Source organism: Natronorubrum halobium (genome assembly GCF_051351675.1).
In the GTDB taxonomy this organism is placed as follows: domain Archaea; phylum Halobacteriota; class Halobacteria; order Halobacteriales; family Natrialbaceae; genus Natronorubrum.
The window spans coordinates 1,184,069-2,088,760 of record NZ_CP195595.1; the positions used below are offsets into that span (position 1 = coordinate 1,184,069).

The 904,692-nt window shown below is 62.2% G+C and carries 873 protein-coding genes, 13 tRNA genes, 4 rRNA genes and 30 pseudogenes (2 of these 920 only partly in view); 464 read left to right on the forward strand and 456 right to left on the reverse strand.

Annotated features, from left to right (window positions below):
* On the reverse strand, positions 1-200 hold the 5' portion of the coding sequence (locus tag ACSFC7_RS05740) for a DUF7508 domain-containing protein (protein ID WP_436346787.1). The gene continues 46 nt to the left of window position 1, outside the view; 200 of the gene's 246 nt are visible here — the first part of the coding sequence; it begins with the start codon at positions 198-200; the stop codon falls past the left edge of the window.
* 4 nt (positions 201-204) lie between these two features.
* Positions 205-729, reverse strand: coding sequence for a DUF5796 family protein (locus ACSFC7_RS05745; RefSeq protein ID WP_436346788.1), 525 nt, complete (start codon positions 727-729; stop codon positions 205-207).
* Between the two features lie 302 nt (positions 730-1,031).
* On the opposite strand from ACSFC7_RS05745, the gene ACSFC7_RS05750 reads away from it, so the two are divergent.
* The 3 genes from ACSFC7_RS05750 to ACSFC7_RS05760 all read left to right on the forward strand — a co-directional run bounded on the left by ACSFC7_RS05750 (position 1,032) and on the right by ACSFC7_RS05760 (position 3,763).
* Positions 1,032-2,312, forward strand: a complete 1,281-nt coding sequence (locus ACSFC7_RS05750; protein ID WP_436346789.1) for a hypothetical protein — start codon at positions 1,032-1,034, stop codon at positions 2,310-2,312.
* A 255-nt stretch (positions 2,313-2,567) separates the two neighbouring features.
* Complete coding sequence (locus tag ACSFC7_RS05755) at positions 2,568-3,440, forward strand: shikimate kinase (protein ID WP_436346790.1); 873 nt, start codon at positions 2,568-2,570, stop codon at positions 3,438-3,440.
* Entirely contained in the window at positions 3,437-3,763 is a 327-nt protein-coding gene (locus ACSFC7_RS05760; RefSeq protein WP_436346791.1) for a chorismate mutase, read from the forward strand. Before ACSFC7_RS05755 ends, ACSFC7_RS05760 begins: the two co-directional genes overlap by 4 nt.
* Positions 3,764-3,855: 92 nt before the next feature.
* Here ACSFC7_RS05760 and ACSFC7_RS05765 read toward each other — a convergent pair whose 3' ends face one another.
* The 6 genes and pseudogenes from ACSFC7_RS05765 to ACSFC7_RS05790 form a co-directional block, all read right to left on the reverse strand.
* On the reverse strand, positions 3,856-4,545 hold the full coding sequence (locus ACSFC7_RS05765) for a tyrosine-type recombinase/integrase (protein WP_436347910.1): 690 nt from the start codon (positions 4,543-4,545) through the stop codon (positions 3,856-3,858).
* A gap of 51 nt (positions 4,546-4,596) precedes the next feature.
* Positions 4,597-5,664: pseudogene (locus ACSFC7_RS05770) on the reverse strand (IS630 family transposase).
* Positions 5,665-5,777: 113 nt separating this feature from the next.
* Positions 5,778-6,095, reverse strand: coding sequence for a hypothetical protein (locus tag ACSFC7_RS05775; protein ID WP_436346792.1), 318 nt, complete (start codon positions 6,093-6,095; stop codon positions 5,778-5,780).
* Complete coding sequence (locus ACSFC7_RS05780) at positions 6,095-7,171, reverse strand: M20 family metallopeptidase (protein ID WP_436346793.1); 1,077 nt, start codon at positions 7,169-7,171, stop codon at positions 6,095-6,097. Before ACSFC7_RS05780 ends, ACSFC7_RS05775 begins: the two co-directional genes overlap by 1 nt.
* A 98-nt stretch (positions 7,172-7,269) precedes the next feature.
* A complete protein-coding gene (locus ACSFC7_RS05785; protein WP_436346794.1) occupies positions 7,270-7,644 on the reverse strand; it encodes a Rieske (2Fe-2S) protein in 375 nt (124 codons plus the stop codon).
* A 2-nt stretch (positions 7,645-7,646) separates the two neighbouring features.
* Positions 7,647-8,753, reverse strand: coding sequence for an amidohydrolase family protein (locus tag ACSFC7_RS05790; RefSeq protein WP_436346795.1), 1,107 nt, complete (start codon positions 8,751-8,753; stop codon positions 7,647-7,649).
* 254 nt (positions 8,754-9,007) lie between these two features.
* On the opposite strand from ACSFC7_RS05790, the gene ACSFC7_RS05795 reads away from it, so the two are divergent.
* A complete protein-coding gene (locus tag ACSFC7_RS05795; protein WP_436346796.1) occupies positions 9,008-9,775 on the forward strand; it encodes an IclR family transcriptional regulator in 768 nt (255 codons plus the stop codon).
* Between the two features lie 505 nt (positions 9,776-10,280).
* Here ACSFC7_RS05795 and ACSFC7_RS05800 read toward each other — a convergent pair.
* Both ACSFC7_RS05800 and ACSFC7_RS05805 read right to left on the reverse strand, forming a co-directional pair.
* Positions 10,281-11,069 (reverse strand): HpcH/HpaI aldolase family protein, encoded by a 789-nt coding sequence (locus ACSFC7_RS05800; RefSeq protein ID WP_436346797.1) that lies wholly within the window; start codon positions 11,067-11,069, stop codon positions 10,281-10,283.
* Between the two features lie 271 nt (positions 11,070-11,340).
* Positions 11,341-12,201 (reverse strand): annotated as a pseudogene (locus tag ACSFC7_RS05805) (IS1595 family transposase).
* A 215-nt stretch (positions 12,202-12,416) separates the two neighbouring features.
* Between ACSFC7_RS05805 and ACSFC7_RS05810 the strand changes: the two are divergent.
* From ACSFC7_RS05810 to ACSFC7_RS05820, 3 genes and pseudogenes are all read left to right on the forward strand, one after another.
* Positions 12,417-13,427, forward strand: coding sequence for a TAXI family TRAP transporter solute-binding subunit (locus tag ACSFC7_RS05810; RefSeq protein WP_436346798.1), 1,011 nt, complete (start codon positions 12,417-12,419; stop codon positions 13,425-13,427).
* A 52-nt stretch (positions 13,428-13,479) separates the two neighbouring features.
* Positions 13,480-15,456, forward strand: a complete 1,977-nt coding sequence (locus ACSFC7_RS05815; RefSeq protein WP_436346799.1) for a TRAP transporter permease — start codon at positions 13,480-13,482, stop codon at positions 15,454-15,456.
* A 326-nt stretch (positions 15,457-15,782) separates the two neighbouring features.
* Positions 15,783-16,088 (forward strand): annotated as a pseudogene (locus ACSFC7_RS05820) (ISH3 family transposase); the annotation flags it as partial.
* Here ACSFC7_RS05820 and ACSFC7_RS05825 read toward each other — a convergent pair.
* From ACSFC7_RS05825 to glyA, 3 genes and pseudogenes are all read right to left on the reverse strand, one after another.
* Positions 16,080-16,214: pseudogene (locus tag ACSFC7_RS05825) on the reverse strand (pyridoxal 5'-phosphate synthase lyase subunit PdxS); the annotation flags it as partial. The pseudogenes ACSFC7_RS05820 and ACSFC7_RS05825 sit on opposite strands and share 9 nt — an antisense overlap.
* 38 nt (positions 16,215-16,252) lie before the next feature.
* Positions 16,253-17,179 carry a lipoyl synthase gene (gene lipA, locus ACSFC7_RS05830; RefSeq protein ID WP_436346800.1) on the reverse strand — a complete coding sequence of 309 codons (927 nt, stop codon included), beginning with the start codon at positions 17,177-17,179 and terminating at the stop codon, positions 16,253-16,255.
* A gap of 23 nt (positions 17,180-17,202) precedes the next feature.
* Positions 17,203-18,453: a serine hydroxymethyltransferase gene (gene glyA, locus ACSFC7_RS05835; protein WP_436346801.1), complete on the reverse strand. Its 1,251-nt coding sequence runs from the start codon at positions 18,451-18,453 to the stop codon at positions 17,203-17,205.
* Between the two features lie 210 nt (positions 18,454-18,663).
* On the opposite strand from glyA, the gene ACSFC7_RS05840 reads away from it, so the two are divergent.
* Positions 18,664-19,041, forward strand: coding sequence for a Rid family detoxifying hydrolase (locus ACSFC7_RS05840; RefSeq protein ID WP_436346802.1), 378 nt, complete (start codon positions 18,664-18,666; stop codon positions 19,039-19,041).
* A gap of 168 nt (positions 19,042-19,209) precedes the next feature.
* On the opposite strand, the gene lpdA (ACSFC7_RS05845) is transcribed toward ACSFC7_RS05840, so the two are convergent.
* The 6 genes from lpdA (ACSFC7_RS05845) to ilvA all read right to left on the reverse strand — a co-directional run bounded on the left by lpdA (ACSFC7_RS05845) (position 19,210) and on the right by ilvA (position 26,453).
* Positions 19,210-20,622: a dihydrolipoyl dehydrogenase gene (gene lpdA / locus ACSFC7_RS05845; RefSeq protein ID WP_436346803.1), complete on the reverse strand. Its 1,413-nt coding sequence runs from the start codon at positions 20,620-20,622 to the stop codon at positions 19,210-19,212.
* 150 nt (positions 20,623-20,772) lie between these two features.
* Entirely contained in the window at positions 20,773-22,197 is a 1,425-nt protein-coding gene (gene gcvPB, locus ACSFC7_RS05850) for an aminomethyl-transferring glycine dehydrogenase subunit GcvPB (protein ID WP_436346804.1), read from the reverse strand.
* Positions 22,197-23,579, reverse strand: a complete 1,383-nt coding sequence (gcvPA, locus tag ACSFC7_RS05855; protein ID WP_436346805.1) for an aminomethyl-transferring glycine dehydrogenase subunit GcvPA — start codon at positions 23,577-23,579, stop codon at positions 22,197-22,199. Before gcvPA ends, gcvPB begins: the two co-directional genes overlap by 1 nt.
* A gap of 19 nt (positions 23,580-23,598) precedes the next feature.
* Positions 23,599-23,982 carry a glycine cleavage system protein GcvH gene (gene gcvH, locus ACSFC7_RS05860; RefSeq protein ID WP_436346806.1) on the reverse strand — a complete coding sequence of 128 codons (384 nt, stop codon included), beginning with the start codon at positions 23,980-23,982 and terminating at the stop codon, positions 23,599-23,601.
* A 27-nt stretch (positions 23,983-24,009) separates the two neighbouring features.
* On the reverse strand, positions 24,010-25,101 hold the full coding sequence (gene gcvT, locus ACSFC7_RS05865; RefSeq protein ID WP_436346807.1) for a glycine cleavage system aminomethyltransferase GcvT: 1,092 nt from the start codon (positions 25,099-25,101) through the stop codon (positions 24,010-24,012).
* A gap of 128 nt (positions 25,102-25,229) precedes the next feature.
* Entirely contained in the window at positions 25,230-26,453 is a 1,224-nt protein-coding gene (gene ilvA, locus ACSFC7_RS05870; RefSeq protein WP_436346808.1) for a threonine ammonia-lyase, read from the reverse strand.
* Positions 26,454-26,838: 385 nt separating this feature from the next.
* Here ilvA and ACSFC7_RS05875 point away from each other — a divergent pair, with 385 nt between their 5' ends.
* Positions 26,839-27,594 (forward strand): IclR family transcriptional regulator, encoded by a 756-nt coding sequence (locus ACSFC7_RS05875; protein ID WP_436346809.1) that lies wholly within the window; start codon positions 26,839-26,841, stop codon positions 27,592-27,594.
* A 213-nt stretch (positions 27,595-27,807) separates the two neighbouring features.
* Here ACSFC7_RS05875 and ACSFC7_RS05880 read toward each other — a convergent pair whose 3' ends face one another.
* Positions 27,808-28,011 (reverse strand): hypothetical protein, encoded by a 204-nt coding sequence (locus tag ACSFC7_RS05880; RefSeq protein ID WP_436346810.1) that lies wholly within the window; start codon positions 28,009-28,011, stop codon positions 27,808-27,810.
* A 609-nt stretch (positions 28,012-28,620) separates the two neighbouring features.
* Here ACSFC7_RS05880 and ACSFC7_RS05885 point away from each other — a divergent pair.
* Positions 28,621-28,896 (forward strand): annotated as a pseudogene (locus tag ACSFC7_RS05885) (transposase); the annotation flags it as partial.
* A 9-nt stretch (positions 28,897-28,905) separates the two neighbouring features.
* On the opposite strand, the pseudogene ACSFC7_RS05890 reads toward ACSFC7_RS05885, so the two are convergent.
* A pseudogene (locus ACSFC7_RS05890) lies at positions 28,906-29,748 on the reverse strand (IS630 family transposase).
* Positions 29,749-29,912: 164 nt separating this feature from the next.
* Here ACSFC7_RS05890 and ACSFC7_RS05895 point away from each other — a divergent pair.
* Entirely contained in the window at positions 29,913-30,548 is a 636-nt protein-coding gene (locus ACSFC7_RS05895; RefSeq protein ID WP_436346811.1) for an IS6 family transposase, read from the forward strand.
* Positions 30,549-30,910: 362 nt separating this feature from the next.
* Here the strand turns inward: ACSFC7_RS05895 and ACSFC7_RS05900 are convergent, their stop codons facing one another.
* Complete coding sequence (locus tag ACSFC7_RS05900) at positions 30,911-31,543, reverse strand: hypothetical protein (protein ID WP_436346812.1); 633 nt, start codon at positions 31,541-31,543, stop codon at positions 30,911-30,913.
* Positions 31,544-32,687: 1,144 nt separating this feature from the next.
* Here ACSFC7_RS05900 and ACSFC7_RS05905 point away from each other — a divergent pair.
* The 3 genes from ACSFC7_RS05905 to ACSFC7_RS05915 all read left to right on the forward strand — a co-directional run bounded on the left by ACSFC7_RS05905 (position 32,688) and on the right by ACSFC7_RS05915 (position 34,123).
* Entirely contained in the window at positions 32,688-32,918 is a 231-nt protein-coding gene (locus tag ACSFC7_RS05905; RefSeq protein ID WP_436346813.1) for a hypothetical protein, read from the forward strand.
* A gap of 9 nt (positions 32,919-32,927) precedes the next feature.
* Complete coding sequence (locus ACSFC7_RS05910) at positions 32,928-33,344, forward strand: PIN domain-containing protein (RefSeq protein WP_436346814.1); 417 nt, start codon at positions 32,928-32,930, stop codon at positions 33,342-33,344.
* Positions 33,345-33,700: 356 nt separating this feature from the next.
* Positions 33,701-34,123 carry a VOC family protein gene (locus ACSFC7_RS05915; protein ID WP_436346815.1) on the forward strand — a complete coding sequence of 141 codons (423 nt, stop codon included), beginning with the start codon at positions 33,701-33,703 and terminating at the stop codon, positions 34,121-34,123.
* A gap of 252 nt (positions 34,124-34,375) precedes the next feature.
* On the opposite strand, the gene ACSFC7_RS05920 is transcribed toward ACSFC7_RS05915, so the two are convergent.
* Both ACSFC7_RS05920 and ACSFC7_RS05925 read right to left on the reverse strand, forming a co-directional pair.
* Positions 34,376-34,729: a type II toxin-antitoxin system PemK/MazF family toxin gene (locus tag ACSFC7_RS05920; protein WP_436346816.1), complete on the reverse strand. Its 354-nt coding sequence runs from the start codon at positions 34,727-34,729 to the stop codon at positions 34,376-34,378.
* On the reverse strand, positions 34,726-34,965 hold the full coding sequence (locus ACSFC7_RS05925) for a hypothetical protein (RefSeq protein WP_436346817.1): 240 nt from the start codon (positions 34,963-34,965) through the stop codon (positions 34,726-34,728). The genes ACSFC7_RS05920 and ACSFC7_RS05925 overlap by 4 nt, the downstream gene beginning before the upstream one ends.
* 337 nt (positions 34,966-35,302) lie before the next feature.
* Here ACSFC7_RS05925 and ACSFC7_RS05930 point away from each other — a divergent pair.
* Positions 35,303-35,533: pseudogene (locus ACSFC7_RS05930) on the forward strand (hypothetical protein).
* 7 nt (positions 35,534-35,540) lie between these two features.
* Positions 35,541-35,717: pseudogene (locus ACSFC7_RS05935) on the forward strand (PIN domain-containing protein); the annotation flags it as partial.
* 231 nt (positions 35,718-35,948) lie between these two features.
* Here ACSFC7_RS05935 and ACSFC7_RS05940 read toward each other — a convergent pair.
* The 3 genes from ACSFC7_RS05940 to ACSFC7_RS05950 all read right to left on the reverse strand — a co-directional run bounded on the left by ACSFC7_RS05940 (position 35,949) and on the right by ACSFC7_RS05950 (position 38,957).
* Positions 35,949-37,145 (reverse strand): NAD(P)/FAD-dependent oxidoreductase, encoded by a 1,197-nt coding sequence (locus ACSFC7_RS05940; RefSeq protein WP_436346818.1) that lies wholly within the window; start codon positions 37,143-37,145, stop codon positions 35,949-35,951.
* A 245-nt stretch (positions 37,146-37,390) separates the two neighbouring features.
* Complete coding sequence (locus tag ACSFC7_RS05945; protein WP_436346819.1) at positions 37,391-37,987, reverse strand: GNAT family N-acetyltransferase; 597 nt, start codon at positions 37,985-37,987, stop codon at positions 37,391-37,393.
* A 154-nt stretch (positions 37,988-38,141) separates the two neighbouring features.
* Positions 38,142-38,957, reverse strand: coding sequence for a hypothetical protein (locus ACSFC7_RS05950; RefSeq protein ID WP_436346820.1), 816 nt, complete (start codon positions 38,955-38,957; stop codon positions 38,142-38,144).
* A 385-nt stretch (positions 38,958-39,342) separates the two neighbouring features.
* Here ACSFC7_RS05950 and ACSFC7_RS05955 point away from each other — a divergent pair, with 385 nt between their 5' ends.
* Positions 39,343-40,053 carry a hypothetical protein gene (locus tag ACSFC7_RS05955; protein ID WP_436346821.1) on the forward strand — a complete coding sequence of 237 codons (711 nt, stop codon included), beginning with the start codon at positions 39,343-39,345 and terminating at the stop codon, positions 40,051-40,053.
* Positions 40,054-40,131: 78 nt separating this feature from the next.
* Here ACSFC7_RS05955 and ACSFC7_RS05960 read toward each other — a convergent pair whose 3' ends face one another.
* Together ACSFC7_RS05960 and ACSFC7_RS05965 are read right to left on the reverse strand one after the other, a co-directional pair.
* On the reverse strand, positions 40,132-41,571 hold the full coding sequence (locus ACSFC7_RS05960; protein ID WP_436346822.1) for an NAD-dependent epimerase/dehydratase family protein: 1,440 nt from the start codon (positions 41,569-41,571) through the stop codon (positions 40,132-40,134).
* A 216-nt stretch (positions 41,572-41,787) separates the two neighbouring features.
* Positions 41,788-42,963 (reverse strand): DegT/DnrJ/EryC1/StrS family aminotransferase, encoded by a 1,176-nt coding sequence (locus ACSFC7_RS05965; protein WP_436346823.1) that lies wholly within the window; start codon positions 42,961-42,963, stop codon positions 41,788-41,790.
* A 376-nt stretch (positions 42,964-43,339) separates the two neighbouring features.
* Here ACSFC7_RS05965 and ACSFC7_RS05970 point away from each other — a divergent pair, with 376 nt between their 5' ends.
* Positions 43,340-45,364 carry a hypothetical protein gene (locus ACSFC7_RS05970; RefSeq protein WP_436346824.1) on the forward strand — a complete coding sequence of 675 codons (2,025 nt, stop codon included), beginning with the start codon at positions 43,340-43,342 and terminating at the stop codon, positions 45,362-45,364.
* 99 nt (positions 45,365-45,463) lie between these two features.
* Here the strand turns inward: ACSFC7_RS05970 and ACSFC7_RS05975 are convergent, their stop codons facing one another.
* The 4 genes from ACSFC7_RS05975 to ACSFC7_RS05990 all read right to left on the reverse strand — a co-directional run bounded on the left by ACSFC7_RS05975 (position 45,464) and on the right by ACSFC7_RS05990 (position 47,780).
* Positions 45,464-45,859, reverse strand: a complete 396-nt coding sequence (locus tag ACSFC7_RS05975; protein ID WP_436346825.1) for a universal stress protein — start codon at positions 45,857-45,859, stop codon at positions 45,464-45,466.
* 381 nt (positions 45,860-46,240) lie between these two features.
* Entirely contained in the window at positions 46,241-46,552 is a 312-nt protein-coding gene (locus tag ACSFC7_RS05980) for a DUF7521 family protein (RefSeq protein WP_436346826.1), read from the reverse strand.
* Positions 46,549-46,896, reverse strand: coding sequence for an ArsR/SmtB family transcription factor (locus ACSFC7_RS05985; protein ID WP_436346827.1), 348 nt, complete (start codon positions 46,894-46,896; stop codon positions 46,549-46,551). The genes ACSFC7_RS05980 and ACSFC7_RS05985 overlap by 4 nt, the downstream gene beginning before the upstream one ends.
* Before the next feature lie 167 nt (positions 46,897-47,063).
* Positions 47,064-47,780 carry an alpha/beta hydrolase family protein gene (locus tag ACSFC7_RS05990; protein ID WP_436346828.1) on the reverse strand — a complete coding sequence of 239 codons (717 nt, stop codon included), beginning with the start codon at positions 47,778-47,780 and terminating at the stop codon, positions 47,064-47,066.
* 120 nt (positions 47,781-47,900) lie between these two features.
* Here ACSFC7_RS05990 and ACSFC7_RS05995 point away from each other — a divergent pair, with 120 nt between their 5' ends.
* Positions 47,901-48,065: a hypothetical protein gene (locus ACSFC7_RS05995; RefSeq protein WP_436346829.1), complete on the forward strand. Its 165-nt coding sequence runs from the start codon at positions 47,901-47,903 to the stop codon at positions 48,063-48,065.
* Between the two features lie 107 nt (positions 48,066-48,172).
* Positions 48,173-48,466 (forward strand): hypothetical protein, encoded by a 294-nt coding sequence (locus ACSFC7_RS06000; protein ID WP_436346830.1) that lies wholly within the window; start codon positions 48,173-48,175, stop codon positions 48,464-48,466.
* 15 nt (positions 48,467-48,481) lie between these two features.
* On the opposite strand, the gene ACSFC7_RS06005 is transcribed toward ACSFC7_RS06000, so the two are convergent.
* Positions 48,482-48,799: a hypothetical protein gene (locus tag ACSFC7_RS06005; protein ID WP_436346831.1), complete on the reverse strand. Its 318-nt coding sequence runs from the start codon at positions 48,797-48,799 to the stop codon at positions 48,482-48,484.
* 309 nt (positions 48,800-49,108) lie between these two features.
* Here ACSFC7_RS06005 and ACSFC7_RS06010 point away from each other — a divergent pair, with 309 nt between their 5' ends.
* The 8 genes from ACSFC7_RS06010 (at position 49,109) to ACSFC7_RS06045 (ending at position 53,238) form a co-directional block, all read left to right on the forward strand.
* Positions 49,109-49,342, forward strand: a complete 234-nt coding sequence (locus tag ACSFC7_RS06010; RefSeq protein ID WP_436346832.1) for a hypothetical protein — start codon at positions 49,109-49,111, stop codon at positions 49,340-49,342.
* A 113-nt stretch (positions 49,343-49,455) separates the two neighbouring features.
* Positions 49,456-50,217, forward strand: a complete 762-nt coding sequence (locus tag ACSFC7_RS06015) for a hypothetical protein (protein WP_436346833.1) — start codon at positions 49,456-49,458, stop codon at positions 50,215-50,217.
* 40 nt (positions 50,218-50,257) lie between these two features.
* The gene (locus tag ACSFC7_RS06020; protein ID WP_436346834.1) at positions 50,258-51,064 is read left to right on the forward strand and encodes a hypothetical protein; all 807 of its coding nucleotides are present in this window, start codon (positions 50,258-50,260) and stop codon (positions 51,062-51,064) included.
* On the forward strand, positions 51,061-51,306 hold the full coding sequence (locus ACSFC7_RS06025) for a hypothetical protein (protein WP_436346835.1): 246 nt from the start codon (positions 51,061-51,063) through the stop codon (positions 51,304-51,306). The genes ACSFC7_RS06020 and ACSFC7_RS06025 overlap by 4 nt, the downstream gene beginning before the upstream one ends.
* Before the next feature lie 4 nt (positions 51,307-51,310).
* Entirely contained in the window at positions 51,311-51,805 is a 495-nt protein-coding gene (locus ACSFC7_RS06030; RefSeq protein ID WP_436346836.1) for a hypothetical protein, read from the forward strand.
* Between the two features lie 21 nt (positions 51,806-51,826).
* Complete coding sequence (locus tag ACSFC7_RS06035) at positions 51,827-52,402, forward strand: hypothetical protein (protein WP_436346837.1); 576 nt, start codon at positions 51,827-51,829, stop codon at positions 52,400-52,402.
* Between the two features lie 42 nt (positions 52,403-52,444).
* A complete protein-coding gene (locus ACSFC7_RS06040; protein ID WP_436346838.1) occupies positions 52,445-52,864 on the forward strand; it encodes a hypothetical protein in 420 nt (139 codons plus the stop codon).
* A 2-nt stretch (positions 52,865-52,866) separates the two neighbouring features.
* Complete coding sequence (locus ACSFC7_RS06045) at positions 52,867-53,238, forward strand: helix-hairpin-helix domain-containing protein (RefSeq protein ID WP_436346839.1); 372 nt, start codon at positions 52,867-52,869, stop codon at positions 53,236-53,238.
* A 359-nt stretch (positions 53,239-53,597) separates the two neighbouring features.
* Here the strand turns inward: ACSFC7_RS06045 and ACSFC7_RS06050 are convergent, their stop codons facing one another.
* Together ACSFC7_RS06050 and ACSFC7_RS06055 are read right to left on the reverse strand one after the other, a co-directional pair.
* A complete protein-coding gene (locus ACSFC7_RS06050) occupies positions 53,598-53,990 on the reverse strand; it encodes a MarR family transcriptional regulator (protein WP_436347911.1) in 393 nt (130 codons plus the stop codon).
* A gap of 716 nt (positions 53,991-54,706) precedes the next feature.
* Entirely contained in the window at positions 54,707-55,876 is a 1,170-nt protein-coding gene (locus tag ACSFC7_RS06055; protein WP_436346840.1) for an ISH3 family transposase, read from the reverse strand.
* Between the two features lie 223 nt (positions 55,877-56,099).
* Between ACSFC7_RS06055 and ACSFC7_RS06060 the strand changes: the two genes are divergently transcribed.
* From ACSFC7_RS06060 to ACSFC7_RS06070, 3 genes are all read left to right on the forward strand, one after another.
* A complete protein-coding gene (locus ACSFC7_RS06060) occupies positions 56,100-57,554 on the forward strand; it encodes an acetyl-CoA hydrolase/transferase C-terminal domain-containing protein (protein ID WP_436346841.1) in 1,455 nt (484 codons plus the stop codon).
* A gap of 182 nt (positions 57,555-57,736) precedes the next feature.
* Positions 57,737-58,324, forward strand: coding sequence for a UGSC family (seleno)protein (locus ACSFC7_RS06065; RefSeq protein WP_436346842.1), 588 nt, complete (start codon positions 57,737-57,739; stop codon positions 58,322-58,324).
* A gap of 14 nt (positions 58,325-58,338) precedes the next feature.
* Positions 58,339-59,304 carry a hypothetical protein gene (locus ACSFC7_RS06070; RefSeq protein WP_436346843.1) on the forward strand — a complete coding sequence of 322 codons (966 nt, stop codon included), beginning with the start codon at positions 58,339-58,341 and terminating at the stop codon, positions 59,302-59,304.
* A gap of 192 nt (positions 59,305-59,496) precedes the next feature.
* Here ACSFC7_RS06070 and ACSFC7_RS06075 read toward each other — a convergent pair whose 3' ends face one another.
* The 4 genes and pseudogenes from ACSFC7_RS06075 to ACSFC7_RS06090 form a co-directional block, all read right to left on the reverse strand.
* Positions 59,497-59,646: a hypothetical protein gene (locus tag ACSFC7_RS06075; RefSeq protein WP_436346844.1), complete on the reverse strand. Its 150-nt coding sequence runs from the start codon at positions 59,644-59,646 to the stop codon at positions 59,497-59,499.
* A gap of 80 nt (positions 59,647-59,726) precedes the next feature.
* Positions 59,727-60,776, reverse strand: a complete 1,050-nt coding sequence (locus ACSFC7_RS06080) for a tyrosine-type recombinase/integrase (protein WP_436347912.1) — start codon at positions 60,774-60,776, stop codon at positions 59,727-59,729.
* A gap of 49 nt (positions 60,777-60,825) precedes the next feature.
* Entirely contained in the window at positions 60,826-60,996 is a 171-nt protein-coding gene (locus tag ACSFC7_RS06085; RefSeq protein WP_436346845.1) for a hypothetical protein, read from the reverse strand.
* A gap of 369 nt (positions 60,997-61,365) precedes the next feature.
* Positions 61,366-62,972 (reverse strand): annotated as a pseudogene (locus ACSFC7_RS06090) (transposase).
* Positions 62,973-63,048: 76 nt separating this feature from the next.
* Here ACSFC7_RS06090 and ACSFC7_RS06095 point away from each other — a divergent pair.
* The 6 genes from ACSFC7_RS06095 (at position 63,049) to ACSFC7_RS06120 (ending at position 71,069) form a co-directional block, all read left to right on the forward strand.
* Positions 63,049-64,329 (forward strand): CobW family GTP-binding protein, encoded by a 1,281-nt coding sequence (locus tag ACSFC7_RS06095; RefSeq protein ID WP_436346846.1) that lies wholly within the window; start codon positions 63,049-63,051, stop codon positions 64,327-64,329.
* Positions 64,330-64,686: 357 nt separating this feature from the next.
* Complete coding sequence (gene nikB / locus ACSFC7_RS06100) at positions 64,687-65,628, forward strand: nickel ABC transporter permease (RefSeq protein ID WP_436346847.1); 942 nt, start codon at positions 64,687-64,689, stop codon at positions 65,626-65,628.
* Between the two features lie 53 nt (positions 65,629-65,681).
* Positions 65,682-66,512: a nickel transporter permease gene (gene nikC / locus ACSFC7_RS06105; protein WP_436347913.1), complete on the forward strand. Its 831-nt coding sequence runs from the start codon at positions 65,682-65,684 to the stop codon at positions 66,510-66,512.
* 26 nt (positions 66,513-66,538) lie between these two features.
* On the forward strand, positions 66,539-68,848 hold the full coding sequence (locus ACSFC7_RS06110) for a dipeptide ABC transporter ATP-binding protein (RefSeq protein WP_436346848.1): 2,310 nt from the start codon (positions 66,539-66,541) through the stop codon (positions 68,846-68,848).
* Positions 68,848-70,392 (forward strand): ABC transporter substrate-binding protein, encoded by a 1,545-nt coding sequence (locus tag ACSFC7_RS06115; protein WP_436346849.1) that lies wholly within the window; start codon positions 68,848-68,850, stop codon positions 70,390-70,392. The genes ACSFC7_RS06110 and ACSFC7_RS06115 overlap by 1 nt, the downstream gene beginning before the upstream one ends.
* Complete coding sequence (locus ACSFC7_RS06120) at positions 70,389-71,069, forward strand: class I SAM-dependent methyltransferase (RefSeq protein ID WP_436346850.1); 681 nt, start codon at positions 70,389-70,391, stop codon at positions 71,067-71,069. The genes ACSFC7_RS06115 and ACSFC7_RS06120 overlap by 4 nt, the downstream gene beginning before the upstream one ends.
* Positions 71,070-71,132: 63 nt before the next feature.
* Here the strand turns inward: ACSFC7_RS06120 and ACSFC7_RS06125 are convergent, their stop codons facing one another.
* The 6 genes and pseudogenes from ACSFC7_RS06125 to ACSFC7_RS06150 form a co-directional block, all read right to left on the reverse strand.
* A complete protein-coding gene (locus ACSFC7_RS06125) occupies positions 71,133-71,696 on the reverse strand; it encodes a creatininase family protein (protein ID WP_436346851.1) in 564 nt (187 codons plus the stop codon).
* Positions 71,614-71,841: a creatininase family protein gene (locus ACSFC7_RS06130; RefSeq protein WP_436346852.1), complete on the reverse strand. Its 228-nt coding sequence runs from the start codon at positions 71,839-71,841 to the stop codon at positions 71,614-71,616. Before ACSFC7_RS06130 ends, ACSFC7_RS06125 begins: the two co-directional genes overlap by 83 nt.
* Positions 71,842-71,867: 26 nt before the next feature.
* Complete coding sequence (locus ACSFC7_RS06135; protein ID WP_436346853.1) at positions 71,868-71,990, reverse strand: hypothetical protein; 123 nt, start codon at positions 71,988-71,990, stop codon at positions 71,868-71,870.
* Entirely contained in the window at positions 71,987-72,208 is a 222-nt protein-coding gene (locus ACSFC7_RS06140) for a DUF7511 domain-containing protein (RefSeq protein WP_436346854.1), read from the reverse strand. The genes ACSFC7_RS06135 and ACSFC7_RS06140 overlap by 4 nt, the downstream gene beginning before the upstream one ends.
* On the reverse strand, positions 72,205-72,522 hold the full coding sequence (locus tag ACSFC7_RS06145; RefSeq protein WP_436346855.1) for a metal ABC transporter solute-binding protein, Zn/Mn family: 318 nt from the start codon (positions 72,520-72,522) through the stop codon (positions 72,205-72,207). Before ACSFC7_RS06145 ends, ACSFC7_RS06140 begins: the two co-directional genes overlap by 4 nt.
* Positions 72,519-72,839: pseudogene (locus ACSFC7_RS06150) on the reverse strand (GTP-binding protein); the annotation flags it as partial. The gene ACSFC7_RS06145 and the pseudogene ACSFC7_RS06150, both read right to left, overlap by 4 nt.
* A gap of 560 nt (positions 72,840-73,399) precedes the next feature.
* Here ACSFC7_RS06150 and ACSFC7_RS06155 point away from each other — a divergent pair.
* Positions 73,400-74,049: pseudogene (locus ACSFC7_RS06155) on the forward strand (nucleotide sugar dehydrogenase); the annotation flags it as partial.
* Positions 74,050-74,364: 315 nt separating this feature from the next.
* Here ACSFC7_RS06155 and ACSFC7_RS06160 read toward each other — a convergent pair.
* Together ACSFC7_RS06160 and ACSFC7_RS06165 are read right to left on the reverse strand one after the other, a co-directional pair.
* A complete protein-coding gene (locus tag ACSFC7_RS06160) occupies positions 74,365-74,565 on the reverse strand; it encodes a hypothetical protein (RefSeq protein WP_436346856.1) in 201 nt (66 codons plus the stop codon).
* 526 nt (positions 74,566-75,091) lie between these two features.
* Positions 75,092-76,204 (reverse strand): MFS transporter, encoded by a 1,113-nt coding sequence (locus tag ACSFC7_RS06165; protein ID WP_436347914.1) that lies wholly within the window; start codon positions 76,202-76,204, stop codon positions 75,092-75,094.
* A 226-nt stretch (positions 76,205-76,430) separates the two neighbouring features.
* Between ACSFC7_RS06165 and ACSFC7_RS06170 the strand changes: the two genes are divergently transcribed.
* On the forward strand, positions 76,431-77,450 hold the full coding sequence (locus ACSFC7_RS06170) for an NADP-dependent oxidoreductase (RefSeq protein WP_436346857.1): 1,020 nt from the start codon (positions 76,431-76,433) through the stop codon (positions 77,448-77,450).
* Positions 77,451-77,610: 160 nt separating this feature from the next.
* On the opposite strand, the gene ACSFC7_RS06175 is transcribed toward ACSFC7_RS06170, so the two are convergent.
* From ACSFC7_RS06175 to thsA (ACSFC7_RS06185), 3 genes and pseudogenes are all read right to left on the reverse strand, one after another.
* Positions 77,611-77,745, reverse strand: a complete 135-nt coding sequence (locus ACSFC7_RS06175; protein ID WP_436346858.1) for a hypothetical protein — start codon at positions 77,743-77,745, stop codon at positions 77,611-77,613.
* A gap of 394 nt (positions 77,746-78,139) precedes the next feature.
* Positions 78,140-78,220, reverse strand: a pseudogene (locus tag ACSFC7_RS06180) (UTP--glucose-1-phosphate uridylyltransferase); the annotation flags it as partial.
* Positions 78,221-78,738: 518 nt separating this feature from the next.
* Entirely contained in the window at positions 78,739-80,418 is a 1,680-nt protein-coding gene (gene thsA / locus ACSFC7_RS06185) for a thermosome subunit alpha (protein ID WP_436347916.1), read from the reverse strand.
* 265 nt (positions 80,419-80,683) lie between these two features.
* Between thsA (ACSFC7_RS06185) and ACSFC7_RS06190 the strand changes: the two genes are divergently transcribed.
* The 3 genes from ACSFC7_RS06190 (at position 80,684) to ACSFC7_RS06200 (ending at position 84,120) form a co-directional block, all read left to right on the forward strand.
* Positions 80,684-80,757: transfer RNA gene (locus ACSFC7_RS06190), tRNA-Ile, on the forward strand.
* 703 nt (positions 80,758-81,460) lie between these two features.
* Entirely contained in the window at positions 81,461-83,029 is a 1,569-nt protein-coding gene (locus tag ACSFC7_RS06195; RefSeq protein WP_436346859.1) for a hypothetical protein, read from the forward strand.
* Between the two features lie 90 nt (positions 83,030-83,119).
* A protein-coding gene (locus ACSFC7_RS06200) for an IS630 family transposase (RefSeq protein WP_436346860.1) occupies positions 83,120-84,120 on the forward strand; the annotation gives its coding sequence in 2 pieces (ribosomal slippage) (positions 83,120-83,612 and positions 83,612-84,120; 1,002 coding nt in all).
* A 6-nt stretch (positions 84,121-84,126) separates the two neighbouring features.
* On the opposite strand, the pseudogene ACSFC7_RS06205 reads toward ACSFC7_RS06200, so the two are convergent.
* Positions 84,127-85,328: pseudogene (locus ACSFC7_RS06205) on the reverse strand (GTP-binding protein).
* Positions 85,329-85,425: 97 nt separating this feature from the next.
* Here ACSFC7_RS06205 and ACSFC7_RS06210 point away from each other — a divergent pair.
* On the forward strand, positions 85,426-85,737 hold the full coding sequence (locus ACSFC7_RS06210) for a CopG family ribbon-helix-helix protein (RefSeq protein ID WP_436346861.1): 312 nt from the start codon (positions 85,426-85,428) through the stop codon (positions 85,735-85,737).
* 209 nt (positions 85,738-85,946) lie between these two features.
* Here ACSFC7_RS06210 and ACSFC7_RS06215 read toward each other — a convergent pair whose 3' ends face one another.
* Positions 85,947-86,783, reverse strand: coding sequence for a DUF4097 family beta strand repeat-containing protein (locus tag ACSFC7_RS06215; protein WP_436346862.1), 837 nt, complete (start codon positions 86,781-86,783; stop codon positions 85,947-85,949).
* Positions 86,784-87,071: 288 nt separating this feature from the next.
* On the opposite strand from ACSFC7_RS06215, the gene ACSFC7_RS06220 reads away from it, so the two are divergent.
* Positions 87,072-88,217, forward strand: coding sequence for a tyrosine-type recombinase/integrase (locus ACSFC7_RS06220; protein WP_436346863.1), 1,146 nt, complete (start codon positions 87,072-87,074; stop codon positions 88,215-88,217).
* A gap of 120 nt (positions 88,218-88,337) precedes the next feature.
* Here ACSFC7_RS06220 and ACSFC7_RS06225 read toward each other — a convergent pair whose 3' ends face one another.
* From ACSFC7_RS06225 to ACSFC7_RS06270, 10 genes are all read right to left on the reverse strand, one after another.
* The gene (locus ACSFC7_RS06225) at positions 88,338-90,164 is read right to left on the reverse strand and encodes a Na(+)/H(+) antiporter subunit D (protein ID WP_436346864.1); all 1,827 of its coding nucleotides are present in this window, start codon (positions 90,162-90,164) and stop codon (positions 88,338-88,340) included.
* A complete protein-coding gene (locus tag ACSFC7_RS06230) occupies positions 90,161-92,314 on the reverse strand; it encodes a proton-conducting transporter transmembrane domain-containing protein (RefSeq protein ID WP_436346865.1) in 2,154 nt (717 codons plus the stop codon). The genes ACSFC7_RS06225 and ACSFC7_RS06230 overlap by 4 nt, the downstream gene beginning before the upstream one ends.
* The gene (locus tag ACSFC7_RS06235) at positions 92,314-93,927 is read right to left on the reverse strand and encodes a monovalent cation/H+ antiporter subunit D family protein (RefSeq protein WP_436346866.1); all 1,614 of its coding nucleotides are present in this window, start codon (positions 93,925-93,927) and stop codon (positions 92,314-92,316) included. Before ACSFC7_RS06235 ends, ACSFC7_RS06230 begins: the two co-directional genes overlap by 1 nt.
* Positions 93,920-94,279 (reverse strand): cation:proton antiporter subunit C, encoded by a 360-nt coding sequence (locus ACSFC7_RS06240; protein ID WP_436346867.1) that lies wholly within the window; start codon positions 94,277-94,279, stop codon positions 93,920-93,922. The genes ACSFC7_RS06235 and ACSFC7_RS06240 overlap by 8 nt, the downstream gene beginning before the upstream one ends.
* Positions 94,272-94,799 (reverse strand): MnhB domain-containing protein, encoded by a 528-nt coding sequence (locus tag ACSFC7_RS06245; RefSeq protein ID WP_436346868.1) that lies wholly within the window; start codon positions 94,797-94,799, stop codon positions 94,272-94,274. The genes ACSFC7_RS06240 and ACSFC7_RS06245 overlap by 8 nt, the downstream gene beginning before the upstream one ends.
* Positions 94,799-95,338, reverse strand: a complete 540-nt coding sequence (locus tag ACSFC7_RS06250) for a DUF4040 domain-containing protein (RefSeq protein ID WP_436346869.1) — start codon at positions 95,336-95,338, stop codon at positions 94,799-94,801. Before ACSFC7_RS06250 ends, ACSFC7_RS06245 begins: the two co-directional genes overlap by 1 nt.
* Positions 95,335-95,721, reverse strand: coding sequence for a monovalent cation/H(+) antiporter subunit G (gene mnhG / locus ACSFC7_RS06255; RefSeq protein WP_436346870.1), 387 nt, complete (start codon positions 95,719-95,721; stop codon positions 95,335-95,337). Before mnhG ends, ACSFC7_RS06250 begins: the two co-directional genes overlap by 4 nt.
* A complete protein-coding gene (locus ACSFC7_RS06260; protein WP_436346871.1) occupies positions 95,718-95,999 on the reverse strand; it encodes a cation:proton antiporter in 282 nt (93 codons plus the stop codon). Before ACSFC7_RS06260 ends, mnhG begins: the two co-directional genes overlap by 4 nt.
* Complete coding sequence (locus tag ACSFC7_RS06265) at positions 95,996-97,030, reverse strand: monovalent cation/H+ antiporter subunit E (protein ID WP_436346872.1); 1,035 nt, start codon at positions 97,028-97,030, stop codon at positions 95,996-95,998. Before ACSFC7_RS06265 ends, ACSFC7_RS06260 begins: the two co-directional genes overlap by 4 nt.
* Positions 97,031-97,428: 398 nt before the next feature.
* A complete protein-coding gene (locus ACSFC7_RS06270; RefSeq protein WP_436346873.1) occupies positions 97,429-97,794 on the reverse strand; it encodes a hypothetical protein in 366 nt (121 codons plus the stop codon).
* Positions 97,795-98,891: 1,097 nt separating this feature from the next.
* Between ACSFC7_RS06270 and ACSFC7_RS06275 the strand changes: the two genes are divergently transcribed.
* From ACSFC7_RS06275 to ACSFC7_RS06310, 8 genes and pseudogenes are all read left to right on the forward strand, one after another.
* Positions 98,892-99,080, forward strand: coding sequence for a CbtB domain-containing protein (locus ACSFC7_RS06275; protein WP_436346874.1), 189 nt, complete (start codon positions 98,892-98,894; stop codon positions 99,078-99,080).
* Positions 99,080-99,832, forward strand: coding sequence for a CbtA family protein (locus tag ACSFC7_RS06280; RefSeq protein WP_436346875.1), 753 nt, complete (start codon positions 99,080-99,082; stop codon positions 99,830-99,832). Before ACSFC7_RS06275 ends, ACSFC7_RS06280 begins: the two co-directional genes overlap by 1 nt.
* Positions 99,829-100,200: a (2Fe-2S) ferredoxin domain-containing protein gene (locus ACSFC7_RS06285; protein ID WP_436346876.1), complete on the forward strand. Its 372-nt coding sequence runs from the start codon at positions 99,829-99,831 to the stop codon at positions 100,198-100,200. Before ACSFC7_RS06280 ends, ACSFC7_RS06285 begins: the two co-directional genes overlap by 4 nt.
* A 125-nt stretch (positions 100,201-100,325) precedes the next feature.
* Positions 100,326-102,008, forward strand: coding sequence for a class I adenylate-forming enzyme family protein (locus ACSFC7_RS06290; RefSeq protein WP_436346877.1), 1,683 nt, complete (start codon positions 100,326-100,328; stop codon positions 102,006-102,008).
* A gap of 5 nt (positions 102,009-102,013) precedes the next feature.
* Positions 102,014-102,612 (forward strand): annotated as a pseudogene (locus tag ACSFC7_RS06295) (MaoC family dehydratase).
* A 624-nt stretch (positions 102,613-103,236) separates the two neighbouring features.
* The gene (locus ACSFC7_RS06300) at positions 103,237-104,427 is read left to right on the forward strand and encodes a thiolase family protein (RefSeq protein ID WP_436346878.1); all 1,191 of its coding nucleotides are present in this window, start codon (positions 103,237-103,239) and stop codon (positions 104,425-104,427) included.
* Positions 104,428-104,562: 135 nt separating this feature from the next.
* Positions 104,563-105,099 (forward strand): hypothetical protein, encoded by a 537-nt coding sequence (locus tag ACSFC7_RS06305; RefSeq protein WP_436346879.1) that lies wholly within the window; start codon positions 104,563-104,565, stop codon positions 105,097-105,099.
* A gap of 83 nt (positions 105,100-105,182) precedes the next feature.
* The gene (locus tag ACSFC7_RS06310; RefSeq protein ID WP_436346880.1) at positions 105,183-106,253 is read left to right on the forward strand and encodes a quinone-dependent dihydroorotate dehydrogenase; all 1,071 of its coding nucleotides are present in this window, start codon (positions 105,183-105,185) and stop codon (positions 106,251-106,253) included.
* A gap of 26 nt (positions 106,254-106,279) precedes the next feature.
* Here the strand turns inward: ACSFC7_RS06310 and ACSFC7_RS06315 are convergent, their stop codons facing one another.
* Together ACSFC7_RS06315 and allB are read right to left on the reverse strand one after the other, a co-directional pair.
* On the reverse strand, positions 106,280-106,510 hold the full coding sequence (locus tag ACSFC7_RS06315; protein WP_436346881.1) for a hypothetical protein: 231 nt from the start codon (positions 106,508-106,510) through the stop codon (positions 106,280-106,282).
* A gap of 146 nt (positions 106,511-106,656) precedes the next feature.
* A complete protein-coding gene (gene allB / locus ACSFC7_RS06320; RefSeq protein WP_436346882.1) occupies positions 106,657-108,024 on the reverse strand; it encodes an allantoinase AllB in 1,368 nt (455 codons plus the stop codon).
* A 244-nt stretch (positions 108,025-108,268) separates the two neighbouring features.
* Here allB and ACSFC7_RS06325 point away from each other — a divergent pair, with 244 nt between their 5' ends.
* From ACSFC7_RS06325 to ACSFC7_RS06340, 4 genes are all read left to right on the forward strand, one after another.
* Positions 108,269-109,258 carry an NAD-dependent epimerase/dehydratase family protein gene (locus tag ACSFC7_RS06325; protein ID WP_436346883.1) on the forward strand — a complete coding sequence of 330 codons (990 nt, stop codon included), beginning with the start codon at positions 108,269-108,271 and terminating at the stop codon, positions 109,256-109,258.
* 205 nt (positions 109,259-109,463) lie between these two features.
* Positions 109,464-109,850 (forward strand): hypothetical protein, encoded by a 387-nt coding sequence (locus tag ACSFC7_RS06330; RefSeq protein WP_436346884.1) that lies wholly within the window; start codon positions 109,464-109,466, stop codon positions 109,848-109,850.
* Positions 109,851-111,142: 1,292 nt separating this feature from the next.
* Positions 111,143-111,649 carry a helix-turn-helix transcriptional regulator gene (locus ACSFC7_RS06335; protein ID WP_436346885.1) on the forward strand — a complete coding sequence of 169 codons (507 nt, stop codon included), beginning with the start codon at positions 111,143-111,145 and terminating at the stop codon, positions 111,647-111,649.
* Between the two features lie 165 nt (positions 111,650-111,814).
* Positions 111,815-113,926, forward strand: coding sequence for a DUF7282 domain-containing protein (locus ACSFC7_RS06340; protein ID WP_436346886.1), 2,112 nt, complete (start codon positions 111,815-111,817; stop codon positions 113,924-113,926).
* 104 nt (positions 113,927-114,030) lie between these two features.
* On the opposite strand, the gene ACSFC7_RS06345 is transcribed toward ACSFC7_RS06340, so the two are convergent.
* Complete coding sequence (locus ACSFC7_RS06345; protein ID WP_436346887.1) at positions 114,031-114,534, reverse strand: DUF7344 domain-containing protein; 504 nt, start codon at positions 114,532-114,534, stop codon at positions 114,031-114,033.
* Positions 114,535-114,964: 430 nt separating this feature from the next.
* Complete coding sequence (locus ACSFC7_RS06350) at positions 114,965-115,126, reverse strand: DUF7563 family protein (RefSeq protein WP_436346888.1); 162 nt, start codon at positions 115,124-115,126, stop codon at positions 114,965-114,967.
* A gap of 594 nt (positions 115,127-115,720) precedes the next feature.
* Between ACSFC7_RS06350 and ACSFC7_RS06355 the strand changes: the two genes are divergently transcribed.
* The 3 genes from ACSFC7_RS06355 (at position 115,721) to ACSFC7_RS06365 (ending at position 117,763) form a co-directional block, all read left to right on the forward strand.
* Positions 115,721-116,053, forward strand: coding sequence for a helix-turn-helix domain-containing protein (locus ACSFC7_RS06355; protein ID WP_436346889.1), 333 nt, complete (start codon positions 115,721-115,723; stop codon positions 116,051-116,053).
* 231 nt (positions 116,054-116,284) lie between these two features.
* Positions 116,285-116,560 carry a PadR family transcriptional regulator gene (locus tag ACSFC7_RS06360; protein WP_436346890.1) on the forward strand — a complete coding sequence of 92 codons (276 nt, stop codon included), beginning with the start codon at positions 116,285-116,287 and terminating at the stop codon, positions 116,558-116,560.
* 219 nt (positions 116,561-116,779) lie between these two features.
* A complete protein-coding gene (locus ACSFC7_RS06365; protein ID WP_436346891.1) occupies positions 116,780-117,763 on the forward strand; it encodes a DUF1616 domain-containing protein in 984 nt (327 codons plus the stop codon).
* A gap of 463 nt (positions 117,764-118,226) precedes the next feature.
* Here the strand turns inward: ACSFC7_RS06365 and ACSFC7_RS06370 are convergent, their stop codons facing one another.
* Positions 118,227-118,754, reverse strand: coding sequence for a DUF7344 domain-containing protein (locus ACSFC7_RS06370; RefSeq protein ID WP_436346892.1), 528 nt, complete (start codon positions 118,752-118,754; stop codon positions 118,227-118,229).
* 418 nt (positions 118,755-119,172) lie between these two features.
* Here ACSFC7_RS06370 and ACSFC7_RS06375 point away from each other — a divergent pair, with 418 nt between their 5' ends.
* From ACSFC7_RS06375 to ACSFC7_RS06395, 5 genes are read left to right on the forward strand one after another with little or no spacing between them, the layout of a single operon-like run.
* Positions 119,173-119,751 carry a DapH/DapD/GlmU-related protein gene (locus ACSFC7_RS06375; RefSeq protein WP_436346893.1) on the forward strand — a complete coding sequence of 193 codons (579 nt, stop codon included), beginning with the start codon at positions 119,173-119,175 and terminating at the stop codon, positions 119,749-119,751.
* A complete protein-coding gene (locus ACSFC7_RS06380) occupies positions 119,748-120,974 on the forward strand; it encodes a DegT/DnrJ/EryC1/StrS family aminotransferase (RefSeq protein WP_436346894.1) in 1,227 nt (408 codons plus the stop codon). The genes ACSFC7_RS06375 and ACSFC7_RS06380 overlap by 4 nt, the downstream gene beginning before the upstream one ends.
* Positions 120,971-121,960, forward strand: coding sequence for a Gfo/Idh/MocA family oxidoreductase (locus tag ACSFC7_RS06385; RefSeq protein WP_436346895.1), 990 nt, complete (start codon positions 120,971-120,973; stop codon positions 121,958-121,960). The genes ACSFC7_RS06380 and ACSFC7_RS06385 overlap by 4 nt, the downstream gene beginning before the upstream one ends.
* A complete protein-coding gene (locus ACSFC7_RS06390; RefSeq protein WP_436346896.1) occupies positions 121,957-123,483 on the forward strand; it encodes a nucleotide sugar dehydrogenase in 1,527 nt (508 codons plus the stop codon). Before ACSFC7_RS06385 ends, ACSFC7_RS06390 begins: the two co-directional genes overlap by 4 nt.
* On the forward strand, positions 123,476-124,531 hold the full coding sequence (locus ACSFC7_RS06395; RefSeq protein ID WP_436346897.1) for a glycosyltransferase family 2 protein: 1,056 nt from the start codon (positions 123,476-123,478) through the stop codon (positions 124,529-124,531). Before ACSFC7_RS06390 ends, ACSFC7_RS06395 begins: the two co-directional genes overlap by 8 nt.
* Positions 124,532-124,583: 52 nt before the next feature.
* Here the strand turns inward: ACSFC7_RS06395 and ACSFC7_RS06400 are convergent, their stop codons facing one another.
* Positions 124,584-124,787 carry a hypothetical protein gene (locus ACSFC7_RS06400; RefSeq protein WP_436346898.1) on the reverse strand — a complete coding sequence of 68 codons (204 nt, stop codon included), beginning with the start codon at positions 124,785-124,787 and terminating at the stop codon, positions 124,584-124,586.
* 316 nt (positions 124,788-125,103) lie between these two features.
* Between ACSFC7_RS06400 and ACSFC7_RS06405 the strand changes: the two genes are divergently transcribed.
* Positions 125,104-125,538 carry a hypothetical protein gene (locus ACSFC7_RS06405; protein WP_436346899.1) on the forward strand — a complete coding sequence of 145 codons (435 nt, stop codon included), beginning with the start codon at positions 125,104-125,106 and terminating at the stop codon, positions 125,536-125,538.
* 132 nt (positions 125,539-125,670) lie between these two features.
* The gene (locus ACSFC7_RS06410) at positions 125,671-125,964 is read left to right on the forward strand and encodes a hypothetical protein (protein WP_436346900.1); all 294 of its coding nucleotides are present in this window, start codon (positions 125,671-125,673) and stop codon (positions 125,962-125,964) included.
* 98 nt (positions 125,965-126,062) lie between these two features.
* Here ACSFC7_RS06410 and ACSFC7_RS06415 read toward each other — a convergent pair whose 3' ends face one another.
* Complete coding sequence (locus tag ACSFC7_RS06415; RefSeq protein ID WP_436346901.1) at positions 126,063-126,425, reverse strand: thioredoxin family protein; 363 nt, start codon at positions 126,423-126,425, stop codon at positions 126,063-126,065.
* Positions 126,426-126,719: 294 nt separating this feature from the next.
* On the opposite strand from ACSFC7_RS06415, the gene ACSFC7_RS06420 reads away from it, so the two are divergent.
* Positions 126,720-127,055 (forward strand): hypothetical protein, encoded by a 336-nt coding sequence (locus ACSFC7_RS06420; protein ID WP_436346902.1) that lies wholly within the window; start codon positions 126,720-126,722, stop codon positions 127,053-127,055.
* 261 nt (positions 127,056-127,316) lie between these two features.
* Positions 127,317-128,672, forward strand: coding sequence for a type I glutamate--ammonia ligase (gene glnA, locus ACSFC7_RS06425; RefSeq protein ID WP_436346903.1), 1,356 nt, complete (start codon positions 127,317-127,319; stop codon positions 128,670-128,672).
* Positions 128,673-128,775: 103 nt separating this feature from the next.
* Here glnA and ACSFC7_RS06430 read toward each other — a convergent pair whose 3' ends face one another.
* Positions 128,776-128,976, reverse strand: a complete 201-nt coding sequence (locus tag ACSFC7_RS06430; RefSeq protein WP_436347918.1) for a MarR family transcriptional regulator — start codon at positions 128,974-128,976, stop codon at positions 128,776-128,778.
* Positions 128,977-129,206: 230 nt separating this feature from the next.
* Here ACSFC7_RS06430 and ACSFC7_RS06435 point away from each other — a divergent pair, with 230 nt between their 5' ends.
* Complete coding sequence (locus ACSFC7_RS06435) at positions 129,207-129,569, forward strand: hypothetical protein (RefSeq protein ID WP_436346904.1); 363 nt, start codon at positions 129,207-129,209, stop codon at positions 129,567-129,569.
* 99 nt (positions 129,570-129,668) lie between these two features.
* Positions 129,669-130,016 (forward strand): hypothetical protein, encoded by a 348-nt coding sequence (locus tag ACSFC7_RS06440; protein ID WP_436346905.1) that lies wholly within the window; start codon positions 129,669-129,671, stop codon positions 130,014-130,016.
* Between the two features lie 60 nt (positions 130,017-130,076).
* Here ACSFC7_RS06440 and ACSFC7_RS06445 read toward each other — a convergent pair whose 3' ends face one another.
* The 4 genes from ACSFC7_RS06445 to ACSFC7_RS06460 form a co-directional block, all read right to left on the reverse strand.
* Positions 130,077-130,379: a hypothetical protein gene (locus ACSFC7_RS06445; protein WP_436346906.1), complete on the reverse strand. Its 303-nt coding sequence runs from the start codon at positions 130,377-130,379 to the stop codon at positions 130,077-130,079.
* A 66-nt stretch (positions 130,380-130,445) separates the two neighbouring features.
* A complete protein-coding gene (locus ACSFC7_RS06450) occupies positions 130,446-131,294 on the reverse strand; it encodes a metallophosphoesterase (protein WP_436346907.1) in 849 nt (282 codons plus the stop codon).
* Between the two features lie 16 nt (positions 131,295-131,310).
* Positions 131,311-133,167 (reverse strand): hypothetical protein, encoded by a 1,857-nt coding sequence (locus ACSFC7_RS06455; RefSeq protein ID WP_436346908.1) that lies wholly within the window; start codon positions 133,165-133,167, stop codon positions 131,311-131,313.
* Positions 133,164-134,438 (reverse strand): Single-stranded DNA binding protein, encoded by a 1,275-nt coding sequence (locus ACSFC7_RS06460; RefSeq protein WP_436346909.1) that lies wholly within the window; start codon positions 134,436-134,438, stop codon positions 133,164-133,166. The genes ACSFC7_RS06455 and ACSFC7_RS06460 overlap by 4 nt, the downstream gene beginning before the upstream one ends.
* Positions 134,439-134,568: 130 nt before the next feature.
* Here ACSFC7_RS06460 and ACSFC7_RS06465 point away from each other — a divergent pair, with 130 nt between their 5' ends.
* The 7 genes from ACSFC7_RS06465 (at position 134,569) to ggt (ending at position 140,630) form a co-directional block, all read left to right on the forward strand.
* Positions 134,569-134,778 (forward strand): hypothetical protein, encoded by a 210-nt coding sequence (locus ACSFC7_RS06465; protein ID WP_436346910.1) that lies wholly within the window; start codon positions 134,569-134,571, stop codon positions 134,776-134,778.
* A 57-nt stretch (positions 134,779-134,835) separates the two neighbouring features.
* Entirely contained in the window at positions 134,836-135,696 is an 861-nt protein-coding gene (locus ACSFC7_RS06470; RefSeq protein ID WP_436346911.1) for a ZIP family metal transporter, read from the forward strand.
* 38 nt (positions 135,697-135,734) lie between these two features.
* Entirely contained in the window at positions 135,735-136,289 is a 555-nt protein-coding gene (locus ACSFC7_RS06475; RefSeq protein ID WP_436346912.1) for a class I SAM-dependent methyltransferase, read from the forward strand.
* A 71-nt stretch (positions 136,290-136,360) separates the two neighbouring features.
* Complete coding sequence (locus tag ACSFC7_RS06480) at positions 136,361-137,140, forward strand: proteasome assembly chaperone family protein (RefSeq protein WP_436346913.1); 780 nt, start codon at positions 136,361-136,363, stop codon at positions 137,138-137,140.
* A gap of 124 nt (positions 137,141-137,264) precedes the next feature.
* Complete coding sequence (locus ACSFC7_RS06485; protein ID WP_436346914.1) at positions 137,265-137,753, forward strand: plastocyanin/azurin family copper-binding protein; 489 nt, start codon at positions 137,265-137,267, stop codon at positions 137,751-137,753.
* A 112-nt stretch (positions 137,754-137,865) separates the two neighbouring features.
* Complete coding sequence (locus ACSFC7_RS06490; RefSeq protein WP_436346915.1) at positions 137,866-138,540, forward strand: 2,5-diamino-6-(ribosylamino)-4(3H)-pyrimidinone 5'-phosphate reductase; 675 nt, start codon at positions 137,866-137,868, stop codon at positions 138,538-138,540.
* A gap of 143 nt (positions 138,541-138,683) precedes the next feature.
* Entirely contained in the window at positions 138,684-140,630 is a 1,947-nt protein-coding gene (ggt, locus tag ACSFC7_RS06495) for a gamma-glutamyltransferase (protein ID WP_436346916.1), read from the forward strand.
* 76 nt (positions 140,631-140,706) lie between these two features.
* On the opposite strand, the gene ACSFC7_RS06500 is transcribed toward ggt, so the two are convergent.
* Complete coding sequence (locus ACSFC7_RS06500; RefSeq protein ID WP_436346917.1) at positions 140,707-141,480, reverse strand: enoyl-CoA hydratase/isomerase family protein; 774 nt, start codon at positions 141,478-141,480, stop codon at positions 140,707-140,709.
* Positions 141,481-141,609: 129 nt separating this feature from the next.
* On the opposite strand from ACSFC7_RS06500, the gene msrA reads away from it, so the two are divergent.
* The 4 genes from msrA to ACSFC7_RS06520 all read left to right on the forward strand — a co-directional run bounded on the left by msrA (position 141,610) and on the right by ACSFC7_RS06520 (position 144,876).
* Complete coding sequence (gene msrA, locus ACSFC7_RS06505; protein ID WP_436346918.1) at positions 141,610-142,152, forward strand: peptide-methionine (S)-S-oxide reductase MsrA; 543 nt, start codon at positions 141,610-141,612, stop codon at positions 142,150-142,152.
* 137 nt (positions 142,153-142,289) lie between these two features.
* Positions 142,290-142,475, forward strand: coding sequence for a hypothetical protein (locus ACSFC7_RS06510; protein ID WP_436346919.1), 186 nt, complete (start codon positions 142,290-142,292; stop codon positions 142,473-142,475).
* Positions 142,476-143,019: 544 nt separating this feature from the next.
* The gene (locus ACSFC7_RS06515) at positions 143,020-143,445 is read left to right on the forward strand and encodes a CBS domain-containing protein (protein WP_436346920.1); all 426 of its coding nucleotides are present in this window, start codon (positions 143,020-143,022) and stop codon (positions 143,443-143,445) included.
* Between the two features lie 147 nt (positions 143,446-143,592).
* Entirely contained in the window at positions 143,593-144,876 is a 1,284-nt protein-coding gene (locus tag ACSFC7_RS06520; RefSeq protein WP_436346921.1) for an FAD-dependent oxidoreductase, read from the forward strand.
* 42 nt (positions 144,877-144,918) lie between these two features.
* Here ACSFC7_RS06520 and ACSFC7_RS06525 read toward each other — a convergent pair whose 3' ends face one another.
* Positions 144,919-146,547 carry a hydroxysqualene dehydroxylase gene (locus tag ACSFC7_RS06525; protein WP_436346922.1) on the reverse strand — a complete coding sequence of 543 codons (1,629 nt, stop codon included), beginning with the start codon at positions 146,545-146,547 and terminating at the stop codon, positions 144,919-144,921.
* A gap of 123 nt (positions 146,548-146,670) precedes the next feature.
* Between ACSFC7_RS06525 and ACSFC7_RS06530 the strand changes: the two genes are divergently transcribed.
* Positions 146,671-147,813 carry an SPFH domain-containing protein gene (locus ACSFC7_RS06530; RefSeq protein WP_436346923.1) on the forward strand — a complete coding sequence of 381 codons (1,143 nt, stop codon included), beginning with the start codon at positions 146,671-146,673 and terminating at the stop codon, positions 147,811-147,813.
* A gap of 85 nt (positions 147,814-147,898) precedes the next feature.
* On the opposite strand, the gene ACSFC7_RS06535 is transcribed toward ACSFC7_RS06530, so the two are convergent.
* Entirely contained in the window at positions 147,899-148,264 is a 366-nt protein-coding gene (locus ACSFC7_RS06535; RefSeq protein ID WP_436346924.1) for a helix-turn-helix domain-containing protein, read from the reverse strand.
* A 125-nt stretch (positions 148,265-148,389) separates the two neighbouring features.
* On the opposite strand from ACSFC7_RS06535, the gene ACSFC7_RS06540 reads away from it, so the two are divergent.
* The 7 genes and pseudogenes from ACSFC7_RS06540 to ACSFC7_RS06570 all read left to right on the forward strand — a co-directional run bounded on the left by ACSFC7_RS06540 (position 148,390) and on the right by ACSFC7_RS06570 (position 156,483).
* Positions 148,390-149,079 (forward strand): cob(I)yrinic acid a,c-diamide adenosyltransferase, encoded by a 690-nt coding sequence (locus ACSFC7_RS06540; protein WP_436346925.1) that lies wholly within the window; start codon positions 148,390-148,392, stop codon positions 149,077-149,079.
* A 123-nt stretch (positions 149,080-149,202) separates the two neighbouring features.
* A pseudogene (locus tag ACSFC7_RS06545) lies at positions 149,203-149,618 on the forward strand (universal stress protein).
* 296 nt (positions 149,619-149,914) lie between these two features.
* Positions 149,915-150,703: an ABC transporter ATP-binding protein gene (locus ACSFC7_RS06550; protein ID WP_436346926.1), complete on the forward strand. Its 789-nt coding sequence runs from the start codon at positions 149,915-149,917 to the stop codon at positions 150,701-150,703.
* Positions 150,700-152,178, forward strand: a complete 1,479-nt coding sequence (locus ACSFC7_RS06555; RefSeq protein ID WP_436346927.1) for a hypothetical protein — start codon at positions 150,700-150,702, stop codon at positions 152,176-152,178. The genes ACSFC7_RS06550 and ACSFC7_RS06555 overlap by 4 nt, the downstream gene beginning before the upstream one ends.
* A gap of 882 nt (positions 152,179-153,060) precedes the next feature.
* Complete coding sequence (locus ACSFC7_RS06560) at positions 153,061-154,305, forward strand: orc1/cdc6 family replication initiation protein (protein WP_436346928.1); 1,245 nt, start codon at positions 153,061-153,063, stop codon at positions 154,303-154,305.
* A 159-nt stretch (positions 154,306-154,464) separates the two neighbouring features.
* Positions 154,465-154,677, forward strand: coding sequence for a hypothetical protein (locus ACSFC7_RS06565; protein ID WP_436346929.1), 213 nt, complete (start codon positions 154,465-154,467; stop codon positions 154,675-154,677).
* 108 nt (positions 154,678-154,785) lie between these two features.
* Complete coding sequence (locus tag ACSFC7_RS06570) at positions 154,786-156,483, forward strand: cobyric acid synthase (RefSeq protein ID WP_436346930.1); 1,698 nt, start codon at positions 154,786-154,788, stop codon at positions 156,481-156,483.
* On the opposite strand, the gene ACSFC7_RS06575 is transcribed toward ACSFC7_RS06570, so the two are convergent.
* On the reverse strand, positions 156,480-156,869 hold the full coding sequence (locus tag ACSFC7_RS06575; protein ID WP_436346931.1) for a CopG family transcriptional regulator: 390 nt from the start codon (positions 156,867-156,869) through the stop codon (positions 156,480-156,482). The two genes, ACSFC7_RS06570 and ACSFC7_RS06575, sit on opposite strands and share 4 nt — an antisense overlap.
* A 175-nt stretch (positions 156,870-157,044) precedes the next feature.
* Between ACSFC7_RS06575 and ACSFC7_RS06580 the strand changes: the two genes are divergently transcribed.
* From ACSFC7_RS06580 to ACSFC7_RS06600, 5 genes are all read left to right on the forward strand, one after another.
* Entirely contained in the window at positions 157,045-157,830 is a 786-nt protein-coding gene (locus ACSFC7_RS06580; RefSeq protein WP_436346932.1) for a hypothetical protein, read from the forward strand.
* A 209-nt stretch (positions 157,831-158,039) separates the two neighbouring features.
* Positions 158,040-158,291, forward strand: coding sequence for an MTH865 family protein (locus ACSFC7_RS06585; RefSeq protein ID WP_090311698.1), 252 nt, complete (start codon positions 158,040-158,042; stop codon positions 158,289-158,291).
* Positions 158,292-158,778: 487 nt separating this feature from the next.
* Positions 158,779-160,821: a bacterio-opsin activator domain-containing protein gene (locus tag ACSFC7_RS06590; protein WP_436346933.1), complete on the forward strand. Its 2,043-nt coding sequence runs from the start codon at positions 158,779-158,781 to the stop codon at positions 160,819-160,821.
* A gap of 348 nt (positions 160,822-161,169) precedes the next feature.
* Positions 161,170-161,577, forward strand: coding sequence for a hypothetical protein (locus ACSFC7_RS06595; protein WP_436346934.1), 408 nt, complete (start codon positions 161,170-161,172; stop codon positions 161,575-161,577).
* A 201-nt stretch (positions 161,578-161,778) separates the two neighbouring features.
* Positions 161,779-162,543 carry a peptidase M10A and M12B matrixin and adamalysin gene (locus ACSFC7_RS06600; RefSeq protein WP_436347920.1) on the forward strand — a complete coding sequence of 255 codons (765 nt, stop codon included), beginning with the start codon at positions 161,779-161,781 and terminating at the stop codon, positions 162,541-162,543.
* 57 nt (positions 162,544-162,600) lie between these two features.
* Here the strand turns inward: ACSFC7_RS06600 and ACSFC7_RS06605 are convergent, their stop codons facing one another.
* The 3 genes from ACSFC7_RS06605 to ACSFC7_RS06615 all read right to left on the reverse strand — a co-directional run bounded on the left by ACSFC7_RS06605 (position 162,601) and on the right by ACSFC7_RS06615 (position 165,845).
* Positions 162,601-162,957, reverse strand: a complete 357-nt coding sequence (locus ACSFC7_RS06605) for a winged helix-turn-helix transcriptional regulator (RefSeq protein WP_436346935.1) — start codon at positions 162,955-162,957, stop codon at positions 162,601-162,603.
* A gap of 191 nt (positions 162,958-163,148) precedes the next feature.
* A complete protein-coding gene (gene otsB / locus ACSFC7_RS06610; RefSeq protein ID WP_436346936.1) occupies positions 163,149-164,033 on the reverse strand; it encodes a trehalose-phosphatase in 885 nt (294 codons plus the stop codon).
* Between the two features lie 3 nt (positions 164,034-164,036).
* Entirely contained in the window at positions 164,037-165,845 is a 1,809-nt protein-coding gene (locus ACSFC7_RS06615; protein ID WP_436346937.1) for a trehalose-6-phosphate synthase, read from the reverse strand.
* A 355-nt stretch (positions 165,846-166,200) separates the two neighbouring features.
* On the opposite strand from ACSFC7_RS06615, the gene ACSFC7_RS06620 reads away from it, so the two are divergent.
* Positions 166,201-167,397 carry a M24 family metallopeptidase gene (locus ACSFC7_RS06620; protein ID WP_436346938.1) on the forward strand — a complete coding sequence of 399 codons (1,197 nt, stop codon included), beginning with the start codon at positions 166,201-166,203 and terminating at the stop codon, positions 167,395-167,397.
* A gap of 265 nt (positions 167,398-167,662) precedes the next feature.
* On the opposite strand, the gene ACSFC7_RS06625 is transcribed toward ACSFC7_RS06620, so the two are convergent.
* The 3 genes from ACSFC7_RS06625 to ACSFC7_RS06635 form a co-directional block, all read right to left on the reverse strand.
* A complete protein-coding gene (locus ACSFC7_RS06625; RefSeq protein WP_436346939.1) occupies positions 167,663-168,868 on the reverse strand; it encodes a Cdc6/Cdc18 family protein in 1,206 nt (401 codons plus the stop codon).
* A gap of 1,923 nt (positions 168,869-170,791) precedes the next feature.
* Positions 170,792-171,955, reverse strand: coding sequence for an iron transporter (locus ACSFC7_RS06630; RefSeq protein WP_436346940.1), 1,164 nt, complete (start codon positions 171,953-171,955; stop codon positions 170,792-170,794).
* 231 nt (positions 171,956-172,186) lie between these two features.
* Positions 172,187-173,740: a hypothetical protein gene (locus tag ACSFC7_RS06635; protein ID WP_436346941.1), complete on the reverse strand. Its 1,554-nt coding sequence runs from the start codon at positions 173,738-173,740 to the stop codon at positions 172,187-172,189.
* Positions 173,741-173,901: 161 nt separating this feature from the next.
* Between ACSFC7_RS06635 and ACSFC7_RS06640 the strand changes: the two genes are divergently transcribed.
* The 4 genes from ACSFC7_RS06640 to ACSFC7_RS06655 all read left to right on the forward strand — a co-directional run bounded on the left by ACSFC7_RS06640 (position 173,902) and on the right by ACSFC7_RS06655 (position 176,213).
* Positions 173,902-174,693 carry an SCO family protein gene (locus ACSFC7_RS06640; protein WP_436346942.1) on the forward strand — a complete coding sequence of 264 codons (792 nt, stop codon included), beginning with the start codon at positions 173,902-173,904 and terminating at the stop codon, positions 174,691-174,693.
* A 2-nt stretch (positions 174,694-174,695) separates the two neighbouring features.
* Entirely contained in the window at positions 174,696-175,271 is a 576-nt protein-coding gene (locus ACSFC7_RS06645; RefSeq protein ID WP_436346943.1) for a TlpA family protein disulfide reductase, read from the forward strand.
* 74 nt (positions 175,272-175,345) lie between these two features.
* On the forward strand, positions 175,346-176,014 hold the full coding sequence (locus ACSFC7_RS06650) for a cytochrome c biogenesis CcdA family protein (RefSeq protein ID WP_436346944.1): 669 nt from the start codon (positions 175,346-175,348) through the stop codon (positions 176,012-176,014).
* 61 nt (positions 176,015-176,075) lie between these two features.
* The gene (locus tag ACSFC7_RS06655) at positions 176,076-176,213 is read left to right on the forward strand and encodes a hypothetical protein (protein ID WP_436346945.1); all 138 of its coding nucleotides are present in this window, start codon (positions 176,076-176,078) and stop codon (positions 176,211-176,213) included.
* A 4-nt stretch (positions 176,214-176,217) separates the two neighbouring features.
* Here the strand turns inward: ACSFC7_RS06655 and ACSFC7_RS06660 are convergent, their stop codons facing one another.
* Both ACSFC7_RS06660 and ACSFC7_RS06665 read right to left on the reverse strand, forming a co-directional pair.
* Positions 176,218-176,439 (reverse strand): hypothetical protein, encoded by a 222-nt coding sequence (locus tag ACSFC7_RS06660; RefSeq protein WP_436346946.1) that lies wholly within the window; start codon positions 176,437-176,439, stop codon positions 176,218-176,220.
* Positions 176,440-176,712: 273 nt separating this feature from the next.
* Positions 176,713-177,681: a PGF-CTERM sorting domain-containing protein gene (locus ACSFC7_RS06665; RefSeq protein WP_436346947.1), complete on the reverse strand. Its 969-nt coding sequence runs from the start codon at positions 177,679-177,681 to the stop codon at positions 176,713-176,715.
* A gap of 461 nt (positions 177,682-178,142) precedes the next feature.
* Here ACSFC7_RS06665 and ACSFC7_RS06670 point away from each other — a divergent pair, with 461 nt between their 5' ends.
* The 5 genes from ACSFC7_RS06670 to ACSFC7_RS06690 all read left to right on the forward strand — a co-directional run bounded on the left by ACSFC7_RS06670 (position 178,143) and on the right by ACSFC7_RS06690 (position 185,535).
* Complete coding sequence (locus ACSFC7_RS06670; RefSeq protein ID WP_436346948.1) at positions 178,143-178,787, forward strand: hypothetical protein; 645 nt, start codon at positions 178,143-178,145, stop codon at positions 178,785-178,787.
* 95 nt (positions 178,788-178,882) lie between these two features.
* A complete protein-coding gene (locus tag ACSFC7_RS06675; protein ID WP_436346949.1) occupies positions 178,883-181,723 on the forward strand; it encodes a DEAD/DEAH box helicase in 2,841 nt (946 codons plus the stop codon).
* 143 nt (positions 181,724-181,866) lie between these two features.
* Entirely contained in the window at positions 181,867-183,912 is a 2,046-nt protein-coding gene (locus ACSFC7_RS06680; protein ID WP_436346950.1) for a PAS domain-containing sensor histidine kinase, read from the forward strand.
* A 167-nt stretch (positions 183,913-184,079) separates the two neighbouring features.
* Positions 184,080-184,853, forward strand: coding sequence for a protein sorting system archaetidylserine decarboxylase (locus ACSFC7_RS06685; protein ID WP_436346951.1), 774 nt, complete (start codon positions 184,080-184,082; stop codon positions 184,851-184,853).
* A 136-nt stretch (positions 184,854-184,989) separates the two neighbouring features.
* Positions 184,990-185,535 (forward strand): hypothetical protein, encoded by a 546-nt coding sequence (locus tag ACSFC7_RS06690; protein WP_436346952.1) that lies wholly within the window; start codon positions 184,990-184,992, stop codon positions 185,533-185,535.
* 513 nt (positions 185,536-186,048) lie between these two features.
* Here ACSFC7_RS06690 and ACSFC7_RS06695 read toward each other — a convergent pair.
* Positions 186,049-186,942 (reverse strand): hypothetical protein, encoded by an 894-nt coding sequence (locus ACSFC7_RS06695; protein WP_436346953.1) that lies wholly within the window; start codon positions 186,940-186,942, stop codon positions 186,049-186,051.
* A 436-nt stretch (positions 186,943-187,378) separates the two neighbouring features.
* Between ACSFC7_RS06695 and ACSFC7_RS06700 the strand changes: the two genes are divergently transcribed.
* Positions 187,379-187,633: a hypothetical protein gene (locus ACSFC7_RS06700; protein ID WP_436346954.1), complete on the forward strand. Its 255-nt coding sequence runs from the start codon at positions 187,379-187,381 to the stop codon at positions 187,631-187,633.
* Positions 187,634-187,995: 362 nt separating this feature from the next.
* On the opposite strand, the gene ACSFC7_RS06705 is transcribed toward ACSFC7_RS06700, so the two are convergent.
* Positions 187,996-188,256, reverse strand: coding sequence for a hypothetical protein (locus tag ACSFC7_RS06705; RefSeq protein WP_436346955.1), 261 nt, complete (start codon positions 188,254-188,256; stop codon positions 187,996-187,998).
* Between the two features lie 442 nt (positions 188,257-188,698).
* Here ACSFC7_RS06705 and ACSFC7_RS06710 point away from each other — a divergent pair, with 442 nt between their 5' ends.
* The 3 genes from ACSFC7_RS06710 (at position 188,699) to ACSFC7_RS06720 (ending at position 190,292) form a co-directional block, all read left to right on the forward strand.
* Positions 188,699-189,079, forward strand: a complete 381-nt coding sequence (locus ACSFC7_RS06710) for a DUF7522 family protein (protein WP_436346956.1) — start codon at positions 188,699-188,701, stop codon at positions 189,077-189,079.
* A 255-nt stretch (positions 189,080-189,334) separates the two neighbouring features.
* The gene (locus tag ACSFC7_RS06715; RefSeq protein WP_436346957.1) at positions 189,335-189,667 is read left to right on the forward strand and encodes a HalOD1 output domain-containing protein; all 333 of its coding nucleotides are present in this window, start codon (positions 189,335-189,337) and stop codon (positions 189,665-189,667) included.
* Between the two features lie 334 nt (positions 189,668-190,001).
* Positions 190,002-190,292 (forward strand): DUF7692 domain-containing protein, encoded by a 291-nt coding sequence (locus ACSFC7_RS06720; RefSeq protein ID WP_436346958.1) that lies wholly within the window; start codon positions 190,002-190,004, stop codon positions 190,290-190,292.
* Between the two features lie 464 nt (positions 190,293-190,756).
* Here ACSFC7_RS06720 and ACSFC7_RS06725 read toward each other — a convergent pair whose 3' ends face one another.
* From ACSFC7_RS06725 to ACSFC7_RS06765, 9 genes are all read right to left on the reverse strand, one after another.
* Positions 190,757-191,284 carry a cupredoxin domain-containing protein gene (locus tag ACSFC7_RS06725; RefSeq protein WP_436347922.1) on the reverse strand — a complete coding sequence of 176 codons (528 nt, stop codon included), beginning with the start codon at positions 191,282-191,284 and terminating at the stop codon, positions 190,757-190,759.
* Positions 191,285-191,514: 230 nt separating this feature from the next.
* On the reverse strand, positions 191,515-191,898 hold the full coding sequence (locus ACSFC7_RS06730) for a hypothetical protein (RefSeq protein ID WP_436346959.1): 384 nt from the start codon (positions 191,896-191,898) through the stop codon (positions 191,515-191,517).
* On the reverse strand, positions 191,895-192,161 hold the full coding sequence (locus ACSFC7_RS06735; RefSeq protein ID WP_436346960.1) for a hypothetical protein: 267 nt from the start codon (positions 192,159-192,161) through the stop codon (positions 191,895-191,897). The genes ACSFC7_RS06730 and ACSFC7_RS06735 overlap by 4 nt, the downstream gene beginning before the upstream one ends.
* A 235-nt stretch (positions 192,162-192,396) precedes the next feature.
* The gene (locus ACSFC7_RS06740) at positions 192,397-193,572 is read right to left on the reverse strand and encodes a hypothetical protein (RefSeq protein ID WP_436346961.1); all 1,176 of its coding nucleotides are present in this window, start codon (positions 193,570-193,572) and stop codon (positions 192,397-192,399) included.
* Entirely contained in the window at positions 193,569-193,775 is a 207-nt protein-coding gene (locus ACSFC7_RS06745; RefSeq protein ID WP_436346962.1) for a hypothetical protein, read from the reverse strand. The genes ACSFC7_RS06740 and ACSFC7_RS06745 overlap by 4 nt, the downstream gene beginning before the upstream one ends.
* Positions 193,772-194,584, reverse strand: a complete 813-nt coding sequence (locus ACSFC7_RS06750) for a hypothetical protein (protein WP_436346963.1) — start codon at positions 194,582-194,584, stop codon at positions 193,772-193,774. Before ACSFC7_RS06750 ends, ACSFC7_RS06745 begins: the two co-directional genes overlap by 4 nt.
* Complete coding sequence (locus tag ACSFC7_RS06755; RefSeq protein ID WP_436346964.1) at positions 194,581-195,150, reverse strand: hypothetical protein; 570 nt, start codon at positions 195,148-195,150, stop codon at positions 194,581-194,583. The genes ACSFC7_RS06750 and ACSFC7_RS06755 overlap by 4 nt, the downstream gene beginning before the upstream one ends.
* Before the next feature lie 2 nt (positions 195,151-195,152).
* Positions 195,153-198,050, reverse strand: coding sequence for a PQQ-binding-like beta-propeller repeat protein (locus tag ACSFC7_RS06760; RefSeq protein WP_436346965.1), 2,898 nt, complete (start codon positions 198,048-198,050; stop codon positions 195,153-195,155).
* On the reverse strand, positions 198,050-198,160 hold the full coding sequence (locus ACSFC7_RS06765; protein WP_436346966.1) for a PGF-CTERM sorting domain-containing protein: 111 nt from the start codon (positions 198,158-198,160) through the stop codon (positions 198,050-198,052). The genes ACSFC7_RS06760 and ACSFC7_RS06765 overlap by 1 nt, the downstream gene beginning before the upstream one ends.
* Before the next feature lie 377 nt (positions 198,161-198,537).
* On the opposite strand from ACSFC7_RS06765, the gene ACSFC7_RS06770 reads away from it, so the two are divergent.
* Together ACSFC7_RS06770 and ACSFC7_RS06775 are read left to right on the forward strand one after the other, a co-directional pair.
* Entirely contained in the window at positions 198,538-198,789 is a 252-nt protein-coding gene (locus ACSFC7_RS06770) for a multicopper oxidase domain-containing protein (RefSeq protein WP_436347923.1), read from the forward strand.
* A 1-nt stretch (position 198,790) separates the two neighbouring features.
* Entirely contained in the window at positions 198,791-199,225 is a 435-nt protein-coding gene (locus tag ACSFC7_RS06775; RefSeq protein WP_436346967.1) for a hypothetical protein, read from the forward strand.
* Positions 199,226-199,426: 201 nt separating this feature from the next.
* Here the strand turns inward: ACSFC7_RS06775 and ACSFC7_RS06780 are convergent, their stop codons facing one another.
* On the reverse strand, positions 199,427-199,699 hold the full coding sequence (locus tag ACSFC7_RS06780; RefSeq protein ID WP_436346968.1) for a PadR family transcriptional regulator: 273 nt from the start codon (positions 199,697-199,699) through the stop codon (positions 199,427-199,429).
* 516 nt (positions 199,700-200,215) lie between these two features.
* Complete coding sequence (locus ACSFC7_RS06785; protein ID WP_006187181.1) at positions 200,216-200,410, reverse strand: cold-shock protein; 195 nt, start codon at positions 200,408-200,410, stop codon at positions 200,216-200,218.
* A gap of 343 nt (positions 200,411-200,753) precedes the next feature.
* Here ACSFC7_RS06785 and ACSFC7_RS06790 point away from each other — a divergent pair, with 343 nt between their 5' ends.
* The 4 genes from ACSFC7_RS06790 to ACSFC7_RS06805 all read left to right on the forward strand — a co-directional run bounded on the left by ACSFC7_RS06790 (position 200,754) and on the right by ACSFC7_RS06805 (position 204,284).
* Positions 200,754-201,491 carry a queuosine precursor transporter gene (locus ACSFC7_RS06790; protein WP_436346969.1) on the forward strand — a complete coding sequence of 246 codons (738 nt, stop codon included), beginning with the start codon at positions 200,754-200,756 and terminating at the stop codon, positions 201,489-201,491.
* Between the two features lie 79 nt (positions 201,492-201,570).
* Positions 201,571-202,665: an aminopeptidase gene (locus ACSFC7_RS06795; protein ID WP_436346970.1), complete on the forward strand. Its 1,095-nt coding sequence runs from the start codon at positions 201,571-201,573 to the stop codon at positions 202,663-202,665.
* Positions 202,666-203,036: 371 nt separating this feature from the next.
* Positions 203,037-203,651, forward strand: a complete 615-nt coding sequence (locus tag ACSFC7_RS06800; protein WP_436346971.1) for a DUF309 domain-containing protein — start codon at positions 203,037-203,039, stop codon at positions 203,649-203,651.
* 177 nt (positions 203,652-203,828) lie between these two features.
* The gene (locus ACSFC7_RS06805; protein ID WP_436346972.1) at positions 203,829-204,284 is read left to right on the forward strand and encodes a response regulator; all 456 of its coding nucleotides are present in this window, start codon (positions 203,829-203,831) and stop codon (positions 204,282-204,284) included.
* A 143-nt stretch (positions 204,285-204,427) separates the two neighbouring features.
* On the opposite strand, the gene ACSFC7_RS06810 is transcribed toward ACSFC7_RS06805, so the two are convergent.
* Together ACSFC7_RS06810 and azf are read right to left on the reverse strand one after the other, a co-directional pair.
* A complete protein-coding gene (locus ACSFC7_RS06810; protein WP_436346973.1) occupies positions 204,428-205,399 on the reverse strand; it encodes an aldo/keto reductase in 972 nt (323 codons plus the stop codon).
* A gap of 95 nt (positions 205,400-205,494) precedes the next feature.
* Positions 205,495-206,238, reverse strand: a complete 744-nt coding sequence (gene azf / locus ACSFC7_RS06815; protein WP_436346974.1) for an NAD-dependent glucose-6-phosphate dehydrogenase Azf — start codon at positions 206,236-206,238, stop codon at positions 205,495-205,497.
* Positions 206,239-206,593: 355 nt separating this feature from the next.
* Between azf and ACSFC7_RS06820 the strand changes: the two genes are divergently transcribed.
* Both ACSFC7_RS06820 and ACSFC7_RS06825 read left to right on the forward strand, forming a co-directional pair.
* Positions 206,594-206,956, forward strand: coding sequence for a dihydroneopterin aldolase family protein (locus ACSFC7_RS06820; RefSeq protein WP_436346975.1), 363 nt, complete (start codon positions 206,594-206,596; stop codon positions 206,954-206,956).
* 459 nt (positions 206,957-207,415) lie between these two features.
* On the forward strand, positions 207,416-207,901 hold the full coding sequence (locus ACSFC7_RS06825; protein ID WP_436346976.1) for a DUF5790 family protein: 486 nt from the start codon (positions 207,416-207,418) through the stop codon (positions 207,899-207,901).
* Between the two features lie 66 nt (positions 207,902-207,967).
* Here ACSFC7_RS06825 and ACSFC7_RS06830 read toward each other — a convergent pair whose 3' ends face one another.
* On the reverse strand, positions 207,968-208,705 hold the full coding sequence (locus tag ACSFC7_RS06830; protein ID WP_436346977.1) for a creatininase family protein: 738 nt from the start codon (positions 208,703-208,705) through the stop codon (positions 207,968-207,970).
* Positions 208,706-208,828: 123 nt separating this feature from the next.
* On the opposite strand from ACSFC7_RS06830, the pseudogene ACSFC7_RS06835 reads away from it, so the two are divergent.
* The 4 genes and pseudogenes from ACSFC7_RS06835 to ACSFC7_RS06850 form a co-directional block, all read left to right on the forward strand.
* A pseudogene (locus ACSFC7_RS06835) lies at positions 208,829-209,761 on the forward strand (phosphatase PAP2 family protein); the annotation flags it as partial.
* 75 nt (positions 209,762-209,836) lie between these two features.
* On the forward strand, positions 209,837-210,181 hold the full coding sequence (locus tag ACSFC7_RS06840) for a DUF5789 family protein (protein ID WP_436347924.1): 345 nt from the start codon (positions 209,837-209,839) through the stop codon (positions 210,179-210,181).
* A 317-nt stretch (positions 210,182-210,498) separates the two neighbouring features.
* Entirely contained in the window at positions 210,499-211,461 is a 963-nt protein-coding gene (locus ACSFC7_RS06845; protein WP_436346978.1) for an ABC transporter ATP-binding protein, read from the forward strand.
* Positions 211,458-212,309: an ABC transporter permease gene (locus ACSFC7_RS06850; protein WP_436346979.1), complete on the forward strand. Its 852-nt coding sequence runs from the start codon at positions 211,458-211,460 to the stop codon at positions 212,307-212,309. Before ACSFC7_RS06845 ends, ACSFC7_RS06850 begins: the two co-directional genes overlap by 4 nt.
* A gap of 68 nt (positions 212,310-212,377) precedes the next feature.
* On the opposite strand, the gene ACSFC7_RS06855 is transcribed toward ACSFC7_RS06850, so the two are convergent.
* Together ACSFC7_RS06855 and ACSFC7_RS06860 are read right to left on the reverse strand one after the other, a co-directional pair.
* On the reverse strand, positions 212,378-214,321 hold the full coding sequence (locus tag ACSFC7_RS06855) for an ABC transporter ATP-binding protein (RefSeq protein ID WP_436346980.1): 1,944 nt from the start codon (positions 214,319-214,321) through the stop codon (positions 212,378-212,380).
* Between the two features lie 94 nt (positions 214,322-214,415).
* The gene (locus ACSFC7_RS06860; RefSeq protein WP_436346981.1) at positions 214,416-214,910 is read right to left on the reverse strand and encodes a DUF192 domain-containing protein; all 495 of its coding nucleotides are present in this window, start codon (positions 214,908-214,910) and stop codon (positions 214,416-214,418) included.
* 60 nt (positions 214,911-214,970) lie between these two features.
* Between ACSFC7_RS06860 and ACSFC7_RS06865 the strand changes: the two genes are divergently transcribed.
* A tRNA-Val gene (locus ACSFC7_RS06865) sits at positions 214,971-215,044 on the forward strand.
* 209 nt (positions 215,045-215,253) lie between these two features.
* On the opposite strand, the gene ACSFC7_RS06870 is transcribed toward ACSFC7_RS06865, so the two are convergent.
* Positions 215,254-215,382, reverse strand: a complete 129-nt coding sequence (locus ACSFC7_RS06870; protein WP_436346982.1) for a hypothetical protein — start codon at positions 215,380-215,382, stop codon at positions 215,254-215,256.
* Positions 215,383-215,676: 294 nt separating this feature from the next.
* On the opposite strand from ACSFC7_RS06870, the gene ACSFC7_RS06875 reads away from it, so the two are divergent.
* Positions 215,677-215,913, forward strand: coding sequence for a hypothetical protein (locus ACSFC7_RS06875; RefSeq protein ID WP_436346983.1), 237 nt, complete (start codon positions 215,677-215,679; stop codon positions 215,911-215,913).
* 371 nt (positions 215,914-216,284) lie between these two features.
* On the opposite strand, the gene ACSFC7_RS06880 is transcribed toward ACSFC7_RS06875, so the two are convergent.
* On the reverse strand, positions 216,285-216,659 hold the full coding sequence (locus ACSFC7_RS06880) for a hypothetical protein (protein ID WP_436346984.1): 375 nt from the start codon (positions 216,657-216,659) through the stop codon (positions 216,285-216,287).
* Between the two features lie 697 nt (positions 216,660-217,356).
* Between ACSFC7_RS06880 and ACSFC7_RS06885 the strand changes: the two genes are divergently transcribed.
* Complete coding sequence (locus tag ACSFC7_RS06885) at positions 217,357-217,596, forward strand: hypothetical protein (protein WP_436346985.1); 240 nt, start codon at positions 217,357-217,359, stop codon at positions 217,594-217,596.
* Positions 217,597-217,624: 28 nt separating this feature from the next.
* Here ACSFC7_RS06885 and ACSFC7_RS06890 read toward each other — a convergent pair whose 3' ends face one another.
* Both ACSFC7_RS06890 and ACSFC7_RS06895 read right to left on the reverse strand, forming a co-directional pair.
* Positions 217,625-217,939 (reverse strand): tyrosine-type recombinase/integrase, encoded by a 315-nt coding sequence (locus ACSFC7_RS06890; protein WP_436346986.1) that lies wholly within the window; start codon positions 217,937-217,939, stop codon positions 217,625-217,627.
* Positions 217,940-217,999: 60 nt separating this feature from the next.
* Positions 218,000-218,695, reverse strand: a complete 696-nt coding sequence (locus ACSFC7_RS06895; protein WP_436346987.1) for a hypothetical protein — start codon at positions 218,693-218,695, stop codon at positions 218,000-218,002.
* Between the two features lie 548 nt (positions 218,696-219,243).
* On the opposite strand from ACSFC7_RS06895, the gene ACSFC7_RS06900 reads away from it, so the two are divergent.
* From ACSFC7_RS06900 to ACSFC7_RS06910, 3 genes are all read left to right on the forward strand, one after another.
* Positions 219,244-219,684: a winged helix-turn-helix transcriptional regulator gene (locus tag ACSFC7_RS06900; protein ID WP_436346988.1), complete on the forward strand. Its 441-nt coding sequence runs from the start codon at positions 219,244-219,246 to the stop codon at positions 219,682-219,684.
* A gap of 306 nt (positions 219,685-219,990) precedes the next feature.
* The gene (locus ACSFC7_RS06905) at positions 219,991-220,251 is read left to right on the forward strand and encodes a hypothetical protein (protein ID WP_436346989.1); all 261 of its coding nucleotides are present in this window, start codon (positions 219,991-219,993) and stop codon (positions 220,249-220,251) included.
* A 336-nt stretch (positions 220,252-220,587) separates the two neighbouring features.
* Positions 220,588-221,079 (forward strand): hypothetical protein, encoded by a 492-nt coding sequence (locus ACSFC7_RS06910; RefSeq protein ID WP_436346990.1) that lies wholly within the window; start codon positions 220,588-220,590, stop codon positions 221,077-221,079.
* Between the two features lie 261 nt (positions 221,080-221,340).
* Here the strand turns inward: ACSFC7_RS06910 and ACSFC7_RS06915 are convergent, their stop codons facing one another.
* Entirely contained in the window at positions 221,341-221,829 is a 489-nt protein-coding gene (locus ACSFC7_RS06915) for a DUF4352 domain-containing protein (protein ID WP_436346991.1), read from the reverse strand.
* Positions 221,830-222,016: 187 nt separating this feature from the next.
* Positions 222,017-222,388, reverse strand: a complete 372-nt coding sequence (locus tag ACSFC7_RS06920) for a hypothetical protein (protein WP_436346992.1) — start codon at positions 222,386-222,388, stop codon at positions 222,017-222,019.
* 1,343 nt (positions 222,389-223,731) lie between these two features.
* On the opposite strand from ACSFC7_RS06920, the gene ACSFC7_RS06925 reads away from it, so the two are divergent.
* On the forward strand, positions 223,732-225,042 hold the full coding sequence (locus tag ACSFC7_RS06925) for a PD-(D/E)XK nuclease family protein (protein ID WP_436346993.1): 1,311 nt from the start codon (positions 223,732-223,734) through the stop codon (positions 225,040-225,042).
* A 24-nt stretch (positions 225,043-225,066) separates the two neighbouring features.
* Here ACSFC7_RS06925 and ACSFC7_RS06930 read toward each other — a convergent pair.
* Positions 225,067-225,288 (reverse strand): annotated as a pseudogene (locus ACSFC7_RS06930) (hypothetical protein); the annotation flags it as partial.
* Positions 225,289-225,638: 350 nt separating this feature from the next.
* On the opposite strand from ACSFC7_RS06930, the gene ACSFC7_RS06935 reads away from it, so the two are divergent.
* Complete coding sequence (locus tag ACSFC7_RS06935) at positions 225,639-226,346, forward strand: hypothetical protein (protein WP_436346994.1); 708 nt, start codon at positions 225,639-225,641, stop codon at positions 226,344-226,346.
* A 7-nt stretch (positions 226,347-226,353) separates the two neighbouring features.
* On the opposite strand, the gene ACSFC7_RS06940 is transcribed toward ACSFC7_RS06935, so the two are convergent.
* Positions 226,354-227,517: a hypothetical protein gene (locus ACSFC7_RS06940; protein WP_436346995.1), complete on the reverse strand. Its 1,164-nt coding sequence runs from the start codon at positions 227,515-227,517 to the stop codon at positions 226,354-226,356.
* The gene (locus tag ACSFC7_RS06945) at positions 227,510-229,264 is read right to left on the reverse strand and encodes a DEAD/DEAH box helicase (protein ID WP_436346996.1); all 1,755 of its coding nucleotides are present in this window, start codon (positions 229,262-229,264) and stop codon (positions 227,510-227,512) included. Before ACSFC7_RS06945 ends, ACSFC7_RS06940 begins: the two co-directional genes overlap by 8 nt.
* Positions 229,265-229,503: 239 nt before the next feature.
* On the opposite strand from ACSFC7_RS06945, the gene ACSFC7_RS06950 reads away from it, so the two are divergent.
* The 4 genes from ACSFC7_RS06950 (at position 229,504) to ACSFC7_RS06965 (ending at position 234,339) form a co-directional block, all read left to right on the forward strand.
* Positions 229,504-230,535, forward strand: a complete 1,032-nt coding sequence (locus tag ACSFC7_RS06950) for a nucleoid-associated protein (protein ID WP_436346997.1) — start codon at positions 229,504-229,506, stop codon at positions 230,533-230,535.
* Entirely contained in the window at positions 230,535-232,235 is a 1,701-nt protein-coding gene (locus tag ACSFC7_RS06955) for a hypothetical protein (protein WP_436346998.1), read from the forward strand. The genes ACSFC7_RS06950 and ACSFC7_RS06955 overlap by 1 nt, the downstream gene beginning before the upstream one ends.
* 300 nt (positions 232,236-232,535) lie before the next feature.
* A complete protein-coding gene (locus ACSFC7_RS06960) occupies positions 232,536-233,204 on the forward strand; it encodes a hypothetical protein (RefSeq protein ID WP_436346999.1) in 669 nt (222 codons plus the stop codon).
* A gap of 148 nt (positions 233,205-233,352) precedes the next feature.
* The gene (locus ACSFC7_RS06965) at positions 233,353-234,339 is read left to right on the forward strand and encodes an endonuclease NucS domain-containing protein (RefSeq protein ID WP_436347000.1); all 987 of its coding nucleotides are present in this window, start codon (positions 233,353-233,355) and stop codon (positions 234,337-234,339) included.
* Between the two features lie 37 nt (positions 234,340-234,376).
* Here ACSFC7_RS06965 and ACSFC7_RS06970 read toward each other — a convergent pair whose 3' ends face one another.
* The 3 genes from ACSFC7_RS06970 to ACSFC7_RS06980 all read right to left on the reverse strand — a co-directional run bounded on the left by ACSFC7_RS06970 (position 234,377) and on the right by ACSFC7_RS06980 (position 240,631).
* Positions 234,377-235,462 (reverse strand): hypothetical protein, encoded by a 1,086-nt coding sequence (locus ACSFC7_RS06970; RefSeq protein ID WP_436347001.1) that lies wholly within the window; start codon positions 235,460-235,462, stop codon positions 234,377-234,379.
* A gap of 214 nt (positions 235,463-235,676) precedes the next feature.
* Complete coding sequence (locus ACSFC7_RS06975; protein WP_436347002.1) at positions 235,677-238,349, reverse strand: DUF1156 domain-containing protein; 2,673 nt, start codon at positions 238,347-238,349, stop codon at positions 235,677-235,679.
* 350 nt (positions 238,350-238,699) lie between these two features.
* Complete coding sequence (locus tag ACSFC7_RS06980) at positions 238,700-240,631, reverse strand: hypothetical protein (RefSeq protein WP_436347003.1); 1,932 nt, start codon at positions 240,629-240,631, stop codon at positions 238,700-238,702.
* 135 nt (positions 240,632-240,766) lie between these two features.
* Between ACSFC7_RS06980 and ACSFC7_RS06985 the strand changes: the two genes are divergently transcribed.
* The 3 genes from ACSFC7_RS06985 to ACSFC7_RS06995 all read left to right on the forward strand — a co-directional run bounded on the left by ACSFC7_RS06985 (position 240,767) and on the right by ACSFC7_RS06995 (position 246,451).
* The gene (locus ACSFC7_RS06985) at positions 240,767-244,030 is read left to right on the forward strand and encodes a DUF499 domain-containing protein (protein WP_436347004.1); all 3,264 of its coding nucleotides are present in this window, start codon (positions 240,767-240,769) and stop codon (positions 244,028-244,030) included.
* Between the two features lie 2 nt (positions 244,031-244,032).
* The gene (locus tag ACSFC7_RS06990; RefSeq protein ID WP_436347005.1) at positions 244,033-244,419 is read left to right on the forward strand and encodes a hypothetical protein; all 387 of its coding nucleotides are present in this window, start codon (positions 244,033-244,035) and stop codon (positions 244,417-244,419) included.
* Between the two features lie 112 nt (positions 244,420-244,531).
* A complete protein-coding gene (locus ACSFC7_RS06995; protein WP_436347006.1) occupies positions 244,532-246,451 on the forward strand; it encodes a DUF262 domain-containing protein in 1,920 nt (639 codons plus the stop codon).
* A gap of 10 nt (positions 246,452-246,461) precedes the next feature.
* Here the strand turns inward: ACSFC7_RS06995 and ACSFC7_RS07000 are convergent, their stop codons facing one another.
* Together ACSFC7_RS07000 and ACSFC7_RS07005 are read right to left on the reverse strand one after the other, a co-directional pair.
* Positions 246,462-248,237: an McrC family protein gene (locus tag ACSFC7_RS07000; RefSeq protein WP_436347007.1), complete on the reverse strand. Its 1,776-nt coding sequence runs from the start codon at positions 248,235-248,237 to the stop codon at positions 246,462-246,464.
* Entirely contained in the window at positions 248,234-249,481 is a 1,248-nt protein-coding gene (locus tag ACSFC7_RS07005) for an AAA family ATPase (protein ID WP_436347008.1), read from the reverse strand. The genes ACSFC7_RS07000 and ACSFC7_RS07005 overlap by 4 nt, the downstream gene beginning before the upstream one ends.
* 235 nt (positions 249,482-249,716) lie before the next feature.
* Between ACSFC7_RS07005 and ACSFC7_RS07010 the strand changes: the two genes are divergently transcribed.
* Positions 249,717-249,887 carry a hypothetical protein gene (locus ACSFC7_RS07010; RefSeq protein ID WP_436348048.1) on the forward strand — a complete coding sequence of 57 codons (171 nt, stop codon included), beginning with the start codon at positions 249,717-249,719 and terminating at the stop codon, positions 249,885-249,887.
* 553 nt (positions 249,888-250,440) lie between these two features.
* Here the strand turns inward: ACSFC7_RS07010 and ACSFC7_RS07015 are convergent.
* Positions 250,441-250,938: a hypothetical protein gene (locus ACSFC7_RS07015; RefSeq protein WP_436347009.1), complete on the reverse strand. Its 498-nt coding sequence runs from the start codon at positions 250,936-250,938 to the stop codon at positions 250,441-250,443.
* Between the two features lie 867 nt (positions 250,939-251,805).
* The gene (locus ACSFC7_RS07020) at positions 251,806-252,882 is read right to left on the reverse strand and encodes a tyrosine-type recombinase/integrase (RefSeq protein WP_436347010.1); all 1,077 of its coding nucleotides are present in this window, start codon (positions 252,880-252,882) and stop codon (positions 251,806-251,808) included.
* Between the two features lie 263 nt (positions 252,883-253,145).
* Between ACSFC7_RS07020 and ACSFC7_RS07025 the strand changes: the two genes are divergently transcribed.
* The gene (locus tag ACSFC7_RS07025) at positions 253,146-253,637 is read left to right on the forward strand and encodes an MOSC domain-containing protein (protein ID WP_436347011.1); all 492 of its coding nucleotides are present in this window, start codon (positions 253,146-253,148) and stop codon (positions 253,635-253,637) included.
* Positions 253,638-253,671: 34 nt separating this feature from the next.
* On the opposite strand, the gene ACSFC7_RS07030 is transcribed toward ACSFC7_RS07025, so the two are convergent.
* Both ACSFC7_RS07030 and ACSFC7_RS07035 read right to left on the reverse strand, forming a co-directional pair.
* Entirely contained in the window at positions 253,672-254,856 is a 1,185-nt protein-coding gene (locus tag ACSFC7_RS07030; RefSeq protein ID WP_436347012.1) for a trans-sulfuration enzyme family protein, read from the reverse strand.
* A gap of 257 nt (positions 254,857-255,113) precedes the next feature.
* The gene (locus tag ACSFC7_RS07035) at positions 255,114-256,901 is read right to left on the reverse strand and encodes an ABC transporter ATP-binding protein (protein ID WP_436347013.1); all 1,788 of its coding nucleotides are present in this window, start codon (positions 256,899-256,901) and stop codon (positions 255,114-255,116) included.
* A gap of 144 nt (positions 256,902-257,045) precedes the next feature.
* On the opposite strand from ACSFC7_RS07035, the gene ACSFC7_RS07040 reads away from it, so the two are divergent.
* Positions 257,046-257,846, forward strand: a complete 801-nt coding sequence (locus tag ACSFC7_RS07040; RefSeq protein WP_436347014.1) for a hypothetical protein — start codon at positions 257,046-257,048, stop codon at positions 257,844-257,846.
* Between the two features lie 144 nt (positions 257,847-257,990).
* On the opposite strand, the gene ACSFC7_RS07045 is transcribed toward ACSFC7_RS07040, so the two are convergent.
* The 3 genes from ACSFC7_RS07045 to ACSFC7_RS07055 all read right to left on the reverse strand — a co-directional run bounded on the left by ACSFC7_RS07045 (position 257,991) and on the right by ACSFC7_RS07055 (position 260,095).
* Positions 257,991-258,167: a hypothetical protein gene (locus ACSFC7_RS07045; protein WP_436347015.1), complete on the reverse strand. Its 177-nt coding sequence runs from the start codon at positions 258,165-258,167 to the stop codon at positions 257,991-257,993.
* Positions 258,168-258,313: 146 nt separating this feature from the next.
* Complete coding sequence (locus ACSFC7_RS07050) at positions 258,314-259,123, reverse strand: hypothetical protein (protein WP_436347016.1); 810 nt, start codon at positions 259,121-259,123, stop codon at positions 258,314-258,316.
* Positions 259,124-259,648: 525 nt separating this feature from the next.
* Positions 259,649-260,095 carry a DUF7344 domain-containing protein gene (locus tag ACSFC7_RS07055; protein ID WP_436347017.1) on the reverse strand — a complete coding sequence of 149 codons (447 nt, stop codon included), beginning with the start codon at positions 260,093-260,095 and terminating at the stop codon, positions 259,649-259,651.
* Between the two features lie 224 nt (positions 260,096-260,319).
* Here ACSFC7_RS07055 and ACSFC7_RS07060 point away from each other — a divergent pair.
* Positions 260,320-260,393 (forward strand) — tRNA-Phe (locus ACSFC7_RS07060).
* A gap of 424 nt (positions 260,394-260,817) precedes the next feature.
* On the opposite strand, the gene ACSFC7_RS07065 is transcribed toward ACSFC7_RS07060, so the two are convergent.
* Positions 260,818-261,399: a carboxymuconolactone decarboxylase family protein gene (locus ACSFC7_RS07065; protein ID WP_436347018.1), complete on the reverse strand. Its 582-nt coding sequence runs from the start codon at positions 261,397-261,399 to the stop codon at positions 260,818-260,820.
* Positions 261,400-261,716: 317 nt separating this feature from the next.
* On the opposite strand from ACSFC7_RS07065, the gene ACSFC7_RS07070 reads away from it, so the two are divergent.
* Positions 261,717-262,526: a hypothetical protein gene (locus ACSFC7_RS07070; protein WP_436347019.1), complete on the forward strand. Its 810-nt coding sequence runs from the start codon at positions 261,717-261,719 to the stop codon at positions 262,524-262,526.
* Positions 262,527-262,611: 85 nt separating this feature from the next.
* On the forward strand, positions 262,612-263,472 hold the full coding sequence (locus ACSFC7_RS07075) for an aldo/keto reductase (RefSeq protein ID WP_436347020.1): 861 nt from the start codon (positions 262,612-262,614) through the stop codon (positions 263,470-263,472).
* 17 nt (positions 263,473-263,489) lie between these two features.
* On the opposite strand, the gene ACSFC7_RS07080 is transcribed toward ACSFC7_RS07075, so the two are convergent.
* The gene (locus tag ACSFC7_RS07080; protein WP_436347021.1) at positions 263,490-264,767 is read right to left on the reverse strand and encodes a hypothetical protein; all 1,278 of its coding nucleotides are present in this window, start codon (positions 264,765-264,767) and stop codon (positions 263,490-263,492) included.
* Positions 264,768-264,859: 92 nt separating this feature from the next.
* On the reverse strand, positions 264,860-265,027 hold the full coding sequence (locus ACSFC7_RS07085; protein WP_436347022.1) for a hypothetical protein: 168 nt from the start codon (positions 265,025-265,027) through the stop codon (positions 264,860-264,862).
* 128 nt (positions 265,028-265,155) lie between these two features.
* Between ACSFC7_RS07085 and ACSFC7_RS07090 the strand changes: the two are divergent.
* Positions 265,156-265,448 (forward strand): annotated as a pseudogene (locus ACSFC7_RS07090) (alpha/beta fold hydrolase); the annotation flags it as partial.
* Positions 265,449-265,664: 216 nt separating this feature from the next.
* Here the strand turns inward: ACSFC7_RS07090 and ACSFC7_RS07095 are convergent.
* Positions 265,665-265,736 (reverse strand) — tRNA-His (locus ACSFC7_RS07095).
* 179 nt (positions 265,737-265,915) lie between these two features.
* Between ACSFC7_RS07095 and ACSFC7_RS07100 the strand changes: the two genes are divergently transcribed.
* Positions 265,916-266,371: a DUF5814 domain-containing protein gene (locus ACSFC7_RS07100; RefSeq protein ID WP_436347023.1), complete on the forward strand. Its 456-nt coding sequence runs from the start codon at positions 265,916-265,918 to the stop codon at positions 266,369-266,371.
* 303 nt (positions 266,372-266,674) lie between these two features.
* Here the strand turns inward: ACSFC7_RS07100 and ACSFC7_RS07105 are convergent, their stop codons facing one another.
* The gene (locus ACSFC7_RS07105) at positions 266,675-267,094 is read right to left on the reverse strand and encodes a CopG family transcriptional regulator (protein ID WP_436347024.1); all 420 of its coding nucleotides are present in this window, start codon (positions 267,092-267,094) and stop codon (positions 266,675-266,677) included.
* A gap of 118 nt (positions 267,095-267,212) precedes the next feature.
* Between ACSFC7_RS07105 and ACSFC7_RS07110 the strand changes: the two genes are divergently transcribed.
* Positions 267,213-268,175 carry a VOC family protein gene (locus tag ACSFC7_RS07110; protein WP_436347025.1) on the forward strand — a complete coding sequence of 321 codons (963 nt, stop codon included), beginning with the start codon at positions 267,213-267,215 and terminating at the stop codon, positions 268,173-268,175.
* A complete protein-coding gene (locus ACSFC7_RS07115) occupies positions 268,172-268,849 on the forward strand; it encodes an alpha/beta hydrolase (protein ID WP_436347026.1) in 678 nt (225 codons plus the stop codon). The genes ACSFC7_RS07110 and ACSFC7_RS07115 overlap by 4 nt, the downstream gene beginning before the upstream one ends.
* 4 nt (positions 268,850-268,853) lie before the next feature.
* On the opposite strand, the gene ACSFC7_RS07120 is transcribed toward ACSFC7_RS07115, so the two are convergent.
* From ACSFC7_RS07120 to ACSFC7_RS07130, 3 genes are all read right to left on the reverse strand, one after another.
* Entirely contained in the window at positions 268,854-269,333 is a 480-nt protein-coding gene (locus ACSFC7_RS07120; RefSeq protein ID WP_436347027.1) for a VOC family protein, read from the reverse strand.
* Positions 269,334-269,441: 108 nt separating this feature from the next.
* A complete protein-coding gene (locus tag ACSFC7_RS07125) occupies positions 269,442-270,086 on the reverse strand; it encodes an RPA family protein (RefSeq protein ID WP_436347028.1) in 645 nt (214 codons plus the stop codon).
* A gap of 1 nt (position 270,087) precedes the next feature.
* Positions 270,088-271,017 (reverse strand): replication factor A, encoded by a 930-nt coding sequence (locus tag ACSFC7_RS07130; RefSeq protein WP_436347029.1) that lies wholly within the window; start codon positions 271,015-271,017, stop codon positions 270,088-270,090.
* A 325-nt stretch (positions 271,018-271,342) separates the two neighbouring features.
* On the opposite strand from ACSFC7_RS07130, the gene ACSFC7_RS07135 reads away from it, so the two are divergent.
* Positions 271,343-271,654, forward strand: a complete 312-nt coding sequence (locus ACSFC7_RS07135; RefSeq protein ID WP_436347030.1) for a DUF7091 family protein — start codon at positions 271,343-271,345, stop codon at positions 271,652-271,654.
* A 48-nt stretch (positions 271,655-271,702) separates the two neighbouring features.
* Here ACSFC7_RS07135 and ACSFC7_RS07140 read toward each other — a convergent pair whose 3' ends face one another.
* Complete coding sequence (locus ACSFC7_RS07140) at positions 271,703-271,933, reverse strand: CDGSH iron-sulfur domain-containing protein (protein ID WP_436347031.1); 231 nt, start codon at positions 271,931-271,933, stop codon at positions 271,703-271,705.
* A 60-nt stretch (positions 271,934-271,993) separates the two neighbouring features.
* Positions 271,994-272,557 (reverse strand): hypothetical protein, encoded by a 564-nt coding sequence (locus ACSFC7_RS07145; RefSeq protein WP_436347032.1) that lies wholly within the window; start codon positions 272,555-272,557, stop codon positions 271,994-271,996.
* 151 nt (positions 272,558-272,708) lie between these two features.
* Here ACSFC7_RS07145 and ACSFC7_RS07150 point away from each other — a divergent pair, with 151 nt between their 5' ends.
* Both ACSFC7_RS07150 and ACSFC7_RS07155 read left to right on the forward strand, forming a co-directional pair.
* The gene (locus ACSFC7_RS07150) at positions 272,709-273,002 is read left to right on the forward strand and encodes a DUF7521 family protein (RefSeq protein WP_436347033.1); all 294 of its coding nucleotides are present in this window, start codon (positions 272,709-272,711) and stop codon (positions 273,000-273,002) included.
* Positions 273,003-273,102: 100 nt separating this feature from the next.
* Complete coding sequence (locus tag ACSFC7_RS07155; RefSeq protein ID WP_436347034.1) at positions 273,103-273,744, forward strand: class I SAM-dependent methyltransferase; 642 nt, start codon at positions 273,103-273,105, stop codon at positions 273,742-273,744.
* Positions 273,745-273,756: 12 nt separating this feature from the next.
* Here the strand turns inward: ACSFC7_RS07155 and ACSFC7_RS07160 are convergent, their stop codons facing one another.
* Positions 273,757-274,680, reverse strand: coding sequence for an NAD-dependent epimerase/dehydratase family protein (locus tag ACSFC7_RS07160; protein WP_436347035.1), 924 nt, complete (start codon positions 274,678-274,680; stop codon positions 273,757-273,759).
* A 124-nt stretch (positions 274,681-274,804) separates the two neighbouring features.
* Here ACSFC7_RS07160 and ACSFC7_RS07165 point away from each other — a divergent pair.
* The 5 genes and pseudogenes from ACSFC7_RS07165 to ACSFC7_RS07185 form a co-directional block, all read left to right on the forward strand.
* A pseudogene (locus ACSFC7_RS07165) lies at positions 274,805-275,254 on the forward strand (lysylphosphatidylglycerol synthase domain-containing protein); the annotation flags it as partial.
* A 91-nt stretch (positions 275,255-275,345) separates the two neighbouring features.
* Positions 275,346-275,873, forward strand: a complete 528-nt coding sequence (locus ACSFC7_RS07170; RefSeq protein WP_436347036.1) for a lysylphosphatidylglycerol synthase transmembrane domain-containing protein — start codon at positions 275,346-275,348, stop codon at positions 275,871-275,873.
* A gap of 245 nt (positions 275,874-276,118) precedes the next feature.
* Positions 276,119-276,955 carry a hypothetical protein gene (locus ACSFC7_RS07175; RefSeq protein WP_436347037.1) on the forward strand — a complete coding sequence of 279 codons (837 nt, stop codon included), beginning with the start codon at positions 276,119-276,121 and terminating at the stop codon, positions 276,953-276,955.
* On the forward strand, positions 276,942-277,703 hold the full coding sequence (locus ACSFC7_RS07180; protein ID WP_436347038.1) for a hypothetical protein: 762 nt from the start codon (positions 276,942-276,944) through the stop codon (positions 277,701-277,703). The genes ACSFC7_RS07175 and ACSFC7_RS07180 overlap by 14 nt, the downstream gene beginning before the upstream one ends.
* Before the next feature lie 187 nt (positions 277,704-277,890).
* Positions 277,891-279,132 carry a tyrosine-type recombinase/integrase gene (locus ACSFC7_RS07185; protein WP_436347039.1) on the forward strand — a complete coding sequence of 414 codons (1,242 nt, stop codon included), beginning with the start codon at positions 277,891-277,893 and terminating at the stop codon, positions 279,130-279,132.
* A gap of 35 nt (positions 279,133-279,167) precedes the next feature.
* Here the strand turns inward: ACSFC7_RS07185 and ACSFC7_RS07190 are convergent, their stop codons facing one another.
* The 8 genes from ACSFC7_RS07190 to ACSFC7_RS07225 all read right to left on the reverse strand — a co-directional run bounded on the left by ACSFC7_RS07190 (position 279,168) and on the right by ACSFC7_RS07225 (position 285,733).
* Positions 279,168-279,374: a hypothetical protein gene (locus ACSFC7_RS07190; RefSeq protein WP_436347040.1), complete on the reverse strand. Its 207-nt coding sequence runs from the start codon at positions 279,372-279,374 to the stop codon at positions 279,168-279,170.
* 622 nt (positions 279,375-279,996) lie between these two features.
* Positions 279,997-281,586: a glycosyl hydrolase family 28-related protein gene (locus ACSFC7_RS07195; RefSeq protein WP_436347041.1), complete on the reverse strand. Its 1,590-nt coding sequence runs from the start codon at positions 281,584-281,586 to the stop codon at positions 279,997-279,999.
* On the reverse strand, positions 281,576-281,824 hold the full coding sequence (locus tag ACSFC7_RS07200) for a HalOD1 output domain-containing protein (RefSeq protein WP_436347042.1): 249 nt from the start codon (positions 281,822-281,824) through the stop codon (positions 281,576-281,578). Before ACSFC7_RS07200 ends, ACSFC7_RS07195 begins: the two co-directional genes overlap by 11 nt.
* A 512-nt stretch (positions 281,825-282,336) precedes the next feature.
* Complete coding sequence (locus ACSFC7_RS07205) at positions 282,337-283,362, reverse strand: hypothetical protein (protein WP_436347043.1); 1,026 nt, start codon at positions 283,360-283,362, stop codon at positions 282,337-282,339.
* Between the two features lie 377 nt (positions 283,363-283,739).
* Positions 283,740-283,946 (reverse strand): hypothetical protein, encoded by a 207-nt coding sequence (locus tag ACSFC7_RS07210; protein WP_436347044.1) that lies wholly within the window; start codon positions 283,944-283,946, stop codon positions 283,740-283,742.
* Positions 283,943-284,323: a PIN domain-containing protein gene (locus ACSFC7_RS07215; RefSeq protein WP_436347045.1), complete on the reverse strand. Its 381-nt coding sequence runs from the start codon at positions 284,321-284,323 to the stop codon at positions 283,943-283,945. Before ACSFC7_RS07215 ends, ACSFC7_RS07210 begins: the two co-directional genes overlap by 4 nt.
* A 477-nt stretch (positions 284,324-284,800) precedes the next feature.
* Positions 284,801-285,358, reverse strand: a complete 558-nt coding sequence (locus ACSFC7_RS07220) for a site-specific integrase (RefSeq protein WP_436347046.1) — start codon at positions 285,356-285,358, stop codon at positions 284,801-284,803.
* A gap of 105 nt (positions 285,359-285,463) precedes the next feature.
* Positions 285,464-285,733 carry a hypothetical protein gene (locus ACSFC7_RS07225; RefSeq protein ID WP_436347047.1) on the reverse strand — a complete coding sequence of 90 codons (270 nt, stop codon included), beginning with the start codon at positions 285,731-285,733 and terminating at the stop codon, positions 285,464-285,466.
* Between the two features lie 216 nt (positions 285,734-285,949).
* Between ACSFC7_RS07225 and ACSFC7_RS07230 the strand changes: the two genes are divergently transcribed.
* Entirely contained in the window at positions 285,950-286,324 is a 375-nt protein-coding gene (locus tag ACSFC7_RS07230) for a helix-turn-helix domain-containing protein (RefSeq protein ID WP_436347048.1), read from the forward strand.
* Positions 286,325-286,596: 272 nt separating this feature from the next.
* On the opposite strand, the gene ACSFC7_RS07235 is transcribed toward ACSFC7_RS07230, so the two are convergent.
* The 10 genes and pseudogenes from ACSFC7_RS07235 to ACSFC7_RS07280 all read right to left on the reverse strand — a co-directional run bounded on the left by ACSFC7_RS07235 (position 286,597) and on the right by ACSFC7_RS07280 (position 291,464).
* Complete coding sequence (locus tag ACSFC7_RS07235) at positions 286,597-286,953, reverse strand: hypothetical protein (protein WP_436347049.1); 357 nt, start codon at positions 286,951-286,953, stop codon at positions 286,597-286,599.
* A gap of 56 nt (positions 286,954-287,009) precedes the next feature.
* A pseudogene (locus ACSFC7_RS07240) lies at positions 287,010-287,400 on the reverse strand (PIN domain-containing protein).
* 420 nt (positions 287,401-287,820) lie between these two features.
* The gene (locus ACSFC7_RS07245) at positions 287,821-288,303 is read right to left on the reverse strand and encodes a hypothetical protein (protein ID WP_436347050.1); all 483 of its coding nucleotides are present in this window, start codon (positions 288,301-288,303) and stop codon (positions 287,821-287,823) included.
* Entirely contained in the window at positions 288,300-288,497 is a 198-nt protein-coding gene (locus ACSFC7_RS07250; protein WP_436347051.1) for a hypothetical protein, read from the reverse strand. The genes ACSFC7_RS07245 and ACSFC7_RS07250 overlap by 4 nt, the downstream gene beginning before the upstream one ends.
* Before the next feature lie 5 nt (positions 288,498-288,502).
* Positions 288,503-288,943, reverse strand: coding sequence for a hypothetical protein (locus ACSFC7_RS07255; protein WP_436347052.1), 441 nt, complete (start codon positions 288,941-288,943; stop codon positions 288,503-288,505).
* Positions 288,944-289,220: 277 nt separating this feature from the next.
* Positions 289,221-289,841 (reverse strand): hypothetical protein, encoded by a 621-nt coding sequence (locus tag ACSFC7_RS07260; protein ID WP_436347053.1) that lies wholly within the window; start codon positions 289,839-289,841, stop codon positions 289,221-289,223.
* A 285-nt stretch (positions 289,842-290,126) separates the two neighbouring features.
* Positions 290,127-290,471 (reverse strand): hypothetical protein, encoded by a 345-nt coding sequence (locus ACSFC7_RS07265; RefSeq protein WP_436347054.1) that lies wholly within the window; start codon positions 290,469-290,471, stop codon positions 290,127-290,129.
* A gap of 283 nt (positions 290,472-290,754) precedes the next feature.
* Complete coding sequence (locus ACSFC7_RS07270; RefSeq protein ID WP_436347055.1) at positions 290,755-290,997, reverse strand: hypothetical protein; 243 nt, start codon at positions 290,995-290,997, stop codon at positions 290,755-290,757.
* Complete coding sequence (locus ACSFC7_RS07275; protein WP_436347056.1) at positions 290,994-291,173, reverse strand: hypothetical protein; 180 nt, start codon at positions 291,171-291,173, stop codon at positions 290,994-290,996. The genes ACSFC7_RS07270 and ACSFC7_RS07275 overlap by 4 nt, the downstream gene beginning before the upstream one ends.
* The gene (locus ACSFC7_RS07280; RefSeq protein ID WP_436347057.1) at positions 291,174-291,464 is read right to left on the reverse strand and encodes a hypothetical protein; all 291 of its coding nucleotides are present in this window, start codon (positions 291,462-291,464) and stop codon (positions 291,174-291,176) included.
* 246 nt (positions 291,465-291,710) lie between these two features.
* Between ACSFC7_RS07280 and ACSFC7_RS07285 the strand changes: the two genes are divergently transcribed.
* Together ACSFC7_RS07285 and ACSFC7_RS07290 are read left to right on the forward strand one after the other, a co-directional pair.
* Positions 291,711-291,971 (forward strand): hypothetical protein, encoded by a 261-nt coding sequence (locus ACSFC7_RS07285; protein WP_436347058.1) that lies wholly within the window; start codon positions 291,711-291,713, stop codon positions 291,969-291,971.
* Positions 291,972-292,261: 290 nt separating this feature from the next.
* Positions 292,262-292,456 (forward strand): hypothetical protein, encoded by a 195-nt coding sequence (locus tag ACSFC7_RS07290; protein WP_436347059.1) that lies wholly within the window; start codon positions 292,262-292,264, stop codon positions 292,454-292,456.
* A 194-nt stretch (positions 292,457-292,650) separates the two neighbouring features.
* On the opposite strand, the pseudogene ACSFC7_RS07295 reads toward ACSFC7_RS07290, so the two are convergent.
* Positions 292,651-293,087, reverse strand: a pseudogene (locus ACSFC7_RS07295) (transcriptional regulator); the annotation flags it as partial.
* Positions 293,088-293,091: 4 nt separating this feature from the next.
* Between ACSFC7_RS07295 and ACSFC7_RS07300 the strand changes: the two are divergent.
* Positions 293,092-293,223: a hypothetical protein gene (locus ACSFC7_RS07300; protein WP_436347060.1), complete on the forward strand. Its 132-nt coding sequence runs from the start codon at positions 293,092-293,094 to the stop codon at positions 293,221-293,223.
* Positions 293,224-293,313: 90 nt separating this feature from the next.
* Here ACSFC7_RS07300 and ACSFC7_RS07305 read toward each other — a convergent pair whose 3' ends face one another.
* Both ACSFC7_RS07305 and ACSFC7_RS07310 read right to left on the reverse strand, forming a co-directional pair.
* Positions 293,314-296,478, reverse strand: a complete 3,165-nt coding sequence (locus ACSFC7_RS07305) for a UvrD-helicase domain-containing protein (protein WP_436347061.1) — start codon at positions 296,476-296,478, stop codon at positions 293,314-293,316.
* Between the two features lie 89 nt (positions 296,479-296,567).
* Entirely contained in the window at positions 296,568-297,602 is a 1,035-nt protein-coding gene (locus ACSFC7_RS07310) for a transcription initiation factor IIB (protein ID WP_436347062.1), read from the reverse strand.
* Positions 297,603-298,144: 542 nt separating this feature from the next.
* Here ACSFC7_RS07310 and ACSFC7_RS07315 point away from each other — a divergent pair.
* The 3 genes from ACSFC7_RS07315 (at position 298,145) to ACSFC7_RS07325 (ending at position 303,511) form a co-directional block, all read left to right on the forward strand.
* Positions 298,145-300,568: an ATP-binding protein gene (locus ACSFC7_RS07315; protein WP_436347063.1), complete on the forward strand. Its 2,424-nt coding sequence runs from the start codon at positions 298,145-298,147 to the stop codon at positions 300,566-300,568.
* An 82-nt stretch (positions 300,569-300,650) separates the two neighbouring features.
* Positions 300,651-302,801, forward strand: coding sequence for a queuine tRNA-ribosyltransferase tRNA-guanine transglycosylase (locus ACSFC7_RS07320; RefSeq protein ID WP_436347064.1), 2,151 nt, complete (start codon positions 300,651-300,653; stop codon positions 302,799-302,801).
* A complete protein-coding gene (locus ACSFC7_RS07325; protein WP_436347065.1) occupies positions 302,801-303,511 on the forward strand; it encodes a hypothetical protein in 711 nt (236 codons plus the stop codon). The genes ACSFC7_RS07320 and ACSFC7_RS07325 overlap by 1 nt, the downstream gene beginning before the upstream one ends.
* A 243-nt stretch (positions 303,512-303,754) precedes the next feature.
* On the opposite strand, the gene ACSFC7_RS07330 is transcribed toward ACSFC7_RS07325, so the two are convergent.
* From ACSFC7_RS07330 to ACSFC7_RS07340, 3 genes are all read right to left on the reverse strand, one after another.
* The gene (locus ACSFC7_RS07330; protein ID WP_436347066.1) at positions 303,755-305,119 is read right to left on the reverse strand and encodes a hypothetical protein; all 1,365 of its coding nucleotides are present in this window, start codon (positions 305,117-305,119) and stop codon (positions 303,755-303,757) included.
* A 5-nt stretch (positions 305,120-305,124) separates the two neighbouring features.
* Entirely contained in the window at positions 305,125-307,095 is a 1,971-nt protein-coding gene (locus ACSFC7_RS07335; RefSeq protein ID WP_436347067.1) for an AAA family ATPase, read from the reverse strand.
* Positions 307,096-307,229: 134 nt separating this feature from the next.
* Entirely contained in the window at positions 307,230-308,036 is an 807-nt protein-coding gene (locus tag ACSFC7_RS07340) for a hypothetical protein (RefSeq protein ID WP_436347925.1), read from the reverse strand.
* Positions 308,037-308,135: 99 nt separating this feature from the next.
* Between ACSFC7_RS07340 and ACSFC7_RS07345 the strand changes: the two genes are divergently transcribed.
* Positions 308,136-308,831, forward strand: coding sequence for a hypothetical protein (locus tag ACSFC7_RS07345; protein WP_436347068.1), 696 nt, complete (start codon positions 308,136-308,138; stop codon positions 308,829-308,831).
* A gap of 186 nt (positions 308,832-309,017) precedes the next feature.
* Here ACSFC7_RS07345 and ACSFC7_RS07350 read toward each other — a convergent pair whose 3' ends face one another.
* Both ACSFC7_RS07350 and ACSFC7_RS07355 read right to left on the reverse strand, forming a co-directional pair.
* Positions 309,018-309,701 (reverse strand): ribonuclease H-like domain-containing protein, encoded by a 684-nt coding sequence (locus tag ACSFC7_RS07350; protein ID WP_436347069.1) that lies wholly within the window; start codon positions 309,699-309,701, stop codon positions 309,018-309,020.
* Positions 309,702-309,824: 123 nt separating this feature from the next.
* Positions 309,825-310,043 (reverse strand): hypothetical protein, encoded by a 219-nt coding sequence (locus ACSFC7_RS07355; RefSeq protein WP_436347070.1) that lies wholly within the window; start codon positions 310,041-310,043, stop codon positions 309,825-309,827.
* A 483-nt stretch (positions 310,044-310,526) separates the two neighbouring features.
* Here ACSFC7_RS07355 and ACSFC7_RS07360 point away from each other — a divergent pair, with 483 nt between their 5' ends.
* Positions 310,527-310,856: a helix-turn-helix transcriptional regulator gene (locus ACSFC7_RS07360; protein ID WP_436347071.1), complete on the forward strand. Its 330-nt coding sequence runs from the start codon at positions 310,527-310,529 to the stop codon at positions 310,854-310,856.
* Positions 310,857-311,100: 244 nt separating this feature from the next.
* Here ACSFC7_RS07360 and ACSFC7_RS07365 read toward each other — a convergent pair whose 3' ends face one another.
* Complete coding sequence (locus ACSFC7_RS07365) at positions 311,101-311,376, reverse strand: winged helix-turn-helix domain-containing protein (protein ID WP_436347072.1); 276 nt, start codon at positions 311,374-311,376, stop codon at positions 311,101-311,103.
* A gap of 99 nt (positions 311,377-311,475) precedes the next feature.
* Here ACSFC7_RS07365 and ACSFC7_RS07370 point away from each other — a divergent pair, with 99 nt between their 5' ends.
* From ACSFC7_RS07370 to ACSFC7_RS07385, 4 genes are all read left to right on the forward strand, one after another.
* Positions 311,476-312,510, forward strand: coding sequence for a tRNA-guanine transglycosylase (locus ACSFC7_RS07370; RefSeq protein ID WP_436347073.1), 1,035 nt, complete (start codon positions 311,476-311,478; stop codon positions 312,508-312,510).
* A complete protein-coding gene (locus ACSFC7_RS07375) occupies positions 312,507-313,406 on the forward strand; it encodes a hypothetical protein (protein ID WP_436347074.1) in 900 nt (299 codons plus the stop codon). The genes ACSFC7_RS07370 and ACSFC7_RS07375 overlap by 4 nt, the downstream gene beginning before the upstream one ends.
* Positions 313,407-313,408: 2 nt before the next feature.
* Positions 313,409-314,560, forward strand: coding sequence for a BREX system ATP-binding domain-containing protein (locus ACSFC7_RS07380; RefSeq protein ID WP_436347075.1), 1,152 nt, complete (start codon positions 313,409-313,411; stop codon positions 314,558-314,560).
* A 93-nt stretch (positions 314,561-314,653) separates the two neighbouring features.
* Positions 314,654-314,878: a hypothetical protein gene (locus ACSFC7_RS07385; RefSeq protein ID WP_436347076.1), complete on the forward strand. Its 225-nt coding sequence runs from the start codon at positions 314,654-314,656 to the stop codon at positions 314,876-314,878.
* A gap of 58 nt (positions 314,879-314,936) precedes the next feature.
* On the opposite strand, the gene ACSFC7_RS07390 is transcribed toward ACSFC7_RS07385, so the two are convergent.
* Complete coding sequence (locus ACSFC7_RS07390) at positions 314,937-315,257, reverse strand: hypothetical protein (RefSeq protein WP_436347077.1); 321 nt, start codon at positions 315,255-315,257, stop codon at positions 314,937-314,939.
* On the reverse strand, positions 315,250-317,919 hold the full coding sequence (locus ACSFC7_RS07395; protein WP_436347078.1) for a hypothetical protein: 2,670 nt from the start codon (positions 317,917-317,919) through the stop codon (positions 315,250-315,252). Before ACSFC7_RS07395 ends, ACSFC7_RS07390 begins: the two co-directional genes overlap by 8 nt.
* Positions 317,920-318,141: 222 nt before the next feature.
* Between ACSFC7_RS07395 and ACSFC7_RS07400 the strand changes: the two genes are divergently transcribed.
* The 3 genes from ACSFC7_RS07400 to ACSFC7_RS07410 all read left to right on the forward strand — a co-directional run bounded on the left by ACSFC7_RS07400 (position 318,142) and on the right by ACSFC7_RS07410 (position 321,012).
* Entirely contained in the window at positions 318,142-319,149 is a 1,008-nt protein-coding gene (locus ACSFC7_RS07400) for a tyrosine-type recombinase/integrase (protein ID WP_436347079.1), read from the forward strand.
* Positions 319,150-319,285: 136 nt separating this feature from the next.
* Positions 319,286-319,498, forward strand: a complete 213-nt coding sequence (locus ACSFC7_RS07405; RefSeq protein WP_436347080.1) for a hypothetical protein — start codon at positions 319,286-319,288, stop codon at positions 319,496-319,498.
* Positions 319,499-319,701: 203 nt separating this feature from the next.
* Positions 319,702-321,012 (forward strand): hypothetical protein, encoded by a 1,311-nt coding sequence (locus tag ACSFC7_RS07410; RefSeq protein ID WP_436347081.1) that lies wholly within the window; start codon positions 319,702-319,704, stop codon positions 321,010-321,012.
* A gap of 1,111 nt (positions 321,013-322,123) precedes the next feature.
* On the opposite strand, the gene ACSFC7_RS07415 is transcribed toward ACSFC7_RS07410, so the two are convergent.
* Together ACSFC7_RS07415 and ACSFC7_RS07420 are read right to left on the reverse strand one after the other, a co-directional pair.
* Positions 322,124-322,195: transfer RNA gene (locus ACSFC7_RS07415), tRNA-Thr, on the reverse strand.
* A gap of 89 nt (positions 322,196-322,284) precedes the next feature.
* A complete protein-coding gene (locus ACSFC7_RS07420; protein WP_436347082.1) occupies positions 322,285-323,055 on the reverse strand; it encodes a DUF7114 family protein in 771 nt (256 codons plus the stop codon).
* A 61-nt stretch (positions 323,056-323,116) separates the two neighbouring features.
* Between ACSFC7_RS07420 and ACSFC7_RS07425 the strand changes: the two genes are divergently transcribed.
* Together ACSFC7_RS07425 and ACSFC7_RS07430 are read left to right on the forward strand one after the other, a co-directional pair.
* Complete coding sequence (locus ACSFC7_RS07425; RefSeq protein ID WP_436347083.1) at positions 323,117-323,827, forward strand: enoyl-CoA hydratase/isomerase family protein; 711 nt, start codon at positions 323,117-323,119, stop codon at positions 323,825-323,827.
* Between the two features lie 131 nt (positions 323,828-323,958).
* Complete coding sequence (locus tag ACSFC7_RS07430; protein WP_436347084.1) at positions 323,959-324,504, forward strand: GNAT family N-acetyltransferase; 546 nt, start codon at positions 323,959-323,961, stop codon at positions 324,502-324,504.
* Between the two features lie 25 nt (positions 324,505-324,529).
* On the opposite strand, the gene ACSFC7_RS07435 is transcribed toward ACSFC7_RS07430, so the two are convergent.
* On the reverse strand, positions 324,530-325,324 hold the full coding sequence (locus ACSFC7_RS07435; protein ID WP_436347085.1) for an NAD+ synthase: 795 nt from the start codon (positions 325,322-325,324) through the stop codon (positions 324,530-324,532).
* 257 nt (positions 325,325-325,581) lie between these two features.
* On the opposite strand from ACSFC7_RS07435, the gene ACSFC7_RS07440 reads away from it, so the two are divergent.
* A tRNA-Gly gene (locus ACSFC7_RS07440) sits at positions 325,582-325,652 on the forward strand.
* A 166-nt stretch (positions 325,653-325,818) separates the two neighbouring features.
* A tRNA-Gly gene (locus tag ACSFC7_RS07445) sits at positions 325,819-325,884 on the forward strand.
* Between the two features lie 125 nt (positions 325,885-326,009).
* Here ACSFC7_RS07445 and ACSFC7_RS07450 read toward each other — a convergent pair.
* From ACSFC7_RS07450 to ACSFC7_RS07475, 6 genes and pseudogenes are all read right to left on the reverse strand, one after another.
* Positions 326,010-326,975 (reverse strand): transcription initiation factor IIB, encoded by a 966-nt coding sequence (locus tag ACSFC7_RS07450; RefSeq protein ID WP_436347086.1) that lies wholly within the window; start codon positions 326,973-326,975, stop codon positions 326,010-326,012.
* A 330-nt stretch (positions 326,976-327,305) separates the two neighbouring features.
* Positions 327,306-328,796, reverse strand: coding sequence for a hypothetical protein (locus tag ACSFC7_RS07455; protein WP_436347087.1), 1,491 nt, complete (start codon positions 328,794-328,796; stop codon positions 327,306-327,308).
* 147 nt (positions 328,797-328,943) lie between these two features.
* Positions 328,944-329,378, reverse strand: coding sequence for a universal stress protein (locus tag ACSFC7_RS07460; RefSeq protein ID WP_436347088.1), 435 nt, complete (start codon positions 329,376-329,378; stop codon positions 328,944-328,946).
* A gap of 123 nt (positions 329,379-329,501) precedes the next feature.
* On the reverse strand, positions 329,502-329,864 hold the full coding sequence (locus ACSFC7_RS07465) for a hypothetical protein (RefSeq protein WP_436347089.1): 363 nt from the start codon (positions 329,862-329,864) through the stop codon (positions 329,502-329,504).
* Between the two features lie 15 nt (positions 329,865-329,879).
* On the reverse strand, positions 329,880-330,119 hold the full coding sequence (locus ACSFC7_RS07470) for an amphi-Trp domain-containing protein (RefSeq protein WP_436347090.1): 240 nt from the start codon (positions 330,117-330,119) through the stop codon (positions 329,880-329,882).
* 110 nt (positions 330,120-330,229) lie between these two features.
* Positions 330,230-330,799, reverse strand: a pseudogene (locus tag ACSFC7_RS07475) (ATPase domain-containing protein); the annotation flags it as partial.
* A 55-nt stretch (positions 330,800-330,854) separates the two neighbouring features.
* Here ACSFC7_RS07475 and ACSFC7_RS07480 point away from each other — a divergent pair.
* A complete protein-coding gene (locus ACSFC7_RS07480; RefSeq protein ID WP_436347091.1) occupies positions 330,855-331,709 on the forward strand; it encodes an NAD(+)/NADH kinase in 855 nt (284 codons plus the stop codon).
* A gap of 167 nt (positions 331,710-331,876) precedes the next feature.
* Here the strand turns inward: ACSFC7_RS07480 and ACSFC7_RS07485 are convergent, their stop codons facing one another.
* Positions 331,877-332,497 carry a DsbA family oxidoreductase gene (locus ACSFC7_RS07485; protein ID WP_436347092.1) on the reverse strand — a complete coding sequence of 207 codons (621 nt, stop codon included), beginning with the start codon at positions 332,495-332,497 and terminating at the stop codon, positions 331,877-331,879.
* A gap of 101 nt (positions 332,498-332,598) precedes the next feature.
* On the opposite strand from ACSFC7_RS07485, the gene ACSFC7_RS07490 reads away from it, so the two are divergent.
* Positions 332,599-333,663: a pyridoxal-phosphate-dependent aminotransferase family protein gene (locus ACSFC7_RS07490; protein ID WP_436347093.1), complete on the forward strand. Its 1,065-nt coding sequence runs from the start codon at positions 332,599-332,601 to the stop codon at positions 333,661-333,663.
* Positions 333,664-333,693: 30 nt separating this feature from the next.
* Here the strand turns inward: ACSFC7_RS07490 and ACSFC7_RS07495 are convergent, their stop codons facing one another.
* The 4 genes from ACSFC7_RS07495 to ACSFC7_RS07510 all read right to left on the reverse strand — a co-directional run bounded on the left by ACSFC7_RS07495 (position 333,694) and on the right by ACSFC7_RS07510 (position 338,337).
* Positions 333,694-334,482 carry a DNA-directed RNA polymerase subunit epsilon gene (locus tag ACSFC7_RS07495; protein ID WP_436347094.1) on the reverse strand — a complete coding sequence of 263 codons (789 nt, stop codon included), beginning with the start codon at positions 334,480-334,482 and terminating at the stop codon, positions 333,694-333,696.
* A 567-nt stretch (positions 334,483-335,049) separates the two neighbouring features.
* Entirely contained in the window at positions 335,050-335,982 is a 933-nt protein-coding gene (locus ACSFC7_RS07500; RefSeq protein WP_436347095.1) for a nucleotidyltransferase domain-containing protein, read from the reverse strand.
* A gap of 307 nt (positions 335,983-336,289) precedes the next feature.
* Complete coding sequence (locus tag ACSFC7_RS07505) at positions 336,290-336,748, reverse strand: hypothetical protein (RefSeq protein WP_436347096.1); 459 nt, start codon at positions 336,746-336,748, stop codon at positions 336,290-336,292.
* A 461-nt stretch (positions 336,749-337,209) separates the two neighbouring features.
* Entirely contained in the window at positions 337,210-338,337 is a 1,128-nt protein-coding gene (locus ACSFC7_RS07510) for a M48 family metalloprotease (protein ID WP_436347097.1), read from the reverse strand.
* Between the two features lie 410 nt (positions 338,338-338,747).
* Here ACSFC7_RS07510 and mptA point away from each other — a divergent pair, with 410 nt between their 5' ends.
* A complete protein-coding gene (mptA, locus tag ACSFC7_RS07515) occupies positions 338,748-339,686 on the forward strand; it encodes a GTP cyclohydrolase MptA (protein ID WP_436347098.1) in 939 nt (312 codons plus the stop codon).
* Positions 339,687-339,896: 210 nt separating this feature from the next.
* Here mptA and ACSFC7_RS07520 read toward each other — a convergent pair whose 3' ends face one another.
* The 3 genes from ACSFC7_RS07520 to ACSFC7_RS07530 form a co-directional block, all read right to left on the reverse strand.
* Positions 339,897-340,688, reverse strand: a complete 792-nt coding sequence (locus ACSFC7_RS07520) for a PGF-CTERM sorting domain-containing protein (protein WP_436347099.1) — start codon at positions 340,686-340,688, stop codon at positions 339,897-339,899.
* 160 nt (positions 340,689-340,848) lie between these two features.
* The gene (locus ACSFC7_RS07525; protein WP_436347100.1) at positions 340,849-341,652 is read right to left on the reverse strand and encodes a TrmB family transcriptional regulator; all 804 of its coding nucleotides are present in this window, start codon (positions 341,650-341,652) and stop codon (positions 340,849-340,851) included.
* Between the two features lie 86 nt (positions 341,653-341,738).
* Positions 341,739-343,388 carry a DUF255 domain-containing protein gene (locus tag ACSFC7_RS07530; RefSeq protein WP_436347101.1) on the reverse strand — a complete coding sequence of 550 codons (1,650 nt, stop codon included), beginning with the start codon at positions 343,386-343,388 and terminating at the stop codon, positions 341,739-341,741.
* Positions 343,389-343,548: 160 nt separating this feature from the next.
* On the opposite strand from ACSFC7_RS07530, the gene ACSFC7_RS07535 reads away from it, so the two are divergent.
* Positions 343,549-344,160: an FxsA family protein gene (locus ACSFC7_RS07535; RefSeq protein ID WP_436347102.1), complete on the forward strand. Its 612-nt coding sequence runs from the start codon at positions 343,549-343,551 to the stop codon at positions 344,158-344,160.
* A gap of 67 nt (positions 344,161-344,227) precedes the next feature.
* Positions 344,228-344,301 (forward strand) — tRNA-Ile (locus ACSFC7_RS07540).
* A gap of 330 nt (positions 344,302-344,631) precedes the next feature.
* On the opposite strand, the gene ACSFC7_RS07545 is transcribed toward ACSFC7_RS07540, so the two are convergent.
* The gene (locus tag ACSFC7_RS07545) at positions 344,632-345,066 is read right to left on the reverse strand and encodes an LEA type 2 family protein (RefSeq protein WP_436347103.1); all 435 of its coding nucleotides are present in this window, start codon (positions 345,064-345,066) and stop codon (positions 344,632-344,634) included.
* A 906-nt stretch (positions 345,067-345,972) separates the two neighbouring features.
* Here ACSFC7_RS07545 and ACSFC7_RS07550 point away from each other — a divergent pair.
* The 8 genes from ACSFC7_RS07550 to rrf (ACSFC7_RS07585) all read left to right on the forward strand — a co-directional run bounded on the left by ACSFC7_RS07550 (position 345,973) and on the right by rrf (ACSFC7_RS07585) (position 356,620).
* Positions 345,973-348,108 carry a pentapeptide repeat-containing protein gene (locus tag ACSFC7_RS07550; RefSeq protein ID WP_436347104.1) on the forward strand — a complete coding sequence of 712 codons (2,136 nt, stop codon included), beginning with the start codon at positions 345,973-345,975 and terminating at the stop codon, positions 348,106-348,108.
* Between the two features lie 350 nt (positions 348,109-348,458).
* Positions 348,459-349,097, forward strand: coding sequence for a hemerythrin domain-containing protein (locus tag ACSFC7_RS07555; protein ID WP_436347105.1), 639 nt, complete (start codon positions 348,459-348,461; stop codon positions 349,095-349,097).
* Between the two features lie 325 nt (positions 349,098-349,422).
* A complete protein-coding gene (locus ACSFC7_RS07560; RefSeq protein ID WP_436347106.1) occupies positions 349,423-350,769 on the forward strand; it encodes an RNase J family beta-CASP ribonuclease in 1,347 nt (448 codons plus the stop codon).
* Positions 350,770-351,322: 553 nt separating this feature from the next.
* Positions 351,323-352,796, forward strand: a 16S ribosomal RNA gene (locus ACSFC7_RS07565).
* 150 nt (positions 352,797-352,946) lie between these two features.
* Positions 352,947-353,018: transfer RNA gene (locus tag ACSFC7_RS07570), tRNA-Ala, on the forward strand.
* 247 nt (positions 353,019-353,265) lie between these two features.
* A 23S ribosomal RNA gene (locus ACSFC7_RS07575) occupies positions 353,266-356,185 on the forward strand.
* Positions 356,186-356,309: 124 nt separating this feature from the next.
* Positions 356,310-356,431 (forward strand): 5S ribosomal RNA (gene rrf / locus ACSFC7_RS07580).
* Between the two features lie 67 nt (positions 356,432-356,498).
* Positions 356,499-356,620 (forward strand): 5S ribosomal RNA (gene rrf, locus ACSFC7_RS07585).
* The 16S, 23S and 5S rRNA genes sit together here with 1 tRNA gene alongside, the layout of an rRNA operon.
* Before the next feature lie 140 nt (positions 356,621-356,760).
* Here the strand turns inward: rrf (ACSFC7_RS07585) and ACSFC7_RS07590 are convergent.
* The 4 genes and pseudogenes from ACSFC7_RS07590 to ACSFC7_RS07605 all read right to left on the reverse strand — a co-directional run bounded on the left by ACSFC7_RS07590 (position 356,761) and on the right by ACSFC7_RS07605 (position 360,608).
* The gene (locus tag ACSFC7_RS07590) at positions 356,761-357,195 is read right to left on the reverse strand and encodes a hypothetical protein (protein ID WP_436347107.1); all 435 of its coding nucleotides are present in this window, start codon (positions 357,193-357,195) and stop codon (positions 356,761-356,763) included.
* Between the two features lie 199 nt (positions 357,196-357,394).
* A pseudogene (locus tag ACSFC7_RS07595) lies at positions 357,395-358,394 on the reverse strand (IS630 family transposase).
* 735 nt (positions 358,395-359,129) lie between these two features.
* Positions 359,130-360,083 carry a hydroxyacid dehydrogenase gene (locus ACSFC7_RS07600; protein ID WP_436347108.1) on the reverse strand — a complete coding sequence of 318 codons (954 nt, stop codon included), beginning with the start codon at positions 360,081-360,083 and terminating at the stop codon, positions 359,130-359,132.
* A gap of 309 nt (positions 360,084-360,392) precedes the next feature.
* Positions 360,393-360,608 carry a hypothetical protein gene (locus ACSFC7_RS07605; RefSeq protein ID WP_436347109.1) on the reverse strand — a complete coding sequence of 72 codons (216 nt, stop codon included), beginning with the start codon at positions 360,606-360,608 and terminating at the stop codon, positions 360,393-360,395.
* Positions 360,609-361,158: 550 nt separating this feature from the next.
* Between ACSFC7_RS07605 and ACSFC7_RS07610 the strand changes: the two genes are divergently transcribed.
* Both ACSFC7_RS07610 and ACSFC7_RS07615 read left to right on the forward strand, forming a co-directional pair.
* A complete protein-coding gene (locus tag ACSFC7_RS07610; protein WP_436347110.1) occupies positions 361,159-362,220 on the forward strand; it encodes a TAXI family TRAP transporter solute-binding subunit in 1,062 nt (353 codons plus the stop codon).
* Between the two features lie 73 nt (positions 362,221-362,293).
* Positions 362,294-364,285, forward strand: a complete 1,992-nt coding sequence (locus ACSFC7_RS07615; protein WP_436347111.1) for a TRAP transporter permease — start codon at positions 362,294-362,296, stop codon at positions 364,283-364,285.
* A gap of 111 nt (positions 364,286-364,396) precedes the next feature.
* On the opposite strand, the gene ACSFC7_RS07620 is transcribed toward ACSFC7_RS07615, so the two are convergent.
* The 3 genes from ACSFC7_RS07620 to ACSFC7_RS07630 form a co-directional block, all read right to left on the reverse strand.
* The gene (locus ACSFC7_RS07620; protein WP_436347112.1) at positions 364,397-365,575 is read right to left on the reverse strand and encodes a CaiB/BaiF CoA transferase family protein; all 1,179 of its coding nucleotides are present in this window, start codon (positions 365,573-365,575) and stop codon (positions 364,397-364,399) included.
* Between the two features lie 64 nt (positions 365,576-365,639).
* Entirely contained in the window at positions 365,640-366,857 is a 1,218-nt protein-coding gene (locus tag ACSFC7_RS07625; protein WP_436347113.1) for a mandelate racemase/muconate lactonizing enzyme family protein, read from the reverse strand.
* 31 nt (positions 366,858-366,888) lie between these two features.
* Complete coding sequence (locus ACSFC7_RS07630) at positions 366,889-368,001, reverse strand: mandelate racemase/muconate lactonizing enzyme family protein (protein ID WP_436347114.1); 1,113 nt, start codon at positions 367,999-368,001, stop codon at positions 366,889-366,891.
* Positions 368,002-368,091: 90 nt separating this feature from the next.
* On the opposite strand from ACSFC7_RS07630, the gene ACSFC7_RS07635 reads away from it, so the two are divergent.
* Entirely contained in the window at positions 368,092-369,384 is a 1,293-nt protein-coding gene (locus tag ACSFC7_RS07635) for a DUF362 domain-containing protein (RefSeq protein WP_436347115.1), read from the forward strand.
* A gap of 3 nt (positions 369,385-369,387) precedes the next feature.
* Here ACSFC7_RS07635 and ACSFC7_RS07640 read toward each other — a convergent pair whose 3' ends face one another.
* Positions 369,388-370,182 carry an IclR family transcriptional regulator gene (locus ACSFC7_RS07640; protein ID WP_436347116.1) on the reverse strand — a complete coding sequence of 265 codons (795 nt, stop codon included), beginning with the start codon at positions 370,180-370,182 and terminating at the stop codon, positions 369,388-369,390.
* 509 nt (positions 370,183-370,691) lie between these two features.
* Here ACSFC7_RS07640 and ACSFC7_RS07645 point away from each other — a divergent pair.
* From ACSFC7_RS07645 to ACSFC7_RS07660, 4 genes are all read left to right on the forward strand, one after another.
* Complete coding sequence (locus tag ACSFC7_RS07645) at positions 370,692-371,477, forward strand: SDR family oxidoreductase (protein ID WP_436347117.1); 786 nt, start codon at positions 370,692-370,694, stop codon at positions 371,475-371,477.
* Complete coding sequence (locus tag ACSFC7_RS07650) at positions 371,474-371,824, forward strand: cupin domain-containing protein (protein ID WP_436347118.1); 351 nt, start codon at positions 371,474-371,476, stop codon at positions 371,822-371,824. The genes ACSFC7_RS07645 and ACSFC7_RS07650 overlap by 4 nt, the downstream gene beginning before the upstream one ends.
* 2 nt (positions 371,825-371,826) lie before the next feature.
* Entirely contained in the window at positions 371,827-372,648 is an 822-nt protein-coding gene (locus ACSFC7_RS07655) for a fumarylacetoacetate hydrolase family protein (RefSeq protein WP_436347119.1), read from the forward strand.
* A 250-nt stretch (positions 372,649-372,898) separates the two neighbouring features.
* The gene (locus tag ACSFC7_RS07660) at positions 372,899-373,108 is read left to right on the forward strand and encodes a hypothetical protein (RefSeq protein ID WP_436347120.1); all 210 of its coding nucleotides are present in this window, start codon (positions 372,899-372,901) and stop codon (positions 373,106-373,108) included.
* 42 nt (positions 373,109-373,150) lie between these two features.
* Here ACSFC7_RS07660 and ACSFC7_RS07665 read toward each other — a convergent pair whose 3' ends face one another.
* Positions 373,151-373,576, reverse strand: a complete 426-nt coding sequence (locus ACSFC7_RS07665; protein WP_436347121.1) for a universal stress protein — start codon at positions 373,574-373,576, stop codon at positions 373,151-373,153.
* 106 nt (positions 373,577-373,682) lie between these two features.
* On the opposite strand from ACSFC7_RS07665, the gene ACSFC7_RS07670 reads away from it, so the two are divergent.
* Positions 373,683-374,858 carry a threonine synthase gene (locus tag ACSFC7_RS07670; RefSeq protein ID WP_436347122.1) on the forward strand — a complete coding sequence of 392 codons (1,176 nt, stop codon included), beginning with the start codon at positions 373,683-373,685 and terminating at the stop codon, positions 374,856-374,858.
* Positions 374,859-375,370: 512 nt separating this feature from the next.
* Here the strand turns inward: ACSFC7_RS07670 and rdfA are convergent.
* The 3 genes from rdfA to ACSFC7_RS07685 form a co-directional block, all read right to left on the reverse strand.
* Entirely contained in the window at positions 375,371-375,988 is a 618-nt protein-coding gene (gene rdfA / locus ACSFC7_RS07675) for a rod-determining factor RdfA (RefSeq protein WP_436347123.1), read from the reverse strand.
* A gap of 250 nt (positions 375,989-376,238) precedes the next feature.
* A complete protein-coding gene (locus ACSFC7_RS07680; RefSeq protein ID WP_436347124.1) occupies positions 376,239-377,003 on the reverse strand; it encodes an IclR family transcriptional regulator in 765 nt (254 codons plus the stop codon).
* Positions 377,004-377,222: 219 nt separating this feature from the next.
* A complete protein-coding gene (locus ACSFC7_RS07685; protein WP_436347125.1) occupies positions 377,223-378,440 on the reverse strand; it encodes an acyl-CoA dehydrogenase family protein in 1,218 nt (405 codons plus the stop codon).
* 214 nt (positions 378,441-378,654) lie between these two features.
* Between ACSFC7_RS07685 and ACSFC7_RS07690 the strand changes: the two genes are divergently transcribed.
* From ACSFC7_RS07690 to ACSFC7_RS07705, 4 genes are all read left to right on the forward strand, one after another.
* A complete protein-coding gene (locus tag ACSFC7_RS07690; protein ID WP_436347126.1) occupies positions 378,655-379,728 on the forward strand; it encodes a TAXI family TRAP transporter solute-binding subunit in 1,074 nt (357 codons plus the stop codon).
* Between the two features lie 80 nt (positions 379,729-379,808).
* Complete coding sequence (locus ACSFC7_RS07695) at positions 379,809-382,052, forward strand: TRAP transporter permease (RefSeq protein WP_436347127.1); 2,244 nt, start codon at positions 379,809-379,811, stop codon at positions 382,050-382,052.
* Positions 382,053-382,114: 62 nt separating this feature from the next.
* Entirely contained in the window at positions 382,115-383,671 is a 1,557-nt protein-coding gene (locus ACSFC7_RS07700; protein WP_436347128.1) for a long-chain-fatty-acid--CoA ligase, read from the forward strand.
* Positions 383,672-383,894: 223 nt separating this feature from the next.
* Complete coding sequence (locus tag ACSFC7_RS07705) at positions 383,895-385,085, forward strand: acyl-CoA dehydrogenase family protein (protein WP_436347129.1); 1,191 nt, start codon at positions 383,895-383,897, stop codon at positions 385,083-385,085.
* A 220-nt stretch (positions 385,086-385,305) separates the two neighbouring features.
* Here ACSFC7_RS07705 and ACSFC7_RS07710 read toward each other — a convergent pair whose 3' ends face one another.
* On the reverse strand, positions 385,306-386,490 hold the full coding sequence (locus ACSFC7_RS07710) for a thiolase family protein (protein WP_436347130.1): 1,185 nt from the start codon (positions 386,488-386,490) through the stop codon (positions 385,306-385,308).
* Between the two features lie 688 nt (positions 386,491-387,178).
* Here ACSFC7_RS07710 and ACSFC7_RS07715 point away from each other — a divergent pair.
* The gene (locus ACSFC7_RS07715) at positions 387,179-388,063 is read left to right on the forward strand and encodes a 3-hydroxyacyl-CoA dehydrogenase family protein (protein ID WP_436347131.1); all 885 of its coding nucleotides are present in this window, start codon (positions 387,179-387,181) and stop codon (positions 388,061-388,063) included.
* 965 nt (positions 388,064-389,028) lie between these two features.
* The gene (locus tag ACSFC7_RS07720; RefSeq protein ID WP_436347926.1) at positions 389,029-389,754 is read left to right on the forward strand and encodes an IclR family transcriptional regulator; all 726 of its coding nucleotides are present in this window, start codon (positions 389,029-389,031) and stop codon (positions 389,752-389,754) included.
* A 116-nt stretch (positions 389,755-389,870) separates the two neighbouring features.
* Here ACSFC7_RS07720 and ACSFC7_RS07725 read toward each other — a convergent pair whose 3' ends face one another.
* From ACSFC7_RS07725 to ACSFC7_RS07755, 7 genes are all read right to left on the reverse strand, one after another.
* Positions 389,871-390,326: a nuclear transport factor 2 family protein gene (locus tag ACSFC7_RS07725; protein WP_436347132.1), complete on the reverse strand. Its 456-nt coding sequence runs from the start codon at positions 390,324-390,326 to the stop codon at positions 389,871-389,873.
* The gene (locus tag ACSFC7_RS07730) at positions 390,323-391,300 is read right to left on the reverse strand and encodes an alpha-ketoacid dehydrogenase subunit beta (protein ID WP_436347133.1); all 978 of its coding nucleotides are present in this window, start codon (positions 391,298-391,300) and stop codon (positions 390,323-390,325) included. The genes ACSFC7_RS07725 and ACSFC7_RS07730 overlap by 4 nt, the downstream gene beginning before the upstream one ends.
* A 2-nt stretch (positions 391,301-391,302) precedes the next feature.
* Positions 391,303-392,283, reverse strand: a complete 981-nt coding sequence (locus ACSFC7_RS07735) for a thiamine pyrophosphate-dependent dehydrogenase E1 component subunit alpha (protein ID WP_436347134.1) — start codon at positions 392,281-392,283, stop codon at positions 391,303-391,305.
* A gap of 53 nt (positions 392,284-392,336) precedes the next feature.
* Positions 392,337-393,122, reverse strand: coding sequence for an enoyl-CoA hydratase/isomerase family protein (locus ACSFC7_RS07740; RefSeq protein ID WP_436347135.1), 786 nt, complete (start codon positions 393,120-393,122; stop codon positions 392,337-392,339).
* Between the two features lie 129 nt (positions 393,123-393,251).
* The gene (locus ACSFC7_RS07745; protein ID WP_436347136.1) at positions 393,252-394,262 is read right to left on the reverse strand and encodes a quinone oxidoreductase family protein; all 1,011 of its coding nucleotides are present in this window, start codon (positions 394,260-394,262) and stop codon (positions 393,252-393,254) included.
* Positions 394,263-394,446: 184 nt separating this feature from the next.
* Entirely contained in the window at positions 394,447-395,610 is a 1,164-nt protein-coding gene (locus ACSFC7_RS07750; RefSeq protein ID WP_436347137.1) for an acyl-CoA dehydrogenase family protein, read from the reverse strand.
* Between the two features lie 87 nt (positions 395,611-395,697).
* Positions 395,698-397,422, reverse strand: coding sequence for a 2-oxo acid dehydrogenase subunit E2 (locus ACSFC7_RS07755; protein ID WP_436347138.1), 1,725 nt, complete (start codon positions 397,420-397,422; stop codon positions 395,698-395,700).
* 169 nt (positions 397,423-397,591) lie between these two features.
* On the opposite strand from ACSFC7_RS07755, the gene ACSFC7_RS07760 reads away from it, so the two are divergent.
* From ACSFC7_RS07760 to ACSFC7_RS07810, 11 genes are all read left to right on the forward strand, one after another.
* Positions 397,592-397,990, forward strand: coding sequence for a hypothetical protein (locus ACSFC7_RS07760; RefSeq protein WP_436347139.1), 399 nt, complete (start codon positions 397,592-397,594; stop codon positions 397,988-397,990).
* Entirely contained in the window at positions 397,987-398,796 is an 810-nt protein-coding gene (locus ACSFC7_RS07765) for an alpha/beta fold hydrolase (protein ID WP_436347140.1), read from the forward strand. The genes ACSFC7_RS07760 and ACSFC7_RS07765 overlap by 4 nt, the downstream gene beginning before the upstream one ends.
* 105 nt (positions 398,797-398,901) lie before the next feature.
* Positions 398,902-399,339 (forward strand): VOC family protein, encoded by a 438-nt coding sequence (locus tag ACSFC7_RS07770; protein ID WP_436347141.1) that lies wholly within the window; start codon positions 398,902-398,904, stop codon positions 399,337-399,339.
* Positions 399,340-399,387: 48 nt separating this feature from the next.
* Entirely contained in the window at positions 399,388-400,923 is a 1,536-nt protein-coding gene (locus ACSFC7_RS07775; protein ID WP_436347142.1) for an AMP-binding protein, read from the forward strand.
* A gap of 259 nt (positions 400,924-401,182) precedes the next feature.
* On the forward strand, positions 401,183-402,349 hold the full coding sequence (locus tag ACSFC7_RS07780; RefSeq protein ID WP_436347143.1) for an ABC transporter substrate-binding protein: 1,167 nt from the start codon (positions 401,183-401,185) through the stop codon (positions 402,347-402,349).
* 55 nt (positions 402,350-402,404) lie between these two features.
* On the forward strand, positions 402,405-403,313 hold the full coding sequence (locus tag ACSFC7_RS07785) for a branched-chain amino acid ABC transporter permease (protein WP_436347144.1): 909 nt from the start codon (positions 402,405-402,407) through the stop codon (positions 403,311-403,313).
* A complete protein-coding gene (locus ACSFC7_RS07790; protein WP_436347145.1) occupies positions 403,310-404,344 on the forward strand; it encodes a branched-chain amino acid ABC transporter permease in 1,035 nt (344 codons plus the stop codon). Before ACSFC7_RS07785 ends, ACSFC7_RS07790 begins: the two co-directional genes overlap by 4 nt.
* Before the next feature lie 67 nt (positions 404,345-404,411).
* Positions 404,412-405,164, forward strand: coding sequence for an ABC transporter ATP-binding protein (locus tag ACSFC7_RS07795; protein WP_436347146.1), 753 nt, complete (start codon positions 404,412-404,414; stop codon positions 405,162-405,164).
* Positions 405,161-405,871: an ABC transporter ATP-binding protein gene (locus tag ACSFC7_RS07800; RefSeq protein WP_436347147.1), complete on the forward strand. Its 711-nt coding sequence runs from the start codon at positions 405,161-405,163 to the stop codon at positions 405,869-405,871. Before ACSFC7_RS07795 ends, ACSFC7_RS07800 begins: the two co-directional genes overlap by 4 nt.
* A 163-nt stretch (positions 405,872-406,034) precedes the next feature.
* Positions 406,035-406,790, forward strand: a complete 756-nt coding sequence (locus ACSFC7_RS07805; RefSeq protein ID WP_436347148.1) for an SDR family NAD(P)-dependent oxidoreductase — start codon at positions 406,035-406,037, stop codon at positions 406,788-406,790.
* Positions 406,791-406,848: 58 nt separating this feature from the next.
* Positions 406,849-408,468, forward strand: a complete 1,620-nt coding sequence (locus ACSFC7_RS07810; RefSeq protein WP_436347149.1) for an acyl-CoA synthetase — start codon at positions 406,849-406,851, stop codon at positions 408,466-408,468.
* A 511-nt stretch (positions 408,469-408,979) separates the two neighbouring features.
* Here ACSFC7_RS07810 and lpdA (ACSFC7_RS07815) read toward each other — a convergent pair.
* Positions 408,980-410,395, reverse strand: a complete 1,416-nt coding sequence (lpdA, locus tag ACSFC7_RS07815) for a dihydrolipoyl dehydrogenase (RefSeq protein ID WP_436347150.1) — start codon at positions 410,393-410,395, stop codon at positions 408,980-408,982.
* Between the two features lie 208 nt (positions 410,396-410,603).
* Between lpdA (ACSFC7_RS07815) and ACSFC7_RS07820 the strand changes: the two genes are divergently transcribed.
* Positions 410,604-411,362, forward strand: a complete 759-nt coding sequence (locus tag ACSFC7_RS07820; protein ID WP_436347151.1) for an SDR family NAD(P)-dependent oxidoreductase — start codon at positions 410,604-410,606, stop codon at positions 411,360-411,362.
* A gap of 70 nt (positions 411,363-411,432) precedes the next feature.
* On the opposite strand, the gene ACSFC7_RS07825 is transcribed toward ACSFC7_RS07820, so the two are convergent.
* From ACSFC7_RS07825 to ACSFC7_RS07835, 3 genes and pseudogenes are all read right to left on the reverse strand, one after another.
* Complete coding sequence (locus tag ACSFC7_RS07825; protein WP_436347152.1) at positions 411,433-411,894, reverse strand: MaoC family dehydratase; 462 nt, start codon at positions 411,892-411,894, stop codon at positions 411,433-411,435.
* Positions 411,895-411,939: 45 nt separating this feature from the next.
* Complete coding sequence (locus tag ACSFC7_RS07830; protein WP_436347153.1) at positions 411,940-413,136, reverse strand: iron-containing alcohol dehydrogenase family protein; 1,197 nt, start codon at positions 413,134-413,136, stop codon at positions 411,940-411,942.
* 51 nt (positions 413,137-413,187) lie between these two features.
* A pseudogene (locus ACSFC7_RS07835) lies at positions 413,188-413,825 on the reverse strand (IS6 family transposase).
* Between the two features lie 499 nt (positions 413,826-414,324).
* On the opposite strand from ACSFC7_RS07835, the gene ACSFC7_RS07840 reads away from it, so the two are divergent.
* Both ACSFC7_RS07840 and ACSFC7_RS07845 read left to right on the forward strand, forming a co-directional pair.
* Positions 414,325-414,618, forward strand: a complete 294-nt coding sequence (locus ACSFC7_RS07840; protein WP_436347154.1) for a hypothetical protein — start codon at positions 414,325-414,327, stop codon at positions 414,616-414,618.
* Between the two features lie 1,391 nt (positions 414,619-416,009).
* Entirely contained in the window at positions 416,010-419,084 is a 3,075-nt protein-coding gene (locus tag ACSFC7_RS07845; protein ID WP_436347155.1) for an FAD-binding and (Fe-S)-binding domain-containing protein, read from the forward strand.
* A gap of 43 nt (positions 419,085-419,127) precedes the next feature.
* Here the strand turns inward: ACSFC7_RS07845 and ACSFC7_RS07850 are convergent, their stop codons facing one another.
* The gene (locus ACSFC7_RS07850; protein WP_436347156.1) at positions 419,128-419,448 is read right to left on the reverse strand and encodes a hypothetical protein; all 321 of its coding nucleotides are present in this window, start codon (positions 419,446-419,448) and stop codon (positions 419,128-419,130) included.
* Positions 419,449-419,626: 178 nt separating this feature from the next.
* Here ACSFC7_RS07850 and ACSFC7_RS07855 point away from each other — a divergent pair, with 178 nt between their 5' ends.
* Genes ACSFC7_RS07855 through ACSFC7_RS07880 form a run of 6 tightly spaced genes read left to right on the forward strand, consistent with a single transcriptional unit; the run spans position 419,627 to position 425,770 of the window.
* A complete protein-coding gene (locus tag ACSFC7_RS07855) occupies positions 419,627-420,715 on the forward strand; it encodes a M48 family metallopeptidase (protein WP_436347157.1) in 1,089 nt (362 codons plus the stop codon).
* Positions 420,712-422,373, forward strand: a complete 1,662-nt coding sequence (locus ACSFC7_RS07860; RefSeq protein WP_436347158.1) for a DUF4129 domain-containing protein — start codon at positions 420,712-420,714, stop codon at positions 422,371-422,373. Before ACSFC7_RS07855 ends, ACSFC7_RS07860 begins: the two co-directional genes overlap by 4 nt.
* Positions 422,370-423,056 (forward strand): DUF7269 family protein, encoded by a 687-nt coding sequence (locus ACSFC7_RS07865; protein ID WP_436347159.1) that lies wholly within the window; start codon positions 422,370-422,372, stop codon positions 423,054-423,056. Before ACSFC7_RS07860 ends, ACSFC7_RS07865 begins: the two co-directional genes overlap by 4 nt.
* The gene (locus ACSFC7_RS07870; RefSeq protein WP_436347160.1) at positions 423,053-423,235 is read left to right on the forward strand and encodes a hypothetical protein; all 183 of its coding nucleotides are present in this window, start codon (positions 423,053-423,055) and stop codon (positions 423,233-423,235) included. Before ACSFC7_RS07865 ends, ACSFC7_RS07870 begins: the two co-directional genes overlap by 4 nt.
* A complete protein-coding gene (locus ACSFC7_RS07875; protein ID WP_436347161.1) occupies positions 423,219-424,382 on the forward strand; it encodes a DUF58 domain-containing protein in 1,164 nt (387 codons plus the stop codon). Before ACSFC7_RS07870 ends, ACSFC7_RS07875 begins: the two co-directional genes overlap by 17 nt.
* A complete protein-coding gene (locus ACSFC7_RS07880) occupies positions 424,379-425,770 on the forward strand; it encodes a hypothetical protein (protein WP_436347162.1) in 1,392 nt (463 codons plus the stop codon). The genes ACSFC7_RS07875 and ACSFC7_RS07880 overlap by 4 nt, the downstream gene beginning before the upstream one ends.
* Here ACSFC7_RS07880 and ACSFC7_RS07885 read toward each other — a convergent pair.
* Complete coding sequence (locus ACSFC7_RS07885) at positions 425,756-426,724, reverse strand: AAA family ATPase (RefSeq protein WP_436347163.1); 969 nt, start codon at positions 426,722-426,724, stop codon at positions 425,756-425,758. The genes ACSFC7_RS07880 and ACSFC7_RS07885 overlap by 15 nt on opposite strands.
* Before the next feature lie 49 nt (positions 426,725-426,773).
* Between ACSFC7_RS07885 and ACSFC7_RS07890 the strand changes: the two genes are divergently transcribed.
* Positions 426,774-427,070 (forward strand): hypothetical protein, encoded by a 297-nt coding sequence (locus ACSFC7_RS07890; RefSeq protein ID WP_436347164.1) that lies wholly within the window; start codon positions 426,774-426,776, stop codon positions 427,068-427,070.
* Between the two features lie 52 nt (positions 427,071-427,122).
* On the opposite strand, the gene ACSFC7_RS07895 is transcribed toward ACSFC7_RS07890, so the two are convergent.
* Positions 427,123-428,148: an AI-2E family transporter gene (locus ACSFC7_RS07895; RefSeq protein WP_436347165.1), complete on the reverse strand. Its 1,026-nt coding sequence runs from the start codon at positions 428,146-428,148 to the stop codon at positions 427,123-427,125.
* A 115-nt stretch (positions 428,149-428,263) separates the two neighbouring features.
* Between ACSFC7_RS07895 and ACSFC7_RS07900 the strand changes: the two genes are divergently transcribed.
* Positions 428,264-428,998 carry a DUF547 domain-containing protein gene (locus ACSFC7_RS07900; protein ID WP_436347166.1) on the forward strand — a complete coding sequence of 245 codons (735 nt, stop codon included), beginning with the start codon at positions 428,264-428,266 and terminating at the stop codon, positions 428,996-428,998.
* Positions 428,999-429,003: 5 nt separating this feature from the next.
* On the opposite strand, the gene ACSFC7_RS07905 is transcribed toward ACSFC7_RS07900, so the two are convergent.
* Complete coding sequence (locus ACSFC7_RS07905) at positions 429,004-429,660, reverse strand: amphi-Trp domain-containing protein (protein WP_436347167.1); 657 nt, start codon at positions 429,658-429,660, stop codon at positions 429,004-429,006.
* 105 nt (positions 429,661-429,765) lie between these two features.
* Here ACSFC7_RS07905 and ACSFC7_RS07910 point away from each other — a divergent pair, with 105 nt between their 5' ends.
* Positions 429,766-430,641 (forward strand): HNH endonuclease, encoded by an 876-nt coding sequence (locus ACSFC7_RS07910; RefSeq protein WP_436347168.1) that lies wholly within the window; start codon positions 429,766-429,768, stop codon positions 430,639-430,641.
* Positions 430,642-430,785: 144 nt separating this feature from the next.
* Here the strand turns inward: ACSFC7_RS07910 and ACSFC7_RS07915 are convergent, their stop codons facing one another.
* The 5 genes from ACSFC7_RS07915 to ACSFC7_RS07935 form a co-directional block, all read right to left on the reverse strand.
* Positions 430,786-431,514 (reverse strand): nucleoside phosphorylase, encoded by a 729-nt coding sequence (locus ACSFC7_RS07915; RefSeq protein ID WP_436347169.1) that lies wholly within the window; start codon positions 431,512-431,514, stop codon positions 430,786-430,788.
* A gap of 138 nt (positions 431,515-431,652) precedes the next feature.
* Complete coding sequence (locus ACSFC7_RS07920) at positions 431,653-431,955, reverse strand: HalOD1 output domain-containing protein (protein WP_436347170.1); 303 nt, start codon at positions 431,953-431,955, stop codon at positions 431,653-431,655.
* 140 nt (positions 431,956-432,095) lie between these two features.
* Positions 432,096-432,974 carry a carbohydrate kinase family protein gene (locus tag ACSFC7_RS07925; protein WP_436347171.1) on the reverse strand — a complete coding sequence of 293 codons (879 nt, stop codon included), beginning with the start codon at positions 432,972-432,974 and terminating at the stop codon, positions 432,096-432,098.
* Between the two features lie 38 nt (positions 432,975-433,012).
* A complete protein-coding gene (locus tag ACSFC7_RS07930; RefSeq protein WP_436347172.1) occupies positions 433,013-433,834 on the reverse strand; it encodes a DUF63 family protein in 822 nt (273 codons plus the stop codon).
* Positions 433,835-434,058: 224 nt separating this feature from the next.
* Entirely contained in the window at positions 434,059-435,036 is a 978-nt protein-coding gene (locus ACSFC7_RS07935; protein WP_436347173.1) for a ribose 1,5-bisphosphate isomerase, read from the reverse strand.
* A gap of 72 nt (positions 435,037-435,108) precedes the next feature.
* Between ACSFC7_RS07935 and deoC the strand changes: the two genes are divergently transcribed.
* Positions 435,109-435,744 carry a deoxyribose-phosphate aldolase gene (gene deoC, locus ACSFC7_RS07940; protein ID WP_436347174.1) on the forward strand — a complete coding sequence of 212 codons (636 nt, stop codon included), beginning with the start codon at positions 435,109-435,111 and terminating at the stop codon, positions 435,742-435,744.
* A 40-nt stretch (positions 435,745-435,784) separates the two neighbouring features.
* On the opposite strand, the gene ACSFC7_RS07945 is transcribed toward deoC, so the two are convergent.
* The gene (locus ACSFC7_RS07945; protein ID WP_436347175.1) at positions 435,785-436,972 is read right to left on the reverse strand and encodes an NAD-binding protein; all 1,188 of its coding nucleotides are present in this window, start codon (positions 436,970-436,972) and stop codon (positions 435,785-435,787) included.
* Between the two features lie 189 nt (positions 436,973-437,161).
* On the opposite strand from ACSFC7_RS07945, the gene ACSFC7_RS07950 reads away from it, so the two are divergent.
* Genes ACSFC7_RS07950 through ACSFC7_RS07960 form a run of 3 tightly spaced genes read left to right on the forward strand, consistent with a single transcriptional unit; the run spans position 437,162 to position 440,029 of the window.
* Positions 437,162-438,412 carry a potassium transporter TrkA gene (locus tag ACSFC7_RS07950; RefSeq protein WP_436347176.1) on the forward strand — a complete coding sequence of 417 codons (1,251 nt, stop codon included), beginning with the start codon at positions 437,162-437,164 and terminating at the stop codon, positions 438,410-438,412.
* A complete protein-coding gene (locus ACSFC7_RS07955) occupies positions 438,409-439,713 on the forward strand; it encodes a TrkA C-terminal domain-containing protein (RefSeq protein ID WP_436347177.1) in 1,305 nt (434 codons plus the stop codon). The genes ACSFC7_RS07950 and ACSFC7_RS07955 overlap by 4 nt, the downstream gene beginning before the upstream one ends.
* Positions 439,714-439,744: 31 nt before the next feature.
* Entirely contained in the window at positions 439,745-440,029 is a 285-nt protein-coding gene (locus tag ACSFC7_RS07960; protein ID WP_436347178.1) for a ubiquitin-like small modifier protein 1, read from the forward strand.
* A gap of 23 nt (positions 440,030-440,052) precedes the next feature.
* On the opposite strand, the gene ACSFC7_RS07965 is transcribed toward ACSFC7_RS07960, so the two are convergent.
* The 3 genes from ACSFC7_RS07965 to gatD form a co-directional block, all read right to left on the reverse strand.
* Complete coding sequence (locus ACSFC7_RS07965; protein ID WP_436347179.1) at positions 440,053-441,318, reverse strand: sulfite oxidase; 1,266 nt, start codon at positions 441,316-441,318, stop codon at positions 440,053-440,055.
* A gap of 156 nt (positions 441,319-441,474) precedes the next feature.
* Positions 441,475-442,443, reverse strand: a complete 969-nt coding sequence (locus ACSFC7_RS07970) for an N-acetyltransferase family protein (protein ID WP_436347180.1) — start codon at positions 442,441-442,443, stop codon at positions 441,475-441,477.
* A 392-nt stretch (positions 442,444-442,835) separates the two neighbouring features.
* On the reverse strand, positions 442,836-444,086 hold the full coding sequence (gene gatD, locus ACSFC7_RS07975; RefSeq protein ID WP_436347181.1) for a Glu-tRNA(Gln) amidotransferase subunit GatD: 1,251 nt from the start codon (positions 444,084-444,086) through the stop codon (positions 442,836-442,838).
* A gap of 461 nt (positions 444,087-444,547) precedes the next feature.
* Here gatD and ACSFC7_RS07980 point away from each other — a divergent pair, with 461 nt between their 5' ends.
* Entirely contained in the window at positions 444,548-445,801 is a 1,254-nt protein-coding gene (locus ACSFC7_RS07980; protein WP_436347182.1) for a tRNA (N(6)-L-threonylcarbamoyladenosine(37)-C(2))-methylthiotransferase, read from the forward strand.
* A 23-nt stretch (positions 445,802-445,824) separates the two neighbouring features.
* On the opposite strand, the gene ACSFC7_RS07985 is transcribed toward ACSFC7_RS07980, so the two are convergent.
* Positions 445,825-446,304, reverse strand: a complete 480-nt coding sequence (locus tag ACSFC7_RS07985) for a redoxin domain-containing protein (RefSeq protein WP_436347183.1) — start codon at positions 446,302-446,304, stop codon at positions 445,825-445,827.
* A 107-nt stretch (positions 446,305-446,411) separates the two neighbouring features.
* Between ACSFC7_RS07985 and ACSFC7_RS07990 the strand changes: the two genes are divergently transcribed.
* On the forward strand, positions 446,412-446,648 hold the full coding sequence (locus ACSFC7_RS07990; RefSeq protein ID WP_436347184.1) for a glutathione S-transferase N-terminal domain-containing protein: 237 nt from the start codon (positions 446,412-446,414) through the stop codon (positions 446,646-446,648).
* Positions 446,649-446,687: 39 nt separating this feature from the next.
* On the opposite strand, the gene ACSFC7_RS07995 is transcribed toward ACSFC7_RS07990, so the two are convergent.
* The 3 genes from ACSFC7_RS07995 to ACSFC7_RS08005 all read right to left on the reverse strand — a co-directional run bounded on the left by ACSFC7_RS07995 (position 446,688) and on the right by ACSFC7_RS08005 (position 448,741).
* Positions 446,688-447,092, reverse strand: coding sequence for a cupin domain-containing protein (locus ACSFC7_RS07995; protein ID WP_436347185.1), 405 nt, complete (start codon positions 447,090-447,092; stop codon positions 446,688-446,690).
* Between the two features lie 138 nt (positions 447,093-447,230).
* Entirely contained in the window at positions 447,231-448,118 is an 888-nt protein-coding gene (locus ACSFC7_RS08000) for a mechanosensitive ion channel family protein (protein ID WP_436347186.1), read from the reverse strand.
* An 83-nt stretch (positions 448,119-448,201) separates the two neighbouring features.
* Positions 448,202-448,741, reverse strand: a complete 540-nt coding sequence (locus tag ACSFC7_RS08005) for an HIT family protein (protein WP_436347187.1) — start codon at positions 448,739-448,741, stop codon at positions 448,202-448,204.
* Between the two features lie 250 nt (positions 448,742-448,991).
* Between ACSFC7_RS08005 and ACSFC7_RS08010 the strand changes: the two genes are divergently transcribed.
* Positions 448,992-449,192 (forward strand): DUF7835 family putative zinc beta-ribbon protein, encoded by a 201-nt coding sequence (locus tag ACSFC7_RS08010; protein WP_436347188.1) that lies wholly within the window; start codon positions 448,992-448,994, stop codon positions 449,190-449,192.
* 162 nt (positions 449,193-449,354) lie between these two features.
* Here the strand turns inward: ACSFC7_RS08010 and map are convergent, their stop codons facing one another.
* The 3 genes from map to ACSFC7_RS08025 form a co-directional block, all read right to left on the reverse strand.
* Positions 449,355-450,251 carry a type II methionyl aminopeptidase gene (map, locus tag ACSFC7_RS08015; RefSeq protein WP_436347189.1) on the reverse strand — a complete coding sequence of 299 codons (897 nt, stop codon included), beginning with the start codon at positions 450,249-450,251 and terminating at the stop codon, positions 449,355-449,357.
* Positions 450,252-450,319: 68 nt separating this feature from the next.
* Positions 450,320-450,454, reverse strand: a complete 135-nt coding sequence (locus ACSFC7_RS08020; RefSeq protein ID WP_436347190.1) for a hypothetical protein — start codon at positions 450,452-450,454, stop codon at positions 450,320-450,322.
* A gap of 154 nt (positions 450,455-450,608) precedes the next feature.
* On the reverse strand, positions 450,609-451,580 hold the full coding sequence (locus tag ACSFC7_RS08025) for an isoaspartyl peptidase/L-asparaginase (protein ID WP_436347191.1): 972 nt from the start codon (positions 451,578-451,580) through the stop codon (positions 450,609-450,611).
* Between the two features lie 101 nt (positions 451,581-451,681).
* Between ACSFC7_RS08025 and ACSFC7_RS08030 the strand changes: the two genes are divergently transcribed.
* Together ACSFC7_RS08030 and icd are read left to right on the forward strand one after the other, a co-directional pair.
* Positions 451,682-451,963, forward strand: a complete 282-nt coding sequence (locus ACSFC7_RS08030; protein WP_436347192.1) for a hypothetical protein — start codon at positions 451,682-451,684, stop codon at positions 451,961-451,963.
* Between the two features lie 248 nt (positions 451,964-452,211).
* Positions 452,212-453,474 carry an isocitrate dehydrogenase (NADP(+)) gene (gene icd, locus ACSFC7_RS08035; RefSeq protein WP_436347193.1) on the forward strand — a complete coding sequence of 421 codons (1,263 nt, stop codon included), beginning with the start codon at positions 452,212-452,214 and terminating at the stop codon, positions 453,472-453,474.
* A 196-nt stretch (positions 453,475-453,670) separates the two neighbouring features.
* Here the strand turns inward: icd and ACSFC7_RS08040 are convergent, their stop codons facing one another.
* Positions 453,671-455,395, reverse strand: coding sequence for a sensor histidine kinase (locus ACSFC7_RS08040; RefSeq protein ID WP_436347194.1), 1,725 nt, complete (start codon positions 455,393-455,395; stop codon positions 453,671-453,673).
* A 264-nt stretch (positions 455,396-455,659) separates the two neighbouring features.
* On the opposite strand from ACSFC7_RS08040, the gene ACSFC7_RS08045 reads away from it, so the two are divergent.
* From ACSFC7_RS08045 to ACSFC7_RS08055, 3 genes are all read left to right on the forward strand, one after another.
* On the forward strand, positions 455,660-456,778 hold the full coding sequence (locus ACSFC7_RS08045) for an alpha/beta hydrolase (RefSeq protein ID WP_436347195.1): 1,119 nt from the start codon (positions 455,660-455,662) through the stop codon (positions 456,776-456,778).
* 33 nt (positions 456,779-456,811) lie between these two features.
* Positions 456,812-457,243 (forward strand): GNAT family N-acetyltransferase, encoded by a 432-nt coding sequence (locus ACSFC7_RS08050; protein WP_436347196.1) that lies wholly within the window; start codon positions 456,812-456,814, stop codon positions 457,241-457,243.
* 115 nt (positions 457,244-457,358) lie between these two features.
* Positions 457,359-457,715, forward strand: a complete 357-nt coding sequence (locus ACSFC7_RS08055; RefSeq protein ID WP_436347197.1) for a helix-turn-helix domain-containing protein — start codon at positions 457,359-457,361, stop codon at positions 457,713-457,715.
* A gap of 522 nt (positions 457,716-458,237) precedes the next feature.
* Here ACSFC7_RS08055 and ACSFC7_RS08060 read toward each other — a convergent pair.
* Together ACSFC7_RS08060 and ACSFC7_RS08065 are read right to left on the reverse strand one after the other, a co-directional pair.
* Entirely contained in the window at positions 458,238-458,972 is a 735-nt protein-coding gene (locus ACSFC7_RS08060) for an SDR family NAD(P)-dependent oxidoreductase (RefSeq protein WP_436347198.1), read from the reverse strand.
* A gap of 72 nt (positions 458,973-459,044) precedes the next feature.
* The gene (locus ACSFC7_RS08065) at positions 459,045-460,421 is read right to left on the reverse strand and encodes an NRAMP family divalent metal transporter (RefSeq protein WP_436347199.1); all 1,377 of its coding nucleotides are present in this window, start codon (positions 460,419-460,421) and stop codon (positions 459,045-459,047) included.
* Positions 460,422-460,796: 375 nt separating this feature from the next.
* Here ACSFC7_RS08065 and ACSFC7_RS08070 point away from each other — a divergent pair, with 375 nt between their 5' ends.
* The 3 genes and pseudogenes from ACSFC7_RS08070 (at position 460,797) to ACSFC7_RS08080 (ending at position 463,787) form a co-directional block, all read left to right on the forward strand.
* A complete protein-coding gene (locus tag ACSFC7_RS08070) occupies positions 460,797-461,927 on the forward strand; it encodes an ABC transporter substrate-binding protein (protein ID WP_436347200.1) in 1,131 nt (376 codons plus the stop codon).
* Positions 461,928-462,288: 361 nt separating this feature from the next.
* The gene (locus tag ACSFC7_RS08075) at positions 462,289-462,441 is read left to right on the forward strand and encodes a DUF2080 family transposase-associated protein (RefSeq protein ID WP_014052852.1); all 153 of its coding nucleotides are present in this window, start codon (positions 462,289-462,291) and stop codon (positions 462,439-462,441) included.
* Between the two features lie 3 nt (positions 462,442-462,444).
* Positions 462,445-463,787, forward strand: a pseudogene (locus tag ACSFC7_RS08080) (RNA-guided endonuclease InsQ/TnpB family protein).
* 70 nt (positions 463,788-463,857) lie between these two features.
* Here the strand turns inward: ACSFC7_RS08080 and ACSFC7_RS08085 are convergent.
* Positions 463,858-464,196, reverse strand: coding sequence for a cupin domain-containing protein (locus tag ACSFC7_RS08085; protein ID WP_436347201.1), 339 nt, complete (start codon positions 464,194-464,196; stop codon positions 463,858-463,860).
* Between the two features lie 180 nt (positions 464,197-464,376).
* Here ACSFC7_RS08085 and ACSFC7_RS08090 point away from each other — a divergent pair, with 180 nt between their 5' ends.
* From ACSFC7_RS08090 to ACSFC7_RS08105, 4 genes are all read left to right on the forward strand, one after another.
* Positions 464,377-464,901 carry a DUF5817 domain-containing protein gene (locus tag ACSFC7_RS08090; RefSeq protein ID WP_436347202.1) on the forward strand — a complete coding sequence of 175 codons (525 nt, stop codon included), beginning with the start codon at positions 464,377-464,379 and terminating at the stop codon, positions 464,899-464,901.
* A gap of 88 nt (positions 464,902-464,989) precedes the next feature.
* A complete protein-coding gene (locus ACSFC7_RS08095) occupies positions 464,990-465,898 on the forward strand; it encodes a DUF7551 domain-containing protein (protein WP_436347203.1) in 909 nt (302 codons plus the stop codon).
* Positions 465,895-466,707, forward strand: coding sequence for a DUF7260 family protein (locus tag ACSFC7_RS08100; RefSeq protein WP_436347204.1), 813 nt, complete (start codon positions 465,895-465,897; stop codon positions 466,705-466,707). The genes ACSFC7_RS08095 and ACSFC7_RS08100 overlap by 4 nt, the downstream gene beginning before the upstream one ends.
* A gap of 171 nt (positions 466,708-466,878) precedes the next feature.
* Positions 466,879-467,235: a hypothetical protein gene (locus ACSFC7_RS08105; protein ID WP_436347205.1), complete on the forward strand. Its 357-nt coding sequence runs from the start codon at positions 466,879-466,881 to the stop codon at positions 467,233-467,235.
* A 68-nt stretch (positions 467,236-467,303) separates the two neighbouring features.
* On the opposite strand, the gene hmgA is transcribed toward ACSFC7_RS08105, so the two are convergent.
* The 3 genes from hmgA to ACSFC7_RS08120 form a co-directional block, all read right to left on the reverse strand.
* Positions 467,304-468,554, reverse strand: coding sequence for a hydroxymethylglutaryl-CoA reductase (NADPH) (gene hmgA, locus ACSFC7_RS08110; RefSeq protein ID WP_436347206.1), 1,251 nt, complete (start codon positions 468,552-468,554; stop codon positions 467,304-467,306).
* A 131-nt stretch (positions 468,555-468,685) separates the two neighbouring features.
* A complete protein-coding gene (locus ACSFC7_RS08115; RefSeq protein WP_436347207.1) occupies positions 468,686-469,078 on the reverse strand; it encodes a hypothetical protein in 393 nt (130 codons plus the stop codon).
* Positions 469,079-469,147: 69 nt separating this feature from the next.
* The gene (locus ACSFC7_RS08120) at positions 469,148-469,534 is read right to left on the reverse strand and encodes a hypothetical protein (protein ID WP_436347208.1); all 387 of its coding nucleotides are present in this window, start codon (positions 469,532-469,534) and stop codon (positions 469,148-469,150) included.
* A gap of 171 nt (positions 469,535-469,705) precedes the next feature.
* Here ACSFC7_RS08120 and ACSFC7_RS08125 point away from each other — a divergent pair, with 171 nt between their 5' ends.
* From ACSFC7_RS08125 to ACSFC7_RS08150, 6 genes are all read left to right on the forward strand, one after another.
* The gene (locus ACSFC7_RS08125) at positions 469,706-471,274 is read left to right on the forward strand and encodes an amidohydrolase (protein ID WP_436347209.1); all 1,569 of its coding nucleotides are present in this window, start codon (positions 469,706-469,708) and stop codon (positions 471,272-471,274) included.
* A gap of 221 nt (positions 471,275-471,495) precedes the next feature.
* Positions 471,496-472,275 carry an ABC transporter ATP-binding protein gene (locus ACSFC7_RS08130; RefSeq protein ID WP_436347210.1) on the forward strand — a complete coding sequence of 260 codons (780 nt, stop codon included), beginning with the start codon at positions 471,496-471,498 and terminating at the stop codon, positions 472,273-472,275.
* Complete coding sequence (locus ACSFC7_RS08135; protein WP_436347211.1) at positions 472,272-473,495, forward strand: ABC transporter permease; 1,224 nt, start codon at positions 472,272-472,274, stop codon at positions 473,493-473,495. The genes ACSFC7_RS08130 and ACSFC7_RS08135 overlap by 4 nt, the downstream gene beginning before the upstream one ends.
* An 80-nt stretch (positions 473,496-473,575) precedes the next feature.
* Positions 473,576-474,556, forward strand: coding sequence for an LLM class flavin-dependent oxidoreductase (locus ACSFC7_RS08140; RefSeq protein WP_436347212.1), 981 nt, complete (start codon positions 473,576-473,578; stop codon positions 474,554-474,556).
* Between the two features lie 103 nt (positions 474,557-474,659).
* On the forward strand, positions 474,660-475,133 hold the full coding sequence (locus ACSFC7_RS08145) for a DUF2267 domain-containing protein (protein ID WP_436347213.1): 474 nt from the start codon (positions 474,660-474,662) through the stop codon (positions 475,131-475,133).
* Positions 475,134-475,386: 253 nt separating this feature from the next.
* On the forward strand, positions 475,387-475,812 hold the full coding sequence (locus ACSFC7_RS08150) for a hypothetical protein (protein WP_436347214.1): 426 nt from the start codon (positions 475,387-475,389) through the stop codon (positions 475,810-475,812).
* Positions 475,813-475,839: 27 nt separating this feature from the next.
* Here the strand turns inward: ACSFC7_RS08150 and gfo6 are convergent, their stop codons facing one another.
* Positions 475,840-476,910, reverse strand: a complete 1,071-nt coding sequence (gene gfo6, locus ACSFC7_RS08155; protein ID WP_436347215.1) for a D-xylose 1-dehydrogenase Gfo6 — start codon at positions 476,908-476,910, stop codon at positions 475,840-475,842.
* A gap of 204 nt (positions 476,911-477,114) precedes the next feature.
* Between gfo6 and nadA the strand changes: the two genes are divergently transcribed.
* From nadA to ACSFC7_RS08180, 5 genes are all read left to right on the forward strand, one after another.
* Positions 477,115-478,248 carry a quinolinate synthase NadA gene (nadA, locus tag ACSFC7_RS08160; RefSeq protein ID WP_436347216.1) on the forward strand — a complete coding sequence of 378 codons (1,134 nt, stop codon included), beginning with the start codon at positions 477,115-477,117 and terminating at the stop codon, positions 478,246-478,248.
* A 9-nt stretch (positions 478,249-478,257) separates the two neighbouring features.
* On the forward strand, positions 478,258-479,790 hold the full coding sequence (locus tag ACSFC7_RS08165) for an L-aspartate oxidase (RefSeq protein ID WP_436347217.1): 1,533 nt from the start codon (positions 478,258-478,260) through the stop codon (positions 479,788-479,790).
* A gap of 6 nt (positions 479,791-479,796) precedes the next feature.
* Positions 479,797-480,612, forward strand: a complete 816-nt coding sequence (gene nadC, locus ACSFC7_RS08170) for a carboxylating nicotinate-nucleotide diphosphorylase (protein WP_436347218.1) — start codon at positions 479,797-479,799, stop codon at positions 480,610-480,612.
* Between the two features lie 54 nt (positions 480,613-480,666).
* Positions 480,667-481,326: an RNA 2'-phosphotransferase gene (locus ACSFC7_RS08175; protein WP_436347219.1), complete on the forward strand. Its 660-nt coding sequence runs from the start codon at positions 480,667-480,669 to the stop codon at positions 481,324-481,326.
* 89 nt (positions 481,327-481,415) lie between these two features.
* On the forward strand, positions 481,416-482,888 hold the full coding sequence (locus ACSFC7_RS08180; protein ID WP_436347220.1) for an aldehyde dehydrogenase family protein: 1,473 nt from the start codon (positions 481,416-481,418) through the stop codon (positions 482,886-482,888).
* Between the two features lie 25 nt (positions 482,889-482,913).
* Here the strand turns inward: ACSFC7_RS08180 and ACSFC7_RS08185 are convergent, their stop codons facing one another.
* A complete protein-coding gene (locus ACSFC7_RS08185) occupies positions 482,914-483,156 on the reverse strand; it encodes a hypothetical protein (protein WP_436347221.1) in 243 nt (80 codons plus the stop codon).
* A 158-nt stretch (positions 483,157-483,314) separates the two neighbouring features.
* On the opposite strand from ACSFC7_RS08185, the gene ACSFC7_RS08190 reads away from it, so the two are divergent.
* Entirely contained in the window at positions 483,315-484,115 is an 801-nt protein-coding gene (locus ACSFC7_RS08190) for a DUF7344 domain-containing protein (protein WP_436347222.1), read from the forward strand.
* Between the two features lie 87 nt (positions 484,116-484,202).
* Here ACSFC7_RS08190 and ACSFC7_RS08195 read toward each other — a convergent pair whose 3' ends face one another.
* Complete coding sequence (locus tag ACSFC7_RS08195) at positions 484,203-485,651, reverse strand: aldehyde dehydrogenase family protein (RefSeq protein WP_436347223.1); 1,449 nt, start codon at positions 485,649-485,651, stop codon at positions 484,203-484,205.
* A 407-nt stretch (positions 485,652-486,058) separates the two neighbouring features.
* Between ACSFC7_RS08195 and ACSFC7_RS08200 the strand changes: the two genes are divergently transcribed.
* From ACSFC7_RS08200 to ACSFC7_RS08215, 4 genes are read left to right on the forward strand one after another with little or no spacing between them, the layout of a single operon-like run.
* Positions 486,059-486,994 carry a substrate-binding domain-containing protein gene (locus ACSFC7_RS08200; RefSeq protein WP_436347224.1) on the forward strand — a complete coding sequence of 312 codons (936 nt, stop codon included), beginning with the start codon at positions 486,059-486,061 and terminating at the stop codon, positions 486,992-486,994.
* A gap of 11 nt (positions 486,995-487,005) precedes the next feature.
* Positions 487,006-487,722: an ABC transporter permease gene (locus tag ACSFC7_RS08205; RefSeq protein WP_436347225.1), complete on the forward strand. Its 717-nt coding sequence runs from the start codon at positions 487,006-487,008 to the stop codon at positions 487,720-487,722.
* Positions 487,719-488,486, forward strand: coding sequence for an amino acid ABC transporter ATP-binding protein (locus ACSFC7_RS08210; RefSeq protein WP_436347226.1), 768 nt, complete (start codon positions 487,719-487,721; stop codon positions 488,484-488,486). Before ACSFC7_RS08205 ends, ACSFC7_RS08210 begins: the two co-directional genes overlap by 4 nt.
* A complete protein-coding gene (locus tag ACSFC7_RS08215) occupies positions 488,486-489,190 on the forward strand; it encodes a TOBE domain-containing protein (protein WP_436347227.1) in 705 nt (234 codons plus the stop codon). Before ACSFC7_RS08210 ends, ACSFC7_RS08215 begins: the two co-directional genes overlap by 1 nt.
* Positions 489,191-489,492: 302 nt before the next feature.
* Here the strand turns inward: ACSFC7_RS08215 and ACSFC7_RS08220 are convergent, their stop codons facing one another.
* Together ACSFC7_RS08220 and ACSFC7_RS08225 are read right to left on the reverse strand one after the other, a co-directional pair.
* Positions 489,493-489,984, reverse strand: coding sequence for a DUF7344 domain-containing protein (locus ACSFC7_RS08220; protein WP_436347228.1), 492 nt, complete (start codon positions 489,982-489,984; stop codon positions 489,493-489,495).
* 331 nt (positions 489,985-490,315) lie between these two features.
* Positions 490,316-490,399, reverse strand: a tRNA-Leu gene (locus ACSFC7_RS08225).
* 121 nt (positions 490,400-490,520) lie between these two features.
* Here ACSFC7_RS08225 and ACSFC7_RS08230 point away from each other — a divergent pair.
* Entirely contained in the window at positions 490,521-490,796 is a 276-nt protein-coding gene (locus ACSFC7_RS08230) for a TRAP transporter large permease subunit (protein WP_436347229.1), read from the forward strand.
* A 14-nt stretch (positions 490,797-490,810) separates the two neighbouring features.
* On the opposite strand, the gene ACSFC7_RS08235 is transcribed toward ACSFC7_RS08230, so the two are convergent.
* Together ACSFC7_RS08235 and ACSFC7_RS08240 are read right to left on the reverse strand one after the other, a co-directional pair.
* A complete protein-coding gene (locus ACSFC7_RS08235) occupies positions 490,811-491,152 on the reverse strand; it encodes a ferredoxin (RefSeq protein WP_436347230.1) in 342 nt (113 codons plus the stop codon).
* A 78-nt stretch (positions 491,153-491,230) separates the two neighbouring features.
* A complete protein-coding gene (locus tag ACSFC7_RS08240; protein ID WP_436347231.1) occupies positions 491,231-492,181 on the reverse strand; it encodes an oxidoreductase in 951 nt (316 codons plus the stop codon).
* Between the two features lie 252 nt (positions 492,182-492,433).
* On the opposite strand from ACSFC7_RS08240, the gene ACSFC7_RS08245 reads away from it, so the two are divergent.
* Positions 492,434-493,015, forward strand: a complete 582-nt coding sequence (locus tag ACSFC7_RS08245) for a DUF192 domain-containing protein (protein ID WP_436347232.1) — start codon at positions 492,434-492,436, stop codon at positions 493,013-493,015.
* A gap of 383 nt (positions 493,016-493,398) precedes the next feature.
* Here the strand turns inward: ACSFC7_RS08245 and ACSFC7_RS08250 are convergent, their stop codons facing one another.
* Positions 493,399-493,911, reverse strand: coding sequence for a peptidylprolyl isomerase (locus ACSFC7_RS08250; protein WP_436347927.1), 513 nt, complete (start codon positions 493,909-493,911; stop codon positions 493,399-493,401).
* A gap of 223 nt (positions 493,912-494,134) precedes the next feature.
* The gene (locus ACSFC7_RS08255) at positions 494,135-494,653 is read right to left on the reverse strand and encodes a peptidylprolyl isomerase (protein WP_436347233.1); all 519 of its coding nucleotides are present in this window, start codon (positions 494,651-494,653) and stop codon (positions 494,135-494,137) included.
* A 237-nt stretch (positions 494,654-494,890) separates the two neighbouring features.
* Between ACSFC7_RS08255 and ACSFC7_RS08260 the strand changes: the two genes are divergently transcribed.
* Entirely contained in the window at positions 494,891-495,862 is a 972-nt protein-coding gene (locus tag ACSFC7_RS08260) for a succinylglutamate desuccinylase/aspartoacylase family protein (RefSeq protein WP_436347234.1), read from the forward strand.
* Positions 495,863-495,866: 4 nt separating this feature from the next.
* Here ACSFC7_RS08260 and ACSFC7_RS08265 read toward each other — a convergent pair whose 3' ends face one another.
* Positions 495,867-496,367, reverse strand: coding sequence for a small multi-drug export protein (locus ACSFC7_RS08265; protein WP_436347235.1), 501 nt, complete (start codon positions 496,365-496,367; stop codon positions 495,867-495,869).
* 102 nt (positions 496,368-496,469) lie between these two features.
* Positions 496,470-497,228 (reverse strand): SDR family NAD(P)-dependent oxidoreductase, encoded by a 759-nt coding sequence (locus ACSFC7_RS08270; RefSeq protein WP_436347236.1) that lies wholly within the window; start codon positions 497,226-497,228, stop codon positions 496,470-496,472.
* A 220-nt stretch (positions 497,229-497,448) separates the two neighbouring features.
* On the opposite strand from ACSFC7_RS08270, the gene ACSFC7_RS08275 reads away from it, so the two are divergent.
* Together ACSFC7_RS08275 and ACSFC7_RS08280 are read left to right on the forward strand one after the other, a co-directional pair.
* On the forward strand, positions 497,449-497,697 hold the full coding sequence (locus ACSFC7_RS08275) for a UPF0175 family protein (protein ID WP_436347237.1): 249 nt from the start codon (positions 497,449-497,451) through the stop codon (positions 497,695-497,697).
* Entirely contained in the window at positions 497,684-498,184 is a 501-nt protein-coding gene (locus tag ACSFC7_RS08280; protein WP_436347238.1) for a DUF3368 domain-containing protein, read from the forward strand. The genes ACSFC7_RS08275 and ACSFC7_RS08280 overlap by 14 nt, the downstream gene beginning before the upstream one ends.
* A gap of 13 nt (positions 498,185-498,197) precedes the next feature.
* On the opposite strand, the gene ACSFC7_RS08285 is transcribed toward ACSFC7_RS08280, so the two are convergent.
* Positions 498,198-499,268, reverse strand: a complete 1,071-nt coding sequence (locus ACSFC7_RS08285) for an anthranilate phosphoribosyltransferase (RefSeq protein ID WP_436347239.1) — start codon at positions 499,266-499,268, stop codon at positions 498,198-498,200.
* 249 nt (positions 499,269-499,517) lie between these two features.
* Here ACSFC7_RS08285 and ahbB point away from each other — a divergent pair, with 249 nt between their 5' ends.
* Positions 499,518-500,558, forward strand: coding sequence for a siroheme decarboxylase subunit beta (gene ahbB / locus ACSFC7_RS08290; protein ID WP_436347240.1), 1,041 nt, complete (start codon positions 499,518-499,520; stop codon positions 500,556-500,558).
* Between the two features lie 485 nt (positions 500,559-501,043).
* Complete coding sequence (locus tag ACSFC7_RS08295; protein ID WP_436347241.1) at positions 501,044-501,247, forward strand: Mn2+/Fe2+ transporter; 204 nt, start codon at positions 501,044-501,046, stop codon at positions 501,245-501,247.
* Between the two features lie 145 nt (positions 501,248-501,392).
* Here the strand turns inward: ACSFC7_RS08295 and ACSFC7_RS08300 are convergent, their stop codons facing one another.
* From ACSFC7_RS08300 to ACSFC7_RS08315, 4 genes are all read right to left on the reverse strand, one after another.
* A complete protein-coding gene (locus ACSFC7_RS08300) occupies positions 501,393-501,656 on the reverse strand; it encodes a ubiquitin-like small modifier protein 1 (protein ID WP_436347242.1) in 264 nt (87 codons plus the stop codon).
* Between the two features lie 131 nt (positions 501,657-501,787).
* The gene (locus ACSFC7_RS08305) at positions 501,788-502,000 is read right to left on the reverse strand and encodes a hypothetical protein (RefSeq protein ID WP_436347243.1); all 213 of its coding nucleotides are present in this window, start codon (positions 501,998-502,000) and stop codon (positions 501,788-501,790) included.
* A gap of 239 nt (positions 502,001-502,239) precedes the next feature.
* Positions 502,240-503,259, reverse strand: a complete 1,020-nt coding sequence (locus ACSFC7_RS08310; protein ID WP_436347244.1) for a phosphoribosylaminoimidazolesuccinocarboxamide synthase — start codon at positions 503,257-503,259, stop codon at positions 502,240-502,242.
* A gap of 110 nt (positions 503,260-503,369) precedes the next feature.
* Positions 503,370-504,734 (reverse strand): MFS transporter, encoded by a 1,365-nt coding sequence (locus ACSFC7_RS08315; protein ID WP_436347245.1) that lies wholly within the window; start codon positions 504,732-504,734, stop codon positions 503,370-503,372.
* 163 nt (positions 504,735-504,897) lie between these two features.
* Here ACSFC7_RS08315 and cofH point away from each other — a divergent pair, with 163 nt between their 5' ends.
* From cofH to ACSFC7_RS08335, 4 genes and pseudogenes are all read left to right on the forward strand, one after another.
* Positions 504,898-506,280: a 7,8-didemethyl-8-hydroxy-5-deazariboflavin synthase subunit CofH gene (gene cofH / locus ACSFC7_RS08320; RefSeq protein ID WP_436347246.1), complete on the forward strand. Its 1,383-nt coding sequence runs from the start codon at positions 504,898-504,900 to the stop codon at positions 506,278-506,280.
* Between the two features lie 36 nt (positions 506,281-506,316).
* Entirely contained in the window at positions 506,317-506,589 is a 273-nt protein-coding gene (locus tag ACSFC7_RS08325; protein WP_436347247.1) for a hypothetical protein, read from the forward strand.
* A gap of 112 nt (positions 506,590-506,701) precedes the next feature.
* Positions 506,702-507,460, forward strand: coding sequence for an SDR family NAD(P)-dependent oxidoreductase (locus ACSFC7_RS08330; protein ID WP_436347248.1), 759 nt, complete (start codon positions 506,702-506,704; stop codon positions 507,458-507,460).
* A gap of 48 nt (positions 507,461-507,508) precedes the next feature.
* Positions 507,509-507,961: pseudogene (locus ACSFC7_RS08335) on the forward strand (nucleoside deaminase).
* Between the two features lie 80 nt (positions 507,962-508,041).
* Here ACSFC7_RS08335 and ACSFC7_RS08340 read toward each other — a convergent pair.
* The 5 genes from ACSFC7_RS08340 to ACSFC7_RS08360 all read right to left on the reverse strand — a co-directional run bounded on the left by ACSFC7_RS08340 (position 508,042) and on the right by ACSFC7_RS08360 (position 513,204).
* Complete coding sequence (locus ACSFC7_RS08340) at positions 508,042-508,584, reverse strand: Hsp20/alpha crystallin family protein (protein ID WP_436347249.1); 543 nt, start codon at positions 508,582-508,584, stop codon at positions 508,042-508,044.
* Between the two features lie 131 nt (positions 508,585-508,715).
* On the reverse strand, positions 508,716-509,897 hold the full coding sequence (gene cofG, locus ACSFC7_RS08345; RefSeq protein WP_436347250.1) for a 7,8-didemethyl-8-hydroxy-5-deazariboflavin synthase subunit CofG: 1,182 nt from the start codon (positions 509,895-509,897) through the stop codon (positions 508,716-508,718).
* Positions 509,898-509,962: 65 nt separating this feature from the next.
* The gene (gene cofC / locus ACSFC7_RS08350) at positions 509,963-510,661 is read right to left on the reverse strand and encodes a 2-phospho-L-lactate guanylyltransferase (RefSeq protein ID WP_436347251.1); all 699 of its coding nucleotides are present in this window, start codon (positions 510,659-510,661) and stop codon (positions 509,963-509,965) included.
* 167 nt (positions 510,662-510,828) lie between these two features.
* Positions 510,829-512,007: a tubulin/FtsZ family protein gene (locus tag ACSFC7_RS08355; protein ID WP_436347252.1), complete on the reverse strand. Its 1,179-nt coding sequence runs from the start codon at positions 512,005-512,007 to the stop codon at positions 510,829-510,831.
* A 276-nt stretch (positions 512,008-512,283) separates the two neighbouring features.
* Positions 512,284-513,204 carry a complex I NDUFA9 subunit family protein gene (locus ACSFC7_RS08360; protein ID WP_436347253.1) on the reverse strand — a complete coding sequence of 307 codons (921 nt, stop codon included), beginning with the start codon at positions 513,202-513,204 and terminating at the stop codon, positions 512,284-512,286.
* Between the two features lie 106 nt (positions 513,205-513,310).
* On the opposite strand from ACSFC7_RS08360, the gene tmk reads away from it, so the two are divergent.
* On the forward strand, positions 513,311-513,913 hold the full coding sequence (tmk, locus tag ACSFC7_RS08365) for a dTMP kinase (protein WP_436347254.1): 603 nt from the start codon (positions 513,311-513,313) through the stop codon (positions 513,911-513,913).
* A 280-nt stretch (positions 513,914-514,193) separates the two neighbouring features.
* Here tmk and ACSFC7_RS08370 read toward each other — a convergent pair whose 3' ends face one another.
* Positions 514,194-514,424 (reverse strand): Lrp/AsnC family transcriptional regulator, encoded by a 231-nt coding sequence (locus ACSFC7_RS08370; RefSeq protein ID WP_436347255.1) that lies wholly within the window; start codon positions 514,422-514,424, stop codon positions 514,194-514,196.
* The gene (locus ACSFC7_RS08375) at positions 514,424-515,143 is read right to left on the reverse strand and encodes a potassium channel family protein (RefSeq protein WP_436347256.1); all 720 of its coding nucleotides are present in this window, start codon (positions 515,141-515,143) and stop codon (positions 514,424-514,426) included. The genes ACSFC7_RS08370 and ACSFC7_RS08375 overlap by 1 nt, the downstream gene beginning before the upstream one ends.
* Before the next feature lie 121 nt (positions 515,144-515,264).
* On the opposite strand from ACSFC7_RS08375, the gene ACSFC7_RS08380 reads away from it, so the two are divergent.
* A complete protein-coding gene (locus ACSFC7_RS08380; protein WP_436347257.1) occupies positions 515,265-515,495 on the forward strand; it encodes an Lrp/AsnC ligand binding domain-containing protein in 231 nt (76 codons plus the stop codon).
* Between the two features lie 798 nt (positions 515,496-516,293).
* Here ACSFC7_RS08380 and ACSFC7_RS08385 read toward each other — a convergent pair.
* Complete coding sequence (locus tag ACSFC7_RS08385) at positions 516,294-516,818, reverse strand: DUF5813 family protein (protein ID WP_436347258.1); 525 nt, start codon at positions 516,816-516,818, stop codon at positions 516,294-516,296.
* A 191-nt stretch (positions 516,819-517,009) separates the two neighbouring features.
* Here ACSFC7_RS08385 and ACSFC7_RS08390 point away from each other — a divergent pair, with 191 nt between their 5' ends.
* Positions 517,010-517,192 (forward strand): hypothetical protein, encoded by a 183-nt coding sequence (locus ACSFC7_RS08390; protein WP_436347259.1) that lies wholly within the window; start codon positions 517,010-517,012, stop codon positions 517,190-517,192.
* On the opposite strand, the gene ACSFC7_RS08395 is transcribed toward ACSFC7_RS08390, so the two are convergent.
* The 4 genes from ACSFC7_RS08395 to gpmI all read right to left on the reverse strand — a co-directional run bounded on the left by ACSFC7_RS08395 (position 517,189) and on the right by gpmI (position 522,789).
* Positions 517,189-517,578, reverse strand: a complete 390-nt coding sequence (locus tag ACSFC7_RS08395) for a DUF7522 family protein (RefSeq protein ID WP_436347260.1) — start codon at positions 517,576-517,578, stop codon at positions 517,189-517,191. The two genes, ACSFC7_RS08390 and ACSFC7_RS08395, sit on opposite strands and share 4 nt — an antisense overlap.
* Positions 517,579-517,663: 85 nt before the next feature.
* Entirely contained in the window at positions 517,664-518,950 is a 1,287-nt protein-coding gene (locus ACSFC7_RS08400; RefSeq protein ID WP_436347261.1) for an O-acetylhomoserine aminocarboxypropyltransferase/cysteine synthase family protein, read from the reverse strand.
* Between the two features lie 124 nt (positions 518,951-519,074).
* Positions 519,075-520,706 carry a fibronectin type III domain-containing protein gene (locus ACSFC7_RS08405; RefSeq protein WP_436347262.1) on the reverse strand — a complete coding sequence of 544 codons (1,632 nt, stop codon included), beginning with the start codon at positions 520,704-520,706 and terminating at the stop codon, positions 519,075-519,077.
* A 454-nt stretch (positions 520,707-521,160) separates the two neighbouring features.
* Positions 521,161-522,789 (reverse strand): 2,3-bisphosphoglycerate-independent phosphoglycerate mutase, encoded by a 1,629-nt coding sequence (gene gpmI, locus ACSFC7_RS08410; protein WP_436347263.1) that lies wholly within the window; start codon positions 522,787-522,789, stop codon positions 521,161-521,163.
* Positions 522,790-522,934: 145 nt separating this feature from the next.
* On the opposite strand from gpmI, the gene ACSFC7_RS08415 reads away from it, so the two are divergent.
* From ACSFC7_RS08415 to ribB, 3 genes are all read left to right on the forward strand, one after another.
* Complete coding sequence (locus tag ACSFC7_RS08415) at positions 522,935-523,351, forward strand: thiol-disulfide oxidoreductase DCC family protein (protein WP_436347264.1); 417 nt, start codon at positions 522,935-522,937, stop codon at positions 523,349-523,351.
* A gap of 312 nt (positions 523,352-523,663) precedes the next feature.
* Positions 523,664-525,052 carry an FAD-binding oxidoreductase gene (locus tag ACSFC7_RS08420; protein WP_436347265.1) on the forward strand — a complete coding sequence of 463 codons (1,389 nt, stop codon included), beginning with the start codon at positions 523,664-523,666 and terminating at the stop codon, positions 525,050-525,052.
* A 57-nt stretch (positions 525,053-525,109) separates the two neighbouring features.
* On the forward strand, positions 525,110-525,769 hold the full coding sequence (gene ribB / locus ACSFC7_RS08425; RefSeq protein ID WP_436347266.1) for a 3,4-dihydroxy-2-butanone-4-phosphate synthase: 660 nt from the start codon (positions 525,110-525,112) through the stop codon (positions 525,767-525,769).
* A gap of 155 nt (positions 525,770-525,924) precedes the next feature.
* Here the strand turns inward: ribB and ACSFC7_RS08430 are convergent, their stop codons facing one another.
* Entirely contained in the window at positions 525,925-526,185 is a 261-nt protein-coding gene (locus ACSFC7_RS08430; RefSeq protein WP_436347928.1) for a hypothetical protein, read from the reverse strand.
* Between the two features lie 135 nt (positions 526,186-526,320).
* Between ACSFC7_RS08430 and ACSFC7_RS08435 the strand changes: the two genes are divergently transcribed.
* Both ACSFC7_RS08435 and ACSFC7_RS08440 read left to right on the forward strand, forming a co-directional pair.
* Positions 526,321-527,595, forward strand: coding sequence for a DNA double-strand break repair nuclease NurA (locus ACSFC7_RS08435; protein ID WP_436347267.1), 1,275 nt, complete (start codon positions 526,321-526,323; stop codon positions 527,593-527,595).
* 81 nt (positions 527,596-527,676) lie between these two features.
* A complete protein-coding gene (locus tag ACSFC7_RS08440; RefSeq protein ID WP_436347268.1) occupies positions 527,677-527,808 on the forward strand; it encodes a hypothetical protein in 132 nt (43 codons plus the stop codon).
* A gap of 127 nt (positions 527,809-527,935) precedes the next feature.
* On the opposite strand, the gene ACSFC7_RS08445 is transcribed toward ACSFC7_RS08440, so the two are convergent.
* The gene (locus ACSFC7_RS08445) at positions 527,936-528,283 is read right to left on the reverse strand and encodes a DUF7113 family protein (RefSeq protein WP_436347269.1); all 348 of its coding nucleotides are present in this window, start codon (positions 528,281-528,283) and stop codon (positions 527,936-527,938) included.
* Between the two features lie 318 nt (positions 528,284-528,601).
* On the opposite strand from ACSFC7_RS08445, the gene ACSFC7_RS08450 reads away from it, so the two are divergent.
* Positions 528,602-529,231 carry a DUF7344 domain-containing protein gene (locus ACSFC7_RS08450; protein WP_436347270.1) on the forward strand — a complete coding sequence of 210 codons (630 nt, stop codon included), beginning with the start codon at positions 528,602-528,604 and terminating at the stop codon, positions 529,229-529,231.
* A 278-nt stretch (positions 529,232-529,509) separates the two neighbouring features.
* Positions 529,510-531,363, forward strand: coding sequence for an ATP-binding protein (locus tag ACSFC7_RS08455; RefSeq protein WP_436347271.1), 1,854 nt, complete (start codon positions 529,510-529,512; stop codon positions 531,361-531,363).
* Here the strand turns inward: ACSFC7_RS08455 and ACSFC7_RS08460 are convergent.
* From ACSFC7_RS08460 to ACSFC7_RS08475, 4 genes and pseudogenes are all read right to left on the reverse strand, one after another.
* Positions 531,362-531,634, reverse strand: a pseudogene (locus tag ACSFC7_RS08460) (transposase); the annotation flags it as partial. The gene ACSFC7_RS08455 and the pseudogene ACSFC7_RS08460 overlap by 2 nt on opposite strands.
* Positions 531,635-531,772: 138 nt before the next feature.
* Entirely contained in the window at positions 531,773-533,743 is a 1,971-nt protein-coding gene (locus ACSFC7_RS08465) for a hydantoinase B/oxoprolinase family protein (protein ID WP_436347272.1), read from the reverse strand.
* A 3-nt stretch (positions 533,744-533,746) separates the two neighbouring features.
* Positions 533,747-535,771 (reverse strand): hydantoinase/oxoprolinase family protein, encoded by a 2,025-nt coding sequence (locus ACSFC7_RS08470; RefSeq protein WP_436347273.1) that lies wholly within the window; start codon positions 535,769-535,771, stop codon positions 533,747-533,749.
* Positions 535,772-535,954: 183 nt separating this feature from the next.
* Entirely contained in the window at positions 535,955-537,310 is a 1,356-nt protein-coding gene (locus ACSFC7_RS08475) for an aspartate aminotransferase family protein (protein ID WP_436347274.1), read from the reverse strand.
* 340 nt (positions 537,311-537,650) lie between these two features.
* Between ACSFC7_RS08475 and ACSFC7_RS08480 the strand changes: the two genes are divergently transcribed.
* On the forward strand, positions 537,651-539,060 hold the full coding sequence (locus ACSFC7_RS08480; protein ID WP_436347275.1) for an APC family permease: 1,410 nt from the start codon (positions 537,651-537,653) through the stop codon (positions 539,058-539,060).
* A gap of 444 nt (positions 539,061-539,504) precedes the next feature.
* Here ACSFC7_RS08480 and ACSFC7_RS08485 read toward each other — a convergent pair whose 3' ends face one another.
* The 3 genes from ACSFC7_RS08485 to ACSFC7_RS08495 all read right to left on the reverse strand — a co-directional run bounded on the left by ACSFC7_RS08485 (position 539,505) and on the right by ACSFC7_RS08495 (position 542,534).
* A complete protein-coding gene (locus tag ACSFC7_RS08485) occupies positions 539,505-540,497 on the reverse strand; it encodes a CAP domain-containing protein (RefSeq protein WP_436347276.1) in 993 nt (330 codons plus the stop codon).
* 366 nt (positions 540,498-540,863) lie between these two features.
* Positions 540,864-541,766: an FRG domain-containing protein gene (locus tag ACSFC7_RS08490; protein ID WP_436347277.1), complete on the reverse strand. Its 903-nt coding sequence runs from the start codon at positions 541,764-541,766 to the stop codon at positions 540,864-540,866.
* Positions 541,767-541,910: 144 nt separating this feature from the next.
* The gene (locus tag ACSFC7_RS08495) at positions 541,911-542,534 is read right to left on the reverse strand and encodes an alpha/beta hydrolase (protein WP_436347278.1); all 624 of its coding nucleotides are present in this window, start codon (positions 542,532-542,534) and stop codon (positions 541,911-541,913) included.
* Positions 542,535-542,722: 188 nt separating this feature from the next.
* On the opposite strand from ACSFC7_RS08495, the gene ACSFC7_RS08500 reads away from it, so the two are divergent.
* The 3 genes from ACSFC7_RS08500 to ACSFC7_RS08510 all read left to right on the forward strand — a co-directional run bounded on the left by ACSFC7_RS08500 (position 542,723) and on the right by ACSFC7_RS08510 (position 544,642).
* Entirely contained in the window at positions 542,723-543,160 is a 438-nt protein-coding gene (locus tag ACSFC7_RS08500; RefSeq protein ID WP_436347279.1) for an SPW repeat domain-containing protein, read from the forward strand.
* A gap of 191 nt (positions 543,161-543,351) precedes the next feature.
* The gene (locus tag ACSFC7_RS08505) at positions 543,352-544,179 is read left to right on the forward strand and encodes a PspA/IM30 family protein (RefSeq protein WP_436347280.1); all 828 of its coding nucleotides are present in this window, start codon (positions 543,352-543,354) and stop codon (positions 544,177-544,179) included.
* 118 nt (positions 544,180-544,297) lie between these two features.
* Complete coding sequence (locus ACSFC7_RS08510) at positions 544,298-544,642, forward strand: hypothetical protein (protein WP_436347281.1); 345 nt, start codon at positions 544,298-544,300, stop codon at positions 544,640-544,642.
* A gap of 36 nt (positions 544,643-544,678) precedes the next feature.
* Here ACSFC7_RS08510 and ACSFC7_RS08515 read toward each other — a convergent pair whose 3' ends face one another.
* A complete protein-coding gene (locus tag ACSFC7_RS08515) occupies positions 544,679-545,188 on the reverse strand; it encodes an FxLYD domain-containing protein (RefSeq protein ID WP_436347282.1) in 510 nt (169 codons plus the stop codon).
* Positions 545,189-545,431: 243 nt separating this feature from the next.
* Here ACSFC7_RS08515 and ACSFC7_RS08520 point away from each other — a divergent pair, with 243 nt between their 5' ends.
* On the forward strand, positions 545,432-546,481 hold the full coding sequence (locus ACSFC7_RS08520; RefSeq protein WP_436347283.1) for a hypothetical protein: 1,050 nt from the start codon (positions 545,432-545,434) through the stop codon (positions 546,479-546,481).
* A 33-nt stretch (positions 546,482-546,514) separates the two neighbouring features.
* Here the strand turns inward: ACSFC7_RS08520 and ACSFC7_RS08525 are convergent, their stop codons facing one another.
* Positions 546,515-547,567, reverse strand: coding sequence for a hypothetical protein (locus tag ACSFC7_RS08525; protein WP_436347284.1), 1,053 nt, complete (start codon positions 547,565-547,567; stop codon positions 546,515-546,517).
* A gap of 159 nt (positions 547,568-547,726) precedes the next feature.
* Here ACSFC7_RS08525 and ACSFC7_RS08530 point away from each other — a divergent pair, with 159 nt between their 5' ends.
* The 3 genes from ACSFC7_RS08530 (at position 547,727) to ACSFC7_RS08540 (ending at position 550,271) form a co-directional block, all read left to right on the forward strand.
* Positions 547,727-548,749: a hypothetical protein gene (locus ACSFC7_RS08530; protein WP_436347285.1), complete on the forward strand. Its 1,023-nt coding sequence runs from the start codon at positions 547,727-547,729 to the stop codon at positions 548,747-548,749.
* Positions 548,750-548,816: 67 nt separating this feature from the next.
* Entirely contained in the window at positions 548,817-549,860 is a 1,044-nt protein-coding gene (locus ACSFC7_RS08535) for a hypothetical protein (RefSeq protein WP_436347286.1), read from the forward strand.
* Between the two features lie 126 nt (positions 549,861-549,986).
* Positions 549,987-550,271: a hypothetical protein gene (locus ACSFC7_RS08540; RefSeq protein ID WP_436347287.1), complete on the forward strand. Its 285-nt coding sequence runs from the start codon at positions 549,987-549,989 to the stop codon at positions 550,269-550,271.
* A gap of 4 nt (positions 550,272-550,275) precedes the next feature.
* On the opposite strand, the gene ACSFC7_RS08545 is transcribed toward ACSFC7_RS08540, so the two are convergent.
* A complete protein-coding gene (locus ACSFC7_RS08545; RefSeq protein ID WP_436347288.1) occupies positions 550,276-550,620 on the reverse strand; it encodes a cupin domain-containing protein in 345 nt (114 codons plus the stop codon).
* 223 nt (positions 550,621-550,843) lie between these two features.
* Between ACSFC7_RS08545 and ACSFC7_RS08550 the strand changes: the two genes are divergently transcribed.
* Positions 550,844-551,377 carry an ATP-binding protein gene (locus ACSFC7_RS08550; RefSeq protein ID WP_436347929.1) on the forward strand — a complete coding sequence of 178 codons (534 nt, stop codon included), beginning with the start codon at positions 550,844-550,846 and terminating at the stop codon, positions 551,375-551,377.
* A 128-nt stretch (positions 551,378-551,505) separates the two neighbouring features.
* Here ACSFC7_RS08550 and ACSFC7_RS08555 read toward each other — a convergent pair whose 3' ends face one another.
* From ACSFC7_RS08555 to ACSFC7_RS08575, 5 genes are all read right to left on the reverse strand, one after another.
* Positions 551,506-552,498: a twin-arginine translocation signal domain-containing protein gene (locus ACSFC7_RS08555; RefSeq protein ID WP_436347289.1), complete on the reverse strand. Its 993-nt coding sequence runs from the start codon at positions 552,496-552,498 to the stop codon at positions 551,506-551,508.
* A 140-nt stretch (positions 552,499-552,638) separates the two neighbouring features.
* Positions 552,639-553,679, reverse strand: coding sequence for a dipeptide epimerase (locus ACSFC7_RS08560; RefSeq protein WP_436347290.1), 1,041 nt, complete (start codon positions 553,677-553,679; stop codon positions 552,639-552,641).
* Between the two features lie 4 nt (positions 553,680-553,683).
* Complete coding sequence (locus tag ACSFC7_RS08565; protein ID WP_436347291.1) at positions 553,684-554,703, reverse strand: DUF1611 domain-containing protein; 1,020 nt, start codon at positions 554,701-554,703, stop codon at positions 553,684-553,686.
* Between the two features lie 362 nt (positions 554,704-555,065).
* The gene (locus tag ACSFC7_RS08570) at positions 555,066-556,019 is read right to left on the reverse strand and encodes a Vms1/Ankzf1 family peptidyl-tRNA hydrolase (RefSeq protein WP_436347292.1); all 954 of its coding nucleotides are present in this window, start codon (positions 556,017-556,019) and stop codon (positions 555,066-555,068) included.
* A 29-nt stretch (positions 556,020-556,048) separates the two neighbouring features.
* Positions 556,049-556,426, reverse strand: coding sequence for a DUF5802 family protein (locus ACSFC7_RS08575; RefSeq protein WP_436347293.1), 378 nt, complete (start codon positions 556,424-556,426; stop codon positions 556,049-556,051).
* A gap of 434 nt (positions 556,427-556,860) precedes the next feature.
* On the opposite strand from ACSFC7_RS08575, the gene ACSFC7_RS08580 reads away from it, so the two are divergent.
* Positions 556,861-557,760: a hypothetical protein gene (locus ACSFC7_RS08580; RefSeq protein ID WP_436347294.1), complete on the forward strand. Its 900-nt coding sequence runs from the start codon at positions 556,861-556,863 to the stop codon at positions 557,758-557,760.
* 242 nt (positions 557,761-558,002) lie between these two features.
* Positions 558,003-558,659, forward strand: a complete 657-nt coding sequence (locus tag ACSFC7_RS08585) for a metalloregulator ArsR/SmtB family transcription factor (protein ID WP_436347295.1) — start codon at positions 558,003-558,005, stop codon at positions 558,657-558,659.
* Positions 558,660-558,707: 48 nt separating this feature from the next.
* Here ACSFC7_RS08585 and ACSFC7_RS08590 read toward each other — a convergent pair whose 3' ends face one another.
* Positions 558,708-559,328 carry a DUF456 domain-containing protein gene (locus ACSFC7_RS08590; protein WP_436347296.1) on the reverse strand — a complete coding sequence of 207 codons (621 nt, stop codon included), beginning with the start codon at positions 559,326-559,328 and terminating at the stop codon, positions 558,708-558,710.
* 82 nt (positions 559,329-559,410) lie between these two features.
* Between ACSFC7_RS08590 and ACSFC7_RS08595 the strand changes: the two genes are divergently transcribed.
* Positions 559,411-559,620 (forward strand): hypothetical protein, encoded by a 210-nt coding sequence (locus tag ACSFC7_RS08595; RefSeq protein WP_436347297.1) that lies wholly within the window; start codon positions 559,411-559,413, stop codon positions 559,618-559,620.
* Positions 559,621-559,827: 207 nt separating this feature from the next.
* Positions 559,828-560,025 carry a hypothetical protein gene (locus tag ACSFC7_RS08600; protein WP_436347298.1) on the forward strand — a complete coding sequence of 66 codons (198 nt, stop codon included), beginning with the start codon at positions 559,828-559,830 and terminating at the stop codon, positions 560,023-560,025.
* 440 nt (positions 560,026-560,465) lie between these two features.
* On the opposite strand, the gene ACSFC7_RS08605 is transcribed toward ACSFC7_RS08600, so the two are convergent.
* A complete protein-coding gene (locus ACSFC7_RS08605) occupies positions 560,466-561,773 on the reverse strand; it encodes an acetamidase/formamidase family protein (protein ID WP_436347299.1) in 1,308 nt (435 codons plus the stop codon).
* A gap of 288 nt (positions 561,774-562,061) precedes the next feature.
* Here ACSFC7_RS08605 and ACSFC7_RS08610 point away from each other — a divergent pair, with 288 nt between their 5' ends.
* Complete coding sequence (locus tag ACSFC7_RS08610; RefSeq protein WP_436347300.1) at positions 562,062-562,220, forward strand: DUF7576 family protein; 159 nt, start codon at positions 562,062-562,064, stop codon at positions 562,218-562,220.
* 76 nt (positions 562,221-562,296) lie between these two features.
* On the opposite strand, the gene ACSFC7_RS08615 is transcribed toward ACSFC7_RS08610, so the two are convergent.
* Positions 562,297-563,247: a formyltetrahydrofolate deformylase gene (locus tag ACSFC7_RS08615; protein ID WP_436347301.1), complete on the reverse strand. Its 951-nt coding sequence runs from the start codon at positions 563,245-563,247 to the stop codon at positions 562,297-562,299.
* A 223-nt stretch (positions 563,248-563,470) separates the two neighbouring features.
* On the opposite strand from ACSFC7_RS08615, the gene ACSFC7_RS08620 reads away from it, so the two are divergent.
* Positions 563,471-563,602, forward strand: coding sequence for a hypothetical protein (locus ACSFC7_RS08620; RefSeq protein ID WP_436348049.1), 132 nt, complete (start codon positions 563,471-563,473; stop codon positions 563,600-563,602).
* Between the two features lie 8 nt (positions 563,603-563,610).
* On the opposite strand, the gene ACSFC7_RS08625 is transcribed toward ACSFC7_RS08620, so the two are convergent.
* The gene (locus ACSFC7_RS08625) at positions 563,611-564,045 is read right to left on the reverse strand and encodes an SHOCT domain-containing protein (protein ID WP_436347302.1); all 435 of its coding nucleotides are present in this window, start codon (positions 564,043-564,045) and stop codon (positions 563,611-563,613) included.
* Positions 564,046-564,313: 268 nt separating this feature from the next.
* On the opposite strand from ACSFC7_RS08625, the gene purS reads away from it, so the two are divergent.
* The 3 genes from purS (at position 564,314) to ACSFC7_RS08640 (ending at position 568,668) form a co-directional block, all read left to right on the forward strand.
* Positions 564,314-564,565 carry a phosphoribosylformylglycinamidine synthase subunit PurS gene (gene purS / locus ACSFC7_RS08630; RefSeq protein ID WP_436347303.1) on the forward strand — a complete coding sequence of 84 codons (252 nt, stop codon included), beginning with the start codon at positions 564,314-564,316 and terminating at the stop codon, positions 564,563-564,565.
* On the forward strand, positions 564,566-565,261 hold the full coding sequence (purQ, locus tag ACSFC7_RS08635) for a phosphoribosylformylglycinamidine synthase I (protein ID WP_436347304.1): 696 nt from the start codon (positions 564,566-564,568) through the stop codon (positions 565,259-565,261).
* 140 nt (positions 565,262-565,401) lie between these two features.
* Positions 565,402-568,668, forward strand: a complete 3,267-nt coding sequence (locus ACSFC7_RS08640) for a PAS domain S-box protein (protein WP_436347305.1) — start codon at positions 565,402-565,404, stop codon at positions 568,666-568,668.
* An 86-nt stretch (positions 568,669-568,754) separates the two neighbouring features.
* Here the strand turns inward: ACSFC7_RS08640 and ACSFC7_RS08645 are convergent, their stop codons facing one another.
* The 4 genes from ACSFC7_RS08645 to ACSFC7_RS08660 form a co-directional block, all read right to left on the reverse strand.
* On the reverse strand, positions 568,755-569,954 hold the full coding sequence (locus ACSFC7_RS08645; protein WP_436347306.1) for an archaeosine biosynthesis radical SAM protein RaSEA: 1,200 nt from the start codon (positions 569,952-569,954) through the stop codon (positions 568,755-568,757).
* Between the two features lie 201 nt (positions 569,955-570,155).
* Positions 570,156-570,422, reverse strand: a complete 267-nt coding sequence (locus tag ACSFC7_RS08650) for a HalOD1 output domain-containing protein (RefSeq protein ID WP_436347307.1) — start codon at positions 570,420-570,422, stop codon at positions 570,156-570,158.
* Positions 570,423-570,524: 102 nt separating this feature from the next.
* A complete protein-coding gene (locus tag ACSFC7_RS08655) occupies positions 570,525-571,193 on the reverse strand; it encodes a helix-turn-helix domain-containing protein (protein ID WP_436347308.1) in 669 nt (222 codons plus the stop codon).
* A 104-nt stretch (positions 571,194-571,297) separates the two neighbouring features.
* Entirely contained in the window at positions 571,298-571,486 is a 189-nt protein-coding gene (locus tag ACSFC7_RS08660; protein WP_436347309.1) for an HVO_0649 family zinc finger protein, read from the reverse strand.
* A gap of 110 nt (positions 571,487-571,596) precedes the next feature.
* Here ACSFC7_RS08660 and ACSFC7_RS08665 point away from each other — a divergent pair, with 110 nt between their 5' ends.
* From ACSFC7_RS08665 to ACSFC7_RS08690, 6 genes are all read left to right on the forward strand, one after another.
* Positions 571,597-573,543: a bacterio-opsin activator domain-containing protein gene (locus ACSFC7_RS08665; protein ID WP_436347310.1), complete on the forward strand. Its 1,947-nt coding sequence runs from the start codon at positions 571,597-571,599 to the stop codon at positions 573,541-573,543.
* Between the two features lie 98 nt (positions 573,544-573,641).
* Positions 573,642-573,836, forward strand: coding sequence for a DUF1328 family protein (locus tag ACSFC7_RS08670; protein ID WP_436347311.1), 195 nt, complete (start codon positions 573,642-573,644; stop codon positions 573,834-573,836).
* Positions 573,837-574,196: 360 nt separating this feature from the next.
* Entirely contained in the window at positions 574,197-576,119 is a 1,923-nt protein-coding gene (locus tag ACSFC7_RS08675; protein WP_436347312.1) for an aldehyde ferredoxin oxidoreductase family protein, read from the forward strand.
* Positions 576,120-576,246: 127 nt separating this feature from the next.
* Positions 576,247-577,026, forward strand: a complete 780-nt coding sequence (locus ACSFC7_RS08680; protein ID WP_436347313.1) for a class I SAM-dependent methyltransferase — start codon at positions 576,247-576,249, stop codon at positions 577,024-577,026.
* 128 nt (positions 577,027-577,154) lie between these two features.
* The gene (locus ACSFC7_RS08685; RefSeq protein ID WP_436347314.1) at positions 577,155-578,231 is read left to right on the forward strand and encodes an ABC transporter substrate-binding protein; all 1,077 of its coding nucleotides are present in this window, start codon (positions 577,155-577,157) and stop codon (positions 578,229-578,231) included.
* Between the two features lie 75 nt (positions 578,232-578,306).
* Complete coding sequence (locus ACSFC7_RS08690; RefSeq protein ID WP_436347315.1) at positions 578,307-579,140, forward strand: ABC transporter permease; 834 nt, start codon at positions 578,307-578,309, stop codon at positions 579,138-579,140.
* A 28-nt stretch (positions 579,141-579,168) separates the two neighbouring features.
* Here the strand turns inward: ACSFC7_RS08690 and ACSFC7_RS08695 are convergent, their stop codons facing one another.
* From ACSFC7_RS08695 to ACSFC7_RS08705, 3 genes are read right to left on the reverse strand one after another with little or no spacing between them, the layout of a single operon-like run.
* Positions 579,169-579,948 carry an ABC transporter permease gene (locus tag ACSFC7_RS08695; RefSeq protein WP_436347316.1) on the reverse strand — a complete coding sequence of 260 codons (780 nt, stop codon included), beginning with the start codon at positions 579,946-579,948 and terminating at the stop codon, positions 579,169-579,171.
* A complete protein-coding gene (locus ACSFC7_RS08700) occupies positions 579,945-580,691 on the reverse strand; it encodes an ABC transporter ATP-binding protein (RefSeq protein ID WP_436347317.1) in 747 nt (248 codons plus the stop codon). The genes ACSFC7_RS08695 and ACSFC7_RS08700 overlap by 4 nt, the downstream gene beginning before the upstream one ends.
* On the reverse strand, positions 580,688-581,974 hold the full coding sequence (locus ACSFC7_RS08705) for an ABC transporter substrate-binding protein (protein ID WP_436347318.1): 1,287 nt from the start codon (positions 581,972-581,974) through the stop codon (positions 580,688-580,690). Before ACSFC7_RS08705 ends, ACSFC7_RS08700 begins: the two co-directional genes overlap by 4 nt.
* A 296-nt stretch (positions 581,975-582,270) precedes the next feature.
* On the opposite strand from ACSFC7_RS08705, the gene ACSFC7_RS08710 reads away from it, so the two are divergent.
* From ACSFC7_RS08710 to ACSFC7_RS08720, 3 genes are read left to right on the forward strand one after another with little or no spacing between them, the layout of a single operon-like run.
* A complete protein-coding gene (locus ACSFC7_RS08710; protein WP_436347319.1) occupies positions 582,271-583,146 on the forward strand; it encodes a hypothetical protein in 876 nt (291 codons plus the stop codon).
* Between the two features lie 6 nt (positions 583,147-583,152).
* Positions 583,153-584,862 carry a pyrroloquinoline quinone-dependent dehydrogenase gene (locus tag ACSFC7_RS08715; RefSeq protein WP_436347320.1) on the forward strand — a complete coding sequence of 570 codons (1,710 nt, stop codon included), beginning with the start codon at positions 583,153-583,155 and terminating at the stop codon, positions 584,860-584,862.
* A gap of 27 nt (positions 584,863-584,889) precedes the next feature.
* Positions 584,890-586,419 carry a plastocyanin/azurin family copper-binding protein gene (locus tag ACSFC7_RS08720; protein WP_436347321.1) on the forward strand — a complete coding sequence of 510 codons (1,530 nt, stop codon included), beginning with the start codon at positions 584,890-584,892 and terminating at the stop codon, positions 586,417-586,419.
* 148 nt (positions 586,420-586,567) lie between these two features.
* Here the strand turns inward: ACSFC7_RS08720 and ACSFC7_RS08725 are convergent, their stop codons facing one another.
* From ACSFC7_RS08725 to ACSFC7_RS08735, 3 genes are all read right to left on the reverse strand, one after another.
* Entirely contained in the window at positions 586,568-587,710 is a 1,143-nt protein-coding gene (locus ACSFC7_RS08725) for a sodium:calcium antiporter (RefSeq protein WP_436347322.1), read from the reverse strand.
* Between the two features lie 40 nt (positions 587,711-587,750).
* Positions 587,751-588,848: a sodium:calcium antiporter gene (locus tag ACSFC7_RS08730; protein ID WP_436347323.1), complete on the reverse strand. Its 1,098-nt coding sequence runs from the start codon at positions 588,846-588,848 to the stop codon at positions 587,751-587,753.
* Positions 588,849-589,345: 497 nt separating this feature from the next.
* Entirely contained in the window at positions 589,346-589,639 is a 294-nt protein-coding gene (locus ACSFC7_RS08735; protein WP_436347324.1) for an ArsR/SmtB family transcription factor, read from the reverse strand.
* Between the two features lie 114 nt (positions 589,640-589,753).
* Between ACSFC7_RS08735 and ACSFC7_RS08740 the strand changes: the two genes are divergently transcribed.
* Together ACSFC7_RS08740 and yqeC are read left to right on the forward strand one after the other, a co-directional pair.
* Positions 589,754-590,056 carry an amphi-Trp domain-containing protein gene (locus ACSFC7_RS08740; RefSeq protein WP_436347325.1) on the forward strand — a complete coding sequence of 101 codons (303 nt, stop codon included), beginning with the start codon at positions 589,754-589,756 and terminating at the stop codon, positions 590,054-590,056.
* A 145-nt stretch (positions 590,057-590,201) separates the two neighbouring features.
* Positions 590,202-590,948 (forward strand): selenium cofactor biosynthesis protein YqeC, encoded by a 747-nt coding sequence (yqeC, locus tag ACSFC7_RS08745; protein ID WP_436347326.1) that lies wholly within the window; start codon positions 590,202-590,204, stop codon positions 590,946-590,948.
* Positions 590,949-590,987: 39 nt separating this feature from the next.
* Here yqeC and ACSFC7_RS08750 read toward each other — a convergent pair whose 3' ends face one another.
* Entirely contained in the window at positions 590,988-591,632 is a 645-nt protein-coding gene (locus tag ACSFC7_RS08750) for a molybdenum cofactor guanylyltransferase (protein WP_436347327.1), read from the reverse strand.
* A 58-nt stretch (positions 591,633-591,690) separates the two neighbouring features.
* On the reverse strand, positions 591,691-592,245 hold the full coding sequence (locus ACSFC7_RS08755) for a hypothetical protein (protein ID WP_436347328.1): 555 nt from the start codon (positions 592,243-592,245) through the stop codon (positions 591,691-591,693).
* A 499-nt stretch (positions 592,246-592,744) separates the two neighbouring features.
* Between ACSFC7_RS08755 and fdhF the strand changes: the two genes are divergently transcribed.
* Positions 592,745-594,895, forward strand: coding sequence for a formate dehydrogenase subunit alpha (fdhF, locus tag ACSFC7_RS08760; RefSeq protein ID WP_436347329.1), 2,151 nt, complete (start codon positions 592,745-592,747; stop codon positions 594,893-594,895).
* A 14-nt stretch (positions 594,896-594,909) separates the two neighbouring features.
* Here fdhF and ACSFC7_RS08765 read toward each other — a convergent pair whose 3' ends face one another.
* Entirely contained in the window at positions 594,910-595,764 is an 855-nt protein-coding gene (locus ACSFC7_RS08765; protein ID WP_436347330.1) for a hypothetical protein, read from the reverse strand.
* 215 nt (positions 595,765-595,979) lie between these two features.
* Here ACSFC7_RS08765 and ACSFC7_RS08770 point away from each other — a divergent pair, with 215 nt between their 5' ends.
* Together ACSFC7_RS08770 and ACSFC7_RS08775 are read left to right on the forward strand one after the other, a co-directional pair.
* Complete coding sequence (locus ACSFC7_RS08770; protein WP_436347331.1) at positions 595,980-597,905, forward strand: aldehyde ferredoxin oxidoreductase family protein; 1,926 nt, start codon at positions 595,980-595,982, stop codon at positions 597,903-597,905.
* A gap of 247 nt (positions 597,906-598,152) precedes the next feature.
* Positions 598,153-598,722 (forward strand): YIP1 family protein, encoded by a 570-nt coding sequence (locus ACSFC7_RS08775; RefSeq protein ID WP_436347332.1) that lies wholly within the window; start codon positions 598,153-598,155, stop codon positions 598,720-598,722.
* 106 nt (positions 598,723-598,828) lie between these two features.
* Here ACSFC7_RS08775 and ACSFC7_RS08780 read toward each other — a convergent pair whose 3' ends face one another.
* Both ACSFC7_RS08780 and ACSFC7_RS08785 read right to left on the reverse strand, forming a co-directional pair.
* Positions 598,829-599,113 (reverse strand): hypothetical protein, encoded by a 285-nt coding sequence (locus ACSFC7_RS08780; protein ID WP_436347333.1) that lies wholly within the window; start codon positions 599,111-599,113, stop codon positions 598,829-598,831.
* Positions 599,114-599,391: 278 nt separating this feature from the next.
* Positions 599,392-599,778 carry a helix-turn-helix domain-containing protein gene (locus ACSFC7_RS08785; protein WP_436347334.1) on the reverse strand — a complete coding sequence of 129 codons (387 nt, stop codon included), beginning with the start codon at positions 599,776-599,778 and terminating at the stop codon, positions 599,392-599,394.
* Between the two features lie 193 nt (positions 599,779-599,971).
* Between ACSFC7_RS08785 and ACSFC7_RS08790 the strand changes: the two genes are divergently transcribed.
* A complete protein-coding gene (locus ACSFC7_RS08790; RefSeq protein ID WP_436347335.1) occupies positions 599,972-600,631 on the forward strand; it encodes a helix-turn-helix domain-containing protein in 660 nt (219 codons plus the stop codon).
* Between the two features lie 145 nt (positions 600,632-600,776).
* The gene (locus tag ACSFC7_RS08795; protein ID WP_436347336.1) at positions 600,777-600,926 is read left to right on the forward strand and encodes a DUF7560 family zinc ribbon protein; all 150 of its coding nucleotides are present in this window, start codon (positions 600,777-600,779) and stop codon (positions 600,924-600,926) included.
* Between the two features lie 32 nt (positions 600,927-600,958).
* On the opposite strand, the gene ACSFC7_RS08800 is transcribed toward ACSFC7_RS08795, so the two are convergent.
* The 12 genes from ACSFC7_RS08800 to ACSFC7_RS08855 all read right to left on the reverse strand — a co-directional run bounded on the left by ACSFC7_RS08800 (position 600,959) and on the right by ACSFC7_RS08855 (position 608,884).
* Entirely contained in the window at positions 600,959-601,411 is a 453-nt protein-coding gene (locus tag ACSFC7_RS08800; RefSeq protein ID WP_436347337.1) for a pyridoxamine 5'-phosphate oxidase family protein, read from the reverse strand.
* 84 nt (positions 601,412-601,495) lie between these two features.
* Positions 601,496-601,882, reverse strand: a complete 387-nt coding sequence (locus ACSFC7_RS08805; RefSeq protein ID WP_436347338.1) for a hypothetical protein — start codon at positions 601,880-601,882, stop codon at positions 601,496-601,498.
* Positions 601,882-602,181 carry a hypothetical protein gene (locus tag ACSFC7_RS08810; RefSeq protein ID WP_436347339.1) on the reverse strand — a complete coding sequence of 100 codons (300 nt, stop codon included), beginning with the start codon at positions 602,179-602,181 and terminating at the stop codon, positions 601,882-601,884. The genes ACSFC7_RS08805 and ACSFC7_RS08810 overlap by 1 nt, the downstream gene beginning before the upstream one ends.
* Before the next feature lie 77 nt (positions 602,182-602,258).
* Entirely contained in the window at positions 602,259-602,573 is a 315-nt protein-coding gene (locus ACSFC7_RS08815) for an AzlD family protein (RefSeq protein WP_436347340.1), read from the reverse strand.
* Positions 602,566-603,342, reverse strand: coding sequence for an AzlC family ABC transporter permease (locus tag ACSFC7_RS08820; RefSeq protein WP_436347341.1), 777 nt, complete (start codon positions 603,340-603,342; stop codon positions 602,566-602,568). The genes ACSFC7_RS08815 and ACSFC7_RS08820 overlap by 8 nt, the downstream gene beginning before the upstream one ends.
* An 83-nt stretch (positions 603,343-603,425) precedes the next feature.
* Complete coding sequence (locus ACSFC7_RS08825; RefSeq protein WP_436347342.1) at positions 603,426-604,802, reverse strand: ATP-grasp domain-containing protein; 1,377 nt, start codon at positions 604,800-604,802, stop codon at positions 603,426-603,428.
* Between the two features lie 212 nt (positions 604,803-605,014).
* Positions 605,015-605,305 carry a ubiquitin-like small modifier protein 1 gene (locus ACSFC7_RS08830; RefSeq protein WP_436347343.1) on the reverse strand — a complete coding sequence of 97 codons (291 nt, stop codon included), beginning with the start codon at positions 605,303-605,305 and terminating at the stop codon, positions 605,015-605,017.
* A gap of 50 nt (positions 605,306-605,355) precedes the next feature.
* Entirely contained in the window at positions 605,356-605,706 is a 351-nt protein-coding gene (locus tag ACSFC7_RS08835) for a hypothetical protein (protein WP_436347344.1), read from the reverse strand.
* Between the two features lie 94 nt (positions 605,707-605,800).
* On the reverse strand, positions 605,801-606,913 hold the full coding sequence (locus ACSFC7_RS08840) for a glycosyltransferase (RefSeq protein WP_436347345.1): 1,113 nt from the start codon (positions 606,911-606,913) through the stop codon (positions 605,801-605,803).
* 98 nt (positions 606,914-607,011) lie between these two features.
* Positions 607,012-607,500, reverse strand: coding sequence for a hypothetical protein (locus ACSFC7_RS08845; protein ID WP_436347346.1), 489 nt, complete (start codon positions 607,498-607,500; stop codon positions 607,012-607,014).
* A gap of 87 nt (positions 607,501-607,587) precedes the next feature.
* On the reverse strand, positions 607,588-607,974 hold the full coding sequence (locus tag ACSFC7_RS08850) for a hypothetical protein (RefSeq protein ID WP_436347347.1): 387 nt from the start codon (positions 607,972-607,974) through the stop codon (positions 607,588-607,590).
* Positions 607,975-608,032: 58 nt separating this feature from the next.
* Positions 608,033-608,884 (reverse strand): N-acetyltransferase family protein, encoded by an 852-nt coding sequence (locus ACSFC7_RS08855; protein WP_436347348.1) that lies wholly within the window; start codon positions 608,882-608,884, stop codon positions 608,033-608,035.
* Positions 608,885-609,491: 607 nt separating this feature from the next.
* Between ACSFC7_RS08855 and ACSFC7_RS08860 the strand changes: the two genes are divergently transcribed.
* From ACSFC7_RS08860 to ACSFC7_RS08935, 16 genes are all read left to right on the forward strand, one after another.
* The gene (locus ACSFC7_RS08860) at positions 609,492-609,869 is read left to right on the forward strand and encodes a hypothetical protein (protein ID WP_436347349.1); all 378 of its coding nucleotides are present in this window, start codon (positions 609,492-609,494) and stop codon (positions 609,867-609,869) included.
* Positions 609,856-611,550, forward strand: coding sequence for a hypothetical protein (locus tag ACSFC7_RS08865; RefSeq protein ID WP_436347350.1), 1,695 nt, complete (start codon positions 609,856-609,858; stop codon positions 611,548-611,550). The genes ACSFC7_RS08860 and ACSFC7_RS08865 overlap by 14 nt, the downstream gene beginning before the upstream one ends.
* A gap of 1,605 nt (positions 611,551-613,155) precedes the next feature.
* Complete coding sequence (locus ACSFC7_RS08870) at positions 613,156-614,178, forward strand: Cdc6/Cdc18 family protein (RefSeq protein WP_436347351.1); 1,023 nt, start codon at positions 613,156-613,158, stop codon at positions 614,176-614,178.
* Between the two features lie 509 nt (positions 614,179-614,687).
* Positions 614,688-615,410 carry a hypothetical protein gene (locus ACSFC7_RS08875; protein WP_436347352.1) on the forward strand — a complete coding sequence of 241 codons (723 nt, stop codon included), beginning with the start codon at positions 614,688-614,690 and terminating at the stop codon, positions 615,408-615,410.
* Positions 615,410-615,730: a hypothetical protein gene (locus ACSFC7_RS08880; RefSeq protein ID WP_436347353.1), complete on the forward strand. Its 321-nt coding sequence runs from the start codon at positions 615,410-615,412 to the stop codon at positions 615,728-615,730. The genes ACSFC7_RS08875 and ACSFC7_RS08880 overlap by 1 nt, the downstream gene beginning before the upstream one ends.
* Positions 615,727-618,018, forward strand: a complete 2,292-nt coding sequence (locus tag ACSFC7_RS08885; protein ID WP_436347354.1) for a DNA polymerase domain-containing protein — start codon at positions 615,727-615,729, stop codon at positions 618,016-618,018. Before ACSFC7_RS08880 ends, ACSFC7_RS08885 begins: the two co-directional genes overlap by 4 nt.
* Positions 618,019-618,137: 119 nt before the next feature.
* Positions 618,138-621,023 (forward strand): PAS domain-containing protein, encoded by a 2,886-nt coding sequence (locus ACSFC7_RS08890; protein ID WP_436347355.1) that lies wholly within the window; start codon positions 618,138-618,140, stop codon positions 621,021-621,023.
* Positions 621,016-621,480, forward strand: coding sequence for a response regulator (locus tag ACSFC7_RS08895; RefSeq protein WP_436347356.1), 465 nt, complete (start codon positions 621,016-621,018; stop codon positions 621,478-621,480). Before ACSFC7_RS08890 ends, ACSFC7_RS08895 begins: the two co-directional genes overlap by 8 nt.
* On the forward strand, positions 621,477-623,159 hold the full coding sequence (locus tag ACSFC7_RS08900; protein WP_436347357.1) for a bacterio-opsin activator domain-containing protein: 1,683 nt from the start codon (positions 621,477-621,479) through the stop codon (positions 623,157-623,159). The genes ACSFC7_RS08895 and ACSFC7_RS08900 overlap by 4 nt, the downstream gene beginning before the upstream one ends.
* A 434-nt stretch (positions 623,160-623,593) precedes the next feature.
* A complete protein-coding gene (locus ACSFC7_RS08905; RefSeq protein WP_436347358.1) occupies positions 623,594-624,802 on the forward strand; it encodes a hypothetical protein in 1,209 nt (402 codons plus the stop codon).
* Positions 624,803-625,011: 209 nt separating this feature from the next.
* Positions 625,012-625,509 (forward strand): Lrp/AsnC family transcriptional regulator, encoded by a 498-nt coding sequence (locus tag ACSFC7_RS08910; RefSeq protein WP_436347359.1) that lies wholly within the window; start codon positions 625,012-625,014, stop codon positions 625,507-625,509.
* 293 nt (positions 625,510-625,802) lie between these two features.
* The gene (locus ACSFC7_RS08915) at positions 625,803-626,114 is read left to right on the forward strand and encodes a DUF7344 domain-containing protein (RefSeq protein ID WP_436347360.1); all 312 of its coding nucleotides are present in this window, start codon (positions 625,803-625,805) and stop codon (positions 626,112-626,114) included.
* A 326-nt stretch (positions 626,115-626,440) separates the two neighbouring features.
* Complete coding sequence (locus ACSFC7_RS08920) at positions 626,441-628,099, forward strand: potassium channel family protein (RefSeq protein ID WP_436347361.1); 1,659 nt, start codon at positions 626,441-626,443, stop codon at positions 628,097-628,099.
* 536 nt (positions 628,100-628,635) lie between these two features.
* Entirely contained in the window at positions 628,636-629,115 is a 480-nt protein-coding gene (locus tag ACSFC7_RS08925; RefSeq protein WP_436347362.1) for a universal stress protein, read from the forward strand.
* Positions 629,116-629,398: 283 nt separating this feature from the next.
* A complete protein-coding gene (locus tag ACSFC7_RS08930) occupies positions 629,399-629,527 on the forward strand; it encodes a hypothetical protein (RefSeq protein WP_436347363.1) in 129 nt (42 codons plus the stop codon).
* A 77-nt stretch (positions 629,528-629,604) separates the two neighbouring features.
* Positions 629,605-630,543, forward strand: a complete 939-nt coding sequence (locus ACSFC7_RS08935) for a 2-dehydropantoate 2-reductase (protein WP_436347364.1) — start codon at positions 629,605-629,607, stop codon at positions 630,541-630,543.
* Between the two features lie 14 nt (positions 630,544-630,557).
* Here the strand turns inward: ACSFC7_RS08935 and arcS are convergent, their stop codons facing one another.
* A complete protein-coding gene (gene arcS, locus ACSFC7_RS08940) occupies positions 630,558-632,315 on the reverse strand; it encodes an archaeosine synthase subunit alpha (protein WP_436347365.1) in 1,758 nt (585 codons plus the stop codon).
* Positions 632,316-632,534: 219 nt separating this feature from the next.
* Here arcS and ACSFC7_RS08945 point away from each other — a divergent pair, with 219 nt between their 5' ends.
* On the forward strand, positions 632,535-633,452 hold the full coding sequence (locus tag ACSFC7_RS08945; RefSeq protein ID WP_436347366.1) for an EamA family transporter: 918 nt from the start codon (positions 632,535-632,537) through the stop codon (positions 633,450-633,452).
* A gap of 43 nt (positions 633,453-633,495) precedes the next feature.
* Here ACSFC7_RS08945 and ACSFC7_RS08950 read toward each other — a convergent pair whose 3' ends face one another.
* On the reverse strand, positions 633,496-633,858 hold the full coding sequence (locus tag ACSFC7_RS08950) for a TRAM domain-containing protein (RefSeq protein WP_436347367.1): 363 nt from the start codon (positions 633,856-633,858) through the stop codon (positions 633,496-633,498).
* Between the two features lie 350 nt (positions 633,859-634,208).
* Between ACSFC7_RS08950 and ACSFC7_RS08955 the strand changes: the two genes are divergently transcribed.
* Complete coding sequence (locus ACSFC7_RS08955; RefSeq protein WP_436347368.1) at positions 634,209-634,529, forward strand: HalOD1 output domain-containing protein; 321 nt, start codon at positions 634,209-634,211, stop codon at positions 634,527-634,529.
* A gap of 93 nt (positions 634,530-634,622) precedes the next feature.
* Here ACSFC7_RS08955 and tgtA read toward each other — a convergent pair whose 3' ends face one another.
* Positions 634,623-636,098, reverse strand: a complete 1,476-nt coding sequence (tgtA, locus tag ACSFC7_RS08960; protein ID WP_436347369.1) for a tRNA guanosine(15) transglycosylase TgtA — start codon at positions 636,096-636,098, stop codon at positions 634,623-634,625.
* Positions 636,099-636,423: 325 nt separating this feature from the next.
* Here tgtA and ACSFC7_RS08965 point away from each other — a divergent pair, with 325 nt between their 5' ends.
* Both ACSFC7_RS08965 and ACSFC7_RS08970 read left to right on the forward strand, forming a co-directional pair.
* Positions 636,424-637,797, forward strand: a complete 1,374-nt coding sequence (locus ACSFC7_RS08965) for a hypothetical protein (RefSeq protein ID WP_436347370.1) — start codon at positions 636,424-636,426, stop codon at positions 637,795-637,797.
* Between the two features lie 361 nt (positions 637,798-638,158).
* Positions 638,159-639,253, forward strand: a complete 1,095-nt coding sequence (locus ACSFC7_RS08970; protein WP_436347371.1) for a hypothetical protein — start codon at positions 638,159-638,161, stop codon at positions 639,251-639,253.
* 123 nt (positions 639,254-639,376) lie between these two features.
* Here the strand turns inward: ACSFC7_RS08970 and ACSFC7_RS08975 are convergent, their stop codons facing one another.
* On the reverse strand, positions 639,377-639,931 hold the full coding sequence (locus ACSFC7_RS08975) for an NUDIX hydrolase (protein ID WP_436347372.1): 555 nt from the start codon (positions 639,929-639,931) through the stop codon (positions 639,377-639,379).
* A 177-nt stretch (positions 639,932-640,108) separates the two neighbouring features.
* Between ACSFC7_RS08975 and ACSFC7_RS08980 the strand changes: the two genes are divergently transcribed.
* On the forward strand, positions 640,109-640,384 hold the full coding sequence (locus ACSFC7_RS08980) for a PadR family transcriptional regulator (protein WP_006089028.1): 276 nt from the start codon (positions 640,109-640,111) through the stop codon (positions 640,382-640,384).
* 482 nt (positions 640,385-640,866) lie between these two features.
* Here ACSFC7_RS08980 and ACSFC7_RS08985 read toward each other — a convergent pair whose 3' ends face one another.
* From ACSFC7_RS08985 to ACSFC7_RS09000, 4 genes are all read right to left on the reverse strand, one after another.
* On the reverse strand, positions 640,867-642,225 hold the full coding sequence (locus tag ACSFC7_RS08985; RefSeq protein WP_436347373.1) for a DUF4397 domain-containing protein: 1,359 nt from the start codon (positions 642,223-642,225) through the stop codon (positions 640,867-640,869).
* Between the two features lie 157 nt (positions 642,226-642,382).
* Positions 642,383-643,111 carry a hypothetical protein gene (locus tag ACSFC7_RS08990; protein WP_436347374.1) on the reverse strand — a complete coding sequence of 243 codons (729 nt, stop codon included), beginning with the start codon at positions 643,109-643,111 and terminating at the stop codon, positions 642,383-642,385.
* Between the two features lie 142 nt (positions 643,112-643,253).
* Entirely contained in the window at positions 643,254-644,498 is a 1,245-nt protein-coding gene (locus tag ACSFC7_RS08995) for a polysaccharide deacetylase family protein (RefSeq protein WP_436347375.1), read from the reverse strand.
* Positions 644,499-644,999: 501 nt separating this feature from the next.
* Positions 645,000-645,272, reverse strand: coding sequence for a hypothetical protein (locus tag ACSFC7_RS09000; RefSeq protein WP_436347376.1), 273 nt, complete (start codon positions 645,270-645,272; stop codon positions 645,000-645,002).
* A gap of 243 nt (positions 645,273-645,515) precedes the next feature.
* Here ACSFC7_RS09000 and ACSFC7_RS09005 point away from each other — a divergent pair, with 243 nt between their 5' ends.
* Positions 645,516-645,920, forward strand: a complete 405-nt coding sequence (locus tag ACSFC7_RS09005) for a pyridoxamine 5'-phosphate oxidase family protein (RefSeq protein ID WP_436347377.1) — start codon at positions 645,516-645,518, stop codon at positions 645,918-645,920.
* A 63-nt stretch (positions 645,921-645,983) separates the two neighbouring features.
* Here the strand turns inward: ACSFC7_RS09005 and ACSFC7_RS09010 are convergent, their stop codons facing one another.
* From ACSFC7_RS09010 to ACSFC7_RS09040, 7 genes and pseudogenes are all read right to left on the reverse strand, one after another.
* Positions 645,984-646,184: a hypothetical protein gene (locus ACSFC7_RS09010; protein WP_436347378.1), complete on the reverse strand. Its 201-nt coding sequence runs from the start codon at positions 646,182-646,184 to the stop codon at positions 645,984-645,986.
* The gene (locus tag ACSFC7_RS09015) at positions 646,177-646,380 is read right to left on the reverse strand and encodes a hypothetical protein (RefSeq protein ID WP_436347379.1); all 204 of its coding nucleotides are present in this window, start codon (positions 646,378-646,380) and stop codon (positions 646,177-646,179) included. Before ACSFC7_RS09015 ends, ACSFC7_RS09010 begins: the two co-directional genes overlap by 8 nt.
* A 125-nt stretch (positions 646,381-646,505) precedes the next feature.
* On the reverse strand, positions 646,506-646,985 hold the full coding sequence (locus ACSFC7_RS09020; protein ID WP_436347380.1) for an Lrp/AsnC family transcriptional regulator: 480 nt from the start codon (positions 646,983-646,985) through the stop codon (positions 646,506-646,508).
* A 480-nt stretch (positions 646,986-647,465) separates the two neighbouring features.
* Positions 647,466-647,645: pseudogene (locus ACSFC7_RS09025) on the reverse strand (DUF7563 family protein); the annotation flags it as partial.
* A 411-nt stretch (positions 647,646-648,056) separates the two neighbouring features.
* The gene (locus ACSFC7_RS09030) at positions 648,057-649,124 is read right to left on the reverse strand and encodes a tyrosine-type recombinase/integrase (protein WP_436347930.1); all 1,068 of its coding nucleotides are present in this window, start codon (positions 649,122-649,124) and stop codon (positions 648,057-648,059) included.
* The gene (locus ACSFC7_RS09035) at positions 649,117-649,314 is read right to left on the reverse strand and encodes a hypothetical protein (RefSeq protein ID WP_436347381.1); all 198 of its coding nucleotides are present in this window, start codon (positions 649,312-649,314) and stop codon (positions 649,117-649,119) included. Before ACSFC7_RS09035 ends, ACSFC7_RS09030 begins: the two co-directional genes overlap by 8 nt.
* A complete protein-coding gene (locus ACSFC7_RS09040; protein WP_436347382.1) occupies positions 649,311-649,616 on the reverse strand; it encodes a hypothetical protein in 306 nt (101 codons plus the stop codon). Before ACSFC7_RS09040 ends, ACSFC7_RS09035 begins: the two co-directional genes overlap by 4 nt.
* Before the next feature lie 627 nt (positions 649,617-650,243).
* Here ACSFC7_RS09040 and ACSFC7_RS09045 point away from each other — a divergent pair.
* Positions 650,244-650,483, forward strand: coding sequence for a MarR family transcriptional regulator (locus tag ACSFC7_RS09045; protein WP_436347383.1), 240 nt, complete (start codon positions 650,244-650,246; stop codon positions 650,481-650,483).
* A gap of 15 nt (positions 650,484-650,498) precedes the next feature.
* On the opposite strand, the gene ACSFC7_RS09050 is transcribed toward ACSFC7_RS09045, so the two are convergent.
* Positions 650,499-651,329, reverse strand: a complete 831-nt coding sequence (locus tag ACSFC7_RS09050; protein ID WP_436347384.1) for a hypothetical protein — start codon at positions 651,327-651,329, stop codon at positions 650,499-650,501.
* 341 nt (positions 651,330-651,670) lie between these two features.
* On the opposite strand from ACSFC7_RS09050, the gene ACSFC7_RS09055 reads away from it, so the two are divergent.
* Both ACSFC7_RS09055 and ACSFC7_RS09060 read left to right on the forward strand, forming a co-directional pair.
* A complete protein-coding gene (locus tag ACSFC7_RS09055; RefSeq protein WP_436347385.1) occupies positions 651,671-652,162 on the forward strand; it encodes a type IV pilin in 492 nt (163 codons plus the stop codon).
* Positions 652,163-652,167: 5 nt separating this feature from the next.
* Positions 652,168-652,348: pseudogene (locus tag ACSFC7_RS09060) on the forward strand (type IV pilin); the annotation flags it as partial.
* A gap of 576 nt (positions 652,349-652,924) precedes the next feature.
* Here ACSFC7_RS09060 and ACSFC7_RS09065 read toward each other — a convergent pair.
* Entirely contained in the window at positions 652,925-653,110 is a 186-nt protein-coding gene (locus ACSFC7_RS09065; protein ID WP_436347386.1) for a hypothetical protein, read from the reverse strand.
* Between the two features lie 110 nt (positions 653,111-653,220).
* Between ACSFC7_RS09065 and ACSFC7_RS09070 the strand changes: the two genes are divergently transcribed.
* From ACSFC7_RS09070 to ACSFC7_RS09110, 9 genes are all read left to right on the forward strand, one after another.
* Positions 653,221-653,652, forward strand: coding sequence for a hypothetical protein (locus ACSFC7_RS09070; protein ID WP_436347387.1), 432 nt, complete (start codon positions 653,221-653,223; stop codon positions 653,650-653,652).
* A gap of 18 nt (positions 653,653-653,670) precedes the next feature.
* A complete protein-coding gene (locus tag ACSFC7_RS09075) occupies positions 653,671-654,228 on the forward strand; it encodes a hypothetical protein (RefSeq protein WP_436347388.1) in 558 nt (185 codons plus the stop codon).
* Positions 654,228-657,149, forward strand: a complete 2,922-nt coding sequence (locus ACSFC7_RS09080) for a PQQ-binding-like beta-propeller repeat protein (protein WP_436347389.1) — start codon at positions 654,228-654,230, stop codon at positions 657,147-657,149. Before ACSFC7_RS09075 ends, ACSFC7_RS09080 begins: the two co-directional genes overlap by 1 nt.
* Positions 657,150-657,151: 2 nt before the next feature.
* Positions 657,152-657,724 (forward strand): hypothetical protein, encoded by a 573-nt coding sequence (locus ACSFC7_RS09085; protein WP_436347390.1) that lies wholly within the window; start codon positions 657,152-657,154, stop codon positions 657,722-657,724.
* Positions 657,721-658,545, forward strand: a complete 825-nt coding sequence (locus ACSFC7_RS09090; protein ID WP_436347391.1) for a hypothetical protein — start codon at positions 657,721-657,723, stop codon at positions 658,543-658,545. Before ACSFC7_RS09085 ends, ACSFC7_RS09090 begins: the two co-directional genes overlap by 4 nt.
* The gene (locus ACSFC7_RS09095) at positions 658,542-659,717 is read left to right on the forward strand and encodes a hypothetical protein (RefSeq protein ID WP_436347392.1); all 1,176 of its coding nucleotides are present in this window, start codon (positions 658,542-658,544) and stop codon (positions 659,715-659,717) included. Before ACSFC7_RS09090 ends, ACSFC7_RS09095 begins: the two co-directional genes overlap by 4 nt.
* 235 nt (positions 659,718-659,952) lie before the next feature.
* Positions 659,953-660,219, forward strand: a complete 267-nt coding sequence (locus ACSFC7_RS09100; RefSeq protein ID WP_436347393.1) for a hypothetical protein — start codon at positions 659,953-659,955, stop codon at positions 660,217-660,219.
* Positions 660,216-660,599 (forward strand): hypothetical protein, encoded by a 384-nt coding sequence (locus ACSFC7_RS09105; protein WP_436347394.1) that lies wholly within the window; start codon positions 660,216-660,218, stop codon positions 660,597-660,599. The genes ACSFC7_RS09100 and ACSFC7_RS09105 overlap by 4 nt, the downstream gene beginning before the upstream one ends.
* 230 nt (positions 660,600-660,829) lie before the next feature.
* A complete protein-coding gene (locus ACSFC7_RS09110) occupies positions 660,830-661,357 on the forward strand; it encodes a cupredoxin domain-containing protein (protein WP_436347931.1) in 528 nt (175 codons plus the stop codon).
* Between the two features lie 464 nt (positions 661,358-661,821).
* Here the strand turns inward: ACSFC7_RS09110 and ACSFC7_RS09115 are convergent, their stop codons facing one another.
* From ACSFC7_RS09115 to ACSFC7_RS09125, 3 genes are all read right to left on the reverse strand, one after another.
* On the reverse strand, positions 661,822-662,112 hold the full coding sequence (locus tag ACSFC7_RS09115; protein ID WP_436347395.1) for a DUF7692 domain-containing protein: 291 nt from the start codon (positions 662,110-662,112) through the stop codon (positions 661,822-661,824).
* A gap of 914 nt (positions 662,113-663,026) precedes the next feature.
* Entirely contained in the window at positions 663,027-663,908 is an 882-nt protein-coding gene (locus tag ACSFC7_RS09120) for a hypothetical protein (RefSeq protein WP_436347396.1), read from the reverse strand.
* Between the two features lie 231 nt (positions 663,909-664,139).
* Positions 664,140-664,394, reverse strand: coding sequence for a hypothetical protein (locus ACSFC7_RS09125; protein WP_436347397.1), 255 nt, complete (start codon positions 664,392-664,394; stop codon positions 664,140-664,142).
* Positions 664,395-664,795: 401 nt separating this feature from the next.
* Between ACSFC7_RS09125 and ACSFC7_RS09130 the strand changes: the two genes are divergently transcribed.
* Together ACSFC7_RS09130 and ACSFC7_RS09135 are read left to right on the forward strand one after the other, a co-directional pair.
* Positions 664,796-665,620, forward strand: coding sequence for a hypothetical protein (locus tag ACSFC7_RS09130; RefSeq protein WP_436347398.1), 825 nt, complete (start codon positions 664,796-664,798; stop codon positions 665,618-665,620).
* A 555-nt stretch (positions 665,621-666,175) separates the two neighbouring features.
* Entirely contained in the window at positions 666,176-666,712 is a 537-nt protein-coding gene (locus ACSFC7_RS09135; protein WP_436347399.1) for a hypothetical protein, read from the forward strand.
* A 380-nt stretch (positions 666,713-667,092) separates the two neighbouring features.
* Here ACSFC7_RS09135 and ACSFC7_RS09140 read toward each other — a convergent pair whose 3' ends face one another.
* From ACSFC7_RS09140 to trmY, 9 genes are all read right to left on the reverse strand, one after another.
* A complete protein-coding gene (locus ACSFC7_RS09140; protein WP_436347400.1) occupies positions 667,093-668,712 on the reverse strand; it encodes a DUF7845 domain-containing protein in 1,620 nt (539 codons plus the stop codon).
* A gap of 1 nt (position 668,713) precedes the next feature.
* Positions 668,714-669,004: a hypothetical protein gene (locus tag ACSFC7_RS09145; RefSeq protein ID WP_436347401.1), complete on the reverse strand. Its 291-nt coding sequence runs from the start codon at positions 669,002-669,004 to the stop codon at positions 668,714-668,716.
* Positions 669,001-669,522 (reverse strand): hypothetical protein, encoded by a 522-nt coding sequence (locus tag ACSFC7_RS09150; protein ID WP_436347402.1) that lies wholly within the window; start codon positions 669,520-669,522, stop codon positions 669,001-669,003. The genes ACSFC7_RS09145 and ACSFC7_RS09150 overlap by 4 nt, the downstream gene beginning before the upstream one ends.
* Entirely contained in the window at positions 669,519-670,292 is a 774-nt protein-coding gene (locus tag ACSFC7_RS09155; RefSeq protein ID WP_436347403.1) for a hypothetical protein, read from the reverse strand. Before ACSFC7_RS09155 ends, ACSFC7_RS09150 begins: the two co-directional genes overlap by 4 nt.
* Complete coding sequence (locus ACSFC7_RS09160; protein WP_436347404.1) at positions 670,289-670,627, reverse strand: hypothetical protein; 339 nt, start codon at positions 670,625-670,627, stop codon at positions 670,289-670,291. The genes ACSFC7_RS09155 and ACSFC7_RS09160 overlap by 4 nt, the downstream gene beginning before the upstream one ends.
* Complete coding sequence (locus tag ACSFC7_RS09165; RefSeq protein ID WP_436347405.1) at positions 670,620-671,207, reverse strand: DnaJ domain-containing protein; 588 nt, start codon at positions 671,205-671,207, stop codon at positions 670,620-670,622. Before ACSFC7_RS09165 ends, ACSFC7_RS09160 begins: the two co-directional genes overlap by 8 nt.
* Entirely contained in the window at positions 671,200-671,442 is a 243-nt protein-coding gene (locus ACSFC7_RS09170; RefSeq protein ID WP_436347406.1) for a DUF7563 family protein, read from the reverse strand. The genes ACSFC7_RS09165 and ACSFC7_RS09170 overlap by 8 nt, the downstream gene beginning before the upstream one ends.
* A gap of 55 nt (positions 671,443-671,497) precedes the next feature.
* Positions 671,498-671,570 (reverse strand) — tRNA-Pro (locus ACSFC7_RS09175).
* Between the two features lie 82 nt (positions 671,571-671,652).
* A complete protein-coding gene (gene trmY, locus ACSFC7_RS09180) occupies positions 671,653-672,249 on the reverse strand; it encodes a tRNA (pseudouridine(54)-N(1))-methyltransferase TrmY (RefSeq protein WP_436347407.1) in 597 nt (198 codons plus the stop codon).
* 209 nt (positions 672,250-672,458) lie between these two features.
* On the opposite strand from trmY, the gene ACSFC7_RS09185 reads away from it, so the two are divergent.
* On the forward strand, positions 672,459-672,644 hold the full coding sequence (locus ACSFC7_RS09185) for an HVO_A0556 family zinc finger protein (RefSeq protein WP_436347408.1): 186 nt from the start codon (positions 672,459-672,461) through the stop codon (positions 672,642-672,644).
* Here ACSFC7_RS09185 and ACSFC7_RS09190 read toward each other — a convergent pair.
* The 4 genes from ACSFC7_RS09190 to ACSFC7_RS09205 form a co-directional block, all read right to left on the reverse strand.
* Positions 672,641-672,799 carry a hypothetical protein gene (locus tag ACSFC7_RS09190; protein ID WP_436347409.1) on the reverse strand — a complete coding sequence of 53 codons (159 nt, stop codon included), beginning with the start codon at positions 672,797-672,799 and terminating at the stop codon, positions 672,641-672,643. The genes ACSFC7_RS09185 and ACSFC7_RS09190 overlap by 4 nt on opposite strands.
* A 154-nt stretch (positions 672,800-672,953) precedes the next feature.
* Positions 672,954-673,142: a hypothetical protein gene (locus ACSFC7_RS09195; RefSeq protein WP_436347932.1), complete on the reverse strand. Its 189-nt coding sequence runs from the start codon at positions 673,140-673,142 to the stop codon at positions 672,954-672,956.
* 10 nt (positions 673,143-673,152) lie between these two features.
* Positions 673,153-673,356, reverse strand: a complete 204-nt coding sequence (locus ACSFC7_RS09200) for a DUF7511 domain-containing protein (protein WP_436347933.1) — start codon at positions 673,354-673,356, stop codon at positions 673,153-673,155.
* 287 nt (positions 673,357-673,643) lie between these two features.
* The gene (locus ACSFC7_RS09205) at positions 673,644-674,750 is read right to left on the reverse strand and encodes a S1C family serine protease (protein WP_436347410.1); all 1,107 of its coding nucleotides are present in this window, start codon (positions 674,748-674,750) and stop codon (positions 673,644-673,646) included.
* Between the two features lie 157 nt (positions 674,751-674,907).
* On the opposite strand from ACSFC7_RS09205, the gene ACSFC7_RS09210 reads away from it, so the two are divergent.
* Positions 674,908-676,281, forward strand: a complete 1,374-nt coding sequence (locus tag ACSFC7_RS09210) for a tRNA pseudouridine(54/55) synthase Pus10 (protein ID WP_436347411.1) — start codon at positions 674,908-674,910, stop codon at positions 676,279-676,281.
* Positions 676,282-676,370: 89 nt separating this feature from the next.
* Here ACSFC7_RS09210 and ACSFC7_RS09215 read toward each other — a convergent pair whose 3' ends face one another.
* Positions 676,371-676,637: a hypothetical protein gene (locus ACSFC7_RS09215; protein WP_436347412.1), complete on the reverse strand. Its 267-nt coding sequence runs from the start codon at positions 676,635-676,637 to the stop codon at positions 676,371-676,373.
* A 105-nt stretch (positions 676,638-676,742) separates the two neighbouring features.
* Between ACSFC7_RS09215 and rnhB the strand changes: the two genes are divergently transcribed.
* The 3 genes from rnhB to ACSFC7_RS09230 all read left to right on the forward strand — a co-directional run bounded on the left by rnhB (position 676,743) and on the right by ACSFC7_RS09230 (position 678,707).
* Positions 676,743-677,438, forward strand: a complete 696-nt coding sequence (gene rnhB, locus ACSFC7_RS09220) for a ribonuclease HII (protein ID WP_436347413.1) — start codon at positions 676,743-676,745, stop codon at positions 677,436-677,438.
* A 56-nt stretch (positions 677,439-677,494) separates the two neighbouring features.
* Entirely contained in the window at positions 677,495-678,508 is a 1,014-nt protein-coding gene (locus tag ACSFC7_RS09225) for a sodium:calcium antiporter (protein ID WP_436347414.1), read from the forward strand.
* A gap of 94 nt (positions 678,509-678,602) precedes the next feature.
* Positions 678,603-678,707, forward strand: coding sequence for a DUF7563 family protein (locus tag ACSFC7_RS09230; protein ID WP_436347415.1), 105 nt, complete (start codon positions 678,603-678,605; stop codon positions 678,705-678,707).
* 34 nt (positions 678,708-678,741) lie between these two features.
* Here the strand turns inward: ACSFC7_RS09230 and ACSFC7_RS09235 are convergent, their stop codons facing one another.
* Entirely contained in the window at positions 678,742-680,373 is a 1,632-nt protein-coding gene (locus ACSFC7_RS09235) for a preprotein translocase subunit SecD (RefSeq protein WP_436347416.1), read from the reverse strand.
* Positions 680,373-681,257 carry a protein translocase subunit SecF gene (gene secF / locus ACSFC7_RS09240; RefSeq protein ID WP_436347417.1) on the reverse strand — a complete coding sequence of 295 codons (885 nt, stop codon included), beginning with the start codon at positions 681,255-681,257 and terminating at the stop codon, positions 680,373-680,375. Before secF ends, ACSFC7_RS09235 begins: the two co-directional genes overlap by 1 nt.
* A gap of 51 nt (positions 681,258-681,308) precedes the next feature.
* Here secF and ACSFC7_RS09245 point away from each other — a divergent pair, with 51 nt between their 5' ends.
* Positions 681,309-681,749, forward strand: coding sequence for a hypothetical protein (locus ACSFC7_RS09245; RefSeq protein ID WP_436347418.1), 441 nt, complete (start codon positions 681,309-681,311; stop codon positions 681,747-681,749).
* Positions 681,750-681,777: 28 nt separating this feature from the next.
* Here the strand turns inward: ACSFC7_RS09245 and ACSFC7_RS09250 are convergent, their stop codons facing one another.
* Positions 681,778-682,251: a DUF5812 family protein gene (locus ACSFC7_RS09250; RefSeq protein ID WP_436347419.1), complete on the reverse strand. Its 474-nt coding sequence runs from the start codon at positions 682,249-682,251 to the stop codon at positions 681,778-681,780.
* Positions 682,252-682,424: 173 nt separating this feature from the next.
* On the opposite strand from ACSFC7_RS09250, the gene ACSFC7_RS09255 reads away from it, so the two are divergent.
* The 3 genes from ACSFC7_RS09255 to ACSFC7_RS09265 all read left to right on the forward strand — a co-directional run bounded on the left by ACSFC7_RS09255 (position 682,425) and on the right by ACSFC7_RS09265 (position 684,409).
* Positions 682,425-682,730: a hypothetical protein gene (locus ACSFC7_RS09255; RefSeq protein WP_436347420.1), complete on the forward strand. Its 306-nt coding sequence runs from the start codon at positions 682,425-682,427 to the stop codon at positions 682,728-682,730.
* A gap of 30 nt (positions 682,731-682,760) precedes the next feature.
* On the forward strand, positions 682,761-683,231 hold the full coding sequence (locus ACSFC7_RS09260) for a response regulator (protein ID WP_436347421.1): 471 nt from the start codon (positions 682,761-682,763) through the stop codon (positions 683,229-683,231).
* A gap of 368 nt (positions 683,232-683,599) precedes the next feature.
* The gene (locus ACSFC7_RS09265) at positions 683,600-684,409 is read left to right on the forward strand and encodes a TrmB family transcriptional regulator (protein WP_436347422.1); all 810 of its coding nucleotides are present in this window, start codon (positions 683,600-683,602) and stop codon (positions 684,407-684,409) included.
* 91 nt (positions 684,410-684,500) lie between these two features.
* On the opposite strand, the gene ACSFC7_RS09270 is transcribed toward ACSFC7_RS09265, so the two are convergent.
* Positions 684,501-684,953: a response regulator gene (locus ACSFC7_RS09270; RefSeq protein ID WP_436347423.1), complete on the reverse strand. Its 453-nt coding sequence runs from the start codon at positions 684,951-684,953 to the stop codon at positions 684,501-684,503.
* Positions 684,954-685,057: 104 nt separating this feature from the next.
* On the opposite strand from ACSFC7_RS09270, the gene ACSFC7_RS09275 reads away from it, so the two are divergent.
* Complete coding sequence (locus ACSFC7_RS09275; protein ID WP_436347424.1) at positions 685,058-686,359, forward strand: glucose-6-phosphate isomerase; 1,302 nt, start codon at positions 685,058-685,060, stop codon at positions 686,357-686,359.
* 127 nt (positions 686,360-686,486) lie between these two features.
* Positions 686,487-687,605 (forward strand): CPBP family intramembrane glutamic endopeptidase, encoded by a 1,119-nt coding sequence (locus ACSFC7_RS09280; protein ID WP_436347425.1) that lies wholly within the window; start codon positions 686,487-686,489, stop codon positions 687,603-687,605.
* A gap of 18 nt (positions 687,606-687,623) precedes the next feature.
* On the opposite strand, the gene ACSFC7_RS09285 is transcribed toward ACSFC7_RS09280, so the two are convergent.
* Complete coding sequence (locus tag ACSFC7_RS09285) at positions 687,624-688,082, reverse strand: NOB1 family endonuclease (RefSeq protein ID WP_436347426.1); 459 nt, start codon at positions 688,080-688,082, stop codon at positions 687,624-687,626.
* A gap of 4 nt (positions 688,083-688,086) precedes the next feature.
* Positions 688,087-688,332: a PRC-barrel domain-containing protein gene (locus ACSFC7_RS09290; RefSeq protein WP_436347427.1), complete on the reverse strand. Its 246-nt coding sequence runs from the start codon at positions 688,330-688,332 to the stop codon at positions 688,087-688,089.
* 377 nt (positions 688,333-688,709) lie between these two features.
* Here ACSFC7_RS09290 and infB point away from each other — a divergent pair, with 377 nt between their 5' ends.
* On the forward strand, positions 688,710-690,509 hold the full coding sequence (gene infB / locus ACSFC7_RS09295; protein ID WP_436347428.1) for a translation initiation factor IF-2: 1,800 nt from the start codon (positions 688,710-688,712) through the stop codon (positions 690,507-690,509).
* 69 nt (positions 690,510-690,578) lie between these two features.
* Complete coding sequence (locus ACSFC7_RS09300) at positions 690,579-690,782, forward strand: hypothetical protein (RefSeq protein ID WP_436347429.1); 204 nt, start codon at positions 690,579-690,581, stop codon at positions 690,780-690,782.
* Positions 690,783-690,790: 8 nt separating this feature from the next.
* On the opposite strand, the pseudogene ACSFC7_RS09305 reads toward ACSFC7_RS09300, so the two are convergent.
* Both ACSFC7_RS09305 and ACSFC7_RS09310 read right to left on the reverse strand, forming a co-directional pair.
* Positions 690,791-691,162: pseudogene (locus ACSFC7_RS09305) on the reverse strand (cyclophilin-like family protein).
* A 26-nt stretch (positions 691,163-691,188) separates the two neighbouring features.
* A complete protein-coding gene (locus ACSFC7_RS09310; protein ID WP_436347430.1) occupies positions 691,189-692,061 on the reverse strand; it encodes a PH domain-containing protein in 873 nt (290 codons plus the stop codon).
* A 218-nt stretch (positions 692,062-692,279) separates the two neighbouring features.
* Between ACSFC7_RS09310 and tnpA the strand changes: the two genes are divergently transcribed.
* The 6 genes from tnpA (at position 692,280) to ACSFC7_RS09340 (ending at position 697,457) form a co-directional block, all read left to right on the forward strand.
* Complete coding sequence (tnpA, locus tag ACSFC7_RS09315) at positions 692,280-692,669, forward strand: IS200/IS605 family transposase (RefSeq protein WP_436347431.1); 390 nt, start codon at positions 692,280-692,282, stop codon at positions 692,667-692,669.
* A 1-nt stretch (position 692,670) separates the two neighbouring features.
* Entirely contained in the window at positions 692,671-693,843 is a 1,173-nt protein-coding gene (locus tag ACSFC7_RS09320) for an RNA-guided endonuclease InsQ/TnpB family protein (RefSeq protein ID WP_436347432.1), read from the forward strand.
* A gap of 103 nt (positions 693,844-693,946) precedes the next feature.
* Entirely contained in the window at positions 693,947-694,372 is a 426-nt protein-coding gene (locus ACSFC7_RS09325; protein ID WP_436347433.1) for a hypothetical protein, read from the forward strand.
* 156 nt (positions 694,373-694,528) lie between these two features.
* A complete protein-coding gene (gene pyrG, locus ACSFC7_RS09330; protein WP_436347434.1) occupies positions 694,529-696,214 on the forward strand; it encodes a glutamine hydrolyzing CTP synthase in 1,686 nt (561 codons plus the stop codon).
* Positions 696,214-697,131 (forward strand): glutamine-hydrolyzing GMP synthase, encoded by a 918-nt coding sequence (gene guaA, locus ACSFC7_RS09335; RefSeq protein WP_436347435.1) that lies wholly within the window; start codon positions 696,214-696,216, stop codon positions 697,129-697,131. Before pyrG ends, guaA begins: the two co-directional genes overlap by 1 nt.
* Positions 697,128-697,457, forward strand: a complete 330-nt coding sequence (locus ACSFC7_RS09340; RefSeq protein WP_436347436.1) for a DUF7126 family protein — start codon at positions 697,128-697,130, stop codon at positions 697,455-697,457. The genes guaA and ACSFC7_RS09340 overlap by 4 nt, the downstream gene beginning before the upstream one ends.
* Positions 697,458-697,916: 459 nt before the next feature.
* Here ACSFC7_RS09340 and ACSFC7_RS09345 read toward each other — a convergent pair whose 3' ends face one another.
* Positions 697,917-698,726 carry a 5-formyltetrahydrofolate cyclo-ligase gene (locus tag ACSFC7_RS09345; RefSeq protein WP_436347934.1) on the reverse strand — a complete coding sequence of 270 codons (810 nt, stop codon included), beginning with the start codon at positions 698,724-698,726 and terminating at the stop codon, positions 697,917-697,919.
* A gap of 2 nt (positions 698,727-698,728) precedes the next feature.
* Positions 698,729-699,421 carry a MogA/MoaB family molybdenum cofactor biosynthesis protein gene (locus tag ACSFC7_RS09350; RefSeq protein ID WP_436347437.1) on the reverse strand — a complete coding sequence of 231 codons (693 nt, stop codon included), beginning with the start codon at positions 699,419-699,421 and terminating at the stop codon, positions 698,729-698,731.
* A 107-nt stretch (positions 699,422-699,528) separates the two neighbouring features.
* On the opposite strand from ACSFC7_RS09350, the gene ACSFC7_RS09355 reads away from it, so the two are divergent.
* The 3 genes from ACSFC7_RS09355 (at position 699,529) to ACSFC7_RS09365 (ending at position 701,975) form a co-directional block, all read left to right on the forward strand.
* Positions 699,529-700,554: a zinc-binding dehydrogenase gene (locus tag ACSFC7_RS09355; protein WP_436347438.1), complete on the forward strand. Its 1,026-nt coding sequence runs from the start codon at positions 699,529-699,531 to the stop codon at positions 700,552-700,554.
* A gap of 124 nt (positions 700,555-700,678) precedes the next feature.
* On the forward strand, positions 700,679-701,377 hold the full coding sequence (locus tag ACSFC7_RS09360) for a class I SAM-dependent methyltransferase (protein WP_436347439.1): 699 nt from the start codon (positions 700,679-700,681) through the stop codon (positions 701,375-701,377).
* A 298-nt stretch (positions 701,378-701,675) separates the two neighbouring features.
* Entirely contained in the window at positions 701,676-701,975 is a 300-nt protein-coding gene (locus tag ACSFC7_RS09365) for a hypothetical protein (RefSeq protein ID WP_436347440.1), read from the forward strand.
* Between the two features lie 111 nt (positions 701,976-702,086).
* Here ACSFC7_RS09365 and ACSFC7_RS09370 read toward each other — a convergent pair whose 3' ends face one another.
* The 3 genes from ACSFC7_RS09370 to ACSFC7_RS09380 all read right to left on the reverse strand — a co-directional run bounded on the left by ACSFC7_RS09370 (position 702,087) and on the right by ACSFC7_RS09380 (position 704,150).
* Positions 702,087-702,413 carry a DUF7853 family protein gene (locus tag ACSFC7_RS09370; protein WP_436347441.1) on the reverse strand — a complete coding sequence of 109 codons (327 nt, stop codon included), beginning with the start codon at positions 702,411-702,413 and terminating at the stop codon, positions 702,087-702,089.
* Positions 702,414-702,536: 123 nt separating this feature from the next.
* The gene (locus tag ACSFC7_RS09375; protein ID WP_436347442.1) at positions 702,537-703,103 is read right to left on the reverse strand and encodes an NUDIX hydrolase; all 567 of its coding nucleotides are present in this window, start codon (positions 703,101-703,103) and stop codon (positions 702,537-702,539) included.
* Positions 703,104-703,199: 96 nt separating this feature from the next.
* On the reverse strand, positions 703,200-704,150 hold the full coding sequence (locus ACSFC7_RS09380; RefSeq protein ID WP_436347443.1) for a diacylglycerol/lipid kinase family protein: 951 nt from the start codon (positions 704,148-704,150) through the stop codon (positions 703,200-703,202).
* 54 nt (positions 704,151-704,204) lie between these two features.
* Between ACSFC7_RS09380 and ACSFC7_RS09385 the strand changes: the two genes are divergently transcribed.
* The 4 genes from ACSFC7_RS09385 to ACSFC7_RS09400 all read left to right on the forward strand — a co-directional run bounded on the left by ACSFC7_RS09385 (position 704,205) and on the right by ACSFC7_RS09400 (position 707,953).
* On the forward strand, positions 704,205-704,924 hold the full coding sequence (locus tag ACSFC7_RS09385) for a PHP domain-containing protein (RefSeq protein WP_436347444.1): 720 nt from the start codon (positions 704,205-704,207) through the stop codon (positions 704,922-704,924).
* Positions 704,925-704,985: 61 nt separating this feature from the next.
* Positions 704,986-705,177 carry a PHP-associated domain-containing protein gene (locus tag ACSFC7_RS09390; RefSeq protein WP_436347445.1) on the forward strand — a complete coding sequence of 64 codons (192 nt, stop codon included), beginning with the start codon at positions 704,986-704,988 and terminating at the stop codon, positions 705,175-705,177.
* Positions 705,178-705,436: 259 nt separating this feature from the next.
* The gene (locus ACSFC7_RS09395) at positions 705,437-706,555 is read left to right on the forward strand and encodes a GNAT family N-acetyltransferase (RefSeq protein WP_436347446.1); all 1,119 of its coding nucleotides are present in this window, start codon (positions 705,437-705,439) and stop codon (positions 706,553-706,555) included.
* Between the two features lie 303 nt (positions 706,556-706,858).
* A complete protein-coding gene (locus ACSFC7_RS09400) occupies positions 706,859-707,953 on the forward strand; it encodes a GNAT family N-acetyltransferase (RefSeq protein ID WP_436347447.1) in 1,095 nt (364 codons plus the stop codon).
* Positions 707,954-708,052: 99 nt separating this feature from the next.
* On the opposite strand, the gene ACSFC7_RS09405 is transcribed toward ACSFC7_RS09400, so the two are convergent.
* Positions 708,053-708,466: an Lrp/AsnC family transcriptional regulator gene (locus ACSFC7_RS09405; RefSeq protein WP_436347448.1), complete on the reverse strand. Its 414-nt coding sequence runs from the start codon at positions 708,464-708,466 to the stop codon at positions 708,053-708,055.
* Between the two features lie 102 nt (positions 708,467-708,568).
* Between ACSFC7_RS09405 and carA the strand changes: the two genes are divergently transcribed.
* A complete protein-coding gene (gene carA / locus ACSFC7_RS09410; protein ID WP_436347449.1) occupies positions 708,569-709,645 on the forward strand; it encodes a glutamine-hydrolyzing carbamoyl-phosphate synthase small subunit in 1,077 nt (358 codons plus the stop codon).
* Between the two features lie 214 nt (positions 709,646-709,859).
* Here the strand turns inward: carA and ACSFC7_RS09415 are convergent, their stop codons facing one another.
* The 3 genes from ACSFC7_RS09415 to ACSFC7_RS09425 form a co-directional block, all read right to left on the reverse strand.
* Positions 709,860-710,978 (reverse strand): ABC transporter substrate-binding protein, encoded by a 1,119-nt coding sequence (locus tag ACSFC7_RS09415; protein WP_436347450.1) that lies wholly within the window; start codon positions 710,976-710,978, stop codon positions 709,860-709,862.
* A gap of 89 nt (positions 710,979-711,067) precedes the next feature.
* Entirely contained in the window at positions 711,068-712,255 is a 1,188-nt protein-coding gene (locus tag ACSFC7_RS09420) for an ABC transporter substrate-binding protein (protein ID WP_436347451.1), read from the reverse strand.
* 175 nt (positions 712,256-712,430) lie between these two features.
* Positions 712,431-713,255: a glycerophosphodiester phosphodiesterase gene (locus ACSFC7_RS09425; protein ID WP_436347452.1), complete on the reverse strand. Its 825-nt coding sequence runs from the start codon at positions 713,253-713,255 to the stop codon at positions 712,431-712,433.
* Between the two features lie 175 nt (positions 713,256-713,430).
* On the opposite strand from ACSFC7_RS09425, the gene ACSFC7_RS09430 reads away from it, so the two are divergent.
* Positions 713,431-713,787, forward strand: a complete 357-nt coding sequence (locus ACSFC7_RS09430) for a hypothetical protein (RefSeq protein ID WP_436347453.1) — start codon at positions 713,431-713,433, stop codon at positions 713,785-713,787.
* 27 nt (positions 713,788-713,814) lie between these two features.
* On the opposite strand, the gene ACSFC7_RS09435 is transcribed toward ACSFC7_RS09430, so the two are convergent.
* Positions 713,815-714,564, reverse strand: a complete 750-nt coding sequence (locus tag ACSFC7_RS09435) for an SIMPL domain-containing protein (RefSeq protein ID WP_436347454.1) — start codon at positions 714,562-714,564, stop codon at positions 713,815-713,817.
* Positions 714,565-714,693: 129 nt separating this feature from the next.
* On the opposite strand from ACSFC7_RS09435, the gene ACSFC7_RS09440 reads away from it, so the two are divergent.
* Complete coding sequence (locus ACSFC7_RS09440) at positions 714,694-715,563, forward strand: universal stress protein (RefSeq protein WP_436347455.1); 870 nt, start codon at positions 714,694-714,696, stop codon at positions 715,561-715,563.
* On the opposite strand, the gene ACSFC7_RS09445 is transcribed toward ACSFC7_RS09440, so the two are convergent.
* The gene (locus ACSFC7_RS09445) at positions 715,560-717,323 is read right to left on the reverse strand and encodes an extracellular solute-binding protein (RefSeq protein ID WP_436347456.1); all 1,764 of its coding nucleotides are present in this window, start codon (positions 717,321-717,323) and stop codon (positions 715,560-715,562) included. The two genes, ACSFC7_RS09440 and ACSFC7_RS09445, sit on opposite strands and share 4 nt — an antisense overlap.
* A 470-nt stretch (positions 717,324-717,793) precedes the next feature.
* The gene (gene purH, locus ACSFC7_RS09450; RefSeq protein WP_436347457.1) at positions 717,794-719,431 is read right to left on the reverse strand and encodes a bifunctional phosphoribosylaminoimidazolecarboxamide formyltransferase/IMP cyclohydrolase; all 1,638 of its coding nucleotides are present in this window, start codon (positions 719,429-719,431) and stop codon (positions 717,794-717,796) included.
* A 177-nt stretch (positions 719,432-719,608) separates the two neighbouring features.
* Between purH and purB the strand changes: the two genes are divergently transcribed.
* Complete coding sequence (gene purB, locus ACSFC7_RS09455) at positions 719,609-720,994, forward strand: adenylosuccinate lyase (protein WP_436347458.1); 1,386 nt, start codon at positions 719,609-719,611, stop codon at positions 720,992-720,994.
* 140 nt (positions 720,995-721,134) lie between these two features.
* On the forward strand, positions 721,135-722,022 hold the full coding sequence (locus tag ACSFC7_RS09460; RefSeq protein WP_436347459.1) for a DMT family transporter: 888 nt from the start codon (positions 721,135-721,137) through the stop codon (positions 722,020-722,022).
* A gap of 79 nt (positions 722,023-722,101) precedes the next feature.
* Here ACSFC7_RS09460 and ACSFC7_RS09465 read toward each other — a convergent pair whose 3' ends face one another.
* Positions 722,102-723,808, reverse strand: a complete 1,707-nt coding sequence (locus tag ACSFC7_RS09465) for a long-chain fatty acid--CoA ligase (protein WP_436347460.1) — start codon at positions 723,806-723,808, stop codon at positions 722,102-722,104.
* Positions 723,809-724,011: 203 nt separating this feature from the next.
* On the opposite strand from ACSFC7_RS09465, the gene ACSFC7_RS09470 reads away from it, so the two are divergent.
* Positions 724,012-724,785 carry a CPBP family intramembrane glutamic endopeptidase gene (locus ACSFC7_RS09470; protein ID WP_436347461.1) on the forward strand — a complete coding sequence of 258 codons (774 nt, stop codon included), beginning with the start codon at positions 724,012-724,014 and terminating at the stop codon, positions 724,783-724,785.
* 31 nt (positions 724,786-724,816) lie between these two features.
* Here the strand turns inward: ACSFC7_RS09470 and ACSFC7_RS09475 are convergent, their stop codons facing one another.
* The 7 genes from ACSFC7_RS09475 to dapA all read right to left on the reverse strand — a co-directional run bounded on the left by ACSFC7_RS09475 (position 724,817) and on the right by dapA (position 732,163).
* Positions 724,817-725,782 carry an ABC transporter permease gene (locus tag ACSFC7_RS09475; protein ID WP_436347462.1) on the reverse strand — a complete coding sequence of 322 codons (966 nt, stop codon included), beginning with the start codon at positions 725,780-725,782 and terminating at the stop codon, positions 724,817-724,819.
* A gap of 375 nt (positions 725,783-726,157) precedes the next feature.
* Positions 726,158-727,369, reverse strand: a complete 1,212-nt coding sequence (locus ACSFC7_RS09480; protein WP_436347463.1) for a M20 family metallopeptidase — start codon at positions 727,367-727,369, stop codon at positions 726,158-726,160.
* A gap of 13 nt (positions 727,370-727,382) precedes the next feature.
* Entirely contained in the window at positions 727,383-728,213 is an 831-nt protein-coding gene (dapF, locus tag ACSFC7_RS09485; RefSeq protein ID WP_436347464.1) for a diaminopimelate epimerase, read from the reverse strand.
* A gap of 4 nt (positions 728,214-728,217) precedes the next feature.
* The gene (gene lysA, locus ACSFC7_RS09490) at positions 728,218-729,585 is read right to left on the reverse strand and encodes a diaminopimelate decarboxylase (RefSeq protein WP_436347465.1); all 1,368 of its coding nucleotides are present in this window, start codon (positions 729,583-729,585) and stop codon (positions 728,218-728,220) included.
* A gap of 51 nt (positions 729,586-729,636) precedes the next feature.
* Entirely contained in the window at positions 729,637-730,473 is an 837-nt protein-coding gene (locus tag ACSFC7_RS09495; protein ID WP_436347466.1) for a 2,3,4,5-tetrahydropyridine-2,6-dicarboxylate N-succinyltransferase, read from the reverse strand.
* Positions 730,470-731,237: a 4-hydroxy-tetrahydrodipicolinate reductase gene (gene dapB, locus ACSFC7_RS09500; RefSeq protein ID WP_436347467.1), complete on the reverse strand. Its 768-nt coding sequence runs from the start codon at positions 731,235-731,237 to the stop codon at positions 730,470-730,472. Before dapB ends, ACSFC7_RS09495 begins: the two co-directional genes overlap by 4 nt.
* On the reverse strand, positions 731,234-732,163 hold the full coding sequence (dapA, locus tag ACSFC7_RS09505; RefSeq protein ID WP_436347468.1) for a 4-hydroxy-tetrahydrodipicolinate synthase: 930 nt from the start codon (positions 732,161-732,163) through the stop codon (positions 731,234-731,236). Before dapA ends, dapB begins: the two co-directional genes overlap by 4 nt.
* Before the next feature lie 352 nt (positions 732,164-732,515).
* Between dapA and ACSFC7_RS09510 the strand changes: the two genes are divergently transcribed.
* Together ACSFC7_RS09510 and ACSFC7_RS09515 are read left to right on the forward strand one after the other, a co-directional pair.
* Positions 732,516-733,340: a M48 family metallopeptidase gene (locus tag ACSFC7_RS09510; RefSeq protein WP_436347469.1), complete on the forward strand. Its 825-nt coding sequence runs from the start codon at positions 732,516-732,518 to the stop codon at positions 733,338-733,340.
* A 71-nt stretch (positions 733,341-733,411) separates the two neighbouring features.
* Positions 733,412-733,909 (forward strand): NYN domain-containing protein, encoded by a 498-nt coding sequence (locus tag ACSFC7_RS09515; protein WP_436347470.1) that lies wholly within the window; start codon positions 733,412-733,414, stop codon positions 733,907-733,909.
* 34 nt (positions 733,910-733,943) lie between these two features.
* Here the strand turns inward: ACSFC7_RS09515 and ACSFC7_RS09520 are convergent, their stop codons facing one another.
* On the reverse strand, positions 733,944-734,126 hold the full coding sequence (locus tag ACSFC7_RS09520) for a hypothetical protein (RefSeq protein ID WP_436347471.1): 183 nt from the start codon (positions 734,124-734,126) through the stop codon (positions 733,944-733,946).
* A 178-nt stretch (positions 734,127-734,304) separates the two neighbouring features.
* On the opposite strand from ACSFC7_RS09520, the gene ACSFC7_RS09525 reads away from it, so the two are divergent.
* The 4 genes from ACSFC7_RS09525 (at position 734,305) to ppsA (ending at position 738,984) form a co-directional block, all read left to right on the forward strand.
* Positions 734,305-734,808, forward strand: a complete 504-nt coding sequence (locus ACSFC7_RS09525) for a PUA domain-containing protein (RefSeq protein ID WP_436347472.1) — start codon at positions 734,305-734,307, stop codon at positions 734,806-734,808.
* A 464-nt stretch (positions 734,809-735,272) separates the two neighbouring features.
* Positions 735,273-735,656, forward strand: a complete 384-nt coding sequence (locus tag ACSFC7_RS09530; protein ID WP_436347473.1) for a nascent polypeptide-associated complex protein — start codon at positions 735,273-735,275, stop codon at positions 735,654-735,656.
* On the forward strand, positions 735,653-736,483 hold the full coding sequence (locus tag ACSFC7_RS09535; protein WP_436347474.1) for a methyltransferase domain-containing protein: 831 nt from the start codon (positions 735,653-735,655) through the stop codon (positions 736,481-736,483). The genes ACSFC7_RS09530 and ACSFC7_RS09535 overlap by 4 nt, the downstream gene beginning before the upstream one ends.
* A 158-nt stretch (positions 736,484-736,641) precedes the next feature.
* Positions 736,642-738,984 carry a phosphoenolpyruvate synthase gene (ppsA, locus tag ACSFC7_RS09540; protein WP_436347475.1) on the forward strand — a complete coding sequence of 781 codons (2,343 nt, stop codon included), beginning with the start codon at positions 736,642-736,644 and terminating at the stop codon, positions 738,982-738,984.
* A 27-nt stretch (positions 738,985-739,011) separates the two neighbouring features.
* On the opposite strand, the gene ACSFC7_RS09545 is transcribed toward ppsA, so the two are convergent.
* Positions 739,012-740,304: a glycosyltransferase gene (locus ACSFC7_RS09545; protein WP_436347476.1), complete on the reverse strand. Its 1,293-nt coding sequence runs from the start codon at positions 740,302-740,304 to the stop codon at positions 739,012-739,014.
* A gap of 360 nt (positions 740,305-740,664) precedes the next feature.
* On the opposite strand from ACSFC7_RS09545, the gene mfnA reads away from it, so the two are divergent.
* Positions 740,665-741,750 carry a tyrosine decarboxylase MfnA gene (mfnA, locus tag ACSFC7_RS09550; RefSeq protein WP_436347477.1) on the forward strand — a complete coding sequence of 362 codons (1,086 nt, stop codon included), beginning with the start codon at positions 740,665-740,667 and terminating at the stop codon, positions 741,748-741,750.
* A gap of 69 nt (positions 741,751-741,819) precedes the next feature.
* The gene (locus ACSFC7_RS09555) at positions 741,820-742,158 is read left to right on the forward strand and encodes a hypothetical protein (RefSeq protein ID WP_436347478.1); all 339 of its coding nucleotides are present in this window, start codon (positions 741,820-741,822) and stop codon (positions 742,156-742,158) included.
* A gap of 110 nt (positions 742,159-742,268) precedes the next feature.
* Here ACSFC7_RS09555 and ACSFC7_RS09560 read toward each other — a convergent pair whose 3' ends face one another.
* Positions 742,269-743,615, reverse strand: coding sequence for a sodium-dependent transporter (locus tag ACSFC7_RS09560; protein ID WP_436347479.1), 1,347 nt, complete (start codon positions 743,613-743,615; stop codon positions 742,269-742,271).
* 398 nt (positions 743,616-744,013) lie between these two features.
* On the opposite strand from ACSFC7_RS09560, the gene metG reads away from it, so the two are divergent.
* Complete coding sequence (metG, locus tag ACSFC7_RS09565) at positions 744,014-746,173, forward strand: methionine--tRNA ligase (protein WP_436347480.1); 2,160 nt, start codon at positions 744,014-744,016, stop codon at positions 746,171-746,173.
* Positions 746,174-746,344: 171 nt separating this feature from the next.
* The gene (locus ACSFC7_RS09570) at positions 746,345-747,109 is read left to right on the forward strand and encodes a potassium channel family protein (protein ID WP_436347481.1); all 765 of its coding nucleotides are present in this window, start codon (positions 746,345-746,347) and stop codon (positions 747,107-747,109) included.
* Between the two features lie 43 nt (positions 747,110-747,152).
* Here ACSFC7_RS09570 and ACSFC7_RS09575 read toward each other — a convergent pair whose 3' ends face one another.
* A complete protein-coding gene (locus tag ACSFC7_RS09575) occupies positions 747,153-747,440 on the reverse strand; it encodes a GYD domain-containing protein (RefSeq protein ID WP_436347482.1) in 288 nt (95 codons plus the stop codon).
* Between the two features lie 118 nt (positions 747,441-747,558).
* Between ACSFC7_RS09575 and pyk the strand changes: the two genes are divergently transcribed.
* From pyk to ACSFC7_RS09600, 5 genes are all read left to right on the forward strand, one after another.
* Positions 747,559-749,358, forward strand: coding sequence for a pyruvate kinase (gene pyk / locus ACSFC7_RS09580; RefSeq protein ID WP_436347483.1), 1,800 nt, complete (start codon positions 747,559-747,561; stop codon positions 749,356-749,358).
* A 135-nt stretch (positions 749,359-749,493) separates the two neighbouring features.
* The gene (locus ACSFC7_RS09585; RefSeq protein ID WP_436347484.1) at positions 749,494-749,925 is read left to right on the forward strand and encodes a DUF7312 domain-containing protein; all 432 of its coding nucleotides are present in this window, start codon (positions 749,494-749,496) and stop codon (positions 749,923-749,925) included.
* Between the two features lie 105 nt (positions 749,926-750,030).
* Positions 750,031-750,657, forward strand: a complete 627-nt coding sequence (locus tag ACSFC7_RS09590; protein WP_436347485.1) for an NfeD family protein — start codon at positions 750,031-750,033, stop codon at positions 750,655-750,657.
* A 135-nt stretch (positions 750,658-750,792) separates the two neighbouring features.
* Positions 750,793-751,929 carry an SPFH domain-containing protein gene (locus ACSFC7_RS09595; protein WP_436347486.1) on the forward strand — a complete coding sequence of 379 codons (1,137 nt, stop codon included), beginning with the start codon at positions 750,793-750,795 and terminating at the stop codon, positions 751,927-751,929.
* An 83-nt stretch (positions 751,930-752,012) separates the two neighbouring features.
* Positions 752,013-752,630, forward strand: coding sequence for a winged helix-turn-helix transcriptional regulator (locus ACSFC7_RS09600; RefSeq protein ID WP_436347487.1), 618 nt, complete (start codon positions 752,013-752,015; stop codon positions 752,628-752,630).
* A gap of 51 nt (positions 752,631-752,681) precedes the next feature.
* Here ACSFC7_RS09600 and ACSFC7_RS09605 read toward each other — a convergent pair whose 3' ends face one another.
* The 3 genes from ACSFC7_RS09605 to yjjX all read right to left on the reverse strand — a co-directional run bounded on the left by ACSFC7_RS09605 (position 752,682) and on the right by yjjX (position 754,487).
* Positions 752,682-753,341 carry an HAD family hydrolase gene (locus ACSFC7_RS09605; RefSeq protein ID WP_436347488.1) on the reverse strand — a complete coding sequence of 220 codons (660 nt, stop codon included), beginning with the start codon at positions 753,339-753,341 and terminating at the stop codon, positions 752,682-752,684.
* 129 nt (positions 753,342-753,470) lie between these two features.
* On the reverse strand, positions 753,471-753,704 hold the full coding sequence (locus ACSFC7_RS09610) for a DUF7123 family protein (RefSeq protein ID WP_436347489.1): 234 nt from the start codon (positions 753,702-753,704) through the stop codon (positions 753,471-753,473).
* A gap of 258 nt (positions 753,705-753,962) precedes the next feature.
* Positions 753,963-754,487, reverse strand: a complete 525-nt coding sequence (gene yjjX, locus ACSFC7_RS09615) for an inosine/xanthosine triphosphatase (RefSeq protein ID WP_436347490.1) — start codon at positions 754,485-754,487, stop codon at positions 753,963-753,965.
* A gap of 219 nt (positions 754,488-754,706) precedes the next feature.
* On the opposite strand from yjjX, the gene ACSFC7_RS09620 reads away from it, so the two are divergent.
* The 5 genes from ACSFC7_RS09620 to ACSFC7_RS09640 all read left to right on the forward strand — a co-directional run bounded on the left by ACSFC7_RS09620 (position 754,707) and on the right by ACSFC7_RS09640 (position 759,146).
* A complete protein-coding gene (locus ACSFC7_RS09620) occupies positions 754,707-755,687 on the forward strand; it encodes a transcription initiation factor IIB (protein WP_436347491.1) in 981 nt (326 codons plus the stop codon).
* Between the two features lie 296 nt (positions 755,688-755,983).
* Complete coding sequence (locus ACSFC7_RS09625) at positions 755,984-756,550, forward strand: amino acid-binding protein (protein ID WP_436347492.1); 567 nt, start codon at positions 755,984-755,986, stop codon at positions 756,548-756,550.
* Positions 756,547-757,494, forward strand: coding sequence for a homoserine dehydrogenase (locus ACSFC7_RS09630; RefSeq protein ID WP_436347493.1), 948 nt, complete (start codon positions 756,547-756,549; stop codon positions 757,492-757,494). Before ACSFC7_RS09625 ends, ACSFC7_RS09630 begins: the two co-directional genes overlap by 4 nt.
* A gap of 123 nt (positions 757,495-757,617) precedes the next feature.
* Entirely contained in the window at positions 757,618-758,361 is a 744-nt protein-coding gene (locus ACSFC7_RS09635) for a type I 3-dehydroquinate dehydratase (RefSeq protein ID WP_436347494.1), read from the forward strand.
* 326 nt (positions 758,362-758,687) lie between these two features.
* On the forward strand, positions 758,688-759,146 hold the full coding sequence (locus ACSFC7_RS09640; RefSeq protein WP_436347495.1) for a DUF7575 domain-containing protein: 459 nt from the start codon (positions 758,688-758,690) through the stop codon (positions 759,144-759,146).
* Positions 759,147-759,228: 82 nt separating this feature from the next.
* On the opposite strand, the gene ACSFC7_RS09645 is transcribed toward ACSFC7_RS09640, so the two are convergent.
* Positions 759,229-760,431, reverse strand: coding sequence for a 3-dehydroquinate synthase II (locus tag ACSFC7_RS09645; RefSeq protein WP_436347496.1), 1,203 nt, complete (start codon positions 760,429-760,431; stop codon positions 759,229-759,231).
* Between the two features lie 336 nt (positions 760,432-760,767).
* Here ACSFC7_RS09645 and ACSFC7_RS09650 point away from each other — a divergent pair, with 336 nt between their 5' ends.
* Positions 760,768-761,346 (forward strand): hypothetical protein, encoded by a 579-nt coding sequence (locus ACSFC7_RS09650; protein ID WP_436347497.1) that lies wholly within the window; start codon positions 760,768-760,770, stop codon positions 761,344-761,346.
* Positions 761,347-761,499: 153 nt separating this feature from the next.
* Here ACSFC7_RS09650 and ACSFC7_RS09655 read toward each other — a convergent pair whose 3' ends face one another.
* Positions 761,500-762,309, reverse strand: coding sequence for an HFX_2341 family transcriptional regulator domain-containing protein (locus ACSFC7_RS09655; RefSeq protein ID WP_436347498.1), 810 nt, complete (start codon positions 762,307-762,309; stop codon positions 761,500-761,502).
* A 178-nt stretch (positions 762,310-762,487) separates the two neighbouring features.
* Here ACSFC7_RS09655 and ACSFC7_RS09660 point away from each other — a divergent pair, with 178 nt between their 5' ends.
* Positions 762,488-763,174 (forward strand): HAD family hydrolase, encoded by a 687-nt coding sequence (locus ACSFC7_RS09660; protein ID WP_436347499.1) that lies wholly within the window; start codon positions 762,488-762,490, stop codon positions 763,172-763,174.
* Positions 763,175-763,276: 102 nt separating this feature from the next.
* Here the strand turns inward: ACSFC7_RS09660 and ACSFC7_RS09665 are convergent, their stop codons facing one another.
* Complete coding sequence (locus tag ACSFC7_RS09665; protein WP_436347500.1) at positions 763,277-763,828, reverse strand: DUF4188 domain-containing protein; 552 nt, start codon at positions 763,826-763,828, stop codon at positions 763,277-763,279.
* 138 nt (positions 763,829-763,966) lie between these two features.
* On the opposite strand from ACSFC7_RS09665, the gene ACSFC7_RS09670 reads away from it, so the two are divergent.
* Positions 763,967-764,617, forward strand: coding sequence for a helix-turn-helix domain-containing protein (locus ACSFC7_RS09670; protein WP_436347501.1), 651 nt, complete (start codon positions 763,967-763,969; stop codon positions 764,615-764,617).
* Positions 764,618-764,720: 103 nt separating this feature from the next.
* Positions 764,721-765,200 (forward strand): hypothetical protein, encoded by a 480-nt coding sequence (locus ACSFC7_RS09675; protein WP_436347502.1) that lies wholly within the window; start codon positions 764,721-764,723, stop codon positions 765,198-765,200.
* Between the two features lie 45 nt (positions 765,201-765,245).
* Here ACSFC7_RS09675 and ACSFC7_RS09680 read toward each other — a convergent pair whose 3' ends face one another.
* On the reverse strand, positions 765,246-765,782 hold the full coding sequence (locus tag ACSFC7_RS09680; protein WP_436347503.1) for a hypothetical protein: 537 nt from the start codon (positions 765,780-765,782) through the stop codon (positions 765,246-765,248).
* 224 nt (positions 765,783-766,006) lie between these two features.
* On the reverse strand, positions 766,007-766,576 hold the full coding sequence (locus ACSFC7_RS09685) for a SprT family zinc-dependent metalloprotease (RefSeq protein WP_436347504.1): 570 nt from the start codon (positions 766,574-766,576) through the stop codon (positions 766,007-766,009).
* A 160-nt stretch (positions 766,577-766,736) separates the two neighbouring features.
* Between ACSFC7_RS09685 and ACSFC7_RS09690 the strand changes: the two genes are divergently transcribed.
* Positions 766,737-767,714 carry a phosphorylase family protein gene (locus ACSFC7_RS09690; protein WP_436347505.1) on the forward strand — a complete coding sequence of 326 codons (978 nt, stop codon included), beginning with the start codon at positions 766,737-766,739 and terminating at the stop codon, positions 767,712-767,714.
* An 11-nt stretch (positions 767,715-767,725) separates the two neighbouring features.
* Here ACSFC7_RS09690 and ACSFC7_RS09695 read toward each other — a convergent pair whose 3' ends face one another.
* The 6 genes from ACSFC7_RS09695 to trpC form a co-directional block, all read right to left on the reverse strand.
* The gene (locus ACSFC7_RS09695; protein ID WP_436347506.1) at positions 767,726-768,319 is read right to left on the reverse strand and encodes a poly-gamma-glutamate hydrolase family protein; all 594 of its coding nucleotides are present in this window, start codon (positions 768,317-768,319) and stop codon (positions 767,726-767,728) included.
* Positions 768,320-768,391: 72 nt separating this feature from the next.
* Complete coding sequence (locus tag ACSFC7_RS09700) at positions 768,392-769,633, reverse strand: NRAMP family divalent metal transporter (protein ID WP_436347507.1); 1,242 nt, start codon at positions 769,631-769,633, stop codon at positions 768,392-768,394.
* Between the two features lie 304 nt (positions 769,634-769,937).
* Entirely contained in the window at positions 769,938-770,735 is a 798-nt protein-coding gene (locus ACSFC7_RS09705; RefSeq protein ID WP_436347508.1) for a 2-amino-3,7-dideoxy-D-threo-hept-6-ulosonate synthase, read from the reverse strand.
* Between the two features lie 24 nt (positions 770,736-770,759).
* The gene (gene trpA, locus ACSFC7_RS09710; RefSeq protein ID WP_436347509.1) at positions 770,760-771,848 is read right to left on the reverse strand and encodes a tryptophan synthase subunit alpha; all 1,089 of its coding nucleotides are present in this window, start codon (positions 771,846-771,848) and stop codon (positions 770,760-770,762) included.
* Complete coding sequence (gene trpB, locus ACSFC7_RS09715) at positions 771,845-773,167, reverse strand: tryptophan synthase subunit beta (RefSeq protein WP_436347510.1); 1,323 nt, start codon at positions 773,165-773,167, stop codon at positions 771,845-771,847. The genes trpA and trpB overlap by 4 nt, the downstream gene beginning before the upstream one ends.
* 51 nt (positions 773,168-773,218) lie before the next feature.
* Positions 773,219-774,001 carry an indole-3-glycerol phosphate synthase gene (gene trpC / locus ACSFC7_RS09720; RefSeq protein WP_436347511.1) on the reverse strand — a complete coding sequence of 261 codons (783 nt, stop codon included), beginning with the start codon at positions 773,999-774,001 and terminating at the stop codon, positions 773,219-773,221.
* A 408-nt stretch (positions 774,002-774,409) separates the two neighbouring features.
* Between trpC and ACSFC7_RS09725 the strand changes: the two genes are divergently transcribed.
* On the forward strand, positions 774,410-774,880 hold the full coding sequence (locus tag ACSFC7_RS09725; RefSeq protein ID WP_436347512.1) for an MGMT family protein: 471 nt from the start codon (positions 774,410-774,412) through the stop codon (positions 774,878-774,880).
* An 83-nt stretch (positions 774,881-774,963) separates the two neighbouring features.
* Here the strand turns inward: ACSFC7_RS09725 and ACSFC7_RS09730 are convergent, their stop codons facing one another.
* The 3 genes from ACSFC7_RS09730 to lonB are packed head-to-tail and all read right to left on the reverse strand — an operon-like array spanning position 774,964 to position 778,609.
* On the reverse strand, positions 774,964-775,317 hold the full coding sequence (locus tag ACSFC7_RS09730; protein ID WP_436347513.1) for a hypothetical protein: 354 nt from the start codon (positions 775,315-775,317) through the stop codon (positions 774,964-774,966).
* A 25-nt stretch (positions 775,318-775,342) separates the two neighbouring features.
* Entirely contained in the window at positions 775,343-776,362 is a 1,020-nt protein-coding gene (locus tag ACSFC7_RS09735; protein ID WP_436347514.1) for a CPBP family glutamic-type intramembrane protease, read from the reverse strand.
* A complete protein-coding gene (lonB, locus tag ACSFC7_RS09740) occupies positions 776,363-778,609 on the reverse strand; it encodes an ATP-dependent protease LonB (RefSeq protein WP_436347515.1) in 2,247 nt (748 codons plus the stop codon). It abuts the gene before it with no gap.
* A 272-nt stretch (positions 778,610-778,881) separates the two neighbouring features.
* On the opposite strand from lonB, the gene ACSFC7_RS09745 reads away from it, so the two are divergent.
* Entirely contained in the window at positions 778,882-779,400 is a 519-nt protein-coding gene (locus tag ACSFC7_RS09745; protein ID WP_436347516.1) for a nicotinamide-nucleotide adenylyltransferase, read from the forward strand.
* A 75-nt stretch (positions 779,401-779,475) separates the two neighbouring features.
* On the forward strand, positions 779,476-780,393 hold the full coding sequence (locus tag ACSFC7_RS09750; RefSeq protein ID WP_436347517.1) for an SAM hydrolase/SAM-dependent halogenase family protein: 918 nt from the start codon (positions 779,476-779,478) through the stop codon (positions 780,391-780,393).
* Between the two features lie 51 nt (positions 780,394-780,444).
* Here ACSFC7_RS09750 and ACSFC7_RS09755 read toward each other — a convergent pair whose 3' ends face one another.
* Together ACSFC7_RS09755 and thsA (ACSFC7_RS09760) are read right to left on the reverse strand one after the other, a co-directional pair.
* Positions 780,445-780,801: a HalOD1 output domain-containing protein gene (locus ACSFC7_RS09755; RefSeq protein ID WP_436347518.1), complete on the reverse strand. Its 357-nt coding sequence runs from the start codon at positions 780,799-780,801 to the stop codon at positions 780,445-780,447.
* Between the two features lie 118 nt (positions 780,802-780,919).
* Positions 780,920-782,464 (reverse strand): thermosome subunit alpha, encoded by a 1,545-nt coding sequence (gene thsA, locus ACSFC7_RS09760; protein WP_436347936.1) that lies wholly within the window; start codon positions 782,462-782,464, stop codon positions 780,920-780,922.
* A gap of 199 nt (positions 782,465-782,663) precedes the next feature.
* On the opposite strand from thsA (ACSFC7_RS09760), the gene ACSFC7_RS09765 reads away from it, so the two are divergent.
* On the forward strand, positions 782,664-783,491 hold the full coding sequence (locus ACSFC7_RS09765) for an amidohydrolase family protein (protein ID WP_436347519.1): 828 nt from the start codon (positions 782,664-782,666) through the stop codon (positions 783,489-783,491).
* A gap of 303 nt (positions 783,492-783,794) precedes the next feature.
* On the opposite strand, the gene ACSFC7_RS09770 is transcribed toward ACSFC7_RS09765, so the two are convergent.
* From ACSFC7_RS09770 to ACSFC7_RS09790, 5 genes are read right to left on the reverse strand one after another with little or no spacing between them, the layout of a single operon-like run.
* Positions 783,795-784,562: a proteasome assembly chaperone family protein gene (locus ACSFC7_RS09770; RefSeq protein ID WP_436347520.1), complete on the reverse strand. Its 768-nt coding sequence runs from the start codon at positions 784,560-784,562 to the stop codon at positions 783,795-783,797.
* A 6-nt stretch (positions 784,563-784,568) separates the two neighbouring features.
* A complete protein-coding gene (locus ACSFC7_RS09775) occupies positions 784,569-784,748 on the reverse strand; it encodes an RNA-protein complex protein Nop10 (protein WP_436347521.1) in 180 nt (59 codons plus the stop codon).
* Positions 784,749-784,751: 3 nt separating this feature from the next.
* Positions 784,752-785,552: a translation initiation factor IF-2 subunit alpha gene (locus tag ACSFC7_RS09780; protein ID WP_436347522.1), complete on the reverse strand. Its 801-nt coding sequence runs from the start codon at positions 785,550-785,552 to the stop codon at positions 784,752-784,754.
* Entirely contained in the window at positions 785,549-785,722 is a 174-nt protein-coding gene (locus ACSFC7_RS09785; RefSeq protein WP_006089161.1) for a 30S ribosomal protein S27e, read from the reverse strand. The genes ACSFC7_RS09780 and ACSFC7_RS09785 overlap by 4 nt, the downstream gene beginning before the upstream one ends.
* Before the next feature lie 5 nt (positions 785,723-785,727).
* A complete protein-coding gene (locus ACSFC7_RS09790; protein WP_436347523.1) occupies positions 785,728-786,009 on the reverse strand; it encodes a 50S ribosomal protein L44e in 282 nt (93 codons plus the stop codon).
* Positions 786,010-786,188: 179 nt separating this feature from the next.
* Here ACSFC7_RS09790 and ACSFC7_RS09795 point away from each other — a divergent pair, with 179 nt between their 5' ends.
* The 5 genes from ACSFC7_RS09795 to ACSFC7_RS09815 all read left to right on the forward strand — a co-directional run bounded on the left by ACSFC7_RS09795 (position 786,189) and on the right by ACSFC7_RS09815 (position 792,035).
* A complete protein-coding gene (locus tag ACSFC7_RS09795) occupies positions 786,189-789,509 on the forward strand; it encodes a cbb3-type cytochrome c oxidase subunit I (RefSeq protein WP_436347524.1) in 3,321 nt (1,106 codons plus the stop codon).
* 74 nt (positions 789,510-789,583) lie between these two features.
* A complete protein-coding gene (locus ACSFC7_RS09800) occupies positions 789,584-789,850 on the forward strand; it encodes an HAH_0734 family protein (RefSeq protein WP_436347525.1) in 267 nt (88 codons plus the stop codon).
* Between the two features lie 220 nt (positions 789,851-790,070).
* Positions 790,071-790,517 (forward strand): GtrA family protein, encoded by a 447-nt coding sequence (locus ACSFC7_RS09805; RefSeq protein WP_436347526.1) that lies wholly within the window; start codon positions 790,071-790,073, stop codon positions 790,515-790,517.
* A 66-nt stretch (positions 790,518-790,583) separates the two neighbouring features.
* Positions 790,584-790,658, forward strand: a tRNA-Met gene (locus ACSFC7_RS09810).
* A 435-nt stretch (positions 790,659-791,093) separates the two neighbouring features.
* Complete coding sequence (locus tag ACSFC7_RS09815; protein WP_436347527.1) at positions 791,094-792,035, forward strand: hypothetical protein; 942 nt, start codon at positions 791,094-791,096, stop codon at positions 792,033-792,035.
* A 21-nt stretch (positions 792,036-792,056) separates the two neighbouring features.
* Here ACSFC7_RS09815 and ACSFC7_RS09820 read toward each other — a convergent pair whose 3' ends face one another.
* The gene (locus ACSFC7_RS09820) at positions 792,057-793,049 is read right to left on the reverse strand and encodes an ABC transporter permease (RefSeq protein ID WP_436347937.1); all 993 of its coding nucleotides are present in this window, start codon (positions 793,047-793,049) and stop codon (positions 792,057-792,059) included.
* Positions 793,050-793,324: 275 nt separating this feature from the next.
* Here ACSFC7_RS09820 and ACSFC7_RS09825 point away from each other — a divergent pair, with 275 nt between their 5' ends.
* Genes ACSFC7_RS09825 through ACSFC7_RS09835 form a run of 3 tightly spaced genes read left to right on the forward strand, consistent with a single transcriptional unit; the run spans position 793,325 to position 796,925 of the window.
* The gene (locus ACSFC7_RS09825) at positions 793,325-794,518 is read left to right on the forward strand and encodes an ABC transporter permease (protein WP_436347528.1); all 1,194 of its coding nucleotides are present in this window, start codon (positions 793,325-793,327) and stop codon (positions 794,516-794,518) included.
* A gap of 8 nt (positions 794,519-794,526) precedes the next feature.
* The gene (locus ACSFC7_RS09830; RefSeq protein WP_436347529.1) at positions 794,527-795,594 is read left to right on the forward strand and encodes an ABC transporter ATP-binding protein; all 1,068 of its coding nucleotides are present in this window, start codon (positions 794,527-794,529) and stop codon (positions 795,592-795,594) included.
* Positions 795,591-796,925: an ABC transporter ATP-binding protein gene (locus ACSFC7_RS09835; RefSeq protein WP_436347530.1), complete on the forward strand. Its 1,335-nt coding sequence runs from the start codon at positions 795,591-795,593 to the stop codon at positions 796,923-796,925. The genes ACSFC7_RS09830 and ACSFC7_RS09835 overlap by 4 nt, the downstream gene beginning before the upstream one ends.
* 25 nt (positions 796,926-796,950) lie before the next feature.
* Here ACSFC7_RS09835 and ACSFC7_RS09840 read toward each other — a convergent pair whose 3' ends face one another.
* From ACSFC7_RS09840 to ACSFC7_RS09895, 12 genes are all read right to left on the reverse strand, one after another.
* Positions 796,951-797,499: a hypothetical protein gene (locus tag ACSFC7_RS09840; RefSeq protein ID WP_436347531.1), complete on the reverse strand. Its 549-nt coding sequence runs from the start codon at positions 797,497-797,499 to the stop codon at positions 796,951-796,953.
* Positions 797,500-797,563: 64 nt separating this feature from the next.
* On the reverse strand, positions 797,564-798,961 hold the full coding sequence (locus ACSFC7_RS09845) for an ABC transporter ATP-binding protein (RefSeq protein ID WP_436347532.1): 1,398 nt from the start codon (positions 798,959-798,961) through the stop codon (positions 797,564-797,566).
* Entirely contained in the window at positions 798,954-800,030 is a 1,077-nt protein-coding gene (locus ACSFC7_RS09850; RefSeq protein WP_436347533.1) for an ABC transporter ATP-binding protein, read from the reverse strand. Before ACSFC7_RS09850 ends, ACSFC7_RS09845 begins: the two co-directional genes overlap by 8 nt.
* Positions 800,030-801,085 (reverse strand): ABC transporter permease, encoded by a 1,056-nt coding sequence (locus ACSFC7_RS09855; protein ID WP_436347534.1) that lies wholly within the window; start codon positions 801,083-801,085, stop codon positions 800,030-800,032. Before ACSFC7_RS09855 ends, ACSFC7_RS09850 begins: the two co-directional genes overlap by 1 nt.
* Complete coding sequence (locus tag ACSFC7_RS09860) at positions 801,078-802,034, reverse strand: ABC transporter permease (protein WP_436347535.1); 957 nt, start codon at positions 802,032-802,034, stop codon at positions 801,078-801,080. The genes ACSFC7_RS09855 and ACSFC7_RS09860 overlap by 8 nt, the downstream gene beginning before the upstream one ends.
* Before the next feature lie 47 nt (positions 802,035-802,081).
* Complete coding sequence (locus ACSFC7_RS09865; RefSeq protein WP_436347536.1) at positions 802,082-804,013, reverse strand: ABC transporter substrate-binding protein; 1,932 nt, start codon at positions 804,011-804,013, stop codon at positions 802,082-802,084.
* Positions 804,014-804,522: 509 nt separating this feature from the next.
* Positions 804,523-805,089, reverse strand: coding sequence for a hypoxanthine/guanine phosphoribosyltransferase (gene hpt, locus ACSFC7_RS09870; protein WP_436347537.1), 567 nt, complete (start codon positions 805,087-805,089; stop codon positions 804,523-804,525).
* A gap of 176 nt (positions 805,090-805,265) precedes the next feature.
* Positions 805,266-805,853 carry a DUF7344 domain-containing protein gene (locus ACSFC7_RS09875; protein WP_436347538.1) on the reverse strand — a complete coding sequence of 196 codons (588 nt, stop codon included), beginning with the start codon at positions 805,851-805,853 and terminating at the stop codon, positions 805,266-805,268.
* Between the two features lie 187 nt (positions 805,854-806,040).
* A complete protein-coding gene (gene coaBC, locus ACSFC7_RS09880; protein ID WP_436347539.1) occupies positions 806,041-807,264 on the reverse strand; it encodes a bifunctional phosphopantothenoylcysteine decarboxylase/phosphopantothenate--cysteine ligase CoaBC in 1,224 nt (407 codons plus the stop codon).
* A 115-nt stretch (positions 807,265-807,379) separates the two neighbouring features.
* Positions 807,380-808,114 carry a competence/damage-inducible protein A gene (locus ACSFC7_RS09885; RefSeq protein WP_436347540.1) on the reverse strand — a complete coding sequence of 245 codons (735 nt, stop codon included), beginning with the start codon at positions 808,112-808,114 and terminating at the stop codon, positions 807,380-807,382.
* Between the two features lie 42 nt (positions 808,115-808,156).
* The gene (locus tag ACSFC7_RS09890; protein WP_436347541.1) at positions 808,157-810,346 is read right to left on the reverse strand and encodes an IucA/IucC family protein; all 2,190 of its coding nucleotides are present in this window, start codon (positions 810,344-810,346) and stop codon (positions 808,157-808,159) included.
* Between the two features lie 147 nt (positions 810,347-810,493).
* Positions 810,494-811,282, reverse strand: coding sequence for an FAD-binding protein (locus ACSFC7_RS09895; protein ID WP_436347542.1), 789 nt, complete (start codon positions 811,280-811,282; stop codon positions 810,494-810,496).
* 168 nt (positions 811,283-811,450) lie between these two features.
* On the opposite strand from ACSFC7_RS09895, the gene ACSFC7_RS09900 reads away from it, so the two are divergent.
* The gene (locus tag ACSFC7_RS09900) at positions 811,451-811,972 is read left to right on the forward strand and encodes an SRPBCC family protein (protein ID WP_436347543.1); all 522 of its coding nucleotides are present in this window, start codon (positions 811,451-811,453) and stop codon (positions 811,970-811,972) included.
* Complete coding sequence (locus ACSFC7_RS09905; protein ID WP_436347544.1) at positions 811,969-812,418, forward strand: hypothetical protein; 450 nt, start codon at positions 811,969-811,971, stop codon at positions 812,416-812,418. The genes ACSFC7_RS09900 and ACSFC7_RS09905 overlap by 4 nt, the downstream gene beginning before the upstream one ends.
* A 189-nt stretch (positions 812,419-812,607) precedes the next feature.
* Here the strand turns inward: ACSFC7_RS09905 and ACSFC7_RS09910 are convergent, their stop codons facing one another.
* From ACSFC7_RS09910 to ACSFC7_RS09920, 3 genes are all read right to left on the reverse strand, one after another.
* Positions 812,608-814,233, reverse strand: a complete 1,626-nt coding sequence (locus ACSFC7_RS09910; RefSeq protein ID WP_436347545.1) for an SLC13 family permease — start codon at positions 814,231-814,233, stop codon at positions 812,608-812,610.
* A 79-nt stretch (positions 814,234-814,312) separates the two neighbouring features.
* Positions 814,313-814,558, reverse strand: a complete 246-nt coding sequence (locus ACSFC7_RS09915; RefSeq protein WP_436347546.1) for a hypothetical protein — start codon at positions 814,556-814,558, stop codon at positions 814,313-814,315.
* Between the two features lie 151 nt (positions 814,559-814,709).
* A complete protein-coding gene (locus ACSFC7_RS09920) occupies positions 814,710-815,777 on the reverse strand; it encodes a M42 family metallopeptidase (RefSeq protein ID WP_436347547.1) in 1,068 nt (355 codons plus the stop codon).
* A 153-nt stretch (positions 815,778-815,930) separates the two neighbouring features.
* On the opposite strand from ACSFC7_RS09920, the gene ACSFC7_RS09925 reads away from it, so the two are divergent.
* The 7 genes from ACSFC7_RS09925 to ACSFC7_RS09955 all read left to right on the forward strand — a co-directional run bounded on the left by ACSFC7_RS09925 (position 815,931) and on the right by ACSFC7_RS09955 (position 821,025).
* Positions 815,931-817,097: a thiolase domain-containing protein gene (locus tag ACSFC7_RS09925; protein ID WP_436347548.1), complete on the forward strand. Its 1,167-nt coding sequence runs from the start codon at positions 815,931-815,933 to the stop codon at positions 817,095-817,097.
* On the forward strand, positions 817,097-817,492 hold the full coding sequence (locus ACSFC7_RS09930) for a Zn-ribbon domain-containing OB-fold protein (RefSeq protein ID WP_436347549.1): 396 nt from the start codon (positions 817,097-817,099) through the stop codon (positions 817,490-817,492). The genes ACSFC7_RS09925 and ACSFC7_RS09930 overlap by 1 nt, the downstream gene beginning before the upstream one ends.
* 537 nt (positions 817,493-818,029) lie before the next feature.
* Complete coding sequence (locus tag ACSFC7_RS09935) at positions 818,030-818,248, forward strand: helix-turn-helix domain-containing protein (protein ID WP_436347550.1); 219 nt, start codon at positions 818,030-818,032, stop codon at positions 818,246-818,248.
* Entirely contained in the window at positions 818,235-818,831 is a 597-nt protein-coding gene (locus tag ACSFC7_RS09940) for an HTH domain-containing protein (protein WP_436347551.1), read from the forward strand. The genes ACSFC7_RS09935 and ACSFC7_RS09940 overlap by 14 nt, the downstream gene beginning before the upstream one ends.
* The gene (fabG, locus tag ACSFC7_RS09945) at positions 818,828-819,628 is read left to right on the forward strand and encodes a 3-oxoacyl-ACP reductase FabG (RefSeq protein WP_436347552.1); all 801 of its coding nucleotides are present in this window, start codon (positions 818,828-818,830) and stop codon (positions 819,626-819,628) included. The genes ACSFC7_RS09940 and fabG overlap by 4 nt, the downstream gene beginning before the upstream one ends.
* Before the next feature lie 269 nt (positions 819,629-819,897).
* Positions 819,898-820,410 carry a quercetin 2,3-dioxygenase gene (locus tag ACSFC7_RS09950; protein WP_436347553.1) on the forward strand — a complete coding sequence of 171 codons (513 nt, stop codon included), beginning with the start codon at positions 819,898-819,900 and terminating at the stop codon, positions 820,408-820,410.
* 162 nt (positions 820,411-820,572) lie between these two features.
* Complete coding sequence (locus tag ACSFC7_RS09955; protein ID WP_436347938.1) at positions 820,573-821,025, forward strand: SRPBCC family protein; 453 nt, start codon at positions 820,573-820,575, stop codon at positions 821,023-821,025.
* Positions 821,026-821,213: 188 nt separating this feature from the next.
* On the opposite strand, the gene ACSFC7_RS09960 is transcribed toward ACSFC7_RS09955, so the two are convergent.
* The 3 genes from ACSFC7_RS09960 to ACSFC7_RS09970 form a co-directional block, all read right to left on the reverse strand.
* A complete protein-coding gene (locus ACSFC7_RS09960; protein WP_436347554.1) occupies positions 821,214-822,158 on the reverse strand; it encodes an alpha/beta fold hydrolase in 945 nt (314 codons plus the stop codon).
* A gap of 106 nt (positions 822,159-822,264) precedes the next feature.
* Positions 822,265-823,344, reverse strand: a complete 1,080-nt coding sequence (gene meaB / locus ACSFC7_RS09965) for a methylmalonyl Co-A mutase-associated GTPase MeaB (RefSeq protein ID WP_436347555.1) — start codon at positions 823,342-823,344, stop codon at positions 822,265-822,267.
* A complete protein-coding gene (locus tag ACSFC7_RS09970) occupies positions 823,341-823,757 on the reverse strand; it encodes a cobalamin B12-binding domain-containing protein (RefSeq protein WP_436347556.1) in 417 nt (138 codons plus the stop codon). The genes meaB and ACSFC7_RS09970 overlap by 4 nt, the downstream gene beginning before the upstream one ends.
* A gap of 327 nt (positions 823,758-824,084) precedes the next feature.
* Between ACSFC7_RS09970 and ACSFC7_RS09975 the strand changes: the two genes are divergently transcribed.
* Together ACSFC7_RS09975 and ACSFC7_RS09980 are read left to right on the forward strand one after the other, a co-directional pair.
* The gene (locus tag ACSFC7_RS09975; protein ID WP_436347557.1) at positions 824,085-824,756 is read left to right on the forward strand and encodes an HD domain-containing protein; all 672 of its coding nucleotides are present in this window, start codon (positions 824,085-824,087) and stop codon (positions 824,754-824,756) included.
* Between the two features lie 242 nt (positions 824,757-824,998).
* Entirely contained in the window at positions 824,999-826,390 is a 1,392-nt protein-coding gene (locus ACSFC7_RS09980) for a DUF7544 domain-containing protein (RefSeq protein ID WP_436347558.1), read from the forward strand.
* Positions 826,391-826,443: 53 nt separating this feature from the next.
* On the opposite strand, the gene ACSFC7_RS09985 is transcribed toward ACSFC7_RS09980, so the two are convergent.
* Positions 826,444-827,121, reverse strand: a complete 678-nt coding sequence (locus ACSFC7_RS09985; RefSeq protein ID WP_436347559.1) for a LysE family translocator — start codon at positions 827,119-827,121, stop codon at positions 826,444-826,446.
* Positions 827,122-827,250: 129 nt separating this feature from the next.
* Between ACSFC7_RS09985 and ACSFC7_RS09990 the strand changes: the two genes are divergently transcribed.
* Positions 827,251-827,982: an O-methyltransferase gene (locus ACSFC7_RS09990; RefSeq protein ID WP_436347560.1), complete on the forward strand. Its 732-nt coding sequence runs from the start codon at positions 827,251-827,253 to the stop codon at positions 827,980-827,982.
* A gap of 346 nt (positions 827,983-828,328) precedes the next feature.
* Here the strand turns inward: ACSFC7_RS09990 and ACSFC7_RS09995 are convergent, their stop codons facing one another.
* Positions 828,329-828,784: a hypothetical protein gene (locus tag ACSFC7_RS09995; RefSeq protein WP_436347561.1), complete on the reverse strand. Its 456-nt coding sequence runs from the start codon at positions 828,782-828,784 to the stop codon at positions 828,329-828,331.
* A gap of 460 nt (positions 828,785-829,244) precedes the next feature.
* Between ACSFC7_RS09995 and ACSFC7_RS10000 the strand changes: the two genes are divergently transcribed.
* Positions 829,245-830,861 carry an outer membrane protein assembly factor BamB family protein gene (locus tag ACSFC7_RS10000; protein WP_436347562.1) on the forward strand — a complete coding sequence of 539 codons (1,617 nt, stop codon included), beginning with the start codon at positions 829,245-829,247 and terminating at the stop codon, positions 830,859-830,861.
* A gap of 483 nt (positions 830,862-831,344) precedes the next feature.
* Positions 831,345-831,515: a hypothetical protein gene (locus tag ACSFC7_RS10005; protein ID WP_436347563.1), complete on the forward strand. Its 171-nt coding sequence runs from the start codon at positions 831,345-831,347 to the stop codon at positions 831,513-831,515.
* A 144-nt stretch (positions 831,516-831,659) separates the two neighbouring features.
* Here ACSFC7_RS10005 and ACSFC7_RS10010 read toward each other — a convergent pair whose 3' ends face one another.
* The 3 genes from ACSFC7_RS10010 to ACSFC7_RS10020 all read right to left on the reverse strand — a co-directional run bounded on the left by ACSFC7_RS10010 (position 831,660) and on the right by ACSFC7_RS10020 (position 836,621).
* Positions 831,660-831,911, reverse strand: a complete 252-nt coding sequence (locus tag ACSFC7_RS10010) for a hypothetical protein (RefSeq protein ID WP_436347564.1) — start codon at positions 831,909-831,911, stop codon at positions 831,660-831,662.
* Between the two features lie 284 nt (positions 831,912-832,195).
* Positions 832,196-835,660: a PAS domain S-box protein gene (locus ACSFC7_RS10015; protein WP_436347565.1), complete on the reverse strand. Its 3,465-nt coding sequence runs from the start codon at positions 835,658-835,660 to the stop codon at positions 832,196-832,198.
* A gap of 157 nt (positions 835,661-835,817) precedes the next feature.
* Entirely contained in the window at positions 835,818-836,621 is an 804-nt protein-coding gene (locus ACSFC7_RS10020; protein WP_436347566.1) for a creatininase family protein, read from the reverse strand.
* A gap of 176 nt (positions 836,622-836,797) precedes the next feature.
* Here ACSFC7_RS10020 and nikR point away from each other — a divergent pair, with 176 nt between their 5' ends.
* From nikR to ACSFC7_RS10040, 4 genes are all read left to right on the forward strand, one after another.
* The gene (gene nikR, locus ACSFC7_RS10025) at positions 836,798-837,226 is read left to right on the forward strand and encodes a nickel-responsive transcriptional regulator NikR (RefSeq protein ID WP_436347567.1); all 429 of its coding nucleotides are present in this window, start codon (positions 836,798-836,800) and stop codon (positions 837,224-837,226) included.
* Between the two features lie 239 nt (positions 837,227-837,465).
* A complete protein-coding gene (locus tag ACSFC7_RS10030; protein ID WP_436347568.1) occupies positions 837,466-837,897 on the forward strand; it encodes a hypothetical protein in 432 nt (143 codons plus the stop codon).
* 262 nt (positions 837,898-838,159) lie between these two features.
* Complete coding sequence (locus tag ACSFC7_RS10035) at positions 838,160-838,531, forward strand: cupin domain-containing protein (RefSeq protein WP_436347569.1); 372 nt, start codon at positions 838,160-838,162, stop codon at positions 838,529-838,531.
* A gap of 139 nt (positions 838,532-838,670) precedes the next feature.
* The gene (locus ACSFC7_RS10040) at positions 838,671-839,081 is read left to right on the forward strand and encodes a hypothetical protein (protein ID WP_436347940.1); all 411 of its coding nucleotides are present in this window, start codon (positions 838,671-838,673) and stop codon (positions 839,079-839,081) included.
* A gap of 52 nt (positions 839,082-839,133) precedes the next feature.
* Here ACSFC7_RS10040 and ACSFC7_RS10045 read toward each other — a convergent pair whose 3' ends face one another.
* Positions 839,134-840,177, reverse strand: a complete 1,044-nt coding sequence (locus ACSFC7_RS10045; protein ID WP_436347570.1) for a DUF4382 domain-containing protein — start codon at positions 840,175-840,177, stop codon at positions 839,134-839,136.
* A 263-nt stretch (positions 840,178-840,440) separates the two neighbouring features.
* Between ACSFC7_RS10045 and ACSFC7_RS10050 the strand changes: the two genes are divergently transcribed.
* Together ACSFC7_RS10050 and ACSFC7_RS10055 are read left to right on the forward strand one after the other, a co-directional pair.
* Positions 840,441-841,595, forward strand: coding sequence for an acyl-CoA dehydrogenase family protein (locus tag ACSFC7_RS10050; RefSeq protein ID WP_436347571.1), 1,155 nt, complete (start codon positions 840,441-840,443; stop codon positions 841,593-841,595).
* Positions 841,596-841,840: 245 nt separating this feature from the next.
* Positions 841,841-843,775, forward strand: coding sequence for a PAS domain S-box protein (locus ACSFC7_RS10055; protein WP_436347572.1), 1,935 nt, complete (start codon positions 841,841-841,843; stop codon positions 843,773-843,775).
* On the opposite strand, the gene ACSFC7_RS10060 is transcribed toward ACSFC7_RS10055, so the two are convergent.
* Entirely contained in the window at positions 843,772-844,344 is a 573-nt protein-coding gene (locus ACSFC7_RS10060; RefSeq protein WP_436347573.1) for a HalX domain-containing protein, read from the reverse strand. The two genes, ACSFC7_RS10055 and ACSFC7_RS10060, sit on opposite strands and share 4 nt — an antisense overlap.
* Before the next feature lie 342 nt (positions 844,345-844,686).
* Positions 844,687-846,663 carry a 3-hydroxyacyl-CoA dehydrogenase NAD-binding domain-containing protein gene (locus tag ACSFC7_RS10065; RefSeq protein ID WP_436347574.1) on the reverse strand — a complete coding sequence of 659 codons (1,977 nt, stop codon included), beginning with the start codon at positions 846,661-846,663 and terminating at the stop codon, positions 844,687-844,689.
* A gap of 114 nt (positions 846,664-846,777) precedes the next feature.
* Between ACSFC7_RS10065 and ACSFC7_RS10070 the strand changes: the two genes are divergently transcribed.
* The gene (locus ACSFC7_RS10070) at positions 846,778-847,929 is read left to right on the forward strand and encodes an acyl-CoA dehydrogenase family protein (RefSeq protein ID WP_436347575.1); all 1,152 of its coding nucleotides are present in this window, start codon (positions 846,778-846,780) and stop codon (positions 847,927-847,929) included.
* 517 nt (positions 847,930-848,446) lie between these two features.
* Entirely contained in the window at positions 848,447-849,739 is a 1,293-nt protein-coding gene (locus ACSFC7_RS10075) for an amidohydrolase (RefSeq protein WP_436347576.1), read from the forward strand.
* A gap of 22 nt (positions 849,740-849,761) precedes the next feature.
* On the opposite strand, the gene ACSFC7_RS10080 is transcribed toward ACSFC7_RS10075, so the two are convergent.
* Positions 849,762-850,418 (reverse strand): CPBP family glutamic-type intramembrane protease, encoded by a 657-nt coding sequence (locus tag ACSFC7_RS10080; protein WP_436347577.1) that lies wholly within the window; start codon positions 850,416-850,418, stop codon positions 849,762-849,764.
* Between the two features lie 266 nt (positions 850,419-850,684).
* Positions 850,685-851,305, reverse strand: coding sequence for a hypothetical protein (locus ACSFC7_RS10085; protein WP_436347578.1), 621 nt, complete (start codon positions 851,303-851,305; stop codon positions 850,685-850,687).
* A gap of 62 nt (positions 851,306-851,367) precedes the next feature.
* Here ACSFC7_RS10085 and ACSFC7_RS10090 point away from each other — a divergent pair, with 62 nt between their 5' ends.
* Together ACSFC7_RS10090 and ACSFC7_RS10095 are read left to right on the forward strand one after the other, a co-directional pair.
* On the forward strand, positions 851,368-852,114 hold the full coding sequence (locus tag ACSFC7_RS10090) for a helix-turn-helix domain-containing protein (protein ID WP_436347579.1): 747 nt from the start codon (positions 851,368-851,370) through the stop codon (positions 852,112-852,114).
* Positions 852,115-852,206: 92 nt separating this feature from the next.
* Positions 852,207-854,774, forward strand: a complete 2,568-nt coding sequence (locus ACSFC7_RS10095) for a heavy metal translocating P-type ATPase (protein WP_436347580.1) — start codon at positions 852,207-852,209, stop codon at positions 854,772-854,774.
* Between the two features lie 57 nt (positions 854,775-854,831).
* Here ACSFC7_RS10095 and ACSFC7_RS10100 read toward each other — a convergent pair whose 3' ends face one another.
* Positions 854,832-855,206, reverse strand: a complete 375-nt coding sequence (locus ACSFC7_RS10100) for a CBS domain-containing protein (protein WP_436347581.1) — start codon at positions 855,204-855,206, stop codon at positions 854,832-854,834.
* 64 nt (positions 855,207-855,270) lie between these two features.
* Positions 855,271-855,798, reverse strand: a complete 528-nt coding sequence (locus ACSFC7_RS10105) for a metal-dependent hydrolase (protein ID WP_436347582.1) — start codon at positions 855,796-855,798, stop codon at positions 855,271-855,273.
* 122 nt (positions 855,799-855,920) lie between these two features.
* On the opposite strand from ACSFC7_RS10105, the gene ACSFC7_RS10110 reads away from it, so the two are divergent.
* From ACSFC7_RS10110 to ACSFC7_RS10120, 3 genes are all read left to right on the forward strand, one after another.
* Entirely contained in the window at positions 855,921-857,768 is a 1,848-nt protein-coding gene (locus ACSFC7_RS10110; protein ID WP_436347583.1) for an L-aspartate oxidase, read from the forward strand.
* Positions 857,769-857,933: 165 nt separating this feature from the next.
* Complete coding sequence (locus tag ACSFC7_RS10115; protein WP_436347584.1) at positions 857,934-858,527, forward strand: DNA-3-methyladenine glycosylase family protein; 594 nt, start codon at positions 857,934-857,936, stop codon at positions 858,525-858,527.
* 294 nt (positions 858,528-858,821) lie between these two features.
* Entirely contained in the window at positions 858,822-860,150 is a 1,329-nt protein-coding gene (locus ACSFC7_RS10120; RefSeq protein WP_436347585.1) for a hypothetical protein, read from the forward strand.
* An 80-nt stretch (positions 860,151-860,230) separates the two neighbouring features.
* Here the strand turns inward: ACSFC7_RS10120 and katG are convergent, their stop codons facing one another.
* The 5 genes from katG to ACSFC7_RS10145 all read right to left on the reverse strand — a co-directional run bounded on the left by katG (position 860,231) and on the right by ACSFC7_RS10145 (position 866,932).
* Positions 860,231-862,414, reverse strand: a complete 2,184-nt coding sequence (katG, locus tag ACSFC7_RS10125; RefSeq protein ID WP_436347586.1) for a catalase/peroxidase HPI — start codon at positions 862,412-862,414, stop codon at positions 860,231-860,233.
* A 120-nt stretch (positions 862,415-862,534) separates the two neighbouring features.
* On the reverse strand, positions 862,535-862,732 hold the full coding sequence (locus ACSFC7_RS10130; RefSeq protein ID WP_436347587.1) for a catalase: 198 nt from the start codon (positions 862,730-862,732) through the stop codon (positions 862,535-862,537).
* Between the two features lie 168 nt (positions 862,733-862,900).
* Complete coding sequence (locus ACSFC7_RS10135) at positions 862,901-864,244, reverse strand: RimK family alpha-L-glutamate ligase (protein ID WP_436347588.1); 1,344 nt, start codon at positions 864,242-864,244, stop codon at positions 862,901-862,903.
* A gap of 97 nt (positions 864,245-864,341) precedes the next feature.
* Positions 864,342-865,811: an oligosaccharide flippase family protein gene (locus tag ACSFC7_RS10140; protein WP_436347589.1), complete on the reverse strand. Its 1,470-nt coding sequence runs from the start codon at positions 865,809-865,811 to the stop codon at positions 864,342-864,344.
* A 371-nt stretch (positions 865,812-866,182) separates the two neighbouring features.
* Positions 866,183-866,932, reverse strand: coding sequence for a GNAT family N-acetyltransferase (locus ACSFC7_RS10145; RefSeq protein ID WP_436347590.1), 750 nt, complete (start codon positions 866,930-866,932; stop codon positions 866,183-866,185).
* Positions 866,933-867,137: 205 nt separating this feature from the next.
* Here ACSFC7_RS10145 and ACSFC7_RS10150 point away from each other — a divergent pair, with 205 nt between their 5' ends.
* From ACSFC7_RS10150 to ACSFC7_RS10180, 7 genes are all read left to right on the forward strand, one after another.
* On the forward strand, positions 867,138-868,238 hold the full coding sequence (locus tag ACSFC7_RS10150; protein WP_436347591.1) for a succinylglutamate desuccinylase/aspartoacylase family protein: 1,101 nt from the start codon (positions 867,138-867,140) through the stop codon (positions 868,236-868,238).
* Between the two features lie 192 nt (positions 868,239-868,430).
* Positions 868,431-868,859: a succinate dehydrogenase, cytochrome b556 subunit gene (gene sdhC, locus ACSFC7_RS10155; RefSeq protein ID WP_436347592.1), complete on the forward strand. Its 429-nt coding sequence runs from the start codon at positions 868,431-868,433 to the stop codon at positions 868,857-868,859.
* Positions 868,859-869,230 carry a succinate dehydrogenase hydrophobic membrane anchor subunit gene (locus ACSFC7_RS10160; protein ID WP_090304888.1) on the forward strand — a complete coding sequence of 124 codons (372 nt, stop codon included), beginning with the start codon at positions 868,859-868,861 and terminating at the stop codon, positions 869,228-869,230. The genes sdhC and ACSFC7_RS10160 overlap by 1 nt, the downstream gene beginning before the upstream one ends.
* Complete coding sequence (locus ACSFC7_RS10165) at positions 869,227-870,105, forward strand: succinate dehydrogenase/fumarate reductase iron-sulfur subunit (RefSeq protein WP_436347593.1); 879 nt, start codon at positions 869,227-869,229, stop codon at positions 870,103-870,105. Before ACSFC7_RS10160 ends, ACSFC7_RS10165 begins: the two co-directional genes overlap by 4 nt.
* A gap of 1 nt (position 870,106) precedes the next feature.
* Positions 870,107-871,945: an FAD-binding protein gene (locus tag ACSFC7_RS10170; protein WP_436347594.1), complete on the forward strand. Its 1,839-nt coding sequence runs from the start codon at positions 870,107-870,109 to the stop codon at positions 871,943-871,945.
* 216 nt (positions 871,946-872,161) lie between these two features.
* The gene (locus tag ACSFC7_RS10175) at positions 872,162-872,350 is read left to right on the forward strand and encodes a hypothetical protein (RefSeq protein WP_436347595.1); all 189 of its coding nucleotides are present in this window, start codon (positions 872,162-872,164) and stop codon (positions 872,348-872,350) included.
* A 43-nt stretch (positions 872,351-872,393) separates the two neighbouring features.
* Entirely contained in the window at positions 872,394-873,698 is a 1,305-nt protein-coding gene (locus ACSFC7_RS10180) for a 5'-deoxyadenosine deaminase (protein WP_436347596.1), read from the forward strand.
* Positions 873,699-873,743: 45 nt separating this feature from the next.
* Here the strand turns inward: ACSFC7_RS10180 and ACSFC7_RS10185 are convergent, their stop codons facing one another.
* Positions 873,744-873,938 carry a XapX domain-containing protein gene (locus ACSFC7_RS10185; RefSeq protein WP_436347597.1) on the reverse strand — a complete coding sequence of 65 codons (195 nt, stop codon included), beginning with the start codon at positions 873,936-873,938 and terminating at the stop codon, positions 873,744-873,746.
* A gap of 142 nt (positions 873,939-874,080) precedes the next feature.
* Here ACSFC7_RS10185 and ACSFC7_RS10190 point away from each other — a divergent pair, with 142 nt between their 5' ends.
* Positions 874,081-874,305, forward strand: coding sequence for a MarR family transcriptional regulator (locus tag ACSFC7_RS10190; RefSeq protein WP_436347598.1), 225 nt, complete (start codon positions 874,081-874,083; stop codon positions 874,303-874,305).
* Positions 874,306-874,681: 376 nt separating this feature from the next.
* Here ACSFC7_RS10190 and ACSFC7_RS10195 read toward each other — a convergent pair whose 3' ends face one another.
* Together ACSFC7_RS10195 and ACSFC7_RS10200 are read right to left on the reverse strand one after the other, a co-directional pair.
* Complete coding sequence (locus tag ACSFC7_RS10195) at positions 874,682-875,497, reverse strand: HD domain-containing protein (protein ID WP_436347599.1); 816 nt, start codon at positions 875,495-875,497, stop codon at positions 874,682-874,684.
* 90 nt (positions 875,498-875,587) lie between these two features.
* Positions 875,588-876,067 (reverse strand): redoxin domain-containing protein, encoded by a 480-nt coding sequence (locus tag ACSFC7_RS10200; RefSeq protein ID WP_436347600.1) that lies wholly within the window; start codon positions 876,065-876,067, stop codon positions 875,588-875,590.
* 344 nt (positions 876,068-876,411) lie between these two features.
* Between ACSFC7_RS10200 and tatA the strand changes: the two genes are divergently transcribed.
* Both tatA and ACSFC7_RS10210 read left to right on the forward strand, forming a co-directional pair.
* Positions 876,412-876,735, forward strand: coding sequence for a twin-arginine translocase TatA/TatE family subunit (gene tatA, locus ACSFC7_RS10205; protein ID WP_436347601.1), 324 nt, complete (start codon positions 876,412-876,414; stop codon positions 876,733-876,735).
* A 14-nt stretch (positions 876,736-876,749) separates the two neighbouring features.
* Positions 876,750-876,822, forward strand: a tRNA-Arg gene (locus tag ACSFC7_RS10210).
* Between the two features lie 256 nt (positions 876,823-877,078).
* On the opposite strand, the gene ACSFC7_RS10215 is transcribed toward ACSFC7_RS10210, so the two are convergent.
* Positions 877,079-878,371, reverse strand: coding sequence for an acyl-CoA dehydrogenase family protein (locus ACSFC7_RS10215; protein WP_436347602.1), 1,293 nt, complete (start codon positions 878,369-878,371; stop codon positions 877,079-877,081).
* A gap of 182 nt (positions 878,372-878,553) precedes the next feature.
* Positions 878,554-879,321 (reverse strand): SDR family NAD(P)-dependent oxidoreductase, encoded by a 768-nt coding sequence (locus tag ACSFC7_RS10220; protein ID WP_436347603.1) that lies wholly within the window; start codon positions 879,319-879,321, stop codon positions 878,554-878,556.
* 395 nt (positions 879,322-879,716) lie between these two features.
* Here ACSFC7_RS10220 and ACSFC7_RS10225 point away from each other — a divergent pair, with 395 nt between their 5' ends.
* The 7 genes from ACSFC7_RS10225 to ACSFC7_RS10255 are packed head-to-tail and all read left to right on the forward strand — an operon-like array spanning position 879,717 to position 888,675.
* Complete coding sequence (locus tag ACSFC7_RS10225) at positions 879,717-883,598, forward strand: ATPase, T2SS/T4P/T4SS family (RefSeq protein WP_436347604.1); 3,882 nt, start codon at positions 879,717-879,719, stop codon at positions 883,596-883,598.
* Positions 883,595-885,658, forward strand: a complete 2,064-nt coding sequence (locus tag ACSFC7_RS10230; RefSeq protein ID WP_436347605.1) for a type II secretion system F family protein — start codon at positions 883,595-883,597, stop codon at positions 885,656-885,658. Before ACSFC7_RS10225 ends, ACSFC7_RS10230 begins: the two co-directional genes overlap by 4 nt.
* Before the next feature lie 55 nt (positions 885,659-885,713).
* Positions 885,714-886,193, forward strand: coding sequence for a DUF7287 family protein (locus ACSFC7_RS10235; RefSeq protein WP_436347606.1), 480 nt, complete (start codon positions 885,714-885,716; stop codon positions 886,191-886,193).
* Positions 886,194-886,197: 4 nt separating this feature from the next.
* Positions 886,198-886,854 carry a DUF7288 family protein gene (locus ACSFC7_RS10240; RefSeq protein ID WP_436347607.1) on the forward strand — a complete coding sequence of 219 codons (657 nt, stop codon included), beginning with the start codon at positions 886,198-886,200 and terminating at the stop codon, positions 886,852-886,854.
* The gene (locus ACSFC7_RS10245; protein ID WP_436347608.1) at positions 886,848-887,378 is read left to right on the forward strand and encodes a hypothetical protein; all 531 of its coding nucleotides are present in this window, start codon (positions 886,848-886,850) and stop codon (positions 887,376-887,378) included. The genes ACSFC7_RS10240 and ACSFC7_RS10245 overlap by 7 nt, the downstream gene beginning before the upstream one ends.
* Positions 887,375-887,866, forward strand: coding sequence for a DUF7266 family protein (locus ACSFC7_RS10250; protein WP_436347609.1), 492 nt, complete (start codon positions 887,375-887,377; stop codon positions 887,864-887,866). The genes ACSFC7_RS10245 and ACSFC7_RS10250 overlap by 4 nt, the downstream gene beginning before the upstream one ends.
* Positions 887,863-888,675 carry a DUF7289 family protein gene (locus ACSFC7_RS10255; RefSeq protein WP_436347610.1) on the forward strand — a complete coding sequence of 271 codons (813 nt, stop codon included), beginning with the start codon at positions 887,863-887,865 and terminating at the stop codon, positions 888,673-888,675. The genes ACSFC7_RS10250 and ACSFC7_RS10255 overlap by 4 nt, the downstream gene beginning before the upstream one ends.
* Before the next feature lie 33 nt (positions 888,676-888,708).
* Here the strand turns inward: ACSFC7_RS10255 and ACSFC7_RS10260 are convergent, their stop codons facing one another.
* The 9 genes from ACSFC7_RS10260 to ACSFC7_RS10300 all read right to left on the reverse strand — a co-directional run bounded on the left by ACSFC7_RS10260 (position 888,709) and on the right by ACSFC7_RS10300 (position 899,647).
* Positions 888,709-890,004 (reverse strand): hypothetical protein, encoded by a 1,296-nt coding sequence (locus ACSFC7_RS10260; RefSeq protein ID WP_436347611.1) that lies wholly within the window; start codon positions 890,002-890,004, stop codon positions 888,709-888,711.
* 111 nt (positions 890,005-890,115) lie between these two features.
* Entirely contained in the window at positions 890,116-890,970 is an 855-nt protein-coding gene (locus ACSFC7_RS10265; RefSeq protein WP_436347612.1) for a CheR family methyltransferase, read from the reverse strand.
* Positions 890,967-891,488, reverse strand: a complete 522-nt coding sequence (locus ACSFC7_RS10270; protein ID WP_436347613.1) for a chemotaxis protein CheD — start codon at positions 891,486-891,488, stop codon at positions 890,967-890,969. The genes ACSFC7_RS10265 and ACSFC7_RS10270 overlap by 4 nt, the downstream gene beginning before the upstream one ends.
* Positions 891,485-892,744 carry a chemotaxis protein CheC gene (locus tag ACSFC7_RS10275; protein WP_436347614.1) on the reverse strand — a complete coding sequence of 420 codons (1,260 nt, stop codon included), beginning with the start codon at positions 892,742-892,744 and terminating at the stop codon, positions 891,485-891,487. Before ACSFC7_RS10275 ends, ACSFC7_RS10270 begins: the two co-directional genes overlap by 4 nt.
* Positions 892,741-893,346: a chemotaxis protein CheC gene (locus ACSFC7_RS10280; protein WP_090304844.1), complete on the reverse strand. Its 606-nt coding sequence runs from the start codon at positions 893,344-893,346 to the stop codon at positions 892,741-892,743. Before ACSFC7_RS10280 ends, ACSFC7_RS10275 begins: the two co-directional genes overlap by 4 nt.
* Positions 893,347-893,380: 34 nt before the next feature.
* Positions 893,381-897,115, reverse strand: coding sequence for an Hpt domain-containing protein (locus ACSFC7_RS10285; RefSeq protein WP_436347615.1), 3,735 nt, complete (start codon positions 897,113-897,115; stop codon positions 893,381-893,383).
* Positions 897,108-898,349, reverse strand: a complete 1,242-nt coding sequence (cheB, locus tag ACSFC7_RS10290; RefSeq protein ID WP_436347616.1) for a chemotaxis-specific protein-glutamate methyltransferase CheB — start codon at positions 898,347-898,349, stop codon at positions 897,108-897,110. Before cheB ends, ACSFC7_RS10285 begins: the two co-directional genes overlap by 8 nt.
* Positions 898,346-898,708 carry a chemotaxis protein CheY gene (cheY, locus tag ACSFC7_RS10295; protein WP_090304838.1) on the reverse strand — a complete coding sequence of 121 codons (363 nt, stop codon included), beginning with the start codon at positions 898,706-898,708 and terminating at the stop codon, positions 898,346-898,348. The genes cheB and cheY overlap by 4 nt, the downstream gene beginning before the upstream one ends.
* Positions 898,709-898,849: 141 nt before the next feature.
* Positions 898,850-899,647 (reverse strand): chemotaxis protein CheW, encoded by a 798-nt coding sequence (locus ACSFC7_RS10300; RefSeq protein ID WP_436347617.1) that lies wholly within the window; start codon positions 899,645-899,647, stop codon positions 898,850-898,852.
* 147 nt (positions 899,648-899,794) lie between these two features.
* Here ACSFC7_RS10300 and ACSFC7_RS10305 point away from each other — a divergent pair, with 147 nt between their 5' ends.
* Entirely contained in the window at positions 899,795-900,253 is a 459-nt protein-coding gene (locus tag ACSFC7_RS10305; protein ID WP_436347618.1) for a chemotaxis protein CheW, read from the forward strand.
* 65 nt (positions 900,254-900,318) lie between these two features.
* On the opposite strand, the gene ACSFC7_RS10310 is transcribed toward ACSFC7_RS10305, so the two are convergent.
* Genes ACSFC7_RS10310 through ACSFC7_RS10320 form a run of 3 tightly spaced genes read right to left on the reverse strand, consistent with a single transcriptional unit; the run spans position 900,319 to position 902,313 of the window.
* On the reverse strand, positions 900,319-901,092 hold the full coding sequence (locus ACSFC7_RS10310; protein WP_436347619.1) for a DUF5803 family protein: 774 nt from the start codon (positions 901,090-901,092) through the stop codon (positions 900,319-900,321).
* Position 901,093: 1 nt separating this feature from the next.
* Positions 901,094-901,789 (reverse strand): DUF2110 family protein, encoded by a 696-nt coding sequence (locus ACSFC7_RS10315; RefSeq protein ID WP_436347620.1) that lies wholly within the window; start codon positions 901,787-901,789, stop codon positions 901,094-901,096.
* Positions 901,789-902,313 carry a transcription factor gene (locus ACSFC7_RS10320; RefSeq protein WP_436347621.1) on the reverse strand — a complete coding sequence of 175 codons (525 nt, stop codon included), beginning with the start codon at positions 902,311-902,313 and terminating at the stop codon, positions 901,789-901,791. Before ACSFC7_RS10320 ends, ACSFC7_RS10315 begins: the two co-directional genes overlap by 1 nt.
* Before the next feature lie 136 nt (positions 902,314-902,449).
* On the opposite strand from ACSFC7_RS10320, the gene ACSFC7_RS10325 reads away from it, so the two are divergent.
* Positions 902,450-903,442 carry an MBL fold metallo-hydrolase gene (locus ACSFC7_RS10325; RefSeq protein WP_436347622.1) on the forward strand — a complete coding sequence of 331 codons (993 nt, stop codon included), beginning with the start codon at positions 902,450-902,452 and terminating at the stop codon, positions 903,440-903,442.
* A gap of 39 nt (positions 903,443-903,481) precedes the next feature.
* On the opposite strand, the gene ACSFC7_RS10330 is transcribed toward ACSFC7_RS10325, so the two are convergent.
* On the reverse strand, positions 903,482-903,715 hold the full coding sequence (locus ACSFC7_RS10330) for a hypothetical protein (RefSeq protein ID WP_436347623.1): 234 nt from the start codon (positions 903,713-903,715) through the stop codon (positions 903,482-903,484).
* A 102-nt stretch (positions 903,716-903,817) separates the two neighbouring features.
* Positions 903,818-904,692 carry the 3' portion of a class I adenylate-forming enzyme family protein gene (locus ACSFC7_RS10335; protein ID WP_436347624.1) on the reverse strand. It continues 712 nt past the right edge of the window, so 875 of the gene's 1,587 nt are visible here — the last part of the coding sequence; the start codon falls outside the window, past its right edge; its stop codon occupies positions 903,818-903,820.

Here is a 904,692-nt window from a genome sequence, read left to right on the forward strand (position 1 = left end):
TCGAGCGTATGCGCCTCCGTCCAGCGGACGCGATCACCGTCGCTGTAGGCGAGTGCCGTCTTGAGTTCGTCCCGGAGGACGCCGTGGCCGATCGACTGGACCGTTCCCGACGCGTCGGCGAGTTCGTAGACGCCCGGTCGGTCGGGTGCGCTGGCGACCGCATCCCGGTCGAGGTCGCGCCAGGGTTTCTGTAGCGGCATCGATCTATCCCCAGTCGGTGCCGGCGGTTTCGTCGGTTTCGCTGCGATCGCCGTCTCCGTCCGTCGTATCGCTCTCGTCTTCGGCGGCGTCGCCGTCGCTGTCGACGTGCTCGACGAGTTCGTAGGCGTGTTCGCTCAACTCGTCTTCGGCGAAGACGAACACCCGGCCGTCCACCATCGAGAGGTCGGCCTCGACGCGGATCGAGTACGCATCCGTCGCGACGGTCACGCCCGGGAACAGTTCCTCCTCGTCGTCACCCTCGAGCATCACGCGGCCGACGCCGGTCGACTCGAGGATGTCGTCGTGGGTGTTGTGGTCGTTGACGTAGGTCATGACGCCCTCGATCCCGTCGGGATCGGTGACGAGGACATGGACCTCCTTGCCCGGCGGGGTCTTGATCGATCCCTCGACGGGTTTCGGCGGGCCGTGGTAGAAGACGTCACGGCCGTCGAGATACTCGACGACGACGCCACCCTCGACGAAGTCGACGCCGATCGTGCTGGGTGCGACGTTGTTACGCGCGCTCATTAGTCGACTCATTCGGCCGGATCCGGGAAAAGCGGTCGGTTCCGTTCCGATCACGTCTCCCGTACCGTCCACGACGGTCTCAGTATAGCGGTGCTTGCCGGCCACTGCAAGCACGTACTTAACTATCCGAGGCTGAGTTACAGGGTAACTGTTACGACGAATGACACGGCGGTGTTCGACATCGATCGACTCGACTGCCAACTTCTCGTTCGTCCCGGGGGGACACGATCGAGAGCGCGTCCCGAGAGCGGCATCGTCCGCGACGCCGGGGACGGAGAGTCGCGGGTGAGTCGGAACCGTCGATGAATCGCCGCCATCTCTTGCTTTTCGGGCTGTTCGTCCTCGCCGCCAGCTATCTGGTAGCCGGCGGAATAATCGATCCGACGACCGAGCCGACCGAGCCCGAGACGCTCGATCGCGACCAGCTAGTCCAACCCGAGGAAAACGGGAGCTACATCTGGCCGTACACCAGCCGCGATCGATCGGCCGGCGAACGGGCGCTCGCGATCAACCTCCTCGTCCACGGCTCCGACGAGCGCGTCCATCGGACGCTCGTCGCCCAGGAGGAACTCGAGTGGGAGGAGCTGGGTTCCGAAGCGGAGGACGAACCGGAAACCTACGAGGACGAGGATTCGATCCAGTGGGACGACGCCCACGGCTCGACGCGATACACCTACGCCGACACCGGGCCACACGGCGGCGAGGGCGTCTGGATCGAGGAGAGCTACCAACTCCATACGGGCACGTACCTCGGGAGCCGGCAGCACATCCGCGCGTACACGACGGAGCACGACGACTGGACGGCGATTCAGGTACACCAGGAGTACTTCGACTGGTTCCGGCTTCGACATTCGGTAACTGACATTCAGGAGTCGCAGAACGACCTCGAAGCGGAGTTTCTCGACGAGCCGTACGTCGAGGAAGTGCGACGCGAGTACCACGGCACGCACGAGGGCTGGAACGACGGCTGGCTCTCGGTCATCGAGTTGGCGATCATCGCTCCTTCGGTCGGAATCGGGCTGCTCGGATTGCTCGGCGGCGAAACCACGCGGGGGATCGTGCGCGGGACCCGACACCTGCTCGGGTGGGCGTATCTGAACATCCGTGGCTTCATCCTCGTCGGAGCGCTCGCCGGACTGGTCGTCGGCGTTCGGATTGCCGGCCTCGCCGTGGAGGCAGCGGTGCCGTGGATCACGCCACAGGCGTTCGTTACCGTACTGTACCCGATACTGGTGGTCGGCTTGCCGGTGACGGCGATCGTCCTCACTCAGCCGCTCGAACGGGCGACCCGGTTTCTACGGTTGCAACGCGTTGCGAGCTGGTTGGGGCGCCCGTTGAAGCCCCAGTCGGCGTTCGCGTTCACTGCCGTCGGGCTCGGTGTGGGTTTCATCCTGGATTTCGTCGGGATCGGGATTACGACGCTCCCGCTCCAGTTGCTGCTCCACCGACTCGGGCTGATGATCGCGCTCGGATTGCTCGCAGCGGGATCCGCCCGCAGCGACAGTGAAGGCGCCGTACTCTTCGGCATCGGCCTTCTGGGATGGATCGTCGGCCTCGCGATGCCGCTGTTCGGCTATCTGTAACGTCGGGACGCGTCCCGTAACTCACCGCTGGTGGTCATTTCCACGTCGATCGTTTCCTCGAGGACGGCCCTCGACCGGTCGTTTTCAGGAGGACGGGTGGCGCCAAGAACATTACTCCGCCGATGGACAGTCCGTCGGCCGTACGGACTACTCGTCACCGAGTACGACGACTGGATTCTGGCGCCGCTACTGCCGTAGACGGACAGTTTCGTCGAGACCGTCAGCCGTAAATACGCAGTCTGAGACAGTACGCGTATGGACGGCCGCGCCGTCGCCCCAGCAGCCGGGACGGTTCTCAACGCACTCGCAACCGGGACTGGCTCTGCGTTCGCGATCGACCTCGAGACGACAGCCACCGTCGAACTCACGAACGACGGGAGTATCGACGCCGAAATCGCCGACCAGCCCGACGCCGATACGGTGCTCGTCGAACGCTGTGCCGAGCTGACGATCGACGATTACGCCGAGACCGCCGGTCTTGACCCGTCGACCGTCGGTGCTCGAGTCCGAACGGAGAGTGACGTTCCGATGGCCTCCGGTCTCAAGAGTTCGAGTGCCGCGGCGAACGCGTCCGTGCTCGCGACGCTCGACGCCCTCGATATCGCCGGCACAGTCGACCGACTCGAGGCCTGCCGACTGGGTGTGCGCGCAGCGCGTGACGCCGGTGTGACGGTTACGGGCGCGTTCGACGACGCCAGCGCGAGTATGCTCGGTGGCGTGACGGTTACCGACAACCTGGGCGACGAGTTGCTCGCCCGCGAAGAGATCGACTGGCACGCGCTCGTGTACACCCCGCCCGAACAGTCCTTCAGCGCCGACGCCGACGCGTCCGCCTGCGAGCGGATCGCCCCGATGGCGGACCTCGTCGCGGAACTCGCCCTCGACGGTCGCTACGGTGAGGCCATGACCGTCAACGGCTTCGCGTTCTGTGGCGCTCTCGAGTTCCCGACCGGCCCGATGATCGACGTCCTCCCCGACGTCACCGGCGTCTCGCTGTCGGGTACGGGCCCGAGTTACGTCGCTGTCGGCGACCAGGCGACGCTCGAGTCGGTCCAGCAACGGTGGCACGAACGCGACGGAACGACACGACTACTGGAGACGCGAACCGACGGGACACAACTGATATGACTCGCAAATCCGAGACGGCCACGGACGGCAGTGGAGAGAATCGAACACCGGACGAAATGAGCCTCGACGAACTGCGCGAGGAGATCCAGACGATCGATCGCGAGATCGTCGAACTGATCGCGCAGCGAACCTACGTCGCCGATACGATCGCGCAGGTCAAAGACGAGCAGGGCCTGCCGACGACCGACGAGAAGCAAGAACAACAGGTGATGGATCGGGCGGGGACGAACGCAGAGCAGTTCGACGTCGATGCAAATCTCGTGAAAGCGATTTTTCGGCTGTTAATCGAACTGAACAAGGTCGAACAAAGACAAAACCGGTAAATCGCAAGACGGCGCGGTGATGGTGGTTCTTGCAGAAAGTCATTTAAATAGGGTATAAGTCAACGAAGCAGAACCCCAACAGAACCGCGCGTTCAAATACCGAGCTTGAACACGCCATCTCGATACTCCGACTCGACGTCATCATAGTACATGTGCACATACCGATGGAACGCCGACCGACTCTCCTCAAGTTCTCCGCCCATGGTGTCACCACGAAGATACTGATCCTTCGGTTCCTCCATCTCAGCCTTTGTCCGAAACCAGGTCGACATCCAGTGACGTGACCAGTGCGGTGTAATTGACCGGAACTCCTCTTCTGCATCGAACTCGTACTCAGGCCACCAGTGCTTCCGCCACACGTGACCCAAACTCGATTTCTTCATTTGCTTCCCCTTCTGCGTCAAAAACAGCCACGGCGCATCGTTGTCTGGCCGAATCAATAACCAGTCAATAAGCACACGACGCGTCTCGTCATCCAACGGAATGACTGTAGGACGCTCACGCTTGTTACCATCCCGAGCATCTTCTGGAGGGATGTACACCGCGTTCGCCGTGTCGTCCAACTGGTCGTGCGTTCCCATCGACTCGTAGTGACTCAACACGTCAGGATTCGTAATATGAATATCCTCCAGGCGAATGTTAGCCAGCTCCGAGGAACGAACCCCCGTTTTGAGTTGGAAGACTGTAACCGCGCGCTCCCCAACGTGCTTGATGCTCTTCACCAATTCACTCAGCTCTTCAAGTTCAACCTTCGGATGATCGTTCGGGCTTTCGTTTTCCAGATCCGCTTCACGCTTCTCTTTGACGCGGAGGAACGGATTGTATAGTAGACATTAGAAATAATTACTCATCTCAGGAACCATAAGTTGGTCGAGGGCGGTGTCGATCGCTGCTGTGAGTTCAGTAAGCGAATCAAAGAATCGGTTGCTGAGAGCAGCTTGGCGTTGTCTCCAGCACTCCTCTACGGGATTTAGCTCTGGCGAATACGCTGGTAAAGTCATGAAGACGAGGTCGTTACAGGCCGCTAGATCCGTGACGGTCAACGCCTGAAAGTACGGCGCTCCATCCAGTACAATGATCAATTCATCTTCGAACTCTTGGTATAATGTGAGAATGAAATGTTTTGCTTCTTGATAGTAACCTACTCTTCGAATCGAGAAAAAAGCGATCACCGTTTTCGGTGATCGCACCTATAGTAGCCACTGAAAGTCAATACACATCTGATCGCACGACGGCTGTGCGATCAGTATGTAAATCATTTCAGTTGTTACTATAACAGACACGTCCAGTCGCGTTTCCCAGATAATTTGACAGATGGCCGCGTGCCGCGGGGAAACCACGCGGCACGTGGGTCAACTTGCATGGATTTCTTGGTTTGATCGGTACAGACTACTGTGGCGTCCATCTCCCGCTGCTTTTTTTGAGTTCCTCGCGGAACGTTTCTTGCTCCTCAGCTTCAGATTCGGCGGCTGTGCGGCGTGGTTTTTGGAAGCTCAATCCCGCTTTTGTGAGCAACCGCCGGCAACTTGGGATTGAGTACTCAACTTCGTAGGTATCGTCAAGATACTGCTGGACGAGCGCTGGCGCGTCAAATCCAACTTTCTCTGGTGGTTCGTGGACAGTTTCTTCGAATTCTTCTTACTCTTTTTCTGAGATCTTTCGCTTTCTCTCAGATCGATGAGTATCAGTAACGGCTTGCTCAAGCGACACGTCCGTGTCGAGTCGCTTGAGCCAGCTATAGATTGTCCGTTGCTGAACGTCGTACCACTCGGCTAGTTCTATCTGCGTGACGCCGTTTTTATACGCAATTGCCGCTAAAAGCCGCTGTATCGGCTTCTTTCCTCCACATTGTCGAGAGCATTTTGCAACTCTTCGACAGTGATCTTGTCGAGATGATCCACTACGCTTAGTAACGATCTACGAGTAGAAAGTTCTAACGGTTACTATATCGGTACGGAACAAGCTATCCGCTCGGTTACTATTCTCACCAGCAGCGCAAGTTACGACACCCGTATTACTCCACGGTAATTTCTGATTTGACTATAGTTTCGAACGCAGAGCTTGAGATGAGGTATTCGTTCTGGCCGTCCATGTGTCGCTGTCGGACGATCCGTGCGGCGTGCGCTCCGTCGACGATGATCTGCCAATAGTCGCTTTGTGGGTTTACATTGCAAATTGTTACGTTGATCCCATACTTCTCCTTGAGCGTGTGGACGACTGGTGGAACGACGACACCGTCGCTGAACACCGGTGGTTTGTACGGCAGTAAACCGTGTTCCTCATGCTCCTCGATTCCATCGATCCACCATCGAGGGAGATCGTTCTTGGGCATTACAGTTGTTCGACAGACTCTTGGTAGATACGCTTGCAGCGTTCAAGTACATGTTTGCGGACACTCTCGGAGTTCGTGTGCGCTTCACCAGGTTCTGCCGCCCCACACACGACACAGGTCGTACCGTTCTTCGCTAGCCAGCCGGCATCTGTCGCGTGAGGCTTCGAAACTAACGACGACTGCTCTTCCTGAACGGTTGTCGCTGCTTTACGAACGAGTTCACCAAAATACTCTTCATCACACACCATGGGTGGGAATTCCACAGAATACTCCCACTCATCGTATGGAACGTCTGTTAGATCCGCTTCAGTAATCGCCCCGTCCGGGATCGTTCGTTCATCGGCCGTAATCGTGCACGTATGGGGTAGCGTGTTCGATGGGTTATCCGCATCGGAGATCTTTGTCGCGACGATACTCCCCTTGATGGGTTGGCCGTAGAAGGAATCGCTGTATGATGGCGCCTCCTTCAATCCGTTGAGGACAGGGAGCGCGTTGTAGATGGCGTTTTCGTCATCCTGTGACTCGCTGGCGTGCATTGCAGTGCCAGCTATCGTAAATGCGTGCTCGCGTCGACCGCGGTGAGCGATCACAACATCGGTTATTCCAGGCGTTGAATAACAGGTCGAGCCCTCGCCAATAATCGCGTAATCCGGTTCGAATCCGTTTTCTATAGCGTATTGGGCGCCCACACCGCCGACCTCTTCGCCGACAAAACTGGCAAAAATAACGGTTGCGTCGGGATCACAATCTTTGAACGCACACATCGCTGCAGCGAGCGACCCTTTCATGTCTGCAGACCCACGGCAATGTATTCGTTCAGTATCTTCTTCCAGCACGTACTCGTTATCAGTAGTTATCTGATCCGGGCCAGGAGGGACGACGTCGTGATGTCCAACCAGTGCGATCGTCGTTTCTCCGCTCCCTTTCTTCGCGATGATATTTCCGACGTCGTCCTGCCGAACTTCAGCATCGGGTACGTTACTACACCAATCGAAGATGAATTCGCCAGCCTCGGTCTCGTCGTCGTGGCTCGGAATCCGAAGTAGTTGCTTCGCCAACTCGATGGTTTCACACATGCTAACGCGGTTTGTATTGGAATGCATTAAATGTGCCGGCAGTTAGACCAATCACGATAATATATGATGAAAGATGAGTTATAAATGTAGAATTGGTCCTAGAGGGAGACGTACACTTCGTCGTCGACGACCTCTACATCGTAGGTTGGAAGACGGTAATCATCCGGGCGAGCGTCTAAACGGCCGGTTTTGATGTCGAATGTCCAGCCGTGCCACGGACAGCTGACTAGCTCTCCATCCTTCTCGTACGTTAACTCGCCGTCTTCGGTCTCGGTCACCGTTCCGGAAATTTGACCCTCACAACCTGGCCCTCCCTGATGAACGCAAAAATTGGAGAGTCCGTAGAACTCCCCATCGATCTCGAAGATGCCGATCTCACGCCCGTTCACACTCGCAATCACCCTGTTGGTGTCGTCAAAGGCATCCACCGGGGCGACATAGTGCAACCGGTCGTCTATGGAATCACCAGTCATGGTTAGTTAGGGATATCGAACAGGTCAGCCGCCGTGTTACCGTACACGCCTTCCATCTCGCTTTCGGAGAGCTGGGATCGAAGCGAGTTCAATAAGGTGTCCGTGTAGTCGAAGTCGAAGTGAGGGTAGTCGGAGGAGAACAGGAGGTTTTCAGGCCCAATTTGTTCTGCCACGAACTTGATGTACTGGGGATTGTCTGCCCCTTCTACGGGCTGGCTCGTAAAGTAGAATTGATCTCGAATATACTCGCTGGGGGTCTGTTCTAACAGCGGGGCATCGTATTGCTTGTCCGCATATTCGTTATCGTACCGTTCAAGGAAGTACGGGACCCAACCTAGTCCCGCCTCCTGTAGTACGAAGTTTAGATCGGGGAACCGCTCCGGTATTCCGTTGGTAAGCATCGTCGAAAGATGGAACATGTGGTCAACTGGGTGCGCCAGAAGGTGGGCGTCCAGATATCGCTTTGTACCTCGCCACTGGTGCGGAAAGTTGGCCATCAGTCCGGTCGTCCCGCAGTGAATGAGAATCGGTAGCCCGTGTCGTTGCGCTGCTTCGTAGATCGGGAAGTATCGCTCGTCCCCGAGCGGGGGATTAGCGCCTGCGCCGGGTAGCGAGACCGCAACCATACTTGACTCAGACGCTCGATCGGCAATCTCCGCCGCCGCGAGGTCTGGCTTCTGGGGCGCCACCAAGATCGCTCCATAGACTGCGTCGTCTTCGGGAAGGATTGTGTCTAAAATCCATTCGTTGTACGCAGTAGCGAGTGAGGCAGCTAATTCGTCGTGGTGAACGTACGGAAGCCGAAGGTTGGTACCCGGAGTGACCAGCGTCGTATCAGTATGCAACAACTCCATCGCTTCTCTAACGTCTTCGATCGTTCGTACCGGTCGCGAAGACGTTTTCCCCGTCTTTGGGGGGGTGAGATAGCCTGCATTCGGATACAGGCCCTTGCTCACCCCTGCGTGATCATCGTTGCGCTGCAACAGTTTATCGAAGGGGTCGTCCAAATACGGGAGGAAATCCTCCTCTTCCTCGGTTAAGTGAAAATCGCAGTCAACTACCCTGTCGACAGCTTTTAATCTCTCTGCTGCATGGCTCATGTCGCCCATACCCGTACTTGGTAAGGGGAAGGCAATAAACCTATCGACAGACCTCCGGTGTGGCTCTGATGGCAGCTGTGTGTGTTCAGTGAAACAACAAGTTATCTCAGCGGTTGTTCCGATCCCGGACGTACGAGCGATGGTACACGCCGCGTCGAGCGGTTCATAGAGGACCGTAAACAGACAGGTAGCAGAGTCGGTACTACGCGTCGAACCGCAGACCGGAACTATAAGTAGTAGCGCGTAAAATCGTGTTTTCAAGGATGGATGACAACGATTCCGGAACGAATTTGCTCGAGACTGTCCAGATGAGCGTTTCGATAACTGAGACGCTTGCCGAAATGGAGGGGGGTCGGGTAACGGAGGTCGCGGATACCATTGACGTCCCGAAGAGTACGATCCACAGGCACCTGAAGACGCTTGAGAAACTGGAGTATCTGTCGAAGGAGGGCGACGAGTACAAACTGGGAATGAAATATCTCCGATTTGGGGAACACGTGAAGTACCGCAAGAAGGCCTACGAATTAGCGGAGGAGAAAGTGAATTATCTGGCTACGAAGACCGGTGAACGGGCATTATTCATCGTCGAAGAACACGGCAATAGCGTGTTTGTCCACCGTGCAATCGGTGATCAAGCGGTAGAGGTTGGACCCGATGTCGGGGAACGAACGCCGATTCATGCGAGCGCTGCTGGAAAAACGATCCTCGCATTTACGCCGGATATCAGGCGACGGGAGATTTTGGATAATACGGATATCACCCGGATCACGTCCCATACTATCGAAGATCCGGACGAGTTAGTTGCCGAGCTCGAGCGTATACGTGAACAGGGATATAGCACCAGTAACGAAGAGTATATGGAGGGGCTCAACGCCGTCAGTGTTCCGATTCGGGCACCGACCAATCAGGTCGTCGGCGCACTCAGTATCGGCGGGCCGGCGCATCGCCTCACGCAGGAGCGCCTCGAGGGAGATCTCGCTACCCTTCTGTTGGGAACGGCAAACGAAATTGAACTGAATATCAGTGACTAGCGTTCGTGTTGTAATCACTCGGTACATCTTGCGGTTCGGCTGTAAATTTTGTATCCCCGATTCTAGGTGTATTACAAGCGTACGACTGTATAAATTTCTCCAAGGAGAAATTCTTGCCCATTCCACTAATAAAATCTCATTCTGCGGGATAAAGAGAATGCGTGGCGCCGAACTTCGGTGCCCGGGCTGGATTCGAGCAGTCGTCAACCAGGACCACGAACTGGATAGCGATTGTAGAAGGGAGAACGCTCAGACGCCAGCAAACGAAACGAGAACGGCCGTTTCGATAAGTGAGATACTAACTTAGACAGCGAACGGGGAGAGACACTGCGTAAAGAGGACGTGGAGCTTGACGCGTGACGTGAAGCACCCAGTCAGAGGTTGTCGCGGCGGTGGATTCGGCCGGCCGGATACGCTGTGAAAATCATCCGTGGGATGAGTCCCCGCCGCAATCGTCTTGTAGCTGCATAAACAGTGGATCCCACTCACCGATACCGTGACGTCGCTACTCGATTTCCGACTGAATCGTTTGGAGTCTCGTATCGATCGACATCCGAAGATCGGGGATATCATCGCCGATACGAACGATCTGAGCACCGTCCTCGATTGCAGATACGGCTGTAGATGCATCGCTTGCCATGGTTCCATACGGAACGTTATACTCCTCACATTTTTCGTACACCGTTTTGACGGCATTACTGACGTCTGGATGATCGGTTTCCATCGGGTGCCCCATCGAGATCGACAGGTCGATCGGACCGAGGAACACGAATCCAAGCTCTGGGATAGAGAGGATTTCGTCGATGTTCGCGATCGCTTCGGCGGTTTCGATCAGGATGCCGATGAGAACAGATTGATCTGATTCATCCGGGTATTGATTCATGTTTCGACCCCAATCGTTTGCCTGCGACCGTCCGATTCCACGCTCACCGGGTCCGTCATTGTACGTGTAGTATCCCGCCCGCACGGCTGCCTTAGCCTCTTGAGGGGTCTGTATCCGAGGAATAAGTATCGTTCCGACGCCAGCGTCCAGAACGTTACGGACAGCCGCAGGATCGCTGGTAGCGAGTCGAACGAACGGTTCAATATCTGCAGCGTCAGCGACTTTCACATATTGCTTGAGCGCCCGACTATCGTACGGCGAGCGCCCCGAGTGTTCCGTATCCACCCAGGCAAAATCTAGACCAAGGTCGCCGTAGAGTTCGATTATCGTTGGCGATCCCAACAACGTTCGAGCACCTAGGCAATACGATCCATGTTCGAGTGAGTCACGGAGGCTATTCTCGCGAACCATGATTCGAGAAAGCAACTCGTTCACTATAGCTTTTGGCATTTTTGTAGCAACGCTATCCAGACTCAGATGACGTGAAGGCCGCGCTGTTTCGAGTTGAATCGTGGGGAATCGATCGTGAGCCACTCGGAGTACGAATCCATAATAAGTGGACCCTGGTTCGGGACGCGTGAACGTGCCTAGCTGAGAAAAGGGGCCTGCCTGTTTCAGTCTCCGGCTGCAGACGTTGGCGACACTATCATCCATAGCTCTTGTGAAGGACATTGTTGGTGAGTCAGAGAGCAGTTCGAACGATTTCTTTCAAGGCTTCTCGTCCGGTTTGCGTAGGATTCTCCGGCGAAGTTGGAAAAGTCTGAGATACGCGGTGAGTTTGTCCTTTGAGATGCCTCGATGCAGTGAGAGCCACCGTCGCGCCAGCGACGCGTGGCTCTCGCACATATTCACGTGTGCGTCTCCATCAACGTACTCGCCTTCGCCGTGAATAACCGCTTCTCGCTGGTACGTTTCGTCCTTCTCCAGTGGGTCGTACGCACGAAATCCGTCGGTATAGACTGTCAGCGACTCCTCCTCGTGGTTATCGAGGAGGAGTCGCACGGTTGATTCGTCGGCGGATTTCGACGGGATAACATATCGCTGATCGCTGCCGCGATTAACGAGGACAAACACCGGTGGCTTGTCTTCGTCGTAGCTTCCTCGTCCACGTTTCGACAGGCCACGCGAGCGCGACTTTTGGTCGCGCTCGCGGCCTTTCTTCCCGGCAGAAACGTAGAACTCATCGATCTCGACTGGGCCAACGAGCTCGATGCGAGGCGCGTCGAGCGTTCTGGCGAAGCGCTCGACGCGCCGGTGAAGCGACCGATACGAAACATCAAGTTCAGCGTCTAACTGGCGGATACTCGTGTTGAACCGGAGCAACGAGTAGAACGCGAACAACAGCTTATCGAGGCCGATCTTCGCGTGCGCGAAGATCGTGCCGGTCTTTGTGCACGTTGAACGTGCGTCCACAATTTTTACAGCGATACCGCTGGTACTTTCTATAGCTGCCGTACTTGATCACCGATTCAGACTGGCAGCGCGGGCACTGGAGGCTCTCGCGCCAGCGAACCTCCGATCGAAACACTTCAATTGGGAACATAGTTGGGTGATGCTGACGCATCACCCTTGCCCGCTACGCTTTCACAGCGCCAGCTCTCTCCGACCAACAATCTGCTTCCGAAGAGCGATCATCCATTGTACGCGTAGGCGGATTCTCACCCAACGTGCGCCAACGTACGTATTTGATTGATGTTTTTCTGGGCATAATTTTCATGGAGGCGAACCTATATATGGTTCAGGTTCGCATGTGTGGCTATGCCAAATCGACGAGCAGTTCTGGCAGCATCGGCATCGACCGGACTCGGACTGGCCGCTGGTTGCCTCGGTGGCGACAGTAACTTAACTGACGTAACAGTTGGGACGGGCTCCTCGGGGAGCGTCGTGTTTGCAGCGAGTCAGGCGCTACAGCGCGCAGTGAGGGAGCATTCCGACGAAGTGGCCCTCACAACGCAAGAAACGGACGGGAACGTTGCGAACCTCAACCTGTACGATGATACCCAGGAAATCGTAATGCATTCGTGTGACAATGCGACGTACAACGATGTCCGGGAAAATCGGGGCGAGTTCAGTGATGGCTCGGTAGACAACATCGCACAGCAGGGCTTCGTCTGTGCAATCGTCCACATTTACTTTTTGGCGAGGGAAGATACGGATATCGAAACGACGGACGACCTTCGGGGGGCCGACGTCTGGCCGATCCAGCCAGGGTTCGGCACTCGATTGCTGACCGAAGAGGTACTTGCGAATGCCGGTCTCTGGGACGACATCAACGTAATGAATATGTCCAACGATGATATCGCTGGCGCCCTCGAGGAAGGAAACGTGGACGCTATCGCTGCATACGGGACTAATTATGAGTCTCTCGCTGGGTGGGTGACCCAAGTCGATGCGCAAGCAGACATGAAAGCCGTCGAAATGACGGATGAATTCGAGCAGGCAGTTCGCGATACGCCCGGTGCTGATTACGAAGAGATCAGCATGTATGGATGGGATCAGGATGTCGGTGTCGAAAAGGGAGGAAGCTATGCATCACTGACGCAGTTCCTCTTTAGTTCGTCGCTCGATGACGAAACGGTATACGAAATCGCTCGAATCTCGCACGAGCATATCGATACAGTTCACGACGCAGAACCCGCGTACCCGGACCACAGTGATCTGGACGTAATGACCAGATCGATCATACCGGACTACCCGGTGGCGCCTGGCGTAGCCGAATTCCTCCAAGATAATGACGCCTGGGATGATGCTTGGACCGTTGGGGAGTAACCGCACGGAGTAATCGACAGAACAAAGTAAATACTGTCCTACACCCACTACTATGGAAAACTCTGCACGATCATCCAACATAGAATCGAAGCTAAACTCGATATTTACAATTTTATCCGTCTTATTCTGGGGCCTTTGTATCTACTACGCCTGGACGCAGGTAATACCGAGGGAATTGTACGGTATTCTCTTTCTCGGCGGTATTATTGTTAACTATTGCCTGTATTCGATCGTAGAATTCATCTCTGAGGGTGATACGCTACGCATTGGGACGTATAGTCTCGCTGCGGGCGGGACCATTATAATTACGGCGTACATGGCTAGCAATTACTGGGTCCTCGCCACGGAGCGAGTAGGCTACGCCCATTCTCACGAGTACGTCTTGGCGGCCGTTCTGTTAGCTATAATTTTGTACTTGTCCTACGAAGAGTTCGGGATCACATTTCCTGCACTCCTTCTCCTCACTATCTTCTACGCCTATCAGGGGAATTACTTCCCGGGTATATTCCGACACGCAGGGACAAACCCCGAGCGACTGCTGCAGGTGCTCGTTCTCGAGATCGACGGAATATACGGAAGTTTGACTCGGCTGGTTGCAGCCTGGATTGCGCTATTCATGTTATTTGCGGGGCTACTGCAAGCATATGGCGCGTTCGATGTGATCAAGGACAGTGCGAGCCGACTCTCGAACTACATCGCATCGGGGACCGCACAGTCAGCGGTGGTCGCGAGTATGATAATCGGTTCGATCAACGGCAGCCAGACAGCTAACACCGGAATTACTGGTTCGTTTACAATCCCAATGATGAAAGAGGATGGGTTGAAACCATCTACGTCCGGTGCAATCGAATCTGTTGCATCAACAGGTGGACAAATCCTCCCTCCTGTGATGGGTGCCGCTGCGTTTATGATGGCATCCCTGCTCGGGTTGCCCTACATCGAAATTGTTCTTGTGGGGCTCTTTCCTGCGTTGATTTTCTACCTCTCAGTCGTTCTGGGAGTGCATTACACGGCCCTCCGTGAACGCGAACGCGATCCGGTAGATCCTGGAGCAGTCGACGTGAAGCTGACCACTCGAGAACTGGGGATCCAGTTGCTTCGCTTTTCACTCCCAATTGTTCTCCTGATTTACCTGCTCGGTATCGTCGGGTATACCGTGATGTACTCCGCGCTCTTGACTACCATCGGGACGATAGTAGTCGGGTTCGGGTTTCCACTCGGCAGACAGATCAGTTCAGATCCGGCAGAAGCCGCTTCGGTACTCCGCGATCTATGTTTCCAGACGATTGAAGGCGCACAAATCGGGGTCAAAATACTGGCTCCGATCGCAATCGTCGTTGCCGCGATCAACGGAATCGTCGATCTGTTGATGATGACGGGTGTGCCATCGAAGCTGTCTCTCGCGCTGATGGAGTTGTCTGGCGGGTCGCTGATCCTCGCCAGTATCATGGCGATGATCATCTGCATCTTGCTTGGGCTAGGTATGCCGACGGTTGCATCGTATCTCATCGTTGCGTTGCTCATCACGCCAGCGCTGATAAACAACTTCCTCGTCCCGGAGCTTGCTGCACACTACTTCGTGTTTTATTCCGCTATCCTTGCGGGTATTACGCCACCAATTGCAACGTCGATCGCCGTTGCGTGTGGGATTTCCGGTGGCAACTTCTGGAGAACGTGTCTTCAGGCGATTAAGCTGTCACTCCCCTTCTTCATCCTCCCCTTCGTCTTTATCTTCCGGCCAGAAATACTAGAACCGGGGCTTTCAATCGCCTTCGTGGCTACCCTCGCGACGACGGCCATCGGTGCCCTGAGTCTGATCCACGGACTTAACTACTATGGGAATTTGACTTCGTTCGATAGCAGTCGAAACCACTTGTTCAGAGCAGCGTTCTGTCTGTTGGGATTGGTAGTGATGCTCTCGAGCAACGTCGTCATGTTTGGGTTTTCGACGGTCGGTATTTTACTCCTCTACGTAGTTCACACCCGAAAATTTGTGTTCAGTTCGGATCCGACTGATAAAGCGGTCTGATCGGCGCTCGCCTTTGCAAACCGCTCGAGCGGCGTATCCGATCTCGGTTTGCAACGTGACAACTGCGTCTCCAATCCGAATCAGACACGATACCCCAGAGATGGATAACGATAACAGTTATAACGGTCGCCTAGTATGTGTTTGTCATGCAGAGCAGCAGAAGCGTTGCCGAAACCGATCCGGACATCGCGGAATCGATCGCTGCCGAGCGCTCCCGTCAGGAATCGAATCACAGTACTTCACAAAGCAACTTGACGACGCCGGCTGTTCGTGATAGCTTTCGCTAAATAGTAAGTAACTAGGAAGGGTGTCTGCTTGCTGAAGGTGTGTCTAATACCCTGCAAGCAGACGGTTCAATCCACGAAGACCAGGTTCTTAACTTCCTCGTCAATACGATTGACGAGGAAGCTGAACTTGACTTCGCTCCGAATGCCGAAACGATGTCTGAGGACATTCACGAGGTCCTCGTCGGCGCAAGCGCCGACGAGACCTCGGTCTCGACACTCTGCGAGAAGAGTCAAGACTCACCACATGCCAACACGGTTCTCTACCACCTCCGAGAGAAGTTTGCCCTTGATTTGGTTGAACGAATTGGCAATACGCTGCTTCAGAAAGACGTTCTCGACGTCCTCCGCGATGCGGGCCTGCTCGCGGTTCACGACGTCCATGATCACCTCGCCCTTCTGCATCCGGGCAAAGCCGCGCTTGATTAGTTCGGTTCCGTGCTCGAGGTCCTCGAGTTCAGTGTCTTCTGTCATTTTTGTTATTTGTTTCCACGTTCGGTTTCTAGGTCTGTTTACGATTGGGTTCGTACTCGCTCGCGCGCTCGTTCGATATCCTCGCCGTCGAGTATCGCCTCGACGAACAGTTCGCCGGCGCGGTACGAGGAGCGGACCATCGGGCCAGAGGCGCAGTAGAGGAAGTCCAGTTCCTCTTCAGCGACGCGCTGCCAAGTGTCGAAGACGTCTGGGTGGACGTACTCACTGACTTCGAGGTGCGAGCGGGAGGGCTGGAGATACTGGCCCAGCGTCACGATGTCGACGCCGCTCTCCCGGAGGTCCGACAGCGTCTGGTAAACCTCGTGGACATACTCGCCGACCCCCAGCATCAGGCTCGTCTTCGTGTAGATGTCGCTCTCGCGCTCGACCTGCTCGAGGACTGAGAGCGACTGCTCGTATCCGGCGCGGCGGTCCCGGACCGGCCACTGGCGGCGCTCGACCGTCTCGATGTTATGGGCGATCACGTCCGGGTCAGCGTCGACAATCTTTCCGACCAGGTCGGAGTCGCCCTGGAAGTCAGGGATCAAGCACTCCACGAGGATCGAGGGTTCCCGTTCCTTGATTGCACGGATGGTCCGGGCGAAGTGGCCAGCACCCTGATCGGGCAGATCGTCGCGGTCGACCGACGTGAGGACGACGTAATCGAGGCCGATGTCGGTGACGGCCTCTGCAACGTTCGCGGGTTCGTCAGGATCAAGCGGCTCCATCCCGCCGGTCTTTACGTCACAAAAGTTACAGCCCCGCGAGCAGCGATCTCCCATCAGCATGAACGTCGCCGTCCCGGGGCCGTCCCGTCCGCTCCAGCACTCGCCCATGTTCGGACAGTTCGCCTCCTCGCAGACAGTGTGGAGGTCCCGCTCGCGGAGCGACTGCTTAATCTCTGTGAAGCGCTCGCCCGACGGTGGCCGGATCTTCAGCCAATCTGGTTTACGTGCCTTGCTCATAGCGTTCGATGATTGGCCGACGATCAGTCATAGATGGGATACTCGGAACAGAGCCGATCCACTTCTGTCAAGACCTCCTCGGCTAGGTCGTCGTCGTCCGGGTCGTCGAGGAGGTCAACGATGTAATGACCAATCATCTCCATCTCCGACTCGGTGAACCCGCGCGTCGTCAACGCCGGCGTCCCGACGCGGATGCCGCTGGTAACGAACGGCGACCGCGACTCGCCCGGGACCGTATTCTTGTTGACCGTGATTCCGACGCCCTCCAGTCGCTCCTCGGCGTCTTTTCCGGTAATGGACGGATGCGATTCACGCAGGTCGACGAGGAGGAGGTGCTTGTCGGTGCCACCGCTGACGAGAGATATTCCGCGATCGGTGAACACGTCTGCGAGCGTCTTCGCATTCGCAACGACCTGTTCTACATAATCTTTGAACTCGTCGGTGAGCGCTTCCCCGAAGCCGACGGCCTTGCCGGCGATGTTGTGCATCAACGGGCCGCCCTGCGCCCCGGGGAAGATCGCTTTGTCGATCGCCTCGGCGTGTTCCTCCGTCGTGAGAATCATCCCGCCGCGGCCGGCACGAATCGTCTTGTGCGTGCTCGCTGTCACGAAGTCTGCGTCCCCGATCGGGTTCACGTGGACGCCGCCGGCGATAAGCCCCGTGACGTGGGCGATGTCCGCCAGGTGGTATGCATCGACGGCGTCAGCAATCTCACCGATACGCTCGTAATCGAACTCCCGCGGGTACGCCGACGACCCGCTGACGACGAGGTCCGGATCGAATCGTTCGGCGTGGTCAGCAAGTTCGTCGTAGTCGATGTACCCTGTCTCCGTATCGACGCCGTACTGCTCGACCTCATAGTACTGGCCGGAGAAGTTGACGTGGTGACCGTGCGAGAGATGACCACCGTGAGTGAGGTCCAACGAGAGGATCCGATCGCCGGGATCCAGCATCGCGAAGTAGACGCCCATGTTGGCCTGCGTACCGCTGTGAGGCTGGACGTTCGCGTGTTCGGCGCCAAAGAGCTCTTTCGCACGATCAATGGCCAGCTGTTCCACGGTATCGACGTGCTCGCAGCCGCCATAGTACCGCGATCCGGGGTACCCCTCAGCGTACTTGTTGGTCAGCACCGATCCCTGCGCCTCTAGGACGGCCTCAGAGACGTGGTTCTCCGATGCGATCATCTCTAGGTTCGATTCCTGTCGGTGTTTCTCTCCGCTGATGGCAGCCTGAACGTCAGGATCCGTCGCTGCCAGACCGCTGTCTGGTAACATACAGGTTCACATCCTCCTAATAGCATAAAAATCCTTGGACGAAAGCGGCGAGCGGGAACGGCCATGTGGTGTCATGGTCCCCTAGTGAACTCGAACACTTCTGACTCAAAGGAGCAGTCGGCTCCCGCACTCCCGCTTCGGTACTGAGAACGACCACCCGACCACGAGTCCGCACCATGTTTTAAGTCAATGTGGCGAAGTGAATGGTATATGGCACAAACCATAGAGACAACCGAAGCACCGGCAGCAGTCGGTGCGTATAGCCAGGCGACCGAGACTGGCGACCTCGTATTTACCGCCGGACAGATCCCTGCGACACCCGATGGTGAACTACTAGATGATGCGCCAGTCGCTGAGCAGACGGAACAGGCGCTCGATAACGTTGAGGCGGTGCTGGGCAAGGCAGGCCTCGCCATGAGCGACGTCCTCAAAGTAACCGTCTTCCTCGACGACATCGATGACTTCGAGGAGATGAACGAGGTGTACAGCGGTTACTTCGACGACGAACCGCCTGCCCGTAGCGCCGTCAGTGTCAACGAACTCCCGAAAGGCATCGGTGTCGAGATCGAAGCCATCGCCAGCCGGTAACGTAATTGCCTCTGGCGAACCCCGAACAGCATTTTTTGACCCAGCGGGACCCGACCGCGACGCTACAGTAGACGGCGGTACCGTGTCCCCAATCGACAGTGATCGACTGCGTCGAACTGCTCGCGGCTGGACCTCCCGGTCGCGACTTGAGGAGTCAGACGGAGCCAGCTACCGGTCGAAGGTGTGGATCGGCTGGCCGAGCGCGCAATCGGCCGCTTCCATAATCGCTTCGGAGAGCGTGGGGTGCGCGTGGACGGTCGACGCGACGTCCGAGAGCGTCAGTTCCTGCTCGACTGCGAGCCCGATCTCAGCGGTCAGCTCGGACGCCTCGGGGCCGACGATCTGTCCGCCGAGGATCCTCCCGGATTCGGCGTCGGCGACGAGTTTCACGAACCCCGTCCGCTCTCCGGCTGTCAGCGCTCGTCCGCTCGCGCGGAACGGGAACTCGCCCGTGGTAGGTTCGTAGCCCCGTTCGCGCGCCTGAGTTTCGGTCAGCCCGACGGTTCCGATCTCGGGATCGGTGAACACGACGCTCGGGACGGTGCGGACCGGATCAGGCGCCGCGCCCGTGATTGCCTCGGCCGCAACGATGCCCGCGGCGCTCCCTTCGTGGGCAAGCATTGGTTCGCCCGCGACGTCGCCTACGGCGAAGACGTGATCGACGTTCGTCCGTCCGAGTGCGTCCGTTTCGACGAACCCGTTCTCGTCGCGCTCGATGCCGAGCGCATCGAGGCCCGCCGTGTCAGAGACCGGAGCACGGCCGATCGCGATCAGCGCCTTGTCGGCCGGGTGCCATTCGATAGCATCCTCGCTCGTTTCGTCTCCGGCGGGTTCGGTCGCGATCCGTATCCGGCCGTCGCTGGTACGCTCCCAATCCGCCGCGACGCGACCGAATCGGAAGGACAGGCCGAGCTTCTCGACCCGCTTTCGCACTGGCCGGGTTAGGTCATCCGAGTACCGCGGCAGCGGCGCGTCCAGTATCTCGACGACGGTCACGTCCGTCCCAAGTTTGGCGAACATCGTCGATAGCTCCATTCCGATATAGCCCGCACCGACGACCACGAGTTCGTCAGGGATCCCGTCAAGATCGAACGCCGCCTTCGCGTTCAGGATCGGATCGGCGTCGAACGAGAACCCCGGGAGCTCGATCGGTCGGCTCCCGGTGGCGACGATCGCGTGGTCGAACACGACCGTCTCGATGTCGTCGTCACTGCGGATCTCCGCACGGTGATCGCCGAACAATTGGGCCGTTCCCTTTCGAAGCGTAACGCCGTTGGCCTCGCAGAGCTTCTCGACGCCCTTCGTGAGCTTCCGGACCACGCGGTCCTTCCATCGGACGAGACTCTCGAAGTCGACTGCGACGTCCGCCTCGATACCCCGTTCCTCCGCGTTCTGGATCGAGTGGACATCATTAGCTGCGTCGATCAACGCCTTCGAGGGGATGCAGCCGTGGTTCAAACACGTTCCGCCGATGTCGACTCGATCGACGAGGGTAACGGTTCGGCCGAGCTGTCCCGCGCGGATGGCCGCGACGTAGCCCGCGGGGCCACCACCGATGACAAGTACGTCTGTATCTTGCATAGATATACTATCCTCGTAAGACACTCTATGCCACCTCCTGTTAATAGTTCGCAGTCGCGCCGCGGTCAACCGGGACAGCCCCAACACTGTCGAAGGGAATGAGCCGGACTACCGGAACGGTTCCGGCGGGACAGCGCGAGCGCCGCGCTATCACTCGAGCGCATGCCAGGAGAGGCGCGGGCTCCGGGCAGCGCTCGTCTGGTCGATGCGACGGGCCGCCGTCGATGACGGCGCCGTTGACAGCGTCGTCTCGTCCTCTCCAGCTACCGTGTTCAACGCCTCGGCGAGCTGGTTGAGGGTCTCCCGGCTCTCCGTCTCCGTCGGTTCGGTCATGAGAGCTTCGGGGACGATATCGGGCCACTTGGTCGTCGGCGGGTGGACCCCGTAGTCGAGCATGCGCTTCGCGAAGTCGGCGGCATCGCGGTCGCCAGCGCTGGCGACGAACTCGTGGTGGAACGGCCCGAAGGGGATGTCAAGGTCGATTTGCGATCCAAGATAGTTCGCGTTTAGCACTGCCTTCACGCTCGTGTCCGCCAGTCCTTCGTCGCCGAGCCGTTCGATGTAGGCGTAGGCTTTCAGTAGGACGAGCCAGTTCCCCATTGCACCGTGGACCTTGCCGATCGAGTGCTCCGGCTCGTATAGCTCGTACTCGTCGCCGTCGGCCCGCACCTGCGGTGAGGGGAGGAACTCGGCCAGATTCTCCGTGACGCCGATCGGGCCGGCACCCGGCCCGCCACCACCATGGGGCGTGGCGAAGGTCTTGTGGAGGTTGAAGTGCATGATGTCGAACCCCATGTCGCCCGGCCGGGCCTGTCCCAGCAGCGCGTTCAGGTTCGCCCCGTCGTAGTACAGTAACCCGCCTGCGTCGTGGACGGTTTCGGCGATCTCCTCGATCTCGCGTTCGAACAGCCCCAGCGTGTTCGGGTTCGTCAGCATCAGTGCTGCCGTCTCGTCGCCGACTGCTGCTTCCAGTGCGTCGAGGTCGACCCGGCCGTCATCGCTCGGCGAGAGTTCGACCACCTCGTAGCCGGCCATCACTGCGCTCGCGAAGTTCGTCCCATGGGCGCTCGCAGGGACGATTACCTCATTGCGGTCTCCCTCGCTGTTGTGCTCGTGGTAGGCCTTGGCAACGAGGATGCCGGTGAACTCACCGGCCGCCCCGGCGGGCGGCTGGAGCGTCACCGCATCCATCCCGCCGATCCGCCCCAGATAGTCTTGCAGGCGGGAGTAGATCGCGAGCGTCCCCTGCGTGGACTCGGCCGACCGGTCCGGGTGAGCGGCCGCGTCGGCGAGCGCACCAACATCCTCGGTGAACTTGGGGTTGTACTTCATCGTACAGGACCCCAACGGGAATGGCCCGCTTTCGATGCCGTAGTTCATCTGGGAGAGGCGCGTGTAGTGGCGAGCAATCTCGGGTTCCGAGAGTTCTGGGAGGGTCACCGATTCCCGAGTCAGATCGTCGGGGAGTGAGGTCCGCTCCGCGACGTCGACCGTCTGCTCGTTCTTCTCCGCGAGTAGGGGTTCGTACCGGTGACCGTCCGTCTCGCTCCAGGCGGCTTGGTCGTAGCGCTGCATCAGGCGACCACCTCCCTGACGGCCCGTACAAACTCGTCCCGCTCGGAGCGGTTCGCATCGGTAATACAGACCTGAATCCGATGATCGTCGACAGCATGGACTGCGAATCCGGTGCCCTCGAGATCAGCGGCGACCTGCTCGGCGTCCTGGCGCGTCTCCGCGAGGAACTCGCGGAAGTGGTGCCGGTCGTGGACGGGTGCGGTGACGCCCTCGATATCGTCGAGGTCGGCCGCCAGTTCCCGGGGGAGTTCGACGCACTCCTCTCCCAGATCGACCAGCCCGGTCGCGCCGAGCCAGGCGATGTGAATCGCTGTCCGTAGCGCGATCCACGCCTGGTTGGTGCAGATATTGGAGGTGGCCCGCTCTCGTCGGATGTGCTGTTCCCGGGTCTGCAGGGTTAGCGTGTACGCGCGGTTGTCGCTCGCGTCTTCGCTCACGCCGACGAGCCGTCCTGGCACTTGCCGGAGGTAGTCCTCGCGGCAGGCGAAGAGACCGAGCCCCATTCCGTAGGCCGGCGACAGTCCGAGGACGCTTGCGTCGCCGATGACGATGTCTGCGCCGACGGACGCCGGTTCCTCGAGCAGCGCCAGCGCGACGGGGTCTGTCCCCAGACAGAAGGCGGCGTTATGCTCGTCGGAGACGTCGCCCACCGCCGAGAGGTCTTCCTCGACGGTGCCGACTGCCGTCGGGTTCTCAACGTACACCATCACCGTCTCGTCGGTGACGTGGTCAGCGAGCGTCGCTGGGTCAGTCGCCCCGTTTGCGGTGGGATACGTCTCGACCGTCATGTCAGCACCGGCGAGGTAGTTCTCGAGGGCAGACAGGCGCTCATCGCGGACGAGGTCCGAGACGAGCACCTGAGATCCGCTCGTTCCGCGGACCCGGTCAGCCAGCAGCGCTGCCTCGCCCAACGCCGTCGCTGCGTCGTACATCGAGCAGTTCGCGACCTCGAGTCCGGTAAGTTCGACCAGCATCGACTGGTACTCGAACAGTGCCTGCAGGAATCCCTGGGCAATCTCAGGCTGGTACTGTGTGTAACTCGTCAGGAACTCCGAGCGCAACGAAAGGTTGTCGATGAGCGAGGGGACGTAATGATCGTACTGGCCACGTCCGAGGAACTCCGTAAGCTGTTCGTTCCTCGCGAGCGTGTCAGATACGTTCTGGACGACTGCCTGCTCCGACGCCGACTCGATCCCGAACGACCCCTCGAACTGGACCGATGGAGGGATGTCGAACAACTCCTCGACGGACTCGGCGCCGATGGCGTCGAGCATCGCCTCAACGTCCTCTCCCGTGTGCGGCGCGAAGGGGTTGCCTTCGGACCGGCGCTTGCTGCTTGCATTCTGGATTTTCTGTGTCATCGATTGGGTTTTCTGTGTCATCGTTGGCTCTCTCGCGTGATCACTCGATCTGCTCTCGGTACTCGTCGGCCGACAGGAACGATTCCGTATCAAGGTCCCCGTCAAACTCCAGTTCGATCAGCCAACCGTCGCCGTAGGGGTCATCGTTGACGAGTTCCGGTTCGGACTCCGCCGCCTCGTTGACGTCGACGACGACGCCAGCGACCGGGACGTAGACGTCGGAGACGGCCTTGATACTCTCGATGACGCCGAATTCGTCGCCGTCATCGAGTTCGGTGCCGGCCGCCGGTAGTTCCACGAACACGATATCACCGAGTTCATCCTGTGCAAAGTCGGTGATCCCGATCCTCGCGGTGTCGTTGATCAGTTCGATCCACTCGTGCGATTCAGTGTAGTACAGTTCGTCGGGTGCGTCAAATTCCATTAGTGTTGTTCATAGTTCGCTTGTGGTTCAATCGCGATGCTCCTGAAGGAACCGGTGGCTCACGATCGTCGCCGCTGCCGTCCGATCGCGTATTTCGACGCCTAGTGAAGTGCCCTCATCGGCGCACTCGGCGTCGACGTAGCCGAGCGCAATCGGTACCTCGAGCGTCGAGCTCATCGTCCCGCTGGTCACGTGGCCGACCCGCTCGCCGTCGTGCAGGATCGGATACCCGTGGCGTGGGATGCCCCGCTCCTGCAACTCTAGACCGACGAGGATCTCGTCCGGATCGTCCGCGTCGCGAAGCGCCTCTTGGCCGGCGAAGAAGGGCTTCGAGCTATCAACGACGAAGCTCAGGCGGGCCTCGTAGGGCGTGCGTGGTTCCTCCTCGGGGTGGAAGTCCTGGCCGGAGAGTAGTAGTCCTGCCTCGATCCTGAGCGTGTCTCGCGCACCGAGCCCGCAGGGCTGCACGTCGTCGAACGCATCCCAGATGGTCTCGGAGTCGTCGGCGTCGAAAATCAGTTCAAAGCCGTCTTCGCCGGTGTAGCCGGTCCGGGCAGCGAGACAGTCGGCGCCGTCGATCGTCGTCTCACGGGCACTGAACTGGGACACGTCCTCGAGGGGATCGGCCGCGGCCGCCTGGACGCGCTCGACTGCATCCGGGCCCTGCACGGCGAACATCCCGAGATCTTCGGTCTGGTTCACAACAGTCGCGTCGAGGTCATGCGTTGCCGCGTGGTCGGTCCAGCGGTCGACCATCATCTCGTCATTCCCGGCGTTGGGGACGAAAAGGTATTCCTCGCCATCGGGGCGCAGGTAGACCACGGTGTCGTCGATGATTATCCCATCCTCTGTCAAGATGCAGGCGTACTGAGCGTCCCCTGGATCGAGCGCAGTTACGTCGTTGGTCGTGAGCCGGTTCATCAGTTCAGCCGCGTCCGGACCGCCGACCGCGACTTCGCCCATGTGACTAACGTCAAAGATACCGACTGAGTCGCGGACCGCCGCGTGCTCGGTCGTGATGGAGTCGAAAGAGACCGGCATGTCCCAACCGCCGAAGTCGGTGAAGTCGGCTCCGGACTGCGAGTGCTTCTCGTGGAGTAGTGGCTTTCGTATCGACACGCTTTGGACAATTTCCTGCAATGGTATATAACTTACCGTGAGCGACGTCTCGGCCGTGTCATGACCGAGCCAGGGATCGGGACGAGCGGCGCATGGCAGCGTTGTCCAATCACGAGACTGAGCGCGCATCAGTTGAGACGGGTGACCTCGTAGCCCGCGTCTTCGATCGCTTGGATGATGTGCTGGGTATGCTGTCCGCCGCTCGTCTCGATCCGGAAGTCGAGGTATGCCTCGCCAACTTTCAGCTCGTCGATGGCCCGCTCGTGACTGACGTTCCGGATATTGGCGTTCTCGTCGGCGATGATGCTCGAGATGGAACTCATCTTCCCCGGTTCGTCGACGATGCGAACCCGGAGCTGGACAAGTTGCTGGCGGTAGGTGAGTTCGTGCGTGAGAGTCCGCTGGAGCATCGTCGCGCTGAGGTTCCCGCCGCTGAGGACCGGGACAACCGTCTCGCCAGCAACGTCAAACCGGTCACTCAGGAGCGCTGCTACGGTTGCCGCCCCAGCGCCCTCAACCATCTGCTTGGTCCGCTCGAGGAGATAGCGGATGCTGTGTGCGATCTCCGTGTCCGAGACCGTCATTACCTCGTCGACGTGCCGGTCGATGAGTTGGTACGTGAGCTCCGAGATGCCGCCCGTCGCGATCCCATCCGCGATCGTCTGGACCGAATCGATCGTCTGGGGTGCACCCTTCTGGAGGCTCTGTGGAACGGTCGCCGCATCTTCGGCCTGGACGCCAATGACGCAGACGGACGGATCCAGTTTCGCGACGGCCGCCGAGATACCACCGATGAGCCCGCCCCCGCCGATCGGCACAATGATCGTATCGACGTCCGGGACCTGATCGAGGATTTCGAGACCGAGCGTCCCTTGACCGGCGACGATGTCGGGGTCGTCGTACGCGTGCACGAAGACGGCGCTATCATCGACTAGCGACTGCGCATAGTTCATTGCCGCCTGGAAGTTCTGGCCGCGGAGTTCGACATCGGCGCCGTAGTCCCGCGTCGCGTCCACTTTTGACTGCGGCGCGTTTGTTGGCATGACAATAGTCGCCTCGCGGCCAGTCTCCGCTGCAGCGAGCGCGACACCCTGTGCGTGGTTACCGGCGCTAGCGGCGATCGCCCTGTCGACGGTCGATCTATCGTCGCCATCTTCGAGCTGGGCAAGTTTGTTATACGCCCCTCGCGTCTTGAACGAGCCCGTTCGCTGGAGGTGCTCCATCTTGAGCAAGACCCGAGCGTCGGTATCGCGATCTAATGTTCGGCTCGTCTCGACCGGCGTCTCTCTGGCGACCGATTCGCCGGCAAGGCGGTCCTGTGCTCGCTGAATGTCGTCGAGTTGTACGGACATAGTCCTCCTGGACCGGTGGCTGGCTTCCGAGTGGTTCTTATCGGTGAGCCGTTTGGTAGTGTACCGGTCGTGCGTAACGATTACACGGAGCGATTTATAGGTACTGGTAGCCGAGACGCGGTATCCGTTATCTCCAGCTGTTCATAACAGTTCGGAATATGGGGAACGGAGCGCGTGATCACAGTGGTAGATGATCATATCGCCACGCTTGACCGGCAAACATACGTCTCGGTAATTGGAAATTATGTTATTGTAGGTTTCTGAGGAAGACAGATCATAATGAAACGAGATCTAGCTAGAAATTCTATCATATGTATTCCCCATATTGGGGAAAGATATGCCGTCTGACCCGAGATTTAAGCCCCCATCCTGATAGTGCTAAATCATGGCGCGTCCAAACGACGGCGAACGACGGAAGACCACGGCAATATCGTTGCGCATAGTCGATACCATCGAGGAACTCGACGGTGCAACACTTTCGGAAATCGCCGAACACATGGAGTTCTCCACGAGTACCCTATACACGCACCTCAATACCCTGGAGGAGTGCGGATACGTCACGAAGATCGGCGACAGATACCATCTCGGACTGAAGCTTTTCCGTCTTGGGGAAGCAGCTCGCTACCGGGACGACCGGTACCAGTTAGCGAAGAAGAAAGCTTTCGAGCTCGCGAATACGACGAACGAGGAGGTCAGCTTCGCCGTCGAGGAGAACGGTCGCAGCATCATTCTCTTCGACGAAACCAACAACCCCTCAATGGAAGGTTTCCAGGTAGGTCACTACTTTTATATGCACAACTCCGCCAGTGGCAAGGCCATGTTAGCCAAATTCGACGAGGAGCGCCGCAACGGTATCCTAGACCGGTGGGGGTTGCCACGGGAGACGGAGAAAACCATCGTCAACCAGGACGAGCTCCACAATGAACTCGAACTTGTTCGAGAGCAAGGCTATGCTGTCAATGATCAGGAGTCACTGGAAGGGCTTCGGTCGGTGGCCGTTGCCATCGAGGCCTCGGACGGCGACGTGTTTGGGTCGCTGGACGTCTCTGGGCCACCGTATCGGCTTCCACCGGACGAGGAACTGGCCGAACTACTCCAAGACGCGGTCGATGAACTTGAAGCCGAGCTTGCATTGAAGTAGAAATCTATACTGGAATCGCATATTGCGACCAAACGGGACCTTCATCGCCATACGAGTCTCCATGATCGATTTACATTAGTGCTGCTGTAATAAGACTTTCGTTGTGTCAGTACTGGAGTTCGATTACGTAGGCTGTGCTATCAACTCCAGTCGTTTGCACTCGAATTAACCGTCGAATGCCCTACAACCCTAAGATTGAGAGTGGCTCGTCCCCTACCCGCCGAACGTGAAGTATGGGAACTCGATACCAGGTTCAATCTCCCCGATGACTTCCTTGCATTGGTGGGTCACGTCTTGGCGGATCAGTTCGTTGCGATCAATGGTGTCAAGGATGTCGGACGAGTCTGCCGCGACGCGGTCAACCTTCGGCAGCGAACAGGTAGGACCTCCACCGTTCTGTTGGGCGGCCGCAGTCATGGAGTCGGTCGTTCCAACAATCGTCTAAATTCCGTTCGCATCGTTCATTTTGTAGACTCGACGGCGGGACTCTCAAAGCGGGCCGGTTCGTCCGCGACGCGGTCCACTACCCCGTCAAGCTCGATCCACTGACGGCGGCGACGCTCTCCCTCAACGATATTCACGAGATGACCGAGAACCTGATAGAAGCCAACAAGGAGTACCTCCCAGCGCCCTACTGAGCACGGACTTGTTTCATGGGTACGCCTCGTACCCTGCTGGGACCGAGGGCGAGTCCACGAACGAACCAGTAGAGGGTTTGTAAGTAAGCCTCGTACCGAGCTTGTTAACCGATATTCGCTACTTGCGAATTATTGGACAGGATAACCAGACTTCCGTGGATTACGACCATACTGTTGTAATCTAATACCCCAACTCCACCGTGGTTATGCGCCGCCGAGATTGGTACCAGAGAACACAACTACCGTTACGGCTTTTCGCCAGCAGCAGCGGAAAATTCACCGAAGGGCTTTAGAACTCGCTCTTGGGTAGAGGATTGTTGGTCAGCTTGCTGCAGTAGCTAGAAGTCGGAGCGGGCAAAAGTGGCGCGGTCGCGCCACCCGACAAACGATGATTCCATTCAAGACGTTCGTCTCGGAGCATCGTGCCGCGAACCTGCTGGCACAGGTTCGCTGGCGTGACGGTGCTTATTGCCCGCGCTGCCGTGCCAAATCTGTGATTCGGTACGGCAGCTATCGAGTGTTCCAGCGGTATCTCTGTAAGAATTGTGACCGCACGTTCAACGATCAGACTGGTACCGTCTTCGAACACTTGGAGGTAGCACTCAGAAAGTGGTTCTTCGCCGTCTATGCCTACATCCGCTTTAATGCGAGTTTCAGACAGCTATAGTAGATGTTAGAAGTGATTACTCACTCTCGGAATCGAAAATTGGTCGAGGGCGGTGTCGATCGCTGCTGTGAGTTCAGTAAGTGAATCGAAGAACCGATTGCTCAGAGCGGCTTGGAGTTGTCTCCATCACTCCTCAACCGGATTGAGTTCCGGAGAGTACGCCGGTGACGTGACGAAGGTGACGATCACCGTCCTCGGTGATCGCGCCCAAGAGAGACGTCCAGTCGCGTTGTCCAGAGAGTTCGACGGCCGGCCGCGTTCCGCGGGGAAACCACGCGGCACGCGGCTCAACTTGCACGGATTTCTTGGTTTGATCGATACAGACTACTGTGGCGTCCATCTCCCGCCGTTTTTTTTGAACTCCTCGCGGAACGTTTCTTGCTCGTCAGCATCGGATTCGACGGCTGTACGGCGTGGTTTTTGATAGCTCAATCCCGCTTCTTTGAGCAGCCGCCGGCAACTCGGGATCGAGTATTCGACATCGTAGGTTTCGTCAAGATACTGTTGGACGAGCACCGGCGTCCACGCCGGTGCGTTGAACCCAACTTCCTCAGGAGATTCGTGCACAGTTGCTTCAAACTGTTCTTGCTCGTTTTCCGAGAGCTTTCGTTTTCTCCCAGATCGATGAGCATCAGAAACAGCCTGCTCAAGCGACTCATCAGTATCGAGTCGCTTGAGCCAACTATAGATCGTCCGTCGCTCCACGCCGTACCACTCGGATAGTTCAGTCTGCGTGACGCCGTTTTTGTACGCAACTGCGGCTAAGAGCCGTTGTGTGGGCTTCTTTCCGTCCACGTTGTCGAGAGCATATTGCAACTCTTCGACTGAGAGCTCGTCGAGGTGATCCACTGTCTGTTGTAAGACTTTACGAGCAAATAATTCTAACGGTTACTATAGCTCAGGCCAATCCATAAGGAGTTCCTCAACAATCTCACACAAAGTAGTTCGGTCTGTTCCCAGGGTGCTGTTTCGTTAAGCGTGAAAAGTGAGGCAGTGCGATTTAGTGGTGCTCTATGCCAAAAATCCACCGCCTCAGTGGGTGTAGCGACTGGATCGATTTGAGTTTTGTGGAGCGAGAACGGACACCGCGTCAGCTGATGGAGCTCGGTATTCGACTCCATCTTGCTGGCTTCTCGCTTTCGAATACCGTTCGAGAATTAGAGAAGTTCGATGTCGAACGGAGCCGCAAGGCAGTCCACGATTGGGTTCACAAGTGCGATCTACAGCCGGCGGATGACGAGAAGCCGAATCACGTCGCGCTCGACGAGACAGTGATTCAACTCGATGAACATCGGTATTGGCTGTACACTGCTGTCGATCCGGAAACGAACAACATCCTCCATATACGGCTGTATTCGACGACTACAACCGCGTTGACAGAACGCTTCTTGCAGGAACTCACTGAGAAACATGACCTCGACGATACCGTGTTTCTCGTTGATGGAGCAAAACATCTCCAGACTGCACTCCGTCGATCTGGGCTCCGATTTCGATACGAAAAACATGGAAATCGGAACGCTGCGGAACGTGTCTTTCGTGAGATAAAACGACGCACCTCTTCGTTCTCAAACTGTTTCAGCCATGCAAAACCGTCGACAGCCGAATCGTGGCTCCAAGCCTTCGCCGTCTGGCACAATGCGACAAACTAAACACGACCGTTCCCAGGATGGTTGAGATGAGGTTGAAGGAATGTGGTGAGACGTCTTCAAAGTAACCCAGTAAACACACGCTTCAGATCCAATATCGGAAAAAGTGTACGGGGTCAAGGCAGACTACTGCCGTTCATCGATTACGCGGTATCCAAGGTACGCTGGTGTATACTCTTCCCCACTCGGTGAGAGCCGATATTCTGCCTCACCACTCTCTGAATTCCAAGAGTTTGTCTGCCTTACAAGGGTTGTGCTAGCTAACGCCTGGAAGATGGGTTTTGCCTCGTGCCTTTCGGCACCCACATTATTGGCCAGTTCAGACTCTGGGAGGCCATTTGGATATTGATCTAATACATCCAGAATCAGTAATTGGAACGCAACATCTTGTTCGTAGGTAGTACGTCCACCGCATACTGGAGGACATCTCCCTCAACACGTAATTCGGGCGTTTCGAACCACCCCGTCGGTTCTACACCGCTAGTTCCGCGGGACCATACAACCCCAATGTCACCCATTCCAGGGATTTTCCACCATGAATGAGACCTCTCCTCTGTATAGTTCCAGTATCGGATGCCAGCAAAGAGAAACACAGCTAAAGAAGCAATCGTAACTTGCCACTGTGCATCAACTGCAAAGAGCGGGAATAAACTTGCACCCCATACATGCACCGCAGGTAGCTTCAGGAAATTTTTAAACACCTCTGCAAATTTCTTTATAACGTACCCTCTCACAACCAGCAATGCCAGTATCACAAACACAGCATCCTGAGTTGCGGTTGGATCACTAAACGTGCCGAGCTCATACGCAGCAAGAAGAACCCCTACAAACGCAACAGGTAGTGCAACAATATACACCAAGGCCGCGATCAAGTGCAATACACCCCAGACAACACGTTCACTCTTTTCTGTGAACTGTGTAAAAGAAATCAATGGGGAACTTCCTCGAATCTCTGCTATCCATTGTTGCAAACGCTCTCGAGGACCAATCCCCTCCACAGTCGAAGACACTCGTTCTAAAACACTCTCTCGACGAGTCTTTTCTGTAGCCCCCGTTTCATCCGCACTTGATGAACGAAAATCAACATGGGGTGCCGACGAACCTGCGGTTGAAGAAGTACCACCGTTTGTCCTCTCTGGGCCCTGCTGTGATTGTGGAGTCGCTCGAGTCTTCGTTTTAGTTTCCCGATTCTCGTTGACGGCTGGTTTACCCCGATGATCGTCTCGCGTATTCGATCTTGCGCGAAGTTTTCGAGTGATTCTGGCGGATTCGGGACCGGACGACCGAAGTAGGCCCAAACGAAAGTAGCAGCGCTCACGAGGGCCTATTGAAGGGAGTCCTGTGCGATGTCCGTCGCGATCTCTCCTAAAGAGATCATGTCATAGTGTTCGTAGAGAGTCCTTATTTATCATTGGACGAAAGACGTTATTTCCAGGCCGCCGACCATGACATTCTGCCCTTCTCATCGAGGAACGTCTGGATCACCTAACCGTCTGCGCCAACACTCGACACTTACCACCACATCCGACAATACACGAGGAATCTCGCTCGATAGACGTGTCGGGATTGCCTCAGCTCATACAACACCGTTTCGACTCTAGAATCGAGTCAGGACGACTCCTGAAACCTATCACCGTTTCTGGGTCTCAACAGAGCCACGGTACATTATCATCGTAGACACAATTGCCGGTCGATTGGCGGGTGTTCCTAAGGGCAGTTCGCGGCGGACCGCTAATCGCTGCACTCTATTGTTTATATGCAGTGTCGAGTAGTCGATTCTACCAGTCGTATTCAAAAGTTTCACATTCGAAATGTCTCTTTCTTTCGCTCGAATGTATTATGGATTTTATCTACCTGAACAAAGTTGAGCAACGTGAGAACAGGTAAGGCTTAAAACACACGCCTTAGGCGTTCTATATCCCAATTAGGGGTTTAAGAATCATTTCTGAGGGATTCTCCTCGTTCAGTCAGAATCGGTGAGCAGCCGGAAGACCGGATTCTCGTCCGCATTGAATGCGTTCCGACAACTCCGCTCAAGTACCCCGCCCAGTCTTGATGAGAAACCCCGCGAAGCTATCGGTCAGTTCTGCTGCTGTGTTCCAACCCAAAGGCACAATATTCTGTGTACACATAGTTTTCTGTATGCCCAGTATCACCGTTAATGTCGACGACGACCTCAAAGACCGGATGGAGAGACACCCGGAAATCAACTGGAGTGAGGTTACCCGACAGGCCATCCAGGAAAAACTCGAGACACTTGACGTAATGGACGAACTCACGTCCGGGAGTGAACTCACCGAGAGCGACGTCGCCGATATCGCCGACAAAATCAACGAGAGCGCACGCGAGCGTGTCGAAGAGGAGTCGGAGTAGCCTCGACGAATGAAGCTGGTCGTCGATGCCAACGTCGTCATCTCTGCGCTCATCGCTGACTCGAAAACCCGTGAACTCATCGTCACGCTCGAACCCGACCTCCTGACACCCAAATTCGTCTACGACGAGATCGAGAATCACACGGAGTTGATTGTCGAGAAGTCCGGTATGAGTCCAGGGCGAGTCGCTCAGTTCGTCGACCTCCTGTTTCAGTACATCGAGGTCGTCCCCGCCGACGAGTTCTATCCGCACATCGAAGAGGCCGAAGCAGCGATCGGCGGAACCGATCCCGACGACGTGCTATATGTCGCGTGCGCCTTCGCCAGGGACGCAGACGTTTGGAGCGATGATACCGACTTCGACGAACAAAATCTCGTCGAGACACATTCGACGAGCGACGTGATCGATTCATTCGACACGCTCTAACCGATCGGAACAACCGCCAGTAGAGCAAGGCGCCCCTATTTATATGTTCCATCTACAGACGTCCGCTATATTTCGAATTCAGGGGAACGGGTCTGTGACACGACGCTATTTTCACGAGATTCCAATATGGGCTTCATCGAACTGAACAAAGTTGAGAAACGTGATAAACGGTAACACACATTACTGTCCGGTTTAATCCCCCCGGAAAACGGCGAACAGACGGAAATGGTGCCTATCGGGTAGAGAAGTTCAGTTGATAAGGACTATAATCCTCTTGATGCGAGAGGCTTTCTCGTCACCCCCTTTCTATACGGTGGTCACAGGGCAAGTGTCAAGCCCAAATGACTGCTCATATCATGGAACCACAAATTACAGTCATCACGTTGGGAGTCAACGATTTGGAGGAATCACTCGGTTTTTATCGTGATGGCTTGGGTTGGCGAACGGAGGGTATCGTCGGAACAGAGTTCGAAGGCGGAGCCGTTGCCTTCTTCCCGCTGAACAACGGTTTGCAGCTTGCACTCTACCCTAAACATCAAATCGCGGAAGATGCGAACGTTGACGATACTGCGTCAAGTCCTGCGGAATTCACTATCGGCCACAACGTCGCGTCGAAAGAAGAAGTTGATGACGTGATGGAGACGGCGGAAGAAGCAGGGGCAGAAGTTACCGACCCGCCACGTGACCGTGTATGGGGCGGATATTCGGGCCACATCCAAGACCCGGACGACCACCTATGGGAAGTTGTTTGGAACCCGCAGTTCGAAATCGAAGAGTGAACACTCGCTCCACCGACTTTTCCATCAAAGTCCTCGTCACAGAGTCCGAAAGCGGCAACGTAGACGAAATCTGTAACGTCAGTTTGAGACCTGAACAAGGTCGAGCAGCGCGAGAATCGGTAGCTAATATCACCGTTTTTAGACCTCGTCGAGTAATTGGTTACTGAGAATCTTCCGGTTGCTGTTCAGTTGCTTCCTCACTGGGACGGCCGTTCTATGTGGAGACATCCCGTCGGGTAACACCATGTACGCTCAGTCGAGTCCAAGACTCAGTTTCAATGCTTCGTCCACCGCTTCCATCGTTTCTGCGCCAAGACTTCCGATCACTGAGTGAATCCGCTTTTCGATGGACACAACACGAATCTGGTCGAGACGAACGGACGAATCCTTCTCGAGGGGCGACTCCGCCGCTTCAACGAGTACCTCGAACGGATAGCCTCGATACGTTCCTGTTGCAGGTGCGACGATGGTCGTACTAGAATTCTCGTTTCCGATGTCGTTCTGTACGACCACCGCAGGTCGAGTCTTCTTCATTTCGTGACCCTCGGCAGGGTCTAGTCGGACGATAACGACATCACCCCGTCGAACCTCTGCGTCTTCACTCATTCGTCCAGTCCGCTCCACGCCTCGTCCGATGCTTCGGCCCACTCTCCCGCCAACAATTCCGAACTCTCTGACGCCTCGCGGTACGCGGCGGCCAGTTCGTCCTCGTCGGGACGGTCAGACTCTACCTCGACGACGGCGACGGTTACGCGCTTGTTCGCGTACTCCGTCCCGAGATAGATTCGACCTCGGTCGTCGGTTTCGTTGGTTTGTAAGTCCTGCGCATCCACTTTCGTCATGTTACCGACTAACACCTACTGTCGAATAAATGTTGCCCACTATTACCCACAAAGAACAGTTCCACGAACCGTATCGTTGATTTCATCCAGTTGAACACGGTCGAACAGCGCGAGAATCGGTAGTCGAAGAGGACGTTCTCAGGACGTATTGTGTGGGTTGGGAGCTCCATCCCTCCCGATAGTTGCGTTATCTTTCTCCGGTGGGTCGACGGGAACCCGACGAACGGAGGGACTCGTTGATCGACTCCCACAGATCTTCCCGACATCCGGTCAGTGTACGTCTCCTCGGAGAAATCCGCCGAAACACACAGTATCCGGTGTACACAGAGGATTCTGTATACCCTCGATCACCGTCAACGTCGACGACGAACTCAAAGACCGGATGGAGAGACATCCGGAGATCAACTGAAGCGAGGTCACACGACAGGCCATTCAGGAGAAGATCGAGACGCTGGAAGTGATGGGGAAACTCACGTGCGGAAGCGAACTAACCGGGAACGACGTCGCCGACATCGCCGACAGGATCAACGAGCGTGGACGCGAGCGAGTCGAAGAACAGTCGGACTGATCCCCGAATGAAGCTGGTTATCGATGCCAACGTCGTCATCTCCGCGCTCATCGCCGACTCGAAAACGCGGGAACTTGTCGTTACGCTCGAACCCGACCTGTCGACGTTCTCGTTCGTCCACAACGAAATCGGGGACTACGAAGACCTGATCGTCGAGAAGTCCGGAATGACTCCGGGACGAGTTATATCCCCACATCGAGGAAGCCGACGCGGCAATCGGTGAACGATAACACAGTTCCAGAGCCGTCTCGGGCACTGAATCGAAGAGTAACCGTGCGGCGACTGACGACGTATTCGAGGGGATCCGCTCACGAGTCCGTCTATTGGCGGGAATCGCTACCCGGTCGCTGCGGTACGAGAATCAGCGTCCTTGAATTCTTCAGCTGACAGGAGTCGCGTGCTGCATACAGCGGTTCTATACAGCACTGGCCATTGAATCCTTGACGAACGGCGACGAATAGAATTCGTCGTAATCCACGGAGAATGCAATCGTGCCAGCCCAACGGTCTGCTTCGCCGGGGTTGTCTCGTAGCGCAGCGCGGAGCCGGAGTATTGCTGGATCGTCCCACCCTTCCATAAGCGATGCCTTCCAATTTCGGTCGTAATACCCTTCTTTCCGTGCGTTCCGGTCCCGTTCGTACTCGGCGAGGGCAACCTCCAGCGGTTGGCGGCCCGCGAAGCCAGCATCGATAGCAGCTGCCAGAAGTTCCGCATCACAGAACGCATCCGAGATCCCGTGTCCCTGCAACGGGTCCATACACAACCCGGAATCACCGACGAGTGCCCACCCCGAGCCGTAGGGTCGGCGGAAATAGTGAGGGACAGCCATCCCCACATAGGGTTCGACGGGGTGAAGCTTCCCGATGGCATCCGCCAGCACAGGGACGATTGCTATCGTTTCGTGATAGTTCCTCTCGACGTCGGCGCTGAACTCCCGGTAGTACTCCATCGGGCGTCCTGCAACCAGACAAGTCAACCCATCGTTCGTCGGAATCGAGAGGACGAACTGGTGGTGCCGCCAGTGGAACTCGAGTCCCCTGTCGGGCAGATCCGGCCAGTACGAATAGTAGTAGAAGGCTGTCGGGGTGTGTTCCTCGTACGTCGGCGGATCGATCGTCCGGGCCACCAGCGGATTCTTCCCGTCAGCACCAATCACGATACGGGCTCGTTCAGTCACCGATTCGCCACCCTTCGGCTGGCCCTCGATTCCGACGACCCGCTCGCCCTCGGTGAGGAGTTTCCACACGACGAACTCTTCGCGAACTTCTGCTCCCGCTTCGACGGCGGCCTCGACGAGAATCCCGTCCAGTTCCGTGCGCCGTGGCGCGATCATCGAGATGCCGTCCTTCGGAGGGGCAGTTCCCGAGAGGAGGAAGTCACCGTTGTGGGATCGGACCTGGCGGAGGGGTGGACAGCCGGTCGCGACGACGTCGTCTAACAACCCCCACTTCTCGAGTTGGTTGACGCCTGGATATTTGATAATGTGCGTGGACACGGTATCGCTCGGAAACGAATCTCTGTCGAGCACCAACACGGAGTACCCCTTCTGGGCCAGAAGCATTGCTGTCGGCGAACCAGCACACCGGGCCCCGATTATGATCGTATCGTACATAGGTTCTCGTGGGTAGTTCCCCCTCGTTCCCCTATGAGAAGCAATCACATAGAGTCATCCTGTGAAAAATCTCCACGGCCTGAACAGGAAGCACGATCCGCCTCGAGTCGAGCAGTCGGTGTACGATATGCGCCGTGCATTCAGCACTACTGCCGCAATATCTCACCGACTGAGGGTTTCGACAAATGGAGCAACAGGAGAATCGATAATAATTGGTAGTCGAATGCAGAAGCGGAGACTGCCGCTCAGTCGATAGTTGATTTAGAATACTCTTCCTGTGAAATCGTGTATCGATGAACGTCAGCGACGGTATCGTCCAGCGGAAGCCAATTACGGAGAAGTCCGTCGTATTGCCCTCCGTACCGTTCGACGTACTTTTCGATCGCCTGTTTCGATTTTTCATTTCCGTCGATGTGAGAGGCAGCAACGAGTTCGAGGTCAAGCCGTTCAAACGCGACACGGAGGAGGGCGTCAGCGCGCTCACCGGCATATCCTCGTCCCCAGAACCGTTTATCAAGGAGGATACCGAAGTTCGCAGATCGTTTGTTCCAGTCTGGGTACAGACCCGTCGTACCGATGATAGCGTGTTCTTCGTCGTCTTCTCCGTCTCTTCGCCGAATCACGTATTTCGCACCTTCAGCCGCTTCCCACAGCCGCTCAGCCTCGTCCAGATAGTCGTTCGTATCCTTTATCGTCTGATGGGGATCAGAGTCCCAGTACTCGAACATCTCCTCGGTATCTCTTCCGTCGGTATAGAACTCGTGGAGTGCAAACACATCGACGGACTCGTGTGATATTCGTTCGAGAATGAGCCGTTCCGTTTCGATACGTTCTGGAAACATGCGACCACGTTCTCGTTCGAGGAACACACATATATTAACTCTGATAAGAAAGCAGAAAATACGCAGAATCTGTACCATCAGCTTGAAACCTGAACACGGTACTTCTACTCGAATGAACAGTGTTCGATGAGCGAGAACGCGGACGGTTCAGCCCTTAGACGACGATATCGTCCTCGAGAAGTAACTCTCGTTCCGTCCGTCGCGCTTCGCTGCCCGCTTCGACGAGCGTCGGGTCGTTGATCGGGTTCGAGAACCGGTCGCGATCCGGTTCGACGCGCTCGAGCATCGTCGAAAACGTCGTTCCTCGGCGCCCACCGGCGGAGACGATACCGCCGTACTTTCGCTCGTCGAACGGGGTTTCGTCGGGGTCGGGAAACGCCTCGCGAATGAGCTGTGCCGTCTCCCTGATGTATTCTGCCGCCTGCTGCTGCGAGTAGACGCAGTCGTCGTAATAGGTCTCGACGTGTTCGTCACGGAGTTCTTCCGACAGATGTTTTGGGGATTCGTAGTGAATCGAGTTCGTCGTGGTGTAGCCGCTGGTGAATCGGATGTTCACCGTGAAGCTGTCGGGATACCGCAGAATGAGTGGAAAGAACAACATCTCCGTGACGGTGTTCCGCTGTTGAATCCGCCACAGCCCTTCGACGTAGTACGACGTGAGTTTTCCGAGCCGATCGTCGCGCTCACCGCGGTGATACGCCGCCGCCACGTCCGCGTACTCGTCACCGGCGATACGCCGGAGTCGCCGCTCGAAGCTCGTGGCTATGCGCTCGAGTTCCGTCTCGTAGGCGTCCGGTAACGGAACGTCGGGGTCTTCGAGTAACGCTGCCTTCCGTTCTCGAGCGTCCGCCACGGTCATCATATTCTCGTGGAACGTCCGCTCGGCGGCTGCGTCGAGAAGCGGCGTTCTGACCGCTCGCTGGTGGAGAACCTTCGTGTCGCCGTTGAAACGACGCTGCTCCCCGTCCATGTATCGTTTCCCTTGAGGCTGTACCGATATGAATTAGCTGGTCCGCGAGCTGATACGACATGGTCGTTTACGTAGACGATCGACGACGTCGTTCACCGGTGCTCGTTCGTATCGAGTTTACTGACACTCAGCGGCCCATGGCAAATACTTGAGGGATCGGCTCGAGAATGCGAAGCTATGTTCGATTTCGACCGACGGCGACCGCGGCTGTCGACAGGTACGGTGGTACACACCGGACCGACTCCGTCGACAGCGACTCGTCCGTCCGACGAGAACGACGACGCCACCGACGACAGCACGGATACACTATCGGACGACGTACCGACACGCCAGGACGCCGACGGTCGACAGCTGACGTCTCCCGCGTTCGAAGAGGTGTTCCGGTATGGGAACTAACCCCGGTTCTGAAGACGAGGGGACGGTAGAGACAGCGGTCGAGTTTCAGGACTGCACACGGGTCAGAATCACCGACACGTACGAAGACGTCCTCCTCGGTGTGACCTTCGTCACCGACGATGGGCGGACGGGAACGATCGTCGATTCGGTCGGCGGCGTCGACGGTGCGCGAACGATCGACGCGGCCGCCGAATTCGACCTTTCGCCGGAGACGACCGTCCTCGAGTACGTCGAACTGTCCGAGACCGACGTCGTAATACCGGGCCTCGGGGACGAGCGGGTCGAGAACCCCCGATTCGAGGACTGTTACGTGGACCGAATAGACGCTCCAGGGGACGATTCAGCATCGGCGGAGTACGCCGAGTTCCTCGATTGCGAAACGGTTCGGGTCACCGAATCCGCGGCCGAAGTACTCCTATCGCTGTTCTGGTGGGACGAACGGGGGCAACTCGGAACGATCACTGAACGGGTCGGCAGCGTCGACGGCGAGCGGACGATTTCGGCGACGGCGGAGTTCGGGTCGTTCGCGTACGGTCCGATCGTCTCGGGGATCGAACTCTTCGATGCCGAAATACCGGTCGTCCCCGGTGGCGGGGCAGTTTCGGTACAGAACCCGGACGCCGAGTCGTGTGCGAGTTCGATTCGCGAGAGAGACGATGTACCCGACGAACTCGACGTCAGTCAGTTCGAACGCTCGTAATCGGCCCGGGACGTTCGGAATCGATCACGCTGGCTGTCGATGCGGTCGGACAGTGATCGATCACGTGGCGGTACCGAGTTACACTTCCTTCGAGGAGAGTTTCTCACGCGGCCGCTCGCGTGCGACCGGATCGTGAGAGTCGATGACTGCGGCCGTGTTCTCGTAGCTCGGTGCCTGCTCGAGCGTCTCGTAATTGTTGTATCTGGTCGCTGTATAGTCGTCGTACGTCCCGGATTCGAAGTGGTACCGCAACTCGAGGCAGTGGTCGCGAACGGTCCGCTCGGGTTCGAATCCCAGTTCCGCTCTGATCTTCCCGAACTCGACGCGATAGCTCCGCTCGTCGGTTAGTTCGTCGTGGTACTCGATCGACGCGTCGGGGAAGCAGTCGGCGACGATGGTCGCGAGTTCGTCGATTCGGTAGTTCTGCTGGTTCGATCCCACGTTAAACACGGTGTCGGCGACGTCGTCGATCGGCGCGGTCAGACACTCGACGTACGCTCGAGCGGCGTCGGCGACGTGGACGTTCGGTCGGTACTGATCGCCACCGAACACCGGGATCGTCCCCTCGGTGTGAGCCTTGGTCGGCAGAATATTGCCGACGAGATCGAACCGCATCCGCGGCGATCGCCCGTAGATCGTCGCCATCCGGAGGATGGTCGGGGAGAAGTGGTCGTCGGCGAGGTCGTGGAGGACGCGTTCGGATTGTATCTTCAGTCGCGCGTACAGTGAAACCGGGTTTCGTGGTGACTCTTCGGAAAGCCGCTCGTTTTGGGTCTCGGAGCGGCCGTAGACGCTACAGGTCGAGGCGAAAACGAAGCGGTTGATGCCGTGGTACTTGCAGATCGACGCCAGCAGTTGCGTCGAGTGGAGGTTGTATTCGAGCGTCTTCTCCGGGTCGATCTCGGAGGCGGGATCGCCGACGATACCGCCGAGATGAACCACGGCGTCGACACCGGCGATCGCCTCGAGAACCGTCTCGATCGACCGCGCGTCGCCCTGGTACAGCGTGAACCGGTCGTCGTCGCGTAGGTCCCTGATACCGGCATCGCCGTACATCAGCGGATCGAGAACGTGAACGTCGAACCCGTCCTCGAGAAGCTGACGGGAGAGCACCGAGCCGAGATATCCCGCCCCTCCGACGACGAGCACCGTGTCGACGGCGTTCGCGTCCGGTTCGATCTCGCGGGTCGCACCGTCGGTTACTTCGACCGTCGTGACGTCGATGACGTGCTCGTCGTCGTCGATCACGGGCGCGATGGTCGTCCGTTGCGGTTGACCGTTGCTCTCGAGGGTGTTCGACGCCCCCGCTCCCGTTCGGATGCTCCCGCTCGTATCGACGACGACGGGATCCTCGTTTATCACGGCCGACACCGGCGTATCCGGTGTGATACCGTCGAATAGTTTCCGTCTGAGTCGCTCGTCAGTTGCGGTCCCAACGAGCTGGTTCTCGTCGTCGACGACAACGATGCCTCCTGATTCGGATCGATCGATCCGCGTGAGTGCGGTACGAATCGACATCCGCGAATCGGCTGTGACTGGCCATCTCATGATTACGTATCGACTCCAACTGCCGCTGATTGTCGGTCGGGTACCGACGCCGACGCGGCCTATTCACTCAATCCGGACGGTGGCCCCTTTGTTATGGATCGGTTGGACTGATAGTCCGCTAACACTTGATGCAAAGCTGTCAAAAAGTCGCGTCGATTACGTCAACGACGGTGGGACTGTAAGTAGTCAATTCGATATCGTGTTCGAGCGGGCTCTGGCGGTGGATCGTCCACGTTCGACGCCCGCTTCGACACCGGCCGTGATCCGGTCGATTTCGTCCTCCTGAAGGCCCGGATGGATCGGCAGCGAGAGCACGCGGCCCGAGACCGCCTCGGTGACGGGGAGGGTACCCGGCTCGTACCCGTACTCGTCGCGGTACGCCTGGGTGAGATGAACGCTCGGCTCCCAGTACACCTTCGATGCGATCCCTCGCCGGGTTAGGGTCTCGATAACGGCATCTCGGTCGACGTCCTCGTGGAGGGTGACCGTATACAGCTGGTAGACGTGGCGCCCGCGACCGGCGGCGGTATGGGGATCGACGCCGTCCACAGCAGCGAGCCCGTCGGACAGTCGTGACGCCACGCGTCGGCGGTTCGAGATATGATCTTCGACCTTCTCGAGTTGCGAACAGCCGATGCTCGCGACGAGATCGGCCATCCGAACGTTCGTCCCGACGCTCTCGTACTCGCCGCTGTCGGCCGAGTCGAAGTACTCCGACGACGCGCGACCGTGTGAGCGGTACCGCTCGAGGCGGCCTGCGAGATCGTCGTCGTCGGTGACGACCGCACCGCCTTCGCCGGTCGGCAGGACCTTGTTCTGACAGAAACTGAGTACCGCCGCGTCACCGATCGTCCCCAGCATCCGCCCGTGATAATCGGCGCCGAACGATTCGGCGACGTCCTCGATCAACGGGACGCCCGCGTCGGCGGCGATCTCCTCGAGCGCACCGATATCGCAGGCGGCCCCGTAGGGGTGAATCGGCAGGATCGCCGCCGTGTCGTCGGTCACTTGCGTCGCAACGTGGTCGGGATCGATCCCGTACGTCTCCCGCTCGATGTCGGCGAACACCGGGGTGGCGCCGACGAGACGAACGGCGTTCGCGGTGGCGATAAACGTAAACGAGGGCACGACCACTTCGTCCCCTTCCCCGATCCCGTGTGCCGTCAACGCGGCAACCAGCGCGGTCGTCCCCGAGTTGACCGCCACTGCGTGTTCGACCCCGAGATACTCCTCGAGTCCGTTCTCGAATTCGTCGATGTACGGTCCGTTTGCCCAGTACGACCCCCGTGTGATCGAATCGATGGCGTTCGAAACATCGTTTTCGTCCCACGGGATTTCGAACAACGGAATTTCGTCACTCATCGAGAGACAATTCGCGAGACTGTTGATTAAGTAGCCGTCTGCTACCGCTCGGGAATGCGGCGGTTTCGGCGCTTGCAGTTACCTGCACAGCGTTTATCCCCGCGTTCGCCTCGAAAATTCTCTGATCGTCCGCGAGACCACTGTTAGATCGTGATTTGAGGGAATAACGGGTTTCGAGGGCCAGGGCTGAATCGTTGTGCGACGTCGAATCGACGGACAGTGTGAGTCGATACCCGATCTCGACCAACGGGCGACAGGTTCCACGGTATCGAACTGCGTCGGTCCGTCGCTGTCACCGACCCGCCGAGAGACGATACGTTACTAGTAAAGAATTTCTTCATAACATACTTATATTCACTCAATTAATATCGTGTCAATGCAGGACCATCCCCGCAGAACCCTCCTCGGTGGCATCGGTTCGACAGTCGCTCTCGCGGCCGCAGGCTGTCTGTCGCTCACCGACGACGGCTCGCCCCCCGACGAGTCGGATGACTCGGACGAGACCGACGACGACAGTGCAATCGACGCAGACACGCTGTTCGAGTACGTACCGGACGCGTTCGACACTGCCGTGAACGTAACGTCGGCGGATCTCGATCGCCTCGAGACTGCCGAGACGGGGAATCGGTACGGCCTCTCGTACGGAATCGGTGTCGCAGCCCTGCACGAATGGGGTGGCGACGTTTCCGCCGTCTCCAGAGGCGTCGTCGTCGAACAGTTCGACGACTTCTCGATTCCGCTCTCGGTGCTCGAACTCGAGGACGGCGATCTCGATGCCCTCGACCTCGACGCCGAACTGACGCTGGAATCGACCGAACACGACAGCGGCACGTCGTACGAACGCGGCAGTCCCGACGACGAGGACGACGTTGTCGCGCTCGTCGACGACGTCGCGATCCTCGCTGAATCGGACGAACTCGTCGATGCGGCACTCGATGCGGCGGCCGGTGACGCCACGACGTTGCTCGAGGGACAGTCGGCACTCGATGCGGGGGTCGACTACTTCGCGGACGCCGGCACCAAGATCGTCGGGGCCCACGACGATATCGAACCCGAGTTCGATCTCGACGCCGACGACGTCCAGTTCGCCGCGTACGCGACGACGGTGATCGACGCCAACACGCTCGAGCACACGCAGGCGCTTGCACTCGAATCCGAATCGGCGATCACTGACGAACTACTCGAGCGGTTCGAGGAGACCGTCACCGCGTACCCACCTCAACACGGCTCGGCCGTGACGACCGATACCGACGGCGAGGTCGTGACTGCGACCTGGACCGTCGACCTCGAAGCCCGACGGCGTGCCGCAGAACACAACAGTCCAAGCGGTCTCCGGGTCGAATCCGTCGATCCGGACAACGAGTACGTCGACGTCCGCGTCACGCACGCCGATCCGACGCCGGTCGACGAACTGACCATCGAAATCGAGGACGAACCGTACGACGAAGCGATCTGGGCCGACGGGCAGGACGTAATCGACGAGGGCGATACGATTCGCTTCGAATCTGACCGCCTCGAGCCGAACCTCTCCGTGACAGTCACCCACGAGGGTGACGGCTTTACGTCCTCGGTCACCACGGCGATTCTCAATCACTTCCACTTCGCCTTCGAGCACGAGCCGGACGCCGAGACGGTGACGGTCCGGTACGAGGATGAGTACCCGCTCGAGGGGGACGACGTGACCGTCGGCGTCCACGACGCGGAGTATCAGTACGGCTCGTCGGCCGACCCGCTACAAACTGTGACGCCGTGGGACGGGACGCTCTCGACCGGCGACGAGGTGACGCTCGAGGATGTCGAACCCGGAATGACCGTCGTCGTCGGCTGGGAAGAGCCGACGTTCGAGAACGCCCTCTCGAACACCACGGTTCGACCGCCAGGACGGCCCCACATCGACTACGACTACGAGACGAACACGCTGACGGTCGAACTCGTCTTCGAGGGCGACGAGAGCGAACCGGCCGACGCCTACGAACTGCAGATCGACAACGAACCGGCGGAGACACAGTGGAGCGACGAGTCACGGACGGTTTCGGACGGATCGACGGTCGTCCTCGACGACGTCGACATCGGCTCGAACGTGACCGTCGTCTGGGGAGACGACCTCTACCTCGGCGGTGGCTCCGCAACCCCGTCGATCAGGCTCTCTGCGTCCATCGACGACGGCGCGCTCGCTATCGGTCACGAAGACGGCCCATCACTCTCCGTCTCGAGGCTCGAGGCGCAGATCTATACGGCTGATGGCACCACCGAGGTCCCGCTCGAAGACGCTGCCGACGGGACGTTCTCGGAGGGTGATAGCATTACTGTGCTGGAAGACGCCGACGTGGACGACACGCGGCCCTCCGTCTCACTCATGTACGACGGCCACTTCATCGCGTCGGCGTTCCCGGAGCGGTAGTCCACACTCGGTGAGAGCGACTGCCGCGGATACGTTCGACGTCGATCCGGTCCGTCGTTTCCATCTCGTTTCAATCCCGCTTTGCCCGTGGCGTCGCCGTTAGACGTCCGGAACCGGCACCACGACGACCGGGAGCGACGCCGCCGCGAGCAGCCGTCGTGCGGTCGATCCCACGGATCCCACGGGAGTCGACTCGTCCGGGAGCCCGCTGTGAGGAGTGATCAGTAGCTCGTCCGCGTCGACCGCTGTGGCCGTCTCGAGGAGTGTCTGTACGGGGTCGTCACCATCCCGGAGTTCCGTCCGAACCTCGCCGAGTCGAGCCAGTCTGACGGGAGCGACGTTCAGCGCCTCCTGTGCGTCTCTCCGTGCCGTCGCGTCGTCCGCCGGCGCGACGGCGACGACGGTGACGCTGTCGTCGCTCGTCGCACGGTCGTCGAGATAATCACAGACCGCGGCCGTCGTGTGTACGGACGTCGTACCGACGAGGTAGTGCATACCGAAAACAGGGCCAGCGCCGCAAAGAAGGTGTGGAAACGGTCACTCGACCGATGCCAGTTCGACCGCGATGCGATCGGGACGGGCCGCGGCGAGGATTTTCCGACCCAGAAAATACGCTCGTATCACTATTAGGTGACGGCCGAAAGGAAGGAGTGGGAGGATACCTCCCTTCGAACGGCGTATGCCGTCGAAACCGATCATCCCAACAGTGCCACTCCGCTGACGAAGCCGTTGATCCGATGGACGGCCGCTTCCCCGACCCACGGTCGTTCCGTGCGGTATCGTCGACAAAGAGGTCCCCCACCTCCGCTTCGGCCCGACGAACACGATGCCCGTCTCAGTTTTGCAGCCAGTAGCCCCAGCGTGTCCGCCTCCGACTCAATGGTGACCGTACAGCGAGTACATAATCGCAACCAGCCCGAGTAGTCGACTCACGTTCTCGAGAAACACCGTCACGACCTGCCCCGGACTGGCGAACGTCGTGACCGTCACGTTGATCAGGAACGGACAGAGCGTCAGCAGGAGCAATCCAGCAGCGAGATAGAGCATCGATCCCGCGTCGTTGCGACGATAGCCCCGGTAAGCCTGATAGGCGATGACCGTGCCGAACAGCGCGACGAGAAAGAGACTCGCCACGGTCAGGAGTTCGAACAGGGGAGCCTCGTCGATTCGGACGACGTTCTGGCTCATCGCATCCCCTCCCACATGCGGGTGAACTTGTCGGCGACGTCTTCCTCACGGTACGTTATCTCGAGTTCGAAGGAGCCGTCCTCGAGGGAGAGTTCGAGGTGCTCGAGGTTCGCGCTGTAGACGCTGTAGTGGTTACCGTCGGGTGCGAGCTCCGTTTCTTCGGTCACGAGCTGGCACTCCTCGAGGCGGTCGAGTCGACGATAGATCGTCGGTAGGGACGCATCACACCGTTCACTCAGGGTACTGGCAGACATGGATTCGATGCTCGTATGGGTGAGGATCTTGCGTGCGTACTCGTCGTCGAGCACCGCGAGCACTGTCGACAGATCGGTATCCTCACTCACTGGTAGCTGTTCGTTCTGGCAACGCTATGAAAAACGGTCCGGTTTTTCTGACCGAGAAAATCCGGTTTCGCAACCGATCGATGCTGGTTCCAGAACGTGACGTCGAGGGGGACAGCGGGCTCGCGAAGCAGACAGAATGATATATCGATATGCGGTTCATCGATGAGCTACTGTGACTGCGTCTCGAGCCAGTGGAACGTCCGTTCGAGAACCCGTTCCTCGGCCGCAGACGAGAACAGGTGGCCCTCCGAGGCGAACGTCTCGAGGAGGACGTCAGTCTCGAACTGCGACGCCGCTTCGAAGCTGTGGGCCACGTCGACGGAGTCGTCCGCTGTGCCGTGGAAGATCGCAACCGGGACGTCGAGCGATCGTTCGACGGATTCGAAGCCGTACTGCGCGAAATCGTCGAAGAATCGGCGATCGATCCGATCGCCGGTCTCGAACCGACACTCGCCATCGCGTTCGACGGTCATCCGGTACTCGTCGAAGGCTCGATTGTACGTCACGGGTGCTCGCGTGACGACCGCCTCGACTCGGTCGTCTCGCACGGCGGTGTGGAACGCGACCTTCCCGCCGAAACTCGAGCCGAAGAGTGCGTACGACGGCGGATCGAAGTGCTCGACGACGACACGGAGGTCCTCGAGTTTCGAACTGAGCGTCTGATCGACGAACGCCCCGTCGGACTCGCCACAGCCGCGGAAGTCGAACCGGACGGCGTTGTATCCCCGCTCGACCGCTCGCCGACAGCGACGCTCGTAGCTCCCCGTTTTGTCGCTCAGAAACCCGTGACAGAAGACGAGCCAGTCGTCTCCGGGCGCCTCGTGGTGGACGGCAGCGACGGACTCCCCGTCGGCGACCGGAATTCTGCGGTCCGTTTCGGCCATTACGTGTCCGCTCGAGCGTCGCGACCGTAGGCGTTGCTGTTCAGTCCTCCGACGCTCCCCCGAAGCCGCGGTGCCGTCGCTGGCACACCGTTTACCCGCTTTCGCCGAGACCGCCCCAATATGACCCGTACGACCTACCGGTGTACCTGTGGTGCACTACTGCAGTTCGAGCAGGACCTCGAGAAGGAGTCGGGCATCGCGACACCGAGTTGGAAGTGTACGGACTGTGGAACGCCCGTACCGGGGCAGATCGCCGAGAAGGTCCGCCACCAGCACCCGTCCTGACCTGCGCCGACGCCCAGATTGGATGTAACTCGCGGACCGACACGATGCCCGCACGGTATCGCAAGCACGGCTGATATGTCCCGGACGGTATACTACCAGTGTACACGATGGATCGCAATCGCAGGCGTCTGCTCAAACTGTCGGGTCTCACCGCGGTCGGCTCGATCACCCTGCTCGCCGGCTGTGGTGACGATGGCCCCGGTGACGAAGAACCGGACGATGGGATGGAGGACGAGAACGCCGACGACGCGAGCGATGAGAATGACGACGACGAGCAAGCCGAGCATCCGGACGAAGTCGGTGACGAGGGTGATGCAGATGCCGACGAGGCGGAAGAACCGACGGGCGGGGCTCCGGACGAAGACAACGAGACGGACGAGGAGAACGGCGAAGACGAGTGAGTACGCCGAACTCCCTTACTGACGCTCTGCCTCGGGTTCGCACTCGAGTGCGAGCCGGCGGTGTCGTGCGTGTCGCCACTGTGCGTATCCGTAGTACACCAACGAGAGACCGGTGAGTACGCCGAGCGCGATGGTCGAGACCAGTAACACGACCAGCGGTTCGATCGTCGTCTCGAGGGGCCGGTGAGCGAACTGCTCGAGCAGCCGCCGTTGCTCCGCCGAGAGGCCCGCAACGAAGACGTACCACGCGAACGAGAGCGTACTCGCGGCCCAGAGCGCGAGACAGGTCGCGGAGACGAGCCACCCTCGTCGCCGGAGCGTCGCGTCAACCACCCGTATACCACCTCGATCGAATGGCGAGATTCGGCTTCTGAATGTTCATCAACGACGGTACTGACGACCGTCTTTGTGTGACACGTACGACTGAGTCGGTATCCCTTTCAGCCTGTATTTGATCGTGAGTTATACCGATGGCCGACCGGTTCACGGGAGTGGCTACCGCATCGAAGCTCCGAACTGGACTCCGATCGAAACGTGCTCATTCGAGCGTGTCGGTGCCGATTCAGCCGGGAACGAGGGGAGATAGATCCGTAATCAGGTACGTGAACAGCTAGTTGTATCGTGCGGTCGTATCACGCGAGTATGAGCGACGAGCAGCGCGAGGGTGTCGAGAATCCGGATCGGCCGGCAACTGGGGAACGAGAGAGGCTGGCACCACCCGGATCGCCGGGCGGTGCTGCGGCCGTTTCCTCCGTGCTGTGGGGTGTCGTCGCGTTCCTCTATCTGGACTCGATCGTACTCGGGTTCTTCGTGTTCCTGGCAGTCCTCACCGCACTCGAAGCGATAGCCGGGTTTGCGACTGACCGTGCTGACTGAGACCGAACTAGCTCTGGAGCGAGAAGACGCTCCCCGATTACATCCGCGGCCGGGGCGGGCTGGCCGCCGAGTATGGCTGCAACGTCGTCGTCGAGGGTGAGGGCGACCTCTCGTTGACCGTCGCTCATGAGCTCGCCCAACGAATCGAACAGGCCGGGAAACCTGCCGTCATCCTCTATCTGGCTGATTTCGACGTCAAGGGCTACGATATGCCGGCGAACATGGCGGGCAAACTCGCGTGGCTCCACCAACGCGGCGACCTCGAGGAGTGGGTCGTCATCGAACGGCTGGCCGTGACGAAATCCCAGATCGACGATCTCGAGCTCCCGCGAAAGCCAATCGAGGAGAGTTCGGCGACAGGGACCGGTGGCGTCGCGTACAACCGTCGTATCACCGAGTGGGAACAGGAACACGGGGCTGGAGCGACCGAGTTGAACGCCCTCGAGCAACATCCCGACGAGTTCCGACGGATCATCCGTGACGCCCTGGAGCGATACACCGACCCCGACCTGCCGCACAAGAACGACCGGCGCGGCGACGAGTGGGAACGCGACGTCGAGACGATCGTCGACGAGCGGCTTCGCGACGCCGGCGTGAACGACGACCTCGACGACCTCGAGGCGTGGGTCGAGGACTTCAACGAAGCGTACGCCGACGTCGCGGATGTCTTCGAGCGCCTGCGCGGCATGATGGACGAAGATTCGCCGATCGGCGAGTGGGAATCGATGGTCCAAGAGGTGCTCGCCGAAACCGAGTATCCCGTCGCGACCGTGCCAGAGGGAGACGCCGCGTTGCCGACGGATCCGATCTACGACTCAGGGCGGTCGTACGCTGAGAACAAAGCCCGGATCGATCGGTATCGAGCATCGGAGTAGTCGGGGAAACGTACTAGACAGACGACACCAAGATCCAATCATGGAAACGTACACGTGCAACGGCTGTGGCGACGAGTTCGAAACGAAGCCGAACTACCTCGCTCGAAACACGGTCTGTCCAGACTGTTTCGAGTTTCCGGACGTCCACTACGACGAGACACCAGATCCAGACTACTCGATCTATCTGGTGTCGTCGACGTCGGCGGGGATGCACGGGGCGTTTCACGGTGCGTACTACCGTGTAGCCGCGAAAAGCGAGCGAGACGCCCGGTTTTTCGCGCGTGCGTACGCTATTCTCGAGGATACTGTCAACCACAACTCGCTCGCTGATATCGAATTCGACGGCGAGCAGGTCGTCCCAGATCACAGCGGCGGCGCGACAGAGATTCGAGCGATGGAACTCCCGATCGCCGAACGGCACGACGGCTACGCCGTGACGAAACTCGAGACACGCAACGGCGACGACTACGAGGATCAGCTCGACTACGGCCCGACGACGATGGACAAACTCCCAGATCCAGACATGACCTACCAGGACGTCCTCATTCACACGACAGAGGAACAGATCGATCACAAACGCGAAGGGAACGTCCCCGACAACCACGAGTGTTACTGGACCGTCAACGGGACACCACAGCAGACACGTGTACTCCAGCGGATCTGGTTCGAAGTTGACGGCCGGATCGTCGCCGCCGGAGAGATTCGGGGCGTCGAAACAGGTCGGATCTGGTTCAGCCCGCTGTGGGACGTCGACCTCAAGCCTCCTGAAGAGCCACCGAATCAGGGCTTCATGTACGTCGAACCGATCGACACCGACCAGCGGACGCCGAATCGAGGGCGCGCATGAACGACTTTCTCGAGACTTTCGCGGGGACGGTCCGGCACTTGAACTGCAACACTTCAGGGTGTCCCGGAAAGCCACTCGGAACACTCGAGGATCGGTATCTCTGTACCCGCTGTTTCAAACGCCGGGCACGACTCATGAATCCGCTGCAACTCGAGACCGCGATCGCCGCCGAATCGAACCCGTTCAACCAGCAGAAACTCGAGGACGCACTTGTGGAGGTCCGCGAGTGGAACGAGGCCTAACACCATGACGAAGCCAGACTTTGCTTTCCGAGTCGACGAAGACGCCCGCTCGTGGGCGCTGTACCGCCAGACAGAAACACAGGAACGTCCCGTGGCCGCCAACACCCGCGAAGAGACGTTCTGGTTCGCGCTCGACCGGGAGGGTGGCAACGGCGGCCGTGACCCCGTCCGTGCGGACTTTCTCGACGCCGTCGGCGCGCTGTTCCTCCGAGCGCCGGCCGGTAGTGACTGGACGCTCGAGCCGATCTTCGAGGCGCTGACCTGGTACGAATCCGAGTGTATCGAGGAACTGCGCGAGCTGCGCAACGAAGCGATGATGAGTCGCGCCCCCGACGAAGACGGTCGCTCGATGCCGAGTGAAGCGTGGGATCTGGTCTCCGCGGGCCGGTCGGCGTTTACGCTGACCGACTCGCGGGCGTTCAAGGCCTGTGATCCGGCTACTCGAGACCACGACCGCGGTGAGCATCCCGACGAGACGGCACTGGCGGACTTCGAATAACCGAGCTACTAATCCGAACCAATGAGACAGATCAATCCAACACAAATAGCGAATCGTATCGGAAGAATCGTCTTTGCAACCATCGTCGCAAGCGTATTCGTCGGCATTCTCTCACAGATTGGCGGATTTACCTGGGGTGAGAGTGCCACAAGTCCGTGGCTCCCGCTCGAGTGGTACATCGACGCGGCATTCGAGATCGCCGTCGGCGTCGTGTTGCTCGCGTTCGTCGTCCCGATCGTGATGGTCGTCTACTGGGGACTCTCGAGTCGGGTTCAGTGGGTGCGAAAATGGCAGGTGATGGGTACCGGAACCGTGTTGGTCGCCCTCGCACTGGCCGGCGTTACGGACGGGCTCACGCTCGAGGTCGTCACCGACACCGTTGCATTCACCGCCTACGGACTGTCGATACTCGCGGCGGTCGCACTCGTTGAAACGCTGTTCGCCGGTCGGCCGTCCAAAGATATCACCTCTAAGCACGTCGCAACCGGGACTGGCGTGCTCGTCGTGGCGTTTCTCGTCCTCGTACCGGTAGTCGCCGTCGGCAGCGCGGCAGCAGGTGTCGTTCTTCCCACCGATGACCCCAGTCCCGTTGACTAGGCATTCGAAGCCGACGGCGAGCCGTACCCTGATTATACCGCAGTGGGATACGAGTACACCGACCTCGATGACCTGGGCGTAACAGACGTCGAGGCAACGGCGGGTGATGAACCGCCAGAGCAGAGCTATTCGTACAACATCTCTGAGACGTACGTCGGCCCCGAGTACGTGGACGTCCAAGCCCACGTCGTCGACGCCGACGAACGCACGGCGGTCGAAGGCCACTACTATTACGAACTCCGCGACGCCGACGGCGAGGCCGTCCACTACGACGGGATCGTGAACAGCGGGGTGGATCACGCAGTTGATGCCGACGACTACGACCATATCCCATCGGCAAGCGTGCCAGAGTCCCGGGAGGGGACAATCGAAATGGAGGGCGTCGAATCGATGTGGGTCTATTTCGACGCCGTGAACGAAGACGGCGAAGTCGAACGGTACATGGTCTATCTCGAGCGGTAGCCATGTACCGCGACCCCAGTATCTTCGACTTCGTACTGTTCGTCGTCGCCGTCGGGCTCTGTCTGTTCTCAGTGCTGTACGACCGCCTCGAGTCCGACCCGGATCCACTCGAGGAACTGCGCGATCGGTACGAAGCCGGCGATATCGATCACGCCGAGTACGAACGCCAACTCGAGTTCCTACTCGACGACCGGAACGACCGGATTCGACACGTCGTCGAGGACGTCAACGGCGTCGGCGAGGAGACCTCGAAGGCGATCGCCCGCGAGTTCGATTCGCTGGACGAGCTTCGGGCCGCCGATCGGGAGCGATTGGTGGGCGTGCCGGGCGTTGGGGAGCAGACGGCCGAGACTGTACTCAAGCGGGTGCAGTGAGACGACCCTAGGTAGGTGAGGCGCGCGAGTTATTCACAGATCCGGCCGATACCCATCCACTGGGAATGTGAGTGGCCCTCATACCGAAGGGGAAAGAAGGGGAGACTATGGCAACAGATTACCGTGCCCGAACAAAAACAGCCGCAATCTGTACCGACTGTGGAACAGCAGTTGCTGCCTGGCTGTTGGAGACCGGTGAAATACAGCGAATGGGGACACGACAATGTTCGTGTGGGAGTTCGTCATTCCGGCCGTTAAAAGTTAGTTCTCCGTAGATCGGCCGTTCCCTGATTTCTGCGAGCGCGTCGACGAGGATTGCCAGCTGAACCCGTGGCGTGCGGGTTCACATACGTATGAAGTTACAGAACCAAGATCATTGCAGCTTGGTAGACAATGAATAGAATGAAGAGGACTATAATAGCACGCATGAGGTAACCAATCAGATTATCCGGTTGTTCGGTGTACATATCGACCAGACTCGGGCCATCCGGTATCGCTGGTCCAGGCTGTTCGGCACCCGATATGCCCTGGAAAATGTCGTCGCCGAACATTCGTTCCATTTCCTTATCTTGGCGATCCATCATGGCCTCCATTTGGTTGTAATCGTCGAAGCGATTCGTGATCTGGCTTACGTACGATGACGAGCAATCGCACGCGTCTGCAATCTCTTTATTCGTCGCTTGAGGATTCTCATACCACGTCAGAAGGATATCCCGTTGCAATTCCGTTTTCCCCGTCCCCGTCTTCACCATAGGCATATCCGTTCACTTTCGATTCAATCAGCAAGAATATTGCGGCAGAATGATAGTCGATGGATCGGTCGCGATCTTCTTTGCAGGCGTCGCGTACGAACGCTATCGGTGACGGACTCTCGAGTCCGTGGCGAATTTTAGTCCGTCAGTTAGGGTTCACTGACGAACGGCTCTATTTTCCATAGTGCGCGGTGATGGCAAGTAGAACGAGAAACATCAAACACAAAGCGAGATATGGAGAAGACGACACAAGGGTGAAAACCTGATCGACTGCAGAGGGATCAGTAGCAGCCTCTGTTCCTGATGATACTGCTGGAGAACTCGCTGACCCCTCGCCCTTGGTGACTGCTGCCGCTCCTGATGCCGTTCTCCAGTCGCAGCGGTTGCCTGTCCCGGATTCTCTGACACCTGTTTAGGTAATGATCCGCCTGCACCCTTCGATTTCGAAGACATGCCTAAGTCATCGAAGGGATACAGTATAAACTCCCTGAATGTACTAACACGGTACTGATTTCGTAAGTACACCAGACTCAGTACCTCACAAAGTATCCTCAGCTAACTACCGCTGAAGCGTGAGTTACCGACGAACCAGGGCTGGACGTGTGCTCCAAAGATCCATCCCGGCGCCAAGAGACGGGAAGGCGTCGCAGTCGGCGGCTAATCGCCGCCGACGCGACGGTGTTGTCACTGGTCGATGAGGCGTACGCAGTCACCAGTTACCGGTGGAACCGGTCATCCGGTGGTCGGTTTGCGGGGACGGCCCGACGCGTTGCGAGGGCCGTCCACGCTGCCCTGGTTACCATGTCGACGAACTCCTCGAAGGGCCACCACCAGAGGCGACGCCCGCCTCGACGGGGCGTCGCCACATATTCCCAGTGCAGGTACCGCCAGACGTTCTGGATCAGCAGGCTGAGGACGATGAACAAGAGCCGTCTCGTTGGATCTTTCGTCGTCGTCGAGATCAGCGTTGACTCGGAAAGCCGGTAGCTTGCTTCGATCCCGAACCGTTTGCTGTAGTGGGATCGGACCTGTCGTGGCTCGTCGACGAACGGCGCGTCGACGGCGTAGCCGTGACGCGCCACCCCGTTCTCACCGTATCGGCCGTTCTTGTACGTACAGTCGATCATCACAGGGAATTCAACGGTCCACTCGTGGTCGCCATAGGACGTCGTGAGATCGTGAGAGATCTCACGACTCCAACCCTGCTCGAGTTCGGCTTCGATCTTGCTGCCCCATTTGATGATTGGGACAATGTACGCGAAATTGTGCGCCTGAAGCAACGTGAGACACTTGCCATCGTAGAAACCGCTGTCGAGGTAGACCGCTTTGACGTCGAACTCGAAGCGACTGACCAGTCCGAGAAACTCAGCGAGGACGTCGCTGGCGGTGTCGCCGTCGGTGAGACGGCGCACCGCCAAGGTGTATCGCTTGTTGTTCACGCGTGCATAGAGAGTGGCGTAGGCGTGGAACGCGGTCGTTCCACGCTTGGCTTCGGAGTGATAGAGACCCTCCGTCTCGTCTTCATCACCGTAATAGGGCCGCAGGTGGAGGTCAGCGACGACCTCCACCTGCTCGGGGAGTGTATCGAGGACATCCTGTTGAAAGAGTGTGTTGCCGGTCGATTCGACAGTTTCGAGGTCGAACTTGGTGCGCAGATGATGGAGGACGTCGTTGCCGGAGGGAGACTCGTCGGTCTTCTCGCAGAGTGAGGAGATCGAGGTCCCGTCGGCGGTCGCGCCGACGAGGACCTCGAAGATCTCTTCTGGATCGATTTCAGCGTTCTCGCCGAGCTCAAGCGAGAACGCGCCGGTGAGAACGTTGACGAGAAAGTTAAGGAGCTGGTCCTCGTGGATTTCATCGTCTGCTTGCTGTTGTTTGGTAGGCACATTCGCAGCAAGCAGACGTTTCAACTAACCAGCTTTGTGAGGTACTGATACTTGTTTCACGCTTTCATGGGATAGCAGAATTTCCATCGAGTCAACAGTGCAGTTTGGTCAACGTCAGACAGTTGAGCGCGGGTGCAACAACCGGACCCCAGTTATAGCACGGTCATCATGGGTTACACTGAATACCGTGGGGGGTATACACACGATCACGTGAATTTTGACAATGATTCAGGATCGTCTCATCGGCGAGATTCAACCACAAAAAGCGACGCCTGTTGCCTCCGAAATCGGATCGGACGACGGTCTCTTTGTTAGTGGATTCGGAAGAGTCGGCTACCCAAAGGCGATCCCTCGGGCCCTTGCCCGTAGCGATCGCGATCTGAACCTGACGATCGTCAGCGGGGGTGTCGTCGGCGACGAGATCGACACTGACCTCGTGGAGCAGAACGCCATCGACCGTCGCTACGCGATACAAACAAGCTCCGTAATACAGGATGCGATCAATCACGGCGCCGTACAGTACAGTGATCGACATCTTTCGCGCGTCGGTCTCGAGGCTAGGACTGGCCACTTTGGCGACCCCGATTGGGCCATCATCGAAGCCATCGCCGTGGGGGATGGGTGGCTCGTTCCATCGGCATCGATAGGAGCGACACCCGCTTTCGTCGACGCTGCCGATAACCTGATCGTAGAACTCAACGAAGCACAACCGCTCGAACTACAACACTTCCACGACATTTACCGGCGTGAGTTACCACCGGACCGGTCACCGATCCCGCTCACGGAACCGGGTGGCCGGATCGGAAGCCGAAAAGTCACGTTCGACTCTGACAAGTTACACGCGGTCGTGCGGACGTCTCGGGAGGACAGTTCGTACGAATTTCGAGAACCGACCGGTCGCCATCGGACGATAGCGGACAATTTGATCGAATTCTTGCTCGCCGAATCGGATCGCAACCCGGTCCACACCGACAAGGTCGTTCTTCAATTTGGCGTCGGTAGCCTCGGAAATGCACTAATGGGTTCGATCAGTTCTGCAGATCTGAGCGGACGCGAAGTCGCTTACTTCGGTGAAGTTTTCCAGGACGGCCTCCTCAACGCTCTCGACTCGGGAACCATCTCGGTGGCGAGTGCGACGTCTCTCGCCTTGTCCAAGTCAGGGCGCGACAGATTGTTCAGGAACATCGATCGCTACACCGACAAAATCGTTCTCCGGAATTCGAACATCTCCAACCATCCAGGTCTCATCGACCGATTCGGAGTCGTGAGTATAAACAGTGTCCTAGAGGTGGACATCTACGGTCGCGCAAACGCGACCCATATCGGTTCGGATATCGTCAATGGGATCGGCGGAGGGGGAGATTTCACACGGAGTAGTCAACTCGGTATTCTGGTACTGGGATCGACTGCGAAAGACGGCGAAATATCCAGAATCGTTCCTATGGTCTCCCACCCGGATTACACGGAGCACGACTACTCTATCGTAATTTCCGAACGAGGTGTCGCAGACCTCCGGGGACTTTCACCGACCGAACGCTCGGAAGCCATAGTCGAAAACTGCGCCCATCCGCGCTTCCGTGACGACCTTCGTCGATATCGAAATCGGGCCGACGAAGGCGCTGGACACGAACCTCACGAACTCGACGCATGCTTTTCGTGGCGACGAGACACCGGGTAGACACGATCACTGCACGAGGTGGCTCACACGTCCGTGGTGCACCCCTCGATAGAATTCCGGCCCAGCAGCAGCGTCGAACGGAACCGATAATCATTCGGACAGTTCATACACCACCCATGACAACTTTGCTAGTGAACGTCACCCACATCTTTATGTGTCTAAGCGGTTAATGCGTTTACGTTATGCCCGAACCGGTACCAGGAGTCGAGAATACGTCAGACAGTATCGAAGGCGAATTCGCGAGTCGGTTGGATACACTCGAAGACAAATCCCTCGTCTTTGTCTCTTTGGGGACGCCTAACTCGAAGGAGCTGTACGAGACGATCGATGAGATCCTGACCGACGAATTCGACGTTGCGAGTATCGAGTACTACGAGAAAGCCCATTTCTCACGCCCACTGACCGATGAAGATGTCGAAAATATCACGAGCAACGACGTAGATGGAATCATAGAAGGGTTCGCTCTCTGTGGATCGTGCAATTCCTCCTCTTCGGTGGATTCTATCGCATTCGAGAACCAGGGGATCCCGACGGTTCAGATCATCAGCGAAGATTTCATCGAGCTGAATAGAAAGATCGCCGATAGTTATGGATACGACGAGCTCCCCCTCGTCGCAATCCCGCAATCTACGAAATATGCTGACGAAAACGAGGTGAAGGAACTGTGTCAGAAGATCAGGTGGAGCCTTCGCACGATGTTGACGTGCGAGGAATGTCTCGGTGGAGAATGTTCGATTGATGGCGAAACGCATGCGGAAGCAACGAACTGACTGGTTCACCTACCATGACTAATGCAGCAAATTCTGAGAATTCACTGGAGTTATACGAGCGGCTAGTAGAGGAAAACAAATCGGATGGGCTGCCAGTTCTCGTCCCAGATGACTCCCGAATCGACGATTTTTTTGCAGAAACGCCGCGTGACCCGGCAGACGTCATTTCGGAAATCCCAGCTAATTTCACGGAACTCACCGTGGAAAAACTAGCTGAAGTTTCGGCCATGGCGGGATGTCGGGCCGAATACTTCCCTGTCGTTATCGCGATATTCGAGGCGTTGAGCGAGTGGAATAACCTCCGAGCTGTTACCAGCACGACTGGAGGTTTCTGGATCGCAACGATCGTCAATGGCCCGATCGCGGACGAGTTGGACATCAACTGTGGGACGGGATTGTTCGGACCAGGGTACCGTGCCAATGCGACGATTGGTCGGGCAATTTCGCTCACGCTCTTGGTTGTCGGAGGGGTCTACCCGGGAGAGGGAACGAAGGCGTCACATGGCTATGCGGGCCGATACACGAACTGCTTTGGCGAAAAAGGGGCAAGCAAACCGTGGTCGCCCCTCCACGCGGACATTGCCGATATGGCGCCCGAAGAAAATGCAGTGACAGTGGTCAGTGCCCACGCGCCACACATAACTGCTGAAGGAGCACACGGTGACCGTGAACCGGAAGACATTCTGAAGGCATTTGCCAGACAAGGCGCTCATGCCGGAGCCTGTGCAGCGGATGTCCCAGGGGAGGTCGTATTCGTTCTCTGCGATGACCACATCGATTATGTATCCGACCACTACTCCAAGGAGGAGTTCAAAGAATATATGTACAAAAACTGCCAACTTCCCCATACCGAAAAACCACTATTACGTTCTCCTGGCGATGCGCTCGTCGTAACTGCTGGAGGGGAAAATATATCATCAGTAATACACACATTCACGTATACAAATGATGAGGCAGTGACAAAACCCATCGAACGATAGCTTGGGGGTTTAGATGCTAGTATGAACGGCTGACTGTCGAATATCCCTCTGTTCGGTCCAAGCCTATACGGTAGCAGGTCGGCTCGCTTGTACTGACATAAAAACAGTGATTTGATTACACTCGTCGATGACAACGGTTCGACCGAACGTACTTACCGACCTGCTCGATGAAAAGTGTCGACAGGGTCGCCCCTAGTCTCCCGACGACTGTTCGCGTAACAGTTCGTGGAGGGTGTAGGCCACGTAGTAGTCCGTCCAGACGAGTTCGTTGTCGGTCGCGTACTCGCTGGGCTTCGCGTAACAGCCGTGCAACACCATTCCCCGCGTCTCGTCGTCGCCCATATCGACGTACTCCTCGACCAATCAGTTGCTACTGAACTCTAGAGGACTTTGCGACGCGACCAAAGGTTTAGTGGTTCTTTCTACTTTCTTACCTCGTCGATCGACGTCGCGACGTCCTCCGCCTGGATATCGCTGTAGGCATCGTGTGTCGTCTCGATGGAGTTGTGCCGCAACGCCTTTTGTGCCAGTTCGGAATGGCCTTTTTCGTACAGTTCGGCACCGAGCGCCCGCCTCGCACCGTGGGGCTGGAGGTACTCTGCATCACCCTCGAGTTCGATCCGGGCCTCGCCCGTCAGTAGTTTCAGGATCTGCCGACCGGCCTCTTTGGTGATCGACGGCGGGGCGATCTCCCGGTCGCGAAGAATCGCGTCGATATCGCTACCCGGTTCCGGTCGCTCTCCCGTGGCGTCGTCGACAGCCTGGTACTTCGAGGCCGCGTGACCGGTCGGGAACAGCGGCCAGTCGTCGGTCGGCGGCTTCTGGACGCGTTCGAGACGCGAGAGTGCGTCGTGAGCGGCTTCCGTGAGTCCGACGGGTTCACGGATCCGTGACTTCCCCAGTACCTCGAGACGGCCACGCTCGAGGTTGACGTCGCTCCACAGAAGACCGTCTCGTTTGTCGTCGTTTGGGTCGCGAAAGAGTTCGGCTCCACGGAGTCCGAGTTCCGCGAGCAGGATAACGATGGTACGGTCTCGATAGGCGCGCTCGAGCGGTACGTCGATGGTTTCCTTTCGAGCCATGCGAAGGCGTTCGTCGGCGTACTCGAGCAGTCGTGTTCGCTGTTCTGTCGTCCAGAACTGCGTCTCTCGAGTGGGTTCATCTTCGGGAAGGAACTCTTCGGCGCGTTCGGTCGCCGCTGGGTTCGTGTCGAGTTGTTCGTCGCGAACGCAGAACGACAGGAACGCGCGGACGTACGCGAAGTATGTGTTCGCAGTCGACCCGGCAATCTCCTCGTTCGTGTGTTTCGTTTTCAGCCGAAGGCCGTACTCGCGCAGGTCGCTCGAGTCCAGGTCGGCGACCGCCCCGATACTTTGCGCTTCGCAGAACGCGGCGAAGTCGTCAAGGACGGGTTTCATCGTCGAGCGACTGCCACCCGACTCGAGTTTGTGCTCGAGGTAGCGCGAAACCATCTCTTCGACGGTCTTCCCCTGGGGTTCGTGGGCTCGGGAAATGTTCCGATTACTCAAGGTCAAACACCGTCCCGTGATTGTATTCGTCAAATTCGAAGTACCAGCCACTTTCAAGTACAATTCGAATACGGCCATCTTCCTTTACGACCTCCGTGATTTCCTCTCCCTCGTGCTGTTCCATACTCTCGCTGGCCGAATCCCCGGGATTTCCTTCTGGCATGATCCTCGCTGTGGGGTACAGCTTCGACCCTAGTAAATCTACTTGACTAAACTCTTCTTTAGTCCAGTCATTTTCGAAGTCTCTCGAAGTGCTGTTTTCAGCATTTTTGATGCGTCTACGAGCCGATAGCCCTTTTCATAAACTCCATATAGCGATATGGAGTTTTTGGAACAAAGGTCCCTCAGGTTCGGAGGATGGCTATTTGTAGGTTAGATTCTCGGCGTCCAGTTCCCCAACCCACCAACCAATAGCCCATTTCAGACGTTCCTTGACATGAAAATCGGACAAGCGTGAGGAAATTCGTGTATTTTGGTGCTGCTGAATAGGGTTGTCACTCCCGATCAGCAGACTCAGCGAGTCCTCGGCCGGTCAATCGGGTGGAATCAACGCTGAGATGACGATCTCGACACATTCGCCCGCGGTCAACACGGGCGCATAGTCCATTTCACCGTTAACATCAGCTTTCAATAGGAAGTCGGTGAGTCGCCAGATATTGTACAGCAGCACGGCAAACACGAAGTAGAACAGCCGAACCAGATAGTCCTTCGACGAGGTCTTTGCGAGAAAGTCATTCTTGATGGATTTGTATTCGTTTTCGATCTGCCAGCGGCGGCTGTAGCGTCGACAGAACGTTTCGGCCTCGTCCGGGCTGACTCGAAGATTCGTCGTGAAAACGGTCGTCCCATCCCCTTTGGTTGAGGGCACATACAGGAAATGCATCGAGTGGCTCCCCTCCTCAACGTGAACGGACGCTGATTCTACAGCGACATCTTGCCCGGCAGCCTCCATCGTCTCGATTACCTCCCGCTCAGTACTGTTGATTCGCTTCGGGATGAGATAGTTTACCCCGTGATTTGACAGTGTCTGGATCACCCGCTGGGAATCGAATTCCCGGTCACAGAGTACCGTCTCGAGAGGGACGCGTTCCTTCGCTCGCTTCACCAGTCGTCGGACGACGCGGTGAATCTGGTTCGGTGGATTCTCGTCCCACGCGGAGCTCTCTCGGATCGGCTCCACGCCGAGTACGAGCGGGATGTTCTGGCCGATGATCGACAACGTCGCGAATTTGAACGCTCGGCCCTCCCTATCTTTCGTCCCACTGATCATCGACATCCCCTCGACATCACCGTAGTACAGAACGGTCGTGATGTCAATAGCGGCTGTTACCGGCCGGCGAAAGGACACTTCAGATTCGATGACCGAAAGAAGCCGGTCGGTCGCTTCATCGAATCCTTCGATGAGTGTCTCCAAGTCAAACTGCTTGATCGCCCGGCGGTGAGTATCCCCGTGCGGACCGTAGTCGTTCCCATGCCGATATTGGAAGCGGGTTGCGCCCTGTGGCGTCCCACAGCCGACCATCCCCATGAACGTTTGTAACTCGAAGAATTGCGTGTCCTCATACGTAGCATTCGCGGCGCGACCCGAATCGAACTCGTTGAAGCCGTGGTCCCGTGCGAGGCGCGTGGTTCGGTGGATTTGTTCGTCAGTGAATTCTTGACCAGCTGCCTCGTCGTCCTTGGTAGAACGATTTCCTCATCGACATCACTCTTCGGCCGGACAGCAGGAGCTGATAACTCCCGGTCGTGGACCTCTTTGACGGCGAAGTGGGCAGTACTCCGAACGAGCTCTCGGACACCGTCATCGAAGCGATTGCGCCATGTTCGAGACAGCACGGATTCACCAGGGATGTGATCCAGCTCAAACGGCTCGGCAAGTTCTTGATATCGAGCCAGAGCTCGATAGCTCTCTCCCGTAATCTCCCGGTAGATGAGAAGTCGAACCATCCCGAGAAACGAGTCCGGAGCGGGGTGCCACTCTGGATAGCTATCATCGAGATATTTGGTTCGAATCGTACTCTCAGCGATGCTCGATGGCAGCGAGTTGTCTACTTGAAGCTGTTGAGTAATTTCGATTCCCGTGTGGGTGTCGGTCATTCGGCAGGCACGGTCTGAGAGCGGGTCCAGTGAGTCCTTCATCTATTCTACCATTGTTAACAATACTATAAGGTATATAGATAATTATAAATAAGATCTGCTCTAGAGTTAATAACAGATGAGTCGCAAGACGATTCCCGTCACCGTGCTGAGCGGCAACCTCGGCGCGGGCAAGACGACCGTGCTGAACAACCTCCTGAACACGCGAACGGACCGGGACATCGCGGTGCTGGTCAACGATATGGGCGAGGTGAACGTCGACGCCGAGCGCGTCGCCGAACACTCCGACATCTCCGAGAATGACGAGAATCTGATCGAGTTGTCGGATGGATGTATCTGTTGTGAACTCCGGGGAGATCTGCTCGACGCGCTCGCGAAGCTTGCGGAAACCCGCGAGTTCGACTATCTCTTCATCGAGTCAACGGGCGTCGCCGAGCCGCTTCCCGTCGCACAAACCCTCACCATGGGGTTCGACCAGGGAGATCTCGACCCCACGGAGTTCTACGAGGAGACCGGTATCGAGGTGATGGACTACTACGAACTCGACACGACGGTCACCGTCGTCGACGCCCACCAGTTCTGGGCGACGTTCGACTCGACGGAGTCGCTCATGGACGGCGACACGGAGAAAGACCTCGGGAGTCTTCTGGTCGAACAGATCGAGTTCTGTGACGTCCTCCTGTTGAACAAGTGCGACCTCGTGGACGAGAAGACACTCGATGAGATCGAAGAGATGATCGAGGTACTCCAGCCGCGAGCGGCGGTCATCCGGACGGAACACGGTGTAGTCAATCCGGAAGCGGTCGTCGATACGGGTCGGTTCGACTTCGAAGCAGCGAGTCAGTCCGCGGGCTGGATGCAGGAACTCGAAGAACCTCACGCCTCGGCGGAGGAAAAACACGGGGTCACCTCGTTCGTCTTCGAGTCCCGCCGACCGTTCCATCCGGAGCGGTTTGCTGACCTGTTGGACGACTTCCCGACGAACGTCGTCCGCTCGAAAGGCCACTTCTGGCTGGCGGGACATGAGGAGATCGCGTTCGGCCTTGACATCGCGGGACAGTCGATTCGGCTCACACCCGCTGGAACGTGGCTTGCGACGCTTCCGGAGGACGAACAGGCGCAGTACTTCGAGGCACATCCCGAACTAGAGGAGAACTGGCATCCCGAGTACGGCGACCGAGCTTCCCGGCTCGTTATCATCGGCGCCGACATGGACCACGATGCACTCCGCGCAGATCTCGAGACGGCCACGTTGACCGATGAGGAGATGGATGCTGACTGGGATGCCTTTGAGGATCGTTTTCCGACGTTCGAAGGCGGCGAAAACGCCGAGGAACCCACTGCCCAGGGCACCCAGCGCACCGACGATAGTGCCGAGGAGGTCGGCCTCGCTGATTGACGATGTCGTCGCCACGCTCGCGCTTTCAGACAGTCCTGATCAAGCGGATCCGTCCCAACCTGTCCTTCGGCGCCGAGAAACCCGAGGATTTACAACTACACTTTCATTACTACAAATTCGATTGATAATGTGGATAGTAGGGTCCGATCGATTGCGGAATGACGACACCTGTTACGAGCGGTCGAGAACCGCACATGTTCGCCGAACACCGTTTCATACCGGGTGGACTCGAGCGAGCGGCCGCGGTGACAACTGCGGCGGCTCGGGACGTCGCGACCGACGACGTATCGATTGCGCCCGTCGCTCGTGTGACCGCGTTCGAACGCAATCGTCAGCTCCCACCCGGTACTAACTCCGATGCTGCGTGCCTTCCTCGTCCGGTTCGGATCACTGTCGTCGGTTCTCCTCGGCGTCTCGCTGATCACGTACGGATTCGTATTTCTGACGCCCGGCGATCCGGCGTATACGATCCTCAGAGAGCAACGCCAGAGCCCGCCATCGGAATCCGAGGTAGCGAGCTTTCGCGCCGAACACGGGCTGGACGACCCGTTCCTCGTCCAGTACGTCTCGTGGCTCACTGACGCACTCCGGGGCGATCTCGGTGTGTCGTACTACCAGTCAGAATCCGTCACGTCACTGGTGCTTACGTACCTGCCGAACACGCTCGAGCTCGCGCTGGCGGCGACGGCCGTCTCGCTAGTGCTTGCCGTTCCGCTGGGCGTACTCAGTGCCGTCCACCGCGACACGTGGATCGATCACACGAGCCAGATCGCCGCCCTGGTCGGTGTTTCGATGCCGAACTTCTGGCTCGGCTACCTGCTGCTTCTCGTCTGTTCGCTCTGGCTCGGACTGACGCCCGTCGGCGGCGCCGGCACGCTCGGTCATCTCGTCTTGCCCGCAATCACGCTCGGCACCGGGATGGCCGCGATCGTCACCCGGCTTGTCCGCACGTCGATGCTCGAGGTCCTCGAGGCCGACTACGTCGATACCGCACGCTCTAAGGGCGTCCACGAACGGCTCGTGATCTACAAGCACGCGCTCCGGAACGCCCTTATCCCGGTCGTGACGATCATCGGCCTCCAGTTCGGATACGTCATTAACGGCGCCGTGATCGTCGAGACCGTCTTCCAGCGGCCGGGGCTGGGGACGCTGCTCGTGGACGCCGTCTTCGCCCGCGACTACCCGATCGTTCAGGGCGTCGTACTGGTGACGGCCGTCGCGTTCGTCGTCACGAACCAGTTGGTCGACCTCGCGTACGTCGCGCTCGACCCGCGCGTCGAACGAGGTGAGCGCCCGTGAGTGACCAGGACCGACTCGAGTGGCGGGGCCGACTCGATCGGTGGCGGCCCGAGATCCGAACGAACACCGCGATCCGACTTGGCGGCGGGACCGTGGGACTGCTCGCGATCGTCGCTCTCGTCGGCCCGCTCGTCTCGCCGTACGATCCGACAACGCAGGCGCTCGAGACCCGCCTGCAGGGGCCGGCGCTCGCCCACCCGCTCGGGACCGATGCGCTCGGGCGCGACGTGGCAACCCGACTCGCGTACGGCGCACGCGTTTCGCTCGCGCTGGCGGTGGTTGCGACGACGATCCGCGTCGCCATCGGGACGACGATTGGTCTGCTCGCGGCCACCGGCGGCCGGTTCGTCGACGCCCTTCTGATGCGGCTCGTTGATATCCAGCTGGCGTTTCCCGGGCTCGTACTCGCGCTGGTGATCGCTGGCGTGCTTGGGCCGAGCCTGCGAAACGTCGTGATTGCGCTCTCGGTCGTCGGCTGGGCATCGTATGCGCGGATCGTCCGCGGGAGCGTCCTCGCGATCAGGGACCGGCCGTTCGTCCAGTCGTCGAAGCTCTACGGGACGCCGCGCCGCCGGCTCGTCCGGCGACACCTGTTGCCCCATGTCGTCAGTCCGGTGCTCGTGCTGGCGACGCTAAACCTCGGCACCGTCGTCCTCGCGGCCGCCGGCCTCTCCTATCTCGGCCTCGGCGCGCAGCCACCGACGTCCGAGTGGGGCACGATGATCGCTGGCGGCCGGAACTACCTGCGCTCCGCTCCCTGGCTCGTCACCGCGCCCGGCGTTGCGATCATGCTGACGGTCGTCGGCTTCAACCTGATCGGTGACGGCCTGCGAGACGAACTGGATCCCGACCACCTCGACGACCGCAAGCGACGGCGAACCTGATCAAAACGACGACTTTGAACACGACTATGACACGAACCAACACACTCGAGATCGAGAACCTCCACGTTCACTTCGACACCGGATCCGAGACCGTCCGCGCGGTCGACGGCGCGTCGTTCGCGATCGAACCCGGCGAGATCGTCGGTCTGGTCGGCGAAAGTGGGTGTGGCAAGTCGGCCACCGCGTGCTCGATCGTCCGGCTCGAGTCGCCCGGCGAGATCGTCGACGGGAGCATCCGTTACGGCGACCGAGAACTGACGACGGCCGACGAGCGGACGCTCCGCCGGCTCCGCGGCCGGGAACTGGCGATGATCTTCCAGGACCCGTCGACGACGCTGAACCCGGTGTATCCGATCGGCGAGCAGATCGCCGAGGCGCTACGGATCCATCGTGACCCGGACCGACAGCCGCTTTCAACGGAACTCGCACACGGTGTGAGTCCCCGGCTTCGTTCCTCGACGCTCCGCTCGGAGGTACTCGAACTCATGAAGACGGTCGGCATCCCCCGGCCGAGCGAGCGGATCGACGCCTACCCCCACCAGTTCAGCGGCGGAATGCGCCAGCGGGCCATGCTCGCGATCGCGCTCGCCCGGCAGCCGTCGCTGCTGATCGCCGACGAACCGACGACCGCGCTGGATACGACGACCCAGGCGGCGATTCTCGAGCGGCTGGCCGCGCTCAACGCCGACCACGGAACGGGGATGCTGGTGATCAGCCACGACTTCGGCGTCGTCTCGCAGCTCTGTGACCGGATCGTCGTCATGTACGACGGCGTTGTCGTCGAACGAGGGACGACCGAGCAGCTCCGCTCGAGCCCGAAACACCCCTACACGAAGGCGCTGCTGGACTGTCTCCCTCGTCACGCCGATCCCGACGCTCGGCTCCCGACGGTCGAGGAAGCGCCGCCGAGCGAGAACTCAACCCTCGAGGGGTGTGCGTTCGCCGATCGCTGTCCGTTCGCGATCGAGGAGTGTTGTGCGGTCGATCCGCCGAGCGTTTCGGCCGGCTCCGGCCACGACGTGCGGTGTGACGTACCCGACGCGCGCGAGGCCTCGCTCGAGGCGATGCGAGACCGGCAAGCGCGAGCGGCCGCCGCGACCGATGCGGGCGAGACCCCGACAGAACCGCGCTCGTTGGCCGTCGACGGCGGCGCGACCGTACCCGCGGACTCGACGGGCGATTCGCCGAGCGAGCAGCCGAGTTCCGGCACCGGCGGGGGCGCGGAGCCGGTCATCGCCCTCGAGGGTGTCGCGAAGTCCTTCCGGGCGTCCGACACGCTCCTCGGCCGCGTCTTCGGTGCCGACGACCGCATTCCGGCCGTCAGGGACGTCTCCCTCGAGCTCCGGTCTGGCGAGACCGTCGGGCTGGTCGGCGAGAGCGGCTGCGGCAAGTCGACGCTCGCGAAACTGCTCGCCGGCCTCGAGACGCCCGACGAAGGCACCGTTCGCCTCCGCGGTCGGTCGGTCGGCGGTGTCGGCGATCGGACGAACGACCAGCTGTCCGAGATCGGCGTCGTGTTCCAGCATCCGGGCGCGAGCCTTAACCCCAAGCGGACGGTCGGGAAGGCGATCGACGAACCGCTGGTCGAGGCCGGCTGGTCGCGCTCGCGCCGAGAAACACGGATCGCGACACTGTGCTCGCTGGTCCGCCTCTCGCCCGAAATCATCGACCGCTACCCCGGCCAGCTTTCCGGCGGCCAGCGCCAGCGGATCGCGATCGCCCGCGCGCTCGCGCTCGAGCCGTCCGTGCTCGTGCTGGACGAACCGACGGCCGCACTCGATGCGTCCACTCAGGCGACGGTTCTGAACTTGCTGGCCGATCTGCAGGCCGACCTCGGCCTGACGTACCTGTTCGTCTCACACGACCTCGAGGTCGTGCGCCACGTCGCCGACCGCGTCGCGGTGATGTACTGCGGGCAACTCGTCGAAGCGGGGCCGGCCCGCGAAACGCTCTCTCGGCCGACGCATCCGTACACGCAGACGCTGTTGAATGCGATTCCGGGAGCCGAGCGGAGCGAGGAATTTGCGGACCGAACGGACGCGCTTGCGGGCGATCCACCGAGTCCTGCAGCTCCGCCTTCGGGCTGTTCGTTCCATCCCCGCTGTCCGGTCGCCGAGGACGACTGCTCGCGGGTCGAGCCGGCCCTCGAGGCCGTCGACGGCGATGGCGATGTCCGGTCGCGCTGTCCGTACGCGGGCGAGTGGCGTGACAACCGAAACCCGGCCCCGAACGGATCGTGCGACGCGCGCCGCGAGGACGACTCGAGCGCGTTCGATGCCGTTTCCGACACCGGTGAATCAGCGACTGACTCGATCGAAAGACTCGAAATCGACTAATGAAGGAGACGAAACTCACGATGGACCGACGTACTGCACTGCAAACGACGATCGGCGCCGCGACGCTCGCCGTCGCGGGCTGTCTCTCGAACGATCCCGACGACGCCGACTTTCGCATCGGGGCCCCGTGGAAACCGAGCCGCGATCCGCTCGACGGCGGGAGCCAGATTCGCCGTCTCGGCATCACCGAGGCGCTGGTCGGCGTCGACTACGACGCGAACCCGACGCCGGAGCTCGCGACCGAGTGGGAGCGGCTCGACGAGCACCGCTGGGAGTTTGCGCTCCGGGAGGACGTAACGTTCCACGACGGCGAGCCCCTGAACGCGGCGGCCGCCGTCGAATCGCTCCGACGGACCGCAGATACCACCGCGTTCACGGACGTCCCGATCGACACGATCGAGGCCGTCAACGAGGCGACCGTCGCCGTCGAGACCGAGACACCGTTCACACCGTTGCCGGCTCACCTCTCGCGTAACGAGGCAGTGCTGCTCAGCCCCGAGGCGATCGATGGAGACGGCTCGATCACCGAACCGGTGAGTACCGGTCCGTTCGTCTTCGATAGGTTCCAGCCCGGCTCCGAGCTGCGAGCCGTCCGCAACGACGACTACTACGGGGAGCAACCCGAGATGGAAACCGTCCGCTACGAGGTCATCGACGACGACCAGACGCGGCGGATGAAACTCGAGAACGGCGAACTCGAGATGGCCCGCATCCTGCTCCACGAGATGGTCAGTGCGCTCGAATCAACCGACGGGATCGACGTCTACACGCCCAAGATTCCGCGGATCAGATCCCTCACGTTCGACACTCAGTCGGAGCCGTTCGACGACGACCGCGTTCGGCGGGCAGTCGATCACGCGATCGACCGGGCGGCAATCACCGAAGGGATTCTCAACGGTATCGACGATCCCGCCGTGGGGCCGTTCTCGCTGGAACTGACGGAGTGGGCGAACCCGAACCTCGAGACGGACCTGTCCGATCCGGATCGCGCCCGGTCGCTGCTTTCCGAGGCCGGCTGGACGACCGACGGGGGCGGCGACGTCCGATCCCGCGATGGCGAGGACCTCTCCGTCGAAGTACTCACCTTCGACGCCCGGAGCCTACCGCTGATCGCCGAGGTGCTACAGGACCAACTCGCAGCGGTCGGGATCGATCTCAATGTGACGGTCATGGAGTACTCCGCGATGGTCGATCGGGTCGGTCAGAACTCCTTCGACATCTATCTCACGTCCTGGGGGACGCTGTGGTATCCCGACCCCGACCGGCTTTCGGACATGTTCCACTCGGAGGCCGCGTCGCTCCACCACGGCTACGAGAACGAGCGTGTCGATACCTTGCTCGAGGAGGCGCGCAAACTCGGCGACCGCGAAGCGCGACAGGAACGCTACCACGAAGTCCAGTCGATCGTCCTCGAGGACGCGCCGATTACGGTGTTGACGAACTACTCGAACGTCGTCGCGACCACGAACGGGGTCAGCGGCTACGAACCCCACCCAACGGAATCGCGGTACGGACTCGAATCGATTACGCTCGAGGAATCATGACGCGATCCGAGCAAACGGAGGACGCCATCAAAGCGGCCGTCCGAGAATACTGGGACAACCGTGCCGATTCGTTCGACGACGACAGTCAACACGGCATTCACAGCGACGCGCAACGCGAAGCGTGGCTGTCGGTGCTGCGTCTGTGGACGGGTGAACCGACGAAGCGGGTCCTCGATGTTGGCTGTGGCACCGGCGTAATCTCGTTGCTGTTAGCGGAGCTCGGCCACGACGTCACAGGTGTTGATTTCGCGCCGGAAATGCTCGAGCAGGCGCGAACAAAGGTCGAGCAGTCGGACCTATCCGCCACGTTCCAACACGGAGACGCGGAGAATCTAGCCCGGCCCAGTGACACGTACGACCTGGTGACGGCACGTCACCTCATCTGGACGCTCCCCGAACCGGAGCGCGCGATCGATGAGTGGCGACGTGTCGTCCGCCCCGGCGGGCGGATCGTCTTGATCGAGGGGCACTGGGATTTCGACGAGACGTTCGAGGGCTACGAGGAGATCCACGACGACCTGCCGCTATACGACGGTCGGCCGCTCGCAGAGCTTGCGGCGTTCCTCGGAGAGCAGGGCCTCGAGAACGTCGAGTACGAACCCCTAGCGGACGCTGAGCTCTGGGGACAGGAGCCGAATTACGAGAAGTATATTATGGTCGGCGACGCGCCCGAGTGACAGTCCGTTCGTCAGAGCGCGACGGCCGCATCACGGACGAATACTCCCCCCCTCTGCGTTCCGTTAGGCGTTCTCGACCCGCTTGAGAAACGAGACGAGTGCGTCGAGGGCCGTCTCGAACACTGCTTCGCCCTGTTCGGCCGACGCGTCGGTCGCATCGCCAACCGCGCCGTTCTCGCTGAACTCGTCGGTGAACTGGCGGACGACGCCGCCATCGACCGTGTCGTTCCATGCGGAGGCGTCACCGGCAACTGGCTCACCGACATCGTCTGGACAGAGGTGGAGTAGCACGGCTGTCTCGAGTTCGCCTGCGTGACCGACGTGCTCGTCGACGGCGCGCATCCACTCCCAGAGGAACGCATCGAGTTCGATAGCTTCCGCTTCGGTCACCTCGCGGGCGAGGTGCGAGAGGGTCTCGCCGTTGCCGCCGTGACCGTTGACGAAGACAACCGTCTCGACGCTCGAGTCCGAAAGCGACTTCACGACATCATGAGCGTAGTGACGGAGCGTCTCCGTCGACACTGACAGCGTCCCGGGGAAACGATCATGATAGGGCGCGACGCCGACCGGCAGCGCTGGGAGCACAACTGATTCGCCATCCCACGCCCGATCGGCCTCGCCGGCCATCCGCTCGCGCGATAATCGTGTCGGTCCCGACAGGCGCGTGCGGACTGTGCTGTTCCGTACTCCCGGCGGGAACGAGCGCTGTCGTCGGTGCCACTGCCTCGATATCGGCCCAAGAACTCGTCTCGAGTTGCATGAACGACACCATCGACGGGACCGATTAAGTGACTTCGATTACACCCCGACGAGAGCTGTTTCGACCTCGAGAACCGGGAGATCGCCGTAGCCGAACGTGACGTCGTCGACGCTGATGATGGGGCCCACGGACCGGTCCGTCTCCGGAGTTGCTGTCGTCATCGGCAGTCGTCGAGGTCGACGAACGAGTCACCGTACGCTGTTATCCATGTCGTCGATCGATCCGGAACAGCCACGTCCGGCGGATAGATCGTACAGATAGGCCTGTGACATGGACCAGCGACCAGTGCCATCAATCCTGAGCGCGGACGATCGGACGGCCTGGGTTCGGCGTTTCCGTACCACTCCGGTTCGGGGTCGCCAGACGTGGAATCGGTCATTCTGCGTGGAAGGCCGTCGCGAGCGATTCGAAGTTGACATTCTCCATTATCTCGACGTAGCCCCAGTCCTCATCGGCCCACTCCTGGGTCTGTCCGGGAATCGGCGTCAGCGGCAGGATTTCGGTGGCGTCGGTCTTCTTGACGAGCTGATTCGCCGCCGTTTTGGATTCAAGCGGGTCCGCACAGACGTACTGGAGGTCGTGCTCGGCGATGATTTCCTGAGCGCGCTCTCTGTCCTTCAGTGTTGGCTCGTCGTCGGGAGAGAGTCCCGTCAACGTTTCGACCTCGAAGCCGTAGCGCTGGCCGATATTCACTGTTGTTCACCGACGACGAAGCGCTGTTCCATTGGAGGCTGGGACCACTCCATCGTCCCTGGGAACGGATTCTCGAACGCGTTCCAGTCGTCGTTCATCTCCGTCTCCGACAGGAGGCAGTCGTCGAGCGTGTCGACGATGGCGGACTCGTCCATCCCAGCACCGATGAAGACGAGTTTCACTTCGCGGTCACCCCACTGCTCGTCCCAGTGGAGATCCGACCGCGAGTCACGGTAGGATTCCCGCTGGAACTCCGGAAGTGTGACTGCCCACCGACCGTTGACCTCGACGTGAGTCTGTGTGCCCGCCTGACTCACCCAGTGATCAGCCTTTCCCATCCTCGACAACGACCGCTAGGAGAAATCCCATATAGACATTGACGACTGTATCGACGGCATGTTGACCACCCTTGAGCGGGTGGAGGGACCACTCACGACCTTCAACCTCAGTACGCTCACGATGACTTCCGTAACTTGTATTGCGGAGATTGTCAAGTGAGGAATTCGGGTTCGACTCCGTGAACGAATACACTGGCGATGACCGGGGAGAGACAAGCAACGGCCCGACGATACGCATATCCACCGAGAAACCGGATCACCAGCACAGCGGTCGTCGGGTGGGCACCCGTAGTCGTAGGGAACACTCGGCGAATCAGGGCAACCTCGTGCAGCTAAGCGTACAAGTAACTCAGCTACATATACACAGAAAAGGCTACCCCGATCATGGCTCAAGTACTCACTTAAATGTACAGCCGATCGTTCGCTTGGCTCGCCGGAATGACCCTTGCAATCGTGCTCTTCATCGGAAGCTTCCTTACCACAGTGACAGTTGCTGGTATCGTAGTTAGGCCGACAGAGTAACGGTAACAAACAGTGTCAATAACCCCTTCCTCGCCTCGAAGAGCAGCCTAATCAACGACCTCGAGAATCTCTGCAAAAAGTTCGACATTGGCGCCTACGAGGTGGCCGACGCGATCGGCCTCAACGATCGCATCGGCGAGCAGTTCCTCCGCAGCGGCGTCGGCTGGGGCAGCTCCTGTTTCCCAAAGGACGTCACGGCGATCACGGCTGCCGCCAAAAACCAGAACTACGAGCCCGTGATGCTCGAGGCCGCCGCGGAGGTCAACGACCGCCAACCCAAGCGTCTCCTCGCTCTCCTCGAAGGCCACGTCGACCCCGCTAACAAGCGAGTCGCCGTCCTCGGACTCGCCTTCAAACCCCGGACAAACGATATCCGGAACTCCCGCGCGATCCCGGTGATCGAAGCACTCCAACAGAAGAACGCCGACGTCGTCGCCTACGACCCCGCGCCGCGGACAACATGACGGAACGCTTCCCCGAGATAGAGTACGCCGACAGCGCAGCCGCGGCGCTCACAGACGCCGACGGCGCCGTTGTCGTCACCGACTGGGACGAGTTCGCGACGCGCGACGACGAGTTCGACGCGATGGCCACGCCAGTTGTCGTCGATGGCCGTCGCATTATCGACCCCCCGGAAAACGTCGTCTGCGAAGGGATCACCTGGTAGGCTGGTCAGCAACCCATCGCTCCCTTTCGGAATACGAACGGGACGTCGCGGTCAGCCGGGCGACCCGCGAGTGCATCGTAGACCTCGAGGTGGCCACTGCGCCGTAAAAGTCCAATGTAACCGCTACCGGACATAATATCAATTAGAGGTAGAAAGCCTAATACACGGCGATACAGTAGTGGTAGTAGAGGATATGAACTATGGGGTTAAACAAAAAGTCCGAGCGAGATATGGCAGAGGATGTGAAAAATAATAAAGATTTGTATGAAGCACTCGCAGACAAAGATGACGACAGTGAGTAATTCGTTGCTCTTCTCACCCGACTTCTAATACGTCATTGAAGTAATCAAGCCACACCTCATAGAGTTCATCTCGCTCATAGAGAGTATCAAGGTGGATTGGTGGAATTTTATGACGCACTCGATGAGATTCATCGCGTGCTTCCATTGTCCGATCAATTGGCCAACCTCCAATTCCAACGCCATTTTCGCGGAGTAATTTTCGAAGAAGTGCCATAGCAGTCCTGTGATTTGCATCCGGGAAAAATGTTTCCCAACTACTGCATGCATCCAGAGAGCACATTGTTCTACAAGTGGTTCACAGGTAGGAAAATCGTCAAGAATCCGTTCAATATCGCCGTTTCGCACCCGCCAAATTTCTGCACGGAGTTGCTTCTTCGTTTGATGATCAAGTAGATCGTAATGCGTATCCCCCCATCAAAAAATTTGTATTCCGTAATTTGAAGTTCTCAGGTTCTATTGAAGAGAGGTCTGTTATTTGGGGACATTCACTACACATCCGAATATCCGCAGTTTGGTGCTAGTCTCTTATTAGTCCATGGTAATTTTTCGCCTCACGTTGTCGAGCCCACCGACGACATCGTCTCCGAGGGGCTAACTTGGGAAAAACGCCGGCACCCAACTGTCGTGTGGCGCAGAAGTAGTAGTCCGAGTGGGGGTACTGCCAGTACCTGCTCGAAGACCCGGCCGCGAGATACCTCGTCCTCAAGCCTCAACTAAGCCCCCACATCACCGAGACACCGCTACGCGGTCGTCGCCGTACTGATCAGCCGGTAGGCAACGACCGTGACGATGACGGTGAGGAGGATCGCAACCGTATAGCCGTCAGTATAAGCAACGGTCGCGGTTCCGAGCGGTGGCATGGCGAGCGCACCGATGCCGCCGGCGACGTTGAACACGCCGATAACGGCCGTGTCCTTCTCGAGGGAGTAGGTCTGCATGAGCAGCGGCACGTACAGCGTTGCACAGCCGCCCAGGCCGAGGCCGATCAGGACGATGCCGGCGGCCAGCAGCGACGCGCGGGGCGGGAAGAAGAGGATGAGCCCGACGGCGGCACAGGCGAGCGAGCCAAGGAACGCGCGTCGCGAGCCGACGTGGTCCGCGAGGTAGCCGCCGCCGATGCGGGAGACGATACTGACCCCGCCGATGAGACCGAACGCAGCCGATGCGCCCACTGCGGTCAGCCCGCGGGCAGCAAAGAGGTCGACCGCGTATGCCGCCAGCAGCTGGTACCACGCGAACCCGAGGCCCATGCCGACGAACAGCAGCCGGAACGTCCGCGTGCCAGCCAGTTCCCCGACCCACTCAAGGAGTTCGCCCGCCGTCGCCGTCGACGGCGCAGCCCACTGCGGGCGGCGACACGTCAGCCCCGCGAGGCTAAACGCCACCGCGGTGACCCCCATAATCACGAGGAACCCGCGCCGGACGCCGACGGCCGCGAAGCTCACCTGCCACAGCGGCGGGAGCACGAAGAGGCCGAGTCCGTTGCCCATGAATATCAGGCCGGTCGCAGCGCCGCGGCGGGCCTCGAACCAGCGCGGAACGACCGAGGTGATGAGGACGAACACGGTGCCGAGCGCCAGCCCCAAAACCGCGAAGACGACGGCCAACCCGAGGTACGAGTCGACGACGTACAGCGACGGGGCGAGCAGCGCGGTCGCGCCGGCAGACGCGAGCAGGACCCAGCGAGCCGGCAGCCGCGCGGCGAAGACGCCGACGAGCCCGGAGCCGATAAAGAAGGTAAACAGCATGAGCGAGAACACCGCCGACAGCGTGAGCGGCGAGACGGCGAACGCCTCGCTGAACGGCCCCCGAAACACCCCGTAGGACAGCGGCGTGCCGAAGGTAAAGACCATCGCGATCGCGCCGACGCCCGCGATGAGCCAACTGCGACGACCGTCGGGCGCCTCGCCGGAAGCGGCCTGCACGAACGGGAACTCTACCACGACCGGAGGAAAACGTTCGGATTGCGGCGACCCCGCCCTCGGCGAGCGGCGAAACCGCTCCGTGGGAGCGCACGCGGCGTCTCGCTTGCTCCTTTCCGCACTGTCATGACCGCGGCAGCCGAACGCTCCGCGAGCCATGGGAACAACGCACAACCGACAGTGGCGGCTCGCGAACAGACCGACCGGCGAGCCGACGGCCGACGATTTCGAACTGACCGTGGATCCGATCCCCGAGCCGGGACCAAAGGAAGTCCTGGTCCGGACCGACTACCTCTCCGTCGACCCGTACATGCGCGGGCGGATGCGCGAATCTGACTCGTACGCCGACCCGTGGCCCGTCGGCGAACCGATGCGGGGACGGGCCGTCGGCACGGTCGTCGAGTCGAATCACGGCACATTTGAGGCCGGCGACACCGTCTTCGGCAACCTCTACTGGGCCGAGTACGCGGTCGTCGACGGCACCGAACTCGAACCCGTCGACACGGGGATCGCCCCGAACTCGACGGCGCTCCACGTCCTCGGGATGCCCGGTCGGACCGCCTACGTCGGGACGGTTGACGTCGGCCGGATCGAACCCGGCGATACGGTCGTCGTCTCTGCCGCGGCCGGCGCGGTCGGCTCCGTTGCCGGCCAGATCGCCCGGATCGCCGGCTGTCGTGTGGTCGGGATCACGGGCCGGGACGAGAAGGCCGACTGGCTCACCGACGACCTCGGCTTCGACGCAGCGATCAACTACCGAACGGCCGACCACCTCTCGGCGGCGGTCGCCGACGCCTGCCCACGTGGCGTCGACTGCTACTTCGAGAACGTCGGCGGCGAGGTGAGCGACGCCGTCATGGATCGCCTGGTCGACCACTCGCGCGTGGCGGTCTGCGGAAAGATCGCCCTCTACAACGCGGAAGCCGGCGACGACCGACTGCGCGGACCGCGACGGCTCCACCAGCGGACCCGAACCCGCGTCGAGGGGTTCATCGTCAGCGATCACGCCGATCGATTCGACCACATCAACGCGCGACTGCGGCGGTGGGTCGAGGACGACCGGCTCCGGTATCGGGAGACGGTCACCGACGGCATCGAGACCGCCTCCGACGCGTTCTTGGGGCTGTTCGAAGGGACGAACGTCGGGAAACAGCTCGTCCGGATCGACGGGGAGTGAGCCGGCTCGAGCGAGCGGACTGGCCTCGAGACGCCCGATCCCTACGGGACAGAGCGCTCTCGAGGGCGCTGGAACCGGACGACAGTACACCTCCATTGGGAGCTGGTGTCAGGACCGATGAGAGGGGGCGTGTCGACAGCCATCGGGAGAACCGATCAGCCTAGTTGGCTGCTTCGGCGACGGCTTGCTCCGGCTGCGACTGCTCTGTGGCTTCGTTCCGATCCGCGGGGTAGCCAGCGTCGAGGCGCCAGCCGTCGAAATAGTCGATCAGGAAGGCGGCGTCGAGAATCGTCATCGGTTCTCGGTCCGTCGACGCATCCGGTCTGTACCGTAGGATACACCGTGCGTATTCACTACCGGTTGGCCGTGGATTTGAGAGTCAGACGCTGTGCACTCGGCGGTCTCGCGCGACTCTAGCAGCGACAACACACTCGACTCTGAGACAAATTGACAGTGATCGTTCTTTATTGAATAGAAAACACGAATGTGGCACAGACTGAGAGGTGGTCTGCAAAGAAAAGTGATCGCTTCCTGTTTACCGTAGCGCTGTAAACCTGTGGGTATTGACGAATTTGCTTGTGACTTCAGACTGAGCGATCGAGACTGACTCCTCGAATGAGAACGCAATGGCAGTTGGCGAACCAGCGGCACCGAGTCCGGCTGTTCCAGCAGCGCCGACACCAGCGACTGGCCTCACTGATCTCGTATTCACCGCGACTTGAGGGCTGCACCAACTCACACGCTGAGAAAATCGCGGGCGTGAACGTATAGCACGTGCGGTCACCTCATACATCTGTAACAGAGATCCGTAACAGACATCTTCTTTCCTGCCTCCTCCAGTGGTTCTACAGGAGAAGTAGGCCGAGTGCCTCGAGGTCATTCGAAAATCAAAGATTTCCGTGATGACGAGAATCGAAGATTCTCGAACCACTTGACCCCAAGGTGGTTCACTTGATGTCTCCATCCAAACTATTCAGACGACACCACGAGTTAGACCAATGTAACTGGCGATTCGACAACCACCCAAATCCCCACTTTCCTGATCGCCACTTCCACGAACCACCGGATGCCACGTCCGAATCAGCAACAGCACCGTGCATTCAGGTGTCTGAACCGCGGTTAGCTGAATTGAGGCGCTAATGCCCCTTTCTCAGCGAGCGCCGAAGGCGCAAGCAAAGAGGGATACAGCGTTCGTGAATCGCCTCGGGGTCAGGCGGTTCGAGAGAGCAACCCGCTCTCGTCATCAAAGAAAACAGAACAGGCAGGCCGCAATCGGTAGTCGCCGAACTTACATCATGCCGCCCATGCCACCGCCCATTCCGCCCATTCCGCCACCCATGCCACCTGGTCCGCCAGCGGGTGGGCCGCCGGCATCGTCGTCATCACCGGCGTTGACCTGGCCACCTTTGAGGTCGCCAGCCGCGATGACATCGTCAATACGCAGGAGCATGACGGCTGCCTCGGTGGCAGAACCGATAGCCTGCGTCTTGACGCGTAGCGGTTCGACGACGCCGGCCTCATCCATGTCGATGACGTCGCCAGTGGTTACATTGAGTCCGGCAGTCGCCGTGCCGGCATCGTGCTGGCTTCGAAGTTCGACCAGCGAATCGATCGGATCGAGTCCGCCGTTCTCAGCAAGTGTGCGTGGAATGGTTTCCAGCGCGTCAGCGAAGGCTTCGACTGCCAGTTGCTCACGGCCGCCGACGCTGTCGGCGAACTGGCGTAACTCGAGCGCGAGTTGGGCCTCGGGCGCACCGCCGCCGGGGAGTGCCTTGCCGTCCTCGAGCGTAATGCGAACGACACCGAGACTGTCACTGATCGCGCGTTCGACTTCGTCGACGACATGCTCGGTCCCGCCGCGAAGCAAGAGCGTGACGGAGGCAGCGTCCTCGACATCCTCGATGACGAGTTGCTGACTGCCACCGACATCCTGCTGTGCGACGCTGCCGGCAAAGCCGAGATCGTCGGTTTCGATATCGGAGACGTTGCCCACAATTTGGGCACCAGTCGCGCGAGCGATCTGCTCGGCGTCACTGGATTTGGTTCGGCGGGCTGCCAGAATGCCTGCGTCGGCGAGATACTGCTGGGCCAAATCGTCGATGCCGTCCTGAACGAAGACGACATCAGCACCGGTATCGACGATCTCGTCGACCATCTCACGCAGTTGTTTCTGTTCGCGGTCGAGGAACTCCTCAAGTTGGTCGGGGTTGGTAACGTTGACGTCGGTATCGATCTCAGTTTCAGCAACTTCAAGCGAGTCGTCAATCACAGCGACGGACGCATCCTCGGCGAAGTACGGCATACTGTCGGAGACACGCTCTTTGTCGACGACGACCCCATCGATGAGTTCGGAGTCCTCGATTGCGCCACCGACGAGCGTCTCGACTTTGATGTTGTCCGTGTCGACACCAGTATCATCAGCAACACTAGTGACAGCACCAACGACGAGTTCAGCCAGTCGATCTTTGGCGTTCTCTGCGCCCTTACCGGTCATCGCCGTGGCGGCGATCTGCTCAAGGGTGTCGGTATCGTTGGCATCAACATCGATTGCGATCTCCTCGAGAAGCTGCTTCGCTTTCTCGGATGCCTGTCGGTATCCCTGCTCGATCGACGTTGGGTGGACATCCTGCTCGAGGAGATCCTCAGCCTGACTGAGGAGATCGCCGCCAATGACAACGGCGGAGGTGGTGCCATCGCTGACTTCTTCTTCCTGTGTCTCTGCAACCTCGACGATCATGTTGGCCGCAGGATGGTCAATCTCCATCTCCTTGAGGATCGTGACACCATCGTTCGTCACGACGACGTTACCCGCCGATCCAACGAGCATCTTGTCCATCCCTTTGGGCCCAAGCGTCGTTCGAGCTGCCTCGGCGACAGCTTTCCCTGCAGTGATGTTCATCGACTGTGCGTCATCGCCCGAAGTTCGCTGACTCTCCTCGGACATGATAACCATCGGCTGGTCGCCCATTCGTTTTGCCATAACAACCAGCGGATTGTTTGAGGTTCTATATACATGTGTTGCTATCGGCCGAATATGAGTTTGAAATGCTCAATACATTATTCGGAACAGGTTCATTGCGGCTGGCGATCTCAAGGACGGTCAGACCAACGTGGTAGTGACGACGACGCAGGCGGCCCGCCTGCTGGTGGTCCCGGCGGTATGAGAGGTATGATATGAGTTTCTGCAATGGAATAGAAAACACTATGAATATCGTTTCGATCATCCAATCTGCGGACCTTTAGCTTAGTCAGGTAGAGCCCTCGGCTCATAACCGAGTGGTCACTGGTTCGAATCCGGTAAGGCCCATCTCGTATCAATCCCATAGAATTGTGGGAGATGATTGTGTTCAACACTGACTTCCTCCTACGGCTGAAATCGTGGGGTTCCTGTCACAGACGGGGGTCCCACGAGCGGAAAGGTTCGCGGATTCGCTGGTTTGCGGTCGTCCTGTGCCTCGCTGAGCTTGAGGAGGACCTGATAGTGGCTGCTCCCTGTCCCATGTTCACTACGTCGAACAGAGGGACTTACTGACACTATTCAACTCAACCCAGATAGCAAACCGTGTCGGACAAATTACCTTTACAACCATCCTCGTAGGCCTTCTCGTCACGCTTGCCGGCGTACCTAGACAGGTCAGGGCGAGCATGTTCGCTGACCTGTCTATCCATCTTTAGGAGTTTCTAGGATAATATAAAATAATCATAAGTTAGCCTGGAATATTTAGTGTGGTATGGGTTCACAAGTCACAGGAGGCGAACTTCGAAACGTGAGTAGACGTCAATTCGTAGCGGCGTTGAGCGTCGCAACAGGGAGCGTCCTCGCAGGCTGTTCGGACGGGAACGTTGAAGGACAGTCGGACTCGGACGAGCCTCCCGAACCGGGTGATCGGATCACAGACGCACGTCGTATTGGTCCGCGCGACGTCAGCGACTTCGGATACAAGGATCTGTGGGGATACCGAAAGCGACAGGCAGTCGAAACGCTACTCGCAGACCCAGCGGTGAACGACGTGGCAAGCGATTGGATTGCAGCGTTCGAAGCCTACGATCCGCTAACCAATGATCTCGATGCCATCAGTATCCAGGGAACGACCGGAATGAGTGTCGATGGGGGCCGTGAATCCGGAGAATTTGAGGTCACAGCGGAGCAACGGCAGGTCGCTTACGGTCTCGTCGATCGGCACACAGAGGAACTACAAGCACTCCACATCACCGACCCGATCGATGTAACTTGGAACCGCGACTATCCGGATGAAGAGGGACGTCAACGCCACGAGTACGTCCTCGACCACGACGAGGTCTGGCAACACCTCGAGGGGAATGACTGGTATCCCATGGAGAAGGCGGCGGAAATCATCACTGCCTACGGCGACTACGCCCACGGGGAGGTCTCGCCCGCGATCTACTACGTGATGCAAGACGGCGAACTCAACGTCGTAAGCACGTTCATCAACGTCGCGGGCGACGATATCGAACTCCTGGACGTGGTCCTCATCGAGGAGTTCGTCGAACATTCACCGCAGCAACTCGCAAGAGAGATGAATCCGGACGGAGAGACGGTTCTCGGAAGCGTCCCAGAACCGCCGATGCTGCAGCGGCCGCAGATCACCGCACCGGAAGGATACCACCGCACCGAAAACGTCGACGAAGTCATCGAGGACGCGGAGTGGTCCGTCGAGTGGTCGGGTCCGCGAACCGTCGGTGCGGAGGTCAGCGCGACCTACAACGGCAAACCGGCGTTCGAGTACATTGCACCGGTAAGCACGTCGACCGGCTACGCCCTTCCGGAACGGAACGGCCGCAACACACGCGAGTTCATGTTTCCCGACAACGAGCCCGTCTTCAGTGGGGAACTGCTCTACTGGGACATCCACAGCAACGACTTCGGTGGACCCGGTGTGCTCGGGACGACCGAGTACCCAGAGACCCCCGAGCACCCGCGCGGGTTCCGACTTCGGACGCACTTCCACACGGGCGCGATCCCGAACGCCCGTGACTTCCACTCCGGGCATCGGTTCGCCCCGTACAACTACTACATCAACTACGACTTCTACGAGGACGGCGTCTTCATGCCGGTCTGGCAGCGTCAGGGCCCCGGCTATGTGACGGAGTTCCAGACCTACCGCGACGAGGAGTACGGCGGGCCGACGATCTTCTACGTCTCGAAGTGGATAACCCAACCGACTCCCGGAACGGCAGACGGCATCGAGACACAGATTTTTGACGGGAGCGAGTGGACCACGCCGGAGACCGAGTTCTACCTTGAGGGCGACGAGGAGACGCTGGTCCGGTTCCGGAACCCCGATGGCCCCGAGAGCATCACCCTCGCGCTTGATGAGCTCAAGGAGGTTGTCGTCGTCCGCCCCAAGGAAGGCGAGATCGGCGAAGCCATCCGCGCCCTCGACCCGGAGACCGAGTTCGAGTTCTACCATCCCGCCCAGTACATCGACGACGAACCTATCCAGGGCGAGGAAGTCTTCGCCTGGCTGCTGATGGAAGGCCGACCGGACGAGGTGCCCCATCCGTCGGGACTGACCACGTACACGAGGCTCGGAGAGTTCACGCTCAGAGGATATTGACTGGAACACTCCGGACCAGTTACGTTCAGATCTGTCCGGTACCGATAGTAACCGTTAGAACTTTCTACTCGTAAATTGTTGCTGTATATAGTGGATCATCTCGACGAGATCTCCGTCGAGGAATTGCAAGATACCCTCGACAACGTGGAAGAAAAGAAGCCAACACAACGGTTGTTGGCGGCAATAGCGTACAAAAACGGTGTCACGCAGACTGAGCTAGCCAAGTGGTACGATGTTCAGCGACGGACAATTTATAGCTGGCTCAAGCGACTCGACACTGACGAGTCGCTTGAGCATGCTGTCACTGATGCTCATCGATCTGGGAGAAAACGAAAGCTCTCAAAAACACAGCAAAAGGAGTTCGAAGAGACTGTCCACCAATCGCCCAAGGAAGCCGGTATCGACGCGCCAGCGTGGACGCCGGCGCTCGTCCAACAGTATCTTGACAAAACCTATGATATCGAATATTCAATCCCGAGTTGTCGGCGGTTGCTCAAAGAAGCGGGATTGAGCTATCAAAAACCACGTCGTACAGCTGCCGAGTCTGATACTGAGGAGCAAGAAACGTTTCGCGAGGAACTCAAAAAAAGCGGCGGGAGATGGACGCCACAGTAGTCTGTATTGATCAAACCAAGAAATCTGTCCAAGTCGAGCCGCGTGCCGCGTGGTTTCCGCGCGGCACGCGGCCGTCCGTCGAATTATCTGGCCAACGCGACTGGATGTGTCTGCTGGGCGCGATCACCGAAGACGGTGATCGCTTTTTCTCTCGGTTCGAAGAGTACGTGACCGCCGCTCACGCCAAACATTTCATTCTCGAATTATGCCAAGAGTTCAAAGATGACCTGATCATCGTGCTGGATGGAGCGCCGTATTTCCAGGCGTCGGCCGTCACGGACCTCGCGGCCCGTGACGACCTCGCCTTCGTCACGTTACCAGCGTACTCTCCCGAGCTAAATCCCGTAGAGGAGTGCTGGAGACAACGCCAAGCTGCTCTCAGCAACCGATTCTTTGATTCGCTTACTGAACTCACAGCAGCGATCGACACCGCCCTCGACCAACTTATGGTTCCTGAGATGAGTGATTATTTCTAATGTCTACTATAGTTCGCGCTGCTCATCCGGGCTGAACGGGTCTGAGTACTCGTCCCAGTCGTCGCCCATCTCAGTATCCGAGAGGACACAGTCTTCCAGCCGCTCAACCAGCGAACTCTGGTCGAATTCGCGACCGATGAACACGAGTTCTGTCCCGCGATCACCCCACTGCTCGTCCCAGTCTTCCTTGATTCCGGGGCGGGCAGCAAAGTATTGCTCTTGTTCGGCCTTCGGGAGCGTTGCGATCCACGTCCCGTTCGGACCAGCCCGGACAGACTGGCCTGCTTTATCGAGTCCCATCGCGATGTCTTCGCGACCCGCCGACCAGAAAAAGCCCTTCGCGCGGACGATTCCGTCCGGGAGGTTGGCAAAGAGACGAGCAATTCGCTCGGGGTGGAACGGTCGGTCGGTGTCGAAGACAAAGGATGTGACGCCGTGCTCCTCGGCGGCTGCCTCGTGGTGATGTCCGTGCTGGAGTTCGCGCTTCCACCCGGCAGACTGGCTTGCCGCCTCGAAATCGAACTGGCCCGTGTTCAGGATCTCTTCGGGATCGACGGCACCGTGTTCCGTCCGGATGATCTTCGCTCGCGGTTGGAGTGTCTGCAATACCGCCTCCATCTCCGCCAGTTCGTCATCCGGGACGAGATCGCACTTGTTCAACAGGAGGACGTCGCAGAACTCGATCTGATCCATGAAGGCCTCTTCCGGGACGCGATTGTCCTGAGGATCGATCGAGTCGTCGGTGAGTGCCTGGCCAGAGTCGAACCCCTGCCAGAAACTGTGTGCGTCGACGACGCTAACCATCGTGTCTAGTTCGTAAACTCCCGTGGGGTCGAACTCCGCATCCTCGAATCCGCGAGCGAACGTCTGGGCGACCGGGATCGGTTCGCTGATTCCGGACGACTCGACGAGGAGATATTCGAAGTCTCGCTCTTCGGCCAATCGTCCCACCTCGTCAAGCATGTCCCCACGGAGCCGACAGCAGATGCAACCATTTGACAGCTCGATTATCTCCTCGTGTTCTGCGTGAGCTCTGACTCGCGCTCGACGAGATCGGCGTCGACGTTCACCTCCCCCATATCGTTGACAACGACTGCGGCGTTCAGTTCTTGCTCGCTGTTGAGAACGTGGTTGAGCGTCGTCGTCTTTCCGGCACCGAGGCTTCCACTGAGAATCGTCACCGGGATCGGGTCGTTGTTAAACGGCATACGATGATTATAAATTTCTATTATTAAAATAATAATTATTATGTTCTTTAGATCCAGTCATAACAGTTTATAATATCATAAGGGTCAATCTTAGTATGTGAGCGTCGTTAGCATTTCGGTGCCCGAAGCGTTACTCGAACGGATCGATGAGTTTGCCGACAAACACGGATATAGCGGCCGGAACGAGGTCGTACGTGAAGGCACACGGACGCTGTTTGAAGAGTTTCAGTCGCGAAATATCGACGACCAGCAACATATTTGTACGGTGACTGTGGTCTTCGAATACTGTCAATCTGCAATTCAACAGCGTCTCACAAGAGTACGCCACGAGTACGACGCCATCGACCTCACGGAAAGCCACAGGAGTCTCACCCTTGACGACTGCTCCGTGAAGACGCGGAATGACTAGGTTTACTGCCACGTTGGTGGCCACGGGCCTACTTTCTTCTCGACGTGTATCGCCACCGTCTGTAGCTCGGCCTCGAATGTCCTGCTGAAACGGGTTGATGAAACCATCCAGTTACTGTCGGGTCTTGGGTGGTCGTGATAAATACGCTCTGTACTTACCACGAGTTTCACTCTCAGTTCTGAATAAAGAAACCGTATTACCAACTACTGTTATTCTCCCTCCAGCCCAGTCACCGTCACGTCCCCCGTCTCCGTCGAAACCTCGAGTCGATTCGCTCCGTCTCCGACGACGGCTTCGATCAACGAGTCACCGGCCATCTCCGGCAGATCCTCCACGTCAGTGACCGTGATTTCACCCGTCTCGGTCGTGATCTCGAGCGTCAGATCGAGGTCGTCGGGAACGCGCAGGTCGACGGAGCCGGTCGACGTCTCGATCGCCGCATCGCCGTCGAGTCCGGGAAGCGACGCGGTGACGTCGCCGGTGTCAGTGACGAGTCGGTCGATCGACTCGGGGTCGTCGACGACGACGGCGCCAGTCTCCGTCGCTGCCGTGACGGTTCCGTCGACGGCCGTCGCGTCGACTGATCCAGTTTCGGTTCGCAGTTGTAGTCCCCCCTGGACGTTCTCCACGCCGATGTCACCGGCTTGCGACTCGATCCGTCGCACCTCGAGACGGTCGGGGACGGCAACGGAGAGGTCGAGCACCGGATCGGGTCGAATTCCGAAGACGGTATGCGAATCGTCTCGATCGACCGATACGTCGAGGATACCGCCATCGGTCGCCGTCGACAGTCCGACCGACTCGAGGTCGTCGCGACTGACGGCTGCCTTCTGCCCCTCGATGTCGACCGCATCCGTCGGCGTCGCGTGAACGTCGACGTCGCTCACGGTCGTCGAGACCGTTACCGCCCGCAGTTCGTCCGTGGCGTGCGTTTTCGTTACCGTTTCCTCGACGTCGCGACTGCTCGAGAGACAGCCGGCGACTCCACAAAGGGCACCGCCGGCGGCGCCGACCAGCACGGATCGCCGTGACGCCAGGCGTGTCATACGCGGCCGTACGCCGCCGAATACTATAATGGCGACCGTCACGGCGGACGACTGTCACGTTGGCTCGACAGTTCGGGAGACTGTACTCGTTTCTTTCCGGAGGGGAGAGACCGAAACACAGATTTAGGGTGGTGGACCAGTACCGTACGAACAGATGATTCGCGGCGTCGATTCCACCGGTCGCGCTCGCCGTGCCGTCGGCAGCCGCGAGCGAACGGCGTCCCGGAGCGGCGAACGTCAGGGTCGGGTCCGGCGTACCGAACCGTCCGTCGACAGGGTGATCGAATCGTGAGCGAACGCGGCGGCGTCACCGTCGTCGACGCGGTCGACGCCTATCTCCAGCGGAAGGCCGTCGGCGACCCGGACGGCCCCGGTGCCGGAACCTACGCGTCGAACGCCGAATCGATCCTGCGACGCTGGGCCGACTGGCTCGAGACCGAACACGGCGTCACCTCGCTGTTCGCCCTCGAGATCGACCACATGCGCGCGTACGCTGCCGAGTTGCGATCCCGGGCCGACCGCGGCGAGTACGCGGCGTCGACCGCCGGCACCTACTACGCGGTCGTGCGAGCCTTTCTCTCGTGGTGCGTCCGCGGCGGCATTCTGGAGTCGAACCCGGCCGCAGCCGACGCCGCCGAGTCCGCACTGCCGTCCGGAGACGACCGCTCCGACGGCGCGTTCTGGACCGCCACCCAGCGTCGACGCCTGCGGACGTACGTTCGCGAACACGCACTCGAAGCCACGACGGGTGAACTCGATCGAGATGAACGCTGTAGCCGCCTGCGAGAGTACGCGATGGTCGCGCTGCTCGCCCACTCCGGCGTTCGGGGCTCCGAACTGTTTCGCGTCCCCGACGACGAACGACGGACGGGTGCGACGTGGGAGGACGTCGACTTCTACACGGGGACGATCCGCGTACTGGGCAAGTCACAGCGGCTCGAGGACGTGCCGCTACCGGCACCCGCTCGGACGCCGTTGCGGCGCTACCGCGTCGTCCTCGATCCGCCGTCGAACGACTGGCCGCTGTTTCCGACCCGCCACGCACCCTCGATCGCCCGCCGCGTCGAGCGCGTGTTGGCGGACCGCGGCCACACCGAGACGGAAATCGACGACCTGCTCGCGGACACGACGGCGAGTCGACTCGCTCGAGAGCGCTCGATCGCCCCGCCGACGATCACCACCGAGGGAGCCCGCTCGGTCCTGAAGCGCCTCTGTAAGGAAGCGGACGTCGACGTCGACGGCGATTATCTGACGCCGCGGGGGGTTCGAGAGACGGGGGCCGACGGCGCCGACCAGTATCGACGCGAGGCGACGACGTCGAAACCCGCGCTCCGCGCGTCCGTACTCGAGCGAACGATCGCCGTCCCGGAATCACAGCCCCCGATCATCGACGTCGACCCGAGCGAGCGGGACGAGCGATCGGACCGGGACTGAGACGGAGTCAGCGAGTGCAGCTATTCCTGGTCACCCGGACCGTTCGTACGGCCTCGAGTTCTAAGGCGATCGCTCGAGAGACGAGTACGGACTCGCGTGCAGGCCGAGAACTGAGCGCGGTCAGCTAACGAGCAGCCAGAGGACGATGGTGAGCAGGACCGTAATCAGCAGGACGGTGGTGCCAATACTGGTTCGGAGGTGGATCGTCGACGGGCGACCGCCGTCCGCAGGGCGGCGTTCCTCGACGTCGACCATCGGCAGCCGACGAGCGGCCGCGTCGACCGCCAGGACGGGGTTGTTGCCGAGCCAGTAGCAGCGTTTGACGAAGCCGACGACTGCGGTGTCGACGGCGGCGTAGAGTTCGGTCGTCGCGAACATCGTCCAGCGGCCGAGGTAGTAGCCCGCCGGGAAGACGACCGTGGCCGGATCGGACAGATCGAGCTTCGAGAGCGGTTTGCGGACGACGACGAAGGTGACCACCGAGATCGCGGTCAGGATGCCCGCGGTCTCGAGGTGGCTCGGACTGTAGGGGTGGAGGTGGCTCTCGCCGCCGGAGTACTCGAAGGCGTGGGTCGACTCCTCGATCAGCGGCACGAGGTCGGCGAAGCCCTGCCACCAGACGCCGAAGAGGAGACAGGCACCGCCGAGACCGAACATCGCGACCGTCTGGCCGGGTCTGGCGTCCGGGACCGAGACGTCGCTCTCGCCGTGGAAGAAGACGTAGTAGCCGAGTTTGATGAACGAGAGCAGGGTCCCGATGGCGCCGAGGAACAGCAGCCAGTACAGCGCCTGATACTCCGGCGCGCCGTAGTAGCCCGGATCGGCCGCGTCGAAGATCATCCCCTTGCTGATGTAGCCGTTGAAGCCGGGGATGGCGGTGATCGAGAATGCGCCGAGGCCGAACGCGATGGCGGTCAGGGGCATCTCGCGCCAGAGACCGCCGAGATGGTAGAGATCCTCCTCGCCCGTCCGGTAGATGACGACCCCGACGGCCATGAACAGCAGGCTCTTGAACAGGATGTTGTTGAACAGGTGTCCCAGGGCGCCCGCGGTGGCGAGGCTGGTCCCGATCCCGATCCCGGCGACGATGTAGCCGAGCTGGGCCTGAATGTGGTAGGAGAGGAGGGCGCGCATGTCGTGTTGGAGCAGCGCGAACGTGGCGCCGTAGACGGACATCAGCCCGCCCATGTACGCCAGATAGAGGTGTCCCTCCCCTTCGGGGAACGCCCGGAACAGCACGAACGCGCTCGTCTTGGTGGTGAACACCGAGAGGAATACGGACGCCGCGAAGTGGGGCCGAGGGTAGGTGTCGGGCAGCCACGTGTGGAGGCCGATGAACCCGACGTTGACGCCCATTCCCAGTATCGCCAGCAGCATCGGGAGTCCGTCGGCGATCCCGGCGTGGTCGGCGTAGAGGAACGAGCCGACCTCGACGTAGTGGGCGACGACGGCGAGCAGCACGATCACGCCGCCGGTGCCGTGGAAGATCGCGTAGCGGAAGCCGGCCCGGACGGCGTCCCCGCCGTACTGCCAGACCAGCAGCGTGCTCGTCACCGCCATCAGCTCCCACATGAAGACCAGCACGAGCCAGTCGCCCGCGAACGCCGCCCCGATCGACGAGGAGACGTACACCAGCGCGAAGGCCGTCATCGTCCGGCTCGCCTCGCTCGAGTAGGCGTACAGGACGGAACAGGCCCCGAGGAAGCCGAGCCCGATCCCGACGAACCGGGAGAAGTCGTCGACGTAGAACGCCACCACGTCGAAGCCGAGGAACGTGCCGGCGAGGTAGCTCCCCTCGGGGACGAACAGCGAGATCGCCAGCACGACCGCGAGGCTGAGCGCGCCGAGGGCGAAGCCGGCGATCCGCGGGAGGGCGAGGACGAACAGCGCCGCCGCGAAGACCAGCAGCGGCGGATAGGCCATCGTCAGCAGATCGCTCTCGATCATTCGTCGATCACCTCCAGGGCCTCCTCGAGCGAGAGTCCCTGCAGCTGGTCGAACGAGTCGACGCCGAAGACGCCCTCGACGATGGTGGTCGCGAGCTCGAGGAAGACGGCGTAGTCGGGGCCGATCCCGAGGACGACCGCGCCCGTGACGATGACGGCGATCGGGGCCAGCATGAGCCACGTACTCTCGCCGAACGGCGAGCGGCGTTTCCAGCCGTCGGCCGGCGGGCCGCCGGTGAGGTGGTCGTCGTGGTCGCCGTGATGATCGACGGCGCTGACGTGTTCGCCGCCTCCGTCGCCGCGGTCGTCGGCGTCGATATCGGCATCGTCGGTGTCGTCGTCGGAGATCGTGTGGTCGCTCGGGAACCTGTCGACGGCGTACTCGTAGTCGTCGTCCTCGTCGTTCGGCGTTCCCCTCGTTTCACTCGGGTCGTCACCGTCGGAGCCGCGCTCCGACGTAGATCGCGAACCGTCTCCGGCTCGCTCACTTCCGGAAGACCCGTGGTCTTCCGATGTTCCCCTCGCTTCACTCGGGTCACCACCGTCAGACCGTTGGTCTGACGAGGATCGCGATCCGTCCTCGGAACGCGAAGCGTTCCGATGTGGATCGCGCTCGCTCCGCTCGCGCTCACCGTTGGATCGCTCACCCCCGTCAGCGGCGACGGATTCCGTCGAGCCATCGGCGCCGTAGGATTTGAAGATGCCACCCCGAGGGAACTCGAGGACCGGTTTGGCGTCGTGGCGGTCCTCGCTCTCGAAGAAGGCGGTGTAGACGACCGGCCAGAAGTACGCGATGTTGAGCACCCCCGAGAGAAGGAGCGCGGCGGCGAACAGCCAGTACTCGCCGCCCATGTAGCCCGAGCCGATCAGCATGTAGAACTTGCTGACGAAGCCGGCGACCGGCGGCAGCCCGGCCATTCCCGCCGCGCCGACGGTGAAGGCGGTCATCGTCAGCGGCATCCGTTTCCCGATGCCGGCCATGTCGCTGATGTAGTCGGTGTGGGTCTCGACGTGGATCGCCCCCGCACAGAAGAACAGGGTGAGTTTCGCGAACGCGTGGGCGGGAATGTGGAAGAGCGCGCCGACCATCGCGTAGGGGTGGAGCATCGACAGCCCGAGCACGATGTAGGACAGTTGCGCAGTCGTCGAGTACGCGAGCCGGCGTTTAAGGTGGTCCTTGCGCATCGCGATGATGCTCGCGGCGGTGAGCGTGAACGCGGCGACGACGGCGACCGGAATATTGAGTCCGACCTCGCCGATACCCGGAACGTCGAGCGGGAGATCGTGAATCAGTCCGGGGCCGTAGACGTCGAGGATGACGCGGGCGATGCCGAACGCGCCGGACTTGACGACCGCGACGGCGTGGAGCAGCCCGGAGACGGGCGTCGGCGCGACCATCGCGTCGGCCAGCCACGAGTGGAGCGGCATCAGCGCGGCCTTGACGCCGAAGCCGGCGATGAGCAGGAAGAAGGCCGCCTGTGCGTAGACCGGTTCGGCCTGGGCGGCCGTCGCGAGCGCCTCCATTCCGCCCGTTTCGAAGGCGACGGTCGCTCCCCCTTCGACGGACGCGGTGAGCCAGTAGATGATGACGGTGCCCGCGAGCAGGAAGACCCCGCCACCGAAGAACGTGTACGTGAGGTACTTCCGGCCGGCGATGCGGGCCTCGCTGTCCTCGTTGTGTGCGACCAGCGGATACGTCACGAGCGACAGCAACTCGTAGAAGACGAAGATCGTCACCAGGTTCGCGGAGAAGGCGATCCCGATCGCGGTCGAAAGGCTGGCCGCGAACGAGGCGAAAAAGCGCGTCTGGGCGTGCTCGTCGAGGCCGCGCATGTAGCCGGTCGCGTAGAACGACGTGAAGATCCAGAGGAAGCTCGCGAGCAGCGCAAAGAAGATCCCCAGCGGGTCCGCCCGCAGCGCGAAGTCGACCCCCGCGAGGAACTCGAGGCCGAGGGAGTCGCTCAGGCTCCAGGTGTAGACGGTGCCGGACAACACCGCGGGGAGCATGCTGGCGATGATGCCGAACTTGGCCAGCGCGGCCAGGACGGACCACCCCTCGCGCACGTTCGGCCGGCGATGCGAGGCGACGATCAGGACGACCGCGACCGCCGAGACCAGCACGGCGGCCAGCGGCCGGACGCTTTCGACCATCAGCCGAACACCCCCGTGAGGAACGGCTCGAGCAGGTCGGCGAACGCGCCGCCCGCGAAGCCGAGCGCGACCGCAGCCACGGCGGCGGCGACGACCATCGCGACCATACCGACGGAGACGTCGTGGGGAGCGCCCCTGCCGACGCCGTCTCGAGCGGGGCCGCCGTCGGACTCGAGGGAGCCCGACGTCGATCCGAGCGCCGCGTCGGGGGCGACACCGGCCGGGTCGTCGTCACCGCCGTCGGTCGCGACCGATCCCGACGGACGGGTCGACTCGAGCGGCGACGGCGGCGTGAAGTACATCTTCTCGAGCAGGCGGGCGACGTAGGCGAGTGTGAGCATGGTACTGAGGAATATCACGGCTGCAACGGGCCACAGCTGGGACTCGACGGCACCGAGGGCGATGTACCACTTGCCGACGAAGCCGACGCTCGGCGGAACGCCGACGAGCGAGAGCAACAGCACGGCGATCGTGCCAGCAGCGACCGGACGATGGGTGGCGAGACCGGCGTACTCGTCGACGGATCGGGCGTCGTAGCTCACCGCCACGAGCCCCACCGCGAGGAAGAGGCCGGCTTTCACCAGCCCGTGGCCGACGAGGTGTATCGCGGCACCGACGAACGCCGTATCGGCGCCGCCGGCGATGACGATCCCGTAGGCGGCGATGATGAGCCCGAACTGCGAGACGGACGAGTACGCCAACATTCGCTTGACGTCTCGCTGGATGACCGCGAGGGTCGTCCCCGCGAGGACGCTCACGCAGCCGACGGTGACGACGATTTCCCCGGCGTAGGGCATCGAGGCGAGATAGTCGACCCCGAAGACGGTAACGAGCACTCTGGCGAAGGCGTAGGCGGAGGCGGTCGAAACCAGCGCCGCGATCAGCGGCGTGACGCCGTCCGGAGCCTGCTGGTAGGCATCGGGCTGCCAGGTGTGTACGGGCCACTGGGCGACCTTGACAGCGAAGCCGACGAAGATGAAGGCGAAAGCGACCCGGACCAGCGTGGGCCGTTCGGCCGCCGGAATCGCCGCCGCGAGTTCGATCATATTGAGCGTCCCGGTCGCCATGAAGAGGAAGCCGACGCCGATCAGGTACATCGAGGCGGCGACGGTCCCCAGAATAAGGTACTTCAGCCCGGCGACCGCCGCCTCCGGCCCGTCGCCGCTCGAGATCAGCGCGTAGGTCGCGAGGCTCGAGATCTCGAGGAAGACGAACAGGTTGAAGACGTCGCCGGTCAGCGAGATGCCGAGTAAGCCGCCGACTAGCAGCAGGTACGCGCTGTAGAACGTGTTTCCGCGCGGGCCGCTGCGGCGCGTGTACGCGAGGACGCCGGCGGCGACGGCCGTCACGAGCAGGACGACGAGCATCGAGAACTGGTCGGCGACGAGTTCGATCCCGTACTCGCGCGGATAGTCGCCGAGGGCGTGAATCACCCGCCCGTCGCTGTAGACGACAGTCGCGAGGGAGAGCGCGCCGGCGAACAGCCCGCTAGTCGTGATCGCGGCGACCGACCAGCCGGACCGATCGTACCGCAGTCCGAGGGCGATCGGAAGCGTCGCCGCGACGATGGGCGCGACGATCAGCAGGGGAAGAATCAAGTCGACGCTACTCATCGGCACGCACCTCCCTGAGAGTGTCCTCGCGAAGCGTCCCGTACTCCGAGTAGATGCGGATGATCAGCGAGAGGCCGACCGCCGTCATCGCGATCCCGACGACGATGGCGGTCAGCACGATGACCTGGGGCAGCGGGCTCGCGACCTCGCTCCCCTCGTTGGGGACGATCGGTGCAGCTCCGCCCTCGACGAAGGCCATCGCGATGAAAAACAGGAAGATCGCCGTCTGAAAGAGGTTGACGCCGATCAGCTTCTTGACGAGGTTCTCGTTGGCGATGATCATGTAGATCCCGATTCCCATGAGGACGAACAGCAGCAGGTAGGCGTAGCGGTTCGCGAGCAGTTCAATCATCGTCGCTCACCTCCGCGTCGGTCGGACCGGGTGCCGTCCCGGGCGACTCGTTGGACCCGCTCCCGCTGCGGCGCTCGGGCGTAAAGCCCGAGGCCATCGCGAAGAAGAGGGTGATGACGACGCCGGAGACGATCAGCGCGATCCCGCCGATCTCGATGGCCTCCATCCCCCACTTGCCCTTGATCCCGAGCACGTCGTAGAACTGATCGTACTCGAGGAAGTTGCCGCCAAGCACGATCGTCGCCAGCCCGATGCCGGCGAAGATGACGACGCCGCCGGTGACGAGGCCGACGAGGAAGGAGTTTCGGAGCCACTGTCGAGTCGGGTCGATCCCGAAGGCGAAGGCGAGCATGAGGACGGTGACGCCGACGATGGCGCCGCCCTGGAAGCTCCCGCCTGGGGTGTCCGCCCCGTGGAGGACCATGAACAGTCCGTACGTGAGGGTGAACGGGGCGATGATCTTCACGGTGGTCATGATGACCTGGCTCTCGGTGTACGTGTCGTCGTAGGAGTCGGGCATCAGGCGAACACCTCGCGTTTCAACACGAGCAGCGTGGAGACGCCGGCGGCGAAGACGACGACCGCCTCGCCGAAGGTGTCGAACCCTCGATAGGCCGCGAGGACGGCGGTGACGGCGTTGTGGACGCCCGTCTGATCGTACGCCTCCTCGATGTAGTGCTGGGTGACGTCCTCGTTCGCCCAGACGGGCGCGGACGGATCGCCGACCGCGTACATCTCCGGCAGCACCAGCGTGGCACAGACGACGACGAACGCGCCCACGGCGACGACCGCCGGCAGGTCGATCCGCTCGAGGAGGCGATCGGTCGTCGGTCGGGTCGTCCGCGCGATCGTGAGCAACAGCAGGATCGTCGTCACGCCGGCGCCGATCGCGGCCTCGGTCATCGCCACGTCGGGCGCGAGCAGGAACGTGTAGAGGATCGCCATTCCGAGGCTGTACGCGCCGAAGACGATGATCGCCGACAGCACGTCCCGGAACAGCGCCGTCGCGACCGCGGTCGCGAGGATGAAGACGGCCAGCGTGTACGCGAACGCGCTCACCGCTGCTCACCTCCGTCGGTCTCCGCGGGAGCGTCGGCGTCGTCCGGTTCCTCCGCCAGCAGCGGCTCGACGCCCGTCTCCGCGGCGGAGCGAGCGATGGCGTGGGCCGCCGTCGGGTTCGTGATGAACACGAAAAACAGCAACAGGACGGTGTACACCGTCGCGTGCTGCCAGCCGAGTGCCAGCGCGACGCCGGCGAGGGCAAACCCCGCCCCGAGCGTGTCCGTCTGGGACGCCGTGTGCGCTCGCGAGTAGATGTCCGGCAGGCGAAGCACGCCCACCGCCGAGACGAGCGTGAAGAGCAGGCCCAGGCCGACGAGCGCGACGACCGCCCAGAAGCGGACCGTCTCGAGGGTCACCTGCAGCGGGGTCGTCTCGATCACAGCACCCCACCTCGTTCGACGGTGAACTTCGAGATGGCGACCGACATCAGGAAGTTCAACAGGGCGTAGATCAGCGCGACGTCGAGGAACCACGGCTCATCGAATCCCGCAGCGAGCAACGCGAGGATGACGACCGTGTTCGTCCCGAGGACGTTCACCGCCAGCAGCCGGTCCTGGGTCGTCGGTCCCGCGACCGCACGATAGAACATCGCGATCGCGAGGACGACGAACAGCGCCGCGGCGGCGAGGAAGACGTCCTCGAGCGACGCCGGCGTCATAGCTCGTCACCCCCGACGATCTCGGCGTCGTCGCGTTCCCGCGGCGACGCGATCGCGGCCGAGTCGCGACCGTAGAAGACGAAGCGGATGGCCCGCTCGAGGCCGCCGTCGAAGAGGTCGTCGCGGGCCGAGGGAATCAGCGTGTGGACGATCAGCTGCTGGTCGTTGGCCCGAACGGTCAGCGTCCCCGGTGTGAGCGTGATACTGTTGGCCAACGCGAGCAGCGGCAGGCCGCTTCGAACCCGCGTGTTGACCCGCGTCAGCGACGGCTGAATCGGCATCGACGGCCGGAGGATCACGGCCGACACCGCGAGATTGGCCTTGACGATCTCCCAGAGCAGGTACGGGACGTAGCAGACGAACCGAACAGCGCGCAACGGCGACAGCACCCGGTTCAGCGGGACCGAGAAGGTGACGTGTGCGAGCGAAATCGAGACGATTCCGGCGACCGCCGCACCGGTGACGAGATCGAACCAGTACGTCGGGTCCCCGAGCACGAGGAAGAAGCCGTAGGAGATACAGAACAGCGCGAACAGGCGGTCGAAGCTCTCAGTGCGGGATTGAAGCCGTCCGTGGCGGGCCGGCCGTTCGACCGGCGCCTCGTCGTAGGCGACTCCGACGGAGTCGAGTTCGCGCTCGAGCGGCTGGAGCATCGGCGCGGTGACGCCCGGATGATACTCCGGATCGAGCACGATCCGGTCGATATCGTGGTCGTCGACGTAGGTCCGAAAGATCTCGGCGTAATCGCGGGGGCCGAAGAGGTACTCGTCGGCACCGAGGACGGCGGTTTCGATCGTCACGTCGGCGTCTTCGACGTCCTCTTCGACCCAGTTCTCCGCTCGCGTGAGAAACGCCTCCGCGTCGTCGCGCAGACGCTGTCCCTCGGGGACGTCGTCGTCGTACGGCAGCGCGATCACCAGGTGGCACTCGAGCGAGTCGGCGGACTCGAGGCCGGACCGAACCGCGTAGCCGACCGTCTGCCGGACGGTCACCGTGTCCGACAGCGGTACGAGTACTCGTTCAACCGCCATGGCACATCCCTCCAGGTGACCGTCGGTAGATACTCATGACACTCGTCGTTAGTGGAGTCAAGCGGTAGCCGTAGGAAAACGATTTCGTTATCTGCCGCACAGTCCGCCGGTTCGCCGAATTTTTCCGCGTCCTTCCCGGTAATTCGAAACGTTTCACACCGCACTCGTGACGCTGGGCGAGGGGGAACTCGCCGACCCGAGGCCGCGATCGCTGACGACGGTTTCCCTGCTACCGGGGGTGAGGTTCTGGCCGATGAGATCGACGCACCCTCAGTACGAATCGAGCGTTCTCGCAGTTTCGGAACGCGGACGAACGTCAAAAAAATCGGCCTGCGGTGATACGATCGCTTCCCGCAGTCTATTCCGCGCCCGGCATCGGTGAAACGCGCACTCTGTCCTTACGGCGTGATCGCGGATTCCTGTTCGAGCTCCTGATCGACTTCAGCGAAGTTCGTCGCGGCCGTCGTGGCTTCCTGGTTGTTCACGTTCTGCGTGGTAACGTCCAGGGTCGCAGCAGTCGGGCTGTAATCGCCTTCAGATTCGGCTTCCACTTCCACGTCTTCTAACTCGACTTCGTTCTCTTGTTCGATGTCCTCCTGAATCTGCGTAGTCGTCGCGGTCGCTTCTTGATCGATCTCAGCGTCGAATTCGACGTCTTCGGCTTCCTGTTCGACCTCCTGGGCGGCGGCAGCGCCGGCAAAGCCGCCAACCATCAGGGTGCTGAGCAAAGCCAGCGTCAGTAGGGTTGCAAGTGTTCGCTTCATGTTTGATTATGCTCGGGCACGTAGAGAAAGACGGCGTCGCCGCTGGTAAGCTGGGTAAGCCTCCTGAGGCGGCGCCCCATTGCTGGGACCCACGCCGTCCCGCGTCTACGTTGCCCGAGTTGTGATCCCGTTGCTATCGGTATTAAACACGAGGCATAATTTCGTGAACAGCATGGAATTTGCTCCGTGAACATTGAATCCGTAAGTTAGAAAGAATATCTCCACGGTTTTTTACCCCTTCAGAGCACAACTCTGAGAGTATGAGTAGAAGAGAATTACCAGCGCTCTCTTCCTTAAACGGGCTTCAAATCAGCTACTGTATCAGAAATGTTCCTGATGGTGATCATCAGAAGAAATAACGGTAGGCGAGCGGGCATTAAGACGCTCTATTATACGAAATCACGTATGTTTCAGCAGGAGCGTGCGATATTCGCCGAACAGAGACGATAGACGGCCGATCAGTGTCAGGCGCCTATACTGAGACGGCTAAGCGGCATCGTCCAGTGGGCAAACATATAATACCTTTTAATATAAATCAGAGCATTGCTATTGTTCAATGAAATACGTTTCAGACGGACCGTCGGGCGACAGTATGTCTTGTCTCATTTATAATACCCATATATATTTTACCTAATAGCAGAGGAATACCCCGGAGAGGCTTCTCGGGGAGAGAGTCAATCAATTCCCGCCTCCTTGAACGCGCCGTTCGCGACAGTAGACGTCGGTCCGGCCAGCTACGGTTCGATCACCCGAGAACTATCCGGTCTCTGACGGCCACGACGACCGGGGGCGTCCGCTACTCGGCGAGGAACCGCCGTCGAAGATCGTGCGAGATGAGCGCCGAAAGTAGTCGTCGACGAACTTCTCGGAGGTAGCGAGGTGCCTGATTCCGATCTCGAGCGGTCTACCCGAACTGCTGCGTCCCGTCGGAAGCGACGTAAGCGATGAGAGCGGTCTCCGTGAAAAGTACGGCAATGTCGCTCCTCGCGCCGGAATCGTCATCGAGTACCGCTGCAGCGCAGTCCCCCGTTAGACGACGCCGCGCGCAGTCGATCGATACATTTACAACCATATTTGCAGTAGCGAAACTCGAGTTTATGTCACGGACGAACGAAACCGTTCACGATCGTATCGTCACCGCACGGAGTGAACTTACGCCGGAGCGACTCGCGGCCGGCCTGTTGCTCGTCGCGGCTCTCGGGTTCACGCTGTTGTTCCTGCAGGATCCCGTCGCTCACGACTCGATGCACAACTTCCGGCACGCGGCCGGGATCACCTGTCACTAATGCTGACTGACTACCTCGAGCGGGGCGTCCTCGCCGGCGCGGTCGCCGGCGTCGCCTACGGGCTCTACGTGGCGCTGGTCGCGAACCCGTTGGTCGAGTACGTGGAGGGACTCGGCCACGAGCACGCACACGAGGCCGGACACGCCCACGACCATGCAGCCGAGTCGGCACACGCGGTCGGCGAGACGACGACCGCCCTCGTCAGCGTCGGGAGCGGCGTCCTCTGGGGGATTCTCCTCGGCGGACTGTTCGCCGTCGCGTTTTACCTGCTCGAGCCGGCGCTGCCCGGGTCCAGAGCCGTCAAGGCGGTCATCCTGGCCGGCGCCGGATTCCTCACCGTCTCCGTCGCCCCGTGGCTCGTCCTCCCGCCGACGGCGCCGGGGGCAGAACAGACCGTCGGCACGGGGACCCGCGTCGCGATCTACGCCGGGATGATGGTCGTCGGGGCGCTCGTCGCGGCGGCGGCGATCCTCGGCTACGATCGCACGGCGCCCAGGAGTCGGCTCCTCGGTGTCGCCGTGGGAGCGCTGCCGGTCGTCGCCCTCGTCGCCGTCGTCTCGCTCGCCACGCCGACGGTCACCCACCACGGCGACCTGCCAGGAAACCTCGTCACGGCGTTCCAGGGGCTTACCGTTCTGAGTCAGGCCGCCCTCTGGCTGGTCGTCGCCGGGAGTTTCAGCTGGCTGCTCGGTCACGTTCGGCCGGCCGACGAGGCGACGCGGCTCGAGGACGAGTTGCTCTCCGACTCATGAAACGACGCACCGCGGAGCAGCGCGACCGACTCGCCGCACAGGTGTTCGTCTGTACGAACGAGCGCGACTCGGAGTACGCCTGCTGTGCCGAGGTCGGCGGACGGGAGACGCTCGAGGCCGTCAAATCCTGGCTGCGCGAGCGCAACGCGTTCTGGAGCCCGATCTCGGTGACCGAAACCGGCTGTCTCGGTCTCTGTAGCGAGAGCGGAACCGCGATCGCGATCCAGCCGCGCAACGAGTGGTACTCTGACGTCCGGCCCGAGGACGTCCCGGCACTCCTCGAGGCCGAGTTCGGCCCGAACGCCGACCGCGTCGGCGACGAGTACAACGGTCGAGTCGGCGAGGGCGGACCGGTCGCCGACGACTGATCCACGACTGGGACGATCGGCCACGGCAGACCGGCGCGGCAATCGATGGACGGTACCGGTGATTGTGGAACGGTCACACGACACAACGATTTTATCGCCGCGTTCCGACTGCTGAGGCAGGATCAATGCTCGCGTGGCCGGACGAGACCATCTACGAGGGAGTATCGACCGTCGCGACGGAGCGACCGGATCAGTCGGCCGTCGTCTTCGAGGGGACGGCGTGGGCGTACGAGGAGTTGCTCGAGGAGAGTCGCGCGCTCGCTCACGGGCTCGCCAACCTGGGCGTCTCGACGGGCGATATCGTCGCCGTCTGGCTCGGGAACCGGCCCGAGTGGATCGTCTGCCAGCTCGCGACGTCGTTCCTCGGCGCGGCGACGGTCGCCGTCAACACGCGCTACCGGACCCACGAACTCGAGTACATACTCACCGATTCGGCAGCGAGCGTGCTCGTCACCGAGGAGTCGCTGCTCGGCCGAAACTACCACGAGATGCTCGAGACGGCGGTCCCCGAAGTCGCCACGCAGTCGCCCGACTCGCTCGCTCCCGACTCGATTCCCTCGCTCGAGGCGGTCGTCAGCCTCGAACCCGATGCCGATCTGGCAGCAGTGCGCGGCTACGAGAGCGTGGTCGAGACGGGCCGTGACCGGCTGGAGAGCGAGCGAGACTCGCTCGAGCCGGCGACCGATCCGACCGCGAAGGCGGCGGTCTTCTACACGAGCGGCACGACGAGCGATCCGAAGGGCTGCCTGCAGTCGAGTCGGTCGCTGTTGAACCACTCCGCCCACGTCGCGGACCACCTCGGAGTGACCGCTAGCGACACCGGCGTCGCGACGCTCCCGTTCTGCGGTATCTGGGGGTACAACACCCTGTTCAGCCACCTCGCGACCGGCGCGACGCTCGTCGCGCAGACCCACTTCGACCCCGAGACGACCCTCGGACTGGTCGACGAGTACGACGCGACCGCACTCACCGGACTCGGCGCGATGTTCGAACGGCTGCTCGAGGACGAGTCCTTCGCGCGGTCGCGCGTCGAGACGATCGAACGCGGGGTAGTCGGCTTTATCAGCAAGGGATACGACGAGACCCTGTTCGAGCGCATCGAAGAGACGTTCGGCTTCCCCGTGGTCCAGCCCTACGGGCTCTCGGAGGCGAACAGCCAGATCTTCGTCGGCGATCCGGACGACCCGATCGAACGCTGCAAACGCGTCGGCGGGCCGCCGATCCATCCGGCGATCGACGCGAAGATCGTCGATCCCGAGACCCGGGAGGAGCTACCGACCGGCGAGGAGGGCGAACTCGCCCTCCGGGGCTACCTGCTCGCGGACGGCTATCTGGGGAAGCCCGAGGCGACCGCCGAGGCCTTCGACGAGTCAGGGTGGTTTTACACCGGTGATCTCGGGACCGCGGACGATGACGGCTACGTCTACTACCGCTCGCGACTCGACGACGCGCTTCGAACGCGGGGCTTTCTCGTCGCGCCTCGAGAGATCGGGGCCGCCGTCGAGGACCACCCCGGCGTTCGGTCCTGCGAAGTCGTCGGCGCGCCACACCCCCGTCACGGAGAGGTGCCGGTCGCGTTCGTCATCGCCGACGGTGACGGAGGTGACGGTAACGAAAGTAACGGAAACGGAGACGACAGCGTGTCCGCAGCGGACCTCGAGTCGGTCCTCGACGACAGGGTGGCCGACTACAAGGTACCCGCGGCGTTCGAATTTGTCATCGAGTTCCCGACGACGGAGGGACCGAACGGCGAGAAGGTACAGAAAACGCTATTGCGGGATCGGGTGCAGGATCGATTCACCGAGTGAGACACATGACCGACACCCCAGAGACGAACGAGACGGACGACGCGCAGAACGCGGACGACGAATCGACCGACAAACGCCTCGTCAGCGGATGGCACGGCCGCTACTACGAGGACTTCGACGTGGGGGACATCTACAAACATCCCTTCGGACGCACCGTCACCGAGACGGACAACGTCTGGATGACGAACGTGACGATGAACCTCAACCCGATGCACTTCAACGAGGCTACGCCGCCGAGATGGAGTTCGGCGAGCGCCTCGTCGACGGCACCTTCGTCATCGCGCTCGCGGTCGGGATGAGCGTCATCGACATCTCCGTGAACGCGACCGCGAACCTCGGCTACGACGACATCCGCCACCACGCACCCGTCTTCCACGGCGACACCATCTACGCCGAGAGCGAGGTGCTGAGCAAGCGGGAACTCGAGTCCCGCGACCACGTCGGCATCGTCGAGACCGAACTCCGGGCGTACAACCAGGACGGCGGTCACGTATTGAGCCTCGAGCGCACGCCGATAGTGTTGAAACGCGAGCACGCCGAGCCCTCGGCCGCGAAACCGCCGGGGTGGCTCGAGGGGATCGGAACGCAGCCGGAGGAACTCTGAGGTCGACGAGAGACCGAAACCCCGACCGGGACGAGAGAAGGTCTCAGTCAGGGTACCGTCGAAGATAGACGCGCGACCGACTGCCGTCCGAAAAGCTGCCGGGCTTTCGCTCGTGAGGGATTACGTCCGTCGGACGTCAACGAGACGCCCGTGTCTCGTCGTGGCGCTTCAGCACGGGAAGTCGTCACAGGTGAATGTTCGCGATGTTACTCGAGCCACAAGATGGACAGATCGTATCGCTCCGCGAGAGCGTCGTTCCGCAACGACGGCATTCGTAGTGGACGTGCGCTCGCTCGTCCGCTCTGCGAGCGCCGCCGATCCGATCGAAGAGTTCGTCTAATATAGTCATCCGTTACTGTAATCAGAAGCTGACTATCCGTCTGGTAAATGTTTTGTGTTTTTGTGGTGTTTATAGATCTAGAACTAGACATTTGTTTTCTATATAGCAGATATCTCCAATTTTCTTCCTAATATGAAACGGTGCGGAGTCAGTAATCCAAGGACTCGAGATCGTAACCGTCGCGACGAGGCAGTGACGCGGTACCTGTCGGGTACAGTATAGAACTCGTTTCGAACCGCGGATTCACGGCTAACCTTGATTCCATTCCGCATGGTCCACCCACTATGCCACGCACTGACCCCGACAGTGAGATCGTCCTCGTCGACGGCGCACGGACGCCGCACGGAACGTTGCTCGGATCGCTCGCGGACGTCGAACCGGTCGAACTGGGTCGCATAGCCTTGGACGGACTCCTCGAGCGCGTCGACATCGACGAGACCGACGTCGACTGGGTGGGCCTCGGAAACGCCATCCAGGCCGGAATCGGTCAAGTTCCGGGTCGACAGGTCGTCGTGAAATCCACGCTTCCGAACGAGACGCGCGCGACGACGATCAACGAGGCCTCGGGATCGGGGGTGAGCGCCATCTCGCTCGCCGCGGACCGAATCGCGGCGGGCCGGGCCGAGGTCGCGATCGCCGGCGGGTTCGAATCCATGTCGAACGCCCCGTGGATCCTTCCGGGCTACCGGAAGGGGCGTCGCCACGGTAACGTCGAACTCGAGGACTCGATGCTGCTCGACTCGCTGTGGGACGTCACCCTCGACGTCCACATGGGCGAGATCACCGAAGGGCTGGTCGACCGCGAAGCGGTTTCCCGCGAGGCACAGGACGAGTACGCCCTCGAGAGCCACCAGCGCGCCGCCGAAGCGATCGAATCCGGCGCGTTCGACGACGAAATCGTCCCCGTCGAAACGAACGGCGAGACGGTCGACACCGATCAGGGCCCGCGACCGGAGTCGACGCTGGAGGATCTGGCCGAACTGCCGACGCCGTTCGAGGAGGACGGCACGATCACCCCCGGGAACGCCTCGAAGCTCAGCGACGGCGCGGGCGCGGTCCTGCTGGCCGACGAGGCGGCGGCCGCGGATCGCGGTCTCGAGCCGATGGCGACACTCGTCGACTACGCGACGGCCTACCGGGATCCCGACAGGTTCAACGAGGCCGTCGGCGACGTGGTCGCGGACCTCCTGGAGCGAAACGACCTCGCCGCCGAGGACGTCGACGCCTACTGGATCAACGAGGCCTTCGCCGCTCAAGCGGTGTACGTCATGGACCGGATCGGCATTCCACGGGAGAAAATGAACCCCTGCGGCGGCGCGGTCGCCTTCGGCCACCCGATCGGCGCCTCCGGCGGAATGCTCGCGGCCAGTCTCGCCTACCGGTTCCGGGACGATCCGGACGTCTCGCGCGGCCTCGTCGGGATGAGCGTCGGCGGCGGCGGCGCGATCATGGCGCTGCTCGAGGAACGGGACTGACGCGCTCGAGGGCGACGCTCGACCTGCAGCGCTCTCGGCCGCGTCGAGTCCGCGCCGGCGTCGGCCGTTTCGACGGCCGAGTGACGTTCGTGATAGAAATATTTTTATTCTGTACATGATATCACAATTACATACATGAAGCGACGACGCGTTCTCGGTTCGATCGGCGCGGCGGGCGGGACGCTGCTCGCCGGTTGCACCGCGAGCGGGGCCGGCGAGCCGGTAGCGTCGCCCGCACTCGTAGAAATTTCGAACAGAACCGGCCGGACGATCGACGTCGAAGTCGAAGTACAGAAAGACGGGACGCAGGTTCACGACGAGCGATACACGATCGAGCGGGTGAAAACCGGCGAGGAGACCGACCACGGCTACCCGGCGGTGGACGGCGTTCAGATCGTCGACGACTGGATGACGAGTGCGGCCGAGTTCGAGTTTCAGTTCGCAGTGCCGGCGGACGAGTTGACGGCGACGTTCAGCAGTGACGATCCGATCGGTTCGTACGAAGACGCCTCCCAGAGCGAACTAGAGGGCGAGTGTTACTTCGTCCAGGTCGAAATCGGGGACGGAAGCGGTAACGCGACACCCGAGACGGTTCCCGAGCGAATCGGCGCGCGGGCGGTCGTGTACGATCACGAGGTGTTCGACCGCTCGCACGCCGGCGATTGCGGCTGAGAGAGACGGTTCGGTTTCGTCGGCCGTCTACCGGTGAAACCGCTCCGGGAGGTTTACCTTCCGGCCGTTCGCAGTATCGGCAAATGACGCTGTACTCGCGGGTTCGCCCCCTCGCGTTCAAACTGCCGGCCGAGACGGCCCACGACCTCGGCAAGCGCACGCTCCGGACGGCCCAGTCGACGTGGCCCGCGCGGACGGCCCTGTCGACCGCGTATCGGTACGAGCATCCGGCCCTCGAGGTCGATCTGTTCGACACCGCGTTTCCGAACCCCGTCGGCGTCGCCGCGGGGTTCGACAAGAACGCCGAAGTGACCCACGCCCTCGAGGCGCTCGGCTTCGGATTCGTCGAAATCGGAACCGTGACGCCCTATCCGCAGTCGGGGAACGATCGGCCGCGGCTGTTCCGCCTTCGAGAGGACGAGGCGATGGTCAACCGGATGGGGTTCAACGGCCAGGGGATGGAGCGCGTGAAATCGCGACTCGAGGCCGACGGGACGCCCGAGTTTCCGCTCGGCGTGAACATCGGCAAGATGAACTCCTCGAACGAGCGGGAGGCGATCGAAGACTATCGGCGCGTCTTCGACCGACTCTCGCCGTTCGCCGACTACGTCGTCGTCAACGTCTCCTGTCCGAACACGCCCGACGAGTTCGACGAGTCCTCGCCCGACCACCTGCGGGAAATCTTCGAGACGCTCGAGGCCGAAAACGACGAAAGCGTGCCGATGTTGGTCAAGATCGGTCCCGACGAACCCGAGGAGTCGGTGCTCGATCTCGTCGACATCGTTCGCGAGTTCGATCTCGACGGCATCGTCGCGACGAACACCTCCACGAGTCGCGAGGGACTCGAGTCGCCGAACCGGGAGGAGTGGGGCGGCCTCAGCGGAAAACCCGTCGAAGATCGGTCGACGGACGTGATTCGAACGATCGCCGAGTACACGGGCGGCGAACTCCCGATTATCGGCGTCGGCGGCGTCGACTCGCCGGTGAGCGCGTACGAAAAGATTCGCGCCGGAGCCTCGCTCGTGCAACTGTACACCGGGTTCGTCTACGAGGGGCCGTCCACGGCGAAACGGATCAATCGAGGGCTGGTGCAACTACTCGAACGGGACGGGTTCGCGTCGGTCGAAGCGGCGGTGGGAGCGGACCTCGACTAGCGGTCCCTGCGCGTCAGTTCCGGCGGTCAGTCCGCGGGTTCGGGATCGCCGATCGCGTCGTCGAGCCCGTGCATCTCCGCGGGACCGACGGCCTCGTCGGTGCGTTCCTCGCGAATTTCTCGGCTCCTCGAGTCTTCCTGCTGGGGTTCGACGACGGGTTCCGTGTCCCCGTCAGTTACGGAGAGGTAGACCGACCGGAGCCGTTCCGTCCTGTCCGCCTCACGGGGTTCGTCCGTCTCGGATTCGACATCTGTCATCGTTCGTGATCCTCATCAGTTTCGGTCGTTCCGGCGGCGAATATAAACCTATTGCCGCTTTCACGAGGTGAGAATCGTCACGGCGAACGATATCGGATACCCGCTCGAGCGGGAACACCGCTCAGACGGGCACGACGGAGTCGGTCTCAGTCGACGTCGACGCGCGTTCCGTAGCCGGAGTCGCCGACGACCGCGCCGTCCTCGTAGACGACCTCGCCGCGGACGACGGTCGACACCGCGTTTCCGGTGAACGACTCGCCCACGAACGGCGTGACGCAGTTCTTCGAGTGGAGTTCGTCGCTCCGCTCGAGCGTCCACTCGCGGTCGGGATCGACGATCGTGAAGTCGGCGTCGGTGCCGACCTGCAGGGAGCCCTTCTGGGGGTACATTCCCCAGACCTGTGCCGGACGGGTCGAGTGACGACGGACCCACTCCTCGAGCGTGAGTCGACCGTGATCGACGAAGGTGAGCATGACCGGCACCTCGGTCTCGAGACCGACGAACCCCGAAATGGCCTCCCAGGTGTTGCCGAAGGGATCGTCGACTTTCTTTTCCTCGGGGGTGTGCGGTGCGTGGTCCGTCGCGATACAGTCGATCGCGCCGTCGTCGATCCCGACGTCCCAGAGTTTCTCGCGCTCCGCAGCGTTGCGGATCGGGGGCTGGATTCGCGCCGGATTCCCCTTCTCGCGCATGACGTCCTCGGTGAACCAGAGGTAGTGGGGCGTCGTCTCGGCGGTCACGTCCACCCCGCGGTCTTTCCCGCGGGCGACGGCCTCCGCGGCCGATCCGGAGGAAACGTGGTACATGTGGATCTTCGCGCCGGTCTCCTCGGCGAAGGTGATCATCCGTTCGACCGCCTCCCGTTCGGCGATTACGGGCCGGGAGTGGGAGTGATCGATGGGAGCGTTCTTCCCCGCTTCCTTGAACTGCTCCGTGTAGTGGTCGATGATCTCGCCGTTTTCTTCGTGAAAGCCCAGTCGCTTGCCAGTCTCACGGATTCGGTCCATCGCCTCGAGAATCTCGCCGTCGTTCGGCGGCGGGACGTCCCCCACCGTCGATCCGAGGAAGATCTTGTAACCGAGCGCGCCGGCCTCGTCGATGTCCGGGATCAGATCGAGGTTCTCGCTCGTGACGACGACGTAGCTCTGGAAGTCGACGTGCGCCGACGCCTCGCCGCGCTCGAACTTCAACTCGAGGTGCTCGGGGCGGTCGATGACGGGGTCCGTGTTCGGCATACCGACGACGGTCGTCACACCGCCGGCGGCGGCCGCCCGCGTAGCGGACTCCCAGTCTTCCTTGTACTCGAGTCCGGGTTCACGGTTGTGGATGTGGCAGTCGACGATCCCCGGGACGAGAACGTTTCCGTCGCCGTCGACGACGCGGTCCGCGTCGGGGAGGCGGTCGCTTCGGCCGACGGCGACGATCTCACCGTCCTCGACGGCGACGCCCGAGTCGGGCGTCCGCCCGGCGGGAGTCACGACAGTGCAGTTGTGTACGACGAGATCGACGGTCATTGCCGGGACTTGCCGAGGCGCCGGCATATAGCTTCTGTTGACCGGTGGACTCGCGGATCGTCGTCCCGAGTTTCGGGCATCGCCCGGTCGAACGCACGATCCGAATCGCGGATCGTCGGCACCGATCGCCGACGGGACGGCCGGCATAAATCGGGGCAACAGCGTGTTACTAACGCGTGTAGGGACCGAATACGGTGGGGTATGGGTGCTATACTAAACGGCGGGGAGGTGGGACTGAGAGGAGATGGATTCGCCAGCGATTCGTGACAAGACGGTGCTCGTGACCGGTGGCGCGGGCTTTATCGGCAGTCACCTCGTCGAGGCCCTGGCTCCACACAACGAGGTCCGGGTACTCGACAACTTCTCGTCGGGCGACCGGGCGAACCTCCCCGAGGGCGTGACGATCGTGGAGGGGGATATCCGCGATCCGATCGCCCTTCAAGAGGCGGCCCGCGGCGTGGACATCATCTTTCACCACGCCGCCGTCGTCAGCGTCTCCCGCAGCGTCGACGCCCCCCGACAGAGCAACGAGACGAATCTCGACGCGAGTCTGCTCGTCTTGGAGCAGGCTCGCCAGGAGGATGCACGGGTCGTCGTCGCCTCGAGCGCGGCGGTCTACGGGCATCCGGACGAGCTCCCGGTTCCGGAGACGGCGTCGACCGACCCGACGTCTCCGTACGGCATTCAAAAGCTCGCACTCGACCAGTACACCCGACTCTACGAGGACCTGTACGACCTCGAGACGGTCGCCTTGCGCTACTTCAACGCCTACGGACCGCGCCAGCAGGGGCCCTACAGCGGCGTCATCTCGACGTTTCTAGAGCAGGCGCGGGCGGGCGAACCGATCACGATCGAGGGTGACGGCGAGCAGACCCGCGATTTCGTCCACGTGAGCGATATCGTCCGAGCGAACCTGTACGCGGCGACCACCGACGACATCGGCGAAGCGTACAACATCGGCACGGGGACACGAACGTCGATCCAGGAGTTGGCGGAGACGATCAGGGACGCGACCGACTCGTCGTCGTCGATCGTCCACCGCGACTCTCGACCCGGGGATATCAGACACAGCGGCGCGGATATCTCCAGAGCGAAACGCACACTCGGGTTCGAGCCGCGAGTGGGCCTCGAGTGCGGGATCCAGTCACTCGTCGACGGGACGCGGCTGTCTCCGGTGGGGAGCGATACCGACTCCGTCGAGCGGTCGATACGGGGGGAGCAGACGTACAGCTAAATCGTCGGGACGAGGTTCGTTCGCGGGCGACAATCGGTTTCTAGGGGTGCCTACGGCGACCGGTCAACGCCGGTGTTAACGGTGTCGCCCTCGAATCAAAAAGCCGATGAGTGTCTCGAAAATCGACCTCTGAGGCCCAAGCAACGACGTTTTCATGAGTGTAGGTGAAAGATAACTAACGGTATCCGCAGCCTCACAGACGGATATGATCGAGAATTCCATCGTGTTCGCCGTCAGTCCCGTCCAGAGCCTCACCGTATTCGTCGTGAGCCTGCTCATCGGCGCAATCGGCATCTACGCCGGTGCGAAGGTCATCGTCGACGCCGAGGATTACACGTACGCGCTCGCCACTGCCCTGATAGGGGCGATTATCTGGGGTGTCGTCGGGTTCTTCCTCGGCTGGATTCCGCTGCTCGGACCGCTCCTGGTATTCGTCGCATACCTCGCGGTGATCAACGCCCGATACCCGGGTGGCTGGGTCGACGCGGCCGCAATTACGATCGTCGCCTGGCTCTCCGTACTGGTCGTCCTCTACGTCCTCGCGCTCGTCGGCGTGACCGGATTCGACGCCGTCGGCGTGCCGGGCGTCTAACGCGAGCGACGACCAGCCACTCCACTGACGAATCGTCCGCTCGGCAACATGGTTCTCGCGGTACTACGCAGCGGCTGCAAATCGGGACGTGTCGGTGACCGGGAGCCGACTGATTCGTCAACAGGTCGAGTCCGTCTCGACGTGTAACCGCGTGTCGAGTGCGCGTTAGACCCCTCGAAACCCGTTACGAGGTGTATCAGTCCAGATCGTCCGTAGAACGACTTCTCGTTCCGCTCGGGCGAGGAGACTCGAGCGCATCCGCCATCGAGAACTCGCGTTACACTGCCGTCGGCTGCGGCTTCTCCGTGACCGATCGAACGAGACGAAGCGACGCACTGGCTACAAGCTCGAAGCGTCCGCGGAATCCGCGAGTCGGAGGGACGAGATCACGGCAGCGATCGTGGATCGCACTACTTCTACAGCGCAGAGTGCGATAGCGAGCGACTCTATCGATATCACGTGGACTCGAAACGGTCTTCGCCTCTCGAACGGGTTCGTCGCGGCACTCCGACTGCACTCACCCAGCGAGGAACTGCCGCTGTCCGGCAGTCCGTTCGACGGGTGCCGTCTCGTTGGGTCGCACCCGATAACCGACACCGATCTCGGAGTCGTTCGGGGAACTCGGAAGCCGATACCAGTCGGTATCGAAGACAGTTGCCCGGCGCGCTACACGCCGCTCATGATAGGGGATTGATGTCACACGGCGGGCTTCGACCGGCGGTACGACTGGCATCGAAATCGACGGACGCCGTCTACGAAAGCGGAGAGAGCTGACGGGGAGCCGTGGGAGTGTCGCTCCCGAACCGTTGCGACGACAGAGTGAGCGGATTTCGAGAGACTCATAGAAGCGTTTACTTACCAACTAAATCGGGCAGAATCCGCGCTAGTCGTTTCGAACGTCCGACCGAGTTTATTCGAACCCTCGGTCTACGCCTCGTCGAGGCAACACCGAGCGATCGTCGTCGCGGCCACCGACTTCCGCGATGGCTGCGACGGTTTCGGTGGTGGTGAAGCACCAGTGAACACAACCGACGCAATCGGCACATCGTGTCGAGAGAGCGGCTCGTGCGGGGCGACGACTGTACAGCGCGGCTGTACGCGAAGACGACTGTCCGCGACATCGATGCTGTTCACGAGTTCGAGATTCGTCGACGGACAGTCGCTCGGACGGACGAACTGTCAGCTGCCATGAGATACGAGAGCGTACGAATAAATGATTGATAAAAAACATTTTGAGGAGCGGTCACGACGGTACAGAGAAGCGTGAGTGAAACCAGACCCATCCAGCCCACATGAGCATTCAGTTCCGAGTTCCCGTTGCGGTAATTGCCCCTACTGACACGGTCAGTACCGCACTAGTTTCCACCGGCGTGAGCGCCGAGACACTCATCCCGATCATCGTCTCTAGCCACAGCCAGCCGGCCCAGATCGGATGGAGTCCACATCTCGCAGCACTGGTCGGCATCCTGGCACTCGCGCTCCTCGGTGGCGTCCTCGCCGCACGCAACCGATTCGACGAGCGAAACACGCTCGTCGCCGAGTCGGAGCCACGCAGCGAGGAGTTTCTGACCGACCGAGAGAGAGTGCAACAGCTCGTCCGTGAGAACGGCGGTCGCATGAAGCAGTCGAAGATCGTCAACTCGGTCGACTGGTCGAAGGCGAAAGTCAGTCGACTGCTCGCCGAACTCGAGGAGGAAGGTCGAGTCACGAAACTCCGTCTCGGGCGCGAGAACCTGGTCTGTCTTCCGGGCCACGAGCCGACGGCGTCCCAGTCACCCGAGAAACCGAAAAGCGAGTGACGAACACAGCGGTAGCGCCACTACACGTATCAGCAATCGTTGTTTTCGAGGTGCGAAGGAGTGCCTGAAGGAGGCCTCCCGGTCGTAGGGTCTAATTTCGGTCCGTAATGGTTGTGGCGGTTTATGCAATGTAGCGGCCATTAGCCGATGCCTTACGGCACAGACATGACTACACGCAATCAGCTACTCGTAGTACTCACTGCCTTGATGATGGTGTGCTCGAGCGGGGCGATGGTCGCGGGTGCGGCACCCGCTGCGACCGTCGACGAGCACGACGAGGGCGAGTACAACGATTCGGAAGCGAGCGAGGAGACAGCCGCAGACGACGACCAAAATGAAGCGGCGGCGGACGACGTAACGGTCGACGCTGAGGAGGTGGACCCACCTGACGTAGACGGCATGGACGGCGTCGACGAGGACGCCGAAGCGGCCGTGACGTTCACCGACCAGGAACTCGAGAACGATACCCTCGTCATCGACGAGGTCACGATGGAGGACGGCGGCTTCGTCGTGATTCACGACAGCAGCCTGCTCGTGGGTAACGTCTTCGAGAGCGTCATCGGAACCTCCGAGTATCTCGAGGAAGGAACGCACGAAGACGTCGAAGTGACCCTCGACGAGCCGCTCGAGGAGGACGAGACGCTAATCGCGATGCCGCACTTCGACACGAACGATAACGAGACGTACGACTTCGTGGAGACCGAAGGCGCGGAGGACGGGCCGTATCTCACGGCCGACGACGAACCGGTGACTGACGAAGCTATCGTCACCGTCGACGTGGAGCCCGACGACGAAGAAACTCCTGAAGAGGAACCTGAAGACGCCGATGGGGATACTCCTGAAGAGGAGCTTGACGATGTCGATGAAGAAACCCCTGAACAGGAACCTGACGACGCCGACGAAGACACTCCTGAACAGGAGCCTGACGACGCCGATGAGGACGCTCCTGAACAGGAACCTGAAGACGCCGACGAAGACACTCCTGAAGAAGAACCTGAAGACGCCGACGAAGACACTCCTGAACAGGAACCTGACGACGCCGACGAAGAAACCCCTGAACAGGAACCTGAAGACGTCGACGAAGAAACCCCTGAACAGGAACCTGAAGACGTCGACGAAGATGATGTCGACGGACAGCCTGCCTACGTAACGTTCTCCGATCAGGCGACGAAGGGCGAGACGGTTGTCGTCGATCAGGTCACGACGGCGAGTGGTGGATTCGTCACGATCCACGACAGCAGCCTGCTCGACGGTGACGCCTTCGGAAGCGTCGTCGGAACCTCCGAGTATCTCGAGGAGGGGACGCACGAGAACGTCGAAGTGACTCTCGACGAGCCACTCGAGGAGGACGAGACGCTAATCGCGATGCCACATCGCGATACGAACGATAACGAGGCGTACGACTTCGTCGAGTCCGAAGGCGCGGAGGACGGGCCGTATCTCACGGCCGACGACGAACCGGTGACCGACGACGCCGTCGTCACCGTCAACGAGGAGCCAGTTGACGAGAAGCCGGTCGAGCAAGAACCCGTCGACGAGAAGCCAGTTGACGAGAAGCCGGTCGAGCAAGAACCTGTCGACGAGAAACCAGTCGACGAGGAGCCTGAAGCAGTCGATGACGACAAAATTGACGTCCTCATCGAAGAGCTAACGGTCTTCGTCTTCGTCGATAAACTCCCACACGATATGCCGGCTGATGGTGACCACGTCGGTGTTGATACAAACGATGTCGACGGCGACGATGACGGCACCGAAGACGCTGCGACCGCCGGGACACACAACGATAGCGACGCAACCGATGGGAACACTGATGGCAACGTTGCTCCCGACGATGCCGACGCGACCCACGCGGTCGACGACATCGGCTACACGATCGACGATATCGAACTCGACGTCACCATCGATCAGGTGACGGTCGTTCCGATCGACGATCACCACGACGACGCTGCCAACGAGACGAATTCGGTCGAAGAGAAACCAGCAGCGGACGACCCTCACGCGACCGACGAGGACGCGCCGAACACGGCCGACGAGGAGCCGGTTGACGACGCATCCGACGCAACCGATCACGACGAATACGACGTCGTGATCGAACACGCGTCGGTCTTCGTGTTCGTCGGTGACCTCGGTGAGATGCCACACCACCCGATCGACGACGAACCCGTCGACGACCCAGTCGAACAGGAACCTGACGACGAGGTCGACGCGGGCGACGACCACGACGAAGGTGTCGACAACGGTACCGACGCCCAGACAGCCATCGCGAGCGCTCTCTAGGCTCGGTTCGTCGAATCGATCCGTCGAATAGCCGTCTTTTCTCGAGTCCGATACACGCGGGAAAACGGAATCCGTCCTCGAAATCGCCGGCGCAACCAGTATCGTTACGCCAGCAGCCGATACAAACTACTCGCAGCGACGGCCAACAGCACGAGGACGCTCGAGAGCACGGGATCCAGACTCGAGAGTAGCGGAATCCCGAGGCCGGCGAACGCGATCACGGCGAGCCCGAGGACACAGATGGCGAAATGCAGTCGGAGCGCCGTCGACTCGGTCTCCCCGTGGCCGTCGATATACTGCAGGACGTCGTCGAAGTTGGGGCCCCGCTGGATCGTCTTCGCATCGGAGTCGTACTCGATCACGGCGTCCTCCTGGAGTTGCGGGAGGTGCGTTTGCTGGAGGGAGACGTAGACGCTTTTGTACAGATTGTTCGGCACGGGAGTGGTATCGGTCTCGCTGGCGGCGATCTCCGAGGCGATGTCGGAGACGTCGACCTGTCCGGACTCCTGGGCGAGCAACTGGACGATAGCCCGTCGTCTATCGTTCCCGAGAATGTGGAACACCTCACTTTCCGCGAGTGACTCGGAACGATTGGTCTGGACAGACATCGATCAGGAAGAGCGCATCTTATCGACGGGCAGTCCACCACCAGTTACCATACGCGTCGTCGTTTCGCAGACCACTAACTTTAACTTTTGCAGACTAGGCCGGGGTCGTGCTGACGGCGAAACGACCAGCGAAACGGGAACGCTGGGTAAGTTGGGGATACAACGTGGTGTTTCCTGATCGCCCACTGAGGTGTTCGACGGGTCCGTGACAAAATCGGCGAACCGGGCCGTGACTCGAGACGGGATATCGCCGCTGTAACACCGAAGCGGAAGACTACTCGATCGTCGACGGCTCTCGGCGGGAGTCTGGATGGCAGCGTGCGTTCAGCGGTGAATCGCTCGTGCTAGTCGTCGAATATCGGTCGAGCGATCGCGGTCAGTGAAGAGACTACTGATCGGACGGTGGAATCGGACCGAGGAGTCGGCGGTGTCACTCGCTCGGTAGGTGATTGCCGGACTGCATCTCGCGATACGTCGTACAGGCCGGACAGCCGTGGACGATATCACCGTTGTCACCGAAGACGCGCGCGAACTGCTGGGTTACGTGTGTACCGCAGTTGCGACAGCGTGCACCTGCAGTCGACGATTCCATGGGCTTCCAATCTTGTTGGGTGGATTTCATGGTTGGATGGGGGGTACTCGGACGGGGCGAGTGGGCGCGAGCCACCGACCTCGATCGATCGCCGTGACCGACAGGGGCGGTGCGTACGCCGGGACATCGCCACGCTCGTCCGGGCATCACTCTATCGAGGGGAGCAAAACCGGATAAAGGACGCCGACCGTTCACTTGACGCACGTGCGTGGGAACCGCGAAATACGCTCTTTCTGGCCTGTAGCGTCCCGTATCGACGCTGCGCCGTCCTCTTGGGCCGTTTCGACACAACAGTTCCCACACCGAATTTAGATGGGTTGCCTTGCATTTGACGGGCAAACGACGTATTGACCCGTTCGAGATCGGTCGAAAGCTATCATTTCCAGATAGAAATCGGGAGTTTCGTTAAAGAATGATCTTGTTTCGAGGCATAAGGTACATCGTTATAAAATACCACTATCGCTTACTCATCGTCGTGCTGGAACATACTGGTGCCCGTGATGCGGGGTGGACTGGACTCCCGGTCGAACCGCATCGAATCCTCTCTCACGAGAGCGAACGGAGCCGACCCGCCACAACTGAGTGATTTCGACGATGTCAATGCAAGCGAGTAATACGCGATCCGAATCGACGCCAGAACCGTCCGCCCAACTCGACGTCCTCGGGGACGAGTGTGCGCGAACGATCCTCGTCGCGACGAGCGACGGACCGAAGACGGCGAAAGAACTGACCAAGCGAACGGACAGCTCGTCGGCGACGGTGTACCGACGAATCAACAACCTCCTCGAGAGTAATCTCCTCTCGGAGTGCGTTCGGTTCGACGACGACGGCTCACACACGACGGCGTACGAGGCGACGATCGAGACGCTACAGGTCCAGATCGGTGGGGAAGGGATCGACGTTTCGGTGTCGAAGATCGAAGACTGACGCGTAAGAGGGGAACCACTAGTGTGACGCCACCTGGACCGACCAGTCGCTGACGAAAACCAAAACCGAGTGTACGCGCCTGTCGTCGCGATCGGAAACGCACAGCTTCGCGAGAAAGTCTCGGGAATATTCACTTTAATTCGTAAAATACGTTCGGAAAGGAGTTCTAACACTGCTGTATGATACGGATAACAAATATCTACTCAATAGAATGGTCATTGTGATTGAGCAATGCACGATCTGACCGGCTTCCAACGTGACCTCCTGTACGTGATCGCAGGTGCCGATCAACCATCAGGGCAGACCGTCAAGGACGAAGTCGAGAAGTACTACAGTTCGGAGATCAATCACGGCCGCCTCTATCCGAACCTCGATACACTCGTCAACAAGGAGCTGGTCGAAAAGGGACAACTCGATCGCCGAACGAACTACTACGCGATCACGGACGAAGGTCGAGAGCGGATCGACGAACGTCGCGAGTGGGAAGCACAGTACGTCGACTTCTAGGAGCGCGGTCGAGACGGGGGTCGTCGTATCGCCGATCGGCGAACGGGTCTCGAGAGTGTGAGAGAGACGGACGTATCGATGGGACCGATCGGGCTGATTTCGCGGTAACCCGGGCATAACAAAGCAATAGAGAGTTCTCTGAAACAACGATTCGAGAATGATATTCGTGTCGGCTCGAGCCAGGCTGAAGACTGACCAGCAACATCCAGTGGTCGATCGATGAGCCACGAAACGAGTACACAGACGCGGTTCGGTGTCGTCCGAGAGTATCCGGTCGATCTCGCGGTCGTCTCGATCGCCGCGTTACTCGCGTACGGGATCGCCACGTGGTTCCAGGAGGGAAGCGTCCTTAGGCTATTCGTGACGTTCCCGCTCGCACTATTCCTCCCGGGATACGCGCTCGTCTCGGTGCTGTTTCCGGCGGGTAATCGAAGCGCGCAAAAAACGACGTCGACAGCCATCGAGACGCGGCCCCGTGGAATCGACGTCGTCGAACGGCTCGGATTGTCGTTTGCGACGTCGCTCGCGATCGTTCCGATGGTCGTGATCGCGCTGCCGTTTACCGAGTGGGGTCTCACCACCGTGTCGATCGCGGCGGCTCTCGTCGTCATCACCGTCGGTCTGGCACAGCTCGGCGTCGTTCGTCGACTTCGAACCCCGAAGCCGGAGCGGTTCATCGTCTCCCCGCTCGCGTCGGTCTCGCGACTTCGGCGGGACGAAAGCGCCGTCGCAACGGTGTCGTCCGTGTTGCTCGTCCTCGCGGTCGGACTGGCAGCAGGGGCGCTCCTTCTCGGGTTCCTCGCACCGGTCTCGACGGGCGGATACAGCGAACTGGCACTGTACAGCGAAGACGAAAACGGCGAACTGGTCGCCGGCGACATCGACGGCGAGGTTGCGCCGGGCGAATCAGTTCCCGTGACCGTCTCGATCGATAACCAGGAAGGCGAGGAGACCGACTACACGGTCGTTGTCCAGGAACAGGCGATCGAAGACGGTGAAGTCGTCGAGCGAACCGAACTCGAGGAACTCGAGACGACCCTCGACGACGGCACGACCGGAACCGGTGACCTGGAGATCACGCCGACGGCGGACGAGGGAGAGACGGTTCGGATTAGCGTGCTCATGTACGAGGGTGACCCACCCGAAGAGCCGACGAACGACAATGCCGACGAGGACACCTTCTTCTGGGTAACGGTCGAGTAATCCCTGTTTTTTCCTCGTACTCGGTCCGAACCAGCCCCTCGGAGACGACTCGTTACCGACGCCGGTACAGCCACTGCGAGACGGAACGGCGACGCCCGCGCGAATCGCGCGCGGCCACGCCGAGTCAGACGCGTTCCAGTCCGTTGCAGCGGCTCGAGGCAGTCGATACCGCGTCGCGCGGCGATAGTCGCAGTGGCGTCTACTCGATCGCACAGCCGTCGCGTGACCGGTGTCCGAACGACAATAGCAGTTGGAACGATACCGATCGGGCCGAAATACGGACGGTACCATTCGGGTCGGAATACGAACGAGAGCCAGTCGAGACGCGGCCGGAGACGACCCGTAGAGCCACGGCTACAGCGGTACCAAGACGTCGAGGCCGAGCAGTTACCCGTTTTCGAGGCGGAGACCCCGCTGCAGAAGGGCAGGTCAGTTGACCCCGATCGACATCGAGTGGGATCGGTTACAGCGCCAGTGACAGCTCGAGTTCGGGGCGCCGCGAGACGTGCTGGGCGACTGAAACGGCGAGAACGAGGAGACAGAGTACCAGTGCGATCGCCGGTGCGACGGTCGCCGTCAGGGGACCGATCGAGAGCCACGATAACGCGATCGCGATCACGCCCAGCGCCGTGACCGACGCGTAGACGCGATGCCAGGGACGCTGATTCTCGAGTCGGTGATCGAGATACGGCTCGAAGACGTCGTCTCCCGGAAGGAGTTCGATGGCGTGATCGTCCGGATCCCAGTCGACGATGCCGTGCTCCTCGAGCATCGGCAGATGGGTCTGGTACAGGGAGATGTAGACGCGCCGTCGCTGCGTGCGTGTGACCTCGTCCGGATCGATACCGTTCTCCCAGGCGGCGACCTGCTCAACGAGCGGGGCGAGATCGCAGCTTCCACCCTGCCGTTTGAGATACTGGACGGCTCGGCGTCGCCGGGCGTTGCTAAAGACGTCGAACAGTTCGGCTTGCGTCAGTTCGTGTTCAGACATAAGCGTCCTCGCGTTCCCGAATTGGCTCCCGTTCCCGTGTCACGGGTGTGTTCGGATACCTCACAACATCGAATGCCAGACTATGACACTTTACTATCACTCGGCTACCCGGACGAAAGGAGTCTGTACCGATCGACATCCGTGACTGAAATATAATCCAATATTTCTTCGCGGTTACGGACCAGAAGCCATCGAACAGAGGTGTGAGCGGCTGTTTCTCGATAATTCGACGACGGCCCGGCTCGTCGGGAGTATAGTTCCCGACTACACGTCTCGCAGGCCGGGGATAACAAAGCCGTGTTACCGGCTGTATCCGGATGATTGCCCACGCGGGTATCGAGGTAGCAATGACATCTCAACGACGACACTCAAGATTTCGACGACGCGTAACGGACTCCACGCCGGGAGGTGAGCGACGGTGAGTCGGTTCGTCTGCGGGGACGACTGTACGATCGACGACGACGCGACGGTCGGCCACGGCGAGTTCGAGGAGCCGACACGAGTCGGTGACGGTGCGACGATCAGAGCCGGATCGATCGTCTACGGCGACGTGACGATCGGCGACGAGTTCACGACGGGCCACGACGTCCTGGTCAGGGAAGGGACGACGATCGGCGACGACGCCCTCGTCGGCACCAAAACGGTCATCGACGGGCAGACGACGATCGGCTCGCACGTCAGTCTGCAGACGAACGTCTACATCCCGACCGAGACCACGATCGAGGATAACGTCTTTATCGGGCCGAGCGCAGCGCTGACCAACGACGAGTACCCGATCAGGACGGACAACGGGCTCGAGGGGCCGACGATAAAGGACGGTGCATCGATCGGTGCGAACGCCACGCTGTTGCCCGGCGTCACGATCGGCGAGAACGCCTTCGTCGCGGCCGGCTCGGTCGTCACCGACGACGTCCCACCCGATACGCTCGCCGTCGGCACGCCGGCGACGCTCCAGGATCTCCCGAAACCGCTCGAGGGGGCGAATCAAATCGCATGACCGAGCCAGATACCGATCCCGAGAGAGCGATCGACGCCGAATCGACGGCCGAAACGGACGGTGGCGTCGCCGAATCCGAGTCTTCGGCGGCTGATTCGCCCACCGACGAAACGGACGACTCCGTCTCCATCGCGAACCCCGACATCAGTTCGGACGCCATCGAGCGAGTCGAGTCGGTCCTCGAGGGCGGCATGCTCGCCGACGGCCCCGAAGTGCGGGCCTTCGAAGACGAGTTCGCGGCCTACTGCGGAGCCGACCGGGGCGTCGCGACGTCGAACGGCACGACCGCCCTCCACGCCGCACTCGAGGCCCTCGACGTCGAGGACGGCGAGGGCGTCATCACGTCGCCGTTCTCGTTCATCGCGAGCGCGAACGCGATCAGACTCGCCGGCGGGACTCCCGTCTTCGCGGACATCGATCCCGAGACGTACACGCTGGACCCGGACAGTGTCGATCAGGTGCTCGAGGAACGAGACGACGTCGTCGGCATCATGCCGGTCCACCTCTACGGACTGGCAGCCGACATGGACGCGATCGGTGACCTCGCGGACGAACACGAGCTGTTCGTCGTCGAGGACGCCTGTCAGTCACACGGCGCGGAGGTCGACGGCGACCGCGTCGGCAGCCTCGGCGACGCGGCCTGCTTCTCGTTCTACCCGACGAAGAACATGACGACCGGCGAAGGTGGGATGATCACCACCGATCGCGACGACGTCGCCGACCGGGCTGCGGGCTTCGTCAATCACGGTCGAGACGTCGGTGACGGTGCAAGCTACGAACATATTGATCTGGGCCACAACTACCGAATGACGAGTATGGCTGGCGCGATCGGCCGCGCACAACTCGAGCGACTCCCCGAGTTCAATCGGAAACGCCGGGAGAACGCAGCCTACTACGACGAGCAGCTGGCAGATCTGCCGATCGAGACGCCGACGGAGCCCGAGGGCTACCGGCACGTCTACCACCAGTACACGATTCGGACGGACGATCGGGAGGCGCTCGCAGCGACGCTCGACGAACACGGCGTCGACACCGCCGTCTACTACGACACGCCGATTCACCGTCAGCCGGCCTACGAGACGGTAAGTACGGCTGCAGCGACGCTGCCGAACGCGGAACGGGCAGCCGAGACGGTCCTCTCGCTTCCCGTCCATCCGACCCTCTCGGAGCACGATCGACGAACCGTCGTCGACGCAGTACAGGACCACTTCCACCCCCAATGAGTCGAACACCCTCCTCACGACCGATTCGAGCCGGCGTTATCGGCGTCGGTTCCATGGGCGAGAACCACGCGCGCGTGTACAGTGAACTACCGAACGTCGACCTCGCTTGCGTGAGCGATCACGACGAAGCGCTCGCACAGCGAGTCGCGGCCGAATACGGCACCGAGCCCGTCGAATTCGAAACCGCGCTCGATCGCTGTGACGTCGTGACGGTCGCCGTCCCGACGCGAGCGCACTACGACGTCGTCTCGGACTGTCTGTCGGCGGGCGTCCACGTCCTCGTCGAAAAGCCCATCGCCGAGACGACCGAGCAGGGGCAAGCGCTGGCCGAACAGGCGGACGACGAAGGGCTCGTCCTCCAGGTCGGACACATCGAACGGTTCAACCCTGCCGTCCGGACCGTGACCGACCTGATCGACGACCTCGACGTCATCAGCCTCGAGGCCGAGCGCCTCGGTCCGCCGCTGGACCGAGACGGGCTCGGAAACGTCGTCTCGGATCTAATGGTCCACGACATCGACGTCGTCGGCTCCATGCTCGACGCACAGCCGGATACGGTGACCGCGATGGGCGCCGAGAACGGCCAGTACGCCACGACGACGATGAAGTACGACGACGTCGTCGCCTCGCTGACCGCGAGTCGCGTAACCCAGAAGAAGGTCCGAAAGCTCACCGTTACCGCTCGCGAGTGTCTCGTCGAAGTCGACTACCTCGAGCAATCCGTGCTGATCCACCGGAACTCCTATCCGGAGTACGTCGTGGACGACGGAACGCGCCGGTATCGCCACGAGAGCGTCATCGAACGACCGCGGGTCGACAACGGCGAACCGCTGCGACACGAACTCGAGGCGTTCGTCGACGCCGTTCGGACCGGATCCGAGCCGGTCGTCACCGCCGAAGACGGCATCGAGGCGCTGGAGGCGGTCAAGACGATCGAGTCGCTCGTCGGAGACGATATACGAAAACGGGAGGTGGAAGCCCAATGAGCCGTGATTCGTCGAGCGAGGACGCTCCTGAAGACGAGTCGCCCGTCGGACTCTACGACTCGAGCGACTCCCCGGACCGCCAGCGCGAACTGCTCACGTCGGGCGAGATTCCGGTCGCCGTCTACGGTCTCGGCAAGATGGGGCTCCCGCTGGCGGGCGTCTACGCCGAGACGACGGGCAACGTCACCGGCGTCGACATCGATCCCGACGTCGTCGAGACGATCAACGGCGGCGAGAGCCACGTCATCGGCGAACCGGGACTCGGCGACCTCGTCGCCGAGCAGGTCGAGGCCGGTCGGTTCGAGGCGACGACCGACGGTGCCGAGGCGGCTGCGAACGCCAGGATACACGTCGTCATCGTCCCGACGCTGCTAGACGAGAACGACGAACCGAACCTGACGACGGTCGAGTCGGTCGTCGACGATATCGCGGCCGGTCTCGAGCCGGGCGATCTGGTCATCGCCGAGTCGACGTTACCGCCGACGAGCTGTCGGGACGTCATCCAGCCCCATCTGGAGCAGGAGAGCGGACTCGCAGCCGACGAGTTCGGCCTGGCGTTCTGTCCGGAGCGGACGTCCTCCGGGACCGCACTTCGAGACATCCGCGGCCAGTACCCGAAGGTCGTCGGCGGAATCGACGACGAGAGCACGCGCGCCGCTGCGGTCGTCTACGACGAAATTTCGGCCAACGAGATCCACCCGGTCTCGGACGCGACGACGGCGGAGTCCGTCAAGGTGTTCGAGGGCGTCTACCGCGACGTCAACATCGGGCTGGCCAACGAACTGGGACGGCTGGCCGACGAACTCGGCATCTCGGTCCGCGAGGCGATTCAAACGGCCAACGATCTGCCGATGTGTCAGCTGCACGATCCCGGTCCGGGCGTCGGGGGCCACTGCATCCCCTACTACCCGCACTTCCTGCTCTCCCAGAACGAGGAGCCGATGGAGCTCACGCGAACCGCCCGGCGGATCAACGACGAGATGCCAGCGGTCGTCGTGGAGCGACTCGAGCGCGAGTTGTCGAAAACCGGCACCGATCTCGCGGACGCCGACGTGGTCGTCCTCGGGATCACCTACCGGCCCGGCGTCGAGGAGACGCGCGCCTCGCCCGCGATCGACGTCATCAGCGAGTTGACCGATCGCGGCGCGACCGTCGCCGGCGTCGATCCGCTCGTCGATCCCGCGGAGTACGGCGCTCGATCCGTCGAGTCGAGCGAACTCATCGACGAGTCGTTCGACGCCGCCGTGATCGTGACCCCCCACGAGGAGTTCGACGAGATTCCGTGGGCCGACCTCGAGCCGATGGTCGTCGTCGACGGCCGAGACGCGGTCGATCTCTCGGGAACGCCACACCGAGAGTACACGCTCGGTGGGACGGTGAACGGTCGATCCCCGACGAATGCGGACGAGGGCGACGCGCTGACGACGGACGAACAGTCGTTGACCGCGGACGGCGGTCGGACCGTCCGATCGATCGATGCGAAACCGATCGACGACCCCACCGACGGAGGGAACGATGTATAAGGGGAACCGAATCGGCGTCGTCGTCACGGCCTACGACGAGGAGGCGTTCGTCGGGAGCGTCATCGAGACGATACCCGACTACGTCGACCGAATCTACGCCGTCGACGACGCGTCGCCGGACGATAGCTGGGCGGTGATCCAGCAGGTCGCATCGCGGATCAACGAGACCGCCGAGTCCAGACCCGAACTCGCGGTGGCCGACGGCGGTGAAGGACGGCGCGTCGTCCCGATCCAGCACGACGAGAACCGCGGCTACGGCGCGTCGGTCAAGACGGGGTACAGACACGCCCTCGAGGACGAGATGGACGTCATCGCCGTGATGAACGGCGACGGCCAGATGGATCCCGACATCCTCCACCGGATCGTCGACCCCGTCGTCGAAGGCGAGGCCGACTACGCGAAGGGCAATCGCCTCCTCGACCCCGACGATCGCCAGGAGATGTCGACGTTCAGATTCATCGGCAACGCCATGCTCACCGGCCTCTCGAAGTTCGCCTCGGGCTACTGGGCGATCAGCGACCCGCAGAACGGCTACACCGCGATCTCGCGAGAGACGATCGAGGAACTCGACCTCGAGTCGATCACGGACGAGTACGGCTTCCTCAATCACATCCTCACCCACCTCAACGTCAACGAGAAGCGCGTCGCCGACGTGCCGATGACGGCGATCTACGGCGAGGAGGAGAGCAGCATCCGATACGTTCCGTTCATCCGGTTCGTGTCCCTGCTGTTGCTTCGCAGTTTCATCTGGCGACTGAAGACCCGGTTCATCGTCAAGGAGTTCCATCCGACCGTCATCTTCTACGGCGCCGGCTCCGCCGGGCTGGCCGGTGGCGCGGTCGGCCTCGGTGGCTCACTCGTTCGGAGCCTCCGCGGGAAGGACGGCTTCACGGCCGCGATGGCCTCGTTCGTGGCCCTCCTCGTCGGCGTCGTCGCACTCGGCATCGGCATCTGGCTCGACGCCGGCGAGGACGAGGATCTCGAGGTGACCGGATACGAGTACAGCACCGAGAAGACCAGTAGCGAACAGCTACCGGATCGGCGGTAACGCGACTGTTTTCGCCGTCTACGGCCCAGTAGTACGTCGCCTCCTCGGGTAGCTATATCGAATAGCGTACGATATCCTCCCCGTCGCACGCCGGACAGCGAGTCGTGTCGGCCGAGACGTTCGTCCCGCAGTTTCGACACTCGTGAACGACCGTCGGCGACTCCGTACCCTCGCCGGAGTCCTGCGTCGTCGCGGGCGATTCAGTACTCGGCTCGGAGCCGGCGATGAGGCCGGAAAGCAGGCGAGAGAGACTCATAGAATGCGCTAGCGGGCACTTCATTCGATTTCGGCATAAGTGTTTCGTGATGGATTATTCGGGGGCGGTCTCGCTATCGGTGCGTTCCGAGCGACGCCGGACACCCCGGCAATCGGACTCTCGTTCGGACCGGACGGTCAGTCCGCTACCGCCACCGATCTATCCGACGATCGTTCCCAGCCGTCGAACAGTCTACTGATCGAACTCGACGGACCAAAATACTGATCGGAAGTGGATCGAGGGAATATATTTCACCGTATCTGACCGTTGTTTCAGTGAGAAGGCTTATGCTGTCATACTGGGCTTCATCCAGTATATGGGACGCACGAACGCGACGAGCGATTCTGACGAGACTGAATCCGACGAGTACGGAGCCCCAGTCGATCGAGACGTCTCACCGACGCTCGCGGGAACACCGACGGCGACGGTCGCAGCGACGCGGCCGAGTCGAGCCGACGAGACCGACTCCCTCACCAACACGCTGACGATCATCGGCCACGACACCCCCTCGAGTTTCGAGATCACCGTCGACGGCGAGATCGACCTGCTCACGGAAGACAGCGACGCGAACGCGACCGTCGTCTCGGGGTCGACCGTCGAGGGCACGATCGAAACCGGAACGATCCGGTTCCGGTTTACCGGTGACCTCACCGACGTGACCTTCGTCGATCGCGAAATTACGGGACTGTCGCCCGCGGCCGCCCCGAACGTCCACGTGGACTACCCCGCCCCGGAGCAGTCACAGTCCTGAGCCGCCCGACGGAGCCACGGTCCGCAGCCGCCCCGGAGCAGTCACAGCCACTCGAGGAAACGATCCAACAGGATCATGTAGCGCGACGGCCTTCGATCCCACAACGCCACCGCTGGCGAACGGAGAGACAGTATGGACGACACGAATTCCGACGAAGAGTACGAATGGGACGTCCCCGCCGAGTGGATGACCCCGGTCGACGACGATATCCTCGAGTTGATGCGCGAGGACCACATCTTCGACCCCGATCACATCGAAGAGGAAGGCGTCTGTCGCAGTCCGGACGCCGCCTACCGCTGTCGAGAGCTCTCGAAACGCGGCCTGCTGAAAAAGCAGGGGATCGGCATGTACGATATTACGGAGCTCGGCGAGCGGTACCTCGCAGGCGAGGTCGATCCGAGCGAACTCGAGGCCGACGACGAGTAACGGCCCACTCGACGACGGCGAGATATCGGCGGACGCAGCGAGAACCGGGAATCGGCATCTCGGGACTCAGTTCTTCCAGAGGGCAGTTCTCTCGAACGTCAGCTATCGGCTCGCTCGGTGTCGACAGCGTGCGGGACGTTCGCCTCGAGAAACGCGACGACGTCGTCCGCACCGACGAACCCCTCGGCCAGTCGCCCGACTTCCGTCCCGTTCTCGAAGCACAGCAGCGTCGGCACCGAGTCGATCTCGAACCGTTCGACGAGGGTGAGATCGTCGCCGGGATTCACCAGTCCGACCGGCACGCCGGTCGCCCGGGCGACGTTTCCTAACACCGGTTCCATCGCCTGGCACTTCGAGCAGCCGCTGGTGTAACACTCCACGAGCGCGACGGCGTGATCCTCGAGGAACGCATCGAGGTCGTCGCCGTCCGCGAGTCGGGTCGGTCTGTGCGTGCCGTCCATAGCGTTCCTAGCGGCTGCAGCCTGAAATCGATCTCGTCCGTGATCGCGTCGGCAGATCGGCTGCGTTGAACGAACTACCGGCCGCACCACTCGAGTGAACTCACCTGAAACGTCACAACTATCGGGAGGTTCGGACGGATCGTCACCGACCGGTCGAAGAGCAGGCAGAGCCACCGCCGACGCAGTTTTCGGCGCGATGGCTCGCGCCGTTTCGGACGTAATCGTTCGTATATCCGATCGACCCACCCGAAGGATAGCTGGTGGCTTTATATCACGAGGCGGTAGGGAGGCGCGATGACTCGGCCCGCAACTACCCACGACGAGCGTACGCCAGTCCCTCGAAAGTCGACCCTGTTCTGCTGGGGCTGTGATCACGCGAGCCCCATCGACGGCGACTGGGTTCGTTGGACGCGGGAGCGACACGAGGAGTACGTCTGTCCCGACTGCGAGACGACGATCGCGAAGCGTCCCCTTCCCGACGAACCCGCGCGGGACCGACAGCTTCCGCGGCCGTCGATCACGTGGCACCGAGGGGTCCGAACCACGATGCACGTCTGGCGTGCGAGCGTCGACATCAGTCTCTCGAGCGTCGCGGCGATCTCCCCCTATCCGATCGGCACGAGTCGGTGACCCCCGTCGGTCGTCACCGACTGCCTACCGCGGCGCCGAGTCGACTGCATCGGCGACGCGTTCCTGGCCTCGAGCACGCGGTCTCGAGCGGTGACGCTCACAACTATCCACTTTTCTCACCGTTTTTCTGTCGTTGTCAGCCGCAGTCCCTCATACGCCCTATATTAAATTACATTCGTCCACCGTTTTCGCCCTATAGAGATATTCGCCCACAACAGTAGAGCTTTAATAGTAGAATCCATTGTTTGAGTCGAGCAAAAGATGACAAGCGGAAACCTGACGTCCGCAGAAGAGGACGTCCTGGACGAGATCGAATCGGAAAACATCGACTTCCTCCGGCTGCAGTTCACCGACATTCTGGGAACGGTGAAGAACGTCTCGGTGCCAGCGCGGCAGGCCGAGAAGGCGTTCACCGACGGAATCTACTTCGACGGCTCCTCGATCGAAGGCTTCGTTCGCATTCAGGAATCGGACATGCGTCTGGTTCCGGATCCGGAGACGTTCGCCGTCCTCCCCTGGAAACAGGACGAGGAGGGAGCCTCCGCCCGCATGATCTGTGACGTCTACAACACGTCGACGGGCGAACCGTTCGAGGGGGACCCGCGTCGCGTTCTCAAGGACGCCCTCGAGCGCGCCGACGAGATGGGCTACACGGTCAACGCCGCACCCGAACCGGAGTTCTTCATGTTCGAAGAGGACGAGGACGGTCGCGCGACGACCGACACCGCCGACCACGGCGGCTACTTCGACCTCGCACCGAAAGACCTCGCGAGCGACGTCCGCCGCGACATCATCTTCGGACTCGAGGACATGGGCTTCGAGATCGAAGCCAGTCACCACGAGGTCGCCCGCGGCCAGTACGAGATCAACTTCGAGTACGACGACGCGCTGTCGACCGCCGACAACGTCGCCACGTTCCGCACCGTCGTTCGAGCGATCGCCGCCGAACACGACCTGCACGCGACGTTCATGCCCAAACCGATCCCGAAGATCAACGGCTCGGGCATGCACACCCACCTGTCGCTGATGACCGAGGACGGCGACAACGCGTTCCACGACGACGACGACGAGTTCAACCTCAGCGACACCGCCCACTCGTTCCTCGCGGGCATCCTCGAGCACGCGCCCGCAATCACGGCCATCGCCAACCCGACGGTCAACAGCTACAAGCGCCTGGTGCCGGGCTACGAAGCGCCGGTCTACGTCGCCTGGTCCGACCGCAACCGCTCGGCGCTGGTCCGCAAACCGGCCGCTCGCGTCCCGGCCGCCTCGCGCATCGAACTGCGTTCGCCCGACCCGTCCTGTAACCCCTACCTCGCACTCGCCGTCATGATCCACGCCGGTCTCGACGGCGTCCAGCAGGACCTCGAGGCGCCCGACCCGGTTCGCGAGAACATCTACGAGTTCGACGAGGCGAAACGCGACGAGTACGGCATCGACACGCTGCCGTCGAACCTCGGCGAAGCCGTCGAGGCCCTCGAGGCGGACGAGGCCATCTACAGCGCCCTCGGCGAGCACATCGGACCGAAGTTCGTCGAAGCCAAGCGCCAGGAGTTCGAGGACTACCTCGTCGACGTCTCCGACTGGGAACTCGACCGCTACCTCGAGACGTTCTGACGACGCTCGCTGCAGTCACCCTACCAACGTCCCGCTTGTTTTACGAGACCCCGACGCGTGAGCGACAGCGACGGCAATCGCCGACCGCACCACGCACCGCCGTTCAGCGTGCGACGACGTACTCGTTCTCTCGCCGATCGACGACTCCGGCGCTCGAGAGCGCGTTCAAAACACTCAGGATCGAGAGTTTCTTCATCGCCAGCGTCGCGCCCAGATCCTCGATCGTCGCGCCCCCGGTGGCCTCGAGGTAGAGGTAGACGAGTTTCGCCTGTGCCGAATCGAGGTCGTCCGGAACCGGTTCGATCGCCGACGCGGGTCGTGTTTCTGTGAACTCATTGTCGGAAAAACCGTCCCCGTTCGTGTATATGAATCCACACGTGGCTTGTGTATATATCCCACAAGGGGATCTAGTAGGCGCTACGTCCGACAGTCGTCGGGAAGAGAACGTGGTTCGAAGCCGTAGTACACCCTGCGACGGGAACCGAACGGGACCGGTGGGGGTTTAGGGCCGTCTCGCGAATCGCTGCCCGAGAGATGACGACGCGCGATCGACCCAGCCCCCCGCCCGATCTCGATCGGGAGGTCCACGAGCTGTTGGACGAACTCGAGCATCGAGACGCAGAGACGCTTCGGGTCGTCAATCGCTATCTCGACGATCTCGCGGCGTGGAAAACGGCCGAAACCGACGGCGAGCAACGGCCGGGTACGGAAGCGACATCCGGTGACGGCACCGGCGATCGCGACGAGAGCGAGACGGGTGTCGACGACGATCTCGAGTATCCAGCAGATGTTCCGGAGCGAGCGAGCGTCACGGTCAAGGAGATCGCCGGGACGACCTACCACTACTACCAGTGGCGCGACGGAGATCGGATCGAGTCGAAGACGGTCGAACGGTGACGTCGTCGGTCGAATCCATCGGTCGCATCGACCGTCGAGTCCGCCGCTCGAGCTGTCGGATGGGGAACAGCTATATGACAGCACGAACGATTGTCAGTTATGCTCAGCGTGCTGTACGGATCGATCTCGCTCGTCTTCGTCCTCGGCGGTGTCGTCTGTGCGTACGACGCGTGCTCGTACACCGACGAGCAGCGGGCTCGAGCGCCGCGACTCGTGCGAGCGTATCTCGGCTCCGGACTGCTGCTGTCCGTCGTCGGTCTCGCCAGCCTCGCGTGGATTGTCGGCGGCGGGAGCGTCTGGGTCGCCGGCGTACTGCTGCCCGCCGTCTCCGCGCTTCCGTGTCTCGTACAGAATCGACTTCACAAGCAGTTAGCCGTCGATCGGAGTCCGCTGACCGATCGACTCGGCTCCGCCGTCGCTCGGAAACTCAACGTTCCCGACCACTAATCGTCGGGGTCGGCACCGACGCACAGTCGCGGGCGGCGGTCAGGGCACCTCTCCTCGCGCTCAGTTCAGATCCCACTCGTCGTCGTCGACGCGAACGCGCGTCAGTTCGTCGCGGTCGCCGAGGAGTCGAAACTCGAACCCGCCGTCGTCGCGTTCGTACTGCAGATCGAGCGTCGTCACGTCGGTCGTGATCTCCTCGCTGTAGGACGGCGTCTCCGACCGTGACTCGGGCGGCTCGAGGTCGTAGTCCGCGTAGGCGACGCGCGTCGATGCCTCGATCAGATCGTCCGCATCGAGGACGTCGGCGTCGATCCCGTTCGTCTCGGTTTCGCGCACCTCGAGTCGGTAGGTTTCCATCGTCATACGCCGCCTTCTCGGTTCCGAGGGATGGTGATTCGGCTTACATTCGCTGGCGGTCGGATCACGAACCTACACCGACCGATACGGTCCGAGTCGCGTCCCGTCCAGCAGATACGCCTCACCGTCGGCCAGGCCGTCGGGCAGGAACGGCGAGAGAAACGACTGGTTCGGAAGATTCACCCACGTCCCGCCGACGAGGTCGTTGAACGCCGGGGCGACGACGACTCGTGGCGGCGCTGCAGTCGCACTCTCGAGCCACGAGAGAGCCTCGTACTCGGGACGCTCGCGAAACGCCGTCGGATCGAGTCGACCGCGCAGCCACGCCCGTTCGACGCGACTGCCGCCGACCTCGTCCTCGAGTCGGACGCAGGGGTGTTCGTGGCCCAAACAGAGGACGTCACACTCGAGGACCGCCGGTGCGGGCCAGGTGTGGCCGTGACAGACGCCGACGGCACGATCGCCCAGCGCGATCCCGTTTCCGGGGACGACCGTCACGGCGTCGGTGTCGAACTCGAGTGCGGCGGTGTCACGAGGGCTCTCGGGGGTTAGCCAGCCCTCGATCCCGCCGTCGTGGTTGCCCTTGACGACCGTGACGGAAAGCGTCGACGGGAACGCCTCGAACAGCACCTCGAGTTCGCCGCGCTCGGCCCCGCCCGGGTCGCCGATCGAGTGCATGAGATCCCCGAGGACGACGAGTCGGTTGGGATCGGATTCGTCGAGCACGGCGAGCAGCCGCTCGCGTCGCTCGGGGGCCTTGCTCGGGACGTCGACGCCGCGTTCGTACCGCAAGCCGGCCTCGTAGCCCGCGTGGTAGTCGGCGACGAGCAGCGCGCGTTCGGTTCCGACGGTGGCGACCGCGGCCGGTTCGCCGGGGACCGGTTCGACGCGCGCCGCCGGTCGACGGGACTCCTCGGACATCGGTATCGGTCTCGCGTTAGATCGGCTTCAGCGTCTCGTCGTCCGGTTCGTAACACTGGCCGCCCATCAGCGCGTCCTGGATCGCGTCTTCGACCTCGTCCTCGGACGCGCCGGTGTCGTCGGCGACCGTCTCGACGAGCGTCGATCGATCGGCACCGTCGCCGTCGTCGAGTTCCGCCATCGTCTCGACGACGTAGTCCTCCAAGTCGACATCTTCGGCGGGCTCCTCGTCCGCACCATCAGCAGTGTCCGGTTCCGCCTCGGCCGTTTCGTCGGCCGCAACGGTGTCGTCCTCGAGGGCAGCCGCCTCGTCGGAATCGTCGGCCTCCGCTTCGAGGTCGGCGTCGTCGGTCGTCTCGGCGTCGGACGCCGATTCGGCCTCGAGTCCGGACGCCGGCGGTTCACCGAGGTCGTCGTCAGTGTCGGCGGCAGCATCGGCGGATTCGGTGTCAGCAGCATCGTCGGGTTCGTCCTCGGGCTCGGAAACGTCGATTCCCGCCTCGCCGGGCTCTTCGACCTCGCTTCCGGTCGTGAACTCGGCGCCGAACTCCTCCTCGAGCTGTTCGCGCTCCTCGTCGTCCATCTCGTACATGCCGGAGTCCCCGGCGTCGAAGTCGCCGAGGTCGTCCTCGGTCGCGTCGTCCGTCTCCTCGGCTTCGACGGAATCGGTATCGTCGGTCGCGTCGGCTTCGGCGGCGTCGGCAGCCTCGTCGATATCGGTCGACTCGTCGAACGACGCAGTCGAATCGCCGGTGTCAGCATCCGCCGGCGAGTCGTCGGTAGCGGCGGTCGCCGTCGGCGCTCCGGTATCCGTCTCCGCGTCCGTCGTCGAGGCGGGACTCGAGTCCGCGTCGACTCCCGAATCGGGTGCGTCAGTCGCCGAATCCGCCTCGAGTGCGCTGTCGGCCGCCTCGTCAGCCGCCGCGGACTCCGCGTCGGAGGCAGCGTCGGGTTCGGTCCCCGTCGCCGTTCCGGCTGCCGACCCGGAGTCGATCGATTCGGATCCGGTATCCGCGCCCGCATCCGTCTCGGCATCTCCCACACCCGCCGTCGCTGCGGCCGGCTCCGCCGGCTGAGCGTCGACGTCGGTGTCAGCGAGCGACTCGAGGGCCGCGGGATCGACACCCGCGTGCGTTGCGAGCGACGAAAACGCCGCCTCGGAGTCGGGACTCGAGTCGCCGGGCTGGAGCGATAGGGGCGTCACCTGATCGCGCTCGCCGGCGACGACCTCGACCGCCTCGAGGGCGCAGTCGCGCAGGGCCTCGAGATACGCCGGGGTCGTTCCGTAGTGGTCCCGCGCGAGCGGGATTCCGGCAGCGAGGCCGGACTCGACGTCGGCTTCGCGGAGCGCATCGGACAACGCCTCACCGCTCGCACCGCTCTCCGCTGCCGCGGCGTACGCGCCGACACGGTCGACGGTCTGTTCGGCCGTGCTGACGACCCAGCGGTCGCGGGTGTCGGCGTCGACCGTCGCGATGCTCTCCGGACGAATCGACGTGTAGACCTGATCCGAATCGTCGGGCTGGAAGGTCCGAGCTTTGCCCGTCACCGCGACGAACGCGGGTGGCTCGAGTTGTTCTAAGGTCGCCAGCGCGTCGGGCTGGTACTGCCCGGCGTAGACGACGAACGCGCCCGTCGGGTCGACGACGCGGGCGCGGACCATTTCGTCGTTGACCGACGTGATCTCCGTTAGCGTGCCGACGGCGAAGATGCGGTTGAGTCGTGCGCCGGTCGGCGAGATGACGTAGTTCGGCGCGCGCTCCTCGTCGCTCTCGGCGTAGGAGAACGAGGCGTCGTCGTACTCGGCCGCGAACAGTCGGTAGGCGATCTCCCGGGTGGGAATCTCCTCGCCGTTTTCGTCGGTCGCGCTCATGCGTTCACCTCCGTGAGGAAGGCACTCGCACGGGCTTCCGGATCGTCCTCGCTCTCCGCGAACGATTCGGCGTCGAGGTTCGCCCCGTACTCGTCGACCGAGAGGTGACCGCGCACGCGGTACTCGCGACCCACGATGCGCTCGCGGATCGTGTCCGCGACGACCTCCTGATCCATGGCCTCGCGGGCCTGCTCGAGGGCGTCCTCGAGCGTCCCGTCGTAGACCTGCTGGGTCAGTTCGTCGTCGAGCACGACGGTGACGGCCCCGGTGCCGTCGTCGAGGATCGCCTTCACACGAAGGTCGTCGATGCCGTCGACGTCGCCGTGCGTTCGGCACTGGCCCTTCTGGATGACGCGGTAACACTCCGGACAGCGCTGGATCAGTCCGGAGCCGTCGCGGACGGCGATGACGTTCCCGCTGACTTCGACGTCGTAGATGCCGCCCGTGTGGACGGCCTCGCCGACGTCCATGGTCGTCGCGTCGGCGCCGACGTCGATCTCACGGTCGATTGTCGTGACGGTCGAGAACTCCGAGACGTTCACTTCAGGGACGCCGCGGAACTCCTGGACGAAGGCGTTCTCGATGCGAATCGTCCCGCCGTCTTCGATCGCGGGGGCCGGGTCCCAGTTCGTGAACGGCAATCGGCCGCTCTCGTCACCGAAGACGCCGCTCAGGATCTCGGTTTCGCCGTCGCGGCCGTCGATCGTGCGGCGCTCGCATTCGACGACCGTCACTTCGACGGTGACCGCGCGGTCGCCCGTCTGCAGGTCGGCCAAGTGGGCCTCGCCGCCGATGTCGTAGGATACCTCGAGCGACTCGTCCTCGAACGACAGCGACGTGCTCTCGCCGAGGTTGAGTTCGGGTTCGCCGTCCCACTCGCGGACGCCCGCGTTGCCCGCGGTGATCGTATCGCCCGGCGAGAGTCCGAAGTCCTCCCAGGACGTGTAGTCGATCACGCCGGTCTCGTCGGCAAGTCGCCCCTCGACGATCTCGAGGTCGTCGCCCTGATAGCGGATCGATCGTTTGCCGGCCGTCAGCACGACGCCGGTGACGGTGACGTTCCCGTCCTCCGGCGTGATCTCGCCGATGTCCTTGCTCGAGGGAGCCCCGCCGCCGCCGCTCGAGCCGCCGCCGTACTTCCGGCGAAGGCTCTGTTTGGCTTCGTCGATGGGGACGCTGTACTCCACCAGGTTCTGCAGGTCCGCTTTGACCTCCTCTTTGTCGACACCGAGGTCGGAGGCGAGATCCTCGGCATGATTGTCGAGTTCCATCACCGGATATTCGCATGGGGGAGTAAAAAGCGTTCCCGCACCGGACCGGAAGTAAACGGAACGGGACAGTAGAAGCCGGTCACCGATCGACCGGCAGTAGGTTCATCTCGGTTGCAGTGAACGTGGTCGTATGGAACGCGTCGGCGCAGCGGTTGGTGGATTGGCGTTCGTCGTCGCAATCTTCGGCGGGATCGTGATGATCCGAATCCTGACTCGAGCGCTGTACGTTGCGATCTGGTTCGCCGAAACCGTCGCGACATTCGCGTTCGCCCTGCTGATCGGATATCTCGTCTATCGGATCCTGCTGGGCACGAGCGACGACCCGCGGCGAATTCGTTGAGCGCGTGAGAACTGCCACGGACGGTTTTAACGCGGGAGAGCGAACCCGGGAGTAGTCGTGGTCTCTCTCGTCGAAGTGATCGGCATCGCGCTGCTCGCCGGTGCGGCGACCGGTCTCGGCGCGCTGCCGATAGTCGTTACCGAGCGCATCAGCCACCGGTTCTACGACGCCGCGCTCGGCCTCGCCGCCGGCATCATGTTCGGGGCGGCCGTCTTCGCGCTCGTCGTGCCGGGACTCGAGTTCGGCTCGCTGTGGGAGGTCGTCGTCGGCGTACTCCTCGGCGGCGTGTTTTTGCTCGCCGCGAACCGACTCATCCCGCACGTCCACCTGCTGATCGCGGACGAAGGGGATCGCACGTATCCGCCGACAGCACGGGCCGAAACGACGATGGAGGCCGGCGAACTGTCGACGGAGTCCGGGGACGAACGCGACAGCACCGACGACGAAACGGACGATGAAACCGACGAAAACGGTCGTCGAGCGCTGCTCGTCGGCAGCGCGATCACGATCCACAACGTCCCGGAGGGGCTGGCGATCGGCATCGCGTTCGCGGGCGGTCTCGAGGGCGTCGGAATCGCTCTCGCCATCGCCATCGCGATCCAGAACGTCCCCGACGGCTTCGCGATGGCCGTTCCCGCGAGTCGAACCGGCCTCTCGAACGGCGAGACGATCCTGTACACGACGCTCTCCGGGGCGATTCCCGAACCGATCGCGGCGGCGCTCGGGTTCGGCCTCGTCGCCGTCGTCACCGGCCTCTTTCCCGTCGCCGCGGGATTCGCCGCCGGGACGATGATCGCCGTCATCTTCCGGGAGATGATTCCCGCCAGCCACGGCCACGGCTACGCCGACGCCGCCACGCTCACGTTCGTCGTCGGCTTCGTCGTGATGGTGATCGTCGACGTCGGACTCGCCGTCTGAAGGCGTGCGTTCTTCCCGCTCCCTCGCCAATCGACGGTATGGGATTTCACACGTTTCCGGTCGAACGGGCGAGCGCGCTCGATGATCCGTCGCGGTATCGCTTCTGTTCCCGAGAGGAACTCCTCGAGTTACTCGGACCCGACCCGGGCGCTACCGTCGCCGATCTGGGCTCCGGGACGGGGTTCTACGCGACGGACGTCGCCCCGTTCGTCGGAACGCTACACGCGGTCGACGTGCAGTCGGCGATGCACGAACGGTTCCGGGAGCACGGCGTCCCCGCGAACGTCGAACCGGTGACCGCGAACGTCGCCTCGCTTCCGTTCGCCGACGGTGACCTCGACGGTGCGTTCTCGGTGAACACCCACCACGAGTACGCCACCGACGAGGCGCTCGCGGAGATCGCTCGAGTGCTCCGGCCGGGCGGCCGTCTCGTCACGGTCGACTGGTCCGCCGACGGAACCGGAGACGATGGCCCGCCGCTGGACGAACGGTTCGGCTCCGAAGCGGTCGTCGCGCAACTCGAGGAGGCGGGGTTTTCGGTCGACGACGTTCGAGAGCGGCCCGAGACGGTTGCGGTCGTCGCGCGTCGGTGATCCGAGCACCGTCACGGCTCGAACCGCGACGCCCGTAGTAGAACTATGCGCGTCCGTCTCGAATCACGAGTATGGCTCGAGAACCATCGTTCGAGGTGCGAACGAGTGACGGTATCGAAGCGGGGGAAACGCTCCTTCTCGGACTCGCGGATAGCGGGGCGGCGAGCCTCACGGCCCTCGATTACCTCGCGACGGAGCTCGAAGCGACGCAGGTCGGCTACCTCGAGGTCCGAAATCTACCCGTCGTGGCCCCGGTAACGGACGGGACCGTTCGACACCCGATCCGGCTCTACGCCGTCGATGGGACGCCGCTTACGCTCCTCGTGAGCGAGTTGTTCATTCCCGTCGGAGCGGCGGCGGCGTTCGTCGAGGCGGTGTTCGATTGGACGGACGCGGTCGATATCGAGGAGATCGCGGCGATCCACGGAGCGCCGTTTCCGCACGGAGAGGACGAACACCTCGTCTTCTACGCCGGCACCGAATCCTGGCAACGGACGCGAGTCGACGACCGTGCCGACGGCGAGTCGGCGCCGGTCGAGCCGCTTCCGGGCGGGGTGCTCGACGGCGTGAACGCCGAACTCCTCGTCGAGGGATCCGAGGCGTCCCATCCCGCCACCGGCGTATTCGTGACCCCTTCGCATCCGCCGGGACCCGATCTCGACGCCGCACTCCGACTGCTCGGCGGACTCGAAGCGCTCTATCCGGTCGACGTCGACGAGCGGGAACTCCGCCGGCGCTCCGAGGAGGTACACCAGTACTACGAGGCGCTCGCTACCCGGTTAACCGCGTTACAACAGGGTGAAAATTCGCTCGAAGGCAGGGAGTTTCCGGCAGATCGAATGTACATGTAGCGGCTCTCGGTCCCGATTTCAGTTCGGCCGACTCGGGTCGACGCGACCGGAAAGCCAGAATTTGCAGCCCTGAGAGTGCCAGCCGGCAGGTTATGCAAACAGACAAGAGAGGACAAGATGCCACATGACACTCGACGACTCACAGAGCCGACGACGAATACTCAAACTGAGCGGTGCCGCAGCCGTTCCGGCGGTCCTAGCCGGTTGCGGTGGCGGAGGATCTGGCGAAGAGAACGGAGGCGGAAACGGCGGTAATGAGAGCGGAAACGGCGGCGGCGGCGAACCGCTCGAACCCGGCGAAATCGAACTCGGCGGCGAAACGTCAGCCTGGCAGGGCGTCGCGCCGGACCAGATCGCCGACCAGGAGAACCCGACGCTCACCCTGCAGGAGGGCGAGTCCTACGAAATTACGTGGGAGAACCTCGACGGACAAGGTCACAACCTCCAGATTCGAGACGACAGCGACGAAGTCGTCGAGGACTACGAGACGGAAATCATGGAGGAGGAGGGGGAGACCCAGACCCTCGAGGTCGATGAGGTTACCTCCGAGATGACCCAGTACGTCTGCGAACCCCACTCAGGATCGATGGTCGGCGACATCGAAGTACAGTAGTCGAGGCAGCCGATCGTAGCGAGCGTGGCGAGCGGTTTTCTGACGACGGAGTGGCAGTCTCTGCTCTGTGAGACCTCAGTATCTTCTTTAGGGTCCGCCACGCAGCACCCGTATGCACGTCGTCGTCAACGCAGCGATGAGCGCGGACGGCAAACTCTCCTCGCGCCGCCGCGAGCAGCTCGCGATCAGCGGCGAGGAGGATTTCGCTCGCGTCGATCGACTCCGCGCCGACAGCGACGCCGTCGTCGTCGGCGTCGGCACCGTTCTCGCGGACGATCCCAGCCTCACCGTCAAGGACGAGTCGCTGTGTGAACGGCGCCTCGAGCGGGGAGCGTCGGCACAGCCCGCCCGCGTCGTCGTCGACTCGAAGGCGCGAACGCCGACCGATGCCGCCGTCCTCGACGATGCGGCACCGACGTACGTCTGTCTGAGCGAGGCCGCACCCATCGATCAGCGAATGGATCTCGCCGACCACGCGGAGCTCGTGACCGCGGGCGACAACCGGGTCGACCTCCTGCGCGCGTTCGCGACGCTGCAGGAGCAGGGCCTCGAGCGAATTATGGTCGAGGGCGGCGGTGAACTCATCTTCTCGCTGTTCGAGGTCGGCCTGGTCGACGAACTCCAGGTGTTCGTTGCCCCGAAGGTGATCGGCGGCCGCGACGCGCCCACGCTGGCCGACGGCGAGGGATTCGTCGAGGAGTTTCCGCTGCTCAGCCTCGAGAGCGTGGAGCGGCTCGACGACGGCGCCTTGCTCACCTGGGATCTCGACGGCCGCGAGGAGCGCTGACGTCCCGCTCCTCCGATCCGATGACTTAGACGTGTCTTTCAGATTTCGAGTGTTGTTACGTAAATCACTGATCTGATTATCGAATTTACGTTTCTCCAAACTGTTTTTATCGATACCGTTGGCGATCTGTACGGCGGTATCACATGACACGACAGTCCGATTCGAACGCGGACGAACAGCGACCCAGTCGACACAGTGGGGCATCAGGACTCGAGCGGCGAGCGTTTCTCGGAACGCTCGGCGCGACGGCCGGCGCGCTCAGCCTCGGTACGGCGGCGGGTGCAGCGGACGGCGTCCAAGAAGTCACCGACATCCCCGGGTTCAGCTGCGATCAGTCCCAGTTCACGTGCGGCCAGCAGGTGACCGCGGGCGACGGAATGGTCTCGAGCGTCGATCCGATCGCCTCCGGCGTCGCCGCGAACGTCCTGCGAGAGGGTGGCAACGCCGTCGACGCCGCCATCGCGCTCCAGTACGTGCTGACGGTGACCCAGCCCCACGGATCGGGGATCGGCGGCGGCGGATTCATGGTGATCTACGACGCGGACGAAGACGAGGTTTCCGTCGTCAACAGCCGCGAACGGGCGCCCCAGGGTTCGACCCCGGAGATGTTCCTCGACGAGGACGGCGAGCCGATCCCGTTCGAGCAGCGAATCCAACTGGGCCAGGCCGTCGGCGTTCCCGGTACCGTGATGGGCCTCGAGACGGCCCGCGAACTGCACGGCTCGCGGCCGCGACATCGGCTGATCCGGCCCGCGATCACCCTCGCACGCAACGGCTTCGCCGTAGACGCGGTCTTCGCCGAACAGATCGCGGAGAACTGGGAGAAATTCAACGCCACAGCGAGGGAAGCGTACTCCGACGAGTACGGGAATCCGCTCGCGGCGGGCGACACCCACGTCAACACCGATCTGGCCGAGACGTTAGCGCAGATCAAGCGACGCGGTACCGACGCGTTCTACGAGGGGCCGATCGCAGAAGACCTCGCGGCGACGGTCCAGGCGGCCGGCGGTAGCCTGACCGTCGACGATCTCGCGAACTACGACGTCACGCTCGACGAACCGGTTCGCAAGGACTGGTACGACGTCGAGATCGTCGGCCAGCCGCTGCCGAGTTCGGGTCCGAGCGTCGTCGCGTCCATCCTCAAGATGCTCGAGTTCCTCGAGATTAAAGCGTACGACATCCGGTCGCCGGAGAAGTACCACCTCTTCGCCGAGGCGACGAGTCTCGCCTGGGCCGACCGGAACGAGTACATGGGCGATCCCGAGTTCGTGGACGTCCCGATCGAGGGGCTGCTCAGCGACGAGTACCTCGCGGAACGCGCCGCGCAGGTACGCGTCGACGGGACGCTCGCGGACTACGCGGCAGAAGAGTGCGTCGAGCCCGGGGTGCCACCGGGCATCGATGCGTCGCCGGAAGTACCCGGTCCCGACCAGGAGTACGGCTCGACGGTGCACTTCTCCGTCGTCGACGCGGACGGCAACGCCGTCTCCTACACCTCGACCATCGAGCAGTTCATGGGCTCTGGAATGATGGTCCCCGGCCGGGGGTTCATGCTCAACAACGAGCTGACGGACTTCGACGCCGAACCCGGCGGTCCGAACGAGGTCCAGCCGTGGAAGCGACCGCTGAGCAGCATGAGTCCCACCATCGTCCTGCGCGACGGCGTCCCCGAGTTCACCGTCGGTTCGCCGGGCGGCTGGACGATCATCACCTCGGTCGCCCAGACGCTCCTCCATCGCTACGTCTACGGACTCGACCCCCTCGAGTCACTCACCGAACCGACGATCTTCACTACGGAGTGTCCGCCGATCCTGTGGGAGGACGACGTTCCGGCGCACGTCCGCGACGCGACCGAGCAGTTCGGCCAAGTCTGGGCTGACGAACCCGAGGACGACTTCGGTAACGTCCAGGCGATCGCCATCGGTGAAGACGAACTGGTCGGCGCGGCCGATCCGACGCGCGACGGACAGGCCGTCGGCTTCGACCGCGGCGGGAAGCGCGGTGGGAAAGACGATCGCGACGGAAAGCGCGGTCGCGGTGAAAAACGAGGGAAGGAAACGAAGCGCGCTCGAGGCCGAAGCGACGACTGACAACGACTGACTGACGAGCCACGCTCGTCGTGTAGTTTTCGGCCGTCTCCCGATCCGACGTGCGTTCGTCGGGAGCTTACTCGAACTCCGGATCGCGCTTCTCGACGAACGCTTCCATTCCCTCGCGTTGGTCGGGCGTCCCGAAGAGGCTGGCGAACGCGCGCTTCTCGTACTCGAGGCCGGCCGACTGCGACCCCTCGTGGCGCTGGTTGAGCGCCTGCTTGGCCGCGCGCATCGCGACGGCCGGCTTCGCCGCGATCCGCTCGGCTAACTCGTCGACAGTATCCTCGAGGACCTCGTCAGCCACGACTTCGCCGAAGATGCCCGCCTCGGCGGCCGACTGAGCGTCGAGGCGCTCCCCGAGGAAGATCATCCGCCGCGCGGTCTCGTCGCCGACGAGTTCCGGCAGCCGCTGGGTGGCACCCCAGCCGGGAATGATGCCGAGATCGATCTCCGTGTTGCCGATCACAGCCGACTCGCTCGCGACGCGCAGGTCGCAGGCGATGGCCATCTCGCAGCCGCCGCCGAACGCGTAGCCGTTGACCGCCGCGATCGTCGGCGCGGGGAACGCCTCGAGCGCGTCGGCGACGTCGTGGCCGAGTTCGCCCCACTCCTGTCCCTCGGCGGTCGAGAGGTCCTTCATGTACTCGATATCCGCGCCGGCGATGAACGCGTCGTCGCCGGCGCCCGTGAGGACGAGCGCGCGGGCGTCTTCGTCGGCGGCCTCCGTGATCGCCTCGCCCATCGCCTCGAGCGTCTCCACGTTCAGTGCGTTGAGCGCCTCCGGACGGTCGACGGTTAGCGTTGCGACGTTTCCATCCCAATCGAGTCGGACGGTGTCCCAGGACATATCCCGGCGTTCATCGGCCCCCGTGAAATCCCTTGGCACCGCGGCAGCGAACGCAGGCGGGACCGAACGGCCGCGAGTCGACCGTCGGTACCCGTCACACCTTTCCTCGAGCGACGCCTACGGGCAGCTATGGAACGAGCGACCTTTGGCGGCGGCTGTTTCTGGTGTATCGAGGCTGCGATGGAGCAACTCGAGGGCGTCGAGTCGGTCACCTCCGGCTACGCCGGCGGGGACACCGAGGATCCCACCTACCGCGAGGTCTGTTCCGGGCAGACCGGGCACGCGGAGGTCGTCCAACTCGAGTACGACCCCGACCGGATCGCCTACGAGGACCTGCTCGAGGTGTTCTTCACGGTCCACGATCCGACCCAGTTGAACCGGCAGGGGCCGGACGTCGGCAGCCAGTACCGGTCGGCCATCTACGCCCACGGCGACGAGCAACTCGAGACCGCCGAGGCGTTCGCCGAGGAACTCGAGAACGAAGGGCTCTACGACGGCATCGTCACCGAAATCGAGCCGCTCGAGACGTTCTACGAGGCCGAGGAGAAACACCAGAACTACTTCGAGAAGAACCCCAACGACGCCTACTGTACGATGCACGCGGCGCCGAAAGTCGAGAAAGTCCGCGAGAAGTTCACCGACAGCGTCGAGAGCGAACAGCCGTCTCCCTGAGACTCGAATCGAGCAGGTTTCGATCGTACAGTTTTCAGCCTGGACCAGGACGATACGCGGACAAGTGTGTGGGGAGTCTCGTGTTGTTACTCCCATCCTCCTCTAGCGCTTATATTCGAGACGCCGCGTGATAGCGCATGGAAACCTCGTTTCGAGAGTGGTTGCGGTGCCCCGCCTGTGAGCACGACACCGAGCCGAGTGTTCTGGCCTTCCGGTCGGCGATCGTCCTCGAGTGCTACGACTGCGGGCTCGTCGCCGAGTTCGAAATGGGCGACGACGTCCCGTTTCAGGATCTCGATCGAGACGCGGCCGGGAGCGACTAACGGAGCCGCGCCGACGGCCCCGAACCGAAAACGACCACGAACCAGGCGGATACGCATATAATAATTGGGTGAACACCCAGTATATTTCGCAAAAGTAGATGTTTGCGCATAAATTCGGGCCTGTAGCAGATATTAGACGTATAATAACCTTTATTGTTGGACGTGTAGTAACTGTAGTCGAGGTGATGTCGATACGGTATCACTGAACAACGAACGAACCCCGACGCTACCCATTGTGGATCTGTGACACTCTGCCCCTGTGTGGTTCGGCAAAACCGACACAATGGAATACGTCAGCCCCAGATCATCATGCCACGATCCTCGGCTTTTGCTTTTCGACGCGTCCAGACGGTCCCTATCGGCGGATACTCGTGTTTTCAGCCGTAAACAGCCCGTGTAGCAGGAAGCACCAGTTCTCGAGTTACAACGCAGTAGTGGCGAGACGGCTACCGCGTTCGTCGTCGCGGACCAGTCCGTCTACTGACCTGCGTTCACTCGAAGGCTGCAGGTTGAATAGCGATTCTGTACTTGCTATACGTGGCACATGTCTGTTGGAAAACTCGGCCCACAAGATGTCGTCACGGCGAATCGAGACGACGAACTGAGCGAACTCACGCGGACCCTCGAGGAGGAAAACGTCGGTGCGGTCGTCGTCACGGACGACGACGAACCCGTCGGGATGATCACCGACCGTGACGCCGCGCTCGCGATCCACGACCACGATGACGTCACGTCGGCGTCGGTCGAGGAGGTCATGACGTCGGACCCGGCGACTATTCACGAGGACGACGACCCGATCGCGGTCTCGGAAGCGATCGAAGAGCACAACGTCCGCCGGTTCCCGATCGTCGACGACGACGGCGAACTGACCGGCATCGCGACGTTGGACGATCTGGTGGCGACGATCGGCGAGGAACTCGACAACGTCGCCGATACGATCGAGGCGCAGTCACCCGATTACAGCCCGTAGATCCGTGGAATCCGCTGCAGCGAGCGACTCCTCGAGTACAGCCGGCGGACGCAACGTGCGGGTCTCGTTTTCGCCGCGGTCCGACGCGGTCGACTCCGTCGTAGCTCGGGGTGAAAGATACCTCCGTTCGGGGCCCGTTGGGCCAATATGAACAGCCAACCGGATGTACTCGTCGTGGGCGGCGGCGCGACCGGGACGGGAATCGCGAGGGACCTCGCACTGCGGGGAGTAGACGTGACGCTCGTCGAGCGCGACGGGCTCTCGGCCGGCGCATCGGGGCGGTCCCACGGCCTGCTCCACAGCGGCGCCCGCTACGCCGAGAGCGACGCCGAGGGCGCCCACGAGTGTCTCGAGGAGAACCGAATCCTCGGGGAGATCGCCGGCGAGTGCGTTAGAGAGACGCGCGGACTGTTCGTCCAGGTGTCCGCGGACGACCCGGCGTACTTCGAGGAGAAACGTACGGCCTGCGAGGAGCTCGGGATCCCGGTCGAGGTCGTCGACGGCGAGACCGCTCGAGACGCGGTCCCCGGCCTCGCGGACGAAGTCGAGCGCGCAATGTGGGTTCCGGACGGCGTCGTCGTCCCGTCGCGGCTGGTCGCAGCGAACGCTGCGGACGCGCGAGACAACGGCGCGCAGATCCTGCCCCACGCACCGGTCACGTCGATGACCGTCGACGACGGCCGGATCACGGCGGTCTCGCTCGGCGGCGACGTCGAGGACGCTATCGAACCGACGTACGTCGTGAACGCGACCGGCGCCCACGCCGGGCAGATCGCCGCCATGACGGGAGTCTCCGTCGAGATGCGGCCGACTCGAGGGGTTATGATCTCGGTCGGCTACGACGGCCTCGAGCCGGTGCTCAACCGCTGTCGGGACCCCGCGGACGGCGATATCATCGTTCCCCACGACGACGAGGCGGTCCTCGGAACCACGAGCGTACGGGTCGACGATCCCGACGCGTACGAGACGGCCGACTGGGAGGTCGAGAAGACGGTTTCGGAGTGTGCGACGGTACTGCCGGCCGTCGCCGACGCCGAGCACGTCCGAACCTGGTGGGGCGTTCGGCCGCTGTACGAGGCGGAGGAAGCGGCTCGAGGCGGACGCGGGATCTCCCGGGGCTTTCACGTGCTCGACCACGCCGCCGGGAGCGGCGAGCGATCCGACGAACCGCGACACGCATCGGAGCCTCGCTCCGATGCGGTCGAGAACTTCGTCAGTATCGTCGGCGGGAAGCTGACGACCTATCGGGCGATGGCCGAGGCGACCGCCGATCTCGTCTGTGACCGCCTCGGTGTGGACCGCGAGTGTACCACGGCGGACGCCGAGTTACCGGGTGCGTCGGATCCGGCGATCCTCGACGAGTTCGTCCGCGAGTTCGACGGGCAGGGGCCGACGGACGCCGATCTCGTCGGTGGCGACCGGCCGACGTGAGCGGCCGTCGTACCGGTGTTCTCGAGCGGACGCCTCGTCGACTCAAACACGTTCGCTGAGGCGTCTGGTAACCGTTCGGAGCGAGTGCGTTACGTCTGCGGGGTGGGGCAATCCGAGCCGATATCGGATCCGGTCCTGCCGTTTGAACGGCTCGAATACGACGGGGTCCTCGAGGTCCCAGATCGCTGCACGCCGCCCCTGGACCCCGTGTCGATCACGGATCGCGTTCGCCGCCCGACGACCGGCCTCGTTGGCCGACTCCATCGAGGCCAGATCGGCGTTCGTCCGCACGTAATCGCTCGCGAGCGTGAGGTTCTCGACCGCGACGTCGGCCGGCGGTCGGTTTCGCAGCGAGCCGACGGTGTTGATCAACAGCGGCGATCGGTTCTCGAGCCCCGTCTCCGTTTCGACGAGCGCCGGATCGAGGAACCTGCCGAGGAGCATCTCGTCCCGCAGCAGTTCGTCCGGGCCGTTCAGGTGGGTTTTCAGTTGCGCCCAGATCTCCGTGGCGACCTGCTCGCGGGTACACCGTCTGGCCGGCTTATCGTAGAGGATTCCCGGCGTCTCCCAGTCGGACGCGATCACCGAGAGGACGCCCGCGACCTCCTCCGGCCCGCGTTCGTCGAGATCGTACGCGTCCCAGAACTGTCGCTGAGAGATCGACGTCAGCGCCCACGAGGAATCGGCGTAGACCTGGTGGCCGCGCGTCAGTTCGACGTCCTCGGAGAGAAAGAACTGGATGCCGTTCATCCAGGCCGTCTGAAGTCGCTCGATCCGGTCCAGTTCGGGTGCGGCGCGGGCGAGTTCCGGCGTCACGAACTCGGAGGCGACCTCGACCGGGACCGCGAGAACGAACTCGTCGGCCGTGATCGTCTCCCCGCCGGCCACCGCGGCCCCGGTAACGCGTCGGCCGTCGAACTCGAGCCGCGTCGCCGGAGTGTTCGGCCTGAAATCGACGCCGAGCGACTCGAGATATCGAACCCAGGGATCGATCCACGCCTCGCTCGTCGGGGCGTTCAGGATGCGTTCGGTCGGTCGAGTCGGATCCAGTTGCCCGAAGAGCAGTTGGAGGTAGATCGTCCCGATCGTCCGGGCGCTGCCGACCTCCGGTCGGAGCGCGACGAGCGACTGAGTGGCGAACGCGAGCCGATCGCGAAGTTCCGGGGAGCGATTCTCGGCGTCGATGAACGCCCACCACGAGACGTCGTCGAGTTCCTCCTCGCGTCGCCGGTCACAGGCCGTCAGCAAGTACAGCAGTCGCTCGAGCAGGAAGCGAACGTCGTCGGCGGGCAGGTCCTCGGCGAACGCCGGTCGGAGCGCCTCGAGCCAGCCGCGCACCGAGTCGGGCGTGCGCGTTTCGGCGATCTGATTCGGGCCACCGACGCTCGCGATGAGCGTCGCGTCGGTCTCGACGAGGTTGTCCACGACGGTCCCGTCACCGTCGGGAATTCGCTCCATCGTGTCGACGACGTGGCGGTAGAACGCCGGAACGAAGCGGAACCCGTGTTCGCCGTGCAGCGACCCCGGATCGTCGGAGAGTGGTATCGACCGGGCCTTCCCGCCGAACCGGTCGTTCACCTCGAAGACGGTGACGTCGAATCCGCGCTCTGCGAGTTCGTGTGCTGCGGTGAGGCCGCCGATTCCGCCGCCGAGTACTGCGACGCCAGTCATTGCTAGAGCGGAGGACCGCCAACGAAGTAACCCGTCTCCCTAACGAGCACGGTATCGGTTTCGAATACTAATCCGTGGGTATCAATGCCAAGCGTTATTCCGCCAGCGACCCTGAATGACGTAATGAACGTGCTGTCACTCGGGCCCCTGCAACTCGGCGATCCGATGCTGACCGCGGGAGTCGTCGTGCTCCTGCTCGTCGTCATCACCGTCTGGCAGATGGTCGAGATCGTCGACGCCTACAACAGAGGGGCACTGACCGTCTTCGGGGAGTATCGCAAACTGCTCGAGCCGGGGCTGAACATCGTTCCGCCGTTCGTCTCGCGGGTCCACACCTTCGACATGCGGACCCAGACGATCGACGTCCCGAGCCAGGAAGCGATCACGCGGGACAACTCGCCCGTCACGGCCGACGCCGTCATCTACATCAGGGTCATGGACGCCAAACGCGCGTTCCTCGAGGTCGAGAACTACGAGCGGGCGGTCTCGAACCTCGCCCAGACGACGCTGCGCGCCGTCATCGGCGACATGGAACTCGACGACACGCTCAGCCGTCGGGAGATGATCAACGAGCGGATCCGCACCGAACTCGACGAACCCACCGACGAGTGGGGGATCCGCGTCGAGAGCGTCGAGGTCCGCGAGGTGACGCCGTCCCAGGGCGTCAAGGGCGCGATGGAGGAACAGACCTCCGCCGAGCGGCGACGCCGAGCGATGATCCTCGAGGCACAGGGTGAACGCCGCAGCGCCGTCGAGCGAGCGGAAGGGAACAAACAGAGCGAGATCATCCGCGCTCAGGGTGAAAAGCAGAGCCAGATCCTGGAAGCTCAGGGTGATTCGATCTCGACGGTCCTGCGCGCCAAATCCGCCGAATCGATGGGCGAACGCGCGATCATCGACAAAGGGATGGAGACGCTCGAGCAGATCGGCGGGAGCGAGTCGACGACGTTCGTCCTGCCCCAGGAGCTCACCTCAATGGTCGGCCGCTACGGCAAACACCTCTCCGGCAGCGACGTCAGGGTCGACGGACAGGAACTCGAGAGTCTCGAGTTCGACGAGGAGACGCGCGAACTGATCGGCCTCGACGACATCGCCGAAATCATCGGCGAGATCGAACAGACCGAGATGGACGTCGAAGCGATGGAACAGGAGGCCCAGGCGATCAAGGAAGGCGAGGACATGGGCGGAGAGACGGAAGCGGCGGCGGAGGCGACGGATATCGAACCCGACGTCGATCTCGGTGACGAGTCCGGATCGGATCGATAGTCTCGCAGCGGATCGAGCGTACCGTCGATTCCGGGACGGACGAGGCTCCAGAACGAGTCGTCGAGCGGTCAGTCAGCGCAGCGTCTCAGAACTTCTCCGTCGCGTTCGACCAGATGCCGAGCGATTGCTTGTCCGATCGGTCGATATCGACGCGAAACTCTCGATCCTCGTCGAGACGGATCCCGATTCGGTCGAAGTTCGCCACGTAGCGCGATTTGTGATGGCGTCCCTGTCGGACACCGACCGTTTCGCTGACGAGGTCGGCCTCGGTCAGTCGATCGAGTTTTCGATAGGTCGTCGAGAGCGGCAACTCGGTCTGATCCGCGATTTCGGGAACGGTCTTCGGCGCCTCGAGAAGAGAGATAATCTCCCGACAGTCGGCGTCGTCCAGCACGTCGATGATGCGCTCGAGAGTGGGCGTGTCGCCGGACGACGAGAACTCGAGTGGCATAACTGCGACCACGTTAGGAGCGAAGCCTAAAGACACGTTTGGTCGGTACTGCCGGTCCCGTCTCGCCGACCGATACGTCGCTCGATGTGACTAGCTACATATACGGCGGGCCCGACGGCCTCCGTATGAGCGACGATCAGCCGTCCGAGTCGGCGGTCGAAAACACGCCCGGACAGGGGCGCACCCCCGAAGCCGAGCGGATCGAGCCCTCGGCTCCCGAGGAGTTCGGCCTCGTACAGGTCTGGTGGGGCGACGGAAAGGGGAAGACGACGGCCACGCTCGGGATGGGGATGCGCGCCGCGGGCCACGGCTACCGCGTGCACATGCTCCAGTTCATGAAAGGCGGCGCCTCGAGCGTCGAGGCCGTCCGCGGCGAGTACAACGCCATGGCGGCCCTCCCCGGAATCAGCTACGAGAACCTCGGCCACTACGGCTGGCACGGGATGGCCGACGGCAGCGACGAGGCCGACCACGAGGCTCAGGCCCAAGCCGGGCTCGAGCGCGCCCACGAGTTACTCGAGGCGGCCGACGCGACGGATCTCGGCGCACCGATCGACCTCGGTGCACCCCCGGAGGACGGGGTGCACATGCTGATTCTCGACGAAGTGCTCTACGCCGCGGATCGCGGACTGCTCGGCGAGGACGATATCTACGGGCTGATCGACGCGAAACCGGCCGATCTCGAACTCGTGCTCTCGGGCAGCCACGCCGAACCGGCCTACCTCGAGGACCGAGTCGACCTGATTACCAACGTTCGGAAGGTGAAACACCCGATCGACGACGGCCAGCGAGCGCGACGCGGCACGGAATTCTGACGCTCGAGCGTCAGTACGCCATCGCCGACCCGACGTCATCGAGTCCCTCCCTGTCGCACGGGTGCTTCCACGGCGTGGGACCGTCACCCGTTCTATATACGGTCACTCGTCGAATCGGTAGCTATGGATCTACTGGTTCCGATGGACGGTCCGAACCGGCTCGAGCGGCACTCGAACACGCTCTCACGACGTTTCCCGACGCGAACATCACCGTACTGCACGTCGTCGATCCGTCGATGGCGATGTACGGCGGCGACACGGCGTACAACGTGGAACGGGCCCTCGAGCTCGAGGAGGAGAAAGCCGAGGCGCTGTTCGAGTCCGCACGGGGGACCGCCGACGAACACGGCGTGACGATCACGACCGAAACCGCCAGCGGTCCGGCCGCCCGAAGCATCGTCGAGTTCGCCGACGAACACGACGTCGACGGGATCATCATCGGAAGCCACGGACGGTCCGGCGTGTCGCGCGTCCTGCTGGGGAGCGTCGCCGAGCGCGTCGTTCGTCGCGCGACGCCCCCGGTGACGGTCGTTAACTGACGAGCGACTATTCGGCGATCGATCCGCTTGTAACTACCCGAAGGGCGATGATCTACCTCGTGCTCCACGACATCTTCCCCGAAGCGCTCGAGCACGGCGCGGATCTCCGAGGTGCGGTCGCCGGGAACTGGCCGGCGGAATTATCCTCGGCGTCGCGATCATGCTCCCCGTCATGCTCCTGACGGAGTAGCGAGGTCGAAAGTGCGACACGGGACGGGGAATCGACGCTGATCGAATGTCCGAACAGTCACCGCCAGCACAATTATTAGTGGGTGCTGCGAACGGTCAGGCAGCCGATGGGAGTAATACAGGTCGACGGGCTGGTAAAATCGTACGGGGATGTCAACGCAGTAGACGGACTGTCGTTCACCGTCGACCGGGGCGAGCTGTACGGCTTTCTCGGCCCGAACGGTGCCGGGAAGACGACCACGATCGGCGTCCTGACCGGCCAGCTCCGACCGGACGCGGGAACGGTTCGGGTCCTCGAGACCGACCCGACGGCGGAGCCGATCGAAACGCGAGATCGGGTCGGTATCCTGCCCGAGCAGGGATCACCGCCGAGCTTTCTGACGCCGCGGGAGTTCCTCGACTTCGTCGGGGACGTTCGCGGGCTCGATCCCGACCGAGTCGCGACGCAGACCGACGTCTGGGCCGAGCGGCTCGGCTACGAGAGCAAACTCGACACGCTCCACACGGACCTCTCGCGGGGTCAACAGCAGAAGGTGATGATCACGCAGGCGTTCGTCCACGAGCCCGACGTGGTCTTCATCGACGAACCGCTGGCGAACCTCGATCCGCTGGTCCAGGAGCAAGTAAAGCGGTTTCTCGTCTCCTACGCCGCCGGCGACAACGCCGTCTTCGTCTCGACGCACAACATCGACGTCGCAGAGGAGATCTGTACGCGGGTCGGCATCGTCGCCGACGGAGGGATCGTGACGGAACGGTCCCTCGACGGGAGCGGCGGCGACGGCGCTGATGGAGACGGTGACGAATCACTGCTCGAAATTTTCCTTGAGCGCGTCGAGGGGGCTGACGTGCGCGATGCGCCGTCGCTCGACCGACTCGGAGCGGAACCGAACGCATGACTGCAGCGTCTCCCGAACGAACGACGGCTCTGCGAGGCGGATCGACGACGTGGCGACTGTTCGCGCTCCTCTTCCGCGAGGAGTGGCGGCTGCACACGCGACTGTTCGGCGGCTGGCGCTTCGCGCTCTTCCCGGTCGTCATCGCCGCGCTGACCGTCGGTGCGACGGTCGCCCTTCTCGAGACCGGCACCGCCGAGGGAACGATCGTGACGGGGCTGCACGTCCTCGCACTCGGCTTCGGACTCTACAGCGGGACGGCCGGTTTCGCGGGGTCAGACATGCTCGAGAACGTCTTCGGTCGGCTCTCGCTCGTCCTCTCGACGTCGACGACGCTGCCGCTGTCCCGGCGACGGCTGCTTGGCATCTTCCTCGTCAAAGACGCGCTGTTCTACGCGGTCGCGTTCGTGCTCCCGATGGCGCTCGCCAACGCGGTTCTGGTCGGAGAGTTGAACGCTGTGCCGGTCGCCGTCGGCACGCTGTGGCTCTCGCTGTCGCTCGCGTTCGCGGCCGGAATGGCGCTGACCGTCGCGATGATCTCGATTCGGACGCGCGGCGTCCCGACGTGGGTGATCGCCGGGACGATCGCGGCCGCCGCGGGTGGATCGTGGCTGACGGGAACCGCTCGAGACGGCTGGACCGTATTCGTCCCGATCGAGGGATCCCTCGCCGGCGCGCTCGGACTGGCCGCCGGGACCGTCCTCGTCGGCGTGGGATCGCTCGCGCTGTACGACCCGACCTACGGGCGACCATCGCGGACGGCCGGCGATCGATTCGCACGGCTCAGCGACGCACTGCCGGGCGGGACGGACAACGGCAGTGCGCTCGTCTCGAAGACGCTACTCGATCTGGCGCGCTCGTCGGGCGGCGTCGCGAAGCCGTTCGTCTCGGCGGGGATCCTGTTCGCGCTCGTGGCCGCCCTCGTCGGCGTCGTCGACTCGATCACCGGCATCGCGCCCGCGCCGGGGATCTTCTTCGGCGGCGTGCTCGGACTGACCGCCTTTACCACGTACAACTGGTTGACCCAGTTCGACTCGCTCGAGGACTACCTCACCTACCCCGTCTCGATCGCCGAGGTCTTCCGGGCGAAGCGGATCGCGTTCGTCCTCGTCGGCGCGCCGACGGTCGCGGTGCCGTACCTGACAGCGGTGGTCTGGTTCGAGGCGACGCTTCTCGACGCCGCCGTCGGCGCGATACTGCTCGCGGGCTACGCGCTGTACTACTACGGCCTGACCGTCTACATCGCCGGCTTCGATCCCAACGAGTTCCTCTTCGACGCCGTTCGGTTTTCGACGTTCACCGTCGGCGTCGGCGTTGCGCTCGTTCCGACGCTGGTCGCCGGGTTCGTCGTCGTGCCGCCGTCGGGTACCGTTGCGCTCGCGCTCGGGGTTGCGGGGATCGGGTTCGGTGTGGTCGGGGTGGTGCTCTCGAGTCGTGCCGGGCCGCGCTGGGAGGAGCGGTATCGGGTGAGTGACTGAGACAATAGGGTAGAGAAGTCGCACACTGTAAAGAGCGAAAAAAGAGACACACCACTCTTTCATGTGAAGCGTCGCAGTAGATCGGCTACGGACGGTGATCGTGCGGTATCGCTCAGCATCCGCTCCGCCGAGGATTCCCCCCTCCCCCCACCGTTTCCAGTTAATCGGTGAACGTACGTCTGGATACTCGGTAGCGATAGCTTCGATAGAGAATGGTCGCTACCGAGTATCCAGACGTTTCAGGTACTGATAGCAGTGAATGCTCCGCTAATTGGATGGGCTCGATCGGTGTTTCGATTCCGCCTTTTACTGGAAATAGTGGTGTCTACCGTTCACTCAAGCACCTCTCTACAGCTACATATCAATCTAATAGTAGAAATGAGGGGGTGGGATCTCGGTAAACGACTAGATTACTCTCCTGAGTCTGCCGAGCGGAAAGCTCTCGAACAAAATCTCTTCTGAATGAAACGAACTAGGATCGGATAGCTGCCTACTGTAGCATACGGATGAGACGGAAGAGCAGTCGTTAAAACGACCTAATTGGTATAGAGGGTTTCCGAAGTGGATCTCAGAAAGGTGCAGAAAATATTATTTCCTCAATGATAAGGTTTAAGTTTAATGCCTATATTCCCATCGGAGACATATGAGCTGGTCTTTAGAGTCCTCCGACTACCTTTGCAGCCGTTCGTTCCTTTTACTGGAAACAGTGGGGAGGGGGTGTCGTGCTCAGAGAACTATTCAAACGGAGTAGATAGACACATTACTAGAAACACTGGGGCCTATTACCGATAGTGGAATTGATGCCCCGGGGAGGTTATACTGGAAATAGCGGAAACAGAGGTCGGAACAATTATCGGACTGTGTCGTGCAAGTGAACGTATCATGAGCCCCAGGTTCCAGCCGGACGATAAGTTATATAAACAACGGAATACGCTCAAAGTGGAATACGTACCGGACAATATCGTTGGTCGTGATAATGAAATTGAGGAGTACGAAGCCGCCCTCCAGCCCGTTATCAATGGCGAATATCCCGATAATATATTCATTTACGGCAAAACGGGAGTCGGAAAGACTGCCGTGACGAATTTTCTTCTCAACGAACTCGAGGAGTCCGCAGAGCATTTCGACGTCGATATCTCAGTCATCACGGTGAATTGCGACGGGCTCAGTACGAGCTATCAGGCCGCAATCAGTCTGGTGAATAAACTTCGGAGCCCGGAGAACCACATCGCCGAGACCGGACACCCGCAGTCCAAAGTGTACCGTCTGCTCTGGGATGAACTTAATACCCTCTCTGGAACAGTGATCGTCGTTCTTGACGAAATTGATCACCTCACAGACGATACGTTTCTCTACCAGATCACACGAGCGGACAATAACGGATATATCGACAACATTCAACTGGGACTGATCGGTATCAGCAACGATTCTACGTTTCGAGAACAACTCGACGCAAAAGTACAGTCGTCGCTCTGTGAGACCGAGATTTCGTTCCCGCCGTACGGCGCAGACGAACTCCAGAAGGTACTGGAACAACGGGCCAAAATAGCGTTCCATCCGGAGGCACTAGACGAGGGTGTAATTCCGTTATGTGCCGCTCTCGGCCGTCAAGACGGAGGCGACGCGCGGCGGGCGATTACTCTTCTCCGGAAGGCCGGTGATCTCGCTCGAACGGAAAACGCAGAGACGGTCACGACCAATCACGTCGAGCGTGCACAGGAGAAACTCGAGGCCCAACAGAGCATGGATATAATGCGTAATCTCACCGAGCACGAACAACTCACATTATACGCTCTCACGACACTCGCTGCAGAAGAGGCGACACCGGCCCGCTCACGCGTCGTCTACCAGCGTTACAAGAAGCTGTGTGAGTTCCGGGGTCGGGACCCACGCACGGCCCGGCGAATGCGAAGTTTCCTCTCCGATTTCGAGATTCTTAACCTGACCGTCTCCCGAAAAGAGCACCTCGGTCAGGACGGTGGAACGTATCGCGAGCACGAACTTACCCGGGATATCGCTACCGTCGTCGATGCGCTTCAGACACCCATCAGCGAGTTCGGTGCCCATCAAAGCATCATCGAGTACCTCCCCGACTCCGGTGAAGAGTTCTCCACACTGAAAGACTAGTCAATCGATTACCGGTCGTAAACGAGTTAGATCACCAATACAGCGTGTTCGGTCGATTCGTTCGCTCCGAATCACGATCCCAGTTTGATAACTACGTCCTGAAAACACCATTCACCTGCAAGGCACACCCAGACCGGCCAATCCGTTGATCGGTCTCGCATGAAAGTCGTCTACAAACCCGGTAACGCCTACGAGGAGATCAACTGCTTCGACTTCCGCGAGTACGAACACGGCGTCGTCCTCCACGACGAGGAGGGGTACAACATCGGCTACGTGCCCCACGAAATTCTGAGCCACATCGAACCGCACGAGGGTGAGGTGGTCGAGTTCGAAGGCGGCCGGCCGCCGGAACCCGGCTACGACGACGAATAGCGACGCGACCGGATCCAACTACGTCGAATAACGGTAAACTGAACTCGAGCCCTCCCACAACGAACCGATAGGACGATACCGCCGGCCGCGCGAGTAGTCCCAACGCGGATGACACGAACCCTTCTCGTCGCGGGGACCGCCAGCCACGTCGGCAAGTCGACGGTTGCCGCCGGACTCTGCCGACTGCTCGCCGATCGGGGCGTCTCGGTCGCCCCGTTCAAGGGACAGAACATGAGTAACAACGCTCGCGTCGTCGTGCGGGCCGACGGCGCTGGCGATTACGGCGAACGTGACGACGACGGACCCGCCAGCAATGCGGGAGACGACACCACCGGGGTGGACGCCGACGATGGGCCGGACGCCGACGAGGAGTCGAACGCCGAACAGTGGGGTGAGATCGGCGTCTCCCAGTTCGTCCAGGCTCGAGCGGCACGCACGACGCCGACGACGGACTGTAACCCGGTGCTGCTCAAACCCCGCGGCGACGGAGAGAGCCAACTCGTTCTCCAGGGGGAGGCCCACGAGCACGTCCCTGCCGGTACCTACTACGAGGAGTACTGGGAGGAGGCCCGCGCCGCGGCCGAAGACTCCTTCCGGCGACTCGCGGCCGATCACGACGTCGTCGTGGCGGAAGGCGCGGGGAGCATCGGCGAGATCAACCTCCACGACCGGGACCTCGCGAACGTCGAGACGGCCGCGTTCGCCGACGCTGACGTCCTCCTGCTGGTCGATATCGAACGCGGCGGGGCCTTCGCAAGCCTCTACGGCACCGTCGAACTGCTCCCCGACTCGTTACGCGAGCGCGTCGTGGGCGCGGCCATCACCAAATTCCGGGGCGATCCGACGCTGCTCGAGCCCGGAATCGAGGAGATCGAGTCGAAGACCGGCGTGCCGATTCTGGGGGTCCTCCCCTACGACGACCCCGGACTGCCCGAGGAAGACAGCGTCGGCCTCCCGGCGACGAGCGAACGCGGCGTGCTGGGCGACGACGACGGCGTGCCTGCAGACCGACGGGTGCGAATCGCCGTCCCCCGACTTCCCAGAATCTCGAACGCGACGGACCTCGAGGCCCTGGCAGCCGAGCCGGGCGTCTCGGTCGTGTTCGTGCCGGTCGAAAGCGAGTCGGCCGGTGACGGGAGCACGGCCACCGAGGCGCTCGAGGACGTCGACGCGGACGCCGTCGTGCTGCCGGGCACGAAGAACACGGTGGACGACCTCCTGGCACTCCATCAGGCCGGCTTTGGCGACGCACTCGAGCGCTTCGACGGCCCGATCGTGGGCGTCTGTGGCGGCTACCAGCTTTTGGGCGAACGGATCACGAACGCCTCGCTCGAGGGAACGGGCGGGGCGGACGTGGTCGACGGACTCGGCCTGTTGCCGGTCGAGACAGCGTTCGAGGGCAGCAAACGGCTCGAGCAGACGTCGGTTCCCATCGACGAGACGGCGACGCCGTTGCTCGCGGGTGCCGAGGGAGCGGCGTCGGGGTACGAGATCCACGCGGGTCGAACGCGGGCGCTCGAGGACGTCGCTCGACCGCTCGGCGAGTCGAGTGCGGCCCGCGGGCGGGTGCTGGGGACGTACCTCCACGGGCTGTTCGACAACGAATCCGTTCGGTCGGCGTTTCTCGCACACGTCGCCGACGAGGCCGGGATCGAGTGGCCGCCGCTGGATAGCGAATCGACAGCAGCCAGTGAGGGGGCAACGGTCGGCACGTCGCCCTACGACCGCGCCGCGACGCTGGTCCGCGACAATCTCGATCTCGAGGCGCTCGGGGAACCGTTCGGTGAGTCGCTCGAGTCGAGCTAGACCGACTTGTTGCGGTACGTTCCGAGCAGTTCCTCGAGAATGATACACTCCTGATCGGTCGACTCGTAGTGGGTGTCGATGAAGCGCTCTGCAGCCTCGTAGTCGCCGCGGAGACCGTGTTTGCGAACGTTGATGACGGCGTCGAGGAAGAAGGTGCCGCCGTCCGTGCCCAGAACCGCCGCGTGATCGTGCTCGCTGATATCGAGTTCGGATTTGATCTCGTCGAAGTTGAACGTCTCCACCTCGTGATCGGCGTTGATCAGCGTCAGTACGTACTCCGCGGAGAAGCGATAGAACTCGGATTTGCTCTCGAACATACCGTCGTCGACCAGTTCGTCGATCGCCTCGACGACCTCGTCGGGGTATCTGACGGTATCTTTCGCCATATCGACACAGTGCTCACTCCTGAAACATTACTGTTTCGAAGAACTGTAGCGTTTGATACAGGACCGCGCGAGTGGGACGGGCCGACGGTCACTCGAGGCTCGTATCGAATCTCGAAACGGAACGAACGTTAAAGCGAACGGGACGGATCCACCCACACAGATAGGTGTAATCGACGTGTCCCTCGGCCTCTTCGTCAGTTCCCTCCCCTGGTGGTTGGCAGCGCCGCTGCTCCAGATCGCGGTGCTTGTCGTCGGGATGGCGCTCGACGAGACCTACGTCAACCGAACGACGATCCTGACCGGTGCCATCGCCACGCACATGCACATCTTCGTCGCCGGCGACGTCGGGCTCCTGGTCGCGCTGTACGCCGATATCGGCCTCGCGATCGGGGGTTACGGACTGTACACCTACGTGATCGACGGCTACGTCGGGAACTGGTTTCGGCTGCTCGCGTACTTCGTGTACTCGCCGCTGGCGGTCTTTCTCGTCATTCTGACGGCCGGGCCGACGGTGTTCGGAATCGAGCCGCTGGTCGTCCCTGCACTCGTACTCGCGGGATACGCCAACCTCCAGCTACGGGCGTACCTCAGCCCCAGAGAGCCATACTACTTCGGTCCCGACTCACAGGCTGCGTTCGAGGCGATCCTCGAGACCGAAGCCGCGACTGGGGCACCGGCCGACGCACCGACGGGCGAGCCAAACGAACCCAGCGGATCGGGCGCCGAGTCGGCCACGACGGGTACTGAAGGGAGATCAGCGGCCGCATCGACGGACGATGGAACGACTGCCGGGTCCAGGACTGGGACGGGTGCCACGGAACCCAACGGTCCAGACGCGGCTCCGTTCGACGAACCCGACGCCGGCGACGGCACCGAGTTCGACCACCCCGGTGCCGAACCGGCGGCCGCCGCCGACTCGAGCGAGCGAGGGATTCTCCCGGAGTTCATGCGCCGGCTCTAAGTATCCGATCCGAACAGTGAGCCAACGAATTGCATACAGAGCGACCCACTGCAGAGACGGCCGGCTATTCCGTACCCATCTGCGCGAATTATTGTCACACGTGGCCGTACAGATGCGCTGATCGCCACAGTGGCGGTCTCATCGCGACGATTCAGCTGGTAGCAACTACCTGCAAATTTATTATTTATCGGGCACAACTAGCACGCGCAATGGCAGATGAATCCGAAATCCGCGACCAGATGATCGACGCGTTCGAAGGTGCCGATTATCCAATCTCGAGTCCGATGGACCTCGTCCCAGCACTTCCGAACGGCCCCGGGACGAAGTTCGAATCCGGCGACTTCTCGATGACTGCAATGGAACTGAACACGAAGACCTCGGGCGGCGACTTCCCCTACGACGACCCCGAGTCCTTCGTCGACGACATCATCGAGGACCTCAAAGAACAGGGCGAGATCTAACTCGCACGCTTGTAGCCGAAACCGCAGTACCCGGACTAACACTTCCGCACGGGAGACGGACTGGTCCCCAGATGTCCGGTCCCGATTCCGTCGACGCTCACAGGCCAGTAGCCGTTGGGCTACCGACGAAGGCCAGTCGACCAGTCGGCCGATAGGGGAACCGGTGAACCGACACAGTGGCGACAGCGCAGCGTGTGAGTCCTCGGGAGACGGAATCCACGGACGGTATCGTCGACAGACATGGTCCGCACAGTGTAAACCGTGTAGACCGTGTACACCGTGTCACTGAGGCACCACCCCGGTCACCACCCCAGAGATCAAGCACCCGGATCGAGATCCGTGCGTAACTGCAGCGTATTCGACACCGCCCTCGATCCCGGACAGAACGTCTGGAACCCGGTCGATCTACCAGTAGTCTTTTATTCTGACGTGGTGATTGCTCAGAAAGACGACACCGTCCGATTGCGATCGGAAACTACTGTATCGTATGTCCCCCGAGAACTCAGCTGGATCGATCATTCATCTCACGACCACCCGCTCGAGTTCCCTCCAAACGCGGCTCCGTGACGACACGCCGTACGCCGTTCGATCGATTTCGCCGGAACCGACGCTCGAGGACGTGCTCACGAACGACTCCGAATCCGGCTCTCGAAGCGAAGAGGACGCACAGTCTCCGATCGCCGTCGTCATCGAGCACGACGACCCGGAAGCGACGGTGGAGTTGCTCGAACGGTGTCACGCGGTCGATCCGGCTGTGCCGACGATCGTCGTCCCGGAGACGGGAAGCGAAGCCCTCGCGACGGCTGCGTTACGGGCGCACGCCGACGAGTACGTTTCTGCGACCGCGGACGAGGATCCAGTCGAACGGATCCTCGAGACGATTCGCTCGAGTCAGGAGACGAGCGCGGAAGCGAAGCGAGCACACTCGTCGGAGCGGGGAGTCGACCGCGACTACCGCCAAATCCTCGCGAACGAGCTTCCCGACGAGGCGTTCGTCATCTCCGAAGACGGCACCTACCTCGAGGCGAAGGTTCGACCGGACGCCGCGGAACTACACACGAAACCGGCCGACGAACTGACGGGAGAGCACCTCCAGAACGTCTTTCCCGACGACGTCGCCGCGACGTTACAGGCGTGTATCGATCGAACGCTCCGGACCGGCGACATCCAGAGTATCGAATACAGCGCGGAAACGACCGAGGGGCGCCGACAGTTCGAAGCCCGGGTCGTTCCGATCGACGAGCGAATCGACGGCCAGCGCGCCGTCGTCTGGCTCGCCAGGGATATCACCGAGCGGGCGAGACGAGAGCGCGAGCTTCGGTCGCGTCAAGACCAGCTCGAGACGCTCAACCGGATCAGCACGGTCGTCGGGCGAGTCATCGATACGCTGGTGGAGGCCCCCTCACAGGACACCATCGAACGCGAGGTCTGTGAACAACTCGTCGACTCGGAGCTGTACTGTGGCTCCTGGATCGCCGAGCGCACGGGCGAGGGAACGCTCTCGTATCGAACCGGTGCCGGCGACGCTGAGACCTTCCTCGGGGAGGTCGAGGAACTCGACGCCGGCCACGAGTGGTTGGGTCAACGAGCCGTCCGGACGGGCGCGATCCAGACGGCGATGGACGTCCAGGAGACCGAAACGGTCCCCGAACCGCTCCGGGAGGCCGCTCGCGAGGACGACATCAGGTCCGCGATCACCGTCCCCATCGAACACAACGACTCGATTTACGGCGTTCTGACCGTCCTCGCCAGCCGTGACGAGGCGGTCAGTGACGACGAGTTAGCCGGCTTCGCTCTCCTCGGTGAGACCATCGGCTTCACCATCATGGCCGTGAAGAATCGCCAGCTCCTGTTCGCCGATACGGTCGTCGAACTCGAGTTCCGGATCGACGGCGGCGACACGTTCGCGTTCGATCTCTCCGAAGAGTACGGCTGTAGGTGTTCCCTCGAGTGGGCCGGAACGACGTCCAGTGGGCGAACCGTCCAGTACGTGACGGTCGACGGGGTCGGCGGCGAAACCGTCCTCGAAGCGGCCAACGACCACCAGTCGATCGAGGAGTGTCGACTCATTCACGACGGGGACAACAGCTGTACGATCGAGATGCGGCTCTCGGAGTCGGGCGTCCGAACGCTGGCGAACCACGGCGCGACGATCAGGGACGTGACCGTCGAGAACGGCGTCGGGACCTGCGTGATCGAGGTTCCACAGGATGCCGACGTTCGAGAGATCGCGGAGGCGCTGACCGTCGTCTACGAGAACACGCAACTCGTCGCCCGTCGCGAAGTCGACCGCTCGGTACAGACGGCAGCCGAGCGCCGCAACCGGATTCTCGACCAACTCACCGACAGACAGCTCACGACGTTGCGACTGGCCTACTACAGCGGCTTCTTCGACTGGCCCCGCGAGAGCACCGGCGAGGACATCGCCGACGCGATGGGTGTCTCTCCACCGACGATGCACCAGCACCTCCGAAAGGGACTGAAGGCGGTTCTCTGCGAGTTTTTCGACGTTGACGGAGGGCCGGAGTAACGTCACGGTCGAAGCGGGAACTGGATCCACGCTGTTCCGCCGTCAGGGTCGAGCGCGGCAGCCGTCCAGTCGTCGACGACATCCGATAACTCCCCGTTGCCGTCGCGTGCAGCGTGAATCCATCGACCCGAAGAGACGCGTTCTTCACCGGAAAGACGGTGTGTTGGGCAGAGGATGGTCCGCACTCCCGATCGCGACGCACGGACCCGAGAGCGATCGATATCGGACGGGTCGTCGACGGACTACTTGTTCAGACGGGTCGTCAACGGACTACTTGTTGAGAGAACAGCGACGGCACCGTTCTCGAACGAGTGACTGCGGGCAATCGGTTGGTCAGCACTCATCACGATGTCCGACAGTCACGAGATCTTAAAGAAGATTCATGTGAACCCGAGCGCCGATGCGGCCGTCTCGAGTTCGACCGAGTGGGATGGGTACGACGACCACCTCGGCGACGATTGCCGTCGATCGATCGACGGAGAGCGTGGTATCGTGGTGACGGATACACCCGTCGACGTACTCTATCGGGGGTCGAACGGCCATTACTACACCGACTGCCAGGTCACGAACAATCTCCGTGCCGAACGATGGAAGCCATGCATCCGTCAACGTGACCCGGACCGACGACTGGTGGAAACGTGCGACGGTGGCTTGCTGTTGCTGACGCCGACGGACGACCTCCCCGCGTGGGCGGAAATACGGATCGACGACCGCGGATCGCGTGTCGTCGATACCCGGCGCCCACTGCCGGAGTGACGTTCCGTCCCATCCAACCCGGTTTTCGACAGTCACCGGGAGCCACAGTTACCGGAACGCCGATGACGGTGCTGTCTCTGTAACTCGCATCGTCTCGGCCCGAAATACGCCCGAATACGAGTATCAGCCCTCGCTGACCGACTATAATGGAAGCATATGTGAAGCGATACGAATGGGCAGTCCGAGGGGAGTGTAGTGTTCGTGAAGCGACGCGTGTTTCTCGGAACAGCCGGCTCTCTCGCCTCCGTCGGGACGCTGGCGTACGCGACCCGAGACCCCGTCGAAACGCTCGAGATTCGGGTCTGGCTCTCGGACCGCGCGGCGAGTTACGGGGCCGTTATCGATCGCATACACGAGTATCTCGAGCGGATTTTCGATCTCGAGTACTGGTCGCTCGACCTCTCGAGTGGCGGTGTCGTCGACGTCTCGACCGAGAACGGCGCGACCGTGACGAGCGGCGGCGAGTGGCCGGCGGCCCTCGCTGCGGGGGCGATGGATCGGCGTGATCTCTCCCCCGCGTCCGACGTCAATCTGCTCGTCACGGACGGACAGATGAAGGAGGCCCCGACGGGCTACGGGATCCCACACGCCGCGTCAGTCGGCGGTGCCCGTCACATCGCAGCCCTCGACTCGTTCGACGACGTCCTCTCGTCGCCCGAAGCCGACGCCGACCGGTGGATCGTTCCGAACGGCCCAGCGACGCGAACGATGCAGGTCCTCGTCCACGAGATCGGCCATGCGATGGGATTGCAACACGATCACGGTGTCGCCTACCGGTACGGCGACGCGGTCGTTTCGACACCCATGCTGGGCAGTTACGCCTGGTCGTCCGACTACGACGGCGATCGCTCGCGATGTGGCATGGCCTATCCCGACCCCGCGGACCTCGATCGGAAACTCAGTCTGGCGTTCTCGCCCTGCGCGCGCCGCGAACTCGCCGACTACAGCGGCGGCTATCTCCCGTAGACGAGCCACTAGTTCGGCAGCGCTCCGAAACGCACCGATAGCGGCGTCACGAACGAGTTAGTCTTCCTCGTCGTCGGTCTCGTCCTCGCCGCGGACGAAACTCGCCTGTGTGCCGCCGTTCTGTCTCGCCCCGCCCGCACTGGGACCTTCGATAAGTGACTCGAAGTCGTCGACCTCGTCGTACTGATCGCGGTAGACGAGCGCTGCCTTTCCTAACGAGGTAATCTCGTACAGTCCGGACCGTTCTGCCGGCCCGATTTTCCGAACTAGTCCGTAATCTTCCAGTACTGGAAGTCTCGTGTTGATGTTCTTGCGACTCTTCCCCGTGTGTGCAGCGAGATTCGTAGCGACATTTCGACCCCTGTCCTCGAGCGCCTCGAGGATCAAGAAATCAGTAGGTTGACGTAACTTCACTATCGTTCACTCTCATTTGTCACTATATTTCCAGTGGTAACTAATACTTTCGCCTTTTTCGGTTGTGGTTTCTACGACAACGATCACCGAAAACAGCGGAGGAGATTAGGAAATTTAACATTTAAACGACAGGGAGTAGACAGTATTCGACACGGCAGTACCGATATCGGTCCCCGCACTGGCTACAATGCTCAGTTCGGGAGAATTTCGTCGGTCGGTACCGTATCGGCGGTCGATCGATCGTCCGACGACCGTGACCGAGCCCGGTTCTGCTCGAGCGTGTCGACACCGACCGAACCGAGCCACTCCAGAAACGTCGCGACCTCGTCCGGAGCGTCGAGTCGACAGGAGGCCGCGGACGGTTCGTCACCACCGACTCGAACCCCGATCCCCGCCGGTTCGACGACTCGAAACGCCGATTCGTCGGTCACGTCGTCACCGATGTACATCGGAACCGTCTCCGGCGGCATGTCCGCGTCGATCAACGCGACCGCGTTTCCCTTCCCCCACGGAATCGACGGCCCGATCTCGAGGATGCGCTTCCCGGTCGAAATCTCGAGCGCGTCGCCGCCGAACCGGTCGACGACCGCGTCCGTCTGTCGCTTGACGATCGGTCGCAGCGCAGGCGGGACCGATCTCACGTGAACGGTCCCCGTCAGCCGCTTGTTCTCGATCCGGGTGTTCGGCACGGGTTCGAGGGCCGTCTCGAGCGCCGTGCACACCCGCTCGATCTTCGCGGCCCGTTTCCGAGCGACGGGGTGGACGGCGACCGACTCACCGCGGTCGAGTTCGAGGCCGTGATTTCCGGCGTACGTCTTCGGGCCGTCGATTCGGTCCCGTACGTCGGCTAACGCGCGACCGCTGACGACCGCCGTCGTCACCGTCGGTGCTGCCGCGAGCGCCGCCACCGCGTCCTCGTTTTCGGCCGTCGGTGCCGCCGCGTCGGGGTCGTCGACGATCGGCGAAAGCGTCCCGTCGAAGTCCAGACAACACAGGAGATGCGACGCGCCGGCGAGCCGTGACTGAATTCGATCTCGTTGGTCGTCGATCGGCCGGGGAGGTGTCTCAGTCGACATCGGTCACGCAGTGGAGGTGTGTTCGGGCGGGTCGATATCCGAATCCGAGTCCGAATCGGAATCGGACCCGGAACCCGTATCTGGGTCGGAGTTCGGATCCGAGTCCGTATCCGAGTTCGAGTCCGTACCCGAGGCCGAACCGGACTCCGGAGCTATCCCCGAACTCGAATCGGGAGTTCCATCTCGAGCAGCGCCCGAGTGGGTCCCTCGAGTTCCGCTCCCGCGGCGGCCCTCGCGACGACTCTCGCTGTGTACCCGACGTATCCAGTCGAACTGGGTTTCCATCCACCAGCCGAGGTCGCCGTCGAACACCCGGTTTCGAAGCGTGTTCATCCGCTGCTGTCGCTCGTGGGACGACATCGAAACCGCGGCCTCGAGTCGGCTCGCGAAGCCGTCGATATCTGTCGGATCGATCGTGATCGCGTGGGAACCGAGCGTCTCGTGGGCACCGGTTCGGTCGCTCAACAGGAGCGTTCCATCGCCGTCGACGCTCGCAGCGACGTACTCCTGTGCGACCAGATTCATCCCGTCGAGCAGCGGGCTCACGACCATCACGTCCGCACGGCGGTAGAGCGCACAGAGTTCGGCAGTGGAGAGGTAGTCTTCGGTGTAGACGATCGGCTTCCAGTCGTCCGTTTCGAATCGCCGATTGATCCGCGTGACCTCGCTCCGGACGAGATCCCCGTGTCGTTCGTAGGTCCGAATATTCGTCCGAGAGAGCGAACACGACTGCACAAACGTGAACTCGCCGTGCCACGACGGATTCCGCTCGAGGAACCGCTCGAGCGCGGCCAGTCGTTCGGGGATCCCCTTCGAGTAATCGAGTCGATCGACGCCGAGGCCGATGACGTTCTCGTTCGAGATATCGTATCGGTCTAACAGATCGGATATCTCCGCATCCGAGACCGATCGCGCATCTCGGTCGTAGGACTCGGCGTCGACACCCATCGGTGTCGCCACGACACGGGTCGTGGTCCCGTTGTAGCGGACCGTTCGTCGAGAGCGATCGACGGCGGCAGCCGGCAGGTATCGCTGGACGCAGTCGAGAAAGCTCTCAACGTACCGGTCGACGTGGAATCCGAGCAGATCGTTCCCGAGCAGTCCCTCGAGGATCCGACCGCCGGCCGGGCAATCCTGGAACGTCCGGGCCGTCGGCCACGGAATGTGCCAGAACTGCGCGACGGTCGTCGACCGTGGAACCGATTCCCGGATCATTCGCGGCGCGAGTGCGAAGTGGTAGTCCTGCAGCCAGATGACCGAGTCGGCGGTCGCGTGCTCGCACACCGCATCGGCGAAGCGCTCGTTGACCGTCCGATACCAGTCGAAATCGTTCGATCGGTTTTCGACCAGATCGGTAAAGCCGTGACAGAGCGGCCAGAGGACGCGGTTACTGAATCCGTAGTAGTAGGAGTCGACCGCTTCTTCCGAGAGGTCGAGCCGGCGAAGGGTGTAGGACTCATCCTCCGGCGGAACGGCAACGCAGTTGTCCTCGTCCGCGACGTCGAAGTCCGCCTCCCCGTCACCCCAGGCGATCCAGGTCCCTTCGGACTCCTGAAGCACGGGATCGAGGCCGGCGGTCAGTCCGCCGGTCGGTTCGTCGACTTCGATGGCGGGAGAATCGGTGTCGGTAGCTGTTTCCTCGTCGTCCTCGTATTCGTGTCGGTACGGTTGCCGGTTCGACACGACGATCAGCAAGCCGGGACAGGTCGATTCGTCGGCCCGCGTGTCGTCGGTCGCGCGACCGTATCCGTCGGCCCGCAACTGTCTGTTAGTCGGATTCGTCGACGACGACCGCTCGTCGGTAAATCGCATTCGCTGATAATACACAGCTTCGTGGCGGGTTGCTGCGCGGCCTGCATCCGCATGGGCCTCTAATAGCGTCCGCTACTCATCATGGATACCAGACAATGAAGCAAAGTGACCGAAGCTATCTCAGATACCGCGGCACAATATCGCCGATTCCTCGACACATCCAACACAATAATGGGGATTAGACTACAGCTAACCGCCAAAAACTGGCACTGACTCACCTGGCAGACCGGCATTGAGTCACCTGTCAGACCAACATTGAGTCACTCATCAGACCGACGCTGATCATATCACTGCCCAACTGAGAGATCCCCTCGGTAGTCCAAACGTTCTTTCCGCTCTCACGCGAATCGCCGGTATGCGATCCCCTTTCGAACGCCGAATCGAGGACTGTCAACGCCGACTCGAACGCACCGACGCGGCGCTGCTCGTCTGTTTTCCGAGCCCGAATCTCACCTATCTGACCGGGTTCGAAGAGTCGCCCTCCGAGCGCCATCTCTTGCTGTTCGCTCCGCGAGCAGGTGATCCCGTCGTCGTCGCACCGACGATGTACGACCGACAACTCGCCGGCGTGCCGATCGACGAGCCGCCGCTCGAGGTCCGACTCTGGGACGACAGCGACGACCCGGTGGACGTTATCGACGGCGTTCTCGAGGACCTGCTCGAGCAGGGAGGGGGCGACGTCAGCACGACAACCGACGGAACGGGCGACGAGACAATACTCGTCGACGACCGAATGTGGGCGACGTTCACGCAGGATCTGCGAGCGTGCGTTCCGGACGCGACGTTCGGGCTCGCGAGTGACGTTCTCGAGGACCTCCGCGTCCGGAAGGACGAGGTCGAACTGGACGCGCTGCGAAGGGCCGGAGCGATTGCCGATCGCGTCTCGCTCGAGATTCGGTCGCGCGGGGACGACCTCGTCGGCACGACCGAGGCGGAACTGGCCGCCGAGATCGAACGGTTGCTCGCAGCCGAAGGCGGAGGGAAACCGGCGTTCGAGACGATCGTCGCGTCGGGGCCGAACGGTGCACGACCGCATCACCACAGCGGCGACCGGGAGATCGAACGTGGTGATCCGATCGTGCTGGATTTCGGCGCGTTCGTCGACGCCGATCTCGAGGCCGGGACGGGACGCTATCCGGGCGATCAGACGCGGACCGTGGTCGTCGGCGAGCCGTCGGCCGAGTACGAACGAGTCCACGAGGTCGTCCGGGAGGCACAGCACGCCGCGGTCGATGCGGTCGAGCCCGGTGTCACGGCCGACGCGATCGACCGGGCCGCGCGGACGGTGATCGAGGCTGCCGGCTACGGCGACGCCTTCGTCCACCGAACCGGCCACGGCGTCGGCCTCGAGGTCCACGAACCGCCCTACATCGTCGACAGCAACGACCGCGAACTCGAGCCCGGAATGGTGTTCAGCGTCGAACCGGGCGTGTATCTCGAGGGAGAATTCGGCGTCAGGATCGAAGATCTCGTCGTGGTGACCGAGGACGGTGCCGAACGACTGAACGACTCACCGCGGGGCTGGGAAACCGGTGGAACGCACCCGTCGTGACTCGAGACACCACGTTTCCGGTGAATTAGTTTCTGATTTTCAGTGACTTTGACTCCGCGTTTCCGGTGAACTAGTTCCGGGTTTTCAGTGAATTCGACTCCGCGTTTCCGGTGAATTCGACTCCGCATTTCTGGTGTAATCGACGCCGAGTTTCCGATGAAACGTCGCTGGCTTTCCGGTGAGACGTCGCTGGTTTTGTCGTGAGCAGTCGCCGGGTTTCCGGTGAAACGGCAATGCGTTGTCCGCCTGTCGGTCGGGATCGCCGCTACGTCTCGTCCGTCTCGACGAGCACCTTCCGAACCACGTCCGGGTCCTCGAGCAGTTGGTGTTCGGTGTAACTCCCCTCGGCGCTGCCACCGCTCTGGCGGGACTGTTCGATGATGTCGAGGAAGGCGTGTTCCTTCAGCAGGTCGCGGACCCGGCGCAGCGAGAGCGTATCGGAGCCCTCCTGCCGACAGATCTCCTCGTAGACGTCGAAGATGCGCGTCGTTCGAAAGCCGTCCTCGTCGGGTCTGTTGAGCGACAGTACCGCGAGCGCCTGGAGAACGTATCGGGAGTGGGGTGTCGATCCGCGGATCAGTTCCCGGAAGCGGTCGGTTTCGGCCCGTTCACGGGCCTGAACGACGAACTCCTCGCGAACCGTCTCGCTCCCGTTGGACTGGGCGATCTCGCCGGCGTACCGGAGGATGTCGATCGCCTTCCGAGCGTCGCCATGTTCGCGAGCTGCGAGCGCTGCAGCCCGCGGAATGACCGACGGATCGAGAACTTCGTCCTTGAACGCGTCGCTGCGCGCCTGCATGATGTCCCGAAGCTGATTCGCGTCGTACGGCGGAAAGACGAACTCGCGTTCGCAGAGACTCGACTTGACCCGTTCGTCCATCCGATCCTTGTACTTGATCTTGTTACTGATCCCGATGACGCCGATCTTGCAGGACTCGAGTTTGCCGGCCTCGCCCGCGCGCGAGAGTTGCATGAGAATGTCGTCGTCGTCCAGTTTGTCGACCTCGTCCAGGATGATGAGTACGACCTCGTACTGGGTATCGAGCACTCGCCAGAGGCGCTTGTAGTAAGTCGACGTGCTGAGTCCCTTGTCGGGGATCTTGATATCGGTGATCGCCGAGTCGTTCAGCGAGTGGGCGATCGTCTGGACCGCCTGCGTCTCGGTGCTGTCCTGTGCACAGTCGACATAGGCGAAGTCCGCCGTGACGCCTTCCTCCTTCGCGACACGGACCAAGCGTTCGGAGATGTGTTTCGCACAGAGGGACTTTCCGGTGCCCGTCTTGCCGTAGATGAGCAGGTTGCTCGGACTCTGCCCGAAGATCGCCGGATTGACGGCGTTCGCGAGATCCGCAATCTCGTCGTCCCGGCCGACAATACGCCCTTCCTCGGGGAGGTGATTGATCTCGAGCAGCTCTTTGTTCTCGAAGATCGGATCGTCTCGGGTGAAGAGGTCGTCGCCGGAACTCGACATAGATTATAGACACCACGTTTCCGGTGAAACGTCTTTACTGTTTGGACTCGTCGGTGGGAATCGGTGACGCGGGTGAATTTGGCGGAGAGAGGGTCCCTCGAGGTGACGGGTGAAACGAACGGGGAACGGACGAGAAATGGAGCACACACACACCGGGTTTCCGGTGAAACGGGGTGAAGGGGTGTGGGGGTGCAGTTGAAATGGGGGTTGAATTCATCGGAAACCCGGTGTGATGGGACACTCCATTCGAAGTAGGGACCTCTCATTCCTCACAGTAACGCAAATCCGATTTTGCGGTTTTAGCTGCTAAACAGAGTGTACTAGCGGGGTTAGGAAACGACGGCGAGATCACGAAGAGAGTAATTCAAAGACGAACGCCACGGGTTCACGTGCGAGAACATCCAGCAGAGTAGGATCTGAGGGAAATCAGCGACCAAATTGCGAACGACTCGAGAATCCGAAACAGAGAGTGGCGCAAGAACTGCTGAGAGTCGCATTATAGGACGAGAAGAGGAACGAAAGAACAGGGTTTCCGACGTATTTCCGGTGAATTATCTGTTGTCGACTCACGTCGACTTCTGTCTAGATTCTCTACTCAATGAACTTTTTCTCCTGCAATATCTTATAACTATTTGTAGCGGTAGAATCAACAGGTGGAGTCAACATATAGACACACACACACACACGTGAATTTCTGAACGTGTGGCTTTGAACCCATCACTTAGTTCGACTATCACTCAGTTCGAAGCTGTCATCCGGCTCGAAGTTGTCACTCGGGTCAGTCACTTGTACTGTTCTCATCCGTTGATTCTCTTCACCTCTCTCGGGTCGATTTCACCGGAAACGCGGTGTGTGAGTCTCTGCAATGCCTCTCACTGTAGTAGACTACCGGAGTCGAACGGAGTCGGATACTGTGATAGGTCGTATTGGCGTCCAATCGTGGGACGTTTAGGATTCTAACCGTGAGTTTGGATCCATTCCTGAGTCCGAATCCATCTATCACGTTCTCTCCGAAACCTCTTCCAACCCACCCTTTCTTTTCCCCGTTTCACCGGAAACGTGGTGTGTGCGCGCACCCACAGATTCTCGCCCCGCACCTCGTTCGTTCCACCGTTCACCGGAAACGTGGTGTGTCAGTGTGACCAATTATTGCCGTCCTCGATCGACTACTTGCTCTCACTCTTCGCATTACCTTTCGCTCAGTTATCATTCCGATCTCGTGATCCCGACGCGACAATCCTCCTCGCGTTCACCGGAAACCCGGTGTGTGACTCACTAGCTGCGCTCGACTCGAGCGTACATCTCGCTCGCCCTGCAATTTCATCGGAAACCCGGTGTGTGCGTAATACCCGCGATTAGTACCACAACTAGCCGACTCCGATCCGATCCTCCGAACTGGTGACCGGGAACGGATCCGAAGGACGAAAATGGACCGCGAAACAGCGGGTCAGTAGTAGTAGAGTTCGAGTTCGTGTCCGCAGTTCCGGCACACAGTTTCCGTTCCCTGAAGCCGGTTCGTAGCACGTTCTTCGTGAATCCCCGGTCCCGGTGGAACGGACGCGTTGACGTTCGCATCACACTCCGGACAACCGATTCGCATATCTGAGTGATCTGACTGAGACATGCCTCAGCGTAGTCGGGAGTTCCGGTTAGTTATACCAGTCGTACGATCGGTTCGTCGTGGATTTCGATACAGTTCGCCGCCGTAGGGTCGGATTTATGACACTCGACGATCAGTGAGTCGGCTCTCCGCCGCCGCTCGTTCGAAAGCCGTCTCGCCTCAGTCTGCCTTCCGCGGGTCAATTCTCTCTCGGTCAGCCTCAATCGGCCAATCTAGGCCAGCCGTTATCGGCCGATCTTGGATCGGCCAATCTCCACTTATGAACTGTGAAACAATCCGGATCGCCAGCGGAGCCGGACCTGTTATACCGTGTAAGAGACGTCCTCGAACGCGAAAAATGCCGTTTCGTACCCATCGTGCCGTGACACTTGGGGCGGCGACTCGACGGAAACCGTGACCTCGTCACCGCTCTCGAGGTCGTCGATCGCGATTCCGTAGTGATGCCCGAACCCGTCGTCGATCCGCTCGGTCAGCAACTCGCCACCGTTCTCAAGAACGGACGACCCGTCCCGTTCGATCGACACGCGCAACGTGGTGAACGGGAGGGTGACGTCGTTGTACGGGGTCCGGAGATAGACCGCGAGATACTCCGAGTCGTCGGTGAATCGGTCGGTGTCGGGGACGATCGCGGATAGCTTTGCGTCGCCACTCCGTTCCGTCCCGAGGACGTCACCCGGCAGTTCGTCGATGGGCGGCCCATCCGACGTGGGTGCGGGTCCGGGATCGCCCCCGTGGCCGTGTCCCTCGTCGTCATGATCATCGTGATCGTCGTGCTCGCCGTCTCCATGGCCGTCGTGCGCTCCGTGGTCGCCGTGGTCCATCAACTCGAGGGAATCGCGGTCCCCGCGCCGGTCCTCGTCGATCAGGTCGAACCCGAGGTCGTGGATGTCGGAGCGGTCGAATTCGAAGTCGATCTCGAGCGTGGTCGAACTCTCGAATCGATCCTCGAAGGCGCCCGTTCCGTCGGCCTCGAGCTGGTTGATCCGGATCCGGGCCGTGTACTCGTCTTCCTCCGGGAGCGAGATGTTGTCGCCGTAGTGAAAGCCCATCCGCTGGGAGAGCATCGGCCAGGGTGAGAACTGCCCGGTGACGGAGTCGCCGTCCCGGAGCACGTCGAGTTCCGCGTTCACCGGAAGGACGGTGTCCGTTTCGGGGTCCCAGACGGTGAGCATGAGATGCATACTGTCGTCGGCCTCGACGTCGACCAGTTCGGTTTCGCCGGCGATGATCCAGAATCGGTGGGGGAACGTGTAGGTGAGAGAAACGGCGTACTCGCCGTCGGTCGTCCGGCCGTAGGTCCCCATCTCCTCGATGCCCGCGGGGAGGTAGACGGCGTCGGGCCGGTCTTCGACGAGCGGTGGGTTCGACCAGGCGGACTGCTCTTCGAAGCCGAGTCGCTCGAGACAGCCAGCGACGACGGCGGTCCCGGCTACGGCAGTTCCACGCAGGAATCCCCGACGGTTCATTACGCCCCTATTGGGCCGTCAGTGACAAAACGCCTGTTGGTTTACTGGTCGAATGGGTGTCGATCGCTCGTCGCAGTCAGGCTGATTTCCGGATCGATACCCGTTCCTCGAGGCGGACTCCGGTACTCGGTTCGGTCGTCCCGGTCCTCCGTCTCGGCTCGTTGCAGTCGAATCGAATCGGCTACGCGATGATGGAATCGATTCGGCTACACGATGACGGAATCGATTCGGCTACCCGGTGACGTACACCGGCTCCATCGTCGGCAGCGTCAGGAGCCACAGGCTGAGCGCCGTGTAGCAGACCATCACGGCGACGAACGGATACTGGCTTCGGATCGCCTGTAATCGGCCCGGGAAACAGTCGAACGCGGTCGCGTGGGCGGTCCAGATCGCGAGTACGTGGCCCGCGAGGAGCGTGGCGATCTCGAGCGTTCCCATCCAGCCGGGGACGGCGAGCGTCGTCGGGTTGACCGGCGGGGCAAACGGACTCGAGAGCGCCGCCAGCGATGCCGGAGCGATCGAGACGACGAACGTGACGTAGTGCGCGAGGTGGTAGCCCGCGGCGATCGCCAACAGGGGCGGAGCGAACCGACGGACGAGAACCCGCTCGGAGCGGTACGTCGGTGCCGTTCGTCGCGAGAGGTGTGCAGCCAGCCAGTAGAGCGCGAGCGCGACGGCGAACCCGCCGACGAACAGCGCGAGGTAGACGACGCGGGCCGGGAGTCCAGTCGTGACGGCCCACTCGACGGTCTGCCGACCGGGCCGTGTCACGACGAACCCGTTGAACGTCAGCTCCCAGACCAGCAGGACGACGAACGCGACGTCGCTCGAGTCGGTCACGACGTCCGCGTCTCGAAGCCGCGCACCCGGAACGACGAATTGAAACTCCCCGTCTCGTCGCTGAATGGGAGCGACGGCGCCGTAGAGACGAAAGAGGACGGACAGCGGGTCCGCGCGTCGAAACCACACCGCCGGCGAGAAGAGGACCGCCCCGGCGACGGTGTACCCCGTGTAGCCGACCGCGACAAGTGCGAGGAGCTCGGGATCGCTCGTGACGGGGAGAACGATCTCGAGCCAGACGAGCGCTCCCAGTCCGAGGACGGCCGGCCACGACGAGAGCCGCGTGGGGTACTCGAGGAGAGCCGAGCCGGTCGCGTTTGATCCGTGTATGTTCGATTTCGGTGGCCCGCGCCGGAAGCGCCACCGAACTCGAGTACGTATCCCATCGACACCGCGCGCGATGGTTCGAAACGGATCGATCGTCGGCCAGGGATCGACGACGAGAACGGCGATCACCGGGAGAAGTGCTCGTACACCGACGAACGCGAGAATAACGGCGAGATTCGCCGTCGGCATCGTCGGCCCCTCGAACCCGACGACGATCACGGCGGCGAGTCCGAACAGTCCGAGCAGCCCGCCGAGGAGGGATCCGGCGGCGACCGTTCGTCTCGTGGGAGTCGTCGACTCGATGGGCCGCGATTCGACGGGCCGCGACTCGACGACTCCCGATTCGCCGATAGCCGCGAGCGGAACCCGCCACTCGTGGACCGAATCGACGAAGCGCCGATCGGTTACGAGTGCGGCGAGCAGCGCGGACGCGCCGACGGCGGCGCCGCCGGTGAGCAGGGTGAGCCACGTCGGCACGGTGAGTTCGCGATCTTCGCCGAGTCCGGCGGCGACGTTCGAAGCCGCGGCGGGTTCGGTCCAGCAGACCGCGACGAGACCGGCCGCTCCCAGTCCGAGGACGATCGAGGCGACCAGTCGAGCCGAACGCGGCGGTGACACCGCCGGATATCACGACGTCGACGCACATGTATTCGAGTCTCGATCGCAGCAGTCGAAACCGAAACGTTCGACGCCGGGTTCGGAATTTCACCGCGCTCGGCAGTATCACATTCGGTGAGCGAACCAACGAACATTTCATGGCGCGCTCCTACGCATCTCGTATGGAACGACGGACGTATCTTCGCTCTCTCGGGGTCGCAGGAGTCGCCGGCCTCGCCGGCTGTCTCGACACGGTGGAACAGGCGCTTTCCGACGATCACGACGGTGACGGGATTCTCCCGCCGCCGGACCGTCCGACGGGGGCCTCCTATCCCGAGTACGGCGACGAGTTTCCCTCGTTTTCGCTCCCCGATCCGATCGCGGAGACGACCGTCTCGCTCGAGGATTTCGTCGGCGAGAAGCCGTTTCTGCTGACGTACTTCTTCACGACGTGTCCGGACGGCGCCTGTCCGGCCTTGCTCTTGCGACTCCGGTGGATCCAGGAAGACGCCGCCGAACGCGGCTACGAGGACGATATCGCGTTGCTCGCGTTCACGTTCGATCCCGAACGGGATACGCCCGACGTCCTTCGGGAGTACGCGGCCGAACGAAGTATCGACTACGAGGCGGACAACTGGCACTTCCTCCGGCCCGAAACCTACGAGGAGGCGGAAAGCGTGATGACCGAGACCTTTAACCTGCCCCTCCAGCGAGTCGAGGACGAGGAGGACCGCGAGGAGCAGAACGAGTCCGAGGAAAACGACAGTCACGACGAGACGGAAGATCACGAAGAAGCGTCGGAGCACGACGAGCACGATCACGGCGAGTACACCTTCACGCACAACAATTTGATTACGCTCGTCAACGAGGACGGCGTCGTGGAACGCGCGTACCCGTCGGCGGTGCAGTCCGAGCGCGCCGTCGACAACGAACAGATCGTCGAGGACACGAGGACCGTCGTCGGGGTGGAGTGAGAATGCGTAGACGGGACGTCCTCGCCGGACTCGGCAGTGCCGGCGTCGTCACCGGCGCCGGTGCGATCGCCGTCTACGGAATCCCGTCGACCGAGAGCCTGTTGGGCGACAAGTCGGATACCGAGCCAGACGACCCGCTCGAGATCGAGACGATCGACGCGCGCGGGAGCGAGGCCGGCACGATCGAGGTTCCCGATCTCGGACGAGTGACGTTCGTCGACCTGTTCGGGACGTGGTGTCCGCCGTGTATCGAACAGATGCCGGCACTCGCCGCGGCCAACGATCGAATCGGCGATGACGTCCTGTTTTGCTCCGTTACCAACGAATCCGTGGGCGAAAACGGCTCGATCACCGAAGCGGAACTCGCCGAGTGGTGGGCAGACAACGACGGTAACTGGACGGTCGGACACGATCCGGCGTCCGAAATCACGGCCCGATATCTCGAGGGCGGGTTCCCCACGGCCGCCGCCATCGACGCCTCGGGGCGAGTCCAGTGGGCCGAGTCGGGCGTCAAGACGGCGGACGAACTCGTCTCCGGAATCGAACAGGCGCTCGAGGCCGATGCCGGTGACGAGTGAGATGCTCCTGTCGGTGACGAGTGAGATGCAACTGCGGGCAACGAGTACAACGCTACTGCGGGTGACGAGTACCGATGACTGAGGGGTCGTTGCCGCTCACGTTCGCGTTAGTGGCGGGCGTCGCGACGTTCTTCTCGCCGTGTGCGTACCCGCTCTTGCCGGGATACGTCGGATTTTACGCGAGTCGGACCGACGGTAACGAGGCGTCGCTGGCCGGTGCACTGAGTCGAGGACTCATCGCCGGCGTCGGCGTCCTCGGGACGTTCGGCGTCCTCCTGGTCGCCGCCTACTGGGTCGGCCACTCGACGCTGTCGAATATCGCCCTGTTCGAGCCGATCGTCGGTGGGATTCTGGTCGTGTTCGGACTGCTGGTCGTCTTCGACCGCGCTCCGTCGCTCACGATCCCGCTTCCGAAACGCCGCTCGAGCGTGCTCGGCTTCGGGATCTTCGGCGCCGGCTACGCGCTGGCAGCGGCGGGCTGTGTCGCACCGCTGTTCGTCGCCGTGGTCGCACAGGCCCTGGCGCTCCCTCCGGTCTCGGCGGCGCTCGTCGTCGGCACCTACGTCGGCAGCGTCGTCGTGTTGATGGTCTCGTTGACGGTCGCAACTGGGATGGGACTCGTCGCGAGCGCCGGCCGATTGGCCGCCCACAGCGAGTCGCTCAAACGCGTTGCGGGAGCCGTCATGATCGTCGCCGGTCTCGGGCAGTTGTATCTCGCGATCGTCGTCCTCGACGTGATCTGACCGCGCCGAGGGCTTCGCTCGCAAGGGGATCGCTTGTTTCGCTCGTGGCCGTAGCGGCGGTATGGATTCGAAACGTCCCGACGTACGAGTGGACGAGACGCCCGACGAAGAGGGCCGCGTGACGAACCCCGACGGCGATTCGAACGAGACGTCGTCGGACACCCTGCTCCAGCGGCTCCGCTCGTATCTGCGTCGATAACCGCTTACTCCGGATCCTCGAGCAGGCCGAGATCGGTGGCCGCGAGGTCGGCAATGTTCTCGACGATGTCGGGATCGACGGTCGCCACGTCCTCGCCGTCGTGTAACTGGTCGTTGTGGCGCTCGATGGTGTCGGCCACGTCCGACAGGGGGATGCGGGAGGTCGTCTCGCAGTCGGGGCACACGATCGGGACGCGGGGATCGTCCGAGTCGCTGGCGGCTGTCATCGTGTGCCCCTCTCGAGCGGAGTGGCAAAATCTCACTGGTTGGACAGCCCCGGAGACGCCACTGGGTGGGCCGTCTCGAAGCACGTCGGGTAGCGTGCCGACCGACCGGATCGGCCAGCAGTCTTATTATACCGTAACTGGACAGTTCAACTCAGGGGAACGATAGGCTATCGACCGGTTTCACCGGTTTTCCGTTCTGCCGCAGAAAATTTCGTGGTAGCTCGGTCGCTCTCGTAGCCGTCCGTGCCTTTTCGTCGAGACGCCGGCCCGGCGTCAGGTCGATCGACGACGGACGCCGACGAGCGCGGCGATTGCCAGTGCGATGATCACCGCCGGCACACCGAACCCGGGTAGTTCGTCGTCGTCGGCATCGTCTTCGGGTTCGCTCGATTCGTCGTCGGCGCCGTTCGACTGTTCCGTACCGTCACTCGAGTTCGTCTCGTCCTCGCTCGAGGAGCCGTCGTCGACACCCGTTTCGTCGCTGTCGAGTTGCAGGACGGCGACGACCTGGCCGTGCGAGCCGTCCGGCTTGAAGGTCCACTCGCCGCCGACTTCCTCGTAGGATTCGGCGTCCTCGATCGGATCGACGTCGGTGTCCCAGGTGTCGTGGGCCTGCTGGATGTAGCCGACGAGTTCGATCTTGTCCGCGTGTTCGCCTTCGATCTGGACCTCGCCGTACTCGATGGTCGAGTCCTCGGGCTGGCCGTGGATCGCGATGCAGTGCGTGTCCATGTAGCCGTCGCCCTGGGCCAGGTCCGGCGTCGTGCCGAACTGATCCGCGTCGAGGGGTCGGTCGTAGTGGTCGGTCAGCGGGTACTGAACGGTCACCGGATTGGCCTGGGAGTGCCAGTCCAACTCTTCGCCCGTGTCGATCGTGACGGTCGTGTTCGGAACGGTTTCGCCGACGATCGGCTCGCCGGCTTCGTTGACCAGCGTCACGCAGATCTGCCCGGAGCCGTCACCGAGATACGGGGATCGATACTCGTCGCGCGGATTGACGTAGCTGACCCAGTCACCGTTGCTGGCCTCGTAATACGGGTCGCCTCGCTCGGGTGCCGCCTCGACGTACTCCTCCTCGGAGACGGTCGCGTTCGTCGACGCGTCCGGATCGGTGGTCGCGCTGGATGCGGCCACTGACTCGTCGGCGCTTACGCCGCCCATCACGGCGAGTCCGAGTATCCCGACGAGACACAGGGCGAACACGCCGGCCGCGACGGTCGTCCGCGTTCGATCCGCACTCATCGAGATCGCCCTCCGGGAGTCACCGTCGCGGTTGCGTCGTTCGATACTCCGGATCGTGCGTCCGTACCGACCCGTCGCTCGAGAATCCGGGATCGGGCTTCGCGTCCGGTATCAGGTTCGCGACCGAGGCTCTCGCGAGCGGAACCGTAGACTGGCTGGTTTCCCGAACGGGATCGGTTCGCCGATCGTGGTCTAAATCGACTCATTTGATCGAGCTACTGTATTAACGTATTTTTATATGACATGGATACCGGAATGTCAGGAACGAGTAGGCGACGACATACGCTGGTTTCGGAGTGGTTACTCCGCACCGGTGATCGAGAATGCACTCGCTACTCGCCCGAGCCGACCGGTATTCCGGCGGTTCGAGGCCGCCCGTCAGAACTCCGTTCGATCGTCGCCGATCGACGCTTGCGCTGGCACCCCGAACCGACTTCCGGAGCGGCACTGTACGGTTTCCGATGCGCGTTCGATCCGCCGTCGATAGGGATACGTCACCGTCACAGGATCGGTCGCCGGACGCGACGAACACCGACTCGAGCAGGGCGCTCCGAACCCTCGTGCTCGTCGCCCTCGGAGCCGCCGGCGTCGCGTACGTCGTCTCTCGCGTCGTCGGCTCGAGTGACGACGAGGGAGAGTTATCGCTCGAGAAGATTCGGGAACGGACCGTCGACGCCGTCCCCTCGGCCGTCAGCGACCGCGTTCCGGATGCGGTTCCCACGGAGCCCCAGGCCATTCCGATCGGCGACGTCGGCTCCGACGAGGACGAGACGGACACGACGGACGAAACGGAGACCGAGGCCGACACCGATGCATCGAGCGACGATTCCGCGTCCGGGGCCGGAGAGCCGGTCGACGACGCGGAGACGAACGTCGATCTCGCCGACGATCCGTCGTCCGCGAAGATCACGTCGGGATCGAGCGACGAGATTCAGGAGAAGCCGGCCGAACCGGGCGAGCTGTCCGTCGAGGACGACGTCGAGGACATGATCGACGAGGACGATGTGGGATCCGACATCGATGCGGACGAGAGTTCGGTCGACGAGGACGACGGCTCGACCGCCGACGAAGACGACACCAACGACTCGACCGCCGACGAGGAGTGAGGACGGGCACGTGGTACGTTCTCGAGTCCGATCCGATCGGCTCGATCTCTCCGGGAACGTGGTGCTTATCCGGTTCTCGCCCCTACGGTGTTTCGATGAGTGAGGGCGACGTCGCGGCGTTTACGCACCTCGGACCGACGGTTCGCGGGGCGCTCTCCGAGCGCGGCTTTTCGACGCCGACGGCACCGCAGCGACTGGCGATTCCGCCGCTGTCGGCCGGCGAGCACACGCTCGTGATCGCACCCACCGGGAGTGGCAAGACCGAGACGGCGATGTTGCCGGTCTTCGATCACCTGCTCGCGGACGACGGGCCGCCGGAGGGGTTCGGCGCGCTCTACGTGACCCCGCTGCGAGCGCTCAACCGAGACATGCGCGAACGCCTCGAGTGGTGGGGCGACTACCTGGATCTCGAGGTGGACGTCCGCCACGGCGACACGACGCAGTACCAGCGGGGTAAGCAAGCCAACAATCCGCCGGACGTGCTGGTCACGACGCCGGAGACGCTGCAGGCGATGCTCACCGGCGAACGGCTGCGGGAGGCGCTCGTCGACGTCTCTCACGTCGTGATCGACGAAGTCCACGAACTCGCGGCCTCCAAGCGCGGCGCCCAACTGGCGATCGGCCTCGAGCGCCTGGAGGATCTCGCGGACGGGATCCAGCGGATCGGCCTCTCGGCGACGGTCGGCGATCCGGGTGACGTCGGCGGCTTTCTCACCGGCGGTCGGCCCTGCGAGATCCGGGAGATCGACGTCGGGAGCAACGTCGACGTGACGGTCTGCCAGCCGGAGATCACCGACGAGGACGAACGGCTCTCGGGCGAGTTGATGACCGAAGCGGACACGGCCAGCCACGTTCGGCTGATCCGGGATCTGGTCGCGGAACACGAGTCGACGCTGATATTCGTCAACACGCGACAGACGGCGGAGGCGCTGGGGTCCCGATTCAACGAACTCGATCTCCCGATCGGGGTCCACCACGGCTCGCTGTCGAAGGAGGCCCGAATCGACGTAGAGGATCGGTTCAAGGCGGGCGAACTGGACGGGCTGCTCTGTACGTCCTCGATGGAACTGGGGATCGACGTCGGCCGGGTCGATCACGTGATTCAGTACAAGAGCCCGCGGCAAGTGACGCGGCTGCTTCAGCGGATCGGTCGTGCGGGGCATCGCCAGGACGAGGTCTCGAGCGGTACCATCGTCACGACCCGTCCCGACGACACGTTCGAAGCGCTCGCGATCGCGCGCCGCGCCCGCGACGGCGAAGTCGAACCGGCCGCGATCCACGAGGGCAGTCTGGACGTGGTCGCGAACCAGATTCCGGGGTTCGTCCAGAGCCGCGGTGCGACGCCCCTTCGGGAGGCATACGAGACCGTTACGCGCGCGTATCCGTTCCGCGACCTTCCCGAGGAGACGTTCCGCGAGGTCGTCTCGGAGCTCCACCGAAACCGGATCGTCTGGTTCGACGAGGGCGACGATCGGCTCGAGACGACCGGCGGCACCTGGCAGTACGTCTACGCGAACCTCTCGATGATCCCCGACGAGGAGACCTACGAGGTCCACGACATCGCTTCGGGGAAACAGATCGGGACCCTGGACGAGCGGTTCGTCGTCAACTTCGCCCAGCCTGGCGAGGTGTTCATCCAGCGCGGCGAGATGTGGCGCATCGCCGAGATCGACGACGAGGAGGGGCGGGTCAAGGTCAGTCCGATCGAGGATCCCGCGGGAGAGGTCCCCTCCTGGATCGGCCAGGAGATTCCCGTCCCTGCCCCGGTCGCGGGGGAGGTCGGCGAGATCCGCGGCGTCGCGGAACCGCAGCTATCGGCGGGGGCCGACGCCGCCGCCGTCGGTCGCGAACTCGCGCACCGCTATCCGGCGGACTCGTACACCCTCACGGAGGCCTGTTCGCAACTCGAGCGCCAGACCGAGGCCGAGGCCCCGATGCCGACGGCGGACCGACTCGTCCTCGAGCGTCAGGGCCGGACCGTCGTCCTGAACGCGCCGTTCGGCCACACGGCGAACGAGACGCTCGGACGGGTGCTCTCCGCGCTGCTCGGTCAGCAGTCCGGATCTTCCGTGGGTCTCGAGACGGATCCCTACCGGATCGAACTCGAGGTTCCCAGTTCGGTCGCGACCAGCGACGTGCTGTCGGTGCTCGAGGAGACCGATCCCGGTCACGTCGAGGCCATCGTCGAACTCGGACTCAAGAACTCGGACGCGCTCGCCTTCCGACTCGCGCAGGTCTCGGCGAAGTTCGGCGCGCTCAAACGCTGGGAGGCCAGCGGGTCGGGCCGGATTTCGAACGACCGTCTGCTCGCGGCGCTCGAGGACACCCCGATGTACCAGGAGTCGATCCGGGAGGTGTTCCACGAGGACCTGGATGTCGAGCGGGCGAGTGCGGTGCTCGAGGGGCTCCAATCGGGCGAGATCGAACTCGTGACTCACCGGGGCCGAACGCCGGTCGGACTGGGCGGCCGGTCCTCGAGCGGGAAGGAACTGCTGGCCCCCGAGAACGCGGACGCGAGCGTCATCAACACCGTTCGGGAGCGGATTCAGAACGACCGGATCATCCTGCTCTGTACGCACTGCAAGGAGTGGAAGGCGAAGACCAAGGTCAAGCGGGTTCGCGACCAGCCCGAGTGTCCCGAGTGCGGATCGACCCGGATCGCCTCGCTGAATCCGTGGGCCGACGAGGTCGTGCAGGCGGTTCGGGCGCAGGAGAAAGACGAGGAGCAAACGAAGATGACCGAACGCGCCTACCGCAGCGCCGGGCTGGTCCAGAGCCACGGGAGGCAGGCCGTGATCGCGATGGCCGCCCGCGGCGTGGGTCCGCACAACGCCGCCCGGATCATCAACAAGCTCCGGGAGGACGAAGACGAGTTCTATCGGGACATCCTCTCGAAGGAACGCGAGTACGCGCGTACGCAGTCGTTCTGGGACTGAAACGACTGCCTTTCGGGACCGAAACGCCTGTATTCGACCGGTATATACCGTCTGTCGGCTATCGTCGGCCGCCGGTTTGTTCCCGCCCAGACGCCGTTTGCGGGAACACAGCCCTTATGTCGGAGTCTGGCCAACTACGCGCAATGGGATCCGGCCCGCCGTCTTCGTCACCCCCCGGAAATCCGGACCGTCAGGATGCGGCGAACAGCCGCGAACCGGGATCGCTCCTCGCAGCGGCGGATATCGCGAGCTTTCGGATCCGACCGGATGGGACGATCACCGACGTCAACGACGCGTTCGCGTCGCTGACCGGGTACGACCGTTCGGAACTCCTCGAGACATCGTTTTCACGGATTTCGGGGGCGGACGCTCCCTCCCTCGAGTCTATCGTCGCCGAGGAGAGCAACGGACGGCCGGTGTCTACGACGCTCCCGATTCGGACGAACGCGGAGACCGTCCGCTCCGAGGACGTCCACCTCGAACTCCTCGAGTCCGACGGGGACGAGCCACGGATCGCCGGCGTCATCAACCGCCGACCGGTCCCGCCCGAGTCGGAGTCGGACGGCGGACTCACGTACGGTCGGACGTTTCAGGCGCTCGCCGACGCGCTCCCCGATGGGATTATCGTCCTCGACACGGACAGCGAGATCCAGTACGCCAACCCCGCCGTCGAACGCATTCTCGGCTACTCGGCGGACGAACTCCGCGGTTCGAGCAAGGTCAACATCATCCCGCCGCGCCTTCGCCAGACGCACCTCGACGCGCTGCAGCGGTACCTCGAGACCGGCGAGCGGAACCTGAACTGGACCTACGTCGAACTGCCGGGACAGCACGAAGCGGGCCACGAGGTCCCGCTCGGCGTCTCCCTCAACGACTTCGCGTACGAGGGAGATCGATACTTCGTCGGCCTGTTCCGAGACATTTCGCCGCGGAAGGAAGCCGAGCGAACGCTCACGGCGAAGGTCGCCCAACTCGAGTCGGTCGCCTATCTGGGTCGGCACGCACTCGAGAGCACGGATACCGACGACCTGCCGGAGAAAGCGGCCGAACTGGTCACGACGGCGCTCGACGTCGAGTGCTGTGCGCTCCTCGAGAGCACCCCCGGCTGCCCCGACGACCTGTTTCAGGTTCGCTCGCAGGTCGGCTGTGCGGACGCGCTCATCGAGAACGAGACGCGACGCTCGGACGAACGCAGTTCGCTCGCGGGTGCGACGCTCGACGCGAGCGAACCCGTCGTCGTCGAAGATTTCGAGGCCGACGCTCGCGTCGTCGACACGGTGGGTGGAGGCGACACCGGCGTTCGCAGCGGTATCGGCGTGACCGTCGGCCCGCTGACCGATCCGTGGGGCGTCCTCACCGTCTACGACGTGGAGCTCCAGGAGTTCGCCGACCACGACGTCGATTTCCTCGAGAGCGTCGCGACGATCATTTCGACCGCCCTCGAACGCCAGTCCTACGAGCGTCGACTCAGCGACACCGTCGCCGAACTCGAGGAGTCGAACGAACGGCTCGAGCAGTTCGCATACGCGGCCAGCCACGACCTCCAGGAGCCGCTGCGGATGGTCTCGAGCTACCTCCAGTTGCTCGAGAGTCGCTACGCCGACAACCTCGATTCGGACGCCGAGGAGTTCATCGCGTACGCGGTCGACGGCGCCGAACGCATGCGCGACATGATCGAGGGGCTCCTCGAGTACTCTCGGGTGGACTCGCAGGGGAAACCGTTCGAACCCGTCGATCTCGACGCGCTGCTCGAGGACGTCCTGACCGACCTGCAGGTGATGATCGATCGGCACGACGCCGAGATCACGGCGGAGTCGTTACCGGAGGTCCCCGGCGACGCGAGCCAGTTCCGACAGCTGTTCCAGAACCTCCTCTCGAACGCGATCGAGTACTCGGGCGACGAGCCGCCGCGAATTCACGTCGAGACCGAGCGAACCGGCCGGAACTGGACGATATCGGTCCGTGACGAGGGGATCGGGATCGATCCGACGGATTCGGAACGGGTCTTTCAGGTGTTCCAACGGCTGCACAGCCGCGACGAGTACGACGGAACGGGGATCGGGCTCGCGCTCTGTCGGCGCATCGTCGAGCGCCACGGCGGGGAGATCTGGGTGGAGTCCGAACCCGGCGAGGGCTCGACGTTTTCGTTTACCCTGCCGCGCGAACAGCCGGCCGAGCGGCTTCGGTAGGGGTCGTTCCTTCGGAGCAGGTGTTTACGCGAGCTTCCCGTCGCGGCCCACCGTTTCTCACCGTCGCAGTCCGCGTCTCTCTTCGTCTCCCGTCTCTCACCGTCTCGCGTGTTTCACCGTCGCGGCCCACCGTAACGGCCATACGAATCGATCACGTGGGTTGGTGCATGAACTTCGCGCCGGGGGCCTGGAAGTACGCGATCCTCCCGTTGCTCGCCGCGCCGTTCGCGTTCGTCTTCAGCGTGACGGCGAGTCTCGTCGCGCTCGCACTCGGTGCCGGAACGCTCGCGTTCTTCCGCGATCCGGAGCGAACGCCGCCGCCGACGGGCGTGGTCTCGCCGGCCGACGGGAACGTCTCCGTGCTCCGCGAGGAGGGCGACCGCGTTCGGCTGGGCGTCTTCATGAACGTCTGGCACGTCCACGTCGTCCGCGCGCCCTTTTCCGCGTCGGTGACCGACGTCGAGCACGTCTCCGGGGCGAACCGGCCGGCCTTCTCGAAGGACTCGGACCGGAACGAGCGCGTGCACGTGCGGTGTGAAACCGAGTCGTCGAATCTGCCCGCGTCCGGATCACTCGAGGCGACCGACGGGACGGCTGACCCGGACGAGGTGGTGGACTCGAGCGATGCGGATCCCACCGCCGACGGCGGTAGCGCTGCCGTCGCCGAGGATCCGCACGCGAAAGCCGACCAGCCGCTGAGCGACGCCGAGGTGACGCTGATCGCCGGCGCGTTCGCCCGTCGGATTCACCCCTACGCCGAGCGCGGCGACGAACTCGAGCGCGGCGACCGAATCGGCCACATCGCGTTCGGCAGCCGGGTGGATCTCCTGTTTCCGCCCGAGGTGGATCTCGAGGATATCGACGTGGAGATCGGGGACGCGATGACGGCTGGGGAGACGGTGGTGCTCGAGGCTCCCGTTGGTGCGGAGATCGAACTCTGATCACCGCGATACAAAACCAAATTCTCACCACCGCCGTGCCAATATTCGGCTCCCTTGGACGATTGAAGTCTCGCGATTATCAGTCATGATCTTGGGCGAAAGTATCAACCGATGGTAATCAGATAGCTAACTATCGATGCCGTCCCAAAACAATTTAGATACAGTTCAGCCATTTATTGGTGAGAAAGAAACCGCGATCAATGCACAATCGAACGAGGTAGAGACGTTCCTTCTGACTGATCGGCGGCTGTTTTCAGTACGAGCGAGTGGGGGAGACACTGAGCGGACATTGATAGACACGCTTCACCTCGATCTGGTGGGCGGAACGAAGATAGAACAACAAAAGAAACCCGATCTCGACCAAGAAACAGTCGGATATGGGATACTCTCCATCGTCATCGGGTTTGTCTCCTTCGCAGCGGCAGCAGGCCTCGAGGGGAGCCTAATGGGATTGATGTTGGTGATTGGATTCGGTGTCGGTCTCATGGGCATTATCTTGGTGATTGAGGGCTACAGCGCTGCGGATGGCAACGTAACCATCAAGTTGCAAAGTGAAAGCGGCGATGTGATGCAAGAGATCCGTCTCGGAGAGGATCAACTTGCATTCGGTGAAGCGATCTCGAGGGCTGTTAGTAATAACATCACCCAGCCGGATGAGGTCTCACGAAAAGTTGGCAACTAACCCTACTTTTGTCCGGTGTCGCCAAGGCGACAGGGCCAAAAAATTACAGCGCCCCTGCCCATCCTCCGCACGTAGAACTCCAGTTGAAGCACATGAAACGGTGGTTGATCCTACGAGAGTTTATCAGTGATGGCGAAGCCAAACTGGTCCGTTATGCGACATCCACAAGATGACTTGTTGATCGTCAATAGACTTGCTCTACTCGCTCATGAATACAAGGGAACACCTATTGAAGACCATGCGTTTGAGTTGGCCGTCGAGATCGCGGATCAGCACGGACTCAGTGTAACTGAAGCAATCAGACAAAGAGAAGAAAGGAGATGTGCCTACTGCTGGGACTGAAATTGTGGCTAGAGCTGAGGTCACAAAATAACCGCCCCGCCCTCCGCACCACGGAACTGAAACATAGGTGTTTGGGTCCCGCCGAGATGAATACGTGAAAACATACCCATTAGTTGTTTGGCAAAATGGAAGAGTATAGAAGTCGAAACACCCAGATTTCGGAGACGGTTGTCAACTCTGCCTATATTTATCAAGATATGGCTTAAATAAGTTGTCTAAATACCACTTAGTTATATATTTATATTCTCTTACTGATTGCCGTATTCCCCGCGGTTTTTTATTGGTCACGTCCCAGTTTATTTCATCATCAGAATCGGCTATTCCAAAAATTGAAAGTCGGTGGTCTTGATTAACTAGTGAAGTATGTTCTCGATCGGAGTTGATAATAAAATTACAAATTGGCTCATCATGCGATTCTCCAGACATATCTTCATATCTGACGAATACGTAACAAATCATTCTATTTAACCCTATATCTGCTACTTTGTCAATCAGGTCCTCCCTCGACCATATAACATTCTCTTGACCACTCTCAAAATTATACATCACTATACTTTCAAGCTCAAGACGGTTTGAAGGTTTTAATGACGCCCCTGATGGTATAAGACCTCTTTCTTTAACGGTGCCACTGAATGGATATTGTTTATCTAAATCTCCCCACAATTCCTCATTTGATTCAAAGACTGATTTCAAATAACTACCGTTTTTCCTTTTTGCATATTCTTCTGTAGATACAGGCCGTCTAATTGAGAATGGATATTCAAACGCTGGTACGTAGCATTTGGAAAAACATCGCAAATTTATTGCGGATCCGTTACCGACATTCTCAACATCTATCTTGACCACATCTAAACCACACTCGTTCTCTATCTCATAATCATGAATCGTTAAATTAGGAAAGTGATTAGCTTCCATCCATTTTTCTTGCTCATCTTGGATCTCTGCTTGCTCTCTCTGTATGTTTGTCTGTCTAAAATATAAATATACGAGTGATAACGATAATACTAGTGATCCAATTCCGCTGATTACTTGGGACCACTGTTGCAGCCAATCAAAGATATTCACAGATTCAACAAATAGAGAAATCATTGAATGTTTATCACATTCCTATGAGAGTGGACGGTATATAATTCCTGTGTCTATACGGGAAGTTTAATCCTCACTCCTCTCCCCTTCCGGTTGCACGCTGGCAAACCTGGTCTCCCGAATATGCACACGAGCTGAGAATATCTGTGTGTACAGTGAAATCCAAACAGGTGTTTTCTCAATTAGAATCCAGTCGCGGTGTTTTATGCTCTATATTGAGAATACAGGATAAGGAATGGACGAAGCGACTCAGAAAGAAGTCGAAGAAGCCATTCAACAGATCGAGCAGAGTGAAGAAGCGGTTGACGAGATTATCATTGCAGACGAGTGAGTGTGTCGAAACTAATTGAGAGCGTATCGGAATTCCGGAAACTGCCCTCCGTTGCTTATCTGCTGTCCGCTCACTCTGGATTACATGGGCAAAACAAACCCCACCTACCGCGACACACTCAGTGAATTTGAAAACGAGTGGTCACCCTACCACAGAGCACTCCGTCTTGAATATCAAGATCACTTCGAACGACTGTTCGACCAAGCGCGGAACTTCGCTGACGCTGGGGGGATCCAGAACCACCCCAATCCGATGACCACACACCTCATCTCGATTCTACTTGCCCAAGAGTGCCGGATTGCCAACCTCGAGGAGCAACTCGAGGCGGAGAATGAATAACACCGGCAAAAGCCTCCTCTGACGGCCAGTAGGCTTAATCACCCGTGCTCAGATAATCCATCTGACGGGGGTGAGGAGTACTGTCGTTGCCGACAGGTTCCGTTCGACTTGGGACATTCGTAACCCACCGTCACCGGTCGAGATCGTGCCAACGTCAATAGCCACTGACGCCCGATCTCTGATCGGCCCGTCCGATTGACACACCACCAGCGGATGGGGAGCTCCGACGTCGGTCCACCACCGACGTCTTTTGAAGCAGTAGATCCGATCAGCTCTGCCGAAACTCTCCGTGGGTGAGACTCGAAACTCACAACGATAAGTACAGGCGATACAGTGTTCGGTATCAGTTTAGCGATCACTCGCTACGCTATCGGGCCAGCCGTCAGATCGATATGAACTACTTTGTCTTTCTCTTCTATATATGTGGAAAGAATGTCGGGACTGTCACTGGAGAGAGTATGTACTTTTGTGATTATTCCTGTCGTATGTTCGACGGATGCCTCATCTGATGAGGCGTCTATCTGCGGAACGAGAATTTCCTCGCCGATGAGATCATGTTCGGACAGAGTATCGGCGCTCTGAATCCGATACCGGATCGGCGAAGACGTCGAACTGATAGTCATTCGAATTAGACATAGCCAACAGCAGTCAGATATTCGGTGATAATAGCACCCCTTTTGATGTGCTGGAACGTGTCTTTTTCCCTGAGGTCCTCGTTCTATAGCCATGATATAAGTAGCTCAATTTATACTAAAAATTTTAATCTTGTAGACTGAACTATGAATAGTGGAAGTAAAACATCAACGCGATCGGCAATGTAGAATCCGGTACTTCGTTCAGTTCGCAGATGTATGACCCAGATCACGCGCTTCTTTGGAGAATGATTCGGTGAGAAGCTATGATCAGTGCAGGACGTTCATATATCATTATCGCCCTTGAGGCTGCAAAGGCGCAGAATCATTTTGACAGTTTGTCCGACTATAACGGGCTAATCATCAATTTGATACCAACACTGATCAGTATCGGCCGCTATATTTATGACGTATAAAATACAGTTGGTATATTATGAAAATCGAAGCAGACCGGGTCCGTGAGCAACTTGAGTATAGGTTTGGTGATGAACTTCGAAGCGTTGGTTACTACGACGAAGGCGATAGTGAACATGTGTATATTCGAAATGATGTCAAAAAGAAATATGACACTTCGGAGATTAAGAACGTTTTCCGAGATGCACGTTTGGAAGCAATTGACCAAGATCATCAAGAATCGCTATATATTCATGGTGACTTACAATGCGTTCTACGATGTTTCGAGAATGCGATAGAGTTACACCTCATCAAAGACCAAAATAAAGGGGTATTAGCTGCTATCGATACTGCTGCAATAGACGACCTTCAAGGAACAATCGAATCTGCAGTAGTTGCACTCGAAGAATCTGACTCCTGATGGATTTCCTGTACCTCAGTACAGGCCTGTAATCACTTTTATGAGGACGCTTATGAGAGACAAAAGTCGAATTTTCCGCTGGCAAGTACAGAATAGGGTTCAAACGACCGCTCAATAAACATCCATAGTTATCGTTTGAATGAACGTCGATTAGAGTGGCTGAAATAAGCGGCAGTGATCAGTACAGACGAAGTTGTTCTTTTTAGTTATCTTGCCCCCCCTAAACTGAAGTTCACTACTAGGGTAGGATCGCCAATGAATCAGGACCAACTATCGCTACAGTGCGATTGTACGCCGGTAGGAGTTCACCACTATGATAGCGACAGCGACACGGCCCCTGCTGACGCGGTCATTAGAGCAATTGCGGTGGTGACAGATACCAAGCCAGAAGACCTTGCGCCATTGTACGAGACGATCGATACGGAGGCGCTCAACGAGTTGTTTGAGCACCACTCGAATGCTCCCCACTCAGGAGAACAAGTCCTTGCTTTCACCGCTGACGGATGGAATGTTTTTGTTCGAGACGATGGTCAAATACGTGTTTGTGATCCAACTGGGCCAGACACTCCATCGCCAATTTTCGAGTAAATTGATGTCGCTGTATCACTGGCCCTATCCGTAGCTGATAGAATAACCGGTGATCAATAAGCATGTGGACTTACCGTGGTGTTCAGTTGATTTTCATCTGAATAGAACATCGTAAAAGACAGGATTAATGCAACTCCTGGCGGTTGAACGTCGAGAGAAACGGTTTCCTCGATATGAACACGAACCGAGTACCAGCCGTGTTCATATTCGGCCCATAGCCCACGAGATCGCCACGGTCACCGCGCCGATCACACCGGGCCAGACCCCTTCTTTATAAACTAAGACCGTTTGAGTGAACCGAAAAAACTAGGCTAGGCGGGTTGTGTTCACGGCCATGTCTCACTCAGAGACGCCCGGATCGGTTCGAATCCGGACTGACGACGGTAACGAATGGCGATTCGACGCTATCCAGAAAGCCTCCCGGTTCTACGACTGCAACCGGAGCAACGCGGTCGCGTTCGCCTGCGAAGACGTCGACCAGCTCGTCTCCGCAGCTACGCACGTCCTCGAGCGCGACGACCTCACTCGCGAACAGCGCCGGGAGATCGCCGAAACGCTGAGTACTCGGGCAGTTAAATTTACTGTTGAGACTGAACTTTCAGTTACGACGAAAGGTGAGATGTGATCTGGAGACCCACTGAAACCGCCGAGAGATTTGTCCTTCGCGGCAAGTACAGGTAATGCACGTCTCACTCGTACAAGAACAGTCGTCGAGGGAGATACGTAAACGACACATTAATAGAGTTGTTTCACCGGAAAGAGACGAGTTGGTTCATCTCCACCAAACTTCAGCCGGTACTGGGAAACAACCATGTCTTTGTAAGTGCCAGAGCTATAGATATTGGAGACGCACACTTATTTGTCGGGGCACAATGGAAATCCGCCGCCATCGTCTCGTGTCATCACAGCCTGCCCCGGCCCTGTTGACGGTAAAGGCGATCCAGTCGAGCAGCGCTCAACAGCAACTCAGAATCGGGCCTCGCCGCCGAGAGTAACGAGTTCTAATCCTAATTGGGGCAAGTGCATTAGAGGGTTATTCTTCTGCATCTTCACTTCAACAACTGCCAAGACCTGCCGAAGTAGCAGTTGTTAGCCGGTTTCGTTGCCGCCCTCGGTCTCGTTGCCGCCCTCGGTCTCGTTGCCGTCGCCACCACCACCGCCGCCACCTTCGACCTGAATATTGCCGACCATCGCATCTGGGTGCACCTCGCAGACGTACGTGGCCATCTCGCTGCTGGCCTCGAACTCCAACCACTGGTCGTCGCCGGGATCAGGGGTCACCTCGGTCGCAAGGTCGTCGACGATCTCATCGCTGTCGTCGCGGATCTCGATGTTGTGATCCTGACCGTCGCCCTGAGTCCAGCCCATCTCGTAGGTTTCTCCCTCTTGGAGGATGAGCGTCGGGTTCTCCTCGTCCGCGATCGAGTCGGGCGCGATGCCGACCCAGCCGGCCGTCTGCCCGTCGAACTCAATCTGCGTGCCGGGCTCAATCTCGATGCCGTCACCGCCGTCACCGCCGTTACCGCCGTTACCGCCGTTACCGCCACCGTCGTTACCACCGTTACCGCAGCCGGCGACGAACGCTGTCGACGCTGCGATACCTGTCAACTCGAGCATCCGCCGGCGAGAGAATCGCTCATCTCGTGCCATTGGATCGGTGTAGTGCTCAACACGAATAGCCAGATCCCTGTCTAATGCATGGGGACCAAATCCTATCAGATAGGTACTCGCTGCGCATGAATAATATCCGATAGCAGTTATAGAATCAATGTCCAGTACGCACGTGTAGTGTGCATGGCATTCACGAATATCAGTAGTTAAATAATAGGTGTCACTGGAATCGCAAATCAGAATATGTCGTTTATCGGAATCTTCGCCTGCTCGGTTCCACGATGGTCGCCGCCGCCGTGCCACTTGAGCAACGGCAGACTCGAGGACTTCATCATTTTGTTGTTGACAACTGTACAGCCGGAGCGGCCGTGTGGACGGTAGACGACGAAACAGTACCAGCCGCCCGCTCGCCGGAGCTTTTCGTGATATTCCCTGTAGACCTTGAAATTCCCCGGCTGGCCGTCGCTGTGCTCGAGCATCGTGCTCTTGATTTCTACCGGCGTTCCGTTCTGAAACTTCGCGTCGTGCCAGCTGGCCCGCTCAAGCGTGAACTGCCGCTTCTTCGCCATCCGTTTCTCACACGCCGTCCCGAAGTGATTCGCTCGCTTCGAGCGGTTCACGGATCGTTCCTCCGTTCGTCTCGCCAGCGCCGATCGGCTCGAGCCGTCGACCACGTGAAGAACCCGGCGAAGAACAGACCCATCACACCCAGCCCGTACCCGCCGGTCGCGATCGCCAACGCGGAGCCCGCGATCGTGACGCCGATCCCGGCGAGGTTCTGTCTCGAGAACACACCCCGCTCGTAGTCTCGCCGTAGTTCGTGGGCCAGATCGACAGCGGTGAACCGAGCCACATCGACCAGATACCGGAGCACGACTGTCACGCCGATCGACCCCCATCACGTGCGACGCGATTTTTTCGAAATCGACATCTAAAAAATGTCTGTTTCCTTAGGTCTTGCGCGCGCTCCACGCGTGGTAATATATAATCCTCCGCTGTTCGTGAGACGCTCCGCCCATCGGTCGCGTCGCTCCCCTCGGGAGCGAGCGGTGGGCTTTGGGCTGCACCTATACTAAAGGGGGATCGGTTGCGGTTTACAGGTTTACACCCTGACGCCGTCATGCGATCACCTGCTCGACAATGTTAACCCACTCTCGCTTCTCGCCGCCTTCATCGATGTCTTTCCACCAATTCGAGACAGTAGCGTGGCTATAGGGCACGAACTCGGCGGTTTCGCGGGCCGACATTCCCTGCTCTCGGCATGTTTCCATCGTCCAGGCGGCCACCTGTTTCACCTCGTCTTCGGCAATCGCCGGCCCGTCGCCGTCTCCCGCAGGTGCGTTCCACGACCAGTCGGCCTCGTCGTGCGTGTGCGGTTCGTAGTCTGCCGGCGGAATGCCGGTGAACGGCCGCGGATCGACGTCCTGTAGCTTCCCGCCAGAGATCCGCTCGGCGACGACCGCTTTCCCCTTGTTGTTGCGATCGGGTTTCTTGATGATCGTGCCGACACGCCACAGCATCGGGTGGATCGACGATTCGTCGTGCCCGATGTAGATGAGCATCCCGTTGTACTTCCGGATCTTGAACACCAGCGGTCCCATCAGTTTCCGGACTTTCTGGCCGTCTTCACCAGTCCCCGAGGCGTTCGTCGAGAACTCGTCACCGACGAACGCTTTCGGTTGCTGCGGATTCTCGACCGGATTCCCGTCCTGCTGGACCCACTCGCTCAGGAGCGGGTAGTTAGGAATCCAGCCGTCCTCGATGCTCCCGTCGTCACGAACCCAGTCGTCGTTCCGCGGAAGCGTGCGGATATTTGATCCGACGAGGAGATTACCGTCGACCCACCGATCACGCAGCTGGAGGAGCAGACACGCGAGGTTCGTTTTTCCGGCACCCATCTCCCCCAAGACGACTATCACCGGGGCGGGACCGGCCACGATCTCCTGTAGCCTGGTGATCGCTTTGATACCGGACAGGTCGGCCTCCTGCGACGGGTCGCCGATGTAGTGTTTCAGCGTCAGCGTGTCGCCGTTATTGAGCGCTTCTCGGGCTGTGTGTCCGCCTTCGCCGCGGAGGATGTCGCGGTTTTTCTGGACGTCCATGTACGTTGCCGACGCCTTCCCGTCCCAGCGGTCGGGATCGTGATGCAACGCGCGCACGGTCATCTGACGGTCGATCTGTTCGTCTCGCACGAACCCCGAATGCGGAAGAACCTCGTCGGGATCACGCGCCAGGTTACCGTCCTGCCACTCGCGAAAGCCACCGACCGTGAAGTTGTCTTGCTCGTCGCTCATCGGTCCCCTCCGTTGGTATCGTGACCGACGACGAACGGCGTTATCGAGGTCTTTCGCTGTTTAGCTAACAGCGGTGCGAGCGCCGCCGTCTTGAGCGCTGTGTTCGTCCGTCCGGTCCCTCGAGCGTTCGCCTCGTCGAAAACGAACACTGGCGGTACGTCGACCGTCTCGTCGCAAAGTTCGCCGTCGTGGATGTATCTCATTGATCAGTCCCTCCGTCGGTTGCAGTGGCCTGTGCTCGAGTCTGCGGTGGTCCGCTGACCGTGTTGATTCCGTGCTCGTCGCTGTAGTCCTCGACGTACTCAGTGACGTCCTTAATCTCGTCTATATCGGCGTCTTCGGCGTCGCTTTTGGCCGATTCGAACCTATCTTTAACCGATGTGCGCGGGTTCATCAGTCCGCGCTCGTCGGCCTCGGCTTCCTCGTTGATCACGTCGCCCTGAATCTGGAGCCCCATCTTACTGATGCGGCCCCGGAGCCGGTTGAACTCGAGGAAGGCCTCGACGAGATCGCCGTGGATGTCCTCGAGCATGGCCTTCGTCGTGACGAGTTTCGAGTCGGCCATCTGGCTGAAATAACAACCTCGAACGATGAGCGTTCCGTGCTCGCCCTGGTCGGGATGCCAGTCGAACTCTCGAACCTCGAAGGATTCCCCGTCGTTGACCGAGTACGGAGACGGTCCCTCGACAGTCTTCTTTGCCCAAACCTTGGGTTCGACGTAGAACTTTTTTCGAGCGTCAGTCACGCCGTTGATGTGGTAGACTTCGACCATTCGGCGCTGTCGGAGCGCTCGTGCTCCCGTGACGAACAGGCCGAGCAGCGGTGGCCCCAGGAGCAACAGCGCCGCGAACCAACCGAAGACAATCGGGGGGATTCCGGGTATCGACGGCCGAATCCAGATCAACGCGGCACCAAGCGAGACCGCGAGACCGAGAACGATCAACTGCCCCTCCGCGGCGATGTGGGTGAGCCGATCCGCCCAGCCGCCGAAGGTGTTGCTCGTGTCGCTCATGCTTCAATCACCCCGCTTTCCTCGGATCGAATCACGTACCACGAGCCGCCCCCGGCCATGCCGACCGTCATGATGACGCCGGAGAACAGCCCGCTCTCACCGCCGAAGTGACGAAACGGATTCTGTTCGACCTGACCGATGCTGAGGGTCGCGCCGCCGCCCTGCGCGAGTGACCGCTTCGTCGCGATCGCAACGCCAGCCCCCTGCCGATCGGTGACCGGCATGGTGATCGTGTTGTTCCCCTCCTCGATGTCGAACTCTCGGTAGTTGAACGAGCCGTCGCCTTCCTCGTAGTCGCCACCTTCGGTGACCGAGACGGCCGTGTCTTCGTCGGCCTCGATGACTATCTCGAACATTCCGGGGTTGTAACTCCAATCGACGATTCGCGTCTCTGAGTCGATTTCTCGAACGTAGTCCTCGTTCGGTTCCACCTCGGGTTCGTCCTCGAGCTGATCGTCGCTCGAGTTCGTCGCGTTCTCTTGTGCGGCGATCGCGCTGCCCATGCCGCCCATGCCCATCGCTGCAAGCAGGGCTATCGTCGTGGCAAAAATCAAAATCCGTCTCATGGTCAGTTGTTACCTAGGCCGGGAATGAGGTCCGTCACGAATCCGACCACCGCCAGGACCACCACGGCGATAATCCCGAGTCCGATGAGTTCGCCGCCGCTATCGAGTCCGAAGTCGAAACCCGGTAGTCCGATACCTATTCCGTCGTCTTCGTCTTCCGTGTCGTCTTCCGATTCTTCGTCAGTTTCGAGTTGTTCTTGCATGGACTCTACCTGTTCCATGTAGTTCGCGAAGTCGCCAGCGCCTTCGGTGTCGTACTCAGGCGGGTCCCACGGCGGTTCTTCCGTTTCGACTTGGTCAGCGTCGTCCTCGAGATCGTACGCTTCGAGGATATTCAGTACGTCGCGGGTGTACTGAATATCGTCCTCGGAGTCGTAGCCGTCGACGGTCTCGATGATCGTACTGATATCGTCGCCGGTCAGGTTCTCGAGATCGGAGATCGTGTTCTCGTTGACGTGTTCGACGTTCTCGCCTCCAGCATCGTACATCGCATCGACCTCGAGCACGCCGTTCCACAGGTCCGTTTGGCCGTCGTCGAAGATCAGAGACCGACCTCCGAGACCGTCGATGGGTTCTGCGAACTGGACGGTTTCGATTGCCCTCGTGTTCTCGCCGACGTTCATTTCCCATTCTACGGAACCCTGCTCTGTCTCGAGACAGAGGATGTTACCGTAATATTCGGAAACGATTACGTAGTCGTCACCGGGGACGCTGCAGACATGCTCGATTTGACCTTCCGTCTCAACAGCAGTGGTCCAGTTCTCGTCGCCGTTCGCGTCTGCAGTAACCGAACGTATCTCGGCTTCTAAGCCGATGTACAGCGTTTTTCCGTCGTCAGAAAGGTCGAACCAGTGAACACGGTCAGTGCCGTACGATAGGTTGAATTTTTCAGTGCCGTCAGCAGGGTCCAGTGCAAACAGAGGACCGTCAGCAGTGTACAGCGTCTCCTCGTCCGGCGAGAGGACGATTTCATCAGCGCCGACGTCGTGGGCCTTTGTCCAGAGTTCGTTACCGTCTTTGTCGAAGGCAGTTACCGTTCCGTCACCGCCGTCGCAGACGTACACGTTGCCGTCAGAGTCACCTACGGCCCCTCGGGGCCTTCCGTCGATCGTGGCGTCCCACAGGTGGGTTCCGGTTTCTGCATCGAGAACGTGTATTCCGTACTCGTAGTCGCCTACGTAGACTCGGTTGCCGTCAGGGCTGTAGTCGACACAGTACGCTTGTGCGTCGGTGTATGACCACTTAACCGAGCCGTCAGTCACGTCATACGCCCTCACGGGCGCATCAGTGCTGAACGGTTCGGGTACGCAGACGGTCGACTGGTCAGGCGAGATCGTAATATCGTACAGGTCTTCGGCTTCGTCGATCTCGAATAGTTTGTTGCCGTTCATATCGCAGGCGACCACGCTTTCGTCATGTGTGACGTAGTAGAACGGCATCCCTACGGCGTATCTGCTTCCCGGCTGGTATCCCCCTTCGGGGAGGTTTTCACCGAAAACGACGCCGTTATACGACTCGTTTTCGACAAAGCCGTCCGGGTGCGAGTGTCGATCGTCGAGGTCGGGGTCGGTGGAAACGACAGTTTCCGTTGCGCCCGACCACGTCACGTCCATGCCAGAGACGATCGAGAAGTCCGGTTGTTCCATGCCCAATTGCTGGAGCATGGCGATACGGAATCTCTCGTTCGACGGGTCGCTCGTTCCCGCGAGGAAGTGTACCATTCCTTCGGGGCTTCGGATCTGGTCAGAAGTGACGTTACCGGCGTTCAGTTCGGCGTACAGGTCCTCGACGAAGCTCTGCGAGTAATTGCCCGTAACAGTGTCACTGTCTGCCCAAATACGGTGCAGGAGTTTGCAGAACTCGCGGCCATCGAAGACGTTCGCCGTTGCGAGGTGATCTTCCTCGTCGACGCCGTCCGGTGTGTAGCTCGGGATCTGGAAGCGGTAGTCCCACTGCAGGTCAGTGAGGCCGTCGACATCCGGGTGAACGAGTTCTTTCGTTTCGTCCCACGAGTTGACGATCTGTTCTGATATCATGGGGAACGAGCCGACGATCTCGTCATTGGTTACGTTGTAGACGTCGACGATCGGCGTGACGAGTTCCGCTTCACTGTACTCGCCGAGCACGTCGTCATGTTCGTCCTCGTTCACGTCCGAGATCATCGTCCCGTCGTGAAGTTCGAACGTCTCTACCGTGCGTTCGCCAGTCAATTGCAGTTGGAAGTTGTCGCTTGTGTTCGGGTCCTCGGCAGCAGCAGTGACGTAACCCTCGAAGTTTTCGTAGTGTTCGCCGTCCTCGAGCAGCGGCTCGGCAGCGCCAGCGATGTATCCCAGTTGCAGGGCCGATTTGTTCGTCGTGTGGATGTGGTTGAACTCAGGCGTCTCGTAGTGTTGGCGGATCCGCTGCAGGGCGGCATCAAAGCCAGTCGACGCATTTGCTCCGTTTTCCCACGCCGACGAGATCCCGTGGCGAGCCGCGAGGTTCGCGACGGGCCGTGCGTCGTTGAGGCGGTTGCTGAAGTTGACCTCGTGATGTGCGAGGGACTGTGCTTCCGAAGTTGCCATCTGGTGCAGGATCGCCGGGTCCGACGTCGGGTCCGTCGCGACGTCGTCGCGAAGCGCTTCGTAGGACGCGAGAGCGACGAGTCCGGCTCCGCCGAAGGCGAGCACGCCGTACTTGTAGTTCCCGCTGCTGGCAGCAGAGGAGACGGCGGATTTCACACCTGCGACTATACCGTACGTGCTTGGGTTGTCGATAGCGGCGGCCGTCCCGCTCGAGGCCGCCCCGCCCGCCGCGATCGCCGCGGCCGTCCCCTTGATGAACGTCCGCCGATCGAGCGAGCAGCCGGGGACGACGTCGTGGGCTGTGGGCTGTGGGCCGCTATCTTCTGCTGAACTCATCATTCACCCCCCGAACGGACTCGAGCGACCACGCCGGCCACCGCGATCGCCGCGATCGCGACCGCGGCACCGAAGCCAGGCGAGCCGTCAGCGGAGTCACCGAACGACACGCCGCCGACCGCTTCGTCATCCGGCTCGAAGTATCCGTCTCGAATACGAAGTACCGCTTTCGAATGCTTAACGGGTCAAACGCGCGGGTATACGATCTCGAACTCGACCCGGCATCATCCGATGGCAGTGCGTTCGTACAGATCGGAAGCGATGGTGGACTGCTTGAAGCACCACTCTCACACGATCGACTTCGTATTTCACCGGCGGAGCGATTCGACGTCATCATTGATTTCTCGAATTATCCGATCGGGACAGAAGTGACCCCCACGAATCGGCGTGGATCGGGAAAGACGGCTGACGTCATGCAGTTTGAGGTGACCCGCGAGGAATCCGATGAAAGTGAGATTCCATCGACGCTAACCCGAAACTTGACACGATAGAACTCTGGGAGCTCGATAGCGACCCTGCCCATCCTGCTCATCTGCATCTGGTTCACTTCAAAGTCCTTTCCCGAAATGGCGGCCCTCCAAGTCCGTACGATGCGGGGTGGAAAGATACGATGTTTTTGGACGGAGATACCGTCGAGATCGTTGCTCGGTTCGGACCGTACCGTGGGAAGTACGTCTTCCATTGTCACAACCTTGAGCACGAAGATATGATGATGATGGCAAACTTCGAGGTGGTCTGACGTGAGTCTGGATCCCCAACTGAAGTCGGAGAGATCACCGTTTGGCTCTCTCACCGGTGAGTCGGTTACTCGACTGCATTATTTCACAGCTGGTCTTGCTTTCGTGGTAGAACTGTTCTATCTCTGGGTAGCGGCGGAGGCGCTGTTATTCTGGCCAGTACACGGTGCGTTCTTCGCGGCGATCGCTATCGGGCAGGGGATACTTGGTATCAGTCTGTTGTTCGGTCCCGGTCGATGGACGTTCAGACTAGAAATTATATTCAACGCCGCCATTATGGCGCTCTGGACTATCGTCCGTATCGTCGAGACCATGTTTCCTGTCTGGATCATTGCCGTTCGAACCCCTGTTGACGGCGTAGCGTACATCGTAATGGCGCTCGTGCTATCACTGTTCCTCTCTTTGATATGGGTGTGGAGAAATTCGAGATCAGCGTAATGCGGTCCCGTCGTAACGTAGCTAACGCTGTCGGAAAAGTGGGAGTAGTCCCGGCGGACGCAGTTACCTGGTGCTCTTTCTGGGCACACCGCATCGCTCGAGTCGACGCTGCAGCCTCGAGTGGCCGCCGTCGTGCCGACGGCGGAGTCTCTGCACGACACCGACTGTCACGCGGGGCTCAGTCGATCGACTCGAGTCCGATTACTCGATGTACTGTTGTTCCCACTCTCTCCGTTCTTCGATTTGCTCGAGCCCACTGTCACTGATCGCGTAGTAGTTCGTTCGGCGATCGAGTTGTCCTTTCTCGACGAGCTCTTTGTTGACGAGCGTATCGAGATTGGGATACAGTCGGCCGTGATTGATCTCACTGTTGTAATACTTCTCGACTTCGTCTTTTACTTCCTGGCCAGACGGCTCGTCGGCCCCGGCGATCACGTACAGAAGATCGCGTTGAAATCCGGTCAGATCGTCCATGTTGCAACCACACCGACACACCAACTGTTCGACTATTTGTTATCGTTCTCGTATCAACTGTTTCTCGACTGTGTGTGCGGTCTAACTGAGATAATTACAGTGATAGTCAGTTTCACTGTCGGTAACAGACGGCTACAGGGGACCGTCGTCGGCACACCGCTTGCTGGTGTTTTGTCACTCGAGATGCCGTACGTGAGCGTCTCGCGTCTATTCGAGCTAGTTTTGGCTGTGCGAGACAGTCAACGACTGCTTACTGTCAAAACGACGAGTAGACAACGTACGTATCGATCGGTGTATATTCGGATGACAGTCTCAGTGATCAGACATAATCAAAATACGAACGATAATCGACATTTGACTGTCGTAGCGCTCGAGGAGCGCGATGTGTCTCACTCGGTCGTCGGTTTCGATGTCAGTCGAGTGCGCGGTCCGTCGCTATCGCGGTCGCTCTCCGCGTAGTCTGCCGAAGAATGTGAATTGGATTGTGAAATCCGCTACCGAACGTGTAAAGCCGTGTTACAGGCGGGTGACGTTGGTGGCGCGGGGGCCCTTGGGGGCCTGTTCAATATCGAATTCGATGTCTGTGCCTTCCTCGAGGTCCGGACCGCCAACGTCTTCCATGTGGAAGAAAACGTCATCGTCTGCGTCGTCCGTCTCAATGAAACCGTAGCCGCCTGTGTCGTTGAAGAAATCAACGTTTCCTTTCGCCATTGCAACCAAAGAGAGTGCCGGACCACGTATAACAGTTGTGTTATACTCGTCCTCTCGAGAGACAGACACACGCTCGACCGAAACTAGCGAAAAATCGAATCTGAGCCCCCGTCTCTGCGTTTCAGAACTATATAAAATCTGATCATAACTCTCTCACAACCGTGGGAAATACCCGTTCAGGGTGGCTACCGATCGATTTCATTCGAACTCGAGTGACACGTTCGATCACACTCGCTCTCGACTCGCTCCAGGAACCGACCGGACCGCGTTCGTACCGTCCCGCTCGAGGTGGTCTCGAGGCCGTCTCGAATCGTTTAGGTGGCTTCGACGATACGCGACGTGCATGACGCAGTCGAAATCGCTATCACAGCCGCCCGCTGCCCCGACGATCGCGCAGGTAGCGCTGATCGGGCTGTTCGTGACGGCGCTCGTGACGGCGCAGTTGACGGCCTCGAAAGTGCTCGCGTTCTCGCTGCCGTTTTCGCTCCCGGTGACGGGCGCGGAGCTAGTGTTTCCCGGTGCGGCACTCGCGTACGCGCTGACCTTTCTGGCCAGTGATTGCTACGCGGAACTGTACGGTCGACGGGCGGCACAGGTGGTCGTCAACGTCGCCTTCGCGATGAACTTCGTCGTCCTCGTACTCGTCTGGTCGACCATCGCGGCCCCCGCCGCAGAGACGAGTATCGACCCCGGCACGTTCGCGGACGTGCTGGGCGCGTCGACGAACATCGTCCTCGGGAGCCTGCTCGCGTACGTCGTCAGCCAGAACTGGGACGTAATCGTCTTCCACCGGATCCGCGACTACACCGGTCGCGAGAAACTCTGGCTGCGAAACGTCGCCTCGACGGCGAGCAGCCAGGCCATCGATACCGTCATCTTCGTCGCGATCGCCTTCTCGCTCGCGCCTGCTGTCCTCGGCGTCGGTCCCGTGCTCGGCGTCGGCCAACTCCTGGCGCTGATGGTCGGCCAGTACCTGCTGAAACTCGCCATCGCGATCGTCGACACGCCGATCGTCTACGCGGTCGTCTCCTTCGTCCGCTCGCGCGAGCCGACGGCCGACGACGAGACGACGGTCGCCTGATCGACGGCCCGTCTCCGCCGGTCGATATCTTCTCTCGTCGAACGAGGACGTTTAGTAACCCGCCTCGAGAGGGACCGGTATGGACGAACGCGTACGCGAACACGCCGAGGTACTGGTCGACTGGAGCGCCCGGGTCGAGGCGGGTGACGACGTCGTGCTCGCCGTCGGACCCGACGCCCACGAACTCGCGGTTGCGGTCGCCGAGGCGCTCGGCGAGCGGGGGGCGAACCTGCTCGCGACCTACAGCTCTGGCGAAATTACGCGCGCGTACCTTCGCGCGAACGGTGGTGAGTTCGACGAGAACCCGGCCCACGAACTCGCACTGGTCGAGAACGCCGACGTCTACCTCTCGCTCGGCGGCGGGCGCAACACGAGTGCGACGGCGGACGTACCGGGCGAGACCCGGCAGGCCTACAGCGCTGCCAGAGACGAGATCCGCGAGGCTCGGATGGACACCCGCTGGGTGTCGACGGTCCACCCGACCCGGTCGCTCGCCCAGCAGGCGAACATGGCCTACGAGGAGTACCAGGAGTTCGCGTACGACGCGATCCTTCGGGACTGGGAGGCCCTAGCCGCGGAGATGGGCCGAATGAAGGACGTACTCGACGACGGCTCCGAGGTTCGCCTCGTCTCCCGCGGGACCGACATCTCCATGCAGATCGAGGGCCGGACGGCGGTCAACAGCGCCGCGTCGGTCGCGTACGATTCGCACAACCTCCCCAGCGGCGAGGTGTTCACCGCACCGTACGCCACCGAGGGCGCGGTGACCTTTGACGTCCCGATGACGCTTCACGGCGAATCGGTCTGGAACGTCCGCCTCGAGTTCGAATCCGGTGAGGTCGTCGACTACGACGCCGAGCAGGGCGAGGACGTGATCGCCGAAATCCTCGAGACCGACGCGGGGGCGCGTCGACTCGGCGAACTGGGTATCGGCATGAACCGCGGCATCGACCGCTACACGGACAACATCCTCTTCGACGAGAAGATGGGCGACACGATTCACCTCGCGCTCGGCCGCGCCTACGATTCGAACCTCCCCGACGGCGAGTCCGGCAACGACTCCGCGGTCCACGTCGACATGATCACCGACGTCAGCGAGGACTCACGACTCGAGGTCGACGGGACCATTGTTCAACGTAATGGCCGCTTTCGGTGGGAAGACGACTTCGAGTAACCGACCGTCTGCGGATTATGCGTTCCGTTCGCGTTCGCGTGTTATTCGCCACATCCGACAGTAGCAGCCTGTTAATCACCTCTTATGTGCTGTCAAGCCACACCATGAAATCGGGAAGCGGCTGCATAATAATGTAGGGAATCGTCGTTGGAATCGAGTACCGCCATGACCGGTGGCGGACAAGTAATCGGTCGGGACTTGCTGCTCGTCCCATACGCTGCCGCCGACTGAGCATCGGTGGGCAGTGTATTCCCTTTCCACAGTTGTCTGCCCGCCCCGCCGGAGGCGGTACGTATCCGGCGATCACCGTCTTCGTACCGGTGTTCAGCATCGTCCGACAGTCTCACCCTTCCCGAGCGCCTACGCCGACCATGCGCGATCAGCTCCGGGCTGGAGTCGCCATCTACAACGCCGGCTACTACCACGCCGCACACGACGCCTGGGAGGCACACTGGCTCGACCTCGAGGCCGGCACCGAGGACGAGCAGTTGCTCCACGGCTTGATCCAGTTCACGGCCGCGGTCCACCACGCCCGCGGTCGCAACTGGGAGGGTGCCGTCGGGTTGGCCGAAAGCGCTCACGAGTATCTCGCCGGATTGCCCGCCGACTACCGGGACGTGGCGCTCGCGCCGCTGCGATCGTTCCTCGAGGCGCTCGCGGCGGATCCCGAACTGCTTGAGCGCCGCCGACCGATTCGACTCGAGCACGAGGGATCGGCACCGACGCTTACGGATCTCGACTTCGAACCGACGGCGGTCGCGGCAACCGTCCTCGCCGACGAGTTCGGTTTCGACGAGGTGCCGATCGAGCAGGCTCGAACCTACGCTCGTCGGGATCTCGAGGCCGGCGACGACGGCAGCCGGTTCATCACGCTCCTGTTCGATTTCGTCCGCGAGGACGAGCACCGGGGGATCATCTCCCAGCGCCTCACCGATCACGTCGGCCGGCGGCAGGCTCGAGAGGCAGACGTCGAAGGGCTGTTCTAGCGATCGTTGGCGATTCGTTTTCGGTGTTCAGCACGGAGGCCGAAACTGAACCGCCGGGATTCGGGGCGTTCATCTACCAACATCCCGTCGAGATCTCTATCAGCGACGAGGTATGTCCGGCTGAGAGTGAGGAATACGAGCCGAGACACTTATACTCCCTCACCAGCAGACTCTCCCATGGATAGGCGCCCCGAACGTCCTCCTGAGGCGCAAATATTACTGGTCGAAGACAACCCCGGAGACGTGCGTCTCATCGAGGAAGCGTTCCGGGACGGCCAGATCAACAACCACCTCCACACCGTCTCCGACGGGCAGGAAGCACTGGACTTCATTCATCGCCGAGACGACTACGAGGATGCGCCCCGTCCGGATATCGTCTTATTAGACCTGAACTTGCCGAAAGTGGACGGTGAAGACGTTCTTCACGAGATCAAACAGCATCCGGAACTGGAACAGGCACCCGTGATTATTCTCTCCGGTCTGGACGAAGACATCGTCGAATCACGCGATCTGGACCACGATGCGGACGAGGATGCGGTCATCGAGAAGCCGGTCGCCCCCGGCGAGTTCGTCGACGTCATCCGCGAGTTCGACGACTTCCGGTTGTCGGTCGTTCGCACTTCCGAGGAGTAGGACGGAAATACGGAGTCCTCGCGTAGCTACGTGGATCACCGATCGGACGGCCGATACTCACTTCGGTACCGATCTCTCCCGTACGTTCCGCGAGTTTCGAACGGAACGCCGAATACCGGACCCGCGCGACGACCTCCTGTTCCCTACTCGTGGCCGGCGACGGGCAGCGGTTCGTACGGTTCCTCGAGGTAGGCCATATCCGACGGCGACAGATCCAGTTCGATGGCCTCGACGGCCTCCTCCAGGTGCTCGACGCTGGTCGTCCCGACGATGGGCGCGTCGACCCACTCCTTGTGGAGCAGCCAGGCGAGCGAAATCTGGGCCATCGTAACGCCCTTCTCGGCCGCGAGTTCCTGAATCCGCTCGTTGATCTCCTCGCCGCCGCCCTGGAGGTACGGAATCTGGTCGAGGTACTCGTCCGTCTGCCCCCGCGTCGTCGACTCGAGGGCCTCGAGCGGGCGGGTGCCGACGCCGCGGGCCAGCGGCGACCACGGGATGACGCCGACGTCCTCCTTCTCACAGAGGGGCAACATCTCCCGCTCCTCCTCGCGGTAGAACGCGTTGTAGTGGTTCTGCATCGTCGCGAAGCGCTCGAGTCCCAGTTCGTCGCTCGTCTGCAGGGCCTCGGCGAACTGGTGGGCCCACATCGACGAGGTCCCGACGTATCGGACCTTCCCTCGCCGCACGGCATCGTCGAGCGCCCGAAGCGTCCCCTCGATCGGCGTCTCGTAATCCCAGCGGTGAGTCTGGTAGAGATCGACGGTGTCCATTCCGAGTCGCTCGAGGCTCGCCTCGAGTTCCTGCTCGACGGTCTTCCGGGAGAGGCCGCTCGAGTTCGGGTTGTCGGGATCCATCTCGGCGTACACCTTCGTCGCGACGACCTGTGCGTCTCGGTCGTAGCCCGCGAGCGCGTCGCCCAGAATGCGTTCGGATTCGCCCGTCGAGTAGACGTTCGCCGTGTCGAAGAAGTTGATTCCGAGGTCGATCGCGCGCTCGATGAGTTCGGTACTCTCCTCGCGGTCGAGCATCCAGTCACGACCGGTACCGAAACTCATGCAGCCGAGGCCGATGCGACTGACCGACATACCGGTCGACCCGAGCGTCGTGTACTCCATAGGACCCTCTGCGACGGCCGACCGTTAAAACGTCGCGGCTCGGGTATCCGGTCGCCGGCTTCCGGTTGCGACGGCGGAGAACGAAACTGCCCGCGTCAGTCGTGATGCGCGGAGTTGTCCCGCGGCTCGTAGCCGAGTGCCTCTCGAGCCCGGTCGATCGAGTAGTATTTCCGGTCGTTGTCGGAGATGCCGTAGACGATCTCGTAGCCGTAGTCGGCCCGAATACAGCGGTCGAAGAGGTGCGCACAGTCGCGGTAGGAGAGCCACATCGCCTGGCCGCGCTCGTAGTCGATCGGCGGGTGCCCCCGGGTGAGGTTCCCGATGCGGACGTTGACGACCGAGAGGCCGTGCTCGTCGTGGTAGTAGCGACCGAGCGCTTCGCCGGCGACCTTCGAGACGCCGTAGAGGTTGCCCGGTCGAGGGAGTTCCGTCCCGTCGAGCAGGTACTCGTCGTCCTCGCGGTACATGTCCGGCGTCCGATCTTCGGTCTCGTAGGCCCCGACGGCGTGATTGGAGGAGGCGAAGGCGACCTTCTCGACGCCGGCGTCGACGGCGGCCTCGAAGACGGTCTGGGTCCCGTCGATGTTGTTCGTCAGGACGCTGTCCCACGGTGCGGTTTTTCGGGGGTCACCCGCGAGGTGGAGGACGACGTCGATGCCGTCCATCGCCTCGCGGACGGTCTCCTCCTCGGTGATGTCCGCCACGACGAATTCGCCCGGATAGTCCTCCGTCGGCGGATCGCGATCAAGCAAGCGCCACTCGTGTTCGTCCGCGAGGCCGTCGAGGATGGCCTCCCCGACGCGCCCCGCAGCCCCCGTCAGCAGGACCGACTGTGCCATTCGTTCGGTGGGAGGGAAAGCGGCGATAAGAACCATGCGGTTCCGAGTCGGTACGACCGATGGTACCGTGCGTCCGGTCCCCAGTGGCGCGCGCCGTCGTCCGGCCGAACGAGAGTGAGGACGGACGTCGACCTCGTGCGAGGGATGAGTGAGTGAACGGGATCGCGGCGCGACGCGCCGCGGAACGGCAACGATCAACGACCGTGAACCAGTGACCGAACGAATCGGTTGGGGAGGGTGTGGCTCTCCTAGCCGCCAGTGCGAGCAGAACGCTCGTCTTTGCGTCACCGCGTTACGGATCGCACCGTCCACTCGCATCGCAACCCCCTTGCCAACCCACCTCGAGCATTCGAACATGTCGACCGATACGGACCCCACGGACGCCGAGGCCGCCTGCTTCGAGGCCGGCATCAAGTTCGGTACGCTCTACCACCAGTTCGCCGGCACGCCGGTTTCGCCGGACAGCGCCGCGAGTCTCGCGCGGGCGATGGAGGACTCGATCGAGAACCAGCCCCACTGTACCGAGGTGACCGTCGACGTGCGAATCGACGAACTCGAGGCCGAACTCGCCGACTCCGTCGCCGACTACACCGAACTGACGGGTCGATTCCTCGAGGTCGAGATCGTGATCGACTACGACGGCTGTGAGGTCGTCACTCGGATGGAAATGGAAGACGGCTACCCGCTGATGCGCGTCGCGTCGGTTCGGGGACGGTAGACGATTACTTTGTGAGCGGAGTGAACGGAGGTGTTTGGTGGGATTCGGTATGGTCGAGCGTTCTGCTGTCGCTGGCAGCGGTGATTTCCACGCCCTCCCCAGCCGATTCGCTCGCGCCACGGTCGCTCGCTCATCCACAGAAAGACGCTTCGCGTCTTCCACGCAGTCGCTCGTGTTACTCGCGACGACCTCGCACGTGTTCGAGCCGCGGTTCGCTAATCGCTCACCCCGACTTGGCGCGCGCCACCGCACGTGGTTTGTTCGGTCTGTAGCGGACACTCCTCGTCCTGCACCGATCGATTCGAAGCCGAATCACACTACCGTCGGTTCCGTCCTCGGGATCGATCGACCTTCCTTTCGAAATTCCGTCGTCGTTTCGCCGATATCGGCCCGCTCGAGAGCGTTTTCACTTTCACTTTCGGGCGATCTTTTAACCCCAGTCCCCGTGAAGAAGGGGATATGAGCCAAGCGACGCTCGGCGACGACGAGGAACTGTTCGGCGAAGCGGCCAACGAGATGCGCGAGGACGTCGAATCCTCGCTCGAGGAGGCCTGGGACGCACTCCCCAGCGCCGACGACGTCTGGGAAACCGACGCCGACAACGTCCTGGGCGTGCTCAACGGCCTCAATTCGGCGCTGGACGCCGGCGACGCCGAAGACCACCTCCGGGACGCCAAGAAGTGGTTCACGATGGGCCAGCGAGCCGACGCCTTCGAGGACGCCGACGATCTCGAGGAGGAGATCGCCAACCTCGGAGAAGCCATCGAGGACATCTCCGACGCCGGCGAACAGGTCGGGGAACTCACCTCGACGATTCCGGCCCTTCGCGGCACGCTCGAGGACGCCGGTCCGGCCGAGGACGAGGCAGAAACGGAGGACGACGCAGACGAGGAAGAAGCGGAGAGCGAAGCCGACGACGACGCAGACGAGGAAGACGAGGAGTAACCTCGGGCCGATCGTCGATTATCGCTCGATCGCCACTGCTCGCCCGTCGGCTCCGTCTCACACCCGCTACCGACGCTCGGGCCGCGAGACGTCTCGCTCCGCGACGGCCTCGAGGAGCCGCGCCAGCGCGTCGCCCGCTAGCTCGAGCAGGTCCTCGCCGCGCCGTTCGTCGCCCGCTTCGGGATCGCCGACCACGCCGTTTTCGCTGAACTCCGCCGCGTCGTAGGCCAGATTCGTGTAGCTCACCCAGTCACCCCAGCCGTCGGCACGGCCGGCTTGGGCCTCGTCCATCCGATCCTCGCGAACGAGTTCGGGCTCGCAGTGACGAAGGAGGGCGGTCTCGAGCGGGCCGCCGTGGCCCATCTCGGCCGAGTGTTCGCCGACGGCCTCGAACCAGGTGAAGGGGACGGCGTAGCCGTCGCCGTCGCGGGTGAGTCGCCCGCCGACCTCCCGCAGGGCGTCGACGTTGCCGCCGTGGCCGTTGACGATGACGACCCGATCGAAGCCGTGGTGGGCGAGGCTCTCGATAGCCTCGCGGACGTAGTTCCGGAACGTCTCGTCGGAGACCCACATCGTTCCGGGGAACTGGCGGTGCTCTTCGGCGATGCCGACCGGAATCGCCGGTGCGCGGACGACCTCGCGGTCGATGCGCACGATGCCGGCGTCGGCGACCGCTTCCGCGGCGATGACGTCCGTTCCGAGCGGCGCGTGGGGGCCGTGTTGTTCCGTGCTCCCGACGGGGACGACGGCGAGCTCCGCCTCGCAGTCGCGAACGTCCGTCCACGTCGCGTCGCGTAGGTCCATGCGGAACCACTCCCACGGAACGGGCATGAAACTCCCGGTGACCGTGGCTCGTTGCCGCCCCTACTTATCGCTCTTGCAGGTGCCGATCCGGGCGGTATCCGACAGCGTCTGGAATCGGACGCTATGTATCGCGGTGGCGAGGTTCTCGAGTCACTCCACGGCACCCTTCCGGAGTGGATCCTCCTCCTCGCCGCGCTCGTGACCCGCCTCGGAGACGTCTGGGTCGTGATTTCGATCGCGATCGCGGCATCGTGGCTGTTCGCGTCGCAGCGACCGGTCGTTGAACCCGAGTATTCGGGGACGGGAACGGAGACGGCTCCAGACGCAGCGGGCTCCGATCGTGCCGCTGCCGTCTGGCTGGTGGGCGTCGTCGTCGGCGGACTGGCGGCGATGACCGCGCTGAAGTACCTCTTCGTGTTGCCGCGGCCGGAACTCGTCGCGGCGACCCCCGGCGCGCTGCCGACGGCGCTCGAGTCGACCTACGTCTCGACGGTGACCGTGGGCGGCTACGGTTTTCCGAGCGGCCACGCAGTCGGTGCCACCGTCGCCTACGGGGCGTTGGCACTGGCGCTTCCACGCGGGACACGACGCATCGGGCTCGCGGCCGCGGGCGTCCTCGCGCTCGCGGTGAGCCTCTCGAGAGTCGTTCTGACCGTCCACTACCCCGGTGATATCGTCGCCGGCATCGCCGTGGGAGTCGCCTACCTCGCAGCGGTCTGGTGGCTGCTCGAGCGCTCGCCGGTCGATCGAACGACGACCGCCTTCGGGGTGGCGCTGGGCCTCGCGCTCGTCGCGATGGCCGTCAGTGGCACTGCGGGGCGGTCGGTGACCTACGCTGCGCTGGCGGCCGGTGGACTCGCGGCCTGGTCGCTCGCTCGCCCTCGTCCCAGTACGCTATCGCCCGCCCGTCCCGCGTATTACGCCGAATCGACGACGGTCGCACTCGGCCTCCTCGTCGGCCTCATCGTCGTCGGTGGGGGGCTGCGGTCGGTCGGTCCGGCCGCTGCGCTCGGTGCGCTCGTCGTCGCGCCGGCGGCGATTCGGCCGCGATTGTCGTCCCCGCCGCGGGCGTCCTCGCGAGTGGCGAACGCAGGGCCAACCGGTTTTTGCCGGCGTCCGTACATTCCGACTATGACCGACGACAATCGACAACTCGGCGTCGAACTCGGAGAACTCGGAGACGAACTCGAGTCCGCGGACTATCCGATGAGCGAGGACGAATTGCTCGAGCGCTACGGCGACGAGGAGATCGATATGGAAGGCGAGACGGAGACGCTCGAGGACGTCATCGGCCCGTTGAACGAGGACGAGTACAGAGACTACGGCGAGGTCGAGCAGGCGATCATGAACATGGTCGGCGACGAGGCCATCGGACGGAAGAACTACAGCGACCGCACGCCGCCCGCGCCGGGCGAGGACCGCCAGGACGAGGGCGCACCGGATCAGGACGACCAGGAAGGACAGGAATCGTTTTGACGGCGGGACGGCGGTCAACACCCTCCGTCTCGCGAACGTCCTCGACGACCTCACCACCGGCGCGCGGAGCGAGAAAATCTTTCTCGATACCGACGACGCCCCCGTGGAAACGCGGGAAACGACCGATCGGCTCGTCATCGACCAGTCGAACTCCATCCATCCTTCGTCCGCGGTGGACTACTCGCTCGGGTAGTCAGTCTCGAGTCGCCTCGGAACGCGGTCGTATGGTTTATACAAATCGGCTCGATCGTTGATTCCACGCCGAACTGATCGGTATAGTTATTCTGCCTCCCGTTTCCTAGACTAGGAGTGATTCAATGACCGCCATTCAGACGAGTGCACTCGCCCGACGGTTCGGTGACGTCGTCGCCGTCGAGTCGCTCGACCTCCACGTCCGAGACGGCGAGGCCTACGGTTTTCTCGGCCCGAACGGGGCCGGCAAGTCGACGACGATCAACATGCTGCTCGGCTTCACGCCGCCGTCGTCGGGATCGGGGACGGTACTGGGCTACGACATCGAAGACGAGTCCCTCGCCATCCGCCAGTCGATCGGCGTCCTCCCGGAGGACTTCGGGATGTACGATCGTCTGACCGCCCGAAAGCACGTCCAGTTCGCAATCGATACGAAAGGAGCGGCGGACGACCCCGACGATCTCTTGGCACGCGTCGGACTCGCCGACGCTGCCGGCCGGAAAGCCGGCGGGTTCTCGACGGGCATGAAACAGCGGGTCGCGCTGGCGATGGCCCTCGTCGGCGAACCGGACCTGCTCATTCTCGACGAGCCGTCCTCCGGGATCGATCCCAACGGGGCCCGGGAGATGCGCGCGATCATCCAAGCGGAACTCGACCGCGGCGCGTCGGTGTTCTTCTCGAGTCACATCATGGAACAGGTCGAAGCGATCTGCGACCGCGTCGGGATCATGAGCGGCGGTCGACTCGTCGCCGAGGACTCCATCGGCGCGCTGAAAGATCAGTTCGACGCCGAATCCCGACTCATCCTGACCGTCGATGCCGTCCCCGACGGGATCGTGTCCCGTCTCGAACCGGTCGACGGCGTACTCGACGTCCGCGTCGATGGAACGGATATCGTGATGGCGGTGTCGAATCCGCGGTCGAAGGCCGTGGTCATCAACGCGGTTGAGGACGCAGGCGGCGTAGTCGCCGACATCACCGCCGAAGACCACTCGCTCGACGACCTGTTCGCGGCGTTTACCACCGGTGACGGAGTGACTCCCAGCGACGCTCGAGCCGAGGCGGCCCTCGAAGAGGTCGACGCATGACCTGGGCTCGGATCGCTCGGAAGGACTTCGAAGACGCGAGTCGAGCGATGACGCTCTGGATACTCACCGCGCTAATGATCCTGCTCGTCGCCGGCATCTCGTCGATCCCCCACCTCGTTCACGTCCCCGGACAGGGTCCTGCCCCCGGGTTCGACGAGGCGATGAGCTTCCTGTTTTCGGTGGTCGTGACGATGGCCTCGATCATCGCCCTCGTCGTCGGCTATCAGGCTATCGTCGGGGAACGCGAGTCCGGGAGCATTCGCTTTCTGCTCGGCCTGCCGAACACCCGTCTCGACGTCGTCGTCGGGAAGGTTCTCGGCCGGGCAGCCGTCGTCGCCGTCCCGACGGTGATCGGCTTCGTCGTCGGTGGCGCCGTGATCGCGCTCCTCTACGATGGCTTCGACGTCGCGACCTACGCCGGACTCCTCGCGTTCTCGCTACTCGTGGGTCTGGTGTACGTGTCCCTCGCCGTCGGCGTCTCCGCGAGCGTCGACACGCGCGCGAAGGCAGTTGCCGGCGTGCTCGGCATCTACATCATCTCCGACTGGCTCTGGTGGGTCGTCCCGATGGCGATCTACTGGCTTTTCGAGCGCGAACTCCCGGGTACGACCGATCTTCCCGCGTGGTACCTTCTCGTCGAACGGCTCGGCATCTGGGAGCCGCTGGGCGCGATCTCCGGGACGCTCGTCGACATCCCCGGCGTCGAAACCGCCTCGCCGGCGGACCGACTCGCCGGCGACGTTCCGTTCTACCTCGAGACCTGGTTCGCCTGGGTGTTCGTCGCCGCGTGGATCCTGGTCCCGCTCGCGATCGGCTACTACCGGTTCAACCGGACCGTACTCAGCTAATCAGCGACCGACCTCGAGAAAATCGCATTCGGTGACGGCACTGCTATTCTATCGGGTTCGATCGACGATCAGTCGTCGTCATCGCCGGCTTCCGTGCGTGCGGTCCGACGCTGGGCGCGTTCGATGAACTCCTGTGGCAACTCCTCGATCTCGCCGGCCTGGACGCCCCAGAGGTGCGAGTAGAGTCCCTCGTTTTCCAGCAGCTGGTCGTGGCTGCCGCGCTCGACGATACTCCCGCCCTCGAGCACCAGGATCTGGTCGGCGTCCTTGATCGTCGAGAGGCGGTGCGCGATGGCGAACGTGGTTCGTTCTTCGGTCAGGTCGTCGATCGAGCGCTGGATGAGCATCTCGGTCTCCGTGTCGACGTCGCTGGTCGCCTCGTCTAACACGAGGATGTCGGGATCCTTGAGCACCGCGCGGGCGATGGCGACGCGCTGGCGCTGGCCGCCCGAGAGTTTGACGCCCCGCTCGCCGACCATCGTGTCGTAGCCGTCGGGCAGGTTCTGGATAAACTCGTGGGCCTCCGCGGCCTTCGCCGCCTCGACGATCTCCTCGCGACTCGCCTCGAAGGTGCCGTAGGTGATGTTCTCCTCGACGGTGCCGTAGAAGAGGAACGAATCCTGACCGACGTAGCCCATCGACCGGCGGAGACTCGAGAGCGAGACGTCCCGGACGTTCCGGCCGTCGATCCGGATTTCGCCCTCGTCGACGTCGTAGAGTCGCAGGAGGAGCTTCAAGACGGTCGACTTCCCGGCGCCCGTCGGGCCGACGAGCGCGACGGTCTCGCCGCCGTCGGCCGCGAACGAAATGTCGTCGATGACTCGCTCCCCGTCCTCGTCGTAGCCGAAGCTGACGTGTTCGTACTCGACGCGACCCTCGCGAACCTCGAGTTCGTCGGCCTCCTCGTCGCGTTCGATCCGCCCCTCCTCGTCCATCAGACCGAAGATGCGCTCGCTCGAGGCCGCCGCGCGCTGGTACATGTTGACGACCTGCCCGAACTGGGCCATGGGCCAGACGAGCTGCTGGGTGTACATGATGAACGCGACGAAGACGCCGGTCTCGAGCGTCCCGGTGAACGGACCGGGGGCCGTCCCCGTGAACACCCAGTAGCCGCCGACGAGGAACGTGAGGACGAAGCCGATACCCGAGATGAGCTGCAGACCGGGGAAGAACTTGATCCGCAGCCAGATGGCCTCCCAGTTCTTGTCGTAGTAGTTTTGAGAGACGTTCTCGACGCGCCCGGACTCGTAGCGCTCGGTATTCGAGGATTTGATCACGTTGATGCCGCCGAGGTTGTTCTCGAGCCGGGAGTTGACTTTGCCGACCGAGGAGCGGACGGCGGCGTACTTCGGCTGGATCTTCTTGACGAAGACGTAGGTGAAGACCGCGATCAGCGGGACGGGCGCGAGCGAGACCAGCGCCAGCTGTGGCTCGAGCCAGAACAGCAGAAACGTGATCCCGATGACCATTACGATCAGCCGGGTCGCCGAGTTCATCCCCTCGTTGAGGAATCGCTCGAGTTGGTTGACGTCGTTCGAGAGCACCGACATCATCTCGCCGGTCTGCTTGTTCGCGAAGAACTCCATGTCCAGGCGCTGCATCTTGTCGTAGGTCGCCGTCCGGACGTCGTGCTGGACGCTCTGGGAGAAGGCGTTGAATCCCCAGTTGCGCAGCCAGTGGAAGATCGCGCCGAACGCGAACGAGCCGGCGATCACCGCCACGACGAACCAGAACTGCCCGTCCTGGCTCGTCGGCAGCCACGCCTCCGGCAGGACGACCAGCGGCACCTGTTCGGCGAACGTCGCGTCGTAGAAGATCGCGTCGATCGCGACGGCGAGCATCAGCGCGGGGAGCAGGTCCAGCGCCCGCGCGAGCACGCTCGAGATCAGTCCGACGGTGGCCGAGAACCAGTAGGGACGACCGTACTCGAAGAGCAAGCGGCGCATCGGACTCTCGACGCGTTCGCGCTGCTCCTCGAAGGGATCGTCTTCGTCCCAGTCGACGTCCTTCATTGCGTTCGGTTCGGGGGCCGTTGCCAATAAGGGTTGCTACGAACCGAAACAGGTCACCTGCAGATCCCGGTCCGGTCGGCCCTTCGACCGCGACTCACCGGTACTCGATTTCGATCTCGTCGCCCGGTTCGATTCCACTTTCGTCGGCGTAGCCTCGCGGTACCTCGAGGACGTACTGGGCCCGCCCGGTGTACTCGAGGTCCTCGCCGTCCTCGTCGGACTCCGGCGCCCGGGCTTCCTCGATCGTCGTGATCTCGCGGTCGGCGTCGACGAAGATGATGTCGATGTCGAACGCCATCTCTCGCATGACGTAGGTTCGCTCGTCCTCGCTCGAGTGGACGAACAGCATGCCCTCGCCCTCGGCGAGCGAGTCGTGATCGCTCAGCCCGGTGTAGCGCTCGGCGCGGGTGTCCGCGACCTCCGCGTCGACGACGGCGAGTTCGTCGCCGGTGTCGGCCTCGAGGACGCGAACCTCGGCCTGCTCCTCGGCCCAGGGCGGGGTGATCAGTCCCGTCTGGAGGACGAGCAGGCCGATCAGGGAGAGAGCGACGATGAGTAGTAGCGACTTCCAGACCCGCTCGAGGACCATACTGCTTCTGCGGCGTGAGAAAGTAAAGGTTATTCGGACGGGGGGATTTGGTCGGCATACGGGCTCGTGGTCTAGCTGGTTATGACGCGGCCTTTACAAGGCCGAGGTCGGTGGTTCGAACCCGCCCGAGCCCACTACCGCCGTGGTGCTCTGGAATCGATAGATAGCGTGGGGTTTCGGGCTAAATTCTCATCGGAATCGCAGTGAGTCCTTCCACGCCGTGGTGCCGCCTCGAGCCCGTCTGGCGATTCGATTGAATACTAGTGACACTGCGCAATAAAGACTCGAGTAGTCTGCAGGTACGAGGTCGGGGAAATCATCTCCGGTGTGGCCCTACCCGTCGCTAGAATGCCTGCTTTTCTTCGACGCCGACGAAATTGTCCACCGTGATCTGGAAGTAGCCCCCAGCCTTCACATTGAGCGTCAATTCGTCAATTATTTCCTCGTCTTCAGGCGTCCATACGTCTACCACGCCTCCAATGATCTCTTAACCGTCGTACTCGTCGTGTGCAACGTCTTCTGGGACCGTGAACGTGATCTTGTCGCCCTGTTCTACGCCGTCTATGGGTCCGCCTTCGTATATGTAGTTAACCGCGCTTATCGTCACATAGAGGATTCAAAAGTACCTTTTTCACTTTAAATCGAATGAAAGGATGACTTTAATATAGTAGTTTTCTCAGGGTCGCTGTTTGTGTTGCTTGGCTCGAGCTTTTGCGTGCAATCTAATTGCCTGTATAAGTAGAATCCCGTGTACAGTCCGTACGCAATGTCGAGTCAAAATCAGCAAGCGACGTATTCAGCCGAGGACGTACCGCCCGAGTATATCCAGAGCCATGGTGCCCGCTGTACGATCACGCATACGACTGATACGCTGCAGGTCGAGGTACAGGGCCGCCCGTGTGACGACATCAAAGATGTCGTCTCTGCTGCGCACCAAGAGCAGAAGCACTTTGCTGATAAGTGGACGGCGGTCGACTACAACGAGTTCGTCACCATGCGATGATCCCAATGACACAAGACATCCAACGCCGATGGAACGACGAACCGGAAGCCAAATCGATCACTAACTATCCCGATCCTGAACGCATCCCTTCAAGCCTCAAAGATCGGCTGGCGATGGAGTTGGTCGTCGAGTGTGTATGCCCAAAATGTACACACGAATCGTTCTACTATAGCAATGACTCGACCCAAACTGTAGAGTGCGACGCTGACGATTGTGACGAGGAGTTCCTGTTGCCTTGATCGTCGACCTGCTCGAGCCTGTAGTAGCGGTGGATCGGTTCCCGGAGCCGCTCGCTGCATTCGGAGCACTGGACAGGGCCGTCACCCTCGAATTCGTATCCACACTCTACGCACCAGTCGACTTCGGTTGTTTCACTCATCGTTCTCACTCAGTTGGTAATCTCCATCCAGCCACGCTTCAAATAGAGACTTGGTTTCACCCTCATGATCACCTAATACTCTGATGCAGTGATCAATCTGCTCGAGCAGGCAGTTTTGACAACGTGATGAGTCGGATATGTGTCTCGAACCCCCACATGACATGCATTCAGCGTCGGTACCATCTCTCTGAACTTCCTCGAGTTTGCGCCGAAGACGTTCATCGTCCTCAAGTCCGACTACGACAATTGCAGTGTGTAGGCCGGTTTTGCTGGCGTCAAGCGCCCAGTCGTGCTCGATCTCGAGACGTTTGATCTCGTCTCTGAACGCCTGCCGGTCGTCGAGTAAGACGGTAGTGCGTTCACCCATCGGAATCGCCTCGCAGGGCTTGCTCAAAGCAGTCCTCTCGTTTGCTGATGCACTGGGTGCATCGTGCGGTTTCGCACTGTTCACTGCAATCCTCGCAGTTTTGGAGCGTAGTGTCCGTCATCGTTTGCTCACCCTGTTCTCATGTCGGTGGGTCTTGTACAACACGACAAGGGGCATGGCGGTTGCCCCGGTGACAAGGCCTGCTGCCGCCGCCATGTGAGTCTCGTTACTGATTAGGGCGTAGATCAACAGGGCGACGCAGGAGGTTAGCATCATTCCGCGTTCAACGAATCTTTCATTACTGTATTTTATCATATATATGATTATAATATTGGATTGCTTAGGTTTTGGGTGGGTCGGAGAGTCTGCAATGTCGGTAGTCCCCATTAAGTCAACGGATAGCCACGACTGATGAGGTTAGATTCTCAGAGAGCGTCTTGATGGGGGTATGAAGTTCCTCTACTATCCAAGGTCACCATTTGTATTGCTTAGCTCAATTTTCACGTGGAATCTCACTACTTGTATAAGTGAACGAATTTGTTTCAGGCTCGTGACATTCACAGCTAGCCTTGGCTAGCATATTTGACCACCTCCAGAAACCCGTTCTTCCGAGCGTCTATTTTACTGTATTATGGCTATATTCGCAGCTCCGGAGTCGAAATGAGTTTAACTGCGGAGAAAAAATGGACGGTTGACGATGTTTGAAGCAGAGGCACACGAGATGTCCGTCAAGGAATTAAAAGATAAAGTAGACTACCTATACGGCAACATCATGTTCCACGAGGAAATGATGCGTAAAGAAGACCGTCCTGCGCCGACCCCGGAGTACGCGCGTATGAGGGAGCAGTTAAGGGTTTACTCGGGGGTATTGTGCGATAGAATGGGTACTGAGGCGTATCAGGAGTTCAGACAAACGATTGAAGAGGATATGGGATAGTCGTAGGGTACAAATCGCAGATGGTAGATTATTGTCGCTGGAAGTGCTCATAGATGCGCTCAGTCGTCGTTATGCTTCTATGGCGGAGCCTGTCCCGAACGTCGATGAGCCGAGTTTTTTCATTGGCGAGAATATAGTTAGCTAACGAACATCTTGGGGCATGTGGATGTGATTCCTCGGGATCTGCAGGTTTTCCACCTGTTCGCCGGGGAGCTACCTCTGCTTCGCTGGCGAGAGCACGCGTGATATTGCGGAGGGTTTCAGAGGTCATATGGTCGGACTGCTGGCTCGGAAAGAGGAATTCGTGGCCGTCGTTCTCGAGTTCGCAGAAGTACTTCCGCAATAATCGTATGGTGTTGAAATGACCGAACGGATCTAGTTGTAGGGTCGCAACAGATGGTGATCACCGCACGAGCACAATCGGGTCCGAGTCCTTCCATACCCGGGTCGACCGACCAAGATCTGCGGTACGGTGGATAACGCGGATGCACGTGCGATATTTAGATTGATCCTTGACACCTGCCCCATCCATCAATCCATCTAATCCCGCTGGGGTGTCGTCCGAATTGAGCACATAGCATCTGGTGCCCTCGTAAACTACGTTGTCGTCGTCTGGTGCATACCTCGGGTCATCATCTGCTACAGCTTGCATCGCATCTAGTGTCTCTGCCAGATCATCGACTCCTGCTTCATCAGCAGTGATTGTGCAGGCTCGGAGGGTCGCTGTAATCATCTCGTCTGGCAGTATGTCGTATACGCTCGCTAGTTGTCCGTTCGCAAATTCTTCTGTGGGGGGTTTGGGGTCAGCCTGATCGGGCACCGTTAGCGTCATTTGGGTCCTTATTCGACTCCGAGTGACATTGGCCTCCCATCCTTGTTTTGCGAGCCATTTGCACGCTTCGTGGCGTTCATCCACGGTATCAGCTTGGGCTATGATCGTGCCATCGTTGACCTCAATGATCTCTATTTCATTGGGCCACTCCGTACGCACGACCAGCATCTCTAGATTCTCGTCTCCGTTGATTTCGAACGTCCGTTTCGCTTCCCCAGAGTGAATCGGGTCTATTACGTCGCCATTTTCGTCAATCAGTATTGCCATCACCAGCCGCTCAGAACCCGCCAAATAAGTTCTTTTCGACTCGTAACAGAACTAAAATATAGTAAATTGAGCCTCAATAGCCGCTACTATGATTGGTACTCCACATCGTCATTTCAAATTAGGTCTGTGGACGAGATATGAACGTATTTATTGGCGGTATGGGGTCTAAGGATCCGCTTTGTGTATTCATATTCTACGTTTTTTCCGGCAGAGTGGTTTCTTGCACGACTCGCCCGCCGTCTCCACTAGGAGACAACACGTGAGAGCGAATCCAACAACGAGACCACCAAGGACGATATTGAGGTGAAGTCAGGCCATAACAACGAGACAAATCAGTGAACCTCGAGATCCAGTTTTCATCTCGAAACACAAGATTTGGGGGTCTTTGAGCGGGTGCCTCTATGAATGTGTTGTCGTGTCCCTCATTTTCCGACGTTTCGTGACGATATTGCCGTCCAATCGGTCTTGTCGGCACACGTCATCTACCAACTCTGATTCACGACTATTTGACCACTACGCCAAAATAATTTCACATCAAATTCCTACGTATGAATCAATTTGATTCAGACTCCCGAGAGATCATTCGGGCAATCAGTCACAACAATGGTCGTGCCACAACAACCGAGATACGGCGTGAAACTGGGTTGGAGAACTCGAGCGTTCGGTATCGCTACGGGAAGCTTGAGAATGCTGGACTGATCGAGACGCAGAAGGATCACGACGCAACTCTCGATGGGGTCGCCCCAATGACGGTTGCCACGATCACGGGCAAAGCCCGGCGAAAGATCGACGAAGGATTGACGTTCGAACAAGAACTGCAACGGGCTGAGGTCGAACCACAGGACAATGCAGATCGCATCCGAGAACTTGAGAAGGAAATCGCCGAGATGCGGGAGATTGTGCGGACGTTGAAAGAAAATCAGAATTGGATTGGTCCACAAGTCGAGCAACTCGTTGCGGAGTCGGACGAGGCAATACAGGAAAGATAATAATACAACATCGATTCTGAAAATAACGATATTATTACATGCCATTCACACTTGGGTTGCCGGTCATTGCAGCGTGGGACGGCGATACTTTCACGGAAGCGGGTCTCGCCGACGCGCGGTCGTCCAACAGGCTAAGCGGTATACAAGAGTTCGCCGTTTCCTCGAAGATGGTGGACGGGATGGGAGTCTCTTGTCACAACTTCGGGACGCGTCAAGGCGGCTGGAAGAGGAATTGCCGAACCATCCGGTCACGCGAGGGACGTGAAGGATACATTAGCTCGGTCACAGCCACCGTCCGTCGATGAGGTGGAGCAGCTCCTCCACGGATCCGAGGATCCGTTTGAGGTCGATGAGCGGCTAGCGGAACTTGCCGGTGAGTTACAGGCAGAGTACTCTGACTACGACCTCACCGATGCGGTCGTCAATGCAGTAGAGGGAGCCAGCCCGCCGAGTGAGGAGCGCGTGGGTGAACTGTCGAAGATGCCGAACGGTTGCTTGGAGGTGTCGATGAGCAGCTGCGGCGGATTCGGGAAACCATGGATGAGCTGCCGGATGGCTCTGTTATGATGATCGAGCAACTCAACTGACGGGCCGCTGTCGCAAAAGCGACTACCGACACGAGAAGTTGCTTCGCCACTGCACGGTTATCGCTGAGGAGATCGACGACAAGCTGCTTCTGAACGCACTTGAAAGCCGCGCTCGATTTCTTTGCAGATCTCTATACGTTGATTGGGTCCCTCGCTGAGTCGGGATCAATAGGAGTCCCCATATCGCGACAAGGGTAAGTCCCATGGACATTACTATCCGTATCGCTTATTATCTTCTGAATTACTGACACTATTTGATGATGGTTCAAAAATAGGATAGTGGGTTATTTTCATATGCACCATGTGGGTTGATAGCATGACAGCTGAACGCCAGCTTTCACGGCGGGCCATACTAGCAGCAGTTAGCACAGCAACGATCGGAACCGTTGTCACGACAGCAGCAACGGCTCAAGAACGCGATCCCACAGAATACGATCGACCACTAACTGTAGAGGAGAATGGCATCGAAACTACATTTCATGATTGTGCTCATGTAATCATTGATAGCGATCTCTATTCAGTAGTAGATCGTATGATGGTCAGTTCAGCGTGGACTACGCCTGATAACCATGTTCAGCCCGAGCGAGTAGATATGAGAGACGTTGAGCTCCCATTCGAATTTATAGTTAACTGCCATCGTGATGAGCTCGGTGTTGAGTACGGTCTTGCGACTCTGGGCAGTATCAACGTTTGGCATGATGAGGACGAATATCCTGCAAACTTCCATCTACCGTTTCATGAGTGGGATTGTGGTGACATACGTGACCGGGAGTTCGATCCACGTGATTTCGAGGAAATTTGTCAATAATCTTTTCCCAATCAATCTCTCGGGCAAAACCAGTATCGAACATCGATCACCACCCCTACACATGCGGAACTTGAGCCGCACTGATCCACACTCGGACAGTATCAACGCCAGTGATCGTTTGTCGAGGTCAGTAAGCGTTGCAAGAACCAGTGGATGAGATGGACAGCAGAGGGATTGGAGGCGTCGCTCCAGCTTCGGCTCGCGAAGTACGCTGATCCAGAGCACTACTGATCGCTCTTCGACGAACTGCGCCAACGCTCATCAAACCCGTTCTAATTCACCTAAATCAATAACAACGTGTTCATCCGTAGATTCCTCATGATGTTGCATGACTAAATAACGTTCATTTTGATCTTCAGGGACAATAAAGAAGAGCGCACCTATTATTGATAGATCTGGATTCACTTGTTCACGTGTTAACCCATCATCGTAATGGCGCATAAGGTCCGAAGATGTCTCATATATACGTTCTTGGCCGTCAACAAGATAGAATAGGTTATCGTCAATATCGAGGGTCACATTACCTATGTTTACGATCTCGACTTGTACAGCAACGAATATATTTCCCTCCCGCTCATCGAGATTCGCGTCTTGTACTGCAATTTCGAGATCGCCAATCGATACCCACTCGCCTCGCTCTACAATCTTAGATCCGTTAGTTGCTTGCCCGCCGGCCGCGTCAGCGGGATCTTCGGGATCACTCGTACAACCTGCTAACCCGCTAATAGTTGTGCAAGCAGCCATGCCCATGACTTTCCTCCGTGTGGCATGCCCCATGATAACTCCCTCCACAACAGAACAGCAGTTAAAATTAATAGCTTAACATATATACTCACTATATTTACTTCCTATATGATTTGATCATCGAAATCCCGACAGTATGCTTAGAGTTGGGGACGAGGAAGACGTTTCCACATGGAATACTCCTTCGTTGATCTCAGACTAACCAAATTTCGTCTTTCTCCTCAGTAATACAGTCACAGGAGAGATACTGTCTTCGACAGCGAGGGCATTCCTCCCAATCGCATCCCGGGTGATGATATTCACCTTTTTCAACACCACAGTCATGGCAAGCACGGTTTTCGAACTCTTCTTCCTCCCACTGGTCTTTGAAATTCTCTAGTTCAGTGCGAACTTGTTCGGCAGACAAATTACCACGCCCGCCATTTTTTATTTGTTGCTCATAGGATTTAATCATCTCTTGGTACGTTTTATCTCTCTCTTCCTTTCCATATAGAGTTGGTTCTACCTTTTCCCCACTTGCAAAAGTGATTATTCGATTATCGTCACATCCGTTTGTCTCCTTCATTTCTTGTCCGCATTTGAAGCATGTTGGCATTATCTGTCACCTTCTTCCCTATCTTTCATTAGCTGGTTCTTATTCCCACTTTCAAGATCGTCATCCATGGGCGGTGTGATTTCATTATACTTGCACAAATTGCCTAACACGGACTCAGATGGAGGGTACTGTTCTAGTGGTCGATTATAATCTCTTTTTCTACACTTACTTTTCTCCATACTACTCGAATTATTTTCTTGAACATAAATTTAATGCGAATGCGAAAACACTCATGAAAAGACAAGTGTGATCGAAGTATCTCGTTCTAGGCGATCATTTTGTCAGACGGGAATACGGACTATGATAAGTACAAGTAAAACCATTGAGTCAACAACTCCCAGTCGTGAGACCAGAAGCCCCACCCTCAAGGAGCGAGCCACTCTTGTGGCGAGCGAGTCGAACGGGGTAGTTTACCTCGAGACCGATTCTCGGGCCGCGTCTCCAAAGCTACCGCGAAAGATATCCAGCGTGTTCCCACCCCCACAACCGCATCTAATACTGCGTGGTCCTTCCCGCCACTCACCGCACCGCCTTGAAAAGACGGGCAAAAAAGAGACGTTCTAGGATAAGGTTTTTATAATCCCTGCCACAATATTAAGTATCGAGGCATCAGGATTGAGGCGCGGAGGTCTCATCCATCACCCTATGTGAATGCATCTCACACCAACCTGACAGTGTTGTTAGGCCGCAAAAGGCCATTCCTGTTAGGTCGGGGGTGAATTGGCCTCAAAAACCACAATCTAAGCTTGAACAAAGACAAGCTTAGTTGTATAATATCCATTAATCGACCTCCGTTAGAGTGGGGTATACTAACCAACGCGTTATATTAACGCGGCTCGGTTACCGCCTACCCCGCTTTGCGACCTACCAACACTGTTAGGTCGAATTAATCTTATTTGATATTTCCGACTACCGCCGAAATCGGATGTTACAGCCACTCTATCACGAACACGCCTATTTCAGAATGGCGGAAAGGATGGTCCACAACGCAGTTTTAGATGCAGTCGCAATAGAGGAATCTAGAGAATTGAGCGCAACTCGATAGCGACAAAGACGCAATGCAAATACGGAGTTCGCTCTTCGGAGATTGTTGATACAGCTTGGTCGCTTACGCACCGAGCAAAGATGAGCACATAGACCGATTCAGAGGACGAGATACCCACTATGGTCTGGGAAAGCTTCTACTCCCTGCCGTGTCAGTCACAATTGTGAATTGACGGATGGATACAAACGCCCCGTTGGAATCGGACTTACGAACGCTCGAACGGAAGTGGGAACAGATTACAGATGTTCCCGAGTCGCCCCGTTCGCTGATGGATGTGATCGAATATTCACTGGGCAGTCAAAAGAAAGCCGAGGTGTACGTCAATCGATTGTTGGCGTACTTCCTTGACCCGGAGGAGCCACACGGAATGGGATCGGATTTTCTCAGAGCGGTTCTCGACGGCCTTCCTACCAAGTGTGGCTTTCAGGAAGATGTCCACGATCTCTCTGATGTCGCGGTAGACGATCAGGTGAGAGTCAACAAGGTAAAGGACGGCACAACGAAGTCCTCCGGCATCGTTGACCTCTTCATCGCGGTGCCCAACGAGTGGTTCCTCATGATCGAATTAAAGTTCTCGGCGGAGGATACCCAGACGGAATTCTACTACCGGGAAGCGACACACGTGGGTGGCCAACCGAAGGCCGCCTACGAATCGAGAACATACTACCTGTACCTTCATCAACACGACCAACCGCCGGCGAACGAGCCGGACTTCTCCAATTGGACGTGGAAGGCGTTTTCGGCTGACGTGCTGGAACCGTTCCTCTTCGAGAACGCAGCCCGGTATCCACAGCGAACGGTTGCACAGTTACGCGAATTCAACGACGACATCCGGAGTATTGCAGGGATGACTGATCAACAGGAGAACGCACGGGAGAAGATTGCACTGTACCTCGAGCATTACGACGCGATCCGGGACGTGAGCGACACGTTCGACAGCCGCTGGGACGACTTCACTGACGAGTGGGGTACTCAGTTAGGCGAGGCAATCGAACGAGACGGGATCGGTTCGTATTCTGCCTTCGATGAGGATCTGACCGCCATTGAACTCGAGGGCACTACGGACGGGCACCGCGACTGGAAGTTCCGCACGAGTAGTTCCGACTGGGGGATGATCTTCAAGGATGGATGGTGGCGCCACACCGACGACTTGGACAGGACGATTTACGCTCGCCCTGATAACCGGAACGACGTTCGGATCGGCTTCCACCATCGGCTCGAACGAAACCGAGACCTTGCCGTCGGCGAACGAACGCTGAAGATCTACTTCAGAAACATGGGAGCGAACGATCAGGAGTTCATCGACGCGTTCGCTGACCGTTTCTCCGAGCGACAGTCCGAGATCGCTAATCTGCTCCCGAGAACTGCTGAAGTCACCGGCAACAAGCGGAACATGATCGCTGCACCCTATGACATCGATGCTGACTCGCCCGAAGAGTTCTTCGACGCGTACGTTGGGGCGCTGAAGGCGGCCTTCGTCGATCTCGTAGTTGACAACGAGAAGTTGGTCGCGCTCATCGACGAGATCTATGCCGAGTCGATACACGATGTGTACGGCGTGTCGATTCGCTCTCTGTAATGAGGGAGTGCGCTAATCCACCCGCTATAACGGTATTGTGAGACAGTAGTTCTCGACCTCGGGTGCCAGCGAGATGACTCGCTCTTGTCGCTTTAGTTCTTCGCGGCGCGTTTCGATCCGCTGTTCGAGTTGGTCGAGGCGCTCTCGCTGACCGCGAATATCCATGTCGGAGCCAGCCTCGGCCTTACGCTCGTACTCCTCGATGAAGGACTTGATCCGTTCGCGCTCGGCCTGCGCGTATTCGCGCTCCCGGTAGAACTCCTCTTCCGCTGTAGACGGGCGGAGGGCCGGTCGATCGGATCCTGACGGATGCTCTCGTGAAGTTTCCAGTACTGTTCCGATTTCGTCTTCTTCCAACGATCTCTTCCAACGATCGAGTACGATCTCGTGAGCAGCAACCAACGTCTCATCTGCCAGACGTGGCATCCGTTCGATTATCGGCCGGCGCGGGATAAAGCTCCACTGTCTCAGGGGGTCGAAGACCGAAATGAACCGGACAGGGAGAAGTCCTGAATCGCCATAATCGGTGATGTGTCTGATCTCTCGCCAGCCGACACCTAGTTGGTTTAACAACACCCGATGCGTAGCCGGACGCAATGAGCAGCGGCTTCAGCTCACTTCAAACGGAACTCGACGAAAAACTTCAGCCACCGATCGACGTAATGCTCGATCCATCCTTGTTGGCTTCAGGTACCTCGCTCGATCGGCTCGAAACTTCCACCGTGTTAGAGGCGCAAACGCAGGCGACGCTCGACTTCTCACCGACAACCCCACGCGTCGGCAACCTCTACGTTCCCTCCTCCTTTCGTCAACTGATCGATCGTCGTGAGCAGTTCGACGTGCAGAAAACCGATGTGTGGAACTTCTATCGAGGACAGGCTAACAGAGCGTACCGCGAAGATATCCTCGAGTTGCTCGATCAGAACGATATCAAGGCCTTCGAAGCGGAAGACGCGTCTTCCGCAGGAGTGGACTTAGAGACGGCTCTCGAGGAAGACCATCGAAACGAACGGTTGAGCACCGCACTCATCGAGGAACTCGCCTTCTTGAGTCGAGGTGGCATCGTCGTGTCGCGGACGCCTGCAGCCCTCGATACTCTCCGGAATGCTGGCGTTCCAACCATCGACGTGGGGAACGCCGAGCTTCAGTCCGGGGTTCGCACAACGCTCGAGGACATCGGCTACCGGGATCCTGCGAGCGTTGCGGCGTTTGGCATCTCAAATGATGCGACAGCCGTTGATGCGCTGGTTGGCGACATCCTCTCCTCACACGCCGACCTGCTCCTTTACCGCGTCGGCCGATAACGGCGTTCTATCTCTCACAGCAGGTCGTTCCGACGAGCGATCCACCGGATATTGTGGCCATATTCTCGCCGCTCAGCTCTCGTCCACATTGCTCGCAGGCCGGATTCTCCATTATCCCGATGCCGACCGCGTAGGGGTAGGATCTGGAAGCCGACGCGTCGTCCACTCGGAGGGAAACGTCGAGATCTCCGCGCTCGTACGTGACGGTCGTGACGGCGACGGGTTGGAGGCGAACGGTGAGGGAGTGCCGGTCTCGAATTTCGCAGCGCTTCTCTGGAAACCCGTCTCGGATCACGGCCGCCATTTTCTCCTTTTCTGAGCGGAGGTCGTCGCGCTCGGCGCGCAGTTCCTTTCGCTTTCGCAGGGCTTCGACCCGCTCCTGTTGGTCGGTTGCATCGTCGATCGTATCGTTCGCGTCATCGATTCGCCGAGTTAACCGCCGGATTTCATCGTCCAGCTCCTCGCGGCGTTGACGAACGAATTGTCGGTACTCATCGAGTTCGACTTCGGCGGCACGCGTCGCTCGCTCCTGTACCTCTCGTACGGTCGAACTGACTTCTCGCTCGGCTATCGACATCGCGGCTTCGAGCGATTCCGAAAGGTCGGCTTCGTCGAGTGACCGACCCTTTTCGAGGGTGCGATCGAGCGGCGCCTCGGACAGTTCGAGGTAGGTTTCGGCGAGTCGCGGACGCTCGTCGTTGCTGTTTAGGTCAACGGCCACCGAGAGCAGTTCTTCCGTCTGATACTCGCTCACCGTTTCGATCCCGACGTGGACGAGCGCACACAGGGCCCATCGATCGTAGTAAGGCGTGAACGCGTGTTCCGAAACCTCGGCTGGCCCCTCCGTTATCCACGGCGGTAATTGTACCTCGAGGTCATCGCCCGTGAGCATCATCGAACCGACCGGCATCCGTTCTGCAGCCTCGTCGATCAACCGCTCAACGAATTCGCTCTCCGGAGCGATGGCGAACGCGTCTCGGTCGACCTCGCCCGGATCCGGAGCGACTTCCAGCATCGCGTCGTCCAGTTCGAAGGTAGTTTCGGCGTCGTCGGGAAGCGATACCCTCCATCGGTTCCCTTCCTTTCGGATCTCGGCACCGAGGGAGACGAGATACTCTTCGACGAACCGCTTGACTGCCTGTTCGGTCACAGGCATCGCAGCGTCAGTCATCGCTGGCCCCCAAGTCGAATCCCTCGAATACGCCGCTGTTGAAGTCCTCAATCTTGTCGGCGAGATCGCGCTGCTCCTGCAGATCGACCGCCATCTCATCGAAGTTGTTCTCTAGTTCGATTTCCGAATCCGCGTCCACGAGACGCTCGAAGACTTCGTCCTCGAAGTTGCGACCGGTCTCTTCGAGTCGAGTCAGGATCTCGCTCAACTCGCCGACCGACTGGTTGAAGAGGTCGATCTTGTGGTACAGCCGATCCAGCACGTACTCCTCGATGGTATCTTCGAGGGCGATGTTGAACACGTACACTTCGCGGTCTTGCCCGATGCGATGGATCCGCCCAATTCGCTGCTCGACCTTCATCGGGTTCCACGGCAAGTCGAAATTGACCATCACGTTGCAGAACTGGAGGTTGCGCCCCTCGTTCATCGCGTCCGTCGAGACGAGGACGCCGCCTTCCTCCTCGAACTGTTCGACTACCTCCTCCTTCTCGTCGCTCGAGTGTCCGCCGTGGAACGCGTGCGTTGCGTACCCCTCGTCGGCGAACGTTTCCAAGAGTTCCTGCTGCGTGGCGCGGAACTGCGTGAACACGATGACCCGCCCTTTCTCGACGCGCTCCTGTGCTTCGCCGACGATCCGCTGGACGCGTTCTTGCTTGGTCGGCGTGTCGATGGCCTCGATACACTCGAGGATGCGCTTGAGGAGCGTGTCGTGGGCCGGCTGTCCGTCATCATCGTCGAGTTGCCTTCTGACCGTCCCCTCGAGAGCGGCGGGACTGCTGACGACCTCTTTCTGGAGGGTCATGAGAACGAGCTTCTGGCCCTGATCCTCACCGTAGGCCGTTCGGACGTAGTCGGTGACCGCCTCGTAGAGGTCACGTTCCGCGGGCGATTGCTCGAACGTCCGTGTGGTCACATTACGTTTCGTGAAGTCGATGTCCGTCTCTTCGCGACGGTTGCGGATCATCACTTCGGTCAACCGTTTCTGCAGCTCGTTCCGGTTGACTAGCTTCTCCTGCGATTTGTTGACGAAGTAGTTGTGGAACCCTTCACGCGTTCCGAAGAGCCCCGGCCGAAGCAGAGAGATGATGTTGTAGAGATCGGTGACGTCGTTCTGGATCGGCGTCGCGGTGAGGAAGAACGCGTAGTCGTAGGCGAGTCGATCGAGGAGATCGTAGCGGTCGGTATCCTCGTTCTTCACGTAGTGGGCTTCGTCAAGGACGAGCACGTCCCAATCCCGGGCGAGGACGGTTTTCCGGTGCCGATCGCTCTTCGCCGTGTCGATGCTCGCAATGATGCGATCGTGTGCGGCGAATCCCTCGAACTCGTCGTCGTAGTTGCAGACGAACTCGATACCGAACTTCTCGAGCATCTCCGCCTGCCACTGCTGGGCAAGTTGCGCCGGCGTGAGGATCAACACCGAATCGCTCGTATCACGATAGTGCATCTCCTTGAGGATCATCCCGACCTCAATAGTCTTCCCGAGACCGACTTCGTCGGCGAGCAGCGCCTTGCCGTCCATCTCGAATAGGGCTCGATGGGCGGCGGTGACCTGATGCTCGAGGAGCTTGACCGATTCTTCGTCGAGATGGGAGAGTGAACGGAGTTCGGAGTCCGGTTGGCCGGCTTGCAGGCGGTTAGCCTGAACCGTGAGGAAATGGTCTTCCAGTGAGGACGCGTTAGTTTGATCGACCAATTTGTCGGCGTCCTCGTGGCGAAATTCAACATCCACGAGGGCGTCGTATTGCATCTATTGATGTGTGGATACTGCAATTACTTGTATTCCTTTGGTTGGTCTGAGAGATGTCATAGGAACTCTACCAAATGAGAAAGTTGATCCATTAGATAGAACGCCTTCATAGGCTACCGACCGAAAACTGGGTTGGCTGATTCATCACTGCTGTCGGACACCAACTGGATCTATCTAACTTGCTCTTCCGCGAACATATGGGAAACTTGTATAGTAACGGGGTGTGAACCCTGCCCAATATGGAAACCGATATTCACGCTCTAGCATACTCACCCGTTTCTCCTCAACTCGATAATAGCGATCAATGGCAAGAATCTGAGAGTGGAGAAATAGAAGAGGATCTCAGTCTTTTTGAACGCTACATTCAGCGAGTGGTGATCAAAAAGGACATTTCATATGTCACTCGAGGACGCTTCGCTAACCCAGACACGGAACCACAAGAGTGGTTGGAAACGGTTTGCACCACCAATTATGATTCGAATCAATCTGACTTCTTGGACGCGTCTCGTGATTTGGCAAGAGAACTGAATTCACAGATTCATCCGCGAGCAAATCGAGGTATCCTTTTTACAATACAAGCGACGGTCAGCGGCGACCCGATTCTTGACGACGAAGAACACGAGATTGTATCACTCCTAAAGTTGGATTTGGTTGAAGAACAACGAATACAACTATCGGATGACCGTGGTCTCGAAGAACTTGATTTAGAAGATATATTTCCTGAACCGAGTGAGTTACAGAAAGGGTTGATTTATCCGATTGTCAAGTCTAAGGGTTACCGGCTTCCCGGTGACGTAAAATTCTATCAAGATGGCGCTGTGTCGGACTACTTCCATGACTTCCTCGAATGTAACGTGGAAGAGGGTTCACTGGAACAGGCTAAGAACGTCTTCGAAGTGGTTAGCGAAATCAAAAAAGAATATACCGGTCAGAGCGCGGATGGTGAAGATACGAACCGATTCAGAGAACTACGAGAAGAATCAGATGCAGGTATAGTTGGTATTGATGATGTCACTGATGTAGCTACTGAGATTGTAGGACGGGAAGTTACTAAAGAAGAAATTGCAGACAGGCTGGATGTAGATAACCCTGATACGCTTGCAATTGATACCGAAAATCTACCAAGTACCGTAAAGTACGAGGTAGATAAAGAAATCTCCGTCAAATTCCCTTCGACAGCTGAAGATAGGGTTCACAAAGAAGAAGGGCAAGAAGAGGTTGAGATTCGAATAACTGGTTCCGATCTCGATACAAAGATCCTTGACAGCTGATGATTGCTGATTTGGAGAATCGCGTTGATCAACTTACAGAGTGCTGGGATGCAGAAGTAGCCGGGAGAGAAATCAGATTTGAGGATGAGGTCACAAGTGAAAACCTCAGCCAATTATTCTCGGATATCACGGATTTCAGGAGTCAAATACATGGCCGAAATCTTATTTTGGAAATCGAATACCAATCTGGTGCTTTCACTCATCGTCTTATTTGGGAGAGCATGGGCTCGGTAATATGCCGGCAGGAAAGTGATTCCGATGCAGCCCCCGATGATTTATTTGCTGACGGAGATGCTCAGACTGCAATTGACGAAATCAGAAATAATAGTATTTCGAACACAGACGATCTACAATCTGCTGTATCTTCTCTCTTGTCGACTGACCTCGTCGAATGTTCCTTTCAATATGCGATCTCTGCGGAACACCTTGAAAATCATATAGAGGGAGTTGTCGAAGAGGATCTCACAGTATCCTATTATTTCACTGAAAATAGAGTGAAAGATGAAGTTGAACAACGGGGTTTGAGTGGGATCAAGGACTATCTATATGCAAGAGAAGAAAAGCGGTTAATTGCTATTCGCGATGTGGAAACACCTCTCGTTGGCTCGCAGGTAGCAATATTCCCGCCACGAGAGATAGGTAGCAACCTCTACGATTCGTTTATTGACCGACGTTCGCTTTTCGATGAACAACTCAAAAAAGTACGGAAGGAATGTGCTATCGATTACTTCGAAGAACAGTATCTACCACCGGGATATCTGGATTTCAACGTGCCTGATGACACCGAATTTTCTGACTGGTTCTGTAAGAGGATGACAGCTTACCGGCTGATGTTCTGCCTTCTCGGCCTCTCTAATATCGCACGGCGTATCGAAGATGGCTGGAGAGTGCGTTTTAATGGACGACGCGTAATTGAATCGACAATACACCTCAAAGAGGAAAACGGGAAGATCAACCTTCAAGAAGAGAATACCGACGAAGATCCAATTGAAGTGGACGAAAAGACGACCAGTGAACTGTCTGACCTATTCGAGTGGATATACACTACGAGGACTACGGATCGTATCACGGTTTTTCGAAACATCGTCACTTTGTATTCCACTACCCTCATAGGCGCAATCCGGGAAATCAACGAAGTGAGCGAGAGTGTCAAATCTAACTTTAACTTCTACATTCAGGACAGCATAGAGGAGTTCGTCGAAACGCAACAGGATGTAAGTGAGTATGTATTCGAAACGCATCGCGAGATGTCTGATATTCGTCGGAGCCTCTCGAATAATCTCAGCAGAGATCTCTTTCGTGTCTTCGTTTTTGCCGTGATTTCGTGGGTAGGTATAATCTCCCAACTCGGCCAAATCGCACGAATCAGATACGCTTTAGCAGTTTCATTGATCCCGGTCTGCGTCTATCTTGGGTTAGGTCTTCGAACTGCCTACAGTTTAGACAAGCAATTCGAATCGATCGATAACGGACGGGAGCAATACTATTCGATGTACGAAGGCAGGATTGACGACCAGACGATGAAAGAAATCCGGAACGCCGATGCTGGGGAGGCGATTGAGGAGCAGTTTAAGACTGATCTCCAGATATACTATCTCCTATTCGGAGCGATGATTGCTGTTAGTCTGTATGCTATCGTCGATTTAGCCTATCTGGACTATATCGTAACCGACTTTCTCGAGGCTCTACTATCGGAATAACCACGGCTGCAGAATGCTCCGATACGTATCGTAACCGATCGCATCGGTCAGTTTCACATACATAGCCCGGACAGGTTGTCGACGGTCTCCCACTTGTCAAGTACTCGGAAACGGACTTGCTGTGCCCTCAGCGGTTAGCGGAGAATTGCTCTTTGTCGAGGTCAGTGAGTTCCTTTCCTCTCGAAGCGTAGCTGGATGTAGGCTACCTTCCATGAGATATAACAGGCTACCAGAAGCCCACGAAAGGCGGATAATCGTTTCAGATAACTTCTTGTCAATGTCATCCAAAAGAACTGAGAGATGACCGATACCGGCCACGCGTCTACTACCATTCAAGATCACTCGGGGATCGCAGAACAGTTGCTGCGTGTTCTGGAACGCTTTGCAGATGAGTTCTCTACTCGCGGTGTACCTGCCCATCTAACACACATCGTTAGGGAAGAGAAATACCTGAAAGGAAAGAATATCGGACAGGAACCGGAACGTTTCGTGGAAGAACAACTAATTTGGCCGGCGATTTCCGTCTTCGACTACACGGTTTGGACACAGCCGTACGGATATCCGAAGTGGGACAAATCGAGACCGGATTTCGAGGTTCGGAACGTGAACTGCGGTCTCGACTGCGCAGTAATCGGCGAAATCAAGACGCCAAACAAATTCGAGTATGCGGAGCAGGACATCATCAACTATCTCAAAAGCGATCTCGGCGAGCCGACTATCGGCTTTGCAACCGATGGAATCCGATGGCAGGTTTACGCGAGACCCGAAAAGTCAGCCGATAGCATCCCTATTGCTGACGTCGACCTCCACGAAGTCTACAGACAGCTTCCGAACCGCCACGAAGAGGAGGAATCCTATGACAAACACCGAACCCGGGAGCGAATGGTCGAAGCCGGCGTAGAGGAGTTACATCGGCACACCATCGAAAAACGCGTCGCAGAAATCTTTGCCACTGATTCCGATCCATAGGGTCTACGTGCTGTGACTGAGGGCCGTTTGATCAGTACAACTGAGTCTCTAATCGATAATCGGTAATCTATTAGCATCACAACAGTAGACAGAAACCATGCTTCGGGTTGGCTCCGATAAGGAAGTCACCTCTCTCGAGTCCGTTTCGATGTCGGAGAGGGACTTCCGGGAAGACGATCTTCGTGAGTGGATTATCAGCGATCCAAAATCGATTCTCGGCGAAGAGTTTCTCATCATCGGGAGGGAAGTTGCAGTCCAGCGAATCGGAGACGCGATCGACTTACTCGGGATCGATCGAGATGGCAACGTGGTCGTGATCGAGCTAAAACGGGGTTCATTGCAGGGGACTGTGGACTTTCAAGGGCTCAAGTACGCAGCGTACTCGTCTCATTGGGACTACGATAAACTGCGAGATCAGTTCGAGAAATTCAGATCGACGAACTGGGGACGGTCGCTCTACGACGAGGAAACGAGGTTCACGGAAGTCCTCGACGAATTCTGTAACGAGGACTATACCCTCAATCAGGATCAACGGATCCTGCTGGTCGGCGAATCGATCCGAGAGCGACTCGACATCGTTCTCCGATGGATCAGCGACCGAGGAATCGATGTGACGGTCGTCGAATTCGAGTTGCTCGCCGACGGGGATCGCCTCTATCTCGACGCCGAACAAACGATACCCGTCCCGGAGCACACTGTAACGGACGTTAGTCCCGACACCTCCGAAGAACCGTGGAAAGACAACGGACGCGATTGGCACCTCAACGAACGCTCGAACGAGGAAACAGCCGAACTACTCGAGGAAGTCGCGGAGTCCCTCGAGGATATCGATCAACTAGATGGGCCGGAGTGGGGCCAAAAGCACTACCTCTCGTTCAAAGAAGGGAGAAAGCGTCGGATTGCGATTCGAACGAAGCGGACACTCTTTCACGTGGACATCTATGATGTCTCGTCCGAGGGTGTGGACACGGAGGAAATCGCTCGGAGTGTCGGTGTCGCAAGAGAAGATGTGAAAGCAGACGATCTGCGTGGTGGTCGACCCGGGGTTCGAATCACGTGTCGTGCCGGGCAAGACATCGACACCAATGCACTTGTAGAAATAGCCCGGACATTGGTCGATTCTGGGAACGCGTAGAGCCTCATCAGACTTCCGAGTAGGATAGTGGAACGGTCTACAAGAGTTGAAACAGCCCGATTACGACAAAGAGGATTCCGATGAATTGCAGGATCACGGCGATTCCCATGACCTGTAGTAGCCTGTCGATCGATCCTCGGAACGTCTTTCCCACCTCACAGCTCTGACTGAGGAGTTCGATCAGAACGTCCTTGCGTGTAGTAACTCCCTCTGTGGGTTCGTCCGGGACTGCAAGTTCGAAGTATTCCCGGTACATACGTTGTGGTGCTTTTTCCGTTCGACTGGAGACATATACCGGCCCTGCGATCCCAACTGCTGCAGAAAGAACGAGTAGGAATACGCCTGCAAGTATGGGGAAGTTGATTAACGATCCGACACCGAGATCTGGTCTCAACTCGACGATAATCGCACCTGCGGAAACGAGGATGCTGATAGCCACAACCGCTGTCCGTCCCAATCGGTACCCAGCTGATTGGTAATAGCGGCGCTGTTCCATCTGATTCGTGATTTTCTCGTTCGCTTCCTCCCGGAGAAGTTCGAGCGCATCCTCGTCGAACGGCTCGGCGATTTCCCTGATATCTGCCTCCTCGCTAAACAGATCGATTTCGTCCAGTAACCGATTGAACTGTGGTTGAGAAAATACAGAAACGAATTGATCGATCTCACTTCGATTATCAAGGTCTTTGAGTTCCTCAATATCGTTCGCTCGAATTTCCTCAACAACCGGCGTGAGATCCGCGTCAGAAAACGAAGTGAATACCGATTCTCCATCGGAGTTCTGGATATAATACACGGCCCAGTGGAGTCCATCCGTGATGATTCCGACGCTCTGCTCAAAATCAATGGCTTCCAAATAGCTGAGGAGTTGGTCTTTTCCCGCTTCGTATCCCTCCGGCCTTTTTGCCTCACCGATCACCTGTATCGGCAGGTTAGTGATGACAAAATCCGCCCATAGGTTTGGTTCCTCAGAGATCTGTGTTTCATGTTCTACCTCGAATGCCAAGGCACGTAGGAGGGGTTGGATGAGTTGATCATATTGTTGAACTTCAGAAACTCTATTTTCCGTCTGGCATGACTGCCTGAGTATCTCGAAAACTGCTTCCTCAGTGTGCTGCTGGCTCATCCTTGGTCATGCCCACCCTGCCCAGCCTGAAATAACCTATTTGTTCTGAACATTCTGGGGTGTCGTCGTCCGCTCACGCTCCAATGGTAGATGACTGAACAACCGTCGGAATTCAGGTTAGAGGGCTCCAGAGAACGCAAATATCGTATCTATAACTCATCCTTTCGGAGAATAGGCGAAAAGTTCCCGGTCGAATAACCTGTCGAGACAGCGATTAGGTGTCGAAGTCGCTCAAGCGCGACTCGAGGATGTTACGGTACGTATCGTCACCGGTCGCATCGGCCAGCCCCTCACACAGCTCACGCAAGTCGTCAGTAATCTCCCACTTGCCGAGGTACTCGGAGACGGACTTGCCGTGCTCCCACCGGTAGCGGAGGAACTGCGCTTTGTCAAGGTCGGTTAGTTCCTCGTCGCTCTCGACGCGTGACTGGATGTAGGCAATACGCTTCTCGTCATCCCACGTACCGAGTTTGAAGCCGTCGTCCATCTGGTAGAGACGCATATCACCCATACGTTCGGGCGTGGCGTTCGTCCCACGAGTTAACTTGTTGAGGTCGTCGTAGGACGCGTCCGGGCTTTCTAGTAGGTCGAGGAACACATCGATCTCGCCAATATCGCTGCCATGTTGGATGACGCCGTAGATCTCGTCGACAACCTCCTTGGCGGTCATCGTTTCGCCAGCCCGCTCGACCTTGCCGTGGTGTTTCGAGTACTCGTGGAAACACCGCCCCATCTCGACGACGCCGATGTCACCGCGGGAGAGGTCGCGATTTTCTTCGAGGCGCTGTCGGGTCTTCTGGGCAGTTCGGTAGATGTTACGGCGGAGGCTGTTCCACGAGATAGGCTGGCGGTCTTGGGCGGGGCGGGCGACGATGATGATGTCGAAGTCGACAGCGCTGCCGTCTGTCAGTCGCCAGTTCGACTTGTTGATGTCCGCCGAAATCGGGTAGGAGGCGGTGACTTCGAACCCGTTGTCACATAGCGCCGTCAGCAGTTCACCCCATGACTCCGAGTCGCTGTGGTGGTACGTGAAGGCGAGAACACCGTCGTCTTTGAGCACGCTGTGAATCCTCTCGAACGCTTCCTCCATCTCCGCCTCAAACTCCTCGACACCTTTCCCCTCTGCAGGGTTGGCGACGATGCTCTCTGCTCTCGGTGTACTCTCGTGTTGGAAAACATCGTACTCTTCCTTCAAGAGAATCTTCTGCCAGACGTAGTAGAAGTTGGAGAGTTCAGAATAGATCACGTTGTCGTAGTACGGAGGATCGGTTATGACTGCGTCATACTCGTCCTCCTCCTCTATGTCCCGGATGTCACGGCAATAAACGGAGGAGTTCTCTCCGATCGGCTTGGAGAACACGTCTGTTTCCTCCACGTCTCCGTTCTCGATATATCGCTCTGTGGGGTTCTGTGCGTACTCCACTCCTCTCTTGACCATATCCCACATCTTCGAGAACGTCCCTGTGCCGTACTCGGTACCCCAGATGTTGTTCTCGATCGGTTTAAGCGGTGGGTCGAAGGCGTTCGTTTTGAAGATATTTGCTGCCTTGTTGTACCCCGGGTTGTAGACGATCATCATCGAGTTGTAGTTGAGCGCCTCCGAGAACGCCAAGAGCAGGTACTCCTTCATCTCGGAGTCTTCGATCTGATCGATAGACCGAAGGAGCGTAGAGAGGCCGAAGAGCTGGCGCTCGTTGTACATGTCTGTCCAGTCAGAATAGCCGTGCCTGATGACGTTGAATCCGCCTCCGATGCTCCCCTCGAACTTCGAGCTATCAGTCTTTATCCCGAGAGGGATGGATTCGCTCGGAACGTATTCGGAGAGTTCGGTGCTGTTCTCCCATTTGCTTTTGGCCTCTTCGAACAGTTCCTGATCGAACGGTTCTGCCTGCTTGTATCCGCGGTACTCGCCTCGATCCTTTCCGGCATCGTCGCAGTGGGCGCAGTAGTATTCGACGGCGTAGTGCTTGGTGTCGAACCCATCCTGTTCGTCTATGGCGTCGATGATCGGGTACTGCTGTCCACACTCGGTGCAACTGTACTCCCCTCTACCCGCAGTTCCGTTCTCGGGGACGAAACTATGGTCGCACTGTGAGCAGGTACACTCGCTCCGCCAGTCCTCAACGACAACGACGGACTCGCAGTCGGGGCAGAGAACGTTATAGCCACTGTCGTCGGCGTAACGTTCCTTCCCTATCCGGTAGTCTTTGAACAGCGGAACCGTATGCCCACAAGAGACGCAGTCAAGTTCCTTCACCCAGAAGTTGTACACCACATCCGCGTGGTGGTCGCCGTGAGGACACTCCGTTTTGTAGTAATCAGTGAGCGTCTCGCTCACATCATGTTTTACTGTCTCGTAGGCGCTTTCGAGTTGATCGACGTCGATCGTGCCCGCTTCGAGCTGCTTCTTCGACACGAACCACGCAACTGGATTCAGATCGCTCCCTACGACTTCTGCATCGAAACGAGAGGCTTCAACTAAAGACGTACCTCCACCCATAAACGGGTCAAGCACCTTCTTGTCCTTGATGCGAACATCCTTCGGAAAGAGTTCCCACAGAGATTCGGGATCGTTCAGATCGACGTTATCGATCAATTCCTGTACTCGATCCTTGTCCGTCGTATAATCGGAGAGAGAAGTGTTCTGGCCGGGATCGAAGACCTCCACTTTGTCAGGATCGTCAACTAGCGAGTAAAGTGAGATAGTCCGGAACACACAGCCCAAACGACGTGCCCACCATTTGTGCATCGTGTAGATGGGACGATACCACTGTTTGGCTCTCCCCTCCTTTTCGGCGATTTCATTCACTTGTTCGATCGGGAACCCCCGCTCGATGGGCAGCGTGTTCCGCTCCCCGTTCTCAGACTGCCTACTCTGTTGAGACATTGATTACTGCAACGTGTCTTTGGGAGGGTTGTATAGGTTTCCGCTTGAGGCCGGAGAATCAACTGACTACGAAACAGAGAACCTACTATCGTGCTGCCGCTACTTAGGGACTATGTTCTCTAACCCCTCAGATTGAATCTCCCCGGGTCGGTTCCCGAACACCTACTCTACGTCGTCAAGGGTACAAGTACGGTTTCCCCAGTCGCATCCGGAGCAGTTCTTGAAGAACGTCGGTCTTGAGCAGGAAGATGTTGTCGATGTCGGTGTTCGTCCGCAGGTCACGCAACGTACTGCGATAGACAGTTTGTGAGCAATTAAAAACACTTGGACAAGGTCGTAAGTCTAGAGATTCAGTCCTTCTCTATTACTCCAGATCCTTCATCGAACAAAATCTCGCCAGTAGCTTCTGAGAGACGAATGCGTACTAATGCCAAGCTATACGGGATGTCGAAGCACTCAGAAATCTCTTCAACGGTTCGGGATTGACCATCGAGATAATCCAAGAAACGATCCTGCTTAGGAAGCTCTGATCCACTATATGACCGTACCACGAAAGGAAAGAACGGACTCAAATCGGAGGTCGGTATGAGAATCGTATCAGGAATTCCGAATCTAGCGTGATGTGCTGTGATATTCATTCGAGTTATAATCCGGAGGAGATCAGTCAGGATGAGCAACGAATATAATCTGTTGCTTTCTCTTGGGAGTAGCAATCCGTGAGCGACGCGATTTCGGATATTCCCACTGAACATCTGTCCGACAGGCTCATTGTATGTATATCGAATATACTCCTGAAAATCCTCACTCACGTATTGACCGAGGCTCGGAACCAGACTTCCAAGTGTTCGTGTTCCAGTTCCGTCATCCATGAGTGCGTCTACATCTTCTCCTTCTTTACGCAGTAGATTGTACAAGACCGGCTCTACTCGAGTGGCACCGAGGTGAATCGCTTCGACGTCGTTACCATCAAAGACGTTGGAGATGAATCGCGTGAGATACCATACGTTCTTCGAGTCCAGATCTGGCACCTTATTGAGAAAGGCATAGATTTCTGCCTCAGTCAAGCTGCCAGTCGAGATGAGTGAGCTAATCACGCTAACCACGGTAGATATTGCAATCCGAGCCTCGATCGAATATCGCGCTGAGAGATCTGCCTCTTCAGGATCGAATTCGATGAGGTGTCCTTGGAGGGAATATATCGTTTGGGTAAGTATATCGTGGATTCCGAAGGATTCTTCATCCTCAGCGTAACTCGGGATGAGCTCATCGTGAGTCAGGAGCCAGAACAATGCAGCATCAGCATTGTACACATATTTGATGTGCTCGAACTGCCGAACGAATTTCTCCACACTCGCCTGATGGAGGTACCGTTGATGTGGTGAGTCTATGACTGCACCCTCCCGCTTCAGTTCATGTGCTGCCGATTGGACTGCAGAGCGTAGTCGCGATTTCCACTCTTCTTTGTCATCGTCGGACAAGCGATCAAGTACAGTCTGATCTTCTAACGCTCGAACAAGTTCCTGAGCTTCGAGAGAGGCGCTCTGATCCGATTGTAAATCAGCATTTAGACGATAGGTATCAACGTATCGCTCCTCCAGATCATCGGTGGGGAGATTCAGTATCTCTGCTAGCTCGATCGTAGTCGAAAGAAGACTCCTCTCTTGGAAGAGTTGATTCTTGACGCGAAGACGGTTCGCTTGTCTAATACAAAGAACGAACGCTCGTTTTTCAGCTTCTCCCTGTGGATCGAGGATTGGTTCGTTGTCAACAAGCAATTGCAGCGACTCAGAGAGGTTGCCGAGGTGTACATCAGACGTATCGGTGATTGCCTCGATCAACTCGACGGTCCTTTCTACTTCTATCGAACCTGCAAAATTAACCTGATTTTCAAGTTCGACCATCTTCTGAAGACAAAACAGAGCTACCGAGTACCATCCTCTTCCGAGGGCATTTTCGTACTCCTGATCGAGCAATGAGATTGCAGCCCGAGCATTATCATATGCTTCTCTACCACTCTGTTCTTCCCACTCGACAACTGCCCCAGCTGCAACTAATGCCCGACTTTCGGCAGTAGAATCTTCTATCAACCCCCAAATCTTGGCTTCAGGAGATTCTCCAAACGCCTCTGCAACCTCAACCCAATCGAATATAGAGCGGAGAGTTGCCTTGATATGGTAGTTCTCGTCTGGATCCGTTTGTGCTTCCCGCCAGTGTCTATCAAAATCTGAGGCATCTGGAAAATAGAAGGCGTATTCGTCATCTTCGACGAAGTGGAGGAGCATAGATTGAACCTATCTCTCTCCTATAATAATCTCTTTGCTAAAAATGGCTCCATTATACTGTTTCCCGACGTGGACTATGCATAAGCAACAAGACACAGTATTTAAGCAGTTAACATACGGTGTCTATGACATCAAATGGCCAGCACGGAATCTCTCTCACGAACTATCGCGGATACGGTCACTATAAGCCGCGAACTCAGGGAGGAGGGGCAGATCGACGGACAGGTCAAACTCTACAACGTCGACGATGAGGGTGAGTTCGAGGCCGACGCGTCCACCTTCTTCGATCGAACGCTGATGACACAAGGGCTGCGCGAAGCGTTCGTCGACCTTCGAGACTCCCTTGAGGGTGACGCCAACTACGGGACGCACATCCTTTACGGGCCATACGGCAGCGGTAAGTCTCACCAGATGGTGGCGATGTACCACTGCTTTTCCTCGCCCGGGGCCGCGGGCGCGTTCGGCGACCAGCACGTCGATGAATTCGCCGACACGTTACCCGACGAAGACGACACGGAGGCGATCACCGTCTCACTACAGGACTACCAGCCCGACTACCTCTGGGAACCCTTCTTCGACGCGCTCGACTACGATCCCGGTTCGTTCGAGAGCGGAGGCTACCCCGACCGACAGACCGTCCTCGACGCGGTCGGCGACAAGACCGTCGCGTTCCTGATCGACGAACTCGAGGACTGGTTTGACACGCTCTCGGGCGAGCGCAAGAAGGCCAACCGCGGCTTCCTCCAGTCGTATCTTGAGGCGACCGACGAGGACGACGCCGATGTCTTCGCCATCGTTTCCGTTCTCCGCAAGGGATCGGAGGTTCACAACATCCTCGACCGAGAGAACGCGTCCGAGGTCAACATGAACAACAAGGTGAGCAAGCGAGAGGTGCTTCGCCACCGGCTCATCGACGATATCGACGAGGCCGCAGTCGCGGACATCGTTGACGGATACGTGGACGCGTACACGGGCAACGACCACGTGCCAGACTCCGACATCCCCGACGATCTCGCCGAGGATATGCGCGAGTCGTATCCGTTCCACCCCGTTCTCCTGCAGGCACTCGAGACGCGCTACTACGCTGACGAAGGCCACCAGAACACGCGCGGGATGATCTACCTCTTCTCCAAGGTGTTGCTCGCGGCTGCGGATCCGAATGCGGATCCCGACGACGATGACGCACCACTGCTCATCGAGCAGACCGACCTCGTCACTCACGGGGACATCGACGCGGTGATCTTCGAGGACGAACTCTCGCGCATCAACTTCGATCGGCCGAACGTCTGCATCGATGACATCCAGCACCGCGTCGATCCCGACGCGATCCCTCACGGCCGGCGGATTCTCAACACGATTCTCCTCTACAGTCTCAAGCCCGACGAAGACGAGGGTGCCGGAAAGGCGGAGATCGTGATGGGGGCATACGAGACGGGTGGGCTCGTCTCGGACATCGTCCTCAATCTCGAGCAGCTCTACGGCGTCGCGTGGTACCTCCACAAACTCAACGGCAAGTACGCCATTCGAGACCGACAGAATCCGAACGCCCTTATCCAGAACAAGGCCAACGAGGTCGACGAGCAAATCGCGCTCGAACAGATAGCTGAGATCGTCGAACAAGTGTTCGGGGACAACGCCTACCCTGTCGGCTTCGTCGAGAACGACCTCAAGTCGGTACCCGACAATCGCGACGCGAAAGTGGTCGTCAAGGCCGACGAGTGGGGCCAAGAGGGGGTCAGCACGGTCATCAAGAACGCGGACGGGAGTCCCGGTCGCGAATGGCGGAACACGCTGGTATTCGTCCAGCCGAGCAGCGACAAGGCCATCGAGTCCGGAACGGGCTTCATCGAGAAGGCGCGATACATCGAGGGAGCCGACCGCGTCTTGCAGGACAACTCGCTCGACGGCGAAATCCGCTCGTCCGTCGAACGGCAGAAACAAGACGAGACGCGCGAGCTCCGCGACCGCGTCGAACTCGCCTACGGAGAAGTCCTCGACGGAGAAAATCTCCTGAACGAGTTCGACTTACTCGCCGAGATGGATCTCGACGTGTTCGTCCAAGACGGCGAACCGCTCAACGCGAACGACATCGCCGACGAAATCACCGCCGAAGGGATCGACCTTCAGACCCACATCTGGGGGATCGTCTCGGACTTGTTCGACCGTCGCGGCGAGGCGAGCATCGAAGACGTCTACGAGCAGTTCCTCCGCCAACCCACGTATCCGATCCCGGGCAGTCCCAACGACGTGTTGAACGCAACCGTCGACGCGCTCGAGGACAAGCCTGTGATCACACACGGTTCCAACGGCTTTTCGTCGTCGCTCAGCGGGATTTCCCTTGACACCGTGCTTCTCCACGAAGACAATGTCGAGCGATGGGACGACGAGGATGTTGAACAAAAACTCCGCCAACAGTTCGGGAGCGGTGACGTCTCGATTGACGTCGGCAACTTCGAACTCGAACTGCTCGAGGACAGGGAGATCTGGCTTGATGGAGACTCCCATGACGCGGTGATGACCGCCGTCGGACGGCTCGCAAGGGAGGACAAATACGTCCTCTACAGCGGGACGGACATCGTCAGCAAAGCCCAACCAGATGCGACCATTCGAGACGTCTCCGGCGCACAAACGATCGGCACGCCGGAAGTGCGTGACCGCATCCGGAACGCGTTGGAATCCACTGGGGAGGCCAACACCAGCCGAGTTCTCGAAACGATTCGCGGCGACGAAAGCGTGTATCTCCCCGACGGCCAAACGGAATCGGCGTTCCGGGAGGCAGTGAACGATTCCCTCGTCGAGGATTACGTTCTCGACATCGATCGGCGTTTCGAGTCCTCGCTCGGCGATCGAGATCCGACGGACGTGACCATCGTGCCGACCGTCTCGGACGATGTCGGCGAACAGATCCGCGATTATATCGCCGACCTTGACGTCAGCGACGAGTTCACCGTCGGAAGTATCGCTGAACGGTTCGACGCGTCCGTGTCGGAAGAAGCCGTCCAGACGTACCTCTTGCAGCACCTCGGTCGCGACGAGGATCCAGCGTACGTCATCGGCTTGGACGGCTCCGAAGATCCGACGCGTTGGTCGCCGGGCTACCAGTTCAAAGTTCCCGGTGAGGAGGGATGGCGATTCCAATTCAACGGCGATGACCCCGCCGAACTCAGGACGAAGTGGCGCCAAGAGGAGGACACCGGCGAGGTCTCCTACGGCGAAGTGCGGTTCACCCTCGAGAACAGGATGGGCATCCCCGGCCCGCTGCAGGGCACCGCAAACGTCACCGAGACGATGACAAAAATGACCCTCGAGCCCGGGGAGGACTTCACCGCCGTTCGCGACCTATTCGAACGGATGCCCGACGAGACGAGTAGCATCTCGGTCGAAATCAACTTCGAATAACGATGCCTGAATCAGGACAACTTCCCGGCGTCTACAACATCGTCGTCGCCGATGAGTACGATCTCTTCGACCATCGGGTTCCAGTAGCGGAGTTCATGGAGATGCTACGCGAAAACGAAGTTCCCGATGAGGTCTGCGTGGTCGGACTCGACGACTTCTTCGAAGACGAGGATACAGTGACCGAACTATCGCGATTGATGGATCGACGAGCGAACAGCCTCGAAAGCCGATCGCCGCTCCCGACCATTCAGTTCGCCGTCGATGGTGCGTTTCAGCGTCGACAACGGGATTTCGAATTACAGTCCGGTGATGAGCTATATCGATTGAGCCGTGTCTTCGGGTCGCAGATCAAACGAAGGGAACACGGCTGGCTGACGACTCCGTTCTAAATAGGTTCAACGGAGCCGCCTCTTCTCGGTCGGGAAAGGCCGCCATATTGTTCTCTCTAATGAATACTACAGGCACCATCACAGTTTTAAAACTAGTATGACATATCGGACTATGGAACGGGTGTGGTTCGACCAGAAATCTGCGACAGTTGGTGAATTAGTGACTCGCCTTGCCACAGACGAGGACGAGCCGGAAGAGCCGATATACATTCCTTCCTTGCAACGGGAGTTCTGCTGGAGTCACCCGCAGATAGAGGATTTATTCGATTCTGTGCTCCGAGGGCTACCCATCGGCGCTCTGTTGTTCTGGCACGTTGACGGCGAAACCGCAGAAACGGAAGCTACGTATCGGTTCATCAAGCACTACGTCGAAGAATCCGCATATCCAACCGAGAAAAAACACGAACGCGACGAGCGGTGGGTGAGGAACAAAAGTGACCGCCTCTCCGATGACGAACCAACCCCGGGAGATTACACGTTTGCGCTCGATGGTCAGCAGCGACTCACGTCCTTCTTAATCGGTCTTCGCGGAACACACTATCGCCACAAGTCTCAGCAGTGGAAAAGCAAACTCAATTCGTACTCGGAGCGGCAACTGTACCTTGACGTTCTGTCGGATCCGGAAGAGCAAGACGGGATCGACGACGATCATCGTTATCGATTCAAGTTCCAGACGTCCGGAGAAAATCGGACTGAAGATGACGCATATTGGTGGCCCGTACCCCGGGTCTGGGAATTAGAATCCATCACTGAGGAGATCGACGAATTACAGGCGTCAATCGCTCGATCATCTGACGAGAAGGCAGCGATCAAACGAAACCTCAACCGTCTCCATGAGGCGATGTTCGTGGACGAACACCTCGTTATCGAATACGTGTCCGACATGGACAGTGAAGTCGCGCTCGATCTTTTCGTCAGGCGGAATGACGGTGGAGAGCCGTTGAGCAACTCCGACATCGCCTTTTCACAGATGGCCGTGTACTGGAAGTCCGAGGACGAGGATCCGAAGGAGGCCATCGAATCGTACGTGGACGACCTCGAGCAACGATTCGGAGAGTACGGCTTTGGATTCGGAAAGGGGTTCCTTCTCCGAACGCTCCTGATGTTGGCCGGCCACCCTCCGAGTTTTCGACGAGAGAACCTCATTCCGGATAACATCCGTGATCTCGAGGACGTCTGGAACAGCGATGCGTTCGACAAGGCAATGGACGAAGCTTACAGAATCGTCACGGAGGAACTCGGTTACGGGAGGAAGTGCCTCACATCGAACAGTGCAATGCTTCCAATCGTCTACTACTGTTATCAGAATCTCGCCGAGGAACCAGCTGAATCCGTCCATCCAACGTCGCCGATTCGAGATCGAATGGACTACTGGCTTTGTATCACCGTTTGCAACAACCTGTTCACGATCGGATCAGACACCGTACTCCGCAAGGCCCAAGATCATATCGACGCTAATTCGTTCCCGATCTTAGAAATCCTCGAAAACTTCCGAGGACGTGGAATCGAATTAGAACTAGACGAGGATCGGTTGCAGACATTGGTCGAGGAAACGGACTATCGAAGCGGGTCGGTGAAGCATCTGTTGCTCACGAAATCGTACACGGACGATCGAATTAGCGGTGTTCTCGTGAATGGAACGTCTGGCGAAGAAACAGACGAGGCGAACCAAGTACAGGTCGATCACATCTTTCCCCGGAACAAACTCAATGATGATCAAGCACTATTGGACCGAGGATTGGGAGAGACTGAGGTGGATGTCTGCAAAAGGGATCAGCACCGTCTCGGGAATCTCCAACTCATTCCGGAAAACCAGTCCAAGGGCGACGACGATCCGGACGACTGGATCAGAGACGTTTGCGATAACGGTATGACGACCGAAGAGGTGGCCACAACACATTGCCTTCCGTGGGACGACGTAGAGCAATTCCAGTATGACCGTTTCGAAGAATTCTGTAATGAGCGCGAAGAGCGTCTCTTTGACAGACTAACCGACAGCCTTACTCTTCACGGTGATATCGCCGAAACGTAGTCATAGAACGTCACAAAAGTCGGAAACCCGACTCGGCACCTACCTCAATTCGGTCATCACCTTCGCCTTTGGTAAGGAAGTACAGGTCGATCAATTCTTCATTCTGCTCGCGACGGAATACAGGTACGCAAGTCGTGTTCTCCGCCGATCGCTGCTGACATTGAGTTTTGATTTGACGACGCGTCCACTGTCCACTCTGTTCGAGATCGGATCTGGAGCGCACTCGCGATGAAAGCGAGTCAGCCGCTGCGTTGACCACTCGAAGCGAGAATTCGTGGACGTTGCTGAAATCGAAGGGGCCGTCTGTGTCGGTCACGCGATCGAGATCTGACGCGTCGTACTGGTCAAGGCAGAGGCGATGTTCCATGACGGCCCGGAAGGCCTCTAGTTCTGGATATCGACGCTCGAGAACATCGTGTAAGTAGTTTCGAATTGCCTCGTGATACGCTTCCAGTTCGAAGTCCTCAGTCGTCGGCGAGATGACTTCTAGCTCCGCATTCGTTTGCGAAACCGTTCGCGTTCGAGGTTCGTTGAGCGGACACAGGAATCCCATCCGATCGGTGTTGAGCAGGTACGCGTAGCTGAAGAGCCGCGACCGCGAGTTGCCGCTCTTGACCGGATCCTTGTCCTCGGCGTAGTATTTCGAATCCAAAACCGCGAGCGTGTCATCCCCCTCCTCGACGGCGTGATCGGGTTGATGGTACGTTTGTCCCTCGTCGGCGAACGGTTGGACGGTCGGCGACCGCACGGCCGAAACGTTCTCAGTCCGTCCGAGCTGGTCGTACTCCATCACGCTCTCGAGTTCGTCCTCGATGGCCACCTGCGAGTACTGCTCGAACAGCGACTCCATGTTCATCACGTAGTCGACGATCAGCTCTCGCTCACTCTCCATCGTCGGGGTGCCAAGCGAGGCGGAAACGACCGCTTTGGCGACGTCGGTCGCCTGTTGGTAGTAGTGGCGTTGCTTCGGGAGATCATCGAGAGAAAAGCGTCGGTACTCTGGAATGCGCCGGCGCCCGCTCGTGACCTCGAGCTCTTCCAAGTGACGAACCTGCTGATGGACGCGTGAGAACACGCGATAGAAGGCTTGGTGATCGTATTTGCTCTCGTAGTTGCGGAAGAGGCGGAGCAGGTGGACGCCCGCGTAGTGGAGCAACGAGTTAGCTGGGTTGTCGTAGTTGACCTCTTTGAGGATGCAGTGTTGCTGGGCGCGCCCTTCGGCCTGATTAACCAGCGACTGCTCAACGTCGATGACGCCCCGGGGCTGTTCGAGATCGGCACGACGCGTCTCAAGACGACGAAGGAAGCCGTTGCGGTGGATGTCTTCCAGTCCGTTCAAATAGTTAATCGCGAGAATGAGAAAAACGTCCTCGAGATCGACGTCTTTGCTGCGAAACTCCGAGAGAGGGACGCCGCGGTACTCCACGGAACGTTTGCGGCTGTGAACCGCGAGCAGCATGTCGAAGATGTGCTCCCACTCGATCTTCGGCTCAATTCGAAGGTTCGACCGCGGTGTGAGACTGATGATCCCTATGTTGTCACGAGCAGTCACGCGCAGAACCGGCCCGTCGACGCGCACCGTGACGACTTGATATTCTGTGTCACGATCGTCGATTACGGGTTGTGACTTCGTGAAGACGTTCGCCGATTCACGATCGAACGACGCCCGCTCGAGCTGTGTATCGATCGACGGAGGGCATCCCTCGATGCGGATTTCGCCCCGCTCGGGAACGCGAAACTCCCCGGGTTCGTATGTGTACGATTCGATGGTATCTGAGGAACTCATCTGTCGTACGATCCCATCTGGCGCTGTTCGGCCTCGAGTTCGCGGCCGGCCAATTCAGCAGCCGGAGAGAGATCGAACATGTCGAATCGTTTGTCGAGTGCCCGGTAGTGCTCCTCGATCTGCTCGATCTGTGGGAACGCGGCAGAGTTCAGCAATCGCGGTACAATGAACGTTCGGAACGCCTGTCCCACGGCTTCTTCGGGATGTTCCATGTAGAGATCGTCGTCTTGGAGCGCCTCGCGGAGGAACACGGTGACGTCACGATAGTGCATCGGCCCGAATCGCATGATTGGGCCGCGAGTGGTTTGTTCGCTACCGTTGTTGATACCGTCGTAGTCAGCCTCGAATAGCTCGAGCAGGTCGTCACTATCCACGAGAGGGATGTCGCCGAGTTCGTCGTCGATCCATCCGGTAAACAGAGAGCGGCGATCATCGTCCTCGTACTCGTCGAGTTCGATCATCGCGAATCGACGCGTGATGGCGTTGTCGAGTTCGTTGACCGTCCGATCGGACATGTTCATCGTACAGATGATGGACAGATCCTCGTCGAGTTCGATCGGCTCGCCGTTGTCGGTCTCGATGAGCGTCTGATTCCGGTTCTCGATGGCGGTGTAGAGCGGGCCGAAGATCTGCGAGATGTCTGCGCGGGTGATCTCGTCCAAGATGACCGAATAGGTGATGTCGAAATCGCGCGCTCGCTTCACCCCCTCTGCTACAGCCCCGAGTTCCGTGTGGTAGTTCAGCGAGCGCATGCCGGTCGATCCGGTGAGTTGCGGCCCGATTCCGCCGATAATGTCTTTCGCCGTCCACGATGGCGTGGCCGTGTGTAGCGAATACCCCACGCAGTGATCGAGTGCCAATTGCTTCGCAAACGTGGTTTTGCCAGTTCCCGTCGGCCCGTAGAGGACGACAGGCTTGCCAGTTCGCAGAGCCGTTCGTGCATTTCGTTCGACCTCATCTGGTACGAGAATATTGTCCGGAGTGTCGTCGCCACGCGTTATGACCTCTCGCTTAAGCACTTGCGAAGCCTCGGGTGATTCGAGAACCGCTCGGCGGATTGGGCCGATCCCCTGTTTGCCCTCGTGATGGATGTCCAGTTGCTGTTCTTGAATTAAAAATTGGAGAACATTTTCGTCGGCCGCCGATTCGATTGCCTCGACGACTTTGTCGGAAACGGCTCGGAGGACGTCGAGATTCTTCCGGGCCATTTCGCGTGTGTAAGTGCCCTCCGTAGAGTGACTCATTTGACATGGAATCTATGTCCCACATTAAAAAGTGTACCTTCAACTCTCTGGTTCAACTCCTGTCGTTCTTCTCTCACAATTTGGATCGAAAGCTCGACTCAGTAATTATTTCGACGAGCGTCTCGGGAATGTATGTATCGACAATGAAATGTGAGTCAAACAAAATCACCACCTCTTAGAGAAGGTGTCACAATATGTCCGTCAGATCACAAGCTACCATTCCAAAACCTCATATATGACAGTGGAAGCCCTGATCACGGAACTCCTTGAAGAACAGCCGGACGAGAAACTCCTCCTCTTCACTGAGTGTCGAGACACGCTCAACTATCTCCTCAAGTTCGCACAGGACGAACCGTGGGCCGATGATATTCTATGTGTGGGATGGAGAATTCGATATCGGAATTGATCGAGCGGACTGGCCCGTAGTTTCTCAGTTGCTGCTCCCTGCTGCTGATCCTCCCTTACGCCATTATTCTTCCATGCACTATTTTATTCCATGTCTGGGAATGAAATGAAGGGACAACGAAAGCAGGAAATCCTATATCGATATTATACACAAGTTGGGGACCGAGAGTACGAGTGCAACCGTTGCAGGGAGCGAGTCTATGTTGGCGACACTCGACACGGCCAAGAGGAGTTTTTGCTTCATGAGACGGGGCACAACCTATCGTGTGATCAATGCGAACAATTGGTGTGTGATTGCGAGTAAATGTATACACGCTTTTCTGGAGGAGATTGTTGATACAACCCTCCATAGAGGAGTTGGAACAGAAACTGACCGTCTGATCGTCCAACGACCGTATTCTAGTCTCGCTCAGTTCACTATAGAATCGCAAGACAGGTCTACAACGTGTTACCGTCTTCTACCACGATTCCCTCCGGGTGTGACTCCGAGTTCCCACACTCGCACGTGATTCCGAGATGCTGCTCCTCATCTGCTGTAAGGAGCAGATCCATAGCTACCGACCGCCCCCAGTCTGGCGAAACGTTTTCCCCTCGACTTCGCCGCCACACTCCTTGACGAGTCGGCGCATGGCCCATCCCGCCTCTTGGTAGTCTTTGGAGTTGAGCTGAGTTGTTGTAACACTTCCTGCCTTGTAGTATCGAGCTTCGGAGGTGACTCGATAGGGTTCCGATGAATTGGGGTTAATTTCGAACCAAATCTCTTTGTCGTACCCCTCCACCTCATCAACAGTGCCATCCACTGCGTCGCGCCTGAACACAAACGCCACTCCCGACCGTCGACCCTCGGTCATGTCACGGGAAAGGTCCTGCGCGAGGTATGCGTCACCCAAGTTCGTTGGAATATTGAACCCATTTAGTTCGTAGCGGTCAGTTCCATCGTCACTGTCTGCTTTGTCCTTGGGGTTACTATCATTACCAATCCCATCTGTAGACTTTTCCTCGGAGTTGTTGTTCTGTACCTTGCTGCCCGTTGAATTGTTGTTACGGCTCATTGTGATCACTTTAGGTTTCGACCGCATCACCGCGGTTGGCTATCCATCGAACAGTTCCTCTGCACCTTCTCATCTGGAGGACAGTAATGCTCCTCCAGTATGTTATGGGAAAATTGGCGGCCACAGTGGTCGCAAAGGAAGTACAGTTTACTCAGGTACCAACCTTTGTTTTTGAGACTATATGGATCATGTCCATTCGTCTCCTCGAAGTGATGTTCACACAGTCTCCATTTGTCATCTGGATGGCCGTCCGGACTCGAGAGCGCGCAATCTGCTGTGTCGTTGCATACAGACGCCTGACAGATCGGAACTGCAGTCCAGATCCGGTCTTTGCGGAACACTTCAACTCTCTCAATCGGTGTCGTCTCTACCATTCCGGATCAGAATATGGGATCGACAGTTAAATCTATTTCGCGATAATAGGACATACGTCTTCTATAATCCAGATACAGTTTACAAATTTGGGAAATAATGCGTATAGTCTCCATACAGTAGGATAATACGGAGAAAAATGTCTGTAGCGTGGACCTGCTGATTTTGGACTTAGAATCATACCACACCATCATTATTCTGCCATTTAATCGCCTGTACGAAAATCTCTTGAAAATCTACAAGAATAGAACGTTCACCAATGAAGTGCTGTATTGAATAGCGACACTGAGCACGGGTTAAACTGGATCATTTTTGAGATCATGACTGACAGCGGTTAACGCGGGTAGTGAATCAAAAATACGAGTGCGACCGCTGTGGGACTCGAGTCTTTATTGGCGATACTCGGCATGGCCAAGAGGAGTTTCCCCTTCACGAGACTAAACACAACTTGTCGTGTGATCGATGCGAGTAATTGCGAGTGGGGGGAAGTATACCCTATATATTGTTGAGGTAGTCTCTTCGCTGCTCCATTTTCTCTTCTGCTGTCCGTCGATCATAGTGCTTGTCAAGCACGTCTTCGCTCACGTCGGCCCGGTCGGAGATCATTTTCTTCGGCACATCTCGCCTCAAGAAGTGTGTAATCGATCCACGCCGTATGGCGTGGGGTGAGACACTATCCTCGCATTTGTATGCCGTTTTCACGTCGGATTGGCTGTTGCACTCAGGGGTCTCGCATTCGTCACCCCGGAATGAGGGGCATGTGAGTTGGTAGCACCATTTGCGCATGGTATTCCTGTGAACTCTGCCGTGCTTGGATGAGAATAGGGGTTCTCGTCCGTGATTATCGGTGGTTTGTGTCCTATGGTGCTCGAGGTAATCATCCACAATTGCGCACGTTTCGTCACTGAGTGCGACGGGTCGTTCTCCACTCGGCCCGTTTTTCAACTGCGTGCCGTCCCGCTCTCTGAAATGTAGATATTTGTCATTACTGGAGTAATCATCCACGTCGAGTGCGCGTAATGCGCCTACACGGGCGCTTGTCCGCCACGCTAAGAGGAACCAAACGTGCCGGGTGCTGGAGTAGTGATAACGGTCAAGTGTTTCGAGGATGGCGTGTGCGTGGTTATCGTCGAGTTTGCGGTTATTCACTTCGTCCTGCCGGGTCATCGATATGGATGGAACGCTTTCTTCGAGTTCGGGATCGACGACACCGATCCGTCCGAGGTATCGGATGAACACTCGGAATGTGTCCATTTGCCCTTTCAGGGCACTTTTCGAGAGGTCGCCGTCTTTGCGTCGCCAGTTCTTGAATTGCTCAATCTCGAGAGGTGTGAGGTCTGCGAGGTCGTTGATATCGTTCTGGTCGCACCACCTCACAAAGTGGTTTAATCTGTATTCATGGGATTGTAGGGTCGTGTCTCGTATTTCGCCGGTGCGGGAATCTAAGTACATGCTCTGCAACTGACTTGGGCCGGGGTTTCCAGTCATAGGTTTTACCCGAATCGCCAGTTGCGGGCCGAGGTCGGTGGCGAGCAGACCGGAGGTCTGCGAGGTTAGGTAGGGTTCTGACACGTAGTGTCAGGTTCCTTACCGTTGGTTCGAACCCGCCCGAGCCCATATTTCTGCCGCGAACAAGTCGTGAGCGGCAGAAATATGTCGCGAGTGGCGGGTTCGAACCCGCTCGAGCCTCGTCGAAAACTCGCCCGCTGTCTCACTCACCACCAGTGTTTCGGGTGGAACACGCGCTCACTCTGTAGGCGAACATATCGCTGAGTCACCTGGCCAACAATACCTACACCCGGGCGTTTATACTTCTGTCAAACAGCATAGCACGCATGACCGGAAATGGCACTGTCGAACGGATTGTTATCGCACCTGAAGCCGAAGCGGAGATGGAAGAACAGACCGATGTTGAAGCGGTCGCCGGGAAGGGGCTTCGAGGAGATCGCTATTTTAGCGAGATCGAAACGGGAACCTTCGTCGAATGGGAGGCAGATGAGGAACGCCACGATGGGTACGACCTCACGTTGATCGAGCAGGAGGCTGTTACAGCGATCGAACGGGAAGCGGGAATCGAACTCGCACCGGGAGAACACCGGCGAAACATCGAAACCCGTGATGTCGCACTCAATCATCTCGTTGGACAACGATTCCGAGTCGGTGATGCCATCTGTCGAGGGGATCGACTGTGTGAACCGTGTAACCACCTTCAGCGCATCACTCAGGACGGCGTATTGCAGGCACTCACTCACCGAGGAGGGCTCCGGGCTGACATTCTCGAAGATGGAACGATTCGCTCAGGAGACGTCATCGAGCCGCTCGAATAATCTACACTCTTTCGTTTGGAAACGGAAACACGGCCTACGGCAGCGCCGACTGGAGGTCCTCGCAGAGGTCGTCGACGTCTTCGATGCCGACCGACATTCGGACCAAATTCTCGGGAACGTCCGCGGTGGCCGATCCGTGACTGATCTCGTCGGGAATCATCAACGACGGCACCTCGACGAGGCTCTCAACGCCACCCAGACTGGCCCCTGGGGTGAATATCCTAAGCCCTTCGATGAACGCCTCGATTTCGGTGAGCGAGCCGTCGAATTCGAAGGAAAGCATCCCGCTGTACCCCGACATCTGTTCGACCGCGAGGTCGTGTTGTGGGTGGCTCTCGAGGCCCGGATAGTGGACGCGGGCGACTCGGTCGTGGGCCTCAAGGAGGCGAGCGACTGCCATCGCATTCTCCTCGTGGTGTTCCATCCGTGCCGGTAGCGTCTTGATGCCTCGCGCGACGAGGTAGCAGTCGAACGGCGAGAGCATGTTCCCGAGCCCGGTTCGTTGAGAAAACGCCAGCTTCTCGAAGATCTCATCGTCGTCGGTGACGACGGCACCACCGGTTGAGTCGGAGTGCCCGTTGAGGTACTTGGTGGTGCTGTGGACGGCAATGTCGGCACCCAGCTCGAGCGGAGCTTGGAAGTACGGACTCGCGAAGGTGCTGTCGACCCCGAACGGGACGCCGTGGTCGTTGGCGACGTCGGCTATCGAGCGGATATCACACAGACGGATCAGCGGGTTCGTCGGTGTCTCCGCCCAGATCAAGTCGGTTTCCGAATCGACTGCCGCGGCGACGTTTTCGGGCTCGCGAGCGTCGACGAACTCGACGTCGACGCCGAGATAACCGGCGACTAACTCTGTGAGCAGCGTTTCGGTCCCGCTATAGATGGAGTCCGAGGAGACGAGATGGCCTCCCGGCGGGACCAGCGACAGCATCGTCGTCGAGATAGCTGCCATCCCCGAGGCGAACGCCAGCCCGTGTTTTCCGCCTTCGAGACGCGCTAACTGCTCCTCGAGGGCCGCCCGCGTCGGGTTGCCTTCGCGCGAGTAGGCGTATTCGTTGCCACCGTCCGCACTGGCCCACTCGAAGGTAGTCGAAAGGTGTAACGGCGGGATGACGTCGCTCGTTCCGCCCTTGTCGGGGTGCGTCGCGTTCTCAGCTGCCCCGACGGCGAGCGTCTTGAATCGGTTCTCGTAGGTGCAGTTATCGTGTCGTGTCATAGGAAATCACCGCGAAACTGTATTCTGCACGTCGTCCCTGACGACTATCAGAGGGATAGGATAGTCGTTTCGGTAACGTCTTCGTCTGTACGTGCCGTTGGAGGCTTACCATCGATCCACTACCGAGAATCTCGACCTGTCTTCCGCTACCCGTCGCGATAGCTCTCCGAAAACAATCCTACTGTCCGAAGTAATTCGAGACGAATCGACAACCTCCGCCTCGAGTGTCCGCAACTCGCGGTCCTCGAGTCCCGTCCTCACTGCGTCGCGTACAGTTCCGCGTACGCGCCGTCCATCTCGAGCAACTGCCCGTGCTCACCGCGTTCGGCGATGGTACCGCCCTCGAGCGCGTAGATCCGGTCCGCGTCCCGAACGGTCGAGAGCCGGTGGGCGATGGCGAGGATCGTGTACTCCTGGGACATCGATTCGATGCCGTCCTGGACGCGTCGTTCGATGTTCGCGTCGAGGTCGCTCGTCGCTTCGTCCAGCACCAGGATGTCGGCGTCCTCGAGCAGGGCGCGAGCGAGGGCGACGCGCTGGCGCTGGCCGCCGGAGAGGCGAACCCCGTCGTCGCCGAGTTCGGTGTCGTAGCCCTCGGGCAGTTCGTCGAGGAACTCGGTGACCTGGGCGATCTCGCAGGCGTCTTCGACCTCGTCCCTGGAGGCCTCGGCGTTCCCGGCGGTGACGTTCTCGAGAAGCGTCGTGTTGAAGATGTACGGATCTTGCCGCACGAACGCGAGTCGCGAGCGCCACTCGTCGGTGTCGAACTCGTCGATCGGGTCGCCGTTGGCGGTGATCTCGCCGCTGTCGGGTTCGTAGAGGCGAGCGACCAGCGCGGCGATCGTCGACTTTCCCTCGCCGGACTGGCCGACGAACGCGACGAACTCGCCCTCGTCGATGCGGAAGGAGAGGTCGTCTAACACCTGCTCGTCGGGTTCGTAGGAGAACGAGACGTCCTCGAACGCCAGCGGCGTCGGCGTCTCCGGAACCGGTCGGTCGCCGCCCTCGTGATCCCGGTTCGCCTCGAGTTCCTCGATGAACTGCTGCGTTCGGACGAGGTGCGGGAGTCGTCCCTCGACCTTGTAGAAGTACTCGTTCGCGTTGCTGACGCGCGGTCCGAGCTGGAACATGATGAACAGGAACGCGGCCAGCGCGCCCAGGGACATATCCGCGAACGTGATGGAGACGTAGATCAGGCCGAACACCATGACGGCGATCCCGAGGTTGTACGCACAGCCGATCGCGGCCTCGTTGCGGCCGAGTTTGATCGACGAGTCGGTGAACCGCTCGAGGTGCGTGGAGAACGTGTCGTAGAGCTCGTCGTGCTTCCCGATGAGTTTCACGTCGCGGATCCCCTGGGTTCCCGTCTGGACGCTCTGTTGGATCCCCTCGTTCGCGTCGGCCACCTGATCGCCGACGTCGTAGCCGCCCTCGAGCACGTATCGGACCAGGAAGGTCAGGCCGACGATCGCGACCCCGGCGACGACCGTCATGAGCGGCGAGATGTAAAAGGCGATGGCGAGGTACATCCCGATCAGGAGCACCTGTTCGAAGAAGCGAACGAAGTCCCGGATCACCTTCCCGGCGTACTCCGCCTGCGTCACGATCGCGTTGAGGACGTCGTCGGACCCCTCCTTATCGAAGTACGCGACGCGAGCGTCGAGCGCGCTCCGGAAGGCCTGCGACTGGAGGTCGCGAACGTAGTGGGTCCGCAACCAGACGCGCATCCAGCCGACGGCGAACGACGCGAGATACCGAACGGTGATGACCGCGCTGACGGTCAGGACGATGTATCCCAGCGTAAACGGTATCCCGACGAACTCGAACGCGGTGAGAAAGACGGTGACGAGTTCGTTGTCCGCTGCGGCTTCGCCCGATCCCTGCGCCATCTCGATGATCGGGATGATGAAGCTCACCCCGACTCCCTCGAGTACGGCGACGATCCCGCTAAAGAGGATGAGGAAGACGGTTAGTGCCGGCCGATAGGTCGCAATGAGGAACAACCCCCGGAGCTTCTCGCGACGCGTGAGATCCTCGGTAGACATGAGTTCGATTCGTACGACTGCTCCGGACGGTATTGTTATGGGAACGTTATCCGAGCGGAGAGTGTTCACGCTCGATGGTAGTATCCGGCTATGGACCGTGAACGATTCCGTCATCTTTTGCGCCGCCGCGGAATTTCCCGCTGTATGTCTCTGCCCGATCGGTCGTCGCTGCCGGTTCGGACCCTCGAGCGCGTCTACGCCGATTTGCCGTTCGACGTTCCGTCGCCGGTCAAAAACGCGTACATTCGTCGAACGGTCGCCGACGACTTCGCCCCGTTCGAACACCCGCCGGATCCGTTCGCGACGCTGACGGTCGATCCGGACGACGTTCGATCGTTTACCGGCCGTCCCTATCCGCCCTACCACCAGAAGGCGACACAGCTCGGCACCGTACGCGACGGCGACTGGGACCGCACCGACGACGTGAAGATCGTCGACGACGACTACCGGGAGCGATACGAACTGTATCGGGCGGACCGGTTCACCGAGAGCGTCTTCTTCGAGTCGATGCGTGCACACTTCGAGGACGGCGTCGACTGGACCGAGACGCCGTTCGTCGAGCGCTGTCTCGAACTGGCCGACGACGGCGTGCCGTCCTGGCGGAGTCTGACCTCGCGCGAGGACATTCTGGATCGGTGTGCGGCGATCGATGCGCTCTACGAGCGGATCGAACGCGACGGCTACCTGTCCCAGCGAGAACTCGGCTACGGCTCCCTGCTCGGCGTCACCGAAGAGGTACTCGTCGACGTCGGCCGTGACGGCGACCTCCTGTTCGTCAACGGCCGTCATCGACTGGCCATCGCGAAACTGCTCGGCCTCGAGTCGATCCCCGTCGGCGTCCTCGTCCGCCATCGGGCGTGGATGGCACACCGAGATCACTGCGCCCGGACCGGGACGGTACCCGACCATCCCGACCTCCGCGATCTGGTCGAGATCGACGACTGAGTGGACACGTTCACCGCTCACACACTGTCGTCGAGATTCGCACGATCCATCTCCGAAAACAGACTCTCGTCGAGACCGCTCGCCGTGAGTACTCGAGCGTCCCTCGAGTCCCCCCCTCGACCGAGGGTGCTACTCGAGGGACGACTAGCGTTTGGCGACGAGGTCCAGCCACTGTGAGGACCAGATCCACTCCGCGGACGACGGCTGATCGTCCTCCGTCGTCGCGATTCGCACGCCGACGACACCGGCCATCGACTGCGGATCCCATTCCGCGTCGGCGGGTGCGGGTCTGAACGCGTCGTCGTCTCGATTCTCGAGCATGATCCCTACCCGTCACGACGCGACGATGCGGGTTAGTTAAGCGCGACTGAACGGCGAACACGCGACCGATACCGGTCGATGTACCGTCGGTAATCGTCGATAACTGACTCGTGAACGGACGGCTGGAAGAACGGATCGCGAGTGGCTCAGCTGTTCGGTACCGATATCACGCCCGCGTCGCTCGAGGGATCGAACCCGTGCAGGTCGCGCAGGTCCGGATGCTCGAGGCGTGCGCGTGTCCGATCGGTCAGTTCCGACCGCCGCGTCGCAGCCGAGAGTTCGTCGCGAATCGACTGCCAGCGCGCGTGCCGACACCGGACCAGTACCGGTATCTCCTCGAGGTCGAGCAGTTTGGCGATAGCCAGTCGGTGATCCCCGCGGTCGCCGTGGAAGATCGATCCGTCTCGCCCGATGCTCACCGTAATCTCGTCGAGTCGCGGATCGAGGGTCCGATCCCACTTGTAGAAGACGTCTCGCTGGTAGTCGGGTCGTTCGGCCCAGAGTTCCGGCTGTGACCGGTAGCCGTCGGTCGCGATCCGCTCGTAGATCGTATCGAGTTCCTCGAACCGCGCCTCGAGTTCGGCCTCGGTCCCACAGCCTTTCGGCTGCTCTCCGGCTTCGAGCCGCTCGCGATACTGTTCGAATTCGGCGGTCTCTCGCCAGGGAACGTCGCGCCGGAAGTGTGCGTCGACGCTTCCGTAGGCGGTCGTCTCTTCGAACGGGATCGCGTCTCGGTCCCAGTCGCCGCTCTCGACTCGCCCCCAACGTTTCGACGCCGTGCGGACCTGCCGATCGATTCGCGCCGGGTCGATCCACAGCCGGACGAAGGGGTCCGCATCCGTGATCGATTCGGGTTTCAGTCGGCGCCGCGCTCGGAGATACGTCCGCCCGGCCCGAATACCACCCGCTCGAGCCAGCAGCCGTCGGCAGAGTCGATCCCGGCGTCGCCTGTACACCGGAACGCTTCGGCGGTACAACTCGCGCGGTCCCTCCGACCGTCTCGTCGAGACTGCACGTTCGAGTAGCTCCCACACACTGGCGTCTCGAGCCATTTCTCGAGTCGATGCGGCTCTCCGACGTCAGTAATGGGTCCGTGACATTCGGGTATGGAACACGTTCCGGAACGTGCGAACGACATCCGATACCGGTAACCCGACTCTTGTCGATTCGTACGATTCGGTCACAGCGAGTCTCACCCGACTCACCCTTTTCCACCACACCTGGCCATTAACTGCCACCCAACGTCGAGAACTGGGTATTACTGACGTCGATCGGTCCGCGCTCGGGAGGTAACTCGAGGCTACGTTCGCACCGGACGCTTTCGATTTACAGGAATCGACCCCGGCTACTCGCATCGACCGTACCACAGCGTCCGGGCTGGTTCAACTTACGCCAAAACTCCCGTCGCGCGTCAGAAGCGAGATCGTCGTGCCCTCGAGCGGAACTGTCGGGGTCGTCGTTTCGCGGCGGTACGCGACGCCTTAGTGCTTGAGTCGAGCGACGTTCTCCCGGATCTGGCCCAGCAGCCCGTCTCCGGACTCTTGCGTGAGGGCCGCGTGGAGCGTCGAGTTCTCCGGTTCGTCCTTGACGACGACGCGGAGGTATGGCTCGAGCTGGGTAAAATTCTCCGAGAGGACGACGGTGTGGTTGTCGTCGTCGTGGTCCACGACGCCGGCGTCGGCCAGTTTCGGGACGTGGCACTGCACCGACGAGACGTAGACGCTCTTGTACTCGTTCTTGGCGACTTCGTCCGGCGGAACGTCGTGCTCCCAGCCGGCCACCTGCTCGGCCAGCGTCGACAGTTCGATCGGCCCCTCCTGGCCGCGCAGCGCGTAGAGGAGGTAGCGGCGTCGACGGTTGGCAAGCAACTCGAGGATGGTGTCCGCAGAGAGTTCTTGATCCTCCTCACTCGAGGTAAGTGCTTCCATAACACGATATTACTCGCCAGACCGGAAAAGGGTGTCTTGAATATCCCGAAATCCAACAGACGTGGATCAGCGAGTCATAAACGTGACCGTATTCTCTGTGTTACTGTTCGATATGTGTTCCTACCGGGAATTGCGAACTCGAGACCGTCGCATGGGTGGCACTCACACGAACGGCAACTGCGATTCGAAATCCTTTTTTATACCATCGACGGATGTGTGAGTGAGCCGCCTTAGCTCAGACTGGGAGAGCACTCGACTGAAGATCGAGCTGTCCCCGGTTCAAATCCGGGAGGCGGCATCCCGATTTTACGCGATTCTCACTCGAGAAGTTACTGGACTCGACTGAAGATCGAGCTGTCCCCGTTCCCGCGAGCGCAGCGAGCGGGAAGTCGAAAGACGAGCGGAAGCGAGTCTTTCGGAAGTTCAAATCCGGGAGGCGGCACTTCTCGCGGCGAACAACTTCGTGAGCCGCGAGTGTGCGATCCGAGCGGATTTGAACTAGAGAACACGCAGCGCGAGCGAAGCGAGCGACCGTGTTCGCGTGGTTCAAATCCGGGAGGCGGCAGTCTTCTCGAGCACACCTGCAACTACGAGAAGACATTCGGAACCTAGCGACGGTTTCGATGAGATGAGGAGTCGATCGTTCGGATGCTATAGAACCGAACCGGCCCAGTTTCAGTCCGGGCGGAGCCGACCGGAACACGGGTACCGAGCGATCCGACTCACAGATTCTCGAGGTCCCACCCCACGAACTCGTCCTCGAGATCCACCTGCAGCCCCTGCAACACTCGTGCCAGTCCGAGATAGCAGCCCGAGAGCATCCCGACGCCGAGGATCACGTCTTCGTCGTAGTGGGCGGCCAGTCGCTCGTGGGTGTCGTCGTCCACGTTCCCGTCGACGAATCGTTCCACGTACGCGACGAGGGCCGCGTGCTCGGACTCGAGGCGGTCGGGTTCCTCGCGCGAGATGGCGAGGATCTGGTCTGGCTCCACCCCTTCGTCGAGGGCGACGCGAACGTGCTGATGCCACTCGTAAGCCGTGTCCGCGTAGTAGGACGTTGCGAGGATGACGATCTCCCGTTCGTGCGGCGAGAGTCCGCTGTTGTTCCAGACGACGGAGCCGTACGTGCGGAATCCCTCGAGCAACGCGACGTTCTGCCCGAGCGTTCGGTAGACGTTCAGGGTGCCGCCCGTCAGCGAGTGGCCGCGGTCCGCGTCGTTCACGTCGGTGTCGGAGAGGGTATCGAGCAGGTCCCGTTTCTCGGCCGGCAGATCCTCCGGGTCGACGTAGCTGATTCGTGCCATACCGTGCCGTTTCGTTCGAGGGGCATATAGTCACTCCCGCAGCGCCTCGCGTCGTCGATTGCGTCCTCGAGCGAACGACCCGTCTTCGCGGGATTGAACGCATCGCGCCCCTGCCATTCCCTCGCTCGTGGCGATAGTCCATCGTGTCGTTCCGCTACACCTTCATAATACCACGATTCATTACCACGATTTCTTTAGTGTATTTTTTGGAGTCCATCGGTAGTGATAGAGTTATGCGACGAAGAAACTATCTGGCGGGAACGGCTCTCGGAGCGGTAACATCGGCAACGGCTCTCTTGGGCGGCTGTCTCGATAGTTTGGAGACGGACGGACCTGGGTCCGGAGACGAGGACGACACGGATACGGGCGACACCGGTACGAGCGACGTCGACGATTCGGCCGATGACGAGGAAGACGGGCCGAGTGAAGACGACGGTACGGATTCCACGGACGGCGAGGATCAGGACGCGGGCGATTCAGAGCAAGACGACGAGGATGATTCAGAGCAGGATGGTGACGAGAGCCAGGACCAAGACGACGAGGATGATTCGGCGCAGGACGGAGACGAGAGCCAAGACCAAGACGATGAGGAGAACTCGGAGCAGGATGGAGACGAGAGTCGAGACGACGAGGACGAGCAACAGGAGGACGATGAGCGTGCGGAAGACGAAGGCGACGAGTCACGAGTAACTGGAACCGTCGAGTTCGAAGTAATCGACATGACGCCCAGTATGGAATCGGGAACCGAGTTCACCTACATCGTACTGGCTCACACGGACGGGTCCGAATCGATCCCGGGCGAAGCGTCGTTAGTCGACGAAACCGGTGCCACGGTCGACTCGACGAGTTACGAGGCGACGTCGGGCGGCGGGAGTTTCGAACTGACGTACCGGGCGCCGACGGTAGACGAGGAGACCGAAGTCGCACTGGCGATCGAGACCGATCACGGACCGGTGAACCTCGGCAGCGTGCGCGTGTTCCCGAGCGAGACGACCGAGAACGACGACTCGAGCGGTTCGTCGGAGAACAGCACTGAGAACGACGGTTCGAGCAGCCCGACCGAGAACAGCACCGAGAGCGGCGACTCGAACAGCCCGACCGAAAACAGCACCGAGGGCGACGACTGAACTCCCACGGTCCCACGAGGAGGCGGTCGCGGTCGTGGCAACTGAACGGCGAACGGTTATCCGTCTCGTTCCTGTTGCTCCGTCCGTGAGCAGCGAGACGACCACCAACGAGAGCGACACGTTCGAGATTGGTGACACGACTATCCACCGGCTCGGGTTCGGTGCGATGCGCCTCTGTGGCGAGGAGATCATCGGCCCGCCGGAGGACGAGGAGACGGCACGCGAGGTCCTCGAGCGAGCGGTCGACTGTGGCGTCGACTTCGTCGACACGGCGGACTCCTACGGACCCGGCGTCAGCGAACGCCTCATCGGCGAGACGCTCGGCGATCCGGACGACGTGTTGGTCGCGACGAAAGCCGGCCTCCTGCGCAATCGCGAGGGCGAGTGGCTCGCCCACGGGGAGCCGGATTACATCCGCAATCAGGTACTCACCTCGCTCGATCGGCTGCGAACCGACACGATCGATCTCTACCAGTTCCACCGTCCCGACTCAGACACGCCCTACGAGGACTCCGTCCAGACGTTCACCGAACTGCAGGACGAGGGACTCGTCGACCAGGTCGGCGTCAGCAACGTCTCCGTCGAGCAACTCGAGACCGCCCGCGAACACGTCGACGTCGCGACGGTCCAGAACCGGTTCAATCTGGACGACCGCTCGAACGCCGACGTGCTCGAGGTCTGCGAGGAGAACGACATCGGCTTCATCCCGTGGGCGCCGATCGACGGCGACGACCTCGACGAACACGGCGACCTGCTCGACGAGATCGGTGACGAACACGACTCGACGCGGCGGCAGGTCGGACTGGCCTGGCTGCTCGAGCGCTCCGACGTGATCCTCCCGATTCCGGGCACGTCGGATCCCGACCACCTCGAGTCGAACGTCGCCGCCTCGCAGCTGTCGCTTTCCGACGACGAGGTCCAGCGACTGACCGAGGCGTCGGAGTGATCCGCGATACGTAGCGCTTACCCCTCGAACTGGGTCGCGATCCGCTCGGAGAGGTCGGTGAGGTAGAACGACCCCCAGATCGCGGCGACGAGGGCGCCGACGACGTCGTAGACGAGATCCACGATCGTGTCGTCGATGCCGTGCTGGGCGACGACCGCTTGGAGACCGAGTTCTCCCGCACTCCAGTCGATCGCGAACTCCATGAGTTCCCAGAGGACGCCGAAGGCCAGCACGAACACGAGAATGAACGCGAACAGCATCCGCGGCGGGAAGTAGATCTCGTCGGTGTGCAGGTCGATCGCTCTGACGACCGCGTACCCCGCTGCGGCGACGATCGACGCCGAGACCGTGTGCGTCAGGCTATCCCACGAGCCGATCATCCCGTACAACCCGGCTGATCCGAGTGCGTGGAGGAAGACGGCCGCCGTGAGCCAGAAGACGAGTCCTGGCTCGAGGGGGAGTCGACGGTCGCGCTCTAAAACGGCGGGGAGGAACGTGATCGAGAGCGCGATCGCGGCGTTGACGACCGTCGTCAGATCTCGCGAGACGAAGCCGTACAGCAAGATCACGGCGAGGGCCACCTGCATCGCCCGCGAGAGCACCCTCACAGTTCGTTCGGGTGCATCCAGCCGATCGCGGATCAGGGTCGGAACCGGATCCGGTTCGTCGTCGGGCGAGGTTTCACGGGGCGTAGGCGTTCGATCGGAGGTGCTCTCGGCGTACGTCCCGAAGTACCGGCCGAAGAGGACGCCCGCGAACAGGCCGGCGAACGCCGCGTAGGCGAAGTCGACCATCAACGCGTGGTTGGCCGCGTCCTGTGACCGGCCGTCGAGGATGTACTCGGTCCCGAGGAGGGCGTCGACAGCCCACTGCGCGACGTTCCACGAGCCGGCGACGGCGAGCGTCGTGAGCACGACCAGTCCGATCGCGAACGCGTGGTTCATCCGGACCGCCGTGAATCGGTCGATCTCGACGGTGGCGACGAGCGCGATCGCCGCGACGGCGACGTAGACGGCGATCGTCGTCAGCGGAGACTCACCGAGTATCGTCGCATCGGCGGCGGGGAGCACGACGAGAACCAGCAGTTCCCACGGCGGCATCACGTGCGGGTCCCGAAACGACGCCGCCGGCAGTACGACGATCAGGACCGCAAATCCGGTGAACGCGAACCAGCGATAGGATCCGGAGAGTCCGTGTGCGACTGCGAGGGACGTGAGAACGATCGTAACGAGCCAGGCCAGCGTCGCGTTTCGCTGCGTCGCGTCCAGCGTTCCATCGAGTCGAGCGTCAGCCATACCGCTCACTACGGAACGGGATTGTTAAACGAGTGAGCCTGCGTACGGGGACACGATCGCGGTCGGATACTCGAGATCGCGGAAAGGGCAGGTCAGCCTCCGACGTAGACCGTCTGCAGCCGCGAGCCGCAGTTCGGGCAACACAGCGTTTGCCACTTCGTCGCGTCCAGACCACCCATCGTCTTCGTGCGGCGGGCGTCCTCGAACGCCACCGTGGCGTCGCAGGTGTCACAGTCGAAGGGACCGTCCGTTTCGGGCATCGACCGATCGTACGCGCGGGTGGGTATTGGCTTCTCGGTCCCGCGACCGTCGCTCGAGTGGCACCGCATCGTGCAGTCCAGTCGTCACTAACCGAAGAGTGAACTGATTGTGTGCGAACGAGTGACGCATTGGAACCACGGCCGATATCGGCGAGTTCGACGACCTCGAGCACGGACTGGCGCGCGTCAACGGCGTCAAACTCCACTACGTGACCGCCGGCGAGGGGCCGCCGCTAGTCCTGTGCCACGGCTGGCCCCAGACGTGGTACGAGTGGCGCGAGGTCATCCCCGCGCTCGTGGCCGACTACACCGTCATCGCGCCGGATCTGCGCGGGATGGGCGACTCGGAGACGCCGCGTGAGGCTACGACAAGGACACCGTTGCGACCGACGTCGAGGGCGAGGTGATCGAGCGGGCCGGTCACTGGATTCCGGAAGCGCGTCCGGAGTACTTCGTGGAGCGGTTGAGTGGGTTTCTCGAGGCGGCGATGGAATAATCGGCGGCGTGGAGGATACTCGATTCGAACTCGTCCGGGTGCGAGAATCGAACCCGACTGCGAGACTCACTGGCGTTCGTCTCGCGTGGTTCGATCTCGCCTTCCGGCTTTTCCGCTCCTCACTTCGTTCGTCGCGAAAAAGTCCGGGTGCGAGAATCGAACCCGCGTCTCAGCCTCCACAAGGCTGAAGGATAACCACTACCCCAACCCGGACACGCTTGCAGATTGATTTACGAGCGGTTGGACTGAAATACGTTACGACTCGAGTACGCACCCGTGCGACTCCGTACCGCGGGATTTCGAGACGCACTCCCCGCGAGACGGACGGACTCCACACCCGCGGGTGACGACCGGGACGTTTTTCGGCACACAGGCCCTAGCACCGCCAACGCGTGGCTATCACCGACAAAATCTACGTCAAGAATCACCGCCAGCTCAGCTCCCAACTCGAGACGAACATCCCGAAGGGCGCGTTCAAGGGCGCGACGCTGGACATGCTCTTCCAGGGACAGGGCCTCGAAAAACTCGACGACGCGACCCGTGATCGCGTCCTCGATTTCACGGAGGACTTCCTCGACTGCGGCTGTGACAACAACCCCTACTGCGGCTGTCCGGAGCGGAAGTTCATCCAGTACCTCCTCGAGTTGCGCGCGCAGGGGCTGGGCCCGGACGCCATCGTCGACGTGATGACCGACGACTACATGGTGTACGCCTATCCCGGCGACGTCCTCTCGTTTCTCGACAACGGAGTTCGGACGCTCGAGGCGGCCGAGGGGCTCGCGCAGGTCGACGGTGCGGACGAAAAGTACGACGAGATTCGACGGGAGAAGCAGAATCTCACCCGCTAGTCGTTGTTGTCGGTGAAGCGGCCGTCAGTAGTCGGTACGACGGAACTGGCTTCTTTCATATCGTACATTCGATCTCTCGTATCCTGCTTACGTGACCCTCTACTCGCGGGCTGACGGCCCGTCTGCTCACGGCGGCAAAGCCGCCGTTCGCATGGTATGCGGGACCTTCGGTCCCGCACTAGTCGGATGATTCGCGGAACCGTCGGTTCCGCGCTATTCGCTCTCGAGGCGCTTCCTGCAGATGCGCCTCGCAGCCAGCGCGCGCCACCGTATATAGAAGATGAATCCTGCTGTGTCAGTACCCTACCGCAACTGGTAGGACTCGTCCTCCTCGTCCAGTTCGTCGAGCAACAGCACTTCGTCCTCCTCGTCCTCGAGCCGATCCTGCAGTTCGTTGACGTAGCCTTTGTACTCGTCGAGCTGTTCCCGGAGGTGGTCGGCCTCGAGTTCGAGCCGTTCGTGTTCGCGGATGAAACTCTTCGGGACTTCGACGCTCGGCGGGAACGTTCGATTGCCGTCGTCTCCGTCGGTGCCGGTCGCACCTCGTGCCTCGAGTTCGTCCTCGGGAATGACCGCGACTTGCCCGTCGTGTTCGACGAGCAGGTCGACGTAGTCCCGGAAGACCGCGGACAACGAGATGTCGCGTTCCTCGGCGATATCCTGGAGCGCCGCGAACGCGTCCTCGTTTACGCGAAACGAGATCGTCTTGTTCTTGTTGCCCATTGCCATCCATTCGTCGGTCCTGATACTTAACGGTTCGTCAGACGAGGTGGTCCGTGTTCCGCGTCTGCGGGCCCGTAGCGACCGGACGGGCTATCCGACTCCGGCTCCAACTCCACCTATGCTCACCGACACGCCGGGACTCCACCACGTGACGGGGATCGTCGGGGACGCCCAGGAGGCGATCGACTTCTACGCGGGCGTCCTCGGTCTGCGACTCGTCACGCAGACCGTGAACTACGAGGACATCCTGCAACACCACCTCTACTTCGGCGACGCGGCCGGTTCGCCGGGCACGGTCCTGACGCAGTTTCCGGACCCCCACGCCGATCCGGGCCGGATCGGCAGACCGCAGGTCGCGTCGGTCTCGTTCGTCGTCCCGGCGGACGCCATCGAGTACTGGCAGGCGCGACTCGGGAGCCGCGATATCGCGGTCGAGGGTCCGCTCGAGCGATTTGACGAGCGCGTTCTGCGATTCGAAGACCCGGTCGGGACGCAACTCGAGTTCGTGGCCGGACCGGTCGTCGACACCGACGACAATATCGTACCGTGGACGGCGGGACCCGTTTCCGAAGACAGTGCCGTCCACGGGATCCACGGCGTCTCGCTCCTGTCGGTCAATCCCTACTCGACGGCGAGCACGCTCGAGACGCTCGGCTTCGAACACGAGGCGGAATACGAGAACCGGATTCGGTACCGCGCTTCTGGAACCCGAGCGACGGCGATCGATATCCTCGACCGCGAGGCCCCTTTCGGCCGCGAGGGCCCCGGAACCCTCCACCACGTCGCGGTCCGAGTCGACGGCGAGGACGACCTCTACGAGTGGCACGACCTCTTCGCCGAGCGCGACTACGACGTCTCGCGGGTCAAGGACCGTCACTTCTTCCACTCGCTGTACGTCCGCGAACCGGGCGGTGTCCTCTTCGAGTTGGCGACCGAGACCGACGGCGTCGCCGCGAGCGGCGAGACGGGGCGGCCCGGCGAGTCGCTGTATCTGCCGGATCGGTTCGAAGACGACCGCGACCTGATCGAGAGCCAACTTCCGGAACTGACGGTACCAGCGGGGGCTGACCGCCAGCGATGACCGACGACGCCCGTTCGATGGGGTCCGTTTCGGGACCCCACGCCGGCCAGCCGCTGCTCACGGCCGGTGCACCTGCACTGGCAGCCAAGGCTGCGTTCGTCGTCTGTCACGGCCGCGGTGCGACGGCCCAGGGCGTCGTCAACCTCTTCGAGCCGACCTATCGCCACGGACTCGCCGTGCTGGCACCGCAGGCCGACCGAAGCCGCTGGTATCCGAGACCGGCAAACGCACCGCGAGCGGAGAACGAGCCGTGGCTCTCCTCGAGCGTCGACTGCGTGGCTGCCGCGCTCGAGCAAGCCTCCTCGATCGGTGTTCCACCCGAGCGGACCGTTATCGGTGGCTTCTCGCAGGGCGCTTGCGTCGCCGCGGAGTTCGTCCGCCGGAATCCGGCTCGCTACGGCGGCCTCGTCACCCTCTCGAGTACGCTTCCCGGCTCGCTCGACGACCTCGAATCGAGCGAAATCGACGGCGTGCTCGAGGGAACGCCGGTCCTGATCGGCTACGGCGAGGACGATCCACACGTCGATCCCGATCACGTCGCCGAGACGGTCCGCCTCTTCGATCGAGCGGACGCGACGGTCGACGAGAGGCGCTATCCCGAGACGGGTCACGAGGTCACCGACGACGAGTTCGACGCGATCGCTGAGTTGTTCGAGGACGTCCTCGAGTCGTAACGAGCTACGTCGAATCCGGGGCTAACCCTTTCTCCGAGAGTTCCTCGAGCGCGCCGTCGGTCTTCTCGAGGTCACCGAGTCCCATTCCCTCCAGGACGTGGCCCGCCTTCGTGAACTGAATCTCCTCGTAGTCGACGATCTGGACGCGGTTACCCCACGGGTCGCGGAACTCGAGTCCCGGCACGTCGAGGCGGTCGATATCGCACTCATCGAGTCGCCGTTCGACGCGATCCGCGTCGTCGACGACGAGACCGAAGTGGCGCGCGTCGTCGGTCGTTTCGCCGGCTGTATCGGTTTCGGCGAGCGCGACGAACTGGTCGCCCATGTCGAGGAAGGCCTTCGTGTCGCTTCGGCTCCGGAGGTCGAACGCGAACAGCGAGCGGTAGAAGTCGAGCGCCTCGTCGACGTCGCCGACCTCGAGGGCGACGTGGTTCGTTCCCACGAGCCGGGCGCGGTCGTCGTCACTGCCGTCCGTGTCTGACATCGATCACGGAGTACGCGCTCCCGCACGGTAACGGCTGTGCCGGCAACTGTAGCTGCTGGGTCGCTCGATCGGTTACGAAAAAGAACGAAACGGCGTCGATCGACCGTCTCAGGCCGGTGCTTCGGCTTCGTCGTCCTCTTCCAGCCCCTCGAGTCCCTCGAGCGCCTGGATCACGTCGTTGCGGTAGTTGACGACGGGCGAGTCGTATCGCTCGCGCGCCATCTGGGCGTACTCGTTGGTTGGTGCCGTCGAGCCGCTTTCGGGTGCCTCCTGCTCGGCTTCCCACTCCTCGAACGACTCGATGCGATCGAGGGTCCGTTCGGCGGTTTCGACGACCCAGCGGTCGCGGGTGGCGTCGTCGACGATCGCGATGGATTCGGGTCGGACGGAGACGTTGACGGTGCCGTCGTCGGTCTCGTAGGTTCGCGGTTTGCCGACGATGGCGACGTACGCCGGCGGCTCGGTGTCCCGCAGCACGGCGGCGGCCTCGGGCTGGTACTGGCCGGCGTAGACGAAGAACGTCCCGGTCGGATCGACGACCCGACCGCGCCAGTACTCGCTGTCGTCGCCGACGTCCTCGGTCTCGGTGAGGGTGCCGACGATGAACACGCGATTCGCGCGGTCACCGGTCGGGAGGAGCGCGTAGTTGGGTGCGCGCTCGTCGTCGCTCTCTTTGAAGGAATACGTCGAGTCGTTGAATTCGGAGGCGAAGACGCGGCGGGCGACTTCGCGGGTGAGTTCTGCCTGGCTCATGTTACATCGACCTCGCTTTGATCAGCAGCTGTTCCGGATCGGCCGGCCCGTCGAGCTCCTCGACGTCGTCGGCCAGCACGTAGCGGCCGAACGTCGGCCCCTCGATGCGGTAGTAGGTGCCGACGATATCGTCCATGATCTCGTCGGCGACGATGGTCGTGTCCAGGGCGTCCATCGCCATCTCCTTGGCCTCCTCTAAGCTGAGTCCGGTCAGGTCCTCGGTGGCTTCCTTGTCGAAGATGACCTCGTGGGCGTCGATGCCGTCGTCGACGACCGCCTTGATTCGAAGGTCGAACTCGCCTTCGACCTCGCCGTGTTCGTTACAGCGGCCGTTCTGGAGGACGCGCGTGCAGTCGTCTTTCGGGCAGCGCTTGATGAGGCCGCTGCCGCTTTGCATGTCCACGAGTGCGCCCTCGATCTCGCTCGTGTCGTCGCCGACTTCGAGCTCCTCGTCGAGTTCTTCGATCACCGTCGTCGAGTTGAGTTTGACCGAGTACCGGCCCTGGTACTCGTCGGTGACGACGTTACGGAGTTCGTAGACGCCGCCCTCCTCGAGCGCGGGCAGCTCCGATTTGGCCCACTTGGTGAACTTGATCGTGCCCGTCGGGTCGCCCAGCAGGCCGACCTGCGCGACGGAGTCGCTCCGAGGGTCCCAGAGTTCGATGACTTTCGCGGTGAGGTCGATCCACTGCTCGGGTTCGTCGACGTCCTCGACGTTGGCGGCCTCGCTGCCGCCCCGCGAGATGTCCTCGCGCTCGAGGCCGGCCTCCTCGAGGTAGTGGTTGGTGACGCTCCGGCGTGCCTCGTCGATGGGTACCTTGTACTCGTCGACGAGCGTGGTCAGTCGCTCCTCGACGTCGTCGACGCTCACGTCGATGTGGTCTGAAAACTGGTCGTGTATGTCGTCCGCGTGCTGTCGTACGTCGCTCATTGTGTCACGCCTCCTCTTTGGTTTCACTGGGAGGCATACGACGATTCGCGCCCAATAGTATTTAAAGTATCGGGGCCGGAGTGAAAGTGAACACCGCCGGGCCAAACCGAGAGACGGCGTCGAGGCTGCGATCAGTCGTCGCCGACTCCACGGTCTCCTCGGCGCGTCGTCGATCGCTCCGGTCCAATTGGCCCTCGCGGTCGCTCGCGAGACGCTCGAGGGAGGCATCTTCGTCGGCGAGCGACGTGATCGTTCCGCCGGACCGTGCGGTACGTCGGTCCGCGCGGCGACGGGTCTATGTTTCTCGCGGGCCAACGGGGTGGTAATGGCGGATCGTCGTCGACTCGAGCAGTTCTTGCGTTCGCGGCTGCAGGAGGCCGGCGAGCAGTACGAACGCACTCGAGGGTCGACCAACGACCAACTCGCGGAGGCCCGGAAGGCGTACGAGGCGGCGAAGAACGCTCGCGGCCTGCCGTCGGACGAGGCCGGACGAGCGAAGATCGTCTGCCGGCGCTACGCCGAGCGCCGGGCCGCAAAACTCGACGATAAGTACCGACCGGCGTGTTACGAGGACGGCCATCCGGACTGCGAGGGCTGCGTCGAGGACGTTCACGAGGGACGAATCGAAACCTGGTAGCGATAACCGGTCGCCGTTCGGTCGGTGCTCGAGTCGACGACAGCGACGTTACTCGTCGTCCACCGTCACGACCCGATCCACCGCGTTCCGTTCGCCGTCTTCGTAGACGTAGGTCGTCTCCGGCTCCTCGTCTTCGGTCCGGCGGTGGCTGCCGTCGCAGAACGGAAACGACTCCGAGAGGCCGCACTGACAGATCGCGACGTCGCCTTTCTCGCCGTCGATATCGGACGGGTCCAGTTTCCGCGGACCTGTCGCCTCGAGTTCGACTAATCGTGTCACGTCTCTCGGTTCGGAGCCGTCGGTAAAAAGAAACTGGGTGACTCGAGTCCCGACTCGTCGTCAGCGCTGGCTCAGATAGCCGCCGATCGCGCCGAGGACGATCGGAAAGAGTAGTCCGGCGATCAGGATGGCGCTGCCCGTCTCCGGTCCGATCGAGATGGATTCACCGAAGAAGTCGTCGGTCTCTTCGAACAGGATCGTGCCGAGGAAGATGAGCGGAAGGTAGCCGGCGACGATCGAGACGCCGGTTTTCGCCGCGCTCTCGGCGGTCGTCGTCGCGTCGCTCGCACCGCGGGCGACGAGGTAGCCGGCACCGATCAACAGGCAGACCGGGACGAGCGTGTAGCCGAGTTCCGGAATCTGGGTGCTGTTCTCGCTCAGCACGTTGATCGATTCCGTCTCCCCCGGATAGGAGAGTTCCGTATCCACGTACTGTGCGTTGTAGAAGATCATCCCGACCAGTTCGAACAGCCCTTCCTCGCCGTCGAGGTTGGCCTCCGAATCGACCGTCAGTAAGACAAACGTGAGAACGTATCCCGCAACGAACGCGAGGCCTCCGTATATCGCTCCTTGAATCGGTTGCATTCCGTCGAACGATCCCGCTGACTCCCGTTGTGTCGACATGTACCTCGTCAAGGGAACATGAGCCTGATAGTCCTACCGGCCAACAGTTTCTGCACGAGCTTCTTCGTCAAGCGGGAGTCGACCGACGCGGCCGAAGTCGCGTGAACGCAAGGTACTTGGTTCCAGTTTGTAACGTTCGACGTGGAACTACATGAGTTTCCACGATGCAGGAACGTCGATCGCTATCGCACTCGCAGTCGTCAAGACACTCATCCTGCTCGTGGGCAGCGTCATCACGTTCTTCGCGTACAAGGCCTACCGTCGGACGCGACAGCGCGCGCTGGGCTTGCTCGCCGGCGGCTTCGGCCTCGTCACGCTGGGGCTGGTGCTCGCCGGCTTGCTCTACGAACTGCTCGGGCTCCCGCTGATGACGGGCATCCTGCTCGAGAGCCTCCTCATGCTCGTCGGCTTCGTCATCATCGCGTACTCGCTGTACGTCTCGTAATCGCTGGACGTGCGTTCGAACGGTGCTGCTGCCCCTGCTATCGAACTCGAACGGCTGACCGCCGACGAGAACTAAGGGACTGCGCCGTCGAGTACCACCAGTGACTGGCGACGATCGCGCAGCCGACGAGCGGGCCCGACGCGATACGTTCCGATCGGACGACGAACCCGCTCCGGTCGTCCGAACGATCGTCGACGAGCTCTCGCCCGGACGCGCCCTCGACGTCGCCACCGGAACCGGTCGGAACGCCCTCGCCCTCGCGGCACGCGGCTGGACCGTCGACGCGATCGACCTCTCGAGTGCGAAACTGGCTCGGGCACGCGAACGGGAACAAACCCGCGAGCGGGGACAAACTCCCGAGCGAGAGTCCGGTCAGCCATTATCGGGACCCGTAAACTGGATTCTGGCCGACGTCGACAGTTACTGCTTTCCGAACGGCGTCTACGACCTGATCGCGGTGAGTTTCTTCGACGCGCGCGATCGGTTGTCGGACGTTATCGACGCGCTCGCACCCGGCGGCGTGTTCTGGTACGAACACTACCTCGAGTCGCCGGCGGACGAACCCGGGCCGGGGAATCCGTTCCGATTCGAGCCGAACGAACTCCTGACGGCGTGTTTGCGTTCGAATCTGACGATTCTGTACTACGCCGAGTATCGCGTCGAAAGCGAGCCCCGCGTGGTGCTGGTGGCGCGCGACGAGGACGGCGTCTCCCGCTGGCGACCGGCACTTCCAGCGCCGTAGCCGGGTGCGGCGCTACAGCCAGGTCGGCCCCGACACGTCCCCGTCGTCCTGTTCGTGCCAGGAGTGTGCTGGCGTCCAGTCGAGCACGTCCGCGGCTTTCGCGTTCGAGAGCGCGGACTGCTTGCCCTCAAGTGCGGTCTCGTCGGGGAGGCCGCCGCCGACCGTCTCGAGGAGTTCCGCGGTCGGTCTCCCGAGGTAGTTCTCGTCGGCCACGCAGTGAAACGCCTCGTGGCCGCCGTGATCGGCCGCGAGCGCCGCTTCGACCATCCGCGCGACGTCGCGCACGTCGACGTAGGAGCCGAAGTTTCCGCTCGGTTCCTCCGCGGAGAGGTCGGTCCCGTCCTCGTTCGGCCGCGCTCGCGCTCTCTCCGGCGAGAAGATCGTCGCCGGCCGGATCGTGGTGACGGAGATCCCGTACTGCCGGGCGATCGACCGGGCGATCTCCTCGCCACAGACCTTCGAGAGCCCGTAGGGGTCTTCCGGTCGCCGCTCGTGATCCTCGTCGATCGGGAGGTAGTCCGGCGTCCACGCCCCCGCCGCGAACAGCGCGCCGTAGGCCGCCTGCGAGGACGACCAGACGACGTCGGTCCCCGTACGGCCGGCCGCCTGAAACACGTTGTACGTACTCGAGACGTTGTTCCGGAAGACTCGCGTCGCGGGGTTCTCCTGTGGGCTCGAGATCGCCGCCAGGTGGACGATCGCGTCGGGGTCGACCTCGTGGATCGTCTCCCACGTCGCGGCCTGGTCGGTCAGATCGACGGCGCGAAAGTCGGCGTTCGCGCGGACGCCCTCGGGACGGTCGCGGTCGATGCCGACGACGTGGGTGCCCCCGTCCGCGAGTCGGTCGACGACCCACGAGCCCACGTCTCCGGTCGCGCCCGTGACGAGTGCAGTGTCTGCGTCGTGTGCGAACTCCGGCGTCGATAGCTCGGTCATAGTGGTGGTCCAACGGTCAGTCACTAAACCGTACAACAGGCATTGTGCGCCCGCCCGTCGCGACCTCGAGTGTTTCCGTCTCGTCCTGCCGCAGTGTTATGTTCCCGTCTGCTGTGTGTCACGTATGGCCACCGAGGAGGTCCGCGTGACGACCGCTGCAGTCGGCTTCGTCCTCGCGATCGGGCTGGTCCTGCTCGTCCTCTCCGCCGTCGGCGTTCGAGAGACGGTCGCCGCGATCACCGCTGCGAACGGCACCGCGCTCGCGATCCTCCTCGCCGCGGTCGTCCTCTGGGTCGTCGCGTGGACCTACACGCTCTCGATCGTCCTGCGCATCCTCGACGTCGACCACGGACCGATCGACGCGGTACTCATGTTCGGCGCCGTCCTCTTCGCGAACAGCGTCGCCCCGTCGACGTATCTGGGCGGCGAACCGCTCGCGGCGTTCTTGCTGACCCGCCACGCCGACCTCGACTACGAGACGAGCTTCGCGACGGTCTCGAGCGTCGATCTGCTGAACTACGCCCCGATGGTCCCGTTGGCCGGGATCGGCGTCGTCTACGTCACCGTGACGGCGGCGCTCGGTCGGCGGGTCGAACTCGCGCTGCTGGCCGTCGTCGCCGTCTTCGGACTCCTCGTCGGCGGGATCGTGCTGAGCTGGCGCTATCGTGCTGAGCTGGCGCTATCGACGACGGGCGATCGCCGTCGCCGCTCGTCGCTTCGGCGGGCTCTCGGCTCGGATCAGCGCGTTCGTCCCCGGAGTGCGGGCCGTCTCGGTCGACCGGTTACGGGAGCGCCTCGAGCGATTCGTCGACGAAGTCGAACGTGTATCCGCCGACCGACGCGGCGTCAAACGCGCGCTCGGCTACTCGACGGCCGGCTGGCTCTGTCTCTCGCTCGCGCTCTGGCTCGCCGTCTACGCGGTCGGCTACGAGATCCCGCCGGAACTCGCTTTGTTCGTCGTTCCGATCGGCGCCGCGACGAACGTGCTCCCGTTCCCCGGGGGCCTCGGAACCCTCGAGGCGGTGTTCATTCTGCTGCTCGTCGCCACCGCCGGCGTGCCTGCCGTCGAAGCCGCGGCGGCGACGCTGCTCTACCGGGCCGCGACGTACTGGCTGCCGCTGCTGTTCGGTCTCGGTGCGGTCGTCGTTTCGAACGCGTCGACGCGACCGAACAGGAGACGGAAGCATCCGTAACCGCTCGTGTCACACCGACGAACGGGCTTCGCCGGGCGAACACGATCGAATTCTCGAGTCGAGCTTGGACCAGAACCATCGATCGAATTCGTCGTCGGGTGTTCTATAATACGTGAAAACGAAAATCACATCTTCGATTGATGAGTCCACAGAATAGTAAATATGTATTATATTGGTGCCCCTCGTTCATGATATGCGGTGATGATTGTGGTCGCAGTGAAAATTACACGCACCCCGGAGGGAGTATGAGCCCGACGGACGAGACTGGACAGGTACTGACTGAGACGACGTCGTCCGACAACCAACTGTATCGAGCGGGTGCCGTCGCAGCCGTTCTTGGCGTCGCGATCCAGGTTGTGCGGCAGGCCTCGGATCGGTTTCACCCGACGAGCGACCCTTCGAATCCGACCGTGGCGTTCGCCGATTACGCCGCCCACGAGCACTGGGTGGTGGCGCACTTGATAGAGTTCCTCGGGTTCGTTCTCATCTTCGGTGCCTTGGTGGTGCTTTCGTGGCGGATGCGCGCCGGGCGTGCCGCGGGCTGGGCAGTACTGGGAGCGGCAGGAGCAGTGACGAGTCTGACCCTGGCCGCTGCCCTTCAGGCGGTCGACGGCATCGTCCTCAAAGTGATGGTGGATCGCTGGGCGGAGGCACCCGCCGAGTCCCAGGAGTCGTTGTTCGCGGGCGCGTACGCCGTGCGCCAGATCGAAGGCGGCCTTCTGGCCATGTTCGTCTTCGGACTGGGGCTCACGGTCCTCATCTACGGCATCGCGCTCATCATCGACGAAGAGGCGCCGAACTGGTTGGGTGTGCTGGGCATCGCAGCCGGTCCACTAACGGTCGTATTGGGTATCGCCCTCGCGCTCGATCCGTTCGGCGAAACAACGGGGCACGCGGGGAGCATGGGGCTTTTGGTCGGCATCGGCTTTCTGGGCAATCTACTAGCGTTCCTGTGGATCGTTCTCGTCGCACGATTCCTTCTACGGAGTGCCCGCCGACGCCCCGCTCACCATCCCGAGTCGAAGATTCCGGCACTCGAAGAAGACGGTACCCGATCGGGGGAGGATCATGGCTCCGTCTGAACGGTACTTCTCGAAGGTCGGGGCCGTCGCGGCGATCGCGGGGATCGTGATCTACACCGTCTCCAAGTTCGTGTTCCATCCCATGACGCCGCCCCAGGAGACGGAAGCGGCGTTCGCGGACTACGCGGCCGAATCGAACTGGGCGGTCATCCATCTGGGGGAGCTACTCGGAATCCTGCTGATGAGCGGCGCTATCGTCGCCCTGGCGTGGCGGCTTCGCCGGGGCGTGGCCGGCGTGTGGGCGACCCTCGGCGCCGCTGCAGCGGTCGTCTTCGCGGGCGTGTACGCCGTCTTCATCGCAGTCGACGGCGTCGCTATCGGGGTGCTGGTCGACCGATGGGCGGAGGCCGGACCGGAACAACAGGCGCTGCTGTACGAGACTGCCTTCGCCGTTCGGCAGATCGAAGCCGGACTGTGGGGCGTCAAGTGGCTGCTGTTCGGCGTCGCGACCGCGCTCTTCGCGGCGGCGTTCTTCGCCACTGCCGAGTCACCGCTTCGGCTGTCGTGGCCGAGCGGAATGGGCTGGCTGAGTGGCGTCGCCAGCGTCGGAGCACTCTCCTTCGGGGTCGTCCAGACCCAGACCGGTTTCACCGAACTCTCGATGTCGTTCCAGACGGCGTTGATCCCGGGCATCGTGTGGATACTCGCCATCGGGATCTTCCTCTACCGGCATCCGGAACCCGCCGACGTCCTCGAGGAAGTTCCGTATCGAGAGGACGACGAGCGACGTCACGAACCGGCCGACTGAAGGCGCCGAAATCGATTTTTGGCGGATCGAAACGCTACTTTCGTCCAAGAACAGTGGAGCCATTCCGAGGATCCTCATTAGAAGGGTCTGAGCGGGGATGACCACGAGATGATAAGAGCCTAGGCCGGGATTTGAACCGAGACTTCATAATCCTACGTATAATATGAGATGGTATAGTGATTGTGGGATGACCGGCAAACGCACACAGATACAGAACTTGCGGGACCGCATTCAGGAAGCTGAGGAAATCTCCGACGAGGACGCCGAGCTCCTCATCCGGTTTAGCGACAAGATGGACCTCCTGAAGTCCAAGTATACCGATCATCGCCACATCAAACTGCTCCGTCACGCTACTCGGATCGCGGAGAACGTCGGCGGCATGGCCGACGCCCTCGAGGATAGAGAGGCATCGGAAGAGATTGTTCGCTGGATCAACCGCGAGTACGAAAACGAGTACACCAATCACGACTACCGAACGGCGCTCCGGGTGTTCGCCAAGCGCGTCACCGACCAAGAGGGCATCCCCGCGAGTGTTGAATGGGTCCCCTCCGGAACGAGCAACAGCCACGACCCGGTCCCAAACCCCGCAGACATGCTCGAGTGGGAGGCCGACGTCAAGTCGATGATTGACGCAGCCCGGAACCCCCGGGACAAGGCTCTCATCGCAGTCGCGTTCGATTCCGGAGCCCGGAGCGGTGAGCTCCAGGAACTCACTGTTGGCGACGTCAACGATCACGAGTACGGCCTCCAGGTGATGGTCGACGGCAAGAAGGGGCAACGCTCGATCACGCTCATCCCCTCCGTCCCCTATTTGAACCGCTGGCTCTCCGACCATCCGGCTCCAGACGACCCAGACGCCCCTCTGTGGTCGAAACTCTCGAAGCCCGAAGAAATCTCGTATCGTATGTTCAACAACGCCTTCAAAGACGCCGGCAAGCGAGCGGGCGTCACGAAGCCCGTCACTCCGACGAACTTCCGAAAGTCGAATGCCACCTGGTTGGCCCGTCAGGGGATGCCGCAGGCCTTCATCGAGGATCGTCAGGGACGGACTCGTGGGAGTAAAGCGACGGCCCACTACGTCGCCCGGTTCGGGGGCGAATCCGACTCGCAATACGCCCAGCTCCACGGCCTTGAGGTCGAAGAGGAGGACGATGGCCCGACCGGCCCAGTCGAATGCCCCCGCTGCGGGCGCGACACTCCCCGAGGGGAACCGGTCTGTATGTGGTGCAACCAGGCTCTCGACCACGGTGCAGTCGAGGACCTTCGGAAGGATCAGGATGAACAACGACGCGCCCTTCTCCGTATTGCAAAACGGAACCCGGAACTCCTCGACAAACTCGAGGACATCGAACCGGTGATCAAGGCCTTCGGGGGAGACGCCGACCTCATCCAGGCTGCGCAGCAGTTCACCGAAGCGGTCGGAGAATGAGACGGATTCGCTGATCGAGATCGAACCCATCGCGGTCATCTCACCTTTTCCTGCAGCTCGTCTAGGCGGGCGATCTCCTCCTGGAGCTTCTCGACGTCTGGGTCTGACCCGTATTTCACGAGGGCTGCGAGACAGAGCGCCCGGACGAAGTCGTCGTCGCCGTGCTTGATTATCTCGGTGAGTGTCTCCTGGTGCTCCCGTACGTAGGTCTCTGGTGTGTCGGTGAGGTCAGCCTTAGACATCGTCGGCCACCATCATTGAATAGAGTTCGCGGTATCCCGTACTGGGACTCGCCTCGAAAGCGTCCACGTCAATCTCGCCTCTCGTTCGTCGTACTGTACCTGTGTTGTCTTCGGATCCTGTCGATTGCATATCTCTGGGGTGCTGGGTTCGGGTCCAGCCGTCCCCGGAGCTGTCCGACGGACCTCTGGCTCTCCAAAAGCCTAACTACCCACGTGACGAGTATTCACGTAGAGTCAGGCCGGTCCCAGCCGGATGCTCCGCCTTTCAATTGTCCTTCGCGGTGGTGGGATTGTACTGTGAGACCATCTTCTTCAGAAGACAGTCATACGATTCTCCACCTCGTTTCTTTTCCTTAACCAGATCCCGGACGTCTCTTGAACACGGGATGGCGGTTTCTGCTGGCATGATCGTCTTGAGTGCTTACAGTGAATACAATATAGGCCAGAGTATTAAATATGTATGTAAACTGATACGGTAAAGCTTCGTGGTTAACCGTAGTCTCTTGAAACTGCGTTTAGACGGTTAAACACGTAGATTGACGGCAAATGGAAAATGGTACAAGCTACTGGTATGAATGTCACGAGCCTGTGGTATATTTTACTAATGTAGGGAATGAATCATTCACGCAGATTCCGAAGTAACCCATTCCCGAATCTCGCCATCAACGTCTATCTCGCTACCTGAGTTGTCGAATATGACGCCCGCATAGGCGACACTGCTGCCGGGGCCCGAATAGATGCCTGCACTGCCACAATTTTCGGCGCGTGCGGTTGTGAGCGTCACGTCGACGTTTTCTCGGAACCTGAATGCCTGGTCTCTTGCTCCTTTTGCAGTCACCGTACTCATCTTCAGATCAACCATGTCATCGAAGATGATAGAATTCGTAAATTCCCCGTCGACAACTACGTTCGAGATTTCAGCACCGGCAAATCCGCTCGCGTACAACCCAGACCCAGCAGCAATCTTGCTGTCGTCGGTTCTAATAGTGACGTTACTGATCGTCAGCTCGCGACGTCCTTCCTCAATATGACCCAGTGAAATCCCTCTCGCGTTTTCGATACACGAAACCCTATTGATGGTCAAATCCTCAACCAGCCCACCAGTATCGGCCCGAATAGCCGAATTTTGACAACCGGTGATGTGCCCATCCGCGATCGTGATCGACTCGTTTCCGTCACGATGGATGTGCACCCCGTGGCTCGGCTCGTTCTCTGGATCGATCTCGAAGTTTTTGAGGGTGCAATTTTTAGCTGGTGTATCGTCGTCTTTCGTTAGCCGATATTCGTCACCGTCCTGGATGCCGTTGGCGGCCGTGCCCTGGTTTTGATTGTCGAATTGCATAGGTGCATCTGAGCTCCCCTCTCCACCACGAGTTGCCCAGTAGCCGTCCACAGTCACATTCTTCGATGAGACGATATCGATGTGATGATAGTAGATGGCGTCGCCGTAGATATTCTCCAATCGAACGTTTTCTGCGTGCGCAGGCAGAATTCCGTTTGAAGCCGGAGAATCTACTCGGACGTTGCAGACCGCCCAGTTCGATGCGCCGTTGTACTCAGATGCGTCGTAGCCCTTATTGGAGAGTAGAGCACGCCCTTCCGAGCCATCCGGGCGTGGGCCCTCGAATACGGTCGACCGACCGGCGCCCAGGATGATCGTATTGTCACCCACCAGTGGAGTTCGCTCGAGGAGGTACCTACCTGGCGGGAAATAAACGATACCACCCCCAGTTTTGTCAACAGAATCGAGAAGCTCGTGGATAGCTTGGCCGACTTCGGTAGTACCGTCTCCTTTGATTCCATGGGCCTCTACGTTCCACACAGGAGTCTCCTTTGAGCGTGCGTGACGGATTCGAGCAGCCTCGAGATGGCTCGTTCCGGGCACTGGTTGATCACCACTTCCACGGCCGCTAAAATACACCCAATCTTCGCTCGAGGCATCCCAGCGCCAAGTAATCCCTTGATCTTTCGCATGAAACAGCATGTCGTCATACTCTCCTTTCGCCGGGCGCTCGGCGATTGGACCATGTACAATCCCGACGTCGTCGTTTGCTGATCCCATACAACCGGCAAGGGCGATGGAACTGCCGGCCACCGCGGTCAGGAAGGCCCGCCGCCGTAGCTCCAATTTTGAGCTGTCTTCACCTGGCCTTGCTTCCTCACCAATGTTCCTGTCGTGTGAATCCTCGGAGATCCCTCGATCACGACTCATCCTTCACCTCTTCAAGTTCTATTGTGCCACTGCTGTGGGCCGTAATCCGGTACCCTGCGTGTTCGAAGGAGACTCTCCCTTCTGCGTCTTCGAGCCTGAATATCTCATCTAATGCCTGAGGGTCGACAGATTCGTACAATACTGGACGGAACTTTTCCGGAGGTGTTTCCATCTCTGCGGCCAGTGTCCAGATAACTGCTTCACTCAACTTTTCACATTTCGGAGGTCGGTACTTCATCTCGATCCACTCTCGCCTCAATCACTAAATAACCTTCACAATGCTTCTAAGCGCATTTTCAAAAGGACTCTTTCGGCGCACACAGGCGAATTACTGGCTTGCCAACGTGGATTTTGGCTTGTCGCCGCACACATCTTATGGCTGGACCACATCCGAAAGTGACCACCGAGGCCGTTCTCGAAATCTTCGAAGAAAATGAGGATGCTTGCGAGCCGTTCAACGCTCCTGAGATCGCCGAGCAACTGAAGTACCAATGCCATCGGAACACGGCGCGAAACTATCTACAGGATTTGGTGGCAATAGGCGAGCTGCGAACGAAGAAAGTAGGAGGTGGGGCACGGATTTACTGGCGTCCCTGCACGAGCTCGACCCAGTCCGGTGACAGCTGTTCATCTGAATAAGCTCCTTACCCTCCGATTTCGAGGGCATATACCTCCAGGAAAAGCTCAGAAGTAACTGGTCCCCTCAACAATTTCGACTCGAAGCAGATTTGCGCTAAACTGACCGATATTTCACAGGAGGTCCGCGAGGTCTTGGAGGTCGGTACGGATGGTAGTGTCAAACCGGTCGGGGAGGTCCTGTTGGTAGGCGACGCCAGCGAAGAATTCCTCGGTGACGACGACGTCGGTGTAGGGGATAGCGACAGCGAGGGCCATGACGTCGTGGAGATCGTTGGCCTCAATGTCGCGGTGCCGATGAAAGTCGCGGCCGAGGATGAGCTCGAGGTGGGTGTAGTAGGTGGGAAATTGCATAAAGAAGTCGTCGAACCCGTTGAAGGCGGTGTCGCGGGCGATGATGGAGATAATGTCGATGGGGAGCTGGTCGGCGGTGTAGATAAGGCCGGGGAGCACATCGTTCCGGAAGCTTTCGATGATCAGTTGTTCGCGGCGTTCTTCGTCGGTGTCGGCGATGTCCTCGTACTCCTGCCGTATCGATTCGAGTGTTTCGACGTACTCAGCGCGTTTCTCTTCGTCTCGGAGGTTTGGAAGATTGTCGACGTAGTCGTCGGCCTGAATCATCTGTCGGGTGACGTACTCGGATCGGAGTAACTTGTGGATCTTCCACTCATCCTCAACCGGTTCGCCGCCGTCCATGATGCGGGGCGTACCGTGGGGGTCGGCGAGGCCGCGGCCGAACACTTGGTCGGCGGGATTGATTGCGGGCAACAGGTCGATATGTCTGAAGAGGTACGCCGTGATCTCGGCGCCGACAGCGTCAAAGTAGTTTCGCATGCAGAAGTTGTTAGAGAGGTCGATCATGAGTTCGTAGAGCTGCCGCTTGAACGTCTCGTCGGGGTGTGCATCGGTTTCGAAAAAGCGGGCGATGGAGTATGGGCAGACAGCGACGCCGTCGTCGACGGCTCGTTTGACGGTCTCGTAGGCATCGGTGTGACGGGAGTCAGGATCATGGCGGCCAGCGTGGAACTGGCCCCAAATCTTCTGGTCGAGATAGATGATGGTGGTCTCGTCCCTATCGAGAGTGGGTTCGGGGGCATCCAAGATGCCCTCAACTGTCTCCTTGTCCAGGTCCTCAAACATTTGAATAGGGGGTAAGCGTGGCATAGAATTCATAGTATGGGTGGCCGCGTACAGTTATGAGTCTAAGGCTGGTCGGAGATCCCTCCATCGAAGGTGTTCGATCGCCCCATCATCAATCTCAACGCTAAAAAGATGGGAGTCACGTGGGTCTCCTGTTTCCTGGCCAGCGTCATCCTCAAATATTTCGACGATTGTTCCGTGTTTTCGATGGAGTCGCTCATGATCCGGATCGTCTTCATCTGGAATATCGATCCGAACCCGATCCCCAGCTTCAAATCGTCTCATTGGTGGATTATACTGCTGCTCTGCCCTGTCAGTTACGACTGGATACGACATTCACTCGTACCAACCCGATACCTTAAAAATTCGTCAGCCACTTACCAGCGAGCGGGCTCGCCCGACGGGTCGATAGCCGCTACCAAGTACGGTCCGTTAAACTGCTCGATCAGTTCCTCCTCATCCGCCCCCTCGACCGTCCGGGTGACACCTGCGAGCGCCTCCTCACCCTCGAGGATCACCCCGTCAGCTACCCGTCCGATGTGATCGTACTCGTCGTCCGTCAGCCGGTAGAAGGTCACACTCATCGACCCGTGTCCGTGTAGTCTTCGACGTCGATCACGGCCGCAGTCTCCGGGTGTGTGAGGTCTCGGTCGGCGCTGACGATCGCTGCATCGAGCTCGCGTCCGACCGCCGCAATCACGCCGTCTATCCCGGTGAGGTACGGCCCCTGCGGACCGACTTCGTCGGCGACCTCCGCTGCGGTGATGGCCGTCCCCCCGTCCACGGGATACACTTCAGCCCACGACAGGGCTTCGCGAGCGCCCTCGATGTCACTCTCGTCCGGGCCGTTTCCCTCTCCGACGAGAACCTCTGCGAACGCCGGTGCTGGGATAACGAATCGCTCGGTCGAGTGTTCCTCGAGGTACCGGGTCGCGGCGTCGACGTCCTCGAGTGAGACCACCTCACTCCGCTCGATCCGTTCACGGCTTACACTGGCACCAGTAAGCTCATTCCAGTCCTATTTAGCTAACCGTAGTTTCAGTGGAAGAAGCCCCCTTCCGTCTTATTTCACCAGCATCAGAATACCGCGAACCGCATTGCCTGCAGAACACGACCATCGCGACCGACACCGAGGACCGTCGACGGGGCCCGAGAGCGGTGATCGACCGTCCAGTTCCAGGGTCCGAACCGGGCGAACGTGGTCGACCGACCGGTTCCCCGGAGCGACCGGCCTCGAGGCCGACCGCGTCGACGGCGCTACTCGCGAGCCAGCTTATCGTATAGTTCGCGATGCTCTTCGATGAACACCCTCGCGAACTCGCGGGCGTCCCGATTCGCCGCAGGCCCGTCGTCCGTGGTCATGTACGCTACTTGTCTACTCACAGTAATGGGTGTTGCGGGGAGGCCTCCGGCGTGATCGCGACGGCAGCCGGCCCGATCAGGCCAGGCCCGCGTCCTCGAACGCCTCGTTGACGACGTCCTCGGTCGGCGCGTTGAGATACGGCTCGATGGCCTGGAAGGAGTCCCACCCGCCGACGGCCATCACGACGCGCGGGTTCACCCGCTCGTCGACGAGGAGCCGCTGCGCGAACCGGCGCCGGAGGTCGTGAGAAGAGATGTGCCGGAAGTCCGGGTCGCCGGTCTCCTCGGCTGCCCGCTCGGCCGTCCGCTTCACGACCGCCCGGACGCCCCGTTCGGAGAGGTCGATCAGCGGCTCGTCCTGGGCGATCTCCTCGGCCGACCGGTAGCGGTGGATGGCGGCCTCAACGTCCCGCGGGAGGTACGCGTCGCGAGGCTTCCCGCCGCCGCTCGTGTCCTTCCCTTCCGGGACGCGCAGCCGGTAGTGATCGCCGTCACCGGTCCGCTTGACGTGACGCGGCTCAATCTGTGGGACCTCGAACGCCCGGAGGCCGACGTACCCGCCGAGCTGCAGAATCAGGTCGTCCCGATGGTTCGCGGCCGCCCGGCGAAGCTCCTCGAGCTCGGCATCGGTCATCCAGACCTTGTGCTCGTCTACTTTCGCGGTCGCATCAACCTCATGGTACCTCCATGACAGGGCGTCATAGCAGACTTACATCAAATAATTGATTCTAGGAGGGAGTCAGTAGTGCCAGACGTAGTCGTCGTCGTCGTCAAACTCTTCAAGGAACTGTTTTCCCGCCTGCACGCTTCGTAGCGTGATAGTCCCCCGCCCCTTCTCTCGAATCAGGCCGATCTTGATGAGGTCATCAATCGCCTCATCAAGTTCATCGCCGTCATATCCGCCGCACCAGCCCTTGAGAGTTTGTCGCTGGACGTGACGTTCGCCCGCTACGGGCTCGCGGACCATCGTAGAGACGACTTGAAGATGAGTATCATTCCAAGAGTCCATGCGTGCGTATAGACATAACATATTCAACGACATAAGTGTTTCGCTGTAGCACTAGTGTGTACTCAAGCAATACTGGGTGAGTTCCATCCAGACGTTCATGAGTTCCTTGGGAAAACATTAAGTGTATCAAACCCATACAGACAGGTGAGGATAGAAGCACCAGGGGTACTGGTGCATTGAACACCCCGCTCGTAACCATCAGAGATAACCATGCCCATGCAAATGAATCCCGAGAACAGCCAGAACTATACCGAAAATGTCGCACTTACTAACCTGTTTGGCGATAACCCCAAAGTGAAGATTCTGGCTGTATTGCTTCAACAGGGACGGGATGTCAACGTCAGTACAATTGCTGATGTTGGAGGTATGAGCCGAAGTTCTATCTATCGGCACATTGACGACCTGCTTGAGCTTGGTGTAGTCAAAAAGACTCGTGAGATCGGAGGCAGCCCGCTCTACCAGATCAATAAGGGAAGCCAAGTCGCAAAGAAGCTCGCAGAATTGGAATGGGTACTCGTTGATGAAGTTGCTAACGAGACCGATGAGGATGTTGACGAAGGATTTAAAATCCCCGAATCACCACCAGAGTGAGTTCATTTTTCTAGGGGTGTACAGTTTCTGTTATGATGAGCGACAGTAGAACGACAGAGTGGGGAGAAACGTTAGAGCAACAGAAGCAGCGCAATGCCGAGAGATAGGAGACAAGCAAGCTTGACTCCGTCCTCAATGACTGTCGTTCGATTCGGAGCGAACTATCCACTGTTAGTTCGAGGTTGGCCAAACACAGTATCAGCGACCGCTGCGACCAGATACACGCCCGTGAACAACGCCAGTATGAAGATTATTGATTCAATCATTAGTTCTCACTGATTTGGGTTTACATATGGAAGCACTTTCTTGCGAACGAACTGGGAAAACTCGATAGTGTCCATCTCCTTCGGTTCATAGACAGCGATCCAACCGTTGCGTGAGAGAACTAGCTTCAATTGCCGGCCATTGAATTCGACGTTCTGGAGCCCGATTTGGGTGTTTTGGTGCTCTTGAATGTATTGTGCCATCTCAGGAGCATCCTTGATGTCGCCATACGCTGAACCTGCACTAAGCGGATCACCATCGCCGCGGAACCAGTCCATCCAAGATTCAGCACTTGGGTTTTCCTCAACGAAACTACCAATGTCCACAAGTGCGGGATGAATTGATTCTCCAGTAGCCTCCTTCATCAAACCGACATCGCGTCCAGGCGAGACGGTTCGCCCGGCTTGTGGGACGGCGCCGGTCAGTACTCCTCGACGTCGACGACGGCCTTCGTCTCCGGATGAGTGAGGTCGCCGTCGCCGGAGACCACCGGTGCATCGAGCTCGCGGCCGACCGCAGCGATCAGCGTGTCGGGCCCGTCCAGGTACGGCCCCCGGGCGCGATCTCGTCTGCGATCACTCCCGCCGTGACCGCCATCCGTTCGTCGACGGGATGAACGTCGACCCAGGCCAGATTGGCGCGGGCCGCGTCGACGTCTCCGTTCGGGAGGTTCCCCTCACCGACGAGGACCTCCGCGAGCGCCGGAACGGGAGCGATCGGATCTCCTCACCGCCGTGCTCCTCGTAGAACTCGCGGGTCGCCTCGACGCCGTCCAGGTAGTCGATCAGAAACGTCGCGTCGAGGACCTTCATGCAGCGTCCTCAACACGCTCGCGCATCCGCTGCTTCCGCTTCTCCTTCGACTTCCGGCGCCCCTCACGGACGCAGTCGGCCTCCTCGTCGGACCATCGACCGAACCCGTCGTAGAAGTCACCGGCAGCCTCTGCTCGCGATGAGCGTCGACGTCCGCCCAGATCGGCACCGAAACGCCGAGACGGCCACGTTCGGGAAGAACAGGGCCCGAGATCCCGGTTTCAGTTTTTCTTCGTGCCAGGGGTCTGATCGGAGCCCTCCTGCGCCGGCACTCGAGGCGACTGTGCGCGACTGTCGGTCCGCTGTTCGTGGTGATCGAGGGCCGTCGACGGACCCTGAAAACGGCTATCGTCCGTCCAGTTCCGGGGCTTTGAACCGAGCGAACATGGTTGACCGACCGATTCCGGGAACCGGCCGCGTTTACCGGATCCCCTCGAGTTCGACCGCGTCGAGGTCACCCTCGATACCGCAGAACTCGTCCAGGAGCGCTTCGTCCTCCGGGTCGATGCCGGTGTCGATCTCCTCCAGGGCGGCTGCGCCCTCTCCGCTGTCGGGAGTGAGACCGACGTCGGTCGCGATGTTGTGCTCGGCCATGATCGACTTCCGAATCTCCTGCCGGGCCCGGATCTCCGTTCGCGGGTCACCGTCCCGGCGCGCTTGGAGCGCCACCGACTCGAGTTCCTGCTGCTGATCGCGGAGCCGGGTCAATCGGACGATGGCGGCGCTGAAGTCGACCGAGAGGTCCGGGAGCCAACTGTTCATATTCTTGATGTCCTTCCGGATGGCCGACTTCGAGACGTCGTAGCTGTCGCTCAACCGCTTGACGACCTCCGAATGCGAGATCCCGTGAGCGACCAGCATCCGGTAGGTCTCCTGCCGGCGCTGACGGAGCTCGTCTTTCATCGGCGCCGATCACCTCCGGTCGGGACGGCTCCGGCCCCCGGCGTGATCGGCCCGGCAGCCTCGTCGACGACGGTGAGGTCCGGGCGCGGGGCCGGCCGCTGCGGGAGGCGTCCCTCGTGAAACCCGAATCCCGAACCGGCGCCGTCTGGTGATTCCGCGTTCGGGTATGTAATTGGATTTAGGAGATCTGCCATCGGTCTCATCTCGAGGGTGACGTCGATTCGATCGCCGGGTCTCGTTCGGCGAGGCCAACGAGTGGATCGTCACCGGTGATGCTCTCGGGGAGTTCGATCACGCCGACGTCACTCTCGTCGACAGCCAGGCCAAGCGACTGGCACAGCCGGATATCAGTCCGGATGGACGTGATGATGTCGCGAATCACCTTCCGCTCGAGGTCTGGGTCGTCCTTGCGTCGAGCCGCCGGGATGAGCTCGTACAGCCGGCGGCGGGCATCACGGAACTCCTGCATCCGCGCCTTCCCCGACGGGTCGGTCCGCGGCGGGAGGTCGTCGACCCACGACTCGAGCCGGTCGATGTCAGTCTTCACTGCTGCCTCGCTCGCCTCAAACTCTTCGGCAATCTGCGTGACGACATCGGCGACTGGGCGGCCCTGAATGATTAGCAAATCGAACGTTCTCATCCGTCGTTCGGTGAGGTTGGAGTTAATAGCCATCGGCTGCTCGTTTTGTACCTATACCTGACTGTATCTGCTCACCTGTGTCCTCCAGACAGGACGCGTGGCTAGCATTCTTCACTGACCCTGGATCAGATTAACACCTTATGGAGAGAAGTCGAAGAGCGTGATTTCGACAGATACGTCTCGTTTCGTGTGCGCGAATACCATCGCCAGAAGGACACACAACAGCGCCATCGTATAGGCTATAGTTGTCACTACAAGGGGGCTCAACATCAGGTACTCACCTCCGTCGGCCCGTGTTCTGGAGGTTCGGGTCAGGCCCAGGAACGTCAGAAAAGCCGGTCATCGCCCGGAACCTCTGTTCTTCTACAGCGCTCTTGACTTTCTCGCAGAGTTTCATGAACCCGCGGTCTCCATCAAGGACTCGTTCCCGGACATCAGTGTATGCATCACTGTTTCGAACAAGGTCGTCCCATTCTGCTCCGTGTTCCAGTCTCTGCTGGTCTACGACGTAACGAATCACTGCGAGTGAGACTTTTTCCACAGCCTTCTGGTTACCGAACTGGTCGAAGTCGAGTTCTTGGAGATGCTTGACCACGAGTCGCTGTTCACCGTTTGAGACGTCCAACGCGGAACACAATGCCTCGGTAATCCGCTTTTTGTCGAGTTCGTGCATTCGGTTGGAATGCCCCTTAAGCGCTCGGTGACGTTCTTCGTTCAGTTGGTGAAGACGGTCGTCGTCTGTCCCGATGCGCTTTTTTTGGCGGTCATCGGGTTTCCCAACGGCGGTTGCATTCGGTGACTCGAACGCAGTTTCATAAACGTGTTTATCGATGTATAACTCCTCTCCTGATAGTGACCCCTCTCCTTCTCTGCCGTGCTCCATATCGTAGGACGCCATTCTTCTCGGAGAGAAAGTCATGGAATCGACAGTGCTATTCCTTTGCGTCGCTGATTGACTTGTGCTTACCATATTATCTTCCCTAATTGTTTACCGCAGGGAGTGTTCTGTGCGCCTAATCTCTGCAAAATCGATACAGATGGCTCTCGGTATTAGCCTGCCAGCAATCTACTGGACAGAAAAGTCTCTCAAGAGCGTTATGCACATCAGAACAGTCCGTTCCCCCTTCATATATACTCCTTGTAACGAGAGTGACTTAAAGGAAAGAATGACACCGAATCCGAACTAACCCGACCAGCCGGAGATGTGCTCACCGAGCTGGTCGTCGACGTCAGCCAGATCGATGCCTGCTGGGAGCGGCCGACGCCCGGTCGCGAAGTCGACGCGCCGGAGGTGCTTGCAGCGGGCGTTCCGGTACTCGTAGTCGGGACACTCGCACGCACCGACGTCCGCGTCGACGAGGTACTCCTTCCCGGCCTGACTGACGACCAGGTACAGGCCGTCGGCGCCGCGGGCCCGCCCGATGTCTTCCAGGACGGTGAGGTACTGCGTCAGCGCCCGCTCGTCCCACTCGGTGAGCTCGGCGACGGCGTCGTCCTGATCACCGGCGTCGGCGTCCTGGACGCTCATCGGCTCACCTCTGGAGGCCGCGCCGGCGGCTCCGGGCGCTCCGGCTCGCGCCGGGCGATCTCCTCGTCCGGGAGGGTCGTCACGCGGGCCCGCTTGATCTCGAGACGCTCCTCCTCAAGAGCGGCCTCATGGGCCTCCCGTTCGGCGGCGCGGCCCCGGCAGCTGGATGAGCAGTGCTCGGCCTCGAGAGACGATGCCGGCCGCCCACACACTTGACAGTAGCCGTTCGGATGGCCAGTTGCCCGGCGGTCGGTGAGATCGAACGGCGAGTAGCGCCTTGCCATCAGTGACCTTTCCCGGTGACGGCCTCGTCGACGTCCGCGTCGGTCGCCTCCGCGAACTGCTCGTACTCGACGGCGTCGACGTTGCCGAACCACGCCGGGACGCGGCCGTACAGGATGAGTGTGTCCCGGGTCTCCAGGAGCAGCGCGGCGAGCTCCCGGTGGTCGACGTCCAGATCGTCAGCCGCGTCCGCGATCACGGCGTCGACCCGGCGGCGGGCCTCCGCGCGGTCGTCAGGACTCATCGGTCTCCCTCCTCGGTCTCGCCGGCGACGATCAGATCACCGTCGACGGGCCCGACGTCGTCAGTCAGACCGGCGACCGCCCGCGTCTCGGCGACGAGCCGGAACTCGCGAACGGCATCGGTCTCGGCCTCCTCGGCCCGGCGGCAGACGGCGTCGAAGTCGATGGCGCCGTGCATCTACACTGTACCTCCGATGGCGCCCTCGAGGTCCTTGTACAGGTGCTGCCGCGCGAAGCCGCCGCGCCTGGCCTCGACGTAGTCAATCCAGTTGTTGACGCTCTTACCGAGCTCCTCGAGGTCGTAGCGGTACGCGATCTCGCCGCCCTCGATCACCAAGACAGTCTCGTCGACGGTCCGGTAGACGTGAGACGCGCCGACGTCCGCGTCGACGCCGATCTCGATGTAGTCCAACCGCGGGTCGGTTCGTGAGCGATGCGAAACTTTCGAGTCGCCTGCAGATTTACTCATAGCTGGTCTTCTCTCCAAGACAGACCGGCTCGGTGTTCCAGCACCGGGCGTTTTCAGCAGCGTCACGCCCCGTAGGAGCCCGGCTGTCACGAGTCGTCCATGCAGGCAGGGAGTTATAAGTCCTGTCCATGCGGCGTACACCGCACGGGGAACAGCAGGCGGGCGAAGCCCATCGGTTTTCCCGGGCAGTGTTTCCCGCATGGTGTACCCGTATCGGCTTTATATCACGGGACGAAACGGACGCTCATGGGAGAACGTAACGAAAAAGGTAGATTTGCCGAGCAGGCGTCTCTCGAGGACGTCCTCGCGGTGTTTGACGCTGTGGAGGGGCCGCCGGTCGTCACGTCAGCCGATGTGGCCGAGGAGACGGATATCTCGCGGGACTCGGCCCGCCGGAAGCTCGAGGAGCTCCGTGACCATGAAGAGGTCGACCGCCGCCGGTCAGCCGGCCGGGTACTGTACTGGCCCGTCGACGAAGCACGAGCTCGTCAGTGCCGTGATGCCTGACCACCCGCCCGGGTACGACATTGACGGAGCGCTCGCGAAGCTCGAGGCCGGTGACCGGTACCACGGCGCCTGGTGGCGGCGCGTCATGAAGGCCGGCCTCGAGGCGCTCCCTGACGTCCAGAAGTCCCCGCGGGGGCGATCGCGTGGTGGCACACCAGCGCCGGTGAGGGTGACCGATAAGCACCTTCGCGATCAACGCCGGCGCCGACCGCGTCGCTCACGTCTTCGAGGAGGGCGTCCGTGAGTATACCGGCGAAAGCGCTCGCCAGGTGTACGAGGTTCGCGCCAGCGTGATCGACCGGGAGTACGCCGCCGGCGATGTCGACGAATGTGTGCCCCGGTCGCATGTGAAGTCTCATACCGTCACCAGCATGCCTGGCATCTCCGTCTCTGTCAGCGAGCGAGCCGGCGTGCCCGGCCGCCGCAGTGGTGACCTCGTGATCCGCGTCAGCGACGAGAAGGAACGTCGGGAGGCTGCGGGGTGAGCGCCCGTGCATCGTTAGGGTCACGTCGGCGCCGCACTCCTGGTGGACGCCCCTCTCGCGTTCGTCGCAACCGCCAGCGCCGTCGGCCTCGCGACGCGCCTCACCGCTGCCATCGGCTTCTGATCAGCACCCATGATCATGTCAGGCGTCGACCGGCGTGTCGCTCGTCGAGAATGAAGAAGAGGAGTGGCGCGCCCGAATTCGACCTCGGTGCGGACCGTCTCGTAGGGGACGAACGGCTGCTTCGCCCGGCCTGCCTCGCAGAAGTGAACGATACGGTAGCCAGCCAGCAGGCTGAGGTCGTCGTGGACGTCACGGACGTCGCGGCCGAGCCGGTAAGCGAGGGCGCGAATGCTCTCCGGCGGTTCAGCCATCACCGCTTCGAGCAACTCCTCGCGCCACGAAGTGAGCAGCCGGCGAATCTGAATGCGGTCCTCGAAGTTTACCACTCGGGTCCGAGCCGGTTCAACGTCCTCACCGGCTTCCCACCGCTCAGACGGTTGCGGCTTTCAGCGTGCGCCTTACCTGCTGGAAGCGCCGTTATCCGGAGGATGTCCGGGTGCGCCTCGTCTCCCGGGTCGGGAGCGATCTCGTCGTGCGTCGGATAGGTGTCAGTCGGTTCGTTCGTCATGGGTTTGCTGTACCTCCCGTTCGAAGCGGTACCGGAGGGAGATGAGATCGGGATAGTCAACCGGTTCGATGTGGCCGTCGGCGGTGTGACGATAGTAGTGGCCGACGTCGTCGCAGTGATGCGGCGCGTTATCTGACGTGATACGGGGCTTACCCAAGTTAGACGATGGCTTATAAAATCGATCGCCGGAAGTCCGGTTCGATGTCAACGAATGACTGCTGAAAAGTTACGGATCGTACGCATCGCAGTCGCCGTTTACGGGGCACTCTGCGCAGGTTTTCTCGTCAGGGGCGTCGCTGGCGTCGATCGCACCCCACGAGTCCGTTTCACGGGTCGCTTCGATCTCATCGATCGTGTCGCCGAACGCGTCCAACGCATTCTCGACCATCGTATCGTCGAAGGAGATGGTCAGTCGCTCGCGTTCGGGATCGTCCTCGCTTATGAAGTAGATCACTCCCTCGTCGGGCAGTTCCCCCTCCGAACGTCGGTATAAGGCGGCGTACGCCTTGAGCTGCCGGCGGTAGTCTGCGAGTAACTCGTCGTCTTCCTCGGGCCGCTTGGCGGCTTTGTAGTCGCACAGTGCTACGGTGTCGTCCTCTTTGATGACGTCGACCACGCCGTTGAGCACGGCCGACCTGGTATCGTAGCGGAGTTTACACTCCGTGTCTGTGATCTCGGGATACAAATCCGGCCCGACCTCCCGGTTGAACCGCTCGATGTGGTCGAAGATCGTATCCTCGACAGCGGAACCGACCGGGAGGATCCGTTGCTCGCGCAACGCGGTCACCGACTCGTCGAAGTACTCTCGCAGTGTGTCTCTGTTAGGGATCTCGCCGGCGGTGGCACCGTCGATGTCGCCGCGGAAGTGCCGGTGGGCGCGGTCGAGCGTCCGGTGAACAACGAGCCCGGCGAACAGCTGGGTCGCCTGCGGCGTCGCGTAGTCGTACTCGACGAGGTAGCCGTACTGACGCGGGCATCTCCGGAACGCTAGCCAGTCGCCGACGACGCTGTACTCGCGTTTTGGGTCGCCCGCTGACGCGGGGCCGATCGGTGTCGACGGGTCCGCGATGTCATCAGCATCACGGACCATTCTGTCAGGAGCGAACCAGTCCAGTCCCACTGACGTCCCGTCCGTCTGCTGGCCTAGCGAGGCGACGAGTCCGCCGGAGGTGTCGAACTCGTCTCGGGTGCCCAGCAGCACTAAGTGCTCGCTCGCTCGGCTGTGTGCTACATAAAACTGCCTGACGAGATCGCGTGCAGCCCGAACGTCAGCCGACGAGGTGGCACGGCGCTCGCCGTACGGTCCGAGGGAGTCCTCGATCCAGTGTGCTGCTCCAGCGTCGGTCTCCCAGTCGATACTTCCCACGAACGTCACGGGAAACTCTAGGCCCTTCGCCTGGTGGACGGTCATCACTTGGACGTGGCCGTCAGGCAGCTGGTCGTGGAGGTCCTCGGGATCGTCGAGGTTTGCCTTAGTGACGTAGTCACAGAACTCCCAGTATAGCGCCATTAGGAACTGCGTCGAGGCGGCACCGTAGTCGTCGTGGGTAGTTCGGACGATCTCCCGCGAGGATGTCGTCCCAGGCGCGATGCCCTCGAACGACTCCAGAAGCGCGGTCACCTTCCCGATTCGCCGGGTGCGCATGGGTGTCCGCTCCCCTCCCTCCGTCCACGAGGATATCGGCTCACACGCCCGTAGCGCGTAGAACAATTCGAGGAGCCCGAACCCGAGCCGGTCGCCCGGATCCGTGCGCCGCACGCGTTCTGCGTACTCGTCGATGATGTCACGGAGGTCGCTGTCCGCCGGGACGACGCGCTCGAACGTGGTGAACCACCCATGGACCTCGTCAAGGTTGTCGCCGACACGGTCCTCGAACACCTCCAGCCCCGGGTCGAGACATTTGATCAGCGATGCGAGGATGACCTGGACGTCATCCTCCTCCATGAACGCCTTATTACGGGGGTTATGTACGGGGACGCCACGATCGCGCAATTGATCGACACAGCGGCCGACGAGCGTCGCGTCGCCGCTATGGGACTCCATCGTGCTGTGGGTGAGCAGGGCGATGTCGCTGTAGTCGTCGATGTAGCCGGACTCGTAGAGGTCGACAACGGTGTCAGCGAACCGGTCCGCTAACGCCGCCTCGTCGCGGTCGGTGAGTGCGGTCACCGCATCGGTGTCCGTGTCCGGACGAACGGGCCGCATCGGCTCCTTCCCGGGGGCACGTGCGCCAGGGCCCTGCATCACAGGATGTTGTCCGATGAAGCGGTTAATCCACCGAACGATCCCCGGGCGTGACCGGTAGTTACGCCGAAGCTGCACCGTCTCAACGGTGTCCTCATCGACGGACAGTTCTCGTGCTACCCGCTCGGGGAACTCGATGAGAGAGTCCACCGTCGCACCCCGGAACCGGTACAGCGACTGGTCGTCGTCGCCGACCACGGTGATGCTCGGCGTGTCCATCGCCGCCGCGAGCGTGAGGTAGATCTTTTCTTGGAGAGGGTTGACATCTTGGTACTCGTCGACGAGCACGTGCGTCAGCGGGGGTACGTCACGTTCGTCGTCGCCTTCGAGGAACCGTCGGCCGGCAGTGCTTTCGAGGAACTCCAAGAACCACTCCTGTACGGTAGTGAAGTCACACCGCGCGGCCCCCGAGAGCGACTCCTCGTACATCTCGCGGGCGGCCGCGAGTTTGCGCAGCCCCGGATCGTCCGCTGTTGCGAGCGCATCGAGGTCGACGCGGTACTGTCCGACGCGATTGAATAGCGTCGTCGCGGCGTTCGCCGCGAAAACCTTCCGGCAGCCGTTCCCCGACGTGTACCACACATCACGCGTGCCGACCAGTCCGTCGAACGAATGGATACCGCCGTCGGCGAGGTAGTCGACAAAGTCGCTCTCACGTCGGATGAAGAACTTCTGGGCGTCCTGGTCCAGAAGTTCCACGTCGAGGTACTCCTCCCAGCGGAACTCTCGCATGATATCGTCCCACACGGCGTGACTCGTCCCGACCCACACCTCGCTGGCGTCGACCGCGTCGCCGCTTCCCAGCCCCGAGAGACGGTCGACGAGCCGCTGTTCGAGGCTCTGGGCCGCCTTCTTGGTGTACGTGGTCAGGATGATTCCGCGCGGGTCAACGCCGTCCACGAGGATCCACTTGAGCGTCCGCGCGACACTGACCTCGGACTTCCCTGACCCTGGACCCGCCGTCACCTGCAGAGGGACGTCCGGTGCCGTGATCGCCGCGCGCTGGCTCTCGTCGAACGACCAGTCCTCGCGACCGGTCCGCTCGCGCATGACTGCTTCGTACTCGGTGATGAACCGCTCGATGCTCCAGGTCCCCGGTGAGGGGACGTCTCGTGCGCCGTTCGGCGCGGAGTTGTCACTAGACATGTGTATGAGGGCTCGCTCGTCAGGGCGGCCGAGCCCACCGACCGCCGACGCGTTGATCAGTCGCGTTTCGCGATGGCGTTCAGTATCTCCTAATCGATGTCCTCGATGATCTCTCCCAGCGCTTCCGTGCCGATGTTCTCGATGACGGACTTTCCCGCCGTCCGGATCGTCTTCGCACATGGTCCACCAACATCGTGGATCTCCTGTTGCGTCGGCGCTTCGGGGATATCGAGAAGCCGGCCTGCCTCAAACACAAAGGCCGCCGCATAGCTCATCGGCTTTCGGCCGTCTCCCAGTTGTGCGTAGTCCGTTGCGGCGAGCAGGTCGGTCGCCGCTCGTTCGATTACAGGAATTGCCTCGACATCAGAGACGAGCCGACGGATGTGCTGAGCGATCGCCTCTCGAAGGTCGTCCTCATCGGGGACGACTGAGCCCCAGAGGTCGAACTCGTTGAGGATCTGCTTTCGGGAGCGCAGCACCTTGGCCTTCGAGGCCTGCGAAACGGGGAGGATCTCCTCAATGTCGCGCGGTTGGCCGACTTGCTCGAGCGTGATGTGGAGCACGGCGGTCGCCACGTCCTCTCTCGACCATCCAGGTAGGATCCCCGTGTGCACGCTCTGGTCGTAGAGGCGCCCAGCACACTCTCTCACGAACTGCGCGACACCGAGTGCGGAACACATGCGATTAATCTCTCCACGGCCATCTCGGAGGCTCTCTTCCCTGCTCTGCGCGGTCTTGCTGTACCGCTGAACGAGACGGTTCTTACGCGCTCGGCGACGCTGGCGGCCGTCGAGACGGTTCCCATTAGCGTCCTCGTTCCGCCAATCGATCTCGGTCGTGAGCCCCTTGTCGTGGAGGGTCTCTGTGATCGGTGATCCGCATCGCGCCCGCTCGTCGCGTTCGGCAGCTGACCCAGCCCGCCACTCCGGGCCGTGGTCGACGGTCGTCTCCGCAACGACGAGTCCGCACTCCTCGCACACGCGTTCCGACTCCTCTGAGACGACCGCCCCGTCACACTCGGGACACGTCTCAGACCGTTCGTCGTGACCGAACCTCTCACGGGTGTTCTCGCCAGTTTCGACCGACGTACAGGTTTCGATCCGTAACAATCCGGTCTTACTCATCAATTAGCACCTCGGATGTGATGTTGCTGATCATTTCACCTGTATGTACCGAGAGGTACACAAAAAAGCTACCGGCGCCGATTCGGCAGTTGCATCGCTGATGGAACGCTTGTTTTAAGATGCTCGCATGTTCGTAGCCGCCGATAACTCAGTAATAACACGCAGATTCACTATTTCGTGCTTCCGCTCACTCCCAGATTCGAATAAGTATACGAGTTAGACGTGATTCGGAGGTCCCGGTTGACTGTAATTTTCGCATAATCAACCCTAGTTTATTTATTGATGGATAGAGATGTTAATAGGACTAACGCGCGATGTACCCGTCCTCGGAATCTGCTGTGCTGAACTGGACCGTGCTGACACATCTGCACTCGCTCAACACCGATAGCATGGCCGTGATAATTATAGGACAGGTCAGATCCACGACCACGCTAACTCAGTAGTTACATTGGGCTGAATAATACGTAACTTCTCCAACAATCTAATTGGGGGAGTTACAGGGGGAGGTTTATACGATCTGAGCGGATACTGGATAACAACTGATGTCACAACATGATTCCAACTCCGAATCGGCGAATGGGCGGCCAATAGCGAAGGTTCATCCATCAAAGAAGACCTATAGTTCGATCGCGGCTGACGTAACTGTCGATTCGGCGCTTGCGGAACTCATCGACAACTCGATCGATTCGGCAGCAATCCTCGATAAAGACCCTGTTAACGTCACCATAAGCTACGATAACGACGCCGAAGAAATGGTTTACTCCGACCACGCGGGTGGAGTGAAACCCGACGAGATGGGTGTATTCCTCGGCCTCGGTCGGAGTAAAGACATGCGGGCCGAAGGACGCAACATCGGTGCCTTCGGGATGGGTACAAAAAAGGCTCTTAACCACCTGGCAAACAGCTTCACGATCGCCAGCCGACACGAGGACGTGGACCAAGGATGGAAATATACTGTTGATGATGATTTTTTCGCCGAGGATAACGAGACGTGGGAGTTTGAGATGGAGCCCGCGGACCTCGATCCCGGTCAGACCGTCCTCACGCTTCACGATCTGACGTTCGACTGGCACGAGATCGAGGGGGATGTGCGTGACCAGCTGGAGCAGAAGTACCAGCGGTTCCTCTCCGACGAGTATGATACGAGTGCCACACTGTCTGTCGATCTGACCGGCGAGGAACTCACTCCACCGCCCCAAGTGCAGTGGACCTTCTCGCCGTGGCAGGATGGTTCACACCCACGTCGTTTTACGGGATTGGAATTCACCGACGATCAGTGGAGTGCACCAATAGAAGTGGAAGTGACTGTCGGGTTGATGCGCCAATCTAATATCGAGAAGGTGAAGCCCGGTACTGCGTTTTTCTGTCAGGACCGGCTGGTTGAGCAGGGACTCACCGGACCAAAGGGGGGATTCGGCCAGTTCGGAATGAATAAATTCAACAATGCGAAGGATAAGCGTCTCCGAATTGAGATCGACTTCTACACCGAGGGCAACGCCGACGACCTTCCATGGAACTCGGACAAGAGCCGCATCAGTCGGATGCATTCTGCTCTTTCCAGCGAACACGGTGTATACTACTGGCTCCGTCGGTTTGCAGATCGTCACAAGAAAATTGGTATGTATGGTGATGCCCCCAAATGGATCTTCACCGAGTACGACAGCGAAAGCCTCCACGCGGCGAACGATGGTGAAATTGAGGGAGTCAACGTCGCCGATAAGCAGCAACGGCTCGAAACCGGTGATATCTCTCAGCCCCGGATCCACAACAAACCGGACAAGAATCTCTCGCTCGCGAAAGATCTGGAGCGAGTTGCAATCGCACATTCGGAACTGGGAATCCGCTCCGAACGAATCGAGTGGTTCAAGAGCTGGGTCGTCCCAGCGTACGAGGAGGCGATCTACGACAAGTTCACCGACCGGTTCGACACTGATGACGAGCATTTGCCGCACCTCCTCGATGTCGATTCCCTTGATGAACTCCTCAATGAGGACGGCTTCGACAGGGCCGAAATTATCGCTGGACTCTACGAAGCCGACGATGCTCCGGACGGGCAGACCCATCCGTGGGACTCCGAGGAGAACATCAAGGGTGTTCTCGACGATATCGAGAGCGACGCAGAATCGGATGTCGAATCGGGACAGCGGCGGTCGGCAGATGCATACGACGACGTCCGTGTCCATCGATACGAGTACGAACTTGCTCGCGCCTGCACAGACGCCAACGTAGAGATAGACGACTTGGACCTGATCGACGACGACCCGACGCCGCTCGCCGATGAGAACGAACCCGACGAGTCTGCCACTGAGGACTCAGAAGCGAGAAGTTCGAATCACACCTCCTCGGATGGCTTGGCCAGTGGTAATGAACCGGAACCCTCGGATACTCGTACAGTCGATGCGAGGACAGATGATGGCGCCTCCCACGATGGACTGGCCAGTGGTGATGAACCGGAATCCCCAGATACTAATGCATCTGAGGAGGGGGCAGCTGAGGGGTCCTCCGAAAGCTCCTCAGGCGGTAGCTATTCAATGGACGAGACCGCATATACGGACTCCGGTCCCTCATCTGATTCGGCCGATACGAAATCGCAAGCATCCACAGATACCACGCAATCCGAAATCCCAAAAGGTCCAGAAACGGACGCGGCTGTCGACGATGCAGATGACAGCCGAGATACGACTAATGAGGCGCTCGTCCGCGACCCGGACGCGGCTGCGGTTACTGAGCAACTTGAGGACCTCAAACGCGAACACAACGAACTCCTGGATCGCCTCGACATTGATGAGGACGCGGACCCCAAGGAGTGGATCGATCAACTCGTCGATGCCGCTGAGCAGCTCCAGACTGTCCTCGATCTTCTGGAAGACTCTCCTGTCGAGGGCGACTCGCTGGAAGAGCGGCTCGAAACACTGATCGACCAGGCAAATCGCTATGAGAAGATGATGCAGGCAGCAAGCGAGTAATTCCAACAAGCGAGAAAGTATCGTCTCGGATCGCGACCTTCAAATGAGGCCACTCAGTATCCCACAGATGGTGAATTAATTCGTGCGGTTCTACGTGCCAGACTGGGATGATCACGTCGACGCCAACTACGACTTCCTGTACGACGTCCACTCTGAGGCTAAAAACGGCGCTCGCGAAAACCTCTTTCTGTGGGACGTGTTCGAGGGTCGTGAACTTCCCATCGATGGGCTCCTGCTCTCCCGTGACTCTGTGACCCAGAACGCCGGACTACGGGAACGCCTCAATGAATACGGGATATATGGCGATCCCCGGCTGAATATCCCCTCTTGGCTCCCGACGATCAGCGATTGTGGTGCGTGGGGCTATCGTGACCTGCCGTTCCCACCGTATGGAATCGAGGGATTGATCGACTTTTACGACCGCATCGGAGTCCGAATCGGTGTCACGCTCGATCACGTTGTCTGGAAGGGGCCGAACCAGCGACGCCTGTACCTCGACGAACGCGCGTTCGGCTCGAATCTCTCACCTGACGATGTCCTCGATGGGCTCCGAGAGATGGACGGGCTCGACGTATTCGTCACCGAGTGGCCGGAGTCCTGGCCAGAGTACGTTCGTGAGCACGACGCCGATGTTCACGATAGTATCGTTCAAGAGCTTACGACGGCTGATTTCGAGGGCTCGCCCGAAGAGATTTGTCGTCGGCTGGAATCGTCGCCGAGTGCAGTCTTCCGTGATCAGGACAACGTGTTTCGGCAAAACCTTTCCGAGAAGCTTGCACGGCGTATCCGCGATGCCTACAATCCGACAGAGAATGGATTTCGTCTGATGGCTGCGGTCCAAGGATGGGATCCTGAGAGCTACGCTAAGGACGCCCGCAAGGCGCTCGAACAGGGGTACGATTGTCTCGGCATCGGCGGGCTGGCCGGTGCACGTGCGGATGACGTGGCTTCGGTCGTTGATGAGGTCGGCGACGTAATTGCTGAGTACGAATCTGAGCACGGACGCCGCGTCGACGCCCACGTGTTCGGGTTCGCGAAGACCGGCCTCTTCGAAACGGTTCGCGACGCTGGCGTCACGAGCTTCGACAGCACGAGTATGCTTATCGCCGCCTGGACAGGGGGGAAGAATTACCACATCAACTCCGAGGAGCAGTACGACGCAATCCGGGTCCGGTTCCCACTCGCCCGCGACGGTCGCTCAACACAGGTTGAGAAGGCGATCCGAGGGCAAGAGATGATCCGCGCGCTGGAAGCGTACGACGCCGGCGAATCGATTCCCGACACGCTTGAGGCGTTCTACGATGAGGCAGAGGAAACCCTCGACGCCGCGGTAACGTACCTTCAAAACCGTCGTCATGCTGACGGGTATGACACAGGAAAGATGATCGACGCACGGGCATTCTTCCGTGAGGACTTCGAGTACGCAGTCGAATTCAAAGGAACCGTCGGCGAGCCGATCTGGCGAGACGTGATCCATCTCCTTCGGGAGGACACCGAGAACGACCCACTACTGTTTGAGGAGTACGAGGACCAACTCCGGCCTGTTCGGCGGTACATTTCGACCCGCGAGGAAGCAGATCCTGTACACTCGTCCGAGTCGATAGTCTCGCCCACATCAGGCTCATTCGAGGAACTCTTTCCGCACCTCCGGGAATACACCGAGGCTGTCGGCGACACAGACAAACTTGACGGCTATAGGCGAACACTCGAAGAACGGCCGTGGAAACGCTGTGATTGTCCGTTCTGTGAAGAACACGGGATACAGATATGCATCTTCCGCGGGAACAACCGGAACCGTCGGCGCGGTTTCCACAACATGTACCGGTTTGGACTGGAGATGGCCGAGACGTTCGACGAACTCTTCGTCGCGGCTGCGCTCCCCAAAGCACCTTCGGCACGCTGTGACGACGCCCTTCGTGAGCGACACCCTGAGTTCTGGTCGCATGTCGTTGATCTTCCATCGGTCGAGCTCGGGGCACTCACTCCCGATGGTGCCGTCGAGTGGTGGGACCGCCTCGACACGGACGCGGTTGCCGATCGGAGCCCCGAGAGCATCTCTGCACAGTTCGAGCGTGTCCTCCTGTACGACCCTGACGGCGATTCCCCGATGGTTGAGGCGATCGAGGACGCGGGTTGCACAGTTGACCAATTCGACTCCGCGTCGGAGCTCCAGTCGGCTGTAATGCGACGGCTTCGACCAAGCGAACAGCAGGGCCTCACAGAGTTCCAGTGATGCGGGTGCTCATCGTCGACCAGTGCTGTAAGCGGAAGGAACACCCTGAAGACAGCGAGACGCTCTCCGCCGACGATATCGACGCGGCGAGTCGCGAGGAGTTGCTCGACCGCGACGACGTTCACTCGGTCCCGGCCTCAGACCTGTACGCCGGGCGTCAACAGAAGGCGATCGACCGCGCAGTCGCGACGCTTCGCACAGCAGGCCACACAGTCACGAGAGTGTTCATTAGTGCAGGCTTTGGTGTTGTCGGGGAGACCGAGCCCCTGCCGCCGTACGATGTGACCTTCAGCGGGATGTCAGCGAACGTCATCCGTGAGCGCGCCGACCAGCTCTCGATCACCGCGGATCTGCTTGACGTGATCCGCGATGCGCCCGGCCCTGATGTTGCGTTCTTTCCCCTTGGTGCCGACTACTTTAGTGCGCTCGATGTCGACACGGTTCTTAGCGCGCTCCCAGAGGAAACTCTTCAGGTGCTATACAACTGTGAGGAGCGCGCGTCGGAATCGTCAAACGTAATCTCCTTACCGGCGCGTAACACCAATGCCAGTGAGTACGGTGTCAACTCGATTGAAATAAAGGGACACTATATCGAACGATTTGCCTCTCGGATCGAATCTGGGCGTAACGATCCTCCGTTGTCTCTCGACCGTATTCAGTCGCTCTGTACTGACTGCGAGAGCACGCAGTCCAACCTCGACTCGTTTTAACATCCAAAGAGAGATGCACAGGGCTTAGAACCGCTCCCAAGTCATCTGATCACGTCGGTCCCGAGTGATCCGGAGTTTTCGGATTTTCAAAAGAGAGGGAGATTTATATTCAGTAAAATGATAGGCTGGGGAATCATTCTTTAGATCGAAAGACTATTAAGCCTCTCCGCGTCCTTCTCCTTGACATCTAACTCAATATCCGCCGCCATCTGTTGGATGCCTGCGAACAGTCGAGAATCGAGTTTATATTCCGTAAAAAGAAAGTCGATTTTGAAGTCGGTTCTGGAGATGAGGCCTTCTTGTTGGACGGGATACTATGAATTCAATTGTGTAGTCCTCGGTATTCACATCGGCTCGGTCATTCCCAATCGCACAAAAAAGCGTCCCGACACTAGAGGGACCTGCTGGCAGACAATCAACAAGATAGCGGAGGAAGCGACGAGCACCATTAGAAAAGCTGGAGTCAGTATCTTTGTATTTTGCATCGCCAATCCAGATACACTGCCAGTCCGACCCGTTTTTTTCTTCAAGTGCAAAATCAGGCCTCCCTGGTGATGATCCGAGCGCTGAAAGATACCGACTATGATCCCGTATCGACGAATCGTACCGGAATCGGAGTTTGTCACCGATTGTGAACCGATTGAGTCCCTCTCCTGTTGGCTGTGCTTCAATCCCAGTTACTGTCTCAAGGCTTTCAAGAATCTCTCGAAGGATCCATAGTTCGTACAGTTTACTAATTGGTTTTAGTGACGTTTCGAAGTTACGCGTAAGATCAGTTTGCATCGTGATATTTTCAGTATATGCTTCCCACAGATCTATGACGTCTTGTACCTGTTCATCGGCCAGTCCCCGGGCCTCCGCCAAGATCTTTGGAGAAGTAAAATCAGTAGTCATTGCCGTCTCGAACAATCGTTCTGGCAAGCCGCTTTCTGTGAATTCAGTATGATAGTCAATTCGATCAATCAGCATCGCTTCAACCTCATCAGATACATTTGCTAACCCCCGAAGCCGACCAGCTAATTCCGCATGAAACCGGATCAGAAGGAGATTTGGTAACGTCTCAAACGTGAATTTGACTCGCTGGGAAATAATCTGTCTGGTGCCTTGAGCCCGTTCCCGGACGGTCTGTGGGACCAGTGGACGGCCACGCGGTTCGAGAGACTGCTCTCGGACAAATTCCGTTTCGACCGGTGGGCGGCCTGCCATTACCACTTCCGTATATTCAATCAATCGACGACTATACGACCGGAGGGTCTTACTTTGATCCAGAACTTCCTTCGGCAAGTACGGCAATAATGAATTGGCTGTTCCTGGTCCGAGAGCATTAAGCCACCCTGCGACATCGTTCCGTAACTTTTGAAATTCATCTGCAGAGAACTTTTCTGCTACAACAGTGACATCACCAGGATACGTTCCAACCCACCCCCTAGGATCGAATTTCTCAGTTCCCTCATCGGCCCGTACCCTCGGCGCTTGCATTTCGATATCGCTCTGTTTTCGGGCTGTCTCGAAGACCGGTTTGGCCTCATCAAGGAACGTCTTCAACTCCCTCCATTCCGAGACAGAGAGTTCAAGATCCGCTCGAGTCCTCATCTCGTAAGTCTGCATTGAGTTTAGATCACTCGTTTGGTCGTTTTTGCCCGCTCTAGCACCTTTACACTGTTTCGAACCTGTAACTGACGCAACTCATCAATGAACGTATCCAAGGATGATTCGATATCGTCGTTTTGAGCCGTGACCTCGCTCTTTCGGAGCTCGGGCATCAGTGAGTCGAACTGCGGGAGAAGATACGATCGAATCGCATCATCCACAATCTCCCAAGATGGATTATCATCGATGGTGGTACGAGCTACCACAAACTTTGCTGCGTCAATGATCAGGCCTTGTCCGATATCGACGAGCCCCAGATCACCTGCTTTCCAACTCACATAGATCAGTACGTCCAGAAAGTCGACAGCTCCATCCTGAAGTGACTCGTGAGTAAGTGCATGGTCAATCGAGGGCGTTGAAGGATACGCCTCATTAGATTTTAGTAGTTTTTCTAGCTGTGGAAGTCCAAGGGGGGTGTCTCCCGGCTCGTGAGATGGCTGATCATAGTGATTTGCCAATCCATCGGCGATGATCTCCCGAATTCGTGCGTTATCGAATGATCCCATATCCAGTGAGAACTCACCGAAGTCAGGGGAATCTGGAGTGGAGGAGGACGTCTGGGCGTCAGGCTGAAGCAAGGAAGGAACGTGAACGAATGCAAATCGCCGGCGGAATGCATAGCCGAGTGAAAACAGTTGAGCTTGGTCACTGGTGTTCATCGTCGCAAGAAGACGGAAAGCAAGAGGAACAACTACGTCATTAATTGGCAGTGTATTCTCAGGATTACGGTAGGCTAAATCCAGTTGGGTGAAAACCTCACCAAACGCCTGATCGAGGTTTGCCCGGTTCAGTTCGTCGATAATAAGCCAAACCGGTTGACCGCTCTCATCAAGAGCGGTAGCACACTCTGCGGCCGCCTTAGTGAACAAGCCGGCTTTATCTTTGAACCCGGATCCATCATTTTTCGGCGCTGGGCCGCCAATGATATCATACCGAGTCCATTCAGCGTTCGCGGTTTCGAGTCGTGTCCTCGCACAGAATGCATCAGTGAGCCGTGCTGCGATACGGGTCTTGCCGCTTCCTGGTGGCCCGTAGAAAACGACATTTCTCCCGGCAACGAGATGGGCAATTGCCTGATTGTAGATATCAGTTCGATCCGGTTCAGTGGCTTTTCGGAATGCTGTCTCAAACGAATCGATTTGTGATTCTTCAGAATTTACTTCAGGGATCTGTGTTATGAGGTTTTGGAAGTCATCCTCAGTGATCTCAAAAATTCCCTGGTTCACAGGCCACTCTGACTCTATTAACTCTGAAACATCCGACTCCAAAATCGGTTTTGAGAGTTGCATATGGGAGTGCAGATCGTAACGTCCTTTCCTAGATTCAGAATTAGCCGAGTTGGGCACGGCAATCTCGCCTATCCGGGCAATAGCATAGAGCTCCCCCTCATCACTGAAAAGTACTTCAGCTTCGTTTGTTGCTTCCCGTAACTTCTCTGCTCCAGGTTCTTCCAAATCGAAGACCACCTGATTATCTGTCTCTTCTGGGCTCTCATTAGTAGTTTCAATAATGAAAAATGAATTCGGGGCTCTACGAGTGAGATCACCTTTTTCGAGAATTTCCATCTTGACCTGATTCATTTTCCCGCCTGTATCGTGGTTGTCTTGGAGGCCCCGCATCAGCGCGGCAAACAGGACCTGTGGAGGTGAAATTTTGTCTTTTCTTCGAATTGCCCAATCTTCCGCTTTCTGTGAAAGTTTTTGCTCCAGTTCGGCGTAGACCGAGAAGATCTCTTCTCCGTGCCGAACCTGAATATGGTTATATTGGGCGCTTGGATTGTTGAGAGGTACAAGGCTAGGTTCCCAGCGAGAGAGATCGGACGGGTCGACCAGATCTGATAGCCAATTTTCATCAGGATCTTCGATCTCAATATGAGACTGAACGTGAGATAGTGCGGCACTCCAACTCTTATACTCCTCGCTGGTATTGGTCATGTCTAGTGATGGATTCTGAATCTACATGGTGTTATATTTACTGATCAGCGAGACTTTTCTAGACTAAGATCAAATTCAGGAAATATTCATCTCAGAAACCCATGGAACTGAAGAGAACAAAGACAGATATGCAACTACATTTCATCGGCTGTAGATAGTCTGTTCGGGATTTCTGGGAATTCTAATGATTCCGTATTCACGGTGGTCTCTTCTTGGGCGCGTCGACAGAATGCCTTGTAGGCATTCGGCTCATTGTCAATGCAGGTGTACTGAATGGAAGAGTCGAAGGCAATCTCAGCTCCGAGTGCGGCCGGCGCCGTGCCGGCACACGGAACGACAAGATGATCGCCTGGATTCATGAGATCCCCGACCCATTTTTGATAGGGAAGGATCGGTTTGACACTACCCCAACCGAACTTCTCACGCTGTCTAGGCACGACCTGTCTGACTGATTCGGACCACCGTCTCTCGGTCTCCTCTTTATGTCCGAACACAACGGAATACCCTCCGGTAGAGCCGTACATACCGGGAGTGCTCCGGTCGGGGGTTTCATCCGAACTCAGATATGTCACACTCCCGACTTTCCGATACCCGCCGCCGCCATAATCCTCGTTGACATCACCGTGTTCTTCCATCAAATAGGATGTAAGCCGGGGAAGCAGCCAGTCGTCTGCATCAGCAATCAACCACCCACCGGGCTTGAGCGCCTCCATACACGCGTCTACGATCGTTTTGGTTGAGGTCGATGAGTCCTCCTCGTGGTCGAAGGGATGGGTATCGTATTCAACCCCGAACTGCCCACCGCGGTATGGCCTTGACCACGCGTCATCGAGACAGATTACGTCCGCATCGTCGATAGACGAGAGCACATCGACAGCGTCGCCGATGACGTACTTCTTCCCATCGGCGAGATACATTGGGTGCGGTTGATCGACAACCATCTTCACATCATCATCCTAACTGCGGTGGCGAATAACTGCTGCGTCTTATCTCTTGAGACTGCCGGGTCTCTTATATGATGGAAATCGGTACCGTCAGGTATGAGACGCTCCACACTTGATCCAACCGCACCCGATTCGCCGCACATCAAGGGCCCGCAGCCCCTCCACAGTGACCTTCCGTTCGCGTGTGAGGTACTCGCGTTGCGCGCCGAACGGCCGCAGGAGCCGTGGCAGGAAGTCAGAGAGAGTCTTCTTGACGCTGCCTCCAAGAATAAAGTAGAGGAGGTATCGAGCATACTCAGGAAACTGGGTTGTCTTAGTGGGCCTGACGACAACTTGACCGGCCCCGGAGCGACAATCGCCGGCGTGTTCCGAAGGCCCGACTCAAATACCGTACCGCCGATCGATACGAAAGAGTCTCTTACCTCGATAGAGCAGACACTGTTTCAGTCGTTGCTTCTGGAGCACAATCCGATCCCAATGCTCGCCGTTCTCAATCAGGTAGAGACCGAATCGGTATCGTGTGGACACAGCAGCGATCGAACATCGGGCTTTATTAGACGTGTTCAGCATCTTGATAACTACGATTCGACGTGGAAGGAGAACACGAAACAGACAAAAGCAGAGGTACACTTCGATTGGGCGGAACATATCGGCTGGATCGTTCCTGCTGGTAGGGGTGACCATTACGAGTTGACTGTAACGGGTCGCCAGCTCAGGAAACGGCTTAATCACCTTCGGCCAGATGATTGGGAGGTGTCAACCGAACAGGACAGGCTCCCGGGAACGGAATAGAGTTGGTTTCCAGTTAAATCCTCACGAAACTATTCCCGTCGTTATTCAATCAATCAACCGAATGAAAAGGCAAGGTATCGGTGTTTCACATCCGTTAGTGACCAAACATATCGGTACGGATTACTTTTCTCTATCGATGGGACGAGCGTACAGCTACCTAATTCGGTCAGAAGATAGAACAGTGCTCTATTTGAATGGCCGCGCATCCGCCAATTCGAAAAGCAGTTCGACATCTGCTCGCGTATAGTGAGTCAGCATCTCTTCAAGCACAGCCACGGATACGTCGCTACGCTTACCATCGATCGCATCAAGATATATCTCACCAAGGATGGCGAGGTCTTTCGACGTAATTGGCTCTGAGGGCTTCTTTGGCCACTCTTCGTGGGGAACGCCATGATCGAACTCACTGGATAGGGTTTCGACTGGATCAAGTCCGACCTGCTTCAGCGTGTCCTCAAGACTCGTGTACTCGCCGTACGCTGACCACGCTTCTGGTTGGAGGTCAACATGCTTGATGCCGTCAAGATACGACTGCACAGATTCATGTACACGCTCGCCAACCGCTGCGCCGGCGATTCGGGCTCTCCCCTCTAGATGGGCGAGGTCGAAGCGCTCACCATTGTAGGTGATGACCGTCTTGGCCGACTCGAGTCGATCAATCAGTACCTTGATTAGGTCGATCTCCGCCCTCGGGCCCCAACCGTCGCGCCACTCCACGACGGTCTCCCTTGACCCGTCCGCATACTCATAGGCGAGTGCTGCCCCTGAGAGTTCGAAGTCCTGGGAGTCAGTGAAGTTCGGGTACTCATCCTCCGGAACGTTCGGAGAGACCGTTTCGATGTCGAATGCCGCACGTACTATATCGCTCACACCGACTGTAGCCAGGTCGAATATATAAGCCTCCCAGTGAAATCAAGAATCTGTCATCAGAGGGATGTAAACTTGATTACTGCGATTCGAGGTGGCTGCTGAACGAACCGAGCAGACACCACGTTACTCATCCCCGGTGAGGAACTCACGCCCACGATCAGTAATCCACCACATCGGGACACGCCCGGACTTTTTTGTAGCGAGATAACCTTTGTCAGCGAGTTCTTTGAGACGAGGAAGAGTTCCCTGATTGGAGAAACCGATTTCGTCAGCAACCTCTCCTGTGAATAGAGCGGGGTCTTCAGAGTTCTCGAACACTCGGAGGATCTCTGTATCTGTCACTGTTTCTTCTCGTCCTCCAGCCATTGGCTTCTCATCCAGGCTCAACACATATATTATGGCATGATTGGCTATCCTGTTCAGGGATATAGATTCCTCTACGAAACTAGTTTAATGCAAACAGCTAAGTGTTCGCCGGCCATAGCATACGTTACGGGACAGATACGTACCGCAAGCAAAGCGGTATCAGAAGAAGCGGACTCGGTGCTGGAACACCAGTCCGCGTGAGGTCCCGTATCTAAGGTACGGAACCCATGAAGTCAAACGTACTGCGGGGGTTTCAAACTCTCGCACAGATCAATGCACCGCTCGATCATCGACCAGTTACTCGTTCTGGGAGTGATCTGATCGACCGCGATGCCCTTTTCTCAACCGTATATAGGGTTATTGCGGCAGAAGTCATCTTGGATTGTCCACAAAATAAACGCAGAGCATTTCATTCGCAATACAACAAGATCAATGTCGATTCATTCCACGATGTCAAAAATGTGTAGCGAGAGTAATGGTCAGCCCTGCTGGACCGATCTCACGGCATTTGAGGGGAACGTCCTCTATGCTGTTGTGTGCCTCCAAGCTGACGACGAGACTTCTTATGGGCTCGCGGTCAAGCGTGTCCTCGAGGACCTCTACAATCAAGAAATCAACCACGGGAGAGTATACCCCACACTTGATAATCTTGCGGAGTACGGCCTCGTTAAGAAGTCTCCCCTTGACGAACGGACGAACGAATACGAGGTGACTGATGTCGGTCGCGATCTCCTCCGCCAACGAACTAACCTGCTTGCCGAGGCACTCAACGAAGACGAGCAGGAATAAATCTTGAGTGTTCGTCTTATCTCAGGAGATCGTAATATGGGTCACATCTCTGCCAGAAATCGTCTGAATTGCTCAAAATAAGAGCCACGGTAATTTCAATCTTTATTAGTTTCATTCTGTTAAATAGCGCCCTCTGAAGTGAGGCTAATCGGTCGGTTCGTGGCATTCACACCGACAGATAGTCACGAGAATGATCAGATCGTGCCACTCGCAGAAGATATCGCTATGCAATAGAGTAGTCGGCTTAATTCTTGAGTATATATGACACCTTTCGGACCTTCTCCAGTACCTCCTCCCCGGTCTCGGTAATAGAATATCTAACGTCTTTTTTCGATTGTTCGTCTCTGACGACCAGATTGTAGTCAGTCAAAACGTCCAATCGTTTCGAGATAGTATCACTCGAAGTCGATATTTCCTTCTCTATCGTAGAATAATTTAACGGGCTTTTCTGATCTAAAAGTTCGAGAATTTCTAGTGTTCTCTTCGGTCCTACCACCTCCCGAACCTTGTCATAACTCATGCGTCTACATACGCGAGACGGGGTTTAACAGCATCGTGTACCCATAGCTTTGTAGAAACAAAGCTATAAGTGAGAGCTCAGCTTAGTTGAGGTCGCCGCATGTTGTACAGACGCCAGACGTTACGAACGCCACATGGTCCGTTAGAGACACCCGTGTTGTTCCCGGTGCGAAATATCGGGAAACGATCCTCCGACAACACACCGAGATACGTCGACAGGATCCCCGAGTTCAACACCGCGATGGTGAATGCTCGATCGATCCGGGAGCGAGGTTCACAGTGGGAACGGATACGAGAAGGAGTATCACTCCGTGAAGAAATGGATGTTCCTGAATCGACGATTGTGTTCGCTGATAGCGGTGGATTCGACTTCAAGACCGAGAGCGTCGACACTACCCCAGAAAAAACGCTGCAAACTCAGGAAGTGATCGATGCAGATATCTACGGAACAGTTGATGTCCCCCTTTCCAGGGAAAACCGTTCTGCGCAAAACGACTGTTACGTAAGGGAGAACGTCGATCGAGCCATCGAAGCAAGTGAAGTACACGATGGCGAGGCACTTCTCTTCGCCAGTTTGCACGGGTACGATCCAGAGAAAATTCGTAATGGAATCCAGTACCTCGAAACTCACGGGGACTTCGATGGGTATGCCCTCGGGAGTTTAGTACCAATCAGAACAGACTACAAGAAGGTGATAAGTTTGATATTATCTGCGAGGCGATCGACGGACAAACACCTTCACGTGTACGGACTCGGTGGGTTAGTGTATCAACCACTCTTACTGTATTTGGGTGTAGATAGTTTCGATTCTACGGCATTCATTCGAAGTGCCGGGAAGCGGAATTATCTACTCCCGGGATTTGGTGGAGAAGAACTTGGTAACATTGAGGAGATGGAGTATCTCCCCTGTTCGTGCCCAATCTGCGGTTCTCAGCGATTAGACCAAATCCGCGAAGAACGAGATTTGCTCACTCGTCACAACCTGTGGGCTCTGGCCGTAGAGCTCCGGAAGTTCCGATATATGGCAGAAGCAGAGGAAGACATCGAAGGCTATCTTGAACTCCGGTTTCGCGGGAACGAGGTGACTGCTCGAGCCTTCGAGATAGCAAAGCAGCAAATTCGGAGGTTAACATGAGTTCCGAACGACCAACTGTGCGTCCGGTTACGTTAGCTCGTCTTGCAGAAGTTACCTTTCTAGCCAATGATGAGGCAATGGACACCACTACCGTTAAAACAGAACTTGACGTAACTACCCGTCGAGCACGGGAAACGATCCTCGAGGCCGAACGTATCAATCTCATCGAAGAACGAGATACAGAATCTGACGAACAAGTCCATACCGCTACATCAATCGGTAACGAGTTCGTCGCAGCAATCCAAGCAGGGAGTTGGTCGAAGGTCGGCAATATCCTTCAAACTTGGAGTCCGCATTACGGTTCCTTCTTAGATGTTGTCAAGGAACTTGGCCCTATTGATCCAGAGGAAGCTCTCAACGAGCTTGAAGAACGAGGCGAGTTTACATCATATAAATATAACAAGACTTCATTAGATGTCGTCGGTGACTGGGCCCAACGACTCGGCGTACTGCAGCGGAATGCGTTTACCGGATCGTTTTATATGGCGGAGAAGGAAACGGTCCCAGCAACATTCCCCCATCAGCTTCTGGAGACCATTGATAAATTAGAAGAAACGGCTGGAGTCAACCTCCAGCAGCGCTACCTTTCAATTCCCGAACTCCGAGAGGAACTCTGTGAACAAATTGGCTGCTCTCGATCAGCATTCGACAAGGCACTCGTGGAACTCGCAGAACAAAATATTGGGATTCTGGAACTTTCCGGAGCACCGATCGATACGGGCGCGAAGGATTCACGGTACGGAATTAAGACGATAAGATACGTCGATGATGAGAGAATTGTCACGACCGAACAGTCCTCCGAGCAGGTCATGAGCGGTGTCGAGCTGCTCGGCAAGCAGTACTATTATCTCACAGTGCACGACGAAGACCTTCAATTTAAAAATCAGCGTCAATGAGTATGAATAAATTCAAAATCACAGACGAACCGCGCGATTACTCCCCCCTCGGGCTGGAAGAGAATCCTTTTCCTTACAGTCCGGTCCCCGCCGACGAACCGGAAGTATACTGTGGACAAGACCACGTCGCTGACGCCGTGAGCGACACGGTCTCGACAGTGCTCAGTACAGGAAAGTCGAAACACCTTGTGATCACCGGGAAATACGGGAACGGGAAGTCACATACGCTCAAGTACGCCCGTTCGCTCGTCAGCGATCGTAATGATGTTGTCGTAGGCTACGTCGCACAACCCGGAGAAGGATTCCTCGATATCTACCACGAGTTCATCTATGATCTCGGTTTCGACCAGATCCAAGAGTTCGCCTACGAATTCTTGGCTCAAGTTGCACGAGATACAACCGATTCGAACCCGATCGGGGCAGCGGCGATGCGGTCGCTACTCGATGACGGTGAAGTCCTCCTCTCTGAGCTCGTCCCAACCGCTGTGCAACGATTGAGTGATGTCACGAAGTTTGCTGACTTCGCGCGAGCGATCGTTCACATGGTCTACGAGGACACGAATCTCTACGCTTGGCAGTGGCTCACGTCAGAAGGAATTCGATACGAACAGCGCAAGGAAATGGAGATCCACAGTGCCCTTGACGACGACACGATGGGAGTACGGGCGTTTACGTCGTTGAAGAACATGCTCCTCGGGCTGGGATATAAGGGAATCTTCATGTTCGTCGATGAGTTCGAAAGTGTAGCTCGACTGTCCCCGAAGGAAGAACAGGCAACGCTGAATAGTATTCGGCACCTGATGGATCAAAACAGTTTTGGGCTGAGTATGATGTTTGGCTGCGCTCCGGAAGTCTGGCAGGACGTAATGAGCGAGTATCACGCATTCTCTGAGCGTATTGGTCGAGAAGTGGTACTCCGTCCACTAACTGAGGAGAACCTTGAAAATCTGATTGCTTCCTATCTGAAACTCGCGACAGATAGGCCGGTCGAAGTCTCAGATATTTTTACGGAAGAGACACTGAGCCTCATCTTACAGAGTTCGCAAGGGAATATCCGTCAAGCATTATCTGTGTGTGGCTACTCTCTCGATGAAGCAATCAATCGCGATAAAAATATAGTGAAAAAGCCAATTATAGAGGAAGTGGTAAATTAGTGCTTATATTTCCTTATCTGTTATGAAAATCAACTAACTCTCCCAAATATCTAATAGATATTAAGACACTTACAACGGACAGAGGAAACTATAATGAAACCTGAAAATGGATCAGAAAAGAATTCTGCAAGTCTTGTAGAAGCCCGGCAGCGGATTGATGCCACTGTGGCAAACGTGCAGAGGGAACTGAATCTCGACCATAGAGAGCTATCAACGGTCCTTCTTGAGACTCGCGATACTCTCTTGCTGAATGGCAGCGTCCCCGAATGGTTCGGTGAGGCTGAGACGGAGCGCTACACCGAGATGGTTCGCGATTGATCGTTCGCGAGTATCGCACGCTCATTCAATACTAAGCCTAACACGTTACTATTCCATCTCATTCAACACCTGAGGTATCTAGGCTATCGACGAACTCAATCACCTCGCGACTAACCATCTCCAACTGTTCGACGGTGACGACCTCATGGACCAAACCGCCATCACCGGTAGGCATTAGCCGGTCCTTCTTTCGATATCCGTCCTCAGTTAGGCCTTGGTAGTGTTCAGCGTATATCTGAGCGGTTCCATCGGCCCACCTTCTGATACTAATCGCCCACTCGTCATCCCATCGATCAGTAGCCGCGTTCTCGAGGGTCCTGACGAGAGCGCAGTCACTATCGGTCAGTGCGGGTGGGTACTCCCTCTCAGAATCACACATTATTGCCCTCCATAGGTGAGTCAGCGACCGTAATGGCTTCGGCGATGGACGGAGTTGCTGACTTGGTCGGAAGTGCCGTTTGCTCGGGCTCAGCTCCGATGATAATCGTATTAGTGAACTCACGAGCCGGCTCCTCAGCCGCTAAGACGCGAACTGCGTCAAGTAGAGGTGGGGCCCAGGGCCATACCTCACCTAAATCCTGCCAGACATCTGGAGGTATCTGAAGCGTTTTAATCCGGTCAAAGAGCCTCACAACAGCCTTCTCACCTGTGGGATTGATTTCGAAAACCACCTCCCACAAAATGCCTTTCGCCGTCGCGTCACGGTAGTCGTCGCGATCGCGGTTCGGTGTGAGGTACCATGGGAGATGAGTGCCACCGGTAGAACATCGTTCCTCGCGGAACGGGAGAGCCAGCCGGTATCCATCATTCATCACCTCGATCAGTGCAAACGCCTCAAGGTGGCCGATGTGATTCCGAACCGACCGCGTCGATATTCCAGCCCGCTCGGCGATTTCCGTCTGCGTGAGCGACCTTGAAGCGGTCAGGAGAGTGTGGACGGCTTTCGACACCGTTGGCGAGGAATCGGGTAGGATTCGCTCAGCCGGGAGCGTCCCGAGGGCGTACCGGACCTCGTCGAGGTGAATTTGCCGGGACGTCTCCTCATGACCAAGATACTGTAGCGTCCGGGTAACGGTGTACGGTGAGCCGGTGAACGCCTGTAAGAACGAGACGGCCTCGCGGGTCGCCTCAAGATTCTTCGCCTCACACATCCGCCGGGTGGCGATGGCATAGGTCGCCCGTCGGTCAGCGTCGACGACCGAGAGACGGATGGCAATTTCCGGGGCGTCGTCGTGGACATCAGCCGGTGCCTCGAGGGCGTCGGTAAGGTAGCCCTCAAACCGGTGAAGATCCGGACCGCGAATCACATAAGAACCAATGAGCGTCCCGAACGGATCAGTCGCGTCGACGTCCGGTGTGAGAGCGACGTGCCGCTTCTCCTCGCGACTTTCGAATAGCTGACGGTACGTCGCGAATGCCCCGTACCGAGCCTGGATGGCCGCGCTGATCGAGATTGATTCTGCCATCGGTTGTAGCTGTCGCTCACGTTCAAGGCCGCTCGGCACCCGGATTTCTCGGACGAGGTCGACGCCAAACGCTTCCAGGAGGTGAGTGATCGCCCCGGCCAAACCGTGAGCAAGTTGCATGATTGTGCCCCGGTCGTTGAATCCACCGTTCCGATGCTTACGGGTAAGGTTCTGGAGCTCGACACCAGCGTCGACGAGAGAGTCACGAAGGACCTGACCGTCAGCAAGGGCCTCATCAGAAAGCCACCCGACGCACCGGGCGTCCCGGAGAATAGCGGGCGGTTCGTCGAGGGTTTCGAGTCGGGACATCGGGAGGACCCGGTCGATGAAACGTGGCGACGCTAACGCCACTGCAGTACTCACTACATAAGGGAAGGCCCCTGATCCGTGTACGGATACAACCGCCTCGTCTCGATCGGGATCATACGAAACGAGGTGCGTTCGGGCGTCCTCGCCCGCCTCAAGGGTGTCGTCGACCAGTGTTACACCGCCATCAGTGGCCGAGGCGGCCGCCGCAACGTGATTCGATCGTCCCATGTACCTCACCTGGAACGGCCGCGTCTGGTCGGCATCCGGTAAGGGGGTATCGTGAGCGTCCGGGGTTACACGGTCCTTCGTACGGGACTTTCCGGTCTGGCTAACGCTTTCGTCAAGCCGGCGCTGTCTTCCGATTTCCCGGTCTAACGTCTCGAGATACATCCGTCCTGCCTCGAGGAGCTCAACCCGACGATCACGCTGCGGACCGAACGAATCAATCAGACCGGTCTCCCTGAGCGTCTGAATGCATTGACGGACCCGCTGATCACTCACGAGGGAATCAGCGTACAGTTCGCGGTACGTCAGAGTCTCACCCGGTTCTTGTGCGAGTGATCGTAGGATACCGGCCTCACGACCATCTGGATCCATTTGGCGCCACGCTGCCTCCACGAGTTCGTCGACGGGCGGTGACCGGCTCAGGGGTATACTGCAGGCGTCACTAACGCCCGGTAGGTCCGCCCGGTGCTCACTCGCGAACCACCGGGTCACGAGGCCGCTCGCGATCAGCCGGACGTCGCACCCGCGGGCGAGCGTCGCGATGAGTTCACAGACATCTCGTCGCTGATCCGCCCGGACATCGCGGAATGTTTGGGACATCTGCACTGCGATGGTCGGAACGTTTCGGTCAGGAGTGTTTTCGACGGCGACCTCGAACATCTTCGCCGCACTGATGACGTCCGTGAAGGGTGATCGCCCGGTTCCCAGGCCGCGAGCCTCACGTAAGAGGGTCCACATGGCCTGTTCGTCGCCTCTGGCTGTCCGGAGGATCAGCGTTCGGTACGAACCGTTGAGGGCTTCGACACCGGCTTCTTCGAGTACATCGTGAGCTTCGAGATAAGTCCGGCCACGGACCGCATCCAAAACAGCGTCAACGAAAGCATCATGGAATCCATCGGATTTCACGAGTTCATTCCACACGTTGGACGGCGGTTTGCTCTGGAGGGAGACAGTCGCGTCCGTCGCGACGGGTGCTTGATCGGTGAACGTGAGACCTTCTCTGCTGCCTGAACCGCCCCTCCCATCGCCGAGGGGCGTCACGTTCCACCCCCGGCCGGTTCATCGAACCTCTCAAGGGAATTATACTGAGTCGAATTGAAAAACCGATAGGCGCTGCTACCCTGGTAGAAGGTGAAGAAAGGATTTGAAGGATTTCTTACAAGCCTAGGCCGGGATTTGAACCCGGGCTCTCGTCACACCGGACGCAGAAGCCCGCTAACAAGGGTTTGCGCCAGTATTGCAGGCTGTGTTGGAAGAGTAACAATGAGTCTGAAACCAACACCGCCACACGAAGCGAAGAACAGATTCCTCAACGACAAGAAGCCGGGTGTCACGAAGAAAACGATCAAGAACTATCGGACGACCCTACGGCAGTTCTGCGACTGGCTTGATGAGCAGAACCTTACGGATCTCAACGAACTGGACAGCGAACTTATTCAACGATACAAGGAACACCGGCTGTCCAAAGTTAAGGTCATCACAGCCCGGCAAGACATGATGACGGTCAAGCAGTTCATTGAGTTCTGCGAACACATTGCTGCAGTTCCCCGAGGTATGGCTGATATGGTACGGATCCCCCAGACCAGCGAGAACGACGAGATATGTGACGATCTCCTTACGCGGGATGAAGCCCTCGAGTTGCTTGAGTTCCTCGAGAAGTACGAGTATGCGACTAACCGGCACATCACTCTATTGATTTTATGGAAAACGGGAATGCGAATGAGCGGGCTAAGGGCTCTTGATCTTGAGGATTTTGACGGTGGACGACCGGCACTAAAGCTTCGTCATCGGCCAATTACAGGAACACTGTTGAAGAATAAAGAGAAAAGTGAACGAGACGTACTGATTACTTCTGAAGTGGCTGATGTTCTCCGCGATTATATAGATAACAACCGGAACGATGTAACCGATGAACACGATAGAAAACCCCTTCTAACGTCCAAGAGCGGTCGTGTAGTCGAAACTACCATCCAACGGTATGTTTACACAGCAACTCGTCCCTGTTATTACAACGGAGGGGAATGCCCATTCGACCGGAAGCCCGAAGATTGCGAAGCTATGTCTTGGAACGCTTCTTGTAAGTGCCCGGGTTCGGTTAGCCCCCATGCCCTACGTCGAGGCTATGTAACTGCTGCAAGGAACGCAGGACAACCGAAGGATGTGACTGGAGAACGCGTGAATATGAGCGATAAAGTACTTGACAAACATTACGATAAAGGTTCTAGTGCTGAGAAAGCGGAAAGACGTAGGAAACATATCAAAAATATCTAATACTACAAATAATTGTATTATGGTTGCAATAAATATTAAATAATGCATATAAATCCACTACCTTTATTAATTTCCATAATATTCTTTTCATCTTCCGCACACCTTTATGTGACGCAAAGCCAATTTGTAGCCCATTGTGACGGGACAGGGCAGCGACGATTACCTTACTGAGGAATATAAGGAATCTCTTGAAAATCTGGCAGACTCCAATTCAGGTTATTCAGTAGAAGACGTGTTTGAATATTATCTCAGCGAATGTGAGAAAGCGCAACAACTTGCTGGCGAGGGAGTGCTGTTAGAAACAATCAGACGCATCGCGTATCAACAGACGGCGGAAGATATTAATTAAAATTATTTGGATGGCTAGGAACAGTTCATTATGTGAGATGGTTCCGTGCGCGTTATTCCTTATTCCGGAGAGGAATTCCTCATTTCGGGTGCCCTTTCCACACAAAGGAATGCTGCCAATCTGAATATAATTGAAAGGAAGCTATGGTACATCGCCATAGCAATTAACACCATTGACACCAAGTGATCCTATTGAAAGTACAAATGCGGGACGCTCGCCTCAAATATGAATCACTCTCGGTTCAGCCTAAAGAATATATCTGTGGTGAGTTAGAATGGAGCTATGAATTTGATATAGAAGTTGAGATGAATACTCCACGATTACGGGAATATGTCCTTTTTGTAATGGCAACCGAGTCAAATAGTTCTTATGAATTTGACAGCATATCGAAATTTTGTGATGATTTCACTAACTCTCTTATTGAGGAGAACGTTCCATATGCTTTTGAGAGTAGTTCCGAGAAGTTCTCCGTTGAGGTGCCATATAAGAGCATAAAGGAATCAATTATAGAATTCAACGAAATTAGCGAAGGTAACTTCTCTCTTAGTTTTGCGAAATCATTTATAGAGTATCTTGAAGAGGTCTATGTTGAGCAAGTCGGATTCACAGCAGAAGAAGAAATTCCAGGTCCAATAGTTCCTCCTATCTCACAGGCACTATGTCCTAAATGCAGCGCCTCTCTTAGCAAGCACTTGTATGATGATAGGAAAAGCGAACTATGGTGTGCAAATTGTGAGGAGGATCGGCCAAACCCTGAAAAATGGAAATGGCAATCGCCTGATCCTCATCCTGAATATTCTGGGGAAGTTGCGGAGGAACAAGACCCCAGTCAGGCAGGCTGTCCAAACTGTGGTTCATGGCTCTCAATATACGAAAATGAAACAATAGGAATCTGTCGGAACTGCGATGGAATATGGCCCAAGGGAACATGGCATTCTTATGATCCTGTACCGAGAGAAGACGCAGCGTGTCCCGATTGTGGCTCAAAACTATCGATAGATAGCAAGAGTGATTTTGGCATTTGTCCTGGGTGTGATAGCGCCAAATTTGTAAGTAGAAAAGAATGGGTAGAATATGATCCAGCTGTTGACCACCTATCTTATCCTGTAGAGGTGGAGCCAGGTGTTGTTCAGATTAGCGAGCAAAAATATCGAGTAAAACAGACGGGAAATCTTGTAGATAGCCTATGGGAAGCCGATATTGATCAGCGACTTGCAAAAAGATGCCAACACCATGAGCGTGAACCGCAAGAATTCAAAATCGATGGTGGTTACTATTTTCCAGATTTTCGTGTCGGGGACATAATAATAGAGGTGAAAGGGATTCAACACAAGGACATGTTGGAAAATGCAATTCAAAAGGCGGAATCTTTCCAGGAAAGAAATTCTAATCTAACATATGTTGTGATAGGAGATGAAGCAACCAAAGATATTCCGTGCGAAAAGTGGTTTTGTTATCCATCGGATCGATTTGAAGCTGTTCAATGGATCAGTCAAAATGCCAATGAGAAATAGCACCACAGTACTTCTACGCAAAGGACTGCGGTCGATAGCTGTTAACGACGAGAAGGCACCAAGCGGTTAGAACATTGTCCGACTTGAACTTCGGGAGATATAGTGTAGCCTGCTCACAAATATTCTGAATTTGAGTGAGTCTTAACAGATTTTCTGGACCAACTAAAGTAAGGTCAATCTGCTATCGGCGACTCACATCATATGGAAGAACGACATTCGCTAGCGATAGTTAAGGGCAGAATTTTACAAAATAGGTCATATTAGCATATTATTCATATGTATGTAATTTTCACACCCTCAATTTTAGCGGTGAATAGCCGAAGCAATGAGGGCCCACAAATAACTCCTCAGGCGATTTTCTGGAACAGATGAGAAAACCATTCACGAGAATAAAAAGTGGCACAGAAACGCAGCCAGCCACCTTAAAATCGATTTGTGTCCTAATACAGACAGTGTATTTCTAACTGCACAGAAGATGTATCCAAGATCCCTATTCAACTGGAAGTGTATTCTTGTCCGTCTTACGGTCAATAGCGTAGTGTTCAAGTTGTATAGGGTTTACTTTGACTAAGTATCCTGAACTACGTTCCAATGGAACAGTCTCAATGTAACTCAATCCCTTCTAGTCGAATACAGCCAACTGTACACAGCATTGTAGTTACTATACAGTAGCTTCCAGTCGAATACAGCCAATTGTATACAGTATAATACAGATACCGAATAAGGACTAACTGTATACAGTATATTGTATTGTTAAGAGTTGGCATACAATACGACTGGCCCTAATTTTAGAAAATAAAGAAATACAGCAATTTTGGTTGAAAGTAACCCATAGCGCTACAGCAGTAATAGTGTTATATTGTCGTCACTATCCGTTGTAAGTGACTCGGTTGCTTCCGGTCATAATCGATCTCTCACTGAATTGCCATCTATTCTATAATTTTTGAAAAATGCGGTCCGGCTTGGGGTAGTTGCTCGCGCGGGTATCCTTTGAGAGGTTCTATCACCAGCAAAAATATCCTAAACACGGGTGTCCTTCTCGCTGAAAACAGCCGTAAAAACTATGCTAGAGCGTCGGTGTATGGGAATTACGGTCTGCGACGAAGGAGCAAGCCTAGGCCGGAATTTGAATCCGGGCTCTCGTCCTTACCAAGGACGCGCTTTACCGCTAAGCTACCCAGGCACGCATTTCCCACTTGTCTCGAGTCATCTTTAGGGCTTTCGATTTGCCACCGGGCGTGGGTGGGTGTCTCTCGGTTGGCGGAGGCTAACTCAAGGGTCCGTCGCCGACGTCGCGCGATCGGTCGTGTGATCGTCGAGCGACTGCTCGGAGAGCGTCGGCTCGAGGTCGGCGAGATACGTCGCGGCCGGCGGGAACGGAGTGTCGACGGCGTCGCCGATGGCGTCGACCGTGGCGAGCAGCCGCGGGGAGGGCGTGTCGCCGACGGCGGCGGCGCCGGTGAGCACGGCGAGTTCGAGGATGTCCCGCTCCAGGTTGGTGTCGACGGCCGCGGGATCCGTCTCGTCACCGTCGGCCACTGCGGTCCGTCGGGACTGATCGCGCCCGAACGACTGGACGGTTCGGACGGCTTTGCCGGCGGCGTCCGTGCGAGCGAGTAGATAGAAGCCGCGGGCGACGAGGATGTCGGCGGCGAGAATTTCGAGGTCTCCCGCCTCGGCACTGTCGTCGCCACCACTGGTTCCGTTCTCGGTCCACGGCTCGTCGTGGGCGAGCGATCTCGTCAGGCGCAACCCCTCGTAGATGAGCTGGACGCCGGCAGCCTGGGTGGTGACCCCGCTGGCGTCGTCGTCGAGTTCGCGACCGTGCTCGGAGTCGCGGTCCGACGCCGGCTCCGGCGTCCTGTCTGCGTCGAGGATACTGCGTCCGTCGGCCGCTGTCGCCGCCGCGCTCTTCATCGTGAGTACGCCGGGGACCATCGACGCTTCCTCGAGGGTGGTTTCGATGTAGTCGTGTAACTCGGGTGGTTCCACGTCTTCGACGGCCTCGTAGGCGGCCCGCCGACAGCTGTCGGCTTTCTCCATCAGCAGAGGCTTACGACGGCGGAGCCAAAGACCTTTGGAAACGTCCGGTAGACTGGCGAACATGATCGCTGTCGATATCGACGCCGGCCGATCCATCCGGACCGTAACGCTCGACCGCCCCGACGCGCGAAACGCCCTTACTGTCGAGGGGCTCGAGGCCCTCAAGAGCGCGATCGAGGACGACGAGGAGACCGTGATCTACCTCACCGGAGCGGGCCCCGCGTTCTGTGCCGGTGCGGACCTCTCGGCCGTCGGCGACCTCGACGGCGACCGCGAGCGAGCCGCCGAGTTCGCTCGACTGGGCCAGCGCGTCGCCCGGGCCATCGAGGACTCGCCGGCCGTCGTCGTCGCCGGGATCGACGGCCCCGCACGCGGCGGCGGCCTCGAGTTCGCGCTCGCCTGTGACGTCCGGGTGGGGACCCCGGACTCGACCTACGGCGAACCCGGCGTCACGTTCGGCCTCTTCGGTGCCTGGGGCGGCACCGTCCGCCTGCCCCGCGTCGTGGGGGAAGGCGATGCCCTCGAACTCGCGCTCTCGGGACGGACCGTCGACGCCGACGAGGCCCTGCGGATGGGGTTGATCTCCCGAATCGAGGACGACCCCCGAGCGGTCGCCGAGGAAATCGCTGGAAACGCCGACGACGCGCTCACGGCCCTGAAACGCCGGATCCGGGACGACCGAGAGCGGGCGACTCAGGAGCGCCTCGAGGCGACGGCGTTCGGCGAACTCGTCGAGAATCACGCCGACGATATCGACGCCGTGCTCGAGTGAGGGCTGTCGAGGATGCGTTCGAGCGATGACCACCGAGGATGCGTTCGAGCGATGACCGTCGAACACGCGCTCGAGCGCGAGAGATGTGTGCGACCCAACCATTTTTGTCGCGTCGGTGAGACCGATAGCCAATGTCCGAGTCAGTGTTTCTCTCCGGAGACCGCGTCGACCTCCGACCGATCGAGGAGGACGACCTCGCGTTTCTGCAGCGGGAGATCAACGACCCCCGGATCTGGCGAGCGATCGGCCGCTCGAGACCGATCAACCGGAAGCAGGAGCGGGAGTTCTTCGAGAACGTCGTCTGTGACGACGAGACGGTGAACCTCCTGATCGTCGCCGACTCGTCGCCGATCGGGACGATCGGCTTCAACGCGATCGAGCGGGAGACCCGGCAGGCGGAGATCGGCTACTGGATCGCCCCGGAGTACCACGACCGGGGGTACGGCACCGACGCGACGGACCGGCTCATCACCTACGGATTCGACCAGCTCGGCCTGCACAAGATCACCGCTCGCGTTTTCGAGTTCAACGCACCCTCGAGACGGCTCCTCGAGTCCGTGGGCTTCACCCGCGAAGGCGTCCACCGCGACGACGTGTTCGTCGACGGCGCGTTTCAGGACACCTACTGGTACGGCCTGCTCGAGGACGAGTGGCGATCGGAGACAGGGTCAGAATAAGTCACGTGGACCGCGCGAGTCGCGATCAGTTCAACGGCTCGGGCGCCGGCGGCACCTGTCGCTTGTGCTCGCTGCGTTCGTACATCCCGCGGACCTTCTCGACCGTTTCCGCGTCGACCTCGAGCAACCGAGCGGTCGCGGCGACCGACAGCGGGCCGTCGACGTGCGTCGCGAGGATCGAATCCAGCGTCTCGTAGCTGACGCCCATCTCGTCCTCGTCGGTCTGATCGTCCCACAGCTCCGCGGTCGGCGTTTTCGTGACGAGAGCCTCGGGGACGCCGACGTGGTGGGCGAGCTGGCGAACCTGCGCCTTGTAGAGGTTCCCGATCGGGTGGCAGTCGACGGCCCCGTCGCCGTACTTGGTGAAGTAGCCGACCGCGGCCTCGCTGCGGTTGCCGGTCCCCAGTACCAGTCGCTCCTCGTGGTTCGCGACGAGGTAGTTCAGGACGGCGCGGACCCGCGCTCGAGCGTTCCCGACGGCCTCGCGGTCGCCCTCGGCTTCGGGGTAGGCCGCGAGCAGCGAGTCGACGATCGGTTCGATCTCGACGACGTCGTAGCTGATCTCGAGGTCCTGGGCGACCCGTTCGGCGTCGCTCATGTTCTCGCCGCTGCTGACGGTTGCCGGCAGGACGAGTCCGTGGACGTTCTCGGCCCCGAGTGCGTCGACGGCGAGATAGGCGGTGAGCGTGCTGTCGATCCCTCCCGAAAGACCCAGTACGGCCCCGTCAGCACCCGCAGCGTCGACTCGATCGCGAACGAACGCCGTGATGTGTTCGCGGTGCCGATCCAGTTCCCCCTCCGAAAAGCGAAGGTCGATCATGGACGGCTGTACGGGTGGCTCGTTCTAATAGCCTCCCCCTACGGGAAAAAAGTGCACGAGTGTTGGATTCTCGAGACATCGGCGGCGGAGGGCTGCGGGGAGCGCTACGTTGAAGTGCAACCAGCGGTTACGAACGGGTGACTCGAGCGCTGGCGTCTCACCACACGAAGACGGTGTACTCAAGCGAACGAGCGCCGGTGTCTCACCGAGCGAAGCGAGGTGAGACTCGGGGCACAAGCGAACGAAGTGAGCGCAGTGCGCCGGTGGTCTAGTGGCAGGACATAAGCTTCCCAAGCTTATAGCCCGGGTTCAACTCCCGGTCGGCGCATTTAGATCGTTTTTCGCCGATGAGTATTTTCCCGTAGAGAGCGCCGGTGCCGAGCCGAGCGAAGCGAGGCGAGGGTCGATGGACGAGCGGTACGAGGCGCGACCGAAGGGAGTGCCTCGAGAGACGAACGGGGAGTGAAACGACCCGTGAGCGCAGCGAGTCCATCGGAAGTCTAGTGGCAGGACATAAGCTTCCCAAGCTTATAGCCCGGGTTCAACTCCCGGTCGGCGCATTTTTCATCGCGAACAATTCGTGATCTCTGGTCGACTTCTCGAGCACCGCGACACCGGTCGCTCGAGCCTCGAGTCCGCGCGAAAATGACAGTAACAACAGATCGTCGAAACTCGACGGGACGCCTTACTCGTAGATTCCCATCGCTTCGATCTGCTCCTGGTACCGGTTCCGGATCGTGACTTCGGTCACCTGCGCGACGTCGGAGACCTCGCGCTGGGTCTTCTTCTCGTTACAGAGCAGCGACGCGGCGTAGATTGCGGCGGCGGCGTAGCCGGTCGGCGACTTGCCCGAGAGGAGTCCCTTCTCGGTGGTCGTGTCGATGATCTCGTTGGCCTTCACCTGAACTTCCTCGGAGAGTTCGAGCTCCGAGCAAAAGCGCGGCACGTACTTCTTCGGGTTGACCGGCTCCATCTCGAGGCCGAGTTCCTGGGCCACGTACCGATAGGTGCGGCCGATCTCCTTGCGCTCGACCCGGGAGACGGCGGCGACTTCCTCGAGGGATCGCGGGATCCCTTCCATCCGGCAGGCGGCGTAGAGCGTACTGGTCGCGACGCCCTCGATCGAGCGGCCGCGGATGAGGTCCTCGTCGAGCGCGCGCCGGTACATCACGCAGGCGACCTCGCGAACGGACCGGGGGATCGCCAGCGAAGAGGCCATCCGATCGGTCTCCGAGAGGGCGAACTGCAGGTTCCGCTCGCCGGCGTCCTTGGTTCGGATTCGTTCCTGCCACTTGCGCAGGCGGCGCATCTGGTTGCGCTTGTCGGAAGAGATCGAGCGGCCGTAGGCGTCCTGGTTCTTCCAGTCGATCGAGGTCGTCAGGCCCTTGTCGTGCATCGTCTGGGTCGTCGGCGCGCCGACGCGGGACTTGTTCTGCCGCTCGGAGTGATTGAACGCGCGCCACTCCGGTCCGCGGTCGATGTTCGCGCCTTCGACGATGAGTCCGCACTGGTCACAGACGAGTTCGCCCTGATCCTCGCTCTTGACGAGCGTGCCACCGTCACACTCGTCACATACCCGCCCATGCTCTCCTTCGTTCGTTTTTTCGTCTGTTTCAGAATCACGTTGGCGTTGGCGGGTGGAACTTGCCATTTCATGTAAGTATCGGGTTGCAGGACCTTAAGGGCTCGCCGTCAAAGAGTGATCGTATTTAATCAGTCCTACTCCCCTAGAAGTCGTGTTTCGGGGGGCGCTCGTCCCGATTATCGGGACAAACAGGGGGATAACGCTCGTTCGTTGCTTGCAAGTGACCGATCGTCCGCACGGCGTGGAAGCTACGCGATGTAGTAGCAACACGAATCCGTCGGTGATCCGGAACATCTCCGGGACACTGTCGACTATCGCCGACGATCCGTCCTCGAGGACGGTATTCGACGCGTTTGCGAGCCGCCTCTGTAGCGGCGAACGGCGGTGCCGCGCGCCTCAGAAGTAGCCGAGCAGCGTTCCGCCGAGGACGACCACCCACATGACGACGCCGGCGAGCAGCATGTCGTTGAACCGCGACTCGCGCGTCGCGCGTTTAGCCGCACCGCCGGCGATCAGCCCCAGTGCGACGACGACGAGCATTCGCTGCAAGACGACGTCGACGGGCAGCGAGTCCACGCCGAGCAGGCCGTAATCGATCCAGATCGCGATCGCGAGCGAGCTCGCGGCGACGAGAGCGGCGTCGAGTCGTCGCGTGAGCGTGCCGGCGATCAGGTAGGTCGCGACCGGGATCCCGACGGCGATCACCGGATACAGCAGGGCGGCGATCTGGTGCGGTGTGAGGAATCCGGCGCGGCGCTCGAGGACGATTCCGCCGGTCCGGACGCCGAGGAACAGCGCGAGGATGGCGCAGACGAGAACGAGGTGACCGAGTTCGATGCGGTCGTAAGCGGCCGCGATCCGGCGGCGGTCGACGTCGGTCAGGTGGTCGTCGATCGCCGCGGGCGTGTGACTGGAGACGTGTTCGGGATCGGTCCGACTGCCGGTATCGGTTCGGGCGGTGCCGATGCGCCGACGGGCCGCGACGCCCGCGGGCAGGAGGAGCATTCCGGCGACGTCGACGACCGTCGCCCAGCCGTCGGCATCGGCGGAGTTCTTGTTGTCGAGGTAGATCCGGCGGACGTCCTCCTCCACGTCGACCTGCGGGTGGCTCATGAAGTCGTTCTCGACTTTCGTCTGGGCGTCCTGCGAGCCGTGGACGCGGTGACGGAGCGTGAACCAGTCGAAGTGTTCCGAGTGGGTCTGCATGATCACCCACTGGTCGTCCTCGTTCGGGCTCTCGTAGAGTCTGATGTGGTATCGCTGGCCGTAGTAGGTGCCGTCCTGGAGCTGGTGCGTTTCGGTCGTCCAGTACCCTCGCTCACCGCTGCCGAAATCGACGTACGCGTAGCGAGTGTCACCGCTGGCATCACCCCACTCGAGGTCGGGGAGCCTGCGAGGCGATTCGTCGACATCGTCGTCGGTCTCGTTCCGGGCCGTTTCGTCGGTCGTCGCGTTCTGAGCCGTCTCGTTGGTCGCGTTTTGGATCGTCTCGTTGGTCGCGTTTTGAGCCGTTTCGTTGCCGATCGATTCGTTCGGAGTGCCGTTCTCGGAGCCGGTGAGGGTGTAGGTTTCGGGCACCGCTTCCGCTTCCGATTCGTTCATCTCCGTCCAGTCCCCACCGCTCGCTTCGGTCAGTATCTGCTCGACGTCGTCGGCGCTGCCGCGGACGACCACGTTGATCGGACTGCGCTGCTGGAACCGCTCCTGTGGGCTGAGATACCGCCAGAATCTACTCTCGGAGTCCTCCAGTTCGGTCATCCGCGGGGAAACCTCCGTCTCGTCGGGACCGACGGTCTCCGTCGAGGGTGAGAACAGCAACGATGGACCGCCGACGAGGAGTACGGAGAGGGAGAGTAACGTGATTGCGATGACGAGCGAACGACGCATTCTTTACTATCTACCGACGGGTTACATATCAATGTAGGTGATCGCTATCCGGGTACATCGACTCTTCTGATCGTTTTTCAATAAATATTGTGTGATTATTGACGATTGTATTCCGGTCGAGAGTTTGCCGGTCGATCGGCGATCGATTCAGTCCGCGACGTCCGGCCCGACGGTGAGGACCGGGACTGATGCCTGCCGGACGACGCGTTGGGAGACGCTGCCGACGACGTTGGTCTCGTACTCGTCGCCGCTCGTCCCCATGACGATCAGGTCGACGTCGCGGTTGGCCGCGTGGTCGACGATACGCTCGGCTGGATGGCCCGTCTCGATCGCCGTCTCTACCTCGAGACCGTGACCGAGTGCGTCCGTCGCGACGTCGTCGATCGCGTCGCGGGCGTTCGCCCGGAGGTCGGCTCGAACCGCGGCGACGCGGTCGTCGTCGAGCACCAGAAACGCCCGGTCGTCGACGATCGAGAGGACGTGTACCGCCGCCGATCTCGTCGTCGCGATGTCGATCGCGTGCGCAGCGGCGACTGTCGCCTGATCGCTACCGTCGGTGGGAACGAGGATTGTGTCGTACATTACGGCCCTGCTCGAGGGTCTCGAGTGCGGTGAAAAAGCGATTGCTGTGATTCTCCGCTGGTGGGAACACCGACGCACTACGCCTCGGGCGGGTGACGCTCGGAAGGCGCTACGTCCGGACCGCTAGACGCCCGGAATGCCGAGCGCCTCCGGCGTGACGAGCCCGACCAGCGCGGTGGCGTAGACGATCGCGACCGCGACGATCCAGGCGACGATACCGATCGCGGCCGCGGTTCCCCAGCCGCCGGGATACCGCCAGTTGATCACGCCGACCCAGACGACGAGCATCACGACGATTCCGATCAGCGGGATCCAGCCGGCGAAATAGCTCGTCGCCGCCCAGACGGCCGCGCCGACGAGTGCGGTCAACGCGGCGTTGGCGACCCCCGCGTCTCGATCCAGAACGACCCGAACGCCGCCCAGAATCGCGACCGTTCCGACGACGAGGCTGAGACCGAAGATGACGGCGGCATCGATAGCAGACATCGATTCAGTAGCGGATTAGGGTTTCCAGCTCAGTTCGATTTTGACCGTTTCGCGGCTACCCCGAAGCATCGAGGAGCGTTCGACGACGTCGACGGAGAAGTCGACCTCCTCGGCCGGGTTGAGCGATATCGTCTTGTTGCCGACATCGACGTGAATCTCCTCCTCACCCCGATCGAACTCCTCGGAGAGCTCTGCGAGGTACGCTGCGAGTTCGGATCGCGGGAGTTTCTCGTCGGCCGTCGTCCGTTGTGCCATACGAATCGGTGACGGTGAGAGCCGCAAAAGTATGGGCAACGAACGCGGCCCTAACACGCTCTTACTCGCGGACGAGAGCCGTCACACCCGCAAACGGGACCGTCCGGATCTCAAAAGAGGTTCGCCTGTTGGTAGACCGAGATCCCCTCGTTCGTGATCTCGTAGGGCTTCTTCTCGCGGGAGTGGTTCGCGTCCCGGATCTTCTGGATCTCGATCGCCAGTCGCGTCTCCCGGAAGTCGTCCGGTCGGACGTACTGCAGGACGAACACGGCATCCGTGAGATACTCCACGATCCCGTATCGGGAGGCGTAAGGCGTCTCCTCGGAGACCTCGCTGGTCACCAGCGAGGTGACGCCGGCTTCCTTCAGACTCCGCGTGAAGTCGTAGATCTCGTTGCGCCGGGTCGCGCGGTCCTCGTACATCATCTCGAGCAGCGAGACCGAATCCAACACGAGTCGCGAGGCCTCGAACTCCTCGACGAGTGCCGGTAACTCGTTTTTGATCGACGCGAGGCTGTTCGCCATCTCGATGGGATCGACGTCGACGACGGCGAGTCGGTCGTCGGCGACGTACTCGTCGAAGGGGTACCCCTTCTCGGTCGCGCTGTCGATCACGCGCTCGCGGCTCTCCTCGACGGTGATGAACACCGCGTGCTCGCCCCGTGCCAGTCCGTGATCGAGAAGATCACACCGTCAAAACGTGGCTTTTTGACCACGGGACGGGTACTCGCCGGCAATGGACGTCGCCGTCGGTATCGTCGCGCAGCGGGACAACGAGCGCGCACAGGGACTCGCCGCGAGACTGGTCGAGACGCTCGAGCGCGGCGGCGAGCGCGGATCGGACGAGGTGGATACGGTCGTCGACGGCGCGACCGGCGAGGCGATCGACGAACCCGGAGCGCCGGTCGCGGCGATGGCCGATCGGAACCTCGTGGTGAGCATCGGCGGCGACGGCACGCTGCTGTTCGTCGCCCGCGAGGTCGGTTCCACGCCGATTCTCGGCGTCAATCTCGGCGAAGTCGGCTTTCTCAACGCCGTCGCACCCGCCGACGCCGTCGACGTCGTCACCGACCTCGTCGCGGAGCTACGCGAAACCGGGAGCCTCGAGGGGCGCGACCTCGCTCGACTCGAGGCGAGCGCTATCGACGACGACTGGACGCTCGAGCCGGCGCTCAACGAGATCGTCGTCCACGGACGGCGACGAGGGCACGGCGGCGGCGCGACGGTCGATATTCGAATCGACGGCGAACGGTACGCCGAGAGTCACGCGGACGGCGTGCTCGTGGCGACGCCGACGGGATCGACCGCGTACAACCTGAGCGAGGGCGGGCCGCTCGTCCACCCGAACGCGGACGCGCTCGTCATCACGCAGATGGCCGCCCTCGGGGGCATGCCGCCGCTGGTCGTCGATCCCGAGACGGAACTCGAATTCGCCGTCTCCGGATCCGATACCGCCTACGTGATCAGCGACGGACGGAGTCGACAGCGACTCGAGCCACCCGCCACGGTCGCCGTCTCGGTCGCGGACGATCCCATCACGCTCGTCGGCCCGCGGGGAAATTTCGTGGAGAGCCTCGAGAAACTCGAGTGAGTCCGCGCCATCTCGGGTGAGTGCTCTGCGGTGGCGTGCGCTGTATCGCGGTGAGCGGATCGCTCGAGCGCATCCGCATTCGTTGCAAGAACGGGGTCGGCACATTCGAACGGAACGCAACTCCCCCTCGAGACCGTCACCGCAACCGGTTCTGCACGATCGTCGTCTCAGTCGAGTAACTGCTCGAGTTGGGCCGGCGGCACGGCACCGCGGGCGACCTGCTCGCCGGAAATGAACGTCGGGACGCCGGTGATGCCGCGGCGCTGGGCCATGGAGAACCGGTCCTCGAGCTCGGTTCGGAGCCCGTCGTCATCGATCGCGGACCGAATCTCGTCTACCGGCAGCCCGACCGTCTCCGCGATGTCGGCCAGAACCTCGCCGTCGCCGATATCCCGCCCGTCCCGCCAGAGCGCGTCGTAGATCGCCTCGTCGAAGGCCGCCCACTGGTCGGGGTACTCCTGTTTGACGTACCACGACGCCTGCTGGGCCGGCAACGAGTCGACCTCGATCGCCAGCTCCTGGGCCATCTCGACGCCGTACTCCTCCTGCAGGCGACGCACGTTCTGTTTCGCCTGCTCGAAGTACTGATCGTCCTTGCCGTCCTCGGCGTCGTGATCGATCGAACCGTCCGGGTTCCGCTTCCCGCTGCGGAGGTCGAACGGCCGCCAGTCGACCTCGAGGGGCTCCTCCCGCCGGTCGCTGTACTGTGCGAGCGACCGCGTTCCTAAGTAACAGAACGGACAGACGTAGTCGGCGTAGAGCTCGACTTGCTGGGCTGTATCGGACATACGCGCAGATAGGGAGTCGCGACGGAAAAGGCGACGGCAACCGGCACGGTCCGCCGTCGAGTCCCGCAACCGGCTAATGGGTGCGGACCGCACGAGACCGTATGCGATTCACGCCAGGCCCGACGACAGTCCCGCCGACGGTCAGGGAGGCGATGGCCGCGGAGCAACCGAACCCGGACATCGAGTCCGCGTTCGCCGAACGCTACGACGACGTCTGTACGAAACTCGAGGAAATCTACGACACGTCCCACGACGTCGTCGTTCCCGGCGGCGAGGGGATCCTCGGCCTCGAGGCGGCCATCGCCTCGCTGGTCGCGCCCGGCGACCGGGTGCTCTGCATCTCGAACGGGCTCTACGGCGACGGCTTCGCGGACTTCGTCGAGTCCTCCGACGGCGAGGCCGAACTCGTCTCCGCGGCGTACGACGAGGACTACGACCTCGAGGGCGTCGCGACGGCGCTCGAGGAGGCCGACGACGCCGGCGACCCGTTCACGGTGGCGACGCTGGTCCACTGCGAGACGCCGACCGGGACGCTCAACGACATGGGTCCCGTCCTGGACCTGCTCGAGGAGCACGACGTGCTGAGCGTCGTGGACGCCGTCTCGTCGCTCGGCGGGACGTCGGTGCCCACCGACCGGATCGACGTCTGTCTGGGAGCCTCCCAGAAGTGTTTCAGCGCGCCGCCGGGGCTGACGACCGCCGCGATCAGCGACCGCGCGTGGGCGGCCATGGAGGAGCGCGATCCCGCCTCGCTGTACACGAACTTCCTCCCGTGGCGGGACGTCTCCGACGGGTTCCCGTACACGCATCTGGACGCGAACGTAGCCGCGCTCGACGCGGCGCTCGATATCGTGCTCGAGGAGGGTCTCGAGTCCGTTTTCGCGCGCCACGAGGCGGCCGCCGAACGCTGTCGAGAGCGGGGCGCCGAACTCGGACTCGAGCGCTATCCCGATCCTGACCGATTGTCCCCGACGGTGACGGCGTTTCACCTCCCGGGCGACGCGAAACGGATCCAGCGACGGGTCGCCGACGAGAAGGGGATCGTCTTGGCGACCGGGCTCGGTGATCTGGAAGACGATATCCTTCGGCTCGGACACATAGGGTACAACGCCGAGGTCGAAAAAGTCGATCGGGCGATGGACGCCGTCGCTGCGGTTCTGGAGTAGCCCTCGCCCGGGTAGTGCCCACGTAGTTCGTTAGTTCCCGTTCACGTCTCCGCCCGCCGTCGCGCTCGCGCCCGCACCATCGTCACCCGCGTCGGTCGTACCCGTTACGTCCGGCAGGTTGGGGTCGCGGTACGGGTTTCGGCCGTAAGCCGGCAACTCGTCCTCGAGTTGCGCCTTGAGCACGCGTCGAAGTCGGTTCAGGCTCGTCGTGTCCAGCCCGTAGTCGGCGGCGAGCCGTTTGAACGTCTCCTCGTCGGTGATGTCGTGGGCGCGATACTGACCGAACAGTTCCTCCATGCGGTCGGGCGACAGCGCCTGCGTGTCGATATCGTCGAGCCCGAAGTACTGCTGTCGGTCGACGTCGACCACGTGGCGGATCACGACCAGCGCGACCTTCGGGATCGCGCGCTGGCTGCCGAACTCGGTGAGGTCGATCTCGTCCATGACGCCGAGCGCGAGGTCCCGCTGCCACGGCGTCACGTCGAGGGCGTTACACAGCGCCTGGGTCGTCCGCAGGCGGTCGAGGTGGTGGGCGCGCTCGCTGTAGCCCGGCGTCGCCCCGTGCTGTTCGTCGTGGAGTCGGCGGATGCTCTCGGAAAGGTCCGCGTCGGGGGACTCCGCGCGGCCGATGACGGTCGCACTCGGCGTGACGACGCCCCACTGCCGGACCGTCGAATCGCGCTGGACGTCCGCCCGGGAGAGCGAACCGGAACCGGGGCGCGTCTCGAGGCGGCGCTCCTCGTCGTACTCGAGTTGTGGGCTGTCGCCGACGGCCGCGGGCTGGTCGCCGCCCGCGGGTTCGGCACCGTCGTCTCTCATTACCTCCCGCTCAGACAGGCAGACGGAAAAAGGCTCGCTCCAGTCGGATGGTCTCTCAGGCTGACTGACACTGGAACGGATAGGTCTCCGCGCTGTACGCAGCGCTGGCGCTTTCGGGGATATGACGTCCGCGAAAAGCTCTTCGTAGCTACACCTTGTAACCAGAGGCACGTAAAGAACGCATCGGATAGGCGGTCTCCAGCGAACTGGAAGCGTCGTCACTGGAACGCGAGAGTGCACGAGAAGCGGGCGTCCTCCCGTCGTAGCTTCACCTTGTGACCAGAAGCACTTAAAGAGATGCTGGGTGGTACGTCCTCGTGACGACGGCTTTCGAAGCGCAGAACAGTCTCGACTGGTGAATTTGAGTGCGTTAGAACGACCGTCTTCCTGCCGTATCTTTACCTTGTGACCAGAAGCACTTAAAGAAATACGGAGTCACGACGGTCCGGGCGTGAATGTAGACTGCGGTTACCAGTGGCTGGTCAGTTGATGCGTCCTCGAGAATACCGATTTCCCGTCGTAGCTTCACCTTGTGACCAGAAGCACGTAACGGACGAATCGACTTCGCTACTCGGTCGCAGCGATCAGTTCGTCGACGAACTCGTCCAGTGTCGCGGTATCTGGCCCCTCTCGTGCGTGAATTCCGGGATCGATTTCCCTCGGTGGGTGTGCGAACTCACGGCCGACGGCGTCCCCGATATCGACGGCTCCCTCCCCCGCTCGTTTCCGCTCGAGTAACTCGCGAGCCCGCTCGATCCGATCCGCGTCGAAGACCGCTGGCGCTTGCTCGGTCAGGAAGGTCCCGAACTCGAGTGCCGGCAGGTCGTGCTCGCCCCGCTCTCCGGTCGCCTTCAGGTATCGCGCCGACATCGCCGCCCGACAGATCGTCAGGTTCCGTTTCACCGTGGGTTTCGTCTGCGTCTCGGCGAATCGTTCGTCGTCGGCTGGAATCGTCGCCGTCCCGTCGTCGGTTTCGACGACGTAGGCGTCTTCGTCCTCGAGCACCTCGACGATCGGAACGATTTCGTCGTCGGTGCGCACGAGATGGTGCGAGATGTACTTGCGGTAGTTGCCGGTCGCGATCCCCCGCCACGCGTGGTAGAGGTCTATCGGGTTGTACGTGCGCTCGATGTACTCGGCGAGATCGGTCGGATCGTAGGTGGTTCGATAGCGGATCGAACTCCGAAGCAGGTCGATCGCGCCGTCGTTGGAATCCGCGAGCAGACGCGCGAACGTGCGAACGTCCCAGCCCTGCAGTTCGATCTCGTCGGCGTCAGCCGTCTCGTGAATCGTCGTCGGTGGCTCCTCGAGGTGGGCGTACCGCCGCAGGTCGTCGGGCACGAAGACGAACCCGACGTCGTAGTCGCTCTCGGGGCTCGCCGCACCCCAGGCGTGACTGCCGCGGGCGACCGCCAATGCGATAGAAACGTCGTGCTCGCGTTCGATCGCGGTCAGTAACTCGTCGACGGTCTCGGAGACGTGGTTCGGAACGGTGGCCATAGCTGTCGCTCGAGTACTCGTGTATCGAAAACCGCAAAAGCGGTGTGACCGCGCCGAAATTCCCTTCGTAGCTTCACCTTATGACCAGAAGCACTTAAAGAACGCCGGCTATCGGTGCCGATCAGTACCCGTTCAACTCTGTCAATCCGGTCCGGTTGGTATCTATTTCCTCGCGGCAGTTTCTTACCGAGCAGTTGTACACGCTGCACGCGAACTGATCGGGGCATTCAATCCGGCACGCGCTGTAAAATGGGATCAGTGGTTGACCAGTCGATCTCTGTGTCCCGCATCGCCGGGCGGCCAACTTTCACGCCCGTCCGAGACTGACAGAGAACAATCCAGCGAACCAACTGGCCAGACCCAGAAATACCAGTGAGAGAATGCCTGCGGTGAAGACAGCATCCGGCTGGGCTCCAAAGAGAGCGACCATCGTGAACAGAACCGCGAGCGCACCCGTCACACCGAGGGCGCTAGCCACACCGAGCCGCCAACCGGCGACGTGGCCGTCGGGGATCCATCCACGAACGACGCGAACGATGGCGGCACCAACCGCTCCGAGAGAAATGAGATATATACCGAAGATCACAGGGAACAGGGCTTCCGGTCCGGTGGCACCTCCAAAAGTGCCGAACCCCATGACGAGAATGTAGCCTGGTAGTTGAAGCGGTCGGAACTGAACCCCGTAGGTGAGACCGGATAAAGCCGCGAGAATTACTGTGGCGACGATAGCGTCCCGTGCAAACGGGAGCCGATGGTTATAACTCATATCTTTCTGTTCTCCCGCAATCGTGTAACTGTACGTACTACTGCAGGATCAACTCTACACGATATACTTTGACGTATTCGTTCTTTAGATGAGCCGATTCCGCAGCCGCTGCTGCCTGTCGTGAACTCCTGAGAAGCGACCGTTCTCCCGTCGTATCTTCACCTTGTGACCAGAGACACTTAAAGCGCGGCCGATGCTGTGATCGTCACTCGAGAGTCAAAGCCACGACTACTACATGTGAACCCTCGAGAAGCGCCCATCTCCCGTCATAGCTCCACATTGTGACGAGAGGCACTTAAAGCGAACCCGATTCGACTACTCCCGATGCCCTGCGAACACCTGTGGGTATCGAATCAGCGAGTCCGTAGAAGCGACCGTTCTCCTGCCGTATCTTCACCTTGTGCCCAGAAGTACGTAAGGAACCGCGGATATCGACAGCGATCATGAGTCGTCCGACGCGCCTATCCTCGCCGACGCCGTTCGATAGCCCGCAACTGCTCGATCCGAGCTTCGGTCTCCGGGTGCGTCGAGGGTCGCCAACCGAGTAGCCGACGAACGCGGGTCATCACCGGGACGACGGCCCTCGCGTAGATCCACAGCACGACTCGATTCAGGCCTTTCGGCTCCGCGGGTCCCTCGAACGACACCGCCGGGAAATACCGTTCGACCCAGTGTTCTCCGTCGTCTTCGTCCGCCTCCTCGAACGACAGCGGTCGCGGGACGATTCCGAGCGTCGCACTCGCGTACAGCCGTGCGTCCCGTGTCGGACGTTCGTCTTCGAGCGTCTCGAGTGCGCTCGCCAACGCGGCCGGATCGCCGGTGAGCTGACTCGCGCCGCGATCGGCGGCGTACTCGCGGGTCTTCGAGAACAGTCCGAGCGCGATCGCATTCACCCCGAGCAGTCCCCGCGCAACCGAACTCACGACGAGGTACACCAGCCCGATCACCAGGATCGGGACCGAGAGGATGATGACGCCGATCCCGGTGACCAAGGCTATCAGAACCGTATTCTCGAGGATTCGACGGAGTAACCGCTCGCGTTCGAGCAACCGATCACCGATCGCGACGGTCGCGGCGACGGCGGTGACGACCGGGAGGTCGCGATTCGAGACGTGGGCGACCTCGTGTGCGAGAGCCGCGTCGAGTTCGTCGTCGTCGAGGGCTTCGAGCAGTCCCGTCGTGACCACGATCGTCGGCGACCGTTGCGTCCCGACGGTCAGACAACCCGGTTCGGATCGTCCGGCGACGGCCACGGACGGGAGCGGAACGTCCGCCTGTGTCGCTAGCCGTCCGACCCGTCCGTGGACGTTTCGCGGGCCGTCGTCCTCGACTTCGTTCAGGTCGAGTCCGGAGACGATCGTCCGCGAGCCGTATCGTGCTTGGACAGCGACGAGGCCGACCGCGCCGAGGAGAACCGCCCCGATAGTAACTGGAATGCCGAGTTCGATCGGTATCGATCGACCGCTCGCGGATAGGACACGGATGACACTCCAGGCGAGCACCGAGAGCAGGAGCCCGTTGATTATCACCGCCAGCGCGAGCGCCCCGACGATTCGAACCTGGAGTCGCCAGTCCGGTGTCAGCGGCACGCCGCGGTATCGGTCCGGAATCAGCAATAGTGTTCCGGAAGTAACCAGTTGAAACCCGAATCTGTAGACGTCTCTCCGTTTCGGAGCCGTCACTGTTTGTCGTAAAATTCCGAGAAGCGTCTCTCTCCCGTCATAGCTCCATCTTGTGACCAGAAGCACTTAAAGCAAAACTGATCGGGTGCGCTCGAGCAGCCGCGGATACCCGTCAGTAGCGAATCGATGAGTCCGTAGAAGCCCGCGTTCTCCCGTCGTATCTACACCTTGTCACCAGAAGTACGTAAAGAACGATACGGAGCCGATATCGACTCGAGCGGCACTCACACCGATCGAGACCGCCGCGACTGACCAGCTGTCACCCCGCGACTGCAGCTTTCGAAAGGTTGAATCGGCCCCTTCCCTGAATGCGGACAATGAGTCACCAGCTCCCGGACGTGCAGGCAACGTCGCCCGACGTCACCGTCGGTCTGAGTCAGGTCGGCGTCACCGGCGTCGACAAACTCGTCAAGATCGCCCGCGAGGGCAAACGCCCCATCGTGCTCACCGCCGAGTTCGAGGTCTTCGTCGACCTCCCCGCCTGGCGCAAGGGTGCGGACATGAGCCGCAACATGGAGGTCATCGACGAAATCCTCGAGGAGGCCACCCGCGAGGAGGCCTACCGCGTCGAGGACGTCTGCGGCGACGCGGCCGAACGGCTGCTCGAGAAACACGACTACACCTCCACCGCGAAGGTCTCGATGGAAGCGGAGTTCATGCGCCGCGAGCAGACCCCCGCGAGCGACCGCGAGACCCAGCACACCGTCGACATCGTCGCCTCCGCGACGGCGACCGACGAGGGCACGCGCGAAGAGATCGGCGCGGAGGTCACCGGGATGACCGTCTGTCCGTGCTCGCAGGGGATGTCCGCCGCCCGCGCGAAACAGACGCTCGAGGATCTGGGCGTCGAGGAGGAGACGATCACGGAGTTCCTCGACGAGGTGCCACAGCCCGGCCACTCCCAGCGCGGCCACGCGACCCTGACCGTCGAAGCCGGCGGCGACCCGGAGGTCGACCTGAACGACGTCATCGACATCGCGCGCGACGCGATGAGCGCCCGGATCTACAACCTCGCGAAGCGGCCGGACGAGGATCACATGACCTACGCGGCCCACTCGGACGCGAAGTTCGTCGAGGACTGCGTGCGCGCGCTGGCCGAAGGCGTCGTCGACGAGTTCGACCACCTCGCGGACGACGCCGTGATCACGATGAAGCAGTCCAACGACGAGTCGATCCACCAGCACAACGCCCACGCCGACCGCGTCGTCGAGATGGGGACGCTGCGCGAGGAGGTCAACGGCGACCTCGAGCGCTAACCCGATCGTTTCGGACCGATCCGTCGGCTTCTTCCTCGTCGGTGTCGCCTCGATCGAAGACGATTCCGTCGGTTCCGACCGCGATATCGGGCACGATATTCGCCTGACGGCATTCTGAGAGCCAAAACGAGCCGATTTTCTACTCGAGTCGATCTAACGCGTGCCGAGCGAGACGAACCCCACGAGTCACTGCCGGGGCTGTACTGTTCGCTACCGGGCGTCCATTCGGCGACTCACTGATAGCACCGTGGCGAGACAGAGGGCGACGATTGCGACTGCACCGCCGAAGCCGGGCATACCATCGCCGTCGTCGCTGTCGTCCGCGGACGAACTCTCGTCGCCGTCGTCGCTGTCGTTCTCGTCGTCGGCACTCTCGTTGTCCGCTTCGGTGTCTTCCTTGGCCTCGAGGGACGCTTCGACGAACAAATCGGTAGTGAACTCGTCCGTGTGTTCTTCGTGGTGGTTCCATACCGCGACGGTACCGTCGACTTCGTCGGCGTTCGAATCGGTGATCTCGCCGGGCATGTTCACTCGATGGGTCGATTCGGAGATCACTGGATCTTCAGCGGGGTCCGAGACGTCGAACTCCTCGTAGCGGATCGTATCTCCTTCCACGTCGATGTCGACCTCCGGTACGTCGTCCGTATCGATGTCGACGAGTTCGATCGAGAGCGCGTACCCACCGTCGATCTCCGTCGTCGTCACCGAGACCTCTCCGATCCACTCCTCCGTTTCGTACATTGATTCGAACCAGTCGTCGACCTGTTCGTATCCCTCTGCCTCAGCATACATCTCGAACTCTTCGTAGGTCGCTCCGTCCATTCGCCAGGTCACCTCCATCAACTCGACCGAGCCGTCTTCGGCCACCGTCACCTCCATGCTCTGCGAGCCGACGTCCTCCTGTGCGGCGACGGGCATCGCGATACCGCCGAGAATCATCCCCACCACGACGACTGCCGTCAGTCCGATCGAAACGGTCGTTCTGTCCGTAACTGAAATCATATCCTGAATTTCTCTGTAGCTATCATAAATGTACGTGGTCGGAAAGTTCGACTATCGTCGGACTCTCGCCGACGAACTCCCGTTCCGATCGCTCGCATCCGGGAGTCCGAGACCGGAACGACATCCGACCGGTCGCGGGAACGAAAATACGATCGCCGGTTCAGAACTCGAGCGGTTCGGCCTCGTCCCACCGCGGGACGAACTCACCGTGTACGTTCGCCGCGAACTCCGGGTCCTTGAGGTCGATCATACCGAACGCGTCGCCCGAGGAGAGCGGGTTCGGTACCTGAATACACACTTCGACGCCGTCGATGATGTTGAACGAACCCGTGATGTCGTCGTTCGTTCGCACGTCGAAGTCGTCGCGCTGCTGGAGGGTCTCACGGTAGCGGCGGCCGACCTCTTCGGAAAGCGACGACACGATCTCGCGAGTCATCAGGAGGTCGACCGAGACGCCTCGATCGAGCGCGTCTTCGACCTGTGCGTTGACGTCCTCGCTGACAGCTTGCAGGTCCCACTGCGGGGCCGGATTCGCAGAGACCATCACGATGTGGTCGTCGGCGGCCGCGAGTCGCTCGAGGAGGAGATCGATCGTCTCCTCGGGACCGACGGCGGCCGTCCAGAACTGGTCTTCGACCGGCTCCGCGGCGTCGAGTTCGTCCGCCAGATCGTCGACGATCGACTCGTACTGATCGGCCTTCTCCTCGAGTTCGCGCTTCTTGTCGTTGAGCAGCCGATCGAGGGCCGTCGACGGCTCGACGGCGACGTACTTCTTCGGCCGACTCGCGGTCTGGCTCCGGACGAGATTGTACTGTTCGATGCTGTTCAACACGTCGTAGATCCGCCCCATCGGCACGTCGCTCGCTCGTGACAACTCCTTGGCCGTTGTGGGGCCGGTGTTGAGGAGCGCTCGATACGCTCGAGCCTCGTATTCCGAGAGCCCGAGATCCCTGAGACTGGGCATGTGCCGATAGACCAACCGAAGAAACATAAACGCTGTGGTGGTTTGACAGCCGAGTGATTTACTCGCCACAGCCGGGCAGTCTGGCGTTACTCGAGGATCGCCTGTACGCGTTCGCTCAACTCCGACGGGGTTTCGGCGGGTTCCGAGACGGTCTCTGCGCGTTCGACTCGGGCCGTTCTCGACTCGAGACCGTCGGCGTCGGGAACGACGACTTTCTCGTGATCGGCCAGTCGGAGCGCGGCCCGATGCAGGTCGGTTCCGGGGTCGGCCGCGACGCGGATCACCAGTGGCCCCTCGAGCAACCGTGCGGTAGCCGTCGCGTAGCGGGCGATCTGGACGCCGAACCGGTCGCTCGCCCCCGCAAACGCCTCGAGCGTTTCCCGCGCGACGTCGCGGTATCGCTTCTCGCCGGTCAGGACCGACAGCTCCAGCAGCGCGTCCGCGACCGCGACGTTCGCGTCGAGCGGCCGGAGCGGTCGATCGACCAGGCCGACGCCCGTTGCCGGTCCGTCCAGGAACGACTCCTCGTCGCGGAGCCGATCGATCGTCGCGTCCGCGACCGCGGTGGCGTCCTCGAGGACGTCCGTCTCGAGGGTGCTCGCTGCGGTCGTCAGTGCAGCCAGTGTGCGCGCCTGGTTGGTGAGCAGTGGGATCGGCTCATCGCTCTCGTCGGATTCTATCCCGCCCTCGAGGGCGTGAGCGGCGACGCCGTCGGTGATCAGTTCGTCCCGCAGGGTCGCGAGTGCGCGTTCGGCGTACCGCTGGGCGCGTTCGTCGTCGGTGTAGGCGTAGTACGTCAGGAGTCCCTGCACCGCCAGCGCGTTCGGACCGGCGAAGACGCCGTCGTCGACCGGTGGCTCGTCGGCGGCGGCGCGGTCGGTCGCGTCGAGGGAGTGTGCGGCGTCGTCGCCTGGTGCCTGACTGTTCGCGAAGGCGTCGGCATCGTCGTTCCACAGCGTCGTCGTGAGGTACTCGACGGTGCGGTCGGCGGGCTCGCGGTACTCGTCTTTGCCCGTGTGCAGGTAGGCGTTCGCGAACGCGCGCACGAGCGCGCCGTTGGAGTCCAGCAGCTTCTCGTGTTGGAGCCCGGACCAGTCGCGTTCGGTCGCGAAGCGATAGAAGCCCCCGTCGTACTCGTCCAACAGGTTCGCACCGACCGCGTCGAACGACCGCAGCGCCATCTCCCGGTCGCGTTTGAGCGCGAACTCGAGGGCGTCGGGGAGCGGGAACTTCGGGCTCTGGCCCCAGCCACCCGCGACGTCGTCGTAGGTCTCGGTCAACTGGCCGAGCATCGCGGACTCGATATCGTCCGTGAGTTCGCCCGCGGGTGGGTTGTCCTCCCGGAGCGGCCGCGGAACCCGTCCGGCGCCGCTGCCCTTGGTGTCCCACATCGTTCGGACGCTGTCCAGTACTTGGCGCATTCCGTCGTGGCCGAGGTAGCCCGCGCCGGTCAACACCGTCCCGTCGGGGGCGAGAAAGACCGTCGAGGGAAAGCCGCCCATGTTGTACCGATCACGCACGCGCGGGTAGCGATCCACGTCGACCCGAACCGGAACGAAGCTATCGTTGATGTTCGCCGCGATTCGCGGCTCCGCGTAGGTCTCCCGGTCCATCTCGTGGCAGTGGTCACACCACGTCGCAGTGAGCGAGAGCAAGACGGGAACGTCCGCCGTCGCCGCCTCGTCGAAGGCGTCCGGTCCCCACTCGCGCCACTCGACACGTGTCGGATCGTCCATACCGACACCTCGAGTGTCGCCGGCGTAAGCCCTTCGTTCGATCGTGGTCCCCGGATCCGCCGTGTCAGATCTCGATACCGGACGGCACTCGAGCGTCGCGAAATCACCGAACGCGAAACGAGAGTAAAGCGTTTTCACCCTCCCCCGGCTATATCGGGGCATGCTCCGGTGGATCTTCGCGCTGTTGCTCATCCCCTTTCTCGACGCGGTGATTCTCGCCGTCGTCGTCAGCCAGACGACGTACATCGGCTGGGTGGGAATGGTGTTGCTCGTCGTCCTGACCGGACTCGTCGGCATGCTACTTGTCCGTGCCGAGGGTCGCCGAACCATCCGGAAGATGCAACGGTCGCTGGCCGAGGGGAAGCCACCGACCAACGAACTGCTCGACGGCGGGCTGTTGATCGCCGCCGGCGCGTTCCTGCTCACGCCCGGACTGGTCACGGACCTCATCGGCTTCATGCTCGTGATCCCGCTGACGCGAATTCCGATCCGCGCCGGACTCAAACGCTTCGTGATCGTCCCCTACGCGGACAAGAAGACCGGCGGCTTCGCCAGCGGCCAGGTCTGGACGTTCGGCTTCCCGGACGAGGGGATGGCTCGAGACGGGCAGAACGAATCGACCGATAGCGGGACGTACGACCTCGGTGCGGACGACTACTCCGTCGACGACGGTACCGATGGCACGTCGTACACGATCGATCTCGGTGACGAGCGGACCTCGGATATGTCGGACGAATCGGAGGACGACGGCGGGGACCACCCCGCTCGGTAGCGGTTCGCACGGGCCACCAAGAAAGAAACGCTTAAACATCCCACCCGGCAACTACTGATTGCGACGCGGGCCAATAGCTCAATCAGGTTGAGCGCCACTCTGATAAGGTGGAGGCTCTCGGTTCAAATCCGAGTTGGCCCATACTTTTGCGGCGAGCAATCTCGCGAGCCGCAAATATGGAACCCTACTCGGATTTGAATTACGGAAGTCGCACGCTCACGAGCGCAGCGAGTGAGACCGTCTTCAGGTGGTTCAAATCCGAGTTGGCCCACTCAGTTTCTGAACGGTTCTTAGACACCCTGTAACGCCGGGTTTAGCGTTCAACAGTTCCGTTCACGGCATCTGGGGAAATCGGTACCCCCTTGATTTGGCCGCTTAGTTGATTCAGGTTTGAACGCGGGTCGCCTCCGACATAGGGAGGATAGAACAGAGGCATTCTGGAGGAATCGATGGTTCAGAATGCTCGTCAGGTTATTTTGGACTCTCGGTCGGGGATGACTCACGTGTTTGATTACCCAATAGATCTGTCTCGAACGTGTGATCGTACGAGAGGAAGTCCAGCGGGACTTCACGCTGGATGCCGGCGTATTCGAGAGTGGCAGTGAAATCCACCGTCAGATTTGACGTCTCGTCGTTTTGCAGATGGGTGACCCACCACTCATCTAGCACAGAGTTATCGATAGCTGCGTTGACCTCGATGGTTTGCGTACTGCCGGGTCCGATCACGGTCTGTTCTGCGGCGACGCCTTCTCCGACGACGATGTCGTTCAGTCGAACCGTGTAGCCAATCTCCGTAATCGGTACCGGGAGCCTCGTCGGATTGGTTACCGTCGCCTCGGCTTCGATCGGCGTTCTGTCTTCGGTAGCGTTACCCCACTGAGCGTTCGTTTCCTCGACGACGAACACCGTCCGATCGTACGCTTCGAACTGTTGACTTTGGTTTGCTTGTAACGGCTTGAGGAGGTCCGTCTGGACGGTCCGATTGTACGTCCATCTATCCGCCGGGAGCTGAGTGGCTGTGTAGTCGACAGTTACGTTCGGTTCGATTCGCACTTCCGTCGTCTCGTTTCTGTTGACGTGAGACGTCCACCACACCGGGATTTGGTCGTTGTCGATCCACGTCGAAACGGTAACGGTACTCGTGCTGCCGGCGAGTCGTACTTGGTTTTCCCGCTCTGACGCGATCACAATCTCGTTTACCGAGATAGTATACGAGATCGCTGCTGCAGCGTCACCGACGCGGAGCAATAGCGGATTGTCGACGACGACCTGGGTTTCGACTTCGGTTCGCTCATCCGTAACGGTCCCCCACTCATTGTCGACGGATTCGATCTGCGGCCGGTCCGCTGCAAGCACACCGAACGCTATAGTCGCACCGATCAGAGCGATTATGACGAGAATCGCCATCGCTGTTCCCCGACGAGTCATCTACTGTCCTTTTCGCACGACCGTAGTTCTACAATTACGTTACACGTTCAAGGCGTTGAAGTCTGACCATCGGTCACGTCGCCCACAGTCACAACGTTTGAGCTGAGTTGTGATGTGTGAGGTACGGGCGTCACCCATTCAGGGTCGACGGTTCCCATAGTGGCGCTAATCGTCAACCTCTACTGATTCTAACCCGTCGAACAGATCGTCATCTGACGAGTCGATTTTGATTCATCGTTGCATGTCTATCCGCTGTGTGCAAGATCCGGGGGAACTCACCAGTGTAGCCCGCGGATACACGATGATGTCACCAGACGTCCAGTACTCGCTGACCGAGCGTCGATCCGCCACAGCATATAACTACCTTACAGATAATCAGCGGATATGTCTGGCTGTACCTACTTCTCATCAGAAGAATGGCGGAAGCGATTACTGGCCGATACCGAACGAATCTGGGACCCTCGAGACGTATTCGAGATCGCCGATACCGACTCGATTTCCAGCCGCGAACACAGCAGGGAGACGGAGTTACTTGCAACGCTCGAGGCGGTTGGACTCTCAGAGGACGATCTGTTCGCTGCTTGGGCAGCCGAACACGAGATCGAGTTGCGAGAGTCATGTCCTCATCCCGAAATCGCCGACGAACGATGTCTGTTCCATCTACCAGTCGATCACCCACAGAAAACCGAGGCGGATCTCGCCGAGCGCGTGATCGAACTCGTTCGCGAGGAGTCGGCCGGCGATCGTGCAAAGTACTTCGTCGGTGCGAAGTTCGGAGCGCTATCTCTCTCGTACCGGCGACTGGAAAGCCACGACAAACAGCCGATTCAACTCGCACACTGTTCGGCCGACCGATTGGATCTCACGAAGTCGAACGTCCAGAACGACGTCGTGGCCGTCGGTGCCAAGATCAATACATTCGAAGCATCTCATGCCGCGTTTCAAGGGGTACTCGCGTTCACCGGGACCGAGTTCAGCAGCGTCACGTGGCCTAACGTCACCTGTCACGCTCGAGCCGATTTTCGCCATGCCCGATTTCGGGACGAGATAACGTTTGAATACGCCCGACTCAAGCGACGAGCCGATTTCGCCGACGCCGTATTCGAGGATCGCGTCGATTTCGGCAGGGCAGTATTCGAAGGGGCTGCAGTGTTCACCGCAACTGCGTTCGAGACGGCCGTCTTCAGCGAGGCTAGATTCGACGGGATCGCCGAATTCGACGGAACGTGCTTTCGCGGTAATGGTGATTTCACGGGAGACGAATCCATCAAGCGAGCATCGTTCGAGGATGCGGTGTTCTACAAGCGTGCCGACTTCGCGGATCGAGTCTTCCGACATGCAGCCACGTTCGAAGCGGCGTCGTTTGGCGGCGAGGGCATCTTCGACCGGATCCGTATCGAGGGGCAGGTAACGTTCAACAAGGCTCAAATCGACGGCCGAGCGCATTTCAAGGAAATCGTCGTCGACGAGCAGGCATCGCTGTCCGATATCGACTTCGGAAGCAACGTTAGCTTCAGCGACGCCGTATTCAAGGGGACAGTGACGTTCATGTGGACACAGTTTCCTGAAACGGCGTCGTTCGAAAACGCGTCATTTCAGCAGGAGACGGATTTCACCCTCGCCGAATTCCATCGACTCACCGATTTCAGCGACGCGACGTTCGACGCCAAGACGACCTTCGAGGCGACCCACTTCGAGGCCGCGATCGCGTTTGACAGGGCCGTCTTCCATGGATCAGTTACGTTCGAGAATGTAAGACTCGCGTACGCCTCATTCGACGAAACCGAGGCCGCCGTACCGATTCCGGTCGTCAACGCCGTTGTCACGGCCGGAACCTTCGTCCAGCCGAGGGACGGCGCCACGTACTACGACTTCACCGACTCAACGATCGCCAACGTGACGTTCCAGGGGCCTCGGAACGTATTCGAACGCGTGCGGTTCCACAGAACGACGTTCGACGGCTTTGACTTCTCACATCACACTCGAGCCCTCGCAGTCAACGAATGGCGCCTTCATCAATGGGACGGATCGGCTACTACCGACTCACCGAGTGCGTTGCAAGACACCTATCTGAAAGCGAAAAACGGCGCTGACGACATGGGTCAAAACACCGCGGCTGCGGAGTTCTTTCTTCTCGAGATGTACTACAAGCGACAGGTACATCGAGAGCTGGCGAGCGACGCCGATCGACCGCTCGCCGCGCGGATTTCGTCGCTGCTGCAGTACACATACAATCTCACGTTCAGTATCACCGCCGGTTACGGCGAGCGGCCGAGTAGAACGGCGCTCAGTTCGGTTGCAACGATCGGCCTATTCGCGGGACTCTTCCAGTCGGTTGCCGGCCCACCCCTCGAAACCGCGCTGTATCTCCGGATCAGTCTGCAAGCGTTCGTCGCCCTGATCTTAGGTGACGTTCCAACGGCCAGTTCGTTCCAGTTGCTATCGGCCCTAGAGGCATTCATTGGGGCGTTCTTCATCGCACTGTTCGTCTTCACACTCACCCGGTCGGTCAATCGGTGAGCCTCTGACTGCAGCAACCTATCGTCGCCAGTGTGGCTCCTGAATCCGATATCGCCCGCTGCCGGAGTCGTATCGCCCGTTCGACGGGTTCGCTCCCAGAATCACTCATTGCGAAAGACACTGCCTCGAAACGATCAAATAATTTCACAATCACCTCAGGTGACCTCCGTGGAAATTGGAGCGGTGGACGAATTCTGAAGTGACGTCATCCACAGTGACGGACGATCTGTGACGGCCATTAGTGAGCAACTCAGATCGATCGACGCTCTGACAGCGACTCTCCGACGAAATGGTTTAGAACGGGACTGCCGGCAGATAGCTACTTGTGAGTTGCTCGACGTGTCGAACACATGGCTCGCCATTGGCTGACAATTGCCAGCCCCACCACGGAGGCGATAACGAATCCGTTGCTCGCCGCCTGCGAGGACGGCTACGTCCCCGATTCAATTCGTATTCTCTCGAATCCCACCGTCCAAGACAATGTCTCTCCCATCGTTCCGTTTCTGGAGGATCTCGTCGACGACATCGTCGAGACCCACCACGAGCATCTCCGCTCTGAACTCCCGTCGCTCGAGCGAACCGTTCGAAAAGTCACCCGCGTACACGGGGACACCCATCCCGAACTCGAGGCGATCGAATCGGAGTTTCTCTCCCTCGAGGCGGACGTCACGGAGCACATTGCCGACGAAGAGGAGACCGTCTTCCCCGAGATCGTCACACTGGACGACGAAACGCCCCGTACCGACACCGAAGCGGCGCGTATTCGCGACGCGATCAACCACCTCGAATCGGAACACGACGCGGCAGCGTCCCATCTCGAGGGGATTCGAGACCTGAGTGACGATTATACGACCCCGTCGGACGCCTGTACGAGCTACCGAAATATGCTCGATCGGCTGCAATTGCACGAGGAGGATATGCACGTCCACATTCACAAGGGAAACAACGTCCTGTGTCCCGACGCCGACGCGCTGCTCACGTCAGCGTGACTTCGTCGAGTCGACTCGAGAGACGCCCGCTTCCATCTTTCTCAGACGGCGACCGGTGAAACGACTGTTCGATCGGATCGATCGCCAGGTGTTCGGTACAGCGATCGGACGACGAGTACTCGAGACACGGAGTACTTACGTCTGGAGTTTCATTAGTTAGTTAACCGAAAGAAGCGCTGTCCTTGGCACAGTTGGGAATAAACGTTTGATATTGCCACGGACGTGATCGAGATACGTATTCACGTTGCGAACGTTTCTATTCCCACAAACCCAGCCGTGTCGGCTGGAAGACTGCCCCACAGGACTGCTATGATCGGGTCTACCAATGGAAGTTGAAATTGCAACAATTGGCGGCTACGAAGAAGTTGGACGACAAATGACTGCGGTCCGCGCTGGTGACGATATCGTGATCTTCGACATGGGGCTGAACCTGTCGAAGGTCCTGATTCACGACAACATCCAGACCGAGGGAATGCACAGCCTCGATCTGATCGACATGGGCGCCATCCCCGACGATCGGGTAATGAGCGACCTCGAGGGCGACGTGAAGGCGATCGTCCCGACGCACGGACACCTCGATCACATCGGTGCGATCAGCAAGCTCGGGCACCGGTACGACGCGCCGGTCGTCGCGACGCCGTTCACCTGTGAACTGGTCGAAGAGGAAGTCGACGACGAGCAGAAGTTCGGCTTCGACAACGAGATCGTCTCGATGGAGGCCGGCGAGACGATGTCGATCGGCGACTCCGGCGAGATCGAACTCGAGTTCGTCAACGTCACCCACTCGATCATTCAGGCGATCAATCCCGTGCTCCACACGCCCGAAGGGGCCGTCGTCTACGGACTGGACAAACGGATGGATCACACGCCCGTTATCGGCGATCCGATCGACATGGACCGATTCCGTGAGATCGGTCGCGAGGGTAACGGCGTCCTCTGTTACATCGAGGACTGTACCAACGCGAACAAGAAGGGACGAACTCCCAGCGAAAACGTCGCGCGCGAGCATCTCCGAGACACCCTCTACAGCATGGAGGACTACGAGGGCGGCATCGTCGCGACGACCTTCGCGAGCCATATCGCCCGCGTCAAATCGCTCATCGAGTTCGCTCGAGAGATCGGCCGCGAGCCGATTCTGCTCGGCCGCTCGATGGAGAAGTACTCCGGGACCGCGAAACGGATCGGCGTCGACTTCCCGTCCGACGTGGACATGGTCGGCTATCGTCGATCCATCGATCAGACGTTAGAGCGGATCATGAACGACGGGAAGGAGAACTTCCTCCCTGTCGTCACGGGTCACCAGGGTGAGCCGCGGGCGCTGCTCACGCGAATGGCTCGCGGGGAAACGCCGTACCAACTCGATAACGGGGACAAGGTGCTCTTCTCCGCACGAGTGATTCCCGAGCCGACGAACGAGGGCCAACGCTATCAGTCCGAGAAGTTGCTCGGTATGCAGGGTGCGCGCGTGTACTCCGACATCCACGTCTCCGGCCACCTCCGTCAAGAGGGCCATTACGAGATGCTCGATGCCTTGCAGCCACAGCACATCATTCCGGCCCACCAGGATCTGAGCGGCTTTTCGGGCTACGTCGATCTCGCATCCAATCAGGGGTACAAACTTGGACGGGATATTCACGTCACGTCGAACGGCAACATCATTGAACTAGTATAATCCGGTTCAGACACCCGTCCGTCGAGTAGTCTTCGGAGACTGTCTTTTTTCGCGCCAGTGATTGCAGGGAGACTCCTGAGTCAGAGACTCTTCTCAGACAGACAGCCTCGAGTGAGTCGTCGCTGAACGAGTACGACCAGTAAGCGGCTTTCGATAGCGACGACGTAGAGATACTCCGCTGTATCCTCTACAATGACGGTACTGATCGGGATACTCGCCTTCAGAACTCGATTCTCGGTGCCATCGACCTGCCGAGTAGTACCACGAGACTCCTCTCGAAGGGTGTGTGCCACTCCCTATCTTTGAGGGTCCGATTCGCAGGCCTTAAGTAGTGACCGGCGATTACAATTTAATCCGAAGGAGATGAGGACCCTTCCCCTGCGGTCCGCCGTACAGAAGGGGTCTGATGTTAGCCTTGGTAGTTCGGTGACGCTCGACCGGTCGTCGGTCCGTGGTCACCGAACGTGGACCCATTTATGTGTGAGTGTGTACAAGAATACGACATTCACCGCCAAATGAACCCTCCCAACCAGACGGTTGGGAGTTAGATAGCATTCCGGTTGATCCTGCCGGAGGTCATTGCTATTGGAGTCCGATTTAGCCATGCTAGTTGCACGAGTTCAGACTCGTAGCAAATAGCTCAGTAACACGTGGCCAAACTACCCTATGGATCCAGATAACCTCGGGAAACTGAGGCTAATCTGGAATACCACTCGATGCCTGGAACTGGCTCGAGTGCGAAATGCCCCGGCGCCATAGGATGTGGCTGCGGCCGATTAGGTAGACGGTGGGGTAACGGCCCACCGTGCCGATAATCGGTACGGGTTGTGAGAGCAAGAGCCCGGAGACGGTATCTGAGACAAGATACCGGGCCCTACGGGGCGCAGCAGGCGCGAAACCTTTACACTGCACGCCAGTGCGATAAGGGGACTCCGAGTGCGAGGGCATATAGTCCTCGCTTTTCACTACCGTAAGGTGGTAGTGGAATAAGTGCTGGGCAAGACCGGTGCCAGCCGCCGCGGTAATACCGGCAGCACGAGTGATGACCGCTATTATTGGGCCTAAAGCGTCCGTAGCTGGCCAGTCAAGTCCATCGGGAAATCTGCGTGCCTAACGCGCAGGCGTCCGGTGGAAACTGATTGGCTTGGGACCGGAAGATCCAGAGGGTACGTCCGGGGTAGGAGTGAAATCCTGTAATCCTGGACGGACCGCCGGTGGCGAAAGCGCTCTGGAAAGACGGATCCGACGGTGAGGGACGAAAGCTCGGGTCACGAACCGGATTAGATACCCGGGTAGTCCGAGCTGTAAACGATGTCTGCTAGATGTGCCACAGGCTACGAGCCTGTGGTGTGTCGTAGGGAAGCCGAGAAGCAGACCGCCTGGGAAGTACGTCCGCAAGGATGAAACTTAAAGGAATTGGCGGGGGAGCACTACAACCGGAGGAGCCTGCGGTTTAATTGGACTCAACGCCGGACATCTCACCAGCATCGACAATGTGCAGTGACGGTCAGTGTGATGAGCTTACCTGAGCCATTGAGAGGAGGTGCATGGCCGCCGTCAGCTCGTACCGTGAGGCGTCCTGTTAAGTCAGGCAACGAGCGAGACCCGCACCCTTAATTGCCAGCAGCACCCTTGTGGTGGCTGGGTACATTAAGAGGACTGCCAGTGCCAAACTGGAGGAAGGAACGGGCAACGGTAGGTCAGTATGCCCCGAATGTGCTGGGCGACACGCGGGCTACAATGGCCACGACAGTGGGATGCAACCCCGAGAGGGGACGCTAATCTCCGAAACGTGGTCGTAGTTCGGATTGAGGGCTGAAACTCGCCCTCATGAAGCTGGATTCGGTAGTAATCGCGCCTCAGAAGGGCGCGGTGAATACGTCCCTGCTCCTTGCACACACCGCCCGTCAAAGCACCCGAGTGAGGTCCGGATGAGGCCTGGATTCCCAGGTCGAATCTGGGCTTCGCAAGGGGGCTTAAGTCGTAACAAGGTAGCCGTAGGGGAATCTGCGGCTGGATCACCTCCACAGACCGGGACCGGGGCGCCGCCCCGGCCCACCTTCGCGTGGCGCTACGCGCCACGCACTCCACGTTCGATCGACCCAACCGCTGGCCGATCGGGCACCTTAGAACTACCAAGGCTAACACTGTCGTCTCGTGTCCACATCTGTGGACGTGGGCCCATAGCTCAGTGGTAGAGTGCCTCCTTTGCAAGGAGGATGCCCAGGGTTCGAATCCCTGTGGGTCCATCACTCGGTGCGGATCGAATCGTGCCCCTTAAGTGGGGCAAACGATTCTGATCTAATCCGAACGAAAACCGATGCACCAGCCCGTGTAAACGGGGCTGGGAAGGGTTAATGCATGCCGCGTCTACGGCGTGCAGATGAGACCGTGTGTACGTGTAGTCCAGGCGTCCACTGGACCCGTTCCCGGGTCACTCGCGTTACACTTCCGTGTAACGTTATTCGTTGCGACTCTGTCGCAACGCCGATCCGATGAACGTGGCTACTGTGCCAGCTGGTGGATCGCTCGGCTTGAGAGCTGAAGAAGGACGTGCCAAGCTGCGATAAGCCTGAGGGAGCCGCACGGAGGCGAAGAACTCAGGATCTCCGAATGGGAATCCCCACCGCAATTGCTTCGCGCAATGGGGAACGTCGAGAATTGAAACATCTTAGTATCGACAGGAAAAGAAAACGAATGTGATGTCGTTAGTAATGGCGAATGAACGCGATACAGTCCAAACCGAAGCCTTCACGGGCAATGTGGTGTTCGGACTGACGATCACTCTCAGACCATCTGCAGGAAGTCTCTTGGAATAGAGCACGAGACAGGGTGACAGTCCCGTAGTGTAGATCAGTATGAGACGAGTCAGCTCCAGAGTAGCGGGGGTTGGATATCCCTCGTGAATATTGCAGGCATCGACTGCAAAGACTAAACACTCCTCAAGACCGATAGCGAACAAGTAGTGTGAACGAACGCTGAAAAGTACCCCCAGAAGGGAGGTGCAATAGGGCGTGAAATCAGTTGGCGATAGAGCGACAGGGCATACAAGGTCCGCTGTACAATGAACCAGGTGCGAACCTGTAGTAAGCCACAGCGGAAGCCGATGTTCTGTCGTACGTTTTGAAAAACGAACCAGGGAGTGTGCCTGTTTGACGAGTCTAACCGGATTATCCGGGAAGGCGTAGGGAAACCGATATGACCGCAGTCTTATGACGAGGGTCACCGTGTTCAAGCGCGGGGAGTCAAACGGGCACAACCCGAAACCGGACGATCTAGGCGTGAGCAAGGTGAAGCGTGCCGAAAGGTGCGTGGAGGCCTGTTAGAGTTGGTGTCCTACAATACCCTCTCGTGACTTACGTCTAGGGGTGAAAGGCCCATCGAGTCCGGAAACAGCTGGTTCCAACCGAAACATGTCGAAGCATGACCTCTGCCGAGATAGTTTGTGGGGTAGAGCGACGGATTGGGGGATCGCACTCCGAGAGGAGTGTGCCCCCCTGTCCAACTCCGAACCTACAAACGTCGTTTGACGCAGGGAGTCCGGTGCGCGGGGTAAGCCTGTGTACCGTGAGGGAGACAACCCAGAGCTGGGTTAAGGTCCCCAAGTGTGGACTAAGTGCGATCGAAAGTGGTGCCGAGCCCTAGACAGCCGGGAGGTGAGCTTAGAAGCAGCTACCCTCTAAGAAAAGCGTAACAGCTTACCGGCCGAGGTTCGGCGCGCTTAAAATGATCGGGGCTCAAGTCCACCACCGAGACCTAGCGGCATCCATCAACGGATGATCCCGTAGGTTGGCGTTCTGTTCGGGCGGAAGCATGGTCGAGAGATCATGTGGACCGTTCAGTAACGAAAATCCTGGTCATAGTAGCAGCGTTAGTCGGGTGAGAACCTCGACGGCCGAATGAGTAAGGGTTCCTCAGCAATGCTGATCAGCTGAGGGTTAGCCGGTCCTAAGTCAGCCCGTAAGTCGAAGCTGACAACAGGGAAATAGGTTAATATTCCTATGCCAGTGTGCATCCAAAGCCGACGCTTTGGGGCCGCCTCTGCCGGGCTTTCGCCCGGTCGAACAGTCGAACTTCGTGGAAGCCGTAATGGCACGAAGCGAACGAATGGCTGGATAGCGAAAGAGAGGCCAACCTAGAGCCCGTGAAAAGGCGAGCACACAGTCCGTACCGAGATCCGACACAGGTACTCATGGCGGCGAAAGCCAAGGTCTGTCGGGAGCAACCGACGTTAGGGAATTCGGCAAGTTAGTCCCGTACGTTCGCAATAAGGGATGCCTGCCTCGCGAAGAGGCAGGTCGCAGTGACTCGGGCGCTCCGACTGTCTAGTAACAACATAGGTGACCGCAAATCCGCAAGGACTCGTACGGTCACTGAATCCTGCCCAGTGCGGGTATCTGAACACCCCTTACAAGGGGACGAAGGACCCGTTAACGGCGGGGGTAACTATGACCCTCTTAAGGTAGCGTAGTACCTTGCCGCTTTAGTAGCGGCTTGCATGAATGGATCAACGAGAGCGCCACTGTCCCAACGTTGGGCCCGGTGAACTGTACGTTCCAGTGCGGAGTCTGGAGACCCCCAAGGGGAAGCGAAGACCCTATAGAGCTTTACTGCAGGCTGTCACTGAGACGTGGTCGCCATTGTGCAGCATAGGTAGGAGGCATTACACAGGTAGCCGCGCTAGCGGCCCACCGAGCCAGCATTGAAATACTACCCGATGGTGACTGCGACTCTCACTCCTGGCGGAGGACACTGGTAGCCGGGCAGTTTGACTGGGGCGGTACGCGCTTGAAAAGATATCGAGCGCGCCCCAAGATTTCCTCACTCGGGTCGGAGACCCGAGGAAGAGCGCAAGAGCAAAAGGAAGTCTGACAGTGTCGAACACAACGATCGACGCTGACGCGAAAGCGTGGTCTAGCGAACCAATTAGGCTGCTTGATGCGGCCAATTGCTGACAGAAAAGCTACCTTAGGGATAACAGAGTCGTCACCCGCAAGAGCACATATCGACCGGGTGGCTTGCTACCTCGATGTCGGTTCCCTCCATCCTGCCCGTGCAGAAGCGGGCAAGGGTGAGGTTGTTCGCCTATTAAAGGAGGTCGTGAGCTGGGTTTAGACCGTCGTGAGACAGGTCGGCTGCTATCTATTGGGGGTGTTACGGTATCTGACGAGAACGTTCGTATAGTACGAGAGGAACTACGAATGGGTGCCACTGGTGTACCGGTTGTTCGAAAGAGCACGTGCCGGGCAGCCACGCACCACGGGGTAAGAGCTGAACGCATCTAAGCTCGAAACCCACTTGAAAAAGAGATACCACTGAGATCACTCGTAGAAGACGAGTTCGATAGACTCGGGGTGTACGCGCCAAGGCAACGAGGCGTTGAGCCCGCGAGCACTAACCGATCGAGCCACATAGTCATACAACATCGCATTGGATCCGTGACGCGGCGAACGGGTCCGGACGCAAACTGGACTACACATACACACGGTCAGTAACCACCGATTACGGTTTAATGACGGTTCGATTCCGTTGATCGGCGTTACGGCGGCCAGAGCGGTGAGGCACCTCCCGTACCCATCCCGAACACGGAAGATAAGCTCATCTGCGTATCGGCGAGTACTGGAGTGCGCGAGCCTCTGGGAAATCCGATTCGCCGCCTTCACTCATACTCGACACATCGTCGAGAATCGACAGCGGTCTGACGGCGGTTCGATTCCGCCGGTCGACGTTACAGCGGCCACAGCGGCGGGGTTCCTCCCGTACCCATCCCGAACACGGAAGATAAGCCCGCCTGCGTATCGGCGAGTACTGGAGTGCGCGAGCCTCTGGGAAATCCGATTCGCCGCTCCTACTCATAATACATCTTTGGAGCGATTGCTTCGTGCAGTTTTCCCCTCTCTTCCCGACAGCTGCCGCTATTTCAGTGGTGGTACTGTTCGAAACACAGCGGGAGGTATTCGGGAACTTTCCCGCTACCTCGATATCGGACGACTACGACAGGTCGTCCGCGAGATCGGAAGCGGATCGCTGCTTGCGGCTGTCGGGCATACTTCGACCTGGTCGCTTGGGCAGTTGCTGTGCCGTCAGCAACTCGCCATCTTTGATGACGACGAGTAGAATGTCGCTTTCGTCGACGTCGTCGAACTCCGACCTCGGGGCAACGTGTTGGTCGACGAGTTCGCCGTCGTCTTCGAGCAAGATAACGACGTGCTCTCCGTCGACGATTCGGTCGACGACGCCGATGTACTGGTTCGCACCGGTTCCGCCGTCAGTTGCCGACGCCTCGGATTGCGACTGGGCTGTGTCCTCTCGCACGTCGTGATCGGTCCGCGCACCAGCGACTGCTGACGTGGCGATCGTAACTGTACCCAGTGAGCCGAGTGTTCGGAGGACTGTACGTCGCGTCGTCTGTTGTCGTTGCGACATGCCCCGGTTGGCCGCGGCTTGATTGATAAACCCACGGACCACGCGGTGTTCGGATTGAGACGAACGAGCCGGTGTGAATCGCTATCAGCAAGCTAGAAACCGGCCGTCTCACTGGGTACTGGTGTCGTCATTCAAGCGAATTTGTGAACGGTGAGACAGTACCGTACGAACTGAAGCGATACGGTCACTATAGTAGACGTTAGAAATAATTGCTCACTTTTGGAACGGAGAGTTGATCAAGTGCGGTATCGATCGCCGTTGTTAACTCGCTAATAGAGTCGAAGAACCGATTGCTGAGAGCCGTTTGTAACTGTCTCCAGCACTCTTCGACCGGATTTAGTTCCGGCGAATACGCCGGTAGCGTGACGAAGGTGAGGTCGTCACGGGCCGCCAGGTCCGTGACGGCCGACGCCTGAAAGTACGGTGCTCCATCTAACACAATGATCAAGTCATCTTCAAACTCTTGGCATAATGCGAGAATGAAATGTTTTGCGTGATCGGCGGTAACATACTCTTCGAATCGAGAGAAAAAGCGATCACCGTCCTCGGTAATCGCGCCCAAAAGACACGTCCACTCACGTTGGCCGGATAATTCGACAGACGGCCGGGTGCCACGCGGAAACCACGCGGCACGCGGCTCGACTTGGACAGATTTCTTGGTTTGATCGATACAGACTACTGTGGCGTCCATCTCCCGCCGCTTTTTTTGAGATTCTCACGGAACGTTTCTTGCTCATCAGCATCAGATTCGGCGGCTGTACGGCGAGGTTTTTGATAACTCAATCCCGCTTCGTTGAGCAGCCGCCGACAGCTCGGAATCGAGTACTCGTCATCGTAGGTCTCGTCAAGATATTGCTGGACGAGCGCCGGCGTCCACGCCGGCGCGTCAACGCCAACTTCTTCGGGAGATTCATGGACGATCTCTTCAAACTCTTTTTGCTCTTGTTCTGAAAGCTTTCGTTTTCTCCCAGATCGATGAGCATCAGTAACAGCCTGCTCAAGCGACTCGTCGGTGTCGAGTCGTTTGAGCCAGCTGTAGATCGTCCGGCGCTGAACGTCGTACCACTCAGCTAGTTCAGTTTGTGTAAGACCATTTTGTACGCAATTGCTGCTAAGAGCCGTTGTGTCGGCTTCTTTCCTTCCACATTGTCGAGGGCTGTTTGTAGTTCCTCGACAGATATCTCGTCGAGATGATCCACTACACTCAGCAACAATATCTGAGTAAAAAGATCTAACGGTTACTATAGTCTCGTCTGTTAAAACTACCAATTTTTAATACTGTATCTTATCTAGATAAATACGGTGTCGAACGAGCTCGTTCGGCTGTTCGTAGCTGGATACAGAACGGTGGGATACAGATGAACGGCGAGGGGACCGGGATTACGTTGTGATCACCGAACGTAATTCGACGATCGCGATACTGACTATCCGCCACTGACGGCCAGAAGCCGACGAATTACCTTCTTTTTGACCTTCGTAAACGCGAATGGCGGTTTTTAGTGATCCATCCGGTGAGATCATCAACATACTATTTCAACTACTGTACTACACGTAGAGAAAATTCGACGGAGAAAATCGTTAATACAGCTTTAATTCAGATACAGAAATATCGGACCCGTCTCAGTACGGAATCATGTGTTGCGAGTGACTGATCACATCGACGCCGTTTCAGAATTATAACTAGGATGTCATAATATGTGTTATTTCATTATTAATATATTTACTACTGCGGTAACCTAGGATTGTCGAAACGTGACTTCGAGGTGGTCGAGACTAGCAGTCGATTGCCGTCCTACCGGCGCCGGTTCGAGTCTCGTCGGTTGAGAGGGGAGTACGGTCGACGTTACGAACCACGAGGTGTTGCGATCGCTCGTGGGATCCGCGCAACGAACGGAATAGCGAACGAAACGATCGACAGATGGCCGGTTTCGGTATTAGTGCGCGTGAGCATTTATCGCTGTGTCAGGTCTCTCGCCGTTGTATACGGTCCGCACGTTCGCCGCCGATTCGACGCTCGCGTCGTGGAGTGCTTCGGTCGTTTGTGCACCGACGTGTGGTGTCAAGACGACGTTGTCGTACTTCGACAGCGGAGTCTCGTGTGACGACGTGTCCGCGAACACGTCGATTCCGGCACCGGCGATCGACTTCGATTCGAGGGCTGCGACGAGCGCCTCTCGATCGACGACTTCGGCCCTGGCTGTGTTTATCAATATATCGGACGACGACATGCGGTTGAACTCCGCGTGCGAGATCGCGTGGCGTGTCTCCGACGTCAGCGGCGTGTGTACGGAGACGACATCGCCCCGTTCGAAGAGCGCTTCGGGCGAGTCGACCGTCGTTACGTACGCCGGTAACTCGCTCTCGTCGACGTAGGGATCGTACGTCAGACACGACATCCCGAGCCCCGACGCGAGGGTCGCGACCTCGAGGCCGATATCGCCACAGCCGAACAGGCCGACGGTATCGTTCCGGAGTTCGTCGGTGACGAAATCGTGTTCGTCTCCCGCCCGGACGTTACGATCGGCTTCGAGGAGACGTCGCCGCACGGCCATCGTGAGGGTGATCGCGTGTTCGGCGACGGCGCGCGAGTTCACGCCCGGCGTGTTGGTGACGATCACGTCGTGTTCGGTCGCGGCCGGGACGTCGATGTTGTCGGTTCCGACGCCGTGTTTGGAGATGATCTCGAGGCTCGTCGCGTGGTCGATGAACTCGGCGTCGAGCCGTTCGATTCGCGTGATGACCGCCTCGAATCGGCTCGCGTCCTCGAGGAGGGCCTCGCGATCGTCGTACTCGTCGATGCTCACGGTAGCGGCGATGTCGGACAGCGACTCCGGCCCGACGGGGTCGATTTCGGCCGGAAGAAGGACTTCCCAATCGGAACTGTTCATACAGGTATCGTGGAACGGACGGTTGTAAATATCCTTCGGCGGCAGACCGAGTGCCGGAGCGACGACGGCGAACGAGTGGTATCGTCGTCCTCGAGCGTCGTTCGATTCCCCACTCGATCCGCGCTCGTCCGACGGCGCTCATCTCTGAGGAGCGAAACCATGCGAGGCGTCGACGACGATATCTGTCCAGTAGCCGGTCGTCTCGTCCGTGGGACCGACCCTCCTCGAGGATCGGCCCGTGGCGGTGCCGGGTACGTTCGTTGCATTCCGTTCCGGCACCTACCGTTCCGGTCCTCGTATCGACCGTGGCTACGGAACCAACAGGAACGTGTAGAACCAGTAGCCGAGACCCACGAACAGGGCGACTGCGAGGATCAGTTCCAGGCCACGTGAGACTCTCGGCAGTATACGCTGAGCCTTGTTTTCGACGTGGTCGTACGTCGATTGCAGGCGATGGAAGCCGCTCAACGCGCGTTGACCGATCGTTTGTTCGGGAGCGTCGGGGCTGTTTCCGTTCGAGGCCATAGTGATACCTCTGAACGGACGGTATTAAATCCACGTGCCGCCGTACTGATCTAGAGTCGACGTACCTAGTCGCCCAATCGATCGCTCGTGGGCGCTACGCGCTTGGTTGCGTTCTCCCCGCACGCTGCCGTCGAAACCGACCGGACTCTGTAGCTTCGTTAGCCGATCGCCTCGAGAAAACGGAACCGTGCCGAGCGAGAAACTCGCCGCAGTCGCTGCTCAGTCCGGGTTCCGACACGGCAGCCGTTCCGACAGGGGAGTCCGTCGAACGGATTCGAGATCCGATTCGAACCGGCAGCGTTGGCACGTTCGATCGAGTTCGTCGGGGTCTCTCACGGAAGCAGATCTGGTCCCCAGTCGTGCGTTCAGTCACTGGTTCGGTGAACAACAGTAGTAGCATAGTACTTGTGGCTCCAATCAGCCGGTTCTACCCGGTTCATCATGCCGTAGGAGGACCGGTCTGTATCAGTGCTTCACGGGGTCCTTTATGTAATATATGACTCGGGGGAACCTTTATGTGATAAGGTGGAACACACCTAGTTGCACACATATGACTAGGAACGGCAATGGTGGCAGTCTGACAAGAAGGCGATTCGTTCAGGCTGCCACAGGGGCAGGCGTCGTTGGACTCGCTGGGTGTACGGGGGACGATACGCAAGAAGTCCGTGTCGGTACGTCCACTGGCGGTACGTTCGACGTGGGGCTCGCGATGGAGTCGGCAGTCGGGGAGCACAGTGACGAGGTCCTGTACTCGACGATCGAGAGTCCCGGCTATATCGGAACGGCCTACCGGATGTCCGACGGCGAGTTCGACGCGGGAATCGTCGACAACAACTCGATGTCCAAAGCCCAGGAGCAGGTCGGCGAGTTCGAGGAGGACCCTGTCGACACGCTCCCGTGGCAGGGGTTCCTCGGCTTCCCGTACAGTATCTACCTCGTCGCACGCGAGGACACGGACATCGAAACGTTCGACGACCTCGCCGGCGCGACCGTCTACCCGGCCGAACCGGGATTCTCCACTCGCGAGACGACGCTCGACGTGTGGTCCCAGGAGCCGACGGCCGACGTCTACGACGAGATGGAGATCGTCGACATGGACGTTTCCGACGCGCCGGGCGCGATGGAAGAGGGGAACATCGACGCCGCGATCGCGTACGGGACACCGGGCGTCGGGAACACCGGCTGGGTCGTCGAATACGACGCCCGTACCGACGTCCAGTACGTCGAACACACCGACGCACTCGTCGAATCGATCGAGAGCTACGGCGGCGCCGGCTTCGTCGAATACGACGACGCGGTGAACGACTTCAACTGGCAACAGGACATCGGCGCGGACGAAATCGTCGCCTGGGACCTCGAGGTGACGTTCGCGTTCCATCACGAGACGCCGGACGATGCGGTGTACGAGATCATGCGCGTCGCGGACGAACACGGAGACGCCGTCCGCGACGCCGAGGAGCGGTTCACGCCGGACGGTGCGGAGGAGATGGCCGCCGCCGGAATGGACGACTATCCGTTCCATCCCGGCGCTGCCGAGTACTATCAGGACGCCGGCGTCTGGAACGACGACTGGATCGTCGGCGATTCGGACGAGGCCGGCGAATACTTCTGACGCGACCGGTCGACTGAACCGCCATCCTGACCCCCCCCAGGATTATACCGATACTATCCAATAGTAACCCCATATGAGTACAGAAACGACGACGCCAGCACAGCAACTCAGTGCAAGACTACTCGACAACGCCGTCACCGTCGGTGCGATCGTTTTCTGGGCGATCGTGCTGTTCTGGATGCGAACCCAGACGCTCCCTCGAGCGCAGTACGGTGTGGTGTTTATCGGCGCAATCCTCGCCCTGTACGTCCTCGACGAGGCCAGAGAGTCGATAGAGGACGAAGACTATCTGGACCTCCTCGTTCTCGGCGCGTGTTTCGCCGTCATGGCCGTCGCGAGCACGTATATTTTCTTGAACTTCGAGGGCATGTACCAGGAACGACAGGGCTGGGCGTACGACTACGAGTACAACCTCGCCTGGCTGGTCATCGCGGTCGTCCTGTATCTGACCTGGCGATCGTACGGGAACGTCTTCCTGGTGCTCATCGGCGGAGCGATGGTCTACTCGATCTACGGATACATGGTTCCCGGCATCCTCGGTCACGGCGGCATCAGCACCACGTTCATGTTGCAGATGTTGATCACCGACATGGCAGGGTTTTACGGCTCGTTGACCCAGCTAACGGGTGCGTGGATCGCGCCGTTCCTGTTATATGCCGGGTTACTGTTCGCCTACGGTGCGTTCGATCTCATACTGCGAGTCGCCATCGTGACCGCCAAGTATATCGAATCCGGTGTCGCGCAGACTGCAGTGCTGTCGAGCGCCGTTATCGGTTCGATCAACGGCAGTTACGCCGCGAACGCCGGCATGACGGGTTCGTTTACGATTCCCACGATGATGGATGCCGGTCTCAAGGGACGGACCGCGGCCGCTATCGAAGGAACCGCATCGACGTCCGGTCAGGTACTGCCGCCGGTGATGGGCGCTTCCGCGTTCGTCATGGCCTCGTTCCTCGGAATCGCGTACATCGACGTCATCGTCGCCGGACTCATTCCCGCCGCGATCCTCCTAGTCAGTATCGCGGTCGCCGTTCACTACACGTCGGTCAACGAGATCGGCGACCAGGATCTGGACTTTCAGGACTACTTCGACGACTACATGACGCGGAACGACAAGATCGTCGAGGGGATCCGCTTTGGCATTCCGTTCACCATTCTCCTCGTGACGCTCGGATACTACCAGTGGACGGTGATGACGTCGGCACTGTGGACCATCGTGGCGATGGTCACGCTCGGTATTACGACGCCAGTGCTGCAGGAACTCGTCGCCGATCGGAAGGGCAGCGACGGTCCCGTACACGCGTTCACTACCGAACTCAAGAACACGGTCAGTGGCTTCCGTCGTGGGGCGATTATTCTCGCCCCGATCGCCATCATTCTCGCCGCGGTCAACGGGGTCGTCGACCTGTTGATGGTCACCGGGATCCCCTCGAGAATCGCACTGTTGCTGATGGACCTCTCCGGTGGCGTGTTGCTCATCGCGGTGTTGCTCGGAATGGCCGTCTGTATCGTCATGGGAATCGGCATGCCGACCGTCGCGGCGTACGTCATCGTCTCGACGCTCGTCGCGCCGGCGTTCGTCAACCAGTTCGGCGTGCCGGAGCTGGCCGCCCACTACATGGTGTTTTACGCCGCGGTGATGGCCGGCGTGACGCCACCCGTCGCTATCGCGGTCGTGGTCGCCTCCGGAATCGCCGAATCGAACTTCTGGGAGACGTGTGGCGTCGCGATCACGATCGCTGCACCCCTGTTCGTGCTCCCGGTCTCGTTCATCTACCATCCGGAGATCGTCTCGTCGGACCTCGGGCTCCAGTCCGTCGTTACCGGGCTCGTCGTGCTCGCAGGCGCGTTGACGATCATCTACGGGATCAACTTCTCGTTCGATCTCAAGCGACGGTTCAGGTTCCCGCTTCGCTTCGGCCTGTTCTGGCTGGGCGCGTTCGTCATGGTGTATCCGGGACGCGTCTTCCAGCTCGCCGGCGTCGGCGTGTTCGCGCTGGTCTTCTTCGCGGAGCGAGCCATCGCTAACGGGTGGGACGCGCCGTTTGTCTCGAGTTCCACCTGATCGTCGGTTCCGCGCCTGTCACCGTTTTTCGCCGATACGGATTATTCGATCAGTTCGCAGTTCTCCAGACGGTCGTGGTGAGAATGAGTACGTCGCTCGTTCGAGGGTCAGTCACTCGCGCCGCTCGAGAATCGCGGCCACCGTCTCGTCCGGAAGCGACTCCGAGAGGACGGGGACCGTGTGCTCCCCGAGCCGTGGCGGTTCGTGTCCCGATCGGGTCGTCGAGTCGGAGAACGCGATCGGACAGACGGGAAACGGGAGTTCGACGCCGTCGATCTCGAGATCCTCGAGGACGCCGCTCGCCCGGAGGTGCTCGTCCTCGAACACCTCGCGCGTATCCTTGACGGGTGCCCCGGGGATCCCGTGGTCGCGGAACAGGTCGAACCACTCGTCGTTCGTCCGCCGCTCGAACACCGGGACGAGTTCGGCCGTCAGCGCCTCCCTGTGAGCGACGCGCCCGTCGTTCGTTTCGAACCGATCGTCGGCCGCGAGGTCGGGACGCTCGAGCGCGTCACAGAGCGACCGCCAGGTGTCGTCGCTCCCGATCGCGACCGCGAACCAGCCGTCGGTCGTCTCGAACGTTCGGTACGGTGCCAGCGTCGGGTGGACGGTCCCTCGGCGCGGATAGGGTTCGTCGGTGACGAACGTCCGCCCAGCCCGCTCGGTGAGCCACGATACCAGCCCCTCGAACATCGGAACGTCGACGTACTGGCCGGTCCCGTCGTACAGCGCCGTCGTGATTCCGATGACGGCGTACATTCCGGCACAGATGTCGCCGATCGGAATTCCCGGACGCGCCGGCGGTCCGTCGGCCTCCCCGGTGATGCTCATGCTGCCGCTCAGCGCCTGTGCCACCATGTCGAAGGCCGGCAGATCGCGGTACGGGCCCTCGAGGAAGCCCGAGATCGAACAGTAGACGAGATCCTCGCGCACCGTTCGCAGGTCGTCGTAGCCAAGTCCCCACTTCGCCATCGTCCCGGGTCGGTAGTTCTCGACGAGGACGTCCGCCGTCTCGACGAGCGCCTCGAGGGCGGCGGCGCCGTCCGCGGTCGACAGATCCAGTTCGACGCTTCGCTTGCCGCGGTTCAGCGACGCGAAGTAGGCGGTGATCCCCGAGTCGCCGACGTTCGGACCGACGTTTCGGGTGATGTCGCCCCGGTTCGGGCGCTCGATTTTGACGACGTCCGCGCCCATATCCGCGAGCAGTTGCGTCGCGAACGGCCCGGAGAGCATCTGCGTACAGTCGATCACGCGAACGCCGTCCAGCGGGGCCGCCGAAGTCGATGTCATGGGACTACCTCTCGCGGATGGCGACGTAAATCCACGCATTCGCCCGCATCGGCGCGGTGACCGGTCAGAACGTCGTCGTCCCCTCGAGCGCGTGCGCTTCGACCACGTCTTCGTCCAGTTCGACGCCGATGCCCGGCTTCTCGGGCACCTCGATGTAGCCGTCCTGAATGAGCGGTTCGTCCCGTTCGATCAGGTCGTCCCACCAGTCGACCTCGAGGGCGTGGTACTCGAGGAGGTCGAAGTTCGGGATGGCGGCCCCGAGGTGGACGCAGGCCATCGTCCCGACCGGACTGCAGACGTTGTGCGGCGAGATGGGCACGTAGTTCTCTTCGGCACGGTCGGCGATGCGCATCGTCTCTTTGAGTCCGCCGACGGTCGTCGGGTCCGGCGTCACGATGTCGACGCCGTGATCGTAGATCAACTCGGAGAGTTCGTGCACCCGGAACCGGTTCTCGCCGGTCGCGACCGGCGTCTTCGTCGCCTCGGTGACCTCCTTCTGGGCCGCCATGTTCTCCGGCGGGATCAGGTCCTCGAGCCACATCAGATCGTACTCCCGGAGCTTGTACGCGAGCCGTTTCGCGCTCTCGACGGAGTAGTCCCAGTGGCAGTCGAAGGCGAGATCGATATCGTAGCCGATCTCCTCTCGTACGGCCTCGACGATCTCGCGTTTGTGTTCGATGGCCCCGTTGGTGAGGCGACCGTTGAACGGGTCGGGATCGTTGTCCATCTCGAGATCGAGGTCGAACTTGAGCGCGGTAAAGCCCATGTCGACGACGCGGCGGGCCTCGTTGGCGTACGCCTCCGGAGAGTAGGCCTCCGCGGTGGCGTACTCGGTGGAGCCGTCCTCGACGGCGTAGGCTTCGCCGGCGTGACAGTCACAGTAGATCCGGACCTCGTCCCGGAACTTCCCGCCGAGGAGTTGATAGACGGGGAGATCGAGGATCTTCCCGGCCGCGTCCCACAGCGCGATCTCGATGCCGGAGGCGGCGGTGACGACCTTGCCCGTCGTCCCGCCGTGACCCGACATCTCCTGAATGATCTGTCGGGAGAGTCGCTCGACGTCGAGCGGGTTCTCGCCGATCAGAAACCGCTTAGTGTACTCGACGAGTTCGGGGACGCCGCCGCCCCGATAGGACTCGCCGATGCCGGTGACGCCGGCGTCGGTCTCGACTTTGATCAGGTTCCACTCGAAGTTCCCCTCGACGACGCAGGTTTTGATGTCCGTGATTTCGACGTCGCGGCTCTCGTCTCGGTTCGTGATCTGGTTTGAGAAGTCTTTCATGAGTAGTCTCGGTCTCTCGGCTGGTTCGGTGTCAGTCGTCCGTTCGGAACTGCTCGATCGCGGTCTCGTCTAGCCGTACGCCGTGACCCGGCTCGTCCGGGAGCGGAATCACGCCGCTGTCGTCCGGCTGGAGCGGCTCCTCGACGATGTCGTCGAAGACCTTCACGTCCATATCGCGGTAGAAGTATTCCACCCAGAGGGCGTTCTCGATCGCACCGACCAGCGACGCGTGCAGGTTCCAGTTGTAGTGGGGAGCGATCGGTACGTCGAGGGCGGCCGCGTGATGGGCGATCTTGAGCCACTCGGTGATGCCGCCACAGACGGTGGCGTCGGGCTGGAGCACGTCCGCGGCACCGTCGCTGTACAGCCGTTCGAAGTCGTACCGCGGCCCCTCGAGTTCGCCGGTCGCGACCGGGTACGGGATCGCGTCGTTGACGGTGGCCATCGTCTCGACGCTGTCGATCATCACGGGCTCTTCGATGAAGTACGGGTCGTACGGTTCGAACGCGCGGCAGGCCCGGATGGCCTCCGTCGCCGTCGACCAGACCCCGTTCGCGTCGAGCAACAGCGTTCGATCGTCCCCGATCTCGTCACGAGCGGCCGCGACGCGCGCCGTTTCCTCGGAGACCGACCGTCGTCCGACCTTCATCTTGACGACGTCGTGGCCCTCGTCCGCGTAGCGTCGCAGTTCGTCGCGCAGGCCCTCGTGGCCCTTCTCGTCGCGGTAGTAGCCGCCGCTCGCATAGGCGGGTACCGCGTCGGCGTGGCCGCCGAGGAGTTTGTACAGCGGCTGTTCGGCGGCTTTCGCCTTGATATCCCAGAGCGCGATGTCGACGGTGGAGATGGCCCGAAGGAGCAGCCCCGACCGACCGATCTGGACCGTCCCGTCGTACATCTCCCGCCACAGTCGCTCGGTATCCCGCGGATCTTCGCCGACCAGCATCGGCTCGAGCAGCGACTCCACCGCCTCGGCGATCAGCTCCGCGCCTTCGTAGCCGAGCGAGTAGCCGACGCCCTCGAGTCCGCTCTCGGTTCGGACGTACGTGATCGCGTGATCGCGATACGTGAGCGTTCTGTTGGAGAAGGATACCGGCTCTTCCAGCGGGATAGCGACTGGAAGTGACTCGACGTGGTCGATCTCCATACTCGGTCACGAACGAGTACATTTAAATTCGTTCACCTATCGGCAACTTTTTCGCAGAGGAATTAACACGCCGGTCCCGTTATGACGCGTATGGACTTTCCCGACCGGGACGACGTAGCCCCCCTCATCGAGCCACAGGGCTACCCGTCGTTCGCACGCGTCAGCTACGATCCGCCCACGAGCACGCTCTCCGATCCGCTGTCGACGACGCGCTCGGAACTGGACCGACTCGCGTTCGACGACCTCGACCCCGGCGCGACGGTCGCCGTGGGGGTCGGAAGCAGAGGTATCCACCGGATCGCCGATATCACGGCCGAGACGGTCTCGTACATCGAAGACCGAGGGTTCGAGCCGGTCGTCGTCCCCGCGATGGGCAGTCACGGCGGCGCGACCCCCGCGGGTCAGCGCGAGATCCTCGCCGCGCTAGATCTCACCGAGGAACGCATCGGTGCCCCGATCGATGCGCGGATGGACGTCGAAAAACTCGACGAGGTCGACGTCGACGGGACGACGACGCCGGTCTACTTCTCCGCCGCCGCGCTCGCGGCGGACGCCGTACTGGTCGTCAATCGCGTCAAGCCGCACACGAACTTCACCGGGCCGCTCGAGAGCGGGCTCTGCAAGATGCTCGCGGTCGGCCTCGGAAAGCAGCGGGGCGCCCAGGCGTTTCACTCGACGGCGCTCGACCGCGGCTACGTGCCGACGATCGAGTCGCTGGTCGCAGCCATCAGGGACTCCGTTCCGCTGCTCGGCGGGCTCGCGCTCGTGGAGAACTTCCACGAGGAGATCGGGGAGATCGAGGCGATCGACGGGCCGTCGCTCGAGCGACGGGAGCCGGCCCTGCTGGAGCGGGCGCGCGAGGAGATGGCGACGCTGCCGGTCGACGACATTGATCTCCTCGTCGTCGACGAACTCGGCAAGGAGATCTCCGGAGCGGGAATGGATACGAACGTGATCGGCCGGTACCGCGTCCTCAATGCGCCGGATCCGGAGACGCCCTCGATCGATCTGATCTACGCCCGCGGACTCACCGAGGCGACGAGCGGGAACGGGAACGGCATCGGGCTGGCGGACATTACCCGACGGGCGGCAGTCGAACAGCTCGACCTGAAGAAAACCTACGCGAACGCGCTGACGAGCGGCTCGCTCTCCAAGGCGAAGCTTCCCGCCGTCGCGCCGGACGACGAACTGGCGCTCCGGGTCGCGCTGAACGCCCTCGGCGGGTACGATCCCGAGACGGTCCGGGTCGCGTGGATCGAAAACACGACCGATCTCGCCGAGTTCCGCGTTTCGGAAGCGCTGCTCGACGAGCTCGGCGGGTCGGTCTCCGTGCTCGAGCGCGAGCAACTCGCGTTCGACGACGGAACGGCGTCGTTCGAGTGACGCTCACTCGACCACGTGGTCGTCCGCGCTGTCCGGCGACGAGTAGGTGATGTTCAACTCGAGTTCGTTCGCCGCCGCGAGCAACCGGTCCGGAACGTCCGCCTCGAGTTGCTCGCCGTTCAGCCGATGGGAGGGTCCCGCGACGGCGAGCGCGCCGAGGACTTCCCCGTCTCGCTTGATCGGGACCGCGGTCCCGTTGAGTCCGTGGACGTGCTCTTCGCGATTGAAGGCGACGCCGCGGTCGCGGACGCGCTCGAGTTCCTCGTAGAACGCGTCGCGATCGGTGATCGTGTTCTCGGTGTGAGCCGGAACCCCCCAGCGGTCGAGAATCGCGTCGACGCGGTCTCGCGAGTACTGTGCGAGAATCGACTTGCCGGCGGACGAACAGTGCAGGTGGATCTGCCGGCCGATCCCGAATCCCGCCCGAACGGCGTTGCTGCCGGTTTCCAGGTAGAGATAGATGCCGAGACCGTGATCCTCGACGACGAACTGCGCCCGTTCCTGGGTCTCTTCGGCCAGGGTCTGGACGTGCGGTTTCGCCATCTGATAGGCCGGGTCCCTCGTCTGGGCCGCTCGACCCAATCGGGCGAAGCGGAGGCCGATCTGGTACAGCTCTCCCCGACGCGAGACGTACCGGAGGTCGTGGAGCGTGTTCAGGTGCCGGTGGGTGGTGCTCTCCGTCAGATCGAGTCGGTCGGCGATCTCGGACAGTCTGGACGGGCCGTTCTCCTGGAGCGCGTGGACGATCTCGAAACTCGTCTTCGTGCTCCCGATCCGATTGGCGTTGTCGTCCGTCATACGCTCTCTCACGAGCACGTGACTTATAAATTCCATCATACGGAAGATACTTTTACCAGCGACCGAGCCATCGCCCTGACTACCAGGTCGAACTGGCGACCGACCGGCGTCCACTGGTCGAAGACGAGAGATACCTTCCGTAATACGGAAGGCAATGCCGTCGAAACCGGAACGAAACGGCCTAAAATTACATCCATATGATTGTAACACAGGCGCCGATCCGAGAGTCGGTCGCGGTACCGTTGCGGATCGACGACCGAGTTCGGTGGTATCGCGTGATACGGATGGAGCGTCTCCCTGCACGGTCTCACTTCCGTTATACGGGATCGACGTGCGGAAGCGATCTCGAGGTAGCCGGTTAGTCGAAACGGGGCGCGTTCGCCGCCGTCGACGGCGAGTACTCTCGCGCGGACGCCGACTGACGGGCCGATTCCAGCCGATCGATCCGGCCCCGAACCCTTACCGCAACACCAAGCTTTTTGCGTTTCTCCTCTGGCATTACGGACGAGATGGACTTACAACTCACCGACAACGTAGCGCTCGTAACGGCCTCCTCGAGCGGCCTGGGCAAGGCCTCGGCGAAGGCCCTCGCGCGGGAGGGTGCAAATGTCGTCATCAACGGTCGCGACGCGGACCGACTCGAGGACGCGAGAGCGGAGATCGAGGACGTCGCAACGGGCGACGTCGTCGCCCAGCAGGGCGACCTCACGAACGAGGACGACATCGAGACGCTGATCGAGACGACCGTCGACGAGTTCGGCGGGATCGACCACCTCGTGACCAGCGCCGGCGGTCCGCCGTCGGGCCCGTTTCTGGATACCGACGACGACGACTGGTATCAGGCGTACGACCTGCTCGTGATGAGCGTCGTCCGACTCGCCCGCGAGGCCGAACCCCACCTGCGCGAGGGCGAGGGAACGATCGTCAACATCACCTCCCGGAGCGTCAAGGAGGCCATCGACAGTCTGGTCCTCTCGAACTCGGTCCGCATGAGCGTCATCGGCCTCGAGAAGACGCTCTCGAAGGAGTTCGCTCCCGACGTCCGGACCAACGCGGTCCTCCCCGGCCCGCACGAGACCGAACGCATCGAAACCCTCGTCACTCAGGCCGTCGACCGCGGCGACTACGACTCCTACGAGGAGGGGCTCGACGACTGGGCGAGCAACCCCCTCGAGCGGGTCGGCGATCCGATGGAACTCGGCAACACCGTCGCGTTCCTCTCCTCGCCAGTTTCGGGCTACATCAACGGCGAGAGCGTCCTGATCGACGGCGGCTCCACGGGGGCGAACCTATGAAACCGGTCGACTTCGACGACGCGGAGACGTACGAGCCCGAGGAGGGGTGGCGGCGCGTCTCGATGGCCGGCAGCGACCGGTTCTCCTTCGAGTGGTTCGAGAAACCGCCGGGACACAGCTCCCCGATGCACCACCACGAGAACGAGCAGGTCTGCCTCTGCCTCGAGGGCGAACTCACGGTCACGACCGACGACGGCGAGTCGGTGACCCTCGAGCGGTACGACTCCGTCCTGCTCGAGTCCGACGAACCGCACAGGGTCGAGAACACCGGCGACGAACTGGCCGTCGGGTTCGACGTGTTCGCGCCCGGCCGCTCGTTCGACTTCTGGACGGATCGCGAGGAGTGACAATGCAGTACCTGGCACGCACGATCGACGGGCGTCCGCTTCTCGGCGACGAGGAGGGGTTCGTCCCGCTCTCGGCGGCCGCACCCGACCTCGAGACCGTCCGTGACGCGCTCCCGCGCGCCGCGGCGGGGACGCTTCCCGACGTGGACGCAGCGCCGGCCGACAGAGTCGACTCGGCACACCTCCGGTTCGGCCCGCCGCTCGCGCGATTCGGGAAGCTCTGGGGCATCGGCCTGAACTACGCCGAGCACGCCGGCGATCTGGACGAGCAACGACCGGACGAGCCGGCGAGTTTCATGAAGCCGAACAACGTCGTTACGGGGCCGGGCGGCCCCATCCGGCTCCCACCGGTCGAGCAGACCGACAGGGTGACGGCGGAGGCCGAACTCGCGGTACTGATGGGACGAGCGTGTCGGAACGTCGACGAGGAGACCGTCGACGACGCGGTCGCCGGCTACCTGCCGGTCATCGACATGACCGCGGAGGACATCCTCCAGCGCAACCCGCGATTCCTGACGCGGGCGAAGAGCTTCGACTCGTTCCTCGTCGTCGGTCCGGCGATCGCGGTCCCCGAGGACCCGCTCGCGTTCGAGGACCTGACGGTGCAGACGATCGTCAACGATCGGGTCGCGGCGGAGAACGAGGTCCGGAACATGCTGTTTCCGCCCCGCGAGATCGTCTCGTTCCACTCCGACGTGATGACGTTGGAGCCCGGCGACCTGTTCAGCACGGGAACGCCCGGTGCGGAGCCGATCGAACCGGGCGACCACGTTCGCGCGTCGGTCGAGACGATCGGCGACGTCGACGCACCCGTGGTTCGCTGACGTCCCAACTCCCGGCGTTCGGGTTCGCTGGATCCGGTTTCAGTCGACGGTCGGAGGTTTCAGTCGACGGTCGGAGGTTTCAGTCGACGGTCGGAGGTTTCAGTCGACGATCGGGGATTTCGGTTGACGGACGCCCGTTCACTCCGTCAATCGGCCACGAACGGTCCGGCGGACCACGACGGGCCGAACGCCCGTTTCGGGAGTAAACTACACGTCGCATCGCACACGAGTACCCAGTGGTGTTGCACCGATGAACGCGGACGACGGTGAGGGCGCGGGGCTCTCCGGACGGCGGGAGTGGTTTCGATTCGGCGTCTATCTCGCGTTTCTGTACGCGACGTTCACGCTGGGCGTGTTCTCCCTGTTGCGAGTGAATCAGTCGATCGCACTGGTCGTCACCGTCGGTGCGAGCATCGCGTTCGGCGTCGCGATAACGGTGTACGTTCTTTATCTCACGTAACTCGTCCGCCCCGAGTCTCTCGACGGGCGTCGGTCGACGAAGCTACTCGGTCGTGGTAATGACCGGGCGGTCCGCCGAGAGCAACACCGACTGCGTCACGCTGCCGAAGAGCGCCTTCCCGGCCGGACTGCGATCCCGACCGCAGATGACGATGCTGTCCGCGTCGACGTCCGCAGCCACCTCCAGAATCGTCTCGGCCGGATCGTCGTGCTCTCGTCGTTTCACAACCGTCACGCCCGCTTCTTCGAGCGGCTCGAGGGCGGATTCGGCGCTCTCGGGAAACGCGTCCTCGTCGTAGATATCCGCGGAACTGACCCGCCCACCCTCGTCGGTCACTTCGAACTCCTTGAACACGTTCAGTGCCACTACCTCGAGTTCGTCGGGCTCACCGGGAAGGGATTCGATCACTGTCGTTGCCGCTGTGGTCCGCTGTTCGTCCAAATCGACGGGAAGTACGACCCGATACATGTTACGCTCTTGTCTCACCAGCCATGTAACTATTCTGCCCTCGAGAGCGTCCCGGGAGTCCGATCGAGGGAAGCGTTTTGTCGCTCCGGCGAGACCGCTATCGTAGATGAACGGACGAGTGCGGTGTTACGATTGCGGACGGACGTACGGAATCGACGATCGGAACCGCTGTTCGTGCGGCGAACCCCTCTGGTTCGAGACCGATCCGAGCGACTTCGAGTGGCCCGACGCGGAGTGGAGCCGTGGCATGTGGCGCTACGCCGACGTCCTTCCGGTGTCGGAGCCGTCCGGTGTTCCTCCCGGAACGACGCCACTCGTTCGCGCGGACGGGCTGGACGAGTACGCCGGCTGTTCGCTCTCGCTGAAACACGAGGGGCAGAACCCGACGGGCAGCTTCAAGGATCGGGGGAGTACGGTGGGTGTCAGCTACGCAGCCCAGGCCGGATACGAGTGGGTCGGAACGGTCTCGCACGGAAATATGGCGCTCAGCACGAGCGCGTACGCCGCGAACGCCGGCCTCGAGTGTGCGGTGTTCGTCCCGGCCGACACGCCCGGGGAGCGACTCGAACTGATCGCGCGACACGATCCCCACCTCTTCCGGGTCGAGGGAGACTACGGGCGACTCTATCACGAGACGCTCGCACTCGACGCGGACGTCGCCTTCGTCAACTCCGATACGCCGCTTCGCGTCGCCGGGCAGAAGACCGTCGCCTACGAGATCCTCGAGCAACTCGCGCCGACGACGCCGGACGCGATCGCCCTGCCGGTCAGCAGCGGCGGTCAGGCGAGCGCGGTCTGGAAAGCGCTGCGAGAGCTGAACCGAGCGGGTCTCGTCGACGACGTACCGCGGCTCTATCTCGTGCAGGCGGCCGCGTGCGATCCCGTGGCGACGGCCTACCGCGATGACGTCGCGACCGTGTCACCGATAACGCCCGGCGAAACGATCGCGGTCTCGATCGCGAACGACGACCCGCCGAGCGGGACGCGCGCACTCGCCGCCGCTCGCGACACCGAAGGCGCGGTCGTCTCCGTCCCGGACGCGGAGATCCGCGACGCGATGGGTCGACTGTCGACGACGGTCGGCGTCTCCGTCGAACCCTCGAGCGCGGTCGCCGTCGCCGGAATTCGGAACCTGTCACGGTCCGGTGCCATCGAACCGAACGACGACGTCGTCGCGATCCTGACCGGATCGGGGTACAAAGAGCGGTACGAGACGGACATCAGGAGCCGAACGATCGATCTCGAGGGACTCGAGCGGGAACTCGCTGCGATCGTCGAGTGACGACCCGCGCTCTCGCCGCGGCCCTCAGGTCCGGAACGACGAGTCGCTGTCACGAACGGGGACGCTCGGCGTTCGATCCCTCGTCGCTCGATTGGTCTGGAATATGGTGCTTCCGAAAAGCAGTATCGGATATATCATGTGGGTAGGAATACTGGCTCCTGTTGATAGTATCGACTAACGGGCTCGAGAGTCGATAGAACCCCGTAATACGACGGTCTCTGTCGCGGTCACGCGACCGGGAACTATCGCACGTATGCGGGTACTGATCGGGCGGAGAACGTGCGATGCGCCGCCTTCTGCCGTTTCGATACCGGATACCGAACGGAACGATTGCTACCGTGACATACGGTATCTTATGTTCTCTGATAACTGGTAGCTCGCACATTTCTGTGCGACGAACCGGCGGCCGGATCTCGTCGATAGCGCACAACTCGTAACAGGTGTACTCTTGTTATATGTTTTTGAACGGTCACTCGGGAGCGATAGCCGTCGATCGCGTTCGCGATCGAACGCTACGGGGCGTCACAGTCGCATCCGCCGGCCTCGAGCAGTTCGGAGACGCCGTACTGACTGTGACAATCCTCACAGACGACCTGGACGGTCGCGAGCACTCGATGCGAGCCGATTTCCAGTCGGTCGGTGTCCCGAAGTCGTGCCAGTTTGCTCTCGGTTACCGCCACCGTTCGCTGGCGGAGGCCCTCGATGGCTTCCCGTTCCGTCCGTCGGACGTCGCTGTCGGTCGTCTCCGGGAGTGACGCGTCGCGATAGTTCGTGAGGTACGACCGGATCGCACCGTACGAGACGAACTCCTCGATCAGGGTTTCGACGTCGACGCCGGCCCGCTCGAGGCGCCGTCTGGCCTGTAACTGCTCGCCACGACTGCCCGTCGTCCCGCTGAGCAACTCGTACAGGTGGCCGACGTCCTCGGTGATCGTGTCGACTCTCGCCTCCTCGAGTGCGGCCCTGACGAGGCGTTCGTTGAACGACTCGGCGAGCGTGCGGAGGCTCTTGCGTTCGTCAGGGTGGGTCCACTGGGCTTCGAGTTCGTCACCGACGCCCTCGAGGTCGTACTTCTCGAGCAGTCGCGGGACTTTCGGCATCGGTCCCGGACTCCTGTTCCGCTCGTCCATGCGGCGGGCTACTCGTGAATTGCGGAAAGTCGTTTCGATGCCGTCGCTGCGGTGTTTCACTATCCGGACGCGATCTTCCGGTCATCGAGTGTGATGGATCGCACTGGTAGATCGGATCTTCCGTCGTTCGTGCGCGTTCGAGCGGTAAGAACGGTGCGTTTCAGCGGATCGACCCGCGATAGCCGACCGACCGTCGGTCGGCGGGCAGTGGCCGTGATCGGCCAGCTAGTTCGGTATCCGAACTATCGACTCAGCCGTAGGCGAGCGTGACTCTGATCTCGCCGGCTTTGTCCCAGAGCCGATTCGGCAGTTCGTCGTGAAGGTATTCGCCTTTGAATCGGCTCGTTGGGCCGAAGACGCCCAGCGCGCCGAGAAGTTCGTCGTCGGGGGTGTAGACGGGGACGGCGACGCCGCGGAGCCCGTCCATATGCTCCTGGTCGTTCACGGCGTAGCCGCGATCGCGGACTCGATTCAGTTCCTCGTAGAGGACGTCGGGGTCCGTGATGGTGTTGTCCGTACTCGGCTCGAGGCCGTGCTCCTCGACGAACTCGCGGACGGCGTCGCCGTCCCACTCTGCGAGAATGACCTTTCCGGAGGCCATCGAGTGCAGCGGTCGCCGTTTGCCGATCATCGTATCCGAGAGGCTACCGTACCGGTGGATGTAGACGGCGTCTCCGTCCTCCTCGACGATGAACACCGCTCGCTCGTCGGTCTCCTGACCCAGTTCGAACACCTTGCGCTTCGCGGCGGTGTATCCCGTCTTCCGGTTTCGGGCCCGCTCGCTGATCTCGAGGAGCCGGAATCCGATGTAGTAATCGCCGTCGCGTTCGACGACGTACCCCATGTCGGTGAGCGTCGCGAGGTGGCGATAGACGGTGCTCTTGCTCAGTCCCGTTCGTCGCGTGAGCTCCGTGATCGTCACCCCTTCCTCCGCTTTGAGCGCCTCGAGAATCTCGAACGTCTTGCGCGTCGTCGAGACGCCGACGTCGGTTTCGTCCGCCCCATGCCTGCTCATACTCGAGTATACGCCACGGTCTCAATCAATGTTCCGGATAGCAAAACGAAACCGCGGCTATCCGGAACGAACCGTCCTCCGTTCGATTCTTCGTTCGTTATTCCGCTATGTGAAATAGGATCGTCGATCGGTGGAATCGAAAGAACGGCTTCGGTATCCGGCCGTCGAATCGATCGAACGACGCTCGAAAAATCGCGCGTTCGGAACGGCTGCGAGACGTTACTGATAGGCCGCGATGCCGGTGAACTCCTCGCCGAGGACGAGCGTGTGGATGTCGTGGGTGCCCTCGTAGGTGTAGACCGTCTCCATGTTGGCCATGTGGCGCATCGGCGAGTAGTCGGTGGTGATGCCGTTGCCGCCGAGCATCTCGCGGGCGATCCGGGCCTGGTCGCGGGCCGTCCGGACGTTGTTTCGCTTGGACATCGAGACGTGCTGCGGGCGCATCTCGCCGCGTTCTTTGAGTTCGGCCAGTCGGTAGGCGAGCAGTTGGGCGAGGGTGATCTGGGTCCCCATCTCCGCGAGTTTGCGCTGTTGGAGCTGGAACCGACCGATCGGACCGCCGAACTGGTCGCGGTCCTTGGCGTACTGGCGGGCCTCCTCGAAACAGTCTCGAGCGGCGCCGACGGCGCCCCAGGCGATCCCGTAGCGGGCCTGGGTTAGACAGGACAGCGGCCCCTTCATGCCCGACACGCCCGGCAGGACGTTCTCCTCGGGCACGTGGACGTTGTTGAGACCGATCTCGCCCGTGATCGAGGCTCGAAGCGAGAGCTTCTCGTCGATCTTGTTCGTACTGACGCCATCGCGGTCGGTCTCGACGAGGAACCCGCGGACGGGGTCGTCCTCGGCCGAGCGGTCGCGCGCCCAGACGATCGCGACGTCCGCGATCGGTGCGTTCGTAATCCACGTCTTCGAGCCGTTCAGCACGTAGCCGTCGCCGTCCCGAGAAGCGCTCGTCGCTTCTCGGGGATCAGCCGAGGTTCCCTCGGCGGAGTCGCGTTCGGCGTGGGTCTCCATGGCGGACGGGTTCGAGCCGTGTTCGGGTTCGGTGAGACCGAAACAGCCGATCGCGTCACCCTGGCCCATCGCCGGGAGCCACTCCTCTTTCTGCTCCTCGCTCCCGTACGCGTGAATGGGATACATGACGAGTGCGCCCTGCACCGAGGCCATCGACCGCAGCCCCGAGTCACCGGCCTCGAGTTCCTGCATCAGGAGTCCGTAGGCCGTCTCGGAGACGTTGGGTGAGCCGTAGCCCTCGAGGTTCGGCGCGTAAAAGCCGAGTTCACCCATCTTCGGGATGAGCTCTTTCGGGAACGTGCCGTTTTCGAAGTGCTCGCCGATATCGGGCTTGACGTGTTCGGTGACGAACTCTCGAGCCGTGTCCCGGATCATGCGCTCTTCCTGGCCGAGGTCCGCCTCAAGGTTGACGAAATCCAGCATACCCGATAGTACGCTAATAGCGCAATAGGTATTACGGTATATATTGTCAAACGAGTTGGTCGTCGACCGGAGAACGACTCAGCACCGCAGTACCATCACGTCGAGTGTACCGAGTGCGGACCCGGTGCTACCGGTGTTGTAGTGGCATATTATTACACGGTTCCGCTCGCAGGGTACCGGAACAATTATTATAATATGCCCGGAGGGTTTCGTTATGCCAGAGAGATGCAGTCAGGGGATTAGTGGAAAAACTCGACGTTCGTTCCTCGCAGCGACCGGTGCCGGCACCGCGGCCGCGTTAGCCGGCTGTTTCGGTGACGAAGACGGCGGCGGTGGATACGAGCGTGTCAGCGTGGGCTTCGCGGAACAGGGGGGTGCTCTGAACGAAGGGCGACTCGACGTCGGCGTCGGGACGATGATGAACTTCTCGATCACTCCGGGGTGGCTCCAGGAAGCCATGGCGTCGGTCGACGAGTTCCGCATTCTCGACGTCGCAGACGAGACGAGCGAGGCGTGGGACGACGACGAGACGCTACTCATTCAGGATCTCGATACCAACGAACTCGAAGGTGCCGACAACGACGCCGTTGACGTTCCCGGCGAACTCTCGTGCCCCACCTTCGCGTATAACTTCGTCTCCAGCGCGACGCTCGACTACGACGTCGTACAGACGTTCCTCCAGACCATGTGGGACGTGCGGGAGGACCTCGCCGACGAATTCGGGATCTTCGCGTGGCACGAGGAGCCCGAGTTCTGGGTCGAAAACGCGTACGAGGGGATCCCGTTCCATCCGGCCGCCGCGGATTTCTACGAGGAACGGGGCGTCTGGAACGACGATCTCGAACGGGCGGACGAACCGGACGAGACGCTAGAGACCGACACTGTCCGGATGAAAACCTCCCAGCAGGGGACGACGGCTAACGCCGCGAACGAGGCGTTGGCGGCGGTCATGAACGATAATCTGGACGACCTAACTATCGAAGCGCAGACGAGCGACGGAACCGAGGAAAACATCGGCGACATCGCCTCGGAAGACATCGAGATGGGATACCTCCAGAACTGGACGGCACGGGAGTTCCGCGAGGGCGTCGAACCGTTCGACGACCTCGATTTCGAGATGACGCAGATCTTCCACTACTACGACCTGCCGTGGTTCTTCATCACGAACAACATGGATCTCGAAGCCGTCTCCGATATCGAAGCGGATATGGCCGTCTCGCCGACGCCGAGCGGATCCGGCACCGCGCCCGCCCTCGAGCGAGCCCTCGAACACGCTCTAGACGACTAACCTACCGATTCATGTCCACCCATAGTTCCCGTTTCGGGCGACTGACACCGCTCCGGCTGTTAGCCGGCCTTACGAACGTAATGGCGGCGCTTTTCACCCTCTATACGATCTACTACGCGTTTTTCATCTTGACGAATTTGACCGTCGGCGGCGTCTCGCTGAGGCCGTTTATTCCTCCGGACCTCGTGTTCGCCGAACGGGCGGAGTACGTCATCCTCTTCGTGGGGTGGGGACTGGCAGTCTACTATCTGGATTACGCCCGCCGACAGTTCGACCGGGATCGAGAAGCTACTCCCGGCGACGGCAATGCGGATTCGACCGGCGACGCAAACTCCGAGTCCATCCAGGAGCCACCCGAGCGGACCTCGGTCCTCGACGATCTCGGACTCGAGAGTGAGCGTCTGTCGAGCGGGATTCAGGCGTTCAAACGAATGTACGGTCGATTCGATCCGTATCTCGCGCTCGTACTCGCCGCACTCTCGCTCGTAACGATGGCATATATCGCCGGCGAGTTTAGTCGACTCGACAACGAAGTACACATCGTCGGGTACACGACGACGGATCACATTATCGGCGCAGCACTGATCGTTCTCGTCACCGATGCGACGCGCCGAGCATTCGGGTGGATCATCGCCTCCGTGGCGGTCTTCGCGATCGCTTACTCTCACGAATCGGTGAGCACGTTACCGTTTCTTCCCGACTTACTCGCGTGGTCGGGTGAAGGCGTTCCCGGTATCATCGAAGAAGCGGCCCTCGGCCTTCACTCCGGTGTCTACGACAGCACGATCATGGGGATCGGCGCGACGTGGGTTGCGATCTTCATCATGTTCGCCGGTATCGCCAAAGCGTACGGACTCATGGACTACATCCGGGAAGTCGGAACGGAACTCGGTAACACGCTACGGACCGGCGTCGTGCAGATCGCGGTCATCTCGAGTATGGTCATGGGATCGATTACCGGGAGCGCGGCGGCGAACACCGCGACGACCGGGAGCTTCACGATCCCGATGATCAAGGATCAGGGCGTTCGCAGCGACTTCGCGGCGTCGATCGAAGCCGTCGCCTCTGCGGGCGGGCAAATGCTTCCGCCCGTGATGGGCGTTGCCGCGTTCCTCATGGCCGACATCATCGGCGTTCCGTACCTCGAGATCGTTCGAGCCGGGACGATCCCGGCGGCGCTGTTCTACCTGAGCGTCGGCGTGGCGGTTCACTTCACCATCCTCAAGTTCGGCTGGACGACGACCGATCTCTCGCCGTTCGATTGGCGGGTCCTGCTGAGCGGGTTGCATTTCGTGATTCCGATGGTAGTGCTGTTGTACACGCTCATCGTCCTCCGATTTACGCCCCTGTCAGCGGGGTTCTACACGATCCTCACGATCGTGGGGGTCATCTTCGTCCGGAACTACCTCATCGACGTGTTCGATGCGGATCGAATCGTCCGATCCAGACTGGACGGTGACACCGCCAGTTCAGACGGATCCACGGGTACGGCGTCGGGCAAGCAGTTTGCCGTTACCTCCTATCGCTCCGCTACGAGCACGATGAGAGGGACCGTCGACGGCCTCAAACAGGGTGGACTCGAAATGGCGCCGCTCGTGGGCGTCCTCGCGGCGATGGGCCTGATCGTCGAACTCCTCGAAACGAGCGGACTGACCGGTCGCCTCGGCGCGGGAATCATCGGGTTCGCGGACGTGACGGTGTTCGGGATCGCCGGCGGACTGGCGCTCGTGCTGGTGCTCGCGATGATCGCGAGCATCGCCTTCGGCCTCGGGATGCCGACGCCGGCGGCGTACATTCTCGTCGCGTTCCTGATCGCGGACGCGATGACGGAACTCGCCGTTCCCGATATCACCGCCCACATGTTCGTGTTCTACTTCGCGATGCTGTCTGCGATCACGCCCCCGGTCGCGATCTCCGTCGCGGTCGGCTCGCGAATCGCGGGGTCGAGCTTCATGTCCGCCTGCAAGCAGGCGCTGCGGATCGGCGCTCCGGGGTTCGTTATCCCGTTCGCGTTCGTCGCTAATAACAGCCTGATCGAGTGGACGATGACGACGTTGTTCGCGTTCCCAGTCGTCCTCGCGGGCACGATCGGACTGATCGTCGCGACGGTCGGCTTCGACGGTGCTCGAGTGCTCTCCGTTCCCGTTCGCGCGTTCTACGTCACCGCCGGATTCGCCGCTATGTTCGGCTCGGTCGTGGACGGACCCGTCGGGATGGGGATTCAAGCCGTCGCGGCGGCGGCGATCGTCGCACTGCTCCTGCGCGCTCGATACGTAGTCGGTTACGATGTCGGACGTGCCGGCGAACCGAACGTGTCCGACTGACGGTTCGCTGCACGTCACGAATCCACAATCGTTTTACTAGATTGCGGTCATTCACGTATCGTATGACCAATCTCGTCACGAACGTCGCCGAGACCGTCGAATCGACGCCCGAGTCGGTCGCGGTCGCATTCGACGACACCGAACTGAGCTACGAGCAGTTCTGGACGCGGGCCGGACAGTTCGCCCGGGCACTCAAGTCTCGCGGCATCGGCGCCGACGACCGGGTCGCCGTCTACCTGCCGAACCTCCCGCAGTTCGTCACCGCGTTCCAGGGGACGCTGCAGGCCGGCGGAATCGTCGTCCCGATGAACCCCCAGTACAAGGCCCGCGAGATCAGCCACCTGCTCTCCGACAGCGGGGCGAAAGCCGTCGTCACCCTCTCGGAGAACGTCCCTGCGGTCGCCGAGGTGCTCGAGGAGACCGACGTCGAGCAGGTCATCAGCGTCGGTGCCGAAACGGAGGCGGCGACCGACTTCGAGGACTTCCTCGCCGAGGACACCCTCGACGTCGTCGACCGCGCGGACGACGACATCGCCGTCCAGCCCTACACGTCGGGGACGACGGGGACGCCGAAGGGCGTCCTGCTCACGCACGACAACCTCGCGTGGACGGCCAAAGCCAACGCCGATCTCATCGGCGGCATCGAGGGCGACGACAAACTCATCGGGACATTGCCGCTCTTTCACATCTACGGCATGTCCGTCGTGATGAACGGGGCACTGTTCAACGGCGCGGCCTACTACCCCGTCCCGGAGTGGGACGCCACCGAGGTCATGACGATGATCGAATCCGAGAGCATCACCGTCATGTTCGGCGTGCCGGCGATGTTCAACGACATGATCAACCACCCCGAGGCCGACGAGTTCGACCTCTCCTCGCTGCGATTCGTCAACTCCGGCGGCTCGAGTCTCCCGATGGAAGTCCTGGAGCGCTTCGAGGACGTCTTCGGCCCGACCCTCTACGAGGGCTACGGTCTGACGGAGACGAGTCCGACGACGCACGCGAACGGACCCGACGCCCGTCGGAAGGGCAGCATCGGCAAGCCGTTCGAGGGGATGGACGCGAAGGTCGTGAACGAGGACTTCGAGGACGTTCCGCGCGTCGAGGAGGGACCGATCGACGAGGGCGAGGCCGACCTGACCGAGATCACGGGCGAAATCGTCGTCGCCGGCCCCAACGTGATGGCCGGCTACTACGGCCTGCCCGAGGCCAACGAGGAGGCGTTCACCGAGGCCGACGGCGAGACGTGGTTCCACACCGGCGACATCGGCTACTGGGACGAGGACGGCTTCTTCTACGTCGTCGACCGCGAGAAGCACATGATCGTCACCGGCGGTTACAACGTCTACCCGCGCGAAGTCGAGGAGTTGCTCTTCGAACACGAGGACATCGCCGACGCCGCCGTCGTCGGCGTGCCCGACGAGCGCCGCGGCGAAACCGTCCAGGCCCTGGTGGTTCCGACGCCGGACGCCGACGCGACGCCCGAGGATATCAAGGACTACTGCCTCGAGAACATGGCCGCGTACAAACACCCGCGCGAGGTCGAGTTCGTCGAGGAACTGCCACGAACCACGACCGGCAAGGTCCAGAAGTTCAAGATCCGCGGCGAGGACGAGTAGCCCGCACGCGGTGAAGCAGTGGGGGAGTGGGGTGGCTCGCTCGAGATCACTACCTTTCCCCTGCTTACCACTGTAAGTTCGAGGAGCCAGTTGATCGCTCGATATCGCAGTAGCCGCTTCTCTATCCCGAATTTTGATTTACAACGTTCGGTCTCGGGCAACGATACGTTGTAACTGTTGAATACATCGAAGCTATTTTGGTACCGGACAACAACCGTGATATATGGCATTCACGCTGTCCGCCGAGCACGACGCGATTCGCGAGGCCGTTCGCGAGTTCGGTGAAAACGAGATGGCTCCGGTCGCGGAGGAACACGACCGGGAGCACAAGTATCCCGAAGAGATCCGCAAGAAGGCCGCCGAGTACGACTTCGTCGCCCCGGGCATCCCGATCGAGTACGGCGGTGCCGGGATGGACAAGATCTCGAGCACCATCGTCACCGAGGAACTCTGGCGAGCGGACCCCGGTATCGGGAGCGCCGTCGGCTCCGCCGGCTTCGGGACGAACATGATCATCGAGTTCGGCGACGAGTGGATGAAAGAGGAGTGGCTCCCCAAGATCGCCAACGGCGAGACCGCTTCCTGTTCGATGATCTCCGAGCCCGCACACGGCTCGAACGTCGCCGGCATCGAGACGGTCGCCGAGAAGGACTCCGCCGAGGAAACCTCGGCTGATCCCTCGGAAGCCACCGCTTCCGAGGACGGTGACGAGTACGTCCTCAACGGCAACAAGATGTGGATCACCAACGGCACCGTCGCCGACGTCGGCGTCCTGATGGCCAAGACCAGCCCCGACGAGGGCCACCGCGGCATCACCGCATTCCTCGTCGAGATGGACCGTGACGGCGTCTCGACCGAGAAGATCTCCAACAAGCTCGGGATCCGCGCCTCCGACCTCGCCGAAGTCATCATCGACGACGTCCGCGTCCCCGAGGACAACGTTATCGGCGAAGTCGACAAGGGCTTCTACCAGCTGATGGAGTTCTTCGCCTCCGGCCGAACCAGCGTCGCCTCCCAGGCCGTCGGTGCCGCCCAGGGAGCCCTCGACGCTGCAATCAAGTACGCCAACGAGCGCGAGCAGTTCGACCGGAAGATCAAGGAGTTCCAGGCCATCGAGCACAAACTCGCCGAGATGGCGACGAAGGTCGAGGCCGCCCGCTCGCTGACCTACCGCGCCGCCAGCCAGGTCGAGAAGAACAACCAGGACGTCGCCGCGCAGTACTCGAGCATGGCGAAGCTGTTCGCCTCCGAAATCTCGGTCGAAGTCGCCGACGAGGGCGTTCAGGTCCACGGCGGCTCGGGCTACGTCACGGACTACCCCGCCGAGCGCTACTACCGCGACGCCCGCATCACGAAGATTTACGAGGGGACTTCGGAGATTCAGAAGAACATCATCGCCGACCAGATCCTGTAGATCGGCTCCCGCACCGATTCTACCGTTTTCTCGCCGGGCAGCGGATAGTACTCGGTCTCCGCTCGAGCGACGACGCTGCCGAGTGACGGAGTCTCCGCGTCGGTCCGGTCTCGAGTCGTGTGGAGGGTGGTTCGATGCCGGTGCTCGAGTCGCAGCGCGCAGCAAGTGGTGCTCGAGTCGCAGCGCGCAGCAAGTGGTGCTCGAGTCGCGACGAATTCGGTTACTGGTCCGGAACCCGAAGCTCGACCGCTGCGCCCTGACCGTAGCCCACGCACATCGTCGAGAGGCCGAGCCCGCCGCCCTGCCGCTGGAGTTCGTGGATCAGCGAGACGGGGAGGCGCGCACCGGAGGCTCCCAGCGGGTGGCCGATGGCGATGGCGCCGCCGTTGACGTTGAAGACGGCGTCGTCGAAGCCGAGTTCGTCCCGACAGTACAGCGTCTGGCTGGCGAAGGCCTCGTTGAGTTCGACGCGGTCGTAGTCCTCGGCCGAGCGGCCGTTACGCTCCCAGATGCCCCGGACCGCTGGGACTGGACCGATTCCCATGACGGTCGGATCGACGCCGGCGACGTTGTGGTCCTCGATTTCGGCCACGATCTCGAGGTCGTGCTCCTCGGCGAACGCCCGACTCGTGATCAGGACGCCGGCAGCACCGTCCGAAACCTGGGAGGCGTTGGCGGCGGTGACGGTGCCGTCCTCCTCGAAGGCCGGCGGGAGCCCCGAAATCTTCTCCGTCGTGGTGCCGGGACGCAGCCCCTCGTCTTCCTCGACGACCTGCTTTTCGACGGCTTCGCCGTCTCCCCGTTGCGTCTCCGACGCAACGCCCGTTTCGATGGGGACGATCTCGTCGTCGAACTTGCCCGCTTCCGTCGCTTCTACTGCGCGCTGTTGGCTGCGAGCCCCGTATTCGTCCTGCTCGTCGCGGCTGATATCGAACTCGCGGGCAACCTTTTCCGCCGTCTGTCCCATCGCGAGGCCGGCCGCGTCGTACTGCTCGGCGATGCCGTCGTAGGAGTCGATCCCCTTCCGGCGCTCGTTACGGGACATGTTCTCGACGCCGCCGGCGACGATGACCTCGCGCTGGCCCGCCCGGATCGCGTCGCTGGCGCTCATGATCGCTTCGGCGGAGGACGCACAGAGCCGGTCGATAGTCGTTCCCGGAACGCCTTCGCCGAGGTCCGAGAGAAGCGCGATGACGCGCGCGATGTTGTTGCTCTGTTCGTCGACCTGCTTCGCACAGCCCCAGCGGATGTCGTCGACGTCGTCGCCCGAGAGACCGGTTCGCTCGAGCATCGCGTTCACGAGCGGGACCGAGAGTTCCTCGCTGCCGGTCTCGGCGTAGACGCCGCCGTGTTTCCCCTGTGGCGTGCGGACTGCCTGAACGATTACTGGCTGCTGGTCGCTCATTGGTACTGAATGACTCGCGCTCTGAACCCAAAGTAGCTCCGTTCTTCGTCATTCGACCGTGCATCCGTGGTTCAGTTAGCGGCCGACGAGGGACTGGACTCGTGTCCGGCACAGAGCGGATACGTCGCGGTGGCGCGCGCTATCGATCGCCCCTGAGCGATAGCGAAGGGCGATCGATACCGCCGTGCGAGGGACGAACGAGTGCAGCGAGTGAGTCGGCTGGGGAGGACGAGGGCGTGTAACGGGTGGGACTGAAAGGGGCGAGAGTCTCGAGGAAGGCGGGCGACGTCCTCGCGAACGAAGTGAGCGAGGAGTCAGCGAGACGCGGAGCGTCTCGCAGAGCAAGCACCGCAGGTGAGCGACCAACGGGAGCGAACCGAGGAGCACAGCGAGCCCCCCGACTCGAGACTCTCGGGGCTTTCTGAGTATGACGAAACACGAGCAGAAAACAACTGCTGGCGGCTAGGATTGCCACGTCCTCCCCAACCGATTCGCTCACTCACTTCGATCGTTCGCTCATCCCTCGCGCAATTACGTCGATCGCCCTTCGCTGTCGCTCAGGGGCGATCGACAGCGCGCGCCACGTGGACTGATTCGACTTGAGCAGAGCGAATTACGGTCCGGGCGCGTACTGACGCCGTTTGTTCGAAAGGGAACGCTTTTGATAGTTTCCGAAGTGGCTTCACGTATGCAAATCGCAGTGCTCGGAGCCGGAAGCATGGGACACGGGATCGCACAGGTGTCCGCGATGGCGGGCCACGACGTGGTCCTGCGGGACATCGAGGAGGAGTTCGTCGAGAACGGCCTCGAGGGGATCCGCGACAACCTCCAGGGCGGCGTCGACCGGGACAAACTTAGCGAGAGCGAAATGGAGGACACCCTCGAGCGCATCGAGGGGACGACCGACCTCGCAGCGGCCGTCGAGGACGCCGACCTGGTCGTCGAGGCGGTGCCCGAGGACATGGACCTGAAGAAAGAGGTCTTCGCGGACGTCGAGGAGGCCACGGGCGAGGATACCGTCATCGCCTCGAACACCTCCTCGCTGTCGGTGACCGAGATGGCCAGCGCGCTCGAGCGCCCCGAGCGAGCCGTCGGCCTGCACTTCTTCAACCCGCCGCACATCATGGACCTGGTGGAGATCATTATCGCCGAGCAGACCGACGAGGCGACCGAGGAGTTCGCCGTCGACTACGTCCAGGGCATCGAGAAGGAGGACGTCGTCGTCCGCGACACGGCCGGCTTCGCCACCTCGCGGCTCGGCCTCGCGCTCGGCCTCGAAGCGATCCGGATGGTCGAGCAGGGCGTCGCCAGCCCGGCCGACATCGACGAGGGAATGGAAATCGGCTACGGACATCCGATGGGGCCCCTCGAGTTGACCGATCACGTCGGACTCGACGTCCGCCTGCACATCGCCGAACACCTCCGCGAGGAACTCGGCGAGCGGTTCAAGCCCCCGCAGTCCCTGCGCCGGAAGGTCCGCGCGGGCAACCTCGGCAAGAAGACAGGCGAGGGCTACTACGTCTGGGAGGACGGCGAGCGCGTCGGGATGAGCAGCGAGTGGATCGACGACTAATTGGTGGTCATATCCACGGTCCCGCTGAATTCTGATGTGTCGTATCGGCACCGCTCAGATTCGCGGCTGTCCGACTCCAATGGATGACGTAACGTTAGATGACGTTTTCACGCATATATGTAGGATGGGGTGCGAAGGTGGGGTTTATCGGGCAGAAAATTTAAAGGATACATAATTAGGTGAGATAATTGGCCATGTGTATGGTACCGTCGAAATATATAATAAATATGCTGAATATAAGATAATATATACAAGAGAGACTATCAGTTACAAACCACTCTTTGTTCAAACTGAGACTATTAAAATACCTCTCAAATAGAGCACTTCATACGCCAATACAGACGCGTACCAAATCGTATTCCCCCATCCTAATTCGAACTCCACAATTGCTAACCAAATAATTCACTATAGCATACGAAATCAATCTATTATATTCTTATGATATATCTGTATTCTAATAATTATTATAACCACTTATTATCCAAAATACATAAAACAAATAATTATTTGGAAATAAGAGGTTGCGAGGGGAGGGAAATTACATTAGTGTGTATGTGAATAAATGGGGACGATCTCATTTGGCATTACCGGATTACGGTAGCGAGGCTTCAGCCGAAATGTTTGCATACTACTTCGAATAGGTGTAGTTATTTACAACAATACTGTTGTAATGCACTGGTCAATCATAGGGGTTCACTTATTTGGTATTACCGGACGTCTCGAGGAAACATAATATATGCCAAATATGCGGTTGAGAACCGTCTGAAGTTGCGATATTTGGCTTCAGTACGCACGGCCATCGATATTTTCTATACCATTACATGAAAAAATATATGGTTTATTGGAAGAATCGCTGTCGTGTGCTTGCATGTACTGCGCTACTGTTTGGCAATACCGGAAGTTTTTCGTGGTACTAAATCTCACGTGGATGTATGACACAAGATCTTCCCGTTAAATCCCTACGGATGTCGTTCGAGATTATCGAAGAAATAGTCGACCGAAACGGTGCGTGTATCTCCGAGCTGACTGCGTCGATGGATCGTCCAAAAAGTACGATCTACGATCATCTCAGTACCCTCTACGAACTCGGATATCTCGTCGAACGGGACGGGACGTACACCATCAGTTCGGATTTTCTCAGAATGGGGGATATCTCTCGTCAAAACAAAGAAATATATCAGGCAGCTAGCGATGAACTCACTCGTTTGGCCGACGAGACGGGTGAGTACGCGAGTCTCACGATCGAGGAACACGGAAAAGCAGTCATTATCGCAACAGAGGAAGGAGAGGAGGCAATTCCCGTGAACATCCACAGTGGAATCATGATGGGGATGCACACTGCGGCCCCAGGCAAAGCAATACTCGCATTTCTCGACGAAAGGAGAGTTTCTGACATTATCGATCAGCATGGGCTGATCAAGCGAACGGAGAACACGATCGTCGATCCCGGGGAACTGAGTGAGGAACTCGCGCAAATCCGGGAACGCAAGTACGCCCTCGACGACGAGGAACGGTTGACGGGTATGCGTTCAATCGCCGCCCCCGTCATCGATCGAAACGATCGTATTCGCGGTTCGCTTACGATATACGGTCCGACAAACCGAATTAGCGATCAGCTCTTCCACGAGAAGTTTCCGGAACTGCTCATGCGCTCCGGGAACATCGTCGAGGTATTGATGAATTACGACTAGATGACCGTCCTATCGAACGTACTTTTCCGAGTTGAGTCCCTGACCTCATCACCGCACACTTTTAAGAGAGAAAGATTTTCAGTGGACGGACCGTAGTCGCGAATGGTCGTCGTCAATCAATTATCGGCAACGATTTCCGCCCACCCTTCCTTGTACTCCGCGAAATAATTGAAGTCAGCGACGACCTCGCTGAACAGCCATTCGCCGTCTATTAACCGATACTCGTCGTTGTAGATTCCTTGAATCCACCCCGCAGAGCCGTCGTTTAGGGTGCAGGGCACTTCGAAGTACCACTTCCCGGTCGCGGTCTTACCGCTGATTTCGATGATGGGGTTGTGGACCATATGGGCCAGAAACGAGTGCTGCTCGCCGACGACGTTCTCGGCGAAGTTACGGACTTGGTCTCGACCGGTGTACGTACCGACGGGACCGAAGTCGAGGTGTGCGTCCTCGGCAAACAACGCGGCATACCCGTCCCAGTCTCGGGCGTCGATGCGGTAGCAGTACTCCGCGCGCAGTTCCGTAATTGCCTCTCGGTGCTCGAGTCGCGTGAGTCTGTCTTCGATGCTCATAGTCGGGGCATGGATCGAACCGCAGTTTCGATGTCGTCGGCATCCGGTACCACTGCGTCCGCAAGCGGCGGCGAGAATGGAACCGGCGTGTCGTCGACGCCGAGTATCTCGACGGGCGCTTCCAGGTGGTAAAACGCTTCCTCCTCGATACGCTCAGCGATGTAGGCCGCGGGACCGTTCTGGACGACCGATTCGTCGGCAACGACGACGCGTCCGGTCTTTTTGGCGCTCTCGGCGAGCGTCTCCGTATCCAACGGCTTCACCGTTCGCGGGTTCACAACTTCAACGCTGATCTCGCCGGCCAATGACTCCGCCACGTCAAGCGCGTAGTGGGCCATCTTCTGCGTCGCGACCACGGTCACGTCGTTGCCCTCGCGTTCAACTGTCGCTTCACCCAGCGGAAGCGTGTAGGAGTTCTCAGGAACCTCTCCCTCCCGGTTGTACAGTTCCATGTGCTCGAAGAAGAGAACGGGGTCGTCGCTCCGAATCGCGCTTTTGAGCAGCCCTTTCGCGTCGTAGGGCGTGGTCGCCAGCACGACTCGGACGCCGGGCATGTGCATGAACAGCCCGTGGAGGCTCTTCGAGTGCTGTGCGGCAGCGTTGAACGCTGAGCCACCATTGACAGTACGGACCGTCATGGGGACGGAGACGTCGCCGCCGAACATGTACTTGAATAGACCTGCCTGGTTCATCACCTGATCGACAGCCAGTCCCATGAAGTCGGCGTACATGATCTCGGCGACCGGCCGCGTGCCGGTTAATCCAGCACCCGCGCTACTGCCGACGATAGCGGCCTCGCTAATAGGGGTATCGATGACCCGGTCACCGCCGAATTCCTCGTAGATCCCGTTCGTGACGCCGAAACTCCCGCCGGGTTTGGCGATATCCTGACCGATGAGATAAACGGACTCGTCGCGGCCGAGTTCCTCCGTCAGTGCATCGTTAATCGCCTCGCGCATCGATTGTTCGGTCATGGTCAGATATCCTCCGTGTAGACATCTTCGAATGCCGTTTCCTCGGCAGGGAATTCGCTCTCTCGGGCGAACTCGACCGCCCCATCGATCCGGTCGCTTGCGTCGTCGCGCATCGCTTCGACATCGGACTCGTCAAGGAACCCTTCCTCGACGAGCGAAGACTCGAGCGAGTCGATCGGATCGCGCTTCTTCCATTCCGAGACTTCGTCGTCGGTCCGATAATTCATCGGATCGCCCTCGTAGTGCCCGCGGTAGCGGTACGTCTCGCAGACGACCAGCGAGGGACCCTCTCCGTTTCGGGCGCGCTTGACTGCCTCCGCCGTCGCCATATACACCTCCTGAACGGACATTCCGTCGACCGTCTCGGCTGGCATATCGTACACGTCGCCCCGGGCCTCGAAGCCCTCGACGTGGTGTTGGTCCTCAGCGGGCGTCATCTCGCCGTATTGGTTGTTCTCGCAGATAAACACCACGGGCAAGTCTCGGACGCCGGCAAGGTTCATCGACTCGTGGACGGGACCTTCGGCCATAGCGCCATCGCCGAAAAATGAGAGACAGACCCGATCTTCGCCGTTCTGGTCGATCGACAGTCCGGCCCCGGTGGCCAGCGCCGGTCCGGCGCCGACGATGCCGTTGGCACCGAGCATTCCCTGATCGACGTCCGCGATGTGCATGCTCCCGCTCTTGCCACCGCAGTAACCGGTTTCTTTGCCGAACAGTTCGGCCATCATTCGGTCGGGGTCCAGTCCCTTGGCGATGGAGTGTCCGTGACCGCGGTGTGTACTCGTAATGTAGTCATCCTCCTCGATCACCGAACAGGCCCCCGTGGCGACCGCTTCCTGTCCGATCGAGAGGTGAACGAAACCGGGGAGTTCGTTGTTCTCGAATAGGGTTCCGACCCGACTCTCGAACTCCCGAATCAGCATCATCTCCCGGAGTTGTTCGACCAATTGATCTGATCGCTCTGCTACCATGTCTGGCATAGTCTGAGTTCTCGTCGGCGATACCAAAAAAACTATGTGTCACAACCGGCCGTTCAGTCCCAGTCGCCGAACTCGGCCTCTCGTTTCTCGACGAACGCGCTCATCCCTTCTTCCTTGTCGTCCGTCTCGAACGCAAGTCCCGCCAGCGCGGCCTCCAGTTCCAGGCCAGACTCGAGTTGCGCTCGCGTCTCGTTGACCGACTTCTTCGCGAACCACTGTGCAACGGGCGGTCCATCCGCGAGCTCGACGGCAAGTTCGTCGACTCGATCCTGGAAGTCATCGTCGTCGATCGTCTCGTTCACGAGTCCGATGTCTTCGGCTTCAGTCGCGGAGATGTGTTTGCCCGTCAGGATCAGCTCCTTCGCCTTCAGGTATCCGACGAGGTGGGCGAGCCGCTGGGTACCACCTCCGCCTGGAATGATTCCCAGTCCGATCTCCGGAAGCCCAAACGTGGCGCTCTCGGTGGCGAGAATGAGGTCGCACATGAGGGCGATTTCGGTCCCGCCGCCTAATGCGACACCGTTCACTCCGGCGATAACCGGGACGCGACTCCCCTCAATCGCGTCCTCGAGATCGGACATCGCTTCGCGAAACTCACTACGGAACCACACGCCCGATTGGTTCTGGAACTCTTTGATATCGCCGCCGCCGATGAAGGCGTCCTCGCCCTCACCGGTCAGCACGATCGTTTGACTCTCGGAAGCGGCGGTCTCGATTGCGTCGGCGAGTTCGACCAGCACCGTCACACTAACGGCGTTCATCGCCTTCGGACGTGCAACGCGAACGACGCAGATAGTATCATCTTGCTCAACCGTTACTGTCTGGTAGTCGGATGACATTCGTGCGTTCTTCGCGGTGTCGTGTGTTAATAGTTGTCCTGAGAACCTGCAGTCGACGCTGCACTAAGTACATCGACTGGTAGCGGATGGACCGGAGCCTCCGCCGTCGTAATCGTGGCGGTGCTGTGGTCAGGGGGTAACGAGGACGTTTCCGACTACGTCTCGGTTCTTCATGTCGGCGAACGCTCGACCGGTGCGGTCGAGATCATAGGTTTTGTGGACCGGCGGTGTCAGGGACCCGTCCTCGTAGAAGCCCACGACCCGCTCGAGATCGGCCTGCGTCCCCATCGTGCTTCCGACGACGTGTTTGTGGCCGAGGAACAGGTCCTGAGCGTCGATCTCGGAGTACTGGTCGGCCGTTCGACCGCAGATGACCATCCGACCGCCCCGATCCAGCGCGGAGAGACACGCGTCAGTGAACTCTCCGGCTAGGTGGTTGATGACGCCGTCGACCGGCGCGAACGCCTCCAGTTCGGTGGCCAGTTCTTCGGCGTCGTCGGCCGGTAGCAGGTGGTCGGCTCCGAACGACGCTAGCTGCTCGAGTTTTGCGGCCGACGAGGACGTACAGATGGTGTGAACGCCCATCACGTCCGCGAGTTGCGTGGTCGCGACGCCGACCCCGCCCGTTGCCCCCGGGACGACGATCGTATCGCCGGCGTCAACGTCCGCTCGCCGGAGCATATGCCAGGCGGTCATGTACGCGACGGGAAGCGTCGCCGCTGCCTCGAGATCCACGTCGTCAGAGAGTGGAATGAGTCGGTCGGCCTCCACCGCCGCCTGCTCTGCGAAGGCACCGTGGAAGAGGCTGTACTCCCGACAGTGGTTCTCGGGACCATCCCGGCAGTACCGACAGGAACCGCAGGTCAGCATCGGATTGAGGACGACCGGGTCGCCCCGCTCGAAGCCATTAACGCTCTCGCCGACCTCTCGAACCGTGCCCGCTACGTCGACGCCGGAGATGAACGGGAGGTGTTCTTCCTTCAGTCTGAAGTCCCCCTCCAGATACAGGAGATCGTGTCTGTTTACCGACGCTGCTCGAACGGTGAGGAGCACCTGATCGGGACCGAGGGTCGGTGATTCGACATCGATGACTTCGATACCGGACGGTCCGCCGAGAGTTGTGAATGCTGCAGCGCGCATATGCTCCACTTCTGAAGCCGGATAATTATAGTTTCCTCACGGTCGACGGTTCGGCCGATCGACGGGGCCGGCGGACAGATCGGTAGGCGGGAACAACATTCGCGTTCGGCTGTCGGTTCAAGAGTCGGCATCGTGATCGTGGCGACCGTGTTGACACCCCGACCGTTCGATCACGACCGATCCGTCAGTACGATCGGGGGAGGTCGAGTACGTTCGTACTCACAAACGATTTTACCAGTTCGTCGCTAACCGGTGCGACTCGGGCCAGACGGACATCGCGGTAGAGTCGTTCGACGTGGTACTCGTCAGCAAAGCCCATCCCACCGTGGACCTGGATTGCTCGATCGCAGGCGTTGGATCCGGCGCGGGCGGCGATGAACTTCGCCGCGTTAGCCTCCATGGAACAGTCTTCGCCGCTGTCGTACAGCGACGCCGCCTTATAGATCATGAGTTTGGCGGTTTCCAGTTCCATCTTCGATTCGGCCAGGGGGAACTGCACGCCCTGGTTCTTGCCGATCGGGCGCTCAAAGGCCTCACGCTCTTTCGCATAGTCGACGGCCAGATCGAGCGCCAGTTCGCCCGCCGAAAGGGGGATCGCCGACCAGATAATCCGCTCCGTGTTGAGCGTCCCGAGAACGTGATAGAATCCGCTGTCCTCGTCACCGAGCAGATTCGCCTCGGACACGCGAACGTCGTCGAAGACGACCTCGCACGAACCGAGACAGCGCATGCTGAGTTTGTCTATCTTGTTCGTGGTGATTCCGTCCGCATCTGAGGGGACGACGAACAGCGAGATCCCTTGGTGTCGGGATCCCTCCTCCATGGGCGATGTCCGCGCCAGCGTGACGATGTAGTCGGAGACGTGTGCCCCAGTCGTCCATATTTTCGTCCCGTTGAGAACGTACTCGTCACCGTCTTTCTCCGCGGTCGTTTTGATTCCGGCCGTGTCGAGACCGGCGTCGGGCTCGGTGAGTCCCAGTGAGACGATTGCTCCATCGACGATCTCCGGCAACCAGCGCTCTTTCTGGTCCTCATTACCGTGCTCGGTTAGTGAAATCCCGCCGAAGACGGGACCCAACGTTAGCATGTTAGGCCCGCTGACGCCGCCGCCGTGGCGTCCGAGCGCTAGCCCGACGGCGACGATCTCCTCCATGCCGAGTCCTTCGCCGCCGTACTTCTCCGGAATGGTCAGTCCGGTGAACCCGGCCTCGGTAAGGTCGTCCCAGATTTCGTGAGGGAACTCCTTGGCCTCGTCTTTCTCGCGCCAGTATTCCAGCCCGTAATCCGAGCAAATATCTCTCATAAGCCGTTGCATCATCTGCTGCTCCTGGGAGAGCGCGAAGTCCATCAGCGGATAATTCGTGTCGCTCGGCTTAGTGCTTTTGTCACTGAGACAACTGGTGGCGGCGTGGAGGCGGCTCCTTCGCTCCGCGAGTCACGCGATCTCGATCGTCGGATCTCGAATACCCGTAATCATCTCGGCGTACGTTGACTCCCGGCACGCCGCGTAGGTGAGTCGTTTCATAGTCGCGGGGGAGGCGTGGTCCGGCGCGTAGACCGTCACGGAGGGATGGCCGTCGGTGAGCCGAACTTCGAACGACGGAACCGGCCAGTCGTGGACGTCGGCAACTTCGCGGGCCGTTGCCCGGATATCCGCAGCTACGGTCTCGGAAATGTCGACCGTCTCCGATGTCGTCCGCGCCCCCTCCTCCACATTCGCGTCTGCGGCGGATCTGTCAGCCACGACCAGCGACGGCGCCTCGAGGCCGGCGGTAAGTGTGTCGAGGAAGCGAGCGGCGTCGGCGCCGTCGACCACGCGGTGGTCGAACGACAGTGAGAGGGTGCAGGTCCGTCCGTCGTCCCGTTCCCGGACCCGTCCCACGCCGAGGATGGCGATCTGGGGCGGGTTGATGATCGGATCGAACGAGTCGACGCCGAACATTCCGAGGTTCGAGATCGTGAAGGTGCCGCCCTGCAACTCGTCCATGGTGAACTCGCCGTCGAGCACGGCGTCGGTGAGCCGCCGTCGTTCGGCGGCGATACCGGCGAGCGTCCGCTGATCGGCCGTTCGGATCACCGGCGTCACGAGTCCGGCGTTCACGTCGACGGCGACCGCGATATTCCGCTCGGCGATTCGCCTGATCGTCCTGTTCTCGAACCAGGCGTTGAACGCGGGGTGGGCGTCGAGCGCGCGGACGGACGCTCCTACCAGCAGGTCAGCGAAGCCGATATCGGCGTCCGCTTCGCGTGATAGTTCCTCGGCCGTTTCGAACGCTCGCCCGACATCCACCTCTCGATTGAGCGTGACGTGGGGGGCCTCTCGTGCGGATCGAGCCATCCGGTCGGCGATCGTTTCGCGCATCCCGGTGAGCGACTGTTCTTCCTCGACGGTGACGCCGACCCGGTCGGCATCGGTCGTCTGGAAGTCGGTTTCGGCCGGAGTGCTCGTGCCGTTCGCCCCCGTCGGCGTCGGCCGCGTGACTTCCCCGGCCGCCGCCCGGACGTCGGACTCGGTGACGCGATCACCGATACCGGTCCCGTCGATGGCATCGAGCGACAGCCCGTGCTCGCGGGCTAACCGCCGCGTACTCGGACTGGCAAAACTACGTCCGGACGGGACGGCCGCGTCTCCGCCCTCGTCCGTGGTCGCCTTGAGTCGTTCCTCGATGTCCGCGAGCAGGACGGCTCCGTCGGGACCGGTGCCGTCGATCACCTCGAGGTCGATGCCGTGTTCGGAAGCGAGTTTGCGCGCACCCGGAGCCGCTCGCTTGCTCGCATCCTCGGGCGCGCCGGCCGTCTCGTTCGCCGTGGCGGGATCCGATTCTTCGACGACGGCCGGTTCGTCGTCACCGGTCGACCGCTCGCTGCCCGACTCGGGATCGATGCGACTGCGGGGAGCGGGTGCGTCTGCGACGCTCTCGTCGGGACCGACGACGACGCCGAGAACCGTTCCCGGCGGCACTGATTCGCCTTCCTCGACGTCTACCCGCGCGAGGGTGCCGTCCTGAGAGGCCTGTACCTCTCCCGACGTTTTCTCCGATTCGACGACCACGACGACGTCGTCTGTCGCGACGTCGTCGCCCTCGTCGAACTTCCACTCGGTGAGGAGGCCGCTCTCCATCGTATTGCCCATCATCGGCATTCGAACTGCCTGAACCATTGGTCGTTCCCCTATGGAGAGCGGAGAACCAAAACTGTAGCGTCGAGTCTGTCATCGACGGCCGTTGTCCGGTCGCCGAACCTGTTGACATACCATTCGGTGTAACACTCTCTGTAGATTGAATTACAAATTTATTCGAACATAATTTTATATAGCCGGGTGGTAACTATTGACACGAATGGAGATACCATCAGAAGAGTGGATCGAAGAGATCCAACAACGATGCAACGAGGATGAACAGTTCAACCGCGCCTCGGAGTGGTCGGACGTCAACGTCGTGCTGGAGGTTGACGACGAGCGCTACTGGCTCAAACTGTATGGCGGTGAGATCATAGACACGATGCCGTACGAACCGATGTCGAACCCACTCGGGTACGACATTATTCTTTCGGGGTCGAGAGACGCGTGGAAGGCCGTCAATGACGCGGAAATGCCGTTCTGGAACGCGTACAGCACGGGAGAGATAACGATTGACGGGAATCTCATGGAAGCGAACCGGATGCACGAGGCGCTCGTGCGGATGGCCGAGCTAATGGGCGAGAACCTGATCACGGAGGGCGAACAATGACAGAACTCACTGGTCACTACGCGGACGTCGACGGAACGCGGATCTACTATGAGGAAGTTGGCGACGGGCCGCCGTTCTTCTGTATCCATACCGCCGGTGCTTGCTCGATTGAGTACTACGAGTTCCTCCCGCTCATCGCCGAGCAGGGGTACCGGGCCATCGCTGTCGACCTCCCTGGACACGGGAAGTCCTATCCGGTCGAGTGGGAACCGTTCCGATCGATGCGCGACTACTCTGCGTTCACGTGGGAGATCATCCAAGAAGTCTGTGACGAGGACCCGGTCGTCATGGGCTGTTCGATCGGCGGCAACATGGTCACGGATATGGCCTGTCACTACTCGGACGATATGCGCGCCGCTCTCGCGCTTGAAGGGGCGGCCCATACGCCGACGTTTCCCGACGTCAACGCGTACGAACATCCCCACGCTTGTCCGAGCTGGCGAGACATCATGGAGCGGGCCGCGGAGCAGTCGATGTACCGCCCCGTTTCCGAAGAGAAAGTGCGTGAGACGAGGTGGATGCACCGATATGCACCCCAGGAGATCGCGACCGGTGACCTCGAGTGCTGGGTGAACCACGACGTCAGGGACAAACTGGAGGACATCTCGTGTCCCTTCCTGCTGTTCAAGGGAGAGGCCGACTACTACGTTCCCGACGAGATCATGGAGAGCACGATTGCGGAGGTTTCCGACGAGTACGGAGAGTTCGTCGTCGGCGAGGAGATGGGCCACTACCCGATGTTCGAGGATCCGGAGGGACTTGCGGACATCAGTCTCGAGTTCCTCGAAGAGAACGGTATTGCCTGAAGACCGTCGGGCTTCTATCTCCTCGGCCTTCGAACGGACCCAGTTTTCAAGACTCCACCCACCGATAGTAGTGACACTATGCGAGTAGTTACCATCGACAGAGTCGTGGTCGCAACCGACGACCTCGACCGGACCGCGACGACACTGAACGACCGCTTGAACATCGGATTCGGCGAACTGTTGACGCTGACGACCGAGACGACCGCGGGCGAACATGACCTCCAAAGTGTCATCGACGACACCGGTATCGGCATCGACGTGGTCCAGTCGACCGGTCCCGATGCCGACGACGCCGTCGCACAGTACGTCGACGAGTACGGGACGGGCCTGTACGCCCTGGCCTTTCAAGTCGCCGACCTTGAGGAGGCTCGGGCCCACCTCGCCGCGGACGGCGTCGAACCGGTCGGCGAGATCTCGGCCGGCGAGTTCACTGAATACCTGTTCCATCCCCGCGACTTCGACGGGCTATTCGTGTTCTTGGCCGAGTTTCCCCACGCCTTCGAGATCAACAGACGTCTAGAGGTGCTTCGCGAGCAGAAATAACTCCCAAACAACATAAATGATAAGAGCGGTTCACACACAGGTTTGTGTATGCGCCAAGCAAACTTCGGGTACATCGTCCGGAAGAAGTCGTACTACCAGCCCGACGATGTCGCGCTCGTCGAACAGGCGACCCAGGCGGAACACACCTACGAGGAACTCGAGCGGCGCTCGAACAGCATCGCCCGAGCGCTCGCGGACCGCGGCGTCGGCGAGGGCGACCGCGTCTGCGGCCTGTTTCGCAACTCCGTGGAGTTCTTTGAACTGTTCTTCGCCACGTGTAAGCTGGGGGCCGCGGTCGCCCCGTTCAATTATCGGCTGTCCACCAGGGAACTCTCGTACCTCAGAGACGACGTCGATCCCGACTTGTTCGTCTACGAGGACGTCTTCGAGGAGACGATCGCGGGGCTTTCGCTGTCCGATACCACGACAGTCCGGATCGGCGAGTCGAACGGCGAGACGGAACGCGACGCCGAGGCGTGGCAGTCGTTCTACGAGTACGATACGTCCGAGGTGAGCATCGCAGAGGGATTCGAGGAGCCCGCGGTCCTGCTCTACACGAGCGGGTCGACCGGTCGTCCAAAGGGCGTCCCGATCTCACACAAGAACCTGTTCTTCTCGTCGGTAAGTTACCTCGTCGACACCGAACTGAACAGCGACGACGTCACCGTGACCACGGCTCCGATTTTCCACGTCGGCGGATTGAATATCTTCACGCTCCCACTCCTGCACACGGGAGGCACCTGCATCCTGCAACAGGAGTTCGACCCCGAGGAGACCTGGGCCATCATGGCGGAGTACGACGTGACGAAGATGTTCGCCATTCCAACGATGCTGAACGCGATGATCAGCGTCGACGACTGGCAAGTGTATGATCTCGACGCGCTCGAGTTGGTGGTCGGAGGCGGTGAACCCGTTCCGACCGAACTCAAGGAAGCGTTCGCTGCGATCGACGTTCCCTGTATCGCGGCGTACGGCCTGACCGAAACCACCGATGGCTCGCTGTTCCTTCGCCCCGAGCACGCGATGGACAAGCCGCCCAAATGCAACGGGAAGACGTTCACCCACGTCGACGCGAAGGTCGTCGACGAGGACGGCGAGGAGTGTCCACCCGGCGAGGCAGGCGAACTCCTTCATCGCGGACCAACCGTCGCCGACGGCTATCTTGAGCTCCCCGAGAAGACGGCCGAGGTCTGGGACGAGGACAGCTGGTTCCACACGGGCGACATCGCTGAAGTCGACGCGGACGGCTTCTATCACGTTCACGGCCGCAAGGACGAGATGATTATTTCTGGCGGCGAAAACATTTATCCCAGCGAGGTGGAGGAAGTCCTCTACTCCTATGATCGGATAGACGAGGCCGTCGTCTTCGGTGTTCCCGACGAGGAGTGGGGAGAGATCGTCAAGGCCGTTGTCGCGACGACCGACGGCGACCCGATCACCGACGACACACTCGAGCCGTTCCTCAATGGCCAACTGGCGCGGTTTAAACACCCCAAGGAGATAACGGTTGTTGAGGGGCTCCCTAAGAGCGGGACCGGAAAAATCGAGCGACGAACCGTCATCGAACGCTACGGCGACGAGTAACTCCCGCCTGTTGCCGCTGTTAGGTTGCTGTGCTTACGAGAGCGCTCAGTACTGCACTCGATTCGGACTCGCCCCCTGACTGGATATATTTTCAGTGCGCTCCAGACGGATTCCGACAGGAAATTTAATACCATGTGACGAGAGAGACTGACCCATGGCAAAGGATGTCGGTAGTACCTCTCGTACCAGCCAAACAACCGGACGTATAAACCGTCGGAGTCTCCTGAAATCGACGGCGGCCGGTGCAACGGCCGTGTCGATGGCTGGATGTTTCGGGGGCAGTGACGATAATACCTTCAGAATCGGTGGGACGATTCCGTCCAGCGGACCGTACGGCGAAATCGGTGTGAATCAACGAGACGGTCTCGAACTCGCAGTCAACCACGCAGAGGAGGAAGACCTCATTGATCAAGAGATTGAACTCGAGTTCGTCGATACAGAAACGGACCCATCTGTCGGTCGCCGTCGCGCACAGGAACTGATTGACGATGGAGTTGACCTTCTCGTGGGTAACTTCTCCAGCAGTGTGGCGCTTGCAATCAGTGAACTAGCACAGCGGGAGGGTATCATATATATTTGTGTCGGTGGCAGTAATGCAATCACCGGCGAAGATTGTCAGCCAAATACGTTCAACGCCGGAAACAGCGCAGTGATGCAAACGAGCGGAGGGCTTCAGTACGTCCTTGAGGAGGGGCTTGGAGAGAGCGTGTACGAACTCTCCTCGGATTACTCGTGGGGACAGTCGATTCAGGAGTGGAACGAACAGGAGATCGTGCCTGAGTACGACGCTGAGTATGTGGGCAATACGTGGACCGAACTCGGACAGGACGACCTCTCCTCGGAACTCACGACGGCCGCGAATTCGGATGCAGATATTATCAGCTTCAACCACTTCTCCGCCGATCACGTCACGAGTGCGAATCAGGCGGGTGAGTTCGGCTTGCTCGACGACCACATCTGTGTATGGCCCGCGACGGAAATCATCGACGCTGATCAGATCGATTCGGAGGTTCTCGCTCACGATAACTTCTACTCGAGTACGCCGTGGTACTGGGAGCACGACGCTGAACCAGCACAGGAGTTCTCTGACGCGTTCTACGATCAGTACGACGAACGCCCACTCGGGTTCACCGCAAGTATCTATGCGGGTTCGATGACCACGCTCGAAGTAATCGACGAGATCGGAACCGCTGCTCCCGATGAGGTTCGCCCCAACTTGGAGGATCGTGAACTGACTCCACAGCTATGGGGTAACAACGAACGGTTTCGGGCGTGTGACCACCGAGCCAGTATCACTACATTCACTGTGCAAGGCCGTGATTCCGATGAGATCGACGAACAGAATTTCTTCGAAATCGTCAACGCTGTCGATGATCCCGAAGGACTCCAGATGCGAGCCTGTGACGAGACGGGCTGTGACCTGTAACAGAATTCTGGTTCTGATAAATGAATAACATATTTCCAATCGTAACTGGTGAAAAATGATTGAGGAACAGCTTATCATCGGGAGCATCTCCTTTGATTTCTGGTTGACCCAGCTTTTCAATGGGTTAATGCTCGGGATGATCTACGTGCTCATCGCGACCGGACTAACTATCGTGTTTGGGATGATGGGTATCATCAATTTCGCACATGGTGACTTGCTGCTCGTGGGAACCTACGTCGCCTTCGCGACGTGGAGTGCAACCGGAAGTGTCATTATGGGTATTCTCCTAGCGCCGCTCATCGTCGGCTTAGTGGGTGCGATCATCGAAAGGTTCGCGCTCCGGCCGATATACGACCGAGATATCCTCCTACAGTTGCTCATCACGTTCGGTATCGCGGAATTTCTCCGCGGTACCGTGATGTTGATTTGGGGCCCACGAGGACACAACTTCCCAGTCCCGGACTGGGGACGGGCGATGATTGACTTCGGGGTGTTTAGTTATCCCAGCTACCGGCTAGTCGTCATCGTGACGGGAGCAGTACTGCTGCTCGGGGTGTATCTGATGTTGGTCCGCACCGATCTCGGCATCATCATTCGCGCAGGAACGATGGATCGAGAGATGGTGAATGCGCTCGGCATTGATCTCTCGAAGATTTACCTGCTGGTCTTCGTGATCGGTGCCGCTCTCGCAGGGATCGCTGGCGCACTGATCGGACCGATCCAGGGTGCCACGCCAAACCTGGGTATCGAACTGCTGGTGCCCGCGTTCGTAGTCGTCGTCATCGGTGGCTTAGGTAGTCTCCGAGGAACGCTGGTTTCAGGTATCCTGATCGGGGAGCTGCTGGTCATCGTTGGTGTTCTGTTCCCCCGAGCGGCGGAGGCCTCGATTTACCTGGCAATGGTACTTGTACTGCTGTTGCGACCGCGCGGCCTGTTCGGTCAGGAGGGGATGCTAGAAGAATGACGCTTCAACTCAACTCCGTAGTCGACAACGCACAGAGCACAGCTGGTATCAAGTTCCTCGTAATCGCAGGGCTGCTCGTACTCATGCCGTTTGCGATCGGAGCTAGACTCGCGAACGAGATACTGATCTTCGCGATCTTTGCGCTCGGATACAATTTCCTGCTCGGATACGGCGGTGAACTCTCGTTCGGTCATTCGGCGTACTTTGGACTCGGTGCCTACGGTACCGTCCTCGCCATCGAACACCTGACCGCTAGCATCTACCTCGCGGTGGCTCTGGGCGTCCTTTTCACCACGGTGACCGGAGTGGTGTTTGGGTACGTGAGCCTCAGACGTCGCGGGATCTATTTCGCGATGATCACCTTGGCGCTGGCCATGCTCGTCTACTACGTCGTCCAGAAGTGGACCGGGTTCACCGGCGGCGACGACGGCGCGTCAGTACCGATTATGGACGCGTCTATCGGCCCGATTGATCCGACGAACGGCGGGTTCGAGTTCTACGTGTTCGGACTCCTCATTCTTCTCCTCGTCTGGCTCGTGTTCAGACGCGTGTTGCACTCGTCGTACGGTCGCACACTCATCGCGATCAGGGAAAACGAGGAGCGCGCTCGACACCTCGGTTACGAGGTGAACAGACACCTCCTCGTCGCGTTCACGTTCTCGGCTCTCGTCTCCGGACTCGCGGGAGCGCTCTTCGCGACTGCCTTCGCCTTCATCACTCCCGAACTCCTGTTCTGGGCGGTCTCCGGCGAAATCGTGCTCATCGCACTCATGGGCGGCATCGGAACGCTCGGCGGTCCGATCGTCGGTGCGATAGCGTTCATCCTCGTCCAGGACACTGCGGTCAACCTCACTCATCACTGGGAACTGGTGTTCGGTGGGATCATCATCCTTTTCGTGCTCTTCATTCCGGAGGGACTGTACGGGAAGTTCACCGCCTACTTCGAGGACAAAACGCAACCATTCGACGCCGATGCGCTGCGTGATCGCTTTGATGCCGATAGTATCCGTGACAGGTTTGACATGAAGTGATCCTGTCTCTCTCGCCGTGTGATAGAGAGACAATAACATTTATTTGGTGTACAAATCAACAACTGGTATGGCGGATGCACTGCTTAGAACCGAAAATCTAACGAAAAAGTTCGAGGGGCTGACCGCGGTCGATAACATATCATTCTCTCTTAATGAGGACGAACTTCTCGCCGTTATCGGTCCAAACGGAGCCGGAAAAACGACGTTCTTCAACCTCTTGACCGGAACGTTGGCACCAACCGACGGACACATCTGGTTCAACTCCAACGAAATCACTAATGCGTCCCCGAGCGAGATCGCACGCAAGGGGATTATTCGGTCATACCAGACGACACAGGTGTTTGAAGGATTGACCGTCCTAGAAAACGTCCGAATTGCGGTCCAATCGAATCACAATCCCTACGTCTTCTGGAACGACGCAAACGAAGACGAGGAGATGCTCTCCAAAGCAAGAGAGGCACTCGAACGAGTCGGACTCTGGGAGAAGCGCGACCAGGAAGCAGCGAATCTCAGTCACGGCGAGCAGCGAACGCTCGAGATTGCCATCGCACTCGGCGGTGATCCACAACTGCTCTTGCTAGACGAGCCGTCGAGCGGTATGAGTCCCGAGGAGACCGCGGACGTCATCGATCTGATCGGGAAACTCTCCAGCGACGATCTGGGAATTATCTTCATCGAGCACAAGATGAGCGTCGTGATGGAAGTCGCCGATCGGATCATCGTGTTACACCAGGGCCAGGTACTCGCCGACGGTCCTCCGGAGGAAGTGCGAAAGGACGAGCAAGTACAGCGGGTCTACCTCGGAGGTACAGAGGCATGAACGGCATGGCATTAGAAGTTGAGGATATCAACTCCTACTATGACAAAAGCCATGTCCTCCACGATGTTTCGCTAACCCTCGAAGAGGACTCACTGGTGACACTAATCGGACGCAACGGTGCCGGGAAATCAACGACGCTCAAGTCTATTATGGGTCTTGTCGATGTTCGATCCGGTTCGATACGGTACCGTGGCGAGGAAATAACGGACAACCAACCGCACGAAATCGCACAGCAAGGGATCGCCTACATTCCGGAGGAACGACGGGTTTTCCCCCAGTTATCTGTCGAGGAAAACCTCCGAATGGGACACATCGGCCACGATACATCCGGCGACGAGATCAGCGAGGACGTGTTTGACTATTTCCCCCGTCTGGAGGAACGTATCGATCAGAAGGCAGGTCAGATGAGCGGCGGCGAACAACAGATGTTGGCGATCGGTCGAGCGCTCGTCTCCGATCCCGACGTCTTGCTGGTTGACGAACCCACGGAGGGACTCATGCCGTCGTTGGTCGATCTCATCGGGAAGGCGCTGGAACGAATCAACAACGACGGGGTAAGTATCATCCTCGTCGAACAGAACGTTGACCTGGCGCTGTCGATCAGTGACCACGGATACGTCATTGACGAAGGGCAGATCATGGTCTCTGCGCCTGCTGCGGAGCTTCGAGAGGATGATGAGATCAAGAAACGGTACCTCACGGTCTGAAAACCCTCAACTCAAGTTCTGGTGAGCAATCGCTACAGAGTTTTCAGTTGATCCCGAGATTCGTCTCCGAACTTGCGTACTGACCGCCCGGAGAATCCTTGTTGGACTCTGTTCCCCGCTCTTCGGGGAAACTACTTTTGCCCTCCTCACAGAGGGTTTACCTATGTCACTCGATGGAACGACGTGTCTCGTCACTGGCGGAAGCTCCGGCCTCGGACGCGCTACTGCGCTTCGGGCGGCAGCGGCAGGTGCGTCAGTAGTCAACGCCGATATTCGCCGGGAACCGCGTGACGGTATCACCCCGACTGATGAACAGATCAAAGCCGACGGCGGCAGGGCAATCTACGTCGAGACGGACGTGACGGACCTCGAGTCCGTTCGGACCGCCGTCAACGCTGCTGTTGAGGAGTTTGGGAGTCTCGATGCCGTCGTCAACAACGCTGGTCGTGCCAAATCCTACGCGATCACCGACACCGACGCGCATAACTGGCAGGCGACGATCGAACTCAACCTCACAGGCGTCTATCACGGATGCCTCGCCGCAGTCGACCGGATGCTCGACGATAGCGGCGGCGCGATCGTCAATATTGGGAGCGTCTTTGGCGTCGTTGGGGCGCCAAACTCGGCGTCCTACAGTGCGTCAAAGGGTGCCGTTCTCGCGCTGACGCGCCAGATTGCTCGTGACTACGCCGATTCGGATATCCGCGTGAACGCCGTTTCGCCGGGATTCATCGATACACCGATGTTGCGAAGAGATACCCACGATGGTACCATTGAGTTCGCCGAGGGACAGACGCCGATGGGCCGTGTCGGCGACCCCAAGGAGATCGCCGATGCGGTGATCTACCTGATCGGAGACGGTGCCTCGTTCGTGACCGGACAGAACCTCATCGTCGACGGCGGATACTCGATGTCTTAATGTGTGATTATTGACCATTCCCAGTACAATAATTAACGGAGCTATGCATATGTGATGCATGGAGATCGACCTGAGTACGTACGACAGTTACGATGAGGCCTACAAACAATTCGAGTGGGAGATCCCGGAGACGTTCAACATCGCGGATGCAGTCTGCGGTCGCTGGGCCGACTACCCGGACGCTAAACGCCGCGTAGGACTCTTCTACGAGGCCGAAGACGGAACTCGAGAGACCTACACGTTCTGGCAGATCCAGCGGATCGCGAATAGAGTTTCGAATCTACTCACGGAAGTGGGTGCCAAGCGCGGAACTAGGGTCGGTATCGTTCTCCCGCAGCGCCCAGAGACCCTGTTCGCCAATCTGGGGGTGTTGCAACTGGGAGGAATCTCTGTTCCACTCTCGGTCCTGTACGGGATCGAGGGATTGCGATACCGGTTGGATCACTCGCAGACCGAAATCGTGATCGTCGACGAAGAACGTGCAGACGTCGTTGCAGAACTCCAAGAGGAACTCGATTACTTAGAAACCGTGGTCACCCTCGACGATCCTGACGAGATCGACGGTCAGCCTTGGGAACAGGGGATAGCGAATACCGCTCCCGATTTCGAGACAGTCGAAACGGATGCTGAGGATTCGGCGTATATCATTTATACGAGTGGGACGACCGGTAAGCCGAAAGGAGCCCATCATGCTCATCGAAAACTTTTGGGCTATATTCCCGGCTGGCAACTGATGAATGAGTTCCCCGGTGATGACGCAGTCCACTACACACCCTCGGGTTGGTCGTGGGTCGGGGGGCTGTTCGCGGTCGTCTGGGGGGCGTGGTATCACGGACAGCCGGTTGTCGGATACGGTGGACAGTTCGAACCGGAGACAGTCTACGAACTGATGGATCGATACGGCGTTACGAATCCGCTGTTGACGGCGACGATGGTTCGGATGATGACGGACGTCGATCACTCTCGATACGACCTTGACGTCGATGTGGTCCCAAGCGGTGGAGAGAAAGTGACCGACGATATTTTTAATTTCGTCGAGAACGAGTGGGACGCGGTCGTCAACGAAATCTACGGACAGACGGAGTGTAACTTCCTCGTCGGGACCAACCACGAACTGATGGATGGAAATCGAGAGGCCACCGGGAAACCGTGTCCGGGTCACACAGTCGCGATCATCGACGAGGAAACCGGCAAACGCAAAGATCCGGGTGAAATCGGCCACATCGCAGTCAAGCGACCGGATCCGTCGATGTTGCTCGATTACTGGAACCAGCCCGACCTGACGTCGGAGCTGTTCGTCGACGACTGGATGAAAACCGGCGATGCCGGTTCCTACGATTCTGACGGCTACATCTACTACGAGGGACGTGCCGACTCGGTGATCATTACCAGTGGATACCGTGTTAGTCCCCTCGAACTCGAGGAGTGCCTTCGGGAACACGATACCGTCAACGATTCCGTCGTTGCGGGTGTCGAGGACGAGGAACGCGGAACGATCGTCAAGGCATTCATCAAACCAGAACCGACGATCGATCCATCGGACGAACTCGTTTCGGAGCTCCAGGAGTTCGTCAAGGAGCGCGAAGCCGCCTACAAGTATCCTCGTGAGGTAGAGTTCGTAGAGGAGTTCCCGACGACCGCCTCCGGAAAGGTACAGCGGCACAAACTGGTGGAGTAGCTGTCCAACCAGTGCCGTCCATAGACGTCCGTTCTCGGGGGGACGGCGTTTGACCACGTTGTGAAACGCTGCTGAGAAGACGGTCTGGTCGTCCTGATTGTCGAGATACAGAGCGAAGACGACGTCACGTCTGCTGGCCATATTCGACGTTTGAATTTCGTGAAAGACGACCCAAGAACGTATCGCTCGGTTCCACAGGCCGTCGGAACGCGATGTTATCGATCCGGCCATCCATATTGGCGGTCTTTTGAACACCGTCTCGATAGCCATTTACGAGGCCAGACAGCGTATATGGAAACCACCTGCTACGAGATCATCGAACAGGTTTCGATCTCGGGCTCGTGGTCCAGATGAAACGACTTGGGTCCTACTGTTCAGCAAACGAGACGATTTCGTCGCGAATTAGTGGCTCTGAGGGAAGTTCGAACGTCTCTCCGTTCCCGAGGTGGCCAAAGTACAGCATATCACGGCAATCAGTCCGTAGCAATGAAAAGTTCGCATTCGGTCGCAGTCAGCGATTCACGGTGTGTATGGCCTCATTGCGCGCATTGGCAGTTGCCTCCATATCCCCCTCCGAGAGCGTCGGGTGGGTGTGAATGGTCGCGATAAGGTCTTCGATCCGCGCACCGAGTTCGATGGCGAGTCCGAGTTCGCCGATCAGCTCCGAGGCTTCGGGACCGACAACCTGACCGCCAAGAATGCGCTCGGTATCATCGTCGGCGATCACGCGAATAAAGCCGTTCGTCTTGTCGAGCGTCAACGCTCGGCCGCTCGCGTCGAACGGGAACTCGCCGACCATCGGCTCGAATCCCTGATCTTTAGCTTCCGTCTCAGTGAGACCGACGGTTGCGATTTCGGGGTCAGTGAACACGGCCGCGGGGACGGTGCGGTAATCGAAACCGGTCGATTCGCCTGCGAGCGTGTCCGCAACGATTTCTCCCTGTTTCGAGGCTTTGTGCGCGAGCATCGGTTCGCCCGCTACGTCGCCGATGGCGTAGATACCGTTCTGAGTCGTTTGACCGCGTCGATCCGTCTCGATGAAGCCGTTCTTGGTTCGTTCGATGTCAGCCGCCTCGAGATCGAGCGTCTCCGTCACCGGCTCTCGACCGACCGCGACGAGCACGCGCTCCGCTTCGAACTGCGACTCCTCGCCGTCGCTCGCCGTCGTCACGACGACACCACCATCGGTCTGCTCGAGATCCTGCGCTGCTTCGTCGGTGTGGATATCGACGTTGAGCGTTTCAGTCTCTGTGCGAACGATCGACGCGAGATCGGATTCGTAAGCCGGCAAAATCCGATCTAGCATCTCGATGACCGTGACGTCAGTTCCGAGTTTTGCGAACACCGTCGACAGCTCCATGCCGATGTAGCCGCCACCGATGACGATGAGACTGTCCGGCAGTTCAGGGAGCGAGAATACGTCGGCCGACGTCAGTACTGAGTCACCGTCGGGTTCGAAGCCGGGGATGGTAATCGGCCGACTTCCGGTTGCGATCACGGCGGACTTGAACGAGATACGTTCGGGACCCTCAGCCGATCCGCCTCGAACGATTACCTCGTTCGGAGAATCGAACGCTGCCGTTCCTTTGACGAGTGTAACGCCATTTGCCCTACACAGCTGTTCGACGCCGCTGGTTAGTCGATCGACGACGTCGTCCTGCCACGATCGGAGCTGTTCGAAATCGACCTCGACGGTTGCAACGAGACCCATGTGTTCCGCGGTACGGGATCGGTGGGCGAGATCAGCCGCGGTAACAAACGCCTTCGAAGGGATACAGCCTCGATTGAGGCAAACTCCACCATAGGCGTTGCGTTCGACGAGCGTGACGTCTTTTCCGCGCTGTCCCGCCCGAATTGCTGCGACGTATCCGCCGGGTCCGGCTCCGATTACGAGGACCTCAGTCGACACAGTTTGATCTGCACACATCGGCTCGTTTGTTCTCGACCCGCCTTCAAAACAGTGTGGTAATAATCGTCACGAAATGGCCGGCAGAATTGACGGTAGCACTTATTGCTGCATGAACATTCACGACACTGACGCGGCCACGTGGTATCTCTGCTGTATCGCCTATGGGACATCGCACAAACATGCGTTTAACCCAACGTTCATATTCGTGATTGGCGAATCCCTTCTCATGGGACTTGATGCCTTCTCTCTGGACGGGCGCGTCGCAGTAGTAACGGGCGGTAGCCGCGGTATCGGCGAAGAAATCTCTGTCGCGTTCGCCGAGGCAGGAGCGGACGTTGCACCTGTCGCCCGGTCGGAAGACGCCCTTGAGGCGACGGCTGACCGTATCGAAGACGCCGGTGGTACTGCTCACCCGCGTCCACTCGATGTGACTAACGTCGCGGCTGTTGAGGCGATGTTCGACGAGGTTGAAGCATCGCTGGGATCGGTCGACGTGCTCGTGAACAACGCCGGTACCAATCCGTTTTTTGGGAACCCACGGGATCTGGATATGGAGACATGGAATCAGATTCTGAACGTCAACGTTACCGGGGCGTTCCACTGTGCACGCGAGTTTGGCCGACGGGTCAACGGGACCGGTGCGCTCGTGAACGTTGCCAGCGTCGGTGGCGTCGTTGCACTCCCGTATCAGGCTCCGTATACGACCTCTAAACACGCTATGGTTGGGCTCACAAAGGCGCTCGCTGTCGACTGGGCGCCGCGAATCCGCGTGAATGCGCTCGCACCGGGATACGTGAAAACCGAGTTCACCAAGGGTGTCCGCGAGAGCGAGGGGATCCGACAAGACATCCTCGATACGATCCCTCAGGACCGCTTTGCCGAACCTGAGGAGATCGCCACGAGTGCGGTCTATCTCGCAAGCGACGCCGCTAGGTATGTCACGGGAGAGGTCCATGTCGCTGACGGCGGGATTGCAGCCAGGTGAGCATACCACAACCGACGGATGACCGTCGGTGAACGATGGCAATATCGTCTCGGTGTCGCGAAAAGCGCCGTCAGAGCGCGCCGTTGTCAGTAGTCGCGACGAGCAGGTTGTGAACATCGACGACAGCTACTGCTCCCTCCTCGTTCACCAACTCGACCCGCGCTGTCACGAGCCCCCATTCCTCGTTTCGCCGCTCCGTCGCAGTGATCTCTATCTCTCCGTGAACGGTCTCACCCGGAGAAACCGCCTCGAGGTAGCGGACGTCGTCGTGCCCGTAGTTCATTGCAAGCGCGGCGTCGCTCGCGACCGCATCGACGAGAAACCCATCGGCGATACCGAGAAGTAGCGTTCCCTGCAAGACGACGTCCTCAACCAGGGGGTGATCGGTGGCGTACGCTCGGTCGATGTGGATCGGATCCGTCGACCCCGACGCACCTACGAACAGTCGGATATCGGAGTCGGTTACGGTTCGCCCGTCGGTTTCGTACTGCTCTCCGGTCTCGAAGTCTTCGAACACGCGTTGCTCGCTCATCGATCGTACCGTAACGGCCGACAGTATAGAAGGTTGTGTCGTGCGTCACCAAGAGGCGTGGAGTGTCTGCTCGATTTCGTCGATAGACGGATCGAAGTCCGATGGCCCGAGATCTAAGAAGGCGTCATTTGCGGTGTGCTCTGCAACCTCCCGAATCTCATCCCTAGATGTATTCTCAAGGTCCCGAAGGCGTGTAGGTAATCCAAGACCATCTCGCACGATGTCAACGGCCTTGATGACCGCCTCCTCGGTGGTGTCGGTTTCCTCCGTACCGGTGACGAGTCCTTCGGCGAGCACCTGCGGTCTGCCACACCCTTCAGCGAAGATGAGTCCGAGTGCGTGAGGAACGATGACGGAATGGGCGACACCTTGCTGGATGCCGAATTGATTACGAAGCGCGTGCCCGAATGCGTGGACGATGTTGATCTTGTACGCGTCCGGCATCGACACCCCGTACTGGACGAGAATTGTTCCCATCACGGCCCGTTCCATCACTGTCGGGTCCGAAGCAGTTCGGAGTTGTGGAAGGGCCGACCGGAGATACTGGAGTCCCCGGATGGCTGTGGCGTCCGTCAAGGGATTGGCGAACCGCGAGTAGATCGCCTCGATTCCCTTGTCGAATCCGTTGATAGCGGAACCCGCCAAAACATCCGTTGGAGTCGTCTCGAACAGGTTCGGGTCGTAGAACAGTCCCGTTGCCATCAGTCGATCGTCGACAGGAATCGCTTCGATCGGACCGTCGTCTGTCGATACGACGAGTCCTGCTGCGACCGAAAGGTCCGCACCTGCCATCGTCGTCGGTACGTTGAATACCGGGAGAAAATCGTCGTTCGGGAGGTTCAGTTCGCCTCTTTCGATGACTTCGGCACGGACCTCCTCGAGCGATCGATTGGTGTTCGCAAATGCGCCGATTCCCCTAGCCACGTCGAGGCTACTTCCACCGCCTACTCCAACGACTGCGTCGGCGTCAGTTTCACGAACCCGTTCGATACCGTCGAATACCGTTGTGAGTTCCTTCTTTGGAGTGGTTTCGTCAAAAATCTCTACACATTTTTCACCGAGACCGTGCCGGAGCGGTTGCATTAGGTTCTCGGTTTGACCAACGGTACGACCACAAACTACGAGCGCGTTCTCGAGATCACGCTCTGCTAACACATTTTCGATCTGCTCGATGCACTCTCGGCCATAGTGTATTTCACCTGGTTTAAATTCGTGAGCAAACGCTGGCGTGTTGAATGCCATATCATACCACACACTTACATTCCTATATAACCCCTTCGCCACCGGTCGTGTTTAGTTTGTAGCATTGTGCCAGACGACGGAGGCTTGGAGCCACGATTCTGCTGTTGACGGTTGTGCATTGCTAAAACAGTTTGAGAACGAAGAGGTACAATATTTTATCACTCTAAAAACATGTTCAATACTGTTCCGATTCCCCTGTTTTTCGTATCGAAATCGGAGCCCAGACCGGCGGAGTGCAGTCCAGAGATGTTTTGCTCCATCGGCGAGAAATACGGCACCGTCGAAGTCATGTTTCTCAGTGAGTTCCTGCAGGAACCGTTCTGTCAACGCGGTCGTAGTCGTCAAATACAGCTGTATATGGAGTATATTGTTCGTTTCTGGATTGGCAGCAGTGTACAGCCAATAGCGATGTTCATCAAGTTGAATCACCGTCTCGTCGAGCGCGACGTAATTCAGTTCCTCGTCAACTACCGGCTGTAGATAACATTTGTGAATCAAATCGCGGACTGCCTTACGACTGCGCTCGACACCGAAATTATCTAATTCTCGAATAGTATTCGAAAGAGAGAGAGTCCAGCGGGGTAGAGTCGAATACCGAGCTCTATCAGCCGACGCGGTGTCCGCTCTCGTTCCACAAAGCTTAAATTGATCCAGTCGCTACATCCACTGAGGCGGTCGATTTTTGGTATAGAGCACACGAAACCGTACAGCCTCACTTTTCACACGTAACGAAACAGCGCCTCGCCGCCCTCACTAACATATTAGAGATAGACTGCTGACTACCACTGTACCGGTAGTTTCAGGTGGAACCCGCGGAAACTGCCGTGTAAATAATATTACCCCTATATCCGGAAGCCCGTGAACCACTTTTTGATTACGGATATCGCAACTGAAGCCTGTGATTTCAATGTTGGAATGGACGAGAAATTGGCAAAAGATAATTGGGATGGGATTTCAATACAGTGAATATAATTTTCTACTGGGATCTACATCCACAATTGACGGATTCTAGATATAGACGACCTGATTACCAATGCTGGACTTCTCGATCAACGTGTTCTTCGAGATGACTGGACACGATTCGGCCGTCTAAGGCACGTCGATGGCGTGTTCTTTAGGACTGCTAGAGGAAGGTGGCGAAATCCAGTACGCCGTAAGATTATAAATTGAAGACGTGTACATGAACATATGGTACACGATATCTCTGCCCAAATCAGTAGTGTCATAATCAAGAATTCAATCTCTGAAATCCGTTTCTCGATGAACGATATCGAATCAGAACTTGAGCATGATGTGAAGGGAGAGAAACTCAGGAATGCTCTCAAGCAGTTAGAGCAGGAGGGGTGGATCAAAGCGGATGAATCCTCTTCAGGAGAATACTGGAAAACTGGCCCCCTCGCTCTTCAGTACGGAGATATGGTGAAAAACACGGAAAGTTCTGGGGGATTGATCCCCGTTTTACCAAACGAGCGCGAATCGTAGGCAGATACATAACAAACCTTCGTATTGATGTGTTTTATGAATAAATCTACTCACTACCACCAGTCTGCCATCCAGTACGGGATGTCGATGCTGGATGCGTACAAGATCAAGTTGCTATCCATCTATGATCCCTCCCTCGAGAACGGTCGTCGCGTAGTTCGAGATTCTCATGTCGCTTCTCGCTCGTGTTTATACCGCTCGCTTCACCAGATTCCCCGCTGTATTCTAATCTTGATCTCCCGCTCGGTTTGTCGAGGATTCATCCCGCTTGGCGTGTAACTGACCGTCCACTATTGACAGCCTGAGTGGAAAGTAATCGACTTGTGGCTGTCTGCAGGCTATGAGTGGCTATCGTCATCGTACTGTAATCATTGCTTCTGACTTGTCCCCTCCGCGCGTTCTCGCCCAGTTCAAGAAATCAAAGGGGTATTTAGAAAAAATATAAATTATCAAAATATAAAATTAAGATTGTACAAATTTCGATGGATACTTTCCCATCCAATTTAATTAAATAGCTTACCCAGTACTAATTTAATAAATGATAGACATGAATGGTATAAAATGTATATTGATATAGATAGAGCGATAGGTAGGGATCGATTCTGTCTTAATATTCTGGGCAGATCCGATAAATATGCGGAATAGTCGATCTATGGGTGCTTGACTATTGGTTTAACTCTCTTTCGATTGAGTGCCGTTAGAACGCATTAGAAGCTGAAATATTAGGTCTAAGATCGTTATTTCTCGAGGTAAGATATATTGGTCTGTGTATTAAATATTAACTATATTAGTATAAATAAATTCTTTCATTATCGCGGTTACCCTCACATATAGTATCTAATCTGCCATTTTCTCCCCCGCCTATTGACAAAACTACCCCAACCAGTTAGGCGAGTTGCTTGTGTAATTCTCGTCCATACGTGTTATTGCCGTCCGATACCCGGACGGTGGCCCCGGGGGCGTTCGTGGGAAAACGACGGGGCCGTTTCCACTCGGTCACCACCAGATTGAACACTCCCAACGGGCGATCGACGGCTCGAGATCCCCGTCGATCGGCCAGCCAACTCGTCGCTCGAGGGCGCCGGCGTTCCCCGTTGTTCGTTCCTCGAGCGACGAACACACTGCGCTCGAGCGACGCGCGAATTTCTGCGGAAATCGACGGTCGACGCTCAGCGGTCCTTGGTAGCGGTCCCGTCGTGCAGCGTCGTGTCGAGCGAGCGAGTGCTCTCGCGCTCGAGCACGTCTCCAACCGTCACGACGTGGTCGGTCGACGGCGACCTCGGAGCCGTGGGTCCGGATACCCCGTCTGCAATCGCTACGTGTCACTGGAGATGACATCCCTGCGTTCGCCAATGCTGACGCTTTTAGCCGCCTGTGCGTTAGTACGCGGTATGTCACTGGAGCCGAGCGCCGATCCGGCCGCCGACCGACGCGCGAACTACGATTACCGGAGCGACGAGGTCGATCGTCCGGCGCTGGTCGACGACCTCGAGACCCTCGTCGACTGCGAGGTCCGTGCCGACTCCTACTCCCGCGAGCTCTACGCGACCGACGCGAGCGCGTACGAGATGACGCCGATCGCGGTCGCGTTCCCCCAGTCGACGACCGACGTCACCGGCATCGTCGAGTACTGCGCGGCGCGCGAGATTCCGGTGCTCCCGCGGGGCGGGGGAACGAGTCTCGCCGGGCAGACGGTCAACCGCGCCGTCGTGCTGGACTTTTCGCGTCACATGAACGAGATCCTCGAGATCGATCCTGACGCCCGGACGGCGACGGTCCAGCCCGGGACGATCCTCGGGACGCTAAACGAGGCCCTCGCGCCCCACGACCTGAAGTTCGCGCCCGACCCCGCGTGGGGCGACAAGAGCGCTATCGGCGGCGCCATCGGCAACAACTCGACGGGCTCGCATTCGCTGAAATACGGCAAGACCGACGCCTACATCGAGGAGGTGGAAGCCGTCCTCTCCGACGGCACCGTGACCACGTTCGGCGAGGTCACGCTCGAGGAGATTTCGGAACGCGCCGATCCGGACGGCGACCTCGAGGGCCGGATCTACGCCGAAGTCGAGCGCATCCTCGAGGAGGAGGGCGACCTGATCGAGGAGGCCTACCCCGACCTCAAACGCAACGTCTCGGGGTACAACCTCGACCGACTCGTCGCGGAGGCTCGCGGGAGTACCATGCCGGGCGGCGAAGACACCGGCGAACCCGGCACCGTCAATCTCGCGCGCCTGCTGGCCGGCAGCGAGGGGACGCTCGCCATCGTCACGGAGGCCACGGTCTCGCTCGAGTCCGTCCCCGAGACGAAAGCCGTCACCCTGCTGTGCTATCCGGAACTCCACGACGCGATGCGGGACGTCGAGCCGATTCTCGCCCACGACCCCGCCGCGGTCGAGGTCCTGGACGACGTGCTGATCGATCTGGCCCGCGACACGGCGGAGTTCGGGCCGGTCACCGAGATTCTCCCCGACGGAACGAACGCCGTCCTGCTGGTCGAGTTCTACGCCGAGGACGCCGACCACGGGAAAGAGCAGGTCGCGGGGCTGCTCGCCGACCGTCTCCCGTCGGCGACGCCGGCCGGGGAGCCGTCCGCGAGCGCACCCGAAACTGAGGCCGAGACGCTCGCTATCGAGGCGCTCGAGGCCTACGAGAAGGAGGAACGGGCACAGCTGTGGAAGCTCCGCAAGTCCGGACTCCCGATCCTGCTCTCGCGGACCACCGACGAGAAGCACATCTCGTTCATCGAGGATACCGCGATTCCGCCCGCCCAGTTGCCGGAGTTCGTCGAGGGCTTCGAGTCGATCCTCGAGGACCACGACACCTACGCCGCGTTCTACGCGCACGCGGGGCCCGGCGTGCTCCACATCCGGCCGCTGGTGAACACGAAGACCGAGATCGGAATCGACCAACTCCACGGCATCGCGGACGACGTCACGGACCTCGTGGTCGAACTCGGCGGGAGCGTCTCGGGCGAACACGGCGACGGTCGCGCCCGGACCCAGTGGAACCGCAAGCTCTACGGCGACGAACTCTGGCGGAGCTTCCAGGACCTGAAGACGGCCTTCGACCCCGACTGGCTCCTCAACCCGGGACAGGTCGTCTTCCGGGAGGACGACCCGACAGACCTGCGCGAGCACCTGCGGTTCGATCCCGACTACGAGTTCGAGACCGGCTTCGAGCCCGAACTCGTCTGGTCCAACGACAACGGGATGCAGGGGATGGTCGAACTCTGTCACGGCTGTGGCGGCTGTCGCGGCGAACAGGAGACGACGGGCGGCGTGATGTGTCCGACCTTCCGCGCGAGCCGCGAGGAGATTACCAGCACCCGCGGGCGGGCGAACGGACTCCGGCAGGCGATGAGCGGCGACCTCGAGCCCGGAGAGGCCTTTTCCGACGAGTTCGTCGAGGAGGTGATGGGGCTCTGTATCGGCTGCAAGGGCTGCGCCATCGACTGTCCGAGCGAGGTCGACATGGCGAAACTCAAGGCCGAAGTGACCCACGAGTACCACCAGCGCAACGGCTCGACGCTCCGGGATCGGCTCTTCGCGAACGTCGCGACCCTCTCGGCGTGGGGCTCGCGTCTCGCACCGCTCTCGAACACCGCGTCGAAGCTCCCCGGCGCACGCCAACTTCTCGAGGCGACGGTGGGGATCGACTCGAGTCGCTCGCTCCCGACGTTCCACGCGAACACGTTCCGGGACTGGTTCGAACACCGCGGCGGCGCGCAGGTTAACGAGCGGGAGGCCGACCGCAAGGTCGTCCTGTATCCCGACACCTACACCAACTACAACCACCCCGCGGCCGGAAAGGCCGCCGTTCGCGTCCTCGAGGCCGCGAACGTCCACGTCACGGTTCCCGACGACCTCGGCGATACGGGTCGTCCGGCGTACTCGAAGGGGTTCCTCGAGAAGGCCCGGGAGACGGCCCACGAGAACGTCTCGAAACTCTCACCGCTCGTCGAGGACGGCTGGGACGTCGTCGTCATCGAGCCCTCGGACGCGGTCATGTTCCAGCTGGATTACGGCGACCTGCTCACCGACGAGCGCGTGGTGCAGGTCGCCGACGCGACCTACGGCGTCTGCGAGTACGTCGACGCCTTCCGACTGGACGAGGAGATCGCCTTCGACGCCGACGCCGCGGGGGAGGCGCTCACCTACCACGGCCACTGCCACCAGAAGGCGACGCGAAAGGACCACCACGCGGTTGGCGTCCTGCGGCGGGCGGGCTACGCCGTCGAGCCGCTCGACTCGGGCTGCTGCGGCATGGCCGGCAGTTTCGGGTACGAGTCCGAACACGCCTCGATGAGCGACGCCATCGCCTCGATCCTGTACGAGCAGGTCGACGAGAGCGACGGCGAGCGCGTCGTCGCCCCCGGCGCGTCCTGTCGGACCCAACTCGAGAACCGGCCCGGCGCGACCGAGGAACCGCCGACGCCGATCGAACTCGTCGACGCGGCGCTCGAGTGATGCGACCGACCGGCCGTACCGAACGAGGGCATCCCCCGGAGGCCTATCGTTCTTCGTCGTCGAGCGCCTCGAGCGCCTCCCGTCCGACGTGAATAGCTCGCCGACCCGTCGGCGCTTGCGTGATGAGGACGCCGGCGGAGAAGTCGGGATTTCCCTCGTCGTCGTAGATCCCGTCGGGCCCCCTCCCGATCCGGACGGACTCGCGGATCGCGAACGTGGCCTCCCGAACCGCGTCGTCGCGGTCGGCCGCCGCGGCGACGTCCTGGAACTCGATCGATTCGTCGCGACGCTCCAGGCGCTCGAGGACGGCTTCGACGTAGTCGACGGGGGTGTCGGAATCGTAGATGTAGGTCCGGACGCGCATGATCGAGGTACGACCTCGTCGTCCTTGAACGCTGTAGTCTTCGCGCGGAACGCGGATATCGGGTGACTCGTCGCCACGGTAGCGGGCCGCGTCCCCTCACGGATGCGTAACGGAGCAACGTGATACCACACGGAAAATTTTTGGTTGCGGACTCGGGAGCATACGTCAATACCCCTCCATGAGTCTCCGGTTGCGGATCTGTGCCGTCCTCGGGGTGTTCGTCGGGATGAACGCCCTGTTCGTGTTCGCGCTCCTGTGGGCCTACGGCGTGTTGCTGCCCAGCGTCGTCGGTGGAGCCATCGTGTTGCTCCAGCACGGGACCGTCAGCGTCGACCTCGTCCGACTGCCCGTCTCGTGGTCGACGTCTCTGGTGCTGGTCGCCGGGTTTCTGGCGGCGCAGGCGTATTACGGCTATCGGCGCGTGCTCTCGGGCACGAGCGGCGCCGACGGTGACGAATCGCACGCGGTCGCGCGGACGGTGCGACGACTGGCGATGACCGTCGACGTCCCCGAACCGGACGTTCGCGTCGTCGACGACGAGGCGGCGAGTTGCTACACGATCGGTCGGCTGACCGACGCGACGATCGTCGTCACGACGGGCCTGATCGACCGACTGGATGCCGACGAACTGGAGGCAGTTCTCGCCCACGAGATCGCCCACATCGCCAACCGCGACGTGACGCTGATGACGATCACGACGCTGTTTCTGGAGATCGCCGACCGAACGTATCACGCCGCGCGGCTCGCACGGCGAGCGGTTTACGATCGAGACGCGCTGTCGGACCAGGGTCGGGTCGCGCTGCAGTGGTTTCTCCCGCTGGTCGTGCTGACGTACGTCCTCGTCGCACCCGTGATCTGGCTGTTTCCGATCGTCGCCGACTGGGCGACCCGGACGCTCTCGCAGACGCGAGAGTTCGCAGCCGACGACGCGGCGGCCCGACTCACGGGCGCACCGCTGGCGCTCGCAACCGCGCTGCTGACGCTCGCCGAAACGACGGAGACCCCGGCGACGGACCTTCGGCGGGCCAGGATCCGCGCCCTGTGTATCGTCCCGTCGGAACTCGTCACGGGCCGCAACACCGCCTCGCTGCCCACGATTCGGCGACCGACCGCGTCCGAGCAGCGCCGCGAACGGATCGCCGCGTGGCTCGAGGGGAGCACGCCCGCTTTCCGTGGGTCAATCGACTCGGCCGACACGCATCCGCCGGTGGCGGAACGGGTGCGGCGACTCTCCGCCATCGCGACCGAACTGGAGGGCGTATCGTGACCGGAACGCGTCGACTGCTGTTCGCCCTCGGCTGCATGTGCTGTCTGCTCGTCGTCGCCAGCGCGCTGCCCGCGGCCGATCCCCGACTCGAGTCGCCGGGGACGGGGGACGGCGGGACATCCGCCGGCGACTGGGAGTCGGTCGCGTCCTCGTCGAACCCGGTCGAGGACGTAACCGATACTGACGCCGATCGAGACGACGATAGCGGTACCGACGACCGCTCGCACGATATCGAGATCGAGGGCGATCTCGAACCGGGGAACGACGTCACGGTCTCGCTCGACGCTACCGGCCCCTTCAACGAGAAATCCGTCGAAGTGAACGGCGAATCGGTCGGGGAGACGGACTTCGGCTCGATCAGCGTCGTCGTCCCCTACGCGGAGGAGATGAACGTAACGGTCCCCGACACGAACCGGTCGCGGACGGTCGACGTCGAGACGGCGGCGACGATCGAGCCCGACGACGGGACCGTACCGGCTCGCGACCTCGAGGTGGCCGTCGCGGTCGGTTCGACGCCCGTCCCCGACGCGACGGTCTTCCTCGACGGCGAATCCGTCGCGACCACCGACGAGGACGGTGCGGCGACGGTCCCGCTTCCCGACGCGGCCCGTCCAGTCGACCTCCGCGTCGAACGGGGCCCCGTCGAGGGCGAACGCACCGTCGACGTCGCCGAACCGGAGATCGGATTCACCTCCCCGCTGCTGTTTCCGGGCTCCCCCGCACCCGTTCAGGTGTCGGCCGACGGGACCGCCGTCCCGGACGCGACGGTGTCACTCGAGAGCGGCGGGACGACGACGACCGACGACAGCGGCCAGACGCGAGTGTGGCTGCCGATCGACGACGCGGCGACGGTCACCGTCGAGGTCGGCGAGGAGACCGCGACGGCGACCGTCGAGAACCTCTACCTCCGGTTGACGGCGCTGGTCGTGTTCGGGCCCGGATTTCTCATCGGCGGGGCAGTGACGTACCTGCGCTTCGCCGCCACCCGCGAGCACCGTCGCAATCGCATCCCGACCGGGATCTTCGTCGGACTCGCGAATATGCTCGCGGGGCTCTCGGATGTACTGGGACGGCGCGCGAACCCGTTCAGCCAATCCCGACTGCCGTCGATATCGTCGATACCGATGCCGTCGGTCTCGATTCCACGTCTCGGCATCGGCAGCGGGCTTCGCTCATTCGGCACTGCATTCTCGTCGCTCGGCACCGCGTTCGGGACGCTGCCGTCGCTCGGCTCGCTCCTCCGCGGGCCGAACCGATCGGAGAACTTCGTCGGGTCGCTGTTCCGTGACCGATTCGGGTCCGACGACGAGCGCGAGGACGCGGACGATTCCGCGGCCGATCGTAACCGTCCGCAACTGGCGGACGAGTCGCTCGCACCGCGCGGCCCGCGCGCGGAGGTCCGAACGGCGTGGCACGCGTTCCTCGATCGACTGGACGTCGAGGGGCGGGAGACGCGGACGCCGGGACAGGTAGCCCGCGACGCGCTCGCCGCAGGGTTCCCGGCCGCGAGCGTGACCCGACTCGTCGCGATCTTCCGCGACGTCGAGTACGGCGATCGCGAACCGTCGCCGGACCGCGTCGAAGCGGCACGGGCCGCGGCGGACGACTTGATCGACCACGAGGTCGATTCGGACGAGGACGAGGGGGGATCGGAATGAGCGGGCGTCGCCGATCGATCACCGGATCGTGGCGCGACCTGACCGATCGGATCGCCTCGGCCGATCCCGAGCGCGTCGCCGTCGCGCTGGTCGCGGGCGGCGTCACGCTGGCGGCCGGAACGGTGCTGCTCGGCGGATTCGTCCCGTTCGGTGGGGCGCTCACCGATCTGTTGTACCCGCTCGCGGTCCTGCTTCCGGCGATCGGCGTCGCGATCGTGATCGCCGCGCTCCGGTGGGCGTGGGGGAGCGCCCAGTCGACCGTCCCGACGATGGTCGAGGGCCCGCCGCCCGAAGCCGCCACGACCCGTACCGAGCGGCAGGTCGGTCGCGAGACGGGATGGCGACTCGACACCGCGGCCCGCGGCTGGTATCGGTGTCGGACGAACGACGGGACCGCGGCGGTCCACGAGCGCCTCGTCGAGGGTGCGGTTCGCGTCGTCAGCACCGGACGCGGACTCGAGCCCGAGGCGGCCCGCGAGGCCGTCCGCTCGGGGACGTGGACCGACGATCCGGTCGCCGCGGCGTTTCTCGCGGACGATCTGGGCCAGCCGATCCCCGAGCGACTGCGCGGCGCGGTCGATCCCGGCGCGGCCCATCACCGTCGTGTGCGGCGCACGCTCGAGGCGATCGACGCGATCGAGACCGGAACGCGTGCGGCCGACCGGCAGGAGGCGGATCCATGAGCGAGCGCGAAATCGACCGGCTCGACCGCGGCGAGTGGGGACTCGTCGCCGCGTTATCGCTCGCGGGAATCGGTATCGTCGTCGGCAGCCAGCTGCTCGTCGCCGCTGCCACGGTGCCCCTGTGGTACGTCGTCGCCGCGGGGGACCCGGCAGGACGCGACGGTGCGCCTCCAGCGTGAACTCGCCGTCGACGACGGTGCCGACGGCGAGTCGGGCGGTTTCGACACCGGACCGGACGGCGACTCCGGCGACCCCGGCGACACCGTCACGGTGCGAACGACCGCCCGGAACGTCGGCTCGGAGCCGATCGTCGATCTGCGCGTCGTCGACGGCGTTCCGGAGGCGCTGCCGGTCGTCTCGGGATCGCCCCGGACGTGTGTTACCCTCGAGCCGGGCGCGGAGGCGACCGTCGAGTACGCGGTCGAACTGTGCCGCGGCGAGCACGCGTTCGGCGACGCGACGATCCGGACCCGCGATCTCACGGGGACGGTAGCGGAGACGTGGACGGCGAGCGTGGCCGGTGACGAGACGGTTCGCTGTTCCCCGCCGGTCGAGACGGTGCCCCTCGGCGGCGGGACGAACGATTACGCCGGCGAGGTGCCGACCGACGAGGGCGGCAGCGGCGTCGAGTTCTACGCCGTCCGGGAGTACCAGTCGGGCGACCCGGTCGGCGCGATCGACTGGCGTCGGTACGCCGGCACGCGGGAGCTGGCGACCGTCGAGTACCGGGCCGAGCGGGCGACCCGGATCGTCTGCGTCGTCGACGCCCGATCCAGCCAGTTTCGCGCGGCGACGACCGGACAGCTTCCGGCGATCGAACTCTCGGGCACCGCCGCCGAGCGAACCCTCGAGACGCTCGTGGCGGGGGGCCATCCGACCGGCGTCGTCGGCGTTCACGACCGCCAGCTATCGACCGTTTCACCGGGGGCCGATCCGACGACGCGACGGCGCGCGGTGGACCTGCTGCGTGCGACGTGGGGAGCCGACTCCGTCGGCACGACCAGCGCCCGAACGCGACAGGGGGACCCGCTCAAGACCCTCCCCCAGCTACTCCCCGGCGAGGCCCAGGTGTACCTGTTTTCCTCGTTCGTCGACGATACGCCGGCCGAACTCGTCGAGGCGCTCCGGGCGCGCGGCTACGCCGTCCGCGTGATCTCGCCCGACGTCACCGGTAGCGACGACGTCGCGACGCGACTGGAAGCGCTCGATCGACGGAATCGGCTCGCCCGCGTTCGGGCGACCGGCGCTCGCGTCGTCGACTGGCAACTCGAGCGACCGCTCGGGCTGGTGTTGCACGATGCCATCGGGGAGGCGGGTGATCGATGAGCGTCGACGAGCGGCTCCCGTCGACGACGGCCCGAGCGATCGTGCTCGCCGCAGTCGTCGGCACGCTCGCGTTGACCGTGCACGATCCGATGGCGGCCGCCGGTATCGCGGCCGGACTCGCGCTCGCGGCGACGATACGCGGGTTTGCAGGCTCGCTCTGGCGCGTGACGGTCGCGTCGGCGGTACTACCGGCGGTCGTCCTCGGGGTGGTCGCCGCCTTCGGGAGCGGAACCGGGGCCCTCGGTATCGCCCTGTTACTCGCGGGAACGGTCGTCGGCGTCGCCCTCGGGTACATCGACGCGGCGTGGCCGACGCAGTCCGCGTTGCTGCGTGCGGGAACGGGCGCGCTGTTCGCTGGGATCGCCGCCTGTATCGCCACCGTGCTCGCGTTCTGGACCGCGACGGTCGGCGGTCTCCAGCCGATGCTCGAGGCGGTGCTGTGGGCCACCGGCCACGGTATCGCCGGCCTGCTCGGCTGGATCGTCGTCGCCGGCCTCCTCCTGGCCGGTAGCCTGCTCGTCGTCCCCTCGGCCGCGTTCACCGAACCGCGACGTCGGGACGCACACGTTGCGCTGCGAAAACTGCTGCTCTGGCGGCTCGGGATCGGCGTGATCCTGCTGCTCGTCGTGCTCGTACTGACGGCACTGATCGCCGTGTTCGTGCCACCGCTCCAGTCGCTCCTCGAGGGGATCGCCGGCAGCACCGTCGTTCGCGGACTGATTACCGCGGTGGTCGTTTCGGGGGCTGCGTTCACCGTTCTGGGCGGTATCGCCCGGAACTCGTGGTACCGAACGGACGAGCGAGGCAACGCCATCGTCGCGGTCGTCGGCGGATCCGCGTTCGGGGTCGGAGCGTCCGCTGTGGCAGCGGGTATCGGTACTCGCGCCGGTCCGATCGGCTCGAGCGACGCCGCGATGCTGTTCGGGGCGACGGCGGTCGTTCTCGGGGGCGGATGGTTCGTGCTGTGGTGGTACGCCGAAGCGATAGAGACGGTTGGCATCCCCAATCCCGCGAGCACGATCGCCGCCGGGCTCGCAGTCGGCGTCGTCGCTATCGCCGTGAGTACCGATTCGGCCGCCACGGGGGTCGAGGCAGTCCGGACGGCCGTGCCGTCGCTCGTCGCACTCGCGGCGGGGCTGTTCGCGTACGACGTCGGCCGTTACGGGCGGGTTCTCGCGCGAGAAATCGGTTCGGCGGGCGCGTCGCGCCGGCCACAGCTCGCCCGGATCGGCTGGAGCGGCGGCGTCGCAGCGGTCGCCGTTCCCGTCGCCGCAGGCGGGTTGTGGCTGGCGACGGTCGCTTCTCCGACGCTGTCGGTGCCGGCGACGGCGGGGGTCCTCACTGCCGTCGTGACGATTGCCGTCAGCGCGCGGTTACTGCTCCGGTGAGGGCGGCTCCATCGACGGAACGTCGACGTCGTCCAGTACGGACTCGATAACTGCACGTCGAGCGGTTCCCTGAACGCTCGCTTCGGGATGCAAGACGAGTCGATGAGCGAGCGCGGGGCCGGCGATGCGGTTGACGTCGTCGGGAACCACGTAATCCCGGCCGTCGAGGACGGCCGCCGCCCGACTCACTTCGAACAGCCGCTGGACGCCCCGCGGCGAGACGCCGACATCGACGCGACCGTCCCGACGCGTGGCCCGACAGACTTCGCCGATGTAGTCGCGGACCGGGCCGTCGACGGTGATCGATTCGGGGACGCGTTGCAGTTCGAGGACCGCCTCGCGGTCGACGATCGGTTCGACGGTCGGATCCGGGCGGTCGCGGTCCGCGCGCCGGTCGATCAGTTCGCGCGTTCCGTCCGCGTCGGGGTAGCCGAGCGAGGTCTTCACCATGAATCGGTCGCGCTGGGCCTCCGGCAGTTCGAACGTCCCCTCCTGCTCGACGGGGTTCTGCGTCGCGATGACGACGAACGGGTCGGGGAGGTCGTGCGTCTCGCCGTCGACGGTTACCTGCCCCTCTTCCATCGCTTCCAGCAGCGCGGACTGGGTCTTCGGCGGCGCGCGGTTGATCTCGTCGGCCAGTACGACGTTCGCGAACACGGGCCCGGGAGTAAAGCGAAACTCGCCCGTGTCCTCCTCGAACACGTACGATCCGGTGACGTCCGCGGGCATGAGATCGGGCGTAAACTGAATGCGGGAGAACTCGAGGCCGAGTGCAGTGGCGAACGAGCGGGCCGTCAGCGTCTTCCCCGTTCCGGGGACGTCCTCGAGCAACACGTGGCCGCGGGCGAGCAATCCGGCGGTGACTTCCTCGAGGACGGTTCGGTCGGCGACGACCGCGGAGAGGATCTCGTCGACGACGGCTTCCGCGGTCGTCGCAGCGTCGGGGACTGACATACCGAGTATCCGTTCCTACGAGAACTTATAGTTCTCGGGAGATCGACACGTGACGACTCGCGGCCGGGTTCGGGCCGCCCCATCGTCCCGGTTACCGCCTGTCGTACCCGGTTTCGCGGTCCGCATCGAGGACGGACGCCCCCTCTTCCGGCGTCCGTTTCGTGACGGTCGCGAGGAGTGCGGTGGCGACGCGCTCTCGATCGCCGTCGAACGGGATCCACCGCCTGCTCCGGTTCTCGCTCGAGCGGTCGATCCGTCGCCGGGGAGTGCCGAGACGATTTCGGACGGACTCGAGTGCGGAGTCTCCGTCGGCCGTCGGTCGATGACCGACGGTCCCGTTCGGTAACTAGCTGCTACGGGCTCGTTCCACGGCTCGTTCGGCTCACACCGTCCGACGGCTACGTCTCGGTCGTCCCGGACTCGCCCTCGAGTCGGTCGTAGTTGTCGTCGATGACGTCGACCGTCGTGAGAAACGCCCCGAGGATGACGGGCCCGAAGAACAGGCCCATGACGCCGAACGCGTAGACGCCACCGAGGACGCCGAGGATGATGACCGCGGGGTTGAGTTTGGCGTAGCGGTCGACGACGATGGGTCGCAGGTAATCGTCCGAGATGCCGACGATGACGGCGCTGTAGGCCGCCAGCGCGACTGCGAGGACCGGTTCGCCGGTCAGCAGCAGGTAGCCGACGGCGGGGCCCCAGACGAGGAACGCGCCGATCAGGGGGATGAGCGCGAGGATTATCATGACGAACGTCCAGAACGCGGCGTTCGGAATGCCGGTCGCGAACAGCCCCAGTCCGGCGATGAATCCCTGGATGATCGCGATCAGGACGTGGCCGGCCAGGACCGCCCACATGACCTCAGAGAGTTCGCCGTAGAGGTCGTCCTGGACCTCCGCAGGCAGCGGCGTCATGTCGTGAAGCCAGGCCATCAGGTCGTCGCCGTCTTTGAGCAGGTAGTAGACGAGAAAGAGCGCCAGTCCCAGTCCGATGAGGGCGTGGGTGAACGCGCTGAACCACGCGGTCGAGCGCTCGAGGACGGCCGTTCCGATCTGTTGGGCGGAATCCGTCACCGTCGACGCGATGTCGACGGACTGTCCGGTCTGCGATTCGATCGCGGCCTCGAGGTCGGCCAATCGGAGGGATTCGGCGTCGGCGTTCTGGAGCATCTGCATCGCGTCCTCGGCGAACAGGCCGATGACGAGGACGAACGGAATGATGAACGCGACGACGGCGAGTACGACGAGCGCGAACGCCGCGAGCGTCGGGGAGAGGCGTCTCTCGAGTCGGCGCTGGAGCGGATAGAGGACGAACGCGATGAGTACGGCTCCAAGGACGTACTGCAGGAACGGCGTTACGAGTTGCCACGACAGGTACGCCATGACGACGATCAGTGTCAGGAGATACCCCTTGCTGAGGTTCACACGACCGACATCCACGACGTGTCAGATAAAGTTGGACCAGACATATCCAGCGTCGGGACTGTCGTACTCACTCGTCACACGTCTTCAAGGGTCTGGTACGCTAACACACCACTGAATGTCGACCCAGCTCGATCCCCTCTCTCTCTCGGCCGATTTGCTGTACGCGGTCAAGACCGAGGGTGACACCGACTGGCTGCAAGAGCACCTCGCGACGCTCGAGCAGGCGCACCTGAAACGCGCGCTCGCCACTCGCGAGGGGAAACTCGCCTTCTGGCTCAACTGTTACAACGCCTACGCGCAGTTGCTCCTCGAGACGAATCCGTCGTCGCTCGAGGGCAACGTGCTCCGGCGCTGGAAGTTCGTCTCTCGCGATCGGATTCCGATCGGCAGCGTCTGGGTGAGTCTCAACGATATCGAACACGGGATGCTTCGGTGTTCGAAACACCCCTGGGGATTCGGCTACCTGCCCCGGCCGTTCCCGTCGTCGTTCGAACGGCAGTTCCGGCTCCCCGAGTGTGACCCGCGGCTCCATTTCGCGATCAGCCACGGCGCAGAGCACTGCCCGCCGGTCACGGTCTACTCGCCGAGGGACGTCGACGCGGAACTGGATATCGCCGTCGAGTGGTTCCTGGAGGAGAACGTCGGATACGACCCGGAGGGCGACGTCGCCACCATTCCGCGACTGTTCCGCCGCTACCGCGGCGATTTCGGCGGCGCACGCGGCATTATCGAGTTCCTCCGGGAGTACAACGCGATTCCGGCCGGTGCGAGACCGTCGCTCGAGTACGAACGGGCGAGCCGGCCGCCGGACCTCGAGTTCGACGTCGAACTGGACGATCTCCGGCCGTAAGCGAGTCAGTCCGATAGATCCTCGATGCTCGCGGCCGGTGCCGTGTCCATGACGCTTCGTGCGGCGCGTTTGGCGTTCGACCGGGAGGTGTACCCCTCGCCGCTGTCGGCGACGATGTTTCCGTTCCAGTGAACCAGCCGCCAGCGCCACTCGCCGGCGCGATCCTCGTAGACCTCGAATCGCCCGGTTCGACTGCTCCGTTCTCCCGCCCGTACCGTGACCGCGTCCCCGTCCGACTCGGACTCGACGTATTCGTCGCCGCTCTCCGCCTCGTCGCCGCTCTCGGCTGTCACGTCGCTCTCGATCGCTTCATCGTCGCTCTCACCCGTCTCGTCGTCGCCCGCGCTATCGCGGGCCTCACCGCCGTGCTCCTCGAATCGAATGCTCGAGTCCTCGGCGTCGTCCCACTCGAGTTCGAGTTCCAGTTCCGCGACGGGCGGTTCGGCGTCGGCGTCGCGTTCGACCTCGAACTCCGCGATCACCCGCGGCGGGATCGTGACGGTGGCGGTTCGATCGCCGTCGGTCAACTGCAGCGGCTGGTCGGCCGCCAGTGCGGTCGCGAACTCCCGGAGGACCGCGGCGAGTTCGTCCCGATCGTACGCGCGCTCGAGTTCGAACTCGTCGTCGAACTCGTCTTCACCTTCGTCGGTCGAATCGGCCATACGTCGCGTTCGACGGCCAGCGGGTTAGTGGTTGACGTGGCATCGGACGGCCGCCGCACTCGGAGAGCCGGTGCGTTTTTGTCGTCGCGCTGTCTTCGCTCGCTCGTGACTTCCCGCGACTGGCAGGCCGATCGGCGAGCCGTCTTCGACCGAGACGACCACACGTGTCGACACTGCGGTGCGGTCGGCGACGCGGCCGACCCGACGGATCTCCGAACGCACCCCGTCGGTGCCGTTCCGCTCGAGGGGACGGTCCACGAGAGCACGCTCGTGACCGTCTGTACCGATTGTCTCCCGTCGCTGTCCTCCTCGGCTTCGGCTGACCGCTCGCCTCCCGACCCGCCGGCGTCGCGGGACGCCCTCTTCGAGCACGTCCGCGAGACCACCCGCACGCAGGGTGGAGCCATCTCGGACGCCGCCTCGTTCGCGTCGATCGCGACGTCGCTCCCGACGACGATCGGCGACGCCGAACCGTCCGCAGACGGCGACACCGACGCCGAACCGTCCGCGGACTCCGACACGGCTGCGGAGTACCGCCGGATCCGTCAGGACGTCCTGCTCGCGGTCGACGTCGCCGATGCACACCTCGAGCGCCTCGCGGCGATCGACGACTCGGCGTTCGACGCCGACGTCGGGTCGTCGGTCGAGGCGTTCGACGCCGACGTCGGGTCGTCGGTCGAGGCGTTTTCGGCGTCGGCGACCGACCTGCAGTCGACCCTCCGAACCGTCGTCGACCGAGCCGAAACGGTCCCCGTCGGACTCGAGCGCTGTCACGGCTGTTTCGGCGCGCTCGAGGACGGACGCTGTTCGACCTGTCGGCTCGAGGCTCGTGAGACGACCGACTGGGAGCGAGAGAGCGGGGACCTCGCGCTCGAGCGGCTCTTTTCGGCCATCAACGACGAATTACAGGCGGCGTCCACGACGACGGAAGACCTGACCGATCGGGCGACGGCGCTCGCAGCACAGCTCTCGGACGCGTGAATCGGTCCCTGTTTTTTGAGGAATGTCCGGAGCGAGCGCGCTGCTCACGCTGGCGGCGATGAGTTCCACGTCTTCATCGAGCGCACTCTTCCGACCGAAAATTTCGATGAAAATCGAGTGTCGGATCGCGACGACGATCGACCGTTACAGCTGAGTTGTGGCCTCGAGCGCGATATCGATCGCGCGACCGACGTTGTTCTTGGCCTTGTCCGGGAGTTCGTCGTCCTCGGTGTCGGTGCCCTTCTGGGTGCCCTCGACGAGGTTGCCGTCGACGGTACAGATCGCGCCGGCGCGCAGCCCCTTGCGGCGGGCCAGCGAGAAGACGGCGGCGGCTTCCATCTCGACCGAGAGGAGACCGGCGTCCTCCCAGTCGTCGACGGCGTTGTCGGACTCGGCGTAGTAGGCGTCGTCGGAGGCGATCGGTCCGACGTGGACCTCCTCATCGTTGGCCTCTGCAGAGTCGACGAGCGCCGAGAGGACGTCGTAGTCCGGCACGGCGGGGTACTCGACGGCTTCGTAGCGTTTCGAGGTACCCTCGTTCTTCGCGGCGCCGGTCGCGACGATCATGTCGCCGATCTCGACGTCCGACTGGAGCGCGCCGGTCGTGCCGACGCGGATGAACGTCTCGACGCCGACGTTCGCCAGTTCCTCGACGGCGATGGCTGCGGACGGACAGCCGATACCGGTCGAGCAGATCGTCAGCTCCTGGCCCTCGTAGGTGGCGTTGACGACCTTGTACTCGCGATTTTCGGCGATCGTTTCGTGCTCGTCGCAGTGGCTCGCGATGCGGTCGACGCGACCGGGGTCGCCCGGAATGAGAACTCGGTCGGTCAGATCTCCGTCGTCTACCAGCAGGTGTGGCTGCGTTGCCATACCCCTCCGTTTCCGTGGCGGCGAGAAAAAAGGTTCGAGGACGGGTCCCGAGCGTCCGTCAGACAGACGATCTGCGTCGTCCCCGTCCCACCCACCGCGAGGTGCTGTCCAGCCGTCTTCGATCGGTCGATCAGTCCGTCAGTCGGACGGTCGGACCTCCACCTGGTCCGGCTCGACGGTCACCGTCACGTCGCCGACCGCGAACTCGACGGTGCCCGCCGCCCGACTGATCCCGCTGTGGGTCTCCGCGAAGAGGGCATCGAGTGCGTCGGGATCGATGTAGTCGTACAGCCGCGTACTGGTCGCTGCAACGTCTTCACCGTGAAACTCCGCCAGTGCGGTTGCAGTTGCGATACTCGGCGGTTCGTTCGTGTCTCGCTCGTACCGGACGCGATGTTTGAACTCGCATCCATGGGACTCGCTGATCCTTCGTTCCGTCATGTCTCTCCGTCACGTCTCCGTGACTTTCTATCCGAGTGACCAACGGCGTCGCCTATATAATTACCGTCAGACAACGGTGGGTGAGAACCGACCGACTGCGAAGGGGCCGGCTGCGAACCACCGTAATAAATGGATATCGATCACGATCGATCCGTGAGAAACCGCTCGACCTCGGCCGCCGTCGGCGCGCTCCGCGCCCCCTCTCGACTCGCAGTGAGCGCGCCGCAGGCGTTCGCGTACTCGACTGCTCGGTCGAACCCGCATCCCTCGAGTCGCGACGCGATGAACCCGGCCGCGAACGCGTCGCCCGCACCGGCGGTGTCCGTGGCCTCGATGGCGAACCCGGGGTGGGTGTACGTGCCGTCGGGGGTCCGCACCTCCGCGCCGTCGTCGCCGGACGTGATGGCGAGGATCCGATCGTCCGATCGGCGGTCGGGGTCGCCGTCGAGCGCCGTCGCCTCGCGGTCGGTGACGAAGAGCACGTTGGCCGCCGCGAGCGTCGCGCTGTAGTCGCGATCGCCGACCCGTCGGCCGGGGTCGAAACTGACGGTGACGCCGGCCTCCGAGGCGATGGTCGCGATGGTCCCGGCGGTTTCGGGGTGCTGGCTCGTGAGGTGAACGTGCTCGACCGACTCGATGCGAGAGGCGTCGAGATCCGACGGCCGAACGGCCTCGTTGACGCCGTCGTTGCCGAGGATCGACACCTCGCCCGTATCGTCGACCAGCAGGTACTTGACGGCCGTGTCGGCGCCCTCGACGACGTGCAGTCCCGACAGCGAGACGCCCGCGTCCTCGAGTTCGCGCCTGGCGAGCAGGCCGTTGTCGTCGTCGCCGACGCTCCCGATCAGCCCGGTCTCGACCTCGAGGCCGGTGAGGGCGGCGGCGACGTTCGCGGCGCTGCCGCCGCCGGACTGGCGCTGTGACCGGATCGTCGCCTCACCGTCGGCTTCAGGGAGTCGATCGACGCGCAACGTGACGTCCCAGTTGACGTGGCCGGCGGTGAGTACGGTGGGGACCATGCGATGCTAGCGGGAAGACGGTGCCCCCCGAAAAAAATCTAGGTGACGATAAACAGCAGGACGTTGTGGACGCCCGGGCCGAGTCCGATCGCGGCGACCAGTGCGAGGACCGTCCGCCCCTGCTGCGGGCGCTCCTCGACGTACTCCCTGAACAGGCCGACGATCACCAGCGCGAGGACGACTTTCACGAGGATAAACAGCCAGCCGGCGCCGATGTACTCGGCGGTCGGCAGCGACTCGCCGGCCTCGAGAAGCAGTCGCGAGAGCGGCACGTCCTCGCCCGCGCCGACGACGTCGAAACCGATGGCCGTCGAGACGCCGTCTAAGGTGTGTCCGAAGACGACGAGCGCGCCGGTGGCACCCGTCGTCGCGGCGACGTCGGTGAACCAGAGGCTGAGCGCGACCCAGGCGATCGCGGCGACGACGCCGGCGACGACGACGCTGATGACGGGCCAGAACGGTTCGAACGTTTCCTCCGTCCAGCCGATGTTGAGGATGATCATCGTGAAGACGGTGAAGAACGCGGTCCCGGCGATGCCGACGAACCGCTCGATCGTGGCCTGAAGGCCGCCCGCGTAGAGGAAGATACCGATGATCCAGGAGACGCCGGCGATAACCGCCGTGACGAGATAGACGGTCGGCGTCGCGAACAGTAGCTCGAGTTGGTCCGGATACGCCTCGAATCGATGAAGCACGTGTAAGGCGGAGCCGAACATCATCCACGGGACGAACGCAAGCACCGTCTGATCGGTCACCGGCGGTTCGAGCGCCCACAGCAGTGCGATGACCCCCGCCAGTACCACGAGAATCGGAACGAGGAGGTACCACGGCGGGAGCATGAACCCCTCGGGTAATACCATATGGGTAGTGGCACACACCAGTGACTAACACTTTCCGATTGTCAACGATTCGCTCGCGTGAAATTTTTTCCGCGCATCGGCGAGTAGTTACGGCGAGTCGGCGCCGGGACTGGCGAATGATGGCGACAGGCGCGGGTGCCAGCGAGGTGGGGCAACAGGTGCGACTGACAGTGACGGAACTGGTTTCGAGTGACAGCGCGCGTGACTGACGACGGGACAGCGAGCTACGGTTCCCACGGTTCGCCGGTCGTCTCGCCGAACAGCTCTCGCATCAGGATGACGATGCTCTCCGGGGGGAACTGACCGCGCTCGGTGACGATGGCGTCGACGTACCGCGGCGGCGTGACGTCGAAGGCGGGATTCTCGACCGTGACCCCTTCTCCGTCCTGCTCGCCGCCGATATCTGCTCGTTCCTCGTCCGAGACGACTTCGTTTTCGGCGCGCATCTCGATCTCGACGGTGTGCCCGGTCATCGTGTCCGGATGGAGCTTGATCGTCTGGGCGGCGACCATCACCGGCACGCCGCGCTCGCGGGCGTTGACCGCCAGCCCGCTGGTCCCGACCTTGTTGATCACGCTGCCGTCGGCCGCGATGCTGTCCGCGCCGACGAGTACGTGGTCCGCCTGATCCAGGTACCGGCGGGCCGCGTTGTCGACGATCAGCGTCACCGGGACGCCCGACTCCCGTAACTGTCGGGCCGTGATGTGGCCCTGTTTTCTCGGCCGGGTCTCCTTGACGATCGCCTCGATCTCCTTGCCGTCGTCGAGTGCGGCCTCGAGACAGGACAGCGCGTCCGTCGAGTGGCAGTGGGTCATCACCACGTCACCGTCGCGCAACCGGTTCGAGCCGATCTCGCCGAGTTTCGACTGAGCCTGGGCCAGATCCTGCTGGAACTCCTCGGCGCGGGCGACGGTCGACGATCGCAGTTCCGAGACGGTCTCGCCGCTCATCCCGCGGAGGACGTACCGAAGCGCGTTCGGCAGACTCACCGCGGTCGGACGAGTCTCGTAGAGCGTCTTCGCGGCGGCGCGGAGCTGACGCCGAAAGTCGTCCGGGCTCGCGGCCTCGGATCGTTCGGCCTGTCTCGCGAGCGCCTCGGCGGCCGCGTCGGCGATGGTCGCCGCCCCCCGAATCTCCATCTCGGCGATGTCGTCGGCGGTCGCCGCGACGTCCGGGTCGACGGCGGGTAGACTGTCGTCCATGCCAACCGGTTGCACTCGAGCGGCCAAAAGTGATCGGGCGGGTTTTTGACGGTCCGGCGAGTGCCTGCCCGTATGGACCGCAGTGAACTCGCGCCGTTGATCGATCACACCGTACTCGGCCCCGAGACGTCGATGGCCGACGTTCGTACCGTCCTCGACGCTGCCCAGGAGCACGGCATGAACGCCTGTATCCCGCCGTACGCGCTCGAAGAGGCCAACGACTACGCACCCGACGTGACGCTCGCGACGGTGATCGGCTTCCCCCACGGGCAGAACGACCACGACGTGAAGCGGCGGGAGGGCGTCCTCGCCTGGAAGGCCGGCGCGGACGAACTCGACGTCGTGATCAACATCGGCCGGCTGAAGGCGGGCGACAACGACGCCGTCAGGGCCGAACTGGCGGAACTCGTCGCCGCAGTCCCGATCCCCGTCAAAGTGATCATCGAGACCGCGCTGTTGACCGACGAGGAGAAACACCGGGCCTGCGAGGCCGCCGTCGCGGCCGACGCGTCGATGGTGAAGACCTCGACCGGCTTTGCGGAGGGCGGTGCGACTATCGAAGACGTCGAACTCATGAGCGAGTACCGTCCCGTCAAGGCCAGCGGCGGCGTCGGCAGCTACGACGAGGCGATGGCCATGCTCGAGGCCGGAGCCGAACGGATCGGAGCCTCGAGCGGGGTCGAGATTCTCGAGGGCGCGCCGGAGTAATTCTGAACGGTACGTCTACGAGCGGAGCCAGTTTCGAGGACTAGTTCTCGCCGATGATCCGATCGATCAGTTCGCTGTCGTCGCTCCCCAGCGCCGATCGCACCAGCAAGTGGCCCCCCAGGACCGAGGGACTGATCACCGCGTCCGCGCCGGCTCGCTCGAGTTTCTCGGTGTTCTCGCGGTCGGTCGCGGCGGCGACGATGCGAGTCTCGGGCGCGAGTTGCCGTGCGGTGAGAATCGAGAGCGCGTCCTCGGCGTCGTGGTTCGTGGCGACCAGAATCGCGCTCGCGCGATCGATCTTCCCCCGCTCGAGGGGATCCTCGTCGCTCGGATCGGCGGTGATCACCGCGATCCCCCGATCGGAGAGATCGGGCGCCATGTCCCGGTTGTTCGTCACGACGACGAACTCGCGCCCGTTGGACGCGAGTTCGTCGACGATCGGTTCCGTCAGTTCGCCGTAGCCGAGGACGAGGATGTGGTCCTCGAGGAGTTCGAGTTGTGAGTCTGTCATCTTTCCGAGTGTCTTCGTGATGCGAGATTGGATCGCCGGACCGACGAGCGCCCCGATGGCGATACCGAAACTGGCCACGCCGAGGACGAGGACGGACATCGTGAACAGCAACCCCTCGGTCGAGTTCGGATCCGGCGTAATGTCGCCGTAGCCGACCGTACTCGAGGTGATCAGCGTGAAGTAGAAGGCGTCGAGGAGGTTCTCGATGCCCTCGAAGTGCTCTCGGAGCGCGTACGCGCCGATGGTGCCGTACAACTGCACGCCCAGCAGCGCCGAACCGGCCGCGATCTGGGTTGTCCCGAGCGAGAGCGGTTTCGTGAACCGCTTGCGGGTGACCAGGAGGACCGGCATCGAGACGAGCGAGACGACGATCAGCGGTACCGAGTACGCGCTCGCCTGGAGGAGCCCCTGTGCCGCGGTCAAGGGGAGCAGGAGGAACGTCGCCCACCAGCCGACGCGGAGTCCGCGACGCAGTGCGAGTGCGCTACCGACCATCAGGAATCCCGTCAGCGCACCGGTAAAGCCGGCCGTATCCTGGACGGCCTCGGGGAGATACGGCGCGAGCGGACCGGAGACGACGTCGGTACCGATGTTGACGATCGCCGTTGCGACCGAGAGCAAGGCGACGATCAGCGCGAGTGCGACGGCTGCCCGGGTCGAGAGAATCCGTCGCCAGTTGTCGGGGAGTCGCTCGCGCCACGATCGAGCCTCGGACATACCCACCGGTCCGGGGCGGCGTTAGTTAACGGCACCGTCTTCGGTCGGTTTCATCGCGCCTCGAGGAACGCGTCGGCCGCGGCCTCGCCGTCGGCGTCCACCGATTCGACGACCTCGGGGCTGCGCTCGAGTCGGTACCGCGCCACCCGTGTCGGTACTCATTTATCGCTCCCGGGCCTGTCGCCGACAATGACGCTTCCGGTCGAAGTCCTGCTCGGGCTCTACCTCGGTCTCCTGACGGGGATCGTTCCCGCCTTCGTCGCCGGATCGCTCGGGTTTCTCGTCCGCTACTTTACGGGCGTCACGTTGCCCGGGTTCGGTGTCGTCGTCCTCGCGCTCTCGATCGCCAGCGTGCAGGGGGGCCTGCTGGGTCTCGTCGAACCCAATATCGCGCAGTCGCCGCGGCTGTTGGTGGCCGTCCTCGTCGTCCTCATGCTCGCGCTCTACGCGCACAATCAGGGCGACAAACTCGGCTCCGAACTTCCCCGCCGGCTCTCGCTCACCTCGATCCGCCAGCGAACGCTCTCGGCCGACGTCGTCGAACTCGTCGGGAATATGGGTCAGGTCACGGTCCGCCCCGTCGGCGAAATCCGCAACATGGAGGGCTATCCGCCCCTGTCGTCCGCGCTCAGCCAGACGCTGAAGAACGGCTCGTGGAAGCTCCCCGCCGACATCCCGCTCTCGGAACTCGAGGTCCGCCTCGAGGAACGCCTGCGGACGGACCACGATCTGGCAGACATCGACGTGACGATCGACGAACGGGCGCGCGCGACGATCACCGCAGCACCGCCGTCGGGCGGCCTGTCCCGTCGCGTTCCGGACGGCCAGCGCGCCGTCTCGCTCGCGACGCTGGTTCCGACGGGGCTGGCCCGCGGGGACGAGGTGGCCGTCAGCACCGGCGAGCGGACGGTTACCGGGTCGGTCCTGAGCGCCCGGACGGAGATCGACGAGGAACACGCCGAGAGCGCCGACGACGACGGTTCCGAAACGCCGGTCGCCGACGGTGACGCGGAAGCGGCCGAACCCGACCTCCCGGTGAGTCCGACCACCGCGAGCGCGGGCGGCGTCGGGCGCGTTACCGTCGCCGTCGCCCGCCGAGACGCCAAGTCGGTGCTCGAGGCCGAGACCCCGCGGATCCGGGTCCGATCGCGCGGCACCAGCCGCGAGTTCGAGGCGTTCGCGCTGGTCAGGCGGGCCGGGTACGCGATCCGCCGCGTCACCGTCGGCGCGACCGGCGCGAGCGATGCGACCGACGAGGCCGTTTCGTCCAGAGAAGTGACGCTACTCGCCGTTCGCCGGCAGGGGAGCGAGACGAGCGGTCGCCGCCACGGCTGGGTGTTCGGTCCCGGTATCGAACGGCGACTCGAGGCCGGCGACGAGGTGTTCGTCGCGGGACCCGAGACGTCGACCGAAGCGTTCGCGGAGGCGATCGCCAGATGAGCCTCGCGCTCGTCGACCCCGTCCTCGCACGGGCGGTCACGGACCCTGTTGTCGCACGGGTAGTCGCCGATCCCGCCGTCGCTCAGACGATCACCTCGGAGACGCTGCTGGACGTCGTCGTTCGCATCCTCGGGTTCGGACTGCTCGCCGCGGGAACGGCCGCGGGCGCGGCGTTCGTCTTCCGCTGGTACAGCGCCGACGAGATTCCGGAGGGAGTCGCGATCCTGCTCGGCGTCTCGATAGTCGCGATCTGGCTCAACACGAAGACGGCGCTTCAGGATGCGATCATCGGCGATACGGGAATGCTCGAGCCCAGTACTGCGGTCTACACCGTCGCGGCGTTCGTCGCGAGCGCGATCGCCGCCGACGCCGGCCGCCGACTGGGTGATCACCTCTCCCGGAACGTGTTCTCGATGACTGCGCCGCGGACGATGACGGAGGTCGGCCAACTCGTCCGGTCGGCCGGTCGCGTCGTCTCCGTCGAACTCCCGGAAACGATCGAAGACGTCGACGGCTACGATCCCGTCGACGCGTCGACGAAGGCGGAACTCGCGGGACAGACGTTCCTCCTCCCGCGGCGCCTCGCCGCCGATCAGTTGCGCGAGCGACTGGTCGACCGCCTCGAGCGCGATTACGGGATCGGTCACGTAGACGTCGAGTTCTCCGACGACGGCACGATCGACTATCTCGGCCTCGGCAGCCGGCCGGCCGGTATCGGCTCGACGCTGGCGCCGGGCAGCGTCGCCGTCGCGATTCGCGGCGACCCCGCACCCGACGCCAGTCCCGGCGACGCGGTTCGCATCTGGCGACGCGAGGGGGACTCGCTGCGACGGGTGACCGGGGGCGAACTTCGCGGGGTGGCCGACGACGTGGCCACCGTCGCCGTCGACGCCGACGACGCGCACGCGCTCGAGTCCGAGGCGTCCCACCGACTCGTCACGCTCCCGCGGAGTCCCGGCGCGGAGCGCGACCTCGTGTCCCTCCTGCGAGCGGCCGACGAGACGGTGACCACGCTGCCCGTCGCGGCCGGCGACGGACTCGAGGGGGCGACCGTCGGCTCGCTCCCGGTGCTCGTCGTCGCCGTCGAGCACGGCGAGTCGGCGTCCGACGCCGACGGCCACCTCGCGTTACCCGACGCGGAGACCCGACTCGAGGCCGGGGACACGGCGTACGTGCTGGGCCGTCCGGAGGCGCTGCGGCGGGTGTCCGAACTGGATCGGGAGTCGGCTACGGACCCGGAGGGTCGTTCCAGCGGGGAGTCGGTGCCGGAGTCATCGGCGAAGCGCACGCGGGAGCGGTAGCTACTTGCCCTCGGCACCGATACCGCCACGTATGCCCACGGAGTGGAAGCTCTTCGCCGACCTCGCGGAACGCGCAGGAGACAAACACGTCACCGTCGACGCGACGGCCGGTGACACCGTCGGAGACGCCCTCGAGGAACTCGTCGCGGATCGCCCCGATCTCGAGGGGCGCGTCCTGGAGGACGACGGGGACCTGCGTTCACAGATCAACGTGCTTCGCAACGGAACCAACGTCCTGGTCGAGGAGGAGGGGCTCGAGACGGTGCTCGAGGAGGGCGACGAACTGGCGCTGTTCCCGCCGGTCAGCGGCGGATAGCGCTCGACCGCGTCTCGTCCGCCTCACTCGTTTTCGGTCGGGTCTTCCGCGGAACCGATCTCGACCGTCACGCCGTTCGGTTCGTAGGCGTTCGCGGCGTACCCGCCCTCGTTCCAGGGGAACTCGTCGTTCTCGAGGGCCTCGCGCCAGGCGTCGGGCGCGGAAATGGTCGCCGGCTGTCGTCGGTCCAGTTCGTCGGTCGCACGCGATACCAGCGAGTGGCGTCCGGGCTCCGCGTTCCACTCGTACCGAAACAGCCGCCACGCGCCGGCGTAGTCGGGGCCGAACAGCTCCGCATCGTCCCACGTTTCGCCGCCGTCGGTCGAGATCTCTACGCGGTCGACCGCGTCGTCACCCGCCCAGGCGACGCCGCGGACCTCGACCGTCCCGTCCGCTCGCGGTGTTACGGGTGACTCCCCGTCCGGCGTCCCGATCACCGACATCACGTTCGCGTCGAACGTGTAGGGATGGTCGACCCCGCCCTCGAGTTGGTCCCACGTATCGACCGCCTCGATCGTCTCGTTCGTCGCGGGGTCGGTCTCTCGAGGGTGGATCCGGTACGCCTCCTGCTGCCAGTAGGCGTGCTCGCCCGGGCGGTCGAGCGAGCCCTGGACCACCATCGAGTCCGCGATTCGGAGTTCCTCGACCCACTTGACGTTGTTGACGCCGTACCAGCCGGGAACGATCAATCGAACCGGATAGCCGTGCTCCCGCGGGAGCGTCTCGCCGTTCATTTCGTAGGCGAGGATGCAGTCGTCGGTCGCTTTCTCGAGCGGGATCGACCGCGCGAAGACGTCGTCGTCGTCCGAGGGATCCCCGCCGACGGCGGTCAGCCACTTCCCCCCGGCGGACTCCACGCCGTGATCGCGGAGGATCGAGCTAAGGGAGGCGCCGGTCCAGAGGGCGGTGGCGGCGGCGTCGAAGCCCCACTGGACGCTTCCCGTTTCGGGATCGTGTTGCCCGCGGCCGTTCCCCGCACACTCCATCGTGTGGCCGACCGCGACGGTGGGGTACTCGTCCACGATCTCGCTCATCGAGAGCTCCGCCTCGACCCGTCCGGTGAGCGAGACGGTCCACGCGTCGACGTCGGCGTCCGGAATATCGTTCCGGTGGCAGACGAAGTGCTCCTCGATGGGCGTCAACCAGTTCGCGAAGGTTTCCCGCCGGGCCGCACCGACGACCGTGTACTTGTTCGCCTCGTCTCGCGCCGGTTTCACGCCGCCACCCTTCGCTTCCACTATCGCCTCGATTTCGTCGTGGCGGCTCTCCCGTGGGCTGTCAGCGACCATAACGTCTTGCTACACGATAGCGTGCGTCAAGTAGGGCTAACCCACCCATCAGTAGTCGTGAACGAGCGGCGATATCGAGACGGTTCGAAAATCCGGGTACTCGTTCGACGGTCGAGATCCCGTTGCGAGCGAGGCAGTCGGCCCATCGTCGCCCCGTCAGTCGGCGGTCAGATCGATCCCGAGGACGAAGTCCGGTTCCTCGGAGATCCCCGCTCCGGCGTAGGGAACGTCACAGACGTATCGGGCGGTTTCCGGAATCAGGACGCGCGTCTTATCGGCGCCGCAGTCGGCCGCGTCTCGAGCGATCGCCGCGAACAGCGAGCGGGCGGCCTCGACGTCCTCCCACGCGCCGACGCCGTACTCCGCCCACGTCTCGGTTTCGGGTTCGGTGTCGTCGCCGCTCGAGTCGGCGTCGTCACCGTTCCCGACGGTTCGCTCGTAGGTTCGGCTCCGGTAGGCCGTCCCCGCGAGTCCGTCCGCGTTCCGCACGGCGAAGACGGCCGACTCGTCGGCGAAGCGCTCGAAATCCTCGCGCGTGAGTTCGCGGACGGCCCACGATTCCTCGGGATCGAGTCCGAGACCGTTCAGCTGCTCGCGCGCGTCGCTGTGCGTCCAGTACCGCCAGGCGGCCGTCGGATCGCTCGAGACCCGATTCCGACCCTCGGCGTCGGGATCGGGGTCGGGATGGGCGAACCGGAACTCGGTGATCGGGTCGTAGCCGCTCGCGCGGGCGGCCCCGATCGAGACCGCGTTCCACGAGAAGATCATGATCCGGCCGACCGTCGCACCCCGTTCGCGAGCCCACTCGAAGCAGGCCTCGGTCAGCCGGTGGCTCACGCCCCGGCGCCGGTGGTCGGCCGAGACGCGCATCCCCTGAAACCAGGCCTCGTCGGGGGTGAGCATGACGGCCTGGACGATGCCCGCGGCCTCGCCGTCGACCGTCGCGAGGAACGTCTTCCTGTCCTCGTCGTCTTCGTCCTCGAGCCAGTCGTGGTAGATCTCCGGGATGTAGTCGCCGCCGCGATCCGGCCAGATGTCGCTCGTGAAGTCGACTACGGCCTCGTAGTCGTCGTGGGTCGCCCGGCGGATCTCGAGCGCCGAACCGATATCTAGATCGGGAACCATCGTCAGTTGAACAGCCCCATCTGCGGGAGCGGACGGGAAAGCACTTTACAGATCGGATCGTCGTGTCGCGAGTTCGTCCACCCGTTGCGGTGGCGCGCACTGTATCTCGGTGAGGCGTATGAGGTCGAACGGAGTGAGACCTCGCACGCCGAACCGCGGTACGGAGCTGTGCGAGGGATGAGCGAGTGACTGAAAGGAACGAGCGAATCGGTTGGGGAGGGCGTGGAGTTCACCGTTGCCAGCGCGAGCAGCACGTCCGTCTTCGTATCACCGCGTGTAGAACGCTCGACTCTGTACATCTTCCGTCAGAACAATAAGCCACGACCATTCGACTCACGGCAGCAGCCGTGTCAAATCGGTTCGACGCGCTACTTCGAAACGACCCGTCTCGATTACTCCCAGGGAACCGACCGCTCCTGCATCTCGCCGGCCAGCGAGGTCCCCATCGCCTCCTCGACGTCATCGCTGTGCTCGAGCGCCCACATCAGCTTCACCTTCGCCGTCCCGGGCAGGGTGTCGCCGGCCTCGACGACGCCCGCCTCGAGCAGGTCCCGACCCGTATCGTAGACCCGGTCACAGACCCGCCCCTCGAGACACTGACTCGTCATGACGACAGTCGTCCCGTCCTCGATCAACTCCTCGATGCGGGGGATCAGGTCGGTGTGGACGTGGCCGAGGCCGGTGCCTTCGATGACCAGGCCCGCCGACCCCTCGACGACGTCGAGGAAGGCGGGGTCCATCCCGGGCGTGAACTTGAGGAGTTCGACGTCGCTCTCGAGGGCGTCGGCGAGGTCGAGTGCAGTGTTACCACGTTCCTGATACTCGCGCCGGAACGTAACCTCCTCCGTCTCGTAGTCGACCTCGCCCAGCGGTTCCGCGCCGACGGTCTCGAAGGCGTCGCGTCGGGAGGTGTGGTTCTTCCGAACGCGCGTCCCGCGGTGGAGCGCACAGTCGTCGTCGCTCTCGGAGGCGTGCATACAGACCAGCACCTCCGCGCAGTCGCTCTTGGCCGTCTCGACGGCCGAGACGGCGTTCATCACGTTGTCAGAGGAGGGCCGGTCGGCCGAGCGCTGGGAACCGGTGAAGACGATCGGAACCGGCGTCTCGAGCATGAACGCGAGCGCCGACGCGGAGTACTGCATCGTGTCGGTGCCGTGCATGACGACGACGCCGTCGGCGCCGGCCTCGATCTCCTCGTAGACGGCCCGCGCGAGGTCCTGCCAGAGCGGCGGTTCCATGTTCTCCGAGAGGATGTTGGCGACGACTCTCCCGCGGTAGTTCGCGCGGCCGGCGAGGTCCGGCACCGCGCGCAGGACGTCCTCGGCGTCGAACTGGGCCGTCACGGCGCCCGTGCGATAGTCGACCGTCGACGCGATCGTCCCGCCCGTCGAGATGAGCGAAATCGTCGGTAGCTCGTCGTCGAACTCGATCTCGGAGACGCTCTCGTCGTCGCCCGCGGCGTCTCCGTCGATCTCGTAGACGTCCTCCGCGAGCAGTTCGACGTCGGCGCCGTCTCGGTCGACGCCGACGTTGTAGCCGCCCTCGAGTTTGACGACGAGGTGATCGTCGGTACTCGAGGGGAGCAACACGCCTTCGTACGTGCGATCCGCGCGGTCGACGCGAACGCGATCGCCTGGGTTCATGTGGTGGCGTTGCGCGCCGTCGGACTTGAAGGCACCCTTTCAGATGTCTCGTTCTCTGTCTCGAGTTTACGTACTCGTTGGGCGTACTTATCGGTCGAATTTTCGTCGTGGGTGCGATGAAGACGAGCGTTTCTGCTACGCTGGCGGCGGTGATTACCACGTCCTCCCCAACCAATTCGCTCACTGTGTTCGCTCATCCCTCGCGCGTCGTCATCGACCGTCCTCGCTCTCGCTCGGCCGGTCGACAGCGCGCGCCACTGCATGTGGGTCGGTCGGTCCGAAATGGTATGTACATCTCTTGTCCTGTCCATCTTCATTCGTTCGAGAGCAAACTGACGAGAGAGGGACCCGGTTCGCTTCCCCTCGCCAGTGCACCGGCCGCCCTCGAGACCCTTTCACACGAAGTACGGCCGGGATTCGTCGCGCTTTTGGCCCGCGAGGTCGGAGAGAGTGGTAAGCGAATGGCCCGGTATCACATCGAGACGTACGGCTGTACGTCCAACCGCGGGGAGAGCCGCGAAATCGAGCGACGGCTCCGCGATGCGGGCCACTACCGAGTCGACGGGGCCGACGAGGCCGACGTCGCCATTCTGAACACCTGTACCGTCGTCGAGAAGACCGAGCGGAACATGCTTCGTCGGGCCGCGGAACTGGCCGACGAGACCGCGGACCTGTTCATCACGGGCTGTATGGCCCTCGCACAGGGCGAGGAGTTCGCCCGGGCCGACGTCGACGGGCAGGTCCTTCACTGGGACGAGGTACCGGAGGCCGTCACGAACGGCGAGTGTCCGACGACGACGCCCGACGCCGAGCCCATTCTGGACGGCGTCGTCGGCATCCTCCCCATCGCGCGGGGCTGCATGTCCGACTGCTCGTACTGCATCACCAAGCAGGCGACGGGCAAGATCGAGTCGCCGCCGATCGAGGAAAACGTCGCGAAGGCACGCGCGCTGATCCACGCGGGCGCGAAGGAGATCCGGATCACGGGTCAGGACACCGGCGTCTACGGCTGGGACGAGGGCGAGCGGAAGCTGCACCGGCTGCTCGAGGAAATCTGCGAGATCGACGGCGAGTTCCGCGTTCGCGTGGGCATGGCCAACCCGAAGGGCGTCCACGGCATCCGCGAGGAGCTGGCCGACGTCTTCGCTGAATACGACGAACTCTACGACTTCCTGCACGCGCCCGTCCAGTCCGGCAGCGACGACGTGCTCGGCGATATGCGCCGCCAGCACCAGGTCGAGGAGTATCTCGAGGTCGTCGAGACGTTCGACGACCGCCTCGACTACTGGACGCTCTCGACTGACTTCATCGTCGGCTTCCCGACCGAGACGGACCGCGACCACGAGCAGTCGATGGCTCTGCTGCGCGAGACGCGCCCGGAGAAGGTCAACGTCACCCGATTCTCGAAGCGGCCGGGCACCGACGCCGCCGAGATGAAGGGTCTCGGCGGGACGCTCAAGAAGGAACGGTCGAAGGAGATGAGCGCGGCGAAACGCGACATCGTCGGCGAGGCGTACGCCGACATTGTCGGCGAGACGCGCGAAGACGTGCTGGTCGTCGAGGAGGGGACCGCCGACTCGGTGAAGTGCCGGGACTCGGCCTATCGCCAGCTCATCGTCCAGAACGCGGGCGAGTACGGCCTCGAGCCCGGCGACTTCGTCGACCTCGAGGTGACGGCGCACGAGACGATGTACGCCTTCGGAAAGCCGGTGTAGGGCGGTTTGCGGCTCGTGTTTCCTCAGAGATCGTCGATAGCCGCTTCGATCTCCTCGCGCGGGAGCGGCGAGATCCAGTCGTCCGCGACGAACGCGTACCGCACCTCCCGGTCGGCGTCGAGGACGAACGCGGACCGCCACGGCGTCGAGACGTTGGCCATGTGATCGCGGTCGGCGAGCAGGTCGAGCGACTCGCTCACCGCGCCGTCGACGTCCGCGAAGAAGCGGAACGCGGGCTCGTCCAGCCAGCGCAGGAACTCGTTTTGCGCGTAGGGACCGTCGCGGCTCACGCCCAGCACCGACACGTCCTCGAACTCGCCCCAGCCGGCGCGAACGAACTGTTTCCACCAGTTCTGTGCGATCGCGCTGAACGCGAAGCCGGTACAGATCAGAACGCCGCCCCGATCCCCGAGCGCTTCGGAGAGCGCCGTCGAGCGAAACGTCTCGCCGTCGCACAGCAGTGCCTCGAACGCCGGAACGGTGTCGCCCTCGGTCGGTGGCATACCTCGATTCCCCCGCGAAACGACAAAAACCTCCGTTCCGCGGCAGAACGCCCGTTCGACGCGCGCTGGCACCCACTCTTTTGTCGACGCGAGCCGAATGGACGGCTATGGTTACCCTGTATCAGCTCGAGGGCTGTCCGTACTGCGAACTCGTCGCCGACCGCCTCGACGAACTCGAGGTCGACTACGACAGCGTCTGGACCGAAGGGCTCCACTCGAAGCGCGACGAGGTCAAACGTATTTCGGGCCAGCGCCAGGTGCCGGTGATCGTCGACGACGAACGGGGGGTCACGATGGCGGAATCCGAACGCATTATCGACTATCTCGACGCGAACTACGCCTGACATCGACGCGAACTACGCTGTCCCCGTCGCTTTCACCCGCTACTCGTCCTCGAGACCGTGGGGGTCGAGTCCGGGATCCTCGACGCCGGGCGCACCGATCGCGAGGACCACCCCCTGTTCGTCGCCGACGTTGCGATGGCCGTGGCCGATCTCTGGTTTGGCGATCCAGAACGTCCCCGGACCGGCGTCGACGTACTCCTCCTCGCCCGACCGACCGAGTTTCAGCGAGAACTCGCCCTCGAGGACGTAGTAGAGCTCCTCCTGTTCGGCGTGGGCGTGGTAGTTGATCTCCTCGCCGGGCTCGAAGTACCAGAGCTTGAGCTGGACGTGTTCGGTATCGAGAACCTCGTCGAGCGCGCGAATCTGGAGGTCCGGCGGCACTTCGTCGACCTCCGAGAGATCGGTCTTCGGTACGTCGTCGGTGTGGACGACCTCGTACTCCATGTCAGTAGATAGCACATCGACGAATAGTAAAAGTGTCCGGTCGACCGGTCCTCTTTGCTGGTTCCGCCGTTCGAATCCGTCAGCACCTCACCCCGGACCGAACTGAACCGCACTGACTGCACCGTGTAGTCCCGGCGATCACGAACTGGAGCGATCGACAGGGTTGCCCTCCCTCGAATCGGTCTCCCTCGGTACGACGCCGATCTCTCCCTCGAGCGCCTGCGGATTCGCCTGTCCGAGGTCGATCCCCGCGTCCTCGAGGCGGCTGACGACCTCGCGGGCGTACTCCGAGCGGATGCGACCGTAGGCGACGTGGTCGGGATCGGCGATCCACAGCGACGCGACGACCTCGACCGTCTCGCCGAGTTCGGCGACGCGGACGACCGGTTCCGGCTGCTCGAGGACGTCGGCGTGGTCGGCCGCCGTCTCCGCGAGCACCCGGACGACGGTGTCGAGGTCGTCGTCGTAGTTGACGGCGACGGGGACCGTCAGGCGGAGTCGCTCGTTGACCACGGCGTTGGTCACCGCGTTCGCGGTCAGTTCGGAGTTGGGAACCGTGATCACCTCGTTGTCGAAGGTCCGGACCCGCGTCGAGCGGAAGCGAATGTCTTCGATGACCCCCTCCTGTTCGTTCCAGCGAATCCAGTCGCCGATGTTGAACGTGGGATCGGTGACGATGAAGACGCCGCTGACGAGGTTCCCGACTACGTTCTGGGCGGCAAAGCCCAGCGCGACCGTCAACCCGGCGACGAGGATCGCCGCCCGCTCGAGGATGAAGTCGAGTCCGGCGATCGACAGCCCGATCACGACTGCGCTCGCGATCACGCCGAAGGCGGCGGCGCTCTCGAACCCCTCTTGGAGGGTTCGTTCGGTCCCGCGGTACTCCATCGCGAGTCGAACGGCCGGCAGGACGACGAACCGGCCGACCGCGTACACCAGCGCGAACGTCATCAGGAAGGTCACGACGTTGTCGAGCAGCGAGAGGTAGGCGGCGATCAACTGCTCGAGGCGGGTCAACACGGACACGCGTTCGGCGTTCGATCAGGACTCGCACAAGGGTTTGGCCGGCATGCGCGCCGAGGGCGGGATCGTCGTCGTATCGCGTGTCGTTATTCGAACGCGATCGCGCCGTCGTCGTCCGGAACGACGGCGCCGTCCTGCTCGGCGAAGGCCTCGCGAACGTGGTCGTACGTCTCCTCGAGCGCCTCGACGATCACCGACGTGTCGCTGAGGACTGGCATGAAGTTGGTGTCGCCCTCCCAGCGCGGGACGACGTGCGTGTGCAGGTGGTCGTCGATGGAGCCGCCGGCCCCGTCACCCAGGTTCAAGCCGGCGTTGAAGCCGTCCGGCTCCAGTGCAGCCTCGAGCGCGTCGAATGCTCGCTGTTTCAAGCGGGCGTGATCGAGCAGTTGCTCGTCGGCCAGCGCCCGGTAGTCGCCGGTGTGGGCGCGGGGGATCACCATCGCGTGACCCGGGTTGTACGGGTAGTTGTTCAGCATGACGAAGGCGTGCTCGCTCCGTGCAAGCAGCAAATTCTCCCTGTCCGGGCCCTGGTCCGGTAGTTCACAGAAGACGCAGTCGTCGATATCGGAGTTCTTGTCGTCGCGTTTGATCCAGTCGATCCGCCACGGTGCGAACACCTGCTCCATATCCGTCACCACTCGAGCCGGACCTAAAGCGTTTCACTCCCGTCGTTCGGACCGGCGTCCGTAGTAAACAGTCCTTGTAACTTTCCAATCAGCGACTGTATCTAAACGGCAACTGTAAAGGAACCTTTCATGAACGCTCGTAAACGCTCTCGTGGCCGCAGCGGTCGCCTAACGGTGTATCGTTCGGCCGTTCGACTCAGCGCTCGAAATGAAACAGGGATTTAAGACCATACTGCCGAAAGATCCGCTAATGGCAACGACTGACGACTCCGTCAACGGGATGACCGAGCACTGCAACGACTGCGATCTGGACACGCTCCACGAGGTGTCCGTCCAGATCCGGACCGAGAGCCTCAAGAAAGAGAACGCCCAGTTCTCCCGCGAACCCTACCGCGTGGCCGAGTGCCAACGCTGTGGCAACCGGACGAGCCAGCGGATGAACAACGCCTGAGAACGCCGACCGATTCGAACTCGGTGACGAACGGGACGAACACTGCCCTGTTGCCGGTCTCTCGCTCTCCCGCCGCCTGCCGTAAGCAGGCAACGATGCTGCCTCTCCGTTCGAAGTAGCGAAGACGGCACGTCTCGGAACGTGCTGGCATCCGACCGCAGGTTACTCCGTCGTCACTTCACAGCCGTCTTCGGTGATGATGATCGTGTGCTCTTTCTGGCTGACGAGGAAGCCGTCGTCTTCCTTGAGCACCGGGTAGCCGTGGACGATGTTGTTGCGCTTGAGTCGTCGCAGCGCCATCTCGGCGCGGTCGGTCTCGAGCCACCGCGTCGCGAAGGGCAGCGTGCGGAACTCCTCGGTGATCTGCTCGAGCGCGTCGCGGGCCTGTCGGTTTCGAACGGAGCCCTCGCGCTCGAGGGAGAAGATCTCCTCGCTGGCGCCTTCGGTCACCTTGCCGCCGCCGTCGGTCGCGAACGGTTCGATCGCGACGACGTCGCCGACCTCGAGCGTCGTCCCCTGTGAGACGGAGCGGTTCGGGATGTTGGGGCTGGTGTGTTGTTCCCAGTGGCCGAGTCCGTGGCCCGTGAGGTTGACGACGGGGTTGTAGCCGTAGCCCGTGATGACGTCCTCGATCTCGGCCCCGATGTCGCCGGTGTCGACGCCCGGTTCGATGACGTCGATGGCCGCCTCGAGGGCCTGCTCGGAGGCCTCGGCGAGTTCGGGGGTGCCCGAAAGATCGACGGTGATCGCGGTGTCGGCCAGCCAGCCGTCGACGTGGACGCCGATGTCCAGGTTGATCATCTCCTCGCCGAACGTCTCCTCGTCGTCGATCGACGGCGTGGCGTGGGCCGCTTCTTCGTCGATCGAGATGTTAACCGGGAAGGCGGGTTTGCCGCCGAGTTCGCGGATGCGGTCCTCCGCGTACTCGGCGATTTCGAGGTGGCTCACGCCGACCTCGACGCGCTCGGCTGTCTCTTCGCGCACTTGCGAGAGGATCTCGCCCGCTTCGCGGTGTTTCTCGTACTTCTCGGACTCGAGGTCCACCTCGGATTCGGCCATGCACCGGGGTTGTACCGGTCGACAAAAAGAGGTTCCGTCTCCGGTCGACTCGCTCGCGGTGACGCCGCTCAGACCGTTGGAACCGTCGAACGGTCGGTATCGACCCAGTCACACTCGGAACAGGCGTCGACGCCGTGTACGTTCGAGAGCCTCGACGCACACTGCGGACAGTGGCGGGCCGCGTGGTAGGGGGCTTCGAGCATCGTGTTTGACGAGGGTCACGACGATATTAAAAGTACCTCACGACAATCGTCGAAAACTCGGCCGATACCTTCGTGGCTGGTGTGAACGGTTCCCTCGAGGCAGACTATGGCTACTCCACTCGAGGCAGACTCCGGCTGCGGACCTCGAGGACGGTTACGACCGCCGATCCGCCCGAGCGGTTTGCATCGCGGCGCTGTTGTACGCCGAGCCGAGGGTTCCGCGCGCATCGATCGCGATGACGCCGGCCGTCGAGCCGGTGAGTTCGCCGAACTCGTCGATCGCCAGCGTCGCCGCCTCCTCGGCGTCACAGCCGCGCTCGACGTGGCGGGCGACCCGTCTCGAGAGCGTCACGCGGGCGATGTCTTCGCCGGCACCGGTCGCGCTGACCGCCGCGGCGGGTGAACAGTAGAACCCCGATCCGACCTGCGGAACGTCCCCGACGCGGCCGGCCAGCGCGAGCCACCGGCCGCCGGTCGAGGTCGCCGCGGCGAGCGAGTCGCCGTCGAACGCGACGGCGCCGACGGTGTCGTGATCTTTCGGATCACTGCTCGTCGGACTTCGTCCGACGGTGTCGTGATCCAGATCGTCGGCGGGTCGCTCCGGGTCACCGTTCGATCCGTCGTCGTCACGGCCACCGGGGTCGGACCGGCCGTACCGATCGCGGATCCACTCGAGGTGGGCCCCGGAATCACCGGTGGGGGGCTCGAGGTCGGCCCACTGTTCGCGCGTGCGCGTCGACCAGAGGTCGACGCCGGTCTCGACGCCGAACGCGTCGGCCAACGCGACGGCGTGGTCACCGGAGACGAAGCCGTGTGGCGTCTCTTCCTTGACGACGCGGGCGACGCGCAGCGCGTGTTCGACGCCCGGCATCGAACAGGCGGCGCCGACCGACCGATCGTCGGTCATCAGCCCCGCATCCGTCCGGATCACGCCGTCGCTCTGGACTGCGCTGCCGACACCGGCGTTGAACCGCGGATCGGACTCGAGAACGGCCACCGCGGCTTCGACCGCGTCGACCGGCTCCGATTCCGCCGCGCCGCGGTCGGCCGCCCGGTCGAGAACGTCCCGCCTGGGTTCGGGGTCGTCGGGGTCGCTACCGGCTCCGCCGTGGACGAGTACCTGCATACGCTCTCCAGTGAGTTCGGGATACGAGAGGGTTTCGCGATCGACCGCCGGCGACGAAATCCCGTACACTTACGACAGCGGCCTGTGTACCGCTGACGACAATGACGCCAGTCGCGTTACTCGCCGTCTTCTGTGCGACGATGGCTGCCATCGCGGTCGGGCGACTGGCGGCCGACGACAGACGGGACCGCGTCGACGTCGGTTCGGCACTCGTCGTCGTCGGTATCACCCTGCTGACCGTCCTGTGGGCCGCCCTCGAGGAGGGCTGGCTGACGGTGGTGGGACGGGGAACGCTGGGGCTCGTCGGTGCGTGTCTCGTCGGTGCGGGTATCGTGGTGATGGTCCGGTACTGGGACGACCCCGTCGAACCGAACTGCTCGTAGTGTCCGATCGGCGTCTCACACCAATTTGGCGGGGAGACGGGACGCACTCGATGACGATATCTCCTCGCCCGAAACGGGACGATGACCGTCCGTACGGGAGCGGCGGTTTGTGTTACCCGACCGAATCGGATACGATCCGCGTTCGCGTCGAATCGCGGCCGTGATCCGGTTCCGGATCGTCAACATTTCGTCGTCCGTCGATAGAAATGGTAGACCTTTTACCCCCGTCGAAGAACCGTACAGACGAGATGAGCTACGACAAGATCGAGGTCCCGGAAGACGGGGAGCAGATCACGCTGAAGGAAGGTACCGAAAACGAACTCGAGGTACCTGACAACCCGATTATCCCGATTATCTACGGTGACGGTGTCGGCAGTGACGTCGGCCCTGCCGCACAGAAGGTCCTCGAGGCTGCCGCGGAGGCGACCGGTCGCGATATCAACTGGATGCGCGTCTACGCCGGCGAGTCCGCTCGCGAGAAGTACGACGAGAACCTCCCGCAGGAGACCGTCGAAGCGATCAAGGAACACCGCGTCGCGATCAAGGGCCCGCTGACGACGCCCGTCGGCGCCGGGTTCCGTTCGCTGAACGTCGCGCTGCGAAAGAAACTCGACCTCTACGCGAACGTTCGACCGACCTACCACATGGACGGCGTTCCGTCGCCCGTCAAGAACCCCGGCGAGATGGACATGATCACCTTCCGTGAGAACACGGAGGACGTCTACGCCGGCATCGAGTGGGAGGAAGGCACCGACGAAGTCCAGCAGGTCAAGGAGTTCGTCGAGGGCGAGATGGGCGCCGACGACGTCATCCACGACGGCCCCGTCGGCATCGGCGTCAAGCCGATCACGGAGTTCGGAACGAAGCGACTCGTCCGCCGCGCCATCGACTACGCCTTAGAGCACGACCGTGACTCGGTCACGCTGGTCCATAAGGGCAACATCATGAAGTTCACCGAGGGCCAGTTCCGCGACTGGGGCTACGAGGTCGCCGAAGAGGAGTACGGTGACGAGGTCATCACCGAGGACACCCTCTGGGAAGAGCAGGACGGCGAAGTCGACGACGACACGCTCGTCGTCAACGACCGTATCGCCGACAACATGCTCCAGCAGTTGCTCACGCGAACGGACAACTACGACGTCATCGCGACGATGAACCTGAACGGGGACTACATGTCCGACGCCGCCGGCGCACAGATCGGTGGCCTCGGCATCGCCCCCGGTTCGAACTTCGGCGACGGCCTCCTGCTCGCCGAGCCAGTCCACGGCTCCGCACCCAAGTACGAGGGCCAGGACAAGGTCAACCCGACCGCCATGATCCTCTCGGGCCGCATGATGCTCGAGTACATCGGCTGGTCCGACGCCGCCGACCTCGTCCGCGACGCCGTCGAAGAGACCATCTCCTCCGGCAAGGTCACCTACGACCTCGAACGACAGCTCGAGGACGCCGAGAAGCTCGCCACCAGCGAGTACACCGAGGAAGTCGTCAGCAACATTGAAAAGCTGTCATAGACAGCTTTTCAAGCAGTCAGATTCCGTCGGAATCTGACGATATCGAAAAACTGGCTTACGCCAGTTTTTCGGACAGTCAGGCCGCTCCGCGGCCTGACGCTCTCGAGAAGTTCGCGTAAGCTCACTTCTCGGACTCTCGCGGTATTTCTCTCCGTATCGCGCCTATCCGGTATCCGCGTTCGCTGCACGCTCGAGATCAGCCCCGATAGCGCCGCAGTTCGACGACGAAGACGGCCCCGCCGGCCTCGTTTGACTCGATCCAGACGTCGCCACCGTACTGCGTGACGAGCGTATCCACGAGATAGAGACCGATCCCCGAGCCCTCGCTCTCGAGTCCCCGTTCACCGCGGCCGAACACGACGTCGCGCTGGTCGGGTGGAACACCCGAGCCGTTGTCCGAAATTCGGACGCGTACGGTGTCGTCGTCCCGATCGCCACTGATCTCGATGCGCGGTTCGTCCGCGTCGTTGTGCTGGACCGCGTTGTTCAGGAGATTCCTGAACACGGTCGACAGCAGCGGACTCGCTCGGACGTCGACACGCGGAATGGACCCGATATCGAAGTCGACACCCGCGTACGCCTCACGGCGCCGCTCGACCGTCTCGGTGAGCGTCTTTTCGAGCGGAATCGCCGTCATCTCGTGGCTGCCGTCCGAATCCCAGGCTTCGGAGAACGCCTGCAAGGTCTCGGTGAGTTCGATCGTGTGCCGCGTCGTGTTCAGCATTCGCTCGAGCATCTCGCGTTCGTCCGCGTCGACGCGATCTTCGAGTTCGGACCCCCAGCCGAGGACGACCGCCATGTCGTTGCGGATGTCGTGGCGGACGATGCGGTTCAGCAGGACGAGTTCCTCGTTTCGCCGGGCGAGCGTCGTCTCGTTTCGCTCGAGTCGCCGGCTCAGTACCGACGCGTCGTGAAAGACGTACGACTGGCGGACGACCAGCGCGAGTAACGCGGTGCCGGCGAGTCCCAGTCCGACGGGACCGAGGTCGCCGACCGACACAGCGTACCCCGTGACACCCATCGCGAGCAGGAAGGGGGCGTAGGGCGCGACGGTCTCCCAGAATTCGTATCTACGGCGGTCGGTCGGGGACGGCGGTGTCGCTGCCGCCGGGTGAAGTGCAGCGAGTGCGATCGCCAGATAGCCGACGAGCCAGATCGTATCGAATCCGTTATAGACGTATCCGCCGCCGAACGAGAGGAAGGCGAACACGCTGTCGGCGAGCGCCCAGACGAAGACGCCTGCGGCCAGGAACGTGATCGGAACTCGACGCGGAGCGCGCGCGTTCGCTGCGACGATGAACGCGACCGATCCCACGACGATATCGAGCGCCGGGTACGCCACGGATACCCACAGCGTGTAGCGATCGACATCGCTGACCGCCAGGATCGGTTCGAGCACGAAGTGCCAACTGACCGTGAGCAACGCAATCGAAACGAGGACGCCGTCGAGACCGATACGCAGCACCGATCCCGGACGGTGGCGAGTGATAGCGATCGTCAGCAGCCCAGCCGCGATGAACGGGTAGCCGCCGAGATAGAACAGATCCGGAAGACCGGGGTACGGGACTCCGCCGACCCACAGCTCGTACCCCATCCACGAAAGTTCGCCGACCGCGTAGAGTCCCGCACCGACGGACACGAGTCCCCAGCCGAGTCTGTCGGACACGTCGCTCTGAGCCGTCAACAGACCCAGTGCTCCGGTCGCCGCGATCGCGCCGAGCGAGAGGCTGACGTTCGAGAACACGAGCGTCGCTCGAGTCCCGCCGACCGTCGCGTGCATCCAGACTGCCGAGCACAACACGGCCAGTATCGCAGCGATCCAGACCTGTCGGTAACGTACCGAACCGACGCGAGTACGGATCCTCGAATCGGCTCTCGGATCGAACTGATCGAGCCACTCGGGTTTCGATTCGGACGTCATCGCTTCCTATCACGTTACCGGGACACAGCACTAAAGAGACACTGGCCCACTACTGCTGGGCGAGTACCGTGACCTCAAGCGATCGACCCTCGGGTTCCGAGGGACGGTGGGGTACCGGTGATGGTGAATCGCTCCCGTTTCGTCACGGTGGTCGGAAATACTAACTGGACCATCCGGCCTCGGAAACGATTTTAGAAATCGAACCGACCGTTCTCGAACCCATCGAATATCGTTATCAGTCGGATCGGTGTGATTCGTTGACACATGGTGGACGATCGCGATCCATCGGCGGTACCCAGACGAACGTTTCTCGCCGGAACGGCCAGTACAACGTCGCTCGGTGTGGTCGGCGCAGGAACGGCCACCGACGACCGGCGAGAGAAACCGACGAAGAACGAGACCGCTCCGTGGCAGCCGACCGGCCACGACCTGCCGATGGACGACGGCCATCGGCTTCGAGTGTGGGAGCGATCACCCCCGGATCCCGACGAAGCCGTCATCTTCGTCCACGGGATGACCTACGGGGCCGTCTCGATGTTCGATCCGCCCGTCGCGGACGACTTCGGTTGGCTGTCGTACGCCGTCGAGCGGGGACAGGCCGCCTTCGCACCCGACATGCGCGGCTACGGCGACACCGAACTGCCGGACGAGTTTCGAGCACCGCCGGAGGCGAACGCGCCGCCGCTGTCGTTCGAACGCGAGGCTCGAGACCTCCTCGAGCTTACGCGCTGGCTCCGCGAGGAGCGCGGCTTCGACCGTATCCACTACGTCGGTCTGTCGGGTGGCACCTGGCGCGGCCGGGCCGTCTACGAACTCGGCGAGCCCGACTACGAGACGGTGACGCTCGCGGGGGGCTCGTTCGACACGCTCGAGGTCGGTGCCGACCCCGAGGGACCGGCGTATCTGCCGCATACGCGGGACGAGTTCGTTCAGGCGTGGAACGCGGAGGTGCCAGCGGGCGCCGACCTCGACTACTGGATCGGCGGCGAGGAGTACACCGCCGACGAGGTGCAGTCCGCGGTCTGGCGCGCCATCTTCGAGAGCGCGCAGGCCATCGACGACGAGCCGGAGACGGTGATCAACCCGCTCCCCGTCCAGACCAGCGACTACCACCCCGGGCAGATCACGGATCCGACGTTCGTGATTCGGGCCTCGAGCGACGAGACCATCTCCCGGGAGGGGGCGTTGAACCTCTACGACGCCGCCGGTGCGGCGGACCACCGAAAGCAGTACGCTGAAATCGCCGGCGGAACGCACTTCATCTTCCTCGAGCGCAAGCGCCGCGCGTTCTTCCACGAGGTGTACGACTTCCAGCGGCAGTACGCGGAGTCCGAACGCGGTCGGCGGGGCCCACCGACGGGACGGCGGCCGGACGTGTCGTAACGCTCTCGTCGCGGCGGGCCGAACTCGCTCGCAATGACTGAAGTACGCGCGGTCGACTCGGCGGACGAACTCGAGGACGCATTCGCGGTTCGCCGGACGGTGTTCGTCGAGGAACAGGGCGTCGACGAGGAACTCGAGTACGACGAGCACGAGGAGGAGTCGATTCACTTCGTCGCCTACGACGGCGACGACCCGATCGGGGCCGCTCGGTTGCGGGAGCCCGAAACGGGTCTCGGGAAGGTCGAACGCGTTGCCGTCCTCGAGTCGCGGCGCGGGGAGGGGGTCGGTCTCGCGGTGATGAACGCTCTCGAGGAGGAGGCCCGTGAGGAGGGTCTCGAGTCGCTGAAACTACACTCTCAGACGCACGCCGCCGCGTTCTATCGAAATCTGGGGTACGAACGGTACGGCGAGGAGTTCGAAGAGGCGGGGATTCCGCACGTGAAAATGCGGAAGCCGCTTGACTGATCCGGTCCTGTCGGCAACTCGCGTTTTTCGATCCGTAATAGGGTATAAAAGCAGACCCGGTTTCAGCGGTGATTGATTCGATGAATTATGTTAGCGGGTGTCGACAAACTGAGCTATGGAAGCGGACGAGTTGCTGCCGGAGCACAGCATCTTGAATCTAGACGAACACCTCGAGATGCAGCGCTCGATCGGCAACGAGACGCGGTTTCGCGTGCTGAACACGCTGGTCGAGGAGGGACCACAATCCGCGAGCGAACTGCGCGACCGACTCGAGGTCCGATCGAACACGTTACACTACCACCTCGACGAACTCGTCGACGTCGGCCTCGTCGAGAACCGGAAACGAAAGGACCCCGATAGTGACGGGCTCTACTCGTACTATCGGGCGACCTCGCTCGGCGACGGGATCCTCGAGCACGGCGTCCGCGAACTGATGAGACGGGAGTGGGACGCGCTCGAGGCGTACGACTGAACAGGACTGGTATCGAATTACCTTCAACTATCTCGTCGCTCTGCTATCGTGGCAACGGGGATTTCCACGTCTTCCCCAGCCGATTTCTCTTCACGGGCGCGGAGCGCCCTCTGCTCACGGGCGCAACGCGCCCGTCTGCTCACGGACCGTCGGTCCGTTCGCACGGTCTGCGAGACCTCCGGTCTCGCACTATTCGCATGGTATGCGGGACCTGCGGTCCCGCACTAGTCGCATGGTTCGCGGAACCGTTGGTTCCGCGCTAACGCTTGCTCCTTTCAGTCCCGCGCTCATCCAAAGGCAGACGCTTCGCGTCTTCCAAGCCGTCACTCGCTACCGCTCGCGACGACCTCGCGCGTTATCGTCGATCAGTCCTCGCTTTCGCTCACGGTTCACTCCGTTCACCGTTCTCTTTCCGAGGATCTCACTCCGCTCGAACCTCGCTTTCGCTCGGACATGATCGACAGCGCGCGCCATCCGCGGTAGAGTATCAATTCGAAGTGGGACGGAAGGCGAATTGAACGGCTACCCGAGTCGCTCCTCCCACTCGTCGGCGGCCATCGACTCGCCGCTAACGCCGTCGGGCCCCTGCGCGGCGAGCAGGACGGCCGCATCGTCCATCACGTCCGGATCGAGGATTTGCTCGCGTTCTTCCTCCGGGAGGTGCGCCCAGATGTCGGTATCGACCCGACCGCCCGGATCGAGCGCGTTGGCGTTGACGCCGTGGGCTTCGCCCTCGAGCGCCGTCGTCCGGGTGAGTCCCTCGAGCCCCCACTTCGAACTCACGTAGGCACCCGCGCCGGCGATCGCTCGCCGGCCGAGCCCCGACGAGATGTTGATGATGTTGCCCCGTTCCTGCTCGTACATGTGCGGCAGGACCTCGCGGGTAAAGAGGAAGACGCCCTTGAGGTTGATCTCGAGGACGGTGTCCCACTCCGCTTCGGTGACGTCGACGAGTCCGTTCCGCGAGTCCTGCATCCCGAGCAGGCTCACGCCCGCGTTGTTGACGAGCGTGTCGATGCGGCCGAACTCCTCGAGGGTTCGCTCGATCACCCGCTCGACCGCGTCGGCGTCGCGAACGTCCGCGGGAACGACGAGCGATTCGGTCGGCAGATCGGCGGCGATCTCCTCCATTCGCTCCTCGTCGCGGGCCGTGAGCGTGACGCGCGCTCCCTCTTCGGAAACCCGTTCGACCATCGATTCGCCGAGGCCGCGGCTCGCGCCCGTGACGACGACGACTTCGTTCTCGAGTTCTGGCATGGACTGACAGTCGAACCCCACCGGCTTGTATATTGGCTCGATCGGCTCGCGTTCAGACGCCGTCTCGATCGGTTACTCTCCGCCAAACTGGTCCCGAACGTACCGCCCGGCCAGTCCCAGGATCGCGAGGGTCATCGCGGCCGCGAAGGCCACGACGAACGCCGACGTCGGTTCGGTGACGGTCTCGAGTTCCTCGAGGACGAACTCGCCAGCGAGGACGGTCGCGATGGCGAACAGGACGACTCCACCGAGGTTCAGCGGGTTGGAGTTGGTCTCTGGGACGACGTCGGGATCGTTCAACAGGTAGAGGATCACGGCGAGGACGAAGGGCGTCCCGACGAGGCCGAAGGCGAGCACGAGGACGAGCAGTTCGAAGAACGCGCCCTCGAGAAACGCCCCCGCAGCGGAGACGAGCGCGACGGCGACGATCGCGGCCCGATAGCGCGAATCCTCGACGGACTGCTCCCAGCCGAATTTGTCGGCGAGGAGGTACGGCGGAACGATCGTGTTCCCGCCGAGCGTCGAGACGGCCGCCCCGAGGAGACCGGCGAGGAACAGCCACGTGGCGTACTCGCCGGCGACGGGACCGAGGACCTCGGCGGCCTGAATCGCGTCGAGCGTCGCCGGATCGACGCCGGCGTCGGGGAGCACGCTCGCCGCGACGAGGAAGACCGCGAGGCTGAAGATCCCGAAGGCGACGAGCATCGAACTCACGACGTCGAACGTCGCGATGTCGCGGTCCCCATCCGTCCAGCCGCGAGCGCGCATCGTGTAGCTCTGCATCGTCAGGAGCGTGATGTGGACCGCGCCGCCGAGGACGCCGGCGGCGACGACTGCGCCGCCGACCCCGGCCGGCATCTCGGGAGCGAGCCCGGACGCCGCTGCAGCCGGATCGATCGGGACGACGAACACCGACGCGACGAACGTCAGTACGACCAGCGAGACGAGCACTTTGGCGCCGATCTCGGCGAACCGGTAGCCCCCGCCGGCCAGTCCGAGCGCGAGGATCACCGCCCAGGTGACTCCCCAGAGGCGCGGATCGGCGAGCGCGGAGATCCCGACGCCCGCCGTCCCGACGACCGTCGCGCTGACGTCCGCCAGCGTCTTCATAATCACGAGTTGGGCGAGACCCGCGGCGAGAACCGCGTCGACGACGAGCACCCAGGCCCAGAACGAGCCGAGGTGGTCTTCGACGACCGCGACGATCCCGGCCTCGGTGAGCAGTCCCAGTCGCATCGCGAGATACTGGCCGACGGTTCCGAGGACCGCCGAGAGGAGGACCACCCACAACAGCGCGTAGCCGAAGCTCGCACCGGCGACCAGCAGGCTGACCATCGTCGCCGGCCCCGCGGCAATCGCCCCGGCGAGCCACGTCGGCCCCAGTCGCTCGAGTGACGATCCGATCCGTCCGACTCCCCACGAATCCGACGGCTGTGATTCAGTTGCCATCGGCCCACCCTTGACGAGTACGGTATATAACTGCGTGGTATTCGCCGGTGGACCATACACATTCCGGACGGATTCGCGCGACGAAACGGGCATGCCACGTCGACAGCCGTTTCAGGCGATTCGACGGGGTCGGCACCGTGGTCGGATCAGTTCAGTGGTCACCGACCATTTACGGTCGACCGCTACTTATCGTCCGATCACTCGGCGACGTGCACAGCCTGCACTGGCACATTGCGTCCGGCACGCGGATCACGAGGAGTGTGCTGCGGGCGATCCGGAGCGCTCGAGCACCGATCGGGTCAGAGCGGTGAGGATCGAGTCCGAAAACGCGCAGAAATAGCAACACTTATTTTTAGGTTCGCCTAAAACTCGCCCATGTCAGGTAACAATCGGTCTTCGATCGGTCGACGTCAACTACTGACCGGCGGCGCTGCGGCGGCCGGTCTCGCGCTCGCCGGGTGCGTGAGCCAGTCCGGAGAGGAAGACGAGAACGGCGGCTCGGACGGCCCGTACACCGTCGAGATGGAACCCGTCGGGGAGGTCACCTTCGACTCGGTTCCCACCGATTGGATCGCCGGCAACGGAAGCTGGGGGGATATGGGCGTCGCGCTCGGCGTCGGCACGCCCGACGCGGTCTGGCTCCCCGAACGGTACCCGATGCAGTACTACGACGAACTGCCGGGGGTCGACGTCGACACGGATCTCACCAGACTGTCGACCGAGGGCAACGTCGACCCGGAACTGCTCTACGAACTCGATTCGGACGTCCACGTGATCGACCCGAACTTCATCATCAACCGCTTCCAGTGGGAAGAGTCCGAAGTCACGGAGATCGAGGACGCCGTCGGACCGTTCTTCGGGAACACGATCTTCACGCGGACCTACGAGTGGCACGACGACTACGAGTACTACACGCTCTACGAGGGGTTCGAGAAGCTCGCACAGGTGTTCCAGCGCGAGGACCGCTACGAGGCGTTCGCCGACCTCCACGACGAGGTCGTCGGCGACGTTCGAGATCGAGTGCCCGACGAGGATGAGCGCCCGTCGGTCGCCATCCTCTGGCCGACGGCGGAGGAACCCGACTCGTTCTATCCGTACATGATCAACGACGGGACCTCGTACAAACACTGGCACGAACTCGGCGTCTCCGACGCGCTCGCCGAGAACAGCGACGCCGGCGACTTCCACGACCAGCGCGGCGAGATCGACTACGAGACGCTCCTCGACGTCGACCCCGACGTTATCCTGCTCCAGGGCAACGAGAACATGACCGAATCGGAGTTCCAGGCGCAGTTCCTCGAGTACATGCAAGACCACTCGGTCGCGAGCGACCTCCAGGCCGTCCAGAACGAACAGCTCTTCCAGGGCGGCAGCCTCTATCAGGGGCCGATCACCAACCTGTTCCACACCGAGCGCGCGGCGAAGCAGCTCTATCCGGACGAGTTCACCGACGACGAACTGTTCGATCGCCAGGCCGTCGCCGATATCGTCAACGGCGAGTTCTGAAGGGGCGGTTCGATCGACTAACGGACGGTTCGGTTCGATTAGACCGGACCGGACCGCTCGACACGTCGAGTGTTGCGCGAGTTCGACCTTACCTAAATCAAGGCGCTAATGCCCCTTCCTCAGTGAGCGTCATCAGAACGCTTTGCGTTCTGATTGGCAGTCAGAAATCTGTGATTTCTGACGACGTCCGAAGGCGCGAGCAGGGAGGGGATACAGCGTTCACAAGAGCGAAGCTCTTGTGCGCGAACGAGACGCTTCGCGTCTCGTCAACGCCGCACGAGTTTCTTGCACTGTTCTACAGCAGGTCCGCAGGCTCACGCTATCGATACCTTTATGTTACAACAAAGTATATACACAGTTAATGGATCGGCACGAAATCGAGGGCTACGAAGTCCTCGACCGAGACGTTCGCCCGGTCGGAAACGGCGCGCACGTCCTCGTCCCGAAACGGTGGATCGGAGCGGACGTGAAGGTCGTCCGTGTTTCCGAACCCGACGCCGATTCTGGCGAGTAGATCATGCGCTACAACTACAGGTATCGACTCGACCCAACCGACGAACTCCACGAGCGGTTGGCGTGGACTGTCGATACCTGCCGACAGGTCTACAACCACTTCCTGCACCGACTTAACCGAGTAGACGGCACATCCGCCTACTCCGAGCAGTCGATCCTTCCAGACCTCAAACGCGAGTGGACCGACCTGAAGCAAGTCCACTCGAAGGTGTTGCAGAAGGTTGTACAACGACTGTACGACAATCTCTCAACGCTGAAGGGGCGGAAGGACAGCGGCTACCACGTCGGCGAACTCAAGTGGAAAGGACCGCAGGAATATCGCTCGATCAAGTACAGCCAAACCGGTCATCAGACGCTGCGCGTCTGATGGGCAATCAGAAATCGAAGATTTCTGATGACGGCTTCGAACTCAACAACACGAGTGGCCGCGCTGTGCTTTCTCTTTCCAAAATCGGCGATGTTCCGATGGTCTACCACCGCGACGTTCCCGACGGCGCCACGATCAAAGAAGTCGTTGTGAAGCAGGAGCCGACCGGCGAGTGGTTCGCCGTTCTCGGGATCGAAACCGAGAACGACGTACCGCCGAAGCCCGAACGCCTCGAGAAGTGCGTCGGGATCGACGTGGGAATCCTGAAGTATGCCCACGATACCGACGGCACCGCCGTCGAACGTCCCGACCTCACCGAGGAACGCGAGCGGTTGGAGCGCGAGCAACGCAAGCTCTCGCGGAAAGAGCACGGCTCGTCGAACTACCGCAAGCAACAGCGTGCCGTCGCAAATCGTCACGCCGATCTGCAACGGAAGCGTCGGGACTTTCTGCACAAGCTCTCGAACCACTACGCTCACGAATACGATCTTGTGGCGGTCGAAGATCTCGACGCCAAGGGCCTGATGGAACTCCCGTCGAACAGCCGGAACCGCGCCGGAGCGGCGTGGGGAACGTTTCTCCGGATGCTCGAGTACAAGTGCGAACGCGAAGGAACGCACTTTGTCGCGGTCGGTCCGGCTGGAACGACCAAAGAGTGTGCGGCCTGCGGCGTCGAGACGGACAAACCGCTGTGGGTACGCGAACACTCGTGTCCGTCGTGCGGGTTCACTGCAGACAGAGACTGGAACGCGGCCTACAACATCTTGGTACGCGGACTGAAGCAAGTAGGGACGGGCTGTCCCGAATCAACGTGGTTCGAAAATCTTCGATTTTCGTCATCACGAAAGGCGAAGCCTTTCGAACGACCTGCGGAGACTGCGCTCCCTACGGGAACTCATTCGGTTCCTGCAAAGCGCGTCGTGGAAACAGGAAGCCCCATCTGCTCACGGCGGCGAAGCCGCCGTTCGCATGGTCCGTGAGACCGAAGGTCTCACGCTACCCTCAAGAAGCGAACCGCGTCCGCGGTGAGCGAGTAGGGTGGGGAGGAAGTCACTGCTTCCAGTTCGGGTTCTCGCGTGGCGGGCTGAAGATGTCGACGCCGCGGACCGTCTCGTCCCCGCGGTTTTCGGCGCCGTGGGGCTGGTCGCCCGGAATCGCGTAGGAGTCGCCGGGGCCGCAGACGACCTCCTCGCCGTTAGAGACGAAGACGAGTTCGCCCTCGTAGATGAATCCCGTTTGCTCGTTCGGATGGCTGTGTTCTTCGACCACCGCACCGGGTTCGATCTCGAAGTGCTGGACGTTCATCGATTCGGAGCCGGCCATCAGTGCCAGCTGAACGCCGTCGGCGGCTTCAGACGGTTCGAGGTCGTCCAGGGAAATCCGTTCCATAGCGTCTGCGTCGGTGTCCGGGGAGAAAAAGGCACCTCAAGCGGTGATCGGCCCACGCCACCTGTCAGTCGTCGAGTGCGACCGGTCCGCCGTCCGTCGGGACGACCAGCCGACCGTATGCGATGGTCCGTTACCGATCGAACCGACGTATTCAACAGGTCGGCTGCCACACACTGTGACATGTACGCCGTCGTCGGCTGTAGCGAGTGTTCGAACCTCTGGATCATCGAGGGACGCTCGGAGACGACCCAGTGCCCCCGCTGTGGCTCGCGCCGGGGCTACGAGAAACGCAAGAAGTTCGTCGAGACCGAGGACGCGGGGCACGCCCGAGACGTCCGCGCCTCGATGCTCGCGAGTCGACAGGGAGAGGGCGAAGCCTTCGCGAAGTTAGATTCCTTCGACAGTCTCGAGGACGACGTCGCCGAGGGCGTCGTCGACGACGAGGAGTACCTCGAGGAGTCCGGACTGGACGTCGACGAGGTCGAAGCCGCGGGTGATCGCGATCCGCGCCGACCGAATCGCAGCGGGAGCAAGAAGGAGATCGTCGAACGAGCGCTCGAGGAACTGGATCGACCGACCGAGGGTGAGGTCGTCGAGTACGCCGGCGAGCGCGGCGTATCGGCCGAGTACGCTCGAGACGCCCTCGAGAAACTCACGGGCCGCGGCGTGGTGAGCGAGAGTCGCGGCCGGTATCGACTGCTGTAGTTCGATCGCTGGTATCGACCGGACGGAGCCGCCGAACGTTTTAGGCTCACCTAAACTATATGGGCGCAGGAGTTTTAGGCTAGCCTAAATGATTGGGGCGACGCTCGTCGATATCCGTCACCACGTCGAATCGCTCGCGAGTGATACCGGCACCTACTACCTGCGTTGTGGACGAACGGGCGAGCGTCCCGTTCCTGCGACGGGGTTGTACTTCGAGGATCGGCCGGTCGCGCGAGCAGCCGCCCGTGGAACGGAGCAGTACCGTGCCGTGTTGCGTCAGTACGACCCCCAGCTTCCCGATTACGACGTGATCGCTTGCCAGCGGCCGAGGACCGGCGCGACGGCTGACGGGCAACCGACTGTCGACGTCCCACCGCCGCAGGCATCCGAGTCACGGACGGTCGACGGACGCTCACGCGTCGACTTCTGTCACCGGCTCGCCGGCGCCCTGTTCGAAACCATCGCCGACTCGCCTCACGACGGCGTCGAGGACGCGATCATGGACACCTACTTTCAGACGGCGGAGTCGATCGACTCTGCCGACGAACTCTGTCTTCGGCTGCTAGAGAGTATCGCGACGGAACTCGAGGACCGACTCGACTCCGACGAACAACTCGAGATCCTGCGGGCGACCGCAGATCGATTGCCGCCGCGACCGCCTACCCGCGACCCGCTCGAGGCGACCCTGTCTCGGTTGCGATCGTGTACGCTTCTCGAGGAGTACGTTCTCGAGCGCGGCACCGTCGAGTTCGGTGTTCTCGAGCCAGCGTCGCGGGTGATGACGGTACGTGGGTACGCGCTCAGACGGCCCGGAACCCGCGTCGTGACGCTCCCGGTCGTCGTCGAACTGCTTCGACGATGGACGGGGCGGGAGCTGTCCGTGGACTGGGTGCGTGTCGACGCCGAGCGCCGGGGTGCGTGCCGGCTTGCAGTTACGACGTGCCGAACTGACGGGTCGAACGGCCTCCTCACCGTTCCGGAGGTGACCACGTCGTGAGCGTCCGGACGCACGTCCACGTCGCGCGGGAACGCGTCCGAAACGAACTGGAGCGGGTGACCGAAAAGCGGAGCGCGATCGAGCAGTTCCGTCGAGACGTGGAGTCGGTTTCGCCTGCAACTCCGATCCACGCGGGCGAAGCGACGCGAGCGGGACCGGCGACGCCGGTCACGCCCCAGGTCCAGCTGGCACAACAGCGGAACCACCACTCCACGAAGCCGTGTGAGCGGATTCGCGAGGCGTTCGCGGAAACGATCCGGCCGCACAGCGTCTCCGATCTCGAGGAACCGGAACCGCTGTCGATGACGATCCTCGCGGAACTCGGCGACGAGATCGCGACCGTACTCGCGCCGAACGTGGACGTGCCGGTGACACCGCCCGTGAAGCGGGCGATCTGCTCGACGATCGACGACCGGTTGGCGGAGACGGACGCGATGGAGAAGGTCCTCGAAACGGAAGCCGACTCGCTGGTGTCGGCCGAGACCGAACTCGACGCGATCACGGAGTGGCTCGTCGCCGCGAACGAGACCGAACTGTCGGCACTCGGCTTCGAGGAACTTCGGGAGCGCCACGAGACGCTGGCACAGCACCGACGGAGCTGTGACCGACTCCTCCGGGACCGGCAGGCGGTTCTCCACGGCGCGACCACCGGCCGGCCGACAGCCGGTACGGATCACCGGCGGTTTCTGGAGTATCTCTATCGGCCGCTTCCGGTCGCGTATCCGGTCTTGGTGACGACGCTCCGTCTCGAGTCCGTGCTCGCGGACTGCCAGCGCATCGTTCGCGACCACCTGATTCGGCGGGTGTGAGTGCGCTCGGCGTCTACTGCGCGAGCGATCCGATCGGTCGCGATACTCGAAGATCCAGCCGACTCCGAGACGCCCACGTCCGGTTCGCGATTCCGGCGACCTCGTGCGGAGCGGTCCGCTCGGCCGGCAGCGAACGTCAAGGCTTTGCATCGCCCATTTCAACGTACGCACATGGACGAGACGGTGGACGTACAGGCGACGGCGATCGGCGTCGGAACGATCGTCGCGCTGGGCTTTTTCGCGTACGGCAGGTACATCGACGAGACGATCCTCGGGATCGACGCGACGACGGTGGCGACGGCCGCGTTCGCCGCGACGTTCGCCGCTATCGCACTCCTCCACGGTGCGTACGGCAGAGGGGACCTCGCCGTCGCACACGCTACCGCGGCGGTCGGGCTGGGAGTGATTACGGTGGCCGCGACCGGCCCGCAGGTACTCGGCGGGTATCTCCTCCTCGTCGCCGGCGGCGTCTACATCGCGCTCGTGACGGTTCGTGCTCGAGACGACGCCGGCGAAGTCGCCGGCTGAGCGGCAAGCGACCTGTTTACCCGTCGAACGTCTCGCTGCGGAGGCCCGCTCGAGTTATTCTCCGAGGCTCACCGCCCGAGGTCTTCGTGTGCGCTCGCCAGGTGACGGGAGGCCAGCGCCGCGAGCAGGGAGAGTTCGCCGGCGAGCGCGCCGACGGCGATGATCTCCGCGAGCGCGTCGGCGTTCGAGCCAGCCGGATCGCCCCCGCCGCGGAGGCCGAGGATCTCGAGCGCTTCGGACTGCGTCGGCAGTTTCGTCCCGCCGCCGACGGTACCGACCTCGAGGGAGGCCAGCGAGACGCTGGCGTAGAGGTCGGCGGTGCCGTCCTCGCGCCGACGGGCGTCCATCGTCGTGATTGTATTCGCGGCCTCGACGACCTGGGCTTCGTCCTGGCCGGTCGCGAGGAAGGCCGCGGCGACGACGTTCGCCGCGTGGGCGTTGAAGCCCAGACTGCCGGCCTTGGCGCTGCCGGTGAGGTTCTTGCGGGTGTTGGCCTCGGCGATGGCGTCGGCGGTCGTGTGCAGCCGCTCTTCGACGAGTTCGCCGGGGATCAGGACGTCGGCCGTTACCGAGCGGCCGCGGCCCTCGACGGCGTTGATCGCGGCGGGTTTCTTGTCGGAACAGAGGTTGCCCGAGAGCGCGACCAGGGAGGCCGGCGTCTCGCTCTCGACGATCTCGCAGGCTTCGCCGGTCGCGATGGTCGCCATGTTCATCCCCATCGCATCCTTCGTGTCGTAGGCGAATCGCAGGTAGACGGAGTCGCCGACGACGTACGGTTCGACGTCGAGCAGTTCGCCGTGGCTCGTGGTCGATTCGGCTGCGTCGGCCAGCACGTCGAAATTGTCGTTGACCCACTCGACGGTCTCCGCGGCCTCTGCGACCCCCTTCACTCGAAAGACCGGAGCGCGAGTCATTCCGTTCTTCGTCACGCGGGCGTCTGCGCCGCCGGCGGTGCGGATCACGCCGAGGCCGCGGTTGACCGACGCGAGCAGCGCGCCCTCGGTCGTCGCCAGCGGGAGGTAGTGTTCGCCGTCGGCGGCACCGCCGTCGTTCGCTCCGGTCTCTTCGCCGTTGACGTCGACCGGACCCACGATCCCCATCGGAATCTGGGCCGCGCCGATCATGTTCTCGATGTTCGGATCCGCCCGTTCGGCGGGGAACGTGTAGTCGCCGATCGACTCGAGGTCGGTACCGGTTTCCCCTTCGACGAACAGCCGACGGGCCTCGGCCGCGGTATCGTGATCGGTGTGCTCCTCGAGTTCGTGAATGCGAAGCTCGCCCTCGCGTACCCGGGTGGCGAGATCCTCGGGGTCTGTCATGCGTTGGCCAAGACAGCGGTCGGTCCTAAGGGTTGCTGATCGTCGCTGCTCGAGAGCGGAGGAGCAGGTCGACATCGGCGACGACCGAACGCGGCGCCGGACTGCCGTCGACCGACCGCAGCCGCCCCTCGTTATCGATCGGGGTCGGCTCGCGGCCCGTCGGTCGTCGAACCGCGATACCCCATGACGAACTCGGCGGCGACGAGAACGAGAAACGCACCGCCGGCAATAGCCAGAATCACCCGACTCTGGAACTGGTCCGTCGACTCCGCGAACATCGTCGCGAACACCATCGTGGCGATCACGGCGAATCGAACCCGGCTCCGCGGGTCGACGTCGGCGTCGGTCGTCGCGAGGTAGAGTTGCGGAACGGCCACGGCCAGCCCGGCGAACAGGAGGAACGCGAGCAGCGGATTGTCGCCGTACCGGACGGCCAGCCACTGCTCTGCGACGAGTATTCCAGCGACCGCGGCCGCGAGGAGGAGAAACGAGCCCAGAATGACGCGGTTTTCACGGGAGACCATAGCGACGTATTCCGTCGGAGACAGTTAGCGCTTCTGTCACTCCGATCGATATCGAACGGTGGTTCCGGTTCAGTCGGCGGTCGGTCGCACCTCGTCGATCGTCATGCGATGCCACCTGAGCACCTCGTAACAGACGAGCGCGAAGAGCGAAACGGCGCCGATCGACGCGAGCACCAGATACCTGATCCCGGTCGCGTCGGCGGCGAAGAGGGTCGCGAAGACGGCCGTCGCGACCGCCACGAACTGTATCCGTTCTCGAGGCCACGGCTCGTCGTCGGTCGCGGCGAGGTACAGTTGGGGCACGACCACGGCGATACCGGCGAACACGAGAAACGACAACAACGGGTGATCGTGGAGCGAGACCCCGAACTGGTGGTCCGCGATGTTCGAGCCGGTGAGGATGACGACGAACACCAGGAGCGACCCGAAGACGATCCGGCCGTCACGATCGATCATACGGTCAATTCTACGGGCTAACAGGTCAACCTTGCGCTCAGATGCAGTTTCAGCATCTCCGCACACGAGCCGACGGAAGTCGCCGGCACCGCAGCCGGTTCGCTGCGACCTGCGACGGGCCGTCGGCCCGTGGACCCAACTGTTTTGGCCGTCGCCCACGGCCACTCTGCTATGACCGAGGCCGCCGACCTCCTCGTGACCGACGCGGAGGTCCACACCCTCACCGACCCCGACACCGTCCACGAGGCTATCGCCGTCCGCGACGGCGAGATCGTCCGTCTCGGCGATACCGACGAGATCGAGTTCCTCGAGGGCGTCGAGACGGACGTTATCGATTGCGAGGGGCGGGTCGTCCTCCCCGGCTTCGTCGACGCCCACACGCACATGGAGCAACTGGGACAGCACCTGGTTCACGCGGACCTCTCGAGCGCCGACAGCGCCGACTCGTGCGTCGATCTCCTGACCGAGCAAGCCGACGACGACCCCGACCGCGAGCGGATCCTCGGCTTCGGCTACGACGAGAGCGCGTGGGACGACTCGCGGACGCGACCGCTCACGCGCGGGGAACTCGATGCGGTGAGCGAGGAACGACCCGTCGTAGCGGTGCGGGTCGACCTCCACACGGTGTCGCTGAACACGGCCGCGCTCGAGGTTTTCGCGGACGACCTGCCCGACGACGACCTCCAGTACGCCGACGGCGAACCGACGGGAGTCGCCGTCGAGGACGCCGCCGAGGCCGTGAGAAAGCGGCTGACGGCAGCCCGCGAGGAGATGCGCGAGGTGCTCGCAGCGGCGATGGCACGCGCGGTCGAACTCGGCGTCACCGGCGTCCACGACAAGGTTCGCGGCTCGAGGGCCCCGCAGATCTACCGCGAACTGGCGGCCGACGGCGACCTCCCGCTGCGCGTCCGGATCGACTACTGGAGCGACCACCTCGAGTCCCTCGTCGACGTCGGGCTCCCGACGAACGCCGGCGGCAACCGGGTGCAGACGGGCGCGATCAAGTCGTTCTCCGACGGGAGTTTCGGGAGTCGAACGGCCAGAATCCGGGAGCCGTACGCGGACGCAGAGACGGAGTCGAACGCGTCCGACGACGCGCGCGGACAGTGGGTCGTCGACCCCGACGAACTCGCGTCGGTCACCGGGCGAGCCGGCGACGAGGGATATCAGCTCTGTGTGCACGCCATCGGCGACGAAGCGATCGAGGAGACGCTCTCGGCGCTCGAGGAGACCCCCAACGCCGCCACGGCGCGCCACCGAATCGAACACGCTGAACTCGCAACGGACGATCAGATAGCGCGCATGGCCGATGCCGGCATCGTCGCGTCGATGCAGCCGAACTTCCACCGCTGGGCGGACGAGGGCGGACTCTACGATCAGCGACTCGGACGGGAACGGCGAAACCGGACGAACCGATTTCGGCGGGTGCTCGAGGCCGACGTCCCCCTCGCCTTCGGCTCCGACTGCATGCCCCTCGATCCGCTGCTCGGGGTCCACCACGCGGTGAACGCACCCACCGAGGCCCAGCGGCTGTCGGTCACCGAGGCGCTTCGCGCGTACACCCGGGGCGCGGCCTACGCCGGGTTCGACGAGGACCGACTCGGAACGCTCGAGGTGGGTAAGCGGGCCGATCTGGTGGTGCTCGAGGAGTCCCCGTGGGACCGCTCCGAGCGGATCGACGAGATCGACGCGGCGAGGACGATCGTCGACGGCGAGACCGTCTTCGACGAGCGCGAATAGCGTCGCGATCGTTTTCGAGGACTCCGGTGCAGCGCGAGACGGTGGACGGTTCTACCGCCGTTGTGATCGGTGAGGACACTGCCGAGAGAAGCGACGGGTTTCGGGCGTGTCCGACGATCCTCACGTCGGCTCGAGCGATATACCGGGATACCGTTAATTTTCGTGCGTTGTCTGAAAGTGTTACTTACCCAAGGGGTGTAGCGCCGTGATTGGGTGCAAGGATGACACCGAAATCACGACCCACGACTGCGGTCACCGCGGAGGCGGTTCGCCGGACGTACCACCTCGCCGAGCCGGTTCACGCGATCGACGGCGTCTCGCTCGCGCTGGGCGAGGGTTCGTTCACCGCGGTGATGGGACCGAGCGGATCGGGGAAGAGCACGCTCATGAATCTGATCGGCTGTCTGGACACGCCGACCGAGGGACGGATCGAGATCGGCGGAAGGACGGTCGGGGCGCTCTCGGACGCCGAACGAGCGCAGCTTCGGGGTACCGAGATCGGCTTCGTCTTTCAGACGTTCAACCTCATGCCGCGGCTGACCGCCGCCGAGAACGTCGCTATGCCGCTGATCTTTCACGACACCGCCGACGAGAGCCGCCGCGAACGGGCCGAGACGCTCCTCGAGCGCGTCGGTCTCGGCGACAGACTCGAACACGAGCCGAGCGAACTCTCGGGCGGGCAGCGCCAGCGGGTCGCGGTCGCGCGGGCGCTGGCGAACGAACCGACGCTCGTGCTGGCGGACGAGCCGACGGGGAACCTCGACACGGAGACGGGACGGGAGATCATGGACCTGTTCGCGGAACTCAACCGCGAGGGGACGACGATCCTGCTGGTGACCCACGAACGACAGGTCGCCGAGCACGCCGACCACATCGTGCATCTGGTCGACGGACGGGTCGAAGCCGTCGAACGGCTCGGCGACGCGCGAGACGTGGCGGTAGGCGGCCGAGACGCCGGCGGCGAGCGGGACCCCGACGAGGAGGTGCGAACGGACCCATGAACCTCCGAGAGAGCCTGCGCATCAGTTGGCGGTCGATCCGATCGCACAAACTGCGGTCGACGCTGACGACGCTGGGCGTGATCCTCGGCGTCGCCGCCGTGATCACGTTCATGGTACTCGGCGGCGGGTTCACGGAGAGCGTCGTCGGCGACATCGAAGCCGATCAGGAGCCGGTGATGACGGTTCACACCCAGACGGAACCGGCAGAAGGCGTCGGGATCGTTCCGGTCGATACCCCGATATACACCGAGAGCGACGTCGAGGCCCTCGAGGAGCGAGCGGACGTCGCCTACGTCGCTCCCGAGGGCGAACTGGACGTCGTGCAAACGGCGACTGACGACGAACAGGTCACCGGCGTCATCGACACGCAGGCGACGAGCGCGGATCGGTTCGAGCACGAGGAGTTCGTCGAGGGCGAGCCGTTCGACGGTGAGGACGAGGCCGTCGTCAACGACCGGACGAGCCAACTGTTCGAGGAGAACCTCTCGGTCGGCGACGAGGTGACGCTCACGTTCCAGAACGGCGACGAGACGACCGTGACCGTCGCCGGCATCATCGAGGCCGAACTCGGCGAGCAGACGCCACCCCAGCTGTTCGTCCCCGTCGAACCGTACTACACGACGACGATCGAGACTCCCGACGGCGACGAGGAGCGGGCCTACCCGGCCCTCCAGGTGGGTGCCGAAGGGCTCGACAGCGTCGATCCGGCACAGGATGAGGTCGTCGACTACCTCGAGGACGAGTCCCACGCGGCGGAACTGAAACAGGAGGACGACGAGATTCTGGTCCAGACCCTCGAGGACGCCATCGAGCAGTTCACCGATATCGTCGATCAGCTCACGGTGTTCATCGGGGCCGTCGCCGCGATCGCGCTCGTGGTCGGATCGATCGGTATCGCCAACATCATGATCGTGAGCGTCACCGAGCGAACCCGCGAGATCGGCATCATGAAGGCCGTCGGGGCGACGAGACGCGATATCATGCAGTTGTTCCTCGTCGAGTCGGTCATCCTGGGACTGATCGGCGCGGCCGTCGGCGTCGCCGTCGGGCTCGGATTCGGCTACCTCGGGGTGGCCCTGCTCGAGTGGCCGATGGCGTACCCGATCGACTGGATTCTCGTCGCCATCGTCGTCGGGGTCGGCGTCGGCGTCGTCTCCGGGCTCTATCCCGCGTGGCGCGGTGCCCGCGTCGATCCGATCGAAGCGCTTCGCCACGAGTAACGCTCGAGCCCGATACCGGGACCGAGCTCGGCGCCGATCGAGCGCCCGACTTTTTCTCACTGGTTCGCGTTGCCCCGGGTATGGATGCAGGACTCATGGTGACGTCGTTCGGTGACGTCGATCAAGCGGACGTCGCCGTCCGCGCGGAAGAACAGGGGTACGACACCGTCTGGGTCGGCGAACTCTGGGGCGAGAGCGGCGTCGTGCAACTCGCCGAGATCGCGTGTCGAACCGACGAGATCGCGCTCGGCAGCGCGATCCTGAACGTCTACTCGCGCTCCCCCGCGGTCCTCGCGATGACCGCGGCGTCGCTGCAGCGAGCGTCCGACGGCCGGTTCACGCTCGGCGTCGGGACGAGCACCCCGAAAGCCGTCGAGGATCTCCACGGTATGGCCTTCGATCGGCCGGTCCGACGCGCCCACGAGACGATCGAACTCGTCCGCGAGTTCACCGGGGACGGCGGCCCCGTCGCCTACGAGGGGGAACTCCTCGAGGCCGCGGACTTCCCCTCGATCGACGTCCCCGTCCCGATCTACCACGCCGGTCTCGGTCCGGCGAACCGCCGCGTCGTCGGGCGGCTCTGTGACGGCTGGATCCCGCACAACATTCCATTCTCGCGGCTCGAGGAAGCCTTCGAGGAGGTCGCCGCCGCGGCTCGAGAGCGCGAGCGAGATCCGGACGAGATTACGATCGCGCCGTACGTCCCCGCGGCCGTCAGCGAGGATGCGAGCGAGGCCCGCGAGACGCTTCGCCGCCACGTCGCCTACTACGTCGGGAGCGGCGAGGGCTACCGGCGGGCGGTCGCGATGGCGTTCCCGGACGAGGCGGATCGCGTCGCCGAGGCGTGGCGCGGCGGCGACAAGCGCGAGGCCGCGGCCGCCGTTACCGACGCGATGCTCGAGGATCTCGGCGTCGCCGGAACGCCCGAGGACGCACGCGAGCAACTGCAGACGCTCGTGGCCGAGACGGGGATCGATCACCCGATCGTCGTGATTCCGGAACCGGCCTCGAGCGAACTCACCGAGGCGACGATCGACGCGCTCGCCCCCGAGCGGTTGTAGTCCGGCGTACCGGGTTCGAATCGGCGAGCCCTGCGAATCCCGGTACGACGTTTTTGGAGCGATCGGTCGAGAGCCTCGAGTGAGGAACGTCCTCGGATTCCATATGAGCGAGACTGAACCGACGAGCTACACGGACTTCATCGGCGAGGTACAGCACCGCATCGAGGCCGGCACGCAGGCCGAAGCCGTTCGAACGACGCGCGCCGTGCTCGAGACGATCGGCGAGCGCGTCGACGAGGGCGGCGCGACGGACATCGCCAGCCCGTTGCCGACTGAGATCGACCGCTATCTCCTGCAGGTCGATCACAGCGACAACTTCGACTTCGACGAGTTCGTCGAGCGGGTCATGGCCCGGATGAACTACGAGGACCTCGACCTCGAGACCGACTACGGCCGGCCGTCGGGCGTCGACGAACCCGACGCCGTGTTCCGCATCAAGGCCGTCGTCGCGCTCCTGAGCGAGACGGTTCCCGGCGGCGTCATCGCCAACGTCGAACAGCAGTTCCCCGAGGAGTTCGACGAGATGTTCGAACTCGTCGACGCCGAGGGACAGCCGTGGGAGCAACAGGAACCCTAGGCGGCGACGGCCGGCGTCTCCCATAGCGGCGGTACGCCGACCGTCGCTTCCGCTCGGCCACTGTCACCCATAGCGGCGGTACGCCGACCGTCGCTTCCGTTCGACCACTGTCACCCACTCCCGGCGGCAAACGGCGTCGTGACACGGTATCGGCCACGGCGATCGACTTGCCGCGCTCGAGTCACTGCTATTCCTTCCCCAGCTACCTGCTGCTGCGGTGAACATTTATCTCGTGTGAGGGACCCGTATCCGTATGGTCGGCCGGATCGCTCCGTCGGAATACTTCCCGGACCGCGCACCGACGTGGACGGAAGTCGGACTCTGCGTTCTGGTAGTCGTCGGCTTCCTCCCGCAAATCCACGTTCGCTCGGCGATATCGTGGCCCGCAGTACTCGTCGGATTCCTCGCGACCGCCGTCGCGCTCGGTCCGGGCGCCAACTCCGCCCTCGGTGAGAGAGTTGGACAGTGGTTTACGCGCATCGGGATCGGTGGCCGGGCCGTCGTCATCGTCCTGTACGCGATCGGCGTCGTCGTACTGGTCCGATCCGATTCGATACCGAGCGAACCGCTCGTCGACGTCGGATACGGAGTGCTTCTGGCCGGCGTCCTCTACGTGGTCGCGTACGTCGCGTGGGCCGGTGAGGTGTCCGGGTGGGGGTGGGAAACCGGTCGGGAGTGAGCCGAACCGACGCACCGCCTCGAACGACTACTCGAGACCCACTCGACACCCCGTCCCCGCCGATTCGTAGGCGGCCTCGATCGCCCGCAGATCCGCGACCCCGTCCGCACCGTCGGGTTCCGGATCCGCGCCGGTCAGCACGCAGTAGCCGAAGTAGTCGAACTCCTCTCGGACCTCGTCCACCGGCGGTCCCGTGTACTCCATACGAACGTCGCCGCTCTCGACGACCATCGCCTGAGGGACGACGCCGCCGAACGGCGACTCGATGTGGATCTTCCCCTCCGTGCCGACCAACTCGAGTTGGCTGCTGGCGTGGGCGTCGAAGCTCGCGGTACAGGAGGCCGTCGCACCGGTGTCGAACTCGAGTTGGAAGGCGACGTGTTCGTCGACGGCGTCGAACGGCTCGCCGCTCGAGTGGATCGTCGCATACACGCCCTCTGGATCGCAGTCGAGCAGGAATCGGGTCGTGTTGAGGGGGTAGACGCCGAGGTCGACCAGCGCGCCGCCGCCCGCGAGATCGGGGTCGAGCCGCCAGGAGTCGGGACCGGCGTGCGCCAATAGCGGATGCGAGAAGCCGCCGTGGACCTGCACGACGTCGCCGATGACGCCGTCGCCGACGAGTTCTCGCGTGCGGCGGACCGTCGGCTCGGTCTGCAGGCGATACGCGGTCATCAGCGTCACGCCGGCGTCGGTACAGGCCTCGACGACCTCTCGGGCGCGCTCGAGGCTCGTATCGAGGGGTTTCTCGCAGATGACGTGCTTTCCGTGCTCCGCGGCCGCGATAGCGTACGTGCCGTGAGTGGCGTTCGGCGTCGCGACGTAGACCGCGTCGTACGTGTCCGCGTAGTCGCCGGCCAGAAACGCGTCGTAGTCGACGACGTGCGGGACGTCGAACGACTCCGCGACGGCTCGCGTCCGGTCGGGCGAGCCGGTGACGAGCGTCGTCGTCTCGCAGTAACTGCCGTCGGCGATCCCGGGCAGCGCGCGGTTCCGGGCGAACCCACCGACGCCGATCACGGCGAGGCGAACTGTTCCGTCGGGCGACTCTCGCTCCCAGTCCCTTCCTGTGAAGTCCGCGAAGGCGTCCTCGAGTGCCATACGCGTTCTACGTGCCCGAACGAAAAGTCAGCAGCGGCGGCTCGACGCCGAATCAGCACGGCTCATCTATTAGCAACGCTGAACAACCGATTCTGAGTTTTCAACAACCGTATCAGCGGATGGTATTCTCCCATGGGCGGGTATCGAAGGAAAAAGTTATTCAATAGCGGCCTGTGATGTGTAGTCAACCACAGGTGACGTAATATGGTCAAAATGGAAACGGCGGAGCTGGACACCGATCTGAGTCTGTTCAAATACGACAACCTCGAGCAGTTGCCGCCCCGCTACCGGGAACTCGAGGAGGCGGAACGGACCGAACGCATCGAGGCGGCGCTTGAGGAACTCGGCGACGACGTCGTGATCCTCGGGCACAACTACCAGCGACGCGAGATCGTCGAGCACGCCGATTTCGTCGGCGACTCCTATCAGCTCTCGAAAGAGGCCGCCGAGGCCGACGCCGAGTACGTGATCTTCGGCGGCGTCACGTTCATGGCCGAGAGCGCGGACATCATCACCGACGACGACCAGACGGTCATCCTCCCGAGCATGGAGGCCTCCTGTCCGATGGCCGGGATGGCCGAGGCCCTGCAGGTCGACAGCGCGTGGGCCGAGATCACGGCCGCCGCGCCAGACGCGAATATCGTCCCGATCACCTACATGAACTCCTACGCGGACCTGAAGGCCTTCTGTGCGAGCCAGGGCGGCCTCGTCTGCACGTCCTCGAACGCGCACAGGGCGTTCGAGTACGCCTTCGAGAAGGGCGACAAGGTGCTCTTTCTGCCCGACAAGCATCTGGGAGAGAACACCGCACACCGGATGGGGCTGGAAGACGAAATCGCCGAGTGGGATCCGTGGGATCCCGACGGCAAGGACGCCGAGGAAGTCGCCGAGAGCGACATCATTCTCTGGGACGGCTACTGCCAGGTTCACGAGCGGTTCCGCGTGGATCACATCGATCAGGTTCGGGCCGACCACGACGACGCGAAGGTCATCGTCCACCCCGAGTGCCGCCGCGAAGTCGTCGAGGCTGCGGATAAAGCGGGTTCGACCGCGACAATCTGCGAAACCGTCGCGACCGCCGACCCCGGCGACACGTGGGCCATCGGCACCGAGATCCACCTCACGAACCACCTCCAGCGCTGGCACCCCGAGGTGAACGTCCTCCCGCTGTGTGGCGACGCCTGCATGGACTGCAACGCGATGCGCCAGATCGATCCCAACTACCTGACGTGGGTGCTCGAGGAACTCGTCGCGGGCCGCGAACGCAACGTGATCGAGGTCGCCCCCGAGGAGAAGGAACTCGCGGGCGTCGCACTCGAACGAATGCTCGAGATCTAAGCCAGACCCATGACTGACACAGACACGACGCCGGAAACCGCGGACGTCCTCGTCGTCGGCAGCGGAATCGCGGGCTGTGCGGCCGCCCTGTCGGCTGCACGCGAGGGTGCAGACGTCCTGCTCTTGACCAAGGCCGAACGTCCCGACGGCGCCAGCACCGACTGGGCTCAAGGTGGCATCTCGACGACTCGCGGCGATCCGGAGAGTCTCAAGGCGGACATTCTCGAGGCAAGCGATGGAACCGCCGATCCGGACGCGGTCGACGTCCTCGTCGAGAACGCCGACGACGCCGTCGAGGACGTGTTACTCGAGACCCTCGGGATCGAGTTCGACGAGACGAGCGAGGGCGAGTTCGACTACACCCGGGAGGCTGCCCACTCGAACTACCGCATCCTCCACGTCGACGCCGCGACGGGGACGCACATCCTGCGGCCGTTCCTGAACCACATCGACGATCACGACCGGATCGAGGTTCGGCAGGATACCGCCGCGCTCGAGTTGATTACGCACGAAGGGCGAGTCCACGGCGTTCTGAGCGACGAAGATCCGACGGGGCATCCGATCTTCGCCGGGACGACCGTCCTCGCGACGGGCGGCATCGGCGCGCTCTACACGCGCTCGACGAACCCCGACGACGCTACTGGGGATGGAATCGCGATGGCCGCGCTCGCCGGGGCCGAGGTGGCGGACCTCGAGTACGTGCAGTTCCACCCCACCGCCTACGATGGGGACGATCCGTTCCTGCTCTCCGAGGCACTGCGCGGCGAAGGGGCCGTACTGCGAAACGGAGATGACGAGCGGTTCATGGACGACTACCACCCCGACGCCGAACTCGCGCCGCGGGACGTCGTCGCCCGCGCGGTCGAAACCGAACGCCAGCAGACGGGCGAGGTCGTGCTCGACGTGAGCCCGCTCGAGTTCGCCGAGGAGTACCCCGCCATCGAAGCGAAGTGTCGCGACCGCGGTATCGAAGGAGACGAGATTCCGGTCGCGCCCTGCGAGCACTTCCTGTGCGGCGGCATCGACGTCGACGAGAACGGGCAAACGTCGCTCGATCGACTGTACGCCGTCGGCGAGTGTGCTCGGACCGGTGTTCACGGGGCGAACCGGTTAGCGAGTACGAGTCTGCTCGAGGGACTCGTCTGGGGACTCCGTGCCGGTGAAGATGCCGGTACATCTGGAGCCGACCCCGAAATCGTCGAGGCACCCGACCTCCGCGACAGCGACCCCGACCTTCCGGAGCGCTTCGCCGCGGAGAAGTCGATCCGCCTGAAGCGGACGATGGACGAGTATCTGGGCCTCGAGCGAGATCCGGACGAAATCGCCCGCGCGAGCGCCGTCCTCCGGCGGCTCAAGGGCGAGGTCGACGCCTACATTCGCACGCGGACGGCTCGGGACCTGTACGAACTCCGGAACGCGAGCGTCGTGGCTCTGCTTATCGCCCGCGCGGCGAGCGAGAATACGGAATCGACCGGCTGTCACTACGTCGTGAACGACCCGGACGAATCGCCCGGTGAACCCGAACAGCCGGCGGACGACTGAACCCAAATGATCACCGACGCACAGGTCGAACGCTGGCTCCGCGAAGATATCGGCCACCACGACGTCACGAACCAGGTGCCGGGCGAGACGACCGGCCGCCTCGTCGCGAAGGAATCCGGCATCGTCGCCGGCCTCGAGGCCGCGACGGCCGTCTTCGACTATCTCGGCGTCGAGGTGTTCGAGTCGCTCGCGGACGGCACCTCCGTCGAGTCGGGAGACGAGGTGCTCCGCGTCGAGGGGCCTGCACGCGAGGTGCTTCGAGGCGAACGCGTCGCCGTGAACCTGGCGGGCCACGCGTCGGGAATCGCGACCCGAACGCACACCGTCGTGGAACGCGCCCGCACCGAATCCGACGACGTGCGAATCGCTGCGACTCGCAAGACCACGCCCGGCCTCCGTGGCCTCGAGAAGCGCGCCGTCGTCGCGGGCGGCGGCGACACCCACCGGCTCGATCTCTCACACATGGTGATGGTGAAGGACAACCACGTCGCGGAGCTAGGACTCGAGGGAGCGATCGAACACTTTCAGAACCGGACGTCGTTCGCGACGAACCTCGACGTCGAGGTCGAGACCGTCGACGACGCGCCGCGGGCGGCCGCGGCCGGCGCGGACATCGTCCTGCTGGACAACATGACTCCCGGCGAGACCCGCGAGGCGGTCTCGCTGCTGGCCGACTACGAGGGCGTCCTCGCCGAAGCCAGCGGCGGGATCACGCTCGAGACCGTCGCCGACTACGCCGCGACGGGCGTCGACGTCGTCTCGATGGGATCGCTCACGCACTCGGCGCCGTCGCTGGATCTGTCGTTCCGGACGGGCGAGTGACTGCCGGTCGGTATCACCGAATCGCCTTTTTCGCTCGAGCGATCAGTGCCCTCCGTGACGGAGTCGATCCGAATCTGCGAGGACCACGGCGCGTTTTCGGCCGATCACGGACACTGTCTCGTCTGTGATTCTCGCGGCCGGCAGGTACTCTCCGGGGACCAGCGCCGCCGTCTCTCGAAATTCGTGAGCGGCGCGCTTCGACACTTTCCGGACGACGTCGGCCTCGAACTCGACGATCACGGCTGGACGGGCTACGCGGATCTCGTCGCGGCCGTCGAGCGGAAGTACGACTGGGCGCGGCCGCGACACGTCGACGCAGTGATCGCGACCGATCCGAAGGGGCGGTTCGAGCGGGCGGCAACCGGTTCGAACGAGGCGGTCGACGACGGTCGTGTTCGGGCGTCCTACGGCCACTCCGTCGACGTCTCCCTCGAGTCGACCGATGCCCCGGTGCCCGACGAACTGTATCACGGTACCGCACCCGAGGCGCTCCGATCGATTCTCGAGGAGGGGGTGCAGCCCGTGTCCCGCCAGCACGTCCACCTCTCGGGGAACCTCGAGGAAGCGCGACGCGTCGGTCGGCGTCACGCGAGTGAGCCGGTCGTCCTCGTCGTCGACGCCGCAGCGATGCTCGCGGACGGCCACCGGATCGCGAAACGCGGGCGAGAGACGTACACGACCGACGAGGTGCCGCCGACGTATCTCTCGAGGTGACGAGAGGACCGCGTGAGGAGAGTCCCGTCCACCTCGCGTTGCGTCTGCGGGTGTGGCGCTTTTCCACACTCGGCGGGTAGCATCGCCGTATGACAGACCTCCCGTTGACACCCGAATCAGGTTGGAGTTCGCTGTATCTCGCGGGCGAGTGGATCGAGCCCGGCGACCGGGAGTCGATCGCGGTCGAGAACCCCTACACGCGCGAGGAGATCGCGACCGTTCCCGCCGGGACCGAAGACGACGTCGATCGCGCCTACGAGGCCGCGAGCGAGGCCCAGACGGAGTGGGCCCAGCAACCGCCCCAGGCCCGAGCGGGCGTGATCACCGCGGCGATCGAGTTCGTCCGCGAGCACCGTGAGGAGATCGCAGAACTGCTGGCCGTCGAGTCGGGCAGCACGCGGGTCAAGTGCGAAGCCGAGCTGCAGACCGCGACGGGGATGATGCAACAGGCGGCGAGCTACCCCTTCCGGATGGACGGCCAGCACATGGAGTCGACGATTCCCGGGAAGGAGAACATCGTCGAGCGCCAGCCCGCCGGCGTCGTCGGCGTCATCTCGCCGTGGAACTTCCCGCTGCATCTCTCGATGCGAGCGGTCGCGCCGGCGATCGCGACCGGGAACTCGGTCGTGCTCAAACCGGCCTCGAGCACGCCGATCACCGGCGGCCTGCTCCTGGCGCGGATCTTCGAGGAGGCCGGCGTGCCGGAGGGCGTCCTGAGCGTCGTCACCGGGCGCGGCTCCGACGTCGGCGACGCGATCTCCGACCACGAAATCCCGCGCGTACTCGCCTTCACGGGCTCGACGGAGATCGGCCAGCGAGTCGCCGCGAACGCGGCCGGAAACTGCGCGTTTCCCGCGCTCGAACTCGGCGGCAACAACGTCCACGTCGTCACCGAGAACGCCGATCTGGATCGCGCGGTCGACGGGGGCGTCTTCGGTTCGTTCCTCCATCAGGGCCAGGTTTGCATCTCGACCAACCGCCATCTCGTTCACGAGGACGTCTACGACGACTACGTGGGGATGCTCACCGATCGAGCGGCGAACCTCCCGACCGGCGATCCGACCGACGAGGATACCGTCATCGGACCGATTATCGACGAAAGCCAGCGCGATCAGATCCTGGAGTACGTCGAGACCTCGGTCGACGACGGGGCGACCCTCGAGACCGGCGGCGAGCACGACGGACTCGTGGTCGAGCCGACGGTCCTCTCCGACGCGGACAACGACATGGCCGCGGCGTGTAACGAACACTTCGGCCCCGTCGCACCCGTGATACCCTACTCGAGCGACGAAGAGGCGATCGAACTGGCGAACGACACCATCCACGGGCTGTCCGGATCGGTCCACAGCGAGGACCTCGCGCAAGCCCGCTCGATCGCCGACGGCATCGAGACGGGGATGATCCACATCAACGACCAACCGATCAACGACGAGCCCCACGTTCCCTTCGGCGGGATGAAGCAGTCCGGACTGGGTCGGTACAACGGCGAGTCGATTCTCGAGGAACTGACGACGACGAAGTGGATCTCGGTCCAGCGCGAGTCTCGAGAGTACCCGTTCTAGCTCGCTGCCGTCGACCGTCCCGATTTCAGTCGAACCACGAGACCAGTCGGCTCCAACTCCAGACGACGAGTGCGAGCAGGGCCGCGGCGATCAGGAAGTACAGCGGGACTGCGTCGGCTGCAGGTCCGTGGGTCGGCACGACGTAGTCGAGCAGGCCGGTTCGATAGAGCAGTCCAACCGCTGCGAGGACGAGCAGCGAACCGACGACTACGGCGACCGCCAGTCGATTGTTGGCGATCCGCGACTGCTCTCGATCCGGGTCGGACATCGGGCTATCGACTGCGGTAGCGGTCGCTGACCTGAAACGGTTGTACCTGCACCCTCCGGGAGGCCGGTCCGGTTCGATAGACCGGTTCGATCCAGCCCCGCCCGTTCGACGGACGCAAGAACGTTCTTACTGCGTGGCGTGTTACGGAACAGACAAAGATGGTCTCACTGGACAGGAGACGGCTGCGGTCGACGAGGTGGCAGGATAGCGCGGCGTGGTTCGTCGCCGTGCTCGGAATCGCACTCGGGACCGCCGGACTGGTACAGGTCTATCGCTATCCCGAACCGATCGTCATTCAATCGATCGAGAGTCTGCTCGTGATCGCGCCGGCACTCGCACTCGTCTACGCGGGCTACCGGGTCACGACGCGGCGGCGTCCCTACGAGGACCAGTGGTCGATCGCGACGTGGTGTCTCGTCGGCTGTCTCACCGCCGGCCTCCTCGTCGCGGGCTACCTGCTCGCGGAGTGGCTCGTCGGAAACGCCGCCACCGACTCGTCGCTCCTGCTGATCGTCGGCATGCTGAGCGGCGGCGTCGTCGGATTCGCCGCGGCGGTGGCGAACCAGGACCACACCGTCGAACTGGGTACGCTCGAGGACCGGGACGTCGAGGACGAACGCGGCGAGATCGGTTCCCTCTCGCCGCGGGAACGAACCGTCGCGAGTCTCGCGTCCGATACGCGAGCCTGGTACACCCTCCAGGCGGTGTTGCTCGCCGACCGACCGCTCAGCGTCGAGACGATCGCGTCCCAGATCGCGTCGCTCGAGCGGACGAGCGAAGAGGCGGTCTACCTCGATCTCGTTCACAGCCGACTGCCGAAACTGGCGGCAGACGGCGTGCTCGAGTACGACTCGGCGAGTGGCGTCGTTCGGGCCCCGGATTCGGACGAACCGATTCTCGCCACCATCGAAGCGCTCGCTCGACTGCCTGACGAGGGGCAGTCGTCGGCCGCGGAGTGATTTTTCGGACGACGAAAATCGACGCGTCTCGATCGCTCGCCGTCGGGAGAGAAGCCCGCGACGCGATTTGACGACGAAGAAGCCCGGCTAGCCGTTTCTCTCGTCGAGATTCACGGAGATGTTTTTGGTCTGGAGGTACGAATCGAGCGCCTCGAGTCCCTTCTCGCGGCCGATCCCGCTCTTTTTCGTTCCGCCGAAGGGCGTTTCGGTCGATCCGCCGAACCACTCGTTCACGTAGACGCTCCCGGCGTCGATCCGTCGAGCCACGTTCAACGCCCGTTTGATGTCCCGGGAGAACACGCCACCGGTCAGCCCGTACTCGACGTCGTTTGCGATGTCGATCGCTTCCTCACGATCGGCGAACGGGAGTACCGTAAGAACCGGGCCGAAGATCTCCTCCTGTGCGATTCGCATGTCATTGTCCACGTCCGAAAAGACCGTCGGCGGGACGAAGTGGCCGTCTCGATCGAGGGGCTCTCCACCCGTCTCGAGGGTGGCCCCCTCGTTCGTCCCGACATCGATGTACTCGAGGACGGACTCGAAGTGTTCAGCGTGGTTGAGCGGACCCATATCCGGATCGTCCGTACCGGGACCGAGCGTGTACGACTCGGCCCGGTCGACGATTCGCCCGACGAACTCGTCGTAGATCGATTCGTGGACGAGCGCTCGATCGGCCGCCGAGCAGATCTGACCGGCGTTCGTAAAGATTCCCGTCGAAACCCAGAACACGGCCTCGTCGAGATCCGCGTCGGGCATCACGATGGCGGGATTCTTCCCGCCTAACTCGAGGGTTACCGGAGTGATCGTTTCGGCCGCAGACTGCATCACCGCCTCGCCCGTGGGGACGCTCCCGGTGAACGTGAGTTGGTCGACGCCGTCGTGCGAGGAAAGTTCGACGCCCGGTTCCGCTCCGCCCGCCACGACGTTGAGGACGCCATCGGGAACGCCGGCGTCCGCACAGATCTCCGCTAAGTGGAGCGCAGAGAGCGGCGTCGTCGGTGCCGGCTTGACGACGATCGTATTTCCGGCTACCAGTGCAGGTGCCACACCGCGGGCCGTGATACTCAGCGGGAAATTCCACGGGACGATCTGACCGCTCACCCCGTACGGCTCCCGAGTCGTCAGATCGAGTTTGTCCTGTCCGAGCGGAATACTCTCCCCCTCGAGTTTGTCGGCGGCTCCCGCGTAGTACTCGAAGTAACGGGCTGCTCCTTCGATATCGTCGCGAGCCTGTGCGAGCGGTTTTCCCTGATCCCGACTCTCGATCGTCGCGAGTTCGTCCGCGTGTTCCCGAATGCGTTCCGCGATCCGGTGGACGATCTGACCGCGTTCGACGGGCGACTTCGACCGCCACGCCGGAAGGGTGTTCCGAGCCGCCGTTATCGCCCGATCGACGTCTTCAGACGTCGCTGCTGCAACCCGTGCGATCGTTTCACCCGTCGCCGGATCCGTCGTCGGAAAATACTCTTCAGCGGACGCATTCGCGGATTCGGTACCGATAACCAACTCGTAGCGCTCTTTCGTTGCGATTACCATGGGTATCAACAGCGGACTCGAGCGGCGTTCCGTCGACGAGAGTTTCCGCTGCAAACAAACCGATGAGCTTGAGCCCAATAATAACACCTATCAAAATTTGGTTATGTTAACTTATTCTAGTTTCGTTTAGTCGTAAATGCGGCAATTATGTATCTTGATGTGGTTAATACCACCCAAAACGTACAGGTTGTTCCTCCGAGGCCGAAAACTGGCTATTTCGGTGCCGCAACAGACGGCGGTCGGAATCGGTATCGGTCCAATCACGATACGTCTGACTGAGAGAGTACAGATACCGGTCGGTAGTCGCGATCTGCTTCGATACCAACTGGTTCCACGGCGAAACGTAGTCTCCGTGCCGTTCCCCTGCTATCCAAACCTATTTCACCCCGGAATCTGTCGTAGTATCCATGACGATACAACGGCGGCAGTTCATCGCCGCGATCGGGAGTGGTGCTGCGGTCGGAGTCGCAGGTTGTGCGGCCATCGGGGGCGACGACGACGATACCGGTCCGGAGATCAGCGGGGAAACGCTGACGCTTACCACGACGACGAGTACGGACGACACCGGTCTCCTCGACGAACTCAACGCGCCGTTCGAAGACCGATACGGCGTTACCGTCGATGCCGTCGCTCAAGGAACGGGGGCGGCGCTCGAGACCGCTCGAAACGGCGACTCCGACGTGGTGATGGTCCACGCCCGGTCGCTTGAGGACGAGTTCATGGAGGAGGGATACGGCGTCAACCGTCGCGACATCATGTTCAACGACTTCGTCATCGTCGGGGAAGCAGACGATCCTGCCGAAATATCCGGCGAGGATGACGTCGAAACGGCACTGACGGCGATCGCCGAGACGGAGTCGAGGTTCTGGTCTCGCGGCGACGAATCCGGAACCCACACGAAAGAACTCGAACTCTGGAACGAAGCCGGGCTGGCTGTCGAGGAGTTCGGCGAGTGGTACGCCGATGGCGGTGGAGGGATGGGAGAAATTCTGAACCAGGCCAATATGGAAGGTGGCTATACGTTGAGTGATCGCGGAACGTTCCTGAGCATGCGAAACGAGATCGACCTCGAGATTCACGTCCAGGGACCCGTCGGGGGCGGGCCGGAGCCGCTCATGAACCCGTACGGAATCGTCGCCGTCAACCCCGCCGTTCACGACAACGTCGAGTACGACCTCGCGATGGCGTACATCGGCTACATCACGAGCCTCGAGGGGCAGGAGATCATCGAGGGGTACACGGTCGAAGACGAGCAACTCTTCTTCCCGGAGGCGATCTCGGAGGAACCGAACTTTCGACAGTACGTCCCCGCGGGGTGGAGCGGGGCGGACGCCGACGAGTAAGTTCTCACGTGATGCCGTTCGAAGTCAGTACACTCGCGGTGTTCGCCGATTTCCCCTTCGAGTGGAACTACATTCGCAGTATCATCTCCGTCTCGCTGTACGTGAGTCTGATCGCGGTCGCGCTGAGCACGCTGTGTAGCCTCCCGGTCGCACTCCTCGTCGGCTTCAAGGAGTTTCGCGGGAAGACGCTGCTCACGTCGCTCATCAACACCGGGATGGGCTTTCCCAGCGTCGTCGTCGGTCTCCTCGTCCTCTTTGCCGTCTCGAACCAGGGGCCCCTCGGCTCGTTCGACCTCGTGTTCACCACCGAGGCGATGATCATGTCCCAGTTCGTGCTCGCGACGCCGGTCATCGCCGGCGTGAGCCTCGCCGCGGTCAGCAGCGTCGAGCAGAACGTCCGAGATGCGGCGTACGCGATGGGCGGGACGAGGACGGACGTCGCGTTCGTCACCATCAAGGAAGCACGCTACGGGATCGCGACGGCCGTGCTGGCGGGTTTCGGCCGCGCGATCAGCGAAGTCGGTTCCGTTCTCATCGTCGGGGGCAACATCGCCCGTTCGGACGGGACGTCGGTCACCCGGACCCTCACGACGGCGATCCAGCTCGAGGCCCGGCAGGGCCGGTTCGAGACCGCGATGGTACTCGGCGCGATACTGCTCGTCCTCGTACTGGCCGTCAACGCGATCGTGGTTCGACTCGGCAGCAACGGCGGAGGGCGGTACCGATGACGCTTCGCGCGACGGACGTCCACCACGGCTACGGCGACGAGACCGTCTTCGAGGACGTCTCGCTGTCGGTCTCGCCCGGCGAAGTCGTCGCGATCATCGGTCCCTCCGGCGTCGGGAAATCGACGTTGCTCCGACTGCTCGCGCTGTTCGACGCGCCCGACGACGGATCGATCGAGTACGACGGAACCGACGTCTGGGCGGTCGGCGACCGCGAGCGACTCGAGTATCGGCGTCGAATCGGCATGGTCTTCCAGGAGGCCAGCCTCTTCGACGCGAGCGTCGCCCGCAACGTCGAGTACGGCCTCCGGGTTCGCCAGTCGTGGGCGGACCGCATCCGACACGAACTCGCGAGTCTCGTCGGGGCCGAAAACGGCACCGCCGACGTGTTCGACGCGCTCACCACCGTCGGATTGGGTGACAAGGTCGACCAGGCCGCCTCGTCGCTCTCGGGCGGCGAGGCCCAGCGCGTCGCGTTCGCCCGGGCCCTCGCGTACGAACCAGACGTGCTCCTCCTCGACGAGCCGACGTCCGACCTCGACCCGCGAAACACGGCCGTCCTCGAGGAGGCGATCCTCGACGCGCGGAATCGGGGCATCGGCGTTACGATTGCCACGCACGATATGCACCAGGCCGAACGGATCGCAGATCGGATCGCCGTGCTTCTCGAAAACGAAATCATCGAGGTCGGGCCGACCGAAACGGTGTTCGAGGCGCCGAGCGACGAGCGAACGCAGAAGTTCATCGACGGAGAATTGATCTACTGATGACGATCGAAAAGGAGTACACGACGAAACTGTCGGTCGACGGCGTGACGATCGACCGCCGCGACTTGGCGATGCTCGAGGCGATCGACGAGCACGGCTCGATGCACCGCGCGGCCGACGAACTGGGGCGCTCGTACGCGCGCCTACAGAATCGGATCGTCGAGATCGAAGACGCCGTCGGCCCGGTTACCGAGCGCCGACGCGGCGGCCGCGGCGGCGGCGGGACAGTACTGACGCAGAACGCCCGCGACCTACGCCAGCGATTCGAACGACACGAGGCCGAACTCGACGGCGTCGCCCGGGTGACGGAGTCCGTTATTTCGGGTCCCGTCCAGGACCGAACGGGGGAACTCGCGACCGTCGAGACGGCGATCGGCTCGATACTGGCGCTCGTTCCCGAAGATGCGAGCGAGGTGCAGGTCGGCATCCGCTCCGACGCGGTCGTGCTGACCGACCCCGACGAGACCCCTCGAGCCGACGACACCAGCCTTCGCAACCAGTTTTCGGGTACCGTCGCGGACGTCGAATCGGGCGATGAGATCGATCGGGTGACGGTTCGACTCGGGGACGAGGTGACGCTCCAGGCGCTCGTCACTCGAGCCAGCACGGAGCGACTGGGACTCGGGACCGGACGGTCGATTACGGCGTCGTTCAAAGCGACGGCCGCAAGGGGGATTTCGGTCGGCTCGAGTTCGGAGACGTAGCGGCGGTCCGGACTCGAGGAGCACCGCGATAGGCACGACCGCCTCGAGCATCCGATCCGAAGCTGACGAATGTCCCGAAAACTGAACAGACAGCCTCTCGTGGACAGGTTTAATGGCGGTGTCTGTGCAAGCGGTACGTAGGATGGGGGTACTCGATACGCTGCGATCAGGACGGAGTACAGGGCTGTACGAATGTCGATACTGCGGAAACAAACCGACGGGACCCGTCGACGAGTGCCCCCACTGCGGATCGGGGGAGATCGCTCACTACGACATTTAACGGGGACAGTAATGCGACCCGGTTACCGACTTCGAGACGGATGCTCGAGCAGCTCGTCCGGCGGCCAACTCTCTAACTCCGCCGCCGCATCGAATAGCTGATCCACGCACTCTTCGTCGGTAAATGCTACCTCTCCGTCGTCCCAATCGATGTCGACGAGACCCACCTCTCGTAACTGTGGGAAGTGCGTGTGAACCAAGCGAACGTGGGCACGCTCGACCTTCTCGTCGGTAATTCGCTCGGGATCGATTCGATGTCTCCGAACGTCAATCTGTTCCGAGAGGTCTTTTACAGTAGCGTTCCCGTCCTTTTTGCAAAGTTCGTGGAGAACGAGTTGACGGTCAGCGCTGGCGAGAAGTCTAAACGCTTCCGTCTGTTTCACCATATCGGAGGCATACTCCCCAGTAGGAAAGTGCCACTGCCTGTTGTTATAGGGTGTAACGATTTGAGAGACCACTATCGTTGGTCTCTCTGATAACACTGATCGATCAAGTATACACAACTCGTACTTCATCTACAAAAGTTGAAGCCGTACAATTACCGCTATCAAGTTGTTTGTTCTCTCGAGTGATTTTGTACGTGGGATCAGATCCGACTCAGATGTCCCGTTATTTATTTCATCGACGTGCGGTATTCGCCCGTTCTGAGGTGGTTCTTCCCCGGTTAGGAGAACTGAATAGCCTTCGTTTACTGCCACGTTTCTCGAACGCACGGAAATCAGTAGACGGCACGGTCGTCTACTGCGAGGGAAGGGATTTGAACCACAGTCGTTTCGCTTCGCTCCACTCCCTGATTCAAATCCCTCCGTTTCGCATACACGACTCTCACGGTCGTTCGAGTCGGTATGCGAGGGAAGGGATTTGAACCCTCGGACCCCTACGGGAGCGGGTCTTAAGCCCACCGCCGTTGGCCTGCTTGGCTACCCTCGCACAGAAGGCAGTCGTCCGTTAGCCGTGCGGTGGGATGTGCGTTTCGATGTTTCGGCCGCGAACGGCGTACCCGAGGGACGGCGCAACGGCGGGACGACCGAGACGTCGACGCGCAGCAGATATGAGGCCAAAAATCTCTTGGATATGTCACTTTCTCCGGCGAGAGTACGTCGCACTCGAGATCGGCCTCAATCCCGTCATCTGGGGCGTCATTTTCATCCTGGGCGACGCGATCGGCTTCATCACGCCACCGTACGGGCTGAACCTCTACATCATCAGCGGCCTGACGGACATCGACTACATGGTCGTCGCCTACCGCGTCCTGCCGTACCTCGGCGGACTGCTGGCGCTGTTGTTCGTCCTCCTCGCCGTTCCCGAGGTGAACGTCCTCGCCTGATCGGGCTACTTTTTCTACCAGTCGACGCTCAGCGTCCCGTCGCCGTGAGGATCCGGCGCGATCTCCTCGTCGGTTCGGCGGTCGACGACGTGGATGCAGCCGTCGTCTTTCTTCGCCGGGCACACTTCGGCCGCGCGGATATTGTGCTCGAGATCCGCCTCGTCGATAAAGTACTCGTTCGGTTGGGCCATGCCCGACGCGATGGACATCTCCCAATTGTCGCTGACCTCGGCGCACTTGCCCGCGCCGAAGCACTTGTTCGCCTCGAAGATGATCTTGTAGGGCTTCTCCTCGATTGGCGGCGCGTCCGACGAGCCGACGTCGCTCGCGCGCTGGATACCGTCATCGTCGCTCATTACGTGACGGTTCGGCTGCGTCGCCTTTCGCGTTACGGTCGGCGCGAAGGAAGTCTCGAACGAACCCGGGCCGTCGGCTCACGACGTCGGCGCCTTCGGCTCGGGGAGGTCGTACGTTACGCCGGTCAACTCGCGCGAGACGTCCCACAGCCGGCGAGCCGTCTCGCGGTCATACGACCGCTCCGAGGAGGCCTGCCGTTCGGGGGAGCCGCGCATGTTCGCGAGCCCGCCGGGACCGTAGTACGCGCCGCCCGCCGCGTCCGACGCGGTCGCGGCGTACAGCGTCGGGAGCGCGCCCTTCTCGGCCGACTGGGCCAGAACGGCGTTCATGAGTCGTCTCCCCAGCAACCGGAGCCGGGAGCCGCGCCCCTCGATCCCGCGGAACTGCAGTTGCGTGTTCGCGTAGCCGGGATGGACTGCGAGGCTCTTGGCGTTCAGGCCGGCCGTGAGAAACCGGCGCTCGAGTTCGTACGCGAACAGCAGATTGGCGAGTTTCGACTGGCCGTAGGCGTCCCACCTGTCGTACGTTTGCTCGCCGTGGAGGTCGTCGAAGTCGATCTCGCCGCGCTCGTGGAGGCCGCTCGAGACCGTCACGACCCGCGCGGGCTCCGATTCGGGAGCCGTGTGCAACTCGTCGAGCACCAGTCCCGCGAGCGCGAAGTGGCCGAGATGATTGACGCCGAACTGAGTCTCGAACCCGTCCTCGGTCTCAGACCGCGGGATCGCCATCGTTCCGGCGTTGTTGATCAGGACGTCGATCGCCTCCCCCGCGAGGCGCTCGGCGAAGGCGCGGATCGACTCGAGACTCGCTAGATCGCACGCCTCGACGCGGAGGTCGGCGTCGGCAACGTCCCCGCGGACGTCTTGCGCTGCATCATCGCCGCGGTCGGTGTCTCGACAAGCCATGATCACGCTCGCGCCGTTCCGGGCGAGTTCGCGGGTCGCCTCGAGACCGATCCCGCTGTTGGCACCCGTGACGACGATCGTTCGGCCGTGCAGGTCGGGTACGTCGTCGGCTGTCCAGTTCACACCGTCTCTGACGCGTGCATTCTCCCTAAACGTACGGACTGCGTTTCCCACGGTCGGCTACCGTTCGCCGTGTTCAATGAGCGTCTCCGGGCCTGTTGTGGGAGATGATCCTGCCGTAGATGGTCCCCGGTCCCCAAGTGACGCAGTTGAGCGACTCCGTCGGTGTGGCGTTCGGATCTTATCCAACAGGTTATATTCACAGTTGGCCTGACAAACATTTATGAGTGCTTTTGTGGTCTGTTGCATATCGCAATGACTTCGCTGCACTCGTCGACCGTGAACCGACGGACCGTTCTGACAGGATTCGGCGCAAGCCTCAGCACTCTCGCGATCGCGGGCTGTACCGACGACACCGACGGAGACGAAGCGACGACGGAGAATTCGGATCCGAACTCGGACTCGGATTCAGATTCGGACGACGACTCTTCGACCGATATCCACGCGGAGTACGAGTCGACCGACGTTCGCGTGACGGACTCCGACGGCGACGAACTGGGTGAAGTGACGGCGGCGATCGCCGACACGCCGGAACTGCAACAGCTCGGGCTGAGCGACACCGAGGAGTTACCCGAAGACCGCGGCATGCTGTTCGTCTACGAGACGGTCGAGGACCGAGAGTTCTTCATGCGGGAGATGTCGTTCGGGATCGACATTATCTTCGCCGACGACGAGGGTGTTATCACGGATATTCATCACGCGCCGGAGCCCGGGCCGGACGAGGACGGCAGCGAACAGACCTACCCCGGTCGGGGACAGTACGTGCTGGAAGTCGCCTACGAGTGGACCAGCGAGCGCGACGTCGAGGAGGGTGACCGCCTCGAGTTCGAGCTGTAGCCATCGATCGCTGGGACGGCAGTGTTCGGAGAGAGCGATCGATCTCGCACTCGAGACGCCGCGGATTTACGGCATCAATGGTTGGTGATGCGGTTTTCGTCGTTTGGACAGGAGTGTGAAACCGAACCGTCCGATTCGGTAAGTACGTCTGCATACGTACCTTTTTGCGCCTCGGGTTCGCTCGCTTCGCTCACTCACCTCTCAGCGCAAAAATCTACGCTAAAAAGGCCGCTCGCTCCCGTTGGTCGCTCGCGGGTGCTGCGCTTGCGACGCGACCGCAGTGATACGTCCTTGAACTGTACTGAGCGGTGTGTGCTTGACCTGTACGCACCCCGAGTCCCGCGAGGGTGTTCTGAACGACGGACCCGTGCTCCCGGCTGTTGTTATTCGTCGCCGACGGAGACCGACTCGAGCACGACCGCCTCCCGCGGCCGGTCGTTCGCGTCGGTATCGACGCTGCCGATTTCCTCGACGACGTCCATTCCGTCGGTGACCCTACCGAAGACGGAGTGGCGGCCGTCGAGGTGTGGCTGAGCGTCGAGCGTAACGAAGAATTGCGAGCCGTTGGTGTCGGGACCGGAGTTGGCCATGCTCAGAACCCCTTCGTCGTCGTGGCGCAGGTCGTCGTGAAACTCGTCGTCGAACTGATAGCCGGGACCGCCGCGGCCGGTGCCGAGCGGATCACCGGTCTGGATCATGAACCCCTCGATAACGCGGTGGAAGCGCACGCCGTCGTACAGCGGTTCGCCCGCCACCTCTTCGCCCGTCTCGGGATCGGCCCATGGCCGTTCGCCGGTCGCGAGACCGACGAAGTTGTCGACGGTGCGGGGGACGCGGTCGGCGTAGAGTTCGACCTCGACGTCGCCCGTGCTCGTGTGCAGTGTCACCGTCAGCACGTCGGCCGTACTCGAGCCCGCGTTCGACTCCGTCGCGTCGTCCCCGCTGCGCTCCCCGTCGTCTCGAGCGGTGTTCACGCAGCCGGCGAGGGCGACGCCGAGAGTCGAGCCGGTCGCTGCGAGCAGCGTTCGTCGGTGATGCGGTCGTCGGTGGAGGCTGATACCGCTCGTGGGTCTCGTGATAAAATAACGATATCGGATTCCGACGTGATCGGCGCGAGGATTACTCGTAGTCGACGGAGACCGACTCGAGGACGACGTCCTCTTTGGGTTCGTCGTTTCGGCCGGTGTCGACGCTGCCGATCTCTTCGACGACGTCCATCCCGTCGGTGACTTTGCCGAAGACGGAGTGACGGTCGTCGAGGTGTGGCTGGGCGTCGAGCGTGATGAAGAACTGCGAGCCGTTGGTGTTCGGCCCGGAGTTCGCCATGCTCAGGACGCCGGCGTCGTCGTGGCGGAGTTCGTCGTGGAACTCGTCGTCGAACTGGTAGCCGGGGCCGCCGCGACCGGTCTCGGTCGGGTCGCCGCCCTGAATCATGAAGTCCTCGATGACGCGGTGGAACGCGACGTCGTCGTACAGCGGCTCGCCGTCGACTTCCTCGCCCGTCTCGGGATCCTCCCAGGTCTTCCCGCCGGTCGCGAGACCGACGAAGTTGTCGACGGTTCGCGGCGCGCGTTCGTCGTACAGTTCGACATCGATGTCTCCCTTGTTGGTGTGGAGGGTCGCAGTAACGTCTCCCATAGCTTCAGCGACGGCGGGCCGACAGAAAACGGTAGTGGTCTCGAGTTGTGACGCCCTCGCGGAATCTCGAGCCGTCGCGAAACCGATCAGGAGGGACGACCGGGTGACGACAGACGGCCGCAGCTACATACCGCGGGACGTGGAACGGCGAACCATGAACACGCGAAGACGGTTCTGCTCACCGCACAGCGCGGACTGCGAGGTTCCTACTCGTGCGAACCACGGCGGGTGGTTCGCATGACCGCCGCGACGCACACGGCCGAGGAAGTGACGCTCGCGCGATTCCCTTCCGGCGTGGAACTCACGACGACGGTTCACACGTACGACGGCGCCGAGGACGGGCCGACACTCTACGTTCAGGCGGCCCAGCACGGCCGCGAGATCAACGGTACCGAGACGCTCCGCCGGTTTCACGAACAGCTGCCGCTCGAGTCGCTGTCGGGGACGATAATCGCGGTGCCCGTCGCGAATCCGCTGACGTTCGATCTCGTCTCCTACATCACGCCCGAAGAGTTCGACAGCGTCAACCCCAACATGAACCGGATCTGGCCGGGCGACGAGGACGGCAGCCTCCACCAGCGGATGGCCGCCCGCCTCTGGACGGAGATCGAGGCGGCCGACGCCGTCGTCGACCTCCACACGGGCAGTCCCGATATGCACCCCCACGTCGTCTATCGGGAGGGCGACCGGGACGCCCGCGACCTCGCCGAAGCGTTCGGGACCGACCTCCTGCTCTCCGAGGAGGCCGACGAGGACGCCTCCGACGAGTGGCACCGACGCGGCTTCGGGGGAAAGCTCCGCGTCGCCGCCGCTCAGGAAGGCATTCCCTCGATCACGCCCGAACTCGCGTACAACAAGCAGATCCTCGAGAACGCCGTCGAGATCGGCGTCGACGGCCTGCTGGACGTCTGCCGATACCTCGGAATGCTTCCCGGTGAGGTGCCCGACCGCGACCAGACGGTCGCCCGCAACCACCTCGGACAGGTCACCGCCGACAGCGGCGGCCTGTTCCGGCCGGAGCCCTCGCTCGAGGTCGGTCAGGAGATCGAGAAGGGGACGTGGCTCGGTACGGTGTACGAGCCGACGACCTACGAACCGCTGCAGGAGGCGACGGCGGATCGGGACGGAATCCTCTACGCACTCACCCGCGAATCGACGGTCATCGCTGGCGACCAACTCGCCAGCGTCGCGCTGGTTCGCGAGGAATGACGGCTCAGGGAAGTCCCAGCAGCGAGAAGCCGACCGTCGAACCGGCGACGAGTGCGACCGTCCAGACGCCGAGTCCGACCGTGAGCCAACCGAGGATCGCTCGCGTGTCGTCACCAGCGACCACCGCGAGCAGCGCCGTGAGGTGAATTCCCGCGAGTATCGGTCCGGCGAGGGCGAGACCGGCGAGCCCGTAGCGCTTCCAGATCCGTCGCGCGCGACCGTAGCGGTCGCTCGACTCGGTGAGGTCGGTGCCGGTCCGGCGGGCCCACCAGGCGGCGAGTCGCTGGTGGGCGACGACGATCGTGCCGACGGCGGTGGCGCTGCCGGCGAAGGCAGCGAGACCCGTCGCGACCGGATCGAGTCCGAGTCCGATGGCGACCGGGATGACGATGAACGGTTCGATCGCGGGGATCATCGCGAGCAGGAAGACGAGCAGGTAGCGACCGAGACCGGTTCCCTCCTCGAGGGCCGCGCCGGTGTCGACGAGTGCTGGAACGAGCGTCATGGAAGCCGTCCGGTCGACGGACGTGTTAGTAGTCTTAAACTACCGGCGGCGAAAAACGGTTTCGATTTACACGTCCGGCCGCGCTCACGGCCGAGTCCGTCGTCAGGCCGAGAACCCGCCGTCGACGACCAGTCCGTGGCCGCTGACGAAGGACGCCTCGTCGCTTGCGAGGAACAGGATCGCGTTCGCGATCTCTTCCGGCTTGCCCAGTCGCTTGAGCGGGTACTGCTCGGCCATCGCCTGCTGTGCCTTCTCGGGGTCGTCCCGTTTTTCGAGGTACTGGTCGAGCATCTGGGTCTCGGTGAAGCCGGGACAGACGGCGTTGGCGCGGACGCCGTAGGGTCCGGCCTCGGCGGCGATCGTCCGGGTCATGTTCAGGACGGCCGCCTTAGTCGTCGAGTAGGCGGCCTGCTTCGGCAGTCCGAGAATCGACGCCAGCGAGCCGACGTTGACGATCGAGCCGTGGCCCTGCGCTTTCATGTGGGGCAAGGCAGCGGAACAGCCGTTCCAGACGCCCTTGATGTTGATGTCGATGACGAAGTCCCGGATCTCGTCGTCGAGGTCCTCGAGACTGCCGCCGGGATGACCGGTGCCGGCGTTGTTGACCATCACGTCGATCCCGTACTCCTCGGCGACCGCGTCGACGACGTCGTGGAACCGCTCGCTGTCGGTGACGTCGAGTTCGGTGAACTCCGCCTCGCCCCCGGCGTCCTCGATGTCGGCGACGGTCGCCTCGCCGCCCTCGGTGTCGACGTCAGTGACGATGACGCGTGCGCCCTCCTCGGCGCACCGCTTGGCCGTCTCCTCGCCGATTCCCGCTGCCGCACCCGTGATAACGACGGTCTTGTCTGCTAATCGCATACTCGCGGTATCGAACGGTAGCCACATAAAGTCGTTCATCATTTTCGATGTACAGTGCGGAACCGTTTCCCAGAGAGCCCTCGTTTACAAACAATGGAAATCATAGGGCGGAACCTCACGACTGTCGTTAGGGACTTGAAGCGGGTCGAATACGGGCGTAAAAGCAAGCGATCCCGTTATGAGACGAACGTTTATCTGGCGTTCGGCACTACTATACTGTATGGCTGCCATCGAAATCCCGGAGGAGGTTTACGACGCTCTTCGCCTTCCAGAAGACGAACGAGAGGGCGTTATGCGCGAAGAGCTCGCGTGTTCGCTGTACGATCGCGGCGTTCTTTCGTTCGGTAAGGCACGGGAACTCGCAGGACTAAGCAAACGCGAATTCGGTGAACTACTCGGCGACCGCAGTATCGAACGACACTACACTGACGAAGAACTAGACGAAGACCTCGAGTATGCCCGGCAATGAGATCGTCGTCGCCGATACATCGCCACTTCTCAATCTCGCACTGATCGACCGTCTGGACCTTCTTCGGTCGCAGTTCTCCTCGATTTCAATTCCCGAAGTCGTCCGATCGGAACTGCTTGCCGGTGAGGATGGTGTCGAGGAAATCAGATCGATTCTCGAAAGCGAGCTCGTGACAATTGTTCAACCACAGCGCGATGATCTTCTTCGTGAACTACGAACTGAACTCGATCACGGCGAAGCAGCGGCAATCGCGCTAGCAGTGGAACGGAACGCAAATCGCGCGTTGATCGACGAACGGGACGGACGTCAGGTTGCGCGACGTCACAATATCCCTGTCACAGGGGTTATTGGGATACTTCTCAAGGGAGCACGTCAAAACGAACTCGCTATCAAATCGGCACTCGACGAACTTCGTGACGTCGGTTTCTGGATCAGCGACGATCTCTATCACCGTGCAATCGATGCTGCAACCGAAACCGACGAGTGAATCGGTGGCCGTCTCAGAACGCGCGAAGGTCCTCGAGCACCGCCTCGGCGCTCCCGTCCGCGATAACCTTTCGACCCTGCTCGAGCCCCTCCTCCAAACTATCGACGTCCTGTCGGGCGTACATTCGGAATGCGCCGTTGAGCGCGATGGCGTCGGCGAAGTCGTCGTCGCGCTCGCCGGTGAGGACCGCCTCGGTGATCGACGCGGAGTCGGCGGTGACGTCGTCGACTGCCAGATCTTCGGCCTCCATCTCCATGCCGTAGTTCGCGGTCTCGATCTCGTAATCCTCGAGTTCCTCCTCGCCCTCGTCCCATTCGGCCACTTTCGTGTAGCCCGGACGGATGTCGTCGTAGCCCTCCATCCCCTGGAAGAAGATGGCGCGGGAGAACGAGAGGTGGTCGCTCGCTTCGATGAGGTCGGTCATCTTCTTCGCGAACGCGAGGTGGTAGAACGAGCCGAGATGAACGTCGGCGTTGGCGGGGTTGGCGACGGTCTCGATGGTGTTGACGAACGTCCGGACGCCCATCTGGTCGCGTCGCTCGTAGAGGTCCTGAATGCCGGGATTGAACTCGGGCTGGTAGTAGAAGCCGAAGCCGGTTTCGTCGACCATGTCGGCGCTCTCCGATGGCTCGAGTTCCGTCCGGACGCCGAGTTCGTCGAGGACGTGTTTGTACGCCGTCGCCTTCTGGGTGGGGACGCGATCCCCCGAGTGGACGACGACTGGGGTTCCCGCGGCGGCGGCCACGAGTCCGGCACCGACGCCGAGGACGGCGGAGGTGTGTTTGCCGTCGTAGTTCGCGCCGCAGTCGACGGGATCGGCCTCGGGTTCGGCGGTGATGACCGACTCCTCGAGCATGACGTCGGTGTAGCCCGCCAGCTCTTCGGGGTTGTTGCGCTTCCAGCGGTTGGCCAGCCAGAACGCGCCGAGGGTCGTCTCGTCCGGCTCGCCGGCCAGAATGCGCTGGAGGGCCTCTCGAGCCTGCTCGCGAGTCATGTCGTCGGCGGACTTGGGACCGGAGCCGACGATCTCCGTCATCAGCCGTTTGAGCGGCCACTCGCCGAACTCCTGGGATGCCTGCGCCATACGCCGTCGTTGGGCCGGCCGGCGCAAAAACCTCCCGTTTCCGATCTCGCGTCACCGACGAATGACGGGTTTTTCGGCCAGCAGCGGGAACAGTACCAGAAATCGGTCCGTTTCGTACCGCTTTCGCCGGCGGCTGCGGCAGAACCTGCCGGTGCGATCCGATTCGATCCGGTCGTGGATGAGCGCGATACCCACCAGCGCTCGACCGGACCCGAAAACAATACGGTCGTGTTCTCCCTAGCTCACTCAATGAGCACCCTCTCGGGGGACTGGCGCGAGTCGATCGACGACGTCGATGCGGCTCTCATCGACGGCTACCAGAGCGGCGTCCCCATTGCGGAACACCCCTTTCGCCGTATCGGCTCGGCGCTCGGAATCGACGAGGCCGAGGCACTCGAGCGGGTCAGCCGACTCCACGATGCCGGTATCGTCCGGCGGTTCGGAGCCGTCCTCAACCCGCCGGTGATCGGCTCGTCGACGCTGGCGGCCGTCCGGGCACCCGACGATCGGTTCGCGGAGGTCGCCGCGATCGTCAACGAGTACCAGCAGGTCAATCACAACTACGCTCGCGATCACGAGTGGAACATGTGGTTCGTCGTCACCGCGGGTTCGCGGGCGACGCGCGACGAGATCCTCGCCGAGATCGAGGAGCGAACCGGCTGTGCGGTGTTGAACCTGCCGATGCTGACGGATTACTACATCGACCTCGAGTTCCCGGTGGTCAACGCGGATCGGTTCGCGCGAGAGTCGATAGACGAGGGGACGGACTCCTCCGCGACCCGGATGAGCGAGGAGGCGACCGGCGACCTCTCCGCGTTCGAGGCCGACCTCCTGCTCGCGATCCAGAACGGCTTCCCGCTCTCGAGAACGCCCTACCGAGACATCGCGGCTCGACTCGAGGCGGACGTCGAGGACGTCCTCGAGAGAATCGAACGACTTACCGAGACCGGCTGTATCAAGCGCATCGGCTGCGTGGTCAACCACGTCGTCACCGGGTTCGACTCGAACTGCATGGTCGTCTGGGACGTCCCGGACGAGGACCTCGACGCGTGGGGCGAGCGCGCGGGCGGACTGCCCTACGTCACGCTCTGTTACCACCGGCCTCGACGGCCCGACCAGGGCTGGTCGTACAACCTGTTTACGATGATTCACGGCCGCGACCCGGCGGCCGTCGACGCCAAGATCGACGAGTTGGCTGCCGACTATCTCTCCGCCGACCACGAGCGACTCTACTCGACCGAGACGCTGAAACAGACCGGCGCGCGCTACGAGGAACTCGTCGGTCACTGATCGTCGCTGATCTCGACGGGTGCCGATGCTCCTCTCGCAGTCGACAGTCGGACCGTTCGAGTCACGTGCGGTGGGGCGCGCTGGCTGCGAGGCGCGACCGGCGGGAGCGCCTCGAGAGCGAATAGCGCTGGACCTCCGGTCCCGCGTACCATGCCGTGCGAATAGTGCGAGACCGCAGGTCTCGCAGACCATGCGAGTAGTGCGAGACCTTCGGTCCCGCATACCATGCGAACGGCGGCTTTGCCGCCGTGAGCAAACGGACCGACGGTCCGTGAGCAGACGGCGTGTCGCGCCGTGAGGAGAAATCGGTTGGGGAGGGCGTGGTAATCCTAGTTGACACGTGAGTGGCGTTATTGAAAATCCACTTTCAGAAGAGATCTCAGAAAGAGGGAGTGGATTCCAGATGCGAACTGAGCAGATATTATCTCTGATCCGGACGTTGAAAATTCGCAATATTGATGCTGATCGAATAGGAAGGAGGAGATATGCTCTCCGAGGGGGATTTTAGCGATGATGTCGTCGTGGGTGGCGTTCTTGTCACCTTCGCGGCTATCGGTCTCATCGGTACCGGGCAGACCGCGAATGGAGGCGTCGCCGTGACGTGGCTCTGGTTGGGAATCGGTTTGTCTGTTACCTATCTCCTTTACCGATTAGTTGCCACACTGGAACGGCTCGTTGAGACCCTCTAATCGGTCAGTATCGTCCCTGTACTTACCGCGGGAGTTCCAAACCTGTCTTCAGAGGCCAGACTTCAACGGAGCCACGTGAGCAAGACCTTCGGTGTGTTCGCCTTCCACTCATTCTACAGTACGATCGATCTCCGATCGATCACGACTATCGAGACCCACCCTGAACGGCGGGCACCAGCGCCAGCGACGCGTCGTCCGAAACCGGATCCTCGAGCCCCGCGCGCTCGCCGTCGACCGAGACGCGGACGCTCGGCCGCAGATCGCCGTCGTCGTAGAGGTACTGCGCTGCCCGCGGATACGCGTTCGCGAACTCGTCGACGGCGTCGGCGACTGTCGATCCCTCGAACGCGAGCGACACCGTCTTCGTCCCGGTCGCGCTTCGTAACGGCCCGTACACCGTGATCTCCATGGTCGTACGCGAGACTGGCTCCGGAAGACCATAACGGCGATCCTCGATTCGAACCAATCCGAACGAGTGGACGGCTTACTCGAGGTCCGATCGGCCGACGTCAGCAACTACCAAAAAACGAACCGCGAACTTCAGTCGTCGCTCGGCTCGGCGCTCGGCGCGGCCGACGACGTGCTCGTCGCACTCAACTGGTCGGCCCACGAGTCGGAGACGAGCGGCGCGACGGCGAAGAAGACCATCGCGAGGACGATCACGGCGAGCATGATACTCGCGACGATCGTGACGCCGTACGTAGGGTCGAACGGGACGATGCTCGTGACGATTCCACTGGCAGCGAGGGACATCGGTACTCGAGCGTCTGTTTCTCGGCCCGCAATATGAGGGTTACTTTTCAAACAGTGGATGGGAATGGGTAGCGAACTGCACAGAACTGAGTCGAAACCGCCCGACTACACCTCGACGTGAAACGGACCGACGATCGTCTCGCCGTGACAGAATCTGGAGTGGACGCGAGTTCGGATAACGAGTGTCACGGTTCGAGACGGACCGGCTGGACCGCGGCGCGCGCTGGAGTGGCCGATCGCTATAGTCGCTGCACCGCGCCGATCGCACTCGAGAGCGGCGGCGCGTCGAACAGCTCTCGGCCGACGTAAGCGTTGGCGCCGGCACAGTAGAGATCCCGAGCCGTCCCGATCACGCCCTCCTCGAGCGCCTCCGGCTCCACCTCGCAGAGCGACTTCCAGTCCGCGACGTCCTCCCGTTTCGCCTCGGCCTTCGCGGCCTTGACGGCCTGAACCCACCCGGGCTGGGTGCGCTTGTGGTACTGGCGGAGGACCTCCTTCGAAAGCTGGGTGCCCTCGTAGCTGAAGCGGTTCTCGTCGAACGTGCCGACGACGTCGGCGACGCGGATCTCGCCTCGATAATAGAGGCACTCGATCTTGCCGTCCTCGTGGACCAGCCCGGCCGATTCGGCCTGCTCGGTGACGATCCGGTTGACCTCGCGGGCGACGTCTTCGAGGGCCTCGATATCCGCTCGGCCGGCGATCGCGTCGGCCTCAGACCGATCGAGATACCGGTCGCCCTCCTCGTACTTCGTCGAGAACTCGACGATCGGATCCTCGAGGTCGACGGCCTCCTCGGGCCAGCTTTCGAACTCGAGTCCGTGGTCTTCGGGATCGGTTCGCCGGCGCAGACTCGAGCCGACCGGCACGCGATTGCGGAAGACGACCTCGAGCGGGATCAGGTAGTTCTCGCCGGCCGCGTCGTGATAGCGGTCGTAATCGTACTTCCGGCCTTCGTTTGGCAGGTCGGGTACCTGCGTGAGGTCGATGGCCATCTCCCAGGGCGGACGCGACGAGTCGGCGAGGGGGACGAGGTCGCCGTTCTCGACAACACCGCGGTAGTGGGTCGGGACGCCCTCGGACTCGAGCAGTTCGAAGTTGTACGCGCCCATCGCACAGAGGCTCGCGCCCTTCTCGGGGATCTGATCGGGCATCTGCCCCCAGTCGAACACCGAGTAGGCGTCGGTGAAGACGAACGAGCCCTCGCCGAGTTCCTCGTCGGTCGCTTCCGCCTCGATGCGGAATTCTTTGACACTCGTCATACGAGACACCCCAGGACGTGGCCGCCGCCGCGGTTCATACCCCAGTTGCCGTGGCCGGACCCTAAGAAGGTTTCAGTATCCGGCGGCGTCTCGAGTCCGTCCGGAATTCGTCACGCCCCGCCAGCCCGCCGTCTATCGACCAGCGAGACGACGACGATCACCGACGCGGCCACGAGCAGAATGCCGACGACGACGAGGAACGCGGCGACGATCGATCGGGCGTCGATGAGCGCTCCGAGCAGCGCCGGGCTGATCACCGCACCCAGCGAGAGCCCCGTGAAGAAGAAGCCGAAGCTCTTGCCGGTCGAGCCGGCTTCGGCGACGGTGGTCGCGAACGTATCGCGCGACGGGAGGGCGACGCCGATCGCCAGGCCGATACTCGTAAAGAGGGCAGCGATCGCGACGAACCCCGCGGACGACGGGACGATCACGGCGAGGAAGACGCCCGCTGCGGCGGTGACGAACGCGACGACGAGGACCGGCTGAAACGGGACGCGATCGGCGAGCGGCCCGCCCGCGATGACGCCGATCGCCGTCCCGACGAGATACGCGGTCAGCAGGTTGTTCGCGCTCGCGTCGTCGAAGCCGAGCGAGTCGACGGCGAACACCGTCGTAAACGACTGGAGCGCGACGATCGCCATCATCGAGAGCAGGTAGAAGCCGAAGACGACGAGCAGTCTCGGCTGGAGCAGTTGCGAGACGGTCGCGACGAACCCGCCGTCGCCGCTCGCATCGGGATCGGGTTCGTCCTCGAGTTCGTCGGGAGACGGGGCAGCATCGAGTTCGTCGGGAGACGGGGCAGCATCGAGTTCGTCGGAACCGGGATCGGCGTCGAGCACCTCGGAACCCGCCGCGGGCGCCGCTTCCTCGCGAATCTGCCGTCTGTAGACCGGTGCAGCCGTCACCAGCAGTACGGCGGCGTAGACGAACCCGAGCGATCCGGCCGCGAACAGCGCCGTCTGCCAGCCGTATCTGATGCCGATCCCGCCCAACAACACGGGTGCGGCGGCGAAGCCGGCGAAGCCGCCGAACGTGTGCAGACTGAACGCCTTCCCCTGGTTCTCGCCGTCCGTCACGCTCCCGAGGAACGCGTAGTCCGCGGGGTGAAAGACCGACTGCCCGATGCCCGACAGGAACGCGAACGCGAGCAACAGCCAGTACGACGTCGCCAGTCCGGAGAGCGTCACGCCCAGGGACGTGACGAGGAGTCCGCCGACGAGAATCCGTTTGGCGCCGATCCGGTCGACGAGTTCGCCCAGCGGAATCTGTAGGAACAGCGTCGGGAGATAGATCGCCGTGACGAGCAGGCCGAGCTGTGCCGTCGTGAGGCCGAACTCGGCCCCGAGCAACGGGAACAGCGGCGGGAACGCGAGCAGGTAGACGTGGGAGAGGAAGTGGGCACCCGAAATCGCTCCGACGATGTACGCCGGTTCGTCCCGCCGCAACTGCAGCCTCGTCCGTGTCCGGAGTCCCATTCGTCTACCACCCCGGCCTACCGGAGGTTCATCCTTTCGGAACGAAACATGTAGGCTGAGCAACAGCAACTGCACAGTCGCGTCCGAATGCGGCCGGTATTCGGTCGGGCGGTCGATCCACAATCCAGCACGCTTTTCTCGCTGTACGGGCATTGATATGCCAATGGAGCGACCGGTGACCGAGGCAGACCTCACGTTCGAGCACGTTCCCGAAACCGACCAGTCGTTCGAGAACGCACTCGCGAACGCACGCGCCGGCGACCGACTGACGGTCGACGACGCGATCGAGTTACTTACGACCGGGACGGACGTCGAGGGTATCGATCGAACGCGCAAGGAACAGGTGCTCGAGGCGGCCGACCGACGCCGCGCCGAGGTCGTCGGCGACGAGGTCACCTTCGTAGCGAATATCAACAACAACGTCACGACGGCCTGTAACGTGGGCTGTCTGTTCTGTAACTTCAAGGACGCCGCACACACTTTCGAACGGGACAGCGAGGTCGAGACGGCGGGCTTTACGAAAACGCCCGCGGAATCGCGCGAGATCGTCGCGGACGCCGTCGAGCGCGGCGTCTACGAGGTGACCTCGGTCTCCGGACTGCACCCCGCGTTCGCGCTCGACGCGGAACACCGCGAGATCCTCGAGACCCACCCCGAGCCGAAGGCAGTCAACTACAAGCCGCCCGAGCGGTACGCGACCGATCCCGGCACCTACGCCGAACAGATGGACGCGATGAGCGTCGACGACGTCCACGTCCACTCGATGACGCCCGAGGAGGGCTACCACGCCCGGCGGGGCACCGACTGGTCCTACGAGGAGGTCTACGGCCGTCTGAAGGAGGCCGGCCTCGACACGGTGCCCGGCACGGCCGCCGAAATCCTCGTCGACGAGGTTCGGGACGTCATCTGTCCCGGCAAGATCGGCACCGACGACTGGCTCGAGGCGATGGAGGCCGCCGCGAGCGTCGGCCTCGGCCTGACCGCGACGATCATGTACGGTCACGTCGACAACGAGGCCCACCGCGCGATGCACTTAAAACGGGTCCGCGACCTCCAGGAGCGCGTCGACGGCGCGATCACGGAGTTCGTGCCGCTCTCCTTTATCCACCAGAACACGCCACTGTTCGAACACGACGTCGTCTCCGGCGGGGCGAGCATCGACGAGGACGAACTCATGATCGCCGTCGCCCGACTCTTCCTCGACAACATCGACCACGTCCAGTCGTCGTGGGTCAAGTACGGCGACGAGCAGGGGCTGAAGATGCTCTCCTGTGGCGCCGACGACTTCATGGGGACGATCCTCTCCGAGGAGATCACGACCCGCGCCGGAGGCGAGCACGGCGAGTTCCGCTCGTTCGACGACTACGTGGAGATGATCTCCTCGGTCGGCCGCGTCCCGGTCGAGCGCTCGACCGACTACGAGACGCGCCGCGTGATCGATCCGGACGATCCGCCGTTCGGTCCGCAACTCGGACCGAAAGCCGACGGGACGCCGCTGCTTGACGCCGACGAACGCGCGGAGCAAACGGTTCCGGCCGACGACTGAGACAGTCTTTTTGCAGGTATCGGCCGTAGAGCCGATATGAACCACCTCGTCCCGATCGACGACGATCGCTGGCGCCTGCCCAATCACGCCCACATCGTGGTCTACGAGCGCGAGGCGAGCGAGCACGGCTTGCTTACGATCTACGACTGCGGCGCCGCCCAGAAACCGCCGAAAGCGAAGTTACTCGGCAGCCTCGAGGCGGTCGACGCCAGCGCCGAGGTCGAGTCGACGCCGACCGGACGGATCGTGACGCTGCACGAGCCGGCGACGCTCACGGCGACCGGTTCGAAGCAGTTCCGCATTCGGTAGTCCGAACGAGTCGGAAGGTCGACTCGAGTCCGTCAGTCGACCGTACCCGCTCGAACCGGCAGGCCGGTACAGCGGAGCGATCCTTTATAACGATTCTCGAGAAGGCATGCGTATGCGACTCGAAGGCAAGACAGCATTTATCACGGGTGCCGGATCGGGACTCGGACGCGAAGCAGCGCAACTGTTCGCCGCGGAAGGGGCGACGGTCGTCGCCGCCGACGTCGACCTCGAGGGCGTCGAGGAGACGGTAGACCGGATCGAGGAAGCCGGTCAGACGGGAACCGCACTCGAACTCGACGTCACCGACGCGGACGCGGTCCACGCGGCCGTCGACGAGACGGTCGCGGAGTACGGCCTCGATATCATGGTGAACAATGCAGGGGTCAGCCACCAGCGTGCGAACGTCGAGGATATCGGTGAAGACGAACGCGACCGAATCATCGACGTCAACGTCAAGGGCGTCTGGAACGGCTGTCACGCCGTTATTCCCCACTTCAAGGAGCAGGGAGCGGGCGCGATCGTCAACACGGCGTCGCTCGCGGGCGTTATCGGCGCGCCACAGCTCGGCGCCTACTCGTTGACCAAGGGAGCCGTCGTCAACTTCACGCGGACGGTCGCGGCGGAGGTCGGCCCCCACGGCGTCCGGGCGAACGCGGTCTGTCCGGGCGTGACGGATACGGCGATGCCCCGGAAGAACCGCACCGAAGAGGAGTGGGAGGCGACGAAGGAGGAGATGTCCAAGTACTATCCGCTCAAGCGACTCGGGCGACCGGAGGACATCGCCAACGCGATGCTGTTTCTGGCGAGCGACGAGGCCGACTGGATCACCGGCCAGGCATTGATCGTCGACGGCGGATTCTCCTGTACGTGATCGCCGGGGCGAACAGGCGTTTCAGTGCTGGCGACGAACTGCCCGACGATGACGACCGACGAATCCCACATCCGGCGGGCGATCGAGCTCTCGCGAGCGGCGGTCGACGACGGAAACACCCCGTTCGGGTCGCTGCTCGTCGTCGACGACGCGGTCGTCCGGACGGCCGAGAACACGACCCGCACCGACGACGATATCGCCGCCCATCCCGAGTTCAAACTGGCTCGCTAGGCCGCCAGCGAACTCGAGCCGAGCGAGCGCGAGTCGTGTACGATGTACACCAGCACGGAACCGTGTCCGATGTGTGCGAGTGCGATCGTCTATGCGGCACTCGGCCGGGTCGTCTACAGCGTTTCCGTGGAGTCAATCGCGGCGCTTCGGGACGATGGGCTGATCGAGATTCCCTGCGAGGAAGTCGTCGACCGGGCCGGTGGCTCGACGACAGTGGAGGGCCCGGTCCTCGAGGACGAAGGGATCGCGGTCCACGAGGCATTTTTCTAGCGCGGTGCGGGCGACGACTCGAGTACCGTGCGATAGCGTTCGCCGCCGGCAGCGAGCGCGAACGTCGCGGACCGGCGCGGTTACGACGCGTCCGGCCGCAATCGCACCTCGAGAACGCCGTTGTTGAACCACACCTTCGTCGCCTCGACCGACCGCCAGGGCGGGTCGATGCGCTCGAGGGCGGTTCCCGCCACGCCGATCACCAGTTCGTTCGTCCGGGGATCGATCCCGATGGAGAGATCGTCCCTGCTCGCATCAGGAATATCGGCGGTGACGACGAATTCCCCGTCTTCGCGTCGGGTGTCGACGAGGTATCCGTCGGACGGCGACGTGCGCCGGCGATTCTTTCGGGGCCGACTCGTTCGGTCGCGGTCGGCCGGCTGGCTCGGTTCGCTCACGGATCGCCCCGATGAGTCGTCGTCTACGGACGACCAGTCGGTGGTCTCTTCTGACGGCGGCGGGGCGTTCGTAACGGTGACTTCGACCAGATTACCGAGGAGGTCCTTCAACGGCCGCAACCCGGCCTCGAGGTGGAAGCCGCTCGGATCCGCTCGCTCGTCGTCGGATCGGGACGGGGCTGCGTCGTCCTCGTCCCCGTTCTCGTCCGACCGTTCTTCGCTCATCGGGACCCACCTCTCGTGTTCCGACTGTCGATCAGTACTGTCATGGTATGACACACCATGCTAATCCATGGCATCCAGTTCACCATAAGCGATCCGGCGCAACTCGGATGAACGGTTACCGCAAACGATCGTTACTCGTCGGGTTCCTGACGGAGTACGCGCCGATACCGCTTCCCGGCCTCGTCGTCGGCCTCGAGTGCCGCCCGAATCGTCGGCGAAACCCACTCGCGATCCGCGTTCGGATCACGACCGTCACTCGCACCAACCGTTCCCTCGACAGCCACGCCGTCGAACGCGTCGGTTCGCAGGTCGGCCGGCAGGAACCGTTCGTAAACGGGAAGCCGTTCGCCGAGCGGCAGATCCGCCGACGCAGCGATCTCCTCGAGTTCGCGCAGCGCGGGCCACGTGTAGTCGGGATTGATGTGGTCGTCCGTGATCGGCGACACCCCGCCCAGGTCGTCGACGCCGCAGTCGATCAGGTCGCGAGCGGGCGCGAGGTTCGGCGGCACCTGCACGGAGATTTCTTCGGGTAACGCAGCGCGAGCCATCGCCGTCACCCGACGCATCGTCTCGAGGTCGGGGGAGCCCTCCGACCAGCGCTCGTTGTTCATCACGGGCTGGACGATCACCTCCTGAACGTGGTCGTAGCGCTCGTGCAGTTCGCGAATCGCGAGCAGGCTCTCCGCGCGGTCGCGCCACGTCTCGCCGATGCCGACCAGAATACCGGTCGTGAAGGCGACGTCGAGTTCGCCGGCGTTCTCGATGGTTCGCAGGCGCTGTCCCGGTTCTTTCCGCCGCGGGCCGGCGTGAGCACCGACCTCGGCGGTCGTCTCGAGCATCACGCCCATGCTGGCGTTGACGTCGGCGACTTCGGCCATCTGCTCGCGGGTCTGGTCGCCCGGATTGGCGTGGGGAAGCAGCCCTTCCTCGAGGGCGACCTCGCAGGCCTCCCGCAGGTAGGTGTGGATGGAGTCGTGACCCCACTCCTCGAGTTGCGCGTGAATCTCGGTGTACCGGTCGTCGGGATCGTCACCGAACGTAAAGAGGGCCTCCGTACAGCCCGCGTCGGCGCCGCGCGCGCAGATGTCGCGGACCTCCTCGAGCGTGAGCAGGGAGGCCTGTCCGGGCGCGTCGAAGTACGTACAGTAGGTACAGGTGTAGCGACACGCCGTCGTCAGCGGCACGAAGACGTTTCGCGCGAAGGTCAACGCCGGCGGTGCCTCGACGTCGTCGGGCGTGACTGAGAGCAGATCGTCGACCGCCGCGTCGTCGACCGCGATGTCGACACCGTACTCGCTCGCCCCGGGGAACATTACCTCGGAGTCCCGTCGCTCGACACATAAGCGCTTCACTTCTCCCGAACGCCGTTCGTCGCCGGCTACTGCTCCCGCCCCGAGTCCGCTCGTCTGGCGACGCCGACGCGGCCGTCCCGTCGCTCGAGTTCGAATCCGAGTTCGCGGAGCGACGTCGGCGCACGAGCGCTCTCGTCGCCGTGTACGAGCACCTCGACGAGGTCCTCGGGCTCGTCGATATCGGTCCCCAACCGGAAGGAGTCGACCGTCTCGAGGCTCGCACCCGCCTCGTTCGCGATCTCGCAGTGGTCCAGATAGGACGCCCCGTGGTAGTCGACCCGAAATCCGGGGTGGCGAACGACGAGGGCGTTCGTGCCACCGCCCCGCCCGGGTGCGATCGCGACGGCGGCGTCGGCCGAGAAGAGTTCCGCGAGCGCGTCGGTCGTCGCGAGTGCCAGGTCAGCCATGACGACGGCGACGGCAACGTCGGCGTTCCCGTCCGTACGCTCGTCGCCCTCCGGAAGCCGTGCGTTGACCGCATCGGTCAGTGACCGATCGTCTACGGCGACCGAGACCGATTCGAGAACGTGATCCGCGAGCGCGAGTTCGTCGTCGAGTTCGAGCGGTGCTGTCGATATCACCGTCGGCTCGTACCCCGCCTCGACGACCGCAGCGAGAACGTCCGCGAGCATGGCTCGTGCGAACGTCGACCGCTCCGCGGGGGAGAGTACCGACTCGAGGCGCGTCTTCGGGTCGGTCGCGGCGAACGGGACGACGACGTGCATCGACCGACGGTTGTTCGGACGCGGCCAAAAACACGTCGAACCCGAGACCGTACTACTGGGCTACTCGCACTCACAATCGATCGCCGACACCGGAATCGCTCGACCGCATCGTGCCCCCGACACGAGCGCGGCCGCTGGCGTCGTCGAGCCGCGAAAGAAGTGTGAGCCTAGAACAGCGGCTCGAGTTCGTCCTCGTCGTCTTCGACGAGTTCTTCGAGGTTCTCCTCGCTCTCCTGCTGGATGTCCTCCATGTTGTCCTGTGCCTCGATGGCGACCTGCTGGAGACGCTTGATTCGCGGGACGTTGTTCACACCCGAGAGCAGGAGCGCCGCAGCGACTTCCGGCTCTTCCTGCGGGAAGTCGCCGCCGCGGACCTCCATACTGCCCGTTTCCTCCTCGAGCCACTTCCGCCCGCGCTCGATGCCTTTCCGGTTGAGATACTCCGACGGACCGGAGACGACGAGCAGCGCGCGCTCGGTGCCTTCGATCTCACACGGAAGCGTCAGCCGCCCGAGTGCGGCCTTGCGGACGAGGCTCGTGATGCGGTTGGTCGTGTTCGCGGCGTCGAGGCCGTCTTCTGCGCCGCTGTCACCGGTAAAGCGCGAGAGGAGACCGCCGCTCGTGTTCAGTTCGACCTCCTCGCTCGCGAAGCCGACCGTCGAGACACCGCCGCCCGAGAGCGTGTTGATGATCTCGGAGGAGTCGACGACACTCTCGGCGACTTCCTGCCCGTCGCCGACTTCACCCGCACCGAAGAGAATGCCGAACCGTCGGACGATCTCTTCGTTGATCTGATCGTAGCCGCCTTCAACGGACTCGCCGGTCTGTCGCCAGGAGTCGTTGTCGAAGACCATCAGATTGTCTACTTCGCGGACGAACGTCTGGAACGATCTGGCCGCGTTGAGCGTGTAGATTCCACCCTCGTCGGTGCCCGGGAGCACGCCGAGGCCGTAGACGGGAATCGTGTAGATTCGTTTCAGATGTTTGGCGAGGACAGGCGCACCGCCGGATCCGGTTCCGCCACCCATGCCGGCGACGACCAGAAACGCGTCGACCTCGTGGGTCGGAATCGCGTCGATGGCGTTTTGCACCTCGTCGATGTCCTCCTCGGCGACTTCCGCGCCGAGTTCGTTGTCTGCACCCACGCCGTGGCCCTTTACGCGGGCCTGGCCGATGAGTACGCGGTTCTCCTGTGGAATATTCTCGAGACCGATGAGGTCCGCTTTCGCGGAGTTGACGGCAATCGCCGCGCGGACGATTCCGCTACCCGTCCGATCGTCGTAATCGAGGAATCGATCGACGATTTTGCCACCAGCCTGTCCGAATCCGATCATCGCCAGCTTCATTGTTTGTAAGGGGGCTCCGTTGAATTGGTAACAGTGTGATCAAGGACATAAGTCTTTTGTTGAGTTGAATGTCTCTTCTTCTTTTGTGTTCCGAGAAATCGATAGCAAGCGCCGGGTTGTCGTCGATAAATTCACTCGAGAAACGGGTTGGTATCGGTGCCAGTTCTGTTCTTTATACTAAATCTTTGGGCCAATATATCCACCCTTGAGTACCCCATCTGGAACCGAACGACGCCGAACCGACGATCGAGCGTCGGCGAAGCGATGCCGAACGTGTCAGGCAGATTTCTGCTGTGACTTGTGACGCGTATCTGGCTCGACGCCGAGATACGCCCCGAGCGTCGTCAGTTCGGCGTCCGAGACGCCGAACGCGGTCACGTCGTTGGTGACGACGGTGTTGTTCATCTCGAGCGACCGCGCCTGGTCCGGACCGAAGGGAACGAGCGGAATAGCCCCGGCCGCGGTCAACCCGAGTTTCGTCACCGACATCGGGACCGAGAGGATCCTGACGGACTTCCCCTCGGCCGCGTAGGCCAGCTTCGTGGCGTCCGCGAGCGTGACGATCTGCGGGCCGGCGATCTCGTAGATTTCGCCGACGTGGCTGCTGTCCTCGAGCGCGTCCGCGAGCAGGGGGACCAGATCACCGACCCAGATGGGCTGGAACCGCGTGTCGCCACCCTCCGGGAGCCCGGTTACGAACGGGGTCGACACCCGTTTCGTGAACTCGAGGAACTCGGCGCCGTCGCCGAAGACGACGGAGGGACGGAAAATCGTCCACGCGAGGTGCGAGTCTCGGACGACGTCCTCGGCCTTGCCCTTCGCCTGGAGGAACTCCGTCGGAGCGTCCGGATCCGCGCCGAGCCCGCTCATCTGAACGAATCGATCGACGCCGCCGTCCTCGGCGGCCCGGACGAGGTTCGCCGTGCCGCCGAGGTGGACGGTCTCGTGGTCCGTGTCGGCCGGCGGCTGGTACAACGGCGAGAGCGAGACGAGATTGACGACGGCGTCGTGACCCGCGACGGTGTCGACGATGGAGTCGTACGCGCTGACGTCGCCCATCGCGCGGTCGACGTCCGCGGGGAGGTCGTTCCCGCCGGGATCGCGAGAGAGCGCCGTCACGTCGTGGCCGCGGTCGTCGAGTTCCGTACAGAGATTTGTCCCGATGAAGCCGGTGCCGCCGGCGACGAGCACCTTCATACGTAGAATATCCCCACGCAGCGATAAATAGCTGAGCGCCTCCGCTAGTTGGTATCCGCTGGTCTCGATAGATTGGAATAAGTAGCTCTCGCCACGAGGTGCGAGCATGCTGGTCACGCTCGAGGGACTGGACGGCAGCGGCAAGACGACGGTCTGGGAGGCCTTACGGAAGGTCTACCCTGACGCCGTCTTCACCCGCGAACCGACGAACGACTCCTGGTACGGCGACGCCGTCTACCGCTCGATCGGAGACGACGACGCCGACTCGCTCGCGGAACTGTTTCTCTACACCGCCGATCACGCCGACCACCTCTCGCGCGTGATCGAACCGGCGCTCGAGCGCGACGATCTCGTCATCTCCGATCGCTACTCCGACTCCCGCTTCGCCTATCAGGGGGCGACCCTCGAAGCGTACGAGCGCCTCGCGGGGACGGATCCGCTCGAGTACGTCGTCGACGTCCACGAGCCGTTTACCATCGAACCCGACCTGACGATCTATCTCGATCTCGACCCCGAGACGGCCGCGGAGCGCGCGGGTGCGACGAACAAGTTCGAACACGCGGACTACCTCGAGTCGGTCCACGCGAACTACGAGCGGTTGCTCGAGCGCGACCCGGACCGGTTCGTGCGGATAGATGCGACGCAGGAGCCAGAAAGAGTGCTCGAGGAAGTGCGTGAAGTGCTGGCCGACGCGGTCGAAGACGAGTAATCAAGAACTGAATCGGATTTTGTGGCCGAGTTCTGTGGCCGGGAGTGCGTCGCGAGTACTGCGAGCGGCGTACGACCCGGGGAAGGGCAGGCGATTCACCGACAGTCACCGTGAGCGATCGGAGGGAGCGAGCGGGCCGACGACCGACGTGAACGAGCGACTTGCAGGAGCGAGGGAACGGAGGGAGGAGTGCTTTTGGTCCAGGTTTTACCGAGGGACATCGCGCTGACGGCAGCGTCGCTGCCGTCAGCGAGACAGACCGCAGGGTAAAAGCTGGTCTCTAGTCCATCGCGATGTACGTCTGTGTATCCTCGATGCCCTCGATGCCCTGAATCTGGGTCGCCGCGATCTCTTTGACCGCGGCGGGTGTCTCGACGCGCGCTTTCGCGATGATGTCGACGTCGCCGGCGACGATGTGGGCCGACTGAACGCCCTCGATCGTTTCGATGCTGTCTCGGAGCCGATCCGCCTCGCCGGTGTTCGCCTTGACCATGATAAATGCTGTAACCATCAGTTGACACCTCCAGTGCCCGACGTCGCGTCCGAACCCCTGTTCGCGGCCGCTTCCGTCGCCGACTCGCCGACGAGGAGCTGTCGAACCTCGCTCAACACGTCGTAGTCCGCGAGCACGACGAGTCGATCGCCGTCCTCGAGCGAGAGGTCTGCGTCCGGGAGTCCGAGGTCCTGCTCGCGCTTGCCGAAGGCGAGGACGGTCGCGTGGGCGGGCAGTTGCAGTTCGCTGATCGTGTAGCCGTTGACCGGGGCTTCTTTCGTGATCGTGAGTTCGACGACCTGCAGGTGGGGTGCGATGTCCGCGATGGCGCGGATGGTGCCGCCGAGCAGGGCGTTTTTCGCGCCAATGGCGCCGAGGCGTTCGGGGTAAATCACCTCGTCGACCTCGTCGGCGTACTTGCGGTAGATCCCCTCGCGATAGGCCTCGTCGATCCGCATGATCGTCCGACAGCCGTAGTGGTTGGCGATCATACACGCGGTGAAGTTGACGTTCAGGTCGCCGGTCAGCGCACCCAGCGCGTCGGCGTCGGCGATGCCGGCCTCCTCGAGGACGTCCTCGTGGGAACCGTCGCCCTCGACGACGGCGAACCCCTGACTTCGGGCCCGACGAATCATCGCCTCGTCTCGTTCGATTACCGACACCTCGTGGCCTTCTTCTCGAAGAACGCGCGCCGTGCGCAGGCCAACCCGTCCTGCCCCGATGATCACGAACCGCATGCACAGGGGTACGCTTCCCCCCGGCAATAAGCTTGCGCCGATCTACCATGCCAACCAGTCGAACAGTGTCGGGAGACGGGCAAAGGTTTTAGTCATGCGAAAGTGTACCACACCTTCGAGAATGGTTCACGCGTTTATTATGGTCAAGACGGCCGCCGGAAAATCGGAGGGGCTCCTCGAGTCGATCCGGGACGTCGAGTCGGTTTCCGATGCCCACATCGTCGCGGGCACCTACGACATCATCGCGGAGATCGACGCCCCCGAGGTGTACAACGTCCTCGAGGCCGTCTCCTCGGGTGTGCAGTCGCTCGAGGGTGTTACGGATACGAAGACGTACATCGCGATGGACTAAAGCGAACTTTTGCGCCAAACTTTTTCGCTGTCGTTCGAGAGAGCGAAGCTCTCTCGTGACTGAGCGAATCGGAGCTAAGCGGGAGCGAAGCTCCCGCGAGGTCAGCGGGACTACGTCCCGCCAGAATTCGCGAGGTCCGCGAGACCGAAGGTCTCGCTTGATGACGAGACGCCAAAGGCGTCTCGAACCACGTGCGGTCGCAAAGTGACCGCACTCGGCATGAAAAGCGCTCCACCTCCTTCCGTTCGTTCCCTTCGGTCACTCACATCAGTCGTCGGCCCGCTCGTTCGCTACGCTCACTCGCGGTGATTTTCTGGGCAACAGCCTACCCTGCCCCGTTGAGCGGAAGCTTTGCTTCCGCGAGGTCGTCGGCGCGAAGTCGTTCGAAAGATCAAAGATCTTTCGTGATGCCGAAAATCTCTGATTTTCGGGCCACGCCGACTGCTCGAGGGACCCCCGGTCCCTCACAGCTCGGAAGCGCACGCGCTTCCGTAGGGTCGTGCGGTTCTCGTAGTACTCGCGACGTACTCCCGGCCATCTGAGCGACTTGCAATCCGATCCCAGCAGAGAGCAAGCGGACGACGACCGATGAATCGTTCCACGAATGTCGCATCGGCGAGCGAGCGGTTTGAAAAACCCGAGCGCTGCCGTTCACCGACCGAAACGCGTGAGTGCGTTTCGCTCGGGCCGACGACTGACTCGGAGCGAGTGAAACGAGCGCAGAGGAAGGAGGAGTGCTTTTAATCGAATTTTTGCCGAGGGCGCGGCTCCGCCGCGCCCGCAGAGCAAAACTTCGTACTACATCGGCATGCCGCCGCTCTCGCCCTCACTCGCCTGCTGACCGCGGCTCTGGGCGTTCTCGAGCAGCGTCGCAGCCTCGCCCTGATACTCGTAGCCGGGGATGATCCCCTGCGCGTACGTGCCTTCGACGTACTCGATCAGGGCTTTGGCGTCGTCGACACCCTCACCGGCGTCCCAGGCGACGTACTCGAGGGTCACGGTGACGTCGGTCGCACCGCGTTCGACGACTGGTTCGTCGTGCGTGCTCGTGTGCGCGACGGTGAAGACGTCCTCGAGGCGGCGCTCGAGCGTGTCGAACCAGCCGTCCTCGACGGCGCTGGCGACGGCTTCGCCCGCGACGGCGGTATCGAGCGTCGGAAGCGTGACGGTGACGTGAAACTCGCCGTCTCGCTTCCCCTCCGCCTCGGTCGCGGTGACGGCCGCGTCGAAGACGGTCGTCGTGAGTTCGTAGCCGTCGTCGGCCGGTTCGAACGCGTCGTGTGACTCGAGTTCGTCTGCGACGGGGTCCGGGAGATCGGTCATTGTCGGACTAACGGGCGTAACGAAAAAGGATGTTACGTTGTGGTCCCCGTGTCGGCTTCCGTTCGGCCCTATGAAACAGTTAAATCGAGGAAATCGCAAGACAGCGGCGGGATCGTTTCACGATCGTAGCTAGTCATTTCTGCGACAAATGGGCTACATAACTACAACGGATATTGCCGTTTTTCGACGGCATGAGTCTCGATAGACATGCCGCCGAACGACGCCGGTTCGCCCGCCTCCTCGGTATCGACGGCGAACTCGGGAGTGGATTGCCGATCGGTACCCGCTCGAGTGGAACTCTCGAGGGGGAACGCGACCGCGATCATCGCGACGATACGGACCGAAACCGACCGACCGAACAATCGGAGCGTTAGTCGAGCGCCCGCCCGCTGAGGAACGAGTTGAGCGCCGTCGCAACTTCTTCGAAGTCCTTGACCGTGAGCCCGTCAGTCGTGACCAAGACGCCCTCGCTGTCGTTGGTGACGCGGATCAGGAAGCCGTTGTCGAAGACCCGAATCGTGTAGTTGTAGTCGCCGAGTTCCGACCCCTCGTAGGCGGTCTGGGCCGTTTTGAAGCCGCGCCACTCGTGGCCGATGAAGGTCGAGAGATCGGCGTCGCGTTCCAGATCGTTGCGGAGGTAGAGCTGCTGGTAATCGTCGCGGGTGAAGTACGTCGCCGAGCGAAGGCTGTCGCCGATGGCCGTCCGACAGGTCGTGACGATCTGATCTGTCGCGTCGTCGGTAAGTAATCCAGTAGGCATAGTTGATGGATCGAACCCCGAGACCTTAACCACAGGGGCTGTCGCCGATCGATCGAGACGGGAATCGCCCGCAGCGACGGCGATATCAGACGGCGTCGATCGCCCGCTCGAGGTCGGCGATCACGTCGTCGACGTCCTCGATCCCGACCGAGAGCCGCACGAGGTCGTCGGTGGTGCCGCTCGCCAGTTTCTCCTCCTCGGTGAGTTGCTGGTGGGTCGTGCTCGCGGGGTGGATGATCAGCGTCTTCGCGTCGCCGACGTTCGCCAGCAGGCTCGCGAGGTCGACCTCGTTACAGACGGTTTCGGCAGCGTCGTACCCACCTTCGAGACCGAAGGTGATCATGCCGCCGTACCCACCCTCGAGGTACTCCCTCGCGTTCTCGTGGGTCTCGTGGCTCTCGAGGCCGGGGTAGTTCACCCAGTCGACGGCGTCGTGATCCTCGAGGAACTCCGCGACGGCCATCGCGTTCTCGCAGTGCTTTTCCATCCGCAGGGGCAGCGACTCGAGTTTCTGGAGCGTCGTCCAGGCGTCGAACGGCGACTGCTGGTTGCCCAGATCGCGCAGGCCGCGGGTTCGTGCGACGACGGAAAAGGCCATGTCGCCGAACGTCTCGTAGAAGTTGACGCCGTGGTAGGCCGGATTCGGCTCCGAGATCTCGGGATAGTCACCGTCGTCCCACGGGAACGAGCCGCCGTCGACCAGCACGCCGCCGACCGTCGACCCGGCCCCGTGGAGCCACTTCGTCGTCGAGTTCCAGACGAGGTCCGCGCCGTGCTCGAGCGGCCGGCATAGATACGGCGTCGCGAACGTGTTGTCCACGAATAACGGCACGTTATGCTCGTGGGCGATGTCGGCGATGCGTTCGATATCGGGCGTAACGAGCGCCGGGTTGCCGATCGTCTCGAGGTGAACGAACGCGGTGTCGTCGTCGATCGCCTCGGCGTAGGCCTCGTAATCCAGCGTATCGACGAACTTCGTCTCGATCCCGCGTTTCGCGACGGTGTGCGTGAGGTAGGTGTACGTCCCGCCGTAGAGCGAGGACGCCGAGACGATGTTGTCGCCCACGTCCGCCAGAATGAACGTCGCCAGATCGAAGGCGGCCATCCCCGACGCCGTGGCGAGCGCGCCGACGCCGCCCTCGAGCGTCGCGATGCGCTCCTCTAACATCGCGTTCGTCGGGTTCATGATCCGCGAGTAGATGTTGCCCATCTCCTCCAGTCCGAACAGGGCCGCGGCGTGATCGGTGTCCTCGAACTCGTAGGAGGTGGTCTGGTAGATCGGCGGCGCTCGAGCGCCCGTCGTCGGATCGGGTTCCTGGCCGGCGTGGACGCTGTTCGTGGCGAACTCGTGATCGTCGGTATCGTCTCTCATAACCGTTCCGTCAGAGCCACCGCTAATAAAGTGTTCAGTCTATCGTGTTCGGCCGAGAAGACCCGCATATCGTTCGACGGTGCGATCCGACCGTGGCGTCAACTCGAGTGACGCGGTCGAGTCGTTACGCCTCGATGGTCGTTCGTTCCGTGACGACGGTTTCGGTCCCGTCTTCGACCTCGAGGGTGACTTCGTACGTGTCGCCGGCACCGTGTTTCACTCCTTCGGTAAGCGAGCCACTGGCGACGTCGCCGCCGACCGATTCGAGGGTCCGATCGACGACCTGTCCGCTCCCGTCTCGAATCGTCACCGAGACGCTCGAGAGGTCGCCGTCCGCGTCGGTGACGCGCCAATCGACGGCGAGTTCGGCGTGTGGATTCGGCGAGCTATCTTCGCTGCCCGAGAGGACGTCGACGGTCGGTTCGTGCGCCCCAACGTCGGTGGTCAATGTCGTCGTCGCACCCGTCTCGGTGGTGCCATCGGCGCGGACGACGGCCCGGTACTCGTATTCCGTCCCGGACTCGAGGCCCGTGATCGCGGCGTCGAACGTACCGGTAGTCGTGAGCGTCTCACCGTCTGACTCGTGCCACGCGGTCTCGCCCGCCGCGCGATACTGGATAGCGACGGTCGCCGAGTCGGCACCGCCGAGGTCGGCGAGTTCGCCGGTCACCGTCGCCGACTCGTCGTCGACGGCGGTTACGGAACCGGTTTCGACGGCTGGGTCGGCGAGCGTTGCGAACGCCTCGATCGCGCCGACGGCCGAGTCGCCGTCGGCCGCCGCGCCGACGACCCGGAACTCGTAGTCGGTACCGGGCTCGAGGTCGGCGACGTCGGCGCTAACCTGGCCCGCCGATCCCGGATCGACCGACTCGGTCGCCGTCCAGTTGCTGGCACCGTCCGGCCGGTACTCGAACTCGGCGGTCGCAGACTCGGCGCCGCCGAAGTCGGTAATCTCGCCGGTCAGGGTCGCCCTCGTTTCTTCGACCGTCGCAACGCCGGTCTCGACGGTGAAGGGTGTCTCCGTCGTAAAGCGTTCGTAGCCGGTCGAAAGCCCGTGTTCCTCCTCGGTGCGGATATGTGAGGTGAACTCGTACTCGGTTCCGGACTCGAGACCGTCGACGAGCTGTGACACCGCACCGGTCGATTCGACCGTCTGTTTCGGCGTCTCCGCCCAGTCCGAGTGCGGTTCGTCGTCGTCGGTTCGACTGTACGAGAACCAGACCTCGGCCGACGATTTGCCGCCGAGGTCGGTCACGTCGGTAACGAGCGTCGCCTCGTCCGTGCCGATATCGGTCGTGCCGGTAGTCGTCGCCTCGGGTCTGTCCGCAAGCGTCCTGATCGTCAGCGGTTCACCCCGATCGATCCCGGTTGACGTCTCCGCGACGGCGCGGTACTCGTACTGTGTCCCCGGCTCGAGGCCGGTGAGATGGTCCGTAACTGCCCCCGTCGAGTTCGTACGCTCGGCTGCCGAAGCGGCCCACCGCTCGTCCGAGCCGTTTTCGCGGTACTCGAACCAGACGTCCGCTTCCGCCGTATCGCCGAAGTCGGTGAGATTCGCGGCGACGATGACGGCAGTATCGTTGAGAACGTCGGCCCAGGCGGTGTCGACGGACGGGCCGTCCGCATCCGTCGTCGCAGCCGTCGACGGTGAACTCCCCGCGACGGGTGCCATAAGCGCGGCGCTCGAGACGAGCGCGACGACGAAACAGACCATCGCTCGGTGACAAACACTGGATACGTCAATGTGGTGTCCCATGCACGAACCTGTTGAAATTCGTGAATTAATACCTTTTCTATAACGGCGGCACTTGGGAACGGAACGCCACCGTTCGAGAGCAGTAGGCGATTCGGTCCGCGACATCGTCTATCGCGATGGGGAGATATTCGGACCGGTCCCACAGGGGAGCGTGTGAAAAGAACCCGGCGCGCCGTCAGGTGCGCCGTACGAGCGGAACGGTCGCGTCCTCGCGAACGAGCGTTTCGCTGATCGTCGCCTCGTGTTCCCTGCTCGTCGCGAGATAGTCGGCGACTCCGACGAATGCCGTTGTCGAGACGTCCGCGAGGAGCGTCCGGCGTGGTGTCGGTTCGACAACACGTATCGAGCGTTTAATAGCTTCGATAAAACGGGGCGCACATTGGCCGTTTCTCAACTGCACGCAACCTTTCAATACCGAAACACACCGTGTCATCGCGGATCGAACGTCTCGATCCTACTCGAGCAACGGCTCGCCGGTCATCTCCGGCGGCTGCGCGATGCCGATCAACTCGAGCATCGTCGGCGCGATGTCGGCGAGCGTGCCGCCCTCGCGAACCGTCCGACCACCGTCGGAGCGGTGCTCCGACGAGTATCGCGAACCGTCGCCGGTTCGCTCACCGCCGTCGGTGCCGTCCGGAGCGGTATAGACGAACGGAACGAGATTGTACGTGTGTGCGGTGTGGGGGTCCTCCTCGGTTCCCATATCGTCCGCGTTGCCGTGGTCTGCCGTGATGAGGACGTGTGAACCGGCCGTTCGGAGTGCGTCCGTAAGCCGCCCGAGTTGCGTGTCGACGGCCTCGACGGCCTCGATGGCGGCCTCGTAGTCGCCCGTGTGACCGACCATGTCGGGATTGGCGTAGTTGAGCACGAGGACGTCCGGATTGTTGGATTCGATGGTAGAAATCGCCGTGTCGGTCACTTCCGGCGCGCTCATCTCTGGTTGCAGGTCGTAGGTCGGCACGTCGGGACTCTCGACGATCTTCCGGATCTCGCCGTCGAACTCGACCTCGCGGCCCCCGTTCAGGAAGTAGGTGACGTGGGCGTACTTCTCGGATTCCGCGATCCGGAGCTGCGTCTTGCCCGCGTCGGCGAGCACCTCGCCGAGCACCTGTTCGGGCTGGTTCGGCGGGTATGCGACCGGGAGGTCGAACGTCTTGTCGTACTGGGTCAGCACGACGACCTCGGTCTCCGGCGGACTGGTCTCGAACTCGTCCGCCCAGTCCTCCGGTCGGATATCCGCGAGCATCCGCGTAAGCTGGCGAGCGCGGTCCGAACGGAAGTTGAACCAGACGACCGAATCGCCGTCCTCGAGTGCCGGTCGGCCCTCGATAACGGTCGGCTCGACGAACTCGTCCATCTCTCCGCGGTCGTAGGACGCCTCGACGGCGTCGACGGCCGACTCGGCGGTCCACTCGGCCTCCCGGTTGACGATCGCGTCGTATGCGCGGTTCGTTCGCTCCCAGTTCTGGTCGCGATCCATCGCGTAGTACCGGCCCGAGACCGTCGCCACGTCGCCCGTCCCGTGTTCGTCGACGACCGACTCGAGCGTGGAGAGATACGCTCGACCGCCCGTCGGCGAGGTGTCTCGACCGTCGGTGAACGCGTGGGTGACGGCCTCGACGTCGCGGTCGGCCGCCAGTTCGATCAGCGCGTGGAGGTGCTCTTGATCCGAGTGAACCCCGCCGTCGCTGACGAGTCCGAGGAAGTGGACCCTCCCCCCGTTTTCGCGTGCGTGATCGAACGCCGTCGAACTGTCGTTCGACGAGCCCTCACTCGCTGACGCTCGCGAGAACGCCGCGTTGATCGCGTCGTTCTCCCGGAAGGAGCCGTCCGCGATCGAGTCCGAGATGCGGGTGTACTCCTGGTGGACGACCCGTCCGGCCCCGATGTTCAGGTGGCCGACCTCGCTGTTGCCCATCTGGCCGTCGGGGAGGCCGACCCGTCTACCGGCGACCTCGAGCGTGCCGTAGGCGCCCTCCGCTGCCAGCCGGTCGAACGACGGCGTCTCGGCCGCCTCGACGGCGTCTCTGCTCGTTCCGTCGCCGAGTCCCCACCCGTCGAGGATGATCAGCGCTGCGTCCATGTGCGACGGGTCACCTGCGGTCCGTAATTAGCTGTCGTTGTCGCGCGGACGGCCACGAGCGATGGGGCGACCGAATCCAGTCACCGTCCGCCTCTCGGGCAACCGGAACGCTGAATTATCGCTCCCCCCAACCGGACGGTATCCGATGGGCACGGACATCCCGGAGGACGCCCCGATCGTCCTCTTCGACGGCGTCTGCAACCTCTGTCACGGCTTCGTGCAGTTCGTCGTTCCTCGGGACACGGAGGGACAGTTCCACTTCGCGTCGCTGCAGTCCGACGTCGGCCAGCAGTTGCTCGCCGACCACGGCCTCGAGGGTCACGACCTCGACTCCGTCGTCCTGATCGAGGGCGACGACGTGTACGTGAAATCCGGCGCGGTGATCCGAATCGCCCGGTTGCTCGGCGGCGTCTACCGACTGCTCGGCCCCTGCCGATACCTCCCGCGACGGCTGCGCGACTGGGCGTACGACCTCGTCGCCGAACACCGCTATCGGCTCTTCGGCCGGAAAGAGCAGTGCATGATGCCGACCGGGAACGTGCAAGAACGGTTTCTCGAGTGAGTCGGTTTTATCGCCTCTTCCAGACAGTCGCGGTGAAGGAGATAGTACGTCGGGAAGCGTTCGCTGCACTCGAGCCTCGATAACTTCGGAGACGACCGCGGACGACTGTCGTCGTGCCGTTGTGCGCGCGTGTGAGTGACGGGAGCAGGAGAAAAAGCGATACGCGAAACGAAGTACTCCTGTGTACAGTGAGTGACCTCATTGCATCCTCTGCACGAACGTCAACGGCTGCGGGAGTGTCACCAGATAGCTACCTTACCCTCGCGGTGGTAACTAGGGTCGTTCTCGAGGGAGAACGGGAGAGGAGAAACCATGGCAACAACAGCGAGAGACACCGACGCGGAAATCGAGCGATTACGGGGGTCGCTTCGAGGCGATCTGATCCGACCCGACGAGCCGGAGTACGACGACGCCCGCGCCATATACAACGCGATGATCGACAAGCACCCGCGGCTGATCGCCCGGTGTGCCAACGTCGCGGACGTGATCACGGTCGTGAACTTCGGGCGCGAACACGACCTCGAAACGGCGATACGCGGCGGCGGCCACAACGGTGCCGGTCTGGGTACGGTCGACGATGGACTGGTCGTCGATCTTTCGAACATGACCGGCATCCGCGTCGATCCCGAGGCGAAGACCGTCCACGTCGAACCCGGGTGCACCTGGGGCGACGTGGATCACGCTACCCACGCCTTCGGGCTGGCGACGGTCAGCGGGGTCGTCTCCACGACCGGCGTCGGCGGGCTGACGCTCGGCGGCGGTCACGGCTATCTGAGCCGCAAGTACGGTCTGGCCATCGACAATCTGCTGAGCGCGGACGTCGTGCTGGCCGACGGTCGGCTGGTTCACGCGAGCGAGGACGAGAACCCGGACCTGTTCTGGGCGCTGCGCGGCGGGGGCGGCAACTTCGGCGTCGTCACGTCGTTCGAGTTCCGGTTACATCCGGTCGAGACGGTCGTCGCCGGACCGCTGTTCTGGCCGATCGAGGAACTCGAGGACACCATGCGCTGGTACCGCGAGTGGCTTCCGGAGGCGCCGGAGGACGTCTACGCCGCCTACGTCATCGCCGAGGTGCCGGGTGAGCCCTTCCCGGAAGAGATCCACGGCGAGAAGGTCTGCGGACTCGTCTGGTGCAATCTGGGCCCGGAAGCGGATACCGAGGCCGCGATCCAGCCGGCGCGGGACGTCGCCGAGCCGCTGTTCGAACACGTCGGAGAGATGCCCTACCCGGCGCTCCAGAGTCTGTTCGACGATCTCTACCCGCCGGGTGACCAGTGGTACTGGAAGGGCGACTTCGTGCGCGACCTGACCGACGACGCCATCGCCGAACACCGACGCTTCGCCGACGTGCCGACGCCGCAGTCGGGGATGCACCTCTACCCCATCGACGGCGCCGTTCACGCGGTGGACGGGGACGAAACCGCGTGGAGTCATCGCGACGTCACTTGGTCGATGGTCATCTTCGGGGTCGATCGGGATCCGTACAAGAGCGAACTGATCGCGGACTGGGCCCGCGACTACTGGGAGGCGGTCCACCCGCACACGGCCGAAGCGTCGTACGTCAACTTCATGATGGAAGAGGGACAGGATCGGATCCGAGCCACCTACGGCGACAACTACGAGCGATTACGGGAGCTCAAGGCGAGGTACGATCCCGACAACTTCTTCCACGTGAACCAGAACGTCGAGCCGGCACCATGAATCGCCTCGGGTCGGCCCGGGCCATCGATCTCGGAGAGGGTGCGGAGGGCACCACCCATGTCCCGGAGTAGCCGGCAGGCGTCAGTCGACGTCGAGGACGCGGTCGCGGCGTTCCGAGCGGGAGGACCGGTGTTGATTCACGACGCCGCAGACCGGGAGGGAGAGACGGATCTCGTCTATCCGGCGCAGGCCGTCACGCCCGATTCCGTCAGGCGACTGCGCAACGACGCCGGCGGACTCGTCTGCGTGGCAGTGGCCGACCGGGTGGCCCGTCGGTGGGACCTGCCGTACATCCAGGAGGCGCTCGATCACCCCGCGACGGCGAACCACGACCTCGAGTACGACGAACGCTCGTCGTTCTCGCTCACGGTGAACCACCGCGACACCTATACGGGCATCACCGACGAAGATCGCGCGCTCACCGTGGCCACCATCGGGACGGCTGCTGCAGCTCCCGCGGCGATCGAGTTTCCAGCAACGTTCCGGTCGCCCGGACACGTCCACCTGCTGCGCGCAGCGCCCGGCCTGTTGGCCGACCGGCAGGGACACACGGAACTCGGTATCGCGCTCACGGAGGCGGCGGATCTCCCACCAGCCGTGGTAGTCTGCGAGATGCTCGACGACGAGACAGGGCGGGCACTCGGGCCGGTCGCCGCGAAGGCGTACGCAGATCGTCACGGCTTCCGCTACCTGGAGGGTGAACGCCTCGCCGAATGATTCGGACACCAACGCGATGACAACGACCGCGTGACAGACGACTGGACCTGAGAGGAGGCGGATTCGCGGACAGCCGTTTCAGAGGCACGCTCCGCCGGTGGTAGATACGCTCGCTTACCGAGTAGACGAGAACGACCGGTGCGATCGACCCGACCTCAGTCGCGCCGATGGTCGAACGTCGCGCCGCAGTCGCCACAGATCGTACTGTGACCGGGTGCGGTGCGCTGGGCGAAAACGGCGCCGCAGTCGTCACAGATCATAAAGAGTCGATGCTCCGGCCGGACGCCGGCTTCGAACGTCATGCGGACCCAGGCGTCCGGATTGGTTTCGTCGTAAACCGTGACACCGGCGCCGGTCTGTCGCCAATTGAGTGGCTGCCCGTCAGTTTCGGCCGCGTGCCTTCCTCGCTTGGACATCGGGATAGACGCATCCACACCGTCGACATACATAATTTTTCTGATAGAAGTTTACACGTACTCGAGTTAATCGCGGACCGACGGCCCGGTCCCCTGACCGCTGACTTTTTGCTGGTGGACTGTGCGCCACAGCATATGACGCTCGATCCGGTCCACTACGACGGCATCGCGCGACTCGCGAGGCGGATCGATCACGGCGCCGACGAGCGCGACCGTCGCGCGTTCGCCGAGACCGTCTGGGCGGAGTTCCTCGATCCACTCCTCGACGACGGTCGGACCGTCGTCGAACCGGTCGGCGAGCAGCGCCGCCGGTACGTCGACTGCGAGGACGTCGCCCTCCACGAGCGACCGTTCCCGACCGAACACGGCCTCGACGCGGGGACGATCAACCCGACGACCTTCAAGAACGGCCTCGTCATCGACATCGCTCAGGCGGCGATGAGCACGACGCCGAGCGATCTCGATCTCCACCGCTCGCGAACCACCGTGATGACGGTTCACTCGAACGACGAGACGATGACCGTCGACGAGACCTGGGGGAAGTTCGACGAGGGTTACAGCCGGAGCCGCGCCGTGAAGATCCCGCCCCTCCCGCGGTTCGCCGAGGGCGTCGTCCACGCGCTCGCGCTCTACCTCGCCGAGAGCAAACACGCCTGCGACCACGCCGAGGACGTCGAGGACCTGCTCGTCCTGGACGGCCCGCTCTACCCGCGCGGACTGCTCCGCTGGGCCGACCAGCATCCCGACCTCGCGGACTTCCTGCTCGAGGATCCTCGGCCGACGACGGTCCTCGAGAACTACGTCCGACTGGTCGAGCGCTTCGTCGACCGGGAGGTCCCCCTCGTCGGGTTCGTCAAGAACCCGGCGACGCGCGTCATCACGCGGACGCTGAAGTCCCGCCGAGACGTCGACATCAGCGCCCCGTGGAACGACGATTCGGCGCTGTTTACCCGACTGCTCGAGCGCGGGGAGTACGTCGACGACGTCGAGGGCGAGCGCTGGGAGCGGGACACTTCCGTGCTGACCTACACGAACTGGTTCCGCTCGCGAGGCGGCGTCGACCGGCCGCTGTCGGTCGACGGCGACGCGCTCGGGGTCGAACGCGAACTGCCACGCGAGACCTACGAGGTGACCTTCTTCGTCGTCTACGACCCGCGCGACGATCTCGTCTACCGGATCGAGGCCCCCTACGCGTTCACCCGGGATCCGGAACTGCGCGAACGGCTGACGATCCAGCTATTACAGAACGTGGCGGTGGCCCACGGGCCGCCGACGATCGTCCAGAAGGCCGACGAACTCGCCCGCATCAGCCGCTCGGAGAAGCGATCGCTTCGCGAGACGCTCGAGACCCAGTTCGACACGTCGCAGGCTCGAACCTACGACGACCACCGGTGGGACGAGGAGTACTAGTCGGTACGTACGCCAACGTCGGTCGTTCGAGCGGACGTGTGGAACCGGTATTCGTACCGATAGGCGGACGTAAATCTATTAGTGATTCCTGTCGAGACGGACGCCGTCGAGGACGGTGAGAACGACGATGCGTCCGGAACCGACTCGACGGGAACCGACGGCGGGAACGAGGCCGACGATGGCGATGCGGTTTCCGGCTTTCGGCTCCGATAACGGCGGCGCTCGTCGTCGGGACGATACTGGCGTTCGTCGGCGGCCGGTCGGCCCGCACGGGGGACACTGGAGTCGGCGAAAACGCGCGCTAAGCCGGAATCGCGAGGGGCGCGCCGGTAGACCGTAATTACGTGTCGACGGCGTCGCCGTCGCGTTTTTCGACCTCGAGGTGGACGTCCGTCGGATCGATACCGATCCGGGCGAACTGCGTTCGGACGTGTTCTCTGGCTCCCTCGAGGGCCTGATCTCGGGTGTCGAAGCCGCGGGGCATGGGCGACTCGAACGCGAGGTTCACCTCGCGACCGTCGACGCGTTGGGTCGAGCCGCCGCTGTCGACCTCGTAGAACTCGTCACAGACCCAGACGTACGCGGCGTCTTCGTCGGGCGCGCCGCGAAACGAGGGCGCTCGTTCACCCCGTTCGTACAGCGTGCCAGTCAGTTCGGTGCCGCCGGCACGACCGCGTACCAGGATCATGACTCTCGGTACGTCTCGTGACTGCAAAAAGACAGTGGCACGACGGTGGCCGTTCGATCGGACGGTCGTCGAGCGGCCGCAGTTGTCACTAGTGTCCGGGAGTAGTGGAACAGAACGGCGCCCACGTGCTATCGAAACAGGTTAGAAAGGCTAAATGTACGTATTATATTACCGTTTCTCCGAGGTGTATCATTGCCGCTACGGCGGAATTTCGAGCAGCTGAGTGCGTTATTCGAGTATTACGGGAGTAATCCCAGATTCCCGAGCCAAATCGTTTTGGAAACGGGCTTATCCCCCCTGCAGCAGTGAGTGATAGTAATGAGTTCGGAAGCATCCTTCGGCGGCGACAGTAAGCGGGACCCGTTAGCAGACGTTCCGACGGAGTGTTACGACGTGCTCCGTCATCCACGACGACTTCGCGTCCTCGAGGTACTCGGCACCTACCGAACGCGACTCTCCCTCCAGAAGCTGACGACGGAAATCGTCGAGCGGGAGTCCCTCGACGTTCCGACCGGGCAGGCGCGACACGACGTTCGCGTCAGCCTCGTCCACAACCACCTGCCCCGGCTGGCCGAGTACGACATCCTCGAGTGGGACGCCGAAACCGGTGCCGAACTCGTCGACGAGCCGCCGGTTCACCCCGCCGACCTCGCGGGATTACTCGCGCTCTGTGAGGGCGACCGCGGGGAGGACCTGCTCGAAGCGATCGTTCATCCGGTTCGGATGCCGGTCGTCTCGATACTGTCGGAGCACAAACGGCCGCTGTCCGTCGAACAGCTCGCGTCGGAACTCGTCGCTCACGGCGTCGACGTCGCCGACCCCGACAGTGCGAAGATCTCGCTCTACCACGTCCACCTCCCCATGCTGGCGGACGTCGGCGTGCTCGAGTTCGATCACGAGTCCGGGCTGGTCATCCGACGCGCCCAGGAACTGTCGACGATCCAGTAGTGCCGACGGCACGGGCGACCCGTCTCACGCTTCCGACTGACGGAATCGCCCGATACCAGCCGCTGATTTCTGCTTCCGCGTCTTTTCGAATCGCTCCTGCCCCGATCCGTTTTGAATCCGCTCGTCGATTACGTCCTCGTATCGCGATATTACCGCCTCGAAGGGTCCGTAGTCCCAGTTTTCCGACGGGGAGCCGCGAGTAGGATCGCATTACCGGGTCGGTACTGCGGCCGGGTCGGAGGGAAACGGGTTTGAGGACCCGGCCAGATGGAGTTGATATGACCGATCTGGGTGACTTCGGTGAGTTCAGCGCCGACGCTGACACCGATTCGGCTGCGTCAGACGACGTCGATGCCGATTCGGGCAGGTCCGAGTCGGCCGGCTCGAGTGCCGGCGAGCCAACAGGTGCGACCGCTGAATCGACCGACGACTTCGAAGCGACGAGCGTCGAGCCCCGCGGCGAGGATGTCGGTATCGGTGCGCTCTGTGTCTCCCAGGGGTTGCGCGTCGCCGAGGACGAAGAGGAGACCACGCTGCGCGCGTACGTCACCCACGGCAATCGCTCGTCGATCCGCATCGGCAGCTATCTGCTCGCGCCCTACCCCGACGGCGAGACGCTATTCTGTCGGATCACCGGCCTCGAGTACGCCCAGCAGTACCACGCCGACGACGCGACGGAGATTCACGCCCGGCGCGCGATGCGAACCGACGAGGTGGACGAGTCCGACTACAAGTTCGTCGCCGAACTCGAGCCGGTCGCCGTTCTGTACGACGATGACGGCGAACTCAAGCGGCGGATGACCGACCGGGTCCCGAAACCGCAGACGGTGATCGCGATGGCCGACGACACCGAGCAGATCAAGACGGGGCTCAAGATGCCCGAGGAGGGCGTCTTCCTGGGTCACCTCTCGGTCGGCGGCGAGAAGGTCCGAACCGCGGCGTCGCCGCCGACGATCGACTACCGAATCAAGGACGACTACGAGGCGGGCGACCCCCTGATCTTCCGCCACACCCTGATCGCCGGCGGCACGGGGTCGGGGAAAACCCACGGCGCGAAGAACATTCTCCGCCAGTTCCTCGCCGAGGAGCGGACGTACCCGATGGACGACGGCCGCGAGGTCAGCCCCGCGGTCGTCCAGTTCGACCCGCAGGACGAGTACGCCCAGATGCACGACGACAACCCCGATCTGGACGACGAGTTCGCGCGTCGCCTCGAGCGCGAGGGCGTCGCGTACGGCGGCCACGACGAGACGACCGCGTTCGTTCCGAAAGTCGGCGACGCGTCGTACGCCGCGGGCCACCACCGCGCACAGCAGGTCGAGTTCACGATTCCGTTCACCATGTGTCGAACGCGCCCCTGGCTCGTCTCGGGCGGGTCGCTCAACGACAACCAGTACGGCGCGCTCACGTTCCTGATCGACCGATTCTTCACCGATTACGGGGACGGCGGCACCTACGCGGAGTTCAAGTCGTTCCTCGACGACCCCGCCCTCCGCGAGGAACTCGACGAGTCCGGTCGCGTCCACGAGGCCACCTACGACGCCGTCCGCCGGCGCGTCTTCGGCTTCGACGACGTCTTCGACCAGGACGCCCGGCCGATCACCGAGCTGATCCACCAGTTCGTCCGCCCGGGCGGCCTCAGCGTCGTCCCGACCTACCACGTCAACGATACGCGGGCGACGGAGGCCGTCGTCCTCGCGCTCTCCTCCCTGCTGATCGACGAGAAGCTCTCGAACGATCCCACGTTCGACCGGATCAAGGAGACGCCGCTCGTGCTGGGGATGGACGAGGCCCACAACTTCCTCACCGACGCGGACAGCGTCCAGGCGCGGAAGGTCATCTCCAAGTTCACGGAAGCCGCCAAGCAGGGCCGCAAGGAACGGCTCGGGCTCTTTCTCATCACCCAGGACCCACAGGACATCGACGACGCCGTCTTCAAACAGATCAACACCACCGTCGTCCTGAACCTCGGCGACGAGGACGCGATCAAGAGCGTCAACATCCCCTCGACGCTCGAGTCGAAAGTACCCTACATGGAGAAGGGCCAGATGGTCGTCTACTCGCCGGACAACTCCGAACCCGTCGAGTTGATCGGCCTGTCGAAGTGTCTGACCCGGCACGGCCGCGAGTGAACTTCGGGAGTTTGTGCAAGAAGTCGCGGCGCTTCCGTCGGAGGTCGGCGTGACACTCTGCGACTCGCCGCCGTTGCTTCTCGGAGCTGTTCGACCCGTGTTGCTTCCGCGAGAGTTTCCGTTGCTCGCGCTTCAAGCGTTCACGGTCGTTAGAGAGGTTGAGCGACCCGACCGCCGTACCGTCCGTATCGCGGACGTACTTGAGAATCCCCACGTCGATACCGATGCACTACTCGGTATTCTCGGGCGGTTCGAAGTCCATCTCGACGCCGACGTTACGTCACCACGCCGCGAATGGAGCAAACCATCCTTCTATAGGCCGACACGGCATAACCACAGCGTCCGGGTACTATAATTGGATAGCGGCCGAGTCTCACTCGCGGACAACCCGGTGAGACACTAACGGATATCACCTCCACTCATTAGCTGCGCGGTCTTGAAGCATCTCGCGGAACTGTTCGGTTGTTTGCTCGAGTAACTCTCCCGTCGACCAGTCGAGAATCACGCCGTACCGTCGGACGAGGTCCAGTTTATCCAGTTCGCCATTGTGATACCGCTCGGTGACCGCATCAGGATCTTCGCGGAGCCAATCCTCGCGGTCAGTTCGTATGTCTTCCCGCGTCTCTTCAGTTCCCTCTTCATCGATCTCGTACTCACAGCGGTCCGAATCGAGCTCTTCGATAACAACGCCGTAGTCCTTGGCGGCACGCTCGATCGAGACGTACTCGTCTTTGACGTCCTCGAGTACAGCCGCTGGATCGCGCTCCAGTGGATCACCGAAGCCGCCACCGCCGGAGGAAGGACGAACGAACTGGTCACCTTCACTAATCGGGACGTTCGAGAACACGGTTCCCATGTCCTCGGCGTCACCGTCTCGTGTGAGGGTGACACCGTGGGGGACAGCGGGAAGTCCCCCGTCGATTCCCCACGTGATCGACCGAGCGCGATCCGAGCAATACGACATAACGCTGCTCTCACACTGGAGCATTCGGCCACCCTTTCGGAGTCCGCAACCGCCGCGGTACTCGCCGGGGCCTGCGGAGTCAGTAACGATCTCGTGCTGGCTCGTCAGTAGCGGCGTATCCCGTTCTTGACCTTCGAGCGACTGCACGGCGAGTCCGGCGCCGAACACCGGTGCAGTGGCGTTCGATCCGTCTTTACCTTCGCGGCCACCCCATCCGCCCGCCATCCAGTCATACCACGCAAACTCCTGATTCGCGTACCCTGGCCGCTGGTCCTGACCGCCCGCTAGCAGGTACTCGAGGTTGAACGCACACGCCATCGCACGTTCGGGGAGGACCTCCGACCAGAGTTCGAAGATAGCGTTCATCACCTTCTCGTACGCACCGGCGACCGACCCGGTAACAGGTATCGGTTCTGGCGCGTTCACGACAGTTCCTTCGGGAAGATTGGCGCTAACGACGCGATACAGTCCCGAGTTCAGCGGTACGTCGGGGAAGAACATCTTCGTCGCCGAGACGACCGCCGAAAACGAAGTGCCGAACGTCGAGTTCAGGAAGTTCCCGATGTATTCATCTGATCCTGACAGATCGTAGTGGACTTGGTCGCCGTCAATGGTCATTTCGACGTCAACAGTAACGAACCCTTCTTCTTTGTTTGGATCGTTGTCGATGTAATCTCGCGCGTGCCACGTGCCATCGGGAAGTTCGCGAATCTGTTCGCGCATGATCCGTTCGACGTAATCCTGACACTCATCGAAGGCGGTCATCACCGTGTCGATGCTGTACTTCTCTACGAGTTCGAGCAACCGTTCTTCGGCGATACGCGTCGCTTCGGTTTGGGCTCGCAGGTCACCCATTCGGTCCTCAGAGAGGCGCATATTGGTCGTCAGAAGGTTGGCTACGTCATCACGGAACTCACCGCCGTCCCAGATCTTCAGCGGCGGAATGCGCAGTCCCTCAGCGAAGTGGTCGTTCGCCTCGATATTGAACGATCCGGGAGCAGGACCGCCGACGTCAGCCCAGTGGCCGTTCGATTGGGTAACGGCAATTAATTCTCCCTCGTGGAAGACCGGGCGCATGATGCGCACGTCGTTGATGTGTGTTCCGCCGAGGTAGGGGTCGTTAACGATGTAGACATCGCCCGGGTTGATGTCGCCCTCAAAGTACTCGAGCGTCTCTTTACAGGTGTAGTGGAGGGTGCCGACGTGGACGGCAATATCCTTCGAGCCCTGCATTACAGTGTTGCCCGCTGCGTCATTCAGGCAGTTACTGAAGTCGCGGTTGTAGATCACGAAGGAGTAACACGTTCGACGGATCTGCTGTGCCATCCGGTCGACGAGGTTCGTGAACGAACTTCGCAATACTTCAAACGTGACTGGGTCGAGGTCGATGTCTGCCTGTGGTTGTGAGTCGGTCATGGATTACACTGTAAGAATTACGGTTCCGGTTTCGTCCACTTCAGCCGTCGAATTGGGTGGGACGACGACGGTGGAATCCATCTGTTCGATGATCGCAGGGCCGTTGATCGACGCGCCGGCCCCGAGCGCTTCTCGTTCGTAGACGTCAGTCTGGACGTATTCGCCCGCGCTCTCGAAGTACGCGTCTCGCGTCGTCTGATGAGCTGACTGCGCCTCATGCGTCTTAATCTCCGGGAACGAGGGCTTCTCGACGATGCCGCGACCGATAACGTGCAGTCCATAGATTTCGACTGGCTGTTCCTCGTCGGAGTACGCGTAGGTTTGTTCGTGTTGTCGATGAAATCGGCCCTTGATCGCATCGATACTATCGATGTGCCGCGTACACGAGACTTCGAGCGAGCGCCACTGGCCGACATAGCGCATCTTCACTCGGTGGTCCATCCGCATCTGCTCGTCTTCGACTCCTTCTTGGGTGAGCCGTTCTCGGATCTCGGTTTCCATCTCCGTGAACGCTGCTTCGATATCATCGACGACGTCCTCGGTCGCCTCGGCGATAAACGTCTGCGAGAGATCGTGTTCGATATCGACCAGCAAACAACCTAGCGCCGAGTTGATGCCCGGATACGGTGGGATGATGACCGTCGGGATGTTCATTTCGCGGGCGACGTGAGCAGCGTGGAGCGGCCCTGCACCCCCAAACGCGACGAGTGCGAAATCACGCGGATCGTATCCTTTGCTCGTCGAGACCAACCGGACAGCGTTGCACATGTTGGCAACTGCGATCCGTTCGATCGATGAAGCAGCTTCCGTAAGGTCGAGGTCGAGTGGGTCTGCGATATCGCGTTCAATGACGTCGCGTGCGGGTTCTGCGGTTGCGTCCATATCGCCGCCGAGGAACTCGTTGGGGTCAACCCATCCGAGCACGACATTCGCATCGGTGGTCGTCGGTTTGTCGCCGCCGCGCAGGTAACAGGCGGGACCCGGATCGGCACCCTGACTCTTCGGACCGACACGGAGCGAGCCGCCGTCGTCGATCCAAGCGATGGAGCCGCCACCGGCCCCGATCGTCTCGATGTCTGTCGACGGAAACATGATGGGATAGCCGTACTCAACGGCCCACTCATCGGTCATCTCCACCTCGCCCTCGTATGTGAGCGAAACGTCGGCGCTTGTGCCACCCATATCGAACCCGATGGCGTTGTCGAATCCACACAGGTTCGCGATGGACTGACTGGCAATCGCACCGGCGGTTGGCCCCGAGTTCGCGATGCGAGCAGCATAGTAGCCGATCGCCTCTGTCGTCATCATCCCACCACCAGAGTGCATCGCGAGGACGTCGTCGTCGTAACCCCGGTTCTCGAGTTTGGCCGCGAGATCCGTCAGATACCCCCGAACGACTGGCACCAGTGCCGCGTTGATGACCGTCGTGCTGGTCCGTTCGTGCTCGAACATTTCGGGGAGGATTTCGTGGGAGGTACAGACAAACGCGTCTGGATGCTCCTCAGCAACGATTTCCTGGACCCGTGTCTCGTGGTCGCCGTTCACGTACGCGTTGATGAGTGACACGGCGATCGTGTCGATGCCGCGCGTCTCGAAGATTCGAGCCACTTCACGAACGTCGTCTTCGTCCAGCGGTTCCACGACGTTGCCGGCGTAATCGACTCGTTCGGCAACCTCGAGACGATCACGACGCTGGACGTAGGGATCGGCGACATCCTCATAGGCATCCCAGAGGTTCTCTTTCGTCCCGTCTCGTATTTCGTGGACGTCTCGAAATCCCTCAGTCGTAATTAACCCAATTCGGGGAAGCTCTCGTTCGATGAGGGCGTTCGTCCCGACTGTTGACCCGTGAGAGAAGAACTCTATCTCCGAAATATCGGTTTCTGCCTTAGTCAGGCCGTTGATTACGCCTTCGGCCGGATTGGCCGGCGTTGACGGCGTCTTGGCGATTTCGATCTCGCCGGTCGATTCATCGAAGATGATCACATCGGTGAACGTACCACCGATGTCTACGCCAGCGCGCCTCATGTGAACATCACACACACCCAATCAGGTACTATCAGCAAAACTCTTGTCCCGAAGTTTCACCTGAACTGCCTGAAGGCGGCTATCTTGATCTCCATAAAATGATTCGGCAGGATCGTGCGATCCCAAACGCGACTGTCCCACGGCTGTGCCACCCGATTTCTTGAGCGTGCCTTACTGTCGCTGCTACTCGTTCGTCGTCGCTTGGATCGCGTCACAGATGATGTCGATTCCGACTTCAGCCTGTCGTTCTGTGAGTACGAGCGGCGGTATCAATCGCAGTACGTTCCCGTGACTGCCTGCCGACCAAACGAGGACGCCGTGTTCGTAGCACCGGTGCTGGATTTGCTTTACGAGGTCCTCGTCTGGATTTCCGTCATCGTCGACGAACTCGACGCCGATGAACAGTCCTTTGCCGCGAATCTCGGCGATTTCGGGCGTCGTATCGGCGACCTCGCGGAGCCGGCTCCGAAGGAAGTCCCCGAGCTCGTTCGCGTGGGCGAGCAGCCCGTGCGAGTCGATGTATTCAATCGCTCGAATGCCACCAACCATGGCGGGGACGTTGCCACGGAACGTGCCGACGTGTCCACCGGGACCCCACGTATCGAACGTCTCGTGGTACAACATCGCACCGATCGGCAGCCCGGTACCGCCCAACGCCTTGGCCATCGTAACCGCGTCAGGGGTTACGTCGAAGTGGTCGGTCGCAAACCACTCTCCAGTCCGACCGAGTCCCGTTTGGATCTCGTCGACGATTAACAGGGCGTCGTTGTCATCGGCGATATCGCGCAACCCGGGGAGAAATTCCGCTGGCGGAACGACGATCCCACCTTCTCCCTGAATCGGTTCGACCCATATCCCTGCCGGCGCTTCGTGACCGCCGTAGGGGTGCTCGAACTTTCGTTTGACAGCCTCGAGAGCCCGGTCACACTCGTCGTCTGCACCACTGTCGGATGGATACGGCGCGTGGACGACATCCGCGAGCAGCGGTCCGTACCCCTCTTTGAACTTCTTGCCGGCCGTCAGACTGAGCGCGCCAGCTGTCGTTCCGTGATACGCCCCTTCGAATCCGAGTAAGCCGTGGCGGCCGGTATTGTGTTTTGCGAGTTTGATCGATCCCTCGATCGCGTCGCTCCCGCTCGGGCCGCCGAAGACGACGTTGCTCGCACCCTGCAATCCGCCGGGTGCGATCTCTCGCAGCTTTTCGATGAGTTCGATCCGTGGTTCCGTCGGAAAATCGATCGTGTGCGCGATCGAGCCGAGTTGGTCCTGAACGCCCTGGAGGACGTACGGGTTGGAATGGCCGACGTTGAGCACGCCGATTCCGGCAAAGAAGTCGAGGAACGTGTTCCCATCGACGTCCCGTACCGTTGCTCCGCGAGCCTCCTCGAGTGCAATCGGAACCCGCCGCGGATAGGCGACGGCGTTACTGTCGATCTCTCGCTGTCGGTCGAGGAGTTCTTTCGAGTGCGGTCCCGGCACCTGCTCGACTGACGGTTCTTCTGCGAAGTGGAGTTCGGTTATCGGTGGTCCGTTGCCCATACTACCGTTCCACCGGAAACACCCATATGTGTTAGCCACTCACACACGATTCCTGACATGGCCACGCGTGTCAACGATCTCCTCGAGACACACTGTGAGTGAGTCGGTCTACCGACTGGTGGCGACCGCAATCTCCAGAACAATAGGACGCTCCGATGACAACCACAACAACCTGAATCCGTCTTCGAGCCACAGCCGATGCCCCGACGCGCTACCGGCGTTTCCCTCAAGAAGACACCTCGAGATGACGGCTGAGATAAACGCAAATCGTGTTCCTTGCTATCACAAGGCACATCATATTGAAATACGCCTGCCGAAACTCATTCCGCAGCGACTACCTATGGCCGACACAACACAAAGCGGGCTCGCGAAAGCGCTCACGTCAAAGGAGGTGTTGATCCTGTCGTTCGGCGCGATGATCGGCTGGGGCTGGATTATTTTGACTGGTGAATGGCTCAACGAAGGAGGACCACTAGGGGCGATTGCGGCGTTCCTCGCGGGCGGTATCGTCGTCGGCATCGTCGCCGTCCTCTACAGCGAACTCGCGTCCGCGATGCCCTTAGTCGGCGGTGAGCACGTGTACAGTTTACGCGCTCTCGGCCCGATCGGCTCGTTCGTCTGTACGTGGTCGATTGTTTTCGGCTACGTCACTGTCGCCGCGTTCGAGGCCGTTGCGCTTCCGTCCGCGATGGCATTTATCATCCCTGGGTTCAACGCAATTCCGCTGTGGTCCATAGCTGGCGAACCCGTCTACGGGACGTGGGTTCTGGTCGGAATCATCGGAACAGTCGCCATGACCTATCTAAATTACATTGGTATTCGACCAGCAGCACAGTTTCAGATAATCATGACGGCGATTATCGCCTTCGCGGGAATCGTGCTGATCGCCGGGGCGATTTGGGGTGGGCAACCCTCGCCAGATCCCTCGTTCGGCGCGGGAACGGCCGGGATTTTCGCCGTTATTTTGATGGTTCCGTTTATGTTCGTCGGCTTCGACGTGATCCCGCAGTCAGCGGAAGAAGCCGATGTCCCACCACGGCTGTTGGGTCTTCTGCTGATCCTGTCGGTTGGTATGGCCGCGCTGTTTTATATCGCCGTTATTTGGGGTGCTAGTCGTGCGCTCCCCGGTTCCGTACTCGTCGAGAGTCCGCTCCCAGCCGCCGAAGCGATGGCCGTCGTCTACGATAATCAGTTGATGGGACAACTAATGGCTCTCGCTGGGATCGCCGGTATTCTCACCAGTTGGAACGCGTTCATCATCGGCGGGAGTCGAGCGATGTTTGCCCTTTCAGAGTCCGGGATGCTTCCGGCGACGCTCTCTAAAGTCCACCCGGAATACAATACGCCGAGCAATGCGATTCTCCTCATCGGTGGTTTGTCTGTCCTCGCTCCGCTGTTCGGAGAGCAGATGCTCACATGGGTCGTCAACGCCGGTGGACTCGGTATCGTCGTCGCGTGGTTCTTCGTGGCCATTTCGTTCCTCGTCCTTCGGTACCGTGAACCGGAGATGAACCGGCCGTACGAAGTGCCAGCTGGATATCTCGTCGGGACTGTCGGCCTCGTCGCGACCGCGGTGTTCGTCTATCTCTACTTACCCGGAGGTGAATCAGCATTGCTCTGGCCGTACGAGTGGCTGATCGTCATCGTTTGGAGCATCGTCGGTGTTGTCCTGTACGCAGCGTCGGGAGGAACAAAAGCAGAGGCAACAGAGGATCTCATCAACAAACTCGAATCGTTGGAAGAGGACTGAAGCGGTGCTTCCATGGATAATCCACGCACGCGACGGAGAGATCCACACGGACTCCGGAGTCCCTCGAAGGAGAATCCAACAAGCAGGCAGAGACGCGACCGAGCATTACCGCGAGAGATCGACTCGAAAGCTACCTAGCATACTCAGGAAATGTATGACTGCGCCAAAAGTGATGCTCTGAAGCCAGAGGCAAATCCTCATCTAGACAGTGCCTATAACACTACCTGTATAATAACTTCAGTGAAACGTAGGCCTGTGGACCGAGCGGCGAACTGTGTATGAGAACCGTGCGGCGTTGGCGAGCCGCTCCGCGTCTCGTTTGCGCACGAGAGCTTCGCTCTTGTGAACGCTGTATCCTCCCTGCCCGCGCCTTCTCTTCGGTCGGCGCTCGCTGAAGAAGGGGTGTAGCACCTACTTTCAGCTAAAAATGGAAGCGACAGTGCGTCAGCAGAAGTTCTGCGTGACGTACACCTGATCGTCGTCGGTGATGTGGACGCCGATGCCTTCGTTCTCCCACTGCTCGGCGAGGATGTTGTCCCGGTGGTCCGGCGAGTTCATCCACTGGTCGACGATGCCGTAGCCGAGTTCCTGCTCGTCTTCGTACTGGACGGTGCCGTCGTCGGTGGAGACCGGCGTGTCGTACCACGTCTGGGCGATGTTCTCGCCGCCGGTGTAGCCATTCGCGTTGCACTCGTATCCGGCGTCGTCGTACCGGTCGGAGAAGTCGTTCCCCTCCGGATCGACGTGAGAGAAGTAGCCGCGCTCGGCCATATCTTCGCTGTGAGCGCGCGCGATATCCCGGAGTTCGGTGTCGAACTCGAGTTCCTCGAGGCCGCGGGCGGCGCGTTCCTCGTTCACCGCTTCGTGGACGTACTGCTCGACCGCCGCGCGGTCGACGTCGTCGGCGTCATCGTCTGCAGGGTCGTCAGTCTCGTCCTCGTCAGTACTGTCTTCGTCGTCAGCGTCGTCGGTTTCGTCCTCCTCGGTCCCGTCAGTCTCGTCTTCGTCCGCTTCGTCTGTTTCGTCCTCGTCGGCCTCGTCCTCGTCGGTGGTGTCTTCGTCGTCGGTTTCGTCCTCGTCAGTGGTATCGTCAGCGTCGTCGGTTTCGTCCGTGTCATCTCCCTCGTCGGACTCGTCTTCGTCGATATCGGCGGCGTCATCGACGGTATCCGCGATACCGTAGCCCGTAAGCACCGACTCGACGAGCGAGGCAGCGCCGGCGTCGAGGCCGGAGAACACGGACTCGAGTCCGTTCCAATTACCCGCGTCCGCGCTCACGTCGACGGTATCGCCGCTCGTCGAAGAGCTATTGATCACCGAGGTGGGCGACGTCACCGTCGTTTCGTCGGAGTGCTCGGCAGTGTTCGCCTGTGAGACGTCGTCGCTGTCGGCCACCGTCTCGTCGGGCGCACTGGAGACGGGCGCGGCGGCCCCCACACCGATCGTACTCAGGACAAGTATCGTTACGACTGCTGCGGTAACTATCGATCTCGAGCGTTGTTTCATCCGCACGAGAGTCAACAAGCTATGGGTCAATAGTAATCCGTTATCTACCCATTGAAAGAATTCGTGTGGTAGCTCGAGAGAGATTGTTACCGCTGCAGCACAGCTAGTATCAGTTCGATAACCACTGTACGAGACGCGTTATCACCGTTTCGCGCGGTGGAACGGCGTGTAAGGGTTCGATGTGCCGTCGATCGGTGGCGTGAGAACGGCGTTGGGTCCCCTCGGATCGGTTCTCCGCCCCGACGCCACGCAGTGCGGTCGTCTCGAGCGAGGGAGACGCGCGCGAATCGGGCGCGCTCACTCCTGGGGCTGGTAGTACTGTTTCAGCCAGGTCGTCAACCCCTCGAGGTCTGGGAACAGCGTGCGGTGGTTGACGTTCATCTGGTCGAGTTTGTCGCGGAACTCGAGTTTGCGCTCGCCCGGGATGACGATCTTCCGGTAACACTCCGGTCGCTCCGCGAGCCACTCGTCGAAGGCGACCCGCGGGTCCGACTGGAAGGAGAAGACCGCCGACTGGTTGACGATGCGGTCGTCGATGGCCGGCGGACGGAAGAACATCGCGTACTGGTCGTCGGGGTCGTCGTCCGGCGCCCACAGTTCCTGCCAGAGTTCGTTCACCCGGGAGACGTCGTTGAGGTCGCGAATCGGCGCGTGACCGTCGGCGCTCCCCTCGCGGTCCTCGCGCAACTCGTACTCGAGGGTCGCGTTCGAGAGGAGGTGTACGTCGAGCATGTTCGTCTCGGTCATCTCGAGGACCTCCTGGTAGTAGTCGGGGAGGTCGGCGTGGAGCTTCTGGTAGTCGACGGCCCAGATCGCTCCGTCGTACGCGGTGTCGCCGGTGTGCGTGGCGAAGTAGGCCGCCACCAGCGGCGAGAACGACCAGTCGAGCAGGCGGGTCGGCAGGCCGTAGTGCTGGGCGATGGCGAGCAGGTGCCAGATCGACCGGGGCTCGTCGATCTCGTCCGCGGCGTACTGGACGAAGTTCCGGAGCAACAGCGGCTCCAGACTCCACTGTCCGGAGTCGCCGACGAAGCGTTCGATCGACGTCTCGAGGGTGAACGCCTCGTCCGCCACCCCGCGGAACACGTACGGCGAGCGGTGCCGTTCGATCTCCGGCATCCACATCTCCTGAGAGAGCAGTTCCTGCAGTTGGGTCCACGTTTCGGCCCGGTGGACCGACGGCTCGTGGTCAGCGGTCATCGGTGCGGACGGCCGCTCCGCACGCGGTCGATCGTCGATTTCACACGGCGAGGGTACTCGCGGCGAGCGGAAACCGATTTCTGCGCTCGAGCGGAGTGACAGGCGCTCGTGAATCTCGTCGAAACTAGCGGAAGATCGACCGTGTCACTCGAGCAGCGTCCGCTCGAAGAAGTCGTCGACCGTCTCGGCGATAGTCGCGTTCTTGCCGACGAAGAAGTGATCGCCAGCGAGTGGGACGACCTCGTCGCCGCGCTCTGCCGCGCGCTCGACCACGGGTTCCCAGTCGACGGTCGAGTCTCGCTCGCCGTAGAGTATCTGGACGGGACGGTCGAGTCGCCCGAGCGACGCGCGGGCGTCGAGGTCGTCGGCCAGCCGTGCCGTCGGTGCGAGCGCGGAGACGGCGTCTGCGCCGACGTCGGCCGCGGCGAGCAGCGCCTGGCTCGCGCCGAAGCTGTAGCCGAAGACGCCGACCGGGAGGCCCTCGCCGTCCGTTCGGTCGAACCGGTCGGCGTTGCGGGCCCAGCGGATCGCGTTGCGCACGTCCTCGCGCTCGCCGTAGCCGTCGTCCCACGGGCCGTAATCGAATCGTAGACAGGCGATTTCCGACTCGAGGAGGGCCTCCGCGACCGCGACGAGCCGGGAATCGGTGCACGAGCCGCCGTGTCGGGGGTGGGGCGGGCAGGCGACGACGATCGCCTCGGTTTCGCCGGTCGGTTCCTCGAGCGTCCCGCGGACGTCGCGTCCGCCGGGAACGAGCACGTCGGTCATGGGTGGTCGTTGACCGCGACCGATAATCAAGGCTCGTTACCGGTCGCGCGGAGTACGGGTTCGCCGGCAGAAATCGTCCGAAGAGGACGTACCGAACACTAACCGGAGCGGACTCGGCACGCAGCCGCCCCGACACGCGCAAGCACTGCCGTCTTTTCCGAAAGCTGACTACCGCGGTTGAGGTAATCATGAGTAGCTCACCAACGGACACCCGGACGGATCACAACGCCGAGACCAATCGAGATCAGCTCAACACGGATACGATGCAGTGGCTGAGCGCCCTCATCGGGCTCATCGGACTCTACATCGTCGCGTCGCCGTTCATCTTCGAAGCCACCGAGGCGGCGATATGGAACGACACGCTCGTCGGCACGGGAATCTTCCTGCTCGGCGGGTACAACTTCTACCGCATGACGAAGGATCGGCTGGCGAGCGTCGGCGTCGCCTCGCTGGCCGTCCTGCTCGGGCTGTGGGCGCTCGTCTCGCCGTTCGTCATCGAGATGGGGAGCACCGAACTCGCGACTGGGACCGCCGTTTCCGGTGCGATCGTCGCCGGCCTCGCGGCCTACAACGCCTACGCCAACAACAAGGCCGACGCGCCCGACCGGGCCCGTACTCGAGCGTAACGCCAGCCGCTTTGTTCCACCGACGCGTCGAAGGCGACGAGCGCGGTTACCGGTCGTCTCCGGTACGCCACCTCGTTGCGGAGCGAATCCGAGTCACCGCCTCATTCGCGCTATCGCGACGACGTGATCGCAGTCGTCATTGTCTGTCGTTGATGTGATGTTTTTAAGGGCAACGAGCGATACGTAGGAGTATGGGCATCCTCTCTCGGACCTCCTACGTCATCCGGTCGAAGATCAACTCGGTGCTCAACCGAGCCGAGGATCCGACGCAGACGCTCGATTACTCCTACGAGCAGATGCGCGATCAGCTCCAGCAGGTCAAACGGGGCATCGCGGACCTCACCACGCAGAAAAAGCGCCTCGAGATGCAGAAACGGCGTCTCGAGGACAACGTGGAGAAACACAACGATCAGGCCCGGACGGCCGTCCAGCAGGGTCGCGAAGATCTGGCGCGTCGCGCCCTGGAGAAGAAGAAGACGAAAATGAACCAGATCGAGGATCTGGAACGCCAGATCTCCCAGCTGCAGAGCCAGCAGGACAGTCTGATCGATCAGAAGGACGAACTCCAGAACCGCATCGAGGAGTTCCGCACGAAGAAGGAGACGATGAAAGCTCGCCACGAGGCCGCCAAGGCGAGTTCCACCGTATCGGAAGCGATGACGGCCACTGGCGAGGAGTTCGAGGATGTCGGCCGCGCCATCGAGCGGGCCGAAGAGAAGACCGAGGACATGGAGGCGCGCGCCGCCGCACTCGACGAACTCCACGAGTCCGGCGCGTTCGACGACGTCCTCTCGGACAAGGACAACATCGACCGCGAACTCGAGTCGCTGGAGACCGGTAGCGGGGTCGACGCCGAACTCGAGACGCTCAAATCCGAGATGGGCGAGACGGAGGAGACCGATACACCGGCCGACGTCGACAGCGACGTCGACGAGGACGAACTGGAAGACGTCGAGAGCGAGGTCGACAGCGAGGTCGAGGCCGAACTCGCGGAACTACAGGACGAAGAAAACACCTGATCACGGCCGGCGGGGAGCGGTTCGAACGGTACGAGCGATTCGGCTCTCGTGTTAGTGACGATTCGCGCAGCGTGTATGCAAGAGCAACGACTACCACGGTCGGCGCGAAAAGGACTGTATGGGAACGGAACGGTCATTTGATACGCTGTCATTGACCAATCAGGCCGTCCTCCTCGGGGTCACCGAACTGCATCGAGACGATGAAACGCCCGTCCAGACGCACGAACTTCGTCGCGTCTGTGACACCCGACTCGAGCACGTCGACACGGAAGTCGTCGGCACGATCACCGAGGCGGACGTCATGCGTTCGCTGTACAAACTCGAGGACGAGGGGTTCGTCGAGGAGGTCGAGATCGATCGGACGTCGCCGACGGGGAAGGGGCGACCCGCGTACACGCTCGCGCTCGCTCCGGACGAAGTCCGCGAGGGTGTCGACGATGCGCTTCTCGAGGAGACGGACTGAGCCTTCGAAACGAGACACGCGTGCCGTACGAACGGCTCAAGCAGGAGTTCCCAGCACGGTGATGTCGTAATCGGCGACGTCCGCCGGGGCCTCGAGGACGACGACCTGAAACTCCCAGGCCGAGTCGGGGTCGAGATCCCCGTTGCTGGCGAGATACTGCCCGATCACGTTGCCGGCGTCGTTGTAGATCCGCGTCCGAACTTCGACGATCTGGAGCCGATCGTCACCGGTGTTTTCGACGGTCCCCTGCACGGTCGAACCGAGATAGCCGTCCTCGACGACGAACTCGTGATCGACCAGCGAGAGGACGTCGAGCGGCGTCACCGACTGGGAGGGTTCCTGTTCGGCGAGTGATTCGGCGGCGGACATCTCCTCCGCCGACCGCTCGGAGGCGTTACTGGTGTTTACCTCGCCGACGTTGCCGTCTTCGTAGGACGGCTCTCCGTCGATACCGCCGCTACCGATACAGCCGGCGGCTGCAGCCGCGATACCCGCACCGACCGACGCGAGCACTCGCCGTCTACTCGTCGACTCCCGTCGGGTCATCGTCGTCGAGCCTGCGTCCGCGAGTTGGTTCCGTCACCGAGCATGTGTCGGACGACACCCCGGACGCATTTCAGTGTAAGCCCTGAAGAGGCAATTCTCGGGTACTCCCGTACGGAAGTGTGTCTACCTTTCGCACTGTTCGAGGATGGTTTCGGACTCCGCAGCGACACCGAGATGGTTCCACGCCGGTGCTGGCAATGTGCAACGCAGGCCCTTATTGCCGGGTCCATGGAACGTGTGGCTATGAGTTCCTCCGAGACTGACGAGACGCTCGAGTCCTACGGGGCCGACGTCGGAACGCAGGGGGGAGTACTGACGGGGTTTCGCGAGTGGGTCATGATCCAAGGGAGCCGAATCGCCGTCGCGGCCGTCCTCTTACTCGTCATCTCCGTCCTGCTGGTCGCGTCGTACGAACTGGATCTCCTCGGATTCGCCAACCCGAACTCCGTAACCCGTGTCGCCAGCGGCATGATCGCCGGGACGTTCTCGCTGGTCACGCTGGTCGTCTCGGTCAACCAACTCATCCTCTCTCAGGAGTTCACGTCGGCGGGAAAAGCCCGCGACCGCCTCGACGGCGTCGTGGAGTTTCGTCAGGACGTGGCCGAAGAGGCGGGCATCCCCGCGAGCCCGGCCGCGCCCACGAGAGTACTCGAGCTGGTTATCGAATCGATTCGTCACGACGCCATAGCGTTCGCCGATGCCGTCGATGATCACGACGACGAGACTCGCGAGATCGTCACCAAGTTCACGAACAGCGTTCAGGAGCGCGCCGACCGGATCGACGACACGCTCGAGGAGACGAGTTTCGGGACGTTCACGGCCGTGTCGGCGGCGATCAACTACGACGAGGCCTGGCAGCTGTACGTCGCGACCCACCTCCACGGTGAGTACGCCGACTCGCTGTCGTCGGACGCGTCGGAGCGACTCGAGGAGCTGATCGGCTCCCTGAAACTGTTCAACGTGGCCCGGGAGCACTTCAAGACGACCTACCTGCAGCGGGAACTCACCCGGTTCTCTCAGCTGACGATCTACTGCGGGGTCCCGTCGATCCTCTCGGCGATCGTCCTGGGCCTCTTGTACGCCGACGTCACCGGACCGAGCGTCAACGTCGTCGTGCTCCCCTACCTCGCGATCGTCCTGATCGTCGTCGGGCTGTCGCCACTGGCGCTCCTCGTCTCCTACATTCTTCGGACCGCGACCGTCACGCGTCGGACCTCGTCCGTCGGGCCGATGATTCCCCAGAAGGACCCCGAACAGGGGCCGTTCGACGTGGTCTACGGCGAAGATCAGTAGTACCCTCCCCCAGCTCAGGGTGGAAGCGACGCCTCACTCCCACTCGACGTCGCTTCCGCGGTCGGTCTCTCGGAGGATGAACGGACCGATCGCGAGCGTCCACTTCGCGACGGTGACGATCCGGAGGATGTACGACAGGAAGATGGCGAACGGCATCACGCCGACGACGAATCCGAGGCCGACGAACAGCAACCCGCGGTCGATCCCTGCAATCGTCCCGGCTACGTCACCCGTCTCGAAGACCAGAATCATGTAGGCCGCGACCGCCAGCGCTGGCAGTGCGATGTACACCAGCGCCCGCGAGATGTTGATGATCTCCCACCGGAAGTACAGCGTCTTGAAGTGCTCGCGTGCGGGTCCGAAGAACTCGAGGATGGCGAGCAACTCCTCGAGTTCTTCGAGAACGGCGTCCGGAAGCGCCGTTTCATGGCGACTCCGCACGCGACGGCCGGTGTAGATCTTCCAGGAGTAGTTGTACTTGAGGGCGGACTTGACGACCTCGAATCGGCCGAACTGCTCGCCCTCGAGGTCTTCGGAGACCCGCTCGGCGTCGGCGTCGATTCCCTCGGCGTACTCGCGGATGTCCTCGCGAGCGGCGGCGTCGATATCGGGTTCGGACTCGAGGACCTCGAGGATGTCCCGTGCCCGTTCACCGGTCGCCTCGACGAGCCCGCGGAGGAAGATGGACGGTTCCGGTGGGCTGGTGTTGCGACCCACGGCGTCCTCGACATCTCGGCGGAAGTCCATGGCATCCGCCATGCGCTTGCGCTGGTCGCCGACGGGACCGAGTTCCTCGGCGAGCACGAGCTGATTGAAGGTCAACACGAGGCTGACGCCCATGATGATCCCGATGATGATCGGGGTGAACAGCGCGAAGACGGGATCGGGTTCGAACAGTTTCGTGATGGAGCCGGGGCCGTACTCCCCGAGGCCGACGAGGACGGCGTAGGCGACGGCGAGCATCGCGCCGGCAACCAGTATCCGGTTGCCTTCGACCAGAAACCACAGCATCGGACGGCCGCCGTACACGCGGTCGACCATCGTGTCCGCCGTCTCGTCGCTCTCGCTCCGACCGGACTCGCTCATGTGTCCCGGTGATACTATGGCCGCTCCTACAAGTGTTTTCGTCGCTTGCACCTCGTAAACTCCCGCTACGACGCGGGACTCGACGTCCGTCGCACCGGTCGAGGTTGCTCACTCCCGGATGAGTCTTTTATCCGACGCCACCGTTGCGTTTCCCACAGGATGAGTGATTCGGACTCGAGCGACGTGTTGGGTCAGCGGGCCGACGTCGGCGGTCCGCGGCTGTGGGTGTTGCTCCAGTTGAACCGCTGGCTCTTCACGGCGGCCATACTGGTGGTCGTGTTCGCAGTGCTGGTCGGGTGCAGCCTGCTCGGATTGACCCCCCTGCGTGCGATCGTCGAGCAACACAACGGGACGTTCTGGATCTTTTCGTCGTTCATCGGCGCGATCATCACGGGCACGTCGATCGTCGTCACGATCAACCAACTGGTGCTCTCCCAGGAACTCGGCGCCGTCGGCGAGCAGCGAGATCGGATGCAGGACGCGATGGACTTCCGTCAGGATCTCGAGAACACGCTCGAGGAGGACATCACGCCGCCCGAACCAGCGGCGTTCCTCTACGAACTCCTCGACGGCGTCGAGGAGGAGGCGACCGACCTCGAATCGGCAATCGAGGGCCACAGCGACGAGGTGCAGGAGAAGGTCACCGACTACGTCGACGACGCCGTCGAAAACGCGCGAGTCGTCATGGACGACCTCAAGGACGCCCAGTTCGGCACCTTCGACGTGATCTGGAACGCGCTGAACTTCAACTACTCCCGGAAGATCTACGACGCCCGCAAGATCCGCGCCGACCACGACGACGAACTCTCGGAGGAGGCCCACGAGGAGATCGGCGAGATGATTCGGGTCCTCAAGTTCTTCGGGCCGGCTCGCGAACACTTCAAGACGCTGTACTTCCAGTGGGAACTGATCAACCTCTCGCGGGCGCTGCTCTACATCGCGGTGCCCGCGCTCGCGGTGATGGCGCTGTTGATGATGTACGTCGACGGCAGCGCGCTCCCCGGAACGTTCCTGGGTATCGACAACCTCGTCTGGGTGACTAGCGCGGGCTTCGTCGTCGGAATCGCGCCGTTCGTCGTCTTCATCGTCTACATCCTGCGAATCGCGACCGTCGCCAAACGGACGCTGGCGATGGGCCCGTTCATCCTCCGGGAGTCCGAGCGGGACGAAGACCTGGGCTGATCCCCCACTCGACGAACTCGCCGCCTGCCATACCTATTTCCGAGCCTTCGTGGTATCCCCGCGAGCGATGAGCGGCGACGGCTCACAGCCGAGCGACACGATGGCCGAACGGAGTGCGGATCCGACCTGGAAACACCAGCTACTGCTGAACGCGAACCGGTGGCTCGTCACGGCCGGACTCATGGCCTTCGTCTTCGTCGGTCTGCTCGTCGTCAGCGAACTCAGTCCCGTCTCGCTGCTGGCGCTGATGGGCGAGAAGGCGCCCGTCCACACGCTCTTTCAGGCGCTCGTGACCGCGCTGATCACCGGCGTCACGCTGGTCGTAACGATCAACTCGCTGGTGCTCTCCCAGGAACTCGGCGCCGTCGAAGACCAGCGAGGACGGCTCGACGGCGCCCTCGAGTTCCGCGAGGACATCGAGAGTTCGATCGACGCCCCGATCAGCCCGCCGGAGCCGGCGTCGTTCGTCCAGGCGATCATCGCCGCCTCCGAGGAGCGCGCGACGGACTTCCGCGAGGCCGTCTCCGACAGCCACGACGACGAACTGATCGAACGCGTGGACGACTTCGTCGACAACCTGACGACCCACGCCGACTCGATCCGGGACGACCTCGAGGACGCCCAGTTCGGCACCTACGACGTCGTCAAGGCCGCGCTGGACTACAACTACTCCTGGAAGATCTTCCGGGCTCGCCGGATCAAGAACTCGCACGTCGACTCCTTCGACGAGGAGGCCGAGGCGGCCTACGATGAACTGCTCGAGTCGCTGAAACTGTTCGGCCTCGCCCGGGAGCACTTCAAGACGCTGTACTTCCAGTGGGAGCTGATCAACCTCTCGCGGGCGATGATGTACGTCGCCGTGCCCGCGCTCGTCGTGGCGATGTCGATGCTGCTCTTCTTCGACGTGGACGCCGTGACGGGAACCGTTCTCGGCATCGATACCGTCGTCTGGATCGTCGTCGTCACGTCGACCGTCGCCGTCACGCCGTTCCTCCTGCTGATCGCCTTCATCCTGCGGATCGCGACGATAGCTAAACGAACGCTCGCGATCGGGCCGTTCATCCTCCGGGACTCGAGTCGCGGCGAGGAGATCGACTGGGGGTCGGAGTGACGGGAGATCGACTGGGGGTCGGAGTGACGGGAGATCGACTGGGGGTCGAAGTGACGGGAGATTGCTGAGAATCGGCGTGGCCGACGCCGCCCCGAGGTACTTCGGTCTCGACGTCCAATACGGAACATGGCCAGCACTGCCTCCGACACCGTTCGCGTCTGGCTCGTCGAACGAACGTACTCCGACGACGAACAGAACCTGATCATCCTCACCTACGCGACCACCGACGGGGACCGGTACTTCCGCAAGGAGCGGGCGCTGACGTCGTTTACGGACGCTCGAGAGACGACCGCGGCTATCGACGCCGAGCCCGGTAATCTCGGCAGCGTCGACGATACCGAGCTGCAGAAACAGTACGCCACCGAGGCGCAGCGGATGGCCGACGTTCACGACCCCGACGACGTAATATAGGCTATCAAAGCGGCGCGCCGACGAGCACGAGTTTCACGCGTTCGTCGCTTCGGTTGAAGATCTGGCGGGTTTCCTCGGGATCGATGCGGATCAGGTCGTCTTCCTCGAGGGTCACCGTCTCGTCTCGGTCCGTCAGTTCGACCTCGGCGGTCCCGCTGACCACGTAGTAGATCTCCTCCTGACCGCTGTCGCTCTCGTCGTGTTCCATCCCCTTGCCGTCGGGTTCGAGTTCGAGGATCGAGAAGCCGACGTGATCGGACTCGAGGCTCTCCTTGAGAAACCACATGCCGCCCCACTCCTCGTCGATGACTGACTCCGGATCGGTCTTCGATGCAGTGTCGTAGCCCATGTGTGGCCGATCGGCTGGAACGGGTAAATCGGTGGGGGAAGCGGAAATCGAACGATCCATCCGAAAGGCGAGGGATGCTCGTGGCATCTCCGCGTCGCTCCGTCAGGTCGCGCCCGTGGGGAAGGAACGCTCGAGTCTGTAACGGACGACGGTGAGGGGAGCGTGTCGCAGTTGCTGCTGCGATTCGCGATAGGCCCGACGCGCTCCACCGCTACGTGGTTCGATCAGGGTTGGAGCGAATCCGACGACTGTTAGGCCCACGGACCTAACCACCGCCCGTGATCATCGCGTGATCCTCGTCGTCTGTGGGCCGCCAGGTGCGGGGAAGACGACCGTCGCGAATCGACTCAGCCGGCGACTCGAGGCTCGCGACCGTCCCGTCCGTCTCCACCATTCCGACGACTTCCCGAGTCGCACCTACGAGCAGCTGTACGAACGAGCCGATGAGGACTCCGAGGATGCGATCACCATCGTCGATGGAACCTTCTATCAGCGGGAGTGGCAGACCCAGTTTCGAACCCTCGAGACCCGTGAGGCCGTCCGGTTCGTCCACGTCACCGCGAGCCTCGAGACCTGCCTCGAGCGAAATCGAACGCGCACGGATCCGATCGACGAACAGGGCGTCCACGTGGTCTACCGGGAGTTCGACGATCCCGCGGCAGCCCTCGAGATCGATACCGACGAGTGTGGCGTCGAGACGGCCGTCGATCGGATTACGAGCGCGCTCGAGGCGTGGGACTGGCTCACCTGCGAGTGAATAGTGACTCGTCGGCGACAGCCCTCGAGTACCCGTGAGGCGCGAGACGGCGACAAAGCGCCGCGTGTGAGACGAAATCAGTCTTCCACGATCGACGAACGCGTAGCGAAACTGCTCGGTACTGACCGTTACAGCCCCGGAACCAGCGCTGCAAGATCGTCGGGCCGCTGTTTGGGCACGAGGTCGTCCGGAAGCGCGTCCCAGTTCAGTTCGTCGGTCCCGGGTTCGGCGTCGGTCTCGAGGTCGGAATTTTCTGCCGGTTCCTGGTCGCGGTACTCCGGCGGCGGCGCGCCGTGGGCGTAGACGCTGTCGGGATGGTCGATGGTCCAGACGTGCATCATGCAGGGTGTTCGGCAGGGTAACTCGAGACCCCCGAGTCCCCGGTTGGCGAAGTCCTGCTCGTAAGCCTGCCGGTAGTACCACCACCCGAACCGACCGGGGAGGCCGGCGTGGTAGTGCCAGGGGAAGCAGCGACCGGGCGCCCCCTCGTGATCGCCGTGGCCATCGTGGTCGTCGTCTTCATCGCGGCCTCCGCCGTGCGCATCGTGATCGTCGTCGCCGTCCGCGTCCCCGTCGATCACGTCGTCCGTCGCGTCCCCGTCTGCATCGCCGTCTTCGTACACCGCCGGCGGATCGACCGGTTCGCCGTCTCGAGTCGCGATGAACATCACGCCGATCGATCGCCAGGAGTCGTTGTCGACCAGCACCGACTCCGGCCGTTCGGGATTCAAAATGTCGTCGTCGGCGATGAAATCGGGGTTAATCCAGTGCGACCAGCTGTCGTCGTCCCGGTTGAGCGTATCGAAGTAGGGTTTGAATCCGGCGTCGACCAGTGCGCTGACGTCGGGATACCGTTCCGCCAGTGCGTCCCGAACCGCCGTCTGCAACGCGACCGTCTCCGGATGGTCGTCGTCACAGCCGTCCATATTCGACCCCTCGCAGTGGCCCATGCTGGGCTCGAGGGTCGCGTCGGGACAGCGGTCGTCGAACCAGGACTGCGCCCCACCAGGGTCGCTCGCACTTGCCTGTCCTGCACCGAGCACCGAAACCGCGCCGACACCCGCGGACGCTCGCAAAAGTGTCCGACGGGATACGTTTCGACTGCCGTCATCGTCGTACATGCCCGCATTTCCACACCGAGGAACGGCATAAAGGCCTGTTGCCGATGCGGGCGACACTCACTCCGAGAGACTGCTCGAGGGGCGCACTCGGATTATTCGGGGAGCGCACCGAGACTGCTCGAGGGACGCACCCGGTTTCATTACCGCAGTACGGCACCGGTTCCCGGCCGCTCGAGACCGGCCAGATCGATCCGGCCGTCGGGCATCGGAACGCCGTCATACGGATCGTCGGCGAGCAACAGCGAGCCGTCGAGGTCGGCGTAGTCGAGCAGCGGCGCGAGGTGGCAGGCCGCCGCGATCGAGGCGTTGGACTCGGTCATACAGCCGCACATGACCTCGAGGCCGTGTGCGCGAGCGGTGTGGATCATCCGCTTCGCCTCCCGAAGCCCGCCGCACTTCATGAGCTTCAGGTTCGCGATGTCGCAGCGGTCGGCGATCCGCGGAATATCCTCGAGCGTGATGCAGGACTCGTCGGCGGCGATCGGCAGCGGCGAGCGCTCGTAGACGAACCGCAGTCCCTCGGGATCCTCGGCGGGAACTGGCTGTTCGACGAACGCGAGGTCGTAGTCGGCCAGTCGCTCGATCTTCGAGACGGCCTCGCGGGGCCTCCAGGCCTCGTTCGCGTCGACGAAGAGGGAGACGTCGGGGGCGACCGACCGAATCGTCTCGACGATCTCGAGGTCGCGGTCCGTTCCCAACTTCACCTTCAGCGTGGTGTGGCCGCGCTCGAGGGCCGTCTCCGTCTTCTCGCGCATCGTCTCCGTGTCGTCGAGGCCGATCGTGTAGGAGGTCTCGAGCGTCCGTGCCGGATCGAGTCCCCAGTACCGGTAGAGGGGGACTCCGAGTCGTTTCGTGGCCAGATCGTGGAGCGCGATGCTGACGGCACAGCGCGCGGACGGGTTCCGCCGGACGGTCTCGCGCATCCGGCGTTCGATCCGCTCGAGTTGGTGGACGTCGCCGCACTCCTCGACTACGGCGAGCAGATCGGGCAGGACGGCCGTCACCGTGTCGACGGTCTCGCCGTAGTGGGGGGACGGTCCGGCACTGCCGACGCCGACGGTGCCGTCCTCGTCCTCGATAGTGACCGTCACCGCCTCGGTCTCGGTCGTCGTCCCGCGAGCGATCCCGAACGGGTACTCGAGCGGCAGCGCATGTCGTTCGAAGGCGGTCTCGAGTGTCATCGGATCACAACAACTCCGCGAGCAGGTCGTCGGTTCCGAAGCGGATGGCGTCCGACGCGGGCACGTCGAGCGCGCTCGCGTACGCGTCGACGGCCTCGCGTGCAGCGTCATCGTCGTCGAGGCTCGAGGTGTTCAACGCGCCGGCGACGACCTCGCTGTCCGCGACCGGGGCGGCGAGCCCCTCGTAGAGATCGACGTACGTCGAGAGATCGGGAAGGGAGAACGACTCGTAACCGTGGATTTCCTTCCTCCCGGCGTCGTGACAGAGCACGAGTTTGTCGGCCATCGACCCGTGGAGAATGCCGCAGGTAACCGCCGAGTACGCCGGGTGAACGATACTCCCCTGACCCTCGACGAAGAGGTAGTCGTGCTCGTCGCCCTTCTCGAGGATCATCTCCTCGACGGCTCCGGCGGTGAAGTCGCTGACGACGCGGTCGATCGGGTTCCCCCAACCTTCGATCATGATCCCCGTCTGGCCGGTCGGGATCACGGCGGCGTCGTGGCCGGCCTCGCGAGCGTCGCGGGCGAGTTCCATCGAGACGGTCATCTTGCCGACCGAGCAGTCGGTGCCGACGGTGAGAATGATCTCGGCGTCGACCTCGCCGGCGACTCCCTGACTGACCGTCAGATCCTCGGGCGGCTTCCGCACGTCCCGGATCTCACAGTCGTTCTCGGCGGCGAGCGCCGCGATCTCCTCGTCCTCGGCGAGGAAGTAGTGCAACCCCGAGACGACGTCGCAGCCGTACTCGAGTGCGGTTCGAACGTCCTCGCGCCAGCTCTCGTCGAAGCCGCCGCCGATGGGCGCGATACCGATCAAGAGGGTATCGACGTCGTCGGCCGCCAGATCGGCCATCCCCTCGCGGATCGGGGCGTCCTGAACGTCGGGAACGAAGTCGTTCACCCGCTGTCCCGCGGAATCGCGGTCGAGAACGGCGACGACGTCGTCGTCGGTATATCGCAGTACACCGAGAGCGGTTTTCGCACGGTCGGGAAACTTCTCGTGGGCGAGAATTGCGACGCGCATACCAGAACATGAACGAGGCCCTACTTAACGGTGGATATCCGGCCGTCCGACCGGTTCGATCACGACGGTCAAAAATCGAGGCACGGTTACCGGCTACAGCCCGGCTTCGACGGCCTCGAGTCGACGCCTCGAGTCGACTCACTCGAGGGCACAGGCGGGGGAACAGAACCCACGCTCCGCCGCGTTCGCGCCGGGATGGGCCGTGAACTGTTCGCCACACCGTTCGCACGACACGGAGACGAAGTCGGACATACTGTCCGCTCGATCGTACGGTCGCGCCGATCAAAACGGCTGGGGTTCAGTTCACCGGCGTCTGGGGCTGCAACGGCTGTCAACGCCGATCGAAGCCGGAGTCAGAGGAGTCAAAGCACCCGCAGATCGGTCGTCCAGAACGATCGGTGGGCGTCCTCGAGCGCCGGTTTCGGATCGCCGGTCGCGTCGACGGCGGCGGTTCCCGCGACGTCGAGGGTCGCTTCCTCGACGAGCGTGTCGACGACGCCGCGCTGGCCGACGACGAACAGGCGCTCGACGTCGTAGTCGGCGAGGGCCTCCGTACAGCGCTCGAGGTGATCGTCGATCTGGTCGTCGCGAATGCGCTCGAATCGAGCCTGGGAGAAGCCGCCCTTCGAGTGGCTTCCCTTGACGTCGCTCTCGAAGCCGCGATAGTCGACGCGCTCGTCGTCCTCGTAGATCCCGAGCGCGAACAGGTCGGTCCGGGCGAGCGCGAGCGCGTACCGGCCGGTCGGCAGGAGCCACTCCTCCTCGAGGGCGAACCGATCGGCCCACGTCGCGCGCGAATCGCGGTCGCCGCCGAGCGTCTCGTCGGCGAGATCCACCGGCGGCTCGAGCGTGACGGCGACGAGGCCGGCGTCGTCGACGCACAGCACGCAGGGGGTGGCGTCGTCGACGAGCCCGGTGCGGTCGCCCAGCACGTCCTGTAAGTCGAGGTCGAACTCGTCCTGCAGGTCGTCGACGGCGTCGTCAGCCTCGAGAACGGCTGTGAGGGCACCTTCGGCCCCGGTCCGAAACGACGTCAGTCGGTCGACCACGTCCGCGAGCCGACTCCCGCGCAGCCGTTCGTGACGACGAACCGCGAGCCCGCGGTCGTCCTCGTCGACCTGCTCGAGTTCGCCCTCGAGTTGCGCGATACGGTCCTCGAGTCGGTTCAGCTCCTCCTCGGCGTCCTGTCTGGCCGTGGCCGCGTCGGCCCGCCGCTCGGATTCGGCCTCGTACCGGTTTTGCAACCGCTCGTTTTCCTCCTCGAGTTCGTCGATGCGCTCTTTGAGCGAGGCGCGGCCGAGCAACTCGTCGAACATCCATTCGAAGGGCCGAAGCGAGAATACTTCTAGGTTCCGGCGTTTCGCAGGTCGTCGTCGGGGTCGGGCCAGTCGCCGATCCACGAGAGCAACTGCTCAGCGTGCTCGCGTCGGGCGAGCAACACCTCCCGAAGCGACGGCGGGTTCCGAACGTCACAGCCCTCGAGCATCGATTCGGGCAGGGCGAGCGTGTTCGTCGGGACGTTCTCGTCGCCGTGAACCGGAAAGTGCTGGCTCTCGAGTTTCATCACGAGCGGCGTATCGAGGCGCTCGAGGCCGTCGCCGGTGGCGTAGACCGCCTCGTTGATCCGTTCGTGTTGTTCGCTGTGCATGAGGGCGTGGTCCCCGTCGACCGGGGTCACGTAGAGTCGTCCGAGATAGTAGCTCCGGGAGAAGCGCTCGAACATGCTATATGATACCACACTCCGACGAGACATAACTATTTTCGGACAGCCTTAAGTCGAAGGGCAATCAGCGTAGACGGTCACCGGATGGCGGAGCCCAAATCGATCGTTTCCTCGACGAGGAGACGGTCCGTTTCCCGTTCGACCAGTTCACGAACGATTAGACACATCGTGTGAACGATAGTCGCGGAGTGAGAGCGCGATTCGACGGCGTGAATCGGACCGATCGCTCGTGAACGGTCGGTGACCGTGGATGAACAATGCCATCGCTCCCGCCGAGCGCAACGAAACCCGAGTTCAAGGGCCAGTTGGACGGCAGGGAAGAGGTCGCTATCCGTTGTGAACAGTCAAAACGGAACTCGACTAGTCGCGAATCCAATTGAACGGTACGAACGAAGGTCAGTCTTTTTAGTATGTTCGAGACCAGAGGAAGAGTAATGAGTACCAGTCGGTCGGTCGCGTTCCTCGTGCTGGTCGCCATCGTTGGACTCACAGTCGCCCCTATCGCGAGCGGTGCCGTCGTAGGGACGCTTACCGGCGATTCCAACGACGAGGGCGAGTCGAGCGACGAAATAGAGTCGACCATGGATGTCTCGACGTTCATGCAGTCCACTGCGACCGATACCGAGCGGTCGGTCGAGTCCGGAATGCACGATTCGAGATACAACGCCGCCGACAACGAGAGTCGAGCCGATCTCGTTCTCGAGCGAACGGACGAACTCGAGGACCGACTCGAGACCCTCGAAGCGGAGCGCGACGAACTTCGCGAATCGAAAGCAGACGACGACCTCCACCCGGGTGAGTACCGTGCGCGGATGACCCGGCTTACCGTCGAGATCCAGTCGCTCGAGCGCTCGATCGACCGGACCGAACAGCGAGCCAACGAAACCGACGTCGACGACGAACGACTCGACGACCTCCGAGAGAACGCCGCATCGCTATCCGGTCCGGAAGTGGCCGAGATCGCACGCGGGCTCGGTGGCCCTGATGGCACGCCCGGTGGCGGACCACCGGACCACGCCGGTCCCAGCAATCAGACGGACGACGGTGATCGCGGACAGGGAAACGCTAACCCGCCGGGCCAGGCTGGGTCCGGCAATCAGACGGACAACGGAAATTCCGGGCAGGGAAACGCTAACCCGCCGGGGCAGGCCGATCCCGGCAACCAGACGGACGACGGTGATCGCGGACAGGGAAACGATAGCCCGCCGGGTCAGGCTGGGTCCGGCAATCAAACCGATGATGATGGGGCCGAGCGGGGAAACGCTAACCCGCCGGACCACGCCAACGCCGGCAATCAGACGGACGATTCGGAAGACGACTCGAGTAGTACCTGAGGCGCGGACAACCCTCCGAACGTCCTTCTCGCCGCTTCGAGAGCAACGCCCGTAAAACGGGAGCGGGCGGATCTCAGCGGGCACAATCGAGGGGGTGTCGCGACTGGATGACTGCATCCGGTACTCCACAGTTGGACCGTTGTCGAGGGGCTCCAGTACGGACCGTCGCCGATGCAAACCCGCACGGCCGCGTTCGGACCGAGCAGACACGCTTTTCAGCGCCGACCCCTAACCCACCCACGATGGACTCCGCCGCGTTGCTGGATTTGCTGGGAAACGAAAACCGGAGACGTATCCTCCGGTTGCTCGCCCGCAAACCCTGTTATGTCACCGAAATATCGGAGTATCTCGGCGTGAGTCCCAAGGCGGTCATCGAACACCTGCGAAAACTCGAGGACGCCGGGCTGATCGAGAGCCGGGTCGACGACCAACGCCGGAAGTACTTTCATATCGCTCGTCACGTCCGCCTCGAGGTGAACGTCTCGCCCTACGGCTTCGCGAGCAAGAGCGCCTATCCCGCGAACAGCAGTTTCGACATCACGACCTGCCGGCACCTCACGCTGGACGTCTCCTGGGACGAGACCGGTGACCTCGACGACCTCCTCCACGCGCTGGAGGATCTCGAGCAGCTCGAGAACGAGCTCTCGCTGGCCCAGCGATGGGTGCAAGGGCGTCTCTGTGACGTGCTCGACGGGATTTCGGAGACGGTCGGTACCGGTCCCGAAAGTCGGATCTACGCCGACTTACTGGCGAGTATCCGCTCGGAGCCGAAGTCGGTCGGCGAACTCAGCTCCGACGTCGACGCGCCGCGCGACCTCGTCGCCGAACTGCTCGAGTCGATGGCGGACGAAGGGATCGTTCGGCGGAGCGAACGCGGGTGGGAACTGACGACGAACTGAATCTGCGACGATCACCGTCAGGTGCGGCCACTGTTTCGAGGCGAGAACTCACTCGATGTCTCGAACCAGCCCGTCACGCAGGTCGCGGCCGAAGTAGTAGCCGACGAGACAGCCGACCAGTCCGGCGGCGACGCCGACGGCGACGACCGCCTGATAGGAGCCGGCGACCGCGATCATGGCATAGCTGGTCAGCGAGGACGCCGCCCCGACCATCGTTCCGGCGGCGGCCATCTCGAGGTACCGCCGTCTGGACGTGAACAGTCCGATGGCGAAGGCGACGCCGAACATACCGACGACCCGGCCACCACCGAACGGGATCGTCATCCCGCCCGCGAGCAGGCCAGCGCCGACCAGCAGGACGAACGCGAAGAACGCTCGCGGCGAGAAGTAGTTCTCGAGAGACAGTCCCGAGACGGGACTCGAGAGCCTCGATCTGAGCCTGGAGAGCCGCGACGAACCCGATTTCGTGTCGGATTCGGCGGGGGAATCGAGCGGCGCGGATGACGTCCGCGAGTCCGCGTCGACCGATCGCCGCGGCTCGGCCTCGTCCGGGGCCCGTGACTCGCCGGTATCGACTCCATCCCCCGATCCTGAGAGCAGTTCCTCCGTCTCCGCCAGGAGGTCCTCGGTGTCGCGGCTCTCGGTCACCTCGTCCGCGCGGTCGCTCATACCTGTTCGTTGCGCGCCGAACTGCATGGGTTTTTCCCCGTCCGGCCGCAGGATATACGACCCCGGCTCCCCCACCAGAGTCATGGAGTGGCTCGCGCCGGCGACGTTCGGCCTGTTCGCAGCCGGCGCTGGGCTGTTGTGTTACGTCCTCGTCGCGAACCTCGAGCCCCAGCCGGAGTATCCGGAGCTGATGACGGACCTGCTGCGGCTGCTCGGGGCCGGCATCGCGATCTGCGGGCTCGCGATCGGCGGGGTGTTTCTGTACGCGGCTGCCGGGATCTACGTCGGCTGACCGAGTTCTCGAGGCGCCCTCACGGATACCAGTCCGTGGAGAGTGCCACTCGCGGCCAAACGGGAGTCGATGCCGTCGCTCGTCGGGAGTCGACGCCGTCGCTCGTGGCGACCGTCGATCCCGCCGTCTGCTGGCGACCGGGCGGCGATTCTCGATAGCCGACACGAGGTGACCGTTTTTTCACCTCGGAGCCGGTATCAATAAGCGATGAACGCCGAACTGCTCGCGTTCGGTGTCAGCGCACTCGCCCTGGGAATCGGCGTGTTAGTCGGTTCTCGACACCTCTATCCGCGACTCGACGTACCCGAGGACGCCGAGTCCTCGCTGCAGTTGCTGACCGCGATGATCGCGGGCGTCCTCCTCCTGACTGGGCTGGGACTGGTCCTGATCGGGTTGTTCGGCTAGCGGGCGGTGGCCGATGCGATGTCGGTGTTCTGCGTCGACGCTGAACTGGCTCGATCGTTCGCCGTGTCGGTTTGCGAACCCGTCGGCCGGATTCTGACTCTGTGACACAGCCGAGCGCGCTGCTCGCACTGGCGGCGATGATTTCTACGTCCTCCCAGCCGATTGCTGCTCACGGACCGTCGGTCCGTTTGCTCACGGCGGCAAAGCCGCCGTTCGCATGGTATGCGGGACCTTCGGTCCCGAACTACTCGCATGGTCTGCGAGACCTGCGGTCTCGCACTAGTTGGATGGTTCGCGGAACCGCTGGTTCCGCGCTAACGCTCGTTCCCATCGGTCACTCGTTCATCCCTCACGCAATTTCGGGCCGGAGTTCGTCGTTGACTCACTTCGAGTCAGCGCGCGCCACTGCGGTGGGATACGGGCCGTCTACAGTTCTGTGTTTACAGCCCGTACTGCTCGCGCACGAGGTGGTCGATACCGCGATCCTCGAGCACGTCCATCGGTGCGAGCAGGTCGAGTTGGACGACGCCGGGGAGCCGCCCGATCTGGACGCCGCCGGTGAACGTACACCGCGAGCGGACCTCGCCTTCGCTCATGTCCAGCAGTTTCGTCGCGCGGTCGAAGGCGTTCTGCGTGGCGTCGTTGACCGTCGCGCCGGAGCCGACGACCTGAATCGGTCCCATATCGTCGTCGACGTCGACGCCGTGTTCCGCGCCGAGTTCGCGGCCGGCCTCGCGTTCGTCCTCGCTGTAGGGTTTGCTGATGAACGGGAGGTCCTCCTCGGGTGGCAGGAGGAGGGGGCCGTCGAGATCGAGGCCTTCGATGACCTCGACGTCCATCGTGACGGTGCCACTGACGTCGGTGGTGTGCAGGGAGAGTTCGCCGTCGCCCTGGTTTGCGTGGAGGTCGCCGACGTAGACGCCGGCCCCGTCGACCTTGACGGGACAGATGAGCGTCGCACCGGCCCGGACCTGCGGGATGTCCATGTGGCCGTCGGTTCGGTCCTCGAGGTCGTCCTCCGTCTCGACGCCGTAGTCGTGTTCGGCCCCGATGAGGAACTGGCCGAAGTCGCCCGCGTTGTGCGAGTCGGGCATCGTGACCGGCGGCGTGGTGCCGACGTTGCCGATGAACGGGCGCAAGCGACCCAGCGTGCCGGGCATCTCACCGGGTTCGTACAGCAGGATGGGATGCTGGCGGGAGTTCTCGGGGATGTCCATCACCTCGTCGGCGTTCACCGCGAGTTCGTGCGCGCCGTCCTCGTCGAGCGTGATACCCACAGCTCGATCGTCGTCGAAGGCGACGGTGTAGCCGTATTCGAAGCCGAACGAGGAGGCGTTCGCGCCGCACTCGGCGCACTTGATCGACTCCTCGCCCGTTCCCTCGATGATGGTCTCGGGCCACTCGGTGCCGCACTCCGGGCAGCGGTGGTCGACGAACGGATCGTCGCCGAAGGCGTCCTCGCGTTCGGCCATCGACCCGGTACTCGTCGCCGTGCTCGTCACCTCGACGTCCCGAATGCGGAGCGCGACCGCGTCGCCGACGGACGCTCCCTCGACGCGAATCGGCCGGGTGACCTCGTGGCCCCCGCGGAACTCGGGGGTGACCATCGGTCCCCAACAGCCCGGCGGCGTGTACGTCCGGATCGTCCCGCCGTCCGCGACGGTTCCCGCCCACTCCTGATCGGGACCCACGAGTCCGAGCGTGTACTGGTCGACGTACAACTCCTGTTGGACTTCTCGCTGTGCCATAACATACCAAGATACGGTGGAACCGGCGATAAGCGTACTGCTCCCGGAACCGCGGTCAACGACGTGAGAGGTCGAGAACCGGAACTGACGGTGACGGCTCGACAGGGACCTCCAGTCGCTGTTCGAGGACGTGACGGTCGATCCGAAGCGCACCGGATCGGCTGCGCGAAGCCGTCGGTCGAAGCCGCTAGTGCTCCGGCAGACGCTCCCGACGGGGCGGGTTATCGGCCGTGGCCGATTCCGCCGCAACAGGTTCGTTCAAGTGGCTCTTGTCCCTTCGAACACCTAATGGCTGATTCGACGGACGAGGACTCACCCGAGTGTCGAGCGTGTGGCGACCCCGTGGCATCGTCTTCCGAGCAACGCGTCGTCACGACGCTCGAGGACGGCGAGACGGTGTACCGGCACTTCTGTAGCGACGACTGCCTCGAGAACTGGGAGTCGTAGTTCGGCTGCGACGAGAAACGACTGTGGATAGATCGGGTGTGGAAACTTCCCCGTCGAAGACAGTGGAAGAGGCCGGTTACTGGTTGTTCGCGACGACGCTACCGATCCCGTCGACCGGCCGGTCCGGCGTGAACTCGTCGAGCTCTTCCGGCAGGCCGAGTTGGTACTCGTCCCCGTTCTCCCGGACCGACGTCCGACCGCGGTGGACCGAGACGTCGCCGTTCAGGTGGAGTTTGACGGCCTCGAGCAGGGCGTCCGCCTCGAGGGGCTGACCCCGGTGTTTCATGTCGCCTAACTCGGCGTCGTCGGGGACGTCGAACGCGCGCTGGGTGATGATCGGTCCCTGGTCGAGGTCGGTCGTCACGTAGTGGGCGGTGACGCCGGCCACGCGGACGCCTTCCTCGATGGCCTGTCGGTAGGCCTCCGCGCCGGGGAAGGCGGGCAGCAGGGACGGGTGGACGTTGATGATGCGGTCCTCGTAGCGGAAGACCACGTTGGGGCTGAGGATGCGCATGTACCGTGCGAGGACGATCAGATCGACGTCGTACTCGGCGAGGAGTTCGAGGAGGCGGTCCTCGTTCTGCTGGCCGCCCTCGTCGCCGATGTCGTGGAACGGGACGTCGTAGTGTTCGGCCAGCGGCTGGAGGTCGTCGTGGTTCCCGATGACGACGCCGATGTCCGCGCCGAGTTCGTCGTTGGCCCACGCCTCGAACATCGCCTCGAGACAGTGGCTCTCTTTCGTGACGAGGACGGCGATCTGCTGGTTCTCGCGGTCGGCGGGGAACCGGACCTGCACGTCGAGTCCGAGGTCGTCACCGAGCTTCTGGAGGTCATCTCGGAGCGTCTGTTCGGTACAGACCATCTCGGAGGTATCGACGGCGAGATACATCCGGAAAACGCCGTCTCGGACGGCCTGATCGAGATCCTCGATGTTGATTCCGCGCTCGAACAGGAGGCTCGTTACCCGGGCGATGAGCCCGGTGTCGTCGTCCCCGATCACGGTGATCTCGGTGATATCGGTCGTCATCGCAGCCACCTCCGCTCGGGCGAATAGAGAGTCATCAGTACGAGTTTGAGTCTACCTGTAGTCAAAAGTCCTGCTTTCCGTGGATGTTCCTGAGAACGGAACGGTAGTATGTTGACAGAGAAATTTATTCAAGATTAGTAACTACGTCATAGATACTATTAAAACGCCTCCAGCTATTGCTAGCACCGAGTGACGCTTTTCCGATCGTCGGCGTCCTGCTGCCGTGTCTCGTCACCGCGATCACAGTGGCGCGCGAGGTCTCCTCCGATTCGTCGCGGCGATGCTCGCCCGACAGGCCGCCGCCGCGATCGGTTTCGCGCTCATCATCGCGTGGAGCGGCCACTTCCTGTTCTGAGAAGTGGCTCACCCGGACGACCGCTCGAGTTCGCGGTCGATTTCGATCTCGGTTCCTCGCGCGGTCGGTTGCGCGGCGTCCTCGTCGAGATAGCGTTCGACGTCGGCGACCGTCTCCGTCTCGAGGAGCATCGCGAGTCGGTGCTCGAACTCCGCGTCGGATAACTCGCCGTCGGCGTAGCAGACGCGCAATCGCTCGAGGGCGTCTTCGGCGTCGCCGTTCACTGCCGGTTGGTCGTTCACCGTCGATTCGCTGCCTCCGGCATCGAGCGCTTTGGTGAGTTCTCTGAGCAGGTCGCCGCCGAAGATGAGGCCGAAGATGGCCAGAATGATCGCGACCGACGAGTTGATCGCCGTGAGCGCGACGAACGTCGCGAGCACTGCGACGATGACGACGGCTACTGACGGCGTCACCCCCCGAACGAGTGGCCGGGTTTCGGTCATGGTGTCGTGTTCGTGAGCCAACACAATAATACCAGTCGTGGAGACACCGCCATCGTCGATAGCACCGACTCTCGATACCGGTTACCGCAGTGCCGGTGTGGTATGCCAATCGAACCGAGGAGCGTCGGCACCCCGTTCCGGCCTGAGTGGGTGCCACGGACCGGGGCGGATCGAACGATGGGCGTCTCCGCTCGATCGGGTATTCACGAACGTGTACTACAGCGCCAACCCGAAAGCGTTTTTGAGCACGGTTACGGGGTATCACGTAATGACCGCCTACACCGCGACGGTGACCGTTCGACTCAAACACGGCGTGCTCGACCCCGAGGCCGAAACCACGAAACAGGCCCTCGAGCGCCTGGGCTTCGATCTCGAGGACCTGCGTTCGGCGGACCGGTTCGAGGTCGACCTCGAGGCCGAGTCGGCCGACGCCGCGAGCGAGCGCGCGAGCGAGATGGCAGAACGGCTGCTGGCGAACCCGACCATCCACGACTACGACGTGGAGGTCGACGACCGGTAGATGACGGTTTCGATCATCCGCTTCGGCGGCTCGAACTGCGACCGGGACGCCGAGCGCGCGCTCGAGCACCTCGGCATCGACGCCGAGATCGTCTGGCACGAGGACGGCCTCCCCGCGGAGACGACGGGAATCGTCCTGCCGGGCGGCTTCTCCTACGGCGACTACCTGCGTGCGGGGGCGATGGCGGCGCGGTCGCCGATCATGACCGAGGTGTGCGAGGCGGCGGCCGAGGGGACGCCCGTCCTCGGCGTCTGTAACGGCGCCCAGGTCGGCTGCGAGTCGGGGCTCACCGAGGGGGCGTTCACGACGAACGAGAGCGCCCGGTTCCAGTGCGAGCACGTCTTCCTCCGCGTCGAGCGCGACGATACGCCCTGGACGGCGGCCTACGAGGAAGGTGACGTCATCGAGGTTCCCATCGCCCACGGCGAGGGCCGCTACGAGGTCGACGACGACCGACTGGGCGAACTCGAGGACGAGGGGCGAGTCCTCTTTCGCTACTGCGACGAGCACGGCGAGACCGGCCCGAACGTGAATCCGAACGGGTCGAAACACAACGTCGCGGGCGTCCTCGGCGAGCGCGAGCACGTCGCGGTGTTGATGCCCCACCCGGAACGGGCGACGCTGCCCGACGTCGGGGCGACCGACGGACAGGGAATCCTCCGCGGCTTCGAAACGGCCGTCTCCGGAGCAGAGTAGCACGCTATCGGGTGCTTTTCTCGCGAACCCGAGCGGCGCCCGTGACGGGGTTCGGGACGACTCAGATTCTGAGTCGAGTCGAACAGTAATACCGCGGCGGTACGTTGACGGGGGTAGAACCTGTTTGAGGGGATGGGTGTATGGAATCTGAAACGCGTCTCGTGTACGCCGACCCCGACGCGACCGACGAGGTCGTTCAGGGGCTTCGTAACGTCGCTGGGACTGTCACCGTCGTCGAGACCGCGGCCGGCTGTCTCGGACACCTCTCGAGTGCCGACTGTGTCGTCCTGACGCCCCCCGTCCCCGATACCGACCTCGTCGAACTCTGTGCGCGGATCGACGACGGCAGCGTTGAGGTCCCTGTGATCGTCTTTCCGGCCGAGGGAAGCGAAGCACTCGCCGGCGACGTGGTCGCCGTCGGTGCCGACGGCTACGTCCCCCAGTCCGAGGGGATCGAACTCCTCGCCACGCGAGTCGGCGAGCTGCTCGACCAGTCGACTTCCGCGCCCGGCACGGACGACTCGCCTTCCACGTCTACCGAAACCGACGTCAGTGCTCGTCTCGATACGCACGCCGCACTCGAGACGGGTAGCGACGGTTCGACTCCCGGATTTTCCCCGGGTGGGGCGGTGACGAACGTCTCGGCGACGGACCCCGCGGATCGACTCGAGGTCGTCGTCGAGCAGTCGCCGCTCGCGATCATCGAGTGGACGCCCGAGTTCGAGGTCGCGTCCTGGAACCCCGCGGCGACGGAGCTATTCGGATACACCGCGACGGAAGCCGACGGCGAACGCGGTCTCGACTTGCTCGTTCCCGACTCGGACCGGAGCGAGATGGTCGACCACTGGGAACAGTTGCTTTCCGGGAACCTCGCGACCAGCTCCGGCTGGCAGATCAGTCAGAACGTGTGTAAGGACGGCTCGAAACTCACCTGTGAGTGGTTCAACACGCCGCTGTTCGACGACGGAGACGTCGTCGGGGTCCTCTCGTTCGCCCAGGACATTACCGCCGAGCGCAAACGCGCGAACGCCCTCGAGGCGCTTCAGGAGACGACGCACGAGTTGATGCGCGCCGAGTCGGTCGACGAGATCGCGTCGATCGTGATGGACGCGACCGAACACGTCATCGACCGCTCGCTCGCGGCGCTTCGGTTCTACGACGACGACACCGGAACGCTCGAACTCGCCGCGGGCACGTCGAAACTCGAGGCGAACACCGGCGACATCGCGAGGATCGGACCCGGCGACGACACCCTCTGGCGGACCTACGACGACGGTGAACCGGTCGTCATCGACGACGCCTCCCGGGAGATGATTCCCTACGAGATCGATATCGAACTCGGCAACGCCACCCTGTATCCGCTCGGCGATCACGGACTGTTGTCCGTGGCGGCAACCGGCGACGACGACATCGAACTCGCCGAAATTCACCTCGTCCACGTCCTCGCCGCGACGGCCGAGGCCGCGCTCGACCGGGCGGCGCGCGAACGGGAACTCGAACAGACGAAGACGATCGTCGAAACCATCGGTGACAGCGTCTACGCGCTCGACAGGAACGGCGACTTCATCACGGTCAACGATCGGCTGACGGAGGTGACGGGCTACGACCGAGACGAACTCGTCGGCGAACACGCCTCGACGGTCCTCACCGACGAGAGCGTCGAGCGCGGCCGCAAGCGGGTTCGCGCGCTCGTGTCGGCCGACGAGGATCGAATCGCGACGTACGAGCTCACGCTGGTGACGCGCGACGGCGACCGGATCCCGTGTGAGGTCAACATGACGCTGTTGCGGAGCGACGGTGTGCTCGAGGGATCGGCCGGCGTCGTCCGCGACGTGAGCGACCGCAAACGGATGGAGCGGGAACTCGTCGAACACAAGGCGAAGATCGAGCGACTGCACGAGGTCGCGTCACAGCTCGACGACTGTACGACTCCCACGGAAATCGCCGAACTCACCGTCGAGGCGGCCGCGGACGTGCTGGCGTTCGACGTCTGCGTCGTCGACCGCGCCGAGGGCGAGTACCTCGTCAAGGAAGCCGTTTCGGCGTCGCTCGAGGGTGATTTCCACCGCCGCATCGGAGTCGACAAGGGGATCGCGGGGATGACGTACCGAACCGGCGAAACCTACCGGTTCGACGACGTCAGGTCGGTATCCGCTGCCGAGCCGGGAGGCGAGGAGTTCCGGTCGGTCCTGTCGGTGCCGATCGACGACTGGGGCGTCTTTCAGACGGTTTCGACCGAGGTCGGTGCGTTCTCGCGAGAGGACGAAGATCTGGCGGAACTGCTGCTCTCTCACGTGACCGATGCACTCGATCGTCTCACCTTCGAGCAACAGCTTCGAACGGAGCGCGACCGATTCGCCGCGCTGTTCGAGAACGTTCCCGACGCCGTCGTCAGCGCGCGCCAGTCCGACGGTACGGCGATCGTCGAATCGGTCAATCCGGCGTTCGAGCGCGTCTTCGGCTACGAGGAGTCGACCATCGTCGACGAATCGCTGGATCAGTTTATCGTTCCCACCGACGGGAAATCCGAGGCCGAAGCGGTTACGCGCCGCAGCAGTCGGGGCGAAATCGTCGAGGCGGAGGTCAAACGCCGAACCGTCGACGGGTTGCGCGATTTCATGCTGCGAGCCGTCCCCGTCGAGATGAACGAGACCTCGAGTCGCACGTTCGGCGTCTACACCGACATCACCGACCGGAAACAGCGCCAGAAACGCGTCGAAATCCTGAATCGCGTGCTGCGACACGACATGCGCAACGGGATGAACATCATCGACGGCTGTGCCGAGATGCTCGCCGAAGCCGTCGACGACGACGACGCCGAGTACGCGACGACCATTCAGGAGCGAGCGGGCGAACTCATCGGGCTCGCCGAGAAGACTCGCGCCGTCGAACGCGTCCTCGAGCGCGAGTCGACGACGGTGGGACCGATCGACATCGCCGACACCGTCGCCGAGGTGACGTCCCGACTCGAGAGCGCCTATCCCGACGTCGAAATCACCAGTTCGATCCCCGATCGAACGTTCGCGCGTACCAACGAGTCGCTCCGGACGGCGCTGTACCAGATCCTCGAGAACGCCGTCGAACACAACGACACGTCGTCACCGACGATCGATATCTCGGTGTGCGATCGGACGGACGACGGGATGCTGTCGGTATCCGTCGCCGACGACGGCCCCGGGATGCCCGACGAAGAACGCGAACTGTTGCAGGGCGACCGAGAGATCACGCAACTCCGACACACGAGCGGCCTCGGCCTCTGGCTGGTCAACCTCGTGGTGACCCAGTCGGGCGGCCAGTTGACCTTCGAGTCCAACGAGCCACAGGGGACCGTCGTCACCCTCGAGATTCCGCAGGCCGACGCCGAACTCGTCCAGTCGACGTGTGACAGTACGGCGACCGGCGACTGACGACCGGCAACTGACGGGTCGAGGAAAAGGTCGAAACGCGGCGGTTCGGTCTCCGCGTCGGTCGGATCGTTCGTGCGGTGTCGTTGTTACCGGGTCAGCGGCTGGTTGAAACTCCGCTCGCGCTCCATAACGGTCTCCCAGGTCAGTTCGCAGTCACAGGAGACCTGTTCGAAGACGCTGGGGTCCTGTCGGAGGTCGAAGTCCTTGATCGCCTTCTGGACGAGATCGTCACACTCCGTGCAGTTGTGCGGGCCGCGGTCGGAGCCGTGGCCGACGGGGTCGGAGACGACGATGGCGTCGATATCGGCGGTCTCTTCTAAGACGTGGGCGACCGACCAGAGCCACGGCGGCCGGTAGCCGTCGTTGAAGTAGAGTTCGTCCACCATGGTGTAGCGCTGGACGTTACACGGGTTCATCGAGACGGTGTGACAGCCCTCGACGTCGGCACAGCGTTCGACCGAGGAGATCATGTCCTCGACGGCTTCGGACTCCGTGAGGAACGGCGGCTTCATCAGGAGGTAGGCCTTGATCCCCGCCTCGGCGTCGGCGCCCGCCTCGGCGTCGGCAGCGGCGGCCTCCGCGCAGGCGGCTTCGAAGTCCGCGAAGTCGAAGTACTTGTTCACGCAGTCGTGCCGGACGCGGTCGGTCGCCGTCTCGAGGCCGATCGCGATGTCCGTGTCGATGCCGTGCCGGGTGAAGTCGCCGATCTTCTCGCGATCGACGAAGTCCGGCAGGGACTCGAGGACGATCCGTTCGCGGTCGGCGAACGCGTCGCCGATCGCCCTCCGAGTCTCGGCGCCGACTTCGCGCTCGTCGAGGAACGAGCCGGAGGTGTAGATCTTGATGAGGTCTGCTTGCTCGTCCGCGTCGACGGCTTCTTCTCGCGGGCTCTGCCCGCTCGAATGGTCCGCGGAGCTTTGCTCCGCGCTGTCGCCGTCTGCTCGTTGCGTCTCCGACGCAACGCTGTTCTCTGCCTCGTACTCGAGACAGACGTCGATCTGGTCCATCAGCGCCTCGTGGGAGACGCTGCCGCCGTCGACGCTCTCGGCGACGTAGCCGCACATCGTACAGCCGCCGGCGCGGGCCCAGCGACAGCCGCCGGTGTTGAGGATGATCGTCAGGCTCCGCTTGACGCCGCCGGGAGTGTTGTCCTCGTCGAGCCAGACGCGGGTGGGTTCGTGGGGGTCGTAGCTCGCGTCCTTGCGCGAGCGAATCTCCCGCATCACCTGGTTGTGGGCGTCCATGCCCTTGCCCTGCTCGTAGACGTCGGGCGTGGGTTTACTCATTATCAGGGCCAAACAGCCCAGCGCCTAAAGCGCCTTCGTCTGGGGGTGGCGCCCGTAACAGTGTCCTCTTAGCGGTGGACTCGGCACGTCGATCGTTCTATTCGGTCGGGTGCAGGCGAAGCCACCGCTCGCTGTTGACTCGAGCGTGCGTTCGAACCTCAATTCGCGTCGACTCGCGTCCGCAGAACGGTAGGACCGGCGTTACGCGGCCGATATCGCGATGGTTCCGTCGCGTTCGACGAGAACGTCGTAGCCGCAGTAGGTAAATCGGATCTCCGCCGGCGGTCGCGAATCGCCGGTGGCCGACGAATCGACGAGCGAATCCAGCGCCTCGGGATCGATAGCGTCGTACAGGGGCGGGAGTGCTATCGGGTCCGTCTCTTCGAGGGTAGCGATCCGTTCGACGACGGAGAGACTCGGCTTGCCGTCCATCGGTTCCGAAGCGAGTTGAAGTACCTCTTCTGTCATACCGATATTTCGGTCGGTGTCGCCCTCGTATCTGCTGTCGTATTCTTCTTCCTATTATGTGGGGGTGGATGAGGCTCCGCGTCGCAACCGCCGGGTGTCGGGTCAGTCGTCGAACGTGTGCCGGAGCACCTTGGCCATGATTCGCCGCAGATGCGTCGACAGCGTCGAGGGAGAGATATCGAGTTCGTCGGCGACCGTCGCCGCATCGGCTCCGTCCGGTTCGAAATAGCCCATTCGAGCCGCGGTACGGGCGACTTCTCGCTGGCGGTCGGTGAGGGCCGCCTCGAGGCTGTCGTCGGCTACGGTGCTCGCCTGCGGCCCGGTGCTGTACAGTTTGTCGAGGTGAAACTCGACGCCTTGCTCTCGACAGTACCGCCAGTAGTCGCCGAGGCGTTCCTTATCGGGGGCCTGGAGTCGGAACTGCCACCCGCGCTCGGTGTTCCGAATGGAGAGGACCTGCAGCCCGAGATCGGCTATCTCGGGGGTCGTGAACTTGGCGTCCGAACTCAGATAGACCTGATAGATGCGACACGCGGTAAACTCCATCGTCACCTGCCACTCGTCCACCGTATGGTCGGTCTCGAGTAGGGACTCGAACTCCGAGAAGTCGGCGTCCGTCACCGAGTAGAAGATGATCGGTCCGGGTCGGTCCGGGTACGATAGCGGTTGTGACTCGAGCGTGATGGTCGCGTCGGAGACCCGTCGAACGGTCGGCGTCAGTGGCAGATCCTCGTGTGAGACCACCAACTCGGCGATGAAGCTCCGTCCCATCGGGGATCAGGTACGCTTCCTGCCGGTCGTCGGGTGAACGATACGTGTGCCGTAGCGGAGCCGTCGAGGGAGCGTTTCTCGAGGGCGTTTCTGGGCCGGCAACGTTACAGTCGCATCTCCCGCGTCTCGATCGCGTCGCAGGTGGGACAGACGAACTGGTACGTGACGCGGCTTCCGGTGGTCGTGACGCGCCAGCCCCCGTTGGTATCGTGGTACCCACACGCCGGGCATTCCGGCTCCGACTCGTCAAATTTCGCTCGGAGTTGCTCGAACGGTGATCGGTACGAAGACATGTGTTATCTTATGACGTGTGAGGGCATAACAATCGGGGGTACCTGTTCGTCGACCGGACCGTTCGGACGATCACCGAGGTTCTTAGGAAGTTCCCCCTCGAAGGATGCGTATGGAGAACGTCGATTCGGAGTACGGGGGCGGGGGACGAGCCACACCGGCGACCGCCGCGCTCGAGGCCGTCGTCGATCCCGTCGTCGCTATCGCGAGTGGGACGATCACGTACGCGAACGGCGCAGCGCGGGACGCGTTCGGGCTGGACGACGCGACCGCAGGCGAGGCCGGAGCGGGCGAGTGGGATGCGGCGGCCGCGTTCGCGTCGTGGGCCCGACTCGAGGACGCGATCCACGAGACGACGGTCGGCACGGTTCGCCGCGTCGCGCTCGGGGACGATGCCGACGGCGGCAGTGAGTCTGTCGACGATCGGTACGACGCGCGTATCCATCGATCGACCGACAGTGCGACGATCACGTTCGACCGACCGGCCCGCGAGGCGGACGAACTCCCGTTCTCGAGCGAGAGCGACCGCGTGGTCAAAGACCGGGCGATCAACGAGGCGCCGGTCGGGATCACCATCTCGGATCCGGAGCGCGAGGACAATCCCCTCGTCTACATCAACGACGCCTATCAGGAGATCACCGGCTACGCGTACGACGAGGTCGTCGGCCGAAACTGCCGGTTCCTGCAGGGCGAGGACTCGAGCGAAGACGCCATCGCGGAGATGGCGGCGGCGATCGATGAGGACCGGCCGGTAACCGTCGAGTTGAAGAACTACCGCAAGGACGGCACGGAGTTCTGGAACGAGGTGACGATCGCCCCCGTCCGCGACGAGGCGGGGGCGGTCACCAACTACGTCGGCTTCCAGAACGACGTTACGGCCCGAAAGGAGGCCGAACTCGCGCTCGAGACCCGAACCGAAGCGCTCGAGTACCTCCTCGAGCGCATCGAGGGGTTGATCCAGGACGTCACGGACGTCGTCGCCGGCGCGACCGACCGGTCCGGGCTCGAGACCGACGTCTGCGAACGGATCGTCGCGGAGGCGGGCTACGACGGCGCGTGGATCGGCGAGCGAAACCCCGCGACGGGAACGATCGACGTGCGGACGACGGCCGGCGATTGCGGCGACACGACGGAAGGCATTGCGACCGACGGCGACCACCCCGCGGCCACCGCGCTCGCCGAGACCGCGGCCGCCACCGAGACGTTCGAGGGAACGACCCAGGCGTCGTTTCCGTTATCGTACAACGGTATCGAGTACGGCGTCCTCACTATCCGAACGGATCGCGACCGGTCGATCGACGACCGCGAGACGGTGATCCTCTCCGCGCTGGCCCGCGCGATTGCGAGCGGGGTCAACGCCCGGGAGACCAGCCGCGTCCTCGAGACCGACGCCGTCGTCGCCGTCGAACTCACGCTCACCGATTCGGCCGTCGCCCCCGTCGCCCTCTCGGCCGACGCGGACTGCCGACTCGAGTACCGACGCTCGGCCCACCGCACCGACGACGAGACGACGTCGCTGTTCACCGTCACCGGACCCGACGCGACCGCCGACGTCCTCGAAACGGTCGCCGCCAACATCGGTCTCGACTGCCGGATCGTCGTCGAGCGCGAGTCGGAGTGTCTGATCGAACTCGCCGGCGGGGACGACCCCGTCGGCTGGCTCTCCGAGCGCGGCGTCCGAACCGAGGCGATCGAGAGCGAGGACGGCCGGGCGCGCCTCACGCTCGAGATTCCCCGCTCGGCGAACGTCCGCTCGATCGTCGAAGCCGTCGAGGATCGCTACGAGGGGACGGACGTCGTCTCGTTCCAGCAACGCGACCGCGACCCCGAGACGCGCCAGGAGTTCGCGGCGCGGCTCGAGCGCGACCTCACCGATCGCCAGTTCGCCGCGTTACAGCGGGCGTATCTGAGCGGCTACTTCGAGTGGCCCCGGCCGACGACCGGCGAGGAACTCGCCGGGACGATGGGCGTCTCGCGGCCGACGTTCCACGAACACCTGCGGACGGCCGAAGCGAAGCTCTGTCGGGCAGTTTTCGACGATAGTAAGCTCTCGGGTTGATACCGCAGGCTGAATGCCATGCCTACCCGACTGTAGCCGGAAGTTAGGGGTCTGGACGGTGGCCGACGTTTATCTATCAGGTCGTGATAGCTCCGACTATGTTCGATATCGCAACGTCGGTACCACTCCAAATGGGCGGCGGCGGCTTCCTGTACTGGGCGCTAATCTTCTTCGTGCTCGCGATCGTCGCCGCGGCGGTCGGCGCTCGCGGCGTTGCCGGGATCTCGATGGAGATCGCACGGATCTTCGTGCTGATCTTCATCATCCTCGCGATCGTCGCGCTGCTGTTATAACGCGTTCCGGTTCGCGGAACGCGCTTCGGTTCCCCGGTTCGGACCGCTCGCAGAGTAGCGGGAGACGTCGCGCACCGTTCGCGCAGATCCAGGAGGGCGTCTCGAGCGCTGCTGCTCGTTTCACAGCCGGGTGCATCTCGAGTTCGATCCCCGTCTCGCTCCGAGACGCACTCGAGACCATCAGTAGTTACGACCCGGCAGTATTTGCTAGCCGGCAGCCAGTCGCTAATTCAACGCGGGTTCACCGGCTCTTTCGCCTCGACCTGATCGAACCGCGCTCCGGTACGTAACGTATTTTGGTTACGGCTGGGTGAGAACGCCTAACACCATAGAGGTCGAAGTGAACGGAGAGGAGTTATCATGACTGAACTTGGCGGATTTCAAGACAGGGTCGCCCGTGTGGATCTTTCGGACAGGGAAGTCGCGTACGAATCGATCGACGAGGAGGACGCGAAGAAGTATATCGGTGCACGGGGGCTCGGCGTAAAGTACGTCTTCGAACAGGGGGCAGACGTCGATCCGCTCGGCCCCGACAACCTGTTGACGTTCATGAACGGGCCGCTGTCGGGCACGCAGGTGACGATGAGCGGACGGATCGCCGTCTGTACCAAATCGCCGCTGACCGGCACCGTCACCGACAGCCACCACGGCGGCTGGTCCGGTGCCCGACTCAAGTGGGCCGGGTTCGACGGCCTCCTGTTCGAGGGCGAAGCCGACGAACCGGTGTACGCCGTCGTCGAGGACGGCGAGATCGAACTGCGAGACGCCTCCCACCTCTGGGGCAGCGGCTTTCACGACACTCGCGACGCGCTCGAGGAGGAAGTAGCGGGATCCTACGGGAAGAACCTCAGCGTCATGGGGATCGGTCCCGGCGGCGAGAACGGCGTCAAGTACGCCTCCATCATGAACGAGGACGACCGCGCCTCGGGACGGGGTGGCACGGGCTGTGTGATGGGGTCAAAGAACCTCAAGGCCATCGTCGTCAAGTCCAACACCCGAATGCCCCAGCCCGCAGATCAGGAGACGTTCAAGGAGGGCCACCAGCAGGCCATGCAGGCCATCACCGAGTCCGAGGTCACCGCACCCAACGAGGGCGGCCTCTCGATGTACGGGACGAACGTCCTGATGAACATCGGCGAGGAGATGGACGGGCTCCCGACGAAGAACGGCCGGTACACCTCGACCGAAGCCATGCGCGACGCGGAGGGCGCCGACATCGACGCCGAGCGCGTCTCCGGCGAGAACGTCCGCGAGAACATCCTGGTCGACGAGCCGACGTGTCACTCCTGTCCCGTCGCCTGCAAGAAGGAAGTCGAAGTGACGGCGATGCACAAGGGCGAGGAGATGAACGTCCGGACGGAGTCCTACGAGTACGAGTCGGCGTACGCGCTCGGGCCGAACTCCGGCCACACCGACCGCGACGCCGTCGCCCTCATGATCGACCGCTGTAACGACATGGGCCTCGACACCATCGACACGGGCAACATGCTCGCGATGGCCATGGAGATGACCGAGCAGGGCAAACTCGAGGGCGTCGGCGAACTCGAGTGGGGCGACTACGAGACCATGATCGATATGATCGAGCAGATCGCCCACCGCGAGAACGACCTCGCGGATCTGCTGGCTGAAGGGCCGCGTCGGGTCGCCGACCGGAAGGACGCCCAAGAGAACTCGCTGGCGGTCAAGGGACAGACCATCGCCGCCTACGATCCCCGCTGTCTGAAGGGGATGGGGATCGGCTACGCGACCTCGAACCGCGGCGCGTGCCACCTGCGCGGCTACACGCCCGCCGCCGAAATTCTGGGCATCCCCGAGAAGGTCGATCCCTACGAGTACGAGGGGAAGGGCGAACTCACCGCCCAGTTCCAGGACCTCCACGCCATCTCGGACAGCTTCGACATCTGCAAGTTCAACGCCTTCGCGGAAGGCATCGAGGAGTACGTCCTCCAGTACAACGGGATGACCGGACTGGACGTCGGCGAGGAGGAACTGCTCGAGGCCGGCGAGCGGATCTACAACTTAGAGCGCTACTACAACAACCTCGTCGGCTTCGACGGGAGCGACGACTCGCTGCCCGCGCGGTTCCTCGAGGACGGCATCCGCGGCCAGGGCGCCAGCGAGGGTGAGTACTGCGAACTCGAGGAGATGAAAGACGAGTACTACGACCACCGCGGCTGGGTCGACGGCGTCGTGCCGGACGAGAAACTCGACGACCTCGGCATCGACCTCGGACCGGGGACGGGCGTCTCTGCGGGCGATTCACCGGCACCGGCCGACGACTGATCGCTCCGAACGGTCACCTGTTCGGTTTCCGGTTCCCGATTCGTGACTCGTTCCGACTTGCGACTCGTTCCGACTTGCGACTCGTTCCGACTTGTGGCTCCTTCCGTTTCGTGATTCGCGATCAACGATGACCCCGACTCGATACGCCTTCGGCGTGTACCACTGGCGACGACGGTTCAGGTCGATCGGTATCGCACTCGGCGTGATCGCTCTCGGCGCGGTCTTCCGGCGGCGGACGGACGACCCGTTTCGACGGGCCGCCGCGGAGTTGGTGGCGATCGGGGCGTCCGTCCACGTTGCTCGAGTGCTCCGCCGAGTACTGTCACCACCGCCGTGGACGCTCGAGCGGGCGAAGTACGACGGGTTCGCGAAACGACTCCCCCTGGCTGGAGCGGATCGCGTTCTCGACGTCGGCTGCGGGACCGGTCGATCGCTCGTGGGGCTCGCACCGCACGTGCCGCCCGGGTCGGACGTGATCGGCCTCGACGTCTTCGACGACCGCGTCATCCTCGGGAACGGGCCGGCGCTCGCGCGGCGAAACGGTGCTCGTGCCGGTCTCGAGGTGACGCCGGTCGTCGGCGACGGGGCAGCGCTCCCGCTCGCGGACGAGTCGGTCGACGTCGTCACCGCCTGCAGGGTCCTCCACGACCTCGAGGCGACGACCGCCGATCGGACGCTGCGCGAGAGCCGCCGCGTGTGCGGACCCGACGGAACGCTCGGCATCCTCGAACTCCCGCTCGTTCCCGGGGACGTCTCCAGCGATTCCGATCCCGAACGTTACTGGCGAGACCGCGTCACTGCGGCGGGGTTTCGTATCGACACCGTCGATCGACTCGAACGCGACGGCGCATCCGACCCGTACCTCGTGATCGTCGCGACGCCGGAGGCCGAGAATCGCGACGGATGAGTCGACCGTTACCGGGTGAACCGTGCCGAGACCCGTCACCCGAAGACGGTCATCGGAGGCTGACTACTTAACTGAACGTACAAACCCTTTATTTCGGCGTTCATGGATAGTCCCTATCGTGGGAGGTAATGACAAGCACACATTGCACACGGCGCCACGTCCTCGCCGTCGCGGGTGGAGTGGCCGTCGCGGGTTGCGCCGGCGGTCCCGGTGAAGACGAGGCGGTCGAGCAGACTGCCAACGGCGAGCCCGAAGTCACCGACGTCACGCTGTTGCTCAACTGGCGAATCAGCGGCCTGCACGCGCCGTACGTCGCGGCCCGCGAGAACGGCTTTTACGACGAGGAAGGGTTCGGAAACGTCGAAATCGAGAGCGGCGACGGCGCCGATTTCGCCGCGAATCAGGCCGGACTCGGGAACGTCGAGTTCGCCATCTCGAGCGCCGATCAGGTGCTCAACGTCAACAGCAGGGGTCTCTCACCCCTGTGCGTCGGCGTGGTTATGCAGCGAAATCCGAACGTCGTCTTCGCCGCTCGAGACGGGTTCGGCGAGCTGACCGACCCCGAGCAACTCGAGGGAGCCACCGTCGGCAGCGGCCCCGGTATGGTTCGCGAGATGACACAGGCCTATCTCGACCGTCACGGTGTCCTCGAGAGCGTCGACTACGTCGACGCGGGGTTCGACACCGTCCAGCAGTTGCTCGCGGGCGATCTCGACGCCGCCGGCGGCGTGTTCGGCGACGTCGTCGACGCCGAACAGCAGGGGGCCGAGGCCGACGTGCTGTCGATCGACGAGACGATCCGATCGTACGGCCACCTCGTCGCCGTCGACGAGGGGTTCGCCGCGGAGAACGAAACCACCGTGCGCTCGTTTCTCCGCGCGACAGCCAGGGGCGCGGCCTGGGCGAGCGAGAACCCCGAGGAGGCGATCGACGCCCTCGTCGACGTCCAGCCGGAACTCGAGGAGGTCCGGGAGAACCAGCTCGAGAAGTGGGAGCAGATGTACGCGGAGTACATGCTGTCGGACGCCATCCGCGAACGCGGCTGGGGCGTCAGCGATACGGAACCGTGGGGAGAGACGTACGAGACGCTCGCTTCGGCCGACGTCTTCGAAGACGACGTCGATCCGGAGACGGTGTGGACGAACGACTACCTCGACGATGAGTACGAGTACATCGCCGACTACGACGGGCAGGCCGGGGTGTGACCGCCCGCGACGCGGGTCGCGTTCCGCAGTACGAACCGGCGGCGCTGAATTCGGAACCCGGCCGAGGAGGGACCGATGACCGACGGCCGGAGCGACTCCCACCGGCGATCGATCCGAACGCCGTCGATCGCGCCGCCGCGGACCGTTCGCGACCGGTTCGTCGCCGGTGGGAAGCGAGCGGCGCCGCCGGCCGCCGTCCTCGCGCTCCTGCTCGTCGCGTGGCACGCGGCCGTCGTCGTCGCCGACGTGCCGACGCTGATCTTCCCGTCGCCGGTCGACGTCGCGACGGCGCTGGCCGAGACGTATCCCGTGTTGCTCGCCGACGCGGCCGTCACCGGACTCACCGCCGCGGCGGGGTTGATCGCGGGTGGTGCGGTCGGTTTCGGACTCGCGTTCGCGATGACGTACTCGCGGACGGCGACGCGGACGCTGCTCCCGTACGTCGTCGCGCTGCGGATCGCCCCGCTGATCGCCGTCGCGCCGCTGTTGTTCCTCTGGTTCGGCCGCGGAATCCCCGCTCGAGCGCTGCTCGTGGCGACCCTGACGCTGTTCCCGATGACGATCGCGACGCTCGACGGACTTCGGCAGACGCCGCCGGCGTACCTCGATCTCGCGGACTCGGTCGGCGCGTCCCGCGCCGAAACGTTTCTCCTCGTGCGCGTGCCCGCGGCCGCGCCCAGCGTCGTCGCGGGGGCCAAGATCGCCGCGACGCTGGCCGTTGTCGGGAGCGTCGTCGCCGAGTTCGTCACGTACGACGCCGGCCTCGGCTACCGGGTGTTCGAAACCGCGACGTACCTGCGGACGGCCGAAACGTACGCCGCGCTCGTCGTCCTCTCGGGGCTCGGGATCGGGTTCTATCTCGTTCCGGTGGGCGTAGAGCGCCTGCTCTGGGACGACCCGACTCCGTGAGACCGGAGCACGCCCTTCGAACCACGCGTCATCGGTCGGTCGACGACTCGAGTCCCAGCCGCCGGTACACCCCCCGCTGGAGGAGGACGACCGCCCCGTAGAGGACCAGCCCCTCGAGCAACAGGACGACGAGCGCGGCGAGCATCACGTCCGGGCGGACGTTCTCCGATCCCATCAACACGAGGTAGCCCAGGCCCTCGTCGGCGATCACCCACTCCGCGACGACCGCGCCGACGACCGCGAGCGTGACCGACTGCTTGAGCCCCGCGAAGACGTCCGGCAGCGCGTACGGGAGGTCGACGAAGGCGATTCGCTCGAGCACGCCCGCGTCGACGGATCGCAGCAGTTCGCGGTGGGCCGTCGGCGCGCCGTCGAGTCCCGCGGCCGTGTTCAGGACCAGCGGGAAGAACGCGATGAGCGCGACGAAGACGACCGCCGTCGACGTCCCCGTCCCGAGGTAGATCAACAGCAGGGGCGCGACGGCGATCTTCGGCAACACCCTGACGGCGACGAGGTACGGGTACACCGCGGTGCGAACCCACGGCAGGTACGCGACGAGCACCGCGAGGAGGAAGCCGCCGACGATGCCGACGCTCCCGCCGTAGGCGACCTTCTCGAGCGTGTACCAGGCGTTGTGCGCGTACAGCGTCGGGTTCCCCAGCAGTCGGGCGGCGACGGCGGTCGGCGCGGGCAACACGAACGGGGGCACGTCGCCGAGGGCCGTCACCGCCCACCAGCACAGCGTTCCGACGGCCAGCGCCAGCAACGGGTAGACCGCGTCGCCCGCGAGGGTTCGGGTTCCCGTCATCGGTCGTGGGCCTCGTGGAGGGTTCGCCGAACGGCCGCGACCTGCTCCTGGAACCGTCGCGAGCCGAAGACGTCCGTGTCACGCGGTTCGGGCAACTCGATGTCGAAGGTCGCTTCGATCCGGCCCGGTCGGCCGCAGACGACCAGACAGCGGTCGGCGAGAAAGACCGCCTCGGGGACGCTGTGGGTGACGAAGACAACCGTCTTCCGCTCGCGACGCCAGAGGTCTCGGATCTCGACGCCGAGTTCGTCGCGCGTGATCTCGTCGAGTTCGCCGAAGGGCTCGTCCATCAGGAGGACGTCGGCGCCGAGGTGGCGCGCCCGGGCGATCGCGACCCGCTGTTTCATCCCGCCGGAGAGCGCCGCCGGTCGCGCGTCCTCGAATCCCTCGAGCCCCATCGACCGTAACAACGCGCGCGCGTCCGCCTCGTTGGGCGCGTCGCCAGCCAGCGTCCGGAGGAACGTGACGTTCTCGAGGGCGCTCTTCCACGGGAACAGCGTGTGTTGCTGGAAGACGACGCCGACGTCGGCCGCCGCTCGCGCGACCGCCGGCGGCTGGCCGTCGATTCGAACGCGGCCGGTCGTCGGCTCCTGCAGGCCGCCGATCGTCCGCAGCAGCGTCGTCTTGCCACAGCCCGACGGGCCGACGACCGTGACGAACTCGCCGTCGTCGATCCGGAGGTCGACGTCCGCGATCGCGGTGACGTCGTCGAACGCGACCGCGACGTCCTCGAGTTCGATCACGACGCATCACGGAGCAAGGCTCCCTGCTCGAGCGCCGTTCGGAGGCGCTCCCACATCACCGGGCAGTGCCAGCCCCAGCCGCGCTCGCGGACGGCGTCGCTCTCGCCGAACGCCGACGCGGCCCGCTCGAAGGTTCGACGGATTCGATCCGGCGGGTCGTCGCTCACCGCGGCGATCCGTTCGGCCGCCGGTCCGGGATCGCGACGCGCCTCGGCCCAGCCGCCGGTGGTTCCCGCCAGCGCGCCCGCGAGCGCCGTCGGCCGGGCCTCGAGCGTCCGCTCGCGGGCGACGATCGTCGGCCCGTAGATCGGGAAGTGATCGGTGAGCACCAACGCGTCGACGGATTGGCCCCGGCGTTCGAGTTCCCGCGGATCCGCGAACGACCCGGTCACGACGTCGGCCTCGCCGTCCCGGAGTGCGTCCCGCTCCTCACCGTTCGTGTCGACGATGCGGCTGTCGTCGTCGAACCCCGTCTGTGAGAGGAAGAGCCGGCCGAGCAGTCGCGTCTCCGAGTCGGGTGGCATGCCGATGCGTTTCCCCTCGAGCTGATCGACGCTCCGAAGCGGTTCGCCGAACACGTCCCGGACGGTGTAAAGGACGGTCATCGCTCGCTGGTAGCACACGGCGACGGGAACGATCGGCTCGCCGGCGGCCCGCGCCCGAACGACCGTCGCGGCGCCGACGACGGCGAGGTCGGCCGATCCCGAAACGACGCGCTCGAGCGCCCGACGGGAGCCTTCGTGGTGATCGATTCGGACGTCGACGTCGAACGCGTCGTACCATCCCGCCGCGACGGCGGCGTATATCGGCACGTGAAGGGCGTTCGGACGCCAGTTCAGGGCGAGCCCCACCGAAGACGACGGTGCCGTCTCGACTTCGCGGGTCCTCCCTCGCGCTTCGCTCGGGTCGGTTTCTCGGTGGGTGTCGGCGAGCTCGAACAGCGCCTCAGCGTGGCTCCCGTAGGTGTTCTCGAGCGTCTCCTCGACGCCGTCGGTCGGCCGCCACGCCGTTCGCGGCCGTCCCCCGTCGGAGTCGGCCGCTCGGACGGTCGTCCGCTCGACCAGGTCGCGGGACTCGAGTCGCGCCAACGCCTCGCTGATCGTCGTCCGATTCACTCGCGTCCCGGCCTGGAGGTGGACGCTCGTCGCCGGCTCGGTCTCGCGTTCGGTCCGCAAGAGCAGGTACGCGAGGAGTCGCGCCGGCGTTCGACCGACGCCGGCCGCAATCCTGTCGACGAGCGGCTCGTCCTCCTCGTCGAGTTCCCAGAAGGAACGCGATCGCATTGTGTGTCGTGATAACGATCAACGTCGGTCGGCATAAGGGTATCACTACGGTCGAATAGCGGATCCGAAACGGACAGCTGATGGACTGTCCCGAGCGTTTCGAACGCACTGACAGTCTAGTAACACGTCGTATTGAGTTCGAATAGATTCCATCCGTTCACAGATTCGTTTCCATCGACACTCCTTTTATTTATATCATATACGAGAGATTAGATACCATTGGTAAGTATTATCCAACCTGCCAGTGCAGTTATATGTGCAGTGGTAACATGAGCCAAACACCAACTGTATCAACAATGACGATCGCGGACCACCGCGATCTGGCGACGACCCTCGGCGTCGAGACGCCGGGGGACGGGGAGGTAACGTGGGAGCTACTCGCGGGACGGGTCGAGCCCCGCTCCGGGTCGGCGTTCGCCTCGAGAGGGGAGGCGATCCGGGCCGACCTCGAGGGGCGGCTCGATCCCGACGTCCTCGAGCGAGAGCGCAAGAACATCGCGGCCGAGATCGGTCGGTTGGCGGACGTTCGCGACGCGGGCGTTCCGGACGAGCCAGCGGGGCTGTATACGGAGGTCGCAGCACCCGGCTGGCGCCTCTACGATCACCTGCTCGAGGTCGGCTTCTTCGAGAGTCTCGACGAGAACCTGCCGCGATTTACGGCCGAGCACATCGAGACCACGGCGCGCGAACTGGTTCTGGCGGATCCGCTCTCGTCGGCGCTCGACGACGTCGGATTCGACGAGGCGGAGAAGACGGCGCTGCTTTCCGCCGTCACGAACAACACGGACCGACTCGCCCGCTGGGTGCCGTCGAACCAGATCCCGGCGGACGTGGAGTTCGATACGTCGAACGTGCCGCCGCTGCACCAGCGCGCGATAGGCGGGGTACTGCTGTGGATTCGCGGACTCGACAGACACCTCTGGCAGAACGAGGTGCTCGTCACCGACGAGATCCTCGACGACGCCGTCAGGCACGTAAAAGGCATGCTGGGCGGGCTGTACGTGTCGGCGACCGCCGTTCACGATCTCGCCGCGGACGGGCGGTTCACGGACCGGCAGTTGACCGCCGCGCTCACCGCGGGCGCGGCCGTCCAGATCGTCGAACAGGAGGAGCTGCTGCACGACGTCTTCTACATCACGGACGACATGCGCGCTCCGAGCGAACTGAGGTGATCACGCATGGCACTACGCAACGACAGGGCCGTTCAGGCCGCACGCGACATCGAACTGGTAGAGACCGACGACGGCTATACGCTGGTCGGTGGTCCCGAACGCTCGATCACCCAGGAACACGACAGCGACCGGATTCCGGAGGTCGACGTCGATCAGGAGATGCTGAGTAACACGGGCGAGGACCCCGAGTCCTGGCTGATGTACGGCGGGAACTACGAACAGCACCGGGCCACGACCGCCGATATCATCACGCCCGACACCGTCTCCGACCTCGAACTCGAGTACGAGATGTCGGTCGGAACCGGCTCGAGTATGGAGGGGACGCCCATCGTGATCCCGGGCGACCCGCCGGTCATGTATCAGACCAACGGGCCGAACCACATGAAGGCGATCGACCCTCGCGAGGGGGAAGTCCTCTGGAGTTACACCTACGCGGTTCCGATGGGAGTCGAACTCTGTTGTGACGACAACAACCGCGGGGCCGCCGTCTACGGCGACAAGGTGTACATGACGACGCTCGATTCGGGAGTCACTGCACTGGATCGCTACACCGGCGAAGAGGTCTGGCATACGAGCACGGCCGATCACGAGGAGGGCTACTCCGCGACGTGGGCACCGGTGATCCGCGACGGGACGCTGTATACGGGTAGCGCCGGCGGCGAGTACGGCGTCCTCGGGTTCGTCGCAGCCCTCGACGCCGAGAGCGGCGAGATTCAGTGGCAGACCGACACGCTCCTCGAGGACGAGTGGATCGGCGCGAGTCGAGAGCACGGCTGTGGCACGGCCTGGATGACCCCGACGATCGACGAGGAGCGAGAGGTACTCTACACGGCGATCGCGAATCCGGGGCCGGACTTCGACGGGACCGTACGGCCGGGGCCGAACTTCCCCACCTGCGGGACGATTTCGCTGGACCTCGAGAGCGGCGAGTTCGAGTGGGGGTTCCAGAGCAGTCCCCACGACGTCTGGGACTACGACGCGGTCGCGCCGCGAGTGCTGGTGCGCGACGTGGACGTCGACGACGGACCGTCGGAGATGGTCGTCGGCTCGGACAAGACCGGCTGGGTCTACATGATGGACGCCGAGTCCGGACGGCTCCACGAGCGCAGCGAGGAGATCTGCCAGCACATCAATATGTGGGAGATGATCCCCCACATCAGCGAGGACGAGCGGATCCCGTTCGTTCCCGGCGCGCCGGGCGGCAACGACTGGCAGCCGCCGTCGTACAACCCGGAGACCGGGTACGTCTACGTCGTTCACCAGAACTTCCCCCAGGACCTCTACTGGCGGTTCGAGGAGTACAGCGAGGGCAACCCCTACTGGGGCGGCGGTCTGGACGATCCGGCGTCGGAGATGCCCGACGAGTGGAACGAGAGCATCACCGCCTTCGCCGCGGTCGATCCCGCGACGGGCGAGCGCGTCTGGCGCGACTGGATCGAGAGCGAAGACGAGTTCTACATGTGGGGCGGCTCGATGTCGACCGCGACGGGACTCGTCTTCAACGGGACCCAGAACGGCAATCTGGTCGCCTACGACGGCGAGAGCGGCGACCGCCTCTGGGAGTACGAGTTCGACGTGCCGATCAGCGCCTCACCGATGAGCTGGTACGATCCCGGCGAAGAGAAGCAGTACGTCGCCGTTCAGGTCGGCGGCAGCGGCTGGCTCCGCCAGGGAACCCGCGGCGACACGCTCGCCGTGTTCTCGATGGACGGCTGACGAACGATTACGACACACTACACAACCATGACGAACGAACAACGCTCACGCGACGTTTCCCGCCGCGGCGTACTGAAGGGAACGGCGATCGCCGGAACGGCCGCGATGACCGGTACCGCCGGCGCCTATCGGGACGAGATCGACTTCCGACTGCCGGCCACGCAGAACGACGGCGAGGGCCGAACGCTTGCGCTGCTCGGCATCGTCGGCGGCTGGGTCGGCGTCGCACCCGCGGAAATCGACGGCGTCTCGAACCCGCCGCTGCGACTGATCGAAGGCGAAGAGAACGAGATCGTCTGGACGAACGGTGACGGCTCGCACCACAACTTCACCGTCGCCGACGATGACGGGGAAGTGATCGAGGCGTCGGAGTTCATAGAGGAGCAAGGCGAGTCCATCTCGTTCACGATCACCGCCGAGGAGGAGATGGCCCAGTACTACTGCCAACCGCACCCGGTCCAGATGCGCGGCCCGATCGAACTGATCGATCCGGACGAGGTACACGAACTCCGCGTCCGGGTCGAGGGCGAAGACGGCGAACCGCTCGGCGCGGAGGTCTTCGTCGGGGATCACCACTCGTTCTCCGACATCGCCGCCAGACCCGATCCGACCCAGGAGGGCGAGGGTGCCGACGGCGGCGAGGACACCGAGGATCTGGAGCCGGGCGACGACGAAGACGGAGGAGACGGCGGAAACAACACCACGGAGGAGACGGACGAAGCGTCCTTCATCCAGGACGAAGAAGACGAGAACGGCGGCGAAGCGGCAGAAGAGGAGACGCCGGCCGACGAGGACTCACCCGCGATCGCCCGTTTCGACATGCTCGAGGACGGCGAGCACGAGATCGAGGTCTGGACGTACGGCCACGAACGGGTCACCGAGACCGTCGAGATCGACGGCGGCGACGAGGAGGTCACCGTCACGCTGCCGGCTATCGAACCGGGCGACCCGGCCGAGACGTACTCGCTCACCCTCGAGGAGGGCCAGTGGGTCGGCCAGGAACCCGACGAGATCGCCGACGAGGCGAACCCGACGCTCGAGGTGGAGTCGGGCGAATCCTACGCGGTCGAGTGGGAGAACGGGATCGGTCGCCACCAGCCCGAGGAGGAGAATCGGGTCTTCGAACCGCTCCCCGGCCACAACTTCGCGATCGCCAGCAGCGGCGACACCAATCAGTGGAACACGTACGTCCGCTCGAACTTCCTCGACGAAGCGGGCGACACGCAGACCGTCGAGTTCGTCGCCAACGAGGAGATGGGCGTCTACCTCGATCAGTCGCAACTCGACGCGGTCGGCGAAATCGCCGTCGACGGCGCGGCGGGTGAGACGGTCGACGCCGAAGACGAGACGGCCGAAACGGACGGAAACGAGACGGATGAGGTGAACGGAAACGAGACGGCCGAGGCGGACGGAAACGAGACCGCCGACGTGGATGGGAACGAGACCGCCGACGTGGATGGGAACGAGACGGGTGAGATGGATGGTAACGAAACGACCGATATCGACGGCAACGAGACGGACGAAACGGACGGAAACGAGACGGCCGAAAGCGACTGACGGCGGTTCTCTGTCACCCCTCTCTCGTTTTTCTTCGACGTGATCCCGCCCCGGACAGCGGAGCCGATGCGCGTTCCGACATCGGTCGAGATGGTCGCTGTCGCTCTCTTCGAATCCGCGGTTCCGCGAGCGTACACGTCCACCCGCCTCAGGCGTAGTTCGCGATCCAGTAGCCGACGTACAGCGCGACGAGGACCGCGCCGCCCACGCGCGTCACGCGACCGCGAGCGAGCATTCCGGCGACGACGAGCAAGCACGCGGCGAGGAACGGCCAGTGAACGGTCATCACTGCGCCGCTGGTATCGACCGGACGCAGCAACGCGACGATGCCGACGTTGGCCGTCACGTAGAACACCGTACTTCCAACGATGTTTCCGATGGCGAGGTGCGCCCGGTCCTGTCGAACCGGTTCGACGGTGAGCGCCAGTTCCTCGATCGAGGCGATGAAGGAAAGCACCGTCGCGCCGAACGCGAGCCCCGAGATCCCCAGCGCCACGAAGATCCCTTCGGCGCTCACCACCGTGATCCCGGACCCGATCGTCATCCCGACGATCGCGAGGAACGCGACGGCGAGGCTGAACCGACCGCTTTTCCCCTCGAGGTCGGGGACGAACTCGTCGAGGTCCAGGTCGAGATCGAACTCTCGGTCGTGAGGCGTGTCTCGTCCGCGGACGTGCTCGGAGTTGTGGGCAGGCGCGGAATCGCCGCCGTTGGTTTCGGCGTCTGCGTCCGCGTCCGTCTCTGCCGTTGCCTCGGCCTCCGCGTCCCCTTCCGTATCTGCCTCCGCCTCGAGATCGACGACGTCTTCGACCTCCCCCGAGAGCAGGTACGTCGTCTCCGACCGGCGCTCGCGCCAGAAGATGCCGGCGAGCAGCGGGACGAACAGCACGGTGAGGATCGCCCCGTCGGTCCAGTCGAGCGTTCCGTCGACGGAGAGCGCGAACGCCGGGAGGGGGACGAGGACGAGCAAGAACAGGTAGCTCCGGGGGACGTCCATCCGAAACGGGACGGTGATCCCCGCGACGCCGACGGCGACCGCGAGGACGAACAACGACTCGCCGAACACCGTCCCGAGCGCGAGGTCCGGGAGGTCGACGAACGCCGCCGTGACGCCGAGGATCGCGTTCTCGAGGTCGACCCCGGCGAGGACGACCGCGAGGAAGAACCCGGAGATTCCGAGCGAGACGGCGCTCCGGGCGACGGCCTCGATGAAGACCTCGACGCACCAGATGACGAGCACGACGCCCGCCAGGAACAGGGCGGCGAGACCGACGAGTTCCGCGGCGCTCATACGCCCGCCGAAACGACGGCGCAACACTTAGTTCCGGGCGTCAGTCCGGAATCGGAACGCCGCCGAAGACGAGGAGCGCGACGATCCAGTAGGCGACGTACAGTCCGGCGAGGAGGTAGCCGTGTCCGCGCCGGAGTCGCCCGGTGGAGATGGCGTAGGCGGCGACGGCGGTCAGGACGATCACCGCGGGGAGGTGGAAGACGAGTACGGACGACGGGATCGCCACGTCCGCGACGAACGCGATGACGCCGACGTTCGCCGTGACGGAGAAGATCACGCTGCCGATGACGTGGCCGATCCCGATCTCCGGGATTCCCCGGCGGACCGGCTCGATCGTCAACAGCAGGTTCTCGAACGTCAAGACCAGCGTGAGGACGGTCGCGCCGAAGACCGTCCCTTCGATCCCCCACGACTCGACGATCACTTCGGAACTCGCCTCGAGGAGAATCGCGCCCGCGACGATGCCGACCAGCGCAAGGATCGACAGTCCGAGCCAGAAGAGGCCCTCGTACCGCGACTCCGTGACGAACCGATCTTCGGGGATCTCCTCGAGAACCGTTCTGCGGTCGATCTCGTCGAGGCTGAGCCGCTCGATCGGAACGCCGCCGTCGGCTTCGATGCGTTCCGCGATCTCCGAGTCCCTGAACACGGGCACGTCGCGTTGAAACTCCCGGAGGACGATGTATCCGAGGAGTACGACGAACGCCGCCACCAGAACGAGTCCGTGGACGAAGGCGAGCGTGCCCGCGAGAACGAACGGAATCAGGAAGAACGGCGAGAGAACGAACAACAACAGGTAGTCCCTGGGCACCTCGACGGGGAACGGCCGAACGACCGCCGCCACCGCGAGGGTGATGCCGGTGATCGCCAGCGCGGTCCCGAGCGCTGTCCCGAGCGCGACCCGCTCGAGGCCGCCCGCGCCGAACACCAACGCGACGACGGTGTCGTCGAACTCGAAGCCCGTGAAGACGACCGCGAGCGTGAAGATCGAGACGCCGAGACCGATCGCGGCCCGGGTGAGGTAGCTGATGAGCTTCTCGATGCTGTAGGTGAGTACGACTGCGCCGACGACGAGGACGACGTACGCGAACCACGCCCCTTGGCCCTCGATGGCGCTCTCGAGGAGGTCTTCCACCATAGACCACCGCATGTTACCTGACAACATATAACTACCATCTCGGAGAGAGTACTTCGTTGGAAAACTATACACGCCCTCCGTTCGACGGCGGCGCGACCTGCCTCTCTCGATAGCGGCCGAATCGATCGCAGTTGCGGGTTGTGATCGGGAGCCTCGCGAATCCATCGCCGACGAGACGATCCCGTGGCTCGAGTTCGAGACGGGCGAATCGCAGACCGCCGAGTTTGCCGCCGAGGAAGAGACGGGTGTCTACCTCGAGCAGTCCCGGTCGGAGCCCGTCGGCGAGACCGTCGAGTGGATCGGAGCGCCACCGGCGAAATCGAGTTCGCTCTTTCCGGCGTGAACGTCCGCTGTCTGCACCGGACAGCGAAGACTGTCGAACTCGCGGTCGATCGTCACGCGGAGAGTTCTTCGAACGTGTCGACGCCCGATCCCGCGACGTCCGTGTCCTGCTCGCAGACGACTGAGCGCGGGCCGTGCGGGTCGCCGCGAGTCGATCACCGATCCGCCGCCTCCGACGCGTCGACCTCGTCGGCCTGAAGCACGAACTGCCGTTCCGGCGGCGGTGCGATCCGCAACTCGAGGGATCTCGTGAGCCGGTAGTACTTGCGGTTTCCGCGCATGTACCACTCGACGAGGTCGGCATCCTCGAGCGTCGACAGGTGGTGGACGGCGCTCTTCCCGTCCATGCCGACCGCCTCGGCGAGTTCCGAGACGTACTTCGGTTCCCTGGAGAGTTCGCGAAGGATCTCGAGTCGCGTCCCGTTCCCCAGCACCTCGATCAGTGACATGTTCACACAGTAGTCGGCCGGAGCAAGAAGGATTTCGCAGGTATGACCGCCGTACATACAGGATTTGAATGACGTTGGTCCAGGTTTATGCCCGCGCCTGTGCTACAAACTACCATGTCCGACCGAGTCACGCTTCCGGAAGATCGGGATCGGAAACTGCGAACGATCACGGACGGCTTCTTCGAACGGGAGGTGTACCTCTCGCGGACGGAGACGGCTACCTTTCTCCGGGAACTCGCCGACCAACTCGAGGCCGAGACGGCGGTGACGGTCGCGGGATCGTCGTGGGAGATCCCCTTCGAGTATCGCGAGCCGATCGAGGTCGAGATCGAGTTCACGAGCCAGCGCGAGCGCGAACTCGAGATCGAACTCGAGTTCGCCGAGGCCAGCGACGGATCGGACCTCTCCGTCCGGTGACTCGACTCGCACCGCCGGAATCCGAACGCACGGCCACGCTCGCCATCGGTATCCGAGTGCACGGCCACGCTCGCTACCGGAATCAGACCGACCTAGCGTGTTCGCGGTACCCAAACGATTAGCTCGCGGCCGTGGTAGTGGCGGTATGGATCTCCTCGAAGCGCTTCGAGCCGAGTCCGGCGTCGTCGCCGTCGTCGGCGCGGGCGGAAAGAAGACGACGCTGTACGCGCTGGCGGCCCGCGCCGCGAGCGATCGCGCTCTGCGAGCGGTCGTGACCGCGACGGTCCGGATCCCCATCTTCGATCAGCAGGTCGAGACGGTCGTCGTGACCGACGACCCGGTCGCGGCCCTCGAGGGGACGACGGAGTGGCCGGTCGGCGTCGTCCCCGAGCGAGAGGGTGAGCGATACGTGGGATTCGAGACCGGCGTCGTCGACGCCCTCGCGGCGGCCGACGTGGCCGACGTCGTCTTCGTCAAGGCCGACGGCGCGCGAACGCGCGAGTTCAAGGCGCCGGACGACCGCGAACCGCAACTCCCCCGACGCGTCGACACCGTGATCCCGATCGCGAGCGTCCACGCCGTCGGAAAGCCGCTCTCGGAGAAGTACGTCCACCGTCCGGCGCGAGTGGCGGCTATCACGGGACGCGACCGCGGCGACCCGATCCGCCCCGTCGACGTGGCTCGCGTGCTCGCGAGCGACCGCGGCGGACTGAAGGGGGTCCCCGACGGGGCGACGGTCGTCCCGCTGCTCAACAAGGTCGACGACGCCGACCTGCAGGAGATCGCCGAAGCGATCGCGAGGGAGATCATAGAGCGCGCGCCGGCCGTGTCGCGGGTCGTGCTGGGGCGGCTGATCGACGACGATCCGGTGGTCGATGTCGTCGAGGAGTAGGAGAGTTCTGGATCGCTCCGCGTCGTGTCTCGTCACCGGCTACGATTCCTCGACCTCGAGGCGCTCGACTGCCGCCTCGAACTCCTCGCGCGTGTTGACGTTCTCGAAGGTCTCGAGGTCGGCGTACTCGCGAACGTCCCCCTCGTCGACGACGGCGTAGTCGAGTTCGAACAGCGGTTCGACGATCCGCCGCTCGTCGCGTTCCAGGGCGCGCTCGCAGGCCTCGGCCATCGGCTCGGCCCGGTAGACCGCCTGGGTGGTCTGGAACCACTGGTCGTCGAGCCGCGGCACCGCGGCTTCGCGGCCGGCCGATCGATCGAAGAGGTGCTCGACGAGCGCGGGATCGACGAACGGCATGTCGCAGGCGACGACGAGGGCGTAGTCCGTCGCGGCTTCCCGAAGTCCGGTCATGATGCCCGCCATCGGCCCGCGGTCGGGGATCGGATCGACCGCGAACGACGCGTCCGGCCCGCCCTCGAGCGCGTCTCGGATCGCCGGCACCTGCTCCTCCCGGCAGTTGACGACGAGGTCGTCGACGACCGGGTCGATCCGGTCGACGACGCGGCGGATCATCGGGGTGCCGGCGAGTTCGACGACGGCCTTGTCTTCCTCGCCGAAGCGGGTCGAGTGGCCGCCGGCGAGGATGACGCCGGAACGTTCCGCCTGCCCGGTCTCGAGGGACATGGTCGACCGTTGGTCGACCGGGGCCAAAAGCCTCCGGTCGCGTTTCCGGCCGAATCGCTCACGTCGACGAGCGCCACAGCGCGCGATACAGCGTCCACAGTTCGCAGTCGAAGCGGTCGGCCAGCGATCGACACCGCTCGAGGTAGGCCTCGTAGTCCGATATCGTCGGCGGATCCGGGTAGGGCCGGTCGAGTTCGCCCGCCGCTCGGAACGCGGACCACTCGCGGGGACCGACGACGACGTACGCGTCGGGATCGACGAACATGCAGAACGCGGAGGCGACGGGCACGTCGACGGCCTCGAGGTCGGTCAACCGTTCGAGCGCCTCGGCGGCGTCGCTCGCGACGACGGCGTCGCCGATGGCGCGCCGAACGGCCTCGAAGTCGTTGTCCCGGAACTCCTCCTCCGCCTCCCGTCGCTCGACGTCGGGATAGTCGCCGAGGAACCGCCGGTAGTACCACCTGACGACCCAGGCCGCGTCCCGGCGGCCGTATTCGCCCGATTCGAACGCCCGCGGAAGCGTCTCGAGGTTCTCCTGCTCGACGGTGTACAGCGCCTCTCGCTCCCGGTACTCGCGCGCCTGCGTCTCGACGAACGACCGCGTGAATTCCATTGTGCGATTCATTACCACGGAAGGCGGTTAGTGTTTTTCTCGGCGGGACCGCCTCGGTTCGATTCTCGTCGCGTTCGGTGGAGACAGCGCCGACGCCCTCCAGGCTCGAGCCGAGATTCTCGTGTGCGAATGGATGGGACGGCCGCCCGTCTGGAATCGAGCCACTGCAGCGCTTTTGCGGATCCTGCAAATAGTTGCCTATCGTGCAAACTCGATCGCGGGTATCGCTCGACGTTCCGTTTCCGGAGGAACGCGTCCGCCGGTCTCGAGCGATGCAGGACATCCTTCACCAGCTCGTGGAAGAGGAATTGAACGAGCGCCGCTCGAACACCGCCTCTGCGGTGTCTGCTTCGAGAAGGCATCGACCGACTGTGGTCGACGCTTCCTGCTCCGACAGGGGATTCTTCGATCCGTCTCTCGACGCTACATACTGCTTGTGCGGTAGAAAACCTCATGCATGCTCGGGTAGTTGGTTCTGTCTAACGGGTGAAACGTACCAATGTCCAGTGACCAACGAGATCCGGTCAAGACGATCTGTCCGTACTGTGGGGTCGGGTGTGGGATCCAGGTCCAGCAGGGCGAGGAACCCGGCGACGTCCAGTTCATGCCCTGGGGCGACGCCCCGGTCAACGAGGGCCGCATCTGCATCAAGGGCGGCGCGGCGACGGAAGTCGTCGACCACGAGGATCGGCTCACTGACCCGCTGATCAAGGAAGACGGAGAGTTCCGCGAGGCCACCTGGGAGGAGGCCTACGAGTACGTCGTGAGCGAACTCGAGCGGATCCGCGACGAGTACGGCCCGGACGCGACGGGCTTTTTCGGCTCCTCGAAGGTGATGAACGAGGAGAACTACCTCCTCCAGAAGCTCGCGCGCCGGTACGGAACGAACAACGTCGACAACTGCACGCGGATGTGTCACGCCTCGACGGTCTGGGCGCTGCGGACCAGCCTGGGCGCGGGGGCGATGACCAACAGCATGCGCGACCTCCGCGAGGAGGCCGACGTGTTCTGGATACAGGGGGCGAATCCGGGCGAGCAACACCCCATCGCCAACAGCCAGTACTTCCGGCAAGCGGTGCTCGAGGGCGCGACCGTCATCCAGGTCGACCCGCACGCGAACAAGACGACGCGGTCGTTCCAGATCGACGACACCGACCGTCACCAGCACCTGCAGCTGAATCCCGGAACCGACATTCCACTGTTGAATATCGTCCTCAAGACGATCCTCGAGAAGCACGAGGAGAACCCCGACGAGGGCTGGATCGACGAGGCGTTCATCGAGGAGCGCACCGAGGGGTTCGAGCACCTCGTCGAAACGCTCGAGGAGTTCGACGAGGAGGCCGCGGCCGAGGAGTGTGGCGTCCCGCTCGAGGAGATCGAACTGGCCGCAGAGAAGTACGCGACGGCCGACAACGCGGCCATCTTCACCGGGATGGGGATGAGCCAGCACGCCTGCGGCGTCGACAACGTGCAAAACGAGATCAACCTGGCGCTGATCACGGGCAACCTCGGGCGACCCGGAACCGGTGTCAATCCGCTTCGCGGCCAGAACAACGTCCAGGGGACCTGCGACGTCGGTGCGATGCCGAACGTCCTGCCGGGCTATCAGCTCGTCGACGACGACGAGGCCCGCGAGTCCGTCGAGGAGGTCTGGGGCTTCGAGATTCCGGACGAGCCCGGCCTCACGAACGTCGAAATCTCGTACGAGGCCGGCGACTCGATCAAGGGCCTCTACGTCATGGGCGAGAACCCCGTGATGAGCGAACCCGACGCCAACGCCGTCGCCGAACGGCTCGCGGACCTCGAATTCACGGTCGTCCAGGACATCTTCCCGACCGAAACCGCGGAGTACGCCGACGTCATCCTGCCGGCGACGACCTGGGCCGAACGTGGCGGCACCGTCACTAACACCGACCGCCGCGTCCAGCGCATGCGCGGCGTCGAGAAGGTCCACGAGAACACGAAGCACGACCTCGAGATCGTGAGCGAGGTCGGTAAGCGACTGTTCGACGACGGCGACGAACTGTTCGACTTCGACGACCCCGAGGCGGTCTTCGAGGAACTCCGGCAGGTCTGCCCGAGCTACCACGGGATGACCTACGAGCTACTGGGCGAAGAGGGACTGCACTGGCCCTGCTACGAACTCGGCGACGAGGGCGACCCGTTCCTCTACGAGGACGAGTTCGACACCGAGAGCGGGCGCGGTCACATCGAAGGCGTCGACCACCAACCGCCGGCCGAGACTCCCGACGACGAGTACCCGCTGATCCTCACGACGGCGCGCCTCGAGGAGCACTACAACACCGGCACGATGAGCACGCGGTCGCCGACGCTCAACCGCCAGACGCCGGAGAACTTCGTCGACGTCCACCCCGCCGACGCCGAGCGCTACGGGATCGAGGACGGCGAGTACGTCCGGCTCCACTCGCGACGCGGCGAGATCACGCTCGAGGCCCAGGTGACCGAAGACACCAAGGAGGGCGTCGTCTGGACGACGCCGCACTTCGCGGCCGCCTCGGCGAACAGACTCACGAACCACGTGCTCGACGAACGGGCGAAGATCCCCGAGTACAAGGCCGCCGCCGCGGAGATCGAGGTCGACGTCGAACCGCTCGGCGAGACGGCCGACCCTACAGCGGACGACGACTGACCGCCGTCGGAACGTCAGTCGTCGACCTCGAGGTGCGTCTCCGTCGCTCCGGCCAACTCGAGCCAGGGCGCGGCGCTCGACGCGGAGACGACGAGGTCGACCAGCAGTCGATCACACGCTTCGCAGGCCGCGCGAACGGCGACGCGGGGCTGGCGACAGCAGTGCTCGAGGCGCTCGGTCGTCGCCGGTGTCGGACCGCCACAGATCGGACAGTCCGCTCGCAACAGTCGCAGCCCCGTCAGTGCGTCGCGTCGCTCGTCCGCGTCGAGGGCGTCCCAGCCGTCGAGACGGGACCGGAGTTCGGCCGCCGCGGCGACGTCCGCCGTCAGCGCCGCTGTCGATTCCCATTGAACCCGCCTCCGCCCCTCGAGTTCGAACGACGCGTCGCCGACGCGTTCGACCTCGTCGACGCCGAGCGTCGATCGCACCGCGGCCGCGCTTGGATCGGCCGCGCCGTCGCTCGAGAGCCGCTCGTTCCACCGCGTCCGGAACGCGGGCGTCAGTCGGACCGCGCCCCCGCGATCGGTCGCGACGCCGGCAGCGGTCAAGACGCGCGTCAGTTCCGCGGGCGTCACCGTCTCGACCATCGGTCCGGACGCCGGCGACTTTCCGAAGGCCTCGAGGACGCGCTCGGGGAGGTAGCGCCGGGTGAGCGTCGGCGTGCCCGGGATCAGGTAGCCCCGGAGGAGAACGATCACCAGGGATGCGACCAACGCGAGCGCGCCGACGGGCGGGGAGACGACGACACCGATCGCCGTCGCGAGCGCAGCCGCGATCGCGACGTTCAGTACCGTACACGGGATACACCGGTTTTCACCGGTGTACTCCGGCCGGCCGAACCGCGCGAGGGCGTCGGGGATATCGATCACCGGTTCCCACTACCGGACGCTACGCGCCGAACGGCGAAAAAAGGCCACCGCTCGAACGACGGCTGATTCCCGCCACAGTACTATCATACGAAAACTCGGATATATGAACTAAAGAACGCTAATTTATAATAGTTCCATGCGTAATTATCGTTCGTTGTGAGTGTGTGGTAAGTACTAACACGACTCGGCTCCAAGACGACCACTAGTGAGTTTCGATGACTGAACTCGGCGGATTCCAGGACAACGTCGCTCGAATCGACCTGAGCGATGGGGAGGTGAACTACGAATCGATCGACGACGAGGACGCGGAGAAGTACATCGGCGCACGCGGGCTCGGGGTGAAGTACGTCTTCGAGCAGGGACCGGACGTCGACCCGCTCGGCCCCGACAACCTGCTCGCGTTCATGAACGGGCCGCTCTCGGGCACGCAGGTGACGATGAGCGGACGGATCGCCGTCTGTACGAAGTCGCCGCTGACCGGCACCGTCACCGATAGCCACCACGGCGGGTGGTCCGGCGCTCGGCTCAAGTGGGCCGGGTTCGACGGTCTGCTGTTCGAAGGCCAGGCCGACGACCCGGTGTACGCGTTCGTCGAAGACGGCGACGTCGAACTCCGTGATGCCACCCACCTCTGGGGAAAGGGGGTCCACGAGACCCGCGACACCATCGAGGAGGAGGTCGACGGCGCCTTCGGGAAGAACCTGAGCATCATGGCGATCGGGCAGGCGGGCGAGAACCTCGTTCGGTACGGCTGCATCATCAACGAGGACGACCGCGCGTCCGGTCGCGGTGGGACGGGGTGTGTCGCCGGCTCGAAGAACCTCAAGGCGGTCGTCGTCAAGTCCAACACCAGGATGCCCCAGCCCGCAGATCAGGAGACGTTCAAGGAGGGCCACCAGCAGGCGATGCAGGCAATCCAGGAGTCCGAGGTCACCGCGCCCAACGAGGGCGGCCTCTCGATGTACGGGACGAACGTCCTGATGAATATCACCGAGGAGATGGACGGCCACCCGACGAAGAACGGCGTCTACACCTCGGGGAACGCCTACAACGAGAGCGAACCGGATCGACCGGCGGACCTCGATGCCGACCGCATCAGCGGCGAGAACGTCCGCGAGAACATCCTCGTCGACGAGCCGACCTGTCACTCCTGTCCGGTCGCCTGCAAGAAGGAGGTCGAGGTCGACGTGATGCACAAGGGCGAGGAGATGAACGTCCGGATGGAGTCCTACGAGTACGAGTCCGCCTGGGCGCTCGGGACGAACTCGGCCAACGACGACCGGGACCAGATCGCCCTGATGATCGACCGCTGTAACGACTTCGGGATGGACACCATCGACACGGGCAACATGCTCGCGATGGCCATGGAGATGAGCGAGAAGGGGTACGTCGACGAGGATATCGACTGGGGCGACACCGAGCAGATGGTCGAGATGATCGAGCGCATCGCCCACCGCGACGACGAACTCGCCGATGGACTCGCGGAGGGTGCCGAAGGCGCGGCCGACCGATTCGACGCCCACGACAGCCGATTGGACGTCAAAGGCGAGACCATCGCCGCGTACGATCCCCGCTGTCTGAAGGGGATGGGGATCGGCTACGCGACCTCGAACCGCGGCGCGTGCCACCTGCGCGGGTACACGCCCGCCGCGGAGATCCTCGGTATCCCGGAGAAGGTCGATCCCTACGAGTGGGAAGGCAAAGGCGAACTCACCGCCCAGTTCCAGGACCTCCACGCCATCTCGGACAGCTTCGACATCTGTAAGTTCAACGCCTTCGCGGAGGGCATCGAGGAGTACGTCCTTCAGTACAACGGGATGACCGGACTGGACGTCTCCGAGGAGGAACTGCTCGAGGCCGGCGAACGCGTCTACAACTTAGAGCGCTACTACAACAACCTCGTCGGCTTCGACGGCGACGACGACTCGCTGCCCGCGCGGTTCCTCGAGGACGGCATCCGCGGCCAGGGCGCCAGCGAGGGCGAGTACTGCGAACTCGAGGAGATGAAGGAGGAGTACTACGACTACCGCGGCTGGGTCGACGGCGTCGTGCCGGACGAGAAACTCGACGACCTCGGCATCGACCTCGGGCCGGGGACGGGCGTCAGCAGCGGCGGTGCAGCGGCACCGAGCGACGACTAGCCGCTCCGATTTCCCGCCTGACGTTCGGTCTCTGCCGTCCGCAATCGTGACTGGAAGCGACGATTCCTGCTAGCCGGACGACTCGAACTCGAGTACGTGTCGGTCCTCGAATCGCTCGCGACTCGTCGAGTGATCGATAGTTCCGATCGCTCTCGACCGCTACGTTCACCTCGAACCAGTTGTCAGAAATTACTTATAGGGTCGATTAACTTCAGACGGTATGGGGTATGCAAAACGGTGGGCTGGTGTGAATCGCAACATGATCCGGCGGCCGGGGACGTTCTTGACGGAGTACCGGGAGACGGACGGGATCGGCCATCCGGTCGCGTTCATGCTGTTTTCGTACCTGGCCGTGGTGGTGCCGCTCGCGTTGCTTGCCGTCGTACTGAACGTTACGGACCCGGCCGGAGCGGCCGTCGCAGTGCTGATCTTTCTGGGATTCGGCGTCGCGTTCTGGGTTCTGGGGCTCGTCGAGGCACTGCTCGCTCACGGTATCGTCTACCTGTTCGGCGGACGGGGCGCCGGGAAGACGATCGAAGCGTACGCGTTTCCGACCGTTATCCGGTACTGTCTGTGGTGGCTCCCGGTCGTCAACATCGCGTTCGGCCTCTACGGGCTCTACCTCCAGATCAAGGGACTGGCGACGTTTCACGACATCTCGACGGGGAAAGCCGCGGTCGCCGGCATCCTCGCTTCGGTCCTGTATCTACTTCCCGTGATCGTCGTCTTCGCCGCCGTGATCGGGGCGTTCATCCTCGATCTCGGCTCGCCGGCGGAGCCACAGCAGGCCATGCTCGTGCTCGAGTACGCCGCGTAGCCGACAGCTAACCCGATCTTTTACCGACTCGGCCGGTGATCCCGCGGGTCGCTGCTGGGAAACGGAGGCACTGCAGCGCCCCGAAGGCGCGGCCGCAGCGTCTCACTCAGGCGTCGGGATCGGCTTCGACGTCGGGAACCCGGAGCGCGAGGAGAATCATCACGCCCGCGAGCCCGGCCAGCGCGAAAAACACGTAGTCGAAGCGGCCGCGGTCGGCGGCGGCACCGAAGACGACCGGGCTCAGCGCTCCGACGCCGAACGCGATCGTTCGCAGGAGGCCGAAGCCGGTTCCGCGGATCTCCTCGGGGAGTTCGAGTATCAAGTAGGCCTCCGTGACCACGCCGAATCCGAGCAGCAAACTCACGAGCACGGTGATTACGGCGATCGGCACCAGCTCCTCGACTCTCTCCTGTGGCGGGGCGGACGAGCGGTACGAGATGCCTCTCGGATCACGAACGGGGATTTCGAACGGAGTGCCGACTGACTCGGTCCGTCGCTACTGCTGTCGGCTGTCGCGAGCGGGTGTTCGTCGATCTACCGGTCGGAACGAACGCGAACGATGCGGAAAACGGATCGCTCGAGGAAATCGGACTGGCGGATCCGTTCCGCCGTCCGCTACGACGACCCCGAGCAGTGCGGTCGATAGTCGCTCGGATTTGGCCGCGACGATCAGTCGTCGGCGACGGCGTAGGGCGCGCTGGCGTCGGTGCCGGCTTCGGGTTTCGTCATCTCGATCGCGATGTCGCCGCCGTCGACCGAGACGAGGACGTCGTCGAAGCACTTGCGGTACTCGGTCGCGTGCTTGCCGGAGGTGTTGATCCGGACCCGCTCTTCGACGAGGTCGGCCTCGGTCAGTTTCTCGACCTTCCGGTAGGCCGTCGACATCGGGATCTCACACCGCTCGGAGAGCTCCGTCGCGGTCAGCGACTCCTCACTCGTCGCCTCGAGGATGGCTCGGCAGGCGTCGTCGTCCAGCGCACCGAGCACCGCTCCGGCGTCGACTGGGTCGTCGGTTGCTGGCCATCCTCGCTTCGTAGTGGAGTTCGTAGCGGACATTGTCTTCACTTCATAGTACCGGCCGGTTCACCTCCAATTGAGTCCCACTAAATACAGGGTGCTTTATATGGGGCCGACGAGATTCGGCCCTCGAGTCCGTCTCGAGACCGTTCTGTTACGGGTCGAATGTGACGTTCCCATCGTACGGCGGCGGACGCAGGGTTTAGGAGGCCGCCGACCGCATCTGTACGCGATGCCCTCGGGGATTCGCGCGGAGGTCAAGATCGACGATCCGGCCGGCTGTGTCGTCACGCAGGCCGCTGGGGCGGCGAGTGGCGACGTCCAGTCCGTCTCGAAGAGCACCAACCCGGACGCGCCGGAGCGCGTCTCCGAGGAGTTCATGCTCGAGGCCGAGGACTACCCCGACGCGTTCGATACCGACGTCGAGCTGACGTCGATCTTTTCCTACGGCTCGAGCGAGGTGTACCGATTCAGTCGCGACCTCGGTCGCGGCTGTCCCTGCGAGTGGATCGAGCGCCACGACTCGCCCGTGACCGACGTTCGAACGAGGGGGTCGGCGCTGTTTTTGACCTTCCACGCACCGGATATGGAGGGGTTACAGGCGATCATCGGCGACCTCAAGTCGCAGTTCTCGAACCTCGACGTTCAGCGGCTCCTCCAGTCCCAGCAGGACCACGCCGAGACGAACCTCGTTTTCGTCGACCGGAGCACGCTGACCGCGCGGCAGTTGGAGGTCCTCGAGACGGCCCACCGGATGGGCTACTTCGAACACCCCAAACGGGCCAACGCCGGCGAGGTCGCCGACGAACTCGAGATCACGAGCACGACGTTCACCGAACACCTCGCGGCCGCACAGACGAAACTCCTCGACGCGATCCTCGAGTACGATTGACCGATGACCGGGATACTCGCTCACTCGGCGGCCAAGAGTCCTTCGGGAGCTACCGCCGTTCGGCGACGAACCGCAACCCTATATATAATGGACGCACAGCTATGAACGTAGGCAACTCACGTCTCAGACGACTACCGACCCTCTCATGAGCAGATACGAATTTACCTGTCCCGACTGCGGCCAAGCGATCGAGGTCAACGAGGAGATGCGCGAGGCCACGTTAGAACACGGCTGTCCGGTCTGTGGGAGCGACGTCACGCCGGCGGATTTCGCCGCCGAGCAACGGACGAACTGACCGGTCGGGCCCGATGGCTACGGATCTCCCCGCTACTCTTCGCGATCGACGTCGGTTCGCCGACCGCTGAGCGACTCCGGCTCGAGCCGATACAGTTCGATATCGAGGTCTTTCTTCCCCTGTGCCCAGATCTCGAACAGCGGGCGCTTCGCGTCGCCGTACTGGGCGATCTGTTCGGGCGTCAGCTCCGCCGGCGGGATGTTCTCTAAACGCCCCGTGGCGATGACGCTCCGGTAGGTCGAGTCCACCTCGTCGTAGACGACGAGCCGCGCTTCCGGCGAGGACTCGAGGAACTGCCGCTTCTCGCTTTCCGGCGTCGACACCAGCCGCATGTAGAACTCCCGCCCGTCGCCGTCGTACCCGTACGAAATCGGGATCGCGTAGGGATCGTCGGTGCGCGCGAGCGAGAGCACCCCCGTCTCGTGCTGACCGAGGAAGTCGTCGATCTCCGCGTCGGTCATTTCGGTCTCCTGATCGATAGCCATCGTCTCAGTGTCTCGAGCAAGGAGGAACACGCTCTTTATAGTTGCCATCGCCGTCGCGGCGCTGCCTCGGCCGTCGATCGCGGATCAGTGGTTCGGTCCGTCTCCGCGGTCGCTGCTCGTCCCGATACAGACCGGTTCCCGGATCTCGAGCGCCGATTCGAACGCCGCCTCCCGATCGGTTCGGCGACCGATCCGCAGCAGTTGTTCCTCGTGTGCGCGGCGGACCGCCGACCGCTCGCGCTCGCTCAGGTCGAGATCGTCGCCCAGTTCGTCCCAGTGTCCCCACTCCGCCAGAAACACCTCGAGGTCGTCGCCCGCGTGGAGTCGCTCGTACTCGCGACGGTAGCGCTCGAGGGCCGGTCCCAGCAGTGTCTGGGCCCGATCGACGAGTTCCGGCAATCGCTCCGGGGTCACGCTCGCCTTCGCGGCCGCGAGCACGAGCACCTGTCCCTCGATCGGGTCGCCGGCCATCAGCCACCCGCTCGCATCGCTTTCTGGGCGAACTCTTCGATCAGCGGCTCGAGGGTGTCATCCTCGACCCCGTCACCGTCCTCGCCGTCACTTCCGTCTCCGCTCCCCTCGAAGACGACCGTCACTTCGGTGAGCGTCAACGACGGGCCGATGCCGACCGTCTCCGAGGAGATCGTCGCCGTCCAGCCGTCGCCCGCGACGGTGTCGTCGGCGATCCGCTCGCCGCCCAAATTCGTCAGATACCGAACGGCGAGCCGTTCGGAGATGCCGCGAAAAGATCGTTCGATCTGCGTTCCCATAGCCGTCATTCGACGCCGATCCGGATAAATTCGACCCGATCGTCCGACGCGGGGCGACGAGCGGGCACCGCTCGGACTCAGACGACCGCTCTGAACGCCACCACGGCGAGGACGCCTGTACACAGCGCCAGCAGGATGTTCTCGGTGCGCCACATCACCGCCAGGACGGCTGCAGCCGCCCCCCACTCGGCCGGCCCGCCGGCGGCCAACTCCGGCCCGAGGACGGCGATCACGATCGCACCCGGCAGGACATCGAGTCCGGCCTCGAGTCGCTCGCTCACCTCGAACCGGCGGACGAGCCAGATGCCGCCGACTTTCGCGACGACCGTGACGACGGTCATCGCGAGGATGACGCCGACGACGAGCGGGTCGAATGACAGTACCTCAACCATCGTGTCGCATCACCTCGACTGCGGCCGCGGCCAGTCCGCCGACCAGAATGTACCATCGCCCCGGGAGGACGTTCGCGGTGACGACGCTCGTTCCGAGCGCGACGAGCCACGGCACCAGCGTCGATCGCCCCTCCCAGAGTTCGGCCGCGAGGGCGACGAAGACGGCGGCGAGGATGAAGTCGAAGCCGTACTGGTCGGGATCGCCGACCGATTCGCCGGCGAGGACGCCGAGGATCGTCGAGCCGACCCAGAACAGCCAGAGCACGATGCCGCTGCCGAGCAGGAACGCGCCGCGGCCGCTGCCGGATTTCAGTTCGCGCATCGTCAGCGCCCAGTTCTCGTCGGCCATCATCACGAGGCTCCCGTAGATCTGGGTCGGCGAGAGGTGACGAAACCAGGGCTGCAGCGCCGCGCCCATCAGCGAGTAGCGCAGGTTGACCGCGAACGTCGTGGCGACGATCGCGGCGATGGGAATCGGATCGGCCCAGAGTTCGACGGCGATGATCTGGGAGGCGCCGGCCAGCACCGTCGCGCTCATCAGCGCCGCTTCCGCGACGCTCAGTCCGGCCTGATTGGCGAGGACGCCGAACGCGATCCCGTAGCCGCCGACGCCGACCGCGATCGGGATGCCGGTGAGAAAGCCGGCGCGGATCCCCTCCCAGTCGAAGGCGACGTCGTCGCTGTCCGGCGTTCGTTCCGGTTCCTCGTCACCGACCGGTAGATTCGCCTCTCGAGGGGCGTCCGTGCTCGACTCCGAATCCGTCGCCATCGCGTATTTTACTCTCCGACCGGCGGCGCGTAAAGCGTTCTCGAAACCGGAATGGACAGTGCTACCATCGCCCACACCTCGGCTCAGTTTGATCGGCTCCGGGGCCGATCCTCCATCGGACGACCCGGTCGGGATCCCTCACCGCGGGTCTTCGAGGCGTCCGCAGCCTCACGCCAGTGGACCGGCCGCTCGGCACCGCTGGCCCGCCGGCCGAGTTCGGCCAGTCCGCGTCCCTCGAGGATACCCCTGTCGAGTTCGGTGCAGACGTCCTGGACGAACGGCCAGGGATCGTCGCGACTCAGCACGTCGAAGGTGGGCTGTTCGTAACAGGAGCGAGCGATCTCTCGGATCGTTCCGGGGAGCGACGGTCGGTCGACGAGATCCGAGTCTTCGCGCAGGAGGCTGAGGAGGTAGGTCAGTTCGCCTTTCAGGTAGTGAGAGCCGACGCCGAGATCGTAGCGCGCGTCGATCTCGTCGGCGCGATCGGTCGCCGACTGCCAGTAGTACCGCGGGAAGTTCGCCCCCATCTGAACGTTCGCCGAGAGCGAGGTCCACATTCGGGGGTTGATCTCGGTCAGATAGAACGCGCCCGTCTCGGGGTGGCGCATGTACTCGACGCACGCCAGCCCGTGCCACTCGAGTTCGTCGAGCAGCGCCAGCGCGGCCTCCTGGAGGTCGTCGTCGAAGACGGATTCGCGGTAGACGCCGCCGCCACCGGTGTACGACGCGCCGCGTCGCTGTCTGTGCTGGACCGTCGCCAGCGCCTCGCCGCGATCGTAGAGCGCGCCGACCATGTACTCCTCCTCGATCGGGACGAACTCCTGAACGATGGGGTCGTGGCCGAACGTCTCCCGGAGTCGCGGCGCGTCCGGCGTCGTTCCCTGCCGCAGGTGTTCGACGGTCTTGCTCCGTCGCACCTCCCCCGCCGGGACCGAGTCGACGTACTCGTCGACGAGGAGGTTGTATCGGGATTTGACGACCGACGGCGTCTCGAGCGTCCCAACGTCGTCGAGCGGGCGCGTGTTGGGGACCGGGACGCCGGCGGTCTCCGCGGCCTCGGCGAGACGGACCCGGTCGTGGACACGTCCCAGCGTCTCGAGCGTCGGCCACGGCGTCGCGACGTGCTCGGCGAAGGCCTCCCGGTACTTCGAGAGGACGAAGATATCCGGTTCGCGAACCGGGACGACGGTCCGGACGTCGTCGCGGCGGGTGAGGGCGAGCAGCGCCTCGGCGTACTCCTCGAAGGCCGTCGCCGGATCGGGGACCAGGACGGCTTCGTCGCAGTACGTCGAGCAGAACGACTTCGTCGTCGGGTCCTCGGAGACGACGATCGTGTTGACGCCGCGTCGGGCCAGGGAGCGGAGACAGGCGTCGGTGCTCGGAACGGAGACGGCCGGAACGACGATCGAACCGCGCTGGCCGTCGCCGTCACTCGGGGAGAATTCCTTTCGAGAACTCATGTGTTTCGAGATCCGATGTACCTCTCGCCCGTCTCGAGCGATAGCTGATCGGCGTGAGTGTGCAAGTGTGGGACCGACTCGCAGGACGCCGTGACGGACACGCCGAAATCAGCGGAAAGCCGGTCGATGTCCCGCGGTCCCTCGTGTCCACGACGGACGACACCGACTCGTCGACTGCCGTCCGGAGAAGAGTCACACGGCCCCGAGGGCCGTCACCCGCCGGCGACCGGCGGAAACGCCGACAGCCGATCGCCGTCCTCGAGTACCGTCTCGACACCCGCCATGTGTGTCACGTCGCGGCCGTTTTTGAGCACGCTCAGCTGTGGTCTGATCGTTATGCCGTCGTCGCCGTCCTCGAGTAACTGTCCCTCGAGGCCATCGTACTCCGCCTCGAGGCTGGCCAGCACGTCGCCAACCGTCGCGTCGTCGTCGAACGCCTGCACTCGTTCCTTCTGTCCGACGGCATCCCGAAAGGTGGCGAAAAACCGCAACTCGATCTCCATATTCGATAGTCGTGTGCGGTCGCCATAAGTCCGGGTGGCCGACGCGTCGATCAGGCCGTGGACGCCGTCGGCGAGGAGGTGTACGTGACGGCGTCGACGTCCGCGTTCTCGAGCGCGTCGTCGATCGCACCGGAGCCCGCCTCGGCCGCCGCGTCGCTATCGTCGGCCTCGACGACGACGGTCACCGAGAACTCGACGCTGATCGTGTAGGGATCGAACGGGCCGGTCGGGTGTTCGTACACCTCGGCGTCGTCGATCCGCCAGTCGGAGACGGTGCCGTCGGCCGCCAGGGTCTCGAGATTCGCGGCGAGTTCCTCGGTCGCTTCCTCGCACGCGGTCGTGTCGCTTCCGCCGTGTAGGGTGACGAGCGTCGTTCCCGTCCGCGAAACTGCAAACTCCATACCACCCTCTACCAACTGCGAGGGTTTGAACGCTTGGTCTGTACTCACACGCTTCCGATCGGATCCCGCGGCGCGCTGGCGACGAACGGGACGACTACCGCTCGAGGTCGTCGTACACCCGTCCCAACTGCTCGAGGGAGTGATCGACCGAGAGCATTCGCCGCCGGCGGCGACAGAGATCCGAGAGCCGATCCCGCTCGGCCAGCGTTCGCCGGATCGCCCAGCGGAACTCCTCGAGATCGCCGGGATCGTATCGATACCCCGTCTCGCCCTCGATGACGCTGTCGACGAGCGCTCCCGCGTCGACGGCGACGACCGGCGTTCCGCAGGCGGTCGCCTCGAGCGCGACCAGTCCCTGCGTCTCGACCGGACTCGGGAAGACGAAGGCGTCGAGCGCCGAGTAGAATTCGGGTAACTTCGCTCGTCCGAGAAAGCCCGGAAATCGCACGTCGGCCTCGGCCGCCTCGGCGTGGGTCTCGAGGTCCGGACGCGCGGGCCCGTCGCCCGCGAGAACGAGCGTGTAGTCGGTGCCGTCGACGGCGTCGATCGCCTCCTCGAGGTTCTTCTCGAAGCCGTGACGGCCGGTGTACCCGAGCAGCGGGCCGTCGGGGAGGTCGTAGCGGTTCCGGAACGGCTCCGAATCAACCGGTCGGAAGAACTCGGTGTCGATGCCGTTCGAGAGGACGGTCACGTCGACGTCCGCTTCGACGTGTTCCAGGAGGTGTCGCCGGGCGAACGACGTCGGCGCGGTGACGTGATCGACGCGCTCGAAAAAGCCCCGTTCGTAGGCGCGACAGGTTCGTTTGAAGCTGCCGACCAGCGAGGCGGGTACGTGCTGGTGGACGCGGTCCTCGAGGAGCGTGTGATACGAGGCGACGACGGGAACGTCGCGCTTGCGAGCGAATCGGACCCCCGCTGCGCCGACGGTGAATGGCGTATGAACGTGGACGACGTCGGGCGTCTCGAGTCCGTCGGGCATCGTCGGCAGTCCGAGACGGTACTGCGGATACAGCGGCGCGCCGACGCTCGGGAGCGCGTACTCGCCGTCGCCGGGATCGTAGCCGTCCTCTTCGGGGAAGACGACGTCCATCGCCCCGTCTCGACAGCGTGGCCACCGCTCTCGCCAGAGCGCGACCGTGTAGGTGACGCCGTTGACCGTCGGGAGATAGAGATCGGTGAACGCGGCGACGGACTCCGTGGGGGCCATCGAATGACGGTCCGTCGGCAGTGTTCAAAATCGTTCCGAAAATCGACACGTTTCGACTCGCGCGTCGGCCGGTCTCTGGGTCTCTGGTACCGGCCGGCTTACCGCTCCACGCGGTCGGTCCGAAACGCGACGTCGTGTTTCGAGAGTAACGATCGCATCCGTTCGACGCCGCTGTCCGTGTCCCAGCCCTCGCCCGTGTAGTGTTTGTACGGGTGCCGGAGCCACGAGTACTCGCGGTGAGCGAAGACGTCGACCGCGTCGCCCCCGCTCTCGAACAGCGCGACGTGCAGTTGCCAGGTCGCGAGCGGCGACCGCCGCCGGACCCAGCTGCCGGCCGAGAGTCGGCCGTCCCGGTGTACTTTCAAGGCGGCGACCGGCTCCGGCGCGAACGCCATCCTCTCGAGATCCGCCCGGAACTCGCCGAGACCGGACTGGATCGTCCCGACGTACTCGTCGGGATGTTGGATGCACTGTGCGAAGCCACCGAGCGGTTCCTTGATTCGGTGGAGGGTCGGCAGGATGCGACGGCGGACGCGCGTCGACAGATCGATCGCGTGGTCGCCGTCGCGTTCGTCACTCGATGCCACGATTGTACTCTCTATCGGTGGAGACGCAAAACCATTGTGGCTTTCGTCACGACGAGTGACGGGGCCGTGTTTCCACCCGCCCGAGCGCTACAGGTCCTTGAGTCGAATCCCGTCCTCGACCAGTCGCGCGTTTCGTTCTCGGTCGAGGTGGTCGCCGAGGTCGTCGTGTGCGTGCAGTTGCGCGATCACGTCCGCGTAGAGCGTTCGCCACGCGATCGCGTAGATCGGCGACTGGCCCCACGCTCGCAGCTCCGGGACCAGATCGTCGTAGGTCTCGTGGCGCTGTTCGAAGCGATCGATCGCCTCGAGGACGCGAGCCGCCGCTTCGCGCTCGTCCTCCGCGTCCTCGATCGCTCGGTTCAGCCGCTGTTCCCAGCCGGCGACGGCTTCCTGCATGTCCGCAGCTACGTTCTCGTCGTCGTCGGGCAGTCGCTCCAGTACCGGTTTCGGGACGCCGAGTGAGATTTCGTCCATACCGGACGTACGCAACGGGCTGGGAAGAAACTACGGCCCCCTCGCACCCGGCAACGAATCAGGGCCACGTCGCCAGCATCACTTCGTCGACGTACGCGTCGTCGATCCGGTACTGGTCGACGTGTTCGCCCTCGCGCTGCCAGCCGTTCGCCTCAAGGAACTCGATCGCCGCCTCGTTCGTCGCGGGAATGTTCTGGTAGATCTTGTGGTAGTCGGCCCCGTCGGCCCACTCGAGACCGTACTCGAGGAGGGTCGAGCCGACTCCCATGCGGCGGAACTCGGGATCCACGCCGACGGTCAGTTCGGCGGTGTGGCGCAGCGAGGGCAGTTCGTGGGCGTCGACGTGGAGCCAGCCGATAACCGCTGACTCGCTCCTGGCGCCGGTCTCCGATTCGCCCCCATCGGCCTCGTCGCCGTCGCGGTCGGGTTCGAGGATCGCGACGAAAAACACCCGCGAGCGTTCCTCGTTCGCGCGAACGAGCGCGGACTCGCGCTCGAGTTGCGTCGCGACGTTCTCGGCGACGATGTAGGTCCCGCCGGCGGCGACCTCGCGCATCGTCTCGACGATGCCGGCGCGGTCTTCCTCCCGCGCCAGTCTGAGGGTCACCGTGCCGGCCTCACACTCGAACTCGGTCGGCGTCGCCGAGAAGTCGACGCGGATCTTGCCGTTCGATTCGGTCAGGTAGCCCCGGTCTTTCAGCGACTCGAGGCAGGACTCGAGGTCCGCCGTCGGGGGACAGACCGATTCGGTGTACGTACCGGATCGAGCCGGTTTGGAGTGTGTCGTCCCCGAATCGACGCGGATCGACCGGGCTAGCTCGTCGGGTTCGACGGCACCGTTTCGCTCGACGTACTCGTACACGGTTCGCTGGATCTCGTCGTCGAACGAAAACGTCGGGTGAACGCTCATAGGGTGATGACCGCTGAGCGACCGTATTAGTATGGTGCCTGTATCGTCCGGCAACGGTGGGTGACCGGCTCCGCAGACGACGACTGTTCCGTGCACCGATCGTTTCGACCCTCCTCGTGGACGTGTTTTCCGACTACGCAGCCGCTATCGTTCCGCGTATCGGTCGATTTACCTGACGTGTTCCACATCGACACGCTCTCCCGGGTACTCCGCCATGGACGATTTTTGCAGACGAGTTCACTAGCTGTCACTCATCTCATTAGACCACTATGACTTTTAAGACGAGCCGACACGCGAGTCGAGATGACAACGTCGGTGTTCAGACTTCCTGCGATCGTTCAGTACAGGCAACACGTCACCTCGGGGCCCCACCTTTCATAAATAGTATTATATAAACGTCTTGCGTCACCTCTCCGATAGTATCACTTGACAAGATTAGTAGATATCTGATAACGTCTAATTACACTATCCCTGATGACGCACTCCGCAAAATAGACGAAATCGCTGAGGGGCGTGAAATCTAACTATCCGACGTAGTACCCTCGAAACTTCTCACGGACGTTTTGGAATGGAAAATGTTTTTCTGATAACGCTTGGAAACGAAACCATGGCCGAGAACGAGTGCTGGATCGCTGCCGAATTGGCGGCTACGGGTGATGCTGACACAGTAATCGAGACCGTCGTCGAGGAAACGGAACGGCACTTTCGTGGACAGAAACAGGGCGAGATGGTCATATTACACGGCAAAGCCTCGTCGTTCGGGGACGTGAAAGGACCGCTGCAGACGGTCGCTGACCACCTCGATCGGCTGGTATTCGTTGGCAGCACCGAGGGTGGTGGAGGAAGAACACACAGTAAATACGTTACCGACACTGACGATCTTCGTAATCCGACCGAGGAACTGGACACCACTCCAGGCAGATGGTGGGTTGGACAGCACTTCGATTACTACACGACGAAGTACGACATCGATGCCGCAGTCTGAGACGACGCTCTACGAACTGTGCCGGGAACTCGACGACGCCAGCCCCGCTGACAGACCAGCGATAGCGTCACGACTGCACAGGTACGTCTTGGAGGACCCAAACGCATGGGCGGAGATCTCCGATCCCGTTGTCGAGTTGCTTGTGCCCCTCATCGATGCACCCGATCCGACGGTCAGAAGCAGAGCCGTGTTCGTATTGAATCACGTCGGTGCCTCTGGTAGCGAGTGGTGCGAGTTCAGCGAGCGCACGGTCACGCAGTCGGAAATCGTCGAGCGGATTCTCGACGTGTTCGACGACGAGAGCAAGACAGTCCGCCAGACCGTCGCTACCCCGTTCTATCTGGAGGACATCGTCCAAGGGGTGCTGGACGGCGACATCGAGGTGTCGTCTGTGCGACTCGCGTCCCGACTGTTCGACGCGTTACATGACTCCGCACCAATCGTCCGAAAGCGCGTCGGGAAGATCGTCTCCACACACGGCGCAGACCTACTCGAAGCCCACCCCGAGTCTGAGGTGGCGGTGGCGTCACTCGTTGAGACGCTTTCGGATCCGGTTGACGGTTTCGGAGTCTATCAGCAGCCAGCCGTATCGCCACGTCGGGCGGCACTGCACACGCTACGCAAGGGGGTCGAACACTACGACACAGCGGTCCTCATCGACCACATGACACCGGTTACCAGCCGTCTTCAGGACGACCGGAAAGCGGTACGGCGAGCAGCCACCTCTCTGCTCGCCGAGTTGTACGACCGGGATGTGATCGTACTGGACCAGTTCGCCGACGACGTCCTCGCGGCAATTGAGGAGGGCCTGTACCCGAAGTGGTGGGACCAATACGACCGGCTGGCACTCGCTGTCGCGCTCACGTCTCCCGGGGCAGTTCAGCCAGTGTGCGAACATTTCCGATCGGGAATTACGGCCGAGAACGCCTGGAAAGACAGATGGTCGGCCGATGAGTCCCTGCTCGTGGCGCTGTCGCGGCTGGTCCGTGTAAGCGACGCGTCGTTCGACCCGGCCATCGAAACGCTCGCGAAGATCATCGCCCGGGACACCACCGCGAGTGCGGATACCGACCCGCTGGTGCTACTTGCGTCGGCACATCCGAAGTTCGTAGCATCGCAACTCAGGGATGGCTATCGGAAATTGGTCGCTGGCGATCTGGACCACAACGCTCGCTTCTACAACGATCGCTTCTATCGAGAACTGGTCGTCGAAGTGGCCGACGAAAACCCGGACGCTATCGATGGAGTGCCCAAGATTCTGGCCGAAGATATCACTAACAGGTACGCCCGTCGGACTTTCTTGGCACTCGTCGAGGCACACCCCGATCGGTCGGCTGCCCACGTCCAAGCGGCGTTCGAAAACGATGACTGGGAACCGCCGCTTCGATTCCGGTACTCGGAGTTGATCGAGACGTCGGCGGCACACTGGCACGACATCCCGGACGGTCTCGTCGAGGTACTAGTCGAAACCGTCGGGGCGGAATCGAAATCCACACTGGACTACACGAAACGCCGTCGCTACGCCGTTCGAGCGCTGGTCGTGCTTCACGAGCAGGGGTTTTCGGTGCTTCCCGATGGCTTCGAACCGTTCGTCACGCTCTACCACGAGGGTGTCTTCGACGACGACGAGGGGACAGACCCAATCGATACGGCGGCCGCGGAGTCCGCCGGGCTGGTGTGAGCGCCATCAACTGGCCGCTACCCACGCAGTAGGGGTGCCGCAAGACCGGCCACCGGTTGCGTCGGACAGGGAGCAATGCGGTCCCTACCCCAGAAGCCGCTCACGCTGCTCGCGGCTCTTATCGAGATGTCGTACGGATCTCGAAGATGAGGTGATCTGCAAGATACGCGCCTTATATTTCGCATGCCGCCACAAACATCATCTGTAATTGGGAGGCATATCTGTGAAAAGTTCGCAGCCAAAGTGATCAACGCTCTCAGAAAATATCTCTTGAAATGAAGTCACACCGGGAGTACTCCTTAGTAAAGAACTTATCAGCCCTCGATTGACCTCATCTCTTTGAGACTGCTCAACAGGTCATTATTGTCTTCTACTGTGCGTATCTTCTCGCATGTATTCAGTCGCTCGAACCCAGACCTGGTACTTCGAATCAAAGTTACAGAGGCATGTCTAAGGATTTATCCATCAGAGCCTCTCTCTGATCCCATCTCTCGTGAAACTAGTGATCACCAGTTTCTGCACATTTGGTATAGCCCTATACCATTTACAACTGCGGAGTGGGGCTGCCCACGGCGGGGACTCGACGAGACCGCTGGAAACCGGGTAGCGGTGTCTCTCGAGGGGCAGGAAGAGGGCAATTTATCGCGGGTGATCCCGTCCGTTTGCGGTCTGAAGACGAACAGGTCGCCGGAATCAGTTTTCGTCCGGTCGACTCCGGTGGGGATCTCGCCTAAACCGCGGCACGCTCGAGTCGTCACCGAGATGCTCGATCGGGACAGCTATCCGGCACCTGCAGTCCCGTCGGTTCGTCGTCCGCGGTGGCGGGTATCCGTTCTGAGTCACTAATCAGATATCCCGCCGCTCGTTCTGAGCTACGGCCGGTGGCGACTGCGTTCAGGTTGGCAACTCTATTCTGAAGGGGCGACTGACGGACTTGTGTGTGCTCTCGCGTGCGCGCGCACGTAGCTCGGAAGTGCCAGGAGCAGCCTCGGAGGTCCCAGGAACAGCCCACCACGGTAGCTGTTCGATCGGCTCGAACTCGTTATAGTCGTCCGCCGTCAGAGCAGTTCCTGCGCCGGGCTTCGCGGTGGCCGTTCGGGACCTCGAAGCAAGGGTTCGAGGGGGCTATCGGGTACTCTATCGGTGGGTTACGAACTGATAGTTCCGGAACCCGCCCGAACTGGACGACCGCGATGTCAGGGCCGGCTCTCGAACCCACCCGATCGGGGACACCCGCAGTGGTGACTCTCGGGTCTACACCTGGCGGCTGCCGACGCCGCTGGCCCGAGTCGCCGGGGTCACTCGCGTACCGTTCCGTGAAACGAGTCGTCGCTCGATGGCAACCCGGCATGAGTACTTCGGTGTGCGCCGTTCGGCTCCTCTCCCGATTCCACCCGGCGGCGTCCCGCTACTCCCAACGCTCTAGGCGTTGATCGCAGTCACTCGGCGATAGTGGTCGATCCGATCGCCCGCTCCGAGTTCGATCCCGCCCAAATCGGGCTAACTCCCGTCCGATAAATCTCATACCACGATACAGAATTGCTTTCGGAAGTTTCGGAACCGGGACGCCATCGTTTACAACGATCGACGGAGAACAGAGCGCCTGTGATCGTCGACGACCGGGTCCTGCGCGAGGATTTCGTGCCCAGCGAGGTGGTGCACCGCCACGACGAGGTGAACCTCCTCTCGGAATCCCTCGAGCCGCTGCTGCACGGCCAGCGGGCGGATCCGGCCTTTTGTTTCGGACCGACGGGCGTCGGGAAGACGTGCATCGCCCGCTACACGCTCGCCCAGTTGTGCGAACAGGAGCCCGCGGTCGAAGTCGCCTACGTCAACTGTTGGCAGGAGTACACCCGATTCCGGGTCCTCTACAGCGTTCTCGAGGCGGTCGGGCGAACGATCGACATCCATCGATCGACGCCGAAGGACGAACTGTTCGGTCGGTTACGCGAGACTGACGACCGGCCGATCGTCGTCATTCTGGACGAAGTCGACCAGTTGGAGGAGACCGCCGCGCTGTACGACCTCCACCGACTGGGACACGTCTCGCTCGTGTTGATCGCCAACCGCGAGGAGGAACTGTTCGCGGGCTTCGACGACCGGGTGCGGTCGCGGCTCCGCGCGGGGACCCGCGTCCGGTTCGATCGCTACGGGACCGACGAACTCGCCGCTATCCTCGCGGAACGGGCGGACAAGGCCCTCGAGCCGGGTGTCGTCAGCGACGAGCAGTTGCGGACGATCGCCGACGCCGCGTCGGGGGACGCCCGGGTCGGGATCGGTATCCTTCGATCGGCCGCTCGGCGAGCGACTCAACAGGGGCGCGAGCGCGTGACCGACGACGTGCTCGAGGCGGCGATTCCGGACGCGCGGACGGCGATTCGGCGCAAGACCGTCGAGGGGTTGATCGAACACCAGCGGGTGCTGTACGATATCGTCGCGGACGTCGGCGAGATCGAACCCGGGGACCTCTACGACGAGTACGAACGGCGGGTTGACGACCCGAAGACGAACCGAACGCTGCGAAACTACCTGACGAAGATGGTCCACTACGACCTGATCGAGGCGGTCGGCGAACGCCGCGGGCGAACCTACCGGATCATCGACGATGATGCGGTCGACCGCGAGTGAGAGATCTCGACTACTGCGTTCGGTAACGATGCTGTACCGGTACTCTGGACCGATCGATCCACGTGCGGTGGCGCGCGCTACGCCGTGGTGAGTGAAAAGCGAACCACGGTTCGAAGTCGTGCGAGGTCTTCGTGAACTCGCTCGAATTCACTACCGTTTCCTGCTACAACGGACTCGACGAGTACGTCTCTGGCTCCGAGTTGAACGGGTAGTTCGCACGGAGAACATCCTGTACTCGAACAGCGCCCGCGGAGTGTATGGTGGTGGTTAGGCTTCGAACGGCGCTCCGCGGGCACTCCCACCGCCCACGCCACCGGTAAAGAGTATAGTGACAAAACCGTCACAGCGTCGCCGAACCGACCACCGTTTCGGAATTCGGAATTGTCCTCGATCGACGTTATTCCCCTCGAAACGGGTACTCTCGGGCCTATTAGTCGATTCCTACTCGGTTTCGGAATTCCGGAAACGGTGCTCCGGCGCTTATCCGACTCTCGCTCGAGTCTCCATCCATGCACACTCACACGCCCGCGTTCGGACTCGAGTTCGATTCGGGACTGACGCTGCTCGAGGTGCCGTCACCGCGTTCGACGATCCTCCACCGACTCGTCGGTGCTCGACTGACCGAATCCGCGACCGAGACGAACGCCACGGCGTACTGGATCGACGCCCGAAACGCGGCCGCGACGCACGCGCTCTACGACTGCGTTTCGAGCGACCGAGCGCTCGAGCCCCTGCGGATCGCGCGGGCGTTTACGGCCTACCAGCACCACTCGCTGGTCCGGCGAGTCACGCGCCGGGCGGGGCCGGACGCGGAACTGATCGTCGCACCGAACGTCGCCAGTCCGTATCACGACGCCGACCTGCCCGACTGGGAGCGCGAGGACCTGCTCGCGGCCTCACTCGAGACGCTCGCCGAACTCGGCCGCGTGCTCGACTGCCCGGTAGTAGCGACGAGCGCCGACGACGACCGCGCCGCGACGGTCGCGGAGTACGCAGACGCGGCTATCGAGTGCGTTCGCACGCGCGAAGGACTCCGACTCGAGCGCTCTGACGGCGAGGCCACCGAACGCGAGGACGGAACCGGCGCCTCGATCGACGAGACGGCAGGCTACTGGCACGAGACCTACTGGCAGACGACGATTCCGTACTGGGTCGACTTCTACGGCTCCGCGGCGGACGTGCAGTCCGTCGTCGAGGCCCACGACCGAGGACTCCTCGAGGTGACGCCCTGATGGGGCGAACGAACCCGACCTACCGGGACGCGCTGCGGGGCCTCGAGTCCGAGTGGGAGCCGATGCGGCGCGCGCTCCGTCGGGAGTACCAGACGGACTTCGATCGGTTGTTCGACCGGGGCCGCACGTTCGCCGACGCGGCGGGCTACGCGAACCCGACGGATCCCGAGCGGGCGCTGTTGCTGTCGCTGGCGCTCGCCCACGAGGTCGAGTTGCGTCGACTGCGGGCGGAACTCGAGGAACGCGAGCGGCGCGACGACCGGACGGCACCCGAGGCGCGAGACGGACGGACGACGGACGGAGGTGACGACCCCGAATGAGCCGAGCGGATCCGTACACGTTCGAGTTCGAGGACGGTGCCGTCCGGGAGTGGAGACTGACCGATTCGGGTGCCGAGCCGACGCTCGTCGAGGACTACGCGCCCTCGCTGTTCGTCTCGGGACCCGACGACGCGCTCGCGGATCTGCGGGCGCGCCTCGAGGCCGACCCCAAGGTCGTGAACACGCGATTCGAGCGGTGGGCGACGGACCTCCACGAGGCCCACGTCGGCGAGCGAAGCGAGTTGCTGCGGGTCGACTGCGAGCGCATCGACGACGTTCGCCAACTCGCCCGCGAGATCCGCGGCGTCCACGAGTCCGGCACCCACGCGCCGGGCACGTTTCGGCTGTTCGACGCGGACCTCGAGCCCGGTTTTCGATACTGTCTCGACCGAGGGATCGATCCCGCGCCGACGCAGGAGTTACGGACGTTGCGACTCGAACTCGAGGATCACGCGCTGGCCGACGGCGACGTCTCCGCGCTTCGATTCGAGGGAGAGCCCGTCACTGGCGACGAGAGCGGTGATCCGCGATCGGTGCTCGAGACGCTCCGAACCCGCCTCGAGCGCACGGACCCGGACGTGCTCGTCGTGAGCCACGGCGACCTGATTCCGCTGCTCTCCGAACGGGCGGCGGCACTGGGACTCGCGGACGACGCGTTCCACCTCGGCCGCCTGCCCGGCTGGACGCAGTTGGCCGGCGAGAACACCTACGAGAGCTACGGACGGGTCGGTCACTCGCCGGCGCGGTATCGGGTCCCGGGTCGAGCGATCGTCGACGCCTCGAACAGCTTCCTCTGGAATCAGTCGGGGCTGGCGGGGCTCGAGTACATGGTCCGACGGACGGGCCGCCCCCTGCAGGAAGCCGCCTGGGGGAGCATCGGCACGCTGTTGACCTCGCGCCAGATCCGGATCGCTCGCCGCGAGTGGGACGTCCTCGCGCCGCGGAGCAAATGGGAGCCGGAGCGCTTTTCCGACGCCTCGACGCTGCACGCGGCCGACCGCGGCGGCTTCACCTTCGCACCGGCGGTCGGCTTTCACGAGAACGTCCACGAGATCGACTTCGCGTCGCTGTATCCGCGGATCATCTGCGAGTACGACGTCAGCCCGGAGACGGTCGACTGCGCACACGACGCGGGCGATCTCACCCGCGATAGCCACCGCGTGCCGGAACTCGGCTACGAAATCTGCGAGCACACCCCTTCGGAGACTCCCACTGACACCGCGTTTCTCCCGTCCGTCCTCGAGCCCCTGCTCGCGGATCGAGCGGCGATCAAGGACCGACTCGCCGACGACCCCGCCGAACCGGACGCGAGTCGGCTCCGGGCCGAGTCGGGTGCGATCAAGTGGGTGCTCGTCTCCTGTTTCGGCTACCAGGGCTACCGGAACGCCAAGTACGGCCGGATCGAGTGCCACGAGGCCATCAACGCCTACGCCCGCGACGTCGCGCTGACGGCGAAACGTCGACTCGAGGACGCGGGCTGGCGGATCGTCCACGGCATCGTCGACAGCCTCTGGGTGACGCCGCGCGACGGCGTCGATCCGGACCCGCTCGAGCGAGTGATCGCCGACGTCTCCGAGCGGGTCGGTATCCCGCTCGAGCACGACGGCAGCTACGAGTGGGTCTGTTTCGTCCCGTTGCGCGAGTCGATCGGGAGCGGGACGGACGCGAGTGCGGCGGCCGGGACGGCCGATCCGACGGCAGCGGGCGCGCTCGATTCCGGACCGGCGGGCGCGCTCACGAAGTACTTCGGCAAGCGCGACTCCGGCGCGTACAAGTTCCGTGGCATCGAGGTGCGCCAGCGGAGTACCCCGGCGTTCGTCGCCGAGAGCCAGCGGGCGTTCGTCGAGGTGCTCGACCGCGAGCGCGAGCCCGAAGCCGTCTGTGACGTTCTCGAGCGCCGACTCGGCTCCCTCCGGCGAGGTGAGATCGATCCGAGCGACCTCGAGATCACGATCCGGGTCTCGAAGCCGCTGTCAGCCTACCGGAACCGAACGCGGACCGTAGCGGCGCTCGAGCGGTACGAGCAGCACGGAATCGATCGCCAGCCCGGTCAGTCGATCCGATACGTCGTCGCGGACGACGATGCCCGCGGTCCCGAGCGCGTTCGACTCCCGTTCGAGGCTGGGACGTCCGCGTTCGAGGGGGGAGCGTACGATGCCGACTACTACGCGACGCAACTCGTCCGGGCCTGCGAAAGCGTCCTCTCGCCGCTCGGGTGGGACCGTTCGCGGATTCGGCGCCACCTCTCCGACGGTCGACCGACGCGACTGTCGGCGTTCACGGAGTGACGGCCGTCGCTCCCGCCCCCGACGCTCGAGACCGTTCGTTACCCGTGGCAGCGAGTTCGGCTGGTGACTTCGAACACCACCTTTATACTCGCCAGCCGACTTGTGAATAGCAATCGATTATGGCAACCTCCGACCCGCCGACAGGGCAGCTTCGATCGCGGATCCGGCAACAGGAGGTCGTCGCCGAACTCGGACGACGGGCGCTCGAGTCGTCCGATATCGACCAGTTGCTGACAGACGCTGCCGCCGCCGTGCGGGAGACGCTCGGAGCGGACTACTGCGCGATTTTCGAGGTGCTCCCCGGTGGCGACGGAGTCGCGCTCCGACAGGGCGTCGGCTGGCGGGACGGCGTCGTCGGCTCGGCGACCGTTCCCGCCGACGCGACCGTCCCGGTGGGACGGACACTCGAGACCGACGAGCCGGTCGTCGCGGCCGATATCGAGACGAACGAGCAGGGTTCGACGCCGACGCTGCTCGTCGCTCACGACGTCACGAGCGCCGTTAGCGTCGGTATCACTGACGACGAACCGTGGGGAGTCCTCGGCGTGTACACGACGGAGCGACGCGAGTTCGCCGACCACGAGGTCACGTTCGTCCGGAACGTCGCGGACGTCGTCACGTCCGCGATCGAGAACCTGCGGACGCGTCGGAGTCTCGAGACCGAACTCGAGACGACGATCGATCGGATCACGGACGCGTTCATCGGCCTCGACACCGAGTGGGAGTTCACCTACGTCAACGATCGAGCGCGGGAACTGATCGACCGCGAGGACGGGGAGTTGCTGGGTTCGACCCTCTGGGAAGCGTTCCCCGCGACCGTCGACTCGACGTTCGAACGGGAGTACCGACGGGCGATGACCGAACAGGACCCGGTCTCGTTCGAGGAGTACTTCGCGCCGCTCGAGACCTGGTTCGAGGTCAACGCCTACCCCTCCGAGACGGGGCTGTCGATCTACTTTCGGGACGTCAGCGACCGCAAGGCGACGCAACGCGAACTGCACGCGAACAATCGAACGCTCCAGCGGCTGTACGCGATCACGGCGGATCGCGAGCTGAGTTTCGACGAGAAGACGCGGGAACTGCTCGACCTCGGCCGCGAACGACTGGGCCTCGAGGTCGGATTCGTGGCCGATATCGACGAGACCAACGACCGGTTCGAGGTCGTTCACTCGAGCGGCGACGACGACCGGTTACAGCCGGGATCGACGTCACAGCTGTCGGACACCTACTGTCGGCGGACGATCGACTCCGACGAGTTGCTCGTGCTCACCAACGCGCCCGTCGAGGGGTGGGCCGACGACCACGCCTACGAGAAGTGGGAGTTCGACAGCTACCTCGGCGGGCAACTCCGCGTCGACGGCGACCTCTACGGCACGCTGTGTTTCGCCGACGACGCCCCCCGTTCGACCTCGTTTACGCCCGCCGAACGGAGCTTCGTCGAACTGCTCACCCAGTGGCTCAGCTACGAACTCGAGCGCCAGCACCACCAGCGCGAACTCGAGGAGAGCGAACGGCGCTACCGGACGCTGGTCGAACAGTTCCCCAACGGGATCGTGGCGCTGTTCGACGAGGACCTCCGGTACGCGCTCGTCGGCGGGCAAATCCTCGAGGAGATCGACATCCCGATCGACGAGATCGTGGGGCAGACGGTGTACGAGCGCTACGAGGGCGAGACGCTGGACGCGTTCGAGTCGAACTTCGAGGCCGCGCTGTCGGGCGAGCGAACCACCTTCGAGTACCGAATCCACGGCCGCGAGTGGCTCGCCCACGGGGTGCCGATCGAGGACGACCGCGGCGAGGTGTTCGCCGGGATGGTCATGGTACAGGACGTCACCGAACGCAACGAACAGGAACGGCAACTCCGCGAGCGCGAGGCCCGCCTCGAGCGGTTCAAGGAGTACACCGACGATATCTTGGACGCGATCGACGACGTGTTCTACGTCCTGAATACGGACGGCTCGTTCCAGCGCTGGAACCGGACGGTGTGTGCCGTGACGGGCTACTCGGACGACGAACTCGACTCGATGACGCCGCTGGACTTCTTCGAGGGCGAGGATCGTGGCCGGATCGGCGACGCGATCGAGGAGGTCTTCGAGACGGGTCACGCTCGCGTCGAAGCCGACGTCGTGACCAAAGACGGCGAATCGATCCCCTACGAGTTCGTCGCGAGCACGCTCGAGGACCCCTCCGGCACACTCGTCCTGACCGGGATCGGCCGCGATATCTCCGACCGACGGGCGGACCAGTACAGACTCGAGGAGCTCGTGGGCGAACTCGAGTCGTCGAACGAACGATTGGAGCAGTTCGCCTACGCGGCGAGCCACGACCTCCAGGAGCCGCTGCGGATGGTCGCGAGCTATCTGACGCTCGTCGAGCAGCGGTACGCCGACGACCTCGACGACGACGGCCGGGAGTTCATCGCGTACGCGGTCGACGGCGCGAGGCGGATGCAGGAGATGATCGACGGCCTGCTCGCCTATTCGCGAGTCGACACGCAGGGCGATCCCTTCGAGACCGTGGACTGCGAGGCCGTTCTCGCCGACGTGTTGACCGATCTCGAGGTGCGAATCGAGGAGACCGACGCCGACATCACCGTCGAGTCGCTCCCGCGGGTGTACGGCGATCCGGGACAGCTTCGACAGGTGTTTCAGAACCTACTGGATAACGCGATCACATATTCCGGCGACGAGGCCCCACGTATATCTGTGTTCGCCGAGAAGGACGGGCAAGAGTGGCGTATTTCAGTTCGCGATCGGGGGATTGGGATCGATCCGGCCGATACGGATCGCATCTTTCAGGTGTTCGACCGGCTTCACAGCGTCGAGGAGTACGCTGGAACCGGGATCGGACTCGCGCTCTGTCAGCGGATCGTCGAGCGACACGACGGCGACATCCGCGTCGCCTCGACGCCGGACGAGGGGGCGACGTTTACCGTGACGCTTCCGGCGCCGCCGGAACCCGACGCGACGACTGAATCTACGGGCACATCTACCAGCAATGAGTAATTCGAAACCATTCAAGCCGGAGCCAGCACAGATCCTCCTGGTCGAGGACAACCCGGGGGACGTTCGACTGACCGAAGAGGCGTTCAAGCAGGGCCGTATCGAGAACGATCTCCACGTCGTCACCGACGGGAACGAGGCGCTCGAGTTCCTCTACCGGCGCGGCGAGTACGCCGACGCCCCGCGGCCGGATCTCATCCTGCTGGACCTCAACCTGCCCCGAAAGGACGGCGAAGAGGTCCTCGAGGAACTCAAAGGGGATTCGGAGCTGCGATCGATTCCGGTGATCGTCCTGACGAGTTCCCGGGCCGAAGAGGACGTCGTCAGATCCTACGAACTCCACGCCAACGCCTACCTCACGAAGCCGGTCGATCCGGACGACTTCATCGAGACCGTTCGCGCCTTCGAGAAGTTCTGGTTCTCGGTCGTTCGATTGCCGCCGGAGGGTGATCAGGCATGAGCGAGACGAACACGCAGACCGAATCCGACGCCGAGACCGAGACGCTGGAGATTCTCCTGATCGAGGACAATCCCGGCGACGCGCGTCTGATTCAGGAGATGCTGCGGGGCACCGAGGAACTCGCACAGCGCGTCAGCCCCGACGAGTCAGCGGGACGAACCCCGGAGATCACCCGCGAGACCCGACTCGAGGAGGGACTCGAGAGCCTCGACGCGATGGCCGTCGACGTCGTGTTGCTCGATCTGAACCTTCCCGACAGCGAGGGGCTGCAGACGCTCGAGACGGTCCACGAAGCGAGCGGCGAGACGCCGATCGTCGTCCTGACGGGCGTTCGCGACCAGCAAGTCGGCGTGCAGGCGATCCAGCGCGGCGCACAGGACTTCCTCGTCAAAGACGAGGTGACCAGCGAGCTGCTCGTCCGGACGATCCACCACGCGATCGAGCGGGCCCGACAGGAACGCGAGCGCCAGCGCCAGCGCGAGCAACTGGAGGCGCTCAACCGACTCAACCGGATCGGCCACGATATCACGCACGCGGTGATCACGACCGAGACCCGAGCGGACTTGGAACAGCGCGTCTGTGATCGCCTCGCCGAATCCGACGCCTATCGGTTCGCGTGGATCGGCGGCGTCAACCCGGGCAGCGACGAGGTGGTGCCGAAGGCGGCGGCCGGCGTCGAAGACGGCTACCTCGATTCGATCGAGGTCAGCGTCGACGAAGACGACGAAACCGGGCAGGGGCCGGCCGGAATGGCCATCCGAACCGGCTCGGTCCAGGTCGCGAACAACGTGCCGGACGATCCCTCGTTCGAGCCGTGGCGCGAGGCGGCGCTCGAACGCGGCTACCAGTCCTCCGCGGCGATCCCGATCACCCACGAGGACCTCGTCTACGGCGTCTTGAACGTCTACTCGTCGTCACCTCGCGCGTTCGAAGGGCCGGAGACGACGATCCTCGCCCGGATCGGCGACGTCGTCGCCCACGCGATCACGGCGATCGAGCGCAAGGACGCCCTCGTCAGCGACGCCGTCATCGAACTCGAGTTCCGCGTCGAAGAGTTGGCGAAACCGCTGATCCAGCTCTCGACGACCGAGGAGTGTACCGTCGAACTCGAACAGCTGATCAGAGGCGACGAGACGCTGCTCGCCTACGGCTCGGCCCGCGGCATCGATCAGGAGACGTTCGCGGAGACGGTCGCGGAGACCGAGGGATTCAGCGACGTCCGCTTCCTCGCCGTCAGGCGCGACGAGTTCCAGTTCGAACTCGTGGCACCGGCCGCCGTCTCGCTGTTCGAGACGATCGCGACCCACGGGGGCCGGGTGCAGTCCGCGACGATCGACGACGGCGAGTTCCGCTTCGTCGTCGAACTCTCGCGCGGCCGGGACACCCGACAGATGATCGAACTCATCAAAGAACAGCGCGACGACGTCACCTACCTCGCCCAGCGCACCAGCGAGCGCAGCGAACGCAGCGAGTCGGGATCGAACTCGGTGCTCGAGGACGACCTCACCGAAAAGCAACGCGCCGCCCTCGAGACGGCCTACTTCGCGGGCTACTTCGACTGGCCCCGCGAGAGTACCGGCGAGGAGATCTCGGAACGGCTCGGCATCGCGCCCGCAACCTTCAACCAGCACCTCCGGACGGCCGAACGGAAGTTCTTCGATTCGGTGCTCGGGGAGTAGCCCGTCGTCCTCGAGGTATTCGTTCGGCGGCTCGAGTCGGTCGTTTTCCGGTCGGTCTTCAGGGTTCTCGATCGGTTCGTCTCGACGCTCGAATCTCGTTCGATCGATCGAGGGCTGAAGGAGTCGTTCGCTCTGCGTGCGAACTGAGCACCTGTATGCTCATCAGGAACCGTCGCACGTAGAGCCGCTGTGCAGCTTCTGCAGATGTTTCACGGGGTAACGTTATGTGACTAGTACACATAGTAGGACGAGAGTAACCCAGCCGATGGAAAACGTAACATCGCCGGACACGCGAGTGCGCTCACCACAATCGGAGTACGGTAACTCACCGGAGCGTCAACATGCCTGAAACCACACAAGCACTTACCGAACTGTTCGAATATCCACTGCTCGGGGCCATTTTTGGTCGTCGATCTCGTCGGTTCGGCCTCGGCATGGAACTTCCATCTGGACCGTTGGCGTTCGAATCCGACACCGAGCCGTATCCGTTAACGGACCTCGAACAATCAGTCCTCACCGCCGCGGGAACGGGTGTTTCCGGATTGCACTACGGCATCCCGTTCGGGCCGAATCGGCCCGACCGACACGCGGACTTCGCAGTCCGGTTGACCGGACGGACCGCACCGACGGCGGCCGGGATCGGAACGCCAGTTCTGTTTTACACGGATGACACTGGAACGTACCTGACGAACACGCGAGATGTGGAACCGAGCCAGCTTCGTGAAGCAACCCATTTGGAAGACGACGCCGAACGAATCATCGCTGTGTGCCAGGCCCACACCGAGAAACTCTCCGATTCTCGATTGGACGTCCCCTCCGAACCCGGACACATTCTCGAGCCCAATCACTGGTGGACGAACACGCCGGGCTCGACGCTGTTTATGCCCGTGGGCGATGCTAGCGAGGAGATGTTGGCTCTCCTGTGTCTGTTCGTCGAAAACGGCTATCTGATCGTGGATGACGAAACCGGTGATCCGGCCGGCGATCTCGATCCGTATATCGAGTCGGGCTTATTGAACCGGGAGAAGGCGTTCCCGCTGTCCCTCCTCGAGCGAGCCACGTACGAGCAGAACTGTGCCGAGGTAGCCTTCATGGCGCACAACATCGTGCTCACGATGCAGGCGATGGGGCTCGGCGGGTTGTACTTTGCCGGGATTAATGAGCTGAGTCTCTTCGGTGCCCCAACGGCGGACGATATTGACGGCCTCGGGTTCCGGTTCGTCGAAAACGAGGAGTGGACCCTCCCGAATCCGATCGGCCTCGACGATCGGTACGAGGGATTGTGTCCACCGTATTACCCGGACATGCGAGCGGCGGTCGAGGAACTGGTGGAGCGGAAGTTCGGTCCCGGTGGTGCCTACGATCCGGAGACCTCTGGCCCGTGGAAGGATAGCGAGGCGGTGAAGGAATCCATCCATCCCTACGACGACGAGATGGTGGAGTGTTTGAGCGAAATTGCCCAGTATGTGTACGACAAGCACGGGAAGTTCCCCGGGACGATCCCGTCGATGGTTCTTCCAGGCTGTGTCCAAGCACACCACATCGAGACGGATTACTACGACGCTCATTTCAAAGCCGACGCCTACCTCGATACCCACGCCGAACACGTGCAGCGGTGGCACCAAGAGGACACCCCGTCCTGACGAAGCAGGCAGTATGAACACGGTCAGTTCGTGCGCGCCCTGAGCGGCTAATTCCTCCGGACAGAGTGAGATCGAACGGTACAATCCATCAGCAGAGAGACCTCAATGCTGTTCTGAGAACGTAACGCATCAGAAGTACCAGCGCGGTGTGCAACTAGGTTAGTAGCCTTCGCAACGTAACTCGTCGTATGGGTCGCGACTTAGACGATGTGGATCGGAGCATCCTCTATTTGCTTCAGAGAGATGCCCGTAATACGACAGCAGAGGAAATTGCCGATACGGCTGGCGTCTCGGCCAGTACCGTTCGCAACCGCATCGACCTGCTCGAAGCGGACGGCATCATCAACGGATACCATCCGGAAATCGACTACGAAGCGGCCAACCTCCCGTTGCAAATGACGTTCGTCATCACTGCGTCCCCAACCGAACTTTCCTCTCTCTCGGAGAAGGTCCGGGCAATCCAAGGCATCATCGACGTCCGCGAGATGCTCACTGGCAGACGCAACCTTCACGTCGATGTCGTTGGGACGAGCACGACCGACGTTACCAGAATCACCGATGCCATCCACGACCTCGGCCTCGAGATCGATAGTTCGGAGATGATGAGGCGGCGACACGTTCAGCCGGTCAATCACTTCTTCCTGCAAGGGGCAGGGGAAGGGAACGCGCACAGCGATAACGGGGACGACGAATCGCCAAATGAATGATTCGTGATGGCAAGTCGATTTTCCACAGTATCTCGGGCGTAGATTTGGAAAAACCACATCTTCGAATCCGGAAGGCACAATTTCAGCGTCTATTACTGTGAAAAGTCGAATAAGTATTCATTCGTTCACAACAGAGTTAAGGGCGAGTTGGACCCATCACCACGTGGGAGAGATCGATCAGAGAGGTCGGTCAAGGTTGGGCCTCCCTCGGAACCCACACGCCGTCAGGTTCCTCGCCGAACTCGAAAGACCGCCCCAAGTTGTGATCACACGATCACAGGTGAACCAAAATAATGACACAACAGCAACCGTGTCCCCGTAAGATCGACAATCTTCTACTCCTGCTTGCCAATCACCACCGCCGCGCTATCCTCTCTTATTTCCGAGATTCGACGGCGGACGTCAGTTCGGTTAGCGACCTCGCAGACGAAATTAGCGAGCAATACCACGGAGATTCGGAAAGGATGGTCCGTCAGTTACATCACTCAGCACTTCCCCGACTAGCAGATGCCGGTGTCGTTGATTACGACGCGAGGAGCAACATGGTCCGGTATAACGGTCACACTGAACTTGAAACACTACTGGATGGGATTACAGAACGCTAACCGACTCCGGCAATTAGAGGCGACAGTCCCGAGTGACGCTGTTCTTCGATAGATACGCATGCGAACTGACCACTAAGGTTCCTACCAGTTTTAGGTAATGTCTGGCGAGTCGTGTTGAATACAGGGCGCAAATGCAGCACGAGCCAGAGGCTGATGACCGTGGGGTGGTTGATTGCTCAGTACAGGGCGTTCATCAATCGTTCACCAACCTGAGCGAAGGATCGATCACTATCGATGCAGTTGCTTCTTCCCGGTGCATCCAAGCAACGGCCGACCAATTGTTTAATCGATCAGAGGACCTATTGCCGACAACGGGAAGTCATCGAATGCGCGAACTCCGGGACATCGAGGGACTGCACCCCCGAGACCTTACGCAACGTCAGCAACTGTTAGTGATCTTCGTGGTCAGTCTCGGTGTGGTCGTTCTCTTCTACACACTCGTCTACAACTGGGGGATGCAAGCGCTCGAAAATCGCCCTCAGTCTATCTTTCGGTCGTTCCAAACGGTGGTCGAGACGATGACGACGACCGGGTTCGGTGCGGATTCACCATGGGCGACGCCAATGATGAACGTCCTGATGGTGACGATCCAGTTGACCGGCATCGTCATCGGATTCGTCGCGTTGCGAGTCTTGGTCATCCCGCTATTCGAACAAACGCCGCTGAACCTCGCCGGCCGTCTCACGAGCAAGGCCAACCACGTCGTTATCGCGGAGTATCAACGCGACACCGATATACTACTTGACGAACTCGAGAAACTCGATATCGATTACGTCCTTATCGAATCCGACATGGAAGAGGCAAAGCGTCTTTCGGATGACGGGTATCAAGCTATCAATGGCAATCCGGAGGATCGGGCCGACCTCGATCGTGCGACGATCGAGCGTGCGTCGCTACTCATCACCGACGCTGGCGACAAAACCGCGAGCATCGTCCTGACCGCGTTGGAGGCCAACGAGGACCTGCGGGTGATCAGTTTCATCGAATCGACGCGCCATAAAGCGGCGCTCGCGGAAATCGGCGTCGACCGCAGCGTCGCTCCACACGCGCTGATCGGCCGGCGACTGGCGGAGAAAGCGACGACACCTGTCGCAGTCGACGAACGGTCCAAAGACGACAAGATCGGTATCCGTGAGATACTCGTCCGGCGGGATAGTCCGCTCCATGGTGTTCGGGTGCGGGACTCGCCGATCGCGAATCATCCGAATCTGACGCTGGTTGCCGGGTGGTTTGACGGTGAGCTGCGGCTGCCGCCATCCCCCGACGACGAACTCACGCCGAACACCGTTCTGGCTGTCGCTGGACCAGAGAACGAGATCGATGAGATAACGACCGAGATCGGTGGCGTCCAATCGCGGCATATCACCACCCCATCAAAAGTCGTCGTCGCCGGGGTCGGTGAGGGCGGGACCGCAGCCGTTGAGGTGCTCCCGACAGACGTCTCGGTGACGACCGTTGACCAATCGGAGAGGCGTAATCCCGACATTGTCGGCGATGTTACTGAACCCGAAACACTCCACGAAGCCGGCATCGACGATGCCTCGGTACTGATCGTCACCGTCGACGATGATTCGACCGCATTGATGACCATCGCCGTCGCCCGCTCGCTTTCCAGCGAGGTGGAAATACTCGCACGCGTGACCGATGGAGAGAAGACAAGGCAGGCGTTCAGAGCGGGTGCTGACTACGTCCTTTCTATCCAGCGAGTGTCCGCTCGACTGGTCGCGGCTGAGGTCCACGGTGAACGTGTCATGGATCCAGCGAGTCAGATCCGCATCGTTCGAGCCGACGCGGCTCCGTTCGCCGGCGAGACATTAGCTGAGGCTCGTCGCGACACCGAGCGCGGTTGGACCACAATCGGTATCTCGCGAGACGAGACTGTCTATACAGAGGGACGTACCGTCATTAAGCCCGATGACGAGGTGTTTGTGGCGGGAAGTGACGAGGCGATTCAGGAATTTGAGCGAACGGTCGCCACCTCATGATCACAATGCTATTAAACTCCTTTAATCTCCAAGGGAGTCTCCACCGCTCAATTCGCAGGTCCTCTTTGGGGTGGTTCAGAGTGCTGCATACATTCTCTAAATGTTGCACGCTATTTCTACCAACTTCTGAATAGGTCGGGTCAAACCGTGCAAGATGGATAGCGCGAATGCACTACGAGACGAGGATCAATCTCGGTAGTCGGTGACCAGCCAGTACAGGCCAACGATATTCTGCTACGGTCAGTTCATACAAAAAGTGGTGAGGATTACCGGTCCCGATTGAACCGCTCTTCTCGAATCTGGTCAAGGCGGTAGTAAACTCCCCAGATGACCCAGACCAGTACGATTCCTGTTCCAATAACAATTTCTAATCTGATTACCGGCCTATCAAAAATAATATTAGAAACGAAAAGGAGAACAACCCAGATGAGAACCACGTAGAGGATCTGATCGAAAGAATCTGGCCGAAGTATGCCCCGAGTTGTCATTACACACAGTTAGAAAGAGCGCACAATAAATCACCGGGATATATCGATATGTGGCAACTGATTCAAAAAACACTTTTAGTCATGAATTCTGAATTCGGAATATCCATGGCCCATTTTCCACACATCCTGATCCCAGTCGCGACGGAGGAAGACGCTCAGGTGACATGTGCTGCGCTTCAGCCGTATCTGGATGATATCGAACGCGTCACTGCCGTTCACGTAATCGAAAAGGCGGGTGGAGCGCCAGATAAAGCTCCGTTAGAAAAACGCCGCGAAGACGCGGCTGAGTTCCTTGCTATCGTTGATTCCTCACTCAGTAGCACCGTTGCAGTCGATACACGGACAGTCTTTGGGACAGAAATTGTTCCCACCTTTTTCTCGACCGCCGACGAGGTTGGGGCGGATGCGATTGCCTTCCGCGCTCGTGGTGGAAGCCGGATCAAGCGACTCCTTGCCGGTGATATTACAACGAATCTTGTTACGAACCCGCCTATTCCGGTGATTTCGTTACCAAATCCCGAACATTGATCCTCCCTATTGATCGAGGGACACTGTTTCCCGAACCCCGCTGAACTTCCCCTCTGTATTCAGCACGCCGTTCCTGGCAGAGACTGAGAATATTTCAATCCACAGCGTTACATCGTTCACCTGTACTGAGCGAATCGATCGAGCGTCCGCGGGGTGTACGAATGCGACCGTTATATAAGACACATCGAATAGTGCGATACGAAATGCGAAGTCGCGGCCTCGGCAGCCGCTCGTTCGCCCCGTCTCCGAAAGCTCGAGGACGCTCGAGCGAGAACGGGACCGCGTGACCGACGCTAACGGGGGACGGTCCGGGGCCAGCCGACGCGAGGAGCGCGAGTGCGAACTCTGCGGCGAGACCGTTCCCGCGGCCGTCTACCGCGAACACCTGCTCAAGGCGTGTCCGGGTCGGTGAGCGGGATCGAATGGGGCGGCCCGACCGCACGAGCGCGACCTCGGAATCGCTTTCACCGAGCCGGCCGTACGGCCGGTATGAAGTTCGCTGTGTTCGGTGCCGGCGGCGTCGGCGGCTACCTCGGCGCTCGCCTCGCGGACGCGGGCCACGAGGTCCACCTCGTCGCGCGGGGAACCCACCTCGAGGCCCTCCGGTCCGAGGGACTGCGACTCGAGAGTATCGCCGGCGACGCGACGGTCGAACTACCCGCGACCGACGACCCGGCCGAGATCGGTCCGTGCGACGCCGTCCTGTTCTGCGTGAAGTCGACCGATACGCGGGACGCCGCGGCCGATCTCGAGCCGCTGCTCGGCGACGAGACGGCCGTCGTCTCGTTCCAGAACGGCGTCGACAACGAGCGGTGGCTCGCCAACGAGATCGGCGAGGCGCACGTCGTCGGCGGCGTGGCCTACATCTTCTCGACGATCGGCGCGCCGGGCGTCGTCGAGCACACCGGCGGCCCGGCGCGATTCGTCTACGGCGAACTCGACGGCCGGCGAACGGACCGGATCGAGGCGCTCGACGACGCGCTCTCGGCGAGCGACGGGATCGACGCGGTGCTGGCCGACGACGTCCGCGTCGAACTGTGGCGGAAGTTCGCCTTCATCTGCGCGCAGGCGGGGACGACCGCCGCGATCCGGCTGCCGGTCGGGGAGATCCGGGAGACCGACGCCTCGTGGGAGCTGTACCGCCGGCTCGTCGAGGAGGTCTGCGCCGTCGCTCGAGCGACGGGCGTCGACCTCCCGGACGGGCTCGTCGACGAGTGGCTCGCGTTCGCGCGCGAACTGGACCCGGAGATGTACTCCTCGCTCCACTACGACCTGACGCACGGGAAGCCCATGGAGCTCGGCGCGCTGCACGGCTCGGTCGTCCGGCACGCGGCCGACGCCGGCGTCGACGTGCCGATGAACGAGGCCGTCCACGCGATCCTGCGTCCCTGGGCCGAGCGGAACCGACGTCGTAAAGACGACTCCTGATCGGGCCGTCCTCGCTACTTCTCCTCGACGTGGCGAATTTCGGCGGCTATGCCGCGCGTGCTCTCTCGCATCTCGCGGCCGAACATCTCCGCGCGGCCGACGCCGAACGCCTTCGGACCCTCGACGACGACCTCGTCGCCGACGCGGATCTCCTCGTCGGCGTCGACGATCCCCGGCGCGAGGACGCTTCCGTGGGGCACGAAGCCGTCGATCTCCACACGCTTCGTCGACACGTCGCTGTCAACCCAGCGTTTCGCCCCCTCGAGGGTGAACGAAAGCGTCCCGTACTGGGGGACCATCGTCGCGAGCTGGGTCTCCTCGCTGTCGCGAACCTGAATCTTCGGGTAGCGACTCGTCGTCTGCATGTTCTCGAAGAGGTCGTCGCCCGCCCCGTCGCCGAGCAGGTAGTCCGCGATGGCGCGGACGGTGTTGTGCTCGCGCTCCCGTTTGGAGTACTTTAGTTCGCCCGACAGCGCCGAGGAGAGGTTCGCGAGCGACTCCTCGTCGGTGGGATGACCGCCCTCGGGAACGGTGTACGTGATGTCGAGGCCCAGTTCGTCTTCGACGCGACCGACGATGTCGCGGTAGCCCTCGTCGGGGACGTGAGCGACGATGGAGGGGTAGTCGTTACGCTTGAGATACCGCTGCAGGACGTCGCTCACGAATCGTTTCTCGTCCTCGGACCAGCGGCCCGTGACGACGGTGTCGTAGTGCTGGGCCGGGTAGGTCGTCTCGAGTTCCTGCGGAACGACGCCGATCGGACTCGTCATCGAGACGAGGTGGCCGCGCCACTGGATGGCGTCGTGGAACTGGCGGTGGCTCTGGGACTCGCTGTAGGGTTTGGCAGCCGAACAGGGAACCAGCACGAGGGGATTCTTGAACCGGTTCCGGTACCGCGAGGTGACACGGTCCGCGTAGCGCTGGATCTCGACCCGGCGGAGCGTGTCCGACGTCGCGGCGTCGATCTGGGCGTCTCGGAGGATGGGCGTCCGTTCCTCGAGATACCCCCACTGCGCGTCGAGTTCGCGCATCGCGGCGGTGAGCCACTGGTCCTGGCGGGCCTGGCCCTCGACGTAATCCCGGAGGCGACCGTCCCGAATTCGGCGGCGGACGATGCCGAGTTCGGCTCGCAGCGCGTTGGCGTTGTGGTCCGCGCAGTCCTCGCGGGTGAACTCCTCGCGGGGTTTCTGGCAGGCCGGACAGGCGCAGGGGAGTTCCTCGAGGTCCTCGAGGAAGTACGCCTCGTCGGTCGTCAGATATCGGCCCTCGGTGCCTCTCACGACGGCCGCGGTCTCGTCGAAGAGGTCGACGCCGGCATAGGCCAGCAGGGCGACGTTGCGCGGCGTGGCGACGCCGGAGAAGTACAGCGCGGTGTCGGCCGGAATCGTCTCGCGAACGGAGACGACGGCCTCGACGAGCGCCGCGCCGTGGCCCGTGATCGACTGGACGTCGGAGACGGCGTAGGCGTCCGTTCCCTGGTCCGTGGCGCTCTCGCTCGAGGCGACCGCGACGCTCGGGTAGTCGACGTCGGGAGAGTCGACGGCGAAGGAGTCCTGAACTTCAGCGGCGGTGCCGCCGGGGAACGCCCGGTGGGGGAGGACGGTAAGCGTCGACTCGTCGCCCTCGGGAACCGCCCGATCGGCGCTCCAGAGCGACCCCGCGTCCTCGAGGACGTCGTCGACGAGCGCGGGGGTCGTCACGGGCGACTCGAGACGGAGTTCGCCCACGCGAGCGGCCCCGTCGCGCTCGTGGACTTCGAAGTAGTCGGTCATACCGGATATGGCGGGGGCGAGCGAAAGAGGCTGTCGATAGCGATCACGCGGGGGCTCTCGAGACGTCACTACGGCTTCCCATTCCGTCGTCACCGTCGTTTTCGTCGGAACGCCGCCGACTGCTCCGGCGCGAACGAGCGAGGACGATCCGCGGCGACTCTTCGTCCGCTCCCTCGAGCGTTTCAGAGCGGTTATCCAGCCGCGAGCGAAAGCGGGGGTATGGTCCTCGAGGTGTCGGACTCGCTGCTCGGCGTGCTGTTGGCGAGCGTCGCCGCCGCGGGCTTTGCGGGGCAGTTCCTCTTCGCACGGCTCGGCACGGAGACCGGCGAGGTCACCGACGGAGTGCTCGTCGTCCTGGCCTGTAACGTGGCGCTGCTCACGCCGCCCGTGCTGGTGCTGTACTCGCCGCCGTATCTCGATCTGTTCACGCCGTACTCGTTCGCGGCCTTCGGCGCGGCCGGGCTCGCCGGCATGTTCGTCGCCCGCTTGCTGACGTTCAAGAGCATTCAGGAGATCGGTGCGAACCTCACGTCGCCCGTGATCGCCTCGAACGTGTTCTTCGCGACGGTCTTCGCCGTGCTCTTTCTCGAGGAGCGGCTGACGGCCGTCCACCTCGCCGGCATCGTGCTGATCGTCGGCGGCATCGCCGTCGTCTCGTGGGAGACGGCGGCCGCGACGGGGCCCGAACAGTCGCTCCGAGAGACCGGCGCGGCGCTCGTCGTTCCGGTCGTCGCCGCCGCCTGTATCGGGATCGAACCGATCTTCATCTCGATGGGGCTCGCGGCCGGAACGCCGACCCTGCCCGGAATCGTCGCCATGGCGAGCGTCGCGACGGTCGGCTTCGTCGGCTACCTCCGCTGGACCGACTCGTTGCGGCGGGTTCCGATCCGAGCCGCGTCTACCGGGTGGTTCGTCGCGGGCGGCGTCTCGACGACCGTCGGCTTCGTCGCCTACTTCGCCGCGCTCGAGATCGCCCCCGTGGTCGTCGTCATGCCGTTACTGCAACTGACGCCGCTGCTCGTGGTCGTCCTTTCGGTGCTGTTCCTGCCGCGGCGCCTCGAGCGCGTCACCTGGCTCGTCGCCGTCGCGGCGCTGGTCGTGGTCGTCGGCGCGACGCTCGTGTCACTGTCGGGCTGAGACGGACTAATCGGCGGAAAACGGCGTTGGATCGCGTCGTTTCTCAGGCTCGATCGACGAACGACGCCGTCGCGGAGGTGTGTCCGCGGTTGAACGAGAGGACCTTGATTTCGAGAACGTCGCCGACGTCGAGGTCGGCCGGGAGATCCTCGACGAAGACGACGAACCCCTCGATCTTGCAGACGGCCTGTCGCTCGCCGGAGTGGTGTTCGGTGAACTCTTGAATGGCGACCGTCCTGACGTCGCCGATATCGACCGGCGGCTCGCGCTGCTGGGCGTCCCTGTGGCGTTCGTACGACTCTCGTTGCGCTGCCGACCGGCTCCCGCCCCGGAACCGCCTGATCAGCCACGAGCCGAACAGCACGATGACGATCAGACCGAGCGCGAGCGACGTGACCCCGAGCATACGCGAACCAGACGCCGCCTGCACCTTTGCTGTTCTGATATGGGCGTTCGTCGCTGCGCTGCCCTCGCGGTGGTCTTTGCGTGTCGCCCACCGGGCGGACGGAGTCGACCGCGAACGAGTCCGTGGAGATCGAACTCGGTCGCACCGGGAGGGAGTTCCTCGACACAGTGTCTCGGCAACCGTTCGACTACGTCGGGCCGTTGCACCGATATATCCGCTCGAACGTATGTGTGTGTATTTTCCTCAAAGAGCTACGAATATTTCGAAAACGGGAACTATAGTCACGATAATTCGTTCAGAGGGGTCGTATCGTCGCTACCCTTTTACGTACCCGACCGTTGGAGTACGTCGTGAGTGATGCATTCATCGGTTCTACTGACAGCGAGTTCGACGAGTCTGTGAGTATCGCTGTCGTCACCGCAGTTGCGACGCGACGCGACGTCTCACCGACCGAACTGCCGCCGCTCTACGAGTGGATCGATCCCGACGCACTGGACGCGCTATTCAAACCGACCCGACGCGGCGGCCCGCGGCGCGGTCAACTCGAGTTCACCTACGACGGCCACGACATCGCCGTCGAGTGCGGTGACGGCCTCGAGATCGCGGTCGACGGCACGCCGATGGCGGAACCGGTTTCGGTCCAGACGTCGGGTCGGCAAGCGACCCGGTAATCGGCACACTCGAGACTCACGAACCCGTGTCAGTCGGTGTCCGAACGATGCTTTTCTTCTACGTTCACGGTCGTGAGCGACGCAGACGGCTGATTATCCGTCCGTCAGATCGAAGACGTCGACTGCGTCCGCGACTCGCTCGAGGACGCCGTCCGGCCAGCCGCGATGGCCGAGCGTGATGTCGGCGTCCGGGTTTGCCGCAGCGAGACGAGCGACGCCGTCGGCGGCGGCCTCGAGCGCCGCGCGATCCGTCCGGTCGGGCACTTCGGCGGTGAGCGGGTAGCTCTTCGAGAGCGACCGGGGGAACGGACCGAAGGGGGGTTCGACGCGCCACGACTCGTCGAACTCGTCGCCGCGTGCGGGACTGCCCTCGGTGACGAGCAGCGAGTCGGGGACGGCGAGTCGCTCGAGGCGCCGGTGGTGGCGCACCACTTCGGGCCGCCGTGCGCTCTCCGAGGAGGTGTAGAAGAACGATCCCTTGGAGACGGGATCCGAGCGCTCGAGTTGGGCGGCGTGATCGAGCAGGGTGCGGTAGCCGTCGAGCATCGTCGGGTGGGCGCGAGCGCGCTGTTCGACGAGTTCGAGCAGGTTGCCCGCGCGGATGGCCTGCTTGATCCGGCGGATCTCCTCGAAGGTGACGTGGAGGTTGTGCGCGCCGAGTTCGGATTCGCGTTCGTCGTCGGGGAGCGCGCGGAGGTCGTCGGGCGAGTGTTCGGTACAGACGGGACACGAGCAGGGCAGGTAGTCGAGGTCGTCGAGGTGACGAGTGCCCCGAACCGTGAGATAGCGGTCGTCCCGGGCGTAGAGCGCGTACGCCGCGGAGTCGAACAGGTCACAGCCCATCGCGGTGGCGAGTGCGAACATCATCGGGTGGCCGGCGCCGAAGAGGTGGACCGGCGCGTCGGCGCCCAGGCCGCGCTTGGCGGCGGCGACGACGTCGATCATGTCGTCGTAGCGGTAGTCGTTCATCAGCGGGACGACCGCACCCACGGGGAAGACGTCGAGCGACGTCGAATCCGCGTGGCGACCGGCCGCCTCGCGCAGGTCCGGATACGTCGAGCCCTGGACCGGCGCGCTGACGAGCATCTCGCCGGTCTCGACGGCTTCTGCGAGTTCGAGGCGTTCCCGGGTCGTCTCGAGTTCGGCCTCGGCGCGCTCGCGGTCGACGTCCGGCGGCGTCGGGATGTCGACCGGCGTGGCGATGTCGGAGCCGATCGCGTGCTGGAACTCGAGGATCTCTTCGGTCGTGACGTCGATGTCGCCGTACTCGGAGAGCTGGAACGAGCCCGAGTCGGTCATGATCGCGCCGGGGAACTCGAGCAGGTCGTGGAGCCCGTCCTCGAGGGCGCGGTCCCGGACGTCCTCGGTCTCGTGGATGATATACGAGTTCGTGATGAGGATCTCGGCGCCGAACTCCGTGGCGAGTCGACGGGGGGCGATCGTGTCCAGGTTCGGATTGATCACCGGCAGGAGCGCCGGTGTCTCGACGGTGACGTCTGCTCTCGGGACGGTGAGTTCGCCGATTCGCCCGCCGGCGTCGGTGTCCCGAACTTCGAAGCACTCGCGCATTGGTCGGCTGTTGGACCGTCCGACGTAAGTCATGACGGTTTTCGGCGGACGACTGTCGGGGAACTGGAATGCAGTCGTCTGATGACATGCAAATGGAGCGGTAGATGCCTGCTCACGGGTAGTTACCATAAGCTAGTGGCGATCGCAGGCACAAGGCCAATTCTCTAGAAACCGGTAGCCAGACCCGGAAGAATACTGTCCTTTCAGGCGACAGGATGAACCTCGTATTAGGGACTGTTGCACGGTTTCAAATTGTGACTTTACCCGAGACAACCTCGTAACAGTCGCCTCGTTTTAGCTGTGATCCGGCGGTAGCACTGAGTGCATGGATTCACGATCGCAGAAACTCGGTATCGTACTCGTCGCGCTGATGGTCGCCCTCTCGGGGGGCCCGGCCCTCGCTGGCGCATCATCAGGGGCGAGCGACGACGCCGGAGACATGAGCGCAACGCTTCAAGATACAGAAGTCGAGACACTCGAACTCGATAACGTTACTATCGAGAACGCGACCATCGAAGAGCTGAACGTCGAGGAGCTCGACGCTGACACGCAAGAGCTCCAGGACGAGCTCGACGCGGCTGGCGGCGACAACGCCACTGAGGAGAACGAGACCGACGAACCGGCAACCGGTGCGTCCGTCCAGGATAACGATACGGAGATGAACGAGACCGCCGGTGAGGAAGTGACGATCACCGGCGTCGAGTTCGAGACGCTCGAACTCGAGGACGTCTCGATCGAGGACCTCGAAGTCGAAGAGGAGGACGAGGACCTCAACGAGACGGACGAGAACGCCACTGAAGACGACAATGAGACCGAGGACGACAACGAAACCGAACTGTCGGTAACCGGTGCTGCCGTCCAGGACGACGATGAAGACGGCATCGGTCTCGACGACAACGAAACCGAAGACGAGAACGAGACCGACGACAACGAGACCGCTGCCGACGGACAGGATCTGATCGACGAGGACGCTGACGAGCTCACCGTCGAGAACCTCACGATCGAGACGATGGACGTCGAGACGCTGACGATCGACGAACTGACCGTCGGAGAAGACGCTGCTACGGAAGACGACACCAACGAGACGGACGATAACGCCACTGAAGACGAGAACGCCACCGATGACGAAGACACCGGCCTCGTCGACGGCGACGAGGAAACGGACGCGACTGAAACCGGTGCTGCCATCCAAGACGACGATGAGGATGGCATCGGTCTCGACGACGATAACGAGACCGACGATAACGAGACCGACGATAACGTCACCGACGACGAGACCCAGGAAGACGAGATCGAGAACCTCACGATCGAGCAGTTCGACGTCGAGGAGATCACCATCGAGTCGATGACGGTCGAAGAAGTCGAGGAAGGTGACGAGGCTGGTATGGAAGAGGACGGCCTCGCTGAGGACGAGAACGAGACCGACGAGATGGACGAGAACGAGACCGACGAGATGAACGATACGGACGAAGAGGCTGACGAGGAGAACGTTTCCTCCGTCTCCGCGTCCACGATCGACATCGGTAACGCGACGGCCGAATCGCTGACGCTCGCCGACGCCTCCGAACTCGAGGACGCCGGCGAGGAAGAGCCAGCCGCCGAAGACAACGCCACGGAGGACGCAGATAACGACACGGAGGAGACGGATAACGACACGGAAGACGAGGACGACGACGGCATCCTCGGTATCCTGAACTGATCGACACGACGTGACACCGCGGTCAGTGCGGTCCTGATCGCTGCCGCCGACTGCGATCTTTTTTCGCGCGACTACCAGTCACGAGAGATCCTTTTCCAGCGGTCGGACGGGTCCGTCCCGTCCGATGCGATCCGGTAACAGTTCGTTCCTCTCCAGTCGCGATAAGCCGGTGGCGAGCGCAGGCACAAGGCCGATTTCGGCCGATCGGCCGGATTCGGTCACCGCAACGGACCGTCATCGAGCCGAGTACGATGAACGGCAGGTTATGGCCGTAGCGGCAGTCGCTAACTGTGTGTTTCTCCGAGATAACGCTGTAACAGTCGGCCCGTTTTAGCCGGAATCTACCGCTAACATCGAATGCATGGTTTCACGAACGCAGCAATTCGGTGTGGTATTCGTCGCGCTGCTGGTTGCCCTTTCGGGGGGTCCTGCCCTCGCAGGCGCATCCACAGGGGCGAACGACGACGCCGGAGACGCGAGCGCAACGCTCGAAAACGTACAGGTCGACACGCTCGAACTCGAGAACGTCACGGTCGAGAACGCCACGATCGAGGAACTCGAGATCGAGAACTTCGACGCAGACGCACAGGAACTCGAGGAGGAACTGAACGAGTCCGAAGACAACGAGTCCGAGAACGCCACCGGCGTGGAGAACGGCGCCGACGACAACGTGACCATCTCCGACGTCGAACTCGAGCAACTCGAACTTCAGAACGTCTCGCTCTCCGACCTCGAACTCGACGGAGCCGAGGGTGAGGAAGCGATGGACGACGGTGCGAACGAGACCGCCGACGAGAACGAGACCGCTGGTGACGACAACGAGACCAACACGTCGGCAACCGGTGCGTCCGTCCAGGAGGAGAACGAGACCGACGAGAACGCCACCGAAGACGAGAACGCCACCGCCGGCGACGGACAGGATCTGATCGACGAGGACGCCGACGAGGTCGTCGTTCAAGAGCTGACGATCGAGACGATGAGCGTCGAGTCGCTGACGATCAACGAACTGCAAGTCGAAGAGGGCGGCGGCATCCTCGATCAGGTCAGCGACTGGGTCGGCGGACTGTTCGGTGACGACGGAGGCGGCGAGGACAACGCCACGCAGGAGGACAACGAGTCGGCTGACGGCGAAGCGGAAACGCAGGAGATCGACCAGCTCACGATCGAGCAGTTCGACGTCGAATCGATGTCGATCGACACGATGGCCATCGAGTCGCTCGAGGAAGCGAACGAAACCGAAGACGGGGAGAACGCCACCGCCGACGAACCCGAAGACAACGTGACCACCGACGGCGAGACGGTCTCACAGGCGTCCGCTTTGACGCTCAGCATGGATAACGCGGACGCTTCGACCGTCACCCTCGGGGACACGAGCGATCTCGAAGATGCCGCTGACGAGGCCAACGAGACCGAGAGCAACGAAACCGAGAACGAGACGGAAGCCAACGAAACGTAGGACGACACCGAAGCCGGCGGCACCGAGACTGACGACGACTGATCACCACACCGCTGGGCGGTGGACCGGCGGATCGGTCACGACGGATTCGATTTTTTGCGGCCGAACTATCGCGTCGCCACGTCACTCGTCGCGCTCGAGCAACTGATAGTACGACACCGCCAGGACCGTTCGTCCGTCTCGGATCTCTCCGGCGCGGACGGCCTCGAGCAGTCGTTCGTACGGGCGTCGCTCGACTCGGATGCTCTCGTTGTGGTCGAGTCGCTGTTCGGCCGTCGACCGACAGCCGTGTGCGACGAAGAGATGGAGCACCGAATCCGCGAGGCCGTTGGCCGGTTCGACGGTGACCAGCGACTCGAGTCGCTCGGCCTCGTGGCCGGTCTCCTCGGCGAGTTCTCGGCGGGCTGCCGCCTCGAGATCGTCGTCGTCCGGTTCGACGCCGCCCACGGGGAGGCCGCGGTTGATCCGAGCGACGGCCTGGCGCCACTCCTCGATGCAGACGACGTCGCCGTCGGCTGCGAACGGGAGCACGCAGACGCTCGCGGGTTCGGAGAGGTAGTCGAACTCGGTTTCGGTACCGTCGGGCAGCTGAACGGACTCGTTAACGACGTCGAAGCCCGGACAGGAGTAGGCTACCTGGCGATCCCGGGTCTCCCAAGCGAGTGGATCCGGAGGCATACCGGGCTGTACGGCGGTGGGCGTCAAAAACGCCGCGTCGGACGGTCGCGGTCGACGCCGAACGCGGCGTCACGTACAGCGCCGGTCCTACGCGGTGCGTTCTGGACGATTGGGGGATCGTACCTGCTCTATAACAAAGCCACAGATCGGTGAAGGTCGTCACTCAGAGGGTGATCCATGGATCAGTTAACTGGCTTCCAACGTGACTTACTGTACGTGATCGCAGGCAAAGACCGCCCGTCCGGTCAGGAGATACTCGACGATATCAATCGATACATCGATCAACCGGTCACTCACGGCCGGTTGTATCCCAATCTCGACACGCTGGTCGAGAAGGAACTCGTCGAGAAAGGCCAACTCGACCGGCGGACGAACTACTACGCACTGACCCCGAAAGGGCGACGTGTCCTGCAGCGCCGTCAGGAGTGGGTCGACCAGTACGTCGACGTCTAACACTCCTGACTCTTCTCGAGCCGCGTCGCGTGCTGCAGACCGACGAGCCACAGCTACTGGTCCCGGACCCGCGCGTTCGCCCGAGCGGTCGTGCCGATCGACGACTGTCGGACAGCGAGAGGAAGCCAGCCGACCGACCATCCGTCGGCCGCTACAGCTGACGAAACCGCATCCGGCGACCGCGACCGCGTCTTCTCGGCCGGTCGCATCGAGCGCCAGTTCGAAGCGGCGGACTCGGGGGCTCCACGTCAGTCGCAGTCGTCGCCTGTGCCCTCTGTTCGGTACCACTATCGTATCCACGCGACAGACACGAACCGTCGTTCGCGATCGCTCAGGCGCTCTCTGAACCCGCTAGCGTCCCTCGACTGGAACGAAGCGGCTCCCGGATATCGAGACCGGGGAGTTTTCGCAGTGTCTGATCGCTCTCGACTGTCGGACCGGCGTCGAAAAATAATCGCTTAGTACGGGAAGACCGTCCGTGATCAGTCGTCGGTCGTCATCGGCTCCTCTTCTTTTGCTTCGCCGTAGTCGTCGTCACCGCTGTGACCGTCATCGCTGCGGTTGTCGTCGTCATCGTAGTCGTCATCGCTGCGGTTGTCGTCCTCGAGGTCGTCCTCACCGTTGTCGATTTCCTCCTCCTCTAGCTCCGCTTCGTCAGGCTCCTCTTCGAGGTCGTCGTCCTCCTCTTCCCTTCCGTCGACGGCGACGCGAACCTCGAAGGGGCGGTCGTCCTGTTCGTCGACGCCTTCATCGTCGCCGACGTCAACGCCGTCGGTCTCGTCAGTCTCGTTAGTCTCGTCGGTCTCGTTGGCGTCCTGTTGGACGGACGCAGCGGTTTCTGGCGCTTCGGTCGCCTCGTCTCCTTCCTCGAGGTAGCCGATCGCGAACGCCGTGTACGTCGTGTCTTCGTCGAGATCGATTTCGGCGGAGGTAACCGGATCGGCCTGGTCGATTACCTCGTCGACTTCGGCTTCGTCATCGTCGTCGTCATCGTCGTCACCGTCGTCCTGAATGAACGAGCCAGTTTCCGTTTCCGGTGTTTCGGTCTCGTTTTCGTCTGCGGCGGGCTCCGCTTCGTCGGCATTCGCTTCGGAATCGTTCTCACCGGCTTCGAAGAATTCGAGCGTCTGCGCTCCGGGATTCAGCGAAACGTATCCCGACGGCTCACCGAATCCGACGTCCTCGTAGAGCGGAAGTCCCTGTTCGCCCTCGGCGATGTCCAACGTTGGCGCGTCGGGAGATGCGTGGACTAATCGGAGCTGTGCCGTTCCCTCCTGTTCGACCTCTTCCCTGTCGAACAGCAGGAGGACATCGAACGTCCCCGTTCCTGGCATCTCTTCCTCGACGTCGTCCTGCTCGTCGAGGCCGACGTCGCTTTCGTTCTCGTCGGTCTCGTTACCGTCGTCCTGGATGGACGCAGCGGTTTCCGGCGCTTCGGTTTCGCCGCCGCCGCCGGCACTGTCACCCTCGAGTTCGCCGATCGCGGCGGCCGTATAGTAGTCCGTATCGACCGGAAGGGTGTCCTCGTAGACGGGTTCGTCGTCGCCGGCGGCCGTGATCCTCAGGGTGTACGTCCCCGGTGCGATGTCCATGTACGGCGAGAGTTCGTCGTACGCGAGGTCCGAGAGGATCTGCTGGTCGTCGACGTAGACGTCGACATTCGGGGCGTCCGGCGAGAAGTGACCGACGCGAATCGCTCCCACCTCTTCGTCGTCCGGTTCCGCTTCGGGGTCTCGCTCGTCGTCTTCGTGCTCGCTGACGGCCAGCACTGTTCCGCCGAGTGCCGATCCGCCACCGACTACACCGATCGCCTTGATTGTCGAGCGTCGTGATAGGGTCATACTACGAGTACTACGGGGAGCGAAATCGGGAAAAACCGGTCAGTCAGTTACCCTGATTGTCGACCCGTTTACTCGGACCGGGTCCGTGTAGAACAGCCGTAACGGTTCGAAACGTCCTCCTACAGTCGAGTATCGGCACCGAACACCGAGTCGCTTATCAGGTCCCGTCGAGCGAAACCTGTGACAGATCCGCTTCGAGGTCGTCGACGTGGTCGTTGAACGCGTCGACGAACGCGCCCACGTCGTCGGCGAGACGGCGCACCTCGGGCGCCGATGGCGGACCGTACTGCGAGATGAGGTACGTGCCGTCCGAGCCGCCGACTCGCAGATAGGAGACCGCGTCGCCGTCCCACTTGAGTTCCCAGCGGGTTCCCGACACCGTCGTCGCGTAGGACCCGTACTCGCCCTCGTAGCGGTAGAGTTCGCTCGCCATCGCCGTCCCGACCTCGTGGATCCGCTGGACGATCCGGTCGCGTTCGGCGACCAGCTCGGCCGTCGACTCGATTTCGGGGAACTCGTCTGGCACGTCCGCGAGCAGTCCGTCGAACGACCGAACGTACTCGTTGTAGGCCGCGACGAAGTTCCCGTAGTCGGCCATCGCCGTCTCGAGCGCCTCGGGTTCCGGCGGCTGCTTGCTCGAGACGACGTACGTCTCGGATCCCGATTTGGGATCGAATCGCAGGTACTGGACGTCGCCGGCCTCGTACTTGACCGTCCAGCTACCGCCGTCGGTGTCGAACTCCTCCTGTCCGTAGTCGCCGCCCTGTAAGACGGCGAGCTCCCGCGCGATCTGTCCGGCGTGCGTCCGGACGCGAGCAGCCAGTTCGTCGCGCCGCTCGGCGACTTCGTCCATCCCGTCGACGTCCGCATCGAGTCCCTCGGTCATTACTCTCAGGAGGAACTGGAAGCCAATACCCGTTGCGTCTCGCGGCTCTCTCGGCAGAAAAACGGCGATCCGGTGTGTCGAGCGACCGTGTAATTCGTCCTCCAAGACGTCCGTAGCGACTCGTCTCGGAGGACGGACCCGATTACTCGCCGTCGAACACGTACTCGGTCTCGAGGTCCTCGGGCATGACGACTTCGAGGTTGCCATCGTCGACGTGGTCGTCGAGAAGTTCCATCGTCTCCTCGAGCCGTTCGATCGACTCCTCCTCTTCGAGCGAGTAGTAACAGAGCGTGGTGATCCCGCCGAGCTTCGCCGTTCGCTCGAGGTGCGCTTCGACGTCTTCGACCTCGGGATCGAGGAGGCGCGGATAGCGGGCCGCGTTAACGACGTGACCCTGTACCGGGTCGTGTCCGGCGAATCCGATGTCGTAGGTGTCCGCGACGAGTTCGAGCGAGTCCTCGTCGTACTGTCCGGCCGGATACGAGAAGTAGCCAGCACCGTCGTCGTAACCCTCGTCCTCGAGCCACTCCTGTGCCTCGGTGAGCTGATCGGCCTGGTCGTCGGCGTCGTAGTTATCGAGAATCTGTCCGTTTGCCGCGTAACTCGCGATCGTACAGCCGGCGTCGTCGAGTTCCTCGACCTGGTCTTCCGTGAGGTAATCGCCTTCGGCGTCGTCGTCCTCGCGGACCAGATCCGTCGGAACGAACACCGTGGCGGGGTAGTCGTACTCCTCGAGAATCGGCAGTGCCTCGGACTCGATCGACTCGTGACCGCCGTCGAAGTGGAGCATCACCTGCCCGTCCTCGGCTCTGGGAACCGCGTAGAGATCGTCGAACAACAGTTCGTCTTCGGACTCCTCGCCGGAGAGAAACGCGATGTGAATGTCGGTGATCTCGGTGAGATCGATGCCGCTGTCCATCCGCGTGACGCCGAAGTTACACCGCTGCAGGCGACCGCGATGGATCGTCGCACGAAAGTCGATCACGTTGTCCTCGTCGTCGAACAGCTGAATCATCGGCGTGATCGTGTCCTCGCTCGCGACGGCCAATCCGAAATTCACCGTCGAGCAGTCGACGGAGTCGGGAAGTTCGCGGACGATCCGGGCCTCCTGATCGTCGGTACCGGCCTCGAGCAAGACGGACTGGTCTCCCGCGACGGCTTGCTCCTCCTCGGCAGACATGGCGCCACTGATCACCGTCCACGCTCCGAGATTCCCGAAGTCGTCGAGCGTCCCGTCGTCGTCGGGCCCCTCGAGTTCGGGTGGCCCGTCGTCGGTGGTCTCGTCGTCGGCATTCTCTTCGGTATCAGAACCCCAGAATCCGATACAGCCCGCCATGGTAACTGCAGTGGCCCCCGTTGCCGTCGCGAGATAGGTCCGGCGTCTCATGCGGATGCGGTTTGTTCTGACGTGGGATTGTTATCCACTGAACAGCCCTACTATCGTGACGTTTAGGGGAGGAATACAGGCTGCTCGAGAACCGCCACGTCGATTGTCCTCCCCCGAAAAATAGGGACTATCGCGCCGTTTCTATAATCCTTCCTTTACTAACGTTCAATAATGGATGTCGATTACGCGTATGCCAGAAGACACCTCACAACAATCAAATTTTAAATAACCGATCAACTCGTCTTCGAACACCGATATAAAATTCGAATCCGTTCCTCCAAAACTCGCTCGGAGATCGCAGGTCGATAGACGTACCGCTCAGCACTCCAACGGTGAAGAGCGGTATAATGCGACGAAACTGACGGTGGTGCTGACGATATTACCCTCTCTCGACTGCCCGATGACGCTCATCGGACGCCATCGATGCGTATCCCGTCGTCACCGGACAACTCCTCTGAGGTTGCTACGATAGCGCGTACCCGCTGAGTCAATCGAACTCCGTCACGCTTCCTCGTCGGTGTCGTTGTCTTCCCCTTCGGCGAGGTCGCCGGTGTCGTTGTCTTCCCCGTCGTCGTTCTCCTCGGCGGGGTCGTCCACGTTGTCCGGATCCTCCTCGCCTTCCCGGTCCTGCCCGTTCCCCGTCCCCTCCTCGGCAGCGGGTTCGTCTTCGTCCTCTTCTTCCCCGGGGCCCCCACAGCCAGCGATCAGTGCCGTCGACGCCGCGATACCCGTCAGTTGGAGTAGCCGCCGTCGTGTCCGCATCTCTCGTGTCACGATACTAGCCTCTCTTCCGAGGCGGATAAGCCGATAGCCGACACTCGCGTGGTCGAACGGTACACGCTGCGGACTCGCGTTCCGCGCATTTCGCCTCGATCGGGACGGTGCCTCTCGTGTCTCTCATGCGGACAACGGCGAATTACAGCTCTCGTGACCTGTCCGTCACGCAACGGTCCTCGTCCTCGAGTCGCCTCTCAATGTAGGCACCAGCGGGAAGCCATCGGCGGTCGAATCGACGCTATGGCATCCGTTCCCGACTCGTTTCAGGACCTGTTCGACAAGCAAACGTACGCCCACGTCGCGACGCTGAGCGACGAGCGGGATCCCCACGTCACGCCGGTCTGGATCGATTACGACGCCGACGACGAGCGGATACTGATCAACAGCGAACGCGGCCGACAAAAGGTGCGCAATCTCGAAGCCGATCCGTCGGTCGGGGTCAGCATGACCGACCCGGACGACCCCTACCGACGACTGTCGATTATCGGCGAGATCGACGAGATTACGACCGACGGCGCGCGCGCACACATCGACGAACTCGCACGGCGGTACACGGGCGAAGCGTATCAGACGCCGATCGAAACGGAGCGCGTGCTCCTGCGGATTCGCGTGGACGAGGTCGTCGACGCACAGGATTCCGGATAATTCCGCTCGTCGACGCCGTGACTGTCGGCGGGCGTCTGTGGGCTTCCCGCGAGGGCAGCGAGATTATTCGTCAGCGATCGAGCCGTCGTCTTCGCCGTCGGATAGCGAGTCCGGATACCGTCGGCACGACTGCCGGTTCAACAGCTCCACCTCGTGGGCCCGATCCGCGTGCTCGCTGAAAAACTCCTGTGCGTTCTCGAGGCCCTCGATCAGCCGTTCCGTCTCGCAGGTATGGCAGACACACCGGTACAGGTCCTCACTCATCGCTCGGTGGTCGTCGGTCGCTCGAGAGCGATCGCAGTCCGAGGTGACACTCGAGGCGGTGATCACTGGAGGGATAGTCGTCTGCGATCGACCGGCGTGGGCGTTCGTGACAGTCGATTCGTCGACTCGGAAGGGTCCTCGTCCGAGCCGTCACTCCGGGTTCGGTGTCGGTAGTTCGCTCCGCTGCGACAGTCATCGTCCTCGACTTGTTCGCGCATATAAAAACACTTCCCCCAAATCTATTTGGAACCAAACCCTGAACTTATAAGCGCTTGGATTTTCGAAGTTCCGTCGATGAAATTTATCATCTCCCTCGTGCGATCACTCCTCCGAGACGACCTGTTCGCCGAAGTGATTGAACGGTCGAATGCGCTCCTTTCGGAGCAAACTCTCTCGTTCGATCGTCAACGGCAGTTCGTCCAGCCGTGCGGCGATCTCGTTGACCTCCTCGGTGGTGCTCGCGACGGCCAACACGCGAATGTTTTCCCGCGCGCTCAGCATCTCGTCGACCTTGACGACGTTCGGCAGTTCGAGCGCCCGTTCGGCGATCTCCTCGCGCTTGTTCGTCGGTGCAGTACAGGAAAACTGGAGTCGCATGGGAAAGCCCGCCGCTTCGTAGTCGATGATTGGTACGTACCCCTCGATAACCCCCTTCTCTTCCAGCCGCTCGATTCGATTTCGAATCGTCGTATCAGTTACCGGTAGCTGAGTCGCCATATCGACCGGCGTCGTGGATCGAGCGTTCTGTTGTAGAAGATGTAGGATTCCATAGTCGATCTCGTCGAGTCCGTCGGCAGCCATACTCGAGATAATTCGATGAGGTAACAAAGACTCTTCTGGTAGCCGTGACGTCTGTCGACTCTGTTATGTGAGAATTAGTTCATTTGTTGACTGGTTTTTGGGTGGGGCTCGAGTGTTCAGTGTCGGAGCGATCTCTCGGCGTTGATGGCGTCGCCCTCGAGAGGCCGAAGACAACCGAAGTCGCGAAAATCAGCCGCTACTGACGTACTGCTTGTCTCGATGAAGTAACGGGGGTACCGCTGGCACTACCCGGTCCGGTTCACCGATCGGCGACGCTCATCGAGAATCACCGTCTTCGCGCTCAGTTACCGGACACTGTTGCCAACTCCTAGCGGATTTATTATCGTTTACTGAGTAACTCCAAGTGGACTCAGAGGCACCCAAAACCACCAGAACGACCAACTGAGTCCGAATTCCATAGAGCAGTTCGCACATCTGCTCCGTGTCAGGGTTTTCTACCCTGACACTCCTGACCTCAGTACCGCTATTGGCACTGCCGTCGGACCTGCGGGTCTGTCGCCGGTAGGAGTCACACTCTGCGTAGCGATGAGCGCGGTCGTCGTTGTCCCCATAGACGCGGCAGAAGCGGTCCGAAATGTACGCTCCGCAGTGTCCGCAGGTGGTCGAGTTGTCGATCGACGGCCACGGAGCGACCGTCATGCAGGCCGCCCCGTAGAACGGCTGCGAACTGTCAGGAGATACAGAAAGGGGGTATCTCCAGTGGGCCGGCGCAGATTCGAACCACGCCCAGATGTGCTCACTCCGTTGCGCGCGTCTGGTCTTCTTCGAATCTGCTTGGATTCCATTCTCCGCAACGCAGACCGTTCGCTGTCGCTCACGGTTTTGCGTTGCGGGAGAAGTGGGGCCGGCGCAGATTCGAACCACGGTCGCAGCAGAGCTGCTCCCTGATTCGAATCTTCGCGGCTGCATTTCCCCGCACCGCAGACTCGTCACTCCGTTCCTCGTATTGCGGTGCGGGAAAAGTGGGCCGGCGCAGCGGGGAACTACCCGCGTACGGCGTACTCTCGGTTGGCTCGCTGTTCGGAATCGTCGTAACTGGTTGTGTCTGTGTCATTGTTCGAAATCGAGTTGATCGACGAGCGATCGACGTCGTTTCTCCATGCGATCGCGGAGCCGCCGTCGTCGCTGCTCGGGGTCGGCTTTGTCGTAGTGCTGTTCGATCGTCTTTACCGTCGCGTTGACGCGCTCCGCAACGTCCTCCGGGGGCCAGCCGCGGTTCAACAGCCAGGTGACCGTCCCGGTTCGGATCTGGTGGGGAGACCGGCTCGAGGGGCACTTACTCGCGTGGGCGTACTCGGTGAATTCGCACGTCTCGCGCTCTTTCCCATGCGGACAAGGCCCGTAACGACACGGTAACGTGGCGAGGTAGCTCCAGACGCGGAGCGTGTTTTTCCCCGGACGGCCCTGCGCGCTCGCGAGTAACGGTTGTCTACCGTGGTCGTCGTGGACGTCGTACCGGTAGTTCCGCAGGTACTCGCGGACGACGTCGGCCGTCTCTCGCTTCAGCGCAACCGGTCGCTCACCACCGAGCTTGTTCTTCAGCGGCGTCCCCGTGTCGGGTCGGTGTCGGAAGTCGACGTACGGATTCTCGCCCAGCTCAGTATCACGGAGATCGAGCGCGCGGAGCCCGCCCTGTCTCGCACCGGTGAACCAGGCGAGCTCAAGGAACGCGTGTGCGCGAGTTCCGTACTTGGTCTCGCTGTTCCGGTAGAACTCGAGCAGCGCAACCGCGTCGTTGGTGTGCAGCTTCGTATCGTTCGACCGGTCCTCGGGGTCGAGATCCGGAATCCGGACCGCGTCGGCCAGCCCATCCTCGGCGGCACCAAGGTCCTCGAGGAACTCGGCGAGTTTCGTCAGCGTCCACATCTCGCCCTCGAGGGTGGCCGGGGCGACGTCGGACGCTCGAATTTCGTAGTACTCGTCCATATCGAACGGACGCAGCTCGCTAACGGTCTCGATGCCGACGGACTCGCACCACTCGACCCACAGCTTCAGCCGGTATTCCCAGCCGTGGAGGCTTCCCTCGGTCGAGTCGGCTTCGCGACGACGGAGGTAGCGACGGACCGCCTCTCGAGGCGTGAACTCGCCCGGATCGGGGCGGCGGCGTTCCCTACTCACTGTCATCACGGCTACCGGGAACCGGCGGGACTGATCGTTCCGAACGGAACTCGTCGACCATCCGCTCTTCGCGACGCATTCGACAGGCGTTGCAGACCGACGGCCGGGTCTGATCGTCGAGCGCAACGTCCGGCTTGAACCGAAGGGTCGCTTGGTCGCCGCAGTCGTAGCAGAGACCGTAGAGGCTCACTGCTCATCACCGTCCGACCAGTTCTCTGAACGATCCAGGCCGTTCATCAGATCGTCCTCACGGTCGTCGCGTTCGAACAACCGATCCGCGATTGCCGTCTGGAGCGCAGCACCCGACCGGTTACGCGGCTCGGTTTCCGAAACGTGGTGGTCATCGACGTGCGCGGCCAACTGGTCGATCGCGTCGATCGTCTCGACGAGCGCTGCGTTCTGATAGCGCAGTTCCGTCGCGATCGCCTCGAGGGCCGTCGCCTGTCGTTCCATCGCGTCGGCCTGTCGCTCCTGGTCGCGATCGTCACTCATCGGGCCACCTCGAGTTCGTCGCTGTAGTTACAGTATCCGGTACTCTTACCGTGGATGCGTGCTATTTCGCTCATGGTCTCACTGTTGTGGGACCGCGGACGAACCGCGCGCGCCACTTGTTGGACCAGGGGGCGCGTGCGGTCGCTGTCCGTCGGCTGTTCGTATCGACTGTACCCCGCCCTCTTAGTCGTCGGACGGCGGATTCCGAATTCCGAAAAGTCAGTCTTTGATGACTAACGCGCTCTCGAGAACGAATCCGTGGGTATCGGCTATTTCCGAAACGATTCAACTCGAGCGTGGGCCGTGGGCTACAGCCCGCATACTGTGGTCGATCGGGGGGTTTTTGCCCCGTAGCGGTGTGCGAATACATGCTTCCGTACCTTGATTACGGGAGCCAGGCGGGCCGGTGCCCCTAACACCGGGTCCGCGTTTCTGACGAGGACCCGACCGGGTACCGGCGGGTCCGTCTGGCCTCCGTTGGGCAACCCGAAACATCCCACTTACTTATATTTAACCGACCGTACGTTATTCTACAGAATAACAAATGTTACTCTCACACAATCCAATCAGTATTGCTAAAATGCCGGTATGGCACGTACCTGTATGCGAAGACCGAGGGTGTCGTGGATGACACAAGCCGACGATCGGATTCTCGAGACCCTCGCGGATAGCAGTCTCACGCTCTCACCTCGCGTCCTCGCGGCCAACACGGACTATTCGCGTCACTACATCAGTGCCCGACTCGGCGAACTTCGCGACGCCGAGCTCGTCGATCGCGTTGACGAAGGACTATACGTGATCTCAGACCGTGGGCTCGCCTATCTCGAGGGCGAACTCAGCGCGGACGAACTGGAAAACAACGAGTAGCTTCCGAAAGCCGATTCACTCCTGGGGCTCGGCCCGTTTTCGATACCGCGGCTGTAATCGAAGCGACCGCGCAGCGGCGGCCGAGATCGTCACCATTCGATCACCGGAGGTCACCGGTTCGTCTGCGACGCCTTCGATCAACGCGGCCAGCTCGTCACGGTAGGCTTGCGATCGCTGTTCCTGAATCTGAACCGTATCTTTCGTCCGCTGGTGAATCGCTCGATTCGCGAGATACGCGAGCACGAATATCTCGCGGGTTTCGAACGGCGCGTCGTCGAGATACCACGGGAGCGAGAAGTCTTCGAGTTCCGCTTTTGGACCGACAGGCGCACCGAGAATGGCCAGCGTCCGACCGAGAACGGGCGCGTCTTTGGTCGGTCGAACCTCGGTCGCCCTCGAGTCGTCGTCCTCGTGGAAAAAGTCGAACTTGAGACCGGCGCTCTCGAGCGCGTCGATCACGTGGGAGCGGTGGTCGGCGTGGTTCAGCGCGAACGAGGGAACGAAGTTCTCTGTCGCAATTGAGCCGCCCGAGAAGACGTTTGCGACGAGAGTATTCAGCGCCATGAACTCCCGATCGCCGTAGGTCGCATCGAGCCACCCGTACTCGCAAGCGGCTTCGATCCCTCGAACCGCGTCCGGCTTTCCGTTACCGTCGACCCACCCGCGAATCCGTCCTCGAGGCATCTCCAGCGCGCTCGAGATCGCACCGGAGCCTTTGTTCGGGTGATGGCTCGCGTATCGCGTGACGGCCTGGTAGTCCAGGACGGCTGCCCACGGATCGCTGTATGCCCCACCGTTGTAGGTGCGCGCCAGGTCGCGCTCGGATACAAGTGCCGAATCAGTCATGCTCTTGTGGTGTTGCTGCCCAGCCAAAAGCATTATCGTCAGTAGTCGAAACCGTCGAAATCGGCCATGTCGGCGGTTTCAAGGGGACGTTGGAAGGGTTCTACCCTTACCTGATTATCAGCGGTGAAACCGATACTGGATGATTTCTTGACAGAAGAACCTTCACAATACCCTGTATTTATGTCCCTGAAATCTACTCGTTGCTATCAGCACCAAAATCGAACGGCAAGGAAGGGACGCGCCGGGATGGTTGTGCAAATCCAATCCCCCAGGGCGTCAAACGGTGGTACCAGACTACCGTGAATAAGCTTTCCGACCGTTCAGCGGGTGCGTGACAAACGATGGATTTGACCAAATACAGACAGAAGCTGATCGGAAGCGAAGAAGAACGGGCCGTATCGCCTGTTATTGGCGTGATTCTCATGGTCGCGATAACTGTGATTCTCGCGGCTGTGATCGCAGCGTTCGTATTGGACCTTGGTGATGATATGGGGAGTGGCAGTGTGAACGCAGGTGTGAATTCAGACGTCAGTAATTCTGATGGTGAAGTCACACTCTCTGTTGACACGATGGGCGATGCTGAGTACTTCAGGCTCGGTGGCGATGTTGTAAGCGGAGATGAAGCTAATTTAGACGGTGACCTTGATGCGACAGGAGATACGGTTACCCTTACTCTGGCAGATGGTACTGGATCTATCAGTCCTAATCCGTCTTCTGGAGTTCAAGCTCTAAATGAACAAGAGGGAGAAGCTAACATTGTTGCTGTAGATGGTGACTCAGAAAGTGTCATAGGGAGCTTTGAGTGGGACTTCGATGATGACGTCTATGCGTGAGAAATATGGATCTAGGAAAATACCGCAATAAACTGGTCGGAAGTGAAGAAGAAAGAGCAGTATCGCCAGTTATCGGTGTTATCCTCATGGTCGCGATAACCGTCATTCTCGCGGCCGTGATCGCGGCATTCGTGCTGGATCTGGGTGATGACATGGGCAACGGAAGCGTAAATGCAGGTGTGAGTAGTGACGTTAGCGATACCGATCGTCAGGTCACGATTTCCCTTGACAGTACGGGTGATGCGGAGGAATTCCGGCTTGCAGGAGATATTGAGCAATCTCTAAGTATAGACCAAACAGGCGATCAAAAATCGATCAACCTGCCATCTGAGGGTGGACAGGCCAATATCGTTGCTGTGAGCGGGGACGCCGAAAGCACTGTTGGTAGCTTCGACTGGGAAGATGGTGTGAGAGCCGAAGCAAGCGCAGAGATTGTTGATGACGATGGTGATGGAGTTGAAGACAGCGTCACTGTCACTGCAGATACTATCGGCGATGCAAACAGCTTCTATGTTGACTGGGATAATGGCGGCACAACGGACCTGAGTCTAAGTTCAGACGGTGACTCAGATACAGTTTCCTTGCAGGGCGATGAAACTGGCTCCGTTGTTGCTGTCGATGAAGATCCGGACGACGATATTGAGGATGAGATTGAAGGCTTCTAACTGACGGAAGAATATTATCCGTTAATCTATTTTCGGCTCGGAAATCCTTAAGAAATTTTGCCATATTCATCAAATTCTTCCAGTTGATATAGCCTTATTATATCTCAACGTCGGCTACGAGTTCTACAGTCCATTTACCGTCCCCCTTGTGGTGAATATGAACGTGGTGTTCCCCATCAAGTACACCGTTTTCGTCGATTAGTCCCTCGAGTCGGAGATCGTCTTTTGGCATCGTAACCCCAGCGGAATTCCCGTCGAGCTGTCGCAGTTTGTTCAAGGCCATACCTCGGCTCGCAACCCGCCTTGGTATAAAATTTGGTGAACCTATAGACCGCTAATAGATCATCCCTTTATTCCGGAGTTTTTCGGCACGAGGTGGAGACTCGGGAGCGTATGGCACTTAGCCTACCGCAGAATGTAGTTCCCGACTCGGTTCGTCGGGAGGACGGTATCGACCTGACAGACAGCGTGCTCGCGCCGTTGTTCGTGATGGCGTCGTTCGCGATGGGGGCGGTCGGAACCTTCGAGTTCTTCGCGCCGTTCAACGTCTCGCTCACGGACGCGCTGTACGCGGCCCACGGTACCGAGATCACGTACGCGTTCATCATCTCGATGTCGATTTTGGTCGTGGCGTGGCTCACGAACGAGAGTACACCGGAGGACTGGACCGACGTCGAGACGGTCGTCGTCTTGCTGGCGGTTATCCTGAACGTGCTTACAGGACTGGTGCCGGCCGTTTCGGTCGCGCTCGTGTCCATGTGGTACCTCGGCTGGTTCACGGTCATCCTGAACGCAGCCGCGTTCTACGTTATCGCCTACAAATAACACCGAGAGGACATCACAATGCAATTTTCCAAAGTCACCACGGCAGTCGTTGCACTCTCACTGATCACTATCGGACTCGTCGGCTTCGCGGCGATCGGCGCGGCACAAGAAGAGACGGATCTCGACGAAATCGAGAACAGCACAATCGAGACGACGGCGAACACCAGCTACGTTGAGCTCGACATCGAGTTCGCAGAAGAGTTCACGAACACCGATACGGAGAACGTCGACCTGACGGTTTTCGATGAGACCGAGTACAACGAGTCTGGCGATGCTGCGGAACCTGTACTCGAGGCGGCGGTGGCTGGCTCGCCGAACGAGACCGTCACGAACGAGTACACCGTCGGCACAGCGACCGACGACCCGCTCGAGCCTGAGACCGAGTACCGAGTTATCATTGAAACCGAGAACGCGGACCACATCGTGAGCGGATACTTCGAGCCGGATGACGAGGCGGTCGGTGGCGTATCGTTCGGTGGCTCCGCTGACGGCTCGCCTGGCTTCGGCGCCGCGGTCGCGGTCGCGGCGATCGCGGTGGCCGGCGTGGTCACTCGAGTCCGTTCGGGAGGTGCATGATGTCGGCCGACAGAGACAGCGGCCCACAGCCCACGGCCCACGAGGTCGTGCCTGGCTGCTCGCTCGACCGGCGGACGTTCATCACGTCGACGGCCGCGGCCGCCGCGATCGCGGCGGGCGGGACGGCCTCGACCGGGACGGTAGCTGCGGATGCTGCTGTCTCCGGTATCGTCGATGGCGTAAAATCGGCGATCACCGGGGCTGCCTCGTCTGACGGCGCACAATACGCAGTCGCATCGACCGGCGTTGCCGGGTTCGTCGCAGTTGCGTCTTACCGGGCGCTCATGTCCGACATCGACACGTCCCCGTCTACAGACCCGGCCTTGCTCCACAATATGGCGACGAGCGAAGGCGAGTCACTTGCTACGCACGAGGTCGTGTTCCACAACCGGCTGGTCGACGCCCAGCCCGTCGCAAATCTCGAAGCCCGACACGGAGCAGCGACTGACTGGGAAGACGGTGCGAACTCGAACGAGGGGTACGACACCGCTATCCAACATATCCGGCAGTTCTACGAAACGCCAGAGTGGAACCACTACCACGTTACGAACAAGTCGCTTCTGCAACTGAGCTACATCGCTGGTGCTGCCGAACCCATGCTCAAGGACGGCGGAACCTACGAGAACTTCGACGGCTACCTCACGGGAGTAACTAAGAACGGAGACTACCAGCTACAACTCACCGACGAGCGACAAGAGCAGGCGATCGACCTTCACGACGGCACGCCGATCACTGACGTTGCCGAGGAGGAAAGAGACGACATTCTCGGCGACGACTACGAGGAAGCGACGTTCGAGGTGCCGATGGTCGACGTGTTCGACATCAGCGCCGAGACGGTCGTCGACTCGTTCCCCGTGATCTCGAAGGACCTGCTCAACTCGTGGGACGAAGAAAACGAACTCGTCTCGTTCGATGTCGACAGTACGACTGTCGAATGGGACTATTCGTTCACGGTACCGAGTTATGCACAAGCCGATCTCGAAACAGAGCGCGTGTTCGACGGCCGGCACTTTGCCGAACTGATGCACCAGATATGGGACGATAGCGACCACGTTGCGGGCAACTACGATTCGACGTTTATCTCGAATCTGTACGACGAACTCGACGCTGGTAATATCACTCCCGAGCAGGTGCGATCACCGGAAGGAATGGTACACTTCCTTTCGGGAACTGACGACCCGTCGAACGAACGCTTCCGCGTCGCGATGCTCCAGCAGTTCGGAATGGAGCAACCGGACTTCTCGATGGTCTCCGGGATGAACGTAACGTGGACCGGTGCGACAGAGACTGAGGTCGACACTGACCCGGAACTCGACACGCGGAACGCGTACCCTTCTGGCTACGTTGAAGGCAAGGAGTACGATGGTGTCGTGTTCGGCAACGATCTCCCGGAACGTGGCTACCAACCCGGCGAAAAGTACGCTGTCGGACTACCGCTGTTCGTAGGCGATGGCGAGTCAACCGTGCTCGACGCCGCAGGCGGCCGCAGAATGTGGACGTTCTCGGAGGAGGACGGTGACCCTGACACCATCGCTGTCGCACCTGACGGCGAGATGGTGTTCTCGGTACACAACACTGACACGGTACACGCTGGCAAACCAAACACAACGGAAACCGAGTGGACCACCAGCCTCAGTGGGAGCGTGACGAATATCGAACCGACTCCAGACAGCGAGACGGTACTCGCTTCAAGCACCACGGACGGACTCGTAGCCCTCGATGCCTACGACGGCTCCGAGAATTGGACCTACGTACCCACCGGGGAGAGCGTACGGTCTGTCGCTATCAATAGCGACGGAACCGAGGCATTCGTAGGTACTGGAGACGGCGAAGCCTGTAAGATCGACCCGGCCGATGGGTCGGAGGAATGGGCTGTAACGCCAAGCACCAGCGGAGGCAGACTGCATCAAGTGGCGCTCAGTTCGGACGACAGCGTTCTGATCGCGTCAGACCACACCAACGATATGGTCTTCGGATTTGACGCTGCTGACGGAACTGAACTCTGGTCGTACGAACACACTGACTCCGTGGGCGACGGCTGCACCTATTCCGAGCAACTGGACGTTGCACTGATCGGCTTCAAAGACGGCCAATTGCACGCACTGAACAAGGACACGGGCGACCGGGAGTGGCGAGTCACACTTGAGGACACACCCGACGAACTGGTTGCTGACCCGGCAACGGGAATGCTGTTCGTCTGCATCACTGACCTTGGCGATCTAATCGAAGCGTACGACCTCAAGGACCTCGAGCAGAACCTCGACGACGCCAATCCCGTCTGGTCTATTGACTTGGACTCGAACCCTCACGGAATCGACGTGATGCCGGTCTCTGAGGACATTTCTGGCGTTGCGGGGCGCTCGATGGTCTTCGACGAAGGTGTTGACGGCTCCGAAGGCGAAGGACAGATCGACCTCTGGGATGGCGTGCTCGAGGTGAACGAGATGTATGATTCCGGTGGCGCGACGATTACCCACACTGACGAGCAGACAATCAGCGACCTCGAGGCCGCGACCGGCGAGGACATCGACACGATCCTCGGCGAGATGGCCGAGTACGACGACGAGTCCGACATCAAGTACACCCGGGACGTCATCAACATCCTCGAGCACTACAACGCCGAGGACGAGCAGGAGAACGTTCACACTGAGGAACCGGACTACGACCGGCCAGAGTACGACACCTATGACAGCGAGGAGTTCGCGGCCTACATCAACACTGTCGAGGAGTATCAAGAACAACTCGAGAACCAAGAGGAAGACGACGAGGCCGACGAGGACGACGGTATCGGTATCGGACTTCCGGGTTTCGACTTCGGTGGAGGCGGCGGTCAACTCGTCGGACTCGGGATTATCGCCGTGGTGGTCCTGGCAGTGGTCGGCTTCGTGACGGACCTCATTCCTGGGCTGGGTAACAACTGACCATGAGACGGATTTTGATTTTTGCCACGACGGTAGCCCTGCTTGCAGCGATGGGCATGGGCATGGGCGCGGGCAACGTGATCGCCGCACAAGAGAACGCGACGAACTCGAGCGACGACCAGCTCGAGGACGAACCCGAGGTGGAACCGAACGAGGACTACATTCGAGAAATCGACTCAGATACGCGAATCGTCGATTGGAGTTACAACCCCGGAATGTTCGAAATCGTCATCGAAGCCGATGAAGATACGGCCGTCTCGGTCACCGAAGGTGGCGACTACGAGGAAGGGGACGGCTCGTTCAACTACCGAGAGTTCGACATCGAGGAAGGGAACAACACAATCACCATGCCGGTCACCGATCGGCAGGGGGCTGGCGTCGCGATCGCGACGAAGCGGTCACTCGCGCAGGGCGGCGGCGCGACCCTCAGCATTGGTCAGATCGAACAGAACCCGTTTCGTCACTTCGGCGGTGAAAGCGGGCTGTTCTCCGGCGTCATCATGACGGTCGGTATGGCCGGGTCCGGCGCGGCGTACGTGATTCGATCCGAGGAAAGCGGGGTGATTGAGGCATGAGCGACACGAGCAACACCTTCGGCGGCTGGGCGGATCGGCTCACTCACATCGCCGCGGAGGGGCAGTTGATCGTTCTCGGTCTCGCGGTCTCGCTTGGTGCCGCGTTGATCTGGATTCGGCCGTCGATACCCGGAATCCCCCCGATTGTCTTCGGGTGGTTCGCGGCGCTGTTGCTCCTGGGGCCGCCGCTGCTCGGTCTGTTCGTCACAGGAGCGCGAGCACTCCGGCAGCGCCGAATGGTCGAAGTCTACCACATCAATGGCGTGACTGACGCTCGAAAAAAGTTCTACGTCGAACCCAAGGTTTGGGCAAAGAAGACCGTCGAGGGGCCGTCTCCGTACTCGGTCAACGACGGGGAATCCTTCGAGGTTCGAGAGTTCGACTGGCATCCCGACCAGGGCGAGCACGGCACGCTCATCGTTCGAGGCTGTTACTTCAGCCAGATGGCCGACTCGAAACTCGTCACGACCAAGGCCATGCTCGAGGACATCCACGGCGATCTCGTCGAGGCCTTCCTCGAGTTCAACCGGCTCCGGGGCCGAATCTCGAAGATGGGGCTCCAGATTCAGGGTGACGTGATCAACGAGGAAGCCGAGGCCGACGAGCGCGGACTGATGAACCCGCGAACGTCCGTGAAGGATCGGTTCGAATCGGCGAAAAGCGACGCCGAGGACGCTGATATAGACGAGATCAAGGACGTCACCGAGTACGTCGAGGACTACTCCGACGAGCACGGGATCAACACGGTCGGCGGACCGCCGCAGACTCGAGCACAGGCCGCAGAACAAGCCGCTGCAACCGATGGAGGTACTGACCGATGAGTGACGAGCAAGACAACTACACCGTCGGCGGATTCACCGAGTACCAGCGCGGAAACCTCGCGAAGGAACCCGACAAGGTGCTCGAGCACACGGGATTCGTCCGTGACGAACAGATCGATCGCCAGATGACCGTGCGCGCGTTGCATCACGATCCCGACCGCTGGCAGGGAAAGGCCGCAGCGACCTACATGGACGTCGGAAAGAACCGACGGATCGTACAGGGCGAAGGTAGTCACACGGCCCGTGACGCGCTCGACAACGGCGACACGCTGACGCTGAAACACTACATCGGCGACCCGTCGCAGGAGGCCAGCCTCTCGGGTATCAAGGACATCGAGCGGTTGCGCGAGATCGTCGCCGGACCCGCGCCGGTGATCGTGATCCTGGGCGAGATGGGTGCGGGCAAAACGAACCTCGCCTGCCTGATCGCGCAGCTGCGTGATCGGTGGGTCGACGGGAATCTCAAGGTCGGTTCGAACATCCGCACGCTCCCGCGTAACGACGACTGGGTACGCGACAACGGCGATGTCGAGGACGGCTGGATTCCGCACTATCCGCTCCTCGAGGAGTGGGTCGAGAAGGACGGCGACCCGGTCGAAAATCCCCAACAGCCGAAGCTATTCATCGGCGACGAGTTCTCGACGAACGCCTCGGGAACCGGCGAGGACGGCCAGAAGGTGCGGAAACTGATGGGGCCGCTGGTGTTCAAGATCCGCAAGTACAACGGCGCGCTGATCTACATCGGTCACGACGAGAGTTCGATCCATCCGCTGCTGTGGCGCGTCGGGACGATCATCAAGAAGCCCGACCGGAACGACAAGGGGAAGGCGATCAAAGCGGAGCGGATCTCCGGCGGGAAGCTACAGGATGTCGACCCGCGGCCGTTCACCGGGATTCCACCGGCGGACTGGGAACCACACACGAACGACGAGGCCAACTGGTCGTGGAACGCTCCCGCGGGCGACGACGACGGCCCGGCGATCGCCGAAGACGAGGTGAAACAGGTTGCCGCCTGGACGATGGAAACATGCCGAGAGCAGGGAATGTCGGCCCGCGAAACCGCCGAGTTCGTGCCCTACAGCCACGCTACCGTCTCGAACTGGTGGAAGGACATCGATGAAGGCGGCGAGAAGCGAGAGTGGGTTAACACCGTGGAACAGGTGATCGCATGACGGCGTCGGGGTGTAAACCTGTAAACCGCAACCGAACCCCCTTTAGTATAGCTCCAGCCCAAAGCCCACCGCTCGCTCCCGAGGGGAGCGACGCGACCGATGGGCGGAGCGTCTCACGAGCAGCGGAGGAGTATATATTACCACGCGTGGAGCGCGTGCAAGACCTAAGGAAACAGACATTTTTTAGACGTCGATTTCGAAAAAATCGCGTCGCGCGTGATGGGGGTCGATCGGCGTGACCGTCGCGCTCCGGTATCTGGTCGATGTGGCTCGGTTCACCGCTGTCGATCTGGCCCACGAACTACGGCGAGACTACGAGCGGGGCGTGTTCTCGAGACAGAACCTCGCCGGGATCGGCGTCACGATCGCGGGCTCCGCGTTGGCGATCGCGACCGGCGGGTACGGGCTGGGTGTGATGGGTCTGTTCTTCGCCGGGTTCTTCACGTGGTCGACGGCTCGAGCCGATCGGCGCTGGCGAGACGAACGGAGGGAAGACCCGTGAACCGCTCGAAGCGAGCGAACCACTTCGGGACGGCCTGCGAGAAACGGATGGCAAAGAAACGACGGTTCACGCTCGAGCGGGCCAGCTGGCACGACGCGCGGTTTCAGAACGGAACGCCGGTGGAAATCAAGAGCACGATGCTCGAGCACAGCGACGGCCAGCCGGGGAATTTCAAGGTCTACCGGGAGTATCACGAAAAGCTCCGGCGAGCGGGCGGCTGGTACTGTTTCGTCGTCTACCGGCCTCACGGCCGCTCCGGTTGCACAATTGTCAAGGACAAAATGATGAAGTCCTCGAGTCTGCCGTTGCTCAAGTGGCACGGCGGCGGCGACCATCGTGGAACCGAGCAGGCGAAGATTCCGATAAACGACATATTCTGATTTGCGATTCCAGTGACACCTATTATTTAACTACCGATATTCGTGAATGCCATGCACACTACACGTGCGTACTGGACATTGATTCTATAACTGCTATCGGATATTATTCATGCGCAGCGAGTACCTATCTGATAGGATTTGGTCCCCATGCATTAGACAGGGATCTGGCTATTCGTGTTGAGCACTACACCGATCCAATGGCACGAGATGAGCGATTCTCTCGCCGGCGGATGCTCGAGTTGACAGGTATCGCAGCGTCGACAGCGTTCGTCGCCGGCTGCGGTAACGGTGGTAACGGCGGTGGCGGTAACGGCGGTAACGGCGGTAACGGCGGTGACGGCGGTGACGGCATCGAGATTGAGCCCGGCACGCAGATTGAGTTCGACGGGCAGACGGCCGGCTGGGTCGGCATCGCGCCCGACTCGATCGCGGACGAGGAGAACCCGACGCTCATCCTCCAAGAGGGAGAAACCTACGAGATGGGCTGGACTCAGGGCGACGGTCAGGATCACAACATCGAGATCCGCGACGACAGCGATGAGATCGTCGACGACCTTGCGACCGAGGTGACCCCTGATCCCGGCGACGACCAGTGGTTGGAGTTCGAGGCCAGCAGCGAGATGGCCACGTACGTCTGCGAGGTGCACCCAGATGCGATGGTCGGCAATATTCAGGTCGAAGGTGGCGGCGGTGGTGGTGGCGACGGCAACGAGACCGAGGGCGGCAACGAGACCGAGGGCGGCAACGAAACCGGCTAACAACTGCTACTTCGGCAGGTCTTGGCAGTTGTTGAAGTGAAGATGCAGAAGAATAACCCTCTAATGCACTTGCCCCAATTAGGATTAGAACTCGTTACTCTCGGCGGCGAGGCCCGATTCTGAGTTGCTGTTGAGCGCTGCTCGACTGGATCGCCTTTACCGTCAACAGGGCCGGGGCAGGCTGTGATGACACGAGACGATGGCGGCGGATTTCCATTGTGCCCCGACAAATAAGTGTGCGTCTCCAATATCTATAGCTCTGGCACTTACAAAGACATGGTTGTTTCCCAGTACCGGCTGAAGTTTGGTGGAGATGAACCAACTCGTCTCTTTCCGGTGAAACAACTCTATTAATGTGTCGTCTACGTATCTCCCTCGACGACTGTTCTTGTACGAGTGAGACGTGCATTACCTGTACTTGCCGCGAAGGACAAATCTCTCGGCGGTTTCAGTGGGTCTCCAGATCACATCTCACCTTTCGTCGTAACTGAAAGTTCAGTCTCAACAGTAAATTTAACTGCCCGAGTACTCAGTGTTTCGGCGATCTCCCGGCGCTGTTCGCGAGTGAGGTCGTCGCGCTCGAGGACGTGCGTAGCTGCGGAGACGAGCTGGTCGACGTCTTCGCAGGCGAACGCGACCGCGTTGCTCCGGTTGCAGTCGTAGAACCGGGCGGCTTTCTTGATGGCGTCGAATCGCCATTCGTTACCGTCGTCTGTCCGGATTCGAACCGATCCGGGCGTCTCTGAGTGAGACATGGCCGTGAACACAACCCGCCTATCCTAGTTTTTTCGGTTCACTCAAACGGTCTCAGTTTATAAAGAGGGGTCGTGGTCCGGCGTGATCGGCGCGATGGCCGTGACAATCTGGTGGGCTATGGTCGGAATATGAACACGGCCAGTACTCGGTTCGTGTTCATATTGGGGAAATCGATCTTCACGACGTCCAACCGCCAGAAGTGGCATCAAGTCTGTCTCTCACGACGTTCTATTCAGACGAAAGCCATCTGTACGCCACGGTAAGTCAACATGCGAACTGAAGGTTAGAGTGTTAATCAGATATACCGATATTCACTGAGTCGTGTTGAATACAGAACTCAAATAAAGCATGAGATTCTGTTCGACCTGCAAAAGTGGTGATCGTTCAGTACAGACGGGCGATGTAATGTGGTAGGTCGCAATCAATCCAGATCCTAAGAAAAAACAGCGTTTCGGTTGTAGCGAAGAAAGTCATTCTATCATAACGTCAGTTGTGGTCACTGTGATCAATACAAGGTAAAACATAGTGAGTCCAATGATAATAAGGTCTTGATGACACAACCTCAATACTAACTCTCCCATCGAAGCTATTAGTAAACAGATGTAAATCAAAACGAATCCCGTCAATAAGATCTGTGATTTACCACTAAGAGATGTCAGTTTATCCCGCGCTTCTGACTTCGAAAGATCTGAATCCAACGAATTAAGAATCGTGTATAGGATAGAAGCGACAAGTACACAAACAACTGTAAGGAGAAGAAATACTCGTTCAGAAAACCCAAATGAGAAGGGTGCAAAGCAAGGCGTTAATTTATCGAATTCGACATAGAGGTAACCGAATACCAGAACAGGAAGAAATATTACTTCTTCCCTGTCCTTACCAATCCACCGACCAAGATTACCGAGCATACGGGTTATTCATCGGCCTCATCATCTTCGTCGTTTTCGTCTTCATCTTCTTCCGAGCCAGAAGAAGGTAAAAACATTAGAACGAGAAAAGTGAGGGCGACATGGGTAATCATTCCGAGGACAACCCTCGTTTGTTGGTCTGCAGTCCTCACTAAGTCTGTGAACGCCTGTCGCTTTTCCCAAACCGAGTCGGCTAGAAGGATTCTTTCAGCAGTCTCTGTTGCTGTCTCCGAAAAGGCATCACGGCCATTGAGGATGTATGTCGCCACAAAATTATACGTGTTCTTTTCAATTCCATCTGAAGCAGAACTTCCTCGAATTTCTTGGGCTTTTTCTTCGTCTCCCTCCTCAACTGCTTCCACTACCTCCTCAGCTTCAACCTGGTTAATTGCCGCTACAACTTCATACAAATCGAGAATGGGTGACTCTTCGACATCTTTATAAATGTCAAATATTTCAGGGTTGATACTTCTGGCGATCGCTCTATTTGCTGCATCAAATTGCCGGAGTTGTTCCTGTGTTATCTCCATTTGTCGCGAAAAGTCCCGTAATTCCTGTTGGGGTATTGTGAACTCTTCTGCGATTTGTTCGAAGGTACGGTTGACCGGTTCCATATCTTTCCCTAGTTGTTGGAAGACTGCCGCAGGAATTCGAATTTGGTTAAGTTCCTTACTCAATTCATTGAATTTATTACCAAAGAATACCTGGTGGAAGGGGTTTGAAACGGTCTGTGGTTCGGATTCGTCCTCTTCTTCATCTTCTTCTTCGTCATCTGTTTCTCCAGTGTCGTCAAATTCGGTGTCCTCCGTACCATTTTCGTCTTTATCTTCCTTGGTTTTCTCTGACTCGTCTTCAACATCATTAGGATCAGGCTCCTCCGATGGCATTGTTGTTTACACCTTGACAGCCTTCCCTATTTAAATTGCGTATTCACTAACGAGAAGAGGTGTTCGCGACGAGTGCGATCTCGACCGATGACGGTGGGTTACGAATGTCTCAAGTCGAACGGAACCTGTCGGCAACAACAGTACTCCTCACCCTGTCGGGTGAATCATTCGAGCAGCGTGGATTAAGCCTACTGGCCGTCAGAAGGGGCTTTGGAGCGGCTTTTGCCGATGTTATACGTTCTCCGCCTCGAGTTGCTCCTCGAGGTTAGCAATCCGGCACTCCTGAGCAAGTAGAATCGAGATGAGATGTGTGGTCACCGGATCGGGGTGGTTCTGGATCCCCCCAGCGTCAGCGAAGTTCCGCGCTTGGTCGAACAGTCGTTCGAAGTGATTTTGATACTCGAGACGAAGTGCTCTCTGGTAGGGTGACCACTCGTTTTCAAACTCACTGAGTGTGTCGCGGTAGGTGGGGTTTGTCTTGCCCATGTAACCCAGAGCGAGCGGACAGTAGATAAGCAACGGAGAGCAGTTTCCGGAATTCCGATACGCTCTCAACCAGTTTCGACACGCTCATTCGTCTGCAATGATAATCTCGTCAGCTGCTTCCTCACTCTGCTCGATCTGTTGAATGGCTTCTTTGACTTCTTTCTGAGTCGCTTCGTCCATTCCTTATCCTGTATTCTCAATATAGAGCATAAAACACCGCGACTGGATTCTAATTGAGAAAACACCCCCTGTCTGGATTTTACTGTACACACGGATATTCACAGCTCGTGTGCATATTCAGGGAATCGGGTTTGCCAGCGTGCAACCGGCAGAGATCGCGGTGGGAGAGGGTGACTACTCCCCATCAATTAATATAATCCCTCCTACAGATTAGGAATGTGATGGAAATTGATGTAAACGAGGTGTTCGATACGGATTCCGACCAGAGTGTGGATTTCGAAATAATATTTGCAAGTGTAATGGCTTCAACGCTTCTTGCTATTTCTGGGATTTCCCCATCACTGGATAAGTGGTCTGTTTTTGCTGCCTTAGGATTGCTTCTTTTCACTATGACTCGGCGAATGGCGATTGATAACCCTTATTCTGCAGAAGATAAGATCATGGTCGGGTCAATAATATTTATATTCGTGTTGACAGCCTATGGTGTTGTATACATATCAATTTATTTAACTAGTATGTTTCAGCAATGGATTGATATCGCTTATTTGCCCGTTATCTCCCTATTTCTATTTATTCTACCTTATGCAGCCCTACTATTATACGAATTTGTATACCGTGATTTCTTCTTATGGGCTTCTATCATCACATATAACAAAACAGAAGGAGCGTCTTACGGTCAAAAGTTGATAGATATATCCCTATCTGCATCTACTATTAACCAAAATGAAATTCCAGAACCACTTAAAAATATTAATTCTTCAGAGACTCCGACAATCAATACAGGACAAAGAATTGGCATCACAATGGCCATAATCGCCTTTATGGGGATACTCTATGCAATAACTTGGATATTGACGTATTATGTGATTGATATGGAATTCGTTCAGGCATTATTGCTATTGGCTTCGTCAATGCCCTTGATGGGAATGCTTGAATTTTGGTACTCAAGGCATGGGAATTCTTCACATTCCGATCTCACGAGTTTATACCTCAGAATTCCTTACTTTACGGTAGTTCTGTTGACAGTATATCGAGGGCAGTTTTAATGGCCCCTCATTTAAATAAATGATAGTAATGTGAATTTTTGCGCTGTCTCCATGCGACAAAGCTACTCCATGGCCAACACTTATCCCACGAGGAAATTAACAACCAGTGGACAATGCCGGTTTGCTCAGACTGCAAAGACGCAGCAATGATCAGTTCGGCTGCATTAGAAGACGCGGGAAAGCTCGTCAAAAAAACCTGCGACGAATGTGGAAACACGTTCAAAGCACCAGCCTAATTAACGATGCCTCTCTGTCACAAGTGCAAAGACAACGCGGAATTGCAGACGACAGTCGATCACAACAAAAAGACCCGAGTTTGCGACGAGTGCGGGAGGAAATTCTAACCATGCCGCTCTGCCCCGGATGCAAAGGTGAAGCATTGACCGTTAGCACCGAATTTGACGAAAATAAATCCCGGACGTGCGACGAGTGTGGGAGAACCTTCTAAAGAATCGTTATGCCTCTCTGTCCCGAGTGCAAAGACGACGCCAATATCCGGATTATGGCTAATATTGAAGAATCACGGATCTGCGATGAATGTGGTAAAGAGTTCTAATGAGGAAGGACGATGAAGACTCCGGTGAAGAGTCGAGCGAAGACAATGACGGCGTCAACTATTCCCAAATTGCTTTAGAGGAAGCCCAACTTCGGTTTCAGGAGGAATCCGAACGTCGAAATTCGGTCGAATCCAAGATTGGGACGATCCTGACTGTGGACGCGATTATCGTCTCCATAGTCGGCCTTTTCCAGAACCTTTCTCTATTGCTCATTGGAGCGATGTTGGTTGCTCTTTTTTCCGTTATAATCGGTATTCACGGCTTGAGAGTTCAGGACTACCATACACCGGGGAAGGACATTGACAACTACCTCCAATATATCGATGATCCCCCTCAACCAATCCGCCGAAACTTGATGATAGCGTATATGACCGCGATCTCCGGCAACGAACACACTGATGACCCAAAGAAATTCTTCAAAGGCAACCGGACAAAGAATGACGAAAAATACCGGAACCTACGTCTCTGCCAATACCTTACCGTAGCATCCCTCGTACTGATATTACTTCACTCCGCCCTAACCCTACTCTGCTAAAATCTACAGAAATCTTTGTTCTCGGCTACAAGTCAGTCCACAAGCCGTGATTTGAGAAATACATAGTCTACATTGAATACTGGCTGAGCTACCAAATTGCAAGTTGATCGAACCCTCGCTTCGTTTGGATCAACTGGAGATTTTCGAGCAAAGGTGTGGGTGGGGCGCTGTAATTTTTTGGCGCTGTCGCCTTGGCGACACCCGCCAAGGGGGCTTTCGCGCGAAGCGCGAAACGACCCCGCCAGCGTTGCGGTGCGATCGCGGTGCCGACCCCGCCCTCGAGGTCTCGAATCCAACTGAAGTTGTGAAAAACAGCCGCTACTGAAGTTCTGGTTGTCTAAATGAAGCAAAGGGGTAGCGTTGCCACTACTCGGGCCGGTTCATCGATCGGCGACAGTGCCGACGAATCCGGTTTCGCTCCCGCCGCCGGGAGTCTTCCAGGTCAGCTCGACACCGCGGAGAACCGTCGGATCGTTCCCCGACTTCGACCACTTCTCGAGCGCTTCCGCGGCGATCGCCTCGACGGTCTCGAAGCTATCGAACTTCAGTCGCGAGAGAATCGTATCGACTCGCATCCGTCGGGGGTCACCGTTCTCGTCGAACTCGAGGTCGGCACCGTTCTCTGCAAGCCACTTCTGGAACGGCGAGGACTCCGCGACGTGGTCCGCCAGTCCCATCAGGTGCTGCATCCGATCGGCGTAACTCTCGATCGCGTACTCGGCGGACTCGACGAGTGCGCGGAGTTCCTCTCGATACTTTCGAGCACGGAACGACACGTCGCCCTGGTCGAGCTCGAGGACGTCGCCAAGGTCTTGGATCGCTCGGTAGATTGTCGCGGGGTGTTTCCCCAGCTCGTCGGCGAGATCGTCGACCGTCACTCCGCCATCGGTCGCAACCCGCTCAGTAACGTTTCGAGCAGTCTCACCCATGTCTCGCAGCGTCGTCATCAGCAGGTGGTCCGTCTTCGCCTCGAGGCGCGGCGTGGGATCTTCGTAGAGTTCCACGGACTGATCACGAGCCACCGCGTCGAAATGGTCGTCAGCGATGTAGACGCCGTTCCCATCGGGACCGAGCGGGATGTCTTCCCAGTGGAGCGCGTTCAAGAGCGTCTCCTCGATTTGCTCGGTCACCGCGTGGCGATCGGCCCATGCCCATGCCTCGCGGTCGTTCATCGACTTGTTCACCAGCACCTCTACCTTCGGATGGTAGGACGGGTGATCTTTCGAGACTGCGTCCGGGTCCTTCAGCTGGTAGATCTCGAACTTCCGTCCGTAGGTGTGTCCCGGTAGCAGCTTACTGGCCGACGCCGGATTCAGAAATAGCCGGTTCTGGTGGTTGATCGTCTCCTCGTTGTCGATGTGGAGTTCCGCCTTCACGCCCTTGAGGTCGGACAGATAGAGCGCGACCTTCTGGAGCACACCGGCCGACGAGAGCTTTTCTGCCCACTCGCGTCGAATCCGGACGTACCGCTCGTACGCCCACATTCGGCTCGCTGAGTGCGGTTCCGTCCGGAAGTACTCGGGATGAACTCGCTCGTTCGCGTGTTCGAATACCGCCACATAGAACTCCGGCAGCAACTCGAGGCCGCGCTCGGGTTCGATGTTGCTGGTGTGGAACTCAACGTCGACGCCGTCGACCTCGCCGACCTGATTCTCCCACGGGAGCTGAATCGGGTCGCCGGTCTCCCAGTGGCGCATATTCGGAAACCGCGGCGAAATGTTGTACGACGCCTTCCGTTCACCGCGCCCACGGCCCACGATATCCCATTCGTACAGCCGTTCAGCGTTGATCCCGTCCGATAGTCGCGGCGCGAACCCAGACTTGCTGTACCGCACCTCAAGGTGCCAGGGCTCGCCGCTGATCTCGACGTCCAGTTCCAGGTAGCCTTCGAACGGCGGACCGAGCATCACCGACGACAGCGCATCGTACGGACCGCGACCCCAGTCGGGCCACTTCCAGCGGCCCTCGATCTCGTGCGGGGTCGTCTCGACTTGAGACACGCTACTCACCTTGCTCCGACTCGAGCAGACCGGTCAGCACCGCAACCGGGTTCCACCACGTCGCACTCCCGCAACGGTGGCAGACGTGCTTGAACGACGTGAGGTCCGTCGACTCGAGGGAAGCGGGATCGACCTGCGGATGCTGGTCCATCTCCTCGGGACGCGCGCGTTTAACGTGCGTCCGCCCACAGCCCACGCAGATCGCATCGACGGGAATACCGACGCGACCAGAACTCGTGCTCGCTAACTCCGCCTCGAGGTCACGATCGTCGCGACCGGTATCGACGCTCATCGAGGCCACCCCACGGTGACCGACGGATCGACGCCCGTTGGATCAATCACGTGCGACCACGCGAGTTTCGCGACCTCCTGTTCGGAGCGCGACCCGCCGACGTCGTACCACCGCCCGGACAGCAGCTCGTCGACGATTGTCGCCGGGACGATCGCACGGGCGACCTGGGGCAGTCCCGGTCGCGGCAGATAGACCACGAGTAGGTACATCCCGCCCGCCTCGAGCAACTGCTCGTGAGCGCTGCGTTTGACGTAGAACCGGCCTCGAGTCGACCGACTGCCGTTGCTCGTCTCGATTTGACAGCCTTTGATCTCGACTGGTGTCTCGGGCTCGACGAGAACGATGCCGTAGAATGGCAGCGATCGGCTCGCCTCGAGGACGGCCGTCGTTCGTGCATCGTGCCAGGTGGCCGTGCGGTCACCGACGTACTCCAGGGCGTCGACTACCTGCACGATCTCCGCCTCGAGGGCGTCACCGCTGGCCTTCGGACTCTCGAGTTCGGACGTCCGCGAACTCATCGAGAATCACCGCCCTCGCGGTCAGTAGCCGTGTTTAGTGTGCGCGAGTTTCCGCCGTCCGTGGCTGCAACTAAGGTCTGTTGCTCGTCGTTCCCGAGCTCGCTTTCACGGCGACGACGGTACGCCTCTCGCGCTTCAGGTTCACTATCGATGGCGACCCACTCGCGGCCGAGCCGTTCGGCCGCGATCGCGGCGGGAGCGGTTCCAGCGCACGGGACGACGACTAACTCGCCGGGTTCCGTGATCGACTCGATCCACGCCTCGTATGGCGCGATCGGTTTCACTGATCCCCAGCCGAATCGTTCCTGGGGACGACGAGCGATCTGTCGGACAGATGCGGACCACCGGCGTCCCGTCTCGCCTTTATCGGCGAAGACGACGGAATAACCCCCATTGGCTCCGTACCATCCGGGCGTAGATCGGTCGGGGTCACCGTCTTGGGCTGTGAGCGTGACGCTTCCGACCTTCCTAAAGCCGTTCTGGTAGGTTTCTGCGGCGTCTCCCCACTCCTCCCGGAGATAGTTTACCAGCCTCGGGAGGAACCAGTCGTCAGCATCCGCTATCAGCCAGCCACCTGGCTTGAGAACATCCCGACAGGCGGCCAGGATCTGCTGGGTCTGCTCGAGATCGTGCGTTGGATACTCGACTCCGTAGGCGTCTCCACGCTTCGGTCGCGCCCATGCATCATCCAAGCAGACGACCGCGGCCGACTCGGACTCGAGCGAGCGCAGCTCGTCTATCGCGTCGCCGATTCGGTAAGTGCCGGTCATCCGTGGCTCACCCCGCATTCGGGGCAGACGAGCCCGTTCAGTACGTTGACCTCGAACGACTCACCACAGTCGCAATCGACAGTCTGCGGTTCGGGGGGTTCGCCGAGACTGTAACCGAGTTCGCGGTTGATGATCGATTCGAGTTCTGCAACGCGCTCCTTGAGCTCATCCACTCGGCGTTCAGTATCACTTGAGGAGTGTCCACCATCGGCCCGAATCTCTCGCTCCTCGAGGGCGTGACGAACATCGGCATCGGTCGCCTGATGGGCTGGATGGGCTATGGGCGTCCGACTCTCGACATCGTAGAGTCGACTCGCCGGGACGAACTCACTCATCGAGCATCGCCTCCTCGGCCTCGACGACGCGCTGAAAGCGCTCGCGATCGCCACCCAGGTCAGGGTGATGTTCTTTCTTCTTTGCTCGAGCGGCAGCCTTCACGTCGTCGTCAGTGGCGTCAGGAGCCACCTCGAGAACGTCGTGGTGTGGCTCCGGCGGTGCAACGACATCCTCGTCGGCACTCGGGAGCGCTTGCGTCGAGAACTCCGACTCGACAGTTTGGACACCGTAGCGCTCGAGCGCTCGCTTCGCATTGAGATACTTCGCGATCGACTGCGCGTTATCCCGCAGGTTGTCCCACCGATCGCACGGAACGGCGAACTGCTGGCCGTCTCGCTCGAAGTAGACCACAACGCCCGAATCGTCAGGGTCTCGGTCGGCGTATGGGCGGTGCGGCTCCGCCTGTGTGTGCGGCGCAGCCGTCTTCACCTGCACGTTGCGAGCGTTCATCTTCCGCAGCTCCTCGAGGATGTTCTCGAACGCTCGCGTCCGAGAGACACGGAAGCCGTGTGGGTAGGGCTCGCGGTCCTCGGCCGATGTCCGCTCGAATCCGTCCGGCCACTTGAGGCGTTCAGACATCGGCCTCACCTCCGTGGTGGCCGACGGCCGTCTCCGGATCGGGAATGCCGACGTTAACGCCAGCTGCGGACCCGCGTGTCAGTCGTCGATACGAGTCACACTCTCCGCAGCGATGGGCGCGGTCGCTGTTGTCGCCGTAGACGCGGCAGAAGCGGTCCGAAACGTACGCTCCGCAGTGTTCGCACGTCGTCGAGGTATCAGTCGACGGCCACGGAGCGACCGTCACGCCGACCACCCCGTAGAACGGCCGCTAACTGTCAGGAGATGCGGGAAAAGGGGTTTATATCCAGTGGGCCGGCGCAGATTCGAACTGCGGTTACGGCCACCCGAAGGCCGAAGGATACCAAGCTACCCCACCGGCCCGCATTGACAACTGTGAGCGCCGGATCGTTTAACGGTTGCGAAACCACCGATCGGATCACTGGACAGCAGTTCACACACCCACTCAGAACTGCTCGTAGCCGCCCGTATCCAAGTAGTGGTGGGCCACTGTGATCGCCTGATCAGCGTGTAACAACTCCGGTCCGAGCCGAAGCCGCTGGTCGACGACACCCTCGAGCAACCGCTCTTCGTCGTCGGTGAAGTCCCGGTGATCCGAGAGCACGAACACCGGGTTCTCGAGTCCGCCCGCGTCGACCATCGCCTCGCCGTCCTCGTGTAGCTGCACGACGGTCCCCTCGTCGGCCACTTCCTCGAGCGTCCCCTCGAACCCGCGCCGGTAGAGTTCGACCCCCGGACTGGGCTCGGCAGGCAGCGCCCCGATGGCCTCGTCTCGGTGTTCCAGTGCGTTCCGAACCAGTGCCGCAGTACTCCGTTCGTCGGGGTTCAACCGCCGAAGGTCGCTCCCGTCGAACGTGATCGTGAGTTCGTCCTGAACGACGAGATGGGTGCGGACGTCCTCGCGGATACCGTGGGAGGTGACGAACGAGGCGGTGATCGAACGACAGAGGGCGTCGAGGCGACCGGCCCCGCCCGCGAGGTCGTCGAGCGAGAAGTCGGGCTCGGTCGGCACCTCGTGACCGAGCAGTACGAAGTGGCGCATACCGGAGGAACGACGACCGACGGGATAGCCGCCACGGTTTCCTGGCGGCCGATCCCTCGATACTGTCTAGGGAACCGATACTACGGAATCGCGTGGCACGACGGGGTAATTCAGCCGGTTTCGATCCACCTCTCGTCTCGATTTGGGGGTAATTGACACTGCATAGGCATGGCCAACCGTTTCCAGTGTCTCGGCACTGTAATCCGTATATGGCGAAATCACAGTCGTCACAGATGAGCGGCGACGATCCGCAGTTACTCGCGATCCTCGAGGGACAGGACTGTCCCGACTGCGACGGCGGCGAACTCGAGCGCGGCACCTACAAGGAGAACCGAGCGGTGATCTGTGACAGCTGCGACACGCCGCGTGCCCAGCTGTGGCAGACGGTGGACTAACGCTCGAGCGCGCCGATCCAGGCGTCGGTGCCGTGTTTGGCACACCAGTCGTCGTGGGCGTCGTAACAGCCCGCATCCATCGCGGCCCCACACTCACACCAGGTTTGCTTTTCGCGCGGGACGTCTCGGGTACAGAGCGGACAACGGGTACGCATACGCGACGCTCCCACGACGAGTACCGTATGCCTTTCATCGGGTTCGCTGACCAGTCCTCGAGACGAACTGAACTCGGAGGCGCATCGCCTGTCGACTCACTCGCCGACGCAGCGACGGCGACCCCAGAGCAGCCTCGAGACCCCGACCGCTCGGTCACCGCGTCCGCGAGTCGGGGTACTCGTGGCCGACGATCAGGGCGAGCGCGTGAACGGCGAGCAGTCCGAACAGAAGCGACAGCGCACCGACCGAGTCGATGCCGGAGAGAAACACGGGGAGATAGGCGACCGGCAGGAGGGTGCCGAGCCAGAAGCACGCAGCAGTGATCGCGTGGCCCAGGTGGATGGTCATGGCATTAGCGCATCGAATCGAGTGCGACGAACGAGCCTTCGTGGGCGGAGATCCAGTTAGTCATCAGGGCGTCTTCGCTCGCTTCTCGCGGGAAGATCGCGCACTCGTCCGGAGCGTCGTCGTTCTCGACGGTCACGTGATCGAGTTCCGTCGTCGGTTCGTCGGGGACCGGTTGCGTGTCGCCGTCCGTGTTGATGTCCGTGTTCATGTGTGACGGGCGATGGGGTATCGCGCTGTCCATGGGTACCCGAGAGTATCCTATTGTTATCGACCTTCTACTCCATTGAACAGTAACGATCGCGTTCAGTTCCGCCCCAGTTCAGATCGTTCACTCACGGAAACGAGAACGAAATCGCCGCTAACGTGTACGACGGGGTTACGGCCATCCCGTCACTCATTGCCGCCAAATCTGTCGGTGTAGGTGACCCTTTCGGACCGTCTCACCGGCGATCGATCGACGCAACTGGGGTAAACTCGAGGAGAAGGGGCACCGAACTATCGAGTCGACGGACGGCTTCCGAGGGTCAGCGACTCCGTGGTTTCCGTCCCGTCCCGCCAGCATTCGATCTCGATCGTGTCGCCCGGACTGGTCTCGAGTTCGAGATACGTCGAGAGCGCGTGGCGGTCGGGGATCGGTTCGCCGTCGATCTCGAAGATGACGTCGCCGCCGACCGGAATCGGATCGCCTTCCCGGCGGATCGTGGCTTCCTCGAGGACGCCGTCGGCGGCCTCGCCGGGTTCGACGTGGGTGACGATGATGCCGGTCCGTTTAGGGAGGTCGTTCGCCTCTGCGATGTGGCGATCGACGGTTGCGAGTCCGATTCCCATGTAGGGGTGCTCGTACTCGCCGGTGTCGATAATCGAGGGGACGACGCGACTCGTCATCGCCGCCGAGATCGCGAAGCCGATGTTGTCGCCGCCGCCGGCGTTGATGACGCCGATAACGTCGCCGTCGAGATCGACGAGCGGACCGCCGCTGTTCCCGGGGTTGACCGCGGCATCGGTCTGGATCACGTTCGAGTAGGCGAAGTCTCGATCGAACGTATCGAGCGTCCGATCGACGCCGCTGACGATCCCCCTCGTCATCGTCCCCTCGAGACCGAACGGGTTGCCGATCGCGAGCACCTCCTGTCCGACCACCGGGTACTCCTCGGACAGCGACAGCGGCGTCGCTTCGTCGGGAACGTGATCTGCCTCGAGAACGGCCAGATCGCTGTAGTAGTCGGTGCCGACGAGTCGCGTGCTCGTCCAGTCGCCGTTGACGTACTGCAGATCGATCTCGTCCCCGTCGGCGACGACGTGGTCGTTCGTGACGACGTGGGAGTCGTCGAAGAGAAACCCGGAGCCCTGGCCCTGCCCTACTTCGCCGGTGAGCGGATCTTCGATACCGAAGACCTGGACCTGCGTGACCGAGTCGATGACCGCCTCGTAGACGTCGGTGTAGGTCGATCCCTCGGCGAGATCGTCCCGGTCGATCTGACTCGAGGAGTTCCCTTCCATCGAATGCGCTGTCCTGGGCTCGGCACAGCCGGCGAGCGCGCCGCCGAGTCCGGTGCCGGCGAGCGCGAGAAAACCGCGCCGATCCAGTACGGAGTCGTTCATGTCCGGTGGATGGCACCCTACCCATTTGAAGCTCCGGGCTCACGTGTGTTGATATGTCGGCGGGAGAATCGTTCGACCGGTACGCGACGCAGCCACCAGGAGTGACGCGCCCGCCGAAGGGAAAACGTGTTACCCGCGGCCGCCCGATTTCCGGGATATGATCACGGACGACGCCTGGGCGTTGCTCGAGACGGGAGCCATCTGCGACTCCTGTCTCGGCCGCCCCTTCGCCGCACGGAGTTTCGGACTGACGAACGACGAGCGCGGCCGGGCGCTGCGCACGACGGTTGCGATGGCAGACGACGAGGACTTCGAGCCCGTCGACCCCGCGGACTGCTGGGTCTGTGAGGGCTACTGCGGTACCTTCGACGCGATCGCCGAAACGATCGTCGACGCGCTCGAGACCGTCGACTTCGACACCTATCAGGTCGGCTCTCGCGTCCCGCCGCTGGTCGAAGAGAACGAGCGACTCCTTCGCGAAGACGCCGGCCTCGAACCCGACGTCGGCGAGTCGCTCAAACGCGAGGTCAACCGCGAGGTCGGCATTCGCATCGGGGACACGACGGGAACCGACGTGGACTTCGACCGCCCGGACGTCCTCGCGATCGTCGACCTCGAGGGGTTCGACCCCTTCGAAGCGCTCGACGCCGACGCCGTCACGAGCCACGCGGTCGACGTGCAGGTCAACCCCGCGTTCGTCTACGGCCGCTACCGCAAACTCGAGCGGGATATCCCCCAGACCGAGTGGCCCTGCAGGGAGTGCGGCGGGAGCGGCATTCAGTTGGCCGATACGGGCGAGGAGCCCTGCGACTACTGCGGCGGCTCGGGCTACCTGTACGATACGAGCGTCGAACAGGTCGTCCGTCCCCACGTCGTCGACGCGATGGGCGGCGACGAGGGCACCTTCCACGGCGCGGGCCGCGAGGACGTCGACGCCCGGATGCTCGAGGGCGGCCGCCCGTTCGTCCTCGAGGTCAAGCGGCCGAGCACGCGCGAGGTCGACGTCGCCGCCCTCGAGCGCGAGATCAACGAGGCCGCCGGGGGATCGGTCGAGGTCGAGGGCCTTCGACTCGCGACCTACGACATGGTCGAGCGCGTCAAGGAACACGACGCGAGCAAGCAGTACCGCGCGGACGTCGAGTTCGCCGCCCCCGTCGAGGAGAGCGACTTCGAGGCCGCGCTCGAGGAACTCACCGGAACTACCGTCGAGCAGGACACCCCACAGCGCGTCGACCACCGGCGAGCGGCGCTGACGCGCGAGCGGACCGTCTACGAGATGGACGGGGAGCTACTCGAGCCGACCCGGGCCGAGGTTCGGATCCACGGCGAAGGGGGCCTCTACGTCAAGGAACTCGTCAGCAGCGACGACGGCCGCACGGTGCCGAGCCTGGCGGGGGTGCTCGAGACCGACGCCGAGGTGACCGCGCTGGACGTGCTCAGCGTCGAGGGCGAGGAGGAACCGTTCGAACTCGAGGAGTACTTCCGGGACGAGCTGCGTAATGACGGGGAGACGGCGTCGGTAGACGCGTAATTCGTTCTCCCGTACCGAGGACGGGTCATCTCGACCTCACTAACTGGTACCGCTGCTACAAATCGGCGATTTCATCGACGTACGACGGCTCAAGCTGCCGTTTGAGGGCGCGAAAATCCGTCGCTCTCGCGTCCCGCGAGTGAAGCCAGTTGCTCGTACGTGATCGTCGCACCGTAGTACGAAGCGGCGATCTCCTGCTCGATTTCGTCGTCGCATACCGCTTCGTCGATATACTCCCTGAGTGCAGTAGTAAGGATGTCCTCACGATCCGTCTCGAGAGCCGTCGCCAGAATATCCGCTCGTTCGACTAGTTCGTCGGGTGCGCGAAACTGACCCCGCTTCGTGTTCGAACTCATGACCTATCAATTGTTCGTCTAATCTAATAGTAGTAGTAGTAGTGTGTGACTGATCGACGATCGGACAACGCAACGGTTTAGCGGCCGGCCACTGATCCACGTGACATGCAATTCGGCGTCGACGAAGCCGGGAAGGGGCCGGTGTTCGGATCGATGTTCGCCGCAGCAGTCTCACTCGAGGACTCGGCGATCCTTCCCGACGGCATCGCGGACTCGAAGCGACTCGCACCCGAGCGCCGCGAGGAACTGGCGGCGATCATCCGCGAGGACGACCGGATTCGCGTCGGCGTCGCCGAAATCACGACGGCGCGAATCGACGATCCCGAGACGGACATGAACTCGCTGGCCGTCGCGGCCCACGCCGACGCGATCGACGGCGCCCTCGCGGGACTCGACGACGATGCGCTCGAGTCGTCGTCGATCACCGGGCTCTGTGACGCTTGCGACACCGACGCCGACCGGTTCGCGCGTCGGGTGACCGAGGCCTGTTTTTCACGAGGGTCGCTCGAGGAGTGCATCGACGCCCTCGAGATCGACGCCCGACACGGGGCCGACGACGACTCGCCGGTCGTCGGCGCGGCCAGTATCGTCGCCAAGGTCGAACGCGACGCCCACGTCGCCGCCATCGCCGAGGAGTACGGGCCCGTCGGCAGCGGCTATCCGAGCGACCCGAACACGCGCGAGTTTCTCGAGTCCTACGTCGACGAACACGCCGAACTCCCGCCGTTCGCCCGCGAGTCGTGGTCGACCTGCGAGGACGTGCTGGCCGACGCCCAACAGACGGGTCTCGAGCAGTATTGACGCGTTGCCGATCGCTGTCGACCGTTTTATCCGCTCCCTCGGTGGTACTGTAAGACGTGTTCGACGTTGCCGCGCTCCTCGCGCTCGCCGCCGTCGCGACGGCAGTCGTCTGGAAAGGGAGTACCTGGCTCGAGGAATCGGCCGACGGTCTCGCCGCAGGCTACGGCGTTCCGGCGGTGGTTCAGGGGGCGATCATCGCCGCTGCGGGCTCGAGCATGCCGGAACTGGTGAGCGTCCTCGTCGCGACGCTGCGCCACGGCGAGTTCGAACTCGGGGTCGGTGCGATCGTCGGCTCCGCGGTGTTCAATCTGCTCGTCGTCCCGGCCGTTGCGGCCCTCGCGGCCGACAGCGACGGGATGTCGACGGGAGCGGAACTCGTCTACAAGGAGGCGCTGTTCTACATGCTCGCGGTCGCGTCGCTACTGCTCACGTTCTCGCTCGCGGTCATCTACAACCCGCTCGACGGGCCGGGGCTGCGAGGTGACGTCACGCGTCCGCTCGCGCTGTTCCCGTTGGTTCTCTACGGGCTCTACGTGTTCACCCAGTACCTCGACACTGCGGACCACGAGGGCGAGGCCGATCCCGACGTCGATCTCGGTCGCGCCTGGCTCTGGTTCGGCCTCGGGCTGGCGGTCATCGTCGTCGGCGTCGAAGGACTCGTCCAGGCCGCACTCGGCCTCGGAGACGCGTTCGGGACGCCCGCGTTCCTCTGGGGGATGACCGTCGTCGCCGCCGGGTCGAGCATTCCGGACGCGTTCGTCAGTATCACCGCTGCGCGATCGGGGCGGCCGTCGGTCAGCCTCGCGAACGTGCTCGGAAGCAACGTCTTCGACCTGCTCGTCGCGGTGCCGGTCGGCGTGCTCGTCGCGGGCACCCTGGCGATCACGTTCGCCCACATCGTCCCGATGATGGGCTTTCTGATCCTCGCGACGATCGTCTTCTTCACCATCGTCCGAACCGACATGCTGCTCTCGGAGCGAGAGGCCTGGACCCTGCTCGTGCTCTACGGGCTGTTCGTCGTCTGGCTGCTCCTCGAGAGCGTCGGAGCGTCGGATATCGTCCCGACCTGATCCGAGCGGGTTCGTCTTCCGAACGGACTCGCGGTGGCTGCGATCGCAGGCTTCCCGCTCATTGCCGTCGCGGCGCCCAGTTGCTGTGTTCGTTATGCCGATCTGCACCAACTGCAACAACCCCGTCTCTCTCGACTTCGCACGCGCCTACGGCGACGAGGGCACCGTCGACTGGTGTCCGCGCTGTCGAGACGAGTAAGTGAGAATCGAATCGAAATCGACGATGCTGCCGTCTATTTGTTCGTCAGTAGCCGCTGGAGGATGTCCCCGTAGGCGGGACGGGTGATCAGGACCCCGATCAGCACGCCGAGGATGGTGATGATCGCGAACCCTCGGAGGTCGCCGAGACTCAACACGGCAAGCGGCGACATGGCGATGATCGTCGTCGCCGCGGCGGCGCCGATGACCCAGAACGCTTTCCGGAAGCGGGATTCGAACACCCGCTGTGAGTTGACGTCACCCTCGTCCATCACCTCGTCGGCGATGATGATGAGGTCGTCCACCCCCGTCCCGACGACGGCGATGAAGCCGGCGACGTGGGAGAGATCCAGCGGCATGCGTATCAGCGCCGCGAAGCCGAGCAGGATGACCACCTCGGCCATCGCGGTGACGATCATCGGCGAGGCCACCCGGACGTCACGGTATCGGAGGAAGACGACCCCGCTGACGGTCAGCACCGACAGCGCGCCGATCACCAGCGAGTAGAGCTTGAACTGGTCGGCGAGCGCAGGCGACAGCGAGTAGGTCTGTTCCTGATCGAAGTCGAGCGGTGCGGCAAGCGAACCGGACTGGAGGCTCACCGAGAGGCTCTGGGCCTGTTGCTGGTTCGGCGCGCCCATGATGAACGAGGGGTCACTGGCCCATTCCTCGTTGGCCATCGGCGTGGCGAGATTCTGTCCCATCGAGTGGGCGTCGATGACCTCCCCGTCGACGACCGTCAACAGACAGTACTGTTGCCCTTCGTGATCGAAATCGACCCCGTCTTCGGCCCCGCTGAGCGTACACTGCCCTTGTCCTTCGCGGGTGAACCCGAGGTCGTTCATATCGTCCTGGAACCCGGGCGCGGCGTTGCTGTCGACTTCGACCGGCACCTCGTAGCCGGACCCTCGCTCGGCCGCCTGCGGCGGGTCGACGGTCGCGATATCGCTGTCGCCCTCCAGGACGGTTTGGTTCGTTTGTTCGCCGTCCTCGGGATAGTACGCGACGACTTCGACGATGCCGCGTTCGGAGAGGAGTTCGCGAAGTTCGTCGGGATCCATGTCCGGAACCTCGGTGACGATGTAATAGTTGCCCCCGATCTGTTCGGACTCGTAGGCGTCGCCGCCGTCGAGTCCGGCCGCGTTGATCTTCTGCTGGATCGTCGAGACCATCTGTGCGCGCGTCGAGTCGGTCACTCCGTCCCGAATGTCCTCGTCCGGGTCGACCTCGACGCCGGCCTCGGCGAGCGCTGCGGCGAACTGTTCTTCGGTCACCTCGTCGGTGAAGATTTCGGCGTGCACCTCGCCGTCGTCGTCGGCGCTGACGCGTGCATCGCCCGTCTCGAGGTCGAACTCGTCGTTGCTGTACAGCGTGTTCTCGATCTCGGTGAGCCGTTCGTTGTCGACGGTTCCCGCTTCCTCGTCGACGGCGCCGGCGTCGATGTTCTCGGCGGTCATCCCGACGACCGGCGCGCTAATTCGAGTCCCGCCGTCGAGTCCGAGCCCGTACTCCAGGTTCGTCGGGTTGTCGTCGACGCTCTCGTTGCCGACGTAGCTGTCGTCGGCCATGATCCCGCCGGGGATGAAGAGGGCGACGAGCGCGAAGGTAACGAAGACGACCAACAGCATGAGCCGCCAGTACTCCTTGGCGAAACTGATCGGCCCCATTACGATCGCACCCCGTGGAACTTGTACCAGCGAAGCAGACTCAGGTTGAGCATGTACGTGTTCATCAGGTCGGCTGCGAGACCGACGAAGAGGATGATCCCGATCGACGCCAGCAACTCGACGCCGAACAGCCACGCGGCGATCCCCATTACGAGCATCGCGGCCATCGACGTGACCGTCATCGTGACACCGGTCTGTGTCGCTCGGAGGGTGCTCTCGTAGAAGTCACCCTGTCGCCGCAGCACGTGGTTGTTCAACAGGATGTCGGAGTCGACCGAGTAGCCGATCAGCATCAACAGTGCCGCGACGGTTCCCAGCGAGAGCGAGATGCCGGTGACCGCCATGAACGCGAGCGGGATCACGAGGTCCGAAAGCGCCGAGAGCACGATCGCGATCGACGGCACGAACGTCCGAAAGAACAGGAACGCCAGGACGCTCATTCCGAGGAACGCGACGGCGATTCCCAGGAGCGCGGTCCGCTGGGTCTGCTCGCCGAAGCTTTCCGAGACCGTCGACTCCTGCTGGACGATGTCGGCGTCACCATCCTGTTCCAGGTTCCGTTCGGCCTGTTCGGTCAACGACGTGAGATCGGTCGAGGCGAACTGGACGATGTACTGGTTCTCCGTGTCGGGGGCGGTGACCGCCTGGACCGACTCGGGTTCCTCGTCGAACGCCTGCACGATTTCCTCCTCGGAGGACGTCGTCTGGACGGTCAGCTCGGAACCGCCGGAGAAGTCCATCCCTAACTGGACTGGCGTTCCGGTCACGAGAAACGAGCCAGTGAGGACGAGCAATGCAACCGCGAGAACGGCTAGCGGCACCGCCGCGAGTTGGCGGTTGCTGTACCGGGTGTAATTGAACTCCGGTACGTCAAAATACCCCATATACCCGACCACTGGGAGTCAGCTAAAGTAAGCCTTCTCAATTTCTACAGCATGTTTTTCGAAGAACGTTACTGTCATTCCGGTGATTTGAAGCCGCTCGAGCCCGTTCCAACAGTTATGTCCCCTGAACCAGGTCAGAATTCCGGACGATCGATCGAACCGACCGATCAGCCGGGTGGAACGACCGCCGATCGCGTCGTGGTTTCGTATCCCGCCGACCTCTCGGACTGGGGCCGATTTCAGGTCGAGAAGCCGTCGTTCCGGGCGTTCCTGCGCAAGACTCGAGACGAGGCTCGAGCGGGCGACGTCTGGGCGGAGTTCGTCGGCGTCGGTTGCTGCGGCAACACCCTCGACGTGCCGTTGCGAGTCGAACGCGTCGACGGCGGTGCCCGAATCGACGGCGAGACCGAGATCAGTTACGAGGTTCGGGAGGCCTGCGGCCTCGAGGGGAGCTGGCGCGTCCAGAGCGAGGGTGGGCCGAACCGGGCGTGAGCGTCTCGGGGAGCGAAGAGCGCCGCGTTCAGTCGGGCAGATACCGCACGCTCAACACGCCGTCGTCGGGAGACCGGCGAACCTCCACGCGAACCGCCTCGAGCCGTGCCGCACGCGCGATCGTCTCCTCGTCCTCGAGGACGTCCTGTGCGGCCGCCTCGGTCTCGTCTTCGGGTACGCGGAAGACGTGAATCTCGCCGGTGCCGGCGCGTTCTTGTTGAACCAGATCGCCGACCTCGGCGTCAGCGGCCAACTCCGTCTCCAGTTGCGTCGGCTCGAGGTCGCTATCGACCAGGTCGATCGAGCGCCGGTCGTCGACCTCGACGACCTGCCAGGTGACCTCGAGCGGCGGGTCGGGGGCGATGGTCGCCTCGAGGACGTCGTGGACCTCGAGACCGGGGTTCGATGCCAGGGTGTGAACCTGTGCGGTCTCGACGTCGCGGACGACGGCCGACTCGCTCTCGGCGTGGGTGACGACGAACGTGCCGGTTGTTTCGGTCATGATCGGTCGTACGAAGGGCGTCGGTTTCCGGGTTTCGGCTTTCGGTCGACGCTCGATGGACTCGCATCGCTCGAAAACGGACGCGACACCGCATTCACTCGCTTACTCAAAACTCACATTGAAGTGAAAATGGGCGGGAGTAAACAGCATTCGTGAGCAATACACGGCCGTCTATGGCAGCAATATACGATAACCTGTTCAACGCGTTGGCGAACCCGGAACGACGACGGATACTGTTCGACCTCGCGAAGCAACCGGAGTCGGTCAATATCGACTCGCCTCCCGACGCACTCGCGGATGGTGGAGACGCAGCCATCGAACGACACCACGTCCATCTCCCCGCGTTAGCGGAGCACGGGTTCATCGACTGGTATCCGAGCGCGAACGCTATCGAAGCGGGCCCTCGATTCGACGAGATCAGGCCGATTCTAACCGTGCTGGCCGATCACCGCGAATCGTTCTCGGTCCCGTTGTCGTAGCCGCGCTGTCCCATCTCAGTTTCGGACACTATGTTCACGTCACCGACACGACCGTGTCCCGCGGAACCGATCGATATCCTTCTCGTCGAAGACAGCCCGCACGACGTTCGGCTGATACGGGAGGCCTTCGAGCTACCGGAGCGAGACAGCGGGACGAGACTCCACACGGTTACCCGTGGAACCGACGTCGTGCCGTTTCTTCGACGGGAGGGCGAGTACGAGTCCGTTCCACCGACGAATCTCGTCCTCCTGGATTTGCAGGTACCGAGCCGCGACGGCTGTGAGATTCTCGCGGCGATCGACGACGATCCGCAGTTACGGCAGCTTCCGGTCATCGTGCTCACGAACTCCGAGGCCACGGCCGGTATCGTGCGCAGTTACGAGGCGCACGTCAACGCCTGTCTAACGAAGCCGACGGAGTGGGACGACGTCGTCTCGCTCGTCGAATCCATCGAACGGTTCTGGCTCACGCAGGCGCAGCTCCCGTCGGTATCGGTGTAGTTCGGGCGGTGTATCCGTTCAGGGAAATCGTCCGATCGCTCGAAAGGGCGCCCGCTCTGAAACCGATAGTCGAAGCAATTCTTCTCGTTCGTCGTCCGACGTAGTACCACGACCGAAACGAACAGCGAGGCTCTCGGTCGTATGATCGAAAATCGGCAGGCCCCGTCGTGGTTGGGCCTAACGGGACCTACCACTAGCTCCTACCGAACCCATACTCAAGTAGCTTGTGTGATAATCTGAGTGAATCTGAATTTCAGTTCCGGGCGTGTCTCCGGAAATACTAGTCTCGAGGGACACTCAAACACGAATTCTTTTCCATGCGCACGTGCTATTATAGATGTTCGGATATCCGAATTCGTGGTTGGGCCATGACACAGAACGAACCTACAACGGAGGCGATTAGTCTGCTGCAGGACCTCGGACTACAGGAGTACGAGGCGCGCTGCTTTATCGCGTTGAACAAACTCCCCAGTGGAACGGCAAAAGAGATTCACGAGATCTCCGACGTGCCGCGCACGAGGGTGTACGATGCGATTCGCGTGCTCGAATCGCAGGGATTGGTCGAGGTACAGCACTCGAGTCCACAGCGGTATCGAGCCGTCGGGATCAACGAAGCGACGCAGATCCTTCGACAGAAGTACGCCGATCGGATCGATACGCTCGAGACGTATCTCGAAAACACGGAGATGCAGAACCTGGAGGACGACGAAAACGTCCAGGAGGTCTGGTCGCTGACCGGTCACGACGCGATCGAGTCGCGGACCCTCGAACTCATCGAGAACGCGGAGTCCGAGATCGCGCTCCTCGTCGTCGACGAGGGAATTCTGTCCGAATCGCTGTTCGACGGCCTTCAGCGGGCGGTCGATCGAGACCTCTCGATCCTGCTCGGCGGACAGTCGGAATCGACGGCGGAGACGCTCGAGACGCAACTCCCGTCCACTCGGGTGTTCGAGACCGGTCTCCACTGGCTCACCGGGATCGAGGGCGATAGCGAGGTGGCGATCAGTCGCATACTGCTCATCGACCGAGAGACGCTCCTGATCGGGTCGTACTATCCGGACGGCGAGGAAACTAGCGAGCAGGCCATCTTCGCCAAAGGGCTCCAGAACGGAGTCGTGGTACTGTTGCGCCGGTTAGTGACGGCGGGGTTACCCGAGATACAGGATCCAGCGGTCTAACCACTCTAAGCGTCTACTGCGGCAGCAGCGTTACTCGGTCGGTGTTTTACAAGCGGTCTAGGAGAATGCCCCGGGGGCTTGACCCCGCGGTTCACGACGGTGCGGGCGGATGTCGTACCGAATCGATCCAGAAATCCTCGATCGCCCGTGCTAACGTATCGAACTCGTCGGGGCTGTCCGGTTTCGTCAGATACGCGTTCGCGGCCCGATCGTAACTCTCGGAGATGTCCTCCTCCGTCGCCGAACTCGAGAGGACGAGGATCGGCGGCGGCGGGTAGTCCAGTTCCTCCTTGAGGATCTCTAAAATCCTGAACCCGTCCATCCGCGGGAGGTTCAGATCGAGGAGTACCAGATCGGGGTTGGTACTCGAGGTGTCCGTCTCGCAGACGTCGAAGTATCTCGTCGCCTCTTCGCCGTCGGTGACGACGTGGAACTCGATCTCGCTGTCGATCGATTTGAACGCTTCCTGGGTTAGCCGGACGTCTCCCGGGTTGTCTTCGACGAGGAGGATATCGATGGGTTCGGTAGGTTTGTGGGCAGACATGGTGGTTGCGATAGCTACCGTTGTCAGCCGTGTAAGGCTAGCCCCTACACATGTGGTGATCCGATCACGGAACGTCTTTCACCCCGGCGGTCGCCTGCTCTCGTATGAACGTCGACATCGGCAACGCGCTCGCAGCCGTCGCCTCGCCGGGCGTCTCGAGGGGCTCCCTCGAGCGACTGGACGAACAGGTCGCAGCGGCCCACGAGCGTATCGAGCGGGGGATGGAAACCGGGGAGCACGGCTACGAAGCGCTGAACCTCCCGGAACGGACCGATCCGGACGAGATCAGAGCGGCCGTCGAACCGGTCGCGGACGCCGACGCCCTGATCACCGTCGGCATCGGCGGCAGCGCGCTCGGTGCGGCGACGATCACCGGCGCGCTCGCCGAGGAGAGCGACACCGAGGCCGTCTACCTCGACAACGTCGATCCCGCCTGGGTCTCGAGTCACCTCGAGCGACTCGACCTCGAGAACGCGGCGGTCAACGTGGTCTCGCGCTCGGGGACGACGGCCGAGACGCTGGCGAATTTCTTGGTCGTGCGTGAGGCCTTCGAGGACGCAGGCGTCGACTGGACCGAGCGAACCATCGTTACAACCGGCGAGTCCGGCCCGCTGCGGGACCTCTCGGACCGCCACGACCTGCCGTCGCTGAAGGTCCCCGACGGCGTTCCCGGCCGCTTTTCCGCCCTCTCGGCGGTCGGCCTGGTCGCCGCGGAGGTCTGCGGCCACGATCTCGAGGCCCTGCTCGAGGGTGCGGCCGCCGAGCGCGAGACGCTCTCGGGGTCGCTGTTCGACTGTCCGGCCTACGCCTACGGGGCGGTGAGCTACGCGCTCGACCAGCGCGGGGCCGGGATCAACGCGATGGTTCCGTACGCGGAGTCCCTCGAGACCTCCGCCGAGTGGTTCGCCCAGCTCTGGGCCGAGAGCCTCGGCAAGGACGACCTCGGGCAGACGCCGGTGCGCGCACTCGGCGTCACCGACCAGCACTCCCAACTCCAACTGTATCGCGCGGGTCCGCGGGATAAACTCGTCACGTTCGTCTCGCCGGGCGATCTCGAGGATCGGTCGATTCCCGACACCGACGTCGAGGATCTGGCGTACCTCGGTGACGCGTCGCTCGGGGAGTTGCTCGAGGCCGAGTTCGAGGCGACCGAGGCCAGTCTGGCGGCGGCGGGACGGCCGAACGTCCGGCTCGAACTCGAGCGCGTCGACGAGTACGAACTCGGCGGCCTGCTGTACGGGTTGGAGGCCGCCTGCGTGCTCGCGGGCGAACTCTACGGCGTCAACACGTTCAAACAGCCGGCCGTCGAGTGGGCGAAGAAGGCGACTCGAGGGCTCCTCGGCGGAGGCGACTTCGAAGAGGCTGAAGCCGTCGCCGAGAAGGCGGAGCTTCGGATCGAGCGATAACGGGGGTGCTGCTGAGCGATCGCAGCTCTGCTGGTGTACAGATCTGTCGTGACTGTCTGCGCAGATCGAACGGTGTCGATCGCTCGCGTTCCGGTTCGCCTAAGAGCGCGCACACGAACACCCACGTATGAGCGACACTGCACGGGCCGCCGACGGCGACGGCGTCCCGTTCTCGTCGACCGCCGTCCCCGCCGTGGGAACCGTCCTCTCGGCCATCGTGCTCGTCGCACTGCTGGTCCCCGTTCGAAGCGGGGCCGACGATCTCGCGCTCTGGGTCGCAGCGGCCACCGCAGTCGTCACGACCGGTACCTTTCTCGCACGCCGGCACGCCCTCCTCGAGCGCCGCGTCGCCGGACCGGTCGCCGTCGGCTCGAGTCTCCTCGTCGTCCTCCTGTCGGGCTACGTGATCACGCAGGGATCGCTGGGATCGGTCGTCGTTCCCGGCCTCGAGTGGTCGATCTCGCTGCTGTTCGTGGCGTTCTTCGTGGCGGTGGGGTGCGTCGGCGTCGGTGTCGCCGACCACGCCGGCATCTCGGCGCAGGGATTGCGCCGCCGACTGGGACGGACCGTCGAGATGATGATCGTCGGCGCCGGTGGACTGGTCGGTATCACGATCGCGAGCATCTTCCTGTCGCTCCCCGTCCAACTGACGGGCGGTGACGCGCCGGAGCTGCTGTGGACGGTGATCGAGTATCTCGCCTTCGTGGTCGGACTCGGCGGCGTCGCAGTCGGGTATCTCGCCTTTCGCGAACGCGACCTGTCGTTTATCGACCTCGAGCGACCGACGGCCCGGACGGTCGGCTGGATCGTCGTCGGACTGGTAGTGATCCTCGGAGCGAACGTCGGTCTCTCGGCCCTCATGGGCCTCCTCGGTATCGAGTCCTCCGAGCATACGACGACACAGCGCGCGGTCGAGAACCCCGATCTGCTGTTCGTCATCATACCCGCGATGCTGTTGATCGTCGGCCCGTTCGAGGAACTCCTCTACCGGAACATCGTCCAGAAGTCCCTCTACGAGACGTTCTCGCGGTACGGCGCCGTCGTCGTCGCGAGCGTCGTGTTCACGGCCGTCCACATCCTGGCCTACGCCACCGCCGGTCCGGACCGGATTCTCGCGAGCCTGTCGCTCCTGTTCGTACTCTCGCTGATACTCGGGTTCGTCTACGAGCGAACCGAGAATCTGCTCGTACCGGCGCTCGTACACGGCTGTTACAATGCGACCGTCTTCGCGATGCTCTTCGTCTGAACTCGCGTCGACAGCGGGTTACGAGGGGTTCTTGCGCGCCAGTTCCGAGCCGCAGATCGGACAGCGATCCTTCTGTTCGTCGAACTCGCGGCCACAGCCCTGACACTGGTAGTGCCAGTGGCGCTGTTCGTCGATCCCCTCCCGGGCGATCACTTTGACCGCGACGTTGAGCTTCTCCGCGACGTTTTGCATCGCGTAGTCGTCGGTCACGAGCGATCCGTCGAGCTCGAAGCTCGCGGCGACGAGTCTGATGTCGGTGTCGGAGAGAACGTCCAGGTCGCCGGACTCTTTGGCTGCACGCTTGACCTTCTCCGTCGTGTCCTCGTTGGGAATGTGGATGTGCATCCCCGAGCCTTCCATCGCGTCGTAGCGATAGGCGCTCTCGTCCTCGAGTTCCTCGCGGACGAGCGGGATCGTTGCAGTCTGTTCTGTCGTGTGAAAGTCGTGGATAAACGCCGAGGAGTCGAGAATGTACATACCGTTAGCGCTGGACGACGATGTAGTCTTTCACCGCTTGGACGCGGTTGACGGGAACGAGGAAGCGGCCGCCGTCGTCGCGGTCGAAGTCGACCGCTCGGGACGGCAGCTCTTCGTCGGGTTCGATGACGAGGTCGTGGAGTTTGCCGGATTTGAGGTCCATCGTGATGTTGTAGAGCAGTCCCAGTTCGGTGCCGTCGGATCCCATGACGGACTTCCCCGAGAGATTTTCAGCGAGTATATCGCTCATGCATACCCGTTCTTACTAATCGGTATTAAAAACCACGGCGTCGTCAGACGGATGTCGGTCGCGTCACTCGAAACTGTCGGGCGGTTCGATCCGACGTCTGGCCGCCGAGATCAGTCCTCGACGGTACGTCGAAGCCAGCGGTACTCGGCGCTCGGTGCTGTACGATCCAGACGCTGGCCGCAGCGACGCCTCGAGCGACGAACGGCCGACGTGAGCACGGTCGTCTCGTCCCTGCTCGTCTTCGGAATGGCACCCGATCTGTGGGCGGTTCCCGCTCGCGAACCCGCCGCCGTCGCCGTCGACGCGGCCGAGGATGACGATGGGTTTAACTACCGCTCTACCGACGCCTTAGATAAGACCTTCTCGGGTGGTTCACCATGTCGAATACGGATACGCGCGATTCAACATCTCTCAGAACACCGATCGTCGCCGTCCTCGGACACGTCGATCACGGCAAGACCAGTCTCCTCGATAAGATACGCGGCTCTGCGGTCATCGAGGGCGAAGCAGGGGCGATTACCCAGCACATCGGCGCGACGGCCGTGCCGCTGGATATCATCTCCACCATCGCGGGCGAACTCGTCGATCCGGACGACTTCGACCTCCCCGGCCTCCTCTTTATCGATACGCCGGGCCACCACTCCTTTACCACGCTCCGCTCTCGCGGTGGCGCGCTCGCGGATATCGCCATCCTCGTCGTCGACGTCAACGACGGCTTCCAGCCCCAGACGCTCGAGGCCCTGGAGATCCTCAGTCGATCCCAGACGCCGTTTATCGTCGCGGCGAACAAGATCGACACCGTTCCGGGGTGGAACGTCCACGAGGACTCGCCGATCAACGACACCTACGAGGCCCAGTCGGATCGCGTCCGCAAGCGACTGGACGAAAAGCTCTACGAGATCATCGGGAACTTGAGCGACGAGGGGTTCTCCGCGGACCTCTACTGGCGGGTGCAGAACTTCCAGCGCAACGTCGGCGTCGTCCCCGTCTCGGCGATGACCGGCGAGGGCGTTCCCGACCTGCTGACCGTGATGATGGGCCTCTCCCAGCGCTACATGAAAGAGGAGATGGAGATCGACGTCACCGGTCCCGGCGTCGGCACCGTCCTCGAGGTCAAAGAGGAGAAAGGGTTCGGAACGACCATCGACACCGTCCTCTACGACGGAACGATCAGGGCCGACGATCAGATCGTCATCGGCGGGAAGAACGACCCGATCGTCACGGACGTTCGCGCCCTGCTCCAGCCCCGTCCGCTCGCCGAAATTCGAACCGAGAGTCGGTTCGAGAAAGTCGACGAGGTGTCGGCCGCCTCGGGGATCAAGGTTGCCGCGCCCGACCTCGCGGACGCGATGGCCGGCGCACCCGTCCGCGTCGTTCGCAACCGCCCGCTCGAGGAGGTCGTCGGCGACGTGCGGGCCGAACTCGCGGACATCGCCGTCGACACCGAAGAGCAGGGCGTCGTCGTCAAAGCCGACACCTTGGGCAGCCTCGAGGCGATGGCCGACGCGCTCGACGAGGCGGAGTTACCGATCGTCCGCGCGGAAGTCGGCGACGTGGCGCCGCGCGACGTCTCGGTCGCCTCGACGGCGGAGGATCCGAAACAGCGCGTCATCCTCGGCTTCAACGTCGACGTGCTCGGCGACGCCGAGCAGCGCGCCGAGAACGACGACGTCCGGATCTTCACGGACGAGGTCATCTACCAGCTCATCGAGGAGTACGAGGAGTTCGTCGACGAACTCGAGCGCGCCCAGCAGGACACGATCCTCGAGAACGTGATTCGACCGGCCCGGTTTCGCATCCTGCCGGATCACACCTTCCGCCAGAACGACCCCGCGGTCGTCGGCGTCGAGGTGAACTCGGGGACGGTACAGAACAACGCGAACGTCGTCAAGTTCGAGAACAACGAACCCGAGCGCGTCGGGCAGGTCAAGGGGATTCAGGAGCAGGGCGAGGACGTCGACGAGGCCCGCGCCGGCAACCGCGTCTCGGTCGCCATCGACGGCCCGACCGTCGGTCGCCAGATCGAAGAGGACGACGAACTCTGGATCGAAATTCCCGAGAAACACGCGAAGATCCTCGAACAGGAACTCGCGAGCGAGATTCCGGGCGACGAACTCGAGGCGCTGAACATGTACCTCGACAAGCAGCGCAGCCGGGACCCGTTCTGGGGCAAGTAGCGATCCGCGCCAGTTGACGGGTACGGAATCGGTCGCTACCCTTATCGTATCTGCGAGCCTGTAAGTCGTATGAATCAGTTCGTCTGGATCCTCGCTGTGTCGTACGTCGTCCTCGGAGCCGGGCTCTTCTACGGACTGGCGATCGGTTCGACGACGCTGTTTCTCGCCGCCGGTGGACTGCTCGCGGTACTCGCTATTCCCCAGTGGGTTATCCTCTCCAAATACGGTGGACGGGCGCGCGAACCGGTACCGATCCCGCGTGAGCGAACCTGAATCCGGCTTCACTCCGCTCGCTCGAGTCGCACTCGAGCCCCTCCCTCGAGATTACGCAACGCCGACGTCCTCGAGCAGCGCGACGACGGTGACGGGCGCGGCGGCCTTCGGTTCACCCTCGTGGCTCGCGGGCGTTTCACCTCAGAACAGACACAGCTTGCTGCCGGCCGGCCAGTAGGCGACCGCGCAGACGGGAACCGTCGCTCGAGCGTTCTCCGGCGATACGTCGAGCGCGAGATCGAAGGAGCGTTCGTCGCCCAGCGAGCCCCGTCGCCGGCGACGGGGAGCGCCGACTCGAGTGCGGCCGTCGTTTCGGGTGCGTCGTCGGTCCAGGTCGCCTCGAGTGGGTGGTCATCGACGGCAACGGACGGATCGGCCATCTGCGAAACCGGACAGCCCTCCCACGTCAGTGTGTGACCCCTGGCGTTCGGGACCGCTCGGCCCGCTCGCGTGCGCGTTGGATCTCCTCGAGAACGACTTCGGGGTCGTCGAGAGCCGCCCGATCGCAGCGGATATCGAGCCACCGACTGCGCTCGAGGACGAGTTCCTCGTCGGTCAGCCGGACGGCCTCGATTTCGTCCCATGCGACGAACGTTTTGCCGTACGACTTTTTCACGACGAGCCCGGCTTCGTGAGCGCGGATTTCCGGCGGATTCCATCGGTCGGTCGGATCGAAATCGTACCAGTCCTCGCCGATGTCGGAGTGCGCCAAGAGAAGGAAGATACTGCCGTATACAGCCCACAGCAGTCCATAAACGTTCCCCGCCCACGCCATCCCGAGCCCGAAGACGATTGTCAGGGCCATAAACACGTTCATCACGTGCTCGTCGCACCGGATTCCGGACCTGTGCCACGTCCAGGTCGCGGCCGGCTCGTCGGCGGTGATCGCGTCGACGTACCGATTTTTGGCCATTCGCTCGAGACCGAAGCCCGAAACGCCGGTCAGGAGAATCACTGCGATCGTGACGATGACGAATCGGCTGGTAGCCTCGATCGGAGCGAGTGCTGGGAGGAAAAGCGCCGCTGCGAACGCCGCCGCTGGTACGTAACAGGCGAGGCGTTGCCATCGGTTCCCGCCGATTCGCTCGGGGAGGCCGCGTGTGCGTTTCGCGAAGATGTGGCCGACGATGGCGACGAGCGTCACGGTGCTCGGGAGGACACCGAGCAGCGTCGCGGTGGTCGCACCGGCGACGAGCGCTGCGATCGCCACGATTCCGGTGACGACGATCCCGAGGTAGAAGCCGAAGCCGGCCTGAAAGCCGATGTCGGGTTCGTTCACCTCGGGGCCCACCTGGCGTTCGTGAGATGCCACAGTGTTCCGGTCTTCGGCTTCGGAGTATAAAATAAACGCGGTGTTATTACAGAAAATCAAGGAGAAAGCCCACGACTGAAGTCGTGGGATGAATCCGACAATCCCTCTACAATCCATTCTCGATGGCACGGCGCAGAGTTGATGGAAGAATAACATCTATAATTGGATAGCGTCTATCTAACGATATGCCACGGGGGTACAGCCGAGAACGAACGTCGGTTCACAACCTCTACTACCACTTCGTGTGGTGTCCTAAATACCGCAAGCCGGTGCTGACGGACGAGGTTGCCGACCGCCTCGAAACGCTCATCGAGGAGAAAGCCGACGAACTCGATCTCGACATCCTCCGACTGGCAATCCAGCCCGACCACGTCCACCTGTTCATCACGGGTAACCCGAAACTCTCCCCGAATAAAATCATCCAACAGGTCAAGGGCTACACCTCGCGCAACCTCCACGAGGAGTTCGACTTCGGCCTCCCGTCGCTTTGGACGCGTTCGTACTTTGTCTCCTCGGCGGGCGAAATCTCGAGTGAAACCATCGACGAGTACATCGAAGCACAGATCGGACGATAAGATGCACCGTGAAGTCACCACAACCGTACGGGTCGAACTTCACTCACTCACCGAGCGGAAAGCACGCCTCGTCGAACGCGAATACGTCGCGTTCCAAGACGCCGTTCACGGTGACGACGACGCGAACCTCTACTCCGCAACCAAACAACAGGCGGGCAAAGTCCGGTCGAACAAGAACCCCCGTGAGGACACCGAACAACCCGTCGTCCTCCGCAACGACTGCATCACCATCGAACACGACGAGGATACCGTCCTCTCGGAGTGGTGGTTCAAACTCCCCGTCTACAACCCAGAGAAAGAGCAGGGCGATAGCATCTGGGTGCCGGTCCACGTTCCCGAGAAGGACACGCATTTGCTCGACGACGAGTACATCCGCGACTCGGAACTCGTCAAGCGGGACGGCGAGTGGTACGTTCACCTCGTTTGCAAGCGGTCTGTGGCCGTTGTAGACGAGTACGACGACGTACTTGCCATCGATATGGGTGCGAAGTGGATAGCAGTCAGCACGTTCCTCTCCGACCGTGACACGCAGTTTCACGGCGCGGAAGTCCGTCGTGTCCGTGAACACTACAAGCAACTGCGCAAGTCCATCGGGAAAGCGAAGGTTCGGTTGGGAGCGCAGGTCATCGAGCGTCTTGGTGACAAGGAATCGCGGACAGTCGAACACGAACTGCATCAGATAGCAAACGAACTCGTTGCCCGTGCTCGGGAGCGCAATGCCGTCATCGTGTTCGGTGATATGACTGGGTTGCGTTTCGACAACGACGAGGGGAGGTACGTGAACGACAAAATCCACAAGATGCCGTACGCGAAAATGGCGACCATTCTCACGTATAAGGCCCACCTCGACGGGCGTGAGTGCTTCCCCGTCGACGAGTACGATACATCAATGACGTGTTGGCGGTGTGGATCGCAGAACACGTCACGGGAGATGCAGGGCCGGTTGGAGTGTCGCGAGTGTGGATTGGAGGACAATGCAGACAAGAACGGAGCGTCGAACATCGGTAAACGAGCCGTCGGTAAGGACATTCAGAGCCCGCTATCGACGGTGGGGGCTGTCGTGGCTCAGCCCGAAACGCAAGTCGTACTCGAGGGCTCTAGCGATGAGTTGGAACCTGCGAACTCCCCGGAAGACGTGGGCCTAACCCTCAGTGAGGGAAGCCCACGACTTTAGTCGTGGGAGAAGTCACTGCGCTGACACTCGCCGTCCACTCGTGACGGAGAACTCACCCATTGTCCCTGTAAGAATTAACACACTGGTCGTGGTGTCGTTGCACATGCTCGTACAGCTCCGCCAGTACAAACACGAAGAGGTCCAGTTCGACGATAACAGAACGACCGGCGAGTCCCAGACCGAAGACACGGTCAACCCGGACTCAGAGGAGTACTTCGGGAAAGACATGGACGAACTCGACGTCGAAACGTGGGAGACAGTTGAGCACGAAGACGATCCGATCCAGCGCCGTTCCGTCACGATCGGCGGGGTTACGGCCGTGTCCGTCCCGCGGAAACCGACTGACGAGGACGATCCGGATCTCCCCGGGCAGACGATCCAGTTGCGTATGGGCGGCGGCATAGAAAACCTCGCTCAGGCCGAGATCGTCGAAGTCCAGGACGAAAACCCTCAGGAGCCGGAGGCCGAGGGAAAGGTCTCCAAGGAGGACGAATCCCACGGTAAGGCGTCAATGGACGAGGAACCGTAGCCGGCGTAATCGCTCACGCGACGCTGTTTCCGTTTTGGACGAATGGGACCCGAAGACGGGTCCTCGAGCGGCGACTGCACCGGCGAGGGATGACAACCTCTGTCGGAGGCGGGCCGGTCCCGAAATCGTTTTCAACCGTTCACGCGGACACTCGGTATGCCGACGGAATCGGACACTCATTATGACCCTTCCCTGGGGAACAAGTTCATCTTCGTCACCGGCGGCGTGATGTCGGGACTCGGTAAGGGGATCACGGCCGCGAGCACCGGCCGGCTCCTCAAAAACGCCGGGTTCGACGTCACCGCGGTCAAGATCGACCCGTATCTCAACGTCGACGCGGGGACGATGAATCCGTACCAACACGGGGAAGTCTACGTCCTGGAGGATGGCGGCGAGGTCGATCTCGATCTGGGGAACTACGAACGGTTCCTCGACATCGACATGACCTCGGACCACAACATCACGACCGGGAAGACCTACCAGCACGTCATCGAGAAGGAGCGCGCGGGCGACTACCTCGGGAAGACGGTCCAGATCATCCCGCACATCACCGACGACATCAAGCGGCGGATCCGGGAGGCCGCCGAAGGCACCGACGTCTGTATCATCGAAGTCGGTGGTACCGTGGGCGACATCGAAGGGATGCCCTACCTCGAGGCGCTGCGCCAGTTCGCCCACGAGGAACCCGAGGAGAACGTGCTCTTCACGCACGTCACGCTCGTCCCGTACTCGAAAAACGGCGAGCAGAAGACGAAGCCGACCCAGCACAGCGTCAAGGAGGTCCGCTCGATCGGGCTCCAGCCCGACGTCATCGTCGGCCGCTGCGAAGACCGACTCGAGCCCGAGACCAAGGAGAAGATCGCGCTGTTCTGTGACATTCCGACCGACGCGGTGTTCTCGAACCCGGACGTCGAGGACGTCTATCATGTCCCGCTGATGGTCGAGGAAGAGGGGCTCGATCAGTACGTCCTGGAGCACTTCGGACTCGCCGAGGACGCCTTGCCGCCCGCGGAGCGCACGAACGACTGGCGGAAGATCGTCACGACCGAGAAAGAGGGCGAGATCGACGTCGCGCTGGTCGGCAAGTACGCCCTCGAGGACGCCTACATGTCGATCCACGAGTCGCTGAAACACGCCGGCTTCGAGGTCGGCGTCGACGTGAACGCCCACTGGGTGCCGGCCGACGAACTGGCCGACGGTCACGACGGCCAACTCGAGGACGTCGACGGCGTCATCGTCCCCGGCGGCTTCGGGATGCGCGGTTCCGAGGGCAAGATCGAGGCCGTTCGGTACGCCCGCGAGAACGAGATTCCCTTCCTGGGGCTCTGTCTGGGCTTCCAGATGGCCGTCGTCGAGTACGCCCGCAACGTGCTGGGACTCGAGGACGCCCACTCGGCCGAGATGCTCGAGGACACGCCGGATCCGGTCATCGACATCCTGCCCGAGCAGTACGAGGTCGAGGACATGGGTGGGACGATGCGACTCGGCGAGCACACGACCGTCATCGAACCCGAGACGCTGGCGTACGACCTCTACGCCGATACGTCCTGTACGGAGCGCCACCGCCACCGCTACGAGGTCAACCCCGAGTACTTCGACGACTTCGAGGACGAACCGCTGACGTTCTCCGGCACCGCGGGCAACCGGATGGAGATCCTCGAACTCGACGATCACCCGTTCTTCTTCGGCACGCAGTTCCACCCGGAGTACACGTCCCGACCCGGCCAGCCCAGCCCGCCGTTCCTGGGCCTCGTCGAGTCGATTCTCGACGGGAAAGCGGCCAACGGTGACAGTGCAGACAGCGAATCCGGTGCAGACACCGAAACGGAGGTAACTCACTAATGGTAGACACAGAGACGTTCGTTCCAGAAGCAGTTGCAGAGATCGGCGACGAAGTCGGCGACGCGAACGCCGTTATCGCCCTGTCGGGCGGGGTCGATTCCTCGGTCGCGGCCGCGCTGGCCTACGAGGCCATCGGCGACCGGCTCACCCCGGTCTACGTCGACACCGGCCTGATGCGGAAGGGCGAGACCGACCAGATCCGCGAGACGTTCGACTACATGGAATCGCTGCGGATCGTCGACGCGAAAGGTCGGTTCCTCGAGGCCCTGTCCGGCGTCACCGACCCCGAGGAGAAGCGCGAGGTCATCGGCGAGCAGTTCATCCGCGAGTTCGAGCGCGAGGCGAAAGACACGGACGCGGACTACCTCGTCCAGGGGACGATCTACCCCGACCGCATCGAGAGCGAGGGCGGGATCAAGTCCCACCACAACGTCGGCGGCTTGCCGGAGGTCGTCGACTTCGACGGGATCGTCGAACCCGTCCGCGACCTCTACAAGGACGAGGTTCGGGACGTCGCACGCCACCTCGGTCTCGACGAAATCGTCGCCGAACGGATGCCGTTCCCCGGACCCGGTCTCGCCGTGCGCGTGATCGGCGAGGTGACCGACGAGAAACTCGAGGTCGCGCGCCTCGCCTGTCACGTCGTCGAGGAGGAACTCGAGGAGTACGAGCCGTGGCAAGCCCTCGCCGCCGTTATCGGCAAGGCGACGGGCGTGAAAGGCGACAACCGCGTCCACGGCTGGGTCGTCTCCGTTCGGTCCGTCGAATCCCGTGACGGGATGACCGCGCGCGCACAGGAGATCGACTGGGAGACCCTCCAGCGCATCCAGTCTCGAATCACCGGCGGCCACGAGAACGTGGCCCGCGTCGTCTACGACGTCACCCACAAACCGCCAGCGACCATCGAGTACGAATGACTGACATGAACGTAGTCGTCGCCGGCCCCGACGAGGACGACATCGCACCGGCACTCGAGGCCGAAGGCGCCGCGGTCAGCCGTCTCAACGGCGTCGCTTCGCGTCCCGCGCTCGAGGAGGCCGGGATCGTCGACGCCGACCTGTACGTGCTGACGGACGTCGGACAGGCGACGACGATTCCGGTCGTCTGCGATCTCACCGACGATATTCGGACCGTCGTCTACGCCCGTGACACCGTCCCGGAGTTCGTCAAGGGACAGCTCGACCTCGCCGTCGATCCGAAGCTGATGGACGCCGCGATGGTCGCCGAAGAGCTGACCGGCTGAATCGGGCTACCGGCCGATTCGGTTACTGAAACCGCCGCCCGAAGGAGACCGTTTTCGAGATTGTACTCAGAAAATAGTTATTGTGCGTTATATCGGGAGTATAAACGTTCGTAAGCCCGTTTACGGGCGAGTAAATTCGGATTGAATTCGACGGAATCCGGTGTAAGATTCTAATACCATCGCCCCCGTTCAAGTAGTTCCCACCGATACTGATAGATGGAGGTCGACGGGCAGACCCCACCAAGGCATCCACCGCCTGTACCCGTGACTTCCAGCAACCCCACCACAGCACCCTTCCCCCCACCATTGCCCACCGTACCGTTTCCCCGGTATCGACGCGGGCTCTTGCACCAGCCCGGGTCACACCCTGCGGTTGGCAGTCGAGGCGCGTCTTCTTCGCGCCTCGAGTTGGGTTCTACTCGTTCTTACCGATCGGCACTAGCAACGACCGCGCTGTAGTCAGCGCTCTCGAAGTCGTTTCAGTACGGGAATCCCCTCGAGTCGTTCGTCCTCGAGGAGCGACCAGTCGATCCCGGTCGGCTGCGGACGTCCGTCCGGACGGAGCGTTCGATCGGGTGTGACGATCAGATCCATCGAGACGTCGTGGTCGCCGATCGCGACCGACTCGTCGATCACCTGCCGTTCGTGGACTGTCGTCGCGACCGTCGTCGACTCGTCGACGTGCCCGAGGTCGTAGAGGATCGCGTACTCGAGGTCGCTGTAGCCCTCGCCCTTGCCGATACGGCCGCCGTTTTCGGTCTCGCGGCTATCACCGCTCGTTTTCGTGGATTCTTGGACGACTCCGTCTTCCAAAGGTCGGGAACTCTGCGAGTTCCCTCGACGTCGATCCACGCTAACCGCGACGCTCCCGGAGACGATCAGATCGATCCCCTCGACCGCGTCGGGGCCGACCTGTTCGCCGTGTTTCGACGACCCCGACACCGTCGTCGCCGCGTCGTAGTCCTCGAGCGCGTCGGGGTCCAGTTTCAGGAAACAGTCCTCGTCCGCGAGTCGCGGCACGGCCATGTAGACCGTCTTCCCCTCGCGCAGGGCGCGTCGGCGTACGGGCAACTGCGGCGCGTCGGGGTTGGCCTTGATCGTCGAGGCGTCCCGCCATTCGGGTTGGTCCGCGAGTCGATCCGCGGCCTCGTCCGCGCCGGCGAAGTTCGGAATCCGGCCGTGCGGCGGGAACGGAAACCGGGCCTCGCCGCTCTCCTCGAGGTCGTCCCAGACGCGTTCGCGAATCGATTCCTTGTCGGTGTTGTCCATCTTCACTCGCCCCCGTCCTCGGAGTCGCTCTCGTCGCCGTCGTCCCCGCGCTCGCCGGTCTCGCTCTCGGCCTCGTCGGCGTCGGTCACAGCGGATTCGTCGTCGACTCCCCACCGCGCTTCGTCGATCTCCTCGCGAGCGAGGCCGACGAGCGTGCCGGCTTCGGGCAGGACGATCTCCTCGATCCCGAGTCGCGCCGCCCCTTCGTTCCCGGGGAGACAGAACACCGGAATGCCGGCGGCGACGCCCGCGAACGTTCGCGCTGCGACGACGCGAGTGCCGATCGCCTCGTAGGCGAGGATGGTAAACAGCTCGTCGAACGCGCTCAACTCCTTGTCGATCAGCGGTTTGACGGCTTCGATGGTGACGTCGTCGGGTTCGACGCCGGTCGCGCCACCGGTGATGATGATGTCGATGTCGTCGCGATCGATCATCCGCGAGACGATCGACTGGACGCGGTCGTGATCGGTCCCGATGTGCTCTCGCATCGCGACCTCGTGGCCCCCTTTCTTGAGCGCCGTGACGATGACTTCGCCGGCGGCATCGGACTCGAGCGACCGCTCCGTCGCGATCGTCACGACGCCGGCCTCGAGCGAGTCGCGATCCGTCCCGGAGCGTTCGTCGGGACGATCTGCGTCCTCGGCCGTCGCGTTCGAAGCCGTTTCCCCGTCCGCGCTCGAGTCCGTTTCGGTCATACCGTCTCGTTCGGCGACCAGCGGGTAAAACCTGGCCACCCGCGGTCGCACCCGACCGGTGCTGGTAGCCCAACTGTTATGGACGGCGTTTCCGTTGTCTCGCGTGTATGCAGGCAGTCACAATCACCGAACACGGCGACACCGACGTCATCGAGTACGGGGAGCATCCCGACCCGGAGGTCGGCCGCGAGGACGTACTGGTCGACGTGAAGGCGGCGGCGCTCAACCACCTCGACATCTGGACGCGACGGGGAATGCCGGGGCTCGACCTCGAGATGCCCCACATCCCGGGCAGCGACGGGGCCGGAATCGTCGACGAAGTCGGCGAGGACGTCAGCCGCTTCGAGGAGGGCGACCGCGTCGCGCTCTCGGCGGGCGTCGGCGACCTTCGGATGGACGATCCGACGCTCGATCCCCGATTCCACATCATCGGCGAGCACGTCCCGGGGATCCACTCCGAGTACGCCGCGATTCCCGAGGACAACCTGATCCCCGTCCCCGAGGGCGTCGATTGGGAGGTCGCCGGCTCGAGCTGCCTGGTCTTCCAGACTGCCTGGCGAATGCTGATCGAGCGGGCCGAACTCGAGGCCGGCGAGAAAGTGCTCGTCCTGGGTGCCAGCGGCGGCGTCGGTCACGCGGCGCTCCAGATCGCAGACCACGCGGGCGCGGAGGTGTACGCGACCGGCAGCACCGAGGAGAAACTCGACTACGCCGAGGAACACGGCGCGGACCACGTCTGTAACTACGAGGAGGAGGACTTCGCGGACTGGGTGCTGGAGGAGACCGATCGTCGCGGCGTCGACGTCGTCGTCGAGCACGTCGGCGCGCCGACCTGGCAGGACTCGCTGAAGAGTCTCACCAAGGGCGGTCGACTCGTCACCTGCGGCGGCACGGCCGGCGGCAACCCCGAGACCGATATCCCGCGGATCTTCTGGAACCAACTTCAGATCATCGGCTCGACGATGGCCACCCCCGATCAGGTCGACGACGTGATGGAACTCGTCTGGGACGGCACCTTCGAGCCCGCGATCCGCGAGGAACTGCCGATGAGCGAGTCCGCGCGCGCCCACGAGATCATCGAGAACCGGGAAGGGTTCGGGAAGGTCGTCGTCCGGCCCGACAGCGAACTGTAGTCGCTACCGGCAGCCGGTCGTACGGATTCACCGTTCGGGATCGGTTAGCGATCTCCGCTCAGTATAGGCAAGAGCGATAACGAGGGGAGCAGTTATTGCCAGTTGGCAATAAGAACGAGGTGTCATGACCTCCGGATGGTGGATAAACGAAAAGCGGCATGCTGGAGAGGAACATCTCGACACTAAAGAGGCCGCTCGATTCGACGAGAAGTCGCCATTTGATCCATCTACAGAGGTCGAGACCTTGCTGGGATACGGTCTAACTGAGGAGGATACCGTCATCGATTTCGGGACCGGAACAGGTGTGTTTCCGCTCGCTGTTGCGGAACACTGTGATCGTGTAGTTGCGGTTGACGTCTCCAAGTCGATGGTAGAGATAGTTCATGACAAAACCGAAGAGGCCGGTCTGCAGAATATTGAGCCGATCCACGATGGGTTCCTGAGCTATGACCATCAGGGAGACGCAGCTTCGTACGCCTTTTCGAAAGATGCCCTTCACCACCTCCCTAATTTCTGGAAGGTTGAGGCGCTCAAATCCGTCGGGGCCACGCTTGAGGAAGGTGGGGTATTCCGATTACGAGACTTCGTCTTCTCGTTCGATCCACAAGATAGTCACGCAGCAATCGAATCGTGGCTTGACGAGAAACAATCTACGCCGTTTACCGACGAGGAACTACACGTCCATTTCCGAGAGGAATTCAGTACGTATGGCTTCTTGCTCGAACCAATGCTTCAGGAGGCTGGCTTCGAGATAGTCGAATCAACCTATGAAACCGACTTCTACGCCGAATACACCTGTCTGTGGTGTGGAACCTCCGAGTAAGGATACACGGTCTCTTCCCGTTGATGGCCAAATCGGTGATCGAACGCAGGTGACAGAATATGATCGAAATGTGGCACCCACATTTCTCCTCACTACTCAGACGGGGGTAATTCTGTCACTCTTGGAAGGGTACCGAATAGAGAACGATAACTACGCACCTCGAGTGACCGGATCGAACGAGCCGGAACTCCTGCAGCCCCCGACCGTCGACTCGAGTGTCACGCCGAACCGGTGCGGAATCGGTTCGAGATGCGCCGAAACCGTGAGGGCTTTCACCACGGACTCGAAACGCCTACGTGTGAGTTCGAGCGACGACGGCGGCTACGTCCACGATCCCGCGGCGTTCGAGGAGGATGGAGAGTCGGACGAGGGAGACAACTGGCTCGTGAATCCGGCCCACCCCGAGACCGCCGACCGCGAGTTCGACTGGCAGGGCTGGGTGGTCGTCGGTATGATCGTCGTCGCCTTCATTATCGCTCCGGCAGCGATCCTCCTGTGGCCGCCGAGCGTCGGCTACCGCTTCGCGCTGTTGACCCTCCCGCTGTTCCCGGCCTTCTTCCTCGCGATAACGGCTGTCTGGGCGACGACGCGACCGTAGGACTGCGAACGTGACGACGCGGCTGTAACACTGCGAACACGATTCGCGTCCGTACCGGTATCGAACGGACGACTCGAGCGATTACCGTCGAAAAAAACCGGTCGATTCGTCTTACTGCGCCGATTCTCGCGGCTCGAGGCACTCCTCGAGTCGCTCGACGACGGTCGATCCGTGGACGACGTCCTGTTCGGGAGTCTCCGCACTGTCGAGGTACACGGTCATCGTGTCGACGAGTCGCTGCACCTGATAGCCCGTGAGTACCGTCGTTTCGTCGCCGGCCTCGAGCGCGTCGAATAGCTCGAGTGTCCACGCGGGCGGGGTCTCGTCGTCTTCGATCGCCTCGTCGATTTCGCTCGCGAGGACGCTGTGGACGACCCATTGTTCGTCTCTGGAGAGCGTGATTTCGTGCGTCTCGGTTTCCGGTTGTGGGTAACTCATTACGTCACACGGACCGATTTCGTCGGTCCTCAGCCGACGCTACGAAGGGCGGTAGTATAAGCCTTGTTGCTTGTTATCACACGTCGATTTTCCGGACCGAAGAGCGCACCGCTCGGGTCAGCCCTACTCGTCTCGGACGTCTCGTCGCATCGCGATCTCGAACCAGGGGCAGAGTCGGAGTTGGCGATACCACTCCGGGTTCGAGTGGAGTCGCTCGTAGGGGACCCACATCAGCCCCGCAACCTCCGCCTCGTCGGGGTCGAGCGTTCGGTCCGTGAGCGTCAGTTTCAACACGGCACAGACCTCGTGTTCGACGCCCGCGTTCTCGAAGTAGCGCTTGTACTCGAAGCGGTCGGTCAGGCGCAGGTCGTCGTACTGGTCGGGCGTGATCCCGAGTTCCTCCTCGAGTCGTTCGCGGGTCGCTTCCTCCTGGCTCTGGCCCTCGACGGGGTGGGAGGCGACGGTCCCGTCCCAGTAGGTCCCCCAGAGACGTTTGTCGGGAGCGCGCTGAGCGAGCAGGACGTTCCCGTCGCCGTCGAAGACGAGCGAGGTGAACGCCCGGTGACGGATTCCGTCGCCGGTGTGGGCGTCGAGACGGTTGACGGTCTCGAGTTCGGTGTCGTCGGCGTCGACGGCGACCACGTCCTGCTCGGCGTTCTCGTGGGAAACGTCGTCCCGTGTCGTAGTCATACCTGCACAATCGTAGACGCTCTTGAAACCAGTATCGGCTTCCGACGGTCTCCGCGCCGACTGACGGTCGAACGACCGACTCGAGTCGGGGACCGGTCACGACTCGAACGGCCACCGTTCTCCCTCCTCGTCGGGATCCGATCGATACGCGTCCCCGACGGCGATCTCGAGAGCGCTCGCGCTCGTTTCGAGGTGCAGCCGTTCGGTCTCGAGCATCTCGCCGTCCAGACTGTACTGGACGGCGTCCCGACGGCTCTCGATCTCGAGCGACGGCGTCCGCTGGGTCGCGATACAGTCGCTGTCGCGGTCGAACAATCCCTCGAGGGCTGCCCCACCGAGCAGTTGGGTGGCCGCGGCGTCCTCGACGATCGTAACCTCGAGCAGGCCGTCCTCGACGTTCGCCTGCGCGGTTCGCGCGCCGGTGAACCGACGACAGTTCCCGATGAGGACGAACAGGGCGTCGCCTTCCCACGCTCGCGCTCGCTCTCCGTTCGGTCCCGCGGCCGTCTTCACTCGCAACGGGAGCGAGTCGAACGAGCCGACCGTCTCGAAGGTGTTCTTCACGTACGCGAGCACGCCCAGTTCGGCTTTGCTCTCCGAAGACGTCTCGCCGCTTGCTTCGGCAGTAACGCCGCCGACACAGGAGTTGACGAAGATTCGGTCGTTCGCGATCCCGAGGTCGATCCGTCGACGGCGACCGTCTTCGATCACCTCGAACGCGTGCTCGATGCTCCGGACGCCGATATTCGCCGCGAAGTTGTTGCCCGTCCCCGCGGGGACGACCGCGACGGACGTCGACTCGAGCGCGTCGGCGGCGATGACGCCGTTGACGACGGCGTTGAGCGTCCCGTCGCCCCCGGCCGCGGCGACGAGGTCGGCATCGGGTGCGGCGTCGCGGGCGAGTCGCTTCGCGTCGCCGCCCTCCTCGGTCCGTCGGATCTCGAACCCGTGCTCGTCCGCCAGTTCGACGACGTCGTCGACGTGGTCGCCGTTCCCGCTCACGGGGTTGAGGACGAGAACGCGATCGCTCGCACCGTCGGATCTCATAGTACAGGATGTGCCGGCCGCAGGCAAAAGAGTCTGCCCGGCGTTTGCCTTCCCATGTACGCGGTCGACCTTCACGCGCACACGCGATTCTTCCACGGCCGGCGATCGCTCGGCGACCGGTTCGACCCCCTCGGCGTCCGACTGCTCTCCGTGATGGCCGGGCGTCGCGGTCTCGACGGCGTCGCGACGACCAACCACGATTACTACACGCCGCTCGATCCGTCCGTCGGCGCCGAGACGCTGCCCGGGATCGAGATCACGACCGACCGCGGCCACGTACTCGTCGTGGGTCCCGATCCGCCCGCGGAGACGGAACCGGGATCCCTCTCTCCGGGTGAGGCTGTCGAATTGGCCCACGAGCGCGACTGCGCCGCGATCGTCGCCCACCCGTTTCGCAACAGTACCGTCCGGGAACTCGAGGACATCCCGTTCGACGCGATCGAGGTCAACGGCAAACACCCGCGCTCGCAACCGCTCGTCGAGGAGTTAGCCGCCGAGCGGGACCTCCCGCTGGTCGGCGGCAGCGACGCCCACTACCCGTTCGAAGTGGGTCGAGCGTACACGGTGGTCGAAACCGACCGGCTCACGCCCGAGGCGGTCGTCGACGCGATCCGCGACGGTCGAGTGAGCGCACGCGTCTCCCGCTCGCCGTTCGACCGCCTCCTCCGTCGGGGGTATCGGGCGATCCACCGCCGCAAACGAGTGATCGACGCGATCGAGCGACCGACGCCGGGCGTCGGAACGCCACCCGGCGAAGACGCGTCGGCGGACTGAGGGCCTCGAGGGCGCGGACGCCCGTTACGACGCGGTCGAAATCAACGCGAAACGTCCGCGCATGCGCCCGTTCGTCGAATCGATCGCTGCGGCGCGTGGGCTGTCGGTCGTCGCGGCCAGCGACGCCCACGTTCCGCCCGAGGTAAGGCGGGCTTACACGCTGCTCGAGGCGGCCGTGCTCACCATCGAGTCGGTCGTCGACGCGATTCGCGACCCGACGAACGATCTGACTGGTGAACAGGAGTCGCGATAGTCGTTCGCGAACCTTCGGCCGAAAGCGTTACGCGACGGGTCTCCGACACGGTGTGCTGTGTTACCGTTCCTCGAGTTGAGCGAGCCATCCGACTAAATAAAATCCTTTTGCTTGCAGACGAAATATATCGCTACCAGCGGCGGTGACAGTGTTTCACGACGCCTAATTACGGGCGGAATACAGACGCTCACGCTCGGTGACGTATGGCTGTAGGCTAAAATAACTTAACCACCTCCTGAACGGGGAGTCTAGACGATAGATGGCCCGGCAAGTCAGAGAGAGTGCACACTCGAACCGCGACGAAATCACCACCGGAACCGTCCAGACGATGACGGACGACAAATCGGGCCTTACTGTAAACGTCATCGACACGGTACGAGTGATGGACCGCGATCGGTGGAACGACGTCGTCGAGCGGTCCGAGCTCGGCACGGTCTTTCACCGCTACGAGTGGCTCGAAGCGATCGAGACGGGTCTCGAGTATCCGGCCAGACACATCGTCGTCGAGAAGGATACGAACCCAATCGGCGTGTTCCCGAACTTCGTCGTCGAGATTCCGAAGACCCCGTTCTACCGTCTGACGTCGATCTATCCCGGATTCGGTGGCCCACTTTTGACGACCGACGTCTCCGAATCGCTGTCGAAGATCCTTGACGTTGTCCCCGAACTCTGCGACAATCGAACGATCGTCCACGAGATTCGGGCCTCGAACACGAACTTCCTCCGGTACAACGACTTCATGGAGGCCGAGGGGTACGACTCCAGTCGCGTCGGCGGTCGATTCGTCGTGAACCTCGAGAAGGGGTACGACGAGATCTTCGAGGAAATGGACGGTTCGAAACGGCGGGCCATCCGGCGCGGTCGCGAGACCGATCACGACATCGTCGAGGCGGACCTCACCCAGTCCACGCTGGAACGCTTCCACGAGAAGTACGAACAACACATGGAGAGCGTCGGCGGCACGGTCTACCCGCTCGAGTTCTTCGAGCAGTTGGCGAACATGGAGGACCGAATCCTGCTTCTCGAACTCTACATCGAGGGCGAGTACGCCGGCGGGTTCATGGAACTGCTCAACGACGAACAGAACTCCGTTCACGGCTTCTTCTCCGGCGTTCCCTCCGAATACTTCGAGTATTACGCGTCGGAACGGCTCTACGACTATCTGTTCCAGTGGGCCATCGACGAGGGCTACGAAACCTACGACTTCGGGGGCGGGGGTGCGGACTTCGAGGACGGTGCCTTCTCGTTCAAAGAGGCGTTCGGCGGGCGACTGCTCCCCAACATTTACTGGGAACGTGGCACCGGGCCGACCTGGAAGCTGGTCGAGACCGGTCGGTCGCTGTACAATCGCTACAACCGGAACGCGAACTCGACCTAACTGGGCCGCGGATCCGGACGCGACGCCGGCGTATCCGTCAGCAGTACCCGAAGCGGACTCGCCCACCATCGCTATCCGCACGACTTCGAGTACGACTCGATGGATCGACTCCCCGTGAGCCGAACACCGGCGGAATCGTCGTGAAACTCACGCGCAGTTCGGTGCGTATCACTCCCGAAACCGAGCGGGAAATCAGGTACTTATCGAATAATTCAGGATATACAGTACTTATTTCTCGAAGACATGCGGATGTATCGTACGATGACTTAACCGACGGCTCGAGTTCCTAGTGGCAGAGCACAGATGTTCCAATACGCCACCTCGAACGCCGAAACGAGTCAGGGTGTCGGACGCGCTCGGACGATGGGCGAATCCGAATCGGATCTCGAGGTGATCGCCGTCGATACGATCCAGGCGTTCGACCGCACGCGGTGGAACGACGTCGTCGACCGATCCGAACTCGGCACGGTCTTTCACCGATACGAGTGGCTCGAGGCGATCGAACGAGGGCTCGAGTATCCGGTCAGACACCTCGTGATCGGGAACGATACCGATCTGGTGGGACTGTTCCCGAACTTCGTCGTCGAGATTCCGAAGACGCCGTTCAATCGATTGACGTCGATCTATCCGGGATTCGGCGGCCCGTTGCTGACGACCGACGCCGCCGATTCGCTCTCGCTCGTCTCGGACGTGATACCCCGACTGTGTGACCGCCGCACGATCGTTCACGAGATCCGCGCATCGAACACGAACTTCCACCGATACGACGACTGCCTCGCGGCCGAGGGCTACGATTCGAGTCGCATCGACGGCCGATTCCTGCTGAACCTCGCCAAGGGGTACGACGCGCTCTTCGACGGAATGAACAGTTCCAGACGCCGAGCCATCCGACGAGGTCGCGATATCGACCACGAGATCGACGACGTCGAACCCTCCAGAGAGAACCTGGCACGGTTTTACGAGGCCTACCGGACGCGGATGGAGAACATCGACGGGACGGTCTATCCGTTCGCGTTCTTCGACCGACTGCGAGCGATGGACGACCGGATTCTGCTCGTCTCGCTCTCCGTCGAGGGCGAGTACGCCGGCGGATTTCTCGCCCTCCGCAACGACGAACAGGACACCGTTCACGGCTTCTTCGCCGCCGTCCCCTCGGAGTACTTCGAGTATCACGCTTCCGAACTCGTCTACGATTACCTGTTCCGGCGGGCGATCGACGAGGGCTACGAGTACTACGACTTCGGCGGCGGCGGCGCGGACTTCGAGGACGGGGGGTTCACGTTCAAAGAGAAGTTCGGCGGCCGCCTCGTCCCGAACCTCTACTGGGAACAGGGAACCAGCCCCGCCTGGCCGCTCGTCAAGACTGGGCGGAGGCTGTACTGGCGCTACGGCGAGTGACCGGAGTCGCGTCTCGGTGACGCGAGGCGTACTCGATGGATCGGAACTCGCGAGCGGTCCCCGACTCTCGCTCGGTTCGAGGACTGAAAACGGTCGGATTCAGCCGAGTTCCTCGTCGAGGATCAGTCGCGTCTTCGTGCTCACGACCTCCTCCTGATCGCGGGCTTTCGTGATGAGATCGTTGACGCCGCGCGTGTCCGCGGCGTCGACGACGAGGACGATGTCCTGCTCGCCCGAGACCATCCAGACGAAGTCGACCTCTTCCCACTCGGCGATCCGCTCGGAGACGGCCTTGGTGTCGACGTCGACGGCGACGCCGACCTCGAGCATCGCCTTGACGTTGCCCGTTCGAGTCGAGATGGTGAAGCGTTCGATGACGTCGTCGTCCATCATCCGTTCGACGCGGTTGCGGACGGTCCCCTCGCTCGTCCCGACCTCGTCGGCGATCTCGGTGTACGGCGTTCGGGCGTCTCGCCGGAGGATATCGAGGATCTGTCGGTCCAGGTCGTCCATGGAGATCCGTGACTACGTGTGTGGTGCACTTACCGATTACGAATTTCGTAACTCAGCTTCGAAGACAACACTTATGACGGTCGCTCCAATACGTAGATCGTAATGACAGCTGCCTACGTTGCACTGGAGGGTGGCCACGTGATCGAGGGACGTGGTCGCGCTTCGGGAACGGCTCGTGGCGAACTCGTTTTCACGACGGCATACACCGGATACGAGGAGAGTCTCACCGATCCATCCTACGAGGAACAGATCCTGACCTTCTCGTACCCGCTGATCGGAAACTACGGCGTCCGCGAGGAACGGTTCGAGTCCGACCGCATCCACCCGCGAGCCGTCCTCGCCAAGGAACTCACCGAGGACGTCGCCGAGTGGCTCGAGAACGAGGGCGTCCCGGCCGTCGACCACCTCGACACCCGCGAGGTCGTCACCGACATCCGCGACGGCGGCGCCATGAAGTGCGGTATCGCCGTCGGCGAGGACGTCACCGAAGAGGACGCCCTGGCCGAACTCGAGGCCTGCAAGACGATGAGCGAACACACGGAGATCGGCGCACAGGTCAGCGTCGACGAGTCGGTCGTCTACGGCGAAGACAACGACGGCGACACCGTCGCGCTGGTCGACTGCGGCGCGAAGGGCTCGATCGTCGACTCGCTGGTCGCCCGCGACGCGACGGTTCACGTCCTCCCACACGACGCGAACGCTGCCGACGTCGAGAGCGTCGATCCGGACGTTCTGTTCATCTCGAACGGCCCCGGCGACCCCGCGAACTACGAGAACGCGATCGGTCTCGTCGAGGCGTTCGTCGAGGACACGCCCGTCGCCGGCATCTGTCTCGGCCAGCAGATCGTCGCCGAGGCGCTCGGCGGCACCACCGAGAAGATGACCTTCGGCCACCGCGGCATCAACCAGCCGGTCCTCGACCTCGAGTCGGGACAGGTCGTCATGACCACGCAGAACCACGGCTACACCGTCGCCGACCCCGGCGACCACCTCGAGATCACCCAGATCAACGTCAACGACGACACGCCGGAGGGGATCGACGGCATCGAGTACGACGTCATCACGCGCCAGTACCACCCCGAAGCCAACCCCGGCCCGGAGGACACCTTCGACTTCTTCGACGACGTCCTCGCGATGGCCGACGCGCGACAGACGACGGCCGTTCCCGCCGACGACTGATACCGTCAGTCTGCTCAGCAGTTTCGCGATTCGCAATCCGTCTTTGCTCGTGTCGTTCCCGACTCCGTAGTGAATCGATCCTCTCGAGACGTCCCACGGCACGGGGGCCAGGAGAATAGTGTCGCACTCGAGTGCGGTAGTCGTCTCGCCGACGAGACCGCGACAATACGGGATGTGCCGGCGTTTTCGAGCGCTCGAGTCGCGTGCCGTTCGCTCAGAAGTCGCCGAGGACGATGTCCGCCACTCGCTGGCGGTCGAACAGGTTTTCGTCGCCGAACTGCTCGGGATAGAGATCCTGGGCGCCGCGTTCGGTTTGGAAGAGGTTGATGATCGGTCCCTGATCGAGGTAGCCGCCGTTGTAGATCGCGCCCTCCTGGACCGCCGTCACCTCGCTCGCGACCGAATCGTCCTGCAGGGGCTCGACGATCCGGTCCTGGAACTCGGCGTCGGAGACGCCCTCCTGGCCGCGAACCAGCATCGCTTCGGGATCGAGTTCGACGAGCGTCTCGAGGTCGACCGTCGCTCCGTCGCCCGCGTAGTGACCGACGTCGCTCCCCCCGAAGACGTCGACGGCGCCCAGGTCGCGCCACTGTTTCGTGCTGACGCCGCCGTCGTCGAGTCGATACGGGTAAAACGCCTCGGGCGGCTCGTCTGCAGGGTAGACCAACAGCACCGACGGTCGGTCTTCTCGGGGCGGAAGCCGCGAGTCGACGGTCTCGAGCAGTTCGTCGTGAACCTCGACGAACGCGTCGTAACGCTCGCGTTCCCGGAAGACGTCGGCCATCTTGTCGAAGGCCTCGTACAGCGTGTAGTAGCGGTAGTCGTGCCACTCGTCGCTGCGGCGGCGAATGAAGTTTCCGAAGAAGGGACCGAGGCTCGACTCGATATCCTCGACGTCCGTTTCGCTCCAGTTATACCAGTGAATGAGCTGGTTTGGCTCCATGAAGTGGACGTCGGCGTCCAGTTCGTAGAACAGCTCCTTGTCGACGCCGTCGTTGTTCAGTCGGACGACCTCGTCCGCGTCGAACTCGACACCCGGTAGCTCGTCGTAGTACTCCGTCGCGTACCGTTCGGGAAGCTGAATGCCGAGCGTCTGGCCTGCGCCGAGCGCGAATCCCATATCGGCGTAACTGGGCAACAGTGCGAGCCACCGCTCCGGAGGGTGTTCGAACTCGACGTCGCCCATCGGCTCCATCTCGACCGCGTACGGATCCGCGTCCGAGCCGTTCGACTCGTCCCCGTCCGTTCCACTCACGCAGCCGGCGAGAAGCGTTCCGCCGACAGCGAGTCCCGTACCCACGAACGCTCTGCGCGTCGGTCCGTTGTTTTGCATCACCTCTATGTTTTAGGCTGGCCTAAAAATAATACCGGTTCGGGATCGGCGACGGTGACGCCGGGAACGTCGTACATCGACTGTCGCGCTTACGACGATCCGGAGACGATGTCGGCGACGCGTTCGCGGTCGAACAGTCGCTCGTCGGCCGGAATGTCGGGATAGCCCTCACCGGCGACGTGGCCGGGCCACTCGCCGAACGGCTCGGGGTACAGCTGTTTGGCGGTCATCTCGAGCTGGAACAGATTCATCAGTGGCCCCTGGTACCGCATGCCGGCGGCGACGACGCGATCGGTTTCGACCGCGGTCAGGTCGCTGCCGACGGGGTGGTCCTCGAGTTGTTCGCGGACGTCCCCGATAGCGTACTGTGGGGTGATGCCCCAATGGTGAAGGATGACGTCCGGATCGGCGTCGGCCATCGCCTCGTAGTCGAGGACGCCCCAGTCCGCGTCCCAGTCGTAGTCGGCGAGGGCGTCGTGTGCGTCGAGCGGTCGCGTGTCCGCCTGCCAGAAGCCGGAGATATTGAGGTGGTAGGTGTAGAACTCGTCCCCTGCGAGGGTGACCCGTGCGGCCGTCGGCCGCTCGTCCTCGGGCGGGAGGTTCGACTCGATCCGTGATCGGAGGTCGTCGTACACCGCTTCGAGCGCCTCGTAGCGCTCGCGTTCCTGAAAGACGTCCGCGACTGCCTCGAAGAGTTCCCAGAGCGTGTAGTACTCGTAGCTGTCGGCGTACGCGTCGGCCGGATCGCTGTGGACGCCGCTGTGGAAGTTCCCGAACCACGGGCCGATCGTGTCGGCGATCTCGTCGACGTCCGACTCCTCCCAGTCGGCCTCGGTCGTCAGAATGTACGACGGATCGAGGAAGTGAACGTCGCTGTCGAGGTCGTAGAGCTGTTCCTCCTTGAGGCCGTTCTCGAGCGGGTTCGTCAGGTGTTCCCACTCGAACTCGACGCCCTCGAGGTGGTCGTAGAAGCCGTTCATCGTCGGGCCGGCCATCTCGGGGGAAAACAGCGTGTTCGCCGCCTCGCCGTGACCGAGCGCGACCATCATATCCGCGTACTGTGGAAACGTAACGAAGGCGTTCTCGGGAACCGTATCGAATTCGACGTCACCGATGTGTGCCATGTTCACCGAGTACGGATCTCCCGAAGTGTCGCCGCCGTCCGAGTCTTCGCGTTCGGTGCCGCTGATACAGCCGGCGATTGCCCCGCTGCCGACCGTGAGACTCGCCGCGAGCACCTGCCGTCTGGTTCGACCGAGTTTCCGTGCAGTATCCATGCTTTTTAGGCTCACCTAAACGGTCAAAAGCGGTTCGGTTTAGGCCGGCCAAAAGATACGGCTGACGGACATGACGGGACCCTCTCACAGCGATTCGCCGGCCGTGAACCCAGCGGTCGGCTGCGGGACGGGGTCCGGTCGGCACCACTCCACTCGAGTGGGCTTCGATCAGCCGTTATTCGTCCCTCCCGGCGGGGTCGAGTATCTCGAGCGCGTAGTCGGGACGGTTCGTAATCAACACGTCCGGACCAGCCTCGAGGGCGTCGTGGATGGTCCCCTTCGTATCGACTAACTTCCAGATGCCCGCGATGCGGTCGTCGGCGCGAACCTCGTCGACGAAGGCCGAGGCGAGATGTGGCGCGTAGTGACAGAGCGCGACGTCGGCACCGCAGTCGGCGGCCTCGGTCGCCAGCTGCGACGTCGGCGTCGAACCGACGAGTCCCGTCGAGACGCCGCGGCTCCGTGCCGGCTCGAGTGCGTCCGCGTCGAAGCCGATGACCGTCGTCCGATCGAGCACGCCGTAGTCGTCGACCGTCTCGAGCATCGCTTCGGTGTCCCCCGTCTCCTTCACCTCGAGGTAGATCGAGACGTCCGTCTCGGCGAGTCGCTCGAGCGCCGGCTCCAGCGTGATCAGCGGTTCGCCGTCGATCTCCGTCCCCCGAATGTCCGCCCACGGCGTGTTCCGAATCCAGCCGTGACCGGTCGAATCCCAGTCGAGAACGGGGTCGTGAAAGAGGACGAGTTCGCCGTCGCTGGTCCGGCGGACGTCGAGCTCTATGCCGTCGACGTCGACCTCGAGCGCGCGCTGGATCGCCGCCATCGTGTTCGGCGGGCCGAGCCCCTCCGCACCGCGATGGCCGACGACCTCCGGCCGTTTATCCGGGAGCGATCCGCTCGTGACGAGCGGCGAGAGACCCCACGCGGCCAGCGTCGAGAGGCCTGCTCCCGCTCCCACGAGCAGTCGTCGCCGGGAGAGCGTCGGATGGGAGGGCAGAGACATAGCTACTACTCGTTGGCGAACCTATATGAATTTTCTACTCCGGACCGGCGCGTCGAGAGCCGTGACTAACTGCCGTCGATCGCTCGAATGGCAGGAGTAGTCGCTACTGCACGCCGTGAATCCAGCGATCCACCGAACCGAAATCGTTTTACTGTCAGAAATCCAATCTTCTTTCGTGAGCCACCGCGAGCGCATCCGAGATTGGTTGCGCACCCATCCTGTAGCGACCGTTTTTCTGGCTCTCGCAGCCGTTCCCACCACGCTCGCCGTCTTCTCGTTTCGGCAGCCGATCCCGCTTCCCGACGCGATCCTTTCGGAACTCGAGATGCTGTTCTGGCTGCTCGTCTACGCTCCCGTCTCCGGACTCAGGTCATTCCTGTTCGAGCCGTTCGGCCTCGACGTGCTGTTTTCGATTCCGGGGCTCGAGCAGACGCTCATCGTCGTCACGCTGCTGGGCTTTTATTACGGTCTCAGTCACGCACTCGTTCGAGGTGTGCGTCTGATCCACCGTCAGTACGACGCCAGCCGGTGATACCAGGAACCTGCGTCAGTCCGATCGCTACGCCGTGTCCTCGAAACGGTACGTTACCGTCACCGACGCGGTCACGCCGACGGGGCCGGCGTCGAACTCCGTCTGCGGTGCGGCGCCGTCGTCGGCCTCCGCGACGTCGTCGGCCGCGTACCGGACGGTTCCGTAGCTGACGTCGCTCGTCGTCACGGCTTTCGTTCCGGTGATCTCGACCTCCCGATTGGCCGCGACGTGGTCGGCCTCGCTGTCCGCGTTCGCGAGCGCCTCGTCGAGCGCGTCGTTGCGAAGATCGTCGCGCGTCTCCTCCCGCAAGGTGAAGTTCACGCGGCCGATGTCGTCCGCACCGGCGTCGATCGACTCGTCGATCACGGTGCCGACCCGCTCCACGTCGTCGATCGTGAGGTGAAACGACCGCGACCCCCGGAACCCGTCGCCGTCCCGCTCGGGATGGACGCGATACCGCCCTTCCTCGACGTTCTCGTCGGCGAGTCCGAGTTCGTCGAATGTTTCCCGGAGCGGGTCGGATCTCGTGGCGAGTTCGTCTCGCACCGCGTCGGCGGTGTCGCCACGGGCCTCGATGCCCACGCTGACCGTCGCCCGGTCCGGTTCCGCCTCGACCTCGCCGTCGGCGCTGACGGTGATCTCGTTCTCGCTCGTGTCGCCGGTCGCCGTTTCTTCGTTCCCGTCGCTCTCGCCGCTGCCGAGAGCGCTGCTGGTACAGCCAGCCATCGCCGCCGTCACGCCGATACTCGATGCCGCGAGGAACTGTCGTCGATCCATGTTTATTCGATCTCATGCCAGTGAAAAAACACCTCGTCTAGCTCAAACGAACGTTTGAGTTACTGGTCGCTGACCGGGCTAAGTACTTGTCACTCCACCCAGTCATTCGGAACAATCGCACAGTTTCCCATGCCAGCCAATCGACTCCTGCTTCCCGTCGCGAACCCCGACACCGCCGACCGGCTGCTCGAGACGGCGATCAACATCGCTCGCGATCGATCGCTCGAGATTCTCGTGCTGTCAGTCGTCACCGTCCCAATGCAACTCTCGCTCGAACAGGCCCGCCGCGACCTCGATATCGCGGACAGGCGGACGCTCGTCGCCGACGTGGCCGAGCGAGCCCGCAGCGACGGCCTCGAGGCGTCCGGTCGAATCAGGTTCGCTCGAACCGTTGCAAGTGCGATCTGTGGTGTCACTGCGGCGGAACCCGTGTCGACAATCCTGCTCGGCTGGCGGGGCCGTCCACGCCGGCAGGACGTCGTTCTTGGGAGTCACATCGACGGGGTGCTCGCCGACGCACCGTGTGACGTCCTCGTCGAACGCCTCGACGAGGGTCCCACCGAGGTCTCGTCGATCCTCGTGCCGGTCGCCGGCGGGCCGAACACGGAACTCGCCGCCGAGGTCGCCGGCTCGCTCGCCCGCGCCCACGAAGCGCGCGTCGAACTCGTTACCGTCACGGCCGGTCGCGACGAGGAGACCGTCGCGGAGGCTCGCGATTTGCTTACTCGGACGGCACCGGCCCTCGGTGCCGTCGAAGCCGTCGAACGGACCGTCCTCGAAGGCGCAGTTATCGAGACGATCGTCGATCGAACGGCCCGCCACGACGCGACGGTTATCGGTGCGGCCGAGACCGGACTGCTCCGGCGCGTCCTCGTCGGCAGCGTCCCGGAGACAGTCGGACGCGAGGCCGACAGTACGGTCGTGATGGCCAAACGCAACGAACCCGTTTCGCAGGCGCTGTGGCGACGGCTCCGCGATCGAGTTCGAGAACTGCGTTAGAAGCCGCTCTCGATCTCCCGCTCGGCCTGTTCGAGGGCAGTCGACGCGGACTGTTCTCCCGCGAGTACGGTTTCGAACGCAGCCTGCAAGGGTTGATAGATGGACCACATCTCCACGAGGGACGGTGCGAGTTCGCCCATTGCAGCGGAGTCCACGAATCCCGCAGTAGGTTCCGGCAGGTCGTCATGCTCGATCGCTCCCTTGCACACCGGAATAGCGCCGTATTCCCTGGCATTGCGAACCTGCACGTCCTCGTTCGTCGCATACCATTCCGCGAACGTGGTTGCCGTAGCGGTGGCGTCCCTGCCGTCCGGATCCGTGAGCTGGCTTGTGAACGACAGCAGGTCGACGGTGACGAACGGACTCGGTGGTCGCTCTGTGGCATCGAGTTTCGGGAGCGGTGTCACACCGATATCGATTCCGTTCGCTGCGGCACGAGCAGCGAGATTGGGGCCGTCGATGGCAAACGGCGCGTTTCCGGCAACGAAGACATCTTCAGGGTCGTCGGATCGATACGGGACGTCTGCAACGAAGGGGAACAGGCTATCGACGACGAATTCGAATCCCCGAATCGTTTCTGGTTCGGTCAGACCTACCGAGTCTGATTCTTCATCGTAGTAATACCCGCCGAACGCGTGGATCCACGGCCGATAGTAGTCTGGGCTCGAGAGCGGATACTCGATCCCGTACGTCCCGTTTTCTGGGTCGTGGTAGTCGTCCATGATCGCAGTCAGCTCCGCGACCGTCTCCGGCGGTGTCGCGACGAGATCCCTGTTGTACAGGAGTGCGATGGTATGGAGCCCGGACGGAAGACCGACGATCCGTTCGCCGGCCGTCACTACCTCCGTAGCGCGGTCGACGAACGCATCCTGTGGCTGAACCTCGAGAACAGTGCGCTGATCGGACAGGAGTCCACGCTCATCGAGATCCGCGGCGACGGTGTGTGGACCCTCGACGAGGTGTGGCCCGTCGGATCGATCATCCTCGAGCGCGTCGATCGTTTCCTCCCACGGGTCGTCGATCGCCGACGGGGCCACGCCGTACATCGAGTCCTCGATGAATGCGTCGATATCGGCCTCGAGTCGCGCCCGCTGCTCGTTGCGACGAGCATGCCAGAACTGAGCTGTATCCGGGTTTGGGAGTAGTGGCTTGTCGATCGGGAGCCGGGGACTGACTCGTGAACGCTCGTACTCGTCCGGACTAACGGAGTTAGACGGCGGCCGTTCGGACGCGAACCGGCCGATCGTCACTGTGAGTGGCGGTGGTGGCTGTGAGGCGCGTGCGGTCCCGACGATTGCTCCCTGTGAGTGTGCCTCGACCTCGTCATCCTCGAACCACACCTCCCCCACATGAAACGTAATCCACTCCGGGACTCGCTCAACTGACACCGAGGTCTCGAGGGTCCACTCGGCGCTGTAGACGGTCACGGATCCGAACCCGGAGTCGTGGTCCTCGCTCTCGCGACGCTCGGGCGCGGCGTCTTCCCACGAGAAGTCGCCCAGCCGCTCGCGCGTCAGTTCCTCTCGAGCCACATCGTAGCAGACCAGTTCGACGTTGCGGAGCCCGACTGCATTCGAGTTGACGTTCTGGACGTATACGTCGACAGTGACTGGGACCGTCATCGGCGCTGCGGTGTCGAACGGCTCCGCGACGGTTGCCTCGAGGGCGGTACGCTCCTGTGGCCCGCCAATACATCCGGCGAGCCCGGCCGCTGCCGCGATACTCCCGGTGGCGAGCAATTTCCGACGTGAAACGTTCATCTGTCCTCTCTGCTGCCACTCGGATCGATTCCCAAACGTGACACCCTATCGATCATTGATTACTGAGACTGTCTATTCTGTCACCTGATATATGTTAGGTAGAAACAAGCCACGGACTGGATCGGTATCAATCACAGTCGTGACGAACCGCGCACTGCGCGACGCCGTTTTCGAGCGACAGACGGTGTCGCTACCCTCTCAGTCGTGTCTAAAGGACCGCTGACCCGTAAACGCCATCGCTGATCCACCTTTTTCCGCTCGGGTTCGCTTCGCTCACCCTCGCGCAAAAATCTGGACCAAAAAGCTGCTCACTCACTTCGTTCGTTCGCAGATGTTAATCGTGACGGAAGGACCGTTGACCCGTAAACGCCATCGCTGATCCACCTTTTTCCGCTCGGGTTCGCTTCGCTCACCCTCGCGCAAAAATCTGGACCAAAAAGCTGCTCACTCACTTCGTTCGTTCGCAGATGTTAATCGTGACGGAAGGACCGTTGACCCGTAAACGCCATCGCGATCCCGTGTTCGTCCGCGGCCTCGATCACGTCGTCGTCGTTGACCGAGCCGCCGGGCTGGACGACCGCCTCGATGCCCGCCTTCGCGGCCTCCTCGATGCCGTCCGGGAACGGGAAGAAGGCGTCCGAGGCCATGACCGCGCCCTCGGCGTCCTTGCCCTCCGCGTGCTCGTCGGCCTTCATCGCCGCCAGCCGAACCGCGTCGACGCGCGAGACCTGCCCCATCCCGACGCCGACCGTCTCGGTCCCCTTGGTGAAGAGGATCCCGTTCGATTTGACGTGTTTGAGCGTCTGCCAGGCGAACACCATCGACTCGAGTTCCGCCTCGCTCGGCTCGCGCTCGGTGACGACCTCGAGGTCGTCGACCGAGATCGACTGCAGGTCGCGTTCCTGGACGAGTCGGCCGCCGACGAGCGGCTTCTCGGTGAAGCGCTCGGTCCGTTCACCGAGCTCGCCAACGTCGAGCACACGGAGGTTCTCCTTCTCGAAGAGCACCTCGAGGGCCTCCTCGGTGTAGCCGGGCGCGACGACGACTTCCTTGAACGAGTCGATGATCTGTTCCGCAGTTGCGGCGTCACACTCCCGGTTCAGGGCGACGATGCCGCCGAAGGCGCTCATCGGATCCGTCGAGAGGGCCTTCTCGTAGGCTTCGGCGAGCGAATCGCCGGTCGCACAGCCCGCCGGGTTGGTGTGCTTGATGACCGCCGCCGCGGGCTCGTCGAACTCCTTGATGAGGTTCAGCGCGCCGTCGGCGTCGTTGTAGTTGTTGTAGGACAGCGCCTTCGCGCCCTCGTTCAACTGCTCGGCGTGGACGACGCTGGCCTCGTCCGCGGTGTAGTCGGCGTAGACCGCAGCGTCCTGGTGCGGGTTCTCTCCGTAGCGGAGGGTGTCGGCGCGGTCGTCGGAAATGAGCCGTCGGGCTGGTAGCCCGTCGTGGTCGTCAGCGTCAGTACTCGCAACATCGTTCTCGACCGTCACGTCGCCCGCCTCGAGATCCACGTCGACACTCCCCTCGGCGAACCACTTCACCGCACGCGGGTACGCGCGGAACTCGCCCTCGTAGAGGACGCGCTCCTTGAGACTCTCCTCGTCGTCGCCCTCGTAGACCGGAATCGGCTCCTGGGTGACGATCGGGCCGCCGTCGACCTCGTTCTCGACGACCTCGCCGTCGTCGTCGGTCGCGTCGGTGACGACGTGGACCGTACAGCCCGTGACCGAGACGTTCGCCTCGAGCGCGTCGCCCCAGGCGTCCATCCCGGGGAAGGCGGGCAGCAGCGAGGGGTGGACGTTCAGCGTCGTCGGAGCCTCGGAAAGGAAGGTGTCCGAGAGGATGCGCATGTAGCCGTCGAGACAGACGAGGTCGAACTCGTAGTCGGCCAGGACCTCGAGCACGGCTTCCTCGTGGTCCGCCCGACTCATCCCGTCCTCGAGCGGGACGACTTCGGTCGGAATACCCCGTTCCGCGGCGGCGTCGAGCACCGGCGCGTCGGCGTTGTTCGTGAGCACGACCGCGAGTTCGGCCGCACCCGGCGCGCGGTCGGCGATGTTCAACAGGTTACGCCCTCGGTTGCCGGCCATCCCGGCGATTCGCGTCATGGTCGGACTCCCGCCCGCGAGGGGCAAAGTGGTTGCGGTCTCGTCCACCGATATATGCACATGTGTGCATTATAACGGCAGTATTTCCGTACGGTCTCGACGAGATATGCATACTCGTGGCCTCGAGCGGCCCGAGTTTCGACACGCTTTTGCACCGCGTACGGGAAGACTCGCTCAATGACCGACACGAACGCCCTGTACGCCGTCTCGCCGCTGGACGGCCGCTACGGCAGCCGAACCGCGCCGCTGTCGCCCTACGCCAGCGAGGCCGCGCTCATGCGGGCTCGCGTCCGCGTCGAAGTCGAGTACCTGATCGCCCTCGCGGATCTCGAGGCGACGCCGCTGGAACTCGATCTCGAGGAACGCGAACGCCTCCGCGGACTGTACAAGCACTTCGCGGAGGAGGACGCGCGACTGATCAAGACCCTCGAGACGGAGGGCTACGCCGAGTTCGAGGCGACCAACCACGACGTCAAGGCCGTCGAGTACTTCGTTCGCCACCGGCTGCCCGACGACAGCGACGCCTCGGCCTGGATTCACTTCGGGCTGACCAGCGAGGACGTGAACAACCTCGCGCACCGGCTGCTCGTCCGCGACGCCGTCGACGAAGTGCTCCTGCCGGAGCTGTACGAGGTCCGCGAGGCGCTCGCCGATATGGCTCGCGAACATCGCGACCTTCCCATGCTCGCTCGGACCCACGGCCAGCCCGCGACGCCGACCACGTTCGGCAAGGAGATGGCCGTCTACGCGGCCCGCCTCGGTCGCGCGACGGGACGCATTCGGCAGGCGACGGACGAACTCCGGGGCAAACTCGGTGGCGCGTCGGGGACCTACGCCGCCCACCACGCGGCCTACCCCGACGTCGACTGGCCGACTTTTGCAGAGGCGTTCGTCACCGATCTGGGTCTCGGCTTCGAACCGCTGACCACGCAGGTCAACCCCTGCGACGATCTCGCACGCGTTTTCGACGCCTTCCGCGGCGCGAACGAGGTCCTGCTCGACCTCGATCTGGACATGTGGCTCTACGTCTCCGACCGCTACCTCGGCCAGGAGGCCGTCGAGGGCGAGACCGGTTCCTCGACGATGCCCCACAAGGTCAATCCGATCGACTTCGAGAACAGCGAGGGGAACCTCTCGAAAGCGAATTCGGACCTCACCTTCCTCGCCGACTACATCACCACGTCGCGACTGCAGCGCGACCTCTCCGATTCGACGGTCAAACGCAACATCGGCGCCGCGTTCGCCCACTGCCTGATCGGCTACGGCAAGGCCGCTGCGGGGCTCTCGAAGGTCGTCCCCACGGAGCAGGTCATGCGCGACGAACTCGAGTCCACCCCCGAGATCATCGGCGAGGCCGTCCAGACGATCCTCCGGCGCGAGGGGCAGGAAGACGCCTACGAGCGCGTCAAAGCCGTCACGCGGGGCAAGGACGTCACGCTCGATGACTTCCGCGAGATGTTCGACGACCTCGAGGTCGACGAGGACGTCCGCGAAGAACTCCACGCGCTGACGCCGGCGGGCTACACCGGCGTCGCGAGCGAGCTGGTGGACGACCTCGAGTAGGAGAGCACGACCTCGAGTAGGAGAGCACGACCTCGAGTAACCACGTTCCACGATCGGGGTACGTCACAACCCGCGAAACGCGCGTATCGGTGCCTTTGTATGCCGATACGCGGTACTGCGAGTCGACAACTCGATTCGCTATGGCGGAGTATCTCTCTCATCGGACTCTCGAGACCGAACACGTCGGTATCGCGTTGATCCTCGTCTCTGCGATCGGATTCGGAACGCTCGGTATCTTCGGAATCTACGCCCAGCGAGCGGGGCTCTCGATTCCGACGGTGCTCGTCTTTCGCTTTCTGCTGGCCGGCGCGCTGATCTGGGCCTTCCTCGCGTGGCGGGGAGAGGCGACGACCCTCCGCGGGCGACCGCTGGCGATCGCCCTCGCGCTCGGCGGATTCGGGTACACGGCACAGAGCGGGCTCTACTTCCTCGGGCTGGAGTTCATGACCGCCGGACTGGTCGCGATCGTCCTCTACACCTATCCCGCGTTCGTCGTCGTTCTCGCGGTCCTCACGATCGGCGAGCGGGTCAGCCGACCGATGCTGCTGGCGCTGTGTCTGGCCTTCGGCGGCATCGTCCTCGTCACCGGCGCGAACCCGGACGGGGCGTCGCTCGTCGGCGTGGTCGTCGTCCTCGGCGCCGCGCTCGCCTACGCCTGCTACATCACCGGCTCGCGAGCGGTGCTCGAGACGGTCGATCCGCTGGTGCTGACGGCGTACGTCTTGCCCGCCGCGGCCACGTCGTACGTCGTCATCGGGACCGCTACCGGGCAACTCGAGCTCCCCACGGCACCCTCGGCGTGGGTGATTCTGTGCTGCATCGCCGTCTTCGCGACCGCAGTCCCGGTCGTGGCGTTCTTCGCCGGACTGCAGTACATCGGCGCCAGCCGAGCGAGTATCGTCAGCACCGCCGAACCGCCCGTCACGGTCGTCCTCGGGGCGGCGCTGTTCGCCGAACCGGTCACCGTTGCGACCGTCGTCGGTGGCGTCTCGATTCTGGCCGGCGTGATCATCCTCGAGCGCGAGTGACGAGTCGCGACGAGCGCGTTTCGGGACGTCCGGTCCGACGGTTCGCTCGTCGCCGCCGAAAAATAGTCTCGGGCGACGTTCAGTTCCGGTCCGGCGCGGCGTCTTCCGGCACCTGTCCCTCGACGAGGGACTGATCCGCGTACTCCTCGCGGATGTCCTTCTTCGAGAACTTGCCCGTCGCCGTCTTCGGCACCTCCTCGATGAACTCGACCTCGTCCGGCAGCCACCACTTGGGGTACTCGTCGGCGAGCAGCTCGTTGATCTCTGGGACGAGCGTCTCCCGGTCGACGCCCTCTCCGGGAACGACGAACGCGACCGGTCGTTCCTGCCAGCGCTCGTGCGGAACGCCGACGACTGCCGCCTCGGCGACGTCGTCGTGCGCCATGATCGCGTTCTCGAGTTCGACCGACGAGATCCACTCGCCGCCGGATTTGATCACGTCCTTCTCACGGTCGACGATCTGGATGTAGCCGTCCTCGTCGACGGTGACGACGTCGCCGGTTTTGAGCCACCTTCCTGAAGACCTTCGGTCTTCCGACTCCCCGCTCGCTCCGCTCGCAGGGACGTCCTCGAAGTCCGCCTCGTTGGCCTCCGGTCGCTTGAAGTACTCCTTCGTGACCCACGGTCCGCGGACCCACAGTTCTCCGAACTCCTCCCCATCCCAGGCGATCTCTTCGCCGTCTTCATCGATCACTTTGAACTCGAGTCCGGGGACCATCAGCCCCTGTTTGCCGCGTTTCTCGAGTTGGGTGTCGTAGTCGGCGTCCTGCAGATCGGATTTGAGGTGGGACACTGAGCCGATCGGAGACATCTCGGTCATCCCCCAGGCGTGGAGCACTTCGACGTCCCGGCCGTCGAACCACTCGATCATCGATTTCGGCGCCGCCGAACCGCCGACGATCACGGTATCGAGCGTCGAGAGGTCGACCTGGTTCTCCGAACAGTACTCCATCAGTCCGAGCCAGACGGTCGGGACGCCGGCGCTGATCGTCACGCCCTCGTTCTCGATGAGAGTCGCGATGTCTTCGGGTTCCGGCGAGGGTCCCGGGTAGACGTGTTTGGATCCCCCTGCGGTCGCCGAAAACGGCATTCCCCAGGCGTTGACGTGGAACATCGGCACGACGGGCATCACGACGTCGTCGTCGGCCATCGGGATCCCTTGCGGAGTCAGGGTCGCCATCGTGTGGCTCCAGAGCATCTGTTGCGTGTACTCGACGCCCTTCGGATTCCCGGTGGTCCCCGAGGTGTAACACATCCCCGCCGGCTGCTCCTCGTCGACGTTGGGCCACTCGTACTCCGTCTCGTGGCCCTCGATGAACGACTCGTACGGCGTCGCCTCGAGGTGTTCGGACTCCTCGCTTCCCATCACGACGAACTCGACGTCCGCGAACTCGTCGCCGTCGGCGTCGGCGACCGCGCTCGCGAGTTTCGGTGCGAGCGACTGATCGACGAAGATCAGTCGATCGTCGGCGTTGTCGACGATGTACTGAATGTGCGCGTCGGGAAGCAACGGATTGATCGTGTGAAGCTGCGCCCCGATCGATGGTACGGCGAAGTACGTCTCGAAGTGGCGGGAGTGGTTCCAGCAGAACGTTCCCACCCGGTCGCCCTCCTCGATGCCGTACTCGTCGAGCGCGTTCGCGAGTTGGCTCGTTCGGTCCTCGTACTCTCCGTAGGTGTATCGCTGCATTCCGTCGTGGTTTCGGGAGACGATCTCCGTGTCGGAATACAGGTTGGCTGCACGCCACAGAAACGGCCGAAGCGTCTGGTCTGTTCCAGCAGGCATGTCCATTCGTTGAGATACGCAAACAGGGTATTATTCTTTTTATAGCGTGTTAGACACTTGCACGCACATACCCCGGGCGGATCGTCGAATACTCCACCAGTAGACCGCGTGAACGGTTCGAGACGTTCGGTCAAGCGATCGTGGATCACCCCGCCGCGACGACAGTCAGTACCTATTTTTATCGCGGGTGACTACCGGCACCTGTGTCCACGAGACGACGGTTTCAGGTCCCCGTTCCGGCGAGCGTCCGCGCCGTTGCCCTCTGTCTTGTCCTCGCGATCGGCGGCTGGTTCACCGGACTCGCCGCGACGCTCGGAGTCGAGGGGCATCTGCTCGTGCTCGGATACGACAACGCGACGATCTACCAGCTCGCCTCGTCGGTCGCGTTCAACGTCGTCGGGGCCGGCGGACTCGCGCTGACGTACCTGATCGTTCGACGCAAGGGGTTCGATCCGGCGTTCGTCGTCGAGTTCCTCCGAATTCGCAAACCCACGATCTGGGATCTGAGCTGGATCGCCGTGGGTCTGATCGGTGCGTTCACCGTCTCCGTCGGCTACCAGTTGATCATCGACCTGTTCGACCCGCTCGGAACGGGCGGTGAGGGGACGACCCACTCCGGCATCGAACAGGGGCGGGAGTACCCCGTCCTGTTGTTGCTCGGTATTCCGATCGCCATCCTGCTCACCGGTCCCGGCGAAGAACTGCTCTACCGGGGCGTCGTTCAGTCGCGCCTCGGCGAGACGTTTCCCACGGTGATCGCCGTCGTCCTCGCCGCGTTCGTCTTCGGTATCGTCCACTTCCCCGCGTATCTGGGCGACGATCTCGGTGCCGTCCTCGTGAGTCTCGGCACGGTCACGACGCTGGGACTGTATCTCGGCGCCCTCTACGAACTCTCCGACAACCTGGTCGTCCCCGCACTGGTTCACGGCCTGTTCAACGCGGTCGTCTACCTCGTGAACTTCCTCGAGTACGTCTGAGGCGCTCGGCTCCGCGCACACGCTCCCAGTGCTATCGATCGGCTTCCGAGGCCCGACCGTCGTCCTCGTTCTCGCCCTCGCGGTCGGTACCGATCTCCCACTCCCAATCCTCGACGGTCCACTGATCGTCCGAACGGGCTCTCTCGTCATCCGCTGAGAAGCGGTCACCAGCGGTCCACCCTCGCTCGGGACGTCTCGAATCGCCCGCGTTCGTATCGCCATTGGCCCGCCCGGCCACCGCTGTCGGTGACTCCGATCCGGTCTCGGCACCGCGGTTCGCGCTGTCGCTCGAGTGCCAGACGGCGGCTTCGTTCGAGTCGGACGTTTCCCAACGACTAGCCGAAGTGGTCTCCGGCCGGTCCGTTCGCGGATGGCCACCACGGATCGGGGTACGCTCGGCACCGCCGTTCCAGGGGTCGAACCGACGTCGAACGGCAGCGCCGGACCCGACGATCACGAATCCGATCGCGACCAGCGTGCCGACGACCGGAACGAGTTGAGTCGCGCCGAGGACGACCGACCCGATGGCGAGCGACCGTCCGAGCGACGGCGTGCCGGTACCGAAACGGCTGGCGATCCGATCACCGACGACGAGGGCGCCGATCGTCCCGCCGCCGATCACCAACGCGCCACAGACGAGCAGGGCCGGCAGCGAAACGAGCGCGCCGAGACCGAGCACCGCCGGATGCTCGACGACGTAGGCGGTAACGAACAGCGGGAGCGAGGCGACGACCAGCGGTGCAAAGAAAACGAGGAACCCGGTCGCGAACGCCAGATCCGGACGCTCGACGGCGTCGTCCCGAATCGCTCGCAGCGGCGACGAGAATCCGGCGAGCAGTACTCCGCCGACGACGAGCGTGAGGACTGTCCAGCCGACGGCGATGCCGATCGGTCGGCGGAGGTCGACGCCACCGATCGACTGGACCGTGACGAGACTCGAGTCCGCCCCGACGAGTGCGGCGGGGAACAGATCGGCGGCGACAGCGACGGGGGACACGTGCTTGCTGTCTACATTACGCAGCGCCGATAAAAATCGTCCGATCGGATCGGGTGACGATCGTTCGCGTCCGTTTCCGTCCGGCGACGGCAGGCACGTCCGCGTCAGTTTTGATTCAGCCTCGGTAGGTCCGGCGGTCGACGGGTCGAGATCAACATCGCTTTGGACGACTAGTCCGAACGCCCGGTATGAGCGACGCGGTAATCGAGTATCTCTTCCCCGAAATCGCGACCGTCGCCCTCTTCGTGGTGGCGATTCTCGGCATGATCGCCCTCCTCTACATCTCCATCAAGTGGTAGCGACGCGTTCGCTCGAGGCGACCCAACCGTTCGCTCGACGAAGGCCGATTTTCGATCGACGATCTAGAACTCCCTCTCACTCGACGACCGACAGCACCGTCTCCTCGAGCGCCCGCGCCGCCTCGCGGACCGCGTCCACGCGGACGTACTCTCGCGGCGCGTGCGCGACGGCTCCCTCCGAATCCGCGAGCACGCCGGGGCCGAAGACGACCGTCGGCGCGTCCGCCGCGAAGTAGGACGCCTCCGTCGCGGCGGCGAAGGGCCGAACGTCGCCGCCGGACGCCGACGCGAGGATATCGACGATCGGTGCGTCGAGGTCGGTATCCCAGGCCTCAAGGAACGGCGTTCGCCGGTCCGTGAAGCGAAACTCGAGACCCACGTCGTCGGGCACGGCGGCCCCCAGCTGATCGGTCAGCGCCGCGTGGAACTCGTCTGCCGTTTCGGGCGGCACGCTCCGGCGGTCGACCGTCAGCGCGCAGTCGGCCGGCACCTGATTCGTGGCCTCGCCGCCCTCGACGACGGTCGGCGTGAGCGTCGCCTCGCCGAGCTGTGGGTGGGTCGGCGGCGCATCGTCTCGGTCGTCGAACGTTCGGATCGCCGCGAGGACGGACTCGAGCGCCCCGATCGCGTTGATTCCCGTCTCCGGTTCGGCGGCGTGGGCGTTCGCGCCCGTCAGGTGAATCGTGCCCTGGAACCGTCCCTTCGCGGCCGTACAGACGTCGAGGTTCGTCGGTTCGCCGACGATCACCGCGTCGGCGTCTCGCGTCGGCGACTCTCCGCCGGAGACCAGTTCGTACGCGCCGATCGAGAGCACCTCCTCGTCGGGCGTGATCGCGAGCGTGACGCGGCCGTTCGCGGTCGCGGGGTCGACGGCGAAAAACGCCGATAGCAACGCGGCGAGCGGTCCCTTCGCGTCGCAGGAGCCGCGCCCGCGGATCACGTCGTTCCCGTCGGGTTCGACGTCTTCGGGGTCGGGTTCGACGCTTTCGGAGTCGGCTTCGGTTCCGTTCGCGTCGCGCTCGAAGGGTACGTGCGGCGAGACGGTGTCGATGTGCGTGTTCAACACGAGGTGGGTGTCGGCGTCGGCCGGCCCGCGGGTCGCCAACACGTTCCCGCTCTCGTCGATCCGGGGGGTGACGCCTCGCTCCTCGAGCGTCTCGCAGAGAAACGTCCGCATCGGGTCGACGTCCTCGTGAGAGGCGTGCTGGACCGCCGTCTCCAGGAAGGCGACGGGATCGAACGCGTCGTCGGTCGTTCGATCCGTCGTCCGTGGCTCGTTCCCGCTCATCGTTCGTCCCTGCTCACGGTTCGGCCGGCGACTCGGGCGTGACTTCGCCGTCGAACTCGTGTTCGACGGGGCCGGTGAGCGTCGCATTTCCGCGATCGTTGAAGCTGACCTGGAGGTCGCCGCCCGGCGGCCGTACCTCGACCGGGTCGGCGTCGGTGAGCCCGAGACGGCGGGCGACGACGGCGATGGCGACGGCGCCGGTGCCACAGGAGTCGGTCTCGCCTTCGACGCCGCGCTCGTAGGTCCGCTGATCGAAGCCGCCGTCGCCGTCGGGGCTGGCGATCGTGACGTTCGTGCCCTTCGGGAACGCGTCGCCGTGGCGGACCGGCGGGGCGACCGTCTCGAGGTCGACGTCGTCCACGTCGTCGACGAACGCGACGGCGTGGGGGACGCCGGTGTTGACCATCGTCACCTCGAGGCCGTCGATCTCCTCCTCGAAGACCGGTTCGTCCGCTCGCACCGGGATCGCGTCGGGATCGAACGCGGGCGTCCCCATCTCGATGGTGATCACGCCGTCGGTCCGATCCGCGCGCAGGGTGCCCGACTGCGTGTCGATCATGACGCTGTCGGTGTCGGTTCGATCCATGGCCCACTCGGCGGCACAGCGCGCGCCGTTGCCGCACATCGGAGCCGTCGAGCCGTCGGGCTGGACCAGCGTCATCACGACGCGCGGGGGCCTGAACTTCTCCTCGAGCGCGAGATAGAGGATCCCGTCGGCACCGACGCCGCCGTCGCGGTCGCACTCGCGGGCGGCGAGTGCGCCCCGATCGGGGACGAATTCGTCCGCGTGAATGATTAGAAAGTCGTTGCCGGTGCCGTGGTACTTCTGAAATGGAACAGTCATCGTGCTATCGAGTATCGTGGTCGTTATGTGCTTCTCGGTCCGCGTCGGTATCAGCGTTCCCGTCCGAACCGGTTCCAGTCTCCGGGGCGGACGCCTCGGTCTCGAGACGGGTGACGTCGTCGAACGTCTCGCGTCGGCGTGCGAGTCGCACCGCGTCGCCCTCGAGGACGACCGATGCGGGCCGGGGCCGGGAGTTGTACTGGTTGGCCATCTCGTAGCCGTAGGCTCCCGCGTTGCCGATCGCGAGGACGTCCCCGCGTTCGCTCGCGGGAAGTCGGCGGTCGGTACAGAACACGTCCCCGCTCTCGCAGATCGGGCCGGTAACGGTCTGCGGCCGCGTCTCGCGGCTGGTGTGGCCGCCGTTCCCGTCGGTGGTGCTCGAGTCCGCCGTCAGATTCCGGATCGGGTGGTAGGCGTCGTACATCGCGGGCCGGAGCAGCGTCGTCATCCCGGCGTCGACGCCGACGGCGAGCGTGTCGCGGGCCTCCTTGACGGTATTGACTTCCGTCAGGAGGACGCCCGCGTCGGCGACGACGTAGCGGCCGGGTTCGATCGTCAGCGTCGCGTCGATCTCGCCGATCGCCTCGCGCGTCGCGTCGGCGACCGCCTCGAGGTCCAGCGGCTCCTCGTCCTCGCGGTAGGGGACGCCGAAGCCGCCGCCGACGTCGACGAACTCGAGGCCGCCGACTGCGGTACTCACTTCTCGTGCGAGGTCACCCATCCGCGAGACGAACTCCCGGTGGTCGTCGAGCTGGTCGCTCGAGACGCCCGAACCGACGTGAGCGTGGATCCCGACGACGTCGAATCCGCGCTCGGCGGCGTCGGTGAGCACGTCGACCGCGCGCTCGGCCGGGACACCGAACTTCGCGTTCGCGCCGGTCTGGACCTTCTCGTGGTGTCCAGCGCCGATACCGGGGTTGACCCGGAGGCAGAGCCGGCCGTCGTAGCCGCGCTCCTCGAGTCGGTCGATGGTATCCTCGGCGCCGACGGTGATCGTCAGGTCGGGGTGGTCTTCCCAGGCGTCGACGACCCAGTCGAGGTCGCGTGCGGGCGGGTTGACGGCCGTATAGTGGACGTCCGCGCCCGATCCACTGGCCGCGAGTGCGCGTTTGACCTCGCCTGCGGAGGCGCACTCGAGTCCGACGCCCTCGTCGCGGAGCGTCTCGAGGACGTCTCCGAGGGCGTTGGCCTTCACGGCATAGAGAATCTCGGCGCCCGAGAAGGCGGTCCGGACGCGACCGGCGTTCTCGCGGACGCGCTCGAGGTCGAGGACGTACAGCGGCGAGCCGTAGTCGTCCAGGAGCGCGGACAGGTCGACGGCGTCCCAGTCGTCGAGGCGGCGGACGGCCGGGGACTCTGTGGGCGTAGTCATTGTTCAGTTCAAGTGACCGTGTGAATTCAAGGGTTTGGATTCGGTGCTCGACTACTCTCGCAGCGCGTCCTCGCGCTCGGTCGCCTCGAGCGTCTCCGTTTCGAGGTCCGTCGCGACGACGGCCGGTTTGTAGGCGCCGCCGTCGAACAGCGAGTGGTCGCTGATCGAGGACTCGACGAATCGCGTGAACGCGCGGCGGTCGGCTGGCAGTTCGCCGTAGAGGACTTCGTCTTCGACGAGGTCGTAGACCGGGATTCGTGGCGTCAACAGCGTGTTCTCGCCGACGACGCTGTTCTCGCCGATGACGAATCCCGAGGTGACTCGGCAGCCCGCACCGAGCGAGACGTCGTCCTCGACGATGACCGGTGCGTCCTCGACAGGTTCGAGCACGCCGCCGATGAGGGTGTTCGCGCCGAGTTTGACGTTCGCGCCGATCTGGGCGCAGGAGCCGACCGTGTCACAGGAGTCGACGAGGGTGCCGTCGCCGATGTGCGCGCCGATGTTAACGAAGGCCGGGCTCATCAGGATGCAGTCCGAGCCGATGTGGGCGCCCTTGCGGACGACGGTACCGTCGGGCGTGTTGCGGCTCCCGCGGTCGCCGTAGTCGCTCGAGTCCGCGAGCGGGAGGACGTCGTTGTACGTGACGCCGCCGTACTCGCGGGGGACGGTCTCGCGCAGGCTGAAGTTGAGCAGGATGCCCTGCTTGACCCACTCGTTCGCCTCCCAGGTGCCGCCGTGTTTCTCGGCGGCGCGGATCTCGCCGCTCTCGAGCGCGTCGAGGAAGTCGTCGAGCGTCGCCTGCTCGTCCTCGCCGGTGGTCTCGACGGTGACGTCGTCGTTCTGGTAGCGGTCCCACAGCCCGTCGATATCGGTCTCGAGCGTGCTCATTCGCTAATCACGTCCGCAAACTCGTATCGGCCCGCCTTCTGTCCAGCGATCCAGACCGCGGCGTCGACCGCGCCCGCGGCGAAGACCCCGCGGTCCTCGGCGCGGTGGGCGAGCCGAACCTCCTCGTGGTTGCCCGCGAGGACGATTTCGTGTTCGCCCGTGACGTTGCCCGCACGGAGAGCGTGGACGCCGATCTCGCCCTCCTCGCGCGGGTCCTCGCCGTCGCGGCCGTGGGTCCGTCCGCTAAAGTCGCCGTTGGCCTCGATCTCCTCGAGCAGTCGGTTCGCGGTGCCGCTCGGCGCGTCGCGTTTGGCGTTGTGGTGGGTCTCGACGAGTTCGACGTCGTACCCCGGCAGATTCCGAACGGCCTCGCCGACGACGTTCAGCAGGGCCTGAACGCCGCGGGCGAAGTTCGGCGCGTGGAGCACGGCGACCTCGTCGCTCGCGTCCTCGAACGCCTCGCGCTGGCCGTCGTCGAAGCCCGTCGTTCCCGTGACGAACGCGACGCCGGCGTCGGCGCAGGTCTCGGCGTAGTCGACGGCGGAGTCGGGGCCGGTGAAGTCGACGACGACGCTGGGTTCGCGCTCGACGACCAGCGCGTCGAAGTCGCCCGCGGGTTCGATGTCGACGCCGTCGACCGTCTCGCCGTCCGGGTCGCGGTTGACCGCGAAGACGACCTCGCAGTCGGCGCGGTCCGCTGCGGCGGCGATCACTTCCCGGCCCATCCGACCCGTCGCGCCGGTGACGCCGACCCGTACCGTCATCGATCACCCTCCGGGTTCGCATCGGCGACCTCGGTCGACTCGCGCTCGAGGTCCTCGAGGATGGCCTCGAGGTCCTCTCGGTACTCCTCGGACAGTCGAGTCAGCGGCGGCCGCATCCGGGCGGGTCCGTAGCCCCTGATTTCCATGGCTTCCTTGACCGGGATCGGGTTGGTCTCGACGAACAGTCCGCGGAACAGCGGTCCGAGTTCGTGGTGGATCTGCTGGGCGCGCGCGTAGTCGCCGTCGAGTGCGGCGCCGACCATCGCACAGGTGAGTTCTGGTTCGATGTTTCCGGCGACGCTGATCGTGCCGGTGCCGCCGACCGCGATCGTCGGCAGCGTGAGCGCGTCGTCGCCCGAGAGCACCGCGAACTCCTCGTCCGTCGTGCGCTCGGCGATCTCGCCGATCTGGCCAAGGTCGCCGCTGGCGGCCTTGTAGCCCGCGATGTTCTCGTGACCCGCGAGTTCGACGGCGGTGTCGGGTTCGATGTTCTGGCCCGTGCGCGAGGGCACGTTGTAGACGATCTGTGGTACGTCGACGGCGTCGGCGATCGTGCGGAAGTGGTCGACGAGTCCGCGCTGCTCGGGCTTGTTGTAGTACGGCGAGATCAGGAGGAGACCGTCGGCGCCGGCCTCGGCGGCGCGCTCGGAGAGTTCGAGCGCCTCGCGGGTGTTGTTCGAACCCGTGCCCGCGATGACGGGGACGTCCTCGACGGCCTCGATGACGGCCTCGACGACGCGAACGTGTTCGTCGTGGGTTAGCGTCGCGGACTCGCCGGTCGAGCCGACGGGAACGAGTCCGTCGACGCCCGCGGCCTCGAGTCGCTGGGCGTCCTGCTGAAGGGTTTCGAAGTCGATGCGTTCGTCCTCGTCGAACGGCGTGCACATTGCCGGGAAGACGCCGGTGAAGTCGATGTCGGATGTCATAGGTGTGGTGTTGCTATCTGAGTCGGTTGCTGGTTACTTGGGTATTGATGATTCGCGCGTCGCGAGTCAGGTGTGGACCGCCGTTCGGACCTGACCGGTTCCAGGTCGCGCCCGGGACGGGGGTGCTACGCCCGCCTCGAGCACATTCACAGACGTTTACGTTTCGAAAAACGAAGGACGGCGTCGCTCACAGCACGACTGTCGGTCGGGTGAGCGACGTGGCGCATGTGCGGATGGTCGGATCGAACGAACTTATCGGTTGTGACTTCGATCAGTCGGCTCGCTCGTGTTGTGCCACTAGTTGACATGACGTTCCGCGTAATTTATCCCCGAGCAATACATAGCATCGTCTATGACAGACTTCGGACTGAAAATACGGATGGTCGTCGTCGGCGCCATCCTCTTTGCCTTCTACGTCGGCGCCGCAACGGTGCTCGCACTGATGTTCGGCGTCGACCCGCTGTTGATACTGCCGGCAGGTATCATCATCCTCCCCGCGTTCCAGTACAAACTCGGAAAGTGGCTGGCGACCAGAAAGGCGGAAGAGATGCCCGACGAGGGGCAGTACCGCGAGGTCCACCAGATGACCGAATCGCTCTCCCGCGATATGGGCGTCAAAAAACCGAAACTGATGGTCATGGATATGGGCGTCCCCAACGCCTTCGCCGTCGGCCGGAAGGGCGCCGGCGTCGTCTGCGTCTCGACGGAGCTCATGCGGTTGCTCGAGCGCGACGAACTCGAGGGCGTCATCGCCCACGAGATCGCCCACATCAAGAACCGCGACGTCATCACGATGGTCATCGGCCAGTCCATCGGGATGATGGTCGGCTACGTCGCCTACTTCGCGGTCCTGATGGGCGGCGAGCGCAACATCGGCACCTGGATCCTCGCGATGGTCGCCTCCTCGCTGGCGAACATGCTCGTGATGATCTTCGTCCTCGCTATCTCGCGGTACCGCGAGTACGTCGCCGACGAGGACGCCCGCCAGTACATCGGCAGCGGCGACCCGCTCGCCCGCGCGCTCGAGAAGATTTCCAGCGGGTCGCAGGGCCGCGAGTCGCAGGTCGAAGACAGCATGAACGCGCTCTGCATCTTCAACTCCGACAAGAGCCTCATGGCACGGCTGTTCGCGACCCACCCGCCGACGGAGAAGCGCATCGAGAAGCTCCGCAGCTAACGACGCTCGAGTTAGCGATCCGCGCTGCTCGAAGATGCGGCTTTTTAACGGTTGCCGATACAACGTAGCATATGACGGAGATCCATCCCGGGCAGCGCGTCGCCGTCCTCGTCGACGCCCAGAACCTCTACCACACGGCACAGAGCCTCCACAGTCGAAATATCGACTACTCCGCGCTCCTCGATAAGGCCGTGCAGGACCGCCAGTTGACTCGCGCCATCGCGTACGTGATCCGCGCGGATTCGCCGGAGGAAGAGAGCTTCTTCGAGGCGCTGGTCGATATCGGTTTCGAGCCGAAGATCAAGGACATCAAGACGTTCTCGGACGGCACGAAGAAGGCCGACTGGGACGTCGGCATGAGTCTCGACGCGGTGACGCTCGCGAACCACATCGACACGCTCGTCCTCTGTACCGGCGACGGCGACTTCTCGCGGCTCTGCTCACACCTGCGCCACGAGGGGGTCCGCGTGGAGGTAATGGCGTTCGAATCTTCGACGGCCGAAGAACTCATCGCGGCGGCCGACTCGTTCCTCGACCTCGGGGAACGCCACGAGACGTTTCTGCTCTAAGCTGCTTTCGTCGCGTGCGACTCTCGTCGGGCGATTACGACCGGTGCGGGTACTGACTCCGCCAGAGACCGATCAACAGCGCGTAGCCGGTAACGAGAAGCGTCGCACCCGCCAGGAGATACGTTATCGGACCCGAAACGAGCGTCGCCGGGCCAGCCAGCGTCAGGGTGCCGAGTACGAGCAGGGCGACCCCGAGACCGATTTGCGTAGCGTCCATTGGATGGCGGTACTACAGAATCGAGTATTATAACATTCGCTATCTCGTTTTTGTCAGACATTCCGATATATCGCTCGAATCGAGCGGGGAGTCGACGGCCGTCGGGGTCGGAGCGGACGCCGAGTGTGGCCCGCTCGAGGTCGAAGGGCTTTCGACCGCCCGCGCGAAACCCCATCCAATGAGTGACGCAGCCGACGAAAACGGTCTGGCGGGGCTTCCGAACCTCCGCACTATCGCGGACTATCAGTTCGGCGCGGGCGCGGGCGAAGCACTGTTCCCGCCCGACGAATCGCTGACGGTCAAACGGACGACCTCGGGCCGCCCACAGCAGGTCCACGCCGATGCCGGCCGCCTCGTTTCGTTCGGTATCGACGGCCGATTTACACTCGGACTCGAGGGTGGTCGCCGGCTCCACGAGGCGCTCCCGCATCCGGCCTACCGCGTCGTCGTCGACGACGAGAGCGAACCGTTCGTCCGCGACGAGAAGAACGTCTTCACGAAGTTCGTCCTCGAGGTCGGCCCGGAAATCCGGCCGGGCGACGAGGTGGTCGTCATCCACGAGCGCGGCGAGGTAATCGCGGTGGGGACGGCACGGCTCGCAGCCGAGGCTATCGAGGACTTCGAAACCGGGATGGCCGTCAACGTGCGCGAGGGCGTGCCCGCGGAGAATCAAACGCAATAAGACGCCGAATAAGACGCGACTGGCCGGGAGCGCGTCCGAACGAATAGTGAGGACGCGCGACCCGGGGAAGGGCAGGCAGTCACACGAAACGTACCGCGAGCGAACGAGTTCGCGGCGCGTAGCGCCGCGGAAGGCGAACGGTCGAAGACCGTGAGCCAGTGAGCGAGCGGGCCGACGACCGACCCGGAGAGCGCGGCGCGTAGCGCCGCGTCGAGGTGAGCGGCAGCGCCGCGAGCCAAGGGAGGGAGGAGTGCTTTTCATCAAAGCTGAGCGGGATCGAAGATCCCGCGAGGTCGTCGGGCGGCGTTGCCGCCCGACTGCTCGAGGGACCGACGGTCCCTCGCTGTCCGCGAACCCGAAGGGTTCGCTTGATCGCGGAAGACGCTCTGCGTCTTCCGAACGACAGCGCAAAAGTTTGGACGGAGACCGTAGGGTAAAAGGTGGCTGGTGGCGACGTGTCGGGTATGTTTGGAGGAGGCGGCGGACTGAACCCGCGCAAGATGGAACAGATGATGGAACAGATGGGCATCGACGTCGAGGATATCGACGCCGAGGAGGTCATCATCCGCACCGACGAGTACGATCTCGTCTTCAACGACGCCGAAGTCACGAAAATGGACGCCCGCGGCCAGGAGACCTACCAGGTCATCGGCTCGCCGGAACAGGTCGAATCCGGCGCCGCAGGCGGGAGCGCCGATGCCGGTGCCGACGAGGACGCCGGCAGCGCGATTCCCGACGACGACGTCGAACTCGTCGCGACCCGCACCGGCGTCAGCGAGGACGAGGCCCGCGCGGCGCTCGAGGACGTCGACGGCGACCTCGCCGCAGCGGTCGAGTCCCTCGAGTGACGCGCGTGAGCGATCGCGATTCCGACGTCGACGACGACGCTGCAGGCGAAGCGGAATCTGATGCCGAGGCGGCCGAAGCCGACGCCGAGAGCGACCGCGTTCCCGTCCTGCTCGTCCGTGAGGACCGGACGTACCTCGTCGAACCCGGCGGGGAGCAGGGGACCGATCTGGGGGTCCTCGAGGTGCCCGAAGACGTGCAGCCGGGAGACACGATCGAGACCCATCTGGGCGACGAGTTTCGGGTCCGCAGACTGCGCGGTCCGGACCTCTTTCACCACTTCGAGCGGACGGGGGCCCCGATGGTCCCTCGGGATATCGGCCTGATCATCGGCGAAACGGGTATCGCACAGGGTGACCGGGTGCTCGATACCGGCACCGGCACGGGCGTGCTCTCGGCGTCGATGGCCCGCGCCGGGGCGTCGGTCGTGACCTACGAGCGCGATCCGGAGTTCGCCGACGTCGCCCGCGAGAACATGAAGTTGGGCGGAGTCGCTGAGGCCGTCGACGTCCGGACGGGCGACCTGACCGAGGACGTCGAGGAACTCGAAGCGTCGTCGTTCGACGTGATGACGCTCGACACCGGCGACGCGGCATCGCTGGTCGGGCACGCCCCCGACCTGCTGGTTGAGGGCGGGTTCGTCGCGGTCTACAGCCCCTTCATCGAGTCGACTCGCGAGGTCGTCGAGACGGCCCGCGAGGCCGGACTGGCGAACGTCCGCACCCGGGAGACGATCCAGCGGGAGATGCAGTTCGACGACCGGGGCTCGCGGCCGTCGACCGCACCGGTCGGCCACACGGGTTACCTGACGATCGCCCGAAACGTCTAACCGAACGACCGATACGCCGCGTCCGGATCGTCTGACGCGCGTGTCAGTATCTGCCGGTAAACCCGCGCCTACCGCCGATATTCATTCAGTTTCGAGTTGCGAATCGGCGCAATTGTTCGCAACCTTCTTTATTCGCTCGGGTGTCCACGCCACTAGAGATGGCTGTACTCTGGCTGGACGAGATCAGTGCCGGCGACCTCGAAAAGGTCGGCGGCAAAGGCGCCTCCCTGGGCGAGCTTACGGGTGCTGGGCTGCCCGTGCCGCCGGGGTTCGTGGTAACCGCCGGAACTTATCGATCGTTTATCGAGGAAGCCGAAATCGACGAGGAGCTGTTCGAGGTCGTCGACGTCGACGTCGACGACTCGAGTGCGCTCGCGACCGCGGCCGATCGGGCGCAGGAACTCATTCTCGAGACGCCGTTCCCCGAGGATCTGCGCGAGGAAATCCTCGACTCCTACCATCAGGTCGGCAACGGCGAGGCGTTCGTCGCCGTTCGATCCTCGGCGACGGCCGAGGACCTGCCCGACGCCTCCTTCGCGGGCCAGCAGGAGACCTTCCTGAACGTGACCGAGGAAGCGCTTCTCGACCGCGTCCGCGAGTGCTGGGCCTCGCTCTTCACCCAGCGGGCGATCTACTACCGCCAGGAGCAGGGCTTCGACCACTCCGCGGTCAACATCGCGGTCGTCGTCCAGCAGATGGTCGACGCCGAGAAGTCGGGCGTGATGTTCACGAGCCACCCGTCGACGGGAGATCCGACGATGATCATCGAGGCCGCGTGGGGACTGGGCGAAGCCGTCGTCTCCGGTGCCGTCTCGCCGGACAACTACGTCGTCCCCCGCGAGGAGGACGATATCGACGTGACCGTCGCCGAGAAGAAGGTGATGCACGAGAAAGACGAGGAGACGGGCGAGACCGTCGAGCGCGAGGTTCCCGAGGACAGACGAAACGCGCGCGTGCTCAGCGACGACGAGATCGGGAAGTTGGTCGAACTCGGCGAGCGCGTCGAAGACCACTACGACACCCCGCAGGACGTCGAGTGGGCCATCGTCGGTGACGACGTCTACATGCTGCAGTCCCGACCGATCACCACCATCGACGAGGGCGGAAGCGGCGGCGAGGCGCCCGATGCGAGCGGCGCCGTCGACGCCGCGAAGGGCGTCACCGACGGCAGCGGCAGCGTCCAGGCCGCAAGCGGTGGTGACGGCGGCTCGAGCGGCGGTTCCTCCGGCGACGTCATCGTCGACGGCCTCGGCTCGAGTCCGGGGACCGTCAGCGGTGCCGCACAGATCGTCACGAAACTCGACGACCTCGACAAGGTCAAGGAGGGCGATATTATCGTCACCGAGATGACGATGCCCGACATGGTGCCCGCGATGAAACGGGCCTCGGGGATCATCACCGACGAGGGCGGCATGACCAGCCACGCCGCGATCGTCTCCCGCGAGCTCGGCGTGCCGGCTATCGTCGGCACGACCAACGCCACGACCGTCCTCGAGGACGGCCAGGTCGTCACGCTCGACGGCGACAAGGGCGCGGTGCTCGAGGGCCAGGAGGTCGAACCCGACGAGGAGACCGAACCCGTCGAGGAGGTACGTCCGCAGTCGCCGGTCAAACCGATGACCGCGACCGAGGTGAAGGTCAACGTCTCGATCCCCGAGGCCGCAGAGCGCGCGGCCGCAACGGGCGCGGACGGCGTCGGCCTGCTCCGCACCGAGCACATGATCCTCTCGCTGAATCAGACGCCGGCGAAGTTCATCGCGGAGAACGGCGAGGACGCCTACATTCAGGAACTCGTCCAGGGCATCCGCGGCGTCGCCGACGAGTTCTACCCGCGTCCCGTCCGCGTGCGAACGCTCGACGCGCCGACCGACGAGTTCCGGCAACTCGAGGGCGGCGAGGACGAACCCAAGGAGCACAACCCGATGCTCGGCTATCGGGGCATCCGGCGCTCGCTCGACCGACCCGGGGTCTTCGCGCACGAACTCGAGGCGTTCCGTCGACTCTACGAGATGGGCTACGACAACGTCGAGATCATGTTCCCGCTGGTCAACGACGCCGAAGACATCTATCAGGCTAAGCGGCTGATGGAGGAAGCCGGTATCGACCCCGAAAAACGCAAGTGGGGAGCGATGATCGAGACGCCGGCATCCGCGCTGTCGGTCGAGGGGATGGCCGAGGCGGGCATCGACTTCGCCTCCTTCGGGACCAACGACCTCACCCAGTACACGCTGGCGGTCGACCGGAACAACGAGCACGTCGCCGACCGGTTCGACGAACTGCACCCGTCCATTCTGAAACTGATCGGGAACGTCATCGAGACCTGCCGCGAACACGACGTCGACACGAGCATCTGCGGGCAGGCCGGTTCCAAACCGGAGATGGTCCAGTTCCTCGTCGACGAGGGCGTGAGTTCGATCTCGGCGAACATCGACGCCGTCCGCGACGTCCAACACGAAGTGAAGCGGACCGAGCAGAAGCTGTTGCTCGACTCGGTTCGGTAACGCTCCGATAGCGGCGTCCTGCGGCCGTCAACTCCCCGTCTTTTCGACGTGATACCAGCTTCCGTCCCAGCTGAGCCCGTACTCGAACAGCGACTTGAGCGTGAGAATACCGAACGCGGGATACAACAGCGGCGCGAGGACGACGCTCCAGCGGAGATCGTCGATCCGTCCGTCTCGAGCGTCCCGCCAGGCGACGAGACCGATGGTGCCGACGAGGAGCGTGAACGGGATCAGGAAGGCCGATTCGACGTCGAGAACGAGCAGGACGAGGAGCTTCGAGGCGAGCGCGAGGGTGAAGAGGCTCCCGAGCAGACTCGAGCACATCCGGCCGATCGAGATGGCGCCGCGGCGGCCGACTCGACCGCGGAGGAGGTCGACGACGGTCGCGTGCAGCACCTCGATCTGACCGACGCGCCAGCGTTTGCGCTGCCCCCAGAGATCGGCCCAGGTGTGGGGTGCCTCCATCGTGTTCGTACACTGGCGGGCCTGCCTGACGTCGAGACCCTCGCGGTAGCAGGCGTGGGCGAAGTCGAGGTCCTCCGTGAGCATATCGTCGTAGCCGCCGACCCGCTCGAAGGCCTCGCGGGTGAACGCGGTCGACGAACTGCGACAGTTCGTAAAGCCGAACAGTTCGACCAGCTTGTAGCTCGCGTGGAAGACGATCCGCTCGCAGTAGGCGACGGTCTCGACCATCCCCGTCGGCCGCGGGACGCGTCGACCCTGAAAGACGTCCGCGCCGTCGAGCAGTTCGCCCATCGCGGTCGGCAGGAACTCGGGGGCGACCCACTCGTCGGCGTCGAAGACGGCGACGCACTCGGCGTCGTACTCGCGGACGGCGTGGTTGATCGCGCCCGCTTTCGATCCCGGCCGGCCGTTGATCGCGTACTCGACGTCGTCGAACGCGGCGGCGAGTTCGCGGGCCCGTCGGAGCGTCGGTTCGTCGTTCGGTTCGGCGACGATCACGATCTCGAGATTTTCGTACGCGCTCTCGCGGAGACTCTCGACGCTGACGTCCATCACCTCGTGGTCGCGGTAGACGGGGACGATCGCCGTCAACCGCGGCCCGTCCGTTACCCGTTCGAGCGACTCGCGGCTGGTCCACACCTCACGAATCAACAACAGCCCGGTGAGCGTGATGAACCCGGTAAACACCGCGACCGCCGACAGCGCCTCGAGGAAGACGATTCGAACGGTCACCGCCAGTAGATCGACGGTGACCGTCTGTACCTCCGTTCCGTGAAAGAGGCCGACGACCAACAGGACGAGAACGCCGCCGGCGGTGCCGCCGTACTCGGCAACTCGAGATGCTGTCGTGAGCATTATCGGGATGTTCCGTCCGGCCTATTATCAATATTTTTGGACTGGATCGCAACGAGAGACTGTTCGCCGACCGTGACCGCTCGATGGCCGCGCTTGCGTCCGGACTCCGGTCCGCACACCGATACCGCCGTACGGCGGCGAAAACGCGGGTCGATACGGCGGTGCGCGGTTCGTTCGACAAACCGAGCGAGTCAGTCCTGCTTTCGGAGTATGTGTTCTCCTCCGGGTGTAGCGTGGCGGAGTGTCCATAACGTTCTCTATATCTGTGACGAACGTGTTGATATATCTGATGCAGCGCGACAGTCGTAGCTATCGGTCCTAAGCGCAACGTCTAAACCAGTGAACGTACTTGTGCGTGATATGCAAATCGAGCCGCAGTCGTTCGATCGGGTGCTCTCGTCGATGTGTACGGAGCCCCACCCGGTCGCACGCGACGCGGCCGAGCGGTTTCTCGCGACGAACCCCGGCGATCCCGGGACGTATCCGAACGTCACGGCCCTCGAGGACGAGGCGATCGGCGTGCTCGGCGAGATCGCCGGCCTCGAGGATCCATCCGGCTACATCGCCAGCGGCGGGACGGAAGCGAACATTCAGGCGGTCCGGATCGCGCGCAACCGCGCCGAGACGCGGACGCCGAACGTCGTCATGCCCGAATCGGCCCACTTCAGCTTTCAGAAGGCCGCGGACGTCCTCGGCGTCGACCTGCGGATCGTGCCGACGGACGACTCGTACCGAGCCGATCTCGAGGCCGTCCGCTCCTGTCTCGACGACGACACCGCGATGGTCGTCGGCGTCGCGGGAACGACCGAGTACGGTCGCGTCGACCCGATTCCCGAACTCGGCGAACTCGCCCGGTCGGTCGACGCGATGTTGCACGTCGACGCCGCCTGGGGCGGGTTCGTCCTGCCGTTTACCGATCACGAGTGGCAGTTCGACCACGCACCGGTCGATACGATGGCGATCGACCCGCACAAGATGGGACAGGCGGCGGTCCCCGCCGGGGGGTTGCTCGTTCGCTCGGACGATCTGCTCGACGAACTCGCCGTCGACACGCCGTACCTCGAGTCGACCTCGCAGGCGACGCTGACCGGGACTCGCTCGGGGGCCGGTGTCGCGAGCGCCGTCGCCGCGATGGCGGAGCTGTGGCCCGACGGCTACCGTCGCCAGTACGTTCGCTCGCAGCACAACGCCGAGTGGCTCGCGGATGCCCTCGAGAAACGGGGCTACGACGTCGTCGATCCGACGCTGCCGCTCGTCGCGGCCGACGTGCCGCGGTCGACGTTCAACGGGCTGCGGGCCAAGGGGTGGCGGATCTCTCGGACCGGGACGGGTGAGCTACGGGTGGTCTGTATGCCTCACGTGACTCGGGAGATGCTCGCGTCGTTTATCGGCGATCTGGATCGACTCGAGGTGCGTGCCAGCGTGCCCGTCGCGAGCGACGATTAAGCGACGAGCGATCGGCGACCGAGCGACGAAATCGGTACGCGTTTTCGACCTCCCCGCCCAGGAATCACCATGACGCTCGACCGCCAGGATGGAATTGCAGTCGTCGGGTTCGCGGCGATCGTCGGTCTCTCGCTCGTCGCCGAGCCGGCGCCGCTTTCGGCCGCACTCGGCGGCTTCCTCCTCTCGATCGCCGTCTGGCGACTCTACGACGGGAAGCCGTGGGAGGCGCTGGCCTGGCTCGCGTGGGTCGGGGCCGCGGTCGCGCCGGTCCTCGCGACCGGGAGAATCGCGTTCGCGGTGCTGTTTCTCGGACCGCTACTGGTCGGAGTGGGACTGCTCTTCGCCAGTCGGCTCGAACTGCTGCCGGCGATCTGGAACGCTGATCGGGAGGCAGTCGACGAACGGTAGGGTGGCGGTTTCGAGACTCGCGATCGCGGTCGTCGATCGAGTCGGGAGAGAATGGCAATCCGGTCGTCGATGCCGCTCGTCCGTTCACGGTATTGGTTTTGCAGATCGAATCAGAGGAATGTTCCCTGAATGAACTCGACGTACTCCACGACGGCGAGATACACCGTGTAGAGGAGTACCAGGGGGACGACGAACCGAACGACGTTGATCCAGTACGCGTCGAACGCGCCGTCGCCGGTCCGCCCCTGACCGAGTTCCTCGAGCGCGTTAGGGGCGTAGATCCAGCCGATGAAGATCGAGAGCACCAGTCCGCCGACGATGAGCAGAATGTTGTTCGCGAACAGGTCGTAGGCGTCGAGGTAGTCCAGGTCGATCGCGGTCGGGATGCCCACGACGAAGATGACGACCGCGATCCCGATCGTCGCCGGGACGCGACCGACGTCGAACGTATCGATCACGAACGAGACGACGACCTCGAGGATGCTGAACGCGCTGGACAGCGCGGCGATCGCCAGCATGATGAAGAAGACGCCGCCGACGAGATGGCCCGACGGCATGGTCTCGAACGCGGCCGCGAGGCTGATGAAGATCGCGCCGGCGCCGCCACCGTCCTGCACGAGATCGACGCCCTGCGAGGCGAGGAACGGGAAGGCGACGAGCCCCGCCAGGAGCGCGATGAACGTGTCGATCGCGACGATGACGAGCGAATCGTTGAGCAGGTTCCGGTCTTCGCCCAGGTACGAGGAGTAGGTGATCATCACGCCCATCCCGAGCGATAGCGTGAAAAACGCCTGACCCGCCGCGGCCGGCAGAATCGAAACGGCGTCGGACGCGAACGTGCTCACGTCCGGGTTGAGGTAAAACTGGTACCCCTCGCTCGCGTTCGGGAGCGTGGCGCCGTACCCCGCGAGGACCACGAGGAGTACGATGACGCTCGGCACCATCACCTTCGCCGCCCTCTCCAGCCCGTTTCGAACGCCGAGAGCGACGATTCCGGCCACAAGCGCCATGAATACGGCGTGGGAGACGATCGCGTCCGTCCCGGACGCGGTCTCGACGAAGAACGTTTCCGGGTCTCCGCCGTAGCCGCCCGAAAAGCTGGCGACGATGTACTGGAGTACCCAGCCGCCGACGACGCTGTAGTACGACAGGATGATGAAGCCCGCGAGTGCACCGATCACTCCGGCGAACTTCCAGGACGGATGGCCGAGGCGCCTGAACGCGCCGATCGGATTCCGCTCCGATCGTCGTCCGATGACGAACTCGACGAGCATTACCGGGAGTCCGATGAGTGCGACGAGGAACAGGTAGACGAGTACGAACACCGCCCCGCCCGATTCCGCCGTCAGGAACGGGAATCGCCAGATGTTCCCGAGTCCCACTGCGCTACCGACGGCGGCGAGAATGAATCCGGTACGGGTCGCCCACTGCTCGCGCGGGATGTCGAGTGAACTCATATTCGGGGTTTGCTATCGGATATGTCAAAACAGTACGCGATCGTCGAGATCGGAAATCAGGTCTTTGTGGCCCGTATCCGGACAATAACTGCGCGTCTATCGGCATCGAGAGACGATCGCCCGAGACGGACGCGAGTCGCGGGGCCGAACACTTATGTAGGGATATCCACAACTCGGAACCGATGACGCGTACCGTCCGTAGCACTCTTCTGATGCGACTGTAGCGACGGTACCGCACCGGGTGGAACGCTGCGAACACATCGCTCATACGATGTTCGCGTGGCGTCGAAACTCGGCTCGGATTCGACCGCTCGCTCGAAAGCGACCGGTATCGCTCGAGAACGAACCGACGACCGAAAACCGGCGGGTTTTACGCCCGCCACCGACACCACACAGATATGAGCTCTGACGAATTCCCGACGGACAGACCCGCGGTCGTAACCTGCGGGTTGCCCTACGCCAACGGCGACCTGCACATCGGTCACCTGCGGGGGTACATCGGCGCCGACGCGTTCAACCGCTCGCTCGAGACGCTGGGTCAGGAGACGGCCTACGTCTGCGGCTCCGACATGCACGGCACCCCGGTGGCCGTCAACGCCGAGCAGCAGGGCGTCGACCCCGAAGACTTCGCGCTGGAGTGGCACGAACAGTACAAAGAGACGTTCCCGCAGTTCAACGTCGACTTCGACAACTACGGGCACACCCACGACGAGACCAACACCGAACTGACTCAGGATATCGTCCGCACGCTGGACGAGAAGGGCTACATCTACGAGAAGGAGATTCAGGTCGCCTACGATCCCGACGCCGACCAGTACCTCCCGGATCGCTACGTCGTCGGGACCTGTCCCTACTGCGGCGCGAAGGCCCGCGGCGACGAGTGCGACGAGGGCTGTCAGCGCCACCTCGAGCCCGGCGAGGTCGAGGATCCGACGAGTACGATCACCGGAAACCCGGCCGAGTATCGCGAGCGCGCCCACAAGTTCTTCGAGGTCTCCGAGTTCGCGGACTACCTGACCGAGTTCCTCGACGGTCTCGAGGGAACCTCGAACGCCCGGAATCAGCCGCGCCAGTGGATCGAAGACGGCCTCCAGGACTGGTGTATCACGCGGGATATGGACTGGGGGATCGACTACCCGGATGCCGAAGACGACGGCGACGACCTCGTTCTCTACGTCTGGGTCGACGCGCCGATCGAGTACATCGCCTCGACGAAACAGTACTCCGAGCGCGTCGGAAAAGACGTGTACGACTGGGAGGAAGTCTGGAAGGATGACGGGGTCTCCGCGAGCGGAGGCTCGCCGGACGAGCAGCGCGAGTCCGGCGGTGATATCGTCCACATCATCGGCCGCGACATCATCCAGCACCACGCCATCTTCTGGCCGGCGATGCTCGAGGGTGCCGGCTACAACGCGCCGCGGGGAATCGCCGCGACCGGCTTCATCACGATCAACGGGAAGGGGCTCTCGACCAGCCGGAATCGAGCGATCTGGGCGAAGGAGTATCTCGACGAAGGGTTCCACCCCGACCTCCTGCGCTACTACCTGACGACCACGGGCGGCCTCCAGCAGGACGTCGACTTCTCCTGGGAGGCCTTCCAGGAGAAGGTCAACGGCGAACTGGTGGGAACCGTCGGCAACTTCTGGTACCGCTCGCTCCTGTTCGCCTACCGGAACTACGAGGGAACGCCGGAGGCAGATGTCTCCGAGGAAGTCCACGAGCGGATCGAGGGGGCTATCGGCGAGACCCGCGAGGCGGTCAACGACTACGACCTCCGCGGCGTCGGCCACGCGGCGACGCGACTCGCCCAGTTCGGCAACGAGTACATCCAGCGCAACGAGCCCTGGAAGCTCACCGACGAGGAACCCGAGCGAGCGGCCCAGGTCATCCGCGACTGCGTTCAGATCGCCAAGGCCGTCGGCGTCCTGCTGGAGCCGATCGCCCCCGACAAGGCCCAGGACCTGTGGGCACAGTTGGGCGAAGACGGCGACGTTGCGAACGCCCACCTCGAGGACGCACTCGAGGCCCCGCCGCGGACCTTCGACGAACCCGGCGAACTCTTCGCGAAGATCGAGGACGAGCGCGTCGAGGAACTCACCGAAAAGCTCGAGGAGCGAGTCGACGCGGCCTCGAGCGACGACGGCGACGAGTCCGACGACGGAGAAACCGAAAGTGACGACACCGACGCGGTCGAATCCGATGACATGGCAGATACTGACGATCTCGAGCCGCTACTCGAGGATCGAATCGGTTTCGAGGACTTCCAGGAACTGGATATCCGCGTCGGTCGAATCGAGGAAGCAGAAGGGATCGAGGGAGCGGACGACCTCGCGCGACTCGAGGTCGACATCGGCTTCGAGACCCGACAGGTCGTCGCGGGAATCAAGCAGTTGCACGACCTCGAGGAGCTACCGGGGACGAAGTGCGTGCTCCTCGCGAACATGGAACCCGCGGAACTGTTCGGCGTGGAGTCGAACGGGATGATCCTCGCCGCGGGCGAGGAGGCCGACCTGCTGACGACCCACGGCGACGCCGAAATCGGCGAGAAAATCAAGTAGCTCTCGCCTCCGGGCGGCCGTTGATCGGGGGCGGGGAAAGGAAAACCCCTCTATCGTACTTGTTCTCCGCCCATGGGCGTATTGTGTGGGTATTCTATCCGTATTGGGAGATATATGTGCATTAAAATCCGTTCCAATTACCTATTTGTACATCGAAGACTATCGTCGACTGTGTTCCCCGATACCGTGACTCATCTCTTCGATCGACCGATTCTGCGCCGAACGCTAGCACCGATCAGTGCCTTCGGCACGATCGTCATCGCGGGTGTGCTCGGCCTCTCGGCGCTGGCGAACGTCGGCTTCGTGGAGGCGACGTTCTGGCTGGTCGATCTGACGAGCATCGACCTCCACTTCGAGGACCACGCTGGCCCCGAGCGAGCGACGAAAGCGTATGCGATCGCGGTGACGGTCGGACTCGTCTGTTCGGGACTGTGGATCGGTGAGACAGTCGTGACTGAGGCGTTCGGGGGACGAATCAGAACGGAGGTTTCACAAGCAACGATGCAACGACGAATCGAAAACAGCGACGATCACGTGATCGTCTGTGGCTACGGCATGTTCGGACGAACGATCGCCAACCGGCTCGCTCAGGCGGGTCGAACGGTCGTCGTCATCGAAATCGACGACGATCACGCGGAGCGCGTTCGGGAAGACGGCCACCTGCTGGTGGTGGGAGACGCAAGGCGTGAGCGGGTGTTGCGGTCGGCCGGGCTCGACCGAGCGACGAAGCTCGTCGCCGCTATCGACGACTCGAACGTCAACATTCAGATCACTATCGTCAGCGGGACGGCCGCGTCGACCCCCGAAATTCTCGTTCGCGTCGGCGAGGAGATGTACGAGTCCGTCGCGAAAGAAGCCGGTGCCGACGAAGTCATCATCCCCGAGGTCGTCAGCGGCGAGCGCGTCACCCGGCTGCTCGAGCGGCCAGCGGACTGAGATCGACGGGCGGTTGATTCGGCTCCCGGCGCCGTAATCGCGATCAGATCTCGTCGACCAGGTGCGCGAAGTCGTCGGTGTCGACGATTTCCATCGTCTGTGACGACAGCCCGTGGCGACGAAGCGTCAGCGCCGACTTGAACGCCGACTCCCGATCCCCGGCGTCGAACAGCACGAGGAAGTCGTGCTCCCCCAGAATCGCGTAGGAGTCGATCACTTCGGCTTCGTGCTCTTCGAACTCCGTCCTGATCTCGCCCCAGATCGACGACAGCTCCTGTGCGTTCTGTACGTCCCGGTCGTCGACGTCGACGAGCGATGCGTATGTGGCCATATTTCGAGCGAGGACGGTCCAGCGGAAAACGGTTCGCGTGGCACAGGACGGGACGAAAAACAACTCGGAGGTGAGTAAACCACATATCTTTTTGCCCGTACTCCCGCTAGCTCGAGCCATGAGAAACGCGAAAATCGTCTGTACGCTGGGTCCGGCCTCGAGTGACCGGGAGACAATCCGGGAACTCGCCGACGCCGGGATGTCGGTCGCCCGCCTGAACGCGAGCCACGGCAGCCGGGAGGATCGCGCCGCGTTGATCGAGCGCGTTCGCGACGTCGACGAGGCCCGCGAGGAGCCCGTCGCGGTGATGCTCGACATGCAAGGCCCCGAGATCCGGACCGCGCCGCTTCCCGAGGGCGAGACGGTGACGCTCGAGACCGGGTCGGAGATCCGGTTCGTCGAAGGCGAGGAGGTCTCCCCCGAAACGGTCGGTCTCTCCCTGCCGATCGATGCCGTCGAGTCGGGTGACAGAATCCTGCTCGACGACGGACTGATCGAGACGACCGTCCTCGAGCGCGAGGATACGGATTCGCAAGGTCACGGCGACCAGTCGGTTCGGGCCCGCGTCGACACCGGCGGCGAACTGGGCGGCCGAAAGGGCGTCAACGTTCCCGGCGTCGATCTGGACCTCGATATCGTCACCGAGGAGGACCGGAAGGACCTCGAGTTGGCCGCCGAGAAGGGCGTCGACTTCGTCGCGGCCAGTTTCGTTCGCGACGCCGAAGACGTCTACGCGGTCAGCGAGGTGCTCGAGGATCTGGGCGTCGAAATTCCGCTGATCGCGAAGATCGAACGCGCCGGTGCGGTCGAGAACTTAGACGAGATCATCGAAGCCGCCTACGGAATCATGGTCGCGCGCGGAGATCTGGGCGTCGAGTGTCCGATGGAGGACGTCCCGATGATTCAAAAGCGGATCATCCGCAAGTGTCGCAACGAGGGGTCGCCGGTGATCACGGCGACGGAGATGCTCGACTCGATGGTCCACGCTCGTCGACCCACGCGGGCCGAGGCCTCGGACGTCGCGAACGCCGTTCTCGACGGCACCGACGGCGTGATGCTGTCGGCCGAGACCGCCATCGGTGACCACCCCGTCGCGGTCGTCGACGCCATGGGTAGTATCGTCCGCGAGGTCGAGAACTCGAAGGAGTACGCCGAGATGCTCGAGCAACGCGTCCCCGCAGCGGGCGAGGCGCGGACGGACGCGCTAGCCCGCTCGGCGCGGTTCCTGGCGCGTGACATCGGTGCGGACGCGGTCGTCGCGGCGACCGAATCCGGCTACACGGCGCTGAAAACGGCGAAGTACCGCCCCGGCGTCCCGGTCGTCGCCTCGACGCCGAGCCACGAGGTCCGACGACGACTCGCCCTCTCGTGGGGCGTGACGCCGCTGTACGCCCGCGTCTCGGACCAGGGAGCCGACGCCGTCGTCGAGAAGGCGGTGCAGGCGGCGCTCGATGCCGGCGTCGCCGACAGCGGCGACACCGTCGTCGTACTCTGCGGGATGATGACCGAACTCGAGGGGGCGAACACGACGAACATGCTGAAAGTCCACGTCGCCGCGGAGGCGCTGACGACGGGTCGCGTCGTCGTCGAGGGGCGGACGACCGGTCCCCTCGTGCGGATGACGGACGGCGACCTCTCGGACGTCCCCGACGGGGCGATCCTCTCGCTGGCGGCCGACTTCGACGAGGAGTTCGAGGGCGACCTGACGACGATCGGCGGGATCGTCGACGCCCAGCGCGGGCTAACCGGCTACCCGGCGCTGGTCGCACGGGAGATGAACATCCCGATGATCAGCGGGGCCGATCTCTCCGACGTCGACGACGGAAGCGTCGTCACGCTCGATGCCGAACGCGGGGTCATCTACGGCGGCGACCTCAGCGATCGAACGGGTCGGGACGAGCAGGCCGATCTGGCCTGAATTCGTAGGCGGGTTCGAGCGCCACGCGAGTCCATCGGTGGCGGTGTTTGACCACGAGTGCGGTCGCCAGGGCCGGTGACACGGCGACCGCACGCGGACCGCGGATTTTTGACGACGGACCTGTTAGGACCGTCTATGGCAGACGACGCGTCCGGAAGCGACGGTGACGACGATCGACGCGAGCCACCGGCGGCTCCGGACGGCCAGTACTCGGACGGGGAGACGGAATCAGCGTGGTCCGCGGACGACCGGAACACCGCGGCGTCTCCGGGGGGCAACGACCGACTCGAGGAAGACGGTTACGCGGGACGCGACGACCGCGTCGGACGACGTGAACGAACCGACGACGAGTACCGGGTTCCACTTGATCTCTCTGACGCGTCCGACGAGGACGAAACGGGCGCAGACGGTGCTGACGATGCCGACGAGGACGATCCGTACGCACCGGAACCCAGTTCGACGCCGATCGAACCCGGCGATCCGACGCTCGAGAACATCCTCTTCGTTATCCTCGGTGCGGTCGCGATGGTACTCGTGATGTTCCAACTCGCGACAATTATGCTCTGAGCGAGTGAGAGACGGTGACCGGGCTACCACCGTGTGGTTTCTCGTCGATACGGTCAGCGGATTGCCTCGACAACCTTTAATTTGGGTGAGAACTTAGCTCGAGGTATGCTCGAAGTCCTCCTCGCGAACATGCCGCTCGCGCTCCTCTCCGTGGGGCTCGTCCTGATGGCGCTCGAGGCCCTCTCGCCGGGTGCACACCTCATCGTCATCGGGGTCGCACTGGTTGGTGCCGGGCTCATCGGAATGCTCTTTCCGCCCGTCGCCAACGCGTTCGTGCTGGCGGCGTTGACGCTCGTCATCGGACTCGCCGCCGCCTACGTCTACAACGAGTTCGACTTCTACGGCGGGAAGGGGACCGCCCAGACGTCGGACTCGAGTTCGCTGGCCGGCACGTCGGGCTACGTTACCGAGACCGTCACGACTCGCGACGGCGAAGTCAAACTCGACCAAGGCGGGTTCGCACCCTTTTACAGCGCTCGAACGACGAGCGGGACGATCGAAGAGGGCGAAGAAGTGATCGTCCTCGATCCCGGCGGGGGGAACGTACTCACGGTCGAGGCGCTCGGTGCGATCGGCGAGGACGAGATCGATCGCGCACTCGCACAGGATGCCGTAGAATCGGATTCGCAGGCGGAAGGCGACGACGAATCCGACGCCGAGTCGTCGCCGTCGACTGAAACGGAACCGGAAACGGAATCGGAGGCCGGGACCGAGACGGAGAAATCGAACTGAGGCACTTCCGGATCGATTCGAGTCGGTCACGATTTCGACTCGAGACGTCGCCACCCCACGTCGGGACGGTCTCGAGGTCGGAAATGTCGGTGAAATAAGGGAACGTTTTTCCCGTCCCCCCCGTAAGATCGAACTATGGTCGTAGAACTACTCCCGTTACAGACCGGTGGTGCACTGCTCTTCCTCGGTGCACTCGTCCTCCTCGTCGTTATCGCCGCACTCCTCAGTGCAATCGAGATCGTCGACGCGTACGAGAAGCGCGCACTGACCGTCTTCGGGGAGTACCGCAAACTCCTCGAGCCGGGTATCAACTTCGTCCCGCCGTTCGTCTCGAACACGTATCGGTTCGACATGCGAACCCAGACGTTAGACGTCCCCCGACAGGAAGCGATCACGCGGGACAACTCCCCGGTGACGGCCGACGCCGTCGTCTACATCAAGGTGATGGACGCCAAGAAGGCGTTCCTGCAGGTCGACGACTACAAGAAGGCGACCTCGAACCTCGCCCAGACCACCCTGCGCGCCGTGCTGGGTGACATGGAGCTGGACGACACGCTCAACAAGCGGCAGGAGATCAACGCCCGCATCCGCCAGGAACTCGACGAACCCACCGACGAGTGGGGGATCCGCGTCGAATCGGTCGAGGTCCGCGAGGTCAACCCCTCGAAGGACGTCCAGCGCGCGATGGAGCAACAGACCTCCGCCGAACGGAAACGCCGCGCCATGATCCTCGAGGCACAGGGTGAACGCCGCAGCGCCGTCGAGAAGGCGGAGGGTGACAAACAGAGCGAGATCATCCGCGCACAGGGTGAAAAGCAGAGCCAGATTCTGGAAGCCCAGGGTGACTCGATTTCGACCGTCCTGCGCGCCAAATCCGCCGAATCGATGGGCGAGCGCGCCATCATCGATCAGGGAATGGAGACCCTCGCCGAGATCGGCCAGAGCGAGTCGACGACGTTCGTCATGCCCCAGGAACTTACCTCGATGGTCGGCCGCTACGGCAAACACCTCTCCGGCAGCGACGTCAAAGAGGACGGGAGCCAACTCGATAGCCTCGAGTTCGACGAGGAGACGCGCGAACTGATCGGCCTCGACGACATCGCCGAGATCATCGGCGAGATCGACGAGGAAGCCGAGATGGATCTCGAAGCGATGGAACAGGAAGCCCAGGCGATCAAAGAGGGCAAAGATGCCGGAACCATCTCGGATCCGGACGAGGTCATCGAAGAGATGGATCAGGACTTCGCCGGTGACTCCGGCACGAACGGCTAGATCCACAGACAGTCAGTTTTCGGTGAAGGAGGTGGAGCGAAACCTGTTTTACGCCCCGCCACGTTTCGGTAGGTAGGTATTACATGACGGGTTCCGATGGGGTCGACGACGACAAACGAGCGACCCTGCGCCGGTTCGCAGCGCTCGGCGCTGCGTCACCGCTCGCCGGTCTCTCCGACTCTGCGGCGGCGGATACGGGCGAGAGCGACGCTCGCGACGCGATCGCCGGGTATCTCACCACGACGCCCGGAGCCCACTTCTCGAAGATTCGGGACGACCTCCAGCTCGGTACCGGCGAGACCCAACACCACCTGCGTCGCCTCGAGGAACTCGAGGCGATCGAGCGCTTCCGAGACGGCGATTACAAGCGGTTCGTCCCGGCGGATCGGTTCGACGAGTTCGAAAAGCAGGCCCTGGGCTATCTCCGACGGGATACGCCTCGCGGGATGTTTATCGAACTCCTCTCGACGCCGGACGCGACGGCCGGCGACCTCGCGACGGTACTCGACGTCTCGCCGCCGACGGTGAGCAAGTACGCCGGCGAACTCGAGGAAGCCGGTCTGCTCTCGCGCGAGGACGGCTACGCCGTCGAACGCCCCGAGACCGTCCTGATCCTGGTTATCCGCCACGCCGACTCCTTCGGCGAACCGGCGAGACAGCTCGCTCGAAACGCGGATCAGCTCGTCGTCTTCGACGGATAAGGACACGATACGGGTCGGTAAAGGCGTATTACCGACCGAAAACGACGCCGTTTATACCGTTTCGACGACCGCCGAAAGCGCCGCGAGCGAGTCGACGACTGCGGCGGCGTCCGTTGGCCGATCGACGTGCCGGTTGTGTGATCGACGGAGGTAAATCGGCTCGAGGCCCGCCGCCCGTCCGGCCGTGACGTCTTTGCGCGAGTCGCCGACGTAGAGTCCGTCGCTCACCCCCAGTTCCGAGAGCGCGTCGTCGATGAAGTCGGGGTCGGGTTTTCGCCGTCTGTAGTCGTCGAACGTCGGCCGGCGACCGCGAACGACGTCGAACTCGATCGGCACGTAGTCGGCGACGAACTCGGCGGTCGCGTGGCGGTTGTTCGTGACGAGACCGACCGTGGTTCGGTCGGCTAGTTCGCCGATCGCGTCGATGTCGTCGTAGAGACCGCGTTCGCCCGACCGAATCAGGTCGTGAGTCGTCTCCGATGCGTACTCGTCTTTCAGCTTCCAGAACGCCGCGGCGTCGATCCCGAGCGTGTCGCAGTGGGTGGTGACGTTTTCGAGATCGTGCCGTCTGAGGTCGTCTCGCTGGTCCGACGTCGGCTCGGCGCCGAGGTCCTCGAGGGCCGTGTCGGCCGCGTCGGCGTACACCTGTGGGTCGGTGCCGGGTCCCTCGAGAATGACTCCGTCCATATCGAACAGTATCGGCGGTGACATCTGTCAGTCGATGGTACGCAGCGGGTCGTCAAAAAGCGGTCGACGATCGATAGGGCGGTCGAACGGGAACAGCGTGGGGAGGGGGTGCGTGTTGACCAAGAAACGAGCGTCCAGCCGGTTTCCAGTCCGTTAAGCGTTAACTTTCCACGTCGTGCTCGAGGAGTAACCCCATTTTTCGATCTCGACGTCGTAGTCGCCGTCCTGCAGCGCGGTGATATTCGATCCGACCTCTTTGGCCGTCATGCCGAGCTCCTTTCCGATAAGACGGGATTTAAAGTACGTCTTCGTTCCGGCGTTATTGCGGAGATACTGGAGAATCTGGCGTTGTTTGCTCGTGAGGTCCGCGGTTATTGCAGTGCTCATACACCACTCAATGCCAAGAATGCCCTTAGGGGGTTTGGTACGTGCGGCTAACCCTCCGCCTGCGTGCGTTTTGCCCAGCGAGTAATGGGTGCATAACCGGACAGAAAGCTTTCGTTGGTACGTCCGGTTAATATATTGTGGTACATGATTGTCTATAGTCCACGAACATCAATCTTTCCGGAGTATCGTCAGTACTTGACGGTACCGGCAGCCGACCCGGTGTCGCCGGGACTGCCGACCGAGTGAGGTAACGGCGAGTTACAGTTGGCTAGCGTTCGAGCCGGTGGCGAACGGGCCGAACGCGCACGCGACCGCTTCGCCTAATGCCCGTGATCGGTTCGTCAGGCCGCCCGTAAGAACACCGGCTGCACCGTTGCGCTCCGCGATGCCGTCGGTTCCGTGCCGGTCGTCCATCACGGGTCCCAGTTCGGCCCCGCTCTCGAGGCGACGGGCTACGTCGTCGGGGAGCGGAAGCGTCGGACCGCCCCCGCGTTCCAGCCGATCGCCGTCGGTCACGGCGGCCCACATGATCAAGGAGAGGCCGGGGACGCCCTCGATACGGGCGACGCCGCCCTCGAGGCCGACCCCGTAGTCGGCGTCGGTCGCCTCGAGCGCTCGCCGAGCCCGGGTTTCGGCGCCGGTCACGGTTTCCTCGACCGACCACGGCTGTTCTGGGACGCCCGAGTCGACCGCGACCGGAGTTACCGACGGCTGGAATCGCTCGAGCGTTCGTTCGACTGCATCCACCTTGACCGGGTTCGTGCTCCCGACTGCGACGTCCATACCCCCGGTTCGGACGGTCCGAATTTGGCCCCTCCGATTCGGACTCGCTTTGCAGCTTAACTGTTCCGATCGATCATACTAGTTCCCCCGAATTACCCGCTTTCGAGAGGTGTCGGCCCGCGATTCCGAAACCCTTAACCCTCGAGTATCAGAACGAGGTAGGTAACGAACCCGTCCGGGCTTTTGCAGTCAGTTCGGCCGGTCAGCACTCGCCATCGTATGACAAACACACCATCGAGCACCAGAGTACGACGTACCGAACGAGAATCGAACGAAGAGACGAACGAATCGGAACAGAGCGACCTCGCCTGCCCCGAATGTACGGGGCACCTGGTCGTCGACGACGAACACGGCGAAACCGTCTGTGAGGACTGTGGCCTGGTCGTCGAAGAGGATTCGGTCGACCGCGGTCCCGAGTGGCGCGCGTTCGACGCCGCCGAGAAGAACGAGAAGTCCCGCGTGGGTGCGCCCACGACGAACACGATGCACGACAAGGGGCTCTCGACGAACATCGACTGGCGGAACAAGGACGCCTACGGCAACTCGCTCGGCTCCCGCCAGCGCGAGAAGATGCAGCGTCTCCGCAAGTGGAACGAGCGCTTTCGCACCCGCGACTCGAAGGAGCGCAACCTGAAACAGGCGCTGGGCGAGATCGACCGGATGGCGAGTGCACTCGGACTGCCGACGAACGTCCGCGAGACCGCGAGCGTCATCTACCGCCGCGCGCTCGACGAGGACCTCCTCCCCGGCCGCTCCATCGAGGGCGTCTCCACCTCCTGTGTCTACGCCGCCGCTCGTCAGGCCGGTGTCCCACGAAGCCTCGACGAGATCGCCGACGTCTCCCGCGTCGAGAAGAACGAGATCGCTCGCACCTACCGCTACGTCGTTCGGGAACTGGGCCTCGAGGTCCAGCCGGCCGATCCCGAGAGCTACGTTCCCCGCTTCGCCTCGGGACTCGACCTCTCCGACGAGGCCGAACACCGCGCCCGCGGGCTCCTCCAGAACGCCAAGGAGAAGGGCGTTCACAGCGGCAAGTCGCCGGTCGGCCTCGCCGCCGCCGCGGTCTACGCCGCTGCGCTTCTCACCAACGAGAAGACGACCCAGGCAGCCGTCAGCGACGTCGCCGACATCTCCGAAGTGACGATTCGAAACCGGTACCACGAGCTCCTCGAGGCCGAGGAGACGCTGGGACTGGCCTGACGGACGATCCCGCGACCGCTCGCGTTCCGTTTCTCTCGACACAGTAGCCGTTGCGTTTCACGGTCCGTTCTCGTGGTGATCGATCACTTCGCACACCGTTCCCTCGAATAGCGACCGCTCGGTCACTACCGATCGTTCCGGGCCCCCCGAACGCCTCACCACGGAATCGTCACAGCGGACCGCTCGTGTTGCCTCAGCGGGTTGTGAGTAGATCTATAATCTTTTACGTCCCCGCTGCGGAGCGTGTATCATGCCTACAATGACGGACGATCACATGCCGACAGGCGGTGACACCAATGGGTGACGACCCGACGAGATCGGGCATCCCCAGCCTCGAGACCGATGGTGGTGTTCGAACCTACACCGTTCGTCTCGAACTGGTCGACGAGCCCGGTGAGTTGCTCAACGCGCTCGCACCGATCGCCGAAAACGGTGGGAACCTCATGAGTATTCATCACGAACGCGGTAACATCACGCCGCGAGGGCACATTCCCGTCGAGGTCGATCTCGGGTGTCCGCCGGACCGATTCGACGATATCGTCGAGGGGCTCCGAGAGACCGGCGTCAACGTCATTCAGGCCGGTGCCGAACGCTACGGCGAAGAGGTCTCCCTCGTTCTGGTCGGCCATCTCATCGAGACCGACCTCTCGGATACGCTCCTGCAGATCGAAAACGACACCAGCGCTGCAGTTCTCGATCTCTCGCTGTCTGCTCCCGAAGGGACCGGCAACGTCTCGAGCGGTCGGCTTCGGCTCGCACTCGACTCGGGCCGGTCCGAGGAGGTCTTCGAGACGATCCGCTCGATCAGTCGAGAGAAGGATCTCACCGTCGTCGAACCGATGCTCGGCGGTGATGCCATATGAAACTCGCAATCCTCGGAGCCGGGACTGTCGGCCGATCAGTCGCCGATCTCGCCGGTGAGTACGGTCACGAGGTCGTCGCGCTCGCCGACTCAACCAACGCCGTCATCGATGCCGACGGTATCGACGTCGATAGCGCCCTGCAACGGAAGATCGGTGACGAACCTATCGGCATCAGCGACCCCGAGGACGCCTTCGAGACCGAGTACGACGTCCTCGTCGAGGCGACGCCGACGACGCTCGACGACGCCGAACCCGCCTTCTCGCACGTGAAACGTGCGCTCGAGGCCGACCGCCACGCGGTGTTAGCGAACAAGGGGCCCGTCGCCGAGCGGTACGAAGAATTGCAGACACTCGCGACCGATAGCGCGGGCTCGGTCCGGTTCGAGGCGGCGGTCGGCGGCGCGATTCCAGTGCTCTCGACCATCGAAGACTGCTCCCCGGAGACCGTGACTGCGGTCCGGGGGATCCTCAACGGGACTGCGAACTTCATCCTCACGCGGATGGCCGCCGAGGGTCTCGACTACGAACACGTCCTCGCGGAGGCCCAGGACCTCGGCGTCGCCGAGACCGACCCGACGTTCGACGTCGACGGTACCGACGTCGCGCTCAAGTTAGTCATCCTCGCGAACGTGCTCGCCGACGGCGGCTTCACGCTCGAGGACGCCGCGGTCGAGGGCATTCAGTCGATCCCCGGCAGCGCGCTCGACCTCGCGGCCGAGGACGGCCGGACGATCCGACTCATCGGCGAGGCGACCCGTGACGGTATTCGCGTCGGCCCCCGTCTCGTTCCCGAGAACGGCCCGCTGGCCGTTACCGGGACCCGAAATATCGTCCAGATCGAGACGCGAAACGCCGGTTCGCTACACTCGAGTGGCCGCGGTGCGGGCGGCCCGGAGACGGCGACGGCGGTCCTCTCGGACGTGGGGCGGCTCCCGCAACGATAGCCGCTGTTCGAGGTCTCGATTCCCGTCGTTGGACGACGCTGAACGCTCGAAGACGTATCAAGAGTCGGACCCGAGATGGGTGTTCTCGAAATATTTTTATGCGGAGAATTGGTAAACTGTGTCATGACCGTCGACGGGTTCGCCCTCGCTGCTACAACGAACGATCTTACACGGGAGCCGAAGGCTCGTGATGCCGCGGATTTGCTCGAATTTCGGATGGACAGTGCGGACGACCCGATCGAACAACTGGCCGAGTACGACGGCACCCTCCCGATTCTCGCGACGAACCGATCGCGATGGTTCGGCGGTGAAGCGAGCGATCGCGGCCGACTGGATCAACTGATGGCCGCCGCCGAGTTCGATGTCGTCGAGAAGGTCGACGTCGAACTCGAGACCGCACGCGGACTGCAGTGGGTACTCGACGAGTTTCGCGAGCAGGACGTCGAACTGGTTATCTCCTTCCACGAGTTCGACGAAACGCCCGACAAGGAAACGCTCGATGCGATTATCGAGGAGTGTAACAAGTACGGCGACATCGCCAAGGTCGCGACGTACGCGGCGGACCGAACCGACTGTCTGCGGATTCTGAGCGCGATCGACACGGCGACCCAAAACGGGATTCGGGCCGCCGGTATCGCAATGGGCGAACTCGGGAGTCACACGCGTATCATCGGTCCCCTGTACGGCTCGGCGCTGGGCTACGCGCCACTGGAATCGGACTCGAGCGAGTACGCGCCGGGGCAGGTTCCGTTACACAGGCTCGACTCGCTGATCGAAATGATCGACCAGAGCGGCACGGACAACCGGATCTTCGAACAACTCGACGAGGAGTATCCGAGTCGGCAGAAGGTCACGCAGACGGAGTGAGTACCCGCGGCGACCGTGGACAGTCGACCACCGGACAGGACTGTGGTGATTTGATCGGAACCGTCCCCTGTACACCGGAACGTCTCTCATCTCTCTATTCGTTTCTGGAGCCGTCTTCGATCGGCTGTTATCCGGTTCTCGTACCGACTCGGATCGAGCGAATCTACCGGATCGAAGACCGGGCGTGCGCCGGCGGATACTACGGATACGACTGCGCCGGGCGGTACGATCCGGAGACGCTGTCGAAACGGTAACCGGCGTTGATCAGTCACGCCGCAGAGGAAAATCGGAATGTTAAGGGGCGGGGTCCCCTAGCACCACGTACGATGACATGGCTTCGCGCGCTGTTCGCTGGCGGCCTCTCGATCTTCCTCCCCGGCGCAGGCCACGCCTTGATCCGAGACTGGCTCCGTGCGCTGGTGTTCGCCGGGCTCTACTTCTCGGCAGTCTGGTTCTTCTTCCCGACCGAGCAGATGGTCGCTGCTGGCTCGTTCTCGGAAGGAGTGGACATTGCGAACGCGCAAACCGACACGATGGCGCAGTTCTTCATTATGTTTATCGCCCTCTTCGCGGCCATCGACGCCACCTTCAGAGCGGTCGGCTTCCCGCCGAACGGCTCCGACTCGAGCGACGGACCCTCCTGTCCCGAGTGCGGGAAGGAACTCGACGAGGACCTCGCGTTCTGTCACTGGTGTACGACCCGACTCGAGCCGATCGATCCGGAGGACGCTAAAGCGGATAGCGACGCCGAGGAGTCCGAACAGGAAGAGCCCGCCCGGCCGTAACCGAATCTATTTCGAGCGGTAGCGTTCGAATCGGTAATTTTGCCGGTCGTACGGATGAACGCGACTCCCGATAGACGGATCGTTACTTCTCGATGATGCTCTCCTCGACGGCCTCACCGAAGTGGCGTGCCGTATCCTCGTAGTACAACAGGAGTTCGTCGCCGGCCTCGATGTCGGTCACGGCCGCCCGGCCGTCCCGCGTCGGGACCTTGATCGTCTCCGCGTTCTGCAGCAGGGTCTCGATGCGGTCGCCGCCTTCGGTCTCGAGGGCGATGCGGAACATCGGTCGTTTCTCGATCTTGACGCGGCCGACGATCGCTTCGCGGGTGTTTCCGGCGGTGTCGACGATCTGGACTTCGTCGCCGCTCTGGAGTTCCGAGAGGTACTTCGTGCCGCCGTCGGGCGTGCGTACGTAGGCGTGGACGGCGCCTGCGTTGACCCGGAACGGGCGGGAGGCGACGTAGGGTGATTCGGCGGTCTCGCCGTGGACGAAGACGAGGCCGCGGGCCATCGATCCGACGAGCATCCCTTCGTCGTGTTCCAGCAGGCTACCCGTATCGACGCAGACCCTATCGGCGCTCCCGACGCGTTCGACGTCGAGCACCTCCGCGTACTGGAGGTCGAGCGACTCGCGTTCGGCCTGGTCGCGGACCTCGACGGTCTCGCGAATCTGATCCGGATCGTCCGAGTCCAGCAGGACGGAGTCGGCGCCGATCTCGAGGGTCTCGAACGCCGTCTTGGCCTCCTCGGCGCTGGTGACGCCCGCCACGAGGTCGGTCTCCTCGCCGATGCGGGCGATCAGGTTCTCGAGGGGGATGATCGTCCAGTCCTCGCCGACAACGATGGTGTGTTCGGCCTCCTCGGCGGCGGTCTCGGCGAAGTGTTCGTACTCCTGGCCCAGAATGCGCACGTACGCACCGCGTTCGAAGTCGCCGTCGCGTCGACGGAGCGTCGAGAGGTCCGCCGATCCCGAGAGATCTTCGGGTAGATCGATCGTCGCGTCGCCTTCACCGTCCTTGCCGACGACGACGGCGTCGGGCTGTGCGGCCGGTTCGGTCCCCTTGCCGTCGGCTTCCGCGTCGTCGATGTCGTCGACCAGCGTCACGTCGCCGTCGGTTCGAAACGCCGCGACGTTGATATCGCCGAGTTCGCGCACGCGAGCGACGTCGTCCTCGTCGACCAGTACCCAGTCCGCACCCGACTCGAGTGCAGCAGTGATCCGCGCACGGCGGTCGTCCCAGTCACCGACCGTGTCGTCGGCTTTTACCCAGACAGATCGCGTCATAAATCGACCGTCGAAGGGCACCGGCTTGAACGTGGCGAATGCCGCAGACGGGATCGGCATGCGCGACCGGTGTTCGATACGGGGTTCGGCCCGAAACCGGACGACTCGAGCGCTATTCTCTCGAAAGAACGGTGGTGACCGTAACGTGTGAGGGAGGATGGGTGTCGCGTATTACGCGAGACGCTATCGCCGACGTCCCGTCTCGAACGTCCCGCACATCGAGCGATTCGAGAGCGATAGTACGATAGTTTCGTTAGTAACGATGGTAACGATAGTTGCATTTGTAATAACACCTTCTCAGAAGTAGATAATACAGCTACACGAGACAGTTCAGATATGGGTCAGCGACACTCCCCCGCGGGCGACGGACTGACGGTAGATCAGGCGACTCGTCGGCTCGAGGTCGACGCCGTCACGCCCGTCGCCCGTGCAGCGCTCGATTACGCTGGCGACCTCGCGTCGCGACGGTACGGGCGAACGGCAGCCGTCCTGGGTGCCGTTCGGCTCGCGAGTCGTCGGACCGACGCTCGAACGCTCGAGCGCGACCGTTTCGAGGCGTTCGAGGTCGAACCCGACCGCGTGATCGCGGCCGACGAGTTGCTGGCGGACCGGCTGGGCTCGCCGGCCGCCCCCGAGGAGATTCGATCGCTGCGGCGGCGGCTGATCGTCGCCCACGAACTCCTCGCCGCGGCCGAACGCGGGCGTGTCGTCGGCCCCGAACTTCCGGGCTCGCCGCTCGCCGACGCGGCCCCCTTCCTGCTCGCTCGAGCGTCCGATCCCGACGCGGGTCGCGATGAGAGCGAGCGGGCGCTCGACGAAGCCGCGCTTCGCGCTCACGTCGAGCGACTCGAGATCGATTTCGAGTTCGCGCGGCTGGGTACGACGCTCGGTGCGCTGGTCGAGCGCGACGAGTAACGCTCTCGTCCGCCGTCGGTCCCCCGCTGACAGCGGCCCTCCCTTCGTCCGGTCCTGCTGCTATCGACTCTCCTTTCGTTCGGTCCTGCTACTATCGACCCTCCACTTTCATCCGCTCCCGCTGACGGTTCGACCCGCCGTTCGGGTCTCGAGTCACTCGCCGTCGGCGAGTTTGTGTTTGAACGCCCGGTAGGCGTTACCCCCCTGTTCGGTAAGTTCGACCACGCGGCGGCGACCGACCGATTCGATCGTCACGTAGCCGTCGGCCTCGAGCGGCTCGAGAACGTGCGTATCGAGGACGCGGAAGGCACCCTTGTCCTCCCCGCCGCGTTCCTCGGGCGGGCGTCGATCGGCCATGAACGAGAGCCCCCGATCTCGAGCGTACTCGATCAGGTCTTTCTTCTTCGGTGGAGTCGTTCGAGCCTCGTGGTAGCCGTCCCACGCGTCGGGATCGGCCAAGAATCCCATGATCGCGACCTGGTCGGGCGTCGGCGAGTCGATCGGATACGTCGGCAGGCGTTCGATTTCGGCGACGCCGGTCGAGATCGGTTCGCGCTCGCCCTCGTGGGCGTAGTCGGATGGTTCGACGTAGTAGGCGTGTGCGTCCGTCGAGACGTCCATACAGGCCATGGTCGCGCCGATCGCCGGAATCGTCCCTGCACCGGAGACGTTGACCGAGACGGTGTCGTCGGCGTGTTCCGCGGCGATCGTCGTCACCTCGCCGAGGACGGCGTAGACGTCGCCCAGATCACAGCGTCTCGTCTCGACGTCGGGAACGGTCGACTCGAGTTCGGCCAGGAGGTCGTCGTGGTAGTCGGCGGTGACCGCGGAGTCACCACCATCGTCGGTTCGTTCGTCCGCGAGCAGGTAGACCAGGTCGGCCCGTTGTGCCCGGATCGGCTCGAGGATCCGGTCGTACTCGTAGCCGAGGGGGACGATATGGACCCGTTTGACGACGTTCATACGTTGACAGGAACCGCCGTGAAAATAACAGCTACGGATCAGTTGGCAGCCGAGACTCCCTCCGACTGACGCCCGGAACGCGACACCGGAGGCACGTCGGTGGTTTCGATAGCACGGTATGTGTGGTATGCACATGCTCCCGAAACGTTGAGAACGCTCGCCGTCCTATCCCGGGGATATGGCTGCGTACGATGCGATCTGTTTCGATCTCGATCAGACGCTGTGTGAGCCCACACAGGACGCCGCGACGCTGCTCGAGTCGACGTTCGAACACGTCGGGTGCGAGCCCTTCTGTACGCCGGCGGACCTGCGAGCGACCGTGCCGTCACTGCCGACCGCCGAGACGGATCGCGAGTTCTACGAGAACCTGTTCACTGCGGTCGTCGACCGCGCCGAGACCGATTTCGATACCGGAATCGCACCCGCGCTCGCCGCGCAGTATCTCGAGTTACAGGATCCGACCGCCGTCGAGTTTCGTCCCGGCGCGAAGGCGGCCCTCGAGCACGCCCGCGAGTGCGGGCCGGTCGGGCTGATCACCAACGGCGGCCGGCCGACGCAGACGCAGAAACTCGAGGCGCTCGACATCGCGGACGCCTTCGACGTTCGCGTCTTCACCGAACCGAGCGCCGGGATCCATCCGAAACCGGACGCGGCTCCCTTCGAGTACGCGCTGGGTGAACTCGGGGTCGCGCCCGACGCGGCGATCCACGTCGGCGACTCCTTGCACGCCGACATCGCGGGCGCGAACGCGATGGGGATCGATTCGGCCTGGATCGATCTCGGACGCGACGACCGCGACGGCGTGGAGCACGAACCGACGTACGAACTGTCGTCGCTCGAGGCGTTCGAGACGATCGTTTACTAACCGGTACTGTGCGTCGTTCGGCCGGTCACCGGTCTATGGAGGGGCCAGCGCCAGTTGACCGGAGACGCGGACACGCGATCCCGCACCGTCGATGGGGAACTGTCAGGCAGACTCGCTTGCGTCTACGGGACCGTCCGTCCCGTCCGTCTGGTCAAGCCGGCCAGCGGCCGTCTTCCGCTGGTTCGCCGCAGGGACGATCTCCGTCCCGTCGGACGCGGCAAGCCCGTGCGCCGGCATATTGTTGTAGACGGTCTCGTACTCGTCTGCACCCACCAGATAGGTTTCGTGCCAGATGCCGATGGCAGCGTCGTCTTTGGTTCCGTCTTGGTAGTACTCCTGCCAGGCAGGGAAGTGCAGCCGGTTGCTGTCGCGGGCGTACGCTCGGAGCGCATCGAACGACTCCCAGTACTGGACGAACCCGATATTGCGAATACCGGGTCCGACTACCGTTCGACTCCCGAGCAGGCCCGACTCCGGATCGGCGACCAGTTCACGGACCATCCGCGGCGCGACGAGCACGAGCGGGAGCCACCGGTGAACCTTCCAGAGCGTGTTGATCCGCATCCCGATGTGGAATACCACGAAGTCATCGTCGCGCTCAGCGGTTACTTTCTGCTCGTTGACTCCGTCGGCGCTGCGATCTTGGTCGTCCATTACGCTAATAGTCGTGGCGGGAGAGCTTGCCAACTACCCTAACATGTTGGCCTTGCACTCGATTAGCCGATCTCAGCTCGACAGAGACTGGTACGGACCCGTTGTCGACAGACTCCCGGATGCCGCTACCGACGACCCATGATCCGTGCACAGTTTCGGATCCGTCTGCCGGAGGGGCTGTGGCTGACGGACGTGTCGCAGGCGTTCCCCGACGCGACGTTCAAGCTCTTGGCGGGCTACCGAGTGGACGAAACGGCGATCGAACTCGGGGAGATCATCACGGACGAACCGGACGCGACTGTCGATGCGCTGCGTACTCACCCCGCGATCACCCACCTCGAGCCGTTAGAATCGACCGAGAGACGCGTGCTCAGCAAGTACGAGACGACCGGTACGGACCTCTACGACTTCGTCGAGCTTTCGTTACTGCCCGTCGAGTTCCCGGTGATCGCCCAAAACGGCTGGTTCGAATTCGATCTGACCGGGACGCGTGACGAACTCGACCAGCTACGGACGACGCTCGAGGGGGCGGATGCGGCGTACGAACTGCAGTCGGTAGTCAGCACGACGGATACGGGCACGTTACTGACCGATCGGCAGCGAGAACTCCTCGAGGCCGCGGTACGGGAGGGCTACTTCGAAGTCCCTCGGGAGTGTACGCTTGCGGACCTCGCCGAGACGTTCGGTATCGATAAGGCGACGGCGAGCACGATCCTCCGCCGAGGCGAAGCGGCACTGGTCAAGTGGTTTTTGACCGGTCCAGAGCGGAAAGGGAGACGCATGCGGTAGCACTCAGTTTCGAAGATCGTCCGATCGTGCCGATAGGTGCCGATGCGGTGACGACTAACGTGTTAGGGGAATCTATTCGCTACCGCATACAGGAATTCTAGATATGTACGGAACATCCGGTAACACGCGGCATCGTCGTGGAAGCGATCATCCGGGCCCAACGAGCGTCGATACACGACTCTCTGTGCTGATCGTCCTCGCGACGGTCTTCGGTATCGGGCACCATCTCGATCACATCGTTCGAGGCAACCACGTCGGCTGGCCACTGATTCCCGAGATCACGGTATTCACTTACACCCTCCTGATTTACCCGCTTCTCGTGATCGGGCTCTATCTGACGCTCACGGAGCGCGTCGGGGCGGGGTACTGGGCAGTCCTGCTGGGCACACTCCTCCTCGTCGTCACCGTCGTCCACTTCGGCCCGTGGGCGATCGAACCGCCGGCGGATATCCTCGGACCGTACGAGAACGTGTACGTCGGGTACGGTGCCGTCGCGTGGCTGCTCGGATTCGTCGGAACGCTACTGGCTGGGACGGTCTACTCCGTGCATCGGTGGCGGTGTACTCGTAGTACGGCGTCCTGATGGGATATGGCGGTAACGTAGTCTCCGACGAAACCAACTGCAGCCCTACTTTTCGGGCGGCAACAGGTCCGTGTGAACGACGGCGCGATACTGATCGTTCGTCGCGGCCTCGAGTCGCTTGAGCAGCGCAGCCCCGTTTCCGAAGCTCTCGGGGAGTTCGAACGGATCGTCGCCCTGCTCGTCGCGCTGTTTGCAGCGTTTGACGAACGAGAGCAGCGTCGGATAGGTATCCATTCGGGCGTAGACGACGCCGATATCCTCCGGTACCTGCTCGGTCCAGTGATCGACTATCGCCTCGGTCTCGAGTCGCGGCTTGCGCTGCCGTTCCGCCAGTTCGGCGGCGTCGATCTCGACGTCGCCGAGCACGTCGTCGAAGACGTCCTGCAGTTCGTCGGCGTTGTCCTCGATCGACGGCGCGTCGGCCTCGGCCTCGAGGAGTTCGACGAAGGCCTCGAGTTCCCGCGGCCGCACGGCGATCGGGTAGACGAAGTCGTGGGTCTCCTTCGGCAGTTTGTACGACCGTCCCTCGACTCCCTGTTCGCCGGGCTCCGACTGGCCCAGCATCAACTCGAGTATTCCCATAGCTAAACCAGCACACGGAAGTCGAATAAGTGTTCCGCGGGCGACTCGTCGTTCGCGGGTCGCCATTTCGAGGGACTTCCGCTGGTCGTCCCTCGCTACTCACGGTTCACTTCGTTCACCGTTCGCCATTTCGAGGTTCTCGCTTCGCTCGAACCTCGCTGCTCGCGGGTCGCTCCGCTCCCCGCTCGCTTGTCGAGGGACTTCCGCTGGTCGTCCCTCGCTACTCACCAGTCGTCGCCGAGCGCCGCTTTCGTCCCGCCGAACTCGCTCGCGGTCGTCCACGTCCGCCCGCTATCGGCGTGTTCGATCTCGATGTCGCTCCCGCAGGTGCCACAGCGGTACTGGTCGGGTGCTTTCACCGGCTTCGAGGCCCGGTGGCGTCTCGCCGACCAGTCGCAGTCGGCCGCGAGACACCGGAGGACGTACCGCGGGTCCGAAAACGTCTCGCAGTGTCTGGGGGCCTCGAGTCGCGCCGCCTGCTCGCGAAACCGCGAGCCGTGGCCCGACTCGCCGAAACGCTGGAACTCCCAGGCGTGGACGAGTTCGTGCCTGACGACGCCCGCGAACGTCTCCCACTCGTAGCGTTCGTAGGCCTGACGGGTGAGCACGATCGTCGCCACCTCGCGGCTCGCGTTCCACCGACACGCCCCCGCTCGGCGGCGAGCGCGCGTGGTGACGTCCCACTCGAGGGATGCGCGATCGATCTCGAGGTCGTACTCGCGACAGGCCTCACGGGCGTGAATCCGGGCTCGAGCGACGATTTCGTCGTCGATCGTGAGGTCGGCGTCGGTCACACTCGGAGAACGAAGGCGGATTTAGAAGGTGTTCCGGTTGCTCTCCGAATTCGGATCGAGCCTGTTACATCTCGTGTAACACGTTACATCACATGAAACAAGTCCTCCCACCCGACGAGATAGGTATGCAACACAGTTACCCGTTCCGTGCAAACCAGCCATGACCCCAACTGATAGACCGCTGCCGGAGCCTCGAGATCCCGATCCGGACGACCCGATCGCTCCCGACGCACTGGTTCTCACCGCCGCGTTCGAGGATCCCCTCGACGAACGCCGACCGTGGCTCGAGCGCTACGACCCCGTCGACGCCCTCGAGGTGCCGGGCGCGGAGACACCCGTCTACGTGACCGACTCCGGAATCGCCGTCACGACCACCGGCATCGGCAAGAGCGACGCGGCGACGACCGTCACCGCCGTGCTGGCGAGTCCGGGCCTCGACCTCGAGTCGGCCTATATCGTCTCCTGCGGTATCGCCGGCTCGTCGCCGGAGACGACGGCACTCGGCTCGGTCGCGATTGCAGACGCCGTCGTCGACTGGGACCGAAAGCACCGGTGGGACCGCCGATCCGACGCCGCTGTGACGGATTCCGTGTCGGAAGCGTCCAACGACGAGCGCCCAATCGATCTCCTCGCGTATCGACCGCGGGACTACGTTCACCGACCCGAGGACGGCGTCGTCGACTGCGCGCTCGAGGCCGCCCGAGCGGTCGACCTGCGCGAGGACGCCGACGCTCGCGACTACCAGCGCGAGTATCCGAACGCCCCCGATTCGGGACCGACGATCGAACGGGGAACGACCGTCTGTGGCGACGAGTTCTGGCACGGCCCTCGCTACGCGCGGGAGGTCCAGTGGCTCTGTGACCAGTACGGCGTCGCACCCTACGTGACGACCCAGATGGAAGACGCCGCGACGGCAACTGCCCTCGAGCGGTTCGGCCTGCGCGAGCGGTACGTGAGCGTCCGCGCCGTCTCGAACTACGATCGGGCGGCACCCGGTCAGTCGGTCGAAGAGAGCTTCGACGGGAATCCGGCGAGCCTCGCGCTGGGAATCGAGAACGCCGCGCGCGTCGGCGGGGCGGTCGTCTCGGAACTCGTCGCGACGGACCCGCTCGAGATCAGGACGAGCGACGCCGGCTGACCGCTCCTCGCTCAGAGCACGTCCTCCTCGAGGAGGCCCTCGAGAACGGAGTTGACGGCGTCGCGCTCGTCTATGCGGACGGTTCGACTCTGTTCGAGCTGGAGCCCACGGCCGTCTCGAGCGAGCCAGTTGACGAAGTTGCCCGGGTTAACGCCGGCGTACGGTCCCGTCGAGACCGATTCGACGGGCGATGACACCGCGTCCTCGAGCCGATCGCTGACGTACCGTTTCGCGTCGGTGTCGATCCTGCCGCCGACGAGCACTCGGTCGTCGCCGAGCCCGTGGAAACTGACGACCGTCTCGAAGTTCCGGTCGGCGATTTCGGCGAGGAGCGGGTACTCGTCGGGCGAGAAGGCACTCGAGGGCGGATGCCACAGTTCGAACGGGCTTTGCCGCTCGTCGTACCCCAGACAGGCCCAGCAGCTGGCTGCGGGGAGTCGGGCGGCCAGATCGACCGCCTGCTCTGCGGTACCCGGTTCGACGTGCCCGCCGTGGGCGGCACAGACCAGCACGCCGTCGTTCTTCCCGTCGTTGGACAGCAGTTCGGTGTAGTGGCCGGTGTCGGTTTCCTCGAGTCGATGCGTACGAAACGACGCTGGCGTCACGACTGCCGGGTAGGCGAGTGAGCGTAATAATTGGGCGTCACGCACAGGACGGGCGGGCCGGCTCCGCCGTCGTTAGAGCCAGCCGGAAATGGTGGCCGCGAGCGATTCGGCCGTCAGCGCGCTCCCGGCGAGCAGGACGAGTGCGACGAGCGCGAAGGCGACGTTCTCTTTTGTCGAGACGTCGCGGTACCGGTTGACGGCGCCGATGAGCGCGAGGACGGTGATCGGCAGGGCGATGAGTCCGTTGATCGCGGGCATGATGATCGCCATCCTGACGGGGGTGAGTCCGGTGTTCACGAGCAGCCAGAACGCCGCGATAGCCGAGAGGACGATGAGGCCCACGACCGTCGCTCTGAACTTCGTATCGCCGAAGCGCGTGTGGTGGCCGAGGGCCTGCGGAACCATGTAGCCCGCGCCGAACAGCGTCCCGGTCGCCGAACTGAAACTGGCGAGCAACGCGGCGAACAGGAAGATGTAGAGCGCACTGTCACCGAGGATCGCGGCGAGCGGTTCGCCGGGACCGGTGAGCGTCGTCGGGCCTTCGGTCAGGGTAACGGCCGAGACGATCATCACGAACGCACCGATTGTCAGCGTCGTGACGATTCCGGCGGCGTTGTCACGCCGGTACGTGTTGATGTTACTCCACTCCTTGGTCGGCCCCATACTCGACTGGATGAAGAAGTTCGGCCAGTACACCGTCGTCCCGAGCAGTGCGATCACCGCCGTGAGATAGCCGATCTCGCTCTGGAGTGCCGGGACGAGTCCGGCGGCAACGTCTCCGACGGGGATGTCGAGTCCGATCAACAACAGGCCGTAGGAGGCGAAGACGGTGATCACCATCGCGGCGATCGCGCCCTCGATGCGTTCGTACACGCGCAGTTCAACGAGGGCGATACCGACGCCGCTCGCCAGCAGGATGCCGATGATGACGTTGTCCAGACCGGGAACGAGCCACGCTAGCGCCGCACCGGCGATCGCGTAGTTCGAGATCGACCAGAGCGCGCTCATGAGCGCCATCGCGACGATGATAACGGGACCGCCGGGGCCGGGAAGCAGATCGACGATGTAGTCCGTCAGCGGCTCCCGAGAGACCGCCAGCCGTGCGGACATGTCGTGGAGCGCGATATCGATGAGGAAGGCCAGCGGAAGGACCCACAGTAACGCGAACGCGAAGTTCGCGCCGGTGTCCGCGAGGATGTAGACCGAGCCCGCACCGAACACGTTTGCCGCGAACAGCACGCCGAGACCGTAGGATTCCAGGAGACCGGAGAGCTTCGCCTGCACGCCACCGGTCTCGTATGTTTCACTCGCCATCGAGAACCACCCCGGCGCGCTGCCGCTGAGTCGTGATCAAGTGGGTGAACAGTGAGTTCATCTCTATGTCAATAACTCAGGCGAGATGGGTGAGTGGATTCGGCTTGCACCAGCCACTATGGGGAACTGACTGGTACGTGTCACCGACGTTCGAATTATCGACCAACTAACTCCAGTCCCCTGACGGGGTTACTGAGGGAGCAGAAATCGGGTACAAGCGAGTACGAAGAACCGATCGAAAGCGCAGAACGCCCTCTCCGCTGGCGGCACTGACTGTGACTGGCCGCCGAGGGGGACAGATCGACTAGGCCTCGAGCGCGAGTCCGGCCTTCGCGAGCGCGTCGTCGGTCGAGAGATCGTGGTGGACGACGCCGGCGACGGCCGTCGCGATCGCTTCCGGATTCTCGTGCTGGAAGATCGATCGCCCCATCGAGACGCCGGATCCACCGGCGTCCATCACGCCGCGGACCATGTCGACCGTCTCGCGGTCAGTTCCTTTCGAGCCGCCGGCGATAACGACCGGCAGCCGGGTCGATTCGACGACGTGCTGGAAGCTCTCGGCGTCGCCGCTGTAGCCCGTCTTGACGAGATCGGCGCCGAGTTCCTCCGCGAGACGGACGGCGTGGCCGAGCGCTTCGGGATCCTCGGAGTCGACGCCCGGGCCGCGGGCGTAGGCCATCGCCAGCACCGGCATGCCGAGTCGCTCGGCGTTCGCGGTGACCTCGGAGAGCTGGGCGATCTGGTCGGGTTCGTGGTCCGAGCCGACGTTGATGTGGAAGGAGACGGCGTCGGCGCCGACACGGACGGCCTCTTCGACCGTGCCGGTCAGTCGTTTGTCGCTCTCGTCGGGGCCGATCGTCGTCGAACCGTTGAGATGGACGATGTAGCCCTTCCCGTTCTTGTGCTCGTGGACGCGAGGTGCGATTCCTTTCTGCGTGAGGACCGCGTCCGCACCGCCGCTGGTGACACCGTCGATCGTCGATTCGATGTCTTTCAGCCCCTGAGCCGCCCCCATCGTGATGCCGTGATCCATCGGGATGATCACGTACGAGTCGTTTGTACCGATTCTGTCGAGTCGCGCGTCGATGCCTGTGATAGTCATTGCGGGAGTGTAGCAAGCTTGCAGTTATGGCTGTTCTGGTTCCGGTACATCTTCCGTATCGTTCGTGACGGTCTCCGACCCGCGAACGGCGCCGCGTTTGAGTTCCTCGGCTTTGGTCTCGAGAGCGGCCGCGGTGTCGTCGCTCGAGGCGACGTTCTGGGACTCCGTCCCAGTGCCCGCTGAGCTGTGCTCAGCGACGATGTCGATCAGCGCGCTGCCGACGATGACGCCGTCGGCGCCCGCCTCGACGATTTCGGCCGCGTGGTCACCCTCGCTGACGCCGAACCCGACCGCTTTGGGCACGTCGTACGCCGAGAGCCGCGTGAGGCTGTCGTGAGTCGCGTTCGAGACGTCCGCGCGAGCCCCGGTCGTTCCGAGGCGGGCCTGTACGTAAGCGAAGCCTGACACCTGGGACATGATTCGATCCAGGCGCTCGCCCTCGGTCGTCGGCGCGACGATGAAGACGAGATCGAGTCCGTGGTCGTCACAGGCCTCGCGAAGGGGGGCGGATTCCTCGGCGGGCAGGTCCGGGACGATGATCCCCGAGAGCCCCGACTCGGCAGCCCGTTCGACGAACGGCCGGACGTCGGGCCTGGCTCGCGGGCCCCGCCCGCTCACGGGTCGTTCCTCCCCGTTTGCATCTTCGAGGCCCTCACTCCGATCGGGCCTCGTACCGCTCGCCTCGTCCGAGGCGCGTGGCGCCTCGCTCCCCCCGTACTGCAGGATCATGTTATAGTACGTCATCACCAGCAGCGGGGCGTCGGTCTCGAGATCGTCGACCAACTCGAAGAAGCCCTCGGGCGTCGTCCCGGCGTCGAGCGCGCGGTTGATCGCGGCCTGAATCGTCGGCCCCTCCGCGATGGGTTCGGAGAACGGCAGGCCGAGTTCGATCAGGTCCGAGCCGCCGCGGTCGAGGGCTTCGACGTACGCCTTGGTATCCTCGAGCGACGGGTCTCCCGCGGTCAGATAGGTGATCAACGCCGGGTGATGCTCCCGGATAGCGGCCTCGATATCGCTGTCGTATTCGGTGCTCGCGGGTCGCTTCCCACCGTCGCTCCCCGCTCGCGTTTCTCGAGGCTCTCCTCCCTCCGGTCGTCGATCCTCGCCACTCATCGGTCGAACACCTCCACGTCCGGTGCGGCCTCGAGATCACGCTTCTCGGTCTCCTCGAGCACCGTCTCCAGATCCTTGTCGCCGCGGCCGGAGACGTTGACGACGATCACCCCTCCGAGATCCTCGTAATGTTCTTCGAGGTAGCCCAGCGCGTGACTCGACTCGAGCGCGGGGATGATCCCCTCGAGGGTCGAGAGTCGGTGGAAGCCGTTGAGTGCGGCCTCGTCGTCGACGCTTGCCGGAGTGACGCGTCCGATATCGACGAGATGGGAGAGTTCGGGACCGACGCCGGCGTAGTCCAGTCCGGCACTCACGCTGTGGGATTCCATGATCTGGCCGTCCTCGCTCTGGAGGAGTTTCGTCATCGCCCCGTGAAGCACGCCGTCGGTGCCCGTCGAGAGCGTCGCCGAGTTCGGGGCCAGCGCGTTTTCCTCGTCGATCTCGAGGCTCGAGCCGCCGGCCTCGACCGCATAGAGGGCCACGTCCTCGTCTCGCGGACGTCGTCCGCTCGATTCGTTCGCGAACCGTGGGTCCGCGCAGTCCGGCACGAACTCGTGGAACGTCCCCATCGTGTTCGAGCCGCCGCCGGCGCAGGCGACGACGCTGTCGGGGAGTCGGCCCGCCTTCTCCCGGATCTGCTCCCGGGCCTCCCGACTGATGACGGCCTGGAAGTCACGCACCAGTTTCGGGAACGGGTGCGGACCGACGACGCTCCCGATGACGTAGTGGGTCCGCTCGACGGTCGTCGCCCAGTCGCGCATCGTCTCGTTGATCGCTTCCTTCAGGGTCCCGCTGCCGGCCGTGACCGGATTCACCTCGGCGCCGTTCATCCGCATCCGGTAGACGTTGGGCCGCTGGCGGTTGATATCCGTTCGGCCCATGTAGATCTCGCAGGGCATATCGAGGTGGGCCGCCGCCATCGCGGTCGCCGTGCCGTGTTGTCCGGCGCCGGTCTCGGCGATGATCCGCTCCTTGCCCATATACTTGGCCAGCAGGACCTGTCCGAGCGCGTTGTTGAGTTTGTGCGCGCCGCCGTGGACCAGATCCTCGCGCTTGAGGTAGATCTCGCGATCGTAGCGCTCGCTGAGTCGTTCCGCGTGCTGCAGGGGCGTCGGCCGGCCGCCGAAATCCCGCATTCGGTCGCGGAACTCGTCCATGAAGCCGTCCTCGTTCTCGAGGACGTAGCGTTCGTAGGCGTCCTCGAGTTCCTGGACGGCCGGCATCAGGGCCTCGGGGACGTACTGGCCGCCGTAGTCGCCGAACGTGGCCTCGCTGTCGCGCTCTCGCGTGTGTTCGTTATCGTGGTCGCTCGTGCTCATGTGTTTGCTCCGTCCGCGTCGTCCGAGTGATCGGTCGTGCACTGGTTCATCCTACTCCGCCCCGTCTTCGGCCCGGACCAGTCGCCGGGTGTTCTCGGTCACGTTGCTGTCGCCCGAAGCGTGGTCCATGATCGCGCTGCCGATCAGGAGGGCGTCGGCGCCCGCCTCGCGCATCCGTCGGACGTTGTCGGGCGTCGACACGCCGCTCTCTGCGATCAGCGTCACGTCGTCCGGTGCTCCGGGCGCCACGGACTCGAAGGTTTCGAGGTCCACCTCGAGTCTCGCCAGATCCCGGTTGTTCACCCCGATGATCTCCGCGCCGGCCTCGAGAGCGGTCTCGAGTTCCTCGCGGTCGTGGACCTCGACCAGCGGCTGGAAGCCGCGTTCGCGCGCGGCCGCGACGAGTTCCGCGACATCGTCCACGAACCGCACGATCAACAGGAGCAGATCGGCTTCGACGACGTCCAGTTGCGCTTCCTCGAGCACGAAGTCCTTTCGGAGAACGGGGACGTCGACGGCCTCGCGAATTCGAGTCAGCGACTCGGGCGAGCCGCCGAAGTGACTCGGCTCGGTGAGGACCGAGATCGCCGCCGCGCCGCCCTCGACCATCGCCTCGGCCAGTTCGACGGGGTCGTCGTCGCGCGTCCCGTCGGCGGTCGGACTCGTGGGCTTTACCTCCGCGATCACCGGGACGCGGCCGTCGGCCTCGGCCCGCGCTACCGCGTCGGGCAACGAGCGTGCGTCGACGTCCACGACGCCGTCGCCACCCGGCCGCTCCCGGGCGGCCTCGAGGATCGACGCCACCGCGGGCGCGAGTTCCGTTCTAGAGTTCATTGTTGTACATCGACGTACTCATATGTACAAAAGCTTTGCGCCATCGGGTCGGGATACGGACCCGGACGACGACTGAGATTTCTGCCTGCAGACCGCCGGCGTGCGGTGGCGCGCTGTCGATGGGGCCGAGCGTTGCGAGGTGGGTGCCGTGCGAGCACCTCGAAAAGCGAGCGAGGGCCCATCGCCAACGGTGCGCGAGGGACGAGGACCGCAGCGACGGGAGGAGCGAGGACCGCAGGCGGCTGGGGAGGGTGTGGCCTTCATCGGTGCCAGCATCGGCAGCGTTCACGGTGTTCCATCGGAATCGGTGGGAGTCGGTGTGGGGGTGACTGTTTCGCGTTTCTACGACCGACGCGTTCGAAAACGACGACCGGCGATTATTCAAGGCCCACTCACCTACGCAGGAACATGGAGGACGTCACGGACGCCGGAATCTACGCGCGGGAATCGCCGTATCTCGATCGATACGTCCAGTTCGGGGCCGCGAGCGGACGCATCCTGAGCGTCTCGTTTCCCGACGTACCGGACGAGGACGCCCGGGAGGATCATCCCATCCTCGAGCAGATATTCGAGTACCTCAACGGGCTGGAGGAGGTCCGATTTGACGAGGTACAGGTCGCCCTGACCGTTCCGACCGACCAGCGCGCCGTCCTGGAGCAGGTCCGGGGCATCCCCTACGGCGAACAGGTCAGCGTCGACGCCCTCGCGCGGATGACTCCCGACCTCGACCCGGACGACGAGGACGACTTGATCCTCGTTCGGACCGCCCTCGACGGGAACCCCGCCCCGCTCTTGATTCCCGACCACCGCGTGCGCGACGGCCCGAGCGCCGCGCCGCCAGCCGTCGAACAGAAGTTACGGTCGCTCGAGGGACTGTAGTCTCGAGTCGTTCGCGGTCGAGCGCAGGGCAGTCGGACGAACACAACCAATTGGCCGAACACGCGCAATCGGCCGAGCGCACGTTAGTCGGCGTACCAGACCGCGTAGATGTAGAGCCCGATCCCGACGAAGACGACGATCGACGACACCTGATCGAGCGCCGGGTTACGGGTGAACAGGAACGCGAACTGGAACGCGCCGCCGAGGACGAGACAGACGGCCGCCCCGGGGATCACCCACGACCCGCGATCCGTCTCGGCCTGGAGGTACAGAATCGTCCCGACGCCGACGGCGATCACGCCGAAGACGAACTCCGCGGCGAACGCCGCCAGGGAGTCGCCGGCCACCTGTCCGTACACCAGCAACGCGAAGTAGAGGACGATCCCGGAGAAAATCACCCGATAGACCGTGTCCGGAACGTCGTCGAGGCCGTTCATACCCAGATCCAACAGGTCACAACCCTTAGCTTTCGAGGGTTCGGGCCCACTCGAAGCCCAGTCCCTCGTGGACGACGAACTCGAGGGCGTTGACCAGATAGTGAGCGACGACGACCGCGAGGAAACTCCCGGTGAGGACGAAGATCGCCGCGAGGACGAATCCGAGCAGTCCCGTGACGACGACGCCCACCGAGCCCTGCATCCCGTGGCCGATGGCGAACGCGATCGAGGAGACGACGGCGAGCAGCCACGGCGAGACGCCGAAGCCGACCGAAATCGCGCCGATCAGCGCAGCCCGGAAGAGCAGTTCCTCGAAGACGGCGATGATGGGAAGGACGACGATCAGGAGAACCAGCCAGCCCTGCATCGAATCCGGAGCGAGCAGTTCCCGAAGCTCCTCGTCGTGATCGAAGCCGAACCGCGTCGCCGTCGCCGCACCGATCTCGTTTGCGACGTACAGCGCGAGTCCGAACGCCGTTCCCAGAAGCAGTCCCCGCTCGAGGTAGCCGAGCGAGAACTCGATACCTAGCGCGTCGGCCGGAATCGCCGTGTAGATCACGCCACCGAGCAAGACGAGTGCGAACAGCCCCTGCGAGACGGCGACGTTCACCAGGAGTTCCCCGGTCGACAGCGATCCGGGATCGAACTCGTCCGTCCGGTCGGTGTGGTGTGCACGTTCGGAGCGGGGTTCCGCCCCGTAATCGACCGGGACCCGCTCGGAACCCTCGTCGACTTCAGTATCGAAGGTGGGGGACGGATTCGCGTCGCTCTCGACCGGAGAGCTGCGATCAGCGGTGATCGACTCCTCGAGATCGACGTCCGAACGCGAGCCGTCGGTCTCCGTTCCCGATCCGGGAGTGCTCTCGGCTGAGTCGAGTTCGGCGCTCGAGTTCGGATCTGCCCTCGACTCGGAGCGGACGCTCGAGTCGCGGTCGCTGGCCGTGTTAGCGTCGTCGTCGAACGCCGACTGCGTCAGATGCGAAAGAACCAGCAACAGCACGAGGACGACGCCCGTAATGCCGGCGAACGTCGCCCAGTCGGCCATCTATTGTGGACTCGGGTTCGACCCGCTGGCGGAGCCGACGCCGCTCTGGCTGCCTTCGAAGGCGGAGCCGGTGATCGACTTGAGACGGTCGACCAGCGAGTCCTTCTTCGGTTCGCCCATCAGCGCGACGTCGAGCACTTCGCTGATGTTCGAACAGGGGATGATCTCGATCATCTCCTTGTACTCGTCTTCGATCATCACGTCCTGCTCGTTCGAGGCGGGAATGATGACCTTGTCGCAGCCGGCCTTCGCGGCGGCCTCGATCTTGTGGGTGACGCCGCCGACCGGGAGGACGTCGCCCCGGACCGACAGCGAACCGGTCATCGCGATCGACTGATCGACTGGGATGTCCTCCAGGGCGCTGATGACGGCGGTCGCCACCGTGATCGAGGCGGAGTCACCGTCGACGCCGCCTTCGCCGGCCTGGACGAACTGGATGTGGATGTCCTTCTCCGAGAGGTCCACGTCGGAGAACTTCTTGATGATCGCCGAGACGTTCTGGACGGATTCCTCGGCCATCTCCTTCAACTGCCCCGTCGCGATGACCTGCCCGCCACCCTGTGCGGGGGCGATTTCGGCCATGACGGGGAGCATGATCCCGGAGTCCTCACCCATGACGGCGAGCCCGTTGACGCGGCCCTCGACGCCGTCGTCGGTGACCTGCAGTTCGTAGTCCTTGCGGCGCTCGATGTAGTCGTCGGCGAGCTGTTGCTCGATCGACCGGGAGCGGCGCTTGGCCTGCAACACGTCGTCGCGGGCCGTGTATTCGCGGTCCTCGGCGCGGGCGATGTCGCCCGCGACGCGGACCAGTCCGCCGAGGTTCCGGAACAGCAGCGTGAGGTGGTCCTTCCGGCCTGCACGGCGTTTGGCCTCGAGGATGACCTCCTCGACGGCCTCCCGGGTGAAGTGGGGAAGGCGACCGTCGCGTTCGACCTCCTGGGCGATGAAACGGGCGTACTTGCGCCGCATCTCGGGGGTGTCCTCGATGGTGTCGTCCATGTAGACTTCGTACCCGTAGCCCTTGATCCGCGAGCGCAGGGCGGGGTGCATGTTCTCCATCGCGTCGAGGTTCCCCGCAGCGATCATGATGAAGTCACAGGGGACGGGTTCGGTCTGGACCATCGCACCCGAGGAGCGCTCGGACTGGCCCGTGATGGCGAACTCGCCCTCCTGAATCGCGGTCATCAGCTTCTGCTGCGTGCGGATGTCGAGCGTGTTCATCTCGTCGACGAACAGCACGCCCTTGTTGGCCTGGTGGATCGAGCCGGGTTCGACGCGGTCGTGGCTCGGCGTCTCCATCCCACCGGACTGGAAGGGGTCGTGGCGGACGTCGCCCAGCAGTGCGCCGGCGTGGGCGCCGGTCGCGTCCTCGAAGGGCGCGGTGCGCTGATCGCCGTTGTTGACGATCATGTTCGGCACCATGGCGTCCGTGCCGCGGGACGTGTAGCGGAAGATCAGCCAGACGATACCCGCCGCGAGGATGCCGAGCAGAATGCTGGCAGGGCTGAGAATCGCGTAGCCGATGATGATCGCGATGATGACCCACATCAAAATCGAGCGCATCTGATTGCGCTTGCGAGCTTCCTCCTTGTGGGCGTCGATGATCTGTTCGCCTTTGCCGGCGGGGACGGTTCGGACCTTCGGCTCGTTGCCGTCGTCTGGGTTGTGGTAGACTAAGACGTCCTGTAGATCCTCTTTCGGGAGTAGCTGGCTCATCGCTTTCGCCAGCATCGACTTCCCGGTACCCGGGGAGCCGATCATCATGACGTGCCGTCGCTGCTTGGCCGCCTTGATGATGATATCCCGTGCTTCGTCCTGACCAATGACCTGGTCGACGAGTCGGTCCGGAACCTCGATATCTGCCGTCGAGTCGACTTTGAGACCGCCGAGTAGATCGTCCTCGGCGTTCTCTTCGTCGACCTCGACGCCCGGATCGACTTCGACCGTACTTCCGAGATCTTCGACGGTCTCGATGTCGTCGTCCTCGTCGGCCGACTCCCGATCGAACTCGTCGACCGGATCGTCGAACTCGTCGACCGGATCGTCGAACTCGTCACCGCCGTCGATCTCCTCGTGTTGGTCACCGTCGTCGACGTCGTCGCGCCGGTCACCGCCCTCCTCGAGCGGCGACCGTTCTCCCTGACGCTCCGACTCCTGGTCCTGGGACCGAGGCTGTGCCTGCTCCTCGTCAGGCTCAGTGGAAGGGGCGTCTTCGGGAGGGTCGTCAACGTTCGTATCGTTACTCATAGAACTCTGTTCAGTACCTGATTCGAAGGGATTGGGACTGATATACTTTCTCCATGCGGAGGATGGTGACAGTGCCTGAAACCGGCACCTACAGCCGTCTAAAGTACTGATTAGGTTTTTCGGTCCGTCGTTTCAGCCGGTCGTGTCGACATCGTAATATGTGTGTCACATCTTAGCACGGATGTGGCCGCTCGAGACGGCGGCGAATACGACCGTTCCGCGCGGCTGAGAAACTCGCCACGCTTAAGCACGCTGCCCGACCAGTTCCCGGCATGACCCGGGGGTTCTACATCGGCCGCTTTCAGCCGTTCCACAACGGTCACCTCAGCATGGTCGAGCAGATCGCCGAAGACGTCGACGAACTCGTGCTCGGCATCGGCAGCGCCGACGACTCGCACACGGTTCGGAACCCGTTCACGGCCGGTGAGCGGATCATGATGATCACGAAGTCGCTCGTCGACCACGATCTCGTGACCTACGCCGTCCCGATCGAGGATCTGGAACGGAACTCGGTCTGGGTGAGCCACGTCCAGAGCATGAGTCCCGACTTCGACGTCGCCTACTCGAACAACCCGCTCGTCATCCAGCTGTTTCGCGAGGACGATATCGAGATCCGCCAGTCGCCGATGTTCAACCGCGAAGTACTGGAGGGCAGCGAGGTCCGCGAACGCATGATCAACGGCGGCGACTGGGAGACGCTGGTTCCCGCGGCCGTCGCCGACGTGGTCGGTGAAATCGGCGGCATCGAACGCATCCAGATGATCAGCGGGTCGGACTCGAACGGGGAGTAGCGCGTCGTCGTTCCGAACGCTGATCGTCAGCCACGAGACGTATCGACTTTGATCGATCAGTTCGTACCACCTCACATGATCACGCTCGCGTCGGACTTCGGCACGCCGTACCCCGCGGCGATGAAGGGGGTGCTCTGCCAGCGAACGGATGCCAGACTGGTCGACGTCGCACACGACTTCCCTCGGCAAGACGTCCGCGCGGCCGCGTTCTGGCTCCGCGAAACGCTGCCGTACTTTCCGCCGGCAACCCACCTCGTCGTCGTCGATCCCGGCGTCGGGACCGACCGCAACGCGCTCGTCGTCCGCGCGGACGAGCACGCGCTCGTTGGTCCCGACAACGGCGTACTGCTCCCCGCCGCGCGTCGACTCGCCGGCGATGCCGACCTCGAGACCTACGTCGTCGACGAGACGCGCCTCGAGTCCGTCGAACCGACCGGAGCGCAACGGTCACCGTCGGCGGTCCCCGGCGAACGCGGCGAGGGACCGGCGAGCAACACCTTCCACGGCCGGGACGTCTTCGCACCCGCCGCGGCAGGCGTTCACGATACCGCACTCGACTCCCTCGGCGATCTGGAGTGGCTCTCGCCGCTTTCGGGCGCTCCCGCCGACCTCGAGCTACCGACGGCGATGCTCGAGGGCGCGAACGGAGGGGAGAGCGACCGCGCGACGGGCGAGGTGCTGGTCGTCGACGGCTTCGGGAACGTCATCACGAACGTCCCCGGCAACTGGCTCGCGGGACGCGATCGGATCGTCGCGAACGGTATCACCGTTCCCGTCGGCGAAACGTTCGCCGCCGTGCCCGCCGGAGCGAAACTCGCGACCGTCGGCAGCCACGGCTACGTCGAACTCGACGTCAATCGGGGTCGCGGCGACGAGGCCTTCGGACTCGAGGGGGGAGATCGGGTCGTTCTCGAGTCGACGGCCCACGAGACCGCCGGTGACGAGACTATTCGTGACGACGAGACCGCCGGCGATGGGACTGGCGACGAGTGATCGGGCGCGAAAAACGGTTGTCGGCTGGCGACGGACGGGGAGGGGCCTGGATCAGGTGCCCGCCGGGCTGTCGGGGTCGATCACGATCTCACCGTCACTGTGGACCGTGACGGTACACCGGGCAAACGGAAACGTAATCGAGCCCCGGTCGGGTTCCGCTCCCGCGTCGTTCCAGTGGACGACGAGCGCGTTCAGGGCGTCGGGGTCGACACACGTCGAGAGCAACTCGAGATCGGCGGGATCGACCTCGAGGATCGACGACACGGCCATGACGAGTCCCGTACTCACCGGTTCGTAGTCCGCGTCGGTACACCACGCGTGATACGTTCCGCGCCCCTCGTCGTAGTAGAGCGGGCGACCGACCGTATGCGTGACCGGCGTCAACCGATCTCGAGTCGTTCCAGACATGATACGGTACTAATTTGACCGTGTCAACACATAACACTGACGGCCGAGTGAGTATCTCGAAATCCGACTGAAACCGAAAAAAACGGCAGGAAACGACGGGAAGCGGCGGAAAGCGACGTTATTCGGCGGCGATGACGTCGTCGATGCGAACGATCATCGTCGCGGCTTCGGTCGCGCTCTCGATGGCCTCGCGTTTGACGTCGGCCGGGTCGACGACGCCGTACTCGAAGGGATCGTCGATCGTGACGTCCTCACCGCTGGTGATCAGACCGGCACGACCCTCGGACTCGTGGGCGGCACGAAGGTCCACGAGCGAGTCGATCGGGTCCTGGCCGGTGTTGGCGGCGAGCGTCCGCGGGATCACGTCGAGCGCGTCGGCGAAGGCCGTCACGGCGAGCTGTTTGCGGCCTTCGATACCCGCGGCTTCCTGACGGATCTTGTCCGCGATGGCGATCTCGGTCGCGCCGGCGCCAGGGACGACCTCGCCGGAGGCGAGTGCCGTCGCGACGACGTCGAGTGCGTCGTCGATGGCGCGCTCGAGTTCGTCGACGACGTGTTCGGTGCCGCCGCGGACGAAGACGGTGACCGTCTCGGCGGCCGCGCCGCCCTCGACGAACGCGAGGTCGTCGTCGCCGAAGTTCTCGCTACGGATACGGTCGGCCTCGCCGAAGTCGGATTCCTCGAGGTCGTCGAGGGCACCGACGCGGCGAGCACCCGTCGCGGAGACGATGTCGCGGGCGTCGCTGTTGCCGATGTTCTCGAAGACGAGCACGCCTTCGTTGGCGAGATAGTTGCTGACGCGGTCGTCGACGTCGTCGGTCGTGAAGACGACGTCGGCCCCGCTCTCGGCGACGGTCTCGGCGTAGCCGCGAACTTCGCTCTCCTCGGCGTCGATGGCCGTGTTGAGCTGATCGATCGAGTCGATGGCGTACTCGGCGTCGATATCGCCCGTGCGGACGCCGAGTTCGACGTCGAGGACGGCGATCAAGGCGTCCTCGACCTCGCTCGGCATGCCCTCGTGGGCGGGCTCTTCGTCGATGACGATGCCGGGAACGAGCTCCGTCGCGTTCGAGGAGGCTCCGATCTGGGTGTGGACGGTGACGTTGTCTCGAGCGACGCCGTCGTCCAGTTCGACGTGACGGATCGCTTCGACGACCGTCTCGGCCAGCGATTCGGCGGTGAGACCGCCGGTGCCTTTGCCGGTCATGCTCGACTCGGCGACCTGCTTGAGAATCTCGTCGTCGACGGCGTCCTCGCTGATCTGTTCGGCGATCGCTTCGAGGGCGATCTCGGAGGCCTCGTGGTAGCCCTCGACGATCGTCGTCGCGTGGACGTCCTGTTCGATGAGGTCTTCGGCCTCACCCAGCAGGTTGCCAGCGACCACGGCCGCGGTCGTCGTCCCGTCTCCGACTTCCTCTTCCTGGGAGTCGGCGACTTCGACGATCATCTGGGCCGCGGGGTGCTCGATATCCATCTCGTTGAGAATCGTCGCCCCGTCGTTGGTGATGACGACCTCGCCGGCGGAGTCGACGAGCATCTTGTCCATTCCGCGGGGTCCGAGCGTCGTCCGTACGGCTTCGGCAACCGCCTTGCCGGCCATAATGTTCGACGACTGGGCGTCGCGACCCTGTGTTCGCTGGCTATCCTCGCTCATGATGAACATAGGCTGCCCGCCCATGCGTCGCTGTTGTGCCATAGTTGAATCCTCACTAACTATGTCGTCAGCACTTCTATATAAGTATTTCGCTCCCGTCCCCACTCCGTCTGGCGATTGCACCGCCGACAGCCGCCCGTATACCACCGAACGTGACGGTCACGGGGCCGGTAGGGAAATATGGGTCGGCCGGCAAGGGCCGGTAGGGATGCTGGAACTGGAACACGGGTTTCGCGTCGTCGACGTTTACGCGCGACTGGTCCCGGACGGGACGACGGGCGGGCTCGGGGGACAGCCGATCACGCCGGATCGACTCGAGCGGGAGATGCATCAGGCGGGTATCACCAGATCGATCGTCTTCCCGCCGGCCAGCGCGAACACGAGTTACGTCGCGCCGAACAACGGCGTCGCCCGCCACAGCGTCGACCGTCCGTTCGTCGCCGTCGCCCGGATCAACGGCACGCAGCAATCGGGTGCGAGCGTGACGGCGCGTCTCCGCAACGCGGTCAGCAGCCGCCAGGAGTTCCACACGACCCCCGAAGACGTCGAGAAGTACGCCTACGACGACCGCTTTCACGGCTTCGTCATCGATCCCACCGTCGACGGCTACCCCGACGACGCCGTCCTCGCCACCCTCGAGGACGTCGACCTCCCCGTGATCGTCTGTGGCGGCGTCGAGGCCCCACCCGAGACCCTCGCGACGACGCTGCTCGAGCGCTCCTTCCCCGTCGTCGTCGCCCACTTCGGCGGCCACCCGCTCGAGCGCTCGCGCATGCACGAGATGGTGGATCTCCTCGACGCGTACGACGACTGCTACCTCGAGACGAGTTTCGTCCGGTATCGCGACCTCCTCGAGCGCGCGTTGCTCGAGCATCCCGATCGAGTACTCTTCGGCAGCGGTGTCCCGGCCTGCCATCCCGACGTCGCGGTCATGGAAATCCTCACGCTCGACGTTTCCGAGGACAAACTGTGGCGAGCCTTTTCGAAAAACGCCTGTCGCGTGTTCGAGGCGCTGGCAGCGGATGCCGACGCGTAAGTATCGCTCTCGGACCCGATCACGTCCGCCGCTCCGTTCCAGTCACACGACCGTCCTCGAGCGACGACTGTCCAACGAGCGATTCGTTATCCCACCGGAAGGTAGATAGATGTGTAGACTAATTCTCTCCCGATACCGTATGGTTCAGTATTCGGCGGAACGCTGTTCCGATTGTAACGGGAAGAAGATTTCACGGATGGACGGCACCGTCTGGTGTCCGAACTGCGCACTGTTTCGTCCACGAGCGACGCGAGAAACGGAATCGTAGCCGCCGAAATCGGACCGGAATCGCGACTCGTCGGTTTAGCCGATATACCGCAGGTCGTTGTCCGTCGGGACGTCCATCTGCTGTTGTTGTTCCATCTCCTGGATCTTGCCGATGACGTCCTCCATCTCGTCGGCGCGTTCGTCCAGCGACTCGTACTCGAGTTCGACGCCGAGTCGGTCCTCGAGCACTTCGAGCACGGCCCGAGCGCTCTTGGGATCGACCAGATAGCCGCTGGTCTCGCCCATCAGACAGGCGGCCTCGAAGCCGCGACGTTCGCCCAGTCCGAGCATGAGCCCCGAGACGCCGACGATGCCGCCCGCGGGTTCGTCCTCGCGGAACTCGACGCCGGCGTCCTCGAGCGCCTCGAGCATCGATTCGTCGCTGACGGCACCGACGACGGCGTACTCGTCGATGAGTTCGCCGGTCGGGACGCCGCCGAGTGCGTACACCTCGGTCGCGTCGAACTCCTCGGCGACGTCGAGGAAGGCGTCGGTCAGCACGTAGTGGCCCTCGTTGGTCTGGGCCTGATGGTCGCCGGTCAGCAACAACAGATCACGACCGTCGGGGACGGTGACGGCGTGGAGTTTCGCGCAGGTGAGTTCCGAGACGCCGTCCTCGACGCTCACCTGCGGCGGAAACTCGTGGGAGTAGATCCGGCGTACGAGCGTACTGTCGCCCTCGAGTTCCTCGAGCAGGTGTTCGACGGCGAGGCTTCCGACGTGACCGACACCCGGCAGCCCCTCGACGAGGACGGGGTCGTCTAGTTCGACCTCGGCGACTGCGTCGATCTCGAGTTCGTCCATACCGTATCAGCGATGGCGACGTTTAAGAGACCGTCGGTACTCGCCGTGTGGATCGTTCGGATCGAACGGCGCAGGGGCGCTGTTTTCGGCGTCGGCACCGCACTTCGGACAGATCGCAGAAAGCGTGTACACCGGGCGGTCGTGTGCGTCGCGCCACGCCGAACACACCCGGATATCCGACTTCATACGTTATTCGTCGTCGGTTCGTCGTTCGCGGTGGTACTCGCCCTCGCCGCCTTCGGACTCGATGGCGGCGACCGCACGCTGAGCGCTCTCTTCGAGGTGGGACTCGGCGGTCTTGTAGTTGGGCGCTTTAACCTTGATACGGTACTCCGGGGCACCGACGTAGCTGACCGAGAGCTCGACCTCGTCGGGCACTTCGCCGTTCCCTTCGGCGGCCTCGAGGGCCTCGCGGATCCCGTCGACGCCGCTCGGCGAGGCGTTCTCCAAGTCGACGTAGCCGGTGACGTTGACGTACGGCACCGAGACGTTCTCGCGGGCCGTCTCGACGATGGATTCGATCTCGTCGTCGGAGAGGTCCGTGTCTTCGAGGGCCTCTTCGCCGTGGATCGCGGCCTGCTTGAAGCCGTCGTAGAGGCTGCCGTGGATGCCGATCAGTTCGTTGGCGATCGCGGTGTAGCTCTCGTCGTCGGCGTCCTCGCCGAGCGCGATCCCCATCCAGTTGTCGGCCTTCTGCTCGTTCTTCCAGTCCTGGATCTTGTCGGAGCGCTGGTGATCGTTGACGTCTTTCAGCGAGAGGTCGATCTGCTGGGAGCTCTCGTCGATCTCGAGGACCTTGCAGACGACGATCTGGCCTTCGCGGACGTGATCGCGGACGTTCTTGATCCAGCCGCTCGCGACCTCCGAGATGTGGATCAGGCCGCGTTTGTCCTGATACTCCTCGAGATCGACGAAGACGCCGAAATCTTCGATCTCGTCGATCTTGCCGACGACCAGTTCGCCGGGATCGGGCCAGCCGCTGTACTTCATCGTGACTCGACTGTCTCTAAGATCTCGTGGTCGATCTCGGCTTTGCCACCGGTCGGGCGGGCCAGCGTCGTGCCACAGACGGCACAGGCGACCTCGCTCGAGGCTTTGCCGAAGACGGTCTGTTCGTTCTCGCAGTCACTGCATCGGACGCTGTAGAAATTTCCTGCCATTGTAATCACTCCTGGAACTCGAGTCGGCCGGCGCGCCATCCCTCGCGGAGGTGGGCCTTGCCGCAGTCGCTGCAGCGGTACTTGAGGTCGGTCTTCTTGGTGGGCTTTTCGCCGGCGGGCACCTTCGAGAAGCGACCGGAGTTACCGATCGAAGAGGAGTTTCGCCGGGTGCGGCGAGCGTCCCACTTCATACCCGAGGAACGACCGGAACGGGCCTTTTCAACTTCGTGTTCGTGGTGCTCGTTACAGTGCGGGCAGTACGTATTGAATCGGCGTGGCATCTGCATGGTTATCTCACTTGGCGTGGGCTAAGACAGCGCCGTTTAAAACCCGTTTGGTTCGTCGCCGTCGGTCGATCGCTGGCGGATACGCTCGCCCGGGAATGAATGGCAAGCCACTGACGTGTGTGCGCTTATCCGGGATTCTGTTCACAGTTACCACGCCGAACGGGGCACGAAACACAACGATGGCTCTTTCGAACATCTTGCCGGAAACCGACGTCCTCGATGATCGTGACCGCCCGCCGACCGACTACGTAGCGACCCGACTCGAGTCGGGTGCGGAAACCGTCAGTGAGCTCTCGACGCGGGTCCGCGATGTCGCTTCGACTGGCGCCCGCGATGCGGCCTCGACTCGCATCCGCGACGCGGCCGGCGATCGGGCGACCGACGCCGTCGAGCGGGTCGCCGACGAACTGCTCGAGCGATCGCTCGGTCGGACCCTCGACGAACTGCTCGAGGAATCGGCGCTCGAGGCCGGTGCGAGCGGCGACGACGCCGATCCGACCGACCCGCTCGACCGCCGCCTCGAGAACTTCTTGCGACGGTACGACCTCGACGCGGATCGACTGGACGAGCGTACGCTGGAGGCGATCCGAACCCGGCTGGCGACCGCCGGCTTCGACGTCGACGCGGAAGACCTGCTCGAGGAACTCGCGTCCGAAGGCTCGCCGGACTCGGACGCGGATCGTCCGACCGACGGTCCGCGTCTCGACGATTCGTCCGCGGACGAGCCGCTCGCCGAGGCGTGTTCCCGACTCCGCGCGCAACTAAACGGAACGGCCGATCGGCCGGTCGATAGCGTGCTCGAGGACCTCCTCGAACGCGACGCCGTGGCGGTCGGACACGACCTCGAACGCATCCTCGTCGAGGAACTCCCGTCGCTCGTGGCGGAGACGCAGGCGAGGATGGAGTTGTCCGGCGGAGCGGGATCGAGAGCGCGACCGTCCGATCACCCGCGGCCGGAGCCGGGGGCCTCCGCGGCGACGACCTCGAGCGCGGGACCGTCCGACCCGGCCGCGAGCGGCGGTCGCGGGGGAAGTCTCCGGTCGGCCGTCGCGATGGCGGCCGCGGCAACGACGCTGGTTTCCGACGACGGCGTCGACCCTGCCGTCGCGAATCTGGCGACGACGCTGCTTCGGGCCGGCGACGGCGGTGGCGGCGTGCCGACCGAGCGCGTCCTCCGCGAACTGGTCCCGATGCTGATCTGGACGGGCGCGGAGCGCGACATCGGTCTCGAGACGCTGCGCTCGAAGTCGACCGGGTCGCTCGCGCTCGTGGGGCTGTTCGTCGCTAACCTCGCCGCGATGAGTCTCGGAGCCTGGGTGTCTCGGAAGAAGGCACCGCTGATCCCCGACGAGATTCGGGGTCCCGAGGGGGGTATCGTCGTGACGGACGAGCAGGTCCGCGCGGGGAAGAAAGCGTTCCAGGCCAACGGACTCATGAACCACGGCTCGGTTCTGGGCAACGGCTCGTACTTCGGGGTCGACCTGACGGCGGACGCCCTCGAGCTGAAAGCGGAGTACATGCGCGAGTACTACGCGCGCCAGCACGGTGTCGACTCGTTCGACTCGCTCGAGGACGCCGACCGGGCGGCCGTCTCCCAACGCGTCGAGAGCGAACTGGACGCCGACGCACCCGAGGGCGACGTCGCTCGATACTCGGCGGCTGGAGTGTACGCCCACGAGCGGATTCGAGATCGGTACGTCGACCGCTACTACGGGGGCGCTCCCGACCGCGGAATCCCGCAGGGCTACGTCGACTCCCCCGAGCAGGCCGAACGGATCGCCGACTTCGCGTGCTGGACGGCGTGGATGGCCCACACGGACCGCCCGAACTCGGACCACTCCTACACGAACGACTGGCCGTACGTACCTGCGGCCGACAACCGACCGACCGGGCAGGTGGTCGTCTGGAGCACCATCAGCGTCGTCCTGCTCATCGCCGGCGGCGGAATCGGCGTCTGGGCCTACCACTCCTTCGACGTCGCCGAACCGACGACCGAACTCGTCGACGTGCCGTCGCCCGATTCGGTATCGGTCACGCCGTCCCAGTACGCCGCGGCCCGGTACGTCCCCGTCGCCGGTGCGCTGTTCGTCGCCCAGGTGCTCGTCGGCGCGTATCTGGCTCACTACTACGTCGAGCGGACCGGCTTCTACGGGATCGGGGACGCGCTGGGTATCGACCTCGTCTCCCTGCTGCCGTTCTCGGTGGGTCGCACCTGGCACCTCAACCTCGGCATCCTCTGGATCACGACGCTGTGGCTCGCGGGCGGGCTCTTCCTGCCCGGACTGTTCAGCGAGCGAGATCCGCCCTGGCAGGCCGAAGGCGCGACCGCACTGCTCGGCGCGCTCGTCGCGATTACGGTCGGCGCGTTCGCCGGCGTCTGGCTCGGGACGCGCGGAACGTTCGGTTCGCCCGGGACCGGCGACGACGACGGCGATCTCTGGTGGTGGCTCGGTAGCGAGGGCCTCGAGTACCTCGAGGTCGGCCGGGTCTGGAAACTGGGGCTACTCGCCGGCTTCGCCGCCTGGACGGGACTGGTGCTGCGCGGCGTCCGCCAACTCGACGAACCGTCGACCGGGCTGGGTCACTTCATGACCTACGCGGGCGGCTCCATCGCGCTCATGTTCGCCGCGAGCATGCTCTACACGCCGGAGACGAACATGGCGGTGACGGAGTTCTGGCGCTGGTGGGTCGTCCACATGTGGGTCGAGGGCGTCTTCGAGTTCTTCGTCACGGCCGTGATCTCCGCCGCGCTGGTCTCGATGGAGCTCATCGACAAGGCCGACGCGGAGAAGGCGATCCTCTTCGAGGTGTTCGCGATCATGGCGGCCGGCATCGTCGGCGTCTCCCACCACTACTGGTGGGTCGGGCTGCCCGATATCTGGGTGCCTATCGGAACGACGTTCTCGACGCTCGAGTTCATCCCGCTGGTGTTCGTCCTCTATCGAAGCTTCGGCGAATACCAGTCGCTGAAAGCCCAGGGCGAGGCGTTCCCCTACACGCTGCCGCTGTTATTCATCGCCGGCAGCAGTATCTGGAACTTCGTCGGCGGCGGCGTGCTCGGCTTTTTCGTCAACCTGCCGCTGATCAACTACTACGAACACGGGACCTACCTGACCGTCGCCCACGCCCACACGTCGATGTTCGGTGCGTTCGGGCTGCTCGCGCTCGGTCTCGGGACGTACATCTTGCGCGTCGTCACGCCCGAATCGGACTGGGATCCGACGTGGTTCCGCGGCGCGTTCTGGCTGACCAATATCGGACTCGTCGTCATGTCCGTCGCCTCGTTGCTCCCGATCGGGTTCCTGCAGCTCCAGACGTCCTATCAGGACGGCTACGCCGCCGCTCGGAGCCTCGAGTTCTACGAGCAAGACCACGTCCAGACGCTGCTGTGGGCGCGGACGCTCGGCGACACGCCGATGATCCTCGGGGCGCTCGCGTTCACCGTCGGATCGATACGCCACCTCTGGGCCGCCCGACGGCACCGACTCACGAACGGCTAGCTCGTCCGGCGTTCGCCGCCGCCGGCGGCGAGAACTCCGAAGAGCTTAATCCGCCATCACGAGTAGTCCGGGGCATGAAGCAGCTCATCATCCACGGCGATCCCGGGATTCGGAAGGGGGCCATCATCGACTACGACGAGGAGGAGCTGGTCTGTTTCGGGATCAACCGTAACGGCGAGTGGCACGGGCCCGACCAGGTCCAGCTGTGGTGTACGGTCGGCACCGCCGACGAGTACGAGGACTACGAGAAGCGAAACTACACGCCCCACTTCCTCGACGTGGACCGCGTCGACGCGGAGGCGGTCGACGTCGTCCGCGCGAAAGCCGATCTCGCGATCTGAACGCACGTACACTTGCTTTTCTTTCGCGCGGGCGCTCGCGAAGGCGCCGTGTGCCGTCTCGAGGACGTTCGAGTAGACCACGTACCGTCGCGGAACCGCGGTGAGAATGAGGGCCGCTCGAACTGGATCGCAACACGGATACCGGTGCCGCAGTCAGTGGTCGATACACTCGTGTGTATCAGACATACCGACGCACGATCATGCGAGGGGGCAACCGACGATGAGTGACTCGGTTGCCGAGGCTATTCGGACGCGGTTTCGCGCGTTGCTCTCGACGACGCGGTTTACCCAGTTCGCCAGTGTCGGATTCGTCGGAGCCGCCGTCGACATGATCGTCCTCGCCGTGCTGGTCGACGTCTTCGACGTCTGGTATCTGACGTCGAAGGTGCTCTCCTGGGAGCTCGCGATCATCGTCATCTTCGCGGTCAACGAACGGTGGACGTTCGCCGACTACGGCTCGATGACGCCTCGAGCGCTCGGGAAACGCTTTCTTCGCTCGAACGCGGTTCGGTTCGCGGGCTTTCTGGTAACGCTCTCGGTGCTCGCCGTACTGGTCGATGGCTTCGGCATCTGGTATCTGGCGGCGAACGTGGTCGGGATCGGTATCGGCTTTTTCGTCAACTACACCTGTGAGAGCCTCTACACGTGGAAGGTCCATCGGGACTGACGGTAGAAACCCCCATACGGCGCCCGAATCACAACCCTTAACTAGTGCACTCGGTTATGATGGGATAGCGGGATGGGATAGCCAGGAGATTCCGGCGGGCTCATAACCCGCAGACCGGTAGTTCAAATCTACCTCCCGCTATGTTTTGGCGCGAACAAATTCGTGAGCGCCATCCATAGCCCGGTGGTAGTTTGAACCAGACGGCACCCGAGCGTAGCGAGGGTGACGGCGTGGTTCAAATCTACCTCCCGCTACTTTTCACGGATTCAACAACGACCGACGAGTGTGACGAGGAGGGAGTACTGAATCCGTGAAAATAGTTTAGTAGTAATTTGAACGAGAGAAGACCGTGAGCGGAGCGAGCGGTCTTCGCGTCGTTCGAATTTTCCGTTCACATCGCAACCACTCGAGGCTACGCAGCCGCCTTCTTCGGCTCGCGACGCGAATCCCTGCGCGCCCGCGGCAGTTGCTCTTCTCGAGCGTGTCGGCCCGTACACGGTACCGATCGAACTACCGTCCAGCGAGGGAGTCACTCGTGTCCCACCAGTTTTTATCGCTGGGGTTCAATCGAGGGGTATGCCAGAGGAGCCAACGTCGGCCATCGACCGGTTTCGAGAGCCCGAGTATACGGGCGAAAATCGGTGTGTCCCGTGTACCGCCGTCAACGTGGGAATCGCCCTCGCAGCGAGCGTGCTCGTCGCACTTCGGTCGCGGCGAGTCGCTGCCTTCGCGTTCGGGGGATCCCTGCTCGTGATCTACCTCAGAGGGTATCTCGTTCCGGGAACACCGACGCTCACGAAGCGGTATCTACCCGATTCGGTCCTCGCGGCGTTCGACAAGCAGTCGCTCGAGGGGCCACGGACCGGGATCGAAATCGAGGCGGTCTCCGAGTCCGGGAGTGCACCCGAGGACGCGGAGTCTGCGGCGGCCGATGGGGGCGCCACGGAGTGGGAAACCCTCGAAGAACTCGAGTACCAGCGCGAGAACGCCGTCGATCCGGCGGAGTTTCTGCTCGAGGTGAACGCGATCGAGCCGTGTGAGCGGGAATCCGACCTCTGTCTGACCGACGAGTTCGACGCTCGCGTCGGGCGCGAACTGGACCGCGATCACGACGTGACGGACCGGGCGACGCTCGCCGAACTGTTCGATGTCGACCGACGTGCCGTGACGGTCAAAGAGCGAGGCTATCCTGCGATCAAGATCGGCCGCCGGATCCACAAGTGGCCCGGGACCGCGGCGCTCGCCACTGACGTCGCGACTCACTACGCACTGTGCGAGCAAACCGACGAGTGGACGGCTGTTCCTCGCGGACAACGGCTCGCAGTGCTCGAGGCGCTGCGCTCGTTCCACGATACGTGTCCGGACTGCGGCGGCGCGATCGCGCTGACCGACGAGACGGTCGAATCGTGCTGTCGATCGTACGAGGTGCTCGCGCTCGGGTGCGCCGACTGCGAGGCGCCGTTGCTCGAGTTCGATCCAAGAGAGATCGGCGGCGAGGACGGCGGCATCGAGCCCTGAGGGTGAGGCGGCGGTGGCCGATCACCGACGGCCCGTATCGACGCGCGGGTCGAGACTACTGTAGGCCAGATCCTGAACGATGTTTCCGACGATACCGACAGCGATGATGACCAGCGTACAGCCGAGTACGACGGGTAAGTCCCGCATGTGGACTGCACTGAACAGGAGCGCGCCGAAGCCGTCGATTCGAAACAGCGACTCGATCACGAACACCGCGAGGACGAGCAACGCTAACGCTTCGGTAAACAGCATCGAGAACAATGGGATCGCCGAGTTTCGAACGATGTGTCTCGCGATCTGAACGCTGCTCGCACCTTTCGCCTCGACGAGCGTTACGAAATCCGCGGAGACGTACTCGAGTGAGTGTGCGCGCGAATAGCTCACGTAGCCGCCTAACAGGGTCGTCGCGGTCAGCACGGTAGGAAGGACGTGATCGAACAGTAGCGGGGAGTCGGGAATAACGCCGCCTGCGGCAAACGAGAGCAACATCCCGCCGATCCAGAAGTTCGGCAGCGCAAAGCAGAGATACGCCGTGTTCAGTCCCGCTCCAGCGAGGCGGCTGTCGGGGTTCATAGCCGCGTAGAGACCGATGAGGATTCCGAACGAGATCGCGATCACGATCGCCGGGAGGACGTACGTCGCCGTCCGAACGACCGAATCCGTGACCATCGGCAAGACTGGTTCGCCGGTCGTGTAGAACGACGCCTGTCCGCCTTCGCCCGCGCCGATAAAGAACGAATCACCCCAATCGAGTGTCAGCATGTTCCCCATCCAGTCGAGATACTGCTGCCAGAGCGGCCGGTCGAGTCCGTGTGTGGCCAGATACTCGTTGACCGAGTTCTCGATCTCCTGTTCGTTGGCCCCGCCGTATCGCATCGTTCCTTCGATAGTCTCTTCGACCCAATCACGGCTCATCGTGAACGTCACGAACACTGTGGTCAACACGGCCCATGCGGCGACGAACCCCATGAAGACCCGCGTGGCGATGATGCGGAGGAAGTTCACTCCGACCACCACACCGCAGCGGCGGTCCCCTCGATCGAATCGACCGCCCGTGACGTTGCTACTCGCGGGTGTCGGTCGTTCCAGGTCCGCATCCCACGCGATAGCGATCGGTGATCGAGCCCTGTCCGGACCCCGGACCGTGCCGTACCGAGACGGGACGTGGAGAGCATTGTCAACAGGTACCAACGGTCAGATGAAAAACGTATCGTTTCTGTACATCGGGCCGGAGCTGTTTCACTAGGGATAGATTTATTACACGATAGTCAATCATTCCGGTCGTCCCCATGGGAGACGCTTCCGAGCCCCGTCGTTTCGAGCGGGTCAACTGGAACAAAGTCGATCACTCGAGACGGTTCGTCACGCCGACCAGAGGGGTGTTCCTTGCAGGGATACTGCTTCTCGTGGGACTATCCCTCCTCGAGAGAGCCGATGCCGTCTCGCTCGGCGTCTCCTTCGGGCGTATCGACTGGGTGATCTCGCTGGGCGCCGTCGTTCTGGCTTCGATAGTGGTCGTTCCCGCCGTCCGACGGCGCGAGTTGACCCGGCGCGCGCTGTTCCGACTCGTCTCCCGGCCAGTCCACGCGGCTGGTGCCGTCTTCCTCGTCGGTCTCTCACTCGTCGCAGTCGTCGGGCCGGTCATCGTCGGCTCCACGGAGCTCGCGTTCCAACACCGGCTTCACGCACCGTACGGGTTTACCGGAAAGGCGTCGTGGAGCGCCGAGTGTCTCGGCGAGGTGACCGACGGCGAGGGGATCACTCGCTACTGTGGCGGGTCGATGACCTACCCGCTGGGAACGAACCATCGCGGACACCCGATGGGACAACTCATCGTCGAAGGTGCACGCACGACGCTGTACGTGCTCGTCTTTACTGCCGCGTTCGTCGTCCCGCTCGCTGCGACCGTCGGAATCGGTGCCGGGTTTCGGGGCGGACGCATCGACGATCTGTTGATGAGCTACGTCGACGTACAGCTCTGCATTCCCGCGATCGTGGTCTTTTTCGTCGGCTACATGTACTGGAACGTCTCGTTGCTATTGTTGCTGGTCATGTTCGGGCTGTTTAGCTGGGGCGGTATCGCTCGTCTTGTCAGAAGTGAAACGCTCCAGCGACGGGAAGACGGTCACGTGCTCGTCGCTCGGAGCCTCGGCGCCTCGCCGTTTTACGTCGCGAAACGACACATCGTCCCGAATATCACGAATACGCTCATCCCCGCGATCTTTCACCTCCTCGCACTGCTGGTCCTCGTCGAAGCCGGCGTCGCGTTTCTCGGTTTCCACCACATCGAACTCTACTCGTGGGGTTCGACGATTCAGGAAGGGCTCGACCCACCGGTGTCCGGCGTCGGTCTCACGATGGAGCCGCACAAAATCTGGTGGGTCTCGACGTTCCCCGCGATCGCACTCACGCTGACGCTCGTGTCGCTCAAACTCGTCGGCGACGGCCTCCGCGACGCCCTCGATCCGCGACGCAACCACTAACACGATCGATGACGACAGAAAACGACTCCACAACGACGCCAGGCGACCGGTCCGGAGCGACGCCGCTCCTGACCGTCGAGAACCTTCGAACGCGAATTCGAACCGACCGCGAGACCGTTCACGCCGTCGACGGCGTGAGTTTTACCGTCGACCGCGGTGAGACGGTGTGTCTCGTCGGCGAGTCCGGCAGCGGAAAGAGCGTTACGTGCGAATCGGTGACCAAAATCGTTCCCCGGCCGCCGGCCGAAATCGTCGACGGCACCGTCGAGTTCGACGGCCACCGACTCCTCGAAGCAGACGAGTCTCGGCTTCGCGAGATCCGCGGTAGCCGCATCGCACACGTCTTTCAGAACCCACAGAGTGCGCTGGATCCCGTCTGTACCGTCGGCGACCAATGTATCGAGGCGATTACGATCCACGAGAATATTTCCAACGCGGTCGCCCGCGAGCGCGCGATCGAGCGGTTCCGAGCGGTCGGCATCCCGCGAGCGTCGGCGCGGATCGACGACTATCCACACGAGTTCTCCGGCGGCCAGCAACAGCGGATCGCGATCGCGATCGCACTGGCAGCCGACCCCGACCTGTTGATCGCCGACGAACCGACGACGGCCGTCGACGTCACCGTCCAGGCACGGTTGATCGAACTGCTCCAGCGGCTGACCGACGGCGGGATGTCGATCCTGTGTATCACGCACGATCTTCGCGTCGTCGCCGCGCTTGCCGATCGGGTACTCGTGATGTTCGGCGGCACAATCGTCGAACGTGCCCCGACCGAGAAGCTCTTCAGTCAGCCGTCTCACCCCTACACCCAGTCACTGATCGATAGCTACGACGGTCTCTCTCGACGGGCGGACCGCTCGGCTCGAGGGGAGATCCCGACCGACGGCTGCCGATTCAGAGACGAGTGCCCACACGCCGTCGACGCGTGTGCTGGTTCCGACCAGCCGCCGTTCGCCGCCGTCGCCGATCGGACCCACCACGCCGTCTCGTGCGTGCACTTCGGGCCCGAGAGCGATCCGGAACCGATCCTGGACGACGGTCGGGAGATGCGACCGATTCCGGAGGAGGGACAATGACCGGACCGGAAACCGGCTCCGACGAGGAGACGAGACGAGAGACCGGAGCCGAACCGGAGTCGAACGACTCGCCGTTGCTCGAGGTCGAGAATCTCGACGTTCACTATCCGATCACGAAGGGGCTGCTCAGACGAGAGGTCGGTCGCGTCCGGGCGGTCGACAGCGTGAATTTCGATATCGCACGGGGTGAAACGTTCGGGCTCGTCGGCGAATCGGGCAGCGGTAAGACCACGATCGCTCACTCCGTCCTCGGACTCGAGGAGCCGACCGGCGGCGAGATCTGGTTCGACGGGGAGCCCGTGAGCGAACTCTCGGGCGCAGCGCTCCGAGCGTTCCGCCGCAGAGCCCAACTCGTCGTACAGGATCCGAACGAGGCGTTCAACCCGCGGATGACGATGGGCGAGGCGGTCGCCGAGCCGCTCGTGCTCCACGGGATGAACGATGCGGACCGTCGCCGAGCGATCGTCGAGAATCTCCTCGAGCGGGTCGGGCTGTCGGCGGCGGACGCCGACCGCTATCCGCACGAGTTTTCCGGCGGCGAAACACAGCGGCTCTCGATCGCTCGGGCGCTCGTCCTCAATCCGGATCTGATCGTCGCCGACGAGCCGACGAGCGCGCTCGACGGCCGAGTCCAGTCGGACGTTCTCGCGCTGCTCGACGACGTTCGACGGGAGTTTGATATTTCGATTCTGTTCATCAGTCACGATATCGACGTCGTCCGCCGGTTCTGTGACCGCGTCGCGGTGATGTATCTCGGTGAGATCGTCGAACTGGGACCAATCGAGGACGTCCTCGAGTTCCCCGCGCATCCGTACACGCGCCTGTTGCTCGGTTCCGTTCCGAGCCTCGATCCGACGGAACAGCAGTTCGAACGGCCGCTGACCGATACCGTTCCGGATCCCGCCGACCCGCCGTCGGGCTGTCGGTTTCACACGCGGTGTTCGGCGGTGATTCCGTCGGACGACGTGGACCTCCCCTGGGAACAGTGGCGGGCGGTCGTCGCGTTTCGATTCACCCTCCAGGCGGGCGAGCTGCCGGAGTCGATCGCCGTCGAAACGATCGACGGCGAGATCGACGACGCGACGGTTCGAGAGCGGTTCGATCTCCCAGTGACACTGCAGGACGAAGCCGTCGATCGCGGCGTCGACGAGGCGGTTTCGGCGCTGATAGCGGGCGATCTGCAGGCCGCTCGTGACCGTCTCAGCGAGACGGTTCCGACCGTCTGTGAGCGACGGACGCCGACAGCCACGGAACGCGAAACGGGCCACTCGGTGTGCTGTCACCGCTACGATTCGACGATCGAGGCTGAGCCTCGGTCCTGGGAACGATAGCGTCGTGAACGACCGGTCTCCTTCCTCACGCTTCCGCGTCCGGAACGATGCGGACCGTCGTTTCGTCGGAGAGCCCCTTTTCGGCCGGATCCTCGACGTTGAGTTCGACGCCGATCGTGTGCGTGCCGTCCTCGGCGGGCTCCCACTCGTCGTCGGCGATCCGGAAGTGCTGGTGCCACCGTTTCGTGAACTGCTTTCGCTCACCGCGGTCGAAGACGAGCGAGCCCGTTTCGTCCGGCGGATCGCGAAGCGGGACGTGTGACGCCTCCGGGACGCCATCGACGGACCACGACCACAGGAGCGGTGAGTTCGTCGAGATCGTGATCGGGAACGGCATCGTGTTCTTCATCGTGACTCGAAAGGGGACCATCGTCCCGACCGGGTACTCGGTCCGCGGCGACGAGATAGCGACCGATATCGCCCGGTGACCGACTCGATCCGGGACCAGAAGCCGACTCAGTCCGGTCGAGTTCACCGATCGCACCGCCTGCAGCCGCTCGGAAGAATCGGTCTCGTTCGGCGTAAACGGCTCGTCGTCACGGCGAAGCGCCCTCGATTCGTAGATCCGACGCATTGGTGTTGGCTGGGTATACGACGACTAAAACGTTCGGGTAGCGAACGGGTGTCGGTTGGGCCGATCAGTCGTCGGCGACGGCGTCGTCCGTCCCGGTAGTCGTGGTCCGGAACTGTCCGTCCTCGTACCGCTCGTCGTACAATAGACACGAGATCCGGTGTGTCTCGCCCGTCTTCGCCTGGTCTGGATGATGCATCTCACAGGGAGAGGTGAACGATTGCTCGAGCAGTTCGCGCGCATCGGAGAGGTTCTCGGCGTGGAGTGCGTCGACGACCTGCGACAGCGTCCGTTCGATATCGGGATCGGACACCGTCGATGGAATCCCGAACTCCGCTCGGAGTTGCTCGTCGATGGCGTCTCGGGAGCGGTCGCTCAGGACGGCCCGACCGTCGGCGTCGGTGTCCGCGTCGTTGACCGAGAGAAGCGACGTGATCGAGTCCGTCTCTCGCACGCGCAGTTTGAGGTCGACGATCGACCGCCAGACGTCTTGAGCGATGTCGTACTCGTCCGGTTGGATAATCCGTGGACAGCGCGTGTGGAACCGACAGCCCGAGGGCGGGTCGAGCGGCGAGGGAACGGTGCCAGGAAGGAATATCTGCTCGCCCTCCCAGAGGGGGTCCGGTTCCGGAATTGCGGAGAGCAACGCCTCCGTGTACGGATGGTGCGGTGGCGAAAACACCTCTTCGGTCGTGCCGACCTCCGCGAACTCGCCGAGATACATGACGGCGATGCGGTCCGAGATGTGCTCGACGACGCTCAGGTCGTGGGCGATGAAGAGGTATGACAGACCGAACTCTTCCTGTAACTCCTCGAGGAGGTTCAGGATCTGCGCCTGGACGCTGACGTCGAGTGCACTGACGGGTTCGTCGCAGACGATAACCTCGGGGTCGACAGCGAGCGCGCGTGCGATGCCGATCCGCTGGCGCTGGCCGCCGGAGAACTCGTGCGGATAGCGGTGGGTGTGACTCGGGTTCAGACCGACGGTCTCGAGCAGCTCGTAGATTCGGTCGGTCCGTTCGGATCCCGACGCGATCCCGTGGATGTCGAGCGGTTCGCCGATGATATCGCCGACGGTCAGTCGCGGGTTCAGACTCGAGAACGGGTCCTGGAAGATGTACTGGAGGTCCGTTCGAAGGTCCCTGAGCTGTCGGCCAGACGCGTCCGTCAGGTCGACTTCCTCTCGACGTGCGGTATCGTTCTCCGGATCGGTTCGCTGCTGGTAGTAGACCGAGCCGTCGGTGGGTTCGATCAACTGGAGCAGGGTTCGGCCGAGCGTCGTCTTCCCGCAGCCACTCTCGCCGACGATGCCAAGTGTTTCACCCTCGTAGAGTTCGAGGTCGATACCGTCGACCGCTTTTACCTGCTGATTCCGGCCGAGGAGGTTCTCGATGAACCCGCTGTTCGAGTCGTAGTGTTTCGTCAGGTTCTCGGCCCGCAACAGCGGCATCTCGTTTTCAGACATTCTGATCACGTTCTGCGTACTGGGTTTGCTCTTCTACCGGCGAGTCGTCGACCGTCACTTCGTAGTCGAGGCCGCCGTGCAGGTCGCCGGTGTACTCGAGACACGCGGCCGCGTGGTTCGTCGCTTCGCTGGCTTTCTGCCCGCTCTCGGGGTCGAGCATCGGCGGCTCCTTCTGGAGGCAGGCCTCCTCCGCGAACGGGCAGCGGGGATGGAAGCTACAACCCGGCGGGAGTTCGACGAGGTCCGGCATCGTTCCGGGAATCGTCTGAAGTCGATCCCGGTCGTCGCCGACTCGAGGGATCGAACTCATGAGCCCGACGGTGTAGGGATGTTTGGGATCGTAGTAGAGGTCTTCGACGGGCGCCTTTTCGACGGGCTTGCCGGCGTACATTACCATCACCCGATCGCAGACCTGTGCGACGACGCCCAGATCGTGCGTGATGAGTTGAATTGCCGTATCGAACTCGTCCGCGAGCGTCTCGAGTTCGCCCAGGATCTGGGCTTCGATCGTTACGTCGAGCGCGGTCGTGGGTTCGTCACAGAGGAGCAAGTCCGGATCACACGACAGCGCCATCGCGATCACGGCACGCTGTTGCATCCCGCCGGAGAACTCGTGCGGGTAGTCGGAGTACCGGGATTCGGCTTCCGGGATACCGACTTTGTCCAGCAACTGGATCGTCCGCTCGCGTGCCTCGGCGTCGTCGTAGTCCAAGTGATGTCTGACCGCTTCTGCGATCTGCTCACCGACGGTGTAGACGGGATTGAGGGCGGTCTGTGCGTCCTGGAAGACCATGCCGATCTCGTTGCCGCGGATATCCCGCATCTCCTCGTCGCTTAGCTCGAGCAGATTTTCGCCATTGAACAGGATCTCCCCGCTTTCGATCTGACCGGGGCTGTCGATGAGGCGCATCAGCGAGAGCGCGGTGACGCTTTTCCCGGCCCCACTCTCACCGACGACGCCGAACTTTTCGCCCCGTTCGATGCGATACGAGAGGTTGTCGACTGCGTTGACGACGCCCTCCTGCGTGTAGAACTTGACCGTGAGATCGTTTACCTCGAGTAGTGTCATTATCCGCCACCTCCTTGCTTTCCTGCACCGGTTTCCTGTGCGTCGAGTGCGTCGTTGATACCGTCACCGATCATGTTCATTGCCATCACGAACAGGAAAATCGCACCGCCCGGGAACACCGTCGCCCACCAGGGGATCCTCCCGCCGGGTCCCTGAATGAGCGTCTCGCGGGTACTGTCCAGCATGGTCCCCCACTCGGCCGAACTGGACGGCATGCCGAGTCCGAGGAAGCCGAGCGCTGCGACACCGATGACGACAGTCCCGACGTTGAGCGACGCCACGACGATCAACGGTGGCATCGCGTTCGGGACGATGTGTCGAAAGATGACCGACCGATCCCGCGCGCCGAGTGCTTTTGCGGCCAGCACGTACTCGTTTTCTTTGACCTTCAGTACTTCTCCGCGGATGAGCCGTCCGTAGGTCGCCCATCCGAAGAGCGAAAACGCCAGCACGAGCTGCCAGTAGCCGCCCCCGAGGACTGCGACGATGATCAGGGCGAGGATCAGGGCCGGAAACGCGAAGATCGTGTCGACGATGCGCATCATGATCTCGTCGACCCAGCCGCCGTAGTAGCCCGAAATCGCTCCGTAGACGAGTCCGAAGCTGGCGGTCAGCAAGACGACAACGAAGCCGATCGAGATGCTGTATCGGCCGCCGTACAACACCCGTGAGAAGATATCACGGCCGTTTCCGTCGACGCCCATCGGATGGGATGCCGATGGTGGGTCCCAGGTGCTTATGGACGGATCTACCATGTACAGAATCGTTCCCGGTTCGTACGGGGCGAGTCCGAACGGCTGAACCGTCAGTCCGAGAACCGTGATCGGACGCGCGAAAACCGCCAGCATCGAGAGGACGACGACGACTGCGAGCCCGAGCAGCGCGGAGCGATTCCGCGTGAACTTGTACAGCGCTCGCTTCCATCGACTCTGCGTTTCTTGACCGCTCTCTTCCGTCCAGTCGGACAGCCCCTCTCGCTCCGTCACACGCTTCGGATCGAAGCCAGAGATCTGTATTCGGCCTCGTTTCGTCGATGTCGTTCGCTTGTTAGTCATATCTGATCCTCGGATCGAGTACCGCGTACAGGATATCCGCGAGCAGGTTCGCCAGGATGAGGAAGACACCTGTAAACAGCGTGATCGCCATGATGAGGTTGATCTCTCGAGAGACGATAGCGTTGATGAACTCCCTGCCCAGCCCCGGCCAGTTGAAGACGACCTCGACGACGACCGATCCGGCGACGATACCCGCTGTCAGGGTCGCAGCGAGGGTGACGACGGAGATGAGCGAGTTGCGGAACACGTGCTTGAGGACGACCGTCCGTTCGGGTAGGCCTTTCGCTCGAGCGGCCGTGACGTACTCCTTGTTCATCTCTTCGGCCATCGACGTGCGCATGACGCGCATGATACTCGCCGCAGACGCGGTCCCGATCGTGAGTCCGGGGAGGACGAGATACCACAGCATCTCGGGGTGGTACAGCGGCTGTCTCGACGGTGGCAGTACCGGCCAGAGGCCGAGCCAGAGACAGCCGATGAGGATCAACATCAGTCCGAGCCAGAAGTTCGGAATGGAGATCCCCGACAGAGCGATGAACCGGCTGACGGTGTCGCCGAGTTCGTCCTTGTTGACGGCCGCGTAGATCCCGGTCGGGATCGCGATCACGAGTCCGAACACCCAGCCGAAGAGGCCGAGGGCGATCGTCTCCGGAAGGCGGGCCCAGACGACGTCGATGACGGCTCGGTCCGTGGTGATGACCTGACCGAAGTCACCGGTCATGACGTTGCCGATCCAGGTGAGGTACTGCTCCCAGACGGGACCGTCCAGTCCGTATCTGGCGCGTAACCGCGCCTCTTCGGCCGGCCCGACGTGAGGGTTCATTGCGGTCATCTGATCGATGGGATCGCCGGGCGTGAGATGCACGAGGGCGAACGTGATCACCGAGACGCCGAACAGGATCGGCACGATCGATAGTAGCCGTTTCAGTATAAAACGTCGTAAACTCATACTCAGTAAAGCATTATAACGTGGGAGTTAGGTGGTGACCAGTCGGGTTAGAGGTCGTGGTCCTCGATCACTTCTTCGATCAGTTCCTCTGCCCGCTCAGGGTCGTACTCGTTTTGCGGTTTGATCTCCGATTCGAGAGCGTCGTAGTCCGCCGTCCCGGTCCCCTGTGCGAGCGACGGAATGTCCGTCCACGCCGGGCGCGCCCAGCCGTTCAGGACATTGTCGACGATGTTCTGACGGGGAACGAGGTGGTTAACGGCCTTTCGGAGTCGTTCGTCGTCCCACGGTTCGACGTTGAGCGGGTACTGGATGTACTCGTAGCCGCCCGCTTCGACCGAGTCGACGATGTAGTCGTCGGACTCGTCGTACTCGTCGAGCGTGTCCGTCGTCAGCCCGTAGGTCATGTCGATTTCGTCGCTCTGGAGCGCCGCGGATCGGCTGGAGTTTTCCGGAACGATACTCATTTCGACGGTGTCGATGACCGGACCGTCCGGGAATCCCGATGGCCCGTCGAACCAGTCGATCGAGTCGACGCCCATCTGCTCGACCCAGTAGCTGTCGAATTTCGAGTACTCGATATACTGCTGTTCGTCGAACTCGACGAGCTCGTACGGACCGGTACCGATCGGCTGGTCGACGCTCTGTCGCGGGTCGATCGCACTCGCTTCCATCTCGGCGTACTCTTTCGGCATGACCGCGCTCGGCGGCAGGTTACGCTCTGCTTCGGCGTCGGGGATCTGCGCGTAGATGTCGACCGTGTACTCGTCGACTTCGTCGTAGTACAGCGTGGAGTTGAACGTCTGTGCGCTGATGTCGGAGCTTTCCTGACGGAACCCGGAGGCGACGACGTCTTCGGCCGTCATCTCCGTCCCGTCGTGGAATTCGACGCCCTCGCGGAGCGTGTAGCGGTACTGCATACCGAAGACGCCGTCTTCGATCGCGGCGGCGGCGCCGTCTCGAGTGAGGATCCGAACCTCGTCGTCCTCGGCGGGGTTGTCCTCGGGGTGGGTGATATAGACCTGGCCGTCGTGATCGGGGATATCCTCCTCGACACTGACGGTCTCCATGTAGTCGGCGTAATCAACCCGTTCGATGTCGTTGGTCTCAACCAGTTCGTAGCTTTCGGCGAGCCACGGGTAGAGCACCCCTTCGGAGTCGTTTCGAACCAGCGTCTCGAAGATCAGGTCCTGGGCGATGGTCGACGTCGTATCGGTGCTGTAGGGCGGATCGAACGAAGAGGGGTTCTCCGCGATACCGATTCTGATGGTGTCTCCCTCCTGAAGGTCGGAGAGGTCGGTTTCGTCGGGCGTCGCGTCGCTGCGGTCGATCCACGTGACCTGCTCTTCCGTCGGCAGGTACATAAAGTTCCCAATCAGCGTCTGCTGGAACGGCCAGTGGCGGTAGCCGTGGACGTCGGTGTTGACCACACCCGCCTCGAGGTCGAAGTGCGTGATCGAACTCGCTCGAACGTCGGCGAGCAGGCTCCAGACCTCGTCGTAGCGCTCGCGGCGGAGTTCGTCGTCTTCCGCGACGTCGGCGCCGAAGCGTGCGGCGTCGAGGGCTTCGTCGAGCTCGGAAACGTTGACGCCGACCAGATTACAACACTGGCCGTGGTTGTCGCTGTGGTGGAGCGCCTCGCAGAAACTGTGCGGGCTGAAGGTCCCGCCTAGACCGATGCAGGGGAGGACCCCTTCGTTGCCGTATTCGGTGTCCATCACTCGTTGGACGTAGTCACCCCATTCGAAGGTCTCGACGTCGACGTTGAAGTAGCCGGACTGCTCCATCGACTCCGCGATCAACTCGACCATCTGGACGCGATCGTCGTTGTCCGCGTTGACTTCCATCGTCACGTCGAACGTTGCTTCATCGTCGCTGCCACCGAGGCAACCGGCGATTGCGGTAATACCTGCTGCACCTGCACCTTGAAGGAGACGGCGTCGCTTGATCGCTGACCGCGATTGTTTGGTATTCCTGACCATGGATGATTGGTGTATTTCGAAGACATATATATGTATGGTTTTTTACTTAGTCAAGTACTGCCGTGTACAGTAGTGTACATTTTAAGGCAATTATACTCCAAAAGGAGTGCATTTGTGGATACGTTTGTCTGGGGATGACCAGTATTGGTGGAAGAAACAAACAAAGATTTGTAAATTGTGATAGTCGGATTTTTCCGTCAATTTAATACAACATAATATCGATAATTAATATATGTTCTGAAGAATAGTGTAAATTGAGAGCGTCTCGCTTCGAGTAATCGAGACGGGCGAATTGCGCCGAAACGGACGAGCCGAAAGTGGATCACTGCTCGGGCGACAACAGTAGTTCGAGTGAACGCTAACTAGTAGGGTGGGTCGTCTACCGAACCCGACGCATCGGTCTGCCACCGAAACGATGGCTCGCGATCGATGACGGTCACACGGCTCGAGTCCCACCGAGGCCGGTGTGTCGAGTCGTCGTCTGGAACGGTTCCGACTCGGGCCGTCGGTCAATCGCCGTTTTCGTCGACGATGACGACTTCACCGTCGACGACGTCGACGTTGATCAGCGTCTTGATGTCGTAGCCGGCGTCTCTGGCCTTGTTCTCCCCGCCGACTTTCTTGATGACGGCGACGGTGTCGACGACTTCCGCACCGATCTCGCCGAGCGCATCGAGGACCGCTGCGAGCGTGCCGCCCGTCGAGAGGACGTCGTCGAGCACCAGCACGCGCTCGCCCTCGCGGACGTCGTTGATGTACATCTCGTTCTCCGAGTAGCCCGTTTTCTGGGAGATCGCGACCTCGTCGTCGAGGCCGTACTGTCGCTTCCGGATGACGGTCAGCGGAATGTCGGTCATCAGCGAGACGGCGGTGGAGATGTGGATACCCATCGCCGCCGGCGTGACGATCCGGTCGACTTCCTCGAGTTTCGCTTTCCGAATGATGCGGATGACGATCTCCCGGAGCAGTCCCGGATCGAGCTTCGGAACCCCGTCGCTGATGGGGTGTACGAAGTAGTGGTAGCCGTTTTTCTCGATGATCGGCGCCTCGAGAAGCGACCGCTTCAACTGATCCATGTCGTGGGTCTGGTGGTCTCGGAGTAAAAGTTGACGATCCACTCGAGGCATGGTCGACTCCCTGTCATGTCCGGGTGCGGCCGTCAGAGCCGGCACGTTGCGTCTCAGAGCCGGTAGCGCAGCCACTAGACGCGAGATTGCGACGAGCGGTTCGAAATCGGGTCGCGACGAGAGGGTCAGTCGTCGCTGCCGTAACTGAGTTCGGGCGGCTGTTCGCCGTGGCCGAGTCGCATGTTGCGCTCGTAGTAAATGTGAACCGCCGCGGTCAGGGTGAACGTCACGGCGATGATCCCGGTCCAGGTCAGATCCGAGAGCAGCGTTAGGGGGTAGATCTCGAGCCACAGCGCAGCGACGAGTGCGGAACTGATCGCCCCGAGCGAGAGATAGAGTTCGCGCCACGCGAACTCGTGGCCGGGAACGATCTCGAGATAGATGCTGATGTCGCGCGTCCGATCGGTGGCTTCGATCACGCCGTCGTCGGAATCGAACAGGAGGATCCCCGACTGGTCCATCTTCGGCAGGTGCGTCTGCTGGAGGGTCGTGTAGACGCGCTTTCGCTGTTCGGGGGTGACGTCATCGAGGGTCGTCTCGTACTCCCAGGCGGCGACCTGCTGTGCGAGGTCGCCGAGTTCGACGGGCCGGGTGTCCTGTTTCAGATACTGGAGGACGTAGCGCCGTCGCTGGTTGCGCAACACTTCGAAGATTTCGCCTTTCGATAGCGGACCGCTGTCGTCGATATTATCAGATTGTTGTTGTTGAGCCACCACAGATCACCTCACTGCGCCGGTCGGTCTCAAATCGAGACTGTCGGAATCGGAGAGAGGGTCCGACGCCGAAGTCGAGTCTGCAGCTGAAACCGGTCGCATACCTGTTAATTCGTGGCAGGAACCCCACCTATATAACTCTCCTGACGGACGATGAGTGAAGGAAAGAACGTCCGGACCGGTTCCGCTATACCGCGTTCGCGCTCCCGACGATCGCCGCGACCGAATCGGCGATCTCGCCGGCCAGTCCCGCCTTCGTTCCCTCGTAGCGGGCGGCGTCTTCGTCGTGGACTAACAGCGCTTTCGTTCGATCCGCACCCATCACGCTGGCGTCGTTGGCGACGACGAACGCCAGGCCAGCGCGCTCGAGCGTCCGTCGCGCCTGCTCGATCATCGCCGTCTCGTCGCCCGAGGTTTCCGTCTTGAAGCCGACGATCGGCAGGTTTGGCCGCTCGTCGCGGATTTCGTCGATGAGTTTCGGCGTCGGTTCGAGCGAGAGCGTGAGGTCCTGGCCCGAACGGATCTTCTCCGCGCTCGTCTCGGCGGTGTAGTCGCCGATCGCGGCCGCCGAGACCAGCGTATCGGCCGTTTCGCAGGCCTCCCGCGTGGCCTCGAGCATCTCGCTCGCACTCTCGACGTGTTCGACGGTGGCGTAGGGGACGTTGCCGTCGTCGTCGGTTTCGGGCGGGTCCGCATTCCGCGTCACCGGCTGTGGACCCACGAACCCGTGAACGAGCGTCACGTCGGCGCCACGCGCGTAGCAGGCCCTCGCGACGGCCCGGCCCATCTTCCCCGACGAGCGGTTCGTGAGCACGCGGACGGGATCGATCGCCTCGCCCGTCGCGCCGCTGGTGACGACGACGTGTTTCCCCTCGAGCGAGCCTTCGCCCGCCGCACGGGCCACGTCGGAGACGATGGCCGCCTCGCTGGCGATCTTGGCTTTCCCCTCCTCGATGCGCGGGTCGACGAACTCGACGCCCCACTCCGAGACGGTGTCGATGGCCTCGAGGACGCCCGGGTGGTCGTACATCGGCTCGTGCATCGCGGGCGCGATCACGACGGGCGTTCCGGCCCCGAGTGCGGTCGTCGCCGTCGTCGTCACTGGCGTATCGTCGACCGCGCCGGCGATCTTGCCGACCGTGTTGGCCGTCGCCGGTGCGACGAGCAGGACGTCGGCCCAGCCGTCGTACCCGCACAGTTCGACGTGTTCGACGCTCCCCGTGATCTCGGTGACGACGTCGTTCTCGGTGGCGAACTCGACCGCCCACGGGTGGATGATCCCCCGTGCGCTGCCGGTCATCACACCTCGCACCTCGGCGCCCTGGCGTCGCAACTCGTGGGCCAGTTCGACCGTCTTGACGGCCGCGATCGATCCCGTCACCCCGAGCGCGACGTTGACTCCCTCGAGCATTCGTTTGGTGTTCTCTTTCGGGTATGTTAAGCGTAGCGAGGCATCGTCCGAATTCGCGCCGACCGGAGCGTCCGATGTCGTCGACGCTCCGGGTGGCCTTTCTACGGCGAACGCGCTACTCGTCCGCGACCAGTTCGACCCGTTCGGAGAGCCACTCGACGGCCGCGTCGACGGTTTCGGGATCGGTGCCGGTCACCTTCAGTCGGTTTCGTCCCGCCGTGTCCGGATAGCTGCCGATCGTCACGTCGAATCGGTCGCGGACGTCGGCGATCGCGTCGACCATCGACCCCTCCGGCTGTGGGGTGTAGACTACCCTCGCGGTCGCGTCGCCGCTGAACTCCGCAGCGACCCCCTCGAACAGCGCCCGCATCTCCGCGGGGACGCCCGGGAACGCGTACACGGTCTCGAGCACGCAGCCGGGACAGAGCCCCTCCGGATTGAGCAGCGGCCGACTGCCGTCGGGCAGCGCCGCCCAGGCGTCGACATCGAAATCCAGTTCCTCGGGCGTGACCGTCTCGGGATCCAGGTCTCGGTAGTCCGCGACGGTCTCGTGGACGTCCTGTCGGACGGATTCGTCGACGACGAGGTCGCGGTCGAAGGCGTCCGCGAGCGCGTCGGCGGTGACGTCGTCGTGGGTGCCGCCGAGCCCGCCGGTCACGATAACGGCGTCGAAAGCGTCCCTCCACTCCCGGATCGTCTCCACGATGCGTTCGCGGTCGTCCGGGATAGTGAGAATCGCAGCGACGGTCGCGCCGCTGTCGGTCAGTCGAGTCGCGAGCCACTGTGCGTTGGTGTTCGCGATGTCCCCGGCGAGCACTTCGTCACCGACGGTGAGGATGGCGACCTCCATCGACCGAACCGACGCGGACATCGGGCAAAAGGATACGGGCGATCACTCCGTCCCCTCGGGCAGGTCGATCCGCTGCCGTCCGGTCGGAGAAAGCGGGTTCGAGACCTCGCTCGTCACGTACTCGTGGCGCTTGCCGCGAAGCCGCATCGCGGTCAGCGCCTTGTGGGTCGCCGGTTCCGCGAACAGCGCCCGTTCGTCGCGTCGGATCCGATCCGCTGGCACCGTCGCGTCGGCGCGAATCGTCTCGAATCCTCGCTCACACTGCTCGCGGATCCGCGCCCAGCAGGCCCGCTCGTCGACGCCCAGTTCGTGACTGATCGTCGCGACGAGTTCCGCGAGGTGGTTCTGGAAGAGCGCGTAGTACAGCTTCTGGTACAGATCCCGCTCACCATCTGCGTCCAGATCCGAGTCCGGATACGGCTCGATCGAGAGGCCGTGCCCCTCGAGTCGCCCGCCGTGGACTCGAATCCCGCCGAGGTCGCGAACGAGCGTCGCCGTCGGACGCGCACTCTCACCCTCGAAGACGACAAGACTGTTCTGCAGGTGGCTCTCGAGGGCGACGCCGTAGCTGCACAGCAGTCGAAGCTGATCCGGGACGACGACGGCAGCGTACTGCTCGAGGAACTCGAGCGCCGCGTGTTCGCCGTCCGAAATCCCCATCGCCGTGCCGTACCGCTCGATCAGGTCACGGACGAGCGGGCGGCCCGTCGCCGGCGACTCGGCGACGAGACTCGAGGCCACGACGGAATACGTTCCCTCAGAGACGAGCGGGTGCGCCTCGGGATTCGTCCGCAGGAGCCCCGACAGGTGCCGCGCGTCGTCGAACCCGTCGCCGCTCGCGTGGGGACCGTCGGGCGGGTAGTAACAGGTCGCCGCGGGTTCGGAAAGCAGCCCCAGCGTCTCGAGCGACTCGCGGTCGGCGATCGTTCGCACCACGTCGGTCACCTGCGGCCCGTTCGCCACGGCGTGGGGCGACAGCGTTCGAACGACGTTCGTCGTCTGGACCGGAATCGCGAGTTTGAGGTGTGGCGGCGCTCCGTCGGTTGTATCGGTCCGCTCGGTCTCGTAGGGCACCACCGTTCGGAGATTGAGCTGCGGCGTCGCCGGCTGCGTATAGTCGGGGATCGGCGCGACGCGACCGTCGCCGATTCGGTCGGCGTAGCGGTCCGGAATCGTCCGGTGGAACTGCAGCGGGTGGACGGGGATCACGGCGTAGGCCTCCGACTCGCGCGCCGCCGGTATCGCTCGTTCGAGCGCCTCCTCGAGTCCCTCGAAGGTCGCGAACAGCCGCTCGGTCAGCCGGTCGCCGCCAGCGGTCTCCGCCTGCGTCTCGAGTGCGTACGCCCGGTCGACGGCGACGAATCGGAGGTCGATCCGGTCGGTGAACTCGGGGGCGTACGCGAGGCCGTCGGCGGCGTTCATCCCGCGACGGATCTTGCCGCTCGGGTGAAACGGGTGGCCGTCGGTGACGATCCGCTCGAACGCAGCGGCGGCGTCGGCGGCCGAGATCCCGGTCGCGACGGCCTCGAGCGGCGAATCGGTAGCGACGGCCTCGAGCGGCGAATCGGTAGCGAGTGACGATTCGGTACTTCCATTCGCGTCGCACGCCCGCGCGTGACCGCTCGCCGCGAGCCGTGCCAACGCGAGATTGGCGACGCTCTCGGCGACCTCCGCGCGGATTCGGTCGGCCTGCTCGGCGTCGATGAACGCGCCCTCGCGCTCGAGCAGCGGGACGAGATCGACGGGGTGGTCGACGGTCGTCGTCGCACCCTCGACGGACCAGCGACGAACCGGCCCGCGCAGCCGGAACCGGTCGTAGCCGTGCCGGGCCGCGATCGGGGAGAGGAGGACGCTCTCGGAGGCGGGCAGCGGAAGGAGCGCGAGTTGCCGACACGCGTCCGGAAGCGACGCGGCGAGTGACTGCAGTCGCGCGCCGTCGAGGGTCGACAGCGGTTCGGGGTCGTCCAGAACGGCCGGCGATCCCGTCGCTGTCGGCTCGAGCCCCACGAACTGCACGTCGGGCAGGCCCTCCGGGTCGCCGCGAAGGAGCCCGCGGACGAACCGGTGGCAAATCTCTCGGCGAGCGTCCTCGAGCGCCTCGAAGAAGGCCGACTCCGCCGGTACCGAGAGGTCGTTCGCCCGAGCGTATCGGGTCGCGGCACCGAACGCGTCCCGTTCCGCGGTCGTCTCGAGAGTCGTCCGGTCACGATTCCCTCGGTTCGCCCCGTCCATAGTTGCGAAATCGCTAGTTCGGCGTTCGTCGCGCACCCGGTTAATTCACCGGGGGACAGTACAACCAGTGTGAACGCACGCTCGTCGCGACCTCGGTGCGCTCGAGTTCGGCGTCGCTCGGCGTTCGAACACCCGTCGCGTTCGGGGTCACTCTCGCTCCCGTTCGACGCTGGGGTGCATCGTCGGCGTCTCGTCGAGCGGTTCGGCGAACGCCTCGCGAATCGTTTCGCGTGCGCGCTCGTCGCGCTCGCGGCGTTCGGCGTCGTCGATCTCCTCGCAGCCCGGCGGCACCTCGATCCCGCGCTCGGTGAAGTAGCCCTCCGGGACGACCCAGTCGTGATAGAAGTTCGCGTCGGAGTCGTGGATAACCGCGAGGCCGACTTTCGCCCCGTGGCCGGCCGCGACGATTGCCTGGTGGGGCTCGTCGGCGATCCGACCCGCGGCGTAGATGCCGTCGACGGCCGTCCGTCCGGCCCCGTCGACCGCGACGAAGTGCTTGTTGCCGCGCTGTTTGCGGCCGACGTCCAGCGGGGCGAGGTAGTCGCTGTTCGACCACGAGGCGGCGATCACTCGCCGGGCCTCGAGCGGCTCGCCGCCCTCGGTCTCGAGGACGAAGCCGTCCTCGAGATCGGTCGCCCGGGTCGTCGCACCGATCTCTTGGGATTCTTCGGGATCGGTGTCGTCGACCGGATGAACGTGCGTTACGTGTCCGAGTTCGAACGCGGCACCGGCGTTTCGGGCCTGTTCGCGGGACAGTCGCAGGTACCGGCGGGCGTCGAGCCCGTTCGGGAACCCGGGGAAGTTCTCGAGGCTGGCGTTGCGCGCGAGGATGGACTCCCCGCCGTCGACGACGAGGGTGTCGAGCCCGGCGCGCGCGGTAAAGATCGACGCGGCGAGGCCGGCGACGCCCCCGCCGACGATACAGACGTCTCGCATGGCTCCTCGTAGCCCGTCGCGACTATAGAAGGTTCGTACTTGCGACCGATCCGGTTCAACGAGCGCACCGTGACCCGGATGCGGGCCTATCTCGGTCGGAATCCGCCTCGAGTCGACCGAAACGATGACAATTCTTACTTTCCGTCCCGACGTAGCACGGAGATACCCGTGGACAGAATTCTCCTCAGTACCGTCGCCTATCGCTCGCCAGAGGAGGTCTTTCCGTACGTGCGAGCGTTCACGAACTATCCGCGCTACTCCGAGCACCTGAAAGCGGTCCGCGTACACGGAGACGGTGACGTCGGCTCCGTCTACGACCTCGAACTGGGCTGGTGGAAACTCAGCTACACGGCGCGCTCGAAGGTGACCGCTATCTCGGCGCCTGACTCCCTCGAGTGGCACCTGGTCAACGACCTCGACGCCCGCGGCGAGTGGCGCGTCGAACCGGAGCCGGAGTCGGCTCCCGAGGGGAGCGAGACGGCGAGTCGAATCTACTTCGAGGCGCAGTACGATCCCTACTCGGCCGACGAGAGCACGCTCTCGCTGCCGCGGTTCGTCTCGCTGGACTGGGTCGTCAGAAAGGTCGAGCCGAAACTCCTGACGGAAGCCGAGAAAGTCGTCGAACGGCTCGTCGCAGATATCGAGGGCCGGCGTCGGGAGGTCGAGCTGACGGTTCACGAGATTCCGTGAACGACGGGGCGAACAGCTCGATTTCGATCGCGGTCGCGATCGGCTCGAGGTCGGACCGACGCTCGCTCACCGCGCTGAGGGAGACCAGCAGCGAACTGAGACCGCTGCCGGCGGTCACGCCCGTCTGCTTGATCCCCATCGAAACGCTGAGCCGCTCTTCCGGTCGCGTTGAAGACGGCCTTGCTCGTTCCAGGAATGGCCGTCGCGTAGAAGTCACCCAGCACGGCGACGACGCCCAGCAAGGTGGGGTACGACGGAACGACGGTCGCGAGGACTGTCGTCGTTCCGAGGCCGATCAGCTCGACGACCAGCGCTCGGGCCTCCCCGTACCGGTCGACGAGGCGTCCGACGGGCGCGACGCAGACCGTGTACCGAGCATCGGCGCGGTCAACGCGAATCCGAGACGCGTCGTCGAAACGCGAACCGTGCCCGAACGAACGGCGTGACCGCGTAGATAGCGTAAAAACAGCCGCTCGTGGCGACCTGCCAGGCGAGGATCTGGACGGTGTATCCCTTCCAGCCGCTGGGCTGCGGAGTGAGGCCGGTGCCCGGTTCAGACTCGGTTCGTCCGGTGTCGATTGCGGGGGCGGCCAACGATGGCCCCGCCTCCGAGGCACGGCCGCAGATCGGGCCGCTCACCACAGCATGTGTGGCCAGACGAAGGTGAACAGGAACCAGATGATCCCGGTCAGAACCGCGGTCATGATGGCGTTCAGGATGAGCCCCGTCCGCAGCATGTGGCGCTGTTCGACGTAGCCGCTCCCGAACACGATGGCGTTCGGCGGCGTCGCGACCGGGAGCGCGAACGCAAAGCTCGCGGCGATCGTCCCGGCCACGGCGAGGAACAGCGCCGTCGAGAAGTCGGTGAGGCCGAGCGTCGCCGAGAAGACGCTCCCGAGACTGATCAGGACGGGCACGATGATGCTCGTCGTCGCGGCGTTCGACGTCATCTCGGTCAGGAAGACGACCAGCAGAACGACCGCACCGATGACGAGAAGGATGGGCGCACCGACGAGCCCTCCGAAGACCGTCTCGGCGATCCACTCGGTCGCGCCCGTGTCCGCGAGGGCGTTCGCCAGCGAGATGCCGCCGCCGAACAGCAGCAGGGTTCCCCAGTCGATGTCGACCAGTTCGTCCCACTCCATCGTGTCGGCCAACACGAGCGCGGGCACCGCGGCGACGCCGACCATCACGTAGTACAGCAGCCCTTGGTGGCCATCGACGCCGAAGACCGTCGTCCCCTCGCCGCCGAACAGCGACGTCATCCAGGCGCTTGAGAGGTACGGCTCGAAGAACTCACCGAGACCGCCGATCATCCAGAGACCGGCCGTCGCGGCGAAGATCGCCGCGACCCGCTTGCCGCGCGGACCGAGTTCGCCCTCCGCCGCGAGTTCCTCTCGGGCGGTCACTCGAGCCTCGGCGACGTTCGGAACTTCGGGCGGGTAGAGGACGTAGGTGAGGAGGAACCAGATGAGCGGGAGCGTGATAACAACGATCGGGAAGCCGACGAGAAACCAGTCGGCGAACCCGATTTCGTAGTCCAACATAGCGTTCAGTTGGCCCACGAGGATCGCGTTCGGCGGCGTGCCGATGATCGTGCCGACGCCGCCGACGCTCGCGGCGTAGGCGGTGCCCAGCAGCATCGAGATCTGGATATTCGTGAACTCGGGCGTCGGCGCCGATTCGACGGTTCCGCCGTCGGCGGCCGTTTCGGTCGGCCGAGCGTCGGGAGCCGGATCGTCGACCGACGCGAGATCGTCGCGATCGAGCACCTGCGTGAGGACGCCGACCGCGATGGGCGTCATCATCGCGGCAGTCGCGGTGTTCGAGACCCACATCGACAACGCGGCGGTCACGAGCATGATCGCGAGGATCAGTCGCCGCGGCGAACTGCCCATCTTGGCGATGGTGTACAGTGCGATCCGTCGATCGATGTCGTACTTCTGGATCGCGTTCGCGAGCATGAAGCCCGCCAGAAACAGAAAGATGATGTGATCGGCGAACCCCGATAGTGCGACGTCCATGTCGCCGTAGACACCAGTGCCGGTCAACAAGAGCGGGATCGTCAGCGCGGTAACCGCCAGCGGTAGCGTGCCGGTCACCCAGAGAAAGCCCGCGAAGAACATCGTCGCGATCGCGTACTGGCCCGCCACCGAGAGTCCGGTTGGAGACGGTGCGGCAGCGATCACGATCGTTCCGATAACTGCAGCGAGGAACTGGATAATTCGCTTGTTAGACTGGCTGATTCGTCCGTGTATCATTGATACAGTCGATGATTATCATTATTATCCTTAAGTCTTGTCATGGAGTCACATCCTGCGGAGAGTCGCCGACCAGCCGCTAAAAGTGCCGAACGATCGCCCGGACTTGTTCTTCGGTGAGTTCCTCGCTGTAGAGTTCGAGTAGCGTTCGTCGACGGGGTTTGGAGAGCGATCGGTTTCCGCTCTCGAGCATCGAGATGTGGGCCTGCATGAGGCTGTCGACTTCCCGTTCGACCGCCCGTTGCTCGTATCCGGCCGCCACCCGAAGCAACCGCCAGGCGAGCGGCGAAATCCGGTCCAGATCCGGACCGTCAGAAGATGTCATACGTAGGGAGAGACAGGAATATCAAAAGGCTCTGTTGAAAGTATCCGATTTTCGTTACTGTCTTTGTTCCCGGTACGGGCAGACGGAACGGACGGTCTACAGCGTCGATCTTTCACAACTGTCTCACTCGGTTTCAGCCTCGGATTCCATCTCAGAGCGTGTACTCGTGGTCACCGTCCTCGCTTGCGAGGAAGGCCTCGAGCAGATCGATCGTCGCCGAGATATCGTCGACGTGGGCGGCCTCGGTCGGGGTGTGGAGGTAGCGCGTCGGGATCGAGATCGCACCGACGGGTTTCGCGCCGCTCGAGAACTGGAAGCCAGCGGTGTCGGTACCGCCGGCGGGCAGGATCTCGTGCTGGAACTCGATCTCCTCCGCCTCGGCGACTCCCTGCAGTCGTTTGTGGACCTTCGGGTTCGTGATGACGCTCCCGTCTTTGAGCTTGATCGCCGCGCCGTCGCCGAGTTCGGTGACGTGTTTGCCGGCGTCGAAGCCGGGAACGTCGTTCGCCACGGTGACGTCGAGGGCGATCGCGAGGTCCGGATCGACGTCGACGCCGAGGGCGCGTGCGCCGCGCAAGCCGACTTCCTCCTGTACCGTCGCACAGAAGTGGATCGTCACGTCGGGGTCCTCGAGTCGACGGGCCGCCTCGAGCATCGCGAACAGGCAGACGCGGTCGTCCAGGGCCTTGCCGGTGACCGTCTCGCCGACGCGCTCGGTGGTCTGGTCCATCGTGACGAGGTCGCCGACCGAGACGCGCTCCGCGAGATCCTCGTAGGGGAGTCCGACGTCGACGACGACGTCCTCGACTTTTGGCGTCTTCTCGCGTTCCTCGTCGGTCAGGGTGTGTGGGGGCGGGGAGCCGATGACGCCCGGGAGGTCGCCGTCGTCGGTGTGGATCGTCACGCGCTGAGCCTTGAGAATGCGCGCGTCCCAGCCGCCGAGGGGATCGAGTTCGACGAAGCCGAACCCGTCTTCGTCGCCTTTGCGGTGGCGTACCATGAAGCCGATCTCGTCCATATGGGCCGCGATCGCGACGGAGTAGTCGGAGTCACCCTCGAGCGTCCCGACGACGTTCCCCATCGCGTCGGTGCGGACCCGATCGACGCTGTCCGCGAACTCGTCGATCACGAGGTCCCGAATCCGGTCCTCGTAGCCGGGGACGCCGCTCGTCTCGGTCAGTTCCGTGAGAAGATCGATATCGAAGGAAGCGGTTTCCATACACACTCTGACGGAGAATCGGTGATAAACGTACGGGCTCAGGCGATTCGATACCGTTCTCGAGCGATCGATACTGAACTACTAGTCCCTGTTACGTTCGGACGCGAGAGTAACCGCGGACTATTAACGGAGTGACCCGCTAGAGGCGTGTACATGAGTAACGTACGTGTCGCAGGTGTCGGTCTGACCCCGTTCGGGAGCGCGCCCGAGCGAACGAGCCGAGACCTCTTCGCGGAAGCGAGCATTACGGCCTTCGAAGACAGTGGTGTTCCCCGCGACGACGTCGATGCCCTCCTCTACGGCAACTTCATGGGAGAACTGTCCGAGCATCAGGGCCACCACGGCCCGCTGATGGCCGAAGCCGCAGGCGTTCAGGCACCCGCAACCCGCTACGAATCGGCGTGTGCCTCGAGCGGGACGGCCGTTCGAGACGCCGTCATGCGGATCCGCAACGGCGAGGACGACGTGATCCTCGTCGGCGGCGCCGAACGGATGACCAACCTCGGCACCGCGGGCGCGACGGAAGCGCTCGCCATCGCCGCCGACGACCTCTGGGAAGTACGCGCCGGGATGACCTTCCCGGGCGCGTACGCGCTGATGGCCCAGGCCTACTTCTCCGAGTACGGCGGCGAACACGAGGATCTGGCCCACGTAGCCGTCAAGAACCACGAGAACGCGCTGAACAACGAGAAGGCCCAGTACCAGAGCGCGATCGAGGTCAGCGACGTGCTCGAGGCCCCGCAGGTCTCCAGTCCGCTCGGCCTCTACGACTCCTGTCCGCTCTCCGACGGCGCCGCCGCGATCGTCCTCACGAGCGAGGAGTACGCGGACGAGCACGGCCTCGAGGCCCCCGTCTCGATCACGGGAACCGGTCAGGGCGGCGACCGCATGGCCCTCCACGACCGTGAGCATCTCGCACGCTCGCCTGCCGCTCGCGAAGCCGGCGAGCAGGCCTACGCCGACGCCGACATCGATGCCTCGGACGTGGACTTCGCGGAGGTCCACGACTGTTTCACTATCGCCGAAGTGCTCGCGATCGAATCGCTGGATCTCTTCCCCGTCGGGGAAGGTATCTCGGCGGCCCGCGACGGGCGGACGACCGCCGACGGCGAGACGCCGATCAACCTCTCCGGCGGGCTGAAGGCCAAGGGCCACCCGGTCGGCGCGACCGGCGCGTCCCAGATCGCCGAAGTCACGACGCTCCTCGCCGGCGACCACCCGAACAGCGAATTCGTCGAGAGCGGGACGACCGCCGTCGCCCACAACGCGGGTGGCACGGTCGCCAGTGCGACCGTTCACATCCTGGAGGTCGATAACTGATGAGCGACAACGAATCCCAGACGCGAGACGCCGGCTTCGACGAGTGGATCGACGCCGCAGAAGACGGCGAGGCGTACTACCTCGAGTGTGCGAACGGTCACGGCTCGCTGCCGCCACGCCGGGTCTGTCCCGATTGCGGGAACACGGACCTCGAGGAGGTCGACCTTCCCGAATCCGGCGAGGTCGCCACGTTCACCGTCACGCACGTCCCGACGCCGGCGTTCGAGGAGGATGCGCCGTACGCGACGGCCGTCGTCGACTTCGGGCCGGTCCGGATCACCGGACAGATCGTCGGGATCGATCTCGAGGCGATCGAGAACGGACTCGAGGTCGAACCCGAGATCACTGTCTCGGAGACGACTGGCGAGCGCGTGCTCAGCTTTAGTCCGGTTTAGGCGGATCCCTTCGTCTACTCCCACCACTCCCGTCCCCTCTTTCAGAGTGAAATAGCCGTTCGCTACTTCTGCGAACTGAACAGCAGGCCGGATATTTTCTGACTGGGTGTCGTTGATACGTTGCAACAACTGAGATCAATTCTGCGATAGCTGACCGAGGCATATGCCTAACCATGTTGGGCGTACAACTTTGTCCGGTAACTACATGTATCGGAATGCGGTTTGTCCAGATCGGAATCAGGATATACCGCGCACGGCTGGCCGCTAAACAGCGGTCACTCGTGGACATCATTTCAGCTGGATTCAGATACAGCCAGCGCAGTAGATGGCTGCTCTCCCTTCTGCTTCATTGGAAACGCACATCCTGAAACGGGGATCCATCTATACAGATTATTGTCAGTAATCCGTTCACCACCTTAACTAGTTTATATTCATTTGATATTACCGAATAATACCTATCTCCTTTGCTGTTTTTGGAGTAAACTTGTCGTCCGTTTATAACCTCTGAATTTATATAATCATGTCTGGCATTTGCCTATGATGTCCACGAACGAACAGCCGATAGCGGTACCGAGTAAACTCGCATCACCACAGGCCAAACTGGTCTACCTGTCCCTTCTCATTATGGAGGAAGCGACAGCGACTGACCTCCAGCAGCGTCTGGAACTGCCGAAACTCACGCTCCTCGCCGTACTTGAGTCACTCGTTGAGATGGATCTTGTCCGCCGGACGGAGGATGGGTATGTCAACCGGTAAACTCGCCGAATCTTCGGTCGTCCCCACTACCAGACAGAGCGACCTTCGGGTTGACTGTTATGTACGGTCCACCGTTACAGGAGCTACTGCCGAGATGATAACTGCTGTCGTCGAACGACTGCAGCAACTCTGTGACCGTGGACAGATCAGCAATTGTCGAATCAGACCGTGGCCGCCGGAGCACTATGCGGTCAGTAAATCAGCCGACACACATGAACCGACACGTCATGGACTTGTGACCGAGTTTGAACGCTGGGCCGACCAACACGACGTGACGCTCGATCCAGCCTTCCGTCGGCAGGAGGTTCCACCGTCACCACTCGGAATTGGCGCCAACGAATCACGTGAGCGAGTACGAGTTCCGATCGTAGCGCTAGCACTGTACGAGGATGAGCCCACTGACGCAGACATGGAGACAGCCTCTCTCCGCGGGGTCGTCCCCTGTACAGACCAGTTGCATACGGACACCGCACGGACGTATACGGTCGATGACTGGCTCTCTGCAATCGAAACAGAGGGGGGTGAAAAAAGTTCACACGATGGTCAGACCGATCACCCGCCGCGACTGGAGGCAGAGCAATGAGGGGGGAGCAACGTGAACGGCCGGCCGAGCTGGATCTACCGGCTCGTCAGCCGCTTGCAGGTCGGACATGTCTCGTCACCGGTGCATCGCGTGGCATTGGACGCGGCATCGCCAGTGAACTGGGCCGTCACGGTGCGACTGTCATCGTCAACTATCGGTCGTCGGAGGCTGCCGCCCATGAGGTCGTTGACGCAATTACGGAAGCTGATACCGAGGGGATGGCCCATCCGGTCCAGGCCGATGTCACGGATCGTAACGAGGTCAACGCACTGCGCGAGACGGTCCAGGACTCGGTTGGTCCGATCAACGTCCTCGTCAATAATGCCGGGATCACCTGTGATCGCACGCTCGCCAATATGGATCACGACGACTGGCATCGAGTGATCGACGTTTCCCTGCACGGGGCGTTCAATTGTACCAAGGCGTTCTACGACGATTTTACGTCCGTTGAGGATGGACGAGTGATCAACATCTCGAGCGTGATCGGCAAACAGGGGAACGTCGGCCAGGCGAATTATGCGGCCGCGAAAAGTGGACTGTTCGGCTTCACACGCTCGCTTGCCCTCGAGTTGGCAGACGCGGGAGCAACGGCGAACTGCATCGCGCCCGGCTTCACAGTGACGGAGATGGTTGAAGCGATTCCGGACGAGATTCAAGACGAGATCCGTGCGGACATCCCACTTGACCGGTTCGCTAACGTGAGCGAGATTGCAGGGCTTGTTCGCTACCTTAGCAGTGAGGAATCGGGCTACATTACCGGTGAAGTTATCGACATCAACGGCGGACTCGACCTATGAGTAACCCCGGCTGATCCACTCTTCACTCGACCATTTCTTCTGCGAGGTGCGACTAAGGCGGGACAGACGAGAAGTTGAGGACGAGTTTGGCAGTCACTCTCAGCGAGACACTCCGCTCAGTATATCACCTGTCTTGAACGGTAACTACGTGTGTGAACATACCATTGAAGTGTTTGTCACTATTCAATACCAAATCGATATCACGGAACTCGTGAGTAGATATATTGACAGAGCAACTCTTTATCTCTTGGTAAGTCCTACCACACTTGATGGCTCAATCAGATTCAGTACGTGACGAGCAGCGAGTAGACCCGTTCGTTCGACGCCGAGACGAGGGAGATCGCTTCAATATGTTCGGCGGTCTCACGTTTATCAAGGCAACTGGCGAGGAGACCGGCGGTGCCTACGGCCTCATCGAGCAACGCGCCAACGCGGGGATGGTGACGCCGCTTCACGTACACCACACAGAAGACGAACTCTGGTTCGTGATCGACGGCCAACTCTCGGTCCACGTCGATGGGGAGACGTTCACCGTCGGAGCCGGTGATGTCGCGTTCGGACCACGAGGTGCGCCCCATGCGTTCCGCGTTGACGAGGATGACAGCCGGTATCTCGTTGTCCGAAACGCCGGTGGTGAATCGTTCTTCGAGGCAGTGGGAGACCCAGCAAACGACCTGACGCTTCCCAACCCACATCCGACAGAAGAGCAACTCGAACGGCTCAACCAAGTGCTGGAGACGTACGAACTCGAACTCCTCGGCCCACCATCGTTTGACGAGTGAGTCCCATACTTGGTGACTCACGGTTCCCGAATACTATTCGAAGAGCAAATACAGTTCGTTCGCGGGTTCGCTTTCGGATAGCTCAGGGAACATTGATAGGGATACCATTGAATCCCAAGTGGTACGTTATCACGAGTAGCGGCCCTTCCCGATATTGTGATTATGCCGATTCAATGTGAGCATTCAATTGTAATAGAACGACCAGTCGAGACGGTGTATACGTTCGTTAGCGACGTGTCTAATGCGCCAAGATGGATGCCGTGGGCGGACGAAACCAGCGTCATTTCCGGTTCCGGGCCTTCTAGTGTCGCCGAGGGACAACGACGCCGAATCAAACAAACCGACTTTGGTGTCCAGAGCGAGACGATTATTGAAGCGATTGAAGTCGAACCGGGCCGACACTACACGTTCGAATCGGTGGAGGGACCGGGAACGTTTCGGGGGACATATCGGTTCGAACCCACTCGAAACGGTACTCGATTGACTCGGTCGTATCGCGTAGTGTTACCGGGATTTGCCCGGATCATGGAACCGATCATGGCCCGTCGGATGAAACGCCGGTGGCGAACAGACCTCAAGCGCATCAAAGAAACTCTGGAAAACGATACAGAATAAGTCCATTGTCAGCGGAACCGATTTCGACTGATCAACGTTTCTCCCCTGTATTCTGTGTACAAATCCTGACAGCAATTGGAGAAGTAGGCACCACCTCCGGTAACGCCTTCACCTGTACTGAACGATACGTGTTTCACTTGTACTGAACGGTGAGGGGTACAGAAAAGCCGGCTTTTCGTCTCGAGTCGCTACTCCTCGAGATCGGCGTCGACGTGTGGCAACTCCGCGCTCAGATACTCGACGAACTTGTCGGGGTGTTCGGCGTGGGGAAGCTGCGTCGCGTAATCGATGACGACGAGTTCGAGATCCGCGGCATCGGCGAGGTCTCGGCCCTCCCGAAGCGGGACGAGTTCGGCGTCGCGACCCCAGACGAGCGTGGTGGGCGTCTCGAGCGCCGCCAGTTCCGTCGCGAGATCGAACTCGGGGTCGAGGGTCCCCGAGCTAAAGGAGGCGGGGGCGTAGCGAGCGCCGGGCTGGTGGGCGCTCCGCCAGGCGTACTCGAGCTCGGCGTCGTCGATCCGATCACTGTCGTAGTAGCCGTCCCGATCGTAGAAGTAGCGGATCCCGGGCTTGCTGGCGAGCAGGTTGAACAGCGTCGTGCCGACGATCGGCGTTCGAACGAGGGTCCGCACCCAGGGGCGTTCGTCGGTCGTCTCGTCGGTCGGGCAGATGAGGACGAGCTGGTCGAACTCGCTCTCCTGGGCGGCCTCGGCGGCGAACGAGCCGGTCAGCGAGGAGGCGACGACGGTCGGCTCGTCGGCGACGTCGGCCGTGAAGTCGCGGATGAACTCGGCGTAGAGGGTCCCGGAGTAGATCAGCGGCGGCCGATTCGAACGGCCGAACCCGGGGAGGTCGACCGCGATCACGTGGTAGTCCTCGGCCAGTCGCTCGACGATCGGCTCGAACTCGCGGCTGCTCGCGCCCGCGTGGATCCCGTGACAGAGGAGCATGTCCGGGTCGTTGGGATCGCCGGCGACGGTGTACTTCGTCTCGATCCCGCGCCAGCGATACGTCCGCTCGATCCCGACGAGCGGGTTCTCGAGGTCGCCGGCTCGCTTTTTGAGGAGTCGATTGCCGAGAACGGCTGCGCCGACGGTTCCGACCGCTGCACCGAGGGCTGTGCGGAGTTTCATGGTGGGCCGTATGCCGTCGACGGCCTTAGGCCTGCGGTCGGCGTTCACAATCTGTGCGGGTTCGTCCGCAGTGGCTCCCGGACGACCGGGTCGCCGCGACCGCCAACTACCCGTCTTCGCCGCCGGTTTCGAGTTCCTCGAGACAGGTTTCGACCGGCTCAAGTAACTCGCCGGCGATCGAGTACGGATCGGTCTCCCCCTCCCGGACGGACTCCGCGAGCGTCTCGATCCCGCCGCTCTCGGCGAGTCCGTCCTCGAGCATCGCGTGGACGTCCTCGCGCAGGAGGGTCCGGATCTCCTCGGCGTAGCGCTCGCGGACCTGTTCGGCGTGCTCGCCGGAGTCGACGAGGTAGGTTCGGTGGTTTCCGAACTCGTCGATGAGCGTCCCGACGCCGGTCCCGTTCGTCGCGACGGTCTCGACGATGGGGGTCGTCCAGCCCGCGTCGTCTTCGCTCTCGTCTATCTCGCCGTCCCAGTCGTCGTGGGCGTCGATGACGTCCTGGCTGTGGTGGCCGCCGTCGCCGCTGCCGAGTCCACCATCGTCGCCGAGTTGAATCATATCTCGGAGCTCCTGGACGGTCCGATCGGCACCGTCGCGGTCGGCCTTGTTGACCACGAAGATATCCGCGATCTCGAGGATGCCGGCCTTCAGGGTCTGGATCTCGTCGCCGGACCCTGGCGGGACGAGGACGGCGACGGTGTCCGCGGTCCGGACGATATCGATCTCGTTCTGGCCGGCGCCGACGGTCTCGATGATGATCTTGTCCTTCCCGAAGGCGTCCATCGCCTTGACCGCGTCCGCTGTGGCCGTGGAGAGGCCGCCGAGCGTGCCGCGGGCGCTCATCGAGCGGACGAAGACGTCCATATCGCCCACGGTAGCGGCCATCCGGATGCGGTCTCCGAGGACGGCGCCGCCGGTGAACGGCGAGGAGGGGTCGATCGCGATGACGCCGACCGTCTCGCCGCGGTCGCGGTAAGTCTCCGCGAGTTTGTCGACCAGCGTCGACTTCCCCGCACCGGGGCTGCCCGTGATGCCGATGACGTCGGCCTCGCCGGTGTGGGCGTACAGTTCCGAGACGAGGTCCCGGTAGCCCGGCGAGCGGTTCTCGATCTTCGAGATGACTCGAGCCAGCGCGCGATGTTCGCCCGCGAGCAGGTCCTCGAGTAGCGTCTCGTCCGCGCTCATCGCTCGGGGGCGTTCTCGCGGACGAACTCGATGGTCTCTTCGATCGACGTTCCGGGGCCGAAGACCGCCGAGACGCCCTGTGCTTTGAGTTCGGCGCGATCCTCGTCGGGGATGACGCCACCGGCTAAGACGAGCGTGTCCTCCTTCGCGCCGTACTCCCCTAAGCCCTCCATGATCTTCGGAACGAGCGTGTCGTGCGCCCCGGAGAGAATGGAGATGCCCAGAACGTCGACGTCCTCCTGGACGGCCGCCTGAACGATCTCTTCGGGTGCCTTGTGCAGTCCGGAGTAGATGACCTCGAAGCCGGCGTCACGGAACGCCCGCGCGATGACGTGTGCACCCCGATCGTGACCGTCGAGACCGACCTTGGCGACGAGACACCGAATCGACTCCTGTTCCTGTTCGCTGCTCATACCACCCACTTCCCCAGCCGCCTGTTTGACTTTAACGGAAGTTCGTGCATATTTCGCCGGAACGCGGCCCGTGGAACGGCCGCGTTCGAAATCTCGTTCGAACTGACTGGGATCGACCCTGTCCCTTCGATAACTCGATTACCGACCAGTGACCGGCACCCGTACGCGGGCGACCAATATCCAACAGAGACACCGGCGGATTCGGACCCGTCCGTATTCGTGTCCGTCTCACGACGGGATGGATCTGAGGTGAACCAAAGGCTAAAGAGCGAAACGACCTAACATTCCGCTAATGACTATCGTTCGTTTACTGCGGAGGGATCTCTCGTGGGCGTCGAAATAAAAGAGACCAGGGTGACCGACGCCGAGTTCGAAGCGATGAAAGGCTTCGTCTTCGAGTACCTCTCGGCCAGCGTCGAGAAAGAGGAGGAAGGCGGCCGCATGCGCTGGTATCCGTGGCACTCCGCGGAGTACCGGCACAACCACATCCTCAACGTGGTCGAACTCGCCGTGGAGATCGCACAGGAAGAGGGTGCGGACCCCGACGTCACCCGCGTCGCCGCCCTCTTCCACGACGTCGCCAAACTCGAGACCGACCAGGAACTCCACGCCGAGGCCGGCGCTCGCGTCGCCCGCGAGTACCTCGAGTCCCGCGCGGAGTACCCCGAGTCGTTCATCGAACAGGTGTGTCGCGCGATCGAACACCACTCCTACCAGGGCGAGTTGACCGACCTCGCACTCGAGACGCAGTGTCTCATCGAGGCGGATCTGCTCGACAAGGTCGGCGCGAACGGCACCGCCCTCATGCTGTTGCGGATGGGCTACGAGGCCCGCACGCACATGGATTCCGACGAGATGGTCGAGCGCGTCCTGGAGCGGGGCTACGACGCCGCCTCGCGCGTCCGGAGCGACACCGCCGAGAGCATCGCCCACCAGCGACTCAAGCGCGTGAAGTGGTTCAGCGAGTGGCTCGAGGACGAGATCGCTGCGATGGGATAGCCGTCCCGGAGCCCGCGTCGGTGCGGCCGCGTCTCTTCGTCGACGGCACCGTCGGTAGCGCCGCGTAGCGACCCGCTGAGTACTCCGTCTGCTCCTCGCATCCGCCACGACGGCCGCGTGCCAGACCTGCGTCCGCACGGGTTGAGAGATTTCGACGGTGAGACTGCGGCGAGTGCCGGACGTCGAATCGCGCGAAACGTATCAGCATCTATTTGATAGTCGAATATGGTTAAATATACAATATGTATGCGATCGGCACCCTGCGCGATGCGTCCTCGATTACGAAACGCTATCTCGGCGCCCTCGGATACGTCGGTTGGCTCAAACTCGCGCTCGTCGTCCTCTTCCTCGGCGGACTCAGTATCTCGACGCAGTTCTTCAACGTGCCGATGGATGCGGTCGCAGAGGAGGTCGACGACTCCGACGTCCGATGGGTCGTCGCGCTGGTGCTCCTCGTCGTCCTCGCGGTCTACGGCGGGTTCAGGTATCTCGCTGCGCTCCTCGAGTTCGTCTTCGTCGAGTCGCTCCGGTCCGAAGCGATCCACCTCCGGCGGTACGGTCGCGCGAACCTCGGCCGCGCCCTGTGGCTGCTGGCGTTTCGGGTCGTGCTGTGGATCGGACTGATCGCCGCGATCGCGATTCCCGTTGCGGCTGTGTTCGTGGGCGGCGACGTCAGTGACGTAGCCAACCTGTCGGACGAGCAACTCGCCCTCGTGGTGCTCTCCTCGATCGGCATCGCCGTCGGCTGGTGGGGAGTCTACACGCTCACGACGGCGTTCGTGGTTCCGATCATGCTCCGGGAGGCGTGCGGGCCGATCGCTGCTTGGCGGCGGTTCGCCCCGGTACTGGTATCGAACTGGAGTGGGATACTCGCGTACCTCTTGATCGCCTGGCTGATCGGGTTCGCATTCTGGATGCTGTTCGCGATGATCGGCTTCTTCCTCACCTTCATCGGGATCATCGCGTTCGTCCTCGTGGCGCTGCTGTTCGAAGCGATCCATCCGAGCCTCGTCTGGGTCGCGTTCGTCCTGTTACTCCTCGCCTATCTGGGCTACCAGTACGTCGTCGCGGTGATCGAGGCGCCCGTCCGGAGCTACGTACGCTATCACGCGCTGTTGATCCTCGGCGATACGGACGACGCGCTCGACCTGATCCCGGAGCAGCGCACGGCGGTTCGATCCGACGGGGGGACAGCGACGACTGCCGATCGATCGGCCGGCCGGGAGCCTCGCGAGACGATCGACTGGCGGCATTCGGCCGACGCCGAACGAGATGCTCGCCCCGGTGGGACCGTCTCGAGCGAGCGACGCGACCCGATCGGGGAGGAACCGACGTGGGAGGGGCCGGCCGTCTGGGACGAACTGGACGACCGGACCGAGGAGTCCGACCGGGACGGTTCGGCGGGGTCGGGTGCGGACTCGAGCGACGCCGACTCGAGACCGTGGTCGGGATGGGACGACGCGACGAGGGGCGCCGACGACACTGACGACGCAGTGAGGGACACGGACGGTACCGACGACGCGGTAGCGGAAGACGGCGATACCGACGACGTGACGACGGACACCGACGGTGCTGGTGACTCGGACGGTGTCGGCGACCGTGCGGAGTCGGACGATCAGGCCGATCGGTCCTGAGCCGCGGTCGACCATACGGACCCCGACGACGGCGGGGGTCGGCGCGCTCGCCCTCAGACGATGCGAAGCGCACCGATCGCGAGAAAGAGGAATCCGAATCCGACCAGGACGACGGCACTCAGCGCGGCGATGATCGGCGCGAAGGCGTCGACGCGCCGGCCCGCTGCGACCAGCGTCGCGGGGTAGACGGCGATCCAGATCGCGATGCCGGCGAAGAAGCCGACGAGCAGCGACGGCGAGCCGGTCTGGACGGTCAGCGCACCCTCGAGCGCCGCGCCGGCACCCGGGACGTGGGAGAGCACGTCGAGCGTGCCGGACTCGAGCAGGCCGACGCCGACGGTGAGCCAGAAGCCGATCTGGTAGGGGTTGGTGAGCGAGAGCGCGAACGTCTTCTGGAACCCCTTCGAGACGCCGCGGTCCCCGTCGGCGGTGAAGGTGGCCGCGGTTCTGGCCTCCTCGACCGCGTCGACGGCAAAGTACAGCATGAGGAGGCCGCCGACGAGATAGAGGAGCGGCCGGGCCGCCGGGAACCGATCGATGATCGCGACCGCGCCGGCGAGCGTGAGCACGAAGAAGAGCACGTCGGCCGACATCGCGCCCAGCCCGGCCCGGAAGCCGGCCGTCCAGCCGCGGACGACGCTTTCCTCGGCGATGATGGCGTTCATCGGTCCCGGCGGTGCGGCGAGGGCGAGTCCGAAGATCACTCCTGCGAGGGCCGTCGTGAGGGTCACTGGTTCTCGGTCTCGAGTGGGCAGCGGATCGTAAAAAGGCCACTGGCTTCGAGGGTTGCGTACCGTTCCGTACCGGATTGACGTCGGCCGAACGGCGCCTTTGATGTGTTCGCCGTCGTAGGGGTCCGTATGGTCGACGTTCTATCGGACGAGATCGCTCGCTTCGTTCGCGCGGTCGGACCCGAACCCGACGAGACCCTGCGCGAGATGGACGACTACGCCGAACGGGAAGGGTTCCCCCACGTCGGTCCCGAGGTCGGCGCATTCCTGCGGTTCGTCGCTCGGATGGCCGACGCCGAGCGGATCTTCGAGTTCGGCTCCGGCTACGGCTACTCGGCGTACTGGATGGCCGAAGCGCTGCCGACCGACGGCGAAATCGTCCTCACGGAGGTCGACGAGGACGAACTCGAGTTAGCTCGCGAGTACATGGACGCGGGCGGGTACGACGACCTCGCTCGGTACGAACTGGGCGACGCGATGGAGACCGTCGAGGCGTACGACGGCCCGTTCGACGTGGTACTGATCGACCACCAGAAACACCGCTACGCCGACGCGCTCGAGGCCGTCCGCTCGAAGGTTCCCGTCGGTGGCGTCGTGATCGCGGACAACGCGCTCACCTCGAGCAGCATCGAGTTCGAGACGCTGCTGGCGATCGTGGAGAGCGAGACGCGTGCGAAGCACGGGTCTCGGAGCAGCGAACGGGGAGGAACACCCCGCGAGCAGGGCCGAGAGCCGGACGAAGTCAACGACCACACGCAGGGGATCGCGGACTACCTCGAGCGCGTGACCGACGATCCCGACTTCGAGACGATCGTGCTCCCGCTCGGTGAGGGGATCGCGGCGAGCTATCGAGTTCGCTGAGAGCGGCTCTGGGGAGCGGTCTCCGGTTTCGGGATCTCGAGAGGCCCTGCTCGCGTCCCCGAAGCGCGCCTGCGAGACGATAGGCACACAGCCCGGCCAGCGCCGTGAGGACTGCGAGAGCGCGTCGCTGTCAGCGAGGGATGAACGAATGAGCGTTAGCGCGGGACCTCCGGTCCCGCGAACCATGCAAACGGGTGCTTCGCACCCGTGAGCAGAAATCGGCTGGGGAGGACGTGGCACTCATCGCTGCCAGTGTGAGCAGCACGCTCGATCGCTACGAACGGCGACGAGAAACCGAACGGGACGCTCGAGGTCCAAAAATCGCTCCGGGAACAGCTCCCGACCGTTACCGCGTCGAGTAGTCGGATTCGTTCTCGAGAATCTGCTCTTCGGGGGCATCGGCACTGGAGGTCGCGCCGTACTCGCGGAACCCGAGGAAGACCGTCGCCGCGACGGCGGTGAGCAGCGTGCCCCAGGTGACCGCGGTCAGCGAGTGGACGTGCGTCGACGCGTTGCCGGGGACGGTCGCGCCGACGGTCTCGAGGCCGATTGCGTGGACGCTGGCGATGGTGAGAAAGGCGACCCAGAACGCGATGGCGAGGTTGGCGAGCGTTCGGCGGGAGACGCGGGTGGCGTAGCGGGCGATACAGTAGACGCCGGTGATGGCGACGGCGGTCGCCCCGAGTGTCGGCACGAGCGTGTCGACGGTACTGCTGAGAAGGCCGGCAATGGCGAAGCAGGCGAACGATACGGCGAGGAGCAGCCGATTCGATCGGGTAAGTATCGAAATCACGTCGTGCACCGCTTTGCTGGGACGAATGGGTGATCGGTTATATAGCTGTTGGCTTTGTGTGTGGGTAGGGGACAAGGTAATTGCGCGGCGCGCAGAACGCGCGCCGCACTAGCGAAAAATGGGACTGGCCGATACGGAGACTTACGCTGGGTAGACCTACTGATCCGTTATTTCCCTGAACTATCCGTTATTCGAGTCCCCTGCATGTACTGCAGTGCGTCCCCCAATATAGTCCGCGGCGAGGAACGGTCATTCGTAACCCGCATGTGCGTATCGGATGGTGGAGATCGTACTGGAAACCTGCACGAGAGTCCTGACCGCGGGAGAGTTCGAGACACTTGCACAGCTAAAAAGTCGCATTAACTACCAGATAGGGCTATGACAGATATTGTTTGAAACAATTGTATGGCTAAGAAGTTACGTTAATTGGCAGATAGGGTTACGACTGGTATTCGTACGTCGTGTCGTTATGTGGAAACGACGATCTGTGCTGGCGACTGGTGCAGCGCTGTCGATCGGGACCGGACTCGCTTCGGTGGGGGCCGGAGCCTCCGAGGCAGACGTTGACGGACTTCCGGATCCGGATCGCGATCCGGGACCGAACGAGGACTGGCCGTCACACCGAGGCGACCCCGGTCACGCCAGATACATCGCGGACGGCCACGAGTTCGACGGGCGAAAACTCGAGGCCGCGTGGTCAGTCGCGGGTGCGGGCGCGGGTTCCGTCGCCGTCGCCGACGGGACGGTCTACACGCCGACCGACGACGGCGTCGTCGCCCTCGATGCGACGGACGGCACCGTCCGCTGGGAGAATACGGATATCGACGCGGAAGAGCCGTCGGTCGCCGGCGAGACCGTCTATCTCAGTGGGAACGAGGTTATCGCGCTCGACCGGTCCGACGGGAGCGTTCGCTGGGAAACCGAGTTCGATCCCGAGGAGGAGATCGTCTGGCAGACGGTCGCCTACGGCGGCGTGTACGCCGTCGCCGACGGGACGCTGTACGCGCTCGAGGCCGACGACGGCTCGGTTCGGTGGAAGAAAGAATCTGTCGGCAGTGACGACGATGACGAGTACGAGTTCTTTTCGGCGCCCGCCGCGGCAAACGGTGTGATCTACAGCGTCACGGGCGCCGGTCTGATCGCTCTCGATCCCGAGACCGGTGCCGAAGTCTGGCAAAAAGGAACTATCGACTCCCAACCCGATACCGTCTACGCGACGTCGGAAGCGGTCGCTTACGCCGCCGATGGCTCCGCGGAGTGGCCGTTGCGTGATGCCCAGACAGGCGAGTTTGTAGCCGTAGGTTACGGGTTCCGCGAAATAGCGTTCGGCGAGGAAATCTACGGCGGCGGCGGCAGCGACCACGGGTACGGCGGCGGTTCGATCCGCGGTGACGAATACAGTTGGAGTCTCGACGTTCTGTACACCTACGGGCAAGCCGTCATCAGCGGAGAAACCGTGTTCGCGTATCTCACTCGGAACGGGGGCCCCCCAAATCCCGAGTGGCGGGACTACGACGAACACCTCGTCGCCCTGAACAAGTACGACGGGTCCGAGAAGTGGGTGCTCTCGACGGACGATGCGCCGATCGGATCGATCCGTGCGATTAGCGGCGAGACGATCTACGTCGACCACGACGGCGATCTCGTGGCGCTTCGCGAAGAAACCGACACGGACGACCAGCCCGACGAGAGTGACGAGAACGACGACACGGACGGAGGAAACGACGAGCAAGACGGATCCGACGAGCAAGACGATCAGCAGGATGACGAGGACGACAGCGACACGGGGGAAGGTGACAGCGACGATGGCGGATCCGGTAGCGACGACGGCGGATCCAGTGGCGACGACGGAGAGTCTGTCGATGACGATGACGGCGATGTCGGGAACGGAAACGCCGGAAATGGGGACGCTGGAAACGAGACGAACGCTGGAAACGAGACGGACACCGAGAACGACACTGACGCCGACAACGTGCCCGGCTTCACGACCGGTGCCGGACTTCTCGGCGGGGCGCTCGGCCTCGAGTGGCTGCGCCGGAAGGCCGGCGTCGACGAATCGACCAGCGTGAACGAACCGTCTGAGTAAGGGGACCCCGGGTCGGGCAAATGAGGACGAGATCACTGAACAACGTCTCGGAATCCTCGCCTTACCGAGTACGTTTTCACCGTGTCCGACGCACCCAGATATTCTGTATCCTGTCCGTGGAAAACCCTCAGTAGATCACAATCCATTGCGTGACATCGGTTCCCTGTACTTACCGTGATATCCGGGCGAACTCTGACCGAATAGAACTGCCGGAAACTCTGGTCCTCGAGCCCACCATCTCCTTCCCGAAAATTAGCAGTAGATATAAGGCGTAACAGATCAACAATTAGAACGGAAGCCGCTCTCCACACCAGTCGCCGGGGGCAGGCGCTGAAATGCCCCGGGTGCTGAGACACCCGAGACGTGGCTTCCAACCCCACGACGGGTTGAAGCCATGATTACGTTTATCTCGACGGGATATAAACGTCCCGCACGACCGACGAATCGTCCGCCTCGAGCACCCCACCGCACGCAGGGGAGACGATGAGCGATACCCCCGCACAGACGACGGAGGAGCCATCCCCGTTGCCCGAGTGTCCCACCTGTGGCAACCCGGTCACGAGCGTGACCGTCCGCGGGCCGACCGAGGGAACGGCCCACCCCTGTGGCTGTCACCTCTGGCCCGTCGCGCTCGAGAACCCGCGACTCGACTGACTGACTCGAGTGCCCACCGCTCGAGTACCGCGATCGAATGACTCGAACCGACGCGGACGGCCGGCTCACCGACGGGCGCCCGACACACCACCACTTCCAGACCACCACGTCCGTCGAAACCCGGCGCTCACGCTGGGGCGGATCTCATTCGTACAGGTAGGTGAGAAAATAGAGGGGTGCCGCTAACCCGATCAGTATCGGAATCACCCCGAAGAGGTAGAGGACCGACTGTGCCGAAAGCGAGAGGTGGTTGAGCGAAAAGAACAGCCACCCCACCGTGATCACGACCAGCATCGCCCCCAGGGTCAGTTGGAGGATCAGGATCAGGTAGAGTAACTGTTCTTCGAATCTCCCCGCTCGGAACCGTAGTGACAGGCCTGCCTGGTCGGTGGACATGGTGAATCACGTGTGGTAGACATTATTAAACGTTCGCGTGAATTTCAAGTATTCGAGACTGAATACGCTTGATTGAACCTTATTATGGAGTGGTTTCGCTTCCTGAGACGATTCCCGCACCATCGCTCCCGTCCGCAGTTGATCGAAATTATCTCGTGATCCGTCTCTCGCGAGTCGTCACGCCGCCGGAGAACGGAACGATGGCCGGTAGCGCTGCCGCGCTGACCACTGACCGGTACAAGCATCCCGTCCGAGGAAGAGACCGACAGCGCGACTCGAACCGCTCACTCCTCGACGACCGGCAGCGTCATCGAGAACGTCGCCCCTTCACCGGATTCGGAGTCCACCCAGATCTCGCCGCCGTGGCGTTCGACGATCCGCTGGCAGAGCGCGAGGCCGATTCCGGTGCCGTCGTGTTCCTCGTGACTGTGGAGTCGCTGGAAGATATCGAAGACCCGATCGGCGTCGTCCGGATCGATGCCGATCCCCTCGTCGCTGACCGAGAGGGTGCACCGCCCCCCGTCGCGCTCGGCCGAGATGGTCACGCGCGGCGGCTCGTCGCTGTACTCGATCGCGTTGGCGAGCAGGTTCTGGAACACCTGTCGGAGCTGACTCCTGTCGCCGCGGACCCGGGGGAGCGACTCGGCCGCGATCTCGGCGTCGCTCTCGTCGATCTGCAGTTCGAGGTCCCGGCGCACGTCCGCGAGGACCGCCTCCAGGTCGACCGGCTCGAACGGGTCGCCGCGCGTCTCCACCCGGGAGTACTCGAGTAACCCGTCGATCATCTCGCGCATCCGGTCGGCGCCGTCGACCGCGTACGCGATGAACTCCTCGGCGTCCGAATCGAGCTCGTTGGCGTAGCGGCTCTCGATCAACTGGAGGTAGCTCGTGATCATCCGCAGGGGCTCCTGGAGGTCGTGGCTGGCGGCGTAGGCGAACTGTTCTAAGCGTTCGTTCGACTCCTCGAGTTTCCGCTCGTAGGCCTTGCGCTCGGTGATATCTTGGACGACGAGCATCCCCCGTCGAACGGTGCCGTCGGTGTGGACGGGGAGCGTGTGGGCCAACAGCTCTCGGCCGTGGTAGCGCAGATCGAACGAGCGCTCCTCGCCCTCGAGTGCGGCCTCGAAGTGGGGTTCGATTTCCTCCAGGACCGGTTCGGGATACCGGTCGGAGACCGTCTGGCCGATCACGTCGATGCGATCGATCCCGAGATCGTCGAGCAGTTGCCCGCCGACGGCCGTGTACCGCAGGTCGTCGTCGTACAGGCCGACGGTTCCGTTCGGGAAGTTCTCCGCGAGGGTCCGGTAGCGCTGTTCGCTCGCCTCGAGTTTTCGCTGGCGTTCCTTGCGCTCGGTGACGTCCCGGACGACGCCGACCCGTTCGCGATCGGAGTCGACCGCGGTGAGCGAGGTGACGGTCGCTTCGATCGGGACGCGATCGCCGTGCTTCGTCTCGAGTTCGGCATCGACCGTCGGGACGTTGCTCCCGTTGGTGACGATCTCCTCGGCGAGGTCCATGACCGATTCGTCGACGACGAGCGAGGCGTGCGCCCCGATCAGTTCGTCGCGATCGTAGCCGGTCAGCTCGGCGTAGGCGTCGTTGACCGTCGTGAACCGTCCGTCCTCGTCGAGGACGTAGATCCCGTCTTCGATCGTCTCGACGATCGTCTCGTAGGTCGTCAGTTCCCGCTCGCGGGCTTTCTCCTCGGTGATATCCCGGAAGTAGATCGACAGCCCCGTCTCGGAGGGGTAGACCTGTACCCGCGCCCAGACCCCCAGCGGTTCGGAGTAGCGCTCGAACGAGACCGGTTCCTGCGTGGCCAGCGCCTCCTCGTACCGTTCCTCGAGATCCGAATTCGTGGCGTCGGGATAAACGTCCCACAGCGTGGTCCCGAGCAGTTCCGCACGCGACCGCCCCAATAGCCGTTCGGCGGTCTCGTTGACGTGCGTGAACCGGAACTCGTCGTCGAGCGCGTAGAAGCCGTCCGAGATGCGGCCGAAGATCTCGCTCAACTCCGTCTCGAGTTCGCTCTTCCGGCGCTCGAGGCGACGCTTGCGTTCTTTGAGCGCCGTGATGTCCTCGGCGCTGGAGATCACTCGCTCGAGGCTGCCGTCGGCGGCGAACACCGGCGCGGCGTTGACCGAGACCCACCGGCGTTCGTTCGTCGGCCCCTCGACCACGAACTCTTCGTCGAACACCGGTTCCCCGGTCTCTCTGACGCGGGCCGACGGATTCGATCCGGCCTCGACCCGCTCGCCCGACGCGTCGTAGACGGGCCACTCTCGCACCATCTCCGTCTCGCCGAGCGCCGTCTCCCCGATCGAATCGACTCGCTCCTGAACCCGCTGATTCGCGAGGACGGTCTCGCCGGCGGCGTCTTCGACCGAGATGCCGATCGGCGCCGTCTGGAGGAGTTTCTCCGTCTGGGTGCGCTCGCGCTCGAGGTGGCGCTCGTGACGGATCCGGTCGAAGATCACCTCGAGGCTCGAGGCGACGATTTTGGCCAGCGAGAGGTCGCCGTCGTCGAATTCGGTCGGCTGTTCGGAGCCGATGAGGAGGACGCCGTGATCGCCGATCGGCAGGCAGATTTCGCTTCGAATCGGCGTGTCGGGGTTGTAGACGTCCGAATCGGTCCTGACGTCGTCGTAGATCTCCGGCTCGCCGGTCTCGAAGACGCGCCAGGCGATCCCCTCGCCCTCGGCGAACGACGGAATGTCGCCGAGCAGCACCTCGGCCGGGGCTGACCAGCCGACGGGCCGGAGCCGCTGCGTGTCGGAATCGTAGCAGAACACGCCGTTGATCTCGAGGTCGAGGATCTCTCGGACGTGGCGACTCGCCAGATTGGCGACCCGCTCCCGCGAGCTTTCGGCGAGCCACTCGCGAACGGCCTCGTTCAGCCGCCGCAGTTGGGCGGCCCGGTCGTGTTGGGCGGTGACGTCGTAGTAGAGTTCGATTCGTCCGCCGGCGTACCGGCCGGAGTCGATCGGTTTGCTCCGGTGTTCGAGCCATCGTTCCTCGCGGTCGCCGTCCGCGGTGACGTGACACTCGAAGCGTTCGACGTCGTCGTTGTCTACGTACGTGGCGGTGACGGTGTCCGCGAACGCGTTCGGATCGGCGACCCGATCGCGGATGGTCTCGTCGATCAGTCGGCGCTTATCGCGACCGAGGACGTCCGCCCGCTCGAGGTCGAAGTATCGCTCGGTCGCCTCGTTGATCCACGCCACGTCGAACTCGTCGTCGAGGACGAAGACGCCGACGTCGGCCTCCTCGAGGACCGTCGTCGACGCTTCGAAGGTACTCGACGTGGCGGAATCGTCCGCTCGATCGGGAGCAGCGGTGTCAGCGTCGCCTCGACCGCGTTCCTGGACGGTCGCGATCGAGCCCCGGAATCGATCCTCGTCCCAGACACCGCTCGCTCGACAGTCACAGGCTACCGTCGTCCCGTCGGCAGTGTGAACCGTGATCTCGAGCGACGTGACGTCGTCCCGTCGGCTTCGAACGAGTTCCTCGAATCGCTTCGCGTCCGCCCTCGAGAGTAGCAGGGTGACGCGTTCGCCGAGGACGGCGTCGCGGGCGTAGCCCGTCATCTCGAGGAGGGTGTCGTCGATCGCGAGGAATCGGTCGTCGGCATCCAGCCGGAAGAGTCCGCCTTCGAACGTGTCGACGAGCGCCTGACAACTCCGTAACGTTGTCTGGTCGTCGCCGGCCGTCCAGAAGGTTGGTTCCGACGACTCCGTTCGTTCGCTCATTGTGTGCATCAGGTGACTCGAACGCATAAGTCCAGCGAGACGGGGGAACGGCGGCGCGCTGCGTCGTCGTCGCGACGCTCGAGCGTGTTCTATCGTACAATCTGCATGATTCGCTCACCGATCGTATAGCCGTCCTGCGATCGGCTGTCGACGAGTTTCAGTGGTTACTATATGGATCGCGGCCGGACGCCGAATCGAGCTGCGGCTCGGGCATGAGATCCTCGAACGGCTGAGCGTCGAGCCACTCGAGCAGGGCCACGAGCTGGTCCGTCGCGGCCTCGAACAGCTCTTCGCCGATTTCGGGCGTCGCGTCGGTCTGATCGCCGAAGACGCCGTTCGGGCTGTTCTCGATACAGTCGTAGAAGGTGGTCGCGCCGTGGACCCGCTCGGCGTCGTAATCGAAGATCGCGCCGCCGTCGCGGGCCTCCTCGAGGCGATCCTCGCGGACGAGTTCGTTCGCGATGTGCATGATCATCGCGGTCTCCTTGGGACCGCCGTGGGGACCCGGGGTCTCGAAGACCTCCTCGATCAACTGGGGGATCGACTCGTCCCACATCCATTCGATCGCGTAGGCCGCCTCGTCGTCGTGGAGCCGCCGGCCGACCTCTCGGAGGTGAGCGACGTTGCCGCCGTGGGCGTTGACGTAGACGATTCGGTCGATCCCGTGGAACGTGAGGTTTCGCGAGAGGCTCTCGACGTAGTCCCGGAACACGGGTGCGTCGACCCACATCGTTCCGGGAAACTGCCGGTGGTGAGAGCTGACGCCGATCCGAACCGGCGGCGTGCAGAGATAGCCCGTCCGATCGGTCGCCTCGCGGGCGAGCGCCTCGGCGATCAGGTGATCGGTGCCCTCCGGGAGGTGGGGCCCGTGCTGTTCGCTCGAGCCCAGCGGGACGACCGCGAGCGATTCGTTTTCGACGTACTCGCCGAGCTCCGGCCAGGTTCGGTGTGGAAGGTACATACTCCCTGCTCACGGTGAAGCCGGAAAACAGTGTGTGCCGGCGAACCGGTGCGGCCGGGTACCACCGAATCGGTTCGATGGAGTGCTATCGAACCGTGCGATCGGTTACCATCGTGACCGGCTCAAGCGCTGGATGTATGATAAGGCTTAATAGATTTTACCCCTCGAGTTATTATATGGCTGTCGTAAGCGTCTCCATGCCCGACGAACTCCTCGAGCGACTCGACCAGTTCGCGGACGAACACGGCTACACCGGCCGCAGCGAAGTCGTCCGGGAAGCCTCCCGAAACCTCCTCGGCGAGTTCGAGGACACCCGCCTCGAGGACCGAGAACTGATGGGCATCGTCACCGTCCTCTTCGACTACGAGACGACCAGCGTCGAAGAGCGCATGATGCACCTGCGCCACGAACACGAGGACCTCGTCGCCTCGAACTTCCACAGCCACGTCGGCGACCACTACTGCATGGAACTGTTCGTCCTGGAGGGCGAACTCGAGGACATCTCGACCTTCGTCGGGAAGATTCGCGCGACCAAGGATGCGCTGACGGTCGACTACTCGGTGATCCCGGTCGACAGCTTCGACCCGATCTCGCAGGACGGGTAGCGCGCTCGGGAGTCTGTTTCGTTCCGTCTGCCGTCGTCGAATCCGTCACAGGGGCCCGTTCGATTTCATTCCGGCCGAGCGACTCGATCAGCATCGGGAACGATACCACGCGCCGGGAGCGATATCACGCGCGGGTATGACCTCCCCGCCAACGGCTGATGCCGCGCGCTGAATACGACGAGTGTAGTCGGCACGCTATCGTCGGAAGGATTACGAACAGTCACGGCAGGAATCACTATATGGGAATGCACTCGATTCTCTCGGTATTCGGGGAGGAACTATCCGAAGACGTGGTTCGTTCGAACTGGCCGGATCGGTACGCAGACGCGTTACAAACGATATACGACGAGGAGAACCCTGGAGATGGGATCTACGCCTACGTCGAATCGACGTACGACAGGGAACACGACGTGTTCCTTCCGGACGTGCTTCGAGCGATACCAGGTGCGACGCTCGTCGTGCTCACACAGATGAACAATACGACGGACAGCGGGTCGGCCTGGGGGTATCGAAAAGACGGTCCGGCGGTCGAATTTCTCGGAACGGTACGCGGGAAGGAGGCGCGTTTCGGTCGGGACGTCGTCGAACACTACGAGACGGAGTACGGCGTCCGGATCTGGACACTGTGGGAGGCGTTCGATTACCGCTTCGCCCGCAAGACTGATGAGTAACCACTCGCTTCGCTTCGATCGAGTACACTGATCCGATACGCCGACTACACTGGACGATACCGGTACTCCTGTCTTTCCCGGGTGAGAAACCGTCTCACTGTCTGCCTGTCGTGAACCCGACTGGTGCTGCGACTCGATCCGTACAGTTGGCGACGACCGTTCGTCGACGGACGTCCCGACACGTATCAACTTCGACAGGACGGATTCTCGCGGTCCGCCGCGGAACGCGTAGTTTTACTGGTATCCCGCCCAATGGACAGCCATGAGCTATCGGAAAGTGAACTACGAGGAGGTCGATCAGGTCTCGAGTGCGATGCACTTCCTGAGCGATCCGCTCGAGACCGAACAGGTCGGCGTGACGGTCGCTCGCTGCGATCCGGGCTGGAACAGCAAGCCACACGACCACACGGACAACGAACACGAGGAGGTCTACGTCCTGATCGAGGGGGCGGCGACGGTCGTGATCGACGACGAACCGGTCGCGATGGAGACCGGCGACGCGCTGTGGATCCCGCCGGCCTCGACGCGTCAGATCCGCAACGGCGACGAGGAGAGCGCCTTCGTGCTCGTCAGCGCACCGAGCATCGGCGACGACGACGGCGACGAGTGGCTCCTCTCGGGATTCGCCGGCTGAATCGGCCGCTTCACGACCACCGAGAACCGACGGGACGATTTAGTGGCCCGCCGCCGTCGGCCCCGACAGGTGACCACACATCTACTCGAAACACCACGCCGCCATCTCGCTCGTCGTCGCTGGTGTCCTCAGTTACGTCCTGTCACCGATCACCGTCTTCGGATACACCGTTCCGACCCCCGTTCTCGTCGTCTACGGCACCGCAGTCGGCGTCTTCATCGACGTCGATCACTTGCTCATCGCCCGCTTCAAGACCGGCACCTGGGACGCCGTCCGGTTCTGTCTCGCTAACCCGGTCGCGGCCGTCGCCGATCAGGCTCGCATCTTCGGCCCGGGAGACGTCGGCGTCCTCTCGAGGCTGTTGAGCCACCTGCTCATCATCGGCGTCGTCGTCCCGGCCCTCGCGCTCTCGAGCGTGTCCCTCGCGATCCTGACCGGGATCGTGCTCTACGTCCACCTCGTCTGCGACGTCGTCTGGGACATCTGGCGGCTGGACCACCACGCGGACGCGGCCGCGAACACGGACGAACTGGTACGGTCGCTTCGGTAGGTACTCGCGTCAGTCGACGGGTGGAGACGGAACCGACGACGACTCATCGTGTCTACGCCCCCTCGCCGTCGTCGGGATCGTCGCCCTCGCCACCGTCGCCGGGATCGGCGTCGTCTTCGTCGTCACCGGTTTCGTCGTCGGCATCGGTGTCATCTTCGTTGTCACCGGTTTCGTCGTCGGCATCGGTGTCATCTTCGTTGTCACCGGTTTCGTCGTCGGCATCGGTGTCATCTTCGTTGTCACCGGTTTCGTCGTCAGCATCGGATTCGTCATCTTCCTCGTCACCAGTTCCGTCGTCAGCGTCGGATTCGCCGTCATTGTCCTCGGCGGTCTCGTCGTCCCCGTCGCCCGACACCTCCTCGACCTCCACGTCCTCGCCAGCGACCCCGCTCTCCGAGATCACTGGCGTCAGGTTGTAGTCGTTCCCCCGTCCGCGTTTGACCACGTTGATGTCGAAGACGAAATCGACGGCGTCGTCGTCGCCGATCTCGAAGGGGTGGGTGATCTGGAGCTTTTCGCTGGGTACCTTCACGTTCGCCCGCTCGCCGTCGACGATTCCCTCGATCGCCTCGACGTGGAGTTCGATCTTCTCGTAGGTCCCCGGCGACAGTTCGTCCTCGAAGACGGGGATCGCTTTGTCGCCGACCACCTGCGTGAGGTCCACCGTCGCACCCTCGAGGTCGAGCGTGTAGAACCCGCGATTTCGCTCGACGTTGCCACCCGCTTCGTCTTCGTTCGCCACCTCTTCTTCGGACGATTCGTCCGCTTCGTTGTCATCATCTCCGTTCTGGTCGTCCGATTCCTCGTCGCCATCCCCGTTCTCGTCGTCACCGTCGAAGATCCGCGCGTAGTCGAGGGTGACGTCCAGCCGGTCGAAGTCGCCGATGTCGGCCGGCATATCGCTGACGAGCAGCCGGAAATTTCCGCCGTCGGAGTCCGACTCCCCGTCCGTCGACTCGTCGTCCGATTCGTCCGCCGGCGCGCTCTCCGACGTACAGCCGGCGAACAGCATCGCACCGAGGCCGCTTCCGGCGGCGATGAACGTTCGGCGTTCGATCGGGTTGTCGTGATCGCGGTTCGGCGGTCGTTCTGTCATACCTCCCGCGTCGGACTCGAGGATGTAATAACGCGGTTGCCGTTCTGATCATTCACAACCGTTTGTCACTGTTTTAGTCGGGACTGTACCGGTCGATATAATCCGTCGCTGGTCGCTGCAATCGTTTCGATCGTTCACGGCCGACTCACTCGGTTTTGCTCATCGACGCGACCGGTTTCGACGCCAACCCGCCGTCGGGTGGATTCGCGTGGCTTGCACTGTTGCCCCGCGGGTATATCCACCTTGCTGTCGTGTGACAGGACATGGATCTACTCGAGGAGAGTATCGTCCCGGAACACGCCCACGAGATCAAGGCCGAGGCTCGCGAGTTCGCCCGCGAACACATCGAACCGAACGCACAGGAACACTTTCAGGAGGGGACCTACCCGGAGGAGATTCTCGAGGCCGGCCAGGAGGCGAACCTCGTCGCACAGGACATCCCCGAGGAGTGGGGCGGTCGCGGACTCGACCTGCCCCAGTTACTCGCGCTCACCGAGGAGTTCTACCGCGCGGACGCGGGCATCGCCCTGACGCTCCAACTGGCGAGTTTCGGCTGCGAGATTACCTACGAGTACGGGACCGACGAGCAGTGCGAGGAGTACATCCGACCGGTCGCGGAAGGCGAGCAGCGCTCGGGGCTCGCCGTCTCGGAACCCGACACCGGCAGCGACCTCACGGGGATGGAGACGACGGCCGAGAAAGACGGCGACGAGTACGTCATCGACGGCGAGAAGTACTGGATCGGGAACGGCGTCGAGGCGGACTGGATCACGCTCTACGCGCGGACGGACGACGACGAGACCAACCGCTACGGCAATCACTCGCTGTTCATCGTTCCGACCGACACCGACGGCTACGAGGCCGAACACATCCCCGAGAAGATGGCGATGCGCGCCTCGAAACAGGCCCACATCGAACTCGAGGACTGTCGCATCCCCGAGGAGAACCTGATCGGATCCGAAGGGGCGGGGTTCTGGATGCTCGCGGAGTTCTTCAACCACGGCCGGATCGCCGTCTCCGGCCACGGCCTCGGCCTCGCGGCGGCCGCCATCGAAGAGGCCTGGGAGTTCGTCCACGACCGCGAGCAGTTCGGTCGGACGATCAGCGACTTTCAGGCGGTCCAGCACGGTCTCGCGGACATGTTGATGAGTTTCGAGCGCGCCCGATCGCTCGCCTGGCGAGCCTGCGAGAAGGTCGAAAACGGTGAGAACCCGGGCTACTGGGCGGCGCTGTCGAAGACGAGCGCGACGGAGACGGCCGTCGAGGTTGCCGAGCGAGGGATGCAGTTCCACGGCGGCCGCTCGGTCCTCGACGAACGCCGGATCGCTCGCGTGTATCGCGACGTCCGTATTCCCGTCATCTACGAGGGAGCGAACGAGATCCAGCGGAACCTGATCTATGGTCAGGCACCGTCCTAACGGCCTACGGCAGGTTCATTCTCACGGTCGGTCCGCCAGCGCGGGTCACCCTCTCGGTATCCCCTCGAAACCCACTCGGCCGAAACCACCAACTCGGCGGACTGCAGACGGTCAGTAGTGATCTCCCGCGGACCGGTCGGCACGAATATCGTGTCGAAAGAACAATCAGTTCCGATAGCGTCCGGTCGAATAGTAACGGCGATTCGCCGTGATAGACATGGATGCCCCAACGGAGTCGAACTGAGATGAGTCGACCACGCGTCCTCTGTGTGAGTAGCGATCGCTCGACGCGAGCGTCAGTGACGCTCGCGCTGACCGACGAACCGGTCAACGTCGTCGTCGCCCAGCACGCTTCCGACGCCGTCGAACGACTCGAGCAGCAGTCGATCGACGCGATCGTCGTCGACGCGAGTACGGTCGCGAACGTCCCGGAACTCGTCGACACCGTCGAATCCGAGTCCCCGGAGACGCCGACGTTCGTCCACTGGGGCGACGCCGAGACGGGCGCGGGATCCGTCGCGGTCCTCGGCGAGGTCGTCGCGCGGACCGAGGACACCGAGTCGCCGGATCGGCTGGCCGACGCCGTGACGGGGCGTATCGACGCCGACTCGAGAGGGACTGACGAAACTGATGTCTCGAGTGAGACGGATGGAACGGGCGAGGACCGGCACAACCCCGATCTCCCCGCCGATCTCGAGTCCATCGTCACCGGCGTCAGGCGACGACTGGTCGACGTGACCTCGCCCGTCGCCGTCGAACGGATCCTCCGCGAGGAGTTTACGGCCGCCGATCGATTCGGGTTCGCCTGGGTCGGTGAGTACGACCGCGGCGAGCGCGAGGTCGTCCCGTGGCTGACCGATCCGGACAGCATGGAGTGGCCGATGCAACGAACGTTCCCCATCGGTGACGGCGAGCAACCGCTGCTCGAACGCGCACTGCAGACGGGGGAGCTCCAGACGCTCCAGGACGTCGCGAACAATCGCGACGAGGTTCCCTTCGGCGACCACGCGTTCGATCGCGGCGTCCACGCCGTCGCCGTCGCACCGCTCTCCTCGAGCGACGACGTCTACGGCGTGTTCGTCGTCTACGCCCCCGTCCCGTTTTCCGACGCCGAACGGACGGCGATTCGCGCGGCCGCCGCCGCGAGTTCGCACGTCCTCGAGACGATCGTCGTCCGCGGACAGCTCGAGCAGCAAGAACGGACCCTCCAGCGGTACGAACGGCTCGTCGAGACGGCCGGTGACGGCATGTACGTCCTCGACGAGCAGGGTCACTTCATGACGGTCAACGACGCGCTCACCGAGATGACCGGCTACAGCCGCGAAGGGCTGCTCGGCGAACACGCCTCGATCGTCTTCGATCGGGACGACATCGAGGCCGGCGAGGCGAAGATCCGCTCGCTGCTCGCCAGCGAGACCGGAACGGACACCCTCGAGCTGTCCCTCGAGGCGAAAACCGGCGATCGAATCCCGTGTGAGGTCCAGATCGCCGTGCTCGTCCACGACGGGGAGTATCTGGGCTCGGTCGGCGTTATCCGCGACATCACCGAACGAAAGCGCAGCGAACGGAAGCTCCGCGAACAGAACGAACGGCTCGACGCCTTCGCGCGAATCGTCAGTCACGACCTCCGAAACCCGTTGAGCGTCGCGCAGGGCTATCTCGACCTGCTCGAGGAGACCGGATCGCTCGAGCACGCCGCGAACGTCCGCGACGGCCTCGATCGAATGGAGTCGATCGTCGAAGACGTCCTGGCGATCGCCCGCGACGCCTGGGAGTACGTCTCGACGGCCGACGCGTCGCTGTCCGTCGCGGAAACGGTCGGCCTCGAGGCCGACCGGTCGCGGCTGTTGCGGTTGCTCGAGAACCTCTTTCGTAATGCTGTCGAACACGGTGGCCCAGGAATCACCGTCCGAATCGGGCTCCTCGACTCGAACGGCGAGACGGGCACCGAACCCCGCGGCTTCTTCGTCGAGGACGACGGTGCGGGGCTCCCCGACGAACTACGCGGCGAACTGTTCGACCCGTCGGTCTCGTCGTCGTCGGACGGGCTCGGAATCGGGCTGTGGGTCGTCAGAGAAGTCGCTACTGGACACGGCTGGTCGGTTACCGCAGCGGAGAGCGAAGCCGAGGGGGCCCGGTTCGAGTTCGCGTTCGACGCCGAATCAGCTGACCGGCGTTAGTTCTCGGTCTGGAGATCCTGAAACGCGCCGACGAAGTCGTCGTGGGAGGTCATCCCGGAGACCGTCTCGTCGACCCGTTCCTCGAGTTCTGCGACGCGCTCGCGGAGGTTCTGGTACTCCTCGTTGTCCGCGAGTTCGCGGTCTGCCTTCTCGGATTCCAGGAGCGCTTTCTTCGAGACGAGCGCGTAGTACTCCTGAATGTCCGATTCGTACTCCGATCGATCGGCGACGTCGTCGACGATTTCGACGAGTTCGTCCTTCGAGACCGGCTTGACCAGGTAGTCGTCGAAGCCCATCTCGATAATATCGAAGTCCGGATCGACCGCGGTCACCATCACGACCCGCGAGTCGTAGCCGGCATCCCTGATCTTCGCCAGCACTTCGTCGCCGGAGAGTCCCGGCATTCGGCGGTCCAGCAGTACGACCTCGACGGAGTTGCCCATCTTCTCGAGCGCTTCTTCGCCGTCGTAGGCCGTATCGACGCTCCACTCGCTCTGGAGCCACGCGGCGAACAGATCGGCGAGTCGAGCCTCGTCGTCTACGACGAGCACTTCGAGATCCTCACTCATTGGTTGCCCCCTCGCTTCTCATCATCGATTACAGCCACGGGTCACCAATCGTACCTCTGGGTGATAAATCTCGCGACCAGCTATCAGTGTTTAGACTGATTCCGATCGAAGCGTTCGCGCCGTACTCGATAACCGGGCGACACAACTATGGAGTGGTGACCGTCTCGAAAACATATTCGTTCCGAGAGGCGCGAAAACAACGGGCTCGAGGGGACGCCGGTTCGCGACCGGTATCAGCGGTCGTCGGTCGGCGTCGGCCGCCGGTTCCGACGCCGTCTCACTTCCCTTCGAACTCGGGCTCCCTTCCGAACGACTCGCGCTGCGAGCCGTTCGACGCTCGCCTTACTTCCCCTGGAAGTCCGGCTCGCCGTCTCCCATGAAGGCCGTCATCCCCTCCATGAGGTCGTCGGTCGCCATCAGGTGGCCGAAGGCGGAGGCCTCGTACTCGAGGCCGGCTTCGGTGTCGTCGCGTCCGGCGAGCATCGCGCGCTTGGTGAACTTCTGGGCGATCGGTGGCCCGCCCGCGAGCTCCGTCGCCAGTTCGAGTGCGCGGTCCTCGAGTTCGTCGTTGTCGACGACTTCGTTGACAAAGCCGTACTGTTCCATCGTCTCGGCCTCGTAGCGCTCGGCCGTGAGAATGATCTCCTTCGCGCGGCCCTCGCCAACGATGTGTTTGAGCCGCTGGGTGCCGCCCCAGCCGGGGAGCAGACCGAGGTCGAGTTCGGGCTGGCCGAACGACGAGCGCTCGCTCGCGACGCGCATGTCGGCGCAGGTCGCCATCTCCATTCCGCCGCCGAGACAGAAGCCGTCGATACCGGCGACGACCGGCATGTCGCAGGCCTCGAGTTCGCCGAACGTGGACTGGCCCTTCTTCGAGAGGTCCTGGGCCTGAATCGGGTCCGCACCGCCTGCGGCCATGCTCTGGACGTCCGCGCCCGCGGAGAAGGCCTTCTCGCCCTCGCCGGTGATGAGGATCGAGCGGACGTCTTCGTCGTCCTCGAGCAGGTCGATCGCCGCCGAGAGTTCCTCGAGCAGTTCGTCGCTGATCGTGTTCATTCGGTGCGGCCGGTCGAGGACGATCTGTCCGACCATATCGCCGGGGTACTCGACGCGGATCACGTCGAACTCGACCTCGCCGTCCGCGGTCCCTGCCGAGTCGTAAAAGCCGCCCTCGCCGGCGCGTTCCTCGAGGTAATCGGCGGGCTCGTAGCGCTCGTGACCCGTCTCCTCGTAAGCCTCCTCGAGCGTCTCGAGGGCCTTCTCGACGCCGAAATCGTCGACCATCTTGACGGGGCCGTCGGGGAAACCGGCGCCGAGTTTGGTCGCTTCGTCGATGGACTCCGGCGGCGCGACGTCGTTGCCGATCAGTTTGGCGACTTCGTTGGCCATCGAGGCGACCAGTCGCGCCTTGACGAGGTCGGACTGCTCGTCGGTCGGGATTTCGGCACCCGGTCCGTCCTCGTAATCGTAGAAGCCCTTGCCAGTCTTCTTGCCGAGCTCCTCGTTCTCGACCTTCTCCTCGAGCAGCGGACACGGCTCGTAGGCCTCGCCCAGCACCTCGTGCATGTACTCGAGGACGTGGTAGCTGATGTCGTTGCCGACCTGGTCGCCCAGTTCGAAGCTGCCCATCGGGAGGCCCATGTCGTACTTCGTCGTCGAGTCGACCTCGGCGATGGTGGCCTCCTCGGAGTGGACGAGCCAGCAGGCTTCGTTCATCAGGGGGACGAGCACGCGGTTGACGATGAAGCCGGGCGAATCCTTGTGTACGCGCACGGGGGACTTGCCGATATCGTCGGCCAACGCCTCGATCACGTCGAGGGTCTCCTCGTCGGTTTCGCCGCCCGAAATCACTTCGACGAGCTGCATCCGGACCGGCGGGTTGAAGAAGTGCATCCCGCAGAACTGCCCCGGCCGGTCGGTGAACTCCGCGAGGTCCGTAATCGAGAGGCTCGAGGTGTTCGTCGCGAAGATCGCGCGGTCGGGCGCGACCTCCTCGAGTTCGGTGTAGACGTCCTTCTTGATCTCCATCTTTTCCGGCACGGCTTCGATGACGACATCGGCGTCGCCACAGGCTTCCTCCATGTCGACGAGCGGGATGATCCGCTCCTTGGCGGCCTCGGCTTCCTCCTCGCTGAGCTGGTCGTTCTCGGCCAGTTTGTCGAGCGACCACTCGATCTGCTCGTAGCCGTTTTGCACGAACTCCTCTTTGATGTCGCGCATGTTGACGTCGTAGCCAGCCATCGCGACAACCTCCGCGATGCCGTGGCCCATATTCCCTGCGCCGAGAACTGCGACGGTGTTGATATCTTCCAACTCCATGGTTACACTTGCAATCGGCACGTGTTTCAACGTTTCCCTCCTCTTGGCAGAAACTATAGTTCAGTTTACTACCGGTTACAAAGCTCTTTATCGATGGGATAGGAACACGTTCACATGGAATTCGGTCTCTCCGAAGAGCAGGAACAGATCCGCGAAGAAGTCGAGCGGTTCGCCAAGAACGAAATCGTCCCCGAGGCGGAGACGTACGACGTCGAAGAGACGTTCCCACACGAAATCGTCGACAAAGCCGCCGAGATGGGACTCGTCGGTTCGTCGATCCCGATCGAGTACGGCGGCGCGGGCTACTCGACGCTCGAGTCGGTGCTCATCGCCGAAGAACTGTTCTCCTGGGACCCCGGCATCGCGCTCTCGATTATGGCCTGTTCGTTCGGCACCGAAGCCATCCAGGAGTTCGGGAACGAAGACCAGAAGGAGCGCTTCCTCGAGCCCGTCGCGATGGGCGAGAAGATTTCGGGGGCCGCCATCTCCGAACCCGACACCGGCTCCGACGTCTCCTCCGTTTCGACCCGCGCCGAGAAGGACGGCGACGAGTGGGTCGTCAACGGCAACAAGATGTGGATCACCAACGGGACCGTCGGCGACTTTTTCGTCGTCCTCTGTAAGACCAACCCCGACGCCGAGGGCCGGTACAACGGCTTCAGTCAGATCGTCGTCGAGTCCGACCGCGACGGCTTCAGTTCGGAGAAAATCACCGGGAAGCTCGGCATTCGCGCCTCCGACACCGCCGAACTCATCTTCGACGACGTTCGCGTCCCCGAGGAGAACCTCATCGGGACCCGAGACGCCGCCTTCATGCAGCAGATGCAGTTCTTCGACGCCACCCGAACCGGCGTCGCCGCACAGGGCGTCGGGATCGCCAAGGGTGCGCTTCGCGCGGCCCTCGAGTACGCCCAGGACCGCGAGCAGTTCGGCCAGCCGATCAGCGAGTTCCAGGCCATCCAGCACAAACTCGCCGACATGGCGACCCAGACCGAGGCCGCACGCAACCTGACCTACAAGGCCGCCTGGAACGTCGACCAGGGCAACGACATCACGAAACTCGCCTCGATGGCCAAGGAGTACACCTCCCGCGTCGCCGTCGACGTCTCCAACGAGGCCGTCCAGATCCACGGTGGCTCGGGCTACGTCAACGACTTCCCCGTCGAGCGCTTCTACCGCGACTCGAAGATCACCCAGATCTACGAGGGGACCAGCGAGATCCAGAAGAACGTAATCGCGCGCGAACTGCTCGGGAAGGGCTTCTAAGGAACGAACTTTTGCTCTGTCGTTCGAGAGAGCGAAGCTCTCTCGTGACTGAGCGAATCGGAGCTAAGCGGGAGCGAAGCTCCCGCGAGGTCAGCGGGACTACGTCCCGCCAGAATTCGCGAGGTCCGCGAAACCTTCGGTTTCGCTTGATGACGAAAGGCGCTTTGCGCCTTTCGAACCACGGGCGCGGCGAAGCCGCGCCCTCGGCAAAACTTCGATGAAAAGCACTCCTCCTTCCCCTCCAGCCGCGTGAACGCGGCTTCCGGGTCAGTCGTCGGCCCGCTCGAAGCCTAGCGGCTGCTCGCGGTGAACGGTGCCGCTCACGATGCACTGCGTTCACCGTTCGCCATTCCACGGTTCTCGCCCCTTTCAGGGCTCCGATCGTGTACCGTTCGGGTTCTTCGAACCGCTCACTGGTCGATGCATAACTGTGTGAACGGTCAGCGAGTGACGAGAGGAGAAACGGCTCGTTCTGAGAGTCCTCAATATAATATCGAGCGACGTGAACACCCATCCGATGGCGACACTTTCGGTCACCGACGGCGACGTGCTGCTGCCGGACCTGACGACCACACGCGCGGACGTCTTGATCGACCGGGACGACGGGACGATTCTCGAGATCGGTCCCGATCTCGAGGGCGACGAGACGCTCGACGCATCGAACGCCCTCGTGACGCCCGGCTTCGTCAACGGTCACTGTCACACGCCGATGACGCTGCTTCGCGGCTTCGCCGACGACAAACCGCTCGATCGCTGGCTCGAGGAGGACGTCTGGCCCGCCGAGAGCGAGTTCACGGCCGCCGACGTCCGCGCGGGCGCCGAGTTGGGCGTCCTCGAACTGATCAGGTCGGGCGTGACCGGATTCGTCGATATGTACTTCTACGTCCCCGAGATCGCCGACGTCGTCGATCGCGCGGGTGTCCGCGCCCTGCTGGGGCACGGAATCGTGACCGTCGGCAAGGACGAGGCGGCGGCGCGGGCCGACGCCGAGGAGAGCCTCGCGTTCGCCCGCGAGTACGACGGTGCGGCTGGCGGTCGTATCTCGACGGCGTTCATGCCCCATTCGCTGGTTACGGTCGGCGAGGCGTACCTCGAGGAGTTCGTTCCGAAGGCCCGGGCGGCCGGGCTCCCGATCCACTATCACGCGAACGAGACGCGAAACGAGGTGGCGCCGATCGTCGACGACTACGGTGTGCGACCGCTCGAGTACGCCGCCGAGCGGGGACTCCTGGAACCGGAGGACTTCGTCGCCCACGGCGTCCACGTCGACGAGCGCGAGATCGCCCTGCTCGCGGAGGCCGGCACGAGCGTGATCCACTGCCCGGCCTCGAACATGAAACTGGCCAGCGGGATGGCACCGATCCAGCGCATGCTCGAGGCGGGCGTCTCGATCGGACTGGGAACCGACGGTGCGGCCGCGAACAACGACCTCTCGATGCTCGACGAGGCCCGCGACGCCGCCATGATCGGGAAGCTCGCCGCCGCCGACGCCAGCGCCGTGTCCGCCGAGACGGTCGTCGAACTGCTGACCCGTGGCGGCGCGAAAGCGCTCGGGTTCGACTCCGGGCGACTCGAGGCGGGCGCACCGGCTGACATAGCCGTGGTCGACCTCGAACGGGCGCATCTGACGCCGAGCCACGATCCGGTGAGTCACCTCGCGTACGCGGCGACGGCGGCTGACGTCCGCCACACCCTCTGTAACGGGCGGGTCCTCGTGCGGGACCACGACGTACGGGCCCTCGACGAGTCGGCGGTACTGGACCGTGCCGAGCGGGCGGCCGAACGGATTACGGATCGCGCCAATACCTGACCGCGCCGCGACCAGATCTCCGTCAGAGGCCGGCGACCACGAACATCAGCGACAGCGCGACGAACACCACGTGCGCGAAGACGTGTGCGAGCATACCCGCCTCGAGACTCTGCCTCCAGAACAACCACCCGAAGGCCAGCCCACCGATCACGTTGCCGACGACGATCCAGGCGACGACCTCGAGCGTCAACTCGCCGTAGAGCGTCATCGCGGTCGGCAGGTGGCCGATTCCGAAGACGATGGCGGCGACGACGACCGCTGAGGCCATCAGTCTCGAGGACGGCTCGGCCGACTTCCGACCGACCGTTTTCCAGAGGCCGAACGCGACGAGCGACATGAAGCCCCAGCGCAGGAGCAGTTCCTCGGTGATCCCGCCGTAGAGGAATCGAAGCGGGACACTCGCGAGTACGGTGCCAATGGTCGCATCGGCCGATCCCGGCGCGTTCGCGGGAGTCGGCGCGAGGACGACCTCCGCGAGGACGATCGTAACCCCCGCAGCGACTCCGAGGCCGGCAGCGATCGGCAGTTCCTCGCGGAGTCGCGGGACGATCGGTTTGCCGTCCGTGACTCTCTCGAGGACGTGTGAACGAAGCCCGACTTTGGGCGCGGTATAGCAGCCGATCAGAACTGCGATGGCGAGGAGGATCGACGACTGGACGACGACTGCGGCGACGAGCAACGCCGTGGAAACGTCTGCGACCTCGGGGATGTCCGCCAGTCGTGCGGGTGTCGTGACCGCCAGTGCGACGATACCGAGAAATCCGAGAGCGAACAGTGCGCCGACGCCGCGGGCCGTGATACCGCTCGGTCCCCTTTGTGGCCGTCGCTGTTACGATCGGAGTCGCTCTTCGAGTCCATCCCCCGGAGAATGCAAGCCGATTATCTTAACGGACCGCCTCCGCCGCTGGCTGGGCACCGTCCGAGACGTGTACTCGAGCGGTTCGGTTACCCGTCGGAATCCGAGTCTGTATCGCTACCGTCGGAATCACTGTCGGAATCTGTATCCGTGCCGTCACTATCGGAATCAGTGTCCGTGCCATCACTGTCGGAATCAGTGTCCGTGCCGTCACTATCGGAATCAGTGTCCGTGCCATCGCTGTCGGAATCAGTGTCCGTGCCGTCGCTGTCAGAATCGGTGTCTCCGTCGTCAGTGTCGGTATCGCTATCGGTATCTGCCTCTCCGGTACCGGAATCAACGTTCGGCGTCGGTCTCGAGTCATCGTCGTCGCCACTCGAGCGAGCCGTTTCTCCCCGTACGGCCACGGAGTCGACAGCTCGTCCGGGTGTCTCCGTCGTCTGGACCTCGGAGTCGGAGCGCTCGGCGGGGCGGTTCGGCCCGGAGACTGGCTCGTCCGCGAGCGCGTACAACGCGACGGGGGGAACGACGTAACAGGCGATAGCGGCGACCGCGAACCACGGGTCGACGAACACGAGGATCCCGAAGATGGCGAGCGCTGCCGTCGTCGCCGTGTGGACAGTCGTGTCCGTATAGCGACGATAGAACACCCAGAAGTCCTGGACCCACCTCGTGACGCTCGAGATCACGACCGTCGATACCGGCACCATCGTCCGTCGCTACGGGAGCCATCGAGAAACCCCTTTGGCGTGCGAGCCCCTCTGTAGGGCTAATGAGAGAATTCGTCTTCGCCCTCGAGTACGAACCGGGGACGAACCCGGTCGCCGACGTGCTCGCCGACTACCCCGAGACGTCGATCCGCTCGCTGTCGTGTCACGTCACCGCGGACAGCCTCTGGCGGGTCGACCACGCCGAAGGGTCGAGCGAGGCGCTCGAGGCCCTCGAGGACGCCTACAAGAACGCGGATTTCTTCGCGGACTGTCTCGTGAAGGACGACTGCGGGGCCGACTGCGAGGTGCAGGTGCTCGACCGCTCGAACGGCACGCTCGTCGTCTACACGTACTGGGATCGAACCGAGATCTGTACCTCGGTGCCCCACGTGGCTCTCGAGTACCTCGGCGAGGGACTCCTCTTCGAGACCTACCGTGAGGGCCGGCGCTACCGCTGGCGGATCGTCCTCGGGAGCGACGCGCCGATCCACGACTTCTTCGACGCGCTGGGCGAGGAGGTCGGCGAGTGTACGGGGATGGAGATGCTGCGGCTGACGGAACTCGACCCGGACCGCAGCCACCCCGAACCTGCAGAGGAGCTACCGGACGAGCAACGCGACGCGCTGCGGGCGGCCGTCGACCACGGCTACTACGAGACGCCGCGCCGGATCGAACTCTCCGCCCTCGCCGAGGCGCTCGAGATTCCTCGGTCGACGCTCTCCTACCGCCTCCGCCGGGCCGAAGCCAGCCTCGCGACGACGTTCGTCGACGAAGACGACTCGCTCGAGATGCTGGTTGCGGACCGCTGAGCGGGTCGATAGCCGAACCTCGGCTCCGGCCGACGGTCGAGTTGGCGCACGCCAAATAACCCGTATGTCGATCCGGCGATTACGAGCAGATAATGAGCGATACTCCCTCCCCATCTACTCCGCCGGACTCGAGTCGGACCCTCGAACTCCGCGTCCCCGACATGGACTGTCCCACCTGTGCGGGCAAGGTCGAAAACAGCGTCGAGCGACTCGAGGGGATCGACGGGATCGATCCGCGGGTGACCAGCGGCCGCCTCGTCGTCGAGTACGATCCGACGCTGACCGACGAGTCCGAGATTCGCGAGCGGGTGCGCGCGGCGGGCTACGAAATCGACTCTCGGGCGGCCGAACGCACGTTTTCGGTCCCCGGCATGGACTGTGCCTCCTGTGCGAGCAAGGTCGAGAACGCGCTCGAGGCCACCGACGGCGTCGACGAGATCGAGACCCGGCCCGCGTCCGGTCGGGTCGCCGTGACGGTGGCCGACGGGGCCGATTCGGAGACCGTCCTCGGTGCGATCGAGAGCGCCGGCTACGACGCATCTCCGATCGCCGACGACAGCGATCCGATCGACGACCGGGAGGCCGTCTGGAAGAGCCGTCGCGCCGTCGGAACCGCGGTCGGTGCCGCGTTGATGACCGTCGGCATGCTCCTCGAGTTCGTCTTTCCGGCCCTCGATCCGGTGCTCGGCACCGTCGCCGGTCGAACCTACGAACTCTCACACCTGCTGTTCATCGCGGCCGTCGTGGTCGCGGGGACGCCGATCCTCCGCAACGGGTACTACTCCGTCCGCAATCGGAGCCTCGACATCGACTTCCTGATGGGGCTCGGAATCGTCGCGAGCGTCGCGGCTCACCACCCCTTCGAGGGGGCCATGCTCGCGGTGCTGTTCTCGGTCGCGGAACTGCTCGAGCGGTTCTCGATGGACCGCGCCCGGGACTCGCTGCGGGAACTGATGGATCTCTCGCCCGAGACGGCGACCGTCCGTCGCGAGGACGGCACCGAAGAGACGATTCCCGCGGACGAACTCGCGGTCGGTGATACGGTTATCGTGCGGCCGGGCGAGAAGATTCCGGCTGACGGAACCGTTCTCGAGGGCGAGAGCGCGATCGACCAGTCGCCGATCACGGGCGAAAGTGTACCCGTGGACAAGGCCGCGGGCGACGAGGTCTTCGCCGGGACGATTCCCGAGTCGGGCTATCTCGAGGTCGACGTCGAGAGCGAGGCCGGCGACTCCACCATCGCCCGGATCGTCCGGATGGTCGAGGACGCCGAACGAGAAAAGACCGAGCGCGAGCAGTTCATCGACCGCTTCGCGAGCGTCTACACGCCGATCGTGGTCGTTCTGGCGGTCGCGGCCGCGCTCCTCCCGCCCCTGCTGTTCGGCGCGTCCTGGAACTACTGGTTCGTCGTCGGACTGACGCTGCTCGTGATCTCCTGTCCCTGCGCGTTGGTCATCTCGACTCCCGTCAGCGTCGTCTCGGGGATCACCAGCGCCGCGCGAAACGGCGTCCTGATCAAAGGCGGCCGCCATCTCGAGGCCGTCGGCGACAGCGACGTCCTCGCGGTGGACAAGACGGGGACGCTGACCGAGGGCGATCTGACGGTGACCGACGTGATCCCGCTCGAGGGCGCCGACGAGGACGACGTCCTCCGACGTGCGAGCGCCGCGGAGCGCCGCAGCGAACACCCGATCGGACAGGCGATCGTCGGTTACGCCGAGGAGCGGGACGTCGCGACCGACGGCGACGAGGCTGCGCCCGAGGTTTCGAACTTCGAGGCGCTGACCGGGAAGGGGGTCCGCGCCAAAATCGACGAGACCACCCACTACGTCGGCAAACCGGACCTGTTCGACGGACTCGCGGATCTCGAGCACGTTCACGCGACGACCGACGGCGGCGTGGCACTCGCCGAGATGGGGTACGGTGGCCAGTCTCAGTGCGAGCAGAAGGGCTGTCTGGACGTGCTCAGCGAGGTCGTCCCCGACCTTCAGGCCGAGGGCAAGACCGTCGTGATCGTCGGCACCGAGGACCGACCGATCGGTGTGATCGGCGTGGCCGACCGCGTTCGGCCGGAAGCGAAGTGGGCCGTCTCGCGGCTGCAAGAGCAGGGCGTCCGCGTCGTCATGCTCACCGGTGACAACGAGGGAACCGCCCGCGCGATCGCCGAACAGGTGGGGATCGACGAGTACCACGCGGAGTTGCTGCCCGACGAGAAACTCGAGTGGATTCGGCGACTCGAGGGCGAGGCGAACGAAGACGGCGAACGCGACGCCAACGTCGCCATGGTCGGCGACGGCATCAACGACGCACCAGCGCTCGCGACCGCCAGCGTCGGCATCGCGATGGGTGCCGCGGGGACCGATACGGCGCTCGAGACGGCCGACGTTGCGCTGATGGGCGACGACCTCACCCGCCTGCCCTACCTCTACGAACTCTCCGGGATGGCGAACGGCGTGATTCGCCAGAGTATTTGGACGAGTCTGGCTGTGAAAGCGGTTCTCGCGGTCGGTGCACCGTTCGGGATCGTCACGGTGATCCACGCGGTCGTCATCGGCGACATGGGGATGAGCCTCGGCGTGACGGGCAACGCGATGCGACTGGCGAACGTCGAACCGGAGACGCCCGACGGACTCGAGAGGCGCGGCGACGGTAGGCACTGATTCCCGATAGGAACCCGTAAAAGCCAATTGACGCGCGGATCGAGCGGGCGGCCGGTTCTAAGACAGGTGGACCGTGACGTCAGTCGACGAGACCATCCCGACGTAGTCGTCGTCGACGACTGGGAGGTGTTTGATACCGTACGTGGTCATCATCGCGGCGACCTCCTCCATGTACAGATCCGGCGCGACGGTTTCGACGTCGGTCGTCATCACGTCGGCAACCGTCAACTCCGTGATGTTCCGTTCGTTGGCGACGGCGTCGAGAACGTCCGTACTGCTGACGATCGCCCGCGGCGTCGTCGGGACGACTAACGCGTTGATGTTCTTCGCTCGCATCTGCTGGACGGCTTCCACGACCGTCGCGTCCTTCGAGACGGTCTCCAGTGGCGTTGACATGACGTCTTCGACGGTTTGCCTGTCTTCGGAACTCATACCACGGCCAACGGCCGCCGACGGTATGGTATTTCCCCAATCAGCCTGTCTGTTCCGATACGTGTCATCTCCCGAGCCAGCGACGAATCGTCTCGGTTCCGGGCCGGCCGTCGGCCCACCACAGCGCGACGCCAGCGGCGAGAATAGTCGCCTCGATCCACAGCGTCGTTATCTCGAGTCCACCGACAGTCCCGAGGGGTTTGGTCCCCGAGTACGCAGGCATCTCCGTAATCGGCCAGAGCAGAAAGCCGAGTTCGTCGAAATCGCCCGAGAGGACGTGCCACGGAACGTCCGTCGCGACGTGCGAGAGGGAGCCGATCGCGAAGGCCACGCCGAGGATCCGGCGGTCCTGCCGAGTTGCGACGATCCAGACGAGGAGAATCGACGGAATCGCAAACAGCAGCGAGTGACCAACGGTTCGGCCGACCGACACGACATCGGCTGCGTAGAGCGGCTTGTCGAGGAAGTCCGCGAGACCGGCCGCGAAGACGGCGACGAGCGCGGGTAGATCGGCGGGCCGTCGCCCGTCGTGCCACCGCGTGTACCCTGCATAACAGAGGTAGCCGACGGCGAGGTGCACGACCGGGAGCATCGTTCGAACGGTAGCCGACGTGCCGTGCTAAATCCCGGGGCTGACCATGCGTGCTCGTCCGCTTCCGGGAGCTGCATGGTTGGGTGGTCGGCTTATTTCCCGTCGGCCCGTATCGTACATCGATGACAAAGATACCGCCGACTGACCACGGTGTACCGACGACCGACGCCGGCGTCGACGGCCGAATTCACACCCCCAACGGCGGTGACGGCGATCGCGAGATCGAGTACGACACCGTCACGACCCCCGTCCTCGTCGTCGGCGCGGGTGCCGCCGGGGCACGCGTTGCCATCGAACTCGCCGAATCGGGGCTCGAGCCGCTCGTCATCGGCAAGCGCGACCACGGCGACGCCCACACGACGTGGGCCGCCGGCGGCATCAACGCCGCACTCGGCTCGCTCGACGAGGACGACTGGACGATCCACGCCGCGGACACGCTGAAGGAGGGCCACCATCTGAACGACCCCGAAGCCGTCGAACTGACCGCGAAGCACATGCCCGACCGCATTCGCGAACTCGCGGAGTGGGGGATGCCGTTCGATCGAACCGAAGACGGCGAGATCAACCAACGGTACTTCGGCGCGCAATCCTCCCGACGGACCTGCTTCGTCGGCGACCGGACCGGGGAGGCCATGCTCGAGACGTTGATCGACCGCGCACAGGCGCTCGAGATTCCCTACCGCGACAACGTGATGATCACCCGGTTGCTCTCGGACGACACCCGCGTCGACGGCGCCGTGGGGTTCGACATGGAGACCGGACGCGGACTGCTGTTCCGGACGAACCACGTCGTGCTCGCGGCGGGCGGGTTCTCGGCGCTGTACCACCGCCACTCCTCGCGGGCCGACGAGAACAACGGCGACGGACAGGCGCTGGCCCTCGAGGCGGGCGCTCGACTGGTCGACCTCGAGTTCGTCCAGTTCCACCCGACGGGGATGGTCGGCGAGCGATACGGCGAGGAGTGGGACGGGAGACTCGTGACCGAAGCGGTTCGCGGCGAGGGTGGGCGACTGTTCAACGCGGAGGGTGAGCGATTCATGGAGCGCTACTCGCCGAATCAGATGGAACTCGACGCCCGGGACGTCGTTGCGCGAGCGATCGCACGGGAGGTTCGAGAGGGGCGCGGCACGGAACACGGCAGCGTCTACCTCGATATCTCTCACCGCGATCCCGACTACGTCCGCGAGCGGCTGCCGACGATGGTCGAGCGGTTCGGCGACCTCGGCGTCGACATCACGACGGAGCCGATGGAAGTCGCGCCGACCGCACACTACACGATGGGCGGCGTCGACATCGACTTCCGGACCGGCGAGACGGGCGTCGACGGACTGTACGCCGTCGGCGAGACCGTCGCGGGCGTTCACGGTGCGAACCGTCTCGGCGGCAACTCCCTGGCGGAGACCGTCGCCATTGGGAAACTCGTCGGCGCTCACGTGGCGAACGCGGTTACCAGCAGGGACCGCGTTCCCACCGTCACCGGCGCCCAGCGCGCCCTCGCCGAACGGGAGTTGCAGGCGCTCGACGACCTCGCCGCGGCCGAGGGCAGCGTTCGTCCGATCGACCTCCTCGAGGAACTCGGCGACCTGCTGTGGGACACCGCTGGGATCCTTCGCGACGAAGCGTCGCTCCGCGAGGGGCTGGCCGGCATCGCCGAACTTCGAGCGCGGACCGCCGACCTCCGGGTCGACGGCGACCGAACGTCGCGGTCGTTCGAGTACGCCGTCGACCTCTCGTTCAGCCTCACCGTCGCCGAGACGATGCTTCGGACCGCACTCGAGCGAACCGAATCCAGAGGCGCCCACTATCGGACCGACTTCCCCGAGACGGATTCGGACTGGCGAGCGACCCTCGTCCTCTCGGCCGACGAGGACGGGCTCAGGGTCAGGCGTCGCGGCGTCGCCGACCCGTCGGAGGCGGTCCGGGACGCGCTCGAGGGCGATCACGAACTCGACTATCACCACCTCGAGTGACGGCGCCGATTTCGAGCGGTCCCGACCGCTCGATTCCTCGAGCGCACGGCTCCATTCCGGCTCGGCTTCCTCCGACTCGATCGTCACCCACCGATCATCGCGTGCCAACGCGGGGCACGACCGAGATGCCTTTTAGCTTCGCCGCCCCAGTTTCCGTCCAAGCAAATGTTAGCAGACGCCGAGCCGGTTCTCCGGCAGGACCCCGTGATGGCGGAGCTCGTCGAGCGACACGATCCGTACGTCGAGCCGAACTGGGACGAGTTCGAACGACTCTGTATCTCGATCATCAACCAGCAGCTGTCGACGGCGAGTGCGGCGGCCGTCCGGGAGCGCGTCTTCGAACTGTTCCGCGACGAGGTGACGCCCGAAGCCGTCCTCGAGGCGGACGACGACGCGCTCCGATCGGCCGGCCTCTCGCGACAGAAGATCGAGTACGTGCGAAACGCGGCTCGGGCGTTTCAGGAGAACGACTACACGAGAGCGGGGCTGGCCGACTACTCGAACGAGGAAGTCCTGGATCTGCTCACCGAGATCAAGGGAGTCGGAGACTGGACGGCCCGAATGTACCTCCTGTTCGTCCTCGAACGACCGGACGTCCTGCCCCTCGGTGACCTCGCCGTCCGCCGCGGTATCGAGCAGTTGTACGGCGACGGCGACGACGACCTGACGCGAGCGGAGATGCGAGAAATCGCCGAAGCGTGGCGCCCGTATCGAAGCGTCGCGACGCGGTACATCTGGGCGGAGTACGAATCGGAGTAGCAGCGTAGGGCGTACCTTCTCGTCGAGAGCCCGCGGCCTCGAGCGAACAAACGCGCACGTTTCCCGCCGTTGAACGGAGTGGAACGATCGCGGATTGCGATGACGAAGACCGGCCGTCTGCGGTAATCCGGTACTATCTCCGATTTCACTCCCGAAGTTCTGAAATCGTGCATAAACAATGGTCGATTACGAACCCGATTATGCAGGCCACACTGGGGGTCTCGAGAAACGAGATACTGACCGACGAGACGGCCATGCCGACTCAAGTGTTCGCCGACCGCGGTCGGAAACGAGATGGCGAACGAACCACCCGTAGACGACGGCCCCGAGCAGCGACGGATGACTACCGATCCCGAACGAATCCGGGAGTGGGCGGAAGCCCGCGACGCCGTTCCCGTCACGGTCCGCGACAGCGACGATCACGGTCACTCCTTCGCCCGACAGGGGCAACTCGAGGAGGGTCACGAGGAGTACACCTGGGACGAGTTCACGGAGACGTTCGACGACGAAAATCTCGTATTCGTCTACCACGACGACGAGCCCACCGGAGAGGGACTGGGTTACTTCGAGATCGTCGAACGCGAGGCGGCGTTCGACCGCGCGGATCTCGGTCGGAGCGAACTCGAGGACCAGCTCCGAGAGGGCGAGACGGTGACGACCGAAATCGTCGAGACGCAGGTCGTCGAGACGGAGGTCGTCGAACGAGACACGATCGAAAGCGAGGTCGTCGACACCGAACTGGTCGAGCGACAGGTCGTCGACACCGAACTGCTGAATCGTGATATCGTCGACACCGAGTTCGTCAGCGCCGACCTCATCGAGGTGACGACGGACGAGTCCCGTCTCGAGACGATCGAGGAGATCGAACGGTACACCATCGAGAGTCGGGTGGTCGACGTCGACGTCGAACAGCACGACGAGGTCGAACGCGACGACATCGAGACGGACGTCGAACTCGAGAGCGTCCAGCGCTCGATCCTCGACAGCGACGTCGTGCGCACGGACGTCTCCGCCGACGAAGTCGTCGACCGGGAGGTCATTCAGAGCAAGCGCGGCGAGGGCGACACCGTCCGGAGCGAACTGCTCGAGCGCCGCACCGTCGAGGAGCAGATCGACGAGCGAAGCCGGATGCGCTTTGCGCTCGAGGAGACCGAACTGCTCGAGTCCGAGGTCATCGGCAGCGACCTCATCGAGGGCGAGATCATCGACGTCGAGGAGTACGGCGCGATGGATACGTCGGCCGAGGCGGGCGGGACCGGCGCGAGCGCTGGTGCTGGGGCCGGAGCCGCGGCGACGGACGATACTAGCCCCGACGTCGAAGTCGAGTCCGGAACCGACGCGTCGACCGCCGGCGCAGGCCGGATCGAACTCTCGCCGGAGGATCAGGGGAAAGACGTCGTCGACGAGCGGGGCGAACAGATCGGCATCGTCGCGGAAGTCGAGGGACAGACGGCCTACATCGACCCCGAACCCGGGCTGACGGATCGACTCAAAGCGCGGCTGAACTGGGGCGGCCACGGCGACGACGACTACCCCGTCGAGGCCTCGGAGATCAACGAGATCACCGACGACGAAGTGATCATCCAGCACAGCGGCGACGAGGAGACGACGGGCGTCGAGTAGTCGCGCTGCTCACGGAACGAGTACGGCACCGAGCGAGCGAAAGCGGGGTGAGAAACCGTCGGTGACGACGACTCGAGTCCTTACTCGAGGTCGAAGCGATCGAGCGTCATCACCTTGCTCCACGCATCGACGAAGTCGCGCACGAACTCTTCCTCGGCGTCGTCGGAGCCGTAGACGTCCGCAATGGCTCGAAGCCGGGAGTTCGAGCCGAAGACGAGATCCACGCGGGTACCCGCCCACTCGACGTCGCCCGTTTCACGGTCGCGCAGCTCGTAAATATCGTGGGCGTCCGCGGGCGCTTCCCACTCCATGATGTCCTTGTCCTGGGAGTCCGAGACCGCTTCCCACTCGTAGTCCATGGAGAGCACGGTCTCGAAGAAATCGTTGGTCAACGTCTCCGGCTGGTCGGTGAAGACGCCGAGCTCGGAACTCTTGTAGTTCGCGCCCAGCGCTCGCATGCCGCCGACCAGCACCGTCATCTCGGCGGCCGTCAGGTCCAGGAGGTCGGCCTTGTCGACCAGCAACTCCTCCGCCGAACGGTCGTGCCCGTCACCGAGGTAGTTACGGAACCCGTCGGCTTCCGGTTCGAGCGCCTCGAAGGACTCGACGTCGGTCTGTTCCTGCGAGGCGTCGGTGCGGCCCGGTTCGAACGGAACCTCCACGTCGTAGCCGGCATCCGCGGCCGCCCGCTCGACGGCTGCGTTGCCGCCCAGCACGATCAGGTCGGCCAGCGAGACCCGCACGTCGTCGGATCGCGAGCCGTTGAACTCCTCCTGGATCCCTTCGAAGGTCTCCAGTACAGTTGCCAGCTGCTCCGGCTCGTTGACCTCCCAGCTCCGCTGCGGTTCGAGGCGAATGCGAGCCCCGTTCGCGCCGCCGCGCTTGTCGCTGTCGCGGTACGTCGATGCGGCCGCCCAGGCGGTCTTGGCCAACTGGGAGACGGACAGGTCCGAAGCGAGGATTTCCTCCTTGAGTTCGGCGATCTCCTCGTCCCCGATCAGTTCGTAGTCGGCGTCGGGGATCGGGTCCTGCCACAGCATCTCCTCGTCCGGGACCTCCGGGCCGAGGAACCGAATCGGCGGGCCCATGTCGCGGTGGATCAGCTTGTACCACGCCTTCGCGAAGGCGTCCTGGAACTCGCGCGGGTTCTCCTGGAAGCGCTCGATGATCTCCCGGTAGTCGGGATCCCGCTTGAGCGCGACGTCCGTCGTCAGCATCATCACGTCTTCCTTCTCCGACGAGTCCTCGGTGCCCGGTGCGACCACATCGAGTTCGCCGTCCTTCGCGGTCCACTGCCACGCGCCGCCGGGACCCTTCTCCGGCTCCCACTCGTACTCGAGCAGGTTGTTGAGGTAGCCCATGTCCCACTGCGTCGGCGTGGCGTTCCACGGACCCTCGATCCCGCTGGTGATCGCGTCGGACCCCTTGCCGGAGCCGTGGCTGCTCTCCCAGCCGAGACCCTGCTGGTCGATGGGGGCCGCCTCGGGCTCCGGGCCCATGTGCTCGTCGGGGTTTTCGGCGCCGTGGACCTTTCCGAACGTGTGTCCGCCGGCGATGAGCGCCGCCGTCTCCTCGTCGTTCATCGCCATCAGGCCGAACGACTCTCGAATCCGTTCCGCCGACCCCTCCGGATCGGGCTCACTGTCAGGTCCCTCCGGATTCACGTAGATGAGACCCATCACGGTGGCAGCGAGCGTCCCTTCGAGTTCTCCCTCCTCGTCGAAGCGGTCGGACGCTTCCCACTCGTCTTCGGGTCCCCAGTCGACGGCCTCGTCGGGCTCGAATTCGTCCTCGCGCCCGCCGGCGAAGCCGAACGTCTCGAATCCCATCGACTCCAGAGCCACGTTCCCGGCCAGGACGATCAGGTCGGCCCACGAGAGTTTGCGGCCGTACTTCTGCTTGACCGGCCAGAGCAGCCGGCGCGCCTTGTCGAGGTTCGCGTTGTCGGGCCAGCTGTTCAGGGGCGCAAAGCGCTGCGTGCCGCCGGACGCGCCACCGCGGCCGTCGCTGGTGCGGTACGTGCCTGCGCTGTGCCACGCCATCCGAATGAAGAGCGGCCCGTAGTGGCCGTAGTCGGCCGGCCACCAGTCCTGCGACGTCGTCATCACCTCTTCGATGTCCGCCTTTACTTCCTCGAAGTCGAGTTTCTGGAACTCCTCGGCGTAGTCGAACTCCTCGCCCATCGGATCGACCGGACGAGCGTTCTGGTCGAGGATCTTCAGGTTCAACTGATTCGGCCACCAGTCTTGGTTGGACCTAGTCATCATCGAACAGTTGCTGCTTTCGCATGATAAGATTATCTATCCCGGAACGAACTCTTCGCTGTAGGCCAAGAAATATTTCTGACCTGTGAATTTTTGTGAGGGTGTGCTCGTGGACCGTATTCAGCATAGCTGCGAAAAACTGTCACGACGTGTGGGTTTCGACGAGATCAGGTCGATCACCGCGCCCGCCTTGGATAACGTATCGACCATCGTGCACTCCGAGAGTTCGTCGTTCGTACAGGTGTAGGTCCCGTACGTACTGCCGCCCATCGCGTAGACGGCCCGCTCCGGGATGCGCTCCCGGTTGAACTGGGCCATCTTCTCGAGAACGAATCCGTTTCAAATTTCCATAGACGATTTCCGATACGGCAACATAAAGTAGTAGATCCGTAGTTACCGTGACGATGGCCATCGAAACCCGTTACCGGCAGCTACAGCCCTCGTGACGACCGTAACCGGAAGTTCGATTCCCGGCGTGCGGTCCGATTACTCCTCTTCTTCGGGGGTGTCCGGAACGTCCTTGTCGGCTCGTCGACCCACGTCGACCTGGTAGTTGCCGAGGATATCCCGGCCGAGGATGACGGGATAGTCCATGTGGCTGCGGTCCTCGACGCTCGCGGTAACGGTGTGTTGGTTACCGCCGACGCCGACGACGACGTCGACGACGGGCCGGCTCTTGGCGGTCTTGCTGCTGCCCGAGCGAATGCGCGTGATGGATTTGATCGGGCCGGCACCGATGTCGGCCGCCAAGCCGGTGTCGATGCTCGTCCGCGTCGCGCCGGTGTCGGACTTCGCGAGGACGGACTTCGAGCCGCTGGTCCCCGACAGCACCACTTCCTCGGTGTAGCCGATGATGGAGGGCTCCGTATCCGGCGACGTCGCCTCGACGGGTTGGGCCGTCGGTCGGGAGTCGTCGAGGACGTTCGCCAGGTCGCGGACGCGGTCCTCGTCGACCTCGCCGCCGGCCTGCTCGATCGCGAGTTTGGCGATGTACGGTGCCGGACTCACCTGCGTCGCCTCGTAGAGTCCCTTGAACCCCGCCGTCGGGTTGACCTCGAGGACGAACCAGCCCTCGTCGCCTTCGACGAGGTCGACGCCGGCGTAGTCGAGGCCGATCGCGGTCGACGCTCGGCGGGCCATATCTCGTGCTTCCTCGGGGAGGTCGTCGGTCGCGTCCTCGACGTTGCCGCCGAGGGCGACGTTCGTTCGCCAGTCGTTGTCCGGTGCGTAGCGGTACATCGCGCTGATGATCTCTCCGTCGACGACGTAGACGCGAGCGTCGAAGTGGCGGTCGTCGTCTCGGTCGATGAGTTCCTGCAGGAAGGCGTATCGGTTGCCGACTTTGGCGTTAACCGGATCGTCGCCGCTGACCTTCCACGTCCCGCCACCGTGCGTGCCGATCGCGGTCTTGTAGACGGCCTCCTCCCCGTACTGGTCGCGAGCGGCGTTCAACTTCTCGCTGCTCAGTGCGAGGGTGACGTCGGGCGTTCTGACGTCGTTGGCTGCGAGCGTCGTCGCCGTCGCGAGCTTGTGGATCGCCGTCAGCACCGTCGACGGCTCGTTGAGCGTTGGAATCAGCTGTGCAAAGGTGTTCGCCAGCCCGAGCTCCTCGGCGGGCTGTTCGGTGTTCGAGAGGAGCATTCGGTTCGCGATGACGTCGATGTCGGGTTCCAGGACGACGCTGCCGTCGGTAACGCTGATCGACGTGTTCTCAGATCGAAGCCACTCGGTTTCGTGACCGAGCCCCTCGACGGCGTTCAGGATCGCTTTCGTCTCTTTACTCGTATGTAGACTTAATACTCCAACGGTGACAGGATCGTCGACGGCCATACTATCGTAGACGACGAGGTGGGGGAAAAGTATACTGTCATCGAACGACGGCAGGAGACCGATACCGCCGGTTTTTGTTCGGCTTTCCGAGAGTTCGTCACGTGATCGCCGCTCGCACTTCCCCCGGATCGACCAGTCCGCTCGCGACGGCGAGGACGGCCCACGTGGCCGCGCCGAGTGCGATCGCACCGAACAGCATCACCAGACTCGAGACCATCGGCGTCACGACCAACACGGCGACGGCCATCACGCCCGTGATGGCACAGATCAATCCGATCGATCGACCGAGGCGTAACAGGTTGAGATCGAGTTCCAGATGGACGATGTAGAGGTTCACCGCGACGTACACCGAGTGCGTGGCGACCGTCGCCGCTGCGGCGCCGACGACCCCCATAGTGGGAATGAGGAGGATATTCAGTCCGAAGTTGGCCGCGGCCGTTCCGCCCTTCGCGATCGCCCGATGGCGGGCGCGGCCGAGGTAGTCCAGACTGTCGCTGGTCAGGTTCGTGATCGCCTGCAGGACGACGAACCCGGCGAGAATCTGGAGGACGGGTACTGCACCCGCGTAGTTCTCACCGATGACCATCGTGACGAACGGCTCCGCGACGATCGCGAGTCCGGCGGCCGCGGGGATGTACAGCAGCATCGTATTCGACAGCGCCGTCTCGTAGATCTGGCGGGCTTCCGCGAGCTGTCCCGAGGCCTTCTGCTCCCCGAAGTTCGGGGAGATCGTAAAGCCGAGCGCCTCGGCGGGCGAGAGCACGAAGTCGGTGATCTGCTTGGCGATCGTGTAGAACGCGACCGCGGTCGGCGTCAGGAAGACGCCGACGAGGACGGTGTCGATCTGTTTGTCGACGATGTTCGCACTGCGCGTCGCCGTCAGCGGCACGCTGTACTCGAGGAGCCGTCGGGACAGGCCGTCTTCGTACGTCTCCGCGGCGTCGTACGGCGCGTAGTACGTGTAGTAAAGCAGTGCTAATCCGACGACGGCCGCGATCGCGTAACCGACGATGTAGCCGAAGAAGGCGCCGAGCGCACCCAGCCCCAGCAGGGCGAACCCGACGGCGAAGACGAGTCGAGCGAACCCGCTGAGCGCCTGGACGCCGGCGCTGTAGACGAGGTTGTTGAATCCCTGAAAGGCGATCTGTGTGAAGGTGCTAAAGGAGAATACGGCGACGTAGATCACGCCGGCCGCGAGAAACGGTGCGGCTTCCGGATTCCCCAGCGTGGTCGCGATCTGTTCGTGAAACAGCAAGAGGAGGTAGCCGACGAACGTGAGCGCGACGATTTTGATCGTGATCGTCGACGTGATCAGGTAGGGGATCTGCCCCGGATCCTTCTCGCTGTACTCCGAGATGTATCGCGCTGCGGATTTCCCGATCCCGAGGTCGGCGACTAACTGAACCATTGCCAGAATGCCGATCACCCAGTATAGCGTCCCGTAGCCGTCGGTATCGAGGAGATACCGCGCCAGTACGAACATCAGCAGCGCGCTCGAGAGCATATAGACCGCTCGAGCGACTAGCGTTGCCTTGAACCCGTGGACGATGTGCTCCTGTCTACTCATTCGAAATCCGTTGGACTACGTGGTGGCTCCGGCGACCGATCGATCGTTCGAACGGAGTGGGGACTGACGCAGTTGTTCGGTGGACTGATCCCGCAATTGTAATGCGGAGGCAAACAGTGTACGCTCGAAATACTGGTGCTGAAACAGTCGGCTACACTCTCTCACCGCCTGACACACCGGCGATCCCCGTCGTGGCTCGCCTTTCGCTCGAGACTCGGGTAAGAGCCGTCAAACGGGTCGGTAAGCCCGCCGTACTTCGAATTGACTCACCGCAGTGACAGCCTCTCCCACTCCGACACGCGGGGTGTTTTCCGTCCCATACCCGGTCGTTCCGGAGACCGGGAGACCCGATTAGTCCCGCGGCTGTCCGGTCAGAGGTACGACGCGTCCCAGCGCGTCGCTTTCCGGCGGTTACCACAGACGTTGCACTCGATTCGTCCCATCGTGTCCATCGTGTTGTCCAGCGAGTCGCAGTTGCCACAGAGCCAGGCGTACAGTTCGTCCTGCTCCTCGGTCTCGTAGGCGCCGTAGAACGGCGACTTTTCCCCGCGAGAGGCCTCGCCGTAGCTCACGTAGACCGTTTCGCCGTCGATCTCGAGTTCGTCGACGGCCTCCCAGCCCTCGTCGCCGATCTCGCCTTCGACGTAGACGTTCTCCGTGAACGTCTCGTCGCCGATTTCGACGTCCCGTTGGCCGGCCTGTTCGAAGCCGTGATCCTCGTAGAACTCGTTGCCGCCCTCGTTGTCCTCGAGGACGAGACACTGGATGTGATCGGCGCCCTCCTCGAGGAGTTTCTCGCGGGTCCGGACGAGCAGACGGACACCCGTGCCGCCGCCGCGGACGTCGGGGTCGATGTGGAGCCACAGGATTCGGCCGGTGCCGTAGCGCTGGCCGATCAGATCGTTCTGGGAGAAGCCGACGATCTCGCCGTCGCGCTCGATAACGAGGATGAGCGAGTGACTGTCCTCGAGTTCGTCGGCGAACGACTCGCCGTACCACTGGTCGATAGCGTCGTCGACGGTCTCCTCGTCGAGGAAATCAGTGTAGGTTGACTCGAGCGAGCGGTGGGCGATCGATCGGATGGCGTCGATGTCGGCGTCGGTCGCTTCACGAATCTCCATAGCCGACAGTACCATGCCCTCGTACAAAACGTATGCCCACGGAATCAGTTTTTTCTGGCCGTCCCTACGGCGGGGCAAGCGGTTTCGGTACTATCGATACCGAAGGCGGGTCTGACCGGCGGGTAGCAGCCGGTGTCTGTCGGTGTGGACGGTTCTCTCGGGTCTACAGGAGAACATTCACATTGCTTCCCGCGGAGACACTACTATGAGCGACGAGATGGACGAACCACCCGACAGCGGTTCGTCCGACCCAGCCGAGGCGTTTACGTACAACGGCGGCCGGGTCGATCCCGGCGAGTCGGCCAACATTCGGTACGGCATCAGCGAGACGTACCTCGGTGATCCCGTGCGGATCCCCGTGACGGTCATCAACGGCGAACATCCCGGTCCGACGGTCTGTCTCTCGGCGGCGGCCCACGGCGACGAACTCAACGGCATCGAGGTCGTCCGCGAGGTCGCCCACGACTGGGATCACTCGATGCTGCACGGGACGTTGATCTGTCTCCCGGTGATGAATGTGCCGGGCTTTCTCGCCCAGGAACGATACCTGCCGATCTACGACAGGGATCTCAACCGGTCGTTCCCCGGCCGCGAGGGGTCGACCAGCGCCCGGCGGATGGCCTACCGGATTTTCACGAACTTCATCGAGCCCTGTGACCTCGGGATCGACTTTCATACGTCCACCCGCGGGCGAACCAACATGCTGCACGTGCGGGCTAATATCGAGCAACCGACCATCGAACGCCTCGCGAAGGCGTTCAGTTCGAACGTCATCATCGCCGGCGAGGGCCCCTCCGGAACGCTCCGGCGGGAGGCCACGCAGGCCGGCGTTCCGACGATCACCGTGGAGATGGGCGAAGCCCACCGGTTCCAGCGCCGTCTGATCGACCGCGCGCTGACCGGCGTCGCGAGCGTGCTCGCCGAATTCGGCCTCCATCAGGAGTCCTCGGTCCACTGGCCCGGGTGGCGAACCGTCATCGACGACGACAACGAGAAAACCTGGATCCGCGCGGACGCCGGCGGTATCGTCGACATGAAGCGCGGCCGCGGGGAGTTCGTCCGCGAGGGCGAAGTGATCTGTGCGATCACGAACCCGTTCAAGGAAGAGGACGACATCGTCACCGTCGAAGCGCCGTTCACCGGCCTCATCGTCGGCGTCCTCGAGAACCCGGTCGTCTACCCCGGGAACCCGCTGTGTCACCTCGTCGGGCTCTCGTCGGACACCCGAACGGCGCTCGAGCGGGAACGAACGAAAGCGAGTTCGCGGTCGGAGCTCCGGTCGACCGGCGACGCCGTCGAGAACTAGTCACCGAAACGGGCACCCTTCTGCCGTCGGTCACGAGAACCGGTGGCCAGTCGGCCCCTCGAGTCCCGAACTGGTTCGGGGGTTGTCGCCGATCCAGGTTTCTTCCTGACTACTCGTGTTCGCGTAGAAGACGAGACAGGAGCGATAAAAGTAACTTCTATACCCCCGCAGTCTAACCGTCCACATGAGCGTATGAGTCAGTCTTACAATCGCGGTCTCATCGAGGACTTCGGCCGATGGAAGGAGTTCTCGGCCGGCATGTGGGCGTGGATCTTCCACAAGTTTACCGGGTGGATGCTGATCGGCTACCTGTTTACCCACATCGCCGTGCTGAGTACAGCTATCGGCGCAGCGAGCGGCGACGCCTCGCTGGTTGCATCGGGCGACGATATCTACACGAACACCATTCAGGGACTCGAGTCGCTGTTCATCATCCGCGTGCTCGAGGTCGGACTGCTCGCGGTGGCAGTGTTCCACATCCTGAACGGGCTTCGACTGCTGATGGTCGACCTCGGGGTCGGCCTGGAGGCACAGGACAAGAGTTTCTACGCCTCGCTGGTGCTGACGGCGCTCATCACCATCGCGAGCGTCCCGACCTTCATGGACGGGGTGACCCTCTGATGGCGGAGCGATACTCCTCGTTCACGCCCGGCGGCACCGGGTGGCTGCTCCAGCGGATCACGGCGGCGTTTCTCGTCGTCGTTCTCGCCTTCCATTTCTTCCAGTTACACTTCGTCAACCACGCGGCGGACGTCACGTTCGCGGGCACGCAGGCCCGCATGGAGAACGTCGGCTACTTCCTGACGATGGTCCTGTTCCTGATCGCCGGGACGTTCCACGGCGTCAACGGCGTCTACAACGCGCTGGTCAACCAGGGCCTGAAGGGAACGCAGAAGAAGGTCGTGCTCGCGGTGCTTGTTATCGCGAGCGTGGCACTCATCGTGCAGGGAATCTACGTTGCAATGGCTATGGCAGGGGTCGAGATCGTATGAGCACTCAACAACAGGAACCCGAACAGCCGGAGAGTCAGGAGGCACCGGAAGACCCCGAAATGCGGGGGGCCGAGTCGCCGGTCGACGAGAGAGAGAAAGAAGGCGGCGAGATCGATCAGACGACGGCCGACAGGGCCGAACTCGAGGGGGAGACGGTCCTCATCAAGGTCTTCCGCTACGACCCCGAAGTGGCGGACAAGCAGGAGCCGCGCTTCGACGAGTTCCACGTCCCCTTCGAGAAGGGGATGACCGTCCTCGACGCCGTGATGTACGCGCGAGACAACTACGACTCGTCGCTGACGTTCCGACACTCCTGTCGGCAGGCCGTCTGTGGCTCCGACGCCTTCTTCGTCAACGGCAATCAGCGTCTGGGCTGCAAGACCCAGATGGCCGATCTCGAGCATCCGGTTCGGATCGAGCCGCTGCCCCACCAGGAGGTCGTCAAGGACCTGGTCGTCGACATGGACCACTTCTACGACCAGATGCACACCGTCGAGCCCTACCTTCAGCAGGAGGACCTGCCGACGGGCGACCTCGAGGAACAGCGACAGTCGCGCGAAAACCGCGAGAAGATCAAGATGTCGACGCGCTGTATCTGGTGTGGCGCGTGCATGTCTTCGTGTAACATCGCGGCCGGCGACAACGAGTATCTCGGCCCGGCGGCGATCAACAAGGCCTACCGGTTCGCGATGGACGACCGCGAGGACGAGGAGGTCAAAGAGCACCGACTCCGCATCATCGAGCAGGAACACGGCGTCTGGCGCTGCCAGACCCAGTTCTCCTGTACCGAGGTGTGTCCGAAAGACATTCCGCTCACCGAGCACATTCAGGAGCTCAAGCGGGAAGCGGTCAAGAAAAACCTGAAGTTCTGGTAACATGTACGAACACGACGTTATCGTGGTCGGCGCCGGCGGCGCCGGTCTCCGTGCTGCGGTCGCAGCGGACGAGGCGGGTGCTGACGTCGCACTGGTCTCGAAACTCCACCCGGTTCGCAGTCACACGGGTGCAGCGGAGGGCGGCATCAACGCCGCGCTCCGCGAGGGCGACGACTGGGAACTCCACGCCTACGACACGATGAAGGGGTCTGACTACCTGGCCGACGCCCCGGCGGTCGAGACCCTCACGCAGGACTCCCCCGAAGACACCATCACCCTCGAGCACTGGGGCATGCCGTTCTCCCGCGAAGAGGACGGTCGCGTCTCCCAGCGCCCGTTCGGTGGGCTCTCGTTCCCGCGAACCACCTACGCCGGCGCGGAGACGGGTCACCACCTGCTGCACGTGATGTACGAGCAGGTCGTCAAACGCGGCATTCAGGTCTACGACGAGTGGTACGTCATGGATCTGGCGACGACCGACGAGGACGACCCCAACGAGCGCGAGTGCCACGGGGTCGTCGCCTACGACGTCCAGTCCGGGACGGTCGAGGGCTTCAAAGCGAACGACAGCGTCATCCTCGCGACCGGCGGTCCCGGGCAGGCCTTCGACCACACCACGAACGCCGTCTCCTGTACCGGCGACGGTCACGCGATGGCCTACCGTGCGGGCGCGCCGCTCGAGGATATGGAGTTCATCCAGTTTCACCCGACCTCGCTGCCGTCCACGGGCGTCCTTATTTCCGAAGGTGTCCGCGGAGAGGGTGGGATCCTCTACAACAACGAGGGCGAGCGGTTCATGTTCGAGTACGGCTACGCGAACAACGACGGCGAACTCGCCTCCCGCGACGTCGTCGCGCGCGCCGAACTGACCGAAGTTCAGGAGGGCCGCGGCGTCAACGACGAGTACGTCCACCTCGACATGCGCCACCTCGGCGAGGAGCGCATTCTCGACCGCCTCGAGAACATTCTGCACCTCGCGGAGGACTTCGAGGGCGTCGACGGCCTCGTCGAACCGATGCCGGTCAAGCCCGGCCAGCACTACGCCATGGGCGGGATCGAGGTCGACGAGAACGGCCAGACCTGCATCGACGGTCTCTACGCGGCCGGCGAGTGCGCCTGCGTCTCCGTCCACGGCGGGAACCGACTCGGCGGCAACGCCCTGCCGGAACTGATCGTCTTCGGCAAGCGCGCCGGACGCCACGCCGCCGGCGACGACCTCGGCGAACCCCAGATCCGAACCGGCTACGGCGACGACGTCGAGGACGAAACCGAGACCGAACTCCCCGTCCAGCCCGGTAGCGCCGGCCTCGATTCGTCCGGCGGCGTCGCCGCTGATGGGGGAGTCACGGCCGACGCCGAGGGTATCCTCGAGCGTCAGGTCGAGAGCGCCCGCGAGCACGTCGACTACCTGATGGAGAAGGATACCGGCGTCCAGCACGCCGAGATCCGGCAGAAGCTCCAGAACGCGATGACGGACTACGTGAACGTCTTCCGGACCGAGGAGGGCGTCAAGAAAGCCCTGAAACTCATCCGCGAGTGCCGCGAGGAGTATCAGGACGTCTACGTCGACGATCCCTCGCGCACGTTCAACACCGACCTTCAGCAGACCATCGAGACGCGCAACCTTATCGACGTCGCCGAGACCATCGCGCTCGGTGCGCTCGTGCGCAACGAGTTCCGCGGCGCTCACTGGCGCCAGGAGAATCAGATCCGCGACGACGAAAACTGGCTCAAGCACACGCTCGTCTCTTGGGACGACGGCGAGCCGTCGATCTTCTACCGGCCGGTCATCCTCGAGGGCGAGGACAAGACCTACGAGCCGAAAGACCGCAGCTACTGACGGCTCACTACGGGCTTTTTTCACGGGTAGCTACTAACGATCGCGTTCTCGACCAACACCAGCAGGGGTGAACTACCCCGCCCTACTCGCTCGCTGGGGATAGGGTGGGACCGAAGGTCCCGCTGACCATGCGGATGGGCCTTCGGTCCGTGAGCAGACGGGGGCTTGGCACCCTTACCGGCACCACTAAATATCCGGTCCAGTTTCCCTCACGTAATGGGAATCGAGCGATTCGTCCGGCTGAACCTCGTTCTCGTTCCGGCGCTCGCGATCGCGTTCTACCTGTTCGCCGACCGACTGCCGTTGATACTCCTGCCGCTCGGCGTCGGCTATCTCACGTTCGCCGTCCTCATCTCGCTCGCCTGGGGCCTCTCGCGGCTCTCGCTGTCGCGCCGGTCGTCCTGAGATCCACAGAGATAAGGGCCACCGCCGGTTATCGAGGCTCGATATGTTGTTGTCGGGAACCGTCGTCGTCGACGCTGAGACCGTAATTCACGACGGCGGCGTCGTCGTCGAGAACGACCGCATCGTCGTCGTCGGCGATCGGTCGACCTGTCTCGAGCAGTATCCGGACCACGAACGCGACTCCTACGACCTCCTCGCGCCGGGGACCGTGGGCGCTCACGTTCACTCGGTCCAGAGTCTCGGCCGCGGCATCGCCGACGACACCGAACTCCTCGACTGGCTCTTCGAGTACGTCCTCCCGATGGAGGCGTCGCTCTCGCCGGAGGCGATGCGCGCCGCGGCCGAACTGGGCTACCTCGAGATGATCGAGAGCGGGACGACGGCCTGTATCGATCACCTCTCGGTCGCCCACGCCGGGGAGGCGTTCGAAGCCGCTCGAGCCCTCGGGATTCGCGGCCGACTGGGGAAGGTGATGATGGACAAGGAAGCGCCGCCGGGGCTGCTCGAGGACACCGACGAGGCGCTCGCCGAGAGCGAGCGACTCATCCAGCAGTACCACGGCGTCGACGACGGCCGCATTCAGTACGCCGTGACGCCGCGATTCGCCGTGAGTTGCACGGAGGACTGTCTTCGCGGCACTCGAGAACTCGCGGACGCCTACGACGGCGTGCGGATCCACACCCACGCGAGCGAGAACCGCGGCGAGATTCAGACGGTCGAGGACGAAACCGGCCGGCGGAACATCCACTGGCTCAACGAGGTCGGCCTGACCGGCGAGGACGTCGTGCTCGCCCACTGCGTCTGGACCGACGAGTCCGAGCGCGAACTGCTCGCCGAAACCGGAACCAACGTGACCTACTGCCCGTCGTCGAACATGAAACTCGCGAGCGGCGTGGCGCCGGTGCTCGACTATCTCGATCGGGGGATCAACGTCGCGCTGGGCAACGACGGCCCGCCGTGTAACAACACGCTCGATCCCTTTACCGAGATGCGACAGGCCAGTCTGCTCCAGAAGGTCGACCGACTCGAGCCGCAGGCCCTTCCCGCACAAACGGTGTTCGAGATGGCGACGATCAACGGGGCGCGCGCGGCGGGGTTCGATCGGGTCGGAACGCTTCGCGAAGGGTGGAAAGCCGATATCATCGGCCTCGAGACCGACATCACCCGCGCGACCCCGCTCCACGACGTGCTTTCCCATCTGGTGTTCGCCGCCCACGGCGACGACGTGCAGTTCACGATGGTCGACGGTGACGTCCTGATGCGAGACGGCGACGTGCTCGTCGCGGACGCTGCGGCGATCCGATCGCGGGCCCGCGAGTTCGCCGCGGACCTCGACGCTGCACCCTGATACCACACGGCACGACCCGTTCGACAACCGACGTGACTCGTCTCGTCAGAACCCGACCGAATCGAAGACGCCGACGCTGACGCCCAGATACTGCACGAGTTTGTATCCCAGATAGATTCCAACGATCCCCATGAGCCCCGGAAGTTCCGGCGGTGCCGGGATCGGGACATCGAAAACGGCGAAAAACGCACCGGTGAGCAAGCCGGTCAGCAGTCCCAAGACGACGAGTTGGAGATTCATGACCGTTGAGGAGACGGTCGATACCAAAAAGCGCTCTGACTCGCGCTGCCGGTTCATCACTACTTCGACGTCCCTGACCGCCCGCGGATTTCGACATCTGACGATGCTCAGTTTTAATATCGTCGAAAATAGACGCTGGCGTATGCAACCAGACGGACGACTCCAGTCGACTACTCCGGTTCCGGACGACCTCGAGTCACCGCGGGCGAAACTGGTCTATCTATACGTCGCAGCCAGCGACGGCGTAACGATGGAACAGCTCTGCGACGATCTCGACATCAAAAAGGGAACCGGGCTCTCGATTACCGGCACGCTTCGGGAGCGAGGGTACCTCGAGCGGACGGATTCCGGGTTCGAACTCGCCTGATTCGAGCCACGAACGACGGTATTCTGGAGGGGTCGATTGCAACGGCCGAGAGCGGAAGCGCCGCGATTTGCGGCGCTTCCGCGATCCGGGGGAGGGCAGGTGATCCGACGATAGTCACCGCGAGCGAGGCCGTGCGCGGCGCTACGCGCCGAGAACAGTCGAACGGCGAAGCCGTGAGACAGGCCGAGCGAGCGGGCCGACGACTGCTGTGAACGAACGAGTGAACCGAGTGAGAGAACGGAAGGAGGAGTGCTTTTCATCAAAGCTGAGCGGGATCGAAGATCCCGCGAGGTCCAAAAGAGCGCTCCGCGCTCTTTTGAAGATTTTGCCGAGTGCGGTCGCTTTGCGACCGCACGCAGAGCAAAAGTTTGGTTCTCTAGAGCTCGATCCGCTCCACCAACTGCTCGTGGTTTTCGTTCGTGTTGAGCGCGACGATTCGGATCTGGTCCTCGAGGCCGGAGCCCTGAAGTTTCGCCTTGAGCAGGTTGTCGACCTGGTAGACGCCGGCGGCGTTGGTCATGGCGATTTCGACCATGACGGGGCTGCTGTCGCCCTTCTGCAGGGAGACCCGTTTGATCGCCTGACTCGAGAGCGTGTTGATGCCGCGGCCGCCGTGTTCGTAGGGGATCCGCGAGCGACCGCTCTCCATGTCGAGGGCGTCGGCGACGCGGATGACGCCCGCCTCGGTCGTCAGCGGGGTTTCGGCTGTGTGATGACAGAGGATCGCGTGCAGAATCTCGCCCTTCATTCGGACCGTCTCGGCGAGGTCGTAAAATTCGGAGAGGACGCGGTCCAGAATGTCGGCAGCGAGCGGGATCGAGTAGTAGACGTGTTCGTCGCGGTGGACGACGTGACCGATGTCGTGGAGGGTCGCCGCGAGCGCGACGATGACCGACTCGTCCTCTTCGGCCAGTCCTTGCTGGCGCGCGCCGTTGAAATCCACGTTGCCCGCCTTGAGCAGGTCGTAGAGACACAGTCCTCGGTTGCGGACGATCTCGATGTGTTTCGCGCCGTGGTCGTTATACTGCATCCGATCGACCGCGTTGACGTTCTGGGCCTCGAGGTAGGTCTGAATCTCCTCGTCCTCGAGCACGAACTCGAGGACGCGGTTCAGTTTCTCGTCGGGGAAGTTGTGGTCGGCGTCAGGACGGTAGACACGTCGGGTGGCGTCGTCTCCAGCAGAATCGCTCATACACGGACGTCGACTGCAGGCTAAAAAAGCCCTGCGGCGAGGGATTTCGACGATCGGTCGGGTCAGTTTTGGTTGCGTCCTCCGAACCGCTCAGGCCGCGTCTTCGACGGCGGCCTCGACCTCGTCGTAGTCTGGTTCGACGCCGGGGTCGTCGCTGACCCACGCGTAGGTGATTTGGCCGTCGCCGTCGACGACGAACACCGAACGCTTGGCGACGCCGTAGACGCCGAGGTCGGCGAAGTCCATCTCGACGTCGTAGTCGTCGGTGATCTCCTTGTTGTAGTCGCTGATGAGGCCGAACTCGAGGTCGTTCTGGTCGCGGAACTCGTTGAGCGCGAACGGGGAGTCACGGCTGACGCCGTAGACGTTTGCGTCGAGGTCGTCGAACGACGCGAGACGGTCCTGGAACGCGCACATCTCGGTCGTACAGACGCTGGTGAACGCGCCGGGGAAGAAGGCGAGGACGATCGGCGCCTCGTCTGCGAGGCGGTCCGAGAGGGTAAAGGAATCGACGTCGCCGTTGGCGAGCGGTGCAGTGAAGTTAGGTGCAGCATCTCCGGTTTCTGGCATCACCAGATGATTGACGATAACTCGGAAAGACAGTTTCGTTCGCGGAACCGATCGCTGGAGAGTGGTTACGCGGGGCGTCACTCGCAAGCGATCCGCCCTCGGACCGACCGACTCTGTCGTCCCGGATCTACCGACCCCGTCGCTCTGCCACCGTGCTGACGGCTTTTCCGCTATCTGTTGCAGTTAGCCATCGCGTTGGGCCAGTTCGGAAATCAATACTATATTACTGGTACATCGCCGTGTAATTAGATTGGAACTCCACCTCAAGCGGACTTTCGCCGATACTTGTTTTTCTAAGTGGTCCAAAAAGGTTATAATTGCCAGCGGACTAGCAACGGACAGAGATGGTAGTCGAAATCGCACCGCTGTTTGCCCCTATCCCAGGGGGTCCGGAACTACTGATCATCCTTTTCATCGCCATTCTGCTCTTCGGGGCGAACAAGATCCCGAAGCTGGCCCGGTCGACCGGTGAGGCCATGGGCGAGTTCCAGAAGGGTCGTGAAAAGGTTGAAACCGAACTCGAGGAGATGCGCGAAGCAGGGTTCGAAGAGGGTGAAGAAGAGGAGTTCGCCGCTGCGAAGGCGGAGGGCGAACTCGACACTGACGACGACGACTTCGTCGACACGGAGCCGGTCACCGAGGAAGAGACCGAAACCGAATCGAACTAGCGCTTTTCTTCGAGGGGCGTGTGGCCTAGCGGATAGGGCAGGAGGTTCCTAACCTTCTGATCGTGGGTTCGAATCCCGCCACGCCCGTCCACGACGCACGGACGTGAGGAGTGGACGGGCACCGGAGTTCGAAGCAGAGAGTGACGCGAAGCGGAACGACCGTGGTTCGAATCCCGCCACGCCCGCTTGCTCCTCACTAGCGAGTACGTCTGATTACGGTTCGAATTCCGTCACGCCCGTTTTCCAGTCTCGAGCCAGTAGAACAATCGATCGACTCGAGCGACGCATCACAACACAGTATCGACTGGAACGAACGGTCAGTCCGTCGATCGTGAGCCGCGAGTCAGTGTCCGCCGGCGCCCCGCGTGTTCGGGTCGCCGAAGCGGGTCAGGGGCTCGAGTTCTTCGTCGTGAGTCTCTTCGAACGCGTCGCGCGCGATGACGCGCCGGTGGACTTCGTCGGCGCCGTCAACGATACGGAACTTGCGGACGGATTCGTAGAAGTCGGCCAGCGGGAGGTCCTTCCCGATGCCGTTGGCGCCACAACACTGCACCGCGAGATCGATCGCCTCCTGCGTGACGTTCGCGGTGAAGACCTTGCACATCGAGACGGGGACGCGTGCCTCGTCGCCGGCGGCGATCCGGTCGGCCGCGTCGCGAATCGCGGTTCGAGCCACGTGCAGTCGGGTTTCGGCGTCGGCGATCCGGTAGCGCAGCGACTGCTTGTCCGAGAGGGTCGAGCCGAACCCCTCGCGCTCGCTGGTGTAGGCTTTCGCGATCTCGAGCGAGCGCTGGGCCATCCCGGAAAAGCGCATGCAGTGGGTGAGACGGGCGGGGCCGAGTCGCTCCTGAGCGTGAGCGAATCCCTGATTCAGCTCGCCGAGCAGGTGTTCCTCGGGGACGCGGACGTTTTCGTACAGGATCTCGGCGTGGGAGGCACCGCGGGTTCCGCCACCCATGTGGGGAACGTCGCGAACGACCTCGACGCCGTCGGCCTCCGCGGGAACGAGAAAGAGCGAACAGCCCTCGTAGGGGTGGGCGTCCGGGTCGGTCCGAGCGAGGACGATCAGGACGTCCGCCTCGACGCCGTTCGACGTACACCACTTGTGGCCGTCGATAACCCACCCGTCGCCGTCCTCGGAAGCCGTGACTTCCGAGGGATCAGTCGAAGTTTCCTCGGCGGAGTCCTTTTCGGCGGTGGTCTGGATAATCTTCGGGTCCGAGCCGGCCCCCTGCAGCGGTTCGGTCATCGAGAAGCCGGATTTGATCTCGCCCTGCACGAGCGGCTCGAGGTAGGTCTCCTGCTGAATCTCGTCGCCCGCGAGTTCCAGCAGGTGCATGTTGCCCTCGTCGGGGGCGTCGACGCGCATCGCGGCGGCACCGAGCAGGCTACGGCCGGCCTCCTCGAAGACGGGGAGCGCGTCGCGGAAACTCACCCCCATCCCGCCGTACGCTTCGGATATCTGGGGCGCGTAGACGCCGTATTCGCGGGCCGATTCGCGGAGGTCCGCAATGGTGCCACTCGAGACGGCCATCCCACCGGGTCGCTCTCGCTCGAGCGGGAGGACGACCGCTTCCATCAGTTCGCGGGCGTGGTCGGCGAGTTCCCGTGCTTGCTCTGAGTCGGAGTACTGCATACCGGTACTCGGTTGGGGTCTGCGACAGGGATCGGTGGGAACTCTCAGGGATGTGGAACTCTACCGAAGCTATTTACGATCGTAGGAGTAGTGCGGAATATAGTTGCCAACAGTTCTGAATATGGCCTTCTCTGCGACCATTGGAAGTAGAACTGCGACGTTCGCTGGCTCGGGGCGGCGGACTATCGCGACGTCCAGCCGCCGTCGACGGCGAGACAGGACCCCGTCACGTAGCTCGCCGCGTCGCTGGCGAGGAAGACGACCGGACCGGCGATCTCCTCGGGATCGGCGAACCGGTCCAGCGGCGTCCGATCGATAATTGACTGTCGGAGCCGATCGTTCGCCTCGAGGTCTTCGGTCAGTTCCGTCGAGACGTAGCCCGGGGCGACGGCGTTGACCCTGACCTCGGGCGCCCAGTCGAGAGACAGGCTCTTCGTGAGGCCGACGAGTCCGTGTTTCGAGGCGACGTACGGGTGTTGCCGGGGGAGGCCGACCAGCCCACCGACGCTCGCGACGTTGATCACCGATCCCCCGTCGCTCTCGTGGAGGTGGTCGGCCGCCGCGGCCGTCACCTCGTAGGCACCGTTGAGATTGACGTCGAGGACACGGTCGAGACTCTCGGTCGACACGTCCTGTGGCTGGCCGAGCGCGTCGTCGGGGTTGAATCCGGCGTTGTTGACGACGATGTCGACGCCGCCGAACGCATCGCCGGCCCGCTCGATCACGTCGGTGACCGCGTCCGAATCCGTGACGTCGGCGGGGACGGCGAGAGCGTCGCCGCCGTTCGCGTCGATCTCGTCGGCGACGGCCCCGATTTCGTCGGCCGAACGCGCCGACGGGACCACCGCGGCACCGGCGTCCGCGAGTCCGATCGCGATCGCCCGACCGATCCCCCGTCCACCGCCGGTGACGATCGCGACCCGGCCCTCGAGGCTGAACTGCTCAGTCATCGCGGCGATCCCCCTCCGTCGGCGAACCGGTTTCGTATCGTTCGCTGGTCGCGCTCCGATACTGTCTCCCGTGAGTTCGTCTCCGCGTGGCGCTCATCGGTCGGCCGATACTGGTGCCGATCGCATATGTGTTCTCCCCGATCTCCGCTGTCGCATGCGATCGACGCAAACCGTCCGCTCGTGAGAGGCGACTCGCACGATAATTTCGTCCAATATTATAAATAGTATCGTCAGAGAAGTAGGGGCAATCAACGGGAGTGATCGTACTATGACTGAATTTCTGACAAAGTTGGAACACGTGACGATAATACGTGCACGCAGCCCTGTGCGCGGAGTTATCAGAAGTGGTAATGTGTGGATGAATTTTTTGAAGGGTAAGCGTTTGGGTGAGATCAATGGCTATTGACGAGGCCGACCAATCGGATGCCGGGGACTTTTCTGATGAAGAGGCATCCGACCCTGAGTCGGAGGATAACCGGTCTCACGCGTCGGGCGCTGACTCGGACTCGAGTCCCGGCGCTCGCGTCGGCGAGTACACGTGGGAAGACTTCATGGACGAGTACGGGTACGGTGACGAGGTCTCGGCACTGTACCCCGAGGAACCCACGGGTGACGATCAACTCGGGCTCGATACCGACGAATCGGCCCAACGGACCGTCCCGAGTGGAGATGATTGGAATCAGGTCGAGTTCGACCCCGCGGCGCATCTCGGTTATCATCCCGACGAGCTACGGTCGGAACTGCTGGCCCTCGCCGGCGACAACGCCGACGCACTGCAGGAGATCTTTCTCGACTACGTCGATCCGGAGACGACGCCGGTCACCAAGGACGTCTGGACGTGGGAACACCACAAGTGGGAGTATTACTACGAGGACGACGGCTCCAGGCCGCGCGATAGTGACGGCGAGATCGTTCGCCACGATAAGGAAGACGACCTCGGATTCGACCCCGACACCCTCGAGCAGCGACTCTTCGCCGGCGACGAGGTCGCGATGGAACTGGACGAACTCGTCGAGGAGCGGACCGTCAACATCCAGGACGATATCGAGGAAGACGAGTTCTTCTCGACGGTCGACGGCAACACCACCGTCTCGAACCGCTACGACCTCGAGAAGGCGGTTCCGATGGACAAGAAGACCCACTTCCGGGAGGTCGAGCGCTACTGGGTGAACAAGCCCTACGCGTACGTGATCATCTTCCACTCCGAGAAGGAAAACGAGAAGAAGTACTACATGATCGAGCCGTACCTGAACGAGATCGAGATCGAACTCCAGGAGTTCCTCTCGGGCAAACTCAGGACGGCGATCAAGTACTCCGACGACGGGATCAAGGAGAAAGCGACCGAGGATGGCCGACGGGTCGTTATCGAAGACGAGACGCGACGCCTGCTGAAACGGTACGACCTCTTCGAGAAGACCTCCGGGAGTACACAGGTAGGCATCCTCGAGACGCTACAGAACTTGCTCGACGAGGAGGAGGACGACGACGAAGCGGATCCGGGGCCGGAACAGCTCGAGGGGATCGAGGTTCGCCCCGAGCCGGCGATTCTCGCGGACGATCCGGACACGTTGAACGAGTACCAGGTCGAGAAACTGCTCTACCAGCTCAAGCGGAACTTCATCGGCTACGAGCGCATCGACGGCATCAAACACGACATCAACGTGGAAGACATCTCCGTCGACGGCTACAACTCACCGGTCTTCGTCTACCACTCGGAGTACGAGCAGATCATCTCGAACATCTACCACGGCGAGGACGAACTCGACGACTTCGTCGTCAAACTGGCCCAGCGGTCGGGCAAGGGGATCAGTAAACGGCTCCCGCAGGTCGACGCGACGCTGCCCGACGGCTCGCGTGCCCAGTTGACGCTGGGGAAGGAAGTGTCCGACCACGGGACCAACTATACGATCCGTCAGTTCAAGGACGTCCCCTTTACCCCGATCGACCTCATCAACTGGAACACCTTCTCGCTCGACGAGATGGCGTTCCTCTGGCTCTGTATCGAGAACCACAAGAGCCTGATCTTCGCCGGGGGGACGGCGTCCGGGAAGACGACCTCGCTGAACGCGGTCTCGCTGTTCATCCCCTCGAGTGCGAAGATCGTCTCCATCGAGGACACCCGCGAGGTCGAACTCCCGCAGCGAAACTGGATCGCGAGCGTGACTCGGCCCTCGTTCGCCGACGACGAACAGGGCGACGTCGACGAGTTCGACCTGCTCGAAGCCGCGCTGCGTCAGCGGCCCGACTACATCGTGATGGGTGAGATCCGTGGTGAGGAAGGTCGAACCCTCTTCCAGGTTATGTCCACCGGTCACACCACCTACACCACCTTCCACGCGGACTCCGTCGACGAGGTCCTGAAGCGGTTCACGACGGACCCGATCAACGTCTCCAAGACGATGTTCACCGCGCTGGATCTGGTCTCGATTCAGACCCAGACGCGGGTGCAGGGTCGGAAGGTTCGCCGGAACAAATCGCTGACCGAGATCAACCACTACGAGGCCGAACACGACGAGATCAACGTCCAGGACGTCTACCAGTGGCAGGCCGAGACCGACGAGTACCTCAAGATGGGGGACTCGAACACCTTGGACGAGATCCAGTTCGACCGCGGCTGGAGCAACGAGAAACTCGAGGAGGAACTGTTCAAACGCGAGGTCATCCTCGCCTACCTCATCAAGAACGGGTTGAACACGTACGCGGAGGTCGCGGCGACCGCCCAGGCGTTCATCAACGACCCGGACACCATCCTGACGCTCATCGCGAACGGCCAACTCGAGGACAGCCTCGAGGACCTCCGGGAGATGGAAAGCGTCCTGATCGACGTCGATCCTGAAAAGGAAGCGCTCGTCCCACGTCCGGATGCAAGCGACGAGACGTACAACCTCTCGATGGATATCCTCGAACGAGCCGAGGAGTCGCTGTTCGAGGAGTACCGCGGCAAGGTGCCGAGCGGGCTCGCGAGTTCGCTCGGCGAGGTCGAGGAGGCGGAACCGATCGAGGTGGATCGTGCCGACGCCGACGAGTTCGAGTTCGCCGGTGAGGTCGACGATACGATGGAGGCCGACGAGTGGGAACTCGGCGACGGCTCGACCGGATTCGGCGCCGGGTCGGACGAGGGAGACACCGAGCCAGCGTGGCTCAGTGACGATACCGGCTTCGATATCGGATCCGACGACGGTGGCGAGGGTGCCGCCGGGACGGCGGCCGAAGCAACGGCTGTCGATACCACCGCGAGTTCGTCCTCGAGCGCCGTCGATCAGGACGCGGGGACGGATGGGGTCGAGACGACTGACCAGGAGCCAGCCGAGACCGGAGCGCCACCGGCCGCGACGACGGGCGCTGGGGCTGAATCGGCGCCACCAGCATCCCACTCGGACGACGAGACGACGGTCCTCCCCTCTGATGACCCGGAAGACGGGGATCTGGGTGGGCTGTTCGACGACATGGGCGAGACGATCGATCGACTCGACGCCGGTGAGACGGCGCCCGCACCGAGCGACCCTGCGTCGGAACCGACTCCGGACACCTCCGACTTCGACTCGATGTTCCCCGAGGGAGACCTCGAGTCGATCTTCGATCCCGACACGTCGGACGAGACGGCCGACGATTTCAGCGATCAGATCGAGAGCGCCGACGAGGACGATCGGTCGGCGACACGGACCGACGAGACCGCCGCTGCCGACACGGCGACGGAGACGAACGACGACTCTGAACCGGAGACGCCGGAGACCGAGAGCCCCGAGGCACCGACGATCGAACTGGACGTGCCATCGGCGGAGGAGACGGCGGAGACTGCGGACGAGGGGACAGAGACTGCGGACGAAACGAGTTCCGACGAGACCGACGAAAACGATCCGGACAGCGATTCATCCAGCATCGTCGCTGACGGCGAAACGTCCGGTACTGACGCCGATGAAAGGCCCGAAGGCATCGTCGACAGTGAGCAGGAGCTCTCCCCGTCGATAGACGACGGCAAATCGTCCGACGCGACGGACGACGGGCCTGCCGACATCTCCGACGACCCCCCATCGAACCCGTCCGACGAATCAGAGGCTGCGGATACCGATCAGTCGGAATCGATCTTCGGGAACGACGCCGATCCGATCTTTGCCGACGACGATGACGACGTGGCGGACGACGACGGCTCACTGTTCGGCGACAGCGAGCGGGCCGAGACGGACGATTCGATCTTCAAGCAACGTGACGACAGCGCGGACGAGGACGACGGCGACGACGGCTCACTGTTCGACGACAGCGAGGAGACGAACTCATGAGCTTGCAAACCGGCGGTGGCGGGGGATCCGGTGGCGTTTCGGGCAGCTCTGACGTTCTGGGAGATGCGTTCTATCCGCTCTACGACTGGCTGTTCAGCGAGGACAGCGAGTTCGTCAACGACGTCGAGACGAAACTCGCACAGGCCCGGATGACCGACACGGTCGAACTCTACCTCTCCCGGGCGCTCGGTATCGGCTTCATCAGCGGTCTGGCCCTGTGGTTGATCGGCCTCCTGCTCGGCTACGGGCTCTTCGCGACCGGACTCATCCAGGTCGAGTACATCCTCGGGATTCCCGTCGGCAGCGAGACGCTCCTCGAGATCATCGAACTGCTCCGGATTCCGGCGCTCGTCTTCGTTACCGGACTCGTCTTCGGTTCGATCGGCTTCGCGCTCGGCTTCGGCTCATTGGTCGCGATCCCCTACTCGCGAGCGTCCGCCCGCAAGCGCGAGATCAACATGCTGATGACCGACTCGGTCTCGTTCATGTACGCGCTGTCGGTCGGCGGACTCAACCAACTCGAGATCATCGAGGCGATGGCCCAAGCCGACGACACCTACGGCGAAGTCGCAAAGGAGTTCCAGAGCATCGTCAAGGAGACCGAGTACTTCGACGTCGACTACCGGACGGCGATCCGAACGCAGGCCCTCGAGACGCCGAGCGACGAGTTGTCGCAGTTCCTGACGGACATGCTCTCGATCGTCAACAGCGGCGGTGACATGGAGAGCTTCCTCGAGGACAAGAAAGAAAAACACATGCGAACCGCCAAGCAGGAACAGGAACTCACCCTCGAGACCCTCGAACTGTTCGGCGAGATGTACATGACGCTGTCGCTGTTCCCGCTCCTCCTGATCATCATCATGGTTACCATGCAGATGATTCCACAGACGGAGGTGACGGACCAGATGCTCTACATGACCGTCTACGGGTTGATTCCGTTGACCGGGGTCGGCTTTCTGGTGCTGGTTTCGACGGTCAAACACGACGAGCCCGGCGACGGCTACCTCTCGATGGGCGGCGGGGAGCGACGCATCGAAACTCCGGATGATCGTGGGTTGCTCAACCTCGGCCTCGTCGAGCAGTTCACGGGCGAATACAGCGTCTTCAACCGGATCAAGAACCGCGAAGGGACCTACGAGACGATGGAAGTCCTCCAGAAGCCCCACATCTTCTTCCGGGACAACCCGCTGCTCACGCTCGCGTTGACGCTGCCGGCATCGCTCGTGATCATCGCGACGGCGATGATGAACGGCTCGGCCCCGCTCTCGTGGGGGCAACTCCTCGACAACCCCATCTGGGGGACGTTCATCTACATCTACGTCCCGCTGTACATCATGGCGATCCCGCTCGCGATCTTCCGCGAGTGGAACGTTCGCCACCGAAACGCCGTCGTCAGCCAACTCTCGGAGGACCTGCGTAAGCTCTCGAGTTCCAACGATACCGGACTGACGCTGCTCGAATCGCTCAAGGCCGTCTCCGACACGACGAGCGGCAAACTGGCCCGCGAGTTCGAGATGATGCACACGAAGGTCAACTACGGGACGAGCCTGAAGGACGCGCTCCTCGAGTTCAACAACAAGTACCACATCCCCCGACTCGCCCGGACGACCCGGCTGATCACCGAAGCCCAGGAGGCGTCGAACCAGATTTCGGACGTGCTCCGGACCGCCGCGCGTGCCAGTGAGAATCACGACGATATCGAACGGGAGCGAAAGTCCCGGACCCGAATGCAGGTCGTGATCATCATCATGACGTTCCTGACCGTCCTCGCGGTGATCGCGATCCTCAAGACCCAGTTCATCGATACGATGGCGGGGCTCGAGTCCGGCAGCGCTGACACCGACGCTGGAGGCGGTGGCAGTGAACTCGCGGAGGCCGACCTGAGTGAGAACATTCAGGTCGATATGCTCTCAGTGTTGTTCTTCCACGCCGTCACGTTGCAGGCGATCATCTCCGGGTTCATCTGCGGATACATCCGGGACGCCGACCTGCTGAGCGGACTGAAGTACGCCGTCGGACTGGCGACGATCGCCCTCATCGGCTGGACACTGGTGGCATAAGATGACTCGAGACCGACGAACTCGTCGTCGATCGCGGACTCGACGCCCGCAGACGGTGTCGATCTCGCTGCGTGATCGCGGCCAGACGACGCAGGATTTCGTCGTCGGGATCGGCCTGTTCATCCTGGCGGTCGCCTTCGTCTTCTCGTTTCTCCCGACGATGCTGACGCCGTTCGATTCGTCGACAAGTGGCGGGCAAACGGCACAGGCGGATCGGATCGCGGATCGGGTCGTGCACGAGTTCTCGGGTGATTCCAGTACACCGACCGAGATCGAGTGGGACGATAGCTACGAAACGATGGACACACACGAGTTTGCCACTGAGTTCGGATTACGAGCGAATGACAAAGAAGTTGCATACGACCGGCTGAACGTGAGTCTGCAACCACTCAACGAGAGTACGACAGTCGTCGGTTTCGGAAGCGAATACGACAATCAGTCGGCGGCCAGTTCGGCTCGAATTGTTACGGTCGAGGGTATTGAGGACCCTGAAAAATGCGAGCCGGCGTGCCGACTCGTCGTGCGGATCTGGTGATACTATGCGAGACACTACTACTCCCGATCGCGGACAGGCCTACACCCTCGAGGGATTCATCGGCGCGATGATCGTCCTGATGGCGATCCTGTTCGCGCTGCAGTCGGTCGTCATCACACCGACTACTGGCGGGTTGGCAGATCGGACGGTCGAAGCCCAAGTACAGCAAGAAACGCAGGATGCACTGATGATTGCTGCAACGGCAAACGAGAGCGAGGGGAACCTGTCGAAGATGATTCGGTACTGGGATCCCGGTGACGGAGACGACGAAGGAGAATTCCAGCATTCAGATGACAGTGGTCATGGCTACTATCAACCATCAAATGAGTCTGCGTTCTATGATGAGTTCGTACTCGGAGAAATTATGGTTGAACGGTTTACGAGCAGTGGTATGAGTTACAATATCGAACTCGTCGCACAGAACAAAAGCGGTGAATTCGATGATGAGAATAGTACGTACCTCGTCTACCAAGGTGAGTCTGAGGCCGTCACGGCGAGTTACACTGTTACATTGTACGAAGATGATCGGTTGACTGCACCAGCGTCTGATAACGAAAAACTCCGAGATGCTTATGAGTCTAAAAACTATCCGATTCCGCCAGCACACGATAACGATTCGAAGGTCTACAACGTCGTTGAGGTGAGGGTGTCAATATGGTGATGGATGAACGTTCAATCCGGGAACAAAATGATGAGCAGAGGCCAAACAACTCGCCGGACCGCGGACAGGTAATCCTCATCGGCGCAATCGCGCTGGCGTTCATTATCCTTGGCGTCGTCGTCGTCTTCAACGGCGTCCTCTACACCGAGACCCTGTCCTCGTCCGATACGGGCCAGAGTGCGGCCACTGCAGAGAAAACCGAACTCGAGGTTACGCAGGGAGTCAGCTGTTTAATCGTCGGAGTCAACGACGAGGTTGATCTGGAAGGCATGAACGATACGGAAATCAGGGAGGAGTTAGAGCCTGAGTTACGAGATGAAATCCAGAAGTACAACGAAATCTACCAGAATGCGACGGCTGAATCGAGTCCGACCGGAGTGAATGTTAGCCTAGTGGAAACCGGAGTTGACATCGACAGAAGTGCTCTTGACCAAGCAACCGTCACGATCGCGTACGACTCCACCGACATCAGCTACGAACAGGAGCGGACGATCGACGCCGACGACTGCCCGGGTGAATCATGATCGGACCTAACTGCGAGACCGACCGGGGAATGTCGGTCGCGCTCACGCACGTCCTGACGATCGGGATCACGACGATTCTCATCGGCATGCTGCTGATGGGCGGGAGTACGATGCTGGATTCCGAAACGGAACGGTCGACCGAAACCTCACTCGAGACGGTCGGCGAGCGACTCGCCGGCGAAATCGACAATGTCGATCGGATCGCGGCGGAGGACGACGACGACGTGTCGCTCGTCGCCGATCACCCGCGGACGGTTGCGAACTCGCAGTACACCGTCGAGTTACTGGCGGACTGTAGCGACGAGGACGCACCCTTAATCGACGACTCGAGTCCGTGTCTGAAATTAGAAGCACACAGTACCGACGTAACGGTTCACGTCCCTGTCGCGGTCGATTCAGATATCGGAGGCGGGACGGTAACCGGTGGATCGATCGAAATCACGTACGATAGCGACGACGAGATCACGATTGCAGGGGGCGACCGATGATCGATCGCCGGGACGCCTCGAGTCCGAATCCGGGTATCGACGACCGCGGGGTCTCCGAAGTGATCGCGTTCGTGCTGGTCTTCGGAATGATTCTCGTGTCGGTCGGCCTGCTGTACTCGGTCGGATTTCAGGCGATGCACGACTACCAGGAGAACGAACAGCTCACGAACGCCGAGCGAGCGATGGACGCGCTCTCGGACAACCTCAACGACGTGTTGCGATACAGCGGTGTCGATCAGCGCTACGGCGAGATTTCGATGCGCGACGGAACGGTGACGACGAGTGGTGACGGGACAGAGATCGAGATCAAAATCGGTGATGACGACTTGGCGGAACGGGATGATCGGTTCTTGAACTTCACTAACGATGAGAATAGTATCAATCTAGGCGAGTTCAGGTACCACGACGGGGGCGACTCAGTCGCCTACGAGGGTGGTGGGCTCGTCCGTGCGGACGAGACCGGGAGTGCCGTCCTCAAACAGCCACGAATAACTTGCAACGAAAACGAAGACGGTGATGGTACGGCGATCATCTCACTGGTCAGTATCACCGGTGGAGACCACTCGATACAGAGCAGTGAGGGACTCGGTGTGACGATGAACGTCGATGAGCGACAGTCCGCAGTCATTGACGTCGGAGATGAAACGATCTCGATCGAGGCCAGCAGTGCGGACGGTCAGTACGACACTGCGTGGGATACTGCACTCAGTAGTAACGACTGGGGCGGAGACGATGATGAGGTTCGGGGAACGTGTGAAAATGTCGACCGACTTGTCGTGACCATCGTTGAAGTCGAAGTAACGTTTTGATCTCGGCGACCTCTTTCAGACTGGTCGAGCCACTCACTCCTCCCAGTTACCGGTCAACATCGCCCGCAATCCGGCTCGAGCCACCAGCGCGTCGACGCGCGCCGCCCGTTCGTCCGTGTCGCCGGCCGTCTCGACGTAGAGCCCGTTCGATAGCTGCTGTGGCTCGGACATGGGCGTTCCGTCGGGGTGAGTCGGCGACTCGTGCAGGACGGCGCGTTCGTCCTCGTCGTCGTCGGGATGCCAGGGAACGGTGACGCCCGAGAGCCCGCGCTCGAAGAGGTACTCCGCGGTGGCGACGAGCGCCTGATCCGCACTCGAGTGGCCGATCGCGCCGATCGAGCCGCGCTCGTTGAAGAATCGGACGACGTACTCGCTCTCGCTCTCCGACTCGTCCCCGTCGCCTGGGTCGTCACTCGACCGGTCCGCGTCTGGGTCGACAGCGTCCGACTCCGTACTGGAGTTGGTCCCGGATTCGGCCGCGTCGAGTGCACTCGAGTCCGTTGCAGCGGACTGTGAGTCGTCGGACTCTTCCGCCGGTGCCGACTCGCCGGTCTGATCGCGACGTATGTATCCCTCACCCAGCGACGTTGAGCGTTCGCCGCTCGACCCGTCGGTCTCGGCGCCCGAAGCTGATGGATCGGAGAACTCGACCGAGACGTCGGTACTCCCGTCCGCCTCGAGTTCTGCGACGGCTCCGCCGACTCCGTCGTCCGCAAAAGAGGCGACGAGTTGCTCGAGAAAGCGATCGGCTGCGGATTCGAACTCGGTTGCGTAGGCGTCGCCCTGTGTGGTAGCCCTCGTCAACTCGTCGACGATCGCTTCGACCAGCGCCGGCCGTTCGATGGCGAGTTGGCGAGCGACGAACTCGCGGGAGTGTCGCTCGAGGGCCCGGCCGGCGGCGGCACGCGTGTAGTGGGCGATGGCCGATTCGTGGTCGGACAGGGAGGAGAGCCGACACGCCAGCCGTTCGACGTCGGTCGTTCCGGCGAGCAGGAGGTAGTCGCGGCCGTCGGTGTAGATCGCTCGGTCGATGCCCGTCCACGCCATCGTCTCGAGCAGTGCGACGGCACGGGACTTCTCGAGCGAGTCGCCGAAGGGATCGACGGCGACGAGCAGCGCGGGAACGCCGTCGACCGAGCAGACGTACTCGAGGCGGGTTTCGTCGACGACCGCATCGGTCACACAGGAGTCGGCGTGGACGTCCCAGCCCAGAGTCTCGAGAAAGGGATCGACGAGCCAGGTACGCGTTTCCCGGCGCGTCGCGGGAGGTGTGGAATCGACGAGCGCACGGGACCGGGTGACGTACGCGTCGAGATCGAGTACACTCATCTTACGGTACTATTCGGCACACTGGTATGTAAGCACCTGTGTGTCTTTCAGCAGTCGGAACGCCGTCCGAAACGAGTTGTCGAGACGTCGTCCGGATGGTCGGACTGTCGCCTACAGTCCCGTATTGGACTTCGGTCGCTCCCGTGACAGCCTGTTCGTCTCCAGGGACTCCCGATGGTAGATCCGAAGCCGGGCGTCGCGAACGGAAAAGGCGGACTTCAGGGTCGGTGGGATCGTCTCCGCCTTCCCGATGACGAGATAGCCGTTCCCCCGAAGCGATCTGGCGATCGTTCGGAGCATCGGCTCTTTGTACTCGTTGTCGATGTAGATGAACAGGTTCCGACAGATGACGAGATCGAACCCCGTCTTGGGATCGTCGTTGATCAGGTCGTGACGCTCGAAGGTGACGGTCCGTTTGACGTCGTTCGCGATCCGGTAGGTGCGGTCGTCTCGCTCGACGTAGTCGCTGTAGTCGTCGAGAAACGAGAGCTGATCGTCGAGGTCGACGGTTCGGGACTCCTCGTAGACGCCGTTTCGTGCCGTCTCGAGAGCCGGCTCGCTGATGTCGGTGCCGAGGACCCAGAGAGATGACTCGTCGATATCGGGATCGGCGTGGGCGAGCATCGACACGGAGTAGGGCTCGCGGCCGTCGGCACAGGCCGCACTCCAGACGCGGACCGTCTCGTTGGACGCGGTGAGCAACTGGAGGACCTCACGAATCCCGGCCCAGACGTCCGGATTTCGGAAGAATCCGGTGACGTTGATGCTCATCGCCTCGAGCAGCGCCTCCTGTTCGTCGGGATCGGCCCGCAGCGTTTCGAAGTATTCGGTATAGGTGTCGTTCCGGGTCCGGCGCATGCGCGAGGAGACGCGTCGATCGAGGTAGCTGTCGTTGTAGTGGCTCGTCGCGAACGCCAGTTCGTCCTCGACGAACGTGAGGAGAGCGTCGAACGCCTCGTCGGTCACAGTTCCGTCACTCCGTTCTCAGCGTGTTCGTCGGCCGTCTTGACGACGAGCGCCCCCGTACCGGGAGTGAACTCGACGGTGCGGCCGTACTCACCACCGACATCTTCGGCGGCCAGCGGAACGCCGAGCTTCTCGAGTTCCTCCTTCGCAGCGGCGATGTTTCGCTGCCCGACGCCGTCGCCGAAGCTCTCGAACTCGAACATATCGCTGCCGCCGGCGATCTTCGACTCGACGGTGGTGTAGCTGGCGCCCTGTTCGACCATCCGTCGCAGCAGTGCACGGATCGCCGTGTCGGCGTACTTGCCGGGTTTCCGGTCGCTGTTCTCGGCGGCGTCGCCGTCCGGCAGCATGACGTGGGCCAATCCACCGATGTCGGTCTCCGGATCGTACAGTGCGATCGCGAGACACGAGCCCAGCCCGTAGGATTTCAGTGTATCGTCGCCTTCGCTGACGACCAGTTCGGAGATACCGACCTGGACCGGCGTCGGCGCGCCCGGTTCGGATCCGTACGTCTTCATGAGTTCTCGAGTTCCTGGAATTCAGCCGTCGTCGGCGTCTCTTCGATCCGATCGACGTCGAGGTTGTTCAGCGCGCGTTCGAGATCGTTTTCGTCGGGGATCGCGTACACCTCGCAGTCGAACTCGCGACCGTCGGCCATCACGACCGTGTCGAAGACGAACGCGAACTCCTGATTCTCGCCGAGCTGGATGATCACGGGATCGACCGCTGCGGCACCCATATCGTGGATGAACTCCGGCGTCGAGTGGTCGATCGTCGTGTCGAGGACGTTCGCCCAGCCGTCCAAGAAGCCGCTGGCCATGATGTTCCCGAGCTCCTTGATCGCGCTCGTTCCCATCTCGCCGAAGCCGTCCTCGTCGACCTCCATGGGAACCATCGCATCGACGATCTCGTGGGCCGACTCCTCGTCGAACAGGAAGAGCAGATAGCCGCTGGGCATCCCGTCGAACTCGAAGGCGACGCCGACGAGCGTCTCGTCGGCTACCTGCTCGGGGATCGCCTCGAGCGAGACGAAGTTCAGCCGGCGGATCTCGACGCTGGTGTCGATCCCCGTCAGCGTCGTCGCCGTCTTGGCGACCTCCTCGGCACCGCGTTCGGCCATCCGGTCGAAGCCGTCGAGCTTGTCGTACTCGATGCCGCCACTGGTCCGCAGGCGCTCGAGCAGTGCGGCCATCGACTCCCGTTTCGGGAAGAGATAGTGACTGAAGCCGACTTCGGTGCCGACGGTCTCGATACTGCTCTGGAAGAGCAAGGCGAGGTCGTCTTCGGCCGGCGTCTCGTCGACCTCGCCGAAGAAGGGCTCGGCCGTCACGCCCTCGACGAACTCGGGGGTCGAGACGTCGATAACGGTTTCGAGGACGTCGGCCCAGCCGTCGATGAACCCGCTGTTCATGATGTGGCCGACTTCGGTCACGGCGCTCTCGGTCATCTCGTCGAACTCGCCCGCCTCGACGTCGATTTCGGTATCCGAGTCGGACTCCGCGAGCAGCGTTTCGACGACTCGAAGCGCGTTCTCGCGCTCGAAGACGACCATCGAGTAGCCCTCGATGGCGCCGGTGAGCTTGACCCGGACCGCGACCTTTTCGGTCGCGTCCTCGAAATCGCGGCGGATCTCGCGGCCGCGCATGAAGTTGAGCTTCGTGACGCCGACCTGGGTTTCGACCTCCGTCATGTGGGTCAGTCGACCCGCAGCTAGCCCGGCGCCTTCCCGGGCCATTCGGTAGAACGTTCCGAGTGCGTTGACGTCGAGTTTCATGCGGGTTGGACTTCGATGCCGTTGACCATTTCGACGAACTCCTCGAGATCGGGGAACGCGTAGATTTCGGCCTCGATCTGGTAGCTCGGAACGGTCAGGTCCGAGTCGAAGAACAGTGCGAGATCGTCGCCGCCGAGCCCGGCCGTCCGGGTGACGATATCGCCCGTGGGTGCGTAGACGAGCTGTGGGGCCGCGATATCGATCGCGCGCCCAAGGACGTCCGCCCAGCCGTCGATGAAGCCGCTCGCCATCATGTTCCCCATCTCCTCGACGGCGCTTCGGGCCATCTTGCCCGAGACGTCTCCCATATCGTCGACGACGTCACGAAGCATGATCGCCGTGATCTTCTTCGCGCTCGCCTCGGGGAAGAGGATGAGGATGTGTCCGTGGGGCGGATCGAGCAGTCGGACGCGAACGCCGACGCGTTTGCCGGCGTCGAGCTGCGACTCGATGTCGTCGACGTCGACGAAGTTCGTCTTCGTCACCTCCATCTGGGCGTTCTCGCCGGTCAGTTTACTCATGTTGTCGGCGACGCCGTTCGTCCCGACCTTCGCCATTTCGTTGATGAAACTCAGCTTTCGAATGTCGACCATTAGCGTCATGGGTTCCTCCGTGGGTGTGGGTATTCGTTCATTGTCATAGTGTCGTCACGTCAAGAATGTTGACTACTTCCCCCCGCCCCCGTACCGTCGCTCCGCTGAGCCCCGGAATGTCGCTCATGAAGCCCTCGAAGGGCTTGACGACGACCTCCTGTTGGCCGTGGACGTGATCGCAGTGGAGGGCGACCGGTCGGACCTCGTCGCGGATACGGACGAGCATCCCGTCGCCGTTGACACCGGGTCGAGGCGTCTCGAGGGTGTCGTCGAGGCGAACGACCGAATACTCGTCGTCGTCCGCCCGTGCTCTGTCCGCGGGTTCGATGTCCAGGACGGTCTTCGTCGGGACGCCGAACTCCTCGCCGCCGCACTCGACGAACAGGATGTCGTCGATCGCGACCGACACGGGAAGCGTCATCGTGACGGTCGTCCCCTCGCCGGCCTCGCTGTCGATCGAAACCGTCCCCTCGAGGTCTTCGATCGTTCGTTTGACGACGTCCATCCCGACGCCGCGGCCGCTGACGTCGGTCACCTCGTCGGCCGTCGAGAGGCCGGGGTGGAAGATGAGTTCGTAGGCGTCCTCGTCCGGCAGATCGGCCGCCTCGTCTTCGGTGAGGATCTCGGCCTTGACGGCCTCCGAGCGGAGGCGGTCGGGGTCGAGACCGCTCCCGTCGTCTTCGACCGTGATCGTCACGCGGTCGCGCGAGCGATCGGCGTGGACCTCGACGGAGCCGTCGCGGGGCTTCTCGGCGGCCTCGCGCTCCTCGGGCGGCTCGATGCCGTGATCGACGGCGTTGCGAACCAGGTGGATCAGCGGATCGCCGATCCGGTCGAGGATACTCCGGTCGAGTTCGACGTCCTCGCCGGTCATCTCGAACGCGACCTCCTTGTCCTGATCGCGCGCGATGTCGCGGACGACCCGCGGCAGGCGGTTCGTCACCGTCTGTAATGGGACGAGCCGGACGTCCATCACGGTCTCTTGCAGTTCCGTCGTCAGATCCTCCAGGTCGTCGAGTTCCGCCTCGAGCGCCATGGCGTCCTCGCTTTCGGTCACCGCGTGCCGGAGCCGGACGCGACTCGTGACCAGCCCTTCGACGAGCGTGAGCAGCGAGTCGATCTGTTCGACGTCGACGCGGACGGACTGAATCTCGTCGGTCTGCTGGTCGGCGTCCGGCTGGTCGGTCGTCTCCGGAATCGAGAGTTCGGGAATCTCGAGCGTCGGTTCGTCGACCCGACGGACGACGTCGTCCTCGTCGGCTTCGTCTCCAGCAGTCTCGTCGGTTGCAGCGTCGTCGAACGAGGCGGACGTCGTCTCCGTTGCCGGCGAACTCGTCGGTGCCGAATCGAACCCGTCAGCAGCGTCCGGATCGGCAAAGTCGGGCTCGTCGTCGAACCCGTCGTCGGCGAACGGGTCATCGTCGAACGAATCGTCGGCGAACAGATCGCCGTCTAAATCGTCGGCGAACCCGTCGTCGTCGAACCCGTCGTCAGCGAACGGATCCGCATCCGAGTCGTCGTCGAACGACACCGTCGAATCGAAGTCGCCCTCGAGAGCGGTCCCGAAGTCGTCCTCGAGGCCGGTCTCGTCGTCCGTCTCGACCGTCGCGTCTGGGTCGTCGATTTCGGCTGTCGTCTCAGCGGTCCCGTCTGCAGCGTCGGCGTCGATCGATTCGGCACCGTCGTCCGCCCCGGTCGAAGCCGGTGATTCGTCACCGGCCTCCGTCAGGGAATCGTCCGACGCAGCTACATCGTCCGGTTTGCCCGCGCCGTCGTCCGGGTCGACCGATTCGGAGACGCCGTCTTCGGCGTCGGACGCCGATCTGGGACTCTCGCCGCCGGATGCATCGACCGGTTCGACTGCGTCCGGCTCCGACGGTGGCGATTCGGATTCGGTTGCCACATCGGATTCGGGTTCCGACCCCTCGTCAACCGCGTCCTCGTCGAACTCGACGTCCGGTTCGGGTTCGGCATCCAATGCGGATTCAGCGTCCGTCTCGAGTTCGGCATCCAACTCGGATTCAGCATCCAGTTCAGCGGCGCTGGCCGGTTCGGAATCGACGACCGTCTCGAATTCGGCATCCGGTTCGGAATCGACAGCCGATTCGGAGTCCGTCTCGAGTTCGGGGTCAGACTCGGTGTCCGTCTCGAGATCGCCGTCCGAAGCGGATTCAGCGTCCGGTTCAGAGACGCTATCCGGTTCGGAGCCGAAAGCCGTCTCGAGTTCAGCGTCCGGCTCGGATTCGATGTCCGACTCGGAGTCGATTTCTGGTTCGGACTCGGCGTCCGCCTCGAGGTCGGCTACCGGCTCGGGTTCGACGTCCGCCTCCGGTGGCGACGCGTCGGCGACCGGCATATCGTCGTCCGATTCGGGGTCAGTTTCGGCCTCGAGTTCGGTCGACGCATCCTCGCCCGCTGACGGCGGCGCAGTTTCGTCCTGCGCCGGGGCCGTGCCCTCCGTCGCGGCTGTCGTCTCGGGCTCGACCAGCATCTCGTCGATGGCCGCCTCGGTCGGCTCCTCGTCGTTGAGGAACGAGGTGTCGTCGATGTCGACCTCGTCGCCGATGAGTTCGTCCATGCCGACCTCGTCGTCGTCGTCGAACTCGTCGAACTCGAGTTCGTCGAGTTCGTCCTGCAGTTCGTCGAAGCCGACCATCTCGACCTCGTTTTTGAGCTCGTTGAAGACGGCGTTCGCGTCGTCGACGTCCTCCTCGTCGTCCGCCGGCGCGGCCGAATCGTCGGGTTCGGTTCCCGGGTCCGGCTCCGCGCTGGCGTCGACGGCCGACTCGGCTGTCGGCTCGTCGTCGAGGTCCAGTTCGTCCTCATCGAGGAGGTCGTCGAACGTCCCCGCATCGCCCATATCGTCGAACGCGTCGAGCTCGTCGTCACCGACGTCCTCGACCATCTCGTCCAGGTCGTCGAACTCCTCGAACTCGTCGAGCAGTTCGTCGACGTCGAGATCCTGGGCTTCTTCCGAGGAGATCGTCTCCCCCGGTTGGGGTTCCGGTTCGTCGGCACCCGGATCCGCGTCGGCCGCGTCGGCCGCAGCGGCGACGCGCTCGAACTGGTCGGAGACGTCGACGAGTTCGAAGTCGTCGACCTCCTCGACCGGCTCGAGACCGGAGGTGATCGCGGTCTCGCCGACGGCGCTGCCGAAGACGGCGTCGAACTGACTGCCGTACGCGTCGGCTTCGATCTTGTCTCGCGGTGGCTCGGTGCCGATGAGATCGAACGCGTCGATCAGCGCGTCGACGACGAGTTCGCCGTTGTTGACGCCCTCGCGGTCCGCGATATCGAGTCGGACCAGGTACGCGTTGTGTTCGTCGTCCGCCGGCGGCTCGAACCGCTCGAGGACGGATTCGATTTCGCCGTCCGACGGGACACCGATACCGGTCAAATCGGCGCCGTCGTCGAGGTGCTCGCGGAGCGCCTCGATCGTCGCCGTCGGATCGGTGTCGATCTCGCCGTTGGCCGACACCTCGTCGATCATCGTCTCGAGTTCGTCGACGGCGTCGAAGATGACGTCCATCAGTTCGGGCGTCACCTCGAGTTCGTCCTGCCGGACGGCGTCGAGGAGGTCCTCGATCGCGTGTGCGAGATCGCTCGCCGACTCGAGTCCCATCGCGCCACAGTTGCCCTTGAGCGTGTGTGCAACGCGGAAGATGTTCTCCATCGCGTCGTCGTCGGTCGGATCACGCTCGAGCGTGAGCAACGCGTTGTTCAGTTCCGTAATTCGTTCTTCGCTCTCCTGAACGAAGTCGGTTAGATAGTCACTCATCGGTCTCACCGTCCGTATCGAACGCGTCGACGATCGTCTCGACGAGTTCGGTCGCGGGTGCGATATCGTCGACGCACCCCGTCTGAATCGCCTGACAGGGGATGCCAAAGACCGGACTCGTCGCTTCGTCCTGTGCGATGGTGTGCCCGCCGGCGGTCTTGACCGCCTCGATTCCCGCTGCACCGTCACGCCCCATACCGGTCAGCACGAGGCCACAGAGCGGGTCGACGGCGTTCTCGGCCGCCGACTGCATCGTCACGTCGATCGCCGGCCGCACGCCGTGAAGTCGCTCGCCGTCGTCGAGCCGAACCCGGAGTCGGCCGCCGACGTTGTTCACGACCTCGAGATGGGCGTCACCGGGGGCGATCGCCGCCTCACCGGATCGAACCAGCTCTCCGTTGGCCGCCTCGCGAACGTCGTATTCGCTGAGCCGATCGAGGCGCTCGGCGAACCGTTCGGTAAAGTCCTCGGGCATGTGCTGGACGACCAGTACTTTCGCCTCGAGATCGGCCGGAAGTCGTTCGAACAGCCGTTCGACGATCTTCGGACCGCCGGTCGAGGCGCCGAGGACGATAGTCGGATCGGCCGCGTACTCGCCCTCGAGTTCGACCGGTCCGGGATCGTCGTCGGGTTCGCTCTCACTGCTGGCTCCGGCTCCCGGACGGAACGAGCGCTGTTCGTCGGGGCCAGTCGGTCGACTCGTCGTCGACCCGCCACCGACCTCGAGGCCGCCTCGCGGGTCGGCTCCGGCGACTGCCCGTCCCGTCGCCACGTCGCGGTCCGCTCGATGCGACCGCGTCGCGTATGCGGACGCGGAAGCGCGAGCGAGCGCGATCGAGGACACGTTCGCGTTCGCGAGTTCGTCGACCTTGTCGACGACCTCGCTACTGAGGTGGGCGAGCGTTCGTCCGTCCGACCCGTCGGGTTTGTGGAGGAAATCGACCGCGCCCCGCTCGAGGGCGTCGAGCGTGGCCTCCGTCCCCTGTTCGGTATGAACGCTGAGCATGAGGATCAGCGTCGGGTTCGTCACCATGATCCGCTCGACGGCGTCGATACCGCCCAGTTCGGGCATCTCGACGTCCATCGTGACGACATCGGGATCGTACGCGGCGGCCGTCTCGATCGCTTCCGAGCCGTTCGTCGCGGTCTCGACGTCGTAACCCGCCTCCGTGAGTGCGTTGCCGACGACTGTCCGCATGAACTGAGAGTCGTCGACAACGAGTACTCGCGTCATGCAGTCGCGACGTCTGTGAGAGCCTTTCTGACGCTGGGTTCTTCGAACGGTTTCGTCACGTAGCCGTCCGCCCCAGCTTTCACGGCAAGTTTCATTTTCTCACGCTGCCCGACACTCGTACACATGATGACTCGCGCGTCCGGATCGATCTTCTTGATCGCTGCGGTCGCCTTGATGCCGTTACACTTGGGCATCACGATGTCCATCATCACGATATCGGGGTCGTGTTCTTTGTACAGTTTGACTGCTTCGGCGCCGTTGGACGCTTCTCCGAGAATGCGGTAATCCTGTTCCAAAATTTGGCGCAGTAGATTCCGCATAAAATGAGAATCGTCCACGATGAGCACCCCTGTCGACATTCAGTAGTACACCAAACGCTGATAGAAATACAACTACCATAAATGCTGTCTCTCGATTATCAGTCGTGATAAGTGTCGAATACGGGTGGAAGAACCCTCTCAGACGACGACATCGCGAGACCCCGTTCAGGACCCGGTCGGCTACGTTCGCCGTCCGGACGCCAGCAGCAGTTTCTCGACGTCGAGCAGGGGCGTCCCCTCGACGACGATTTCCTGCGTCGGGTCGTCCTCGACCTCGGCGGGTTCCGGTTCCGCCGATTCGTCCGACTCGAGTTCGAAAGTCTCCCCGACGACAGCGCCGGCACCGTCCCGCGACGCACCCCCCGACGACAGTGCAGTGGCGCCGCCGGAGTCGGTCTCGCCGCCGGATTCGGACGCGACGGTCGTTTCCGGCCGACTCGAGGAGACGAGCCGATCGACCTCGGGCTCCGGCTCGCGTTCCTGTTCGATGAGGGCGACGACGAGCGGATGGGCGAGTGCGTCGCCCGAAAGCGGGGACTCCGCCGGTACCGCTCCGTCGTGGACGTCGCTCACGGGAACCGTTTCGACGCCGACCACGTCGTCGACCCGAATCGCCACCGACTGCTCGTCGGCCGGTCGATCGAGCACCAGCAGTCGTTCCCGGCCGGGATGATCGTCGATTTCGGTATCCGGAAAATGGACGTGCGGGTCGATCACCGCGGTGATCTCTCCCCGGAGGTCCATCATGCCCTCGATCGCCGCCGGCGTTCGCGGGACTCGCGTCAGCTGTTCGGAGACGTCGGCGAGCGTTCGAACCGCCTGGACCGGCAGTGCAAATCGGTACTCACCCAGTGCGAAGAAGACGAACTGCTCGAGTTCCTCCTGATCCTCGTCTGGACCGTCCGCAGTTCGCCGAGTGCGATCGTCGGCGTCGTCGATATCGATTCCGAGAAGCTTTTCGGAAAGATCCGGGGCCATGTTCCTGCTCGACCATCACATTCCAACACTAAAACGTTGACTCCCGCACGGAGGTCTCACTCGACGGAGCCGGTCGCCACTCGAGCGGTCGTCGCGGATCGGTAAACCCGAACGCTTTATTTTAACGCTGCTAAATTCCGTATCAGTATGGCATCGGCGACAACGCCCGACGATTCCGACGAGCCCGTCACCGTTCTCACCTTCGATCTCGAGAGCGACCGATACTGCGTCAGAGCCGACGCCGTCGCGTCGGTCTTCGGGGTCTCGGACGACGAGTCGATCGCGACGGCGGACGATCCGTGGAACGCCGGCTCGGTCTCGGTCGGCGGCGAGCGAGTTCGGGTCGTCGACCTCCCGCGGGCGTTTACGTCGTCGGTCCGAACGACGGCTCGCGTCGACGAGCCGAAACTGCTCGTCCTTCGGGTCACCGACGCTGACGACGCCTACTACGGCTGGCTCGTCGACGATGTCGACGTCACGCGGACGATCCGACCGAGCGATCTCGAGCCGACGCGAATGGGCCGGCACATGCCCCACGTCAAGGGACGGGTCGAGATCGACGGCGAGGACGCCATCTGGCTCGACGAGCGGGCGATTCACGGCTAACGCTCGGCGTCAACGGCGGCTGTTCTGCGTCGGTGCCGAACGAAATGACGAGTAGTTCGCCGGACTCATTTCATGCCCGGCGGCGGCCCGTCGTCGGATCCGTCGTCGATCTCCACGTCCAACCCCAGCTCTTCGCGCTGTTCCTCGAGTCGTTTAACCTTCCGGTAGTAGTACGCGATCCCGGCACCGCCGACGGTCGTGACGATCGCGACCAGTCCGAGGAACAGCGGGATGTCGCGGGTGAGGTAGTACTGCAGGTTGAGCGTACTGTCCATCTCGTCCCAGGTTAGCCGCTCCCGGTCGTCGACGACCTCCCGTTCGTAGCCGCTGGGGTTGACGTCGCCGAACAGGAAGGCGGTGGTCCGATGTCCTTCGGGAGTCGTTACCTCGTAGGAGCCCTCGACGTAGGCCGGCAGCGTGAACGACTTGCGGTCGGCGTCGCCCGAAATCGCGAGCGTGCCGTTGCCGTCCGGAACCCGGATATCGGTACTCGTCTGACTCTGGTCGATGTCGAGTTCCGATCCCGTCACTTCGGTCCCGTTGGGATACCAGTAGCGGACGCTGTGGATCTCCAGCGCGCGATCGCTGTAGATGTTCGACCGATACAGGGACAGCTCCTCCCTGTCCTCCAGATCGTAGACCGCACGGAACTCGCCGTTATCGATCAGACTCCCGCTCTCGAGGTCGATCGCGACGTCGGCGTCACTGTCTCGCAAGTCGTCGTACTCCTGTTCCCGATCGAGTTCCTCGTTGGAGAGTCCGCCGAAGAACATCGAACAGCCGGCTAGGCCGACGAGCAAGCCGACCGCGAGCACTGCGAAAACGAGCCGTCGATTCATATTAGGGAACGACACAGCGGAGTTCCGCCGGGAGATATTCGCCGACACTCGCCAGCAAGCCCGGCGGGTCGGTGTCCTCGGGACAGATTACACTCTGCTCGAGGAGTCCGAGTCGCTCGATCGTGACGTAGTCCTGTGCGTGACCGGCCCGGTTGAGCGTCGCGCGGACCTCCGCGCGCGTCGCGCTGTTGACGTTGAGTCGACCCTCCCCTCGGGTCCACTCGTAGAGCCGATCCTGTTCCTCCTCGGCGAGCCGCGGTGGCTCCCCACCGTCGTCGCCGTTTCCGGTGCCGTAGACGAACTGCAGCGGCAGATGCTGGACCAGCCCGTACCGTTCGCGGATCTGGATCGGCGAACCCGGACCCAGGCCGAGTTCGTCGGCCGGAATTCGAACGCCCTCGCCCTGCCCGGCGTCGAGCACGAAGCCGTCCTCGTCCCACGACTCGAGCGTTCCGGTGTAGGTCTCGCCGGCCTCGAGATCGGGAACAATCTCGCCGAACTCCTCGCCGAGGACGTTGCGCGCGACGGTGGCGTCCTCGCCCTCGATCGTCACGCTCGGGAAGTCGTCGTGGCGCACGCCGATCTCGAACTCGACGTCGAGATCGCCGATCTCGTTGTTCACGAGCGAGCGCAGCGAGTCCAGCGATCGTTCGCGGGCGTCGCCCTCAACGTAGAGTTTGGTTGCGAGTACGACCATCAGGCGTCCGCGTCGATGTTGAGTTCGTCCTCGAGCGCGTCGAGGCGGTCGTCCATCGAATTGACGAGTCGGTCGTTGTCCATCGATTCCAGCGGCGAGCCGCACTCGGGGCACTCGAAGCCGAAGTCCATCGCCTCGCCGAACTCGAACCGGATGGAGCAGATCTCACAGAGGTAGAACTCGTGGTTGCGCTCGTACTCTCGACGGTCTTCCAGGGCGTCGTGGAGCCGATACATCTCCTCCTCTAAGTTCTCCGGGATGTTGCCGTACTCGAAGGTCCAGAGATAGGTGAGCCACCCCGAGTCCTCGTCGCGAAGCCGTCGGTAGGTGGCCAGATCGTTCTCGTACAGGATAAACAGCGCGCGTCGCACGTCGTTCAACTCGAGATCCAGTTCCTCCGCGAGCTCCTCGTCGGTCACTTCCCCGTCCGGCGGCGCGGCCGCGACGGGCATCCCCTTGGGACCGACCAGCTCGTGTAAGTACTTCTGGATAACCGGGTCCTCGAGCAGGTCCTCAAAAGCCATTACCTACGTGTAACGGCATGAAGCCATTAAGTCTTATTACACTGGTTCGCCACGGAACCGTCTCGAGTACGACTCCGCGAGAGGCGGTCGCGGCAGAGAGTAACCTTCACCTTTCTCGACCGCCGTCTTCGAGTCGATGAATACCGACGCCGGAGGTGCCTGTCGGAGTGATCGCGTTTTCTCGACGATCCATCGCCTCGAGTTCGACGTGCCGTGGCCCCCGAAACACGTCGCCGCGTACGTGATCGACGGCCCCGAACCGATCCTGGTCGACGCCGGAACGCCGACCGACGCCGGCGAGTCAGCACTCGAGGCCGGCCTCGAACGGGCCGGCTACGCCGTTCGCGATATCGAACACGTGCTCGTCACGCACGCCCACAGCGACCATCTCGGGCAGGCGGGAACGCTTCGGGACGCCGGCGCGACGATTCACGCGCCGAGGGCCGCCCTCGAGCGACTCGAACGCGATCCCGAGGCGGTCCGCGAGACGGTTCGCGAAACCGCGCGATCGGTGGGGTACTCCGACGAGAAGGGCGAAGACATCGTCGACGAGGAACTCGAGTCGCTTCGCCGCGATTTCGGACTGCTCGATCCGGCGAGCACCCGACCGATCGACCCGGACACCGCGTTCTCGGTAGGCGATCGCGAGTTCCGCTCGCTTCCCACGCCGGGCCACGAGATGAACCACCAGAGTTTCGAGACGGAACTCGAGGGGACGACGGCCCTCTTCTCCGGCGATGCGCTGATCAAGACCTTCCGCGCCGGGACGTTCCACGCCGGCATCGACTGGGACACCTACGACGGCGTCGACCGCTACTACGACGCGATGGATCGGCTGCTGGAGACGACGGCGACCCACGCCTTCCCCGGTCACGGACCGACCTTCGACGACCCCCGCCGGGTCGTCGAACTCACGCGCGACCGACTCGACAGCCTGGTCGCGGAGACCGAAGCGGCGCTCGCCGCGATCGAACCCGCGACGCCGCTGTCGGTCGCCGAGGAGCGGGCCGGCAGCGTTCGGTATCTCGCGCCCGTGTTGGATACGATGGGGACGCTCGGCACGCTCGAGAATCGGGGAGCGGTGGCGTACGATCTCGAGGACGGCGTGCGATACTACCGGACTGACTGAGCGGAAGCGGGCCGCGCTGTGGCCAGGCCGCCGTGGCGGCTACTCGGTCGAATCCGTCTCCGACGCGTCGTCCCCGTCGTGGAACGCGTTCCAGCCGACGGCGAGAAGCAAGATTCCGAACGCCATCGCGAACCCGTAGAAGACGCCCATCGCGATCGATTCGAAGAGCGTGTGGCCGGTCGCGAGCAAGACGATTCCGTTGAGGACGGCGAGCGCCGGGGCGAACATGAACCACTCGATCGGCGTCCGCGGCAGCGGCGAGTCTGAGTCCATACGCCTGCTGCGTCCGCAGCGGGTGAAAAGCTAGCCCTTCTGTCGTGGCAGGAATCCGCGTCGTCCGCGCGAGTCGACGACGCGTCGACTTCGTTCCGGTTCCTACGTCTCGTCCTCGTCCCGCTCCTCGAGTTTGTACTTCTGAATCTTGCCGCTCGTGGTCCGCGGCAGTTCGTCGATAATCTCGACCTCGCGGGGGTGTTTGTACTCGGCGACGCGCTCGAGACAGTACGCTTTGATCTCCTCGCTCGTCACATCCTCGCCGGGTTCGACCCCGTCCGCGGGGACGACGAACGCCTTCGGGACCTCGTTGCGTCGGTCGTCCGGAATCCCCACGACGGCGGCATCCGCGACGGCCTCGTGCTCGAGCAGCAGGTTCTCGAGTTCGCTCGGATAGACGTTGTAGCCGGCGGTGTTGATCATGTGCTTCTTCCGGTCGACGATCTCGTAGTAGTTGGTCTCGTCGCGAGTGGCGATGTCGCCGGTCCGGAAGTAGCCGCGTTCGGTGAACGCTCGGTCGGTCGCCTCGGGCAGTTCGTGATAGCCGTTCATGACCTGCGGGCCGCGGACGAGGAGCTCCCCTTCCTCCCCCGGCGGCACCTCCTCGCCGCTGTCGTCGACGATCTTGCAGTCGGTCATTCGGAGGGGCTGGCCGATCGTCCCGTGTCGCAGGCCGAACGAGGAGCCGGTCTGGGTGTGGGTCGCCCCGTGGGTCTCCGTGAGGCCGTACCCCTCGGAGATGTCGACGCCCGCGGTCTCCTCGAACGCTTCTTGGACTGCCGTCGAGAGCTTCGCCCCGCCCTCGGAGGCCGACTCGAGGCTCGTCAGGTCGTACTCGCCGAACTCGTCGGCGGCGACCATGTCCGAGTACATCGTCGTCACGCCGACGAAGTGGGTGATCTCCTCGTCTTCGATGAGCTGCATGCACGCCTGGGCGTCCCACTCGAGGGCGCTCCGGAAGTAGACGCTCCCGCCGC

Bases quoted from the DNA above. Each gene is read 5' to 3' on its own strand.
- ACSFC7_RS05745 (WP_436346788.1), bottom strand. From the start codon at position 729: ATGAGCGCGCGTAACAACGTCGCACCCAGCACGATCGGCGTCGACTTC.
- ACSFC7_RS05750 (WP_436346789.1), top strand. From the start codon at position 1,032: ATGAATCGCCGCCATCTCTTGCTTTTCGGGCTGTTCGTCCTCGCCGCC.
- ACSFC7_RS05755 (WP_436346790.1), top strand. From the start codon at position 2,568: ATGGACGGCCGCGCCGTCGCCCCAGCAGCCGGGACGGTTCTCAACGCA.
- ACSFC7_RS05760 (WP_436346791.1), top strand. From the start codon at position 3,437: ATGACTCGCAAATCCGAGACGGCCACGGACGGCAGTGGAGAGAATCGA.
- ACSFC7_RS05775 (WP_436346792.1), bottom strand. From the start codon at position 6,095: ATGCCCAAGAACGATCTCCCTCGATGGTGGATCGATGGAATCGAGGAG.
- ACSFC7_RS05780 (WP_436346793.1), bottom strand. From the start codon at position 7,171: ATGTGTGAAACCATCGAGTTGGCGAAGCAACTACTTCGGATTCCGAGC.
- ACSFC7_RS05785 (WP_436346794.1), bottom strand. From the start codon at position 7,644: ATGACTGGTGATTCCATAGACGACCGGTTGCACTATGTCGCCCCGGTG.
- ACSFC7_RS05790 (WP_436346795.1), bottom strand. From the start codon at position 8,753: ATGGGCGACATGAGCCATGCAGCAGAGAGATTAAAAGCTGTCGACAGG.
- ACSFC7_RS05795 (WP_436346796.1), top strand. From the start codon at position 9,008: ATGGATGACAACGATTCCGGAACGAATTTGCTCGAGACTGTCCAGATG.
- ACSFC7_RS05800 (WP_436346797.1), bottom strand. From the start codon at position 11,069: ATGGTTCGCGAGAATAGCCTCCGTGACTCACTCGAACATGGATCGTAT.
- ACSFC7_RS05810 (WP_436346798.1), top strand. From the start codon at position 12,417: ATGCCAAATCGACGAGCAGTTCTGGCAGCATCGGCATCGACCGGACTC.
- ACSFC7_RS05815 (WP_436346799.1), top strand. From the start codon at position 13,480: ATGGAAAACTCTGCACGATCATCCAACATAGAATCGAAGCTAAACTCG.
- lipA (WP_436346800.1), bottom strand. From the start codon at position 17,179: ATGAGCAAGGCACGTAAACCAGATTGGCTGAAGATCCGGCCACCGTCG.
- glyA (WP_436346801.1), bottom strand. From the start codon at position 18,453: ATGTTACCAGACAGCGGTCTGGCAGCGACGGATCCTGACGTTCAGGCT.
- ACSFC7_RS05840 (WP_436346802.1), top strand. From the start codon at position 18,664: ATGGCACAAACCATAGAGACAACCGAAGCACCGGCAGCAGTCGGTGCG.
- lpdA (WP_436346803.1), bottom strand. From the start codon at position 20,622: ATGCAAGATACAGACGTACTTGTCATCGGTGGTGGCCCCGCGGGCTAC.
- gcvPB (WP_436346804.1), bottom strand. From the start codon at position 22,197: ATGCAGCGCTACGACCAAGCCGCCTGGAGCGAGACGGACGGTCACCGG.
- gcvPA (WP_436346805.1), bottom strand. From the start codon at position 23,579: ATGACACAGAAAACCCAATCGATGACACAGAAAATCCAGAATGCAAGC.
- gcvH (WP_436346806.1), bottom strand. From the start codon at position 23,982: ATGGAATTTGACGCACCCGACGAACTGTACTACACTGAATCGCACGAG.
- ilvA (WP_436346808.1), bottom strand. From the start codon at position 26,453: ATGTCCGTACAACTCGACGACATTCAGCGAGCACAGGACCGCCTTGCC.
- ACSFC7_RS05875 (WP_436346809.1), top strand. From the start codon at position 26,839: ATGGCGCGTCCAAACGACGGCGAACGACGGAAGACCACGGCAATATCG.
- ACSFC7_RS05880 (WP_436346810.1), bottom strand. From the start codon at position 28,011: ATGACTGCGGCCGCCCAACAGAACGGTGGAGGTCCTACCTGTTCGCTG.
- ACSFC7_RS05895 (WP_436346811.1), top strand. From the start codon at position 29,913: ATGCCAAAAATCCACCGCCTCAGTGGGTGTAGCGACTGGATCGATTTG.
- ACSFC7_RS05905 (WP_436346813.1), top strand. From the start codon at position 32,688: ATGCCCAGTATCACCGTTAATGTCGACGACGACCTCAAAGACCGGATG.
- ACSFC7_RS05910 (WP_436346814.1), top strand. From the start codon at position 32,928: ATGAAGCTGGTCGTCGATGCCAACGTCGTCATCTCTGCGCTCATCGCT.
- ACSFC7_RS05915 (WP_436346815.1), top strand. From the start codon at position 33,701: ATGGAACCACAAATTACAGTCATCACGTTGGGAGTCAACGATTTGGAG.
- ACSFC7_RS05920 (WP_436346816.1), bottom strand. From the start codon at position 34,729: ATGAGTGAAGACGCAGAGGTTCGACGGGGTGATGTCGTTATCGTCCGA.
- ACSFC7_RS05925 (WP_436346817.1), bottom strand. From the start codon at position 34,965: ATGACGAAAGTGGATGCGCAGGACTTACAAACCAACGAAACCGACGAC.
- ACSFC7_RS05940 (WP_436346818.1), bottom strand. From the start codon at position 37,145: ATGTACGATACGATCATAATCGGGGCCCGGTGTGCTGGTTCGCCGACA.
- ACSFC7_RS05945 (WP_436346819.1), bottom strand. From the start codon at position 37,987: ATGTTTCCAGAACGTATCGAAACGGAACGGCTCATTCTCGAACGAATA.
- ACSFC7_RS05950 (WP_436346820.1), bottom strand. From the start codon at position 38,957: ATGGACGGGGAGCAGCGTCGTTTCAACGGCGACACGAAGGTTCTCCAC.
- ACSFC7_RS05955 (WP_436346821.1), top strand. From the start codon at position 39,343: ATGGGAACTAACCCCGGTTCTGAAGACGAGGGGACGGTAGAGACAGCG.
- ACSFC7_RS05960 (WP_436346822.1), bottom strand. From the start codon at position 41,571: ATGTCGATTCGTACCGCACTCACGCGGATCGATCGATCCGAATCAGGA.
- ACSFC7_RS05965 (WP_436346823.1), bottom strand. From the start codon at position 42,963: ATGAGTGACGAAATTCCGTTGTTCGAAATCCCGTGGGACGAAAACGAT.
- ACSFC7_RS05970 (WP_436346824.1), top strand. From the start codon at position 43,340: ATGCAGGACCATCCCCGCAGAACCCTCCTCGGTGGCATCGGTTCGACA.
- ACSFC7_RS05975 (WP_436346825.1), bottom strand. From the start codon at position 45,859: ATGCACTACCTCGTCGGTACGACGTCCGTACACACGACGGCCGCGGTC.
- ACSFC7_RS05980 (WP_436346826.1), bottom strand. From the start codon at position 46,552: ATGAGCCAGAACGTCGTCCGAATCGACGAGGCTCCCCTGTTCGAACTC.
- ACSFC7_RS05990 (WP_436346828.1), bottom strand. From the start codon at position 47,780: ATGGCCGAAACGGACCGCAGAATTCCGGTCGCCGACGGGGAGTCCGTC.
- ACSFC7_RS05995 (WP_436346829.1), top strand. From the start codon at position 47,901: ATGACCCGTACGACCTACCGGTGTACCTGTGGTGCACTACTGCAGTTC.
- ACSFC7_RS06000 (WP_436346830.1), top strand. From the start codon at position 48,173: ATGGATCGCAATCGCAGGCGTCTGCTCAAACTGTCGGGTCTCACCGCG.
- ACSFC7_RS06010 (WP_436346832.1), top strand. From the start codon at position 49,109: ATGAGCGACGAGCAGCGCGAGGGTGTCGAGAATCCGGATCGGCCGGCA.
- ACSFC7_RS06020 (WP_436346834.1), top strand. From the start codon at position 50,258: ATGGAAACGTACACGTGCAACGGCTGTGGCGACGAGTTCGAAACGAAG.
- ACSFC7_RS06025 (WP_436346835.1), top strand. From the start codon at position 51,061: ATGAACGACTTTCTCGAGACTTTCGCGGGGACGGTCCGGCACTTGAAC.
- ACSFC7_RS06030 (WP_436346836.1), top strand. From the start codon at position 51,311: ATGACGAAGCCAGACTTTGCTTTCCGAGTCGACGAAGACGCCCGCTCG.
- ACSFC7_RS06035 (WP_436346837.1), top strand. From the start codon at position 51,827: ATGAGACAGATCAATCCAACACAAATAGCGAATCGTATCGGAAGAATC.
- ACSFC7_RS06045 (WP_436346839.1), top strand. From the start codon at position 52,867: ATGTACCGCGACCCCAGTATCTTCGACTTCGTACTGTTCGTCGTCGCC.
- ACSFC7_RS06050 (WP_436347911.1), bottom strand. From the start codon at position 53,990: ATGGTGAAGACGGGGACGGGGAAAACGGAATTGCAACGGGATATCCTT.
- ACSFC7_RS06060 (WP_436346841.1), top strand. From the start codon at position 56,100: ATGATTCAGGATCGTCTCATCGGCGAGATTCAACCACAAAAAGCGACG.
- ACSFC7_RS06065 (WP_436346842.1), top strand. From the start codon at position 57,737: ATGCCCGAACCGGTACCAGGAGTCGAGAATACGTCAGACAGTATCGAA.
- ACSFC7_RS06070 (WP_436346843.1), top strand. From the start codon at position 58,339: ATGACTAATGCAGCAAATTCTGAGAATTCACTGGAGTTATACGAGCGG.
- ACSFC7_RS06075 (WP_436346844.1), bottom strand. From the start codon at position 59,646: ATGGGCGACGACGAGACGCGGGGAATGGTGTTGCACGGCTGTTACGCG.
- ACSFC7_RS06080 (WP_436347912.1), bottom strand. From the start codon at position 60,776: ATGGTTTCGCGCTACCTCGAGCACAAACTCGAGTCGGGTGGCAGTCGC.
- ACSFC7_RS06085 (WP_436346845.1), bottom strand. From the start codon at position 60,996: ATGCCAGAAGGAAATCCCGGGGATTCGGCCAGCGAGAGTATGGAACAG.
- ACSFC7_RS06095 (WP_436346846.1), top strand. From the start codon at position 63,049: ATGAGTCGCAAGACGATTCCCGTCACCGTGCTGAGCGGCAACCTCGGC.
- nikB (WP_436346847.1), top strand. From the start codon at position 64,687: ATGCTGCGTGCCTTCCTCGTCCGGTTCGGATCACTGTCGTCGGTTCTC.
- ACSFC7_RS06110 (WP_436346848.1), top strand. From the start codon at position 66,539: ATGACACGAACCAACACACTCGAGATCGAGAACCTCCACGTTCACTTC.
- ACSFC7_RS06115 (WP_436346849.1), top strand. From the start codon at position 68,848: ATGAAGGAGACGAAACTCACGATGGACCGACGTACTGCACTGCAAACG.
- ACSFC7_RS06120 (WP_436346850.1), top strand. From the start codon at position 70,389: ATGACGCGATCCGAGCAAACGGAGGACGCCATCAAAGCGGCCGTCCGA.
- ACSFC7_RS06125 (WP_436346851.1), bottom strand. From the start codon at position 71,696: ATGGCCGGCGAGGCCGATCGGGCGTGGGATGGCGAATCAGTTGTGCTC.
- ACSFC7_RS06130 (WP_436346852.1), bottom strand. From the start codon at position 71,841: ATGGTGTCGTTCATGCAACTCGAGACGAGTTCTTGGGCCGATATCGAG.
- ACSFC7_RS06135 (WP_436346853.1), bottom strand. From the start codon at position 71,990: ATGACGACAGCAACTCCGGAGACGGACCGGTCCGTGGGCCCCATCATC.
- ACSFC7_RS06140 (WP_436346854.1), bottom strand. From the start codon at position 72,208: ATGACCGATTCCACGTCTGGCGACCCCGAACCGGAGTGGTACGGAAAC.
- ACSFC7_RS06160 (WP_436346856.1), bottom strand. From the start codon at position 74,565: ATGGCACTTCTTCGAAAATTACTCCGCGAAAATGGCGTTGGAATTGGA.
- ACSFC7_RS06165 (WP_436347914.1), bottom strand. From the start codon at position 76,204: ATGGTCTTTACCTTCGGCACGCCGCTGTCCTACGGGGTGTTTCGGGGG.
- ACSFC7_RS06170 (WP_436346857.1), top strand. From the start codon at position 76,431: ATGGGAACAACGCACAACCGACAGTGGCGGCTCGCGAACAGACCGACC.
- ACSFC7_RS06175 (WP_436346858.1), bottom strand. From the start codon at position 77,745: ATGACGATTCTCGACGCCGCCTTCCTGATCGACTATTTCGACGGCTGG.
- thsA (WP_436347916.1), bottom strand. From the start codon at position 80,418: ATGGGCGACCAGCCGATGGTTATCATGTCCGAGGAGAGTCAGCGAACT.
- ACSFC7_RS06215 (WP_436346862.1), bottom strand. From the start codon at position 86,783: ATGACACGCCTGGCGTCACGGCGATCCGTGCTGGTCGGCGCCGCCGGC.
- ACSFC7_RS06225 (WP_436346864.1), bottom strand. From the start codon at position 90,164: ATGATCGAGAGCGATCTGCTGACGATGGCCTATCCGCCGCTGCTGGTC.
- ACSFC7_RS06230 (WP_436346865.1), bottom strand. From the start codon at position 92,314: ATGGTCGAAAGCGTCCGGCCGCTGGCCGCCGTGCTGGTCTCGGCGGTC.
- ACSFC7_RS06235 (WP_436346866.1), bottom strand. From the start codon at position 93,927: ATGAGTAGCGTCGACTTGATTCTTCCCCTGCTGATCGTCGCGCCCATC.
- ACSFC7_RS06240 (WP_436346867.1), bottom strand. From the start codon at position 94,279: ATGATTGAACTGCTCGCGAACCGCTACGCCTACCTGCTGCTGTTCGTC.
- ACSFC7_RS06245 (WP_436346868.1), bottom strand. From the start codon at position 94,799: ATGCCCGACTCCTACGACGACACGTACACCGAGAGCCAGGTCATCATG.
- ACSFC7_RS06260 (WP_436346871.1), bottom strand. From the start codon at position 95,999: ATGACGCCGGCGTCGCTCGAGGACGTCTTCCTCGCCGCCGCGGCGCTG.
- ACSFC7_RS06265 (WP_436346872.1), bottom strand. From the start codon at position 97,030: ATGGCGGTTGAACGAGTACTCGTACCGCTGTCGGACACGGTGACCGTC.
- ACSFC7_RS06270 (WP_436346873.1), bottom strand. From the start codon at position 97,794: ATGAAGCGAACACTTGCAACCCTACTGACGCTGGCTTTGCTCAGCACC.
- ACSFC7_RS06275 (WP_436346874.1), top strand. From the start codon at position 98,892: ATGTCACGGACGAACGAAACCGTTCACGATCGTATCGTCACCGCACGG.
- ACSFC7_RS06280 (WP_436346875.1), top strand. From the start codon at position 99,080: ATGCTGACTGACTACCTCGAGCGGGGCGTCCTCGCCGGCGCGGTCGCC.
- ACSFC7_RS06285 (WP_436346876.1), top strand. From the start codon at position 99,829: ATGAAACGACGCACCGCGGAGCAGCGCGACCGACTCGCCGCACAGGTG.
- ACSFC7_RS06290 (WP_436346877.1), top strand. From the start codon at position 100,326: ATGCTCGCGTGGCCGGACGAGACCATCTACGAGGGAGTATCGACCGTC.
- ACSFC7_RS06300 (WP_436346878.1), top strand. From the start codon at position 103,237: ATGCCACGCACTGACCCCGACAGTGAGATCGTCCTCGTCGACGGCGCA.
- ACSFC7_RS06305 (WP_436346879.1), top strand. From the start codon at position 104,563: ATGAAGCGACGACGCGTTCTCGGTTCGATCGGCGCGGCGGGCGGGACG.
- ACSFC7_RS06310 (WP_436346880.1), top strand. From the start codon at position 105,183: ATGACGCTGTACTCGCGGGTTCGCCCCCTCGCGTTCAAACTGCCGGCC.
- ACSFC7_RS06315 (WP_436346881.1), bottom strand. From the start codon at position 106,510: ATGACAGATGTCGAATCCGAGACGGACGAACCCCGTGAGGCGGACAGG.
- allB (WP_436346882.1), bottom strand. From the start codon at position 108,024: ATGACCGTCGATCTCGTCGTACACAACTGCACTGTCGTGACTCCCGCC.
- ACSFC7_RS06325 (WP_436346883.1), top strand. From the start codon at position 108,269: ATGGATTCGCCAGCGATTCGTGACAAGACGGTGCTCGTGACCGGTGGC.
- ACSFC7_RS06330 (WP_436346884.1), top strand. From the start codon at position 109,464: ATGATCGAGAATTCCATCGTGTTCGCCGTCAGTCCCGTCCAGAGCCTC.
- ACSFC7_RS06335 (WP_436346885.1), top strand. From the start codon at position 111,143: ATGAGCATTCAGTTCCGAGTTCCCGTTGCGGTAATTGCCCCTACTGAC.
- ACSFC7_RS06340 (WP_436346886.1), top strand. From the start codon at position 111,815: ATGACTACACGCAATCAGCTACTCGTAGTACTCACTGCCTTGATGATG.
- ACSFC7_RS06345 (WP_436346887.1), bottom strand. From the start codon at position 114,534: ATGTCTGTCCAGACCAATCGTTCCGAGTCACTCGCGGAAAGTGAGGTG.
- ACSFC7_RS06350 (WP_436346888.1), bottom strand. From the start codon at position 115,126: ATGGAATCGTCGACTGCAGGTGCACGCTGTCGCAACTGCGGTACACAC.
- ACSFC7_RS06355 (WP_436346889.1), top strand. From the start codon at position 115,721: ATGTCAATGCAAGCGAGTAATACGCGATCCGAATCGACGCCAGAACCG.
- ACSFC7_RS06360 (WP_436346890.1), top strand. From the start codon at position 116,285: ATGCACGATCTGACCGGCTTCCAACGTGACCTCCTGTACGTGATCGCA.
- ACSFC7_RS06365 (WP_436346891.1), top strand. From the start codon at position 116,780: ATGAGCCACGAAACGAGTACACAGACGCGGTTCGGTGTCGTCCGAGAG.
- ACSFC7_RS06370 (WP_436346892.1), bottom strand. From the start codon at position 118,754: ATGTCTGAACACGAACTGACGCAAGCCGAACTGTTCGACGTCTTTAGC.
- ACSFC7_RS06380 (WP_436346894.1), top strand. From the start codon at position 119,748: ATGACCGAGCCAGATACCGATCCCGAGAGAGCGATCGACGCCGAATCG.
- ACSFC7_RS06385 (WP_436346895.1), top strand. From the start codon at position 120,971: ATGAGTCGAACACCCTCCTCACGACCGATTCGAGCCGGCGTTATCGGC.
- ACSFC7_RS06390 (WP_436346896.1), top strand. From the start codon at position 121,957: ATGAGCCGTGATTCGTCGAGCGAGGACGCTCCTGAAGACGAGTCGCCC.
- ACSFC7_RS06395 (WP_436346897.1), top strand. From the start codon at position 123,476: ATGTATAAGGGGAACCGAATCGGCGTCGTCGTCACGGCCTACGACGAG.
- ACSFC7_RS06400 (WP_436346898.1), bottom strand. From the start codon at position 124,787: ATGAGTCTCTCTCGCCTGCTTTCCGGCCTCATCGCCGGCTCCGAGCCG.
- ACSFC7_RS06405 (WP_436346899.1), top strand. From the start codon at position 125,104: ATGGGACGCACGAACGCGACGAGCGATTCTGACGAGACTGAATCCGAC.
- ACSFC7_RS06410 (WP_436346900.1), top strand. From the start codon at position 125,671: ATGGACGACACGAATTCCGACGAAGAGTACGAATGGGACGTCCCCGCC.
- ACSFC7_RS06415 (WP_436346901.1), bottom strand. From the start codon at position 126,425: ATGGACGGCACGCACAGACCGACCCGACTCGCGGACGGCGACGACCTC.
- ACSFC7_RS06420 (WP_436346902.1), top strand. From the start codon at position 126,720: ATGACTCGGCCCGCAACTACCCACGACGAGCGTACGCCAGTCCCTCGA.
- glnA (WP_436346903.1), top strand. From the start codon at position 127,317: ATGACAAGCGGAAACCTGACGTCCGCAGAAGAGGACGTCCTGGACGAG.
- ACSFC7_RS06435 (WP_436346904.1), top strand. From the start codon at position 129,207: ATGACGACGCGCGATCGACCCAGCCCCCCGCCCGATCTCGATCGGGAG.
- ACSFC7_RS06440 (WP_436346905.1), top strand. From the start codon at position 129,669: ATGCTCAGCGTGCTGTACGGATCGATCTCGCTCGTCTTCGTCCTCGGC.
- ACSFC7_RS06445 (WP_436346906.1), bottom strand. From the start codon at position 130,379: ATGACGATGGAAACCTACCGACTCGAGGTGCGCGAAACCGAGACGAAC.
- ACSFC7_RS06450 (WP_436346907.1), bottom strand. From the start codon at position 131,294: ATGTCCGAGGAGTCCCGTCGACCGGCGGCGCGCGTCGAACCGGTCCCC.
- ACSFC7_RS06455 (WP_436346908.1), bottom strand. From the start codon at position 133,167: ATGAGCGCGACCGACGAAAACGGCGAGGAGATTCCCACCCGGGAGATC.
- ACSFC7_RS06460 (WP_436346909.1), bottom strand. From the start codon at position 134,438: ATGGAACTCGACAATCATGCCGAGGATCTCGCCTCCGACCTCGGTGTC.
- ACSFC7_RS06465 (WP_436346910.1), top strand. From the start codon at position 134,569: ATGGAACGCGTCGGCGCAGCGGTTGGTGGATTGGCGTTCGTCGTCGCA.
- ACSFC7_RS06475 (WP_436346912.1), top strand. From the start codon at position 135,735: ATGGGATTTCACACGTTTCCGGTCGAACGGGCGAGCGCGCTCGATGAT.
- ACSFC7_RS06480 (WP_436346913.1), top strand. From the start codon at position 136,361: ATGGCTCGAGAACCATCGTTCGAGGTGCGAACGAGTGACGGTATCGAA.
- ACSFC7_RS06485 (WP_436346914.1), top strand. From the start codon at position 137,265: ATGACACTCGACGACTCACAGAGCCGACGACGAATACTCAAACTGAGC.
- ACSFC7_RS06490 (WP_436346915.1), top strand. From the start codon at position 137,866: ATGCACGTCGTCGTCAACGCAGCGATGAGCGCGGACGGCAAACTCTCC.
- ggt (WP_436346916.1), top strand. From the start codon at position 138,684: ATGACACGACAGTCCGATTCGAACGCGGACGAACAGCGACCCAGTCGA.
- ACSFC7_RS06500 (WP_436346917.1), bottom strand. From the start codon at position 141,480: ATGTCCTGGGACACCGTCCGACTCGATTGGGATGGAAACGTCGCAACG.
- msrA (WP_436346918.1), top strand. From the start codon at position 141,610: ATGGAACGAGCGACCTTTGGCGGCGGCTGTTTCTGGTGTATCGAGGCT.
- ACSFC7_RS06510 (WP_436346919.1), top strand. From the start codon at position 142,290: ATGGAAACCTCGTTTCGAGAGTGGTTGCGGTGCCCCGCCTGTGAGCAC.
- ACSFC7_RS06515 (WP_436346920.1), top strand. From the start codon at position 143,020: ATGTCTGTTGGAAAACTCGGCCCACAAGATGTCGTCACGGCGAATCGA.
- ACSFC7_RS06520 (WP_436346921.1), top strand. From the start codon at position 143,593: ATGAACAGCCAACCGGATGTACTCGTCGTGGGCGGCGGCGCGACCGGG.
- ACSFC7_RS06525 (WP_436346922.1), bottom strand. From the start codon at position 146,547: ATGACTGGCGTCGCAGTACTCGGCGGCGGAATCGGCGGCCTCACCGCA.
- ACSFC7_RS06530 (WP_436346923.1), top strand. From the start codon at position 146,671: ATGAACGTGCTGTCACTCGGGCCCCTGCAACTCGGCGATCCGATGCTG.
- ACSFC7_RS06535 (WP_436346924.1), bottom strand. From the start codon at position 148,264: ATGCCACTCGAGTTCTCGTCGTCCGGCGACACGCCCACTCTCGAGCGC.
- ACSFC7_RS06540 (WP_436346925.1), top strand. From the start codon at position 148,390: ATGAGCGACGATCAGCCGTCCGAGTCGGCGGTCGAAAACACGCCCGGA.
- ACSFC7_RS06550 (WP_436346926.1), top strand. From the start codon at position 149,915: ATGGGAGTAATACAGGTCGACGGGCTGGTAAAATCGTACGGGGATGTC.
- ACSFC7_RS06555 (WP_436346927.1), top strand. From the start codon at position 150,700: ATGACTGCAGCGTCTCCCGAACGAACGACGGCTCTGCGAGGCGGATCG.
- ACSFC7_RS06560 (WP_436346928.1), top strand. From the start codon at position 153,061: ATGAGCCCCAGGTTCCAGCCGGACGATAAGTTATATAAACAACGGAAT.
- ACSFC7_RS06565 (WP_436346929.1), top strand. From the start codon at position 154,465: ATGAAAGTCGTCTACAAACCCGGTAACGCCTACGAGGAGATCAACTGC.
- ACSFC7_RS06570 (WP_436346930.1), top strand. From the start codon at position 154,786: ATGACACGAACCCTTCTCGTCGCGGGGACCGCCAGCCACGTCGGCAAG.
- ACSFC7_RS06575 (WP_436346931.1), bottom strand. From the start codon at position 156,869: ATGGCGAAAGATACCGTCAGATACCCCGACGAGGTCGTCGAGGCGATC.
- ACSFC7_RS06585 (WP_090311698.1), top strand. From the start codon at position 158,040: ATGGCAGATGAATCCGAAATCCGCGACCAGATGATCGACGCGTTCGAA.
- ACSFC7_RS06590 (WP_436346933.1), top strand. From the start codon at position 158,779: ATGTCCCCCGAGAACTCAGCTGGATCGATCATTCATCTCACGACCACC.
- ACSFC7_RS06595 (WP_436346934.1), top strand. From the start codon at position 161,170: ATGTCCGACAGTCACGAGATCTTAAAGAAGATTCATGTGAACCCGAGC.
- otsB (WP_436346936.1), bottom strand. From the start codon at position 164,033: ATGTCGACTGAGACACCTCCCCGGCCGATCGACGACCAACGAGATCGA.
- ACSFC7_RS06615 (WP_436346937.1), bottom strand. From the start codon at position 165,845: ATGCGATTTACCGACGAGCGGTCGTCGTCGACGAATCCGACTAACAGA.
- ACSFC7_RS06620 (WP_436346938.1), top strand. From the start codon at position 166,201: ATGCGATCCCCTTTCGAACGCCGAATCGAGGACTGTCAACGCCGACTC.
- ACSFC7_RS06625 (WP_436346939.1), bottom strand. From the start codon at position 168,868: ATGTCGAGTTCCGGCGACGACCTCTTCACCCGAGACGATCCGATCTTC.
- ACSFC7_RS06630 (WP_436346940.1), bottom strand. From the start codon at position 171,955: ATGAACCGTCGGGGATTCCTGCGTGGAACTGCCGTAGCCGGGACCGCC.
- ACSFC7_RS06640 (WP_436346942.1), top strand. From the start codon at position 173,902: ATGGAACGACGGACGTATCTTCGCTCTCTCGGGGTCGCAGGAGTCGCC.
- ACSFC7_RS06645 (WP_436346943.1), top strand. From the start codon at position 174,696: ATGCGTAGACGGGACGTCCTCGCCGGACTCGGCAGTGCCGGCGTCGTC.
- ACSFC7_RS06650 (WP_436346944.1), top strand. From the start codon at position 175,346: ATGACTGAGGGGTCGTTGCCGCTCACGTTCGCGTTAGTGGCGGGCGTC.
- ACSFC7_RS06655 (WP_436346945.1), top strand. From the start codon at position 176,076: ATGGATTCGAAACGTCCCGACGTACGAGTGGACGAGACGCCCGACGAA.
- ACSFC7_RS06660 (WP_436346946.1), bottom strand. From the start codon at position 176,439: ATGACAGCCGCCAGCGACTCGGACGATCCCCGCGTCCCGATCGTGTGC.
- ACSFC7_RS06665 (WP_436346947.1), bottom strand. From the start codon at position 177,681: ATGAGTGCGGATCGAACGCGGACGACCGTCGCGGCCGGCGTGTTCGCC.
- ACSFC7_RS06670 (WP_436346948.1), top strand. From the start codon at position 178,143: ATGCGCGTTCGATCCGCCGTCGATAGGGATACGTCACCGTCACAGGAT.
- ACSFC7_RS06675 (WP_436346949.1), top strand. From the start codon at position 178,883: ATGAGTGAGGGCGACGTCGCGGCGTTTACGCACCTCGGACCGACGGTT.
- ACSFC7_RS06680 (WP_436346950.1), top strand. From the start codon at position 181,867: ATGGGATCCGGCCCGCCGTCTTCGTCACCCCCCGGAAATCCGGACCGT.
- ACSFC7_RS06685 (WP_436346951.1), top strand. From the start codon at position 184,080: ATGAACTTCGCGCCGGGGGCCTGGAAGTACGCGATCCTCCCGTTGCTC.
- ACSFC7_RS06690 (WP_436346952.1), top strand. From the start codon at position 184,990: ATGCCGTCCCAAAACAATTTAGATACAGTTCAGCCATTTATTGGTGAG.
- ACSFC7_RS06700 (WP_436346954.1), top strand. From the start codon at position 187,379: ATGGGCAAAACAAACCCCACCTACCGCGACACACTCAGTGAATTTGAA.
- ACSFC7_RS06705 (WP_436346955.1), bottom strand. From the start codon at position 188,256: ATGACTATCAGTTCGACGTCTTCGCCGATCCGGTATCGGATTCAGAGC.
- ACSFC7_RS06710 (WP_436346956.1), top strand. From the start codon at position 188,699: ATGAAAATCGAAGCAGACCGGGTCCGTGAGCAACTTGAGTATAGGTTT.
- ACSFC7_RS06715 (WP_436346957.1), top strand. From the start codon at position 189,335: ATGAATCAGGACCAACTATCGCTACAGTGCGATTGTACGCCGGTAGGA.
- ACSFC7_RS06720 (WP_436346958.1), top strand. From the start codon at position 190,002: ATGTCTCACTCAGAGACGCCCGGATCGGTTCGAATCCGGACTGACGAC.
- ACSFC7_RS06725 (WP_436347922.1), bottom strand. From the start codon at position 191,284: ATGCTCGAGTTGACAGGTATCGCAGCGTCGACAGCGTTCGTCGCCGGC.
- ACSFC7_RS06740 (WP_436346961.1), bottom strand. From the start codon at position 193,572: ATGAGCGACGAGCAAGACAACTTCACGGTCGGTGGCTTTCGCGAGTGG.
- ACSFC7_RS06745 (WP_436346962.1), bottom strand. From the start codon at position 193,775: ATGAGATACATCCACGACGGCGAACTTTGCGACGAGACGGTCGACGTA.
- ACSFC7_RS06750 (WP_436346963.1), bottom strand. From the start codon at position 194,584: ATGAGCGACACGAGCAACACCTTCGGCGGCTGGGCGGATCGGCTCACC.
- ACSFC7_RS06755 (WP_436346964.1), bottom strand. From the start codon at position 195,150: ATGAGACGGATTTTGATTTTTGCCACGACGATAGCCCTGCTTGCAGCG.
- ACSFC7_RS06760 (WP_436346965.1), bottom strand. From the start codon at position 198,050: ATGAGTTCAGCAGAAGATAGCGGCCCACAGCCCACAGCCCACGACGTC.
- ACSFC7_RS06780 (WP_436346968.1), bottom strand. From the start codon at position 199,699: ATGGACGATCTGACCGGATTTCAACGCGATCTTCTGTACGTGATCGCC.
- ACSFC7_RS06785 (WP_006187181.1), bottom strand. From the start codon at position 200,410: ATGGCGAAAGGAAACGTTGATTTCTTCAACGACACAGGCGGCTACGGT.
- ACSFC7_RS06790 (WP_436346969.1), top strand. From the start codon at position 200,754: ATGACGCAGTCGAAATCGCTATCACAGCCGCCCGCTGCCCCGACGATC.
- ACSFC7_RS06795 (WP_436346970.1), top strand. From the start codon at position 201,571: ATGGACGAACGCGTACGCGAACACGCCGAGGTACTGGTCGACTGGAGC.
- ACSFC7_RS06800 (WP_436346971.1), top strand. From the start codon at position 203,037: ATGCGCGATCAGCTCCGGGCTGGAGTCGCCATCTACAACGCCGGCTAC.
- ACSFC7_RS06805 (WP_436346972.1), top strand. From the start codon at position 203,829: ATGGATAGGCGCCCCGAACGTCCTCCTGAGGCGCAAATATTACTGGTC.
- ACSFC7_RS06810 (WP_436346973.1), bottom strand. From the start codon at position 205,399: ATGGAGTACACGACGCTCGGGTCGACCGGTATGTCGGTCAGTCGCATC.
- azf (WP_436346974.1), bottom strand. From the start codon at position 206,238: ATGGCACAGTCGGTCCTGCTGACGGGGGCTGCGGGGCGCGTCGGGGAG.
- ACSFC7_RS06820 (WP_436346975.1), top strand. From the start codon at position 206,594: ATGTCGACCGATACGGACCCCACGGACGCCGAGGCCGCCTGCTTCGAG.
- ACSFC7_RS06825 (WP_436346976.1), top strand. From the start codon at position 207,416: ATGAGCCAAGCGACGCTCGGCGACGACGAGGAACTGTTCGGCGAAGCG.
- ACSFC7_RS06830 (WP_436346977.1), bottom strand. From the start codon at position 208,705: ATGGACCTACGCGACGCGACGTGGACGGACGTTCGCGACTGCGAGGCG.
- ACSFC7_RS06840 (WP_436347924.1), top strand. From the start codon at position 209,837: ATGACCGACGACAATCGACAACTCGGCGTCGAACTCGGAGAACTCGGA.
- ACSFC7_RS06845 (WP_436346978.1), top strand. From the start codon at position 210,499: ATGACCGCCATTCAGACGAGTGCACTCGCCCGACGGTTCGGTGACGTC.
- ACSFC7_RS06850 (WP_436346979.1), top strand. From the start codon at position 211,458: ATGACCTGGGCTCGGATCGCTCGGAAGGACTTCGAAGACGCGAGTCGA.
- ACSFC7_RS06855 (WP_436346980.1), bottom strand. From the start codon at position 214,321: ATGAAGGACGTCGACTGGGACGAAGACGATCCCTTCGAGGAGCAGCGC.
- ACSFC7_RS06860 (WP_436346981.1), bottom strand. From the start codon at position 214,910: ATGGTCCTCGAGCGGGTCTGGAAGTCGCTACTACTCATCGTCGCTCTC.
- ACSFC7_RS06875 (WP_436346983.1), top strand. From the start codon at position 215,677: ATGTCGAGTCAAAATCAGCAAGCGACGTATTCAGCCGAGGACGTACCG.
- ACSFC7_RS06880 (WP_436346984.1), bottom strand. From the start codon at position 216,659: ATGGGTGAACGCACTACCGTCTTACTCGACGACCGGCAGGCGTTCAGA.
- ACSFC7_RS06885 (WP_436346985.1), top strand. From the start codon at position 217,357: ATGTTTGAAGCAGAGGCACACGAGATGTCCGTCAAGGAATTAAAAGAT.
- ACSFC7_RS06895 (WP_436346987.1), bottom strand. From the start codon at position 218,695: ATGGCAATACTGATTGACGAAAATGGCGACGTAATAGACCCGATTCAC.
- ACSFC7_RS06900 (WP_436346988.1), top strand. From the start codon at position 219,244: ATGAATCAATTTGATTCAGACTCCCGAGAGATCATTCGGGCAATCAGT.
- ACSFC7_RS06910 (WP_436346990.1), top strand. From the start codon at position 220,588: ATGACAGCTGAACGCCAGCTTTCACGGCGGGCCATACTAGCAGCAGTT.
- ACSFC7_RS06915 (WP_436346991.1), bottom strand. From the start codon at position 221,829: ATGGGCATGGCTGCTTGCACAACTATTAGCGGGTTAGCAGGTTGTACG.
- ACSFC7_RS06920 (WP_436346992.1), bottom strand. From the start codon at position 222,388: ATGAAGGAGACAAACGGATGTGACGATAATCGAATAATCACTTTTGCA.
- ACSFC7_RS06925 (WP_436346993.1), top strand. From the start codon at position 223,732: ATGGATGTGATCGAATATTCACTGGGCAGTCAAAAGAAAGCCGAGGTG.
- ACSFC7_RS06935 (WP_436346994.1), top strand. From the start codon at position 225,639: ATGAGCAGCGGCTTCAGCTCACTTCAAACGGAACTCGACGAAAAACTT.
- ACSFC7_RS06940 (WP_436346995.1), bottom strand. From the start codon at position 227,517: ATGACTGACGCTGCGATGCCTGTGACCGAACAGGCAGTCAAGCGGTTC.
- ACSFC7_RS06945 (WP_436346996.1), bottom strand. From the start codon at position 229,264: ATGCAATACGACGCCCTCGTGGATGTTGAATTTCGCCACGAGGACGCC.
- ACSFC7_RS06950 (WP_436346997.1), top strand. From the start codon at position 229,504: ATGGAAACCGATATTCACGCTCTAGCATACTCACCCGTTTCTCCTCAA.
- ACSFC7_RS06955 (WP_436346998.1), top strand. From the start codon at position 230,535: ATGATTGCTGATTTGGAGAATCGCGTTGATCAACTTACAGAGTGCTGG.
- ACSFC7_RS06960 (WP_436346999.1), top strand. From the start codon at position 232,536: ATGACCGATACCGGCCACGCGTCTACTACCATTCAAGATCACTCGGGG.
- ACSFC7_RS06965 (WP_436347000.1), top strand. From the start codon at position 233,353: ATGTCGGAGAGGGACTTCCGGGAAGACGATCTTCGTGAGTGGATTATC.
- ACSFC7_RS06970 (WP_436347001.1), bottom strand. From the start codon at position 235,462: ATGAGCCAGCAGCACACTGAGGAAGCAGTTTTCGAGATACTCAGGCAG.
- ACSFC7_RS06975 (WP_436347002.1), bottom strand. From the start codon at position 238,349: ATGTCTCAACAGAGTAGGCAGTCTGAGAACGGGGAGCGGAACACGCTG.
- ACSFC7_RS06980 (WP_436347003.1), bottom strand. From the start codon at position 240,631: ATGCTCCTCCACTTCGTCGAAGATGACGAATACGCCTTCTATTTTCCA.
- ACSFC7_RS06985 (WP_436347004.1), top strand. From the start codon at position 240,767: ATGGCCAGCACGGAATCTCTCTCACGAACTATCGCGGATACGGTCACT.
- ACSFC7_RS06990 (WP_436347005.1), top strand. From the start codon at position 244,033: ATGCCTGAATCAGGACAACTTCCCGGCGTCTACAACATCGTCGTCGCC.
- ACSFC7_RS06995 (WP_436347006.1), top strand. From the start codon at position 244,532: ATGGAACGGGTGTGGTTCGACCAGAAATCTGCGACAGTTGGTGAATTA.
- ACSFC7_RS07000 (WP_436347007.1), bottom strand. From the start codon at position 248,237: ATGAGTTCCTCAGATACCATCGAATCGTACACATACGAACCCGGGGAG.
- ACSFC7_RS07005 (WP_436347008.1), bottom strand. From the start codon at position 249,481: ATGAGTCACTCTACGGAGGGCACTTACACACGCGAAATGGCCCGGAAG.
- ACSFC7_RS07010 (WP_436348048.1), top strand. From the start codon at position 249,717: ATGACAGTGGAAGCCCTGATCACGGAACTCCTTGAAGAACAGCCGGAC.
- ACSFC7_RS07015 (WP_436347009.1), bottom strand. From the start codon at position 250,938: ATGAGCCGTAACAACAATTCAACGGGCAGCAAGGTACAGAACAACAAC.
- ACSFC7_RS07025 (WP_436347011.1), top strand. From the start codon at position 253,146: ATGACCGGAAATGGCACTGTCGAACGGATTGTTATCGCACCTGAAGCC.
- ACSFC7_RS07030 (WP_436347012.1), bottom strand. From the start codon at position 254,856: ATGACACGACACGATAACTGCACCTACGAGAACCGATTCAAGACGCTC.
- ACSFC7_RS07035 (WP_436347013.1), bottom strand. From the start codon at position 256,901: ATGTCTACCGAGGATCTCACGCGTCGCGAGAAGCTCCGGGGGTTGTTC.
- ACSFC7_RS07040 (WP_436347014.1), top strand. From the start codon at position 257,046: ATGTCTCTGCCCGATCGGTCGTCGCTGCCGGTTCGGACCCTCGAGCGC.
- ACSFC7_RS07045 (WP_436347015.1), bottom strand. From the start codon at position 258,167: ATGCTCGAGAATCGAGACGACGACGCGTTCAGACCCGCACCCGCCGAC.
- ACSFC7_RS07055 (WP_436347017.1), bottom strand. From the start codon at position 260,095: ATGGAAGCACTTACCTCGAGTGAGGAGGATCAAGAACTCTCTGCGGAC.
- ACSFC7_RS07065 (WP_436347018.1), bottom strand. From the start codon at position 261,399: ATGGCACGAATCAGCTACGTCGACCCGGAGGATCTGCCGGCCGAGAAA.
- ACSFC7_RS07080 (WP_436347021.1), bottom strand. From the start codon at position 264,767: ATGGCTGACGCTCGACTCGATGGAACGCTGGACGCGACGCAGCGAAAC.
- ACSFC7_RS07085 (WP_436347022.1), bottom strand. From the start codon at position 265,027: ATGCCCGAAACGGACGGTCCCTTCGACTGTGACACCTGCGACGCCACG.
- ACSFC7_RS07105 (WP_436347024.1), bottom strand. From the start codon at position 267,094: ATGGGCAACAAGAACAAGACGATCTCGTTTCGCGTAAACGAGGACGCG.
- ACSFC7_RS07110 (WP_436347025.1), top strand. From the start codon at position 267,213: ATGCTCACCGACACGCCGGGACTCCACCACGTGACGGGGATCGTCGGG.
- ACSFC7_RS07115 (WP_436347026.1), top strand. From the start codon at position 268,172: ATGACCGACGACGCCCGTTCGATGGGGTCCGTTTCGGGACCCCACGCC.
- ACSFC7_RS07120 (WP_436347027.1), bottom strand. From the start codon at position 269,333: ATGTCAGACACGGACGGCAGTGACGACGACCGCGCCCGGCTCGTGGGA.
- ACSFC7_RS07125 (WP_436347028.1), bottom strand. From the start codon at position 270,086: ATGAGCCAGGCAGAACTCACCCGCGAAGTCGCCCGCCGCGTCTTCGCC.
- ACSFC7_RS07130 (WP_436347029.1), bottom strand. From the start codon at position 271,017: ATGAGCGACGTACGACAGCACGCGGACGACATACACGACCAGTTTTCA.
- ACSFC7_RS07135 (WP_436347030.1), top strand. From the start codon at position 271,343: ATGGCGGATCGTCGTCGACTCGAGCAGTTCTTGCGTTCGCGGCTGCAG.
- ACSFC7_RS07145 (WP_436347032.1), bottom strand. From the start codon at position 272,557: ATGTCGACACAACGGGAGTCAGCGGGATCGTTCGACGGAATGCAACCG.
- ACSFC7_RS07150 (WP_436347033.1), top strand. From the start codon at position 272,709: ATGAGTTTCCACGATGCAGGAACGTCGATCGCTATCGCACTCGCAGTC.
- ACSFC7_RS07160 (WP_436347035.1), bottom strand. From the start codon at position 274,680: ATGACCGAGCTATCGACGCCGGAGTTCGCACACGACGCAGACACTGCA.
- ACSFC7_RS07175 (WP_436347037.1), top strand. From the start codon at position 276,119: ATGAGCCCGACGGACGAGACTGGACAGGTACTGACTGAGACGACGTCG.
- ACSFC7_RS07180 (WP_436347038.1), top strand. From the start codon at position 276,942: ATGGCTCCGTCTGAACGGTACTTCTCGAAGGTCGGGGCCGTCGCGGCG.
- ACSFC7_RS07185 (WP_436347039.1), top strand. From the start codon at position 277,891: ATGACCGGCAAACGCACACAGATACAGAACTTGCGGGACCGCATTCAG.
- ACSFC7_RS07190 (WP_436347040.1), bottom strand. From the start codon at position 279,374: ATGTCTAAGGCTGACCTCACCGACACACCAGAGACCTACGTACGGGAG.
- ACSFC7_RS07195 (WP_436347041.1), bottom strand. From the start codon at position 281,586: ATGAGTCGTGATCGAGGGATCTCCGAGGATTCACACGACAGGAACATT.
- ACSFC7_RS07200 (WP_436347042.1), bottom strand. From the start codon at position 281,824: ATGAAGTACCGACCTCCGAAATGTGAAAAGTTGAGTGAAGCAGTTATC.
- ACSFC7_RS07205 (WP_436347043.1), bottom strand. From the start codon at position 283,362: ATGTTTGAGGACCTGGACAAGGAGACAGTTGAGGGCATCTTGGATGCC.
- ACSFC7_RS07210 (WP_436347044.1), bottom strand. From the start codon at position 283,946: ATGAGTGTGACCTTCTACCGGCTGACGGACGACGAGTACGATCACATC.
- ACSFC7_RS07220 (WP_436347046.1), bottom strand. From the start codon at position 285,358: ATGACCGATGCCGAGCTCGAGGAGCTTCGCCGGGCGGCCGCGAACCAT.
- ACSFC7_RS07225 (WP_436347047.1), bottom strand. From the start codon at position 285,733: ATGGACTCTTGGAATGATACTCATCTTCAAGTCGTCTCTACGATGGTC.
- ACSFC7_RS07230 (WP_436347048.1), top strand. From the start codon at position 285,950: ATGCAAATGAATCCCGAGAACAGCCAGAACTATACCGAAAATGTCGCA.
- ACSFC7_RS07235 (WP_436347049.1), bottom strand. From the start codon at position 286,953: ATGAAGGAGGCTACTGGAGAATCAATTCATCCCGCACTTGTGGACATT.
- ACSFC7_RS07245 (WP_436347050.1), bottom strand. From the start codon at position 288,303: ATGAAAGACGAGCTCCGTCAGCGCCGGCAGGAGACCTACCGGATGCTG.
- ACSFC7_RS07250 (WP_436347051.1), bottom strand. From the start codon at position 288,497: ATGGCAGATCTCCTAAATCCAATTACATACCCGAACGCGGAATCACCA.
- ACSFC7_RS07255 (WP_436347052.1), bottom strand. From the start codon at position 288,943: ATGAGAACGTTCGATTTGCTAATCATTCAGGGCCGCCCAGTCGCCGAT.
- ACSFC7_RS07260 (WP_436347053.1), bottom strand. From the start codon at position 289,841: ATGGCGTCCTACGATATGGAGCACGGCAGAGAAGGAGAGGGGTCACTA.
- ACSFC7_RS07265 (WP_436347054.1), bottom strand. From the start codon at position 290,471: ATGAGCGTCCAGGACGCCGACGCCGGTGATCAGGACGACGCCGTCGCC.
- ACSFC7_RS07270 (WP_436347055.1), bottom strand. From the start codon at position 290,997: ATGAGTCCTGACGACCGCGCGGAGGCCCGCCGCCGGGTCGACGCCGTG.
- ACSFC7_RS07275 (WP_436347056.1), bottom strand. From the start codon at position 291,173: ATGCACGGCGCCATCGACTTCGACGCCGTCTGCCGCCGGGCCGAGGAG.
- ACSFC7_RS07280 (WP_436347057.1), bottom strand. From the start codon at position 291,464: ATGAGTAAATCTGCAGGCGACTCGAAAGTTTCGCATCGCTCACGAACC.
- ACSFC7_RS07285 (WP_436347058.1), top strand. From the start codon at position 291,711: ATGGGAGAACGTAACGAAAAAGGTAGATTTGCCGAGCAGGCGTCTCTC.
- ACSFC7_RS07305 (WP_436347061.1), bottom strand. From the start codon at position 296,478: ATGTCTAGTGACAACTCCGCGCCGAACGGCGCACGAGACGTCCCCTCA.
- ACSFC7_RS07310 (WP_436347062.1), bottom strand. From the start codon at position 297,602: ATGAGTAAGACCGGATTGTTACGGATCGAAACCTGTACGTCGGTCGAA.
- ACSFC7_RS07315 (WP_436347063.1), top strand. From the start codon at position 298,145: ATGTCACAACATGATTCCAACTCCGAATCGGCGAATGGGCGGCCAATA.
- ACSFC7_RS07325 (WP_436347065.1), top strand. From the start codon at position 302,801: ATGCGGGTGCTCATCGTCGACCAGTGCTGTAAGCGGAAGGAACACCCT.
- ACSFC7_RS07330 (WP_436347066.1), bottom strand. From the start codon at position 305,119: ATGCAGACTTACGAGATGAGGACTCGAGCGGATCTTGAACTCTCTGTC.
- ACSFC7_RS07335 (WP_436347067.1), bottom strand. From the start codon at position 307,095: ATGACCAATACCAGCGAGGAGTATAAGAGTTGGAGTGCCGCACTATCT.
- ACSFC7_RS07340 (WP_436347925.1), bottom strand. From the start codon at position 308,036: ATGGTTGTCGATCAACCGCACCCAATGTATCTCGCCGATGGGAAGAAG.
- ACSFC7_RS07345 (WP_436347068.1), top strand. From the start codon at position 308,136: ATGAGACGCTCCACACTTGATCCAACCGCACCCGATTCGCCGCACATC.
- ACSFC7_RS07360 (WP_436347071.1), top strand. From the start codon at position 310,527: ATGTGTAGCGAGAGTAATGGTCAGCCCTGCTGGACCGATCTCACGGCA.
- ACSFC7_RS07365 (WP_436347072.1), bottom strand. From the start codon at position 311,376: ATGAGTTATGACAAGGTTCGGGAGGTGGTAGGACCGAAGAGAACACTA.
- ACSFC7_RS07370 (WP_436347073.1), top strand. From the start codon at position 311,476: ATGTTGTACAGACGCCAGACGTTACGAACGCCACATGGTCCGTTAGAG.
- ACSFC7_RS07375 (WP_436347074.1), top strand. From the start codon at position 312,507: ATGAGTTCCGAACGACCAACTGTGCGTCCGGTTACGTTAGCTCGTCTT.
- ACSFC7_RS07380 (WP_436347075.1), top strand. From the start codon at position 313,409: ATGAATAAATTCAAAATCACAGACGAACCGCGCGATTACTCCCCCCTC.
- ACSFC7_RS07385 (WP_436347076.1), top strand. From the start codon at position 314,654: ATGAAACCTGAAAATGGATCAGAAAAGAATTCTGCAAGTCTTGTAGAA.
- ACSFC7_RS07390 (WP_436347077.1), bottom strand. From the start codon at position 315,257: ATGTGTGATTCTGAGAGGGAGTACCCACCCGCACTGACCGATAGTGAC.
- ACSFC7_RS07400 (WP_436347079.1), top strand. From the start codon at position 318,142: ATGAGTCTGAAACCAACACCGCCACACGAAGCGAAGAACAGATTCCTC.
- ACSFC7_RS07410 (WP_436347081.1), top strand. From the start codon at position 319,702: ATGCGGGACGCTCGCCTCAAATATGAATCACTCTCGGTTCAGCCTAAA.
- ACSFC7_RS07420 (WP_436347082.1), bottom strand. From the start codon at position 323,055: ATGGAGAAAGCCGACAGCTGTCGGCGGGCCGCCTACGAGGCCGTCGAA.
- ACSFC7_RS07425 (WP_436347083.1), top strand. From the start codon at position 323,117: ATGATCGCTGTCGATATCGACGCCGGCCGATCCATCCGGACCGTAACG.
- ACSFC7_RS07430 (WP_436347084.1), top strand. From the start codon at position 323,959: ATGTCCGAGTCAGTGTTTCTCTCCGGAGACCGCGTCGACCTCCGACCG.
- ACSFC7_RS07435 (WP_436347085.1), bottom strand. From the start codon at position 325,324: ATGATCGACCTTCGCTTTTCGGAGGGGGAACTGGATCGGCACCGCGAA.
- ACSFC7_RS07450 (WP_436347086.1), bottom strand. From the start codon at position 326,975: ATGGCAAGTTCCACCCGCCAACGCCAACGTGATTCTGAAACAGACGAA.
- ACSFC7_RS07455 (WP_436347087.1), bottom strand. From the start codon at position 328,796: ATGCGTCGTTCGCTCGTCATCGCAATCACGTTACTCTCCCTCTCCGTA.
- ACSFC7_RS07460 (WP_436347088.1), bottom strand. From the start codon at position 329,378: ATGTACGACACAATCCTCGTTCCCACCGACGGTAGCGATCAGGCGACA.
- ACSFC7_RS07465 (WP_436347089.1), bottom strand. From the start codon at position 329,864: ATGTCTGCTATCGATGCCGCCGTCATCTTCGGTCTCAGCCTCGTCGTC.
- ACSFC7_RS07470 (WP_436347090.1), bottom strand. From the start codon at position 330,119: ATGGCACAACGGACGACGGCCGACGAGAAACTCCCGCGATCCGAACTC.
- ACSFC7_RS07480 (WP_436347091.1), top strand. From the start codon at position 330,855: ATGGACGTCGCCGTCGGTATCGTCGCGCAGCGGGACAACGAGCGCGCA.
- ACSFC7_RS07485 (WP_436347092.1), bottom strand. From the start codon at position 332,497: ATGTCCGATACAGCCCAGCAAGTCGAGCTCTACGCCGACTACGTCTGT.
- ACSFC7_RS07490 (WP_436347093.1), top strand. From the start codon at position 332,599: ATGCGATTCACGCCAGGCCCGACGACAGTCCCGCCGACGGTCAGGGAG.
- ACSFC7_RS07495 (WP_436347094.1), bottom strand. From the start codon at position 334,482: ATGAGAGACGACGGTGCCGAACCCGCGGGCGGCGACCAGCCCGCGGCC.
- ACSFC7_RS07500 (WP_436347095.1), bottom strand. From the start codon at position 335,982: ATGGCCACCGTTCCGAACCACGTCTCCGAGACCGTCGACGAGTTACTG.
- ACSFC7_RS07505 (WP_436347096.1), bottom strand. From the start codon at position 336,748: ATGAGTTATAACCATCGGCTCCCGTTTGCACGGGACGCTATCGTCGCC.
- mptA (WP_436347098.1), top strand. From the start codon at position 338,748: ATGAGTCACCAGCTCCCGGACGTGCAGGCAACGTCGCCCGACGTCACC.
- ACSFC7_RS07520 (WP_436347099.1), bottom strand. From the start codon at position 340,688: ATGATTTCAGTTACGGACAGAACGACCGTTTCGATCGGACTGACGGCA.
- ACSFC7_RS07525 (WP_436347100.1), bottom strand. From the start codon at position 341,652: ATGCCCAGTCTCAGGGATCTCGGGCTCTCGGAATACGAGGCTCGAGCG.
- ACSFC7_RS07530 (WP_436347101.1), bottom strand. From the start codon at position 343,388: ATGGACGATCCGACACGTGTCGAGTGGCGCGAGTGGGGACCGGACGCC.
- ACSFC7_RS07535 (WP_436347102.1), top strand. From the start codon at position 343,549: ATGCTCCGGTGGATCTTCGCGCTGTTGCTCATCCCCTTTCTCGACGCG.
- ACSFC7_RS07550 (WP_436347104.1), top strand. From the start codon at position 345,973: ATGTCTGGCTGTACCTACTTCTCATCAGAAGAATGGCGGAAGCGATTA.
- ACSFC7_RS07555 (WP_436347105.1), top strand. From the start codon at position 348,459: ATGGCTCGCCATTGGCTGACAATTGCCAGCCCCACCACGGAGGCGATA.
- ACSFC7_RS07560 (WP_436347106.1), top strand. From the start codon at position 349,423: ATGGAAGTTGAAATTGCAACAATTGGCGGCTACGAAGAAGTTGGACGA.
- ACSFC7_RS07590 (WP_436347107.1), bottom strand. From the start codon at position 357,195: ATGTCGCAACGACAACAGACGACGCGACGTACAGTCCTCCGAACACTC.
- ACSFC7_RS07600 (WP_436347108.1), bottom strand. From the start codon at position 360,083: ATGAACAGTTCCGATTGGGAAGTCCTTCTTCCGGCCGAAATCGACCCC.
- ACSFC7_RS07605 (WP_436347109.1), bottom strand. From the start codon at position 360,608: ATGGCCTCGAACGGAAACAGCCCCGACGCTCCCGAACAAACGATCGGT.
- ACSFC7_RS07610 (WP_436347110.1), top strand. From the start codon at position 361,159: ATGACTAGGAACGGCAATGGTGGCAGTCTGACAAGAAGGCGATTCGTT.
- ACSFC7_RS07615 (WP_436347111.1), top strand. From the start codon at position 362,294: ATGAGTACAGAAACGACGACGCCAGCACAGCAACTCAGTGCAAGACTA.
- ACSFC7_RS07620 (WP_436347112.1), bottom strand. From the start codon at position 365,575: ATGACATCGACTTCGGCGGCCCCGCTGGACGGCGTTCGCGTGATCGAC.
- ACSFC7_RS07625 (WP_436347113.1), bottom strand. From the start codon at position 366,857: ATGAAAGACTTCTCAAACCAGATCACGAACCGAGACGAGAGCCGCGAC.
- ACSFC7_RS07630 (WP_436347114.1), bottom strand. From the start codon at position 368,001: ATGGAGATCGACCACGTCGAGTCACTTCCAGTCGCTATCCCGCTGGAA.
- ACSFC7_RS07635 (WP_436347115.1), top strand. From the start codon at position 368,092: ATGGACTTTCCCGACCGGGACGACGTAGCCCCCCTCATCGAGCCACAG.
- ACSFC7_RS07640 (WP_436347116.1), bottom strand. From the start codon at position 370,182: ATGACGGACGACAACGCCAATCGGATCGGGAGCACGAAGACGAGTTTC.
- ACSFC7_RS07645 (WP_436347117.1), top strand. From the start codon at position 370,692: ATGGACTTACAACTCACCGACAACGTAGCGCTCGTAACGGCCTCCTCG.
- ACSFC7_RS07650 (WP_436347118.1), top strand. From the start codon at position 371,474: ATGAAACCGGTCGACTTCGACGACGCGGAGACGTACGAGCCCGAGGAG.
- ACSFC7_RS07655 (WP_436347119.1), top strand. From the start codon at position 371,827: ATGCAGTACCTGGCACGCACGATCGACGGGCGTCCGCTTCTCGGCGAC.
- ACSFC7_RS07660 (WP_436347120.1), top strand. From the start codon at position 372,899: ATGAACGCGGACGACGGTGAGGGCGCGGGGCTCTCCGGACGGCGGGAG.
- ACSFC7_RS07665 (WP_436347121.1), bottom strand. From the start codon at position 373,576: ATGTATCGGGTCGTACTTCCCGTCGATTTGGACGAACAGCGGACCACA.
- ACSFC7_RS07670 (WP_436347122.1), top strand. From the start codon at position 373,683: ATGAACGGACGAGTGCGGTGTTACGATTGCGGACGGACGTACGGAATC.
- rdfA (WP_436347123.1), bottom strand. From the start codon at position 375,988: ATGGACGAGCGGAACAGGAGTCCGGGACCGATGCCGAAAGTCCCGCGA.
- ACSFC7_RS07680 (WP_436347124.1), bottom strand. From the start codon at position 377,003: ATGAGCAGGCATGGGGCGGACGAAACCGACGTCGGCGTCTCGACGACG.
- ACSFC7_RS07685 (WP_436347125.1), bottom strand. From the start codon at position 378,440: ATGCTGGATTTCGTCAACCTTGAGGCGGACCTCGGCCAGGAAGAGCGC.
- ACSFC7_RS07690 (WP_436347126.1), top strand. From the start codon at position 378,655: ATGCCAGAGAGATGCAGTCAGGGGATTAGTGGAAAAACTCGACGTTCG.
- ACSFC7_RS07695 (WP_436347127.1), top strand. From the start codon at position 379,809: ATGGCGGCGCTTTTCACCCTCTATACGATCTACTACGCGTTTTTCATC.
- ACSFC7_RS07700 (WP_436347128.1), top strand. From the start codon at position 382,115: ATGACCAATCTCGTCACGAACGTCGCCGAGACCGTCGAATCGACGCCC.
- ACSFC7_RS07705 (WP_436347129.1), top strand. From the start codon at position 383,895: ATGGCATTCACGCTGTCCGCCGAGCACGACGCGATTCGCGAGGCCGTT.
- ACSFC7_RS07710 (WP_436347130.1), bottom strand. From the start codon at position 386,490: ATGAGCGACCAGCAGCCAGTAATCGTTCAGGCAGTCCGCACGCCACAG.
- ACSFC7_RS07715 (WP_436347131.1), top strand. From the start codon at position 387,179: ATGCAAATCGCAGTGCTCGGAGCCGGAAGCATGGGACACGGGATCGCA.
- ACSFC7_RS07720 (WP_436347926.1), top strand. From the start codon at position 389,029: ATGTCGTTCGAGATTATCGAAGAAATAGTCGACCGAAACGGTGCGTGT.
- ACSFC7_RS07725 (WP_436347132.1), bottom strand. From the start codon at position 390,326: ATGAGCATCGAAGACAGACTCACGCGACTCGAGCACCGAGAGGCAATT.
- ACSFC7_RS07730 (WP_436347133.1), bottom strand. From the start codon at position 391,300: ATGACCGAACAATCGATGCGCGAGGCGATTAACGATGCACTGACGGAG.
- ACSFC7_RS07735 (WP_436347134.1), bottom strand. From the start codon at position 392,283: ATGCCAGACATGGTAGCAGAGCGATCAGATCAATTGGTCGAACAACTC.
- ACSFC7_RS07740 (WP_436347135.1), bottom strand. From the start codon at position 393,122: ATGTCATCCGACTACCAGACAGTAACGGTTGAGCAAGATGATACTATC.
- ACSFC7_RS07745 (WP_436347136.1), bottom strand. From the start codon at position 394,262: ATGCGCGCTGCAGCATTCACAACTCTCGGCGGACCGTCCGGTATCGAA.
- ACSFC7_RS07750 (WP_436347137.1), bottom strand. From the start codon at position 395,610: ATGGACTTCGCGCTCTCCCAGGAGCAGCAGATGATGCAACGGCTTATG.
- ACSFC7_RS07755 (WP_436347138.1), bottom strand. From the start codon at position 397,422: ATGGTTCAGGCAGTTCGAATGCCGATGATGGGCAATACGATGGAGAGC.
- ACSFC7_RS07765 (WP_436347140.1), top strand. From the start codon at position 397,987: ATGACAGAACTCACTGGTCACTACGCGGACGTCGACGGAACGCGGATC.
- ACSFC7_RS07775 (WP_436347142.1), top strand. From the start codon at position 399,388: ATGCGCCAAGCAAACTTCGGGTACATCGTCCGGAAGAAGTCGTACTAC.
- ACSFC7_RS07780 (WP_436347143.1), top strand. From the start codon at position 401,183: ATGGCTGGATGTTTCGGGGGCAGTGACGATAATACCTTCAGAATCGGT.
- ACSFC7_RS07785 (WP_436347144.1), top strand. From the start codon at position 402,405: ATGATTGAGGAACAGCTTATCATCGGGAGCATCTCCTTTGATTTCTGG.
- ACSFC7_RS07790 (WP_436347145.1), top strand. From the start codon at position 403,310: ATGACGCTTCAACTCAACTCCGTAGTCGACAACGCACAGAGCACAGCT.
- ACSFC7_RS07795 (WP_436347146.1), top strand. From the start codon at position 404,412: ATGGCGGATGCACTGCTTAGAACCGAAAATCTAACGAAAAAGTTCGAG.
- ACSFC7_RS07800 (WP_436347147.1), top strand. From the start codon at position 405,161: ATGAACGGCATGGCATTAGAAGTTGAGGATATCAACTCCTACTATGAC.
- ACSFC7_RS07805 (WP_436347148.1), top strand. From the start codon at position 406,035: ATGTCACTCGATGGAACGACGTGTCTCGTCACTGGCGGAAGCTCCGGC.
- ACSFC7_RS07810 (WP_436347149.1), top strand. From the start codon at position 406,849: ATGGAGATCGACCTGAGTACGTACGACAGTTACGATGAGGCCTACAAA.
- lpdA (WP_436347150.1), bottom strand. From the start codon at position 410,395: ATGTGTGCAGATCAAACTGTGTCGACTGAGGTCCTCGTAATCGGAGCC.
- ACSFC7_RS07820 (WP_436347151.1), top strand. From the start codon at position 410,604: ATGGGACTTGATGCCTTCTCTCTGGACGGGCGCGTCGCAGTAGTAACG.
- ACSFC7_RS07825 (WP_436347152.1), bottom strand. From the start codon at position 411,894: ATGAGCGAGCAACGCGTGTTCGAAGACTTCGAGACCGGAGAGCAGTAC.
- ACSFC7_RS07830 (WP_436347153.1), bottom strand. From the start codon at position 413,136: ATGGCATTCAACACGCCAGCGTTTGCTCACGAATTTAAACCAGGTGAA.
- ACSFC7_RS07840 (WP_436347154.1), top strand. From the start codon at position 414,325: ATGGTACACGATATCTCTGCCCAAATCAGTAGTGTCATAATCAAGAAT.
- ACSFC7_RS07845 (WP_436347155.1), top strand. From the start codon at position 416,010: ATGTCACTGGAGCCGAGCGCCGATCCGGCCGCCGACCGACGCGCGAAC.
- ACSFC7_RS07850 (WP_436347156.1), bottom strand. From the start codon at position 419,448: ATGCGCGTCCGGACCTACATCTACGATTCCGACACCCCCGTCGACTAC.
- ACSFC7_RS07855 (WP_436347157.1), top strand. From the start codon at position 419,627: ATGAGTCTCCGGTTGCGGATCTGTGCCGTCCTCGGGGTGTTCGTCGGG.
- ACSFC7_RS07865 (WP_436347159.1), top strand. From the start codon at position 422,370: ATGAGCGGGCGTCGCCGATCGATCACCGGATCGTGGCGCGACCTGACC.
- ACSFC7_RS07870 (WP_436347160.1), top strand. From the start codon at position 423,053: ATGAGCGAGCGCGAAATCGACCGGCTCGACCGCGGCGAGTGGGGACTC.
- ACSFC7_RS07880 (WP_436347162.1), top strand. From the start codon at position 424,379: ATGAGCGTCGACGAGCGGCTCCCGTCGACGACGGCCCGAGCGATCGTG.
- ACSFC7_RS07885 (WP_436347163.1), bottom strand. From the start codon at position 426,724: ATGTCAGTCCCCGACGCTGCGACGACCGCGGAAGCCGTCGTCGACGAG.
- ACSFC7_RS07900 (WP_436347166.1), top strand. From the start codon at position 428,264: ATGTCGACCCAGCTCGATCCCCTCTCTCTCTCGGCCGATTTGCTGTAC.
- ACSFC7_RS07905 (WP_436347167.1), bottom strand. From the start codon at position 429,660: ATGGCCGATTCGACCGACGAAGGTGAAGACGAGTTCGACGACGAGTTC.
- ACSFC7_RS07915 (WP_436347169.1), bottom strand. From the start codon at position 431,514: ATGGCAACGCAGCCACACCTGCTGGTAGACGACGGAGATCTGACCGAC.
- ACSFC7_RS07920 (WP_436347170.1), bottom strand. From the start codon at position 431,955: ATGACGGAACGAAGGATCAGCGAGTCCCATGGATGCGAGTTCAAACAT.
- ACSFC7_RS07925 (WP_436347171.1), bottom strand. From the start codon at position 432,974: ATGGTCCCCACCGTACTCACCGCCGGCCACGTCAACTGGGACGTCACG.
- ACSFC7_RS07930 (WP_436347172.1), bottom strand. From the start codon at position 433,834: ATGGTATTACCCGAGGGGTTCATGCTCCCGCCGTGGTACCTCCTCGTT.
- ACSFC7_RS07935 (WP_436347173.1), bottom strand. From the start codon at position 435,036: ATGGACGACAGTCTACCCGCCGTCGACCCGGACGTCGCGGCGACCGCC.
- deoC (WP_436347174.1), top strand. From the start codon at position 435,109: ATGGACCGCAGTGAACTCGCGCCGTTGATCGATCACACCGTACTCGGC.
- ACSFC7_RS07945 (WP_436347175.1), bottom strand. From the start codon at position 436,972: ATGTCCGAGGCTCGATCGTGGCGCGAGCGACTCCCCGACAACTGGCGA.
- ACSFC7_RS07950 (WP_436347176.1), top strand. From the start codon at position 437,162: ATGACGCTTCCGGTCGAAGTCCTGCTCGGGCTCTACCTCGGTCTCCTG.
- ACSFC7_RS07955 (WP_436347177.1), top strand. From the start codon at position 438,409: ATGAGCCTCGCGCTCGTCGACCCCGTCCTCGCACGGGCGGTCACGGAC.
- ACSFC7_RS07960 (WP_436347178.1), top strand. From the start codon at position 439,745: ATGCCCACGGAGTGGAAGCTCTTCGCCGACCTCGCGGAACGCGCAGGA.
- ACSFC7_RS07965 (WP_436347179.1), bottom strand. From the start codon at position 441,318: ATGGTCGCTGACAGCCCACGGGAGAGCCGCCACGACGAAATCGAGGCG.
- ACSFC7_RS07970 (WP_436347180.1), bottom strand. From the start codon at position 442,443: ATGGTTCCCGATCTAGATATCGGTTCGGCGCTCGAGATCCGCCGGGCG.
- gatD (WP_436347181.1), bottom strand. From the start codon at position 444,086: ATGAACCCAGGCGATCGCGTTCGCGTCGACCGCGCGGATCGCACGTAC.
- ACSFC7_RS07980 (WP_436347182.1), top strand. From the start codon at position 444,548: ATGGCCCGGTATCACATCGAGACGTACGGCTGTACGTCCAACCGCGGG.
- ACSFC7_RS07985 (WP_436347183.1), bottom strand. From the start codon at position 446,304: ATGCCACCGACCGAGGGCGACACCGTTCCGGCGTTCGAGGCACTGCTG.
- ACSFC7_RS07990 (WP_436347184.1), top strand. From the start codon at position 446,412: ATGGTTACCCTGTATCAGCTCGAGGGCTGTCCGTACTGCGAACTCGTC.
- ACSFC7_RS07995 (WP_436347185.1), bottom strand. From the start codon at position 447,092: ATGGAGTACGAGGTCGTCCACACCGACGACGTACCGAAGACCGATCTC.
- ACSFC7_RS08005 (WP_436347187.1), bottom strand. From the start codon at position 448,741: ATGGAGCAGGTGTTCGCACCGTGGCGGATCGACTGGATCAAACGCGAC.
- ACSFC7_RS08010 (WP_436347188.1), top strand. From the start codon at position 448,992: ATGGCAACGACTGACGACTCCGTCAACGGGATGACCGAGCACTGCAAC.
- map (WP_436347189.1), bottom strand. From the start codon at position 450,251: ATGGCCGAATCCGAGGTGGACCTCGAGTCCGAGAAGTACGAGAAACAC.
- ACSFC7_RS08020 (WP_436347190.1), bottom strand. From the start codon at position 450,454: ATGCTCGAAGCCCCCTACCACGCGGCCCGCCACTGTCCGCAGTGTGCG.
- ACSFC7_RS08025 (WP_436347191.1), bottom strand. From the start codon at position 451,580: ATGCAGGTACTCGTCCACGGCGGAGCCGGTAGCGACCCCGACGACCCC.
- ACSFC7_RS08030 (WP_436347192.1), top strand. From the start codon at position 451,682: ATGACGCCAGTCGCGTTACTCGCCGTCTTCTGTGCGACGATGGCTGCC.
- icd (WP_436347193.1), top strand. From the start codon at position 452,212: ATGAGCTACGACAAGATCGAGGTCCCGGAAGACGGGGAGCAGATCACG.
- ACSFC7_RS08040 (WP_436347194.1), bottom strand. From the start codon at position 455,395: ATGACGTCCGAATCGAAACCCGAGTGGCTCGATCAGTTCGATCCGAGA.
- ACSFC7_RS08045 (WP_436347195.1), top strand. From the start codon at position 455,660: ATGGTGGACGATCGCGATCCATCGGCGGTACCCAGACGAACGTTTCTC.
- ACSFC7_RS08050 (WP_436347196.1), top strand. From the start codon at position 456,812: ATGACTGAAGTACGCGCGGTCGACTCGGCGGACGAACTCGAGGACGCA.
- ACSFC7_RS08055 (WP_436347197.1), top strand. From the start codon at position 457,359: ATGGAAGCGGACGAGTTGCTGCCGGAGCACAGCATCTTGAATCTAGAC.
- ACSFC7_RS08060 (WP_436347198.1), bottom strand. From the start codon at position 458,972: ATGCCAGAACTCGAGAACGAAGTCGTCGTCGTCACGGGCGCGAGCCGC.
- ACSFC7_RS08065 (WP_436347199.1), bottom strand. From the start codon at position 460,421: ATGGCAACTGAATCACAGCCGTCGGATTCGTGGGGAGTCGGACGGATC.
- ACSFC7_RS08070 (WP_436347200.1), top strand. From the start codon at position 460,797: ATGTCAGGTAACAATCGGTCTTCGATCGGTCGACGTCAACTACTGACC.
- ACSFC7_RS08075 (WP_014052852.1), top strand. From the start codon at position 462,289: ATGGATCGGCACGAAATCGAGGGCTACGAAGTCCTCGACCGAGACGTT.
- ACSFC7_RS08085 (WP_436347201.1), bottom strand. From the start codon at position 464,196: ATGGAACGGATTTCCCTGGACGACCTCGAACCGTCTGAAGCCGCCGAC.
- ACSFC7_RS08090 (WP_436347202.1), top strand. From the start codon at position 464,377: ATGTACGCCGTCGTCGGCTGTAGCGAGTGTTCGAACCTCTGGATCATC.
- ACSFC7_RS08095 (WP_436347203.1), top strand. From the start codon at position 464,990: ATGATTGGGGCGACGCTCGTCGATATCCGTCACCACGTCGAATCGCTC.
- ACSFC7_RS08105 (WP_436347205.1), top strand. From the start codon at position 466,879: ATGGACGAGACGGTGGACGTACAGGCGACGGCGATCGGCGTCGGAACG.
- hmgA (WP_436347206.1), bottom strand. From the start codon at position 468,554: ATGACAGACCCCGAGGATCTCGCCACCCGGGTACGCGAGGGCGAGCTT.
- ACSFC7_RS08115 (WP_436347207.1), bottom strand. From the start codon at position 469,078: ATGGTCTCCCGTGAAAACCGCGTCATTCTGGGCTCGTTTCTCCTCCTC.
- ACSFC7_RS08120 (WP_436347208.1), bottom strand. From the start codon at position 469,534: ATGATCGATCGTGACGGCCGGATCGTCTTCGGGTCGCTCCTGGTGTTC.
- ACSFC7_RS08125 (WP_436347209.1), top strand. From the start codon at position 469,706: ATGACCGAGGCCGCCGACCTCCTCGTGACCGACGCGGAGGTCCACACC.
- ACSFC7_RS08130 (WP_436347210.1), top strand. From the start codon at position 471,496: ATGACACCGAAATCACGACCCACGACTGCGGTCACCGCGGAGGCGGTT.
- ACSFC7_RS08135 (WP_436347211.1), top strand. From the start codon at position 472,272: ATGAACCTCCGAGAGAGCCTGCGCATCAGTTGGCGGTCGATCCGATCG.
- ACSFC7_RS08140 (WP_436347212.1), top strand. From the start codon at position 473,576: ATGGATGCAGGACTCATGGTGACGTCGTTCGGTGACGTCGATCAAGCG.
- ACSFC7_RS08145 (WP_436347213.1), top strand. From the start codon at position 474,660: ATGAGCGAGACTGAACCGACGAGCTACACGGACTTCATCGGCGAGGTA.
- ACSFC7_RS08150 (WP_436347214.1), top strand. From the start codon at position 475,387: ATGGTCGGCCGGATCGCTCCGTCGGAATACTTCCCGGACCGCGCACCG.
- gfo6 (WP_436347215.1), bottom strand. From the start codon at position 476,910: ATGGCACTCGAGGACGCCTTCGCGGACTTCACAGGAAGGGACTGGGAG.
- nadA (WP_436347216.1), top strand. From the start codon at position 477,115: ATGGTCAAAATGGAAACGGCGGAGCTGGACACCGATCTGAGTCTGTTC.
- ACSFC7_RS08165 (WP_436347217.1), top strand. From the start codon at position 478,258: ATGACTGACACAGACACGACGCCGGAAACCGCGGACGTCCTCGTCGTC.
- nadC (WP_436347218.1), top strand. From the start codon at position 479,797: ATGATCACCGACGCACAGGTCGAACGCTGGCTCCGCGAAGATATCGGC.
- ACSFC7_RS08180 (WP_436347220.1), top strand. From the start codon at position 481,416: ATGACAGACCTCCCGTTGACACCCGAATCAGGTTGGAGTTCGCTGTAT.
- ACSFC7_RS08185 (WP_436347221.1), bottom strand. From the start codon at position 483,156: ATGTCCGACCCGGATCGAGAGCAGTCGCGGATCGCCAACAATCGACTG.
- ACSFC7_RS08190 (WP_436347222.1), top strand. From the start codon at position 483,315: ATGGTCTCACTGGACAGGAGACGGCTGCGGTCGACGAGGTGGCAGGAT.
- ACSFC7_RS08195 (WP_436347223.1), bottom strand. From the start codon at position 485,651: ATGGTAATCGCAACGAAAGAGCGCTACGAGTTGGTTATCGGTACCGAA.
- ACSFC7_RS08200 (WP_436347224.1), top strand. From the start codon at position 486,059: ATGACGATACAACGGCGGCAGTTCATCGCCGCGATCGGGAGTGGTGCT.
- ACSFC7_RS08205 (WP_436347225.1), top strand. From the start codon at position 487,006: ATGCCGTTCGAAGTCAGTACACTCGCGGTGTTCGCCGATTTCCCCTTC.
- ACSFC7_RS08210 (WP_436347226.1), top strand. From the start codon at position 487,719: ATGACGCTTCGCGCGACGGACGTCCACCACGGCTACGGCGACGAGACC.
- ACSFC7_RS08215 (WP_436347227.1), top strand. From the start codon at position 488,486: ATGACGATCGAAAAGGAGTACACGACGAAACTGTCGGTCGACGGCGTG.
- ACSFC7_RS08220 (WP_436347228.1), bottom strand. From the start codon at position 489,984: ATGAAGTACGAGTTGTGTATACTTGATCGATCAGTGTTATCAGAGAGA.
- ACSFC7_RS08230 (WP_436347229.1), top strand. From the start codon at position 490,521: ATGAGGCCAAAAATCTCTTGGATATGTCACTTTCTCCGGCGAGAGTAC.
- ACSFC7_RS08235 (WP_436347230.1), bottom strand. From the start codon at position 491,152: ATGAGCGACGATGACGGTATCCAGCGCGCGAGCGACGTCGGCTCGTCG.
- ACSFC7_RS08245 (WP_436347232.1), top strand. From the start codon at position 492,434: ATGACTTCGCTGCACTCGTCGACCGTGAACCGACGGACCGTTCTGACA.
- ACSFC7_RS08255 (WP_436347233.1), bottom strand. From the start codon at position 494,653: ATGGGAGACGTTACTGCGACCCTCCACACCAACAAGGGAGACATCGAT.
- ACSFC7_RS08260 (WP_436347234.1), top strand. From the start codon at position 494,891: ATGACCGCCGCGACGCACACGGCCGAGGAAGTGACGCTCGCGCGATTC.
- ACSFC7_RS08265 (WP_436347235.1), bottom strand. From the start codon at position 496,367: ATGACGCTCGTTCCAGCACTCGTCGACACCGGCGCGGCCCTCGAGGAG.
- ACSFC7_RS08270 (WP_436347236.1), bottom strand. From the start codon at position 497,228: ATGCGATTAGCAGACAAGACCGTCGTTATCACGGGTGCGGCAGCGGGA.
- ACSFC7_RS08275 (WP_436347237.1), top strand. From the start codon at position 497,449: ATGGCTGCCATCGAAATCCCGGAGGAGGTTTACGACGCTCTTCGCCTT.
- ACSFC7_RS08280 (WP_436347238.1), top strand. From the start codon at position 497,684: ATGCCCGGCAATGAGATCGTCGTCGCCGATACATCGCCACTTCTCAAT.
- ACSFC7_RS08285 (WP_436347239.1), bottom strand. From the start codon at position 499,268: ATGGCGCAGGCATCCCAGGAGTTCGGCGAGTGGCCGCTCAAACGGCTG.
- ahbB (WP_436347240.1), top strand. From the start codon at position 499,518: ATGAGCACCCTCTCGGGGGACTGGCGCGAGTCGATCGACGACGTCGAT.
- ACSFC7_RS08295 (WP_436347241.1), top strand. From the start codon at position 501,044: ATGCTCTCCGAGGGGGATTTTAGCGATGATGTCGTCGTGGGTGGCGTT.
- ACSFC7_RS08300 (WP_436347242.1), bottom strand. From the start codon at position 501,656: ATGGAGATCACGGTGTACGGGCCGTTACGAAGCGCGACCGGGACGAAG.
- ACSFC7_RS08305 (WP_436347243.1), bottom strand. From the start codon at position 502,000: ATGTCCCTCGCTGCCAGTGGAATCGTCACGAGCATCGTCCCGTTCGAC.
- ACSFC7_RS08310 (WP_436347244.1), bottom strand. From the start codon at position 503,259: ATGACGAGTGTCAAAGAATTCCGCATCGAGGCGGAAGCGACCGACGAG.
- ACSFC7_RS08315 (WP_436347245.1), bottom strand. From the start codon at position 504,734: ATGGGACTCCGGACACGGACGAGGCTGCAGTTGCGGCGGGACGAACCG.
- cofH (WP_436347246.1), top strand. From the start codon at position 504,898: ATGGAGCGACCGGTGACCGAGGCAGACCTCACGTTCGAGCACGTTCCC.
- ACSFC7_RS08325 (WP_436347247.1), top strand. From the start codon at position 506,317: ATGAACCACCTCGTCCCGATCGACGACGATCGCTGGCGCCTGCCCAAT.
- ACSFC7_RS08330 (WP_436347248.1), top strand. From the start codon at position 506,702: ATGCGACTCGAAGGCAAGACAGCATTTATCACGGGTGCCGGATCGGGA.
- ACSFC7_RS08340 (WP_436347249.1), bottom strand. From the start codon at position 508,584: ATGAGCGAAGAACGGTCGGACGAGAACGGGGACGAGGACGACGCAGCC.
- cofG (WP_436347250.1), bottom strand. From the start codon at position 509,897: ATGTTCCCCGGGGCGAGCGAGTACGGTGTCGACATCGCGGTCGACGAC.
- cofC (WP_436347251.1), bottom strand. From the start codon at position 510,661: ATGCACGTCGTCGTCCCGTTCGCCGCGACCGACCCGAAGACGCGCCTC.
- ACSFC7_RS08355 (WP_436347252.1), bottom strand. From the start codon at position 512,007: ATGAAGCTGGCGATGATCGGATTCGGACAGGCTGGTGGCAAAATCGTC.
- ACSFC7_RS08360 (WP_436347253.1), bottom strand. From the start codon at position 513,204: ATGAAGGTGCTCGTCGCCGGCGGCACCGGCTTCATCGGGACAAATCTC.
- tmk (WP_436347254.1), top strand. From the start codon at position 513,311: ATGCTGGTCACGCTCGAGGGACTGGACGGCAGCGGCAAGACGACGGTC.
- ACSFC7_RS08370 (WP_436347255.1), bottom strand. From the start codon at position 514,424: ATGGTTACAGCATTTATCATGGTCAAGGCGAACACCGGCGAGGCGGAT.
- ACSFC7_RS08375 (WP_436347256.1), bottom strand. From the start codon at position 515,143: ATGCGGTTCGTGATCATCGGGGCAGGACGGGTTGGCCTGCGCACGGCG.
- ACSFC7_RS08380 (WP_436347257.1), top strand. From the start codon at position 515,265: ATGGTTCACGCGTTTATTATGGTCAAGACGGCCGCCGGAAAATCGGAG.
- ACSFC7_RS08385 (WP_436347258.1), bottom strand. From the start codon at position 516,818: ATGACCGATCTCCCGGACCCCGTCGCAGACGAACTCGAGTCACACGAC.
- ACSFC7_RS08390 (WP_436347259.1), top strand. From the start codon at position 517,010: ATGAGTCTCGATAGACATGCCGCCGAACGACGCCGGTTCGCCCGCCTC.
- ACSFC7_RS08395 (WP_436347260.1), bottom strand. From the start codon at position 517,578: ATGCCTACTGGATTACTTACCGACGACGCGACAGATCAGATCGTCACG.
- ACSFC7_RS08400 (WP_436347261.1), bottom strand. From the start codon at position 518,950: ATGAGAGACGATACCGACGATCACGAGTTCGCCACGAACAGCGTCCAC.
- ACSFC7_RS08405 (WP_436347262.1), bottom strand. From the start codon at position 520,706: ATGGGACACCACATTGACGTATCCAGTGTTTGTCACCGAGCGATGGTC.
- gpmI (WP_436347263.1), bottom strand. From the start codon at position 522,789: ATGGACGCAGCGCTGATCATCCTCGACGGGTGGGGACTCGGCGACGGA.
- ACSFC7_RS08415 (WP_436347264.1), top strand. From the start codon at position 522,935: ATGGGCACGGACATCCCGGAGGACGCCCCGATCGTCCTCTTCGACGGC.
- ACSFC7_RS08420 (WP_436347265.1), top strand. From the start codon at position 523,664: ATGGCAACAACAGCGAGAGACACCGACGCGGAAATCGAGCGATTACGG.
- ribB (WP_436347266.1), top strand. From the start codon at position 525,110: ATGTCCCGGAGTAGCCGGCAGGCGTCAGTCGACGTCGAGGACGCGGTC.
- ACSFC7_RS08430 (WP_436347928.1), bottom strand. From the start codon at position 526,185: ATGTCCAAGCGAGGAAGGCACGCGGCCGAAACTGACGGGCAGCCACTC.
- ACSFC7_RS08435 (WP_436347267.1), top strand. From the start codon at position 526,321: ATGACGCTCGATCCGGTCCACTACGACGGCATCGCGCGACTCGCGAGG.
- ACSFC7_RS08445 (WP_436347269.1), bottom strand. From the start codon at position 528,283: ATGATCCTGGTACGCGGTCGTGCCGGCGGCACCGAACTGACTGGCACG.
- ACSFC7_RS08450 (WP_436347270.1), top strand. From the start codon at position 528,602: ATGAGTTCGGAAGCATCCTTCGGCGGCGACAGTAAGCGGGACCCGTTA.
- ACSFC7_RS08455 (WP_436347271.1), top strand. From the start codon at position 529,510: ATGACCGATCTGGGTGACTTCGGTGAGTTCAGCGCCGACGCTGACACC.
- ACSFC7_RS08465 (WP_436347272.1), bottom strand. From the start codon at position 533,743: ATGACCGACTCACAACCACAGGCAGACATCGACCTCGACCCAGTCACG.
- ACSFC7_RS08470 (WP_436347273.1), bottom strand. From the start codon at position 535,771: ATGAGGCGCGCTGGCGTAGACATCGGTGGTACGTTCACCGATGTGATC.
- ACSFC7_RS08475 (WP_436347274.1), bottom strand. From the start codon at position 537,310: ATGGGCAACGGACCACCGATAACCGAACTCCACTTCGCAGAAGAACCG.
- ACSFC7_RS08480 (WP_436347275.1), top strand. From the start codon at position 537,651: ATGGCCGACACAACACAAAGCGGGCTCGCGAAAGCGCTCACGTCAAAG.
- ACSFC7_RS08490 (WP_436347277.1), bottom strand. From the start codon at position 541,766: ATGACCGCTGACCACGAGCCGTCGGTCCACCGGGCCGAAACGTGGACC.
- ACSFC7_RS08495 (WP_436347278.1), bottom strand. From the start codon at position 542,534: ATGACCGACGTGCTCGTTCCCGGCGGACGCGACGTCCGCGGGACGCTC.
- ACSFC7_RS08500 (WP_436347279.1), top strand. From the start codon at position 542,723: ATGAGTAGCTCACCAACGGACACCCGGACGGATCACAACGCCGAGACC.
- ACSFC7_RS08505 (WP_436347280.1), top strand. From the start codon at position 543,352: ATGGGCATCCTCTCTCGGACCTCCTACGTCATCCGGTCGAAGATCAAC.
- ACSFC7_RS08510 (WP_436347281.1), top strand. From the start codon at position 544,298: ATGGGAACGGAACGGTCATTTGATACGCTGTCATTGACCAATCAGGCC.
- ACSFC7_RS08515 (WP_436347282.1), bottom strand. From the start codon at position 545,188: ATGACCCGACGGGAGTCGACGAGTAGACGGCGAGTGCTCGCGTCGGTC.
- ACSFC7_RS08520 (WP_436347283.1), top strand. From the start codon at position 545,432: ATGAGTTCCTCCGAGACTGACGAGACGCTCGAGTCCTACGGGGCCGAC.
- ACSFC7_RS08525 (WP_436347284.1), bottom strand. From the start codon at position 547,567: ATGAGCGAGTCCGGTCGGAGCGAGAGCGACGAGACGGCGGACACGATG.
- ACSFC7_RS08530 (WP_436347285.1), top strand. From the start codon at position 547,727: ATGAGTGATTCGGACTCGAGCGACGTGTTGGGTCAGCGGGCCGACGTC.
- ACSFC7_RS08535 (WP_436347286.1), top strand. From the start codon at position 548,817: ATGAGCGGCGACGGCTCACAGCCGAGCGACACGATGGCCGAACGGAGT.
- ACSFC7_RS08540 (WP_436347287.1), top strand. From the start codon at position 549,987: ATGGCCAGCACTGCCTCCGACACCGTTCGCGTCTGGCTCGTCGAACGA.
- ACSFC7_RS08545 (WP_436347288.1), bottom strand. From the start codon at position 550,620: ATGGGCTACGACACTGCATCGAAGACCGATCCGGAGTCAGTCATCGAC.
- ACSFC7_RS08555 (WP_436347289.1), bottom strand. From the start codon at position 552,498: ATGTACGACGATGACGGCAGTCGAAACGTATCCCGTCGGACACTTTTG.
- ACSFC7_RS08560 (WP_436347290.1), bottom strand. From the start codon at position 553,679: ATGACACTCGAGACCGCCTTCGAACGACATGCGCTGCCGCTCGAGTAC.
- ACSFC7_RS08565 (WP_436347291.1), bottom strand. From the start codon at position 554,703: ATGCGCGTCGCAATTCTCGCCCACGAGAAGTTTCCCGACCGTGCGAAA.
- ACSFC7_RS08570 (WP_436347292.1), bottom strand. From the start codon at position 556,019: ATGTTCGACGAGTTGCTCGGCCGCGCCTCGCTCAAAGAGCGCATCGAC.
- ACSFC7_RS08575 (WP_436347293.1), bottom strand. From the start codon at position 556,426: ATGTTCGAGCGCTTCTCCCGGAGCTACTATCTCGGACGACTCTACGTG.
- ACSFC7_RS08580 (WP_436347294.1), top strand. From the start codon at position 556,861: ATGAGTACCAGTCGGTCGGTCGCGTTCCTCGTGCTGGTCGCCATCGTT.
- ACSFC7_RS08585 (WP_436347295.1), top strand. From the start codon at position 558,003: ATGGACTCCGCCGCGTTGCTGGATTTGCTGGGAAACGAAAACCGGAGA.
- ACSFC7_RS08590 (WP_436347296.1), bottom strand. From the start codon at position 559,328: ATGAGCGACCGCGCGGACGAGGTGACCGAGAGCCGCGACACCGAGGAC.
- ACSFC7_RS08595 (WP_436347297.1), top strand. From the start codon at position 559,411: ATGGAGTGGCTCGCGCCGGCGACGTTCGGCCTGTTCGCAGCCGGCGCT.
- ACSFC7_RS08600 (WP_436347298.1), top strand. From the start codon at position 559,828: ATGAACGCCGAACTGCTCGCGTTCGGTGTCAGCGCACTCGCCCTGGGA.
- ACSFC7_RS08605 (WP_436347299.1), bottom strand. From the start codon at position 561,773: ATGGCACAGCGAGAAGTCCAACAGGAGTTGTACGTCGACCAGTACACG.
- ACSFC7_RS08610 (WP_436347300.1), top strand. From the start codon at position 562,062: ATGGCTGATTCGACGGACGAGGACTCACCCGAGTGTCGAGCGTGTGGC.
- ACSFC7_RS08615 (WP_436347301.1), bottom strand. From the start codon at position 563,247: ATGACGACCGATATCACCGAGATCACCGTGATCGGGGACGACGACACC.
- ACSFC7_RS08625 (WP_436347302.1), bottom strand. From the start codon at position 564,045: ATGACCGAAACCCGGCCACTCGTTCGGGGGGTGACGCCGTCAGTAGCC.
- purS (WP_436347303.1), top strand. From the start codon at position 564,314: ATGACCGCCTACACCGCGACGGTGACCGTTCGACTCAAACACGGCGTG.
- purQ (WP_436347304.1), top strand. From the start codon at position 564,566: ATGACGGTTTCGATCATCCGCTTCGGCGGCTCGAACTGCGACCGGGAC.
- ACSFC7_RS08640 (WP_436347305.1), top strand. From the start codon at position 565,402: ATGGAATCTGAAACGCGTCTCGTGTACGCCGACCCCGACGCGACCGAC.
- ACSFC7_RS08645 (WP_436347306.1), bottom strand. From the start codon at position 569,954: ATGAGTAAACCCACGCCCGACGTCTACGAGCAGGGCAAGGGCATGGAC.
- ACSFC7_RS08650 (WP_436347307.1), bottom strand. From the start codon at position 570,422: ATGACAGAAGAGGTACTTCAACTCGCTTCGGAACCGATGGACGGCAAG.
- ACSFC7_RS08655 (WP_436347308.1), bottom strand. From the start codon at position 571,193: ATGGGACGGAGCTTCATCGCCGAGTTGGTGGTCTCACACGAGGATCTG.
- ACSFC7_RS08660 (WP_436347309.1), bottom strand. From the start codon at position 571,486: ATGTCTTCGTACCGATCACCGTTCGAGCAACTCCGAGCGAAATTTGAC.
- ACSFC7_RS08665 (WP_436347310.1), top strand. From the start codon at position 571,597: ATGGAGAACGTCGATTCGGAGTACGGGGGCGGGGGACGAGCCACACCG.
- ACSFC7_RS08670 (WP_436347311.1), top strand. From the start codon at position 573,642: ATGTTCGATATCGCAACGTCGGTACCACTCCAAATGGGCGGCGGCGGC.
- ACSFC7_RS08675 (WP_436347312.1), top strand. From the start codon at position 574,197: ATGACTGAACTTGGCGGATTTCAAGACAGGGTCGCCCGTGTGGATCTT.
- ACSFC7_RS08680 (WP_436347313.1), top strand. From the start codon at position 576,247: ATGACCCCGACTCGATACGCCTTCGGCGTGTACCACTGGCGACGACGG.
- ACSFC7_RS08685 (WP_436347314.1), top strand. From the start codon at position 577,155: ATGACAAGCACACATTGCACACGGCGCCACGTCCTCGCCGTCGCGGGT.
- ACSFC7_RS08690 (WP_436347315.1), top strand. From the start codon at position 578,307: ATGACCGACGGCCGGAGCGACTCCCACCGGCGATCGATCCGAACGCCG.
- ACSFC7_RS08695 (WP_436347316.1), bottom strand. From the start codon at position 579,948: ATGACGGGAACCCGAACCCTCGCGGGCGACGCGGTCTACCCGTTGCTG.
- ACSFC7_RS08705 (WP_436347318.1), bottom strand. From the start codon at position 581,974: ATGCGATCGCGTTCCTTCTGGGAACTCGACGAGGAGGACGAGCCGCTC.
- ACSFC7_RS08710 (WP_436347319.1), top strand. From the start codon at position 582,271: ATGACGATCGCGGACCACCGCGATCTGGCGACGACCCTCGGCGTCGAG.
- ACSFC7_RS08715 (WP_436347320.1), top strand. From the start codon at position 583,153: ATGGCACTACGCAACGACAGGGCCGTTCAGGCCGCACGCGACATCGAA.
- ACSFC7_RS08720 (WP_436347321.1), top strand. From the start codon at position 584,890: ATGACGAACGAACAACGCTCACGCGACGTTTCCCGCCGCGGCGTACTG.
- ACSFC7_RS08725 (WP_436347322.1), bottom strand. From the start codon at position 587,710: ATGAGCGCCGCGGAACTCGTCGGTCTCGCCGCCCTGTTCCTGGCGGGC.
- ACSFC7_RS08730 (WP_436347323.1), bottom strand. From the start codon at position 588,848: ATGGTGGAAGACCTCCTCGAGAGCGCCATCGAGGGCCAAGGGGCGTGG.
- ACSFC7_RS08735 (WP_436347324.1), bottom strand. From the start codon at position 589,639: ATGTCACTGATCGAGGTGCTGGGGAACGGGACGCGACTCGAGATCCTT.
- ACSFC7_RS08740 (WP_436347325.1), top strand. From the start codon at position 589,754: ATGTCCGACCGAGTCACGCTTCCGGAAGATCGGGATCGGAAACTGCGA.
- yqeC (WP_436347326.1), top strand. From the start codon at position 590,202: ATGGATCTCCTCGAAGCGCTTCGAGCCGAGTCCGGCGTCGTCGCCGTC.
- ACSFC7_RS08750 (WP_436347327.1), bottom strand. From the start codon at position 591,632: ATGTCCCTCGAGACCGGGCAGGCGGAACGTTCCGGCGTCATCCTCGCC.
- ACSFC7_RS08755 (WP_436347328.1), bottom strand. From the start codon at position 592,245: ATGGAATTCACGCGGTCGTTCGTCGAGACGCAGGCGCGCGAGTACCGG.
- fdhF (WP_436347329.1), top strand. From the start codon at position 592,745: ATGTCCAGTGACCAACGAGATCCGGTCAAGACGATCTGTCCGTACTGT.
- ACSFC7_RS08770 (WP_436347331.1), top strand. From the start codon at position 595,980: ATGACTGAACTCGGCGGATTCCAGGACAACGTCGCTCGAATCGACCTG.
- ACSFC7_RS08785 (WP_436347334.1), bottom strand. From the start codon at position 599,778: ATGTCCGCTACGAACTCCACTACGAAGCGAGGATGGCCAGCAACCGAC.
- ACSFC7_RS08790 (WP_436347335.1), top strand. From the start codon at position 599,972: ATGCCCTCGGGGATTCGCGCGGAGGTCAAGATCGACGATCCGGCCGGC.
- ACSFC7_RS08795 (WP_436347336.1), top strand. From the start codon at position 600,777: ATGAGCAGATACGAATTTACCTGTCCCGACTGCGGCCAAGCGATCGAG.
- ACSFC7_RS08800 (WP_436347337.1), bottom strand. From the start codon at position 601,411: ATGGCTATCGATCAGGAGACCGAAATGACCGACGCGGAGATCGACGAC.
- ACSFC7_RS08805 (WP_436347338.1), bottom strand. From the start codon at position 601,882: ATGGCCGGCGACCCGATCGAGGGACAGGTGCTCGTGCTCGCGGCCGCG.
- ACSFC7_RS08810 (WP_436347339.1), bottom strand. From the start codon at position 602,181: ATGGGAACGCAGATCGAACGATCTTTTCGCGGCATCTCCGAACGGCTC.
- ACSFC7_RS08815 (WP_436347340.1), bottom strand. From the start codon at position 602,573: ATGGTTGAGGTACTGTCATTCGACCCGCTCGTCGTCGGCGTCATCCTC.
- ACSFC7_RS08820 (WP_436347341.1), bottom strand. From the start codon at position 603,342: ATGGCGACGGATTCGGAGTCGAGCACGGACGCCCCTCGAGAGGCGAAT.
- ACSFC7_RS08825 (WP_436347342.1), bottom strand. From the start codon at position 604,802: ATGAGTTCTCGAAAGGAATTCTCCCCGAGTGACGGCGACGGCCAGCGC.
- ACSFC7_RS08830 (WP_436347343.1), bottom strand. From the start codon at position 605,305: ATGGAGATCGAGTTGCGGTTTTTCGCCACCTTTCGGGATGCCGTCGGA.
- ACSFC7_RS08835 (WP_436347344.1), bottom strand. From the start codon at position 605,706: ATGGAGTTTGCAGTTTCGCGGACGGGAACGACGCTCGTCACCCTACAC.
- ACSFC7_RS08840 (WP_436347345.1), bottom strand. From the start codon at position 606,913: ATGGCCCCCACGGAGTCCGTCGCCGCGTTCACCGATCTCTATCTCCCG.
- ACSFC7_RS08850 (WP_436347347.1), bottom strand. From the start codon at position 607,974: ATGGACGAAATCTCACTCGGCGTCCCGAAACCGGTACTGGAGCGACTG.
- ACSFC7_RS08855 (WP_436347348.1), bottom strand. From the start codon at position 608,884: ATGAGCGTTCACCCGACGTTTTCGTTCGACGACGAGATCCAGCGAACC.
- ACSFC7_RS08860 (WP_436347349.1), top strand. From the start codon at position 609,492: ATGGCCGAGAACGAGTGCTGGATCGCTGCCGAATTGGCGGCTACGGGT.
- ACSFC7_RS08865 (WP_436347350.1), top strand. From the start codon at position 609,856: ATGCCGCAGTCTGAGACGACGCTCTACGAACTGTGCCGGGAACTCGAC.
- ACSFC7_RS08875 (WP_436347352.1), top strand. From the start codon at position 614,688: ATGCACACTCACACGCCCGCGTTCGGACTCGAGTTCGATTCGGGACTG.
- ACSFC7_RS08880 (WP_436347353.1), top strand. From the start codon at position 615,410: ATGGGGCGAACGAACCCGACCTACCGGGACGCGCTGCGGGGCCTCGAG.
- ACSFC7_RS08885 (WP_436347354.1), top strand. From the start codon at position 615,727: ATGAGCCGAGCGGATCCGTACACGTTCGAGTTCGAGGACGGTGCCGTC.
- ACSFC7_RS08890 (WP_436347355.1), top strand. From the start codon at position 618,138: ATGGCAACCTCCGACCCGCCGACAGGGCAGCTTCGATCGCGGATCCGG.
- ACSFC7_RS08895 (WP_436347356.1), top strand. From the start codon at position 621,016: ATGAGTAATTCGAAACCATTCAAGCCGGAGCCAGCACAGATCCTCCTG.
- ACSFC7_RS08900 (WP_436347357.1), top strand. From the start codon at position 621,477: ATGAGCGAGACGAACACGCAGACCGAATCCGACGCCGAGACCGAGACG.
- ACSFC7_RS08905 (WP_436347358.1), top strand. From the start codon at position 623,594: ATGGAACTTCCATCTGGACCGTTGGCGTTCGAATCCGACACCGAGCCG.
- ACSFC7_RS08915 (WP_436347360.1), top strand. From the start codon at position 625,803: ATGACACAACAGCAACCGTGTCCCCGTAAGATCGACAATCTTCTACTC.
- ACSFC7_RS08920 (WP_436347361.1), top strand. From the start codon at position 626,441: ATGCGCGAACTCCGGGACATCGAGGGACTGCACCCCCGAGACCTTACG.
- ACSFC7_RS08925 (WP_436347362.1), top strand. From the start codon at position 628,636: ATGTGGCAACTGATTCAAAAAACACTTTTAGTCATGAATTCTGAATTC.
- ACSFC7_RS08935 (WP_436347364.1), top strand. From the start codon at position 629,605: ATGAAGTTCGCTGTGTTCGGTGCCGGCGGCGTCGGCGGCTACCTCGGC.
- arcS (WP_436347365.1), bottom strand. From the start codon at position 632,315: ATGACCGACTACTTCGAAGTCCACGAGCGCGACGGGGCCGCTCGCGTG.
- ACSFC7_RS08945 (WP_436347366.1), top strand. From the start codon at position 632,535: ATGGTCCTCGAGGTGTCGGACTCGCTGCTCGGCGTGCTGTTGGCGAGC.
- ACSFC7_RS08950 (WP_436347367.1), bottom strand. From the start codon at position 633,858: ATGCTCGGGGTCACGTCGCTCGCGCTCGGTCTGATCGTCATCGTGCTG.
- tgtA (WP_436347369.1), bottom strand. From the start codon at position 636,098: ATGCGCGAGTGCTTCGAAGTTCGGGACACCGACGCCGGCGGGCGAATC.
- ACSFC7_RS08965 (WP_436347370.1), top strand. From the start codon at position 636,424: ATGGATTCACGATCGCAGAAACTCGGTATCGTACTCGTCGCGCTGATG.
- ACSFC7_RS08970 (WP_436347371.1), top strand. From the start codon at position 638,159: ATGGTTTCACGAACGCAGCAATTCGGTGTGGTATTCGTCGCGCTGCTG.
- ACSFC7_RS08975 (WP_436347372.1), bottom strand. From the start codon at position 639,931: ATGCCTCCGGATCCACTCGCTTGGGAGACCCGGGATCGCCAGGTAGCC.
- ACSFC7_RS08980 (WP_006089028.1), top strand. From the start codon at position 640,109: ATGGATCAGTTAACTGGCTTCCAACGTGACTTACTGTACGTGATCGCA.
- ACSFC7_RS08985 (WP_436347373.1), bottom strand. From the start codon at position 642,225: ATGACCCTATCACGACGCTCGACAATCAAGGCGATCGGTGTAGTCGGT.
- ACSFC7_RS08990 (WP_436347374.1), bottom strand. From the start codon at position 643,111: ATGACCGAGGGACTCGATGCGGACGTCGACGGGATGGACGAAGTCGCC.
- ACSFC7_RS08995 (WP_436347375.1), bottom strand. From the start codon at position 644,498: ATGAGACGCCGGACCTATCTCGCGACGGCAACGGGGGCCACTGCAGTT.
- ACSFC7_RS09005 (WP_436347377.1), top strand. From the start codon at position 645,516: ATGGCATCCGTTCCCGACTCGTTTCAGGACCTGTTCGACAAGCAAACG.
- ACSFC7_RS09010 (WP_436347378.1), bottom strand. From the start codon at position 646,184: ATGAGTGAGGACCTGTACCGGTGTGTCTGCCATACCTGCGAGACGGAA.
- ACSFC7_RS09015 (WP_436347379.1), bottom strand. From the start codon at position 646,380: ATGACTGTCGCAGCGGAGCGAACTACCGACACCGAACCCGGAGTGACG.
- ACSFC7_RS09020 (WP_436347380.1), bottom strand. From the start codon at position 646,985: ATGGCTGCCGACGGACTCGACGAGATCGACTATGGAATCCTACATCTT.
- ACSFC7_RS09040 (WP_436347382.1), bottom strand. From the start codon at position 649,616: ATGAGTGACGATCGCGACCAGGAGCGACAGGCCGACGCGATGGAACGA.
- ACSFC7_RS09045 (WP_436347383.1), top strand. From the start codon at position 650,244: ATGACACAAGCCGACGATCGGATTCTCGAGACCCTCGCGGATAGCAGT.
- ACSFC7_RS09050 (WP_436347384.1), bottom strand. From the start codon at position 651,329: ATGACTGATTCGGCACTTGTATCCGAGCGCGACCTGGCGCGCACCTAC.
- ACSFC7_RS09055 (WP_436347385.1), top strand. From the start codon at position 651,671: ATGGATTTGACCAAATACAGACAGAAGCTGATCGGAAGCGAAGAAGAA.
- ACSFC7_RS09065 (WP_436347386.1), bottom strand. From the start codon at position 653,110: ATGGCCTTGAACAAACTGCGACAGCTCGACGGGAATTCCGCTGGGGTT.
- ACSFC7_RS09070 (WP_436347387.1), top strand. From the start codon at position 653,221: ATGGCACTTAGCCTACCGCAGAATGTAGTTCCCGACTCGGTTCGTCGG.
- ACSFC7_RS09075 (WP_436347388.1), top strand. From the start codon at position 653,671: ATGCAATTTTCCAAAGTCACCACGGCAGTCGTTGCACTCTCACTGATC.
- ACSFC7_RS09080 (WP_436347389.1), top strand. From the start codon at position 654,228: ATGTCGGCCGACAGAGACAGCGGCCCACAGCCCACGGCCCACGAGGTC.
- ACSFC7_RS09085 (WP_436347390.1), top strand. From the start codon at position 657,152: ATGAGACGGATTTTGATTTTTGCCACGACGGTAGCCCTGCTTGCAGCG.
- ACSFC7_RS09090 (WP_436347391.1), top strand. From the start codon at position 657,721: ATGAGCGACACGAGCAACACCTTCGGCGGCTGGGCGGATCGGCTCACT.
- ACSFC7_RS09095 (WP_436347392.1), top strand. From the start codon at position 658,542: ATGAGTGACGAGCAAGACAACTACACCGTCGGCGGATTCACCGAGTAC.
- ACSFC7_RS09110 (WP_436347931.1), top strand. From the start codon at position 660,830: ATGCTCGAGTTGACAGGTATCGCAGCGTCGACAGCGTTCGTCGCCGGC.
- ACSFC7_RS09115 (WP_436347395.1), bottom strand. From the start codon at position 662,112: ATGTCTCACTCAGAGACGCCCGGATCGGTTCGAATCCGGACAGACGAC.
- ACSFC7_RS09120 (WP_436347396.1), bottom strand. From the start codon at position 663,908: ATGCCATCGGAGGAGCCTGATCCTAATGATGTTGAAGACGAGTCAGAG.
- ACSFC7_RS09125 (WP_436347397.1), bottom strand. From the start codon at position 664,394: ATGGGCAAGACAAACCCCACCTACCGCGACACACTCAGTGAGTTTGAA.
- ACSFC7_RS09130 (WP_436347398.1), top strand. From the start codon at position 664,796: ATGGAAATTGATGTAAACGAGGTGTTCGATACGGATTCCGACCAGAGT.
- ACSFC7_RS09135 (WP_436347399.1), top strand. From the start codon at position 666,176: ATGAGGAAGGACGATGAAGACTCCGGTGAAGAGTCGAGCGAAGACAAT.
- ACSFC7_RS09145 (WP_436347401.1), bottom strand. From the start codon at position 669,004: ATGAGCGTCGATACCGGTCGCGACGATCGTGACCTCGAGGCGGAGTTA.
- ACSFC7_RS09150 (WP_436347402.1), bottom strand. From the start codon at position 669,522: ATGAGTTCGCGGACGTCCGAACTCGAGAGTCCGAAGGCCAGCGGTGAC.
- ACSFC7_RS09155 (WP_436347403.1), bottom strand. From the start codon at position 670,292: ATGACCGGCACTTACCGAATCGGCGACGCGATAGACGAGCTGCGCTCG.
- ACSFC7_RS09160 (WP_436347404.1), bottom strand. From the start codon at position 670,627: ATGAGTGAGTTCGTCCCGGCGAGTCGACTCTACGATGTCGAGAGTCGG.
- ACSFC7_RS09165 (WP_436347405.1), bottom strand. From the start codon at position 671,207: ATGTCTGAACGCCTCAAGTGGCCGGACGGATTCGAGCGGACATCGGCC.
- trmY (WP_436347407.1), bottom strand. From the start codon at position 672,249: ATGCGCCACTTCGTACTGCTCGGTCACGAGGTGCCGACCGAGCCCGAC.
- ACSFC7_RS09185 (WP_436347408.1), top strand. From the start codon at position 672,459: ATGGCGAAATCACAGTCGTCACAGATGAGCGGCGACGATCCGCAGTTA.
- ACSFC7_RS09190 (WP_436347409.1), bottom strand. From the start codon at position 672,799: ATGCGTACCCGTTGTCCGCTCTGTACCCGAGACGTCCCGCGCGAAAAG.
- ACSFC7_RS09200 (WP_436347933.1), bottom strand. From the start codon at position 673,356: ATGAACACGGACATCAACACGGACGGCGACACGCAACCGGTCCCCGAC.
- ACSFC7_RS09205 (WP_436347410.1), bottom strand. From the start codon at position 674,750: ATGAACGACTCCGTACTGGATCGGCGCGGTTTTCTCGCGCTCGCCGGC.
- ACSFC7_RS09210 (WP_436347411.1), top strand. From the start codon at position 674,908: ATGATCACGGACGACGCCTGGGCGTTGCTCGAGACGGGAGCCATCTGC.
- ACSFC7_RS09215 (WP_436347412.1), bottom strand. From the start codon at position 676,637: ATGAGTTCGAACACGAAGCGGGGTCAGTTTCGCGCACCCGACGAACTA.
- rnhB (WP_436347413.1), top strand. From the start codon at position 676,743: ATGCAATTCGGCGTCGACGAAGCCGGGAAGGGGCCGGTGTTCGGATCG.
- ACSFC7_RS09230 (WP_436347415.1), top strand. From the start codon at position 678,603: ATGCCGATCTGCACCAACTGCAACAACCCCGTCTCTCTCGACTTCGCA.
- ACSFC7_RS09235 (WP_436347416.1), bottom strand. From the start codon at position 680,373: ATGGGGCCGATCAGTTTCGCCAAGGAGTACTGGCGGCTCATGCTGTTG.
- secF (WP_436347417.1), bottom strand. From the start codon at position 681,257: ATGGGGTATTTTGACGTACCGGAGTTCAATTACACCCGGTACAGCAAC.
- ACSFC7_RS09245 (WP_436347418.1), top strand. From the start codon at position 681,309: ATGTTTTTCGAAGAACGTTACTGTCATTCCGGTGATTTGAAGCCGCTC.
- ACSFC7_RS09250 (WP_436347419.1), bottom strand. From the start codon at position 682,251: ATGACCGAAACAACCGGCACGTTCGTCGTCACCCACGCCGAGAGCGAG.
- ACSFC7_RS09255 (WP_436347420.1), top strand. From the start codon at position 682,425: ATGGCAGCAATATACGATAACCTGTTCAACGCGTTGGCGAACCCGGAA.
- ACSFC7_RS09260 (WP_436347421.1), top strand. From the start codon at position 682,761: ATGTTCACGTCACCGACACGACCGTGTCCCGCGGAACCGATCGATATC.
- ACSFC7_RS09265 (WP_436347422.1), top strand. From the start codon at position 683,600: ATGACACAGAACGAACCTACAACGGAGGCGATTAGTCTGCTGCAGGAC.
- ACSFC7_RS09270 (WP_436347423.1), bottom strand. From the start codon at position 684,953: ATGTCTGCCCACAAACCTACCGAACCCATCGATATCCTCCTCGTCGAA.
- ACSFC7_RS09275 (WP_436347424.1), top strand. From the start codon at position 685,058: ATGAACGTCGACATCGGCAACGCGCTCGCAGCCGTCGCCTCGCCGGGC.
- ACSFC7_RS09280 (WP_436347425.1), top strand. From the start codon at position 686,487: ATGAGCGACACTGCACGGGCCGCCGACGGCGACGGCGTCCCGTTCTCG.
- ACSFC7_RS09285 (WP_436347426.1), bottom strand. From the start codon at position 688,082: ATGTACATTCTCGACTCCTCGGCGTTTATCCACGACTTTCACACGACA.
- ACSFC7_RS09290 (WP_436347427.1), bottom strand. From the start codon at position 688,332: ATGAGCGATATACTCGCTGAAAATCTCTCGGGGAAGTCCGTCATGGGA.
- infB (WP_436347428.1), top strand. From the start codon at position 688,710: ATGTCGAATACGGATACGCGCGATTCAACATCTCTCAGAACACCGATC.
- ACSFC7_RS09300 (WP_436347429.1), top strand. From the start codon at position 690,579: ATGAATCAGTTCGTCTGGATCCTCGCTGTGTCGTACGTCGTCCTCGGA.
- tnpA (WP_436347431.1), top strand. From the start codon at position 692,280: ATGCCACGGGGGTACAGCCGAGAACGAACGTCGGTTCACAACCTCTAC.
- ACSFC7_RS09320 (WP_436347432.1), top strand. From the start codon at position 692,671: ATGCACCGTGAAGTCACCACAACCGTACGGGTCGAACTTCACTCACTC.
- ACSFC7_RS09325 (WP_436347433.1), top strand. From the start codon at position 693,947: ATGCTCGTACAGCTCCGCCAGTACAAACACGAAGAGGTCCAGTTCGAC.
- pyrG (WP_436347434.1), top strand. From the start codon at position 694,529: ATGCCGACGGAATCGGACACTCATTATGACCCTTCCCTGGGGAACAAG.
- guaA (WP_436347435.1), top strand. From the start codon at position 696,214: ATGGTAGACACAGAGACGTTCGTTCCAGAAGCAGTTGCAGAGATCGGC.
- ACSFC7_RS09340 (WP_436347436.1), top strand. From the start codon at position 697,128: ATGACTGACATGAACGTAGTCGTCGCCGGCCCCGACGAGGACGACATC.
- ACSFC7_RS09345 (WP_436347934.1), bottom strand. From the start codon at position 698,726: ATGGACAACACCGACAAGGAATCGATTCGCGAACGCGTCTGGGACGAC.
- ACSFC7_RS09350 (WP_436347437.1), bottom strand. From the start codon at position 699,421: ATGACCGAAACGGACTCGAGCGCGGACGGGGAAACGGCTTCGAACGCG.
- ACSFC7_RS09355 (WP_436347438.1), top strand. From the start codon at position 699,529: ATGCAGGCAGTCACAATCACCGAACACGGCGACACCGACGTCATCGAG.
- ACSFC7_RS09360 (WP_436347439.1), top strand. From the start codon at position 700,679: ATGACCTCCGGATGGTGGATAAACGAAAAGCGGCATGCTGGAGAGGAA.
- ACSFC7_RS09370 (WP_436347441.1), bottom strand. From the start codon at position 702,413: ATGAGTTACCCACAACCGGAAACCGAGACGCACGAAATCACGCTCTCC.
- ACSFC7_RS09375 (WP_436347442.1), bottom strand. From the start codon at position 703,103: ATGACTACGACACGGGACGACGTTTCCCACGAGAACGCCGAGCAGGAC.
- ACSFC7_RS09380 (WP_436347443.1), bottom strand. From the start codon at position 704,150: ATGAGATCCGACGGTGCGAGCGATCGCGTTCTCGTCCTCAACCCCGTG.
- ACSFC7_RS09385 (WP_436347444.1), top strand. From the start codon at position 704,205: ATGTACGCGGTCGACCTTCACGCGCACACGCGATTCTTCCACGGCCGG.
- ACSFC7_RS09390 (WP_436347445.1), top strand. From the start codon at position 704,986: ATGCGCCCGTTCGTCGAATCGATCGCTGCGGCGCGTGGGCTGTCGGTC.
- ACSFC7_RS09395 (WP_436347446.1), top strand. From the start codon at position 705,437: ATGGCCCGGCAAGTCAGAGAGAGTGCACACTCGAACCGCGACGAAATC.
- ACSFC7_RS09400 (WP_436347447.1), top strand. From the start codon at position 706,859: ATGTTCCAATACGCCACCTCGAACGCCGAAACGAGTCAGGGTGTCGGA.
- ACSFC7_RS09405 (WP_436347448.1), bottom strand. From the start codon at position 708,466: ATGGACGACCTGGACCGACAGATCCTCGATATCCTCCGGCGAGACGCC.
- carA (WP_436347449.1), top strand. From the start codon at position 708,569: ATGACAGCTGCCTACGTTGCACTGGAGGGTGGCCACGTGATCGAGGGA.
- ACSFC7_RS09415 (WP_436347450.1), bottom strand. From the start codon at position 710,978: ATGCAAAACAACGGACCGACGCGCAGAGCGTTCGTGGGTACGGGACTC.
- ACSFC7_RS09420 (WP_436347451.1), bottom strand. From the start codon at position 712,255: ATGGATACTGCACGGAAACTCGGTCGAACCAGACGGCAGGTGCTCGCG.
- ACSFC7_RS09425 (WP_436347452.1), bottom strand. From the start codon at position 713,255: ATGTCTCTGCCCTCCCATCCGACGCTCTCCCGGCGACGACTGCTCGTG.
- ACSFC7_RS09435 (WP_436347454.1), bottom strand. From the start codon at position 714,564: ATGGATCGACGACAGTTCCTCGCGGCATCGAGTATCGGCGTGACGGCG.
- ACSFC7_RS09440 (WP_436347455.1), top strand. From the start codon at position 714,694: ATGCCAGCCAATCGACTCCTGCTTCCCGTCGCGAACCCCGACACCGCC.
- ACSFC7_RS09445 (WP_436347456.1), bottom strand. From the start codon at position 717,323: ATGAACGTTTCACGTCGGAAATTGCTCGCCACCGGGAGTATCGCGGCA.
- purH (WP_436347457.1), bottom strand. From the start codon at position 719,431: ATGACGCGAATCGCCGGGATGGCCGGCAACCGAGGGCGTAACCTGTTG.
- purB (WP_436347458.1), top strand. From the start codon at position 719,609: ATGACCGACACGAACGCCCTGTACGCCGTCTCGCCGCTGGACGGCCGC.
- ACSFC7_RS09460 (WP_436347459.1), top strand. From the start codon at position 721,135: ATGGCGGAGTATCTCTCTCATCGGACTCTCGAGACCGAACACGTCGGT.
- ACSFC7_RS09465 (WP_436347460.1), bottom strand. From the start codon at position 723,808: ATGCCTGCTGGAACAGACCAGACGCTTCGGCCGTTTCTGTGGCGTGCA.
- ACSFC7_RS09480 (WP_436347463.1), bottom strand. From the start codon at position 727,369: ATGAGCGGGAACGAGCCACGGACGACGGATCGAACGACCGACGACGCG.
- dapF (WP_436347464.1), bottom strand. From the start codon at position 728,213: ATGACTGTTCCATTTCAGAAGTACCACGGCACCGGCAACGACTTTCTA.
- lysA (WP_436347465.1), bottom strand. From the start codon at position 729,585: ATGACTACGCCCACAGAGTCCCCGGCCGTCCGCCGCCTCGACGACTGG.
- ACSFC7_RS09495 (WP_436347466.1), bottom strand. From the start codon at position 730,473: ATGAGCACGCTCGAGACCGATATCGACGGGCTGTGGGACCGCTACCAG.
- dapB (WP_436347467.1), bottom strand. From the start codon at position 731,237: ATGACGGTACGGGTCGGCGTCACCGGCGCGACGGGTCGGATGGGCCGG.
- dapA (WP_436347468.1), bottom strand. From the start codon at position 732,163: ATGACATCCGACATCGACTTCACCGGCGTCTTCCCGGCAATGTGCACG.
- ACSFC7_RS09510 (WP_436347469.1), top strand. From the start codon at position 732,516: ATGACAGACTTCGGACTGAAAATACGGATGGTCGTCGTCGGCGCCATC.
- ACSFC7_RS09515 (WP_436347470.1), top strand. From the start codon at position 733,412: ATGACGGAGATCCATCCCGGGCAGCGCGTCGCCGTCCTCGTCGACGCC.
- ACSFC7_RS09520 (WP_436347471.1), bottom strand. From the start codon at position 734,126: ATGGACGCTACGCAAATCGGTCTCGGGGTCGCCCTGCTCGTACTCGGC.
- ACSFC7_RS09525 (WP_436347472.1), top strand. From the start codon at position 734,305: ATGAGTGACGCAGCCGACGAAAACGGTCTGGCGGGGCTTCCGAACCTC.
- ACSFC7_RS09530 (WP_436347473.1), top strand. From the start codon at position 735,273: ATGTTTGGAGGAGGCGGCGGACTGAACCCGCGCAAGATGGAACAGATG.
- ppsA (WP_436347475.1), top strand. From the start codon at position 736,642: ATGGCTGTACTCTGGCTGGACGAGATCAGTGCCGGCGACCTCGAAAAG.
- ACSFC7_RS09545 (WP_436347476.1), bottom strand. From the start codon at position 740,304: ATGCTCACGACAGCATCTCGAGTTGCCGAGTACGGCGGCACCGCCGGC.
- mfnA (WP_436347477.1), top strand. From the start codon at position 740,665: ATGCAAATCGAGCCGCAGTCGTTCGATCGGGTGCTCTCGTCGATGTGT.
- ACSFC7_RS09555 (WP_436347478.1), top strand. From the start codon at position 741,820: ATGACGCTCGACCGCCAGGATGGAATTGCAGTCGTCGGGTTCGCGGCG.
- ACSFC7_RS09560 (WP_436347479.1), bottom strand. From the start codon at position 743,615: ATGAGTTCACTCGACATCCCGCGCGAGCAGTGGGCGACCCGTACCGGA.
- metG (WP_436347480.1), top strand. From the start codon at position 744,014: ATGAGCTCTGACGAATTCCCGACGGACAGACCCGCGGTCGTAACCTGC.
- ACSFC7_RS09575 (WP_436347482.1), bottom strand. From the start codon at position 747,440: ATGGCCACATACGCATCGCTCGTCGACGTCGACGACCGGGACGTACAG.
- pyk (WP_436347483.1), top strand. From the start codon at position 747,559: ATGAGAAACGCGAAAATCGTCTGTACGCTGGGTCCGGCCTCGAGTGAC.
- ACSFC7_RS09585 (WP_436347484.1), top strand. From the start codon at position 749,494: ATGGCAGACGACGCGTCCGGAAGCGACGGTGACGACGATCGACGCGAG.
- ACSFC7_RS09590 (WP_436347485.1), top strand. From the start codon at position 750,031: ATGCTCGAAGTCCTCCTCGCGAACATGCCGCTCGCGCTCCTCTCCGTG.
- ACSFC7_RS09595 (WP_436347486.1), top strand. From the start codon at position 750,793: ATGGTCGTAGAACTACTCCCGTTACAGACCGGTGGTGCACTGCTCTTC.
- ACSFC7_RS09600 (WP_436347487.1), top strand. From the start codon at position 752,013: ATGACGGGTTCCGATGGGGTCGACGACGACAAACGAGCGACCCTGCGC.
- ACSFC7_RS09605 (WP_436347488.1), bottom strand. From the start codon at position 753,341: ATGTCACCGCCGATACTGTTCGATATGGACGGAGTCATTCTCGAGGGA.
- ACSFC7_RS09610 (WP_436347489.1), bottom strand. From the start codon at position 753,704: ATGAGCACTGCAATAACCGCGGACCTCACGAGCAAACAACGCCAGATT.
- yjjX (WP_436347490.1), bottom strand. From the start codon at position 754,487: ATGGACGTCGCAGTCGGGAGCACGAACCCGGTCAAGGTGGATGCAGTC.
- ACSFC7_RS09620 (WP_436347491.1), top strand. From the start codon at position 754,707: ATGACAAACACACCATCGAGCACCAGAGTACGACGTACCGAACGAGAA.
- ACSFC7_RS09625 (WP_436347492.1), top strand. From the start codon at position 755,984: ATGGGTGACGACCCGACGAGATCGGGCATCCCCAGCCTCGAGACCGAT.
- ACSFC7_RS09630 (WP_436347493.1), top strand. From the start codon at position 756,547: ATGAAACTCGCAATCCTCGGAGCCGGGACTGTCGGCCGATCAGTCGCC.
- ACSFC7_RS09635 (WP_436347494.1), top strand. From the start codon at position 757,618: ATGACCGTCGACGGGTTCGCCCTCGCTGCTACAACGAACGATCTTACA.
- ACSFC7_RS09640 (WP_436347495.1), top strand. From the start codon at position 758,688: ATGACATGGCTTCGCGCGCTGTTCGCTGGCGGCCTCTCGATCTTCCTC.
- ACSFC7_RS09645 (WP_436347496.1), bottom strand. From the start codon at position 760,431: ATGACGCGATCTGTCTGGGTAAAAGCCGACGACACGGTCGGTGACTGG.
- ACSFC7_RS09650 (WP_436347497.1), top strand. From the start codon at position 760,768: ATGGGTCAGCGACACTCCCCCGCGGGCGACGGACTGACGGTAGATCAG.
- ACSFC7_RS09655 (WP_436347498.1), bottom strand. From the start codon at position 762,309: ATGAACGTCGTCAAACGGGTCCATATCGTCCCCCTCGGCTACGAGTAC.
- ACSFC7_RS09660 (WP_436347499.1), top strand. From the start codon at position 762,488: ATGGCTGCGTACGATGCGATCTGTTTCGATCTCGATCAGACGCTGTGT.
- ACSFC7_RS09665 (WP_436347500.1), bottom strand. From the start codon at position 763,828: ATGGACGACCAAGATCGCAGCGCCGACGGAGTCAACGAGCAGAAAGTA.
- ACSFC7_RS09670 (WP_436347501.1), top strand. From the start codon at position 763,967: ATGATCCGTGCACAGTTTCGGATCCGTCTGCCGGAGGGGCTGTGGCTG.
- ACSFC7_RS09675 (WP_436347502.1), top strand. From the start codon at position 764,721: ATGTACGGAACATCCGGTAACACGCGGCATCGTCGTGGAAGCGATCAT.
- ACSFC7_RS09680 (WP_436347503.1), bottom strand. From the start codon at position 765,782: ATGGGAATACTCGAGTTGATGCTGGGCCAGTCGGAGCCCGGCGAACAG.
- ACSFC7_RS09690 (WP_436347505.1), top strand. From the start codon at position 766,737: ATGACCCCAACTGATAGACCGCTGCCGGAGCCTCGAGATCCCGATCCG.
- ACSFC7_RS09700 (WP_436347507.1), bottom strand. From the start codon at position 769,633: ATGGCGAGTGAAACATACGAGACCGGTGGCGTGCAGGCGAAGCTCTCC.
- ACSFC7_RS09705 (WP_436347508.1), bottom strand. From the start codon at position 770,735: ATGACTATCACAGGCATCGACGCGCGACTCGACAGAATCGGTACAAAC.
- trpA (WP_436347509.1), bottom strand. From the start codon at position 771,848: ATGAGTGGCGAGGATCGACGACCGGAGGGAGGAGAGCCTCGAGAAACG.
- trpB (WP_436347510.1), bottom strand. From the start codon at position 773,167: ATGAGCACGAGCGACCACGATAACGAACACACGCGAGAGCGCGACAGC.
- trpC (WP_436347511.1), bottom strand. From the start codon at position 774,001: ATGAACTCTAGAACGGAACTCGCGCCCGCGGTGGCGTCGATCCTCGAG.
- ACSFC7_RS09725 (WP_436347512.1), top strand. From the start codon at position 774,410: ATGGAGGACGTCACGGACGCCGGAATCTACGCGCGGGAATCGCCGTAT.
- ACSFC7_RS09730 (WP_436347513.1), bottom strand. From the start codon at position 775,317: ATGAACGGCCTCGACGACGTTCCGGACACGGTCTATCGGGTGATTTTC.
- ACSFC7_RS09735 (WP_436347514.1), bottom strand. From the start codon at position 776,362: ATGGCCGACTGGGCGACGTTCGCCGGCATTACGGGCGTCGTCCTCGTG.
- lonB (WP_436347515.1), bottom strand. From the start codon at position 778,609: ATGAGTAACGATACGAACGTTGACGACCCTCCCGAAGACGCCCCTTCC.
- ACSFC7_RS09745 (WP_436347516.1), top strand. From the start codon at position 778,882: ATGACCCGGGGGTTCTACATCGGCCGCTTTCAGCCGTTCCACAACGGT.
- ACSFC7_RS09750 (WP_436347517.1), top strand. From the start codon at position 779,476: ATGATCACGCTCGCGTCGGACTTCGGCACGCCGTACCCCGCGGCGATG.
- ACSFC7_RS09755 (WP_436347518.1), bottom strand. From the start codon at position 780,801: ATGTCTGGAACGACTCGAGATCGGTTGACGCCGGTCACGCATACGGTC.
- thsA (WP_436347936.1), bottom strand. From the start codon at position 782,464: ATGTTCATCATGAGCGAGGATAGCCAGCGAACACAGGGTCGCGACGCC.
- ACSFC7_RS09765 (WP_436347519.1), top strand. From the start codon at position 782,664: ATGCTGGAACTGGAACACGGGTTTCGCGTCGTCGACGTTTACGCGCGA.
- ACSFC7_RS09770 (WP_436347520.1), bottom strand. From the start codon at position 784,562: ATGGACGAACTCGAGATCGACGCAGTCGCCGAGGTCGAACTAGACGAC.
- ACSFC7_RS09775 (WP_436347521.1), bottom strand. From the start codon at position 784,748: ATGAAGTCGGATATCCGGGTGTGTTCGGCGTGGCGCGACGCACACGAC.
- ACSFC7_RS09780 (WP_436347522.1), bottom strand. From the start codon at position 785,552: ATGAAGTACAGCGGCTGGCCCGATCCCGGCGAACTGGTCGTCGGCAAG.
- ACSFC7_RS09785 (WP_006089161.1), bottom strand. From the start codon at position 785,722: ATGGCAGGAAATTTCTACAGCGTCCGATGCAGTGACTGCGAGAACGAA.
- ACSFC7_RS09790 (WP_436347523.1), bottom strand. From the start codon at position 786,009: ATGCAGATGCCACGCCGATTCAATACGTACTGCCCGCACTGTAACGAG.
- ACSFC7_RS09795 (WP_436347524.1), top strand. From the start codon at position 786,189: ATGGCTCTTTCGAACATCTTGCCGGAAACCGACGTCCTCGATGATCGT.
- ACSFC7_RS09800 (WP_436347525.1), top strand. From the start codon at position 789,584: ATGAAGCAGCTCATCATCCACGGCGATCCCGGGATTCGGAAGGGGGCC.
- ACSFC7_RS09805 (WP_436347526.1), top strand. From the start codon at position 790,071: ATGAGTGACTCGGTTGCCGAGGCTATTCGGACGCGGTTTCGCGCGTTG.
- ACSFC7_RS09815 (WP_436347527.1), top strand. From the start codon at position 791,094: ATGCCAGAGGAGCCAACGTCGGCCATCGACCGGTTTCGAGAGCCCGAG.
- ACSFC7_RS09825 (WP_436347528.1), top strand. From the start codon at position 793,325: ATGGGAGACGCTTCCGAGCCCCGTCGTTTCGAGCGGGTCAACTGGAAC.
- ACSFC7_RS09830 (WP_436347529.1), top strand. From the start codon at position 794,527: ATGACGACAGAAAACGACTCCACAACGACGCCAGGCGACCGGTCCGGA.
- ACSFC7_RS09835 (WP_436347530.1), top strand. From the start codon at position 795,591: ATGACCGGACCGGAAACCGGCTCCGACGAGGAGACGAGACGAGAGACC.
- ACSFC7_RS09840 (WP_436347531.1), bottom strand. From the start codon at position 797,499: ATGCGTCGGATCTACGAATCGAGGGCGCTTCGCCGTGACGACGAGCCG.
- ACSFC7_RS09845 (WP_436347532.1), bottom strand. From the start codon at position 798,961: ATGTCTGAAAACGAGATGCCGCTGTTGCGGGCCGAGAACCTGACGAAA.
- ACSFC7_RS09850 (WP_436347533.1), bottom strand. From the start codon at position 800,030: ATGACACTACTCGAGGTAAACGATCTCACGGTCAAGTTCTACACGCAG.
- ACSFC7_RS09855 (WP_436347534.1), bottom strand. From the start codon at position 801,085: ATGACTAACAAGCGAACGACATCGACGAAACGAGGCCGAATACAGATC.
- ACSFC7_RS09860 (WP_436347535.1), bottom strand. From the start codon at position 802,034: ATGAGTTTACGACGTTTTATACTGAAACGGCTACTATCGATCGTGCCG.
- ACSFC7_RS09865 (WP_436347536.1), bottom strand. From the start codon at position 804,013: ATGGTCAGGAATACCAAACAATCGCGGTCAGCGATCAAGCGACGCCGT.
- hpt (WP_436347537.1), bottom strand. From the start codon at position 805,089: ATGGATCAGTTGAAGCGGTCGCTTCTCGAGGCGCCGATCATCGAGAAA.
- coaBC (WP_436347539.1), bottom strand. From the start codon at position 807,264: ATGCTCGAGGGAGTCAACGTCGCGCTCGGGGTGACGGGATCGATCGCG.
- ACSFC7_RS09885 (WP_436347540.1), bottom strand. From the start codon at position 808,114: ATGGAGGTCGCCATCCTCACCGTCGGTGACGAAGTGCTCGCCGGGGAC.
- ACSFC7_RS09890 (WP_436347541.1), bottom strand. From the start codon at position 810,346: ATGGACGGGGCGAACCGAGGGAATCGTGACCGGACGACTCTCGAGACG.
- ACSFC7_RS09895 (WP_436347542.1), bottom strand. From the start codon at position 811,282: ATGCGAGACGTCTGTATCGTCGGCGGGGGCGTCGCCGGCCTCGCCGCG.
- ACSFC7_RS09910 (WP_436347545.1), bottom strand. From the start codon at position 814,233: ATGATACACGGACGAATCAGCCAGTCTAACAAGCGAATTATCCAGTTC.
- ACSFC7_RS09915 (WP_436347546.1), bottom strand. From the start codon at position 814,558: ATGACATCTTCTGACGGTCCGGATCTGGACCGGATTTCGCCGCTCGCC.
- ACSFC7_RS09920 (WP_436347547.1), bottom strand. From the start codon at position 815,777: ATGGAAACCGCTTCCTTCGATATCGATCTTCTCACGGAACTGACCGAG.
- ACSFC7_RS09925 (WP_436347548.1), top strand. From the start codon at position 815,931: ATGAGTAACGTACGTGTCGCAGGTGTCGGTCTGACCCCGTTCGGGAGC.
- ACSFC7_RS09930 (WP_436347549.1), top strand. From the start codon at position 817,097: ATGAGCGACAACGAATCCCAGACGCGAGACGCCGGCTTCGACGAGTGG.
- ACSFC7_RS09935 (WP_436347550.1), top strand. From the start codon at position 818,030: ATGATGTCCACGAACGAACAGCCGATAGCGGTACCGAGTAAACTCGCA.
- ACSFC7_RS09940 (WP_436347551.1), top strand. From the start codon at position 818,235: ATGTCAACCGGTAAACTCGCCGAATCTTCGGTCGTCCCCACTACCAGA.
- fabG (WP_436347552.1), top strand. From the start codon at position 818,828: ATGAGGGGGGAGCAACGTGAACGGCCGGCCGAGCTGGATCTACCGGCT.
- ACSFC7_RS09950 (WP_436347553.1), top strand. From the start codon at position 819,898: ATGGCTCAATCAGATTCAGTACGTGACGAGCAGCGAGTAGACCCGTTC.
- ACSFC7_RS09955 (WP_436347938.1), top strand. From the start codon at position 820,573: ATGCCGATTCAATGTGAGCATTCAATTGTAATAGAACGACCAGTCGAG.
- ACSFC7_RS09960 (WP_436347554.1), bottom strand. From the start codon at position 822,158: ATGAAACTCCGCACAGCCCTCGGTGCAGCGGTCGGAACCGTCGGCGCA.
- meaB (WP_436347555.1), bottom strand. From the start codon at position 823,344: ATGAGCGCGGACGAGACGCTACTCGAGGACCTGCTCGCGGGCGAACAT.
- ACSFC7_RS09970 (WP_436347556.1), bottom strand. From the start codon at position 823,757: ATGAGCAGCGAACAGGAACAGGAGTCGATTCGGTGTCTCGTCGCCAAG.
- ACSFC7_RS09980 (WP_436347558.1), top strand. From the start codon at position 824,999: ATGTATGCGATCGGCACCCTGCGCGATGCGTCCTCGATTACGAAACGC.
- ACSFC7_RS09990 (WP_436347560.1), top strand. From the start codon at position 827,251: ATGGTCGACGTTCTATCGGACGAGATCGCTCGCTTCGTTCGCGCGGTC.
- ACSFC7_RS10000 (WP_436347562.1), top strand. From the start codon at position 829,245: ATGTGGAAACGACGATCTGTGCTGGCGACTGGTGCAGCGCTGTCGATC.
- ACSFC7_RS10005 (WP_436347563.1), top strand. From the start codon at position 831,345: ATGAGCGATACCCCCGCACAGACGACGGAGGAGCCATCCCCGTTGCCC.
- ACSFC7_RS10010 (WP_436347564.1), bottom strand. From the start codon at position 831,911: ATGTCCACCGACCAGGCAGGCCTGTCACTACGGTTCCGAGCGGGGAGA.
- ACSFC7_RS10015 (WP_436347565.1), bottom strand. From the start codon at position 835,660: ATGAGCGAACGAACGGAGTCGTCGGAACCAACCTTCTGGACGGCCGGC.
- ACSFC7_RS10020 (WP_436347566.1), bottom strand. From the start codon at position 836,621: ATGTACCTTCCACACCGAACCTGGCCGGAGCTCGGCGAGTACGTCGAA.
- nikR (WP_436347567.1), top strand. From the start codon at position 836,798: ATGGCTGTCGTAAGCGTCTCCATGCCCGACGAACTCCTCGAGCGACTC.
- ACSFC7_RS10030 (WP_436347568.1), top strand. From the start codon at position 837,466: ATGGGAATGCACTCGATTCTCTCGGTATTCGGGGAGGAACTATCCGAA.
- ACSFC7_RS10035 (WP_436347569.1), top strand. From the start codon at position 838,160: ATGAGCTATCGGAAAGTGAACTACGAGGAGGTCGATCAGGTCTCGAGT.
- ACSFC7_RS10045 (WP_436347570.1), bottom strand. From the start codon at position 840,177: ATGACAGAACGACCGCCGAACCGCGATCACGACAACCCGATCGAACGC.
- ACSFC7_RS10050 (WP_436347571.1), top strand. From the start codon at position 840,441: ATGGATCTACTCGAGGAGAGTATCGTCCCGGAACACGCCCACGAGATC.
- ACSFC7_RS10055 (WP_436347572.1), top strand. From the start codon at position 841,841: ATGAGTCGACCACGCGTCCTCTGTGTGAGTAGCGATCGCTCGACGCGA.
- ACSFC7_RS10060 (WP_436347573.1), bottom strand. From the start codon at position 844,344: ATGAGTGAGGATCTCGAAGTGCTCGTCGTAGACGACGAGGCTCGACTC.
- ACSFC7_RS10065 (WP_436347574.1), bottom strand. From the start codon at position 846,663: ATGGAGTTGGAAGATATCAACACCGTCGCAGTTCTCGGCGCAGGGAAT.
- ACSFC7_RS10070 (WP_436347575.1), top strand. From the start codon at position 846,778: ATGGAATTCGGTCTCTCCGAAGAGCAGGAACAGATCCGCGAAGAAGTC.
- ACSFC7_RS10075 (WP_436347576.1), top strand. From the start codon at position 848,447: ATGGCGACACTTTCGGTCACCGACGGCGACGTGCTGCTGCCGGACCTG.
- ACSFC7_RS10085 (WP_436347578.1), bottom strand. From the start codon at position 851,305: ATGGTGCCGGTATCGACGGTCGTGATCTCGAGCGTCACGAGGTGGGTC.
- ACSFC7_RS10090 (WP_436347579.1), top strand. From the start codon at position 851,368: ATGAGAGAATTCGTCTTCGCCCTCGAGTACGAACCGGGGACGAACCCG.
- ACSFC7_RS10095 (WP_436347580.1), top strand. From the start codon at position 852,207: ATGAGCGATACTCCCTCCCCATCTACTCCGCCGGACTCGAGTCGGACC.
- ACSFC7_RS10100 (WP_436347581.1), bottom strand. From the start codon at position 855,206: ATGAGTTCCGAAGACAGGCAAACCGTCGAAGACGTCATGTCAACGCCA.
- ACSFC7_RS10105 (WP_436347582.1), bottom strand. From the start codon at position 855,798: ATGCTCCCGGTCGTGCACCTCGCCGTCGGCTACCTCTGTTATGCAGGG.
- ACSFC7_RS10110 (WP_436347583.1), top strand. From the start codon at position 855,921: ATGACAAAGATACCGCCGACTGACCACGGTGTACCGACGACCGACGCC.
- ACSFC7_RS10115 (WP_436347584.1), top strand. From the start codon at position 857,934: ATGTTAGCAGACGCCGAGCCGGTTCTCCGGCAGGACCCCGTGATGGCG.
- ACSFC7_RS10120 (WP_436347585.1), top strand. From the start codon at position 858,822: ATGGCGAACGAACCACCCGTAGACGACGGCCCCGAGCAGCGACGGATG.
- katG (WP_436347586.1), bottom strand. From the start codon at position 862,414: ATGACTAGGTCCAACCAAGACTGGTGGCCGAATCAGTTGAACCTGAAG.
- ACSFC7_RS10130 (WP_436347587.1), bottom strand. From the start codon at position 862,732: ATGGCCCAGTTCAACCGGGAGCGCATCCCGGAGCGGGCCGTCTACGCG.
- ACSFC7_RS10135 (WP_436347588.1), bottom strand. From the start codon at position 864,244: ATGGCCGTCGACGATCCTGTCACCGTTGGAGTATTAAGTCTACATACG.
- ACSFC7_RS10140 (WP_436347589.1), bottom strand. From the start codon at position 865,811: ATGAGTAGACAGGAGCACATCGTCCACGGGTTCAAGGCAACGCTAGTC.
- ACSFC7_RS10145 (WP_436347590.1), bottom strand. From the start codon at position 866,932: ATGGAGATTCGTGAAGCGACCGACGCCGACATCGACGCCATCCGATCG.
- ACSFC7_RS10150 (WP_436347591.1), top strand. From the start codon at position 867,138: ATGAGCGACGAGATGGACGAACCACCCGACAGCGGTTCGTCCGACCCA.
- sdhC (WP_436347592.1), top strand. From the start codon at position 868,431: ATGAGTCAGTCTTACAATCGCGGTCTCATCGAGGACTTCGGCCGATGG.
- ACSFC7_RS10160 (WP_090304888.1), top strand. From the start codon at position 868,859: ATGGCGGAGCGATACTCCTCGTTCACGCCCGGCGGCACCGGGTGGCTG.
- ACSFC7_RS10165 (WP_436347593.1), top strand. From the start codon at position 869,227: ATGAGCACTCAACAACAGGAACCCGAACAGCCGGAGAGTCAGGAGGCA.
- ACSFC7_RS10170 (WP_436347594.1), top strand. From the start codon at position 870,107: ATGTACGAACACGACGTTATCGTGGTCGGCGCCGGCGGCGCCGGTCTC.
- ACSFC7_RS10175 (WP_436347595.1), top strand. From the start codon at position 872,162: ATGGGAATCGAGCGATTCGTCCGGCTGAACCTCGTTCTCGTTCCGGCG.
- ACSFC7_RS10180 (WP_436347596.1), top strand. From the start codon at position 872,394: ATGTTGTTGTCGGGAACCGTCGTCGTCGACGCTGAGACCGTAATTCAC.
- ACSFC7_RS10185 (WP_436347597.1), bottom strand. From the start codon at position 873,938: ATGAATCTCCAACTCGTCGTCTTGGGACTGCTGACCGGCTTGCTCACC.
- ACSFC7_RS10190 (WP_436347598.1), top strand. From the start codon at position 874,081: ATGCAACCAGACGGACGACTCCAGTCGACTACTCCGGTTCCGGACGAC.
- ACSFC7_RS10195 (WP_436347599.1), bottom strand. From the start codon at position 875,497: ATGAGCGATTCTGCTGGAGACGACGCCACCCGACGTGTCTACCGTCCT.
- ACSFC7_RS10200 (WP_436347600.1), bottom strand. From the start codon at position 876,067: ATGCCAGAAACCGGAGATGCTGCACCTAACTTCACTGCACCGCTCGCC.
- tatA (WP_436347601.1), top strand. From the start codon at position 876,412: ATGGTAGTCGAAATCGCACCGCTGTTTGCCCCTATCCCAGGGGGTCCG.
- ACSFC7_RS10215 (WP_436347602.1), bottom strand. From the start codon at position 878,371: ATGCAGTACTCCGACTCAGAGCAAGCACGGGAACTCGCCGACCACGCC.
- ACSFC7_RS10220 (WP_436347603.1), bottom strand. From the start codon at position 879,321: ATGACTGAGCAGTTCAGCCTCGAGGGCCGGGTCGCGATCGTCACCGGC.
- ACSFC7_RS10225 (WP_436347604.1), top strand. From the start codon at position 879,717: ATGGCTATTGACGAGGCCGACCAATCGGATGCCGGGGACTTTTCTGAT.
- ACSFC7_RS10230 (WP_436347605.1), top strand. From the start codon at position 883,595: ATGAGCTTGCAAACCGGCGGTGGCGGGGGATCCGGTGGCGTTTCGGGC.
- ACSFC7_RS10240 (WP_436347607.1), top strand. From the start codon at position 886,198: ATGCGAGACACTACTACTCCCGATCGCGGACAGGCCTACACCCTCGAG.
- ACSFC7_RS10245 (WP_436347608.1), top strand. From the start codon at position 886,848: ATGGTGATGGATGAACGTTCAATCCGGGAACAAAATGATGAGCAGAGG.
- ACSFC7_RS10250 (WP_436347609.1), top strand. From the start codon at position 887,375: ATGATCGGACCTAACTGCGAGACCGACCGGGGAATGTCGGTCGCGCTC.
- ACSFC7_RS10255 (WP_436347610.1), top strand. From the start codon at position 887,863: ATGATCGATCGCCGGGACGCCTCGAGTCCGAATCCGGGTATCGACGAC.
- ACSFC7_RS10260 (WP_436347611.1), bottom strand. From the start codon at position 890,004: ATGAGTGTACTCGATCTCGACGCGTACGTCACCCGGTCCCGTGCGCTC.
- ACSFC7_RS10270 (WP_436347613.1), bottom strand. From the start codon at position 891,488: ATGAAGACGTACGGATCCGAACCGGGCGCGCCGACGCCGGTCCAGGTC.
- ACSFC7_RS10275 (WP_436347614.1), bottom strand. From the start codon at position 892,744: ATGAAACTCGACGTCAACGCACTCGGAACGTTCTACCGAATGGCCCGG.
- ACSFC7_RS10280 (WP_090304844.1), bottom strand. From the start codon at position 893,346: ATGACGCTAATGGTCGACATTCGAAAGCTGAGTTTCATCAACGAAATG.
- ACSFC7_RS10285 (WP_436347615.1), bottom strand. From the start codon at position 897,115: ATGAGTGACTATCTAACCGACTTCGTTCAGGAGAGCGAAGAACGAATT.
- cheB (WP_436347616.1), bottom strand. From the start codon at position 898,349: ATGACGCGAGTACTCGTTGTCGACGACTCTCAGTTCATGCGGACAGTC.
- cheY (WP_090304838.1), bottom strand. From the start codon at position 898,708: ATGTCGACAGGGGTGCTCATCGTGGACGATTCTCATTTTATGCGGAAT.
- ACSFC7_RS10300 (WP_436347617.1), bottom strand. From the start codon at position 899,647: ATGGCCCCGGATCTTTCCGAAAAGCTTCTCGGAATCGATATCGACGAC.
- ACSFC7_RS10305 (WP_436347618.1), top strand. From the start codon at position 899,795: ATGGCATCGGCGACAACGCCCGACGATTCCGACGAGCCCGTCACCGTT.
- ACSFC7_RS10310 (WP_436347619.1), bottom strand. From the start codon at position 901,092: ATGAATCGACGGCTCGTTTTCGCAGTGCTCGCGGTCGGCTTGCTCGTC.
- ACSFC7_RS10315 (WP_436347620.1), bottom strand. From the start codon at position 901,789: ATGGTCGTACTCGCAACCAAACTCTACGTTGAGGGCGACGCCCGCGAA.
- ACSFC7_RS10320 (WP_436347621.1), bottom strand. From the start codon at position 902,313: ATGGCTTTTGAGGACCTGCTCGAGGACCCGGTTATCCAGAAGTACTTA.
- ACSFC7_RS10325 (WP_436347622.1), top strand. From the start codon at position 902,450: ATGAATACCGACGCCGGAGGTGCCTGTCGGAGTGATCGCGTTTTCTCG.
- ACSFC7_RS10330 (WP_436347623.1), bottom strand. From the start codon at position 903,715: ATGGACTCAGACTCGCCGCTGCCGCGGACGCCGATCGAGTGGTTCATG.